The sequence below is a fragment of the Rhodococcus sp. ZPP genome, from assembly GCF_017656075.1.
Taxonomy (GTDB): Bacteria; Actinomycetota; Actinomycetes; order Mycobacteriales; family Mycobacteriaceae; genus Rhodococcus_F; species Rhodococcus_F oxybenzonivorans.
In genome coordinates this window covers 2635001-3550829 of record NZ_CP058638.1, presented here as the reverse complement: position 1 = coordinate 3550829, position 915829 = coordinate 2635001, and the positions used below count along the sequence as shown (strand labels likewise).

The 915829-nt window shown below is 65.6% G+C and carries 835 protein-coding genes, 10 tRNA genes, 3 rRNA genes, 1 other RNA gene and 23 pseudogenes (1 of these 872 only partly in view); 458 read left to right on the top strand and 414 right to left on the bottom strand.

Annotation, left to right across the window (positions count from 1 at the left end; translation table 11 throughout):
• A protein-coding gene (ugpC, locus tag HYG77_RS16825) for a sn-glycerol-3-phosphate ABC transporter ATP-binding protein UgpC (protein WP_109334628.1) crosses the window boundary here: on the bottom strand, positions 1–850 show its 5' portion. The gene continues 224 nt to the left of window position 1, outside the view; the window shows 850 of its 1074 coding nt (coding positions 1–850); it begins with the start codon at positions 848–850; its stop codon lies beyond the left edge, outside the window.
• A 141-nt stretch (positions 851–991) separates the two neighbouring features.
• On the opposite strand from ugpC, the gene HYG77_RS16820 reads away from it, so the two are divergent.
• Together HYG77_RS16820 and HYG77_RS16815 are read left to right on the top strand one after the other, a co-directional pair.
• Positions 992–1810 carry a DUF2786 domain-containing protein gene (locus HYG77_RS16820; RefSeq protein WP_208959965.1) on the top strand — a complete coding sequence of 273 codons (819 nt, stop codon included), beginning with the start codon at positions 992–994 and terminating at the stop codon, positions 1808–1810.
• A complete protein-coding gene (locus tag HYG77_RS16815) occupies positions 1807–2331 on the top strand; it encodes a TIGR04338 family metallohydrolase (RefSeq protein ID WP_208959964.1) in 525 nt (174 codons plus the stop codon). The genes HYG77_RS16820 and HYG77_RS16815 overlap by 4 nt, the downstream gene beginning before the upstream one ends.
• A 31-nt stretch (positions 2332–2362) precedes the next feature.
• Here HYG77_RS16815 and HYG77_RS16810 read toward each other — a convergent pair whose 3' ends face one another.
• Together HYG77_RS16810 and HYG77_RS16805 are read right to left on the bottom strand one after the other, a co-directional pair.
• Positions 2363–3130, bottom strand: a complete 768-nt coding sequence (locus HYG77_RS16810) for a 5'/3'-nucleotidase SurE (protein WP_208959963.1) — start codon at positions 3128–3130, stop codon at positions 2363–2365.
• Positions 3127–4074 (bottom strand): PfkB family carbohydrate kinase, encoded by a 948-nt coding sequence (locus tag HYG77_RS16805; RefSeq protein WP_244372908.1) that lies wholly within the window; start codon positions 4072–4074, stop codon positions 3127–3129. The genes HYG77_RS16810 and HYG77_RS16805 overlap by 4 nt, the downstream gene beginning before the upstream one ends.
• Positions 4075–4252: 178 nt before the next feature.
• On the opposite strand from HYG77_RS16805, the gene HYG77_RS16800 reads away from it, so the two are divergent.
• On the top strand, positions 4253–5047 hold the full coding sequence (locus HYG77_RS16800) for an LLM class F420-dependent oxidoreductase (RefSeq protein WP_208959962.1): 795 nt from the start codon (positions 4253–4255) through the stop codon (positions 5045–5047).
• A gap of 68 nt (positions 5048–5115) precedes the next feature.
• Here the strand turns inward: HYG77_RS16800 and HYG77_RS16795 are convergent, their stop codons facing one another.
• Positions 5116–6330: an acetyl-CoA C-acetyltransferase gene (locus HYG77_RS16795; RefSeq protein ID WP_208959961.1), complete on the bottom strand. Its 1215-nt coding sequence runs from the start codon at positions 6328–6330 to the stop codon at positions 5116–5118.
• Between the two features lie 290 nt (positions 6331–6620).
• On the opposite strand from HYG77_RS16795, the gene HYG77_RS16790 reads away from it, so the two are divergent.
• Together HYG77_RS16790 and HYG77_RS16785 are read left to right on the top strand one after the other, a co-directional pair.
• Positions 6621–8435 carry an ABC transporter substrate-binding protein/permease gene (locus HYG77_RS16790; protein ID WP_208959960.1) on the top strand — a complete coding sequence of 605 codons (1815 nt, stop codon included), beginning with the start codon at positions 6621–6623 and terminating at the stop codon, positions 8433–8435.
• Between the two features lie 4 nt (positions 8436–8439).
• Positions 8440–9165 carry an amino acid ABC transporter ATP-binding protein gene (locus HYG77_RS16785; RefSeq protein ID WP_208959959.1) on the top strand — a complete coding sequence of 242 codons (726 nt, stop codon included), beginning with the start codon at positions 8440–8442 and terminating at the stop codon, positions 9163–9165.
• Between the two features lie 13 nt (positions 9166–9178).
• Here the strand turns inward: HYG77_RS16785 and HYG77_RS16780 are convergent, their stop codons facing one another.
• Positions 9179–9862: a FadR/GntR family transcriptional regulator gene (locus HYG77_RS16780; RefSeq protein ID WP_208959958.1), complete on the bottom strand. Its 684-nt coding sequence runs from the start codon at positions 9860–9862 to the stop codon at positions 9179–9181.
• 77 nt (positions 9863–9939) lie between these two features.
• Here HYG77_RS16780 and HYG77_RS16775 point away from each other — a divergent pair, with 77 nt between their 5' ends.
• Genes HYG77_RS16775 through HYG77_RS16765 form a run of 3 tightly spaced genes read left to right on the top strand, consistent with a single transcriptional unit; the run spans position 9940 to position 12778 of the window.
• Positions 9940–10692 (top strand): (Fe-S)-binding protein, encoded by a 753-nt coding sequence (locus HYG77_RS16775; RefSeq protein WP_208959957.1) that lies wholly within the window; start codon positions 9940–9942, stop codon positions 10690–10692.
• Complete coding sequence (locus tag HYG77_RS16770) at positions 10689–12167, top strand: LutB/LldF family L-lactate oxidation iron-sulfur protein (protein WP_208959956.1); 1479 nt, start codon at positions 10689–10691, stop codon at positions 12165–12167. The genes HYG77_RS16775 and HYG77_RS16770 overlap by 4 nt, the downstream gene beginning before the upstream one ends.
• The gene (locus tag HYG77_RS16765) at positions 12167–12778 is read left to right on the top strand and encodes a lactate utilization protein C (protein WP_208959955.1); all 612 of its coding nucleotides are present in this window, start codon (positions 12167–12169) and stop codon (positions 12776–12778) included. Before HYG77_RS16770 ends, HYG77_RS16765 begins: the two co-directional genes overlap by 1 nt.
• A 41-nt stretch (positions 12779–12819) precedes the next feature.
• On the opposite strand, the gene HYG77_RS16760 is transcribed toward HYG77_RS16765, so the two are convergent.
• Together HYG77_RS16760 and HYG77_RS16755 are read right to left on the bottom strand one after the other, a co-directional pair.
• Complete coding sequence (locus HYG77_RS16760) at positions 12820–13641, bottom strand: alpha/beta hydrolase (protein ID WP_208963415.1); 822 nt, start codon at positions 13639–13641, stop codon at positions 12820–12822.
• Positions 13638–14654: a PHP domain-containing protein gene (locus HYG77_RS16755; RefSeq protein WP_208959954.1), complete on the bottom strand. Its 1017-nt coding sequence runs from the start codon at positions 14652–14654 to the stop codon at positions 13638–13640. The genes HYG77_RS16760 and HYG77_RS16755 overlap by 4 nt, the downstream gene beginning before the upstream one ends.
• A gap of 154 nt (positions 14655–14808) precedes the next feature.
• Between HYG77_RS16755 and HYG77_RS16750 the strand changes: the two genes are divergently transcribed.
• On the top strand, positions 14809–16878 hold the full coding sequence (locus tag HYG77_RS16750; protein ID WP_208959953.1) for a PhoX family phosphatase: 2070 nt from the start codon (positions 14809–14811) through the stop codon (positions 16876–16878).
• Between the two features lie 58 nt (positions 16879–16936).
• Here the strand turns inward: HYG77_RS16750 and HYG77_RS16745 are convergent, their stop codons facing one another.
• The 3 genes from HYG77_RS16745 to HYG77_RS16735 form a co-directional block, all read right to left on the bottom strand.
• Positions 16937–17683 carry a glycoside hydrolase family 25 protein gene (locus HYG77_RS16745; protein WP_109334643.1) on the bottom strand — a complete coding sequence of 249 codons (747 nt, stop codon included), beginning with the start codon at positions 17681–17683 and terminating at the stop codon, positions 16937–16939.
• Between the two features lie 73 nt (positions 17684–17756).
• A complete protein-coding gene (locus tag HYG77_RS16740) occupies positions 17757–19094 on the bottom strand; it encodes a glycogen debranching protein (RefSeq protein ID WP_159922797.1) in 1338 nt (445 codons plus the stop codon).
• Positions 19095–19138: 44 nt separating this feature from the next.
• Positions 19139–20569 carry an amino acid permease gene (locus HYG77_RS16735; protein WP_208959952.1) on the bottom strand — a complete coding sequence of 477 codons (1431 nt, stop codon included), beginning with the start codon at positions 20567–20569 and terminating at the stop codon, positions 19139–19141.
• A 177-nt stretch (positions 20570–20746) separates the two neighbouring features.
• Between HYG77_RS16735 and HYG77_RS16730 the strand changes: the two genes are divergently transcribed.
• From HYG77_RS16730 to HYG77_RS16710, 5 genes are read left to right on the top strand one after another with little or no spacing between them, the layout of a single operon-like run.
• Positions 20747–20953, top strand: coding sequence for a heavy metal-associated domain-containing protein (locus tag HYG77_RS16730; protein ID WP_208959951.1), 207 nt, complete (start codon positions 20747–20749; stop codon positions 20951–20953).
• 33 nt (positions 20954–20986) lie between these two features.
• Positions 20987–21922, top strand: a complete 936-nt coding sequence (locus tag HYG77_RS16725; RefSeq protein WP_208959950.1) for a hypothetical protein — start codon at positions 20987–20989, stop codon at positions 21920–21922.
• A complete protein-coding gene (locus HYG77_RS16720) occupies positions 21922–24183 on the top strand; it encodes a heavy metal translocating P-type ATPase (protein WP_208959949.1) in 2262 nt (753 codons plus the stop codon). The genes HYG77_RS16725 and HYG77_RS16720 overlap by 1 nt, the downstream gene beginning before the upstream one ends.
• 2 nt (positions 24184–24185) lie before the next feature.
• Positions 24186–24503, top strand: a complete 318-nt coding sequence (locus tag HYG77_RS16715) for a metal-sensitive transcriptional regulator (RefSeq protein WP_109335477.1) — start codon at positions 24186–24188, stop codon at positions 24501–24503.
• A gap of 36 nt (positions 24504–24539) precedes the next feature.
• Positions 24540–26612, top strand: a complete 2073-nt coding sequence (locus tag HYG77_RS16710; protein WP_208959948.1) for a heavy metal translocating P-type ATPase — start codon at positions 24540–24542, stop codon at positions 26610–26612.
• Between the two features lie 189 nt (positions 26613–26801).
• Here HYG77_RS16710 and HYG77_RS16705 read toward each other — a convergent pair whose 3' ends face one another.
• Positions 26802–28127 carry an HNH endonuclease signature motif containing protein gene (locus tag HYG77_RS16705; RefSeq protein ID WP_208959947.1) on the bottom strand — a complete coding sequence of 442 codons (1326 nt, stop codon included), beginning with the start codon at positions 28125–28127 and terminating at the stop codon, positions 26802–26804.
• Positions 28128–28309: 182 nt separating this feature from the next.
• Between HYG77_RS16705 and HYG77_RS39660 the strand changes: the two are divergent.
• Positions 28310–28800 (top strand): annotated as a pseudogene (locus HYG77_RS39660) (formate dehydrogenase accessory sulfurtransferase FdhD); the annotation flags it as partial.
• A 235-nt stretch (positions 28801–29035) separates the two neighbouring features.
• Complete coding sequence (locus tag HYG77_RS16695) at positions 29036–32512, top strand: serine/threonine-protein kinase (RefSeq protein WP_208959946.1); 3477 nt, start codon at positions 29036–29038, stop codon at positions 32510–32512.
• A 304-nt stretch (positions 32513–32816) separates the two neighbouring features.
• Here the strand turns inward: HYG77_RS16695 and HYG77_RS39655 are convergent, their stop codons facing one another.
• From HYG77_RS39655 to HYG77_RS16685, 3 genes and pseudogenes are all read right to left on the bottom strand, one after another.
• On the bottom strand, positions 32817–33206 hold the full coding sequence (locus tag HYG77_RS39655; RefSeq protein WP_230990289.1) for a nucleotidyl transferase AbiEii/AbiGii toxin family protein: 390 nt from the start codon (positions 33204–33206) through the stop codon (positions 32817–32819).
• A 19-nt stretch (positions 33207–33225) separates the two neighbouring features.
• A pseudogene (locus HYG77_RS39650) lies at positions 33226–33546 on the bottom strand (CocE/NonD family hydrolase); the annotation flags it as partial.
• A gap of 197 nt (positions 33547–33743) precedes the next feature.
• Positions 33744–34610, bottom strand: coding sequence for an alpha/beta hydrolase (locus tag HYG77_RS16685; RefSeq protein ID WP_208959944.1), 867 nt, complete (start codon positions 34608–34610; stop codon positions 33744–33746).
• 131 nt (positions 34611–34741) lie between these two features.
• Here HYG77_RS16685 and HYG77_RS16680 point away from each other — a divergent pair, with 131 nt between their 5' ends.
• On the top strand, positions 34742–35356 hold the full coding sequence (locus tag HYG77_RS16680; RefSeq protein ID WP_348273560.1) for a TetR/AcrR family transcriptional regulator: 615 nt from the start codon (positions 34742–34744) through the stop codon (positions 35354–35356).
• A gap of 45 nt (positions 35357–35401) precedes the next feature.
• Here HYG77_RS16680 and HYG77_RS16675 read toward each other — a convergent pair whose 3' ends face one another.
• From HYG77_RS16675 to HYG77_RS16660, 4 genes are read right to left on the bottom strand one after another with little or no spacing between them, the layout of a single operon-like run.
• The gene (locus tag HYG77_RS16675; protein WP_208959942.1) at positions 35402–36646 is read right to left on the bottom strand and encodes an NADH:flavin oxidoreductase/NADH oxidase family protein; all 1245 of its coding nucleotides are present in this window, start codon (positions 36644–36646) and stop codon (positions 35402–35404) included.
• A gap of 29 nt (positions 36647–36675) precedes the next feature.
• Positions 36676–38145 (bottom strand): AMP-binding protein, encoded by a 1470-nt coding sequence (locus HYG77_RS16670; RefSeq protein WP_208959941.1) that lies wholly within the window; start codon positions 38143–38145, stop codon positions 36676–36678.
• An 11-nt stretch (positions 38146–38156) separates the two neighbouring features.
• On the bottom strand, positions 38157–39104 hold the full coding sequence (locus HYG77_RS16665; protein WP_244372904.1) for an alpha/beta fold hydrolase: 948 nt from the start codon (positions 39102–39104) through the stop codon (positions 38157–38159).
• A gap of 8 nt (positions 39105–39112) precedes the next feature.
• Positions 39113–40081: an enoyl-CoA hydratase/isomerase family protein gene (locus HYG77_RS16660; RefSeq protein WP_208959940.1), complete on the bottom strand. Its 969-nt coding sequence runs from the start codon at positions 40079–40081 to the stop codon at positions 39113–39115.
• A 172-nt stretch (positions 40082–40253) separates the two neighbouring features.
• On the opposite strand from HYG77_RS16660, the gene HYG77_RS16655 reads away from it, so the two are divergent.
• The 3 genes from HYG77_RS16655 (at position 40254) to HYG77_RS16645 (ending at position 42996) form a co-directional block, all read left to right on the top strand.
• On the top strand, positions 40254–40979 hold the full coding sequence (locus tag HYG77_RS16655; protein WP_208959939.1) for a TetR/AcrR family transcriptional regulator: 726 nt from the start codon (positions 40254–40256) through the stop codon (positions 40977–40979).
• 74 nt (positions 40980–41053) lie between these two features.
• Entirely contained in the window at positions 41054–41956 is a 903-nt protein-coding gene (locus HYG77_RS16650; protein ID WP_208959938.1) for an SDR family oxidoreductase, read from the top strand.
• 38 nt (positions 41957–41994) lie between these two features.
• Positions 41995–42996 (top strand): NADP-dependent oxidoreductase, encoded by a 1002-nt coding sequence (locus HYG77_RS16645; RefSeq protein WP_109334659.1) that lies wholly within the window; start codon positions 41995–41997, stop codon positions 42994–42996.
• 29 nt (positions 42997–43025) lie between these two features.
• Here HYG77_RS16645 and HYG77_RS16640 read toward each other — a convergent pair.
• Both HYG77_RS16640 and gnd (HYG77_RS16635) read right to left on the bottom strand, forming a co-directional pair.
• Positions 43026–43194: pseudogene (locus HYG77_RS16640) on the bottom strand (glucose-6-phosphate isomerase); the annotation flags it as partial.
• A gap of 41 nt (positions 43195–43235) precedes the next feature.
• Positions 43236–44288: a phosphogluconate dehydrogenase (NAD(+)-dependent, decarboxylating) gene (gnd, locus tag HYG77_RS16635; RefSeq protein ID WP_348273559.1), complete on the bottom strand. Its 1053-nt coding sequence runs from the start codon at positions 44286–44288 to the stop codon at positions 43236–43238.
• Positions 44289–44335: 47 nt separating this feature from the next.
• On the opposite strand from gnd (HYG77_RS16635), the gene zwf reads away from it, so the two are divergent.
• Positions 44336–45874 carry a glucose-6-phosphate dehydrogenase gene (gene zwf, locus HYG77_RS16630; protein ID WP_208959936.1) on the top strand — a complete coding sequence of 513 codons (1539 nt, stop codon included), beginning with the start codon at positions 44336–44338 and terminating at the stop codon, positions 45872–45874.
• Between the two features lie 177 nt (positions 45875–46051).
• Here zwf and HYG77_RS39645 read toward each other — a convergent pair whose 3' ends face one another.
• Genes HYG77_RS39645 through hxlB form a run of 3 tightly spaced genes read right to left on the bottom strand, consistent with a single transcriptional unit; the run spans position 46052 to position 47271 of the window.
• Positions 46052–46180, bottom strand: a complete 129-nt coding sequence (locus HYG77_RS39645; protein WP_244372902.1) for an orotidine 5'-phosphate decarboxylase / HUMPS family protein — start codon at positions 46178–46180, stop codon at positions 46052–46054.
• Positions 46177–46644 carry an orotidine 5'-phosphate decarboxylase / HUMPS family protein gene (locus HYG77_RS16625; RefSeq protein ID WP_244372900.1) on the bottom strand — a complete coding sequence of 156 codons (468 nt, stop codon included), beginning with the start codon at positions 46642–46644 and terminating at the stop codon, positions 46177–46179. The genes HYG77_RS39645 and HYG77_RS16625 overlap by 4 nt, the downstream gene beginning before the upstream one ends.
• A 45-nt stretch (positions 46645–46689) precedes the next feature.
• Complete coding sequence (hxlB, locus tag HYG77_RS16620) at positions 46690–47271, bottom strand: 6-phospho-3-hexuloisomerase (RefSeq protein ID WP_208959935.1); 582 nt, start codon at positions 47269–47271, stop codon at positions 46690–46692.
• Positions 47272–47461: 190 nt separating this feature from the next.
• On the opposite strand from hxlB, the gene HYG77_RS16615 reads away from it, so the two are divergent.
• Entirely contained in the window at positions 47462–48682 is a 1221-nt protein-coding gene (locus HYG77_RS16615; protein WP_208963413.1) for a LuxR C-terminal-related transcriptional regulator, read from the top strand.
• A gap of 840 nt (positions 48683–49522) precedes the next feature.
• Here HYG77_RS16615 and zigA read toward each other — a convergent pair.
• From zigA to HYG77_RS16590, 5 genes are all read right to left on the bottom strand, one after another.
• Positions 49523–50734, bottom strand: a complete 1212-nt coding sequence (zigA, locus tag HYG77_RS16610; protein WP_208959934.1) for a zinc metallochaperone GTPase ZigA — start codon at positions 50732–50734, stop codon at positions 49523–49525.
• A 115-nt stretch (positions 50735–50849) separates the two neighbouring features.
• Entirely contained in the window at positions 50850–51488 is a 639-nt protein-coding gene (gene nthB / locus HYG77_RS16605) for a nitrile hydratase subunit beta (RefSeq protein ID WP_208959933.1), read from the bottom strand.
• Positions 51489–51514: 26 nt separating this feature from the next.
• Entirely contained in the window at positions 51515–52138 is a 624-nt protein-coding gene (gene nthA, locus HYG77_RS16600) for a nitrile hydratase subunit alpha (RefSeq protein WP_208959932.1), read from the bottom strand.
• A gap of 74 nt (positions 52139–52212) precedes the next feature.
• Positions 52213–53277 carry a phenylacetaldoxime dehydratase family protein gene (locus HYG77_RS16595; protein WP_208959931.1) on the bottom strand — a complete coding sequence of 355 codons (1065 nt, stop codon included), beginning with the start codon at positions 53275–53277 and terminating at the stop codon, positions 52213–52215.
• 263 nt (positions 53278–53540) lie between these two features.
• The gene (locus HYG77_RS16590; RefSeq protein ID WP_208959930.1) at positions 53541–55094 is read right to left on the bottom strand and encodes an amidase; all 1554 of its coding nucleotides are present in this window, start codon (positions 55092–55094) and stop codon (positions 53541–53543) included.
• 576 nt (positions 55095–55670) lie between these two features.
• Here HYG77_RS16590 and HYG77_RS16585 point away from each other — a divergent pair.
• Positions 55671–56714 carry a helix-turn-helix domain-containing protein gene (locus HYG77_RS16585; protein WP_208959929.1) on the top strand — a complete coding sequence of 348 codons (1044 nt, stop codon included), beginning with the start codon at positions 55671–55673 and terminating at the stop codon, positions 56712–56714.
• Positions 56715–56802: 88 nt separating this feature from the next.
• Here HYG77_RS16585 and HYG77_RS16580 read toward each other — a convergent pair whose 3' ends face one another.
• Positions 56803–57102, bottom strand: coding sequence for a hypothetical protein (locus HYG77_RS16580; RefSeq protein ID WP_208959928.1), 300 nt, complete (start codon positions 57100–57102; stop codon positions 56803–56805).
• Between the two features lie 55 nt (positions 57103–57157).
• Between HYG77_RS16580 and HYG77_RS16575 the strand changes: the two genes are divergently transcribed.
• Positions 57158–57889, top strand: a complete 732-nt coding sequence (locus HYG77_RS16575) for a MerR family transcriptional regulator (RefSeq protein WP_208959927.1) — start codon at positions 57158–57160, stop codon at positions 57887–57889.
• Positions 57890–58002: 113 nt separating this feature from the next.
• On the opposite strand, the gene HYG77_RS16570 is transcribed toward HYG77_RS16575, so the two are convergent.
• Together HYG77_RS16570 and HYG77_RS16565 are read right to left on the bottom strand one after the other, a co-directional pair.
• Positions 58003–58350, bottom strand: a complete 348-nt coding sequence (locus HYG77_RS16570) for a hypothetical protein (protein ID WP_208959926.1) — start codon at positions 58348–58350, stop codon at positions 58003–58005.
• Between the two features lie 150 nt (positions 58351–58500).
• On the bottom strand, positions 58501–60009 hold the full coding sequence (locus HYG77_RS16565; RefSeq protein ID WP_208959925.1) for an MFS transporter: 1509 nt from the start codon (positions 60007–60009) through the stop codon (positions 58501–58503).
• Positions 60010–60403: 394 nt separating this feature from the next.
• Between HYG77_RS16565 and HYG77_RS16560 the strand changes: the two genes are divergently transcribed.
• Complete coding sequence (locus HYG77_RS16560; protein ID WP_208959924.1) at positions 60404–63685, top strand: protein kinase; 3282 nt, start codon at positions 60404–60406, stop codon at positions 63683–63685.
• A gap of 15 nt (positions 63686–63700) precedes the next feature.
• Here HYG77_RS16560 and HYG77_RS16555 read toward each other — a convergent pair whose 3' ends face one another.
• Positions 63701–65671, bottom strand: a complete 1971-nt coding sequence (locus HYG77_RS16555) for a GAF domain-containing protein (protein WP_208959923.1) — start codon at positions 65669–65671, stop codon at positions 63701–63703.
• Between the two features lie 298 nt (positions 65672–65969).
• On the opposite strand from HYG77_RS16555, the gene HYG77_RS16550 reads away from it, so the two are divergent.
• Positions 65970–67505 (top strand): AMP-binding protein, encoded by a 1536-nt coding sequence (locus tag HYG77_RS16550; protein ID WP_244372898.1) that lies wholly within the window; start codon positions 65970–65972, stop codon positions 67503–67505.
• Between the two features lie 59 nt (positions 67506–67564).
• Here the strand turns inward: HYG77_RS16550 and HYG77_RS16545 are convergent, their stop codons facing one another.
• Positions 67565–68242 (bottom strand): FCD domain-containing protein, encoded by a 678-nt coding sequence (locus HYG77_RS16545; protein WP_244372896.1) that lies wholly within the window; start codon positions 68240–68242, stop codon positions 67565–67567.
• A gap of 389 nt (positions 68243–68631) precedes the next feature.
• Positions 68632–69069 (bottom strand): hypothetical protein, encoded by a 438-nt coding sequence (locus tag HYG77_RS39640; RefSeq protein ID WP_244372894.1) that lies wholly within the window; start codon positions 69067–69069, stop codon positions 68632–68634.
• A 5-nt stretch (positions 69070–69074) separates the two neighbouring features.
• Between HYG77_RS39640 and HYG77_RS16535 the strand changes: the two genes are divergently transcribed.
• From HYG77_RS16535 to HYG77_RS16515, 5 genes are all read left to right on the top strand, one after another.
• On the top strand, positions 69075–69866 hold the full coding sequence (locus HYG77_RS16535) for an amidohydrolase family protein (RefSeq protein WP_208959921.1): 792 nt from the start codon (positions 69075–69077) through the stop codon (positions 69864–69866).
• A gap of 191 nt (positions 69867–70057) precedes the next feature.
• Positions 70058–70897, top strand: coding sequence for an aldolase/citrate lyase family protein (locus HYG77_RS16530; protein WP_244372892.1), 840 nt, complete (start codon positions 70058–70060; stop codon positions 70895–70897).
• A 31-nt stretch (positions 70898–70928) separates the two neighbouring features.
• Positions 70929–72029, top strand: a complete 1101-nt coding sequence (locus HYG77_RS16525) for an acetyl-CoA acetyltransferase (protein WP_208959920.1) — start codon at positions 70929–70931, stop codon at positions 72027–72029.
• Positions 72030–72147: 118 nt separating this feature from the next.
• Positions 72148–73143 carry a zinc-binding dehydrogenase gene (locus HYG77_RS16520; RefSeq protein ID WP_208959919.1) on the top strand — a complete coding sequence of 332 codons (996 nt, stop codon included), beginning with the start codon at positions 72148–72150 and terminating at the stop codon, positions 73141–73143.
• Between the two features lie 3 nt (positions 73144–73146).
• Positions 73147–73512, top strand: coding sequence for a cupin domain-containing protein (locus HYG77_RS16515; protein ID WP_109334684.1), 366 nt, complete (start codon positions 73147–73149; stop codon positions 73510–73512).
• Positions 73513–73533: 21 nt separating this feature from the next.
• Here HYG77_RS16515 and HYG77_RS16510 read toward each other — a convergent pair whose 3' ends face one another.
• The 7 genes and pseudogenes from HYG77_RS16510 to HYG77_RS16480 form a co-directional block, all read right to left on the bottom strand.
• The gene (locus HYG77_RS16510; protein WP_208963410.1) at positions 73534–74019 is read right to left on the bottom strand and encodes a Sua5/YciO/YrdC/YwlC family protein; all 486 of its coding nucleotides are present in this window, start codon (positions 74017–74019) and stop codon (positions 73534–73536) included.
• Positions 74020–74026: 7 nt separating this feature from the next.
• Complete coding sequence (locus tag HYG77_RS16505; RefSeq protein WP_230990022.1) at positions 74027–74257, bottom strand: hypothetical protein; 231 nt, start codon at positions 74255–74257, stop codon at positions 74027–74029.
• 203 nt (positions 74258–74460) lie between these two features.
• A pseudogene (locus tag HYG77_RS16500) lies at positions 74461–74598 on the bottom strand (peroxiredoxin); the annotation flags it as partial.
• A gap of 118 nt (positions 74599–74716) precedes the next feature.
• Entirely contained in the window at positions 74717–75310 is a 594-nt protein-coding gene (locus HYG77_RS16495) for a DoxX family protein (protein WP_208959917.1), read from the bottom strand.
• Between the two features lie 189 nt (positions 75311–75499).
• Positions 75500–76090: a GTP cyclohydrolase I FolE gene (gene folE / locus HYG77_RS16490; protein ID WP_208963409.1), complete on the bottom strand. Its 591-nt coding sequence runs from the start codon at positions 76088–76090 to the stop codon at positions 75500–75502.
• A 47-nt stretch (positions 76091–76137) separates the two neighbouring features.
• A complete protein-coding gene (locus HYG77_RS16485) occupies positions 76138–76764 on the bottom strand; it encodes a VOC family protein (protein ID WP_208959916.1) in 627 nt (208 codons plus the stop codon).
• Between the two features lie 161 nt (positions 76765–76925).
• Complete coding sequence (locus HYG77_RS16480) at positions 76926–78140, bottom strand: amidohydrolase family protein (RefSeq protein ID WP_208959915.1); 1215 nt, start codon at positions 78138–78140, stop codon at positions 76926–76928.
• A gap of 424 nt (positions 78141–78564) precedes the next feature.
• Here HYG77_RS16480 and HYG77_RS39635 point away from each other — a divergent pair.
• Positions 78565–79063: pseudogene (locus HYG77_RS39635) on the top strand (TIGR03364 family FAD-dependent oxidoreductase); the annotation flags it as partial.
• A gap of 15 nt (positions 79064–79078) precedes the next feature.
• Here the strand turns inward: HYG77_RS39635 and HYG77_RS16475 are convergent.
• Positions 79079–79282, bottom strand: a complete 204-nt coding sequence (locus HYG77_RS16475) for a zinc-ribbon domain-containing protein (protein WP_109335484.1) — start codon at positions 79280–79282, stop codon at positions 79079–79081.
• A 294-nt stretch (positions 79283–79576) separates the two neighbouring features.
• Between HYG77_RS16475 and HYG77_RS16470 the strand changes: the two genes are divergently transcribed.
• Positions 79577–80113 (top strand): DUF488 domain-containing protein, encoded by a 537-nt coding sequence (locus tag HYG77_RS16470; protein ID WP_208959914.1) that lies wholly within the window; start codon positions 79577–79579, stop codon positions 80111–80113.
• Between the two features lie 39 nt (positions 80114–80152).
• Here HYG77_RS16470 and HYG77_RS16465 read toward each other — a convergent pair whose 3' ends face one another.
• From HYG77_RS16465 to HYG77_RS16450, 4 genes and pseudogenes are all read right to left on the bottom strand, one after another.
• Positions 80153–81661, bottom strand: a complete 1509-nt coding sequence (locus HYG77_RS16465) for a protein adenylyltransferase SelO (RefSeq protein WP_208963408.1) — start codon at positions 81659–81661, stop codon at positions 80153–80155.
• A gap of 83 nt (positions 81662–81744) precedes the next feature.
• Positions 81745–82023, bottom strand: a complete 279-nt coding sequence (locus tag HYG77_RS16460; protein WP_208959913.1) for a hypothetical protein — start codon at positions 82021–82023, stop codon at positions 81745–81747.
• A 301-nt stretch (positions 82024–82324) separates the two neighbouring features.
• Positions 82325–82606, bottom strand: a pseudogene (locus HYG77_RS16455) (DUF4193 family protein); the annotation flags it as partial.
• A gap of 111 nt (positions 82607–82717) precedes the next feature.
• A complete protein-coding gene (locus tag HYG77_RS16450; RefSeq protein ID WP_208959912.1) occupies positions 82718–83773 on the bottom strand; it encodes a putative sulfate exporter family transporter in 1056 nt (351 codons plus the stop codon).
• Between the two features lie 101 nt (positions 83774–83874).
• On the opposite strand from HYG77_RS16450, the gene HYG77_RS16445 reads away from it, so the two are divergent.
• Positions 83875–84780, top strand: coding sequence for a LysR family transcriptional regulator (locus HYG77_RS16445; RefSeq protein WP_208959911.1), 906 nt, complete (start codon positions 83875–83877; stop codon positions 84778–84780).
• 10 nt (positions 84781–84790) lie between these two features.
• On the opposite strand, the gene HYG77_RS16440 is transcribed toward HYG77_RS16445, so the two are convergent.
• The 3 genes from HYG77_RS16440 to HYG77_RS16430 all read right to left on the bottom strand — a co-directional run bounded on the left by HYG77_RS16440 (position 84791) and on the right by HYG77_RS16430 (position 88051).
• A complete protein-coding gene (locus HYG77_RS16440; RefSeq protein WP_208959910.1) occupies positions 84791–85522 on the bottom strand; it encodes a sulfite exporter TauE/SafE family protein in 732 nt (243 codons plus the stop codon).
• A gap of 40 nt (positions 85523–85562) precedes the next feature.
• Positions 85563–86591 (bottom strand): phosphotransacetylase, encoded by a 1029-nt coding sequence (locus HYG77_RS16435; protein ID WP_208959909.1) that lies wholly within the window; start codon positions 86589–86591, stop codon positions 85563–85565.
• An 89-nt stretch (positions 86592–86680) separates the two neighbouring features.
• Positions 86681–88051 carry an aspartate aminotransferase family protein gene (locus tag HYG77_RS16430; protein ID WP_208959908.1) on the bottom strand — a complete coding sequence of 457 codons (1371 nt, stop codon included), beginning with the start codon at positions 88049–88051 and terminating at the stop codon, positions 86681–86683.
• A 219-nt stretch (positions 88052–88270) separates the two neighbouring features.
• Here HYG77_RS16430 and ald point away from each other — a divergent pair, with 219 nt between their 5' ends.
• Together ald and HYG77_RS16420 are read left to right on the top strand one after the other, a co-directional pair.
• Positions 88271–89392, top strand: coding sequence for an alanine dehydrogenase (ald, locus tag HYG77_RS16425; RefSeq protein WP_208959907.1), 1122 nt, complete (start codon positions 88271–88273; stop codon positions 89390–89392).
• 105 nt (positions 89393–89497) lie between these two features.
• Positions 89498–90967, top strand: a complete 1470-nt coding sequence (locus HYG77_RS16420; RefSeq protein ID WP_208959906.1) for a PLP-dependent aminotransferase family protein — start codon at positions 89498–89500, stop codon at positions 90965–90967.
• A 20-nt stretch (positions 90968–90987) separates the two neighbouring features.
• Here HYG77_RS16420 and HYG77_RS16415 read toward each other — a convergent pair whose 3' ends face one another.
• Together HYG77_RS16415 and xsc are read right to left on the bottom strand one after the other, a co-directional pair.
• A complete protein-coding gene (locus HYG77_RS16415; protein WP_244372888.1) occupies positions 90988–91764 on the bottom strand; it encodes a sulfite exporter TauE/SafE family protein in 777 nt (258 codons plus the stop codon).
• 139 nt (positions 91765–91903) lie between these two features.
• Positions 91904–93712: a sulfoacetaldehyde acetyltransferase gene (gene xsc / locus HYG77_RS16410; RefSeq protein WP_208959905.1), complete on the bottom strand. Its 1809-nt coding sequence runs from the start codon at positions 93710–93712 to the stop codon at positions 91904–91906.
• A 199-nt stretch (positions 93713–93911) separates the two neighbouring features.
• On the opposite strand from xsc, the gene HYG77_RS16405 reads away from it, so the two are divergent.
• The 4 genes from HYG77_RS16405 to HYG77_RS16390 are packed head-to-tail and all read left to right on the top strand — an operon-like array spanning position 93912 to position 98168.
• Positions 93912–94745: an IclR family transcriptional regulator gene (locus tag HYG77_RS16405; RefSeq protein ID WP_109334702.1), complete on the top strand. Its 834-nt coding sequence runs from the start codon at positions 93912–93914 to the stop codon at positions 94743–94745.
• 10 nt (positions 94746–94755) lie between these two features.
• Complete coding sequence (locus tag HYG77_RS16400) at positions 94756–95724, top strand: AAA family ATPase (RefSeq protein WP_208959904.1); 969 nt, start codon at positions 94756–94758, stop codon at positions 95722–95724.
• Between the two features lie 10 nt (positions 95725–95734).
• A complete protein-coding gene (locus HYG77_RS16395) occupies positions 95735–97441 on the top strand; it encodes a cobalt chelatase (RefSeq protein WP_208959903.1) in 1707 nt (568 codons plus the stop codon).
• A 43-nt stretch (positions 97442–97484) separates the two neighbouring features.
• A complete protein-coding gene (locus HYG77_RS16390; protein ID WP_208959902.1) occupies positions 97485–98168 on the top strand; it encodes a phosphonatase-like hydrolase in 684 nt (227 codons plus the stop codon).
• Between the two features lie 23 nt (positions 98169–98191).
• Here HYG77_RS16390 and pdxS read toward each other — a convergent pair whose 3' ends face one another.
• The 4 genes from pdxS to HYG77_RS16370 form a co-directional block, all read right to left on the bottom strand.
• The gene (pdxS, locus tag HYG77_RS16385) at positions 98192–99082 is read right to left on the bottom strand and encodes a pyridoxal 5'-phosphate synthase lyase subunit PdxS (RefSeq protein ID WP_208959901.1); all 891 of its coding nucleotides are present in this window, start codon (positions 99080–99082) and stop codon (positions 98192–98194) included.
• A complete protein-coding gene (locus HYG77_RS16380) occupies positions 99079–100626 on the bottom strand; it encodes an amino acid permease (protein ID WP_208959900.1) in 1548 nt (515 codons plus the stop codon). The genes pdxS and HYG77_RS16380 overlap by 4 nt, the downstream gene beginning before the upstream one ends.
• Before the next feature lie 201 nt (positions 100627–100827).
• Positions 100828–101994, bottom strand: a complete 1167-nt coding sequence (locus HYG77_RS16375) for a glutamate--cysteine ligase (protein ID WP_208959899.1) — start codon at positions 101992–101994, stop codon at positions 100828–100830.
• Positions 101995–102076: 82 nt separating this feature from the next.
• Complete coding sequence (locus HYG77_RS16370; protein ID WP_208959898.1) at positions 102077–103336, bottom strand: hypothetical protein; 1260 nt, start codon at positions 103334–103336, stop codon at positions 102077–102079.
• Between the two features lie 281 nt (positions 103337–103617).
• On the opposite strand from HYG77_RS16370, the gene HYG77_RS16365 reads away from it, so the two are divergent.
• The 5 genes from HYG77_RS16365 to HYG77_RS16345 all read left to right on the top strand — a co-directional run bounded on the left by HYG77_RS16365 (position 103618) and on the right by HYG77_RS16345 (position 111007).
• Positions 103618–104553: a hypothetical protein gene (locus HYG77_RS16365; protein ID WP_208959897.1), complete on the top strand. Its 936-nt coding sequence runs from the start codon at positions 103618–103620 to the stop codon at positions 104551–104553.
• Positions 104554–104919: 366 nt separating this feature from the next.
• A complete protein-coding gene (locus HYG77_RS16360) occupies positions 104920–106323 on the top strand; it encodes an amino acid permease (protein ID WP_244461362.1) in 1404 nt (467 codons plus the stop codon).
• A 141-nt stretch (positions 106324–106464) separates the two neighbouring features.
• Positions 106465–107796, top strand: coding sequence for a hypothetical protein (locus HYG77_RS16355; protein ID WP_208959895.1), 1332 nt, complete (start codon positions 106465–106467; stop codon positions 107794–107796).
• The gene (locus tag HYG77_RS16350; RefSeq protein WP_208959894.1) at positions 107796–108818 is read left to right on the top strand and encodes a glutamate ABC transporter substrate-binding protein; all 1023 of its coding nucleotides are present in this window, start codon (positions 107796–107798) and stop codon (positions 108816–108818) included. The genes HYG77_RS16355 and HYG77_RS16350 overlap by 1 nt, the downstream gene beginning before the upstream one ends.
• 11 nt (positions 108819–108829) lie before the next feature.
• Positions 108830–111007 carry a serine/threonine-protein kinase gene (locus HYG77_RS16345; protein WP_208959893.1) on the top strand — a complete coding sequence of 726 codons (2178 nt, stop codon included), beginning with the start codon at positions 108830–108832 and terminating at the stop codon, positions 111005–111007.
• A 10-nt stretch (positions 111008–111017) separates the two neighbouring features.
• On the opposite strand, the gene HYG77_RS16340 is transcribed toward HYG77_RS16345, so the two are convergent.
• Complete coding sequence (locus tag HYG77_RS16340; RefSeq protein ID WP_109335488.1) at positions 111018–111233, bottom strand: hypothetical protein; 216 nt, start codon at positions 111231–111233, stop codon at positions 111018–111020.
• Between the two features lie 190 nt (positions 111234–111423).
• Between HYG77_RS16340 and HYG77_RS16335 the strand changes: the two genes are divergently transcribed.
• Positions 111424–112233 (top strand): thiazole synthase, encoded by an 810-nt coding sequence (locus HYG77_RS16335; protein ID WP_208959892.1) that lies wholly within the window; start codon positions 111424–111426, stop codon positions 112231–112233.
• Here the strand turns inward: HYG77_RS16335 and HYG77_RS16330 are convergent.
• Both HYG77_RS16330 and HYG77_RS16325 read right to left on the bottom strand, forming a co-directional pair.
• Positions 112184–113188, bottom strand: a complete 1005-nt coding sequence (locus tag HYG77_RS16330) for a PHP domain-containing protein (protein WP_208963405.1) — start codon at positions 113186–113188, stop codon at positions 112184–112186. The genes HYG77_RS16335 and HYG77_RS16330 overlap by 50 nt on opposite strands.
• 44 nt (positions 113189–113232) lie before the next feature.
• A complete protein-coding gene (locus HYG77_RS16325; RefSeq protein ID WP_208959891.1) occupies positions 113233–114108 on the bottom strand; it encodes a LysR family transcriptional regulator ArgP in 876 nt (291 codons plus the stop codon).
• 72 nt (positions 114109–114180) lie between these two features.
• Between HYG77_RS16325 and HYG77_RS16320 the strand changes: the two genes are divergently transcribed.
• The 4 genes from HYG77_RS16320 (at position 114181) to HYG77_RS16305 (ending at position 116543) form a co-directional block, all read left to right on the top strand.
• Positions 114181–114801: a LysE/ArgO family amino acid transporter gene (locus HYG77_RS16320; protein WP_208959890.1), complete on the top strand. Its 621-nt coding sequence runs from the start codon at positions 114181–114183 to the stop codon at positions 114799–114801.
• A 101-nt stretch (positions 114802–114902) separates the two neighbouring features.
• Entirely contained in the window at positions 114903–115316 is a 414-nt protein-coding gene (locus HYG77_RS16315) for a TIGR03668 family PPOX class F420-dependent oxidoreductase (RefSeq protein ID WP_208959889.1), read from the top strand.
• 44 nt (positions 115317–115360) lie between these two features.
• A complete protein-coding gene (locus tag HYG77_RS16310) occupies positions 115361–116029 on the top strand; it encodes an SDR family oxidoreductase (protein ID WP_208959888.1) in 669 nt (222 codons plus the stop codon).
• Between the two features lie 172 nt (positions 116030–116201).
• On the top strand, positions 116202–116543 hold the full coding sequence (locus HYG77_RS16305) for a hypothetical protein (protein ID WP_109334719.1): 342 nt from the start codon (positions 116202–116204) through the stop codon (positions 116541–116543).
• Positions 116544–116546: 3 nt separating this feature from the next.
• Here HYG77_RS16305 and HYG77_RS16300 read toward each other — a convergent pair whose 3' ends face one another.
• The gene (locus HYG77_RS16300; protein WP_208959887.1) at positions 116547–117197 is read right to left on the bottom strand and encodes a maleylpyruvate isomerase family mycothiol-dependent enzyme; all 651 of its coding nucleotides are present in this window, start codon (positions 117195–117197) and stop codon (positions 116547–116549) included.
• A 187-nt stretch (positions 117198–117384) separates the two neighbouring features.
• Here HYG77_RS16300 and HYG77_RS16295 point away from each other — a divergent pair, with 187 nt between their 5' ends.
• Both HYG77_RS16295 and HYG77_RS16290 read left to right on the top strand, forming a co-directional pair.
• Positions 117385–117942 (top strand): CsbD family protein, encoded by a 558-nt coding sequence (locus HYG77_RS16295; RefSeq protein ID WP_208959886.1) that lies wholly within the window; start codon positions 117385–117387, stop codon positions 117940–117942.
• 28 nt (positions 117943–117970) lie between these two features.
• Complete coding sequence (locus HYG77_RS16290) at positions 117971–118648, top strand: IF2 family translation initiation factor (RefSeq protein ID WP_208959885.1); 678 nt, start codon at positions 117971–117973, stop codon at positions 118646–118648.
• Here HYG77_RS16290 and HYG77_RS16285 read toward each other — a convergent pair.
• From HYG77_RS16285 to leuS, 5 genes are all read right to left on the bottom strand, one after another.
• Complete coding sequence (locus tag HYG77_RS16285) at positions 118645–119625, bottom strand: alpha/beta hydrolase (RefSeq protein ID WP_208959884.1); 981 nt, start codon at positions 119623–119625, stop codon at positions 118645–118647. The two genes, HYG77_RS16290 and HYG77_RS16285, sit on opposite strands and share 4 nt — an antisense overlap.
• Positions 119625–121364: a 3-oxosteroid 1-dehydrogenase gene (gene kstD / locus HYG77_RS16280; RefSeq protein WP_208959883.1), complete on the bottom strand. Its 1740-nt coding sequence runs from the start codon at positions 121362–121364 to the stop codon at positions 119625–119627. The genes HYG77_RS16285 and kstD overlap by 1 nt, the downstream gene beginning before the upstream one ends.
• 79 nt (positions 121365–121443) lie before the next feature.
• Positions 121444–122511, bottom strand: a complete 1068-nt coding sequence (locus tag HYG77_RS16275) for a DUF6777 domain-containing protein (RefSeq protein ID WP_208959882.1) — start codon at positions 122509–122511, stop codon at positions 121444–121446.
• A 63-nt stretch (positions 122512–122574) separates the two neighbouring features.
• Positions 122575–122949 (bottom strand): nuclear transport factor 2 family protein, encoded by a 375-nt coding sequence (locus tag HYG77_RS16270; protein ID WP_109334726.1) that lies wholly within the window; start codon positions 122947–122949, stop codon positions 122575–122577.
• Between the two features lie 119 nt (positions 122950–123068).
• On the bottom strand, positions 123069–125906 hold the full coding sequence (gene leuS, locus HYG77_RS16265) for a leucine--tRNA ligase (protein WP_208959881.1): 2838 nt from the start codon (positions 125904–125906) through the stop codon (positions 123069–123071).
• Positions 125907–126023: 117 nt separating this feature from the next.
• On the opposite strand from leuS, the gene HYG77_RS16260 reads away from it, so the two are divergent.
• The 3 genes from HYG77_RS16260 (at position 126024) to HYG77_RS16250 (ending at position 128283) form a co-directional block, all read left to right on the top strand.
• A complete protein-coding gene (locus tag HYG77_RS16260; RefSeq protein WP_109334728.1) occupies positions 126024–126425 on the top strand; it encodes an SdpI family protein in 402 nt (133 codons plus the stop codon).
• 22 nt (positions 126426–126447) lie between these two features.
• Positions 126448–127413, top strand: a complete 966-nt coding sequence (locus HYG77_RS16255; RefSeq protein WP_208959880.1) for a DUF1648 domain-containing protein — start codon at positions 126448–126450, stop codon at positions 127411–127413.
• An 87-nt stretch (positions 127414–127500) separates the two neighbouring features.
• Positions 127501–128283, top strand: coding sequence for a Mut7-C RNAse domain-containing protein (locus tag HYG77_RS16250; protein WP_208959879.1), 783 nt, complete (start codon positions 127501–127503; stop codon positions 128281–128283).
• On the opposite strand, the gene HYG77_RS16245 is transcribed toward HYG77_RS16250, so the two are convergent.
• The 3 genes from HYG77_RS16245 to HYG77_RS16235 all read right to left on the bottom strand — a co-directional run bounded on the left by HYG77_RS16245 (position 128271) and on the right by HYG77_RS16235 (position 129935).
• Positions 128271–128480, bottom strand: a complete 210-nt coding sequence (locus HYG77_RS16245) for a hypothetical protein (RefSeq protein WP_208959878.1) — start codon at positions 128478–128480, stop codon at positions 128271–128273. The two genes, HYG77_RS16250 and HYG77_RS16245, sit on opposite strands and share 13 nt — an antisense overlap.
• 84 nt (positions 128481–128564) lie before the next feature.
• Positions 128565–129170 carry a YqgE/AlgH family protein gene (locus HYG77_RS16240; RefSeq protein ID WP_109334732.1) on the bottom strand — a complete coding sequence of 202 codons (606 nt, stop codon included), beginning with the start codon at positions 129168–129170 and terminating at the stop codon, positions 128565–128567.
• Between the two features lie 69 nt (positions 129171–129239).
• Positions 129240–129935, bottom strand: coding sequence for a TetR/AcrR family transcriptional regulator (locus tag HYG77_RS16235; protein WP_208959877.1), 696 nt, complete (start codon positions 129933–129935; stop codon positions 129240–129242).
• A 136-nt stretch (positions 129936–130071) separates the two neighbouring features.
• Between HYG77_RS16235 and HYG77_RS16230 the strand changes: the two genes are divergently transcribed.
• Complete coding sequence (locus HYG77_RS16230) at positions 130072–131013, top strand: NAD-dependent epimerase/dehydratase family protein (protein WP_109334734.1); 942 nt, start codon at positions 130072–130074, stop codon at positions 131011–131013.
• A gap of 10 nt (positions 131014–131023) precedes the next feature.
• Positions 131024–132331, top strand: coding sequence for an MFS transporter (locus HYG77_RS16225; RefSeq protein ID WP_208959876.1), 1308 nt, complete (start codon positions 131024–131026; stop codon positions 132329–132331).
• Positions 132332–132350: 19 nt separating this feature from the next.
• Here HYG77_RS16225 and HYG77_RS16220 read toward each other — a convergent pair whose 3' ends face one another.
• Both HYG77_RS16220 and HYG77_RS40965 read right to left on the bottom strand, forming a co-directional pair.
• Positions 132351–132761, bottom strand: a complete 411-nt coding sequence (locus tag HYG77_RS16220; protein WP_109334736.1) for a PaaI family thioesterase — start codon at positions 132759–132761, stop codon at positions 132351–132353.
• Positions 132762–132798: 37 nt separating this feature from the next.
• A complete protein-coding gene (locus tag HYG77_RS40965; RefSeq protein WP_348273558.1) occupies positions 132799–133290 on the bottom strand; it encodes a hypothetical protein in 492 nt (163 codons plus the stop codon).
• Positions 133291–133534: 244 nt separating this feature from the next.
• On the opposite strand from HYG77_RS40965, the gene HYG77_RS16210 reads away from it, so the two are divergent.
• Positions 133535–135049: a DUF4185 domain-containing protein gene (locus tag HYG77_RS16210; RefSeq protein ID WP_208959875.1), complete on the top strand. Its 1515-nt coding sequence runs from the start codon at positions 133535–133537 to the stop codon at positions 135047–135049.
• Positions 135050–135081: 32 nt separating this feature from the next.
• On the opposite strand, the gene HYG77_RS16205 is transcribed toward HYG77_RS16210, so the two are convergent.
• From HYG77_RS16205 to HYG77_RS16180, 6 genes are all read right to left on the bottom strand, one after another.
• Positions 135082–136161 carry an ATP-binding cassette domain-containing protein gene (locus tag HYG77_RS16205; RefSeq protein ID WP_208959874.1) on the bottom strand — a complete coding sequence of 360 codons (1080 nt, stop codon included), beginning with the start codon at positions 136159–136161 and terminating at the stop codon, positions 135082–135084.
• On the bottom strand, positions 136158–136964 hold the full coding sequence (locus HYG77_RS16200) for an ABC transporter permease (RefSeq protein ID WP_109334739.1): 807 nt from the start codon (positions 136962–136964) through the stop codon (positions 136158–136160). The genes HYG77_RS16205 and HYG77_RS16200 overlap by 4 nt, the downstream gene beginning before the upstream one ends.
• Positions 136961–137731 carry a molybdate ABC transporter substrate-binding protein gene (modA, locus tag HYG77_RS16195; protein WP_208959873.1) on the bottom strand — a complete coding sequence of 257 codons (771 nt, stop codon included), beginning with the start codon at positions 137729–137731 and terminating at the stop codon, positions 136961–136963. Before modA ends, HYG77_RS16200 begins: the two co-directional genes overlap by 4 nt.
• Positions 137728–138132, bottom strand: coding sequence for a TOBE domain-containing protein (locus HYG77_RS16190; RefSeq protein ID WP_109334741.1), 405 nt, complete (start codon positions 138130–138132; stop codon positions 137728–137730). The genes modA and HYG77_RS16190 overlap by 4 nt, the downstream gene beginning before the upstream one ends.
• Before the next feature lie 87 nt (positions 138133–138219).
• Complete coding sequence (locus tag HYG77_RS16185) at positions 138220–142353, bottom strand: bifunctional nitrate reductase/sulfite reductase flavoprotein subunit alpha (protein ID WP_208959872.1); 4134 nt, start codon at positions 142351–142353, stop codon at positions 138220–138222.
• Positions 142354–142585: 232 nt separating this feature from the next.
• On the bottom strand, positions 142586–144037 hold the full coding sequence (locus tag HYG77_RS16180) for a CCA tRNA nucleotidyltransferase (protein WP_109334742.1): 1452 nt from the start codon (positions 144035–144037) through the stop codon (positions 142586–142588).
• A gap of 149 nt (positions 144038–144186) precedes the next feature.
• Here HYG77_RS16180 and HYG77_RS16175 point away from each other — a divergent pair, with 149 nt between their 5' ends.
• The 5 genes from HYG77_RS16175 (at position 144187) to HYG77_RS16155 (ending at position 152592) form a co-directional block, all read left to right on the top strand.
• Entirely contained in the window at positions 144187–144762 is a 576-nt protein-coding gene (locus tag HYG77_RS16175; RefSeq protein WP_109334743.1) for an NUDIX hydrolase, read from the top strand.
• Positions 144763–144764: 2 nt separating this feature from the next.
• The gene (locus HYG77_RS16170; RefSeq protein WP_208963404.1) at positions 144765–147155 is read left to right on the top strand and encodes a DUF6049 family protein; all 2391 of its coding nucleotides are present in this window, start codon (positions 144765–144767) and stop codon (positions 147153–147155) included.
• 113 nt (positions 147156–147268) lie between these two features.
• Positions 147269–151138: a murein biosynthesis integral membrane protein MurJ gene (locus HYG77_RS16165; RefSeq protein WP_208963403.1), complete on the top strand. Its 3870-nt coding sequence runs from the start codon at positions 147269–147271 to the stop codon at positions 151136–151138.
• A gap of 47 nt (positions 151139–151185) precedes the next feature.
• Positions 151186–151767, top strand: a complete 582-nt coding sequence (gene sigM, locus HYG77_RS16160) for an RNA polymerase sigma factor SigM (RefSeq protein WP_208959871.1) — start codon at positions 151186–151188, stop codon at positions 151765–151767.
• 78 nt (positions 151768–151845) lie between these two features.
• Complete coding sequence (locus HYG77_RS16155) at positions 151846–152592, top strand: hypothetical protein (protein WP_109334747.1); 747 nt, start codon at positions 151846–151848, stop codon at positions 152590–152592.
• 11 nt (positions 152593–152603) lie between these two features.
• On the opposite strand, the gene HYG77_RS16150 is transcribed toward HYG77_RS16155, so the two are convergent.
• Positions 152604–153161 carry a helix-turn-helix domain-containing protein gene (locus tag HYG77_RS16150; RefSeq protein WP_109334748.1) on the bottom strand — a complete coding sequence of 186 codons (558 nt, stop codon included), beginning with the start codon at positions 153159–153161 and terminating at the stop codon, positions 152604–152606.
• 88 nt (positions 153162–153249) lie between these two features.
• Between HYG77_RS16150 and HYG77_RS16145 the strand changes: the two genes are divergently transcribed.
• The 5 genes from HYG77_RS16145 to HYG77_RS16125 all read left to right on the top strand — a co-directional run bounded on the left by HYG77_RS16145 (position 153250) and on the right by HYG77_RS16125 (position 158277).
• Complete coding sequence (locus tag HYG77_RS16145) at positions 153250–154221, top strand: NAD-dependent epimerase/dehydratase family protein (protein WP_208959870.1); 972 nt, start codon at positions 153250–153252, stop codon at positions 154219–154221.
• A 36-nt stretch (positions 154222–154257) separates the two neighbouring features.
• On the top strand, positions 154258–155445 hold the full coding sequence (gene nox, locus HYG77_RS16140) for a 4,4'-dithiodibutanoate disulfide reductase (protein ID WP_208959869.1): 1188 nt from the start codon (positions 154258–154260) through the stop codon (positions 155443–155445).
• Between the two features lie 108 nt (positions 155446–155553).
• Positions 155554–156537: a thioredoxin-disulfide reductase gene (gene trxB, locus HYG77_RS16135; protein WP_109334751.1), complete on the top strand. Its 984-nt coding sequence runs from the start codon at positions 155554–155556 to the stop codon at positions 156535–156537.
• Between the two features lie 48 nt (positions 156538–156585).
• Positions 156586–156909, top strand: coding sequence for a thioredoxin (gene trxA / locus HYG77_RS16130; RefSeq protein ID WP_109334752.1), 324 nt, complete (start codon positions 156586–156588; stop codon positions 156907–156909).
• Positions 156910–157077: 168 nt separating this feature from the next.
• Positions 157078–158277 (top strand): N-acetylmuramoyl-L-alanine amidase, encoded by a 1200-nt coding sequence (locus HYG77_RS16125; RefSeq protein ID WP_109334753.1) that lies wholly within the window; start codon positions 157078–157080, stop codon positions 158275–158277.
• A gap of 3 nt (positions 158278–158280) precedes the next feature.
• Here the strand turns inward: HYG77_RS16125 and HYG77_RS16120 are convergent, their stop codons facing one another.
• From HYG77_RS16120 to rpmH, 9 genes are all read right to left on the bottom strand, one after another.
• Positions 158281–158976, bottom strand: a complete 696-nt coding sequence (locus HYG77_RS16120) for a hypothetical protein (protein WP_109334754.1) — start codon at positions 158974–158976, stop codon at positions 158281–158283.
• A gap of 155 nt (positions 158977–159131) precedes the next feature.
• Positions 159132–160193, bottom strand: a complete 1062-nt coding sequence (locus tag HYG77_RS16115; protein ID WP_208963234.1) for a ParB/RepB/Spo0J family partition protein — start codon at positions 160191–160193, stop codon at positions 159132–159134.
• Positions 160190–161203, bottom strand: a complete 1014-nt coding sequence (locus tag HYG77_RS16110) for a ParA family protein (protein WP_109334756.1) — start codon at positions 161201–161203, stop codon at positions 160190–160192. Before HYG77_RS16110 ends, HYG77_RS16115 begins: the two co-directional genes overlap by 4 nt.
• A gap of 69 nt (positions 161204–161272) precedes the next feature.
• Entirely contained in the window at positions 161273–161956 is a 684-nt protein-coding gene (gene rsmG / locus HYG77_RS16105) for a 16S rRNA (guanine(527)-N(7))-methyltransferase RsmG (protein WP_109334757.1), read from the bottom strand.
• Positions 161957–163801: 1845 nt separating this feature from the next.
• Positions 163802–164356, bottom strand: coding sequence for a protein jag (locus tag HYG77_RS16100; RefSeq protein WP_109334759.1), 555 nt, complete (start codon positions 164354–164356; stop codon positions 163802–163804).
• A 19-nt stretch (positions 164357–164375) separates the two neighbouring features.
• On the bottom strand, positions 164376–165485 hold the full coding sequence (yidC, locus tag HYG77_RS16095; protein ID WP_109334760.1) for a membrane protein insertase YidC: 1110 nt from the start codon (positions 165483–165485) through the stop codon (positions 164376–164378).
• A 4-nt stretch (positions 165486–165489) separates the two neighbouring features.
• Positions 165490–165882, bottom strand: a complete 393-nt coding sequence (gene yidD, locus HYG77_RS16090; protein WP_109334761.1) for a membrane protein insertion efficiency factor YidD — start codon at positions 165880–165882, stop codon at positions 165490–165492.
• Positions 165883–165888: 6 nt separating this feature from the next.
• Entirely contained in the window at positions 165889–166254 is a 366-nt protein-coding gene (gene rnpA / locus HYG77_RS16085) for a ribonuclease P protein component (RefSeq protein ID WP_109334762.1), read from the bottom strand.
• A 27-nt stretch (positions 166255–166281) separates the two neighbouring features.
• Complete coding sequence (gene rpmH / locus HYG77_RS16080) at positions 166282–166425, bottom strand: 50S ribosomal protein L34 (RefSeq protein WP_005263481.1); 144 nt, start codon at positions 166423–166425, stop codon at positions 166282–166284.
• Positions 166426–167131: 706 nt separating this feature from the next.
• Between rpmH and dnaA the strand changes: the two genes are divergently transcribed.
• The 19 genes from dnaA to HYG77_RS15985 all read left to right on the top strand — a co-directional run bounded on the left by dnaA (position 167132) and on the right by HYG77_RS15985 (position 191311).
• Positions 167132–168718 (top strand): chromosomal replication initiator protein DnaA, encoded by a 1587-nt coding sequence (gene dnaA / locus HYG77_RS16075; protein WP_109325304.1) that lies wholly within the window; start codon positions 167132–167134, stop codon positions 168716–168718.
• A 661-nt stretch (positions 168719–169379) separates the two neighbouring features.
• Positions 169380–170564, top strand: coding sequence for a DNA polymerase III subunit beta (dnaN, locus tag HYG77_RS16070; protein ID WP_109325305.1), 1185 nt, complete (start codon positions 169380–169382; stop codon positions 170562–170564).
• The gene (gene gnd, locus HYG77_RS16065) at positions 170561–171538 is read left to right on the top strand and encodes a phosphogluconate dehydrogenase (NAD(+)-dependent, decarboxylating) (protein WP_280123312.1); all 978 of its coding nucleotides are present in this window, start codon (positions 170561–170563) and stop codon (positions 171536–171538) included. Before dnaN ends, gnd (HYG77_RS16065) begins: the two co-directional genes overlap by 4 nt.
• The gene (gene recF / locus HYG77_RS16060) at positions 171539–172780 is read left to right on the top strand and encodes a DNA replication/repair protein RecF (RefSeq protein ID WP_208963232.1); all 1242 of its coding nucleotides are present in this window, start codon (positions 171539–171541) and stop codon (positions 172778–172780) included. It begins immediately after the preceding gene.
• Positions 172764–173324 (top strand): DUF721 family protein, encoded by a 561-nt coding sequence (locus HYG77_RS16055; protein WP_109325312.1) that lies wholly within the window; start codon positions 172764–172766, stop codon positions 173322–173324. Before recF ends, HYG77_RS16055 begins: the two co-directional genes overlap by 17 nt.
• 123 nt (positions 173325–173447) lie before the next feature.
• Positions 173448–174362 carry a metal-dependent hydrolase gene (locus HYG77_RS16050; protein WP_109325313.1) on the top strand — a complete coding sequence of 305 codons (915 nt, stop codon included), beginning with the start codon at positions 173448–173450 and terminating at the stop codon, positions 174360–174362.
• Entirely contained in the window at positions 174359–175477 is a 1119-nt protein-coding gene (locus HYG77_RS16045; RefSeq protein ID WP_208963231.1) for a PDR/VanB family oxidoreductase, read from the top strand. The genes HYG77_RS16050 and HYG77_RS16045 overlap by 4 nt, the downstream gene beginning before the upstream one ends.
• A 49-nt stretch (positions 175478–175526) precedes the next feature.
• A complete protein-coding gene (locus HYG77_RS16040) occupies positions 175527–176450 on the top strand; it encodes an alpha/beta fold hydrolase (protein ID WP_109325316.1) in 924 nt (307 codons plus the stop codon).
• Between the two features lie 222 nt (positions 176451–176672).
• Positions 176673–178715, top strand: a complete 2043-nt coding sequence (gene gyrB / locus HYG77_RS16035; protein WP_109325317.1) for a DNA topoisomerase (ATP-hydrolyzing) subunit B — start codon at positions 176673–176675, stop codon at positions 178713–178715.
• 417 nt (positions 178716–179132) lie between these two features.
• The gene (locus tag HYG77_RS16030; RefSeq protein ID WP_208963230.1) at positions 179133–181967 is read left to right on the top strand and encodes an ATP-binding protein; all 2835 of its coding nucleotides are present in this window, start codon (positions 179133–179135) and stop codon (positions 181965–181967) included.
• A complete protein-coding gene (locus HYG77_RS16025; RefSeq protein ID WP_109325319.1) occupies positions 181964–182380 on the top strand; it encodes a roadblock/LC7 domain-containing protein in 417 nt (138 codons plus the stop codon). The genes HYG77_RS16030 and HYG77_RS16025 overlap by 4 nt, the downstream gene beginning before the upstream one ends.
• A gap of 7 nt (positions 182381–182387) precedes the next feature.
• Complete coding sequence (locus tag HYG77_RS16020) at positions 182388–182762, top strand: DUF742 domain-containing protein (protein WP_109325322.1); 375 nt, start codon at positions 182388–182390, stop codon at positions 182760–182762.
• 13 nt (positions 182763–182775) lie between these two features.
• Positions 182776–183327 (top strand): ATP/GTP-binding protein, encoded by a 552-nt coding sequence (locus tag HYG77_RS16015; protein WP_109334763.1) that lies wholly within the window; start codon positions 182776–182778, stop codon positions 183325–183327.
• Positions 183328–183338: 11 nt separating this feature from the next.
• Positions 183339–184181: an MHYT domain-containing protein gene (locus HYG77_RS16010; RefSeq protein WP_208963229.1), complete on the top strand. Its 843-nt coding sequence runs from the start codon at positions 183339–183341 to the stop codon at positions 184179–184181.
• A 149-nt stretch (positions 184182–184330) separates the two neighbouring features.
• On the top strand, positions 184331–186853 hold the full coding sequence (gyrA, locus tag HYG77_RS16005; RefSeq protein WP_208963228.1) for a DNA gyrase subunit A: 2523 nt from the start codon (positions 184331–184333) through the stop codon (positions 186851–186853).
• A 263-nt stretch (positions 186854–187116) separates the two neighbouring features.
• Positions 187117–188217 (top strand): DUF3566 domain-containing protein, encoded by a 1101-nt coding sequence (locus HYG77_RS16000; protein WP_208963402.1) that lies wholly within the window; start codon positions 187117–187119, stop codon positions 188215–188217.
• 108 nt (positions 188218–188325) lie between these two features.
• Positions 188326–188399: transfer RNA gene (locus tag HYG77_RS15995), tRNA-Ile, on the top strand.
• Positions 188400–188519: 120 nt separating this feature from the next.
• Positions 188520–188592, top strand: a tRNA-Ala gene (locus HYG77_RS15990).
• Between the two features lie 130 nt (positions 188593–188722).
• Entirely contained in the window at positions 188723–191311 is a 2589-nt protein-coding gene (locus HYG77_RS15985) for an AMP-binding protein (RefSeq protein WP_348273581.1), read from the top strand.
• A 13-nt stretch (positions 191312–191324) separates the two neighbouring features.
• Here HYG77_RS15985 and HYG77_RS15980 read toward each other — a convergent pair whose 3' ends face one another.
• The 3 genes from HYG77_RS15980 to HYG77_RS15970 all read right to left on the bottom strand — a co-directional run bounded on the left by HYG77_RS15980 (position 191325) and on the right by HYG77_RS15970 (position 194982).
• Positions 191325–192365, bottom strand: coding sequence for an ABC transporter ATP-binding protein (locus HYG77_RS15980; RefSeq protein ID WP_208963227.1), 1041 nt, complete (start codon positions 192363–192365; stop codon positions 191325–191327).
• Positions 192362–193870, bottom strand: a complete 1509-nt coding sequence (locus HYG77_RS15975) for an iron ABC transporter permease (protein WP_244461360.1) — start codon at positions 193868–193870, stop codon at positions 192362–192364. Before HYG77_RS15975 ends, HYG77_RS15980 begins: the two co-directional genes overlap by 4 nt.
• An 80-nt stretch (positions 193871–193950) precedes the next feature.
• Positions 193951–194982, bottom strand: a complete 1032-nt coding sequence (locus HYG77_RS15970; protein ID WP_109334765.1) for an iron ABC transporter substrate-binding protein — start codon at positions 194980–194982, stop codon at positions 193951–193953.
• Between the two features lie 48 nt (positions 194983–195030).
• Between HYG77_RS15970 and aroQ the strand changes: the two are divergent.
• A pseudogene (gene aroQ, locus HYG77_RS39630) lies at positions 195031–195417 on the top strand (gamma subclass chorismate mutase AroQ); the annotation flags it as partial.
• A 204-nt stretch (positions 195418–195621) separates the two neighbouring features.
• On the opposite strand, the gene HYG77_RS15960 reads toward aroQ, so the two are convergent.
• Positions 195622–196086 (bottom strand): hypothetical protein, encoded by a 465-nt coding sequence (locus HYG77_RS15960; RefSeq protein ID WP_109325329.1) that lies wholly within the window; start codon positions 196084–196086, stop codon positions 195622–195624.
• Between the two features lie 162 nt (positions 196087–196248).
• A complete protein-coding gene (locus HYG77_RS15955; RefSeq protein ID WP_162603158.1) occupies positions 196249–196686 on the bottom strand; it encodes a hypothetical protein in 438 nt (145 codons plus the stop codon).
• Positions 196687–196788: 102 nt separating this feature from the next.
• Between HYG77_RS15955 and HYG77_RS15950 the strand changes: the two genes are divergently transcribed.
• Positions 196789–197316 (top strand): peptidylprolyl isomerase, encoded by a 528-nt coding sequence (locus HYG77_RS15950; protein ID WP_109325333.1) that lies wholly within the window; start codon positions 196789–196791, stop codon positions 197314–197316.
• Positions 197317–197328: 12 nt separating this feature from the next.
• The gene (locus HYG77_RS15945) at positions 197329–198270 is read left to right on the top strand and encodes a rhomboid family intramembrane serine protease (RefSeq protein WP_208963226.1); all 942 of its coding nucleotides are present in this window, start codon (positions 197329–197331) and stop codon (positions 198268–198270) included.
• Here the strand turns inward: HYG77_RS15945 and HYG77_RS15940 are convergent.
• The gene (locus HYG77_RS15940; RefSeq protein WP_109325335.1) at positions 198264–198719 is read right to left on the bottom strand and encodes a PH domain-containing protein; all 456 of its coding nucleotides are present in this window, start codon (positions 198717–198719) and stop codon (positions 198264–198266) included. The genes HYG77_RS15945 and HYG77_RS15940 overlap by 7 nt on opposite strands.
• A 73-nt stretch (positions 198720–198792) precedes the next feature.
• Positions 198793–199056: a cell division protein CrgA gene (crgA, locus tag HYG77_RS15935; RefSeq protein ID WP_109325346.1), complete on the bottom strand. Its 264-nt coding sequence runs from the start codon at positions 199054–199056 to the stop codon at positions 198793–198795.
• A 120-nt stretch (positions 199057–199176) separates the two neighbouring features.
• Between crgA and HYG77_RS15930 the strand changes: the two genes are divergently transcribed.
• Together HYG77_RS15930 and HYG77_RS15925 are read left to right on the top strand one after the other, a co-directional pair.
• A complete protein-coding gene (locus HYG77_RS15930; RefSeq protein ID WP_109325347.1) occupies positions 199177–199878 on the top strand; it encodes a DUF881 domain-containing protein in 702 nt (233 codons plus the stop codon).
• A gap of 54 nt (positions 199879–199932) precedes the next feature.
• The gene (locus HYG77_RS15925) at positions 199933–200586 is read left to right on the top strand and encodes an aminodeoxychorismate/anthranilate synthase component II (protein ID WP_208963225.1); all 654 of its coding nucleotides are present in this window, start codon (positions 199933–199935) and stop codon (positions 200584–200586) included.
• Positions 200587–200646: 60 nt separating this feature from the next.
• On the opposite strand, the gene pknB is transcribed toward HYG77_RS15925, so the two are convergent.
• The 7 genes from pknB to HYG77_RS15890 all read right to left on the bottom strand — a co-directional run bounded on the left by pknB (position 200647) and on the right by HYG77_RS15890 (position 210302).
• Positions 200647–202566 (bottom strand): Stk1 family PASTA domain-containing Ser/Thr kinase, encoded by a 1920-nt coding sequence (gene pknB / locus HYG77_RS15920; RefSeq protein ID WP_109325350.1) that lies wholly within the window; start codon positions 202564–202566, stop codon positions 200647–200649.
• Positions 202563–203939, bottom strand: coding sequence for a serine/threonine-protein kinase (locus HYG77_RS15915; protein ID WP_208963224.1), 1377 nt, complete (start codon positions 203937–203939; stop codon positions 202563–202565). Before HYG77_RS15915 ends, pknB begins: the two co-directional genes overlap by 4 nt.
• Positions 203940–203941: 2 nt before the next feature.
• Positions 203942–205429: a penicillin-binding protein 2 gene (locus HYG77_RS15910; RefSeq protein WP_109325352.1), complete on the bottom strand. Its 1488-nt coding sequence runs from the start codon at positions 205427–205429 to the stop codon at positions 203942–203944.
• Positions 205426–206880 (bottom strand): FtsW/RodA/SpoVE family cell cycle protein, encoded by a 1455-nt coding sequence (locus HYG77_RS15905; RefSeq protein ID WP_109325353.1) that lies wholly within the window; start codon positions 206878–206880, stop codon positions 205426–205428. The genes HYG77_RS15910 and HYG77_RS15905 overlap by 4 nt, the downstream gene beginning before the upstream one ends.
• Positions 206880–208298 carry a PP2C family serine/threonine-protein phosphatase gene (locus tag HYG77_RS15900; RefSeq protein ID WP_208963223.1) on the bottom strand — a complete coding sequence of 473 codons (1419 nt, stop codon included), beginning with the start codon at positions 208296–208298 and terminating at the stop codon, positions 206880–206882. The genes HYG77_RS15905 and HYG77_RS15900 overlap by 1 nt, the downstream gene beginning before the upstream one ends.
• Positions 208295–208759: an FHA domain-containing protein gene (locus tag HYG77_RS15895; RefSeq protein ID WP_109325356.1), complete on the bottom strand. Its 465-nt coding sequence runs from the start codon at positions 208757–208759 to the stop codon at positions 208295–208297. The genes HYG77_RS15900 and HYG77_RS15895 overlap by 4 nt, the downstream gene beginning before the upstream one ends.
• 253 nt (positions 208760–209012) lie before the next feature.
• The gene (locus tag HYG77_RS15890; protein ID WP_109325367.1) at positions 209013–210302 is read right to left on the bottom strand and encodes a DUF3662 and FHA domain-containing protein; all 1290 of its coding nucleotides are present in this window, start codon (positions 210300–210302) and stop codon (positions 209013–209015) included.
• A gap of 259 nt (positions 210303–210561) precedes the next feature.
• On the opposite strand from HYG77_RS15890, the gene HYG77_RS15885 reads away from it, so the two are divergent.
• The 3 genes from HYG77_RS15885 (at position 210562) to HYG77_RS15875 (ending at position 212036) form a co-directional block, all read left to right on the top strand.
• A tRNA-Leu gene (locus HYG77_RS15885) sits at positions 210562–210647 on the top strand.
• Between the two features lie 235 nt (positions 210648–210882).
• The gene (locus tag HYG77_RS15880) at positions 210883–211323 is read left to right on the top strand and encodes a DUF6292 family protein (RefSeq protein WP_244461339.1); all 441 of its coding nucleotides are present in this window, start codon (positions 210883–210885) and stop codon (positions 211321–211323) included.
• Positions 211324–211355: 32 nt separating this feature from the next.
• A complete protein-coding gene (locus HYG77_RS15875; protein ID WP_208963222.1) occupies positions 211356–212036 on the top strand; it encodes a helix-turn-helix domain-containing protein in 681 nt (226 codons plus the stop codon).
• Here the strand turns inward: HYG77_RS15875 and HYG77_RS15870 are convergent.
• Positions 212023–212424 carry a VOC family protein gene (locus tag HYG77_RS15870; protein WP_109325369.1) on the bottom strand — a complete coding sequence of 134 codons (402 nt, stop codon included), beginning with the start codon at positions 212422–212424 and terminating at the stop codon, positions 212023–212025. The genes HYG77_RS15875 and HYG77_RS15870 overlap by 14 nt on opposite strands.
• Positions 212425–212540: 116 nt before the next feature.
• On the opposite strand from HYG77_RS15870, the gene HYG77_RS15865 reads away from it, so the two are divergent.
• Genes HYG77_RS15865 through HYG77_RS15855 form a run of 3 tightly spaced genes read left to right on the top strand, consistent with a single transcriptional unit; the run spans position 212541 to position 213972 of the window.
• Complete coding sequence (locus HYG77_RS15865) at positions 212541–212936, top strand: SRPBCC family protein (RefSeq protein WP_109325370.1); 396 nt, start codon at positions 212541–212543, stop codon at positions 212934–212936.
• A gap of 56 nt (positions 212937–212992) precedes the next feature.
• Positions 212993–213367: a metalloregulator ArsR/SmtB family transcription factor gene (locus tag HYG77_RS15860; RefSeq protein WP_208963221.1), complete on the top strand. Its 375-nt coding sequence runs from the start codon at positions 212993–212995 to the stop codon at positions 213365–213367.
• Positions 213364–213972: an SRPBCC family protein gene (locus HYG77_RS15855; protein ID WP_109325371.1), complete on the top strand. Its 609-nt coding sequence runs from the start codon at positions 213364–213366 to the stop codon at positions 213970–213972. Before HYG77_RS15860 ends, HYG77_RS15855 begins: the two co-directional genes overlap by 4 nt.
• 805 nt (positions 213973–214777) lie before the next feature.
• Here HYG77_RS15855 and HYG77_RS15850 read toward each other — a convergent pair.
• From HYG77_RS15850 to HYG77_RS15820, 6 genes are all read right to left on the bottom strand, one after another.
• Positions 214778–215101 carry a hypothetical protein gene (locus HYG77_RS15850; protein ID WP_208963220.1) on the bottom strand — a complete coding sequence of 108 codons (324 nt, stop codon included), beginning with the start codon at positions 215099–215101 and terminating at the stop codon, positions 214778–214780.
• A 44-nt stretch (positions 215102–215145) separates the two neighbouring features.
• Positions 215146–219579, bottom strand: a complete 4434-nt coding sequence (locus tag HYG77_RS15845; RefSeq protein ID WP_244461338.1) for a DUF6531 domain-containing protein — start codon at positions 219577–219579, stop codon at positions 215146–215148.
• Between the two features lie 184 nt (positions 219580–219763).
• The gene (locus tag HYG77_RS15835; protein WP_208963219.1) at positions 219764–220558 is read right to left on the bottom strand and encodes a hypothetical protein; all 795 of its coding nucleotides are present in this window, start codon (positions 220556–220558) and stop codon (positions 219764–219766) included.
• Entirely contained in the window at positions 220555–221262 is a 708-nt protein-coding gene (locus HYG77_RS15830; RefSeq protein WP_109325412.1) for a hypothetical protein, read from the bottom strand. The genes HYG77_RS15835 and HYG77_RS15830 overlap by 4 nt, the downstream gene beginning before the upstream one ends.
• Positions 221263–221335: 73 nt before the next feature.
• Complete coding sequence (locus HYG77_RS15825; protein WP_244461337.1) at positions 221336–222193, bottom strand: glycoprotein; 858 nt, start codon at positions 222191–222193, stop codon at positions 221336–221338.
• A gap of 314 nt (positions 222194–222507) precedes the next feature.
• A complete protein-coding gene (locus HYG77_RS15820; protein WP_208963218.1) occupies positions 222508–223530 on the bottom strand; it encodes an FAD-dependent monooxygenase in 1023 nt (340 codons plus the stop codon).
• 56 nt (positions 223531–223586) lie between these two features.
• Here HYG77_RS15820 and HYG77_RS15815 point away from each other — a divergent pair, with 56 nt between their 5' ends.
• The 5 genes from HYG77_RS15815 to HYG77_RS15795 all read left to right on the top strand — a co-directional run bounded on the left by HYG77_RS15815 (position 223587) and on the right by HYG77_RS15795 (position 232051).
• Positions 223587–224135 (top strand): TetR family transcriptional regulator, encoded by a 549-nt coding sequence (locus HYG77_RS15815; RefSeq protein WP_109325416.1) that lies wholly within the window; start codon positions 223587–223589, stop codon positions 224133–224135.
• A 306-nt stretch (positions 224136–224441) separates the two neighbouring features.
• Positions 224442–229040, top strand: a complete 4599-nt coding sequence (gene gltB, locus HYG77_RS15810) for a glutamate synthase large subunit (RefSeq protein WP_109325418.1) — start codon at positions 224442–224444, stop codon at positions 229038–229040.
• Positions 229033–230484 carry a glutamate synthase subunit beta gene (locus HYG77_RS15805; RefSeq protein ID WP_109325420.1) on the top strand — a complete coding sequence of 484 codons (1452 nt, stop codon included), beginning with the start codon at positions 229033–229035 and terminating at the stop codon, positions 230482–230484. Before gltB ends, HYG77_RS15805 begins: the two co-directional genes overlap by 8 nt.
• A 184-nt stretch (positions 230485–230668) precedes the next feature.
• Positions 230669–231583, top strand: coding sequence for a cutinase family protein (locus tag HYG77_RS15800; RefSeq protein ID WP_109325422.1), 915 nt, complete (start codon positions 230669–230671; stop codon positions 231581–231583).
• A 33-nt stretch (positions 231584–231616) separates the two neighbouring features.
• Positions 231617–232051 carry a thioesterase family protein gene (locus tag HYG77_RS15795; RefSeq protein WP_109325424.1) on the top strand — a complete coding sequence of 145 codons (435 nt, stop codon included), beginning with the start codon at positions 231617–231619 and terminating at the stop codon, positions 232049–232051.
• A gap of 74 nt (positions 232052–232125) precedes the next feature.
• Here HYG77_RS15795 and HYG77_RS15790 read toward each other — a convergent pair whose 3' ends face one another.
• Positions 232126–233034 (bottom strand): SDR family NAD(P)-dependent oxidoreductase, encoded by a 909-nt coding sequence (locus tag HYG77_RS15790; RefSeq protein ID WP_208963217.1) that lies wholly within the window; start codon positions 233032–233034, stop codon positions 232126–232128.
• 31 nt (positions 233035–233065) lie between these two features.
• Between HYG77_RS15790 and HYG77_RS15785 the strand changes: the two genes are divergently transcribed.
• The 3 genes from HYG77_RS15785 (at position 233066) to HYG77_RS15775 (ending at position 234627) form a co-directional block, all read left to right on the top strand.
• Positions 233066–233563, top strand: coding sequence for a hypothetical protein (locus tag HYG77_RS15785; RefSeq protein ID WP_109325434.1), 498 nt, complete (start codon positions 233066–233068; stop codon positions 233561–233563).
• A gap of 61 nt (positions 233564–233624) precedes the next feature.
• Positions 233625–233918 (top strand): putative quinol monooxygenase, encoded by a 294-nt coding sequence (locus tag HYG77_RS15780; protein WP_109325438.1) that lies wholly within the window; start codon positions 233625–233627, stop codon positions 233916–233918.
• A 10-nt stretch (positions 233919–233928) separates the two neighbouring features.
• Complete coding sequence (locus tag HYG77_RS15775; RefSeq protein ID WP_208963216.1) at positions 233929–234627, top strand: dienelactone hydrolase family protein; 699 nt, start codon at positions 233929–233931, stop codon at positions 234625–234627.
• Here the strand turns inward: HYG77_RS15775 and HYG77_RS15770 are convergent.
• Complete coding sequence (locus HYG77_RS15770) at positions 234605–235174, bottom strand: dihydrofolate reductase family protein (protein ID WP_208963398.1); 570 nt, start codon at positions 235172–235174, stop codon at positions 234605–234607. The genes HYG77_RS15775 and HYG77_RS15770 overlap by 23 nt on opposite strands.
• Before the next feature lie 37 nt (positions 235175–235211).
• On the opposite strand from HYG77_RS15770, the gene HYG77_RS15765 reads away from it, so the two are divergent.
• Both HYG77_RS15765 and HYG77_RS15760 read left to right on the top strand, forming a co-directional pair.
• Entirely contained in the window at positions 235212–235736 is a 525-nt protein-coding gene (locus HYG77_RS15765) for a class I SAM-dependent methyltransferase (RefSeq protein WP_208963215.1), read from the top strand.
• Between the two features lie 58 nt (positions 235737–235794).
• Positions 235795–237153 (top strand): Hsp70 family protein, encoded by a 1359-nt coding sequence (locus HYG77_RS15760; RefSeq protein ID WP_208963214.1) that lies wholly within the window; start codon positions 235795–235797, stop codon positions 237151–237153.
• Between the two features lie 38 nt (positions 237154–237191).
• On the opposite strand, the gene HYG77_RS15755 is transcribed toward HYG77_RS15760, so the two are convergent.
• The 4 genes from HYG77_RS15755 to lysX are packed head-to-tail and all read right to left on the bottom strand — an operon-like array spanning position 237192 to position 242642.
• Positions 237192–237791, bottom strand: a complete 600-nt coding sequence (locus tag HYG77_RS15755; RefSeq protein ID WP_109325447.1) for a histidine phosphatase family protein — start codon at positions 237789–237791, stop codon at positions 237192–237194.
• Between the two features lie 5 nt (positions 237792–237796).
• A complete protein-coding gene (locus HYG77_RS15750) occupies positions 237797–238615 on the bottom strand; it encodes an alpha/beta hydrolase (RefSeq protein WP_208963397.1) in 819 nt (272 codons plus the stop codon).
• A 14-nt stretch (positions 238616–238629) separates the two neighbouring features.
• Entirely contained in the window at positions 238630–239310 is a 681-nt protein-coding gene (locus tag HYG77_RS15745; protein WP_208963213.1) for a DUF998 domain-containing protein, read from the bottom strand.
• Entirely contained in the window at positions 239307–242642 is a 3336-nt protein-coding gene (gene lysX / locus HYG77_RS15740; protein ID WP_208963212.1) for a bifunctional lysylphosphatidylglycerol synthetase/lysine--tRNA ligase LysX, read from the bottom strand. Before lysX ends, HYG77_RS15745 begins: the two co-directional genes overlap by 4 nt.
• A gap of 110 nt (positions 242643–242752) precedes the next feature.
• Here lysX and HYG77_RS15735 point away from each other — a divergent pair, with 110 nt between their 5' ends.
• The gene (locus HYG77_RS15735; RefSeq protein ID WP_109325455.1) at positions 242753–242980 is read left to right on the top strand and encodes an RNA-binding S4 domain-containing protein; all 228 of its coding nucleotides are present in this window, start codon (positions 242753–242755) and stop codon (positions 242978–242980) included.
• On the opposite strand, the gene HYG77_RS15730 is transcribed toward HYG77_RS15735, so the two are convergent.
• A complete protein-coding gene (locus HYG77_RS15730) occupies positions 242971–244332 on the bottom strand; it encodes a dipeptidase (RefSeq protein WP_208963211.1) in 1362 nt (453 codons plus the stop codon). The genes HYG77_RS15735 and HYG77_RS15730 overlap by 10 nt on opposite strands.
• 62 nt (positions 244333–244394) lie before the next feature.
• Positions 244395–244865 carry a ribonuclease E activity regulator RraA gene (rraA, locus tag HYG77_RS15725; protein ID WP_109325459.1) on the bottom strand — a complete coding sequence of 157 codons (471 nt, stop codon included), beginning with the start codon at positions 244863–244865 and terminating at the stop codon, positions 244395–244397.
• A 154-nt stretch (positions 244866–245019) separates the two neighbouring features.
• On the opposite strand from rraA, the gene HYG77_RS15720 reads away from it, so the two are divergent.
• Positions 245020–245697 (top strand): TetR/AcrR family transcriptional regulator, encoded by a 678-nt coding sequence (locus HYG77_RS15720; RefSeq protein WP_109325461.1) that lies wholly within the window; start codon positions 245020–245022, stop codon positions 245695–245697.
• 34 nt (positions 245698–245731) lie between these two features.
• Here HYG77_RS15720 and HYG77_RS15715 read toward each other — a convergent pair whose 3' ends face one another.
• The 5 genes from HYG77_RS15715 to HYG77_RS15695 all read right to left on the bottom strand — a co-directional run bounded on the left by HYG77_RS15715 (position 245732) and on the right by HYG77_RS15695 (position 250678).
• Positions 245732–246133 carry a hypothetical protein gene (locus HYG77_RS15715; RefSeq protein WP_109325465.1) on the bottom strand — a complete coding sequence of 134 codons (402 nt, stop codon included), beginning with the start codon at positions 246131–246133 and terminating at the stop codon, positions 245732–245734.
• Between the two features lie 304 nt (positions 246134–246437).
• Positions 246438–248219 (bottom strand): acetyl/propionyl/methylcrotonyl-CoA carboxylase subunit alpha, encoded by a 1782-nt coding sequence (locus HYG77_RS15710; RefSeq protein WP_208963210.1) that lies wholly within the window; start codon positions 248217–248219, stop codon positions 246438–246440.
• A 27-nt stretch (positions 248220–248246) separates the two neighbouring features.
• Positions 248247–248519 (bottom strand): acyl-CoA carboxylase epsilon subunit, encoded by a 273-nt coding sequence (locus HYG77_RS15705; protein ID WP_236603331.1) that lies wholly within the window; start codon positions 248517–248519, stop codon positions 248247–248249.
• Between the two features lie 23 nt (positions 248520–248542).
• On the bottom strand, positions 248543–250165 hold the full coding sequence (locus HYG77_RS15700; RefSeq protein WP_159918494.1) for an acyl-CoA carboxylase subunit beta: 1623 nt from the start codon (positions 250163–250165) through the stop codon (positions 248543–248545).
• A 126-nt stretch (positions 250166–250291) separates the two neighbouring features.
• Positions 250292–250678, bottom strand: coding sequence for a DUF5313 family protein (locus tag HYG77_RS15695; RefSeq protein WP_109325471.1), 387 nt, complete (start codon positions 250676–250678; stop codon positions 250292–250294).
• A gap of 203 nt (positions 250679–250881) precedes the next feature.
• Here HYG77_RS15695 and HYG77_RS15690 point away from each other — a divergent pair, with 203 nt between their 5' ends.
• Positions 250882–251142, top strand: a complete 261-nt coding sequence (locus tag HYG77_RS15690) for a hypothetical protein (RefSeq protein ID WP_208963209.1) — start codon at positions 250882–250884, stop codon at positions 251140–251142.
• Between the two features lie 62 nt (positions 251143–251204).
• On the opposite strand, the gene HYG77_RS15685 is transcribed toward HYG77_RS15690, so the two are convergent.
• The 3 genes from HYG77_RS15685 to HYG77_RS15675 form a co-directional block, all read right to left on the bottom strand.
• Positions 251205–251966 (bottom strand): MerR family transcriptional regulator, encoded by a 762-nt coding sequence (locus HYG77_RS15685; protein ID WP_208963208.1) that lies wholly within the window; start codon positions 251964–251966, stop codon positions 251205–251207.
• Between the two features lie 38 nt (positions 251967–252004).
• Positions 252005–253858, bottom strand: a complete 1854-nt coding sequence (locus tag HYG77_RS15680) for a long-chain fatty acid--CoA ligase (RefSeq protein ID WP_208963207.1) — start codon at positions 253856–253858, stop codon at positions 252005–252007.
• Positions 253859–253924: 66 nt separating this feature from the next.
• On the bottom strand, positions 253925–255226 hold the full coding sequence (locus HYG77_RS15675; protein WP_208963206.1) for an MFS transporter: 1302 nt from the start codon (positions 255224–255226) through the stop codon (positions 253925–253927).
• Positions 255227–255297: 71 nt separating this feature from the next.
• Here HYG77_RS15675 and HYG77_RS15670 point away from each other — a divergent pair, with 71 nt between their 5' ends.
• Positions 255298–256305 (top strand): helix-turn-helix domain-containing protein, encoded by a 1008-nt coding sequence (locus HYG77_RS15670; protein ID WP_208963205.1) that lies wholly within the window; start codon positions 255298–255300, stop codon positions 256303–256305.
• Here HYG77_RS15670 and HYG77_RS15665 read toward each other — a convergent pair.
• The 3 genes from HYG77_RS15665 to HYG77_RS15655 form a co-directional block, all read right to left on the bottom strand.
• Complete coding sequence (locus tag HYG77_RS15665) at positions 256272–256823, bottom strand: GNAT family N-acetyltransferase (protein WP_208963204.1); 552 nt, start codon at positions 256821–256823, stop codon at positions 256272–256274. The two genes, HYG77_RS15670 and HYG77_RS15665, sit on opposite strands and share 34 nt — an antisense overlap.
• Positions 256824–257137: 314 nt before the next feature.
• Positions 257138–257431, bottom strand: coding sequence for a nucleotidyl transferase AbiEii/AbiGii toxin family protein (locus HYG77_RS15660; RefSeq protein WP_208963203.1), 294 nt, complete (start codon positions 257429–257431; stop codon positions 257138–257140).
• Positions 257432–257794: 363 nt separating this feature from the next.
• A complete protein-coding gene (locus tag HYG77_RS15655; protein ID WP_208963202.1) occupies positions 257795–258310 on the bottom strand; it encodes a helix-turn-helix transcriptional regulator in 516 nt (171 codons plus the stop codon).
• Positions 258311–258577: 267 nt separating this feature from the next.
• Here HYG77_RS15655 and HYG77_RS15650 point away from each other — a divergent pair, with 267 nt between their 5' ends.
• The 5 genes from HYG77_RS15650 to HYG77_RS15630 all read left to right on the top strand — a co-directional run bounded on the left by HYG77_RS15650 (position 258578) and on the right by HYG77_RS15630 (position 264797).
• On the top strand, positions 258578–259939 hold the full coding sequence (locus HYG77_RS15650) for an MFS transporter (protein ID WP_208963201.1): 1362 nt from the start codon (positions 258578–258580) through the stop codon (positions 259937–259939).
• A 47-nt stretch (positions 259940–259986) separates the two neighbouring features.
• Positions 259987–261582, top strand: coding sequence for an aldehyde dehydrogenase (NADP(+)) (locus HYG77_RS15645; RefSeq protein WP_208963200.1), 1596 nt, complete (start codon positions 259987–259989; stop codon positions 261580–261582).
• Between the two features lie 24 nt (positions 261583–261606).
• Entirely contained in the window at positions 261607–262542 is a 936-nt protein-coding gene (locus HYG77_RS15640) for a 5-dehydro-4-deoxyglucarate dehydratase (RefSeq protein WP_208963199.1), read from the top strand.
• Positions 262542–263813 (top strand): glucarate dehydratase family protein, encoded by a 1272-nt coding sequence (locus tag HYG77_RS15635; RefSeq protein ID WP_208963198.1) that lies wholly within the window; start codon positions 262542–262544, stop codon positions 263811–263813. The genes HYG77_RS15640 and HYG77_RS15635 overlap by 1 nt, the downstream gene beginning before the upstream one ends.
• A 90-nt stretch (positions 263814–263903) precedes the next feature.
• Complete coding sequence (locus tag HYG77_RS15630; RefSeq protein WP_208963197.1) at positions 263904–264797, top strand: LysR substrate-binding domain-containing protein; 894 nt, start codon at positions 263904–263906, stop codon at positions 264795–264797.
• 4 nt (positions 264798–264801) lie between these two features.
• Here the strand turns inward: HYG77_RS15630 and HYG77_RS15625 are convergent, their stop codons facing one another.
• Complete coding sequence (locus HYG77_RS15625) at positions 264802–265284, bottom strand: carboxymuconolactone decarboxylase family protein (RefSeq protein WP_109325512.1); 483 nt, start codon at positions 265282–265284, stop codon at positions 264802–264804.
• Positions 265285–265529: 245 nt separating this feature from the next.
• On the opposite strand from HYG77_RS15625, the gene HYG77_RS15620 reads away from it, so the two are divergent.
• The 3 genes from HYG77_RS15620 to katG all read left to right on the top strand — a co-directional run bounded on the left by HYG77_RS15620 (position 265530) and on the right by katG (position 268684).
• Entirely contained in the window at positions 265530–265868 is a 339-nt protein-coding gene (locus HYG77_RS15620) for an Lsr2 family protein (protein WP_208963196.1), read from the top strand.
• A 107-nt stretch (positions 265869–265975) separates the two neighbouring features.
• A complete protein-coding gene (locus tag HYG77_RS15615; protein ID WP_208963195.1) occupies positions 265976–266422 on the top strand; it encodes a Fur family transcriptional regulator in 447 nt (148 codons plus the stop codon).
• Between the two features lie 33 nt (positions 266423–266455).
• Entirely contained in the window at positions 266456–268684 is a 2229-nt protein-coding gene (gene katG, locus HYG77_RS15610; protein WP_208963194.1) for a catalase/peroxidase HPI, read from the top strand.
• 80 nt (positions 268685–268764) lie between these two features.
• On the opposite strand, the gene HYG77_RS15605 is transcribed toward katG, so the two are convergent.
• The 3 genes from HYG77_RS15605 to HYG77_RS15595 are packed head-to-tail and all read right to left on the bottom strand — an operon-like array spanning position 268765 to position 271329.
• Positions 268765–269601, bottom strand: coding sequence for a mycofactocin-coupled SDR family oxidoreductase (locus tag HYG77_RS15605; protein WP_208963193.1), 837 nt, complete (start codon positions 269599–269601; stop codon positions 268765–268767).
• 23 nt (positions 269602–269624) lie between these two features.
• A complete protein-coding gene (locus HYG77_RS15600) occupies positions 269625–270368 on the bottom strand; it encodes an SDR family oxidoreductase (protein WP_109325520.1) in 744 nt (247 codons plus the stop codon).
• A 22-nt stretch (positions 270369–270390) separates the two neighbouring features.
• Complete coding sequence (locus HYG77_RS15595) at positions 270391–271329, bottom strand: 3-oxoacyl-ACP reductase (RefSeq protein WP_208963192.1); 939 nt, start codon at positions 271327–271329, stop codon at positions 270391–270393.
• 199 nt (positions 271330–271528) lie between these two features.
• Between HYG77_RS15595 and HYG77_RS15590 the strand changes: the two genes are divergently transcribed.
• The gene (locus HYG77_RS15590; protein WP_159918514.1) at positions 271529–273001 is read left to right on the top strand and encodes an MFS transporter; all 1473 of its coding nucleotides are present in this window, start codon (positions 271529–271531) and stop codon (positions 272999–273001) included.
• A 54-nt stretch (positions 273002–273055) separates the two neighbouring features.
• Here the strand turns inward: HYG77_RS15590 and HYG77_RS15585 are convergent, their stop codons facing one another.
• The 4 genes from HYG77_RS15585 to HYG77_RS15570 all read right to left on the bottom strand — a co-directional run bounded on the left by HYG77_RS15585 (position 273056) and on the right by HYG77_RS15570 (position 277525).
• The gene (locus HYG77_RS15585) at positions 273056–273541 is read right to left on the bottom strand and encodes a nuclear transport factor 2 family protein (RefSeq protein WP_208963191.1); all 486 of its coding nucleotides are present in this window, start codon (positions 273539–273541) and stop codon (positions 273056–273058) included.
• On the bottom strand, positions 273538–274437 hold the full coding sequence (locus tag HYG77_RS15580; RefSeq protein ID WP_208963190.1) for a TIGR03619 family F420-dependent LLM class oxidoreductase: 900 nt from the start codon (positions 274435–274437) through the stop codon (positions 273538–273540). The genes HYG77_RS15585 and HYG77_RS15580 overlap by 4 nt, the downstream gene beginning before the upstream one ends.
• A 1308-nt stretch (positions 274438–275745) precedes the next feature.
• Positions 275746–276858, bottom strand: a complete 1113-nt coding sequence (locus HYG77_RS15575; RefSeq protein ID WP_244461335.1) for a zinc-binding dehydrogenase — start codon at positions 276856–276858, stop codon at positions 275746–275748.
• A gap of 70 nt (positions 276859–276928) precedes the next feature.
• Positions 276929–277525, bottom strand: a complete 597-nt coding sequence (locus HYG77_RS15570) for an isochorismatase family cysteine hydrolase (RefSeq protein WP_208963189.1) — start codon at positions 277523–277525, stop codon at positions 276929–276931.
• A gap of 129 nt (positions 277526–277654) precedes the next feature.
• Between HYG77_RS15570 and HYG77_RS15565 the strand changes: the two genes are divergently transcribed.
• Positions 277655–278386 carry a GntR family transcriptional regulator gene (locus HYG77_RS15565; RefSeq protein WP_208963188.1) on the top strand — a complete coding sequence of 244 codons (732 nt, stop codon included), beginning with the start codon at positions 277655–277657 and terminating at the stop codon, positions 278384–278386.
• 386 nt (positions 278387–278772) lie between these two features.
• On the opposite strand, the gene dmpG (HYG77_RS15560) is transcribed toward HYG77_RS15565, so the two are convergent.
• From dmpG (HYG77_RS15560) to HYG77_RS15550, 3 genes are read right to left on the bottom strand one after another with little or no spacing between them, the layout of a single operon-like run.
• Complete coding sequence (gene dmpG, locus HYG77_RS15560) at positions 278773–279801, bottom strand: 4-hydroxy-2-oxovalerate aldolase (RefSeq protein ID WP_208963187.1); 1029 nt, start codon at positions 279799–279801, stop codon at positions 278773–278775.
• Positions 279798–280781 carry an acetaldehyde dehydrogenase (acetylating) gene (locus tag HYG77_RS15555; RefSeq protein WP_208963186.1) on the bottom strand — a complete coding sequence of 328 codons (984 nt, stop codon included), beginning with the start codon at positions 280779–280781 and terminating at the stop codon, positions 279798–279800. Before HYG77_RS15555 ends, dmpG (HYG77_RS15560) begins: the two co-directional genes overlap by 4 nt.
• A gap of 5 nt (positions 280782–280786) precedes the next feature.
• The gene (locus tag HYG77_RS15550) at positions 280787–281617 is read right to left on the bottom strand and encodes a fumarylacetoacetate hydrolase family protein (protein WP_208963185.1); all 831 of its coding nucleotides are present in this window, start codon (positions 281615–281617) and stop codon (positions 280787–280789) included.
• A 146-nt stretch (positions 281618–281763) separates the two neighbouring features.
• On the opposite strand from HYG77_RS15550, the gene HYG77_RS15545 reads away from it, so the two are divergent.
• The 5 genes from HYG77_RS15545 (at position 281764) to HYG77_RS15525 (ending at position 287899) form a co-directional block, all read left to right on the top strand.
• A complete protein-coding gene (locus tag HYG77_RS15545) occupies positions 281764–282537 on the top strand; it encodes an IclR family transcriptional regulator (RefSeq protein WP_208963184.1) in 774 nt (257 codons plus the stop codon).
• Between the two features lie 572 nt (positions 282538–283109).
• Positions 283110–285077, top strand: a complete 1968-nt coding sequence (locus HYG77_RS15540; RefSeq protein ID WP_208963183.1) for an FAD-dependent monooxygenase — start codon at positions 283110–283112, stop codon at positions 285075–285077.
• Positions 285077–285988 carry an alpha/beta hydrolase gene (locus HYG77_RS15535; protein ID WP_208963182.1) on the top strand — a complete coding sequence of 304 codons (912 nt, stop codon included), beginning with the start codon at positions 285077–285079 and terminating at the stop codon, positions 285986–285988. The genes HYG77_RS15540 and HYG77_RS15535 overlap by 1 nt, the downstream gene beginning before the upstream one ends.
• Positions 285989–285990: 2 nt before the next feature.
• Entirely contained in the window at positions 285991–286932 is a 942-nt protein-coding gene (locus tag HYG77_RS15530) for a 3-carboxyethylcatechol 2,3-dioxygenase (protein ID WP_208963181.1), read from the top strand.
• Positions 286933–287164: 232 nt separating this feature from the next.
• A complete protein-coding gene (locus tag HYG77_RS15525; protein ID WP_244461334.1) occupies positions 287165–287899 on the top strand; it encodes a GntR family transcriptional regulator in 735 nt (244 codons plus the stop codon).
• Positions 287900–287913: 14 nt separating this feature from the next.
• On the opposite strand, the gene HYG77_RS15520 is transcribed toward HYG77_RS15525, so the two are convergent.
• From HYG77_RS15520 to HYG77_RS15500, 5 genes are all read right to left on the bottom strand, one after another.
• Positions 287914–288678, bottom strand: a complete 765-nt coding sequence (locus HYG77_RS15520; RefSeq protein ID WP_208963180.1) for an SDR family oxidoreductase — start codon at positions 288676–288678, stop codon at positions 287914–287916.
• Positions 288679–288680: 2 nt separating this feature from the next.
• Positions 288681–288830 carry a hypothetical protein gene (locus tag HYG77_RS15515; RefSeq protein WP_208963179.1) on the bottom strand — a complete coding sequence of 50 codons (150 nt, stop codon included), beginning with the start codon at positions 288828–288830 and terminating at the stop codon, positions 288681–288683.
• Positions 288831–288983: 153 nt separating this feature from the next.
• Positions 288984–289859: an alpha/beta hydrolase gene (locus tag HYG77_RS15510; protein WP_208963178.1), complete on the bottom strand. Its 876-nt coding sequence runs from the start codon at positions 289857–289859 to the stop codon at positions 288984–288986.
• 68 nt (positions 289860–289927) lie between these two features.
• On the bottom strand, positions 289928–291268 hold the full coding sequence (locus tag HYG77_RS15505) for an MFS transporter (RefSeq protein WP_244461359.1): 1341 nt from the start codon (positions 291266–291268) through the stop codon (positions 289928–289930).
• Positions 291269–292101: 833 nt separating this feature from the next.
• A complete protein-coding gene (locus HYG77_RS15500) occupies positions 292102–292995 on the bottom strand; it encodes a LysR family transcriptional regulator (RefSeq protein ID WP_208963177.1) in 894 nt (297 codons plus the stop codon).
• A gap of 81 nt (positions 292996–293076) precedes the next feature.
• On the opposite strand from HYG77_RS15500, the gene HYG77_RS15495 reads away from it, so the two are divergent.
• Positions 293077–294417, top strand: a complete 1341-nt coding sequence (locus HYG77_RS15495) for an aconitase X (RefSeq protein ID WP_244461333.1) — start codon at positions 293077–293079, stop codon at positions 294415–294417.
• Positions 294414–294848 (top strand): DUF126 domain-containing protein, encoded by a 435-nt coding sequence (locus HYG77_RS15490; protein ID WP_208963176.1) that lies wholly within the window; start codon positions 294414–294416, stop codon positions 294846–294848. The genes HYG77_RS15495 and HYG77_RS15490 overlap by 4 nt, the downstream gene beginning before the upstream one ends.
• Before the next feature lie 3 nt (positions 294849–294851).
• Here the strand turns inward: HYG77_RS15490 and HYG77_RS15485 are convergent, their stop codons facing one another.
• Positions 294852–295586 (bottom strand): GntR family transcriptional regulator, encoded by a 735-nt coding sequence (locus tag HYG77_RS15485; RefSeq protein WP_208963175.1) that lies wholly within the window; start codon positions 295584–295586, stop codon positions 294852–294854.
• 274 nt (positions 295587–295860) lie between these two features.
• Here HYG77_RS15485 and HYG77_RS15480 point away from each other — a divergent pair, with 274 nt between their 5' ends.
• From HYG77_RS15480 to HYG77_RS15470, 3 genes are all read left to right on the top strand, one after another.
• Positions 295861–296976 carry an LLM class flavin-dependent oxidoreductase gene (locus HYG77_RS15480; RefSeq protein ID WP_244461332.1) on the top strand — a complete coding sequence of 372 codons (1116 nt, stop codon included), beginning with the start codon at positions 295861–295863 and terminating at the stop codon, positions 296974–296976.
• Positions 296977–297003: 27 nt separating this feature from the next.
• A complete protein-coding gene (locus HYG77_RS15475; protein ID WP_208963174.1) occupies positions 297004–297624 on the top strand; it encodes a cysteine hydrolase in 621 nt (206 codons plus the stop codon).
• Between the two features lie 113 nt (positions 297625–297737).
• A complete protein-coding gene (locus tag HYG77_RS15470) occupies positions 297738–298844 on the top strand; it encodes an alcohol dehydrogenase catalytic domain-containing protein (protein ID WP_208963173.1) in 1107 nt (368 codons plus the stop codon).
• A 345-nt stretch (positions 298845–299189) separates the two neighbouring features.
• Here the strand turns inward: HYG77_RS15470 and HYG77_RS15465 are convergent, their stop codons facing one another.
• From HYG77_RS15465 to HYG77_RS15440, 6 genes are all read right to left on the bottom strand, one after another.
• A complete protein-coding gene (locus HYG77_RS15465) occupies positions 299190–300383 on the bottom strand; it encodes a glycerate kinase (RefSeq protein ID WP_208963172.1) in 1194 nt (397 codons plus the stop codon).
• 181 nt (positions 300384–300564) lie between these two features.
• On the bottom strand, positions 300565–301659 hold the full coding sequence (locus tag HYG77_RS15460) for a tartrate dehydrogenase (RefSeq protein ID WP_208963171.1): 1095 nt from the start codon (positions 301657–301659) through the stop codon (positions 300565–300567).
• Positions 301660–301862: 203 nt separating this feature from the next.
• Complete coding sequence (locus tag HYG77_RS15455) at positions 301863–302420, bottom strand: flavin reductase family protein (RefSeq protein ID WP_208963170.1); 558 nt, start codon at positions 302418–302420, stop codon at positions 301863–301865.
• Entirely contained in the window at positions 302417–303904 is a 1488-nt protein-coding gene (gene hpaB, locus HYG77_RS15450; RefSeq protein WP_208963169.1) for a 4-hydroxyphenylacetate 3-monooxygenase, oxygenase component, read from the bottom strand. Before hpaB ends, HYG77_RS15455 begins: the two co-directional genes overlap by 4 nt.
• A gap of 97 nt (positions 303905–304001) precedes the next feature.
• Complete coding sequence (locus HYG77_RS15445; RefSeq protein WP_208963168.1) at positions 304002–304859, bottom strand: alpha/beta fold hydrolase; 858 nt, start codon at positions 304857–304859, stop codon at positions 304002–304004.
• 53 nt (positions 304860–304912) lie between these two features.
• Entirely contained in the window at positions 304913–305857 is a 945-nt protein-coding gene (locus tag HYG77_RS15440) for a 3-carboxyethylcatechol 2,3-dioxygenase (protein ID WP_208963167.1), read from the bottom strand.
• A gap of 260 nt (positions 305858–306117) precedes the next feature.
• On the opposite strand from HYG77_RS15440, the gene HYG77_RS15435 reads away from it, so the two are divergent.
• Positions 306118–307035, top strand: coding sequence for a LysR family transcriptional regulator (locus HYG77_RS15435; RefSeq protein ID WP_208963166.1), 918 nt, complete (start codon positions 306118–306120; stop codon positions 307033–307035).
• Between the two features lie 155 nt (positions 307036–307190).
• Here the strand turns inward: HYG77_RS15435 and HYG77_RS15430 are convergent, their stop codons facing one another.
• From HYG77_RS15430 to HYG77_RS15410, 5 genes are all read right to left on the bottom strand, one after another.
• Positions 307191–308150, bottom strand: a complete 960-nt coding sequence (locus HYG77_RS15430) for an NAD(P)-dependent oxidoreductase (protein ID WP_208963165.1) — start codon at positions 308148–308150, stop codon at positions 307191–307193.
• 12 nt (positions 308151–308162) lie between these two features.
• On the bottom strand, positions 308163–309512 hold the full coding sequence (locus HYG77_RS15425; RefSeq protein WP_208963164.1) for an MFS transporter: 1350 nt from the start codon (positions 309510–309512) through the stop codon (positions 308163–308165).
• A 613-nt stretch (positions 309513–310125) separates the two neighbouring features.
• Positions 310126–310668, bottom strand: coding sequence for a flavin reductase family protein (locus tag HYG77_RS15420; RefSeq protein WP_208963163.1), 543 nt, complete (start codon positions 310666–310668; stop codon positions 310126–310128).
• Between the two features lie 57 nt (positions 310669–310725).
• Positions 310726–311529: an alpha/beta hydrolase gene (locus HYG77_RS15415; protein ID WP_208963162.1), complete on the bottom strand. Its 804-nt coding sequence runs from the start codon at positions 311527–311529 to the stop codon at positions 310726–310728.
• On the bottom strand, positions 311526–312797 hold the full coding sequence (locus tag HYG77_RS15410) for an LLM class flavin-dependent oxidoreductase (protein ID WP_208963161.1): 1272 nt from the start codon (positions 312795–312797) through the stop codon (positions 311526–311528). The genes HYG77_RS15415 and HYG77_RS15410 overlap by 4 nt, the downstream gene beginning before the upstream one ends.
• Positions 312798–312978: 181 nt before the next feature.
• On the opposite strand from HYG77_RS15410, the gene HYG77_RS15405 reads away from it, so the two are divergent.
• Positions 312979–313920, top strand: coding sequence for a LysR family transcriptional regulator (locus HYG77_RS15405; protein ID WP_208963160.1), 942 nt, complete (start codon positions 312979–312981; stop codon positions 313918–313920).
• Between the two features lie 368 nt (positions 313921–314288).
• On the opposite strand, the gene HYG77_RS15400 is transcribed toward HYG77_RS15405, so the two are convergent.
• Positions 314289–315206 carry a LysR family transcriptional regulator gene (locus HYG77_RS15400; protein WP_208963159.1) on the bottom strand — a complete coding sequence of 306 codons (918 nt, stop codon included), beginning with the start codon at positions 315204–315206 and terminating at the stop codon, positions 314289–314291.
• A 107-nt stretch (positions 315207–315313) separates the two neighbouring features.
• Between HYG77_RS15400 and HYG77_RS15395 the strand changes: the two genes are divergently transcribed.
• From HYG77_RS15395 to HYG77_RS15385, 3 genes are all read left to right on the top strand, one after another.
• Positions 315314–316567, top strand: coding sequence for an MFS transporter (locus HYG77_RS15395; protein ID WP_244461331.1), 1254 nt, complete (start codon positions 315314–315316; stop codon positions 316565–316567).
• A 133-nt stretch (positions 316568–316700) separates the two neighbouring features.
• Positions 316701–319043 carry an arylsulfatase gene (locus HYG77_RS15390; protein WP_208963158.1) on the top strand — a complete coding sequence of 781 codons (2343 nt, stop codon included), beginning with the start codon at positions 316701–316703 and terminating at the stop codon, positions 319041–319043.
• Positions 319044–319138: 95 nt separating this feature from the next.
• Entirely contained in the window at positions 319139–319468 is a 330-nt protein-coding gene (locus HYG77_RS15385; protein WP_208963157.1) for a DUF202 domain-containing protein, read from the top strand.
• 428 nt (positions 319469–319896) lie between these two features.
• On the opposite strand, the gene HYG77_RS15375 is transcribed toward HYG77_RS15385, so the two are convergent.
• Positions 319897–321627: an acetolactate synthase catalytic subunit gene (locus HYG77_RS15375; protein ID WP_244461330.1), complete on the bottom strand. Its 1731-nt coding sequence runs from the start codon at positions 321625–321627 to the stop codon at positions 319897–319899.
• Between the two features lie 119 nt (positions 321628–321746).
• On the opposite strand from HYG77_RS15375, the gene HYG77_RS15370 reads away from it, so the two are divergent.
• The 9 genes from HYG77_RS15370 to HYG77_RS15330 all read left to right on the top strand — a co-directional run bounded on the left by HYG77_RS15370 (position 321747) and on the right by HYG77_RS15330 (position 331872).
• Complete coding sequence (locus HYG77_RS15370; protein ID WP_208963154.1) at positions 321747–322643, top strand: LysR family transcriptional regulator; 897 nt, start codon at positions 321747–321749, stop codon at positions 322641–322643.
• A 99-nt stretch (positions 322644–322742) separates the two neighbouring features.
• Complete coding sequence (locus HYG77_RS15365; RefSeq protein WP_208963153.1) at positions 322743–323723, top strand: NAD-dependent epimerase/dehydratase family protein; 981 nt, start codon at positions 322743–322745, stop codon at positions 323721–323723.
• The gene (locus HYG77_RS15360; RefSeq protein WP_208963152.1) at positions 323720–324568 is read left to right on the top strand and encodes an alpha/beta hydrolase; all 849 of its coding nucleotides are present in this window, start codon (positions 323720–323722) and stop codon (positions 324566–324568) included. Before HYG77_RS15365 ends, HYG77_RS15360 begins: the two co-directional genes overlap by 4 nt.
• A gap of 60 nt (positions 324569–324628) precedes the next feature.
• On the top strand, positions 324629–325237 hold the full coding sequence (locus tag HYG77_RS15355; RefSeq protein WP_208963151.1) for a cysteine hydrolase: 609 nt from the start codon (positions 324629–324631) through the stop codon (positions 325235–325237).
• A gap of 58 nt (positions 325238–325295) precedes the next feature.
• Complete coding sequence (locus HYG77_RS15350; RefSeq protein ID WP_208963150.1) at positions 325296–326207, top strand: 3-carboxyethylcatechol 2,3-dioxygenase; 912 nt, start codon at positions 325296–325298, stop codon at positions 326205–326207.
• The gene (locus HYG77_RS15345) at positions 326204–327685 is read left to right on the top strand and encodes an aldehyde dehydrogenase (NADP(+)) (RefSeq protein WP_208963149.1); all 1482 of its coding nucleotides are present in this window, start codon (positions 326204–326206) and stop codon (positions 327683–327685) included. Before HYG77_RS15350 ends, HYG77_RS15345 begins: the two co-directional genes overlap by 4 nt.
• A gap of 107 nt (positions 327686–327792) precedes the next feature.
• A complete protein-coding gene (locus tag HYG77_RS15340; RefSeq protein ID WP_208963148.1) occupies positions 327793–329169 on the top strand; it encodes an MFS transporter in 1377 nt (458 codons plus the stop codon).
• Between the two features lie 155 nt (positions 329170–329324).
• A complete protein-coding gene (locus HYG77_RS15335) occupies positions 329325–329999 on the top strand; it encodes a Crp/Fnr family transcriptional regulator (RefSeq protein WP_208963393.1) in 675 nt (224 codons plus the stop codon).
• 718 nt (positions 330000–330717) lie between these two features.
• Entirely contained in the window at positions 330718–331872 is a 1155-nt protein-coding gene (locus tag HYG77_RS15330) for a zinc-binding dehydrogenase (RefSeq protein ID WP_208963392.1), read from the top strand.
• A gap of 251 nt (positions 331873–332123) precedes the next feature.
• On the opposite strand, the gene HYG77_RS15325 is transcribed toward HYG77_RS15330, so the two are convergent.
• The 7 genes from HYG77_RS15325 to HYG77_RS15295 all read right to left on the bottom strand — a co-directional run bounded on the left by HYG77_RS15325 (position 332124) and on the right by HYG77_RS15295 (position 341371).
• Entirely contained in the window at positions 332124–333956 is a 1833-nt protein-coding gene (locus tag HYG77_RS15325; protein WP_208963147.1) for an acyl-CoA dehydrogenase, read from the bottom strand.
• Between the two features lie 170 nt (positions 333957–334126).
• Positions 334127–335038 (bottom strand): dioxygenase, encoded by a 912-nt coding sequence (locus tag HYG77_RS15320; RefSeq protein WP_208963146.1) that lies wholly within the window; start codon positions 335036–335038, stop codon positions 334127–334129.
• A complete protein-coding gene (locus HYG77_RS15315; RefSeq protein WP_208963145.1) occupies positions 335035–336111 on the bottom strand; it encodes a maleylacetate reductase in 1077 nt (358 codons plus the stop codon). Before HYG77_RS15315 ends, HYG77_RS15320 begins: the two co-directional genes overlap by 4 nt.
• Complete coding sequence (locus tag HYG77_RS15310) at positions 336108–337331, bottom strand: FAD-dependent monooxygenase (RefSeq protein ID WP_208963144.1); 1224 nt, start codon at positions 337329–337331, stop codon at positions 336108–336110. Before HYG77_RS15310 ends, HYG77_RS15315 begins: the two co-directional genes overlap by 4 nt.
• Before the next feature lie 120 nt (positions 337332–337451).
• The gene (locus HYG77_RS15305; protein WP_208963143.1) at positions 337452–339023 is read right to left on the bottom strand and encodes an AMP-binding protein; all 1572 of its coding nucleotides are present in this window, start codon (positions 339021–339023) and stop codon (positions 337452–337454) included.
• Between the two features lie 16 nt (positions 339024–339039).
• A complete protein-coding gene (locus tag HYG77_RS15300; protein WP_244461329.1) occupies positions 339040–340515 on the bottom strand; it encodes an aldehyde dehydrogenase family protein in 1476 nt (491 codons plus the stop codon).
• Between the two features lie 10 nt (positions 340516–340525).
• On the bottom strand, positions 340526–341371 hold the full coding sequence (locus HYG77_RS15295) for a p-hydroxycinnamoyl CoA hydratase/lyase (RefSeq protein ID WP_005245231.1): 846 nt from the start codon (positions 341369–341371) through the stop codon (positions 340526–340528).
• A gap of 127 nt (positions 341372–341498) precedes the next feature.
• On the opposite strand from HYG77_RS15295, the gene HYG77_RS15290 reads away from it, so the two are divergent.
• The gene (locus HYG77_RS15290; RefSeq protein WP_208963142.1) at positions 341499–341981 is read left to right on the top strand and encodes a MarR family transcriptional regulator; all 483 of its coding nucleotides are present in this window, start codon (positions 341499–341501) and stop codon (positions 341979–341981) included.
• A 24-nt stretch (positions 341982–342005) separates the two neighbouring features.
• Here the strand turns inward: HYG77_RS15290 and HYG77_RS15285 are convergent, their stop codons facing one another.
• The gene (locus HYG77_RS15285) at positions 342006–342818 is read right to left on the bottom strand and encodes an IclR family transcriptional regulator (protein WP_208963141.1); all 813 of its coding nucleotides are present in this window, start codon (positions 342816–342818) and stop codon (positions 342006–342008) included.
• A 165-nt stretch (positions 342819–342983) separates the two neighbouring features.
• On the opposite strand from HYG77_RS15285, the gene HYG77_RS15280 reads away from it, so the two are divergent.
• Positions 342984–344099, top strand: a complete 1116-nt coding sequence (locus tag HYG77_RS15280; protein WP_208963140.1) for an alcohol dehydrogenase catalytic domain-containing protein — start codon at positions 342984–342986, stop codon at positions 344097–344099.
• 7 nt (positions 344100–344106) lie between these two features.
• Positions 344107–344775 carry a cysteine hydrolase gene (locus HYG77_RS15275; protein WP_208963139.1) on the top strand — a complete coding sequence of 223 codons (669 nt, stop codon included), beginning with the start codon at positions 344107–344109 and terminating at the stop codon, positions 344773–344775.
• Between the two features lie 398 nt (positions 344776–345173).
• On the opposite strand, the gene HYG77_RS15270 is transcribed toward HYG77_RS15275, so the two are convergent.
• Entirely contained in the window at positions 345174–346655 is a 1482-nt protein-coding gene (locus HYG77_RS15270) for a hypothetical protein (protein WP_208963138.1), read from the bottom strand.
• 1032 nt (positions 346656–347687) lie between these two features.
• Here HYG77_RS15270 and HYG77_RS15265 point away from each other — a divergent pair.
• Positions 347688–348581 carry an IclR family transcriptional regulator gene (locus tag HYG77_RS15265; RefSeq protein WP_208963137.1) on the top strand — a complete coding sequence of 298 codons (894 nt, stop codon included), beginning with the start codon at positions 347688–347690 and terminating at the stop codon, positions 348579–348581.
• Positions 348582–348614: 33 nt separating this feature from the next.
• On the opposite strand, the gene HYG77_RS15260 is transcribed toward HYG77_RS15265, so the two are convergent.
• Complete coding sequence (locus HYG77_RS15260) at positions 348615–349151, bottom strand: flavin reductase family protein (RefSeq protein ID WP_208963136.1); 537 nt, start codon at positions 349149–349151, stop codon at positions 348615–348617.
• A 196-nt stretch (positions 349152–349347) separates the two neighbouring features.
• Between HYG77_RS15260 and HYG77_RS15255 the strand changes: the two genes are divergently transcribed.
• From HYG77_RS15255 to HYG77_RS15220, 8 genes are all read left to right on the top strand, one after another.
• Positions 349348–350223, top strand: a complete 876-nt coding sequence (locus HYG77_RS15255) for an alpha/beta fold hydrolase (protein WP_208963135.1) — start codon at positions 349348–349350, stop codon at positions 350221–350223.
• A complete protein-coding gene (locus HYG77_RS15250) occupies positions 350220–351923 on the top strand; it encodes an FAD-binding protein (RefSeq protein WP_208963134.1) in 1704 nt (567 codons plus the stop codon). The genes HYG77_RS15255 and HYG77_RS15250 overlap by 4 nt, the downstream gene beginning before the upstream one ends.
• Positions 351923–352708: a 2-keto-4-pentenoate hydratase gene (locus tag HYG77_RS15245; RefSeq protein WP_208963133.1), complete on the top strand. Its 786-nt coding sequence runs from the start codon at positions 351923–351925 to the stop codon at positions 352706–352708. Before HYG77_RS15250 ends, HYG77_RS15245 begins: the two co-directional genes overlap by 1 nt.
• Positions 352709–352715: 7 nt before the next feature.
• Positions 352716–353621 (top strand): acetaldehyde dehydrogenase (acetylating), encoded by a 906-nt coding sequence (locus HYG77_RS15240; RefSeq protein ID WP_204164937.1) that lies wholly within the window; start codon positions 352716–352718, stop codon positions 353619–353621.
• A gap of 37 nt (positions 353622–353658) precedes the next feature.
• Positions 353659–354717, top strand: coding sequence for a 4-hydroxy-2-oxovalerate aldolase (gene dmpG, locus HYG77_RS15235; RefSeq protein WP_208963132.1), 1059 nt, complete (start codon positions 353659–353661; stop codon positions 354715–354717).
• Between the two features lie 40 nt (positions 354718–354757).
• Entirely contained in the window at positions 354758–355936 is a 1179-nt protein-coding gene (locus HYG77_RS15230; RefSeq protein ID WP_208963131.1) for an acyl-CoA dehydrogenase family protein, read from the top strand.
• A gap of 88 nt (positions 355937–356024) precedes the next feature.
• Complete coding sequence (gene bphC / locus HYG77_RS15225) at positions 356025–356936, top strand: biphenyl-2,3-diol 1,2-dioxygenase (RefSeq protein ID WP_208963130.1); 912 nt, start codon at positions 356025–356027, stop codon at positions 356934–356936.
• Between the two features lie 5 nt (positions 356937–356941).
• Positions 356942–358087 carry an alpha/beta fold hydrolase gene (locus HYG77_RS15220; protein ID WP_244461328.1) on the top strand — a complete coding sequence of 382 codons (1146 nt, stop codon included), beginning with the start codon at positions 356942–356944 and terminating at the stop codon, positions 358085–358087.
• 431 nt (positions 358088–358518) lie between these two features.
• Here HYG77_RS15220 and HYG77_RS39625 read toward each other — a convergent pair whose 3' ends face one another.
• The gene (locus tag HYG77_RS39625; protein ID WP_244461420.1) at positions 358519–358941 is read right to left on the bottom strand and encodes a hypothetical protein; all 423 of its coding nucleotides are present in this window, start codon (positions 358939–358941) and stop codon (positions 358519–358521) included.
• Positions 358942–359682: 741 nt separating this feature from the next.
• Positions 359683–360717: an NADP-dependent oxidoreductase gene (locus tag HYG77_RS15210; protein ID WP_109325597.1), complete on the bottom strand. Its 1035-nt coding sequence runs from the start codon at positions 360715–360717 to the stop codon at positions 359683–359685.
• 276 nt (positions 360718–360993) lie between these two features.
• On the opposite strand from HYG77_RS15210, the gene HYG77_RS15205 reads away from it, so the two are divergent.
• On the top strand, positions 360994–361476 hold the full coding sequence (locus tag HYG77_RS15205) for a nuclear transport factor 2 family protein (RefSeq protein ID WP_208963128.1): 483 nt from the start codon (positions 360994–360996) through the stop codon (positions 361474–361476).
• On the top strand, positions 361473–361934 hold the full coding sequence (locus HYG77_RS15200; protein ID WP_159918545.1) for a DUF3237 domain-containing protein: 462 nt from the start codon (positions 361473–361475) through the stop codon (positions 361932–361934). The genes HYG77_RS15205 and HYG77_RS15200 overlap by 4 nt, the downstream gene beginning before the upstream one ends.
• Before the next feature lie 801 nt (positions 361935–362735).
• Here the strand turns inward: HYG77_RS15200 and HYG77_RS40680 are convergent.
• The gene (locus tag HYG77_RS40680; protein ID WP_280123307.1) at positions 362736–362867 is read right to left on the bottom strand and encodes a hypothetical protein; all 132 of its coding nucleotides are present in this window, start codon (positions 362865–362867) and stop codon (positions 362736–362738) included.
• A 289-nt stretch (positions 362868–363156) separates the two neighbouring features.
• Here HYG77_RS40680 and HYG77_RS15190 point away from each other — a divergent pair.
• Positions 363157–363323: pseudogene (locus HYG77_RS15190) on the top strand (integrase core domain-containing protein); the annotation flags it as partial.
• Positions 363324–363335: 12 nt separating this feature from the next.
• Here the strand turns inward: HYG77_RS15190 and HYG77_RS15185 are convergent.
• Positions 363336–364274 (bottom strand): alpha/beta hydrolase, encoded by a 939-nt coding sequence (locus HYG77_RS15185; RefSeq protein WP_208963127.1) that lies wholly within the window; start codon positions 364272–364274, stop codon positions 363336–363338.
• 435 nt (positions 364275–364709) lie between these two features.
• On the opposite strand from HYG77_RS15185, the gene HYG77_RS15180 reads away from it, so the two are divergent.
• The 4 genes from HYG77_RS15180 to HYG77_RS15165 all read left to right on the top strand — a co-directional run bounded on the left by HYG77_RS15180 (position 364710) and on the right by HYG77_RS15165 (position 368246).
• Positions 364710–365180 carry a cupin domain-containing protein gene (locus HYG77_RS15180; RefSeq protein WP_244461327.1) on the top strand — a complete coding sequence of 157 codons (471 nt, stop codon included), beginning with the start codon at positions 364710–364712 and terminating at the stop codon, positions 365178–365180.
• Between the two features lie 47 nt (positions 365181–365227).
• Positions 365228–366736, top strand: coding sequence for a CoA-acylating methylmalonate-semialdehyde dehydrogenase (locus HYG77_RS15175; protein WP_109325607.1), 1509 nt, complete (start codon positions 365228–365230; stop codon positions 366734–366736).
• Entirely contained in the window at positions 366733–367203 is a 471-nt protein-coding gene (locus tag HYG77_RS15170; protein WP_244461326.1) for a hypothetical protein, read from the top strand. Before HYG77_RS15175 ends, HYG77_RS15170 begins: the two co-directional genes overlap by 4 nt.
• A 173-nt stretch (positions 367204–367376) precedes the next feature.
• Entirely contained in the window at positions 367377–368246 is an 870-nt protein-coding gene (locus HYG77_RS15165) for a mycofactocin-coupled SDR family oxidoreductase (RefSeq protein WP_208963125.1), read from the top strand.
• A gap of 145 nt (positions 368247–368391) precedes the next feature.
• Here HYG77_RS15165 and HYG77_RS15160 read toward each other — a convergent pair whose 3' ends face one another.
• A complete protein-coding gene (locus HYG77_RS15160) occupies positions 368392–369066 on the bottom strand; it encodes a TetR/AcrR family transcriptional regulator (protein ID WP_208963124.1) in 675 nt (224 codons plus the stop codon).
• Positions 369067–369648: 582 nt separating this feature from the next.
• Between HYG77_RS15160 and HYG77_RS15155 the strand changes: the two genes are divergently transcribed.
• The 4 genes and pseudogenes from HYG77_RS15155 (at position 369649) to HYG77_RS15140 (ending at position 377237) form a co-directional block, all read left to right on the top strand.
• Positions 369649–371166, top strand: a complete 1518-nt coding sequence (locus HYG77_RS15155; protein ID WP_208963123.1) for a long-chain fatty acid--CoA ligase — start codon at positions 369649–369651, stop codon at positions 371164–371166.
• 344 nt (positions 371167–371510) lie between these two features.
• Complete coding sequence (locus HYG77_RS39620) at positions 371511–372434, top strand: hypothetical protein (protein ID WP_244461325.1); 924 nt, start codon at positions 371511–371513, stop codon at positions 372432–372434.
• A pseudogene (locus tag HYG77_RS15145) lies at positions 372431–373555 on the top strand (transposase); the annotation flags it as partial. The gene HYG77_RS39620 and the pseudogene HYG77_RS15145, both read left to right, overlap by 4 nt.
• Before the next feature lie 403 nt (positions 373556–373958).
• Positions 373959–377237 carry a protein kinase gene (locus HYG77_RS15140; RefSeq protein WP_208963122.1) on the top strand — a complete coding sequence of 1093 codons (3279 nt, stop codon included), beginning with the start codon at positions 373959–373961 and terminating at the stop codon, positions 377235–377237.
• A 90-nt stretch (positions 377238–377327) separates the two neighbouring features.
• Here HYG77_RS15140 and HYG77_RS15135 read toward each other — a convergent pair whose 3' ends face one another.
• The 12 genes from HYG77_RS15135 to HYG77_RS15080 all read right to left on the bottom strand — a co-directional run bounded on the left by HYG77_RS15135 (position 377328) and on the right by HYG77_RS15080 (position 389856).
• Complete coding sequence (locus HYG77_RS15135) at positions 377328–378608, bottom strand: lipase family protein (protein WP_244461324.1); 1281 nt, start codon at positions 378606–378608, stop codon at positions 377328–377330.
• Between the two features lie 373 nt (positions 378609–378981).
• Entirely contained in the window at positions 378982–379413 is a 432-nt protein-coding gene (locus HYG77_RS15130) for a nuclear transport factor 2 family protein (protein WP_208963121.1), read from the bottom strand.
• Positions 379414–379626: 213 nt separating this feature from the next.
• Positions 379627–380730, bottom strand: a complete 1104-nt coding sequence (locus HYG77_RS15125) for an NAD(P)-dependent alcohol dehydrogenase (protein WP_208963120.1) — start codon at positions 380728–380730, stop codon at positions 379627–379629.
• Entirely contained in the window at positions 380727–382253 is a 1527-nt protein-coding gene (locus HYG77_RS15120) for an aldehyde dehydrogenase family protein (RefSeq protein ID WP_208963119.1), read from the bottom strand. Before HYG77_RS15120 ends, HYG77_RS15125 begins: the two co-directional genes overlap by 4 nt.
• Before the next feature lie 28 nt (positions 382254–382281).
• Entirely contained in the window at positions 382282–382686 is a 405-nt protein-coding gene (locus tag HYG77_RS15115) for an SCP2 sterol-binding domain-containing protein (RefSeq protein ID WP_141476709.1), read from the bottom strand.
• A 49-nt stretch (positions 382687–382735) separates the two neighbouring features.
• A complete protein-coding gene (locus tag HYG77_RS15110) occupies positions 382736–384289 on the bottom strand; it encodes a long-chain-fatty-acid--CoA ligase (protein WP_208963118.1) in 1554 nt (517 codons plus the stop codon).
• Positions 384290–384788: 499 nt separating this feature from the next.
• A complete protein-coding gene (locus HYG77_RS15105) occupies positions 384789–385490 on the bottom strand; it encodes a TetR/AcrR family transcriptional regulator (protein WP_208963117.1) in 702 nt (233 codons plus the stop codon).
• Positions 385491–385584: 94 nt separating this feature from the next.
• A complete protein-coding gene (locus HYG77_RS15100) occupies positions 385585–385968 on the bottom strand; it encodes an OB-fold domain-containing protein (protein ID WP_208963116.1) in 384 nt (127 codons plus the stop codon).
• Between the two features lie 25 nt (positions 385969–385993).
• Positions 385994–387157, bottom strand: coding sequence for a thiolase family protein (locus HYG77_RS15095; protein ID WP_208963115.1), 1164 nt, complete (start codon positions 387155–387157; stop codon positions 385994–385996).
• A 38-nt stretch (positions 387158–387195) separates the two neighbouring features.
• Positions 387196–388428, bottom strand: coding sequence for an FAD-dependent oxidoreductase (locus tag HYG77_RS15090; protein ID WP_208963114.1), 1233 nt, complete (start codon positions 388426–388428; stop codon positions 387196–387198).
• A gap of 4 nt (positions 388429–388432) precedes the next feature.
• Positions 388433–388627, bottom strand: coding sequence for a ferredoxin (locus HYG77_RS15085; RefSeq protein WP_105423174.1), 195 nt, complete (start codon positions 388625–388627; stop codon positions 388433–388435).
• The gene (locus tag HYG77_RS15080; protein WP_208963113.1) at positions 388624–389856 is read right to left on the bottom strand and encodes a cytochrome P450; all 1233 of its coding nucleotides are present in this window, start codon (positions 389854–389856) and stop codon (positions 388624–388626) included. The genes HYG77_RS15085 and HYG77_RS15080 overlap by 4 nt, the downstream gene beginning before the upstream one ends.
• Before the next feature lie 180 nt (positions 389857–390036).
• Here HYG77_RS15080 and HYG77_RS15075 point away from each other — a divergent pair, with 180 nt between their 5' ends.
• From HYG77_RS15075 to HYG77_RS15055, 5 genes and pseudogenes are all read left to right on the top strand, one after another.
• Positions 390037–391692, top strand: coding sequence for a fatty acid--CoA ligase (locus HYG77_RS15075; protein ID WP_208963112.1), 1656 nt, complete (start codon positions 390037–390039; stop codon positions 391690–391692).
• A gap of 70 nt (positions 391693–391762) precedes the next feature.
• The gene (locus tag HYG77_RS15070; protein WP_208963111.1) at positions 391763–392791 is read left to right on the top strand and encodes an LLM class F420-dependent oxidoreductase; all 1029 of its coding nucleotides are present in this window, start codon (positions 391763–391765) and stop codon (positions 392789–392791) included.
• 82 nt (positions 392792–392873) lie between these two features.
• Positions 392874–393971: an NAD(P)-dependent alcohol dehydrogenase gene (locus HYG77_RS15065; RefSeq protein ID WP_208963110.1), complete on the top strand. Its 1098-nt coding sequence runs from the start codon at positions 392874–392876 to the stop codon at positions 393969–393971.
• Positions 393972–394000: 29 nt separating this feature from the next.
• Entirely contained in the window at positions 394001–395443 is a 1443-nt protein-coding gene (locus tag HYG77_RS15060; RefSeq protein WP_208963109.1) for an aldehyde dehydrogenase, read from the top strand.
• 203 nt (positions 395444–395646) lie between these two features.
• Positions 395647–396488: pseudogene (locus HYG77_RS15055) on the top strand (LuxR C-terminal-related transcriptional regulator).
• Positions 396489–396731: 243 nt separating this feature from the next.
• Here HYG77_RS15055 and HYG77_RS39615 read toward each other — a convergent pair.
• The 6 genes and pseudogenes from HYG77_RS39615 to HYG77_RS15030 form a co-directional block, all read right to left on the bottom strand.
• A pseudogene (locus HYG77_RS39615) lies at positions 396732–396809 on the bottom strand (methyltransferase); the annotation flags it as partial.
• Complete coding sequence (locus HYG77_RS15050; RefSeq protein ID WP_244461323.1) at positions 396802–397050, bottom strand: hypothetical protein; 249 nt, start codon at positions 397048–397050, stop codon at positions 396802–396804. The gene HYG77_RS15050 and the pseudogene HYG77_RS39615, both read right to left, overlap by 8 nt.
• A gap of 106 nt (positions 397051–397156) precedes the next feature.
• The gene (locus HYG77_RS40960) at positions 397157–397372 is read right to left on the bottom strand and encodes a hotdog domain-containing protein (protein WP_348273580.1); all 216 of its coding nucleotides are present in this window, start codon (positions 397370–397372) and stop codon (positions 397157–397159) included.
• Positions 397372–398163, bottom strand: a complete 792-nt coding sequence (locus tag HYG77_RS15040; RefSeq protein WP_208963108.1) for an SDR family NAD(P)-dependent oxidoreductase — start codon at positions 398161–398163, stop codon at positions 397372–397374. The genes HYG77_RS40960 and HYG77_RS15040 overlap by 1 nt, the downstream gene beginning before the upstream one ends.
• Positions 398164–398184: 21 nt before the next feature.
• Complete coding sequence (locus tag HYG77_RS15035; RefSeq protein WP_208963107.1) at positions 398185–398439, bottom strand: hypothetical protein; 255 nt, start codon at positions 398437–398439, stop codon at positions 398185–398187.
• A complete protein-coding gene (locus HYG77_RS15030; protein WP_208963106.1) occupies positions 398417–399580 on the bottom strand; it encodes a Rieske 2Fe-2S domain-containing protein in 1164 nt (387 codons plus the stop codon). Before HYG77_RS15030 ends, HYG77_RS15035 begins: the two co-directional genes overlap by 23 nt.
• A 184-nt stretch (positions 399581–399764) precedes the next feature.
• On the opposite strand from HYG77_RS15030, the gene hsaA reads away from it, so the two are divergent.
• The gene (gene hsaA / locus HYG77_RS15025) at positions 399765–400931 is read left to right on the top strand and encodes a 3-hydroxy-9,10-secoandrosta-1,3,5(10)-triene-9,17-dione monooxygenase oxygenase subunit (protein ID WP_208963105.1); all 1167 of its coding nucleotides are present in this window, start codon (positions 399765–399767) and stop codon (positions 400929–400931) included.
• Here hsaA and HYG77_RS15020 read toward each other — a convergent pair whose 3' ends face one another.
• Positions 400932–402470: an FAD-dependent oxidoreductase gene (locus HYG77_RS15020; RefSeq protein WP_208963104.1), complete on the bottom strand. Its 1539-nt coding sequence runs from the start codon at positions 402468–402470 to the stop codon at positions 400932–400934.
• A 203-nt stretch (positions 402471–402673) separates the two neighbouring features.
• Here HYG77_RS15020 and HYG77_RS15015 point away from each other — a divergent pair, with 203 nt between their 5' ends.
• From HYG77_RS15015 to HYG77_RS14990, 6 genes are all read left to right on the top strand, one after another.
• Positions 402674–403285, top strand: coding sequence for a TetR family transcriptional regulator (locus HYG77_RS15015; RefSeq protein ID WP_201453489.1), 612 nt, complete (start codon positions 402674–402676; stop codon positions 403283–403285).
• A 170-nt stretch (positions 403286–403455) separates the two neighbouring features.
• The gene (locus HYG77_RS15010; RefSeq protein WP_208963103.1) at positions 403456–404619 is read left to right on the top strand and encodes a steroid 3-ketoacyl-CoA thiolase; all 1164 of its coding nucleotides are present in this window, start codon (positions 403456–403458) and stop codon (positions 404617–404619) included.
• A 25-nt stretch (positions 404620–404644) separates the two neighbouring features.
• Positions 404645–406834: an acyl-CoA dehydrogenase gene (locus tag HYG77_RS15005; protein ID WP_208963102.1), complete on the top strand. Its 2190-nt coding sequence runs from the start codon at positions 404645–404647 to the stop codon at positions 406832–406834.
• A 6-nt stretch (positions 406835–406840) separates the two neighbouring features.
• Positions 406841–407716 (top strand): MaoC/PaaZ C-terminal domain-containing protein, encoded by an 876-nt coding sequence (locus HYG77_RS15000; protein WP_208963101.1) that lies wholly within the window; start codon positions 406841–406843, stop codon positions 407714–407716.
• Positions 407713–408363 carry a PaaI family thioesterase gene (locus HYG77_RS14995; RefSeq protein ID WP_109325626.1) on the top strand — a complete coding sequence of 217 codons (651 nt, stop codon included), beginning with the start codon at positions 407713–407715 and terminating at the stop codon, positions 408361–408363. Before HYG77_RS15000 ends, HYG77_RS14995 begins: the two co-directional genes overlap by 4 nt.
• A 10-nt stretch (positions 408364–408373) precedes the next feature.
• On the top strand, positions 408374–408712 hold the full coding sequence (locus HYG77_RS14990) for an SDR family oxidoreductase (RefSeq protein WP_348273579.1): 339 nt from the start codon (positions 408374–408376) through the stop codon (positions 408710–408712).
• Between the two features lie 73 nt (positions 408713–408785).
• On the opposite strand, the gene HYG77_RS14985 is transcribed toward HYG77_RS14990, so the two are convergent.
• Positions 408786–410447: a class I adenylate-forming enzyme family protein gene (locus HYG77_RS14985; RefSeq protein ID WP_208963100.1), complete on the bottom strand. Its 1662-nt coding sequence runs from the start codon at positions 410445–410447 to the stop codon at positions 408786–408788.
• 155 nt (positions 410448–410602) lie between these two features.
• Between HYG77_RS14985 and HYG77_RS14980 the strand changes: the two genes are divergently transcribed.
• Together HYG77_RS14980 and HYG77_RS14975 are read left to right on the top strand one after the other, a co-directional pair.
• The gene (locus HYG77_RS14980) at positions 410603–411796 is read left to right on the top strand and encodes an NADH:flavin oxidoreductase (RefSeq protein WP_208963099.1); all 1194 of its coding nucleotides are present in this window, start codon (positions 410603–410605) and stop codon (positions 411794–411796) included.
• A complete protein-coding gene (locus tag HYG77_RS14975; RefSeq protein WP_208963098.1) occupies positions 411793–413490 on the top strand; it encodes an AMP-binding protein in 1698 nt (565 codons plus the stop codon). The genes HYG77_RS14980 and HYG77_RS14975 overlap by 4 nt, the downstream gene beginning before the upstream one ends.
• Before the next feature lie 27 nt (positions 413491–413517).
• Here the strand turns inward: HYG77_RS14975 and HYG77_RS14970 are convergent, their stop codons facing one another.
• Positions 413518–414507, bottom strand: coding sequence for a helix-turn-helix domain-containing protein (locus tag HYG77_RS14970; RefSeq protein WP_208963097.1), 990 nt, complete (start codon positions 414505–414507; stop codon positions 413518–413520).
• Positions 414508–414648: 141 nt separating this feature from the next.
• Between HYG77_RS14970 and HYG77_RS14965 the strand changes: the two genes are divergently transcribed.
• Positions 414649–415287 (top strand): isochorismatase family protein, encoded by a 639-nt coding sequence (locus HYG77_RS14965; protein ID WP_208963096.1) that lies wholly within the window; start codon positions 414649–414651, stop codon positions 415285–415287.
• Positions 415288–415331: 44 nt separating this feature from the next.
• Here the strand turns inward: HYG77_RS14965 and HYG77_RS14960 are convergent, their stop codons facing one another.
• Positions 415332–415865 (bottom strand): helicase associated domain-containing protein, encoded by a 534-nt coding sequence (locus HYG77_RS14960; RefSeq protein WP_208963095.1) that lies wholly within the window; start codon positions 415863–415865, stop codon positions 415332–415334.
• A gap of 315 nt (positions 415866–416180) precedes the next feature.
• Positions 416181–417980: an alkyl sulfatase dimerization domain-containing protein gene (locus HYG77_RS14955; protein ID WP_208963094.1), complete on the bottom strand. Its 1800-nt coding sequence runs from the start codon at positions 417978–417980 to the stop codon at positions 416181–416183.
• A 432-nt stretch (positions 417981–418412) separates the two neighbouring features.
• Here HYG77_RS14955 and HYG77_RS14950 point away from each other — a divergent pair, with 432 nt between their 5' ends.
• Positions 418413–421673: a protein kinase gene (locus HYG77_RS14950; RefSeq protein WP_208963093.1), complete on the top strand. Its 3261-nt coding sequence runs from the start codon at positions 418413–418415 to the stop codon at positions 421671–421673.
• A 136-nt stretch (positions 421674–421809) separates the two neighbouring features.
• The gene (mddA, locus tag HYG77_RS14945; protein WP_109325639.1) at positions 421810–422592 is read left to right on the top strand and encodes a methanethiol S-methyltransferase; all 783 of its coding nucleotides are present in this window, start codon (positions 421810–421812) and stop codon (positions 422590–422592) included.
• Positions 422593–422629: 37 nt separating this feature from the next.
• Here mddA and HYG77_RS14940 read toward each other — a convergent pair whose 3' ends face one another.
• From HYG77_RS14940 to HYG77_RS14920, 5 genes are all read right to left on the bottom strand, one after another.
• Positions 422630–423436, bottom strand: a complete 807-nt coding sequence (locus tag HYG77_RS14940) for an ATP-binding cassette domain-containing protein (RefSeq protein WP_109325640.1) — start codon at positions 423434–423436, stop codon at positions 422630–422632.
• Between the two features lie 108 nt (positions 423437–423544).
• Positions 423545–424321 carry an enoyl-CoA hydratase gene (locus tag HYG77_RS14935; protein WP_208963092.1) on the bottom strand — a complete coding sequence of 259 codons (777 nt, stop codon included), beginning with the start codon at positions 424319–424321 and terminating at the stop codon, positions 423545–423547.
• Positions 424318–425214, bottom strand: coding sequence for a 3-hydroxyisobutyrate dehydrogenase (mmsB, locus tag HYG77_RS14930; protein ID WP_208963091.1), 897 nt, complete (start codon positions 425212–425214; stop codon positions 424318–424320). Before mmsB ends, HYG77_RS14935 begins: the two co-directional genes overlap by 4 nt.
• Positions 425211–426332, bottom strand: a complete 1122-nt coding sequence (locus tag HYG77_RS14925; protein WP_208963388.1) for an enoyl-CoA hydratase/isomerase family protein — start codon at positions 426330–426332, stop codon at positions 425211–425213. The genes mmsB and HYG77_RS14925 overlap by 4 nt, the downstream gene beginning before the upstream one ends.
• A 5-nt stretch (positions 426333–426337) precedes the next feature.
• Positions 426338–427489 (bottom strand): isobutyryl-CoA dehydrogenase, encoded by a 1152-nt coding sequence (locus HYG77_RS14920; protein ID WP_208963090.1) that lies wholly within the window; start codon positions 427487–427489, stop codon positions 426338–426340.
• A gap of 228 nt (positions 427490–427717) precedes the next feature.
• Between HYG77_RS14920 and HYG77_RS14915 the strand changes: the two genes are divergently transcribed.
• Together HYG77_RS14915 and HYG77_RS14910 are read left to right on the top strand one after the other, a co-directional pair.
• A complete protein-coding gene (locus tag HYG77_RS14915; RefSeq protein WP_109325649.1) occupies positions 427718–428260 on the top strand; it encodes a MarR family transcriptional regulator in 543 nt (180 codons plus the stop codon).
• Positions 428247–429272 (top strand): LysR family transcriptional regulator, encoded by a 1026-nt coding sequence (locus tag HYG77_RS14910; protein WP_109325650.1) that lies wholly within the window; start codon positions 428247–428249, stop codon positions 429270–429272. The genes HYG77_RS14915 and HYG77_RS14910 overlap by 14 nt, the downstream gene beginning before the upstream one ends.
• 98 nt (positions 429273–429370) lie before the next feature.
• Here the strand turns inward: HYG77_RS14910 and HYG77_RS14905 are convergent, their stop codons facing one another.
• Together HYG77_RS14905 and HYG77_RS14900 are read right to left on the bottom strand one after the other, a co-directional pair.
• Positions 429371–430585 carry a CoA transferase gene (locus tag HYG77_RS14905; protein ID WP_208963089.1) on the bottom strand — a complete coding sequence of 405 codons (1215 nt, stop codon included), beginning with the start codon at positions 430583–430585 and terminating at the stop codon, positions 429371–429373.
• A 36-nt stretch (positions 430586–430621) separates the two neighbouring features.
• Positions 430622–432124 (bottom strand): aldehyde dehydrogenase family protein, encoded by a 1503-nt coding sequence (locus tag HYG77_RS14900; protein WP_208963088.1) that lies wholly within the window; start codon positions 432122–432124, stop codon positions 430622–430624.
• 605 nt (positions 432125–432729) lie between these two features.
• Between HYG77_RS14900 and HYG77_RS14895 the strand changes: the two genes are divergently transcribed.
• Positions 432730–434424 carry an alpha/beta fold hydrolase gene (locus tag HYG77_RS14895; protein ID WP_244461322.1) on the top strand — a complete coding sequence of 565 codons (1695 nt, stop codon included), beginning with the start codon at positions 432730–432732 and terminating at the stop codon, positions 434422–434424.
• On the opposite strand, the gene HYG77_RS14890 is transcribed toward HYG77_RS14895, so the two are convergent.
• Genes HYG77_RS14890 through HYG77_RS14875 form a run of 4 tightly spaced genes read right to left on the bottom strand, consistent with a single transcriptional unit; the run spans position 434388 to position 438128 of the window.
• Positions 434388–435908 (bottom strand): bifunctional 3-(3-hydroxy-phenyl)propionate/3-hydroxycinnamic acid hydroxylase, encoded by a 1521-nt coding sequence (locus tag HYG77_RS14890; RefSeq protein WP_208963087.1) that lies wholly within the window; start codon positions 435906–435908, stop codon positions 434388–434390. The genes HYG77_RS14895 and HYG77_RS14890 overlap by 37 nt on opposite strands.
• Positions 435905–436060, bottom strand: a complete 156-nt coding sequence (locus HYG77_RS14885) for a hypothetical protein (RefSeq protein WP_208963086.1) — start codon at positions 436058–436060, stop codon at positions 435905–435907. The genes HYG77_RS14890 and HYG77_RS14885 overlap by 4 nt, the downstream gene beginning before the upstream one ends.
• Positions 436057–436998: a fumarylacetoacetate hydrolase family protein gene (locus HYG77_RS14880; protein WP_208963085.1), complete on the bottom strand. Its 942-nt coding sequence runs from the start codon at positions 436996–436998 to the stop codon at positions 436057–436059. Before HYG77_RS14880 ends, HYG77_RS14885 begins: the two co-directional genes overlap by 4 nt.
• Positions 436995–438128: a VOC family protein gene (locus HYG77_RS14875; protein ID WP_208963084.1), complete on the bottom strand. Its 1134-nt coding sequence runs from the start codon at positions 438126–438128 to the stop codon at positions 436995–436997. Before HYG77_RS14875 ends, HYG77_RS14880 begins: the two co-directional genes overlap by 4 nt.
• A gap of 124 nt (positions 438129–438252) precedes the next feature.
• Here HYG77_RS14875 and HYG77_RS14870 point away from each other — a divergent pair, with 124 nt between their 5' ends.
• Complete coding sequence (locus tag HYG77_RS14870; protein WP_208963083.1) at positions 438253–438921, top strand: TetR/AcrR family transcriptional regulator; 669 nt, start codon at positions 438253–438255, stop codon at positions 438919–438921.
• Between the two features lie 61 nt (positions 438922–438982).
• Here HYG77_RS14870 and HYG77_RS14865 read toward each other — a convergent pair whose 3' ends face one another.
• The gene (locus tag HYG77_RS14865; protein WP_109325666.1) at positions 438983–439750 is read right to left on the bottom strand and encodes a DeoR/GlpR family DNA-binding transcription regulator; all 768 of its coding nucleotides are present in this window, start codon (positions 439748–439750) and stop codon (positions 438983–438985) included.
• A gap of 188 nt (positions 439751–439938) precedes the next feature.
• Here HYG77_RS14865 and gnd (HYG77_RS14860) point away from each other — a divergent pair, with 188 nt between their 5' ends.
• The 4 genes from gnd (HYG77_RS14860) to HYG77_RS14845 are packed head-to-tail and all read left to right on the top strand — an operon-like array spanning position 439939 to position 443757.
• The gene (gene gnd / locus HYG77_RS14860; RefSeq protein WP_208963082.1) at positions 439939–440835 is read left to right on the top strand and encodes a phosphogluconate dehydrogenase (NAD(+)-dependent, decarboxylating); all 897 of its coding nucleotides are present in this window, start codon (positions 439939–439941) and stop codon (positions 440833–440835) included.
• On the top strand, positions 440832–441836 hold the full coding sequence (gene fgd, locus HYG77_RS14855; protein ID WP_208963081.1) for a glucose-6-phosphate dehydrogenase (coenzyme-F420): 1005 nt from the start codon (positions 440832–440834) through the stop codon (positions 441834–441836). The genes gnd (HYG77_RS14860) and fgd overlap by 4 nt, the downstream gene beginning before the upstream one ends.
• Entirely contained in the window at positions 441833–443488 is a 1656-nt protein-coding gene (pgi, locus tag HYG77_RS14850) for a glucose-6-phosphate isomerase (protein WP_109325668.1), read from the top strand. Before fgd ends, pgi begins: the two co-directional genes overlap by 4 nt.
• Positions 443476–443757, top strand: coding sequence for a WhiB family transcriptional regulator (locus HYG77_RS14845; protein WP_109325669.1), 282 nt, complete (start codon positions 443476–443478; stop codon positions 443755–443757). Before pgi ends, HYG77_RS14845 begins: the two co-directional genes overlap by 13 nt.
• Before the next feature lie 15 nt (positions 443758–443772).
• Here HYG77_RS14845 and HYG77_RS14840 read toward each other — a convergent pair.
• Positions 443773–444099: pseudogene (locus tag HYG77_RS14840) on the bottom strand (GMC oxidoreductase); the annotation flags it as partial.
• A 64-nt stretch (positions 444100–444163) separates the two neighbouring features.
• Between HYG77_RS14840 and HYG77_RS14835 the strand changes: the two are divergent.
• Positions 444164–444640 (top strand): hypothetical protein, encoded by a 477-nt coding sequence (locus tag HYG77_RS14835; protein ID WP_244461321.1) that lies wholly within the window; start codon positions 444164–444166, stop codon positions 444638–444640.
• Positions 444641–444821: 181 nt separating this feature from the next.
• On the opposite strand, the gene HYG77_RS40675 is transcribed toward HYG77_RS14835, so the two are convergent.
• Entirely contained in the window at positions 444822–445316 is a 495-nt protein-coding gene (locus HYG77_RS40675) for an SDR family oxidoreductase (protein WP_280123306.1), read from the bottom strand.
• Here HYG77_RS40675 and HYG77_RS14825 point away from each other — a divergent pair.
• Positions 445296–445733, top strand: coding sequence for a TetR/AcrR family transcriptional regulator (locus HYG77_RS14825; RefSeq protein ID WP_208963079.1), 438 nt, complete (start codon positions 445296–445298; stop codon positions 445731–445733). The two genes, HYG77_RS40675 and HYG77_RS14825, sit on opposite strands and share 21 nt — an antisense overlap.
• 188 nt (positions 445734–445921) lie before the next feature.
• On the opposite strand, the gene HYG77_RS14820 is transcribed toward HYG77_RS14825, so the two are convergent.
• From HYG77_RS14820 to HYG77_RS14805, 4 genes are all read right to left on the bottom strand, one after another.
• Positions 445922–447784, bottom strand: coding sequence for an acetolactate synthase large subunit (locus HYG77_RS14820; protein WP_208963078.1), 1863 nt, complete (start codon positions 447782–447784; stop codon positions 445922–445924).
• Between the two features lie 318 nt (positions 447785–448102).
• The gene (locus HYG77_RS39605; protein WP_244461320.1) at positions 448103–448513 is read right to left on the bottom strand and encodes a hypothetical protein; all 411 of its coding nucleotides are present in this window, start codon (positions 448511–448513) and stop codon (positions 448103–448105) included.
• Positions 448514–448550: 37 nt separating this feature from the next.
• Positions 448551–449708 (bottom strand): 2-oxo acid dehydrogenase subunit E2, encoded by a 1158-nt coding sequence (locus HYG77_RS14810; RefSeq protein WP_208963077.1) that lies wholly within the window; start codon positions 449706–449708, stop codon positions 448551–448553.
• Positions 449709–449751: 43 nt separating this feature from the next.
• Positions 449752–452103: a transketolase C-terminal domain-containing protein gene (locus HYG77_RS14805; protein WP_208963076.1), complete on the bottom strand. Its 2352-nt coding sequence runs from the start codon at positions 452101–452103 to the stop codon at positions 449752–449754.
• Positions 452104–452373: 270 nt separating this feature from the next.
• Between HYG77_RS14805 and HYG77_RS14800 the strand changes: the two genes are divergently transcribed.
• Both HYG77_RS14800 and HYG77_RS14795 read left to right on the top strand, forming a co-directional pair.
• Positions 452374–452850, top strand: coding sequence for an Lrp/AsnC family transcriptional regulator (locus HYG77_RS14800; protein ID WP_208963075.1), 477 nt, complete (start codon positions 452374–452376; stop codon positions 452848–452850).
• Between the two features lie 84 nt (positions 452851–452934).
• The gene (locus HYG77_RS14795; RefSeq protein WP_208963074.1) at positions 452935–453639 is read left to right on the top strand and encodes a GntR family transcriptional regulator; all 705 of its coding nucleotides are present in this window, start codon (positions 452935–452937) and stop codon (positions 453637–453639) included.
• A gap of 33 nt (positions 453640–453672) precedes the next feature.
• Here HYG77_RS14795 and HYG77_RS14790 read toward each other — a convergent pair whose 3' ends face one another.
• The 4 genes from HYG77_RS14790 to HYG77_RS14775 all read right to left on the bottom strand — a co-directional run bounded on the left by HYG77_RS14790 (position 453673) and on the right by HYG77_RS14775 (position 459042).
• Entirely contained in the window at positions 453673–455673 is a 2001-nt protein-coding gene (locus tag HYG77_RS14790; protein WP_208963073.1) for an acetoacetate--CoA ligase, read from the bottom strand.
• Between the two features lie 88 nt (positions 455674–455761).
• The gene (locus HYG77_RS14785) at positions 455762–457528 is read right to left on the bottom strand and encodes an FAD-dependent monooxygenase (protein WP_208963072.1); all 1767 of its coding nucleotides are present in this window, start codon (positions 457526–457528) and stop codon (positions 455762–455764) included.
• Positions 457521–458411, bottom strand: a complete 891-nt coding sequence (locus HYG77_RS14780) for a fumarylacetoacetate hydrolase family protein (RefSeq protein ID WP_208963071.1) — start codon at positions 458409–458411, stop codon at positions 457521–457523. The genes HYG77_RS14785 and HYG77_RS14780 overlap by 8 nt, the downstream gene beginning before the upstream one ends.
• Positions 458412–458469: 58 nt before the next feature.
• On the bottom strand, positions 458470–459042 hold the full coding sequence (locus HYG77_RS14775) for a VOC family protein (protein WP_109325701.1): 573 nt from the start codon (positions 459040–459042) through the stop codon (positions 458470–458472).
• Between the two features lie 265 nt (positions 459043–459307).
• Between HYG77_RS14775 and HYG77_RS14770 the strand changes: the two genes are divergently transcribed.
• From HYG77_RS14770 to HYG77_RS14715, 12 genes are all read left to right on the top strand, one after another.
• Complete coding sequence (locus tag HYG77_RS14770; protein ID WP_208963070.1) at positions 459308–460594, top strand: helix-turn-helix domain-containing protein; 1287 nt, start codon at positions 459308–459310, stop codon at positions 460592–460594.
• A 496-nt stretch (positions 460595–461090) separates the two neighbouring features.
• On the top strand, positions 461091–462683 hold the full coding sequence (locus HYG77_RS14765; RefSeq protein ID WP_208963069.1) for an FAD-dependent oxidoreductase: 1593 nt from the start codon (positions 461091–461093) through the stop codon (positions 462681–462683).
• A 24-nt stretch (positions 462684–462707) separates the two neighbouring features.
• On the top strand, positions 462708–463085 hold the full coding sequence (locus HYG77_RS14760) for a nuclear transport factor 2 family protein (protein WP_208963068.1): 378 nt from the start codon (positions 462708–462710) through the stop codon (positions 463083–463085).
• A 54-nt stretch (positions 463086–463139) separates the two neighbouring features.
• On the top strand, positions 463140–463979 hold the full coding sequence (locus HYG77_RS14755; protein ID WP_208963067.1) for a mycofactocin-coupled SDR family oxidoreductase: 840 nt from the start codon (positions 463140–463142) through the stop codon (positions 463977–463979).
• Between the two features lie 47 nt (positions 463980–464026).
• Positions 464027–464995 carry a zinc-binding dehydrogenase gene (locus tag HYG77_RS14750; protein ID WP_109325710.1) on the top strand — a complete coding sequence of 323 codons (969 nt, stop codon included), beginning with the start codon at positions 464027–464029 and terminating at the stop codon, positions 464993–464995.
• An 81-nt stretch (positions 464996–465076) separates the two neighbouring features.
• Positions 465077–465832 (top strand): glucose 1-dehydrogenase, encoded by a 756-nt coding sequence (locus HYG77_RS14745; protein WP_208963066.1) that lies wholly within the window; start codon positions 465077–465079, stop codon positions 465830–465832.
• A gap of 290 nt (positions 465833–466122) precedes the next feature.
• Positions 466123–466452 carry a helix-turn-helix domain-containing protein gene (locus tag HYG77_RS40955; protein ID WP_348273578.1) on the top strand — a complete coding sequence of 110 codons (330 nt, stop codon included), beginning with the start codon at positions 466123–466125 and terminating at the stop codon, positions 466450–466452.
• Positions 466453–466753: 301 nt separating this feature from the next.
• A complete protein-coding gene (locus tag HYG77_RS14735; RefSeq protein WP_208963065.1) occupies positions 466754–467251 on the top strand; it encodes a flavin reductase family protein in 498 nt (165 codons plus the stop codon).
• Between the two features lie 77 nt (positions 467252–467328).
• Complete coding sequence (locus tag HYG77_RS14730) at positions 467329–467970, top strand: 3,4-dihydroxy-2-butanone-4-phosphate synthase (protein ID WP_208963064.1); 642 nt, start codon at positions 467329–467331, stop codon at positions 467968–467970.
• Positions 467971–468074: 104 nt separating this feature from the next.
• A complete protein-coding gene (locus tag HYG77_RS14725) occupies positions 468075–469238 on the top strand; it encodes an acyl-CoA dehydrogenase family protein (protein WP_208963063.1) in 1164 nt (387 codons plus the stop codon).
• 140 nt (positions 469239–469378) lie between these two features.
• Positions 469379–469990, top strand: coding sequence for a malonic semialdehyde reductase (locus HYG77_RS14720; RefSeq protein WP_244461358.1), 612 nt, complete (start codon positions 469379–469381; stop codon positions 469988–469990).
• 99 nt (positions 469991–470089) lie between these two features.
• Positions 470090–470467, top strand: coding sequence for a nuclear transport factor 2 family protein (locus tag HYG77_RS14715; RefSeq protein ID WP_109325716.1), 378 nt, complete (start codon positions 470090–470092; stop codon positions 470465–470467).
• 403 nt (positions 470468–470870) lie between these two features.
• Here HYG77_RS14715 and HYG77_RS14710 read toward each other — a convergent pair whose 3' ends face one another.
• Complete coding sequence (locus HYG77_RS14710) at positions 470871–471644, bottom strand: SDR family NAD(P)-dependent oxidoreductase (RefSeq protein ID WP_109325717.1); 774 nt, start codon at positions 471642–471644, stop codon at positions 470871–470873.
• Positions 471645–471885: 241 nt separating this feature from the next.
• Between HYG77_RS14710 and HYG77_RS14705 the strand changes: the two genes are divergently transcribed.
• From HYG77_RS14705 to HYG77_RS14660, 10 genes are all read left to right on the top strand, one after another.
• Positions 471886–473286 carry an MFS transporter gene (locus HYG77_RS14705; protein WP_208963061.1) on the top strand — a complete coding sequence of 467 codons (1401 nt, stop codon included), beginning with the start codon at positions 471886–471888 and terminating at the stop codon, positions 473284–473286.
• Positions 473283–474170: a transketolase gene (locus HYG77_RS14700; protein WP_109325719.1), complete on the top strand. Its 888-nt coding sequence runs from the start codon at positions 473283–473285 to the stop codon at positions 474168–474170. The genes HYG77_RS14705 and HYG77_RS14700 overlap by 4 nt, the downstream gene beginning before the upstream one ends.
• Before the next feature lies 1 nt (position 474171).
• The gene (locus HYG77_RS14695; protein WP_109325720.1) at positions 474172–475164 is read left to right on the top strand and encodes a transketolase C-terminal domain-containing protein; all 993 of its coding nucleotides are present in this window, start codon (positions 474172–474174) and stop codon (positions 475162–475164) included.
• A 116-nt stretch (positions 475165–475280) separates the two neighbouring features.
• On the top strand, positions 475281–475931 hold the full coding sequence (locus HYG77_RS14690) for a GntR family transcriptional regulator (RefSeq protein ID WP_109325721.1): 651 nt from the start codon (positions 475281–475283) through the stop codon (positions 475929–475931).
• Between the two features lie 191 nt (positions 475932–476122).
• Positions 476123–477289, top strand: a complete 1167-nt coding sequence (locus HYG77_RS14685; protein ID WP_109325722.1) for an acyl-CoA dehydrogenase family protein — start codon at positions 476123–476125, stop codon at positions 477287–477289.
• A complete protein-coding gene (locus HYG77_RS14680) occupies positions 477286–478224 on the top strand; it encodes an OB-fold domain-containing protein (RefSeq protein ID WP_208963060.1) in 939 nt (312 codons plus the stop codon). Before HYG77_RS14685 ends, HYG77_RS14680 begins: the two co-directional genes overlap by 4 nt.
• Entirely contained in the window at positions 478224–479336 is a 1113-nt protein-coding gene (locus HYG77_RS14675; protein ID WP_208963059.1) for an acyl-CoA dehydrogenase family protein, read from the top strand. The genes HYG77_RS14680 and HYG77_RS14675 overlap by 1 nt, the downstream gene beginning before the upstream one ends.
• The gene (locus tag HYG77_RS14670) at positions 479333–479767 is read left to right on the top strand and encodes a MaoC family dehydratase (RefSeq protein WP_208963058.1); all 435 of its coding nucleotides are present in this window, start codon (positions 479333–479335) and stop codon (positions 479765–479767) included. Before HYG77_RS14675 ends, HYG77_RS14670 begins: the two co-directional genes overlap by 4 nt.
• Entirely contained in the window at positions 479764–480942 is a 1179-nt protein-coding gene (locus HYG77_RS14665; RefSeq protein ID WP_208963057.1) for a lipid-transfer protein, read from the top strand. The genes HYG77_RS14670 and HYG77_RS14665 overlap by 4 nt, the downstream gene beginning before the upstream one ends.
• A gap of 2 nt (positions 480943–480944) precedes the next feature.
• A complete protein-coding gene (locus tag HYG77_RS14660; protein ID WP_208963056.1) occupies positions 480945–481757 on the top strand; it encodes a MaoC/PaaZ C-terminal domain-containing protein in 813 nt (270 codons plus the stop codon).
• Between the two features lie 5 nt (positions 481758–481762).
• Here HYG77_RS14660 and HYG77_RS14655 read toward each other — a convergent pair whose 3' ends face one another.
• Positions 481763–482545, bottom strand: coding sequence for an SDR family oxidoreductase (locus tag HYG77_RS14655; RefSeq protein ID WP_208963055.1), 783 nt, complete (start codon positions 482543–482545; stop codon positions 481763–481765).
• A 117-nt stretch (positions 482546–482662) separates the two neighbouring features.
• Between HYG77_RS14655 and HYG77_RS14650 the strand changes: the two genes are divergently transcribed.
• The 3 genes from HYG77_RS14650 to HYG77_RS14640 all read left to right on the top strand — a co-directional run bounded on the left by HYG77_RS14650 (position 482663) and on the right by HYG77_RS14640 (position 486369).
• Positions 482663–483424 carry an SDR family oxidoreductase gene (locus HYG77_RS14650; RefSeq protein WP_109325730.1) on the top strand — a complete coding sequence of 254 codons (762 nt, stop codon included), beginning with the start codon at positions 482663–482665 and terminating at the stop codon, positions 483422–483424.
• Between the two features lie 98 nt (positions 483425–483522).
• A complete protein-coding gene (locus tag HYG77_RS14645; protein ID WP_208963054.1) occupies positions 483523–484575 on the top strand; it encodes a ferredoxin--NADP reductase in 1053 nt (350 codons plus the stop codon).
• A gap of 132 nt (positions 484576–484707) precedes the next feature.
• Complete coding sequence (locus HYG77_RS14640) at positions 484708–486369, top strand: NAD(P)/FAD-dependent oxidoreductase (protein ID WP_244461319.1); 1662 nt, start codon at positions 484708–484710, stop codon at positions 486367–486369.
• A gap of 73 nt (positions 486370–486442) precedes the next feature.
• On the opposite strand, the gene HYG77_RS14635 is transcribed toward HYG77_RS14640, so the two are convergent.
• On the bottom strand, positions 486443–486928 hold the full coding sequence (locus tag HYG77_RS14635; RefSeq protein WP_208963052.1) for a hypothetical protein: 486 nt from the start codon (positions 486926–486928) through the stop codon (positions 486443–486445).
• 217 nt (positions 486929–487145) lie between these two features.
• Here HYG77_RS14635 and HYG77_RS14630 point away from each other — a divergent pair, with 217 nt between their 5' ends.
• From HYG77_RS14630 to HYG77_RS14615, 4 genes are all read left to right on the top strand, one after another.
• The gene (locus tag HYG77_RS14630; RefSeq protein WP_208963051.1) at positions 487146–488306 is read left to right on the top strand and encodes a Rieske 2Fe-2S domain-containing protein; all 1161 of its coding nucleotides are present in this window, start codon (positions 487146–487148) and stop codon (positions 488304–488306) included.
• 28 nt (positions 488307–488334) lie between these two features.
• Complete coding sequence (locus tag HYG77_RS14625) at positions 488335–489516, top strand: acyl-CoA dehydrogenase family protein (protein WP_159918644.1); 1182 nt, start codon at positions 488335–488337, stop codon at positions 489514–489516.
• A gap of 35 nt (positions 489517–489551) precedes the next feature.
• On the top strand, positions 489552–490457 hold the full coding sequence (gene bphC / locus HYG77_RS14620; protein WP_208963050.1) for a biphenyl-2,3-diol 1,2-dioxygenase: 906 nt from the start codon (positions 489552–489554) through the stop codon (positions 490455–490457).
• Positions 490458–490620: 163 nt separating this feature from the next.
• The gene (locus HYG77_RS14615) at positions 490621–491415 is read left to right on the top strand and encodes an IclR family transcriptional regulator (RefSeq protein WP_109325736.1); all 795 of its coding nucleotides are present in this window, start codon (positions 490621–490623) and stop codon (positions 491413–491415) included.
• Positions 491416–491447: 32 nt separating this feature from the next.
• On the opposite strand, the gene HYG77_RS14610 is transcribed toward HYG77_RS14615, so the two are convergent.
• Positions 491448–492203 (bottom strand): GntR family transcriptional regulator, encoded by a 756-nt coding sequence (locus HYG77_RS14610; protein ID WP_109325737.1) that lies wholly within the window; start codon positions 492201–492203, stop codon positions 491448–491450.
• Positions 492204–492363: 160 nt separating this feature from the next.
• Here HYG77_RS14610 and HYG77_RS14605 point away from each other — a divergent pair, with 160 nt between their 5' ends.
• The 4 genes from HYG77_RS14605 to HYG77_RS14590 are packed head-to-tail and all read left to right on the top strand — an operon-like array spanning position 492364 to position 495581.
• Positions 492364–493251 carry a phosphate/phosphite/phosphonate ABC transporter substrate-binding protein gene (locus tag HYG77_RS14605; RefSeq protein WP_208963049.1) on the top strand — a complete coding sequence of 296 codons (888 nt, stop codon included), beginning with the start codon at positions 492364–492366 and terminating at the stop codon, positions 493249–493251.
• Positions 493248–494033: a phosphonate ABC transporter ATP-binding protein gene (gene phnC / locus HYG77_RS14600; RefSeq protein ID WP_208963048.1), complete on the top strand. Its 786-nt coding sequence runs from the start codon at positions 493248–493250 to the stop codon at positions 494031–494033. Before HYG77_RS14605 ends, phnC begins: the two co-directional genes overlap by 4 nt.
• Position 494034: 1 nt before the next feature.
• Entirely contained in the window at positions 494035–494856 is an 822-nt protein-coding gene (gene phnE, locus HYG77_RS14595) for a phosphonate ABC transporter, permease protein PhnE (RefSeq protein ID WP_208963047.1), read from the top strand.
• Positions 494853–495581: a tyrosine-protein phosphatase gene (locus HYG77_RS14590; protein ID WP_208963046.1), complete on the top strand. Its 729-nt coding sequence runs from the start codon at positions 494853–494855 to the stop codon at positions 495579–495581. Before phnE ends, HYG77_RS14590 begins: the two co-directional genes overlap by 4 nt.
• A gap of 6 nt (positions 495582–495587) precedes the next feature.
• Here the strand turns inward: HYG77_RS14590 and HYG77_RS14585 are convergent, their stop codons facing one another.
• Complete coding sequence (locus tag HYG77_RS14585; protein ID WP_208963045.1) at positions 495588–496316, bottom strand: PadR family transcriptional regulator; 729 nt, start codon at positions 496314–496316, stop codon at positions 495588–495590.
• Between the two features lie 133 nt (positions 496317–496449).
• Between HYG77_RS14585 and HYG77_RS14580 the strand changes: the two genes are divergently transcribed.
• The 5 genes from HYG77_RS14580 to HYG77_RS14560 all read left to right on the top strand — a co-directional run bounded on the left by HYG77_RS14580 (position 496450) and on the right by HYG77_RS14560 (position 500632).
• Positions 496450–496962 carry a flavin reductase family protein gene (locus tag HYG77_RS14580; RefSeq protein ID WP_208963044.1) on the top strand — a complete coding sequence of 171 codons (513 nt, stop codon included), beginning with the start codon at positions 496450–496452 and terminating at the stop codon, positions 496960–496962.
• Positions 496963–497055: 93 nt separating this feature from the next.
• Positions 497056–498723: an FAD-binding protein gene (locus HYG77_RS14575; RefSeq protein WP_208963043.1), complete on the top strand. Its 1668-nt coding sequence runs from the start codon at positions 497056–497058 to the stop codon at positions 498721–498723.
• Entirely contained in the window at positions 498724–498978 is a 255-nt protein-coding gene (locus HYG77_RS14570) for a hypothetical protein (protein ID WP_109325756.1), read from the top strand.
• A 14-nt stretch (positions 498979–498992) separates the two neighbouring features.
• Positions 498993–499802 (top strand): mycofactocin-coupled SDR family oxidoreductase, encoded by an 810-nt coding sequence (locus HYG77_RS14565; protein ID WP_208963042.1) that lies wholly within the window; start codon positions 498993–498995, stop codon positions 499800–499802.
• Positions 499802–500632, top strand: a complete 831-nt coding sequence (locus HYG77_RS14560; RefSeq protein WP_208963041.1) for a mycofactocin-coupled SDR family oxidoreductase — start codon at positions 499802–499804, stop codon at positions 500630–500632. Before HYG77_RS14565 ends, HYG77_RS14560 begins: the two co-directional genes overlap by 1 nt.
• Before the next feature lie 27 nt (positions 500633–500659).
• Here the strand turns inward: HYG77_RS14560 and HYG77_RS14555 are convergent, their stop codons facing one another.
• Positions 500660–501451 (bottom strand): SDR family oxidoreductase, encoded by a 792-nt coding sequence (locus HYG77_RS14555; RefSeq protein WP_109325759.1) that lies wholly within the window; start codon positions 501449–501451, stop codon positions 500660–500662.
• Between the two features lie 44 nt (positions 501452–501495).
• A complete protein-coding gene (locus HYG77_RS14550) occupies positions 501496–502272 on the bottom strand; it encodes an SDR family oxidoreductase (protein ID WP_109325760.1) in 777 nt (258 codons plus the stop codon).
• 225 nt (positions 502273–502497) lie between these two features.
• On the opposite strand from HYG77_RS14550, the gene HYG77_RS14545 reads away from it, so the two are divergent.
• On the top strand, positions 502498–503442 hold the full coding sequence (locus HYG77_RS14545; RefSeq protein ID WP_208963040.1) for a tyrosine-protein phosphatase: 945 nt from the start codon (positions 502498–502500) through the stop codon (positions 503440–503442).
• The gene (locus HYG77_RS14540; protein WP_208963039.1) at positions 503442–503828 is read left to right on the top strand and encodes a nuclear transport factor 2 family protein; all 387 of its coding nucleotides are present in this window, start codon (positions 503442–503444) and stop codon (positions 503826–503828) included. Before HYG77_RS14545 ends, HYG77_RS14540 begins: the two co-directional genes overlap by 1 nt.
• Positions 503829–503837: 9 nt before the next feature.
• Here the strand turns inward: HYG77_RS14540 and HYG77_RS14535 are convergent, their stop codons facing one another.
• The 3 genes from HYG77_RS14535 to HYG77_RS14525 are packed head-to-tail and all read right to left on the bottom strand — an operon-like array spanning position 503838 to position 505513.
• On the bottom strand, positions 503838–504485 hold the full coding sequence (locus tag HYG77_RS14535) for a nucleoside/nucleotide kinase family protein (RefSeq protein WP_208963038.1): 648 nt from the start codon (positions 504483–504485) through the stop codon (positions 503838–503840).
• Positions 504486–504509: 24 nt separating this feature from the next.
• A complete protein-coding gene (locus HYG77_RS14530) occupies positions 504510–504950 on the bottom strand; it encodes a DUF6114 domain-containing protein (protein WP_280123305.1) in 441 nt (146 codons plus the stop codon).
• Positions 504944–505513, bottom strand: a complete 570-nt coding sequence (locus HYG77_RS14525) for a DUF6230 family protein (RefSeq protein ID WP_208963036.1) — start codon at positions 505511–505513, stop codon at positions 504944–504946. The genes HYG77_RS14530 and HYG77_RS14525 overlap by 7 nt, the downstream gene beginning before the upstream one ends.
• A 281-nt stretch (positions 505514–505794) precedes the next feature.
• On the opposite strand from HYG77_RS14525, the gene HYG77_RS14520 reads away from it, so the two are divergent.
• The 3 genes from HYG77_RS14520 (at position 505795) to HYG77_RS14510 (ending at position 508379) form a co-directional block, all read left to right on the top strand.
• Entirely contained in the window at positions 505795–507168 is a 1374-nt protein-coding gene (locus tag HYG77_RS14520; protein ID WP_244461318.1) for an HNH endonuclease signature motif containing protein, read from the top strand.
• A gap of 48 nt (positions 507169–507216) precedes the next feature.
• Positions 507217–507936, top strand: a complete 720-nt coding sequence (locus HYG77_RS14515; protein ID WP_208963034.1) for a GAF and ANTAR domain-containing protein — start codon at positions 507217–507219, stop codon at positions 507934–507936.
• Positions 507937–508007: 71 nt separating this feature from the next.
• On the top strand, positions 508008–508379 hold the full coding sequence (locus tag HYG77_RS14510) for a hypothetical protein (protein ID WP_208963033.1): 372 nt from the start codon (positions 508008–508010) through the stop codon (positions 508377–508379).
• Positions 508380–508429: 50 nt separating this feature from the next.
• On the opposite strand, the pseudogene HYG77_RS39600 reads toward HYG77_RS14510, so the two are convergent.
• Positions 508430–509167: pseudogene (locus HYG77_RS39600) on the bottom strand (glycogen debranching enzyme); the annotation flags it as partial.
• A 192-nt stretch (positions 509168–509359) separates the two neighbouring features.
• Here HYG77_RS39600 and HYG77_RS14490 point away from each other — a divergent pair.
• The 5 genes from HYG77_RS14490 to HYG77_RS14470 all read left to right on the top strand — a co-directional run bounded on the left by HYG77_RS14490 (position 509360) and on the right by HYG77_RS14470 (position 514474).
• Positions 509360–509746: an Hsp20/alpha crystallin family protein gene (locus HYG77_RS14490; RefSeq protein WP_109325769.1), complete on the top strand. Its 387-nt coding sequence runs from the start codon at positions 509360–509362 to the stop codon at positions 509744–509746.
• Between the two features lie 107 nt (positions 509747–509853).
• Entirely contained in the window at positions 509854–511704 is a 1851-nt protein-coding gene (gene dnaK / locus HYG77_RS14485; RefSeq protein WP_208963029.1) for a molecular chaperone DnaK, read from the top strand.
• Positions 511701–512294, top strand: a complete 594-nt coding sequence (gene grpE, locus HYG77_RS14480) for a nucleotide exchange factor GrpE (protein ID WP_109325772.1) — start codon at positions 511701–511703, stop codon at positions 512292–512294. Before dnaK ends, grpE begins: the two co-directional genes overlap by 4 nt.
• Before the next feature lie 23 nt (positions 512295–512317).
• The gene (gene dnaJ, locus HYG77_RS14475) at positions 512318–513493 is read left to right on the top strand and encodes a molecular chaperone DnaJ (protein ID WP_208963028.1); all 1176 of its coding nucleotides are present in this window, start codon (positions 512318–512320) and stop codon (positions 513491–513493) included.
• Between the two features lie 99 nt (positions 513494–513592).
• Positions 513593–514474: a metallophosphatase gene (locus HYG77_RS14470; RefSeq protein ID WP_244461317.1), complete on the top strand. Its 882-nt coding sequence runs from the start codon at positions 513593–513595 to the stop codon at positions 514472–514474.
• A 14-nt stretch (positions 514475–514488) separates the two neighbouring features.
• Here the strand turns inward: HYG77_RS14470 and folE (HYG77_RS14465) are convergent, their stop codons facing one another.
• Both folE (HYG77_RS14465) and HYG77_RS14460 read right to left on the bottom strand, forming a co-directional pair.
• Positions 514489–515085 (bottom strand): GTP cyclohydrolase I FolE, encoded by a 597-nt coding sequence (gene folE, locus HYG77_RS14465; RefSeq protein WP_208963027.1) that lies wholly within the window; start codon positions 515083–515085, stop codon positions 514489–514491.
• 82 nt (positions 515086–515167) lie between these two features.
• On the bottom strand, positions 515168–515656 hold the full coding sequence (locus HYG77_RS14460; RefSeq protein WP_208963026.1) for a DoxX family protein: 489 nt from the start codon (positions 515654–515656) through the stop codon (positions 515168–515170).
• Between the two features lie 92 nt (positions 515657–515748).
• Between HYG77_RS14460 and HYG77_RS14455 the strand changes: the two genes are divergently transcribed.
• Complete coding sequence (locus HYG77_RS14455; RefSeq protein ID WP_208963025.1) at positions 515749–516423, top strand: helix-turn-helix domain-containing protein; 675 nt, start codon at positions 515749–515751, stop codon at positions 516421–516423.
• A gap of 23 nt (positions 516424–516446) precedes the next feature.
• Here the strand turns inward: HYG77_RS14455 and HYG77_RS14450 are convergent, their stop codons facing one another.
• The 15 genes and pseudogenes from HYG77_RS14450 to HYG77_RS14380 all read right to left on the bottom strand — a co-directional run bounded on the left by HYG77_RS14450 (position 516447) and on the right by HYG77_RS14380 (position 531986).
• Entirely contained in the window at positions 516447–517211 is a 765-nt protein-coding gene (locus tag HYG77_RS14450) for a GAF and ANTAR domain-containing protein (protein WP_208963024.1), read from the bottom strand.
• 423 nt (positions 517212–517634) lie between these two features.
• Positions 517635–517958, bottom strand: a pseudogene (locus tag HYG77_RS39595) (MerR family transcriptional regulator); the annotation flags it as partial.
• 105 nt (positions 517959–518063) lie between these two features.
• Positions 518064–518558, bottom strand: a complete 495-nt coding sequence (locus HYG77_RS14440; protein WP_208963023.1) for a hypothetical protein — start codon at positions 518556–518558, stop codon at positions 518064–518066.
• A gap of 86 nt (positions 518559–518644) precedes the next feature.
• On the bottom strand, positions 518645–519076 hold the full coding sequence (locus HYG77_RS14435; RefSeq protein WP_244461316.1) for a J domain-containing protein: 432 nt from the start codon (positions 519074–519076) through the stop codon (positions 518645–518647).
• A gap of 69 nt (positions 519077–519145) precedes the next feature.
• Positions 519146–519565, bottom strand: a complete 420-nt coding sequence (locus HYG77_RS14430) for an HSP20 family small heat-shock protein (protein ID WP_208963022.1) — start codon at positions 519563–519565, stop codon at positions 519146–519148.
• A gap of 129 nt (positions 519566–519694) precedes the next feature.
• A complete protein-coding gene (locus tag HYG77_RS14425) occupies positions 519695–521125 on the bottom strand; it encodes an MATE family efflux transporter (RefSeq protein WP_208963021.1) in 1431 nt (476 codons plus the stop codon).
• Positions 521122–522192, bottom strand: coding sequence for a cysteine synthase family protein (locus HYG77_RS14420; RefSeq protein WP_244461315.1), 1071 nt, complete (start codon positions 522190–522192; stop codon positions 521122–521124). Before HYG77_RS14420 ends, HYG77_RS14425 begins: the two co-directional genes overlap by 4 nt.
• Before the next feature lie 9 nt (positions 522193–522201).
• Positions 522202–523587, bottom strand: coding sequence for an alanine racemase (locus HYG77_RS14415; protein ID WP_208963020.1), 1386 nt, complete (start codon positions 523585–523587; stop codon positions 522202–522204).
• Complete coding sequence (locus HYG77_RS14410; RefSeq protein ID WP_208963019.1) at positions 523584–524570, bottom strand: ornithine cyclodeaminase family protein; 987 nt, start codon at positions 524568–524570, stop codon at positions 523584–523586. Before HYG77_RS14410 ends, HYG77_RS14415 begins: the two co-directional genes overlap by 4 nt.
• Positions 524567–525613 (bottom strand): TauD/TfdA family dioxygenase, encoded by a 1047-nt coding sequence (locus HYG77_RS14405; RefSeq protein WP_208963018.1) that lies wholly within the window; start codon positions 525611–525613, stop codon positions 524567–524569. Before HYG77_RS14405 ends, HYG77_RS14410 begins: the two co-directional genes overlap by 4 nt.
• Positions 525614–525842: 229 nt before the next feature.
• On the bottom strand, positions 525843–527258 hold the full coding sequence (locus tag HYG77_RS14400; protein WP_208963017.1) for an ATP-binding cassette domain-containing protein: 1416 nt from the start codon (positions 527256–527258) through the stop codon (positions 525843–525845).
• The gene (locus HYG77_RS14395) at positions 527255–528061 is read right to left on the bottom strand and encodes an ABC transporter permease subunit (protein WP_109334790.1); all 807 of its coding nucleotides are present in this window, start codon (positions 528059–528061) and stop codon (positions 527255–527257) included. The genes HYG77_RS14400 and HYG77_RS14395 overlap by 4 nt, the downstream gene beginning before the upstream one ends.
• Positions 528058–529062: an ABC transporter permease gene (locus HYG77_RS14390; protein WP_244461314.1), complete on the bottom strand. Its 1005-nt coding sequence runs from the start codon at positions 529060–529062 to the stop codon at positions 528058–528060. The genes HYG77_RS14395 and HYG77_RS14390 overlap by 4 nt, the downstream gene beginning before the upstream one ends.
• Positions 529059–530585 carry an ABC transporter substrate-binding protein gene (locus tag HYG77_RS14385; RefSeq protein WP_208963016.1) on the bottom strand — a complete coding sequence of 509 codons (1527 nt, stop codon included), beginning with the start codon at positions 530583–530585 and terminating at the stop codon, positions 529059–529061. The genes HYG77_RS14390 and HYG77_RS14385 overlap by 4 nt, the downstream gene beginning before the upstream one ends.
• A gap of 390 nt (positions 530586–530975) precedes the next feature.
• Positions 530976–531986, bottom strand: coding sequence for a 2-hydroxyacid dehydrogenase (locus HYG77_RS14380; RefSeq protein ID WP_208963015.1), 1011 nt, complete (start codon positions 531984–531986; stop codon positions 530976–530978).
• A gap of 364 nt (positions 531987–532350) precedes the next feature.
• Between HYG77_RS14380 and HYG77_RS14375 the strand changes: the two genes are divergently transcribed.
• The 7 genes from HYG77_RS14375 (at position 532351) to HYG77_RS14345 (ending at position 540439) form a co-directional block, all read left to right on the top strand.
• The gene (locus HYG77_RS14375; RefSeq protein WP_208963014.1) at positions 532351–533931 is read left to right on the top strand and encodes an ABC transporter substrate-binding protein; all 1581 of its coding nucleotides are present in this window, start codon (positions 532351–532353) and stop codon (positions 533929–533931) included.
• Between the two features lie 68 nt (positions 533932–533999).
• Positions 534000–534926, top strand: coding sequence for an ABC transporter permease (locus tag HYG77_RS14370; RefSeq protein ID WP_208963013.1), 927 nt, complete (start codon positions 534000–534002; stop codon positions 534924–534926).
• A gap of 12 nt (positions 534927–534938) precedes the next feature.
• Positions 534939–535949: an ABC transporter permease gene (locus HYG77_RS14365; protein WP_208963012.1), complete on the top strand. Its 1011-nt coding sequence runs from the start codon at positions 534939–534941 to the stop codon at positions 535947–535949.
• On the top strand, positions 535946–536974 hold the full coding sequence (locus tag HYG77_RS14360) for an ABC transporter ATP-binding protein (RefSeq protein WP_208963011.1): 1029 nt from the start codon (positions 535946–535948) through the stop codon (positions 536972–536974). Before HYG77_RS14365 ends, HYG77_RS14360 begins: the two co-directional genes overlap by 4 nt.
• Entirely contained in the window at positions 536967–537977 is a 1011-nt protein-coding gene (locus HYG77_RS14355) for a dipeptide ABC transporter ATP-binding protein (RefSeq protein ID WP_208963010.1), read from the top strand. Before HYG77_RS14360 ends, HYG77_RS14355 begins: the two co-directional genes overlap by 8 nt.
• Before the next feature lie 144 nt (positions 537978–538121).
• Positions 538122–539462 carry a glucarate dehydratase gene (gene gudD / locus HYG77_RS14350; RefSeq protein WP_208963009.1) on the top strand — a complete coding sequence of 447 codons (1341 nt, stop codon included), beginning with the start codon at positions 538122–538124 and terminating at the stop codon, positions 539460–539462.
• Entirely contained in the window at positions 539459–540439 is a 981-nt protein-coding gene (locus HYG77_RS14345) for a 2-hydroxyacid dehydrogenase (protein WP_208963008.1), read from the top strand. The genes gudD and HYG77_RS14345 overlap by 4 nt, the downstream gene beginning before the upstream one ends.
• On the opposite strand, the gene HYG77_RS39590 is transcribed toward HYG77_RS14345, so the two are convergent.
• Together HYG77_RS39590 and HYG77_RS14335 are read right to left on the bottom strand one after the other, a co-directional pair.
• Positions 540436–540693, bottom strand: a complete 258-nt coding sequence (locus HYG77_RS39590) for a hypothetical protein (RefSeq protein WP_244461419.1) — start codon at positions 540691–540693, stop codon at positions 540436–540438. The genes HYG77_RS14345 and HYG77_RS39590 overlap by 4 nt on opposite strands.
• Positions 540673–540919 (bottom strand): annotated as a pseudogene (locus HYG77_RS14335) (transposase); the annotation flags it as partial. The pseudogene HYG77_RS14335 and the gene HYG77_RS39590, both read right to left, overlap by 21 nt.
• A gap of 356 nt (positions 540920–541275) precedes the next feature.
• Between HYG77_RS14335 and HYG77_RS14330 the strand changes: the two are divergent.
• From HYG77_RS14330 to HYG77_RS14320, 3 genes and pseudogenes are all read left to right on the top strand, one after another.
• Positions 541276–541671, top strand: coding sequence for a low affinity iron permease family protein (locus HYG77_RS14330; RefSeq protein ID WP_109325841.1), 396 nt, complete (start codon positions 541276–541278; stop codon positions 541669–541671).
• 80 nt (positions 541672–541751) lie between these two features.
• Positions 541752–543305 carry a succinic semialdehyde dehydrogenase gene (locus tag HYG77_RS14325; protein WP_208963007.1) on the top strand — a complete coding sequence of 518 codons (1554 nt, stop codon included), beginning with the start codon at positions 541752–541754 and terminating at the stop codon, positions 543303–543305.
• 76 nt (positions 543306–543381) lie between these two features.
• Positions 543382–544266: pseudogene (locus HYG77_RS14320) on the top strand (alpha/beta fold hydrolase); the annotation flags it as partial.
• 100 nt (positions 544267–544366) lie between these two features.
• Here the strand turns inward: HYG77_RS14320 and HYG77_RS14315 are convergent.
• Together HYG77_RS14315 and HYG77_RS14310 are read right to left on the bottom strand one after the other, a co-directional pair.
• A complete protein-coding gene (locus tag HYG77_RS14315; protein ID WP_208963006.1) occupies positions 544367–545152 on the bottom strand; it encodes an enoyl-CoA hydratase in 786 nt (261 codons plus the stop codon).
• Positions 545149–546138, bottom strand: coding sequence for an NADPH:quinone oxidoreductase family protein (locus tag HYG77_RS14310; protein WP_208963005.1), 990 nt, complete (start codon positions 546136–546138; stop codon positions 545149–545151). Before HYG77_RS14310 ends, HYG77_RS14315 begins: the two co-directional genes overlap by 4 nt.
• 149 nt (positions 546139–546287) lie before the next feature.
• On the opposite strand from HYG77_RS14310, the gene HYG77_RS14305 reads away from it, so the two are divergent.
• The 6 genes from HYG77_RS14305 (at position 546288) to HYG77_RS14280 (ending at position 552059) form a co-directional block, all read left to right on the top strand.
• Positions 546288–547088 (top strand): crotonase/enoyl-CoA hydratase family protein, encoded by an 801-nt coding sequence (locus HYG77_RS14305; RefSeq protein WP_208963004.1) that lies wholly within the window; start codon positions 546288–546290, stop codon positions 547086–547088.
• Between the two features lie 140 nt (positions 547089–547228).
• A complete protein-coding gene (locus tag HYG77_RS14300; protein WP_208963003.1) occupies positions 547229–548422 on the top strand; it encodes a thiolase family protein in 1194 nt (397 codons plus the stop codon).
• Positions 548423–548464: 42 nt separating this feature from the next.
• The gene (locus tag HYG77_RS14295; protein ID WP_208963002.1) at positions 548465–549226 is read left to right on the top strand and encodes a 3-hydroxyacyl-CoA dehydrogenase; all 762 of its coding nucleotides are present in this window, start codon (positions 548465–548467) and stop codon (positions 549224–549226) included.
• Positions 549227–549237: 11 nt separating this feature from the next.
• The gene (locus HYG77_RS14290; RefSeq protein ID WP_109325851.1) at positions 549238–549879 is read left to right on the top strand and encodes a TetR/AcrR family transcriptional regulator; all 642 of its coding nucleotides are present in this window, start codon (positions 549238–549240) and stop codon (positions 549877–549879) included.
• Between the two features lie 23 nt (positions 549880–549902).
• Entirely contained in the window at positions 549903–550886 is a 984-nt protein-coding gene (locus HYG77_RS14285) for a nitronate monooxygenase (protein WP_109325858.1), read from the top strand.
• 21 nt (positions 550887–550907) lie between these two features.
• The gene (locus tag HYG77_RS14280; protein WP_208963001.1) at positions 550908–552059 is read left to right on the top strand and encodes an acyl-CoA dehydrogenase family protein; all 1152 of its coding nucleotides are present in this window, start codon (positions 550908–550910) and stop codon (positions 552057–552059) included.
• A gap of 68 nt (positions 552060–552127) precedes the next feature.
• Here HYG77_RS14280 and HYG77_RS14275 read toward each other — a convergent pair whose 3' ends face one another.
• The 3 genes from HYG77_RS14275 to HYG77_RS14265 are packed head-to-tail and all read right to left on the bottom strand — an operon-like array spanning position 552128 to position 554269.
• A complete protein-coding gene (locus tag HYG77_RS14275) occupies positions 552128–553087 on the bottom strand; it encodes a nitronate monooxygenase family protein (protein ID WP_208963000.1) in 960 nt (319 codons plus the stop codon).
• A 23-nt stretch (positions 553088–553110) separates the two neighbouring features.
• Positions 553111–553515: a nuclear transport factor 2 family protein gene (locus HYG77_RS14270; RefSeq protein WP_109325864.1), complete on the bottom strand. Its 405-nt coding sequence runs from the start codon at positions 553513–553515 to the stop codon at positions 553111–553113.
• A gap of 46 nt (positions 553516–553561) precedes the next feature.
• Positions 553562–554269 (bottom strand): SOS response-associated peptidase, encoded by a 708-nt coding sequence (locus HYG77_RS14265; RefSeq protein ID WP_208962999.1) that lies wholly within the window; start codon positions 554267–554269, stop codon positions 553562–553564.
• Between the two features lie 133 nt (positions 554270–554402).
• Here HYG77_RS14265 and HYG77_RS14260 point away from each other — a divergent pair, with 133 nt between their 5' ends.
• Positions 554403–554852 (top strand): DoxX family protein, encoded by a 450-nt coding sequence (locus tag HYG77_RS14260; protein WP_208962998.1) that lies wholly within the window; start codon positions 554403–554405, stop codon positions 554850–554852.
• 25 nt (positions 554853–554877) lie between these two features.
• On the opposite strand, the pseudogene HYG77_RS14255 reads toward HYG77_RS14260, so the two are convergent.
• Positions 554878–555479: pseudogene (locus HYG77_RS14255) on the bottom strand (alcohol dehydrogenase catalytic domain-containing protein); the annotation flags it as partial.
• 188 nt (positions 555480–555667) lie between these two features.
• Between HYG77_RS14255 and HYG77_RS14250 the strand changes: the two are divergent.
• The 9 genes from HYG77_RS14250 to HYG77_RS14210 all read left to right on the top strand — a co-directional run bounded on the left by HYG77_RS14250 (position 555668) and on the right by HYG77_RS14210 (position 565234).
• Entirely contained in the window at positions 555668–557050 is a 1383-nt protein-coding gene (locus HYG77_RS14250; protein WP_208962997.1) for an MFS transporter, read from the top strand.
• On the top strand, positions 557047–558555 hold the full coding sequence (locus HYG77_RS14245; RefSeq protein ID WP_208962996.1) for an aldehyde dehydrogenase: 1509 nt from the start codon (positions 557047–557049) through the stop codon (positions 558553–558555). The genes HYG77_RS14250 and HYG77_RS14245 overlap by 4 nt, the downstream gene beginning before the upstream one ends.
• A 129-nt stretch (positions 558556–558684) precedes the next feature.
• Positions 558685–559614, top strand: a complete 930-nt coding sequence (locus tag HYG77_RS14240; protein ID WP_208962995.1) for a VOC family protein — start codon at positions 558685–558687, stop codon at positions 559612–559614.
• On the top strand, positions 559611–560393 hold the full coding sequence (locus tag HYG77_RS14235; RefSeq protein ID WP_208962994.1) for an alpha/beta fold hydrolase: 783 nt from the start codon (positions 559611–559613) through the stop codon (positions 560391–560393). Before HYG77_RS14240 ends, HYG77_RS14235 begins: the two co-directional genes overlap by 4 nt.
• A gap of 14 nt (positions 560394–560407) precedes the next feature.
• Positions 560408–560914, top strand: coding sequence for a cupin domain-containing protein (locus HYG77_RS14230; RefSeq protein WP_208962993.1), 507 nt, complete (start codon positions 560408–560410; stop codon positions 560912–560914).
• 2 nt (positions 560915–560916) lie between these two features.
• Positions 560917–561666, top strand: a complete 750-nt coding sequence (locus HYG77_RS14225) for a 3-oxoacyl-ACP reductase family protein (RefSeq protein ID WP_208962992.1) — start codon at positions 560917–560919, stop codon at positions 561664–561666.
• Between the two features lie 16 nt (positions 561667–561682).
• Entirely contained in the window at positions 561683–562465 is a 783-nt protein-coding gene (locus tag HYG77_RS14220; RefSeq protein WP_109325879.1) for an SDR family oxidoreductase, read from the top strand.
• On the top strand, positions 562458–564107 hold the full coding sequence (locus HYG77_RS14215; RefSeq protein WP_208962991.1) for a thiamine pyrophosphate-binding protein: 1650 nt from the start codon (positions 562458–562460) through the stop codon (positions 564105–564107). Before HYG77_RS14220 ends, HYG77_RS14215 begins: the two co-directional genes overlap by 8 nt.
• Positions 564104–565234 (top strand): FAD-dependent monooxygenase, encoded by a 1131-nt coding sequence (locus HYG77_RS14210; RefSeq protein WP_208962990.1) that lies wholly within the window; start codon positions 564104–564106, stop codon positions 565232–565234. The genes HYG77_RS14215 and HYG77_RS14210 overlap by 4 nt, the downstream gene beginning before the upstream one ends.
• A 10-nt stretch (positions 565235–565244) precedes the next feature.
• On the opposite strand, the gene HYG77_RS14205 is transcribed toward HYG77_RS14210, so the two are convergent.
• Positions 565245–565994, bottom strand: a complete 750-nt coding sequence (locus tag HYG77_RS14205) for an IclR family transcriptional regulator (protein ID WP_208962989.1) — start codon at positions 565992–565994, stop codon at positions 565245–565247.
• Positions 565995–566232: 238 nt separating this feature from the next.
• On the opposite strand from HYG77_RS14205, the gene HYG77_RS14200 reads away from it, so the two are divergent.
• The 14 genes from HYG77_RS14200 (at position 566233) to HYG77_RS14135 (ending at position 580092) form a co-directional block, all read left to right on the top strand.
• On the top strand, positions 566233–567267 hold the full coding sequence (locus tag HYG77_RS14200; protein WP_208962988.1) for an ABC transporter substrate-binding protein: 1035 nt from the start codon (positions 566233–566235) through the stop codon (positions 567265–567267).
• Positions 567268–567272: 5 nt separating this feature from the next.
• A complete protein-coding gene (locus tag HYG77_RS14195) occupies positions 567273–568124 on the top strand; it encodes an ABC transporter permease (RefSeq protein ID WP_208962987.1) in 852 nt (283 codons plus the stop codon).
• Positions 568121–568927, top strand: a complete 807-nt coding sequence (locus HYG77_RS14190) for an ABC transporter ATP-binding protein (protein ID WP_208962986.1) — start codon at positions 568121–568123, stop codon at positions 568925–568927. Before HYG77_RS14195 ends, HYG77_RS14190 begins: the two co-directional genes overlap by 4 nt.
• Positions 568924–569967 (top strand): ABC transporter substrate-binding protein, encoded by a 1044-nt coding sequence (locus HYG77_RS14185; protein ID WP_208962985.1) that lies wholly within the window; start codon positions 568924–568926, stop codon positions 569965–569967. Before HYG77_RS14190 ends, HYG77_RS14185 begins: the two co-directional genes overlap by 4 nt.
• Entirely contained in the window at positions 569964–571064 is a 1101-nt protein-coding gene (locus HYG77_RS14180; RefSeq protein ID WP_208962984.1) for an LLM class flavin-dependent oxidoreductase, read from the top strand. The genes HYG77_RS14185 and HYG77_RS14180 overlap by 4 nt, the downstream gene beginning before the upstream one ends.
• A complete protein-coding gene (locus HYG77_RS14175; RefSeq protein ID WP_208962983.1) occupies positions 571061–572215 on the top strand; it encodes an LLM class flavin-dependent oxidoreductase in 1155 nt (384 codons plus the stop codon). Before HYG77_RS14180 ends, HYG77_RS14175 begins: the two co-directional genes overlap by 4 nt.
• The gene (locus HYG77_RS14170) at positions 572212–572919 is read left to right on the top strand and encodes a class II aldolase/adducin family protein (protein ID WP_208962982.1); all 708 of its coding nucleotides are present in this window, start codon (positions 572212–572214) and stop codon (positions 572917–572919) included. Before HYG77_RS14175 ends, HYG77_RS14170 begins: the two co-directional genes overlap by 4 nt.
• A gap of 41 nt (positions 572920–572960) precedes the next feature.
• Positions 572961–573902, top strand: a complete 942-nt coding sequence (locus tag HYG77_RS14165; protein ID WP_208962981.1) for an ABC transporter substrate-binding protein — start codon at positions 572961–572963, stop codon at positions 573900–573902.
• Between the two features lie 110 nt (positions 573903–574012).
• The gene (locus tag HYG77_RS14160; RefSeq protein WP_208962980.1) at positions 574013–574747 is read left to right on the top strand and encodes an MBL fold metallo-hydrolase; all 735 of its coding nucleotides are present in this window, start codon (positions 574013–574015) and stop codon (positions 574745–574747) included.
• Between the two features lie 132 nt (positions 574748–574879).
• Positions 574880–577021 (top strand): catalase, encoded by a 2142-nt coding sequence (locus HYG77_RS14155; RefSeq protein ID WP_109325910.1) that lies wholly within the window; start codon positions 574880–574882, stop codon positions 577019–577021.
• A 141-nt stretch (positions 577022–577162) separates the two neighbouring features.
• The gene (locus HYG77_RS14150; RefSeq protein ID WP_208962979.1) at positions 577163–578122 is read left to right on the top strand and encodes a PDR/VanB family oxidoreductase; all 960 of its coding nucleotides are present in this window, start codon (positions 577163–577165) and stop codon (positions 578120–578122) included.
• 12 nt (positions 578123–578134) lie between these two features.
• Complete coding sequence (locus HYG77_RS14145; protein ID WP_208962978.1) at positions 578135–578350, top strand: recombinase-like helix-turn-helix domain-containing protein; 216 nt, start codon at positions 578135–578137, stop codon at positions 578348–578350.
• Between the two features lie 2 nt (positions 578351–578352).
• Complete coding sequence (locus tag HYG77_RS14140) at positions 578353–579384, top strand: aromatic ring-hydroxylating dioxygenase subunit alpha (RefSeq protein ID WP_208962977.1); 1032 nt, start codon at positions 578353–578355, stop codon at positions 579382–579384.
• A 42-nt stretch (positions 579385–579426) separates the two neighbouring features.
• Complete coding sequence (locus tag HYG77_RS14135) at positions 579427–580092, top strand: TetR/AcrR family transcriptional regulator (RefSeq protein ID WP_230990052.1); 666 nt, start codon at positions 579427–579429, stop codon at positions 580090–580092.
• A gap of 36 nt (positions 580093–580128) precedes the next feature.
• On the opposite strand, the gene HYG77_RS14130 is transcribed toward HYG77_RS14135, so the two are convergent.
• Together HYG77_RS14130 and HYG77_RS14125 are read right to left on the bottom strand one after the other, a co-directional pair.
• Positions 580129–580656, bottom strand: a complete 528-nt coding sequence (locus tag HYG77_RS14130) for a MarR family transcriptional regulator (protein WP_109325913.1) — start codon at positions 580654–580656, stop codon at positions 580129–580131.
• Between the two features lie 139 nt (positions 580657–580795).
• Positions 580796–581161: a RidA family protein gene (locus tag HYG77_RS14125; protein ID WP_109325915.1), complete on the bottom strand. Its 366-nt coding sequence runs from the start codon at positions 581159–581161 to the stop codon at positions 580796–580798.
• Between the two features lie 102 nt (positions 581162–581263).
• Here HYG77_RS14125 and HYG77_RS14120 point away from each other — a divergent pair, with 102 nt between their 5' ends.
• Together HYG77_RS14120 and HYG77_RS14115 are read left to right on the top strand one after the other, a co-directional pair.
• A complete protein-coding gene (locus HYG77_RS14120; protein ID WP_208962976.1) occupies positions 581264–581908 on the top strand; it encodes a UdgX family uracil-DNA binding protein in 645 nt (214 codons plus the stop codon).
• Positions 581909–582020: 112 nt separating this feature from the next.
• On the top strand, positions 582021–582938 hold the full coding sequence (locus HYG77_RS14115; RefSeq protein WP_208963381.1) for an NADP-dependent oxidoreductase: 918 nt from the start codon (positions 582021–582023) through the stop codon (positions 582936–582938).
• A gap of 32 nt (positions 582939–582970) precedes the next feature.
• Here HYG77_RS14115 and HYG77_RS14110 read toward each other — a convergent pair whose 3' ends face one another.
• From HYG77_RS14110 to HYG77_RS14090, 5 genes are read right to left on the bottom strand one after another with little or no spacing between them, the layout of a single operon-like run.
• Positions 582971–583909, bottom strand: coding sequence for a CopD family protein (locus tag HYG77_RS14110; protein ID WP_208962975.1), 939 nt, complete (start codon positions 583907–583909; stop codon positions 582971–582973).
• A 5-nt stretch (positions 583910–583914) separates the two neighbouring features.
• Complete coding sequence (locus HYG77_RS14105) at positions 583915–584448, bottom strand: copper resistance CopC family protein (RefSeq protein WP_208962974.1); 534 nt, start codon at positions 584446–584448, stop codon at positions 583915–583917.
• Positions 584445–585110 (bottom strand): YcnI family protein, encoded by a 666-nt coding sequence (locus tag HYG77_RS14100; protein ID WP_208962973.1) that lies wholly within the window; start codon positions 585108–585110, stop codon positions 584445–584447. Before HYG77_RS14100 ends, HYG77_RS14105 begins: the two co-directional genes overlap by 4 nt.
• A gap of 45 nt (positions 585111–585155) precedes the next feature.
• Entirely contained in the window at positions 585156–585674 is a 519-nt protein-coding gene (locus HYG77_RS14095; protein ID WP_208962972.1) for a hypothetical protein, read from the bottom strand.
• Between the two features lie 19 nt (positions 585675–585693).
• Entirely contained in the window at positions 585694–586347 is a 654-nt protein-coding gene (locus tag HYG77_RS14090; RefSeq protein ID WP_109325925.1) for a DUF6474 family protein, read from the bottom strand.
• A gap of 162 nt (positions 586348–586509) precedes the next feature.
• Here HYG77_RS14090 and HYG77_RS14085 point away from each other — a divergent pair, with 162 nt between their 5' ends.
• Together HYG77_RS14085 and HYG77_RS14080 are read left to right on the top strand one after the other, a co-directional pair.
• Positions 586510–588066, top strand: coding sequence for a TM0106 family RecB-like putative nuclease (locus tag HYG77_RS14085; RefSeq protein ID WP_208962971.1), 1557 nt, complete (start codon positions 586510–586512; stop codon positions 588064–588066).
• 37 nt (positions 588067–588103) lie between these two features.
• On the top strand, positions 588104–588778 hold the full coding sequence (locus HYG77_RS14080; protein ID WP_159918731.1) for a YoaK family protein: 675 nt from the start codon (positions 588104–588106) through the stop codon (positions 588776–588778).
• On the opposite strand, the gene HYG77_RS14075 is transcribed toward HYG77_RS14080, so the two are convergent.
• From HYG77_RS14075 to HYG77_RS14045, 7 genes are all read right to left on the bottom strand, one after another.
• Complete coding sequence (locus HYG77_RS14075; protein ID WP_208962970.1) at positions 588745–589479, bottom strand: hypothetical protein; 735 nt, start codon at positions 589477–589479, stop codon at positions 588745–588747. The genes HYG77_RS14080 and HYG77_RS14075 overlap by 34 nt on opposite strands.
• The gene (locus HYG77_RS14070) at positions 589466–591889 is read right to left on the bottom strand and encodes a hypothetical protein (RefSeq protein ID WP_208962969.1); all 2424 of its coding nucleotides are present in this window, start codon (positions 591887–591889) and stop codon (positions 589466–589468) included. Before HYG77_RS14070 ends, HYG77_RS14075 begins: the two co-directional genes overlap by 14 nt.
• Entirely contained in the window at positions 591886–592221 is a 336-nt protein-coding gene (locus tag HYG77_RS14065; protein ID WP_208962968.1) for a hypothetical protein, read from the bottom strand. Before HYG77_RS14065 ends, HYG77_RS14070 begins: the two co-directional genes overlap by 4 nt.
• A gap of 53 nt (positions 592222–592274) precedes the next feature.
• Positions 592275–592904, bottom strand: coding sequence for a class I SAM-dependent methyltransferase (locus HYG77_RS14060; protein WP_208962967.1), 630 nt, complete (start codon positions 592902–592904; stop codon positions 592275–592277).
• 86 nt (positions 592905–592990) lie between these two features.
• Positions 592991–593758 carry an SDR family NAD(P)-dependent oxidoreductase gene (locus HYG77_RS14055; RefSeq protein WP_109325932.1) on the bottom strand — a complete coding sequence of 256 codons (768 nt, stop codon included), beginning with the start codon at positions 593756–593758 and terminating at the stop codon, positions 592991–592993.
• 103 nt (positions 593759–593861) lie between these two features.
• Positions 593862–594347: an LppA family lipoprotein gene (locus tag HYG77_RS14050; RefSeq protein WP_109325933.1), complete on the bottom strand. Its 486-nt coding sequence runs from the start codon at positions 594345–594347 to the stop codon at positions 593862–593864.
• A 104-nt stretch (positions 594348–594451) separates the two neighbouring features.
• Entirely contained in the window at positions 594452–596092 is a 1641-nt protein-coding gene (locus HYG77_RS14045) for an alpha/beta hydrolase (protein WP_244461311.1), read from the bottom strand.
• 80 nt (positions 596093–596172) lie between these two features.
• Between HYG77_RS14045 and HYG77_RS14040 the strand changes: the two genes are divergently transcribed.
• The 3 genes from HYG77_RS14040 (at position 596173) to HYG77_RS14030 (ending at position 597602) form a co-directional block, all read left to right on the top strand.
• Complete coding sequence (locus tag HYG77_RS14040) at positions 596173–596481, top strand: type VII secretion target (protein ID WP_208962965.1); 309 nt, start codon at positions 596173–596175, stop codon at positions 596479–596481.
• A gap of 118 nt (positions 596482–596599) precedes the next feature.
• A complete protein-coding gene (locus tag HYG77_RS14035; RefSeq protein WP_208962964.1) occupies positions 596600–597190 on the top strand; it encodes a dihydrofolate reductase family protein in 591 nt (196 codons plus the stop codon).
• A 58-nt stretch (positions 597191–597248) separates the two neighbouring features.
• The gene (locus HYG77_RS14030) at positions 597249–597602 is read left to right on the top strand and encodes a hypothetical protein (RefSeq protein ID WP_208962963.1); all 354 of its coding nucleotides are present in this window, start codon (positions 597249–597251) and stop codon (positions 597600–597602) included.
• A gap of 9 nt (positions 597603–597611) precedes the next feature.
• On the opposite strand, the gene HYG77_RS14025 is transcribed toward HYG77_RS14030, so the two are convergent.
• The 5 genes from HYG77_RS14025 to HYG77_RS14005 form a co-directional block, all read right to left on the bottom strand.
• Positions 597612–597959, bottom strand: coding sequence for a UBP-type zinc finger domain-containing protein (locus HYG77_RS14025; protein ID WP_109325941.1), 348 nt, complete (start codon positions 597957–597959; stop codon positions 597612–597614).
• Complete coding sequence (locus HYG77_RS14020) at positions 597952–599400, bottom strand: ATP-binding protein (RefSeq protein WP_208962962.1); 1449 nt, start codon at positions 599398–599400, stop codon at positions 597952–597954. The genes HYG77_RS14025 and HYG77_RS14020 overlap by 8 nt, the downstream gene beginning before the upstream one ends.
• A gap of 13 nt (positions 599401–599413) precedes the next feature.
• On the bottom strand, positions 599414–601090 hold the full coding sequence (locus HYG77_RS14015; RefSeq protein ID WP_109334799.1) for an FAD-dependent oxidoreductase: 1677 nt from the start codon (positions 601088–601090) through the stop codon (positions 599414–599416).
• Positions 601091–601190: 100 nt separating this feature from the next.
• Positions 601191–601889, bottom strand: coding sequence for a TMEM165/GDT1 family protein (locus HYG77_RS14010; RefSeq protein ID WP_109325943.1), 699 nt, complete (start codon positions 601887–601889; stop codon positions 601191–601193).
• A 317-nt stretch (positions 601890–602206) separates the two neighbouring features.
• Positions 602207–602734: a peptidase gene (locus tag HYG77_RS14005; protein ID WP_109325944.1), complete on the bottom strand. Its 528-nt coding sequence runs from the start codon at positions 602732–602734 to the stop codon at positions 602207–602209.
• A gap of 216 nt (positions 602735–602950) precedes the next feature.
• Between HYG77_RS14005 and HYG77_RS14000 the strand changes: the two genes are divergently transcribed.
• The gene (locus HYG77_RS14000) at positions 602951–604315 is read left to right on the top strand and encodes a hypothetical protein (RefSeq protein WP_208962961.1); all 1365 of its coding nucleotides are present in this window, start codon (positions 602951–602953) and stop codon (positions 604313–604315) included.
• Here the strand turns inward: HYG77_RS14000 and HYG77_RS13995 are convergent.
• Positions 604300–605736 carry an amidase gene (locus tag HYG77_RS13995; protein ID WP_208962960.1) on the bottom strand — a complete coding sequence of 479 codons (1437 nt, stop codon included), beginning with the start codon at positions 605734–605736 and terminating at the stop codon, positions 604300–604302. The two genes, HYG77_RS14000 and HYG77_RS13995, sit on opposite strands and share 16 nt — an antisense overlap.
• A 124-nt stretch (positions 605737–605860) precedes the next feature.
• Positions 605861–606484: a superoxide dismutase gene (locus HYG77_RS13990; RefSeq protein ID WP_109334800.1), complete on the bottom strand. Its 624-nt coding sequence runs from the start codon at positions 606482–606484 to the stop codon at positions 605861–605863.
• Positions 606485–606737: 253 nt separating this feature from the next.
• Between HYG77_RS13990 and HYG77_RS13985 the strand changes: the two genes are divergently transcribed.
• Together HYG77_RS13985 and msrA are read left to right on the top strand one after the other, a co-directional pair.
• Positions 606738–607931 (top strand): acyltransferase, encoded by a 1194-nt coding sequence (locus HYG77_RS13985; RefSeq protein WP_208962959.1) that lies wholly within the window; start codon positions 606738–606740, stop codon positions 607929–607931.
• On the top strand, positions 607891–608601 hold the full coding sequence (gene msrA / locus HYG77_RS13980) for a peptide-methionine (S)-S-oxide reductase MsrA (RefSeq protein ID WP_208962958.1): 711 nt from the start codon (positions 607891–607893) through the stop codon (positions 608599–608601). The genes HYG77_RS13985 and msrA overlap by 41 nt, the downstream gene beginning before the upstream one ends.
• A gap of 1 nt (position 608602) precedes the next feature.
• On the opposite strand, the gene HYG77_RS13975 is transcribed toward msrA, so the two are convergent.
• Positions 608603–609073 carry an anthrone oxygenase family protein gene (locus tag HYG77_RS13975; protein WP_244461310.1) on the bottom strand — a complete coding sequence of 157 codons (471 nt, stop codon included), beginning with the start codon at positions 609071–609073 and terminating at the stop codon, positions 608603–608605.
• Positions 609070–609900 carry an NAD(P)H-binding protein gene (locus HYG77_RS13970; RefSeq protein ID WP_208962957.1) on the bottom strand — a complete coding sequence of 277 codons (831 nt, stop codon included), beginning with the start codon at positions 609898–609900 and terminating at the stop codon, positions 609070–609072. Before HYG77_RS13970 ends, HYG77_RS13975 begins: the two co-directional genes overlap by 4 nt.
• Positions 609901–609981: 81 nt before the next feature.
• On the opposite strand from HYG77_RS13970, the gene HYG77_RS13965 reads away from it, so the two are divergent.
• Together HYG77_RS13965 and HYG77_RS13960 are read left to right on the top strand one after the other, a co-directional pair.
• On the top strand, positions 609982–610953 hold the full coding sequence (locus HYG77_RS13965; RefSeq protein WP_208962956.1) for an AraC family transcriptional regulator: 972 nt from the start codon (positions 609982–609984) through the stop codon (positions 610951–610953).
• A 100-nt stretch (positions 610954–611053) separates the two neighbouring features.
• On the top strand, positions 611054–611647 hold the full coding sequence (locus HYG77_RS13960) for a hypothetical protein (RefSeq protein WP_208962955.1): 594 nt from the start codon (positions 611054–611056) through the stop codon (positions 611645–611647).
• Between the two features lie 12 nt (positions 611648–611659).
• On the opposite strand, the gene HYG77_RS13955 is transcribed toward HYG77_RS13960, so the two are convergent.
• Both HYG77_RS13955 and HYG77_RS13950 read right to left on the bottom strand, forming a co-directional pair.
• Positions 611660–612151: a metallophosphoesterase gene (locus HYG77_RS13955; protein ID WP_208962954.1), complete on the bottom strand. Its 492-nt coding sequence runs from the start codon at positions 612149–612151 to the stop codon at positions 611660–611662.
• Between the two features lie 28 nt (positions 612152–612179).
• A complete protein-coding gene (locus tag HYG77_RS13950; protein WP_208962953.1) occupies positions 612180–613109 on the bottom strand; it encodes an LLM class F420-dependent oxidoreductase in 930 nt (309 codons plus the stop codon).
• 41 nt (positions 613110–613150) lie between these two features.
• On the opposite strand from HYG77_RS13950, the gene HYG77_RS13945 reads away from it, so the two are divergent.
• Positions 613151–614020, top strand: a complete 870-nt coding sequence (locus tag HYG77_RS13945; RefSeq protein WP_109325961.1) for a S49 family peptidase — start codon at positions 613151–613153, stop codon at positions 614018–614020.
• Positions 614021–614037: 17 nt separating this feature from the next.
• Here HYG77_RS13945 and HYG77_RS13940 read toward each other — a convergent pair whose 3' ends face one another.
• Positions 614038–615825, bottom strand: a complete 1788-nt coding sequence (locus HYG77_RS13940; protein ID WP_208962952.1) for a hypothetical protein — start codon at positions 615823–615825, stop codon at positions 614038–614040.
• A gap of 461 nt (positions 615826–616286) precedes the next feature.
• Between HYG77_RS13940 and HYG77_RS13935 the strand changes: the two genes are divergently transcribed.
• Genes HYG77_RS13935 through HYG77_RS13925 form a run of 3 tightly spaced genes read left to right on the top strand, consistent with a single transcriptional unit; the run spans position 616287 to position 618964 of the window.
• Positions 616287–617258 (top strand): DUF4328 domain-containing protein, encoded by a 972-nt coding sequence (locus HYG77_RS13935; RefSeq protein WP_208962951.1) that lies wholly within the window; start codon positions 616287–616289, stop codon positions 617256–617258.
• Positions 617255–618016, top strand: coding sequence for a glycerophosphodiester phosphodiesterase (locus tag HYG77_RS13930; protein WP_109325965.1), 762 nt, complete (start codon positions 617255–617257; stop codon positions 618014–618016). Before HYG77_RS13935 ends, HYG77_RS13930 begins: the two co-directional genes overlap by 4 nt.
• A 33-nt stretch (positions 618017–618049) precedes the next feature.
• Positions 618050–618964 (top strand): DUF5926 family protein, encoded by a 915-nt coding sequence (locus HYG77_RS13925; protein ID WP_109325966.1) that lies wholly within the window; start codon positions 618050–618052, stop codon positions 618962–618964.
• Positions 618965–619032: 68 nt separating this feature from the next.
• Here the strand turns inward: HYG77_RS13925 and HYG77_RS13920 are convergent, their stop codons facing one another.
• The 5 genes from HYG77_RS13920 to HYG77_RS13900 all read right to left on the bottom strand — a co-directional run bounded on the left by HYG77_RS13920 (position 619033) and on the right by HYG77_RS13900 (position 623406).
• Positions 619033–619578, bottom strand: a complete 546-nt coding sequence (locus HYG77_RS13920) for a ferritin (RefSeq protein ID WP_109325981.1) — start codon at positions 619576–619578, stop codon at positions 619033–619035.
• 144 nt (positions 619579–619722) lie between these two features.
• Positions 619723–620274: a ferritin gene (locus tag HYG77_RS13915; RefSeq protein WP_208962950.1), complete on the bottom strand. Its 552-nt coding sequence runs from the start codon at positions 620272–620274 to the stop codon at positions 619723–619725.
• 24 nt (positions 620275–620298) lie between these two features.
• Positions 620299–621522, bottom strand: coding sequence for an LCP family protein (locus HYG77_RS13910; RefSeq protein ID WP_244461309.1), 1224 nt, complete (start codon positions 621520–621522; stop codon positions 620299–620301).
• 264 nt (positions 621523–621786) lie between these two features.
• Positions 621787–622599: a CPBP family intramembrane glutamic endopeptidase gene (locus HYG77_RS13905; protein WP_208962949.1), complete on the bottom strand. Its 813-nt coding sequence runs from the start codon at positions 622597–622599 to the stop codon at positions 621787–621789.
• A 42-nt stretch (positions 622600–622641) separates the two neighbouring features.
• Entirely contained in the window at positions 622642–623406 is a 765-nt protein-coding gene (locus HYG77_RS13900; RefSeq protein ID WP_208962948.1) for a DUF2470 domain-containing protein, read from the bottom strand.
• 93 nt (positions 623407–623499) lie between these two features.
• Between HYG77_RS13900 and HYG77_RS13895 the strand changes: the two genes are divergently transcribed.
• From HYG77_RS13895 to HYG77_RS13880, 4 genes are all read left to right on the top strand, one after another.
• Positions 623500–624192: a hypothetical protein gene (locus tag HYG77_RS13895; RefSeq protein WP_208962947.1), complete on the top strand. Its 693-nt coding sequence runs from the start codon at positions 623500–623502 to the stop codon at positions 624190–624192.
• Positions 624193–624227: 35 nt separating this feature from the next.
• Positions 624228–625163, top strand: coding sequence for a prephenate dehydratase (pheA, locus tag HYG77_RS13890; RefSeq protein ID WP_109325989.1), 936 nt, complete (start codon positions 624228–624230; stop codon positions 625161–625163).
• Complete coding sequence (locus tag HYG77_RS13885) at positions 625160–625831, top strand: histidine phosphatase family protein (protein WP_208962946.1); 672 nt, start codon at positions 625160–625162, stop codon at positions 625829–625831. The genes pheA and HYG77_RS13885 overlap by 4 nt, the downstream gene beginning before the upstream one ends.
• A gap of 64 nt (positions 625832–625895) precedes the next feature.
• Positions 625896–627290, top strand: a complete 1395-nt coding sequence (locus tag HYG77_RS13880) for a lipase maturation factor family protein (RefSeq protein WP_208962945.1) — start codon at positions 625896–625898, stop codon at positions 627288–627290.
• 38 nt (positions 627291–627328) lie between these two features.
• Here HYG77_RS13880 and HYG77_RS13875 read toward each other — a convergent pair whose 3' ends face one another.
• The 5 genes from HYG77_RS13875 to HYG77_RS13855 all read right to left on the bottom strand — a co-directional run bounded on the left by HYG77_RS13875 (position 627329) and on the right by HYG77_RS13855 (position 631271).
• A complete protein-coding gene (locus HYG77_RS13875) occupies positions 627329–628078 on the bottom strand; it encodes an ESX secretion-associated protein EspG (RefSeq protein ID WP_244461308.1) in 750 nt (249 codons plus the stop codon).
• Positions 628079–628116: 38 nt separating this feature from the next.
• Positions 628117–629322: a PPE family protein gene (locus HYG77_RS13870; protein ID WP_208962943.1), complete on the bottom strand. Its 1206-nt coding sequence runs from the start codon at positions 629320–629322 to the stop codon at positions 628117–628119.
• Between the two features lie 34 nt (positions 629323–629356).
• Positions 629357–629662, bottom strand: coding sequence for a PE family protein (locus tag HYG77_RS13865; protein WP_109325999.1), 306 nt, complete (start codon positions 629660–629662; stop codon positions 629357–629359).
• Between the two features lie 150 nt (positions 629663–629812).
• Positions 629813–630163 (bottom strand): metallopeptidase family protein, encoded by a 351-nt coding sequence (locus HYG77_RS13860; RefSeq protein WP_208962942.1) that lies wholly within the window; start codon positions 630161–630163, stop codon positions 629813–629815.
• Between the two features lies 1 nt (position 630164).
• Entirely contained in the window at positions 630165–631271 is a 1107-nt protein-coding gene (locus HYG77_RS13855; protein WP_208962941.1) for a septum formation family protein, read from the bottom strand.
• A gap of 81 nt (positions 631272–631352) precedes the next feature.
• On the opposite strand from HYG77_RS13855, the gene HYG77_RS13850 reads away from it, so the two are divergent.
• From HYG77_RS13850 to bfr, 4 genes are all read left to right on the top strand, one after another.
• On the top strand, positions 631353–631772 hold the full coding sequence (locus HYG77_RS13850; RefSeq protein ID WP_109326002.1) for an ankyrin repeat domain-containing protein: 420 nt from the start codon (positions 631353–631355) through the stop codon (positions 631770–631772).
• 33 nt (positions 631773–631805) lie between these two features.
• Positions 631806–633062, top strand: coding sequence for a serine--tRNA ligase (gene serS, locus HYG77_RS13845; RefSeq protein WP_109326005.1), 1257 nt, complete (start codon positions 631806–631808; stop codon positions 633060–633062).
• 94 nt (positions 633063–633156) lie between these two features.
• Positions 633157–633339 carry a (2Fe-2S)-binding protein gene (locus HYG77_RS13840; protein WP_208962940.1) on the top strand — a complete coding sequence of 61 codons (183 nt, stop codon included), beginning with the start codon at positions 633157–633159 and terminating at the stop codon, positions 633337–633339.
• A gap of 77 nt (positions 633340–633416) precedes the next feature.
• Positions 633417–633902: a bacterioferritin gene (gene bfr / locus HYG77_RS13835; protein ID WP_109326014.1), complete on the top strand. Its 486-nt coding sequence runs from the start codon at positions 633417–633419 to the stop codon at positions 633900–633902.
• Between the two features lie 157 nt (positions 633903–634059).
• On the opposite strand, the gene HYG77_RS13830 is transcribed toward bfr, so the two are convergent.
• The 4 genes from HYG77_RS13830 to HYG77_RS13815 all read right to left on the bottom strand — a co-directional run bounded on the left by HYG77_RS13830 (position 634060) and on the right by HYG77_RS13815 (position 637714).
• Entirely contained in the window at positions 634060–634293 is a 234-nt protein-coding gene (locus HYG77_RS13830; protein ID WP_208962939.1) for a hypothetical protein, read from the bottom strand.
• 306 nt (positions 634294–634599) lie between these two features.
• Entirely contained in the window at positions 634600–634905 is a 306-nt protein-coding gene (locus HYG77_RS13825) for a hypothetical protein (protein ID WP_208962938.1), read from the bottom strand.
• Positions 634906–635143: 238 nt separating this feature from the next.
• Positions 635144–636724 (bottom strand): Rieske 2Fe-2S domain-containing protein, encoded by a 1581-nt coding sequence (locus HYG77_RS13820; RefSeq protein ID WP_208962937.1) that lies wholly within the window; start codon positions 636722–636724, stop codon positions 635144–635146.
• 111 nt (positions 636725–636835) lie between these two features.
• Positions 636836–637714 carry a hypothetical protein gene (locus tag HYG77_RS13815; protein ID WP_208963378.1) on the bottom strand — a complete coding sequence of 293 codons (879 nt, stop codon included), beginning with the start codon at positions 637712–637714 and terminating at the stop codon, positions 636836–636838.
• A 90-nt stretch (positions 637715–637804) separates the two neighbouring features.
• Between HYG77_RS13815 and HYG77_RS13810 the strand changes: the two genes are divergently transcribed.
• From HYG77_RS13810 to HYG77_RS13800, 3 genes and pseudogenes are all read left to right on the top strand, one after another.
• A complete protein-coding gene (locus HYG77_RS13810; protein ID WP_109326020.1) occupies positions 637805–638560 on the top strand; it encodes a lysophospholipid acyltransferase family protein in 756 nt (251 codons plus the stop codon).
• 5 nt (positions 638561–638565) lie between these two features.
• A pseudogene (locus HYG77_RS40950) lies at positions 638566–639027 on the top strand (1-acyl-sn-glycerol-3-phosphate acyltransferase).
• Between the two features lie 55 nt (positions 639028–639082).
• Positions 639083–639904, top strand: coding sequence for an HAD family hydrolase (locus tag HYG77_RS13800; RefSeq protein WP_109326021.1), 822 nt, complete (start codon positions 639083–639085; stop codon positions 639902–639904).
• 33 nt (positions 639905–639937) lie between these two features.
• On the opposite strand, the gene HYG77_RS13795 is transcribed toward HYG77_RS13800, so the two are convergent.
• Positions 639938–642094 (bottom strand): N-acetylmuramoyl-L-alanine amidase, encoded by a 2157-nt coding sequence (locus HYG77_RS13795; RefSeq protein WP_208962936.1) that lies wholly within the window; start codon positions 642092–642094, stop codon positions 639938–639940.
• 237 nt (positions 642095–642331) lie between these two features.
• Between HYG77_RS13795 and HYG77_RS13790 the strand changes: the two genes are divergently transcribed.
• The gene (locus HYG77_RS13790; RefSeq protein WP_208962935.1) at positions 642332–643894 is read left to right on the top strand and encodes a SpoIID/LytB domain-containing protein; all 1563 of its coding nucleotides are present in this window, start codon (positions 642332–642334) and stop codon (positions 643892–643894) included.
• On the opposite strand, the gene HYG77_RS13785 is transcribed toward HYG77_RS13790, so the two are convergent.
• Complete coding sequence (locus HYG77_RS13785) at positions 643891–645000, bottom strand: glycosyltransferase (protein ID WP_208962934.1); 1110 nt, start codon at positions 644998–645000, stop codon at positions 643891–643893. The genes HYG77_RS13790 and HYG77_RS13785 overlap by 4 nt on opposite strands.
• A 225-nt stretch (positions 645001–645225) precedes the next feature.
• Here HYG77_RS13785 and glf point away from each other — a divergent pair, with 225 nt between their 5' ends.
• The 14 genes from glf to HYG77_RS13715 all read left to right on the top strand — a co-directional run bounded on the left by glf (position 645226) and on the right by HYG77_RS13715 (position 667857).
• A complete protein-coding gene (glf, locus tag HYG77_RS13780; protein WP_109334803.1) occupies positions 645226–646395 on the top strand; it encodes a UDP-galactopyranose mutase in 1170 nt (389 codons plus the stop codon).
• Positions 646392–648308 carry a glycosyltransferase gene (locus tag HYG77_RS13775; protein ID WP_109326026.1) on the top strand — a complete coding sequence of 639 codons (1917 nt, stop codon included), beginning with the start codon at positions 646392–646394 and terminating at the stop codon, positions 648306–648308. Before glf ends, HYG77_RS13775 begins: the two co-directional genes overlap by 4 nt.
• A complete protein-coding gene (locus HYG77_RS13770) occupies positions 648289–648807 on the top strand; it encodes a phosphatase PAP2 family protein (RefSeq protein ID WP_208962933.1) in 519 nt (172 codons plus the stop codon). Before HYG77_RS13775 ends, HYG77_RS13770 begins: the two co-directional genes overlap by 20 nt.
• On the top strand, positions 648804–649709 hold the full coding sequence (locus HYG77_RS13765; RefSeq protein ID WP_109326037.1) for a decaprenyl-phosphate phosphoribosyltransferase: 906 nt from the start codon (positions 648804–648806) through the stop codon (positions 649707–649709). The genes HYG77_RS13770 and HYG77_RS13765 overlap by 4 nt, the downstream gene beginning before the upstream one ends.
• A gap of 1 nt (position 649710) precedes the next feature.
• Positions 649711–651627: a flagellar motor control protein ZomB gene (gene zomB, locus HYG77_RS13760; protein WP_208962932.1), complete on the top strand. Its 1917-nt coding sequence runs from the start codon at positions 649711–649713 to the stop codon at positions 651625–651627.
• Positions 651628–651962: 335 nt separating this feature from the next.
• Positions 651963–652973: an alpha/beta hydrolase family protein gene (locus HYG77_RS13755; RefSeq protein ID WP_159918802.1), complete on the top strand. Its 1011-nt coding sequence runs from the start codon at positions 651963–651965 to the stop codon at positions 652971–652973.
• Positions 652974–653253: 280 nt separating this feature from the next.
• Positions 653254–654249, top strand: coding sequence for an alpha/beta hydrolase family protein (locus HYG77_RS13750; RefSeq protein ID WP_109326044.1), 996 nt, complete (start codon positions 653254–653256; stop codon positions 654247–654249).
• A 143-nt stretch (positions 654250–654392) separates the two neighbouring features.
• Positions 654393–656282, top strand: coding sequence for an alpha/beta hydrolase-fold protein (locus HYG77_RS13745; RefSeq protein ID WP_208962931.1), 1890 nt, complete (start codon positions 654393–654395; stop codon positions 656280–656282).
• Between the two features lie 107 nt (positions 656283–656389).
• A complete protein-coding gene (locus HYG77_RS13740; protein ID WP_208962930.1) occupies positions 656390–656956 on the top strand; it encodes a DUF732 domain-containing protein in 567 nt (188 codons plus the stop codon).
• A 6-nt stretch (positions 656957–656962) separates the two neighbouring features.
• Positions 656963–657940: a cutinase family protein gene (locus HYG77_RS13735; RefSeq protein ID WP_208962929.1), complete on the top strand. Its 978-nt coding sequence runs from the start codon at positions 656963–656965 to the stop codon at positions 657938–657940.
• A 193-nt stretch (positions 657941–658133) separates the two neighbouring features.
• Positions 658134–659123, top strand: a complete 990-nt coding sequence (locus tag HYG77_RS13730) for an LLM class F420-dependent oxidoreductase (RefSeq protein WP_109326047.1) — start codon at positions 658134–658136, stop codon at positions 659121–659123.
• Between the two features lie 187 nt (positions 659124–659310).
• Positions 659311–661206, top strand: a complete 1896-nt coding sequence (fadD32, locus tag HYG77_RS13725; protein ID WP_109326048.1) for a long-chain-fatty-acid--AMP ligase FadD32 — start codon at positions 659311–659313, stop codon at positions 661204–661206.
• A gap of 115 nt (positions 661207–661321) precedes the next feature.
• Positions 661322–666313 (top strand): polyketide synthase Pks13, encoded by a 4992-nt coding sequence (gene pks13, locus HYG77_RS13720; RefSeq protein WP_208963377.1) that lies wholly within the window; start codon positions 661322–661324, stop codon positions 666311–666313.
• The gene (locus HYG77_RS13715) at positions 666313–667857 is read left to right on the top strand and encodes an acyl-CoA carboxylase subunit beta (protein WP_109326052.1); all 1545 of its coding nucleotides are present in this window, start codon (positions 666313–666315) and stop codon (positions 667855–667857) included. Before pks13 ends, HYG77_RS13715 begins: the two co-directional genes overlap by 1 nt.
• A gap of 26 nt (positions 667858–667883) precedes the next feature.
• Here HYG77_RS13715 and HYG77_RS13710 read toward each other — a convergent pair whose 3' ends face one another.
• From HYG77_RS13710 to HYG77_RS13695, 4 genes are all read right to left on the bottom strand, one after another.
• Complete coding sequence (locus HYG77_RS13710) at positions 667884–668927, bottom strand: hypothetical protein (protein ID WP_244461307.1); 1044 nt, start codon at positions 668925–668927, stop codon at positions 667884–667886.
• A 97-nt stretch (positions 668928–669024) separates the two neighbouring features.
• Positions 669025–672348, bottom strand: a complete 3324-nt coding sequence (locus tag HYG77_RS13705; RefSeq protein WP_208962928.1) for an arabinosyltransferase domain-containing protein — start codon at positions 672346–672348, stop codon at positions 669025–669027.
• Positions 672349–672439: 91 nt separating this feature from the next.
• The gene (locus HYG77_RS13700; RefSeq protein WP_208963376.1) at positions 672440–675634 is read right to left on the bottom strand and encodes an arabinosyltransferase domain-containing protein; all 3195 of its coding nucleotides are present in this window, start codon (positions 675632–675634) and stop codon (positions 672440–672442) included.
• Between the two features lie 179 nt (positions 675635–675813).
• A complete protein-coding gene (locus tag HYG77_RS13695; RefSeq protein ID WP_109326056.1) occupies positions 675814–676083 on the bottom strand; it encodes a helix-turn-helix transcriptional regulator in 270 nt (89 codons plus the stop codon).
• Positions 676084–676134: 51 nt separating this feature from the next.
• On the opposite strand from HYG77_RS13695, the gene map reads away from it, so the two are divergent.
• Positions 676135–676899, top strand: a complete 765-nt coding sequence (gene map, locus HYG77_RS13690) for a type I methionyl aminopeptidase (protein WP_208962927.1) — start codon at positions 676135–676137, stop codon at positions 676897–676899.
• On the opposite strand, the gene HYG77_RS13685 is transcribed toward map, so the two are convergent.
• A complete protein-coding gene (locus HYG77_RS13685) occupies positions 676896–678701 on the bottom strand; it encodes a glycosyl transferase (RefSeq protein WP_208962926.1) in 1806 nt (601 codons plus the stop codon). The two genes, map and HYG77_RS13685, sit on opposite strands and share 4 nt — an antisense overlap.
• Positions 678702–678916: 215 nt before the next feature.
• Here HYG77_RS13685 and HYG77_RS13680 point away from each other — a divergent pair, with 215 nt between their 5' ends.
• Positions 678917–679618 carry an MspA family porin gene (locus HYG77_RS13680; protein WP_109326058.1) on the top strand — a complete coding sequence of 234 codons (702 nt, stop codon included), beginning with the start codon at positions 678917–678919 and terminating at the stop codon, positions 679616–679618.
• On the opposite strand, the gene HYG77_RS13675 is transcribed toward HYG77_RS13680, so the two are convergent.
• From HYG77_RS13675 to HYG77_RS13660, 4 genes are all read right to left on the bottom strand, one after another.
• Positions 679615–679890 carry a hypothetical protein gene (locus tag HYG77_RS13675; RefSeq protein WP_159918812.1) on the bottom strand — a complete coding sequence of 92 codons (276 nt, stop codon included), beginning with the start codon at positions 679888–679890 and terminating at the stop codon, positions 679615–679617. The two genes, HYG77_RS13680 and HYG77_RS13675, sit on opposite strands and share 4 nt — an antisense overlap.
• A gap of 108 nt (positions 679891–679998) precedes the next feature.
• Entirely contained in the window at positions 679999–681891 is a 1893-nt protein-coding gene (locus tag HYG77_RS13670) for a galactan 5-O-arabinofuranosyltransferase (RefSeq protein ID WP_244461306.1), read from the bottom strand.
• A gap of 11 nt (positions 681892–681902) precedes the next feature.
• Positions 681903–682664, bottom strand: coding sequence for a decaprenylphospho-beta-D-erythro-pentofuranosid-2-ulose 2-reductase (locus tag HYG77_RS13665; RefSeq protein WP_109326060.1), 762 nt, complete (start codon positions 682662–682664; stop codon positions 681903–681905).
• Positions 682661–684094, bottom strand: a complete 1434-nt coding sequence (locus HYG77_RS13660) for an FAD-binding oxidoreductase (protein ID WP_109326061.1) — start codon at positions 684092–684094, stop codon at positions 682661–682663. The genes HYG77_RS13665 and HYG77_RS13660 overlap by 4 nt, the downstream gene beginning before the upstream one ends.
• Positions 684095–684193: 99 nt before the next feature.
• Between HYG77_RS13660 and HYG77_RS13655 the strand changes: the two genes are divergently transcribed.
• From HYG77_RS13655 to HYG77_RS13645, 3 genes are all read left to right on the top strand, one after another.
• On the top strand, positions 684194–684670 hold the full coding sequence (locus HYG77_RS13655) for a GtrA family protein (RefSeq protein ID WP_280123304.1): 477 nt from the start codon (positions 684194–684196) through the stop codon (positions 684668–684670).
• Between the two features lie 107 nt (positions 684671–684777).
• Positions 684778–685635: a PIN domain-containing protein gene (locus tag HYG77_RS13650; protein ID WP_208962925.1), complete on the top strand. Its 858-nt coding sequence runs from the start codon at positions 684778–684780 to the stop codon at positions 685633–685635.
• Positions 685636–685765: 130 nt separating this feature from the next.
• On the top strand, positions 685766–686803 hold the full coding sequence (locus HYG77_RS13645; protein ID WP_208962924.1) for an alpha/beta hydrolase: 1038 nt from the start codon (positions 685766–685768) through the stop codon (positions 686801–686803).
• A 3-nt stretch (positions 686804–686806) separates the two neighbouring features.
• Here the strand turns inward: HYG77_RS13645 and HYG77_RS13640 are convergent, their stop codons facing one another.
• The 16 genes from HYG77_RS13640 to HYG77_RS13565 all read right to left on the bottom strand — a co-directional run bounded on the left by HYG77_RS13640 (position 686807) and on the right by HYG77_RS13565 (position 703488).
• Positions 686807–687883 (bottom strand): trypsin-like peptidase domain-containing protein, encoded by a 1077-nt coding sequence (locus HYG77_RS13640; RefSeq protein ID WP_208962923.1) that lies wholly within the window; start codon positions 687881–687883, stop codon positions 686807–686809.
• A gap of 29 nt (positions 687884–687912) precedes the next feature.
• Positions 687913–688320 carry a PPOX class F420-dependent oxidoreductase gene (locus HYG77_RS13635; RefSeq protein ID WP_109326072.1) on the bottom strand — a complete coding sequence of 136 codons (408 nt, stop codon included), beginning with the start codon at positions 688318–688320 and terminating at the stop codon, positions 687913–687915.
• A gap of 125 nt (positions 688321–688445) precedes the next feature.
• Positions 688446–689255 carry an enoyl-CoA hydratase gene (locus HYG77_RS13630; protein WP_109326073.1) on the bottom strand — a complete coding sequence of 270 codons (810 nt, stop codon included), beginning with the start codon at positions 689253–689255 and terminating at the stop codon, positions 688446–688448.
• Between the two features lie 98 nt (positions 689256–689353).
• Positions 689354–690538 (bottom strand): alpha/beta fold hydrolase, encoded by a 1185-nt coding sequence (locus HYG77_RS13625; protein WP_208962922.1) that lies wholly within the window; start codon positions 690536–690538, stop codon positions 689354–689356.
• Between the two features lie 90 nt (positions 690539–690628).
• Entirely contained in the window at positions 690629–690934 is a 306-nt protein-coding gene (locus HYG77_RS13620; RefSeq protein ID WP_109326075.1) for a hypothetical protein, read from the bottom strand.
• Positions 690935–691016: 82 nt separating this feature from the next.
• Positions 691017–692540, bottom strand: a complete 1524-nt coding sequence (locus HYG77_RS13615; protein WP_244461305.1) for an alpha/beta fold hydrolase — start codon at positions 692538–692540, stop codon at positions 691017–691019.
• A 164-nt stretch (positions 692541–692704) separates the two neighbouring features.
• Positions 692705–693184 (bottom strand): MaoC family dehydratase, encoded by a 480-nt coding sequence (locus tag HYG77_RS13610; RefSeq protein WP_208962921.1) that lies wholly within the window; start codon positions 693182–693184, stop codon positions 692705–692707.
• Between the two features lie 278 nt (positions 693185–693462).
• Positions 693463–693837 (bottom strand): helix-turn-helix transcriptional regulator, encoded by a 375-nt coding sequence (locus HYG77_RS13605; RefSeq protein ID WP_208962920.1) that lies wholly within the window; start codon positions 693835–693837, stop codon positions 693463–693465.
• 77 nt (positions 693838–693914) lie between these two features.
• Positions 693915–695087, bottom strand: coding sequence for an acyl-CoA dehydrogenase family protein (locus HYG77_RS13600; RefSeq protein ID WP_208962919.1), 1173 nt, complete (start codon positions 695085–695087; stop codon positions 693915–693917).
• 42 nt (positions 695088–695129) lie between these two features.
• Positions 695130–696977 carry a fatty acid--CoA ligase FadD11 gene (gene fadD11 / locus HYG77_RS13595; protein ID WP_109326080.1) on the bottom strand — a complete coding sequence of 616 codons (1848 nt, stop codon included), beginning with the start codon at positions 696975–696977 and terminating at the stop codon, positions 695130–695132.
• Positions 696974–697933: an SDR family oxidoreductase gene (locus HYG77_RS13590; RefSeq protein ID WP_208962918.1), complete on the bottom strand. Its 960-nt coding sequence runs from the start codon at positions 697931–697933 to the stop codon at positions 696974–696976. Before HYG77_RS13590 ends, fadD11 begins: the two co-directional genes overlap by 4 nt.
• Positions 697934–697935: 2 nt before the next feature.
• A complete protein-coding gene (locus tag HYG77_RS13585) occupies positions 697936–699420 on the bottom strand; it encodes an aldehyde dehydrogenase family protein (RefSeq protein WP_208962917.1) in 1485 nt (494 codons plus the stop codon).
• A complete protein-coding gene (locus HYG77_RS13580; RefSeq protein WP_109326083.1) occupies positions 699417–699929 on the bottom strand; it encodes an SRPBCC family protein in 513 nt (170 codons plus the stop codon). The genes HYG77_RS13585 and HYG77_RS13580 overlap by 4 nt, the downstream gene beginning before the upstream one ends.
• Complete coding sequence (locus HYG77_RS13575; protein WP_244461304.1) at positions 699926–701026, bottom strand: PDR/VanB family oxidoreductase; 1101 nt, start codon at positions 701024–701026, stop codon at positions 699926–699928. The genes HYG77_RS13580 and HYG77_RS13575 overlap by 4 nt, the downstream gene beginning before the upstream one ends.
• A gap of 15 nt (positions 701027–701041) precedes the next feature.
• Entirely contained in the window at positions 701042–701956 is a 915-nt protein-coding gene (locus tag HYG77_RS13570) for a metal-dependent hydrolase (protein ID WP_109326089.1), read from the bottom strand.
• Complete coding sequence (locus HYG77_RS13565; RefSeq protein WP_208962916.1) at positions 701953–703488, bottom strand: NAD(P)/FAD-dependent oxidoreductase; 1536 nt, start codon at positions 703486–703488, stop codon at positions 701953–701955. The genes HYG77_RS13570 and HYG77_RS13565 overlap by 4 nt, the downstream gene beginning before the upstream one ends.
• 144 nt (positions 703489–703632) lie before the next feature.
• Between HYG77_RS13565 and HYG77_RS13560 the strand changes: the two genes are divergently transcribed.
• Positions 703633–704304: a TetR/AcrR family transcriptional regulator gene (locus HYG77_RS13560; RefSeq protein ID WP_208962915.1), complete on the top strand. Its 672-nt coding sequence runs from the start codon at positions 703633–703635 to the stop codon at positions 704302–704304.
• Positions 704305–704315: 11 nt separating this feature from the next.
• Here the strand turns inward: HYG77_RS13560 and HYG77_RS13555 are convergent, their stop codons facing one another.
• Positions 704316–704942, bottom strand: a complete 627-nt coding sequence (locus HYG77_RS13555) for a TetR/AcrR family transcriptional regulator (RefSeq protein WP_208962914.1) — start codon at positions 704940–704942, stop codon at positions 704316–704318.
• A gap of 123 nt (positions 704943–705065) precedes the next feature.
• Here HYG77_RS13555 and HYG77_RS13550 point away from each other — a divergent pair, with 123 nt between their 5' ends.
• Both HYG77_RS13550 and HYG77_RS13545 read left to right on the top strand, forming a co-directional pair.
• Positions 705066–706076, top strand: coding sequence for a Rieske 2Fe-2S domain-containing protein (locus HYG77_RS13550; protein ID WP_208962913.1), 1011 nt, complete (start codon positions 705066–705068; stop codon positions 706074–706076).
• A 76-nt stretch (positions 706077–706152) separates the two neighbouring features.
• On the top strand, positions 706153–707241 hold the full coding sequence (locus tag HYG77_RS13545) for a dihydrodipicolinate reductase (RefSeq protein WP_208962912.1): 1089 nt from the start codon (positions 706153–706155) through the stop codon (positions 707239–707241).
• Between the two features lie 55 nt (positions 707242–707296).
• On the opposite strand, the pseudogene HYG77_RS13540 reads toward HYG77_RS13545, so the two are convergent.
• Positions 707297–707491 (bottom strand): annotated as a pseudogene (locus tag HYG77_RS13540) (TetR family transcriptional regulator C-terminal domain-containing protein); the annotation flags it as partial.
• Positions 707492–707733: 242 nt separating this feature from the next.
• Between HYG77_RS13540 and HYG77_RS13535 the strand changes: the two are divergent.
• Positions 707734–708975 carry a reverse transcriptase family protein gene (locus HYG77_RS13535; protein WP_208962911.1) on the top strand — a complete coding sequence of 414 codons (1242 nt, stop codon included), beginning with the start codon at positions 707734–707736 and terminating at the stop codon, positions 708973–708975.
• 86 nt (positions 708976–709061) lie between these two features.
• Positions 709062–709346: a PLDc N-terminal domain-containing protein gene (locus tag HYG77_RS13530; protein ID WP_208962910.1), complete on the top strand. Its 285-nt coding sequence runs from the start codon at positions 709062–709064 to the stop codon at positions 709344–709346.
• 24 nt (positions 709347–709370) lie between these two features.
• On the opposite strand, the gene HYG77_RS13525 is transcribed toward HYG77_RS13530, so the two are convergent.
• From HYG77_RS13525 to rfbA, 3 genes are all read right to left on the bottom strand, one after another.
• Entirely contained in the window at positions 709371–709880 is a 510-nt protein-coding gene (locus tag HYG77_RS13525) for a polyketide cyclase (protein ID WP_208962909.1), read from the bottom strand.
• 106 nt (positions 709881–709986) lie between these two features.
• Positions 709987–710577, bottom strand: a complete 591-nt coding sequence (rfbC, locus tag HYG77_RS13520) for a dTDP-4-dehydrorhamnose 3,5-epimerase (RefSeq protein WP_208962908.1) — start codon at positions 710575–710577, stop codon at positions 709987–709989.
• A 1-nt stretch (position 710578) separates the two neighbouring features.
• On the bottom strand, positions 710579–711454 hold the full coding sequence (gene rfbA / locus HYG77_RS13515; RefSeq protein WP_159918836.1) for a glucose-1-phosphate thymidylyltransferase RfbA: 876 nt from the start codon (positions 711452–711454) through the stop codon (positions 710579–710581).
• 63 nt (positions 711455–711517) lie between these two features.
• On the opposite strand from rfbA, the gene rfbB reads away from it, so the two are divergent.
• From rfbB to HYG77_RS13460, 11 genes are all read left to right on the top strand, one after another.
• On the top strand, positions 711518–712522 hold the full coding sequence (gene rfbB / locus HYG77_RS13510) for a dTDP-glucose 4,6-dehydratase (RefSeq protein ID WP_208962907.1): 1005 nt from the start codon (positions 711518–711520) through the stop codon (positions 712520–712522).
• Between the two features lie 209 nt (positions 712523–712731).
• Positions 712732–713376: a hypothetical protein gene (locus tag HYG77_RS13505; protein ID WP_208962906.1), complete on the top strand. Its 645-nt coding sequence runs from the start codon at positions 712732–712734 to the stop codon at positions 713374–713376.
• A gap of 4 nt (positions 713377–713380) precedes the next feature.
• Positions 713381–714505, top strand: coding sequence for an SRPBCC family protein (locus HYG77_RS13500; protein WP_208962905.1), 1125 nt, complete (start codon positions 713381–713383; stop codon positions 714503–714505).
• The gene (gene gvpJ / locus HYG77_RS13495; RefSeq protein WP_208962904.1) at positions 714502–714909 is read left to right on the top strand and encodes a gas vesicle protein GvpJ; all 408 of its coding nucleotides are present in this window, start codon (positions 714502–714504) and stop codon (positions 714907–714909) included. The genes HYG77_RS13500 and gvpJ overlap by 4 nt, the downstream gene beginning before the upstream one ends.
• Positions 714909–715697 (top strand): GvpL/GvpF family gas vesicle protein, encoded by a 789-nt coding sequence (locus HYG77_RS13490; protein WP_208962903.1) that lies wholly within the window; start codon positions 714909–714911, stop codon positions 715695–715697. Before gvpJ ends, HYG77_RS13490 begins: the two co-directional genes overlap by 1 nt.
• Positions 715698–715700: 3 nt before the next feature.
• Positions 715701–715958: a gas vesicle protein GvpG gene (locus HYG77_RS13485; RefSeq protein WP_208962902.1), complete on the top strand. Its 258-nt coding sequence runs from the start codon at positions 715701–715703 to the stop codon at positions 715956–715958.
• A gap of 6 nt (positions 715959–715964) precedes the next feature.
• Positions 715965–716255: a gas vesicle protein gene (locus HYG77_RS13480; RefSeq protein WP_208962901.1), complete on the top strand. Its 291-nt coding sequence runs from the start codon at positions 715965–715967 to the stop codon at positions 716253–716255.
• Positions 716252–716653, top strand: coding sequence for a gas vesicle protein (locus HYG77_RS13475; protein ID WP_208962900.1), 402 nt, complete (start codon positions 716252–716254; stop codon positions 716651–716653). Before HYG77_RS13480 ends, HYG77_RS13475 begins: the two co-directional genes overlap by 4 nt.
• Positions 716640–717428, top strand: coding sequence for a GvpL/GvpF family gas vesicle protein (locus HYG77_RS13470; RefSeq protein ID WP_208962899.1), 789 nt, complete (start codon positions 716640–716642; stop codon positions 717426–717428). Before HYG77_RS13475 ends, HYG77_RS13470 begins: the two co-directional genes overlap by 14 nt.
• Positions 717425–717628 carry a gas vesicle protein gene (locus HYG77_RS13465; protein ID WP_159918846.1) on the top strand — a complete coding sequence of 68 codons (204 nt, stop codon included), beginning with the start codon at positions 717425–717427 and terminating at the stop codon, positions 717626–717628. The genes HYG77_RS13470 and HYG77_RS13465 overlap by 4 nt, the downstream gene beginning before the upstream one ends.
• A complete protein-coding gene (locus HYG77_RS13460) occupies positions 717621–717974 on the top strand; it encodes a gas vesicle protein K (RefSeq protein WP_244461303.1) in 354 nt (117 codons plus the stop codon). The genes HYG77_RS13465 and HYG77_RS13460 overlap by 8 nt, the downstream gene beginning before the upstream one ends.
• A gap of 17 nt (positions 717975–717991) precedes the next feature.
• Here HYG77_RS13460 and HYG77_RS13455 read toward each other — a convergent pair whose 3' ends face one another.
• Positions 717992–718948: an NAD(P)/FAD-dependent oxidoreductase gene (locus HYG77_RS13455; protein WP_208962898.1), complete on the bottom strand. Its 957-nt coding sequence runs from the start codon at positions 718946–718948 to the stop codon at positions 717992–717994.
• 92 nt (positions 718949–719040) lie between these two features.
• Here HYG77_RS13455 and HYG77_RS13450 point away from each other — a divergent pair, with 92 nt between their 5' ends.
• Positions 719041–719646: a cupin domain-containing protein gene (locus tag HYG77_RS13450; RefSeq protein WP_109326108.1), complete on the top strand. Its 606-nt coding sequence runs from the start codon at positions 719041–719043 to the stop codon at positions 719644–719646.
• Between the two features lie 81 nt (positions 719647–719727).
• Positions 719728–721605 (top strand): glycosyltransferase, encoded by a 1878-nt coding sequence (locus HYG77_RS13445; RefSeq protein ID WP_208962897.1) that lies wholly within the window; start codon positions 719728–719730, stop codon positions 721603–721605.
• On the opposite strand, the gene HYG77_RS13440 is transcribed toward HYG77_RS13445, so the two are convergent.
• The 6 genes from HYG77_RS13440 to HYG77_RS13415 form a co-directional block, all read right to left on the bottom strand.
• Positions 721597–722469 (bottom strand): TylF/MycF/NovP-related O-methyltransferase, encoded by an 873-nt coding sequence (locus HYG77_RS13440; protein ID WP_208962896.1) that lies wholly within the window; start codon positions 722467–722469, stop codon positions 721597–721599. The two genes, HYG77_RS13445 and HYG77_RS13440, sit on opposite strands and share 9 nt — an antisense overlap.
• Positions 722470–722532: 63 nt before the next feature.
• A complete protein-coding gene (gene rsgA / locus HYG77_RS13435) occupies positions 722533–723567 on the bottom strand; it encodes a ribosome small subunit-dependent GTPase A (protein WP_109326117.1) in 1035 nt (344 codons plus the stop codon).
• A 193-nt stretch (positions 723568–723760) separates the two neighbouring features.
• Positions 723761–724672 carry a glycosyltransferase family 2 protein gene (locus tag HYG77_RS13430; RefSeq protein ID WP_109326118.1) on the bottom strand — a complete coding sequence of 304 codons (912 nt, stop codon included), beginning with the start codon at positions 724670–724672 and terminating at the stop codon, positions 723761–723763.
• Positions 724669–725604: an ABC transporter ATP-binding protein gene (locus HYG77_RS13425; RefSeq protein ID WP_208962895.1), complete on the bottom strand. Its 936-nt coding sequence runs from the start codon at positions 725602–725604 to the stop codon at positions 724669–724671. Before HYG77_RS13425 ends, HYG77_RS13430 begins: the two co-directional genes overlap by 4 nt.
• 68 nt (positions 725605–725672) lie before the next feature.
• Positions 725673–726545, bottom strand: a complete 873-nt coding sequence (locus tag HYG77_RS13420; RefSeq protein WP_109334810.1) for an ABC transporter permease — start codon at positions 726543–726545, stop codon at positions 725673–725675.
• Positions 726546–726593: 48 nt separating this feature from the next.
• Complete coding sequence (locus tag HYG77_RS13415) at positions 726594–727175, bottom strand: bacterial proteasome activator family protein (protein ID WP_109326119.1); 582 nt, start codon at positions 727173–727175, stop codon at positions 726594–726596.
• 133 nt (positions 727176–727308) lie between these two features.
• Here HYG77_RS13415 and HYG77_RS13410 point away from each other — a divergent pair, with 133 nt between their 5' ends.
• Entirely contained in the window at positions 727309–728511 is a 1203-nt protein-coding gene (locus HYG77_RS13410; protein WP_109326121.1) for a cysteine desulfurase-like protein, read from the top strand.
• Between the two features lie 85 nt (positions 728512–728596).
• On the opposite strand, the gene HYG77_RS13405 is transcribed toward HYG77_RS13410, so the two are convergent.
• A complete protein-coding gene (locus HYG77_RS13405) occupies positions 728597–729592 on the bottom strand; it encodes an NAD(P)H-quinone oxidoreductase (protein ID WP_109326122.1) in 996 nt (331 codons plus the stop codon).
• 123 nt (positions 729593–729715) lie between these two features.
• Between HYG77_RS13405 and HYG77_RS13400 the strand changes: the two genes are divergently transcribed.
• Both HYG77_RS13400 and HYG77_RS13395 read left to right on the top strand, forming a co-directional pair.
• Positions 729716–730198, top strand: a complete 483-nt coding sequence (locus tag HYG77_RS13400) for a MarR family transcriptional regulator (RefSeq protein ID WP_109326123.1) — start codon at positions 729716–729718, stop codon at positions 730196–730198.
• Between the two features lie 42 nt (positions 730199–730240).
• Positions 730241–730327: transfer RNA gene (locus HYG77_RS13395), tRNA-Ser, on the top strand.
• Positions 730328–730387: 60 nt separating this feature from the next.
• Here HYG77_RS13395 and HYG77_RS13390 read toward each other — a convergent pair.
• The 6 genes and pseudogenes from HYG77_RS13390 to HYG77_RS13360 form a co-directional block, all read right to left on the bottom strand.
• Complete coding sequence (locus HYG77_RS13390; RefSeq protein ID WP_109326124.1) at positions 730388–730765, bottom strand: TfoX/Sxy family protein; 378 nt, start codon at positions 730763–730765, stop codon at positions 730388–730390.
• A gap of 26 nt (positions 730766–730791) precedes the next feature.
• Positions 730792–731583 carry a VOC family protein gene (locus HYG77_RS13385; protein WP_208962894.1) on the bottom strand — a complete coding sequence of 264 codons (792 nt, stop codon included), beginning with the start codon at positions 731581–731583 and terminating at the stop codon, positions 730792–730794.
• Between the two features lie 23 nt (positions 731584–731606).
• Positions 731607–732901, bottom strand: a pseudogene (locus HYG77_RS13380) (TIGR03086 family metal-binding protein).
• Positions 732902–732976: 75 nt separating this feature from the next.
• Positions 732977–733666 carry a hypothetical protein gene (locus HYG77_RS13370; protein WP_208962892.1) on the bottom strand — a complete coding sequence of 230 codons (690 nt, stop codon included), beginning with the start codon at positions 733664–733666 and terminating at the stop codon, positions 732977–732979.
• Complete coding sequence (locus HYG77_RS13365; protein WP_109326134.1) at positions 733666–733980, bottom strand: WXG100 family type VII secretion target; 315 nt, start codon at positions 733978–733980, stop codon at positions 733666–733668. Before HYG77_RS13365 ends, HYG77_RS13370 begins: the two co-directional genes overlap by 1 nt.
• On the bottom strand, positions 733977–734435 hold the full coding sequence (locus HYG77_RS13360) for a YbaB/EbfC family nucleoid-associated protein (protein WP_109326136.1): 459 nt from the start codon (positions 734433–734435) through the stop codon (positions 733977–733979). The genes HYG77_RS13365 and HYG77_RS13360 overlap by 4 nt, the downstream gene beginning before the upstream one ends.
• Before the next feature lie 219 nt (positions 734436–734654).
• On the opposite strand from HYG77_RS13360, the gene HYG77_RS13355 reads away from it, so the two are divergent.
• Positions 734655–735662, top strand: a complete 1008-nt coding sequence (locus tag HYG77_RS13355; protein WP_109326137.1) for an alpha/beta hydrolase family protein — start codon at positions 734655–734657, stop codon at positions 735660–735662.
• Here HYG77_RS13355 and HYG77_RS13350 read toward each other — a convergent pair whose 3' ends face one another.
• Both HYG77_RS13350 and hisC read right to left on the bottom strand, forming a co-directional pair.
• The gene (locus HYG77_RS13350; protein WP_208962891.1) at positions 735663–737360 is read right to left on the bottom strand and encodes a bifunctional UDP-sugar hydrolase/5'-nucleotidase; all 1698 of its coding nucleotides are present in this window, start codon (positions 737358–737360) and stop codon (positions 735663–735665) included. It lies immediately after the preceding gene.
• A gap of 90 nt (positions 737361–737450) precedes the next feature.
• Positions 737451–738527 (bottom strand): histidinol-phosphate transaminase, encoded by a 1077-nt coding sequence (hisC, locus tag HYG77_RS13345; protein ID WP_208962890.1) that lies wholly within the window; start codon positions 738525–738527, stop codon positions 737451–737453.
• A gap of 60 nt (positions 738528–738587) precedes the next feature.
• Here hisC and HYG77_RS13340 point away from each other — a divergent pair, with 60 nt between their 5' ends.
• From HYG77_RS13340 to HYG77_RS13330, 3 genes are all read left to right on the top strand, one after another.
• Positions 738588–739313, top strand: a complete 726-nt coding sequence (locus tag HYG77_RS13340; protein WP_109326140.1) for a dienelactone hydrolase family protein — start codon at positions 738588–738590, stop codon at positions 739311–739313.
• A 93-nt stretch (positions 739314–739406) separates the two neighbouring features.
• Positions 739407–739498, top strand: a tRNA-Ser gene (locus tag HYG77_RS13335).
• 41 nt (positions 739499–739539) lie between these two features.
• A tRNA-Arg gene (locus HYG77_RS13330) sits at positions 739540–739612 on the top strand.
• 67 nt (positions 739613–739679) lie between these two features.
• Here the strand turns inward: HYG77_RS13330 and HYG77_RS13325 are convergent.
• Positions 739680–740024, bottom strand: a complete 345-nt coding sequence (locus tag HYG77_RS13325; RefSeq protein ID WP_244461302.1) for a nuclear transport factor 2 family protein — start codon at positions 740022–740024, stop codon at positions 739680–739682.
• A 115-nt stretch (positions 740025–740139) separates the two neighbouring features.
• Here HYG77_RS13325 and HYG77_RS13320 point away from each other — a divergent pair, with 115 nt between their 5' ends.
• Positions 740140–741045: a LysR family transcriptional regulator gene (locus tag HYG77_RS13320; RefSeq protein ID WP_208962888.1), complete on the top strand. Its 906-nt coding sequence runs from the start codon at positions 740140–740142 to the stop codon at positions 741043–741045.
• A 9-nt stretch (positions 741046–741054) separates the two neighbouring features.
• On the opposite strand, the gene HYG77_RS13315 is transcribed toward HYG77_RS13320, so the two are convergent.
• Together HYG77_RS13315 and HYG77_RS13310 are read right to left on the bottom strand one after the other, a co-directional pair.
• Positions 741055–741387: an SHOCT domain-containing protein gene (locus tag HYG77_RS13315; RefSeq protein WP_109326142.1), complete on the bottom strand. Its 333-nt coding sequence runs from the start codon at positions 741385–741387 to the stop codon at positions 741055–741057.
• A 24-nt stretch (positions 741388–741411) separates the two neighbouring features.
• Positions 741412–741840: a DUF6325 family protein gene (locus HYG77_RS13310; RefSeq protein WP_208962887.1), complete on the bottom strand. Its 429-nt coding sequence runs from the start codon at positions 741838–741840 to the stop codon at positions 741412–741414.
• 153 nt (positions 741841–741993) lie between these two features.
• On the opposite strand from HYG77_RS13310, the gene HYG77_RS39575 reads away from it, so the two are divergent.
• The 4 genes from HYG77_RS39575 to HYG77_RS13290 all read left to right on the top strand — a co-directional run bounded on the left by HYG77_RS39575 (position 741994) and on the right by HYG77_RS13290 (position 746081).
• Entirely contained in the window at positions 741994–742230 is a 237-nt protein-coding gene (locus HYG77_RS39575; RefSeq protein WP_244461301.1) for a hypothetical protein, read from the top strand.
• Between the two features lie 3 nt (positions 742231–742233).
• Positions 742234–743802, top strand: a complete 1569-nt coding sequence (locus tag HYG77_RS13300) for an MFS transporter (protein WP_109326144.1) — start codon at positions 742234–742236, stop codon at positions 743800–743802.
• A 105-nt stretch (positions 743803–743907) separates the two neighbouring features.
• Positions 743908–745215, top strand: coding sequence for a serine hydrolase domain-containing protein (locus tag HYG77_RS13295; protein ID WP_208962886.1), 1308 nt, complete (start codon positions 743908–743910; stop codon positions 745213–745215).
• 59 nt (positions 745216–745274) lie between these two features.
• Entirely contained in the window at positions 745275–746081 is an 807-nt protein-coding gene (locus HYG77_RS13290; protein WP_208962885.1) for an NAD(P)H-binding protein, read from the top strand.
• Between the two features lie 36 nt (positions 746082–746117).
• Here HYG77_RS13290 and HYG77_RS13285 read toward each other — a convergent pair.
• From HYG77_RS13285 to dcm, 5 genes and pseudogenes are all read right to left on the bottom strand, one after another.
• Positions 746118–746367 (bottom strand): annotated as a pseudogene (locus HYG77_RS13285) (nitroreductase/quinone reductase family protein); the annotation flags it as partial.
• A 65-nt stretch (positions 746368–746432) separates the two neighbouring features.
• Positions 746433–747089: a class I SAM-dependent methyltransferase gene (locus tag HYG77_RS13280; protein WP_109326159.1), complete on the bottom strand. Its 657-nt coding sequence runs from the start codon at positions 747087–747089 to the stop codon at positions 746433–746435.
• A 66-nt stretch (positions 747090–747155) separates the two neighbouring features.
• Positions 747156–747422 carry a hypothetical protein gene (locus HYG77_RS13275; protein WP_230990067.1) on the bottom strand — a complete coding sequence of 89 codons (267 nt, stop codon included), beginning with the start codon at positions 747420–747422 and terminating at the stop codon, positions 747156–747158.
• Between the two features lie 108 nt (positions 747423–747530).
• Positions 747531–747944 carry a very short patch repair endonuclease gene (locus HYG77_RS13270; RefSeq protein ID WP_208962884.1) on the bottom strand — a complete coding sequence of 138 codons (414 nt, stop codon included), beginning with the start codon at positions 747942–747944 and terminating at the stop codon, positions 747531–747533.
• Between the two features lie 19 nt (positions 747945–747963).
• The gene (gene dcm, locus HYG77_RS13265; protein WP_109326161.1) at positions 747964–749109 is read right to left on the bottom strand and encodes a DNA (cytosine-5-)-methyltransferase; all 1146 of its coding nucleotides are present in this window, start codon (positions 749107–749109) and stop codon (positions 747964–747966) included.
• A gap of 180 nt (positions 749110–749289) precedes the next feature.
• On the opposite strand from dcm, the gene HYG77_RS13260 reads away from it, so the two are divergent.
• Both HYG77_RS13260 and HYG77_RS13255 read left to right on the top strand, forming a co-directional pair.
• The gene (locus tag HYG77_RS13260; protein WP_109326164.1) at positions 749290–750384 is read left to right on the top strand and encodes a hypothetical protein; all 1095 of its coding nucleotides are present in this window, start codon (positions 749290–749292) and stop codon (positions 750382–750384) included.
• Positions 750381–750968 (top strand): putative glycolipid-binding domain-containing protein, encoded by a 588-nt coding sequence (locus HYG77_RS13255; protein WP_109326165.1) that lies wholly within the window; start codon positions 750381–750383, stop codon positions 750966–750968. Before HYG77_RS13260 ends, HYG77_RS13255 begins: the two co-directional genes overlap by 4 nt.
• Before the next feature lie 49 nt (positions 750969–751017).
• On the opposite strand, the gene HYG77_RS13250 is transcribed toward HYG77_RS13255, so the two are convergent.
• Positions 751018–751986 (bottom strand): prephenate dehydrogenase, encoded by a 969-nt coding sequence (locus tag HYG77_RS13250; protein ID WP_109326166.1) that lies wholly within the window; start codon positions 751984–751986, stop codon positions 751018–751020.
• 49 nt (positions 751987–752035) lie between these two features.
• On the opposite strand from HYG77_RS13250, the gene HYG77_RS13245 reads away from it, so the two are divergent.
• The 4 genes from HYG77_RS13245 to HYG77_RS13230 all read left to right on the top strand — a co-directional run bounded on the left by HYG77_RS13245 (position 752036) and on the right by HYG77_RS13230 (position 753521).
• Complete coding sequence (locus tag HYG77_RS13245; protein WP_109326167.1) at positions 752036–752575, top strand: tRNA adenosine deaminase-associated protein; 540 nt, start codon at positions 752036–752038, stop codon at positions 752573–752575.
• Positions 752576–752585: 10 nt separating this feature from the next.
• Complete coding sequence (locus tag HYG77_RS13240; protein WP_109326169.1) at positions 752586–753044, top strand: nucleoside deaminase; 459 nt, start codon at positions 752586–752588, stop codon at positions 753042–753044.
• A 138-nt stretch (positions 753045–753182) separates the two neighbouring features.
• A complete protein-coding gene (locus HYG77_RS13235) occupies positions 753183–753374 on the top strand; it encodes a CsbD family protein (RefSeq protein ID WP_109326171.1) in 192 nt (63 codons plus the stop codon).
• A 56-nt stretch (positions 753375–753430) separates the two neighbouring features.
• A tRNA-Ser gene (locus HYG77_RS13230) sits at positions 753431–753521 on the top strand.
• Between the two features lie 53 nt (positions 753522–753574).
• Here the strand turns inward: HYG77_RS13230 and HYG77_RS13225 are convergent.
• Both HYG77_RS13225 and HYG77_RS13220 read right to left on the bottom strand, forming a co-directional pair.
• Positions 753575–754732, bottom strand: a complete 1158-nt coding sequence (locus tag HYG77_RS13225; RefSeq protein ID WP_109326179.1) for a hypothetical protein — start codon at positions 754730–754732, stop codon at positions 753575–753577.
• Positions 754732–755670 (bottom strand): metal-dependent hydrolase, encoded by a 939-nt coding sequence (locus HYG77_RS13220; protein ID WP_109326180.1) that lies wholly within the window; start codon positions 755668–755670, stop codon positions 754732–754734. Before HYG77_RS13220 ends, HYG77_RS13225 begins: the two co-directional genes overlap by 1 nt.
• A gap of 210 nt (positions 755671–755880) precedes the next feature.
• On the opposite strand from HYG77_RS13220, the gene HYG77_RS13215 reads away from it, so the two are divergent.
• A complete protein-coding gene (locus tag HYG77_RS13215; protein WP_208962883.1) occupies positions 755881–756546 on the top strand; it encodes a TetR/AcrR family transcriptional regulator in 666 nt (221 codons plus the stop codon).
• 473 nt (positions 756547–757019) lie between these two features.
• Positions 757020–757706 carry a YceI family protein gene (locus tag HYG77_RS13210; protein WP_208962882.1) on the top strand — a complete coding sequence of 229 codons (687 nt, stop codon included), beginning with the start codon at positions 757020–757022 and terminating at the stop codon, positions 757704–757706.
• Here HYG77_RS13210 and HYG77_RS13205 read toward each other — a convergent pair.
• Positions 757638–758606 carry a sterol desaturase family protein gene (locus HYG77_RS13205; protein WP_208962881.1) on the bottom strand — a complete coding sequence of 323 codons (969 nt, stop codon included), beginning with the start codon at positions 758604–758606 and terminating at the stop codon, positions 757638–757640. The two genes, HYG77_RS13210 and HYG77_RS13205, sit on opposite strands and share 69 nt — an antisense overlap.
• A 110-nt stretch (positions 758607–758716) precedes the next feature.
• Between HYG77_RS13205 and HYG77_RS13200 the strand changes: the two genes are divergently transcribed.
• A complete protein-coding gene (locus tag HYG77_RS13200) occupies positions 758717–759214 on the top strand; it encodes an Rrf2 family transcriptional regulator (protein ID WP_208962880.1) in 498 nt (165 codons plus the stop codon).
• A 10-nt stretch (positions 759215–759224) separates the two neighbouring features.
• Here HYG77_RS13200 and HYG77_RS13195 read toward each other — a convergent pair whose 3' ends face one another.
• The gene (locus HYG77_RS13195) at positions 759225–760040 is read right to left on the bottom strand and encodes a methyltransferase domain-containing protein (protein ID WP_208962879.1); all 816 of its coding nucleotides are present in this window, start codon (positions 760038–760040) and stop codon (positions 759225–759227) included.
• A 120-nt stretch (positions 760041–760160) separates the two neighbouring features.
• On the opposite strand from HYG77_RS13195, the gene HYG77_RS13190 reads away from it, so the two are divergent.
• From HYG77_RS13190 to HYG77_RS13175, 4 genes are all read left to right on the top strand, one after another.
• Positions 760161–760763, top strand: coding sequence for a TetR family transcriptional regulator (locus HYG77_RS13190; protein WP_109326193.1), 603 nt, complete (start codon positions 760161–760163; stop codon positions 760761–760763).
• 48 nt (positions 760764–760811) lie between these two features.
• Positions 760812–763166 carry an MMPL family transporter gene (locus HYG77_RS13185; RefSeq protein WP_208962878.1) on the top strand — a complete coding sequence of 785 codons (2355 nt, stop codon included), beginning with the start codon at positions 760812–760814 and terminating at the stop codon, positions 763164–763166.
• A 93-nt stretch (positions 763167–763259) separates the two neighbouring features.
• The gene (locus tag HYG77_RS13180) at positions 763260–764993 is read left to right on the top strand and encodes an ABC transporter ATP-binding protein (RefSeq protein WP_208962877.1); all 1734 of its coding nucleotides are present in this window, start codon (positions 763260–763262) and stop codon (positions 764991–764993) included.
• A complete protein-coding gene (locus HYG77_RS13175) occupies positions 764990–766945 on the top strand; it encodes an ABC transporter ATP-binding protein (protein ID WP_208962876.1) in 1956 nt (651 codons plus the stop codon). Before HYG77_RS13180 ends, HYG77_RS13175 begins: the two co-directional genes overlap by 4 nt.
• A gap of 9 nt (positions 766946–766954) precedes the next feature.
• Here HYG77_RS13175 and HYG77_RS13170 read toward each other — a convergent pair whose 3' ends face one another.
• On the bottom strand, positions 766955–767821 hold the full coding sequence (locus HYG77_RS13170; RefSeq protein WP_109326197.1) for a cyclopropane mycolic acid synthase family methyltransferase: 867 nt from the start codon (positions 767819–767821) through the stop codon (positions 766955–766957).
• Between the two features lie 159 nt (positions 767822–767980).
• Between HYG77_RS13170 and tgt the strand changes: the two genes are divergently transcribed.
• On the top strand, positions 767981–769231 hold the full coding sequence (tgt, locus tag HYG77_RS13165) for a tRNA guanosine(34) transglycosylase Tgt (protein ID WP_208962875.1): 1251 nt from the start codon (positions 767981–767983) through the stop codon (positions 769229–769231).
• On the opposite strand, the gene HYG77_RS13160 is transcribed toward tgt, so the two are convergent.
• The 3 genes from HYG77_RS13160 to HYG77_RS40945 form a co-directional block, all read right to left on the bottom strand.
• The gene (locus HYG77_RS13160) at positions 769213–769947 is read right to left on the bottom strand and encodes a queuosine precursor transporter (protein WP_159918892.1); all 735 of its coding nucleotides are present in this window, start codon (positions 769945–769947) and stop codon (positions 769213–769215) included. The two genes, tgt and HYG77_RS13160, sit on opposite strands and share 19 nt — an antisense overlap.
• Positions 769948–770068: 121 nt before the next feature.
• Positions 770069–770677: an RDD family protein gene (locus tag HYG77_RS13155; RefSeq protein ID WP_208962874.1), complete on the bottom strand. Its 609-nt coding sequence runs from the start codon at positions 770675–770677 to the stop codon at positions 770069–770071.
• Between the two features lie 156 nt (positions 770678–770833).
• Complete coding sequence (locus tag HYG77_RS40945; protein WP_335743613.1) at positions 770834–771457, bottom strand: hypothetical protein; 624 nt, start codon at positions 771455–771457, stop codon at positions 770834–770836.
• 576 nt (positions 771458–772033) lie between these two features.
• Here HYG77_RS40945 and HYG77_RS13145 point away from each other — a divergent pair.
• The gene (locus HYG77_RS13145) at positions 772034–772633 is read left to right on the top strand and encodes a DUF4190 domain-containing protein (RefSeq protein ID WP_208963372.1); all 600 of its coding nucleotides are present in this window, start codon (positions 772034–772036) and stop codon (positions 772631–772633) included.
• Here HYG77_RS13145 and gluQRS read toward each other — a convergent pair.
• Entirely contained in the window at positions 772599–773573 is a 975-nt protein-coding gene (gene gluQRS, locus HYG77_RS13140; RefSeq protein ID WP_208962873.1) for a tRNA glutamyl-Q(34) synthetase GluQRS, read from the bottom strand. The genes HYG77_RS13145 and gluQRS overlap by 35 nt on opposite strands.
• A 16-nt stretch (positions 773574–773589) precedes the next feature.
• The gene (locus HYG77_RS13135; protein ID WP_208962872.1) at positions 773590–774204 is read right to left on the bottom strand and encodes a TetR family transcriptional regulator C-terminal domain-containing protein; all 615 of its coding nucleotides are present in this window, start codon (positions 774202–774204) and stop codon (positions 773590–773592) included.
• A gap of 76 nt (positions 774205–774280) precedes the next feature.
• On the opposite strand from HYG77_RS13135, the gene HYG77_RS13130 reads away from it, so the two are divergent.
• Both HYG77_RS13130 and HYG77_RS13125 read left to right on the top strand, forming a co-directional pair.
• Positions 774281–774874, top strand: a complete 594-nt coding sequence (locus HYG77_RS13130; protein ID WP_208963601.1) for an alpha/beta hydrolase — start codon at positions 774281–774283, stop codon at positions 774872–774874.
• Positions 774828–775196, top strand: coding sequence for a helix-turn-helix domain-containing protein (locus HYG77_RS13125; protein WP_244461300.1), 369 nt, complete (start codon positions 774828–774830; stop codon positions 775194–775196). The genes HYG77_RS13130 and HYG77_RS13125 overlap by 47 nt, the downstream gene beginning before the upstream one ends.
• Positions 775197–775262: 66 nt before the next feature.
• On the opposite strand, the gene HYG77_RS13120 is transcribed toward HYG77_RS13125, so the two are convergent.
• From HYG77_RS13120 to HYG77_RS13110, 3 genes are read right to left on the bottom strand one after another with little or no spacing between them, the layout of a single operon-like run.
• Positions 775263–776801, bottom strand: a complete 1539-nt coding sequence (locus HYG77_RS13120) for a metallophosphoesterase (RefSeq protein ID WP_208962870.1) — start codon at positions 776799–776801, stop codon at positions 775263–775265.
• Positions 776802–776840: 39 nt separating this feature from the next.
• Complete coding sequence (locus tag HYG77_RS13115) at positions 776841–777401, bottom strand: TIGR03086 family metal-binding protein (protein ID WP_208962869.1); 561 nt, start codon at positions 777399–777401, stop codon at positions 776841–776843.
• Positions 777398–778207, bottom strand: coding sequence for a helix-turn-helix domain-containing protein (locus HYG77_RS13110; protein ID WP_208962868.1), 810 nt, complete (start codon positions 778205–778207; stop codon positions 777398–777400). The genes HYG77_RS13115 and HYG77_RS13110 overlap by 4 nt, the downstream gene beginning before the upstream one ends.
• Before the next feature lie 157 nt (positions 778208–778364).
• On the opposite strand from HYG77_RS13110, the gene HYG77_RS13105 reads away from it, so the two are divergent.
• Entirely contained in the window at positions 778365–778880 is a 516-nt protein-coding gene (locus tag HYG77_RS13105) for a hypothetical protein (RefSeq protein WP_109326208.1), read from the top strand.
• Here the strand turns inward: HYG77_RS13105 and HYG77_RS13100 are convergent.
• The 4 genes from HYG77_RS13100 to HYG77_RS13085 form a co-directional block, all read right to left on the bottom strand.
• Positions 778855–779505 (bottom strand): YoaK family protein, encoded by a 651-nt coding sequence (locus HYG77_RS13100; RefSeq protein WP_109334818.1) that lies wholly within the window; start codon positions 779503–779505, stop codon positions 778855–778857. The genes HYG77_RS13105 and HYG77_RS13100 overlap by 26 nt on opposite strands.
• Before the next feature lie 164 nt (positions 779506–779669).
• Positions 779670–780626: an alpha/beta hydrolase family protein gene (locus HYG77_RS13095; protein ID WP_109326209.1), complete on the bottom strand. Its 957-nt coding sequence runs from the start codon at positions 780624–780626 to the stop codon at positions 779670–779672.
• Positions 780627–780771: 145 nt separating this feature from the next.
• A tRNA-Ser gene (locus HYG77_RS13090) sits at positions 780772–780859 on the bottom strand.
• A gap of 60 nt (positions 780860–780919) precedes the next feature.
• The gene (locus HYG77_RS13085; protein ID WP_208962867.1) at positions 780920–781414 is read right to left on the bottom strand and encodes a hypothetical protein; all 495 of its coding nucleotides are present in this window, start codon (positions 781412–781414) and stop codon (positions 780920–780922) included.
• 116 nt (positions 781415–781530) lie between these two features.
• Between HYG77_RS13085 and ffs the strand changes: the two genes are divergently transcribed.
• Both ffs and HYG77_RS13075 read left to right on the top strand, forming a co-directional pair.
• Positions 781531–781625: signal recognition particle sRNA small type (gene ffs, locus HYG77_RS13080), an RNA gene on the top strand.
• Between the two features lie 43 nt (positions 781626–781668).
• The gene (locus HYG77_RS13075; protein WP_208962866.1) at positions 781669–782967 is read left to right on the top strand and encodes an aminotransferase class I/II-fold pyridoxal phosphate-dependent enzyme; all 1299 of its coding nucleotides are present in this window, start codon (positions 781669–781671) and stop codon (positions 782965–782967) included.
• A gap of 27 nt (positions 782968–782994) precedes the next feature.
• On the opposite strand, the gene HYG77_RS13070 is transcribed toward HYG77_RS13075, so the two are convergent.
• Both HYG77_RS13070 and HYG77_RS13065 read right to left on the bottom strand, forming a co-directional pair.
• Positions 782995–783831 carry a DUF1206 domain-containing protein gene (locus HYG77_RS13070; protein WP_208962865.1) on the bottom strand — a complete coding sequence of 279 codons (837 nt, stop codon included), beginning with the start codon at positions 783829–783831 and terminating at the stop codon, positions 782995–782997.
• Between the two features lie 85 nt (positions 783832–783916).
• Complete coding sequence (locus HYG77_RS13065; protein ID WP_208962864.1) at positions 783917–784189, bottom strand: hypothetical protein; 273 nt, start codon at positions 784187–784189, stop codon at positions 783917–783919.
• Positions 784190–784455: 266 nt separating this feature from the next.
• Between HYG77_RS13065 and HYG77_RS13060 the strand changes: the two genes are divergently transcribed.
• The gene (locus HYG77_RS13060) at positions 784456–785049 is read left to right on the top strand and encodes an HhH-GPD-type base excision DNA repair protein (protein ID WP_208962863.1); all 594 of its coding nucleotides are present in this window, start codon (positions 784456–784458) and stop codon (positions 785047–785049) included.
• 3 nt (positions 785050–785052) lie between these two features.
• On the opposite strand, the gene HYG77_RS13055 is transcribed toward HYG77_RS13060, so the two are convergent.
• On the bottom strand, positions 785053–786387 hold the full coding sequence (locus HYG77_RS13055; protein ID WP_208962862.1) for an ammonium transporter: 1335 nt from the start codon (positions 786385–786387) through the stop codon (positions 785053–785055).
• 221 nt (positions 786388–786608) lie between these two features.
• Here HYG77_RS13055 and HYG77_RS13050 point away from each other — a divergent pair, with 221 nt between their 5' ends.
• The 4 genes from HYG77_RS13050 to HYG77_RS13035 all read left to right on the top strand — a co-directional run bounded on the left by HYG77_RS13050 (position 786609) and on the right by HYG77_RS13035 (position 792356).
• Positions 786609–788930 (top strand): DNA polymerase III subunit gamma and tau, encoded by a 2322-nt coding sequence (locus tag HYG77_RS13050; protein ID WP_208962861.1) that lies wholly within the window; start codon positions 786609–786611, stop codon positions 788928–788930.
• Between the two features lie 65 nt (positions 788931–788995).
• On the top strand, positions 788996–789688 hold the full coding sequence (locus HYG77_RS13045; RefSeq protein WP_109326225.1) for a hypothetical protein: 693 nt from the start codon (positions 788996–788998) through the stop codon (positions 789686–789688).
• 38 nt (positions 789689–789726) lie between these two features.
• On the top strand, positions 789727–791685 hold the full coding sequence (locus HYG77_RS13040; protein WP_208963371.1) for a sensor histidine kinase: 1959 nt from the start codon (positions 789727–789729) through the stop codon (positions 791683–791685).
• Positions 791682–792356: a response regulator transcription factor gene (locus tag HYG77_RS13035; protein WP_109326239.1), complete on the top strand. Its 675-nt coding sequence runs from the start codon at positions 791682–791684 to the stop codon at positions 792354–792356. The genes HYG77_RS13040 and HYG77_RS13035 overlap by 4 nt, the downstream gene beginning before the upstream one ends.
• Before the next feature lie 9 nt (positions 792357–792365).
• Here HYG77_RS13035 and HYG77_RS13030 read toward each other — a convergent pair whose 3' ends face one another.
• Positions 792366–794009, bottom strand: coding sequence for an amidase (locus tag HYG77_RS13030; RefSeq protein ID WP_208962860.1), 1644 nt, complete (start codon positions 794007–794009; stop codon positions 792366–792368).
• A 234-nt stretch (positions 794010–794243) separates the two neighbouring features.
• Here HYG77_RS13030 and HYG77_RS13025 point away from each other — a divergent pair, with 234 nt between their 5' ends.
• From HYG77_RS13025 to HYG77_RS13015, 3 genes are all read left to right on the top strand, one after another.
• Positions 794244–795458: an acetyl-CoA C-acetyltransferase gene (locus HYG77_RS13025; protein ID WP_159918915.1), complete on the top strand. Its 1215-nt coding sequence runs from the start codon at positions 794244–794246 to the stop codon at positions 795456–795458.
• A 28-nt stretch (positions 795459–795486) separates the two neighbouring features.
• Entirely contained in the window at positions 795487–797625 is a 2139-nt protein-coding gene (locus HYG77_RS13020; RefSeq protein ID WP_208962859.1) for a 3-hydroxyacyl-CoA dehydrogenase NAD-binding domain-containing protein, read from the top strand.
• Between the two features lie 155 nt (positions 797626–797780).
• Positions 797781–798908: a type IV toxin-antitoxin system AbiEi family antitoxin domain-containing protein gene (locus tag HYG77_RS13015; protein WP_244461299.1), complete on the top strand. Its 1128-nt coding sequence runs from the start codon at positions 797781–797783 to the stop codon at positions 798906–798908.
• Here the strand turns inward: HYG77_RS13015 and HYG77_RS13010 are convergent.
• Positions 798853–800154 (bottom strand): class I SAM-dependent methyltransferase, encoded by a 1302-nt coding sequence (locus tag HYG77_RS13010; RefSeq protein ID WP_109326246.1) that lies wholly within the window; start codon positions 800152–800154, stop codon positions 798853–798855. The genes HYG77_RS13015 and HYG77_RS13010 overlap by 56 nt on opposite strands.
• The gene (locus tag HYG77_RS13005; RefSeq protein WP_208963370.1) at positions 800151–801602 is read right to left on the bottom strand and encodes an FAD-binding oxidoreductase; all 1452 of its coding nucleotides are present in this window, start codon (positions 801600–801602) and stop codon (positions 800151–800153) included. The genes HYG77_RS13010 and HYG77_RS13005 overlap by 4 nt, the downstream gene beginning before the upstream one ends.
• 245 nt (positions 801603–801847) lie before the next feature.
• Here HYG77_RS13005 and HYG77_RS13000 point away from each other — a divergent pair, with 245 nt between their 5' ends.
• The 5 genes from HYG77_RS13000 to HYG77_RS12980 all read left to right on the top strand — a co-directional run bounded on the left by HYG77_RS13000 (position 801848) and on the right by HYG77_RS12980 (position 805527).
• Positions 801848–802282 (top strand): SRPBCC family protein, encoded by a 435-nt coding sequence (locus HYG77_RS13000; protein ID WP_109326256.1) that lies wholly within the window; start codon positions 801848–801850, stop codon positions 802280–802282.
• Positions 802283–802458: 176 nt separating this feature from the next.
• Entirely contained in the window at positions 802459–802773 is a 315-nt protein-coding gene (locus tag HYG77_RS12995; protein WP_230990069.1) for a YbaB/EbfC family nucleoid-associated protein, read from the top strand.
• A 9-nt stretch (positions 802774–802782) separates the two neighbouring features.
• Complete coding sequence (gene recR, locus HYG77_RS12990) at positions 802783–803391, top strand: recombination mediator RecR (RefSeq protein WP_109326261.1); 609 nt, start codon at positions 802783–802785, stop codon at positions 803389–803391.
• Between the two features lie 17 nt (positions 803392–803408).
• A complete protein-coding gene (locus tag HYG77_RS12985; protein ID WP_109334819.1) occupies positions 803409–803978 on the top strand; it encodes a TetR family transcriptional regulator in 570 nt (189 codons plus the stop codon).
• Positions 803979–804054: 76 nt separating this feature from the next.
• Positions 804055–805527, top strand: a complete 1473-nt coding sequence (locus HYG77_RS12980) for an MFS transporter (RefSeq protein WP_109326265.1) — start codon at positions 804055–804057, stop codon at positions 805525–805527.
• A 125-nt stretch (positions 805528–805652) separates the two neighbouring features.
• Here the strand turns inward: HYG77_RS12980 and HYG77_RS12975 are convergent, their stop codons facing one another.
• From HYG77_RS12975 to HYG77_RS12955, 5 genes are all read right to left on the bottom strand, one after another.
• On the bottom strand, positions 805653–805979 hold the full coding sequence (locus HYG77_RS12975) for a metalloregulator ArsR/SmtB family transcription factor (RefSeq protein WP_159918921.1): 327 nt from the start codon (positions 805977–805979) through the stop codon (positions 805653–805655).
• On the bottom strand, positions 805976–806419 hold the full coding sequence (locus HYG77_RS12970) for an SRPBCC family protein (protein ID WP_109326271.1): 444 nt from the start codon (positions 806417–806419) through the stop codon (positions 805976–805978). The genes HYG77_RS12975 and HYG77_RS12970 overlap by 4 nt, the downstream gene beginning before the upstream one ends.
• A 280-nt stretch (positions 806420–806699) precedes the next feature.
• Positions 806700–807410 carry a glutamine amidotransferase gene (locus HYG77_RS12965; RefSeq protein ID WP_109326272.1) on the bottom strand — a complete coding sequence of 237 codons (711 nt, stop codon included), beginning with the start codon at positions 807408–807410 and terminating at the stop codon, positions 806700–806702.
• The gene (locus HYG77_RS12960; RefSeq protein ID WP_109326273.1) at positions 807403–808656 is read right to left on the bottom strand and encodes a MurT ligase domain-containing protein; all 1254 of its coding nucleotides are present in this window, start codon (positions 808654–808656) and stop codon (positions 807403–807405) included. Before HYG77_RS12960 ends, HYG77_RS12965 begins: the two co-directional genes overlap by 8 nt.
• A gap of 25 nt (positions 808657–808681) precedes the next feature.
• Entirely contained in the window at positions 808682–809599 is a 918-nt protein-coding gene (locus HYG77_RS12955) for an EamA family transporter (protein WP_208962858.1), read from the bottom strand.
• A gap of 72 nt (positions 809600–809671) precedes the next feature.
• On the opposite strand from HYG77_RS12955, the gene HYG77_RS12950 reads away from it, so the two are divergent.
• Positions 809672–810565, top strand: coding sequence for a LysR family transcriptional regulator (locus HYG77_RS12950; protein ID WP_208962857.1), 894 nt, complete (start codon positions 809672–809674; stop codon positions 810563–810565).
• Positions 810566–810618: 53 nt separating this feature from the next.
• Here HYG77_RS12950 and HYG77_RS12945 read toward each other — a convergent pair whose 3' ends face one another.
• The 3 genes from HYG77_RS12945 to leuA form a co-directional block, all read right to left on the bottom strand.
• Positions 810619–810996 carry an SHOCT domain-containing protein gene (locus HYG77_RS12945; protein WP_109326276.1) on the bottom strand — a complete coding sequence of 126 codons (378 nt, stop codon included), beginning with the start codon at positions 810994–810996 and terminating at the stop codon, positions 810619–810621.
• A gap of 153 nt (positions 810997–811149) precedes the next feature.
• Positions 811150–816636, bottom strand: coding sequence for a biotin carboxylase N-terminal domain-containing protein (locus tag HYG77_RS12940; RefSeq protein WP_208962856.1), 5487 nt, complete (start codon positions 816634–816636; stop codon positions 811150–811152).
• A 444-nt stretch (positions 816637–817080) separates the two neighbouring features.
• The gene (gene leuA, locus HYG77_RS12935) at positions 817081–818889 is read right to left on the bottom strand and encodes a 2-isopropylmalate synthase (RefSeq protein WP_109326280.1); all 1809 of its coding nucleotides are present in this window, start codon (positions 818887–818889) and stop codon (positions 817081–817083) included.
• A 230-nt stretch (positions 818890–819119) separates the two neighbouring features.
• Here leuA and HYG77_RS12930 point away from each other — a divergent pair, with 230 nt between their 5' ends.
• Both HYG77_RS12930 and HYG77_RS12925 read left to right on the top strand, forming a co-directional pair.
• Positions 819120–820133 carry a hypothetical protein gene (locus HYG77_RS12930; protein WP_244461298.1) on the top strand — a complete coding sequence of 338 codons (1014 nt, stop codon included), beginning with the start codon at positions 819120–819122 and terminating at the stop codon, positions 820131–820133.
• A 1-nt stretch (position 820134) separates the two neighbouring features.
• On the top strand, positions 820135–820485 hold the full coding sequence (locus HYG77_RS12925) for a hypothetical protein (protein ID WP_208962855.1): 351 nt from the start codon (positions 820135–820137) through the stop codon (positions 820483–820485).
• Between the two features lie 59 nt (positions 820486–820544).
• On the opposite strand, the gene HYG77_RS12920 is transcribed toward HYG77_RS12925, so the two are convergent.
• Together HYG77_RS12920 and HYG77_RS12915 are read right to left on the bottom strand one after the other, a co-directional pair.
• Positions 820545–821510, bottom strand: coding sequence for a pirin family protein (locus HYG77_RS12920; protein WP_208962854.1), 966 nt, complete (start codon positions 821508–821510; stop codon positions 820545–820547).
• Positions 821511–821666: 156 nt separating this feature from the next.
• Positions 821667–822074 carry a DUF732 domain-containing protein gene (locus HYG77_RS12915; RefSeq protein WP_109326287.1) on the bottom strand — a complete coding sequence of 136 codons (408 nt, stop codon included), beginning with the start codon at positions 822072–822074 and terminating at the stop codon, positions 821667–821669.
• Positions 822075–822334: 260 nt separating this feature from the next.
• Between HYG77_RS12915 and HYG77_RS12910 the strand changes: the two genes are divergently transcribed.
• Together HYG77_RS12910 and ggt are read left to right on the top strand one after the other, a co-directional pair.
• Positions 822335–823105, top strand: a complete 771-nt coding sequence (locus tag HYG77_RS12910) for a putative protein N(5)-glutamine methyltransferase (RefSeq protein ID WP_208962853.1) — start codon at positions 822335–822337, stop codon at positions 823103–823105.
• Positions 823106–823191: 86 nt separating this feature from the next.
• On the top strand, positions 823192–825177 hold the full coding sequence (gene ggt / locus HYG77_RS12905; RefSeq protein WP_208962852.1) for a gamma-glutamyltransferase: 1986 nt from the start codon (positions 823192–823194) through the stop codon (positions 825175–825177).
• 6 nt (positions 825178–825183) lie between these two features.
• On the opposite strand, the gene HYG77_RS12900 is transcribed toward ggt, so the two are convergent.
• Complete coding sequence (locus tag HYG77_RS12900) at positions 825184–826194, bottom strand: LLM class flavin-dependent oxidoreductase (protein WP_208962851.1); 1011 nt, start codon at positions 826192–826194, stop codon at positions 825184–825186.
• Positions 826195–826304: 110 nt separating this feature from the next.
• Here HYG77_RS12900 and HYG77_RS12895 point away from each other — a divergent pair, with 110 nt between their 5' ends.
• From HYG77_RS12895 to HYG77_RS12885, 3 genes are all read left to right on the top strand, one after another.
• Complete coding sequence (locus HYG77_RS12895) at positions 826305–826496, top strand: hypothetical protein (RefSeq protein WP_109326290.1); 192 nt, start codon at positions 826305–826307, stop codon at positions 826494–826496.
• A gap of 10 nt (positions 826497–826506) precedes the next feature.
• Positions 826507–828894, top strand: coding sequence for a glutamate--cysteine ligase (locus HYG77_RS12890; protein ID WP_109326291.1), 2388 nt, complete (start codon positions 826507–826509; stop codon positions 828892–828894).
• Positions 828895–829322: 428 nt separating this feature from the next.
• Positions 829323–829622 carry a DUF4193 domain-containing protein gene (locus tag HYG77_RS12885; protein WP_109326292.1) on the top strand — a complete coding sequence of 100 codons (300 nt, stop codon included), beginning with the start codon at positions 829323–829325 and terminating at the stop codon, positions 829620–829622.
• A 64-nt stretch (positions 829623–829686) separates the two neighbouring features.
• Here HYG77_RS12885 and HYG77_RS12880 read toward each other — a convergent pair whose 3' ends face one another.
• The 3 genes from HYG77_RS12880 to HYG77_RS12870 are packed head-to-tail and all read right to left on the bottom strand — an operon-like array spanning position 829687 to position 832951.
• On the bottom strand, positions 829687–830709 hold the full coding sequence (locus tag HYG77_RS12880; protein ID WP_208962850.1) for a crotonase/enoyl-CoA hydratase family protein: 1023 nt from the start codon (positions 830707–830709) through the stop codon (positions 829687–829689).
• Positions 830706–832343: an acyl-CoA dehydrogenase family protein gene (locus tag HYG77_RS12875; protein ID WP_208962849.1), complete on the bottom strand. Its 1638-nt coding sequence runs from the start codon at positions 832341–832343 to the stop codon at positions 830706–830708. The genes HYG77_RS12880 and HYG77_RS12875 overlap by 4 nt, the downstream gene beginning before the upstream one ends.
• Positions 832340–832951: a TetR/AcrR family transcriptional regulator gene (locus tag HYG77_RS12870; protein ID WP_109326295.1), complete on the bottom strand. Its 612-nt coding sequence runs from the start codon at positions 832949–832951 to the stop codon at positions 832340–832342. Before HYG77_RS12870 ends, HYG77_RS12875 begins: the two co-directional genes overlap by 4 nt.
• Positions 832952–833030: 79 nt before the next feature.
• Between HYG77_RS12870 and HYG77_RS12865 the strand changes: the two genes are divergently transcribed.
• The 3 genes from HYG77_RS12865 (at position 833031) to HYG77_RS12855 (ending at position 836055) form a co-directional block, all read left to right on the top strand.
• Positions 833031–833822, top strand: a complete 792-nt coding sequence (locus HYG77_RS12865) for a crotonase/enoyl-CoA hydratase family protein (RefSeq protein ID WP_109326296.1) — start codon at positions 833031–833033, stop codon at positions 833820–833822.
• Positions 833823–833975: 153 nt separating this feature from the next.
• The gene (locus HYG77_RS12860; RefSeq protein ID WP_208963368.1) at positions 833976–834869 is read left to right on the top strand and encodes a phosphatase PAP2 family protein; all 894 of its coding nucleotides are present in this window, start codon (positions 833976–833978) and stop codon (positions 834867–834869) included.
• A 37-nt stretch (positions 834870–834906) separates the two neighbouring features.
• Positions 834907–836055 carry an alpha/beta hydrolase gene (locus HYG77_RS12855; RefSeq protein ID WP_208962848.1) on the top strand — a complete coding sequence of 383 codons (1149 nt, stop codon included), beginning with the start codon at positions 834907–834909 and terminating at the stop codon, positions 836053–836055.
• Here the strand turns inward: HYG77_RS12855 and HYG77_RS12850 are convergent.
• From HYG77_RS12850 to HYG77_RS12835, 4 genes are read right to left on the bottom strand one after another with little or no spacing between them, the layout of a single operon-like run.
• Positions 836052–836729, bottom strand: a complete 678-nt coding sequence (locus HYG77_RS12850) for a DUF2064 domain-containing protein (protein WP_109326298.1) — start codon at positions 836727–836729, stop codon at positions 836052–836054. The genes HYG77_RS12855 and HYG77_RS12850 overlap by 4 nt on opposite strands.
• Positions 836726–837400 (bottom strand): glycosyltransferase family 2 protein, encoded by a 675-nt coding sequence (locus HYG77_RS12845; protein ID WP_208962847.1) that lies wholly within the window; start codon positions 837398–837400, stop codon positions 836726–836728. Before HYG77_RS12845 ends, HYG77_RS12850 begins: the two co-directional genes overlap by 4 nt.
• Positions 837393–838460: an NAD-dependent epimerase/dehydratase family protein gene (locus tag HYG77_RS12840; RefSeq protein WP_208962846.1), complete on the bottom strand. Its 1068-nt coding sequence runs from the start codon at positions 838458–838460 to the stop codon at positions 837393–837395. The genes HYG77_RS12845 and HYG77_RS12840 overlap by 8 nt, the downstream gene beginning before the upstream one ends.
• On the bottom strand, positions 838457–839263 hold the full coding sequence (locus HYG77_RS12835) for an S-methyl-5'-thioadenosine phosphorylase (protein WP_208962845.1): 807 nt from the start codon (positions 839261–839263) through the stop codon (positions 838457–838459). The genes HYG77_RS12840 and HYG77_RS12835 overlap by 4 nt, the downstream gene beginning before the upstream one ends.
• A gap of 19 nt (positions 839264–839282) precedes the next feature.
• Here HYG77_RS12835 and HYG77_RS12830 point away from each other — a divergent pair, with 19 nt between their 5' ends.
• Entirely contained in the window at positions 839283–840695 is a 1413-nt protein-coding gene (locus HYG77_RS12830; RefSeq protein WP_208962844.1) for a hypothetical protein, read from the top strand.
• Between the two features lie 42 nt (positions 840696–840737).
• On the opposite strand, the gene HYG77_RS12825 is transcribed toward HYG77_RS12830, so the two are convergent.
• On the bottom strand, positions 840738–841943 hold the full coding sequence (locus HYG77_RS12825) for a low temperature requirement protein A (protein ID WP_208962843.1): 1206 nt from the start codon (positions 841941–841943) through the stop codon (positions 840738–840740).
• A gap of 146 nt (positions 841944–842089) precedes the next feature.
• Between HYG77_RS12825 and HYG77_RS12820 the strand changes: the two genes are divergently transcribed.
• Both HYG77_RS12820 and HYG77_RS12815 read left to right on the top strand, forming a co-directional pair.
• On the top strand, positions 842090–843094 hold the full coding sequence (locus HYG77_RS12820) for an ROK family glucokinase (RefSeq protein WP_109326304.1): 1005 nt from the start codon (positions 842090–842092) through the stop codon (positions 843092–843094).
• Positions 843079–843414, top strand: a complete 336-nt coding sequence (locus HYG77_RS12815; protein ID WP_109326306.1) for a WhiB family transcriptional regulator — start codon at positions 843079–843081, stop codon at positions 843412–843414. The genes HYG77_RS12820 and HYG77_RS12815 overlap by 16 nt, the downstream gene beginning before the upstream one ends.
• A 41-nt stretch (positions 843415–843455) precedes the next feature.
• Here HYG77_RS12815 and HYG77_RS12810 read toward each other — a convergent pair whose 3' ends face one another.
• The 4 genes from HYG77_RS12810 to HYG77_RS12795 form a co-directional block, all read right to left on the bottom strand.
• Positions 843456–845237, bottom strand: coding sequence for a serine/threonine-protein kinase PknD (locus tag HYG77_RS12810; protein ID WP_208962842.1), 1782 nt, complete (start codon positions 845235–845237; stop codon positions 843456–843458).
• 52 nt (positions 845238–845289) lie between these two features.
• Entirely contained in the window at positions 845290–845517 is a 228-nt protein-coding gene (locus tag HYG77_RS12805) for a hypothetical protein (protein ID WP_208962841.1), read from the bottom strand.
• Positions 845518–845627: 110 nt separating this feature from the next.
• Positions 845628–848294, bottom strand: a complete 2667-nt coding sequence (locus tag HYG77_RS12800; protein WP_244461297.1) for a LuxR C-terminal-related transcriptional regulator — start codon at positions 848292–848294, stop codon at positions 845628–845630.
• A gap of 116 nt (positions 848295–848410) precedes the next feature.
• Positions 848411–849529 carry an AI-2E family transporter gene (locus HYG77_RS12795; protein WP_208962840.1) on the bottom strand — a complete coding sequence of 373 codons (1119 nt, stop codon included), beginning with the start codon at positions 849527–849529 and terminating at the stop codon, positions 848411–848413.
• 160 nt (positions 849530–849689) lie between these two features.
• Between HYG77_RS12795 and HYG77_RS12790 the strand changes: the two genes are divergently transcribed.
• The 5 genes from HYG77_RS12790 (at position 849690) to HYG77_RS12770 (ending at position 854382) form a co-directional block, all read left to right on the top strand.
• Positions 849690–850127: a hypothetical protein gene (locus HYG77_RS12790; RefSeq protein WP_109326314.1), complete on the top strand. Its 438-nt coding sequence runs from the start codon at positions 849690–849692 to the stop codon at positions 850125–850127.
• Between the two features lie 126 nt (positions 850128–850253).
• A complete protein-coding gene (locus tag HYG77_RS12785; protein WP_208962839.1) occupies positions 850254–851222 on the top strand; it encodes a hypothetical protein in 969 nt (322 codons plus the stop codon).
• 95 nt (positions 851223–851317) lie between these two features.
• On the top strand, positions 851318–852583 hold the full coding sequence (locus tag HYG77_RS12780; RefSeq protein ID WP_109326323.1) for an aspartate kinase: 1266 nt from the start codon (positions 851318–851320) through the stop codon (positions 852581–852583).
• Positions 852584–852586: 3 nt separating this feature from the next.
• Positions 852587–853618, top strand: coding sequence for an aspartate-semialdehyde dehydrogenase (locus HYG77_RS12775; protein WP_208962838.1), 1032 nt, complete (start codon positions 852587–852589; stop codon positions 853616–853618).
• Between the two features lie 98 nt (positions 853619–853716).
• On the top strand, positions 853717–854382 hold the full coding sequence (locus HYG77_RS12770; protein ID WP_208962837.1) for a GAP family protein: 666 nt from the start codon (positions 853717–853719) through the stop codon (positions 854380–854382).
• Here the strand turns inward: HYG77_RS12770 and HYG77_RS12765 are convergent.
• On the bottom strand, positions 854329–855234 hold the full coding sequence (locus HYG77_RS12765; RefSeq protein ID WP_208963366.1) for a hypothetical protein: 906 nt from the start codon (positions 855232–855234) through the stop codon (positions 854329–854331). The two genes, HYG77_RS12770 and HYG77_RS12765, sit on opposite strands and share 54 nt — an antisense overlap.
• An 86-nt stretch (positions 855235–855320) precedes the next feature.
• Complete coding sequence (locus HYG77_RS12760) at positions 855321–856259, bottom strand: formylglycine-generating enzyme family protein (protein ID WP_208962836.1); 939 nt, start codon at positions 856257–856259, stop codon at positions 855321–855323.
• Between the two features lie 138 nt (positions 856260–856397).
• On the opposite strand from HYG77_RS12760, the gene HYG77_RS12755 reads away from it, so the two are divergent.
• The 9 genes from HYG77_RS12755 (at position 856398) to HYG77_RS12715 (ending at position 866228) form a co-directional block, all read left to right on the top strand.
• Positions 856398–858182, top strand: coding sequence for a multicopper oxidase domain-containing protein (locus HYG77_RS12755; protein WP_208962835.1), 1785 nt, complete (start codon positions 856398–856400; stop codon positions 858180–858182).
• A gap of 173 nt (positions 858183–858355) precedes the next feature.
• The gene (locus HYG77_RS12750) at positions 858356–858880 is read left to right on the top strand and encodes a TetR/AcrR family transcriptional regulator (protein ID WP_109334825.1); all 525 of its coding nucleotides are present in this window, start codon (positions 858356–858358) and stop codon (positions 858878–858880) included.
• On the top strand, positions 858877–860367 hold the full coding sequence (locus HYG77_RS12745) for an NAD(P)/FAD-dependent oxidoreductase (RefSeq protein WP_208962834.1): 1491 nt from the start codon (positions 858877–858879) through the stop codon (positions 860365–860367). Before HYG77_RS12750 ends, HYG77_RS12745 begins: the two co-directional genes overlap by 4 nt.
• Positions 860364–862076 (top strand): GMC family oxidoreductase, encoded by a 1713-nt coding sequence (locus HYG77_RS12740; RefSeq protein WP_208962833.1) that lies wholly within the window; start codon positions 860364–860366, stop codon positions 862074–862076. Before HYG77_RS12745 ends, HYG77_RS12740 begins: the two co-directional genes overlap by 4 nt.
• The gene (locus HYG77_RS12735; RefSeq protein WP_208962832.1) at positions 862060–862725 is read left to right on the top strand and encodes a hypothetical protein; all 666 of its coding nucleotides are present in this window, start codon (positions 862060–862062) and stop codon (positions 862723–862725) included. Before HYG77_RS12740 ends, HYG77_RS12735 begins: the two co-directional genes overlap by 17 nt.
• A gap of 47 nt (positions 862726–862772) precedes the next feature.
• The gene (locus HYG77_RS12730) at positions 862773–863213 is read left to right on the top strand and encodes a Fur family transcriptional regulator (protein WP_208962831.1); all 441 of its coding nucleotides are present in this window, start codon (positions 862773–862775) and stop codon (positions 863211–863213) included.
• Positions 863214–863261: 48 nt separating this feature from the next.
• Positions 863262–864731, top strand: a complete 1470-nt coding sequence (locus HYG77_RS12725; RefSeq protein ID WP_208962830.1) for a catalase — start codon at positions 863262–863264, stop codon at positions 864729–864731.
• A 64-nt stretch (positions 864732–864795) separates the two neighbouring features.
• Positions 864796–865269 carry a DNA starvation/stationary phase protection protein gene (locus HYG77_RS12720; protein ID WP_109334826.1) on the top strand — a complete coding sequence of 158 codons (474 nt, stop codon included), beginning with the start codon at positions 864796–864798 and terminating at the stop codon, positions 865267–865269.
• 155 nt (positions 865270–865424) lie between these two features.
• Complete coding sequence (locus HYG77_RS12715; protein ID WP_109326338.1) at positions 865425–866228, top strand: metal-dependent hydrolase; 804 nt, start codon at positions 865425–865427, stop codon at positions 866226–866228.
• Positions 866229–866234: 6 nt separating this feature from the next.
• Here the strand turns inward: HYG77_RS12715 and HYG77_RS12710 are convergent, their stop codons facing one another.
• The 3 genes from HYG77_RS12710 to HYG77_RS12700 all read right to left on the bottom strand — a co-directional run bounded on the left by HYG77_RS12710 (position 866235) and on the right by HYG77_RS12700 (position 868462).
• A complete protein-coding gene (locus HYG77_RS12710; RefSeq protein ID WP_109326339.1) occupies positions 866235–867242 on the bottom strand; it encodes an iron-siderophore ABC transporter substrate-binding protein in 1008 nt (335 codons plus the stop codon).
• A 120-nt stretch (positions 867243–867362) separates the two neighbouring features.
• Positions 867363–867436 (bottom strand) — tRNA-Pro (locus tag HYG77_RS12705).
• A 54-nt stretch (positions 867437–867490) separates the two neighbouring features.
• Positions 867491–868462 (bottom strand): metallophosphoesterase, encoded by a 972-nt coding sequence (locus HYG77_RS12700; protein WP_109326344.1) that lies wholly within the window; start codon positions 868460–868462, stop codon positions 867491–867493.
• Positions 868463–868573: 111 nt separating this feature from the next.
• Here HYG77_RS12700 and HYG77_RS12695 point away from each other — a divergent pair, with 111 nt between their 5' ends.
• A complete protein-coding gene (locus tag HYG77_RS12695; RefSeq protein ID WP_109326348.1) occupies positions 868574–869041 on the top strand; it encodes a GatB/YqeY domain-containing protein in 468 nt (155 codons plus the stop codon).
• A 46-nt stretch (positions 869042–869087) separates the two neighbouring features.
• Here the strand turns inward: HYG77_RS12695 and HYG77_RS12690 are convergent, their stop codons facing one another.
• Complete coding sequence (locus tag HYG77_RS12690) at positions 869088–871433, bottom strand: transglycosylase domain-containing protein (RefSeq protein ID WP_109326349.1); 2346 nt, start codon at positions 871431–871433, stop codon at positions 869088–869090.
• 258 nt (positions 871434–871691) lie between these two features.
• Here HYG77_RS12690 and HYG77_RS12685 point away from each other — a divergent pair, with 258 nt between their 5' ends.
• The gene (locus tag HYG77_RS12685) at positions 871692–872015 is read left to right on the top strand and encodes a WhiB family transcriptional regulator (RefSeq protein WP_005248496.1); all 324 of its coding nucleotides are present in this window, start codon (positions 871692–871694) and stop codon (positions 872013–872015) included.
• 69 nt (positions 872016–872084) lie between these two features.
• Here the strand turns inward: HYG77_RS12685 and HYG77_RS12680 are convergent, their stop codons facing one another.
• Positions 872085–873224, bottom strand: a complete 1140-nt coding sequence (locus tag HYG77_RS12680) for an ArsA family ATPase (protein WP_208962829.1) — start codon at positions 873222–873224, stop codon at positions 872085–872087.
• A complete protein-coding gene (locus tag HYG77_RS12675) occupies positions 873221–874237 on the bottom strand; it encodes an ArsA-related P-loop ATPase (RefSeq protein WP_109326351.1) in 1017 nt (338 codons plus the stop codon). Before HYG77_RS12675 ends, HYG77_RS12680 begins: the two co-directional genes overlap by 4 nt.
• 54 nt (positions 874238–874291) lie before the next feature.
• On the opposite strand from HYG77_RS12675, the gene HYG77_RS12670 reads away from it, so the two are divergent.
• Genes HYG77_RS12670 through HYG77_RS12660 form a run of 3 tightly spaced genes read left to right on the top strand, consistent with a single transcriptional unit; the run spans position 874292 to position 875733 of the window.
• Positions 874292–874456 (top strand): DUF4177 domain-containing protein, encoded by a 165-nt coding sequence (locus HYG77_RS12670; protein ID WP_005248493.1) that lies wholly within the window; start codon positions 874292–874294, stop codon positions 874454–874456.
• A gap of 4 nt (positions 874457–874460) precedes the next feature.
• Positions 874461–874937, top strand: coding sequence for a RidA family protein (locus HYG77_RS12665; RefSeq protein ID WP_109326352.1), 477 nt, complete (start codon positions 874461–874463; stop codon positions 874935–874937).
• Between the two features lie 4 nt (positions 874938–874941).
• The gene (locus HYG77_RS12660; protein WP_109326357.1) at positions 874942–875733 is read left to right on the top strand and encodes an MBL fold metallo-hydrolase; all 792 of its coding nucleotides are present in this window, start codon (positions 874942–874944) and stop codon (positions 875731–875733) included.
• 57 nt (positions 875734–875790) lie between these two features.
• Here the strand turns inward: HYG77_RS12660 and HYG77_RS12655 are convergent, their stop codons facing one another.
• Both HYG77_RS12655 and HYG77_RS12650 read right to left on the bottom strand, forming a co-directional pair.
• Positions 875791–876465, bottom strand: coding sequence for a Crp/Fnr family transcriptional regulator (locus HYG77_RS12655; RefSeq protein WP_005256089.1), 675 nt, complete (start codon positions 876463–876465; stop codon positions 875791–875793).
• A 209-nt stretch (positions 876466–876674) separates the two neighbouring features.
• Entirely contained in the window at positions 876675–876947 is a 273-nt protein-coding gene (locus HYG77_RS12650; protein WP_109334827.1) for a hypothetical protein, read from the bottom strand.
• A gap of 81 nt (positions 876948–877028) precedes the next feature.
• Here HYG77_RS12650 and nth point away from each other — a divergent pair, with 81 nt between their 5' ends.
• From nth to HYG77_RS12630, 4 genes are read left to right on the top strand one after another with little or no spacing between them, the layout of a single operon-like run.
• Entirely contained in the window at positions 877029–877814 is a 786-nt protein-coding gene (gene nth / locus HYG77_RS12645) for an endonuclease III (RefSeq protein WP_109326358.1), read from the top strand.
• 12 nt (positions 877815–877826) lie between these two features.
• Positions 877827–878495, top strand: coding sequence for a TlpA disulfide reductase family protein (locus HYG77_RS12640; RefSeq protein ID WP_208962828.1), 669 nt, complete (start codon positions 877827–877829; stop codon positions 878493–878495).
• Positions 878492–879253 (top strand): CoA pyrophosphatase, encoded by a 762-nt coding sequence (locus HYG77_RS12635; RefSeq protein WP_208962827.1) that lies wholly within the window; start codon positions 878492–878494, stop codon positions 879251–879253. The genes HYG77_RS12640 and HYG77_RS12635 overlap by 4 nt, the downstream gene beginning before the upstream one ends.
• Positions 879250–880440, top strand: coding sequence for a MarP family serine protease (locus HYG77_RS12630; protein WP_208962826.1), 1191 nt, complete (start codon positions 879250–879252; stop codon positions 880438–880440). Before HYG77_RS12635 ends, HYG77_RS12630 begins: the two co-directional genes overlap by 4 nt.
• Before the next feature lie 7 nt (positions 880441–880447).
• Here the strand turns inward: HYG77_RS12630 and HYG77_RS12625 are convergent, their stop codons facing one another.
• The 3 genes from HYG77_RS12625 to acs form a co-directional block, all read right to left on the bottom strand.
• Entirely contained in the window at positions 880448–881386 is a 939-nt protein-coding gene (locus HYG77_RS12625; protein WP_208962825.1) for an alpha/beta hydrolase, read from the bottom strand.
• Positions 881387–881395: 9 nt separating this feature from the next.
• On the bottom strand, positions 881396–881920 hold the full coding sequence (locus tag HYG77_RS12620) for a phage holin family protein (RefSeq protein ID WP_109326364.1): 525 nt from the start codon (positions 881918–881920) through the stop codon (positions 881396–881398).
• Positions 881921–882189: 269 nt separating this feature from the next.
• Positions 882190–884154: an acetate--CoA ligase gene (gene acs / locus HYG77_RS12615; protein ID WP_208962824.1), complete on the bottom strand. Its 1965-nt coding sequence runs from the start codon at positions 884152–884154 to the stop codon at positions 882190–882192.
• A gap of 285 nt (positions 884155–884439) precedes the next feature.
• On the opposite strand from acs, the gene HYG77_RS12610 reads away from it, so the two are divergent.
• The 5 genes from HYG77_RS12610 (at position 884440) to HYG77_RS12590 (ending at position 890544) form a co-directional block, all read left to right on the top strand.
• Positions 884440–886056: an ABC transporter substrate-binding protein gene (locus HYG77_RS12610; RefSeq protein ID WP_109326366.1), complete on the top strand. Its 1617-nt coding sequence runs from the start codon at positions 884440–884442 to the stop codon at positions 886054–886056.
• 67 nt (positions 886057–886123) lie between these two features.
• Complete coding sequence (locus tag HYG77_RS12605; protein ID WP_109326367.1) at positions 886124–887050, top strand: ABC transporter permease; 927 nt, start codon at positions 886124–886126, stop codon at positions 887048–887050.
• Positions 887043–888020, top strand: coding sequence for an ABC transporter permease (locus HYG77_RS12600; protein WP_109326368.1), 978 nt, complete (start codon positions 887043–887045; stop codon positions 888018–888020). The genes HYG77_RS12605 and HYG77_RS12600 overlap by 8 nt, the downstream gene beginning before the upstream one ends.
• A gap of 5 nt (positions 888021–888025) precedes the next feature.
• The gene (locus tag HYG77_RS12595; RefSeq protein WP_244461296.1) at positions 888026–889762 is read left to right on the top strand and encodes an ABC transporter ATP-binding protein; all 1737 of its coding nucleotides are present in this window, start codon (positions 888026–888028) and stop codon (positions 889760–889762) included.
• Positions 889763–889794: 32 nt separating this feature from the next.
• On the top strand, positions 889795–890544 hold the full coding sequence (locus HYG77_RS12590; RefSeq protein WP_208962822.1) for an oxidoreductase: 750 nt from the start codon (positions 889795–889797) through the stop codon (positions 890542–890544).
• A 389-nt stretch (positions 890545–890933) separates the two neighbouring features.
• On the opposite strand, the gene HYG77_RS12585 is transcribed toward HYG77_RS12590, so the two are convergent.
• The gene (locus HYG77_RS12585; RefSeq protein ID WP_208962821.1) at positions 890934–891770 is read right to left on the bottom strand and encodes an HAD-IB family hydrolase; all 837 of its coding nucleotides are present in this window, start codon (positions 891768–891770) and stop codon (positions 890934–890936) included.
• 404 nt (positions 891771–892174) lie between these two features.
• Between HYG77_RS12585 and ssd the strand changes: the two genes are divergently transcribed.
• Genes ssd through HYG77_RS12550 form a run of 7 tightly spaced genes read left to right on the top strand, consistent with a single transcriptional unit; the run spans position 892175 to position 896803 of the window.
• Positions 892175–893266 (top strand): septum site-determining protein Ssd, encoded by a 1092-nt coding sequence (gene ssd, locus HYG77_RS12580; protein ID WP_208962820.1) that lies wholly within the window; start codon positions 892175–892177, stop codon positions 893264–893266.
• Positions 893254–894468 carry a TadA family conjugal transfer-associated ATPase gene (locus tag HYG77_RS12575; RefSeq protein ID WP_208962819.1) on the top strand — a complete coding sequence of 405 codons (1215 nt, stop codon included), beginning with the start codon at positions 893254–893256 and terminating at the stop codon, positions 894466–894468. The genes ssd and HYG77_RS12575 overlap by 13 nt, the downstream gene beginning before the upstream one ends.
• A complete protein-coding gene (locus tag HYG77_RS12570; protein ID WP_244461295.1) occupies positions 894465–895256 on the top strand; it encodes a type II secretion system F family protein in 792 nt (263 codons plus the stop codon). The genes HYG77_RS12575 and HYG77_RS12570 overlap by 4 nt, the downstream gene beginning before the upstream one ends.
• Entirely contained in the window at positions 895253–895834 is a 582-nt protein-coding gene (locus tag HYG77_RS12565) for a type II secretion system F family protein (protein ID WP_208962818.1), read from the top strand. The genes HYG77_RS12570 and HYG77_RS12565 overlap by 4 nt, the downstream gene beginning before the upstream one ends.
• A gap of 50 nt (positions 895835–895884) precedes the next feature.
• A complete protein-coding gene (locus HYG77_RS12560) occupies positions 895885–896088 on the top strand; it encodes a DUF4244 domain-containing protein (protein WP_109326382.1) in 204 nt (67 codons plus the stop codon).
• On the top strand, positions 896088–896456 hold the full coding sequence (locus HYG77_RS12555) for a TadE family type IV pilus minor pilin (RefSeq protein ID WP_109326385.1): 369 nt from the start codon (positions 896088–896090) through the stop codon (positions 896454–896456). The genes HYG77_RS12560 and HYG77_RS12555 overlap by 1 nt, the downstream gene beginning before the upstream one ends.
• Complete coding sequence (locus HYG77_RS12550; RefSeq protein WP_109334829.1) at positions 896453–896803, top strand: Rv3654c family TadE-like protein; 351 nt, start codon at positions 896453–896455, stop codon at positions 896801–896803. Before HYG77_RS12555 ends, HYG77_RS12550 begins: the two co-directional genes overlap by 4 nt.
• Before the next feature lie 9 nt (positions 896804–896812).
• Here HYG77_RS12550 and HYG77_RS12545 read toward each other — a convergent pair whose 3' ends face one another.
• Positions 896813–899161 carry a DEAD/DEAH box helicase gene (locus tag HYG77_RS12545; RefSeq protein WP_208962817.1) on the bottom strand — a complete coding sequence of 783 codons (2349 nt, stop codon included), beginning with the start codon at positions 899159–899161 and terminating at the stop codon, positions 896813–896815.
• A 397-nt stretch (positions 899162–899558) separates the two neighbouring features.
• Between HYG77_RS12545 and HYG77_RS12540 the strand changes: the two genes are divergently transcribed.
• The 11 genes from HYG77_RS12540 (at position 899559) to rrf (ending at position 911688) form a co-directional block, all read left to right on the top strand.
• Positions 899559–899762, top strand: coding sequence for a cold-shock protein (locus HYG77_RS12540; RefSeq protein WP_005248460.1), 204 nt, complete (start codon positions 899559–899561; stop codon positions 899760–899762).
• Positions 899763–899908: 146 nt separating this feature from the next.
• Entirely contained in the window at positions 899909–900493 is a 585-nt protein-coding gene (locus HYG77_RS12535) for a hypothetical protein (protein WP_208962816.1), read from the top strand.
• Positions 900494–900629: 136 nt separating this feature from the next.
• Positions 900630–903554, top strand: coding sequence for a type I DNA topoisomerase (gene topA / locus HYG77_RS12530; protein ID WP_109326387.1), 2925 nt, complete (start codon positions 900630–900632; stop codon positions 903552–903554).
• A 52-nt stretch (positions 903555–903606) separates the two neighbouring features.
• Positions 903607–904821, top strand: a complete 1215-nt coding sequence (locus HYG77_RS12525; RefSeq protein WP_109326390.1) for a DNA polymerase III subunit delta' — start codon at positions 903607–903609, stop codon at positions 904819–904821.
• A 31-nt stretch (positions 904822–904852) separates the two neighbouring features.
• Positions 904853–904925 (top strand) — tRNA-Thr (locus HYG77_RS12520).
• 136 nt (positions 904926–905061) lie between these two features.
• Entirely contained in the window at positions 905062–905499 is a 438-nt protein-coding gene (locus HYG77_RS12515; RefSeq protein WP_109326391.1) for a DUF2752 domain-containing protein, read from the top strand.
• Between the two features lie 41 nt (positions 905500–905540).
• Positions 905541–905663 carry a hypothetical protein gene (locus HYG77_RS40670; RefSeq protein ID WP_257792467.1) on the top strand — a complete coding sequence of 41 codons (123 nt, stop codon included), beginning with the start codon at positions 905541–905543 and terminating at the stop codon, positions 905661–905663.
• A 48-nt stretch (positions 905664–905711) separates the two neighbouring features.
• A complete protein-coding gene (locus HYG77_RS12510; RefSeq protein ID WP_208962815.1) occupies positions 905712–905909 on the top strand; it encodes a hypothetical protein in 198 nt (65 codons plus the stop codon).
• A 519-nt stretch (positions 905910–906428) separates the two neighbouring features.
• A 16S ribosomal RNA gene (locus HYG77_RS12505) occupies positions 906429–907945 on the top strand.
• A 337-nt stretch (positions 907946–908282) separates the two neighbouring features.
• Positions 908283–911409 (top strand): 23S ribosomal RNA (locus HYG77_RS12500).
• 162 nt (positions 911410–911571) lie between these two features.
• A 5S ribosomal RNA gene (gene rrf / locus HYG77_RS12495) occupies positions 911572–911688 on the top strand.
• Together the 16S, 23S and 5S rRNA genes form the textbook arrangement of a ribosomal RNA operon.
• Before the next feature lie 730 nt (positions 911689–912418).
• Here the strand turns inward: rrf and HYG77_RS39570 are convergent.
• Positions 912419–912544 (bottom strand): annotated as a pseudogene (locus HYG77_RS39570) (ATP-binding protein); the annotation flags it as partial.
• A 71-nt stretch (positions 912545–912615) separates the two neighbouring features.
• Positions 912616–913179: a dihydrofolate reductase family protein gene (locus HYG77_RS12490; RefSeq protein WP_208962814.1), complete on the bottom strand. Its 564-nt coding sequence runs from the start codon at positions 913177–913179 to the stop codon at positions 912616–912618.
• Between the two features lie 813 nt (positions 913180–913992).
• Here HYG77_RS12490 and HYG77_RS12480 point away from each other — a divergent pair.
• Positions 913993–914259 carry a hypothetical protein gene (locus tag HYG77_RS12480; protein WP_208962812.1) on the top strand — a complete coding sequence of 89 codons (267 nt, stop codon included), beginning with the start codon at positions 913993–913995 and terminating at the stop codon, positions 914257–914259.
• 128 nt (positions 914260–914387) lie between these two features.
• On the opposite strand, the pseudogene HYG77_RS39565 reads toward HYG77_RS12480, so the two are convergent.
• Together HYG77_RS39565 and HYG77_RS12470 are read right to left on the bottom strand one after the other, a co-directional pair.
• Positions 914388–914711: pseudogene (locus HYG77_RS39565) on the bottom strand (IS21-like element ISAau2 family helper ATPase IstB); the annotation flags it as partial.
• On the bottom strand, positions 914708–914959 hold the full coding sequence (locus HYG77_RS12470) for a hypothetical protein (protein WP_208962810.1): 252 nt from the start codon (positions 914957–914959) through the stop codon (positions 914708–914710). The pseudogene HYG77_RS39565 and the gene HYG77_RS12470, both read right to left, overlap by 4 nt.
• Between the last annotated feature and the right edge of the window lie 870 nt (positions 914960–915829).

Genomic DNA, 915829 nt, shown 5'->3' with positions numbered 1-915829 from the left:
GGTGCTCGGGACGGATGCCCACCACCACCTGGGTTTCGGACGATTCCGAGCGCAGTTGGCGGGGCAGGGGAATCGTCGCGTCGCCGAGCACGACCCCGTCCGGAGTGATCGGCAGGGTGAACAGATTCATCGACGGCGAACCCATGAAGCCGGCGACGAACACGTTGGCCGGCTTGCTGTAGAGGTCGCGCGGCGAAGCGCACTGCTGCAGCACCCCATCCTTGAGCACAGCCACCCGATCACCCATCGTCATCGCCTCGACCTGGTCGTGGGTCACGTACACCATCGTGGTCTCGAGGCGGCGCTGAAGTTGCGCGATCTGCGTCCGCGTCTGCACGCGGAGCTTGGCGTCGAGGTTCGACAGCGGCTCGTCCATCAGGAACACCTGAGGTTGCCGGACGATCGCACGGCCCATCGCGACCCGCTGACGCTGACCGCCGGACAGCGCCTTGGGCTTGCGGTCGAGGTACGGCTCGAGGTCGAGCAGCTTGGCCGTCTCCTCGACGCGCTGCCTGATGTCGGCCTTCGGTTTCCCGGCGAGCTTCAGCGCGAAACCCATGTTCTCGGCCACCGACATGTGCGGATAGAGGGCGTAGTTCTGGAACACCATCGCAATATCCCGCTGCTTCGGCTCCTGGCCGGTGACGTCCCGGTCGCCAATGAGGATTCGCCCACTGTGCACGTCTTCGAGTCCCGCGAGCATGCGCAGTGATGTGGACTTGCCGCAGCCGGAGGGTCCGACCAGCACGAGGAACTCACCGTCCTCGATCTTCAGATCGAGCTGATCGACGGCCGGCTTGTCCGAGCCGGGGAACAAACAGGTGGCACCGTCATAGGTCACTGTGGCCATGAACGTCGAAGTCCCTTCTACCCGGCGCAGCGCGCGCACGTGCGTGCGAATGTACCTTTCCGGGTCCCGAGGCGCTCCGCGCCCGTGCGCGGTTGAGGAGTGTCTGGACTCGTCAACCACTCACGGGCGTAGCCTGCCCTGGTGAGTTCCGACAAGATGCTGACCCGCATCGGTGGGCTGCTCCGGCAGGCGGAATCCACCGACAACCCGCACGAGGGTGAAGCGTTCATGGCCGCGGCGCAGCGGCTCGCGACGGCCGCCTCCATCGACCTGGCCGTGGCCCGGTCACACGCTGCGGGCAAGGAGAAGCGGGCTACCCCTACTCAACGCCTGATCACCATCGGGGAACCGGGCAAGAAGGGACTGCGCACCTACGCGCAGCTGTTTCTGGTTATCGCCGCCGCCAACGACGTCCAATGCGACATCGCACAGACGTCGGCCGTGATCTACGCCTACGGATTCGCCGGCGACATCGACGTGTGCGAGGCCCTGTACACGAGCCTGCTGATCCAGATGGTGAGGGCGTCCGACGCCTACATCAAATCGGGCGAGTACCGGAACGAGACGACGATGCGCACCCAGGTCGAGCAGCGCGGACGGCGTCGGGTCCGGACCACGGTGCGGCGACCGGTTGCGGGTGTGACCGCCCGGCTGAACTTTCAACTCGCCTACGCAGCACGCATCGGGCACCGCCTCGCCGACGCGAAGAGGGACGCCGAGGACGAGGCGACGTCCGTTCCGGAGTCGTCGGCGGAGACCGCGCTAGTGCTGCGCGACAAGCAGCTCGAGCTGAAGGACTACTACTCCGAGAACTCTCAGGCACGCGGGACGTGGCGTGGGGCGCGCGCGTCGGCGGGCCACGCGTCGGGCGCTCGCCGGGCCGGGGACCGGGCCGCACGGACGGCGCGATTGAGCAATTCGCCCGAGCTGTCGACCGCACGAAAACAGATTCCGTCGTGAGGCGCACCCGCGACACCCAGCGTGCTGCCGTCTATGAGGCGGAAGCGTTGGTGCGCACGATGTTCGATCGCGCCGACGAGCGTGGGCTGCGCGTCGTCGACGTGCTGGGGTCGCAGGTGACGCTGCCGGTGGAACGGAAATTCGCGTCCATCGAGTCGGTGCAGGACTACGTGAACCGGGTGCTCGCTCTCAACTGGGTGCGGGAGACGTGGGCGCGAGCCGCCACGCCGATCCATGTGCGCACGAGGGCGGGCAGCAAGGCCGCGCACTACGAAAGTGACTGCGCCACAATGGCCGTCCCCGAGTACCGCAGCGGCAAAGCCTGGGCATTCCGGGAACTGGTGGTACTGCACGAGATCGCACATCACCTGGACCCCTCCGACCCCGACGATCCGAGCACCGCGGCACACGGACCGGAGTACGTCGACCGCTACCTCACCTTGGTGGGTGAAATCATCGGCCCGGAAGCAGCGTTCGTCCTGCGGGCGATGCTGCTGGCGGGTGGTGTGCGGCTGAGTTGATGTCGGTGACCAGCACAGCCGGATCGCCCGGTCAGCGTGTCCAGTTCAACGTGCTGATGTCCACGTCGACCGCCTCGAAAGGTGCCCTGAGCGCGGTCGCGCTCGCCCAACCACGAACGAGGACACCGGCATCGGTCTCCTCGGAATCCTCGTTGTCGTCGGCGTGAATTTCGGCGAACGTGACGGTCACGAACCCGTCGTCCGCTTCACCGACGTTCGCCTGGACGGCACCGAATGCCGCGAGCGGGGCCGGGCGCAGCCCCTTCAACTCGTCGAGCGGAATGTCCGGTGCGTTCACATTCAGCACCGTGCCCGCGGTGCCGTTCTCGACGATCCAGTCCAACGCCTGCCGGCACACGACTTCGGCGGTGTCCCAATGCGTGGGGTTCGACGTGGCCAGCGACACCGCCAACGCCAGCGTGCCGTGCGTGGCGCCCGTCAGCGCCGCCCCGACCGTGCCCGAATGCAGAATCGCGTGACCAGTGTTGGGGCCGTGATTGATTCCCGACAGCACGATGTCCGGTGGCGGCCCGAACGCACCGCTCGTCGCCACGAAACTGATCAGCGCGGGGGACGCTTCCACCGCATGGACCGCCACCCCGGGAAGGTCCGGGAATTCCCGCCTCGACATCCGCAGCCGGCCGTTGCTTTCCAACGCGGTCAGCGACGCGCTCGCTCCACTGCGCTCCTCGTGCGGTGCCGCGACCACCACGTCGAGTCCGGCGGCGAACGCCAGGCGGGCGAGCAGGGAAATACCGTGACTGTCCACGCCGTCGTCATTGGTGACCAGAGCCCTCACTGCTTCTGACCCTTCGGCTCGGTCATCCGCCGCACCCGAATGTTCTCCACCATCTTCGCGATCAGGTCCGGTTGTCCCGTCGCGAGACCACGGCGCGTCACGTTCACAGCGCCGGCTGCGGCGCCGAACTGCAATGCGTCGTTCATCGATTTGCCGCGGGCCAAGGCTGCGGCGATACCGGCGGTCATCGAGTCTCCGGCACCCCGGTGGTCGACGATATTCATGGGCGGAATCAGCACCTCCCAGATGTCGCCGTCGACGAGGGCCATCGCCGGATCTCCTGCTCGTGAGACGACGACGTGGTCGGCTCCTTCCGCCGCAAGGGCACGCATCGCTTCGGCTAGATCCTCCGGCTTCTCCGACTGCGCGTGCCCGTCCTCGATGAGATCTTCATGGCTCACCTTCAGTACAGTCAGGCCACCCTCGAGGGCCGCCGTCATCGTGGGACCGGACAGGTCGGCAACCACCGGAACCTTCAACGCCCGAAGATCTCCCACCAACCGGGTGTAAATCTCCGGGGGCACCACGTTGTTCTCGTGTGGGCCGCCGAGCACCGCGACATCCGCTGTGATTCCCTCGGCCAGCGACCCGCCGAACAGGTCGTCGACCTCGTGCCGAGACAGGACACGTGGGCGGACCTCGGCCAGCGGCTTCCGATCACCCCCACGGCGGTCGTGTACATAGGACCCGTTCTCACCGGCCGTGGAAATCGCGCGGACCTTTATACCTTCACGCTCGATGAGGGACTGGAGGATGCCCCCCGTCTCCCCACCGAACACCCCGCACAACGTGACGTCGAGGCCGAGCGTCGCCGCCATCCTGGCAATCCATACCCCCTGTCCACCGGCGTGCACGTGCAGTTCGGTGCTCTCGTCCGGGGCGGCTTCGATCGTCACCGTCAGCAAGGGCGACGGTGCGAATACGAAGGCGGACACAGCGCTCATCGGGTCGAACCTCATCTCGGTCGTCAACGGTCTGGCCTGCCGTCAAGTACCCGGGAGTTGACCGGTTCACACGGAGTCGGTGGCCGTACCCCGTCGAGGCGAGCAAGATGGATTCGTAAACGACCTGCACGCACGGGCCCTCGACACAGGGCCGCCGCACTCATTCGAGGAGCCACGTATGACCCGTTCAGTTCGAATCGGTGTCCAGATTCAGCCGCAACACGCGCCCGACTACGGACTGATTCGCGACGCCGTTCTGCGGGCCGAAGACGCCGGCGTCGACATCGTCTTCAACTGGGACCACTTCTACCCGCTGTACGGCGACCCGGCCGGTGCCCACTTCGAATGCTGGACGATGCTCGGAGCATTCGCCGAACAGACGGAACGAGTGGAAATCGGCGCCCTCGTCACCTGCGCCGGCTACCGCAACCCGGACCTGCTCGCCGACATGGCCCGCACCGTCGACCACATCAGCGGGGGACGGCTGATCCTCGGGATCGGTTCCGGATGGTTCGAGCGCGACTACGACGAATACGGGTACGACTTCGGCACCAAGGGGTCGCGGCTGGACCTGCTGGCCGAGTACTTGCCGCGGATCACCGCCCGGTTCGGCAAGCTCGAACCCGCGCCCACGCGGCACATCCCGATCCTCATCGGGGGCGGCGGCGAGAAGAAGACACTGCCCCTCGTCGCACAGTACGGCGACATCTGGCACAGCTTCAGCGACATCGAAACCCACGCGCGGAAGTCGGGCATCCTCGCCGACCGCTGCGCCGACCACGGTCGCAACCCCGACACCATTGCGCACTCCACGTCCTGGCCGGGCTCGGACGAAGCCGCCGCCTACGTCGACGCCGGGGTCACACTGTTCACCGTCGGCACCAGCGGACCCGACTTCGACCTCACCGAACTGAAGGAAGCCATCGCGTGGCGGGACGAGAACACCCCGCCGCCGTTGTCGGGCCTCGCATAGGCGCTCCGCGCCCGTGAGTGGTTAACGAGTCTCTGCACTCGTTAACCACTCACGGGCGGCGCAGCCGCCTACAGCCGTTCGAGGACCATGGCCATGCCCTGGCCACCACCGACGCACATGGTTTCGACACCGAACTGCTTGTCGCTGGACTGCAGGTTGTTCAGCAGGGTCGCGGTGATCCGGGCACCGGTCATGCCGAACGGGTGACCGAGGGCGATCGCACCGCCGGAGACGTTGAGTTTGTCCTCATCGATGCCGAGTTCCCGCGCCGACCCGAGGACCTGCACCGCGAACGCCTCGTTGATCTCGAACAGGTCGATGTCGGAGATACCCATCCCGGCGATGGCCAGGGCCCGCTTGGTGGCCTCGATCGGGCCCAGCCCCATGATCTCCGGCGAGAGCCCGGACACCCCGGTCGACACGATCCGCGCCAGCGGGGTCAACCCCAGCTCCTTGGCCTTGGTGTCGGACATGATCACCAGGGCGGCGGCGCCGTCGTTGAGCGGGCACGCGTTGCCGGCGGTCACGGTGCCGTCCGGCCGGAACACCGGCTTGAGCTGCGACACGGCCTCGTAGGTGGTGCCGGCGCGGGGGCCGTCGTCCTTCGACACGACGGTGCCGTCGGGCAGCGTCACCGGGGTGATCTCCCGCTCGAAGAAACCGCTGTTGATGGCCGCCTCCGCCCGGTTCTGCGAGCGCACCGCCCACCGGTCCTGCTCCTCGCGGGTGATGCCGGTGATCTGGGCGACGTTCTCCGCGGTCTGGCCCATCGCGATGTAGGTGTCGGGGACGAGCCCTTCCTCGCGGGGGTCGACCCACTGCTGGCCGCCCTGGGCGAGCTTCTCGGTGCGGGCCTGGGCGTCGGCGTAGAGCGGGTTCTGGGTGTCGGGCAGCGAGTCGGAGCTGCCCTTGATGAACCGGGACACCGTCTCGACACCGGCGGAAATGAACACATCACCCTCGCCGGCCTTGATCGCGTGCAGCGCCATGCGGGTGGTCTGCAGCGACGAGGAACAGTAGCGGGTGATGGTGGTGCCGGGAATGAAGTCGTAGCCCAACTGCACGGCGACGTTGCGGCCCATGTTGAAGCCCTGCTCGCCGCCGGGCAGCCCGCAACCCAGGATCAGGTCGTTGATGTCGGTGGGGTCGAGGGCGGGGACCTTGTCCAGGGCAGCCTGCACCATCTGCGCGGCCAGGTCGTCCGGGCGCATGCCCTTGAGCGACCCCTTCATGGCGCGACCGATCGGGGAACGGGCGATGGAAACGATGACGGCCTCGGGCATGCGGAACTCCTACGATTCGATTCTAAGCGTCTGCTTATTTTCTAAGCGTTTGCATATATTGACTGTCGGGCTCATATCCTGTCAAGGTCTGCGGCCCGTGCGCCTTTCTGGTTTGTCAGCAGCTGTCGCGGGTCTGACGGCCGGATTCACGGGTCGCGCGCGCTGCCCGCCGTGCTTCGTCCATCGTCGTCACTCCTCTTGTATGTATGCCAAACGAGAGGAGTGACGGGCGTCGCTCACGCGTCTTCCGACCCCGCTCGTCAGCCACCGCCGGGGTTACGCTGCTCACCATGTTTTCTTCCGTGGGAGCGAAGATCCGTGTGGTGGTGGCATTGTTGCTGACCGCCCTGATGGCGCTGACCCTGTCGTCGTGTTCGAGCGACAGCAGTTCTTCGGGGGCGGCGCCACAGGATCTGTGTGCGCCACCGGGAGTCGGCGCCGCGACCGCTGCGCCCACCAACCTGGACGCATCGGCGGGCGCCGGCGCGGAAGATCGCTACACCACGCCCGATGTCACCCCGCTGAACCAGATCGATACGTCGAAGCTGAACCTCATCACCCCCGGCGTTCTGACAGTGGGCACGCTGTCGGACGCACCCCCGAGCATCTGCGTGAACGCCGAGAACCAGTTCACGGGATACGACAACGAACTCCTGAAGGCCGTCGCGGCGAAGCTCGGTCTGCGCGTCGACTTCGTCGGCACCGAATTCGCCGGACTCCTCGCGCAGGTGTCGGGGCGACGGTTCGACGTGGGATCGTCCTCGATCACGACGACGGACGAGCGGCGTAATACCGTCGGCTTCACCAACGGCTACGACTTCGGCTATTTCTCCCTCGTCGTCCCCAACGGCGGACCCATCAAGGGCTTTGACGACCTGAACGCGTCCACCCGCATCGGCGTCGTGCAGGGCACCGTGCAGGACGACTACGTCGTCAACACACTGAAGCTCGACCCGGTGAAGTTCCCCGACTACGCCACGGCGTACGCGAACCTGAAGTCGGGGCAGATCGACGCATGGGTGGCGCCGTCGCAGCAGGCGGAAGGTGCCATCGCTCCGGGGGATCCGACGTCGATCGCGCAGAACACGTTCAGCGTCAACAACTTCGTCGGGTGGGCTGTCGCGAAGGAGAACCAGCCTCTGGTCGACGCGCTGAACTCCGGTCTCGACGCGACCATCGAGGACGGCACGTGGGCGGAACTGTATTCGGACTGGGTGCCTCGCGAACTGCCCGAGGGATGGAAGCCCGGCAGCAAGGCGGCGCCGATGCCGGACCTGCCGGACTTCGCGGCGCTCGCCGCCGAGAACATCGAAACCGACGCCGAGACCCCGGTGAACGAACCGAAGTCGACACTGGCACAGCTGAAGGACACGTTCTTCGACTGGGACCTGTACGCGCGGGCATTCCCCGATCTACTGAAAACCGGCCTGCCGAACACCCTGATTCTCGCGTTGGCGTCCGGCATCGTCGGCACCGTGCTGGGCATGCTGCTCGCGATGGCCGGAATCTCCCGCACGCGGTGGCTGCGGTGGCCGGCTCGGGTCTACACCGACGTGTTCCGCGGGCTTCCCGCCGTGGTGATCATCCTCATCGTCGGGCTCGGTGCGGGACCGGTGGTGAGAGGCCTCACCGGAAACAACCCGTACTGGCTGGGGGCCGCCGCACTGTCGCTGCTGGCGTCCGCCTACATCGGTGAGATTTTCCGGTCAGGAATCCAGAGCGTCGAACCGGGGCAGCTCGAGGCCGCCCGGGCCCTGGGTTTCAGTTACCGCAAGTCGATGACGCTGGTGGTGATCCCCCAAGGTGTGCGGCGGGTGCTGCCCGCACTGATGAACCAGTTCATCTCCCTCATCAAGGACTCGTCGCTCATCTACTTCCTCGGCCTGCTCGTCACGCAGCGCGAATTGTTCGCCGTGGGACGCGATCTCAACGCGCAAACCGGAAACCTGTCGCCCCTCGTCGCAGCCGGCCTGTTCTATCTCGCCATGACGATTCCGCTGACACACCTCGTCAACTACATCGACCACCGTCTGCGCACCGGCCGCGCCGACACGTCCGGCACGCTCGATCCGGTGGAACAGTCCATCGTCGTGGAAAGGGGATAAGGCGATGGCCGTCTCTCTCACTGGCACCAACCTGCACCTCGCGTTCGGCACCAACAAGGTGCTCCGCGGCGTCGACATCCACGTCGACGCCGGGGACACCGTCACCGTGATCGGCCCGTCCGGTTCCGGAAAGTCCACCCTGCTCCGAGTGCTCAACCGGCTGCACGAACCCAATCAGGGCGATATTTTGATCGACGGCAAGTCGGTGCTGAAAGACAACCCGGACACGCTGCGGCAGCAGATCGGCATGGTGTTCCAGCAGTTCAACCTGTTCCCGCACAAGACCGTCGTCGACAACATCGCACTCGGCCCACGCAAGCTCAAAGGCCTGTCCAAGGAGGAGGCGCGGACGCTGGCGCTCGAACAGCTCGAGCTCGTCGGACTGGCGCACAAGGCCGATTCGCGGCCGGGCAACCTGTCCGGCGGTCAGCAACAGCGGGTCGCGATCGCCCGGGCGCTGGCCATGAAACCCGAGGTGATGTTCTTCGACGAGGCCACCTCCGCGCTCGACCCCGAACTGGTGAAGGGGGTCCTCGCGTTGATGGCCGACCTTGCCAAGGGCGGCATGACCATGGTCGTGGTCACCCACGAGATGGGCTTTGCCCGTGAGGTGTCGGACACGGTGCTGTTCATGGACCACGGTGCTGTGGTCGAGACCGGTACGCCGGAGCAGCTTTTCGACAAACCGCAGACCGAGAGACTGCAGCAGTTCCTGTCCCAGGTGCTGTAGGCCGCTGCGCCGCCTATCGAATCAGCCCGTAGAACCCCTCGATGTGTTCGCGGACGAGGGTGGACGCCTTGGTGCCGTGCCCGCGGCGTAGGGCGGCGACGATGGCGCGGTGCTCGCAGCGCAGGTTCTGCGCGACCTCGTTCCAGTCGTCGAGCTGCGGAACGGCTTGCAAGACGTAGCCGGAAATCGATTCGCGGAGCGAGACCATCATGGCCTCGACGAGGACGTTACCTGCGAGCGCGGCCATCGCGACGTGCAGATCGGCGTCGAGCCGGTGGAAGGCCTCCGGCGTCAAGGTTTCGCCGTCCATGGCGTCGAGCAGTGCATCGAGCCCCTGCAGGTCGAGTTCGCCTGCCCGTTCGGCAGCCTCCTGCACCGCCCACGACTCCAGCAGGATGCGAGTCTGGACGACGTCACGGATCGGCAGCGTGTGCGTCGCCATATGCAGTCGCAGGGCCACTCCGATGGACGCGGCCGGATCTGCCGCCACGATTGCCCCCGAGTCCGGACCCGAACCCACCGCCGTGCGGACGATGCCCATCGCTTCGAGCACTCGGATGGCCTCCCGGACGGAGGAGCGGCCGACCCCGAGCTCTTCGGCGAGCGCACGTTCGGCGGGCAATCGGTCGCCGACCACGAGTTTTCCGTCCGCCAGATCCCGCTCGATCCGCTGCAGGACCACCTCGTGTGTACGCACAGTCGGAGTTTACCTGGTGTGGTCTGACCACAGTGCGCTACTGTGGTCAGACCACAGCCCAGCCGGTTGGAGGACCGATGAAGATCGCCTTGTTCGCCACATGCCTGGCGGATGCCCTGTTTCCCGACTGCGCCACCGCCACGGTCCGGCTGCTCGAACGCCTCGGCCACCAGGTGGTGTTTCCGCCGAAGCAGACGTGTTGCGGGCAGATGCACGTCAACACCGGTTACCAGGCGGAGGCGCTTCCGCTGGTCCGCCATCACGTCGAGGCGTTCGAGAGCGAATCCTGGGATGTGGCGGTCGCACCGTCCGGTTCGTGTGTCGGATCCGTCCGTCATCAGCATGCAATGGTGGCGCGACGCTACGGTGACGAGTCCCTCGCCTCGCGTGCCGAGGATCTCGCTGCCCGCACCTACGAGCTGTCGGAGCTGCTGGTCGACGTTCTGGGTGTCATTGACGTCGGCGCCTACTACCCGCATCGCGTCACCTACCACCCCACCTGCCACTCGCTCCGGATGTTGCGGGTAGGCGATAAACCCCTGCAACTGCTCCGCGCGGTTCGCGGAATGAGGCTGATCGAGCTTCCCGCCGCCGATTCCTGTTGCGGTTTCGGCGGAACCTTCGCCCTGAAGAATTCCGACACCTCGACGGCCATGCTCGCCGACAAGATGGGCAACGTGCTCCGCACCGGCGCCGAAGTGTGCAGCGCCGGCGACTCGTCCTGCCTGATGCACATCGGCGGCGGACTGTCCCGGCTACGCAGCGGAGTGCGCACCGTCCACCTCGCCGAGATCCTGGCGAGCACCGAGAAGATCGGGAGCAACGCATGACCACGTTCCTCGGCTCACCCACCTTCCATGCGGGCACCGGAAACATCCGGGGCACAGAATCTTTCCCCGACGCGGCGCGAAAGTCACTCGCTGATACCCAGTTGCGCGCCAACCTGGGGGCGGCAACCACCACCATCCGAAACAAGCGGATCGCCGCGGTTGCCGAGGTCGACGATTGGGAGGAGCTGCGCCGAGCGGGCAGTGCACTGAAGGCGCAGGTGATGTCCCGGCTGCCGGAACTGTTGGTGCAATTCGAGGAAAACGTCACCGCTCGTGGGGGAACCGTCCACTGGGCGCGCGACTCGGAAGAGGCCAATCGGATCATCACCGACCTCGTCCGGGCCACCGGATCCGACGAGGTCGTGAAGGTCAAGTCGATGGCCACCCAGGAGACGGGCCTGAACGAGTACCTCGAGGTGAACGGGATCGCGGCGATCGAGACGGACCTCGCCGAGCTCATCGTGCAACTCGGACACGACAAGCCGAGTCACATCCTGGTCCCCGCAATCCACCGGAATCGCGCTGAAATCCGGGAGATCTTCGTGAAGTCGATGCCAGACATCGATGCCGGCATCACCGACGATCCGCGGGCGCTGGCAATGGCCGCGCGGGCACACCTTCGACGAAAGTTCCTCTCCGCCAAGGTGGCGATCAGTGGCGCGAACTTCGGTGTCGCCGAGACTGGGACGCTAGCGGTGGTGGAATCGGAGGGCAACGGACGGATGTGCCTCACCCTCCCCGACACCCTGATCACGCTGATGGGCATCGAGAAGCTGGTGCCCGCGTTCACCGACCTCGAAGTCTTCATGCAACTGCTTCCCCGCTCCTCGACGGCCGAACGCATGAATCCCTACACCTCCATGTGGACCGGCGTTCATCCCGGTGACGGACCGCAGAACTTCCACGTCGTCCTGCTCGACAACGGTCGCACCAACGTCCTCGCCGACGATGTGGGACGCTCAGCTCTGCACTGCATTCGGTGCAGCGCCTGCCTGAACGTGTGCCCCGTCTACGAGCGAGCGGGCGGCCACGCGTACGGCTCCGTCTATCCCGGGCCGATCGGCGCGATCCTCAGCCCGCAACTCACCGGCACCACCGGCCACGACGACCCCAATGCCTCACTGCCCTATGCGTCGACACTGTGCGGTGCGTGCTTCGACGCGTGCCCCGTACGCATCGACATCCCGAGCATCCTGGTGCATCTGCGGGCCGAGCAAGTCGATTCGGAACGGCACGGCCTCCCCGGCGGGCAGGACCTCGCGATGAAGGCCGCCGGCTTCGTGATGGGATCCGAGAAGCGGTTCGCCGCTGCCGAGACGGCGTCCAGGATCGGCCGGGTGCTCGGCGGGAAGAAGGGACGCATCACGTCGCTGCCGTACCCGGGATCGAAGTGGACGTCGAGCCGAGACCTTCCCTCCCCACCGAAGGAAACCTTCCGGCAGTGGTGGGCCCGCACCCACGAGGACACCGAATAATGGACGCCCGCAACGCTATACTGGCCAGGATCCGATCGGCGATCGCTGATGCACCCACTCCCGAACCCGTGCCCCGCGACTATCACCGGAAGCCGATGTCCGGTCCCGGAGACGTCGAGAAGTTCGCCCACACCGTCGACGACTACCGCGCCCAGGTCCATCGCGCCGACGAGAGCACGGTCGCCGAGGTCGTCACCGGGTTGATCGCGGAAGGGGCGCGCGCCGTCGTCCCACCGGATCTGCCGGAGTCGTGGCGACCACGACGTGGCGTCGTCGTCGACGGTGCACCCGCGGAGTTGTCGACACTCGAACTCGACGCGATAGAGGTCGTCGTCACCGGGTGCACTCTGGGCATCGCGGCCACCGGGACAATTGTTCTCGACGGCGGCGTCGGTCAAGGCAGACGGGCACTGACCCTGGTCCCCGATCACCACATCTGCATCATCCGCGCCGACCAGATCGTCGACACCGTGCCGCAAGCCTTCCACGCCCTAGACCCGACCAGGCCGCTCACGTTCATCAGCGGCCCCAGCGCCACCAGCGACATCGAGCTCAACCGCGTCGAAGGCGTCCACGGCCCCCGCACCCTGGACGTCGTGATCGTGCGCTAACGCCTGTGCGTGGCCGGCGAGTCCAGAGACTCGTTAACCACTCACGGGGCGCGGAGCGCCCTCTCGGCGAGGGCCACGGTGGCGTCGACGATGGTGGCACCGCCGAACATCACGGCGTCGTTGTGCCCCACGCCTGGCAGTGCCACCCGCTCGACCGGTCCGCGGGCGGCGTCGGCGACCCGTTCGCTGTGGTCGGGAGGCACGATGGTGTCGGCCGTCCCGTAGACCACGGTGGTGGGCACGTCGACTCGTGCCACCGACTCCGCGACCGGGAATCGGTCGCGCAGCAGCAACCGGACCGGCAGGAACGGGTAGTGCCGGGCCCCGAGCGAGGCCAGGTCGACGAACGGTGATCGCAGCAGCATCCCCGCCGGCGGATACTCGGTGGCGAGTTCGGTGACCACACCGGTGCCCAAGCTTTCACCGAAGTACAGCAACCGCTCGCGGGGCACCCGGCGCTCGTCGACGAGGTGCCGGTAGGCCGCACGGACGTCGAGTGCCAGTCCTTTCTCGCTGGGCTCACCCGGGTTGCCGCCGTACCCGCGGTAGTCGAAGAGCAGGGTGGCGAAACCGGCGTCCGCCAGGTCGGACGCCAGCAATGCCCGATCCGCCCTGTTACCCGCATTCCCGTTGGCGACGAGCACGGTCATCTCCCGGCTCGCACCGACCGGAGGCACGTACCAGGCGCCCAGCTCGAGGCCGTCCGACGTCGTCAGTGTGACGTCCTCGGCGCGGATGAACAGCTGTAGGGCCGATGGCACCGGGGAGGCGTCGGGGAAGTAGATCAGCTTTCGCTGCAACGCCCACATGGCAGCGATCAGCAACGCGGCGACCGTGAGCGCAATGAGCAGGCCACGAGTCAGTGCCGGTGGTGTGAGCCGGTCCACGCCAGCAGCTCGGTCACGGGCAGAGTGTTGATCACGTTCGCCGGCTCGACGCCGCGTTCGGCGGCGCGTTCACAGGCGTAGCCCTGCCACGCGAGCTGACCGGTGCAGTGGGCGTCGGTGTCGACGGAGAACAGGCAGCCGCTCGCGAGCGCGAGATCGATCAGGCGGCCGGGCGGATCCCGCCGCTCGGGCCGGGCATTGATCTCCACCGCTGTGCCGTGCTCGCGGCACGCGTCGAATACTTTCTCCGCATCGAACTTCGATTCGGGCCGCGTGCCCCTGTTTCCCGCGACGAGTCTTCCGGTGCAATGCCCTAGAACATCGACGTGTGGGGATTTGACCGCCTGCACCATCCGCTTCGTCATCGTGGCGCGGTCGCTGTCGAGGTGGGAGTGCACACTGGCGACGACGACATCGAGGTCCGCGAGCAGATCGTCGTCCTGGTCGAGGGACCCGTCGTCGAGGATGTCGACCTCGATGCCGGTGAGGACGCGGAACGGCGCGAGTTCGGCATTCAATTCGGCGATCACGCTCAACTGGGCGAGCAGGCGCTCCGACGTCAGTCCGTTGGCGGCCGTCAGTCGCGCCGAGTGATCGGTCAGCGCGCAGTACTCGTGCCCCAGGGTGGCCGCCCGGCGCATCATTTCCTTGATCGGGCACCGGCCGTCCGACCAGTCCGAATGCGTGTGCAGGTCGCCGCGGAGGGCGTCGAGTAATTCCATGCCGCCGAGTCCGATCGGCTCGGCGGAACTCCGCAGGTACGTGAGATAGGGCGGCACCGACTCCGCGCACTCCCGGATGATCGCGGCAGCTTCGGCCCCGACGTCGGGTAGCGACTTCCAGTTGTCGTTCTGCTGGGCGGCTCGCTCCCGGGCCGACAGATTCGCGACCACGTCCGCGGCCCGCCGGAAAGCGGCAATCCGGTATGTCTCGGCACGTGAGCGCTCGAGCCAGAACGCTATTTCCCGCAGCGCCTCCACCGGGTCCATCTCTCCATGGTGCACGGCCGACAGGCCGTCCGCCAGACGTAGAAGCAACGACTTAGGGTCGCCTCGTTCGTCGCCCGTTCACGCAGGTGTTCCCTTTCCCTTGTTTACGACTTCTACGGTGCCGAAGTTATTCCACTTCTAATCGGGAGCCACGGTGAGCTTGAAACCCCTCGCACTGTTCGTCACCCACGACGGCGTGTCGTCGCGCGCCGCCGTCACCTGCCAGTACAAGTGCGGCAACGCCTGCTCCCACGACGTGCCCAACGATTCGCAGGGTGAGTACTTCCGCGACATCGCCCGTGCGGCACTCTCCCGGCGGGGCGTCCTGCGCGGTGCCGGGATGGCGGTGCTCGCCGTGGGTGCGGGCAGTGCGCTCGCAGCATGTTCGACCGACTCGGACAGCGGCAGTAGTTCGAGCACAGGGGGCTCGGACAATGCCGCGCCGAACGGCACGAACTTCACGGCCGTGGCCCCGAACACCGAGGACGCCGTCGTCGTTCCCGAGGGATACGAGCAGGCGGTCGTGATCGGCTGGGGTGACCCGGTCCTCGCCGGCGCCCCCGCATTCGACTTCGACAATCAGACCGCGGCCGCGCAGGCGCAACAGTTCGGATACAACAACGACTTCGCCGGACTCCTCCCCGTCGACGGCCAGCCCGACACGTTCCTGTTGGTGGTCAATCACGAGTACAGCAGCGAGCCGTTCATGTTCAAGGGGTATGACGCCGACAATCCATCTCCCGAACAATTCCAGATCGCACTCGCCGCCCATGGACTGTCCGTGCTGCAGGTGAAAGGTCAGAGCGGCTCCGGCAAGCTCACTCCCGGTTTCGGACCCTACAACCGGCGCATCACCGCGACCACCGAGTTCGTCGTCACCGGGCCCGCGGCCGGCAGCGACTTCCTGAAGACGTCTGCCGATCCGACGGGCACCAGGGTCCTCGGCACCCTCAACAACTGCTCCGGCGGCCTCACGCCATGGGGCACGGTGCTGTCGGGTGAGGAGAACTTCAACCAGTACTTCGCGAACGCCGAACTGGTCACCGACCCGGTCGTCGCCGCGCGCTTGAAGCGTTACGGCCTGGAAGGTGCTGCCTCCGAACGTAAGTGGGAGCGTTCCGACCGCCGTTTCGACCTGACGCAGGACCCCAACGAGGTGAACCGCTTCGGGTACGTCGTCGAGGTGAATCCCTGGGATGCCGCGTCCGCGCCGGTCAAGCACACCGCACTCGGCCGGTTCAAGCACGAGGCCGCGACCATCCACGTCACCGACGACGGCACCGTGGTCGCCTACAGCGGGGACGACGAGCGTTTCGACTACATGTACAAGTTCGTTTCCAGCCGAAAGATGATGGAAGGCAACAGCCAGGCGGCCGTGCGCCACAACATGACATTGCTCGACGCCGGCACACTGTACGTCGCCAAGTTCACCGGCAACTCCCCGGACGAGGTCGACGGCTCCGGCACGCTGCCGTCGAGCGGTTCCTTCGACGGCACCGGCGAGTGGATTCCGTTGCTCCGCACTGGCGAAGACGGCAGGGGCGAGTCCCTCGTCGACGGCATGAGCGCCGAGGAGGTCGCGGTTTTCACCCGCGAGGCCGGCGACAAGGTCGGTGCCACCAAGATGGACCGCCCCGAGGACTTCGAGCCGAACCCGAAGACCGGCAAGGTGTATGTGGCGCTGACCAACAACACCAAGCGAGGCGTCGACGGCGCTGCCGCCGCCGACGAGGCGAATCCCCGCAACAACAACAAGAACGGCCAGGTTCTCGAGCTCACCGACGACCACGCCGGCACGTCGTTCACCTGGAATCTGCTGCTCGTCTGCGGCGACCCGAAAGAAGCCGACACCTACTTCGGCGGGTTCGACAAGGCGAAGGTCAGCCCCATCTCGTGCCCCGACAACCTGGCGTTCGACACGCACGGCAATCTGTGGATCTCCACCGACGGCAACGCGCTGAAGTCGAACGACGGACTGTTCAGCGTCACCCTCGACGGCGCGAACCGCGGCGAAACCAAACAGTTCCTGTCGGTGCCGAAGGGCGCCGAGACGTGCGGGCCGATCATCGACGAGGATCGAGTGGTCGTGTGCGTGCAGCACCCGGGTGAATCCGACGACGCCAGCGCCGACAACCCCGCCTCACACTGGCCCGACGGCGGAAGTTCGCAGCCGCGTCCCGCTGTCGTCGCCGTCTGGAAGTCGGGCGGCCGGATCGGCGCCTGACCCGGTCGGTTGACCCCGGGCGGCTCACCGAGCGCCCCGGGGTCAACCGACAGGTGGCCTAACTGCCGAACGGCGACGCGCTGTTGGAGTACCGGGCGAAGTCGCCCTGCGCTCCGCTGTAGACGTTGAGGTCGACGTTGCCGTTGACACCGGGAATGCGGCCGGTGCTGGTGTACTGCCAGAAGCTCCACGTGTTCCAGCCGCCCGGAAGCGGTCCGGGGGCGTTCTGCCCGTTGTAATCGGCGATCCACAGGGGATACCCGGCGAATTCGTGGGTGTCGGCCATCGCCGTGCGCCAGAAGTTGGGATACGTGTAGATGATCGGCTGACGTCCGGTGAGCGCCCGCACCGTGTTCAGGTAGCGGTGCGTCCAGTCGATCAACGCGGCGGGCGGTAACCCACCGGAATGCTCGATGTCCAGAACCGGTGGCATGTCGCCGGGGCCGTTGATGCCCAGCACCACCGTCGAATAGAAGGCGGCCTGCGCTTCCGGTGACTGAGTGGGGTCGGCGTAGTGATAAGCGCCGCGGGACACTCCGGCCACCCGCATGGCCAGACAGTCCTGCACGAAGAACGGATTGACGTAGTTCAAGCTCTCGGTGGCCTTCACCATTGCGAAGTCGTGGCCGGCGTTGCGGACGGCGAACCAGTCGATCGGCGAACCGCCCGGATGTTGCCAGGATGCGACGTCGGGCCCCCTGACGGGTTCGGCGGCGGCAATCCCCGGCACCGCTGCTGCAACAGCCCCCGCGACGAGAATTGGTGCGATTTTGGACAGCTTTCGGACGTTCTCCCCGATATCCATGCGCCCGAGGTTAGCGCTTCGCGCCTGTGAGTACTTGTTAACCGCGGAGTGTTAATAAGTACTCACAGGCGGGTCAGCCCAACCAGTCCAGCACCGCGGCGGCGGTCCACGACTGCTGCATGCTGCCCAGGGGTTCGCCCGTGAACGGTTCGTAGTACTCGGCGAAGCTGCCGTCGCTGGCCTGTCGCAAGCCTTCGGATCGGAGCATGTGCGAGCGTTCCGCCCACCCGCGCCGTGCGAAAGCCCATGAGAACAGCCAGGTCATCACCGGCCACACCGGACCGCGCCAGTATTCACGGGACCGGAAGTCGCGCGACACCGGGGATGTCGACGGCGGCACCGCATACCGGAGATCGGGGTGTCCGCAGAATTTCGGGCCCTCGAAGGTGCGCAGCAGGGCTCGTTCGGCGTCCCGGCTCAAACCGCCGCACAGCAGCGGCGAGAACATGGCGAGGGTTTCGGTGGAAATCCACTTTCCGCTCCGCAGGTCGAAGTCCCGTGCGGCGCCGGATCGTTCGTCGGTGGTGGTGAGCACGCCCTGGCGGAAGCGTCCGGCCCAGCCGTGCAGCTCCCGCACGTCGGAATTCGGCATCGAGTGCTCCTCACCGATGGTGGCGAGGACTTCGCATGCCATCGAGAAGACCGCGCTGACGAACACGTCCTCCACGGCGAAACTCATGGCGGTGGCCAGTTCTTCGTCATCGTAGCGGACGCTCTTCATCTCCTCGAGCAGCCACAGGTACCGGTCGTACTCGCCGTTGGACGGACGCTGCGACGTATCCGCGACGACGGTCAGATCCTCGCGCAAGTACTTCGGCATCGTCCCGGTCACCACGTTGGCGTACGAGAGGTCCCAGCGCGGCGAGTTGTCCATGCCCGACTCCCAGCCGTGGAACAGGGCGATCCGGCCGTTACCGTCGAGGTCACGCGCGTGGGCCAGCCATCGGTGCCAGCGGACGAGGTCGGGCCAGCGACGGTCGAGGAATTCCTCGGCCACGGCGCGGGTGGTGCGCCCGTGCCGGCGTGAATGGTCGAGGATGCGCTGCACGGCGATGGCATGGACCGGTGGTTGCGTGATGCCGGACGTCTGCGGCCCGTTGGGGGCGTGCGCCGCGAGCGTCGCGGTCTCCCACCTGGCCGGCCCGGGAAAGTAACCGTCCACCCCGTTAGCGAACACGATGTGCGGAATCATCCCGTTCTTCCATTGCGCCGACAGCAGGGTGTCGAGTTCGACTACGGCTCGTTCGACGCTCAGCGGCGCCAAACCGACAGCAACGAACGCGGCGTCCCAGCTCCACATGTGCGGGTAGAGGCGGGGCGCCGCGCTGGTCATCGTGCCCAGGTCGTTGCCGCGAAGCAGATACGCAGCACGCGCTGCGAGCTGTGTCGGGGTGAATCCGGGGTCCGCCATCGCACCATTGTGCTGCGGGTTCCGTCGGATTGCGCGCCGTCGGGCTATGAAGCCGGCGACACCGGTTCGTTGGACTCGAGTTTCGAGTGCGTCCGGGAGTAGAAGAAGTACACGAGGAGGCCGAGAATCAGCCAGATTCCGAATCGCAGCCAGGTCTCCCAGGGGAGTGAGAGGATGAGCCACCCGGAGAAGACCACACCGATGATCGGCACCACCGGCATGAACGGCAACCGGAAGGAGCGGGGCACCTCGGGGCGGGTATGCCGTAGGACGGCCACTGCGATGCAGACGACGATGAAGGCCGACAGGATGCCGATGTTGGTCAGCTCGGCCACCGTGTTGATGGGCAGGAAGCCGGCCATCAATGCGGAGCCGACGCCCACGATCCAGGTGACCCGAGTGGGCACCTTCCGCACCGGATGGGTCTTGGCGAACCATTCGGGCAGCAGACCGTCCCGGCTCATCGCGAACCACACCCGGGTCACGCCGAGCATGAAGGTGAGCACCACGGTGATGATGCCGACGATGGCGCCGACGGCGATGATGTTCGCGACTCCGGGCATCCCGACGGATTCGAATGCGGTGGAGAAGCCGCTGTCAGGGCTGATCTCGGTGTACTTCTGCATTCCAGTGAGTACCAGGGTCGCGAGCACGTACAGGGCCATGGCGATGCCGAGCGAGTACAGGATCGCCTTGGGCAGATGCTTCTTCGCTTCCTTCGACTCCTCGGCGGCGGTGCTCATCGCGTCGTAGCCGAAGACGGCGAAGAACACGGTCGCCGCTCCGGTCATCACTGCGGCGGTGCCGAACGGAAAGTAGGGGGTGTAGTTGGCGCTGTCGATGTGGAACACGCCGAGCACGATGATCAGCACGACGAGCGCCACCTTGATCGCGACCGCGACCGTCTCGAATCGCCCTACACTCTTGATGCCACGGGAGAGCACCCAGGCCGTGCCTAGGCAGAACAACGCGGCGAAGACGTCGAAGACGTGACCGTCACCGGTGCCGAGTGCGCCCATCATCCAGTCGGGCAGGGATATGCCGATCTGCTCGAGTAGGAACCGGAAGTACCCGGACACGCCGATCGCGACAACCGCGGCGACCGCCACGTACTCGAGGAGCAGATCCCAGCCGATGAACCAGCCGACTATTTCACCGAGGGCGACGTACCCGTAGGTGTAGGCGGAGCCGGCCTTGGGGATCATGCCCGCGAATTCGGCGTAACAGAGCGCGGCGGCGGCGCTGGCGATTCCCGCGATCAGGAAGGAAATCAACACGGCCGGCCCGGTCACCGAGTGCGCGACGGATCCGGCGAGGGAGAACACCCCGGCACCGATGATGCCGCCCACCCCGATCGCGGTGAGCTGCCACAACCCGAGCGATTTGGCGAGTCGCTCGTCGGCAGGCGTGTCCTCCTCGATCTCCTCGAGCGGTTTGCGGCGCAGCAGTTGGGTTCGCAACGTGACGAGTGACATCGCCGGCTTCCTTTCCCGGTGGCGCGAGACGCAGGTGAGAACAACTCAATACCTTCCGCGACCGACGTGTGACGGAAAACGCCGAACCCGGCGATACGGGACCTTGCGCAAATACCTTAGGGGGGTATGGTAGCTACCAGAGTCGGACATCGAGAGCCCAGAGAGAAAGGCACATCCGTGAGCACTTCGACCGTGATCGTCACCGGCATGACCTGCAACCATTGCGTCGCGTCGGTGAGCGAAGAAATCGGCGCCATTCCCGGAGTCACCTCCGTAGACGTCGACCTCGCCACCGGCAAGGTCGTCATCGACAGCACCACCGACCTCGATCCGCGCGCCGTCACCGACGCCGTAGAAGAGGCCGGATATTCCGTGGCCGGCTGAGTCGCCGCCCACCTGTCCGCAGGAGTAACCATCATGAACGCCACCGGTAAGTTCGCCGGTTTCACCCTCGGTCTCGTCGCCGTCTTCGCTGCCGCGACGGGAGTGGGAGCGTTGGTCGGACCGGACATCGACGAACCCACATCACACGCCGCCGACGACCCCGGCCACGGTTCCGCGGGCGACGGCACCGAAGGCCATAACACCGGAGGCCACGACCCCGGAGGCCACCCGGAAGCCGCCGACGCGACACCGAAGGGACTGCGCTCCACGCAGGACGGCTACACCCTGGAACTGGCGTCGTCGATCGCCGCCACCGGCACCGAGGTCCCCGTGCAGTTCCGCATCCTCGACCACACGGGAACTCCCGTGACGCGATACGCCGACCAGCATGAGAAACAACTGCACCTCATCGCGGTGCGCCGCGACCTGACCGGCTACCAGCACGTGCACCCCAGCCTCGACGAGTCGGGCACGTGGAGCGTCTCACTCGATCTGGCCCGGGCGGGTGACTACCGGGTGTTCGCCGACTTCATGCCTGCGGGCGGGGACGCGCTGACCCTCGGTACCGACCTGCGGGTCGCCGGCAGCTACGACCCGCAGGTCCTACCGACGGCGGAGACGACGACCACCGTCGACGGCTACACCGTCACCCTCGACGGCACCCTCGAACCCGGACAGACCTCCACCCTGACCCTCGCGGTCGGTCGTGACGGATCGCCGGTCACCGACCTGCAGCCCTACCTCGGCGCCTATGGCCACCTGGTCGCGCTTCGCACCGCTGACCTCGGCTATCTACACGTGCACCCAGAGGGACATCCCGGGGACGGCGTGACGCCCGCGGGGCCCGGCATCGACTTCGCGGTCACCGCACCCAGCCCAGGCGAGTACCGCTTGTTCCTCGACTTCCAGCACGCCGGGGCGGTTCACACCGCCGAGTTCACGGTTTCCGCACATTCCGAGGAGGAATGATGACCCGCACCACCGACGTTCCTGCGCCGGCGGGCTCCCAGGTCGAGTTGTCGATCGGCGGAATGACGTGTGCGTCGTGCGCCAACCGCATCGAGCGCAAGCTCAACAAGCTCGACGGGGTGACCGCCACCGTCAACTACGCCACCGAGAAGGCGCGGGTGCACTACTCCGCCGACGTGTCCCCAGACGACCTGGTGAGCACCGTAGAACAAGCCGGGTACACGGCGCGCTTGCCCGAGACCGGGCGACCCGTCGTGGACGAGGAGGATCCCGCCGCGAGCCTGCGACAGCGGCTCCTGGTTTCGGCCGCGTTGACCGTTCCGGTCATTGCGGTGGCGATGGTCCCGGCACTGCAGTTCACCAACTGGCAGTGGCTGTCCCTCACGCTCGCCGCACCGGTCGTGGTCTGGGGCGCGTGGCCCTTCCACCACGCCGCCTGGACCAATCTCCGGCACGGCACCGCCACCATGGACACCCTGGTGTCGATGGGCACCCTCGCCGCGTTCGGCTGGTCCTTGTACGCATTGTTCTGGGGAACGGCCGGAATTCCGGGCATGACACACCCCTTCGAACTGACGATCGCGCGCATCGACGGCAGCGGCAACATCTATCTCGAAGCCGCAGCCGGTGTCACCACCTTCATCCTCGCCGGCCGCTACTTCGAGGCCCGCGCCAAACGCCGGGCAGGCGCAGCGCTGCGGGCACTACTGGAGATGGGCGCCAAGGAAGTATCGGTGCTGCGCAACGGAGTCGAACAGTTGATCAGCGTCGACAGGCTGGCCGTGGGCGACCGCTTCGTGGTTCGTCCCGGTGAGAAGATTGCCACCGACGGCGTCGTCATCGAGGGATCTTCCGCCGTCGACGCGTCGATGCTGACCGGGGAGTCGGTGCCCGTGGAAGTGGCGCCCGACTCCGAGGTCGCGGGCGCCACCGTGAACGTCGGTGGCCGAATCGTGGTCGAGGCCAGCCGGATCGGCTCCGACACCCAGCTTGCCCAGATGGCGGAAATGGTCGAGGACGCCCAGACCGGCAAAGCGCAGGTGCAACGGCTGGCAGACCGGATCTCCGGAATCTTCGTGCCGATCGTGATCGCGCTGTCGGTGGCGACGCTGGGTTTCTGGATCGGTACCGGCGGCTCCGTCGCTGCAGCCTTCACGGCCGCGGTCGCCGTCCTCATCATTGCGTGCCCGTGCGCCCTCGGCCTCGCGACTCCGACCGCCCTGATGGTGGGCACCGGACGCGGCGCACAGCTGGGAATACTCATCAAGGGCCCGGAGGTGCTGGAATCCACCCGCCGCGTCGACACCGTCGTGCTCGACAAGACCGGCACCATCACCACCGGCACGATGTCGCTGCACGACGTTGTGACCGACGGAAGCACGGACGAGAACACCGTCCTGCGGTACGCGGGCGCCTTGGAAGATGCCTCGGAGCATCCCATCGCCCGTGCCGTCGCACGCGCCGCGCGGGACCGACTCGGCACGCTGCCGGAGGTCGAGCAGTTCGTCAACATCGAGGGACTCGGCGTTCAGGGTGTCATCGACGGACATGCGGTGGTCATCGGACGACTGACGTTGCTCCGTGATTGGTCACTGCACCTTCCCGCCGCGCTCCGCGAGGCGGTGGACGCGGCGGAAGCGAAGGGCCGAACCGCGGTCGGGATCGGCTGGGACGGTGAGGCCCGCGGTGTGCTGGTAGTCGCCGACTCCGTGAAACCGACCTCACGCGAGGCAGTGTCACAGTTCCGCCGTCTGGGTCTCACCCCGATCATGCTGACCGGCGACAACGAATCGGCAGCACGGGCCATTGCCGCCCAGGTCGGCATCGACGAGGTGATCGCGGAAGTCCTTCCCCAGGACAAGCTCGATGTGGTGAAACGACTGCAGGCCGAGGGGAAAGTGGTGGCGATGGTCGGTGACGGTGTCAACGACGCCGCCGCCCTCACCCAGGCCGACCTGGGGCTGGCCATGGGCACCGGAACCGATGTCGCGATCGAGGCCAGCGACCTCACCCTCGTGCGCGGGGATCTACGGGCCGCCGCCGACGCGATTCGCTTGTCCCGCAGAACATTGAGCACCATCAAGGGCAATCTCTTCTGGGCCTTCGCCTACAACGTGGCCGCACTGCCCTTGGCCGCTGCCGGTCTGCTCAACCCGATGCTGGCCGGCGCCGCGATGGCGTTCTCCTCGGTGTTCGTCGTCAGCAACAGTTTACGACTGCGCCGATTCCAACCACTGACCTCCGACCCGAAAGAGCGATGACCATGGCTTCCGCAGACACCCCACACGACGAGCATGCCGGACACGGCTACATCAGCGGAAAGGACGAGTATCTCAAGCGGTTACGCCGGATCGAGGGCCAGGCCCGCGGCCTTCAGCGGATGGTCGAGGACGAGAAGTACTGCATCGACATCCTCACCCAGGTTTCCGCGATGACCAAGGCGCTGCAAGCCGTGGCGCTCGGTCTGCTCGACGACCACATCAGCCACTGCGTCGTCGACGCCGCCGTCGCAGGCGGGCCGGAGGCCGAAGCCAAGATCAAGGAAGCTACCGACGCCATCGCACGCCTGGTGCGTTCCTGACCCACCGAAACGAGCACAGCTTCCAAGGGAGCAGCCATGTCTCACCAACATCAACAAGAAGTACACGTCGGGCACGCCGGGCACGACAGCCACCAGGAACACGGTGACCGGCACGCCGGACACGGGGCTCACGGCGAGATGTTCCGGGAGAAGTTCTGGGTCAGTCTTCTGCTGTCGGTGCCGGTGGTGGCGTTCAGCCACATGTTCGCCGACCTCCTCGGCTACATGGTTCCCGACTTCCCGGGAGCGTCCTGGATTCCCCCCGTCCTCGGCACCGCAATCTTCGTCTACGGCGGCGCCCCATTCCTCACAGGCGGATGGGCCGAGCTGAAGTCGCGCCGGCCCGGCATGATGCTGTTGATCAGCATGGCCATCACGGTGGCGTTTCTGGCGTCGTGGGTGACGACACTGGGACTGGGTGGGTTCAACCTCGACTTCTGGTGGGAACTGGCGCTTCTCATCGTCATCATGCTGCTCGGCCATTGGCTGGAGATGCGGGCCCTCGGCTCGGCGTCCGGCGCACTCGACGCGCTCGCGGCGCTCCTTCCGGACACCGCCGACAAGGTTACCGATGACGGAATCACCGAAGTGCCCGTCTCCGAATTGTCGGCGGGTGACCTGGTTCTGGTGCGCGCAGGCGCCCGTGTCCCCGCCGACGGCACCGTGGCGGACGGGCAGGCAGAGGTCGACGAGTCGATGATCACCGGCGAATCCGCCCCTGTCCTCCGCACCACCGGCGACAGGGTCGTGGCCGGAACCGTCGCCACGGACAGCGCCCTCCGTGTCCACGTCGACGCAGTGGGGGCAGACACCGCACTCGCCGGAATTCAGCGTCTCGTCGCCGACGCCCAGGCCTCGTCGTCGCGCGCCCAGGCCCTCGCGGATCGTGCCGCGGCGTTCCTCTTCTACTTCGCCTCGCTCGCAGGCGTTCTCACCTTCCTGGTGTGGTCGCTTCTCGGGAACGTCGACGAAGCGGTCGTGCGCACGGTGACCGTTCTGGTGATCGCCTGCCCGCATGCCCTCGGTCTGGCCATCCCCCTCGTCATCGCCATCTCCACCGAACGCGCCGCGAAGGCCGGTGTGCTGGTGAAGGACCGCCTCGCACTCGAGCGCATGCGAAATGTGGACGTCGTGCTGTTCGACAAGACCGGCACGCTGACGCAGGCCAGGCATGCGGTCACCGGAGTCGTCGCCGTCGCCGGCACCACGGAGCACGAACTGCTCGCTCTGGCAGCAGCGGTCGAGGCAGACAGCGAGCATCCCGTGGCCCGCGCCATCGTCGCCGAGGCCGCCGCCCGGGTACCCGCGAACATACACACCGACGCGTCACAGTTTCGTTCGGATCCCGGCCGGGGCGTGCGCGCGGTCGTCGACGACCATACGGTCGCGGTGGGTGGACCGGCCATGCTTGCCGGACTGGAGATCGTTGCCCCGGAATCGATTACGCGCACTATCGCGGGCTGGATCGATCGTGGCGCTTCCGTACTGCACGTGGTCCGCGACGGGGCGGTTCTGGGTGCGCTCGCGCTCGAGGACGCCGTCCGCCCGGAGTCGCGGCAGGCGGTCGACGCACTCCACGCCCGCGGTGTGAAGGTCGCGATGATCACCGGCGACGCCCGGCAGGTGGCGGACGCCGTGGCGGCCGACCTCGGCATCGACGAAACCCTCGCCGACGTACTGCCCGAAAACAAGGACGCCGAAGTCGCTGCACTGCAAAAGCGGGGACATCGGGTGGCGATGGTCGGGGACGGTGTCAACGACGCACCGGCGCTCGCCCGGGCCGATGTGGGTGTCGCGATCGGGGCGGGAACGGACGTCGCCATCGAATCTGCCGGCGTTGTCCTGGCCGCCGACGACCCCCGAGCGGTGCTGTCGATCATCGACCTCTCCCGCGCCAGCTACCGCAAGATGTGGCAGAACCTGGTGTGGGCAACCGGATACAACATCATCGCCGTCCCACTGGCCGCGGGTGTGCTCGCCTTCGCCGGTGTCGCAATCTCACCGGCAGTGGCCGCGATCCTGATGTCCGTGTCCACCGTCGTCGTCGCGCTCAACGCCCAGTTACTGCGTCGGCTCGACCTCGATCCACGACGACTGGGTCGGTTCTGACCGGGACATCGGAAGTAGACCGACGCTGAGAACTGGTTTAGTAGCAACGGGCTTGGTGGGGTTGATGAGGACTGAGGTCGCTGACGTCCGGCCTGGGCGCTTGGCGCTTGCATTTGCATGACGGCATGCCGGCTCTGCAACAGGAGTGGTCCTGTTGCGGAGTCGCCAAGTGTGTGTCGCGCCTCGGGGTCAGGCCGCTCGGGGTCGGTCCTGGTTGTGCGCGGGGATGGGTGTGCGTTCCAAGTCGACTTGCCGGGGTGGGATGAAGGCGGGGTGCCGGTCTGCTCCCATTTCGATTTCCCAGTCGCTGTGGTGGAGCAGTCGGTGATGGAACCCGCAGAGCAGCACGAGGTTGTCCATGTCGGAGGGCCCACCTTTGGACCAGTGGATGATGTGGTGGCCCTCGCACCATGAGGGTGGCGCGCCGCATCCGGGAAATGCGCATCCTCGATCTCTCGCGACCAGCGCTTTTCGTTGTCGTTTGGTCACGGTCCGGGTGGTGGTGCCGAGGTCGAGTGGCGCGCCGTGGTCGTCGAGCACGATCGGCGTGTAGATCGAGTCGCAGCTGAGGAGCCGAGCCGCTCGCAGGCTCAGCGGTCCCATCCACTCGGTCCACGCGACCCCATCGACCGCGAACAGCGACGGGTCGGTCGCGCAGGCGCCGCGCTGATCTTCTGCGCTGGAGTCGGCGTGGTTGGGGTGGTCGGCGAGGTCTTTGATGTTGATGTGGAGGGAGACGTGGGGTCGTTCTCCGCCTTCTTCGCCGGCGATTGCGGAGTTGAGGTAGCGGCGCAGCAGTTCGGTGAATCCGTCGGCCCTGCGCTGTCCGGGGGTGCGGGTGTCTGTGGTTCCGTCCTGCGCGGGTCGCGGCTTGGAGAGTCCGGAGAGCGCGGAGAGCAGCATTTCGCCGGTGACGGCGTCGAGGTCGCCTTTGACGGCGACGCGTCCGTTGAGTGTTCTGGATGCGTGGAATTCGTTGAGTTCGGTGTCTTCGGCGGGCGGCGGGTCGTCGGATTCGAAGGCGCGTTCGAGTCGAGCGATGACGGCCCGCACCGCGTCGGTGTTGGCGGTAGGACCGCTCGCCGCGTACAGCAACGCGGTTCGGCAGTCGTCCATCGCTTCGCGTGGCATGCCTTGGGGCGGTCTCTCGCAGAATTTCATGATCAGTGCGGCGTGCTCCGCCGACATCGTGGTGTCGAAGTATGCGTCCGCGATTTCCGGTTGGGAACGTAACCCTCGGCCCAACATCACGATTCGTCCCGCCGCACCGACCTCGAGCAATGTTGTGGAGGCCAGCCACATCTTGGTGTTCGGAAAGCCGAGCACATCGACCCTGCAGCGGTGGTCGACGGCACCGACCAGCCTGACCCGCAAAGCCTCGAGTCGCTGAATCTCCTCCGACACAGCAACCACCGATTCGAGCAACTCGGCCTCGGCCAGACGCCACGCATCACCGACCGCAGTCGCCAGAATCTCGTCCGACAACGCCCCCTGGATATCCTCCCCGATCCCCATGATTCAATTCTAGCTCGAACGTTTGTTCGAGTCAATGGCGAGAACGACCCACACGTCCTCGACGCCGTCTCAACGCGCCGACTGGACAACATCACAGATCTGTAGGGGCTCATTCATCACAACCGCAGGGGCTGGCAACTGGTTGCCTCGGGTGTCCCGGGTTCGGATGTGACACTCGCGCAGGCTTTCTGTTCACCGAGTGCATCATCGGCGACAGGGCGGATACCGCGGCGATCCGGTACTGCAACAGTGTCGACGGGCACGGGATCAACACCTACAACGTCCTCGACGTCGACCTCGCCTCGCCTCGCCTCGGGGATCTTCCTGCCCGACAACGGCATCAAACGCAACTTTTACACCCCCTCCTCCTGCGGGGTATGTGGGACGGCGTTCCTCGACGCGATCCGGCAACGCACGAAGCATTCCCCGGCCACCGATCCGGTGCGCATCGACTCGGCCACCCCCGCAATGTTGTCGGACACCCTGCGGGCGGCGCAGAAGGTGTTCGACACCACCGGCGGGTTGCACGCGGCCGATGTTCACTGCCACCGGGGACCTGCTGACGGTCAAGGAGGACGTCGGCCGGCACAACGCGGTTGACACGCCCCACGACACCGGACTGACCCTCTTCGGATTCCTCCGCGGCACCACCATGAACATCTACACCCACCCCCCACCACATCATCAACGTCCGTACGTTGACGAACCAGCCCTAGCACCGATCGGCCTCTGGACCGGTGTCCGCCCGATTCTTCCCACCCTGACGCCGGCAAACGCTTTTCGGCGACTGGATGGCTGCCGGTATCTAGAATGGGGTAGGCGCAGTGCGAGGAGGCCCTCATGGGCAGGTGTTGGTCGGTCCGGGCACGCCGCATCGGCGAACCAGGCGACGTGCGCTGAGGCTTGCCATGCCGGACGACGCCACCGAGAGCACGCAACGACAGGTCGACGCAGACGTCGTCGCGGAGTTGGCGGCTGAAGGTTTCGAAAACGCGTGCATCGTCGGCCGCGGCGGCTTCGGCATCGTGTACCGGTGTCGGCAGCCGACGCTCGACCGCGTGGTCGCCGTCAAAGTCCTGAGCCCAGACCCGGACCACATGGATCGGGCCCGTTTCCTGCGCGAGCAACAGGCGATGGGGCGGTTGTCCGGACACCCGAACATCGTCCACGTGCTGCAAGCGGGAATCACCTACACCGGTCGCCCCTACATTGTGATGCCATTTCACCGCCGTGATTCCCTCGATTCCTGGATCACCAAGCACGGCGCGTTGACGGCTGCAGAGGCGCTGGCCGTCGGTGTCAAACTCGCCGGTGCTCTGGAAACCGCTCATCGCGCGGGAGTACTGCATCGCGACATCAAACCGGGGAACATTCTGTTGACCGAGTACGGCGAGCCGCAGCTGACCGACTTCGGCATCGCACGCATCACGGGCGGCGAGGAGACCACCCGGGGTCTGGTGGCCGGGTCACCCGCTTACACCGCCCCGGAACTGCTCAGCGGCGCCGACGCGTCGGTGGTCACGGATGTCTATGGCCTCGGGGCGACACTGTTCACGGCACTGGCGGGCCGGCCCGCGTTTGCCCGTCGCCGCGGCGAGCAGGTCTTCGCCCAGCTGATGCGCATCGGCACGGAGCCGCTGCCCGATCTGCGAGATGCGGGTGTCCCCGAAGCGGTGTGCGACGTGGTCGAGTCGGCAATGGCCCGGGACCCAGCGGAGCGCCCCGCCACTGCTGCGGACCTGGGCGGCGCGCTGCGACGGGCGGGCGAACACATCGGCCTGGCCCTGGCGGATATCCCGCTTCCGATCGTCGATGAGGCAGACCGCCCCTTCCTGCCCTCGGATGAGGTCGAGGTCGGCGTGTCCGAGTACCTTCGATACCGACGGGGCAGCGGGACCCGGCTGGATCGTCCTCCGCCACCGAGTGCGTCCACCAAGTACCGTCCACCGGTTACATCGGGTGCGGCGGTGGCGCGCACGCAACTGCTCGAGCGCCTCCGTCGGAGCGGGCGTCGGCGTCTAGTGCTCATTCACGGACCTGTCGGGTTCGGTAAGAGCACGCTCGCCGCTCAACGGCTTGCGGCCCTGCGGGAGGAAGGGGTGGCTACCGCGTGGCTGACAATCGACAACGACGACAACACGCTCATCTGGTTCCTCACCCACCTGATCGAGTCCATTGCGGTGGCGGAACCAGCTTTCGGCCGAGAGCTGGTTCGTGAACTCGAAGTCTACGGCGCGGACCGCGAACGGTATGTTCTCACCTCGTTGATCGACAAGCTTCATTCGGCCGACCAGCACGTCGCAGTGGTCATCGACGATTGGCACCGCGTGAGCAACGAAGACACGCGGTTGGCGCTGGCATTCCTGCTCGAGCACGGCTGCCACCATCTACATTTGATCGTCACCAGCCGCACCCGGCTGGGTCTGCCGCTCAGTAGATTGAGCGTGCGCAACGAACTCGTCGAAATAGACTCCTCCGCTTTGCGTTTCGACGTCCGGGAGTCGACCCAGTTGTTGGTGGACCGCTCCGGCCTCCACCTGGACGCACCTGACATCGTCGAGCTCGAACAGTCGACGGACGGATGGGCAGCGGCACTACAACTGGTCTCACTTGCCCTGCGTGATCACCCGGACCCACGGAGGCTGATCGACCACCTGTCCGGAGGGAATCGGGCTATAGGCGAGTATTTGGCCGAGAACGTCCTCGGCAATCTCGATCGAGGCACCCTCGATTTCCTCCTCGCGACCTCGATCACCGAGAAAATCTGCGGCAGCTTGGCACGCGCGCTCACCGACAGCCGGGAAGGGCAAGCGACGCTCGAGGACATCGAGTCCCGTGATCTGTTCCTGCGACGGCTCGATGAGGAAGGGAGATGGTTCCGCTACCACCATCTGTTCGCCGAGTTCCTGCAACACCGCCTCGAGCGTGACGATCCCGACCGAATTGTCGAGCTTCATCGTCGAGCAGGTCGGTGGTTCGCGGACCGGCACCTTCTCAGCCAGGCGGTTGACCACTACCTCCTCGCAGGCGAGGAAGACGATGCTGTCACGCTCGTCGAGGACGCCGCGATGGATTTACTCGAGCAGTCGCAGATGGGGACGCTTCTCGGTCTCGCCGCGAAGCTGCCGGCGAAGGGAACTACCGATCGGCCCCGCTTACACATCGCTATCGCGTGGGCGCACGCGTTGCTGCATCATCCGCGCGACGCCGAACACAATCTTTCCGTCGCGGAGACCGCACTGGCCAGCGGCGACGATGGCGACCACGCTGTCGTAGATATGCGCGTCGAAGTGACATCCATCCGGGCTGCTGTCGCCGCGTTCGACGACAAGATCGACGGACTCGATGAGACCGTCGAGAAGTGTATGGCCCGGACGGACACACTGCGGCCATGGGTACTGTGCGGAGCCGCCGACGTCGCATCCTTCCGCGCTATCTACCAATTCGATTTCGACGAAGCCCGCCGATGGCAAAAATGGGCCCTTCCCTTCCACCAACGGTCCGCCGGGCCCTTCAGCGTGTTGTACGGATATTGCATGGCCGGGATCGCGGCACGCGAACAACTCGATCTGCCAGCGGCTGAGACCAGTTTCCGGCACGCTATGACACTGGCCTCGGAGGCCGAAGAGGGTCTCGGCTACGGCACCCGGCTCACCGCTGCCCTACTCGGCGACCTGCTGTACGAACAGGGGCACCTCGCCGACTCGGATCAACTCCTCGACCGTAGCCACACCTTGGGTGCCGAGGGTGGCACCGTCGACTTCATGCTTGCCACCTACGGCACGGGTGCCCGACTGAAACTCCTACTCGGACAAAAGGATGCGGCGAAGGCGCGTCTCGACGAGGGTGCCCGGCTGGCGCAACAACTGGGCTTGCCCCGTTTGGCAGCGCGCATTACCAACGAACGAGTTCGAACCGGGATTGGACACGCGGCTTCCGGGCCCCCGGTTATCGACCTCGAGAGCCGACAAATGCCCGACCGGAACAACGGAATCGCCGTCGTGACTTTCGAACTGGAAGAGGATTCGGCGATTCGGTCAGCACTGACCGCCCACGATCAGGACCTCGCGCCCGTCTACGAAAGGGCACACGCCCTCGTCGAGTCGATCGATCGACGGGTTCGCCCGCGGGCATTCCTGCACGCCGCCCTGCTGCAGGTGGAAGTGTCGGCCACCATGGGACAGGAAGATGAGGCACTGACGGAACTGTTGCCGCTCGCCGAGCAGTGCGCTCGGCTCGGGCTGGTACGACCGATACTGGACGCCGGACCCGCGGTGAGCAGGTTGGCACGACGTCTCCGCACACATCTTCACGAGCGCGCCGACGCTGCCGCCTCCACCGGCTTGAACCAGTACCTCGACGACTTGGAGAAGCAACCGACCTGAGCGACTACGACTCTCTCGCTGTATGGAATGTTGGCTTAGGCAGGCCGAACGGCCTTGTGACGCCAACTCTCGCTCGATGACCCGTCAGCCTTTCTGATGTTCTGACGCCGTGAAATGCGGTAGGCCTTCTATTGCGGACCCACTCGACCCGAAGCGCGGCCCCACTGCTGCATGCAACGGGACCGACATCTGATTGCGGTACGGGATAGGCCGCCTCGCTCGAACCTTTATGACTGCTTCAACCCGCTTCTGCGACGCTCCCGTGCGGACGTTCACACAGGCTCCGACGCGCCCGAAAGTCATTTCAGGCTCGCCCATGCGGTGCGGACGGTGTGGAGGGCCTCGGTGGCGGTGATGGTGAGTCTGGTTTGGCCGGCGGGTTGTGTGTGCCATTCGTTGTCGCTGGGCGGGCGGGTGAAGACGTAGGCGCCGAGGTTCTTCCCGGTCGGCCCGAGCTTGCGGAACAGTGCGCGGTCTCGGGGTTGATCGCGCCGATGTTGGTCAGTCCCCATAGGTCCCAGAGGTCGCGGGCCGCGGCGCGATCGCACCAGGTGGCGGTTTTGGATGCGGCGAACGCGGGCAGGGTGGGCACGAACAGCCGGGCGGGTGGGGCGTCGCTGTAGCGCTGGATGAGGGTGCGTGATTCGGTGGGCCAGAGGGTGCGGTCGGTGGAGGAGAGGAGTTGAATCTTCACCGCGAGCGAGAGCTGCGGCCCATTGAGTCTGACCGGTATAGCTTCCACCGAACATGCCGATCTTGCCGTTGCTGCCGGGAAGGCCAGTCGCCCAGACGACGGTGTCGTACCCCTCCTGCTGCTCGTAGGCCCAGGGCAGCCGCTCTCCGTTGGAATCGAATCGGCCACGGGCGTCCTGCTGCACGACGATGTAGCCACGCTTCACTGCAGTCAGGGTGTCGAAGATCAGAACGTTCAACGATGCCGTCCGGTCGTACGGGGTGCGCTGGATCAGCACCGGACACGAACCCGCCGCCGCCGGCCGATAAACATCCGCCCTGAGAATCATGCCGTCGCGCATCGGCACCTCCACATTGAGATCGATGCTGATCTGACTCATTTGGGGTTTCCTACCTTCATTCGAACACCAACTCGATGCACACCCGGTGCTCGGGAACGCGCCTGGAGTGTGCGTGAGCACCGGGTGTGGATCCTGTGATTGCGGTCACTCATTAGGTACACAAACGGGGTACGAGTAGGCAGGGAAACGTACCCCACTCAGGGCTGGGCAAGGAATTCGAGCACTTCAGGAACGAATCGCTGGTGGTACTGAAAGACCCCGCCGTGTCCGGAGTTGGGATAGATCGTCAACTGCGAGTTCGGCAGTCGCCGCGCCAGGTCCTCCGAGTGCTCGCTCGCGACCATCAGGTCGTGGTCGCCATTCGCGACGAAGGTGGGGTGGGTGACCACCGACAGGTCGTCCGGAGTCGCCTTTCCGCCTCGTACGATCGCTGCGATTTGCGCAAACCTGGCTTGGATGGAAATCGGCTTGTCGCGGCCGTCGGTACGCTCGGCCAAACGTGCGAAGTAGTCGTTCGCTGCACGTTTGCCTTCAGAGGTGCGGGGAAAGAAGAGGAAGTGCCGTGGGTCCTTGCGCGTGAGCGCTGCCTTCAGATACGCACTGGTGACGATTCGAGCCATCTTGTCGATACCGCTACCCCCACGCGGCCCGGTACCGGCGAGCACCATTCGTCGCACGAGCCAAGGTTCTCGCAGCGCGATGACTTGAGCCACCGCACCTCCGAGCGAAAAACCGAACAAGTCGACGGTGTCGCGGCCGAGAGCGCGGATGAATGCAATTGCGTCGACGCCCATCTGCGTGAGGTCGGCGGGTACTCGCGAGCCGCTGGCACCCACCCCGCGATTGTCGAACGCGATCACATGGTGGTGCCGAGCGATGCCGTCCAACACTCGGGGGTCCCAGTCATCCATGACCGCGGTGAAATGGTGAAGAAACACCACCGGCACTCCGCCCCTGGGCCCCAGTTCGCGGTACGCGAAGGGCACACCGTTGACGTCGATGACTTTTGTCGGCGCCTTTGCCCAAGCAATTGCGTCGCTGTCTTGCGCGTTGTGAAGAGACATTTCTACTACTCCTTGTAGCTCGACATCGATCGTTTGCCGACCATCGAGCCGATTAGCGTACGACCATAATATTACGAACGTCAGGCTATCGCGTAGACTCATGGCTGGCAAGGAAGACGCCGTGGTGACCTATGAAGCAAGGTGGTGCAGAAATGGCGCGGTACGACGAAGCGCACAAGGCTCAGACGCGTCGTCGCATACTCGACACTGCGGGTCGGCGACTCAAGCGCAGCGGTATCGATGGTTCCGGCGTGAGCGCGCTCATGTCGGACGCGGGTCTGACCAATGGCGCTTTCTACGCGCACTTCGGTTCGAAAGATCAGCTCGTCGCCATTACCGTCACGGATCAGTTGACAGCGCAGGAGGAAACGCTGCGTTCGTTGCTCTCCGACGACGGTTCGCTCCAATCATTCGTCGAGGAGTACCTGTCGTGCGACCATCGCGATCATCCAGATCAGGGTTGTCCCTCAGCCGCCTTGCTGGACGAGATCGGGCGGGCGAGCACTGAGATCCGCAGTGCATATACCGAAGGAATCGCGAGAATTATCGAGGTGGTGGCGAGCCGCGCCGACGGTGACGAATCGGCTTCTGCCAGAAGCACAGCCATTGGCCTCATTGCGGTACTTGTCGGCACGATGCAGCTCGCCCGAGCCGTAACCGATGAACAGCTGTCGGCGGAGATACTGGCTTCTGGAATCGCCAACGCGGGCCGGCTCCTGGAGCACGCCGAGCCGAACTCCCTCTGAGCACCGCCCCCCAGGTCGCCGGTCTACCGGTTCACCTCGGCCGGCCTATCCGCCCCGCTTGGGTCGAAAGGATGTCCGCCCGTTGCGACGCAACAGTGCGACCGTGGTGGCGAGCAGCCCCCGATTCAGATCGGGTTCGAGACCGGCGCTGATGCGGTGCAGCTGGTCGGTGTGCCAGCCGAGGTCCAGGAGCCCGTCCAGCGCCTTGACGTCGACTACCCTTCCCAGGACACCCCGCATTCCGGATCGCGACTGATGAGTGGTGAGGCCGTCGGCGCGCCCGGCGAGGATGACGTCGGCAGCATCGGTGGTCGTCGCAGTGGGCCGTCCGATCCCGACGACATCGCACTCGCCGGCACCGATCGCCCCCTCCATGGCGGTGCGGGAGCGGAAACCGCCGGTCACTGCCAACGGGACATCTCCTGCCAGCGCGCGGACAGTGCGTGCGTAGTCGAGAAAGTACGCCTCACGAGCGCGGGTACTCGCCGCGGCACTGCCCATCATGGCGGGAGACTCGTAGCTTCCTCCGCTGACCTCGATCAGGTCGAGGCCTTCCTGGGCCAGCGCCGCGACCACCGCGCGGGACTCATCCTCGGTGAATCCGCCGCGTTGGAAGTCGGCCGAGTTGAGTTTGATGCCGACCGCGAAGCCCGGTGACACCCGCGCGCGAATGCGACGCACCACCTCGAGGACGAAGCGCATCCGCCGCTGCGGGTCACCACCCCACTCGTCATCGCGCCGGTTCACCAGCGGTGAGAGGAACTGGGCGACGAGGTAGCCATGGGCACCGTGAATCTGCACGCCGTCGAAACCTGCTGTCTCACAGACGAGCGCGGCGGCGGCGAAACGTTCGACGATGCCCTCGATTTCACCGGAGGTCAGCTCCCGCGGGGTGGACGCGCCGGGAATATCGAGCGGCACCGGACTCGGAGCGACGGGAGTGTTTCCGAGGGCGAGCGGGTTCGCCTGACGTCCGGGATGATTGAGTTGAACCCAAATCGGGACACCGGCATCTTTGGTCGTCTTCGCCCAGCGGGTCAGCGCGTCGAGATCACGCTCGTCCTCGATGACGATATTGCCCGGCTCGCCGAGCTGGGTGCGGTCGACCATGACGTTGCCGGTGACGAGCAGCCCGTAGCCGCCTCGGCTCCAGGTGGCGTATAGCTGTTCGAGGCGGTGGTCAGGAGAGTTCCGCCGATCACCGAGCGCTTCACTCAACGCGGACTTCATGATTCGGTTCGGGAGTATCTGACCGCAGGGCAACGGTAATGGATCGTGCAGGGAGGCCATGAAGCAGTACCTTTCGCAGGGATTGATGGTTACGACGGCGCAGGGGCATGTGCGGCCCGCAGTGTGTTCTTGTCGATCTTGCCGACCGCATTCTTGGCGATGGCTTCGACGACGACGATCGACGTCGGCCGCTTGTAGCGGCTGAGTTTCTGCGTGCACAGTGCGTGCAGGGCAGCCGGATCGACGGTCGAATCGGGTGCCGGTTGCACGTAGGCGACAACGACCTCGCCCCAAATGTGGTCGGGTACGCCGATCACGGCGGCCTCGAGCACGGACGGGTGGCCGGCGAGGACGTCCTCGATTTCCTTGGGGTAGATGTTCTCGCCGCCGCGGATGATCATGTCTTTCGATCGCCCGACCAGTGTCAGATAGCCTTCCGCATCGAGGTGGCCGACATCGCCGGTGTGCAGCCATCCGTCGACGATGACGCGGGCCGTTTCGTCCGGGCGGCCGAGGTAGCCGCGCATGACATTGGGGCCGCGCACGACGACCTCTCCGTCCATACCTACACCCAAGTCGGTGCCGCTCGGGTCGACGATGCGAATCTCTTGACCTGGGAAGGCAATCCCGACCGTTCCGGCGCGCCGGGGCCCCGACACAGGGTTGAGGGTGGACGCGCAGGTTCCTTCGGACAGCCCGTAGCCCTCGAGGAGGGGAAATCCGTACCGGTCCTCGAATCTGCCCAGTAACTCCGCTGAGGCGGGTGCTGCGCCGCAGATGCCGAAACGAAGTGAGGACGTGTCGGGCCGAACCTCGTTCGGGAGGGCCGCCAGGATGCTGTAGATCGTCGGCACCGCGCTGAAGAAGGTCGGGCGTTCGGATTCGACGAGATCGAAAAAGGTTCGGGGATCGAATCGGCCGGCGATGACGACGCTCGCGCCGGCGAGCAGCGGGGTGAGGACGCTGACGACGATGCCGTTGACGTGGAAGAGCGGCAGGATCAGCAGGCATCGGTCTGCCTCACCCAGTTGCAGTGCCTGGGCACCCATCTCGGCCATGGCGTCGATGTTGGTGTGGTCGAGCATCACTCCCTTCGGCACTCCGGTGGTGCCGCTGGTGTAGATCAGGAGGGCGAGTGCGGACGTATCCGTATGAGGTGTGGGATCGGACGCAGTCGCCTCCTGGAACAGCTCGTCGACGGCGAGAGTGGCGACACCGCCATCTCCTGCACCCGCCCAGCCGTCCTCGACGACGAGCAGCCGTGCGGCGGAGTCGGCGAGCTGCCGAGCGACCTCGACGTCGGTCAGGGCCGGGTTGACCGGGGTGATCGTGGCACCGAGTCGCCAGGTCGCGAACAGCAGCACCACGAACTCGGAGCGGTTCGCCAGCTTCAGGGCCACGACATCTCCGGGCCCGATTCCCCGGTGCTGGAGGTGGCGTGCTGCCGCGCGGACCCGGCTCAGCAGCTGAGCGTTGGTGAGCGAGCCGGTGGCGTCGGAGATTGCGGGTCCGTGCGGGTCGAGATCGGCGCGGCGGTCGGGCAGCGATGCGAACGTCATGGTGGTCGTGTTCACCTTCGGTGTGGTGCCGCCCGGCCCGGTGAGGGTGTGACCGGTGCTGCATCGAGATGGCGGGTGAGGAACTCGATCTGATCGCTTACCAGGGCTTCGAAGGGTTCGCCGAGGTAGAAGTCGAAGTGGCCGGCGTCGTAGGTCTTGATCTCGCCTCGTGGTGCGGTACGCGCGTAGCGGAGAGTCTGAGCGGGTGGGGTGACGGTGTCGGTGTTGCTGATGCAGAACAGGATCGGAAAGTCGATGTTCTGCGCTGCGCGCCCCGGCCGGTAGGTGACCAGGCTGGGAATCACCCGGGCCGCTACCTCGTTTCGGAACGTCGCCCCGGTCGGCACGATAGCTCGGTAGCCGGGAAGTGCATCCGGGGCATTCATCAGGGCCAGTGAACCGGGTGCGCCGGCGAGCGGAATCATGACCGGCTCGCGTCGGCGAACCTTGGCCGCCAGATCCCGGGCGATCAGAGGCGAGGCTTTCACCGAGGCGGCCGGACCGAGTGCGAGCGCGGAGGCCAGCCCGTCGGTGAACGGGCATTGGGCGACGGCTGCTCGCAGTTCCGGATGCCGCGACGCGACGGTGATGGCGTGTCCACCGCCGAAGGAACTGCCCCACACGGCAATGCGTGTGCTGTCGAGACCGTCACGAGCCTTGACCCACGCAATGGCGGAATCCCAGTCGGCAAGCTGCTTCTTGATCGACAGCAGCTGGCGGGGATGGCCGCCGCTGTCGCCGAAGTGCCGATAGGTGAACGCGAAGGCGGCGACGCCTGCCTTGGCGAAACGCTCGGCGAAAGCGTCCAGACGCATGTCGCGGGTGGCTCCCAGGCCGTGGCCGAGGATGACCACGGGCGGCGAGGTGACGCCGGTGGGCAGATACAGCCATGCCGCGCAGGAACTGTCACCGGAGGAGAAGAGGACGTCGTGACGGGTGTAGGGCTTCTTGTTGGCCATGGCTGGTCTCACTGTCCGTTCGTCGAGCGGGACCCGGGCACGCGCCCGGATACGAGCGCCTGCTTGTAGATGTCCGGATTGTAGAGGGGCAGCTCCCCGGTGGAATCGGTGCTCTCGAGATAGTCGAGCATCAACTGCTGACCGTCCTCGGACTGATCCGTACCGAGGAACTCGGTGCGCTCGACATGCAGTCCCTCCGCCAGCGACATCGAGCCGCCGAAATACACCGACCGCTTGACCGCCGCGACCGCTTCCCTCGGGCGGGCGCCGAAGTATTCGGCGAGTTCGGTCGCCCGGGGAACAACGTCACCCGGCGCCACAATCTCGTCGACGGCTCCGTTGGCGAGGGCCTGCGCGGGGGTGAACGGTCTGCCTTCGAGTATGGCGACCAGGGACCTATGGGTACCGATCAGTCGAGTCAGGCGCTGAGTACCGCCACCGCCCGGATTGATTCCCAACAGTACCTCGGGCTGACCGATGAAGAAATCGCCGTCAGCCATGACCCGCAGGTCACACGCCCATGCGAACTCCGCACCCAGACCGAGCGCCGAACCGTTCAGGGCAGCAACGAAAATGACGCCGCTCGCGTTCATCCGCAGGAACGTCGCATGCAGACGGTCGAGCTGGACTGCTCCCCACAGCGGGGTTTTGCGCATCACAGGCTCGAGGGCACGAGCGCGATCCGCACCTCGGGCCACCCGCGCGATCGCGGAGGCACCGCGCCGTCCGAACGGCGGGACCGCCGCCCCCTCTTCCTGCAGCCACCGCACATCCGCATGGCTGACGAATCGGCCCGGGCGTGTGCCGGTAAACACCACGGCGCGGATGCCCGGATCCCGGTCGACCCGGTCTACCAACTCCTCGAGCTGGTTGGCGATATCGAGGCCGAACAGGCTGTGCGGGCCGCCGTCGACCCGCACGATCAACACCTCTCCGCGGTCCTCGACCTCGAGATGTCCCTTGGTTTTGTAAGTCATGAGATTTCACCTTCGTGAATGGAGGAAGGGGGAAGCATGTCCGGCGTGCCGGAGTCGGTGCCCGCCGCCAGTAACTTCGTTATAGGAGTACTGTAACCTCGTTATTGGCTAGTGGCAACCGTCGCTCGGATCGATGGATGCCCCAGCGGAAAATGCGAAGTCAGGTGTAGATATGGGAGAGACGTCGTCGGTGCCGGTTCCCGGGAGTGTTCCGGAACGGTTGGTTCTGGCCACGGTCGGTCTGCTGGCCGAACAGGGCCCGTCCGCGATCAAGGCGCGAACCGTGGCGTCCTCGGCCGGTCTGTCGACGATGGTGGTCTACCACCACTTCGGCGGGATACCCGAGCTCGTCCGCGCGGTCGCAGACCATGGGTTCACCGAACTCGGCACCGCCTTTTCCCGAGTGCCGGAGACTGAGGATCCGGTCGTCGATCTGTTCGCACTGGCATTGGCGTGTCGGCGCCTGGCGCGCGAGAACCCCCATCTATACGACCTGATGTTCGGACTGTCCATCCGCGCTACCTACCGGCCGCTGGAGTCGGACGTGCGATTGAGCGGACATTCCCTGGCGTTCCGCGAAGCCTACGCACGCGTCATCCACGCATGTGCACGTCTTGTGAGTTCCGGCAGGGTCGAGCCCCACGCCCCGGAGGTGGTCGCTGCCCAACTGTGGAGTTACGTCCACGGTTTCATCACCCTCGAGCTGGGCGAGCATTTCGCCGAGTTCGACGACGCGGTGCTGCAGGTTATGTTGCCGATGGGAGTGAACTTTGCCGTCGGCTTCGGCGACACCCGCGAACTCGCCCAGGCCTCACATGAGCGGGCGTTAAGCCTCTACGGGTCGGCCGAGCCGGCGGGAAGTTCGACGGGCGAGTCGGAAGTGGCCTCGGGCGCGTAGCGAGCTCGCCGCACTCAGTGCAGATTTCGGTTGAGGGTATTGCGCTCGTCACATAACGAAGTTACATTCGAGCTATGAAACGAGATCTGGTGGGACGGAAAGTGATTGTCACGGGGGCCGCGCGAGGCATCGGCGAGCAGGTGGCGCGCCTGGCCGCGGCCCAGGGGGCCCGTGTCGCTCTGATCGGCCTCGAGCCAGACAGACTGCAAGCCCTCGCCGCGGAACTGGGGCCGTCGTCCCATTGGTGCGAGGCGGACGTGCGGGACAGCAAAGCGCTGCAGACCGCGATCGACGAGTGCGCCGGTGCCATGAACGGTGTCGACATGGTCGTCGCCAACGCCGGAGTGGCCGCCTATGGAACGGTGCGGCACGCGGACGAAGCGTCCTTCGAGCGAGTCGTCGATATCAATTTGAACGGCGTATTCCGCACACTCAAGCATGCGACACCCCACCTGCAACGCAGCGGAGGCCACGTGCTGATCGTGGCATCTGCGCTGTCCTTCACCTCGATAGGCGGTCTTGCCTCCTACGGTGCGAGCAAGGCCGGGGTCGAGGCGCTCGCGCTCGCCTACCGCGGTGAAGTCGCCCATCTCGGGATCACCGTCGGTCTGGTCCATCCGTCGTGGATCGACACCGACCTGGTGCGAGGCGCCGAGGTCGACATTCCCTCCTTCCAACAGATGCGCAACCGCCTGCCGTATCCGGGGAACGTCACGACCAGTGTCGAGCGGGCGGCCTCGGCTATCGTGGACGGACTCGCCTACCGGCGCAGTCGCGTCTATGTGCCGCGGGCCGTCGTCGTCGCCAACTGGGCGAAGGCACTGTTGAACTCGCCGCTGGTCTGGCCGTGGACGAGGTGGTTCTCCGCCCTGACAATCCCGTCGCTCGAGACCGAAGTTGCCGCCTTGGGCCGCAACGACCAGCTCGTTCCACGCTTCGAGTCGTCTGGCCGAGAGCGATCCCCGGTTTCCGCCTGAGCGGCGCCCCGACACAAAGAGCAAGGAGAAAGACGACGATGAAGGCAATCGTTCTCGATCGTTACGGAAGCAATGACGGCGTGCGGTTCGGCGAAACTCCCGACCCGGAAGTGGACCCCGGTGACGTCCTGGTTCAGATTCACGCCGCGAGTGTGAACCCGCTCGACCTGAAAATTAGAGAGGGAAAACTCAAACCCGTCCTGCCGTATCGCCTGCCGATCGTGTTGGGCAATGACCTGGCCGGGGTGGTCGTCAAGGTTGGACGTGATGTGCGGAGATTCCAGCCAGGTGACGAGGTGTATGCGCGACCGGACCAAGGCCGAATCGGCGCCTTCGCGGAACTCATCGCAATGAGGGAAGACGATGTGGCTCTCGCGCCACGAGAGCTCACCATGGAGGAGGCGGCTTCGATACCTCTGGTCGGCCTGACCGCGTGGCAAGCGTTGGTCGAGAGGGCGAATCTGCAGGCCGGACAGAAGGTTCTCATCCATGCCGGCTCAGGTGGGGTGGGTACCTTCGCGATCCAATTGGCCAAGCACCTCGGTGCGACCGTGGCCACGACGACGAGCACCGCGAATATCGACTGGGTGCAGCGTCTCGGTGCCGACATCGTCATCGACTACAAGAAGGAAGACTTCGCGGCGGTCCTACGCGATTACGATCTCGTCCTCGACACCCTCGGTGGGGACACGCTCGCGAACTCCCTCCGCGTTCTCAAACCGGGCGGCAAGGTCATCTCGGTTGCCGGTCCGCCGGATCACACTTTCGCGAAAGAAGCCGGCCTGAACTGGATCGTGCAACAGGTGATGCGCCTTCTGAGCTTTCGGATCAGACGAAACGCCAAGCGTCACCACGTCACCTACTCCTTCCTCTTCATGAAATCGAGTGGAGACCAGTTGCACCAGCTCGCGTCCATCATCGATTCCGGCGCCATACGTCCAGTGGTGGACCGAATCTTTCCGTTCGAACAGACCAAAGAGGCTCTGGCATACGTCGACCAGGGGCGCGCAAAGGGCAAGGTCGTCGTCAAGGTCAGGTGAGATTTTCTGAGCAGCGGGCGGCCGGACGACGCGTGCTGCCCGTCGTTGCCGGGCTCAACCCACCAGATGGTCCGGGTGATGGTGCCGACCAGAGCTCGATTGGCCTGCACCGCTTTACCGTTGGACTCCATGGTCAACTGCTGGGTAAGCACGAAACCGGGCGAGATCGTTCGGATACGTCAGGATGGTCCGGATTTCGGTGTTGCGGCGATGTCCGGTTGGGTCGAGGTTGTCACGGGTCAGGCGATTCCGGACGATGCGGCGGACCGGACGGCGTGTCCCCCGAACTGATTACGCAGTGCCGAAACCGCTTTCATGGCGGGGGAGTCGTCCTGGCGGGAAGCGAACCGCGCGAACAATGCGGCGGAGATCACCGGCGCGGGAACCGCGTGGGCGATGGCCTCTTCGACGGTCCAACGGCCTTCACCGGAATCCTCGGTGTAGCCGGAGATCGCGGCCAATTGGGGATCGTCGGACAGGGCCTGCACCAGGAGGTCGAGCAGCCAGGAACGGACCACGGTGCCCTTGGACCACGCGCGCAGCACGGCGGGCACGTCGACGATGGATTCCTCCGCCGCGAGCAGTTCGTACCCCTCGGCGTAGGCCTGCATCAGTCCGTATTCGATACCGTTGTGCACCATCTTCGCGTAGTGGCCGGCGCCAACCGGGCCTGCGTGCACAAAGGAATCCTCCCGCGCACCGTCCGGGCGCAGCGCATCGAAGACCGGCATCAACCGGTCGATGTCGGCCGCGTCGCCGCCGGCCATCAGCGCGTACCCGTTCTCGCGTCCCCACACCCCGCCGGAAACGCCGCAGTCGAGGTAACAAATGCCGTGTTCGGCAAGAATTTCCGAGTTGAGCCTGTCGTCGGTGAACCGGGAGTTGCCGCCGTCGACGACGACGTCCCCGGGGGCCAGGAGGCGAGAGAGTTGTCCGATGACCTGACGGGTCGGCGCCCCAGCGGGCACCATCACCCATACCGCGCGGGGAGCGGGAAGTGACTCGACCAACGCTTCGAGGCTGTCCGCGTCGCTGTCGGCGGAATTCGGATCGTATCCGATTGCCTGTAATCCACGGTCGCGCAGACGCTCGCGCATGTTCAGTCCCATTTTGCCCAGACCGACCAGTCCCAGTTTCATCGTCACCATTCCCGTTTCACATCGGCGATCTTGCCGAGATCTATGTCTACGGGGGAATCGGGTCGACCTCACCTGACCGGACGGGCAGCCGGCACTGGCCGCTCGGCCAAGTGCATTCCGGCTCGCCGCCTTCGACACTGGTACCCGACGCATTGTCTGAATGCGCCTGTAGTGGAGCGAAAAGACGGAGTGCAGCTGAAGTGACCGTATCTGAAGTGCAGGAGCGGAACCCGCTGGCAGGCGGCTCGGGCGTTGTCGGCGAGGCATTGATCGGCAACACCGGTCAGGTCGCAGAGCCGGCGTCGATGGTGATTTTCGGGGTCACCGGTGATCTCTCGCGCAAGAAGCTGATCCCGGCCATCTACGACCTCGCGCACAGTGGTCAGCTGCCGCCGGACTTCGATCTCGTCGGCTTTGCTCGCGACAGTACAGACTTCGATTCCCGGTTGCGGGATGCTGTGATCGCGCACGCGCGCACACCATTCGATCCTGCGGTGTGGGCGGGGCTCTCCGAGCGCATCCACCTCGTACAGGGGTCGTTCGACGACACCGCGGCGTTCGCCCGGCTCGCCGCACGGCTGGCCGAGCTCGATGTCCGCCGCGGCAAGCCCGGCAATTACGTCTTCTACCTGTCCATCCCGCCCTCGGCGTTCGAGGCGGTCTGCGACCAACTTGCGATCACCGGACTGAACCGAACTGCGCACGGCTGGCGCCGGGTGGTGGTGGAGAAACCGTTCGGACACGACCTGGCCAGCTCGCAGGCCCTCGGTGCCGCACTGGAGAAGGTGTTTCCGCCGTCGTCGATCTACCGCATCGACCACTACCTGGGAAAGGAGACGGTGCAGAACATTTTCGCTTTACGCTTCGCGAACGGGATGTTCGAGCCATTGTGGAACAATCGGCACATCGACCATGTGCAGATCACCATGGCCGAGAGTGTCGGAGTGACTGGACGTGCCGGGTACTACGACGGTGTCGGTGCCGCCCGCGATGTCATCCAGAATCACCTGCTGCAACTCTTGGCGTTGATCGCGATGGAAGAACCGGTCGCGTTCGACGCCGACAGCATCGCCGCCGAGAAGATCAAGGTCCTCTCTGCCACCGAGCTCCTCGGCCCACTGTCGGAGACGTCGGCCCGCGGCCAGTACGGTGCGCGTATCGAGAACGGTGTTCCCGTAGCAGGATTGGTTGACGAGGCGGGATTCCCCGCCGACTCGGCGACCGAAACCTTCGCGGCACTGACAGTCGGTGTCGCGACCCGCCGATGGGCCGGCGTTCCGTTCTTCATCCGTACCGGAAAACGCCTCGCTCGGCGGACGACTGAGATCGCAGTGACCTTCAGACCGCCCGCTCACGGTTCACCGGCCGCGCGAGCTGCTGCGGTGTCCAATGTGCTCGTCTTCCGGGTACAACCGGACGACGGCATCGAACTCCACATCGGCGCCAAGCGCCCCGGCGACGGCATGCACATTCAGCCGGTCAGCCTCGGGATGGATTTCCGGTCGGTGTTCGACCCGGCCCCGGAGGCCTACGAACGGCTGATCTGCGACGTGCTGCGTGGAGACGCCACACTCTTTCCTCGCCGGGAAGAGGTCGAATGGTCCTGGCGGGTCATCGATCCCCTTCTCGGCTATTGGGCCGGTGTCGGCCGGCCGGACAACTATCTCTCCGGGACGTCCGGCCCGGAGTCGGCGGATCGGATGCTCAGCCGGTCCGGCCGTGCGTGGCGGTCGCTCTGACCCGATAGGGCAGGGAGGCTCGGCGAGGTGGGACCGATCGAGGGGTTCGGTCCCACCTCGCTATCGGACAGAAGCTGATCCAGTCTTGGACACAGGCACACTGCAGCCGACACCGCACCGTCAATAGCGAAGGGCCCCGAACACTTTTTGTGTTCGGGGCCCTTCGCGACTGGATGCCTACTTGGTGAGGGCGTCCTTGAGCGCCTTCGCGGCCGCGGCCGGGTCCTCGGCGCTGTAGATGGCGCCACCGGCGACGGCGACGTCGGCACCGGCGTCACGGACGGCGGCGATGGTGTCGACCTTCACGCCACCGGCGACGGAGAACGGGACACCGGCGATCTTGCCGTCGTCGAGGAGGGTCTGGATGGAGTATCCGGGCTGGGCCTGCTCGTCGAGACCGGCGTGAATCTCGACGAACGCGACACCGAGCTTGGCGATCTCACGGTGATCGGCGTCGAGAACCGTGTCGAGCGCGCCTCGACCGCACCCTTGATGGTGGCATCACCGGCGGCACCGAGGACGGTGACCAGGTCGGCGCCGGCGGAGAACGCCAGGTCGGCCTCGAGAAAGCCGGCGTCGGCGGTCTTGAGGTCGGCGAAGACCTCCTTGTCCGGGTGCGCCGCCTTGATCGCGCTGATGGCACTGAGGCCGGCGCTCTTGATCAGCGGGGTGCCGAGTTCGATGATGTCGACGTACGGGGCCACCTTGTGGGTCAGCGCCAGCGCGTCAGCGGTGGTGAGCAGATCGACTGCAACCTGCAGCTTCGTCATGTGTTTCTCCTGTTATTTATCTTCGGGGGGTTTGGGGGTCTCGGGTCAGCCGATGTTGGCGTGGCGTTCCCACAGCCGCTCGGCGGTCTGGTCTTCGTTGTCCCACAGCGCCTGGAACAGTGCGTCGAACGCGAGGAGCACGGACTGCTCGAACAGGCTGCCCGCGTATTGGCGGGTGATGGTCGCGCTGTGGTCCTGCTTGTCGGCCGCCGGCAAGACCAGCACCTCGTCGGCACGCCGGGCGAGCGGCGAGTCGGATGCGGTGGTGACGGCCAGGATCGAGGCCCCCACCTTCTTCGCGGTGTCGGCGGCGCCGACCACCGATGCGGTGGTACCCGACCCCGACACGGCGATCAGTGCGTCACCGGTGCCGATCGCGGGAGCGGTGACCTCACCGGCGACGTGCACGCGCAGGCCGAGGTGCATCAGCCGCATGGCTGCCATCTGAACGGCCAGGCCGCTGCGTCCGTTGCCGATCACGAACACCGCCCGAGCGGAGGTGATCAGCGAGCCGGCGCGGTCCCATTGTTCCGCAGCAACGGAATTGAGCAGCCGCTCGTTCTCGGCGAGCACGATGCGGCGCCCGTCACTGAACCGTGTGCGTGTCTGCTCGACGGTGACGGTCATGATCCTCCTCGGTGATAGCCGATCTCTGGTGAACTCGACACTGCCAACTACCGCCTGCTTCGACACCCGGCCGCTCGGCGGGTTCGGGCTGGCCGATTGGCCAGTGCCTACCCGTCCCTACCGGCGATACGGTGGATGCGTGGTAAGCACGGAGGACTCTGTTCGGTTGCAGGTCGACCCCTGGGTGGAGATGCGGAAGGTGATCACGGGACCGCTCCCGGACATCGCGACGCGCTTCTTCCGGTTCCTCGGCCAGTTGTGGCCGCACGAGGCCCTGGTCATCTTCACCCGCGAGTGCACGGGGCGTCCCCGCAAAGTAGCCGGTAAGCGCGAGATCGTCGACCGGGTCACCATCGACGAACTCGACGAGATCAAGCAATCCCTCGAACCCGGTGGCGTTTACGACGGCGTCGCCATGCTGGCCGGCGTCCGCCGCCGAGTGTGGGCCATCCGCGACGTCTGCGACACCCTGCTGGTCCTGGTTCCGCGGCCGTCTGAGACAGGTGCACCCCACCCCGATGAGGTCGCCGCCGTGTTCGGGATCGTCGCCACGTCGATCCAGCACCAGGTGGCGCAGGCCAGCCCCGACTATCTCGCCGAGTCACGGGCCGCGTCGAGTGAACGTGCCCGCACCATTGCCGAATTGACGGAGGTTCACGAGGCGACCCTCTCCTCGATCCTCGGAACCCTGCGCTCGAACGATCTCGACGACCGCCGTTCGCGGATCACCGCCAGCGAAACAGCCTCGGCCGCATTGATTTCTCTGCGATCCGCAAGTGCCGCCGACCGTGCCCTGTCCGAGGAAGCGGTCACCACCGCATTCGCCAAACTGCACGGGGAATTGCGACCACTGCTCAAGCACCGTGAGGTCGACGTCGAATACATCGAACCGCCGGCCGACGGCCGTCCACTCCCCGGTGAGGTGGCGCACGCGGCGCGGGCGATGGTCCGGGCTATCGTCCTGGCATTCGTCGCCCAACCGATGCTCACCAAAATGCGGATCGCGTGGGACTGCGACGGCGACAACGTCCTGATCGAGGTCCGCGACCAGGGTCCCGGGATCATCGACCGAAATGCACTGACACGGCAGCTGTCCGGGCGCCTGAATACTTTGCGCGGGCGGATTGACATCGAATCGATCCCCGCGTGGGGGAGCAGAGTGACGCTCACCATTCCGTTGGACCCACCCGCCACCCGACCCGACGAGCACTTACTCTCCACCCTGAACCCGCGCGAACTCGAAGTCCTCACCCACCTCGCAATGGGCAAACGCAACCGCACCATCGCCGAGGAACTCGGAATCAGCCAGAGCACCATCAAATTCCACGTCGCCGGCGTGCTCAAGAAACTCGACGTCGCCAACCGTGGAGAGGCCGGGGCCATTGCAGCGCGCGCCGGCATCGTGCCGTAGACCCAGTGCTTGGCCGGCGTAATCGAGGGCCATGGTGTTCTCGCTCGCGAGGTGGCTCGGTATCTCAGACTGATCCGGTCCGTTGGAAACCGAGAAGGCGACCGCTGGTCACCCGAATGTCAGTGGGAGGGAGGTCCGCGCGGCACCCGATTACTCCATGTCCGCATGTTCGGAATGTTGATAACCTGCCGGAAGTCTATTGCCACACTAGTTGCTGCAAGAACTTCCGCAGTGCTGCCACTGCTGCGGCCGGTTCGTCCCAGAACAGCATATGGGCGGCGCCGGGCACCTCGATCGGTTGTGCGGGCCGGATTGGCTTGCGCAGCGACTCGTGCCGTTCCAGTTCCTGCTGACGTCACGGCCAACGTGGCCAGAATTTGAGCCACGTCATCGGCGTACCGCTATTGGCATGGTGTGAGGTGATCGCGTGATTGGCATGCTGCCTGACATCGGCTCGGGTTCATGAATGACACGAGGCCTGGCCTATGACAATCAGCACCGTGACCGCGATGCGCTACCTACACGCCGCGCATCCACACCGCTCTCAGCCACCCCACTGAACTTCGGAACCGATTCCGCTTCGATATCTCATGAAATCCGGGCACAAGAGATCGGGTGCGACCGTCCATCCGGCTGCGGTCAGCCATCGTTCCACCGGTTTGGTCAGGTCGCAGTTATTCGCCTTCTCCGCGACAGTTCCGGCGAGGATGGGTCCGACTGACCCAGTACGGGTCAGTCATGTCTCATGACCGAGAATCCGGGAACCCGCGCGGGTTCCTGAACTAGGCGACCGATCGGCATTTGTTGCCATCGGGACGGCGGAGGTCAGATGGCGCTTGTTCAGGCAAACGTGCGGGTGACCTGGTCGGTAAGATTGTCGCCGAGTGGGTCGGGCCATGTTGTCCAGGTGTCGGGGCCGAGTTCGATCTCGGCGGTGGTCAGCAGGCACGCGTCGAGTTGCTGACGCAGTGTGTCGGGGTCAATTTCTTGACCGATGAAGACCAGTTCTTGACGGCAGTCACCAACGGGTTCTTCCCATTTGTCGAGTATTCCCGCACGGCGGTAATCGTCACTAGGCCAGTAGGACTCAGGTAGGAATTTCCACCACCGTCCGATGTAGCCGTGTCGGATCAGGTGGCCGGCCTGGGAGATGCTGCCGATCTCGGTGAATCGGCTCGCGTTCCAGTAGTAACCTTTGGCGCGCAGGAGACGCCCGTTGGCCCATTCGCGGGTGAGGAACTGGTGTAGCCGCCCGGGGTGGAAGGGGGCGCGTTCACGGTAGACGACGGAACTGATCCCGTATTCCTCCGTCTCGGGGGTGTGTTGGCCCTGTAATTCTTGGAGCCATCCGGGTGCCTGGGCGGCCTTTTCCAAGGAGAACAGACCGGTGTCCAGAATGGTTTCGAGTGGGATCTGGCCGTGGGACATCGACTGTATGCGCGCAGTGGGGTTGAGCGAGCGCAGGACAGCGGTTAGTTCGGTCAGGTGCTGTGCTGTGACGAGGTCTGATTTGCTGACCAGAATGACATCGGCGAACTCGATCTGATCGACCATCAGGTCAGAGACGTCGCGTTCGTCGTCGGGTGCGTCGGCCTCGACGCGGCCGCCGGTCCGGTAGTCGTGGAGAAAGCTGTGGGCGTCGACGACGGTCACCATGGTGTCCAGGCGGGCGACATCTGCCAGCGCGTGTCCGTCGGTGTCGATGAAGGTGAACGTTTCCGCGACTGGTAGCGGCTCGGAAATACCGGACGATTCGATCAGGAGGTAGTCGAATCGTCCGTCAGCGGCCAGTGCACCGATTTCCGCGAGAAGGTCCTCGCGCAGGGTGCAGCAAATGCAGCCGTTGGTCATCTCGACGAGCTTTTCCTCCGAGCGGCTCAGTGAGATCTCCCGTTCGACTTCGGCGCTGTCGATGTTGATCTCGCTCATGTCGTTGACGATGACGGCCACCCGCCTGCCTTCACGGTTGCGCAAAATCTGGTTGAGAAGCGTGGTTTTCCCGGCGCCGAGAAATCCTGACAGCACGGTCACGGGAAGTCGCGTGTCGGCCATTGCGTTGAATCCTTCCGAGAGGTCGGGGAGATCCCGGCTATGAATGTGGCGGCGGCGGGCACGCGAACCGGGGATGCGTACCCGCCGACGCCGTTGGTGACAGTGTGGGAGCGGGTCAGGCTGCCGGTTCGAGGTAACCCTCGAATAGGTCGACTACGACGCTGCCGGCGTCGGTGTCGTCACCGAAGAGGTCGTCGGCCGCGAACTGGACGTGGTAGGTCGGTTCCGCCCCGGCGTCGTTGCGGCCGTGGCCGATGGCGTCGGGGAAGGGCCACTGGTCGCCGGTGCGGTGCGTGACGGTCCCGACCCGGCCGCGGCAGTAGGCCGGCATGCGGATGTGCCCCGGGACGTACTCGTCGCGCACCCGGACACGTTGCCCGACCTCGAAGGTGATGGTGTCGGTGCGGGCCGGACGTCCCTCCGACTCGGCCGGCCGGGACAGCGGGAACGGGCCCCCGGCAAGCGCTTCGAGTTCCTCGTGGGTGAGGATGCCCTTTTCGACCATGAGGGTGGCAACGCCGATGGCGTACCTCTCGTAATAGGGCGTCATCATGTAGTGGCGGGGTTCCATCCGCTCGACGACGTAGCGGACCTCGTCGACACTGAAGGCACCCAGCTCCGCCACTCCGAGGAAGAACAGGCTGTAGGGCAGGTGTTCCCAGTCGGCGTGGAAGGTGGGACCGATATCGGCGTTGACGGTGTGGGGCACCTTGCCGAACCCTTGAACACCGGCGAGATCGTGTACTCCATCCATGGGTTTATCTCCTATGATTCGGTGGATCAGTTGGCCGGGACCTGCGGGACTGCGACCCCGATCAGGCAGTCCTTGGTGACGATCTGCTGTAGTTGCTCCTGGGTCCAGCCTTCGGTGCCGGCGGGCCGTTGGGGGAGCACGATGTAGCGGGTCTCGGCGGTGGTGTCGTACACCCGGATCTCGACATCCTCGGCGATGTCGGTACCCATCTCGGACAGCACTTTTCGAGGTTCGCGGACGACGCGGGCACGGTACTCGAAGCTCTTGTACCATGTCGGCGGCAACCCGAGGATGGGCCAGGCGGTGCAGGAGCAGAGGGAGCAGACGATCACGTTCTTGAGGGTGGGGGTGTCCTCGAGCGCGACGATGTATTCGCCCTGCGGTCCCAGATAACCGTACTGGTCCACGGCCGCGGTGCCGTCGGTGAGGAGCAGCTCGCGGAACTCCGGGTCGGTCCAGGCCCGCGCGACGAGTTCGGCGCCGCGCTTCGGGCTGAAGTCCTCCTCGAAGGTCTTCTTCCACGCTTCGGTGTAGCCCTCGGGGACCAGGCCCTTCCCGTCGAGCGCGCGGAACAGTGCCCACGCGCGATCCGACGCCGGCGCTTGAGCTGGTGCGGCATTGTCTGGTGTGTGTTCGATCGTTGAGGTCATTGTTTCCACTTTCTGTAGGGGGCTGGTACGTACGAAGTGGGAATTTGGTGTGTCGGGAAGCGCTTTGGGGTAGGTCAGCGGCTAAATGCCACGGTTTGTGCATCGCGCAGCATGCCGGTCCGGGGATGGCAGTTGATGTACTCGTACAGTTGGTCGCGTGCATCTGACACCGATACCTCGTGATACAGACGCAGCTTCGACAGACCCTCGGCGACTCGGAAAAAGGTAGTGAAGATTCGCAGATGGGTGGGATGGGATTCTGCCCAACGCTCCAGTTGGTCGAGCGAAGCCCAGTGCCCGATGTTGTAACTCAGATCAAGGAAGTTCCCTTCCAGGTCGATATTGCGTACGAACCTATTGCTGTAGCAGCCGACCGTCTCGCCGCTGTCGCGAAGAAAGTCCATGCCCTGCTGCAATGTTGGGAGGATGTCATCGAGATACAGGGATCGTTCTTCTGATTCGGCATCCTTCCAATCCTGACCGGAGCGAATCAACGCGATGTTGTCGTGGCCCTGGATCATTACCCGACCACCAACGGCGGGATCACCACTGATCACCCGCAGTTCGCCCGAAGGCTGCATCCAATCAGTTTGGGACAGCGGGAAACGTTCGCGCATCGAGCCCCAGTACCCGTGCTCGTTGATGTCGCCGCTGATCCCGTCCATCACCGCGCCGATACCAGGGAGGTCTTCCTGGAAGGCGTACAAAGTCTCGAATTGCTCGGCCCGGGGGGCGACGGTCTCGCGAAAGTAGCCGAGTCCCTCGGACAGTCGTTCGTCCGATGCCCACCAGTCGGCGACAACGGAGTTGCTTATCCAACGGGTGTAGGAAGCAACATCTTTCCAGTAACCCACCACCATCAGGTTCTCGTAGCCCTCGTTGTCCTCATGGTGAGTCAGGTCGTGGTGCAGCGGGCCGTCCTCCAGATCGAAGCTGGAGACGATGCCGCGCATTGCCGCAAGCGCGGCCGGGCGGTGCTCGTCGCCGCGAAACTGCACGCCGAGATACGCCATCACCACCTGCTGGAGGGTTTCATCAGCGCGCCCGACCCACATGGGGAAGGGAGGTTGGTAGTTGTCGGGCACACGTCGGCTCAACGTTCGGGGACATACGAGGTGGTCGCTGATTGCAGATTCCATAAGGACTCCTGTTTCATCGAGTTGGGGCTTCGAGAGAATCTCGGAAACTCGTATAGGTCAGAAGCTACCGTCCACTAACGGTGTGAATTTGACCACGAGCGACTGATAGTTCGACGATGAGCGACAGTCAGTGAAGAAGCCGGAGAATTGCCGGAAACGCACCGGAATCGCAGGCCTTCTCCCATTCGGCACGGAAGACAGGTTCATCGTCCGCGTCAGGACAAGGCCGAGCCCGTCCGTGTCCTGAGGACGAATACTTCTGTTTACGCGAAACTTCTTGCGGTCGCGGCCGCCGGTGGTGCAGGAAACGCGCCAACAGCATGTTCGTAGGTGTGTGCCACGCGCAGGACCGTGGCGTCGTCGAAACGCTTGCCGACGATCATCAGACCTGTCGGCAAGCCACCGACCAGACCGGCAGGGACCGAGCACGCCGGGTGCCCGGTGACGTCGAAGGGAGCGGTGTTGCCCACCATCGACAGCGCGACATGCAGGTAATCGGCCAGTCCGGCATCGGCCGGGGGAATCTGTTGGGCGGTGTAGGGGACGGTGGGCATGACCAGTACGTCGAAGCGGGTCAGTGCGGCGTCGTAGGCGGCGCGCAACTCGGGTACGAGTTGGCGGGCCATGGCGTAGTACTTGCCGCCGCCGACCTCGAAGGTATAGCGACCCGACAATCCCACCAGCTTCACGGTCTTGGACAGCTCGTGGCCTCTGTGGAGGCGCTGGGCGGCGAAGTGCGCGACCAGCTCCGGGTCGTAGAAGCCGTCGGTGTTCATCCCGTAGGCGTTGCCGTCGAGCATCTGATAGGCGGCGCCCTCGGTGGCGATCACGTTCCACACGTGCATGGCGTCGAGATGCCAGGGAATCGACACCTCCTCCGCCGCCAGTCCGGCACCGCGCAGGACTTCGACCGCAGCCCGGACGGCAGCGTCGACGTCCGGATCGGACACGGGTGTGCCGAAGCCTTCGGTGACGACACCGACACGGAGCCCGGACGCCGATTGGGTGATCGCCGACAGGTAATCGACGACCTCGATCACGGTCGGCTGGCGGGGATCGGCGCCATCGGGTCCTGCCAGCACACCGAGCATGACGGCCGCATCGGCAACGGTGCGGGTGATCGGGCCGAGGTGATCGATGGTTCGCTCGATGGGAAACGCCCCGGTGTAGGGGACCAGTCCGTGCGTCGGCTTGTGACCGACGGTTCCGCAGAACGCTGCGGGGATCCGGATGGAGCCGCCCTGGTCGCCGCCGACGGCCATATCGACGTCTCCGTTTGCAACGAGTGCTCCACTGCCGCTGGAGGAGCCGCCGGAATTGCGTGTCGCGTCCCATGGGTTGCGGACCGGTGCGGGCTGTGATGTGAAACTGGCCCCGGAGAAACACAGGTCCTCGCACACTGCCTTACCGGTGATCGTCGCACCGGCATCGAGGAGCCGGCGGACCACCGTCGCATCGCGGCGAGGGATGAAGCCCTCCACGGAGCGGGATCCGTTCATCATCGGGACACCGGCGACCGCGACATTGTCTTTGACTGCCACCGTCTTTCCGGACAATGGGCCGTCCGGTGCGCCGGCGATCTCGGTGGTGACGTACCAGGCACCGAGACGGTTACGCTCCGGTGCGGCCGGCGCCCATTCCCGCTGCGGGGTCGGTGGGGCGGAGCGCCGATAGAGGTTCTCGACGGCGGTCGACGCACCGAGGGACGCTTCGACCGCAGGTGCAAATTCCTCGAGTTCCGCAGCGGACAGGCCGAACCGAAAGTGCCGGTCAAGCGCGGCCAGGCGTGCGGAATCGGGTGGGGGCAATGTCGACATGAAAACTGTGTCTCCTTCGGTTGAACCGCGGCACGCCCGCAGGGGCATGTTCCGAGGACAGTTGAGAGTCCTGTGCTGCCAGGGCAGTAGATCTCATCGGCAGTGGCAGGGGTCGGATGGGGCCGTTGACGAGGCCGCGTGCTCGCGAGCAGGCATCAGGTGCCTCGGTGGCGATGAACCATCCGACGGTGCAGGCGCAGTCGATGACTTGTTCGTCCACGTTTGCGCAGCCTCCAGCACACAACATCATCAGTCCAGGAGGTCCCCTGAACACCCCCGGGATTTCCGGCGTACTCGAACGGTAGGCGCTTCCGGGGCGTGGCGTTTGACGCTGAGCGCCAGCCAACTTTGCACGTTGCGACACTCGTCGCATGGGCCAATCACCAGATTGGGAACGGAGGACTCAGCGGATCGGGTCATGGCGCCGCGCGCGGTGGGGCGGCTCGTCCACAAGGCGTTGCCTGCTCCTCGCCGCCGGGTCGGTGGCATGCTGCTTGGACGTAGGCAGTCCGTGCAGGTTGACATGTGATTTCATCGCTCTTAGCGTGGTGTTCGCGCGAGCAGAAGGAGCCGTTCATGTCGTCGTTGCCGCCGCCGGATGGTGACATGGTGGACGATGACTGCCCGGACTGCCGCCGCTCCGGCGAGTTGATCAAGGTAGCGCCTGCTCCAGTCCCATCGACACCCCACCAGGGCCGCGAAGTGGTGCGAACCACCGCTCTCGGCACCTGGATCGAAACGATCCGCGACACGTTCGTGGCACTGGACATCGCGCCGATCGAGCCAGAAAACTTTACCGGGGCGGTGCAGACCCGCCATTTCGCGCACCTGATGGCGGCCGACGTCACGGCCACATCCCAGATCTTCCGCAGAACGGCCAGGCTTGCCAACCGCCATCCGCTCGAGTTGATGCAGATCGGCATGGTCGTCGCCGGTGAGGGGCAGCTCATCCAGGACGGGCGCACGTGCACCCTCGGCCCGGGAGATTTCGCCCTCTACGAGACTTCGCGGCCATTTACCTGGAGTTTGCATCCGGAGTGGCACCTGCGCGTGTTCACTTGGCCACGGGCCTCGTTGTCGCTCACCGAGACTCAGTTGCAGGACTTGACGGCGCGGACCGTACGATCCACCTCACCTGTGGGACAGTTGCTCTCACCGATGCTCTCCACCCTCCTGGTGGCCGATGGAGAGGTATCGTCCGCCGGTGCCATCGGCCTGGCAAGCGGGCTGGCGGACCTGGCCATCACGGCGGCCCAAGAGGAAGGTCGATCCAAGGACCCTGATCCAGGTCTGCGAGACCTCTACGCGAGTATGGTGCAGCACATCGAACGCCACCTGGACGATCCGGATCTGTCCCCCAGCGGTATCGCCCAGGCGTTCTTCGTCTCCACTCGAACGGTTCACAGAGTGTTCGCACGCTTCGGCGCAACCGCTGCCGCCACGATTCGCGAGCACCGGCTCGAGGCCTGTCGTCGCGCGATGATGGCTCCACGCAACAGATCCCGATCCCTGACCGACATCGCCTTCCAGTTCGGATTCGTCGATCTATCGGTCTTCAGCAGAGCATTCACGACGACCTACGGCATCAGTCCGAGCCGGTACCGCGAACAACATCGATGAATCATGGACCGAAATACTCGACCATAGCCGGTTCGACTGTGCAGCAACAAGAGACGTGGTTGAACTACCGAGTGCGCAACGAGCGCCGCTACCGGGGCCGGTCGGATTCTCGATTCCCCTCGTCGGCAGTTGTTTTCAGCATCCGGTCCAGTTCTCTGCCTGCGTCGTCATAGCCGGCGTCGGAGATTCGTTGCAGTTCGCGCAGGTCACCGGCCGACACTGCGCGTCGAGTGAGCAGAAACCCGGCGCGCATGGATCCCTCGTCCAGCAACTCGCTCAGCTCCGCGAGGTCACCGGTCGCGTCGGCGAGGTCGGCCAACCGGTCCAGAGCGGTCTCGTTGCCCTCATCGGCCAGCGCGCGCAGAGTCTCCCGATCGATGTTCTCCATGTGGCCATTCTGCAACCCTTCCCCAGGGGAAAGGTCAAGTGGAACGATTGGCCGAGTGATCACCATCGGGCAGCTGGCAAGATACGTGGGAGTGTCGATCAAAACCATCCGCGTCTATCACGACAAGGGGCTGCTCCCTGAACCCGACCGCGATTCATCCGGCTACCGGCGGTACGGCGCGAATGACGCCATCGACCTGATCAAGATCCGAACGCTGGCCGAAGCGGGTGTTCCCCTGGCCCGTATCGGGGACCTGAGGTCGGCGACCGAGGAAAAGTTCCAGCAGGCGCTGCGCGAGATCGACGACAAACTCACGGCCCACATTCGTGACCTGGAGGCAACGCAGGGCCGTCTGCGTCAGCTCGCCGCCGGGCATCTGGTGCCGCTGCCCACGGAGGTCGGTGCCCATCTCGAAGACCTACTCCGGTGGGGATTCACACCCCGTTGGGTCGACCTGCAACGCGACCTGTGGATCCTCGTGTTCGCCACCCACCCAGACCACGCGATGACACTGTTTCACGATCAAGCCGACATTCTTGCCGACCCGCTGCTGCGGCAGCTTTTCCGCGACTACGACCACACGTACGACCTCGACGCCGATGATCCCCGTATCGACGACCTCGCGCGCCGGATCGTGGCGGCGACGCAGGAACGCTACGGAAAGGGCGAACTCCCGGAGCTGAATGAAGCGTTCGAAATCCCTGCCCTGATCCAACAGACGGTCAACGCCTCGTCCCCGGCATGGCAGCGACTCGACACACTGATACGTGACCAACTGGACCCGTGATTCGACGCGACAGACAACGGTGCATCCGTCAGCGCGCGCCGCGGAACATCGGGGCCGGATGTGAAGAACCGCGAGAGCGATGTTCTTGTCGTTGCGGAGTCGGCTGTGTCAGGTCATCGATCGACCTGAGGGGGAGAATATGGATAGGTGTCGACGAGTGCTCTGACGGTTTCGGCGTCGACGCCGACCTCGGCGACGAAGTGGCGAAGCATCTGTACGAAGCGAGTGCGTGTCATGCCGAAGCTGACGAAGATGTCCTCGTCAGTCGCGCCGCCGTAGGGAATCCACGCTCGAGCGAATTCGATGAATCGAGCGGCTTCTCCCCGGGACTTGCACTCGGTCTGTATCTGTCGCCTGGTGTGTTTGGTCCGGCGCGATTTCTGATACTCGCGCGTGTAGGTTTCGACGCCCGTAGAGTCTGCGCCGGTTTTTGTTGGCTTCAATGGACAGCTTTCTGACATCCGCTTCTACCCTGGCGGTCTGTTTGCTGATGTGGTCACCCGTGCAGGTGCGGCAGTCAGCGGAATGGCGGGCTCACCGGAGACTGCCGCACCCGAATTTCGACGACGTCGAGTCGACGACTACTTCTGACGTAACCGGGTGGGGTCAGGTCAGTCGGTCGAAACCCTGGTGGGGACCAGTGGTTCTGCTCCTTGTGCCGAAGTTGTCACTTTCCGTGGCAGAAGCAAGCAGCTGACGGCAACCAGGGCTGTGACGACGATGCCCATCACGAACACGATCGTGAAGGAAGTCCAGGTCGGCGCAGCCGTACTGGTGCCGGTAGTGAGGATGCTTCCCGAAAGTTGGACGCCGAGTGTGCCACCGACTGCCTTGACGACAAACGCGAGACCGCTGAATGCCCCGATCCGGCTGACCGGAGACGTCAACGCCACTGTGTTCATTGCCTGCGTCAGTGTGATCCCACCCGAAGCGCCAATGAGGATGGTCGCTCCCATGACCATGAGGAAATGTCCGTTTGCAGTGAGAAGAAGGACGAACGACGCCCCGGCCAGAATGACACCCGTGAGCATGGTGGTTCGTCCACCGACCCGAAGATCGAGCCAACCTGTCAGCGGTGCTACAACGGCGCCGGCCAAGCCGAGGGGGAGCAGGAGAAGGCTCGTCGTGAACTCGGAGGCGCCAAGACCGAACCCTGTGTCGGTCGGTTGTTGCACCAGCATGGGTACCGCCAGAAACAGCGCATTGGTAGCGAACCCACACAGCAGATACACGAGGCAGCTCACTGCAAGTGGCCGCGTCGCAAGCAAGCGCACGTCGATGAGCGGCTCGGACGAACGAAGCTCGAGGACGACGAAGGTTGTCAACAGCGCAACGCACACAAGCACTGTTGTTCCGAATTCAATAGAAAGCCAACCCCATTCGGGCGCTTTGGTGATGCCGACGAGAATGACGGCCATTCCGCTGCCGAGGAAAGTCGCGCCCGTGTAGTCGACGCGGCCGTGATTGGCAGGAGGACACGACGGCACCAGGCGCCACGCGGCGACGAAGATGACGGTGATGATGACGAAGGGGACTGAGAACAACCAACGCCACGGGAGAACGCTCACGAGCAGCCCGGAGCCGACGAGCCCAAACGCCGTCCCAGCGTAGATGAAGGCAATGACCGAACCATTGCCCGACTTGATCCGGGCTTCGGTCTGAGTATCGCGAATAATCCCGAAGGCAAGGGGGACGACCGCGAGGCCAACTCCCTGCAGGAGCTGTCCCAAGGTAAGCATCAAGATCGAATTCGAAAGACCCGAGACTGCGGTTCCGGTTGCGACGATTGCGAGTACGGCAAGGAGGATTGACTTCTTGTCGCGAATGTCGGACAGGCGGCCGATCAAGGGGGTGGCCACAGCACCCGTGAGCAGCACACCGGTAATCACCCACGCGATTTGAGCTTCTGTTGCGCCGAGGGACTCTTGAATCAGCGGTAGAGCAGGGGAAAGGATCGATTCGAGACCCTTGTAGGCAAATACTGAGGCAACAACGACCGCAAGCGTCAGCGTTGGATTGACGCGGCGCCCCTGCGATCTTTCGGATAATGTCACTTCTGGTCCTCCGGAGAGATGATGGTGATTGCCGTCGATTGCACCCGACTGAACTTCACTGATCATCTGGTTTCTGTTGCGTAGCGCGACTCCTTGGTTTCCAGCGAGCAGGGTTGGTCGGGACCAGAGCTGATCGGGCAGCCAGGCCCGTCAGCTCGGACGTGCGAGACCGTGGTGATCCGCGACACACAGAGACAGTATTCCTGGTTGGAGCAACGACAAATGTCCGCCGGAGACACACTGCCCTCGACTTTGTGTCCCCGAGGGGGTAGCCAGCCGTTAGTGCGAGTTCGTGACGGTGCATTTTAGGATTGCGGGGCCGTCGAATTTCCAGTTTGCGGTCTTCAGCCCACGGCCGTCGCACACTGTTGGGTGACGCCTCCAGCGATATCCTGGTTATCCAGGAGGTGTCGGCCGACACCTCGACAAACCCCTCAACAGGGCAAAGAGCGCATCGTAGATGGCGACCGACAATGATCCCTTCGCAACACAGCGTGTCGACAACGCTGTGTTGGTGACGGACCTGGAATCGGCGGGATTTTCCAATGCCGAGGAGATCGGGCGCGGTGGCTTCGGCGTCGTGTATCGCTGCACGCAGACCGCTCTGGACCGCACTGTCGCGGTGAAGGTTCTCACCGCAGACTTCGACGACAACGAGAATCGGGAACGATTCCTCCGCGAACAGCGGGCGATGGGGAGGCTGACAGGGCACCCGAACATCGCGAATGTCCTGCAGATAGGTACCACCGACAGTGGTCGGCTCTTTCTTGTGATGCCCTACTACGCCCGTGGCTGCCTCGACGCGCGAGTCCGCCGGCACGGACCTCTCCCACTGGACGAGGCCCTTCGTTTCGGGGTGAAGATCGCGGGCGCCCTCGAAACAGCGCACCGGCTCGGCATCCTGCACCGCGATATCAAACCCGCGAACATCTTGCTCTCCGACTACGACGAGCCCGCACTGGCCGACTTCGGTATCGCGCGCATTCAGGGGAGTTTCGAAACCGCCACCGGTACCGTCACCGGCTCACCTGCGTTTACCGCGCCCGAGGTTCTGGCCGGGAAGTCGCCGAGCCCGGCCTCGGACGTCTATGGGCTGGGCGCCACTCTCTTCTGCGCATTGACCGGCCATGCTGCTTTCGAGCGGCGTAGCGGTGAGCAGCTGGTCGCGCAGTTCGTTCGCATCACCACCGAGCCCGTTCCGGACCTTCGGGAACAGGACATCGCTGAAGACGTCAGTGCGGCGGTGGAACGGGCGATGGCCACATCCGCACCAGACCGGCACTCCGCCGCCACCCTCGGTGAGGCCCTCCGGCGCGCGCAATTCGACCACGGTTTCGCGGTCGACGACATGGCGCTCCACACCGGTTCCGGAGGTGAACGGCCGCAAGAGGCCCTGCCGAACTCCATGGTTGTTCGTCCCGCCGGAGGCGGTTCCTATCCTGGCCCGACTCGGTTGCCGGGCAGGACGACAGGGAACTTGCCGGTGGAGCTGACTAGTTTCGTCGGTCGCAGGCATGAACTGTCGGAAGTGAAACGCTCCCTGGAAACATCGCACTTGGTGACACTGACCGGTTTCGGAGGCGTCGGCAAAACACGCCTCGCACTCAGGGCAGCTGACAGTGTGCGACGCGGATTCAACGACGGAGTATGGCTGGTGGAGTTCGCCGAGCTATCGGACGGTTCATTGGTGGCAGACCTTGTGGCTGGAGCTTTAGGCTTGCGGGATCAACGGGCGAGCAACCAGCTCGACGGCCTGTTGAACTTTCTGGCTCCACGCGAGCTCTTACTGGTGCTCGACAACTGTGAGCAGGTAGTGGACGCGGCGGCAGAGCTGTCCGCAACCCTTCTTCGCGGCTGTCCGCAATTGCGTATCCTCGCCACCAGTCGCGAGCCTCTCGGCATCGCCGGGGAAGCTGTTCTGCGCGTCCCACCGCTCACCATTCCCGAGCATGTGCCCTCACTTCGAGGAACACCTAGCTACGACGCCGTCACATTGTTCGCCGAACGCGCCGCCACGGCCCTCCCGACGTTCACACTGACCGAGGACAACGCGGGCACGGTCGCCCAGATCTGCCATCGGCTCGACGGATTACCGTTGCCCATCGAACTCGCTGCGGCCCGGGTGCGAGCCCTGTCGCCAGAGCAAATCCTCCAGCGGCTGACCGACCGCTACACGCTGCTGTCCCGCAGCAGCCGAACCGCCCCGACCCGGCAGCAAACGATGCGTCTGTGCGTCGACTGGAGCTACGACTTGTGCAACCCCGTAGAGCGGTTGCTGTGGGCCCGGCTTTCGGTGTTCGCGGGGAGCATCGAACTGGATGCGGCCGAGCAGATTTGCGGTAGTGACATGAATGCGCAGGAGGTACTCGATGCGCTGACCTCTCTGGTCGACAAGTCGATCCTTATTCGGGAGGAGTCCGGCGCAGTAGTGCGCTTCCGGTTGCTCGACATCCTGCGGGAGTATGGCAGGGAACTCGCGCAGAGAAACGAGGAGTACGCAGATCTGCGCTGTCGCCACCGAGACTGGTACCGGCAGTTGGCGCTCGAGGCAGAGTCGGATTGGATCAGCCCCCGACAGCTCGACTGGATCTCCCGCTTGGATCGCGAACAGACCAACCTTCGCGAGGTGATGGAGTTCTGCCTGGGTGACGATCCTGAGATCGGACTGACGATCGCCGCCGCCCTCCAGCCGTTCTGGCAGGCGCGTGGACTGTTCAGCGAGGGTCGGCGCTGGCTCGACCGGCTCCTTGCTGTGCCGTGGAAGACTCCGACGGTGGAGCGGGTGAAGGCCTTGCATGCACACAGCGTCCTGGCCGAACTGCAGGGCGACCTGACCGCGGCCTCCGCCTCGGTAGCCGAGGCACGCATGGTGGCCCAAAAGGTTCCCGACTCGACCGCAGATGCATTCGTCGCCCGAGCCGAAGGAACACTCGCGCTGTACCGCGGCGATTTTGCGCGGGCGCGATCACTGCTGGAAACCGCGATCGAAAAGTTCGACGCTCACGATTTCTCGCACATCGAGGTGCTTCACATGCTCGGACGGGCATGTGATCAGGCGGGTGACGAACGACGAGCGAACGAGTGCTATTCACAGGCACTCGCGATCACCGAGTCCTGCGGCGAGGTCGTACACCGCGCCGCGACCCTCCGGGCACTGGGCATCGCCGCATGGCGACGATCAGACCACCCCGGCACGGTTGAACTGCTGCGGCACGCACTGCAGTTGTCCCGCGAGGTAGGCGATCTCCGTACGACCGCAACGTGCCTCGAGGTCCTTGCCTGGGTCGCAGCCGAGAACAAAGATGCGCGGCGTGCAGCTGTACTGATAGGTGCCGCGGAGGAAATGGCGCAGTCCGTAGGGACTTTCACGCTGTGGTTCCCGAACCTGCTCCACTATCACGACGAGTGCGAGCGCAGAACGATGCAGGCGCTCGGCGAACCGACATTCGCGGCTTCCCGAAGGGACGGCCGAGTCCTGGGATTCAATGCTGCCATCGCCTATGCCCTCGGCGAGAAAACGCCCACGCCGCCGCCCACACCTGGGGAGACCGCGAAGTTGACCAAGAGAGAACGTCAGATAGCAGAGGCCGTCGCGGAGGGCCTGACCAACAGGGCCATCGCCACCCGATTGGTCATTTCCCCGCGCACCGTTCAAGGCCACGTCGAGCACATTCTGTCCAAGCTCGGGTTCAACAGCCGCGCGCAGATCGCAGCGTGGGTCGTCGAGCAGACTTCTACCTAGTCGAACAGAAGCCGACTAGGCATCAGCCTCCAGTGTGTTCTGATTGAGCCGATGAAGCTTCAGCGCGAGACGGAGTTCGCTCGTTCGATCCACAGTTCTCCAATCGTCTCCCAATAGGTCCTTCAACCGCTGCATTCGCTGTTTCACCGTACTGACGTGAACATGCAGAACTTCCGACGCCGCAGTCGGACTTCCATCCGTTGCAAGGAGGGCCTCGAGAGTGCTCAACAATTCGGTGTGGTGTGCCGCGTCGTACCGGGCCACTGGGGCAAGCGTCGTCCGCACGAATCGGTCCACATTCGGTCGATTGCTCAGAACCAGTCCGACGAACCCGAGATCTTCCAAGGTGCCCGACATGGCACCGCCCTGTATCCGTTCCATTGCATCACTGCAGGTCACCGCCTCGTCGAACAGCTCACGAACGCCGGCTACCGCGCGCGCCGGTCCCGCGCCGGCCACCGATGGCGTCACCCGTCCGGCGCGCGCGACTGCCGAGGACAGCTCCGCGGAATTCGACCGCGGATCATTTCCTGGAATCAGGGCTACTACCGACGACTTGTTTCCGCGCTGGAGGATATGGCTTTGCCCGGCCAAGCCCCCTCGGATCTTCGCTGCTTCGTCTGCGAGGTAAGCGAGCCGACGTTGCTGCAAGGGTGCTCGCACGACATGAACGGTGTACGGCTGACGCAGTTCCATTCGCAGCTGCGCGGCGCGGTGGATAAGCCGGCTGGGAGCTTCGTCGCCAGACAGGAGATCGTCGATGAAGTCGTCGCGACGAAAACCCGCGGCTCCGGCCTCTGCCTCGGCCAAGAGTAGGAGCAAGGCGGCGACGACTGCTGCACGTTCGAGGATCTGAATGTCTGGCTTCGCGGGGGTCTCGTCACCTTGGTAGTACAGAATGCCGAGAAGTCTGGCAGCCGCCAAGATCGGGATTGCTACCAGGCTCCCGGACGTTTGAGTGGTCCGCGCGAGAGCCGCTTGACGAATCAACTCGGGAGGCTGCGCAGTTCCGCTGAGGTCGCCGACGTCAGCGAGTAGGCGGTCGTCCGGATCGAACACAGCCAACTCACCGCCGACGATCTTGACGACTTCCTGAACGAGATTGTCGATGTTTCCGCCGGCCAAGGCGACCTGGGATAGCGTGAAGTGAGCCGTGGTCGCGCGCTCGGACTCGGCGTTACTCCGGGCCAGCTCTCGGTTCGCGTCCTCGAGTGACCGGAGTGCAGTCTTGGTTTCCTCGGCAAGCCTGGAGCGTTCGATCGAGATGGCGGCATGCCCGGCCAGCGAGTGCAGAAGGTCCAGATCCGCTGGAGTGTAGGCACGTTCGTCACGGTTGGCGGCGATCAACGCACCGAGCCGTTTAGACCCGTTGACCAGGGGCACGCCGACGGTCGCAACGATTTTCTCCCGCTCCATGACCCGGTCGACATCCGGAAAATGCACAAAATTCGGATCGCCGAAGTACCTCGTAACGATTAACGGCATTCCGCTCTCTATTATCCGCCCTGTCATCGCCATCCCCGCCGGTACACGAAGATCGAGAAGCTCGGAAGTCATGCCCCCCGAGGTCGCACCCAGGTGAGCGTATTCACCGTCTCGTTCCGCTAACCAGAGGTAAACGACGTCGGCGCGAAGAAGCCTCCGCGCACGATCGGCAATACCGCCGAGAAGCCTGTCCGGATCGTCTTCCGAGGTGATGTCAGCGACGGTGTCCAACAGTGCGCGATACCGATCATCTCGCGCCTCGTGCTGCCCGGCGACTTCTCTGACGAGAGCAAGCAGGGCCGGATGGAACCCAGGCTCCTCAGCGTTGACCGGGAGCTCCGAAGTCGCGCTCAAGATCTCGATGACCGTGCGCTCGACCTCCCGGAGATCCGAGCCCGTGCGGGAGACTGCGCGCACCAGCTCAGAGGCGACTCGCAGGATGTTGGTGGCTGTACCACCCGCGAGATTCTCGGAAGATGCGAGCCGCAATTCGTGTTTCATGATCGCCTCATCTCATCCTGCGCGCATTCAGCCGCAGCAGTTGCCTTCACCATACGGTGCATGTCCACCACGGACCAGAATCGGCGCAAGTACCGTCTCCGTCGGACATATCGACACGGACGCGACGAACGTAGGCTTCGGCGGAGGCCCGATTGACGCACGAAGTGTAGGGCAGCCCGAACACGTTGTGGGTGCTCGACGAGACACCGAGAACGATCCGAGATATGTACGCCAATCTGTGAGGTGCACGTTGGACGCCGTTGCCTGCGCAACATTCGCACGAACCTGGAACGAGACCGTGGCGGTTCACGCGAGCGAGACCTTCTTGGTCTTCGAAGGGTCGACGAACGACGTCACGCAATGGACCTATGAGGAGTTCGATCGAATCGTCGATTCGACGGCCGCCGCGCTCGAAGAGGCGGGGGTTGCGCCCGGGTCAGCGGTCCACGTCGTCTTGAAGAATTGTCCCGCCTTCGTGGCGGTGTGGCTCGCTGCGGCGCGCATCGGCGCAACCGCCATCTTCGCCGATCCGGCGTCCTCCGCCAGGGACATCGCGATGCATATTCGTCGAACGACACCGACTGTGGCGCTGTGCGGTTCCCGGAATGCCGACACGTACCTCCAGGGCATCAAGCGTGCGTCCGACGAGGGTGTGGGGCCGGCACTCGATATAGAACTTCTTGTCCTGAAGGAAGACTCGATCGACGTGCTTCCTGGCAGCCTCCTGGTCTCCCGCGACCGCCTCCCACGTCTTGTCGACGAACCAGGCCCGCATGACCGGCTGGCAGTGATGTTCACGTCTGGAACGACATCCGAGCCCAAAGCTGTTGTGCTGACGCAGTGCAACTATGCACACGTCGCCCAGGCGATGGCGAAGGCCGCCGACCTGAGACCGGGGGATCGCTGGTTGGTCACACTTCCACTGTTCCATGCAAACGCCCAATACTATTGCTTTGCTCCGGCGATTGCGGTAGGTGCAAGCGTGGCCCTGACCCACACATTCTCGGCCTCTCAGTGGGGTAAGCAGGCCGCCCGACTCGAGGCCACCCACGCCAGCTTATTCGCGGCACCGATTCGGATGATTCTTGCGCGGCGTCCCGAGGACACACCACAATTGAATCTCAGGCATGTGTGGTTCGCCCAGAGCCTCGCTCCCGGTCACTTCGACGAGTTCGCGTCGATGGTGGGATGTGCACCGCGCCAGCTGTACGGAATGACCGAAACCGTTTCCATGGTCACCGCGGAACGCCGTGAAGACGCGAGACCGGTCTTCATCGGCAACCCCAGCGACGCAGGGCGGAGAACCGCCATTGTCGATCCCCACAGCCTCGAGCCCGTCGAAACGGAAACCCCCGGTCTCTTGTTGGTAGCCGGCACCCCCGGGTGTGACCTTTTTGAGGAATATCTCTCGGATCCGAAGGCGACGTCGGCCGCACTTCTCAAAGAAGGCGGCGAGACGTGGCTACGAACTGGCGACCTGGTGGTGTCCGATCAGGACGGGCGCCTGCGATTCGTCGGCCGGGTCGACGACGTCATCAAGGTCTCCGGCGAGAACGTCAGCCTCACCGAGGTCGAGGCCGCATTGGCGCAGGCCCCGGGTGTTCTGGAGGTCGCGGTCGTCCCGCGGCCGGACCCCATTCGGGACGTTGTTCCCGTCGCCTATGTAGTAGCGCGGAATGTGGAGACTCCGCTCGACATCGACGAGCTCACCGCCTGGGCATCGAATAACCTTCCACCACAGGCATGTCCACGCGATTGGCACCAGGTGGCGGAACTTCCACGAACAAGTGTCGGCAAGATCAGACGCTCACAGCTGAGGTGTGAGGACGCGTAACGGTCACGTCCATCGAACACCCTGCAGAATCCCGGGAGCGCGCGCCAGGCCAGAGAACACTAGTTCCAGTCCACTACCTGGTCCAGCACCTCGGGACAATTCTTCTCCAACGCGTCGACATAACTCCGAATATGATCACGCATGAGGCGCTCAGCTTTTTCGGAATCACCACTCTTGATGGCGTCGGCGATTTGATCGTGCGATACCGGCAATTCTTCTCGGGGAATCTTCTCGTCGGCGGATTCATCGACATATATGCTGCGGAGTCCGTCCGCGAATAACAGTAAGATCGGGTCGCCGGTGAACCGGGCCACTGAAAAGTGGAAACTTCCGGACTCCGCGTTGTCCCCGATCCCGTCCGCCTCGTCAGGATCCCAGGGTATACCAGACTTCACGCGTTCACTCGCGAGCCGAGCCATCAAAGGCTCGACCTGCAGGCGCGTGTTCAGCACATTTCTGAGCGTCAGGCCGAGTAGATGGAAATACAACGATGAAGCGCTCGCAAATTGCGAGCTTGCGACCTGATTTACTCGGGTACCCCCACCCGGGCCGGGTCGAATGGAGATGACTCCGTACATTTCGAGAATACGAAGGGCTTCGCGAAGCGACGGCCGGCTGACCTCGTAGCGTTCGAGCAACTCCGCCTCCGAGGGAAGCCGAGAGAGCCCTTCGTCTCCAATGTCCTGCACGATTCGACCCGCCACCAGTCGCGCAGTCTTCCGGCCAACAACTTTCATAACGCTCATGATAGCCCTCGCCCCAGGGATTACCGCTGCGTGAAGCGATGTAAGCGGGTGAGGTCGCCGATTCGGCGGCACCGCCGACGAATTGATGGTGGCTCAACACATCCCGAGATCGGGCCTACACGAGAACAACTCGAGAGGCGGCTTGTCCGCCGTGGCCAAAGTGCGGCGCTGACGAACTTGCCAGGAATCAGGCCCGACGAGTGGGCCGTCCCGCTTCGGAGGAATCGATGCGACGGCGGCCTGCGTTCCGGGGTCATGTGTGCGCACTGATGCGCAGGGGTGTTGAGCAGGTGTTTCCCCCGGTGGTGGGCGTGTGGCGGAAAGTGATGGTTGACACAAGAGGCGGTTGCTGTAGATCATCTATAGGAACTGTTTCTGAGTCAGCAAAGGATTGTGGTGCCATGAGTAAGTACCGGGTTATCGACACTGATACCCATCTCATCGAGCCGGCGGATCTGTGGACCGAACGCCTGCCGAAGGCGTGGGGCGCGGACGTGCTGCACGTCAAGTTCGATGAGAAGACCCAGTCGGACCTGTGGTTCTTCGGTGATCAACCGCTCAAGGGCGCGTGGACGTGGGCGAACTGGAACTGGAAGAACTTCAACTCCGAGCTGCACGACGGGAGCGGTCCCACCCGCCTCGACGAAGCCCATCCGGCGACCTACGACGTCGACGAGCGCGTGAAGTTCATGGACGATCAGGGCTTCGAGATGCAGGTGCTGTACCCGAACCTCGCCGGGTTCGACTGGAAGCCGTTCGTGCAGCATCCCAACCGGAACCTGGCGATCGCGCACCTGGCCGCCTACAACGACTTCCAACTCGAATGGGTGGCCAAGTACCCGGGCCGGTTCATCCCGATGATGGTGATCCCGTACTGGGACGTGGCGGCGTCGGTCGCGGAGATCGAACGCCTCGCCGATTCCGGCTTCGGCGGCATCGTGACCACCGGTGCCCCGCACGAGCACGGTCAGGCGCCCTGGGCAGCCGCAAGTGGGATCCGCTGTGGAAGGCGTGCGAGGAGGCGGGCCTGTCGGTCAGCTTCCACACCGCCAGCGGCGACTTCCGCGAGATGCTCAAGCACGACGAGGACGACGGGTTGGTCGGTGGTGTTCGCGTTGCCGCCGACGGACCCCACATCTACCTCGCCAACGCCGTCATCGTCAGCGACCTACTCGTCTCCGGAATCCTCGCCCGGTTCCCGACCCTGCAGTTCGTCTCCGTGGAAAGCGGAATCGGCTGGGCCCCGTTCGTTCTCGACGCCCTCGACAAGCGATTCCAGAAGAACGGCGTGTTCCGCTCGCACCCCGAGTTCGGTGACATGCTCCCCAGCGACTTCTTCAAACGGCAGGTATCGCTGAACTTCTGGTTCGAACAACTCGACGACTACCACCTCGAAACGCTCTCACTCAAACCACTGATGTTCGAAACCGACTTTCCCCACCCCACCAGCTTCCACCGTCCCACCCTCGACGAAAACATCGAACTCGTCCTCGGCCGCCAACCCGAAGAGGTCCGCCGCGCGGTCCTGTGGGACAACGCCGCCCGCCTCTACGGCAAGGCCATGGAAAAACAGGGAGTCAACCCGAGCCAAGCCGTGGCCGGCTTGACCAGCTGACCACACCCCACACCACCACCACCAACAAGAACCGGGCGCTCTGGGGCACTCCACCCGCACCCGACGGTGCCCCAGAGCGCCCATCCCACCACCCGACACGGTCAGGCGCCAGCCACCCAGCGGGATTGTGTTTATCCGTGCGTTGATCGGCGACTGCTACTCGCCGTCCGAGAGCGAGGAGAACTATCGCCATGATCTTAAGACGTAACCACCTGATGGAAACCCTACAATCCGGTCGAATTGCGTTAGGCTGCAGTCTCAATGAGGCGCGCGATCCAGGCATGGTGTACGCCATGGCCGCTGCTGGTGCAGACACGGTGTTCATCGACCAAGAGCACAATCTGCACAACACCGAGACGGTGTTCGAGTTGGTCGCGCATGCCCATGCCGCCGGAATCAGTCCGTTGGTCAGGCCACCCCAGATCGACTATGCCTGGATCACTCGTTTGCTGGACGGGGGATGTCAATCCTTGCTGATTCCGCATGTGCGACATCCGTCCGAGGTCGAGCATCTCATCGACCTGGCGTTCTATCATCCAAGGGGTCGACGCGGCGTCGCCTTGGTCGGCGGAGCGGGCGTCAATTATCAGGAGGTCACCAGCGCGACAGACGTAATGCGCTGGGCCAACGAGAATCTGCTTGTTGGGTTGATTATCGAAACCCCGGAAGCGGTCGAGGCGTTGGACGAGCTTCTTCTTCCGGGCATCGGCCTGGCACTGGTGGGGCACGGGGACCTTGCCCAACTGTATGGAGTGCCCGGAGATCCGCGACACCACCTTGTGCTCGAGGCGCAGGAACGGGTGCGTGCGCTTTGTGCCGAACGTGGAGTTGCCTACGGCGTGTTCCAGCCGAGCCCCCATCTTATTGCCTCCGAGGTTGAACTGGGAGCGCAGTTGATCGTCCACGGTGGGGTCTTCTCCTTCATCCGTAAATCGGTGGGGGATTTTCGTAAGACTGTCGAAGGGGCCTTGACTGCGGACTCGACGTCGGCAATGGTCCAGCCCGGCGGCCGACCTTCAGTGCACCGTTGAAATATCAGAGTGTGGAGTTCGAGGTAATCCGATGACTAACGAAGTGGTAATCGTCGAGGCAGCGCGATCGCCGCTCACCCAGCGGCAGATGTACGGCAGAACCTCCTGCGAGCTCACGGTGGAAAAGCTGTTGGACGTCACCGTCAACGGCCTACTGCAACGCACCAAGATCGATGAGGACGTTGTCACCACCGTGGTCACTGTGGGTGACGGGTCAGCGTCGCGCCGGTATGCCGAATCGTGGCGGAATGTGTTCGATCATATCGATCTGCACGAGACGATTTCGTCCACTTCTGCAGTCAGATTGGCAAGTGAAGCGATCAACGATGATCCGCGACGGGTGGTGTTGGTGGCGGGAGCGGTTGGCGGGCATTCTCTCCATGAACCTGGACGACCTGCGGGTCAGCCGACGCCGCCGGGAGCGGACCTATGGTCCATCACGCGAAAGAAGCAAGGCGACTTTGCTTTCGCGTCCCACCGACGCGCCCGGGAATGCGCCCTGTCGGGCGATTTTCGACGCGAGATCATCCCTCTCGAAGTTCACCTCGACCACGAGATGACCGAGTTCATCGCGAGCGACGAGCTTCGGCAGGTGCCCGAGCCGGGCGGTGCCCTTACGCCAGCCGGTGCGCCGGCTTCGAACGGTGGAGCCGGCCACGATTGTCACCCGTCGCATCAAAGCGCTCGTGCTGCGAGTGGCGCCTGCGCGCTGGTGCTCACCAGCGCCGCCCGCGCCGACGACCTGGGGCTGCACCCTCGCGGGCGTCTGGTGGGAGTCGAGATGCTGTTCGACATGCCGTTGACGAATGTATCGGTCTCTCAACTTGAATCGGTGCGCTCGTATCTGCGGGCACTCGAAGTTTCGCTCAACCGGATCGATCAGTTCGAGGTTCCGGAAGAGGTGGCGGTGACACCGCTGATCTGGCTCGAGCAGTTCCGCCTGAATCCCTACATGCTCAATCCGCGGGGCGGGGCATTGGCCTTCGGTCACCTGGGCGGACTCGAAGGCATTCGGTGTGTGACAACCATGCTCAGCGCCCTGGAGGATACCGGCGGAACCTACGGGGTGGTGGCCACGTCGGATCCCGAAGGATCCGGCGTCCTGCTCGTGGAATGCCTGAACAGCCCCTGACCACGCGTGGGTGAGCACGGATCTACAGGCACTGCAACGGCCGTGGTCACGGCACGGCAACTGGCGGCCTTCGCCAAATTCTATTTCCATGATTCAAGAGGGGTTGAGAATGAAGGCAATGGTTATCGATCGAAAGTCGAATAGCCCTGGACTGGATCTGGTCGATGTGGTTCCACCCGAGGTAGGGGACACACAGGTCCGCATCGCAGTGCGAGCGGCTTCGGTGAACCGCGCCGATCTGGCCCAGCTCGCCGGAACCCATGCCGCTGGTGTTGGTCCACAGGCCCAGGTGGTGGGGCTCGACGCGGCAGGGGAAATCATCGAAGTCGGTCTCGGTGTCACCGACTTTGCGCGAGGCGACCGCGTGATGACGATGGTGGCTGGTGGTCTGGCGGAAGAGGTGGTGGTGGATGCCTCGATGCTCATCCCGATACCGACAAACTGGAGCTACCCTGAAGGAGCTGCGGCCGTACTGGGCTTCATGACAGCCCACAACGCGTTGATGACAACTGCGCGGATGACCGGGGGCGAATCCGTTGCGATACACGCCGCGACATCTGGCGTGGGCATGCAAGCCGTCCAGCTGGCTCGTTACTTCGGAGCCCGGCTCATCGTCGGTACCACCCGTTCGGATCGAGGCCACGCGCTCCTTGACGCCCTGGGAGTCGACGAAGTGATCAACACCAGTGCAACCGATTTCGCTGCTAGAGCACTGGAGATCACCGCCGGCAACGGGATCGACATCGTTCTCGACCACGTCGGTGGCAGTTACCTTCCGATGAACATTCAGGCCGCGGCAGTGAAGGGCCGAATCGTGGGGATCGGACGTCTCGGCGGAGCGGAGGGACTCCTGGATATGGAGGCGCTGGCATTCAAACGGATCGAATTGGTCGGCGTGACATTCCGCACCAGGACTCCCCAGGAAAGGGCCGAGATCGTGCGCGCGTTGCGGCGAGACATTGCACCCTTCCGCCCGCATGCCGCCCACCGCGATATCCACGAAACGCTCCGCCCGGTCATCGCCCGCGTTCTGCCCTGGAGCGCAGCGGATAAGGCCTATCAATTGATGTCCGACAACGAAGTACTGGGCAAAATCGTGCTGGAAGTGGGTTGACATATGCAGGCCAACATTTTCGATGTAAAAGAGATGATCGGTTTCAAGCCCGTGCAGGGCATGGATGGGCGTGCCGTTTTCGGCGCACATATGCAATTGACCTATGTCACCTTCGAGCCCGGCACGGTGGTGCCGATCCACTCCCATCCGCAGGAACAGATCGGGTTACTCCTCCGCGGCGACGCGACGCTGTTGCTCGACACCGGCGAGGTGCAGTTGACCGAGTTATCCAGCTACGTGGTGCCCGGCGAGGTGCGACACGGCCTGGTCGTCGGCTGGGAGGGCGCTGTGTTCGTCGAGGCCTTTCATCCCCTGCGACAGGACTATGTCGATGCCGCCCGCGGGAAAGATGTGGTGCCGTTCCAATGAAATCGACCCACGTGGGGCGCCTCAACTCACGTCATGAAGGGCGTGGACTCCGTGACGAACGGGCATCGGGCGAGTAGCCGTGGCTATGACCGTCGTGCCGAAAGCTGCTTCGTCGGTGCCCTGCCTCCTGATCATGGAACTGAGCGGCTGCGGGTGGCGATTGTGTTGCGATGTGGCACGCCCCGAGGGAGATTCCGAGGACCGCGCAGCCTGTAGAACCAACGACACAGAGCCGGGCCAGAACGCGTGGATCAGTTGGTGCGCCGGTGCTGGCACGGATGCAACCATCCCGTCCAGATTATCCATGCTTCCCACCAGGACCGAGGCCGGCTTGTCACTACCGCGCTGTTGTGCAGCCGACAAGGCGTGCACGGCCTCCCGGTCGAAGGCGTCGGAACCGACCGCGTACAGGGTGTCGGTGGGGAAAACGATCAGGCGACCTGAACGGAGCGCGTCACCCGCGTGGGAGAGTCCGTGCTGCCTGGCCTCAGGGACAAGGCAGTTCAGCGGTTGGTCACCGTCGAGGGCTCATCGTCGCTGATGTCGCGGTGTCCGAACGCGTTGGCAGTTCCACCGACAGGAGGCGCTGGCTGACCTCGATCAATCGATCTTCGCGACATGCCGCGGCAACGATGAACTTTCTGAGCGCACTACGTGCGTCGACCAACTCCCAGAAGATGGCATCAGTGCGCGCGCCCACTGGTGAGAGCTTCGCGTATTGCGTCATCAATTCATCGATGGTCATCGCAGGTCCGTCCCGAAGATCTGCGAGTAACCGATTTCGGTCCCACGCTTTACCGGCGAGGCCTGACCGTGGTGTCCTTGACAGGCACGTCATTCTTGCTGATAGCACCCCGGAGGCGTACGGGACGACTCGTCGAGCAATGATGACCCCGGCGGCCATCGCAACCGCACTGGCAGTCGCCGCAATTTCTCGTCCGACCATGATCAGATGCTCCCACTCAGGAGTGCGCCTGGCGAGATGGTGGGGTCGCCCTTCGTCCAGTTGCAGGCGCACAGCTGGTCGGATTGCAGGGCGTCGAGGACCAGGAGTGCCTCGTCGACATTGTGGCACAGGCTATTTGAGATTTCGGCCCCGCTGAGAGCGGTCAGGTTGTAGGCGGGAAACTGTTTACCGATGGTCAGCAGCGCCATGGGAGTTCCTTCCGGAGAGCTTGGGCGTGATTGAGCTACGGTGGCCGGATCAGCCGGCTCGTTCGCCCGGCTCTACCGTGTCGAGATCGGGCGTCGGCGGTTGAGCGTCTCGCGGGGTACGTCGGGGACTATTCCAGAACACGGACGTGTGGCTCGCCGCCGATGCCGCACCCACGATCAAGGTGGCCAATGCGGCTTTGCCACCGCGGAATCGTCCGAGCCGGAGATGCCGATCCAGACCGAGCATGCCCGCGGGGAGACTGACAAGCGCCACACATCCGGCAGCAAGGCCCGCTGCGTACTCATATCCCTCGGCCGTGATGAAGAACCCGTTGGGGGCATGCACGGTTCGGATCGCTACACCCATCGTGCCAATCACCGCCGCCGCTGCCACCGGGGTCATGGTCCCCGCGATAAGGGCGCTTCCCGAGAGTATTTCGACGCCGGCACTGGTGACTGCCTGAAACTTGGGATCGCGGAACCCGATCGATTCGAACCACCGCGTCGTGCCGTCGAGCGAGCGAGCGTGTTTTACTCCGTGTGCGACCATCGTCGCTCCGATAGTCGTTCTCAGTAATAGTTCCGCGACGTCAACGCCACCGAATCCGCGTTTCTGCCTGACTCGATCCGACACAGCTCTCATTGCTACTACCCCTGGGTTGTGCTGTTTCACCCGGCGCGCCAACCTGCGAGGACCTCGGTGACGCGACGGGCATGACGTTGACGTTTCGATGGTTTACCGGCCTGCGCATGGGCATCGCATGCATCGAAGATTGCTCTCGCTGCAGGACACCTTCGCCTTCAGCTGAAGGAGCAGGTTTCCGTCGTGGCCCTAGACCCCTGTCAGCGCGAAGAACTCTTGACGTGATCGCGGATCATCGCGCAACGATCCCGACAGCGCCGAGGTAACGGTGGTAGAGCCGATGGCGCGTATACCGCGCATCGACATACAGCTGTGCTCGGCTTCGATGACGACCCCCACACCCTTCGGCCCGAGTTTTGTTGTCAAACAATCCGCGACTTGCTTCGTGAGTCGTTCTTGCACCTGAGGCCTACGGGCGAAGAACTCGACGATGCGGGCAAGTTTCGACAGGCCGAGGACGCGTTCGCCCGGCAGGTATCCGACATGCGCGACACCGCTGAACGGCAAAAGGTGGTGTTCACACACCGAGCGAACCGGAATGGATTTTGCCACCACCAGCTCGTCATACCCTTCATCGTTCGGGAAGGTCGTCAACTCGAAAGAGTTGGGGGTAAAGAGATCAAGGTAGGCCCGTGTCATCCTGCGGGGTGTATCCCGCACACCGCCGGCGCCGGTATCGATCCCGAGCGCGTCCAGAAACGCACGCGCAGCGGACTCCGCAGCGGCCAGGTCCGCGTTCCGCGGATCACCTACGCCGGCCAAGCCGTCGTATAGCAGCAAATCGATCGATTGCGTCGAGCTACCCTCGACTGCGCTCCTTGTCTCCGTCACGCCGGGTTCACGCGGAGTGCGGGGACAGGGTTGGGATCGCGGAACCAGTCCGTCGGTTGGTGCTTTTCCCACTTCGGGTTGCCGAGGTCGAAGGTGGCAATTTCGAGGGGGATCCCGTCCGGGTCGTAGAAGTAGAGGGACTCCACCCACGCCTCGTGATCTCGGGCGATAATCTTGCTCGTCTTGACACCGCAGGCCTGCAGGTGGTCCCGAAACCACACCACGTCGTCGTGACTGTCGACGTTGAATGCGACATGGTCGAACTTTCGCGGAGTCCATTGGTTTTCCGGAACACCGGGCCACAACCATTCGGCACTGACCGAGGGCTCTGCGGTCGTGGGTGTATCGCTGATGCCAGCTCCGCCTACCACAATGAGCGACAGCAGGTTCCCGTTCCCCATATCCAGAAAGGTGTTTTTCAGGATCTGGTATCCGCGCCCGGGTGCTGGATAGTCCGCGGTGGTGCGAACAACGGTCAACCCCAGGACGTCGCGGTAGAACCGGACACTGGCGTCCATGTCGCTGACGATCAGTTGCAGGTGATTGACACCGGCGAGGCGGCCTGTCGCAGCACCGGCCTGTGTCAGGATCGCCGGTTTAGAATCCGTTGCCTCGGTGGTCATCTACGCTTCCTCACTTTGCTTCGAAGGGGTTCCTCGACATGGTTCGCACGAGTTTCGACGAACCGTGTCGGGTGGTGGGATGGGCGCTCTGGGGCACCGTCGGGTGCGGGTGGAGTGCCCCAGAGCGCCCGGCTCTTGCTTGATGGTGGTGTGGGGTGTGGTCAGCTGGTCAGGCCGGCCACGGCTTGGCTCGGGTTGACTCCCTGTTTTTCCATCGCCTTGCCGTAGAGGCGGGCGGCGTTGTCCCACAGGACCGCGCGGCGGACCTCTTCGGGTTGGCGGCCGAGGACGAGTTCGATGTTTTCCGCGAGGGTGGGACGGTGGAAGCTGGTGGGGTGGGGAAAGTCGGTTTCGAACATCAGTGGTTTGAGTGAGAGCGTTTCGAGGTGGTAGTCGTCGAGTTGTTCGAACCAGAAGTTCAGCGATACCTGCCGTTTGAAGAAGTCGCTGGGGAGCATGTCACCGAACTCGGGGTGCGAGCGGAACACGCCGTTCTTCTGGAATCGCTTGTCGAGGGCGTCGAGAACGAACGGGGCCCAGCCGATTCCGCTTTCCACGGAGACGAACTGCAGGGTCGGGAACCGGGCGAGGATTCCGGAGACGAGTAGGTCGCTGACGATGACGGCGTTGGCGAGGTAGATGTGGGGTCCGTCGGCGGCAACGCGAACACCACCGACCAACCCGTCGTCCTCGTCGTGCTTGAGCATCTCGCGGAAGTCGCCGCTGGCGGTGTGGAAGCTGACCGACAGGCCCGCCTCCTCGCACGCCTTCCACAGCGGATCCCACTTGCGGCTGCCCAGGGGCGCCTGACCGTGCTCGTGCGGGGCACCGGTGGTCACGATGCCGCCGAAGCCGGAATCGGCGAGGCGTTCGATCTCCGCGACCGACGCCGCCACGTCCCAGTACGGGATCACCATCATCGGGATGAACCGGCCCGGGTACTTGGCCACCCATTCGAGTTGGAAGTCGTTGTAGGCGGCCAGGTGCGCGATCGCCAGGTTCCGGTTGGGATGCTGCACGAACGGCTTCCAGTCGAACCCGGCGAGGTTCGGGTACAGCACCTGCATCTCGAAGCCCTGATCGTCCATGAACTTCACGCGCTCGTCGACGTCGTAGGTCGCCGGATGGGCTTCGTCGAGGCGGGTGGGACCGCTCCCGTCGTGCAGCTCGGAGTTGAAGTTCTTCCAGTTCCAGTTCGCCCACGTCCACGCGCCCTTGAGCGGTTGATCACCGAAGAACCACAGGTCCGACTGGGTCTTCTCATCGAACTTGACGTGCAGCACGTCCGCGCCCCACGCCTTCGGCAGGCGTTCGGTCCACAGATCCGCCGGCTCGATGAGATGGGTATCAGTGTCGATAACCCGGTACTTACTCATGGCACCACAATCCTTTGCTGACTCAGAAACAGTTCCTATAGATGATCTACAGCAACCGCCTCTTGTGTCAACCATCACTTTCAGCCACACGCCCACCACCGGGTGAAACACCTGCTCAACACCCGTACGGCCGAGACATCTCGTCGGCCGGCTTCGGTAGCGGACGGGGGCTGGAAACTCGATCGGCCGTGCAGGAAGATCAACTGCAGGGTCCGCTGGCGGGATGAGCGGGTGTGGCTGGGACTGACGCGCAACATGCAAGGGCGGCAGCCCCACAGTTCGTCAGCGCGCCCGATCGAGTCGCCGTCGTGGAGCCCAACACACGACTTGTGTTCCGTCAGAGGTGTTGCGGACGGCGATCGAGCCTTTCTATTTCGACGTAGGAAGGCACGGTCCTGACCGCGTGCGATTGCTCGACCACCACCAGATTCTCGACCGAATCCCGATCTTCGGGGAAGACGACATCGGAGGGATGTACCTGCCGATGGATTTTCAGGTCGGTCCACGCGCCAGGCCGCTCCGACGATCGCGAAGTGGCTGGAGCAGTCCGGTGTGCGTTTCCACTAGAGCACGGCAGCAACATCTTTCGACGCCGGTACGGTCTACACCTCCCGCGGGGCGCTCCGGGCGAACACGATCTACGTGGCGGAAAGGCTGCGCACACAGTTTCCCGGCTATGTGGATCTGGAGTTGCACCAGAGTACACCCCGCAACCCCACGGCTCGATTCTCATTGGCGACACTCACATTCGTGAGATCACCACCTCGCCGTTTCAGAACGAGGCTGGATTCGAGGTTCTGCTCGCCGAAGCCCGAATGTTGTTCGGTGTGGACGTGATCGACGTCAGTGAGCGGTGGCAGGGCGTATACAGTTCCGCGGCCGGTTCGGAGTTCCTCCTCGCGGAACCCATCGGTGGCGTCCACACTGCCCGGCGGCGCTCAGACCTCGACGGCGGTTCCGCAGATGCCACATTCCTCGAATTGCCGGCGATTCCAGCGAGCGACGGGAACGAAAAACAACGTGAACTGCTTGGATTCCCGTATCCGTGCCCACTGTGTGGTGTTGTGACAGCGCGGGCACGTTCGGGTCTGCCCCGCGCCGAGGTGTTGCCGCTTGGTGCCGAAACCGAATAGTAAGAACACCGCACCAGCATAGAGCGCGGGCCTCAGTAGACGGTCATCCGCTGGCAGTTCGGAAGTTATCGCCCGGTCGACGGATTTTCACACCGAAGTTGGGCCTTCAGGATGCGATTCCCGCGGGTTTACACATCGAACTCCGAGCGGCCCGAAGTGCTAGGTGTTGCGCGTCGCAACGGTCATCTCCGCGAGATCACCGACTCGTAACATCACCACCAACGCTCCCCGTCCGATCCCGGCGCAGAGCGGAGGTCCGACGAAGCCGACACCACTGGCCGGTTCCGAGGAGGAGGCGAGACGATGTTGATCTCGGTGGGGCACGGCCGACTCGGCCGGGAAGACATGACGACGCTGCTGGAGACGGCCGCCATTGAAGCGGTAGTCGATATTCGGCGATATCCAGGCAGTCGTCACAACCCTGACGTCAGCAGTGAGGCGCTCACGCAATGGCTACCGCACGCGGGAATCGATTATCGCCATGAACCGCGGCTGGGCGGGCGCCGGCGCCTGCCGTCCGGCGAAGAGCGGGAGGATCCTTGGTGGCAGGTCGACCAGTTCGCTGCGTACGCGGCGTATACCCGCACGGCCGAGTTCGCTGACGCCTTCGCCGAGTTGGTGGAGCAGGCGAATCGGCGGCGAACGGCGATGATGTGCAGTGAGAGTGTGTGGTGGCGTTGCCACCGCCGCCTCGTCGCCGACGTCGCCGTCCTCGCCCACGAGGTCGAAGTCGAGCACCTCATGCACGACGGCCGGCTAACCTCTCATCCGCCTGCGGCGGGTGCTCGCGTCCGATCCGACGGACGGGTGGTCTGGGACTGTGACCGAGCATCGTCGTGAACAACCGCGAACCGCTCGGCGTGGCCGTGGTTCCGTAGGTCAGGTGCCGCAGAAGGTTTGGAAGGTATCGCTGAATGCACGCGGTGCGGGCGTGGTGTAGTCGGACCACTCGTCGCGGTGGTCGAACGGATGCGTGACGACCTCGAGCAGCTTCTCGAACGGAGCGAGATCACCGCCGGTCGCGGCGCGCAAAGCAGCATCGACCTGATGGTTGCGCGGAATGTACAGCGGGTTGACGCTGTCCATTGCAGCTGCGGTGTCCGCTGCCCCGAGCCCGTGTGCGGTCAGGACGCCGCGCCAGCGTTCCAACCATGACCCGATGTGCTCGCGCGGTACTTGCTCGCCGAGAGGCGTCGAGTTCCCGCGCAGCTCGTCCGCGAGTGCACGGAAGGTGCCCGTCCAGTCGGCACCGTGTTCCTCCATCAGCGTCAACAGGTCGTCGATCAACGCACGATCGATGGGCGTGCCGGCGACACCGAGCTTTGCCGCCATACCCGCCGAGTAGTGGCGGTCGTACCGCTCGTCGAAAGTGTCGAGGACCGCCGAGACCGCGGTAATCGCGTCATCCACCGTCGAATCGATCAGCGTCAGCAGGGTTTCCGCGAAGCGCGCCAGGTTCCACTTCAGGACGGCGGGCTGGTTGCCGAACGCATAGCGGCCTCCGTGGTCGATCGAACTGAACACTGAAGCCGGATCGAATGCGTCGAGGAAAGCGCACGGACCGTAGTCGATGGTCTCCCCTGAAATGGTCGTGTTGTCGGTGTTCATCACCCCGTGCACGAACCCGGTGAGCATCCACTGCGCCACCAGTGACGCCTGAGCCTCGACCACCGCCTCGAAGAACGCCAGGTAGCGATTGCCGTGACCCGTCTCCGGCAGTTCGGTCAGCTCCGGGTAGTGGCGGGCGATCGCGTAGTCGGCGAGGGGCTGCAACACCTCACCCCGCCGCACCGCGAATTCGAAGGTGCCGACGCGCAGGTGACTGGCGGCCACCCGGGCTAGCACGGCACCGGGCTCGGCGCCGTCTCGAAGAACGTGCCGACCGGTCGCCACCACCGACAGCGCACGCGTAGTGGGGACACCGAGGGCGTACATCGCCTCGCTGACCAGGTACTCACGCAGCATCGGGCCCACAACAGCGAAACCGTCGCCGCCCCGCGAGAACGGTGTGCGCCCCGAACCCTTGAGATGCACATCCACTCGTCGGCCGTCACCATTCTTCACTTCACCGAGCAGTAACGCCCGACCATCCCCCAGGAGGGGTACGTAGCCACCGAACTGATGGCCGGCATACGCCATCGCCACCGGCTTGGCCCCAGCCGGCGCCGTCGACCCGGACAGGACTGCGACCCCGCCCTCGCTTCGCAGCGCCTCTATATCCAACCGCAACGACGCGCCGAGCTGCTCGTTGAGCACGAGCAACTTCGGGTCGGGCGCCTGTGCGCCCTGCCATGGCACCGTCAGGGTGTCCAGCTCGTCGGCGAAGGTGCTCTCGAGGCCGGCCATCGCAGCGGTAGCGCCGATTGTGAAATCCGGGATTGCCATCATTCGAGAATAACCACCGCCCGACCCGGACACTGCTCTTGTCACCGCACCTCCTCATCCACAGCGGTACGGCCGGATCGCGGCGCTCATTCGATCGCGCCGAGTACAGCCCCGTCGCGGGGCACCAATTCGAACCAGGCGCTGGTGCCGCCGCGGATATGCGGCTCCGGGTAGCACAGGGCCAGAGCCTGCTCCTCGAACGCGGTGAACCACTCGTCCCAGGACAGGCGCTCGAACCCGGTGACGGTCCCGAGGAAGTCGATCCGCAACTGGCCCGCACTGTCCCGCGCAGGAGCCCCGTGATGCGCCTGAACCCACCGGCGAATCTCGTCGTGATCGGTGGTGATGTGCGGTGCGATGGTCATCGCGCTCGTCCTCCTCGCGTCCTGCCTGCGTCTCGCCCCCTGCCTACAGGCGTTGGCGTCGGCGCGGTGAAACGAAACGTCGAAGCCGGGAATGTTCCGGGGGCTCGAACGCCGCGCCGACGGTGACCGCCGACCGCACCCACGGTGAGCTGGGCTTTCCGCGGCGCCGCCCTCATCTTCTCGGGGACGGCAGAATCCGATCATAACGACCTTTCATCCCCACTGGCCAGGGCAAAAGGTCACCAGCGCGCACGCCCGGCCGAGACCGCTGTTCCAGGTCCACTGCGGTCGGGTAGATCGATCAGTCGGCGCAGTCGCGGCAGATCATCCGACTCTCGGGGCGCTCGGCCGACCGGCTACGGTGGTGGACGAGGAAGCAACTGGTGCAGGTGAACTCGTCACTTCGCTTCGGTACCACCTTGATCATGAGCTCTTCACTGGACAGGTCGGCGCCCGGCAGCTCGAACGACTCCATGACATTTCTCTCATCGAGGTCGAGGTCGACGTCGGGGGATCGCGGTTCTATCCTGGTCTCGAGCTGATCGAGCGACTCTTCGACAAGGTCATCCGGACCGCTCAGGGGGCGTTGTGCGTCTGTGACGGGCGGTGAGTTCGACGATGTGGTGGTCCAGCTTCCCGACGAGTACGCGGATCTCCTCGGTACCGGACCCGTTCAGCACTGATGCCGCGGTAGTCACCCCACCAGAAGAACACCGACCAGCGCGATAGAGGCCACCCAGACGGTGGAGATGCCCGCGAGCACGAAGGGCCGCGCACCGACCTTCTTGATCGTAGCGATCTGGACGCCGGCGCCGAGGGCGAACATCGCGGCGGTGAGCAGGGCGGTCTGCACGATCTTGGCTTCTGCGAGCAGGGCGGAGGGCAGCACGCCGGAAGACCGCAGGCCGACGCAGGCGAGGAACGCGAGCACGAAGAGCGGGACGAGCGGGGGCCGCTTCACGTCGGCGTCGGTGCCGGCGAGCTTGCGCTGGCGCACGCTGAGGACGGCCATGACCGGTGCGAGCATGAGGACTCGCGCGAGTTTGACCACCGCGGCGACGCCGAGGGCAGCACCGCCGATCGCGCCGCCCGCGGCGACGACCTGCGCAACCTCGTGGATGGAGCCGCCCGCCCACAGGCCGGCGTCGGTGTCGGAGAGTCCCAGCGCCCGCGACAGCAGCGGAATCGCGGGGATCATGAGCGTGCCGAAGATGACGACGAGCGCGACCGCGGTGATCACCTCTTCCTCGTCGGCGTCGACGACTCCGTCGACCGCTGCCACGGCGGCCGCACCGCAGATCGAGAATCCGCAGGCGATGAGCAGACGCTGGGTCCAGCTGAGGCCGAGTACCTTGCCCGCGAACATCGTTCCCACGATGCCGAGACAGACGATCGAGACGACCACGACGATGACGCCCCAGCCCAGTCCGAGGATGTCGCTCAGCATCAACTGGAGTCCGAGGAGCGCGATACCCACCCGCAACAATTTCTTGGCGGAGAACTGCAGTCCCGGCCGCAGGCGTTCGGGCAGATGCACGACGTTCGACAGAACGGCGCCGAGAACGATGGCGATGAGCAGCGGGCTCACCGTCGGAAGGAACCGGCCGACACCCATGGCGATGGCGGTCGCGACGGCGCACAGCGCCAGACCCGGCAGGAGGGTGGCCGTGGCGTTGTGCAGTCGCGGCAGCGCGGCGGGGCTCGGGGCGCGCTGTTCCTCGGACTTCGATTCCCTCAGCTGACTACTCATACGTCTACGGTCGATCAGAATCGACATCTGCGGTAGCCGTCAGTTCGGCATGGGCACATATCAAAGAGATATGTCTTGCGCGCAGGTCATATACTGAATGCATGTCCCGCAAATGGCCCGACTTCGCCGTGCTCGAGTTACTCGTCGGCGTCGACGACCATGGAAGTCTCGGCGCCGCCAGTAGACTCGCTGGAATGGCCCAGCCGAACGCGAGCCGCGCCGTGAAACAACTCGAGCGGCAGTTCGGCATGACACTGCTGCAGCGCAGTCCGACTGGCTCCACGCTGACACCTCAAGGCACGGTGATCGCGCACTGGGCTCGCCGGGTTCTCTCCGATACCCGGCGACTGCTCGATGTGGCGGACGGATTGCGCGCCGAACGCACCGCCGAACTGACGGTCGCAGCCAGCATGACGGTGGCAGAGCACTTGATGCCGGCCTGGCTGGGCCAGTTCCGCAGCCTGTACCCGGATGTCACCATCCATCTGCAGGTGCATAACTCGACGCAGGTGTTCGACCGGGTAGCCGGCCGGACGTGTGACGTCGGGTTCGTCGAATCCCCCTCGGTGCCGAGACCCCTGAAAAGCCTCACGGTGGCGCGTGACCGGTTGGTGGTCGTCGTTCACCCCACCCACCCGTGGGCGCGCAGGCGTAAAGCACTGTCCGTAGCCGAGTTGGCCATGACGCCCCTACTTGCCCGTGAACCGGGCTCGGGTACTCGCACCACGCTCGATGTGGCGTTGCAGGAATACGACAGGGCGGCACCGCTCCTCGAACTCGGGAGCGCCGCCGCTATTCGCACCAGTGTGCTGGCCGGGGTCGGCCCCGCGGTGATGAGCACACTCGCAGTGGCGGAGCAGGTGGAGGCCGGCGAGCTGAAGGTGATCGACGTGGAGGGTCTCGACCTCGACCGTGTGCTGCGCGCGGCGTGGCGCGGACCTCGTCAACTCGAGGGTCCCGCAGGGGAACTGGTGCGTCTGGTCCGCCGAGTCGGTATCGATCGCTGAGCTCGCGTGCCTATCCGACGGTGAGGGTCACCGCGCCTGCGGCGATGACCAGCACGATGACGGCAGAGCGGAACACGCCCGGCGACAATCGCCGGGCAATCGCCAGTCCGATCAGGTTGCCCATCAGGGCCGCGAGCACGAATACCGGAAGGCGTGGCCAGATCATCGACTCCGTTACCTCGTCGCGAAACCAGAGAATTGCTAACGCAATGACATTGGCGACGATGAAGTAGCCCGCAAGATCAGCGATGAAGGACAGTGGCGGCAGCCGCGCCCGCATGAGCAGCAGCACGGGGGGTGGTCCGTTGAGAGATGTGGTTGTTCCGAGGTATCCGCCGACGGCACCGGTGAGCGCCAGCGCCGGGGTCGACGGCGTCCGTGGTGTCTCCGTCCGCACTGGAAGAGCCATGGCGACTCCGCACATCATGACCAACGCTCCTGCAGCCGGTTTCAAGAATTGCTCCGGCAGCATGCTCAGCGTGACGGCACCCAACCAGGCGCCTGGCAGGCTGCCGGCTCCCAGCAACGCAACTCTGCCCCAATTGATCTGGGTCCGTAGCTGGTATGCCGCACTGAGGCGGGTGACCAGTCCCGCGACGAGATTCACGAACACCACCTCGGCGACGTCGAATCCGGCCATCAACATGACCGGGGTAGCGATGAGGGCCGTTCCGAATCCGGTGGCGCCACCGATGACCGAGGCAATACCGATACAGAGGGCACCCAGTATCAGCATCGCCATGGTGAATCCCTTCGTTCGGAGGCCTCGGTGACGAGGTCGATCAGGTGGCCAGCGATTGGATCGCACTCACCAGAGACATCAACTCGATGTCGCTGCTGCTGCATCCGCGGGAAAGATCGTTCCACGGCGCCGACAGTCCCTGCAGAATCGGTCCCAGCGCTGTTGCGCCACCGAGCCGCTGCGCGATCTTGTATCCGATGTTCCCGGCGTCGAGATTCGGAAAGACCAGTACATTCGCGCGGCCGGCGACCCTCGAATCCGGAGCCTTCGACGCCGCGATTTCGGCGACGAGGGCGGCATCGAACTGAAGATCTCCGTCGACGTGCAGGTCCGGGTCGCGCAACCGCACCCGCTGCACCGCCTCGCGGACCTTCTCCACCCGCGGGTGGCTGGCACTGCCCTGGGTGCTGAACGAGAGCATTGCCGCGACGGGCGGCTGCTCGGTGAGCTGGAAGTGGGTGGCGCTTGCGGCCAGGGCTATATCCACCAGTTCGTCGACGGTGGGGTCGGGCACGACGGCGCAGTCGGAGAACGTGAGCTGTCTGCCGTCCGGTAGCAGCATCAGGAACGAACTCGACAGGATGCTCGAGCCCGGTGCGAGACCGACGATGCGCAATCCGGCTCGCAGCACGTCGGACGTCGGCCTGCTCGCACCCGCGACGCAGGCATCGACCATTCCCGCGCGTAAGGCCGCCGCGGCGAGGCACACCGGGTCGGACAGCGCCGGCTCGATCCGATCAGGGTATTTGGCGAATCCCGATTCGACGGCGTCGCGGATCGCGGAGTCGGCGGCCGCCTCGGCGAGGTCGACGACGAGTTCCTCGGGCAGGGGGATACGCGCACCCTCGGCGATACGCCGGATGACGTCCCGCCGCCCGAACAGCCGGGGGGAGACGACGCATTTGTGGTGCAGATGGTGGGCCGCACGGATTGCGCGTTCGTCTTCTCCGTCCGCGAGACCGACGACGCGATTCGCCCCTCTCAGGGTGGTGATCCAGTGGTCGATCAGCGACGAATCCTGTAGTCGTGCAGCGTCAATGAGCGGTACAGTGGTGACGCTCAGGGCCATGGCCTCGCTCTCCCATCACTACGAATAGGGGCGGCGGTCGTCGAACTCGACGACCGCCACCCGCTGGAACTCGGGAAACGGATCGTTCCCTACGGCTGAATTGCCTTCTCGACGTCGGTGAGCATGCTGTCGATTCCGTGGAGCAGCTCCGAGAGCACCTCGTCGTCGGCGACGAGCGGTGGCGAAATCATCAGCATCGTGGCACCACGGTCGTCGCCGCGGAGAATGACCTTGGTGCGGGCGAACGCCTCCGGCAGCACCTTGCGCAACACCGTCAGCGACTCCTGCTCGGTGAACTCGCGGCCGCTGTCGCTGTCGGCCATCAGTTCGATCGCGTAGAAGAAGCCGGTGCCGCGCACGTCCTTGACGCAGCGGTGCGCGTTCATCAGCGAGTCGAGTGCCGACCGCAACTTCGGCCCACGCGCGGTGACGTTGCCCAGCACGTTCTCGTCGCGCATCGCGGTGATGTTGGCGACCGCCACCGCCGTCGACACCGGGTGTCCACCCCACGTCGCGCCGTGGGTGAATACGCCGCCCTTGGGCGAGTCGTACAGCTCGCGGACCAGCTGCTCGCGGACGATCAGGCCGCCGAGCGGGGCGTATCCGGAGGTGGAGCCCTTCGCGAACGTGATCATGTCGGGCACCACACCGGTGAGCCCGTGCCCGAACCAGTGTCCGAGGCGGCCGAACGAGCAGATCACCTCGTCCGAGACGAGCAGGATCCCGTGTTTGTCGCACAGCGCGCGCAGCGCGGGCCAGTACCCGTACGGCGGGACGAGGGCGCCGCGCCCGTTCTGAACCGGCTCGGCGAACACGGCCGCGATGGTCTCGGCGCCCTCTTCCTCGATGACGGCTTCGATCGCGGCGATGCAGTCGAGCTCGTTCGCCGGGCCGCAGTCACCGAGGTAACCGAGGGTGTTGGGCACGGAGCGAACCCCGGGCAGCAGCGGTCCGAACGGATCTTTGATCTTGGGCAGCTGTGTCACCGAGAGGGCGCCGAGAGTGGTTCCGTGGTACGCCATCTCGCGGCTGATGATCTTGGTGCGCTGCGGGTTGCCCTGGCTGCGGTGGTACTGCCGGGCGAACTTGACGGCCGTCTCCACGGCCTCCGAACCCGAGTTGACGAAGAAGGTCGTCCCGAGATCACCGGGCGCCAGGTCGGCGATGAGCGCGGACGCCTCGATCGCGGGAATGTGGGCGCTGCCCCAGTTGGAGGCATACGCCAGCGTCCCGATCTGCTCGCTCGCCGCCTTGGCGATGTCGTCACGGCCGTGACCGATGTTCACGCAGAACAGGCCTGCCAGACCGTCGAGGAAACGGTCCCCCTCAGTGTCGATCAGATAGCTGCCCTCGCCACGAACGAACACCGGGAAGTCGCTGTCCCAGGTGTCCTTGCGGGTGAAATGAGGTCCGAGGTGCCGGCGGGCCCGTGCTCGCAATTCGGTGACGTCCACGACCATCTCCTTCGTTGTCGAATGGCTGTGATCCACACCATACGGACGGCGCGGACCGCAGGTCAGGGCCAGAAGAGCGGTATTCGATGGGTCCAGACTGGTCCCGATAGCCGACGCAAAACTGGTCCTTCTGGTCCCATGCCAGAGTGATCCAGACTTCGTTATCGCCCCGGCACCACGACTTGTGGACGGAGCAGTGATCAGCCCAGCCAACGGAGGTCTCAGATGAGGATCGGTATCCCCAAGGAAGTCAAGAACCACGAGTACCGGGTAGCGGCCACTCCGGCCGGAGTGCACGAACTCGTCACTCACGGACACGACGTGTTCGTGGAACGTGGTGCGGGAGAAGGATCGTCGATCGGAGACGACGCCTATGGCGCCGCGGGGGCAAAGATCCTCGACACGGCCGACGCCGTCTGGCAGAGCGCCGAACTGGTCCTCAAGGTCAAAGAGCCCATCGCGGAGGAATACCACCGGATGCGTTCGGACCTCACACTGTTCACCTATCTGCACCTCGCTGCGGGCGAGGAGTGCACCCGCGCCCTGCTCTCTGCGGGAACCAATTCCGTTGCGTACGAGACCGTTCAACTTCCCGACGGGTCACTGCCCCTGCTGTTCCCGATGAGCGAGGTCGCCGGCCGGCTCGCGCCACTCGTCGGTGCACAGGCACTCATGCGGCCCGAGGGTGGCCGAGGCGTACTCATCGGCGGGGTGTCCGGGGTGCTGCCGGCCCGCGTCGTCGTCATCGGCGCCGGCGTGTCGGGTATGAACGCCGTCGCGGTCGCCGCCGGCACCTGGGCCGACGTCGTCCTGTTCGACAAGAACGTCGACAAGCTCCGCGCCGCCGATCGGATGTACCAGGGCCGGATCCGCACCCTCGCCGCCAACGCGTACTCCATCGAGCAGGAGGTCATGCAGGCCGACCTCGTCATCGGCGCCGTGCTCGTCCCCGGTGCGAAGGCCCCGAAGATCATCTCGAACTCGCTGGTCTCCCGGATGAAACCAGGCAGCGTTCTCGTCGACATCGCCATCGACCAGGGCGGGTGCTTCGAAGATTCGCGTCCCACCACCCACGCAGACCCCACGTTCCGGGTCCACGACTCGGTGTTCTACTGCGTGGCGAACATGCCCGGAGCGGTGCCGCACACCTCCACGCATGCGCTGACCAACGTCACCCTGCCCTACACGTTGCAGATCGCCGAGAAGGGACTCGCCCGCGCCGCGCGGGAGAACGCCGCTCTCCGCGCGGGCGTCAGCACGGTCGCGGGGCGGCTCACCAACGATGCCGTCGGCGTCGCACTCGGAATCGAGTCGATCGACGTGGAAGAAGCGCTCGACCTCGTCTGATTCCACTCGCCGGCCCGGCATACTGAGGAGTGCTCACCCGAGAACTTCTCGGCGTGCCGGGCCGGCCTCGTCGTCAGCCCGCCATTGTTGTACAGGAGGCGATGCGTGCCGAGAACACTGATCGAGGTCGACCGCACTTCCACCGAGCCGCTCTACCGCCAGGTTCGGCGGGCGATCGAGCACGGCATCGCCAACGGGCTCTTCGATCCACGTCACCGGCTTCCGAGCTCCCGCGAGCTTGCCGTCGACCTGGCGATTTCGCGAAACACGATCAATCTGGCCTATCAGGAGCTGATCGCGGAGGGTCTGGTCCAGAGCCATCAGCGGTCGGGCATGTTCGTGAATCCCGACATGATCGAGACCCTGGCATCCGACGCGCGCGCGACCATCCCACGCATCGACTGGTCCACCCGGATAAGGCGTTACGCCGACGTCGACGTTCCGCACATAGAGAAGAATCTCGACTGGCACAGCTATCCCTACCCCTTCCTGGCCGGCCAGATCGACATCCGGAGCTTCCCCGCCCGCGCCTGGGTGCGCTGCCTGCGTGACGCGCTGTATCAACCGCACGCCTACGCGAGTCTTCAGGACAGCGTCGGAGCGGACGACCCGATGCTCATCGACATGATCCGCCAGCACCTGCTGCCGTCCCGCGGAATCGAGGCGGGTGCGGACGAAGTACTCATCACCGTCGGATCACAGCAAGGCCTGGACCTCGTCGGGCGGGTACTGCTCGGTCCGGAACACCGCGTGGCCATCGAGAACCCGGGCTATCTCGATGCCCGGCACATCTTCCTGCGCACCGGCGCCCAGGTGTACGGCATCGACGTCGACGAGCGGGGCCTGCGCCCACCGGAAACTCTGCGCGGCACCGATCTGATGTACCTGACGCCCAGTCACCATCATCCGACCAACGCGACTCTCGGAATCGACCGGCGCCAGCACCTGCTACAACTCGCCGCAGAATCCGGCACCGTCATCGTCGAGGACGACTACGACAGCGAATTCCGCTACCACGGCAGCCCCAGCCCGGCACTCAAGGCGCTCGACTCCAGCGGCGACGCAGTGTATCTCGGCACCTTCTCGAAGTTCCTGGCACCCGGACTGCGCCTCGGTTACCTCGTCGGACCCGCCGACCTGGTCCGCGAACTGCGCAATGCCCGCCGGTACGTGCTGCGCCACCCACCCGGCCATCAGCAGCGCGCCCTGGCCATGCTGATCGACAGCGGTGAGTACCACCGCGCACTACGACACCACCGCAGCCAGATGAAGCACAAATGGGAACGCCTCTGCGAAGCCGTCGACAAGTACCTTCCCTGGCCGCAGGAGTCGTATCCGCCCGGTGGCGTCAGCCTGTGGATGACCGGGCCCGAGAACCTCGATTGCCGGGTCCTGGTGCGCGAGGCGGAAGCCCGCGGGGTTCTCATCGAACGGGGTGACATCTTCTACACACAGCCCGTGCCGCCGCGCAACAACTTTCGAATCGGCTACGGAGCGATTCCCCTGCGATCAATCGAAGAAGGTATCGCGCTCCTCGGCCAGGCGTGCCAGGCGAGTTTCCGCCACTCCCGGTAACTGCGGCGGCGAAAATCGCCTCAGCGCAACGCCACCTGCACGAGGACGGCGGCGCCGAGGAAGCCGAGTAGCCACAGCACCCGCTGGCGGACCTGCTGGGCGGTGGTGCGGTCGAACAACCATTTTCCCGCGGCGGCGCCGAACATGCATAGCGGCGTGAACAAGGCGATCTGCGCCAGGACGGGAACCGTGAGGAGACCACCGGCAGCCGACCCGGCGGCGCCGAACGCGTCGATGACGAGGAAGAACACGACGAGCGAGGCACGCCCGGCGGCGACGTGGGAGGACGCGGAGAAGTACATCAGGACGGCGGGTGGACCACCGAGGGCGAAGCCGCCGTTGAGGAGGCCGGAGGCCACTCCCGTTACAGTGGTCGCACCGGGGCCGGGCAGTGACTGGCGGTCGGGGACGGCGGCCATCGCGACGGCGGAGCCGATGATAGCCACACCCAGCAGCACCCGCACCAGGTCACCGGACAGCTGCGTGAGCGCCCACATCCCGAGCGGCATGCCGATCAGGGTGCCGGCGAACAACCAGCGCAACGACTTCCAGTGCACCTGCCGCCACACCTGAGGAAGCATCGCGGCGCTCGCGACGACCTCGAGGACGAACACGGTGGGGATCACCGACGTCGGCGGGAGCAGGACGACGAGTCCCGCCACCCACACCATCGCACCACCGAAGCCGCCGAAACCGCGGACGACGCCGCCGGCCACCACGATGCCGAGCGCAAGGATGAGGGCGGGCAGCGACAGATCCCACACCGTTGCCGCCATACCCTGTAGCACCGCTTCCATTCGCCGTTGTCTCCGTCGCAAGTGTGGGGGTCGCGGCGGCGAAGCGACAGATCCAGACGGCACCCGATCGTCGGTACCAGAAAAGCACGGGACGTAGCCCCCGACGTCGGGCCGGGGGCTACGTGGTGGCAAAAGCGGACTACACGTAGTCCTTGTACTTGTCGAGCAGGCGAACCGGCTTCGACAGCGCGTCGCGGCGGAAGGGGTCGCCGAGTTCGCGGGTGCACATGATCTCGATGACCGTCGTCTTGCCCTCGTTCATCTGTGCGGCGACCGCGCGCTGCAGTGCGGGACCGACCTCTTCGAGCTTGTCGACGACGATGCCTTCGGCACCCATCGCCTGTGCGATTCCGGCGAAAGATTCGCTCTCGAGCTCACCGGCGACGAAGCGGCGGTTGTAGAAGTCGACCTGGTTCTTCTTCTCCGCACCCCACTGCCGGTTGTGGAAGACGACGGCGGTGACCGGGATGTCGTGCCGGACCGCGGTCATGACCTCGCCCAGGCTCATCCCCCAGGCGCCGTCACCCGCGTATGCGATGGCGGGCCGTTCCGGTGCCGCCGCCTTCGCGCCGATGATGGTGGGCAACGCGTATCCGCAGTTACCGAAGCTCATCGGAGCCAGGAAGCTGCGCGGCTTCTCGAACCGGAGGTAGCTGTTGGCGACGGAGTTGATGTTGCCGATGTCGGTGGAGACCATCACGTCTTCCGGCATCGCCTTCTCCAGCTCACGCAGCACCTGGCGGGGGTGCAGCCAATTGCCCTCCTCGCCTTCCTGTTCGGCGATCATGTCGAGGCTGAACGGATCGCGCTCATGCGTCCACTCGTCGAGTTCCTTCTCCCACGCGGCTTTCTCGACGTCGATCTTCTCGCTGCGTGCCGCCCGATTGGCGTCGCACGCGAGGGCCTTACCCTCGAGGCGTTCGGTGAGTGCGACGGCGGCAGCTTTCGCGTCGCCGCAGATTCCGACCGACACCTTCTTGACCAGGCCGAGCATCTTGTGGTCCGCATCGATCTGGATGATCTTCGCGTTCTTGGGCCAGTAGTCCATGCCGTGCTGCGGGAGCGTGCCGAAGGGGCCGAGACGGGTGCCGAGGGCGAGCACCACGTCGGCCTGGCTGATCAGCTTCATCGCGGCCTTGGAACCCTGGTAGCCCAGCGGTCCGGTCCACAGCGGGTGGCTGGCGGGGAACGAGTCGTTGTGCAGGTAGCTGTTGACGACGGGGGCGCCGAGACGCTCGGCGAGTGCCTTGCACTCCTCGACGCCGTCCGCCATCACCACGCCGCCACCGGACACGATCACCGGGAATTCAGCCTGGGCGAGCAGTTCTGCAGCCTCGTTCAGGCTCTTTTCGCCGCCGGGACCGCGGTCGAGCCGGGTGGGCTGCGGGATCTCGGTCTCGATCTCACCGTAAAAGAAGTCGCGCGGAATGTTGAGTTGCGTCGGACCCATCTCGGACATCGCGCGGTCGAAGCAGCGGCCGGTAAATTCGGCCATGCGCTTCGGGTTGTTGACGTGGCCCTGGTACTTGGTGAACTCCTGGAACATCGGCAGCTGGTTAGCTTCCTGGAAGCCGCCCAGGCCCGTGCCCATGGTGCCGGCCTCGGGGGTGACGATGACGACGGGGCTATGTGCCCAGAATGCGGCAGCGATCGCCGTGACACAGTTGCTGATTCCCGGCCCGTTCTGGCCGATCACCATGCCGTGCCGCCCGCTGACCCGGGCGTATCCATCCGCCATGTGTCCCGCACCCTGCTCATGCACCACCGGGACGAGCCGGATTCCGGCGGGCGCGAAGATGTCCATCGCATCCATGAAGGCCGAACCCATGATGCCGAACATGTCCGTCACACCGTTCGCGACCATGGTCTCGACGAACGCCTCCGACGGTGTCATCTTCTGTACACCGGAGACAGCGGTGCGATCGGCACCGTTCTTCTTCTTGCTCATGCGTGATCCTCCTTCAGGGGTGCGCCGGAAACGGCTGAGAATGGCAAAAATCGGAACGTTTCGTTCGTGATTTTGTGATGTGTTGGAACAGTAGGCCACGTCACACACTTCGTCAATGGATGTTCCTAAAACTGGAACGGGATGTATGATTTTTCGATACACGACGTGAAGGCGTCGCCGTCTGGGCCTAGGAGGAACCGTGGGTGAGATTCACCGGATCGACGAGTCGAACGGACACCCGACAACGGAGCTACCCGGGGACACGCCGACGCTCCGCCTGTTCGCGCTGCTCGAGATGATCGCGTCCAAGGACCAGCTGTTCACGTTGCAAGGGCTCGTCGAGGAGACGGGCATGGCCAAGCCGACCTTGCACCGGATGCTCCAGCAGCTCGAGGGCGCCGGACTCCTCACCCGGCAGAACAACGGCAGGCATTACGGCACCGGCGTGCGCCTGCGTCGCTTCGCCGAGAATCTGCTGCTCAACGACACCCACCACGGTGCGCGACACGCCATCCTCCGAAACCTGGTCGCGGAACTCGGCGAGAGCTGCAACGTGACCACTCTGTCGGGTAGCGAAGTGGTGTATCTCGATCGGGTGGAAACCTCTGAGCCCCTTCGGTTTACGCTCCATGCGGGTTCGCGGGTGCCCGCGCACTGCTCGGCCAGCGGCAAGATGATCCTGTCGCAGCTCAGCCCCGCCCAACGCCGGCGACTCCTCGGGCGGATGCCGCTCGAGCGCTACACCAACAAAACCGTCACCGATATCGAGCTCATCGAGACCGAACTCAAGCAGGTCCGCCGCGACGGCTACGCCATCGACGACGAAGAGTTCCTCCCCGGACTCGTCTGCGCCGCGGTGCTCGTCCCCTGCGCCACAGGCAATTCCAATCTCTGCATTGCGGTCCAGGCCCCGGTCATGCGACTCACCCCCGACAAGGCGCTCAAGCTCCTTCCTGCGTTGCGGCGGGCGGCCGACGCCATCGGCGAGATCGAGAACGAGGTCACGGAAACCGAAGTGACAGACCTGAACTGAAGGAGGGCGCATGCCCGAAATGACCACTGCGGCCCCCAGCCACGTGGTGTCCGCGCGCGAGCTGTTCGGACTCCACACCGACCTGACGGTGCTTGCCTTCCACGAACCCGTCGACCACGTCCCCGACATCGACCCCGCGTACCGGTTCGATCACGCGGTGACCACCGCCCTCCTCGCCGGGTTCGGCCGCAACCGCCGGGTGATGGTGCAGGGTCTGCACGGCACCGGCAAGTCCACGCACATCGAGCAGGTCGCGGCTCGGCTGAACTGGCCGTGCGTGCGGGTCAATCTCGACGGGCATCTCAGCCGGCTGGACCTGATCGGCAAGGACGCGGTCGTCCTCCGGGAAGGCAAGCAGATCACCGAATTCCAGGAAGGCATTCTGCCCTGGGCACTGCAGCGGCCCGTCGCGCTGATCCTCGACGAATACGACGCCGGCCGCCCCGATGTCATGTTCGTCATCCAGCGTCTCCTCGAACGCGACGGGAAACTGACCCTGCTCGATCAGAACAGAGTCCTGACTCCGCATCCGGCCTTCCGGTTGTTCGCCACCGCCAACACCGTCGGCCTGGGCAATCTCAACGGGTTGTATCACGGTGTGCAGCGACTCAATCACGCGCAGATCGATCGCTGGAACATCGTCGCGACGCTCGATCACCTCCCCGCGGAACAGGAAATCGAGATCGTGTCCGCGCGGGTGCCGTCGCTGAGCCGGGAGCGCATCGGGTCGATGGTCGCCGTGGCCAACCTGACCCGGAGCGGTTTTCGGGTCGGCGACCTGTCGACGCTGATGTCGCCGCGCACGGTGATCACCTGGGCCGAGAACATCGAGATCTTCCACGACCCGGCACTGGCATTCCGGTTGTCGTTCGTCAACAAGTGCGACGAGGCCGAGCGGCCCGTCGTCGCCGAGTACTTCCAGCGATGCTTCGACTCGGAACTGGAGCGGTCGGCGATGCTCGCGACGAGCACGGCCTGAGCGGGCAGTCATGACAGAACTGCCTGTGCGCCCCGCGTCGGTCCGTCGTCAGCAGGAGGTGCACGAACTCTGTGCCGGCACGATCCGCGCCCTCGCGGGCCAGGGTGGGGTGCACTTTCGCGGACCGGAACTCCATCGCGGACATCGGCGCGTGCCGATGCCCGCCCCACACCTGCACCCGTCGTTCGACGGCGCCGACTTCACGTCCTTCCGCGGTGCGGCGGACGGCATGGCGTCGCGCCTCCTCCACACCGACCCCGTCCTGCATCGCAGCCTGTGCCCGGACGACACGGCGGGTCGGCTGATCTTCGAGATTCTGGAACAATTCCGCGTCGAGTCGCTGGCCGCCGACGCATGGAACGGCGTGCGCGCCAACCTCTCCCGCCGCTTCACGCAGTGGTCGCAGGACTACGTGACGTCCGGTCTGACCGAGACGGTGCACGGAATGCTGCTGTTCACGGTGACGCAGATGTGCCGGGCCCGGATCACCGCCGAACCGATACCCGAGGCCACCGAGGACCTGATCGAATCGACCCGGTTCGCTCTCGCCTCCGTTCTCGGCGACCACCTTCCATGGCTGCGACGAACCCGGTTCTCGCAAAACGACTTCGGGATCCACGCGCAGGCCGTCGCCGAGCTGATCGGCCGTCACCTGGAGTCACCCACCGACACGGACGTCTCGGCCGACGACCGGAGCGACGGCCGGACAGCGTTCTCCCTCCTGTTCGACTTCGACCCCGAAGAGGACGAGACCTTCCAGGCCGCGGTATCGGGACGTAGTCGCGCGCTGGGGGAGGGCGGAGACGGATACCGCGTGTTCACCCACGCCTACGACGAGACCCGGCAGATCGCGTCCCTCGTCCGGCCGGAGTTGCTCCAGGAGTACCGCCGGCGACTCGACCTCGTCATCGACCTGCAGCACCTCAACGTCCGGAAACTCGGACGCCAGCTGAAAGCCGTACTCACGGAACCGGTCACCGACGGATGGGAAGGCGGCCGGGAAGAGGGATACCTCGACGGTCGCCGGCTCGCCCAGCTCGTCACCTCGCCCACCGAGCGCAGACTCTTCCGGGCCGAACGCACCGAGCCGCACACCGACACGACGGTGACCTTCCTCATCGACTGCTCCGGTTCGATGAAGGAGTTCGGCGAACCGGTCGCGGTCCTGGTCGACGTGTTCGCCCGGGCCCTCGAACTGGCCGACGCCCGGTGCGAGATCCTCGGCTTCACGACCGCTGGATGGAACGGGGGCCGAGCCCGCCGAGACTGGCTCCGGTCCGGCCGTCCGCACAACCCGGGACGGCTCAACGAGGTCCGGCAGCTGGTGTTCAAGGACGCCGAGACCTCCTGGCGCCGTGCCCGTCCCGCGATCGCGGGACTGTTGAAGAACGATCTGTTCAAAGAGGGCGTCGACGGTGAGGCCGTCGACTGGGCGTGCTCCCGGTTGCGGGGCACCCAGGGCCGCAGGCTCCTGTTCGTGATCTCGGACGGAAGCCCCCTGGACGGCGCCACCGCGCTGGCCAACGACGAGTTCTACCTGGACCACCACCTGCAGGACGTGGTCGAGCGACACGAGGACGAGCGGGCCGTCGAGGTGTACGGACTCGGCGTCGGGCTGGACCTGAGCCCGTACTACGACCGCTGCCGAACGCTCGATCTGTCGTGCGGTACCAACAGCGACGTCATCGCCGACGTGCTGTCGATGATCGCCCACTGACAGCCATCACCTGCCGGTGGCTCAACAGTGAGGAGTCATATCCATGTCCGAACACGGGGTCTCTCTGGTCACTCTGGACATTGCCGGGACGAGCGTTGACGAAGGTGGCGCCGTGTACGTCGCGTTGCGCGACACCGTCGAGAGGCACCTCGGCAAACCGATTCCGGACGATCGGTTCGACCGGTGGAAGGGCACGGGCAAGCGGCAGGCCATCGAGGGCCTGCTGCGGGAGAGCGTCGTCCCGGCCGAGAAGACGGTACTGGACGCCGTCGAATCCGATTTCACCGCAATACTTCTGGCTGCATACCGCAAGACTCCGCCCACCGCACTTCCCGGGGTTCACGACGCCTTCGGTACGTTGCGGCAGCGCGGCATCAAGGTCGTTCTACAGACCGGCTATTCACGCCAGATCGCGGAACCACTACTGGAGCAGGTCGGGTGGGAGATCGGGCGGGACATCGACGGGGTGATCACGAGCGATCAGGTGCGGATGAGCAGGCCGTCGCCGTATCTCATCTTCCGCGCCATGGAACTCGCCGGCGTGCAGAGCGTCGACGAGGTGCTGGTGGGTGGTGACACTCCGAACGATCTCCGGGCCGGGACGAACGCCGGGGCACGGTATGTCGTGGGTGTCCTGACCGGCGCGCACGACGCGGCGACTCTGAGCCTGGAGCCCCACACGCACATCCTGGACAGCGCTGCGGAGATCCCCGAACTGCTGGGCTGAACGACGACTGTGAGTTCGGTACGTCACCAACCGCGTTCGGCGAGGCGGTGCGGAACCGGGATGTCGTCGACGTTGATCCCGACCATCGCCTCACCCAGCCCACGAGAGACCTTCGCAAGCACGTCCGGGTCGTCGAAGAACGTGGTGGCCTTCACGATCGCCGCGGCCCGCTCCGCCGGATTACCCGACTTGAAGATCCCCGACCCGACGAACACACCCTCCGCGCCGAGCTGCATCATCATCGCCGCATCCGCCGGGGTCGCGATGCCACCGGCAGTGAACATGGTGACCGGCAACTTCCCCGCCTTCGCCACCTCGACCACCAGATCGTACGGCGCCTGCAGCTCCTTCGCCGCCACATACAGCTCGTCCTCGCTCAGCGACGTCAACCGGCGAATCTCCCCACCGATGGTCCGCATATGCGTGGTGGCATTCGACACGTCCCCGGTACCGGCCTCACCCTTCGACCGAATCATCGCCGCACCCTCGGTAATCCGCCGCAACGCCTCACCCAGGTTCGTCGCACCACACACGAACGGGACGGTGAACTTCCACTTGTCGATGTGATTCGCATGGTCGGCCGGGGTCAGGACCTCGGACTCGTCGACATAATCGACCCCCAGGGACTGCAGGATCTGCGCCTCGACGAAGTGCCCGATCCGGGCCTTGGCCATCACCGGGATCGAGACCGCGGAGATGATGCCGTCGATCATGTCCGGATCACTCATCCGCGACACCCCACCCTGCGCGCGGATGTCCGCGGGCACCCGCTCGAGCGCCATCACCGCGACCGCGCCGGCGTCCTCGGCGATCTTCGCCTGATCGGGGGTGACGACGTCCATGATGACCCCACCCTTCAACATCTCGGCCATGCCCCGCTTGACGCGCGCAGTGCCGGTGGTGGATGCGCTCATGACTCTCCCCTCTGATGACGGTCGGTGTGTGGATCCTGTTGCGCCGCGGCCAGCAGTTCGAGGTCCGAGCCGCCCAGCGTTTCGATCGCCTCGATGCGCTTCTCGGCCTCCGCGACCGACTCGTCCTGCGAACCGATAGGGGGAGCACCGGACAGCGCGTCGTCGTCTGCTCCGCCTTTGCCGAGCCACCGCCGCACTTCGTAGGTGACCAGGATGGCGATGAGCGTCAGTCCGCTCATGAGGAACTGGGAGCGGGTTGTCGGCAGGAAGGCCATCGCGAGGATGACGGTGGCCATCAGGGCGATAGTCGCGTAACTCAGCCACGGGAACAACCACATCCGGAGTTGCAGTGCGGCAGGGTCTTCACGCTCGAGTCTGCGCCGAAGCACCACCTGGGAGATAGCGATCAGGAGGTACACGAAGAGCGCGACGGCGCCGTACGAGTTGACGAGGAAGCTGAAGACGATGTCACCCCACACATAGGTGCAGGCAACCGAAACGTACCCGACGGTGGTGCCGAGCAGGATCGCCCGGCGAGGCACACCGTTGTGGGAGAGCTTGGTGAAGAACTTCGGTGCGTCGCCGTTACGGGTCAGCGCGAACAACATTCGCGATGTCGTGTACAGCGCGGAGTTCAGGCAGGAGAGCACCGCGGTGAGGACGATGAAGTTCATGATCGTGGCGACGCCGGGTATTCCGAGCACCTCGAGCACCGCGGCGTACGGGCTCACACCGACGCTTTCGGTGTTCCACGGCTGGATCGCGACGACGACGAGAATGGAGCCGACGTAGAACGTCACGATGCGCACCACGATCGACCGCATGGCATGGGCCACTGCCCGCTTCGGCTCCTCCGACTCCGCGGCCGCAATCGTCACGATCTCTGCGCCGGTATAGAAGGCGACGCAGGGGACGACCGCGGCGAGTACTGCGCCCCAGCCGAGCGGGGTGAATCCACCGTGGTCGACGAGGTTGCCGAGCCCCGGCGTCGAGTCAGGCCACAGCCCGGTGATCCAGAGGGCACCCATTCCGAGGAAGAGGACGATCGCTACGACCTTGATAGACGAGAACCAGTATTCGAATTCACCGTAGGAGCGGGCGGAGACCATGTTGGTGGCCGTCAGCAGCAGCATCAGTCCGAGGCTCAGCAGCCACAGCGGGATCATCGGCAACCAGAGCTGCAGAATCCGGCCGCCGGCGACGGCCTCGACAGCAACAACGATGACGAAGAAGTACCAGTACATCCACCCCGTCGCGAACCCGGCGCGACGTCCGAGCGCCTGCCGGGCATAGACGTAGAACGACCCGACCACCGGCCTGGCTACCGCCATCTCCGCCAGCATCCGCATGATCAGCAACGTGATGATGCCTGCAATGAGGAAGGAGATGATCGCGGCCGGGCCCGCACCGCCGATGACGACACCGCTGCCGACGAAAAGACCGGCGCCGATCACGCCACCGAGGGCGATCAGGTTCATGTGCCGGCGTTTGAGCCCCTTGCCCAAACCGGAGCTGTCGGTGTGTTCAGGAACGGTACTGTCCACGTTTCCTCCAAATAGCGGCGGCGAAGTCCGCGCCACCCTGCCTGTCCTGCCGGTGAGCGGCGCGGATCGAACGCCCTGGTATGTGTGACTCACATCACCTTTGCGGGAGTCACCTCACATTACGACTCGGAGATACAGACCGCCCAGAACCAGATCTGAGGGAAGGAGAGGGACCAGGGGGCGCGGGGGACTCCCGCAGTTTCAGAGCGGAAGCGCATCGCCCGGTTCGGGGAGGCAACCTTCGAAGGTGCGGCGTGCGCATTCGGAGATCACCTCGGCAACATTGCCCCGGTGGGCAAGGGTCTGGCGTTGGCGGATAGCCCCGTTGCCCTTATCGAGCACCGACGCCAGCGACGTGGTCACCTGCCAGTACTCGCCGAGTTCCGCCAGAGCCGGCTTGACGTGTGCCAGAAGTTGGTACACCAGGCGGTGCGCGGGCATTCGGTGCGCGGTCACCGGATCGAGACCGTGCCCGGCGAGCCCGTCGCGGGCCGCCAACCAGCACGCCCCGCGCAGCACCTGCTGATCGATCGCCGACGCCGACTCGCCGCGGTGAATCGCCCTGATCGCGGTCATGACCAACGCGTGCACCAGGGTGGTCAGGGTCATCGTCTCCTTGATGGTGGCGGGAACGTCACTGATCCGGATCTCGACAGTGGGGAGATGATTCGACACCCGCACATCCCAATAGACCATGCCGGTGTCGAGGATGGCGCCGGTCTCGAGCATCACTTGCACCGCGTCGTCGTAATGCTGCGCGGACTGGAAGTACGGTGGCGGTCCCGCACTGGGCCACCGGCCGAACAGGACGTACCGCCAGCTCGCATAACCGGTGTCGAGGCCGCCGGCGATGGGGGAATTGGCGGTCAGCGCCAGCAGCGCCGGCAACCAGGGCCGCAGATGGTTGCTCACCTGCACCGCTTGCTCGCGGTCCTCGATGCCGACGTGCACGTGACAGCCACACATCACGCCCGTGGAGAGGGCGCCGAAGCGCTCGGCCATCTGCTGATACCTCGGTGTGTCGGTGATCGAATTCGAATTCGGTGGCGGGTCGTACATCGGCGTTCCGACTGCCAGGAGCTGGCATCCCGTGCGGGCAGCGGCGTCGGCGGTCACCGCGCGCGATTCACACAACTGATCGCGCAGATCGCGGATGTGGGTGCCGACCGACGTCGACGTTTCGATCTGGCAGCGACAGAACTCGCGCTGGAGGACGATGCCCAGCTCGTTCCCGGCCTCGCACACCTCGGTGTTGTACAGACTGGGTCGTCCGGTGTTCGGGTCGACGAGGACGAACTCCTCCTCCACCCCCAGAGTCGGACCCGCCGGGAGAAACGAGCTACTCGTCGGCACGGTGGTGGTTGCCATTTTCGTACCTCCAACCCACGAATACCACCAACTTTACGAGCATCCAGGCTGTTTCTGCGCGGGCCCGCTCAGTGCGCAACGATCAGCCGCGGCACCCGGGATTTCCGGGGAATGCCGGTACACCGAATCGGCATCCGACCTCGGTGACGGCGTGCAGGCGCTCGACCGGCTTCCGGGCTTCCAGCGCCGGCAGAAGGCCGTCGAGCAGGAGTGCATTCTTAGTCTCAGGTGCCGTGGCCCGGGCATCGAGAGTTCCGCGAATTCGTGCGAAGTCGACGAGCTCGTCGTAGACCATCGACAGCGCCGCCTCTGTGGTCTGATCCTCAGGCGCGAGCCCGGCGAAATCCACACCGGTCTCGTACTCGTGACGGACTGCGTGCGGACCCTGGTCACACGTGGGTTTGTTCAGATCGATCCGGAACTCCGGCCGATCCGGCGATGGCGGAGTGATCGTCCCGGCGTCGGTGCAGACATGATGCGAAATGCGGTCACCGAGTGCGTGAAGGTAGATGCCGATCCTCGCGTTCGAAGATTCGCTACCGATCCAGGAATCGAATTGCGACGATCGGACTTCCCCCGAAATGACTTGCTGGCCGGTCACGTTGGTGAATGGGATTGCGACCGGGGTCTCGAGGCTGTACACACCGTTGATCTGCACAGGCCGATCGTCTCCGTAACACCCTGTGCCGGTGGCATAGTCGCCGTCTGCGGACAGATTGGTGAAGCCTGCCGTGCACAGGGGAGTGCTACTACCTGGGCCTGCCATCGCCCAGCGCCGCACGTGCGTGAGCATGACCTCGTGTCGGGGATCACCGATATCGGGTCGCGAGCCGTCGGGTTCGGGATCGAGCGGTCCACGCATCGTCGGCAGGAAGTGGAACAGAAACCCACCGGTGGCGAAGTGGGTGCGCACGAGGCCGCCGATGTCCTTGGTGGTCCACGCGACCGAGTCGGGGACGAGTCGGCCGTTGATGTCGCGCGGCGCGAAGGTGCCGAGGTCGGTCGCTTCGTCGTATGCCGCGATCCAATAGGAATCTCGCTCTGAGAAGCCGACGGTGCGGGCGATGATGTACGTGGAGTCGGCGTGCACGAGGCTGCGTCCACCGAGCGGTTGACGCAGGGTGTACCCGTAGCGCGCAAATGCCTCGAGGCCGCAGATCGGGCCGTTGGGGTCGTCGAGCGAACAGCTGGGTGGAAGAGGCGCGCAATTGTGTGGCGGTGCACCGTCCGGGCTATAGCAGATGTCTTCGGCGAAGCCATACGCCGAAGGTGGGGAGGCGATGAACGCGGCAGCGACCAGCGTCAGTGCCACGGTGGCCAATCTCCGAATGGAACCATTCATCGACAAGCACCTCTCCGGTCGCCCTGTGCTTCCACGTTAACACCGGAGCCGTGACCAGAACTCGAATATCCGCGGAGTCATGTATGCGGCGGTCTCTGGGAGGCGGGACGTATTTGACTGTGTCGAAACGGTTTTACAACTTCGACTATCCAAACGCGTTCAGGGTGACGATTACTAACCCTCAGGTGACTGTTCACACCCGCCCATCTGCCGGACGCTGAGAACGTCAGAACGGAACCCTCAGAGGAAGAAGTCCCCTCGATCGAAAGGACATCACCACTGTGTCGCACAACCTCGACACCACTGTCCCCGCCGCGCACGATCACGAGTTGGCGCGAACCGCCGCGCCCACCGTCGAATCCGGCCCGAAGCGAGTCCGCCACCACTGGACCCTCACCCGGACAGGCCTCTACCTTCTGCTCGCCGCCCTACCGCTACTGGCGATCTCGGCGCAGGTGTTCGGTGTCGTGCCGATGAACACCACCGGCGCGCTGGTGATCATTCCACTCGCGGCCGCCCTCGCGGTGTTGTGCGTATTTGCTCCGCACCCGATCGACCGCATCGTCGGCCATGGCCTCGGCTGGGGGATGTTCGCGTGTCTGGTCTACGACATCTTTCGCCTCGACACCGTGTACCTGCTCGACCTGTGGGGCGACTTCATTCCGAAAATGGGTACCTGGCTCCACTCGGGATCCGACACCCGGACCGGCGCAGTCGTCGGTTATCTCTGGCGTTACATCGGTGACGGAGGCGGAATCGGAATCGGTTTCTTTCTCATCGCCCTCGCCTTGGGCCTTCAGCACTTGTCACGCCGCACGGTCGTCCTCACCTCCGTCGCCTTTGCGGTGTTCCCGGTGTGGGCCGGCCTCATCGCCACGGTCGCCCTGTCGCCGGACGGGCAGCAAGCCATGTTTCCGCTCACGCCGACGACGCTCGCACTCTCATTGATCGGGCACCTGATCTTCGGGCTCGTACTCGGCCTCGGCTTCCTGCGGGCGCGGCGCAGCGTCGGCCGGCACTGGCCCTGGTCGCCGCTCCTCCCGGCGGCGCGGAGAGCGGGTCGCCGGACCCACCAGACGATCGACTCCCATGGCCGACCTGCCTCACGCTTGCGGTCAGCGGTTCGGTTGCCGGCCCGTGCCAGGCGCCCGCGCAGTGCGGCGCTGATGCAGGCATGCGGTGAGTGCGGCGCGACTGCCCGTGACACCGACGGCTAGGACTTTCGATGCGCCTGCGTGTTGGTCACGCAGGCGTATCGAACGGTCCCCGCCCTCTCGCGTACCTCCCAATTCCTCCTCACCTGGATCTGGACCCCAGAGGCGTGCCCGAACTGGCACTGTGCTCCCCTCCACACCCTCCATACAGTGTTGTGAATCACACCAACAGTTCAGTTCGCGGTAGATCGTCTCCCGTATCTCCCGCCGGCACTGTTCTCCGTTCCGAACCGCCGACGGTCCGCCCCCGGATCGCGATGGCGACCTGACGATCCCGGTCAGCGCACAGTGGAGGAAGACGTGACCTCAACACCACCCCCGGTCCGAACTCAGGACTCCGGCCTCGGAAAAGGCCTGAAGAAACGGCACATGAACCTCATCGCCCTCGGTGGCGTGATCGGTGCCGGATTGTTCGTCGGCAGCGGCGTCGTCATCGAGAACGCCGGCCCGGCAGCGATCGTGTCGTTCCTGATCGCGGGGGTCATCACCCTCCTGATCATGCGGATGCTCGCGGAAATGGCGGTGGCGAGGCCCGTCGTCGGATCGTTCTACGTCTACGCCCGGGAAGCGCTCGGTAATCGCGCCGGCTTCTCCGTCGGGTGGATGTACTGGTACTTCTTCGTCATCGTCGTCGCCGTCGAGGCCATTGCGGGCGGGCGCATACTGCAGCTGTATCTACCGTCCGCGCCGCTGTGGATCCTCAGTCTCGGCCTCCTCGTCATCCTGACCTGTACCAATCTTGTCTCTGCGCGTTCATTCGGCGAGTTCGAGTACTGGTTCTCCTCGATCAAGGTGATCGCGATCGTCCTCTTCCTGGGGTTGGGCGCCCTCTGGATCACCGGACTGTGGCCCGACTCGACTCCCGGAGTCGCAAACCTCGTCAGCAACGGCGGGTTCGCCCCCCTCGGGTGGGGCGCGGTGCTCGCGGCGGTCGTCCCCTGCGTCGCCTTCTTCACCGGCGCCGAGATCGTGACCATCGCGGCGGCCGAATCAGCGGAGCCGAAGAAGGCGGTTGCCCGGGCGATGCGCTCCATCGTGGTCCGGATCATCACGTTCTACGTCGGCTCCATCTTCGTCGTCGTCGCGGTCGTGCCGTGGAGCACCGAGGCCGTCGGAGTCAGCCCCTATGCAGCAGCCCTCTCGGCCCTGCACATTCCCGGAGTCGCCACGATCATGAACATCGTCATCCTCACCGCGGTGCTGTCCTGCCTGAACTCGGCGCTCTACACCTCCTCCCGAATGCTGTTCGCCCTCACTCGGAACGGCGACGCCCCCCGGATGTTCACGCACCTGTCGCGCGGCGGGGTGCCACGGCGCGCGATCCTGGCCGGCACAGTGATCGGGTATGCATCCGTGGTCGCGGCCTTCGTCTCCCCGGACCTGGTGTTCTCGTTCCTGGTGAACTCCTACGGCGCCGTCGCGCTCTTCGTCTACCTCATGATCGCCCTCTCCCAAGTCGCCCTGCGTAAGAAGCTCGAAGCGCAGGACCCCTCGGCCCTCAGCCTGAAGATGTGGCTGTTCCCGTGGCTGAGCTACGCGACCATCGGATTGATGGGTGCCGTGATTGCCGCGATGGCGGTTCTGCCCACCACCCGTTCGCAGTTCTGGCTCAGTGTGGTGACCCTGGTCTTCATCCTGATCGGATACGAATTCCGCCGTCGCAGCCGGGCCGGCGCGGAACCGCAGGGCACCGTCCCTGCGGCCGAAGAAGCATCGGCGCCCAACCCCGAAGCGGAACAACTCGTCGGAGTTTCAGCGCGCGAGCAACTCTGACGAACCCCCATCGAATCCGAGGACAGGGACCGGACCGGGTCCCTGTCCTCGTTTCTGTGTCCGGCCCCCGACATCGACTTTTCGGCACGATACGGCGAAAATCGGGCACACTGGCAGAACACCTCGGCGGAGGAGGACACCGTGTTCCACCGCGGAGACAGCGCCGTCACCGAAGAGCACTCGCTGGACGAGTCACTGCTCGTCGAGCCCGAATCCCGCCGGCAGCCCTGGCGCGAATTTCTTGCCTCGACACCGGGCCGGCTCTCCGTGCTGGGCATCGCACTGGTGACTGCAGCACTCGCGACCGGGGCCATCGCGTCGGCCGCGATCGGTGCCCGTCAACAGCGGATCGACGTACTACGGACGCATACCGAACCGCTCGCGTACGCCGCGGAAGCTCTCTACAGCTCTCTGTCGATCGCCGATGCCGCAGCCACGACCTCCTTCATTTCCGGTGGAATCGAACCCCGCGAGGTACGCAACCGGTACAACCAGGCGATCGGCGATGCATCGAACGCCCTGGTGACTGCGTCGAACGGAGTGTCTTCGACGGACGCCGGGGCGCTGCGCCTGCTGTCGGAGGTGTCCAGGCACATGTCCGTGTACACCACGCTCGTCGCGACCGCCCGCGCCAACAACCGGTCGGGCAATCCGGTGGGCGTCGCCTATCTGGGTGACGCGTCGGCCCTGATGCAGGACACCATCCTGCCTGCAGCCGAGCGTCTATACATCGAACAGTCGCGGTCCGTCGCCGACACACAGGCCCACGGTGCCCGGCTGCCGCGCGCGGCATTCGTCGTCACCGCGGGACTGCTGATCGCACTCGTCCTCGCCCAGGTCTACCTGGCGCGCAAGAGTAAGCGACGCGTCAACCCCGGTCTCGTCGTTGCCTCACTTCTCACCGCAACCCTCCTGGTGTGGCTGGCCGCGGCCGCACTGGTCTCCACATCGGCGATCGATCGGGCGAGAAGCGAAGGGGCACAACCACTCGCCACCATCACACAATCACGCATTCTCGCCCAGCAGGCACGGGCGGACGAGACACTGGCATTGTTGCAGCGCGGCTCCGACGAGCAGTCCGAGATCGATTACGAGGCGCACTCCTCCGCACTGGCCGACGCCCTCGGACGGTTACAGAGCGACGCGCGACCCGAGGTTGCCGACGCGCTTGCCGCGCTGGACGGGTGGCGGGCCGCCCACGAGATGTTGCAGCAAAGGCTCGCGGCCGGCGACTACTCGGGTGCGAGCGCCCTCGCCATCGGTTCGGGCGAGATCGCGTCGACCGCTCGGTTCGCCGCCCTGGACGAATCTCTCCGGACCGGCATCGAGCGATTTCGCACCGAGGAACTGGACGGAATGGCCGTAGCGTATCGGTCGTTGTCGCTGCTCGCGGTGGGTAGCATGGTGATCGGCGTCCTCTGCGGGTTCGCCGTCGGTGGGGGGATCTGGCCAAGACTGAACGAGTACCACTGATGGTTCCGGTGGATCGACCGACACGGACGAGACGGCGCGCCTTCCGCCCGCACCTCCTGGTGTGCGCGTGCGCCACCGTCCTCTTCGCCGGGTGCGCCGCCCCGCAACCGCTCTCGCCGATCCCCGGCGGCGACTACGCCGAGCTCCCGTTGTCCGACGGGGCTCAGATTCTGCCGCCGTCGGGCGTCGCGCCGGCGGAACCGCCCGCACCGGACACGTGCGGTGCGCTCGCCAGCCTGCGGCCCGGCCCGGCTATCCCACCAGGGAGTCGACCCCCTGGTTCTGCGGTGGACGACATCCTGGCCCGGGGACGCCTGGTCGTGGGCCTCGACCAGAACACCAACCTCTTCAGTTTCCGCGACCCGACCACCGGCACCCTGATGGGATTCGACGTCGACGTCGCGAAGGAGGTTGCCCGCGATCTGTTCGGCGATCCGTCCAAGGTCGAGTACCGGCTGCTCACCTTCGGTAGCCGCTTCGACGCGCTGGAGAACGACGAGGTGGATCTCGTCGTCAAGGGCACCACGATCACGTGTGAACGTGCCGAGCGCGTCGCCTTCTCGACGGTCTACTTCCAGGCCTACCAGCGACTGCTGGTACCGAAGGGTTCCGGCATCGAGGGACCGGCGGACCTTGCGGGCAAGCGAGTGTGCACCGCCACCGAGACCACGTCGCTCGCCACCGTTCAGCGAGTACAACCCGAGGCGACGATTGTCGCGGTTCCCGACTGGGACGACTGCTTGGTGGTCCTTCAGCAACGGCACGCCGATGCCGCCAGCACCGACGACTCGATTCTCGCCGGGCTGGCCGCCCAGGATCCGAATCTCGAGATCGTCGGCCCACCATTGGAATCGGAGCCGTACGGCATCGGCGTCAACAAGAGCCATGAGGATCTGGTGCGCTTCGTGAACGGCACCCTCGATCGGATGCGGGCCGACGGGACGTGGATGGCGCTCTACGACAGGTGGCTGACCGTACTCGGCCCGGTTCCGGGCCCGCCCGCCCCGACCTATCGGGATTGAGGTGTCGGGCCGTGAGCGACGAAACTCAGCGAACACCCCCGGTTGAGCCGCAATCCACCCGCGGTGTGCGGTTCGACCCGTTCGCCGACGATACCGACTCGCCGCCGACGACTGTGGACCGCCCTGGAACACAGGAACTTTCGATGCTCCTCACCAACCCCGTGGTGGCGGAGAACAAACGGTTCTGCGACCGATGCCGTCGCCCGGTCGGGCGTTCGACGAGCGGGAAACCCGGGCCCACGGAGGGCGTCTGCGAGCACTGCGGCACCGTGTTCACCTTCTCGCCGCAACTGGAGACAGGCGAGCTCGTCGCCGGGCAGTACGAGGTGCTGGGCTGCCTGGCGCACGGCGGGGTGGGCTGGATCTACCTCGCGCTGGACCACAACGTGAACGATCGCTGGGTGGTCCTCAAGGGACTGCTGCACTCGGGCGATCCCGAGGCGCAAGAGGTCGCACTGGCCGAGCGGCGGTTCCTCGCAGAAGTCACGCATCCCAGCATCGTCAAAATCTTCAACTTCGTCGAACACCCAGGGCTGGACGGCAATCCCATCGGGTACATCGTCATGGAGTACATCCGGGGGAGGACACTCCGGGACGTACTGGCGGAGGTCGACGCGGACACACCCGACGGTGCGCCGCGGCCGATGCTTCCGGTGGAACGGGCAATCGGCTACATCCTCCAGGTGACACCCGCAATGGCATATCTGCACTCCATGGGACTGGTGTACAACGACCTCAAACCCGAGAACATCATGATCGGCGACCACGATCAGCTCAAGCTCATCGACCTGGGCGCGGTCGCGCGTATCGGCGACCACGGCTACATCTACGGCACACCGGGTTATCAGGCGCCGGAGATCGCCACTACCGGTCCGACGGTGGCTTCGGACATCTACACCGTCGGCCGCACGCTCGCCGCGCTCACCATCGATCTGCCCTCGAACTCGGGGCGCTACGTCGACGATCTCCCCACCCCGGAGCAGGCACCGCTACTGGCCGAGCACGAGTTCTACCATCGGCTGTTGCGCAGAGCCACGGATGCCGATCCGGAACGTCGGTTCGTCTCCGCCGAGGAGATGTCGACACAGTTGGAGGGCGTGCTCCGCGAGGTCGTCGCGCAGAAGACCGGGCGTCCGAGTCCCGGTCTCTCCCGACTGTTCAGCCCGCAGCGCACCACTTTCGGCACGGACCTCGCCATCAGCCGCACCGATGTGTATGTGGACGGGCATCGCCGCAACGAACGCGTCAGTGCGATAGGTGTTGCTCGGGCGCTTCCTATCCCACTCGTCAACCCCGATGATCCGGCGGCACCGTACCTCACGGTGGTGCACAGCAGGCCGAAGGAACTCCTGGATTCGTTGAGCCGGGCGCGGGAAGCGTTGCGGGGCGGTGCGGGACCCAGCATCGAGATTCCGCTCGCCGAAGCCCGAGCGCACCTCGACCTCGGACATCCCCGGGAGGCAGCGCAGATCCTGTCTTCTCTGCCGCTCGAGCGCGGAGACGCGTGGCGTATCGACTGGTACAGCGGGATATGTGCGCTTCTCGAGGGCGACTTCGAGGCGGCGCTGGGCCGTTTCGACGCCGTGTTGACTGCGCTTCCCGGCGAGGATGCTCCGAAGCTCGCGCTGGCGGCGACGGCGGAGATGGGCTGTGAGTACCGGGAAGGGGAGGACTGCGAGGTGTGGCGGCGAGAGGCCGAGAAGTTCTACCGCACAGTGTGGCGGACGGATCACGGCGTCGTCAGCGCGGCGTTCGGCCTCGCCAGGCAACTCGATCACCGTGGTGACCGGGACGGCGCCGTCCGGGCACTCGACGAGGTGCCGCCCACCTCGCGACACTACGCAGAAGCGCGGTTGACGAGCGTGCTCGTGCTGGTCCACGACCGTCCCGTCGCGGACGTGTGCGAACGGGACCTACAAGAAGCCGCCCAACGGGTCGAGCTCCTCGCCCACGACGAACGACGTGCACTGCAGACCCGCGTTCTCGTGCTCGGTGTGGCAGTGGACTGGTTGCGGTCGGGTCGAATCCCTACGACTGCAACGCTTCTCGGTGTCCCGTTCACCGAACACGGTCTGCGGACCGGGGCCGAGTCGGCACTGCGGGCGCTCGCCCGCAAAGCGCCCGAGCGTCGGCATCGATACACCCTGGTGGATCTCGCCAATCTCATCCGCCCGACCACCTGGCTGTAGCGCAGCTGAATCACAGCACGCCGAACCCGATCTGCTCGCGTCCCCAACGGGCATTCCACGCCATCGCCTGCATCCGGTCGCGCAAATCGTCCCGGCTACGTGCTGTTTCGTCGAGCTGGCCCATCAGTTCGATGATGCGGCGACGGGCGGATTCCAGTTCCGCCGCGAGACACTCCGCCTCCCTCGCTCTGCGGGTGCGGTTTCTGTGCCCGGTGATCGTGGTCATCTCGGCTCCCATCGTGTGCCCTCGCACCTCATTCTGGGCCGGCCTGGTACGGGTCCAGAAGATCCAGATAGTTGCGCGCCCGTGGGTCCAATCTGGACCTATGACGCAGCGCACATGTGGTTCTCACCTCCGTGTTCTCTGGCCCGTAGGGTGCGGTACACGAAGAAGTTCCGGCCGGAGGAGGTGCAGGGTGGCGGAGATCCGGGTCGACCCGCTCACGATCGCAGACCGCACATTTTCTTCGCGGCTGATCATGGGAACCGGTGGTGCAGCCAACCTTTCCGTTCTCGAGGAGTCACTCCTCGCATCGGGCACCGAACTGACCACTGTCGCGATGCGCCGCGTCGACTCGGCAGGAAAGACGGGCATGCTCGAACTGCTGAACCGACTCGGCATCGCACTGTTGCCCAACACCGCCGGTTGCCGGGGCGCCGCGGAGGCCGTGCTCACTGCTCGGCTCGCGCGCGAAGCGCTGGGCACCGAATGGGTGAAGCTCGAAGTCGTGGCGGACGAGCGAACCCTTCTTCCCGATGCCATCGAACTCGTCTCGGCAGCAGAGCAACTCGTCGACGACGGCTTCGTCGTGCTGCCCTACACCAATGACGACCCCGTGCTGGCGATGCGGCTCGAGGACGCCGGTTGCGCCGCCGTCATGCCACTCGGTTCACCGATCGGCACCGGACTCGGCATCTCCAACCCCCGCAACATCGAGATGATCGTCGCCCGCGCCCATGTCCCGGTCATCCTCGACGCCGGGATTGGCACCGCTAGTGATGCGGCCCTGGCCATGGAACTGGGGTGCGACGCCGTGCTCCTCGCGTCCGCCGTCACCCGCTCGTCCGATCCGCCGCTCATGGCCGCGGCCATGGCGGACGCGGTTCGAGCCGGACGCCGCGCACGGAATGCCGGTCGTATCCCGAAGCGCTTCTGGGCGCAGGCGTCCTCTCCCCTTACCGGGAACCTGCCCACTCCAGTAGATCGTCGGCCTGCCACGTATTGATCACCTGTTCGGGTTCGACGCCGCACCGCATCGCCCGCTCACACCCGTACCCTTGCCACGCAAGCTGTCCGGGCGCGTGCGCGTCGGTGTCGATCGAGAACAGACACCCGAGGTCCATGGCCAAGTCGATCAGCCTGCTCGGGGGGTCGCGCCGTTCGGGACGGCTGTTGATCTCGACGGCGGTGCCGTGGTCACGGCAGGCGGTGAACACCTTCTCTGCGTCGAATGTGGACTCCGGCCGAGTGCCGCGGCCTCCCGTGACGAGGCGACCCGTGCAATGTCCCAGCACATCGACTCGCGGATTCTCCACAGCTTTCAGCATCCGCCGCGTCATCGCACCACTCTCGGCCCGAAGCTTCGAATGCACACTCGCCACCACGATGTCGAGTTCGTCGAGGAGGTCCGGATCCTGATCGAGCGAACCGTCTTCGAGAATGTCGACCTCGATGCCGGTGAGAATACGGAAGGGCGCCAGCTCCTCGTTGAGGCGGGCGATCACCTCGACCTGGGCGCGCAGCCGATCGGCGGACAATCCGTTAGCCACGGTTAGTCTCGGGGAATGGTCTGTGAGAGCGCAGTATTCGTGACCGAGCGAAGCCGCACTGCGCATCATCTCGTCGATCGGGCTGCCACCGTCGGACCAGTCCGAATGAGTGTGCAGATCACCCCGCAGCGCCTCGCGCAGTGCACCGCCGCCGAGGGGCTCCGCCTTTTCCCGCAATTCCGTGAGGTAGGCAGGAACACCGTCGAGTGCCTCACGGATCACCGTCGCCGTCTTCGGTCCGATGCCCGGCAGATCCTTCCAGCTGTCGGTGCGCTGACGGATCTCCCGCTGCTCCTCCGACAAACCCGCCACCACGTCAGCGGCGCGCCGATACGCCTTCACCCGGTGCGTCTCCGCCCTGGATCGCTCGAGCCAGAACGCCGTCTCGCGGAGGGCCTGCACCGGGTCCATCGAGCTGTCGGCGTCCATGCCACCAGTGTTGCGCCCACCCCACGTCACCGCAACGCTTCGCGCGCCCCCTCGCGGACGGCACCGGTGAGGGCCGTGAGTAGCGGCGATTCCAACTTCCACCGCTGCCAGTACAACGGCACATCGATCGGTCGCGCCGGATCGAGCTCGACCAGTCCGTGGTCGCTGCCCGTGTGCAGTTCGGGGAGCAGTCCCCAGCCGAGCCCGTAGTGGACCGCGTCCGAGAATGCCGAGGAGCCGGGAACGAAGTGCCGCGGTGGATGCATTCGTCGTCGAGTGAACCCCCGCAGGAATCTGGCCTGCAGTTCATCCTTGCGGTCGAAGTCGAGCATGGGGGCGACCGCCAGGGCCTCGGCGGTCGGCCCGTCCGGGAACCAGTGATCGGCGAACTCACGGCTGCACAGTGCGCGGTACCGCATCGATCCGAGTGTCTCCACCGTGCATCCCTGCACCGGCTCCGAAACGGACGTCACCGCCGCCATCACCGTTCCCTCCCGCAGCAGGGCCGTGGAGTGGTACTCGTCTTCACGGTGCAGGTCGAACAGCACACGATGTTCCGGTGCCAACCGGGCTAGGGCCGGGATCATCCAGGTCGACAGCGAATCCGCGTTCACGACGAGAGGCAACGTGCTCGTCTGCGCAGTATCCGGATTGAGCGAGGACATCGTCTCCTGCTCGAGGTGGGCCACTTGCCGTGCGAGGGTGAGCACCACGCGCCCCGAGTCCGTGGCCCGCGCCGGTTTCACCCGCTGCACCAGCACGCGTCCCACCTGTTGCTCGAGCGCCTTGATGCGCTGGCTCACGGCGGACGGTGTGATGTGCAGGGTTCGGGCCGCCGCCTCGAACGTGCCTTCGTCGATGACGGCGGCAAATGTGCGAAGCGCGGCGAGGTCCAGCTCCATGTGAAGCAATGCTAATGGCAATGAAGGATAATTAGCTGGCCTGATGCAGGGCGGCTTCGTAGCGTGGTGTCCATGGACTTCACACCCAGTGTGCTCACGGCAGCAGCGGGCTTCGGCACCGGTCTGTCGCTGATCGTCGCGATCGGCGCCCAGAACGCTTTCGTACTGAGGCAGGGCATCGTCCGCCGACACGTCCTTCCCGTCGTCGCTCTCTGCGCGATCTCCGACGTCATCCTCATCGGACTCGGGATCAGCGGAATTGCCACGATCCTCGCCCACGCGCCCGGCGCAATCACCGTCATCCGCTGGGCCGGAGCAGCGTTCCTGCTGGCCTACGCGGCGTTCGCGGCCCGTCGAGCCCTACGTCCCGGCACGCTCGACACTCCGCAGGAAGTCGGGTCTGCCACACTCGCCACCGCGGTCCTCACCTGCCTCGCACTGACCTGGCTGAACCCGCACGTCTACCTCGACACGGTGCTGATGCTCGGATCGGTCGCCAACAATCAAGGAGATCCCGGGCGTTGGCTGTTCGGCGTCGGAGCGGCCGTCGCGAGCGTCAGCTGGTTCCTCGCCCTCGGCTACGGCGCCCGATTCCTGCACCGAGTATTCGCCCGTCCCGGCGCCTGGCGGGCACTCGACGCCGGTATCGCCGCGCTGATGCTCGCGCTCGGCATCACATTGGTGGTTTCATAGTCAACTCGAGGTTGACGTGCCTCGCCGGGTCGACCAATACTTGGCAGCGTGCCCTCGCGATCGAGTCAGCCGCTGTCGGACGCGAACGTCAGGGAGTCGTAATGGATCCCGTGCAGCGATTCTCCGCTGCCCGCGTCGCCCGGCTCGCTACCGCCGGACCCGACGGAGCACCGCATCTCGTACCGTTGGTCTTCGCCCTCGCCGAGGACACGATCTACTCGTGCGTCGACTTCAAACCCAAGCGCACCACGGCATTACGACGACTGAAGAACATCGCCGCCAATCCCTCCGTCAGCATCCTCGTCGATCACTACGACGACGACTGGGACCAGCTGTGGTGGGTGCGGGTAGACGGCGTGGCCGAGGTGCTCGACGCGACCACCGCGGAGGGAACCGCCGCCATCGACGCTCTCGCCACCAAATACCCGCAGTACGCCGCGCGCCGTCCTCAGGGACCGGTAATCGCCGTCCGCTCCCTGCGCTGGCATCACTGGTCCCCCGTGAGTACTTCTTAACACTGGGGCGTTGAGAAGTGCTCACGGCCGCTAGCCTCGGGTCCGTGCCCACAGCCCTGATCACCGGAGCCAGCCGCGGCCTCGGAGCCGCCATCGCCCGCGAACTCGCACCGAGTCACGACCTCCTCCTCGGAGCCCGCACAGCAGCGTCGCTGACCGCCATCCTCGGCGAACTCCCCGCCGCGACTCCCTGGCCCGTCGAACTCACCGACTACGACGCGGTGGCCGACGCCTGCGCGCCGATCGAGCACCTCGACGTGCTGGTGCACAACGCCGGGGTCGCCGACCTGTCGACCGTCGCCGAGTCCAGCGTCGAGCAGTGGCGTCACACACTCGAAGCGAACGTGATCGCCGTGGCCGAGCTGACGCGCCTCCTCCTACCTGCCCTGCGCGCCGCCGGAGGACACGTCGTGCTCATCAATTCCGGTGCGGGAATCCGGGCAAATGCCGGGTGGGGATCCTATGCGGCGAGCAAATTCGCCCTCCGCGCCTTCGCGGACTCCCTGCGGCTCGAGGAGCCGGACCTGCGGGTCACCTCCCTTCACCCCGGACGGATCGACACGGACATGCAACGCGCCATCGTCGCAGGCGAGGGCAACGAATACCGTCCCGAGAGGTACCTCCGAGCCTCGACGGTCGCCGCTGCCGTACGTCAGGCCGTCGAGACGCCGGCCGACGCACATCCCACCGAAGTCGTGCTGCGCGTCCGGTGACAGCGAGACTTGCGCGACGCACCGGCAAAAAACCGACGTGAGATACATCACTGTTTGGTCCTTCAGAAAACCCTTAAGCTGCTCACAATCAACCGCCCTACAGTTCTTTACGTCAGCACAGTTCGCCAGCACGAGTCGGGTTTTTCACGTCGGCTCAGGAGGTAACGCCACGATGAACACCGAACAGCGCAAGCCGAACGATTCCGTCATCGACGTGAGCGGCGATCTCTTCGCTTCGATGTTCTCCCTCGATCTCGGCGACGGCGACGTGGACTACGACGCCGTCGAGCGGATCCACGATGGCGAGTTCGGCGAGTGGACCCTCGCGGCCGCACGCTCCGGGCTGTTCCCGCCCCACGCTGTGGAAGCCCTGCAGCAGTCATGGCAGAAGGCCCCCCGCTCCCTGCTCGACGCCCTGCTCACCGACGCCGACGAAATGACCCGTAAGCGCTGCAACATCATCTGGGCCGGCCTCGACGAGGCCAGCTCCTTCGACACTGCCGAATACGCCTGACGGTCAGAACGGCCAGGCGGGAACCGACGGCAGCCCGGTACGGGTGGGACGGCCGATCAACCACGCGAGCAGCTCGTGATGCGGCAGTTCCGGAATGGTGACGTCGGGATGAAGTGTCTTCAACTCGGGTAGCTCCGTCGCCAACGTGTTGTCGACGAAAGCCTCCGGCCAGTCACCGACCGCATGGTCCAGGCCGAGGTCGACGTGGTGGATCTCGAGTTCACGCCACCGCAGTACCGGCACATCCCGGGCCGTCACCGGCTTACGCCAGTTCACCGGCGTCTCGTACCGGTCCGCGGTGATCTCCCGAAGCGAATCGATTACGCGGCGGCCGGCGAATTGGAAGTCGGCGGCGAGGAGCTCGACGGGCCGGCCCGCCCCCTCCTCTATCGCGGCTGCCCGGGCAGCAGGCCCGCCGGGATACATCTCCGGAGCGGGTTCCCCCGTAATCACGCCGACGGCGAACCGGTTGAGAGCATCCGCGTTCCTCGCCAGATGCGTCACCACATGACCACGACTCCACCCCGGTAACCGGGAGGGTTCACGGGCCTGCTGGTCGGTCATGGTCTCGAGCGTCGACTCGAGCGCCCGCTGCGACGCGGCCACCTCCTCGAGCAGTGCGGTATACGACTGATCGGTGTGCGGCGCGGTCATGGCCCCGATGCTAGGTGATCACACCGGAGAACCCACGGAATTAACGACTGCGACAGAATCCCGCGATTCGCGGTCGCCCATTCTGGTTACTCGTCGGTTCGGGACGGCAAAGCCAGCCCTTTCAGCGCACGACAGCCTTTTCAGCACACGACAGCCCGTTCAGCCCACGACAGTAGGAGAACCATCCATGAGTGATCGCGACACGTCCGGGGAAGCCCGCGAAGGTTTGCTGGACTCCGTCAAGGGCAAGGCGAAAGAGGTCGCCGGAGCGGTGACCGGGAACGACTCGCTGACCGCCGAGGGACAATTGCAGCAAGCCGAGGCGCAGCAGCGCAAAGAGGCGAACACCGCCGAAGCCATCGCCCGGGCGGAGACCGAGCAGGCGGCCGAGGAACTCCAGGAAGTGCGTGCCGAAGGGGCCGCAGAACGCGCCGAGGTCCGGGACGAGGCGGATGTTGCACGGCAAGCCGCCGAAGAGCAGCGCCGAGCACAGCGCCGGGCGGCCGAAGAGGTGCAGCACCGTGAGGTGGCCACGGAGCAGGCCCGAGCCGGAGTCGACGCCCGGATCGAAACCAGTCGCGCCGAAGAGAATGCGCGCACCGAGGTCGCTGCCGCGGCGGAGAGCGCCGGAGAGGCCGTCGAGGAGCATCGCCAGTCGATACGCGAAGCGGACGCCGCGCGGGCCGAAGCCGAGCGTGCACGTCGCGAAGCCGAGGCCCTGCGCGACGACGCCGAACAGTCCTGATCACCACCCACGTATCGAGGGAGATTCGATGAATATCGTCAGTGTGCCGTTAGCGGTCCTGCGCCTGCAGTACAAAATCGTGCGGTTCCCGTTGCAACTGATCGAGGACCAGTTCATGTCCCGGCTGGGTACCGAGGCGCCGGCGCGGGTGATGTACGAACGCACTCTCGGCGTCCTCGACGGCGCCGTCGGCAGTGTTCTGGGCGATCAGGAGGTCGAGCAGCGCGGCGCGGCGCTCACCAAACGCAGCGACGCGCTCCTGCGGGCAGCGGAACTCGATGCCGAGGCGAGCCGCAAAGAGGCGGAGGCAGACGCCGAGTTGGAAGCCGAGCGGCAGCGCGCCAACGAGCAGCAAGTTGAAGCGCAGGAGGCGAAGCAGCGCGAGGTCGAGCAAGCCCGTAAGCGCGAAGAAGAACGCAAGCGCGCCGCCGCTCAGGAGGCCGAACAGCGCAAGCAAGCCGCCGCGAAGCAGGCCGACGAGCAGGCAGCTCAGCGTAAACAGGCCGCGGAGGCCGCCGCACGGAACGAGCGGGAGAAGATCAAGGCTGCCGAGGAGAAGGCCGCTACACCTGCCAAGGAGCAACTGCAGGAAGCCGCCGACAAGCAGAACGAGGCTGCAGACAAGCGGGCGCGGGCCGACCGCGTGGAGGATTTGGCCGAGTCCGAGGCCGCCAACCGCAAGAACGAGAAGGCCGCCGGCAGCTAGTGGCCTGCCGACCCGGTGACGTCCAGGTCGGTTACGAAATCCAGCAGGAGCGTGTTCACCTCGGTGGGCCGCTCCTGCTGAACGAAATGCCCGGCACCCTCCAGTATGTGCACGCCCCGCAGGTCGGGAACGGCCTCCCGCATGCGGTCGAGTGCCGCCGAACCGCTCATCGCGAGGACGGGATCACGGGCACCGGCGATGAACAGCGTCGGGACCTCGATGGGGGCGCCATCGAGGTCCACGCTGCGTTCCCAGTTCGCGTCGTACGCCCGATACCAGTCGAGGCCCCCGGTGAATCCGGTAGCGCTGAATACTCTGACGTAGTGGTCGAATTCGGCCTGCGACAACCACGACCACGGCAACGGCGGTGCGTGCGGCAACACGTCGAGATAACCGTTGCCCTCGGACGGGTGCTGCCAGATGTCGAGGTAGTGATAGTCGCCCGAGAGCGCGTGGAACAGCCTGTGCAGGAATCGGCGAGGGTCGGCGTCGAGCTCCCGATCCGCGACACCGGGTTCCTGAAAGTAGTGGATGTGCAGAAAGTGCTTGCGCGCCACCGCCGCATACAACTCGGACGGTCGGGCGGGGAAACGGTCGGGCGCATAGGGCACCGCCAGGAGCACCAGCCCCGACACCCGCTCGGGGTGGCGTAGAGCGAGCGTCCACGCGACCGGGGCGCCGAAGTCGTGGCCGACGAATACCGCTCGATCTTCACCGAGCGTGTCCAGGAGGCCGACGAGTTGGTCGGCGACGCGATCGTTCGCGTAGTCGTCGATGGTGACGGGGGTGTCCGTGCGACCGTACCCGGGCATGTCCGGCGCGAGGGCCCGGAACCCGGACTCGGCGAGCGCGCGACTCTGATGGCGATAACTGAACCCGAGTCCCGGGAATCCGTGGCACATCACCACCGGCGGTCCTGTGCCCAGATCGCTGATACTCCAACGGAATCCGTCGACCACGGCCTCGCGTTCGGACATCACTCTCCGGACGTGCCTGCCATCGACCGCGCCCTCTCCGCAATGTCGAGTGCCGCAAGATAGCCGAAAACCAGCGCAGGACCGATCGTGGCTCCCGGTCCCGCATAGGTGTGTCCCATGACCGGCGCGCTCGTGTTTCCCGCCGCATAGAGTCCCTCGATGACGGTTCCGTCTTCGCGAAGTGCTCGCCCCGCCGTGTCGGTGTTGATGCCGCCCTTCGTACCCAGATCGCCCGGGACCATCTTGGCCGCGTAGAACGGGCCCTTGGTCAACTCGCCCAGGCTCGGGTTGGGTTTGTTGCTGATGTCGCCGTAGTAGTGGTCGTATTTGCTCTCACCACGGTGGAAGTCCTCGTCCACACCCCGGCGGGCGAACCCGTTGAACCGTTCGACCGTGGCGGTGAAACGATCCGCGGGAACACCGATCTTCTCGGCAAGGCCCTCGAGAGTGGACGCCTTGACGATCGCCCCGCTTTCGAGCCACTTCCTGGGAAGCGGGGCACGCGCCGTGACACTGGCGAAGAGGTACCGGTCCCGGTAGGTCTGGTCGAAGATCAACCAGGCGGGGATGTTCTCGCCCGGGCCGTCGCCCTGCCCGTACTCACCGCCATACATGCGATGTACCGCCTCGACATACGGCAGCGACTCGTTCATGAACCGCTCGCCGCGGTCGTTGACCATGATGCTGCGCGGCAGTGACCGCTCGGCGAGGGCGAACCACGGTCCCTTGGGCAGCGGGATGCTCGGACCCCACCACGCGTCGCTCATGAAGCTCACCCCGGCACCGAGTTTCAGCGCCGCATTGATACCGTCGCCCGTATTCGACGGTGCCCCGGTGGTCCAGTCGGAACCGATCGGCTCGCGCTGGTACTTCCGTCGCATCTCCGCATTGTTGTCGAATCCACCGCACGCCAGGACGACACCGTGCCCCGCGCGCAGCGTCGTGGTCTGCTCGTCCGACTTCACGACCACCCCGACTACGCGGCCGTTCTCGGTGAGCAGATCGGTCAGCTCGGTGTTCAGCCGCAGGGGGATACCCGCTTGGCGGACCCCGAGAAGGAGTTCCGCCATCAGGGCCGCACCCATGCCGATCAGGTGCTGTCGCCGCGCCTTCGCGACCATACTGCGCAGCCCGACCCGCACCATCCGAACCGGTCCGCGCCAAGTCCGGAATCCCGTACTCAGCCAGCGATAATCCGACTGCTTCACGACGACGTTCAGTGGGGTCTTGCTGTACGGCGGATGCAGGGTGTCGAGGTCGTCGCCGAGTGCGCGCGCATCGAACGGCACGGGCTCACACGAGCGACCGGTAGCCAGCCCACCCGGTGCCTCCGGGTAGTAGTCGGAGTAGTTCTTCACCCATTCCAACTTCAGCGGACTGTGGTCGATCAGGAACTGGAGTGCTTCCGGCCCTCTGTCGATGTAGGTGTCGATCCGCTCGGGATCGACGACCGGTCCGACGATGCTGCGCACGTACGTGCGGGCGGCCTCGAGATCGTCGGGGGGAGCGTCCCGTTGGAGCACCGTGTTTCCCGGAATCCATACTCCGCCACCGGATCGGGACGTGGAGCCGCCCCAATACGGCGACTTCTCGACGATCACCACTTTCAGTCCGCGCGCGGCCGCGGTGATCGCGGCACTCATTCCGGCAGCGCCCGATCCGACCACGACCACGTCGAAGCTCTGGTCCACCGATTCCTTCGCGGGGAGGATGGCGTGGTTGTCCCCTGATGTGGTCATACGGCTCCCTATCGGTACGTGAAGTACCAAAACTAGAACACGTTCCACCATAGATCAAGGGTGGCGTCACTTCCGATCCCTAGGGAATGGGAATGACCAGGAGAGGCATGCCGGGAATCTGCACCCGGATCTGCGGCTGCGGCAACGGCGCGGGGGCCGGAGGCGGTGGCAATTCGACCTGCGGCGGTGGTGGCGGAGGAGGCGGTGGTGGTGGTGGGGGAGGAGGCGGTGGCGGCGGCGCAACCGTAGCCGGGGCAGGACGTGGCGCAGCCTGCTGCACCGCGATCGGCGGCGAATCGACGACAGGGGCTTCGGAGATCACCGGCGCCGGTGGCCGCGGGCGCTCCGCGGGCTGCCCCGGTCCCGCACCGACCGGAACGGGAGTAAGGCCTCCGGTCATCAAGTCCACGACGGCGATGTCGTTCATTGCGAGGTTCGACGGCTGCACTACCAAGAGCCGATCCTCCTGAAAGTTCGGCCACCGGTCACCCTGTACTTCCGAATTCTCGCCGAGGATGGGGGCCAGGAGAGGGCTGCCTTGTACACACCGAACCCGCGGCACGCCGTGGTCGTCGACCAGAACGATCGTCCCGGCCTCGAGAACTGATTGGACCGGCTGCGCCCGGCCCCCCTCGAACCCGTGGTCGGTGACCCGGGTATCCGCGCGAAGCAAAACCGGCGTCAGCGTTCGTACGTAACTCCGAACGTCGTCGACGTCGAATACGCCGGACCACGCCGTCATTCGGGCGGGGTCCCGTTCGAGATCGTCGACGAGCTTCTGGCGGTCGCACAGCAACCGGTCCGGGCTTCCCCCGTAGAGACCCGTGCGGTCACCCACCACTCGGATGCCGCCGGTGCCGCCCTCGGTGGGGAGTTCGGTGCCGGCAGGACCGTACGGAACGGTGGTGGGCGTCTGCGGCGGCAGCAGCACCTGGGTCCAGGGATACCCGTCGTCCATGGCGCCGTTGAGCTCGACGGAGACGGTCCTGACCTCCGACCCGGAGGAGCAGGCCACCATCACCGTGGCGGCGACGGCACCCGCTACGACCAGCCAGTGACGCGGTACGCGCCGGAAGCGCGTACCTGCACGTGCGACTGCTCTGCGTCGGGCACCCCTTGCGGCCGGCCCGGCGTCGTCGGTGGCCACACCGACATCGTAAGCACACTGTCTGCTCGACCGGGCGGTAATCCCGGTGTGGTCGTGTGCGTGTCAGCGCGTAACCATGTCCTCCTGTGACCAGTACGCCTTCATGGTCGTGATCTTGCCGTCGTCGTCGAAGGTCATCACATCGATCGGCGCTATCTCGAGCTTCTGCTCGCCCAGTTCGGTGACCAGCGAGAAGTGGAAGGCCGCTGTGTTTCCGGCGATCCTCAGCGTGTGCAGTTCGCTGGTCTGCTGTAGCGGCTCGATCACCCCGTAGAACTCACGGATCGATTCCACCGTGGTCCGCGGGTCGGTACCCACCGGATCTTCCACGACTGCACCGTCGGCATAGAGCGCCAGCACGTCGTCGACGGTGCCCGTGGCCACCACCTCGACGTACCTCTCGACGGTCTTGCGGATGTCTTCTGCGGACGGTGCCATGGCGAATGCTCCTGAAGTCGACTAGAACGCGTTCTATTCGAGGACAGTAGCGCAAACACGACACCCGTGAGCACTTCTCAACACGGAGTGTTAAGAAGTGCTCACGGGTGCGGAGCACTTCAGAGGACGATATTGACCATCTTCCCCGGCACGACGATCACCTTGCGCGGATCCTTGCCGTCCAGCAGTGCCACGATCTTCTCGTCGGCGAGCGCGATCTTCTCGATCTCCTCGCGTGACGCGTCGGCCGCCACCGTGACTCGGCTGCGGACTTTGCCGTTCACCTGGATCGGGTACTCGACGGTGTCCTCCACCAGCCACTTCTCCTCGGCCACCGGGAAGGGGCCGTGGGCCAGCGACTTCTCGTGGCCGAGGCGCGACCACAGCTCCTCCGCGAGGTGCGGGGCCAGCGGCGCGAGCATGAGCACCAGGGGCTCCACCGCGGAGCGAGGGGCACCGCCGGGGTAGGCCTTGGTGAGATGGTTGGTGTACTCGATCAGCTTGGCCGCCGCGGTGTTGTCCCGCAAGGCCGTGTAGTCGTCGCTCACCCCGGCGATCGCCTTGTTCAGCGCACGCAGGGTGTCCTCGGAGGGGGCGTCGTCCGTGACCCGCACGGCGCCGGACTCCTCGTCGACCACCACCCGCCAGGCGCGCTGCAGGAAACGCTGAGCGCCGACCACGTCCTTGGTCGCCCACGGACGCGACGTGTCGAGCGGGCCCATCGACATCTCGTACACCCGGAGGGTGTCGGCCCCGTACTCCTCGCAGATCTCGTCCGGCGACACGGAGTTCTTGAGGCTCTTGCCCATCTTGCCGTACTCGCGGTTGACCTCCGCGCCCTGATAGAAGAACTTGCCGTCCTTCTCCTCCACCTCGTCGGCCGGCACGTACACCCCGCGCGAATCGGTGTAGGCATAGGCCTGGATGTAGCCCTGGTTGTACAGGCGGCGGTACGGCTCGCTCGAGCTGACGTGGCCGAGGTCGAACAGCACCTTGTGCCAGAACCGCGAGTACAGCAGGTGCAGCACAGCGTGCTCCACACCGCCGACATACAGGTCGACGCCGCCGGGATCGTTCGGTCCGTGGATCTCCGGCCTGGGACCTGTCCAGTACTGCTCGTTCTCCTTGTCGCAGAACGTGTCCTGGTTGGTCGGGTCGATGTAGCGCAGCTGGTACCACGAACTGCCCGCCCACTGTGGCATCACGTTGGTGTCGCGGCGGTACGTCTGCAGCCCGTCCCCGAGGTCGAGTTCGACATTGACCCAGTCGACAGCCTTCGCCAGCGGGGGAGAGGGCTCCGAGGAGGCGTCGTCGGGATCGAAGGACACGGGAGCGTAGTCCTCGACCTCCGGAAGTTCTACCGGCAACATGGAATCCGGCAGTGCGTGCGCATTGCCGTCGGCGTCGTACACGATCGGGAAGGGCTCACCCCAGTACCGCTGACGAGCGAACAGCCAGTCGCGCAGCTTGTACTGGATGGTGCCCTTACCGGTGCCGTCCGCCTCGAGACGCTCGGTGATGACCCTCTTGGCGTCGGCGACGGTCATTCCGTTCAGGAAGTCCGAATTCACGATGGTGCCGTCGCCGGTGTACGCGTCCTTCGTGAGATCGCCACCGGAGATCACCTCGACGATGTCGAGACCGAACTCGGTCGCGAACTCGTAGTCGCGATGATCATGGCCGGGGACCGCCATGATGGCGCCCGTGCCGTACCCGGTGAGGACGTAGTCGGCGATGAACACCGGCAGCTCGCGCCCGTTGACGGGGTTCACCGCGTAGGTGCCGAGGAAGACACCCGTCTTCTCCTTGTATTCCTGACGCTCGAGATCCGACTTGGCCGCAATCGACTTCCGGTACGCCGCAACGGCTTCGGCCGGGTTGGCCGCACCGCCGGTCCATCGCGGATCGACGCCCTCGGGCCACTCGGCGGCGACGAGCTCGTCGACGAGGTCGTGCTCCGGCGCCAAAGTCACATAGGTGGCGCCGAACAGCGTGTCCGGACGAGTCGTGAACACCTCGATCTCGTGACTGTCGGCCCGGAATCTCACCTGCGCACCGTGCGAGCGCCCGATCCAGTTGCGCTGCATGGCCTTGACCTTCTCGGGCCAATCCAGGTACTCGAGGTCGTCGACGAGGCGGTCGGCGTAGGCAGTGATCCGCATCATCCACTGCTGCAGGTGCTTCCGGAACACGGGGAAGTTGCCGCGGTCGCTGCGGCCGTCCGCTGTCACCTCCTCGTTGGCCAGGACAGTGCCCAGACCCGGGCACCAGTTGACCATCGAATCCGAGTGGTACACCAGCCGGTAGGAGTCGAGCACGGCTTCCTTCTCGGAGACCGACAACGACTGCCAGTCCCGCCCGTCCTCCACGGTGCGCTCACCCGAGGCGAACTCCGCCTCGAGCTCGGAAATGCGCCGGGCCTTCCCAGCCTTCTTGTCGAACCAGGCGTCATGGATCTGCAGGAAGATCCACTGCGTCCAGTGGTAGAAGTCGACGTCGGTGGTCGCGAACGTGCGCCGCTCGTCGTGCCCGAGGCCGAGACGCCGGAGCTGGCGCTTCATGTTGATGATGTTCGCCTCGGTGGTGGCCCGCGGATGCGTGCCCGTCTGCACCGCGTACTGCTCCGCCGGCAGACCGAACGCGTCGTACCCGAGCGTGTGCAGCACGTTGTGGCCCTGCATCCGGTGATAGCGGGCGAACACGTCGGTGGCGATGTAGCCGAGTGGGTGCCCCACGTGCAGGCCCGTCCCCGACGGGTACGGGAACATGTCCTGCACGAACAGCTTGTCGGCGGGAACCGGGCCTGCCAGCGGGCCGACCGGGTTGGGCGCGTCGAAGGTGCCCTCCGCGCTCCATCGATCCTGCCAGCGCTGCTCGATCTGGCCGGCGAGTTCCGCGGTGTAGCGGTGCTGCGGGGTCGCGTCGGACGGGTTGGCGGGCTGCGCGTGCTCGGTCACTGTGGTCGCTATCTACTTGGCTGACATTCGTGGATGGAGAGGAATACCGTCAACCAGGGTAGAGCCTCACCCCACCCGGACTCACCTGCGCATCCGGGTGCGCCGTATCCTGGTGTCGTGTTGATTGCCTCCGTCGTGCTGTTCGTCCTCGCCGTCGCCGTTGCCGGCGTCGCCCTGGCCGGCCTCACCGAACGTCTGCCGCGCAACCGGTGGGCGGGTGTCCGGACTGCCGAGACACTGCGCGACGACGACGCCTTCACCCTGGCGAACAAGGTCGCGGGCCCCACGCTTCTCGCCGCGGCCGGGCTGCTGATCATCGGTGGTGTCGCCGGAATTCTGGTCGGTGGAGTCATCGGGATCGGCGCCCTCCTGGTCAGCGTCGTCGCTGCTGCGCTCACAGCGGGTACGGGCGGATCACTCGGTGCCCGGGCGGCGGCAGCCGTGCCCGCTGCTGATACCGGTGCCTGTGGCAACTCCTGTGGAGCCTGCTCGCTGAAGGACGCCTGCCAGCCGTCCTGATCGGCGGCAGACGGCCCACCCGGTGCCCAGTTCGAAAATCGTCGACCCCGCTGGAGCCGTCTTCGGTGTGATCCTGCCCGTGGTAGCCGCGTTGTCCGGCGTGCTCCTGACGAAGCTGTGGGAACCCCGGCTGCCCGCGGAAATCGCCACGCATTGGACCACCACCTCGGCGGACGGTTTTTCCACCCCGATGTCCAGTGCCTGGACGTTCGCTCTCGTGACGGTCCTCTTCGGCGGTGGCTGCGCGGCCGTTGCCGCCCTCGCGCCGGCCTTGCTCATGATGCGCCGCACCATGCTCGTCGTCGGGTTGTCTGTGGTCGGGATGGTCAGCACCGTGCACGTGGTGATACTCGCCGTCCAACTCGATGTCACCGATCCGGCCGATACCGAGCTTCCGCTGTGGTCCCTCGGCGCCGGGACCGTACTCGGCGCCGGTGTCGGAATGATCGGCGCGGCGTGTCTGCGGGACTACCGGCGCCGGGTCTCGGCCACACATCGACCCGACGTCACACTGCCCCGGGCCGCCGCACCCGCCGCAGTGGCCGCATCCGTGGGTTTCGGGACAGCGGGGTCCGGAATCCTGCTTCTTCTGCTCGGCGTCGTCCCCGCCCTCGTCGTCTGCCGCATTTCCGGCGGCTGGTGGCCGCTCGCCGTGTTCGTTCCCGTCGGGCTGTTGATCGTCAGCCTCCTGCGCTTCCGTGTCATCGTGGACGAGGACGGCATCCGGGTGATCAACATGGGCATGACCGCCCTCGACTACGGCATCGACGAGATCGAGGGTGCGCGCGTCGACGTAGTCAAGCCCTTCGACGACTTCGGTGGGTGGGGGTTGAAAGTGAAGGGGCCGCGGAACTACGGCGTCGTCACCCGCACCGGGCCCGCGGTGATCGTCACCACCGCGTGCGGTGACCGATTGACCATCACCACCGCGGAAGCCGAGGACATGGCCGGGGTCCTCAACGCATTCGCCGACCGACGGCGGGAGTGAGCGCCCGGGTCGACAGTCGCCATCGACCGGTTGCAGGGTGTCGGGCGATCGTGAGGAGTCGCCCAGTACTGTGGCCTCAGGAAGTGAATGCTGATGCCTGAACCACTTCGCCAGTGCGAGTTCCGCTTCTACGAGGAGCTGAACGACTTCCTCGCGCCGGAGTCGCGGAAGCGCACATTCGCGCATTACTTCATCGGCACACCCTCGGTAAAGGACCGCATCGAAGCGCTGGGCGTGCCGCACACCGAAGTTGACCTCGTGCTCGTCGACCAGATCTCGGTCGACTTCGCGCACCGCCTCGTCGGGGGCGAACGGGTCACGGTGTATCCCGTGTTCGAACGCGTCGACATCACGGGTCTCACTCGACTGCGACCGCGACCGTTACGCGAATCCTCGTTCGTCCTCGACGTGCATCTCGGCCGGCTCGCCGGCTATCTCCGGTTACTCGGCTTCGACACCCGGTACCGCAACGACTTCGACGACACCGAACTGGTCGAGATTTCGGTGTCCGAGCACCGGATCGTCCTCACCCGCGACACCGGCCTCCTCAAGCGTGCGGCAGTGACTCACGGCGCCTTCCTGCACGAGACCGATCCACGCCGCCAGCTACGGGAAGTACTGGACCGCTTCGACCTCCACGCACGGATCGCGCCGTTCACCCGATGCGCGGGGTGCAATGGGACCTTGACCACGGTGTCCTGGGACGAGGCACGCCACGAGGTGCCACCCGGAGTGGCGGAACGGGAGCGCGACTTCAGTCGGTGCCGGAACTGCGGCCACCTGTACTGGCCGGGCAGCCACCTTTCCCGGTTACGCCGTCGCCTGCATGAGGTGGGCGTGGATCTGGGGCCGATCCCTCAGGAGGCGTGACGCAGTTCGGCAGTGAACTCCGCGGTGCAGAAGCATCCGTCGCCGAGTTCCTCGCAGTCGATGATCAGGGTATGGCGAACCTCGGACAGCTCGACGCACGACTCGTCGGTGCACTCGATGCCGCGCCGGCTGTGCACGATCAACGTTCCGTGGCAGTGGTCGTGTGCCGTCTCGCAACGTCCGCATGGTCTGTTCACGTCTGCTGCCTCCTTACTTCGTCCTGCTCTGTTGATACCACCCGTCTCCGACAGACCCCGGGACGTGCTCGAGGGTGTGTCGGCTCAGTTGCGCTCGACGTCGATCGGGTGAGTGGCCAACAGGGCGAGAGGAAGAGGCTGACGTCGCAGGACCTGGGCCCAGACGTCGATGCGGGCCGGCGCCACGACGTCCGACGGCAGCGCGGACACCACCATCCAGTCGTCACGCTGCAGCTCCGAGTCGAGCTGCCCGAACGTCCAGCCCGAGTAACCGGCGAAGATGCGGACACCTTCCACCAGGGGTGCGATGACCTCGGGGTCGGAGTCGAGATCGACCATCACGACGCGGCCGTGCACCCGGCGCAGTCCCGCGACCCCGTCGATGAGCGCACCGGTCCGCAGGGTGGCCAGGCACAGCGCGGCGTCCCGCTTGACGGGACCACCGACATAGAGCGCGGCGGGGCGGGCGGCGAGCGGTGCCCACTGTGGCAGCACCTCCTGCACCGCGGTCTCGCTGGGGCGGTTGATGACCACGCCGAGGCTCCCGGCCTCATTGTGTTCGATCACATAAATCACGGTGCGACGGAATGCGGGCTCGACCAGATCGGTGGACGAGACCAACAAGCTCCCCGGGCGGACCACCGGTTCCGTCGACGCCATTCGATCCTCGGGTTCTTCTGCGTGCGCCACCCGAACATCATCCCACCGCGGCGAGAGTGATGTGTCCCAGGACGCGAGCTGCGTCCGGTTCGCACGAATTCAGGAGGGCGGGAGCCCGGCAGTGTCGGCGAGCACGGCGAGATGGTGTTCGAACAGGGCAGCCGGATCGGTGAACGTATCCGCCCCGTACTGACCGAAGACCTCGAAGTTCACCGCACCGAACAGGCTGGACCACACCAGGACCCCGCGGGCGAGCAGGTGATCGGGAGTGGTGAGGACGAGCTCCGCGCGAATCCGGTCGAGATCGGCGGCAAGACCGGCGTCGAGGGGGGCGGACGCGTCGGCGTCGAGAAGGCCCGAGCGGTAGGCACCGTCGAAGATGCGGACCAGCGCGTAGATGACCCGGGTTCCGGGCGTCGTGGTCTGTTCGCCAGGGGCGTCGTAGCCGGGAACCGGGCTGCCGAACAGTAGTCCGTAGCGCGCCGGCTCACGCAGAGCCCACGCCCGTACCGCGCGGCCCAGGGCCAGGAACTGCTGTCGCGGATGTTGCGCAGACGCGACTGCGGCGTCCACCTCGTCCCCGAGCTCGTTGTATCCGTCGACGACGAGCAGGGTCAGCAGTTCGTCGCGGCTCTTCACGTACCGATACACGGCGGACGAGACCACTCCGAGGTCCCGAGCCACCGCTCGCAACGACAGTGCCGCGGCACCGACGACGGCCAGCTGTTCGCGGCCTATTCGGGTGATGTCCTGCAACGTCTGCTCTCGGGCACGTTCCCGTGGTGTTGCCGGCATGGGTTCAGGGTGCCGATCGGAGAGAGCGGTGTCAACAAACGAGAGCAGTGCTCTTGACTTTGCGCTCATACGGGCGCACTCTTCGAACAGAGAGCAGTGCTCTCCCTACTGGACACCACACACATCGGGAGCAGAAATGTCGAACATCGAAATCGTCACCGGCGCGGGACCCGTCGGCGCGACAGTGGCACAGCAGCTCGCAGAACAGGGGCGACGCGTCCGCCTGCTCACCCGCTCCGGAAGCGGTCCGGAACACCCGCTGATCGAGCGAAGGGCGGTCGACGTATCCGACCCCTCGGCCGTGCATGCAGCTTTCGAGGGGGCCGCCGCCGTCTACCACTGCATTCACGCCGCCTATACCGCCGAGGCGTGGGAGCGCACCCTCCCCGCGGCGGAGCACACCGTTCTGGAGGCGGCGGGAGAGGTCGGCGCGGTGGTCGTGTTTCCGGAAAGCCTCTACTCCTACGACACCGAACAGCAGCCCATGACCGAAACCACGCCGCGCACCGCCACGACGGGAAAGCGCGGAATCCGTGCCCGGCTGCTCGACGCTCGCGCCGCCTCCTCGACCCCCACCGTCAGTGTCGTCGCCTCCGACTTCTTCGGTCCGCAGGTGCTCAGCGCCCACGCCGGCGAGCGCATGGTCCCGGTTGTGCTCGCCGGCAAGACGATGCGCGTCCTGGGCTCTGCCGACACGCCCCACTCCTTCACCTTCGTCCCCGACCTCGCGGCGGCGATGATCGTCGCAGCACACGACCGCGACCTGTGGAACTCCGTGTTGCACGCGCCGACGGCCCCCGCGGTGACCCAGCGGCAGATGGTCCAGGCTTACGCCGACGCAGCGGGGGTGCCGGCACCGAAGGTGAGCGCTCTCCCGGGATGGGTTCTCCGGACGGCAGGCCGCCTCCACGAGGGGTCCCGCGAGCTGGCGGAGATGATGTACCAGTTCGAGAACCCGTTCGTCATGGATTCGAGTGCCAGCGAGCAGCGCCTCGGGCTGAAGCCGACGCCACTGCCCGAGGCCGCAGAGCAGACCGTCCAGTGGTGGCGGGAGAGGTCCCTCGCACAGGCCGGATAGGGTCCCGTGAATGGCGGAACAGCTCGGCAACCCGCGAGGACGACGGGAGGCGTGGCGTCGTACCGCGCACACCCTGCGCCGGTCGCCCGGGCTGGCCCGGCTTGCGACCGTGCGATTCGCCAGCCAGTTCGGCGACGGAATGTTTCAGGCAGCGCTGGGTGGCGCCATCCTGTTCAATCCCGAGCGCGAGACCGACCCGCTGGCGATCGCCGCCGGCTTCGCGGTATTGCTGTTTCCCTACTCGGTGATCGGACCCTACGCGGGGGCACTCCTCGACCGCTGGGATCGTCGGACGGTGCTGCTGTGGGCCAATGTCCTACGTGGAGTACTGATTCTGGTGACCGCCGCCCTTCTGGGGTCCGGGGCCGGAGAGTTCCCGATCCTTCTCCTCGCCCTCGCCGCCATCGGTGTCAGTAGGTTCGTACTCGCCGGCGTCTCCGCCGCGCTACCGCGCGTGGTCCACAAATCGTGGCTGGTCGCCACCAACTCCGTGCTCACCACCACCGGTTCGGTAGTGTCCGCTCTCGGAGCCACAACATCCGTCGCCATCATCGGTGTCGCGGGCGCAGGCGACCGCGGGTCCGGTATCGCCGTCGCCGCCGCCGCGATCGGTTCCGTGGTCGCCGCTCTCGCGGCGTCCCGATTCCATCGTCGGCTTCTCGGCCCACACGCGGATGAACGGGCGGATTACGGGGTGGTCCGTGCCGTCGCGTCGGGACTGCGCAACGGAGCCGTGGCCGTGTGGCGGTCCCCGGGCGTCACCACCGCCATGATCGGCATCGGCACGCATCGGATCGTGTTCGGCGCCAACACGCTGATCATGGTCCTCGTGCTGCGAGACACGTCCAGGGCCGGTTCCCTACCGGGAGGACTGGCCGGGTTCGGTGTCGCGGTCGGCGCGACCGCAGCGGGGATGCTGCTCGCCGCGATCTCCACACCGTTCACCATTCCGCGAATCGGTCGCTCCCGCACCATCACGACCGCGTTGGTCCTCGCCCTTGTGGCGCAGACGACGCTCGTGGCGACCCTGACCCAGGCCTCCCTGCTGTGGGGTGCACTGGTTCTCGGATTCGCCGGGCAGTCGATCAAGCTGAGCGGCGACGCCGCCATGCAGATCGACATCGAAGACGACCGCCGCGGGCAGGTGTTCGCGCTCCAGGACACCGTGTTCAACGTAGCGTTCATCGCGTCGATCGCCGCCGCAGCCCTCGTGATCGCCCCCGACGGCCGATCACTCGGATTGGTACTGGCCGGTTCGGCCCTTTATGCCCTGGGACTCGTCGCTGCCCTACTCAACGCACGTCGCGCCAGACCCTGAGCGGTCCTGGACGCCGCTCCTATCCGGAACCAGGCAGCGGCACATTCTGCAGACGGACCTGTCCACGGGCCACCTCTTTGCCGGTGTCGGAAGCGGTGATGACAACCGACCACAACTGCTGGATACGGCCCTGCTGAATCGGTAGGGCCACCACGTCGACGCGACCTTCGGTGCGGGACCGGATGAAGTCGGTGCCGTTGTGCACACCGACCGCGAACTGGCCGCGGTCTGCCACTGCCGTGCTCGCACCGATACTCGCGGCGCTCTCGACTGCCGTCGTGTAGACGCCACCGTGCACGACACCCCACGGCGTGTGGTGCTCGGCGGACAGATCGATGTGGCCGACGACTTTCGTGCCCGATACCTCGTCGAGTTCCAGGCCGGCAGCGGCGACGAAAGCGCTCGCCGCGGACGTGGTCAGGTCGGTCATGGTCCATTCTCCTTGTCGATCCGCACTGGGTTTGAAATCACAACTTACCCTCCCCGATCTCAGGGGCCACGTCAATGGCGCCGCCGTGGCCGAGTGCCGCCTCGGACCGCCAGAGAGAAAGTGCGCCGGCCGTCACGGCACCGGGAATCGGATCGGAAGCCACCGCGCGCACGCTCGGGTCGGACGGTTCGTCATTGCGTCGATCGGGCACTGGATCCAGGTGGCGACGCAGGTCGTACGCGGGTTCGATGTGGTCGCCGGCCACCCGCACCTCGCGGTCCCACGTCCCGTTACCGCTGGGGTCGGTGAAATAGCGGGCTTCGTTCCCGGCGTCGTAGTCGAGCACCGAGTGGTCGCCCGCCCCGTCCCCGTTGTCGTCCCACATGGCGTCGTCGAGAAGCCCGTCACCGTCGAAGTCGAGCCGCACCGCGTCCATTCCGCCGAGCGGACCCAGATCGAGGTCGGCTGGGGAGTTCCAGGTCGCGGGGGCTTCTGCGCCGGTTCCGAACGAATACTCGAGAGGGTCCATGTAAGGATTCGACGCAGCGCGACCGCATCCGGTTCCGCTGGAAGGGAAAAACCCAGGGGCTTCGCCACACCCCGGGTGGCCTCGATCTGCGAAATCGTATGCGACCGTGAAACCGTACTGTAACCGGACTGCGACCGGGCACGCCGGGCACTGAACCCGAGAACGCTGCCACCGGGTGTTACCTTTTGCCCTGAACGTGCAGGTCGGTCCATCCTGACTCCGACCACCGATCTGGAGGGGTCCCGTGGTCGAGAAGTCCTGGTCTGTTGCCGGAGCACCGTTGTGCGTCGCCGCCGTCGTCGCGGCAGCGATCGGGTTCTCGGCAGGTCCCGCTGCGGCGGAGACGAATTCGTGGTTGCCGGTCAACATCTGTGGCGAGACCGGGTTCAACCCGGCCAAGGAGCCCCCGACTCCCGGTGGTCCGCTGCTACCGCCGATACCGCCGACCATCGCCATCCCGATTCCGTACCCAGACTTCGTGCCGGTGCCGGTCCCCGGACCCACCGTCGATCAGACTCGCGTGGCACAAGATCTACCTGCCGACCCCTGCGCGGACCCGTGCCCGGACCTCACCGACGAGATCGAGGAACCCCAGCCGGAGGTCGGCTCGTCGGGATCCTCCGGGTCGAGCGCGCTGCACATTCCGAAGATCGAAATCGACCCACGACCGGAGACCATTCCGATCCCCGTCCCCGGCGGCCCGGGTCCCGCGCCGCAGCCCGCACCCCCGGTGCAGATCAACCCGGCCGAACGCGGCTCCCTCACCGAAGCGCTCGGCACCCCGGCTGTCGGTGACGTGCGCCTGGTGTCGCAGCTGACGGGCCACGGTTCGGACAATCGCACCGACAAGCGCTGGCAGGTGGACGGCACGGACCTCGGCATCATCTGGGAGACGAAGCCCGGGGAGGTGGCCATCGCCTTCGGTGACACCTTCGGTAAGGACTGGAATCCGCCCGGCGCTTTCGGGGAAGACTGGCGCAGCAACGTTCTCGGGCACAGCACGGACACCGACCTGTCCGACGGCATGACCATCGACAGCATGGTGCAGGACAGCCGCTGCCACGCCGCCGAGATCATCGACAGCCGGCACATCCCCAACTTCGAGACGACGACCATCCCCACGTCGGGGTTCACGATCGGCAACCGGCAGTTCCTGAGCTACATGTCGGTGAAACGGTGGAGTGTGGTGCCCGGCATGTGGTACACGAACTACGGCGGCATCGCGTACTCGGACGACAACGGTCAGACGTGGACCAAGGACCAGCACGCCAAGTGGCACAACATTTTCGGCGCCCGTTTCCAGGTGTCGGCCATGGTCCCCCACGGCGACTACGTGTACATGTTCGGCACTCCGAACGGGCGCATCGGCACCATCGGTCTGGCCCGGGTACCCGTCGATCAGGTACTCAACACCACGTCGTACCAGTACTGGTCGAACGGAACATGGACGCCGGTCTCCGAACATCTCGCGACCCCGATCGTCGGTGGGGTGGCCAGCGAGCTGTCGGTTCGTTATGACACCGGCACCGGCACGTGGCTGATGAGCTACCTCGAGCCCATCGGCGGGCGGATCATCCTCCGCCAATCCTCGTCCCCACAGGGCGTTTGGTCCGGCGGAGCCACTCTCGTCGACACCACCGACTACCCGAAGGCGTACGGCGGCTTCATCCATCCGTGGTCCACCGACAAGGACCTGTACTTCACGATGTCGGAGTGGGACAGCTACAACGTCTACCTGATGCACGCGTCCCTGCGCTGACGCACCCGTGAGTACTTGTTAACCACGGGATGTCAATAAGTACTCACGGCGTGGATAGCCACCTCGGTGGCCTTGACGACGAAGAACACGTCGAGTCCGGGCACCAGATCGAGCTCGGCGACGGATTCTGCTGTCACGTCGGCGCTCAGTTCCAGCCGGCCACGGGCAGTCACCGCCCGCACCCGCACGATGGGGCCGCGCACCTCGATTTCGGTCACGGTCACGCCGAAGACGTTGCGGGGACTGCCTTCCGGCGACCGCCGATGGATCGCCACTGAATGCGGCGCGAACACTGCGACGGCCGGAGCGGTGCCTCCCACGTCGTCGTCGGGCAGGCCGTGCATCCGGACGCCGTTCTCGGTCTCGAACCCGGACGGGGTAGCGAAGACGGCCACGAGGTTGAGTCCTGCGATCCGTGCCGCGAACGAGCTGCGCGGCCGGGAGAGCACATCGCGAACGGACCCCGACTCGACGACTCTTCCGCCGTCCACCACGATCACGCGGTCGGCCAGCGCCAGTGCGTCGAGGACGTCGTGAGTGACGACGACGGCGGTCCGATGCTCCTCGCGCAATACTTTTCGCAGCAGCACCCGCAACGCGGGAGCCGCAGCCACATCCAGTGCGGCCATCGGTTCGTCGAGCAGGAGCGCCTGAGGGTCCGCCGCCAGGGCACGTGCGACCGCGACACGTTGAGCCTGCCCACCTGACAACTGGTGTGGTCGGCGGTCGGCGAACTGCGTGGCGTCGACGGCATCCATCCAATGCCGGGCGATGGTCCGCGCTTCCCGGCGACTTCGCCCGGCGCTGCGTGGGGCGAAGGCCACGTTGGCGGCGACAGTGAGATGCGGGAACAGCAACGCCTCCTGGGCAAGTAGCGCCATTCCCCGGCGATGCGGCGGAACGGCGATCCCGGCGCCGGTGTCGGTGAGTACCCGGCCGTTCAATTCGACCCGGCCGGTGTCGGGCCGTATCAGTCCGGCGGCGACGGACAGCAGTGTCGACTTGCCGGCTCCGTTCGGGCCCAGGACGGCCAGAACCTCACCCTCCGCGACGTCGACGGCCATCTCGATGTCGCGGGCCTGTATCCGCGCATCGAGGCTCAGCCCGCTCACGGCACCGCTCTCGACGCCCAGCCGCGCGACCCCACCACGATGACCACCGCGACGATCACCAGCACCAGCGACAACGCCACTGCCGCATCGGCATCCGTTTCCCGCTGAAGATAGATCTCCAGCGGAAGGGTACGGGTGACCCCCTCGAGACTGCCGGCGAACGTCAGGGTGGCGCCGAATTCACCGAGTGCCCGCGCGAACGACAGCACTGCGCCGGACACCAATCCCGGCAGCACCAGTGGAAGGGTCACGCGGCGGAAGACCGTGGTGGGTCCGGCTCCGAGCGTGGCCGCGGCGGACTCGTACCGCCTGCCTGCAGTGCGGAGCGACCCTTCGAGACTGACCACCAGGAACGGCAATGCCACGAAGGTCTGTGCGAGCACGACCGCCGTGGTGGTGAACGCGACGGAAATTCCCGCCACTTCCAGATGCTGTCCGATGAGACCCTTCCGGCCGAACGTGTAAAGCAATGCGATTCCGCCCACGACGGGCGGGAGCACCAACGGCAGCAGCACCAGCGACCGCAGCACGGGAAGACCCCGAAAGCTACTGCGCGCCAGCACTGCCGCCATCGGTACACCGAGGAGGATGCACAGCACCGTGCTGGCGGCAGCAGTACGCAGACTCAGCTCCAGCGCGGCGAGCGAGGACTCGGAGGTGACCAACTCGACGAATCGAGGCCAGTCGACGCTTGCCAGCATCGCCGTCAACGGCAGTACGACGAACAACCCCCCGACAGCCGCCGGGACGAAGAGCCAGCGCGGCAGCCCGGAGGGAACCACCGTACGCGCCGGACGGGTCACGGCTCACCGAATCCTGCATCGGCAAGAACTGCCCGGCCGTCGGGTCCGGTGACGAACGCGACGAATTCGCGGGCCGTCTCCGGCGCGCCCGAATCGGCAAGAGCGACTATGGGATAGGTGTTCACAGCCTGTGCGGCCTCGGGTACGGCCACCGCCGTCACAGCGTCACCGGCTCCGGTCGCGTCCGTGACGTACACCAGCCCGGCGTCCGCCTGCCCGGCAATCACCTTGTTCAGGACATCCGTCACCGACGACTCTTCACTGACCGGTGCGAGATCGACTCCCGTCGACGACTCGACCCTCTGCGTCGCGGAGCCGCACGGCACCTGCGGCGCGCAGGTGACCACCAATGTTCCCGGACGGGCCAGGTCGGCGAATGTGGTAATCCCTTCAGGGTTTCCGGGTGCGGTGACGATGGTCAGGGTGTTCGTGGCGAAGTCGACAGGACTGCCCGCAGTGAGTTCCGCATCGACCACCTTGGCCATGTTGCGCTGGTCCGCGGACGCGAATACGTCGGCGCGAGCACCCTGATCCAGCTGGGCTGCCAGATCGGAAGAACCGGCGAAGCTGAACTCCACCCGAGATCCCGGATGCTGCGCCTCGAATCTTTCCGCGAGTTCGGTGAAGGTGGACTTCAGGGACGCTGCCGCGAACACCGTGATCCGTTCACCCGAGTCGGTGTCGTCGGAGCCGCACCCGGACAGAGTCCCGAGGATGAGCACGGCCAGGGCGATGACGGCGGCTGCTCGGCCCGAGTTCTGTTTCATGAGGTCTCGACGGGGGTTTCGACAATGACCGTGGTGGACTTCACGACGGCCACCGCGATCTTCCCGGGTTCGAGCCCGAGGTCGCGCACCGCTTCACTGCTCATCAGGGACACCACCCGGAACGGCCCGCATTGCAGCTCCACCTGCGACATCACCGTGTCGGAGACGATGCCCGTCACGATCCCAGTGAACCGATTCCGCGCCGAGGAACCCGATCCGAGGAGGTCCGGCGACGCGGCCGCGTGGGCGCGGGCGAATTCGGCGAGCGCCGCGCCGTCGACGGCCATGCGCCCGGAGTCGTCCTTCTGGGCGAGGAGGCTGCCGTTGTCGATCCACCGCCGGACGGTGTCGTCGCTGACGCCGAGCAGTTCGGCCGCCTGCCGGATACGTATGCGCGTCATCTAGGCACTACTCCGCGGATGCGTCATGAAGACGATCGTATGCGCGCGTTTGCGGAATGATCAAGCGATGAGACCCGCAGAAGCGGATCAGTACACGTCGCGCACGTACCGTTTGTCAGTGGACAACTGCTTCATGTACAGCTCGGTGTCCTCTTCGTCGAGCCTGCCGTGCGTGCGGACCACTTCGCGGATCGTCTCGTCCACGTCCTTCGCCATCCGGCTGGCATCCCCGCACACGTAGAGGTACGCGCCCTCCTGCATCCAGTTCCACAACTTCGCTCCGTGTTCGCGGATGCGGTCCTGCACGTAAATCTTCTGCCGCTGGTCACGGGAGAATGCTGCATCGAGATGGGTGAGAAATCCGTCGCGGTGCATAGCTTCCATCTCCTCGCGGTAGTAGAAGTCCGTCGCTTCGTGCTGCTCACCGAAGAACATCCAGTTCTTGCCGGTGTGCCCGAGTTCCCGCCGCTCGTGCAGGAAACCGCGGAACGGGGCGATTCCCGTGCCGGGACCCACCATGATCATGGGCGCATCCGCCGACGCCGGCGGTCGGAAATGCGCCGACTTCTGCACGAAGATCGGCACATCGGCCTCGTCGCAGTGATCCGCGAGGAACGTGGAGCAGACGCCGGACCGGTCCTTGCCCTCGTGGTTGTACCGCACAGCCGACACGGTCAGCTGCACCTCGCCGGGATCGATCTTCGGGCTGGACGAAATGGAATACAGTCGCGGCTGGAGCCGCTTGAGAACGCCGAGCCACTCCTCGACCTCGGCGTGAACGCCGTACTGCCCGAGCACGTCCATCGACTGCCGGCCCCACAACCACTGTTGGAGGGCAATCTTGTTCTGCGGTCGCATCAATCGGGCCAGCTCGGTGTCCTGCGTACGACTCTGGACGAACCGGAGCAGCTCGGGCGTCACCTTGGTGATCTCGAATTTGGTCCGCAACGCCTCGTGCAGCGGCATCTCCGGCAGGTCGGCCACGGTCACCGGGACATCGGGCTTCAGCCCCGTCACCTTCAGCCACTCGTCGACGACGGCGTCGCTGTTGGTGGGCCAGACGCCCAGCGCGTCACCCGCCTCGTAGACGAACTCCGGATCACTCACCTCGAAACCGAACTGTCGCACGTCCTTCGACGATCCCGCCGCGCTGAGGCGCACGTTCTTCGTGAGGCGGGTGACGAACGGTGACTTACGCGTGAAGGCCGCTGCCTTCTTCGGGGCGGGTGCGGGCGCGACGGAAACCACCGCCGCTCCTTCGACGGCCTCCCGGTCGCGAACCAGCTTCTGCACCTGCTCCAGCCACTCGCGTGCTTGATCCTCGTAGTCGGGTTCACAGTCGACGCGGGCGGTGAGACGCTTGGCCTGCAACTGCTCGAGCCGAGCATCGAGCCGCTTACCGTGGCCGCAGAAGTCGTCGTAGCTGGAGTCTCCGAAAGCCAATACCGCATATCGGGTTTCGGTCAGTGTGGGTGCCTCGTCGCTGCTGAGGGCCGACCAGAAACTGCTGCCGTTGTCGGGCGCGTCTCCGTCACCGAACGTGCTGGTGATGATGAGGAGGTCACGGACGCCGCGCAGGCTTCCGACGTCGTAGTCGTCCATGCTGATCAGATGTGTTCCGTGGCCGGCCGCTTGCAGTTGCGCGGCACATTCGGCGGCGAACTCCTCGGCGTTGCCGGTCTGCGAGGCCCACACCACCACGACAGGATGCTGGACCGATTCAGTACCTGAGGCGCTGCCATTCTGCGCGCCGACCCCGGATGTGTCGCCCGAACGGGAGAACAGACCGGCGAGCATCCCGTCGAGCCACACCCGCTTGGAACCCGAGATCGGGGCGTCCCGGGGAAGGACCGGCACGCCGCGGACCTCGGTGGACCGCAGTCCCGACAACAGCCCCGAAAGATAGGTGCGTTCGTGTTCGTCGAACGTCGGGGGAGCCGAATCATCCAGTCCGAGAAGCTGGGTCAGTTCATCGGCTGGGCTCGCGAGCTGCAGCTGGGATCCGCCGGTCTCCGGAACCGCCGGCTGCGACACCGGTGCCACGCGAGTCAGTGACACCGCGCAGGCCTTGAACTCCGGCTGGAACGACATCGGGTCGACGGCATCGTTGGTGACGGCGTTGATGCTGAGGTACTCGCCAAACGAGTCGTTCCAGTGGAAAGGCGCGAAACAACCACCGGGAAGCACCCGGTCACTGACGACCGCGGGAAGCACCGCGCGGCCACGCCTCGACGCCACCTCGACCTTGTCACCGTCTGATATCGACAGCCGCTGCGCATCCGCCGGGTTGATCTCGACGAAGGGTCCCGAGTTCAGCTTGTTGAGCTTGGCCACCTTGCCCGTCTTCGTCATGGTGTGCCATTGGTGCTGCAGCCGACCCGTATTGAGGACGAACGGGTAGTCGTCGTCCGGCAGCTCGGCCGGCAGCATGTGCGGTCGCGGGAAGAATGCCGCCTTTCCGCTCGGGGTGGCGAAGGCGAGCCGGGGGAGCGAGCCGTCGGGAGCCGACAGCAGCCTCTGACTCACCCCGTCATTGACGTAACGGATGGGGTTGCGGTCGGTGCGGTCACCGGGCGGGCTCGGCCATTGCACCGGCGTATGACGGAGCCGCTCGTAGGTGATGCCGCGAAGGTCGTAACCCGTCTTCGGGTTCCACGTGCGCTTGATCTCTTCGAACACGTCCTCGGACGTCTCGTAGGTGAAGGCGTCCGCATACCCCATCTCGCAGGCCACCCGCGCGATGATCTTCCAGTCGGGCAACGCCTGACCCACCGGGTCGACGGCCTGTTGCAGCAACGTCAGGTTGCGCTCGGAATTGATCATCACCGAGTCCGACTCGGCCCACAGCGCGCCCGGCAGCAGGATGTCGGCGTAACCGTTGGTCTCGGTGTCGAGGAACACGTCCTGAGTGATCACGAGCTCGGCTGCCTCGAGTCCCTCGATGACCGTCCGCCGATTCGACACGGTGGCGACAGGGTTGGTGCAAATGATCCAGCAGGCCTTGATTCGTCCCGCGACCATCTGCTCGAACATGTCGACGGTGCCCGTGCCGACCTCGGTGCGGATGGTGCCCTCGGGCAGGTCCCACAGGTCCTCGACGAACGTGCGGTCGTCGGCCGCGAGGATCGACCGCTGACCGGGCAGGCCCGGGCCCATGTATCCCATTTCGCGGCCACCCATGGCATTGGGCTGACCGGTGAGGGAGAAGGGTCCGCTACCGGGACGGCAGATCGCGCCGGTGGCGAGGTGGAGGTTGCAGATCGCGTTGGTGTTCCAGGTGCCGTGGGTGCTCTGGTTGAGGCCCATCGTCCAGCACGTCATCCACTCGGCGGCCTCGCCGATCCACTGGGCGGCCTGTCGGATGTCGGTTTCGGGGATGCCGGTGATGTCCGCGACCTTGTCGGGCGTGTACTCCTCGAGGAACTCCGGCATCACCTCCCAGCCCTCGGTGAACTCGGCGATGAACGCGGGGTCGGTGTGCCCGTTCTTCACGAGCAGGTGCAGGAGGCCGTTCAGGAGTGCGAGGTCGGTGCCGGGCGTGATCTGCAGAAAGAGATCCGCCTTGTCGGCCGTCGCGTTGCGCCGCGGGTCCACCACGATCAGCTTCGCGCCTGCCTTCACGCGCTCGAGGAGACGCAGGAACAGGATGGGGTGACAGTCCGCCATGTTCGCGCCGATCACGAAGAACACGTCGGCCTTGTCGAAGTCCTGGTACGACCCGGGGGGGCCGTCGGCGCCCAACGACTGTTTGTACCCGGTGGCGGCACTGGCCATACAGAGGCGCGAGTTGGACTCGATCTGGTTGGTGCCGACGAACCCCTTGGCCAGCTTGGTCACGAGGTACTGCGCTTCGATGGACATCTGGCCGGAGACGTAGAAGGCGACCGCGTCCGGACCGTGCCGGTCGATCTGCTCCTTCAGGCGGCGTGCCGTCTCGCTGATTGCGGCGTCGACGTGCACAGCCGTCGGTGCCTCGCCGCGCTCGTCGCGAAGGTAGCCGGTCTCCATCCGGCCACCGGCCACCAGCATCTCGGCGCTCGTCGCGCCCTTGGTGCACAACCGGCCGAAATTGGTGGGATGCTCCTTGTCGCCGGACGCCTTCAGAACGCGGCGCGCACCCGTCTCCGGGTTCGTTTCGACTTCGAGGACCATGCCGCAGCCGACACCGCAGTACGAGCAGGCGGTCTTCACTGTGGAAGTACCGGCTTTCTGCTGCTGCATCGACTGCTCCTTCACCTGCACGGCCGCGACATGTCCACCTGGTTCTCGGCCCCTATCAAGAGTGCCGATTGGTGTGTTTCGTCGGGATTAACCCCCGTGAGCGTTCGATGACGTCTGTCGCACCCGAGAAGCACCGGGATGGTGAGTCGAGGGAGGTATGGCAGCAATACGTGTGACGGGTGTCACCGCAGGTGAGCCGGTCGGGTAAGCAATTCTCACCCGTCGCCGCGGGTCAGCCCTGCTGCGATGCCCACCACGACAGCAGTTCGGCCTCCGCTTCGTCGCGGGTGAGGGGACCACGATCGAGTCGCAGCTCCTTCAGGTACTGCCACGCCTTCCCCACCTCCGGACCCGCAGGGATGCCCAGCAGTTCCATGATCGCGTTGCCGTCGAGGTCGGGGCGCACCCGGGCGAGATCCTCCTGCTCCGCGAGCCTCGCGATCCGCTCCTCGATGTCGTCGTAGGTGGCCTGCAACGCCGCCGCCCGCCGCTTGTTACGCGTGGTGCAGTCGGCGCGGACCAGCTTGTGCAACCGCGGCAGCAGCGGTCCGGCGTCGGTGACATAGCGACGTACCGCCGAATCCGTCCACTGACCCTTGCCGTAACCGTGAAAACGCAGATGAAGGAACACCAGCTGAGAGACGTCGTCCACCATCTGCTTGGAGTACTTGAGGGCGCGCATCCGCTTACGCACCAACTTGGCCCCCACCACCTCGTGGTGGTGGAAGCTCACGCCGCCGCCCGGCTCGTTGCGCTTGGTGTCCGGCTTACCGATGTCGTGCAGCAGCGCAGCCCACCGCAACACGAGGTCGGGGTCGCCGTCCTCGAGGTCGATGGCCTGCGCGAGCACGGTCAGCGAATGCCAGTACACATCCTTGTGCTGATGATGTTCGTCGATCTCGAGCTTCATCTGCGGCACCTCGGGCAGCACGTGGTCGGCCAGCCCGGTCTCACACATCACGTTGATGCCGTCGTTGGGGAACTCGCCCAGAATCAGCTTGTCCAGTTCGGCGCGCACCCGTTCGGCCGTGATGCGTTCGATCTGCGGTGCCATGTCCGTGATCGCCCGGTGCACGCGCTCGTGGAGGGTGAAACCCAGCTGCGACACGAAGCGGGCGGCCCGCAGCATGCGCAGCGGGTCGTCGTCGAAGGAATTCTCGGGAGCCGACGGGGTGTCCAGCACACCGGCCAGAAGAGCATCCATGCCGCCGAGCGGATCGACGAAGTCCTGCGAACCGTCCGCACCGATCTTCACCGCCATCGCATTGACCGTGAAGTCACGCCGCACCAGGTCGTCCTCGAGCTTCGACCCGAACGAGACGACGGGGTTGCGCGACACCCGGTCGTACGCATCGGCACGGTAGGTGGTGATCTCGACCTGCTGCCCCGCCTTCGCGGCGCTGATCGTCCCGAAGTCGATACCTGTGTCCCACTGGTTGTCGGCCCAGCCCGACAGCAATTTCTGCACCTGCTCGGGCCGGGCATCGGTGGTGAAGTCGAGGTCGGTGCCGAGGCGTCCGAGAATCGCGTCCCGGACACTCCCGCCCACCAGGTACAGCTCGTGGCCCGCCGCAGCGAACCTCTCTCCGAGCGGCGTCAGGACTTCGGACAGCTCGCGCAGCGTCACCGCGGCGCCGGCAAGCAGTCGCGTACGGCGCTCGTCGTCGAGAGAAGGGACAGTCACGTCCAGGAAGCTTACCGAGGTGCGCAAATAGCGGGATATGCATGCGAGGGCGTCACCTCGAAGTTTCGATCACCACAGGACCGTCACGAAGCGTCTCGGTTGGGTGCGGCAATCAAGGAGAGGCCAGGAAGGCAACTACTATCGATGGGGTGTCTGCTGCCGAACGTGCGAATAGGAGTCGCCGCAACTCGCGGCGGCGCGGCGCCGTCGGCAAACCCGCGAAACCCCACATGAGGACGGTTCGGGAAACCTCGGCGGGTGGTCTGGTGGTCAACGGTCTCGGTGGACCCAGGGAGAACCTGTGCGCGGCGCTCATCGGGCGGACCGATCGGCGCGGCCGTCTGCTGTGGTCGCTGCCCAAGGGGCACATCGAGCAAGGGGAGACGGCCGAGCAGACCGCCATGCGTGAGGTCGAAGAGGAGACGGGCATACAGGGCACGGTCCTGGCTTCACTGGGCAGCATCGACTACTGGTTCGTCACGGAGGGCAGGCGTGTCCACAAGACGGTGCATCATTATCTGCTCCGTTTCCTCGGCGGGGAACTGTCCGACGAAGACGTGGAAGTCACCGAGGTAGCGTGGGTGCCGCTCGCCGAGCTGGGGTCACGCCTGGCCTACGCAGACGAACGGAAACTCGCAGAAATCGCCGGTGAATTGATCTCCAAGATGACAACCACTCTGCCCGACCCCGATCTGAAGCTTCAGAAGGGGCACGACGCCGGATGAGGATGGCTTTTCGCCGGATCGGGGCAGCGGCATCGACCGCACTCGTGGTTGCTCTCGCTCCCATCGGCACCGGAGTGGCTGTTGCCCAGGATCCCGTTCCGCCGGTGAGCGCCGGGAGCCAGACCGTCGACGAGGATCCGGAGTTTCTCGAGCTGCACATCGACAAGGTCACCCCCAACACGGTCACCACCACCAGCGATCCCTTCGTCACGGTGTCGGGATCGGTGAAGAACATCGGCGACCGCACGGTCAGCGACGTCAGCGTGCGTCTGCAGCGGGCCCCCGCCGTCGCGAGCAGCGATGCCCTTCGGACCTCCCTCACACTCGATCAGTCACGGTTCGACACGGTCGGCATGTTCGACACGGTCGCCGAGAGCCTCGACGAAGGCCAGAGCAAGCAGTTCACGTTGTCCCTGCCACTGCGGTCGGACACCGATCCCGCACTCGACATCACCGAACCCGGCGTCTACCCCATGCTGGTCAACGTCAACGGGACCCCCGAGTACGGTGGCGCCGCGCGCCTGGACGATGCCCGCTTCCTACTCCCTGTATTCGGGGTGCCCGGTACGCCGGCGATTCCACCCGACATTTCCAGCCCCGTCGCCGTCACCATGTTGTGGCCGCTCGCCGACCGGCCGCGACTCGCCGCCGGAGTGCCGGGCTCGGTCACCGACCCGGTTCGTCTCGTCGACGACGAGCTCGCGACCTCCCTCGCCGACGGCGGACGCCTCCACGAGTTGCTGGCGTCCGCGGAGTTCGCCACCGGTGAAGCGGTGGATCGCGATCATGCACTTCGCGACAGCATGTGTCTGGCCGTCGACCCCGACCTGCTGATCACGGTCGAGAACATGACCCGCGATTATCTAGTGGTGGACGATCCGTCCGACCCCACCGGGCCTGCGCACGCGGGTACCGGCCGGGAGGCCGCCGCGGACTGGCTAGAGCGAGCCCGGTCGCTCGCCGCATCGATGTGCACCACGTCGGTGCCGTTCGCCCAGGCCGATCTGTCCGCGATCAGTGCCGTGGGGAACACCGAGCTCACCGCCGCCGCTCTCGAGGCTCCCGCCGACATCGTCGACAACATCCTCGGGGTCACCTCGCTGCGAAACTTCGTGTGGAGCGACGCCGGAGTCCTCGACGACGACACTGCACAGCTGTTACGCCGGGACCAGCCCACCACCACCCTGCTCGCCGCCAACGCCATCGACACCGACGCACCGAGGGACAGCGCCCACGTCATCGAGGCAAGTCCGGCGCAGGCGCCGTTACCCGGGAACGGTGAGACCACCCCCGCGGCCACCGGGACGTCCGCGCCCACCGGCAGCCTCGATGCGCTGCTGTTCGATCCTGCGGTGGGCGCTGCCCTGGCCGCGACCGGCACCACGCCGCAGACTCCCTCGTACACCCCCGCGCGGGCCCGGTTCGACCTCACCGACGACTCGCAGGCAGCCCGTTTGCAGGACGCCCTCGGTGCCGTGTCCTGGTCTGCACTCGAACCGGCCGTCGCCCGCAGCGCCGGGACACCGCGCTCCCTCATGGTGGTCCCGCCCCAACTGTGGACCGCCGGCGAGGACGACGCCGAGACGATTCTGTCGACGGTGTCGTCGATGATCCGGACCGGTCTCGCCACCCCCCGGCCACTTCCCGCACTGCTGGGTCGCCAGCCCGGATCACCGGAGCTGTCGTCACTGGATTACCCGGACCAGGCCACCGAGGACGGGGTTCCCGCCCACCACCGCGACGCCGTCGCCGAGCAGATACCCCGCATCGAGACACTGGACACGGCGCTGATCGACGACCCGCAGGCCACGCTGACCCCGGAGCGATTTACCGCACCGCTGCGCGAAGACTTGCTGCGTTCGATGAGTCTCGCCCATCGCCGTGACGAAAAGCACGACTCGGCGAGCGAGGCATCCGACCTGCGCACCGAGCAGGTGGCCGACACCATGAACGACCTGTTCGGAGCCGTCACCGTCGTGTCCCCTGGCGGTGTCTACACCCTGGCGTCGGAACAGAGCCCCCTTTTGCTCGTCGCCCGGAACGACCTGCCCGTGGGCATCACTGTCCAGCTGCAGGTAGCCGCGCCGTCGGGGATGACCATTACCGACATCGGGCCGACGCCACTGCCGCCGCGGGGCAGCCGGACGCTGACCGTGCCCACCGAGGCCAACGACTCCCGCAAGCTCGTCGTCACATTCTCGCTGACCACGGCCGATGGGCAGCAACTCGGTGAGCCGACCAGCGTGACGGTACGGTCCAACGCGTACGGGCAGGCCTTGGCGATCCTGACAGCGTGTGCGGGCACTCTGCTGCTGTTCCTCGCCGGCCGCCGGCTGTGGCACCGATTCCGCGGCCAGCCGGATCCAGCTGACGAAGGGTACGAACGTTCATGACCGGGAACTTGCCCGACCGGGGCCAGAGGCTTCCCGATCGCTCGCATCCCCGGGTCGCACCGTGGGAACGGGACCACTGGGCACGGGAGATTCGACCGGACGAGGCACCGACGGTGCAGTTCGCGGCCATCCGGGTCGACCCCCCGCCGCCGGTCCGGGACTCGGGACCGTCGACGGCACCGCAGAAACAGAGCAACTCCCGCCTCCTCGCGTCCACCGGGTCGATCGCGGTGGCGACACTCGTCAGCCGCATCACCGGATTCGCCAAGCAACTGCTGGTCCTGACGTTGCTCGGCGGCTCGGTGGCCAGCTCGTTCACCGTCGCCAGCCAGATTCCGAACATGATTTCCGAGCTGGTGCTCGGCGCGGTGCTGACCGCCATCGTCGTGCCCGTGCTGGTCCGCGCGGAACGTGAGGACCCGGACAACGGTGCCGCCTTCGTGCGCCGCCTGTTCACGGCCACCTGTGTGCTCCTCGGAACGGCAGCGTTACTCGCCACCGCGGCCGCCCCGGTGCTCACCACCCACGTGTTCCTGTCCGACGACGGCAAGGTCAACACGTCCCTCACCACAGCTCTGTCGTTTCTCCTCCTGCCGGCGATTCTGTTCTACGGGCTCTCCGCCCTGCTCACGGCGATTCTCAACACCAGGCAGGTGTTCAAACCCGGGGCCTGGGCCCCGGTGCTCAACAACGTCGTGATGCTCACCGTGCTGGTGATCTACTACGCGATGCCGGGCGAAATCACCCTCGACCCGGTGCGGATGAGCGACCCGAAACTGCTGGTCCTCGGCGTAGGCGTCACCCTCGGTGTCGTGGTGCAGGCCGCCAGCCTCGTGCCTGCGATCCGGCGCGAAGGCATCTCGTTGAAACCGCTGTGGGGCCTCGACGACCGGCTCAAGCAGTTCGGTGGGATGGCCGTCGCCATCATCCTGTACGTGCTGATCAGCCAGGCGGGCATGATCGTCGCCACCCGCATTTCGTCCCACGCGGACGCGTCGGGTCCCGCGATCTACAACAACGCGTGGCTCCTGCTGCAGCTGCCGTACGGCGTGCTCGGTGTCACCGTGCTCACGGCGATCATGCCGCGGCTCAGCCGCAATGCCGCCGCCGACGACACCCCCGCCGTCGTCGACGACCTCTCGGTGGCGACGCGTCTGACGATGATCTCGCTGGTTCCGATCATCACCTTCCTCACCTTCGCGGGACCCGAGGTGGGGCAGGCCCTGTACGGGTACGGCAACTTCGGTACGGGTGACGCGGGGCGTCTCGGCCAGGCCGTCAGTTGGTCCGCCTTCACACTCATCCCGTATTCCCTCGTCCTCATCCAGCTCCGTGTCTTCTACGCCCGTGAACGCGCCTGGACTCCCACCTGGATCGTCCTCGGCATCACTGCGGTGAAGATCGCACTCTCCGCACTCACCCCCCTCATCGCCTCGAGCGACGACCAGGTGGTGATCCTGCTGGGCGCCGCGAACGGCATCGGGTACATCACCGGTGCACTCATCGGTGGGTACCTCCTGCACCGCAGCCTCGGAAACCTCCAAATGGCCAACGTCGGGAAAACCGTGTGGGTGGTGGTGCTCGCCTCCCTCGCCGGCGCGCTCGCGATGCTCGGGGCCGAACGCCTCCTGCAATTGGACCGCCTCACCACTTTGTTCGGCGGCCCGGGTTCCATGGCCCGAGTCGCGATCAGCGGGATCTTGATGCTCGGTGTCACCTTCGTCATTCTGTGGTTCGCGAAGGTCCCCGAAATCATGTCGATCACTGTCGCCGTCGCGCGCAAGATCCGGGCACTGCGCGGTCGCGGCGGGGAACCGGAACCCGAGCCCGACCCGCTCACCGACGCCCAAACAGAACTGATTCCCGTGGTCCGCGCCACACCGCGCGACTTCGGTGGTCGCCCGCGTGGTATCGAACGACCCGGTGGTCTCCCGTACCCTGGACACGAGCGGGTCGGATCGCCGCCCGGTACGGGTCGGAGTTGGGCATTCGAAAATGAAGGAGTGAGGGTGAGCGACGACGACGTAGCCGGCAGCAAGCGAGCCGGAGGTTCTACGGTGCAAGCGTCCGAACGGAATTCGGCTGCTTCGTCGAATGGCGTCGACGCCCCCACCACGCGAATCGAATCGGAGCCCGCAACTTCCGGCACCCCGAAGACCAAGTCGGACCAGGCGACCACCGCCGACGCCGGCTCCACGACGCCACCGGCGAACGGCACGGCTGGGCCGAACGTCGCCGGCTCTGCTGTGTCGGCCGACACTGCCGTTCCGGATAAGACTGCCGTTCCGGCCGAGACTGCCTCCTTCGATGCAGGCGGTCCCGCGCGCAAGGACCCCCGGCCGACGGGTTCAGCAGCGGGCCACGACACCAGTTTCGACACCGGCGTGATTCCGATCACTCCCGGACCCGGTCGTGATCGAGGCGCCGGCCCGCGTCCTATTCCCCGCGGCCCCAAGCTGATTCCGGGCGCCTCCGTCGCCGGTGGTCGTTACCGTCTGCTCACACCGCACGGTGGGTCCCGGGGCCTGCAGTTCTGGCAGGCCCTCGACGTCAAGCTCGACCGTGAGGTCGCTCTCACCTTCGTCGACGCCGAACAGCGTTCCACCTCGGCCGGACCCGAAGGACCGCAAGCGATCCTGTCCCGCACGCTGCGCCTGGGTCGCATCAACTCGCCCGGTCTCGCCCGGGTTCTCGACGTGGTCCGTGGCAGCTCGGGCGGCATCGTCGTCGCCGAGTGGACGCCCGGACGTTCGTTGCGGGAGATGGCCGACACCAAGCCCTCTCCGATCGGTGCCGCCAAAGCCATCCGGGCACTCGCCGCAGCAGCGGAGACGGCGCACCGGGCCGGTGGGGCACTGTCCATCGATCACCCCGACCGCATCCGGATCAGCATCAACGGCGACGCCGTCCTGGCCTTCCCGGCCACCCTCGCCGATTCCGACTCCAGTTCCGACGTACGCGGTCTGGGCGCCATGCTCTACGCGCTCATCACCGCCCGCTGGCCGCTCGGCGATCCCTCCGCACCGGCAGGCGACCCCACCCATCGGCCGGGAAGTGTCGGTGGCATGCGGCTGGCCGACCGCGACTCCAACGGCCAACCCATCGGCCCCCGGGTCATTCGCCCGGAAGTCCCCTTCGAAATCTCGGCGGTCGCGCTGCGCTCGCTGGAGCCGAACGGGGGCATCCGCACAGCCGCCACGGTTCAGCACATTCTCGACCAGGCGTCGGTCATCAACGAGAAAACCGAACTGATCCCCGCCCTGCGGCTCGGACAGCGCACGCCCGGCATATCCGGGCATGAGCTCGCCGACCCCGAAGCCATCGAGGCGGAGAAGAAGAAGTCCAACAGGATGCTCGCCGCTCTCGTCGGTCTCGGGGTCGTGACCATCATCGTGTTGGCTCTGCTCGGTTTCTGGCTGGCCACGTTCTTGACCGGAAGCAGTTCGGACGCTCCGCTCACCGAGCAGGACTTCGGCCTCACCACCTCCGCGGAGCCGCCTCCGGGCGCCGCCGCTCCCGCCGCACCGGCACCGCCGGCGAACGTCGCACCGGTCACCCCCGCGTCGGCCACCGTATTCTCGCCGCAGGGCACACCCGACTCCGCTGCCAATGCCCGGCTCGCCATCGACGGCAACACCGCCACAGTGTGGAGTACCGACTCCTACTTCCAGCCGTTCCCGGCACTGAAGAACGGTGTCGGCCTGATGATCACCTTGGACGAGCCGGCCAACTTGTCGAGCGTGTGGATCAACTCGCCGACACCCGGCACCAAGGTAGAAATTCGGAGCGCCCCCTCGGAGGAGCCCACCCTCGACCAGACCCAGGTCATCGGTTCGCAGGTGCTCGGTAGCGGCGTCACCGAAATCCCCGTGACATCGGAGGCGCCCACCACCAACGTCCTGGTCTGGATCACCGGCCTCAGCACTTCCGGGGGCAAGAACCAATCCTCCATCGCAGACGTGGGATTCAACGCCACGACGTAATCGGCTCCCGGTATTCATGGCCCGGCGTTCTGAGCTAACATCCGCCGGTGCGCATCTTCCGGGGGGTCGCCGAGGGCGGACCCTCGGATGTCGAGTTGCTCGCTGCGCATGTCGCCGGTGATCCGCACGCCTTTGCGACGTTGCTCGGTCGCCATTACGACCACCTGTGGCACGTCGCGACGCGCACCAGCTACACGCGCGAGGATGCCGCGGACGCACTGCAGGAGGCATTACTGTCGGCACACCGCAATGCCGGCTCCTTCCGACGCCATGCCGCGGTCCGGAGCTGGTTGCACACGATCGTCGTCAATGCCTGCCTCGACCGCATCCGCCGGAACAAAGCCCGCCCTGCGGTGTCTCTGTCGGCCGACGAGGACGACGAGCCCCGGGACGCCCGCGATCGTGTCGCCGAGCTCGAGATGAGCCTGGTGGTCGATCGCGCCTTGGCGCAGCTGCCGCCCGACCAGCGGACCGCGATCGTGGCGGTAGACCTCGAAGGTCACTCGACCAGTGAAGCCGCCAGGCTGCTCGGTGTTCCGGAGGGCACGGTGAAGAGTCGATGCGCGCGTGGCCGCAAGAAGTTGGCCGCTTCTCTCGAATATTTCCGGGACGAGGGGAACCGATCATGATCCTGTGGCGTCAAACTCTTATAGGAGCGCAGGACTGTCAGGCCGGTCAGGACCGAGCGGAATCGGTGAGGAGGTGTCATGGCCACTGATGATGTCGGCTCTTCGGATGGAGAGCTGCCGGCTCCGCCGTACTCCGCCGATCTGCTGTCCGATCTTCACGCCGGAGTGCTGCCCGAGTCCGTGAGTGAGCGCCTCTGGCCCCTGGTGCGGAACGATCCAGAAGCTATGGAGGTCATTTCCGCGCTCGACAGGGTCACCGAGCAGCTCGGGGCACTGGGCCGCGACCATTCCGTCGCGTCACCAATTCCCGACGACGTTGCCGACCGCATCGCTCGCGCACTCGCGGAGGAAAGGGAGTCCTCGGTCTCTCGGGTGGTGCCCCTCGCGCGGCGCAGAAGGTGGGCGGCTGTGGCAGGCGGCGCAGTGGCCGCGGCCGCTGCGGTCGTGGTGGCGATCGCTGTCGTCACGCCGACCAGCAATCCCACCGATCCGCCGATTGCTTCTCCGAGCACCTCCGAAACTTCATCCGGTCCAGCGGTTCTCGAGCTGGACGCCGATCTCGACGCTGCGCGTCTCCTCACCGTGATCGGATCCCGCCAACTGGGCGCGCTCGAGAACCCGGAAGTCCTCGCAGAGTGCTTGCGCGCGAACGGAATCGAGCCGTCTCGTACGCTCCTGGGGTCGGGGGAAGTGCGGCTCGACGGCGCCCCCGGAGTACTCCTCCTTCTTGCCGGGCCTCAGCCACCGCAGATCACCGCGCTGGTTGTGGGAAACAGCTGCAGTGCCACGAATCCGGCCACCATGTCGGTCACCGACATCGGTTGAGCGACAACGCATCAGGTCGTGCTGTGCGCAGACGGAACGAGTAGCTCGAGAATTTTGGCACGCAACTCGGGAGTGTCGTCCTCCACGGCGATCAGACTCGCGAACATCGCGGCACCAGCAGCGAGGACGAGAAGAGCCTTCGCGGTACTCGCCTCACCCTGATCATCGTCGAACAGGCGGGTGCTGGGCCCGCTGAACCCCTGCCACAAGGCATTACGCAGATCGGCGTGATCCCGGATCGCGGCGAGGAGGCCGGGAGTTGCCGCGCGAACCTCAGGCCGTGCGAACAGCTCGGCACTGCCGGTCACGACCCACCGAATCCAGCCTTCCCGATCGGTGCCCTCGAACGGCGTCAGGTCGGGGGTGGCACCGAGAATCGCGTCGAGCACAAGATGTGCTTTGGACGGCCACCGCCTGGTAATCGACGCCCTGCTCACCCCGGAACGGGTGGCGATTGCCCGCATGCTCAGTTGCTCCCAGCCGGACTCGACGAGCATCGCGCGGGTTACGGCCAGCACGTCGGTGTCGATGCGCGGGTCACGGGGTCGTCCTGTTCCGGTGGCATTCATCAGCTCGAATTGTGGGACAAAAGCGCCGTCCTCGCTATATCGTACCTAATACGAGACCACTGGCATCGTAATTCGACAGGACGGGCACATGAAGATTGCGGTTACGGGCGGCACCGGGTACGTGGGCGCTCACACGACCCTGGCGCTGCTCGCCGACGGCCACACCGTCCGCCTGCTCGTCCTTCCACACGAGTCGATCGACGTTGTGGTGGCGTCGGCGGGGGACGCCTCGGCTCGGATCGAAGTCGTAGTGGGGGACATCCGCGACCGAACGTCCATCGAGCAGCTGCTCGACGGGTGTGACGCACTTCTGCACGGTGCAGGGGTCGTGGGCACGGACGACCGGCGTGAGCAGCTGATGTGGGAGGTCAACGCTCAGGCCACCGCCGCCATTCTCATCCGAGCCGCCTTCCTCGGTCTCGACCCGATCGTCCATGTCGCGAGTTTCAGCGCGCTGTTTCCATCCCCTGATCCCGTGATCGGGCCCGACAGTCCCACCGCGGCGGGACGCAGCGCGTACGGGCGGACGAAGGCCGCCGCCGATCGTGTCGCCCGTGCTCTGCAGGACGCCGGAGCACCGGTCGTCATCACCTATCCCACCAGTGTGGTCGGTCCCGGCCTCGAAGGCACCAAAGGTGTCACCGAACAGGGTTGGGCCGTCCTACTGGGCAGCGGGGTAGCTCCGCGGTTCCGCGGCGGCATGCAGATGATCGACGTGCGCGATGTTGCCGCTGTCCACGCCGCCGTGATGCAGCCCGGCCGCGGACCTCGGCGTTACGTCTGCGGCGGCGAGCTGATCGAGTTCAATCACCTCATCGACATCCTCGAACATTCTTCGGGACGACGACTGCGCCGGATCTCGCTGTCCGGGGGAGTTGTGCGGTTCCTGGGACGGCTCGCCGATGCCGTCGGCAGATACACCGCGGTCAGCGCAGGCTTCAGTTACGAAGCCGCCTGGCTGCTCACTTCGGCCACTGCCACCGACGACTTCCGCACGCGCGACGAACTGGGTCTGAAGTGGCGTCCGCCCCGAGACGCCCTCGCGTCGACGTTCGCCTGATCGCAGCACTCACCTCCTCGCCCGAAGGCAGACACAATGACCACTCCGACCGACCGGCGCACGATCTGGGAACCCGCCCGTCTCGGCCCTCTGACCCTGCGCAACCGCATCATGAAAGCCGCCACCTTCGAAGGAGTCATGCCTCGCGGGCAGGTCACCGACAAGCTCGTCGAATTCCACGCCGAAGTGGCCCGTGGCGGCGCCGCGCTCACCACCGTTGCCTACTGCGCCGTCTCACCCGGCGGACGGGTCCACGCCAATACTCTGGTCCTCGACAAGGCCAGTGTTCCCGGACTTCGGCGGCTCACCGATGCCGTCCATGCCGAAGGAGCGTTGGCGTCGGCGCAGATCGGGCACGCCGGACTGGTCGCGAACACGCTCTCGAATCGCACGAAGACGCTGGCCCCGTCCACGCGCCTGAGTCCGCCCGCCATGGGTCTGGTGCGTGGTGCCACCCACACCGAATTGGATCAGGTCGTCGCGGACTTCGAGAACGCTGCGCGGGCGGCCGTCGATGCCGGCTTCGACGCCATCGAGGTTCATCTCGGCCACAATTACCTGCTCAGTTCCTTCATGAGCCCCAACCTGAACAAGCGAACCGACGAATACGGGGGCAGCCTGGAGAAGCGGGCAGCCTTCCCACGCCGTGTGGTCGAGCGTATTCGCCGCGTCGTCGGCGACACGATCGCCGTCACCGCGAAGTTCAACATGACCGACGGTGTTCCCAAGGGATTGTGGCTCGACGAGAGCCTCCGCATCGCTCGACTCCTCGAACGGGACGGGCATCTCGACGCGCTGCAACTCACCGGCGGCAGTTCCCTCCTCAACGGAATGTACTTCTTCCGCGGAGAGGTGCCGATGGCCGAATTCGTTGCATCACAACCGAAACTGGTCGGGTACGGCCTGAAGCTCTACGGACCCCGTATCTTCCCGACCTACCCGTTCGAAGAAGCGTTCTTCCTGCCGATGGCTCGCCAGTTCCGCGAAGCGCTGTCCATGCCTTTGATTCTTCTCGGGGGCGTCAACAGACTCGACACCATCGACACCGCACTGGGTGAAGGGTTCGAGTTCGTAGCGATGGCCCGCGCACTGCTCCGCGACCCGGACCTCGTCAACAAGTTCCGCGACCAGCACGTAGCGGAAGGCCTGTGCATTCACTGCAACAAATGCATGCCCACCATCTACACCGGCACCCGCTGTGTCATCCGAGAGACTCTTCGCTGATCAGAGGCCCGTGGGGGAGCGATCGGTATCACCTACAGTCCGGGAACAACACCCTTTAGTCTGGTGTTGATCAATTCGACTGTGCACGCTCCCTATCGGAAGGCCCGCATGACCACTCCATCGACGGTTCATGAACTCATCATCGTTGGTTCGGGACCTGCCGGATATACCGCAGCCGTCTACGCGGCGCGGGCGGAACTCGAACCGCTGCTCTTCGAGGGCACCCAGTTCGGCGGTGCTCTGATGACGACGACCGAGGTCGAGAACTTCCCCGGATTCCGGCAAGGAATCATGGGCCCCGACCTGATGGACGAGATGCGCGAGCAGGCCAAGCGCTTCGGCGCCGACATCCGTACCGAGGACGTCGAGGAACTCGATCTGACCGGGCCGATCAAGAAGGTCGTCGTCGGTGGCGAGACCTATCAGGCACACGCGGTCGTACTCGCGATGGGCGCGGCTGCCCGATACCTCGGCATCCCCGGCGAGGAGAAGCTCCTGGGCCGCGGCGTCAGCGCCTGCGCCACCTGTGATGGCTTCTTCTTCAAGGACCAAGACATCGTGGTCGTCGGTGGCGGCGACTCCGCAATGGAAGAAGCGACCTTCCTCACGAGGTTCGCCCGCAGTGTCACGGTGGTCCACCGCCGTGAGGAGTTCCGGGCGTCCCGCATCATGCTCGAGCGCGCCAAGTCGAACGAGAAGATCCGGTTCGTCACCAACGCAGAACCGATCGAGGTGCTCGGCGAGAACAGCGTCACCGGTCTGGTCGTGCGCGACACCGTCACCGGTGAGCAGTCCACGCTTCCCGTCACCGGAATGTTCGTGGCCATCGGTCACGACCCGCGCAGCGAACTCGTCAAGGGACAGGTCGAGGTCGACGAGGCCGGTTACGTACGGGTGCAGACGCCGACCACCGCCACCTCGCTGGACGGCGTCTTCGCTGCCGGTGACCTGGTAGACCACACCTACCGTCAGGCGATCACCGCAGCCGGCACCGGATGTTCCGCGGCCATCGACGCCGAGCGTTGGCTCGCCGAGCGCGGCGACATCACCGCGAACACCATCGCGGCCGCCGGTGCACCGGTCGACGCCTGAGTTGTCCACGATCGTCCAAGTTTTATCCGTCGAGTAAGGGGATTTCCCGTGTCGAACACCGTTACCATCACCGATGATTCGTTCCAACAGGATGTGCTGGGCAGCGACAAGCCTGTGCTCGTCGATTTCTGGGCTACCTGGTGCGGCCCGTGCAAGATGATCGCTCCGGTGCTGGAGGAAATCGCCGGCGAGCACAGCGACAAGCTGACGATCGCCAAGCTCGACATCGACGCGAACCCGGGTGCCGCCCGCGACTTCCAGGTGATGTCGATCCCCACGCTGATCCTGTTCAAGGACGGCAAGCCGATCAACACGATCGTCGGTACGAAGGGCAAGGCTGCGCTGCTGAAAGAGCTGGCCGACGTTCTCTGATCGACACCTGAACAGCCTGCCCGATTCCCGATTTTGTGGGAATCTCTGAGACAATCGATCGATGTGCTCCTGTCGCATCCGCGAACGGGACACGTCGATCGACTCGTTTGTAGAGAGCTGTGCTGTAGTGATACACACGGCCGTGGAATCAGACTGAGAGGCCCGAACATGCACCGACTCCGTCACGGCGACCATGGTCCGGCCGTCGCTGAGATTCGGGGCACTCTCGCCGGTCTCGGGTTCCTCCACGACGGTGTCGCCGACACTCGCCGCGACACCAATAATGGTTCGCACTGGATTGCGCCCGACGCCGTCTTCGACCACCACCTCGACAGCGCCGTGCGGGCCTTCCAGCAGCAACGTGGGCTCCTCGTGGACGGAGTCGTGGGTCCGGCCACCTATCGGTCCATGAAAGAGGCGTCCTACCGCCTGGGCGCACGCACGCTGATCTACCAACTGTCCGCACCCCTGTACGGGGACGACGTCGCTACGTTGCAGACACGGCTGCAGGACCTCGGGTTCTACGTCGGCCGGGTCGACGGATTCTTCGGACCGCAGACACACGAATCGCTGTCGTCGTTCCAGCGGGAGATCGGGATCGCCGCCGACGGAATCTGCGGCCCTGCCACCCTCCGTTCGCTCGAGTTGCTCGGTACCCGGGTCACCGGTGGTTCGCCCCACGCGATGAGCGAAGAAGAAATGGTCCGCAGCTCGGGTCCACAGCTCAGCGGCAAGCGCATCGTCATCGACCCCGGTCTCGGTGGGGACACCTACGGCACGATTGTCCATTCTCCGTATGGCACCATCTCGGAGTCGGACATCCTTTGGGATCTCGCCAGCCGGCTCGAAGGCCGGATGGCGGCGACAGGGATGGAAACCTTCCTGTCCCGGCCGCACCACGCGAACCCTTCGGACATCCAACGCGCGTCCACGTCGAATGCCTTCGACGCCGACCTCATGATCTCCCTACGATGTGACAGCAACTCCAGCCCCGCTGCCAACGGCGTTGCAAGCTTCCACTTCGGCAACTCGCACGGTTCGACGTCGATGATCGGCCAGGTTCTCACCGGCTTCATCCAGCGGGAGATTGTGGCCCGCACCCCATTGCAAGACTGCCGGACGCACGGACGCACCTGGGATCTGCTCCGCCTGACCAAGATGCCGACCGTGCAGATCGATCTCGGCTATCTCACCAACCGGTCCGATGCTGCCGTCCTGTCCAACCCGCGGGCACGTGACGCGATCGCGGAGGCCATCCTCATTTCGGTGAAGCGTCTGTACCTGCTCGGGCAGGACGATCAGCCCACCGGTACGTTCACCTTCGCTGAGTTGCTCGCCGAGGAACTGTCCTCTTCAGAACGGTCCTGACCGTCAGCGCACTCCGACCGGGGTGCGCTCACCGATGTCGACCATGCTCACCGATGCCGTATGCAACAGGCGTTCCAGAGCAGCCTCCACGTCTTCCTTCCACCCGTGGTCACGATTCAACTCGAGCCTCAGCCGAGGGAACCGGTAGTGTGGAGCGACGATCTCGAAGCCATTGTCTTCGAGGAACTCCGCGGGGATCATGCATTCCTCGGGGGAGCATTCCATGGCAGCGGTCGCCGATGCGATGCCGGAGTGGTCGGTATCGCTCGACCCACCGTCTCGAATACCGAAGGCCTCCAGGGCGCGGACACCGCGCCTCACCAGATCAGCGACCACCGCCTGAATGAGGGTGGCACCCAGATTTTGTTCTTCGCCGGCAGGCTCTAGTCGCAAGCTGGTGAGAAGGACGGCATCGGCACCCACCGGAGCGGTCGGCAGAAGCTGTGCCCGAGGCACCGTGCGTGGGGGAGCGTATAGCGCGCTGCCGACCGGCTTGCCATCCATGACGGCGACCTGACCGCAGGAACCCCACTCGAGCATGACCATCGACAGCCATGCTTCCTTCTCGAATTCCTGGTCACAGAATCCGCGCGAACTATGGATGGCCGCGGGATCCATCTCCCAGAAGACGCAACGACGAGCGTGAGCGGAGAGCTTGTCCAGGCCGTCGAGAGTGAGCGACGTGACGTGAGTCGACACTGGCTAGATCAGCCTCCAAATGTCACTACTACAAGTCATGTGTTGTCCTCTGATCTTCACTGCTCGTTGTCCTCGCTGATCTGCCCCCGAGATGCTGTCACCGGTGCTGTCACAGTGACGGATTACCCGCGGGTGCTTCTACCTCGCCCAGACAGTCATGAATCGGCTCGTTGCGCCTCCATCATTCCGACAATTCGCTGCAGATCGTCGACCGAACCGAACTCGACGACGATCTTGCCTTTGCGCTTACCGAGGCTGACGGTCACCCTGGTGTCGAAGGAGTCCGACAACCGTTCGGCAACATCCTGTAGTCCGGGCATCTGGATCGGCTTCCTGCGTTGCGGAGGAGCAATCTGATCGTCATTGCGGTTCGCCAGGGTGACCGCCTCTTCCGTGGCGCGGACGGACATTCCCTCCGCCACGATTCGAGCGGCCATCACCTCTTGTGCGTCGGCGCCGGCCTCGAGTGACAGCAGTGCACGGGCATGTCCTGCGGACAGTACTCCCGCGGCAACGCGGCGCTGGACGGGAATCGGAAGCTTGAGGAGGCGGATCATGTTGGTCACCACGGGGCGGGACCGGCCGATCTTCGCAGCCAGTTCCTCGTGAGTCACCTCGAACTCTTCGAGCAGCTGCTGGTAGGCGGCCGCCTCCTCGAGCGGGTTGAGCTGCACCCGATGAATGTTTTCGAGAAGGGCGTCGCGGAGCATCGCGTCGTCACCCGTCTCACGGACGATGGCCGGGATCGTGTCGAGTCCGGCCTCCTGGCCGGCCCGCCAGCGGCGCTCACCCATGACCAGTTGAAACTTGCCGTCTTCGACCGGGCGCACCACGATCGGCTGCATCAAACCGAATTCGCGGATGGAGTGCACCAGTTCCGCCAGCGCCTCGTCATCGAAGACCTGTCGCGGCTGCTTCGGATTGCGCACGATCAGGTTCGGGGCGATTTCCCGGTACACCGCACCGGTGGGGGAGGGGAGGGGCTCAGCCCCATTCGTAACCTTCCCATCGCCGTTGTTTCCCGTGGATGCAGAAGCTCGGTCGCTGTCGGAAGGTGAGGTCGACGAGTTCGGGGTGGGCGGGGCGGGGATGTGGCGCTTGTCGGTGCCGATCACTACATCGGCGGCGGCGGTGCCCAGCCCCGGTGCCGTCGTGGGACCGGTCGGAATCAGCGCGGCCAATCCGCGGCCGAGTCCACCCTTACGCGTCTGACTCATCTCTGCTCCTGCTTCGTGATCTGTGCTGTGCGCGCTGCGAGTTCACGTCCCGCGTCGAGGTAGCTCATCGCGCCACGTGAACCGGGGTCGTAGTCCAACACCGTCATCCCGTATCCGGGCGCTTCGGAGACCTTCACACTTCGGGGGATGACCGCGCGGAGGACGGCGTCTCCGAAGTGGGACCGGACTTCCGCTGCCACCTGGTCTGCGAGCTTCGTTCGTCCGTCATACATCGTCAGTAGCACGGTCGAGACATGCAGGTCCGGATTGAGGTGGGCTTGTACCAACTCGATGTTCCGCAGCAATTGACCGACGCCTTCGAGCGCGTAGTACTCGCACTGGATCGGAATCAGAACTTCCTTGGCCGCGACCATCGCGTTCACCGTGAGCAAGCCGAGCGATGGAGGACAGTCGATGAGGATGAAGTCGGCGTCGATATCTCGGAGCGCCTTTTCTGACAGCGCCCCCTTCAGCCGGCCCTCGCGGGCCACCATCGACACCAGCTCGATCTCGGCGCCGGCGAGGTCGATGGTCGCCGGGATGCAGAAGAGTCGCTCGTTGTGTGGGCTCGTTTGGATCGCCTCGGCGGCGGTTACCTCACCCAGGAGCAGTTCGTAGCTCGACGGGATACCCGAATGGTGGGCCACTCCGAGGGCGGTGCTGGCATTGCCCTGGGGGTCGAGGTCGATCACGAGGACCGTCAGGCCCTGCACTGCGAGAGCGGAGGCGAGGTTGACCGCACTTGTGGTCTTGCCGACCCCGCCCTTCTGATTGGCGATTGTGAGAATCCGGCGCTCCGGCGGTTTGGGTAGCGTCACGGAGTGGGGGTGGAGTACCTGGCTGGCTCTATGCGCGGCCGCGCCAATCGGAGTCTCCTCGACGGAGATGCCGTTATACGGAGCCGTGAATCCGTCGTCTCCGTTTCCCGAGCTCGTCGCGTGGTCGGATCGATGTTCGGTTTCACGTGAAACTGTTTCACGTGAAACGGCGGATTCAGGCCCACCCGACATTGATTACTCCTTCGATTGGGAATCGCTCGTTACTCGACATACTCACTCCGCATCCGTCGCCCGAGTGTCTCATCGGCGCTGACGGCGTTTCGGTACACGCTCTGCCCGAACCACCACGGTAGGAACCGGAAGAAGACCCACTCCACATTCCACGATGTCCAGCTTGCCAGCACCCAGCCGAGTCAAAGCGGCACGGTCGCGGGCGATCTCGTCGGCCGCGCTCGAACCCTTCAGTGCAAGCATTCTCCCATGCTCGTGGATCAACGGCAGCGACCACTTGGCCAACTTCTCCAACGGTGCCACTGCCCGCGATGTGACAACGTCCGCGCCACCGGCTTCTTTCACCACGCCAGACTCTTCCGCGCGACCACGAACAACCAACACATCCAAACCGTTCGACTCGACGAACTCCGCAAGATATACAGATCGTCGCAGCAGGGGCTCGACCAAGGTGATCCGCAAGTCGGGACGGGCAATCGCCAACGGAATACCGGGCAGTCCCGCTCCGCTGCCGACATCCACCACGGACTCGCCCTCAGCGATCAACTCACCGATCACTGCACAGTTGAGAAGGTGCCGTTCCCACAGGCGAGGAACCTCTCGTGGCCCGATCAGGCCACGCTCTACACCGTCACTTGCGAGAGACTTGTAGTACCGCTCCGCGATGTCGAATCGTTCACCGAACACCTGGCGAGCCGCCGCTTGTTCGTCCCAGTCGGCCGGCTTCTCACCATTCGGTTCCACGTGAAACATCCTCCCGCGAAGAGCTCATCTTCTACAAACTCAGCCTCTCCATTATCCGCCCTGATTCCCGCCTGCGTCCCCTAACACCCACTCGCAACGCCGAACAGTGTCTAGACCGCCACACCCAGGGTGGGGGAGGGGAGGGGCTATAGGTGAAAACCCGGCGCCGAACGGACAGCAGGCGATCAGCGGCGCACGATGAAAGCTGTGCTACCGCCTTGCTCGCGGTCGAGAGTTCTAGATCTTTGAGGCATCAGCTTCCGTGCCCGATTGGAAGCGGTGCCGTGTGTGCGCGGCCCTCGGACACACGCCGCGACGTCTGTTCCGTGGGGGCCAATAGGGGTCGCATCCGGCCTGTGTTTCACGTGGAACATGCTGACACGCTTCGCGGCATCGTCTCCGACTTCACTGCGGATACGCATGGCCCGGCCCGGCCTAGCGAAGTCGATTAGGACTTGAAGCGCATCTCTACGTCGGATTTCAACCCTCGACACAGATGTACCGCAATGACGCCGGTTCCACGTGAAACATTGACTAGCTGTGGCGGACCTCGCGTTCCAAACTGCGAGGGTTTCACCCAATTTGGGCGCATCCTCAACTTCAGCTCGGCGTCGGTGAACCCGCGCGCCCGGCGTCGACAATCAGTGGGTAGGACGGCGGCATGCGGTACCGGCGACGCTGGGCGCCCTGCCGGGACGTGATGAGCGCGCTGCCGGGAACCGATGTTCCCGTTCGGCGGCCTAGAAGCTACCGGACACTAAATTGAACGCGAAGAAGCTCGGCTGCCGCTGTGCCGGCGGCAGGTGCCCCCGAGTTCAGGCATCACCACAGCGCGGCCGGCGTGTGGAGGTGCGAGGTCTCTTCTCCGAACGGCCGTTCGGCAAGTTTCTCGGGCGGTGTCAGTCCGAGAAACATCATCGGCCACCATTGGTGGTTCCACGTGAAACATCGCCCCCGGGACGGAGCATACGATTCGAACTACTCGGCTGACGAGGCTATGACACCAGAAGTCACATCGTCGCCCTCCAATCCTGCGCTGCTGCCGCCACGAACGCTGTATCTCCGATTGCCTTACGAATCCCGAGACGCGCCCATTGCGGCGCGTCGACGAGGGCGAATCGGAATCATCACAGTGACGAAACTCCGATGGGTGGTTGGATGGCCGGAAACCGACTCAATGTTTCGGCAATTTTTCGTACTGGCACGGCCCGGCTCACCTGAACCAGAGGAATCCCGGACCATCGACCGCCTGCCGCGGGGCGCACATGCCAACACCGAGACCAGCCTGCTTCGACGCTCCGGGCACACACCTTCGCGCGCTTCGATCGAAACGAGCATCACGATCACGGGGTCGTAGGCAGTCGGCACCCTCGGTGGATGTATGACGCGGGGCAAGGTGGCCCGGGCGCCCGGGTTCGCTGCAGCGGAACTCAATCGACCAGAACCCCTTCCTTTCGCCGGTGCCGCCAACCGACGCCCCTCCGGCCCCAGGCCCTAACGCGCGTGGCACCAGTCCTTCGTCGAGTCACGACCACGCACGTCGACTCGACTCACCGGTTCCGGTCCAGGACGAGTTCGCAAAATCGGCAGTTGCGGATGTCTCCTCCTACCCAGCCCGTCCGGGACGGCCGTCCTGCGCTTCACGTCAGCAGTTGCACGCACGAGGGCCGTGGATCGTCACCATGTCTTGCAGTGAGTGACGGTGCACGTGCCGTCCGGCCGACGACTCAGGTGGGGGAGGGGAGGGTCTGGTGTGTTTCACGTGAAACGAGAGACACCGATTGGCGTTGCCGGAACGAAAGAAAGCGGGCCCAGGGATACCCTGGGCCCGCCTTCCGAATGTGGTGTGCTGAGTCAGTCCTTGATCACGACTACGCGACGCGACGGCTCGGCGCCCTCGCTCTCGCTGGAGACCCCAGCGACCTTGGCAACAGCGTCGTGCACGATCTTCCGCTCGAACGGGGTCATCGGAGTGAGCTCCTCCCGTTCGCCGGTCTCGAGCACGCGGCGTGCTGCGGACGCACCCAACTCGGTGAGTTCCGCGCGACGCCCGGCACGCCAACCAGCGATGTCCAGCATCAGTCGGCTGCGTTCACCCGTTGCCTGTTGCACAGCAAGGCGTGTGAGCTCCTGGAGTGCGTCGAGTACCTCACCTTTGCGGCCGACCAACTTGGTGAGATCGTCACCCCCGTCGATACTGACGACTGCTCGATCGCCTTCGACGTCCAGATCGATATCGCCATCGAAATCGAGCACGTCGAGGAGTTGCTCGAGGTAGTCGCCGGCGATCTCGCCTTCCTCGATGAGGTAGTCGTCAGAATCGGAGTCAACCTCGGTGTCCGGGTTCTGCGTCGGAGCCGTCACGTCTGTCTCATCTCCGTCCACTGCGATGTCAGGCTCAGTAGCCATACTCGTTCTCTTTTCTGAATCAGCGCCGCTTGCGCTTAGGGGACTTTCCGCGGTTCGTCTGAGGCCGGGCACCGGGTTTCGGCTTCGACGTGCCCGTCGGTGAACCGTCACCGCTCACAGTTCCCGTCGACTGTTCGGAGGCGTCGTCTTCCACCACTCCGTCGACGACCTCTGGTTCGCCCGGGGCTCCGTCTACCGCAGCCTTCTTCTTCTTCGAAAGATTGGGGCGCGCACCTGGCTTCGGGGCGTTCTCCGCTCGACGAGCCAGCGCTGCCTGCTTCTTCTCTTCCTCTTCCGCATCGATCTTCCGGAAGACGATGTGCTGCTGCGCGTAGGTCCAGATGTTGTTACTCACCCAGTAGAGAAGGATTGCGATGGGGAGGAAGGGGCCACCGACAAGGACGCCCAGTGGGAAAATCCACAGCGCAAGCTTGTTCATGATCGCGGACTGCGGGTTCGCGGCGGCCTCAGGGCTCTGTCGAGCGACGGAGGCGCGGGAGTTGAAGTGCGTCGCAACGCTCGCGATGACCATGAGCGGGATAGCAACCGCTGCAATGTTCAGCATGGTCGGGACCGGACCGTAGATCGCGAACGCCTCGAGCTGATCCGACGGGGTGGTGATCGCAGCCGAAATCGGTGCACCGAAAAGTCGGGCACTCAGGAAGGACTGGACGTCCTCGACGCTGAAGAAGTAGTTCGGCGTATTCGCGTTGTCCTCGACCGACATGCCGAGCTGTCCGAAACCGGTACCGGTGCGGTTGAACGACCGAAGAACGTGGAACAGACCGATGAACACAGGCGCCTGAGCAAGCACGGGTAGACAGCCCATGATCGGGTTGAATCCGTGCTCTTTTTGGAGCTTCTGCATCTCGACGGCCTGCCGCTGGCGGTCACCTGCATACTTCTTCTGCAGTGCCTTGATCTGCGGTTGCAGTTCCTGCATCTGGCGCGTGGTACGCACCTGCTTGACGAAAGGCTTGTACAGGATGGCGCGCAAGGTGAAGACGAGGAATACCACGGAGAGGGCCCACGTGAAGCCACTGTCCGGTCCCAGGAAGGGAATCGCCCCGAAAACCTTGTGCCAGACCCACAGGATCCCGGACACCGGATAGTAAATGAAGTCGAGCACGGCTCTATGTACTCCTCTGTTCGTCCACGTTCACCGGACAGTGGTGACGGCTACCCGGATGACGGCTACCCGCATGTTGGTGAGGGACCGAATCCGGCCCACCGGGCACGGGATCCCACCCACCAGGGTGCCAGGGCGCACATTTCGCCAGCCGGACCACCGTCAAGACAAGACCTTTGAGAACCCCGTGGGTGCGCAGGGATTCGACTGCGTACTCGCTACAGGTGGGTGTGAACCGGCAGGTCGGCAACCTCAGGGGCGACACATATGTCCGGTACAACTCGATCAGAAAGATAAGGATTCGCGCCGGCAGGGCACGGATGGTCGCCCACGTGGACGTCGTCGGGGTATCGGCACCCGCCACCGCGGCTCGCGACTCGTCGAGTGCGCTTTTCATGCGAAGTTACTCATGCGCAAGAAGATCCAATCGGGAGAGACCTGCACGAAGTTGCTTGTCCAGATCCCGGCTACTTGCAGTCGCGGCTCCCGGAAGAGCCCGAATCACCACATCGGTGGTGGCTGGAACAGCACCCACCAGGTCGATGCAGATATGACGAAGCCGGCGTGCGACTCGATGTCGAATCACCGCCGGCCCGACAGCCTTACTCACAACCAGTCCAAATCGTGGACCGCCGCTACTCACCAGCTCATCTGTCTGTCCACGGTCGAATGCGTGGACAACCAGATCGCGTCTTCCCATCCGGCGACCGCGTCGTACAGTCAACGAAAAGTCTGAATGACGACGCAATCGGTACGGCTCAGGCAACACCCCGAGCTCCTGAACCCAGTATCGGGATCAGGCGGTGAGGGATTCGCGGCCCTTACGGCGACGCGCCGAAACGATTGCACGACCCGCACGGGTCCGCATACGAAGACGGAAGCCGTGAACGCGCGCGCGGCGTCGGTTGTTCGGCTGGAACGTCCGCTTGCCCTTGGCCACGGTCAACACTCCTCGAAATTCATCGACGCCTCCCGGCGTCCTGGATCTAACATGGTCGAAAACTCAGGTGGTCAACCAGCAGTGACACACGACATCGCCGCTGGACTGAATCCAGCACGATACCGCCACCTCACCACAGGGTGACTGTTCGAGAGTACTGATGACTCCCGGTCAGGTCAAACTCGCTCACCTGCACTTCCTCTGCGAACGGGATGACCGACACGCCGAGGTTCGATAAATGCTTGCACCCCAACTTCCGATGTGCCAAACCGCTGTGAGGTTGCCGACACTGTTGCTAGCGTTGAAGCATGGTCTCGCCGATGAACCCTGATCGAGTGCCCAGCTCTCGACTTCACCGTTCTCATCTGCACATTCACCAGAATTCATCCACAGGGCACAGACGGTGTCCCGCCTTCGGTCACCCCGAGGGTTGCTGACGCACGTCACATCCCGGGTCGGTCCACCCCCTTCATCCAGACGTCCTGCGCAAAACCGCAGTTCAGGGCGGTAAATCTGGAAGTTTCACCTCGTAACGACGTCTTCACACCAGTCCTCCAAGCTTTGTCCACATCTGTGGATAATTGTGTGGAAACACAGTTCAGATGGCATATTCGTAGGTCCGTACGGGGTCCATCCTCAGGTCGGGGAACGCCCAATTCCACCTCGGCGACGGCACCGACATCTCGACAAACTGGGGAGGAACCACGTGAACGAGGATCCGAATGCGCTCGCACGGATCTGGATCGACGTCGTCGCTGACCTCACGTCCGATTCACCCGGTGGCGATCTGCCGCCGTTGACGCGTGGCCAGAAGGCATGGTTGGCACTCGTCAAACCGTTGACACTGGCCCAGGGTTTCGCTCTGCTCTCGGTTCCGTCGCCTTTCGCGCAGGAAGCGATCGAACGGGATCTTCGTGAACCGATCCTCCACGCGCTGGGCCGGCACCTCGGTGAACAAGTGGAGGGTCTCGGCGTTCGAATCGCAGCCCCGGTCGACAACGAACCCGACTCCGATCCTCCTCCCCGGGACCACCGACCCGAACCCGACCACCGGCACACTCCCCGGCATCTCGAGCCGTCGGCCACCAGTGCGGGCACCTATCGCCGTCGCCGATTCGGCTCCGGTGAAGACCAGCCCTACTCCGACACCACAGACTTCGAAGAGGTCGACGACGACAGTGAGGCGCTCGCGAGTGTCCACGAGTCGTGGCCGTCCTACTTCACGAAGCCACCGACGGGACCGGCGCCCACAGCGACGGGCGGCAACAGCCTGAACGCGAAGTACACCTTCGACACTTTCGTCATCGGCTCGTCGAACCGCTTCGCGCACGCGGCCGCCGTCGCCATCGCCGAGGCTCCTGCCCGCGCCTACAACCCGCTGTTCGTGTGGGGCGCGTCGGGCCTCGGCAAGACCCACCTGTTACATGCGGCCGGTCACTATGCGCAACGTCTCTTCCCAGGGATGCGGGTGAAGTACGTATCCACCGAGGAGTTCACCAACGACTTCATCAACAGCCTCCGGGACGACCGGAAAGTGGCGTTCAAGCGTCGCTACCGTGAGACCGACGTGCTGCTGGTCGACGACATTCAGTTCATCGAGGGTAAAGAGGGTATCCAGGAGGAGTTCTTCCACACCTTCAATACGCTTCACAATGCGAACAAGCAGATCGTCGTGTCTTCCGACCGACCGCCGAAGCAGCTCGCCACGCTGGAGGAACGCCTCCGCACCCGCTTCGAATGGGGCCTGATCACCGACGTCCAGCCGCCCGAACTCGAGACCCGCATTGCGATCCTCAGCAAGAAGGCCCGCATGGACCGGCTCGAGGTGCCGGACGACGTCCTCGAGTTGATCGCCAGCCGGATCGAGCGGAACATCCGGGAACTCGAGGGTGCGCTCATCCGGGTGACCGCTTTCGCCTCCCTGAACAGGCAGCCCCTGGACCTCACGCTGGCCGAGGTAGTCCTGCGTGATCTGATGCCGGATTCGTCGAGTCTCGAGATCAATGCGGCCACGATCATGGCCGTGACGGCTGAGTACTTCAACATGTCGATCGACGACCTGTGTGGCCCGGGCAAGGCCCGTCCGCTGGCGCAGGCGCGGCAGATCTCCATGTACCTGTGCCGTGAGCTGACGGACCTCTCGTTGCCGAAGATCGGTCAGACATTCGGCCGCGACCACACCACCGTCATGTACGCGGACAAGAAGATCCGCAAGGAGATGACGGAACGCCGGAAGGTCTACGACCAGGTCCAGGAGCTCACAGCCCGCATCAAGCAGCGCTCCAAGCGGTAGATCGTCGCCCTGCCTCCTCGTGCCCCGGTAGTTCGATTGCCGGGGCACGAGTCGTCGTGAGGGGTGTGGCCGGCGACGGCGGGTGGCTCGAGGCGTCCCTCGAGGGCCTCCTCGAGCCCTTTCCTCGAGGTCGCCCTCGAGGGGTTGCTCGAGCGTCGGCTCGAGGGGGTACTCGAGGGTGGGCGCACCGAGCGGGCGCGCGACACACCGGTGCAACACGCCGACGCCGAGACCTGGGGAAAAGCATTCACACCTGTGGATAAGTGTGGGGATGACGGGGAATCTCTGTGGACAGAACGTGCAGAACTTTGAACAACCTCGAGTAGTCCACACGGGTGCCTGATTGGTCCTCGAGTTTGTCCTCGAGAATTCCCCATGGGGCCGGGCGGACCGACCAGCGCCTAAGGCCGTTCGTCCACAGATTCCACAGGACCTAATAGTACTTCTGAATATTTCTTCTAAGAAACTCTTTCAAAACAGGCTTGGGGATCGAGTCGGTTCACAGGCCCCCGCCGGGGACTCGAGGACCGGGGCGTTCCGCTTTCAAGTTCGTCCTCGAGGGCTTACGGTTATGCATCGCCGCTCTGTGAAAGACTGCAGTGCCAGTGGTCACGGCTCGACCGTGCCGACCAACCGTGCTACCGAGAGGAACAACCCGGCGATGGAGCTTGGAAGCCTGAAGTTTCGCGTCTCCCGGGAAGAATTCGCTGATTCAGTGGCATGGGTCGCCCGCAGTCTGCCGTCGCGACCCCCTGTCCCGGTTCTCGGCGGGGTTCTCCTTGACGCAACCGAACAAGGGTTGACGGTTTCCGGATTCGACTACGAGGTGTCGGCCCAGGTGCGGGTTGCGGCAGAGGTCGGCAGTACGGGACAGGTCCTGGTGTCCGGCAAGCTGCTGGCTGACATCACGAAGGCCCTCCCGAACAAGCCGGTCGATGTGACCCTCGAAGGCACACGCGTTCTGATCGCCTGTGGAAGTGCCAAGTTCTCGCTGCCCACCATGCCGGTCGAGGACTACCCCCAGCTCCCGCAGTTGCCCCAGCAAACTGGTTCCATCCCCGCTGACCTGTTCTCCGAGGCAATCAGTCAGGTGGCGGTCGCTGCAGGCCGAGACGACACTCTGCCGATGCTGACGGGCATTCGTGTCGAGATCGAGAAGAGCACGATCGTGCTCGCCGCTACCGACAGGTTCCGTCTCGCCGTGCGGCAACTCGAGTGGTCGCCCACCAACCCCGACACGTCGGCTGCCGTCCTCATCCCTGCCAAGACCTTGTCCGAGTCGGCCAAAACTCTTGCCGGAGATGCTACTTCGCCCGTCGAGCTCGCTCTGGGTTCCGGCTCCGCCGTCGGCAACGACGGACTTCTCGGCATCGTCAACGACGGACGCCGCACCACCACCCGACTCCTCGACGCCGAGTTCCCGAAGTTCCGCCAGCTCCTGCCGTCCGAGCACACCGCCATGGCGACCGCCCCGATTGCCCCGCTCATCGAGGCCATCAAGCGTGTGGCGCTGGTCGCGGAGCGTGGCGCACAGGTCCGCCTCCAGTTCTCTGCCGAGGGACTCCTCCTCTCGGCCGGGGGTGACGACGCGGGCCGGGCCGAGGAAGGCCTCAACGCGGTTTTCCGCGGCGAGCCCCTGACCATTGCCTTCAACCCGGGTTATCTGATCGACGGACTCTCCTCGCTCCACAGCGAGGAGGTGCTGTTCGGTTTCACCACCCCGAGCCGTCCCGCCGTGCTGCGCCCCGCCACCGAAGAAGAGATCGAGCCGGACGATTCGGGTAACTTCTCGGCGCCCGAGAGCGCGTACACCTACCTGCTGATGCCGGTCCGCCTCCCCGGCTGACGCGTCGCTGGAAGCGAAAGGGTCACTGTCGGAAGAAGTCTCACGAGCGGACGGAGATCACGATGCAGGTCGGGTTGGTCGGACTCGGGAAAATGGGATTCAACATGCGTGAGCGTCTGCGCGCGCACGGTCACGAGGTAGTCGGCTACGACCCTCGTCCCGAGGTCACCGACGTGGCATCCCTGACGGAACTCGCGCAGCGACTCGAGTCTCCGCGAGTCGTGTGGGTGATGGTTCCGGCGGGGAAGATCACCCAGGACACCGTGTCGGAGCTGTCGACCGTGCTCGAGTCCGGGGACCTGGTCATCGACGGTGGAAACTCGAGATATACCGACGACCGTGTGCACGGCGAGATGCTGGCGTCCCGGAATATCGGTTACCTGGACTGCGGTGTGTCCGGCGGAGTCTGGGGACTCGAGAACGGTTACGGGCTGATGGTCGGTGGCGCGGAAGCCGATGTCGCACGGGCACTTCCGATCTTCGATGCGCTTCGCCCCGAAGGAGAGCGGGCGGACGGCTTCGTCCACGCAGGTCCGATCGGAGCCGGCCACTACGCGAAGATGATTCACAACGGCATCGAATACGGCCTGATGCAGGCGTACGCCGAGGGATACGAATTACTCGAGGCCGAAGAGCTCGTTACCGACGTTCACGGTGTTCTCCGCGCGTGGACCAAGGGCACCGTCGTGCGGTCGTGGCTGCTCGAACTTCTGGTCAAGGCGCTGGGTGACGACCCAGATTTCGCGGAAATCTCCGGGTACACAGAGGATTCCGGTGAGGGCCGCTGGACGGTGCAGGAAGCGATCAACCATGCCGTTCCGGCGCCCGTGATCTCGGCGGCGCTGTTCGCGCGTTTCGCCTCGCGGCAGGACGATTCCCCGGCCATGAAGGCGGTGTCCGCGCTACGCAACCAGTTCGGTGGACACGCTGTGAAGAAGGCCGTGGGCGAGCCGGAAACCGGCTCTGGAACATAGGTGTTCGTCCGCGCATTCTCGCTCAGAGACTTTCGGTCCTGGGACGCACTGAGCCTCGACCTGCGTCCGGGGTGCACCGTCTTCGTCGGTCCCAACGGGCACGGCAAGACGAACGTGCTCGAGGCGCTGGGATATCTGTCCACCCTGTCGTCGCATCGAGTCAGTTCGGATGCTCCGCTGATCAGGACGGGTACCGGACAGGCCTTCGCGGGCGCGACCGTCGTCAATGCCGGTCGGGAACTGACGGTGGACGTCGAACTGATCGAGGGTAAGTCCAACAAGGCCCGGATCAATCGATCGCCGACTCGTCGTCCGCGCGAGATTCTGGGGATCTTGCAGACGGTGTTGTTCGCCCCCGAGGATCTGTCCTTGGTTCGCGGCGACCCGGGAGATCGGCGTCGCTACCTCGATGAACTCCTCACTTCCCGGATCCCGCGGATGGCGGCGGTGCGTGCGGACTACGACCGTGTCCTACGGCAGCGGTCGGCGCTGCTGAAGACGGCCGGTGGTGCGTTGCGGCGGGTCTCGCGCAGCGGCTCTTCCGCCAGTGAGGACGGCGCAAGCGCTCTGGCGACCCTCGAGGTGTGGGATGGGCATCTGGCCGCGCACGGTGCTCAACTGCTCGCCGGGCGGCTACAACTCGTCCACGACCTCGCCCCTCATCTGGCGGAGTCGTACCGATCGCTCGCTCCCGAATCCAGACCGGCAAGTATCCGTTACCGCTCGAGCCTCGGCTCGTCCCTCCCGCCGGACTTCTCCGACCCGTCACGGAATCCCGCGCAGGATGACGTCGCCTTTCTCGAGGAGCGATTCCTTCACGAGTTGTCGGTGATGAGGTCGAAGGAGATCGAGCGGGGGGTGTGCCTGGTCGGACCTCATCGCGACGATCTCGAATTGCAGCTCGGCGACACACCTGCCAAGGGGTTCGCGAGCCACGGGGAGTCCTGGTCGTTCGCCTTGTCTCTGCGACTGGGGGCGTTCGCGTTGCTGCGAGCAGACGGCAGTGATCCGGTTCTGATGCTGGACGACGTATTCGCGGAGCTGGACCGGCGTCGTCGCAGTGCGCTCGCCCGCGTCGCCGTGGACGCCGAACAGGTACTCATCACCGCAGCGGTGCCGGAGGACGTTCCTGCAGAACTCGATGCCGTCCGGTTCGGTGTGGAGGCCCGCGACACGGATCGAGGACGCATCTCGCAGATTACGGACAAGAGTAAGGAGCTGCCTGATGACGGAGGGTCATGACCCCACCCCCGCGGAGACTCCGGAACCGGAGTTGAAGGGTGTCGACCTCGCCCGGCGCGCCCTCGAGGAGGCACGGGCCGCCGCAAAGGCGAGCGGTAAATCTGTGGGCCAGGGTCGGCGTTCCGGAACGGGGGTTCGGAGCCTGCGTGCCCGTCGCCGGCGTGGGTGGTCGGGTCCGGGGCCCGACGATCGTGATCCGCAGCCGTTCGGTGCGCTGACGAGCGCACTCGCGAAACAACGAGGCTGGGCACCCAAGGTGTCCGAGGGGACGGTTCTGGGCCGGTGGACGCAGGTTGTCGGTGAGGACATTGCCTCGCACGCCGAGCCGACCGGGCTTCGTGACGGAATCTTGAGTGTGTCCGCGGAGTCGACTGCGTGGGCTACCCAGCTGCGAATGATGCAATCACAGATACTCGCGAAGATTGCCGCGGCCGTCGGTGACGGCGTCGTGAAGTCACTGCGTATCACCGGCCCCTCTGCTCCGAGCTGGCGAAAGGGTGAGCGACACGTGCGCGGTCGCGGGCCGAGGGACACCTACGGCTGAGCTGATTCGGTGACAGGCCCTGGCCGTATCTGATACCCGATGTTACAGTTACCTCGAGTTGTTGAGTGAACTGTGCCACATCGAATCCGCGTGGCTCAGTGGTCGGCACGAAGGAGTAACCGAATGTCCGCCCCGACTGCACCGCGTAACCGAACGGCGATCCCGGAACCGGATCACATCCTGTTGCAGGCCAGAAACGTCGAGTTCGACTGGTCGAACCTCCCTATGCACTGGATCCCGGGCGATCCGTTCAGCACGCATGTTCTGAACGTTCTGCACCTTCTCCTCCCCGCAGGAGAGGAGTGGTTCGTCGACACGTTCAAGGAGGCGCTGCCCCTGATCGAGGACGAGCAACTGCGTGACGACGTCGTGGGCTTCATCGGCCAGGAGGCAATGCACTCCAACGCCCACTCAGGGGTGTTGATTCATCTGAAGGAGAAGGGCCTCGATCCCACGCCCTTCACCGATCAGATGGAATGGACCTTCAAGAAGATTCTGGGACCGCGCCCACTGACCGGGTTGCGGGAAAAGAACCACTTGATCGAGCGCCTCGCCGTCATCGCCGCCATCGAGCACATCACTGCATTCCTCGGTGACTGGGTGCTCAATGCCGAGGGTCTCGATCGCGCGGGCGTGCACCCGACCATGCTCGACCTGCTGCGGTGGCACGGTGCCGAGGAGGTAGAACATCGCTCCGTCGCCTATGACGTCATGCGGTACTTCGACAAGCGTGAATCCCGGCGCATTCGTACCCAGCTGATCGTGACGCCGGTGATCGTATGGCTGTGGGTGCGGGGAACCCGTTTCCTCATGCGTAACGATCCTGAACTCGCCCCGTGGTCGGAACATCGGCGTAAGCCGCATCTGTCCGACTTCTTCGCGGCGGGTAAGCGTGGAACCTTGCCCACGGCATGGGAACTGACGAAAAGAATGTCGACGTATTTCACTCGGTCGTACCACCCCTCGAACGAGGGGTCGACGGCGCAGGCGGTGAAGTACCTGGCGTCGTCGCCGGCGGCACAGGCGGCGCAACGATGAAACTCGCTTCCATGCGAAACGTCCTGAAAGCCAAGGGCCTTACTCGCTACGACGCACCGCCGGACATCAAGGGTCGAGAACGACCGGACCGCGCCATGCGTATCACCGAGGCCGTCGCCGAGAAGTACCTCCGTGTACTCACGGCCTACGAGTACAACCCGGTGGTTGCCGGGCACAATCCCGACAGCGCGATGACGCTCGTCGTGTCGCACCGCCAGGTCGTGGCCCGCGATGCCAACGTGGTGTTGCTCCGGTTCGAGTCGGAAGACGGTGCGGCCCTTCCCGAGTGGCACCCCGGGTCACATCTCGACTTCCACCTGCCCTCCGGTCTTCGGCGCCAGTACTCGTTGTGCGGCGATCCGTCCGATCGACACGGTTACAGTGTCGCCGTCCGGCGAATCCCGGACGGGGGCGGCGGCTCCGTCGAGATGCACGCGCTCGAGCCCGGGTCCTCGGTGACGGTCCGCGGTCCCCGTAACGGGTTTCCGTTCGTCGGTGAGGGCAGCGCGCTGTTCGTCGCAGGCGGTATCGGAATCACTCCCATCCTGGCGATGGTGAGGGCGGCTCGAGAACTCGGAATGGATTGGCAGTTCGTCTATTCCGGGCGTTCGCGCGAATCGATGCCGTTCCTCGACGAAATCGAAACCTTCGACCCCTCACGCGTGTTCATCCGGCCCGACGACGAGTTCGGACTGCCGAGCTCGACCGACCTGCTCGAGCGTGCGGTCCCCGGCGGTGCGGTCTACTGTTGCGGGCCCACCCCGATGCTCGAATCGGTTCGGCGCGGATTTGCGTCGAGTCCCGCCGCGGCGCTGCATTTCGAACGATTCGGTGCACCACCGGTACTCGACGGCCGCGAGTTCGAAGTACAACTGGTGAGCACCGGCGAGGTGCTGACCGTTCCCGCCGACGAGTCGGCGCTGAGCGTGATCAAGGACAGGCTGCCCGGTGTCGGATATTCGTGCCAGCAGGGTTTCTGCGGTACCTGCCGGGTAAAGGTGCTGGCGGGCAAGGCGGAACACCGTGAGAACCGGCTCACCGACACCGAACAACAGGACGAAATGCTCATCTGTGTCTCCCGTTCCGAGGGCGGTCGTCTCGTCCTCGACCTGTGAACCGACGACACCGACGACACCAAAGCTTCGAAAGAGTCGAGGACCCTTCATGAGTGCACACATCCCCGGCACTGCCGTGCGGATTTCCAACGGACCCGTGGAACTCGCGGTGTTCGAACAGGGCAATCCTGCCGGCGACACCATCGTCCTGGTACACGGCTGGCCGGACACCCATGAGTTGTGGCAACGCGTGGTGCCCTTCCTGGCGGAGCGTTTCCGGGTGATCAGCTACGACAGTCGCGGGGCAGGGGACAGCACCGTGCCCACCCGCGTGGCGGACTATCGACTGCCCGAGCTGGCGGGTGACCTGTTCGCGGTCATCGACGCGGTGAGCCCGGGTAAGCCGGTTCACGTCCTCGCCCACGACTGGGGGTCGGTGGAGGCGTGGGAAGCCGTCTGTGAGCAGGGGGCCGCCGAGCGGATCGCGTCCTTCACGTCGGTGTCCGGGCCCAACCTCGATCACCTGGGCAAGTGGATGCGCCGCCGGATATCGGACCGCAGCTTCGGTGGACCGCTCGCCCAGGCGGTGGCGTCGGCCTACACGGTTCTGTTCCAGATTCCCGGGCTGGCCACACTGCCGCTTCGGCTGTGGTTCTCGCGTCACTGGCCGGCATTCCTGAAATTTTTCGACGGACTCGACCCAGCGCTCGTGCAGCCCGGCCCGACGCTGGCGGACGACATGGTGAACGGTCTGAAGCTCTACCGGGCGAATATCAGGACGTGTCTCGGCAGGCCCCGCGACCGCTACACGGACGTGCCGGTTCAGCTGATTCTCAACGCCAGAGACAAGGCAGTGCGCCCGGTGGGCTACGAGGACACCGAGAAATGGGCGCCCGACCTGCGACGTCGTCACATCGACGCCGGACACTGGTCACCGATCTCGCACGCGGAGGACATTGCCCAGCTCACGGCGGAGTTCGTCCTCGATCTCGACGAGCGGGCGTTCCGCGATGTCGAGGAGCGCGGCGCCTGACGAATCTCAGGGCCGTTCGGCCTAGGTTTTCACCCCCGAACCATCCTGAAAATTCGCCTACGGGCCGCTCAGGGGTGTCATAGCCCTCTTGTGGCCGTGGCGTACCAGTATGATGGCCGAGGTAACTAGCGGCAAGATTCCCGACTCTCGTTCTCCGCAGGCCCGGACAGGGCGGCGGACGCGTGTGCCGGGTATTGGACGGAGAAGGAGAGCTACCCACCCGTGGCTGCCCAGAAGTCAGACAAAAGCACCTCCAGCAAGGACTACGGCGCTTCTTCCATCACCGTCCTCGAAGGACTCGAAGCAGTTCGTAAGCGACCGGGTATGTACATCGGTTCCACCGGTGAACGCGGTCTGCACCACCTGATCTGGGAAGTCGTCGACAACTCGGTCGACGAGGCCATGGCCGGCTACGCCAGCAAGGTCGAGATCACCCTTCTCGAGGACGGCGGAGTCCAGGTCGTCGACGACGGTCGTGGCATTCCGGTCGGAATGCACGCGTCCGGAGTTCCCACCGTCGAGGTGGTCCTCACCCAGCTGCACGCCGGCGGAAAGTTCGACTCCGACTCGTACGCCGTCTCCGGTGGTCTGCACGGTGTCGGTATCTCCGTGGTGAACGCGCTGTCCACCACCCTCGAGGTCGACATCAAGCGCGACGGCTTCCGCTGGACCCAGACCTACACGGATTCCAAGCCCGGCGAGCTCGTCAAGGGCGACCCCACCAAGGAAACTGGAACGACCGTCCGGTTCTGGGCCGACTCGAACATCTTCGAGACCACCACCTACAGCTTCGAGACGGTCGCGCGGCGCCTGCAGGAAATGGCATTCCTGAACAAGGGCCTGACGATCACGCTCACCGACGAGCGCGTCAGCGACGCCGAGGTCACCGAGGAGGTCGTCAGCCAGGTCGCGGAAGCGCCGAAGACCGCGGAGGACGAATCCGCCGAGGCGCAGTCCCCCGCCGTCCACAAGGTCAAGACCCGCATCTACCACTACCCGGGCGGTCTCGAAGACTACGTGCGGCACATCAACCGCACGAAGCAGCCGATCCACAACTCCGTCGTCGGGTTCACCGCCAAGGGCACCGGCCACGAGCTCGAGGTGGCAATGCAGTGGAACTCCGGTTACTCGGAGTCGGTGCACACGTTCGCCAACACGATCAACACCCACGAAGGCGGCACCCATGAGGAGGGTTTCCGGTCGGCGCTGACCGCAACGGTCAACAAGTACGCGCTCGACAAGAAGCTCCTCAAGGAGAAAGACCCCAAGCTGACCGGTGACGACATTCGTGAAGGTCTCGCGGCCATCATCTCGGTGAAGGTGTCCGAGCCGCAGTTCGAAGGACAGACCAAGACCAAGCTCGGCAACACCGAGGTCAGGTCCTTCGTGCAGAAGGCGTGTAACGAGCACCTGTCGCACTGGTTCGAGGCCAACCCCGCAGACGCGAAGACCATCGTCAACAAGGCGGTGTCCTCGGCGCAGGCGCGCGTGGCGGCACGTAAGGCGCGCGAGCTCGTGCGTCGCAAGAGCGCCACTGACCTCGGTGGTCTACCGGGCAAGCTCGCCGACTGCCGGTCCAACGACCCCAGCAAATCCGAGATCTACATTGTGGAGGGTGACTCCGCAGGCGGCTCGGCCAAGTCGGGGCGTGACTCGATGTACCAGGCAATCCTGCCGCTGCGCGGAAAAATCATCAACGTCGAGAAGGCGCGCATCGACCGTGTCCTGAAGAACACCGAAGTCCAGTCGATCATCACTGCGTTCGGCACCGGAATTCACGACGAGTTCGACATCGCCAAGCTCCGGTACCACAAGATCGTGCTGATGGCCGACGCCGACGTCGACGGCCAGCACATCGCAACGCTGCTGCTCACGCTGCTGTTCCGCTTCATGCGCCCGCTCGTCGAGCACGGTCACGTCTACCTCGCGCAACCGCCGCTCTACAAGCTCAAGTGGCAGCGCAGCGACCCGGAGTTCGCGTACTCCGACCGCGAGCGGGACGTCCTGGTGAAGGCCGGTCTCGAGTCCGGCAAGAAGATCAACAAGGACGACGGCATCCAGCGGTACAAGGGTCTCGGCGAGATGAACGCCAAGGAATTGTGGGAGACCACCATGGATCCGACGGTGCGTGTGCTGCGTCTCGTCACCCTCGACGACGCCGCCGCCGCCGATGAACTGTTCAGCGTCCTCATGGGCGAGGACGTGGAGGCCCGGCGTAGCTTCATCACCCGTAACGCCAAGGACGTTCGCTTCCTCGACGTGTAGGTATCGGGCGCAGATCCACACCGAAGTCGTTGCAGCCACCGGCGGGCAGAGCCCCCGGTGGCTGCGCCGTATACGGGTGACCGATGCCTCGACTCCGCCACGATCTCGACTGCGCCGCGCGGTTCTGTGTAGCCTGGGCCGCTGATCAACCCGCAGAAACGGGAACGTACGAGATCAGTGGTGCGCATGTTACTCGAAAGTAAGAGTCGGTGAAGTTCTGTGGTAGAACGTTCCCCGTGGGGACGTGATGAACTCGTTACATTCGGAGATGGGTGCGCCGGGCAGCGCCGCACGGCGCGCAACTGATCGATCACTTCCCTCCGTCGTCACGTGTCGTCGCGGCCGACCGTCTGCTGCCGCGGGCGTGGTTTCGAACACCGACCCGCGATCGATGAATGGGTGGAAAGGAAGCGTGGGATGAGCGACGATTCGCCGCCCCGGGCAAAGTTCTGGGATATCGAGGGCTGGGGGCTGCGATGGAAGGTCACTGCAGTCCTCGCGGTCCCCGTCACGGTCGCCATGGTGCTCGGTGGGCTCCGAGTGCAGAGCGAACTGAGTAACGCCGTTCACTTCACCGAGGCCGCCGACCAGATCGTCGGCGTCCCCGGCATCGTGGCCCTCGAGGCAGCGATGGGCACCGTCGCCAGCGGTTATGCATCCGGCACGCTCACCAAGGAAGACCGGGAAACTACGGAGACACTGATGGCTGAGGTGTCCGAGCAGGCCCGCAACCCAGAACTTCAACCGACCGTTGCCTCGTCGATCCGCCAGACGGTGTCGGATGGGCGTGCACTTCTGAACCTGATGGACTCCCCAGGGGTCAGCGCTGACCTGATCGCGGAACGAAACCAAGTGTTCGCAAAGGATTTCATTGGTGTAGTGGATAACATCGTGCGGCCGATTGACGACAGCGAAGTGGTCGACAAGGGATACCTGCTGTCCAGCGCGTGGCAGGCGCAGCGCAGGTTGTTCGATCAGGCTATGGGTCTCATCGCGGTCAAGGACGCCTACGCGGGCCCGCAGGGCCGGGAGAAGGCGCGAAACGGCGACCTTCCCATGTCGTCCGTGGTCGCCGCGGCCGGTGCCGAATCCAGCCTTCTCGACGTTCTGAACAGGTACTACCCGAAGGACGATGCTCGGCTCACGACCCTGCGCGACAACATCGCCGCCCGCAACGCGCTCATCGATCAGGGTCTTGCCGATGCAGCGCGGGGCGGGGTCCTCCCCATCCTGCAGCTGCGTTCCTCGCTGATCGGCAGCCGTGACGTCTACCAGGAGCTGACGAGCGAGGCTGCGCAGGACATCGCCGCCACGGTGCAGACGCGGGCAGCAGAGACTCGGTCCGCCGCGCTGCGCGATACCGCCATCGTCCTCGGCACACTGCTCGCCGCTCTCGTCCTGGCACTCCTCGTGTCGCGGTCGCTGATCGGCCCGATTCGACGACTGCGGTATGGCGCCCTGAAGGCGGCCCGCCGCGACCTGCCGGAGGCGATCGAGCAGATCAGGTCCAGCGACGATCCGAAAGATCTGTCATTCGATCCGGTGGCCGTGCATTCGACGGAGGAGATCGGACAGCTCGCCCGCGCCGTCGACGACATCCACGGTCAGGCCCTCAAACTCGCCGGTGAGCAGGCGCAACTGCGCCTCCAGATCAACGACATGTTCGAAACCCTCGCCCGCCGGAGCAAGTCGCTGGTCGACCAGCAGCTCGGACTCATCGAAAACCTCGAGTTCGAGGAAAAGGACCCGAAGCGACTCGAGAGCCTCTTCCGGCTCGACCACCTGGCCGCGCGTATGCGCCGAAACGGTGAGAACCTCCTCATCCTGGCCGGTACCCGGGTGCGTCGTTCCCAGGCGGCGCCCATTGCTCTCGGCGACGTTCTGCGTGCCGCGATCTCCGAGGTGGAGGACTATCAGCGCGTCCAGATGGGAGCGACACCGGAAGGTGCCCTCAGCGGTGCCGTCGTCACCGACGTCGTCCACCTTCTCGCCGAACTCGTCGACAACTCGCTGCGGGCCTCACCACCCGACACGGTGGTCACGTTCAGCTTTGCCCGGGCGGTCGACGGCGGGGTGCTCCTCGAGATCGCCGACCGCGGCATCGGTATCCCGGCCGACGACATGCGGGACATCAACGAGCGGCTCGCATCCGGCGGCGAGGTCGGTCCGGATACGGCACGCCACATGGGTCTGTTCGTGGTGAGCCGGCTCGCCGAGCGGCACGGTCTCACGGTGCGGCTGCGGTCCACTTTCGACACCGCACGCAACCCAGGCGTGACCGTCAGTATTCATATCCCCAACGCACTGATCGTGTCGCAGGCGGCTCGTCAGGACACCGGCTCGCAGCGCAAGATCAACCAGGCGCCCGTCCGGGCGGCCATCCCGGCGCCCGCGCCTCGGCGGGACGACGCGCAGCAGCCCTCTACCCGGGGCGTTCTGCCCACCCGCACGCCGCAATCTCGGCCGGATCCGACGCCCACCACCGCCGCACCCGCCGTCACCACGGCGTCGGGGACGAGCCTGCCTCGTCGTCAGCCCGGCGCGAGCGGTATCGCCGGCGACCCAGGTACGCCGGCCGCGGCACCGAACGGTCAGTCGCCGGACACCGTGAACGTCCGCGGAACCGGTGCCATGCCGAAACTGCCCGTGCGACGACCGCAGGCGGCTACCCCCACAACGCCGGCTGCCGGACCTCGGTTGCCGCAGCTCCCGCGGCGCGAAGACCGCCCGGTGCCGGACCGCTCCGCGTCTACGCCGACGCCGCCCTCCGCATCCGCGGATCAGGCACCCGTGCGGCACCGCTACCGCACCGATCCGGCCAAGACGGCGTCGTTCTTCCAGTCTCGAATCGATCCGCCTCCGGCGGAGGCAGTGCAGCGGCCTGGCGGAGGTACTCCGATCTTCGCCGACATGGTGTCCGACTGGCTCACCGATCCGACGGGATACGAAGGCGCCCCCGGTGTCTGGCAGTCCGCCGGTGACGCGGGCTGGTCCGCCGTCGAGCGAGTCACGTCGGCCCCCGTCGAGGTGGACCCCGAGATCGGCCTGCCGAAACGTCGGCCCGGCGAACGCCTGCTTCCCGGCACGGTCGAGGGCGCGCACAATACGGGGACGCTGCGACGCGTGCGCGATCCTGAGACAATTCGCGCCAATCTCAGCCGTCACCAACAGGGCGTCCGAAACGGCAGGGCCACGAAGCTCGCGCAACGCAACAGCCTCGCGGAACGCAACATCATTGAAGGAGACCAATGAACACCGCTCATGGATCCGACGTCACGCGACCTCTCGACTGGTTGGTGTCCAACTTCGCCAGCGACGTACCCGGCGTCTCCCATGCCGTGCTCGTGTCGGCGGACGGCCTCCTCATGGCGGCCAGCGCCCACCTGCCGATCGACCGGGCCGAGCAGCTCGCCGCGGTGACCTCCGGGCTCGCCAGCCTGTCGGCGGGGGTGTCACGCCTCTTCGAAGGTGGTGGAGTGCTCCAGTCGGTGGTGGAGATGCAGCACGGCTACCTGCTGTTGATGAGCGTCGGTGACGGATCCCATCTCGCCACCCTCACGGACGCCGAATGCGACATCGGGCAGGTCGGGTACGAGATGGCAATCCTCGTCGATCGCGTCGGCGCGTCGGTCGAGGCGACGCCGCGCACTCCGCAGGGCCTCTGACTTCGAGATGGCCATGGACGACCAGCACTTCGAGCATCCGGGACCGAATATCGTTCGCCCGTACTCGCTGACGTCGGGGCGAACCCGGCCGGCGGTCGAGCTCGCTCTCGAAGCTTTGATCCAGGCGTTGCCGCAGTCGGTGGACCGGCAATGGGAACTCGACGATGTCAACGCGGCCATCGTCGCGTTGTGTCAGCAGTCGCCGTCGGTCGCCGAGATCGCCGCCCGGGTCGGGGTGCCCTTGGGGGTGGCCCGCGTCCTGGTGGCCGACCTCGTCGAGGCTGGTCATCTGCAGATCCTGGCAACCCTGAAGGAAGATTCGACCGACTCCGAACGTCGTGAACTCATCGAAAGGGTCCTCAGTGGACTTCGCGAAATCTGAACCCCGCAACCGGGTGACCTCGACCAAGATCGTGATCGCCGGTGGGTTCGGCGTCGGCAAGACCACGCTGGTCGGTGCTGTCTCCGAGATCGTCCCCCTGCGGACCGAGGCGCTCGTCACCAACGCGAGCGACGGCGTCGACAACCTGGCTGCCACCCCGCAGAAGGGCACGACCACGGTCGCGATGGACTTCGGTCGCATCAGCCTGGCCGACGACCTGGTCCTCTACCTGTTCGGAACGCCGGGGCAGCACCGGTTCTGGTTCATGTGGGACGACCTCATCCGCGGCGCGATCGGGGCGATCGTCCTGATCGACACCCGCCGACTGGACGAGAGCTTCGCGGCGGTCGATTTCTTCGAGGCCCGTCGCCTGCCGTTCCTGGTCGCGATCAACGAGTTCGACGACGCGCCGCGTTATCCGATCGAGGACATCCGCGCAGCGCTCGCGATATCGGAGGATGTGCCGATCATTCCCATCGATGCCCGCGATCGGGAGTCGGCGAAGCAGGCGCTCGTGGCGATCACCGAATATGCACTGACCAAGCTTCACACGGCCGTGTACTGAGGATTCGAACAATGTCGGACGAGTTACAGCAGTTCTCCATGGGCACGTGGGTGGTCGGTCTTGCCGTGGTCACCGCGTTCATCGGCCTCTTCGTCGGTATTGCCAGTGGCCGCAAGGCGATGACGGCGACGAGCCCGCGTCAGCGCTACCTCTGGCTGGCGTGGGGTGCGTTGTCGATCGGTGGCATCGGGGCGTGGCTGCCGCACTACATCGCAATGGTCGGGTTCGAGGTCGCGGGAAGCACCCTGCGTTACGACGCCCTGTGGATCGTGGGGTCGTTCGCGGTACCTGTGCTCGCAGCCGGCGTGGCGTTGCTGATCATCAGTCCGCCGCCGAGTAAGCATCGGCGGCCGACCACCTCGGTGGAGATCAGCCGGCTGGCCGCAGCTGCCGCGATCCTCGGTCTCGGTCTCGCCGGCATGCACCTGGCCATCGTCTCCTCGCTCGTGATCCAGGGATCCGTGAGTTTCGACCCGGTGCTGACGGGTGTGGCAGCGGTAATCGGCCTGGTCCTCGGTGCCGCGATCATGTGGTCGATCTCGATTCTCGATTCGCGGGCGCTGCGTCTGGTCGCGTCGCTGGTGGTGGCGGCCGCCCTGGTGGCCATGCACTACACGGGTGTGTTCGGGCTGAGCGTGACGGTCGATCCGGAGGCGCCGCGCCCCGACGGTCTCGAGGTGTTCTCCATCCTGTTCCCGGTCTTCGTGCTGGGCATGCTGGTAGTGACGATCCCGATCACGGCGCTGCTGATGGCGCCCGACCGGGTGGCCGCCGAACTCGAACTCGAGGCCGACATGCTGGCCGCCGAATCGCTCGCGGCCGAAAGCCGCGGTAGGGAACTGGAACTGCGGTAGCGGACACGCGGAACCCGCCCTGTTCAGGAGTGCATCCGAGTCCTTCACCGTTCCAGCTGACCTGCACCTATAGACTCGGGTGGTTGCGTGACGTCGTGCAGGACCACTCGTCCGCGAGGAGACGTCAAGCCGAGTAGAAGAAGGAGCTCATGACTGACACAACGTTGCCGCCGGAGGGACCGGGGCACGACCGCATCGAGCCCGTCGACATTCAGCAGGAGATGCAGAGCAGCTACATCGATTACGCCATGAGCGTGATCGTGGGCCGCGCGCTGCCCGACGTGCGGGACGGCCTCAAGCCGGTGCACCGGCGTGTCCTGTACGCAATGTACGACAACGGTTACCGGCCCGACCGCGGTTATGTGAAGTCTGCGCGACCGGTGGCCGAGACCATGGGTAACTACCACCCCCACGGTGACGCTTCCATCTACGACACCCTCGTGCGCATGGCGCAGCCGTGGTCGCTGCGCTACCCGCTCGTCGACGGTCAGGGCAACTTCGGTTCCCGCGGTAACGACGGCGCCGCAGCCATGCGGTACACGGAGTGCCGCCTGACTCCGCTGGCCATGGAAATGCTGCGCGAGATCGACCACGAGACTGTCGATTTTGCTCCGAACTACGACGGCCGGACACAAGAGCCGACAGTTCTCCCCAGCCGTATCCCCAACCTGTTGATCAATGGTTCCGGTGGCATCGCCGTCGGTATGGCCACCAACATCCCGCCGCACAACCTGCGCGAGGTGGCCGAGGCGATCTACTGGGCTCTGGAGAACTGGGAAGCCGACGAGGAGTCCACCCTCACGGCCGTCATGGAACGGGTCAAGGGACCCGACTTCCCGACACACGGTCTGATCGTCGGTGGTCAGGGCATCCATGACGCGTACACCACGGGTCGCGGATCGGTCCGGATGCGCGGTGTGGTGGAGATCGAGGAAGACGCCAAGGGGCGCACCACGATCGTCATCACCGAACTGCCGTTCCAGGTCAACCCGGACAACCTGATCACGTCGATCGCCGAACAGGTCCGCGATGCCAAGATCGCCGGCATCTCCGACATTCACGACGAGTCCTCGGACCGTGCGGGTATGCGCATCGTCGTCACCGTCAAGCGTGACGCGGTCGCCAAGGTCGTCCTCAACAACCTGTACAAGCACACTCAGCTGCAGACCAGCTTCGGGTGCAACATGCTGTCCATCGTCGACGGTGTGCCCCGCACGCTGCGCCTGGACCAGATGATCCGGCACTACGTCGTCCACCAGGTCGAGGTCATCCGCCGTCGTACCGAGTACCTGCTCCGCAAGGCCGAAGAACGCGCGCACATCCTGCGTGGACTCGTCAAGGCGCTCGACGCCCTCGACGAGGTCATCGCCCTGATCCGCGCCTCGCAGACGGTCGACATCGCGCGCGCCGGCCTGATGGAACTCCTCGACGTCGACGAGATCCAGGCCGATGCGATCCTCGCCATGCAGCTGCGTCGTCTCGCGGCTCTCGAGCGTCAGAAGATCGTCGACGAACTCGCCGAGATCGAACGTGAGATCGCCGACCTGCAGGACATCCTTGCCGAGCCCGAACGCCAGCGTGCGATCGTGCGGGACGAGCTGAAGGAGATCGTCGACAAGCACGGTGACGATCGACGCACCCGCATCGTCGCGGCCGACGGTGACGTGGCCGACGAAGACCTCATCGCCCGCGAAGACGTCGTCGTCACCATCACCGAGACCGGCTACGCCAAGCGCACCAAGACCGACCTGTACCGCTCGCAGAAGCGTGGCGGCAAGGGTGTGCAGGGCGCCGGCCTCAAGCAGGACGACATCGTGTCGCACTTCTTCGTCAGCTCCACGCACGACTGGCTGCTGTTCTTCACGACGAAGGGCCGCGTGTACCGGGCCAAGGCCTACGAGCTTCCGGAAGCGAGCCGCACGGCGCGCGGCCAGCATGTGGCCAACCTGCTGGCCTTCCAGCCGGACGAGCGGATCCAGAGCGTCATCAAGATCAAGACCTACGAGGACGCGCCGTATCTCGTCCTCGCCACCCGCAACGGCCTGGTCAAGAAGTCGAAACTCACCGATTTCGACTCCAACCGGTCCGGCGGCATCGTCGCCGTCAACCTGCGCGGTGAGGACGAACTGGTGGGCGCCGTGCTGTGTTCCGCCAACGAAGACCTTCTGCTGGTGTCGGCGAAGGGGCAGTCGATCCGTTTCTCGGCCACCGACGAGGTGCTGCGCCCGATGGGCCGCGCCACGTCCGGTGTCCAGGGCATGCGGTTCAACGAGGACGACGAGCTGCTGTCGCTCAACGTCGTGCGCGAAGGCACCTATCTGCTGGTCGCGACGTCGGGCGGGTACAGCAAGCGCACCCCGATCGAGGATTACGTGCCACAGGGACGGGGCGGAAAGGGCGTACTCACGATCCAGTACGACCCGAAACGTGGCACCCTGGTCGGAGCGCTCATCGTGAACGATGACGACGAGCTCTACGCGATCACCTCGGGCGGTGGCGTCATCCGCACCGCCGCCAAGCAAGTCCGCAGGGCCGGTCGGCAGACCAAGGGCGTTCGGTTGATGAACCTCGGGGAAGGCGACACCCTGCTCGCGATCGCGCGCAATGCCGACGAACCGGACGAGCCCGAAGACAACGCCGAGAGCAGCGGCAAAGGAGCTAAGGAGTCCTAGTGAGCACTCCCAACCAGCCAGGCGGTGACAAGCCGAGCGCGGGTTCTGCCGGGTCGGCGGCCTCCGAGCAGCACGCCACCCGCACGCCCGAGAACGGCTCTGCCCGGTCGAACCCCACCTCGGGTTCGACCCCAGGTCAGGCGCCTGCGGGTCGTGGGCCCGGCCCCGCGGCAGGTCCCGCTGCCCGGCCCGGCGCGGCGCCGCCGCAACATCAGGGGCCTCGTACCCAGGCTCCCCACACGCAGGCACCCCAGAGTCGGCCCTTGCCGCCTCAGCAGGGACGGCCCGCCGCGGGTGCTCCCGGCCGTCAGGGACCGCCCCAACAGGCGCCTGCCGACGGCAACCAGGCGTCCGCCCGCAGCCAACCGCCCGGCAACCCTGCTCCCGGTAATACGGCTCCGACCGATCCGGCAGGCAACCGGGCACCTGCGTCCGGCGCTCCCGTCGACGGTGCACAGCCCGTTCGGGGAAGTCAGGCACCGCCGTGGCAGCGGGGGATGCAACGAGAGCCGCAGACCAACCTGAAGCGGCCGCTGCAGGGACAGCCGGGGCAGCCCGGTTCCCAGCAGCGCCCGCGTCCCGACTCCCCGTCGTCCGCCGCGGCTGCTACGGGTGCCGCTGCTGCCGCAGCAGGGGCGCCGGGTGCGCAGAAGCCGTCCACGGCGCCCACCACCACGCCGCCGGGGGCACCGACTCAGGCCGTTCCAGTACAGAAGGGACCCCCGGCCGCGCCGAAGGGGCAGCCCGCTCCCACCCAGGGGCGGCCGTCCAGCGCTGCTGCCGCTGCCGGCGGTGTCACCGGTACCGCTGCTGCGGCCGCGGTGTCGCAGCGGGAATCGGCCAAGGCCAAGGCGTCCGCGATCGACGGGCCGACCCGGCACATCAATCGTGACGTGCTCCCCAAGGACATGCCCGACCTCTCCGAGGCGAAGCACCCGCTGCCTGCGGCAGCGGCCACCGGGCAGCAGCCGAAGGTGGCCGCCGCCCCCCAGCGCGTCGAAGAGGGCGAGGCTCTGCGGGCGACGGTGCAGATTCGCAAGGTCGACCCGTGGTCCACGCTGAAGATCTCCTCGGTCATCTCGGTGTCGCTGTTCTTCGTGTGGATGGTCGCGGTCGGTCTGCTGTACGTCGTGCTGGACGGTATGGGCGTCTGGGACCGGCTGAACAACGCGTTCACCGACATCGTGGCGGAGTCGAGCTCGGAGGGGCTCGTGACGGCCGGCCAGGTCTTCGGTTACGCCGCCGTCATCGGACTCGCGAACATGGTGTTGTTCACGGCGCTCGCCACCATCGGGGCGTTCATCTACAACCTCTGTTCCGACCTCGTCGGCGGTGTCGAAGTGACCCTCGCCGATCGAGACTGAACTGGGAAAAGGCCGTCTCACCGGACCGGTTTTGGTATCTGCCGGTCCGGTGGGGTAATCTTCCGACTCGGTTCAGGGAACTGCGCAAGACTGGTTTCCAGACTTCAGGGGCCTATAGCTCAGGCGGTTAGAGCGCTTCGCTGATAACGAAGAGGTCGGAGGTTCAAGTCCTCCTAGGCCCACTCCTGGTGCCGGTGAAAGGTCATTCGCATGAAGGTCCTCCTGATCGTGGGAGCCGGAGTGCTGGTGACGATAGGACTCACCAAGTTGCTGCGCAGCAACGAGGTGTGGCACGAGGTAACGGGGCCTTAGCTCAGTTGGTAGAGCGCTGCCTTTGCAAGGCAGATGTCAGGAGTTCGAATCTCCTAGGCTCCACAGAAGAATGCACGTAAAGCCACCTCCCGAATCCGGGTAGGTGGCTTTCGTGCATCACGGCCTGCACCGGGTCCCGCCTGCTGCGTACCTCTTCACGGGTGAGGCAGGGCAGCGCTTCTACACTGGGTCGGTGCCGAGTCCGTTCGACCGTATGGAACGTCCCGGCGTGCCCTTCGCGCGTCGCCTGGACGAGTACGGCGACGCCCCGGCACTGATCACGCCGGACGGCACGGTCACGTACGGCGAGCTCGCCGCGCGGGTCGAAGCTCGGGCTCGTCAGCTGGGCGGTATCCGGCGCCTGGTGTTGATCTGCGGTGCCAACGACGTCGAAACGATTGCCACATACCTCGCGGCCTTGGCAGCCGGCCATCCCGTCCTGCTCGCGCCGGGCGACAAAGCGGCCGGCGTCGACGCGTTGATCGCCGCCTACCGACCCGACGTCGTCGTACGCAAGGACTGCAGCGGTCGGATGGCTGTCGAGGAACTGCATGCTGGGTCCGCGCACGTGCTGCACCCCGACCTCGCGTTGTTGCTGAGCACCTCCGGTTCGACCGGGTCGCCGAAACTCGTCCGCCTTTCCCACAGCAATGTGCAGAGCAATGCGGAGTCGATCGCCGAGTATCTCGACATCAGGTCGGGCGATCGTGCGGTGACAACCCTTCCCATGCACTATTGCTACGGCCTGTCGGTCATTCACAGTCATCTGCTGCGCGGTGCCGCCCTGGTATTGACGTCGCTGTCGGTGGCCGACGCCGATTTCTGGGAGCTGTTCCGCACGCACGGCGGCACGAGTTTCGCGGGCGTGCCCTACACCTTCGACCTGCTGGACCGTGTCGGGTTCGACGCACTGGATCTGCCCGGCCTGCGATATGTGACGCAGGCCGGTGGCCGCCTCGCGCCGGACCGCGTGCGGAAGTACGCCGAATTGGGTCGGCGCCGCGGCTGGGAGTTCTTCGTCATGTACGGGCAGACGGAGGCGACTGCCCGGATGGCGTATCTGCCGCCGGAGCTCGCCACGACCCACCCGCACACCATCGGCCGGGCGATCCCCGGCGGATCCTTTCGGATCGAGGCCGTCACCGACGCCCCCGAAGACATCGGCGAGCTGGTCTATTCGGGCCCCAACGTGATGCTCGGCTATGCAGAGGGTCCCGAGGACCTACGTCTCGGCGACGTACTCGGTGGCGAACTGCGCACGGGTGACCTCGCCCGCTGTCGCCGCGACGGGTTGTACGAGGTGGTCGGGCGGCGCAGCCGCTTCGCCAAGGTCTACGGGCTGCGGATCGATCTTGCGCTGGTCGAGTCGACACTGGCCGAGCACGGCCACCGCTCGTGCTGTGTCGGCGGGGCGGAAGAACTGATCGCGGCCGTCGAATCCGGTGGTGACGTGGACGGCGCGAGGCAGATCGCTGCGCGGGCCGCCGGGCTGCCGGTCGGAGCGGTCCGCGTGTGCGCCGTCGACGAGTTGCCGCGGACCGCCACGGGTAAGCCCGACTATTCGGCGGTGACCGCGCTCGCGCGGCGGCCGGAGCCGACCCAGAGTGCCTGCCGGGAAGGGCGCGCCGATGCGGACGCACTGCGCGCGCTGTATGCCGAAGTCCTCGGCTCCCCGAACGTCACGGATGACAGCTCGTTCGTCAGCTTGGGTGGAGACTCGCTCTCCTACGTCCGCATGTCGTTGCGGCTCGAGCAGTTGCTCGGCTACCTACCCGAGAACTGGCACACCACACGGATTCGCGACTTCACACCGCGCCGCGGACGCCGACGACCGTCAGTGGAGACCAATGTTCTGCTCCGCGCGGTCGCGATCGTTCTCATCGCCGGCTCGCATATTCATCTGTTCACGCTTCTCGGTGGGGCGCACGTGCTCCTCGGCGTTGCCGGTTACAACTTCGCCCGGTTCCACCTGAGTTCGGCGGGGCGTAACGAGCGGCTACGCCATACTCTCGTGAGCGTCGGCCGGATCGCCGTTCCGAGCATGGTGTGGCTCGGGTGTGTCATAGCCCTGACAGGGGAATACCGCATCACCAGTGCATTCTTGCTCAATGGAATTCTCGGTCCGCCCGGCTGGACGATCGAGTGGCGATACTGGTTCGTCGAGGCAATCGTGTACATCCTCCTCGCCGTCGTCGTACTGCTCTGCATTCCGTTGGTGGACCGCACTGAGCGCACCTATCCGTTCCTCTTCCCGATGGGACTCGTTGCGGTCGGCCTGCTCACCAGGTACGGGGTGATCGACATCGACGACACCCGCAACCGCATCCTCACCGCTTCGGTCGTTTTCTGGTTCTTCGCGCTGGGCTGGGCTGCCGCCAAGGCGACGACCATGTGGCACCGCATCTGCGTCACCGCGGCGATCGTGGCAACGGTGCCCGGATTCTTCTTCGGCGACACCAGGCGCGAGATCATCGTCATCGGCGGGCTGTGCCTGCTGGTGTGGCTGAGGTCTGTGCGCTGCCCGACAGTGCTGAGCCGAGTGGCCGGGGTGCTGGCGACCGCCTCCCTCTACATCTACGTGACGCACTTCCAGGTGTACCTCCCGCTTCGCGACGACCACCCCTGGCCGGCGCTGGCGCTCTCGTTGCTCGTCGGCGTCCTGTACTGGCAGGCGGTTACCTTCGTGCTTCAGCGGGACCGCCGCGCCGCCCTCTGGTCGGCAGCACGTCGGGTACTGCCCTGGGAGAGACCACCGATTCCGACGCCGAACACGGCTCGATAGAAGGCTCGGCCATTCACTGCTGGTAAGCCACTCCCGTACCGAGAACCCGTATTCCGACGCGCTCGCCGGGCGTGAGTGCGGTGGCACCGAAGCGGCGCACCGTGACCCGTTCGGAGACGACCCCGTCCGCGGTGTCGAGGCGGATACCGAGCAGCATCTCCGAGCCCAGATACTCCACATCGACGACCGTCCCGGCCACGCCGGCACCGTCCGCGGTCACTTCGATCTGCTCCGGCCGCAACATGACGCGAGCCTCGCCCTGTACACCGTTCGCGATCACGGCCACGTCACCCAGCGCGCAACGGGCTCGCTCGCCCTCGACATGCGCGGACAGGACGACGGCGTCACCGATGAACTCGGCGGTGGGAACATCGATCGGCGCGGTATAGATTTCCCGGGGAGTGCCCACCTGCGCGAGCCGGCCGTCGCGCATCACCGCCACCCGGTCGGCGAACGAGAGCGCCTCGGGCTGGTCGTGGGTGACGAGGATGGTGGTGATGCCGGCCTTGGCGAGCACATCGGCGACGATCCTCCGGGTATTTGCGCGCAGGCCGGCATCGAGCGCGGAGAACGGCTCGTCGAGCAGCATGAGCTCCGGTTCGCGTGCCAATGCCCGCGCGAGCGCCACCCGTTGCTGTTGTCCGCCGGACAGCTGGTCGGGGCGCCGGGATGCGTACGAGTAGTCCAGCGACACCATCTCGAGCAATTCGGTGATTCTGGCTCGGGTGCGGGCGCGCCGGGGCAACCCGAACCCGACATTGGCCGCCACCGTGGCGTGCGGGAACAGTGCGCCGTCCTGGGCCACGTACCCGACCGACCGTCGATGCGCGGGAATCCACTCGGCGCCCGCAACAACCCGGCCACCCAGGGTGATGGTGCCGGCGTCGGGTCTTTCGAACCCCGCGACGAGGCGGAGCAACGTGGTCTTACCGCAGCCGGACGGACCTACGATTGCCGTCGTTGATCCTGCCTCCACCGAAAAGGCGATGTGCCGGAGGACGTTCGTGGAGCCGAACGACTTGTCGAGTCCGTTTACCTCGAGCGCGTATGTCATAGCCCGGCAACCTTTTTCGACTGAGCGAAGAGCACATACGTCACGGGCAGCGACAGAACGATCATGAGCAGCGCGTACGGTGCTGCGCCCGCATAGTCGATCTCGCTGCTCAGCGACCAGAACTGCATGGACAGGGTGCGAGTTCCGGTGGGCGCGAGCAGGAGAGTGGCAGTCAGCTCGTTCACCACACCCAGAAACACCAGTGCCCCGCCCGCCGCGGTTGCCGGCGCAGCCAGCCGCAACGTCACGCGCAGGAATGTCCCCAACGGTGAGACGCCCAAAGACCGTGATGCCTCCTCGAGCCCGACCGGGGCCTGGGCGAGGCCCGCCCGCACATTGACCAGGGCGCGCGGCAGGAACAACAGCGTGTACGCCGCGATCACGACTGCCACGGTTTGGTACAGGGGACGGAAATAGTGGATCGCGATCGTGACGAACGCCAGCGCCACCACGATGCCCGGCAGGGAACTGGAAATGTACGCGCTGCCCTCGAGGAACCTGCTGAACCCTCCGCGGTAGCGAATCGAGATCCAGGCGATGGGAAAGGCCAGCACGCACGTGACGACGGCGCCGGTTACCCCGAATGCGAGCGTCTGCGCCAGCGCCGACACAATGGCGTCCAGCTCCCATACGGCGGCACCGCCGACGACGAGCCAGCGCACGACACTGATGACGGGCACCCCCAGAGACAGCGCGATCACCATCCCGAGGAACAACAGGGCAAGGGGCTCGTAGCGGAAGCCGAGGTCGGCGGGCACCATTGCACGCGGCGCACCCGCTCCCACCCGGGCATATCGGGCGCTGCCCCGGACGACAGCTTCGATCACCAGCAACGTGAGGCAGAGCAACACGAGAACCCCCGCCAGCATCGTCGCCGCGGCGCCGTTGAAGGTCGATTGGTACTGCTCGAAGATGGCCGTCGTGAAGGTGTCGAACCGGATGAAGACGAAAGCGCCGTACTCGGCGAGCAGGTGCAGGGACACCAAGAGCGCTCCGCCCGCGATGGCCAGTCGCAGCTGCGGCACCACCACTCGGAAGAACACCGCCCACGGTCCGAGCCCGAGTGCACGCGCGGACTCCTCGACGGCAGGGTCCAGCCTGCGGAGGATCGCCGCAGTAGGGATGTAGACCAACGGAAAATAGGACAGGGTGGCGATGAGAACGCCGCCGGGTAGCCCGCCGAGCGACGGAATTGCCGTCACCCAGGAGTAACTGTTGACGAAAGCCGGAACTGCCAGCGGTGCCGCCAGGAGCACTGCCCACACCTTCGCCCCCGACACCCGCGTGCGCTCGACGAGCCACGCTGCGAGGACGCCAACGGCGATGCAGATCGGCACCGTCGCCACCACCAGAAGCACGGTGTTACCGAGCAATTCGCGTACCCGCGGTCGAAACAGCAGTGCCGACGCGGTCGCCCAGCCGGTGTCGATGCTCTGCGCGATCACGTAACCGAGCGGGACGAGCGACACGGCGACGACGACGAGCGCAGCGAGGGCGAGGGGGATCGAGGGCCGGCCGGAACGGGCAGTCGGACGCCGCCTCGTGTCCGGGTCTCCCGCCTGCGCTCGGCCGATCGGTGCAAGGTTCAGAGCAGACCGGCTTCCGTCATCAGTTCGGTGACCTTCGGGCTGTTGAGCTTCGCGGGGTCGACCGCCGGGGCCTGCAGGTCTGCCAGCGGAACCAGCTCGGGGTTGGCGGGCACGTCACTGGCCACCGTGTACTCGAACGATGTTCCGGTCTGCAATACTTCCTGCCCCGACTTACCCGTGACGAACTTCAAGAACTGCTGCGCAGCATCCTGATTCGGACTGGACTTCAGAACTCCACCGCCCGAGACGCTGACGAATGCACCCGGATCCTGATTCCTGAAGTAGTGCAGAGCGACGTTGTTGCTGTTCTCCCCGGTCTTGGCCTGGTCGCCGAACCAGTAGTAGTGGTAGATCACTCCGCCCGGGATTTCTCCGGCATTGACGGCTTTCATCACCGTGTTGTTGCCCTTGTAGGTGCGGACGTTCTCCTTCATCGCGGCGAGCCACTGACGGGTGGCATCCTCGCCCCTCAGTTCGAGTAGCGCACTGACGATGGCCTGGAAGTCGGCCCCCGACGGCGACGCCGCCCAGCGGTCTTTCCACGCGGGGTCCTGCAGGTCGAGCAGCGACTTCGGGAGCTGGTCCTGAGGCAGTTGGTCCTTGTTGTACGCGAAGACCGTGGACCGCGCGGCGATACCGGTCCAGGCACCGCTCGACGGCCGGTACTGGCTCGGCACCTGATCGAGGACGTCCTGGTTCACGCCGGCGAACAGGCCGGCGTTCTCCACGAGGGTCATTGCCGGTGAGTTCTCGGTGAGGAACACGTCGGCCGGCGATTGATCCCCCTCCGCGACCAGCTGGTTGCCGAGTTCGGTATCGCTCCCGTTGCGGAGTTCCACCTCGATGCCGGTCTCGGCAGTGAACGCGTCAGCCCATTCCTGAGTCAGCGACTCGTGCTGCGCGTTGTAGACAGTGAGCGTGTCGGCGTCGGACGAGGACTCCGAGCCGGAATCAGAGCACGCTGACACTGCCATCATCGCGGCGGTGGCGAACGCGATCCCCGCCATCAGTCGGATCTGCTTTCTCATGACATCCATCCGTCCTGTGTGTACGCCGGACCGCGCCTGGCCCTCGCGATGATCGTACTGTCAGGCATGGCAATCCTAAGGGGATTGGGAACCTGGTCGTCGCAAGCGGGCCGTCCGCTCCAGCCGATCGTGGAGGCCGTTGCTCTGCGCCTGACGACAGCGGACACGGTGGCCGCGTCCAAGTGGCGAAGCGATGCGCCCATCGACGATCCGGCCCGCGAGGAGCAGGTCCTTGCGTCGGTCGCGGTGCAGGCTCTCGACGAGGGTCTCGACGCAGCCCGAGTGCACCAGATATTCCGGGACCAGATAGAGGCCAACAAGGACGTGCAGCGGGCTCTGTTCGCGTGGTGGAGTGTCTCACCCGGTTCGGCGCCCGCGATCGGCCCCGACCTGTCGCACGTGCGTCCGGTGATCGACCGGCAGAACACGCGGATTCTCGATCAGATGCGGGAGCAACAAGCAGTGCTGGCCGGAACCGGCTGTCTACCCGCACTTCTCGACGCCGCTGGTGCAGTCGGGCAGATTCTCAGCCCGCTGCACCAAGCGACGTTGGCGCGTGCACTCGTCTCCCTCTGCGGTCCGGGGCACCGTAACTGGGGCCTACACAGCCGTTTCGGTAGATCGGCGCCCGTCAGCCCGTCACGCGATGAACGTTCCGATCGCCGGATTCGCCTGACAGATCGGGCTGCTGCCGAAGTTGATCGAGCCGAACGCCGTCGCGATCACGTTGCCCACGCCGGTGTTCACCGTGGCCGACAGGAACGGGTACACGCCACGCAGATCGACGATCCCGGAGCGGCCGTTGTCCGTGTTCACCCAGGCGACGGTGATCTGCGCGGCGGCGGGAATCGGAGGAGCCGCCGGCCGCGACTCGAAACGGATGTCGCCGTCGGCGATCGGCGGCGACGCCTCCGGTCCGGACTGCCCCGTGAGCGCCGTGAGCGACATCAAGCTGCCCTGATTCGGGCACCCGATCGTGAGGGCGGGACCACCGAACGGATGAGGCGGGTCGGCCGCAGCGGTTCCGGCGGACAACACGGTGGCGCAGGCGGCGACCGGAAAGGTGATGGCGGCGATGCGGTGGACGAAACGTGCGACGGTCATGGCGACTCCTCGGAACGGTCCTCGCGGATGATTCGCTTGGGGATACCCCTGGTACAACGCATGAAACAGGGTTGCCCGAAAGGTGGTCCGATCCTTCAGCCGCCCACTGGAGTCCCGCCGACCTCCACCGGATACGCGCGGTGGTGGTCGGCGAGTGACGCGTCAGTTCGTGGTGGGTGCCGACGTGATGTCGGGGGAGGCGAGCTTGGCCGAGTTCTGCTCTTCGAGATCTTCGAGGCGCGGCGGAGCGGTAGCGATGGGCGGATGCTCGCGGCGGCTGATCTTGAAGAGCACTGCGCCGCCTGCGATGAGGGAACCGATGAGGACACCGATCGCGAGGCGACGTCCACGCGTCGACTTCGTTCGCGTCGCCGTCGAGTCTCCGGGGGTCAGCGACCCCACGACGCCCTGCGCTGCCTTCTTCACCGGGGTGGTCCGCGCGCGGGTGTAGCCCTTCTTCGCCAACGAAACGCCCTGGCGGCCCAGGAACAGGCCGGCCGTTCCGGTTCCGGTGGCCGCGGTGAGAGCGGCCGAACGTGCCACACGCAGGGCCTGATCGACAGCCTCTGATTTCGTCGAGTACTCCGTCGCTCGTGTCATGTCCCCACTTTGTCACAAGACGGGGGCCCGCGAACGGATCGAAAGGCGCCCGATCCCACCGCGGAGGAACCAGCGGCAACTGCACAATGGCACGATGGTGGGGTGACTTCACCACATCAGACCGCAACCGCAACGCTGCACACCAACCGCGGCGACATCAAGATCGCGCTCTTCGGCAACCACGCTCCGAAGACCGTCGAGAACTTCGTCGGCCTCGCGCAGGGGTCGAAGGAGTACACCACCGCCAACGCAGGCGGCACCAACTCCGGCCCGTTCTACGACGGCGCCGTCTTCCACCGCGTCATCGACGGCTTCATGATCCAGGGCGGTGACCCCACGGGCACCGGCGCCGGTGGTCCGGGCTACAAGTTCGGCGACGAGTTCCACCCCGAGCTGCAGTTCGACCGCGCCTACCTGCTGGCCATGGCCAACGCGGGCCCCGGCACCAACGGCTCGCAGTTCTTCATCACCACGGGCCCGACGCCGCACCTCAACCGTCGCCACACCATCTTCGGTGAGGTTGTCGACGAGGAGTCGAAGAAGGTCGTCGACGCCATCTCCTCCACCGCCACCGACCGATCCGACCGCCCGCTGGAGCCGGTCGTGATCAACAGCGTTTCCATCGCGTAAGGAACACCAGACATGACCAACCCCGGCTGGGGCGGTGCTGCGAACGAGGGCACCCCGCCCCAGCCGCGGTGCGTCCGGCATCCCGACCGTCCCACCGCGTTGTCCTGCAATCGGTGTGGCCGCCCGTCATGCCCCGACTGTCTGCGTGAGGCCGCGGTCGGTTATCACTGCGTCGACTGTGTCGCCGCCGGCCGGCGCGACGTCCGGCCCGTGCGGGGCGTCGCCGGCAACACGGTGGTGCCCGGCCGTGCGACGCCGATCGTCACGTACACGCTGATGGGCCTCAACGTTCTCGCTTTTCTCGCAACTGCGGCGCAGTCACGCAGCATCCTGCACAACGAGAGTCCGTCGCCGCTGTTCTCCGACTGGGCGCTCAATCCCGGGTTGGTGGCCGACGGCCAGTGGATCCGGTTGATCGGCAGCGGCTTCCTTCACTTCGGTCTGATCCATCTGGCCGTCAATATGTTCGCCCTCTACATCTTGGGCCGCGATACCGAACTGATCCTCGGTCGCGCCCGCTACACGGCGGTGTACCTCGTGTCGCTTCTGGGCGGGTCGGCGTCCGTGATGGCGTTTCAATCCGTCTTCTCTTCGGGTGGCGGATTGAGTTGGACCGCCGGCGCATCCGGCGCAATCTTCGGCCTGATGGGTGCCGAGGCCATCATCTTGCTCCGCTTGCGTCGCAGCCCCGCCCCGATCGTGTCGGTGATCGCCATCAACGTGATCATCAGCCTGTCGATCCCCGGAATCTCGTTCTGGGGGCACCTCGGCGGCCTGGTCGCCGGCGCTCTCGCCACCGCCGGGATTCTCTACGGTCCGCAGGTGCTCGGCGTCGGCAACAACCGGGAACGCGCCGTAACCGTCGGCTGGCTGTGCCTCGGCGCGGTCCTGATTGCGACGCTCGGCGTGATCGCCGTGCGCATCGTGCAGCTGCGCGCCCAACTCGGCTACTGACGGGACTCCGGGCCCACCAGTCGGTGAACGGACAGAGCATCGAACACATCTTCCGGATTGGTACCCAGATCCCACCGCCCGAAGATGAGCAGGCGTTCGGTGCCGTCGGGCGCCCGGACGTCGATCTCGAGCATCGGTACCCGGCGTCCCAGCCGCGGGTAGCGGACGATTCGCGCGCGTTCGATGTCAGACCGGTGGTACGTGCGGCGACCGCTCAACCGGCCCACCACGATGCGTCCCGCGTTCCGATCCACCGCGAGCCGGGGGCGCTGGCGTCCCGCAGACGCCGCCGTCAGGAGGAGGCCGAGGGCTGCCACGGACACGAGAAGTCGCCCCGCCGGTTCCGTCGACACCAACAGGCCCGCGGCGCCCAGCGCCACTCCGCCGATCGCGAGGGCGGCAACCGCGCTGAGCGGAGTGGACCACTGCAGCGGCGCGTCTTCAGTCATGGTCGGCCGACCTGCGGTTATCCACAGGGGTTGTCCACATTGGGGATGAATGACATCGGTGTAATTGGCTGTCTCAGCGCCAGCGCATCGTCATGATCAAACCCACCACCATGAAGCCGAACCCGATGAGGAAGTTGTAGGCCCCGAGGTCGTTCATCCAGGTGAGCTGATCGGCGGCGAGGTAGTAGACCAGCAGCCAGACCAGCCCGACCAGCATGAAGCCCAGCATCACCGAGACGTACAGGGTGCTCGACGGACCTGCCTTCACCTTCACCGGTGTGCGGCTCGCAGGGTTGATCGTGTAATCGGTCTTCTTCCGGACCTTCGACTTCGGCATGACGTCCTCGTTCGTGCGGTTCTACAGGAATGTGTGCAGGTAGATTCGAACTACCTGCGTTGCTGTACACGCTAACGTAGCCGCGATTCACAGGGCGAGGACGAGGGGACGGAAACACCGGTGACCAGGTCCAACTTATGGCGGATCGCCGTGCTGGTGGTGTGCCTGGTTGCCGGATTGCTGGTTGCCACCACCAGGGAGGTGTCGCACGGCAACGAAATTCGCGCCGGGGACTCCACTCGACTGTCCGACCTGGTCCGCAACGCCCAGGCCGAGACGGACGACGTGGCCGAGACCCGCGACCGGCTGGCAGCCGAGGTGGAGTCGCTGCAGCAGGAGGCCGCCGCCTCCGACACCGGGGTCGCGCAGGTGCTCGCCGACACCAAAGCCCTTGCCACGGACGCCGGGCTCACCCCGATGACCGGGCCCGGAGTCACCGTCACTCTCACCGACGCCCCCCGCGACGCGGACGGGAAGTATCCGGTGGACGCAGCACCGGACGATCTCGTCGTGCACCAGCAGGATGTCCAGAGTGTGCTGAACGCCCTGTGGGTGGGCGGTGCCGAGGCCGTCGGCATGCAGGACCAGCGGATCGTCAACACGTCGGCGCCACGGTGTATCGGCAACACGCTGTTGCTGCACGGACGCACCTACAGTCCGCCGTACGTGATGTCGGCGATCGGCGACCCGGCCCGCCTCGAGGCGGCATTGGCCAACGAGCCGGGCATCCGGGTGTTCAAGCAGTACGCCGCGCGGTTCGGCCTCGGCTATTCGCAGACAGTGTCCGGCCAGTTGACCGTGCCCGGATACGCGGGGCACTGAGTTTCAGCGGTCCCGGGTGCGTACCGAACGAACGGCGCAGAATACCCTGGTCCCATGAGGATTCTCGTCGTCGACAACTACGACAGCTTCGTGTTCAACCTGGTCCAGTACCTCGGGCAGCTGGGAACACGGGCCGTGGTCTGGCGCAACGACGATTCGAACCTCACCGGGCCGGAGGCGATAGCGGCAGCAGCAGCCGACTTCGACGGCATCCTGCTCAGCCCCGGACCCGGCACACCGCAGCGGGCGGGCGCCACGATGGACCTCGTGAAGGCCTGCGCCGACTCCGGCACCCCGCTGCTCGGAGTCTGCCTCGGCCATCAAGCCATCGGAGCCGCGTTCGGTGCCACCGTGGACCGGGCACCGGAACTGCTGCACGGCAAGACCAGCGTCGTCCACCACAGTGGGAACGGTGTCCTAGCCGGCCTGCCCGATCCGTTCACCGCCACGCGCTATCACTCACTCACCGTTCTCGAGGACACCATCCCGGACGAACTCGAGGTGACGGCCCACACGGACAGCGGCATCGTCATGGCCATGCGACACCGGGAGCTTCCCATCCACGGTGTGCAGTTCCACCCGGAGTCCGTGCTCACGCAGGGTGGGCACCGGATGCTGGCCAACTGGCTCACCGTGTGCGGCGACGCCCCGCAGGACTCGCTGGTCGACACCCTCGAGGCCGAGGTCGCGGAGGCGTTGGGGGCGTAGCCCCTGTGAGTGGTTGACGAGTGCGGAGACTCCTCAACCACTCACAGGCGGCGGGGCCGCCTATCGCGGGATGCCGAGCGTGCCCACACCGACGGACACGACCGCGTCCTTGGCGATCTCGGATCCCGGCGGCTGCTGCTGAGTGAGAACCTTCCCGACCATGTCGGGGTCGAGCGTCGACGTCTGCGTCTGGGCCAGTGAGCTCGACGAGCCGCTCCAGCCCGCACTGCGGAGAGTGGCCAGCGCCTGCGACACCGTCTTGCCCGTGAGGTCGGGCATCGCGATGTTGTCGCCGTTCGACACGCGAATCGTGATGGTGTCGCCCTTGGCCGCGGTCGAGCCGCCGACGGGATCCGTGGACACCACTTCGCCCTTGGGTTGACCGGAGTCGATCTGCTGGATGACCGCGGTGAATCCGGCGCCCTCGATGTTGGCCTGCGCCACCTCGACCTTCTGTCCGGTCACGTCGGGAATCCGAATCTGCTCCGGCCCGCTGCCGAGGGTGATGGCCACCACGGAGTCGAGTGCGATGCTCGCCCCCGAGGACGGGTTCTGGTCGATCACCGTGTCGATCTCCGACGGCGACGACGGTGCACGGGCTACCGCGGTATCGAGGCGGAGCCCGACCGCGTTGAGTTCCTGCTGCGCTTCCTGCTGGCTCAGGCCGGCGAGCCGCGGCACCTTCACCTGTTCGGGACCGCTCGACACCTCGAGTGTGATCGTGCTGCCCTCGTCCACCTGGACGCCGCCGACGGGACGGGTGGTGATGACGTTGCCGGTCGCCACGACAGCGTCCGGTTTCTGCTGCCTCGCTACCCGGAAGCCGAGGTTCTGCAGAGTCGTCTCCGCCTCGTCCGCGTTCTGATTCGTCACATCCGGCATGGTCACCTGGTCGGCCTCCGAACCCGGTCCGACGGACCACAGGAAGGCGCCGACGATGCCGACGACGATCAGGCCTGCCAACGCGAGCAGTGCCATGCGCAGCGCATTGTTCTTCTTCTCCGGTTCGGCCGGCTCACTCCTCGTTGCGGGACCCGGTACCGGTGCGGGCGGGCGGCGGTAGTGCCCGGCGCCGGTGTCGACGGCACCGAGGATGGTGGTGCGATCTTCGTCGCTCATCACCATCGGTGCGCTGGGACGCTGCCCGCCGAGGACCCGAACCAGGTCGCTGCGCATGTCGGCGGCCGTCTGGTAGCGGTTCGCCGGATTCTTGCTCATCGCCTTGAGGATCACCGAGTCGAGCTCGCGCGGAATGTCCGGGTTGATCTCGGACGGTGTCTGCGGATCCTCCCGCACATGCTGGTACGCCACCGCGACCGGTGAGTCGCCCTTGAACGGCGGCTGTCCGGTCAGGATCTCGAACAGCACGCAGCCGAGTGAGTACACGTCGGAACGGGCATCCACCTGCTCACCGCGGGCCTGCTCCGGCGACAGGTACTGGGCCGTGCCGATCACCGCGGCGGTTTGCGTCATCGGGCTGGAGGCGTCGGAGATCGCGCGGGCGATGCCGAAGTCCATCACCTTCACCGCGCCCGCACGGTTGATCATCACATTGGCGGGCTTGACGTCGCGGTGCACGATGCCGTTGCGATGACTGAAGTCCAGGGCGGCGCACACGTCGGAAATGATTTCCATCGCGCGGCGCGGGGCCATCGGACCCTCACTGCGGACGATGTCGCGCAATGTGTCGCCGTCCACGTACTCCATCACGATGTACGGCAGCGGCCCCGCTTCGGTCTCGGCCTCACCGGTGTCGTAGACGGCCACGATCGCAGGATGGTTGAGCGCGGCCGCGTTCTGCGCCTCACGGCGGAACCGGAGGTAGAACGTGGGGTCGCGGGCAAGGTCGGCGCGCAGCACCTTGATCGCCACGTCGCGGCTGAGGCGAACGTCACGAGCGAGATGGACCTCGGACATGCCACCGAAGCCGAGAATCTCACCCAGCTCGTAGCGTGAGGAGAGGTTACGCGGTGTCGTCATGGCAATCCTTGTGAAGTCGAAGTAGCTGACTCCTCCGACGTGGTCGTCGTGGTCGTCGTCGGTTCGGTGGTGGTGGTCGTGGTGGTCGTCGTCGGTTCGGTGGTGGTCGTGGTCGTTGTGGTGGGCGGTTCCGTCGTCGTGGTCGTCGTCGGCGGTTCCGTGGTGGTCGTGGTGGGCGGTTCGGTGGTGGTCGTCGTCGTGGGACGGGGTGTCGTCGTGATCGTCCGCAGCGACGAGGTGACCGCCGGAACCGTCGGATCCTTCGTGTCACCGCCGTCGAACAAGATCATTGCCAGGGCGATGATCGCCGCCAGCAACAGAATGCCGCCGGCGCCCCAGGCCACCGCCTTCTGACCGTTGGTCAGGCCGCCGCGTTTCCGGTCGTCGTCGTCCGGGTCGGGAACCTGCCCGGTGACCGGGCCCAGCGGGCCCAGGTACGCCGCCTGCGAAGGGGGCATCATCTGGGTGGCCCCCGTCAGAGGAGGAGGCGGCAGCACGCGTGCCGTTCCACCAGCCACCGAACCGGGCGGCGGCGGACGCCGGCCCGCCCGCACAGCAGCGACCGCGTCCGCGAACTCGCCGCCACTGGAATAGCGGACCGTCGGGTCCTTCGCAATGGTGATCTCGATCAATTCGCGAATGTTCGGCGGCAGGTCTGCCGGCAGCGGTGCCGGAGCCTCCTGCACGTGCTTCATCGCCACGGTGATGGCGCCGTCCCCGATGAACGGACGCCGCCCCGACAGGGCCTCGTAGCCGACGATGCCGAGCGAATACACGTCACTCGCCGCAGTCGCGTCCTGCCCGAGCGCCTGCTCCGGAGCGATGTACTGGGCGGTGCCCATCACCATGCCGGTGCGGGTCACCGGCGAGTTCTCGACGGCCTTGGCGATACCGAAGTCGGTGATCTTCACCTGACCGGTGGGGGTGATCAGGATGTTGCCCGGCTTCACGTCACGGTGCACGACCCCTGCGTCGTGCGCCACCTGCAGTGAACGGCCGGTCTGCTCGAGCATGTCCAGCGCATGGGGGACCGCGAGCCGGCCGACCCGCGCCAGGACGGCATTGAGCGGTTCACCGTTGACGAGTTCCATCACCAGGTAAGCGGTCGAATCACCGGAGCTGTCCCGTACCTCGCCGTAGTCGTAGATACCGGCGATTCCGGAATGGTTCAGCTGCGCCGTGGTTCGCGCCTCGAAGCGGAAACGTTCGAGGAATTCGGGGTCCGACGAAAACTCGGACTTGAGGACCTTGACGGCTACGCGCCGGTTGAGCCGGTTGTCCGTCGCCTCCCAGACCTGTCCCATTCCGCCCGTCGCGATGAGGCGGATCAGGCGATATCTATTGGCGATCAGCGCGCCGTTGTTCAGTGCCACAATCAGCCCCCTTGTAATCCGGCTGCGATGACGGCACGGCCGATAGGTGCAGCCACCGAGCCGCCGGTTGCGGCCAGTGCTCGATCTCCGCCGTCCTCGACGATCACCGCGATGGCGACCGTCGGGTTCTGTGCGGGTGCAAAAGCGATGTACCAGGCGTGAGGCGGTGTGTTGCGCGGGTCGGTTCCGTGCTCCGCAGTTCCCGTCTTCGACGCGATCTGCACTCCGGGGATCTTGCCTGTACCGCTGGTGTTGTTCTCGGAGCCGATCATCAGGTCTGTCAGGGTGGCGGCCACCTGCGGCGACATCGCCTGACCCTCGGACACCGGGTTGGTCGTCGCGAGGTTGGACAGGTCGGGTCCCTGCAGTTCCGATACCAGTTGCGGCTGCATGCGCACCCCGCCGTTGGCCACGGTAGCGGCGATCATCGCGTTCTGCAGAGGTGTCAGCGCCACATCGCGCTGGCCGATGCTGCTCTGACCGAGTGCGGCGTCGTCGGGAATCGACCCCACCGTGCTGTCCGCGACCGGGAACGGGACACCCGGCATCTGACCGCCGACGCCGAGCGCCGCCGCCTGATCGGTGAGGGCGTCGGCCCCCGTCTTGATGCCGAGTTCGACGAACGCCGTGTTGCACGACCTGGCGAGTGCCTCACGCAACGACGCCGTCGGGGCGCCGCCGCAGGTGGAACCGTTGTAGTTCTCGAGTGTCGTCGCAGTATCGGGGAGGGTGATCTGCGGCGCTGCCGTCAACTGGTCTTCCGGGGTGGCTCCGGCGCCGAGCGCGGCCGCGGTGACGACCACCTTGAACGTGGAGCCCGGCGGGTAGGTCTGCGAGACGGCGCGATTCAGCAGAGGCTTGCCGGGGTCGGCGTTGAGAGCCTCCCACGCCTGCGTGGTCTCGGTGCCGTCGTGGCTCGCGAGGACGTTCGGGTCGTAACTCGGGGTGCTCACCATGGTCAGGATCCGGCCAGTGCTCGGCTCGATGGCCACGACGGATCCCGTGTAGCCCTTCGACGTCAGCTGGTCGTAGGCGACCTGTTGCATCACCGGATTGATCGTGCTCACGACGTTGCCGCCGCGCGGATCACGCCCCGACACCAGGTCGAAGAACCGGCGGCCGAACAGCCGGTTGTCCGAACCGTTGAGTACCGGGTCCTCGGCACGCTCGAGTCCCGTGCTGCCGTACTGCATGGAGTAGAAGCCGGTGACGGGTGCGTTGGCCAGCGGGCTCGACGGCGCCGCCGGGTTCGGCGGGTAGGTCCGCAGGTACTTGTAGCGGTCCTCGGTGGGCACGGACGCCGCGAGCACCTGTCCCGCAGCGGAGATCTGACCGCGCTGGCGGGAGTACTCGTCGAGGAGGACGCGCGAGTTCCGCGGATCGGCTCGAAGGTCGTCCGCCTTGATGACCTGCACGTAGGTGGCGTTGGCGAGGAGGGCGACCACCATGACCATGACAGCGATCGCGACGCGGCGCAGTGGTGTGTTCATGTGCGCGGCACCATTTCGGTGGGAGCGTCGGCGATGGGGGCGGGACCCTTCTTCTTCGGGACGGCCGGCTCGCGGGCGGCGTCCGAGATCTTGATCAGAATGGCGAGCAAAAGGTAGTTGGCCAGCAGCGACGACCCACCGTACGACATGAACGGCGTGGTCAGCCCGGTGAGGGGAATCAACTTGGTGACGCCGCCGACGACGACGAACACCTGCACGGCGATGGTGAACGACAGTCCGGCGGCGAGGAGCTTGCCGAAGCTGTCCCGTACTGCGAGCGCCGTGCGGAGGCCGCGGATGACGAGGATCAGGAACAGCATCAGTACGGCGGCGAGGCCGATCAGGCCCAGTTCCTCGCCGATCGTGGCCACGATGAAGTCGGTCTTCGCGAACGGCACCTGCGCCGGCCGGCCGCTGCCGAGTCCGGTTCCGGCGACACCACCCGTAGCGAGCCCGAACAACGACTGCGAGATCTGGTATCCGGTGTTGTTGTAATCGGCCAGCGGGTCGAGCCACGTGCTGACGCGGACCCGTACGTGACCGAACATTTGATAGGCGAAGAAGAAACCGATCGCGAGGAGGCCACCGCCGATGAGCAGCCAGCCGACGCGTTCGGTGGCGATGTACAGCATCACCAGAACGGTGCTGAACAACAGCAGTGACGTGCCGAGATCCTTTTCGAACACCAGCACGCCCACCGACACCATCCAGGCGAGGAGGATCGGGCCGAGGTCACGGGCACGGGGCAGATCCATCCCGAAGATGTGCTTGCCGGCGGTGGTGAACAGGTCACGCTTCGCGACCAGGACGGACGCGAAGAAGATGATCAGCAGAATTTTGGCGAACTCGCCTGGCTGAATACTGAAGCCGGGAAGCCGGATCCAGATTTTTGCGCCGTTCACCTCGGAGAAGCTCGACGGAAGGATAGCCGGAATGGCGAGGAAGACCAGTCCCGCAAGACCCAGCGTGTAGCTGTAGCGGGCGAGCAGTCGATAGTCCTTCAGCAACACCAGGACAGCGACGAAACCCGCGATGGCCAGGGTCGTCCACAGCACCTGCTGGTTGGCGTCGGGCGAGGGGACGGGCAGCCCGAAGTACTGGGCCGACTGGGCGTCGGCCAGATCGAGGCGGTGAATCAACACCAGCCCGAGGCCGTTGAGCAGCGCGACGATGGGAAGGATCAGCGGATCGGCATACGGCGCGAACCGCCGGACCGCGAGGTGCGCGATCAGAAACAGCGCTGCGTACGCTGCGGCGTACTTGCCGAGATCCCAGGTGATGCTCTGTTCCTGGCTGGCCTCGACCAACACCAGTGACAGGGTCGTGATCAGAATCGCGAGACCGATGAGCATCAGCTCGGTGTTGCGACGCGTCGATTGGACGGGGGCTGGTGCGAACCCGCCCGGTGGACTGGGAAACTGCGCCCCCGGTGAAGCACTTGCGACGGACATCAGCTAGCCGTCCTGCAGTTCTGACCGGGGACCTGGGTCGTGGTCGGCGTCGGGGTCGTGGTCGGGGTCGGTGGTACAGCCGTCTCGGGAGTGGGCTCCGGAGTGGGTGACGGCACCGGGACAGGGCTAGTGGTGGTCGTGGCCGGCTGCGATTCGCAGACGGGCAGGAGATCGTTGTCGGCAAGCCGTGCCATCTGGTTGCGGACGTCGTCGAGCTTGCCCGACGGCAAACCGGCGCGGACCTGTTCGCGGGCCGACGGCTGCAGGTCGTCGACCTGGAGAATGGTGCACCCGTTCGGGGAGTCGGTGGGCGACATCAGCGTGAGCGAACCGGTGTCGGTGACACAGCCGACGAGGTTGGCCTCCTGGAGCGAGTAACCGAGCACCGAACCCGGGACGCCACGCAGTACGGTCACACGTTCGCCGTCGGCGCCGACGTAGTAGTTGTTGCGGATCAGAGCCCGCCCTACGAAGGCAGCGACGGCGACGACGACGATGAGACCGAGCGCCAGCGCTGCCCACCACATACGGTGGCGCGTCTTCTTCGTCGGTGCTTCCTCGACCTGCGGGACGACGCGTTTGGGGGTCGCGCGCGGCGGCCGCATCGCGGCGGCACGGCCTGCGGCGGTGTTCGGCGGCGGGGAGTCATCGTCGTCGTCGGCGGATGCCGCCCCGGCCACGATCGGGTGGCTCTGCCCGTAGTCGAGGTCGATGACGTCGGCGACCACAACCGTCACGTTGTCGGGACCACCGCTGCGCAACGCGAGTTCGATGAGCCGGTCGGCGCATTCGTCCTGGCTGCCCTCACGCATCGTGTTCTCGATGGTCTCGTCACTCACCACATCTGAAAGCCCGTCGGAACACAGCAGATAACGGTCGCCGGCGCGGGCCTCCCGGACCGTGAGGGTGGGCTCGATCTCGTTGCCGGTGAGCGCCCGCATGATGAGGGAACGTTGCGGGTGGGTGTGCGCCTGTTCCGCCGTGATCCGTCCCTCGTCGACGAGGGACTGCACGAACGTGTCGTCGCGCGTGATCTGCGTCAGGGTGTTGTCGCGCAGAAGGTAGGCGCGGGAGTCGCCGATGTGGACCAGCCCGAGTTTGCTCCCGGAGAAGAGGATCGCGGTGAGCGTGGTGCCCATGCCGTCGAGCTCCGGATCTTCCTCGACGTGGTCGGCGATGGAGTCGTTGCCCTCACGCGTGGCCGCCTCGAGCTTGCCCAGAAGGTCTTCGCCCGGCTCGTCGTCGTCGAGATGCGCAAGCGCGGCAATCATCAACTGGGACGCGACCTCACCTGCCGCATGACCACCCATACCGTCCGCCAGCGCCAGCAGTCGCGCACCGGCGTAGACAGAGTCTTCGTTGTTGGATCGGACGAGGCCACGGTCGCTGCGGGCGGCATAGCGGAGTACGAGGGTCACGGGCGCAACTCGATTACCGTCTTGCCGACGCGTACGGGAGTACCGAGCGGCACGCGGACAGATGTGGTGACCTTGGCGCGGTCGAGGTAGGTGCCGTTGGTGGAGCCGAGGTCTTCGACGTACCAGTCGGCGCCCCGCGGAGAGAGCCGGGCGTGCCGGGTGGACGCGTAGTCGTCGGTGAGTACGAGGGTGGAGTCGTCGGCCCGCCCGATCAGAACCGGCTGAGTACCCAAGGTGATGCGAGTGCCCGCCAGGCCACCCTGTGTGACCACGAGATACTTGGCCGTCTTCGTCTTACCCAGGGAAGGGAGGACGTTGCCGGTGCGCGAGTACCTGGGGGGAACCCGGACGCCGGAACCTGCGTAGATGTCACCACGGAGCGCTCTGAGTACAGACCACACGAAGAGCCACAGCAGAAGCAGAAAGCCTGCTCGCGTGAGTTGCAGAATCAAACCTTGCACGGCAGTCCACCTCCTTCTGTTGCCGAAACGGTCGAGTCTCCGGCGTCTTTTTCTCGCAGCATCATAGGGGCAATCCGCACCCTGCGATCAGGATACGGACAGCCCCCAACGATACGGAGTCGCCACCGTGTTACCTCCGACACGGCCTCCGACGGGGTGTCGGTCGAGCATCGAACGCGTCTCGAAAGGGTCTCGGCAGGCGGTCCGGATAAGTTGTGTCGGCTTCGCCTCAGGGTGTCCGGTTGGCTGCGCCTCAGAGGATTCGAACCAGGATCTCCGAGTGCCCCGCCCGGATGATGTCGCCGTCGGCGAGCTGCCAATCCTGGACCGGCGCACCGTTGACCGTGGTCCCGTTGGTGGATCCCAGGTCGGACAGCATTGCGACCTGACCGTCCCAGCGGATGTCGATATGGCGACGCGACACCCCGGTGTCGGGCAGACGGAACTGTGCCTCCTGGCCGCGACCGATGATGTTGTTGCCCTCGCGCAGCTGGAAGTGGCGTCCACTGCCGTCTTCGAGCTGCAGCGTGGCGGTGTACGTGTGCCCCTCGGGCGGGTAGGCCTGCTGGTTGTAGCCGCCCTGGTCGTAGTCCGAGTAGCCCTGGTCGTACGCCTGCTGGTCGTAGCCACCCTGCTGGTAGCCGCCACGGTCGTACGCCTGCGGCTGCTGGTAACCGGCTTCGGCGTAGGTGCCGTCCGGGTAGCGCGCAGGAGCGCCCTGGTCGTAGCCACCCCGGTAGTCCTGGGCGTATCCGGCCTCGCGGTAGTCGTAGCCCTCGTCGGCGGGCTGCTCGTAGCCGGGCGCCTGCGGTGCCTGCTCGTAGGCCTGGCCGTAGGCCTGCTGATCCTGCGGGTACCCACCACGCGGCGCCTCGGGGTAAGGCTGCTGCTGGTCGTAGCCGCCCTGCGGGTAGCCGCCCCGGTCGTAACCGTTCTGGTAACCAGGCGGGTATCCCTGGTCCTGGCTCGCATGGGCGTGACCGTTGCGCGCGTACTGCGGATCGGGCTTACGGTTGCCCGCTGGTTCGCGGCTGGGGTCGTAGCCTGAGTTCTGCGTCATGGGGCCAGCTCCTGGATTCGACGTGACGGGTACAAACGGTGCCTGTGGTCGCGGTGCGGGACCGCGCGGCGGTTCGGGTCGCCCCGGTGGGGTCGCGCCCGGGCGACCCGCATCCGGATCCACCGAACCCCGGGTGCGGAACTGCCCGGTGTGCAGTGAAGGCGATGGTTCGAACGCGACATGAATGGGACCATACGTCTGCCAGCCCTGGTCGCGAATGAAGTCTTCGAGGTGACGGGAGAAGGCTTTGACAGTCAGGTCTCTGTCAGCGGCAAGGCCTTCGTGGTCCGAGTTGTTGATGGCGATGACGTAGCTGTTCGGAGCAAGCAGGTGTCCGCCCTCGAGCTCCTGAATACGATCGGCGGCCTCCTGCTGAAGTGCCGCCTCCACTTCCTGCGGCACCACGCCGCCGCCGAAGACCCGTGCGAACGCGTCACCCACTGCTCCCTGGAGCTTCCGCTCGAAACGTTGCACTATCCCCATCGGAACCTCCTTACAGTGTCTCGCTCGTCGGCCTGCGACATGTTCGGCGCGGTGTCGGTCGTGCCGTGACCCCGTTCGTGTCGCGACACTTCCATGCGTAAACCCCACGGTACTGTCACTGCATCGAGCCGCGACACGGGTCTACGCACTAGCATGATATCGGTCTTTGTCCGGGCGAGGGTTTTTGTGGGCATTTCCGGACTTGACCTGCACGAATCGCGATTTCCGATGGCCTCGTGATAATGTTCTCCAGTCGCTCGGGCGAGTGGCGGAATGGCAGACGCGCTGGCTTCAGGTGCCAGTGTCCTTCGGGACGTGGGGGTTCAAGTCCCCCTTCGCCCACCACAGCGGTTTTCGGACCGCGACAACGAAAGCCACGAACTCGAAACGAGTTCGTGGCTTTCGTCGTTCCCGGCGGAAGTCGATCCCGTCCGCAGCCGGTTCCGCGCCGAATACCTGACGAGAGGGACCCGTTCGGCGGGTTCCGTCCCCGCTCAGCAGCGCAGCGGGTAACTGAAGGCTGAGGCGCACGACTTCGCCGGCCTCTGTGCCGCCGGATTCGTCGAAGGTGGGTCGAATCATGAACGAAGCGCTCCGGGGTGCCGGTGCTACGCATGTCGTCGAGTACATCCGGTCCGTTGCTGCGACGGTGGAAGCGGACACGGTGGAGTGGTGGCAGATACCCGCATTCGACGCGGTCCTGACACTGTCCTCGGAAATCCCCTGTTACCCGGGACGGAAGGTCGTTCTGGCCTGGAACCGCCACTTCGGGTGGTCGGTCGGAGTACGCGGACTCACGGACGGGAACGTGGTGATCATCGAGGGCCTCGGGATCGGCCGGGTGCCGGAGGCCACCCGATGTGCCGACCGCGTCGTCGAAGCGGTCGCCGATCTCGGTGAGTGGGTGCCCGGGGCGTCCAGGGGGCCCGCGGTCGGCGATCTGCGTCTGCGGGCGCTCCAAGAACTCCACCACGGGGTCCAGCCTGCACCGAGACTCGTGCGGGGATTCTTCGAGGAATAGTCCGGGTCGGACCCACTGCCTAGCATGAGCGCATGTACTCGGAGCGGAGCTCTACTTTCGCCGGCGCGGTGGTGTGGGAAAAGACCGCAGCGGACGGTGACGGCGCGATTCTCCCCGACGGATGCATGGATCTCATCTGGATGAACGGCGACGTCGTCGTGGCGGGGCCGGATTCTCGTCCCTACATTGCACGCACTCGCCCCGGCGATTACCTTGTGGGACTGCGATGTGCGCCCGGCACCCTGCCGGCGTTGCTCGGGACGCCGGCGGAGGCGTTGGCGAACGCGCGGGTGCCGCTCGCCGACGTGCTCTACGACGACGACACCGCCAGGCTTCTGTCCTCGATCGCCGAGCACGGTGACCCCGCCACTCAACTCGAGAAGTTCGCCGCCCGTCGCCGGCTGATTGCGAGGCCGGACCGCAGAATCGCGGTGACCGTGAGCCTGCTTGCACGTCAGTGCCCCGTCCGGGAGGTGGCGGATCGTGTCGGTATGAGCGAACGCCAACTGCACCGGCTGTGTCGGCGGGAGTTCGGATACGGGCCGAAGATGCTGGCGCGCATTCTCCGGCTGCAGCGGGCCAGGGAGTTGGTGGGGTCGATGTCTGCCGCGGAGGCGGCAAGCTTGGCGGGGTTCGCCGACCAAGCTCACTTGATCCGCGAGTCGAACGAGTTGACCGGCCGCTCCTTCGGCCGATTGGTCACGTCGTCGTGAGTGGCGCGAACAGGTCGACCGGATTGCCATCCGGGTCGTCGATCGTGGCGTAACGCTGGCCCCAGGGCGCGTCCCAAGGGGCATGTCTCTCGCGGTAGCCGGCGTCGGTCAGGTCAGTGAATACCTTGTCCACGACATCCGGACTACCGCAGTCGAACCCGAGTGCCACCCGATGTCCACCCTGAGGTGTCGTCCAGTCCGGCTCGAACGACCGGATGGTCTCGACGGTGTCCCACAGCAGTCGTATTCCGCCCGGGAGTTCGAACTCGACATGTGGCGCTTCCTCAGACCCGGCCGGGATGTCGAGGCCGATGCGACGGTAGAACGCCAATGATGCGGCGAGGTCGTGAACCACCAGTTCGATGGCGGTAAAAGCAGGAATCGTCATGCTGTAAAGCTAGCTTCGGACGACGTCGTGGAAATAGAAGATTTCAGACATCGACGCCGACGCGCCCCGTCCGATACCTTCAATCAGGTTCGCGGAACAACGGGGATGCTGGAGCCATGACTCGCGAATCCACCCATGTCAGTGTGTTCATCGCTCGCAGTGCCGCCGACGTCTACGCCTATGCGAGCGACCCAGCCAATCTGCCGGCCTGGGCGGCGGGTTTGAGCAGCAGCATTGCCCGCGAGGGCGATCACTGGGTCGCCGACTCGCCGATGGGGCAGGTGTTCGTCGCCTTCGCGCCACCCAACGACTTCGGAGTGCTCGACCACCACGTCACGCTCCCGGGCGGAGGCACCGTCTACAACCCGGTTCGCGTCATCCCCGACGGCGAACACAGCGAAGTCGTCTTCACCCTCCGACGAAGAGAAGGGATGGGCGTCGACGAGTTCACCGCCGACGCCTCGGCCGTCGCCGCGGACCTGCAGCGGTTGAAGGGGCTGCTGGAGCGGTGAGCCGGCGCGCTTCATCGGCTCTTGCCTATATTGGTTGATACCGATATAAAGGGATGGTGCACGCGTTCGATGTTCTCGGCGACCCCGTCCGGCGGCGGATTCTGGAGCTCTTGTCCGAGGGGGAGTGCTCGGCCGGCCAGGTGACCGAGGTTGCTGCAGCCGAGTTCGGTATCTCCCAGCCGACGGTGTCGGGACACCTGCGGGTTCTCCGGGAGAACGGGTTCGCCACGGTCCGGCGCGAAGGCACGAGACGCCTCTACGCGGTCGAGCCGGCGCCGCTGCAAGAAATCGATCAGTGGCTCGAAGGGTTCCGGCGGTTCTGGACCGGACCGCTCGACGCGTTGGCCACCGAACTCGCTCGCGGACGTCGCGAGCGCCGAACGAGCCGACCGTCACATCCCGACTCATCCAATGAAGGAGACCGACAGTGAATGAGATCGCCAGCCAAGACACCAGCCTGACGGCTGTGAAACGGGCAATGGGCAACCGAGAAATTGCTGAAGGCCCAGCGCGAACGGCGGTGCTCGAGCGTCGATACGAAGCGCCCATCAAGGATGTGTGGGACGCCATCACGACCCCAGACCGTGTGAACCGCTTCTTCCTCCCGGTCAGCGGCGACCTGCGCGCGGGTGGTTCCTATGCGTTCGAGGGGCAGGCCAGTGGGAAAATTCTCGTCTGTGACCCCCCGCATCTGCTGCGGCTCGAGTGGACACCGCCCGGCGATCGTGGCTACAGCGACCAGGTCGAGGTCCGGCTGACTCCCGACGGCCCCGACGCCACGTGGCTGGTGTTGGAGCACGCCTCTGTCGCCGACGTGTTCCGCAACGATCCAGACACCGGCTGCTACGGCGTCGGAACGGGATGGGAAGGACCACTGCACTACCTCGGCGAATACCTGCGAGGCGTCCTACCCGACCGCCCCAGCACCGAGTGGTACACCTTCGACGAAGCCGAAGAGCTGCGCCTCGCCAACCACCGCGGCAGGGAATGGGCAAAAATCGAGGCACAGCACGCCGGCGGCGCCGACAACGGGTGATACGTGGGCGCTGGGCTGCGGGCGACGGGGAGGCAACTCACCAGGTGCCTGTTTGCGCACCAATTAGTCCGTTGCACAGGAAATTCCGAATTTGGTGCGCAGTTGGCGAATACGTGCGCATCTGTGGAGTGGGTGTTCCGTTAGGTGGGTGTTCCGCGGTTTCCCCGGGATCGAGTATGAGTCGGGCATGCTGTTCGCCGCATCCTGCAACGCGGGCGCTGGGGCCGACGACTCTTCGTTGCGTGGCCGCGGCAGCCCACCAGGTGGCTGTTTGCGGACGAATCAGTTCTTTGCGCGGTTGATTCCGCTCGCAAGTGGCGATTCCCTGCGCAACTATGAGATCGCTGGGGGGTATTCCCGCGGTTTCCCCGGTTGAGCATGGCAGCTTACCGCCTCGGGACGCTGCATTCATCGCCTCGTCGATTCGATATTGCTCCTGGCAACGAAATTTACCGCTCACGATGAACGAAGCGTAGCAGTAGCGAGAGTGTCCAAGAGTGCCCTATGGGCTTGCCTCAGATGGCCTTGGTGGCGTGCCACTTGACCGGCGAAATACTGGATTGCAAAGGCCTTTCCGCGCCTATAGTTAGAAGATGCGAATTAGATGACCAGAGAACTTCCGGCCTGTCAAGAGGATAAGTGACTGCTGATCCAACGGCAGCGCTAGAAAAGGCTTAACGTCGACTTCGTCCTCCACCGCCGCTCGTTGACGCCGAAGATCGATCGAGACACTGAGCACTTTACTATGATTCGAACTCTGTGCCGTCTCACTCCGCGCACAGAAAATACATTCTCGGCCGTATGCTCAGGTGTTGATCCGCTTCAGGAGGCCTTCACTGTAGTATTCAACCTTTGCACCATCGCCCAATTCGGTGGCGATCTTCTGCGCGATTACCATCCCCTCCGAGTCAAGGCGATCAATCTCAGATTTTACTTGCCCAGAGGAGCGTTCTTTCATGCTTAATTGGATTATCGATTGATAGTGGAGATTCCAATCTTCCAATACATCTTGTAGTTCACTGGACAGGCTAAGGGACTGGGGACTAGTGCGTCCTTCCTGCTGATCAATTATGGACGGCTCGAGGTAGTCTGCAGAAAGCCTTATGTATTTCAACTTCCAGACCTCCATGTTCGGTGAAGTATCAGGTTCCGATCGACGTTGACCGCGATCTCTTAATATCCCGGCTTGCCGTTGAGAAAGCCGTCCGCGCGGTACAGCAATGATCCATCGCGCTGGACGGTCGGCTCATGTCTCAGAATTTGATCGTCGAATGAGTAAGGGAAATTGTGACCCGTGGGATCTTCTAGGCCACGCTCACGAATCCTCGGGTGGTAGTCGTAGCCATGGTCGAAAGCCCTGTCGCTTCCTTCTTCACACGCCGTCGGCACCAGGCCGAGTGGGTCGGTCCATCCGGTGGGGTTGTGGGGATAGGTGTTCGGGTTGGGTGAGGGTGCGAGTCCGAGTGGGTCCTGGGTGAGGTATCGGGCGGTGGCGGGGTTGTAGTAACGATGCAGGTTGTAGTGGAGTCCGGTTTCCGGGTCGTGGTACTGGCCGGGGAAGCGGAGGGGTGTGTCAGCGGCGCCGTGCCAGGTGGTGTTGCCCCACAGGTTGGTCGTGGCGTCGGCGACGCGGTCGGCGTTGTGGGGGTCGACGAGTTCGACCGGCGTTCCGACGAGGTCGGTGATGATTGCGTAGAACTCGTTGTCGACAGCCCGCTGATCCGAAAGCCGGTCGGTGTCCACGGTTCGGGTGACGGCCTGGGTGAGTGGTGTGTAGCTGCCGTGCTGGTAGTTCCATCGGGTGGTGGTGCCGCCGGAGTGCTGCTCGAGCAGGTGCGTGCCGTCCCACGTGTATCGGGTGAGGTCAGCGACGGTGCCGTCGCTGTCGAGTCGTTGTTTGGTGGTGCGTCGGCTGAGGGCGTCGTAGGTGTACTGCCAGTGCTGACCGTCGGGGGTGGTGACGTCGGTGAGCTGATCGAACGCGTTGTAGCGGTAGTGCCACACGTCCGGTGCACGTGAGAGACGGGTGGTGGTCTTCCGGATCAGGCGTCCCACGGCGTCGTAGTGAAATCGGGTGCGGCCGTCGCGGACCAGCAGGTTGCCGAGATACTCGCGACGTTCCGAACCGGAATCTGTGATGTTGCCGAGCGGGTCGTAGCGATACTGCTCGGCCGCATGACCGTCCTGCACGACAGCGGTGATCCGGCCTGCCGGGTCGAGGTCGAAACCGCGGCGGACCACCCTGGACGCGTCTCGCTGGGTGGTGTGGTCGACGAGGTATCCGTCCGGCCGGTACGCGTAACTGTCCTGTCTCAGCGCCCGAGGCTCGAGGCCCGGTGCGAGACCCAGGTTCAGGGTGGATGCGGGATGGGCGATCACGTCCTGGTTGGCGAGCTGGCCGCGCGCGGTGTGGTTGCGACGCACTGCGAGTTCACCGACGCGCCAGTCGGTCAATCGGCCGATGGCGTCGTGACCGAATGTCAGGTGGTGACCGTCGGTGGTGAGTCCCAGGAGATGCCCGGTGGGATCCCACTGCCAACTAGTATCGCTTCCGCTGGGGCTGTGCCTCGTCGTGCGCCGACCGACCGCGTCGTATTCGAACCGCAAAACCGGGTTGCCGTCGACCGTCTCACTGACCAACTCCCCGGTCGGGCTGTACGTGAACCTGAGGGAATGGACCGCCTGGTCGCCTGTGCCGACGACGGCGGTGGTGACGCGTCCCGCTTGGTCGTGCTCGTAGTGGAGATGTTCGCCGGTGTCTGCGCGGACGTCGGTGACGTTGCCGAGGATGTCGTACGTATGCCGGCGAGTGATCCCGGTGGCGGGGGTGACCGATGCGACGCGACCCGCCGCGTCGTACGTGTAACTAGTTGTGGCACCGATGAAATCGGTTTCCTTGGCGAGCCGGCCGATCGCGTCGTACCGGTACGACCACGTGGCGCCGAGGGAATTGGTGACGGAGGTCAATCTCCGCTCGGTGTCCCAGCCGTACGTGGTGGTGCTGCCGTCGGGGTCGGTGCGGGCGGCGAGGAGGTCGAACGCGCCGTACTCGTAGATGGTGGTGGCGCCGACCGCGTCCGTGTGGACCAGGAGGTTGCCCTCCCCGTCGTACGCCCAGGTTTCGACCGCGCCGTCGGGGTGCGTGCGCTCGACGAGCTGACCGTCCGCCGACCATCGGTAGGTGGTGGTCATCCCAGTGGGATCGGTGACGGTGGTGGGTCGGCCGAACCCGTCCCGGGTGATGCGGGTGACCGCGCCGTTCGGGTCCGTGACCGCCTCGGGCAATCCGGCCTGGTCACAATCGACGAAGGTGCGACCCCCGGCCGCGTCGGTGATCGATGTGAGGCTTCCCGACCCGTCGTATTCATACCGGGTGCGTGCACCGGCCGCATCGACGACGGTGACGAGGTTTCCCTGCTCATCCCATTCCTGCCGCGACATCGTGCCGTCGGCATGGTGGATCGTCACCGGTTGGCGGGGGCCCGCGTAGTCGATGGCGATGACGTTGCCGTCGGGTCGGGTGATTCGGGCAACGTCTCCGTCGGCGGTGTAGAGGTAGCTGGTCGTCGCACCGTCGGGGCCGACTACCCGCAGAGGTTCGCGACGGGCGTTGTAGTCGGTGTGGGTGCGTGAACCGGCGGCGTCGACGAGGTCTCGCAGCCGGAGGTCGGAGTCGAAGCCGTGGATTGTGGTCGCACCGGTGGAGTCGGTGAGGACGGTGACCGAGCCGGGGGAGTCCGGGTTGGTGCGGTAGTCGAATGTGGAGTCGAGGTCGCCGGCCGTGCCCTTCTGCTGGACGACGCGACCCGCCTCGTCGTAGGTGTTCACCATGCGGTTGCCGTTGCCGTCGGTCCACGACAGCATGCGACCTTCCGCGTCGTAGCGGTAACGGGTCGATCCGCCTCCGGGTTTGACCACCGCTGTCAAACGCCCTGCGGTGTACTCGAAGTCGCGCACCGGCGCCGCAGTGTCTCCGTCAACGACGGACAACCCCACGATCCGGCCGAACCGGGTGTTGATGAAAACCCGGTAGCCACCCGAGTGCGACACCTCGACAGGAGCACCGGAAGCGTCGTAGCGGAAGAGGATGCGATTGCGGTGGCGGTCGGTGATTGCACTGATCGCGAGGTTGCCCAGCGCGGAGTCGAGACCGTCCAGTTCCGGTTTGGGTGCGAAATGCCAGGTGAGTCCCCGGTCGGGATCATGCACTCGGTAGGCGCCGGTGTCGGTGCGGGACAGTGTCCATCGCTGGCCCGACTGCGGCATCACAGGAGTCCCCACCTCGGGATGCGGGTACGTGAGCATCACACCGTCTTCGGCCAGCAGCGTGACCCCGGCTTCTTCGACCACCACACGCATGTCCACGGTGGAGGACCAGCTCGGGCCGAACCATCGTCCGAACCGATATCCGGAGCGATGTCGACGGCCGATTACAAGCGGCAACACACCGGGAAGTGTCAAATCGACCTCGGGGAGCAGGAACTCACCCGTTGCGATGTCTACCGGGTCTCGGTCTTCACACGTGTTCTCGGTGGTGCGGTCGGAGTCGGTGCCGGCCTCCCGCGCTGCCTCGTTCGCACCGGCATCGGCGTCCGCATGCTCGGCAGGGCCGGGACTGGGCTCGGGCGCTGCCGGGTCGGTCCGCGGTGGAGTGTGCTCGACGGGCGCCGGTTCGGTGCTCGTCGGATTCGTATCTGCGTGCTGAGCCGGCGAGTCGGCGTGCGGGGTGTCGGGCGTCGGATTGTGGCTGACATCCGCGACGTCGTCGAGTAGCCGGGCGCCGCTGCCGAAGTCGCCGGCTTCGTCGACGAGACGCACTGCCGTGCGAGCGCCTGCGACGCCGGCACCCGCACCGCCGGTCGCGGCGGTCAGGAGGGCGTCGCCGGTGAGGCTTCCGGCGAACTCGAAGGGGTTCTTTCTGATGTCGCTGACCACGCCGGACACCATCGCGCCGGGGTCGGCCGCCGCGACGACGAGTCCGGTGGCGAGGTTGGACATGCTCGCTCGGTACTCGGCCGGGTGAGTCGTGTTGTAAGTCTCGTATGGGTTGACCTGCCGAACGAACTGGGCGATCCCGGTGAGACCGGTTCCTAGTCCGGAGTAGAAGTTCGCGATGGCGAGATGCGTACCGTCCATCGCGTCGGTGGCGTTGTTCATCCACCGTTGCGTGAAGGGCGGTTCGGCGGGCGCGGACGCGGTTGCCGCGTCGAGCGCACCGGAGACTTGTCCGGCGACTCCGTCGCGTTCGGCTCGCGCGCCTCGGAGGATGTCGCGGGCTTCTTCGCGCAACGCGGTCCACGTGTCGACCAGCGGGCTCGCGTCCTGTTCGGCTCCGCTGAGTGCGTTGAACGCAGTCTTCTTCGTCCGTTCCTCGGCCTCGTCGAGCGCCGGCGGAAAAGCGATCGGGTTGTCTCCGGCGACGTCGATCACCACTCCGGTCGGTCGGGTCAAGGCCGGGATGAGGACGTCCATCAGACGCCATCCGAAGATCGTGTGAAAACGACAGGCACTCGGGTGCTGTTCGCGGGCGAGCGAGTACCGGGCATATTCCCGCTCACTGGTGAACGCGCAGATCCAGTGAAGCCCTCCGAACGGGCTGGTGAGCACCCGGTCGTCCTCGGTGATCGGTATGAGTAGTGTCGCCGAGCGAAGGGTTCGGACAACACCGCCGGTTGCCCGAACCCTTGACGGAACGCATCCATCTCGGCAAGCAGCGCACTGCAGTTGCCGACTGATTTACCCATGATCCCCCCGGATACCGAATTCCGCCCCGTGCGGGGACAGTACTGGATTACTCCGACACCGGCGCGGGCACCGGTTCGCGGGGCCCGTCGGCGACCGCCGAGGCGATGTCGAGGAGCCGTTCGTAGGCCGCGCGGGTGTCGGCGGCGAGGCGATCGTGGCTGATGACGACCCCCATGCCGAGGTGCTCGTCGTACGGGATGGTCGCCACACCCCACACCTGCCCGCCGAGGTAGTCGCGCAGCAGATCGACGTCCACCTGCCATCCGGTGTTGTCCTGATTCGACACGGTGACGACTGTCCGGGACAGACCGGGTTCACCGAGTGTGTCGCCGATCGACTGCAGTGCGGCGCGTAGTCGGTTGAACGCGTCGGCACGGCAGGGCACGACGAGGATGATCGGGGTCGGTGCGGCCAGCAACGGTGACAGGTAGGAAACGCGCAATCGGTGGCCCAGGTCGTACACGGAGCTCGCCCCGCGCGCACGGAGAGCTTCTGCGACCAAGGACATTTCGCTGTCGGTGGCCGTCTGAGTGCCGAGCCGATTCAAGATCCGGGCGTCCACCGTCGTCCGCGAGCAATACCCGTCGAAGACGTCGTCGGGGACGGCTCCGGACGCTGCCACTGTCACCACGTGTTCGAGCCCGTTCACGGAGAGCACGGCGTCGGCGCCGCGCTCGGCGATGTCACCACCCGCCGGAGTTGCATCGACTGCGACCACTGCAGTCCCGTGTACTGCCGCGGTGTTGGCGAGTCCGAGGGCCGTCGTGGTGGCGCCCGCGCCTCCGCACGCGCCCAGGACGAGCGTGGAAGATGTTGTGTTCCAGCCGGTTCGGTAGGTCACTGAGCGTCTCCAATGGATGTGATGTAGGTGCGGCCGTCACGGTCGGTGGTGGTTACGACCTGCCGATACTGGTGGGTCGACCCGTCCGGTCGCTGCTCCGTGAGTGTGACGGCATAGCGGCCGGATTCGGTGGGGCTGATCGTGAGGCAATGTTCGGTGCCCTCCGGCAACGAGTCGATACCCCGCTGAATCGTCTCGGCCGACCCCATCGGCGCATCGGCGGTGACCACGTCGCGGGCCTTCGCTCCGCTCCGCTCCACGTAGTAGGCGTGGTCGAAAGCCAGAATCACCTCGGTACCGTCCGCTGTACCGCCGGGACCGTTGCCGGTGACCGCGCCGTCGTTCCGGGATTCGACGCACCAGTCCGGATCCACGGCCGCGACGGGACTCCCGTCCTCGTTCGAGGACCCGAAACTCGAAACGACGACGACACCGACGACTACTGCTCCGAGGGCCGCAGCGGCGCCGGCGAGAGCGAGCCTCGGTTTTCCGCGCCTGCCGCGGACGACGGGCGTGGTGTCATGGTGGTCGCTCGGCGCCAGCCAGGTGGGGACAGGCGGCGGTAGCTCGAGCTGTGAATCCCGAACTTCCTCGGTCGATTCCGCAACACGTGTAGACGCGGGGGTAGGTGTGAAGGGCGGGAACCAATGTGCGAAGCGATCGCGGGTAGCGCTGTCGTCGTTCCTGGGGGGCGGTTCTGTCACAGGTGAATCCTCCACACCTCATTCCGCCGGGCGGAGCCGGCCCTGTAGCCGGCGCCGCCCGGACGATCACCGATCAAACGTGGAGCGTTGCCTGGCTGCGCACGTTGACGCCACCGATCGTGACGGCACTCGGCCCGCTGTCCGTCGACTGCAGCTGCGGTAGCTGCGGTGCCGGCAGGGCGGCGACCGCGTCGACGAACGAGCCGAAGGCCGGGTACCGGTCTGCTGCATCCGAGATGGCGGCAGCACTAGGTGTGACGTCGACCGGCGCAGACCAGTTGATCGGATGCTCGGCCTGGGAATCCGCGACGAACGCCGACACGGCGGCGGCGGTGGGGGAGGAGGGGTCGATCGCGATGCCCGCGGTGCCGGTGGCGTCACCGATGCGCCAGCCGACGGTGCCGGCGTATCCCTCGGGATTGCCGTACTGGCGACCGTTGACAGCAACCGGAAGGGCACCGATCAGGGTGTCGGCGGCGGCGTTCACCTCGACCACCGGCTTGGGCACGGGCAGCGTCGGGGCGACGGGTGCCTGATCGGTTCTCGGCATGTCGTCCGGATCGATCCACACCGCAGCGGGCTGGGCAGGGGCCGCCTCGACGGCATCCGGGGCGGCGGGCGGCGGGGTGTCACCGCTCGCTGCCGGGCCGGGGGTGGCCGCGTCGCCTCCGGGTACGGCGAGAGGCGCCTGCGGGGGCGCGGGTGTCGTCGGGGCTGCGGGGCCCGTGACGCCGGGCTGTGACGTCGTGGGCGGCGCGGCCGGATTCGTCACTCCCGGCTGGGACGTGGTGGGTGGCGTCGACCGGTCGGTGACGCCGGGCTGCGACGTCGACGGGGCGGTGCTCGGAGCGGCGTGTGCGGTCGCGGCGCCGAGCACTGCTGCAGCGGATACCGATAGTGCGGCTGCCACTGCGTGCATGCGGATCTTCACGTGGATACTCCTGATGTCGAGTGAAAGTGGATGCAGGCAGGTGCCGCATCCGAAGAGCAGAGATCGATGCAGATCAGGGGTACCGCGAATGGAAAAGGTGCACGCCGGCGGCAGGACAGTACGCCCCCGCTGCAGAGAAAGGTTTCACCACCGACGAGGTGGATCTGGTATTCCCCCGATGAAGATTTTCGGTTCTGCCGACCGCATTACTGCAGCCGTCGTCCACCGCCCCCATGACCGCCCCCGGTTCGTCTCGTCCCCCTATTGCGGGAAAGTACCAGATGGGCAGGCATTGCTGCGCACCCGGATTCTCGTCAGGCCAGGGCCGCGGCCAGTTTCATCGTCCGATCGCGGACCGGACGCAGATGCCTGGTCATCGCGATCGACGCCATGGCACGTGATCCGAGAACCAGTCGCTGCGTCACCCGACGGCGTGCGCGGTCATACTGTCGCAGCGACTCGCGAATATCGTTCTGCGAGGCCAGGAATCGTCCGAGCGTGACCGCGTCGACGAGGGCCTCGCATGCGCCACGTCCGAGATTGGGGGCCATCGCGTGGGCGGCGTCGCCGATCAGCGCCGTGTGGCCCGACACATACGAGGGCAGGGCGGGTGACTCGTAGAGGTCGTGATGAAGCAGGGCGTCGGGGGTGATCGCATCGAGGACGGCCCGGACGTCGGCGTGCCAGCCCCCGAACCGCCACCGCAGGTAGTCGAGTCCGTCCTCGGATCCGGCGTCGGTGCGGACGCACGCGAACCAGTTGACGAGGTTGCCCTCGCGCGGTGTGATTCCGAAAAGCGCTCCGGCGTCCCAGGTTTCGCTCACCGTGTCGCGCCGTCCGGGCACCCATCCCCGCCACGCGGTGGCGCCCGTGTAGACGGGCTCGAATCCGTCGCCGAACAAGCGACGCCGGGTGGCGCTGCGTAGGCCGTCCGCGCCGATCACGACGTCGTAGTCGGAGAGGGCGTCCGCGGGAGGGGCCGGGGTGCCGAACGAGACCATCCCCTCGGGCAACGATGTGGCGAGCTCGGCAAGGAGGGCAGGCCGCGACAGCAGGTAGGCGGTGCGCGCGGAGCTGTCGACGGTGCCGATGACGGACCCGTCCGGTCGCAGGAACGACCCTCGATGCTGCGGAGATCCGAGAGCGCGGACCCGGTCGCCGAGTCCGATCGTGTCGAGCGCGTCGACGGCCTGGGGCCACATGCCGAGGGCGGTACCCGACGTCGGAAGGTCCGCGGAGCGCTCGAAGACCTCGACGTGCCAGCCGGCGCGGAACAGGAAACGGGCGATGGCGAGGCCGCCGATGCCGCCGCCGAGGACTGCTGCCGAGTGCGTCATGGCCTCAACGCTACTACGCCTGTAGTGGGAATTACTACGGCTGTAGTGTGGAGTGCATGACAGGGAGGCGAGAACAGCTGCTCGACGCAGCTATCGACGTGCTCGGCCGGAAGGGGGCGCGCGCCCTCACTCATCGAGCGGTCGACGAATCGGCGGGGATGCCGCAGGGCTCCACCTCCAACTACTTCCGCACCCGCGGCGCCCTCCTCGAGGGAATGGTCACCCGTCTCGCGGCACGTGACGTAGACGACTGGGAGAAATTTGCGGACCTCCGGCCGGACGGGATGGAGGCGCTGGTGGAGGCCCTGGCCGCGTTCACCCGGTACGCTGCGGGACCCGACCGGATCCGCTCGAGCGCCCGCTACGCCCTTTTCATGGAGGCCTCGGCGGTCCCGGCCCTCGGGGAGATCATCGGCTCTGCTCGCGCCGGACTCGTAGAATGGGGCGCGAGCATGCTGGACCTCGCCGGATCGAGGAATCCAGCAGCCGACGCAGTGGTTGTCACCGACTATCTGGATGGAGTGATCCTGCATCAGCTGACCGTTCCCGACCCCGATTTCGACCCGACTCCAGGAATCACAGCAGTACTCGGCGCACTCACTTAATATGTACTGGACGTTCTCGGCCGAGGTCTGCCCTCGAGAAAAGGCCTGTTCACGGGATGAATAGGCCAACCTAAGTTGTGTTTCTTCGGGGGGTCTGAATTATCGTTTTCGTTACACGTTGGACCCACGAAAGTCCGACCCGACCGAAAAGCCACGTCGCCTGGTGCGAGGACCACACCCAGCGTGCTGCAAAGGGCGATAGCCGATCGGTGGTGCCGATCACATCCTGACGGTACTTGCATTGCAAGGTGATGGCCATCAGCGCTGCTGGTCGTCGGTGCATCTTTTGGCATACGAAGGCTAGGTATGAAGCAACTTCCAGGCCCCCAGGGGCTGTACCACCCGGCGAACGAGCACGACTCCTGTGGCGTCGCGTTCGTCGTGGACATGAAGGGTCGCCGCAGCAGGGACATCGTCGAGAAGGCGATCACCGCTCTGGTCAACCTCGAGCACCGTGGTGCCGCGGGCTCCGAACCCAATACGGGTGACGGCGCCGGCATCCTGATCCAGGTTCCGGATGCGTTCTTCCGCGCTGTGGTCGACTTCCCGCTGCCCGCCGCGGGCACCTATGCCACGGGCATCGCATTCCTGCCGCAGAGTAAGGCCGACGCGCAGCGTGCATCCGACGCCGTCGAGAAGATCGTCGAGAGTGAGGGCCTGAAGGTCCTCGGCTGGCGCGAGGTCGCGACCGACGACTCGTCGCTCGGCGCCCTGGCACGCGACGCGATGCCGACGTTCCGGCAGATCTTCATCGGCAGCGAAGGTGACTCCCTCACCGGTCTGGACCTCGAGCGCAGGGCGTACGTCGTCCGCAAGCGCACCGAGCACGAGCTGGGTAGTGAAGGCGCCGGCAAGGACGGGCCGGGTCGCGAGACCGTCTACTTCCCGAGCCTGTCGAGCCAGACGTTCGTCTACAAGGGCATGCTCACCACCCCGCAGCTCAAGGGTTTCTACCTCGACCTGCAGGACGAGCGTGTGGAGTCGGCGCTCGGGCTGGTCCACTCCCGCTTCTCCACCAACACGTTCCCGTCGTGGCCGCTGGCTCACCCGTTCCGGCGCGTCGCGCACAACGGTGAGATCAACACCGTCACCGGCAACGAGAACTGGATGCGTGCCCGCGAGGCGCTCATCGACAGCGACGTCTTCGGTGGTCGCGAAAACCTCGAGAAGATCTTCCCGGTCTGCACCAACGGGGCCAGCGACACCGCGCGCTTCGACGAGGTGCTCGAGATGCTGCACCTCGGTGGTCGTAGCCTTCCGCACGCGGTCCTGATGATGATCCCCGAGGCGTGGGAGCATCACGAGAGCATGGACCCCGAGCGTCGGGCGTTCTACCAGTACCACTCCACGCTCATGGAGCCGTGGGACGGCCCGGCGTCCGTCTGCTTCACCGACGGCACCGTCATCGGCGCGGTCCTCGACCGCAACGGGCTGCGTCCCTCGCGGCTGTGGGTCACCGAGGACGGCCTGGTCGTCATGGCCTCCGAGGTCGGCGTTCTGCCGATCGATCCGGCCACGGTCGTGAAGAAGATCCGGCTCCAGCCCGGCCGCATGTTCCTGGTCGACACCGACCAGGGCCGCATCATCAGCGACGACGAAATCAAGTCGGAGCTTGCCGCCGAGCACCCGTACCAGGAATGGCTCGACCAGGGCCTGACCCATATGGACGACCTGCCGGAGCGCCCGTACACCTACATGTCGCACGAGCGTGTGGTGCTGCGTCAGCAGATGTTCGGGTTCACCAACGAAGAGGTCAACGTCCTCGTCAAGCCGATGGCGGCTTCCGGTGCGGAAGCACTCGGCTCGATGGGTACGGACACCCCGATCGCGGTGCTGTCCTCCCGTTCGCGGATGCTCTTCGACTACTTCTCGCAGCTCTTCGCGCAGGTCACCAACCCGCCGCTCGATGCCATCCGCGAGGAGGTCGTCACCAGCCTCGGCGGAACGATCGGCCCCGAGCACGATCTGCTGCACCCCACGGCGGAGTCCTGCAGGCAGATCTACTTGCCGCAGCCGATCCTGCACAACGACGATCTGTCGAAGCTCATCCACGTCAACGACGACGGCGGATTCCCGAGCTTCCGCAGCGTCATCGTCCGCGGTCTGTACCCGGTGGCCGAGGGCGGTGCGGGTCTGCGCAAGGCGCTCGACGACGTTCGCTACCAGGTCTCCGAGGCCATCGCCGGTGGTGCGCGCCTCATCGTCCTGTCCGACCGTGAGTCGAACGAGACGTACGCACCCATCCCGTCGCTCCTGCTGACGTCGGCCGTGCACCACCACCTGGTGCGCGAGAAGACCCGCACCAAGGTCGGTCTCGTCGTGGAATCGGGCGACGCCCGCGAGGTGCACCACATGGCGCTCCTCATCGGCTTCGGTGCAGCGGCCGTCAACCCGTACATGGCGTTCGAGACGGTCGACGAGCTGTTCCGCGGCAACGAACTGCAGGGACTGAGCCTCGACAAGGCCATCCAGAACTACATCAAGGCCGCGGGCAAGGGTGTGCTCAAGGTGATGTCCAAGATGGGCATCTCGACCCTCGCCTCGTACACCGGTGCTCAGCTGTTCCAGGTGATCGGCCTGTCGCAGGATTTGGTGGACGAGTACTTCACGGGCCTGAACTCGAGCCTCGGCGGTATCGGTCTCGACGAGATCGCCGCCGACGTCGCGGTCCGGCACTCCAACGCGTACCTCGACCGCCCCGAAGAGCGCGCGCACCGCGAGCTCGAGGTGGGCGGCGAGTACCAGTGGCGTCGTGAGGGCGAATACCACCTGTTCAACCCGGACACGGTGTTCAAGCTCCAGCACTCCACGCGCACCGGACAGTACGAGGTGTTCAAGGAGTACACGAAGCTGGTCGACGACCAGTCCGAGCGCCTCGCAGCGCTGCGCGGCCTCTTCGAGTTCAAGAAGGGTGTGCGCGAGCCCGTCCCGCTGGACGAGGTCGAGCCGGCCACCGAGATCGTCAAGCGCTTCTCGACCGGTGCGATGAGCTACGGCTCCATCTCCGCCGAGGCGCACGAGACCCTGGCCATCGCCATGAACCGCCTCGGTGGCCGTTCCAACTCCGGTGAGGGCGGCGAGCATCCGTCGCGCTTCGAGCCGGACGAGAACGGTGACTGGCGCCGGTCCGCGATCAAGCAGGTCGCGTCGGGACGCTTCGGCGTCACGTCGCACTACCTGACCAACTGCTCCGACATCCAGATCAAGATGGCGCAGGGAGCCAAGCCCGGTGAGGGCGGCCAGCTGCCGGCGCACAAGGTGTACCCGTGGGTGGCCGAGGTCCGGCACTCCACACCCGGTGTCGGCCTGATCTCGCCGCCCCCGCACCACGACATCTACTCGATCGAGGATCTCGCACAGCTGATCCACGACCTGAAGAACGCGAACCCGCAGGCGCGGGTGCACGTCAAGCTGGTGTCCGAGGTGGGTGTCGGCACGGTCGCCGCGGGTGTCTCGAAGGCGCACGCGGATGTCGTCCTGATTTCCGGTCACGACGGTGGCACCGGTGCCACCCCACTGACCTCGGTCAAGCACGCCGGCGCTCCGTGGGAGCTCGGCCTCGCCGAGACCCAGCAGACGTTGCTGCTCAACGGCCTGCGCGACCGCATCGTGGTGCAGGTCGACGGACAGCTCAAGACCGGCCGTGACGTCATGGTCGCCGCGCTGCTCGGCGGCGAGGAGTTCGGTTTCGCGACCGCTCCGCTGGTGGTGTCGGGCTGCATCATGATGCGGGTCTGCCACCTCGACACCTGCCCTGTCGGTGTCGCGACGCAGAACCCGGTGCTGCGCAAGCGGTTCAACGGCAAGCCGGAGTTCGTGGAGAATTTCTTCCTCTTCATCGCTGAAGAGGTCCGCGAACTCATGGCCGAGCTCGGCTTCCGGACACTCGACGAGGCCGTCGGCCAGGTCGACGTGCTCGACACCACCAAGGCGCTCGAGCACTGGAAGGGCAGCAAGGCCGGCAATCTCGACCTGTCGCCGATCCTGCACCAGGCCGAGTCCGCGTTCATGGATCAGGACCTATACTGCACAGGTACCCAGGACCACGGCCTCGACAAGGCGCTCGATCAGCAGCTGATCGCCCAGAGCCGCGATGCTCTCGACAAGGGCGCCAAGGTGTCGTTCGAGTCGCCGATCACCAACGTCAACCGGACGGTCGGCACCATGCTGGGCCATGAGGTGACCAAGGCGTACGGCGGTGAGGGCCTTCCCGACAACACGATCGACATCACGTTCACCGGCTCGGCCGGTAACAGCTTCGGTGCTTTCGTGCCCAAGGGTATGACCCTGCGGCTGCATGGCGACGCCAACGACTTCGTCGGCAAGGGTCTGTCGGGTGGACGCATCGTGGTCCGTCCTCCGCTGGAAACCGCGGCCGGGTTCGTCGCCGAGGACAACATCATCGGCGGCAACGTGATCCTGTTCGGCGCGACCAGCGGTGAGGCTTTGCTGCGCGGTGTCGTGGGTGAGCGGTTCGCGGTACGTAACTCCGGTGCCACTGCGGTGGTCGAGGGAGTCGGCGACCACGGCTGCGAGTACATGACGGGCGGCAAGGTCGTCATCCTCGGCGCGACGGGACGCAACTTCGGCGCCGGCATGTCCGGTGGCGTGGCCTACGTCTTCAACCCCGACAAGGCGTTCGAGGACAACCTCAACACCGAACTGGTAGACCTCGAGGATCTGACGGGTGACGACTTCACCTGGCTGAAAGCCGCTATCGAGCGTCACCGCGACGAAACCGGTTCGGAGGTTGCCGCGCGCATCCTGTCCGACTGGTCACAGCAGGTCAATCACTTCGCAAAGGTGATGCCCCGCGATTACAAGAAGGTGCTCTTGGCCATCGAGGCCGCGAAGAAGGATGGAAAGAACGTGGACGAGGCAGTAATGGAGGCAGCTCGTGGCTGATCCAAGCGGCTTTCTGAAGCACCCGTCACGCGAACTGCCCGTTCGCCGTCCGGTGCCGTTGCGTCTGCTCGACTGGAACGAGGTGTACGAGGAGTTCCCGAAGGAAAACCTCCGCACCCAGGCGAGCCGGTGCATGGACTGCGGTATTCCGTTCTGCCACAACGGCTGCCCCCTCGGGAATCTGATTCCCGAGTGGAACGACCTGGTGTACCGGGACCGTTGGCACGACGGCATCGAGCGGCTGCACGCCACCAACAACTTCCCGGAATTCACCGGGCGGCTGTGCCCCGCACCCTGTGAGGCGTCGTGCGTCCTGGGCATCAACCAGGATCCGGTCACCATCAAGCAGGTCGAGGTCGAGATCATCGATCACGCATTCGACGAGGGCTGGGTCACGCCGGTGCATCCCACCCGGTCGACGGGCAAGAGGGTGGCGGTCGTCGGTTCCGGTCCTGCGGGTCTGGCTGCAGCGCAGCAGCTGACGCGTGCCGGTCACCTGGTCACCGTGTTCGAGCGTGCCGACCGTATCGGCGGTCTCCTCCGCTACGGCATCCCCGAGTTCAAGATGGAGAAGCGCCACATCGACCGCCGTCTGGATCAGATGGAGGCCGAGGGCACCGTCTTCAAGACGAATGTGAACGTGGGCGTCGACATCTCCGCCGACGAGCTGCGCGAGCAGTTCGACGCCGTGGTGCTGGCGGGCGGTGCCACCGCGGCTCGTGACCTGCCGATTCCCGGGCGCGAACTGGACGGCATCCATCAGGCGATGGAGTACCTGCCCATCGCCAACCGTGTGCAGTTGGGCGACCTCGAAGAGCCCACCATCACCGCCGAGGGCAAGAAAGTTGTCATCATCGGCGGCGGCGACACCGGCGCGGACTGCCTGGGCACCTCACACCGTCAGGGTGCGGTCAGTGTTCACCAGTTCGAGATCATGCCGCGTCCGCCCGAGACCAGGGCCGAGCAAACCCCGTGGCCGACGTACCCGCTGATGTACCGGGTCGCGTCCGCGCACGAGGAAGGCGGCGAGCGCCTGTTCTCCGTCAACACCGAGAAGTTCGTCGGTGTCGACGGCAAGGTGACGGCGCTGCACGCCCACGAGGTCGAGATGAAGTCGGGCCGCTTCGAGAAGGTGGAGGGCTCGGATTTCGAGCTCGAGGCCGATCTCGTGCTGTTGGCCATGGGCTTCGTCGGCCCCGAAAAGCCGGGACTGCTTACCGATCTCGGTGTCGACCTCAACGAGCGCGGCAACGTCGCCCGCTCTGCGAAGTGGGCCACCAACGTCGACGGCGTCTTCGTGGCCGGCGACATGGGACGTGGACAGTCGCTCATCGTGTGGGCCATTGCCGAGGGTCGCTCCGCCGCTGCGGCGGTCGACGCCTACCTCGAGGGTGAGACGGCCCTGCCGTCTCCGGTCGAGACCACCAGCGCACCCCAGCGCTAGTTCAGTTCGTTATCCACCAGCACCCCGGCGTTATATTTTTCGCCGGGGTGCTGGTTTCGGGTGCGCCGGTCGGTTTTGCTCGGTAACGTTCATTTACCGATCGTGCATCTTCAGGTCACGTCGGCCTGGCAGCATCCCGTCTGCAGGTCGACGAAGGGGAGAAGAAGAGTTGAGGGCCATGGCAATGAAACGGGTTATCGCAACTTTGACCGCAACGGCTGCAGCGGTGGCCATTCCGGTGGTCTCGGGCGTGGTCGGCACCAGCGCGGTAGCGAACGCAGACCCGTGCCCGAGCCTGTACGTGGTGGCGATTCCGGGAACGTGGGAAACGTCCACCAAGGAGAATGTCCGGCCCACCCCCGGCCTGCTGTCTGCGGTCACGAACGGGTTACCGTCGAATATCCGCACCGACTATGTGACCTACGCCGCCACTGCCTTCCCGTGGGAAGGCGATGTGTACGGGCGCTCGAAGGCTCAGGCGGTAGACAACGCCCGCGGGATGCTCGTCAACATGTCTCAGCAATGCGCCGGAACCAAGCTTGCGCTCATCGGTTACAGCCAAGGCGCTGATGCTGCGGGTGACCTCGCGGCCGAGATCGGCACGGGCCTCGGCGCGGTGCCTGCCGACAAGATCGCTGCCGTCGGGCTCGTGTCCGATCCCCGTCGTTCGCCCACCGACGCGCTGGTCGGTCCTCCCGTCGCCGGTGGGGGCGCCGGCGGACCTCGCATCGGCGGTTTCGGCTGGGTCAGCCAGAACACCCGAACCTTCTGCGCATACGGCGACCTGTACTGCTCCACCCCGAAGGAAGACTTCGTGACCCGGCTCGCCGGTTTCCTCGCGCAGACGTCGGACCCGTCGCCGTCGCTGCTCGGCCGGTACCAGGCGGAGGCCGAAGCCATTTGGCGTGACCTCCTCGACGCCGGTGGTGTCCCCACCCTGATGGCTCAGTTGGACGAATCGGCCAACCAGAGGCGGATCGACGAGCTCGAGCAGTTCTACAAGTCGCAGGCCCACCAGGATTACACGCGGTACGCGGTCGACGGTGCCGGGACGTCGGCCACCAACTGGCTCAGGAACTGGTTGCGCGACGTGGCGTAGGTCGGACCGGGCGCGGCAGGAGAAGATGATCCGATGACGGACACTCCTGCCGCGCCCGGTTACGACGCTTTCGTCACCGTTCGGTGGTCCGATATGGACGCCTTTCAGCACATCAACCACGCCAGGATGGTGACGTTGCTCGAAGAGGCGAGGATCGACTGGTTGCTCAGTGAGGGCGCCGAGAATTCGTCTCTCATCACCAGTGCGTTCATCGCCGACATACACGTCAAGTACCGGGCTCAGCTCACACACTCGGAGAGTCCGTTGCGGATCACCATGTGGATCGCGAAGCACCGGGCCGTCGACTTCACCATCGGTTACGAGGTCCGGGGTGCGCGCGCCGGTCGTACCGATCCGCCCGCCGTCACCGCCACCACCCAGATGGCCGTTGCCGACGTCGACGCGCAGCGGTTGCGGCGTATCACTCCCACCGAGCGCGAGTACCTCACCCGCTGGTCCCGTGCGTGACAGTCCAGAGCGCGAGTGCCCACTGGGCGTTACGCGCGGCGGCGTGACCGTGTGGGAACCGCATCACGTGACGATCAGCCCAAGTCGAAACGCGCACCGAGTCGCATGCTGCCGGGCGCCAGTCGGCTCAACGCGCGGCCGAACTTGGCCTCGGGGGTGACCGGGACGACGGCCCTGTTCGACCTGACGGCTTTCAGGATCTGCGTGGCCACCCGATCGGGTGTGAATCCACGCTTGCGATAGAACGTGTCGGATCGGGACCGCATCTCTTCTTGTTTCTCGGGGGTGGTCCCGGCGAAGTCGGTGTTTTTGACGATGTTGGTGTGGACGATGCCGGGGCAGATGGTGCTGACGCCGATGCCGTGGTCCACCAGTTCGGCGCGGAGACAATCCGAGAGCATGTAGACGGCAGCCTTGCTGGTGGCGTAGGCGGTGAGTCGCTTCTGCGGGGTGAAGGCCGCCGCCGAGGACAGATTGACGATGTGTCCGCCCGTTCCGCGCTCGATCATCTGCTCCGCGAAGACCCGGCAGCCGTACACGACTCCCCAGAAGTTGACGTCCATCACGCGCTCGAATTCGCTCTGCGGCGTCGCGGTGAAAGTGCCGGAGTAGCCGATCCCCGCATTGTTGACCACGACGTCGGGGGTGCCGTGCTGTGACTGCACCTCCTCGGCGAACCGCCGCACCTCCTCTTCCACCGCCACATTCACCCGGTAGGCATGCGAGCCACCACCGAAGATCGCGACGGCGCCGCCCCCCTTCATCTGCGCCGAATTGATGAGGTCCGCTGTGTGCTGCGCCGATTCGAGGTCGAGGTCACCGACCACGACCACCGCACCCTCGGCGGCGAACGCGAGTGCGGTTTCGCGGCCGATTCCGCTACCGCCCCCGGTGACGACGACGAGCATGCCGTCGAGATCACGCAGTCGACGGTGCTTTCGCGAACCGGTACGCCAACCCTTGACCTCACTGAGAAGACTCATGGAACCATCTTGTCCGAGTACCGTCGATCGTGTGCTGATCTGGTACGTCAGTTATGGGTCGAACATGGCGACGACTCGCCTCGCCTGCTACCTGCGCGGTGGTTGCCCGCCCGGCGGCAACCACTCTCATCGCGGTGCGCGGGACACGAGCGAACCTCGCGAATCGATCCCGGTCGTGATCCCCGGCTCGGTGTTCTTCGCGGGGGAGTCGCGCATTTGGGGCGGCGGCCGCGCTTTCTACGATCCGGATGCGCCCGGGACGGTCGCGGCCCGCGCCTTCCTCGTGACGCAGGAACAGTTCGAGGACATTCACGCCCAGGAACCAGCCTGTTACGACCGGCTGGTTCCTCTGGGAACTCGCGACGGCATCGTCATGTGCACGTTCACCACCCGCGCTCGGGGTGACGTGGTCACCCGGAACGCGCCGGCCCCCGCCTACCTCGCGACCATTGCGGACGGGCTTCGTGAGGGTCACGGCTGGGATGATCCGCGCGTCGAGGATTATCTGACGCGGCTCCGGGTTTCCTAGCAACCACAAGTGTGCTTACGTGATACGGGCCACATCCGGTGGCCGTCACGAAAGGAAGCCGATGTCCGATCTGCATGTCGTAGCGACCATTCCTGCCAAGCCGGGCTCCGAGGACACGGTGCGAGACGGCCTGTCCTCCCTCGCGGCGGAGAGCCGCAAGGAGGAGGGCTGCGTCTCGTACGAGTTGTTCGAATCTGCCGCGCAGCCCGGGACCTTCGTCACCGTCGAGGTGTGGGCGAACCAGGAGGCCGTCGACGCGCATATGAAGTCGCCGCACTTCCAGTCCGCGGTCGCGGTTTTCGGTGAGCATCTCGCGGGTGCACCCGCAATCCATCCGCTGAAGCCGGTGTCCTAGAGTCCGTTCGGTGACCACACCCCTGACCAGTGTTGTTCCCGAAGGCGGTAGTCGTGGAGGCGTCATCGTCATCCAGGAGGCCTTCGGGATCACACAACACATCGTCGACGTCTGCTCCCGATTCGCCGACGCCGGTTACCACGCTGTGGCGCCCCATCTGTTCCACCGGGCCGGCGACCCGGTGCTCGGCTATGACGACCTGAAAACGGCCATGCCGCTGCTGGGCACGCTCACGTCGGCACAGATCGACGAGGACGTCGATGCCGCTGTCACCGCTCTGTCGGATGCCGGGATCGGCGCGGGGAGCACGGCGATCGTCGGATTCTGCATGGGCGGCACGGTCGCGTTCCACACCGCGGCGCGCCTGAAACTCGGCGCCGCGGTGAGCTTCTACGGTGGTGGCGTCGAGAAGGGACGGTTCGGTTACTCCTCGCAGATCGAGGCCGCTGGACAGTTGTCGACTCCCTGGCTGGGGCTGTTCGGTGACCGTGACGCGGGGATTCCGTCCGAACAGGTCGAAGAGTTGCGGAACGCACTGTCGCAGGTACCGGTGGACACGGAGATCGTGCGGTACCCCGACGCCGAGCACGGATTCAACTGCAACGACCGCCCGGCCGTCTACAACGAGGCAGCCGCCCGGGACGCATGGTCGCGGACAGTCGACTGGTTCGGCACCCACCTACAGGTCAGCAGCGGCGGAATCGGCTGACCGTGGCCCCGCTCGGGTAGCCCTTCCGGTCGGCGAGCTCGAAGGCCGTCGGCTCGAAGTCGGTGTCGAACATGGGCGTTCCGCGACCGGCCACCACCGGATATTGCTTGATCACCAGCTCGTCGATCTCCGGAAGCAGAGCGCCCGCAAGCTTTCCGCCTCCAGCGAGCCAGACACCGAGTGTGCTGTCCTCGGCCTTGAGCTGCCGGACCTTTGCGAGGGGGTCGGTAATCACTTCGACGGCGGGGTCGGAACTGGCGCCGAGCGTGCGTGAGACGACGTACTGGCGCAGGTGCGCGTACGGACTGGTGATTCCGGCTGCGAGCGCCGGCTCGTAGGTCGAACGGCCCTGGATCACGGTGTCGAAATGCTTGTTGGCCCCGTCGACTGCGAACTGCGCCCGTAGGTGTGTCGGAATCGTTTCCGGGTAATCCTGCGCCATGAAACCGATGATGTCGTCGAGCATCGGAAAGAAGCCGACGTCGCCGTCCGGGGCGGCGATGAAACCGTCGATGGTAATGCCGACGAAGTAGGTGAGTGCGCGCATCATGTCCTTACTGTGGTAGCCGTCGAAGGGTGGTCAGATGGCAGTTCCGAACATCCCTGCCCGGATCCGTTGTGCCGTCGAGCGGTTGAGGGTGGATCCGTCCGATCGGATCCTAGAGGTGGGCTGCGGACCCGGCGTGGCAGTTTCTCTCGTGGCCGACAAACTTCTCGACGGGCGGATCACGGCAATCGACCGGTCCGCCACCGCGATAGCACGAGCTCAGCAGCGTAGCGAGGCCCTGTCGGCGCGCGGCAGAGTGGAACTCCAGAAGACCGAACTGGCCGGATTCCGCTGCGCCGATGCGTCGTTCGACAAGGCCTTCGCTGTCAACGTCAATGCCTTCTGGACACACGACGCGACCGAAGAGGTCCGGATTCTATGGGAAGCCCTGCGCCCCGGCGGCATCCTGCACCTCGTCTACGACGGCACCGAAGCGATGCACGACGACGCGAAGTCGCAACGCATCGTGAACGCTGTGACCCAGGTTCTGCGGCGAAAGGGGTTCGAGGTGAGTGCAGACACGGGAAACCCGCTGTGCATCACCGGGAAGAGGCCGGCCTGACCTGCGAACACCCCTCTACCTCAGCGCGGCTCGTGACCGAACCGTTATAGTCGGTCTCATGACTTCGGTTCTGGGTGTGTCGGTCGGTGCCAGCGCTGTGCGCGTCGCGTGCCGTGACGCAGCCGACTCGGTTGACGCGACCGGGCCGATCTTCCGCTCGACGGCGGTAGCCGCAACCCTCGAACGGCCAGAGGACGTGGCTGCCGAATCCATCGGAACTGCCCTGGGAGACGGCGAAGACCTGGGCGAGGTACAGGCCATCGGCGTGGCCTACCAGGACGAGGCCCAGGCCGACGCCGTCGAGGCCGCCTTGGCCCGCGAACACATCGGCAACGTCCATCTCGTGCCTGAAGTGACCGCCGCACTCGAGATGCTCGAAATGTCGGGTAACCTCGAAAACCATTCGACGCTGGTGTTCTACGACCTCGGCAGTTCCGGACTCACCGTTACCGTCGTCGAGCGCTCCACCGGGACGGTCCTCGACAGTGCCCGCACGGACGAGATCAGCGGTGACCTCGTCGACCGCCTGATTCGCGACCAGCAACTCGAACTGCAGAAGATCGCGCAGCCCGCCGACCAAGCTGCCGCTCTCGAACTCGACGCCCGGTGTCGCCTCGCGAAGGAGCAGCTCTCCAGCACAGGCGCGGTGTGCGTGCCTGGTGACGGGGGGCTGCTGCTGCTGTCGCAGGACACCTTCGAGTCGCTCATCCAGGGACCGGTAGAGACTTCCGCTCGGATCACTCGCGACGTGATCCACCGGTCCGGGCGTATGCCCGACGCCGCGGTCCTCATCGGTGGTGGCGCCTACATTCCGCTCGTCACCTCGGTGATGGAGTCGTGGCTGAAAATTCCGGTGATCGTTCCGGAGCAGCCAGAACTGGTGGCGGCCGAAGGTGCCGCCCTGTTGGCCCAGCAGGCACCCGCAGAGTCGGTCGCAATGCCCGAGCCCCCGAAATCCCGCCGCCGCGGCGCCGTCCTCGCCGGTGGGGCCCTCGCGGCGGTAGCGGCCCTCGGGCTCGTCCTCGGGGTGGGTGGCGACGTCTTGGAGGGGTCGGAAAAGGATCCGCAGCCGGACCCGACCGAGCCGGAAGCTCCGGCCCCAGTCATCGAGAACGCGACACCACCCGCAACGACGTCGGCCACGGCCGCCGACCTTCCGTCGCCCGTGCCGCCGCAGGTGGATACCGAAGCAGAGGCGTCTACGACGGGCGTTGCCCGAACCGAGGCCTACACCCCGTATGTGCAGCCCCCGACCGCCGCGCGGCCCGACAGCGGGACGCAAACCGATGTGAGCAGGAACGAGCCGGCACCGGCCCCGTCCCCACCGCCGCTCATCCCCGGCCTACCGCAGCTTCAGCTGCCTGTTCTCCCGCCGCCGGCCCCGCTACCCGAGCTACCGCGAATTCCGGGTCTCTAGTCGCCGAACGCCCGGTGGCCGAGCCTCACACGTCGCAACTAACGCCGCAGCATGTCCCGGACGTGGCCGGTCTCGTTCACCGAGGCCACCCGTCGCTCGCCGCTGCGCGAGACGAGGACGCGCGTAACCGAGACGTACTCGATGGGGAAGACGAGGGGACGGTCCAGGCCCAGCAGCTCCTGCAGGTACACGTTGATGACGCCGCCGTGGGCGAATATCGCGACGGTGTCGCGGTGGTCGGACTCCTGGACGACCCGGCCGAGCGCATCGAACACCCGTGTGCGGAAGGCGTCGGCGTCGATCCCCGCGGGAAGCTCGCCCGCGCGGATGCGGGCGTACGCTTCGGGCGCCCGCGCCTCGGCTTCGTGGAACGGGATGTAGTGGTCGAGGTCGTAGTCGTACTCAGCCAGCCCCTGGTCCTGTGTGACGCGAAGGTTGAGCGCCTCGGCGAGTGGCGCGGCCGTCTCCAGGGCGCGGCGCTGCGGGCTGCTCACGATCCGGGCGATGCGGTAGGGACCCAATGCGGCAGGCAGTCGCTTGGCCTGAGCCTGCCCGTCCTCGGTCAGGGCAGGATCGGCTCGTCCCTCGGACGTGGTCACGAGCTCCGGTAGCGCATGTCGGATCAATAGCAGTTGCACGACGATCAGCTTGCCAGTTCCCGGATCAGTGCCGCGACCTGGCCGGGTTGATCGATCATGGCGTGGTGACGGGCGGGTTGCACGACGCGGAAGGCGGCGCCGAGACGCTCGGCGAACTGTCGTTGGCGCCGAACCCACTCCCACCCCCACGGGGTCCGATGACCGGTGTGTGCGGCGGCCACGAGTATGGGGACGGGCATCGTGACGGCGGCGCGTAGGGCGGCAATCTCCTCGGCGAGGGCCGGATACGACGCGTTCTCGACCACCGACGACTCCAGATATGCGGGCTCGCGGTAGATGCGGGCCACCCACTGCCGAGTCTCGGACGTTATTCCACCCGGCGGCGTCGACTGGTTCAGCACTGCTCGAACGGTCGGACCCAGCAGTCGCTGCAGCCCGAGCCGGCTCGACGCGCGGGCCACCCACCGGCCGGTTGCCACCCGCCAACGGGTCGGAATGACGCGGTGGGGTCGCAGAGTGATGGTCGCGTCGAGCAGCATCACACCGCAGGTGCGCTGGGGAAACAGCCGAGCGAAGGCCTCGGCGTAGATACCGCCGAGCGAGTGCCCCACCACGACGGCCGGTGCAGTAGAGCCGAGCGCGTCGAGTACCGCGACGATCCTTTCCGCTTCACCGCGGGCCGTGGGTGGTGTGGATGAGGCGGGGCTGAGCCCGTACCCGGGTCGATCGATCCGTATGACGAGGCAAGAATCGGAAAGCAGTGCGGCGACGTCATCCCAGTCGAACCAGTTGCCGCCGAGACCGCCGTAGAGCACGACGGGGGGTCCGGCACCATCGACGACGACATGCACTCCCGCGACCATTTCCCCAGGACGTTTCACGTGGAACCATCATTTTCGCCGGTGACGTGAAGCACGCTGAGTGATACGAAGATCAGCCACCCGCTGAAAGCGAGCAGCTGCACACGCTGGCCCAGTCCCAGCCACACGTCGTGCTCGCCGCGAATCGCGGCAGCTGCCAACGTCCAGGCGGTGCCCACGACGACCACCGCCGACACTGCCGCCCCGGTCAGCGTCAACCAGCGCGGCCAACCGTAAAGACAGGCCGCCAGCGCGAAAGCGAGCGCCGACACCACACCGCCCGTCGACGCAGACGTACTGGTGACGGCATGCAGTTCATGCGACAGCGGCAACTGACCCGAATCCTCGCGGGCAGCGCAGAGGGGATCCGAGGTGACCGCACAGCTCATCGGCATCCGCGAATCGAGGGCGGTGGCGACCCCGAACACGCACAACGCGAACCACCCGATCGCGGTCGCCCACCCTTCCGAGTACCGCCACAGTCCGAGGACGCCCGCGACCGCGACGGTGCAACCCGCCACCAGGTCGCCCGTACGGAACAGGGCACCGTAACGCTGGTCGGTGGCCGCAAGTTCGCTCGCGAAACCGCGCAGCGGGTCGATCTCGGTGTCCACGACGAACTCCAGCAGCCACGACGAGTAGGCCACCGCTCCGACGATCAACAGGGCGGCCACAGCAACGCGGCCACGGGAGGTCACTGCTTCGGTTTGGCCAACGGAAAGGCGAGGGTCTCCCGGATACTGCCGCCGGTGATCAGCATGACCACGCGGTCGACGCCCACGCCGAGTCCTCCGGTCGGGGGCATGGCGTGTTCGAGCGACTGCAGGAAGTCTTCATCGAGTTCCATCGCCTCCTCGTCGCCGCCGGCGGCGAGCATCGACTGCTCGGTGAGGCGGTTCCGCTGGTCGACCGGGTCGGTGAGTTCGCTGTACGCGGTACCGAGTTCGACGCCCCACGCCACCAGGTCCCACTTGGCCGCGACTCCGGGAATGGTGGGATGCGGGCGCGTGAGCGGCGACATCGACGTCGGGAAGTTGGTGTAGAAGGTAGGGAACTCGGTGTAGTCCTCCACCAGGTGCTCGTACATCTCCTGGGCCACGGCCCCGGCGTCCCATGTCGACTGGTACGGAATGTCGTGATCGTCGCACAGCCGTTGCAGATCCACGAGCGGTGTCTCGGGCGAAACATCGACCCCGAGTTTCTCGGCCACGGCCTGATGCATCGTCTTCACGGGCCATTCCCCGGAGATGTCGATCTCCACCATGGTGCCGTCGGGTCCCGGGCGCATGATGACTTCCCGTCCGTGGGCCGCGATCGCCGCCGTTTGGATGAGCTGACGGCACAGCACCATCATCTTTTCGTAGTCGCTGTGCGCCTCGTATGCCTCGAGGATGGTGAATTCGGGATTGTGCTTGAAGTCGACACCCTCGTTGCGGAAGACCCGGCCGATTTCGAAGACCTTCTCCATCCCGGCGACGCAGAGCCGCTTGAGGTAGAGCTCCGGGGCGATCCGCAGGTACAGGTCCAGGTTGTAGGCGTTGATGTGCGTGAGGAAGGGCGCCGCGTTGGCGCCGCCGTGTACCTGCTGCAGGATCGGTGTCTCCACCTCCAGGAAGCCACGCTCACCCAGCGAATCACGCAACGACTTCACGACGGCGCTGCGGGCCTCGAGAAGCCGCCGGGCGTCGGTGTTGATCATCAGGTCCACGTATCGCTGGCGCACCCGGGTTTCCGGGTCAGACAGACCTTTCCACTTGTCGGGAAGCGGGTGCAGGCATTTACCGGTCATCCGCCATTCGTTCGCCAGTACCGACAGCGCTCCCCGGCGGCTGTAGCCGATGACACCGGCAACCTCGACGAGGTCGCCGAGGTCGAATTCGGCGGCGAACGCCCGGATGCGTTCGGTCCCCACCCGGGCTTCGTCGACGAGGACCTGGATGTCTCCGGACCAGTCCCGGACCGACGCGAACACCACACCGCCGTAGTCCCGCAGGCGGAGTACGCGACCGGCGATGCGGACGGTCGTTCCTTCGGGGGATTCCGCCGCGGCGGCCACCGTATGAGTGGGTGGATACGCGACCGGGTAGGGGTCGATTCCCTCCTGCGCGAGTGTCGCCAACTTGTCGAGCCGGACCCGAACCTGTTCGGGGCGTTTCGGTCCCAGACTCGCCGCCGGACTACCGTCACCGGGGGCGCTGCCGTCCGCGTGCAACCCCTCGGCGGCGACCAGACCCGCGGGCACGGCCGCGTGAGTTCCGGTGTGCTTGACGGCGTCGCCCGCTGTCGAACGCCCGAATCTCGGCAAGGTGACGAAGCCCTCGGCGATCGCCGACGCGAATCCGACGCGCAGCAATTCCCGGTTGTCCTCGAAGCACAGGTAGCGCGGGACCCATTCGGGTTGGTACTTCACGTTGGAACGGTAGAGGGCCTCGAGCTGCCACCACCGGGAGAAGAAGACGAGGATCGACCGCCAGATCCGCAGGATCGGCCCGGCACCGATGCGTGATCCCTCCTCGAACACCGACCGGAACACGGCGAAGTTCAGGGACACCTTGGTGATGCCGAATTGGTCGGAGTTGGTGGCCAGTTCGGTCACCATCAACTCCACGACTCCGTTGGGAGAGGTGGGTTTGCGACGCATCAGGTCGAGCGAGACTCCGGACGGACCCCACGGTACGAGGGACAGGATCCCGACGATGTCGTCGTCCGCATCGATGGCCTGCACCAGAAGGCAGTCACCGTCGAGGCGGTCACCGAGCCGTCCGAGGGCCATGGAGAAGCCGCGTTCGGTTTCGGTGTCGCGCCAGGCGTCGGCGAGCCGGATCGTTTCGGCCATCTCCTCGGCGGGAACGTCTCGGTGCCTGCGAATCCGCACCGTGACGCCTTGGCGCCGCACGCGGGTGACGGCCTGGCGTACCTGCCGCATGTCGCGCCCGCTGAGGTTGAACTCGCGGGTGCGGAGAATGGCCTCGTCGCCGAGTTGCAGCACGGTGAGACCGGCCTTGGCGTAGGCGGTCGCGCCGGATTCGCCCGCTCCCATGACGGCGGTGGCCCACCCGTATCGGGACGCGAGGGCCTGCCACGCCTCGATCGCATGGGGCCAGGCCTCGGGGTCGCCGATGGGGTCGCCGCTGGCGAGACAGACACCGATTTCCACCCGATAGGTGATCGCCGCTTTGCCGCTGGGAGCGAACACCACCGCCTTGTCGCGGCGTGTGGCGAAGTAACCGAGGGAGTCGTCGGCGCCGTACTGAAGCAGCAGTCCGCGCAGCGCCGACTCGTCGTTTCCGGTGAGGGCGTTGTGGGAGCGCTGGGCGCGGAACAAGGTCACCACGGCGGCCAGCAGGGCGGCGGCCCCGAACAAGCCGAGAAGGGTGTTGACGAAACCGTGTGGCCTGCCGGTGAACTGCTCGTTGTCGACGGCGGCGAGCGCGGTCACCCGGTTGAGGGACCACAGGAAGCGTTCCCCGGGTGGGAGGGTGCCGGGGAAGAGTTCGACCAGCCCCCACCCGACGAGTGTGCCCACGGTCAGGCCGACGACCAGGACGCCCAGGGCTTTCCACCCGGCGCCGCGGCGGACGCGGGTGTAGAACTCCGAACGGGCAGCGACCAGAATCCCGATCACTGCGAGTTGCACGGCGGCCGCGACTCCGGCGTTCCAATTGCGGTCGGTGATCGCGACCACGATGTTCGCCACCATGAACAGGCTCAGGTACAGCGTGAGCAACCACCAGGCGATGCGTTTGCGACTGGCGAGCGCGGCGGCGAGCAAACCCACCACCAGGGCCCAGGACAGGCTCGTGTCGGGAGCATCGAAGTAGTAGCTGTCTACGTACTCGCGCGGCACGTGCACGTAGTAGCGCAATACCGGCGAAAGACTCCACAGGAACACCAGCACCGAGAAGACACCCAGAATCAGTCCCGCGACGTGCGGAACCTGATGCAGGCGGCGGTTCGCGGAACCCGGGGCGGGACGGGCCCGCGGTGGGGCGGGGACAACCTCGGACGTGGTCTCGGTGCTAGCTGACATCGAGCGTTCCTTCCCGGCACGAGATGCGTACTGATCACTGCGGACAGGTGTGCTGTGTCCTAGTGTGATGCGTCGGACCGCTGTTCGTGGTGAAGAGGGAAGATAGAGGCATGTCCGACATTCATGAAGCCGTGCCGATCCGCGACGAATCCATTCGTCTGGGCCAGTTCCTCAAGCTCGCCAACCTCATCGAGTCGGGGGCCGAGGCCAAAGAGGTGATCGCTGACGGTCTGGTGTCGGTGAACGGCGAAGTCGAGGTCCGCCGCGGGCGGCAGCTTCGTGACGGTGACGTCGTCGCGATCGGGGGGATGACGGCGCAGGTGAGTTCTCAGGCCTGACGCCGGGCGGTGTCGGCCGCGAACCGCTGCAGGAACGTCGCTTCGGCGACGGCGAGTTTCTCGATCTCGCCGGGATCGACGCTCTCGTCGGGCGCGTGGATCCGGCTGCGCGGTTCCTCGACCCCGATGAGGGCGATCTCGGCGTTCGGGACCATGTCGGCCAAGACGTTGCACAAGGGGATCGAGCCGCCTTGCCCGACGGATCCCATCGGCTTGCCGAAGGCTTCTTCCATCGCCTTGCCGAGGGCGGCGTAGCCGGGGCCGTCGGTCGTTGCCCGGAACGGCGAGCCCACAGCTTCACGTTCCACCGTCACTCGCGCACCCCACGGCGCGGCGTTCTCGAGGTGCTTGACCAGGGCGTCCTGCGCTACCAGGGGATCCATTCCGGGCGGCACTCGCAGGTTCAGCCGGGCCGAAGCCCGGGGCGCGACGGCTGCAGCCGATCCGACCACCGGTGGGCAGTCGATGCCGAGCACGGTCAGCGCGGGTCTCGCCCACACCGCGTCGGCGACCGAGCCCGTGCCGGCGAGCCCGACCCCGTCCAAGACGCCGGCGTCGGCACGGAACCGCTCGGCGGGGTAGTCCACTCCTGTCCAGGTCTGGTCCGATGCGAGGCCGTCGACCACCGTGTTCCCGTCCCGGTCGCGCAGCGTCGACAGCATCTGGACGAGCGCAGCCACCGCGTCGGGGGCGGGACCACCGAACATCCCCGAATGGACTTCACCGGCCAGGGTTTCCACGTGCACGACGACGTTCGCTATTCCGCGCAGGGTGGTGGTGACGGTGGGATTTCCGGCTTCGGAATTGCCGGTGTCGCCGATGAGGATCATGTCGGCGTCGAACAACTCCGGCCGCGCTTCGACGAGATTCTCCAGCCCGCCGGTGCCCATTTCCTCGGAACCTTCGGCGACGATGCGGATCCCGACCGGGAAGGGGGTGCCGAGTGCCCGCAGCGCCAGTAGGTGCATGACGAGGTTGCCCTTGCAGTCCGCGGCGCCGCGCCCGTACCAGCGGCCGTCACGTTCGGTCAGTGTGAACGGCTCGCTGTGCCAAAGTGTCTCGTCGCCGGGCGGCTGAACATCGTAGTGGCAGTACAGCAGGACGGTGGGTGCGCCCGGAGGCGCCGGCTCGTGGCCCACCACGGCGAGGGATCCGTCGGATGTCTCCAGGAGATCGACGGACCCCACCCCGGCCCCGAGAAACGCGTCTCTCACCCATTCGGCCGCGCGGCGGCACTCCTCGGGCGGGAATTGCCGTGGATCGGCCACCGAACGCACGGCGACGAGCGCCGCCAGTTCGTTCCGGGCCGTGGGCATCAGCTCCGCGACCTTGGTACGAATGTCGTCCGACATCAACGCCTCCTCGGGGATGGGTCTCTACGTCAGGGCCGGTCACTCGCGCGACCAGCGGCCGGTCAGCGAACGACGACACCGTCCTGATCGCTGTACACCGTCTCGCCGGGGTTGAAGGTCACTCCGCCGATTTCGAGGGGAACGTTCTTCTCGCCGGATCCGGTCTGCGTGCTCTTGCGGGGATTAGTGCCCAGCGCCTTCACGCCGATGTCGAGCGTCTTCAGGATCGCCGAGTCGCGAACCGCACCGTTGACGATCACCCCGGCCCAGCCGTTGTCGACGCCGCGGCCGGCGATGATGTCTCCGACCAGTGCCGTATGGATGCTGGCGCCGCCGTCGACGACCAGCACTCCACCGTTGCCGGGCTCGCTGAGCGTCTGCTTGACCAGCAGGTTGTCCTGGAAGCACTTGATCGTGGTGATCGGTCCCGAGAACACGTCGCGCCCACCGAACTGGAGGAACTGCGTGTCGCAGCTCCGGATGTCGGGGCCGATCTCGTCTGCCAGGTCTGCGGTTGCCACGGGTTCAGTCATAGGCGTCAGGATAGTGGGACGACTCTGCGGCGAGCGCGTGCCGTGACCATTGCCGTGGCAGGCACCACCGGGCTCCCTCGCTGCAGCCCTTGGCGTAGTACCGCAACAGCTACACTTGACGCGTCCTGGCATAGCGAGCGGTAGATAGGTCATCATGGTCAGCTCATCCAAGGGTTCGACGCCCACCGTGGTCGGCAATGCAGCAGACTGGCGCCGCCTCGAACCCACGAAGTTGACGCCGATCCTCAGCGCCTCCCTCGACGCATTCTACGAACACGGCTTCCACGGCACCTCGGTACGCGACATCGCCCGCCGAGTCGGTGTCACGGTACCCGCTCTCTACTACCACCACGAAAACAAGGAAGCCGTTCTCCTCGCTCTCCTGGAGCTGTCCACCAGCGACGTTTTGGAACGGGCGCACGCGGCCAGTGCCGACGGCGGCGACGACCCCGTTCAGCGACTCGCGAATGTCATCGAGGCAATCGTGCTGCGGATGACCATGCGATCCCGTCTGGCGGCGCTCGAAAGCGAGGTGCGCTACCTGAGCCCGGAGAACCGGCAGCGGTACAGCACGGTCCGCAAGGGTGTCGAAGAACTGGTCCTCGAGATCGTCAAGGAAGGCAGGAAGCGGGAGCTCTTCGACGTCGCCGATGCCGCGGAGACCACGCGGGCGCTGCTCGGGATGTGCCAGTCGATCCCGCGTTGGTACCACGCCGAAGGCAAGCTGACCCCGGACGCCGTGGCCCGCAAGTATGTAGAGATCGCCATGAAGACCGTCGGATCCACGGTGGCCCCCGCCAAACCGAAGCGCAGGCGCACCGCCGAAGTGTGACGGGCGGTGCGCCTGGCTTCGGCGCGAATCCGGTCTACGAACCCAGACTCGGTCCCTCGACGACGTCGAATTCTGTTGTAGTGGTGGCCGGTTCGTCGCTGTTGGGTGGGTCGTAGGTGAACTCGGCGACGTATCGGCCGGCCTCATGGACGCGGGTTGCAACCGTGGCGCCACCGAGTGTGAGAGGAAGGGTCCGGGTCGTCACGTCACCGTCCGGTTCCGTGAGTTCGAGAAGGACCGGTGTGGTGCCGTCTTCGCCGGTCGGTGTCGGCATCACGAGTACGCCGAGCGTCACGAGGTTGTTGGCGTAAACGGTACCGATCGGGGGCAGAACGTTGATCTGGTATGCGGTGGCTGCGGTTGCTGTGGGAGCCAGCCCCACCGCGGCCGCACCGGCCAACGCGGCAATGGTCATGGTCGCTCGCGAGAAGTTCATGCACGATCCCTTCCTGTCAACGGCGTCTCAGACCGCAGTCACGTTACGGCAGGGAAGGGGTGAGTCGATGGATCTTCACCGCGTGTTCGAGAACAGTTCGACCGCAGGAGTTTCCGGACCACCGCACCCGAAAACTCTTGAACGTGAGGCGGTATCCGCGCTCCCCATACCCAGAGTGCGCTGCAGAGGGTGCGTTCGGGGAAGGTGTCCGCTTTCGCGACCTTGTACCGGGGTGGCGGCCGCTGTCCACGGCCGCCACCCGTGAGTACTTCTCAACAACGGGCGGTTGAGAAGTACTCACAAGCTATTTCAGCTCGGCGAGGACGGTGCCTTGGGTGATGGCGGCGCCGGGTTCGACGGTCAGTCCGGTGACGATGCCGGCCTTGTGGGCGTTGACCGGGTTTTCCATCTTCATGGCCTCGAGGACGGCGATGAGGTCGCCCTCGGCGACTTCCTGGCCTTCCTCGACGGCGACCTTGACGACGGTGCCCTGCATCGGGGCGGTGACGGCGTCACCGGACGCGGCACCCCCGCCGGCGCCGCCGCGGGTGCGGGCCTTCGGCTTCTTCCGGACGGCACCGTTACCGCCGGTGGTGGGGGCGCCGAGGCTGAACTGGCCGGGCAGGGACACCTCGACGCGGCGGCCGCCGACCTCGACGACCACGTTCTGCCGGGGCAGTGAGTCGTCCTCGTCGACCGGTTGGCCGCCGGTGAACGGTTCGATCTGGTTGTTCCACTCGGTTTCGATCCACTTGGTGTAGACGTCGAATGAGGTGCCGTCACCGATGAAGGCGGGATCGGAGACGATGGCCCGGTGGAACGGGATGACCGTGGCCAGCCCCTCGACCTGGAATTCGGCGAGGGCGCGGCGGGCGCGGGCGAGGGCCTCGTCGCGGGTGGCGCCGGTGACGATGAGTTTGGCGAGCATCGAGTCGAACTGGCCGCCGATCACCGATCCGGTTTCCACGCCGGAGTCCATCCGCACCCCGGGGCCGGTGGGCGGGACGAACTTGGTGACCGGGCCGGGGGCGGGCAGGAACCCGCGGCCGGCGTCCTCACCGTTGATCCGGAACTCGAAGGCGTGCCCGCGGGGGGTGGGGTCCTCGAGGATGTCGAGTTTCTCGCCGTTGGCGATCTTGAACTGTTGCAGCACCAGGTCGATGCCGGCGGTTTCCTCGGTGACGGGGTGTTCGACCTGCAGGCGGGTGTTGACCTCGAGGAAGGAGACGGTGTCGCCCTGGACCAGGTATTCGACGGTGCCGGCGCCGTAGTAGCCGGCCTCTTTGCAGATGGCCTTGGCGGAGGTGTGGATCCGGTTGCGTTGGTCGTCGGTGAGGAAGGGGGCGGGGGCCTCCTCGACGAGTTTCTGGAAGCGGCGTTGCAGGGAGCAGTCGCGGGTGCCGGCGACGATGACGTTGCCGTGCTGGTCGGCGATGACCTGGGCTTCGACGTGGCGGGCCTTGTCCAGATATTGTTCGACGAAGCATTCACCGCGGCCGAACGCGGCGACGGCCTCGCGGGTGGCGGAGTCGAACAGTTCGGGGATTTCCTCGATGGTGTGCGCGACCTTCATCCCGCGGCCGCCGCCGCCGAACGCGGCCTTGATCGCGACCGGAACCCCGTATTCCTTGGCGAACGCGACGACCTCGTCGGCGTTCTTGACCGGGTCCTTGGTGCCGGCGGCCATCGGGGCCTTCGCCTTTTCGGCGATGTGCCGGGCGGTGACCTTGTCGCCGAGGTCGCGGATCGATTGCGGGGAGGGGCCGATCCAGATCAGGCCGGCGTCGATCACGGCCTGGGCGAAGTCGGCGTTCTCGGAGAGGAAGCCGTAGCCGGGGTGGATGGCGTCGGCGCCGGACTTGGCGGCGGCGTCGAGGATTTTGTCGAACACCAGATACGATTCGGCGGAGGTCTGCCCACCCAACGCGAACGCTTCGTCGGCCAGGCGCACGAACTGGGCATCGGCGTCGGGTTCGGCGTAGACCGCGACACTGGCGTACCCGGCATCGGCGGCGGCCCGGATCACCCGCACTGCAATCTCACCGCGGTTCGCGACGAGCACCTTGGAAATACGTGCACTACTCATCGAAATGTCTTCCCTTTTCTGCAAGTGTCAGTAGCCTGCATTGACCAGTACCGCGGCGGCGGCCACCTGTCGGCGCAGGATGAGAGCTGGTGTGCCCCACGGGTCTTCGTCGGAAACGGGAGCGTCCGCCGTGGAGCCCGCCGAGGCGAGTGCCGCGAAGACCGCCAGCACCGCGGCGATGTCCGTATCGCTCGGGTTCCCCCGGAACGTCACGACCGGCGCCGCCGGTGCCTGTTCGGTCATCGCGACTCCCGACGCGATCTCGTCGAACACCTCGTCGACCACAAGCTCGGCCGTCATCGTGCCGAATGATTCGCCGCCGCTCATAGCGGGATGTTCCCATGCTTCTTGGGCGGGAGGGTGACCATTTTGCGTTCGAGGAGGCGCAGGGCGGCCACGATCTGTCCGCGGGTGTGGGAGGGCGGGATGACGGCGTCGACGTAGCCGCGTTCGGCGGCGACGTAGGGGTTGACGAGGGTGTCTTCGTATTCGCGTTGCAGTTGCAGGCGCAGTGCGTCGACGTCGTCGCCGTTCTTCGCGGCCTCGAGGAGGCGTTTGCGGTAGACGAAGCCGACGGCGCCGGAGGCGCCCATGACGGCGATCTGGGCGGTGGGCCAGGCGAGGTTGACGTCGGCGCCCATGTGTTTGGAGCCCATCACGTCGTAGGCGCCGCCGTAGGCCTTGCGGGTGATCACGGTGATCTTCCCGACGGTGGCCTCACCGTAGGCGTAGAGCAGTTTCGCGCCGCGGCGGATGATGCCGTTGAACTCCTGGTCGGTGCCGGGCAGAAAGCCCGGGACGTCGACGAGGGTGATGATCGGGACGTTGAACGCGTCGCAGGTGCGCACGAAGCGGGCGGCTTTTTCGGAGGCGTCGATGTCGAGGCAGCCGGCGAAGACGGTGGGCTGGTTCGCGACGATCCCGACGGAGCGGCCGTCGACGCGGCCGAAGCCGACGACGATGTTGCCGGCGCGTTCGGCCTGGACCTCGAGGAATTCGTCGTCGTCGAGGATCCGGCGGATCACCTCGTGCATGTCGTACGGTTGGTTCGCCGAGTCCGGGATCAGGGTGTCGAGTTCGAGGTCCTCGTCGGTGAGGAAGTCTTCGATGGCGCCGGGGATCGGGTCGGTGGGCTGGGTGCGGGGGGCGGCGGCCTGGTTGTTGCTGGGTAGGTAGGACAGCAGGTCCTTGACGTAGTCCAATGCGTCTTGTTCGCCGGAGGCGACGTAGTGGGCGACGCCGGATTTGACCATGTGGGTGTGCGCGCCGCCCAAATCTTCCATGGTGACGTCTTCGCCGGTGACGGTTTTGATCACGTCGGGGCCGGTGACGAACATCTGGGAGGTTTTATCGACCATCACGACGAAGTCGGTGAGGGCGGGGGAGTAGACGTGGCCGCCGGCGGCGGGGCCCATGATCAGCGAGATTTGGGGGATCACGCCGGAGGCCTGGACGTTGCGGTGGAAGATTTCGCCGTACAACCCGAGGGAGACGACGCCTTCCTGGATGCGGGCGCCGGCGCCTTCGTTGATGCCGATCAGGGGGCGGCCGGTCTTGAGGGCGAGGTCCATGACCTTGACGATTTTTTCGCCGTAGATTTCGCCGAGGGAGCCGCCGAAGACGGTGGCGTCCTGGGAGAAGACGCACACGTCGCGGCCGTCGATGGTGCCGTAGCCGGTGACGACGCCGTCGCCGACGGGGCGGTTGTCGGCGAGGCCGAAGTTCACGCTGCGGTGGCGGGCGAGGGCGTCGAGTTCGACGAAGCTGCCGTCGTCCAACAATGCGGTGATGCGTTCGCGGGCGGTGAGCTTGCCCTTCGCGTGGACCTTCTCGACCGCTGCTTCACCGCTGGGGTGCTGCGCCTCGGCCTGACGATTACGCAGGTCGGCGAGCTTTCCCGCGGTCGTGTGAATATCGGGCGTGACCGCCGAATCTGTGACTGTCATCTAGAACTGCTTCCCGTCGAGGCTGTCGGAACCTGCGGTCACCCTCAGGGGTGCGCGGCTCGTGGGGCTACCACTCGGACGTCGCCACTTTAACGCACTACTTATCGATCGCTCACGTGTGCTGCGTCACTCCACCCCACGGCCATGGCGCTTTTCATAGTCCTCTCGGGTGCGGTCGGCCCGGCGCTGAGCCTTCGCCGTGAGGAGGTCGGGGTCGAGTCCGTGACTGAGAAGACGGTGCCGACGGTAGATGTTCATCAACGCGACCGCGAAGTACAACAGCGGGAGCAAGAGCAGCGCCATCATGGCCAAGGGGACCCAGATCGGACCGGGTATGAGAAGGAACAGCAACAGTACTGCGACGACGGGAAGCATGAACCGAAGGACGTACCGCACGGAGGCACCGGGACCCACGAGGTCGTTGCGGACCCATTCCTGCATGGAGTCCGGAAGTGTGCGACCGAACAGATACCCGACGTACTGGCTGGGACTGGGACGCTGCGGATCGGCCATGGGTTTCAGAATAGTGCCGACATGCGGAAGCGAACTCGACGGCAGTGTGCCGTCGAGTTCGCTCCGTTCGGTCCGTCAGCTGCGCGAGTTACTTGGGCCCACCACCTCCGCCTGTCCCGCCGCCAGTCCCACCGCCGGTTCCCGTTCCGCCACCTGTTCCGCCCCCGGGACGACCGGGGCAGGGCTTCGGCATCGTGGGACCCGTGCCGGTGTTCGGTGCGGAGCTGGCGAGCGGCACGGCAGCCCTGACTACCTGCGGACAGTCCGGCTTCGGCTGCGGCTGTGGTTGCGGGGCAATCGGCAAGGTGTGGGCGGGGCTTGCCTGGGACACGGGGCCGGCCGCGAAGGCAGGTCCTGCCGCCGCAGCTGTGACAGCGAGTGCCGCCGCGGCGACGGCAACTGCGGTACGGATCTTCGAGTGGGGCATGCGATACCTCCGGGGTCGGGTTGTGGGGCCCATTTAGATTGGCCTCCAATCGCATTCGGAACTAGATGCCCTAGGGTGCGTGAAACGCACCCCATCCCGTCATTGCTGCTCGGCGTTCGCGACGATGATGTCGCGAACGAACTGCGCCAACCCGGGCGCGATGTCGTCGTAATGCTGGCGAAAACGATCGTCCGCGACGTACATCTCGGCGAGATTCACCTGCATCGGGTGGTCACAGTCGTAGAACTTCGCGATTCCGGCGCGGTGTTCCTCCGCCAGGGCGTTCGCACGATCCGAGCCGGGTTCGACGCCCTCCGCCATCGCTTCGGCGAGCTTCGCCTCGAGAGCGTCGCCCTCGGCCTTGATGCGCTGCCAGTCCTTCTTGTCGTACTTGGCCGTGCGCTGCTGTGATTGCTTCCATGCGTCGTTGTCGCCCCATCGTTCCTCGGCCTCTGCGGCATATTCTTCGCCCGGCCAGTCGGCACCGAAAATTTCGTTCTGCTCTTCCGGGGTGAGCTGAATGCCCATACTTTTCGCCTCCATCATCTTCTCCACGGCGGCAGCCATCTCGTGTAAGCGATCGATCCGTTCGCTCAGCAGTTCGTGCTGTCGCCGCAGATGCGCGAGGGCATCCACGTCCGGGTCGTCGAGAAGGGCTGCGATCTCCTCGAGAGGGAACCCCAGCGCCCGGTACGTCAGGACGCGGTGAAGACGTTCGACGTCTGCATCCGAGTAGCTGCGGTACCCGCTGGGTGTGCGGTCCGACGGCGTCACCAGGCCGATCTCGTCGTAGTGATGCAGCGTGCGCACACTCACTCCGACCAGCTTGGCGACGACGCCTACCGTGTGTTTCTCGCTCACGTCTCTACCGTGGGGCCTGACGTCGCGTGAGGGTCAAGTCAGCTGTAGAGATCCTGGAGTTCGTCGGAGAAGTTGTTCATCACAACCTTGCGCTTGAGTTTCATGCTCGGCGTGATTTCGCCGTTCTCGACGGTCAGTTCGCGATCGAGAATCCGGAACTTCTTGATCTGCTCCCACCGGTTGAGTCCGCCGTTGAGCTCTTCGACATAGCCGCCGATCAGGTTGCGTGTCTCCTGGGCCTGCGCGATCTCGGAGAACGACTTGTCGCCCATACCGTGATGTTTCGCCCACTCGCCGATGGCCTCGGCGTCGAGGGAGATGAGCGCGACACAGTACGACTTGCCCTCGCCGTCGACGATCAGCTCGCCGACGTAGGGGCAGATCCCCTTGAAGGTGGAGGCCACCGCGGAGGGTGCCACGTACTTGCCGTTGGACGTCTTGAACATGTCCTTCTTGCGGTCGGTGATCCGCAGGTAGCCGTCTTCGTCGATCTCACCGATGTCACCGGTGCGGAACCAGCCGTCCTCGGTCAACGCCTCCGCAGTCGCCTCCGGGTTCTCGTGATAGCCGCTCATCACGCCGGGGCCCTTGATCAGAATTTCACCGTCTTCGCCGATCTTCGTCTCGGTTCCGGGGATAGCCCAGCCGACAGTTCCGAAGCGGTAGGCCGACGGCCGGTTGACGAAGGATGCCGCGCTGGTCTCGCTCAGTCCGTAACCTTCGAGAACCTTGATACCGACGGCGTCGAACCATTGGGCGACATCACGATTGAGCGCAGCGGATCCGGAGATGAAGAATTTCAGGCGTCCACCGAACCGCTCGCGAATCGTGCTGTACACCAACCGGTCTGCGAGTGCATGCTGCACCGACTCGAGAAGGGATGGGCTCTTTCCTGCCTGTTTGGCCCTGGACACCGCGAGTCCGACCCCGATTGCCCAGTCGAAGATCTTCGCTTTCACACCGCCCTCTTCATGGACGGTGGAGACGATCCGGGCATAGGCCTTTTCGAAGATCCGGGGGGCAGCGCCCATGAAGGTCGGGCGCACGACCGCAAGATTCTCGACGATTTTGTCGACCCGTCCGTCGACCGCGGTGGCGAAGCCGATCTGCAGTGGCAGGACGAGCAGCACCTTCCCGAAGACGTGCGAGAGGGGTAGCCACAGATACTGCAGGTCGTCGGGATCGAGCAGACCGGTGGAGTCGATCGCGGCCGCCACATAGGTCCACGCCGAATGCGGAAGACGCACGCCTTTCGGCTTTCCGGTGGTCCCGGACGTGTAGATGAGGGTGGCCAGATCGTGCGGCTTGATCGCGTCGATCCGCTCGTTCACCGCATCCGGCTTCTCGGCCAGCAATTCGGCGCCGAGGTCATGTAACTGCTCGAACGTGATCACCCAGTCGTCGCCTTCGCCGGGTGTGCCGTCGATCAAAACGACCTTCTCGACATCCGTGAGCTCAGTGCGATTGTCCCGCAGCTTCGCCAGCTGCGAATCGTCCTCGGCGATGACGACACGGCTCCCCGAGTTGGCGACGATGTAGGCCACATCGGGAGCGGTCGTCGTGGGATACACCGTGGTGGTGGCGGCGCCGGCGCACATCACCGCGAGGTCGGCCAGCACCCATTCGTAGCGGGTGGCGGAAGCCAGCGCCACGCGCTGCTCGGCCTGCACCCCGAGCGAGATCAGGCCGGCGGCGAGGTTGCGCACACGATCACCGGCCTCGGACCAGGTGACGCTCACCCACTCGTCGCCGTTCCCGGGTCGGATGTAGCGGAACGCCTCGTGACTCGGCGATGTGGCTACCCGATTGATGAACATTGCGGCCACCGACGGGGCCCGATTCTCGATCTTGGACCGGTCGACGACCTCGTCCGATGCGCGTTGAGCTGCCATACATCGATCTTAGGAAGCGAGGCGGCGTCGAGGAGGCGGATTCGCCCAGGCCGCGCAACCGTGACCTCAGGCGATCGCGCGCGGCGCCTTCGCGACGATGGCCAACGACATGACAGCGGCGATCGCACACAGACCCCCGGCCACGTAGAACGCAGCGTCGTACCGACCGAACTCGTCGCGCACCAAACCTGCCAGAAACGCGACGATGCCGGCCCCGATTTGGTGCGAGGCCAGCACCCAGCCGAACACGATCGGCGCATCGGCGCCGAAGTGTTTGCGGCAGAGAGCAACTGTCGGGGGCACCGTGGCCACCCAGTCAAGGCCGTAGAAGATGACGAACGCGATCATCGGCGGGTGAACGGTGCTCGCGAAGAGAATCGGCAACAGCATCAACGAGATGCCGCGCAACAGGTAATAGATGCCGAGCAGCTTGCGCGAATCGAACCGGTCGGTGAACCACCCCGACGCGATGGTCCCGACGACGTCGAAGATTCCGATAACGGCGAGCAGGCTCGCCGCCGCGGTGGTCGGCATGCCGTGATCGTGGGCGGCGGGCACGAAATGGGTGCCTACCAGACCGTTGGTGCTTGCACCACAGATCGCGAAGGTGCCCGCCAACAGCCAGAAGACCCGAGTGCGGGCCGCGGAGAGCAACACGGTGACGGCCCGGCCCGCAGCGCCACCGCGTCCGGTCGGTGCGGGTGGTTCCGCGAGGTAGTCGGGCCCGGCGCCGTACGGCACCGTACCGACATCCGATGGCCGGTTGCGGAGAAACACCAGCACCAGCGGAACGACGGCGAGGGCCGCGAATGACACCGTCAGCGCCACCGTCTGCCAGTTGTATCGCTCGGCGAGCACGGCGAGGATCGGCAGGAACACCAGCTGTCCCGCCGCGCTGCCGGCGGTGAGAATGCCCGTGACCAGACCGCGCCGCGCCACGAACCAGCGATCGACCACGGTGGCGACGAACGCGAGCGCCATCGAACCGGTGCCTAAACCGACGAGCACACCCCACAGCAGCACCAGCTGCCAGGTGGCGGTCATGAAAATGGTCAGCCCACTCCCGGTAGACACGAGGACCAGCGCCGCCGCCACCACCCGGGGCATGCCGAACCGCTCCATCAGCGCTGCGGCAAACGGCGACGTCAACCCGTACAGCACCAGATTGATCGACACCGCCGAAGAGATGCTTGCCCGCGACCAGCCGAAATCCTCGTGCAACGGGTCGATGAGGATCGACGGCGCAGCACGGAAACTTGCCGCCCCCACCAGAGCGAGGAAAGCGACCATCGCCACCAGCCAGGCGTAGTGCAGGCGGGGCGGGGCTATTCGGGCCGGAGGTGCCGGTGGCGCGATGTCGGACGTCACGACGGTAAGTCTGCGGGACGGCGTCCCGCCGGAAAAGTTGCCGGAATGCCAACATGTGAAAGAATCTGGCCATGGTCGAACGTCATCGGGTGGTAGTGCTCGCCTTGGACGGTGTGATCCCATTCGAACTCGGCATCCCCTCGCGCGTCTTCGGCCGGGCGCACGACGCGGATGGCAATTCGCTGTACGAGGTACAGACGTGCACGGCCGACGGCCGACCGGTGCGGTCGGACGCCGACTTCTCGATATCCGTCGATCACGGGCCAGAGCTGCTGGCCGAGGCCGACACGGTCGTGATCCCCGCGTCGTACGAACTCGGCCCCGCCTACGACGATGGCCATCTGCCGCCGAATATCGAGGCGGCACTCGCGTACGTCCGGCCCGGCACGCGGTACGTCTCCATCTGCACCGGCTCCTACATCCTCGCCGCGGCGGGTCTCCTCGACGGTCTGCGCGCCACCACCCACTGGCGCAACACCGAGCACTTCCAACGGACGTACCCGCAGGTCCGGGTCGATCCCGACGTCCTGTTCGTCGACGAGGGACAGATCCTCACGTCGGCGGGCGTCGCCGCCGGACTCGACCTCTGCCTCCACATCGTGCGCCGCGACCACGGCTCCGACCTGGCCAACCAGGTGGCGCGCCGATGCGTCGTCCCGCCGTGGCGCGACGGCGGGCAGGCGCAGTACATCGAGAGGCCGATTCCGGCAGCCGGGGCGGAGTTGACCGCGGCCACCCGGAACTGGGCTTTGGAGCGGCTCGGGGAATCGTTGACGCTGACCCGGATGGCTGCACACTCGAACATGAGCGTTCGCACCTTCACCCGGCGGTTCGGCGAAGAGGTCGGCACCACCCCCAACCGCTGGCTGATCACCCGCCGGGTCGACCGCGCCCGGCAACTCCTCGAGACCACCGACCTGTCCGTCGACGTCATCGCCCGTGAGGTCGGTTTCGGGACGACGGCGTCCTTGCGCCAGCACATGGGCGCCGTCCTCGGCGTCCCACCGTCGGCCTACCGCAAGACATTCCGCGGTTGCCGCAGCCCTCATACCGAGCGCAAATCGAGCCTACTGATGTAGTGGGCCCCGTCGTCGATGGGGTTGTCGGGCGGGAGATAGCCCGCACCGACCCGGCGGAAACCGGCCTTCTCCAGTGCCCGCCAGGACGCACGGTTCGGTACGACGACGGGAACGATGATGGCTGTCGCGTCGGGTGAGTCCGCGCGGCACTTGTCCACGAAAGCCCTGATCATGGCAGTGCCTACGCCCCGGCCGATGTGTTCCGGGTCGCCGATGAAGTAGTCGATCGACAAGCTCCCGTCCGGTACCTCGACGAGTGCGGTGAGCAGTGCGACGTCTTCCGGGTAGTCGGCGAGTCGATACCGCTGGATGAACCCGAGAGGGCGGCCACCGCGCACAACCAGGAAGTCCTCACACGGTTCGGTGCCGTCGATACTTCCCCCGAAGTCCCGCTCGATATCGGCGTCCGATGTCTCGTGGTTCCAGAACCGCGCGACGTGGGATTCGCGGAGCCATTTCTGCAGCTGGGGGAAATGGTCCCGGGTCGTACGGAGAAACTCGAAGTCGGAGTCGGCCACGCAGGCGACGCTACTTGGTCGGGGACCGCGTGGGCGGCCCGTTCTCGCGCACCGAACGGGCGGCCTCGAGTACGGGCGCGGACGAGTTCGCTGCGGCTGCGCCGGGTTTCGGCGAGGAACATGGCCACGGGTGACCGGGTCGGCCGGTGCCGGCTGGATGTCGGCGGCGGCACTGGTCGGTGAATAACGCTCATACGTGCCGGTATGCCCGGTCCAAGCGGCGCTGGGCGCCATCTGATGCCCCAGCCTTGCGCGCACATCCGCGTACAGTGAACGCCCCTCGCAGATTCGAGGGGCGTTCTCGGGTTTCGTGGTCAGTGTCGGAGTTGTTGTGCCCAGGCGGCGAAGAAGGCACGAAGTTGGGGTATCTCGGCGGCGGCGGTAGGGATCGCGTGGTCGGGGAATCGCTGGAGGCTGTCGAACATCGTGGCGAGTATCTGTGGGTCGAACCCGGCGTCGATCTCGGCTGCCCGCGTCAGCAGTGTTTGTTTGTCGTAGATGGCCGAGAGTGCGTAGATGTCGGAGAAGTCGCGGGCTTCGGCGCGGTCGAAGAGGGCGATGAGTTTGCGGCCGGCGAGTTCTTCGGGCGCGTAGGTCGGTCCCGCCACACTCGCGGTTCCGGTAGTCCCGGGGCGGAGTCCAGCGCCAGGTCGACCACGAGTTGTTCGGGTCCGTGGATGAGTAAGCGACAGAACGTGGTCCCGTCATGGATGCGATCGATTCGCCAGCCGCGGGTGTCGGCGGCCTGCTCGAACTCGTCACGAGCCCTGGTGACGTCGCCGCGGTCGGGGCCGGTGAAGAAATCGAGGTCTTGTGTCGGGCGGGTGCTCAGTTGCTGGGCGATCAGTGCTGCGCCGCCGGCCAGGAGGAAGCCCTTGCTGGCCGGCAGGGTGAAGAAGAGCTGGGCAACCTCGATCTGGAACTCGGTCAGCACGACGATGTCCGGTGGTGCCGGGATAGCTCCGCTGTGCTCATCGGGTGGGGAGAATCTGTTCGATCACCGGTGTCCAGGCGATGCGCAGGTCACGAGGCACGACGAGCTCGGACCAGAGGTCGATCAGTAGTGCTCCGTCGATGTAGGTCAGCACGTGGTCGGGGGTGCCTTCGCGCAGGACGATCTCGTACACCCGCGATCGCTCGGACCGGTCGGACAGCCGAAACGAGCGCCCGGGATCGGACCAGTTCAAGGCCAGGGGCAACTCGACTGTCGCCATCGCTCGCTCAATAGGCAAGCGTGGAAGACGATCCGGGACGAGGTAGTTCCGGCCGCGCGCCCCGGGGACCGGATGGAAGGTGATGTGCGGGGTGGCGTCGAGGTCGTAGCCGGCTTCGTTGAGGAGTCGTGACGCCGTGTCCAGGGACGGCGACTTGCGCCCGTTTTCGTAGGCCGAAAGGGTCGGTCGTGAGGTGTGGGCGCGGCGGGCGAGTTCGTCCTGGCTCAGGCCGGCGGCCCTGCGAACGCGTTCGAGAAGTGCTGCTCCTTTCATGCTGCGTTTCCGTCCTTCCAGCCGCAACTATCGCCATATGTATCCGATTGGATACGCTACGCGTGTGGGGATTGCACGGCAACCAGCTCATCGAGCGCGTGGAGGATGTCCCGACTTCAGTTCAATATGAGCATTGATCACGACTTTTTTTGACTTGGACATGTATCGAACGCGGCTCTAGCGTGGCTTTATGACTCAGGTCACGCCGGTGAACCAGCGTGCACCGGGTAGCCCAGTCGTTACACCAGAATCCGAGAGGAGTCACAGATGACCCTCCCCCTCGCCGTCTCACCGGCGGTCGACAGTGCGGTATCGAAGATCTTCCGCCGCGTCGTGCCGTTGTTCATCGTGATGCTGATCTGCAATCAGCTCAACCGGTCGAACATCGGCTATGCGCAGACCCACCTCGAGGCCGATGTCGGCATCGGGGCCGCGGCCTACGGTTTCGGTGCGGGTGTCTTCTTCATTGCCTATGCGATCTTCGAACTGCCGTCGAACGTGCTGATGGAGAAGTTCGGCGCCAAGGTGTGGCTCACCCGCATCATGATCTCGTGGGGCCTCATGTCGGCGGCGATGGCGTTCGTCAACGGCCCGGAGATGTTCTACGTCCTGCGGTTCCTCCTCGGTGTCGCCGAGGCCGGCTTCTTCCCGGCGATCATCTTCTACTTCACCCGCTGGCTGCCGAACAACCACCGCAGCCGCGCTACGGCACTGTTCATTGCGGGGTCCTCCATCGCTGCCGCGATCTCGGGACCGCTGTCCGGACCGCTGCTGTCCCTCGACGGGCTCGGTGGGCATCACGGCTGGCAGTGGATGTTCGCGCTGGAGGGACTGTTGTCGGTGGTCGTCGGGTGCATCGCCTACCGGTTGCTCGACTCGAAGATCGACGACGCGAAGTGGCTCACCGGCGTGGAGAAGCACGATCTGCAGGCCGTCATCGCCGAGGAGGACGTGCTGCGCAGTGAGGCGTCGGTGAAACGTGGCGAGTCGGGTTCGCGCTGGAAGCTGCTTCTGCAGCCGCGGATCCTGGTGTGCTGCGGCATCTTCTTCGCGATCACCATGGCGATCTACGCCAACACGTTCTGGCTTCCGTCGATCATCCGCCGTATCCCGGGTACCAACGATGTCACCGTCGGGCTGCTGTCGTCGCTGCCCTGGATCTGCGCGATCTTCGCGATGTACTTCTCCAACCGCTCGGCCGACCGCACCGGAAGGCACAAGCCCTACCTCGTCGCCGCGTTGCTCATCGGCGGTGTGGGCACGATGGCCGCCGCGTTCGTCACCCCATGGCTGGCGCTTCCGCTGCTGTGCGTTGCGACGATGGGGTTCAAGAGCGCGAGCCCGCTGTTCTGGTCTATTCCGCAGCGCACGCTGCACCCGTTGGTGCTGGCACCGGCGATCGCGATCATCAACTCGCTCGGCAACCTGGGTGGCTTCGTCGCCCCGTTCGGCTTCGGGGTGATCAAGGAGCAGACCGGAACCGTGACGATGGGCCTCGTCGTGTTGTCGCTCTTCGCCCTGGCCGCCGCCGCAGCGGTGACGTACTTCCGGCGCGACAAGGAAGACATCGACGACGTCGCGAACCTGGCAGAGGTGGGCTCCGACGAGCCAACCGTGGCAGCCAAATGACCTCTCACCGGCACATACGAAACGCAGAGAACTAGAGGACCCACATCATGACAGCAACGGTGAACCGGACCGACGTGACCGGACAGATGATCATCGCAGGCAAGCCCGTGCGGGGTTCGGGCCCGACGATCCACGGCATCAACCCCGCCGCCGGCGAGCGGCTGGAACCGGGTTTCGCGCACGGGACCGAGCCGGACGTCGAGGCAGCCTGCGCAGCGGCCGACGAGGCGTTCGCGCCGTACCGCGCAACGAGCAGCGAGGACCGCGCCCGGTTCCTCGAGGCAATTGCCGACAACATCGAGGCCCTCGGCGACACCCTCGTCGCACGGGCGTGTGCCGAATCCGGACTTCCACAGGGTCGCATCACCGGTGAGGTGGGCCGCACGTCCGGACAGCTGCGGTTGTTCGCCGGCGTCCTCCGTGACGGTGGCTGGAACGGTGCCCGCATCGACCCCGCCCAGCCCGACCGGACCCCGCTGCCCCGGGCCGATATCCGCCAGCGCAAGGTCCCGCTCGGACCCGTTGCGGTGTTCGGCGCGAGCAACTTTCCCCTGGCGTTCTCGGTCGCCGGTGGCGACACCGCGTCCGCGCTGGCGGCGGGCTGTCCCGTCGTCGTCAAAGCCCACGACGCACACCCGGGTACTTCCGAACTGGTCGGACGGGCCATCGCGGACGCAGTCGCGAGCACCGGTATGCCGGCGGGAACCTTCTCGCTGCTCTACGGTGCCGGTCCCGAGCTCGGCACGGCACTGGTGAAGGACTCCCGGATCAAGGCGGTCGGGTTCACCGGATCTCGTTCCGGGGGAACCGCTCTGGTGGCGGCGGCCGCCGGACGACCGGAACCGATCCCGGTGTACGCGGAGATGAGCTCGATCAACCCGGTGTTCCTCCTCGAGAGCGCACTCGCCACCCGCGGCGCCGACCTCGGTCGCGCATTCGTCGCGTCCCTGACGCTCGGCTCCGGTCAGTTCTGCACCAACCCCGGACTCGTCATCGCCGTCGACGGTCCCGGCCTGGCCGCGTTCGTCTCGGCCGCGAATGCGGCCGTCGCCGAGACTGTGCCCACGCCGATGCTCACCCCGGTCATCGCCGGCTCCTACGCCGACGGCGTTGCCGCCCTCGAGGGCGCGGCCACCGTGGAGGCCCGCGGCGCCGAGTCGGACGCACCCAATTCGTGTCGGGCGGCACTCTTCAGCAGCGACGCCGACACGTTCCTGGGCTCGGACATGTTGCAGCAGGAGGTGTTCGGGGCCTCCAGCCTGGTCGTCAAGTGCCGCGATGCCGAGCAGGTGCGCGCCGTGGCGGCGAGGCTCGAAGGTCAGCTGACCGCGACCGTCCACGCAGACGAGGAAGACCTGGACGAGGCCGGACGCCTGCTGAGCGTTCTCGAACTCAAGGCCGGCCGAATTCTGTTCGACGGTTGGCCCACCGGGGTCGAGGTCGGACACGCGATGGTGCACGGTGGTCCCTACCCAGCGACGTCCGACTCGCGCACCACGTCGGTGGGATCGCTGGCGATCGAACGCTTCCTGCGACCTGTTGCCTACCAGGATGTTCCGCCGTCGCTTCTGCCTACCGCCGTCGCCGACGGCAACCCCGAACAGTTGTGGCGTCGTATCGACGGCCGCCTCACCCGAGACTGATATTCACTCGTGAAGGAGAAACCCATGCTCGACGGAGTCCTGTTCTTCCCCGTCACACCGTTCACCGAATCCGGTGACGTCGACTACGACCGGCTCGCCGAGCACGTCGCCAAGGGGGTGGACGCCGGACCCGGCGGCGTCTTCATCGCCTGCGGCACCGGCGAATTCCACGCCCTCGGACTCGAGGAGTTCGGCAGGATCGTGGCCACGGCCGTCGAGGCCGTCGCGGGACGGGTCCCGGTGTTCGCCGGTGCGGGCGGCTCGATCGCGCAGGCCAAGGAATTTGCGACGAGCGCCAAGGCCAACGGCGCCGACGGCATCCTGTTGCTCCCGCCCTACCTCGTGACGATGCCGCAGGCCGGGTTGGTGGACTACACCCGCGCGGTCGCCGACACCACCGACCTGCCCCTCATCGTCTACAACCGCAGCAACGCCCGTTTCGACGAGGCGTCCGCCGTCGCGGTGGCCCAGTTCCCCACCGTCATCGGACTGAAGGACGGTACCGGTGACCTGGACAAGGTCGCGCGTATCGTCCGCGCCGTGAAGGATGCGCTCGCACCGTCGGGTAAGCAGTTCCTGTTCTTCAACGGCATGCCCACGGCCGAGATCTCCCAGCAGGCGTACCGGGCCATCGGTGTCACGCTGTACTCGTCGGCGACCTTCGCATTTGCACCAGAACTGGCTCTCGGTTTCTACGACGCACTCGAATCGGGCAACGAGGACCTCACCGACGCGCTGCTCCGCAGCTTCTTCCATCCTCTGGTCCGCCTGCGCGATCAGGTGCCGGGTTATGCGGTGTCCCTCGTCAAGTTCGGCGTCACCATGGAGGGCCTCGAGGCCGGGCCGGTGCGCCCGCCGCTCGTGCAGCCGAGCGAGGCTCACAAGCGGGAACTGGCCCAGATCACCGCTGCCGGACGGGCAGCGCTCGCCGACGCTCTCGCGGTTCAAGCGGTGCGCTGATGTCCTCGCCACCCATCCGCATCACCGGTGCCCGCATCACACCGGTCGCCTTCGTGGATCCGCCGCTACTCAACACGGTCGGCGTGCATCAACCGTATGCGCTCCGTGCGATCATCCAACTCGACACGGACAGCGGCCTCGTCGGGTTGGGTGAGACCTACGCGGATACCGCGCACCTCGCTCGACTCCAGGCGGCCGCGGAGTTCATTACCGGACTCGACGTGTTCTCGCTGAACACCATTCGGGCGGTGATCGACGCGAAGATTGCCACGCTGTCGATCACCGGCGGTGACGGAGTCGCCGGGATGATCACCACCGCCAGTACGACCGATCGGGTGTTCTCGCCGTTCGAGGTGGCCTGCCTCGACGTGCAGGGCAAGGCGCTCGGCCGGCCGGTGTCCGATCTGCTCGGTGGCAAGGTGCGCGACACAGTGCCCTTCAGTGCCTACCTCTTCTACAAGTGGGTCGGGCACCCCGGGGCCCACCCGGACGAGTGGGGTGAGGCGCTGGACCCGGACGGACTGGTGCGTCAGGCGCAGAAGATGATCGGCGAGTACGGCTTCGAGGCGATCAAGGTCAAGGGCGGCGTGTTCTCACCGGACGAGGAGATCGCCGGCATCAAGGCGTTGCGCGCCGCGTTCCCCGACCTGCCGCTACGGCTCGACCCCAACGCCGCGTGGACCGTCGACACCTCGATCCGGGTCGCGTCGGAACTCGACGGCATCGTCGAATACCTCGAGGACCCGACGCCCGGACTCGACGGCATGGCCGAGGTCGCGCGTGAGGCGAAGATGCCGTTGGCCACGAACATGTGCGTCGTCGCATTCGATCAGCTCAAACCTGCTGTGCTGAAAGACTCCGTTCAGGTCGTGTTGTCGGACCATCATTACTGGGGTGGCCTCCAGCGGTCGCGGTTGCTCGCCGGCATCTGCGACAACTTCGGCCTGGGACTGTCGATGCATTCGAACTCGCACCTAGGCATCAGCCTGGCCGCGATGGTGCACCTCGCAGGCGCCACGCCGAACCTCACGTACGCCTGCGACACGCATTGGCCGTGGAAGACGGAGGACGTGGTCAAGCCCGGCGTGCTGACGTTCGTCGACGGCGCGGTCGCGGTGCCGACGACGCCGGGATTGGGCGTCGAGATCGACGAGGACGCGCTCGGCGCGCTGCACGAGCAGTACCTCGACTGCGGGGTCCGCGACCGCGACGACACGGGATACATGCAGTCGATCGATCCGGCTTTCGAGAACACCTGCCCACGCTGGTGAACCGGGTGGCCGTCGATCCGGGGTGCGCGTGCGCAGGTCCGCTACATTGTTCGGACGAGCGCCCCGGCTCGACGGCAGAGGAGTAGGTCGATGTTTTCCCTTGCGCGGCTGTCGTGCTTCATCGCGGTCGCGGAGGAGTTGCATTTCGGGCGGGCCGCGGAGCGACTCCACATGACTCAGCCTCCGCTGAGCCGCCAGATTCAGCAGCTCGAAAGTGAACTGGGCGTGCAGCTGATCGACCGCACCAGTCGATCGGTCACGCTGACCGCTGCGGGAACGGCGTTCCTGCCCGACGCGCGCCGCATCCTCTCGCTGTCGGAGACCGCGGTACTGACGGTGCGGCGAGTACCCGCGGGTGATCTGGGAACTGTGGTCGTCGGGTTCACCGGCGCCTCGGCCCACGCGGTACTACCGCGACTGCTCGAGGCAGCCCGCGACACTCTTCCCGATGTGAAGATCGATCTCCGTGAAATGGTGACATCGGTGCAGATCGATGCTCTCACCAGCGGTGAATTGGACCTCGGACTGATCCGGCCCATTCTCACGCGGCCCGGAATAGACACCCGGCCCATTCACCACGAGAACCTCGTCGCCGCGCTCCCGCAGGGACACCCGCTGGCCGAGCAGGACCACCTGACCGTGGAGGACTTCGACGATCAACCCGTGGTCATGTATTCACCCGTCGATGCGCGGTATTTTCACGAATTGCTGATCAGCACCTTCACCATCGTCGGAGCGTCGCCGCGGTACGTGCAGTATGTGACGCAGGTTCATACGATGCTCGTCCTCGTGCGTTCCGGTCTGGGGATGGCGCTGGTGCCGGAATCTGCGCAGACAATGCATCCCGAGGGTGTGGTGTTCCGGCCGGTCACTTCGGTGCGGGATCGGCCGGTGCAGATGAACGCCGCCTGGCGCGCGGACAACCGCAACCCCGCACTGCAGCGGATAATGAACGACGTTCTGCCCCAGCATGAATGGAATTGACAGATCAGAGCGTGAGCCGGCAGCTCTGACCTATGTCGAGCACGCGCAGCACGCGGCCGGTTCCCAACCACAGCGCGCACGACAAGGCGAGGTCGGTGAGAAGTTCGTCGGAGAAGTGTGCATGACATCGCTGCCAGAAATCCTCGTCTTCGCGTAGCGCGGTGTGGTCGGTGGCGAATCGGTAGGCGAACTCGGCCGCCGTCCGCTCCCGCTCGCCGTATCCCGGCCACGACTCCCACTCGAGGACGTGATCGTAGAAGTGCTCGTCGATACCGGCGTCCGGCCCACCGCCGTCCCGGGCCCCGCGGCACACCGCGCACTCGTTCGCCACGGCAATCGCCATCCGTGCAATCTCCCGTACGCGCAACGGTAACCGGTTCCGGTTGTATACGGCATCGGTGAAGCCGCCCAGTGCCTTACCCAGCTCCGGTGAAGCCGACAACCAACCGGCCAGGTCATCGTCGCTGTAGCTACCCACTCGGCTCATTCCCGAATGCTACAGCGAACGGCGCGCGAGACGATAGAGTTGACACAGGTTCTATTCTTTCCGTCGCTCCGGCACAGGGGGTGAGTCTCCTGAAGATCCCGTCGACCCCCGCCCTGTGCCTGCCACGCCCTCAGCCGGGAGATACGCGGGGGACCAATTCCTCGAACCGGGACGAAGCCGGGCCGGGAAACGGCGTGTGGGCAGTAGTGTCTTGTGGGCTGTAACCAGATCAAAAGGAGTTCAGGGTGGCGAAGAAAGTGGTCGTGGAATTGGTCGACGACATCGACGGGAGTCTGATCGAGGTCGGGAAGGGCGAGCACATCACCTTCTCGGTCAACGGCGTCGCCTACGAGATCGACCTGAAGACGAAGAACGCCAGAGAGTTCCTGCGCACCATGGACTTCTATATCGAGCACGCCACCCGGGTCGATGAGCGGAAGGGCCGGTCCACCTCGAGCGCGAAGCCGCGCGGCCGCGCCCAGGCGAGTACGGTCCGCGAGTGGGCGGCGGAGAACGGGTACGACATTTCCTCGCGAGGCCGCATTCCCGCAGAGGTGCAGGAAGCTTTCGACGCAGCGCATTGACGAGCGGCGGCCGAGATCGAGGCGAAGTAGTCGCTGTTCCGGAGAAGTAGTGCATCTGGTTATCCAAAATCGTGACTGATTCCAGAAAAGTGCGTCATAGTAGTGAGGTGCCCTCGACGCGGGATTACGAAGTGCAGTTGCGTGCAGCCCAGCTACGCGTGACTCGCCCTCGCCTGGCGGTGTTGGATGGTGTCAGCGAGCATCCGCACGCCGACACGGAAACGATTTTCGGCGCCGTGCGAACGCACCTACCAGGAGTTTCCCGGCAAACTGTGTACGACGTTCTGCATGTGCTCACCGACGTGGGCTTGGTGCGGCGGATCGAGCCGTCCGGCTCCGTCGCACGCTACGAGTTGCGTGTCGGTGACAATCACCACCACGTCGTGTGCCGGGCGTGCGGGGTTATCGCCGACGTCGACGGCGCCGTCGGCGAGGCACCCTGTCTGACTGTGTCCGGCGATGAAGGTTTCGTCGTCGAGGAGGCCGAGGTCATCTATTGGGGTCTGTGCCCCGACTGCTCGACATCACATACTTCGCGAAAAAAACCGCGATAACGGCCCGATCTACTCGCTCCTGGAAGGAATGCTGTGTCCGATAGCTGCCCGGTCGCTCATGACGGCAACACTCAGAGCACCAGTGAAAGTGAAAACCCCGCAATCCCGTCCCCCACGGTGAAAGAACATCGTCCGAGGACGAACCGCGACTGGTGGCCCAACCAGCCGGAACTGTCAGTGCTGCATGCACACTCGTCGAAATCCAATCCGATGGGCGCCGACTTCGACTACGCCGAGGAGTTCGCCAAGCTCGACGTCGAGGCGCTCAAGCGAGACGTCATCGATCTGATGACGACCTCGCAGGACTGGTGGCCTGCCGACTACGGCCACTACGGTGGGCTCTTCATCCGAATGAGCTGGCACGCTGCCGGCACCTACCGCATCGCCGACGGTCGCGGCGGTGGCGGGCAGGGTGCCCAGCGCTTCGCCCCGCTCAACAGCTGGCCCGACAACGCGAGCCTCGACAAAGCGCGCCGGTTGCTGTGGCCGGTCAAGCAAAAGTACGGCAAGCAGATTTCCTGGGCGGACCTGCTCGTCTTCGCCGGCAACTGTGCCCTCGAGTCGATGGGGTTCAAGACTTTCGGATTCGGCTTCGGCCGCGAAGACGTCTGGGAACCCGAAGAAATTTTCTGGGGTCCGGAAGACACCTGGCTCGGCGACGAGCGCTACAGCGGTGAACGTGAATTGTCCGGTCCGCTCGGGGCCGTGCAGATGGGTTTGATCTACGTGAACCCGGAGGGACCGAACGGGCAGCCGGATCCGCTGGCTGCCGCCCGTGACATTCGGGAGACGTTCGCGCGCATGGCGATGAACGACGTGGAGACGGCCGCGCTCATTGCCGGCGGCCACACCTTCGGTAAGACGCACGGCGCAGGCGACGCCGACCTGGTCGGCCCGGAGCCGGAGGGCGCCCCGATCGAGCAGCAGGGCCTGGGTTGGAAGAGCGCATTCGGCACCGGCGTCGGCAAGGACGCGATCACCAGCGGCCTCGAAGTCGTGTGGACCCCCACCCCGACCAAGTGGGACAACAGCTTCCTGGAGACGCTGTACGGCTTCGAGTGGGAGCTCACCAAGAGCCCCGCTGGTGCCTGGCAGTGGACCGCCAAGGACGGCGCGGGTGCGGGCACGATCCCCGACCCGTTCGACTCGTCGGCGGGACGCAACCCCACGATGCTCACCACGGATCTCTCGTTGCGCATGGACCCGACCTACGAGAAGATCACTCGGCGTTGGCTCGATCACCCGGAGGAGTTCGCCGAGGCGTTCGCCAAGGCGTGGTATAAGTTGCTGCACCGCGACATGGGACCTGTCACGCGCTACCTCGGCCCCTGGGTTCCGGAGGCGCAGCTGTGGCAGGATCCGGTCCCCGCGGTCGATCACCCGCTCGTCGGGGACAGCGAGATCGCTTCGCTGAAGGGCAAGATCCTCGATTCGGGGCTGTCCGTTTCCCAGCTGGTGTCCACCGCCTGGGCGTCGGCGGCCACCTTCCGCGGCACCGATATGCGGGGCGGCGCCAACGGAGCGCGGATCCGGCTCGAGCCGCAGAAGAATTGGGAGGTGAACAACCCCACCGAGTTGTCCACGATCCTGCAGACCCTCGAGCAGATCCAGCAGGACTTCAACTCGTCGCAGTCGGGCGGGGTGAAGGTGTCACTCGCGGACCTGATCGTCCTGGCCGGTACCGCGGCTGTGGAGAAAGCGGCCAAGGCCGCCGGCCACGACATCACGGTCCCGTTCACCCCCGGGCGCACGGATGCGTCGCAGGAACAGACCGACGCGGAAACGTTCACTGTGCTCGAGCCGAGGGCAGACGGGTTCCGCAACTACCTGCGAGCGGGCGAGAAGTTGCCGGCAGAGGCCCTCCTGGTCGACCGGGCTTACATGTTGAATCTGACCGCTCCGGAGATGACGGTTCTCGTCGGTGGGTTGCGGGCCCTGAACGCGAACTTCGGCCGAACCGAGCTCGGAGTCTTCACCGACCGGCCCGAGGTGTTGACCAACGACTTCTTCGTCAACCTCCTCGACATGGGTACCGAGTGGAAGGGATCGGCCTCGACCGAGAACGTCTACGAGGGCAGTGACCGGGTCACCGGTGAGACCAAGTGGACCGCGACCGCCGTCGACCTCGTCTTCGGTTCCAACTCGCAGCTGCGTGCTCTCGCCGAGGTCTATGCCGCCGCCGACGCGCAGCAGAAGTTCGTGCATGACTTCGTCGCTGCGTGGAACAAGGTGATGAATCTCGACCGGTTCGACCTCGCCTGAATCTCAGCCGAACCGCATACGGCACCCCGTGAGCTGACTACGCTCGCGGGGTGCCGTGTGTGCTGTCGCGCCGTCGGCGGTCACCCTGTGACGCGCGCTGCGTTCCCGGCGTCGACGGGCAGGACGATGCCGCTGATGTGTTCGCTGCCCTCGGCGGTGAGGAACAGGACGACGCGGGTGATCTCGACGGGGTCGAGCCACGCAACGGGCTGGGCGTGCAGGCTGCGGAAGACCGGTGCGACGTCGTCGGATCCGGGATTGTCGAGGTCGGGCCGCATCATCCGGTACAGGGAATCATTGTGGATCATGGGAGTCGAGATATTGCCGGGGGCAACCGCATTGACGGTGATCCCGTGTGGTGCGAGGTCGAGCGCCGCACTCTTGGTGAGTCCGATGACGCCCCATTTGGATGCGGCGTAGGCGGCCATGTTGGCATTTCCTGCCCGCCCCAGCATGGAGGAGACGGTGACGATGCGCCCGTATCCCCGGCGGATCATCCCCGGGGCCACCGCTCCGACGGTGTTGAAGACGCCGGTCAGGTTGGAACCGATGGCCTCGGACCACTGCTCCTGGGTGAGGGACTGGACGGGTGCGGCCACGGACACGCCGGCATTCGCCACAGCAATGTCGATTCGTCCCAGTTCGGATTCGGCTCGTGTGACGAGGGCGTCCATGGCGCCTCGGTCGGCGGTATCCAGTGTCGCTGTGATGCAGCGACGTCCGGTCGACCGCACCAGTTCCGCGGTCTCGTCGAGATCGACCTCGGTGGCGAGGGGGTAGCCGACCACCGGGCTGTCTGCGCACCGATCGCACAGGACGATGTCTGCGCCGCGTTCGGCAAACGCCACCGCGTGGCTACGGCCCTGGCCGCGGGCTCCGCCGGTGATCAGGGCGACTCGGCCATCGAATCGATCCATCGTTGTCTCCTTGTCCGGACGCACTACCGCAGCTTGATGCTGCCGCCGTCCGCCATCAATGTCTGGCCGGTCATGTACCGCGAATCGTCGGTAGCGAGAAACACCGCCACGGGCGCGATGTCCGTCTCGGGATCGCCGATGCGCTGTAGGGGAACCTTCGCCACGGAGGCCGCCGCGCGTTCGGGGAACGCGGCCTGCCACGCGAGGACTCCTTCGGTGGCCGCGAACGGGCAGATGACGTTCACCCGAATCCCGTCGGCCGCCCACTCGTTGGCGGCCACGCGGCTCACGCCCCGGATCGCTTCTTTCGCCGCGGCGTACGACGTCTGGGTGGGCATGCCGTCCAGCCCGGACCCGGACGCGAAGTTGATCACCGAACCTTTCGCCGACTTCAGTTGCGGGTAGCAGGCCTGCATCAGGTGCACCACGGGATAGAACCCGGTCTGGAAAGACAGGTCGAACATGTCTTGGGTGTGGTCGACCAGCAGTGCCTGGCGCGACGCGTGCGCGTTGTTGACCAGTACGTCCACGGATCCGAACGCGTCGACTGCGGCGTCGCGGATCTGGTCGGCGGACTCGCGCCGGGAGATGTCGACGTTCAGGAAGCGGGTGGCCGCGCCGAGTTCTTTCTCGAGAGCCGTGCCGCGTTCGTCGTCGATGTCCACGAAGAGAACGTTGGCGCCCTCACGGACGAACACCCGGGTGATGGCTCGCCCGATCCCGCCCGCCCCGCCGGTCACGATTGCTGTCTTTCCCTGCAGTCTCATGATGTTCCTTTGCACGTTCGGGTCAGACGCCTACGGCCGCGGCGGTGGCCAGCGCCGCCTTCTCTAGTTCCGCGACGCTGAACGCGGCGTAGTTCTCGTACGGTCCGCGGCCTGTGAAATAGGGAGTCAGAAGTCCTTCGAGTTCCTCGGGTGAGAACGCGGATCCCGCTGCATCGAAACGGTTCTCGACTGTGGGTGCCGCCATCAATGCGACCATCTTGCCGTAGACGACGAAGACCTGCCCGTTGATCTCGTCCGAGGCGGGGGAGGCCAGGTAGTGGACGAGTGTGGCGACGCGTTCGGGCGAGAGGGGATCGGGTCCGGCGTCCGCGGCGGTATTCGCCCCGAAGGCGTCGGCCGTCATCGCAGTCCGGGCGCGCGGGCAGATGGCGTTGGCGCGCACTCCATATCGCGAGAGCCCCTGCGCCGTCGACAGTGTGAGCGCGGTAATTCCGGCCTTGGCCGCCGAATAGTTGGGTTGGCCGGCCGAACCGAAGAGGAAGGCCTCGGACGACGTGTTGATCACCCGTCCGTACACGGGCCCTCCCGCGGCTTTGCTCGCCTCGCGCCAGTGCACCGAGGCCGCGCGCGACGTGGCGGCATGGCCTTTGAGGTGAACGCGAATGACGTCGTCCCAGTCGGATTCGGACAGGTTGAAGATCATCTTGTCGCGAAGGATCCCGGCGTTGTTGACGAGGATGTCCATAGATCCGAAAGTGCTGACTGCTTCCTGGACGAGGCGTTCGCCCAGCGACCAGTCGGAGACGTCGCCCGTGACCGCCGTCGCCTGTCCTCCGGCGGCCGTGATTTCGTCCGCCACGGTGCGTGCATTGTCGCCCATGTCGTTGACGACGACGGCGGCCCCGGCCGCGGCGAGGGCGAGGGCTTCGGCGCGGCCGAGTCCCGCACCGGCGCCGGTGACGACGGCAGTGCGCCCAGCCAGGTTCAGCGATTCCGTCATGCGTACTCCTCCAGTAGAAAATTAGATTTCATTCTAGTTCTAGCGTACGGGAGCACCGCAAGTCACTAATCGAAGCAAAACTCTGACAAGAATGATTTCTATTTTCCGCGAGGTCTCGCTCAGTGGGAATTGTGGTCGAGGTCACTGGCGCGCATGCCAGGTTGAGCGTGCTGATCCTCTCGAAACACCGGAGCCTCATATGAACCACATTCCCCTGTCCCCAGGCGAGGCGGAGCGCGCACCGCTCTCGCGCGGGAAGTCGTACGCCCTGCTGGCCTTGATCATTCTCCTGGTCGAAGTCATCCCCCTCGCCTACAACTTCGTCACCCCGGCACTGCCCGAGATCTCGAAGCACTTCGGGACTGCGAACGTCGGCTGGGTGATCACCATCGTCACGCTCATGCTCGCCGCGTCCACCCCGCTCGTCGGCAAGCTCGGTGACATCTACGGCAAGAAGCGGATGATGCTCGTGTCGGCCGCGGTATTCGGTGCCGGGTCGTTGTTGGGCGCTCTGGCTCCGAACTTCGAGCTCTTCCTGGTCGGCCGTGGGCTCCAGGGTGCGGGTATGGCCATTCTCGTCCTGGCCTATGGCTTGATCCGCGACATTCTGCCGCCCGCAATCATTCCCGTGGCGGTCGGCTTCATCGCTACGGGAATGGGTGCCAGCACCATCCTCGGACCCATCATTGGCGGCTACCTCATCGATCACTTCGGTTACACGGGAGTGTTCTGGGCGCAGCTGCTCCACGTGGCCGTGGTGGGAATTGCGGTCGCAATCTTCGTTCCCGAGACCACGCTGCGGACGCGCTCCAAGCTGGACGTGCTCGGGGCGCTCATTCTCGGAGCCGGGGCGTTCCTGCTGCTGTTCGGCATCGGTAAGGCGTCCACCTGGGGATACACCTCGCCGCAGACGCTGCTCTTCCTCGGCGGTGGCCTCGCCGTCCTGGCCGGTTGGCTGGTCTACGAGCGCACCCCGAAGGAGCCGCTCATCGATCTGCAGATGCTGCGGCACCCGCCCGTCGCGAAGACGCTGGCCGCCAGCGGTTTCGTCCAGTTCGTCCTGGTCAGCCATTCGATGCTGATCCCGATGTTCGTGATGACCGACCCCGACCTCGGTCTGGGGTACGGATTCGGCGCGACCGCACTTGCCGTCGCGATTTACACGGTGCCCACCGGCGTGGTGTCGATGATCGCGGGACCGGTGGGCGGGTATTTCACGCGTCGCATCGGCCCGGCTCCGGTTCTGGTGTTCGGCGGATTTGCGCTCGCCCTAGGCTCATTCCTACTTGCGACGCTGCATGATTCGACGCTTCAGCTGATGTTCGGGCAGTTGGTCATCGGACTCGGACTGGGCTCCGCGTCGGCGACGCTCCCCAACCTGATCATGCGCACGGTGCCCGCCGAGACCCAGGGTATCGCCGGCGGGATGCTCAACCTGTCCGGTTCGCTGGGCAGCGCGATCGGCAGCCAGGTGATGATCACCATCCTCGCGATCCCCGGAGTGATGCTCGTGGGTCGTGCCTCGCACTTCCCGGAGCAGGGCTTCGTGTACGCCTTCTTCACCCTCGCCGTCGCGGGTGTGCTCGCCGGAGTCATGGGACTCCTGCTGACCCGCAACAGGATCGACCGTCCCACCGACGTCGCGGTACCGAAGTCCGAGATGGTGGCCTGACCCTGCCACCGACAGCGGGGCCCGCACTATGTGCGGGCCCCGCTGTCGTCTGGATCAGCTGAGGACGCCGGCGGCGAGAAGGGCCCGTGCCTCCTCACGGCCGTCGAGGAGCCGATTGGTCCGGCGGGTCACCTTCCACACGCCGTCGATCTTGGCGAGCTCCCAGCGGTTGGCCGTGATCCGGTGTACACGGAATCCGTCTTCGTCGCGAATGATCAACTGCGACTTGCAGGTCGCCACCGCGGTGTCCCCATCGACCCGGATGTGTCCGGGCTCGAGCATGTGCGCGCAACCGCCGCCGATCCAGCCCTGGTGTGCCTGCGACTGCACCATCGCAGTGATGGCTGCGTGTCCGCGCAGCACGCCGGTGTCTACGTCGTACACACCGTCCTCGGTCCACAGCCGGGCCACCGCCTCGGCCGAGCCGCTGTCGATGGCGGGACCGTAGGCGGTCATCAATTCGAGGATCGCGAGCTTGTCCTCGAGCACGGCGACCCGCCCGAGGAGAGACTGAAGAAGTTGTTTTTCGGTATCGGTCACGGATGTGTCCTGTCTTCGGAGGAAGCGCTTCGGAAAGTGAGGCCGAGCTCGTCGCCGAGCTGCCGGAGGGCGTCCAGTTGCTCGCAGTAATGTCCGGCCCCGGTGGAGGCGAGGGTCGCACTGACGATCGTGGTGCCGGCATCGCGGCGTCGTTCGAGGGCGCGGCGCACGGTGTCGGGGTTACCGATCGGGTCGAGTGGTGCCCCCGCGCTCAGAATCACCTCGAAGCCGCCGGGTAGTTCGACCTTGCCGAGGAGTGCGCACAGTTCGTCGAGCGAGAGACCGAACGGGACCCAGCCGTCACCGAAGGCGACCGCGCGCCGCAGAGAGCGGAGCGTGCGCCCGCCCACCCACAGGGGGACCCGTGGTTGCACGGCGTGCGGTTCCACGACTACGTTTTCGAAATCGTAGAAGGCGCCGTGATACTCCGGCCGGGAACGGGACAGCGACGCACGCAGGGCGGCGAGGGCATCGTCGGCGCGGGGTCCGCGGTCCTCGAAGTGGGCGCCGAGCAGGGCGAACTCCTCACGCAGGCTGCCAACGCCGAGACCGAGAACCAGGCGGCCCCCGCTGACGGCGTCGAGCGTGCCGTAGCGCTTGGCGATCTCCAGCGGATGGTGATACCCGAGCACGAGGACCTGTGTGGCGAGCCGGATGCCGCTCGTCCGCGCGGCGAGAAAGCCGAGAGTGGCGAGCGGGTCCCAGTACGTGGCGCCTCGCTCGGCCGCAACATCGGTGGGCACGGCCACGTGCTCGCTGCAGGTGAGGTGGTGATAGCCGAGGCGGTCCGCCGTCTCGGCTATCCGGGTCAATTCCTCGATCCCGGCGCCGGCCTCCCACTCCGCTACGACGGCGGGATGCTGGACGACGATGGGCGGCGCGATTCCTATGTGCATCTGTTTCGGTACTCCGCTGTAGAAAATCGGTGGTTGTAGGATCGGTGTCCTCACCGTTGTAGTGGAGGTTCCGGCGCGGGGTCGGGGCCATTCCCGGTGACCGGACGCGGTGCCCGGTCGGGGTGTTCGGTTGTGGCGGGTAACGATGCGGGCCATTGTCGGGGTTACGGCGACTCGAGCGCGCATCAGTCACACAGGTAACAAAGCGCCATCAACCGGGACCGCTCCCGGGAGGTCGAAACCGCGGCGGGAGACGGGGCTCGGTGGTGTGCTGCAGAAGCCACTGACCTTCCTGCCTGCGATTGTGCCGATCGGGACACCCTCATCGCACCGCACTCCCACGCCACACGCAGATCGCAGATGAGTACCGGGGTCAGGTCGTGACCTCTCCTCATCGGCTCATCGGACCACTTCGTCGTGGTTGCCGACCGGATACTTCGAGGTGTCCGGGCAGCATTCTGCGCGCGGGTGCTGCTACCGGGGCCGTTCACGGCCTCGTTCACCGGTTCGATCGTCACTGACGCAGTTAACTGGCCGCACAGACACTCTGCAGAGCAAAAACGCGGTGACCTCGCAGTTTCGGAGGATAGCTGCGATAACTGAAATTATCGCGACCTAGTGCGCACAAACCATGAGTGACACGGAGCGATGCCACGGAAAGGGTCGGGAGTCCTGTTGTTGTTGTGATTCGTCGTCGGAATGACAGATGCTCGACCTGCGAACTCGTAATGTCCTGTGCCATCGGATCTGAGGCATTGCCACAACACCCAAGGCAAGTGCAAGGTTTCTGCCACGAAGACGAGGCCGGCAATCGCTCTACCTGCACGTTCTCGCCCACAACCCCGCATGCTCGACGCCCTTATGCCTCAACAATGTGGCGGAAAGCCACGGCGCCGCTTTGCCACATTGTTGAGGCACCGCTGGTCAGCGACCCTGCCGTGCCTCAGATCGAACGGCAAAGGACACGTAACTCCATGTCAGCACGTTTCGTCATCAGATGTCAGTCGTTCGGTGCTGAGCTGGGTGAACTCCGGGACCTGTCAGGGTCGCGAATAGCCTGCGGACTGCCCTTCCGCCCCCCGATCCACTCGCGAACTGGACTACTGACATCGCCGTGACGAACCACCACTGACATTTCGGTGGCGACTCACATCGATATCGGCCACCGAGTGATCGCGGAGGCAGGCTTCGGCGGTTTTCTACGCCCTCCGCATCGAACCGGCCGGCGGGGTTCCATGGTTGTCGACAGAACGCCACCGGGACGCCGATTCGTCTAGAGTTCGTTGTCTGCTGTGGGCTTTCGTTGTGTCAGATTCCGGGACTCACCACAACGTTTGCGAATCCGCCGGTGCGTAGGGCTGCCTCCTCCAGTGCATCGTTGGCTTTCTCGAGGGGGAAGACGGTTTGGTCGAAGGCTGTCAAGTCAAGAGTCCCCGCACTCGCCATAGCGGCCATGTCTTCTCCATCGGAAACGTCGAACCAGAGGGAACCGATGATGGTGATGTTCGCTGTCATCAATCGATACATTTCGAGCGGTAGGGGTGCCTCCATCGCTCCGATACTCACCATTCGGCCACCACGGCGCAACGAGTCGAGACAGTCGAGAGTGAGCTGCGCGGGCGATGTAGCCGAGACGGCGTCGACGAACACATGCGGACCCAGGCCATCAGTTTCTTCCCGCGCCCAGTCCTGGACGTCGTGGTCGCCTACGCGCATGACGCGCACACGGTCGGGATCAAGCTGCCGCAGGCGTTCGAGCAGTTCGGTCTTGCGCCCCAACGCAAGGATTCGCGTCGCACCCATGGCTAAGGCGTTGAGCACCGTGCTGACGCCCAGCGTTCCAGTTGCCCCGTTGATGAGAACGGTCTGCCCGGCACGCACGCCGGCCTTGCGCAGGCCCGCATATGCTGTGCCCAGATACCCAAAACGGCTGGCTTGTTCGAATGTGACGTTCGCCGGGAGAACAATCAGTCCATCGGCGGGAGCCTTCATGTACTCGCACAAGCCTCCGTGCGGGTAGTCGCGGAAGAGCCGTGCAGACCCCGGTCCGAAGCCGAAGTACCCCTGGAAGGTGAAGGCCGGGTCGTTTACAGGTTCGCCGATTCGGGAGGCATGCGAATCGCCCGAATGCCGACCGGGATTCACATAGACGCGATCTCCCACCTGGACATTCCCCACCTGCGAACCGACCTCAGCCACAACCCCCGCGGCGCCGAGGCCGAAGATGGCCGGGAGTTCGGGAAGCGGGAGGAAAGGATTCTTTTCCGGGTAGACCGATATGACGTTCTTCAAGTTGGGAATCATGTTGCAGGCCTTTACTGCGACCACAACGTCGCGCGGCCCGGGCGAGGGACGCTCCACCTCGTCGATGGTGAAATTGTGGCCAATTTCGTGAAGGCGTGCTGCGCGCATCATTGTCATGCCATTCCCTGTTCTTGTGATCGGTTACTTGATGTATGTGGTTGGGCCGCAGGGGTAATGCCGCGAGGCATCACGCCGGTGCGAGTGCCTCGAGGAATCGCGATGATTCGCTGACAGTGGCAAATAGCGCCATGGATGCGAGGCTTGCCTCGTGTGCGGCGGGATCGGCCGCCGAACAGAGGTCGCCCAGCACCGTGCAGTGATATCCGAGATCGGCTGCCTGCCGTACCGTGGCCTCCACCGAGGCATTGGTCGCGACGCCTGCTACTGCGACAGACGTGATCCCTCGCTGTGTCAGTTCCTCGTGCAACGCCGATCCGGTGAACGGACCCGGGCGCACGTGAGTGAGGACGATGTCGCTTTCGTCAATCGCGATTGACGAAACGATGTCGGCGGCGGCGGTACCGTCCTTGAGCGCACCCATGTCGGTGACCAGCTGAAGCAGCGGCATGTTCGCCTCGAGATCGGACGAATCTTCGGCGAATGCGATACGAAGGAACACAACGGTCACGCCCGCAGCCCTCGCCGCGCGTGCGAAATCATTCGTGCTCTCGATAATCCGGCAACGCGCGGCTTCAGCAGCAAAGACGCCGCCAAAAGCGCCGTCCGCTTCGACGATGTCCGGTTGCAGGTGCACGAGTATGACCGCGGTTTGGTCGACTGTCACAAGGGCGCCTTTCGGGTCGTGACCAGGGCAAACAAATCAAACAGGGGCCCTGTGATGGCGGTAACAATATTCGCCGAAGAGTAGATTCGTCAATACAGAATATTTTCTGCCCTAGGTTATGCTTTGTGCATGGCCCAGCGAGGAGAAGCGCAGACTCTGACGGAGCATGTTCGGGGGCTGTTGCGTCGCGATATTCTGGCGGGAGTCTGGCCGCCCGGGTCTCGACTTCAACCCGCTGCTTTGGCACGCAACTACGGCACGAGCACGACGGTGATCCGCGAGTCGCTCGCTCGATTGGGGCAGGAGCGCCTTGTGACGGCAAAGCCCAATCAGGGCTTCTTTGTCATGAGCCTTTCGCTCCTAGAGCTGCAGGACCTCACATTGGTCCGTTCCCATAACGACACCCTTGCTCTTCGGCTCGCGATCGAGCGCGGCGGCGTGCCGTGGGAGACCGACATCATGAGCGCCTTCCATGTGCTTGTACGCACGCCGAGGCGTTCCGCCGAGGATCCCGCGCACACAACCGAAGCCTGGTCCACGGCACACCGCAATTTTCACGTCAAGCTTGTCGATGCGTGTGGCATTCAGATGCTTGTCGACGCGACTGAGGCGCTTTTCGATACGACCGAGTTGTACCGAAGATGGGCTGCCCCATCGACCGGCGCCAGTAGTAGATCCGTGGATGATGAACATCGGGCGATCCTGGATGCATGCCTTGCAGGCGATGTAGAGATGGCTCAGGACAGGCTGCGCGAGCACTACGAGACATCTCTCCAGGTGATCCTCCAGGCTGGTCTCACCGCTGAGCAAAACGTTCGGGCCGATACCGGTTCGATCGATGTTCGCGCCACCGCGCGCTGACGTTCTTCCCCCGCCTGGTACGAAGACGGAACTCGATTCTGCGCAGGATAAGTCGGGAAGATCGATCTGCGATCAAAACGCGCGCGGATTCTCGCCTGTGCGAGCTCGGGACCTGCGCGCGAGCCGCAGCGTGCTGGTCTCGATGCCGTCTTACGGAATTGTGCCGCTGGCGACGTTTATGTGAGCCGGGGTGGTTTTGCACTACGCCGAGCTTTCCAACCTACCTATCGTCGACATCCGCGCTTCGCGATCGGCTGCTCGCTCGACACCGCCTAAGCGGCTTTCAACCTCGCCGCGATATATGCGCTGTTACGGACATCGGCAATCCTCACCTTGCCTATCGTGGTGCCGCGACGGCGACCTTTTCGTCACCGCCGCGGCCGGTCTCAGCTCTTTGCCGGCTCAGAATTGGTGGCGAGCAGGTCGAGGGCGATGTCGACGATGAGGTCTTCCTGTCCGCCGACGAGGCCGCGGCGGCCGACCTCGAGGAGGATGGTGCGCACGTCGATGCCGTACCGCTGGGATGCGGCTTCGGCGTGCCGGAGGAAGGACGAGTACACGCCGGCGTAGCCGAGGGTGAGGGTTTCCCGGTCGACGCGCACGGGCCGGTCCTGGAGCGGCCGGACGAGGTCGTCGGCGGCGTCCTGGAGGGCGAACAGGTCGCTGTTGTGCTTCCAACCCTGCAGGTCCGCGACCGCTATGAATGGTTCGATCGGGCAGTTGCCGGCGCCGGCGCCGTGCCCGGCCAGTGAGGCGTCGACCCGGTTGGCGCCCTCTTCGACGGCAACAACGGAGTTGGCGACCGCCAGCGACAGGTTTTCGTGGGCGTGGATGCCGATCTCGGTGGTCGCGTCGAGCACGTCCCGGTAGGCGCGGACCCGGTCGCGGACGCCGTCCATGGTCAACCGGCCGCCGGAGTCGGTGACGTAGACGCAGTGCGCGCCGTAGGACTCCATGAGTTTGGCCTGGGCGGCGAGCTCGGGTGCGGTGGTCATGTGGCTCATCATGAGGAAGCCGGAGACGTCCATGCCGAGCTCACGGGCTTTGCCGATGTGCTGGGCGGCGACGTCGGCTTCGGTGCAATGAGTGGCCACCCGCACGGACCGCACGCCCAGTTGGTAGGCGTGTTCGAGTTCGGCGATGGTGCCGATGCCGGGCAGCAGCAGGGTGGTCAGCCGGGCGTGGGTGAGGTTGGCGGCGGCGGCTTCGATCCATTCCCAGTCGGTGTTGCTGCCGGGACCGTAGTTCAGCGATCCGCCGGCGAGTCCGTCGCCGTGGGCGACCTCGATGCCGTCGACACCGGCGGCGTCGAGCGCGGCCACGATCTTGCCGACGTCGTCGGGGGTGATGCGGTGGCGGACGGCGTGCATGCCGTCGCGGAGGGTGACGTCTTGGATGAACAGCTGTGTGGTCATCGGGTGGCTCCCTGTGCCGCGGTCGGGGCGGCGATCGTGTCGGCGACGGACTCGGCGTAGCGCACTGCGGCCGAGGTCATGATGTCGAGATTTCCGGCGTAGGCCGGCAGGTAATGGGCGGCGCCTTCGACTTCGAGGAACACCGTCACCTGGTGGGTGGGTGCCGCCGTGTCCCCGGAGGCGAGCAGGGTGTGCACGGGTTGGCCGCCGGGGACCGGGGTGATCTGGACCTGTTGCTTGAGTCGGTAGCCGGGCACGTAGGTCGCGACGTGGTCGACCATCGTCTGGATCGAGTCGCGGACCGCGTCGTGGGTGGCCGGGTCGGGGGCGGAGATCAGGCACAGGACGGTATCGCGCATGATCAGCGGCGGGTCGGCCGGGTTGAGGATGATGATGGCCTTGCCGCGGGCGGCGCCGCCGACGGTTTCGATGGCGTGGGAGGTGGTTTCGGTGAACTCGTCGATGTTCGCGCGGGTGCCCGGTCCGGCGGACTTCGAGGCGATGGAGGCGACGATCTCGGCGTAGGCGACCGGGGTCACGCGGGAGACGGCGGCGACGATCGGGATGGTGGCCTGACCGCCGCAGGTGACCATGTTGACGTTGGTGGCGTCCCGGTGTTCGTCGAGGTTGACCGCCGGCACCACGAAGGGTCCGAGAGCGGCCGGGGTGAGGTCGATCAGCCGTTTGCCGAGGGGTTCGAGCAGGGCGGCGTTGGCGGCGTGTGCCTTGGCGGAGGTGGCGTCGAAGATTACGTCGATGTCGTCGAAGTTCGGCAGCTCCAGGAGGCCTTGGACGCCATCTGAGGTGGTGGGGACGCCGAGTCGGCGGGCGCGGGCGAGGCCGTCGGAGTCGGGGTCGATACCGACCATCGCGCCCATCTGCAGGACGTCGGAGTGGCGGATCACTTTGATCATCAGGTCGGTCCCTATGTTGCCGGATCCGATCACTGCGACGGTGACCTTACGGGTGTTCTCGCTCATGGTGCTCACTCCTGGGTGAAGGTTGCGGTGACCGATCCGAGACCGGTGATGTCGGCGCGGACGGTGCCGGCGGTGTCGATGACGGCCATCGGTCCAAGGGCGCCGGACAAGATCACCTGGCCGGCGAGCAGTGGTTGGCCGAACTCTCGTGCGGTGCGCGCGAGCCAGGCCAGCGCTCGTAACGGGTCACCGAGGCAGGCGGCGCCGGTTCCGGTCGATACCTCGGTGTCGTCGATGGACATCTGCATCTGCGCGGCGACCGGGTCGAAGGAGTCGAGGGTGCGACGATCGGCGCCGAGGACGAACAGTCCGCTCGACCCGTTGTCGGCGACGGTGTCGCCGAAGGTGATATCCCACCCGGCGATTCGGCTGTCGACGATCTCGAGGGCGGCCACCGCGTAGTCGACGGCGGCGCGGATCTGGGCGTCGTCCAGTGGCCCGTCCACCAGATCGCGGTCGAGGACGAACGCGATCTCCGCCTCCACCTTCGGCTGCAGCAGACGAGACAACGGAATCGGTGTGCTCTCGGCGCACCGCATGTCGTCGAACAGCACCCCGAAGTCCGGTTGGTCGACACCGAGCTGCTGCTGGACCGCCGGCGAGGTCAGGCCGATCTTGCGGCCCACCACACTCGCACCGGCGGCGAGCCGGTCGGCGATGATCTGTTCCTGGACGGCGTACGCGGCTGCGGTGTCGTCGGTACCGATCAGGTCGCGGACCGGCGGGCACGGCGCGGAAGTTGCGGCGGCGATACTCAGCCGCTTCGCGGCCGCGGCGACCGCCTCGGCGGAGGCTCGCGCCGCGGGGGGCAGGCTGGTGCCCTGGGGTGTGCTCATCTGATTTCCCGATGCGATCGTGGGGGAATGGACTGTGGTTCCACTGTTGCCGCCGGGAGATGGTCTGCCAAGCATTGCGTTCCACTGAGTCGAATGCGGCCGGTATCGTGGACGACGTCGCCGGTGGCAGCGGAGGTGAATCGGCAGTGTCCGATCAGGAGTTCGACCCTACGACGGTGCTGGGCAAGATCATGATGGTGCTGCATGCGTTCACCATCGACGACTCGACCCTGTCGCTGGCCGAGTTGGCGCGGCGGACATCCATCCCGAAGGGCACGCTGCACCGAGTCCTCTCCGACATGGTGGCGGTGCGAATGCTTGACCGCACCGGCATCGGCTACCGGCTGGGCGGCTCGCTGTTCGAGTTGGGCATGCGGGCGTCGGTCGAGCGCAGCCTGCTCGAGGTGGCGATCCCCTTCATGGAAGACCTCTATGTGCGCACCCACGAGACGGTGCACCTGGGGGTCCTCAACGGGACGGACGTCGTGTACCTGTCCAAGATCGGCGGGCATCGGCAAGCCAGCGCGCCGTCGAGGATCGGAGGCCGGATGCCGGTGCACTGCACCGCGATCGGCAAGGTACTGCTCGCCCACGCCGACAGTGCCCTCCGAGAGCAGGTGCTTTCCGCTCCACTGCCCCGGTACACCCCGCGGACCATCATTCTGCCCGGACCGTTGCGTACCCAGCTCGACCGCATCGCCGCCGAGGGCGTGGCGTACGAATACGAGGAATCCGCCACCGGAATCGTGTGCGTGGCCGCCCCTGTCCGCGAGAGCGAGAACGTGGTCGCCGCGGTCAGCGTGACCGGACCCTCTCATCGCTTCCGGCCCGACAACCACACCAGCTCGGTCCGTACAGCTGCAGACGGTATCGGTGTGATGCTTTCTCGGCGGACGCAGCTTGTTGCCGACACTCGATGATGCCCGCAGAACTCTCCGCGTAGTCCCGGAGGACGGAGGCACGTCGTCTCCGCCAATGATCGGGCACCGAGTGCGGCGGCAAGTCCGGCGTGAGCGCGAATCAGCTTGGCTGTTTTATCCCCCACGCGCGGTGCTGCCTCTGCGCAGGTGTCGACGCGTACTCGGACCGCAAATGCCACTTCGCAGTGGCTTCGAAGGTTGGGGAACCTGGATAGGGCAGGGCTGGACGTGGAGCAGTTCGCTGGTCGGGGGGAACCAGTTCAGCGCCGAGTCGTCGATGCCGGGGCCTAGCGGTCATCCGACCGCCGATGCGCCACGTTGCAGGCCTCGCTACACCACGCACTGCACTTCTAGAGTTCTAATAGCCCGTCACCGCTGTGATCCAGGTCGCACGTTGTTTGCGAGTTTCGGTTTCAAATCGGCGTGCTGCCTGCGTCTTTCCGATTCATTTCGCGATTTCCGTGTCGCAGGACTTCCTTTACAGGCGACAAACTGGCATGCTAGTTGTAGTGATACCGATCACCCACGACGGCCAACGTGCCCTGGGTCCACACAGAGTCTGAGAAGGTGCCATGGAAACTTCAGCCTTGCCTGCCCCGGCGTTCGTGCCGTTCCCCGACGACGGCAGCGGCTACGACACCGACGTCGTGATCGTCGGGCTCGGGCCCGCCGGCGGCACAGCCGCCCTTGCTCTGGCCACGTACGGAATCCGAGTCCACGCTGTCTCGATGTTTCCCTGGGTGGCGAACTCCCCCCGGGCACACATCACCAACCAGCGCGCCGCGGAGGTTCTCCGAGACCTGGGCGTGGAGGAGGAAGCACGGCGATACGCGACTCCGTGGGACCAGATGGGGGACACGCTGTTCACCACGAGCCTGGCTGGCGAAGAAATCGTCCGACTCCAGACCTGGGGAACCGGTGACCTGCGCTACGGCGACTACCTGACCGGCAGCCCGTGCTCGATGCTGGACATCCCGCAGCCGCTGATGGAGCCGGTGCTGATCAAGAACGCCGCCGAACGCGGCGCGATCATCGGCTTCCATACCGAATACATTGACCACGTCCAGGACGAGGACGGCGTGACCGTCCGACTCCGTGACGTCCGCTCCGGGAACGTCTTCGAGCAGCGTGCCCGGTACCTGCTGGGCTTCGACGGCGCACGTTCGAAGATTGCCGATGAGATCGGGTTGCCCTTCGAAGGCGAACTCGCCCGGGCGGGTACTGCCTACATCCTCTTCAACGCCGATCTGAGCAAGTACGTCGCGCATCGTCCGAGCATCCTGCACTGGATCGTCAACTCGAAAGCCGGTTTCGGTGAAATCGGCATGGGTCTGCTGCGGGCCATCAAGCCGTGGAACCAGTGGATCGCCGGCTGGGGCTTCAACATGGCCGACGGCCAGCCCGACGTATCCGACGAGGTTGCCCTCGAACAAATTCGGACACTGGTCGGCGACCCCAACCTCGAGGTCGAGATCGTGTCGCGGTCCTTCTGGTACGTCAATCAGCAGCACGCAAATCACTACCAGTCCGGCCGGGTCTTCTGCGGCGGAGATGCCGTCCACCGGCACCCACCGAGCAGCGGCCTGGGATCGAACACGTCGATCCAGGACGCGTTCAATCTGGCATGGAAGGTCGCGTTCGTCGTCAAGGGATACGCCGGCGATGGACTCCTCGAGTCCTACTCACCCGAGCGGGTACCGGTCGGCAAGCAAATTGTCGCCCGCGCCAACCAGTCCCGCAAAGACTACGCAGGATTGCGCGAATGGTTCGACTACGACAGCGACGACCCGGTCAAGGCCGGCCTGTCGAAGCTGAAGGACCCCTCACCCGAGGGTGTCGCCCGACGCGAACGCCTCTACGAGGCACTGGAATTGAAGAACACCGAGTTCAACGCCCAGGGTGTCGAACTCAACCAGCGATACGAGTCGGACGCGGTCGTACCCGATCCCGACGCCGGGGACGAAGAGTGGGCCCGCAACCGAGAACTGTATCTGCAAGCGACCACGCGGCCCGGCGCCAAGCTGCCCCACGCGTGGCTGGTCGGAGCGGACGGCACGCGGATCTCCACCCTCGACGTCAGCGGGAAGGGAATGATGACCCTTCTGACCGGAATCGGTGGCCAGGCGTGGAAGCAGGCCGCCGCCAAACTGAATCTTCCGTATCTGCGCACCGTGGTGGTCGGTGAGCGCGGGACCATCGACCCTTACGGTTACTGGCGCCAGGTCCGCGAAACCCACGAAGCAGGGGCCATTCTGGTCCGCCCCGATGGTTACGTCGCCTGGCGGCACAGCGCCCCGGTCTGGGACGACGCCGAAGCACTCCAGCACCTGAAAACCGCGCTGGCCAGTGTCTTGGACCGGTCGGCGGAGCAGTCCACCGACAGCGAGACGGCCATCGCGAGCGACTCCGGCCGCTCGACTCCGCCGCAGTACAGCACCGCGGCGATGCCGATCGCCGTTCCTCAGGCCACACCCGAGGATGCGTCGGCGGTCGCCGGCACGCAGAGCAATGTCATCACAGCCGAGGGAGGCAACAACTGATGTCCCGTCCATACACCAGCGTTTGGGACGACCTCAACCAGGTCGAATTCAGTCAGGGATTCCTGCAGGCGGGCCCGTACCGGACCCGGTACCTGCACGCCGGTGACGAGTCCAAGCCCACGCTCCTGCTACTGCACGGCATCACCGGCCACGCCGAGGCGTACGTGCGGAACCTGCAGGCACATGCCGAGCACTTCAACGTCTGGGCGATCGACTTCATCGGCCACGGCTACAGCAGCAAGCCCGATCATCCCCTCGAGATCAAGCACTACATCGACCAGGTTCAGCACGTTCTCGAAGCTCTGGGCACCCAAAAGGCGTACTTCAGTGGTGAGTCACTCGGCGGCTGGGTCACCGCGCGGTTCGCGGCAGATCACCCTGACCGGGTCGAGCGGATCGTTCTGAACACCATGGGCGGCACCATGGCGAACCCGAAGGTGATGGAACGCCTCTACACCCTGTCGATGGAAGCGGCGAAGGACCCGAGCTGGGAACGGGTCAAGGCCCGACTCGAGTGGCTGATGGCAGACCCGGCCATGGTCACCGACGACCTGATCCGCACCCGGCAGGCCATCTTCCAGCAGCCGGACTGGCTCGAGGCCTGCAAGATGAACATGGCCCTGCAGGACCCGGAAACCCGCAAACGCAACATGATCACCGACGACGACCTGCGTTCCATCCAGGCCGAGGCACTCGTCGTCTGGACCACTAAAGACCCCTCCGGTCCGGTCGACGAGGGCAAGCGCATCGCCTCGCTGATCCCCAATGCCCGGCTCGCCGTGATCGAAAACTGCGGGCACTGGCCGCAGTACGAGGACGCCGCCACCTTCAACCGGATTCATCTCGATTTCCTGCTCGGTCGCGACAACGCTGCATCCGGCGAAACCCGCATCACCGCCGGACAGGAGTAGCGATGTCCCTCGCGCTGCTCGCGATGAGCCACAGCCCCCTGCTCGAGCACGCCGAACTGCCTGCCGACGTGACGACGGAACTCAACACGGCATTCGAGCAGGCCCGCGCGTTCGTCCGCGACTACGACCCAGACATCATCGTCAACCTCGCCCCCGACCACTACAACGGCTTCTTCTACACCCTGATGCCGGCGTTCTGCATCGGCTATGCGGCCGAGAGTATCGGCGACTACGGCAGCCAGGCCGGTCGCCTCGACGTGCCCGAGGAGATCGCCCGCGGCCTCGCCGAGTACGTCATCGAGCAGGGCATCGACCTGGCGGTGTCCCTCGATATGCAGGTGGATCACGGTGCGGTGCAGCCGATGGAAGTAATCTACGGGGACATCGCGGCCAAACCCGTCGTCCCGGTCTTCCTCAATTCCGTTGCGCCGCCGTTCACCCCGGTCAAGCGTGTGCGGATGCTCGGCGAAGCCATCGGCGGGTTCCTGTCCGGTCTGGACAAGAAGGTCCTTCTCATCGCATCCGGTGGCCTCTCCCACGACCCGCCGGTTCCCCGCCTGGCGACGGCCACTCCCGAGCAGCGCCGCGCGCTGCTCGGGCAGGGCGGCCCGATCACGCCGGAAGCGAGGGCTGCACGCCAGCAGCGAGTGATCGACGCGGCGCGCGACTTCGCGGCAGGCACGGCCGTCATCCAGGACCTCGCCCCGGACTGGGACCGGGAACTGATGCGCATCCTCGCCTCCGGCGACCTCTCACCCATCGATGCCTGGAAACCCGACGAGATGACCAAGATCGCCGGCAACTCTTCGCACGAAGTCCGTACCTGGATCGCCGGATACGCCGCACTCGGGGCCGCCGGCAGCTACACAGTCCAGTACAGCTACTACCGACCCATCCGGGAACTCATCGCCGGGTTCGGCCTGACCACCGCAACCCTGAACTGAGCGGAGGTTCACCCGTGGGGACCGCCTCACCGACCGAATGGCCCTGGCACACGGCACACGCCAGGGCCGGACGGTCGGCCAAGTGCGCGCCGAGGACCGCCTCACACCGAGTGCAACTACTCAGGCACCACAGCCTCGGAGAATGCAGGCACGACCAGCCCCGCCAAGACACGTAACATCTCGCTCCAGCAGCCAGCACGGTGCCGCGAGAACAAGAGTGCGAGGAGAAACGATGGGCGAGCCAATCGCGTCTGGCCGACCGGGGCAGAGGCTCGGTCACGTCGTGCTCGAACAGTTGAAAGAGCGCATTCTCGACGGGAAGTACAAGCCCGGATCACGGATCTCGATCGAGGAAGTCCGCGCGGAGTTCGGGGTCAGCAAGCAACCGGTCATGGATGCGATGAGGCGCCTGGAATCGATCGGAATCGTGCAGATCGTTCCGCAGAGCGGGTGTCGAGTCGAGTCATACACCAGCTGGGAAGTCGAGGACTTCTTCCGCCTCTTCGGGAGCTTCGAAAGCGAGATCGCCGCCGCTGCGGCGGCCCGCCGCACCCCCGATCAGCTAGACGAACTCGACGAGGCGTGGCGCCGTATCGAGGAATTGAATACGTGCACCGACAGCGTCGAGCGGGCGCGCCGATATCGCGGCCTCAACCGAGAATTTCATCTCGTCATCCATCGCATGGCTCATTCACGGGTGATGGCCGAACAGAGCAAACGCATGTGGGACATGTCAGACTTTCTCATCAACACGGCAGGTCCCCCGCATCCACTCGCGGATGCCATCGTGGACCGCAACCACGATCACGACGTCATTCGCACCGCGATCCGTCAACAGCGGGTCGAGGTCGCCCGGGCAGCGATGGGTTCTCATATCACCGGAACGATCGACCACGTCAAACCTGTCCCGGGGACTTCGGCCTCTGCCGGACCGCGGCACGGCGAGTCACTGACCGAATCCATCTGAGAAGCCGGGCATGGTCACAAGCGGTTGCCGTTGGTGGCGTCGATGACTTGACCGGTGATGGCACCGGCGGCATCGCTGGCGAGAAATACCACGATGTCGGCGATGTCGGCGGCGGTCGCGAGAGTGCGCAGGGCTGTGGCGGCTGCGGCGGCGGTGTGTGCCTGGTCGTTGCCGCGTAGCCAGTGTGCGTTCATGTCGGTATCGAGCGCGGCTGGCGCCACGGCGTTGACGGTGATGCCTCGTTTGCCAATGTCGGCGGCGAGGGTGCGGGTGAAGACCTCGATCGCTCCCTTGGTCATGGCGTAGCTGATGACTTCGGGGCTGGCGTAGCGCGCGGATCCGGAGGAGATGTTGACGATGCGTCCGCCCTCGCGCATCCGGGGGAGTGCATGCTGGGTGACGAAGAATGGGGCGCGTTGGTTGAGGGCGACGTGGTGATCGAAGTCGTCGGTAGTGACGCGCTCGATCGCTCCGCGGCGGTTGATGCCGGCGTTGTTGACAAGGATGTCGAGGCCAGGGTCGAGACCGAGATCGGTGAGCGCGGAGTCGAACTGCTGCATCAGCACTTCGGGCCCGTCGGGTCGGGAGAGGTCGGCCCGGACCTTGGTCGCCCGGCCGCCGGCGGCAACGATGCTGTCGACGACCGCTGCGGCGGCAGCGCGGTCGGATCCGTAATGGATGATCATGGTGGTACCGGTGGCGGCCAATGCGTGTGCGGTGGCCGCCCCGATGCCACGGCTCGCCCCGGTGACCAGGGCGACCCGCTCGCCTGTAAGCATTCCTACTGGCGATCGACAAGGACCAGAGCGATGTCGGCGATGAGGTCCTGCTGCGCACAGGCCAATCCGCCTAAATCGGTCTGGGCAGTGCCGGCCGATCTCTCTGCCCGGTCGGCAACGACCCGGGGGTCGACAGGAGGGACGGCAGTCATCCGGGGACCTTTCATTCGACGAGGTGAGATGCGGCGGGGCTTGTCGCGGGAGTGTGCTGGCGCTCAGTGTGCGACTGGGGGATTCGTCCGATGGGGTGATACCGGGTCGGTGCCTGGTGTGCTGTCACAGCTCGGGCACCGACCCGGGGTGTGTCAGCTGCGGCCGAGGAGGAAGTCCAGGTGCAGCTTGTTGAAGGTGGCGGCGTCCTCGTACTGCGGCCAGTGCCCGCAGTTGTCCATGATCGCCAGTGTCGCTCCGGGGATGTGGGAGGCGATCCGTTTGGCCTCGTCCACCGGGCCGGAGGGGTCCTTGGTGGTCCACAGCACCATTGCCGGTGCGCTGATTCCTTCCAAGGTCTGGTCGGTGATCATGTTGCGTTTGCGGGTTTCCGGGTCCTGCAGGGCCATGTTCATCTTGCAGGCCTCGAGCCAGTCCGGCTGCTGGAAGATGGCCTGCCGGGTGCGGATCAGGTCGTGGGTGACCATGGCCGGGTCTGCCATCAGCCACTCGAGTCGGGCCTTGACCCGTTCCCAGCTCGGGTCCTTCGCCGCTTCCATCGACAGGGTGTAGAGGCGTTCCATCACCTTCGGGTTCGCCATGGTGCCGCCCATGGTGTTCAGAACGATCCGCTCGACCCGGTCAGGGTGATCTGCCGCGAACCGCGCGGTGACCCAGCCGCCGAGTGACTCACCACTGAAGTACGCCTTTTGGGTGCCCAGAGCTTCGAGAACGTGCTGAACCTGGTCGATGTAGTGCTTGATCTCGAGGGGATGATCGGGCTTGCTGCTGTAGCCGTGGCCGATGAAGTCGATCGCCCAGACGTTGAAGTGCTCGGCATGTGCCTGCAGGTTCCGCACGTACGCCTCGGCGTGGCCGGTGATGCCGTGCAGTAGCAGGAGCGTGGGCTTGGACTCGTCACCGGCGTGCAGGTACCGGGTCCGGTACGGGCCCGCCTGCAGGAATCCCTGACTGAACTCGACCTGGGCGAGATCCGACCAAACGCTGGTATAGGGGTGTGCGCTGCTCAAGGCTTTGCTCCATATCTGCGCGAAATGCGTTATTGGAATAGATAATTCATCGTCATGGGGCTTCGTCTCTAGTCCAGCACCTTCAGGCCACTCCGGGTGGTGTCTGCGGCTGGAGACGGCGACGGAGCAGCCGGTGTCGAGGTCACCTGGTCCCGAACGAGCTGGCCTGCAGCGCCCTTGCGGCCCCAGCCGCCGGGCAGCAAGATCACCGAGACGATCGAGATGGCCGAGACGATGAGCAGGTAGGTGACGATCGCGTCACTGGAACCGGTGGAGGTGTACAGCGCGGCGGCGATGGTCGGGGCGAACGCAGATCCGCAGAGCTGGGACAGGGTGTAACCGACCGAGACGCCGCTGTAGCGCACGTCCGCGTCGAAGATCATCGTGAACAGCGAACCGGTCACCCCGGCGGCGGGTGCCATCGCGATGCCGAAGACCAGCACCTGGGCGAGCATGAACAGCCAGGGGTTGCCGGTGTTGATCAGCGCGAACGCCGGTCCGATCACGACACCCATGAGTACGGCGCCGAGCAGGTACATCGTCTTGCGGCCGAAGGTGTCCGACAGCGACCCGAACACCGGATACAGCACGACTGCAAGCACGCCCGCAACAAAGACACCCGCCAGGGCGGAGCTGCGGCTGATCCCGGCAACAGTGGTGCCGTAGGAGACCAGGTAGGCCATGCAGATGTAGGCGAACACACCTTGGGAGAGATAGGTGCCGGCGACGAGAAGGATTTCCTTCCAATGCTTGCGGAACGCCTCGGCAATCGGCATCCGCACCACCTCGGCACGCTCCTTGACCGCCGCGAAATCGGGGCTCTCGGCGAGGGAGAGTCGGATGAAGAGCCCGATGATGATCAACACCGCGCTGAACAGGAAAGGTAGACGCCAACCCCAGGAAAGGAACTGTTCGTCCGGCAGCTGGGAGACCGCGAGGAACGCGAGGGTGGCGACGCTCGTGCCGGCCGGGGCACCCATCTGGGAGAAGGACCCGAAGAACCCCTTCTTTGCGGTGGGGGCGTGCTCGACCGCCATCAGTGTCGCACCGCCCCACTCACCGCCCACTGCGAATCCCTGCACCAGTCGCAGCACAGTCAGCAGGATCGGGGCTGCGACACCGATCTGGGCGTAGGTCGGCAGCAATCCCATCAACATCGTCGCCACACCCATGCCGACCAGGGAGAGTACAAGCATTTGCTTGCGGCCGACCCGGTCACCGAAGTGACCGAACACGATCCCGCCGAGGGGGCGGGCCAGGAACCCGACTCCGAAGGTTGCGAACGAGAGCAGAACTCCGATCGCCGAGGAAACGTCCGGGAAGAACAGTTTCGGGAACACCAGCGCCGCGGCGGTGCCGTAGATGAAGAAGTCGTAGTACTCGACGGTGGTGCCGATGAAGCTGGCCATTGCCACTCGCAACGGGCTGGTGCGCTTCGTCGGGTCGGCGATTTTGTTGCTCACGACAGGATCGCTCCGATCCGGTAGCTGGTTGACCCGATAGTCACCCGGTTCGATGAGGAGGAGGCGGTCGTCATGGCCGCTCCTTTCTGCTGGGACTGCGATGACGCAGTGACTGGAATGCTAGTCGTCTAGTACTCAAGCTAGCGCGAATGGACCGAGTGACGCAAGTCTCTTTCACGCGGATTTTTGGGCTGGTGCCACTCGGCGCCTCTGTCGCCATCGCCAACGCACCAGGCGCTTGTGGCGCTGCGGTGCTTTATTCCGGATCTACTTCGTGATGGCTATTTCGTCTTCGGAGGCACTTACTGACGCTCGCCGCGCCAATATGTCTCCTTCCGAGCCTGCGGCACTTGCTCGGTGTCGGACCTCAGGCAGGCGCGCACCGGGTTGCGCTGCGGGCTTGCGGTATCGGCGCTGATACCGCTGGTGGTCCTTTGGCGCCGTGGGGGGCGTCGATCTCCGGCCGTACGCCTTTCTGCCCATCACGGCTGCGGTGTTTCGGTCCAAGTGCGACGAGCCTTAGGCAGATTGGTCATGCAGACGCAGGTTGGTGGTGTTCTGGTCGCGCTCGTCCTGGCGGGGCGGTGGCGTCGTCCGCGGGGATCCGCGCGGCGGTGGGTCTGACGGGCTGGTTGCCGCAGGATGCTCGATCGCCGCAGACATGCTGGGGTGAGCTCCCGCGGCTGGTTCAGCAACGGTTCTCGCGCTGGCGGACGATGTGACGTAGCGGCGTCCTCGGCCCTGGTCACCTGCGTGACCGGGGCCGACGTCTCGCGGTCCTAAGCTCGCGACGATGTCGCCACCAGTTCGTTCCACAGCACCCGCATCGGCTCAGAGAACCGCGACGCGAGCCGGATCACCGCGATCGACCATTTCAGGTCGCAATCGGTGACGGTTAGGACATGAAGTCCGGGGTGACCCGCCGCGAGAAAGTCCGGAACTATTGCGACGCCCAGCCCTGCGGCGACATAACCCGGAACCTCGGTGGGATCGGCGATCTCGGCGCCGATCGTGCGGTCAAGGCCCTCTCTCCGGAACGCTTCGTCGGTCGTCGCCCGGTTCGCTTGCCCGGCCGGTGCCTCGATCCAGCTCCGGCCCGAGATATCTGCCAGGCGGACACACTGTGTGCGGGCCAACTCATCGGCAGTCTGCACGATGCACACCAGCTCGCCGACATACAGCCGCTCGACTACAAGTCCGTCCGCCTGCTGCGCGCTCAGGTGTCCGGACGCGACGATCATGTCCAGCTCGGACCGCCGGAGACGATCGACAAGGTTGCTGGTTCCGATTGCATCTGACAGCACGCGAATGCTCAGCTGGGGATGCGCTGTGTGCATTCCTGCGAGCGCCTCTGGCAGGAGAACCGGCCGGGTCGAGGCGATGACACCGATGCGTAACTCTCCCGCCAGCGAACGGTCGGCTTCCCGTACCAGCAGACGCGTCTGTGCCGCACGCGCAAGAAGCGCTCTGGCTTCGGGCACGAGTGCTTGGCCCGCGGCGGTAAGTGAGGCCGCCCGAGCGCTTCGATCGAATAGAAGAACCCCGAGTTCGCGCTCGAGCGTGTGAACACCGGCGCTGATAGTCGACTGGACGAACCCGAGCTCATCGGCGGCAGCGGCGAACGTGCCGGCATCGACCACCTTGAGAAACATTTCCACCCGTCGAAGATCCATTTCTCAATGATCGCCTATCTCGAACTAAATCATCAAAAACGATCGTTAGACGCGAACCATTCGGGTCGAGAAGATAGAGAGGTGGACGAGTACACGACAGCCGAGAGGGCGACCACCATGCGCCTCACCGATCACGAGCGCGCAATTCTCGGTGGAGCACAGGGCGACGTCATGGCCAAGGTGCTCCGCACCGTGGTGCGATACGGGGAAATCTTCGGCGCCGATCGACTCGCCGAGCTGGACGGTCCGATCCACGTCGTCACCTCGATGGGGATGACCGGGCTCGACACGGTGTTCGACCTCCTCGACCAGATGATCGACGCAGGACTGACTACGACGGAGCCGTTCACCGTGGACCCCCGGCCGTTCGACTTCGAGGCAGTTTCCTACACCGAAAGCGAGAAGCGCGACCTGCTCGCCCTCTACGCACACCAGGACCGCTACGAGGATCAACTGCGCAAGCTCGGGATCAAAAACGATCAGGCATACTCGTGCACCGCCTACCTGCCAGAGGTGGGCAACACCCCGGGCGAAGGCGACATTCTCGCCTGGGCCGAATCGTCAGCAGTCGTCTACGCGAACTCAGTCCTCGCCGCACGCACCAACCGCAACTCGGGCCTAATCGAGCTGATGTGTGGAATCGCAGGACGCACACCGGAATTCGGACTGCTACGCGACGACGGGCGCAGGGCCACATGGCTGGTCGAGGTCAAGACGTCCGAGCTGCCGCCCGCTACCGTCCTCGGCTCCGCCGTCGGCCGCGCGGTTGTTGGAGACGTGCCGTTCGTCGTCGGTCTCGACGCCCTCCTCGGCAGCGACCTCGACGACGATGCGACCCGCGACTACCTTAAGGACTTCGGGGCCGCGACCGCGTCCAACGGCGCCGTCGGCCTCTTCCATGTCGAGAACCTCACCCCGGAGGCACAACGACACGGCCGAGGATTACTGACCGACGACCACCGCCGCATCGTCATCGACGACCGGACGATCGCCGATCTCATCGCCGGCTATCCGATCCTGTGGGACGACGAGACAGCCGACGCGGAGACCGCGCTGATCGGCTGTCCGCATCTGTCGTACAGCCAGTTGCGCACCGTTACCGATTGGATCCTTACGGCACTTCGAACGGCCGGTCGCCGAACGGTGGCAATCAGAACGGTGCTCAGCGCGGCCCCGGCGGTCGTGGCCGAGTTCAAGCAGGGCCACCGCGAGCTGTACGAGCCCGCGCTCGCCGCCGGCATCACCATCGCCTCGATGTGCCCGGCGCTGCACATGAACACGCCCGCGACATCCTCGCGCCCGGTGATCACCAATTCGAACAAACTGCGCACCTACACCACGAGCCGCTTCTTCACCGACAACGACGTCCTCGAGCGCATCGTCGAGGGCAACCGATCAGCCCGAACGGAGCAAATCCGATGAAGACGTACACCGGCCGAGTGGTCACCGGCGGGAGGCTGAGGGGAGATTGCGTGGTCACTCGGCAGGGATTCAACACCCTCGCCAGCTACTTCCACGGCATCACCACAGCCAGCCCACTCTGCCACGACCAGAACAACCCCGACCTGTACCGCAAGGTGATCGGCGGGAAGATCCTCTGCCTGCCTCAGTCCATCGGCTCCACGACGGGCGGGATGGTCCTGCAGTCAGCCGCCAAGGTCGGGGTCGCTCCTGCTGCCATGCTGTACTCCGAGCACATCGACACCATCTCCGCTGCCGGGATCATCCTCGCCGATATCTGGGACGATCGCCGCATCGTCGCGATCGACCAGCTGGGACCAGACTTCCTCGACAGTGTGCGCGACGGCGGTCGAATCGACATCGACGAGGACGGCACCGTCACCGTGCACTGAGGCTCAGGACACTGCCGAAGCGGATGATTCGTTGCGGATGACCGCGATCGTTCCGACGATATGGCGTTCCATCGCCATCCGGGCACCGGCCGCATCACGGTTGCGCAACGCCTCGGTGATCTCACGGTGATCGTGCTGGCGGTCGGGCAGTGCACTGGAGAGGGGGTTGGTGATGCCGGTGGTGTTGATCAGGAAGTCCGACAGATCCCACATCCTCTGGCTGGTTTCCGCCATGATCCGTGAGTGCGCCATTGTGTGGATCGCCGCGTGGAATTCTCGGTTGTGCACCCGGTACCCGTGGGCGCGTACCACCGGATCGGTGGATTCCGCGAGCGCGTCCACCCGCGAGGAGATCAAATCTAGTTCCAGCAGCTGCGCCTCGGTCCGCCGGTCCGCAGCCACCGCGGCGATGGTTCCTTCGAAGCCCCCGAACAAGGTATAGAAGTCCTCCACCTCGCGCTCGCTGTACGCCACTACCTCACAGCCAACCTGTGGCACGATGTGCACCAACTTGTCGCTCGAGAGGCGGCGAAGCGCGTCCATGATCGGCTGCTTGCTCACCCCGAACTCCTGGCGAATCGCCTCGACCACGATCTTTTCTCCCGCGCCGTAGCGACCCTCGAGAAGCCGGGATTTGAGAATGTCGTACAGGGCGGATGACAACCGCGCACCTGAGATGCGGCTCTGTTCCAACAGCGCAGCGGCCTCGCTTCCCGTGCCGGTATAAGCGGTGCTCATCAATTCATGCCCTCCGTCGGCAGCCCGGTCATCGTTCCCTTGATTCTGCGCGTTCCCGCAGCAACTTGCATTCTAGTACTTGTGGCGTGAGTCACTGTGAGGTACGTTTGTCTGGAACGCTAGCATGCCAATTCGGTTGAGTGTTGGAGTTTGACCAGCTCATCGGGTCGAGGTGATCGACCCTTCTGTTGGACGTCCCGCCGATCCCCGGCGCGCCGACATCGGTGGGAGCAGACCCGACCGTTCGTCAGCTCGGGCCCGCGGCCGGGGTGAGATGACCCTTCCCGCGACCCACGGGCAGAGCAAGGAGAAGGACATGGAATTTTGTATCGGCACCTGCGCCAAGATTGATCAGGTCGCAATGGTGAAGCAGGCCGAGGACCTCGGGTTCTCGCACTTCGGTGTCGGCGAGGGCCCCTTGCTCTTCTCTGACCCATACCAGTTCCTCGCGCTCGCAGCTACGCAGACCAGCACGATCGCACTCGGCACCATGGTCACCAACCCGCTGACCCGGATCGCCCCGGTCACCGCGAACTCCATGGCCACCCTCAACGCCCTGGCTCCGGGACGAACCTTCCTCGGCATCGGGACCGCCAACAATGCTCTGCGCTCGATGGGTAATCGCCCCGCGAAGATCTCCGAACTCACGCACGCCATCGAAGTCTCCCGAGAACTGATGGCCGGCCGCCGCACCACCCACAAGTGGCTCGGACAAACCCGGGAAGTGGAGTTCCTCGACAAGGAGAGCGGCTTCTACAACGTCACCGACCACATTCCCATCTGGGTGGCGGCCGGCGGACCCCGGGGACTGACCGAAGCAGCCAAGTACGCCGACGCCGTCGTGTATTGCCTGGGTCCGAATATCGACATGATCGGCCTGATCCGCCGCGAACTCGACAAGGCGGTCGCCGACGCTGGCCGAACTCCCGGTTCGGTCAAACTCGTCTCCCTGTCCTGGTTCTACCAACTCGAGAACGGTGAAACCTGGGAAGACGGTGTCACCAACGGCTTCGGCTCCGGACCGATCAGCTCGTGCATCACCAACGCCGGCCTGATGGACCAGCACCGAGACGATCTCGGCGACTCGATCGTCGACGCCTCCCTCACCGCAGCCCAGCAGTACCTCGGTGACCCGAATGCCCCCCACCAGCCGCACTACCTCGACGTCTGGGCGAAGTATTTGCGCGGACTCGACCCGCGGCACCGTCCGATCATCACCAAGGAACTCGTCGACTACTGGTGCCTCTACGGATCCCCAGGCCAACTGCGGGACAAGGCGGGCCTGATGCGTGAAGCCGGCGTCGACATCCTCCAAGTGTTCTTGTCCAACCCGTTCACCGCTGCCCGTGACATCGACAACATCGGGCACTCGATCCTCGCTCACATGTAAACCCGCACCCCGAAACAGGAGCTATTGATGAAACTCGACCCTCGGACCACCGCCGTCGTGGCAGTCCACTGCCAGGGCGACATCGTGGGCCCCACCGGCGCCTTCGCCGACTTCTTCCAGCAGCAGGTGAGCGAACGCCGCGTCATCGATCAGATCGCCGCGCTCATCGCCTCGGCCCGCGAAGCCGGCGCCCCCGTGGTCTACACCCGGGTCGCCTGGAAACAGGACTTCTCCGACCTCGAGGTGAATTCGCCATTGCTCGGGATCGTCGCGCAGTCCGGATGCCTCAAAGAAGGCAGCGAACTCGCCGAGATCGTCGCACCCCTCGCCCCCCACGACGGTGACATCGTGCTCACCCACCAGCGAGTCGGCGGCTTCGCCGGCACCGACCTCGACGCCACCCTCCGCGAGAAGGGCATCACCACCCTGCTCTTCGCTGGTGTGGCCACCAACGCCTCCGTCGAGGGAACAGCCCGGGTGGCAAGCGATCTCGGCTACCGAACGGTCCTCGTCGAAGACGCCTGCTCGGCGGCCACCCCAGAAGCGCATGAGGCGAGCATCAACTCCCTCGGCCTGCTCGCCGAGATCACCACCGTCGACGAGGTTCGCACTGCCCTGACCGAGGCGGTCACCGGCACCCCCGCCTGACCACACCTACCCCGCCCTGGTGCGGCCGCTTCCACACCGCCGCACCAGGCTTTGCCGTACCCACTATCAAATTCTTCCACCCCGACAACCGTTACCTTCAGGAGTTTTCGTACATGAAGACCATGCGCGTCGCCCGCCTCCACGAGATCAATCAGCCGATGCAGATCGAGGAACTCCCAATCCCCGAGGCGCGGCCCACCGATGTGCTGGTACAGGTCAAGGCCTGCAACGTGGTTCCGAACCTGAGCAACGTGCTCGCCACCTACAGCGAATGGTTCCCCTACCTTCCGCTCCCGAAGCTTCCCGCGATCTTCGGACTCGACTCCGCCGGCGTTGTCGCCGCGGTCGGCAGCCACGTCACCGACATCGCTGTCGGCGACCGCGTGTACGTCAACCCGGGAATCTCCTGCGGCGGCTGCCGCGCCTGCCGACAGGGTGAAGACCAGAATTGCGACAAATACACCTTCATGGGCTACTTCTCCTTCGGTGCCGATGGTCAGCAAATCTTCGACGCCTACCCCTACGGCGGCCTTAGCGAATACCTGACTGCGCCGCAACGCAATCTGGTCAAGCTCCCCGACTCCGTCAGCTTCGAGGAAGGCGCTCGATTCGGCTACCTCGGCACTGGCTACTCTGCGCTGCGCAGGGCCGGAGTCGGACCCGGTTCGACCGTCCTGATCGACGGCATCTCCGGAACCCTCGGCCTGGGTACCTGCCTGAGTGCTCTCGCCCTCGGCGCCACGCGCATTTTCGGCACCGGCCGCAACGCCGACCTGCTCGAAGATGTCCGCGCAATCGCCCCCAGCCGCATCCATGTCCTGCCCGCCGGCGAAGGGGAATTGCGCAGCTGGGTGCGCGAGCACAACGACGGAGAGGGCGTCGATGTCGTGATCGATTCACTCGGTCCCGGCGCCCCGGCCGAATCGTTCCTCGACGCCATCACCGCGCTCCGCCGCGGTGGCGTCGCGGTCGACATCGGCGGCATGATGGAACGCCCCGCGCTGGACATGTTCTCCATGATGTGCTCGCAGGTCAGCGTCCTCGGCAGCCTCTGGTTCTCCACCGCCGAAGCGCAGGACATGGCAGATCTCGCCGGAGCCGGTGCCCTCGATCTGTCGGTGTTCGAGCACCACAGCTTCCCGCTCGAGAAGATCAACGAAGCTCTCGCCGATCTGCCCGCCCGGCACGGTGGCTTCACCAACTTCATCAGCGTCCCCTGATTTCCCGGTCGGTACCCCGCACCTCCACAGTGACGGGGCGGGGTACCGACCCTCTCTGCTGGAGTGCATCGATGCGGGCCTTTCGAACCGAAATTCACCAAACACAAACGGTCTTCCGGTGAGTCGCACTAACCCCGCTGTGACGACCACCGAACTCAGGAGTGAGCACACCACCCACGCCCTAATCGGTGCGTGCGCAGCGAGCTGCTCGACCGTCAGCACATCACGTGACTTGTGTTGTGCGGCTGCAGCAGTGCGGATCGCCCGGCGTGAACTCTCTAGCTTGCCGGAACCCTAACGTAGTTGTTCTACGACGAACTTTGCATTCGTCGATCAGCTATGGTGCTAGGAGGACATGCGTGCCTCGGAAGCGCGTCGTCGAGAGTCGTCGTGCTGGAGTGGAGGCATCTTCCGGTGTCTCAGGCGCGCTGCGTCGTCACCGATCGCGCGGCCGATGTGGGTCAGCAGTTGCGCGGTCAGCTGGGAGTCGGTGGCTGTGTCCCGGTCGGTGTAGTCGCTGAGGACATGGATCTGCTCGAACCCCGCCGACTTCCATTTTTCCCGGAGAAGCGTGCTGCGCCCAGCGACCGCCACTACCGGGACCGGGCGGGCGCGATCGGTCAGGACGGTGAGCAACTTTCCGTGTCGGGTCTGATCATCGATACACCCTTCCCCGGTGACCACCAGATCCACACCGCCTAGGTGACTGTCGAAGTCGAGCAAGTTGAGGAAGAACTCGGCGCCAGAGACCAGGCCGGCCCCGAGGATCATCGCAGCGAAACCGATGCCCCCTGCGCTGCCCGCGCCGGGTCTGTCGGCCACCGACGTCGCGTGCGGATGACCGCTGCGGGCGAACGCCTCGACGAGGTTGCCGAGCCCGGCATCGAGCAGCAGCACGGTCTCGGGGTCGGCGCCCTTCTGCGGCCCATACACCTCAGCGGCACCTTCGGGCCCGGTGAGCGGGTTGGTGACGTCGCCCGCGACCACCAATTCGATGCCGGTCAGGTTCATTGCCCGGGAGGAATCGACAGTGTGAACCTGACTTAGCGTCCGCCCGCATGCTCCGAGTTGTCTGCCCTCGGCGTCGTAAAAGATGTAACCCAGCGCAGCGAGCATGCCCATTCCGCCGTCGGTGCTGGCGCTGCCGCCCAGAGCCAGCACCAACCGCCGCGGTGAGTGGCGGAGCGCCTGTCCGATGGCCTGGCCGAAGCCCAGACTGGAGGCGTCGCGGGGAACTTGACGCCCTCCAGGGAGGGTTGCCATACCGCAGGTATCGGCAACCTCGACCACGACAGTGCCGGTGTCGTCGCCGACCGCAATACTGCCGTAATGGGGTGTACCGGTGGCGCCGGCCACGGTCACGGGGTGCCGCGAGAATCCCGCGGCGACCGCGGCGTCGACACTGCCGTCACCGCCGTCGGCGAGCGGTAACAGAGCGCAGTCGATGCCCGCAGTCACCAATCCCTCGGCGACACAGGCGGCGACGTCGGACGCGGACAGGCTTCCCTTGAACTTGTCGGGAGCAACCAGAACTCTCACTGCTGTGTTCCTTCTTCGGTGGAGACCGAGCGAATCAATGGGAAAGGCAATCGGGGGCGTTACCGACCGAACGAAACCCGCTACTCCCGCTGCCAATCTCGTTGGAAGGTGGTCCGAGCTATCACTGTCCCCGATGTGGACTCGGTCGAATGACTCCGCGACCACATCGGGGACAGTTCTCTCAGGCTGAGGTCAGCGCGGTCTGCAGCGCGTGCACGATCGCCTCGGTGACGGCGTCGGTGTCCGACGAGCCGCCGATGTCGCGGGTCAGTGCTCCGCTCGCGGTGGCGGCCTCGATGGCGGCTTCGACGCGGCGGGCCTCGTCGTGCAGTCCGAAGTGGTCGAGCATCAGGGCGGCGCTGGCGATCGCGCCGATCGGGTTGCTGATGCCCTGGCCCGCGATGTCGGGTGCGGAACCGTGGACGGGTTCGAACATGCTCGGGAAGCGTCGTTCCGGGTTGAGGTTCGCGCTCGCCGCGACACCGAGGCTTCCCGCCAGCGCGGAGCCGAGGTCGGAGAGGATGTCGGCGTTGAGATTCGACGCCACCACCACGGACAGGTCCTCCGGGTGCAGGATGAACTTGGCGCTCATCGCGTCGACGAGGACGCTTTCGGTCGCGACGTCGGGGTAGTCGAGGGCGACGCGGTTGAAGACCTCGTCCCACAGGACCATGCCGTACTGCTGGGCGTTGGACTTGGTGACGCTGGACACCTTCTTCACCGTGCGGGTGCGAGCCAGGTCGAACGCGAACCGCATGATGCGCTCGCAGCCCTTCTCGGTGAACAGCGCGGTCTGCAGTGCGACCTCGTTGCCCGGTCCGCGGCCGCTGAGGTTACGTCCGCCGAGGCCGGCGTACTCGCCCTCGCTGTTCTCCCGGACGACGACCCAGTCGAGTTCGGTGTCGTCGGCCTTGCGCAGCGGGGACTGCACGCCGGGGAGGAACTTCACGGGCCGCACGTTGGCCCACTGGTCGAAGTTCTGGGTGATGTTGAGCCGCAGCCCCCAGAGGCTGATGTGGTCGGGGACGTTCTCCCATCCGACCGCGCCGAAGTAGATGGCGTCGAATGCCTGCAGGGTGTCGAGGCCGTCGTCGGCCATCATCTTCCCGGTCTGCTCGTAGTACCCGCATCCCCAGGGAAATTCTTCCCACTCGAAGGCGAAACGCCCACCGGACTGTTCTGCGAGGACGTCGAGCACGCGCCGTCCGGCAGCGACGACCTCCTTGCCGACGCCGTCGGCGGGGATCGATGCAATCTTGAACGTCTGCGGTGCCATGTCGTTGCCTCCATCGTGTCGTGCTCGTATCTAAGGGGGTCAGTTCGCGACCACCTGTCGGTGACAGTTGGTCGTGCTGAGGGGCGGCTGAGCCGGGATTTTCATCGGACAAGGGTGGTGCATCGTCCCCATGCGGGACGCAGCGCTGGGTCGTGCACGGACGGGGCCTCATTGCGTGGGGCCCAGTCCGTGCACGACGTCCGTCACCAAGGTGCGGACAGAAGCCATTCGTGAGGAGCGCGCTCCACGGCACGGTCCCATTCGTCTCGATTGATATCGAGGAAGGCTCCCTGACTGTAGAGAAGCGGCTCCCCGGCGGCGGTTCCCACGGTCATTACTCGTCCGAGCACGATCGCGTGGTCGCCGCCGTCGAGGACCGCGTACCGATCGCATTGTAGGTGTGCGAGCGCCCCGTCCAACAGCGGGACGCCTCCCCGTCCGCGATGGAAGGGGACGCCGGTGAACTTGTCGGCGGCGGGCCGCGCGAACGACAACGCCAGATCGGCCTGGTCGGCGGCCAAGACGTTGATCACGAAGCCGACCCCGGTGGTGAGCGCGCGATGCATGAACCGGCCGTTGTCGATGCACACCAGCACCAGGGGCGGATCGAGGGACACCGAGGAGAATGCGCTGACGGTGCAACCGATCGGCGCGCCGTCTTCGCCGAGTGCTGTCACCACTGTCACCCCGGACGCGAATCGTCCTACGGCGTCCCGCAATTGCGCGCCACCGATTGCACTGTCGATTTCCGCGGTGCTCATAACAGGGCACCCTGCTGCTCTGCGACGGCGGACACGGGATCCCCGGCCAGCTCGAGCGCCCGCTCGACGAGCCGGAACGAATTGGACTTGTCGTAGACGGTGTAGTTGTTTGCCAGCAGTCGAACGGGGTCGCCGGCGTAGTAGCGTTCGTATTGCAGTGCTCGCTGCCCGAAACCGTCGCCGCACAGGTCCCATGCAAGCTTGTAGAGGCGGACTCGGTCCACGGCGGCGAGCCCGTCGGCGCCCTTGAAGTACTTGTCGATGTCGTCGGCGATGGGGGAGGCGAAGTCGGCCGCGGACGGCATCATCAGCAGACCGCCCGCTCCCAGGGTCTGCAGGATCTCCATCACCTTCGGGTAGGTGGCGGACAGGTGCATGCGCAACGTCTGCAGTGCATCGAACTTCGGTCGTGCGGTCCCGCTGTTGGACAGCTCGAACTCCGTTTCGGCCGTGTTGATCAGCGCCCGGCAGATCTCGGTCGCTGCGATGGCTTCTCCCAGCTTCTGTTGTACATGCAGGAAGGAATCGATCTTCACCGACTGGGCCAGCTTCATCGCGACGCCGAGCGCGAACTGCATCTTGACCAACCCGCGCACGCCGGTCTGATGGCCGGTGTGCTGACGTAGGCTGGTTTCGATGTACATCGCATTGGCCAACGACACATCGCCGTAGAGGAAGACTCGGTCCCATGGAACGAGGACATCGTCGAACACCACCAGCGAGTCCGCCTCGTCGAAGCGGGTGGACAGCGGATGATCGAATCGGTTTCGGCTTCCGTCGTCATAGGGTTCGCGGGTGATCAGACGCAGGCCCGGGGTCTCGATCGGAATCGCGAAGACCGCCGCGTGCTTCTCGTCGCCGGCGCGAAGACTCGGCAGGTTGTAGATCACCATCTCGTCGGCCATCGGAGCGAAGGTGGCCAGCATGCGCGCCCCGCGCACTACCAGACCTTCGGGCGTTTCCCGCACCACACCCATGTGGAGGAACTCGTCCTCCTGCTCAGCGGAACTCTTCGAACGATCCGTCTGGGGTGTGATGAGTGCGTGAGTCATGAACAGGTCGTTGTCGCGCACGTACTCGAAGTAGCGCTGGACATTGTCGGCGAAACGCTGTCCCAGCCGATGGAACACGCCCGGTTCGTCGGCAAAGGCCATCAGCGTGGTGTTCATGAAGTCGGGGGAGCGGCCCATCAGGCCGAGTGTCGCCTCGGACCAGAGGGTGAATGCCTTCCGTCGGTCGACCAGATCCTGGTACGAGCGCGGGGGGACGAATGCGGTACCGATCGGGCCGTTCGGTCCTGGCCGGACCAGGACATCGGAGTACTCGGGGTCGTGCTGCATGTCGTAGAGATTTGCGATCTGCTCGATGGGTAGGCGCAGTGAGGGGTGCTGGGTGACATCGGTGACGCGTTCGCCGTTGATCCAGACCTCGCGAGGAGTGTTTTGAAGTCGTGCCTTGTACTCGGCGCCGGTGCGAATTGCCATGATTGTTTCCTTCGTCGTAAGCATCTTGTTGTGGGACAAGCGCTGCGGTCGTGCGGGTAGTGCGTAACAGGGTGTTGAAAAACTGTTCGGGGCAAGGCTATTCGGCCAGAAATGCGAGCACCATCTTGTTGAACTGGTCGTACTGTTCCCACTGCGGCCAGTGCCCGGCGTCGGTGATCAGTTCGAATCGTCCGTCGGCGATCTTCGAGGCCATCTCGATGCCCGCCCCCGCCGGTCCGGAAGGGTCGTCACTGGTCCAGACGACGAGCGCCCCGTGCGGCACGGCGGCGAATTCTTCGTCTGAAATTCGGTTCCGTAGTCGAATCTCCGGGTCCTGCAAGCACAGGATGTGCCGCATCGAGTCGCTGAAGCCCGGCCGCGAGTAGATTCCGCGCCTGATCTCCACCAATTCGTCGGTCACCCGGCTGTTGTCGGCCATCAACCACTCGAGGCGTGCTCGTACCCGTTCCGGCGTGGGATCGTCTGCGGCTGCCTGGGACAGGCTGCGGATACGTTCCATCACCTCGGGGGTGGACATCGTCCCACCCGGAGTGTTCAACACCAGTTTGCCGACCCGATCGGGGTGGGCTGCTGCGAACTTCACGGCGATCCAACCACCGAGGGACTCGCCGTTCAGGTGCGCCTTCTCGATGCCCAAGGCATCCATCAGGGCAACCAAATGCTCGATGTAATCCACCATTTCGAGATTGCTGTCGGCCAGCGTGGTGTACCCGTGGCCGGGGTAGTCGAAGGCGACGACGCGGTAGTGTTCGGCGAAGGCGGCGAGATTGCGTGAGTACGCCTCGAGATGGCCGCCGGTTCCGGCCATCAGGATCAGAGTCTGGGGCCCGTGCCCGGCTTCGAGGACTCTGGTACGCCACCGACCGACCTGTACGTATTTCACGGTGAAGTCGAGTCCGGGAAACGACGTCCATACCGAGGTACCGATGCTCATAGGTGAAACTCCTTACGCAAAAATCGATTTGACTTGCTGGAAACGGATAGGGCTCATGCGCGAGTCGGTGCCGCCGTGGCCACGGCGAATCCGGCGATCCACTCGGGGATCGCCCGGTAGAAACTCGACCGCACCTGGTAGGCGCCGGCCGCGGACAGAGCGGCGAACGCCGCGATCCACGTGCGGACCTCGTGGGAAGAATGGCCCGCGTTCTCGATGAACCAGTCATTTCCCCACGAGTCGACCTGGTCGAGCTCTCCTGAGGCGAGCACGTCGAGCAGGTCCTGATCCCAGCGCGGGTTCAGCGGCTGGATGGTTGCGAGACCGGCAGAGAAGTCCTGTGCGACGTCGACCACGCGCCGAACACGCTCTTCCTGCTGCGCGGGGGTGGGATTGCGACCGTCGATCAGCCGCTCGCGCACATGCTCGGGCGCCGACTGGAACTGCGGCACCGGCGGATCGTGGGAGAGCCCGCCGGAGCCGATCAACAGGACGCGCCGGTCCAGCTCGAGCGCGGCGCGGCCGACCGCTTCGCCCAGCTGCCGCACACGCGACACCGGTCCGAGAGGTTCGCCGACACAGTTGATGAAGATCGGCACGGTTGGACGATCGGTGAGGGACCCGGTCAGGAACTCGAGTGCCTGCGAGAATCCGTGGTCGACGTGCATCCGTTCGGAGAAGGCCACATCGAGGCCGCTTGCCAGGACGGACCGTGCCACGCGGTGTGCGGCATCGCGGTCTACCGCCAGCGGTCCCGAGAGTGTGCCGAAGTCGCCCACCGCCTGCGCTGCCGCGCCGATGCAGAACGGTGGGAGCATGTCGTAGAAGACGCCGTTGTAGTGATCCGGGGCGAAGATGATCACCAGTTCGGGATCGAACTCGTCGATGAATGCGCGAGCATCCGTGAACGCGGCCTGCACCTCGGCGACCACGGTAGCGTCGGGGTCGTTCTTGCCGATCAACGGCGAATGCGACATTGCGCAGAGAGCAACGGACATCAGGTAACTCCTTGGTGCGCGCGAGCGTATGAACGCCGGAAGGCTTCTCGCGCCGTTGGTGAATCGGGTGGAACGTCTCGTCCGCCCGGTTGGGTTGTCGTGTACCTCACAACTGGTTCTGTCTCTATTAATCCGTCACTTCGTCCTGGCGTCCATGACCGAGATTCGATCCCGCTTATAGTTAACTTCTATCTAGTGGTGCAGCATGATGGTTGATCCGTCGACGGCAACCCCACACCCGCCACACGGAAGGACCCCAAATGGACGCACGGCAGCTCAAATACTTTCTGGCGGTGGTGGACCACGGAGGTGTCAGTCGCGCGGCGGACGCTCTGCTGATCGCGCAACCATCGCTCTCGCATACGATCTCCACCCTCGAACGCGAGCTGGGAGTGCCACTATTTCATCGGATCGGTCGTCGACTGACGCTCAGCGATGCCGGCGAGACCCTGATCGGCCCGGCTCGAACCGTGCTACGCAACCTCGACGACGCCAAGGCATCCGTTGTTGCCCTCAAGGAACTCCGCGCAGGCCGGATCGACCTGATCACGATGCCCTCCTACGGCATCGAGCCGTTGTCCACCATCCTGACCGCGTTCACCGATCAACATCCCGCGGTGACGTTCAAGGTGGAGACAGCGCCGAGTCCAGCCGCGGTGGTGACGTCGGTGCGGACCGGCGCATGCGAGATCGGCCTCCTCGGCGCATCGGCGCCAGTACGCGAACCAGAGCTGGACGTGGTCGAGCTCGAGGTGCAGCCGCTGGTCCTCATTTCCGGTCCGGGCGCCATGGTCCCCGCCGGTCCACAGATCGAGCGGTCGGAAATGGCCGGAATGCGGCTGATCGTGTCACAGGGCGGCTCGTTGATGCGCTCACTCGTCGACGATGTGCTCTCGAACGGTGTTGCCGCGACGATCATCGCAGAATTGGCGAATCGGACCTCGATCCTGCCCTTGGTGCTGAGCGGATTCGGTCAAGCAGTGCTTCCCGCCGCGTGGGCACCATTGGCGCGACGAGCAGGCGCCCAGGTTCATCGCATCGTTCCGGAAAGCAACCTGCACGTCGTTGCGGCGTGTCGCCGCAGTCAACTCACTCCTCCTGCCGCCGCACTCATGGACGACATGCGCGCGTACGCCGTGCAACCACGAACCTCGTGGGAGGAGATGACCGGCGGATAGGGCCGAAGAGAGCCTCGGGAAACTGCTGGCGGCCGGGGCGGGGCAGGGATCGTCGATCACTGCCGGAGGTTCGCCCGCGCCAAAGCGGACATGGCCTTGCAGGAGCCGACAGTTGACTCCTGCAAGGCCATCTGGCCGCGGCCGAACCAGAATGTTCAGTAGCCGGCTGCTGTGTCCACCGCCCCTGTCAGCGGGCGGTGATGACCGAACCTCTGTACGTTCTCGGTCACCCGTTCGGCGAACCGGGGAAGGCGCATGACCATGGTGTCGGCCGTATGCGGGGTGATCAGTGCCCGCGGATGCCTCCACAGACGATGGCCGCGGGGGAGCGGCTCCGGATCGGTGACGTCAAATCCGACGCCGGCGAGCTGCCCGGCCTCGAGCGCTGATACCAGTGCGTCGGTGTCGATGAGTTCTCCGCGCGCGATGTTGACCACGATTGCGTTCGGCCCGAGACACTGGAACTCTCGTTGGCCGAGCAAGGTTCGGGTCCGCGACGTCAGTGCTGCCGCAACAATCACGACGTCGGCGTCCGCGAGGGCCTCGGGGAGTTGGTCGACGCCGAGCGTGCGATCGGCGGTGACGACGTCGATGGGCCGTCGCCGTACGACAGTGACGTGTGTGGAGAAGCATTTCAGCAGTCGGACGGTTTCGAGTCCGACCCCACCGGCGCCGACAACGACGGCGCGGGAACCATGGAGAGAGCGACCGGACGGCTCACCCCAGCACGCCGCGCGAGCGCGTTCGGGAACATCGCGCAGCAAAGCCAGGACAAGGGTCAGTGCATGCTCGGCGACCGATTCTGCGTAACACCCCTTGGCGCTGGTCCACGTCAGGTCCGGTCTCCGGACTATTGCGGGTAGGAAGAGATCGACTCCCGACCGGGGTAGCTGTACCCAGCGAACCCCACTTCGGTCGAGGGTGCGCAGTTCGGTGTCGAGGTCCATCGGGTCCAGCGCGAAATCGACGACGACACCATCGGCTTCGGCGGGATCGGCGACGGTGACACCTCCTCCCCGGGAGATCGCTGTGGTCAGTTCAGGGGTTGGCTGAGGCAGTACCGCGATCCGCGGTGAGAACGGCGCAGGTGCATCGCCTAGCGGGGTCCGGTTCACTGAGACGGCCCCTTACGAATTCACGAGCGTGGTGGAGTGATCGTCACCGTGCGCCGATGGATCCTTCGCTGCCTCGGGACCATGACGGAGGCCGACGAGGTCGGCCCTGCGGATCGCGAGCGCAGCACACAGTGAGATCAACCCTGCGCCGGCGATGTAAAGGCCCACAGCGAACGGCGAATCGAATCGTTGGACCAGGTACGTGGCAACGAACGGTGCCGGACCTCCGCCGAGGATCGCTCCGAAGGCGTACGCGAGGGACGCTCCGGAGTACCGCACGCGGGTGGGAAACAGTGAGACGAACACCGCCGACTGCGGGCCCATGGTCAAGCCCAGGCTGATGATCAGCAGCAGCGCGGCCGGATACATCAACAGGACCCGTCCCGTGCCCACCAGCAGCATGCAGGGCACCGCTACCAGCACCTGCAACATAAACCCGGCGATGAACAACGCCCGGCCACCCACCCGATCGGTCAGGTAGCTGGTCGCGAGAATGACGGCGACCCAGAAGACGGATCCGACCACCTGCACCAGCAGGACATCGGTCCGGTCGATGCCGAGGATGTTCGTCGCATAGGACAGCAGGAACGAGATGATCATGTATCCGGCCATGTTCGTCCCGAGGAAGGTGAGCGTGCCGATCACCAGTGGACGCTTGTGCTGCCTGAAGATGTCGATGATGGGTGCGCTCTCCTGTCGTGACTGTGCCTTCATCGCACGAAATTCCGGGCTCTCGTCGATCTTGGTGCGCACGTAGTAGCCGATGGCAACCAGCAGGATGCTGACGAAGAACGGAACCCGCCACCCCCAGCTCAGGAACTCGTCCTCAGTGGTGAACTGCGCGACAAGTAGGAAGCTTCCCGTGGCGAGGACGAGGCCGACCGGGGTACCGATCTGGACGGACCCGCCCCACAGCCCGCGCTTGTTCGCCGGGGCGTGTTCGACCGCCATCAGCGCGGCCCCTGCCCATTCTCCGCCGGCGCTTATTCCCTGGAGAAAGCGGAGAAACACGAGAAGGATCGGTGCCCAGATCCCGATCTGGGCGTAGGTGGGAAGAAGCCCGACCAGAAACGTGGAGATTCCCATCAGCGCGAGAGTCAGAACCAGCATCTCTTTGCGGCCGATCTTGTCGCCGAAGTGACCGACCACCGCACTGCCGAACGGGCGAGCGATGAACGTGACACCAATCGTCGCCATCGAGGTCAGAAGTGCGACCGCGGGATCCATGGCGCCGAAGAACTGCGAACTGAACACCAGTGCGGCGGCTGTGGCATAGACGAAAAAGTCGTACCACTCGATTGTTGTTCCGATTGCACTTGCGCCAAATACTTTTCGCTGCTGTGCGGGTCTTGATCCGGTCATCGGATGCCTTTCGTGCCTTGTAGGTTCCAGAGCGGGCTCGTTCGTCCGCCGAGTTGATATGACGAGCCTTCAACAGGGCCCACGCGAGAACGTAGGGATGCCGGGAGGATGGCGCGGTGCGCGATCGGGGAGTCTGGTTCGGTCGTCGGTGATCCGCGCAGCTGCACTGGAGCTCAGTGACGCCCGATCGCACGGTCCACTCAGCACTGGCTGCCTCAGCGAATCTCGAGGCGATCGAGACGGCGCCGCAACCTCCTCGTCGTGTTATCCGTGTCACATCAACCTCGTTCATATAACGCGGGCAGTGCGGGCAGCGTCCATGACCAAGATTCGATCGGGCTTATAGAAAGCGACTATGTCCACGGGCTATGTCGGCAACAAGCGTGCGTCGATCGCGGCCGAATCGACGACAAGGACAGGTCTCGCCGGATCGCGACCACACCGGCCTTTGCGCTTCGGGTCCGAGACGAGTGACGGCAACACAAATCCCCTGTTCCCCGATCGACGTCCGTCGATCGGGGAACAGGGGAGTGCAGACCAAAGTCAGTCACGAGGCGCCGATCTGGCTTTTGCGCGCATTGCCGTCCCGATGAAGTATGCGCAGACCGCAGCGTCAGTCGGAAGCGTTCAGCTGCGAGGTTTGCCCCCGGTAGTACACCAACGGGCGTTGGTCGCTGAACTCGACGGCGGTGACCCGTCCGATCATGCCCAGGTGATCACCGGCCGCGAAGACGTGGTCCTGTTCACAGAGCACGGTGGTGACGGCGCCTTTGATGGTGGGAATCCCGTGGTGGTACTCCCACTCGCCGAGCTCGAACTTCGCACCGTCAAGTCGCGCGAAGCCGTGGCAGATGTCGGCTTGGTCCTCGGCGAGCACGTTGACGCAAAACCGCTGACAGCGACGGAGTTTGGTGAACGTCGACGATCCGGAAAACACGAAGAAAGCCACCAGCGGGGGATCGAGGGATACCGATGTCAGCGATCCGATCGTCATTCCGACAGGGCCGTCGTCGCACAGGGCGGTGACCACGGCGACGGAGGTGGGAACGCGGCCCATTGCTCGGCGGATCGTTGGCGCATCGACATGAGGGTTGCGGTCCGTCGACCCGGTTTCGGGTCGGTACGGCGCCGCTGAGCGGTCCAATGCGGTGATCATGTTTGTTCTCCTTGGGTGTCGTGCACCCGGCTGGGAAGACACCGGTAGTTGCTCGAATCAGACGAGGAACTTGTCGACGGCCTCGACGGTGTCGTCGAGTCGTTCGACCTGCGGAATGTGTCCGCAGTTCTCGATGACCGTGACCGTGCTGTCGGCGATCAGCTTGTGGAACTGATCGGCGTACTCCACGGAGACCAGCTTGTCGTTACGGCCCCAGACGACCAGTGTGGGGGCGGCGATCCGGTGCAGGCGGTGCCGCAAGCCGCGGTCCGGGATCGGCCAGACGAACTTCCCAGTACATCCGAACGCCCAGATCATCGACGCGGCCGCGGCCTGCTGCTGTTCGACATCGTCGGACGGGACAAGCATCGCCTGAGCGGCCGGGCTGGTGGGGTTGTCGAAAAGTAGATCCGGAAGCTGATCGGGAGGCATCGCGATCCAGTTCGCGGTCGGGGCAGTGTCAGTCCACAACCCGATCGGGTCCAGCAATATAAGTTTGTCCGGCAAGGCCGGGAACGCGGCGGCCAGTTCGGCACCGAGCATGCCACCGAAGGACTGCCCGACCACTACGGGGCGTTCAAGCCCGAGTTGTCGGACCAATTCCTCGTAGGCCAGGACCATGTCGCTGAGGGTGTCGATGGTGTGGATGGCGTACGGGTTGCCCTCGCTGGTGCCGGGGAACTCAGGAGCGTAGACGGTGTAGCGGGAGGCTAGGTGAAACAGGAATGGGTCCCATGCCAGTCCGGCGGCCGGGTGCAGGTAGAGCAGTGGGGAGCCTGCCCCCACGACCTTGACGGTAATTTCGAGCCGGCCGCCCCAGATGTCGACTGTCTGCTCGGTGATGGTGGTGGGGGTGCTCATCGTGCGTTCGCTCCTGCCTGGCTCGTGGAGATCGTGTCGTAGGCAATGGGTGTGCCACCGAGGCGGCTCGGCCACCAGTGGTGTTCGTGTTCAGTCTCGCTCCACAACACCCGAAGCCGTGGCAGCACTTCCTCGGCGAACAGCTGGATGTTTTTCATCACCAAATGTCTAGGAAGCGAACCGAATCCGAGCATGGCGTGCAGGTTGCCGATGCCGTATTCGCGACAGAAATCGAGTAGTTGCTCGGCAACGGTGTCGGGGCTGCCTACTACCACCACGCCGGCCTCGACTAGATCGCGGAAGGTTGCGGTGCGCATGCGGTGGTAAAGGCCGAAGTCGCCGGGATCCTTGATCAGGGCTTTGACGCCGTTGATGTCGATGGCACCGGGTAGGCCGAGCTTTTCCATGGGGATCGAGCCCAGGCCCTTGCGGAACGCATACTCGGCGTGCGGGCCGTATTCCACCTCTGCGCGTTCGTCGGTCTCGGCAACGGCGATGGTCTGCAAGAAGCCGATACGGTTGGGGTTGCGCGGCACTCCCACCTCGTCTGCCTGCTCCCACAGACGGTCGAAGATCCGCTTGCCGGTCAGCTTGGCTCCGAACCAGCTCAGGTAGTTGAACCCGAATCCGCGTTCCAGACACAGGCGCATAGTTCGGGGATTACCGATGCCGGTGATCCACACTGGGACCTTCTCCTGCAGTGGACGCGGCCACATGTTCACCATCGGGTACTGCGAATACCGCCCGTTCCAGGCGAAGGGTTCTTGCTCGCGCCAGGCGCGCAGTACCAGTTCCAGGTTCTCGTCGAACCGGGGACGCACTTCGATCGGCGGGATTCCGTTGTTGATGTTGGCGTCGTAACTCAGGCCCACGGTGAGGCCGGCCACCAGGCGGCCGCCACTCATCACGTCGATCATCGCGTACTCCTCGGCGGCCCGGAGCGGCTCGCGCGCCTTCCCGAGGGACCGTCCCATCGGATACACGGCGACCTCGAGCCCCTCCGCCTCGGTCATGTAGGCAAGTGCGCTCGAGACCAGGTCCGGGTTCGGCACCATGTCGTAGCTGCTCTGCCCGTGCTCGGTGACGGCGACGCCGTCGTAACCGCTGCGGGCGCCGAGCATCAGCTCGTCCATGAAATCCCGGAATGACGAATACATCCCGTCCCTGGTGGTCAATGAGTACGGGATGCTGCATACCGACTCATACTTGGACTCGAAGTCCTCCGGCAGATATCGGTACGGCGCCTGCAGGAACAGGTTGACTTTCACGTGTTCTCCTCCAGTGAGTGCGATCAGGACGTCCGGAGTCGTCCCGGCGGCTGAGATGGGGGCACGACCATGCATGGTTGTGATCCAACTCTCATCTGTGAGGCTAGGAGCGCGTGACCTAGATGTCTAACACCTGTAAGTTCAGTTATTGAGACCTTTCAGATCTAGATTTGGGGTGGGTGTGGAACTTCGTCATATGAAGTACTTCGTGACCGTGGTGGACGAAGGCAGCTTCACCCGTGCGGCTGAGCGGTTGTCGATAGCCCAATCCCCGCTGTCTCACCAGATCCGCAAACTCGAACGCGAGCTGGCGGTGACCTTGCTCGAACGCACTACCCGATCTATCGCTCTGACCGAAGCGGGTCGGGTCTTCTACGACCGCTGTGTCACACTGCTCGCCGCCACGGACGACGCGATGGACTCAGCCCGTATGGCCGCTCGCGGGGAGATGGGGGCGCTCTCTCTCGGGTTCACCGGCGCCGCCACTTACGATCTGATGCCCAACCTCGTTCGGGCCTATCGCGAACGCAATCCTCACGTCGAGCTCACTCTCCGCAGCGAGATGCTCACCCCAGACCAAGTCGATGCCCTTCTCGATGGCACCCTGACTGTCGGGTTGCTCCGCCCGCCGGTCAAGGTCCCCGGCATCGTGGTTGAACACCTGCGTAACGAGTCTCTGATGGTGGTGATGCCGGTGCAACACCCGATGGCTACCTACACCGCCATCGATCTCCACGACCTGGCGGAGGAAACGTTCATCGGATATCGCGCACCTGCGACGATGTACGAGACACTCGTCAACACTTGCAAGCAAGCTGGTTTCGTACCAAATATCAAGCAGCAGATTGCCGAGACGTCCACTCTGGTGGCTCTGGTGGCCGCCGGGCTCGGAGTGGCGCTCGCCCCCGAATCGGTCCGGCATCTGCGGATGAACGGCGTCACGTACCGGCCGCTACGATCTCCGAAAGCGACTGTCCCACTGGCGCTCGCATATAGGGAAGACGCAGTGGGTCCGCTCGTTCGGCGATACCTCGACACCGCGCGGACCGTCTTGCGAAGCAAAAAGCTCATTAACGTTGCTCCACACGAGGATGCGTTCGGCGAATACGTCGACACCATCTGACTGGTACGCGTACGGTGCGTCACCGCTCAAGATCCCGTGCTCATCACGGCAGCGACGCCGCCGTGTTTTACACACGGGTCGCGGAAGCTGGATCTCGTGCTGACGGATCGTCGCGCAACCCGGCTGGCTCCAGGAAGGTAGCGAACTTCGCCGAGATCATCGAACCGCTCGCCTCGCGCCATCGCGACACCGTCCTCACCCGCCAGCGGGTCGGCGCCTCCACCGGCACCAAGCTCGACGCGCTCCGGGAGGGGGCATTACCATTTTCCCTTCGACTTCGAACGACGTGGATTCCAACGTTGCCGGCGAGGGAACGGCCCTCCGTTAGCAGGCGATTGGCTATCGCGGTCTGGGCGATCCGGGTCGGATCACGCAGTCGGATGCGCCGGGGCCGCCGCGAACGCCGTCCCTGCCCAATCCACCAAAGCTTGCAGGTTGGGGGAGGGGATGTTGCTGGGGGCGTGCGCGACGACAACAGAGTTTTCCGGCAGTGAGTCAGTGATGGGCAGGTAGACGAGCGGAAGATTATCGACGAAAGTGTCGGTGGGAGGGCGGCCCATCAGGAACGAGAACCCCGCCTTCCGCGCAACTAGTTCGCGCACGGTTTCGACATTGCTGCTGACAATTCGGATCCGAGACTCGACTCCGGCGTTCCTCAGTAGTGACTCGGCGATCTCCCGCGTCGGCTCCAGTCCCAGTAGGACTGCGGGTTCGCCGTCGAGCATTTCGAGGTTCACCGAGTCGGACTGCGCCAATGGATGATCCGCGTGGACGACGACGTGCAACCGGATCGGCAACACGTGATGAGTGGTGACGGCACGCAGGGCATGGGCGGCATGAATGAAGCATGCGTCCAACTCCCCCTCGAGGAGCCGCTTTTGAAGCACCGTGGGGCCCGCCTCGACGAGTTCGATGTCCAGCGCGGCGTGCAGCATGCCGAAGTCTTCCACCAGCCGGGGAACGAGCCATGGTGAAAGTGGGTCGTAGCAGCCGACCTTCAGGGTGCCCACCAGTTCGCCATGTACGCGTTGCTGCGCGTACCGCAAGGTTTCCACGTCGGTAAGTATTCGGCGTGCTTGCTGGGCGACCCACGTGCCGGCCGGAGTCAGTTTGGCCCCCCGGGCCTTGCTGCGCAAAGCCACCTGCACGTGCAGACTCTGCTCGAGTTGATCCATTGCGATCGAGACGCCCCCTGGCGACACATGGCAACGCCGCGCCGCCGCGGTCAATGACCCGGTCTCGGCGATGGCGACGAGGTACTCGAGCTGACGCAGGGTGACCGCCATCTTTAATCCTTCTCAACACAGACTCTAGATACTTGTGATTTTCAAACAATGTTAGCTGGGACATAGTCGAACCAGCGCGAGTCTCGACTATCCAGAACAGGACATCCATGCTCAGTAAATCGGCCAACGGCTCGGCCTCCTCACCAGCCCAGTCCGGGGTGCATCCGCCGGCGGAGAGCTTCAACACCAAGCACATGCGCAAGGTGCTGGCGTCGAGTTTCATCGGCAGTGTCATCGAGTACTACGACTTCCTGCTGTACGCCACTGCCGCTGCGCTCGTCTTCGGCCCGGTGTTCTTCAGTAACCTCTCCCCAGCTGTTGCGACCTTCGCATCCTTCGGAACCCTGGCGGTCGGATACCTCGCCCGGCCCCTCGGCGGCGCACTCTTCGGCCACTTCGGCGACCGCGTCGGACGAAAGCACGTTCTGGTCATTTCCATGCTCACCATGGGCATAGCCACCACTTGCATCGGACTGCTGCCGCCGACCGCGAAGATTGGCGTCATGGCACCGATCCTGATGGTGCTACTACGAATGGTGCAGGGCGTAGCCGTGGGAGGGGAGTGGGGCGGCGCCATGCTCGTCGCACTCGAGCACGCACCGGCAAAACGCCGCGGGTTCGCCGCCAGCTTCGCGAACATGGGCGCGCCGGTGGGCACCATGCTGGCAACCTTGGCGGTCAGCGCGGCGACCTTGCTGCCAGATGACGACTTCCTCACCTGGGGGTGGCGGATCCCCTTCCTGCTGAGCATCCTGCTCGTCGGGGTCGGACTCGTTATCCGCCTGACGGTCGCCGAAACCCCCCTGTTCCAACAGCTCGAGGAGCAGCACCGCACGCGGAAACTTCCGATCTGGGACGTGATCACCAACTACCCGCGAAACCTGCTGCTCGGGACCCTCGCCGGAATCAGCATCTGGTCGACCGCAGGCATGGTGACCGTGTGGGGTGTCACCCATGTGGTCGAGGCCGGCGCGGACAAGACCGGTGTCCTCAACGCCAAAGCGCTCGCCGCAGTCGGGGCGCTGATCACCGTGTACATCGGTGCACGACTGAGCGACCGATTCGGACGCCGTCCCGTGATGATCGCCGGGGCCGGCGCCGGCGCCGCTCTCGCCTTGCCAATGCTCTGGCTGCTCGATCTAGGCACCGTCACCGCCTACGCGCTCGCGGTCATGCTGGGTCAGCTGATCCAAGGGTTCATCTTCGGCCCCTTCGCGGCATTTACAGCAGAACTATTTCCCACACACGTCCGCTACACCGGAGCCTCGGTCGCATTCCAAACCGCCTCCACCATCGGTGCCGGCTGCACACCAGCAATCGCCGCCGGACTCATGGTCGCGACCGCGGAAACATCACCGTAGTTGCCATCGCCTGGACGGCGACCTTCCTGGTGTCCATTGTGGCCATCCGCATCGTGTCAGAAGGGCGTACCCGAGATCTGCAATCAGACGAGGGCTACCGGTGAAACCACAACGACGAAGGAAAACGCCCAGCATGAGCGAGCGCACGCACTCGACCCCCACCCCGCCTCCCGGCAGCCGCGGATACGAAACCTTCACCGGCGCCGTCCACGAGCTCGCATCCCAATCCCGGCCCGCCTGGCCCGCCGAGGTCCGGGCGCCCGCCGACGCCCCCAACATCATCGTCATCCTCCTCGACGACATGGGATTCAGCGACATCGCCCCCTTCGGCAGCGAGATCGACACACCGTGGGCAACGACGCTGGCGGAGACGGGCTACCGCCTGACAAACTATCAAACGACACCGGTCTGCTCGCCCGCACGAGCGGCCCTGCTCACCGGACTCAACCCGCACCGAGCCGGGTTCTGGTCCGTCGCGCATTCCGATCCCGGATTCCCCGGCGCCACCCTCGAACTCGGTGACAGCGTCCCCACCCTCGCCGAGTCACTCAACGCCGCCGGTTACGCCACCTTCATGGTGGGCAAGTGGCACCTGACCAAGGAATCGAAGCTCCACGACGCGGCAGACAAATCGTCGTGGCCGATCCAGCGCGGCTTCGACCGCTACTTCGGGTGCATGGACGGATTCACCCAGCTACACCACCCACACCGTCTCATCCGGGACAATTCCGCCCTCCAGATCGACGACTACCCCGACGGCTACTACCTCACCGACGATCTGACCAACAACGCCGTCGAGATGATCAACGCTCTACGTGCCAACGACCCGACGAAGCCGTTCTTCCTCTACTACGCGCACCAGGCCGTCCACGGACCACTGCAGGCCAAACCTGCGGACATCAGCAAATACCACGGCACATACGACGGCGGATGGGACGCCGTCCGCGCACAACGATTCGCAAAACAACTGCAAGATGGCCTCTTTCCCCCCGGGACCGAATGCGCCCCACGGAACTCCGAGGCGGGAATGGCAGTCCCCGAATGGCAGGACCTCGAACCGGAACAGCGCGATCTCTATGCGCGGTACATGGAGGTCTACGCCGCCGCCGTGGACAACGTCGACCAGAATCTGGGCCGACTGATCTCGCACCTGAAAGACCTCGGTGAGTACGACAACACCATCATCGTGTTCACTTCCGACAACGGTGCCACCGGAGAAGGAGGGGAGGAAGGCACTCGAAGCTACTTCAGCAGGTTCGGGCAAAGCGCCGGACTGCCCGAAGAATGGCAGGTCGATGTCCCCCGCGACCCCGCGCTGATCGGCGGACCACAGACATGCGTCCACTATCCGCGCGGATGGGCCTATGCCTCGAACACGCCCTTCAGGCTCTACAAAGGCCACACCTACGCCGGTGGGATCCGAGTACCGATGATCATCTCCTGGCCGCAGGGACTGCCCCGCCATGATGACGACAACGGCATCCGCAACCAGTACGCCTACGTCTCGGACCTCGGGCCGACTCTCATGCAACTCGCCGGAGTCAAACCGCTGACCGAACGACACGGACTCGCCGCCCCCGAGATCGACGGCATGTCCTTCGAACCCTTCCTCCGGAACAAGGACAAGGAAACGGAGCACTCCACCCAATACTCGGAGTACACCGGCCGGCGCGCATACATCGACAACGACTGGAAAGCCCTCACCGCCAAGAACTACGGACCGGACTGGGCAACCGACGAATGGAAGCTCTACAACCTCCGCGAGGATCCCACCGAGATCACCGATCTAGCCTCCCAGCATCCCGAACTCGTCCATGAGCTTTCCGAGAAGTGGCGCGACGCTGCCTGGTCCAACACGGTCTTCCCACTCAATGACGACGGATCGATGTCCAGGCTTCGTCCTGCCACTGAACGACGACTCGAGACCCCTGTCGTCCTCTACCCGAACACCCCGACCCTCGAGAGGTTCCGCTCCTCCAAACTGATAAAACTTCGGTCCTTCGACATCGAAGTCGTATTCGACGCAGACGAGCATTCCCAGGGGGTATTGCTCGCACACGGCGATCAAGGCGGCGGATACAGCTTCACCGTGCAAGACCGCGAAGTGACATTCGCCTACAACCAGTACGGCCGCATGATCTATCGCCACCTCCCCATCGACGCTGGCATCACCCACACCCTCACCGCGTCCTTCCAGGCACAGTCCGATCTAACCTGGTCGGTCTCGCTAGCTCTCGGCGAAATCACTGTGAGTATCGATCGAGTGCTACAGCTTTGCGGAATGGCACCTTTCACGGGGATCAGCGTCGGGGCAGACCGCGGTGGCCCTGTCGATTGGAACACCTTCGCGCAACATCGCAGCTTCCCGTACAGCGACCGCATCTACCACGCCCGCTACCTTCCCGGTCCCAAGGCCGCATACAACCCGGAGCAACTCATCGAGATCGAACGGGCGACAATCGCGGTCTACGAGTAGATCTCTCGCGATCACAGATGTCACCACGGTTGCCGGTCAGAGCGGCAGCCGTGGTGACCTCAGCTCCATAAATCGGATCAACCGTCAGGACAACGATGACCGACCGGGAACCGGACTATCGCTTCACCCTCGCCAATGAGCGCACCTTCCTCGCCTGGATTCGCACTTCATTGGCATTGCTCGCCGGCGGCGTTGCTGTGGGGCAGCTGTTTGCGACGGGTGTAGACGATTTCGGCCACAAGTCTCTCGGAGCGGTATGCGTCGGCTTGGCCGCTACTCTCGCCCTGGGAGCCTTCCACCGGTGGCGTCACGTTCAAGCCGCGATGCGCCGCGACGACCCACTACCCGGATCAGTCATGGTGTATCTGACGATCGGCGGTGTCTTCGCCGCCGCCACCGTCTGTGCCGTCCTTGTAGTTGCATGACCCCACCCCCGCGAGATCCGGGTCTGCAGCCTGAACGCACAACACTGGCATGGCGGCGCACAATGCTCACGGCCACAGGCGTCGCGGCGATCTGTGCCCGAGCCTGCGCGCACAGCCCATCTCGGTACCTTGTCGCCGCCACCGTAATGCTTGGGATCGCGTCACTGGCCACTGAATTCGGCTTGGCGATCCGACGTCGGCGATATCAGCGCAATCCGGCCGATAGCCAACCTCATCCGACAGCCGTAGTGCTCATCATCTGCACGGCACTCTGCGCGAGTGCTGCCTTGTACCTACTGGCCCTTCTCGGTCCCTCTACGGAGTAACCCACGTGACGCACGCCCTGCGCAGACGGGCCACAGAGGTGTGCGCGCACGTGCGCTGCGCCACGGGTCCTGCAGGTGTCCGGTGCGTCTGCGCGGCAACTCCTACTGTGACATCACCTCATCCGAGACACCGCTCCACCCGGTAATTGGCGGATAGGCGTGGGGATCGCAGATGATCTCCACCAGGGTGGGTTTGCCGGATGCGACCGCCTTCGCCAGCGCATCACCGACCTCGTGGGCGTCGGTGACGCGAATACCGTCTGCGCCGCAGGCCGTCGCGATGGCAGCATGATCGACCGCGGCGAAGTTGACGGCGCCGGTGTATTCGCCGAATTGCACCAATTCCACGTGCTTTTGGAACCCGAGGATGCCGTTGTTCAGTAGCACGACAACCACGGGAAGGTTCTCTCGTACCGCGGTCTCGAACTCCGACCACACATGCCCGAATCCGCCGTCGCCGGTGAGGCAGAGGACGGTTGCCTCGGGTCGAGCGGCCTTGGCTCCGAGCGCCAACGGCATGCCCCAGCCGAGGCCGGCGAGTCCACGGGGCGAGAGGAATCGCTGTCCCGGGCGGCGGGAGCGAAGGTAGTTTCCCATCCAGATGCTGGAATAGCTCGCGTCCGCGGTCACAATGGTTTCGCCATCTTCGAGCAACTTGTTGACCTCATGGGCGACGAGCTCTGGGCGCACCAGGCCCGCGGCCGGGGTGACGAGCTCGCTTACTGCGTTCTTGTGATGGATGCGGGCTTCGGCAATCTGCTGACGAACCGACGCCTCGCTGGCCTGCCGCTTGCCGAGATCGCGGTCCTCGAGTGCTTCGAGGAGGTCGGCAAGGGCGAGTCGCGCGTCGCCGACGACGCGGATCGCCTCGTAGTTCCGGCCGACCTCATTCGAGTCGACATCGATGTGGACGAGCTGGGTGCCGTCGGAGATCAAACTCCACGCATCGGTCCCGTTCTCATTGGTACGGGTGCCGACGAGGACGATGAGGTCGGCGTCGGTAACCATGGAGCGCAGGTGATGGGTGGCTCCGGTCGGGCCCATGTAGTTTCCGACGACTCCCACCGACAGCGGATGCCGTTCGTCCACAGATCCCTTGCCCATGTTCGTCGTCGCGACCGGCAAGGATGCACGTTCCTGCAGTGCCGCGAGTATTTCGGCGGCGCCGGACAAATGCACCCCGCCGCCCGCGACGATGAGTGGGCGTTCGGCGGCTGCGATCGCGTCGGCCGCTTCGTCGATCCTGTCCGCCGCGGGGCGGACCGGATCGAGGGGAAATCGTCCCAGGACTGCCGTGCGGCGACCGGCGTCGACGGCCGTCTCGAGCAGAACGTCTCGGGGCAACATGAGAACTACCGGGCCTGGCCGCCCCGATGTTGCAGCAGTGATCGCCATGTCCACGTAATCATCTACGCGGGCCGGATCATCGAGGACCCGCAGCCACTTCGAGCATGAGCGGAAGAGGTCGGTGTGGTCGAATTCCTGGAAGGCGTTACGGTCGCGGTTGCCGCGAGGAACGTCCTGTACAAGCGCCAGAACCGGAACAGATGCCTTCGTCGCCTCAGCCAGGGGTGGGACGAGCAGCGTGGCCGCAGGCCCATTCTGCGCCGCTACCACCGAGATCGTGTTGGAAACACGCGCATAGCCATCCGCCATTGTGCCAGCGGCATTTTCGGTTCGGTAGGCGAGCTGTCGAATCCCGAATTTCGGAGCGGCCAGCATCAGCGCTGACGGCAGACTCTGGCCGAAGATGACGGTGACGCCGTGCCTCTGCAAGGCGGCCGCCACAGCTTCTGCGACCGTGAGTGAAGGTCGGGGAGGTTGCTCAGACACGTGGTTGCCCTTCGTCAAAGTTGTCCGGCGTGTTGCCTGCACTCAGCGTGCGGCAGGATTCCCCGCGGCGTCCAATAGGACTCTTTGCGATCGCGAGAAGCAATGTTTATCGTCGTGGTGTGAATCTCCGGCGGCTCGAGTACTTTGTCGTCCTGGCGAGGGAGCTGCATTTTGGGCGCGCCGCCGAACGTCTGCACCTGGCTCAGCCGGGACTGTCCCAGCAGATCAAGGTATTCGAGAAAGAATGCGGCGTACAGCTGTTCGAGCGAAGCTCACACGGTGTACGGCTGACCGAGGCCGGGCGGGTACTGCTCGAAGAGGGGCCGGCCATCCTCAGCCAGGTCGAGCGCACTCTCGACCGGGTACGAGCGGCCGGACAGGGCCACACCGGCTCGTTGCGGGCCGTCCTGACCCGGTCGGTTGCGTTCGGGCTGCCCGACACGATCGTCACGGTCTTCCGAGAACGCCATCCCGCCGTCGAAGTCACCACCGATGTCGCTTGGACCGCACGAAACGTGGACATGCTCCGCGCCGGTGAAGTGGACGCAGCCTTCGTCCGACTCCCTCTTCTCGACGCTTCCGACCTGGGAATACTGGTGCTGGGCGACACCGAGGCGGTGGTGGCGTGCCCCGCCGACCACCCCTTGGCGGCGAAGCACCGAATCGAGCGCTACGACCTGCGCGACCAAACACTCATCAGTTGGCCGCGAGCACAAGCACCCGGATACTTCGACGAAATGCACCGCGCCATCTTCGGCGGCACGCCTCCATCGAAGGTTCTGTGGGAGCCGGACCCAGAGCACCTGCTCGCCGCCGTCGACTCCGGCCGCGGAGTGGCTGTGGTCGACAGTGAGCGGGCATCGACCCTGAGGTCTGATCGCGTGGTGATCCGCAAATTCGCCCTCCCGATACCGAGGTTCGAATTCGGTGTGGCGTGGAATGCACGCTGGGAAGAACCGGTGCTGTCCGCCTTCCTCCGTGTGTGCCGGGAGCTGTCGGGCAGCGGCGATCACTAACGCTTATCGCCGAGCCTCAGAGTTGTATTGGACGCAGATCTTCACGGCGTGATGCCCTTGGTGCATGAGATTCAGCGATTGCAGCGGAGGTCGTGCATCATGAAGGTACTGGTCATGGGGGGTACCCGATTCGTCGGAGTCCTCGCTGTACAGCGGTTGCTCGACGCCGGACACGAGGTGACGGTGTTCCACCGCGGAAGCCGTCAACCCGACTGGACCGGAAACGTGCGCTCGATCCTCGGAGACCGTAACAACCCGGCAGACATGGCCCGCTTGGCAGAGGGCCGCTTCGAGACCGTGCTGGATCTTTCCGCCTACACCGGCGACCAGACGGCATCTCTGCTCGCAGCACTTCCGGATGTCGGACGCTGGGTGCACTGCTCCACCGTCAATGTGGTGCGGCCGAGCCCAGTTCTGCCGTGGCCGGAGGAGATCGATTACGGCCCGCACCCACTCTGGGGGAACTACGCGATCGACAAGATCGCCTGCGAGCGCGCCATCCAGAACTCACGTGCAGATGCACATTCGGTCATCATTCGCCTGCCTCTGGTCTTGGGTCCACTGAACTTCATCCCCCGCGAAGAATTCGTCCTCAACCGCATCCTGGACGGCGCCCAGATCCTGCTGCCCGGGGACGGGCAGGCAGTGCACCAATACATCTACCGAGACCACGCAGCGGAGGCTCTCGCCCGCGCTGTCGACCTGCCGGGAGAAGGATTCGACGTCTACAACGTCGCATCCAAGAGGTGCAACACCTCGCTCGAAGGATTTGTCGACGTCTGCGCCGAAATCCTGGGTCGTCCGGCGGACACCCGCACCGTCGGCGGCGGGCCGACCGGAGAAGACCGAGCCACCTTCAACAACGCCGACTGCGTGTTCCCGTTCAGCAACGAGAACACGATCTTGGCGATCGACAAGGCGGAGCGGGCGGGTCTGGTGTCACCATTCATGGACATCCGGGAGATGATCGCCGCCGCATACGACGCCCTCCTCGCGCACCCCGAGCGCCGGCATTGGACACGCACCGACGCTGAACAGCGCGTCCTCGCGCGACTGGACACGGTGGAGGCCAGATCGTGACAGCGCTCGGGCACACCCGGGCTTACGAGGTCGGCGGGCACACGCTCAACGTCGTCGACGCCGGCGCCGGACCTGCAATCGTGCTGCTGCACGGGGCGGCGCCCGGAGCCTCCGCGGCAGGTACCTGGACTTCCCTCGCGCCCCTGCTCGCACGATCGCACCGGGTCATCGCGCCCGACTTCCTCGGCTTCGGCGGCTCGGACAAACCACTCGGTCAGCCCTACGGAGTCGATCTGTGGACGCGGCAGACACTGGCGCTCGCCGACACCCTGGGCCTGGAGCAGTTCAGCGTTATCGGAAACTCGCTCGGTGGCCGCGTAGCACTCCAGCTCGCGCTGGATGCGCCGGAGCGGATCGAACGGCTGGTGGTGATGAGCACCCGCGTCGCACCCTCCAGATCGCGGGCGCAGAAGTTACTCCGGGACTATCGGCCTGACCGCGACTTGATGCGAGAGGTATTGCGCGAGTGCTTCGCCCACGATGCCGCTACTGTCACCGACCGGCTCGTCGAGGCGCGCTACGCACTCAGCGCCCAACCGGGTGCGCATGAGGCGATCCAGACCTTCTTCGGCGCCGGCGCATCGGCACCGGAGGAGTTCGAGCGTGAAGTGACCGCCCTCCGACATCAGACACTGGTACTGCACGGTCGACACGACAAGGTTGTGCCCGTGTCGAACGGCATCCGCCTAGCCGAGTTGATGCCCCACGCTGAACTGCACGTCTTCGCTGACGCCGGCCACTGGTTCCCCTCCGAGCGGGCCACGGCGTTCCACTCCCTGGTCACCGACTTCTTCGCGGGAACACCCGCCCACACGGAAGCGGTCGACACCGTACGGCTGAACTAGGACGAGCGCCGCCGCCAACTGCCTCTCCGGCCAGCTACATCCCACGCACAGGAGTCCACCATGGAACTCGACCCCCGCAGTACCGCCATCATCGCCATCCATTGCCAAGGCGATGTGGTCGGCCCCACCGGAGCCCTTGCCGGACTGTTCTCGCAACAGATCCGGGAACGAAACGTGATCAATCGAATCGGCACCGTGCTCGACGCGGGACGTCGGGCCGGATGCACCGTCGTTTACACCCGCATCGCCTTCCGGTCCGACTACTCCGACCTGATTGCCAATTCCCCCATCCTGACGGAGATTCCCAAGCTGGGATGCATGCAGGACGGAACATCGTCGACCGAGATCATCACCGCACTCGAACCAGATCCCACCGACATCCTCATCACTCATAAACGCGTCGGCGGATTCACCGACGAGTTGCACTCGGTGTTCACCGCACGGGGAATCACCACAGTGCTGTTCAGCGGCGTCGCGACCAATGTCTCGGTCGAAAGCACCGCCCGAGCGGCCACCGACCTCGGCTACCGAGTGGGCATCATCGACGACGCCTGCTCGGCGGCCACACCCGAAGCTCATACCGCCGCTATCGCGTCCCTGAGCGTGCTCGCCACCATCACCTCCGTCGGCGAGGTCACTCGATCGCTGACCGTACTCGCCCCGCGCTGATGCGTCACCCCGCATTGAGCTACCGCCACGGCGGTCCCAGGAACTCCAGGAGTAAGCCATGACAACATTGAAGTCGGGTGCCCGTCTCGCCGGCGTCGCCCTCTCTCATAGTCCGCAGATGCTCGCCGACACCGAGCACACGCAGGGCCTGCAGTTTCGTGCCGCGATCTCCGCCGCGGCACGCGCGACTCACGCCTACGACCCCACCCTGGTCGTCTACTTCGGGCCCGATCACATGCGGGCGCTGGCCGGAATCGCGCCGGCTTTCACCACCGTCGAACGGGCCTCGGGCTACGGCGACTGGAACACCGCGAACAGTCGCTATGACATTCCCTCGCAACTGGTTCGGGATTACGTCCAGCACTCGACAGCCCGCGGCGTCGAGGTTGCATTCGCTCATGAGCTCAAGCTCGACCACGGCTTCAGCCAGTCGACCACCGATCTGTTCGGACGGCTCGACGCAGTCCCGATACTCCCCGTCATCATCAACTGCATCGATCGCCCCTTGGCCGCCATGTCGCGGGTCATCGAACTCGGACGACTCACCCGCGAGTTCCTCGACACCGTCACCTCTGCGGACGACCGCGTGCTCGTGATCGGCTCCGGCGGACTCTCGCACTCACCGCCCTCCCTCATTCCTGGGGCGGACAAGCTTCCCGAAGCGGAACGCCAGGCGCTGATCACGAACAACATGGCCAAAGCTATCGACGCCATCCGGCCCGAGTGGGACAAGCACATGTTGTCTCTGCTCGCCGACGGCAACCTCGACGCCATCTCCCGGCTGACGCACGACGACATCCAGGCGGCCGGCACGGGTGCACACGAAGTGCGCACCTGGGTCGCTGTCGCTGCCACTGTGGGCCAGCCGCTCGCCACCGTGGGATACGAAACAGTCCCCGAGTGGATCACCGGCATGGGCATCGCGGCGGACCAGGAACTGGCAGTCGAGGCGAGCGTGGTGGCACAGTGACCGATACCGCCACGACCCGAGTTCCCGCAACCACCACCGACATGACGAACGCCACGATCCGCGCGGCGGCGGAGGCCATGTCGATGTGGTCCTCGACGTCCCGGGCAGAACGATCGACGATCCTGCGCAGCCTCGCCAGCGAACTCGCGGCATCGTCCGATGACCTCGTCCCGATCACCGACGCCGAAACCGGCCTCGGCACAGGACGGTTGGTCGGTGAACTCGCCCGCACCGTGCACCAGTTGCGAATGTTCGCCGACGTTGTCGACGAAGGCGCCTATCTCGAGGTGACAATCGACCACGCCGATCCGGCTGCACCAGTCCCCATCGCCGGCGACGTCCGTCGATGGCTGGTTCCGCTCGGGCCGGTCGCGGTGTACTCCGCAAGCAATTTTCCCCTGGCCTTCTCCGTCCTCGGAGGCGACACTGCCTCCGCCCTGGCCGCCGGATGTACGGTCGTCGTCAAGGCGCACCAGGGCCATCCCCGGACGTCGGAACTCGTGCACGAGATCGCGGCTCGCGTATTCCGGGAAGCCGGGATGCCGGAGGGAGTGCTCGGACTCGTTCACGGACGCGACGCCGGCCGCACACTGATCGGCCACCCCGAGATCTCGGCCGCAGGTTTCACCGGCTCGGTTAGCGGGGGACGAGCTCTGGCCGACCTCGCACACGACCGCCCCCATCCGATTCCCTTCTTCGGTGAACTCGGTAGCCAGAACACGCTCGTCATCTCACCCGGTGCCGCCGAAACACGCGGCGCCGATATCGCCGAGGGGCTGGCAGCATCAGTACTTCTCGGCAGCGGTCAGTTCTGCACCAAACCAGGACTGGTACTTCTGCCGAACTCCGCGGCGGGTCAGCGGATCCTCGAGCACCTCGCCGACAGCATCCGGACCGCATCGGTATCCCGACTACTCACTACCACCATACAGGACGGCTTCATCTCCGGCAGTAGGGAACTCGAAGCCTCCGCCGGTATCAGCCTCGTCGCCCGCGGCGACAGCGCCGCCGTCGCCGGGCTCGCGCCCGCGCTGTGGGAGTGCGCACCCGAGCACCTCGACGGAGTCGCTCTCGAAGAATGTTTCGGGCCGACCGCAGTTGTCGTCCGGTACGGAGACGAGGACGAACTTCTCGGGTTGGTACGTAAGGTTCGACCCGCGCTGACGGCGAGCTTCTACACCGAGACCAGTGAACATTCATTATCGAAGGCGCTTCTCGAGACGCTGACGCCGAAAGCCGGCCGGCTAGTTGCGAACCAGTACCCCACGGGCGTTGCCGTCACCTGGAGCATGCACCACGGTGGCCCTTCCCCGTCGACCACCGACTCCCAGCACACCTCCGTGGGCGCCACAGCGATCCGCCGGTTCCTGCGTCCCGTTGCGTTCCAGAATGTCGACCCCGCGTTACTGCCGGACGAATTGCAGGACACGACCGAACTCGCGGTCCCGCGCCGGGTCGACGGGGTACTGATTTCTTGACCCGCACATTCCCAGACGCCCAGCGATCCCGGGCGATGCGCACGAACCACCACTTTCACACCCTCACCGCGGAATCGGTACGGTCCCGCGCTCCGAAACGGGAACAAATGACAGAATCCTCTACACCGTCAATCCCGGTGACCCGTAAGGCAACGTCGCCGCTGCGGGTGGCGATGGCGAGCTTTATCGGTACCACGGTCGAGTACTACGATTTCTTCATCTACGGTACCGCTGCAGCGCTGGTGTTCCCGGCGTTGTTTTTCCCGGACGTCTCTTCGGCGATGGGGATCCTGCTGTCATTCGCGACGTTCGGCGTCGGGTTCTTGGCCCGTCCTCTCGGCGGGGTCGTGTTCGGGCATTTCGGCGATCGGGTCGGCCGGAAGAAGATGTTGGTGATTTCCCTGGTCGGCATGGGCTCGGCCACCATGCTGATGGGAATGCTGCCCGGCTATGCGCAGATTGGGATCGCCGCCCCAATCCTGCTGACCATACTGCGCCTGGTGCAAGGCTTCGCTGTCGGCGGGGAATGGGGCGGTGCCACGTTGATGGCCGTCGAGCACGCCCCGCGGGCCAAGAAGGGATTCTTCGGGTCGTTCTCCCAGATGGGTGCCCCGGCCGGCACGAGCGTCGCCACCCTCGCATTCCTCGCGGTCTCCCAGCTGCCGGACGAACAGTTCCTCTCCTGGGGTTGGCGGCTGCCATTCCTGTTCAGCGCCGTCCTGATCATCATCGGGCTGTTCATCAGGCTCTCCCTGGACGAGAGCCCCGACTTCGCTGCCGTGCGCAAGCGTAATGGTGTTGTGCGCGTTCCCGTTCTCGCCGCAATCAGCAGGCACTGGCGCGAGATACTTCTGGTCGCAGGAACCTATCTGAGCCAGGGTGTATTCGCCTATATCTGCAGCGCGTATCTGATCTCGTACGGTACGACGGTGGCGGGGATCAGTCGGACGTTCGCCCTCGCCGGGGTATTCGTCGCCGGAGTCGTGGCCGTGATCTTGTACCCGATCTTCGGCGCTCTCTCCGATACGTTCGGCCGTAAGACGATGTACCTGCTCGGGGCAGTAGCGATGGGTGTGGTGATCGCGCCTGCTTTCGCGCTGATCAACACCGGGAATCCGTGGTTGTTCATGGCCGCTCTGGTGTTGGTCTTCGGGATCGCGATGGCACCGGCGGCCGGGGTCACCGGATCACTGTTCACGATGATCTTCGACGCGGACGTGCGCTACAGCGGCGTGTCGGTCGGGTACACCCTGTCCCAGGTGGCGGGCTCTGCGTTCGCACCGACGATCGCGACCGCCCTGTACGCCTCGACCAAGTCCAGCGACTCGATCGTCGTTTACCTGCTGATCGTCTCAGCGATCTCCGTCGTTTCGGTGATTCTGCTCCCCGGCGGCTGGGGCAGGAGAGGCGCCGCGCAACAGCTTGTCAACGACCGAGCCATCAATCCCGCCCCTTCGCCGGCCACCGTTGAGGCCGTGCACTAGTGCGCAGCCTGCAATGGGCTCAGGCCAGGACTGCATCGAATCTAGAATGCTAGAATGGCACTTTGAGGTAAGGGCTCCGCCAGGCAGCTGCACTTTTGTGTACGTCCGTATCTGGACGGGCGGCGCGCGGAGTCACCGATGTGAGAGGGATGGCTATGGACGAGATCCTGGCGCGAGCCGGCATCTTCCAAGGTGTTGATTCGGCGGCCGCGACCGCATTGACGGCCCAACTCGCGCCGGTCGACTTCCCCAGAGGGAGAGTCATTTTCAACGAAGGCGACTCAGGCCACGCGCTCTACATCATTGTCGAGGGCAAGGTGAAGGTTGGCCGCCGGACGCCGGATGGCCGGGAAAACCTGTTGGCAATCCTGGGCCCCTCCGACATGTTCGGCGAGTTGACGATATTCGATCCCGGGCCCCGCACCTCCACCGCGACCGCTCTCACCCCGGTGCGTGCGGTACGGATGGGTCGGGATGCGCTCAGGGATTGGGTTCGTCAGCGTCCCGACATCACCGATCAGTTGCTTCGTGTGCTGGCGCGCAGGCTGCGACGCACGAATGACAACTATTCCGATCTCATCTTCACCGACGTCCCCGGTCGTGTCGCGAAAGCACTGCTGCAGCTCGCGCAACGATTCGGGGAACAGGACAAAGGTTGTCTGCGGGTCACCCACGACCTCAAACAGCACGAGATCGCCCAACTCATCGGCGCATCCCGCGAAACCGTCAACAAGGCACTCGCCGAGTTCGCGCAACGCGGATGGCTGAGACTGGAAGGCAAGACCGTCGTGATCTCCGACGCCGAACGATTGGCGCGCAGGGCTCGTTGATCGGGCACCGATACGGTCTGCCGGCATCGTTGCACTGGACCAGGCAACGATGTCGTCAAATCACCGACCCGAGGAAAGTCCACCCAGTGAACGCAGGCACACCATGCCGAAGGCGTAGCGCGCCCGTTCACGCAGTCGTCGCGCGATTTCTCATCCTGAGCTGCGGCAATGTGACCGTCGGTCGATCTGTATTCGACGCAGCATGGGAAACATCGGTCATCGGTGGAGTGGCGACCGCCGCGGTAGTTCTCGGCATGATGTCAATCGGCCGCTGCCGGAGCGCGCAATGAACTCCCAAGCCCATTGACGTCGCCCCCTAAATTGCCCCAACACGCACGACGGAATGCGGATCGGTAGCCACGGTCGGGAACCATCCAATCACGGTGGCATCAGTGGATGGGCTAGCGCCCATAAGGCGGCTGGATTCTCTGGCATGGGAACCACTTAGGAAGACATTCCGGCGTTCGCCATCGTGCGCACACGCTGATGACCGCTACGAAATAGCGCAGTTGGCCATGGCTGATATGCAACGGTTATCGACAGTGCGCCAATGGTTATTGGACCGAATGAGGTCCACATCACACAATGGCAATTGCACTGGTCACCGAATCCCGGTTTACAGGGCCACAGCTCGCTTCCACAGCTGTCCGTGTTCACCACCACCACACGTAACGAGTCGTCATCGACTCAACGCCAGAGGAGTTCAGAGATGAGTTACATGCACGCCGCTCGGTTGCACGAGGTCGGACAGCCCTTCCATATCGACCAAGTTGCCATCCCCGAGCCTGGACCGCGTGATGTCCTCGTAGAAGTCAAGGCCTGCAACGTGATTCCGAACCTACGAAACGTCGTGACGTCGTGGCCGGAATGGTTCCCCTACCTTCCCCTTCCCGAGCTGCCGGCGATCTTCGGACTCGACGCTGCGGGAGTGGTGGCCCAAGTGGGTTCCCAGGTCCGCAACGTTCAGATCGGGGAGCGGGTATACGTCAACCCGGGGCGTCACTCCGGAGACTCCTATGCGTCGAGGGGCGGCGACCCGCTCAACGATCCCAGCTTCACCTTTCAGGGCTATTTCGGTTTCGGCCCCGACTCACACGAGATTTACCAGGACTATCCCCACGGCGGATTCTGCCAGTACATGAAAACACCCGCCGACGGATTGGTCACATTGCCAGACTCCGTCTCATTCGAGCAGGCATGCCGGTTCGGATACCTGGGTACCGCGTACTCCGCACTGCGGAAGAGTGGCGTACGCGCGGGCACGTCGGTTCTGATCAACGGTGGTACCGGAACTCTGGGTGTCGGTGCGGTATTGAATGCCCTCGCGATGGGCGCTAGCCGAGTTCTGGTGATGGCGCGAAATCGTGACCTTCTCGAACGGATCCGGCAATTGGATCCCCAGCGCGTCCGCGTCCTCGCCCACGGGGACCGTGAAGTGCCGGAATGGGTTCGCGAGCACACTGATGGTCTCGGGGCAGACGCCTTTGTCGACGCGGTGGGACCCGGTGCTCCGCATGAGATCACAGTGTCGGGTATCGACTCTCTGCGTCGTGGGGGCCGGATGGTCGATATCGGCGGCATGTCGGAGGAGTTGCCGTTGAACATGTTCAAGCTGATGTGTTTTCAGATCAGTGTCATCGGGTCCAATTGGTTCAGTGTCGCCGAGGGGCAGGAGATGGCGCGGATGGCTGAAGCCGGCACGCTGGACCTTTCGGTGTTCGAACACGAGGTATATCCGCTATCGGAAGTGAACGAGGCACTGGCCGCGGTGGAGAGTCGAAATGGGGGATTCACCAATGTGGTTGTCAACCCCGCTACGGAGAGTGCGGTGACCATGCGCGATCACTACAGCGTGTCCGCTGCGGGCGACTGAGGGCCGTTCACGACGGGACACCCGTCATACGACACCACCGCTTTCCGGAAACTCCCTACCGGTGACGCCAAATAGGGCTGTCACCGCCAACGGCAGGTATCGCCGTCCGCTTACGTCGATACCGCTGGCGCATGTCGTCATCGGGGAAGGAAGGGGCGAATCCGCACGCCGTGCGATCGGGTAGCGGGCGTGGGGTGCGGATTCGCCTGACTGGGACCGCATCCTCGGATGCGGGCGGTCGAGCCGGGGTGTCAGAAGGCGGTGCGAGGTAACTCGACGAGGTCGCTGCTGGTGTGTTGCATGCTGACCAGCTCCGCCGGGATGGTCGCGATCACGTGGCGGGCGAACCACCGCCCGGTGGCGGCCTTGCCGAGATAGAAGTCCCGGTCGGCCGGCGTGGCCGTGGTGGTGCGTTCCTCGGCGATCTGGGCGCTGCGCAGTAGCAGCCAGCCGCAGACGAGATTGCCGATTTGCAGGAGCAGCCGGGTGGTGTCCTGGGCGGCGAGGGGGCGCCGGTCCTTGTGATCGGTTGTGCCCCAACGATCGGTCAGCAGGGTGCACATGTCTCGGACCGCGTCGATCCCGGCGCGTAGCAGGGTGCGTTCGGTGGCGAACGTGTCGTTGCCGTGGTCGGCGGTCTTGTCCATGTCGACAAGGAGCCGTTCGAGGGCGGCGCCGCGGTCGCGGACGATCTTGCGGCTGAACAGGTCCAACCCTTGGATGCCGGTGGTGCCCTCGTAGAGGGTGTCGACCTTGGTGTCGCGGACGTACTGTTCGAGGGGGTAGTCCTTCAGGTATCCGGAGCCGCCGAAGGTCTGCAGGCTTTCCTGGCCGAGGATCCGCCAGGCGGTCTCGGAACAGTATCCCTTGATCACCGGCAGCAGCAGTTGATGGCAGGCGTCGGCCTCGGTGTCGAGCGTGCCCTGTGCGCGGGAGATTTCGATGCGGTCCTGCTGGGACGCGGCGTAGAGGATCAGTGCCCGCATACCCTCGGCGTAGGCCTTCTGAGTCATCAGGGACCGGCGGACGTCGGGGTGGTCGATGATCGGGACGGCACCGGGGGCGGCGTCGGTGCGCACCAGGGGTTGGCCCTGGACCCGGTTGAGGGCGTACTCGCGGGCGTTGAGGTAGCCGGTGGAGAGGGTGGCCATCGCCTTGACTCCGACGAGCATCCGGACGTGTTTGATGATCTCGAACATCTGCTGGATGCCCGCGTGCCGGTCGCCGAGCAGCCAGCCCACCGCAGGTGCTTCTCCTCCGAAGGTGACCTCACAGGTGGGGCTGCCGGTGATGCCGAGTTTGTGTTCGAGGCCGGTGGCGTAGACACCGTTGCGTTCGCCGAGTTCACCGGTGCCCGGGTCGAAGTGGAACTTCGGGACCACGAACAGGGACAGTCCCGCGGTGCCGGGTCCGCCGGCGCCGTCCACCCCGACGGGCCGTGCCAGCACCATGTGCACGATGTTGTCGGTCAGGTCGTGATCACCGTAGGTGATGAACCGCTTGACGCCCTCGAGGTGCCAGGTTCCGTCCGGTTGGGGGATCGCCCGCGTGCGTGCGGCACCGACATCGGAGCCCGCGTCGGGCTCGGTGAGCACCATGGTGACCATCCACTGGTGCTCGGTGATCAGCTCCGCCAGACGCCGCTGCGATTCGGTGCCCTCCTGGTGCAGGAGGCGAACCACCTGCGGAATGACGTTAAGGCCCTGGGGGATCGCCGCATTCGCTCCGAGCATCAGCTCGCTGACGCACCAGCGCAGGCTCGGTGGGACGGCCTGCCCGGACAGTTCCTCGGGCAGGTCGAGGTCGAGCCACCCTGAGGAGAGGTAGTCGGCGGCCGAGGCGCGGTAATCCTGCGGCAGGCGGACGCTATGCGTGGCGGCGTCGAAGGTCGTGGCAGCACGGTCGACGTCGCTGAAGGTCAGGGCCAACTTGTTGGTGGCGTACCGCTCCGCCTCGTCGAGCACGGTGTCGGCGGCATCGGGGGTGAAGTCCGCGAACGGCGGCGAACCGTAGACGTCGTCGCGTCCGAGCAGTTCGAACAGATCGAACCTGATGTCTCTCAGGTTGCTGCGGTAGTGGCTCATCGAGGTCCCTCTCAACTGCTGATGTGTATCAGCATCACTGATACAGGTATATCAGGTGTTCTGATATAAGGTCAATGGTGGATGTGCCCGCCGCCGGCGCTCCCGTAGTCCGGAGGCAGATCGGCCGGACACTCGTGTCGGAGCTGTCGGAGCGGATGTGCCGTGGCCGGTCAGGGTGCGGCGGGGGCGAGGACGATGTCGAATCGTGTCCGCGACCACGGGCGGCCGCCCAGTTCTCGGCCGTCCGGGGTCGGTGTTCCCGCCGGCTGTTCGGTGAAGTCCTTGATCAGCGACTCCTTGACCCCGAACACGCTGTCCGAGTGCAGGAGTGCGTCACCGCGGACGAAGATGTGGGTGACCAGGGTGCGATATCTGTCGGCGGTGACCATGAAGTGCAGGTGGCTGGCGCGCATCGGGGAGCGACCGGCGGCGGCGAGCATGGCGCCGACCGGGCCGTCGTGCGGGATGGGATACGGGGTCGGGGTCAAACCCCAGAACGAGTACCGGCCCCATTCGTCGGTGAACAGGTGGGCGCGGCCGGTAACGCGGTCGTCGGTGTACTGGACGTCGTAGAACCCGTCGTCGTCGGCCTCCCACACCTCGATCCGCGCCCCGGGAATCGGGGAACCGTCGAGTCCGGTGATGGTGCCCTCGACCCAGCAGGGTTGGCCGGGGGCACCGCCGGAGATGTCGCCGCCGAGGTCGATGCGGGGCGAGTTCTCGACGAAGAACGGCCCGAAGACGGTGGCTTCGGTGGCCTCGCCCTCGGCCTCGTTGTTCATCGTGATGGTCTGCATGGACGCACCGAACACATCGGAGAGGAGGATGAATTCCTGCCGCCGGTCATCGGTGATATGCCCGGCGGCGGTGAGGAATTCGATCGCCGTGTTCCATTCTTCCTCGGTCAGGCGTACCTCGCGCAAGAAGGTGTGCAGGTGCCGGGTCAGCGACTGCAACACCACCTTCAGGCGCTCGTTGTCGGCGCCGTCGAAGCTGGCGACCACCTTCGCGGTCAACTCTTCCTCACGCCGGGCCTGTTCGGGGTTGGCGGTCGCGGTCTTGTCCACGGTGCGGGAAGTCATGACAAGAAACCTTCCGAGGAGGGCGGGGTGCCGGCCCAGGCGGCGCGGAGCAGGATCTCGAGGTTGCCCGGTGTCACCTGGCGCGGGGTGGTGTCGGGGATGAACGGCAGGATGAGTGCGACGGCCTCGGGAATGCTGTCCTCGGGCAGCCCGTGATCGGCCAGGGCGGTGGGTGCGTCGAGCCTTGCACGCAGCGTGTTCAGCCCGTCGAGTGCGTGTGCGGTGCGGAAGGCGGCGGCGATCCGCTCTTCGGCGGCGGGTGCGGCGGGGGCGAGGAAGGCCAGGACGTACGGCAACACGACGGCGTGGGTCTGTGCGTGGGGCAGGTTGTAGGCGCCGCCGAGGACGTGGCAGATCTTGTGGTGCATCCCCGATCCCGCCGAGGCGAAGGCGACCGCGGACAGGTAGGCGCCGTAGAGGCAGTCCTCCCGCCCGGCCGTGTCGTCGGGGTCGGCCTTGACGGCCGGCAGCCCGGCGTTGAGAGTGCGGATCGCTTCGGCGGCCAACGCCTGGTTGATCGGGTCGGCGCGCGGCGCCCACATCGAGTCGATGCTGTGCGCCAGGGCGTTCAGACCGGACGCCACCGACAGGTCGGCGGGCAGCGAACTGGTCAGGTCCGCGTCGTAGACGACCGTGACGGGCAGAACCCTGTCGTCGACCCCGGTGCTCTTCCGTGAATCCTCGGTCAGCCCCCAGACGTTGGTCGCCTCCGAACCGGCGTAGGTGGTCGGGACGGCCACGATGGGCAGCCCGGTGGTCAGGGCTATTGCTTTCGCCAGACCGGTCGTCGACCCGCCACCGATGCAGACCAGCAGGTCGATCCCGTGCTCGTCAGCCGCGGCCCGGCCCTTCTCGGCCTTGGCGATCGGCACGTGCGGGGCGACGTCGTCGTAGCGCAAGGCCACCGTGATGCGCCCGGTCACCGTCTGGGCGATCGGCTGCTCGGTCGCCCCGGCGATCACCATGACCGCTCGCGCGCCGAGCCGCTCGACCTCGGCGGCCAGGTTCTGCGCCGCCTGTCCGGTGCCGAACAGCACCCGCTGCGGCAAGGTCACGTGTTCGAAGGTCGTCATCGGACGTACGCCTCCCTTGCGGCCAGTTCGGCGTCGTATCCGTAGAGCCAACCGCTGGCGACGAGGGGATCCTGCTGGGCGAGTCCGGCGTCGCGGGTGATCTGTTCCGGACCGTCGGGCAGGTGGTTGATGTCCTTGCGGCCGCGGCTGAGCTGCTGGACCTTCGTCGTGCGGGGCAGGCGAATCTCCTGGTAGGTGCGTAGCGCCCGCTCGGGGTCGCCGGTGTCCGCGGCCAGGCACTGGGCGAGCGCGGCGCCGTCCTCGATGGCCTGGGCGGCGCCCTGGGCGAAGAACGGGAACATCGGATGCGCGGCGTCACCGAGCAGCGTCACCCGACCACGTGACCATTTCTCGAGCGGTGCGCGGTCGAGCAGCGCCCATCGTCCCGGCGTCCCGGCAGCGGTGATCAGATCGGTCAGTCGGGGATCCCACCCGTCGAACTCGGCGAGCAGCTCCGCGACTGTGCCGGTGGCGCTCCAGGATTCGTCGGTGAAGTCACCGGCGGGGGCGAACGCCACGATGTTGACGGCCTTGCCGCCCGAGATCGGGTAGTGCACGAGGTGATGGTCCGGTCCGATCCACAGGGTCTGGACCGGGCGGCGCGCGAAGGCCGGGGCGTCCGCGGCGGGGACGAGTGCCCGGAACGCGCACATCCCGGAGTACTCGGCGGGGGCGGGGGTGGTGATGGCGCCCCGGATGACAGAGTGGACCCCGTCGGCGCCGATGACGACGTCGGCGTCGATCACCGATCCGTCGCCGAAGTGCAGGCGTGCCCCGTCGGTGGGGGGTTCGATGCCGGTGCAGCGCATGCCCAATCGGATCAGCTCCGCCGGGACCGCCGCGCGGACGGCGTCGAGCACGTCGGCGCGGTGCGCGACGTAGGAGCGTTCGCCGTAGAGGGCTTCGCAGTTGTCGGTGAGCTGCTCGGCGGAGAGGATCGCCCCGTTCTGCCAGCGTCGGAATTCCCAGCCGACCTCGAGGGGGACCGCCTTGGCGAGGAAGGTGTCGAACTGGCCGAGCCGGCGGATCATTCGCACCGCGTTGGGGGAGACGACCAGTCCGGCTCCGACCTCCCCGAGCTGGGGTGCTTGTTCGTAGACGGTGACGTCGAGGCCGGCCCGGTGCAGGAACGCTGCTGCCGCCAGCCCGCCGATACCGCCGCCGACGACGGCGATACGGGGGGAACCGGTGGAGGGGGAATCGGGTGTGGTTGTACTCATGGGAAAGGCCTTTCTGACTCGATCCGCCGGCGTGCGGAGGCGAAAAATCTCGCCGTGTGCCGGCGAGACCGGTCGACCGCGCGCTGGGGGTGGAGCGCACCCGTTCCGGTGGCGGACGGGTCAGCGCTGTACGGGGGTGTCCTGGGAGGTGGGGGTCAGTTCGCGGCGCAGGAGTTTGCCGACCGGGCTGCGGGGCAGGCTCTCACGCCGTTCGAGGACGCGGGGGATCTTGAATTTCGCCAGCTGTGGGCGCAGGAACTGTTGCAGCTCTTCGAGTTCGACGGTGTCGTCGCAGACGACGACCGCGGTGATGATCTCACCCCACACCGGGTCCGGGCGGCCGACGACGGCAGCATCGCGGATCCCGGGATACTGGACGACCAGGTGCTCGATTTCGGCGGGATCCACGTTCTCCCCGCCGGTGATGATGATTTCCTTCGACCGCCCCGTGATGCACAGGTCGCCGTCGACATCGATGAAGCCGCGGTCGCCGCTGGCCAACCACCCGTCCCGAAACGTTTCGGCGGTCGCGGTCTCGTTGCCCCAGTAGCCGGAGGCGATGTGCGGTCCGCGCACGAGCACCTCGCCGACCTGGCCGGGCGGAAGGTCGCTGCCGTCATCGGAAACGATCCGCAGATCCGTCAGCAACGCCGGAGTCCCTGATGATGCGGACTTGAGTGCCGCGTCGGTGGCGCGCCGGAAACTGACCGACGGTCCGGCCTCGGTCAGTCCGTAGCTGGCGAGAACCGGGACACCGCGCGAGGCCCACAAAGCCACCAGTTCCGGTGGCATCGGGGCCCCGCCGCCGAGGATCCACCGCAGGCTCGAGGTGTTCGCGTCTGGGAACCCCGGCACCTGCGTCATCAGAGTGAGCATCGAGGGCACCGCGAACATGGTGGTGACCGCGAACTGCTCGATCTGCCGCAGGCACCGCCGGGCGTCGAACTTGCTGTCGAGTATCACTGTGCCGCCCTTGTACAGGGTGGCGACGGCGAGGGTATTCAAGGCCGCGACGTGGGACAGGGGTGTGTTCACCAGCGTCACATCGTCGGCGACGATGTCCAGTCCGAGCAGGGTGTTGACCCCGTTGAAGAACAGTGCGCCGTGACTGAGGGTGACCCCCTTGGGGTGCCCGGACGTTCCCGAGGTGTAGACGATCAACGCCGCGGAGTCCGCCGTCGGGCGGTGATCCGGCGCGGGACCGGGAACGTACGCGGGCAGGTGCGGCAGTGCCAGGTCGCGAACCTTGTCCAGGGACAGGATCGGTATGCCGTCGACGCCGGGCACCTGGCGGCCGGCGTCGACGGTGTGCGGCGACACCAGCAGCACGCGCGCCGACAGATCCTGCAGGATGTAGCCGACGTCCGCGGGTGGGGACGCGATACCGACCGGGGTGAAGACCGCCCCGATCCGTGAACTCGCATAGAGCGCGATCAGGATCTCGGGGCGGTTCTCCGAGTAACACACGACGCGATCTCCGGGCCGAACCCCCTGCTCGGTGAGGAACGACGCCGCCGCCCGGATCCGGTCGAGGAGCTGACCGTAGGAGATCCGTTCGTCGCCACAGATGATCGCGGTGCGGTGTGGTTGACGTTCGGCTCGGCGCTCGACGAGCTCGCCGTAGCGCAGGCCGGTGAATCCTGCCGATCCTCCCGGACCGGAGTCCGGGGTGGGGGTGGAGGAGGCGTCCATCGTAAATCTCTCCCGGTCAGATCGGATAGTGGCGGTCGTCGCTGGACACGGTGATCCACCGCAGTTCGGTGAATTCTTCCAGAGCTGCGGACGAGCCGAAACGCCCGAAGCCGCTGGCTTTGACCCCACCGAACGGCATCTGCGCCTCGTCGTGCACGGTGGCGCCGTTGATGTGGCAGATCCCGGACTGAATTCGCTGCGCCAGGGTCAGGCCGCGCCCGACATCACCGGTGAACAGCGCGGCGGAGAGCCCGTAGTCGGAGTCGTTGGCCACCCGCACCGCCTCGTCCGCGCCATCGACCTCGATGATCGGGGCGAGGGGACCGAACGACTCCTCGGAGTAGATGCGGGCGGCCGACGTGACACCGCTGAGCACGGTGGGCGGGTAGTACAGGCCCTCCGCCACACCGCCGGTGACGACGGTGGCGCCGTGAGCGACCGCATCGGCGACCAATGCCTGCACGTGGGCGGCGGCGCCCTCGTGCACCAGCGGTCCCAGCTGGGTGCGTGGATCCTCCGGGTCACCGACGACGAGCTTCGCGGCCCGCTCGGCCAACAGGGCGGTGAACTCGGCGGCGACGGCGCGGTCGACGATCAGCCGCTCCGTCGACATGCAGATCTGGCCCTGGTTCATGAAGGCACCGAACGACGCCGCGGCGGCCGCGGCCTCGAGGTCGGCATCGGCCAGCACGATGAATGGTGCCTTACCGCCGAGTTCGAGAACCGTTCGCGTCAAATGCGTTCCGGCCTTCTCGGCGATGATGCGTCCCACCGTGGTGGAGCCGGTGAAGTTGACGCACCGCACCGCCTTGTGTGCGATCAGCGCGTCGACCACCTCGGCGGCGTCCTCGGCGGCATTGGTGACCAGATTCGCCGCGCCGGCCGGGATGCCGGCGTCGATGAGGCATTCGATGATGGCGGCGTGGGTCGCCGGGGTCTCCTCCGACGCCTTGAGTACCACGGTGTTGCCGTAGGCCAGCGGCATGGCGATCGCCCGGACACCGAGGATGACCGGTGCGTTCCACGGCGCGATGCCGACCACGACCCCGACCGGCTCCCGCACGGCGAGCGCGGTCAGCCCCGGGACATCGGACGGGATGACCTGGCCGACCGTCGAATACACCTGGGCGGCGGCCTCGCGGAACATCCCGGCCGCGAGTTTGACGTTGAAATGGCACCAGGAGGCGGCGGCGCCCATCTCCTTGCCCATCATCGCCGAGATGGCCTCGCTGCGTTCGTCGAGGAGTGCGGCGGCCCGCTCGAGGACCTTCCGGCGCGCGCCGGGGGAGGTGGCGGCCCACCCGGCGGCGGCGTCGGCCGCCGCGGCGACGGCGCGTTCGGCGTCGGCGCGGGTGGCGGCCGCGACCCGCGCGATCGGTTCACCGGTCAGGCGGCGGGCTTTGACGATGTAACGCCCGCTGGCGGCTTCGACCGACTCTCCGCCGATGCGCAGCGGAACGGTCACCACGGCGGATTCGGTGGTGGAGGTCATCGATGTTCTCCTACTCTGCGGTGGTGGCGTACGTTCCCAGGCCCGGGCGGTACGTCTTGTCGTCGAGGAACTGGGTCATGCCCTGCTCACGAGCGTCGGTGTCGAACAGGATCGCCTGGTCGTGCTTGGCGTAGAGGTAGTCCTCGGCGGCCTCCCACGACATCAGCCGCGAGTGCCTAAAGCCCATCTTCGCCCCGCGGACCACCCACTGGCTCAGGCTGGTCAGCTGCAGGGCGAGCTCGATGGTGCGGGCGCGGAGCTGATCGGCCGGGACCGCTTCGTTGACCAAACGCATTTCCGACGCGCGTTTCCCGTCGAAGTGCTGCCCGGTCATGATGTAGAACATGGCATCGCGGGTGGGGATGGTCTCCGCCAGCGCACGAGTGACCAGGTTGCCGGGGGTGACACCCCAGTTCACCTCGGACAGACCGAAAGTCGCGTCCTCGGACGCGATCGCCAGATCGCAGGAGACGAGCGGAACGAACGCGCCGCCGAAGCACCAGCCGTTGACCATCGCGATGGTGGGCTTGGCGTAGTTGAGGAGCTTGCGGTACTGCCAGTTGGTGCCCTCGCCGCGAACCCGGTGCTGCACCGAGCGTGGCTTGCCGTCGGTTTCCCGGAAGTACTCCTTGAGATCCATGCCGGCCGAGAAGGCGTCGTCGGAGCCGGTCAGCACCACCACGGCGCAGCGGTCGTCGTCCTCCAAATGATCGAGGGTGGCGAACATTTCGCGGTTGAGCGTCGGGTTCATCGCATTGCGCTTGTCCGGGCGGTTGAACCGGACCCAGGCGATGCGGTGCTCGTCGAACTCGACGAGGACGGTGTTACCCCAGGGTTCGTTGATGTTGTCGGACATGGAAGTCTCCGTTCGATCGTCACGGCCCGGTGGCCGTGACACAGGGTGAATGCGGTGGCAACGAGCCACGAGGCATATAAGAAGTTCTGATATGGAAGTTATCAGTGACTCTGATAACCTGTCAACCATGACTATCGAGGTGCTCGGCGACGGGACGACCCAGGACGTCGGCGGATCGCCGGCCAGGGTGACGTATCTGGTCAAACGGCTCGAGTCGGCGGTCCGCCGAGACCTCGACGCCGCCATGCAGGCGCAAGGGTTGACCACGCCGCAGTATGCGGCGCTGAGCATCCTGCAGCGCAATCCCGGACTGTCCTCGGCGCAACTGGCCCGGCGGTCCTTCGTCACCGCGCAATCGATGCAGGTCATGGTCGCGGCGTTCGTGCGCAGCGGCTATGTCGAGCGCCATCCCGATCCCGACAAGCAACGCGTGCTGCGCAACTACCTGACCGAGGCCGGGCTCGACGTGCTCGCCCGATGTGAAGAGGCGGCCGATCGCATCGAGGAGCGAATGCTGGCCGGCCTCAGCCGGTCTCAGATCTCACGACTTCGGGAAACCATGACCACCTGCGTGCAGAACCTGACCGACGGACACCATCCGGCCGACTGACGCCGGACGGTGACGGGTGGGGGGTTACCGCGTGCGCGGGACCGCCCGGGGTAGCCGCGGGCTGATCGGTTGCCGGGGGCCGGGGCCGGCCAGCGCATGCGTCAGCCCGCGGCCGGCCGTCTGAACCAGGATCTTCATCTCCCGCGGATCCCGTGCCCCGGTCGTCCCGAGGATGGAGATCGCGGCCATCCCCATCTCGGCAGGTCCGGTCGCCAATGCGGCGCAGGAGGTGGACCCGGGCGTGAGTTCGTCCTCCGATGTCGCCACCCCGTCCCGCCGCACCCGCGCCAACTCCCCGCGAAGCGTCTCGGCCGTCACGATGGTGGCCGGGGTGTATCCGGTCAGCGGGCCGCTGAGCACCCGCTCTTGAAAGTCGGGTAAGGAATGGGCCAGCAGTGCCTTGCCCACCGCGCTGGCATGCAGCGGCAACCGGCCCCCGGCCCGCCCGACCGGCGGTACGTCCGTGGTGCCCGTGATCTTCTCCACGAGCAACGCTTCTGTGCCATCGAGCACGGCGAGGAGGATGTGTGCCCGGGTCACCTCCCACAGGCTCTGAAGAAACGGCATGGCAGCCTCGCGCAGCCCGTAGGTTCTGGTCGAACGCGCGGCGATCTCCCACAGCCGAACTCCCACGCAGTACCTGCCCTCGGGCGTGCGCTCGAGACCGCCCCAGTCCACCAGGTCCTGGATCAAGCGATGCACCGTGCTCGACGGCAAACCCGTCACGCGCGCGATCTCCGACATCGACAACTCGACGCGCTCCCCGGTGAATGCCTCGAGGATTGTCAGCGCCTTACTGGTCACCGATCGCCCGGGGGAGGTGTTCCGGCCCGCCATGTCCACCCCTCCTATCAGAGTCTCTGATGCAGCGTACCGGCCTGAGCTCCGTGACATGTTGCCCACTGGACGGGAAACCTGTGGCCCGAGTCACATCAGAAAGTCTTACATGGAGGGGTGCCGGCCTACACCCGTCGCACCGATCATCTTCAGGAGAGAAACCCCATGACTGAAACAATGCTGGCCGCCCGCATGCACCAGGTCGGCGAACCCATGGTCCTCGAACAGGTGCCGCTGCCGCAGCCGGGACCCACCGACGTGCGAGTGTCCGTGCAGGCCTGCAACATCGTGCCGAACCTGGCCAACATTCTCGCCAACTGGACCACCTGGTTTCCGCAGAATCCGCTGCCCGCCCTGCCGGCGATCTTCGGGCTCGACCCGGCCGGTGTGGTCGACGCCGTCGGCGCCGACGTCCACAACTTCAAGCCGGGCGACCGCGTCTACGTCAACCCCGGCCGCCACTGCGGCGACTGTCTCTCCTGCCGACGCGGCGAACACGTCAACTGCACCAGCTACGCCTTCTCCGGCTACTTCGGCTTCACCGCCACCGCACCCCGACTGCTCGACCGGTACCCCTACGGCGGCCTCGCCGAATACACCCTCGCCCCGCAGTACGCCCTCGTCAAAATCCCCGACAGCATCGGGTTCGAGACCGCCGCACGATTCGGCTACCTGGGGACCGCGTACTCGGCCCTGCGCAAGGCGAAGGTCGGCACCGACACCACCGTGCTGATCAACGGCATCAGCGGCACACTCGGACTCGGCGTCGCCCTCTACGCCCTCGCCATGGGCGCCACCACCATCCTCGGCACCGGCCGCGACCGTGACCTGCTCGCCCGCGTCGAAGCCCTGGCCCCCAACCGTATTCGAACGTTCTCCACCCGAGACGGCGCCATCGACAACTGGGTACGCGGTACCGTCGACGGCGGTGTCGACGTCTACATCGACGCCCTCGGCCCCGGTGCCCCCCACGAGCCGTTCCAGCAAGGCGTCAAATCCCTGCGCCGCGGCGGACGCGCCGTGAACATCGGCGCCACCGCAGGCGAAGTACCCATCGACGTTCACCACCTGATGGACCAGCAACTGCAACTGCTGGGATCCTGCTGGTTCACCGCCGGCGAAGGGCAGGACATGGCAGCCATGGCGGCCAACGGCATGGTCGATCTGTCCATCTTCGAGAACGTCACCTTCCCCCTGGCCAAGGTCAACGACGCCATCAGCGGCATCGAGAACCGTCACGGCGGCTTCAGCAATTTCGTTATCAACCCCACCGAGAAATAGGACATCCATGCCTACCGACGATCCGTTCTCACTAGACCCCGCCCGCACCGCCCTGGTCAACGTGCACTGGCAACACGACATCGTGACCGCCGACGGCGCATTCGCCCCGTTCTTCGCCGAATCCGTGCACCGTCACGGCGTCATCGGCACCACGCGCGAACTGGTCGAAAATTTCCGCAACGCCGGGTCGCTTATCGTCTGGGCCCGCGCCGCGTTTCAACCCGGCTACCCTGAGCTCCTCTTGAACACCGGACTCGACCACGCCATCAAGGATTTCGGTGCACTTATCGAGGGAGGCGTTGGGGCGCAGATCATTCCCGAACTGGCCCCCGGAGACGATGAACCGGTGGTCAGCCACCCGGGGACCTCGGCGTTTCCGAACACGGCACTCGACGCCATCCTGCGCCGCCGACAGATCGACACCGTTCTCTTCACCGGCGTCGCCACCAATGTGACCGTCGAGGGCACCGCAAGAGACGCAGTGAACCTGGGCTACAACGTCATCCTGGTATCTGATGCCTGCGCGGCAGCAACCGACGAAGCGCACGAAGCGACGCTCGCCACCTTCTCATTGCTCGGAACGATCGCGTCCGCCGGCGACATCCAACGGGCGCCGCTGCAACGGCAGAAGGATGGACAGGACGCGGCGCTGACACAGTCGCACGCCCTGGCCTAACCGGAGCTGTCCGCTGTCAGTCGAGTTGACATACGCGACCTGTAGGAATGCTGTGTCGACGAGAATCGAGACGTGGACGGACAGCGTAGTTGGCATTTCCGTAGCGATTCGGGCGGTTCCGCTACGAGCGCCGAGTGGGGTTGACGTGCACATACGATGATGCCGCAACTCGGATAAGCAGCACGAGGTTGTACTGGGATGTCGCGGAATCGGCTATGTCATAATGCCTGACAATCAAGCGCCAGACCGTAGTGCGTTGCAAAACTTGTCAAAAATGCCAACTCGCCCATCAACGGACAGGAGCACCACTGACTGTGCGGTATTGGGGCAATGCGGCGCCGGACGCCGACTGGATAAGGGACTTATCAAGTTCTGTCGATCTCGTGGCGGGGAGACGCTCATCGTTTGGGGTGTTTCATCGCGGGGTAGCTGCCCATCGGGATTGCCGCGCGGGCGGCGTGGATGTTCATGGTGTTGGGGGTGTAGCCGAGTAGGGCGGCGAGGGATGCGGCGTCGATTTCTTTGCTGAGGTCGTGCAGTGCGGCGTTGCGGATGGCTTGGATGTTGATGCCGAGTTTTCGGAGTCGTTGCATCAGGGTCTGTTCGGTGAGGTGATGTCCGGCGCGGGTACCGGGGAAAAGCCAGCGCGAATCGTGGTTGGTCGTCTTCTGGTTTGCCCGGCTGTCGAGGTGTTGTTGTAAGAGGGGGAGCAGGGGTTCGGGCAATGCGGCAGGGAGGGTGCCGATCCTGACGGTGGGTCGGGGCGGGGTAGTGGTGATGTCGTCGAGGGTGAGTTCGGCGATCCTGCGGACGGGGACGCCGTAGAGCAGGAACAGGAGTGCGGCGATGCGGGTGGACAGGGTGATGTGGTCGGCTTCGATGGTGGTGCGGATGAGTTCGAGTCGCGTGGTGGAGGCGGCCAGGGGCGTGGTCCGCGCTGTGCGGTATCGGATGGTGAATCGCGCTGCGATGCCGGTGCGGTGGCGCCACTGAATGAAGTTGCGGATGGTGTGGCGGGTGGTGGTGCCTTCGCTGAGGTAGGCGTCGAGGTGTGCTTGTCGCAGGTGAGCGATGGTGGTGTGGTGTTCGGTGCGCAGCCAGGTCAGGAACTTGGTGGCCTCGGTGATCTCTTGTTTGGCAGTGCGGGTGGCGTTGTCCATGTTGCGACCGGTGTCGGGAACGCGCAGTCGTCGTAGGTGATGCCAGCGGGCGAATTGCTCTATGGGCGCGTGAATCTCGGGCATTGGTTGCAGAGTTGTGAGTCGGTGGTCGAGCCAGGTTTCGAAGCGGGCCAGGCGGGCGTCGCCGCGGCTGGGCAGCATGTGGTGGTGGACGAGCATTTCGCGTAGGTGTTCGGCGCTGCGGGATGGTGGTAGGGCGTCGAATGCGGGGTGGGACAGGTGAAGTTCGCGACTGCCGATGCGGGCGAGTAGGTCGGCGGTGGTGGGGTGACGCATCCAGGTGAGGATGCTTTCCGGGCGGGGAACGGCGGCGAGGGTGGTGATGAGTCGTTTGATCCGCAGATCCGGTGGTGAGCTGGGGTTGAGGATGCGTTCGAGGTCGTGGGTGAGCACGCAGCGGGCGCAGTGCCCGCCGCGGAGGCGTTCGGCTTCGCGGCCGCACTGGTCGCAGTCGAGTTTGGTGGCGATGCCGGCGCAGTCGCGGCAGATGTGGGCGCCGGTGGAGGATCTTTCAGGCACGAGGCGGTGATCGCCGCAGAACGCGCAGGGGCCGTAGGTGCGGGCGGCGGTGGTGAAGCAGGCGCCGCAGATGGCTCCGTCGGGCCAGTGCACCCGGAACTTAGGGACGAGGTTGCTGCACCGGGCGCATTCGAGGGTGCCGGTGCTGCGGGGCCGCCCGCGTGGGCGGGGATCAGTCATCGTCGGTGATGATGCGGGCGCGAACGGGACGGTAGGCGTTGAGGAGGGGGACGTCGGCAGGGGAGTTGGACGGCCTTGCTGCGGGATTGGCGGGCATCGGTCGCGGTGTAGGTGATCAGATCGCCGGCTTCGACACCGAAGATGTCGCAGAGCGCGACTGGAGACCGTGGAGGTTCCATCCGATCGCCGCCTGCGCGGCCGAGTGTTCCTTGGTGCTCAACGAGGAGGACGCTGCGGATAGATCGGCGTGAGGGAATCGTTGTCGTGACGATGGACCCGTCGAGGCCGCGGTGCTGGTGCCGGCCGTCGACGTCGGTGCGCTCGGGTCACACAGGACCCTTGACTGCGTGAATGGCTGATCCTGGATATGTCTCGCCCCGCGCTCCGCAGCGGTCTGGTTGTCAGAGCTGCGTGAGATATTCTGACAAGCAATCATTCTCGAAGTGCAAAGCTTCTAGTGTGTCAACTAGTAAGGCGCGACGGGCCGGTATCGGAACCCCTGTGTCACGGGCGGCCACGTAGCGTCGGAACGTTTTCCAATCGATCCCGGCCAGCCGGCGACCGGCCACCGAAGGGCTGGGGACTAGCGGGACGAGCAGTTCCCGGGGTCTGCGCGCATGACTGACAAACGGGTCGCCGAGTCCAGGCATGATCGGTTGGCCGACTGTACGGCCGTGTCGGCTGATCACGACCGATGATGCATCGGAACTTCACTGGTGTGCTGGACGCCGACGACAGTGCATGCACTTCTGACCCAGGTTTCAGAAGACCCTCCACCACGCACCCGCTCGCCAGCTGCGCCGGCACTGTGCTGACGGTGCCGCGCACCGACCGGAGATCCGCGAGAGGCGGGTCTCGAGGCGTCCAACACGCGAGAGGCATCGTCCGAGTCCCATCTCGCGCCTGGGTGAACACCCCCCGGCCGGCGTTGCCGGTCTCCTTCCCCGCATCGCGGACAGCTGTTAGTATTTTAAGAATTCATTTCAGTTTTAGTCTGGTGCATGCGTGTGACCAGGATATTTGGAGGCGTCGATGACTGTCATCGATTCAGGCAATGCACCGTCGGTACCTGCCACGAAGAGGGAGGTGCCGCCGTCGATGGTGGAACGGATGACGCTGATCCTCGACGCGTTCGACGGTCGCACCTGCCGGCTGACCCTCGAGGAAGTGGCGTGCCGCACCCGGTTGCCGCGATCTACCGTGCACCGCATCCTCGACCAGCTGGTGCGACTGGACTGGGTGAATCACGCCAGCTTCGGTTACTGCCTCGGCCGTCGAGCGATGGGTGTGGGCGGCGGCGACAACGGGCACGGCCAGATCCGGGCGGCCGCGGCGCCGCTGCTCCACGACCTGCACATGCAGACCGGAATGGTCGTGCACCTCACGGTGCTGGATGGTGGGGACAGCCTCTACCTCGACAAGGTCGGCGGCCGAATGGCGGCAGCGCTGCCGTCCAAGGTGGGCGGGCGGGTTCCCGCCTACACGACGGCCGGCGGCAAGGCGATGCTGGCGTGGGTGGACCCCGAGGAGGTCGACAGCCTGTACGGGCAGCGTCTCGACCGGAGCACGGACCGCACCATCACCGAGCTCACCACCCTCCATCAGGAACTCAACCGGATCCGGCAGCGCCGCGGTCTCGCGTTCGAGCGCGGTGAGGCGGTTCGCGGCGTGGGCTGTGTCGGTGTCGCGGTCCGGAGCGCCGACGGCCCGGTCGCCGGTATCTCGCTGTGCGGAGATGCCCGGACGGTGCAGCTCGAGCGAGTGGCGCCCCTCGTCGTCGACGCCGCCCGGGCCGTCACGCGGACTCTGCATCCCGAACCCGTGACGCCGCGCCGCGCCCGCCGGACCGCGGAGATACCGGAAACCTCCTGGTCCACCGAGGCGCTCGACCAGCTGCTGTCGGTGCAATCGGGGCAATGGCTGTAGCGCCCGTGCGCGGTTGACGAGTCTCGGGACTCGTCAACCGCGCACGGGGTGCGGAACGGCGCCCAGCCCGAATCCACCCCGGAAGAACACCAAAGGACGCTCGTCGCTGACCGATTCGAGGCCGAGGACCCGCCCGATCACGATGTCGTGGTCGCCGGCGGTGTGCACCGACTGCACGTCTGCGTGCACGCGCATCAGGACGCCGGGGAGCGAGGGCGTCGCCCACGGCGACCTCTCCCAGTCGAGTCCGTCGAACTTTTCGCCGCGGCTGGAGCCGAAGCGCATGCAGAGATCCGTCTGATTCTCGTGCAGAACATTGACGGTGAAGCGCCCCGATTCCTGGATGCGTGGCCAGGCGCGCCCGCGATGATCGGCGCAGAACAGGATCAGCGGAGGCGCCAGCGACACCGAAGCGAACGACTGGCAGGTGAATCCGACCGGACCGTCGGCGTCGAGTCCGGTCACCACCGTGACGCCACTCGCGAAATGGCCGAGATTGCGCCGCATTTCGTCGGGGGTGGGTGCGGCGATCTGCGTGCCGAGTTCGGGCCACGTCGGTTCGGTTGGCATCGGACCACCTCCACATCGTTTGCGACACCGACTGATTCGGTGATCACCACCGAGGTTAGGGACGCGGTCGGCAGGTCACGAACTGCCGTCTCGATCAGTGGAAGCCCCGGGCCGAGGCGTCGCCGGGACGGTGGACGTCTCGCTGACCGGGATCGCTTCTGTCCGAGCAGTGCACCCGCTGGCAACGTGATCGACCATGACGACTGACTCGAGTTACGAGGGCACCCTGAAGGAGCTGAACACCGACCTCGGCGTGCTTCGCTACCACGAGGCCGGCGACGGCCCGCCGCTCCTGCTGCTGCACGGCTCCGGCCCCGGCGTGACGGGGTGGCGCAACTTTCGCGGCAACCTCGACGTCTTCGCCGAGCACTTCCGGACCTTCATTCTGGAGTTCCCCGGCTTCGGGGTCAGCGACGACTTCGGCGGGCACCCGATGCTCACGGCCACCGACGCAGTCCTCCGATTCCTCGACGGGCTCGGAATCGACGAGGTCGCACTCCTCGGGAACTCGATGGGCGGCATCGTCGCCACCCAGTTCGCCATCGCGCACCCCGACCGGGTCACCAAACTGATCACGATCGGCGGCATCGGCAAGAATCTCTTCAGCCCAGGCCCCGGTGAGGGCATCAAACTCCTGATGGAGTTCACGGACGACCCCACCCGGGAACGGCTGATCGAGTGGCTGCATTCGATGGTGTTCGACCCCGCGATGGTCACCGAGGAACTCATCGAGGAACGCTGGACACAGGCCACCGAACCCGACACCCTCGCCAGCGCCCGCAAGATGTACAGCCGGGCAGCGTTCGAGGCGAACACCCGGGCTGCCCTCGAGTCCGACGCCACGCCCTACTGGGCGCAGCTGCACAAGGTGAAAGCCCCCACCCTCCTCACGTGGGGCCGCGACGACCGGGTGAGCCCCGTGGACATGTCGATCATCCCGATGCGGTTGATCCCGAAGGCGGAACTCCACGTCTTCCCGAACTGCGGGCACTGGGCGATGATCGAGCAGAAGTCGGCGTTCGAGAGTGCCGTCCTCGCCTTCCTGCTCCGCAAGGAAGGTGGCGACCGATGAGCGCCGGCTCGCAGATCTTCGACACCACCGTCGATTTCCTCGTGGTCGGCAGCGGGGGCGGCGGAATGGCCGCCGCGATCACCGCCGCGCACCGCGGGCTCGACACCCTCGTGATCGACAAGGGCGCGACGTTCGGTGGGTCGACCGCGATCTCCGGTGGCGGAATCTGGATCCCGAACGCCCCGACCCTACGCGAGAAGGGCGTCGTCGACTCCCGCGAGTCGATTCGCCGCTACCTCGACATCATCACCGAGGGCCGGGTGGCGGCAGACCGACTCGACGCGTTCGTCGACAAGGGCCCCGAGCTGATGGAACTGCTCGACCGCAGTCCGCACATGAAGCTCTACTGGGTGAAGGGCTACTCCGACTACCACCCCGAGTACGACGGCGGCCGACCCCTCGGGCGGACCATCGAATGCAAGCCCTTCGACACGAGAGCACTGCAGGACGACGAGCGGTACCAGCGGCCGAATAGCATGAAGGGCCCGCTCGGACTGTGGGTGACGTCCAAGGACTACCACGACCTCGCCATGGTGAAGCGCACCTGGAAGGGACGCAAGGCGTCGCTGGTGGCGGCCTGGCGAGTGGCGTCCAACGTGATTCGTCGTCGTCACATGGCGACCGGTGGACGCGCACTGGTGGCCAGGATGCGCATGGTCCTCAAAGATGCCGGTGTTCCGCTGTGGCTGCAGACGTCGATGACGGAACTGATCGTCGACGACAGCGGCGTTGTCGTGGGAGTGGTCGCGGAGCGCGACGGCAATACCGTCCGGATCGGTGCGACACACGGGGTGCTCCTCGCGGCCGGCGGCTTCGAACACAACGAAGACATGCGCGCCGAGTACCTGCCCAAGCACGGTGTCGCGAACATCAGTGCCGGAGCCAAGGAGAACACCGGCGACGGGATTCTCGCGGGCCAGAATCTCGGCGCGGCAGTTGATCTCATGGACGATGCGTGGTGGATGCCGTCGGTGATGCATCCCATGGGCGCCGTGATTCCGCTGGTGTCCGAGCGGTGCATTCCGCCGTCCGTGGTCGTGAACGGCCGCGGCGAACGCTTCACCAACGAGTCGTCGCCGTACGTGAATTTCGTGCACGATCAGCTCGACGGTGGCCATGTACCCGCCTGGTTCGTGATGGACTCCAAGGCGAAGTCGCGTTACCCGTTCGCGCAGGTTCTGCCGGGTGTGCCTTTCCCCCAGGGCTTTTACGACTCCGGTGTGGTGCACAAAGCCGACACCCTGCGCGACCTCGCGGATCAGATCGGCGTGAAGGCCGACACTCTGGTGGCGACGGTCGACCGGTTCAACGGCTTCGCCCGCACCGGTCGGGACGAGGACTTCGGCCGCGGCGACAGCGCGTACGACCGGTACTACGGCGACCCGACGATGAAGAACCCGTGCCTCGACGAGATCACTCAGGGCCCCTTCTACGCGATCCGCTGCGAGGCCGGCGACCTGGGCACCAAGGGCGGCCTCGTCACCGATGCCGACGCGCGGGTGCTCCGCGAGGACGGTTCCGTCATCGACGGCCTGTACGCCACCGGCAACACCTCGGCCTCGGTGATGGGCAACGAATACGCCGGTGCGGGCGCGACCATCGGTCCCGCCATGGTGTTCGGCTACATCGCCGCGCAGCACGCCGCCCAGGCCGGTGGCCTGCGGCGAGAGACTCGCTCACACGCGGGTGAGGTGGCCTGATGCTGAGCGAACGGCAGAGGCTGGATGCGGCCCGGTCGCTGAGGGACGCCGAACGGGATCGGGCACCCATCGAGCCGCTCACCGCGACCTACCCGGACATCGACGTGGTCGACGCCTACGAGATCGCGCTGATCAACATCCGCGCGCGGCTCGAGGCGGGGGAGACGGTGTACGGCCACAAGGTCGGGCTGTCTTCCGAGGTCATGCAGAAGATGATGGGCGTCGACGAGCCTGACTACGGACACCTGCTGTCGAGCATGGTGTACGCCGAGGGAACGCCGATCGACACCGCCCGGTTCTGTTATCCGCGCATCGAGGTGGAGATCGGTTACGTGCTGGGCGAGACGTTGCCGGGGGAGTGGTGCACCGAGGCGGATGTTCTCGCGGCCACCGAATACATCGTTCCCAGTATCGAACTCATCGACTCGCGTATCACGGACTGGAAGATCGGGCTGGCCGACACCATCGCCGACAACGCGTCGTCGGCGGGAGTGATCCTCGGCGCCGGACGGGTGGAGCCGTCGAGGGTGGACATCGGCGCCATCTCGGCCGTGCTCTTCCAGGGTGACGAGGAGATTGCCCGCGGCGAGGCGTCGGCGGTGCTCGGCAACCCGACGAAGGCCGTGGCCTGGCTGGCACGGAAGGTCGCGAGTTTCGGAGTGCGACTCGAGGCCGGCCACGTAATCCTGCCCGGCTCGTTCACCCGGGCGATCGATGCCCGTCCCGGTGACGTATTCCGCGCCGACTTCAGTGACATCGGCTCCGTATCAGTAGAATTCAAGTAAGGGCGAAATTGTGACCAAGGCTCTCGCCGCGATCGTCGGATCCGGCAACATCGGCACCGACCTCCTGTACAAGCTCCTGCGTTCGGACATCATCGAACCGCGTTGGATGATCGGTGTCGATCCGGACAGTGAGGGACTGAAGCGTGCGGCCGATCGGGGCGTGGTCGCCAGCGCCGACGGTGTCGACTGGCTGCTCGCCCAGGACGAGCGCCCCGACATCGTTTTCGAGGCCACGTCCGCCTACGTGCACCGGGTTAACGCCCCGCGCTACCGGGAACTGGGCATCCAGGCGGTCGATCTCACGCCCGCCGCGCTCGGTCCCGCGGTCGTGCCGGCCGTCAACATGGGCGAACACCGGACTGCGCCCAACGTCAACCTCATTACCTGCGGCGGCCAGGCCACCATCCCGATGGTGTACGCCGTCTCCCGGATCACCGAGGTGGCCTACGCCGAGATCGTCGCCAGCGTGGCGTCGCCGTCCGCCGGACCGGGTACTCGCGCCAACATCGATGAATTCACGATCACCACGAGTCGGGGCATCGAGACGATCGGCGGAGCGAAGAAGGGCAAGGCCATCATCATCCTGAATCCGGCCGAGCCGCCGATGTTCATGAAGGACACCGTGTTCTGCGCTATTCCCGCCGACGCCGACCGGGACGCGATCAGCGCGTCGATCCACGACGTCGTGTCGTCCGTGCAGTCCTACGTGCCCGGTTACCGCCTGCGCGCCGAGCCGCAGTTCGACGACCCGACACCGATCAGTGGTGGGCTCGCCCGGGTCGGCATCTTCCTCGAGGTGGAGGGCGCCGGCGACTTCCTGCCGCCGTACTCGGGCAACCTCGACATCATGACCGCCGCCGCCACCAAGGTGGGCGAGAGCTTCGCGACGCAGATCCTCGGCGCGAGCGTCTGAACGCGTCCGTTACCACTCACTCTTCGAAGGAATACCGATGCCTTACAGCGCCGATCTCGACATCCGGGTGACGGACTCGTCCCTGCGCGATGGTTCCCATGCCAAGCGGCACCAGTTCACCGTCGACCACGTCCGCTCCATCGTCGGGGCACTCGACGCCGCCGGCGTTCCCGTCATCGAGGTCACCCACGGTGACGGGCTCGGCGGTTCGTCGTTCAACTACGGCTTCAGCCACACCCCGGAGCAGGAGCTGATCAAGGCCGCCGTGGAGACGGCGAAGCAGGCCGAGATCGCGTTCCTCATGCTCCCGGGGCTAGGTGTCCAGTCCGACATCCGGGAGGCCGCCGACAACGGTGCGCGCATCTGCCGCATCGCGACCCACTGCACGGAGGCCGACATCTCCGTCCAGCACTTCGGGCTCGCCCGCGACCTCGGGCTCGAAACCGTCGGCTTCCTGATGATGTCGCACAGCCAGCAACCCGAAGCGCTCGCGAAGCAGGCCCGGATCATGGCCGACGCCGGCTGCCAATGCGTGTACGTGGTGGACTCGGCGGGTGCGCTCATCATGAACGGTGTCAGCGACCGGGTCGCCGCGTTGGTTTCCGAGCTGGGGGACGACGCACAGGTCGGCTTCCACGGACACGAGAACCTCGGCCTCGGCGTCGCCAACTCCGTGCTCGCCGTCGAGGCCGGCGCGTTGCAGATCGACGGGTCCACCCGGCGCTTCGGCGCGGGCGCGGGTAACACTCCGGTCGAGGCCTTCGCTGCCGTCGCCGAGAAGCTCGGAATCCGCACCGGCATAGACACTCTCAAGATCATCGATGCCGCCGAGGACGTGGTGCGACCGATCATGGACGACGATTGCCTTCTCGACCGGCTGTCCCTCACGATGGGATACGCGGGCGTCTACTCGAGCTTCCTCAAGCACGCCGATGCGCACGCCCGCCGATATGGGGTGTCCGGTGCGGAAATCCTCATCGAGGCCGGCCGCCGCAAACTGGTCGGCGGGCAGGAGGACCAGCTGATCGAAATCGCGCTCGGTCTCGCGGACCGGCAGGCCGCGAGCACCGCTGTTGCCGAGAAGAAGTCCGCCTAGGCGCCTGACCGGGTGCCCAAACCAGAAAGCCGAGATCATCATGGGTCAGGTTCTTGACAGGATCGAACAGTTCGCGGACGAACTCCGCGCGGAAGGCGCGGAAGGCGACAAGCTGATGCGCCTGTCGGACACCTCCGCCAAGCGGTTGCGCGACTCCGGGGTGATGCGGATGCTGCAGCCCAAGGAGTACGGCGGCCACGAAGCCCATCCGCGCGAATTCGCGGAGACCGCGATGGGGATCGGTGCCATCGACGGCGCAGCCGGGTGGGTCAGCGGCATCGTCGGCGTCCACCCGTGGGAACTGGCGTTCTTCGACCGCAAGGCCCAGGACGAAGTGTGGGGCGCAGACCCCGACATGTGGATGGCCTCCCCGTACGCGCCGATGGGTGTCGCCGTGCCGACCGAGGGTGGCTACGTCCTCAACGGACGCTGGTCGTTCTCGTCGGGCACCGACCACTGTGGCTGGATCATGATCGGCGCCGCAGCCGGTGATGCCGAAGGTAACCGGGTGATGCCGCCGAAGATCCTGCACGTGCTCCTGCCCCGCGCCGACTACGACATCGACCAGGACAGCTGGAACGTCGTGGGCCTGCGCGGCACCGGGTCGAAGGACCTGATCGTGAAGGACGCGTTCATCCCGCAGCACCGGACGCTGCAGGCGGACAAGGTGTTCGACGGGTCCGCGCCGAAGGAATTCGGACGTACCCAGACGCTCTACAACTTCCCGTTCTCGTGCATCTTCCCGCTCGGGATCACCTCCTCGCTGATCGGCATCGCCGAAGGCGCGCTGGCGTGCCACCTCAACGCGCAGCGCGAACGGGTCACCGTCTCCGGCACCGCCATCAAGGAAGATCCATACGTATTGTTCGCGATCGGCGAGGCGGCCGCGGAAATCGCAGCGTCGCGCGCAGCCATCCTCGAGACGGTCGACCGGTTCTGGGACATGACGGAAAAGGGGCAGGACGTCACGTTCGAGCTGCGTGCCATCGGCAGGCGCACCCAGACAGCGGCCGCCTGGCGTGCGGTCCGAGCAGTCGACGAAATCTTCGCCCGCTCCGGCGGCGGCGCGCTGCAGCTCAGCACGCCGATGCAGCGATTCTGGCGCGACGCCCACGCCGGACTCTCCCACGCCATCCACGTGCCGGGGTCCATCTACCACTCTTCCGCACTCACCCAGCTCGGCGGCGAACCGCAGGGTGTGCACCGCTCCATGATCTAGGCGCTCCGCGCCCGTGAGTGGTTAAGGAGTCCAGAGACTCGTCAACCACTCACGGGTGGCGGAGCCGCCCCCAGGAAAGGGATTCTCCATGACAGACATTCGAGGACTCGGCTACCTCCGGATCCAGACGACGGACGTGCCGCGCTGGCGCGAACTGGTGGTGGACGGGCTGGGCATGGCGGTGGGTTCCGGCCCCGAGCCGGACGGCCTGTACCTGCGACTCGACGAGCGGCGTGCCCGACTGATCGTGCTGCCCGGCAAGAAGGACAAGGCTTTGGCCGTGGGGTGGGAGGTGCGCGACCAGTTCGCCCTGCAACGGGTGCGTGAGCAGGTCGAGAAGTCGGGTGTCGCCGTCGACGTTCTGTCCGAGGACGAGGCACGGTACCGCGATGCCGAGCAGGTCATCGCGTTCGACGACCCGTCCGGGACGCGGGTGGAAGTGTTCTTCGGGCCGGTTCTCGACCACAGTCCGGTGGTCACCCCCCACGGTGGCCGGTTCGTCACCGGCGCACAGGGGCTGGGACATGTGGTGCTCCCGACCCCGGCGTTCGAGGAGGCCTACACGTTCTACACCGAGGTGCTCGGTTTCCTGCCGCGCGGTGCCATCCGCCTCGGGCCGCCCGACGCCCCCGGTCCCGCCCGCCGGGTCCGGTTCATGGGAGTCAATCAGCGCCACCACAGTCTCGCGCTTTGCCCGGCGCCGCACGGCGGCGAACCAGGCATGGTGCATCTGATGACGGAGGTCGACACCCTCGACGCCGTCGGCCAGGCACTCGACCGGCTCGGCAAGCTCGGATTCTCGATCTCCTCGACACTGGGTCGCCACACCAATGATCGGATGGTCTCGTTCTACGTGCGGGCTCCCGGTGGCTGGGACCTCGAGTTCGGTACCGAGGGCATGCTCGTCGACGAAAAGTATTACACCGCGGAGGAAATCACCGCCGACAGCTACTGGGGCCACGACTGGTCCGGGTCCGAACCTCTGGCAGCGTTCTCGTGAACTCGGTGCGTACCGGGTTCGGGGCGGTGGCGGCTCTCGTCGTGCTCACCGGCGCTGCGTGCTCGACCGAGACCTCCGAGACGACGACGGATCTGGATCGGCTCCGGGCGGGCCAACTGCTCACGTCCAGTGCGGTGACCGATGCCCCGGCATTGCCCAGTGCCGCCCGCAACGACCTGATCACCTACACCTCGCAGGACGTGAACGGTGATCCCGTGGTGGTGTCGGGCACCGTCGCACTGCCGCGCACACCGGCACCCGAGGGCGGGTACCCGGTGATCAGCTGGGCGCACGGCACCACCGGTGTGGCCGACGCGTGCGCGCCGTCGGCGGACTTCCCGGGCGGCCCCACCCACGCCTATCTGACCGAGGTCGACGCCTCCCTCGACGACTGGGTCGAGCAGGGTTTCGCCGTGGTCCGCACCGACTACCACGGGCTGGGTACGCCGGGTATTCATCCGTATGTCAACGGTGACACCGAGGTCAACGCCGTCGTCGACATCGTGCGGGCCGCGCGTGAGTTGGATCCGTCGGTCGGCTCGCAGTGGTTCGTGGTCGGGCACAGCCAGGGCGGGCAGGCGGCGCTGTTCACTGCCGCCCAGGCCGGGGAGCGGGCACCGGAACTCGAGCTGAAGGGTGCGGTGGCGATCGCGCCGGGCAGCGGCCTCGACCAGACGCCGCAGTACTTCCGGTCCGGTGTACCCGGAATCGAAGCGGCGGAGGCGTTCTTACCGCTGATTCTTCTCGGGGCGCAGGCCGCGGACCCATCCATCGACCCGTCGGCATTGCTGACCGAGCAGGCCCAGCCCCTGCTGGCGGCCGCGCGAACCGGTTGCCTCGACGACATCCGCAAGGTGCCACCGGTACCCGCCGGGCAGGTCTTCCGTCCGGACGCCGATCTGGGGCCGCTCACGGAATACCTGACGCGTCAGGAGCCCTCGCAGGTGGATGTCAAGGTTCCGACCCTGGTCACACAGAGCTCCGGTGACAGGGTGGTAGCCAAGCCGTCGACAGATCTGATGGTGAAGACGTTGCGGGACAGGGGGAACGACCTCGAGTACGTGACGTACGACGGTGCGGACCACCGGGCAACCATCGGGGCTTCGCAGGCCGACGCACAGGATTTCGTCAACGGCATCCTGGACCGCTGAGATGCCGGGTCTTGACACCACGACCGTCACGGAAGTGTTGACAACCGGCTGGTGATGGCCTGGGGGTAGACGGGTGACAATCGACGACCCTGCCCCCGACGACCGCGACGCGCACGAAACCAGTGTCATACCGTTGGGCGCTGGTTTCTGTAGGTTTTCGCGATCGGGAATGGGAGCCCCCGTTGCTTCCGATCTGCCTGCGCTACCGGCTGCGGTTGCACACTCGATCTCCCGGTTGCGGGCAGTTGCCCTTCTCCGACACCACCTGGTTCGGCACCCATTGCCCGCCCAGCTGGTCGGGAGTTGCCGTGCAGTCACGGTTGATTTGGGGTCTATGGGTGTGCCGATGCGGGCGGTTGCAGTGGGCGCCATACGTTGCGGGCGCCAGGCGGCCAGTTCGCCACAATGCTGCTGCGTCGGCTTTCACGCTGTCATCGCGGTTCTTGAAACGACGTTAACTTCGCGAGGCAGTGTTCCCGAAGTTGCTGTCTCATGGTCAGGTCGAGGTCGGAGGCGAGTCGCTTTTCCACCATCCACAGCACGCGTTGGTAGAAAACTCTGGGGGGAATTCCGAACTCAGTGAAGATGTAATCGTCACCGCCACCATAGCCGCTCCACCGTAGGGCGAAGCCCAACAACGCATGGTCGTAGGTATCCATTCGGTTCTCCGTGGTGTCGATCTCGGTCGGCGTTAACGAGAATGAGGGCGACCGTGACTTAGCCTGCTGGTCGGCGCGACCGATGTGTTGCGTCGTCCCTCGGGGAGGCGAATTAGTCAACGTCTTGTTCGTGGCCTTGTTCACCTTTTCCCCGGTCCGCAGCGTCTCGCCGCTGATGCCGAGGTCCGAGGCCACGGCCGCGTAGATACGAGTGCCGCCTGCACGATACAAAGCGACCGCGTCCCCGGCGGAACTCCTACGGACCATTGTCGGGGTGTCCACTCCCAGGGGAAGTAGAACCAGGCGGGGTGTTCGCATGGGACGTTAGTCTCAGTACACGGTTCCCACTATCTCCGGCAGGCCCTGGTTGATGGCGGCGTTGGCGGGAGGGAGTTCTTTTGCTACAGCCTCAGTAGTGCCCCGACTTTTGCCTCGCCGACGGAACGTACTTTGTGGACTACTCCACGCGGGCACCGGCATGGCACTCGACTCCACCGTTGACTGCAGGTTCGGGGCACGCAGTGCAGAGATGGGCAGGCCCCGAATCCGGTATGTGGCCAGTCCCGTACGCAATAATCGTGGCCTCACCGCTCGGCTCATATGACCCGACGGGGTTGCGGCCTGAGCTAGTGCCACCGAATACCACGACGACTTCGACCGTGCCGCCACCCGATGGTTCGCCACCCCACAAATGGACCGCGTCGCGGTCCATTTGTCGAGTCAAGCCTATGAGGCGCCAGCAAGCGGAAGAACACCATGAAGCCGAGGTAATCGATTGCCGCACTGAGGATCGTCCAAGAGGACCGGTGCGAAGCGGCGCCGGGTGGCTCGAGTGCTCAACCGCCAGCCGAGCAGGGCATCGCCGGGCAAGTCGATGAGGGAGAAGCGCGCCAGACGCGACTTGACTGGTACGCCCAGCCATCTACCGCCGTTCGGTTAGTCGGTGATCACCTTGACCACGACCTTCCCTTTGTTCTCGCCGGCGAGACTGCGGTTGAGGGTATGTCTCGCATGCTCCAGACCGTCGACCACGGTCTCCGCGGAGCGCAGCGTGCCGGCACTGAGAGCCAGCGACAGCTGTCCAATGATCTCTGCGTACCGATCCACGTGATCGAAAACGATGAACCCTCGCAAAGTTGCCCGCTGCATAAGCAGCTGACTGACATTACGTAGTCCGCGTTGGGCGTTATCTCCATTATAGTCGTTGTACTCGGAAACCAGCCCGCAGAGCGTGATTCGCGCCCCGATGTTCAGTCGGCCGAAAACGTGGTCCATGATCTCGCCGCCAACATTTTCGAAGTCCACGTCGATACCTTCAGGTGTGGCGTCGTCGAGTTGCTTCTGCCAGTCACCAGCATGTCGGTCAATACAAGCGTCGAACCCCAACTCCTCCACCAGGTATCGACATTTCTCGGCGCCACCTGCGATACCGACCACTCGGGCACCCCGACGCTTTGCGAGCTGACCTGCAATAGAGCCCACTGCTCCGGCCGCGGCGGATACGAAGAAAGTCTCTCCCGGTCGAGGATCACCGAACTCAACGCCGAGGTACGCCGATATTCCGGTGTGGCCCATGACTCCGACGAACGCGGGGAGGGGGGCCGGTAGCGGATCGGGTAGGACTGTGAATGACATGTCCTCAGTCGCTGCATCAGCGACGCAATAGTCCTGCCAGCCCGTCAATCCCACAACAAACGAGCCGACAGGAAGATCGTCACGTCGGCTGGCGACGACCCGTCCCACACCGGCCCCGCGCATGACGGCGTTCAATTCGACCGGGGGGATATAGGAACGCATCGCACTCATCCACACACGATTTGTGGGGTCGACCGACAAGTAGTGCGTTCGGATCAGCGCTTGCCCATCAAGGATATCGGCAACCGGCTCTTCCAACCATTCTAAATTTTCGGCAGTTACTTCCCCCTCCGGACGACTCCGCAATCGGTAGAGCCGGTTGGTCAAAGTACTCATCACATCTCCTTAAGGGGCGCATAAATGCCAAAGCGGAATGCCTCTCGAGCCCGCTGGAATGCGGCTTCGCGGGCACTCTGTCCCGTCGCTCATTGGGCCGACCACCCTGAGATTAGACTCACAGTTGATCATAGTCAACACTCTGTCCACAGTGCGGTGGAGGGTCGGCCGAATAGCGTTCGACACACTGTTGACTATTACCGACAGGACGGGCATTCTTTGAGGCTACGGCGGCTGGCACATCAGTCGTCGCCAGAGCCCACCAAGGAGGCGACTGTGAGTACACAAGCGGAGAATCGCAAGGTAGTGAATGGTTTTTGGGGCGACCTTGATAGCGGGCCGCCGACCGGGAAAGAGCTGGAGGCTTGGAAAGACTGGTTCGCGGAAGATGCTGTATGGGAGATGCCGTTCGCCCCTGAGCCGCTCGCGAAGTCGGTCCCCGGCCGCCAACTCATCGGCCACTTCATCGACTGGTTCTTCAAGTCCGTGCCCGACCTGAAGATCGACTCGCTGATGGTGCACGACACGACAGATCCCGAGCTGTTTGTGCTCGAGCTACACGGAGAGGCGACCGTGAGGCAGAACGGAAACGTGTACGCGAACACGTACTGCACACACATGCGAATCAGAGGCGGCAAGGTGGTCTTGATTCGCGAATACTTCGATCCAAATATCGTCGAACAAGCCTTCGGCGTCGAAGTCATTGCGGAGGGTATGTCCCATGTGATGGCAGCCGCAGGCCTGGAGGTAAGCAAGTGAAGCTCATCCCGGAATTTTCGTACACCGCAGAACTCGCTGCGCCGCAGGTCGTCGGTCCTGGGCCGTACGGCGTGCGGCAGGTCCTCCCCGTTACCGGCGGCACTGTAACGGGTGATCGACTGAGCGGTACAGCAGCCATCGGCGGCGGTGACTGGCTCCTGGCTGGAGATGACGGATTCGGACGGCTGGATGTGCGCGCACAGTTCAATACCGACGACGGTGCCGTCATCTACATGAGCTACCAGGGCCTGGTTGAGGTGACCGAAGCCGCTGCAGCCGCCTTGACCGGCGGGGACTCGAGCACGAACTTCGGCGACCACTACTTTGTCACCACTCCGCGCCTCGAGTGCGGGGACGCTAGGTACGGCTGGGTCAACCAGACTATCTTCGTGGGGCAAGGGCGAATTACACCCGGACCCGTCATCGAGTTTCAGGTCTTTCGCGTAGGCCTGCAGTAGGAGGAACCGGGACTGCAGCCGGCGGGCCGCACATCACATGTAAGTGTGAGGTGCGGCCCGCCGCTTTCGGGTGAAGTTGGAAAGCGTGGCATCGACCGCCAAGTAAGCCACGCCGCCTCTTAGCGAAACCGAGCCGCTGTGATGGGTGATGACGGCGTAGCTAGTTGTTGCGGGTCATGACGTTGTATTGGACGTCGACGGACTTGACTTGGCAGAAGCTGGCCAAGGAACTTGCGTCCGCCGATGTCTGTCTCGGCGTGTTCTCGCCGGTGCTCGGGAAGGGGGGCGCTGTACGAGCGTTCCGGCCATCTGAGCAAATTCAGTCAGGACATGTTCCCCGCCATGCGCATGGACGGCGACGAGCTGATGCTGCGGCCAGCGAACTGTCCTCATCACGCGTTGATCTATGCATCGACTCAACACTCATATCGTGAACTGCCCCTTGGATTCAACGAGCTCGCCTCCATGTTCCGAGCCGACGTTCCGGTGTCGTATCTGGTTTGAGTCGCGTCCGGCAGATCAACCTCGACCACACTCACGTCTTCTGCAGACCGGACCGGGTCCTCCACGAAGCTGAACTTGGGCTGCGGGCAGCACTGCGTGCTCAGGAAATCTTGGGGCTTCCCGTCGATTACGTCCGACTGTCGACGAGAGACAACTCCTCGACATGGCTCGGCACCGAGGCCCAGCGGGAGCATGCCCAGGAGAGCCTTCGCACCGCCGGGCAGTCTGTCCTTGACGAGCATGGACTGAAATTGGTCGAAGCCCGGGTGAGGCTGCGTTTTACGCCCCAAACTCGATCTACAGGTTCAGGACGAACGCGGCCGTGAGGAAACCACTGCCACCGTGCAACTCGACTTCAATCAGCCCCAACGATTCGGTCTCACCTATGTCGGCGCAGACGGCGGCGAACACCGTCCAGTCATGATCCACCGAGGAACGGTTGGGTCGATGGAGCGCGTCACTGCAGCACTGCTCGAACGGTATGCAGGCCGCCTCCCGTTCTGGACATTCTCGAGCTGATGGATGACGCCTACCTCAACCGCCGAACAGCCCTCGACTGGTCGATCTGAAGGGGCACATAGTCGCTCGGCGGTACCGGGCGTTCGATCGCGAGACGGCAGCCCAGCCACCTCTGCGTCAAAGCTGACGCCGACTCGTCGAAAGCTGCCGCACGCACCCAATCACCCACGTCGCCACCGAAATGGGCATCTCCCGTACCCGTCACCAGTTCATCCGGCCCTACACCCACGACACAACGGCAAGGTCGAGCGCTACAACCGGATTCTCCCCGAGGGGTTCCTCCACGCCCGCGACTGGATCAGCGAAACCCAACGATCAGAGGCCGTCGTCGTATGGAACGTCCGCTATAACTACCGTCGACCCCACGCTCCAGATCACTTAGCGCAGCAAGCTGGACAACCCTTCCGCGAAGCCAGTAATAGCACGCTCTCCCTCATCCACCACGCCGGCTAGTAGAAAGAAGCTGTGGGGCATGCCCGCATACTCGCGCTGGACGACTGCAACGCCCGAAGCATGCAATTTAGACGCATATCGACTGGCATCGTCTGAGACTGGGTCAATCTCTGCGTTGACGATGAGCGCAGGCGGGGCGCTGTTCAGATTCGTACTGAACAACGGCGAGACTTCCGACGACTCCCGAAGCCACACGTCGGGCACATACTGATCGATACACCATTCGAGTGCGGCACGCGAAAGAAGAGGCGCCGACCCGTATCGGTTCACAGAGTCACTACTCGAGGTCAGATCTAGCACTGGGCACAGAAGCCCCTGCGCCTTGACCGATGCACCGTCTGTACGTGCACTGAGAATCGCTGCGGTCGCCGCAGCGAGCATCCCCCCAGAGGAGTCTCCAGCAACGGCCAGTGCCTCGCCATCAATTCTCAGCTCGTCAGAACGATCGGCTACCCAGCAAAAGGATTCGATCGCATCTGCGTGAGCGCTCGGATAGGTGTTTTCGGGCGCAAGGCGATACGCCACCGAGATCACGCGGAGAGCGCCCTGGACGCTCAACTCGCGACACAGTCGGTCATGAGACTCGAGGCCGCCCCTGACGAAACCGCCACCGTGGAAGTACACGACACCCGGCACTGCTGTGGTTGCGCCTTTCGGAGAGTAACTCCGGGCCTTCACTACCCTTCCGCGGAGGGGAATCTCTAAGTCCCTCACATCGCAATGTGGATTGAGATCACCCGCCAAGCCCATCAACTTCTCGCCGACCGCCCTGTACGCGGCGATGGATACTTCCCACGGCTGCGCCGGCGGATTCGTTGACAGGGACGCCAGCAACTCGAGTACCTGAGGGTGCAGATTACTCATGAATGTCCTGCATAGATGTTCGTCGCGGCACCTACGCGCTCTCGTAGCGAACTCACCAGTCGTCTCCTCCACAGCTGCTGTCAGATGCGTACGACCCTCGACTAGTCGGGCCACACGCCGGTGTGTCAACTCTGCACTTAGCGTTGGCGTTCGTCAACATTGTGTCGACTAATGCGCACCGGCTGTCTTCCCAGCACTGGCCCGCCCCGCTATCGCCACTCTGAGCTGCCCGTTCTCCATTAACCGACATAGTGTTGACTCTTCTCGACTGTGAGTCTAATCTCAAAAATGTCCGAGCCGTGACGTCACTCATCACCACGGCAAGCAACGAAAGGGACCCTCATGGTCACGAAGTCCGATGTCGACCAGATTCAACCCACGACAAACCGAGACGGCGAGAGCTACGTCTCCCACCGCAGCGATGTGCATTTCAACATGACCGGCGACTTCATGACCGGTGTGGATTTCTGGATTCATGCGACCGGTGAAACCACCAATGGTCAGCTGATCATCATCGAGACCAACTGGGTCCGCGGAACCGAGCCGGTCTGGCACATCCATCACCGCGAAGAGGAAGGCTTCTTCGTGATGGACGGTGAAATCAAGATCCACACCGAAGCCGGGTCCTACAATGCCGGCGCAGGTCAATTCGTTTGGGGGCGCAAGGATCAGCGGCATACCTACGAGGTAGTCGGAGAAGAGGCGAGGATTCTTGTGATCTTCGTTCCGGGTCCCGAGAGCAGCGGATTCGAACCTGGCGGCGGCATCGACAAGTACTTCTACGAAGCGCGCGATCGCGAATTGCGCACTCCGGAACAGCTAGCCGCAGAGGTTGAGAATCTCAAGACGAACTATGGCTTGGAGATGTTCCCAGAGTTGCCGCACCCCCGGGACACCAAAGCTTAAGCGGCCACAAAGCAATCAACTCGCCTCTTCGTGACTATGGAGTTTCTGTGACTACAAACGATGTCCATCTTGCAACGGTGCCGCACTGGATCGCTGGCGCCCCCTCCGGCTCGACGAACGGTCGGAGGTCGGAGGTTGTCGATCCAGCCACGGGTCACGTACTGAGGCTTGTTGAGCTGGGAGGCGCTGCTGTCGTCGACGCGGCTGTCACCAGCGCCCGAAGCGCTGCGGGGGCCTGGGCTTCGACCCCGGCCCCCGTCCGCGCGACGACTCTCCACCGCTTCCGCGCCCTGATGCTTGAACACAGTGAAGAGCTTGCATCGATCATCACCTCGGAGCAGGGGAAAACCCTCGCAGACGCGAGAGGGGAGGTCGCCCGTTCTGTCGAAGCTGTCGAAGTTGCGATATCTGTAGTGCAGCACCTCAAAGGTGAGTACGCAGAACAGGTCTCCAGAGGAGTCGACACATACTCGTTCCGCCAGCCGCTCGGAGTGTGTGCTGGTATCACCCCATTCAACTTCCCCATCATGGTGCCGGTGTCAATGTTCGCGGCCGCGATCGCCTGCGGTAACTCGTTCGTGCTCAAACCGAGCGAGAGGGTGCCATCCGCCTCGGTGCGGCTGGCGCAACTGCTCGCCGAAGCCGAGCTACCCGACGGTGTCTTCAACGTCGTGCACGGGGGCGTTGACGCGGTGAACGCGTTGATCGAACACCCGGACGTCGCTGCCATTTCCTTTGTGGGCTCCACGCCGGTTGCGCGTGAGATCTACAGCCGATCCGCCGCTGCCGGCAAGAAGGTTCAGGCACTGGGTGGAGCGAACAACCATATGGTTGTCATGCCTGACGCCGACCTGGACGCAGCGGCGGATGCTCTGGCGTCGGCTGCATACGGCGCCGCCGGTCAGCGATGCATGGCCGTGCCCATCGCGGTAGCGGTGGGAGAAGTCGCGGACGAGCTAGTTGCCAAGACCGCTGAGCGGGCCACAGCCTTCCGTACCGGACCGGGGAATGTGGAAGGCACCGACATGGGGCCGCTCATCTCAGAGGTCGCCATCGAACGAGTCAGAGGTGCGTTGGAGGCGGCACCTAGCCAAGGCGCAAATGTCGTCGTAGACGGCCGTGTCAACCTAACGTCCGAGGCCGGCTATTTTATCGGCCCGAGCTTAGTCGACAACGTAAGCGTCGACAGCGACCTCTATCAGAAGGAGGTGTTCGGACCGATTCTGAGTGTGGTGCGCGTCGATGATCTCGACGAAGCACTTCGCATTGTGAACGCCAGCCCATATGGCAATGGTGCGACCATCTTCACCGCAAGTGGAGTGGCCGGTCGCCGGTTCGCTCACAGCGTCCAGGCCGGAAGCGTTGGGATCAACGTTCCCATTCCAGTTCCGATCTCTTGGTTCGGATTCGGAGGTTGGGGCGACTCGCGATTTGGCGATGACGGGCTCAACTACGATGCATATCGCTTCTACACCAAGTCCAAGGTGGTCACCCAACGTTGGACTGAACCCCGAATGGGCGTGTCTCCTCATTTCGTCGCCGCGAGGCATCAATGACGATGATCAATCGCTCCCCATCCTCGCCTTCCGAAGATGCTCGGGAAGGAAGCGCTCCGCGGCTGGATCATGTGGGGATACTTGTCCGCGACCTCGAGTTGGCCACCACACGTTGGCAGAGCAGATTCAACGTCAGCATCGCGCATACTTTCGAGGCACCCTCTCTCGCCATCCGCGCGACGTTTCTCGCCATAGCGTCGGCCAATATCGAGCTGTACACCATCGACGATCCAAAGGTTCTCGATCTCGCGCTGGGCCGAGCCTCGGCAAAGCTCGACCACATTGCGTTGCGGTTCGACGGAAACGCGCGAGAGCTCGATCTAGCTGGATGCACGATCCGCGGGCCCGGACGACCGGACCCGATCGGAGCTCCTTTTCTCATCGCCGACTCAGAGCATGTATGGACGGAGCCACCTGGAATCGACGTACTGCTACAGCTCATAACCCCGACCGAAAGCACACCATAGCGCTGCGAACGCTGGCTCCCGAGTGCCTTCCACCATTTGTGAATGTGGGGTGAGAAACCGGGACCAGAACTGCACCGCGAGTTGGCAATTCAATGTAGACAAGCGGCCACCCGGTACGCCGATCGACCGGGAAGCACAACCAATCCGATTCACACTCACAAGAGGAGAGACCAATGGGACGCATGGACGGAAAGGTCGCCCTGGTAACAGGTGCGGCACGTGGAATGGGACGGGCACACGCAATCCGGCTCGCTGAGGAGGGCGCCAATATCCTCGCCATCGACTGTCCGCCGGACACCGGGCTCCCGTACCCGACCGGATCAGCTGATGACCTCCAGATCACAGTTAAAGAGGTAGAAGCACTGGGACGACGAATCATTGCACACGAGGGAGATGTCCGGAAGCAGTCGTCGCTCGACAAACTGGTTGCTGATGGCGTCAAGGCATTCGGTGGTCTGGACGTTGCGGTCGCCAACGCCGGGATCTGGACCGTACACCCGTTCCACGATATCCCTGAAGACGAGTTCACAGCTGTTCTGGACGTCAATATCACCGGAGTGTGGCGCACCTTGAAGGCAGTGTCGCCGGCGATCAAGGAACGGGGCGGCGGTTCAATCATCGTTACCTCTTCCGGCAACGGCGTGGAGGGATCACCCCATTACGCCCACTATGTCGCGTCGAAGCACGGCGTTATAGGGCTGGCGAAAAGCGCTGCGCTCGAGTTTGGTCAGGACGGAATCCGAGTCAATATCTTGCTCCCAGGGCCGACTGATACTCCAGCCCTCGACTGGCAGGGCGGATATGATCTCTGTGCAGGTAAAGGCCCCGGTCAGGGTGTGAAAGAAGACCTTGAAGGCGCGAAGTACTGGTCTACCCTTCGCGATGTCGGGTTGCTCCCACCACGGGCCATGAGCGAAGCGGTGCTTTGGCTCGCGTCCGACGAGTCTCGTTGGACAACCGGACTCGAGATGCACGTTGACGGTGGCCATATGCTTATGCCAGGACTGAATATGGCAAAGATGGCCGCCGATCAACCGCAGTAACAACTCGACGTACCTTCAACTGGAAGAGAACACACTTCCTGAAGGCTCGCATTTTCCATGCGAGACAAAGCTGAATAGAATAAATCGATCGCAGCGAACCGGTATTTTTTAACCAGTTCGCTGCGATTGCACTGAACGACCCGAACTAATCGGTCTTCGAACGGCCTCTCCATTCCAAACCAAATACCGTTCTGAGCCACACTGTGGTGACCGTCTCAACCATGTCTTCGGTGCGAATTGCATTCTCGCTTCGCATGCTCATAAGTCCCAGGTTTCGTTCGCCCATCCACATTAGCGCTGCCGCCAGTGAACGAGCCGGTGGCCCATCAATAGCCACACCCGTAGCTCTGTCGCGCTCGATCGCAGCGGCCGCGGCATCGATAAAGCGACCCAGTATTTTGTCCCACTGGGCCTGCAAAGTGGGTTCGGCCGCCGCTGCATCACCGACCTCGCGGAGTACATGTCCATGCCGCTCCCACACGACCATGACCTCCGACACTGCATGCTCAATGGCAGCCTCTGGAGAAATTCCAGGAGGTCGCTCGAAGATCATCGATGATGCAGTGAACACATCGGCAGTCACACTCGATAGAAGCGCCGAGAGAACCTGCCATTTAGATTCGAAATAGAAATAGAAGGATGAACGCGACAACCCCGCCCTCTTGGCAAGGTCGTCGATCGACACGTTTCGTAACGGCTCGGTGCGCAGAATCTCGTAAGCACCCTCGAGGATTGCTTGCTCGCGCATGTCACCCTTGAGATTGCGCCTACCCGTCCGAGGTTCGGATGCGTTGAGACCGTTTGAGAACGAAGTCGCCATGGCTACAGACTAGGCTAGATCAACCTGCAAATGTAGCCGGGGGCATGACGTCCGTACACGATATGCACCGCAGCATCGCCCGAGACGGCCGCTCGGATTGCACGGCAGTTCGGTAAAACAATCAGGGCGAATTCCCAGGTCCGTCTTGACCAAGTTGGCATGCCGATCCGACTTAATGTTCATGTAGCAAGTCGACGACCGGTGCGAAATTGGTGACGCGGCACCCATTACGCGATTCGACCCACGTCAGCCTATGAGCCTTGCGTGCAGGGCTCGTGGCCCGCACGAGCGTCACCCATCGACGGCACAGCGCCACGTCGACCCTCCTCCCCATTACATGGGCAAACATCTGGCTAAGTATCTCGACTGCACGTTGATCATACTCGACGCATCGTCTATATTGTACGTACGTGAACCGCGACGGGCAATGTTCATCGGCACGCCCGCGCAACCCGCTCGCGGGGTATCTCGTAACTCGTAATTCAGGTCGGTTCGCTCACTTGCGCGACGGTCCCTCATGTCCCGAAGCGCCGGCGCATCCGTAGCCTCCTGACGCCACGCCAATCCAGGAGAAGTCGTTCGATGTCATCAAATCTCGCAAACAATCTCGTCGAGACTGCTCGGCAACTAGGCGATCGACCCGCGATCCGGCTTGATGAAACCACCTTGAATTACTCAGAGTTCCACCGTGCCGCTGCGGCAGTGGCGGGCGACCTGCATTCGCGAGGTACTCGATCCGGCGATCGGGTCGGCATCGTACTGCCGAACGTCCCTGCGTTTCCGATCATCTTCTACGGGATTCTGATGGCGGGTGCCGTCGCAGTTCCGATCAACCCCATGCTCAAGGACCGGGAGATCACATATTACTTGGAAGACTCTGGGATGGCTCTCATCTATGGCTCGCGATCTCGCGGGGATCTGGTTGCGAAAGCCGCACTAGCAAAGAAGATTCCCGCGCTCTTGGTCGACGACCGTGGTCCGAGTGACGCTGATCTGACCGGGAACCCGATCAATGAACCTGTGGAGCGTAGCCGCGACGACACCGCAGTTCTTCTCTATACCTCTGGGACGACGGGAAGTCCTAAGGGAGCGGAACTCACTCACGAGAATATGTCGACCAATGCTTCGACGACTGCCGAGACTCTGATTCGAACCGGGCCCAATGACGTCATCTTGGGGTGCCTGCCACTGTTCCACGTGTTCGGCCTAACCTGTGGACTGAATGCCGCGGTGAAGTCAGGAGCCCTCCTGACTCTGATCCCCAAGTTCGATGCGGAATCAGCCCTGCGTGTCCTGATTCGAGATGAGGTTACAGTCCTCGAAGGGGTCCCCACCATGTACTCCGCGATGCTCAACTCTCCCGACGCCGACTCCGCCAAGCTATCCCATCTCCGCTGCTGCATCGTAGGGGGAGCGCCGATGCCTGTCGAGGTCCTCAAAGCGTTCGAACGAAAATTCGAATGCGAGATATACGAGGGGTACGGACTTTCTGAAACCGCACCCATTGCTTGCTTCAACCAACCCGGATACCCACGCAAAGCTGGCACGATCGGGATTCCCGTGCGCGGATGCACGCTGCGACTAGTCGACGACGACGACAACGAAATTGTGGGCTGTGATGAGGCAGGAGAAATCCAAATCCGCGGTGAGAACGTGATGAAGGGATACTGGGCTCGTCCGGCTGCCACCGCGGAGGCCATAAGCGACGGCTGGTTCCGTACAGGAGACATCGCCACACGAGATAGCGATGGCTACTACAGCATCGTTGATCGAAAAAAGGACATCATTATTCGAGGTGGTTACAACGTGTACCCACGCGAAGTGGAAGAGGTTTTGTACGAGCATCCAGCTGTTGCCGAGGCAGCTGTTGTAGGTATCAAACACACGCATCTCGGGGAACAAATCGGAGCTGCCGTATCACTCAAACGCGGAGCGCAGGTCGAGCCGTCTGAGATAATCGAGTTCGTTCGCGCCAGGCTCGCCGCGTACAAGTACCCCCGGCAGATTTGGTTTGTCCCTAGCCTCCCAAAAGGACCGACCGGCAAAATTCTTCGCAGGCAAGTTGAGCCGCCCGCCGTAGTCTCTCAACAGTTGACGTAGTCTCTGATACCTCCTAATCCTGTCTGCTACTCTCCGTTTCATGTGAATGGGTGAGGCCGCGGTGTAGCTGAAGTGTCAGTTGTGGGAGTTCGCAAGGCCGCGTCGGAAGGCCGCTTGCCCTCACGGGGTACAGGGTTCCGGTCAATGAGTCTTCGATCGCGCTGACCTCGACGCCTACCTCGGCCGATCTGCCACTGACAACGCTCCGGTCGACCGGGTGGAAGCGTTGTACTGCCGGGTGTCCGGCTCGACTGGGCAGGAGTCCCCGCTCGCTAATCGGGAGAAGATGTTGCGCGAGAGCGCCACCGGAGTCGTGTATCGGGTGTACAAGGATCGCGGTTCGGGTGCGGGAAACGCGGGCAGGGTTGGACCGGATGCTCGACGACGCCGCCAACGGTCACTTTCACGGTGGTGCGGGTGATGTGGCGGGATCGGTTGGCCAGGTTCGGTGTCGCGTGGATCGAGGCTACTTGTCGGTGGTCGGGGTTACGGTCGAGGTCCTGCGGGAGCAGGGCGACACATCGGTGGGGGAAGTGTTGATCGATGACTTCATGGCGTTGCTGGCGTCGTTGTCGGGCCGGTTCTATCAGTTGCGGTCGAGGCTGAATCAATGCCGTCTTCTCGGCCGATGCGGCAGCACGGTTTGCGGGGGTAATCCGATGAAGACGGTGGACACGCAGAAGCGGCAGCGAAAAGAAGTGGTCCGCGCCGATCGCGTGCTGTGTCAGGTGCGGGTCGTGGGCTGGCTCGGAATTCGCGGGCACTACATCGCTGCTGCGATGCGTGCCAGCGACATTGCCACACCGCTGGACATCAAGACCGCAAAGGGTGGGGTCGGTGGCACCGAACCAGCGCCGGACTGGTTCGCCGAACTGCTCGCCGAGAAAGCGGCCCGCACCGCGCACCGCGCACCGCACCGCAGCGCAGCGAAGAAAGCTCAGCCCCTCACAGACGCACAGGCGGAAGAGCTCCGCACCGACCGGGTGTATCAGCTGCTCGACGCCGGGAAGCTGCGGCTCAACGACGAGGAGATGGTCACCGTCGACGACGTCGTGTTCCGTGCGTCGAAAGACCTCGTCGAGGGAGCTGTAGAGGAAGATCTGTGTGCGGGGGAACTGTCGGAGTTGCGGGTGGTCGGAGTGAACCCCCACGATGACCGTACTTGGTGGGTGCACGCTGGACCTTGCGAGGGAACGGGAGATTGCTGCTGTCCGAAGAATGAGGCACCGCGCGCATCGCTGACTGTGGTACTCGGCGGGGCGAGGTGACCGTTGCCGAGGCCGGATGTACCGTGCCGCGCCAGTTCTCGTACACGACCCGCCCGTACGCGGCGGTCGACGACGCTACCGGCGCCTCGCTCGGGCTCGACGACATCGATATTCGTGTGCGGTGGCTGCTCGAGTTGATCGGCGCCGCGCAATCGGAGTTGATGTTCCGGCTGTGGCAACCGGCCACCTTCGATGCCCTCGCTGCCGGACGTGACGGTCAAGACCGGAAGCTCCCGATGCAGGGGCATGTCGCTGCGGCGCGTCTGGGGTGGAACCCGACCTACCCCACCGATGTGTACGTGCCCTCGCGGGTGACCCGGGTGGCCACCGCCCAGGCGATCGGCACGCTGCGCACCTTGGCGTACCGGGATACCGCGATTAGTTCCCTGTCGGCCAGGTTCGACCCGGCTACCGGCCGACTGGCGCCGCCCACCACGGCCGGCGAGTGTGTGCCGGCCGGCTTCGCGCGCGGCGTGGTACGGCAACTCGCAGCGCGCTCGCGCGGCACTGGAAGCGGGGGTGGTCCCACCACGTGCTTGCGGATCACCGACGTGCAGGGACCGCCGCAGACGTCGGTGATGGCGAGGCTTTCCGCCGCCGATCACCAACTCTCGCAGATCACCGTCGCAGACGGTGTGATGGTGTTGACGCTGAAACTTCCCACACATGAGGCCCCGACAGGTCGGGCGCAGTGGCGGCGGGTCCGGTTGATCGCCGCGATCCCACCGCACCTGCACAGCAGAGCAATCACGGAGTGGCATCTGCCGACTCTCGTCCTCGACCACCGAGGTGTGCTGCTGCGCTGCGCTGCCACAGAACAGATACCCACTGCTGATCTGAACGCGGCAACAACCGCGGTGGGAGTGGATTGGTCACCGGCCACCCTCGGTGCCGCCGCGATCGTCACCGAACGCCCGGACGGGTTGGTCTCGGACTACCGGGGCTTCACCTATGACGACCGGGGCCTGGGTATCGAGCTGGCCCGCCTGCAAGCGGAAGGTCAACGCCTGCACCGCAAGGCCGCACGACTGACGCGGCTCGCTGAGACCGCACCACCCGAGGTGCGCGCCGACCTGGAAGAGAAGATCGCGGTCCTCGACGCCCACCGCACCGCGGTTGGTGGGCCCGGCACGCCCGTCGCCAGGCGCGGCGCCACACGCAGGCCGACTGATCAACCGCACACCCTTCCGCGCCACACGAACTGATCGACCGCAGCTGCGGGTCAGTATGGCGGGACGGGGTGGCGTGTCGATGTACCCTCCTCCGGCGGTTACCAGGCCACCCCGGTGTCCCCGCGGGTCGAGCTGCGCCGCGCCCCGCCCTGGATCGTTCTTTTGACCTGCTGGTCTTGGCGATCCTTATCGACGAAAGCCGGGGATCAACCCGCAGCTTCAACGTCCTGTCGGCCTTTCAGTCCTCACGACATCGAGGTGCGGCGTCGCCTAACTCTGCGCGGGTCGAAGTTGGGACGAGTAACTTCGAGTGGGCAAACAATCGACACGGTTCGGCAATCCGAGGGCCTTCATGATGGAGTTTGATCCCTTCGCTACCCGTCCGGATGTGGCCGGGTCGGTCGTCGCGGACTTGGCGGCGGCTGGGTTCGTCGACGCCGCGGAAATCGGCCGCGGGGGCTTCGGGGTCGTGTACCGCTGCCGGCAGCCCGCGCTCGATCGCACCGTGGCCGTGAAGGTGCTGACCGGGGACCTCGACGAGGACAGCCGTGCGCGATTTCTGCGTGAGCAGCGTGCCGCGGGCCGGCTGACCGGCCATCCCAACGTCGTCAACGTCCTGCAGGTCGGAGTCACCGAACACGACCGGCCGTACATTGTCATGCCCTTCTATGCCCACGACTCTCTCGATGCACGCATCCGAAGACGGGGTCCGCTGACGCTGGAGGAGGTGCTGCGCGTGGGCGTCAAGATCGCCGGTGCCCTCGAAGCCGCGCACGGCCTCGGCATCCTCCATCGCGACGTCAAGCCGGCCAATATCTTGCTCACCGATTACGGTGAGCCCGCGTTGACCGACTTCGGTATTGCGCACATCTCGGGCGGGTTCGAAACCACCGCCGGAGTTGTGACCGGATCGCCGGCCTTTACAGCACCCGAGGTCATTGCCGGTGGCGCACCGAGTCCGGCCGCCGATGTGTACGGTCTGGGCGCGACCGTGTTCGCCGCCGCCACCGGGCATGCTGCGTTCGAGCGCCGGAGTGGTGAGCAACTGGTCGCCCAGTTCGTCCGGATCACCACCGCGCCGACGCCGGACCCGAGAGAGCACGGCATCGCCGACGATGTCAGCACCGTGATCGAGGCCGCGATGGCAATTGATCCTGCCGGTCGCCCATCCGTTGGGGAACTGGGCCAGCAGCTGCGGCGCCTGCAACGCGAGCATGGCTTTCCGGTCGACGACATTGCCGGCCGCACGTTTCACGACGAAACCGACAACAGCGCCCCCAGTCACACGCCACCAACGCAACCATCCCACGATGATGCGCCGCGAGCCCCGCATCCGGGCCGCACCGGGGCGCTGCCGCTGGAGTTGACCAGCTTCATCGACCGTCGGGAGGAGACGGCGAAGGTCGCTAGCTTGCTGTCGACGGCCCGCATGGTGACCTTGACCGGGATGGGAGGGGTGGGCAAGACCCGACTGGCGCTGCGAGTCGCAGATCGAACGCAATCGCGTTTCGCTGATGGTGTGTTCCTGATCGAGCTGGGCGAGCTGCGCGACGACTCGCTTGTCGTCAACCTGGTGGCGGATGCGCTGGGTCTCCGAGACCGAGCTGCGAGGCCACTTCTCGAGGTCCTCACGGAATTCCTTGCCCCGCACGAAGTGCTACTCGTTCTGGACAACTGCGAGCAGGTGGTCGACGCGGTCGCGAAACTCTCCGAAGCGCTGCTCCGCACCAGCCCGGGCCTGCGGATGCTGCTGACCAGCCGGGAGCCGATCGGTATCAGCGGCGAAATAGCGCTACCGATCGCCCCGCTTGCGGTACCCGACGCCGACCATCTGCCGAGACGGTTGCCCGGCAACGACGCGTTGGCACTGTTCGCCGAGCGGGGCGCCGCGGTCATGCCCGGCTTTGAGGTCACCGGCGACAACAAGGTGACCATCGCCCGGATATGCCAGCGCCTCGACGGCCTGCCGTTGGCGATCGAGCTGGCCGCGGCGCGACTTCGGGCGATCTCCCCGGAGGAGATTCTGCAGCGACTCACCGACCGCTACCGGTTCCTGACTCGCGGACGCAGAGACGCTCCGTCGCGGCAACAGACCCTGCGGATGTGCATCGACTGGAGCCATGACCTGTGCACACCCCTGGAACAACTGATGTGGGCTCGTCTGTCCATGTTCGCAGGTAGCTTCGAACTCAATGCGGCCGAGCAGATCTTCGGGCAGGACCCGACCGTTGACGATTTCCTGGACACCGTCACCTTTCTCGTCGACAAGTCGATTCTCATTCGAGAGCAGTCGGCTCCGGTCGCTCGGTTCCGGATGCTCGAGACGGTGCGCGACTACGGTCGGGAGAAGGTCCGTTCCGGCGCCGACTACTCCGAGCTGCGCATCCGATACAGAAATTGGTACGTGCAGCTGTCCCTGGACGCCGAGGCTGACTGGGTCGGCCCGCGGCAACTCGAGTGGCTGACACGATTGGTCGCCGAACTGCCGAATTTACGACAGGCACACGAATATTGTCTCTCCGAAGACCCCGAGTCCGGGCTTGGCATGGCCGCAGCGCTGTTCCCTCTCTGGCTATCGCGCGGTTTGTTGACCGAAGGACGGCGCTGGATCGATCGACTATTGGCTCTGTCGCCCCGCACCGTAGGCGTTGACCGCGCTAAAGCAATACTCTGGGCCAGCGTGATGGCGGGAGTGCAGGGCGACCTGCAGGCCTCGACTATCCTCATCCACGCCGGACGGACGCTCGCCGATCGATCGGCCGATCCTCTGCTGCAGGCGCACATCGACCTTGCCGAAGGTTACCGGGCCCTGTACGGCGGCGACGTCGACTCTGCACAAGTCCATTTCGAAGCCGCACGACCAACCTACGCCGCCGTGCCGAGTGCACTTGCCCTCCACATCCTCTTGTTGCAGGGTCTCGGGTTCGCGTACGAGTTGCTCAATCACACGGAGCGCGCCATCGAATGTTACGAGAGTGCACTCGCGGTCACCGAAGAGCGCGGTGAAGCAGTGCATCGGTCGTATTTGCTGTGGGCCCTGGCCGTGGTGGTGTGGCGACACGCCAATACGGAGCGGGCGAACGACCTACTCCAACAGGCACTTCGCGCTGCTCGGAAAGTCAATGAGCGGCTCGTCATCAGCATGTGCCTACAGGCACTCGCGTGGATCGCGGCCGAGGAAGGTGCTTTCGAACGAGCCGTAGTGTTGACCTCAGCTGCAGAGAACCTGAGCAATGCCATGGAGAGTTCCCCGATCTTCGTCTCTGGGTTGGTCCAGTACCGCGAGAGATATGAACGGGATACACGGAGGGAGCTGAGCGAAAAGGAATTTGCCGCAGCTCAAAGAAAAGGGAGCAAGCTGGGAGTGGAGTCCGCGGTCGCCTACGCACTCGGTGAGCAAAGTCCGGCGTCATACACACCGACCACTGGACAGGCCGGACCGACTAAGCGGGAGCGTGAGGTCGCCGAGCTGGTCGCCGAGGGGTTGACCAATCGAGAGATAGCGTCCCGCTTGACGATATCTGTGCGTACCGCACAGGGGCACATCGAACACCTTCTTGCCAAGCTGGGCTTCACCTCGCGTGCCCAGATCGCTGCATGGGTAGTGGAATCACGGCGAACCATGCCCTGACACACTGTGGTAGGGACGCTCAGTCTCTACAGGCGCCCGGAAATTCGTGACGTAGGTCGTTCAGCGCCGATAGCCGAATCGGCCAGCGTGTCAATGGTTGAACCGGTCGATGAGCCATTGCACAGCGGTCGGATTGTCGAGGAGAAGTCCGGCCCCATGCCCCGCGACCCCGAGCTGCGGTAGCAGCGGAGGCGTGTCGAGGTGCGCCACGGTTACGTCGGCGCCCGCACCACGCCAGGCGTTCTCCAAGCCGTAGGTGTCCGCGGCGGGGGTGACGTCGTCGTTGACGTTCTGAGCGAGGAGAACGGGATCAGCGGGGGCTGGTGTGCCCAGGTTGAAGCTGTCGAGAACGGCCCGGATCGCGGGATTGGCTTGCAGTTCGTCGATGATGGGTCGGCCACTGACCGTCAACGAACTGGTGGGCTGATAGGCATGGAGTAGGGCGTTCACGTTGCATTCGGTTGCGGTGCGGTGCAGGAAATCGATCCCGTCGGAGTTGAGCATCGTGATGACGGCATCCGTGAATTCCGGGTGGCTGGCCAGCAGACCGTTGAGGAAGAACCCGATTACATCGGTGAGCGCTTTACCGTCGACGTTCGACAGGGTAGAGGCGACGTTCGCGGGCGGTGCGCCGACAACGGTGCCCGCGAGGTTGAGATCGGGAGCGTAGCTGCGGGCTAGTTGGGCGGCGCCACCGGCTGCCGAGCCGCCTTGCGAGTATCCCCAAATTCCTACCGGCGCTTGCGGTGTCGCCGCGCCGAGGCGAATGGCGGCGCGTGTTGCGTCAAGCACGGCGTGCGCTTCGGGTACCGGTTGCAGGTACGTGTGTGCGCCCGGGGTACCGAGCCCCTCATAGTCGGTGACCACGACAGTGATGCCGCGTGCCAGCAGCGACACGACGTCGAGAATGTATAAGTTGGGCATCGGTGTTCCGGCACCATCGATAGTGATGCCGTCGGCGATCAGTTTCGAGGGGGCGCAATTGTCGCCCGCGCCGATCGTGCCGAACGTATAGCTGACGAGGGGACGTGGCCCGGACCCAGACCACGCCGCGGTCGGCTCCAGAATCGTTCCGGTGACCGCGACCGGCGCGCCAACCGTGTCGGAGGAGAGATACATGATTCGGGTGGCGGACGCGGCCGGTACCAGGGCCGCCGATGGCGAACCACCCAGCGGGCGGAAGGGTTCGCTGCGGATCAGATCCCCACTGTTACCGGCGGGCAACGGATTCGGTGGAAGATAGAAATCTGCTGCGGCTGCGGCTGCGGCGGTTAGCGGTTCGGCCACCACTTGTCCAGCCGACCCGAACATGGCCACCGCAGCGAGCGTGACTGCCGCGGCGGTCACGGCGCGAAAACGACGACGATTCATCCGAACCCTCCTAGGGGGTATTGGTGATGTGGATCACAACTCTGGCATGGCTCGGTATAGGACCGAAACCCCCGAATGGGGGGCGCGGAGAACATCTGCTGCAGGCGATGCGCCGCGGTTCCAGGCATGCCGTGAGGAGGCCAACATTCTCTGGTAGCTCGGAGACGAGTTGGCGACGCAGCATGAGCATTCCGCGGCGCTCGCAGCTGCCGAGCATGAGCAACCGGTCCCGTGGTTGTGGTCACACCCAAGACCGATCACCAACGCCGAAAGCCTGGTCAGGAGAACGGCCGCTAGCGGGAGGGTTCCGTGGTGCACGCATGTGTAACGTTCGCATCGATCCCGGTTTTACGACGTGATTCTTGGCGAAGTTTCAATCCAGGGCAGACATTTGGGTGAGGAAGTCGTGGTGGTCGTAGTGCACGGTGTAGTTCTTCACCCGGCCTTCGGCGAATGTCCAGAATTCCCCCAGGGTGATGTCGAGGGACCGCCCCGTCGGTGGAATGCTCGAGCCGTCCGGCAGCGGGAGGTCTTCCGTGTGCGTCCCGGTCACGCGCAATTCGAAGGCGATCTCGTCGCCATCGACCACGACGCGGCGTGGATGATGGCGGAGGTCGGGAAACGTCGCGAAGAACCCCGCCATCCACAGGCACACATAGGGGGCACCGACCTGAGTGAATCCAGGAGCGACAATCTCGCACTCGGGATCAAGCATCGATTCGACCCGGTCGAAATCGTGCGCATCGACGTAGGCGAAGAAATTCTGTATGAAATCAGAAGTGACAGCAGGGGTGTCGATAGACATCGAGTCAGATCCTTCATGGTTGAACACGGTGATGTGTTGATGGATGGGGTTTGTGTACCAATGGTTGGGGCCGTGGTCCTGAGTCCGGAAAGGCGCTGCGCCGGTCGGTGCGAGGTGGCGTGGGCGGTCCCGTTGCGGACCGCCCACGCGGCGTCACAGACGGGAGGGACACTCTCGCCACGACGATCGAACATGCTTCCCGGTATCTAGTGCTCAGTCGAACACGATCACCGGTTTGATGACCGACCCCGCGGCGGCTGCCGCGAGCGCCTCGTTGATTTCCGGCAGTGTGTAGGTCTCGATCAGTTTGTCGAAGGGGAACTGTCCGTTCTTCCACAGGTCGACCAACTGTGGGATGAACTGGTGGGGGTCGACGTCGCCTTCGATGACCCCGGTGAGTGTGCGACCGAGTAGAAGATGGCCTTGGTCGATCACGATGTCGTTCTCGAGGCCTTGTAGTCCGAGGGTGGCGCAGATGCCTGGGGATCGCAGCACTGCCAGCGCCTGTTGCACGACGGACTCGAGCCCTACGGCGTCGACGCTGAAGTCGACACCGTTGGCGCTGATGTCGGTGACCGCCCACGCGAGGTCGTCGATCGCATTGGGGTCGAGGGTGTGGGTGGCGCCGAGCTCGGTGGCCAGGTTCAGACGTTCCGGATTCGGATCGATCGCGATGATCGGTGTGCAGCCGAGCGCTTTGGCCGCCATGAGAGCGCTGAGCCCGACCGCGCCGAGACCGAACACCGCAATGCTCTGCCCGGGTTTTGCCCGCAGGACACTCATTACGGTGCCGGCCCCGGTCTGCAAGCTGCAGCCGAGGGGCCCCAACAGGTGTAGGGGCAAGGATTCGTCGACCTTGACGGCGTTGCGTACGCTCGCGACGGCGTGGGTTCCGAACGAGGATTGGCCGAACCAGTTGCCGTGGACCGGTTCGCCGTCACGGCTCATCGTGGTCGAGCCGTCCAAGCGTGTGCCGAAGTAATTCAGCGCCGCGAACAACTCACAGTAGGCCGGCCGACCCGAGGTGCATTGGGTGCATGTTCGGCAGGAGTCGAAACTGACCACGACGTGGTCTCCGGGTACGAGGGTCGTCACCTCGGACCCGACCTCTTCGACGATCCCGGATGCTTCGTGTCCGACCACCGCCGGCAAGGGCAGGGGAACACCACCGCGCAGAGCGGTGAGGTCCGTGTGACAGATCCCGACGCCGGCGACGCGGATCCGGATCTCGTCCTCGGCGAGCGGTCCGACTTGCACGTCGACAACGGTGAGCTTCTCGTCCGGCGCCTCGAACAGCGCGACACGTGCGTGGCTCATCGGTCCACCGCCGTCGGGGCCGCGGGCAGGACGAGGTCGTATACCTTGCGGTCGAGGGACCGCGAGAGGTCGACGTGGACGAACTTCTCCTCGGTGTACTCGTCGAGCGCGTGAGGCCCGAGTTCGCGGCCGTTCCCGCTCTGCTTGTAACCGCCGAAGGGGTAGAGCGCGTTGACCATGTGCCAGTCGTTGATCCAGACGGTGCCCGACTCGATTCGCGCCGCGACGTCGAGTGCCGCTTCGAGGTCTTCGCTCCACACCCCGGCCGACAATCCGTACTCGGAGTCGTTGGCGATCGCGACGGCCTCGTCGACGGTGCGGTACTTCAGAACCGACAGGACGGGACCGAAAATTTCCTCACGAGCGATGCGCATGTCGGGCGTGACGTCTGTGAAGATTGTCGGGCGCACCCAGTGCCCCTGCTCGAATTGCGTTCCGGTGGGGGGTTCGCCGCCGAACGCGAGGGTTGCGCCCTCCTTCTGGCCGATTTCGATGTAGTCGAGGATCCGGGCGTGTTGCTCGGCGGAGATGACTGGGCCGATGTCTGTGTCGAACTCCGACGGGTCGCCGACCTTGATGGTCGCCGCCCGCTGCACCAGGCGGTCGACGAACTCGTCGTGCAGGCTTTCGGGCAGCAGCAACCGGGTTCCCGATTCGCATGCCTGACCGGCGTAGAGGAAGCAGGCGAAGAGTGCCCCGTCGACCGCGGAGTCGATATCGGCGTCGGCGAGCACGATGTTCGGTCCCTTGCCGCCGAGTTCGAGGGTGACCTTCTTGATGTTCTCCGCGGCGAGCTTGCTGATCTCCCTGCCGACCGCCGTCGACCCGGTGAAGGCGATTTTGCGTACGTCCGGGTGTGCGGCGAGGCGGGCACCGACCTCTTCGCCGGCACCGGTGACGATGTTGAGGACGCCTTTCGGCAGCCCGGCTCGTTCTGCGGACTTGGCCAGTTCGAGCACGGTAAGGGGCGTCTTTTCATCGGGCTTGAGCACGATGGTGTTGCCGGCCGCCAGGGCGGGACCGAGTTTCCATACAGCAAGCAGCAGCGGGAAGTTCCACGGCACGATGCCGCCGACCACACCGATCGGTTCCCGGCGCACGATTCCGGATGCCAGTGTGGGGTAGAACAATTGCGGTCCTGACCGCTCGAATTCGTAGGTGCGGGCCAAGTCGGCGAAGTACTGCAGGTGCGAGATCGAATACCCGACGTGGAAGGCCATTGCCTGGCGGACGGTGACGCCGTTCTCCTTGACGTGCAGAGCGACCAGGTCCTCCATGCGCTCGGACAGGTCGGCGACAATTGCCGACAAGATGTCGGCGCGTTCGTCCGGCGTCTTCGAGCGCCATTCGCCCCGGGCGTGGGCGGCTTTGGCTGCGGCGACCGCCTGGTCGAGGTCCTCGACGGAGCCTCGGGCGGCGGTGGCGACCAGTTCGCCGTTCGCGGGGTCGATGATGTCGAACGTGCGGTCGGTATCGACCCAATGACCGTCGATGAACTGGGTGTAGTGCGGTGTGGCTGTCATGCGATGTCCTTGCTCGGGTGCTGGGGGATCAGCTGTGCTGGGCGTCTTTCTCGGCGACCAGGTTCTTGTAGATCGGGAACAGTGGCTTGGAGATCGGAATCAGCTTGAGGATCTTCGACACCGGGCCCTTTGCCTTGACCTGGCCCTTGGCCAACCCCACCGCCACGTTGTACTCACCGCGCCAGAACTTGTTGCCGTTGTCGGCGGACATCGCCAACCGGACATCCGGGATGAGGTCGTTTTCGCCTTCGATCACCTCGATGCCTTCTGGCTTCAGTGCGACGGTGATCGACGAATCGGGGTTGGTGTAGTCGAGTCGGAGGATGATGTCGGCTTCCTTGAGCGCCGGGCCGGCGGTCGGTTCGTCGTTGGCTGCGCGGAAGACTCCACCCAGGTAGCGGTAGACCTCGGCGGCGTCGGTGAAGTAGCTCATGGTGTTATCCCTTTCGGATGGGTAGTGGTGGGTGCTGACCGAATTGGAGTCAGACCGATCGGCTGCGGCCCGCCCAATAAGGTGCGCGCAGGTCGCGTTTGAGGATCTTTCCTGTCGCGTTGCGCGGCAGGCTCGGAACGATGTCGATGGTGCGGGGTCGCTTGTACCCGGCCAGATGAGCGGCGCAGAAGTCGAGCAGTTTGTTTTCGTCGATGTCGGCGCCGCTGTTCGCGACCACGACCGCGTGGACCACTTCCCCCCACTTGTCGTCGGGAACGCCGAAGACGGCGACTTCCGCGACGTCGGGGAATTCACTCACCACACGTTCCACCTCGGCGGGGTAGATGTTCTCACCGCCGGAGATGATGACGTCCTTGACCCGGTCTTCGACGTAGTAGAACCCATCGGAGTCCCGTCGGCCGGCGTCGCCGGTCTTGAACCACTCGCCATCGAAACTGGCGACGGTGTCCGCCTCGAGCTTCCAGTATCCCGCCATCACCTGCGGTCCGCGGATCTGGAATTCCCCGACCTCGCCGACGGGCACCTCGTCCCCGGTGGCCGGGTCCACCACCCGGACCTCGGCATCCTCGATCGGCTGGCCTGCTGAGTGGAGGCGCTCGGGCCGGGCGGGATCGCGGTGGTCTTTCGGCCCGAGTACGCAGAACACTCCAGAGGCTTCGGTCATGCCGTAGACCTGGTAGAAGTCGACATCGAAGGTGCTCATCGCCTCTCGCAGGAGGGGTTCTGGCATGGGTGATCCGCCGTATCCGAGGCAGCGCAGCGAGGGGAAGTCCCGTGCGGACACACCCGGGACCTGCAGGAAGAACCGGATGACGGCGGGGACGAAGAACGCGTGGGTGACCGAGTGGCGGGTGATCTGATCCAGAACCATCGCGGGAACGACCTCGCGTACGAGGACCGTCTCCGCGCCCTGCGCCATCGCGGCGAGTGCCCAGCTGGTGCCGCCCACATGAAACAGCGGCATGGCCACCATATTCACGCTGTCTCGGGCGAAGCCGAAAGCCGCGCTCGCCGCAATGCTGTGCGCGCCCACGGAGCGGTGCGTCAGCATGGCACCCTTTGGGTGCCCGGTGGTGCCGGAGGTGTAGAGCTGCAGGAAGCAATCCTCCGGATGGGCTGAATGAGCGATGTGGCGTGGCGGCGCCGTGTCGAGCCACGCCTCGTATTCGTCCGCCTCACCACCGAGGACGATGATGGTGCGCACATGGTCGAGGTTCGGCTTGATCGACTCGACGACATCGACGAATTCGGCGCCGAGGATCAGCAGTTCGGCCTGGCTGTCGTTGATGACGTAGGTCAATTCGGACGGTGCGAGGCGGTAGTTCAGTACCGCGTTGGCCGTTCCGGCCAAGGCGCACGCCAGTGTCGTCTCGATGCTGGCAGGGTGATTCTTGTCCAGGAACGCGACCCGGTCACCGGGCGCCAGCCCGAGTGCCGACTGTGCTGCGGCGTTACGCCGCACACGGTCCGACAATTGTTGCCATGTCCACGACTCGTCCCCGAATCGCAGGGCGACTCGGGTGGGATCCTGCGATACCCAGTAGGTGATCGGGTCGAAGACATGGTGGATGGGTGAAGCCATCAGGCACCTCTCGAGGGAAGTTGTTCAGTCCGTTTCGTCCGACTCAGCTAGTGACCGTACGCACGGTCAGTAAAGCAGAGGCGTGACGTACAGCACAAGGGGTCACCGAAGAAGTTGGGCGAAAAATCCGAATATGGAGAGCCTTCGGCGCTGGGGCTACCCAGTCGGGTGCTGTGCCGAGTGCCCAGTGGGGACACTTATCGGTAGGAATGTGACTTCTATTTGGCGAATCATTGCTGCGCAATAAGATTCGGCTGGCGTGCGCGCTGAGCGCCGGGTCGAATGGGCACGCATATGCGCGGCCGCCTGACTACTCATGGCCCTGGTATTCAGCGACCCGACCCGGTGTAGAAGTAGCGCGTGGCCGGAGAGAGTCTCTACACGGATGGGCCCAGCACCGAGTGGTGACCGATGCCCCTTTTTCCACTACGTGCCTGGCGGGCGTGGTCCACCGTCGTCGTGGCGCGAGCGTTGGTCTCGCCGCGACGCGGTGTACTGGTCAGAATGCAGCGAGCCCGCTGCCGGATTCGGCGGACGCTTCGAGCAGGCACTGCCGCGCGGTCTGGGCAGCCAGACCCTTCGGATCCGCCAACGCCGGCAGCGCTGTGCGACGGACCAGGAGGCTGCCCAGCACGAGATCGACCAGGGCGGCCCCGACCTCTTCGGCGGATTCGTCACCGCTCGGGTCGAACCAGGTGTAGGCCCATTGCGCGGATCCGAACATCAGCAGTGACTGAATCCGCAGATCAGTTTTTCGAAGCCGTCCCGTGGCGATCCCGGCTTCGATCACGTCACGCACCAGCTGGATATATTCGGCGCGTAGTTCGAGTCCCTCGGTGTCGATATCGAGCGCTGCCAGGCGCATGACCTCGCGCTGGAACGCGATCGTGGCGTCGCGGTCGTGCTCTTGGTAGAGGATGAACGCGAACAGCAGTCCCGCGAGTTGCTGCTCGGGATGATCGAGTTTGCCGATCAGTAGCTTCGCTTCGGTGAGGCGGCGGCGCATGTAGGACGTGTGCAGGGCGGCGAGCAGGCGATCCTTGGTGCCGTAATGATGGACGATCGTGCCCTTGGAGATCGACAACTCGTTGGCAATGTCGCTCAGGTTCGTCCCGTCGTAGCCGAACTGCGCGACGTTGTGCGTGAAGACCTCGAGGATCTCGTTGGCTTTTCCGGCCAGCCGGGTACCGGCCTTTGCCATCGCGCTACCTCCACCTCGTTCACGGTCCTGATTGTGCAGTCAGTCTAAGCGCTGTGTGATCACTCGTGGATCCGGCGCACCGTCGATGTGATGGTCAGGTGGCGAGAACGAACGTGGGAATCGCTTCACCGTCGGCAAATTCGGTGATGCGCAACCGCACCGGTGTGCATACCGGGACGTCGGACGCGGTGGCGACGTCGAGGATGCGGCTGGCAATCCACGGTCCTTCTCGGAGCTCGACCAGCGCAAGGACGGTGGGCTCGGGCGCACTCGCGTGATCGACGACTGCGGACACCACCACCCCGTCACCAGTGGAGCAGACCCACGTGAGCTCGTCGCTGTGGCATGAGCTGCAGCTGAGGGTGTCGGGCCGGCCGATATGCCCACAACGGGTGCATGACCGCAAGATCAACCTGCCCTCCCGGAGGGCATCGAAGTACGGTGCCGAGGTCTCGTCCCGGACGGCGGGAATTGTCATCGTGTTCCTTCTCCGTTGCTGGTGTTCACCCCGAGTTGGTGGCGAGAACCAGGGTGCCGTGGTGGTCGAGAATGCCGCCGTTGCCGCTGACGATGGCGGTGGCGTGCTCACGGACCTGCCGTCGGCCGCCTTCTCCTCGCAGTTGCGTGAGGGCTTCTATCAACGGGGTCATGCCCCACAGATAGAAAGAGGACAGTTGCCCGCCGCCGGTGTTGGTGGGCAGGGTGCCGCCGGGGGCGAGTGCCCCGCTGGCGGCTAGTTCCCCGGCTTCGCCCTTACCGCAGAATCCGTAGTCCTCGAGCGTCACCAGGAGGGTGTAGGTGTAGCAATCGTAGATTTCCCGCAGATCAATGTCGTCGACGGTCATTCCGGCCATCTTCAACGCCGCCGGCCCGGATATGGCGGCACCGGTCACGAGGCCGAAATCGCTGTCACGTTCGAGGACGTACCCCGGGTGGGCTTGGCCCCACCCGCGGACGTACACCGGCGTATTCGGTAGATCCCGTGCCCGCTCCGGGGTGGTCACCACGACTGCGGCACCACCGTTGGAGACGAGGCAGCAGTCGAGCAGATGCAGCGGTTCGACCACCCATCGAGACTGGTGGTACTCATCCAGGGTCAACGGTGCTCGCATCTGGGCCACCGGATTGTCGAGTGCCCACGCCCGCTGAGACACCGCCACGGCGCCGAGGTGGGAGGAGGTGAGGCCGTAGTGGTCCATGTAGCGGCGAGCCGCCAGAGCGTAGCGGTGATTGACGCTGGTGAATCCGGCTGCGGTCTCCGCGCTGCGGAACCCCGTCGCGGTCAGGGAGCTTGCCCGGTAAGCGTGCGCTCCGCCGGTGTCCCGCTTCTGGGGGTCGTCGGCGAAAACGCACACCACTACCTCCGCTTCGCCGGACAGCACCGCCTTCGAGGCCTGGGCGATCATGATGGCGGCCGAGGCGCCGAATGCATTGATCTCGCTGAGCAGCCGCAAATTTCCGAGCCCCAGGGTGCGGGCGAGGGTCAGGTTCAGATCGGTTCCCGTGCGGGCGTTGACGAGGAGCCCGTCGATGTCGCCGAGGGACAGTCCGGCATCGGCGACAGCCAACCGGACCGCCTCCGCGGCGAAACCACGCGCGGTCTTCCCGTACACCTTGCCCACCTCGGTGAGGCCGTATCCGACGATGGTGGCGTTGCGCTCTGGCATGGCCCTCTTTTCTGCAGTGTGTCCGGGTGGGCCTTGTGTCAGCGGCCCGCGTCGAGCGTCGCGTCCTTGGGCGGGCGGGTACGCGCGTAGTCGAGCGCCTGCTCCCAGCTCGCGCTCTTGGCGATCAGGGCACGATATTTCATGATGTGGGACTGGTGGTCGAGGGCAAGTGCGCCCACGACCCGGTCGCCGCGCCGGTAGAGCGCCACGAACTGTCCGTCGTCGAGATGTCCAGTGACAACGCGTATTTCGTCGGCCTCGGGCACTCCCACGAACTGAATGCGGGTGTCGTACCAGTCGGACCAGAAATAGGGCACGGTACGGTACGGCTTCGCGGCTCGCGGGTCGAGTGCGTTGCGGACGGCGAGGGCTCCCTGCTCGGCGGCACTGGTCCAGTGCTCGAGCCGCATGGATGCCTCGAAGAGTGGGTTGTGCCAGCGGGCGACGTCCCCGGCGGCGTAAACCCCCGGCAGCGTGGTCGCCATGGTTTCGTCGCAGACGACACCGCGGTCGAGTGTGATGCCCGAGGTCTCGAGCCACTCGGTGGCGGGGTCCGCACCGACGCCGACCACGACCAGATCGGCCTCGAGTGTTGATCCGTCCGACAATTGCACGGCCTCGACATGTCCGTTGCCGAGAACTTTCTCGACCCCGACGCCGCAGCGCAGGTCCACTCCGTTGCGTCGGTGAAGGTCCGCGCAGGCACGGCCCATGTCCGTACCGATCGCGCGCACCAGGGGAACCGGCAGCGACTCCACCACGGTGACGTTCAGGCCTCGTTTGCGTGCCCCCGAGGCAACCTCGGAGCCGATGAATCCGGCACCGACGACCACTGTGCGGGCCCGGTTGTCGAGGGCGGCGCGGACGGTGACCGCGTCGTCGAGTGTGCGTAAGGTGACGACGCCGGTCATGGCGGCCGTTCCCGGCAGCATCCGCGCCGACGATCCGGTCGCGATGACGGCGATGTCGTAGGGCAGTGAGCCGTGCGAGGTGTGGATTGCTTTCTCGTCCGGGTCGAGATGGGTGGCGGTGGTGCCGAGACGCAGGTCGATTCCGGCGTCGTCGAGGGCGCTGCGGGCACGGAAGGTGGTGTCCGGAGGGGTTGGTCCAGGGTCGAGGTACGTCTTCGACAACGGGGGGCGGTCGTAGGGCAGGTGTTCCTCGGCGCCGACGAGGGTCACCGTTCCGGGGAATCCCGCCTTGCGGGCTGCCTCGGCGGCACGCAGACCCGCCAACGACGCCCCGACCACCACGAGATTCTGCTCGGGCATGGTCTCAGTCCTCGACAAGGGTGAGTGCCTCGGTCGGGCACCCTTCGATGGCGGCACGGACATCGTCGATGTCGCTGTCATCGGTGTGCTCGCGCAGCACCAGCAATTGACCGGCATCGTCGATTTCGAAGTAGTCCGGGGCGAGGGATTCGCAGATTCCGAGGCCGGTGCATTTGGTGCGGTCGACGCAGAGCTTCATGACGTGGCCTTTCCGAGGTGAATGGGAAGCTTCTTGATCCCGTTGATGAAGTTCGACCGGAAACGGTCCGGGGGCCCGGTGACCTGCCAGTGCGGGAATCGCGTGAACAGAGTTTCGAGCAGCACCTTCGCTTCGAGGCGCGCGAGGCTGTTACCCAGGCAGAAGTGGGTTCCGGAGCCGAAGGCAAGGTGATTGGCGGCACCCCGATCGATGCGGAACGTGTCCGGGTCGTCGAATTGTGCTTCGTCCCGGTTGGCCGAGACGTAGAACATGACCACCTTTTGTCCCTCGTACAGCTGTTTGCCGCCGAGTTCGGTCGGTCGGGTCACCGTGCGCCGGAATTGCATGACGGGGGAGTGGAATCGCAGCACTTCTTCGATGGCGTTCGGCAGCAGCGCCGGGTCGGTGGCCAGCTTGCTGCGCTCGCCCGGGTGCTCACTCAGCGTGAGGACGAAACCGGTCAGCAGGTTGCGCGTCGTTTCGTTTCCAGCGATGACCAGCAATTGGAAGAAGCGGTTGAGCTCTTCGGTCGACAGGCGGGCACCATCGACTTCCGCATTGACGATCCGCGACCACACATCGGAGCCGGGTTCGGCGCGCTTGGCCTTGGTGTGTGCGTTGGAATACTTGAACATTTCGATGAACGCAGAGAGGAAAGCCTCGCGCCCTCCATAGGAGGGGTCGTCGAGCCCGACCATCCGATTGGTCCAGTCGTAAAGCAGGTGCCGATCTTCCGACGGCACCCCGAGGACGTCGGCCAGGACCCGAAGCGGCATCTCTGCGGAAATGTGTTCGACGAGGTCGATCTCGGTGTCGTCGGGCAACGCATCAACGATGGCCCGGGCGTGATCAGCGATGCTGTCGAACATCCCGCGCACCATCTTCGGGGTGAACACCTTGCTGACGATCGACCGCATCTGCGAGTGGTCCGGGGGGTCGAGGTTGAGCATCATCTGCTGCAGGGCCGCGAGATCCTGAGGGCGTTGATCACGCAGGAACGACGTGCCCTTGTGTGAGGAGAAAATGTCCGGGTTCTTCGAGACGGTCATCACGTCGTCGTAGCGGGTGACTGCCCAGAAACCGGGGCCACCGGCGAAACCCTCACCGGCCGGCTCCTCGATCCACGCCACCGGCTCGTGGCGACGGAGGTCGGCGAAGACCTCGTGAGGAACTCCGTGAATGTACGCGTCGGGACTTCCGAGATCGGTGTGCAGGGCCGATAACGTCATGGCGTTTCCTTCGGGGCAGGGAGGAAGGGATGGACGAGCAGAAATCAGTACTTGACTGACCGTACGTACGGTCTATGGTAGGGAGCAGCTGTCCGTGGGTCAAGACCGGCTTCGGTTCCGCAACTCGGCCGACGGCGCAGCGGAACGACCCTGAATCCTCACAGCCAGGACGGACCTGCCATGCACAGCACCATGCAAGATGTCGACCTTCTCGTGTCGGATTTGTTCCTGCACGGCCTTCGCACCCACCCCGACAGTTCGGTTCTGCACTATCAGGGCGGCGAGGTGCTGCGTCTGTCTTTCCGCGAATTCGGGGCCACAGTCAGCTCTCTCGCGGCAGGTCTGCGCCGGCTCGGCGTGTCCGGGGACGATGTGGTTGCCACGTTGTGCTGGAACAGCCCGGCGCATCTGGCTGCCTATTTCGCAGTACCGGGAATGGGGGCGGTGTTACACACACTGAATCTGCGACTGCACGATGATCAGATCGTCTACATCGCCAATCACGCCGAGGACAAGGTGATCCTCGTTGATGCCGACCTGGTGCCCCAGCTGCAGCGGATCATCGACCGCCTCCCCACCGTGGAGCACGTGATCATCGCCGGCGACGCGGACCTGACCGCTCCCGCAGGTGTGCAACTGCACCGCCTCGACGACGTGCTTGATACCGAGACCGACTTCGAGTGGCCGCGCCTACCTGAACGCAGCGCCGCCGCGCTCTGCTACACCACCGGTACGACCGGCGACCCGAAGGGAGTGGCCTACAGCCACCGGTCCATCTATCTGCACAGCCTGCAGATCTCCACCGGCAGTGCCTTCGGTTTCTCCGACGCCGACCGGGTTCTGCCGATCGTGCCGATGTTCCACGCCAACGCCTGGGGCTGGCCGCACGCCGCCTGGACGAGCGGGGCCGACATCATCCTCAACGACCGGTTTCTTCAGATCAACCACCTTGCCCGCATCATCACCGACCTCGCGCCCACAGCCGCCGCCGCCGTGCCGACACTGTGGACCGGCCTCGACGAGTACGCCCGCACCCAGGCGGTCGACTTCACCGGCCTACGTCTGGCCGTATCCGGTGGCTCCCCTCTCTCGGCCGCACTGGTGCGGACCATGGCCACCCACCACGGCGTCCGCTTGACGCAGGGATGGGGGATGACCGAGACCAGCCCACTCCTGACGTTCTCCCGGCCACCCCACAACACACCCGACGCCGACCTGGCGCACTGGGCGAGCCTGACAGGGCGCATCGTCCCCGGAGTGCAGGCGCGCATCGTCGGCGAATCCGGCGACGAACTGCCGTGGGATGGCCGGTCCGTCGGCGAGGTACAGCTGCGGGGCGCCACCATCGCGGGCACCTACTTTCGCGCCGCAGCACCGGACAAGTTCGACGACGGATGGCTGCGCACCGGTGACCTCGGAGTCCTGCACGACGGTGGGTGGATTCAGCTCAAGGACCGGCTCAAGGACGGCATCAAGAGCGGCGGAGAATGGATCTCCACGGTCGAACTCGAGAACGCCCTGCTCGAGCATGAAGCCGTTATCGAGGTTGCTGTGATCGGCGTACCTGATCCGAAATGGGAGGAACGCCCGTTTGTGTGCGTCACCGTGAAGCCCGGAGCGGCAGTCACTGCACTCGAGTTGCTGGCGTTCCTCGACGGCAAGGTCGCCCGTTGGTGGCTTCCCGAACGGTGGAGCTTCGTCGACACCCTCCCCAAGACCAGTGTCGGCAAGCTCGACAAGAAGGACCTGCGCCGCCGCTACGACGCCGACGAATTGGCGGTCGACGACCTCCGGACCACCCGGACGGGTGACAGCGTGCTTCGCCCGTCTCGGTAGACGCGACGACCGGATTCACATACCTCGACAACGAACCACACCCATAACGACGAAGTAGGGACAGCAAACGATGAAACTGGGATTTCACCTGGGCTATTGGTCTTCCGCGCCCTCGGACGACGAGCGAGCGGCATTCTCTCTTGCGGAGAGTCTCGGCTACGACTCGGTCTGGACTGCCGAGACATACGGATCTGATTGCTTAACTCCCTTGGCGTGGTACGGCGCCTCAACCAGTACCGTGAAGTTGGGCACCAACATTCTGCAAATGTCGGCGCGGACCCCCGCGGCAACCGCCATGGCGGCGATGACACTGGACCACCTGTCTCGAGGCCGCTTCATCCTGGGTCTGGGCGTCTCGGGGCCTCAGGTCGTCGAGGGATGGTACGGGCAGCCGTATCCTCGGCCACTCGCTCGCACAAGGGAATACGTCGAACTTGTTCGAAAGTTCGTGCGACGAGACGAACCCGTGAGTCACGATGGTTCGTTCTACCAACTCCCGCTGCAAGGTGGCTCCGGCCTCGGAAAGCCGCTTCGGTCCATGATCCACCCCATACGTACCGAGATCCCGATCTATCTCGGGGCCGAGGGGCCCAAGAACATCGCACTCGCCGCGGAGATAGCAGACGGGTGGCTGCCGATCTTCTACTCGCCCCGAATGGACGACTTCTATCGAGGAGCCCTCGAGGAAGGATTCTCGAAACCCGGGGCTCGTCGATCTCTCGACGATTTCGACATCGCCGCCACGGTCCCCATTGTCATCGACGACGACATCGAGAAGGCAGCCGACGTGATCCGGCCCAACATTGCGCTCTACGTGGGTGGAATGGGCGCGAAGGAGGCCAACTTTCACAATCAAGTGTTTGTGCGCATGGGTTACGAAGCGGAATGCGCACGCATTCAGCGTCTCTACCTGGAGGGGCGCAAATCCGAAGCAATAGCGTCGGTGCCCCTGGCCATGGTCGAGGATGTCGCGCTCGTCGGATCACGAGACAAGATCAAAGAAGACCTCGTTCGATGGGAGAAGACGGCGGTCAAAACGCTGCTGCTTCAGGGCCTCGGTTATTCCTCGATCGAGGCGGTAGCGGAACTTCTCGCGTGAATCGGCGAAAAACAAGTTATTGACCGTACAGGCGGTCAGCTGTACGTTTCTCGCTACTGCACCGAATAGAGGGAGCTTTCTGATGCGCATCGAAGCCGCAGTGCTGCGCCACCACGACGCACCGTTCGAGATCGAAACGGTGGAGTTGGCCGACCCGACGGGTGGCCAACTGCGGGTCCGCATCGCCGGTGTCGGGTTCTGTCACACCGACGTCCTGCCCAGGGACCCATCGTTTCTGGCTCAGCCGCCGATCGTGGCGGGCCACGAGGGAGCCGGAGTCGTCGAAGAAGTCGGTGCCGGCGTATCCGGAATCGAGGTCGGCGACCATGTGATGTTGTCGTTCGATTCCTGTGGGCTGTGTGAGAACTGCGCGGGTGGTCACCCGGCGTATTGCTTCGGGTTCTTCGCGCGCAACCTGTCCGGCCGCGGCCCCGAGGGGCCCGGCCCGCTCACCGACCTGAGCGGCAACGCCATTTCATCACGGTGGTTCGGTCAGTCCTCTCTGGCCACCCACGCGGTCGTCAGTGCTCGGAACGTCGTAGTTGTCGACAAGGATCTGCCCCTGCATCTGCTGGGTCCGCTCGGCTGCGGAATCCAGACCGGCGCCGGGTCCGCGCTGATCGCATTGAAAGTCGGTACGGGAGACACGTTCGCCGTGTTCGGTGCCGGAGCGGTGGGTCTGTCGGCGGTCATGGCCGCGCGGGTCGCCGGTGCCTCCCGGATCATCGCCGTCGACTTGCACGCGAGTCGCCTGAATCTCGCCCTCGAACTCGGTGCGACGGACGTGATCGAGGGGTCCGCTGACGATATCGCGCGACAGATCCGGAAGCTGACCGGAGGCGGAGCGCATGCCGCCCTCGACACCACCGGGGTCCCGCAGGTAATCGCATCGGCGATCGACAGCCTCCGGCCTACGGGAACGGTCGGACTCGTCGGTGCCGCAACCCGCGAACTGGTCCTCGCCCCGTCCGCGCTGGCGGCCGGGAAAAACATCATGGGAATTCTCGAAGGCGACGCTGTCCCGCAGTTGCTGTTGCCCCGCCTGATCGAACTCTGGCGTCAGGGCCGGTTTCCGTTCGACCGACTGATCCGCACCTACCCGCTCGCCGAGATCTCAGTCGCCGAGGCGGACGCCGCCAGCGGCGACACCATCAAACCGGTTCTTCTCCCGCATCCCTGACCGCGCACCACGACGACCGAGGTTCCCCAATGAAGTACACCCGATCGCATCTGTTCATCGACGGCCGGTGGCATACGCCGTCCACCTCCGACCGCATCACGGTCATCTCGCCAACCACCGAGGAACCCGTCGGGTCGGCGCCGGACAGTACCCCAGCGGACGTCGACGCCGCAGTTTCCGCAGCCCGCCGCGCCCTGCGCGCACCCGAGTGGTCTGAGTTGGAACCGGCTGAACGTGCCGACATCCTGCGTCGTTTCGCCGATGCGCTCGACCGGCGCCGAAAAGACACAGCCGCCATCGTGACCGACGAGAACGGCATGCCGGCAGCGATATCCCTAGCGGCCGAGGGCAGCGGCCCGGTTGCGACGCTCCGCTACTACGCCGATCTCACTGAGAAGACACCCGTGGAGACGCCGCGCATCTCCGCAAACGGTCGGTCGACGACGATCGTGCGCCGCGAGCCGATCGGCGTTGTCGCCGCGATCATTCCGTGGAACTTCCCCCAGTCGCTGACCATGTTCAAGCTTGCCCCCGCGCTCGCTTCCGGAAGCACCGTGGTCCTCAAACCTGCACCCGAAACCGTGCTCGATGCCTTCCAGCTCGCGGACGCGGCAGAAGAAGCAGGGGTGCCGGACGGTGTGCTGAACATCGTGACCGGCGGCCGAGAGATCGGTGCCTATCTGGTCGCTCACCCCAAGGTGAATAAGGTCGCTTTCACCGGGTCGACCGCCGCCGGCAGGGTGATCGGCGAGACCTGCGGTCGCCTGCTGCGGCCGGCGACCCTGGAACTGGGAGGCAAGAGCGCCGCCATCATCCTCGACGACGCGGACCTGGTAAGCGTCGCCCGGGGACTGTCCTGGGCGAGCCTGCTCAACAATGGCCAGACCTGCTATCTGTCCTCTCGAATCCTTGCCCCACGGTCTCGTTACCGTGAAACAGTCGACGCAGTAGCACATTTGGCATCCACTCTCGTGGTCGGGGACCCTGCCGACCTCGCCACCCGAGTGGGGCCCTTGGTGTCCGAGCGCCAACGGCGCAGTGTGGAGGCGTACATCGACACGGGTAGACGGGAAGGCGCCACCGTCGCGGCCGGAGGCGGCCGGCCGAAACACCTCGACCGGGGATGGTTCGTGGAACCGACCGTGTTCGCCGACCTCGACAACTCGGCGACCGTCGCGCGGGAAGAGATCTTCGGGCCGGTCCTGACCGTCCTGCCGTATGACGACCTCGACGATGCCGTCACAATCGCCAATGACTCCGAGTACGGGCTGGGCGGAACGGTCTGGACCTCCGATCCCGAAAAGGGCCTCGACCTGGCCCGTCGGATCGAGACCGGCAGCGTGGGTGTGAACTTCTTCGATCTCGACATCGGCGCCCCATTCGGGGGCGTCAAGGCCAGTGGTCTCGGCCGTGAACTGGGACCGGAAGGTCTGGACGCCTACGTCCGCACGAAATCGATGTACACCCGCTGATCAACCCGCCGGGTGCAGCACACGAATTCGCTGCCCCGCAGTACGCGCCGCTCCTGCACCCGTCCTTTGCGCGAGATGACGAGAAGATGAGGGACGTCGTTCACGGATCACGCGCCACCAGTCACGAGACCCGCCACGAGGAGGTGGAGGTGACAAATTCATGCGCCGAGGGTCCCCCTTACTGCGCCGAGGGCTCAGCACGGTTGCTCCGACCGCGAGATGACGATGCCCTTCGCGCCGAGCTACGCGTCATCGCAAAGGAGTTTGTGACACCGGCGGTCGTATTCGGCGGCCCCGTGTCCGAGGGAACACTGAAGATCTCCGAGACGCTCGGCACCAGAACTGCCGGATTGCGCGGCCTGTCGATTTCACCGATGTTGGGACTCGGCGGGCGCGCGATCACCCAGCTTCGGCCGCAGTCGGTCGAGGATTACGCGACTGCTCGGACCATCACCCACGACTACGACCGGCCGGTTATCAACGAAGGACTGCGATCCATCATCGCTGTACCGGTGGTGGTCGGCGGCGGAGCGCGCGCCATCATTTACGCCGCATTTCGTCAGTCCACACCGATCGGGAGTCGAATCCTCGACATGCTGGGCCGGGCCGGAGACCGACTCGCTGCCGAGATCAACATTCGAGATGAAGTCGACCGGCGGGTCGCGTTGATCGACACACTCGTCGAGGGAGGGCAAGCACCCGGAACATCGGCACTGATCGAAGGTATCCGCGAGATCCACACCGAGCTGCGGGTGCTAACCCGCACGACCCCCGACTCAGCACTCGCGACAAGTCTGCACGCTCTCGCCGACAAACTCGCCGGCCTGTCCCGCGGTGACGCTCCCGCCACCGATGTCACATTGTCCGGGAGGTCGACGTCCTTACCTATGTTGCTCTCGGATGTACCAACGCCGGGGTGGCGCAACGGCTGTCGATCAAACCGGAAACGGTGAAGCACTACCTGCGTGGAGCGATGGGCAAGCTGGATGCCCGCTCCCGGGTCGAGGCGGTATCGCGCGCTCGCCGACTCGGGCTCCTCCCGTAACCCTTGCCGCGCGACTCCCCGAGGCCAACAATTGCTGTGACGCCTACGACCTGACCCAGTGTGCGCATTCGGCGGCGCAGTTGGTCGGGTGTGATGAGAAGACGGTGGCCCGGTATGTCGAGCTCCACGACGCCGGCCACGTCCCGTCCGCAATAGTATTTGGTCGGTACAGCTGCAACTCGATGGATTCGTGGGGGTGGCGCCGCGGGCGAAGACGGGCAAGTCCATCTGCTCGAGGGTGGCGACATCACGCACCGCGCCGTCGATCACGAAGCCGCCCAACGCGAGGGCTCGCGTGCGGGTTCCGATGAGATCACCGATGAGTGCGCGGGTTTCGTCGCCGTCGCCGTTGACAACGAGGATTCCCAGCGGCGGCGAGGTCGAGCGCCTTGTGGATGTAGAGGTTGTCTCCGGCTCGGGTGCAGACCGTGGCCATCGGCGGCGAATGTCGCTCCCGGCCACATCGGCCTGATTCCGGTCGGGCAGCCGAAGCGTCCTTGGCGTAACCGATGGTGGCGGCGGGGATACGGACGAACGCTGCGACGAGCCTGTCGGGTTGCACCACGACACCTCTTTCGGATGGTTGCTTCGGGCTTGGGCGCGTACCGAACCTCACTCCTCGACGAAGGCTGCCGTCCGTGGGGGTTTGAATACCCGGGTGGCGGTCGTTACCAGGGCGTCCTCGACGGCGAGGTCGGTTCGCATGAACAGCAGAACCGGGTCCCGGGTGCGGTGTGGGGTCGGGCGCGCAGGACGTCCCCGACGTGGATGGGAGCGACGAAGTGCATGTCGAGGTGCACCGTTGCCGTGGTGGGGGCGCCGCTGTGCGCGCGGGCCGCGATGCGGCGTGCGCGGCCGGCATCGTTTCGGTCGCCGCCCACCATCACCCGCGACCCAGCAGCTTCCGCATACCCGCGGCGGCACCCTGCACGAGGGTGTCGCGGGGGAATCCGCTCCGCTTCTGGGCAGCTTCGTAGTTGCCGCCCGCCACCCAGACGGGTCCGTCGGCTAGGTGGGCGAGTCCTTCACGCGCGACGTCTTCGGGTTCGGCGACGTTCATGCCGGGGAGGTCGAAGTTCAGTCCGGCCCGCACCATCGCGGGGGTGCGGGTGACGCCCAGGACAAGTTCGAGTACGTGGATGCCGAACGGTGCCAGTTCGAGCCACAGGCTTTCCGCGAAGATGCGCCCGAAGGCCTTCGACGCCGCGTAGATGCTCTGGTGTTCGGAACCCATATATCCGGCCAGCGACCCCACCAACATGATGCCGCCACGCCCGCGTTCCTTCATTCTCGCGCCGAAGTGATGCGAGAGCTGCAGTTGCGACGTGATATTCAGGTCGATGACGCCTTGAAATCCGGTCAGGTCGCCACTGACGAATTCGTGCCCGTAGCTGTTGGCCCCGGCGTTGAAGATCAGCAGGCCCACCTCGACGTCGTCGGTGGCGCTGCGGATGCGGTCGAAGGCGTCCGCCGAGAGGAGGTCGAGTGCGAGCGTGCGGACCTCCACACCGTTCGCGCGAACCTTCGCGGCCGTCTCCTCCAGTGGTTCCGGCTTGCGGGCGATGAGCACGAGATTGATTCCGGCGCGGCTCAGTTCGTCGGCGAAACCTGCGCCGACGCCCTCCGACCCGCCGGCGATCACGGCCCATGGCCCGTACTGGTGGGTGTCGATCATGGGGTGTCCTTTCGAAGGAAGTCAGGAGACGACGATGGGGGTGGGAACCGGATCGGGGTCGCGCACCGTGATGTCGCCCCGCTCCGCCGCTCGGACGATGGATGTGGTCAGTGCGTCACAGCCCTTCCGGGGAGACCCGGGACGGCCGTCGCCGGAGCCGGCGATCTGGTGGCACCGGCCGCGAGCGAGGTCGTCCCACTGCACGGAGGTGTGCTCCCAGCTGTTCTTCTGGACCAGCACCCGCGCACCGCACTCAGCGCACTGCAGCGGCTGCATCGGATTCCAGCGCCTTTCGTGCGAGGTTGTCTTCCACTTCCTTCTTCCACGATTCCACCGGGCGCGTGGTGTCGAGCTCGAACTCGAATCGTTCGGTCATCTGCGGTGTCACGTTGGCGGCGTCGACGTAGAACTGTTCGTACCACCGGCGCAATTGGTAGACGGGGCCGTCTTCCTCGCACAGCAACGGGTTCTCGATGCGGGTCTTGTTCTTCCAGATCTCGATGTCCTGCTCGAATCCCTTGGCGATGAAGGTGCCGAAGTTCTTCGCCATCTCGGTGGCGGCATCACCCTCGAGTTCTTTCGACTTCTTGACGATGATCCCGTACTGCAGCACGAACTCGTCTGCGCTGACCGGATAGTGGCAGTTGATCAGGACGGAGTCGACGTCGTGGGTCTCGTACTGGTAGGTGAGGTCGTCGACCATGAACGACGGGCCGAAATAGGTGGCATCCGAACGACTTCCCACCATCTTGGGTTGTCCGGAGGCGTGCGGGCGCATGTCCTCGCGGGCCTGGCCGCGCATGAACTGGCTGGCGACGTGGCCTTCGAAGACGTTCTTGAAATAGGTGGGGAACGAATAATGGACGTAGAAGAAATGCGCCATGTCGACGATGTTGTCCACCACTTCACGACAATTCGTATTCACCGTGGTGCGGTACCAGACCCAGTCCGTCCAGTCGTCGTCGAGCGCCCCCTCGATTAGGGGAATCGTGACGTCGGCCGGCGGCGGGTTACCCTCCGGGTCGTTCCAGACGAACAGCATTCCGTCCTGATCGAGGGTGTGCCACGAGCGGGTACGAGCCAGCGGCGGTACGCGGCGGGCATACGGGATCTTCTTGCAGCGCCCATTGCTGCCCCAGCGCCAGTCGTGGAACGGACACGCGACCTCGTCACCCTTGACGGTGCCCTGGCTGAGGTCGCCGCCCATGTGCCGGCAGTAGCCGTCGAGTACGGCGAGTTCGCCAGAGCTGTCGGCAAAGACCACCAGCCTGGTGCCGAAGGCCTCGAGGGAATGCGGCTTGCCGTCCCGGAAATCCTGGGACAAACCGAGGCAATGCCAGCCGCGGGCGAATCGGGTCGGTGCAGCGCCCGCAACGATCTCGCGGACCTCGTCTCTGTCGGACTGCTGGGTGCTCACGATGCGTCCCGTCCTCTCCTACTCGTTCGTACCTGTGGTGTTCAGCACGCTAGGTCAGTGGGCGGAGGCCGATCCGAGACGTCTCACTGGACGGGACCGGTTGGTGTGCGGTGGGTGTGCGCACGCTTCCCGTTGAGCGAGACGGTCGTCCACGGTGCCCGGATCGCGCAATACCCTTCCGCAGATGGTCAACGAGGTGCTGCTGTCGGTCCGTGAATTGCTGCCCATGATCGCGGAGCGCGCCGACAAGGTGGACGAATCGCGACGCGTGTCCGAACAGGTGATCCGCGAACTCGGGGACGCCGGGATGTTCGCGATGCTGCAGCCCAAGCGATACGGGGGTGCGGAGTGCAATCCTGTTCACTTCTACGAGACGGTGCGTGCGATCTCGGGGGTCTGCGGATCGACGGGTTGGCTCGCGTCGGTGCTGGGTGTGCATCCGTGGCACCTGGCGCTGTTCGACGACCGCGCTCAGCGCGACGTGTGGGGACACGACAATTCGGTGCTGCTGTCGTCCGCGTACGCCCCCGTGGGGCGGCTGACGCCTGTGGACGGAGGCTATCGGCTGTCCGGTGACTGGCACTTCTCCTCGGGCTGCGAGCACGCGTCGTGGGCGCTGCTCGGGGCGATGGTGGTGGGAACGGAAGGTAGGCCGGTCGATTTCCTCACCGTGCTCGTACCGAGGTCGGATTACCGCATCCACGACGTGTGGGACGTGGTCGGTATGCGGGGGACGGCCAGTAACGAGATCACCGTCGACGACTGTTTCGTGCCCGACTACCGGACCAAACGCAACTTCGAGACCGCGCAGTTACGGGGAGCGGGGCAGAAGGTGAACCGGGGACCGCTCTACCGCTTGCCGTTCGCCACCATCTTCACCACGGCCGTCACCGCCCCCGGTGTGGGTGTGGTGGCCGGCTGCTACGAGCGGTTCCTGACGGTGATGCGTGAACGCGTGCGTCTGAGCCTCGGGGGTGGCCGCTTCGTGGAGGACCAGTTCGCCCAGGTGTCGGTGGCCCGGGCGTCGTCCGAAATTGATGCAGCGATCCTGCAGATGGACCGTAACGTCCGTGAACTGTGGGAGCTCGCGGTCGCGGGTGAGGAACTTCCGATGGCGCTGCGGTTGAGAGTCCGTCGCGACCAGGTGCGGGCGACCGAGCGGGCGCTGGACGCGATCGACCTGCTCTTCAAGACGGCCGGGGGCAGCTCGTTGTCTCGGGGCAACGCGATCGAACGGGCCTGGCGCGATACTCACGCGGGCAGCGTGCATGTGGCCAACGAACCCGAACGCGCCCTTGCACTGTTCGGCAGGGGCGCGTTCGGACTTCCGGTGGAGGACAACCTCGTCTGATCAGTTCCGCATGTGTTGCACTGCCCGGTAGGAGAACACCATTGCGGTGCCCAACGGGACCCCGGGACCGGGATAGAAGCGTCCGCTCAATGAGGCGCTGGTGTTCCCTGCCGCGTACAGCCCCTCGATCGGGCTGCCGTCCGCGCGAAGCACGCGGGCATCGGCGTCGGTGCGGACGCCACCCTTCGTGCCGAGATCGCTGAGGATGATGCGGGCAGCGTAGAACGGCCCCTGCGCGATCGATCCGAGCGCCGGATTCGGTGGTGCATCGGCACCCTTTCCGGGCGGGCAGAAGAAGGCGTCGTAGGGATCCTCGCCGCGGTGGAACGCCTCGTCGACACCGTGCTTCGCGTAGTCGTTGAATTGTTCGACGCTGCGCCGAAGCGTGTCGGACGGGACACCGATCTTCTCTGCGAGTTCCTCGATGGTGTCGGCGGTGACCCAGGTGCCCGCCTCGAGGTGCTGCTGCGCCGGAATCGACGGGATGGAGATGGCCGGCAGGACGGGACCACCCTCCCTGGCATCGAAGACCAGATAAGAGTTCGCACTTCGGTGTTCGATCATCGCGCGGCCGAACTGGTCGTACGGCAGCGACTCGTTGAGGTACCGCTCCCCGGTGTCGTCCACCAGGATTCCGCCTCGCACACCCACCATAAAAGCGCCTGAGCCGTCCGGAAGTTCGACACCCGGGCACCACCAGGCCTCGTCGAGGAGTGCCGTGTCGGCGCCGACCTCCACGGCCGCCGTCAGCAGGTCGCCGGTGTTCGCCCCCCGCGGTCCCATGCTCCACTCGGCTCTGCCCGGTGTGCCGTTCTCGGTGCGCAGACCGGCGTTGCCCTCGATCCCTCCGGCAGCGAGGAGAACGCCGCGCCGCGCACGTATGAGGATCGTCTGCCCGGCCGCGTCGGTGGCCTCGGCACCCACGACACGACCGTCCTCGACGATCAGTGTGTGGGCCGCGGTCTCGGTGCGGAGCTCCGCATGCCCGGTTCCGTACAACGCCATCAGGAGACGCCCGATCAGCGCGCGGCCGCCGATCAGAGTTCCCTCGGGGTGCGGCTGCCCGGCGCGATCGACGTCGGCCTCCGGACGGATGACCTCACGAAGGTCACCGATCTCGTCGCCGGGCAGATCGAGAGGATTGATCGCGCGGCCGGCGTCCATGCGGCCCGGCGCCTTGTAGTAGTCGGGGAAGGGACGCCACTCGAAGTCGAGGTGCGGGTTCTGCTCGAGGAAGTCGACGACCTCAGGGGCGGTGGCGACGTACGCCTCCTGGCGTTCGACCTCGGAGTCGCCGACCACGGCGCGCAGATAGGTGCGAGCCAACTCGGTGGAGTCGCCGATGCCGGCGCGTTCCTGGACAGCTGTGCCCGGAAGCCAGACGGCGGCGCCCGAGTAGGCGGAGGTGCCGCCGAAGAGTGGAGTCTTCTCGAGGACGAGGGTGCGCAATCCCTGCGCGGCGGCCGTATATGCGCCGGTCAGCGCGCCGCCGCCCGAGCCGACTACAAGAACGTCGCACTCCGTTGTCCAGTCCTGCATCGTCGTATCCTCCGTTGGGTGGGTGATGCCTGTGGGTGATGGTTGTGGGTCATGACTGACGCCCAGTCGTGGCGTCCACGCAATCGCATTCGGGCGACGGAAGGCACCGCTGGTCCCACTCACCGGACGCATTTCGGCGCCGCCGCGATCGAATGCCAGAATTGGGCTGGATCCGAGGCTGCTCGGGGAGAAGGGGATCGAGGGTGCCGAGAATTGCGGAGGTCAGGGACGCTGCCGAACCCAGTTCGGAGGAGCAGCGGGCGCGCCATGTGCGCATGCTGGAGGCGGCCGCCGAGCTGGCGTCCGAGAAGGAGCTCGCCCGGGTCCAGATGCACGAGGTGGCGAAGCGGGCCGGGGTCGCCATCGGCACGCTGTACCGGTACTTCCCGTCGAAGACGCACCTGTTCGTCGCGGTGATGGTCGACCAGATCGATCAGATGGGCGCCGGATTCTCGAAGGGTGTCGCGTCGGACACCACTCCCCAGGACGCCGTCTACAACGTGCTGGTGCGGGCCACTCGTGGCCTCCTGCGCCGGCCTGCGCTGTCCACGGCGATGATTCAGTCCACCAGCACCGCGAATGTCGCCACCGTCCCGGATGCCGGGAAGGTCGACCGAGCCTTCCGTCAGATCATGCTCGATGCGGCGGGGATCGAACACCCCACCGAGGGTGATCTGACCGCGCTCCGCCTCGTGGTGCAGCTGTGGTTCGGGGTGGTCCAGTCGTGCCTCAACGGCCGGATCTCGATTCCCGACGCCGAATCGGATATTCGCAAGGGCTGCGACCTGTTGCTCGTCGGTCTCTCCCGACGCTGATCGTTCTCGGCACGGGGGTCGCGCACCGCCACGCCTAACGGGGTGCAATTCATTCTCGACGTGTCTGCACGGCTAGTGCCGAGCCAGCGCATTGATCTGTCCTCACAAATAGAATACGTTTCAGAAAGCCGCCTGGCACGAATCCTGGCGGCTCAGCGAAGGAGCCAACAATGGGCAACGCAGTCATCGTCGACGCGGTCCGGACACCGATAGGTCGCCGGCGCGGCGCATTGTCCGGACTGCATCCGGCAGAACTGCTCGGAGCGGCGCAACGCGGCGTCCTCGAGCGGGCGGGAGTCCCCGCCGAAAACATCGGTCAGATCGTCGGTGGCTGCGTCACCCAGGCCGGTGAACAATCCAACAACGTGACCCGGCAGGCATGGCTGCACGCCGGCCTGCCGTATGGCACTGCCGCCACCTCCATCGACTGTGCGTGCGGGTCGTCGCAGCAGGCCGTGCACCTGGTGGCCGGCCTGATTGCCTCGGGGCAGGTCACCGCGGGCATCGGATGCGGTGTAGAGGCGATGAGCCGCGTGTTCCTCGGTCAGGCGCTGACCCCCGAGACGGGAAGCCCCTATCCCGACGACTGGTCGATCGACATGGGCGACCAGTTCACGTCCGCGCAGCGCATCGCGGAACGGCGTGGCATCACCCGACGCGATGTCGACGCGTTCGGCCTCGAATCGCAGCGCCGCGCCGCTCAGGCCTGGGCCGAGGGGCGGTTCGACCGCGAGGTCGTCCCCGTTACCGCGCCCGTCGTGGACAAGCAGGGCGTGCGCACGGGTGAGAAAGCAGTGGTCACCCGGGACGGGGGACTGCGAGAGACGACCGCCGAGGCTCTGGCAGCACTGAAGCCGGTGATCGACGGGCACATCCACACCGCAGGCAATTCCTCGCAGATCAGTGACGGCGCCGCGGCCGTACTCCTCATGAGCGAGGAACGGGCCGGTGAACTCGGGCTGCGGCGGCGCGCCCGGATCGTCGCGTCGGGCATGGTCGGCTCCGATCCCTACTTTCACCTGGACGGACCGATCGAGTCGACCGCACTGGTCCTCGACCGGGCCGGAATGTCGTTGGCAGACATCGATCTCGTCGAGATCAATGAGGCGTTCGCCTCGGTCGTGCTGTCCTGGGCGCAGGTTCACGAGGCAGACCTGTCCAAGGTGAACGTCAACGGTGGTGCGATCGCCCTCGGGCATCCGGTGGGATCGACCGGTGCGCGACTGATCACCACGGTACTGCACGAGCTGGAACGGGCAGACAAATCCACCGCCCTGATCACCATGTGCGCGGGCGGGGCGCTGTCTACCGCAACCATCATCGAACGCATCTGACACCCGAGAACTCGACGAGGCCGACATGACAATGGGATTGACCGAAGAAGAGCGGGACCTGCGCGACTCGGTGCGGGGATGGGCCGCTCGAACCGTGACGCCGGACGTGCTGCGGCAAGCGGTGGAAGCGAAAACCGAACAGCGACCGCTGTTCTGGAATGCGCTCGCCGGTCTGGGCGTGCTGGGGCTGCACCTGCCGGAAGAGGTGGGTGGCGCCGGGTGCGGCCTGTTGGAGCTCGCGGTGGTCGCCGAAGAGCTCGGCAGGGTTCTGGCTCCCGGACCGTTTCTGCCGACCGTGTTGACGAGTGCCGTCCTGAACGAAGGCGGCCACAGCGGCCGGCTGTCCGGGTTGGCCGACGGTTCGGTGCTGGGAGCCGTGTCCCTGCAACCGGGTTCGCTGCGGATCTCCCGCCACGGCGACGAGGTGACCCTCGACGGCGAGTCGGGGTACGTACTCGGCGGTCAGGTGGGTGATCTGTTCCTGCTGGCGGCGCGGGAAGGCGACACGACGGTGTTCGTGGTGCTGCCGCGCGAGCACCTCGACGTCACCGACCTGCCGAGCCACGACGTGGTGCGCCGCAACGCCGTCGCCGCCGCGCACGGCATCACCCTGGCGAAAGACGCGGTTCTGTCGATCGATTCGCGGCATGTCCTCGATCTCGCGGCCACCCTGTTCGCCGCCGAGGCGTCGGGCATCGCCGACTGGGCCGTCGCTACCGCCGCCGACTACGCGAAGGCGCGGCAGCAGTTCGGCCGACCCATCGGCCAATTCCAGGGCGTCAAGCACCGGGTGGCCCGTATGCTCACCCTCGCCGAACAGGCCCGGGTGTGCGCCTGGGACGCCGCCCGCGCCATGAGCCCGGACACTGATCCCGCCGAGGCGTCGCTGGCCGCGGCGGTAGCCGGAGCCACCGCACCCGAGGCCGCGTTCTCGGTGACCAAGGACTGCATCCAGGTGCTCGGCGGCATCGGCTACACCTGGGAACACGACGCTCACCTGTATCTGCGACGGGCGCAGTCGTTGCGAATCCTGCTCGGGTCCACCGCGTCGTGGCGGCGTCGGGTCGCCCGCGCCACCCTCGACGGCAGCCGCCGCGTGCTCGGGATCGAACTGCCACCGGAGGCGGACCGCATCCGCGCCGATGTGCGTGCCGAGCTGGCTCCGGCGGTCGGTCTGGCCGAGCAGGAGCGCAAGCGCTACCTGGCCGAAAGAGGCTATACGGCGCCGCATCTCCCTGCACCGTGGGGGAGAGGCGCAGCTGCCGTCGAGCAACTCGTGATCGCCGAGGAACTCCGCGCCGCTCAGGTGAAGCCGCACGACATGATCATCGGCAACTGGGTGGTCCCCACACTGATCGCACACGGCGACGAGAACCAGGTGCAGCGATTCGTGCCACCGTCGTTGCGCGGTGAACTCGTCTGGTGCCAGTTGTTCTCGGAGCCGGGCGCCGGGTCCGACCTCGCCGGACTGAACACCAAGGCCACCAAGGTTGACGGTGGCTGGGTGCTGCAGGGCCAGAAGGTCTGGACGTCGATGGCCCGCGACGCGCACTGGGGCATCTGCCTGGCGCGGACGGCCCCGAATGCGCCGAAACACAAGGGACTGTCGTACTTTCTGATCGACATGAAGTCCAGCGAGGGACTCGACATCCGGCCGCTGCGGGAGATCACCGGTGAGGCGCTGTTCAACGAGGTCTTCCTCGACAACGTGTTCGTCCCGGACGAGTTGCTGGTGGGTGAACCGGGCGACGGCTGGAAGCTGGCCCGCACCACACTGGCCAATGAGCGGGTCTCGCTCTCGCACGACTCCTCCCTCGGATCCGGCGGCGAGGCGCTGTTGACTCTGGCCGCCGACCTGCCCGGTGGGATCGACGACGAGCAGCTGACGGTGCTCGGCAAGGTGCTCTGCGATGCGCAATCCGGTGGCCTGATGGGACTGCGCACCACCCTGCGCTCGATCGCCGGTGGGCAGCCGGGTGCCGAGTCCTCGGTCGCGAAACTGCTCGGCGTCGAACACATCCAGCAGGTGTGGGAGGTGGCGATGGACTGGGCGGGACCACGCGCCCTGCTCGGCGAGCACGCCCGCACGTCGGACACCCAGATGTTCCTGAACGCGCAATGCATGTCGATCGCGGGCGGCACCACCAACGTCCAGCTCAACATCATCGGTGAACGCCTCCTAGGTCTGCCCCGCGACCCCGAGCCCGGAAAGTGACCTGACATGAGTATCGATGTGAACGTCGCCTTGACAACGGAGCCGGCAGTTCGGGAGGCGTCGTGGACCGAACGCGACGTCCTGCTCTATCACCTCGGCGTCGGGGCGGGCGGCAACGCGGTGGACCCCGCCGAACTGCGGTGGGTGTACGAGAAAAACATGCGGGTGCTGCCCACGTTCGCACTGGTGGCCGGGCAGGGTATCTCTTCGGGATCGGCGCCGAGTGCCGGGCTGACCATGCCCGGCATCGATGTGGATCTGCGCAAGATACTGCACGGCGGGCAGACACTGACGGTGCACGCGCCGATCCCGTCCTCGGGCACCGCCCGGGTGTCCTCGCGCGTGGCCGATGTGTGGGACAAGGGCAAGGCTGCCGTCATCGTGCTCGAGCAGACGGCCACCGACTCGGACGACGGTCACCCGTTGTGGACGACGGGGATGCAGATCTGGGCCCGTGATGAGGGCGGGTTCGGCGGGTCCCCTGGGCCCGAGTCGGTGGCCACGCTGCCGGAGCGGAAACCCGACACGGTGCTGACGTCACGCACCGGAACGGGACAGGCGCTGCTGTACCGGCTCAGCGGCGATATGAACCCGTTGCACGCCGACCCCCAGTTCGCGTCCGCTGCAGGGTTCGACCGCCCGATCCTGCACGGGCTCGCCTCGTACGGAGTGGTGTGTAAGGCCGTCGTCGACGGGATGCTGGACGGCGACCCCACCCGAGTGCGGACGTACTCGGTGCGGTTCGCCGGCTCCCTCTATCCGGGTGAGACGATCGATATCGCGACCTGGCGGGAGGGCGACGTGCTCACGCTGCGCGCGACGTGTCCCGAACGGAACGGACAGCCCGTCCTCACGCACGCCACGATGGAGGTTCGCCCGTGAACACCGGTACGCATCCCACCTTCGAGAACAGCACCGCGGGAACAGTGTTGACGTCTCCCTCCGACGGAGCCGCGGTCGATCGAGCCACCGAGGCGGCGCGCCGCGTGATCGACGCCCTGCTGCGCACCGACCGGGCCAACGCCAACCTCGAGCGAGTGGCCGAGGAGTTGAACAGCATCGCCGAGCACCTCGAGGAGCACGCACCCGCGGTGGCCGAACGGCTGATCGACATGTGGAACGGGGAGGGCGTTACCCGGCACGATCCGGTGACCGGACCGGAGAATGCGCTGGCACCACCCGTAATCCTCGAAGGCCTGGCGGACGGCTCGGTGCAGGGCACCGTCACCTTGACCATCCCGTACCAGGGTCCACCCGGGCATGTCCACGGTGGTGTCTCGGCGCTGCTGCTCGACCACGTGCTCGGTGTTGCCAACGCGTGGGGCGGAAAATCAGGCATGACAGCACAATTGAGCACGCGGTACCACCGTCCGACCCCGCTGTTCGAACCGCTCACCCTGACCGGGAAATTGATCGGCGTCGACGGGCGGAAAATCTCCACCGTGGGCGACATCAGGACCGCGGACGGGCAAGTGTGCGTGTCGGTCGAGGGACTGTTCATCGACAAGACTGTCCCCAGGCCGCGCTGAGAGGGGCAGGATGCAGGACATGACCGAAGTCCTACGGTTCGAGAACAAGGTCGTGACGGGCGCTGCGCGTGGTCAGGGCCGGGCCGAGGCGGTGCGGTTCGCGCTCCTAGGTGCCGACGTCATCACCGTGCATCCGGCGGGCGTCGACACCGGCATGAAGGTCAACGACCAGCATCCGCTGATCAGCCGGTTCGCGCCCACGCTCGGACCGATTTACATGAATTCACTGCCGTACACCATCCTCGCGCCCGAGGACGTCGCAGCCGTGGTGGCGTGGGTGTGCTCCGACGAAGCGAAATACATCACCGGTGCTCAGATTCCGGCGGATCTCGGCAACCTCATTCGCTGATCTCTATATCGCCCAATGCCCCAGTGGCGCAGTTCTGCTGCACCACTGGGGCATTCGGCGTTCCCGAGGGGGATCAGACCGCGATGTCGCGGCGCAGCATCTTCCCTGTCGCGTTGCGCGGCAGGAGGTCGGTGGTGATTCGCCAGCGGGTCGGGACCTTGAAGTACGACAGACGTTCGGCCGCGTAGTCCCGCAACTCCGCTTCGGTGGTCGTGGCACCGGGCCGTAGCACTACGACGGCCGACACCTCCTGTCCCAGATCCTCGTGCGGCGTACCGATCACCGCGCACTCGAGGACACCGGGATGTTCGTCGAGGCACTGTTCGATCTCGGTGGGGTAGACGTTCTCGCCGCCGCGCAGGATCAGATCGGAGCGACGTCCCGTCAGCCGGAGCCGGCCGTTCTCGACGACGCCGTAGTCACCGGTGCGCAACCACCGGCCCGGTGCGATTGCCGCGGCGGTGGCGGCCTCGTCCTCCCAGTAGCCGAGCATCACGAAGGGGCTGCGCACGCACACTTCGCCTTCGACTCCGTCCGGGAGCCACTTACCGTACGGATCGCGGATCTCCATGCTGACCGTGATGATGGGCCTGCCCAGCGTGCCCGGGTACTGCTCGAGTTCGGGGCCGGCGGCCACGGCGATGGCCGTACTGCATTCGGTGAGACCGTAGCTGTCCACCAGCGCATCCCGGGCGAACGGCACCTTTTCCCGCAGCCGTTCCTTGAAAGCTACCGACGACGGTGCCGACGCCAGCGAGAACGCCGTCAGCGAGGACAGGTCGTACTTCTCCAGGTTGTCGTGTTCGACCAACCTCGACGCCATGGTGGGGACCGCACCCCAGTTGGTGACCCGTTCCCGCTCGATCAGGCCGAGCACGGCGTCCACGTCGAATCCGCCCTGATGCATGACGACGGCGCCGCCGGTGGCGAGCCGCGGCACCACCAGGTTGTGCAGGCTCGCGATGTGGAACAGCGGGGACGTCAACAGGTAGCGCCGCGGGCTCGGGACGGCCGGGTCGGCGGGAGACCCCGTGAACTCGGCGACCACCGCGTCACTGAACCGGTGGTAGTCGACTACCGCGAGGATGTTGCGCTGCGAATGTAATGCGCCCTTCGGGCGGCCGCTGGTGCCGCTCGTGTAGAGAATGGCGGCCGGATCGTCCTCGTCGACGTCCGTGTGGGGCATCGGGGCGCCCGCGTACCGGTCGAAGATCCGGGGCAGATCGTCTTCCATGGTGAGAACCGTTATTTCCGTTCCGGCCGCGGCGAGCGTCTCGGCCCGCTTCGCGTCGGCGATGACGACGGTAGGGCGGCTGTGCGTCAGCCCGTACTCGACCTCACGCGGTACCCACCAGCCGTTGAGCCCCACGCTGATGGCGCCGAGCACCTGCGTGGCCCAGAAGGCAATCACCCATTCCGGAGTGTTGGCGGCGAGGATCGCGACCCGGTCGCCCTTGCGGACACGGTGCTCATCGCGCAACGCGGTCGCGAGTGCCGCCACCGCCGCCGCGTGCTCGGTGTACGACAGTCGACGGTCGGCGGTCACCAGGTAGTCCCGGTCCCCCCACTGCAACGAAGTGGCGAGCAGGTCGCCCACCGCCCGTCCGCGGTTCTTCATCACCGGCATGCGTGTGCCCAGTACGGGCTCCTCGACGATCTCGAACCGGCCACCGGGCCCGGTGAGGCGGGACATCACCTGATCCAGGTGCAGCTGTGGATCTGTAGGGGCAGTCATGGGGCCGGCCTTTCGTCCTCGGGCACTCGTACCGACACAAGATGGCACGCTGTGGCAGGGCTTCGGTTGCGGTTACCACTCACCGAGACTGGCCCGATCCGCGGTGCCTCCGCGCCGTTACGTTCGTCAGCGAATCGCAGCTGGAGGGACACCTAATGACCATAGATCTCGACCCGCCCACCGTGAAGGTCGATCCACTCGGGCCGGCCAAGCTCGGGCCGATCACTCTGCGCAATCGCGTCATCAAGGCCGCGACGTACGAGGGACTCACGCCTAAGGGTCTGGTCACCGACGAACTGATCGAGTTTCATCGGCAGCCGGCGGCGGGTGGGGTTGGCATGACCACCGTCGCCTATTGCGCCGTCGCCGCCGACGGCCGCACGGCTCCCGGCCAGATCACCTGGCGTGACGACGCGATGCCGGGACTGCGGAAGCTGACCGACGCCATCCATGCGGAGGGGGCGGCGGTGTCTGCACAGATCGGGCATGCAGGGCCGGTGGCCGGCGCCAAATACAACGGCGCCCCCGCGCTGGCGCCGAGCACCCAGTTCCGTCTGACGACGCAGACCTTGGCGCGCGCGGCAACCGTCGCCGACATCGAGCGGATCACCGCGCAGCACGTCGACGCATCGAAGCGGGCCATCGAGGCCGGCTTCGATGCGATCGAGCTGCACTTCGGGCACAACTACTTCATCAGCTCGTTCCTGAGCCCCCGGACCAATCGGCGCAAGGACCGATACGGCGGCAGCCTCGAGAACCGCGCGCGGCTCGCCCGTGAGACCGCGCGGGCTGTCCGCGACGCGGTGGGCGATCGGATCGCGATCCTCGCCAAGTTGAACATGGACGACGGTGTGGCGGGCGGTTTCTGGGTAGACGAGGCCATCCAGGTGGCGCAGTGGCTCGAGCAGGACGGCTCGCTCGACGCACTCGAACTGACGGCGGGCAGCTCGCTGCTGAATCCGATGTACCTGTTCAAAGGTGATGCGCCGCTGCGGGAATTCGCGGCCGTCATGCCGCAACCCACCAAGCTCGGCATCCAGCTCGTCGGCAAGCATTTCCTGAGGGAGTACCCCTATCGCGACGCCTACCTGCTCGACGACGCCCGTCAGATCCGGGCGGCCGTCACCATGCCGCTGGTGCTTCTCGGCGGTATCACCGGCAAGGCGAGCATGGATCTCGCCATGGAAGAGGGCTTCCAGTTCGTGGCGATCGCGCGCGCACTGCTGCGTGAGCCCGATCTGGTCAACCGCATCACCGCGGAGACCCACAGACCGGGACTGTGCAATCACTGCAACAAGTGCATGACGGCGATCTACGGTGGCACCCATTGCGTGCTTCGGAAGCCATGACCACGCACACGCCGTCGAGAGGAGAGCTCGAGTTGGAACGCAGAACGATCGCCCAGATGCTCCTCGACCGGTTGGGTGACGAACGGCTGGGAGTCCGCACCCGCGAGCAGGACTGGACGTGGGACGCGGTGGTTCACGAGAGCGCGGCGCGTGCCGCGCTCGCCGCGTCGCTGCGGCGCGGCGGTCCGTTCCACATCGGTGTGCTGCTCGAGAACACCCCCGAGTTCCTGTTCTGGCTGGGTGGCGCGGCGCTCGGGGGAGCGACGATCGTCGGCATCAATCCCACCCGCCGCGGGGCCGAACTCGAGGCCGAGATCCGGTACGTCGACTGCCAGCTGATCGTCACGGATGCCGCGGGCAAGGCGCAGCTCACCGGTCTCGACCTCGGATTGTCCGAAGACCGATTCCTCCTCGTGGACGATCCGATGTACGCGGATCGGGTGGCGTCCTGCCGGGTGGAGCACCCCGCAGCGGATCCGGCGATCGACGTCTCGACGCTGTTTCTGCTGCTGTTCACCTCGGGCACGACGGGCACGTCGAAAGCCGTGCGGTGCAGCCAGGGTCGCCTGGCGCGCCTCGCCTACTCCAACACGGTGAAGTACGGCCACGTGCGGGAGGACGTCGACTACTGCTGCATGCCGCTGTTCCACGGCAACGCCCTGATGGCGTTGTGGGCGCCCGCACTCGCCAACGGGGCCACCGTGTGTCTGCCGCGTAAGTTCTCGGCCTCGGGATTCCTGCCCGACGTCCGGTTCTTCGGCGCCACCTTCTTCACCTACGTGGGCAAGGCGCTGGCGTACCTGATGGCCACGCCGGAGCTGCCGGACGATTCCGACAACACGCTCGTACGGGGCTTCGGCACGGAGGCCTCACCGGAGGACAAGGCCGAGTTCATCCGACGGTTCGGCGCCGAACTGTACGAGGGGTACGGCTCCAGTGAAGGCGCCGGCTCGGTGACGCTCGACCCCGCCGCCCCCGAGGGTGCTCTCGGCAGACCCGCTCACGAGAACATCGTCATCGTCGATCCCGACACCCTCGAGGAGAAAGCCCGGGCCCGGCTCGACGAACACGGCCGCGTCCTCAACCCGGACGAGGCGATCGGTGAGATGGTCGACAAGGCCGGAGCAGGGCGATTCGAGGGTTACTACAAGAACGAGGATGCCGTCGCTGACCGCATCAGGCACGGCTGGTACTGGACCGGTGACCTCGGCTACCTCGATGAGGAGGGGTTCCTGTACTTCGCGGGCCGCAAGGGTGACTGGATCCGGGTGGACGGGGAGAACACCTCCGCACTGATGGTGGAACGGATTCTGCGACGCCATCCCAAGGTGATTGCCACCGGCGTCTACGCCGTTCCCGACCCGCGGTCGGGCGACCAGGTGATGGCCGCCGTCGAGATGTCCGACCCCAGCGACTTCGACCCCGCGGACTTCGCATCCTTCCTCGCCGGCCAGGACGACCTGGGGACCAAGTCCGCGCCGCGCTTCATCCGCGTGTCCACCGACCTGCCCGTGACAGGATCGAACAAGGTACTCAAACGTGCTCTGCAGGAACAGGGTTGGCGGTGTGACGATCCGGTCTTCCGATGGGTCGGACGCGGCGCTCCCGAGTACCACGAAATGACCGAGAGCGAGAAGAGCGCGCTGGAGCAGGAATTCCACACGCACGGGCGGCAACGGTTCCTGCAGGTGTGACGGCGAGTTGGGCACAAGACTGGGAGGTCAGATCTGGTGTCCCTTCGGTGTCGTGTCGGCAATGCTGCCGCGCTGGTCCGCGAATTGCCGCCGGTACGCGGAGGGGGAAATCGCGAACGCTGCGCCGAATCTCTGCCGAAGGGTGACGCTGCTCCCGAAGCCGCATTTCCCGGCGATGGAGTCGATTCCCCAGTCGGTTGTTTCGAGCAGTGCCCGAGCTTCTTGCAGGCGGTGTTCGAGTATCCAGCGTGCTGGTGTCGTTCCGGTGGATTGCTGGAAGTGGCGTACGAAGCTGCGTCTGCTCATCCGTGCCTGATCGGCGAGTCGGTCCACGGTGAGCGACTCGTCGAGATGGCCGAGTGCCCACTCCTGCACTTCGGCCATGGTCGTGTCGGATACCGGCTGAGCCAGGGGGCGATCGATGTACTGTGCCTGCCCTCCTTCCCGGTGAGGGGCGACGACCAGGCTGCGGGCGATCCGGGTAGCGACGGCAGACCCGAGGTGTTTGCGAACCAGATGTAGGCAGGCGTCGATCGCCGAGGCCGTCCCCGCCGAGGTGAGGACATCACCGTGATCGATGTAGAGCACCGAGGAGTCGACCTTGCTGCCGATGCTGCGTTCAGCGAGTAGCGGCATCACCTCCCAGTGCGTGACCGCGGAACGTCCCCCGAGCAGGCCGGTGTCGGCGAGAGCGAAAGCGCCCAGGCACAGGCCGACAATGGCAGCACCGCGGGCATGTGCGGTCGTGATCGCAGTCTTCAACTCGTCGTTGACCGGTGTGAGGGACTGAGGCCAGGAGGGAATGACGACGATGTCGGCCCACTCGACGGTGTCCGGCCCTGCCACCTCGCCGATCGGATATCCCTCGATGGTGCGAACGGTTCCTGCACGATCCGACCACAGTCGCGTCTGCCAGTCCGGTGCAAGCCCGAGGCGGCCCACCTCGCCGAACACCATCAGCGGTGCCGCCAGGTGAAACATCGTGATGTCGTCGAACGCGTAGACAGCGACACGCATGATGCCTCCGAGGTTGGCCTAATTCCATCGAAAGTATGCATCCATGCCACTCGTAGTGGAAACCGATGTGCCGAACACTGGGACGGGTCGCGTCCACACCATGGCGGCGCGACGCCATCAACGAAGCTGAAGGAGCAACTGATGACTGCACCCCGCCGTGCCCTTGTCGTCGTCGATGTCCAGCAGGAGTACTTCGAGGGACCACTCGAGATCCAGTACCCACCGCGTGCGGAGTCACTCGCCAACATCGTGAACGCTGTGGAGACTGCCACCGCCCGTGACATTCCGGTTCTCGTTGTCCAGCATCACATGCCGCAGGGCGCCCCCGTTTTCGTCGAGGGCACGAAGGGGTGGTCGCTTCATCCGGAGATCGAACGGCGCATCCAGCCGGCTACCAAGCAGGTGCACAAGCAGTACGGGAGCGTGTTCGCCGGTACGGATGTGGCGCAATGGCTACACGCGCACAACATCGACACCATCACGATCGTCGGATACATGACCAACAATTGCGACCTCGCCACAGCGGTGGAGGCCGAAGGGCTCGGGTTCGCCACCGAAATCCTGTCCGACGCCACGGGTGCCATCAATCTGGCCAACGAGGCCGGCACGATCTCCGCGCAGTCCCTGCACACGGCTCTGATGGTGTTGCTGCAGTCGAACTTCGCCGCAGTGTCGACCACTGCGCAGTGGATCGAAGCGCTGACGTCGGACTCGACGCTGCCCAAAAGCAACCTGGTGCAATCGGCCATCGACGGACGCTCGGCGGTCGCCCTCGCCTGACGGGAGTGACAGGCCAACGTGCGTGCGGCCAGCCGGATTGGTGCTCAGATCCGCGCTGGTGGCCGCCGGCCAGGGTGACGGACCGCCGATCCGGTGCGCTGGGCCGATGTGCGCGGCCCCCGCGGGCGCGGACTGGGGGAGACCCCGAGAACGGCGAGCGGGCCACGCTCGTCGTCCGGGAGTGCGTCGGCCCGCCACTTCTTCACCGCCCGATAGAGCCACTGACCGACCTGCTCCCCGTCCGCCGTGACGTAGTTCGCGGGAACCAGTGCGTTCCCATGCTCTTCGCGGTACGCGGCGATTTCGGTGAGCATTCGCCGCCGCTTGCCGTCGATCCGGGACACGGTAGGCAGTGGGGTATCGTCGTCGCTCCACACGAACCCGATCGCATCGAGTTCCGCAATGCGGTGCGGTGGCAGGGTGCCGAGCATGTGCGCCACCCTCTGGCGGTGTTGCCAACGACCGAGGTGGAACCCGCTTTCGGTGACGTAGTCGGCCGGGATCGCGGTGTGGGGGTGTTGGCGGCGGAAGTCGGCGTAGAGCTGCACAGGGGAGGAGGCGGGCTGGTTCGCTGGCATCGGAATCGCACCCTTCCGGAGGCTCTCACACGTAATCGGGATTGTCATCACGTCAAGTATGTCCACCAGTTGGACGATGCAGCAAGACAGTTGGCCCCGTTGTTCGCTGTGTCGGTGAGGATCGGTGTCGGGTCGCGTGGGCACTACCACCGAACCGCAAGCCTTCCGAACCGGGCGCGTGGGTGACCGACCGATCCGCACCTTCACCTGGTGAGCAAGCGCCACAGGAGAATTAGGTGCTCGAACGGTATGCCGCGGCCCGGCGAGGACTTTCGCCGGGCGCTTCAGGCAATCGATCGGTGGTACTCGACGCGATCACGGGGTGACGATGGTGAATGCCGGGTCGGGGGCGTCGGTCAGTTCGACGATCCTGGTGATGGCGGTCGCGTCGCCGTCCATAGTGATGGTGTCGGTTCCGGATCCGGCCAGCAGGCCGAGCAACTGTGGCTTCGTCAGCTTCACCACGAGGTCGGCCGGATCGGACCGCTTTGTCGGGTAGTGGATCAACACGCCGTTCGACAACTCCATGCGGTAGGTCTCGTCCACGTCGGTGAAGTGCCAGCGGATCGTCGCCGACACATCCCAGGCCCGCGGACCGTCGATGCGGATCGCGATGCTGTCGAAGATCTGCGTGATGGTGAGCGCGGTAGCCATGCCCGCCGCACTGACCTCGGCTGGATGTGGCGGCCCATCGACCTCGCTTGCGCCGACGAGGAAGTTGTTCCGCCACGTCGCGCACTCGGAGCCGTAGCCGAGTCGGGTCAGCACGTCGGTGAGCACTTCTTTGGCACCGGCGTGATTCGGCTCGGCGAACACCGCATGGCTCGCGAGTTCGGCGGCGAAACGCAGATCACCTTCGTCAGCGAACTCCCTGGCCCTCGCAACGGCGGCATCGATTCCACCGATCGCACGGACGTAGCGGGCGCCTGCCGCCTCCGGGGGGTGCTGCCACAGGTGCGCCGGGTTGCCGTCGTACCAACCGAGGTAGCGCTGATAGATCGCCTTCACATTGTGGCTGACCGAGCCGTAGTAGCCGTGGGTGTGCCACGCGGCGTCCAGAGCGGGCGGCATCGGAAAGTCTTCAGCGATTTCGGTGCCCACCTGCCCCTGGTTGAGGCGGCGCAGCGTTTGATCATGAAGGTAGGCATAGAGGTCGCGCTGTTCGGTGAGGTACCCGATCAGCTCGTCGGTACCCCAGGTCGGCCAGTGGTGCGAGGCGAAGGCGACGTCCGAGTCGTATGCGAACATCTCGATCGACTCGGTGAGGTACCGCGACCAGTTGCGTGCGTCGCGCACCTCCGCGCCCCGCAACGTCAACAGATTGTGCAGATTGTGGGTCGCGTTCTCCGCCAAGCAGAGCGCGCGATGGTCGGGGAAGAAGAAGTTCATCTCCGACGGGGCCTCGGTTCCCGGCGTCACCTGGAACACCATGCGGACGCCGTCGAGCGTCTCCTCCTGCCCCGTGTGGGTGATATCGAGCGTGGGTGCGAGCAGTCCCACGGTTCCGTTCGATGTGCTGGGCCCGAGGCCCGCCCCCAGGGTGCCGGTCGCGCCGACGGGCAGCACGATTCCGGTGTGGAACATGCCGCGCCGCAGCATCGCACCGCCCGCGTAGACGTTCTCTGAGACCGCGTGCTCCAAGAAATGTTCGGGGGCGACGATCGGCACGGTGGTGTCGGCGTCGACGACACCGAGTACGCCACCGAAGTGGTCGATGTGAGAGTGGGTGTAGATGACAGCGGTCACCGGGCGGTCGCCACGATGCGCGCGATACAGCGCGAGCCCGGCCGCGGCGCACTCGGCAGAGACCAACGGGTCGATCACAACCACCCCGGTCTCGCCCTCGACGAGCGTCATGTTCGACAGGTCGTAGCCACGGATCTGATAGATCCCCGCGGTGACCTCGAACAGTCCGTGGATCGCAGTCAACTGTGCTTGGCGCCAGAGGCTCGGGTTCACCGTGTCGGGACAGTCACCGGTGGTCGCCGCGGCAAAGCCCTCGGCGTCGTACACCACCCGGCCGTCATCGGCGCGGACCTGCGCAGGTTCGAGCACGGCGACAAGACCACGGTTGGCATTGTCGAAATCGGTGCGATCGGCGAAATCGGCGGACATCGGCACTCCTCGCAAAAAGGGTTGTGGTGGGTTCCGCACCCACGGCCCCCAGTCTTCTGATTCGACGGCGCCCCTGGCATCACCCTTCCCAGGTGAAGTCGACGAGACCTGACTGCCACGAAGAACGCTGACGTGGGTCAGTGCCTTCACATGCGGCGATCCCGGAGGTAGCGCGCACGTTAGCGAGCATGGTCAGTTCGTAAGGGGTCTGGTCCGGTCGGTCACAGTGCCATGTTCCCGCCAGTCTTGGCTCTGCGCAGCCAGATTGGTTCGCCGGTGACGAGCGTGGTGGTTCGAGCGCGCATCGTTCGTCATCGCAGCTCATCACTTTCGGTATCGGATTCGACCGCGGTGAGGCCGCCTGGCGATATCCTTAGGTGTTACTCGAGAGGTTCTCGGGCAGGTCGACGTGCACCGTGAAGAGATGTGTCGATGAATAACGTGGATCCATTCGCGACCCAACGCGACGTGTCCGGTGCGGTCACGGCGGAGCTCGCGGCGGCGGGGTTCGAGGATGCTGTCGAGATCGGTCGTGGCGGGTTCGGGATCGTGTACCGGTGCACGCAGGCCTCGCTCGAACGTTCGGTGGCTGTCAAAGTCCTGACTGCCGATCTCGACCAGGAAAACCGGGAACGGTTCATGCGAGAGCAACGGGCGGCGGGCCGGTTGACCGGTCATCCCAACATCGTCAACATTCTCCATGCCGACGTCACCGGCAACGGTCGCCCCTTCATCGTGATGCCTTACTGCGCCCGGGGCTCCGTCGATGCCCGAATCCGGCGCCACGGCCCGCTTCCGCTGGCCGATGTGCTCCGGCTCGGGGTGAAGATGGCCGCTGCCTTGGACGCCGCCCACAAGGTCGGCATCCTCCATCGCGACATCAAGCCCGCGAACATACTGCTCACCGATTACGGCGAGCCGGCATTGACGGATTTCGGCATCGCACACATCACCGGCGGGTTCGAGACGACCACCGGGGTCGTCACCGGGTCACCGGCGTTCATCGCCCCCGAAGTCGTAGCCGGACGCCCTCCGAGCACGTCCGCGGACGTGTACGGGCTCGGCGCCACCCTGTTCGCGGCGCTCACCGGCCATGCCGCGTTCGAACGCCGCAGCGGCGAGCAATTGATGGCACACTTCGTGCGGATCACATCCGAGCCGGTACCGGACCCCCGCGAGCACGGCGTTCCCGAGGACGTCAGTGCAATCATCGAACAGACCATGGCCAGTGATCCCGAGACGCGCCCATCTGCCGCGGAGCTGAGTCAACATCTGCGCGAAGCCCAGTTACGGCATGGATTCGCGGTCGAGGATATCGCTCTGCACACCACCGAGTCGGGAGCCGCGACCGATGCCCCTCCCGAAAAAGGTGGTTGGCCTGTACCGTCGTGGTCGGCCGATTCGGGGCGAGGGGGTCAACTCCCGCTGGAGTTGACCAGCTTCGTCGACCGCCACACGGAGTTGACCGAGGCGAGGAACGCGTTGTCGAACGCGCGGCTGCTGACCCTGACCGGCACCGGTGGGGTCGGAAAGACCCGTCTTGCGCTCCGTATCGCCGGCAAGGTGCGCCGGGACTTCGCCGATGGCACCACCCTGGTGGAGCTCGGGGAGTTGCGTGACGAGTTGCTGTTGGCGGGGGTGGTGGCGAACGCGCTGGGATTACGTGACCAATCGGCGCGACCCATACCCGAGGTGCTCGTCGAGTTCCTCGCCGGGCGCGAACAGCTGCTGATGCTGGACAATTGTGAGCAACTGGTGTCCGCGGTCGCCAAGCTCACCGAGACCCTGCTTCGCACATGCCCGCGGCTGCGGATTCTCGCCACCAGTCGCGAACCACTCGGCATCAGCGGGGAAGCGGTGCTGCTTGTGCCACCGCTCGGCGTCCCGGATCCCGACGACCTATCGCGAGGGATGGCGGGCAACGACGCGATCACCTTGTTCGCCGAACGCGGAGCTACCGCGGCCCCGGGATTCGAGGTCACCGAGGACAACAAGACCACGATCGCTCGGATCTGCCAGCGATTGGACGGGCTCCCGTTACCGATCGAGCTCGCCGCCGCGCGGTTGCGGGCAATGACGCCGGAACAGATTCTGCAACGCTTGACCGACCGGTACGTACTGTTGACCCAGGGCAGTCGGGATGCGCCGTCGAGACAACAAACGCTCCGGATGTGCATCGACTGGAGCTACGACCTGTGTACACCGGCTGAGCAGCGGCTGTGGTCGCAGCTGTCGGTCTTCGCCGGTAGTTTCGACCTCGACGCCGCCGAACAAGTGTGCGGCGCAGATCTGCCCGCGCAGGAAATACTCGACACGGTGACCTACCTCGTCGACAAGTCGATTCTGATACGGGAGCCGGCCGGTGCCGAGATGCGGTTCCGCATGCTCGAGACCGTGCGCGATTACGGCCGAGAAAAGGCGCAGGAGAGCGGCGAGCATGCCGAACTGCGTCAGCGACACCGAAACTGGTGCGAGCGCCTGGTACTCGACACGGAATCGCAGTGGATCAGCTCCCGCGAGCTCGCGTTGATCACCGTACTCGTGCGGGAGCACCCGAATATTCGGGACGCATTGGAATCCTGTGTCTCCGAGAGCCCAGCCTCCGGACTCCGGATCGTGGCCGCCTTGTACCCATTCTGGCTTTCCCGGGGTTTGCTCAGCGAAGGCAGGCGATGGCTCGACCGACTCCTCGCCCGTCAACCGACCCAGCCGACCGTCGATCACGCCAAAGCACTTTACGTCGGCAGCATGATGACTGGCGTCCAGGGCGACCTGCAGGCGGCGGCGGCCCTGGTGGAGGATGCACACGAACTCGAGGCTCGGACACGAGATCCGTTGGTACGCGCACACATCGACAGTGCACTGGGCTACGCTGCCCTGTTCGGTGGACAACCTCTCGACGCACGTGCTTATCTCGAGAAGGCTGTCCGAACCTACGCCGGCCGTAACGATGTCGTCGAGGTTGTAGCGCTCGTCGGTCTCGGCTTGGCCGACGAGTTCCTCGGCGACACCGAACACGCCATCGAATGCTATGAGCGCGTTCTGGTGATCACCGATGCACGGGGTGAATCGGTGTTTCGGTCGTATTGCTTGTGGGGGCTGGCGGTCGCGGTATGGCGACGCGGTGAGCGTGAACGAGCGGTCCGACTACTCGAACAGGCACTGCGGGCCGACCTCGAGGTGAACGACCGGCTCAACGCCAGCTTCAGCCTGCAGGCGATGGCATGGATCGCCGCCGAGGACCAGAACGCGCGACGTGCGGTCGTGCTGCTGGCAGCCTCGGAAAAGCTCAGCCGGTCCGTGGGAAGTCCGATCGTCGTCTTGCCCAATATGAGCGAGTACCAGGAAGCGTGCGAACGCGCGACTCGACATGCTCTGAGCAAGGAGACCTTCGCCGCCGCTCATCGGGACGGGGCGGGTCTGAGTTTCGGTGACGCAATCGCCTACGCCTTGGGTGAGCAGCTGCCGGCTGAACCTCCACCTTCCGCTCTTGCCGCACACCTGACGAAGCGCGAGCGGGAGGTCGCCGAACTGATCGCCGAGGGACTGACGAATAAGGAGATCGCCACCCGGTTGGTGATCTCCCCTCGCACCGCTCAGGGGCACGTTGAACATATTCTGACCAAGTTGGAGTTCACCTCACGCACACAGATCGCGGCATGGGTTGTCGAACAACGCAGAGAGAATCTTTGAGCGCGCAATCCAAGATTCCGCTTGTCTTCAGACCTCCACAGGGTGCAGTGACTTTCACCCCAGGGTTCCTTGTTCCACTCCTCGCCCAATCGGAGACTTCGGTGCGTCGGAAAAATCCAGCGATCGGAGAAACACTATGGCCGAGATGGTCGAAAAGCCGCGAGCACCGCACACGCGGGGAGTCGCCCGCACCCTGATCACCGCATACGGAATGGTGGTCTACGCCATATTCCTGATCGTGTTCGTGTATGCGATCGGATGGGTCGAGGGGCTCGTCGTGCCTCACACGATCGACGATGGTCCCGACGCCCCCGTCGTGGTCGCCGTGGTCATCGACCTGGCGCTATTGACGGTCTTCGCCATGCAACATTCGGTGATGGCCAGGCCCTGGTTCAAGAGACGCTGGACGAGGATCGTCCCACAGCCGATGGAGCGCTCGACATACGTATTGTTCGCCACGGCGGCGCTGGCGCTGCTGATGTGGCAGTGGCGTCCGCTGCCCGAGCAGATCTGGAACGTCGAGAACACTTCGGTCCGCGTCGCACTGTATGCGGTGTCGCTCGGCGGATGGGCTCTCGTACTGGCGGCAACGTTCGCCATCGATCACTTCGATCTGTTCGGGTTGCGCCAGGTCCTGCGGAATCAGAGCGGTAAGTCGGCTCTTCCCAGTGCCTTTCGGACGCCGATGCTGTACCGGGTGATCCGGCACCCGCTGTACGCGGGTTTCGTGATCGCGTTCTGGGTGGCGCCGACGATGTCCTGGGGCCGACTGTTGTTCGCTGTCGGGACCACCGGGTTCATCCTGGTGGCGGTGCGCTTCGAGGAGCATGACCTGGTGGATACGTTCGGCGACGACTATCGCACCTACCGCTCGCGGGTGCCGATGCTGGTCCCGCGGATCGGCTCCCGGGCGCGGTAGCGTCAGCGGCCGCCGGCGACGGCGATGTTCCAGCCACTCAGCCGACGGTTACGGGAACCCGTGTCTGCGCCACCCAGCGCCCGTGCTCGTTGGAGATGGTGATGGAGTGGTCGAAGCAGTCGCTGATGTTGGCGGTCGTGAGAACGTCCGATACCGGGCCCTGCGCGACGATGACACCTTCCCGCACGAGAACGGCATGTGTGGTCGTGGTGGGGATTTCCTCGAGGTGGTGCGTGACAAGAATGCTGGCGCGGTCGGGGTCCTGGGCGCGCAGATCGTCGAGCGAAGTCAAAAGCTGTTCGCGCGCCGCAAGATCGAGGCCCGTCGCCGGCTCGTCGAGCAGTAAGAGTTCGGGCTCGGCCATGAGGGCGCGGGCGATCAGGGCGCGGCCGCGCTCACCCTGGGACAGGGTCGGCCACAGCAGATTCAACCGTGACCCCATCCCAAGGGCGTGGACGAGTTCCTCCGCGCGCATAACCTGCGCGTCGGTCGGTGCCCACCGCGGTGGAAACTCGGGGGTGTTGGTCAGGCCGGTGAGGACGACGTCCCGCACGGTCAGCGGCGCCCGGACCATATGGCGCGGATTCACGTGACCGATGTGCGCTCGTAATTCCCGCATGTCGACCCGGCCCAGCCGGTGACCGAGAACGTGGACGGTGCCGGCCGTGGGGTGCGCGGTTGCTCCGAGCAGCGAGAGCAACGTGCTCTTGCCTGCACCGTTGGCGCCCAACAATACCCAGTGTTCGCCGCGCCGGACCTGCAGAGTGACGTCGCGCAGGAGGAACCTACCGTCACGGACCAGGTCGACGGATTCGACCCTCACGACGGGAACGGAATTCTCCATTAGCTGTCACCTTTCCGCAGGATGGGTAAAACATAGGCGCTCCGCGCCCGTGAGTGGTTAACGAGTCTATGCACTCGCGGACCACGCACGGGCGGCGGAGCCGCCTCACTAGCGGTGTTTGAAGGCTGGTGGGCGTTTTTCGACGAACGCGGTCATGCCTTCTTTTTGGTCTTCGGTGGCGAAGGTGGAGTGGAAGACTCGTCGTTCGAACCGGATTCCTTCGGTGAGGGTGGTTTCGAAGGACCGGTTGACCGCTTCTTTCGCCATCATCGCGACCGGTAGCGACATGTCGGCGATGGTGGTCGCGGTCTGCAGGGCCTCGTCGAGTAGGTCCGCGGCGGGCACGATCCTCGAGACGAGTCCGGCGCGTTCGGCTTCCTCGGCGTCCATGTTCCGGCCGGTCAGACACAGTTCCATGGCCTTGGCCTTGCCGACCGCCCGGGTCAGCCGCTGCGAGCCGCCGATCCCGGGAATGACCCCGAGTTTGATCTCGGGTTGCCCGAACTTCGCGGTGTCGGCGGCGATCAGGATGTCGCAGAGCATCGCCAACTCGCATCCACCGCCGAGCGCGTACCCGGCGACCGCGGCGATCGTAGGCTTGCGGGCCGCGGCCACCTTGTCCCAGGCGGAGAAGAAGTCGTCGAGGTAGACGTCCATGTACGACTTGGGTTGCATCTCCTTGATGTCCGCGCCGGCGGCGAAGGCCCGATCCGATCCGGTGATCAGGATGGCCCCGATCTCCGGATCCTTCTCCAACTCCTCCACCGCCGACACGACCTCGCGCATCAGCTGTGAGTTCAGGGCGTTGAGCGCCTTCGGACGGTGCAGGGTGATGATCCCGACCCGGCCCTTACGGTCGAGCAGGATGGTCTCGAAGTCGGTCACTGGTCTCCCTTGGTAGAACGGTCGCGGATGTCGTTGATGATGGCCGAGAAGTCCTGACCACCACCACCGGCGGCGTGGAACCGGCTGTACAGTTCGGCGGCACGCAGCCCGAGGTCCGCCTCGACGCCGTTGGTCTTCAGCGCGTTCGCGGCGAGACCGAGATCCTTGTCCATCAGCGCGGCCGCGAAGCCGGGCTGGTAGTCGTTGTTGGCCGGGCTGGTCGGGACCGGTCCGGGCACCGGGCAGTTGGTGGTCAGCGCCCAGCACTGGCCGGACGCGTTGGACGCGACGTCGAACAGGGCCTGGTTGCTCAGTCCCAGCTTCTCGCCGAGGACGAATGCCTCGCTGATGGCGATCATCGACACCCCCAGAATCATGTTGTTGCAGATCTTCGCGGCCTGACCGTTCCCGGGGTTCCCGCAGTGCACAACCTTCTTGCCCATCACCTCGAGCAGCGGCCTCGCGGCCTCGAAGTCGTCCGCCGTGCCGCCGACCATGAACGCGAGCGTGCCCGCGGCCGCGCCCACGACGCCACCGGAGACGGGTGCGTCGACCGAGCGGTGCCCGGCGGTGACGGCCTCCTCGTGCGCCGCGCGGGCGTCCGCGACGTCGATGGTGGACGAATCGATGAACAGGGTGCCCGGCTTCGCGGCCGGCAAAATCTCCTTGTACAGGCCGAGGACGAGTTTGCCGTTCGGCAGCATCGTGATCACCACCTCCGCCTCGCGGACGGCGTCGACGGCCGACTCGGCGACGGTGACACCGTCTTTGGTGGCCTGCTCGAGGGCGGCGGGCGCGAGGTCGAAACCGACCACCGTGTGCCCCGCCTTGACGAGGTTGGCCGCCATCGGACCACCCATGTGGCCGAGTCCCAGAAATCCGATCGTGCTCATGATGCAGTCCCTCCTGGACGCGTGTCGCTGGTCGAAACCGCTGCCGGGACGGCTGCGGCTGTCGGGGCGGGGGTGGGTGGGGTGAGGCCGAGTTCGAGGTTCCCGAGCGCGGCGAAGAACGCGTCGACGTCCTCGTCGGTCACCTCGTCGATCGTGGCGGGTGACCACTGCGGGTTGCGGTCCTTGTCCACGACCTGCGCCCGGATGCCCTCGACGAGATCAGGGGAGCTCAGGCAGGCGACGGACACCCGGAACTCCTCGTTCAACACTTCCTCGAGGCTGCCCGCCGCCCGGGCCCGGCGCAACGACCGTAGGGTGACCGCGCACGCGGTCGGCGACTTCGACAGGATCTGCTCGGCCGCCTTCTGAGCCTCGGGCACCCCACTGCCGCGCAGGCGGGCGACGATCTCGGGAACACTGCCCGCGGAGTACGCGGCGTCGATCCACCCCTGCTGCGCCACCAACTCCGAGGGCGGGGCGGGTTCGGTGAACGCGGCCAGCGCGTCCTCCACCGTGGTGTCGGACAGCTTCTGAACGAACGCGTCGATCTTCTCCGAGGGGATGAAGTGGTCGGCGAACCCGCACGCGATCGCATCACCGGCACTGAGCCGGGCGGTGGTCAACGCGATGTGGGTGCCCAACTCCCCGGGGGTGCGGGCCAACAGGTAGGTGCCGCCGACGTCGGGGACGAACCCGATCCCGGTCTCGGGCATCCCGATCATCGACCGCTCGGTGACGATCCGGACGCTGCCGTGCGCGGAGACCCCGACGCCGCCGCCCATCACGATGCCGTCCATGATCGCCACATACGGCTTCCGGTAGTTCGCGATGGCCGCGTTCAGGATGTACTCGTCCCGCCAGAACTCCCGCGACCCGGTGCCGCCCTCCTTGGCGTCGTGGTAGATCGACACGATGTCCCCGCCCGCGCACAACCCCCGCTCACCGGCCCCGGTGAGCAGCACCGCCCGCACCCGATCATCATCGGACCATGCGGCCAACGCCGCCGCGATCTGCCCGACCATGCCGTGGTTGAGGGCGTTGATCGCCCTGGGCCGATTCAGCACGATCCGGCCCACACCATCCCGCGTGTCGACAATGACCTCAGATTCCGAATTCAGGTCGCTCACCCTGCCGCTCCTTTATTTCCGACGATGCTGCGGGCGATGACGACCCGCATGATCTCGTTGCTGCCCTCGAGGATCTGGTGCACCCGCAGATCCCGGACGATCTTCTCGATGCCGTACTCGGCCAGATAGCCATACCCGCCGTGCAGTTGCAGCGCCCGGTTGGCGACCTCGAAACCGGTGTCGGTGGCGAACCGCTTCGCCATCGCACACAGCTCCACCACCTCCGGAGCCCCCTCGTCGAGGGCGGCCGCGGCCCGCCACAACAGGGTGCGGGCCGCCTCGAGTTCGGTGCGCATGTCGGCGAGCTGGAACTGCAACGCCTGCGAGTCGAGCAGCGGCGCACCGAACGCCTTCCGGTCCGCGAGATACGCGACCGCCTTCTCCAGCGCCGCCTGCCCACCGCCGACCGAGCACGCCGCGATATTGAGCCGGCCCCCGTTCAAACCGGCCATCGCGATCCGGAAACCACCCCCCTCGCTGCCGAGGAGGTTCACTGCCGGCACCCGCACATCCTCGAAGATCACCTGCCGGGTCGGTTGGGCGTTCCAGCCCATCTTCACCTCGTTCGGCCCGAACGAGAGCCCCGCCGACTCCTTCGGAACGATGAACGCGGAAATCCCCTTCGGCCCGCTGTCTCCCGTGCGGGCCATCACCACATACACATCCGACGTCCCCGCCCCGGAAATGAACTGCTTGACCCCGTTCAGGACGTAAGCGTCACCGTCGCGGACCGCCCGGGTGCTCAACGCCGCCGCATCCGACCCGGCACCCGGCTCGGTCAGGCAGTAACTACCCAACTGATCCATCGCACACAACCCCGGCACGAACGCACGGCGCTGCTCCTCGGTGCCGAACCTGTCGATCATCCACGTCACCATGTTGTGGATCGAGATATACGCGGCGATCGACGGACACCCCCTCGCGAGCTGCTCGAAGATCCGGGCCGCGTCCACCCGGGTCAACTCCGAGCCACCCACATCCTCCCGGATGTAGATCCCGCCCATCCCCAACGACGCCGCCTTACGCAGCACATCCACCGGAAAATGCTTGGACTGATCCCACTCCACGGCAAACGGCGCCAAATGCTCGGCCGCGAAGTCACGGGCCGTCTCACTGATCGCCCGCTCGTCATCGGTCAAGGTAAACATACGATTCGACCCTTTCAGATCGGAGAAGTTGGAAGTACTATAGTTGGACATCCACGAACATTGCTAGTCCTCGTCCGGCACGGGCGGCGAAAAGCCGGATCCTCCGAGTGTGGGATGGGAAGTCGTCCCGGAGGTCGGAGTGCAGGGCAATTGGTCTCATTTGGGTCGATTGCCGGCCACTGGCGTGCAGTTCGTCGACTCGAGCATTGGTGAAAAAGGAGACCTTTCGTGACCGCTACGGAACCGGCAGCAACAGAGCAATCCTGTTCTGATGCAACGGAATTTTCGGGGACAGCACTGATCGCGGCGGTCCTGCAGACGCAGAAACTGATCGTTCGCAAGCTTGATGCCACCCTCAGTCCGTTCAAACTGTCCTTTCCTCGGTACGAGGTTCTGTCGCTGGTCGACGCGGCACCGAATGGAGTCATATCCACAGCGCTTCTGTGCCGCACCCTGGACCGGCATCCCACCACGATCACGTCCTTGATCGACGGACTCGAGCGCACCGGGTTGGTCACCCGTTCGACCAACCCCGTCGACCGACGCGAGACCCTCGTGACCATCACCGATCGTGGGCGGGCTGCGGCGGTGTCGGCCGCACGGGTCGTCGACGATGTCTCCGCCGTGGATCCTGAAGTGCTGCGTCGTCTGAGCATCGACCTGCACACGCTGCTTGTCGCAACTTCGCATACACAAGCACGGCAAGGCACCGCGCCGTCGGCTCACACTGCCGAGAGCGTTCGGGGGAACGGCCACGATGACCAGCGCTGACGGCCACGACGGTCGGCACGAGCAGGCATCGGAGAAGGGCAATGCCGAGGCCGCCCCGCCGGTCACGATCGATGCGAGAGGCATTCGATCCGATGACCTTCGGTATTTGCTCGCGGTCGCGCGGAGCGGACGCCGTCGATCGGCGGCAAAGGACCTGGGTGTCGACCACACCACTGTCTCGCGGCGTGTCAATGCACTGGAGAAGGCTCTAGGAGTTCGTCTGCTACAGCGCAGCGCGGACGGCTGGGAATTGACCGACGTCGGGCGATCCGTCGCAGAAAAGGCCCGGCTCATCGAGGAAGCAGTCCAGGAAACCGCGGATGTGGTCGCCGGTATCAGTGAAAATACGCTCCGCGGCACAATTCGCGTCACTGCACCGGACGGGTTCGGACCGATGTTCGTCGCCCCGGCCCTGGCTAAACTTCGCATGAACCACCCCAATCTCGTTGTGGAACTCATCACCGCAACAAGGCAACTGAATCTGCAACCGGCGGGATTCGATATTGCCGTCGCTGTCGGAACCCCGATCAGCAGTCGGCTTGTCTCGGAACGTATCTGCCAATACTCGCTAGGCCTGTACGCCAGCGAACAATATCTACGTGATCAGGGTGAACCCGCCACCATGGACGAGCTGACAGCCCACCCGCTGATCTTCTTCGTCGACTCCCTCTTGCAAGTGGGAGACCTCGACCTCGAGCGGCACCTGCCCGGCGTGACCGCTAAATTCATGTCCACGAACATCTTTGCCCACGTTTCGGCAACACGCGCCGGCGGCGGTATCGGTTTGCTTCCCGCATTCATGGCCGACCAGCATCCCGACCTTCGCCGGGTGATGGCCGACCTGGTCGACGTCCGCCTCTCCTTCTCCATCGCGGCGCGCAGGGCAAGCCTGACAAATCCGGCCGTGCAAGCAGTTCGACGCGTACTCCAAGAAGAGATCCTCAGCCGCCGAGACGAATTGCTCCCGGAACCGCGACACCCGAAGCCCGCAGGCCCCGACACATCGCAGTGACACGCGCCCCCTCGTGATCGGTGGCAGGGTGGGGCGCCGTATGGACGATGTTGCAGGACACTTTCTCCTGCAACGCCGCCCACCGACTACCGCATTTGTTACGCCCGCGTGGTGACCTCGGAGTCGAACTGGTCGACCAGACTGCCACTGCCGATCCAGTCGAGGATCTGCTCGGTGTGCTGACCGAGAACCGGAGGGGGAGCGTGCTGAGTACGGACCAATGACTGTCCGTCCGCGGTTTCCATTCGCAGCGAGGGACCCGGTAGTTGCACCGGCCCGACAACTGGGTGGTCGACCTCGAGGAGGAGTCCCTGGCTACGGGTTTGTTCCCATTCGTAGACCTCGTCGATGGTGCGGATCGATCCCGCAGGCACACCGGCTGTTTCGAGGGCGGCGAGGACTTCGGCCCTGGTGCGGTTGGTGAAGTCCGCTTCGATAGCGGCGATGAGCGTGTCGCGGTTGGCAACCCGGTCCCGGTTGACGGTGAACCGGGGGTCATCCGCCGACAGCCCGGCGACGGGAGCGAATTTCGCCCAGATCGCCTCACTGCCGACCGCGATCTGCACGTATCCGTCGCCGCACCGGAAGCTGCCGTACGGTGCGATCTGGGGGTGGTGGTTGCCGGACCGCTGCGCGACCTGTCCGCCGACCGTCCACTTGGTGCCCTGGAAGGTGTGGGCACTGACCGCCGCGGCCAGCAGCGACGTGCGCACCACCATGCCTTTGCCGGTCTTTTCCCGGGATGCCAGCGCCGCCGACACCCCCGCGGTTCCGTGCACGCCGGCGAGGACGTCCGCGATCGGCACCCCGATACGGGTGGGCTCGCCGTCCGGGGTTCCGGTCACGGACATCAGGCCGGCCTCGCCCTGGGCGATCTGGTCGTAGCCGGCGCGGGATCCTTCCGGGCCGTCGTGGCCGAATCCGGTGATCGACAACGTGATCAGCCGTGGATTGAGCTCCTCGAGCACGTCGGTCGGAAAGCCGAGGCGGTCGAAGGCTCCGGGCCGGAGGTTCTCGATCAGCACGTCCGCCCGCCGGATCAGCCTGCGCAGCGCCTCGCGCCCGTCCTCGCTCTTGAGGTCGAGGACGATCGATTCCTTGTTCCGGTTCGCCGACATGAAGTACGACGACTGCGGGTCGTCTTGCGGCCCGACGAACGGCGGTCCCCAGGTGCGGGAGTCGTCGCCGGTGCCGGGGGCTTCGACCTTGATCACCCGGGCCCCGAGATCGCCGAGCATCATGGCGGCGATCGGGCCGGCAAGCGCACGGGAAAGGTCGAGCACGAGGATGTCGTTCAGTGGTCCGACAGTCATGGAATTCCGTTCAGTCCAGAGTAAGGAAGCGAGGGGTCAGAGTGTGCGCAGGCGCACGTTGACCTGCTTGGTCTGGGTGAAACCGGCGATCATGCCCTCGAGTGACACCTCGCGGCCCAGGCCACTCTGCTTGTAGCCGCCGTAGGACTGACCCACCATCTGGCCGCCACCCTGGTTGACCTGCACCCACCCGGTTTCCAGGGCGTGGGCAGTGGACAGCGCCAAATCGAGATTGTGTGTCCAGACGTAGGCGGCGAGCCCGTAGTGCGAGTCGTTGGCCATCGCAACGACGTCGGCGTGGTCGGTCCACGGGATGGCGACGAGGGCGGGTCCGAAGATTTCCTCCCGGGACGGGCGCCAGGAGTTGTCGGCTCCGGAGAACACCGTCGGGCCCATGTAGTAGCCCTCGGATTTGCCGACCTTGTCGGGGGAGCCGTCGAGGACCGTCGAGACCTTGTTCGAGCTGAGGCCGTCGTCGAGGAAACCGCAGACCGACGCGAACTGTGCCTCGTTGATGATGGCGCCCATGTCCGTGGCCTCGTCCAACGGGTTGCCGACCTTCAGCCCGGCCAGGGTGGTGACGAGCCGGTCGAGGACGTTGTCGTAGATGTCCTGGTGCAGGAACAGCCGGGAGCCGGCGGTGCAGCTCTGGCCCTGCCTGTGTACGCGGGTCGAGAGCAGCAGCTGGTTGATGAAGTCGTCGTTGATATCGACGTCGGGAAAGACGATCGACGGGTTCTTACCGCCGAGTTCGAGGGAGACGTGTGCGAGGCGGCCACCCGCTTCACGGGCGACGCGTCGCCCGACCTCGGTGGAGCCGGTGAAGGAAACCTTGTCGACGTCCGGGTGCTGGACCAGCGCTTCGCCCGCCACAGAGCCCTTTCCAGTGATGACGTTGAGGACACCGGCCGGCAGGTGTTCGGCGCAGATCTCGGCGAGGAGCAGCACGCTCAGCGGGGCTGCTTCGGCGGCCTTGACCACGACGGTGTTGCCCGCGACGAGGGCAGCGGGGATCTTGAATCCGGCGATCATCAACGGGGAGTTCCAGGGCAGGATGCAGCCGATGACGCCGAGCGGCTCCTGGCGGGAGTACTGAAGCTGGTCATCCCCAGCGGGCAGGACCGTGCCCTTGATCTCGCCGGCGACACCGGCGAAGTAGCGGAACAGATTCGCCAGGGTCTGCACTTCGGGGCGGGCCTGAGTGCGCAGCGCGTTTCCGGTGTCGAGGGCGGTCAGCCGGGCGAGCTCCTCGGCGCGGGCGTCGATGGCGTCGGCGATCTTCGACAGAATCCGGGCGCGGGCGGTGAAGTGCTGAGACTTCCAACGCGGAAAGGCCTTGTGGGCAGCACGGACGGCCTTGTCGACGTCCTCGGCGCTCGAGGTCGGCACACGGCCGATCACGTGCTTCCGCAGAATAGGAGTGGTCACCTCACTCCACTGACCGTCGAGAGCTTCCACCCACGCCCCGTCGACGAACATCGGGTAGTCGCGGGCTTCGGGAATCTGAAGGTCCGCGAGGGAGGTCTGGGTGGAAGTCATATGGCGTCTCCTAGCTGTATCGTGCGCGGGCAGCATGAGCACGGTTCATGCGTCGGGCAGGACGTAAGTCAGTGAATCGCCGTCGAAAACTCCGATGGCGAGGGGTGATACATCTACGATGCGGTGCGAGTACGCGCGGGTCAATCACCAGATCCGCTACCCGGGTGCGCAAAAATGCGCCACCACTGCGCGCGGGCACCCGCACATCCGCAGGTGCCCGTCGGGTGACCGAGAGCGGGCCGAGCGTCGCAAGCATCGAAACGGGTACCGGAAACCGCACCTCGGTTCTTGTCGGTGATGGGCGATTCTTCCGGAATGCCCTTTTGCGGAGCGCGCAGTATTACTCGCCGCCGCATACTTACCCGTTCCCGGCGGTTTCATATATTCGTGACTTGCAACGCGAAAGAACCCGCTGTCGAACATTATTCGGGCACAGACTCGCCTCGAGTATTTATATTCGACACAAGTACCAACGGTGTCGAAATGATCTTGCTCGAAACTCTGGATTACGCGCGAGTAACCATTAAAGGTGTTTATGCTGCGGTCCACCATGGGACTTATCCCCGCCACGGGGTGCTGGTCCTGGTACAGACGAAGGAGAACCGTTGAGCAAGACAGCGGAGCCGAAGATCGCACTCGTGATACCCAACGCCACCCCCGAGGATGAGGACCGTGCCGGCGGGCGCGCACGGAACGCGCTGAACGCCGTGACGGGAGTCGTCGGGCAGGGCCGAGTGGTCCTCGAGGAGTCGCTTCGCCTCGGGCGCGAGCTGACGAAGATCACCGTGGGCCGCTCGGATGTAGGGCCGGCCGCGGGCGATCGGCGGTTCACCGATCAGGCCTGGACGAACAATCCGATCTACCGCCGTGTGCAACAGACCTACCTTGCATCCGTCGACGCGGTCGAAAGTGTCGTCGAAGACTTGGGCCGACGGGTCGATGACCGCCACGCGCGGGAAGCGGCGTTCGTATCGACCGTCCTCACCAGCGCGCTTGCACCGACGAACTACTTGCCCACCAACCCGGCGGCGGTGAAAGAGGCGTTCGACACCGGTGGGATGAGCCTGGTTCGTGGCGCCCGCAACTATGTGTCCGACCTGCGCCACAACGGTGGGATGCCGCGGATGATCGATCCCGACGCCTTCACGGTCGGCGTCGATCTCGCCGTGACGCCGGGTGCCGTCGTCGCCCGCGACGAGGTCGCCGAGGTGCTGCAGTACACGCCGACCACGGAGACCGTGTACGAGCGCCCCGTGCTCGTGGTGCCGCCGCCGATCGGCCGCTACTACTTCCTCGACCTGCGTCCCGGCCGCAGCTTCGTCGAGCACGCTGTGTCCCGCGGACTGCAGACGTTCATGCTCGCGTGGCGTAATCCGCAAGCAGAACAGGGTGACTGGGACCTCGACACGTACGCGCAACGTGTGTCGGACGCGATCGACGAGGTCCGGGAAATCACCGGCAGTGATGACGTCAACGTGATCGGTTTCTGCGCCGGCGGCCTCATCACCACCGCCCTGCTCAACCACCTCGCCGCCACCGGGGACACCCGCGTGCACAGCATGTCGTACGCCGTGACAATGCTCGACTTCGCGGACCCGGCCGGCCTCGCGGCGTTCTCGGGACCGAGACTGCTGCAGCTGGTGAAGGGGCGATCCCGGCGAAACGGCATCATCTCGGCACGCGACATGGGCAGCGCCTTCACGTGGATGCGCCCGAACGACCTCGTCTTCAACTACGTGGTCAACAACTACCTCATGGGACGGACGCCGCCGGCCTTCGACATCCTCTCCTGGAACGCCGACGGCACCAATCTGCCCGGAGCGCTGCACGTCCAGTTCCTCGACATCTTCGAGAACAACGCCCTTGCGACGCCGGGAGCGATGACCGCGCTCGGCACGCCCGTCGACCTCGGCAGGATCACCGTCCCCACCTTCGTCTCCGGCGCGATTGCCGACCACCTCACCTCCTGGAAGAACTGTTACCGCACAACCCAACTGCTGTCGGGCGACACCAAGTTCGTGCTCAGCTTCTCCGGACACATCGCCAGCCTCGTCAACCCGCCCGGCAACCCGAAGTCCCACTACTGGGAAGGCGGAGAGCCGGGACCCGATCCCGAGGCGTGGCTCGACGCGGCGACGAAGAAGACCGGCAGCTGGTGGGAATCCTGGGCCGATTGGGTCTCGGAACGGGCCGGCGAGCGCATCGCCGCGAGTACACGCCTGGGCAGCGACGAGCACACCGTCCTCGGCGACGCACCCGGTCTCTACGTGCGCGACCTGAAAGCCGGTATTCCCGTGTAAAGGGCGGCCAGGGATCGCCCGGCCTGCATGACGGTGCGGTCGGGTCGCACGATGGCCGCGATCGCGTGCCCGTCGGCGAGCCAGCGACCCAGGTCGGAGTTGGGCGGGGCGGGCACGACGACGGCGCCGCGGCGTTCGATCTCGTAACGCTGGCCGGCGGACGGCTCGATCGTGGTGACGAGCAGGAACCGTGCGGGCGTGCTGTCGTCGAGTCGACGGCCGTCACCGTCGAGAATTGGGTTGGGACACAGGTTTCCGGCCAGCCCCCATGCGGGCGCGGGCCGGTGGACGAATTCTGAGCGGCGCAGCGCTGGGGTGGTGCTGTCGGTGATCTTCGCGGCTACTCCCGGTATCCGTCCGGCCAAGGGAGCGAGGCGCCTTCGTACCACGTTACCGACGCGACCGCCCTCGGTCATTGCCCAGCCGATCGTAGTCGCGAGTCGGATCATGTGGTGGGCGTGAGGCTTCCGTTCCTGCTCATAGGTGTTCAGGCAGCTGTCGGGAAGGGTGCCGTCGAGGACGCCGGTGAGCTTCCAGGCCAAGTTCGCGGCGTCGCGAAGTCCGGCCCCCATCCCCTGTCCGACGAACGGGGGCGTCAGGTGCGCTGCGTCGCCGAGCAGGAAGACGCGGCGGTCGCGCCACCGGTCGGCGACCTGCGCCTTGAAGGTGTAGTCGGTGACCCGGACCAGTTCGAGGTCGGTATCAGGGACTTGCCGGGTCCAGGGAGCGATCAGGGGCCGCAGTGCCCCCAGGTCCTGGAAGTCCGCTGCGCTCTCCCCGGGCCGGAGCCGGAACTCCCACCGGTAGCGGTTGCCACCGATCCGCATGTACGTCGCGGCGCGGACCGGATCGCACACCTGATGAACACCTTCCCACTGGTGCAGGTCGGCGTCGGTGGCGATGTCGACGACAAGCCAGCGCTGCTCGAATCCGAGATCCTGCATGCGCGAGCCGATCGACGACCGGACCACACTGTTCGCGCCGTCGCAGCCGAGGACGTACCCGGCTCGAACGAAATGACGTTCACCGGTGAGGCGGTCGGTGAATGCCACTCGCGCACAGTCGCGTTCGTGTACTACCACGGTGACGGCACTGTTTTCGCGCAAGCGCACGGTGTCGTACCTGGCCAGCCCGGTGCGCAACAGCCGTTCGAATTCCGGTTGGTCGAACATGTTGGCCTGCGGGAAGCCGTGCGCGCTGCTTGCCGGGTCGCGACGAAACTCGGCCAGCGTTCTCGTCTCGCGGTCGACGAGCCGTAAACCCTGTGCCGGGCGGGAGATGCCGGCAAACTCCTCGGCCAGCCCGAGTCGGGCGACGATGCGGTAGACCTCATCGTCGAGGTGTACCGCCCGCGGCTGCGGATAGACGCCAATCCACCGGTCCAGCACCAGGACGTCGACGCCGTACTGCCCCAGCAGGGTGGCGGCGGTGATTCCCGTGGGTCCGGCTCCAACGATGACGACCGGGTAGTGCTCCACGCTCATGCCGTCACCTCCAGCCGCCAGACCAGTGGGTAGCGATCGAGCGCGGGTACGACGGCGGCACCAGCGGACGCGGCGACGGTGACGACCACCGAACCGTCCTCGACGATCGCGTCGATGTGGCCGATCCCGGTCACCGAGGCCAGGGCACTCACCGGGCGAACCTGACCACGGTCCGCTGGATCCCCAGGTCCAGGACACCGTCGTCCGTGGCGATCGACAGCTCCATGACATCGCCGTCCTGCAGGTAGTGGGGGTTCTTCGCCTGAGCCTTGAAGAAGAACTTCCACTTGACCGCAGGCGGCAGCAGCGAGCCGATGATCTCGACCGGCTTGGACGGCGCCTTCAGAGCGGTACCTCCGGGAGTGCCGGTGAGCAGCAGGTCTCCGGCATCGAGTCGCTGAAACTTGGTCAATGCCTGCAGCGCCTGCACCGGCCGGTAGATCATGTCTGACCCGACCGTCATGTTCTGCCGGACCTCGCCGTTGACGCGCAGCTGCAGTCGAAGATCATCGAATCGCTTGAAATCGCCCTCCTCCAACAGCACCAAAGCCGGGCCGACCGGGGTGAAGGTGGGATACGACTTCGCTTCGTAGAACTGCGTTTTCGGGAGCTGCACGTCCCTGGCCGACACGTCGTTCGCGATGACGAGACCGGCGACGAAGTCTGCAATGTTGTGCTCGTCGATCGAGGCACCCACCGGAACGGATCGGCCGAACACCAATCCCGCCTCGACCTCGTAGTCGAGGAACCGAACATGGTCGGGTTTGATCACGTCCGCGGACGGGCCACTGATCGAACCGGACGCCTTTCGGAAGAACGTCAGCGGGACGGTATCCGGGTTCATTCCCGAATCCTTCACGTGCGAGACGTAATTCGTCATCTGCGCCACTACTCGGCACGGGGCGGTGACCGGCGAGAGCAGCTCCAAGGTGTCGATCGGGACCGTGGCCGTGGCCGTGGCAGCGGCCTCGATCGCCGCCCGATCGGCGAGAAGTGCGGCCGTCGTGGTGGCAGCGGAGTCGACCGGGGCGGCGCCGCGCGGGGTCTGCACCCACCAGCCGTCGTGGGTGCGGAGGACGGAAATACTCATGAAGAAGCTACTTTCAACAGGCCACGAAGGCGTTGGAGGTCGAACTCGTTGTCTCCGCGGAGCGAAGAGATCATCGCGCGCAGTTCGCGCAGGGACTCCCGGCCGGGAGCGGTACCGAGAAAATCGCTGGTCGCCGGCGGGCCCCACTGCGCCAGACCGGAGACGCTCATCGGCGCCCAGCCAGGTTCGAGGGCGGCGTCGAACATGTCACCGTCACTGAAATGCTCGACCAGGAAACCGTCCGGGTCGCGCCAGTAATCGAAAATCTGGCTGCCCTGGATGTGACGGCCGATCCCCCACGAGCGACGGTAACCCCGCTCCCGCAGGTATTCGCCGCCTGCGGCCAAGGTGTCGAGGTCGCAGACCTGGTACGCCGAGTGCATGTAGCGATTGGACGGGCCGAGGGTGAGAGCCACGGTGTGATGATCGGCGGGAGTGTCGCCACGGTCGCAGCGGATAAAACTCATCACCGGCCCGCGCTGCCGCTGGCCGGGGTAGTACTGGAAATCGCTCACGACCATTCCCAGATGCTGCAGATACCAATTCAAAGTCTCGAGGTATGTGGTGCTCTGCAGCACCACGTGACCCAACCGCTGCACCGACGCCGGCTCCCGTGGTGGGCGCTGCGTCGCGTTAGTCCGTTCCGCCGTGCGTCCGACGTTGAGGGTGACCGGAGTCTGCGCGGGCAGTGCGGGTAACCGGCGCACGCCGGAGACCACGCGTACCGAACTCCCGTTCGGGTCGGCCAACTCGACGACGATGCCGCCCAGGCTTTCGGGCAGCCGGTCGACACGACGGCTGGTGGCCTCGGCCAGGTGCAGCACGTCCGCGTCATCGGCGGCGAGGAACGCCGCTCCCAGGAATCGGGAACGGGGGCCCTTCTTAATGATCACGCACGGCGTTCCAGCGTCGGTTCCCCGTAGCTGCAGTTCATCTCGGGTCCGTGAGGCGGTGGTGAATCCGAAGGCGTGAGCGAACATTTCGGCCCGGTCGAGGTCGGGTTTCGCGAATTCCAGCCACGCGAGATCGTGCACCTTGACGATCGGGTTCGGCGCCCGGCCGGGGTGTTCACCGCGCCGTGCGCCCTGTTCGCTGTGCAGATCGGCGTGAGCGTCGATGTGTCTATTCATGAGCTCTCCTCAAGTGAATGACGATATCGTCACTCATGAGTAGACCGTCAGTCAAGGATCCTGACGAAATCATCATTTCTGAGCGTCGGTGTTATCGTGGGCGGGTCTACACACAACAGAGGCGGTGACACGGCCCTTGACCACCGACGATGCACCAGCGAGTCGACTGGAACGACGAAAAGCACGCACGCGGGCGGCTCTCATTCGTGCGGCGCAAACCTTCATCGCCGAGGGAAATCTCAGTGTTCCCGTACTCGAGATCACCCAGGCCGCCGACGTCGGAATGGGCTCGTTCTACAACCACTTCGACAGCAAGGAAGAGCTCTACCGGGCAGCGATGGACGCCGCCCTGGAAGCGCACGGCCAACTCCTCGATCACCTCACCGGCGACCTCGAGGACCCCGCCGAGACGTTCGCGCAGGCTTTTCGGCTCACCGGCCGCCTCTTTCGCAAGGAGCCCGACCTCAGCCGCGTGCTGGTCAACAACGCACCCGACCTGATCACCGCCGACCGCGGACTCGCCCCCCGTGCCCTTCGCGACATCGAGGCAGCCACCGCGACCGGACGCTTCACCGTTCGTGACCCGGAACTGGCGCTGGTCCTGACCGCCGGAGCGCTCATCGGGCTCGGCCAGCTACTGCACGCTCGCCCGGACCGTGACGCCGCCGAGGCCACCGACGCGCTCGCCGAAGACCTGCTGCGCACCTTCGGGTTGACCCCGGACGACGCTCGCGGAGTCAGCCGCCGTCCGCTCCCCGACCTCGACAGTGTCGTAGGCGGATCCGCAGCCTGACGTCAGCCGCGCACCGTTCTCACGGTGACCCCGATGCTGTCAGCGTCAGGACGCGCAACCGTCAGTCGTCGGCGACAATCGCTCGGGCGACTTTGCCGCCGTACTGTTCGGCCTGATCACTCGGAAGCCCGGAGTCGGTGAGAATCGTTTCGACCTCGTCTATCGCTGCGACTTTGGCGAGAGCACGGTGTCCGAACTTCGAACTGTCCGCGAGGACGACGGTGCGCGCCGCAGCCGAGATGATCGCTCGTTTGAGCGGTACTTCGAGCGTGTTGGTATTGGTGATTCCTGCAGTCGGATCGATGGCGTCTGCTCCGAGGAAGGCCCAGTCGGCCGAGTAGTCGGAGAGGAAGTCGACGGCGCGTTCGCCGACCAGGGTGAAGACGGATCCGAGTAGCTCGCCACCGGTGACCAGCAGGCGGACGGCGGGGATGGTGGCTACGTACTTGCCGATGCGAAGGTCGTTGGTGATGATCGTCAAGTCAGCTTTGTGACGAAGCTCCAGAGCGACCTGGTAGGTGGTCGACCCGCTGTCGAGGATGACCGTGTCGCCATCGGCCACGTGCTGCGCTGCGCGCCGTGCGATCGCGATTTTCTCGGGTCGTCGCTCGGTTTTCTTTACCGCGTAGGGGATTTCGGAGGATGCGCCTGTGACGGGCCGCGCTCCGCCGTGCGTTCGTTCGGCTTGGCCGGAACGAACCAACGTGTCGAGGTCACGCCGAATCGTCGACGCGTCCACGCCGAGCTCGCGTGAGAGAACCTTCGCCTCGACATAGCCGTCGACGTGAAGGCGTTGGAGTATTTCGCCACGTCGTGTGGTTGCGGACAAGAAACACTCCTTGGAACTCGGCTCGATGCACTCGCGGATCAGGTCTGCCCGGATCCTACCGTCTCATGCGCGGTTATTGACAGTCCGAACGCGCAAACGGCATGATTGCACGCAATTGCTGCGCGATATCGTGCAGTCGTGGGTCTGTGGCTTGGGTCGGCGGTCGAGCAAACGTCAAGGAGTTCCCGATGCAGTTGGGTGTGATAGGTCTGGGGCGGATGGGCGGAAACATGCGCGAGCGTGTTCGTTCCGCGGGTCACGAGGTCGTCGGCTTCGATTTCGATCCCACCGTGCGTGACGTCGACTCGGTGGCCGAATTGGTCACTCGCCTCAGCGGCCCCAGGGTGGTGTGGGTAATGGTTCCTGCCGGTGAGCCGACCCGTTCGGTGATCGCCGAGCTGAGCGGGCTGCTCGGGCCCGGAGATCTCGTGATCGAGGGCGGAAACTCGCGCTTCTCGGACGATGAGTTCCACTCCGCTGTGCTCGGTGAGCGCGGAATCGGTTATCTGGACTGCGGCGTATCGGGCGGAGTATGGGGCCTGGACGAGGGCTACGGGCTGATGGTGGGCGGTGACGACGCCGATGTTGCACGCGCCATGCCAATCTTCGATGCACTCACGCCCGAAGGGAAGCGAGAGGACAGTTTCGTGCATGCGGGGCCCGTCGGCGCCGGCCACTACGCCAAGATGGTGCACAACGGTATCGAGTATGGATTGATGCAGGCGTACGCAGAGGGATACGAACTTCTGGCCGCCGAACCCCGCATCACTGCCCCCGACGCTGTGATGGGTGCGTGGCGGCAGGGCACCGTGGTGCGCTCCTGGCTACTCGACCTCCTCGTCGCTGCGCTTCGGCAGGACCCGGGATTGAGCTCGATATCCGGATACACGGAAGATTCGGGCGAGGGGCGCTGGACGGTCGAAGAGGCCATCTCCCACGCAGTGCCGGTCCCGGTCATCTCGGCTGCCCTCTTCGCGCGTTTCTCCTCCCGCCAGCCGGATTCACCTGCCATGAAGGCGGTTTCGGCTCTGCGGCAACAATTCGGTGGACATCAGGTTCGGAGCATGGAGGCGGTTCAGTCGTGATCAAGCTGGGATACAAGGCGTCGGCGGAGCAGTTCGGTCCGCGGGAGTTGGTGGAGCTGGGTGTGCTGGCGGAGGCGCACGGGATGGATTCGGCGACGGTGTCGGATCATTTCCAGCCGTGGCGGCACGAGGGTGGGCATGCTCCGTTCTCGATTGCGTGGATGACGGCGGTGGGGGAGCGGACGGAGCGGTTGCAGTTGGGGACGTCGGTGATGACGCCGACGTTCCGGTACAACCCGGCGGTGGTGGCGCAGGCGTTCGCGACGATGGGGTGTCTGTATCCGGGTCGGGTGATGCTCGGGGTGGGTACCGGTGAGGCGCTCAATGAGATTGCGACGGGTTTTGCGGGGCAGTGGCCGGAGTTCAAGGAGCGGTTCGCGCGGTTGCGGGAGTCGGTGCGGTTGATGCGGGAGCTGTGGCTCGGGGATCGGGTCGATTTCGAGGGCGAGTTTTTCTCCACGAAGGGGGCGTCGATTTACGACGTGCCCGAGGACGGGATCCCGGTGTATATCGCGGCGGGTGGTCCGGTGGTGGCCCGGTATGCGGGGCGCAGTGGGGACGGGTTCATTTGTACGTCGGGTAAGGGTATGGAGTTGTATACGGAGAAGTTGTTGCCGGCGGTGGCGGAGGGGGCGGCGAAGGCGGAGCGCGATGTCGCGGAGATCGACAAGATGATCGAGATCAAGATTTCGTATGACACCGATCCGGAGTTGGCGTTGGAGAACACCCGGTTCTGGGCGCCGTTGTCGTTGACGGCGGAGCAGAAGCATTCGATCGATGATCCGATCGAGATGGAGAGGGCGGCGGATGCGTTGCCGATCGAGCAGGTCGCGAAGCGGTGGATCGTGGCGTCGGATCCGGATGAGGCGGTGGCGCAGATCAAGCCGTATCTCGACGCCGGGTTGAATCACCTGGTGTTCCACGCGCCCGGACACGACCAGAAGCGGTTCCTCGAGTTGTTCGAGAAGGACCTTGCCCCGCGGTTGCGAGGACTCGCATGACGCACAACGTCACCACTACGCCGCTGTGGAACAAACTGTCCGATCACCACTGGGAAGTCGCGGCCACGCACCTTCGGGAACTGTTCGACGCCGACCCTCATCGGGGCGAAGATCTGAACGTCACGGCCGGCGATCTCTACATCGATTACAGCAAGCATCGTGTCACGCGCGAGACGGTCGGCCTGCTACTCGACCTCGCCCGGGCCGCCGGAGTGGAACACCACCGTGAGGCGATGTTCACCGGCGAACATATCAACACCTCCGAGGACCGGGCTGTTCTGCACACTGCTCTGCGCGCGAACCCCGAGCGCGAGCTGATCCTCGACGGACAGAACGTGATCGAGGACGTGCACGCGGTGCTGGGGCGGATGGGTGAGTTCACCGACCGTGTCCGGTCCGGCGTGTGGCGCGGGGCCACCGGCGAGCGCATTCGTACGGTGGTCAACATCGGGATCGGTGGATCCGACCTCGGTCCGGCCATGGCATATCGCGCCTTGCGCCATTACGTCGACGGGCCCGAGGTGCGGTTCGTCTCCAATATCGACCCCACCGATCTGCTGTCGAATCTGACCGACCTGGACCCGCGCACCACACTGTTCGTCGTTGTCTCCAAGACCTTCTCCACGCTGGAGACGATGACGAACGCATCCGCTGCCCGGCGCTGGATCACCGGCGCACTGGGGGAGGATGCGGTGCCCCGCCATTTCGTCGCGGTGTCCACCGACACTGCACGGGTCACGGACTTCGGCATCACCGCCGACAACATGTTCGGCTTCTGGGAATGGGTGGGCGGACGGTACTCGGTCGGGTCCGCCGTCGGGCTTTCGGTCATGATCGCGATCGGACGGGAACGGTTCACCGAGTTCCTCGGCGGGATGCGGGCGATCGACGAGCACTTCCGCACTGCGCCATTGGAATCGAATGCGCCCGTCATCCTCGGCATGCTCGGTGTGTGGTACTCGAGTTTCTTCGGTGCCGACTCGCGGGCCGTGCTGCCGTACGCGAACGACCTGGCCAGGTTTCCGGCGTACCTGCAGCAATTGACCATGGAATCGAATGGCAAATCGGTGCGGGCGGACGGAACTCCGGTCGGCACCTTCACCGGCGAGGTTTTCTGGGGAGAACCAGGCACGAACGGGCAACATGCGTTCCATCAGCTTCTGCACCAGGGCACACATCTGATCCCCGTCGACTTCGTGGGATTCACGGAGCCGGTGGAGGATCTACCCACCCTCGACGGCATCGGATCCATGCACGATGTGCTGACCGCGAACCTCCTCGCACAATCGAAAGTTCTCGCGTTCGGCAGGACCGAGGCCGAGATCGCCGAAGACGGGACACCCGCCGAGCTCGTCCCACACAAGGTGATGCCCGGAAACAGGCCTTCGACAACCATTTTGGGCACAAAGCTCACGCCATCGACCCTCGGACAGTTGATCGCCCTGTACGAACACCAGGTATTCGTTCAAGGCGTCGTCTGGGGAATCGACTCGTTCGACCAATGGGGAGTCGAGCTCGGTAAGACGTCGGCTCTTGAACTGGGTCCCGCCTTGTGGGACCAGGGCGGCGCACCGGAGGTCGGGGACAGCTCCACCGCCAGTCTGATTCGTCTCTACCGGCGAGCGAGGAAGGAACGCAGTTGCCTGCCCTGACGGTGCGGCTGCCCGTCCCCATCGCCGAGGAGTGGGACTGGCAGCTGTCCGCGGCCTGCCGGGACACCGACCCCGCGGTGTTCTTCCACCCCGACAACGAACGAGGCGAACCCCGTGCGCGTCGAGTACGTGCGGCCAAACAAGTCTGCCGGCGGTGCCCCGTGCGGGACCGGTGCCTCGAATATGCACTCGGGTCTTCCGAACGCCATGGCATCTGGGGTGGTTACACCGAGGACGAGCGCAAGAAGCTGCGAAGGCCAGTTCGCTGACTGCGTGACTCGCTTTCATCTGGGCGGTTGATCAAGCCTGCGGCCTCCTGCAGAGTCGTTGGTCGCAGTGAGTGGCAGGCGCAGCGCTGCCGGGGCGTGTGCTGGAACGGCCGGCGACCGGGGTGTGATGGGGGCAAGCCGACGGTATGGCTCGGATTGTGGCGGCCGCGGGTCGGCGTCGCCCTTGTTGGGCCAGAACGAGAATGCGCGCGCAGCTTGTGCGGTGATGGTCAGTGACGGATTGACGCCCAGGTTTGCGCTCACTGCGGACCCGTCGACGATCGATAGGCCCGGATAGTTGAACACGCGGTGGTACGGATCGATGACGCCGGTCTGACGTGCGAACGGATGGGCCCGGGTAACTCCTGACGAGGCGGAATATCTGAACTAGTTCTGATGTAGTGGTATGAGCAAGTCGCCAGTTACCACCACGTTCTCCGACTTCTTGAGGGCACCGAAGGTGGTACTCGGCGTTCTCGAGGACAATGGTGAGGTGGTGCTGACGCGTCGGAACGCTCCGGCTTTGCGGTTGACCCAGGAATCGGCGAGCCGCGCGGAATTGAGCACCCTCGGCGTTGTCGGGCAGCTCTTCGCTGCTTCCCTGGACGAGGCGGCGCTCGATCGGGTCGCCACCCGCCTTGCGGTGGCTTTGCCGTGGATCGGGTTGCTGCCGGCGGGGTTGCACGCGGAGTTCATCGCCGAGTTCCAGGCCATCGCGCGGGCCTGCATCGCGGTGGCCCGCTTCGATCGGCTCGCGATTCTGCTCGAGGCATGGCAGGCCACAGCGGAGGCGTATGCCGACCCGCGCCTGACCGCCGACGGCTCTGATCTGGAGTACCTCGACGTTCCCGAGGTGGTCACGGAACCGGTCCGCGACGCGTGAGCAAGAAGGGCGGAGCGGTTCCTCGTCCGGCCAAACGGACCGAATGGCAGCTGGTGTTCGCCACCCGCGACGCGGAGAAAGGGGTGGACCGATCTGCTGGCCACTGCCCGCAACGCCACGGTCGACGCGTGGGACACCCTCACCCGGGAACCGACAGTGCAGAGGCCGCGGCTGTATCAGCTCAAAGGCGACTACGCCTACGGGAGGTACAGCGGACGTAACTTCGCCCGCTACCAGCTTCGGCGATGTCGGTGGGGTCGCCGGTGCGTTTCTGGGGGACTTTGGAGACGAGTTTGTCGCGGGCGGGTCCGTTCATGCAGGCGAGCATCGGGGTTTCGATGAGTCCGGGGGCGATGGCGTTGGCGGTGATGCCGTCGCGTGCGGCTTCGAGGGCGATGGTTCGGGTGAGGCCGACGATGCCGGCCTCGGCGGCGACATAGTTGGCCTGACCGAAGTTCCCGCGCCAGCTCATCGAGCTGCAGAACACGATCCGTCCGTGGGTGTCGGCGATCGTGTCGACCCAGTCCTGCACCTGCGGGGCGGAGGCGGCGTCGACGGGGTGGCTGGTGGCGGGGCGGCCGTAGCGGTCAGTCAGCTCGGCAGCCAATGCTTGTCCGGCGGTGTCGTTGTTCTCGGCGATCGCGACGGTGGCGCCGTGGCGTCGACAAAAGAACAACTTGTCATCGCCGCCACCAAACACTTCTTCGGCGCCGCCGCGGACGAGATCGAAGCCGCCGTTGCCGACGAGTCCGATCCTCGTAAGCGGATTACGACGTACCTCGGTGGTGTCGCATCGGCGATGCGCCGCAACTCGCGGGCGTTCTACGACGACATGGTTTCGTACGCACCGACGGCGGAGATATACGGCCGCAATACCGCGCAGGCCGCGCAGCGCGTGCACGAATTTATCGACGAGGGCGTCGAAGCCGGGCACTTCCGCGCCACCGACGCCGCATTCGCCGCCCAGCTGGTGGCATTGGCGATCGACGCCGTCCAGTCCGGCGTGCTCCTCGAACGCACCGGACTATCCGCCGCCGATGCCTTCGGAGAGCTCGGCGACCTCCTGCTCCACGGCTTGCTGCGCACCGATTAGGCGCGATTACCGGCGGAAACGGCGAACTGCGGAATTCCCATCAGTCCGAATGTGGCGCCACGTCTGAAATCGATCGGGTCGTGTTCCGCATAACGCCCAGGAACCAATCTGGTTGACCTGCAACGTCGTTTCCGAAACGGTCGTCACCACGGTAGCGCGGCTGCCGACTGCCCAGCAGGTCCCGCCTTCTAGTGGCCGTCGATCCCCTCGAGCAGTTCGTGGATGGTGGCTGTCTCGGCGGCTTCTTCGGTGTCGTCGAACAATGGTCGGATCCCTCGAGCGGCCATGATCTGGTCGTTGCTGGCGCCGGCGGCGATCATGGGCCAGACCAGCGCGTCGTCGCCGACGATGAAGTCGATGACGACGGGGCGGTCGTTGATAGCCCGGGCTCGGGCGATCACTGCGTCGACGTCATCCTCGCGTTCGCAGCGCAGTGCGACACACCCGAGTGCCTCGGCGAGCTGCACGAAGTCGGGGATGCGGCGCGAATGGGTGGCCAGGTCGACGTTCGAGTAGCGGCCGCCGTAGTGAATTTCCTGGAGTTGTTTGACCATGCCGAGGTTTCCGTTGTTGATCACGGCGACCTTGATCGGGACGCCCTCGATCGCGGCGGTGGCCAGTTCTTGGTTGGTCATCTGGAAGCAGCCGTCGCCGTCGATCGCCCATACCTCACGGTCGGGTGCACCGAGTTTCGCGCCCAGCGCCGCGGGCACCGCATAACCCATCGTGCCGAGGCCGCCCGAATTGAGCCAGGTGCGCGGCTTTTGGTAGCTGATGTAGTGGGCGGCCCACATTTGGTGCTGGCCGACGCCGGAGCAATAGATCGCATGGGGACCGGCAGCCTTGCCGAGAGCTTCGATGACGAACTCCGGTGACAGGGCTCCATCACGTGGGCGGTCGTAGCTGACCGGGTAGGTCCGGCGAATCCCGTCGAGGTAGTCGCGCCAGCCGGTCAGGTCGATTGGTCGGCCTTGGTTGCGGCGGGAACGTATCGTGTCGATCAGTGCTGTGATGGTCTGCTTGCAGTCACCGACGATCGGCACGTCGGCGAATCGGTTCTTGCCGATCTCGGCGGGGTCGATGTCGGCGTGGATGACCTGGGCGCCGGGCGCGAACGAGGCCGCTTCGCCGGTGACGCGGTCGTCGAACCGGGCACCGAGCGCGATCAGCAGGTCGCTCTTCTGGAGCGCGGCGACGGCGGCGACGGTGCCGTGCATGCCGGGCATCCCGTAGTGCAGGCGGTGGCTGTCGGGGAACGCTCCGCGGGCCATCAGCGTCGTCACGACGGGAATCCCGGTCAGCTCCGCGAGCAGCGCCAGCTCGACCGACGCCTCGGCCTTGATCACACCCCCACCGACGTAGAGGACAGGCGCCTTCGCGGCGGCGATGAGGTCGGCGGCCGCACGGATCTGCTTGCCGTGTGGTTTGCTGACCGGCCGGTAGCCGGGAAGGTGAGTCGCCGGTGGCCAGGCAAAGGTGGTGGTGGCCTGCAGGACATCCTTGGGGATGTCGACGAGCACCGCGCCGGGGCGCCCGGTGGCGGCGATGCGGAACGCCTCCGCAAGGGTGCGGGGGATGTCTTTGGGGTCGGTGACCAGGAAGTTGTGCTTGGTGATCGGCATGGTGATACCGCAGATGTCGGCTTCCTGGAAGGCGTCGGTGCCGATCATGCCGCGTCCGACTTGCCCGGTGATCGCCACGACCGGCACCGAGTCCATCTGCGCGTCGGCGAGCGGGGTGACCAGGTTCGTCGCGCCCGGGCCGGATGTTGCCATGCACACCCCGACCTTGCCGGTGGCTTGGGCGTAGCCGGTGGCCGCATGTCCAGCGCCCTGCTCGTGTCGCACCAGCACGTGACGCAGCCGCTGGGAATCGATCAGCGGGTCGTACACTGGCAGGATCGCCCCGCCCGGGATACCGAAGACCACCTCGACGGCGAGCGCTTCGAGTGAGCGCACCACCGCTTGGGCGCCGGTCACCCGGATCGGGTGGTGTTCGGGGAGAGCGGTGGCTGCTGCGGCAATCCGGCTGGGCGGCTCGCTGTCGCACATCGCCGGGAGGGTTCGCTGCGGAGCGGAGACAGGAGATTGCACAAGAAGTCCTCGAGTCGGATCCGTGCTGCACATGGTGCGCGCGGTTTGCGGTAACGGGTCGGACCCCGCCGTTTACGATGCGTCGAAAACCGTGCGGCGGTGTCGTTGTCCGGGTCTCCGGCCTCGTGGGCTCTCCCGGTAGGCGATCGAGAAACGGCGTGTCTTTCTCGTGCCTGCGTGATCTCAGTCAAGCAGCGACCGGCAGATCCGGCAACCAGCACCTATGAGGGTGAGCAATCTGCACGCCGGCGCTGATGCTAGAGCAGAATCTGGTGGTCATCCTGCACACCGTCGACGCTGTCGGACGAAATCGCTCGTCGCCCCGCCAGCCGGAACGAGTGATCCACCGAAGATGTTCGTGGAGAGACTCTCTCGTCGCGATGCAACCCGGCAACCGGTGGGCGCCATTGTGGGGCGGCCACCGGTGTGGATCACACGGCTACGCGTGTCATCGCGGCAGTGCCTGAAGCCGGGGCGGGCGAGTTTGCTGGAGCAGAAGTCCCTCGAGTATGTCCGGGTCGCGAAGTCGACGTCGTTGATCAGGGTGGGCGTCACCATCGTGAGAAGGCGTTTGTAGAACACGACTGGGGTGATGCCGAACTCGGGGAGGATGTATTCGTCTCCTCCGCCGAATCGGGACCATTTGGTGGCGAACGCCAGCATGGCCTTATCGTCTCGGGTAGTCATGAATCCTTGTCGTCCCCCGAGGGTGTGCTGTGTCCTGTCAGAGATCGTTTGGGGTGAAGCCATTTTCGAGTCGGTTCTTGACGGTGGTGAGGAAGCGGGCGGCGTCGGCGCCGTCGACGATGCGGTGATCATAAGAAAGCGACAGGTAGGCCATCGAGCGCACGTCGATGCGGAGCTCGCCGTCGTGGCGGGTCGGGATCAGTCGCTCGACCACTGCACCGACACCGAGGATGCCGGTCTGCGGTTGGTTGATGATCGGGGTGTCGAACAGTGCACCCCGGCTGCCGGTGTTGGTGAGAGTGAAGGTGCCGCCGGATAATTCGTCTGCGGTGATCTTTCCGGTGCGCACCTTCTCGGCCTTGTCCGCGATCGCCCGGGCCAGCCCCTCGATCCCGAGATTCTGGGCATCGCGAATAACCGGCACCATCAACCCCTTTTCACTGTCCACCGCCATGCCGAGGTGGCAGTGATCGTAGTAGGTCACCTCGGTGACGTCGGGGTTCAGTGAGGCGTTGAGGACCCGGTGCTCGGTGAGCGCGTCGACGGCCGCTTTGGCGAAGAGCGGCAGGAACGAGAGCTTGAGTCCGGTGCGAGCGAGGAAGTCGTCCTTGTGGGCGGCACGCAGCCGGGCGATCGCGGTGACGTCGACCTCGAGCACCGTGGTCAGCTGCGCCGAGGTCTGTAGTGACTCGACCATCCGCTGAGCGATGGTGCGCCGAATCCGCGGCAGCTTCTCGGTGACAGAGCCAGCCGCAGCGGACTGCTCCCGCGGCGCGGGTGGTGCCGTCGGTTCCGGGGTGGGTTCCGGTTTCGGCGTCGGGGGAACGGTCGGCGCCGAAACCGGAGGCACCGCAGCTGCGGTGGGTGCCGAAACCGCAGGAGGTGCCTGAACTGGGGGCACCGGCGAAGCGTGTGTCGGTGCGGCGGCCGCACCGTCCGACGAGTCGGTGATGACAGCGAGTTCGGCGCCGACTGTCACTACGTCATCCTCGTCGGCGAGGATGCGCTGGAGAATTCCGCCGACGGGGGACGGTATTTCGGTGTCGACCTTGTCGGTGGCAACCTCGAGCAGTGGTTCCTCGGCTTCGATGCGGTCGCCGGGCTGCTTGAGCCACCGGGTGATGGTGCCCTCGTCGACGTTTTCCCCGAGTGCCGGCATCCGCACCGTGGTGCCTTCGAGTTGTTCGGTTGTCATGGTGTGGTGTGCTCCTGGCCTGTGGGCGTGCGGGTCTCGGTGATCAGGGGAGGATGTCGAGTGAGGCGCGGACGATGCTGTCGGTGTCGATGCCGTGGTAGCGGTAGACGTCGTCCAGGGAGCCGACCTGCCCGAACTTGCTGACCCCGAGGCAGGTGCTGCGCACGTGGTTGATGCCGGCGAGGAATGCCAGGGTGTGCGGATGCCCGTCGAGGACGGTGACGATCGGGGTGGCGCGATCGGCGGGGAAGAGTTGGTCGAGGATCCAGCTCTCACCGGGCCCGCGGCCCTGCCGTGCCTGGACGGCCTCGAACAACAAGCCGGGGCTGGTGACGCAGACGACGTCGGCGGGGATGCCCTGTTCGGCGAGACGGTCGGCGGCGGCGAGGGCTTCGGTGATCATCGCGCCCATGGCGACGATGGTGACCTGGGCACCGTCGCGGCGGATCAGCGGATATCCGCCGGCCACCACCTGCCGGCGGCGGCGTTCGCGGGCCGCCGGGTCGGTGGGCACCGCGGCGAGGGTTTGATCGACGGGGCGGGTGGACAGCCGCAGGTATGCGGAGGTGCCGTCGGGGCGGCCGAGCCGGCCGATGCTGGCCAGCAACGTCCACTCGGTGTCGATCGCGAAGGCCGGTTCGTAGCTGATGCACCCGGGCTGTTCCAGCCCGATCGACGGGGTCTTGATCGACTGGTGCGCACCGCCTTCGGCGGCCAACGTGACGCCGGAGGGGGTGCCGACCAGGATCGACTGTCCGCCCGCGTAGATGCCGTACGACCAGGGTTCCAGCGCCCGTTCGACGAACGGGTCGTACATCACCCCGATCGGGAACAGCGGTTGTCCCCACCGGCTCCAGGTGGCGCCGAGCTCACCCATCAACCCGACCAGGTTGGTTTCGGCGATGCCGAGTTCCATGTGCTGCCCGGTGGGCCGCTCATTCCAGTGCATGATGGTCTCGCGGTCGTCGTCGAACCAGTTGCGGCGCTCGGCCGCGGACCACACGCCGACCTTGTTGACCCACCCGCCGAGGTTGGTCGTCGAGCTCACGTCCGGGCTGACGGTGACCACCCGTTTCGCGGCCTCGGGGGCTTCGCGGGTGAGGTCCAGCAACACCCGCCCGAGCGCGGCCTGGGTGGTGGCGGTGCCCTTGGGGGTGCGGCCGATGTCGGTGGGGATCGTCAGCGCGGGCGCATTCTGGACCGGGTCCCGGCGCATCCGCTCCGCGTTACTCGCGCACCGCCTCCCCGCCGCGGAGTCGGCGGCGAACCGGCCCCACGGATTTGCCGGGTCCATACCCAGATCGGCGGCGAGCGAAGCGTATTCCTCGATCGACAGCAGCGAGGAGTGGTTCTGCGGGTGTCCCTGGGTGGGCAGCCCGTATCCCTTGATGGTGTAAGCGATGATCACCGTGGGCCGGGTGTCGTCGATCTGCCGGTATGCGGTGGTCAGCGCGGACAGGTCGTGACCGCCGAGGTTGCGGATGGCCGCGGTCAGGGTGGCGTCATCGAGGCCGGTGATCAGGCCGCTGATCTCGGTGCTACCGGGGCCGTCGCCGGGCAAGCGGGTGCGGACCTCGTCGGCGCTGCACCGCAGCAACCGCTGGTACTCCGGGTTGGGCATGTCCAGGATCCGGGTGCGCAGCGCCTGCCCACCGGGGCGGGTGAACAACTCTTCGAGCAGCTTGCCGAATTTGACGGTGATCACCTGCCACCCGGCGGCGTCGAACATCTTCTCCAACCGGTTCGCAGCAATGTTCGGAATCACCCGGTCCAGGGACTGCCGGTTCAGGTCGACGATCCACACCACCTCGCCGAGGTCGGCGATACCGGGATCGAGGATTGCCTCCCAGACGGCGCCCTCGTCGAGTTCGGCGTCTCCGACGAGGGAGTACTGGCGACCGGTCCCGGCCCCGCCGGTGGTGGTCTGCACGTAGCGGCGGGCCATGGCACCCCAGATCGGGGCGGTGGCGCCGATACCGACCGAGCCGGTGGAGTAGTCGACGGTGTCGGGGTCCTTGGACCGGCTGGGGTAGGACTGCAGGCCGCCGAATTCGCGCAGGGTGGTCAGGTACCTCTCATCGAGTTCACCGAGCAGGTAATTGATGCCGTGCAGCACCGGGGAGGCGTGCGGCTTGACTGACACCCGGTCACCCGGTTGGAGCTGTTCGAACCACAGTGAGGTCATGATCGAGATCATCGACGCACAGGACGCCTGGTGACCACCGACCTTCAGGCCGGTGGGATTGGGCCGGATCCGGTTGGCGTGATGGATCATCGAGGTGGAAAGCCACAACACCCGCTGCTGGATCGCTTCGAGTGTCTCCAGGTCCACTGAACCGCCCGCTTCTGCGACGGGGGTCGCTGTTCCGGGGGCGACGGGCAGGGTGTTGTGCATCGGATTCTCTTTCCTCACATGTGCGAATCGCTGCGGACGAGCGCAACTACAAGAACGGCTCCGACGGGGTGGCCGAGGAGCATCCGCTCGACCGGTGACGGGTGCGTGCGGTCGGATGCGGTTTCGGGATGCGGCGGTGCTGGTCTGGTCTGACCGCCGCCCACCTGTTATAACAGTGGATCAGGAAGTTGCGGTCTGCGCAATAGTCGGTGCCGAGAATGAGCAGAATGCACACCGGCAGGACACTCCAGGGAAGGTGGAATTGGCACAATGCCAAGCACGCACAAAGCGGACCAGATCGATGCCCGGCTACTGCTCGCGCTCGCCGAGTCGCCGCGGGCCACGACCATTGCCCTGGCAGACCGGATAGGGCTCTCACGCAACACCGTTCAGGCCCGAATGGGCAAGCTCGACGACTCGAACGCGCTGCGCACATTCGAGCGTCGCATCGACCCGGCAATCCTCGGCTACCCGTTGCAGGCGTACATCCTGACCAACGTCACCCAGCGCAAACTGGCCCGGGTCGGGGCGGCGCTCGACGGCATTCCCGAGGTGCTCGAGGTCCTCGGCCTCAGCGGTGTCGCGGATCTCCTCATCCACGTCGCCGTCCGGGACGCCGACGACCTGTATCGGGTGGCGGGGGACATCCTCGGAATCAAGGGGGTCAAACGCACTACCACCGCCTTGGTCATGCGCGAGATGGTCGACTACCGGATCGCGCCGTTGGTCGAAAAGCTCATCGACTGACACCGGTCGATCCACGCCCGGACCTGCGCCGACCCGGTGTCATAACATGCCATTGAAGGGTGACACGATGTCGAATAGACGGAGATGGTCGTGACAACGAGCACGAGAACCCCGCAACCGCTGGTGCGGTCGCTGACTCCGACCTCCGTTCCCGAACAGGTCGCCAAGGAAATCCGGCGCTCGATCCTCGCCGGTGAACTCCGTCCAGGGCAGACATTCTCGCTGCGGGAAATCTCCGGACAGCTCGGGGTGAGTTTCATCCCGGTTCGGGAAGCACTCAAAGAGCTCGAAGCGCAGGGTTTGGTGGTGACCCGCCCCGGGAAAAGCGCGATGGTCGCCCCGCTTTCGCACGACGACCTGCACGGAATCTATCGGCTACGACGACAGCTGGAACCGGAAATCGCCGGCCGCGCCTGCAAAATGCTCGACGAATCCGACTTGCGTCGCCTCGACAGCTACGTGGCCATGTTCGGCGACGAAAGCCTCGACCTCGACGACATCTACCAGACACACCACGCCTTCCACTACGAGCTGCTCCGGCCCGCCGCCACGGCCTGGGACCTGCGCGTACTCGACGGCCTGTGGCACGCCGCCGAACGGTATGTCCGGCTGGCATTCTCGGGTCTCGAGGCCAAACCGGACGAACACGGGCGGCGGGGACACGTCCATGCCGACATCCTGACCGTCGTGCGCACCCGCAATATGAGGAAGGTCGCCGCGGCGACCCGCCAGCACCTCGACGACAACGAACAGATCGCGCTTCGGGCGCTCGACCCGATCGCGCCCTGAACACTGCCGGCTCGGCGCATGTTCACAGGGCCCTCAGGTGAGCGTGGAGGTTTCGGCGCGGTGGTGCGCAAACCGCTCCGCGTAGTCGATGTACCAGTCGAGGGCGTCGGTGTTGGCGACGGTGGCGCGGTTGATTGCGGTCTCGGGGGCTATTCCCTGAATCAGTTTCTTGACGGGAATCTCGAGCCGCTTGCCGGTGCGGGTGGTGGGAATAGCGGGGACGTCGATGATCTCGTCCGGTACGTGCCGGGGCGAGGCCTCCCGGCGGATCGTGGTGCGAATCTTTTCCACGAGAGCGTCGTCGAGGTCGTATCCGTCGCGCAGTACCACGAACAGCGGCATGTGGTAGCCGCCGTTGGGTAGTTCGGCACCGATCACGAGGGCCTCGGCGATCTCGGGAAGCGCTTCGACGGCCTGGTAGATGTCCGCCGATCCCATCCGGACGCCACCGCGGTTGATGGTCGAGTCCGATCGACCGTGAACGACGCAGCCGCCGTCGGCTTCGATGGTGATCCAGTCGCCGTGCCGCCACACCCCGGGGTATACCTCGAAATAGGCGTCCCGGTACCGGTTTCCGTCGGGGTCGTTCCAGAAGTAGATCGGCATCGACGGCATCGGTGCGGTGATCACCATTTCCCCGACCTCCCCGACGACCGCTTCACCGGCTTCGGTCCAGGCCTGCACATCGACCCCCAGGTAGGGGCCTTGCAACTCCCCCACCCGAACAGGGGAGAGCGGGTTGGCGCCGATGAAACCGGTGGCCACGTCGGTGCCGCCGCTGTCCGATCCCAGGTGCACATTCGGACTGACCGCGTCGTAGATCCACCGCCAGGTGGTGTCCGGCAGCGGCGAACCGGTCGACATGATCGACCGCAACCCCGACAGGTCGAAGTCGGTCCCGGGCTGGGTGCCGGCCTTCTCACACAATGTCAGATAGGCGGCACCGGTGCCGAATCGCGTGGCCCCGTAGCGGGCGCAGATCTCGAATTGGTGGTCGGGTCGCCCGAACGTGGGGCTGCCGTCGTAGGTGACGATCGTCGCGCCGGTAACCATGGCGTCGACGAGCATGTTCCACACCACCCAGGCGGTGCTGGCGGCGATGAATACCCGATCGGTGGGGCCGAGGTCGTAGTGCAGCGCATTGGCTTTGAGGGCTTCGAGGAGGATTCCGCCGTGCGAGTGCACGATGCCCTTGGGTAGGCCGGTGGTGCCGGAGCTGTACAAAATCCACAGCGGATGATCGAACGCCACCTGCTCGTACTCGGGTTGGGCGTCCCCGACGACCACGTCCGCGTAGTCGGCGACACTCTGCCGGTGCTTCCCCTCGTAGGGCAGCCCGATGTTGTCGACCATGATGGCGTGCCGCACGGTCGGGAGCTGGTCCAACAGGGCGGAGAAGACGTCCCGGCGGTCGATGCGTTTGCCGTTGAACTGGTAGCCGTCCACCCCGATCAGCACGGTCGGCTCGATCTGCGAGAACCGGTCGACCAGCCCTTTCACACCGAAATCCGGTGCGCAACAAGACCACACCGCACCGACGCTGGCCGCGGCGAGCACCGCGACGACGGTGGGCGCGATGTTCGGCAGCATCGCGGCGATCCGGTCGCCGGGGCGCACCCCGATCTTCCGGAAGTGCGCGGCGAGGTTGGCGACCTGTGCGACCAGCTCGGCCCGCGAGAGTTCTCCGGTCGTCCCGGTTTCGTCGACCGAGATGATCGCGGGCCCGGCCTGGTCGGTATGGCGAAGTAGGTTTTCGGCCCAGTTCAGCCGGGTGCCGGGGAACCACCGGGCCCCGGGCATCTTGGGGTCGGCGAGCACCGTCTGCGGCGGCGCCGAGGCGATAACGTCGAAGTACTCCCAGATCGAGAGCCAGAACTTCTCGAGGTCGCTGATCGACCAACACCACAGCGAGTCGAAGTCGGTGGTGGAGACGTTCTTCTCCGCCGCGAGCCATCGTTGGTACCGGCTCATGTTCGAGGCGAAGACCCGCTCGGGCGGCGGGGTCCACAACACTTCACGTCCTGGGGCGGTCATTACTGGTGCGTCCTTTCCGGCTCCCGCCGCCACGGGCAGACGTGGTGTCCTGGTCTGCCCGTGGCGGAGGGGTTTTCGTGCGGTGGTGTCAGCGTGCGAGCACGGTGCCGAGGGCGCGGGTGAGCTCGTCGGCGGGGTCGGCGACGGCGCCGGTGCTGCGCCAGGCGACGTGGTTGTCCGGACGGACCAGGATTGCCCCGGTGTCGTCGGTCTGGCGGAGTTCACTCCAGCGGCCGGTGGGGTCGGTGTAGTCGGTGCCGGCGCCGATCTGGGCGACCTTGATCTGGATACCGAACTTGTCGTTGGCCAGCCGGGCGGCGTCGGACCAGGCGGCACCGTCGGCGGCGGTGATGAGCACGAAGTGCGCGTTGTTTCCGGTGAGGTCGTGGGTGGAAATCTGCCGGCCGTCGTGCTCGAGCCACGCGTGAGGCAGGCGGTGCCCGGGGCGGGTGGTGGGGTGGTAGGTGTGCCCCATCGGGTCGCGCGGCGGTGCCTCGGTGCCGTCCGGGACGAGGGCCCCGTCGCGGTAGGCGAAGCCGATTTCGAGGTCGTGGGCCTGGAATTCGGTGCGCTGGGTGCTGATCACCTCGGCCGCACGGGCGCGGCGGGTTTCGCCCATCGGGGTGTCGGAGAAGTAGTCCCGGAACACTTGGATCTGGGCTTCGAGAGGCTGGCCGGGGATCAGACCGAGGCCGGCGTCGATGACCATATGGTTGAGGAAGGTGAACATGGCCCAGTCGACGTTGCGCATGCCGACGAGGCGGCGTTCGGGTTCGTAGGTGTCGAGCAGGGCGGGGGCGGCGTCGCCGTTGAGGACCGCGGCCAGCTTCCAGACCAGGTTGTGGGCGTCCTGGATGGCGGTGTTCAGGCCGAGACCGGTGGTCGGCGGGTGCCGGTGGGCGGCATCACCAGCAAGGAAAACTCGGCCCACCTGGTACTTGTCGGCAAGCACGCCCTCGAGGATCCAGTGGCTGACCTTGTGCACCTCGAGTTCGAGGTCGGGAAGCTTGAGGAGCTCCCGCAGCCGCGGAACTATCGCCTCTTCGTCGAACCGGGCCGGATCGTCCGGCCGGAAGGTGAAGTGCAGGACGAATTCTTCGGAATGCTTGCCCCACGTCGGACCCATCGCTGCCATGGCGCCGCTGTTCCAGGACCCGGCGCCCTCAGGATTGAGCAGCCAGGTGATCAGAACGTCGTCCTCCCACCACTCCGACAGGTCGGCAGTGAAGTGGGTGCTGACCATGTCGAGGATCCCGGTCGGGCCCTCCATCTTGACACCGAGTTCGGGACCGACGGTCTTGCCGCCGTCCGCGGCGACCATGTACTGGGCATGGACGGTGTAGGTCTCCTGCGTGCCGCGGTTCAGGACGACCGCGTGGATTCCGTTCTCGTCCTGCTCGAACGAGACGAGTTCGCGGCCGAAGTGGATCGAGTCCGGTGCCCTCTTCTCCGCGTGCTCACGCAGGAGGGGTTCGAGCCGGATCTGCGGGTAGTTGGTGGACGGGCACGGACTGTCGACCGCGTATGCGCTTTCGAGTCGCCCACCGCCGAATGATTCGAGCGTGTACAGGGTGCGGCCGTCCAGTTCACCGTCGCCGCCGAGCGAGGTGACCCACCGGGTCTTGCCCATGTTCTTCGGCGGGGTGCCCACCTCGTAGATCGAGTCCGCGACCCCGACCTGGCGCAGCACCTCCATCGTCCGCTGGTTGAGGTAGTGGGCCTTGGGCAGGTGCGAGGTGCCGGTGTGCCGCTCGACGAGGTGGTGGTCGATGCCGTGCTCGGACAGCAGGATCGAGGTGGTCAGTCCACACCCGCCTCCGCCGACGATGAGGACGGGAACGGTGATCTCAGACATGGCTGGTGCTCCTGGAAACGGTGGTGAGTGGGTGCGGACGGGTTGCGGCCGTGAAGTGGTGCCGCATCTCGCCGATGGTGTCGGCACGGCTGACGAGTTCGTCGTCGACACCGATGAGCCGTTTCGGGTCGCGGGTGAAGCCGATACCCGACGGGGTGCCGGTGAAGACGAGGTCGCCGGGACGCAGCGGCAGAATCGACGACAGGTAGGACACGAGGACCGGGATCGGGAAAATCAGGTGCCGGGTGCGCGACTTCTGCATCAGCTCGCCCGACAGGACCGTGCTGACCTCGATGTCGTCGGCGTTCTCGAATTCGTCGGGGGTGACCAGCACCGGCCCGATCGGGGCGAATCCAGCGAACGACTTGCCGAGGCCGAACTGCTGCGGCGGCGGACCGGACAGCTGCAGGTCCCGCTCGGACAGGTCCTGGCCGAGGGTCAGCCCGGCTACATAATTCCAGCCCTCGGAGACGGGGACGTGTCGGGCTTCCTTGCCGATGACCGCCACGAGTTCGACCTCGAAATCGACCGAGCCGCCGGGGTGTTCGATGGTGTCATAGGGGCCGGCGATCGAGGCGGGAAACTTGGTGAACACGAACGGAGCGTCGGGCAGGGTCAGCCCGGACTCCTCGACGTGATCGGCATAGTTCACGCCGACGGCGAAGATCTGACCCGGCCGGGGAACCGGAGCACCCAGCTCGGACTCGACTAACGGTGTTCCGTCAGTGAAGTCCACCGTGGCTGCCCACGAGGTGAACTCGTCCCACCGGTCGAAAATCTGCTGGGGTTCGGCGGAAAAACGACCCCCGCTGGCCGTCTCGACGTCGACGGCGATCCCGTCCGCCACGACCTGGAGTCGGCCGGCTTGGTTTGCCACGCGCATGAGAAAAAGTCCTTAGATAAGAGTGGAGTGCCGCTGGGTCGGGAGGAACGCGAGCAGCTCAGCTGGTCAGTGCCGCCATCGGGTCGGGCAGGTCCGGGCTGGTCTGCAGGGCCCAGGAGTGGGTGGTGATCTCCGAAACCGGGGTTCCCTGGGCGAGTGCTTCGCGCATCCGCTCCGGGACGAACGACACGCCGACCGGGTTGCTGCCGTACTCGGGGCCGTTCATGTAAGCCGTCGCCTCGTCGGGGGTGGTGAAGTTGTCGATCTGCAGCTCGACGAAGTTGCCGTCCGGATCCTGGTAGTACAGGGACGTCGTCACTCCGTGCTGGATCGGTACCTTCGGCTCGATGCCCTTCTCCTTCAGCGAGTCGTACCGATCGAGAAGATCGTCGAGCGTGTCGAAGGTGTACGCAGTGTGGTGCATGCCCGCCGCACCCGGATTGCGGGGCTCGAGCTGCACCGGGGCGCCGAGCAGCGCGACCCGGTGGTGCTCCTCGTCGAAGGTGATGAAGCAGAGTCCGTGCCCCTCGTAAACCACGTGCGCATCCAGCACGGTGCAATACCAGTCGCGCATCTCCTCGAATCGGCTCGTCTGCAAGACGACGTGCGCGAACTTGGGGGTAGCGGTCATCGTTGACTCCTTTGTGTATACGGGTCGCACAGTGGACCGGGGTGGCGTGTTACGTCGTCGTGTACGCGAAACATATTTCGACCACGGGGGACGCCATATCCGAAGACCCGGTGCTGTGGTGCCCGTCACTAATCGATGACACAATTTCATTCGATCTGCACGTGTGCCGCTACTGGCTGAAGACCAGGAACACGCGGGAAGTTTGGTTTTCAGCCCAACTCAGGCGAATCGTAGGGCTCGGCGGGCCGAGTGGAAGGGAGGTAGAGTGCCGCACTGGACTCACGAACTCGCGGGGACCCGCGCCCCGCAACCCGAGCATGAGTGGCTCAGTCCCGATGCGGATCGCATCCGCGTCAACCTCGGCGATGGGGCTGTGACCTGGGCCGTCGAGGTAGGCGAGGATATCGCGACCACGATTTCGCGGGAAATGCCGGTTCTTCGAGAGGGGGCATCCCAGACCAGTGCCGTGCGGCGGGCGACGACCTCGACGGTACTGCGTGCCTTGACATTGGTCGCGGGCCTCGGTGAACCCGATACCTCCCTCGCGAGTGCCGAGGTCGAGGAAGTCGCGGTGGACTTCGCCCGCCGCGGCCTCGAGCTCAATGATCTTCTCGGCTCGATCCGCGTAGGGTATGCCGTTCTCGCAGCTGCCATCCTCGACGCCGCCCTCCGGTTGGTTCCGCCCGCCGAGAGCAGCGCCGAGCTGCGTCGGGTCTCGGTGCTGCTTTTCGAGGTTCTGGACCGGTTCACCGGCGTCGCTGCCACTACTTTCCTCGAAGAGCGAAGTGCATGGGCGGCCGGTGTCTCTGCCGCTCGCTTCGATTTCGTCAAGAAGGTCGTCGAGAACGAGCCCGTCGACCTTTCTCACGCTGACGAGGTGCTGGGATACCCGCTCGGCGGACACCATCTGGCGATCATCGCGTGGAGCGGGCCGCATTCGAGTCATGACCTGCGGAGCATCGTAGACCCGGTACTGCGACACTGGAACAGCCCTGGTGCAACGCTGGTGATTCCCGTGGGACTCCAGACGATATGGGCGTGGGGGGCGGTCTCCCCAGATCAAGGGCACCTCCGCCGAGCGCCCTTGCCGGAATACGCTGACACTTCCGTCGTCGTCGGCCAACTGGGCTCCGGAGTGGAAGGCTTCCGGCGTAGCCACATGGAGGCCCGGACAGTAGAGCGACTAGTGCGCCTTCGCGCGGATCAGCCACACACCACGTGCGCGCACGAAGATGTCGCCCTCGAAGCGCTTCTCCTCGCCGAACCGGACGCCGCTGCCGGTTTCGCCAGTCGCCTGCTCGGCGCCCTCGCAGGCGACGACGCCCGGACTGCCGACCTGCGATCCACGCTCAGTCGCTACCTCGACATGGATCACAGCCTCGCTAAAGTCGCTGCTGCAGAACATATTTCCAAGAACACGGTGACGTATCGAGTCCACAAGGCGCTTAGCCTGTGTGACCATCCTCTGGGGGGGTCGACCACTAACCTGCGGGCCGCACTCAGGGTCCACGAGTGGCTCCGAGGTGCACCGACCTCTCGGCCGGACGCCTGAACCGGCGGGCCGGGAGCCCGGATGTTCTCGCCAATGTTGGTCTCTAGACCAACGCGGGGCGATAACCCTGGGCTCTATCCCAATGCGAACCACGCCATCCTTGGGCTGTAATTGTGGCACACGCCACACAGTGCGTGGTCGGGCGAAACCTGAGCGGGCTGACATGTCGGTGACCCGGGTTCCATACGACGAGGTTCGCGAGTGTCGCGGTCGGCAGAAGGGAGGATGGGCGATGCGTAATCCGTTGAGTTCTCTCCATGGAACGCTCCTGCAGAGAGGCGGGTACATTCCCCACCCCGGCGGATTCCTCTCGGCATCCTTGTGTCGCTGACTCGCTGCGCCCAGCAATGCCGATAAACTTCGAATTTTCGTGCTGTGAAGCAACTTTCGTTGATCAAAGTTTGAGAATACCGGTATGTCTTCCGTCGGTGCGCCATGTTGGCTGAGGGTGGCCCGGGGATGCGCGTTCCGGAGCTGATGCTGTGAAAGGCTGGTCATGAATCAAGAGTGGGACGAGACCGTGGATATTCTGGTCGCCGGAAGTGGAATCGGAGGCCTGGGTTCTGCCGTGATCGCCGCGGCGAACGGCGCCGACGTTCTCGTCGTCGAGAAGGCCGCGACGCTAGGCGGAACCACTGCGAAGTCTGCTGCGTACATGTGGATTCCCAACAACAAGTATCTGCGCGCCACCGGTCGCACCGATCCGCGCGACGACGCCCTTCGGTATATGGCAAAGCTGTCGCGCCCACGCCTGTACAACCCTGACCATCCGACACTGGGCTTGCCCGACTGGGAGTACGACGGTCTGACGGCCTTCTACGACAATGCCTCGGATGCCGCCGAAGCTTATGAAAGCATCGCCGGACTGAAGTTCGGGCATGCCGCAGACTTCCCGGACTACTACGCGCACCTTCCGGAGGATGCGGCTCCGACAGGTCGCGTGTTGTTCCCGGAAGAAAGCGAAGGTGGGCCTTCCGGGGGATCGATCTTGATCGAGACCCTGGCTCGAGCATGTGAACGCGCCAACGTGCCCATCCGTACCGATTCCCGTGTGGTGGAGCTCATCCAGGATGCGACCGGAGCGATCATCGGAGCCGTCGTCAATTCGGCCGGGCGAACCGCTCGCATCCGAACACGGCGCGGAGTCATCTGCGCCACCGGCGGTTTCACCCAGGACCCCGAATTGCGACTGCGGTTCCTGGATCATTCCTACGTCGGCGGTTGTGCGGCCCGGACGAACACCGGTGACCTTCTCGCCATCGCCCGCGACGTCGGCGCCGATCTGGCGAACCTGAACGTGGGCATGCGGGCGCCGATGGTCCTCGAGCGCCTCAAGAAGGACCCGGCGGCAGTCCGCGGATCATTCATGATTCCGGGCGACTCGATGATCATCGTCAACCGGTTCGGCAAGCGGGTCATCAGCGAAAAGATGCCATACCACGACTTCGCTCGGGTGTTCTTCGACTGGGACAGCCAGCGCGGGACCTACCCGAATAACCCGCTGATCGCCATCTGGGACGAACCCGCCCGGCGATTCGGCGGCGAGGGCTTCGGCAACCCCATCCCACCCCAGGGCGAGGACGACTACTGGGTCATCCAAGCCGACTCGTTGACCGACCTGGAAAAGAAGATCGCGGAACGGCTCGAGACGCTGCGTGAGTACACCGGCCCGGTCGAGTTGGACAACGACTTCGGTACCACTCTCACCGAGACGGTGAATCGGTGGACCCAGATGGCCACCGACGGTGTCGACCGCGATTTCGGTCGCGGATCCACACCGATCGAGCAGGCTCTGAGCGCTTACTTCGGTGTAGGCGACGGTCCAAATCCGATGATGGCTCCGCTCGCCGACCACGGACCGTACTACGCCACGATCCTGGGGCCGGCGCTCATCGACACCGCCGGCGGGCCGCGTGTTGACAAGAACTGCCAGGTCGTGCGACCCGACAGCACACCCATCCCGGGCCTCTACGCGGTCGGCAACTGCGCGGCAACACCGTCCGGCGAGGCCTACTGGGCCGGGGGACACACCATCGGATTCATTCAATGCTCTGCGTACCTCGCCGCACGACACGTCACCCAGAACTAACCACCTCAAAGCAAAGGAACAATCATGATTCAGACGACGACCGACCTGGAATCGACCACCCGCGCGTTCTACCGTGAGGTCGACGCCAACGACCCCGAAGTCTTCCGCCGCCGTCTCGCCGACACCGCCGTCTTCGCCTTCAACGACGTCGATCCGGTCACGGGATTCGAGGCAATTGATGCCTTCGTGTCCGCCTGGAAGGGCAACTTCAAGGCCGTCCTCCATCAACTCGACAACCTGGTCGTCGACACGGCGAAAAACACCGTCGCCATCGAGATCACCGTGTCCTACGTCTTTTCCGACGGCAACGAGACCAAGGTCAAGGGTTCGTCGTTCGTCGAATTCGCCAACGGTGACATTGTGAGCTGGCGGGTCTATGTCGATACCAGCCGGTTGAGCTGACCGACTCGTCACTACCTCACCACACACCCGCATCATCGACAGGAGAGCGCATCCATGGGACGAGTAGAGGGCAAGGTCGCACTGATCACGGGAGCGGCACGAGGCCAGGGCCGAAGTCACGCGATCCGACTCGCCGAAGAGGGCGCCGACATCATCGCCCTCGACATCTGCGATCAGGTCGCCAGCGCTGATCACACAATGGGCACCGAGGAAGAGCTGCAGGAGACCGTCGTTCTCGTCGAGAAACTCGACCGGAGGATCGTGGCGATCAAAGCCGACGTGCGCGATCGTGCTGCGCTCGAAAGTGCAGTGGCCGAGGGTGTTGCCGAACTCGGGCGTCTCGATATCGTCTCCGCCAATGCCGGGATCGCATCGACCGGGCCGATCATCGGACTCCCGGAACAGACATGGCAAGACGTGATCGATATCGACCTGACCGGCGTATTCCATACGGTGAACGCCGCGGTGCCCCACATCGTCGCGGGTGGACGCGGTGGATCGATTGTCTTGACGAGTTCTGCGGCCGGAGCGGCCGGCGTGCAGAATCTGGGTCACTACGTCGCCGCGAAACACGGCGTCCTTGGTCTGATGAAATCGCTCGCCCTTGAACTCGGACCGCAATTCATCCGAGTCAACTCGGTTCTTCCGACCAACGTCGACACCCCGATGATTCAGAACGAGACGGTCATGAAGCTGTTCATGCCACATCTCGAGCACCCCAGTCGCGTCGACGCCGAAAAGCCGGATTCCAACTATCGTGCAGCAAATGTGTTGCCGATCCCGTGGGTCGATCCGGTCGACATCAGCAATGCAGTCCTCTACCTGGCCTCCGACGAGTCCCGTTACGTCACGGGGATTGCCCTGCCGGTCGATGCAGGTTTCCTCATCAAGTAGACGCGCACACCGCTCAATCGGCGGCGTCACAAGTCAAGGAGTTCAACATGAAGGCGTGGATGTTCAACGGAGTCGGGTCACCGATCGACCTCGCCGAGGTCCCCGATCCCACCCCGGGCCCCGGTGAAGTCGTCGTCGACCTCAAAGCAGCCGGCCTGTGCCACACGGACGTAGGCATCACAGACGGGACGATGGCTGAGATCCTCGGCTTCACCCCGATCATTCTCGGGCACGAAGCCGCCGGAATCGTCTCCGCCGTCGGCGACGGAGTCGAGAACGTCTCGATCGGAGACCGGGTCGCAGTCAGCGCCATGGGAGACGGCAAAAGCGGAGTTCTCGGACAGAAGAACATCGGAGTTGGGCGCCACGGGGCGTACGCGGAGAAGACTCTGGCGCCGGCCAGCGAGATCATCCCCCTCCCAGAAACCGTGCCGTTCGAGCAGGCCGCTGCCGCAACCGATGCCGGCATGACCTCGTATCATGCGGTCTTCGTGCGCGGCGGCCTGAAACCTGGGACGCGAGTGGGCATCATCGGTCTCGGCGGCCTCGGAATGACCGCCGCACGGCTGGCGGTACTTGGCGGCGGCGAAGTGTACGCAGCGGAGATCAATCCTCGGGTGCACGCCGCCGGAATCGAACGCGGTGTCAAACAGGTTGTCGACGACGTCAAGGAGCTCGCGGCCTTTGAACTCGACCTGATCGTCGACTTTGCAGGATTCGGGACGACGACCGCCGGTGCCATCGAAGTAGTCAACAGCGGTGGCCGCGTTGTCCAGGTCGGTCTTGGCCGGGCCGAAGCAACCATCAATACCCACCTTCTGACCATGAAAGAGGTGGAACTGCGTGGGTCGATCGGAGGCACGCCCGCCGACACCGTCGAAGTGTTGAAGTTCATCTCGTCTGGAGATCTGGCTATCTCGACGCAGTCGATCGGTTTCACCGAAATTCGCTCGGGACTCGAGCAGTTGGCTCGCGGCGACGTCGGTGGAAAGCGACTCGTCGCGCTGTTCGATTGACCGATTGCGGGTGCGGCCGAGGAAACATTCGAGCCGGCGCTGCGCGACACCGGCGGGTGTCGGGAATTCAGGAGGATAGAAGTGGGCAAACTTGACGGACGTGTCGCGCTGGTAACAGGAGGTGCCTCGGGAATCGGGAAGGCACAAGCGGTACTTTTCGGGAAGCAGGGAGCGACCGTCGTCGTCGCGGACCGCGACGAATCCGGCGCTCGAGAGACCGCCGGTGCGATCGCGGCCGACGGCGGAAATGCGCTGGGTGTCGCACTCGATGTCACGGACGAAGACTCCGTTGCCGCGGCAGTATCGGCCACCATGAGCAGATATGGGCGGATCGACATTCTCAGCAACACAGCTGGGATGTTCGACCACTTTGCGCAGACCCTGGACACCGACCGCAAGCTATGGGACACAATGCTCGCGGTCAACCTGACAGGGATCTACACCGTCACCAATGCGATCTTGCCGCACATGATCGCTGCAGGTAAGGGCGTGATCGTCAACATCGCGTCCGGAGCAGGCCTGCGCGGTGGGGGAGGGGGCGCGGCATATACCAGCACGAAGCACGCAGTGGTCGGATACACGCGGCAGCTCTCGGCCGGCTATGGCAAGCAGGGCATTCGCGTCAACGCCATCGCGCCGGGGTTGATCGACACGCCCATGGTTGCGTCCTTCTCCCAGGACGAGGACACGCTCGCCGGGTTGCGGCAGCAGCCTGCTGGAAGGCTCGGGAAGCCGGAAGACATCGCGAATGCCGCATTGTTCCTTGTCAGTGATGATGCCGATTTCATTCACGCCGTCACGTTGCCGGTAGACGGCGGGCTGATCGAGACGCTCTAAACTCCATCCTGGAGAGAGCGATTCGGCTGACTTGCTGGCGGTTTCTGTTCCTCGGGCTGTCGGTGGGCGCGCGTGGCCGCCGACCGGTATCAGCTCATCCACGTTTGTCGGGATCGTCGGGGTCACGCCGGATGGCGCGACCGAGCGGCCAGGCCAGGGGTGGTGATCTGATCCCCGAGCCGACAACCCAATCCCACAAGGCGTTCCACTGCTTCTGCCACGGCTAGTGGGCGGGCAAGTGCAGGACGCATGCGGGCCGGCGAACCGGACGGGACGTTGACCAGGCCACGATGCAACGGTGCCGGCAGCGCGGAGCAGACTGTGGGCGTTGGCGTACATATCACCCAGGCAGAGTTCGCCGGAGACCGCACCCACGGGTATGTGGACGAGCGGTCCGTCGACCAGATCCGCAAACCCCCGCAGGGTGTCGTCCTATGCCGAAGGCTTCGCTGTGGTCTCGCCGGCGACGACCCCGGATGGCCGACCTGCGGTCGACTGTGAGCCTCTATCTCGACATGGACCACAGCCTGGCCAAAGTTGCTTCGGCAAAGCACATTTCCAACAACACGGTAACCTATCGAGTACAGAAGGCCTTGAGCCTTTTCAGCGCCCCCCGGTGAATCGACCACGGACCTGCGTGCCGCGCTCCGCATTTATGAGTGGCTCCGAGGCGCCCCATCGCTCAGTGGGAGCGATCGTAGGTCGATAGGCCGAACCCGCCACGCGACTGGTCCAGAAACCAAAAGTCGGCGACAACCCTGGGCTCTGCAGTAGTGCGATCTGGGCAACTTTTGCGGTCTACTTGTGGTGTAGAACACAGCGGGTGGTGAAAGCCCGAAGGCCAGCGGCACCCGTCCTGTCCCGTTCGTATTCCACGGTTCGTTGCGCTGAGAGCCGCAGTCGACAGAAGGAAGATCTACCATGCATACCCCGTCGAGTCCTGTCCAGGAAGCGTTCAAGGACGTGATGGCACACGTGGCCACTCCGGTCGCGGTCGTGACCTCCATGGACGGCGGCCTGCCCTTCGGCACCACCGTCAGCGCCTTCACCTCTTTGTCGATGACACCGCCGATGGTCCTGGTCTCCTTGGACCGCGGATCGGAGACGCTCGAACTGATCACGGCATCGAAGAAGTTCGGATTGAACGTGTTGGGCCGCGACCAGCATGGAACCGCGTTGAAGTTCGCGAAGAAGGGCGGAGTTGGCAAGTTCCATGGTGTGCGGTGGGACGTCGACCACGACCTTCCCCGAATCGCCGGCGCCGCCGGCTGGATCGCCTGTCACGTCGAGCAGTTCGTCGAGGGCGGAGATCATGTGGTTGTGCTCGGCAACGTCGTTGCGGCAGAGACCAATTACAGCGACCCGCTCACCTATCACCGCCGCGTATTCGGCACGCACTCGGCGCTCGAATCCGCATAACACTACCGGCCTCGATAACGCCGCTGCCAGAGCACTTCGACAGCACCACCGGAATAATCTGCAAAGGATGGCACGCCATGACGACCTCGTTAGCGCCCCGCGCCGCGCACCATCGGTCATGGTCGGCAATCGCAGCCGGTAGTCGCGCCCTCGCCGCCGGCGAGCTGATCATCCTGAGCCATCACCGTCGCGTCGTGCTCGTCGGGTGCGCCGGCGCCGCGACCACCGAGCAGATGGCCTTCCTGATCCGCCACACCACAGGATTCCTGCAGGTGGCGTTGCACGAACGGACCTGTGACCGTCTCGTTCTGCCGGAAGCGACCCCCACGGTTCGGGCCATCTCCACGCTCGGCCACGGCCAATGTGTCACCGTCGACGCCGCCGCCGGCATCACCACCGGGATCTCTGGCGCCGACCGAGCGCGCACTGCACGCATCCTCGCCGACCCGACCACCGAACCGAGCGATCTCACGAGGCCCGGGCACCTGATCCCGGTGCGCGTGACACCCATAGAGTTCCGTACGCGCCTGACCACCGCGTCAGTCGCCCTCGCGCTCACCGACACCGCTGAATCCCACTACTCGGGCGCGGTGTTCGCCGACCTCGACGGCATCGCTGACCCGACAGACGTCGGCGATCGAGACGATGCCGAGATCCTTGCCGACCGGTACGGGCTCACACTCGTCGCCGGTCCGGACCCCGAGGACACCTTCCGCTGACCAAGCCGGCATCCACACACCACAGGCGCGGTTCCGGCATGCCCAGAGCTACGCCGATCGCCCCCAGCAACTGAGAAACACCACACCACACATCGGAGGAAACAATGGACATCACCCGCACCGAACTCATGGACCGAGTGCACGCCCTGGTACCTGCCTTCGCCGAACGCGCGCAGAAGACCGAGGAGAACCGTGCTCCCCTCGACGAGACGATCACCGACCTCATCGACTCGGGAATCCTGGCGACGCTGACCCCCGAGGAGTACGGCGGACTCGAACTCGGACTCGACGTCGCCGCCGATATCGTCCGAACCATCAGCGCGGTCTGCCCGTCGACCGGGTGGGTCACCTCCTTCTACATCGGGGCGGCCTGGCGGGTAAACATTTTCACCGAACAGGCCCAACGAGAAGTGTTCGCCGACAAGCCCTACACCCTCACTGCGGGTACCGCGGCCCCGCTCGGGCAGGTGCAGAAGGTTGACGGCGGCTACCGCATCACCGGGCAGACGGCATGGAACTCCGGGTCGGTGCACGCGGAGTGGTTCACCTTCGCCGGTGTGGTGTTCGAGGAGGGCAGCGCCCCCACCCCGTTGTGGTTCCTCGTGCCCCGCGAGGACGTCAAGATTCTCGACACCTGGTACATCGCCGGCATGTCAGGAACCGGCAGCAATGACATCAGCGTCGAGGACGTGTTCGTCCCGGAGTACCGCACCGGGCCGTTCGCCCTCGCCCTCGCCGGTACCGCACCCGGGCAGCTGATCCACCCCAATCCCATGTACCACCTGCCCTTCCTGCCGTTCGCTATGGCCGAGGTCACCCCGGTCGTCGTCGGTGCGCTACGCGGTGCGGCGGACGCGTTCGTCCAGCGCACCAAGGACCGGCAGGGAACAATCAGCCAGGAGAAGGCCTCCGGCAAGCAGGCCGCCCAGATGCGTCTCGGCCGGGCGCTGGCCGCGGCGGACGCCGCCGAAACCCTTCTCGACGCCTTCTTCGAGCGCCTCACCGCGCCGCGACCTGAGCAGTCCGACCCCCGCGATCGTGCCGAAATGAAGCTCAAGGCAGCATATCTGGCGGACCTGGCCCGTAACGCCCTCAACGACATGGTTCGCGGCATCGGTGGGGATGGGTACCGGACCTCCGCACCGATCCAGCGGTTCTTCCGTGACCTGTCCGTTCTGTCGGTGCACGCATTCCTCGACATCGATACGGCCTCGGAAACCATCGGCCGGTTCACCCTCGACCTTCCCGTCGCCGATCCGCTCCTCTGACCGGATGCTGCTCCCTCTCATTCCGAGTCTCGGCCGTCAGCTGGAACCGCGGCCGAAGCTCGGGAGGGGCAATCGAGTAACCGCACAGGACCCGATCCGCGTTCCCGCACCACCGTCTGCAAAGAATGAGGAAAAGAGCACTGGTGAATAGTAACTCGACGATTGAATGCCTCGATGACGCAGCCAGAAACCTGCTGTTCGCGGGCGCACGAACAGTGAACAGCTTCGCCCCGACCCCGGTCAACGATGACGAACTCACACAAATCTGGGAAATGACCCGCTGGGCGCCCACGGCAGCGAACTCCCAGCCGATGCGCGTGCACTTCATCCGCACCGACGCCGCCCGCCGCCGACTGCTCGACCATCTCGACGAGGGTAACCGTGAGAAGACGGCGTCAACGCCCGTCACCGCAATTCTCGCCGTCGACAGCGAATTTCACGAGCACCTGCCCCGGCTGCTGCCCATCCGGCCACAGATCCGTGACGTCTTCGCCGACAACGACGCGCTGCGCGAGCGCACCGGCAACTTCAACGCCGCCCTGCAGGCGGGGTACTTCATCCTCGCCATCCGTGCCGCCGGTCTGGCGGCTGGGCCGATGGCCGGCTTCGATCCCGCAGGAATAGACGCGGAATTCTTCTCCGGAACCTCCTGGAGGTCCATCCTGGTCGTCAACATCGGGTACCCCGGCAAGAATCCGTGGTTCGAACGTCTCCCCAGACTCGACCCCGCAGAGACCGTGCGCTGGGCCTGAGGGCTGTAGACCGCTCTCCGATCGTGCCATCTCGAGTCCAGATCGACCCGACAAAGTGCGGGGCCATCCCGTCACATCACCAGAGAAAGAGAGTTCGCGATGACCACAGCCACTTCCGAGGTCGAGACCACCCGTAAACTTCTCGAAGCTGCCGACACCGACATCGCAGCGTTCTTCGACTTCTTCTCCGACGACTGCGTTTTCCGGATGGGCAACAACGCCCCCGTCATCGGGAAGAGCGCGATTCAAGCTTGGGTAGCGCAATACCTGACCTCTGTGGTGTCGATGCGCCACGAGATCATCGAAGAATGGTCGGAAGGCAACGTCGCCGCGCTCCGGGTGGAGGTCACCTACACCTTGCAGAACGGTGAATCTTTCACACTCCCGGCCGTCACGCGCACCCGCGTCGAGAACAACAAGGTGACCGAGTACCTGATCTTCATGGACCCCAGCCCCGTTGTCTCGGGCAGCAAATAGGGCGTCCGGTGCCTGCTGGCCGGGGGGCCGGCATCCTGAAAACTACACCGCGACTCGGATTCTGCGGCAACCCGACGAGCTCAGCACAACTCGGCCAGGCCTGCGGCCGCGGTGTCCCAACGCGGCCGTGACGTCTACTTTCCGAAGGGGCAACCGATGGCAGCGCTGGTCCTCTACATTGTGGTCGCACTGTTCGGCCTCCTCCATGGAGACGGGCGCGGGAGCGCGGAGAGCACTTCGGCACATCGCATACGCACACATTGCGCTACGCTGCGCGCAGGCGTGCGCCGAGTGGGGGGCTCGAATCTTCGCAGCACTGTGAGTCCGTCGGTGGCGTGCATACCCACCCCTGGGTAACCCATCAGGACCATCCGCGACACGCGGTCGAGGTGTTATCCCCTACTCAGTGCAGGTGGCTGCCGCCGTTGATGTCGACGGTGGTGCCGGTGAGGTAGGCGGCGTCCTGCGAGGACAGGAAGGTGATCACCGCGGCGACTTCGGTGGTGGTGGCGACCCGGCCGAGGGGGATGTCGCGGCACAGTGCCGCTTCCGTTTCGGGGGTGTTGCCGACGCGGATGCTGGTGTCGACTGCACCGGGGGTGACGGCGTTGACGGTGACTCCACTGTCGCCGAGTTCGCGTGCGAGGGACTTGGTGAAACCGAGGATCGCGGCTTTCGCGGACGAGTAGGGCACCTTGCCGAAAACTCCGCCACCGCGCTGGGCGGAGACCGACGACATGTTCACGACCCGTCCCCAGCCGTTGTCGATCATGGCCGGCAAGAATGCGCGGGTGACGAGGTAGGTGCCGGTGGCGTTGACCGCCATCACCTTGTTCCACAGTTCCAGCGTCGTCTCGAGGAACGGTACCGGTGAGGTGATGCCCGCGATGTTGGCGAGCGCACCCACAGCGGGGAGGTTCCCGGCCGCAACTTCGGTGGCGACCGCGTCGTGCGCCCGCTGGACCGAGTTCTCGTCTGCGACGTCGATGTCGTGACCGAAGACCGGGACACCGAACTCGTTGCCGATCTCGGCCGCGACCTTCGCGGACTTCTCGCCGTCGAGGTCGAGAACGACGATCGCCCAGCCCTCTTCGGCGTAGCGGCGGGCGGTGGCGAGACCGATGCCACGCTCGGAAGTGGCGCCAGTGACGACGGCGGTGCGCTGGATGGACGACATGATCGCTCCTCGTTGTTGGAAATCTGACCGTTCCCGGGTGATGCGATGGAAAGACGGAACCGGTCGACGATGCGGTAAGTGACTGCCACCACAGTAAGCCGATTAACTGTTAACAGTCAACCGTCATCGGATGACGGTTGACAGATCGACGTGGCTCGGATCACACTGTTGAGACGTCACTGTTGACAGTCAACAAGTCGGCGGCAATCGTAGAAACCGGCAGCCCGAAGAGGAGTCACCCATGAGTACCGAAACACTCAGGATGAGAGGTCCTGTCCACGGCACGAAGGACGCCAAGCGCGTCGCAATCGGCTCCTCGGTGGGGGCGGTCATCGAGACCTACGACTTCATCGGGTTCGGCACGGCCGCGGCGCTGTACTTCGGTACGGCTTTCTTTCCGGGTGCGGATCCGGTCACCGGCACACTCGCGGCCTTCGCGACGCTGGGTGTCGGTTTCGCTGCGCGCCCGCTCGGCGGCGTACTCGGCGGGCACCTCGGAGACAAGCTGGGCCGTAAACCGGTTCTGGTGGCGTCGTTGATCGCGATGGGTCTGGCGACCTTCGCGATCGGACTGTTGCCGACCTATTCGCAGGTGGGGCTGATTGCGCCGGTGCTGCTGGTTCTGGTTCGTATCGTCCAGGGTCTCGCCTTCGGCGCCGAGTGGGGCGGTGCGATCTTGATGAGCTACGAACACGCCCCATGGAAGTCGAAGGGGAAATACACCGGCATCGTGCAGGCCGGCTTCCCCGTCGGGCTGCTACTCGCGAATCTGGTGTTCCTGTTCAGCGTGCACCTCGGCGGCGACTGGGCGTGGCGCGTGCCCTTCCTCGCGAGCATTGTCCTGGTGATGGTCGGGTTGGTCATTCGGTCGAAGGTTCCCGAGTCACCGGTCTTCGAGGACGTGAAGAACGAGGGCGAGATCGTCAAGTCGCCGGTGCTCGACTCCATCAAGTACGACTGGCGCAACATCCTGCGCGGCATCGCACTCCGTGTTGCCGAGACCGCGGGCTACGCGGTGTCGATCACCTACATGATTTCCTACCTGCACAATGAGGGTCTCGCCGGAAAATCCGAAACGCTTGTCGCCCTGTGCATTGCGTCCGCGATGGGCATCTTCGCCACCATGGCCTGGGCCCGACTCACCGACCGCATCGGACGCCGACCCCTCTACATCGGGTCCTGCGCGTTCGCGGCACTCTTCGGTGTCCCGATGTTCCTGCTTGTCAACACGGGCGTGTTCATTCTCATCATCGCCACCATCGTGATCTCCTACGCCGTCTGCCAGAACTCGCTGGCGGGTGCGCAGGGTGCCTGGTTTCCCGAACTGTTCGACGCCGCCCGCCGATCGTCGGGAGCCTCACTCGCTTACCAGATCTCCGCGATGGTCTCCGGCTTCACGCCTTTCGTCACCACGTTGCTGTTCGTCTCCTTCGGCTGGTGGGGGCCGGCGCTGTTGTTCAGCACATACGCCCTGATCGGACTCTGGGCAGCGCTGATCACCAAGGAAACCTGGGGGCCCACCGAGCGACGCCTCGCTGACGAGGCGGTGGCGAGCGCCGATTCCAAAAGCGCCGGCGCACCCACCACAACCACGAATACCGGCACGACGAACACGATTCGCAAGGAAAAGGAACTCCTGTGACCACCACAACCGCCACCGCCGCGGCCGACGCCACCACCCGTGAAGCATCGCGGATCGCCAGCATCGAGCAGTTCGCCTACCGGATGCGACACAACATCATCGACATGGGTGAGGAGCAGGGCCAGGGGTACGTCGGGCAAGGGCTTGGGGCCGCCGACATCTTCGCCACCGTCTACGCCGACCAACTCCGCTACCGCGCCGACGACCCGCACTGGGAAGGCCGGGATCGCTTCCTGCTCTCCACCGGCCACTACGCCATCGGCCACTACGCCGCCCTCGCCGAAGCGGGCATCATCCCACGCAGCGAACTGGAAACCTACGGTTCCGACGACTCGCGCCTACCGATGTCGGCGATGTCCACCTACACCCCCGGCATGGAAATTTCGGGTGGCTCCCTCGGGCACGGACTGACCATCGCGGTCGGCATGGCGCTCGGGTTGCGGCACCAGCACTCCACCGCCCGCATCTTCAATTTTCTCTCCGACGGCGAACTCGACGAGGGCTCGACGTGGGAAGCGGCGATGGGCGCCCACCACCACCGGCTGGGCAATCTCACCGCGATGGTCGACATCAACGCCCTGCAGGCGGACGGGGCAACCTCGACCGTGCTGAGTACCGAACCGATACACGAGAAGTGGGCGGCGTGCGGCTGGCACGTCGAGCGCGTCGACGGCAACGACGTCACCGCCCTCGTGCGTGCGTTCGACAACGCCGCCGCCGAATCCGGCGGAAAGCCGTCGATCATCCTCTGCGACACCAAGGTCGGCAAAGGTGTGCCCCTGCTCGAGACCCGGGAGAAGGCGCACTTCATGCGCATCGAGGAACACGAGTGGCAGATCTGCCGCGACCAACTGACCGCCGGCTTCAACGACAAGGACGCCTGAGATGACCACCGCCAGTAAGCCGAAGCTCAAGACGTCGGCGATGATCGCCTCGTTCGTCGACGACGACCAGAAGACCACCACGGCGCCGTTCGGACACGCCCTCGTGAAAGCCGCCCGGGAGAACGACAAGATCGTCGGCCTCTCCGCCGACCTCGCCAAGTACACCGACATGCACATCTTCGCGCAGGAGTTCCCCGACCGGTTCTTCCAGATGGGGATGGCCGAGCAGCTGTTGTTCGGCGCCGCCGCCGGGATGGCCGAGACCGGGCTGGTTCCGTTCGCATCCACGTATTCGGTGTTCGCCGCGCGCCGCGCCTACGACTTCCTGTGCCTCGACATCGCCGAACCGAATCTCAACGTCAACATCATCGGCGGCCTACCCGGCCTGACCACCGGCTACGGTCCCAGCCACCAGGCGACCGAGGACATGGCCATTTTCCGGGGCATCCCCAACCTCACCATCGTCGACCCGTGCGACTCGGTGGACATCGAACAGGCCGTCCCGCAACTCGCCGCCTCCGACGGCCCCACCTACCTGCGGCTGCTGCGCGGGAAGGTCGCGACTGTGCTCGACGAGTACGACTACACCTTCGAGCTCGGCAAGGCGAAGGTGCTCCGCGGCGGCAACGACGTCGTCTTCGTCACCAGCGGGCTGATGACGATGCGCGCGCTGCAGGCCGCCGACCGGCTCGCCGAGCACAACGTCGACGTGGCGGTCGTGCACACGCCCACGATCAAACCGTTCGACGCCGCGACCGTCCTCGCCGAGGTGAACACCGACCGGCTGGTGGTCACCCTGGAAAACCACACCGTGATCGGCGGTCTCTTCGAAACCGTGGCCGCCGCCGTCGTCTCTGCCGGACTCGGTAAACGCATCGTGCCGATCGCCCTGCCCGACCAGTTCCTCGACGCGGGGGCCCTGCCCACCCTGCACGAACGGTACGGCCTCAGCACGGACCGTATCGTCGCCAAGGTTCTGGGCGAACTGGCATGACCAGCTCGTACGGCCCTCGCCGCAGGCCCGGCGGTGGGGGCCGTACGATGGCTGTCAACAGGTTGCTGTCAACAGACCTTTGTCGACAGTTGATCGCTGATACCACGGAGGCACCCATGGCCGGACAACCCGCCGCACTGCTCGGGCTGGAGAAGACCAGTCTCCGTCAGCAAGCCGTCGCTGCCTTGCGGGTCGCGATCACCAGCGGGGAACTCGCGCCGAGCAGCCCCCTCGTGGAAACCGAACTGTCCGAGAAGCTGCAGATCAGCCGCGGCACGCTCCGCGAGGCGATGCGGCAACTCCAGCAAGAAGGATTGATTACGGCAGGCGCGCGCGGTCGCCTTTATGTCCGGCATCTCGATTACAAGGAGATCCGCGACATCTTCGCCGTCCGCGCCGCACTCGAGGCGCTGGCGGTCCGGGAACTCGCCGGCCTGCCCGACCGCACCACCGTCATCGCGGAACTGCGCGCTGCCCTCGAGGTCATGGACACCGCCGTCCTCGAAGCCCGCATCGAGGCCGATCTGAATTTCCACCGCACCATGTGCGCTCTCACCGGCAACGACACACTTGTGCACTCGTGGATCTCCCTCGAAGGGTCCATCCGAATGTCGATCATGTTCGCCGGCCTCGATCGCGCCGTCGGGAACATGGACGTCGGCCGCCACAGCGCCATCGTCGACGCCATCGAAACCGGTGATGCCGATGAGGCCGCCCGCGCGATCCAGACCCACATGGATTGGGCGGCATCGAACCTCGTCGCCTGAACCCCCGACGAAACTTCCTCTCCACCACGCAGCCTGACCCGCCATTCCCGGCGAGTCGCCGACATCTACGATGCCCACCTCCCGGTGACCGAGACATCGCCACCGAGGCGCCGGAGTGCTGGTTAGCGTCCAGAACGACGTTCGCTGCAGCCACGCGAACGAACGTAGCGACAGGCATGAGGAGAACGCTGATGGACTCGAGGGAATCGCCCGCGCAGCGGGAACTCCGGAGGGAGTTGCGCGCCTACTTCGCGGCACTGCTGCCCGAGGAGAAGCGGCGTATCGCGGGTGAGAAGGGCGTCGGCGGGGAGCATTTCCGCGAGATCGTGCGACTGCTCGGCAAGGACGGTTGGCTGGGTATCGGCTGGCCCGTCGAATTCGGCGGGCAGGGCCGGTCGGTCGAGGAGCAGTTCGTGTTCTTCGACGAGGTGCAACGGGCCGGGCTGCCGTTTCCCTTCGTCACCGTCAACACCGTCGGCCCCACCTTGATGAAGTACGGCACCGAGGAACAGAAGGCCCGGTTCCTCCCCGGCATCCTGGCCGGTGAAATCGTCTTCGCCATCGGCTACACCGAGCCCGGCGCCGGCACGGACCTCGCGTCGTTGCAGACGCGGGCGGTCCGCGACGGCGACTCCTGGGTGGTGGATGGCAACAAGATCTTCACCAGCGGGGCCAATACGGCCGACTACGTGTGGCTCGCGTGCCGCACCGATACGACAGCGCCCAAACACCGGGGTATTTCGATTCTGATCGTGCCGACGGACGATCCCGGGTTCAGCTGGTCACCGATCTCCACGGTGGGCGGTCTGACGGTCACCTCCACCTACTACAGCGGAATCCGCGTCAGCGATCAGGACGTGGTCGGAGCCGTCGACGGCGGGTGGCAGCTGATCACCGCCCAACTCAATCACGAGCGCATCGGCCTCGCGGCCCTCGGTGGCCGCACACTCGGGTTGTGGCATCAGGTACTCGACTGGGCCAAGGCAAACGGCGCTCTCGAGATCCCTTGGGTGCAATCCGAATTCGCTCGCACCCACGCCAAGCTCGAGGCCATGCGCCTGCTGAACTGGAAGATGACGGCAGCCGTCGCGAACGACACGCTGTCGGGCGCCGACGCCGGCGCCACCAAGACCTACGGCACCGAAACGCACGTCGACGTGTATCGGGCGCTACTCGGAATTCTCGGTGCCGCCGGCCGGTTGCGCCCCGGGTCGCCGGGGGCCGTCCTGGCGGGGCAGATCGAACAGATCTCCCGGCAGAGCGTCGTCAACACGTTCGGTGGTGGAGTCAACGAAGTGCTGCGGGACATGGTGGGCACTCGAGGTCTCGGTCTGGTGCGCGAGAAGAGGGCGAAGTGAGTGACCTACTCGCCCGGTTACGCGCCTTCGAAGGCCGGACGATCGTCCCGGCCACGTGGGGACCCGACCCGGTGAACACTCCGATGATCCGGCACTGGGTCGAGGCGATGGGCGACACCAACCCCATTTACCTCGACGACGACGCCGCACGCGACACCGGACGTGAGGGCGCCGTCGCCCCGGCGCCGATGTTGCAGGTGTGGACGATGCGCACGTACGCCGACAAGATGTCCGGTGCCGATCCGTCCGATGTCTGGACCGAGCTGATCGAGACCTTCGACAGTGCGGGGTTCACCTCGGTGGTGGCGACAGATTCCGATCAGGAGTTCTTCGTCGAACTGCGTCCCGGGGAGCGGGTGAGCGCGACGGAGGTGGTCGAAGCCGTCTCCGAGGAAAAGCAGACGGGTCTCGGAGCGGGGCATTTCGTCACCACCCTCAAGACGTACCGAAACGGTGACGGTGTCGTCGTGGGGACTCAGCGGTGGCGGACCCTCCGCTTCCGGCCCACCCCGAAAGCGGCCCCGCGCCCGCTTCGCCCGCGCCCGGCCCTCAACGCCGACAACGCGTTCTGGTTCGAGGCCGCCCGCGAGCACCGCCTCGTGATCCAGCGCTGCGCTCGGTGCGGTGTGTTGCGGCATCCGACCGGACCCATGTGCGGGCAGTGCCGCTCCACGGAGTGGAACACCGTCGACGCGTGCGGTCGCGGCACCGTCTACACATTCGTCGTCAATCACCACCCGAAGATCGATGCCTTCGACTACCCCCTGATCGTGGCGGTGGTCGAACTCGAAGAGGGCACACGCCTGATCGCGAACATGACGGACGTCGAACCCGAACACGTCTTTATCGGAATGCCGGTGGAGCTCGACTGGATCGACGCCGATCCCGAACTCACGCTCCCCGCCTTCCGGCCCCAACGATCGAGGGAGCACTGATGGATTTCACCTTCAGCGAGGAACAGCAGGCGGTCCGCGGACTTGCCTCCGATGTGTTTGCCGCGAAGGCAACCCCCGAGCGGATCAAGCAGGTCGAATCCTCGGCGGAGCGCATCGACGGAGACCTCTGGCGTGAACTGGCCGGCACCGGTCTCCTCGGAATCGCCCTTCCGGAGAATTTCGGTGGCGGCGGTATGGGTCTGCCCGAGTTCTACGTCCTCCTCGAGGAGCAGGGCAGGCACGTGGCCCCCGTTCCGTTGTGGCCGCACGTGCTCGGCGCGCTCGCGATCTGCGAGTTCGGGACACCGGACCAACGGGACGTCCTTGTGTCCTCTGCGGCCGACGGCAGCCTGTTCCTCACCATCGGAATCGAAGAATTCGGGCCCTACGGAGACGGGGTCACGTCGACGACGGCCACCGAGGTCGACGGCGGGTGGCGGCTGACCGGTGCGAAAGCCGCGGTGCCGGTGATGCACGCTGCCGAACGGGTCGTCGTGTCGGCCACGACCCCGTCCGGTGCGGCGCTGTTCCTGGTCGACCCGCGGTCGGAAGGAGTGACCGCCGAACGGGGTGCATCGACTACCCACGAGATCTGCGCGAACGTCACGTTCGACGCGACACCCGCGGAGCTGCTCGGTCCGGCGGACGGCACCACACCCGCCTGGCTTCAGGAGCGGGTCGAATTGGCCCTTGCTGCACTGCAACTGGGTGTCGGAGAGGAGGCGGTGCGTCAGTCCGTGACCTACCTCAACGAACGCAACCAGTTCGGTCGCCCACTCGCCACCTTCCAGGCCGTCACTCATCAACTCGCGGACTGCTACATCGATCTCGAGGCGATGCGGGTGACGTTGTGGCAAGCCGTCTGGCTCCTCGCGAACTGTGAAAACCCGGGAACTGCGGTGCTGGTGGCCAAGTGGTGGGCTACCGACGCCGGTCAGCGGGTGGTGCACCGAACCCAGCACGTGCACGGCGGCATCGGCGTGGACACGGACTACCCGGTGCACCGCCACCTGCTGTGGGGTAAACAACTCGCGGCCACCCTCGGCGGCTCCGCCTCTGACCTGGCGCGGCTCGGAGCCCTGCTTGCATCCGGTGTCGAGGTGGTCGCATGAGCACCGCGACCGGTGCCCTCCGCCCGTTCACCGGGGTCGAGGTGGGGTCAAGCCTGCCCGAACTGGCAATTCCGCTGACCCGCACCCTCATCGTGGCCACCGCGCTGGCCACCAGGGACTTCCAGGACGTCCACCACGATCCCGCACTGGCCGTCGAGCGTGGCTCGAAGGACGTGTTCATGAACATCCTCACCACCAACGGCCTGGTGGGGCGGTTCGTGACCGACTGGGCCGGACCGCAGGCGTCGTTGCGACGCATCGCGATTCGCCTGGGCGCCCCGAACTATCCCGGTGACGTACTGACGTTGACCGGCGAGGTGATCTCGAACGAGGCCGGGGTGGTCACCGTGAAGGTGCGCGGCGCCAACAGCATCGGTGATCACGTGACCGGCACCGTCACTGTCGCCCGGGCCGCGGGAGGACCTCAGTGATCAGCCCATTGTCGGGCGCGGCCGCCATCGTCGGCATCGGCGCCACCGAGTTTTCCAAGAACTCCGGACGCAGCGAACTCCAACTCGCATGTGAGGCGGTCGTCGCGGCTCTCGCGGACGCCGGCATCGACCCCGCAGAGGTGGACGGACTGTCCACCTACACCGCGGAAACCAACGGCGAGGTGCTCGTCGCCCGCAACACGGGCATCGGAGAGTTGAAATTCTTCTCCCGCATCGGGTACGGCGGCGGCGCCGCCTGCGCAACCGTGCAGCAGGCGGCGATGGCCGTCGCCACGGGAATCGCCGACGTCGTGGTCTGCTACCGCGCTTTCAACGAACGATCGGGGGTGCGTTACGGACTCGGCCAGCACGACCGGCCCATGGACAGCACCGCCGACCGGGCCGCGTATGCCTGGCTGACACCACAGGGACTGTCGACGCCGGCGCAGTGGGTGGCCATGTTCGCGCGCCGCTACATGCACCAGTACGGCGCCACCAGTGAGGATTTCGGGCGAGTCGCGGTGGTCGCACGCAAGCATGCCGCCGACAATCCTGCGGCCTGGTTTTACGGACGGCCCATCACGCTCGAGGACCATCAGAGCTCGCGGTGGATCGCCGAACCCCTGCATCTACTGGACTGCTGCCAGGAAACCGATGGCGGTCAGGCGCTCGTCATCGTGTCGGCGGAACGCGCTCGCAACCTGGCGCACAAACCCGCTTTCGTCGCGGGCGCCGCTCAAGGCTCCGGCAAGGACCAGCACATGATGTCGAGCTACTACCGGCCCGACATCACCGGAATCCCCGAGATGGGATTGGTGGCCCGGCAGTTGTACGGGCAGAGTGGTCTGAGACCAGAGGATATTTCGGCCGCGATCCTCTACGACCACTTCACCCCCCTGGTGTTGCCACAACTCGAAGAGCTCGGTTTCTGTAAGCCGGGCGAGGCCAAGGACTTCATCCGCGAGGGCAACCTCGAGGTGGGCGGGCGTCTGCCGGCCAACACCCATGGTGGGCAGATCGGCGAGGCGTACCTGCACGGGGTGAACGGGATCGCGGAGGCAGTCCGGCTGATCCGCGGAACCTCGACCACACAGCCGGACGACATGCGCAACGTGCTGGTGACCGCCGGCACGGCAGTACCGACCAGCGGCCTGATCCTGAGCAGTGAGGACTGAACATGACGAGCACACACAAAAGGTCCGCGGCGGCGTGGCGAGGCGAGGACCTCGGCACTCGTACCGTGGCCTACGACGAGCGGGACGCGATTCTGTATGCGCTGGCGGTGGGCGCCCGCGCCACCGAACTGGACCTCGTCTTCGAGGACCGGCTGCGGGTGCTGCCCACCTTCGCGTTGACTCTCGCGCAGTGGGCACCGGACGAGCTGGGATCACGTGGTGCCTTCGACACGAAGACCGCGCTGCACGGCTCGCAGAACCTGACGGTGCGCGCGCCGCTCCCACGCCGCGGTGACATCACCCTGTCGGCATCGGTGGGTGAGGTGTGGGACAAGGGGTCGGCGGCGGTATTCGAGGTGCGCGTCGAGTCCGACTTCTTCGTGGCCACCTGGTCGCTGTTCGCGCCGGGGGCGGGTGGATTCGGCGGGGAGCGTGGACCGTCGAAACCGGCTCGGCCAGAGGGTGAGCCGACCGTGGAGGCGGTGGTGAACACTGCGGACAATCAGGCGGCGCTGTACCGGCTGACCGGGGACCGGCACCACATACACCTCGACCCGGCTGCGGCCGCCCGGATCGGCCAGCCCCGGCCGATCATGCACGGGTTGTGCACACTGGCGGCGAGCACCCTCGAATTGGCGCGCCAACTCGGCGTACACCCCGCGGATCTGGTGGAAGTGGAGGGCCGGTTCGCCGCCCCGGTGTTCCCTGGCGACTCACCGGTTCTGCGGGCGTGGGGTGACGCGGCTGCCGCGTCGTTCGAGCTCGTCCACGGCGGGCACCCGGTGATCGCCGGGGCCCGCGCGGCGTTCGGCTAGCAGCGTCACGAGCGGTCGGGGTGGGTGGCGAGGAAGCGGGCCGGGTACTCGCCACCACCGTGAACGGCGAGATCGGCACCGTTGACGTACGACGCCAGCGGACTCGCCAGGAACAGGCAGGCGCCCGCGATGTCCGACGGCACCGCCATCCGGCCCATGGGCAGGGTACGGGTGACGGCGGCGCCGCCGTCGTCGCCGTAGACCGTCGCGGCGCTGTCCGTGCGGATGAGCCCCGTGGTGACGTGGTTGATCCGCACCTTCGGGGCCCATTCGAGCGCAAGCGCCTTGGTCAGGACGAGCAGACCGGCTTTCGCGGCGCTGTACGCGGCGGTGCCGGGCTGGGGGTCGTGAGCGGAGACGCTTCCGATGTTGATGATGGCACCGCCCTCGGGCTGCTGCTGCATCACAGCATTGGCCGACTGGGCGACAGTGAAGGGCGCCAACAGGTTCAGGGCGATGATCTTCTCGACGAAGCGCGGCGAGACGGTGGCCGCGTCGGCGTCGGGGGAGCCGCCGGCGTTGTTGACGAGTACGTCCAGGCGGCCGAACCGGGTGACGGCGTCGTCGATCAGCGCGGCGGCGTCGTCGGCGTCGCGCACATCGGTCGCGCGGAAAGACGCGGTGCGGTCCCCGTGTGCCGGAAGCGCATCCGGGCGAGTGCGCGCGCAGACGAGGACGTCGGCGCCCGCCTCGAGGAACGACTGGGCGATGACGAATCCGATGCCCTTGGTGCCGCCGGTGACGACCACGGCGCGGTTCCGGAAGTCGAGGGGGTTGGGGAGAGTCACGGTAGTCCTCCGAGATGGGGGAGAGCGCGAGAAACACTGACGCTCAGCGGAAGTGGGACCAGTCGTCGAACGACGGCCGGAGATATCGGAACCGATAGTAGGCGAACAGGAGTGGGTATGGGCAAGCTGGACGGCAAGGTCGCGTTGATTACCGGCGCGGGGCAGGGAATCGGACAGGGGATCGCCCTCGCCCTGGCCAAGGAAGGAGCGGCGATCGCCGTCGCGGGCCGAACCGAATCGAAACTGGTCGGCACCTGCGAGCGCCTCACGGCGCTGGGGGCACGCAGCGTGCCCGTCGTCTGCGATGTCAGCAGACGGGACGACATCGTGGCCGCCGTCGAACGCACCGTGGACGCTTTCGGTGGCGTGGACATCCTGGTGAACAACGCCAACGACTGCAAGCCGGGCCCGATTCTGTCGGTCGTGGACGACGAGTACGAGCGGTCGTTCGCGACGGGGCCGCTCGCGACGCTCCGCATGATGCAGTCGTGCCATCCGCACATGAAGGTCCGCGGTGGCGGCGTGATCGTCAATCTGGTGACCTCGGCGGCGGTGCGGTGGGACGCGAGCAATTACGGTGCCTACGGTTCGATCAAGGAGGGAATGCGCTCACTGACCCGGTCGGCTGCCTGCGAATGGGGCACCGACGGCATCCGGGTGCTCTCCGTCGCGCCGCACGCGAAGACCCCGGCCCTCGAACGCTGGATGAACGACAATCCGGAGGAGGCGGCCGAGTTCGTGGCGGGTATTCCGCTCGGTCGGGTCGGTGACGCCGAAACCGACATCGGACGCGCCGTCGTCTTCCTGGTCGGCGAGGACGCCGGCTACCTCACCGGGGCGACGATCCCGCTGGACGGTGGCCAGTCCAGGTGGGGTTGACGGCTGATCCCGCCCACCGGGAAAACCCACGGCCGTAGCCGCCGGTCTCCACTAGTTTCGGCAGGATCGAACTCCCATACCGAGAGGGCACCGTCGCGATGACGACCGTTACAACACCGCGCAATTCACGATCAGTAGTGGTGACCGTCGCCGCTGTGGTGGAGGAAACGTCCGAGGCCCGATCGTTGGTATTCGACGTTCCGCCCGAACGGCGAGACGAATTCGCCTACAAACCCGGCCAGTTTCTGACGCTGCGTATTCCGAGCGATCGATCCGGCTCGGTGGCGAGGTGCTACTCGCTGGCCAGCTCGCCGTTCACCGATGACCTCCCGAAGGTCACGGTCAAGCGCACCGCGGACGGCTACGGTTCGCACTGGCTGTGCGATCACGTCGACGTCGGTGACCGAATCGAGGTTCTCCCGCCGGCCGGGGCATTCACGCCGGTCGATCTCGACGAGGACGTGCTCCTGTTCGCCGCGGGCAGTGGGATCACCCCGGTGATGTCGATCCTGAAGTCCGCGTTGAGCCAGGGCAGCGGCAAGGTCATGCTCTTCTACGCGAACCGGGACGAGAGGTCGATCATCTTCGCGGCGGAGCTGCGCGAGCTTGCCTCCCGCCACGACGATCGGCTCACCGTCGTGCACTGGCTCGAGAGTGTGCAGGGCCTGCCCACTGCGCGGCAGTTGGCGAGTCTGTCGGATCGGTGGCACGACCGCCGGGCGTATGTGTGCGGACCACGACCGTTCATGGGCGCAATTCACGAGGCGCTCGCGCTCGTCGGCATGCCGCGGAACAAGGTGCACGCCGAGGTGTTCACCTCGCTGTCGGGTGATCCGTTCGCGCCCGAGGTCGAGCAGATTCCGGTCGGTGACGAGGGGGCGACGGCCACGGTCGAGGTGCAGCTCGACGGCGACACCCATAACCTCAGCTGGCCACGCGCAGCCACTCTGGTCGACGTCATGCTGTCCAAGGGGCTCGAAGTCCCGTATTCGTGCCGTGAGGGCGAATGTGGTTCGTGCGCGTGCACCGTGATCGAGGGAGAGGTCTCGATGGACAGTGCCGCGATACTCGATCCCGAAGACATCGCGAACGGTTACATTCTCGCCTGCCAGGCACGACCCGTCAGCGAACATCTCCGAATCGAATTCTGAGTACACCCAGCGTCGGCCAGGAGTGGGGACCGCTCACCGGGAACGGGTCTGGGGCGCCCGGCCCGTCTCCACCTACCGTCCCAGTCAGGCGTTTTGCCGGCTATGTCCATCGACTGGGAGAGGAGCGCGCCCGTGAGTGCACGCACCGAAGATGCTGCTCGTGCGAACCGGATCGACACCGTGGATGCGGTGGTCGTCGGCGCCGGATTCGCCGGACTGTACGCCGTGTACAAACTGCGGAGCCTCGGCCTGACCGTCCGGGGTATCGAGGCGGCCGCGGGTGTGGGCGGAACCTGGTACTGGAATCGCTACCCCGGAGCCCGCTGCGACGTCGAGAGCGTCGACTACTCGTACTCGTTTTCCCCTGAGCTCGAGCAGGAGTGGAACTGGAGCGAGAAGTACGCCACGCAACCCGAAATCCTGGCGTACATCAACCACGTCGCCGACCGTTTCGACCTCAGGGACCATTTCCTGTTCGAGACCCGGGTGACATCGGCCGAGCTGGACGAGGAATCGTTGCGGTGGGAGGTGCGCACCGACCGCGGCGACGTCCTGACGGCCCGGTACTGCATCTTCGCGACGGGTGCCTTGTCCACCGCCAATATGCCGAACATTCCCGGGCGCGAATCATTCTCGGGCGACACCCATCACACCGGTCACTGGCCGCACGAGGGGGTCGATTTCACCGGTAAGAAGGTCGGGGTGATCGGCACCGGGTCGTCGGGGATCCAATCGATCCCGCTCATCGCCGAGCAGGCGGACCACCTCTACGTGTTCCAGCGCAGCGCGAACTACAGCGTTCCCGCGGGCAATATGTCGTGGGACGACGAGATGCGGCGCGCGATCAAGGCCGGTTACGCCGAACGTCGCAGGCTCTCCCGCGAGAGTGGCGGCGGCTCGCCGTACAACGCGCATCCGAAGTCTGCGCTGGAGGTGTCCGAGGAGGAACGCCGCGCCGCCTACGAGGAGCGCTGGAAGCTGGGTGGGGTCCTGTTCGCGAAAACCTTTCCCGATCAAACCAGGACGGATGCCGCCAACGCCACCGCACGCGAATTCGCCGAGCAGAAGATTCGCCGGTTGGTCGACGACCCGGCGATTGCCGAGAAGCTGATCCCGAACGATCACCCCATCGGTACCAAGCGCATCGTCACCGACACCCACTACTTCGAAACCTACAACCGGCCGAATGTGACGCTGGTCGATCTGAAAGAGACACCGATCGAGTCCATCACCCGGTCGGGCATCACCACCACCGACACCGAGTACACCCTCGACACGCTGGTGTTCGCCACCGGCTTCGACGCCATGACCGGCGCCCTCGATCGAATGCGCATTGTGGGACGGGCGGGTGTGTCCCTCGCCGAGTGCTGGAGCGAAGGGCCCAAGACGTATCTCGGAGTCGGTGTTCCGGGGTTTCCCAACATGTTCGTCGTGACCGGCCCGGGTAGCCCGTCGGTGCTGGCCAACATGGTGCTGGGTGCCGAACAGCACATCGACTGGATCGCGGCTTGCATCGAGCACCTGTGGGAGAACGACTACGACGCGATCGAGGCGACCGTCCCGGCTACGGACCGTTGGGTGGAGCATTGCCGGGAGCTGGCGTCCGCCACTCTCTTCCCCCTGGCCAATTCGTGGTACATGGGTGCGAACATTCCGGGGAAGCCTCGCGTCTTCATGCCGTATATCGGCGGCTTCGGTGCGTACGGCAAGATCTTGGCCGAAGTTGCGGACGAGGGATTTCGGGGTTTCGACTTCTGCCGGTCTCGCACTCGGTTGGCCGACCGGGTGGGATAGTTCCCGAGACAATGGTCAGCCGCGCAGGCAATTGCCTGCGCGGCTGACTGTTTCGTGAGAGAAAGCACCAAAGTTAGTCGGGAAGAGCGTAGGTGGCCCAGGCCTGAGCGAGCACGTCACCGCCGAGCGTGCACGTGACGGTGACGTCCACCATTCGGGTGCCGTCCTGGACGTAGGTCTGCTGCACGGCGGCGGAATACCGGGCGCCGGTGGTGATCTCTCGCCGAATACGGGTACGGAACCGGCGCAAGGTTCCGAAATGCCGATCGGCACAGTGTTGCTCGAGTAGGTCGGCTGCGGCGTCGGCGGGCCCTGAACCGACGACATTGGACCAGAATTCGACGACGAGCCTCTCGTCGGAATCCCGGCCCTGCACCAGCACCTCGGTGCCGTCCGTCCGGGACTGCACGCGAAGGTCCTCACACATCTGATCCGGGTGCAGAAAGACATAGTCCTGCTCGACGGCCCTCGGCGGAAGAGCTGTGCCGGGGGTGCGAGAGCCGTCGCAGAGGTGCCGAATCCAGGCTGTGCGGGTGTGTGTCGTGGTGGCGGCGGCCATCGGTCCTCCCGATGTCGAGGGTGTGCGTGAAGTGCACGCTAATCGTGCTGGGCTCGCGCGACGGCCGCGTTCCCTGTCAACGGGAGGGGAACCGGGTTCTTTGCGAAAGATTCTCGCTCAGTGGGAGAGCTGGGTACCGCACCGGACGCGACGAGCCGACTATGAGCTGCACCACACCCCGAGGGTGTTCTTGACGTACAGCGAGGCGGAGGTAGACATGGTGCGCAATGGTGCCGTAGACGGTGACGAAGTTCGGATGATCGAGGTAGGTTCTGCCCCCACGCGATTCGCGCGCGGATGGCATTGCCTGGGTTTGGCCAAGACGTTCCGGGACGGCGCCCCGCATCAGGTCGATGCGTTCGGCACGTCCCTGGTGGTGTTCGAGACCTCCGACGGCACCCTCAGTGTGCTGGACGCGTATTGCCGACACATGGGCGGCAACCTCGCGCAGGGCACCGTCAAGGGTGACTCCATCGCCTGCCCGTTCCACGACTGGCGCTGGGGCAGCAATGGCAAGTGCACGGGAATTCCCTACGCACGACGCGTTCCCCCTCTCGCACGCACCCGGGCCTGGACCACGCTCGAGCGCAACGGGCAGCTCTACGTCTGGAACGACCCGCAGGGCAACCCGCCGCCGGCCGACGTGACGATCCCCGAGATCGACGGCGTCGGGTCTTCGGAGTGGACCGACTGGACCTGGAACTCGTTGCTGGTGGAGGGTTCGCACTGTCGCGAGATCGTCGACAACGTGGTCGACATGGCGCACTTCTACTACGTCCACTTCTCGTTCCCGCGCTACTTCAAGAATGTGTTCGAGGGGCACGTCGCCACCCAGTACATGCGGTCGACGCCACGCAACGACATCTCGGTGGGCACCAGCTACGACGACCCCAACTCCACGCTGCGCTCGGACGCGTCGTACTTCGGCCCGTCCTACATGATCGACAAGCTGTGGAGTGAGGCGAACGGCATGATGATCGAGACGGTGCTCATCAACTGCCACTATCCGGTGACGTCCAACTCGTTCGTGCTGCAGTGGGGCGCCATGGTCAAGAAGCCCGAGGGCCTGTCGGACGAGATGGCCAACGGCATGGCGGCCCAATTCGCCGAGGGCGTCGAGCTCGGGTTCAAGCAGGACGTCGACATCTGGCTCAACAAGTCGCGTATCGACAACCCGCTGCTGTCGGAGGAAGACGGGCCGGTGTATCAGCTGCGCCGCTGGTACCAGCAGTTCTACGTGGATGTCGAGGACATCACCGAAGACATGACCAAGCGCTTCGAGTTCGAGATCGACACCACCCGGGCGGTGCAGAGCTGGGAGGCGGAGGTTGCCGACAACCTCGCCAACGGCGTCGTACCGCTCGACACCCACGCCTGAGCGGGCTCACAGACAAAGGACACGAACGATGACCTACGAGGTTCTCGACAACATCATGGCCATCGCGGATGAGCTCCGCGACCAGGCTCCCGAGGCCGAGCGTATCGGCCGGCTGCCCGACGACACCGCGAAGAAGCTCCGCGAAGCCGGGCCGATCAAGCTTCTGCAACCGGCGAATTACGGCGGATTCGAGGCACATCCACGCGCGTTCGCGGAAACAGTGATGGCCGCTGCCGCCCTCGACCCCGCCACGGGCTGGGTGTGCGGCATCGTCGGCGTCCACCCGTGGCAACTGGCGTTCGCCGACCCGAAAGTGCAGGAGGAGGTGTGGGGTCGGGACACCGACACGTGGATGGCCTCGCCGTACGCGCCCACCGGCATCGCGACGCCGGTCGACGGTGGCTATCTCTTCAACGGGCGCTGGCAGTTCTCGTCCGGCACCGATCATTGCGACTGGATTTTTCTGGGCGCCATGCTGGGCGACAAGGACGGCGCGATGGCGTTGCCGCCGAAGATGCTGCACATGATTCTTCCGCGCAGTGACTACGAGATCGTCGAGGATTCGTGGAATGTCGTCGGGCTGAAGGGTACCGGTTCCAAGGACATCATCGTCCGGAACGCCTTCGTCCCCGATTACCGCGTCATGGACGCCGACGAGGTCATGAACGGCACGGCGGTGCAGAAGTTCGGCCGCACCGAGACGCTGTACAACATGCCGTGGTCGACGATGTTCCCGCTCGGCATCTCCTCGGCCGTCGTGGGAATAGCGGAGGGCGCCCTCGCCGCGCACCTCGACTATCAGCGCGACCGCGTCGGGGCCCAGGGCACCGCGATCAAGGACGACCCCTACGTGCTGTTCGCCGTCGGCGAAGCCGCGGCCGACATCAATGCGGCGCGGCAGGAGCTCCTCGCGAACGTCGACAAGATCTGGGACCTGGTCGAATCCGGTAAGGAGGTCAGCTTCGAGGACCGAGCTGCCGGTCGCCGAACGCAGGTCCGGGCCGCATGGCGGGCGGTCACCGCCGTCGATCAGATCTTCGCGCGGTCCGGCGGTAACGCTCTGCGCATGGACAAGCCGCTGCAGCGGTATTGGCGGGACGCGCACGCCGGGCTGGCTCACGCCATTCATGTCCCCAGCACCGTGTACCACGCATCGGCGCTCAGCTCGCTCGGCCTCGACCCCGCCGACAACCTTAAGTCGATGATCTGACCGGCGTTACCGAAACACGAAGAAGGACAGACACTATGACCGATATCAAGGGACTGGGTTACGTCAAGATCCAGACCAACGACCTCGAACGATGGCGCACGTTCGCGTTCGACGTCCTCGGCTTCGCCGAGGGCAAGGGCCCGGACACGGATGCCCTCTATCTCCGCATGGACGAGCGTGCCGCCCGCATCGTCATCGTTCCGGGAGACACCGACGAGGTGGTCACCATCGGGTGGGAGGTCCGCGATCATGCGGGCCTGGTGCGCGTGCAGGAAGCGATCGAAGGCGCCGGGATCGCGGTGAAGCCGCTGTCGGTGGAAGAAGCGGACGCCCGCCGCGTCGAAGAGGTGGTCACCTTCCAGGACCCGACCGGGGCGACGATCGAGATCTTCCACGGCGCCGTCCTCGATCACTCTCCGGTGGTCACCCCGTTCGGCGCGAAGTTCGTGACCGGCGCGCAGGGACTCGGACATGTGGTGCTGCCGGTGATGGACATCAATGGGGCCTTCGACTTCTACACCGACGTGCTGGGGTTCCTGCCCCGCGGCGCCTTCCGGATCCCGGCGCCGCCGGAGTTCGGCCCGATGCGGGTTCGCTTCATGGGTGTCAACGAGCGGCACCACAGCCTGGCGCTGTGCCCCGCACCCCACGGCGGCGCCCCGGGACTGGTGCACATCATGGTGGAGGTCGACACACTCGACGCCGTCGGACAAGCCCTCGACCGGGTCGTGAAGGACGGGTTCTCCGTCTCCTCCACGCTGGGCCGGCACACCAACGACAAGATGGTGTCGTTCTACGTGCGTGCCCCCGGTGGCTGGGACATCGAGTTCGGCACCGAGGGCATGAAGGTGGACGAGAAGTACTACTCGGCCGAAGAGATCACCGCCGACAGCTACTGGGGCCATGACTGGTCCGGAAGCGAACCGCTGGCTGCCATGTAGCGGCTGTTCGAGGCCCGGTACCTGCGTCGATTGACGCGGTACCGGGCCTTTTGCCTGTTCGGGCAGGCTGACGTATTGCAAATAGGTATATGCCTATTTATAGTAAGTGTCGCCAGTCACACAACGCGTCGTTCTCCAGCACAGCGGCGCAACGGAGGTCCCCATGACTACGACACTCAGCCCCGCAACCCCCACCGCCGGCCTCGATCGGGCCGCTCTTCTCCTCGACGCCTTCGACGGTCCGGGACGGCTCACCCTCGCCCAGATCGTGCGCCGCACGGGACTGCCGCGTTCCTCCGCGCACAGGATGCTCGAGCGGCTGGTGCAGCTGAGGTGGCTGAGACGTGAAGGTCGCGACTACGAACTCGGTATGCGACTGTTCGAGCTCGGTTCGCTCGCCGTGCACCAGGACCGACTGCACCGTGCCGCGCTTCCCTTCCTGCACGAACTGCACCGCCTCACCGGCCATGCCGTCCATTTCGCCATCCTCGAGGGCATCGACGTCGTGTATCTCGAGAAGATCGCCGGACGCTTCGGGGTCGGACTTCCGTCGCGGGTGGGCGGCCGCCAGCCCGCGCACTGTACGAGCGTGGGCAAAGTGCTGCTGGCCCATTCGTCCGAGGACGTGGTCGACCGCGTCGTCGACGCCGGGTTGCCGCGTAGCACGCGGTTCAGCATCGACTCACCTGCGGCCTTCCGCGCGGAGCTGCAGAAGACGCGCGAACGGGGAGCGGCGTACGACCGGGAAGAGGACCTCGTGGGCGTCAGCTGTGTTGCCGTGCCCGTGGGCACCGAGGGCAACGTGGTGGCGGCAATTTCCGTCTGCGGACCCAGCAGCCAGATCAAGCTCGACCACCGGCTGACCGCTCCGATCCGCATGGCGGCCAAAGGAACCTGGCGCAACTACATGGCGACCGCGACGCCGAGCGCAGGCCGCGCCGACCGGCATTCCGCCTGAACTCGAGTCGGGGGCCTTTGTCGGCAATAGATTTATGTCTCCGCGACGTAATTGGCCACGAACCGCACTCGGTCGCTGCGGCACGACCGGTTGATGTAGACGGTGGCCTTGCCGTCCTCGTCGAGATTCAGCCCATCGCGTAGGACGACGGCGGCGCCGGTGGGAATGTCGAGCAGCTCCGCGACCCGCGGCGTGGCCGAGCCGGCTCCGAACGAACGCCACGCGGCCCGAAGGCGCACTCTGTAAGCGTCGTTCCACACCGAGTAGATCGGTGTTCCCTCGCCGAGGAGGCGAGTGATACCGCGAAAGCGCTTGTCGTCCAACCAGTAAGCGTTGACGAACCAGGGATCACCGTCCACCGCGAGGACAGTGTCGATGCGGCGGAGCCTGCAGCCGGGCAGATTCTCCTCGGCTTCGGGGGCGGTGCCGCCGAGGACCACCTCACTCGAGACGAGGAACTCGGTGACGTGCCGCCCGACCGCGGCGAAGGCGTGGCTCATGCCATCCGGATCATTGATGTAGCTGGGCGTCAGCTCGATCGGAAAATGTTGCGGCGGCTGAGCGACGAATGTTCCGGCGCCCTGCCGTGCGACGACGCGGCCTGCCCTGGTGAGTTCACCGATGGCCTGGCGCACCGTGAGTCTGTTGACGCCGAGCTCGGCCGCAAGTTCGGTTTCAGGTGGCAACTTGTCTCCCGGGCGAAGCGATCCGCCGTCGAGCCGGCGCTCCAGCACCTCCTGCACCTGCCGGTAGAGGGGGACCTTGCTGCGACGAAGAGTGCTCGGCATGCCGGAAGTCTAGATGAGTTCGGTTTGCGGAGGGGATCGGTGTGACGCTCGATTTATCTGTTGTGAAACGGTTCATCTGCTCGAAACCTCATTGGGTGCGAACGTCTACTTGTCTAGATGAATCTTCGATTACCCCATTGACAGATTCGAGAGGCCTCCCGTGAGTAACAGCCCGAGACTGCGCCGAGCCCTGGCGGCAGCGACCTGCGCTCTGACCGTTTGTGGCGCCGCCGCGTGCGGCGATTCGGCCGCGAACGGCGGCGCACCCGCGGTTCTGAAGGTGGGCCTACCGCCCTCCGAGGCCAACGCCGACCTGCAGGCGAAGTTCGCGCCGATCACCGACTTGATCGCCACCGGTTCGGGTAAGCCCGTCGAGGTCAAGCCCACCAGTGACTACCTGTCGATCGTGGAGGCGATGCGTTCGGGACTGATCGATGTGGCCGCATTCAGCCCGTTCCCGACACCGCTCGCCGAGGCAGTTGCCGGTGTCACGCCTCTCGTGGTCGCCAAGGGCGCCGCGTACAGCTCGGTGTTCGTGTGTCGTACGGACACCGGCATCGACTCGATCGACGATCTCCGTGGACGCAAGATCGCGTTCGTCGACGCCGGATCGACCAGCGGCAACTACATCCCGAAGCTCCTGCTGAAGCGGGCCGGCATCAACCCGGACACCGATATCGAGGGCAGTTATGCGGGTGGCCACGACACCGCCCAACTCGCGGTAAAGCAGGGCTCGGTCGACTGCGCCGCCGACGCTCGAACGTCGTATCAGACGATGGTGGACAAGGGCGTCATCGACGGTTCGACGCAACGGGTGGTCGCCGAATCCGACCCGATCCCGGTGTCGCTGGTCATCATCGCCCGCAAGGACCTCGATCCGGCCCTCGAACAGGGCATCGTCGACTCCTTCGTCGACGGCGACAATGCGGCGGCGCTCGGCGTGGTGAAGGCCACCAGCTTCGAAAAAGCGACCGCCGCCGATTTCGACCTCTTCCGGGACGCCGCCAGCGAGCTCGGCGTGGATCTCGAGGAGTTGTCGCGGAAATGAGCGACGTCGTTATGCCTCCGCGACTCGAGGCGGACGCTGTGAGCTACCGGTATCCGGACGGTACGACTGCCCTCCACTCCGTGTCGTTGCAGGTTCACGCCGGTGAGATCGTGGCGGTCCTCGGCCGCAGCGGCGCCGGGAAGTCGACGCTGATGCGTTGCCTGGCGGGGCTCGAGATTCCGACGGACGGCCGTGTTCTGCACGACGGCGAGGACCGCAGCGCGCTGCGCGGTCGAGCCAGACGTCGCGCACATGCCCGGGTCGGTGTGGTGTTCCAGGAGTTTCAGCTCGTCGAGCGCGCGACAGTGCTGTCCAACGCGTTGATCGGGCGCCTCGCGTATCAGCCGGTGTTGCCCAGCCTCCTGCACTTCGTTCGGCGGAGCGACCGGGAGATCGCCGTCGAGAGCGTGCGGCGACTCGGCCTCGGCGAGCAGTTGCGTAAACGCGCCGATGCACTGTCGGGCGGACAGCGGCAGCGGGTCGCCATTGCGCGAGCCCTCGCCCAGCAGCCGGACATGCTGTTGGCGGACGAACCGGTCGCGAACCTCGATCCCGTGCTCGCGCGCGGGGTGGTCGACGACATCGTCCGTCTCGCGCGCGTCGAACGGCTCACCGCGGTCCTGAACCTGCACGACGTCGACCTGGCCAGGCACGTCGCCGACCGCCTGATCGGGCTTCGTGCGGGCCGCCTCGTGTTCGACCGACCGGTGTGTGACGTGTCCTCGTCCGACCTCAATCTCCTCTACGCCGATCCGGCCCGTTCTCCCGTAGGGGTGCAGTGAGATGACACTCGATACCGAACCGAAGCCGGAGGCAGTCGAAAGCACGGCCGACCTGGCGGCTCTGCGGAGACCGTCCTGGCAGACCGCGGCCGGGGTGGTCATCGTGTTGACCGTCCTTCTCTGGGCGGCAGGTGCCACCGAATTCTCGGTGGCCGCTCTGCTCGACGGCATCCCCAACATCGCCGATTTCGTCGGACGGATGTTTCCGCCCGACCTCGCCATCCTCCCCACGGCGATTGCCCTGATGGGGGAGACCCTGGCGATCGCCGTCATCGGAACCGCGGTCGGAGTGCTCTTCGCCATACCGTGGGCGCTGCTCGCGGCGCGCTCGGTGTTCGACCAGGCCTGGCTTCACCATGTCGCTCGCAGCTCGATCAACCTCACGCGCGCTATTCCCGAGCTGATGTGGGCGTTGCTGTTCGTCTCGGCCGTCGGGCTCGGCCCACTCGCGGGAACGCTGGCGATCATCATCGGTTCGGCCGCCGGGATGGCACGTCTGTTCGCCGACATCTTCGAAACGACCGACATGCGCGCGTGGGAAGCTGCCGCGGCGTCCGGGGCGAGCCGGGCGCAGCGCATCAGCTGGGTCCTCCTGCCGCAGAGCACACCGACCGTCGCGAGCTACACGCTGCTCATGCTCGACGGGAATGTCCGCGCTGCCTCCCTTCTCGGTATCGTCGGTGCGGGCGGTATCGGAATGGAACTGACGCAGCAGCTCCGCCTCTTCGAATACGGCAGTGTCCTCACCATCGTTCTCGTCGTTCTCGTGGTGGTGGTTACCCTCGATCGCGTCGCCTCCCATCTACGGAAGAAGCTCACATGACCGTCGCCGAGACCGCCGCCCTACCGAATCTGCGTGACCTCGGTGGCTTGCCGCTCCACGACGGGCTGCAGACCCGCAGCGGGGTGCTCTACCGCAGCGCACTTCCGGTCGACGGCGACGCAACGCCGACCGGCGTGGCGGAGTGGCCCGTGCAGACCGTCGTCGATTTGCGCAGTCCCCGGGAACAGGCGACACGCGCGCATCCGTTCGACTCGGCCGACACCGTGGTCCACCGAATCGCGCTGATGTCGGACAGGGAGGTCGCCCGGCCGGACCCGAATTTCCGTCTGGCCGATCTCTACCTGAGGGTGCTCGACCGGGCCGGCGCACAACTGGCGGAGATCCTCGACGTGGCGGCCACCGCACCCGGCCCGATTCTCCTCCACTGTGCCGCCGGGAAGGACCGGACCGGCATCGCGGTCGCAATGCTTCTGCGTGTTGCGGGTGTCGGCGCAGCGGAGGTGGTGGACGACTACACGGCGACCAACGACCACATGGACGCGGTGCTCGCGAGGATCACCCGATTCGCGCCGGAACTCGGGCGGGTTCATCCCACCAACCGGGACCTGGTCGGCGCCCCTCCGGAGGCGATCCAGGGTGTTCTCGACACGTGGGACGCGGAACCCGGTGGAGTGCGGACCTGGCTCCTGCAACGGGGAGCCACCGAGGACGCCCTCGAACGCTGGACTGCCCGTTTCACCGAAAACGGCGACACTCGAGGCTGAGTCGGGTCAGCCCTCCGCCTCTTCTGCGCCCCGCGCCGCCTTCATGGCAGCCTGGTACTCCTGCAGGGCGGCGCGGGATCTGCGGATGGCATGTGTTTCAGTGGGTTTGGGAACACCGGGGTGCTCCGGGGTGTCCTCGCCCCGGATCCTTCGGGTGGCCTCGTCGATGTCGGCGAGCATCTGTTTCGCGAGTTCGCCCTCGGCTGCGTAATAGCGCTCCGACCACTTGTTGACCATGTGCGCGAAGGCCCACGTCGGTTCGACTTCGGAGTCGCGGGCGTCGAGCCCGGCCTGTCTGCTCATGCCCTCCACGTACGAGATGTGCTCGCGGAGAGCTTCTTTGAGATGATCGGGTTCGGTGAGATGGCCGAGCCACATCCGCAGCATCACACCGTGCTTGAGCACCGGCGGATCGATAGGGGCCTCGCGCGCCCAGCTGCGGATAACGGCCATACCGGTGTCCGTGATCTTGTACAGCCGCTTGGGTTTCACGCGCGACTCGTCGTCGACGACGGTCCGCGACGTGACGTATCCCAGCTCCTCGAGCTTCTTGAGTTCCGAGTAAACCTGACTGAACGACGGGCTCCAGTAGAAGAAGCGCACGCTGTACGACGCCCACTTCTTGAGGTCGTATCCGGACAGCTCCTCGCCGAACGACAAGATGCCGAGCACCGGCCAACTCGTCGACCGAAGGCCGGCGAAACCAGAGCTCTGTGGCGGGTCGGACGAAGGCATGTCCGGAGCCTATCAACCACCGACCTACGAAAGCCTGCCGCTGGGTGGGACGGACCGTTCCGGCGGACGGCGGCGCCGTCCAGGCTGGAGGCAACCCGTCGAACTCTGTCGACTCGTACTGGTAGGAGGCACGATGACACGAACCGAGGAACCGGCACCACCGGTCGTCCGCGGCTTCGCACCGTCCGATTTCAAGTCCGTGCTCGGGCACTTCTGCACCGGCGTCACCGTCGTCACTGCCCACGACGGCACGAGCCCGCACGGTTTCACCTGCCAGTCGTTCGTCTCGTTGTCGCTCGAACCGCCGTACGTGTCGTTCTGCCCGGCCCGCACGTCGACGAGCTGGCCTCACCTGCGAGCGAGTGAACGCGTCTGCATCAATGTGCTCGCCCACGACCAGCGCGACGTGTGCCGAACCTTCGCGACCAGCGGGGGAGACAAGTTCGCCGACGTCGGGTGGTCGTATGCCGACAACGGTGCACCCGCGCTGGACGGCGCTCTCGCCCAGGTGGAGGCCACCGTCGAAGTCGAACACGATGCGGGCGACCACACGATCGTCGTCGCGCGTGTCACCGGCCTGCGCGCGTTGCGTGATGCACCGCCGCTGCTGGTCTACCGCGGCGGACTCGGACTCTTCGCCGGATAGTCGGATGCGCCTCCCGCTCCGCGGGAAGAGTTGTGGGAAAGCGGAATCGACACCGGCAGAGTGTGATCGAGACCACTTCGGAAGGTGTGCACGATGAGCGTAGACGAGCAGGAATGGGACCGGGAAGTCGATCTTCTGGTGATCGGCAGCGGCGCGGGTGGCATGACTGCCGCGCTCGCAGGTGCCGGGCGGGGACTCGACACCCTCGTCGTCGAAAAGGCCTCGGTGTACGGCGGTTCGACGGCCCTCTCGGGCGGAGCCCTGTGGATTCCCAACTCGCCGGTTCTGCTCCGCGAGGGTATGACCGATGATCCGGGCGAGGTCCGGCGGTACCTGGACTCGATCGTCGGCGACAGCGTCCCGCCCGAACGCCTCGAGGCCTACATCGAACAGGGCCCGGCGATGATGCGGTTCCTGGAACAGGCGAGTTCTCATCTCCGGTTCTCCTGGTGTAAGGACTATTCCGACTACCACCCCGAGAACGTGGGTGGGCGCGCCGAGGGTCGTACCGTCGAGCCTCTGCCGTTCGACATGAACCTGCTCGGTTCCGACCGCGAGTTGCAACGTCCCAACGTGTTGGCGATGCCCGGTGGCCTGTACATGACGTCGACGGAGTTCCGTCACCTCAACATGTTCTTCCGGACGTGGGCCGGACGCAGAACCGCACTCGGTGTCGGTTGGCGCTCGGTCGTCGCCATGGTGCGGCGCAGGCGAATGGAAACACTGGGGCAGGCGCTCGTGGGCCGCTTACGGCTCGCGCTGAAGGAGGCGGGCGTTCCGCTCTGGCTCAACTCCCCACTGAAGAGCCTCGTCACGGACGCCTCCGGTGCCGTCACCGGTGCGGTGGTCGACGCCGGGAAGCGTGAGCTGAAAATCCGGACGCGCCGCGGCGTGCTGCTGGCGACCGGAGGATTCGAGCAGAACGAGCAATTGCGGAAGAAATATCTGCGTGAAGGCGGCAAGGACAACTACAGCGCAGGCTCACCCGACAACACCGGTGACGGGATCATGGCCGGTGAGCAGGTGGGCGCCGCACTCGACCTGATGGACGACGCCTGGTGGATGCCGTCGTTCCGGCGACCCGACGGCATCATGCACGTCCTGGTGTCGGAGCGCTCGATTCCGCCGTCACTCATCGTCGATCAGAACGGTCGACGCTTTACCAACGAGGCGTCGCCGTACGTGTCGTTCGTCCACGACCAGATCGCCGGAAGGCACGACCCGGTCTGGTTCGTGTTCGACTCGAAGGCCAAGAGCCGCTACCAGTTCGGCGGTGTGATGCCCGGCCAGAAGTTCCCAGCCGAGTGGTTCGACACGGGGCTGATGCTGCGGGCCGATTCGATCGCGGCGCTCGCGGAGAAGATGGGTGTTCCGACCGGCGCCTTCGCGGCCGAGATCGACAGGTTCAACGGGTTCGCCCGCGCGGGAGTCGATTCCGACTTCGGGCGCGGTGACAGCGCCTACGACCGTTACTACGGAGACCCACGACTGCCCAATCCGACGCTCGACGAGGTGGAGAAGGCCCCGTACTACGCGGTGCGGATGGAGGCGGGTGACCTCGGAACCAAGGGCGGTCTGGTGTGCAATGAGCACAGCCAGGTACTGAACCGGGGCGGCGACCCGATTCCGGGACTCTATGCCACCGGCAACACGTCGGCATCGGTGATGGGCAACGACTATGCCGGCGCGGGTGCGACGATCGGGCCCGCAATGGTGTTCGGCTGGATCGGGGCGCGTCACGCCGCCGGGGCGGTGAGCTGAATGCTGCCCGTCGAATGCCGTCGCTGCGGAAATTCGGTGCTCGTCGAAAAGTACAGCGAAGCGCACACCAGTGTGCAATGGCTCGGTGACGCCGAACGGTCCTGCCCGGAGTTCGCGCAACTCGCTGCGGCAGGGGAGCACTCGATGTTCATCCCCACTTGCGGGGCCCTGCGCGGCTCGATCGACGACGCCGTGGACGACGGGCGGGTAGGGCTGTCGCTGCGCAGCTATCCGACGCCCGGACGCCTGGACTAGGAGGAAGCGGACGAATGGCGCGGATGGCAGGAAAGACCGCCTTCATCACCGGAGCCGGCAACGGCATGGGACGCAGTCATGCGGTCCGGCTCGCCGAGGAAGGCGCCGACATCATCGCCGTCGACCTTCCCGGAGACGAGCCGGCCGCGAGTCTGGCGGAGACTGCCCGACTGGTCGGCGAACTCGGGCGCCGCGTGGTTGTCGCACCCGCCGACGTGCGCGACCCGGCGGCCCTGCAGGAAGCGGTCGACGCCGGTGTCGCCGACCTAGGTGTCATCGACGTCGTGGTCGCGAACGCCGGCATCGCCGACAATCCGGGACCAGCGTGGACCATCGCGGACGACGTCTGGAATCGGTCCCTCGACGTCAACCTCACCGGAGTGTGGAACACCGTCAAGGCCGCGGTCCCGGCGATGCCCGAGGGCGGCGGTTCCGTCGTCGTGGTCAGTTCCACGGCCGGTATCAAGGCCGTCGCCGGCGCCGCACACTACTCGGCGTCCAAGACCGCCCTGGTCGGGTTGGCGCGGACCCTCGCCAACGAACTGGGCCCCCGGTTCATCCGCGTGAACGTGCTGCACCCCGGCGCGGTCGGCACCCGCATGACACTGAACCCGGCGACGATGTCCCGGCTTCGGCCCGACCTCGAGAACCCCACCGAGGACGACGTGATTCCAGTGCTCACCCGCAACCACCTGCTTCCGGTGCCGTGGCTGGACTCACGCGACGTCAGCAATGCGCTGCTGTTCCTCGCGTCGGACGAATCCCGATACATCACCGGCACCCAACTCGTGGTCGATGCCGGACTCACCCAGAAAGTGTCGTGATGACAGGTCGTGTAGAAGACACCGTCGTTCTGGTGACCGGGGCCGCCCGGGGAATCGGGCGGGCGCAGGCACTGCGGTTCGCCCAGGAGGGCGCCGACGTCATCGCCGTCGACCTGTGCGGACCGGTCGACACGGTGGTGACACCCCCGGCGAGTCCCGAGGACCTCGAGGTCACCGCAAAGCTGGTCCGGGACACCGGCCGCAGAATCGTGATTGCGAGGGTGGACGTGCGCGACGGAGCGACTCTCACCGAGACTGTCGCTGCGGCCACCTTCGAGCTGGGCGGGCTGGACTTCGTCTGCGCCACAGCAGGTATCACGTCGTCGGCTGCCGCTCTGGACCTCACCACAGAAACCTGGCAGACCATGCTGGACGTCAACCTGACCGGCGTCTGGCAAACCTGCAAGGCTGCGGCGCCGCATCTGATCGAGCGCGGCGGTGGTGCGATGATTCTCACCAGTTCCATTGCGGGCCTGCGGGGGCTGGTCGGAGTCGCGCACTACACCGCCGCAAAGCACGGTGTCGTAGGATTGATGCGTTCGCTGGCCAAGGAGCTCGCACCGCATCGGGTTCGGGTCAACAGCGTGCACCCCACCAACGTCGATACGGACATGATCCAGAACGACATGGTGCGGCGGGCGTTCCGGCCCGACCTCGAGCACCCCACTCGTGAGGAGTTCGCCGCGGCCGCAGCGACGATGAACATGCTGCCGATCCCGTGGATCGAACCCGTCGACGTCGCCAACGCCGCTCTGTTCCTGGCCTCGGACGAGGCGCGGTACATCACGTCCGTGGCCCTGCCGGTCGACGCGGGAAGCGTCAGTCGATAACTGAGCTGCCCGCGCCGAGGTCGGCGCTCAGGCGTGCGTGCCCCCGTCGATGCGGATCTCCGTGCCGGTGATGAAGGCGCCGTCGTCGGAGGCGAGCATGGCGACGACCCCGGCGACCTGTTCTGGTCCTCCCATCGCGGCGCCGCCGGATTCGAGGGTGGTGGGCAGGATGGGGGAGAGCTTGGCGAACAGAGCCCAATCGGCATCTGCGGGCACATAACCTGCTGTGGCGTCGGTGATTCCGGTTTTGATGCTGCCTGGTGCGACGCTGACCGCGCGCAGGCCCTGCTTGCCGTATTCGAGCGACAACGCATGGGTGAACGACTGGATTCCGCCCTTGCTCGCCGCATACGCGGCCATGTAGGGATGGGCGAACGCGGCGGAGGTGGAGCTGAAGTTCACGACCACACTGCGCTCGCACCGCAGCAGCGCGGGCAGGCATTCGCGGACCACGAGGAACGTGCCGGTGAGGTTGATGCCGATCACCTGGTTCCACAGGTCGAGGGAGGTGTCGTGGGTGTGCGAGGCACGGAGAATTCCTGCCGCGTTCACGAGTACGTCCAGCCCGCCCAGCTTGTCGATGCTCTCACGTACGCCGTCGATCACCGACGTCTCGTCACCGATATCGATGGTTGTGGTGTCGAGACGCCCGGCGGTGCCCTTCGCCTCGGCCAGCGCCCAGGTGCGCTTCAGGCCGTCGTCGGAGACGTCGGCGGCCACGACGGTGCCGCCTTCCTCGAGCAGGCGGAGGACTGTGGCCTGCCCGATCCCTGAGGCGGCGCCCGTCACCAGCACCCGGCGCTCTGCGAAACGATTCATGTCGATACTCCTCGATGTGGTCGGATGGTGCTGATTGGTAGAAGTTATTGGCCCATCACATATTTCACTGTCGGTCCCGCGGTCCAGCCGCCGTCGACCGCCAGTTCCGCGCCGGTGACGTAGGCGGCAGCGTCGGACAGGAGGAAGCTGACGGCGCCGGCGATCTCCTCGGGTACGCCCACTCGCGCCATCGGGGTGTTGGGATAGTTGCCGTCGCCCTGCTGGATCCCGAGGTCGGCGGTCATCGGGGTGTACGTCATACCGGGGTGAACCGAGTTGACTCGGATCTTGTCGGTGCCGAGCTCGACCGCCGCGATCTTGGTCAGTCCACGGACGCCCCACTTGGAGGCGCCGTATCCGGCCGTGAGGGCCAAGCCCATGAGGCCCGCCGCGGAGGAGATGTTGACGATGGATCCGCCCCCGGCCGCCCGCATCGGTGCAATCACGGTCTGGATGCCGTTGAAGACACCGGTGAGGTTGATGTCGAGGACACGGCGGAAGTTCTCGGCCGTCTCGTGTTCGATGTACTGGCCGGCCGAAATGCCTGCATTGTTGACGAGGCCGTCGACCCGACCGAACTCGCTGACCGTCAGGTCGACCGCATCCTGCCACTGCTGACGGTCGGTGACATCGAGATGGGCGTATCGGGCGCGTTCGCCCAGCTTGTCGACGGTGGCGCGTCCCTCGTCATCGAGGACGTCCGCCACCACCACGCTCCCGCCCTCGTCGATGATCCGGGCGGCGAACGCGGCACCGAGCCCGCGCGACGCTCCGGAGACGATCACGACCTTCCCCGCTACCTGCTGTGGGATCTCGGTCATCTCAGCTCACATCCTCGTCTCGTGACAAATTCCGTTCGTCGGCACGCCCGTGCCGACGGCCCGAGTCTGCTGCGGGCGTCTCCGCCCGGGGAACGGGTTCTCCCGGTCATCGGAATAACTCGTAGCCACGGCAAACGCCGGGGCACTGTGATGTGGATTACCCGCTGATGTTCCGCGCAAGCCGGACGGAAGCGAATCTCGCGACATTCCGACGAAAGGCTGTTCATGTCTCGAAGTGCAAAATCCACCGCGGCTGTGCTGATCACCGGTGGCGTCCTGTTCACCGGCCTCGGTGGTCCCGCGGCCGTGTCAGCGCAGCCGCTCTCACCACCGGGAATCAGCATCCCCGATTTCGGTTCCCTGGGTAATGCACGACCCGTCGTCGAAACACCGCGTCTGGCGTCGGTCGACAACTTCCGGGACGTCGGCGGAACCGGGCAGGGGTACGCCACCGCGAAGGGCGACCACGTCACGAGGGGTGTGTTCTACCGCTCGAACGCGCTCGTGCCCAACGACCAGGATCTCGCCGTGCTCACCGGCCTCGGCCTGACCGCCGTGTACGACGTCCGCACGGTCGAAGAGGTCGCCGCGAAGCCGGACAGGCTCCCCGCCGGACCGCGCTACCTCGGCATTCCCATTCTCTCGGGTGATCTGGGCGCCGCAGTGGCGCAATTGAAGTCACCCGCCGATGCGGTGGCGTTCATGCAGAATATGAACCGCAGCTTCGTCGACGACGCGGCCACCCGGGCGGGATTCGCCCAGGTGCTCACCGAAATGGCACGCACGGCCGGGCCTCAACTGTTCCACTGCACGGCAGGCAAGGACCGCACCGGTTGGGCGTCCGCGCTGCTCCTGTCCATCGCGGGAGTGCCCGAGGGCACCATCTTCGACGACTACCTGCTGACCAACGAGTACACGGCCGCGTCGATGAAGGTGACGTACGACCAGATCGTTGCTTCTCGAGGCGAGGCCGTCGCACAGATCTATAAGCCTCTGCTGGGGGTCGACCGCAGCTATCTCGAGGCGGGGCTCGGCAGGCTCGCCGAGAAGTACGGCACAGTCGACCGCTACCTCACCGAAGGACTGGGACTGAGCCGAGGAACCATCGAAACGTTGCGGCACAAACTGATCACCGCGCCGGCGCCGCAACCGAGAAACGGAAACAACTGATGACAAACCAGGAACTGCTCACCGCCGACGTGATCCGGACCGCCGTCACCAACTACCTCGACGCCGTGTCCGCGGGCCCGTCCCGCACCATCGCCGCACTGTATGCGGAGGACGCCACCCTCGAGGACCCGGTGGGCGGCGAGGTTCGGGTGGGGCGCGAAGCGATCGAAGCCTTCTACAGCGCTCTCGACGGCGTCGACTGCAAGACCGAACTGCTGACGGTCCGGGTGAGCGGCAACAATGCGGCTTTCCATTTCCGGGTCGTCACAGAAATCGACGGTAAGGCTTACGCCATCGAACCCATCGACGTCATGACCTTCGACGACCGCGGAGCCATCACCAGCATGCGGGCGTACTGGTCGCCGTCGGACATGACCGAGCTCTGAGCATGTCCGTCACCTGCTGTAGATGATCAGGTCCGCGCGCCCGCGCGTTTCGGCCACCATCGTCGCGTTGATCTCGTCGGTGCCGTGAGCCCAGGCGTGGGCCGCGGGACCCGATTTACCTGCCGCGCGGTGCCGATCGATCAAACGCGCCAACCTGAGCTCGCGTGGGGTGTCGAGATACCAGACCTCGTCCATCACCGAACGTGCGCGCGGCCAGGCACCTGAAGCGGCGAGCAGATAGTTGCCTTCGGTGAACACCACATCGACGGCGCGCGGCACTGCGATCGAGGCAGCCACCGGATCGTCGAAGGCGTGGTCGAAGTCGGGCGCATAGACGACGTCCTCGTCGCGGCTGCGCAGCCGCTCCAGCAGCACGGCGAACCCGGCGTCGTCGAAGGTGTCGACGGCACCTTTGCGATCCGCCGACCCCAACGCGCGCAGCACGGTGTTGCTGAGGTGGAAACCGTCCATCGGGACCACCACCGTCCGAACCCGCCTGGGCAGGGCCGCCGCAACCTCGGTGACCAACGTCGATTTCCCGGTGCCGGGCGGTCCCGTCACCCCGACGATCAGGCGTTGCCCCGGCACCCGGAGTCCGAGCACACGCTGGGCCAGCTCCTGGGGGTCGGCGGAACCCGCGACCGCGTGGTTTTCCATGGTGCGCCCGTCTGATCGTGCCGGTCAGTCTGCGGTGAGAGTAGTCGGCGGTCTTCGTGGTGCTGTCGTCTCAGCCGGTGGCGCGCCGGAATGATCCGTCCAGGCGAGGGTGGCGGCGGCACCCAAAACACCCATGAGCGTTCCGACGCCGAAACCACCGAAATTAGCGGCCGGAAGCGCAACGAGAGCGAGGAGCATCGCACCTCCACCTGCCGTGACCCGCGTCTTCGGCCGCACCAGCACCGAACCTGCGCACATCAGCATGGAGGCGCCGAGGAATAGCGTGGACACTCCCGAGATGGTGCTGATCGAAATCAGAAGATCACCGACCTCGACGGTGGTGTAGGCGGGAAGCAGGAGGAACACAGCGGAGACAGTGAGCATGACCGCGCCCCTGAACGGGCGCATGCCGCGCCAATGCCGGAAGCGTTCCCTTCGGGTGAGCGGTGGTTCAGCTGTCAGCAACTTTTCGCACCCATCTCCGAGGTAATCGTGAAGTCGCGCAACGACAGTGAAGTCGCGGTGAGGGACACTCCTTCCAGGCGGGCGCCCGTCATCGACGATTCTGCGGCCACCATCCCCGACGTGACCACACCCTGCACGTCGCCGGTGGCCGAGACATCAGCGCCCATCTCGACGTTCGAGATTCCGATCGAACCACCGAGGACGGACGCATCGGCGACGAGGTCGCGGGCTGTCGTGCCCTCACCCGGGACCCGCAGGAACATCGTGACGTCCCCGACCAGGGGCAGGCCGTGTGCGACCGTCGAGAGGCACACGTCGGTCAGTCGTGCGGACTCGATCAGGATCGCGACCGTGGGCAACTGCCCTGCCTTCGTTTCGACCTGGCGAGGAAAGACGATGATGCTCTCGCCCTTCACCGCCGACATCGTCCCGACGAACTTTTGACCCGACAGCGCGACGTTCATGGGTAGTTGTCCGTCGGCTATCCCGGCACCGAGGATCGTGGCGGCAAGTAACCCGCCGGACACGAACGCGGCGAAGCGTCCCTTACGCAGGGCTCCCATCGGTTACCGCCGAATCTGGAGTGCGCGAACGAAATTGGGCATGGTTAGGATCATGAATCTCCTGAATGAGCTGGCCGGCGTGGAAAGGGAGCGGGCTCCGTCCCCGGGCTGCATGCTCAACCGCGGCCGCAAGGCTAACAGCCGGCAAATCGGGTAGCAAAGTCGACGGGGCTTGCGGTGGGATCGATGAAGGGGTTAGGGTAGAACATACGTTCGAATTGGGGGGTTCGATGGCGGGTGGGGATTCAGTTGATGCAGACGATGCCGGGACGATCGCTGACGTGCGCGAGGTGGTGGACCGCTTACGCGTCGTCGAGCGCCACTGTGACGACGGTGTGCGGGTCGATCTACTGCGGGCGTTGGAGGAATTGAAAGCGGCCTGTGCGGGGGCTCAGGCTCGGGTAACCGCCGATTTCGCTTCCTCGCAACAAGAAGCGGCCGGGTCGGCGAAAGTCCCTGTGTCGCAGCGCGGGCGGGGAATCGCGGCGCAGGTGGGACTCGCGCGTCGGGACTCACCTTGGCGAGGGAACCGGCACCTGGGCATGGCGACGGCGTTGGTGCACGAAATGCCCTTCACCCTGCGGTTGCTCGAACGCGGACTGCTCAGTGAATGGCGAGCGACGTTGCTCGTGAAGGAGACGGCCTGCCTGTCCCGGGAAGACCGGGCAGCCTTGGATCACCGATTATGTGCAGACCCGGCCACCTTGGACGGCCTCGGGGACCGTGCGGTCGCGGCCAAGGCCCGAGCATGGGCTGCAGAGGTGGACGCGGCAGCGGTGGTGCGCCGCGCCCGGCGGGCGGAATCCGATCGGCGGGTCTCCTGCCGTCCGGCACCGGACACGATGGCGTATGTGAGCGCCTTGTTGCCGGTAAAGCAGGGTGTCGCGGTACAGACGACGTTGTCGCGGGACGCAGCCGCGCTCATCGCAGCCGGGGACGGGCGGAGTCGAGGTCAGATCATGGCGGACCTGCTTTTCGAACGGGTCACCGGCGCCGGTGCGGCTTCGGGATGTGCGGTCACGGTAAATCTGGTGATGTCCGACCACGCCCTGCTCGCCGGCGGGCCCGAGCCTGCGCACCTGCAGGGGTACGGCCCCGTGCCGGCCGCGCTGGCGCGGGAATGGGTCGGCAAGAGTGGAGATGGCGAGGCAGTTGGGGGTCGCGAGACTGGGGGTCGTGATGCAGCCGGAGGTCGCGAGACCACGGGCACAGCTCCGGCTACTGAGCCAATGATGTTGCTGCGGAGGGTGTACGCGTGCCCGGAGTCGGGGTCGCTCACCGCGGTGGAGTCGCAGGCGCGGAAGTTTCCAGTGGGACTGGCGCGCATGATCGACCTGCGCGACCGCACGTGCCGCACGCCCTGGTGTGATGCGCCGATCCGGCACCACGACCACATCAGGTCGTGGCACAAGGGTGGCCCGACGACTCTCGACAACGGTGCAGGTTTGTGTGCTGCGTGCAATTACGCGAAGCAGGCTGCCGGCTGGCACGCGGCCACGCCGAAGCGGCGGCAAGGGGAGGTACACGCGTACGACTTCCTCACCCCGACCGGGCACCGCTACCAGACGATGGCACCGGCTCTCCCGATACCGATGGCGGACGTCGTCGACCCGATAACCGGGGACCTGCCCGTCGCATACGACGAGTCGGCCTGATGGGAGGTAGGGCGTTTGCCCGACAGTGTGCCGGGGCACGCTGGAGAAATGACGCACGGAGAGGATCCAGCTCGTCGCAACGATGATCCTGCGCTGATGTTGCTCGGCCGCACCCGTGCATTGTGCGAGGGGTGCCTGGGCACGGTAGGCGTGGATGGGTCGGCAGTCGCCGTGTTCGCCGGTGACACCACTCGTGACCTGGTGTACGCCACCAACTCGACCGCCGAGCGCATCGACGAATTGCAGTTCACCCTCGGCGAGGGGCCGTGCCTCGCCGCATACCGTTCGCACAGGCCAGAGCTTCACGCCGATATGGCCGATCCGGGTGTATCGGTGCGATGGCCGGCGTTCGCGCCGGAGCTGGTCGCCCTTGGGGTCCGTGGCATCTACGCCTTTCCGCTCGGATTGTGGAACGGGGGACGAGTCGGTGTCCTCGAGCTGTACAGCGACAAGCCCCGGACGCTCGACGTTGCCCAGTACCGCGCCGCCGAGGACTGCGCCGCGAGGCTCGGGCCGACCGTGCTCGAGGAGCTCGACCCCACTCGCTACCCGTCGGTCTGGACGGATCCGGCGTTGTTCCCCCACGGCAATGTGCACGTCGCGGCGGGCATGATGGCGGGCCAGTTACGTATCTCGCCGGCTGATGCGATCTCCCGGCTGCGGGCGATGGCCTTCGCCGAGGAGCGCAGGATCACCGCGCTTGCGGAAGACATCATTGCCGCTCGTGTGACATTTCCTCCCGAGGAGCCACGTGGTGAGCGCGGATGAACCTGTGTGTGGGGCGCCGAAGGTGGGTAAGCGGTCCGTCGAGTCGGGTCCCTACACGCTCAGGAGAAATTATGCGCAAGTTCGCAGCAGGCATCGCCGCAGCCGCACTGTCGGCCGGCATCATCCTCGTCGGAGCGGGTACCGCTGCCGCGGAACCTGTCCCGAACGGGACCTATCAGGGAACCAGCGACGCGCCCGGAGGCGGACTGATCTGGAAGGGCAAGACCTTCCGGAACGGCACGGTCACCAACAATTTCGTGTTCGGTCTCAGTGGTCTGAGCGGCAACTACTACGAAGATGCGGCGGGCAGAACCGTCATCGACTACGGCCCCTCGGGTCTCGGATTCCTCACTGACACGATGGTGGCCAACGGGGACGGCTCCTACACCGGCGCCACGTACATCAACGGCAATCAGGTCGGAGGTTTCCGGTTGGCGAGGTAGGACCGACTGTGCGGGAATATCGCCTTCGGCTGTTCGGCCTCGGGCAGTCGGGTGCCGACGACGAGCTCCCAGGACTTTCCGTTCTCGATCAACGGCAGTGGAAAGGTAATGCTGCCGTGATGTGCGCTGAGGTACAGCAGGAACGAGTCGTCGGTGACGGGTGACCCGTAGTAGTCGGTATCAGGAATAGCGTTGCCGTTGAGGAAGATTCCTACGGCACGTCCGAAGTCGACGAGCCAGTGGTCCTCGGTCATCTCGCTTCCGTCGTGCCGCAGCCAGGCGATGTCGGGGAGGTTGTCGCCCCGTCGGTGGCCGCCCAGTCGACCCAGATGATCGCGTTGTCCTGGGAGTAGGTGTTGTTGCCGTGCTGGGTGCAGCCCAGTTCGTCACCGTGACTGAGCATGGGCACACCCTGCGACAGCAGGAGGGTGGCGAGGAAGTTCCGGCTCTGCTGCGCCCGGAGCGCGAATATCAACGGGTCGGTGGTTGGACCCTCCGCGCCGCAGCCCCACGAGCGATTGTGGCTCTCACCGTCGTTGTTGTTCTCGCCGTTGGCGTCTTTGTGTTTGTGGTTGTAGCTCACCAAGGTCGCGGAGCGTGTATCCGTCGTGGGCGGTGACGAAGTTGATGGAGGCGACCGGCCGTCGGCGGGTGTGCTCGCACAGGTCGGCGGAGCCGGTGATGCGGGATGCGATCTCGCCGAGCGCCCCGGGCTCGCCGACCTGGTACCCGACGGGACCGAGGTCCCACGGCTCGGCGATCAGCTTCATCTGGCTGATGACGGGGTCCGTCGTACGTCGCCCCCAGGGGTAGGCGGAGCCCGGACGAAGCAGCATGAGCGCTTTTCGGTGGTCGGTCGGATGGAAATGATGGCGTACTTCGAGCGAGTTTCCGGGCCGAAGGGGAATAAAACCTGAGTGTGATGCGCTCAACTTTGCACACGCTTCCGCATTCACTCGTGGACGAGGAGGTCGAGGACGATGGCATGGCCAATTGGCCGACATGCCGATATGGCGCAGTCGGACCCGTTCCGCATCTGGGACTCATGGACCCCGCCCGTGACCGTGGAGGAAACTGCCGACTCCTACGTGGTCGAAGCCGAGGTGCCCGGCGTTCCCCGCGAGAATATCGACGTGAACCTGAGCGGTAACGAGTTGTCGATCGAGGGTGAGATCACCGAACGCAAGCGTGTCGGTCTGATCCGCCATCAGACCCGACGCACCGGCCAGTTCCGCTACCGGGCGACCCTGCCGGGTGAGGTCGACGGCGACAAGGTCGCCGCTTTGCTCGAGAACGGAATGCTGCGCGTCGAAATCGGGAAGGCCGAGGCTGCGCGAGCCCGACGGATTGAGATCACCTCGGGCTGACTCGACAGGGCCGGAAACCTTGACTGACCAGCTCGGGAGTCGGAAAATTGAGTCCAACAGGCTCAACTCTGAAACACGCAGTCTTTCACTAACTGAGGAGGAGAAAAATGGCACGCGCGGTCGGTATCGACCTCGGTACAACCAACTCGGTCGTGTCAGTGCTCGAGGGCGGCGACCCGGTGGTGGTTGCCAACTCGGAAGGGTCCCGGACCACGCCCTCGGTGGTCGCATTCGCCAAGAACGGTGAGGTGCTGGTCGGCCAGCCCGCCAAGAACCAGGCGGTCACCAACGTCAGCCGGACGGTGCGGTCGGTCAAACGCGAGATCGGCACGCCGTGGACGGTGGAGATCGACGGCAAGAAGTACACAGCGCAGGAGATCAGTGCCCGGGTTCTGATGAAGCTCAAGCGTGACGCCGAGTCGTATTTGGGCGAGGACATCACGGACGCCGTGATCACCGTCCCCGCCTACTTCGAGGACGCGCAACGGCAGGCCACCAAGGAAGCCGGCCAGATCGCCGGCCTGAACGTGCTGCGCATCGTCAACGAGCCCACTGCCGCGGCACTCGCCTACGGACTGGACAAGGGCGACAAGGAACAGACCATCCTGGTGTTCGACCTCGGCGGCGGCACCTTCGACGTCTCACTGCTCGACATCGGCGAGGGTGTCGTCGAGGTTCGCGCCACCTCCGGCGACAACCACCTCGGTGGTGACGACTGGGACCAGCGCATCGTCGACTGGCTGGTCGACAAGTTCAAGGCCCAGAATGGCATCGACCTGACCAAGGACAAGATGGCGCTGCAGCGCCTGCGTGAGGCGGCGGAGAAGGCGAAGATCGAGCTGAGTTCCTCGCAGAGCACCTCGATCAACCTGCCGTACATCACCGTCGACGCGGACAAGAACCCGTTGTTCCTCGACGAGCAGCTCTCCCGCAGCGAGTTTCAGAAGATCACCTCCGATCTGCTCGACCGCACCCGTGCCCCGTTCCAATCGGTGATCAGGGACAGCGGTATCGCGGTCAAGGACATCGACCACGTCGTGCTCGTCGGTGGTTCCACCCGCATGCCCGCCGTCTCCGACCTGGTTCGGGAGCTCACCGGCGGTAAGGAACCGAACAAGGGTGTGAATCCGGATGAGGTCGTCGCGGTGGGTGCTGCCCTGCAGGCCGGTGTCCTCAAGGGTGAGGTCAAGGACGTGCTGCTCCTCGACGTCACGCCGCTCTCGCTCGGTATCGAGACCAAGGGTGGGGTGATGACCAAGCTCATCGAGCGCAACACCACCATCCCGACCAAGCGGTCCGAGACCTTCACCACGGCCGACGACAATCAGCCGTCGGTGCAGATTCAAGTGTTCCAAGGTGAGCGCGAGATCGCCTCGCACAACAAGCTGCTCGGCTCGTTCGAGTTGGCGGGTATTCCGCCGGCTCCGCGCGGGGTGCCGCAGATCGAGGTCACCTTCGACATCGATGCCAACGGCATCGTGCACGTGACGGCGAAGGACAAGGGCACCGGCAAGGAGAACACCATCAGGATCCAGGAGGGCTCCGGACTGTCCAAGGAAGAGATCGACCGGATGATCAAGGATGCCGAGGCCCACGCGGCCGAAGACTCCCGACGGCGTGAGGAGGCCGAAACGCGGAACCAGGCCGAGTCGCTGGTGTATCAGACCGAGAAGTTCATCAAGGACAACGACGACAAGGTTCCCGAGGACGTCAAGGGCAAGGTGCGGTCGGCGATCAAGGAAGTGCATGATGCTCTGGCCGGCACCGACATCGGGGCGGTCAAGTCCGCGGTCGAGAAGCTGGCCACGGAGTCCCAGTCCTTGGGTCAGGCACTGTACGACACCCAGGCGCAGCAGGGCGGCGCGCCCGGCGGCGACGGGACCACGGGGTCCGATGGATCCGAGCAGGTGTTCGATGCGGAGGTGGTGGACGAACCGGGGAGGGAGGATGCGCGATGAGCACTGAGCGCACCAACGGGGAAAAACCACCGCGAGAACCGATTTCGATCACCGATAAACGCCGGGTCGATCCGGAGACCGGGCAGGTTCGAGAGCACACGCCCTCGCGCCCCCCGGTCGCCGGCGGCCGGAGCCAGTCCGCCGCCGGTGGGAAGAGGGGCGCGCCCGACGAGGATCGAGTAGCGGAGCTGACCGCCGATCTGCAAAGACTGCAGGCCGAGTTCGCAAATTACCGGCGGCGGGTCGAACGCGATCGGCAGGTCACGGCCGAGATCACGAAGGCTTCCGTAGCGGAAAAGTTCCTCGGGATCCTCGACGACCTCGACCGGGCACGCAACCACGGCGACCTCGAGCACGGACCACTGCGCGCTATCTCGTCCAAGATCCGGGCAACGCTTGCTGACCTGGGGGTGGCCGCATTCGGCGAGGAGGGCGATCCGTTCGATCCGACTCTGCACGAGGCAGTTCAGCACGAGGGCGACGGGCACGAGCTCGTCGTGGGAAGTGTGCTGCGTCGCGGCTACAAATTCGGTGACCGCAAGGTGTTACGGACGGCGATGGTTACCGTGGTGGACGCTCACCGATCGTAGGGATTGTGGAAGGAGGATGCCCGGTGACGCAGCAGGAATGGTTGGAGCGGGACTTTTATGCCGATTTGGGCGTCCCCTCTGGTGCGTCGGCGGACGAGATCAAGAAGGCGTACCGGAAGCTGGCCCGCGAGCTGCATCCGGACGCCAATCCGAACGACTCCCGCGCCGAGGAACGGTTCAAGTCGGTCAGTGAGGCGCACGCCGTGCTGTCGGACCCTGCCAAACGTAAGGAGTACGACGAGACGCGGCGGCTGTACAAGGCAGGAATGTTCGGTAACACGGGATTCCGCCCAGGCCCGACCGGCACCTCCCGTATGAGCGATTTCGACCTCGGCGATCTTTTCGGGAACGGATCGCACTTCACGACTGCCGATGCCGGCTCGATGAGTGACGTGTTCGGTGATCTGTTCCGGAGTCGCCGACAGACCACCCGGGCGCGCCCACGTCGGGGTAGCGATATCGAGACAGAGACACATCTGTCCTTCCGGGATGCGGCCAACGGTGCGGTTGCACCCTTGCGCATCAGTGGACCGACCGTGTGTACCACCTGTCACGGCAGCGGGTCTCGTCCGGGAACTCATCCGCGTCGGTGTCCCTACTGCGGTGGTTCCGGCGTGCTCAACCGGAACCAAGGCGGGTTCGGATTCAGTGACGCCTGCGACGAGTGCCGTGGCACCGGCTCGGTGGTCGATTCACCGTGCACGGACTGTCACGGAGCCGGAGTCGCGAACCGCACCCGCACCATCTCGGTGCGCATCCCCGCCGGGGTGAGTGACGGGCAACGAATCCGGCTTCCCGCACAGGGTGAGCCGGGTCTGCGGGGCGCGCCGTCGGGCGACCTGTACGTGAATGTGCAGGTGGATCCCGACCCCGTGTTCGCCCGTGCCGGTGACGACCTGACGGTGACCGTACCGGCGACGTTCAGCGAATTAGCCCTGGGCACAACGATCTCGGTTCCCACTCTCGACGGTCGTGTCAGCGTGAAGATTCCACCGGGTACCCCGACCGGTCGGACCTTCCGATTACGTGAGCGTGGCGTACCGCGCCGCAGCGGACCACCCGGAGATCTGTTGGTGACCGTGGAGGTCGCCGTGCCGTCCCGGTTGGATCAGCATGCGGTCGATGCGCTGCGCACGTACGAGAAAGCCGAGAAGTCCGCGGGATTCGATCCGCGCGCCCACTGGCCCGGTCGCGGATGACGCTCATGACGATCACCCCACTCGGTACCGAGGTTGGTGCGCCGGCGGAATGGGTATCTCCTACACGATGATGGGGGATTTCCGGAACGGAGGTGGGCTGTGGACAGCTTCCTGGCCACCCCAAGGCGAGTGGCGGTCGCCGGGGACTGGCATGCCGACACCGACTACGCCGTCGGCGCTATCGCCCGTGCGGGAGCCCGCGCCGCCGATGTGATCGTCCAGCTCGGCGATTTCGGTTACACCTTCCGCCCCACTTACCTCGACAGCCTCGACGCCGCCCTCGCGGAGGAGGGCTTGGTCCTCGGCTTCGTCGATGGCAATCATGAGGATTTCGACTGGCTGTTGCAACAACCGATCGCCGACGACGGACTGCGGTACCTGCGGGAACGCATCGTCCACCTGCCGCGCGGGCTGCGCTGGCAGTGGGGTCAGCTGCGGTGCCTGGCTGTCGGCGGGGCCTGCTCGCTCGACAAGATACTGCGGACCCCGCACACCTCGTGGTGGCCGCAGGAAGCCCTGAGCGCCGACGAGGTCGGCGCCATCAGCGCCGCTGGTGGCGCCGAGGTGATGTTCTGCCATGACTGTCCCGCCGGAATAGCCGTTCCCGGGTCGGCTCGTCGTGAGGCCGGGGTGCCACCCGACGAGTTGCGCGCGACGGCAGAGAACCGTGATCGACTGCGGATGATCGTCGACGCGGTTCGGCCGATTCGGTTGTGGCACGGACATTTTCACCAGCGCTACCAAAGCCTCCTCGACGGCGGGGGCTATCGCACCGTCATCGACGGGTTGGGCCGCAACAGCGATCCGATCGATAACAACATGGTCGTCGTCGATGTGGCGGCGCTCGGCAGGCACGTCGCGGTGACACCCGCGTCCGGCGACGGACGGGTCAACCCGTTCGCCGACGCGGACGCCGTTACCCCCACGCGGCCGCTCAACCGGGTTCTCGAGTCCAGGCGCCGAGGAGAAACTCCGGCTTGACCGTAGATGCTGGGTCAGCTGTTGACACCAGCCAGGGAGAAGAACTCCTGGCGTGAGCGGGGATCCTCGCGCAGCGCACCGAGGAGCGTCGACGTGACGGTGGCCGACCCTAGTGATTGCACGCCGCGCAGCGTCATGCAACTGTGCTCAGCTTCGATGACGACCCCGACACCGCGGGGGTGCAGTTGCTCGTCGAGCCAATCGGCGATCTGCTTGGTCAGCCGTTCTTGAAGCTGTGGCCGGCAAGCGAAGTGTTCTGCCACCCGGGCGAGTTTGGAAAGCCCGATGATGCGCTCACCGGGGAGATATCCGATGTGGACGGTGCCGACGAACGGCAGGAGGTGGTGCTCGCACACCGACCTGAGCGGGACGTTTCGGATCAGGACGAGCTCGTCGTAGTTCTCGTCGTTCGGGAAGGTGGTCAGATCGAACGCCCTGGGGGTGAACAATTCCGCATAGCCGTGGGCCATGCGCCGGGGAGTCTCGCGCAGACTCTCGGAAGTCAGGTCGACCCCGAGCGCTTCCAGGAAGGTTGCGGCCGCATCTTCGGCGGCAGCGAGGTTCCTTCCGGCGGCAGGGGGCAGAATATGGAGTGTCGCGTTCGAGGTCATGACCGAGTCCTTCTGAGAGCAGTGGGGTGTCCACCCGACGGGCCGGAGACTCGTCGAGTGGACGGGAAACTGAGGATGTCGGTTACGCGGCTGCGAAGTTCGTGGCCGGTGCAGTGCGTCGGTGCCACGCCGGGTCGTATACGTAGGCCAGTCGGCCGAGGGTCACTGCCGCGAGCATCAGGCCGAAGTCGCGCAGTGCGATGTCGTAGAAGCCCGGGTTGCTCAGCAGGTTGACGATGATCCCGGCGAGCCAGGCGGCGACGATGTAGGCCGCGTATCGCGGTTTGATCGCGACCGCGATCCCGGCGACGATTTCGATCACTCCGACCACCAGCATGGTCTGGTGGGCGCTGAGGGGGCCGATATCGACGATCCAGGGTGCCAGGTAGTTCTCCCAAGTGGTGAGCAGATTGGTGAACTTGTCGAGGCCCATGACGATCGGCAGCACGGTGAAGCCGATGCGTAGCAACAGGAATGCGCCATAGGCGGGGTCGCTGCGTGCGCGTTGAACGGCGGCATCGAGGGAATGTTCAGAGACTGCTGACGAGGAGCGTGGCGTCGGGGCGTTCATCACTGATCCTTCTGTAAAAGTAATAGGAACTGTTTTTAGAATCCGCCCGCTCGCACCTATTTGTCAATAGTTCTTGGTGATAGAGTTGAGGCATGTCCTCCACAGCCCGATCCGCTGCGCCGGCGGCTCTGGCGGCGCTGAGTAATCTGGACGATCCGTTGCGGCGCAAGCTGTACGAGTATGTGACCGAAAGCGCCACGCCGGTATCCCGTGAGGAAGCGGCCGCAGCCGTCGAGATCGGTCGAACCCTCGCGGCCTATCACCTCGACAAGCTCGCCGATGCCGACCTGCTGACCATCAGCTACCAGCGGCCTGCCGGCAGGAGTGGTCCCGGGGCCGGGCGTCCGGCGAAGCTGTATGCCCGGGCCACGAAGGAGATGGCCGTCAGTGTGCCGCCGCGGGACTACGAACTGCTCGCCCGGTTGCTCGTTTCCTCGGTGGAACAGGATGCCAGCGGAGCCGTTCGGAACGCGGTGAACGAGGCTGCGCTCGATGCCGGACGGCGATCTGCCGCCGAGTCCGGGGGCAACCTTCTGGCAGCGCTCCGAAGCTGCGGCTATCTGCCTCAGGTAACTGACGAAGGCCGCGTCGAGTTACGTAACTGCCCGTTCCATCTCGTCGCCCAGGACCATCTGGACGTGGTGTGCGGGCTGAACTTACGGCTCGTCGAGGGGATGATCGCCGGAAGCGCCGAACCCAGTGCGCGGGCCGTACTCGATCCGCGACCCGACCGGTGCTGTGTAGTGGTCGACCCTTCGGAGTCCTGACTGTCTGCCTCGACCCGAACCGATCACGACGACGGCGCAGTGAAGTTGCGCATGAAGTTCCGGGCTACTTCGTGAACTTTCGTGTTGGTGCGTTGGGAGATCTCGGCGAGCCGTTCGAATGCCTGGTCGCTCGAGATTCCGTGGATGGCCATCAGTACGCCCTTGGCCTGATCGATGTCGGCGCGTGACCTCAGTGCATTGTGAAGCTGGAGGACTTGGTCGTGTGCGCGCTGCCAGCGGAGTGCATTGGCGATGGCCGCCGAGGCCGCCGAGGTGAGCAGCCGCACCAGTTGTTCGTCGAAGGGGTCGAACGCTTCCGTGCGATAGCTGTACACGTTGAGAGATCCGATGAGTTCGGAGTGGTGGGCTCGGTCGGCGAGGAGAACGGGTACCGAGAGGTAGGCGTGAATTCCGGCCGCCTCTGCTGCGGCGGTGAATTCGGGCCATTCTTCTCGGTGTCGGCCGACGACCGCGCGAACCGTCTCTCGTGTGTGGGCGGCTTGTAGGCAGGGCCCACGGCCCACGGCGTACTGGCGTTCGTCGATGGCGGCGACAGCGGCGTCGGTCGTGGCAACTGTGTCCGGAACGCCATCGACGAGGCGGGTCACGCTGGCGGCATCGGCCTCGGGGAGTGCCGTGACGGCTGTATGAGCCACTCGTTGCAAGGCCGTCTCGAGTGGTTCGCAGGCGACGGTCTCGTCGCGCAGCGCATTCAGCGCTCCGGTGACCACGTCCAAAGCGTGCGTTACCTCGGTCAGCGACAATCCCCCGATAGATTGCTCGGGCATCTCGCCCTCCTCGAGGGGTGTCGGGACTGGTCGACCTGACACAGCGCCTCTCGCCGCTATGGTCTCGACGTTGCGCAGTGAGACCGTGTGCGAGATTGTTCATCCGGCAGTTTTCTGCTGCGTCGAGGCCTATTCGTCGGCGATTTCTCGGTCGTCGTCCATGGGCACCGCGAAAGCCTGTTCCCACGCGTCGGCCTCGGGTGCGTCCCACCTGCCAGAGGTGGGTGGTATCAGCTCGGCGACGGGCGCTGCCGACTGCTGTTGTTCGAGTCTGTCGGCCTCGGGAGCGTCCCACGACGACCGCGAAGTCACGGGCTGCTCGTCGGCGATCGAGCGGCTCCCTGCATCGGTGGGGTCGGCGGGTTGTGCTTGCTCGAGCTGGTCGGCTTCCGGAACGGCATCGGAGAGATCGATGTCCATGGTCGGTGTCCTTTCTGCTCGTAGCTGGGCGTTGTCAGCAGCGAGGCGGGTGTTGTCCCGTTGAAGTTTCTCGGTGCGGCGCTCGAGGTCCAGAATTCGGCCGATTCCGGCCAGGTTGACGCCGGCCTCTATCAGCTCGGAGACCCGCTGGAGGCGTGCGAGGTCGTAGTCGCTGTAGCGGCGGTTACCTCCGCTGGTGCGTGCCGGGGTGACCAGTCCGTACTGCTCGTAGAAGCGCAGCGTTTGGGCAGCGATGCCCGACAGTTCGGAGGCGACGGAGATGCCGTAGAGGCCGCGCCGGGATTTCGGAAGGATTTTCTTCGGCATAACACCTCCTCGGAGCGGAATTCTCGCTGCCTTCGTCTAACCGATAATACTCCGCACGCTGTAATAAACCTACAGTAAATGCTGCAGGTATGTGGTTTCTCGCCGTCACCGGGGCGGCAGGTCGGGAAAGGTGGAGGTCTCGGCGTCGAGCATGGCGTTGAGCCAGACCAAGGCCTCGACCAGAGTGGTGGCCCGCACCGCTGGATCGGATTCGCGTTCGGCCGCCGCGAGCTGCGCACGGGCAGCGGCGCGATCGTCGGCCAATAACGCCAGCACTGACCGCCCTACCCGGCCCTGTCCGGGAGGCAGATCGCCGGCACCCACCGTTCGGCCCGCGGTGGTACGGACCTCGAGGACGAAGGATTCCCCATCCGCCGCCGCGCCCAGGCGCGCGACGACCACGTCCGCGAGCGCGGTGACAATCCAGGTCAGTACATCCCCGTAGAGGGCCGGCCGAGACAGCGAACTCCCGGGCGACTGCACAAGCGGGGACAACTCCGCAGAGAGCGCCGCGTAGTCTCGATCGGCGACCAGCGCGATCAGATGTCCGGCGACAAACCTTGCCTCCGGATACGCCCGGCCACCGCCGTCCGAAGCCATGAGCGACGAATACCCATCTCGACGGGGAGCACGCACCCAGGGCTGGATCAGGCAGGTCGGATCCGGCGTTCGTTACCGCGCAATCGTCAACGGTGACGCCGGACCGGCCCGGCCCGGAACATCGGTGTCGGGTCGCTCGATGCGTGGTGCCGGACGCGAATAATCGTTGAGGGGATCCCTGCGCTCGATGGCGCAATCAGGCTCTGCCGGTCGTATTCGGCGCGACGGAGCGGGTCACGGAGCACGGCGTACGCGGCCAGTAGGTGTTGCAGCGACTCGTCCGAAGGCTGGGTGTCGAGTGCGGCTTCGCGGGTGTCGGGGTGGAACTGCCGCAATCTGCGCCGGTACGCGCTGGTGATCTCGCTCTGGGTTGCGGTGCGTGGCAGCCCGAGGATGTCGTAGAAGTCGGTGCGGGTGTTCATGATCCGCGGGTCTCCGGTACCGGCGCCGCGAATGGGGTCCAGGGTGCCGGCAGTGGGAGGGGGCGAGGCGATCCGGTCGTACCCACAGTCACCCACCTGAGCAGGACGACGGCCTGCGGCGTGGTGTCTTCCGGTGTCATCGCGCTCGCCCCTCCCCGGTCAGGGTCAGGCGTTGACTGCCTTCTTCTCTGTGTTGGTACCGATTTCGATCTTGCGCGGCTTGGCCTTCTCGGCGACAGGGATGGTCAGGGTCAGCACCCCGGCGTCGTAGCGAGCCTCGATCCGGTCGGTGTCGAGGTTCTCACCGAGGAACAGTTGCCGGCTGAACACGCCACGTGGCCGTTCGGCCGCGACCATTTCCTTGTTCTCGTCCCGACTCGGCCGTTCAGCGTGCACGGTGAGGACGTTGCGTTCGACGTCCAGGTTCAGCGAATCGGCGTCCACTCCCGGCAGGTCGAATTCGACGATGAACTTCTCACCTTCTCGCCAGGCGTCCATGGGCATCACTGCCGGGCGGGCAGCGGTACCGAGGATCGACTGGGTCAAACGGTCGAGGTCGCGGAACGGATCTGTGCGCATCAACATCGTGTCCACCTCCAGAAAACCCTCTCGTTGTGACAGGTTACCTGCAGCAGATGCTGTAGATTCGTTATAGCATCTGTCGTAGTTGAAAACAAGAGATCTGGCAAGAAAATTCCTGGTGGGAGTCCTTTTCTAGTTCTTCCGGACTCGCGAAGCGGGCTGAGTCTCGATCGTCCGTAGACGCTGCTGGAACGTGCGTAGCAACAGGATCGCCGCGGTCAGCAATCCGCAGGACAGGCCGATCCACATGCCGTAGGTGTCGAGGCCGAACCCGAAGGCGAACAGAAGGCCCACCGGCAAACCCACCAGCCAATACCCAATGAGGGTGATCCCGAAGCTCGAGGCCGTATCACCCACGCCGCGCAGCAGTCCGATACCGATGTTCTGGGCGGAGTCGGCGAACTGCTGGAAGATCGCGATCGCGAGGAGCACCGTCGCGATGGACACGGCCGTGGTGTCCGAGGTGTCCATGAACAGCGACAGCACCCAGGTCGGTGCCAGGAGATACACGACACCGACGACCGCGATGACGATTGCCGCGTGGGAGAAGGCGACTCGGGCGGTCAGACGCGATTTGATCGCCTCACCGAGTCCGACGAATCGACTGACCAGGATCGACGAACCGTGCGAGATGCCCACCGACACCTGGAAGACGATGTAGGTGAGCTGGTTGACCACGGTATGGGCGGCCAGAGCGGGAGCGCCGAAGCTGCCGATGATCACCGCGGTCACCGAGAACAGACCCGCCTCGCTGCCGTAGGTTCCGGCGATCGGGACCCCGAGGCGGAGGATCGTCCGTACGGTCTCGGGCCGGGACCGGTGGATGGCAAGACTGAGCATCGGCGACAGCACGTCGTCGCGGCGCACCATGGCCGCGAAGATCCCGAAGGTCAGCAGGTACACCAGCGAGGTGGAGACACCGATGCCCGGCAGGCCGAGGGCGGGAAGCCCGAAGGTGCCGTAGATGAAGGCCCAGTTGAGGGCGATGTTGAAGAGCACCGACAGGATGGTGATCACGAGCAGCGCCTTGGGCCGCCGCATGCCGACGGTGAACTGGCGGATCACCTGGAACCACAAGCACGGCACCAGGCCCGGAGCGAGCGCGATGAGCATCGGCAACGCCATGTCGAGAACCTCGGCGTCCTGGCCGACGAACCGGAGACCGTAACCGAGCCCGACGAGCAGGATGCCGCCGACGATCCCGGCGACTGTGGCGATGAGGAAGCTCGACCGGACGATGTCGCGAACTTCCTCCGCGGTGGCCTCGGACGGTGTGGTGTCGCCTGTCCGCTCACCGCGGCCGACAGCCCCGGAGATGAGGTTGCCGACGGCGGTCACCAGCCCGACGCCCATGGTGCGCAACTGATTGAACAAGGTGATGGCCAGACCGCCTGCCGCCAGGGCCTGGATGCTGATCAAGCCCATCATCACGGTGTCGGTGGTGGTGAGCGCCACCTGCGCGAGCTGGGTCAGGGCGATCGGCGTAGAGAGATAGGCGAGTTCGCGACTGGTCTGCCGGTAACTCTGTGTGGGCGCGATGGTTCCTGTGCTTCCGTGTGTCATGCGTACTCGATCGGCGACTGCTCGCGGGCGGACCGGCTTGCCGGTACTCCGGCCGCATCGAGCTTTTCGTCCACGTGCAGCTCGGCGGCGAGGTCGAGGAGCTCGTGGCGTGTCATCCATTCGTCGTCGAAAACTGTATCAAGGTACTTCTCGCCACCGTCGCAGACGATCGTGACGACGGTGCTGCCGGCGGGCAGCGTCGGGAGGACATCGAGTGCGGCGAAGATGGCGCCGCCGGACGAACCACCGACCATCAGCCCGTTCCGCCGGGCCACAGCCCGAGCGGTCGCGAAGGCGTCGACATCGGACACCTTGACGCCCTGGTCGAGGAGCGAGTAATCGACTGCGGTTCCGATGGTGGCTCCGGGAGGAGTGCCGGTGCCCGACTGGTGGTACAGCCCACCGGGTCCGCCGAAGGCGATGGAACCGACGGGTTCGACGCCGATGACGGTGGTCGACTGCCCGAGCCGCCGCAGTTCGCGCGCCGTCCCGAACAGCGAGCCGCCGGTTCCGACCGCGCAGACCAAGGCGTCGATCGGCGAGGCCGCGTCGTCGAGGAGCTCCGCGGCGAGGGCGCGGTAGCCCACGGCGTTGCTCGGGTTGTTGTGTTGCTCGGGAAACCACCCGTCCGGATCCGCCGCGGCCATCTGCTCGGCGAGGTCCTCACGTGCCGAGGTGGCGAGCTCGGTTTCGCCGTCCTCGGTGACGAAGTGTAAGTGGGCGCCCATCGCCCGCATGGATCGCAGCTTCTCGGCGCTGGCGTGGTTGTCGACGACGGCGGTGAAGCGGTATCCGCGTTCCGCCGCGACCACAGCCAGCCCCAGTCCCGTGTTGCCCGAGGTGGATTCGATGATGTGGCCTCCGGGACGCAGCAGCCCCGCGACCTCGGCGTCGATCACCATCTGGCGCGCCATACGGATTTTCATGGACCCGGTCGGATTGAACTGCTCGAGTTTGAGGAGATAGCGTGTCCCGTTTTCGAGGGTGCACAGCTGTAGTAGGGGAGTGGAACCGATCAGATCCGACACTCGGCTGACGACGCGGGCGGTAGTGGCAATGGTCTCCACTGTGTTCTCCTAATTGCTGGTGGGGCGGTCGAGTTCCCAGGCGGGTCGGCCGTCGACGAGTGTGATGACGACCTTGGGCGGGACGGGGGTGTCGTGAAACGCGGACTCGTTCGAGTCCATCTGGTAGCCCGCGGTGTTGTGGTACACCAGGAAATCGCCTGGGGCGGGTCGGTGCGGGAACTCGATCACTCGCCAGGTCAGCATGTCCGATTCCAGACAGGTCGCGGCGCCGACCGACGCGAAGAACGGGATGCGGTCCTCGGCGGGCGTCGTTGCGGACACCAGCTGAGGGTCCGGGAGGAATTCGGTGTCGAACCACTGTTCGGACAGGCTCAGGCTCGTGCCGTTGACGACGATCATTCCGGGATCACGTTCCTTGACTCCCAGCACGGGGAACACGGTGACCCCGGCGCGGTCCAACAGGGCGCGACCCGGTTCGGCGAAGAACGAGATGCCGTGGTCCTGGCTTAACTGGGCCAGCGATTTTCGTCCCGATGCGGGTTCGGTGAGGATGGCCCGCAAGGCGTGCGCTCCGGTGATCGCCGAGTGGTACGGGTAGTAGCTGTCGAAGCGCTTACCGGCATGAAATGCGTGGGCCGATTCGCCCATGAATCGCTGCCAGTCCTCCTGCGGGACATAGCTGATGGGGTACCCGCCGCCGAGGCTGATCGTTCCGGCAGCGAGCCCCTGCGCGCGGGCGGCACGGAGGCGTTCGACCAGTTGGCCGGCCTGATCGCGACGCTCGGGAATGCTGTACCCGGAGAGGTGGAAGCTGTACCCGAGCATCGTCACGTCAGCCGAGCAATCGAGCGCAAGCTGTTCGGCATACCGCAATTCGTCGTCGTTCATCCCGAATCGGCTGGTCTCCGGCTGCGGAAGAACGCGGAAGAGGACCCGCACGCCCAGTCCGTCGGACAGATCGGCGAGTGCCCGGAGCTCGCTCGGAGAATCGATGGTGACGACGGCGTCGTGCCGCACGGCCAGAGCGAGGAGCTCGGCCGGCTTGGCGGGACCGGTGATCAACAGGTCGCTGCCCCGTACCCCCGCCGAGAGGGCTTGACGAAATTCCCCGGCGCTGGCCACATCGATACCGAAGGTGCCCGAACGTCCGGCGCGGCGGTCTGTGGTGACGAGATCGGCGACGGCATCGGCGAAGGCGTTCGCCTTGTTGGCCTTCTTCCCGAAGTAGACGGTCCCGTCCACCCCGGCATCGTCGAAGACGGCCGCGAAGCTGCGGGCGTTGTGCGAAAACTGTGCCGGGTCGAGAAGATGCACGGGCCCACCGCCGAATCCCCGCACGAGGGCGCGCAACAGCGACGGGTCCGCGGTGACGGTGTCGGTCCAGGGGGTGGTCAATGCCGGCAGTCGCACCGACCGCAGGATGCTTCGGGTCATGACCACAACTCCAACGGGCTGCCGAGGCCTTGCTCACGTGCCTTGTGTGCGAACAGGAGTCCGAGCGCGATGTCGGTGACCACGAGTCCGCTGTTGTAGGCGAACACCCGGTCCGTCGCGGAAAGGCGGGGCGCCGCCCGGCCGGCCAGAATGTCGGGCAGTTCAGCATTCACCGAACGCAGGACACCGTCCGGGCCGGCCATGTCGGTACCGGTGGTACGCATCTGTTCGGCGTTGGTGGCCACCACGTAATCCGCGCCCGACAGGGTCGATGGCGACAGACCGTAGCCGACGAGGATGGAGAGCGCTCCAGGGGCGAGCCAGTCGGCTTCGATCCGCGCGGGCGTCGCTTCACCGGCCACCGCGAGGATCACATCGGCCCGACGGGCGGACGCCTCCAGGTCGGTACTGACCGTGACCGTGCGGTCCGGGTACTGACGAGCCAATTCTTCTCGGACCGCGGCAATTCCGTCCGGATGTGTGCCGAAGAGTTCGAGGTGGGTGAACTGTGGGTGGGCGGTGAGGGCCAATGGCAGCGCGAACCGCCCCTGCGTTCCGGAACCGACGACGAGCACGGTGGACGCGCTCGGTGCCGCGCAGGCCCGGATGATCAGCCCCGATACGGCCGGTGTGCGCAGGGCGCCGATGCGTCCGCAATCCATCAGGGCGATAGGGAGTCCTGTGGCGTCGTCGTACAGCGACAGCGTGGTGTAGTAGCGCTTACTCGTACGATCCCGGTCCGGGTCGAACTTGTAAGAGGTCTTGAAAGCCACGGTGGAGCTCTGCCCGTCCCGAGCGAGCATCGAGTAGGCCACCGAATGTTTGTCGGCGGGAGCGACGGTCAGTTTCCCGGGATTCGTCGACTCTCCCGCCGCCAGCGCGCTGTACGCCTGCTCGACCGCGGCGAGCACCTCACCGGAGGACACCTCGACCTTGTCGAGATCGCTCGCCGTCAGCGTCAGGATCGGATGGGGTGCGCTCATCGGCTCGCGCTCCTGACGGAGTAGATCGGATGAACTCCCGACGGGTCGACGACGTCCTCACCGTACCCGTCCTCGAAGTCCTCGGCGGAGGGTCGATGCCGGCCCGGGACCCGCACGTTGATGCGCTTGAGCCACCGGTCCGTGCCGTCGTAGCGGGGTGTGAAGGGAACCCGCCCGTGCACTATGACGTCGTTGTCGATCATCAGCACCTCCCCGGCGTCGAGGGAGATCGTGCGGGCATGGCGTGCGAGTTCGTCGGACAGTCGGGCGTAGGCGCGCCGATACCGTTCGGGAGCCGTGCCGAGTGGTGTGTAGGCCGGATCGTAACGCAGGCACAGCCCGTCCTCACCGACCCAGAGTGTCGGCAGCGCAAGAGCATTGGCGCCGGGTACTGCCGTGGGCACGCCCGCCGCCGGGTTGGTCTCGTAGGAGGCGTCCGGAAGGATCGGCACCGTGGCGCTGGCGAGTTCGACGAACTCGGCAGGTTCGAGTTCCACTTCCCGGACCGAGGAGATGGTCGTGCCGATCCGGTCGTGATTACGCATCCCGCCGAGCAGAAGGAAGTGGCACCGGCCCGGGTGGAATGCGTCCTCGGTGTGCGGTTCGAGCAGGACGGTACTGCTCGCCCCCGTCTGTTCCGTCTCGTGTCCCGGAGACGGCACGATGTTGTTGACCAGGCGACCCTCCTGCTGGCCGGACCACCCGAAGGGGGCGCCGACGACATGCGCGAGCAGCAGCATCAGCACGTCCCACTCGGCCGTCCGGTGGGGGTCCACGTCGTTCCATCGCACGGGGGTGGGACCGATTGCCCGATCGTCGATCTCGAACCCGGACAGCACCTGGAATCCGAGCCCGCGCGGCTCCATCGTGCACGCCTCGCGGACCTCGGCGGGCAGCGTTCTCGCGATGTCCGCTGCCTCACCGATCAGATCGGGATTGTCGACGGTGCCGTACGCCGACACCACCGCCGCGAGAAGGTCTGCAGTGGCCGCCGCTCCGGCAACCGAGATGGCACGCGTGGTCAGTGTTGATGCTGTGGGCATGGAGTATCCAACTTTCGGTCAGACGATCGAGAACCGTCGTTGCTGAGAAGAAAGTGTTGTGTGAGTGCGAGATTCGAAAAGGCTCACGGCCGGAATCAGTGTATGGGAAGGCTAACCTCATTTTAGGCCAACCGAAACCTTCTGTGCGACAGATCACACTACTGGACGGATTAGCGTATTCCTATGTGGCAGTGTGCTTTAACGATTGATTACCTTCGGATTCGACGGGTCAGCGCAGCCGGTCGGCCGCGGCGTATGAACCGGATTCGACTACCCGTCCGTCGTCGATCACGAGTACGTCCCGACAGTATCGGGCCGCGAGTTCCAGATCGTGAGTGATCACAATCAAGCTCGTATGTCGCTCGTGCATCGTCCCGCGAAGCACATCCATAACGGACTGCGCGGTAGCGGCATCGAGCGCCGATGTCACCTCGTCGCAGATCAGGATGTCGGGTTCTGCAGCCAGTGCGCGCGCGATCGAAATGCGTTGGCGCTGACCGCCGGAAAGTTCGGAAGGGTAACGAGCGGCGAATGCCCCGGTGAGCCCCACGGTGGCGAGCAGCGCGGTGACCGTGCTGTCGAGGTGGGCCCTCCCGCGGACACCTCGACGCCGCAGGGGGCGGGCGAGGGTATGTCCCACGGTGTGAGCGGGATTGAGTGTCGACAGCGGGTTCTGCGGGATGAGCTGTATCCGGCCGCGCAGCGACCGTGGCCGGCGGGCGATCGGAAGTCGGAGCGGTGCCTCGTGAAGCCGCATCGTTCCGGTCGCGGCCGATTCGAGGCCGGCGAGCACCCGCGCCAAAGTCGTTTTCCCGGCTCCTGATTCGCCGAGAACTGCGGTCGCCTCACCCGGGTGGACCGAGAGATCCACACCCGCCAGAACAGCTCTACCGCCACGGACGAGACCGAGGCCGGATGCGGACAGCACGGCGGAACCGCGTGGAGTCTCTGCCGTCGTGGCAGTGGTGTGCACCCTGGTGGTGACGGGGACGCCCAGGTGCACGGTGTGATCCGCGAGTTCGTGCAAGATCGTGGTGTCGTGACCGGACACCGCGACTGCGACACCGGTGTCGGCGAGACGGCGCAGGACGTCGGCGACTTCGCGCCGCACACGCCCGTCCAATCCGGCGAACGGTTCGTCGACAAGGAGTACGTCGACACCTCGTATCAGGGCCCGGGCGAGCGCCACCCGCCGCTGCTGGCCGCCCGAGAGGGCGCCCGGACGGCGATGCAGAACCGAGGCGGGTAACTGCACACGCTCCAGGACGCGGGCCGGTTTGTCGGGGTCGCGGGTGGCGGCGACTTCGCGGAGCAGCGCGCCTACTCGCATGGTGGGGTTCAGGGCCGATCCGGGATCCTGTCCCACGAAAGCCAGGTGTGCCCGGCGGAGTCGGCGCAGGGGTTCGGGCTCCATCGTCAGTACGTCGTGCCCCAGTACTCGGAGGCTGCCGGACTCGCGGCGGGCTCCGGCCGGAAGGTATCCGACGATTGCCTGCAGGAGTGTTGTTTTCCCCGATCCGGATTCACCGGTGATTGCGGTGACCGTGCCGGGGCGCAGGGTGATCGACCCGCCCTGCAAGAGCGGCGCCGCCGTGCCGGCGGCGGTGATGGTCAGGTGTTCGGCGACCACTGCCGGATCCGTCATACCTGCACCCCCTGCCGGCCGGTCCGGGCAGCGGCGATGGCGAGATTGACGCTGACCGCGAGCAGCCCGATCGCGAGGCTGGGTGCGAGAACCGACCACGGGTTGAGCAGGGCCCCGGAGCTGTTCTCCCGGACCATCAGAGCCCAGTTGGAATCCCCGAGCGCCGTCGGCAACTGGAGGAACGCGGCAGTACTCACGAGGTACATCGCCTCCACGAAGCGGAGGCCGAGCTGGGTGGTCACCGTGATACGCAGGTTCGGGAGTACCTCGCGGAATACGAGATACGCAAGGCGCTCGCCACTCGCGGCGGCGACTTCGATGTATCCCGATGCGGCGACACCACTGGCGGCGGCGGCGAAAACCCGCGCGGTGTAGGGCGTACCGACGACCACTGCGATCAGGACCAGGCCGGCGGCGCCCGAGCTCGGCCACGACAGCATCACGAGCAGGATCGCGAGGATCGGCGGAAGCAGCATCAGGGCGTCGGTGGACCGTTCGATGATTGCGCCGACCCGGGGCCGCAGAGCCGCAACGGTACCGATGACGGCCGCCAGCGCCGTGACGAGGACGGCGATCACCGCGGCGAGCACGAGCAGTCCCCACCCCCCGACGAGGAGGTGCGTCAAGACGTCCTGGCCGAGGTGATCAGTGCCCAATGGCGCCGCCGTAGACGGCTCGGCGTAGGGAATGTCGACACCGGCGTCCACCGCGTGCGGTGCGAGGAAGGGGCCGAGTACCGCCAGCGCGATGACGGCGGCAGCGGGCAGCGCGAGCAGCGCAGGACGCATCCAGGGCCGGCTCATGCGCGCCCCCGGACCGACCACGCGCGCAACAGGTCCGCGGCCAGCAGTACACAGGTGATTGCGGCACCGGTCAGTGCGACCACCGAGGCGACCAGTGCCGCGTCACGGTCGGCGACCGAACCGGACAGGACGGAGCCGATGCCGGGATAGTTGAAGATCGTTTCGACGACCAGCGCGCCCCCGAGCAGCATTCCGACGGAGGTGGCCAGGGAGGTGGCGATGGTCGGAAGCGCGATCGGCAGGATATGGCGTAGCAGTACGTGCCGGTGGGGCAGGCCGTCGAGGACGGCGGCGAGCACGTGTGGCGCCTGCGCGGCCTCGTGCAGGGCTGCACGCGTCACCCGAATGTTCCACCCGGACTGAGGGATTGCCAGTGCGATGACGGGCAGCACCAGCATGGAGGAGTCCAGGGGGCCGCCTGCCGAATCGGTGATCGTCACGGCCGGAAACCAGCCGGTTCCCAGCGAGAAGGCAAGGACGAGCAGGGTGGCGATGACGAATTCGGGAACCGCGATCACCATCGTGGTGGCCGGTGACAGGACGCGGGCGCCGGCACTGCGCGGGCGCAACGCCCACAGAGCACCACCGAGCAGCGCCGCCATGGTGGTCAGGGCCAGTGCGAGCCCCCCGAGCAGCAACGTGCTCGGGAATGTGGACGCGAGTATCTCGGTGATCGGGGTGCCACGCACCGTGGTTCCGAGGTCACCCGTGAGCAGCCCCTTGAACCAGATCAGGAATCGCACCGGCAGTGCCCGGTCGAGTCCCAGCGACTGCTCGGCAGCCGAGATCTGTTCCTCGGTGGCATCACGGCCGAGGGCTGCGCGCGCCGCGCTTCCCGGGAGGAAATCGATGGCGACGAACACGAGGACCAGGACGAGTACCAGGATCGACACCCGTTGGGCGAGCACCACCGAGACCCGCGTCCCGAAGGTGGTGAACCGACGGGCGTCGGCCGCCACGACTGTGGCGGCCGACGTGGCCCTGGTGGTGGACTCGCTCAACTCGACAGCCAGGTCTTTTCCAGTTGTACGCGTCCGTATCCGCCGAGTTGGGGCAGGCCCTGCACCTTCGAGGAGGCGACGTCGACTCCGTCGGCCATGCCCCACACCAGGTAACCGCCTCGTGCGTATTCGATCTCCTGCAGAGTGCGACTCGCCTTGGCGTAGGTGTCGTCGTCAGGAGCCGCCAGCGCCTCGAGGTAGGCGGCGTCGAACTCGGGATCGCGGAACCCGGATTCGTTCCACTTGGTGCCCGAATACATCACCTTGCTGGCGAAGAAGATGACGGAGTCGTTGGTGCCCCAGTTCGCCGTGTACAGCGGAGCCTTCAGCCAGGTTTCGTCGTAGAACGCGTTGGCATCCTGCGTGACCACGTCGATCGTCACACCGATGTCCCGGGCCTGGGTGGAGAACAGCTTGGCGGAGTCGACCTCACCTGCCGCTTCCTCCTTGGTGAAGAGGGTGTACGTCTGGCCGGTATCGAAGCCGGCCTCGCGGAGCAGCTGCTTCGCCTTCTCGATATCGCGGCTACGCTGTTTCAGCGACCAGTCGTAGGTGGGATCGCCGGTGCCCAGCACGTCGTTGGCGACGGTGCCGTACCCGGACGTCACCTGCTTGACCATGGCGTCCCTGTCCACGGCGAGTCGAAGTGCCTCACGCACCCGGGGATCGGCGAACGGACCGTCGGACGTGCGCATGACGATGGGGATCACGACGTCGTTGGGACGGCGTACCACCGTGAGGTTGTCGCGCCCGTCGGCGGTGCGGCCCGCCACGGCTCCGACGTTGGAAGCGAGGTCGATCTGCTGAGCAATCACCGCGTTGGCCATCGCCGTGGTGCTGTCGAAGCGCGTCACCTCGATGGCCTCGAGGAGCGGGGTGCCGCCGTGCCAGTTCTCGTTGCGCACCAGGCGCGCGTTCCCGTCGCGGTACGACTCCAGCTTGAACGGTCCCGTACCCACCGGCGTGGTGAAGTCAGTGGTGTCCTTCTTCACGACGAACGTCATCAACCGCAGCAGGAGGGGAAGCTCGCGGTTCGGTGCGGCGGTGGTGATCACGACGGCCGAGGGGCCGTCGGAGACGATGTCCTCCACGGAAGCAACAGGAACCTTGGTCTCGCCGGCGATTTCTCGCAGGCGCCGCAGCGACCACACCGCGTCCTCGGAGGTCACCGGTGTTCCGTCGTGGAACGTCGCGCCCTCGGCGAGCGTGAACTTCCACTTGCGGAGATCCTCGAGCTGAGTCCATTCGGACGCCAGGCGCGGTGCCACGTTGGGGTTTTCGCCGGGGACGGTGAGTGCGTCGTATACCAGCGAGGTGATCAAGAAGTCGCTGTCATTGCTCAGCGTCTGATGGGGGTCGCGTTCGATCTTCGACGGCTGTCCCAGTGCGCCGACCCGCAACGTGCCACCGGAACTGGGGTTTCCGGATCCCTCCGAAGACTCGGAGGAACTACAGGCAGCAAGGGCGATCAACGCCGTCGTGCCGAGTCCGGCAGAGATGAATTGCCGACGGGAGAAAGTCACGTGTGCACACCTTCGAGTTCAACGAACACCAACAAAGCATGGAATGCATAACCTAACTTGTCGGCGCCTGTAAACAGGGCGGTGTTTCCGGCGGGATGCTCCGCCGTGGTCTGGCGGGGGGTGCAGTCGCGACTGTTCGGGTCACGGCCCCATTCCGTCCGCGCAACGCGATGCCTGGCTGAGCGGGAAAAATCCCGAACGGCGTTCAAGTCGCGTACGAAACTGGACGAGTGACAGGTTATGTCGCCCCGGACGTCGACTGTGAGGGAACTCACAGCCCTCGACTTCGGTCGGCGGAAACCGAGACTTCGGTTCTCCGTAACTCCGCATCACCGCGTGGCCGGTCGCGAGCTCCGGTCGCTCCGAACGTTTATGTACGCGCCCGGTTACTCAGCGGGCGAGTACCTTCGGCTGCACCACCGGGGTGGTCAGTGTGCCCGAGGTGAGGAAGTCGTCGAGGTTGCGCAACGTGAGCGCCTCCATGGCGGCTCGGGTTTCGACGGTGCCGCTCCCGACGTGGGGAAGGAGGACGACGGTGTCGAGGGCCAGCAGCGCCTCGGGAGTGTGCGGCTCGTCGGTGAATACGTCGAGACCCGCCCCCGCCAGGCGTCGTTCGGTGAGCAACTCGACGAGTGCCTCTTCGTCCACGACCGTGCCGCGGGCAACGTTGATCAGATAGCCGTCAGGACCGAGCGCCTCGAGCGCGGCGCGGTCGACGAGCTTCGCGGTGCACCGACCTCCCGCCGCTGCCACCACGAGTACGTCGACGCCGGCGGCGAGGTCCACCACCGAACCGACGTACGTGTACGCAGAGCCGGGCACCTCGTGCCGGTTGTGGTACGAGATCGAGCAACCGAATCCTTCGAGTCGGGTGGCGATCGCCGAGCCGATTCTCCCCAGCCCCACGATGCCGACGCGGGTGCCGCTCACCTTGCGGGTCAAAGGGAAGTTGCCGTCCACGGGCCACCGCCCCGCTCGCACGTAGCGGTCAGCGGCCGAGAACCCTCGAAGGGTGTCGATCAGCAGTCCGACGGCGGTGTCGGCAACGCAGTCGGTGAGCACGTCCGGAGTGTTGCTCACGCCGATGCCGCGTTCCTCGGCGAGCGCGACATCTGTTGTGTCGTAACCGACTCCGAAGTGCACGATCGCCCCGAGGCGGGGGAGGGCGGTCATCAACGTCGCATCGACTCCGGTCCGGCCGGATGTGACCACCGCAGTGACGGACTCGGCGTGCTCGCGCAGGAAGTTCGACCGCCCGTCGCCCATGGGCAGGTCGAGTGCGTTGTACCGCTCCGTGAGCGTCGCCGCGAGGGAGGGCTTCAGCGGTCCGACCATCAGCACTCGGCCGAGGTGAACATCCTGCGCCGCAATCGAATTCGGAGAAGCCTCTGCCGTCGCCATTCAGTCCTCCTCGCACGAGGTGGAGCGAGTCTCCACGCATCGGGATACTCGAACGTTAAGCCGGGCCCCAATGCCTGTCCAACACGTAAATAACATGGACCGATACCGAAACGGCATGATTGACGGCCTCTCTGGCTACGGTAAGGGGGAGCGCCACCGGATATCCGCCGGTCACGGGCCTGCCCGGGGGTGATCGCAGTCTCCTCGGCGGACGTCATGTGACGGGGCTCACCTGGCCTTTTGGTGCGGCAACCTCGACTTACCGCTGTTGACGCTGTTCCGGGCCGCTTCTAGCGTGTGTCTACCGTCACAGACGGGCCCTCTTCATTCGCGGACAGTCGCGACACATCCTACGGAGGACACCATGAGCCCTGCACGTTCGCTGCAGCAGGGAACCCGTTACCGCGCCGCCATTGCAGCCACGGCCGCGATGACGGTGTCGGCGCTGGCCGCCGGCTGCTCGGTGGCCAATTCGAACCACAGCGATGCAGCCAGCCCCGACACGCTGCGCATCGTGCTCCCCCAGGAGCCGCCCACGCTCGAACCCTGCGACGCGTCCCTCACCTCGACCGGTGTCGTGGTGCGGTCGAACATCACCGAACCTCTGGTCGAGCGCAATGCCGACTCGGGAGACCTCGAACCGAAACTCGCCGAGTCCTGGGAGCAGACGTCCGGGAACGTGTGGACGTTCCGCATCCGCCCCGGCGTGACGTTCAGCGACGGCAGCGTGTTCGACGCCGCGGACGCCGCCTTCTCGATCGACCGGGCCGTCAACTCCACCATCGGCTGCGATGTGGACGGGTACGTCTTCGGTGACGACCCGCTGGTGGTCGCGGCGGTCGACCCCGGAACGGTAACGGTGACGACGCCCACCGCCGATCCCATCCTTCCGCTGCGGATCTCGTTCGTGGAGATGGTGCCCACCACCACGGACGCGCAGGACAAGGTGCGGGAACCCATCGGAACGGGTCCATACCGGGTGGACTACTGGGACCACGGCCAGCGCCTGTCGCTGGTCCGGAACGACACTTACTGGGGTTCGATGCCCGAGTATGCGCGCGCGATCTACCAGTGGCGCACCGAGGGCAGTGTGCGCGCCGCCATGGTCACCAATGACGAGGCGGAACTCGCCACCTATCTGGGCCCGGAAGACGGGGCGGGCGACCTGGGGGTCGCGTACCCCAACAACGAGACGACGGCGCTGCGGATGCAGGCGAACGAACCGCCGCTCGACGACTACCGCATCCGCGAGGCGATCGACTACTCCGTCAACCGCAGCGGCATCGTCAAGGCGCTCTTCCAAGGGCTCGGCGATCCGGCAGCGCAGCTGGTCGGCAGCAGCATCGTCGGATTCGATCCGGCTCTGCAGCCCACGCCGTACGACCCCGGCCGGGCGGCCGCTCTCGTCGCCGAGGCGAAGGCCGACGGCGTCCCGGCCGACAAGGAAATTCGGTTGATCGGCCGCACCGGTCAGTTCCCGAAGATCAACGAGACCATCGAGGTCATCCAGAACGCGCTCAGCGAGGCGGGTCTCAACGTCAAGATCGAGATGATGGACACGGCCGGGCAGATGCAGTACCAGATCCGCCCGTTTCCCGACGCCGGTCCGGTGCTGCTGATGATTCAGCACGGCAACCAGGCGGGTGACGCGCAGTTCACCGTCGACCAGTACATGCGCAGTGACGGTTACCAGAGTTATTTCGGCACAGACACATACGACGCGCGGATCGACGCAGCCGAAGAGCTCGTCGGGGACGCCCGCCAGGACGCCTTCGCGGCGGTCCTCGCGGACGAACCGACAGAGCTCCGCCAGTTCGCGTACATCGCACACATGAATGCGGTGCTCGCCAAGTCACCGTCCGTCCGGTACGAGCCGAACTCGGCGACGGGAGACGAGATGCGCTTGAGCGAGATGACCCGCGCCGACACCGATGCGAGCAGTTAGCCCCTCTCCCCAGCCCACCCGGAGGAATCCTGATGTCCCGATCGATACCGTCCGAAAGGCGGTGACCCGTGTTCGCATTCCTGCGTCGACGCGTGTACACCAGTCTCCTTCCACTGCTCGTCGTGCTGTTCGGTGTGTTTCTCCTCGCCCGTCTCACCGGTGATCCGACCAACCTGTACCTGCCGGTGTCGGCCACACCCGATCAGCGGGCGGAGTTCGCCGCCGAGAACGGTCTGGACAAGCCGGTCCTGAGCCAGATGCTCGACTACCTCTCCGGGGTCGTCCACCTCGACTTCGGTGAGTCGCTGCGGACGGGCGAATCCGCCGCCGCCATGGCGCTCCGGGCCTTCCCCGCCACCCTCCAGCTCGCGTTCTTCACCATGCTGCTGGCGGTGATCGGTGCGGTCGTGATCGGGTGCTGGGCCGCGTACCGGCCCAACTCGCCGGCCGACCGGGTGTCGAGCCTGCTGTCGATGACCGCCGCCAGCATCCCCGACTTCTGGTTCGCCATCACCGGAGTGTGGATCTTCGCCGTGGTGCTCGGCGTGCTCCCCACATCGGGAACGGGCAGTGCCCTGTCGTGGATCCTGCCGATCGCCACGCTGCTGATCCGACCGCTCGGCGTGCTCACCCAGGTGGTGCGCGGTGCGATGGTGTCCGCGCTCTCCGCACCATACGTACGTCTTGCCCGCAGCAAAGGCGCCGGCGACCTGCGGGTGGTCACCCACCATGCGCTGCGCAATGCGGCGGCACCCGCTCTCACGGTGGCCGGCGACCTCACCGTCGGCCTGGTCAACGGCGCCGTGGTGGTCGAGGCGATCTTCGGATGGCCCGGTATCGGCAAGCTGATGATCGACGCGATTCTGCAGCGCGACTTCGCGGTGTTGCAGGCGGCGGTGCTCGTCACCGCGGTCAGCATCTTCGTGCTCAACATCCTGATCGACGCCGGGTATGCGCTTCTCGACGCGCGTGTCCGCGAGAAGTCCAAGGTCTAGGAGGCCGCCGACATGTCCATCGACAACCCTCCCCGGGTGGACGAGCCCACCGCAGTCCCGTTGCCGAGCGAACCGGCCCCGACCGCACCCGGCAGGCCGGAGAAACCCGCGGCAGGAAAGATGCCGCTGTGGCGGCTGCTGCTGCGTGACCGGATGGCCACGGTGGCTGCGGCGATCCTGGTCATCGTGTTCCTGGTGGCCGTCTTCGGTCCCTGGCTGGTCGGTGACGCGGCCACGGACCAGGATCTGGAGAAATCCACCCTCGCGCCCTTCGACGTGACCAACGGCTGGATGAACATCCTCGGCACCGATCCGCTCGGCCGCAGCATGCTCGCCCGGCTCGTCGTCGCGTGCCGCACGACTCTTCTCGTGGCTCTACCCGCGGTCGCGCTGTCCTGCGTCATCGGCTCGTTGGTCGGCATGTGGGCCGGTTACCACCGCGGATGGCGTGAGACGACGGCGATGCGAGTCGCCGACGTCATCATGAGCTTCCCCTCCCTGCTGATGGCCGTGGTGGTGTTGTACGTCTTCTCACCGAGTGCGGCGAACATCGTTCTGGTGCTGGCCATTACCCGTATTCCTATCTACCTGCGCACGGCCCGCGCCGAGTCGGCCGAACTGCAGAGCCGTTTGTTCGTCGACGCCGCACGCACTTTCGGTGCTCGCAGCGGAGCAATCATCCGGCGGCACGTGTTCCCGATCCTCCTGCCGACTCTCCTCACCGTCGCGACCCTCGACTTCTGCTACGTGATGCTCGCCGAATCGTCACTGAGCTTCCTCGGCATCGGCATTCAGCCACCGGACATCAGCTGGGGCCTCATGGTGTCGCAGGGCCGCACGTACCTGCAGACCGCGTGGTGGCTGTCGTTCTTCCCCGGACTGGCCATCGTGATCACGACGGTATCGGCCACCGTATTGGCGGCGTGGGCGCGCATTGCCACCGACCCGGGCCAGCGCTGGCGCCTGACCGTGCCCCGCTCGCGCCGTTCGCGCCTTCTCCCCACCCGAAAGGTTGTTTCATGAGCGCACCCGCAGCAGCCGTCGAATCTCCCGAGGTCGCAGAGACCGACCGTGTGGCCCTCCAGGTCTCGGATCTGACCGTCGACCTGCGTACCCCCGCAGGGACCGTCCGGGCCGTCGACACGGTGTCGTTCACCGCCCGCCGTGGTGAGACGCTCGCCCTGCTGGGCGAATCCGGGTGTGGCAAATCGATGACCGCCCAGGCACTCGTCGGTCTGCTCGAGCCGATCGCGGACATCACCAGCGGTTCGGTGCGCCTCGGGGAGGTGGACCTCGTCACCGCAAACACCAAGACCCGCCGCGCCCTGGCCGCCACCGAACTCGCCATCGTCTTCCAGGACGCACTGACCGCGCTGAACCCGGTCTATACCGTCGGTAAGCAACTGGCAGAACCGTTTCGGCTTCACCGCGGTATGACGGCGAAACAGGCTCGTCGGGAAGCGATCGCCTTGATGCGCCGGGTGGGCATCCCCGAACCCGACTCCCGCGCCGATTCGTACCCGCACCAGTTCTCCGGGGGCATGCGCCAGCGACTGCTGATCGCCATGGCCGTCGCGCTCAGCCCGTCGGTACTGCTCGCCGACGAGCCGACCACCGCGTTGGACGTCACCGTGCAGGCACAGATCATGTCCCTGCTGCGCGACCTGCGCAGCGAACACGACATGGCGGTCGTCCTCATCACCCACGACCTCGCTCTCGTCGCCGAGGAAGCCGACCGCGTCGCAATCATGTACGCCGGCAACGTGGTCGAGACCGGCCCGGTGTCCGAGGTCTTCGCCCACCCGCGCCACCCGTATACCAAGGGCCTACTCGATTCGGTCCCGGTGCGCGCGGTGCGCGGAGAAGATCTGAAGTCCATCGGCGGCACACCGCCGGACCTGCATTCCATTCCCTCGGGCTGCGTCTACCAGGCCCGGTGCCCGCTGGCCCGCGATCTCTGCCGCACAACCCGGCCACCGCTCGAGAAGGTCCGAGGAGCCGGTCGTCGATCCGCATGTCATTTCCCCGAGGAGGTAACCGGTGTCTGAGTCGATACTCGAGGTGCGGGGGCTGACCAAAACTTTCAAGGTCCCCGCCAACAAGGCAGGCAAGAACCAGCTACGCGCTCTCGACGGCATCCACCTCGACCTGGCTCGCGGTGAGACTCTCGGCCTGGTGGGCGAATCCGGTTGTGGCAAGTCCACTCTGGCCCGCACATTGATGATGCTCGAGCGCCCGGACTCCGGTTCGGTGACGTGGGACGGGGTCGACCCGTTCTCGCTGCGGGGCAAGGATCTACTGGCCCTGCGCCGCCGCGTGCAGATGGTGTTCCAGGATCCGTACGCCTCGCTGAACTCCCGCATGTCGGCGGGCGAGATCATCGCCGAACCGTGGCGAACCCACAAGAATCTGTACAAGTCGGGTCGGGACCGCACCGCACGGGTGCGGGAACTGCTGCAGCTCGTCGGGCTGCGGGCGAGTGACGAGAACCGGTATCCGCAGGAGTTCTCCGGCGGGCAGCGTCAGCGGCTCGGAATCGCACGCGCCCTGGCACTGAACCCGAGCGTCGTCATCTGCGACGAACCGGTGTCGGCACTCGACCTCTCGGTCCAGGCTCAGGTGCTGAACCTGCTGGGCGATCTGCAGAAGCAACTCGGGATCTCGTACGTGTTCATCTCCCACGACCTGTCCGTGGTCCGGCACGTCGCCGATCGGGTGGCGGTGATGTACCTGGGGCGCATCGTGGAGACGGGTGCGACGGACGCCGTCTTCGACCGTCCCGCCCACCCGTACACGGAGGCGCTGATGTCCGCGGCGCCCAAGCTGGACGCCGCCTCGCGGAAACACCGGATCATTCTCGACGGCGAGGTGCCCTCGCCGCTGAACCCGCCGTCCGGCTGCCGGTTCCGCACTCGCTGCGCCCACGCGACCGACATCTGCGCGAGCACGATCCCTCCGAAGGCCGTGGACGCGCGAGAGGCACACCACATCGCCGAATGTCACCATCCCCGCGGTCGTGCGGAACTGGGCATTCCCCTCGCGGTCGGGTGATTTTCGCCGGCCGGGGACGACAGCTGAGGTGATGCACGATGTGCATCGATCGATGCTCAACAAGTGTTGGACACGTATCGATGGCCGCCCATACGATTCTTGTGAGCCGCGTCACCGGCGGTCTCGTGTTTCGAAAGGTAGGGAATGAGAACAGCCGACACCCCGGTCGTCACCGACATGCGTGTGGTCCCGATTGCAGGTCGAGACAGTATGTTGCTGAACCTCTCCGGCGCGCATGCCCCGTACTTCACCCGCAACCTGGTGATCCTCACCGATTCCGACGGCAACGTCGGCGTGGGAGAGGTACCCGGCGGTGAACCGATCCGGCGCACCCTCGAGGACGCCCGCTTGATCGTGACGGGTCGCAGCATCGGCGAGTACAACGCCGTCCTCGCCGACATGCGCCGGACGTTCGCGGATCGCGACGCCGCCGGACGCGGCAATCAGACCTTCGACCTGCGCGTGGCGATTCACGCCGTGACCGCGGTCGAGTCGGCCCTGTTGGATCTCCTCGGCAGGCACCTCGGTGTCCCGGTCGCGGGCCTGCTCGGTGACGGCAAGCAACGGGACCGCGTACAGGCGCTCGGGTACCTCTTCTTCATCGGCGATCGGACGGCGACCGACCTCGACTACCTGTCCGGTGAGGGCGAGTCCGACGAGTGGTTTCGTCTGCGGCACGAGGAAGCCCTGACCCCGGAGGCGATCGTCCACCTCGCCGAGGCGGCCCATGCGCGTTACGGTTTCGAGGATTTCAAGCTGAAGGGTGGGGTGCTCGCCCCGCGCGAAGAGGCGGCGGCGGTGACCGCGCTGGCCGAACGGTTCCCGTCCGCGCGCATCACGCTCGACCCCAACGGCGGCTGGTTGCTGGCGGAGGCGATCGAGACGTGCCGGGGATTGCGTGACGTCCTCGCGTACGCGGAGGATCCGGTGGGTCCCGAGGGCACCTTCTCCGGCCGTGAAGTGATGAGTGAATTCAAGCGGGCAACCGGACTGCCGACGGCCACGAACATGATCGCCACCGATTGGCGGGAGTTGGGCCACACCATCCGCTCAGGAGCCGTCGACATTCCCCTGGCCGACCCGCACTTCTGGACGATGGCGGGTTCGGTTCGGGTGGCGCAACTGTGCGACGCCTGGGGGCTGACATGGGGGTCGCATTCCAACAATCACTTCGACGTCTCCCTCGCCATGTTCACCCATGTGGCAGCGGCCGCGCCCGGTGACATCACCGCCATCGACACGCACTGGATCTGGCAGGACGGGCAGCGGATCACGAAGGTGCCGTTCGCCATCGAGGACGGCTACCTGACCGTGCCGACCACGCCCGGTCTCGGGGTGGAGCTCGACATGGATCGGGTGGAAGCGGCGCACGAACTCTATCTCCGTGAAGGTCTGGGCGCCCGCGACGATTCGGTGGGCATGCAGTTCCTCGTGCCGGACTGGACTTTCGACAGCAAGCGGCCCGCACTGGTACGCGGTCGGTGAAGATTGTCGTCGGCGACCGGAACCTGCTGCCACACAAGGAGCTGTTCGAATCCGGCCTGCCGTCCGGGGCTTTCGTGTCCTGGCATCAGAGGTTCGACGAACCGCTGATTGTCACCGATGTGTCCGACGCCGACGTGTACGTGGGTGGCAGGTTCACCGCCGCGATGGCCGCCGCCGCACCGAAACTCCGTCTGGTGCACGTAGCAGGCGCGGGTACCGACAAGGTCGACTTCGACACCCTTCCCGCTGACACTCTGGTGGCCAACACCTTTCATCACGAAGACTCCATCGCCGAATACATCGTGTCGGCGGCGGTTCTGCTGCGACGCGGACTTCTCGATCAGGATGGTGCGATGCGCGGCGACCGATGGGCCAGCTCCGTTTACGACGACGCGATCCCGCAGCCGGCGTCGATGCACGACGCCCGCATCGGATTCGTCGGGTTCGGTCACATCGGCAGGCGGTCGTGGAACCTGCTTCGGGCATTCGGTTCGTCCGGCAGCGCCGTCACCGGCCGGGGACGTGTCGACGCCGGTGCGGAAGGACTCGTGTGGGCGGGCGACCACTCGTCGCTGCTGCGGCTGATGTTCGAGTCCGACATCGTGGTGGTGTCGGCGCCGCTGAACTCCGCGACCCGCGGGATGATCGGCACCGCGGAATTGGCCGCACTGGGAGCCGGTGGTGTGCTGATCAACGTCGGCCGCGGCCCGCTGATTCGGGAACGGGCGCTCTACGACGCTCTCGCGACGGGCGTCATCGCCTCGGCGGCGGTAGACGTCTGGTACGCCGACCCCGACCCGAACGGTCGAGGTGCCCCGGCCGCGCACCCGTTCCGGGAACTGCGCAACCTTCTCATGACACCGCATTCGTCCGGCGTCACCCGGCACACCTTCGTCGGACGAGTCCGGGATATCACCGACAACATCCGCCGGCTCGACGCCGGGCAGACCGTTCTGCGCACCGTTCACCCCGCCTAGCCTCGGTAGTTACCGCAGGTCTCGGCGATCGTCAGCGCCTTCGCGCGCCACTCGACGGCCGGTCCCTCGGTCGGGACGGTGTCCAGCCGCCTCTTCAGCTGCGGGTGCGCGTCGAGGACGCGCCCGCGACCATTGCCGACCGATCGGTCAAGAGCGTGTCTCTTGTGGGGAGCTTCTTGAAGGAGGGTAAGTGCGGCGGCGAGGTGTAGGAAGCCGGCGAAGTGTTCGCCGTGGCGCTCGTAGCGGATGGTCATGCGCCGGTAGCCGGTGAGCCAGGCGCATGGTGCGTTCGATCTTCCATCGGTACCGGCCGAGGCGATCGTTTCGCTCGATGCCGCGGCGGGCGATCCGCGGGATGATGCCTCGTTCGCGCAGCCACCGTCGGTGAATGTCGTAGTCGTAGCCCTTGTCGGCGCGAAGCTTTCCCGGCTTGCATCGGCGCGGTCCGCGCCGAGACTTCACGCCCGGAATCGCTGCCACCAATGAAAGGGCGACGCCGGCGGTCGAGGTTCTCATTCACACGCGACGCCGTTGTCGTCGCGATCGAGCTCCGATCGATCGATAACCGGGGACATAGAGCGGCGCTGCATCAGCGGCACGCGCATCCGCGCACTTCGAGTAGTACGCACTGGTGCCGCAGCCTCCGGACCCCGCACTCCACGATGTAACCGGGCGCGGCACTCGGCGGAACGGGGTCGCGGCGGTGACCGCGCCGAGCGCGGCCCGGATGGCGCTCCACCGCGACGGCTGCTGAGTCGTCTCCCTAGACGCCGTCATCGAGGCGGCTCGGGTGAAACGGGCATATCGGGAGTGGCAGCTGAGCCTAGACTCCGAAGATGGTGCGCAACGCGAAGGCCGCACGTCAGCAGCCCACCGATCAGCGTTCGGCGTTCGACAGGTTCGTGGAGCAGATCGAAGTCCGGGTCAGCCAGGCGCCGTTCTTCGGGGTCTGCGCCGGAGTGGTCGCGCTGTGGGTCGTCAGCATTCCGCTCTGGAAGGACCTTCACGAGTGGCAGATCGCCATCCACACCGTCGGCGCCGTCTTCACGTTGCTCCTCGTGGTCCTGCTCGAGAATGCCAGCCGCCGCGCCACGGAGGCTCTGCAGGAGAAGCTGAACGTCATCGCCGAGGCGCTCGCCGCCCTGCTCGATTCCTCCGCCCAGGACAACCCCGAGCTGAAGAAGGTGGAGGAGAAGTTGCGGGAGGCTGTCGGGCTCGAAGACCGGCACTAGCCATCCGCCCCTGTGACTTGGCACACCAAGCAGGTAGGTTATGTGTAACCGCAAAAACTACTAACCAGTAGGGGTACGAAATGCCTGTTCCGTCCGCCGCCACATTCGCGCGGCTCGCTGATCTCATCGCCATCCCGGATGCGGCGGATCGTCCGACGCGTTCCGTCGTCGAGGCATTCACGGGTAAGGAACTGGCGACCGTCCCGATCGGTACCGCCCAGGATGCCGTGGACGCCATCGCTCGTGCCCGGGTTGCGCAGAAGGACTGGGCACAGCGGCCGGTCACCGAACGGGCCGCCATCTTCCACCGGTACCGGGAACTGGTGCTCGAGCACCGCGACGCTTTGATGGACATGGCGCAGGCAGAGACCGGGAAGTCCCGTACTGCCGCCCAGGAGGAGATCCTCGACATCTCGATGACGGCCCGCCATTACGCGCGCGTCGCACCGAAGCTGCTCCGCCCCCGCCGCGTCTCCGGGATGCTGCCGGTGCTCACCAAGACCGTGGTGCGGTACCAGCCCAAGGGCGTCGTCGGCGTCATCTCTCCCTGGAACTACCCGATGACCCTCGCGGTGTCCGACGCCGTCGCGGCCCTCCTCGCCGGCAATGCGGTGGTGCTCAAGCCGGACAGTCAGACGCCGTACTGCGCGCTGGCCTGCGTCGACCTGCTCTACAAGGCGGGACTTCCGCGTGACCTGTTCGCCGTGGTCCCCGGGCCGGGATCGGTCGTCGGCACGGCGCTCGTCGAGAACACCGAGTACGTGATGTTCACGGGGTCCTCGCAGACCGGGCAGCTTCTCGCCGAGCAGGCCGGTCGCCGGCTCATCGGTTTCTCCGCCGAACTCGGGGGCAAGAACCCGATGATCGTCACGGCCGGTGCCAACCTCCGCGAGGTCACCGATGCCGCCGTGCGCGCCTGCTACTCGAACTCCGGTCAGCTGTGCATCTCGATCGAGCGCATCTACGTGGAAGAATCCATCGCCCCCGAGTTCACCCGCATGTTCGGTGAGCGGGTGCGCAACATGTCACTGGGCGCCGGCTACGACTTCGGCATCGAAATGGGCAGCCTGGTGTCGGAGGCGCAGGTGAAGGCGGTGTCCAGCCACGTCGACGACGCCGTGGTCAAGGGTGCCACCGTGGTGGCCGGCGGCAAGGCGCGCCCCGATCTCGGACCGCTGTTCTACGAGCCGACCGTCCTCACCGGAGTTCCCGAGGACGCCGAGTGCTACCGGGAGGAAACGTTCGGACCGCTGGTGTCGGTGTACCCGGTGGCGAACGTCGACGAGGCGATCGAACGTGCCAACGACACCGAATACGGGCTCAACGCCAGCGTGTGGGCGGGAACCAAGGCGGAGGGGGAGGCCATCGCGGCGCGCATCCACGCCGGAACGGTGAACGTCGACGAGGGCTATGCCCCGGCCTGGGGCAGCACCGGCGCGCCGATGGGTGGGATGGGAGTGTCCGGGGTCGGTCGCCGCCACGGTGCGGACGGGCTCCTCAAGTACACCGAACCTCAGACCATCGCCACCACCCGCATTCTCAATCTCGGCGGACCACGCGGATTGCCGCCCAAGGTGTGGGCCAAGATCATGCCGCCGTTCGTGAAGGCGCTGCAGTACGTGCCGGGACGCTGACTTTCACCCCGGGGTGGTCGTTTACCCACCCTGGGGCGCCTGTCGCCGGTGAATTCCCGGGTGGAGGCTGTGGGTGATGGTTACACCCGCGGAGGCGCCCCTCATGAATTCTCGGCCGACACCAGCCGAACACCCCTGCCCTGGCATCCGGCGTGAGAACGTGGAGTTCTCCTCCGGCGGACAGCGCTGCGCCGCCTGGCTGTATCGCCCCCCATCGCCCACCTCGGCGGCGCTTCCGTGTGTCGTGCTGGCGCACGGCTGGAGCGGCGTGCGTGAACAACGACTCGACGCCTACGCCGAGCGGTTCGCGACCGCGGGATTCGCGGTACTGGTGTTCGACTACCGCTACTTCGGTGCGAGCGAAGGGGAACCCCGGCAACTCCTCGACCTCGACAGTCAGCTCGTCGACTGGGCCAGCGCTCTCGACTATGTGCGCAGTCGTCCCGAGATCGACCCCGACCGCATCGCGATCTGGGGCACTTCGCTGGCCGGCGGTCTCGTCCTGACGACGGCCGCGCGGGATCACCGGGTGGCGGCCGTGGTGTCGCAGGTGCCGTACGTCGACGGGCTGACGAACCTTCGCAGGCTCGGCATCGCGGGGTTGGCCCGCATGTCGGTGGCCTACCTGCGGGATCGGCTCGCGCAGTTACGACGTCGGCCGCCGCACATGTTCCCCGTCGTCGGGCCGCCGGGGTCGTTCGCGGCCATCACCACCCCCGATGCGGAGGCGGGATATCGCGCCATGGACCCGCCCGGTTCGACGTGGCGCAACGAAACTCCCGGACGCGTCGCGTTGCAGGCGGCGCTCTACCGGCCGACGAGGGCGGTCGCGCAGATCGGTTGTCCGGTCTTCTTCGCCATCGCCGACAACGACGTTGTCACCTTCACGCGTAGCGCTCGGAAGGCCGCGGCCAAGACCCCGGATGCCGAGGTACGCGAGTACCCGGGCGGTCACTTCGACGTCTACTTCGGTGATCTCTTCGAGAAGGTGGTGGCCGACCAGATCGAATTCCTGATCCGCACTGTGGGCGAGGGCCGGCCGCCGACCGTCTCGGAGCTCCTCAGACCCGGCCGAACACTGCCGGCCGCTTCTCCTGGAATGCCGCAACGCCTTCCGCGAAGTCGGGCGCGGCGAGCAGCACTTCCTGTCCCGTGCGCTCGCGGGCACAGGCGCTGTCGAGTTCGGTCAGCGTGGCATCGTTGACGGCGTCTTTGGTGAGGTGGAAGGCCTGCGGCGGTCCGTCGGCGAGACGTCGGGTCAGGGCATTTACCGAGTCGGCGAACTCGTCGTCGGAATAGACGTCCGAGATCAAACCGGCGTCGAGGGCGTCCCTTGCCGGAAGACGTTCGGCCAGTAGGGCCATCCTCATGGCGCGGGCTCGGCCGATCGATGCGGCGACGAGGGCGGTGGCGCCTCCGTCCGGCATCAGACCCACCTTCGTGAACGCCAGTAGGAAGTAGCTCGATTCGGTAGCGACAACGAGGTCGCAGGCCAGCGCGAGGGAGACCCCGACACCGGCTGCGGGACCGTTGACGGCGCCGATCACGGGACAGGGGAACGCCCGGACCGCGGCGACGACGCGATTGGCGGCGTCGATCGTGGCGGTGGACGGCGGGCCCGACACGTCGGGACTCGTTACCAGGTCGGCGCCCGTGCAGAACGCCCGGCCGGCCCCGGTGAGTACGGCGACCCGCACCTCGGCGTCACCCGAAAACTTGTCCAACGCGTCCGCAACGGCGTCGAGTATTTCGGTGGTGACGGCATTCATGCGGGAGGGCCGGTCGAGCGTGATGCGGAGGACGCCGTTGTCGACGGTCGTGTCCACACCGGGTAGGTCGGAAGTCATGAGGGTCCTTGGGTGTCGTGGGGGAGGAGGGACAGCGCGATTTTTCCTGCGGCCGATCGGGTTTCGAGGGCGCGCAGGGCGTCGGCAGCGTGTTCGAACGCATAGATGGTGGGTTCGGTGATCTGCAGTGCACCGGATTCGAGCAGCGGTTCCAGGGCGGCCCACTGCCGCTTCGTGTAGCCGGGATCGGTGCGCACGTACTCGGCCCACCCGGCTCCGAGGACCGAGATATTTCGGAGAAGAAGGCGATTGACCTTGACCGTGGGGATCTCGCCGCCGGTGAAACCGAGGACCACGAGTCGCCCGTTGGGTGCGAGGCTGCGCAGACTGTCGGTGAACCGGTCGCCGCCCACCGGGTCGAGGATGATGTCGACTCCGCGGCCGCCGGTGATCTCCCGGGCACGGTCTTTCCACCCGTCGAGGAGGACGACGTGGTCGGCGCGGTGGGCCTTCGCGATGCCGGCCTTCTCCTCGGTGCTGACCACGGCGATCGTCTCGAGTCCCAGAGCGGCCGCCACCTGGAGTGCGGCCACCCCGACACCCCCGGCGGCGCCATGGACCAGAACCGTTTCGCCGGCGCGGAACCGCGCGCGCTCGTCCAGGGCGAAGTGCACGGTGAGGTAGTTCAGGAGAAAACCGGCGCCGGCTTCGAGCGACACCGAGTCGGGCAACGGAAACACGGAGTGGGGTTCCACGGCCACGGTCTGCTGCCACGCGCCACCGGAGGCGAGTACCGCCACCCGCTGTGCGGCGCGAAAACCGCTGTCCTCCGGAGCTTCTCGTACCACTCCGGCGCCCTCGACACCGAGCACGCACGGAAGGTCGCGCACCACCTGGTAGCTGCCCGTGGTCTGCAAAAGGTCGGGAAAGGCTACCCCGGCGGCGTGCATATCGACGACGACGAGACCGGATCCGTCGGGTTCGTCGATCTCGGCGAGCCGGACACCGCTCGGTCCGGATTGAACAGTCAGTTGTTGGGCATACACGTGGCGATCTCCTCCGTCGGTCCCTGGACTATCCATACCAGACGCAACTTAACGTGCGCTAGGTAAAGCTGGCCATTGACCGTGCCCCGTCGCCATGGTACTAACTTTAACGAGCGATCAGTAATCATGCGTGAGTCGAAGGGTGTGACGTGCCGGAAATGACGGAGACGACGGAGGCAGCCGCATTGTGGGAGCGGCGCGGAGGCATCGGCATCATCACGCTGAACCGCCCCAAGGCGCTCAACGCGGTGAACGGCGCATTGTCGACCGCGGTGGGCAATCTGCTCGAGCAGGCCGAGAACGACCCCGAGGTGCGGGTCGTCGTGATCACCGGGTCGGGTCGCGCGTTCTGCGCTGGCGCGGACCTGAAGGAACTTTCCGTCGGTAAGGCCATCTCCGCTGACGGGCATCCGGAGTGGGGTTTCGCCGGATACGCGCAGCACTGGATCAGCAAGCCGACCATCGCCGCGGTCAACGGGTTCGCCCTGGGCGGCGGCACCGAACTGGTGCTGGCCAGTGACCTCGCGGTCATCGATGAAGGGGCGGCCCTCGGGTTGCCTGAGGTCAAGCGAGGATTGTTCGCGGCGGCGGGCGGGGTGATCCGTCTGCAGCAGCAGATTCCGAAGAAGGTCGCGCTGGAGATCGCGCTCACCGGCGAGCCGATCACCGCGGCGCAGGGCAAGGAATTGGGCCTGGTCAACCGGGTCGCCCCGGCCGGTACCGCCCTCGACGTCGCGCTCGAACTCGCCGAGCAGATCGCCGCGAACGCGCCGCTGTCTGTGCGCGAATCGAAGGCGATGATCCACCGCACCGCCACCGAAGACGACTGGGGCGACCGGGTATGGGAGGCGAACAATGCCGCCATTGCCACCGTCTTCTCCAGCGCGGACGCCAAGGAAGGGCCCACCGCGTTCGCCGAGAAACGCCTGCCGGTGTGGCAGGGCCGCTGAATGTGCCCTTCGCGCCTGTGAGTACTTCTTAACCGCGGGCGGTTAACAAGTACTCACGGCACCAGAACTCGGCCCGGTGTTCTGTCGACCCCGGACACCGGGCCGCCACCACTTTTTCTCCTCCTCGAAAGGGAACTCTCATGACCAACGCTGTCATCGTGGACGTCGTCCGCCTCGCCTCCGGTAAGGGCAAGCCGGGCGGCGCCCTGTCCGGCACCCACCCGGTCGAACTCCTCGCGCACGTCCTACGCAGCCTCGTCGAGCGCAACGGCATCGACCCCGCGCAGGTCGACGACGTCATCGGCGGCTGCGTCGGACAGGCCGGCGAGCAGGCCCTCAACATCTCCCGCACCGCGGTGCTGTCGGCCGGCTTCCCCGATTCGGTCCCGGCCACCACCGTCGACCGCCAGTGTGGCTCGAGCCAGCAGGCGGCGCACTTCGCTGCGCAGGGCGTCATCGCCGGCGCCTACGACATCGTGATCGCCGCGGGTGTCGAGTCGATGTCCCGCGTGCCGATGGGCACGACGACCCTCGGTCAGGACGCGTCCGGCCCGGGCATCGCGGCCCGCTACCCCGAGGGCCTGGTCAACCAGGGCATCTCTGCCGAACTGATCGCCGCCAAGTGGAAGTTCGACCGCGACGCCCTCGACGCCTACTCGGCCGAGTCGCATCGCCGCGCCGCCGAGGCCGCCGCGAAGGGGTTGTTCGACAAGGAGATCCTGCCGATCGAGGTGACCAACGCGGCCGGTGAGACGGTGACGCACCTCGTCGACGAGACCGTGCGCGCCTCGACCACGGCGGAGGGGCTGTCCGGGCTGAAGTCGTCCTTCTACTCCGAGAAGTACGCGGCCCGGTTCCCCGAGGCGCAGTGGCACATCACCCCGGGTAACTCGTCCCCGCTGACCGACGGTGCGTCCGGTGCACTGATCATGAGTGAGGAGATGGCCGCCAAGCTGGGCCTGACTCCGCGGGCGCGGTTCCGCTCGTTCTCCGTTGCGGGCGACGACCCGGTGTTCATGCTCACCGCCCCGATCCCGGCGACGAAGAAGATCCTCGCGAAGTCGGGGCTGAGCATCGACGACATCGACGCCTACGAGGTCAACGAGGCCTTCGCGCCGGTGCCGCTGGCGTGGGCGCACGAGTTCGGTGCCGACCCGGCCAAGCTGAACCCGCGCGGCGGTGCGATCGCCCTCGGTCACGCGCTCGGCTCCTCGGGCACCCGCCTGCTCGGCACGCTGGTCAACCAGCTCGAGGCCACCGGCGGACGCTACGGCCTGCAGACGATGTGCGAGGGCGCGGGCATGGCCAACGCCACCATCATCGAACGCATCTGATCACCGTCTTCTGACCACCTCTGCATTTTCGAAAGGCACAACATGATCGTCAACGACAGCGTTGCTCTCGTCACCGGCGGCGCCTCCGGCCTCGGACTCGCTACCACCAAGGCCCTGCTCGCCGACGGCGCCAGCGTCGTCATCGTCGACCTGCCCTCATCCAACGGTGAGACCGTCGCCAAGGAACTCGGCGACCGCGTCCGCTTCGCCGCGGGCGATGTCACCAGCGAGGCCGACGTGTCCGCCGCCCTCGACGTCGCGGAGTCCCTCGGCCCGCTGCGGGTAGCCGTCAACTGCGCCGGAATCGGCAACGCCATCAAGACCGTCGGCAAGAACGGCGCGTTCCCGCTGGCCGATTTCACCAAGATCGTCACCGTCAACCTGATCGGCACGTTCAACGTGACCCGTCTTGCTGCCGAGCGGATCGCGAAGACGGAGCCGATCGACGGCGAGCGCGGCGTCATCATCAACACCGCCTCCGTCGCCGCCTACGACGGCCAGATCGGTCAGGCCGCGTACTCCGCCTCGAAGGGTGGCGTCGTCGGCATGACCCTGCCGATCGCCCGCGACCTCGCCTCGCTGCTGATCCGCGTCAACACCATCGCACCGGGCCTATTCAAGACCCCGCTGCTCGGTTCCCTCCCCGAGGCCGCGCAGCAGTCCCTCGGACAGCAGGTGCCGCACCCGTCGCGTCTGGGCGACCCGTCCGAGTACGGCGCTCTGGCCGCGCACATCGTGTCCAACCCCATGCTCAACGGTGAGACCATCCGTCTCGACGGCGCCATCCGCATGGCACCGCGCTGATCGGCAACCCTGTGACACTGCGCGAGGACGGGATGATCACCACGGAGCCGATGTTCGCCGACTGGCGGACCTTCGAGGCCCTGCCGCTGACGCCCATCCTCGAGCAGGCACTGGAGTTGTTCAACGAGAACGGTTACCACGGCACGACGGTGCGGCAAATTGCCCGTCGTGTCGGGGTGACCGTCCCCGCCCTGTACTACCACCACGAGAGCAAGGAAGCCGTTCTCGTGGCACTGTTCGAACTGCAGATGCGCGAACTCAACGACCGCGCCGAGGCAGCCGCCCGCGAGGCCGGCGACCACGTGGTCGCGCAATTCTCCAACGTCGTCGAGGCGATCGTCCTGTACATGACGAACCGTGGGCGGCACGTCTGCCTCGACACCGAGCTGCGCCACGTCTCCGTGGACAGCCGGAGTCGGTACGCGGCCACGCGAAAACGACTCGAGCTCATGGTGATCGACCTGGTGTCCGAGGGTGTTGCCGTGGGTGCGTTCTCCGCCACCAACGTCGCCGAGACCGTGCGCGCTCTCCTCGGGATGCTCCAGTCCATTCCACGGTGGTACCAGCTCGGTGGGGCACTGACCCCCGAGCAGGTCGCCGAGCGTTACGTCGACATCGCTCTCCACACCGTCGGCTACCGACCCGCCCACTGACCGTTTCCCAGAGGAGCCGTCCCATGCTTTCCACAGCGTTTACCGAGACCTTCGGCGTCCGCCATCCGATCGTTCAAGGCGGCATGCAGTGGGTCGGTCGCGCCGAACTCGTCGCCGCCGTCGCCAACGCCGGTGCGCTGGGCCTGCTCACCGCGCTGACCCAGCCCACTCCGGAGGACCTCGCCAAGGAGATCGCCCGCACCCGCGAGCTCACCGACCAGCCCTTCGGTGTGAACCTGACGATTCTGCCGGCGATCACGCCGCCGCCGTACGAGGAGTACCGGCAGGTCATCATCGAATCCGGAATCAAGATCGTCGAGACGGCCGGCTCCAACCCTGCCCCCCATCTACCCGACTTCCACGCCGCGGGCGTGAAGGTGCTGCACAAGTGCACCAGCGTGCGGCACGCGATCAAGGCCCAGGACACCGGTGTCGACGGCATCAGCATCGACGGCTTCGAATGTGCCGGCCACCCCGGTGAGGACGACATCCCCGGGCTGGTGCTCATCGCGGCCGCCGCGGAACAAATCACCATCCCGATGGTCGCGTCGGGCGGGTTCGCGGATGGCCGTGGATTGGTCGCGGCACTCGCCCTCGGCGCCGACGGAATCAACATGGGTACCCGCTTCATGTGCACCGCCGAATCCCCGATTCACCAGAACATCAAGGAGGCGATCGTCGCGGGTAAGGAGACCGACACCGAGTTGATCTTCCGGCCGCTGCGTAACACGGCGCGTGTCGCGAGCAATACCGTGAGCCGTGAGGTCGTGGAGATCCTCGATCGGGGCGGCAAGTTCGAGGACGTCCGTGAGCTGGTCGCCGGTGCCCGCGGCCGCACGGTGTTCGAGAACGGCGACACCGACGCGGGTATATGGACCGTCGGCACCGTCCAGGGCATCATCCACGACATCCCTACTGCCGGTGAACTCGTCGAACGCATCGTCCGCGAGGCGGAGGCGCTGATCGCGGAACGTCTCGCGGGCCTGTCGGTTTCCGTCGGTGTGTGACCGAATCCTAGGAGAGAGACCATGCAGCGCACTATCTTCGAGAAGGATCACGAGGCGTACCGGGAGACCGTGCGCGAGTTCCTCGCCCGGGAGATCGAGCCCAACTACGAACGGTGGGAGTCCGACAAGCTGATCGACCGGTCGGCGTGGCTCGCCGCGGGCAAGTCCGGGCTCGTCGGACTCGGTGCGCCGGAGGAGTTCGGCGGCTCCGGCGTCAGCGACTACCGTTTTCGGTACGTCGTCGCCGAGGAAATCGCCCGCACCGCGACGACGTCATTCGGTTCGGGCCTGAGCGTGCACGACGACATCGTCATCCCGTACATCGTGAACCTCGGCACCGTCGAGCAGAAGCAGCGGTGGCTGCCCGGCATGGCCGCGGGGGAGCTGATCGGCGCGATCGCGATGACCGAGCCAGGCGCCGGCAGCGACCTGCAGGGCGTGAAGACCACCGCAGTGCGGGACGGTGACGAGTGGGTGATCAACGGCCAGAAGACGTTCATCACCAACGGTATCCACTCCGATCTCGTCATCGTCGTCGCCCGCACCGACCCGAACGCCGGTTCCAAGGGGTTCTCGCTCTTCGTCGTCGAGCGGGGCATGCCCGGCTTCGGTCGTGGTCGCAAGCTGCACAAGGTCGGACTGGCCGGTCAGGACACGGCGGAGCTCGTGTTCGAGGACGTGCGGGTGCCCACGACCAATCTGCTCGGCACCGAGGGGCGCGGTTTCGTCCATCTCATGGAAAACCTGCCACTCGAACGTATTTCGATCGCGGTCAACGCAATCGCCGCGGCGAAGGCGGCTTACCAGTGGACCAGGGACTACGTGTTCGAGCGCAAGGCGTTCGGCAAGCCGATCGGCGATCTGCAGAACACCCGGTTCGCGCTGGCGGAGATGCTCACCGAGATCGAGGTGACCGAATCGCACATCGACCGCTGCGTACTCGCCTTGAACGCAGGTGAACTCACCGCCGTCGACGCGTCGAAGGGCAAGTGGTGGGCCAGTGAACTACAGAAGCGAGTGGTCGACCGCTGCGTCCAACTGCACGGCGGCTACGGCTACATGATGGAGTACCCCATCGGCCGCGCGTACGTCGACAGCCGTATCCAGACGATCTACGGCGGAACCACCGAGATCATGAAGGAAATCATCGGGCGCGATATCGCGTCACAGTAGGCGGCTCCGCCGCCTGTGAGTGGTTAACGAGTCTCTGGACTCCTTAACCACTCACAGGCGCGAAGCGCCTAGAGCAGGCGGGACTTCGCGTCGGCGTACTCGCGCATGAGCCGCTCGACAACCTCGGCCGCCGGGACGACTGCGTCGACGGCACCGATTCCCTGACCGGCACCCCAGATGTCGCGCCACGCCTTGGACTCCGACTTTTCGTTGGTACCGAAATCCATTGCGCTCGCCTCAGACACCGGGAGGGTTGCGGGATCATATCCGGCCGCTTCGATGCTGCCGCGGAGGTAGTTGCCGTGCACGCCGGTGAAGAGGTTGGAGTAGATGATGTCCGAGGCGGTGGAGTCGACGATCATCTGCTTGTAGGCGGCGTCGGCGTTGGCCTCTTCGGTGGCGATGAAGGCGGACCCGATGTAGGCGAGGTCGGCGCCGGCGGCCTGCGCGGCGAGTACCGAACGTCCGTGGGCGATCGAACCGGACAGCAACACGGGGCCGTCGAACCATTCGCGGATTTCCTGCAGCAACGCGAACGGTGACTGAGTGCCTGCGTGTCCGCCCGCACCCGCGGCGACGGCGATCAGGCCGTCGGCACCCTTCTCGACGGCCTTCTTGGCGAACCTGTTGTTGATGACGTCGTGCAGGACGATGCCGCCGTAGGAATGGACGGCGTCGTTGACGTCGGTGCGGGCGCCGAGGGAGGTGATGACGATCGGGACCTCGAACTCGACGACGGTGGCGAGGTCCTCGTCGAGCCGGTCATTGCTCTTGTGGACGATCAGGTTCACCGCGTAAGGGGCGGACGGCGACTCCGGGTTGTTGGCGTCGTGCTTAGCGAGCTCTTCGGTGATGCGGGTGAGCCACTCCCGCAGTACCGGCTGCGGCCGCGCGTTGAGGGACGGGAACGAGCCCACCACGCCCGAGGTGCACTGGGCGATCACCAGGTCGGGACCGGACACGATGAACATCGGCGAGGCCACGACGGGCAGGCGCAACCGGTCTCGGAGAATGGGGGACAGGCTCATGAAAGCTCCTTGCTGTGGGGGTTCTACGACTGGGAGAGCTGGGCGGCCATCAGCGGAATGAGCGCTTGCAGACCTTTCACCGGGCGGACCATCACTGTGAACGACGTGATCTGGTCGTTGTCATTCCAGTGCACTATGTCGACGCCGTGCACATGGACGCCGTCGAGTTCGGTGGCGAATTCGAGGACGGCGGAGCGGTCGCCGTACCACTCCTCGCGGTAGTGGAAGCCGGTGCCGGTGAACACCGTGAGTGCCGCGCGCAGGTACGCGAGGACCTTGGCTTTTCCTTCTTGCGGTGTGAACACGGCGGGGGAGGAGAACACCGCGTCTTCCGCGATCAGGGCGTCGAGGGCGCCCAAGTCGTGGTTGTCGACCACCTGGTGCCAGCGGGTGACGACGCGCGGGGCTACTGGGAGTGCGGCGTTCATCCGGCCAGCATGACACGCCAACTGAACGAGCGCTAGAACGGATCCGTCACACGGGCTCGAGCAGTTCGGGTCCGTTGTTGCGCGGGGAGTTGACGGCGGTACTTACCTCGTATGGCTCGAGACGGGGCTCGGGAATCGACGCGATCAGTGCATCGACCTGTTCGCGCTCGGTCAGGGTGGGGTCGAGCCAGCGTTCCTGGAAGCTAGGTGGCAGGACCACCGGTGAACGGTCGTGAATGTGGCCGAGGACGTCGGTGGCCTGGGTGGTGAGCACCGTGGTGGTCCAGAGCCACCTGTTCGGGTCGTCCTCCGGAAGGGAGGGGTCGGGCCACAGTTCGTAGAGGCCGGCCATCGCCAGCACCCCGTCGCCGTGCAGGAAGTACGGGATCTTGGTGCCGTCGTCTCGCTTCAACCACTCGTAGTAACCGTCGGCGGGAATGATGCAGCGCCGTCGGGCGGCGGCCTTCCGAAATGCGGGCTTCTCCGTGATCGACTCGGATCTGGCATTGATGAGTTTGTTGCCGATCTTCACGTCCTTCGCCCACGGCGGCACCAGCCCCCACTTCGCAGTCCGGAGCTGACGGACGGGGTCGGCGTCGGGTTCGGCACGCGGCGGGCGTTCCAGCACGACCCGGACCTGCTGGGTGGGAGCGACGTTGTAGGACGGACCCAGCTCCTCACCGACGATCTCGGCGACCTCGAAGATGGACCGCAGTTCCTTGTCCGTGGTGGTGCTGGCGTACCGTCCGCACACTTTTCGGTCTCCTCGCTCGGGTTCTCGCCCCGGTCCGCGAGCCGCGATGAGTTTTCCTCGGCCCGGCAGTCTGTCTTTTCGAGGGAACGGAACACGCTCCCCACCCCGTCACCTTCTACCTTCGGAGATCGCCATGACCTCGACACCACATTCCACCGCAAAGACCGCCGGACCGCTCGGTTCTGCCGAGAACGCGGCACCGGTCGGGCGTAAGGCGAGGATCGCCGGGCTGATCATCACCGGTCTGGTCACCGCTTTTCTGCTTTTCGACGCGATCATCCACATCGCGAACATTCAGTCCGTTCGCGACGCGATGGCCGAACTCGGTTTCGACGAGAACATTGCCGTCGTGATCGGAATCGTGATGTTGGTCTGCCTCGTGCTGTACCTGGTTCCGGCGACGAGCATTCTCGGTGCCGTCCTCCTGACCGGATACCTCGGCGGCGCGGTGGCGACCAACATGCTCACCGAGCAACCGCTGTTCAGCACCATTCTGTTCCCCGTCTACGTCGGCATCTTCGTGTGGGGCGGGCTGTGGCTGCGCGACGCCGGGGTCCGCACGATCATGCCGATCCGGCGTTGAGGGGTCGGATGCGCCGGAATTTCTGCGAGACGTGTTGAAGGAAGTTGCCGTCGGCCTCGGCGCCGACGGCGTCGATGGCCACATCACTCGCCCGGCACCCATGAGCCAGGACGACTTGGCCGCGTACAGCCCGACCGGCCCCGCTCCGAACACCACGACGGTGTCGCCTTCGACGATGTCGCCGAGTTGTGCACCGAAGTAGCCGGTGGCGAGGGCGTCGGTGAGGAGTAGCGCGTCCTCGTCGTCCATCCATTCGGGGATTTTGGCGGGGCCCACGTCGGCGAACGGCACGCACCCGAACTCCGCTTGTCCACCGTCGTAGCCACCGCACGTGTGGGAGTACCCGTAGATGCCGCCCACAGCGGTGGCGTTCGGGGTCACGTTGTGACAGTTCGAGTAGAGGCCGCGTGCGCAGAAGTAACACGAACCGCAGTACACGTTGAACGGGACCATCACCCGGTCGCCGCGCTGCACGTTCTGTACCGACGGGCCGACCTCCTCGACGACGCCGATGAACTCGTGGCCGAACGTCATGCCGACCCGGGTGTCGGGCATCATGCCGTGGTACAGATGCGGGTCCGATCCGCAGATCGCCGCCAATGCCACCCGCACGATCGCGTCGTTGGGGCAAGTACCGCGTCGGCCCGAACAAAACACGTGGCGCGGCGGGGCGGCCCAGCGTTCATGGTGGGTGAATGGATGTGAACAACATGTTTCTTCTAAAGTCAAGGGTTGACGGATGTCTTGTGCGTGAGATTACATCTTAGCGGTAAGCCTTTGAGGGCTTAAGTAAATGCCTCGACACAACCCTGAGGATGCTCATGACGACGGTATCGCCCGCCATGGCTGCCACAGCTGAGATGATCAGCGCCCGACTCGAACGCCTGCCCATGAGCAGGTGGCACATCAAGGCGCGCGTCATCGTCGGAGCCGTCACGTTCTTCGACGGCTTCGACCAGCTGATGATCGCCTACTCGCTTCCCGTTCTCACTCCCAAGTGGAACCTCACTCCGTCCTCGATCGCCTGGGTCATCGCGATCGGCGGTATCGGCATGCTGGTCGGCGCACTCGCCGGCGGCTGGTTCGCCGACCGCGTCGGACGCCTCAACGTCATCATCGCCTCACTCGCCCTGTATGCGGTGATGAGTCTCGGGATGGCGTTCACCGACAGCCTGATGCTGTTCCTCGTCTTCCGATTCGTGCAGGGTATCGGCCTCGGCGCCGAAGTCCCGGTGGCCGCAAGCTACATCGGGGAGATCACCAAGGCCCACAAACGAGGACGCTTCGTCCTCCTCTACGAGGTCATCTTCCCCGTCGGCCTCGTCATGTCGGCCGTCGTGTCGGCCTGGGTGGTGCCGAACTTCGGCTACAAGATCCTGTTCGCCCTCGGCGCGCTGCCCGTCCTTCTGCTGCCGTTGCTGTGGAAACTCCCGGAATCGCCGCGCTGGCTGGCCTCCCGCGGACGCTTCGAAGACGCGAACAAGGCGATGACGCAGATCGAACGTGAGATCACCGACAGGTACGGCAAGACTCTGCCTACCCCGCAACCGCTGCCCGCTGTCGCGGTCGACGTCCGCCGCGGCCGGTTCATCGAAGCTTTCCAGGGCGTCTACCTGCGCCGCACGCTGATGCTCGCCGCGATCTGGGGATGCGCCTACTTCGTCAATTACGGCATCGCCTCCTGGCTGCCGTCGCTCTACCACTCCGCGTTCGACGTCAGCGTCGACACGGCGCTGCACTACAGCATCGTCACCAGCGTCGCCGGTCTGCTCGGCTGTGTCCTCGTCGCGTTCCTCATCGACAACCTCGGACGCCGCATCTGCATCACCGCATCGATGGTCCTGTGCTCGTCGCTGCTGTTCTTGCTGGCCGCGACTGGTGCGGACACCGCAACGAAGGTGCTGTTCTGGTCAGCCGGATCCGCCCTGTTCGTCTTCGCCGTCAACATGGCGCTGTACGTCTACACCGCCGAGCTGTATCCCACCCGGATGCGGGCCATCGGCTGCGCCATCGGCGGCGCGAGCGGTCGCCTCGGCATCATCGTCGGACCGCTGGTCGTCGGCGCCATCCTCGGCGGCGGCGGCTCCCTCACCATGGTCTTCGGAATGTTCGCTGCCGTGGCCCTGATCGGTGCCCTCGTGGTCGGCTTCTTCGCCGTCGAAACCCGCGAGAAGACCCTCGAGGAGATTTCACAGTGACCGCTCTCGACTTCCGTGAAGCGACGCTGCCGTTCGCTCCGATCGCCGATCGCATCTTCGTCGGCGGAACTTGGCGGCAGGGGACCGGGCCGGCCTTCGAGGTCACCGACCCGTCCACCGGCGAGGTCCTGCAGGTCGTGCACCAGGCGACGACCACCGACGTCGACGAGGCGGTCCGTCGGGGTCGCGCCGCCGCCGAGGACCCAGCCTGGCGCAGCCTGCTGCCGCATCAGCGGGCGAAGTTCCTGCACCGCATCGCCGACGCGATCGAGGCGAACACATCCCGGCTGGCACTGTTGCAGAGCTACAACACGGGCAAGACCGTCGCGGAAACCACTGCGCTGGTCGGCAGTGCCGCGGGTACGTTCCGGTACTTCGCTGCGGTCCTCGAGACCGCCGACGAAGACCTGACCACGCCGCGCGGCAACTACCTCACGATGAGCGTCCACGAACCCATCGGCGTGATCGGTGCCATCGCGCCCTGGAACTCGCCGGTGGCCAGCGACGCCCAGAAGATCGCGCCCGCCCTCGCCGCGGGCAACGCCGTCGTCCTCAAGCCCGCCGAGTGGACACCGCTGGTGTCGCTGGAACTGGCTCGAATTCTCGACGAGACCGGCCTGCCCGCCGGACTGCTGTCGGTGCTCCCGGGGAAGGGCTCGGTGGTCGGTGACGCGATCGTCCACCACCCCGGTGTCGGGAAAGTGACGTTCACCGGCGGCACCAACACCGGCCGCGCCATTGCCCATGCCGCGGCCGAGAAGTTGATGCCCGTCTCGCTCGAGCTGGGCGGTAAGTCGCCGACCATCGTGCTGGACGACGCCGACATCGACGCGGCGGTCAACGGCGTGATGTACGGGATCTTCTCGTCGACCGGGCAGAGCTGCATCGCCGGATCCCGGTTGTTCGTCGACCGCCGGATCTACGAGGAGTTCCTCGCGAAACTGGTGGCCAAGACGCAGCAACTGCGACTCGGTCCCGGCCGCGAACCGGACACCCAGGTGGGACCGATGGTCCACCGCAAGCACCGCGACAGCGTCGCCGCATACGTCGACCTCGCTCGCGAAGAGGGCGGACGAGTGCTGTGCGGCGGGGCGATCCCCGACGACGAACGGCTCCGCGACGGCGCGTACTACCTGCCGACGATCATCGACGGGCTCCCCAACACGTCACGCACGTGTCAGGAGGAGATTTTCGGGCCGGTGCTGGTGGTCCTGCCGTTCGACGGTGAGGCCGATCTGGTGGCACAGGCTAATGATTCGGTGTTCGGGCTGGCGTCGGGAATCTGGACCGGCGACTATCGCCGGGCCTGGAAACTCGCCCGCCGACTACAGGCCGGGACGGTGTGGATCAACACCTACAAACAGTTCAGCATCTCCACGCCGTTCGGCGGCGTCAAGGAAAGCGGGCTGGGAGTCGAGAAGGGGCGCAGCGGTATCGCCGCCTACTCGCGGCAGAAGAGCATCTACTGGGGCCTCGACGAAGAACCCAACCCCTGGGCTGATTGAGCGACCCGCTCGTGGGCTGATTGAGCGACCCGCTCGTAGATAGGGCGTACAGAAAAATCTCCCACCACCTCTGTACGCCCTATTACTTTAGCGCTAAGATATTGAGACCTAAGCAACTGGAGGCACGCGATGAATCAACCCATAGCCCGGCTGCGGTGCCTGCGCTCCGTGGAGCTGCGGACGCAAGCCAGCACGGAATCCACCGAGTTCTATTCGGAGGTGTGGGGACTGCGCGTGGTCGAGCAGGGCACGGACGGTGCCTGGCTGCGGGGGACCGGTGAGCACCACCACGCGCTGCAACTCACCCAGGCCGAGCGGAACGGCCTCGGCCGCATCACCTTCGCAGTCGCCACACCCGCAGAGGTCGACGTGGCCGCCCGCAGACTCGAGTCCTGGGGTGTTCCGATCGTCAGCGGGCCGGGTCCCGTCGACGACCTCGGTGGTGGATACGGTGTGAGCCTCGTCGACCCCGAAGGTCGCGTCGTCGAGCTGCTCGCCGATGCGCTGGCGGTCCCGAAGCTCGGCCGGGAGGACGCCGTCCCGGTGGGCGTCACGCACGTCGTCCTCAACACCGTCGACATCGACGCCGCGGTGAAGTTCTACTGCGACGTCCTGGGCATGCGGGTCTCCGACTGGTCCGAGCATCAGATGGCGTTCCTGCGCTGCAACACCGACCATCACAGCATCGCGTTCAACCAGGCCGAGTGGACGTCGGTGAATCACGTCGCCTACGAGATGCCCACCGTCGACCACTTCATGCGCGGCATCGGGCGGCTTCGGCACCACGGCACCGTGCCGCTGTGGGGTCCCGGCAAGCACGGCCCCGGCGACAACACCTTTTCGTACTTCGCCGACCCGGCGGGGCTGGTGTGCGAGTACACCTCCGGCATCGCGCAGGTCGACGAGGACCGGTGGCTCTGCAAAGTGTGGCGACGGGTGCCGGAACTCTCCGACCTGTGGGGCACCGCGGGCCCGCCGTCCAAGCAGGTCCGCGACCACATGGCCGGCATCCCCGACCCCGGCGCGTTCGAGCGGTTCGATCTCGGGCGGGCGTCGTGACGCACGTCGTCGAATCCGGTTCCGGCCCCGCACTGCTGATGCTGCACGGCATCGGTGGCAGTGCAGACAGTTTCGCACCGCAGTTCGACGAACTGTCGGACCCGCTGCGATTGCTGGCCTGGGACGCTCCCGGGTACGGCCGCAGCGAGGACCCGGGCCGTCCGTTCGACCTCGACGACTACGCCGACGCAGCGGCCGACGTGATCCGCGACCGCTGCGGTGATGCTGGGGCACACGTCCTGGGTATGTCGTGGGGCGGGGTGATCGCGACCCGCATCGCCCTGCGTCATCCCGACCTCGTGCGAAGCCTCCTGCTCGGCAGTTCGACCGTAGGTTCGGGGGCCGACGGCGAGACTGCCGGCCGGATGCGAACCCGGGCTGCAACGCTTGCTCAGCAAGGCGCCGAAGCCTTTGCGGCGGAACGCGCCCCACGCCTGTTGTCCGGAACGGCCGCGGCCGAACTGACAGCGAAGGCCACGGCGATCATGGCCGCGTCGATCCGGCTCCCCGGCTACGGGTACGCCGCCGACTCCATGGCAGCCACCGATCACACCGCCGATCTCGCGAAGATCGACATCCCGACCCTGGTCCTGAGTGGGGACGAGGACACCGTGACGGGAATTCCTGCGAGCCAGGTGCTGGCCGGCGGTATTCCGGGTGCCGTCTTCGTGACCGTCAGGGGTGCAGGACATCTCGCGAACCAGGAGCGACCGGACGCGTTCAACGCCTGGGTCGAATCCTTCATTTTCATCACCGAACGCCTACGCAACCACCTCTAGAGAAGGAGCACGACATGACACCCGACTACGGCACCGCCGACCTGAAGGAATTCACCGATTCGCTGATCCTGACCCGTGGCTCCCGCCACGAGGACTGGGACACCCTCGGGTTCCAGGCCAAGGCCGGTGACCAGTTCAAGCGCGCACAGATCCGCTACGTCGGTTCCGGAGCCACCGGGAACCACGACAACGACAACCGGACCATCCCGTCGCGCGGATTCACCTTCTCCAACATGCTCCTTCCCCCCGGCGCCGAGGGCCCCGAGCACACCCACCACGACGCCGAAGAGGCCTTCTTCGTCCTCGAGGGTGAGGTCGAGGTCGGTGTTCACCGCGACGGCAAGGTGGAGAAGCGCACCCTCGGCTACCGAGACATGATCGTCGTCCCGGCCGGTGTGCCCCGCAGCCTGAAGAACAACGGCGACAAGGACGCCCTGTTCTGCGTCATCATCGGCGCGCAGAAGCCGCAGATCCCGACGTACCCCGAGACGTCGGCCATGCACGGTGTGACACGGGACTGATCGTGAATCTCGACGGGAAATCCATCGTCGTCACCGGTGCCGGGCGTGGCCTCGGTCTGGCCATCGCCCGCCGGCTCGGTGAGGACGGCGCCGATCTGTGGCTCGCCGACATTCGCGAGGACTGGGGAGAGTCGGCGGTGGAGAGCCTGCGCGCCGACGGCGTGAAGGCACAGTTCGTCCACGTCGATCTGTGCGACGCCGAATCCGTCTCCGCAATGGCGGCCACCGTGACCTCAGGTGGCCCTCTGTACGGGCTCGTCAACAACGCGGCCCTCGCGGATGGAGTAGGCGGCAAGCCGATTCACGAACTCGACATCGACGAGTGGGACAAGGTGCTGGGCGTCAACCTGCGCGGCACCTTCCTCGTGAGTAGGGCGATCATTCCCGCCATCATCGGGAACGGAGGCGGACGAGTCGTCACCATCGGCTCCGACGCCGCCCTGTACGGCTCACCCCGTCTTGCGCACTACATCGCCTCCAAGGGTGGGGTGGCCGCCCTCACCCGGGCCATGTCACGCGACCTCGGCCCGCACGGCATCACCGTCAACACCGTCTCGCCCGGTCTGACCGAAAGCGAATCGGCGCAGAAGGTTCCGGAGCACCGGCATGAGCTGTACCGCCTCAACCGGGCACTCGAGCGGCCGCAGAAACCGTCCGATCTGGTCGGTGCCGTCGCGTTCCTGATGGGGCCCGAGGCGTCGTACATCACCGGTCAGCAACTCGTCGTCAACGGCGGATTCGTCCTGCACTAGAGAAGGGGACCACGTCGTGGACCTGCAACTGAAAGACCGCACCTACCTGGTGACCGGCGGAAGCTCGGGAGTCGGGCTCGCCACCGTCGCGATGCTGCTCGAGGAGGGTGCCAACGTCGTCACCTGCGCGCGCGACCGCGACCGGCTCGATTCCGTGATCGCACCGCTGCCCGGCAGCGACCGCGTCCTCACCGCGTCCTGTGACGTGCGGGACCCGGCCGCGGTCGCCGCACTCGTCGAGGCGGGGGTCGAGCGGTTCGGTGGACTCGACGGTCTGGTCAACAACGCAGGCAAGTCCCGCATGGTCCCGCGCGGCGAGGCAACCCTCGACGACTGGCGCGACGAACTCGACCTCAAGTTCTCCAGCGTCCTCAACACCGTCGAGGCCGCCCTGCCACTGCTGCGCAAGTCCGACGCCGCGGCCATCGTCAACATCTCGGCGGTGCTCGCGCGGCAGCCCGAGCCGCGGCTGGTCACCACCAGCGCCGCCCGGGCCGGACTGCTGAACCTCAGCAAGTCGCTGTCGCTGGAACTCGCGGCCGACGGCATCCGCGTCAACTCGGTGTCGCTGGGACTAGTCGACACCGGCCAGTGGCGGCGCCGCTACGAGGAATCCGGCACCGACGCCACCTTCGCCGAATGGGAGGCGGAGATCGCCCAGGACCGCGGCATCGGACTCGGCCGGTTCGGCCGCGCCGACGAGGTGGCGGCCATGATCGTGACCCTGCTGTCTCCCCGCTCGTCCTATGTGACGGGCACCAGCCTCGACGTCTGCGGAGGCGTCGCCCGTTATGTCTGAGAGGAACACCATGTCGGTAGGAAATGGGGGCGACCTGCTCGTCCAGGTGCTGCGCGAGGCCGGTGTCGACACCGTGTTCGGCATCGTGAGTGTCCACAATCAGCCCCTGGTGCAGGCGGTCAGCAAGCACCTGCGGTTCGTGCCGGTCCGGCACGAGGCCACCGCGGTCAGCGCGGCCGACGGGTATGCCCGGGCCACAGGCGGACTCGGCTGCGCCCTGACGAGCACCGGCACCGGTGCCGGCAACGCGGCCGGCTCGCTGATCGAATCGCTCAGTGCCGGAACGTCGGTGCTGCATGTAACGGGCAACGTCGAGAGCCGGTACCTCGGCTCGGGTCGCGGGTTCATCCACGAGACCAAGGATCAGCTGGGGATGCTGACGGCGACGTCGAAGCATGCCGCCACCATCCTCGATACCGACAGTGCAGGAAAGACACTGCGGGAGGCGGTCGCCCAGGCTCTGGCAACGCCCGGCGGCCCGGCGAGCATCGAGTGGCCGATCGACCTGCAGTACGCCGAGCACGACATCGACGTGGTCGAACAGGTGTCGGAGAGCGCCCGGACCCCCGACGCCGACGAACTCGCTGCGGCACTGTCGTTGCTGGCAGCGGCCGAGCGCCCCGTCATCTGGGCCGGCGGCGGCGTCGCACGAGCCGGTGCCGAGCTGACCGAACTGGTGGAGCGGTGGGGAGTCCCGTTGCTCACCAGCAACTCCGGTCGTGGAGCCGTGCCCGAGGACCATCCGCTGTGCATCGGCAACTACGGCAACACGCCGGTGGGCCGGGAACTGCTCCAGGACGCCGACCTGCTGCTGTCGCTGGGAACCCACTTCCGGTCCAACGAGACCGGCGACTACTCCATGCCCGTTCCCGCCGTGCACGTGCAGGTGGACGTCGATGCCGCCGCGCTCGGCCGCGTGTACCCCGCACAGGCCGGGGTAACCGCCGAGATCGGAACGTTCCTTCGGGCACTCACCGATCTGGCTCCGGCCGACGCCGCCTGGACCGAACGTGCCCGCACCACCCGCGAACTCGTCCGCAGCAAGCAGCGCGCCGGACTCGGCGATCACGCCGTGCTGTGCGACGCAGTGCGTGCCGCGTTCCCGCAGGATTCCGTCATCGCCCGTGACGTCACCATTGCGTCGAGTTCCTGGGGCAACCGGCTGCTGCCGATGTTCGACCCCAAGTCCAACGTTTTCCCCCGCGGCGGTGGCATCGGGCAGGGTCTGGGCATGGCCATCGGTTCCGCATTGGCCGACGAAACCCGGCCCACCCTGGCGCTCGTCGGCGACGGCGGCCTGGCCGTCCACTTCGGCGAGATCCTCACCATGGCGCAGGAGAAGCCGTGGCTGGTGCTGCTCGTGTTCAACGACGGCGGCTACGGCGTACTCCGCAACATGCAGAAGGGCGGGGGTGACGACACCTACGCGGTCGACCTCGTCACGCCCGACTTCCCGCTGCTCGCCCAGTCGATCGGGGTGCCGTACCTGCGGATCGGCGGTGCCGAAGAGGCCCATGCCGTGCTCGCGGACGCGGTCTCGCGGCAGGCGCCGGTGATCGTCGAGGTGGATCTCGCCGCGTACGGCGACATGCCCGCGCCATTCACGCCTCCCGTCACAGTGCCCGGAAAGGATGCGAAATGACCACGGTCGCAGTGTGCGGTGGCGGAATCGGGGGACTGGCCACGGCCATCGCTCTCCGCGAGCTCGGTCTCGATGTCACCGTGTACGAGCAGACGAAGCAGTTCGCACGCGTCGGCGCCGACATGAACCTCACCCCGAACGCGGTCCGCGCACTCGACGGACTGGGCGTCGGTGCAGAAATCCGCGAGTCCGCGGCCCGGCCCCAGTTCCGGCTCAGCCGAACCTGGGACACCGGAGTCGAAACCTCGCGGCTACCGATGGGTGATACAGCGGAACAGCAGTACGGTGCACCGCAGTTGACGATGCACCGCGGCGACCTCATGACTGCCCTCGAGAATCGGCTGCCCCCGGGCGTCGTGGAAATGGGCCGGCGGGTCAGCGGCGTCGGCGACGGACGCATCGAATTCACTGACGGCAGTAAGGCTTCCGCAGATGTGATCGTGGGTGCCGACGGTATCCACTCCGCGGTCCGGACCGCTCTTCTCGGACAGGAGCGACCGACGTTCACCGGAGTCGTGGCTTTCCGTGCCGTCGTCCCCACCGAACGCGTCGGTGAACTCCCGAACCTCGACTGCTTCACCAAGTGGTGGGGGCCGGATTCGTCGACGCAGATCGTCACCTTCCCCCTCAACCAAGGCAAGGACATCTTCGTCTTCGCCACCTGCGGTCAGGAGGAGTGGACCGAGGAATCCTGGACCACCCCGGGTTCGGTCACGGAGCTGCAGGACCTCTACCGCGGCTTCCACCCCGACGCACGAGCCCTGCTCGACGCCTGCGACGTCGTCCTGAAATCGGCTCTCTACGTGCGTGACCCGCTGGAGTCGTGGACGGACGGAACCTCGGTGCTCCTCGGCGACGCGGCACATCCGATGATGCCATTCATGGCACAGGGCGCCGGCATGGCCATCGAAGACGCCGTGGTACTGGCCCGCTGCCTCGGCATGTTCGACGAACCCGCGGTCGCGCTGCAGACCTACCAGCACACCCGCCTGCAGCGCACCTCACGCATCCAGCGCGGCTCCCGGTCCAACGAATGGCTGAAGGTCGCAGGCAACGGCGACTGGGTCTACGAATACGACGCCTGGAGGGTGCCGCTCGAGTCGGCCGCCGTGCGGGCAGGAGCGTGACCGCATTCGCTCACAAGAGGACGGCGGCGATCTCCCCGGCCGTGACGCGGGCGAGTTCCACGAAGAACGGTATGCGCTGGTCGATCATGAGTTCGGTGGGTCCGCGTAGTCCGAGAGCGAACCGGACGACTCCGTCGGAGTCGCGAATCGGCAACCCTATGGTGCGGAAGTCGGGGGTCAGCTCCTCGTCGTTGAAACCGTATCCACGCTCACGGGTGCGGTGCAGTTCCTCTCGAATTCCGGCGACGTCCGTAATAGCGCGGGACGTGGTGGCCGTCCGCGGTAGCGAGGCGAGTTCGGCGTCGTCGGTGTCCGACCACGCGAGGAACACCTTGCCCAAGGCGCTGGCGTGCAGGGGAAGCCGAACACCCTGCAGCACATGCCCGTCACTTTCCCGCCACCGGCTGAAGCCCAAGAGCACGACGTCGTGACCGTGCCGCATGGCCAGTGAGGCGGACGCCCCCGTGGTGGCCGCCAACTGCTCGAGATAGGGCTCGGACAGATAAATGCGGTGCTGCCGGTAAGAGATCTGACCGTACGCGGCCAGGGCACTTCCCAGGCGGTACCGGCCCGACGTCGCATCCTTGTCGAGGAAGCCGGCATCGACCAGGGACTGGAGCAGGCGATGGGTGGTGCTCACTGCGAGGTCCTGGCGTTTGGCGATCTCCGAGACGCCCAGCTCCTCACCCCCACCGAAACAGGAGAGCATCGTCAGGGCCCGCGACACCGTCCGAACTCCCACAGCACGTGAGTCGGTCACCAAAGGTCCTTTCGTCGGCCGGAACGGCGTCCCGGGCAGAAGGCACCATACTTTCCGCCTGCCGGAAAACGGCGGGCCTCGCGTGTGCCGAATGTCCAGCGCACGCCGGTGAACTGGGTTTCCGGAACTTGTCAAGGTTTCCGATCTGTAGAAAACAAACAGGAGGAAATCGGGGGCGGGGGACATAGCGTCAACGGTCGTCACACCTGACGATTCATCCGTTGAAGGAGTTCCCCACATGTCCCGCTTACGTCGACTGCCACGAGCCGCCGCCGCGCTCGCCATGATCCCGCTGGCCGGGTTGGCGGTGGCGTGTGGTTCTTCCGAGGAGCCCGGAGGAGCCAGTGCCGGTGCGGACGTCACTCTGAAGGTCTTCGATCCGGGCAACTCGGGCGCCATCGCTGTCGGAAAGCGCGACGGAACCTACGACGATGCCCTTGCATCACTCGGTGCGAAGATCGAATGGGTCAAGACCACACCCGGATTCAGTTCCAACCTCAAACTTTTCAACACCGGTGAACTCGACATCCAGACCGGCGCGTACAGCCCGGTGGTGGGGGCGCTGTCCAAGGATGTGGGGGTGCGGATCTTCGCGACCTCCGACCCGTACAACAAGGATCAGGCAGGCATCATCGCCCGGCCCGAATCCGGGATCAGGACGGTCGCGGATCTCGCCGGGAAGCGGATCGCGGTGAACCCCGCCGGTAAGGGCGAGTACATCACCCTGAAGGCGCTGACCCAGGCGGGTGTTCCCATCGACTCCGTCGAGCGGGTGCCGTTGCAGCAGGCCGACGCCGCGTCGGCGTTCTCCACCGGGCAGGTCGACGCCTGGGCGTCGTTCCTGATCCCGTACCAGGAGGCGAAGGCGAAGGGGGCGGTCGAAATCGTCACCGAAGCGGGCATCGGCTCGGTGGACAGCACCATCATCGCCGGCCGTACCGAGGTGCTCGAGGAACATCCCGAGGTGGTCGCGAAGTTCCTCGAAGTGACGCAGCAGCTCACGGAGAAGCAGCGCCAGGATCCTGCGTCGTTCGAGAACGTCTTCGAGAAGACCGGGCCGCGGGCGCTCTCGGGTCAGCGACTCGAAGACGCGATCGAGCTGGGCGGCCGCATCACCAACTTCCGGTACCCGACGGCCGCCGATGCCGCCGACCTGGAGTCGATTGCGGCGTTGTTCGCCGAGAACGGAGTCATCCAGCGGCCGCTGAAGGGCAGTGACGTCATCTTCGATCTCCCTGCCGGACTCGACAGCGCGTCGGCCCAGGGTAAGTGAGTTCGGTGGTGACCCTGACGGAACCCGTGCGCGACACGGCACCGGGAACCCTGACACTGGAGACACCCCGCTATCGCCGCACCCGGGAACGGCCCCGCTGGATCTCGATTCCCCTCCGATTCCTCGTCCCCGCGCTGCTCGTGGCCGGGTGGTGGATCGGGTCTTCCACGGGCATCCTCAGCCCCGAGATTCTCGCCGGACCGCCTGCGGTGTGGCTGGCCTTCGCGGAGCTGTACGAGTCGGGCCAGCTACTCGACTTCGGTATCGCGTCGCTGCAACGCGCTGCGTTGGGTGTGGGCTGCGGCGTCGTCATCGGGCTCGTGCTCGGAGTGCTGTCCGGACTCTCCGCACTCGGTGAGGAGCTCATCGACTCCACGATGCAGATCAACCGGGCGGTGCCGTTCCTTGCGCTCGTTCCGCTGTTCATCGCGTGGTTCGGCATCGATGAGACGTTCAAGGTCGTCCTCATCACCGTGGCAACCCTTGCCCCGATGTACGCGTACACCTACCTCGGAGTGCGCGGCGTCGACCGCAAGATGGTCGAGGCCGCCCGCGGGTTCGGGCTCACCGGCTGGCGGCTGGTGTTCGGCGCAATCCTGCCGACCGCACTGCCAGGAGTGCTGATGGGGTTGCGTATCTGCCTGTCGCTCAGCATCACCGGGCTCATCGCCGCCGAACAGGTGGGCACCCGCGAAGGGATCGGGTACCTCGTCACCCTCGCGCAGGAATACAACCGCACCGACTACATGGTTCTGTGCATCGTGTTGTATGCGGTTCTCGGGTTGATCTTCGACGCCGTCGTCCGGGTGATCGAGAAGTTCGCGATGCCGTGGCGGCAACTGTCGGTGACCCGATGAACACCACCGAGGCGCCGTTGCCGCCGCTCGCCCCACGCGAACGCACCGCCACCACCGCAGCGGAACGACGAGCCGGGTCCCCACTTGCCGTGTCGCTGAGGGGAGTGCGGAAGTCGTTCGGCGACAAGCACGTACTCGCCGGAATCGACCTCGAGATCACCCGCGGAGAGTTCGTGGTCCTGCTCGGCCCGAGCGGTACCGGCAAGACGACACTCCTGCGACTGCTCTCGGGACTCGAGCCGCCGGACAGCGGCGACGTTCTGGTGCCGCGGCAACGCACGGTGGTGTACCAGGAACCGCGTCTGATCCCGTCCAAGCGTGTCCTGGCGAATGTGTCGGTCGGGCAACGTCGGTCACGCGTCACCCGCGAAAACGCCCAGCGTGCGCTGGCCGAAGTCAATCTCGGCGACAAACAGCGAGCCTGGCCCGCCACCCTGTCCGGCGGCGAAGCGCAACGGGTCGCACTCGCCCGTGCCCTGGTCCGCGAACCGGAACTGCTGCTACTCGACGAGCCCTTCGCCGCGCTCGACGCGCTGACCCGGTTACAGATGCAGGACCTCGTCGGCGACCTGGTGGCCCGTCACCGCCCGGCCGTTCTGCTCGTCACGCACGACGTCGACGAAGCGGTGCGCTTGGCCGACCGGGTACTGATCCTCGACAACGGCGGCTTCGCGGTGGACGTCGACATCGACCTTCCGCGTCCACGGGACAGAAACGATCCCGACTCGCTCCGCTACCGCGCGACCTTCCTCGCCCAACTGGGAGTGGGACGCCATTCCCCACCAGATAAGGACAACTCATGACTGTGACGACCGGACCTGCGCTCGACACCCTCTGGTACACCCGCTGCCCGGTACCCACGGCAAGCGGCCTCGCGAACAATCTCGGCTGGCTCGGCCGGACGGCGGACGCCGCCGGAGTCGGATTCGGTGTCCTGCAGGACGCTGGTCCCGAACTGGCCGTGCGACATTTCGATCACCGACTGCCGGGCCTCATCAGGGAAGGCGGCAACGTGCCGGCCCTCGCCGCACGCGCCGAAGGTTCACCGACCCGGCTGATCGGACTCACCTGGATCGACGAGGCGCAGGCGATTCTCGTGCGCCCGGAGTCCGGTATCCGCGCGGCCGCCGAGCTGGCCGGGCTGCGGGTCGGCATCCCCGCCTGGGCCGCCGACCGGGCGCGGAGCTTCCCGCGTGCGATGGCACTGCACGGCGTCGCCTCCGCGCTGCGCCTCGGCGGGCTCTCCTTCGCGGACGTAAAGCTGGTAGAGGTTGCGACGACGGCGGCTCCGCAGGTGCGCACCGCCAATCCCGACCGCAACACCACCTGGGGCATCGAGTCGCTGCTGGCGGGTGATGTCGATGCCGTGTACGTCAAGGGCGCCCGCGCCCAGGACGTGGCTCGGCAGCACGGGCTGGTCGTCGCGGTCGACCTCGATTCCACTGCCACGCTGCGGGATCGGGTGAACAATGGCACCCCACGCCCGGTCACCGTGCACGCCGACCTCCTCGAACACCGCCCCGACATCGTGATCGGCTTCCTCGCCGAGAGCCTGCGTGCCGCGGACTGGGCGGCGGCGAACGTGGAACAGGTACGTGCCGTCTTCCAGACCGAGACACAGTCCGGACCGGAAGGCGTCGTCGCGGCGTACGGCGAGAACTTCCACGAAGGGCTCCACCTGAACCTGTCCGAGGAGCGGGTCGACCTTCTCGGCGTCCAGAAACAGTTCCTGTACGCCCACGGCTTCCTCGCCAGGGATTTCGACCTCGAATCCTGGGTGGCGCGCGAACCCCTCGAGCAGGCCAAGGCGCAGCTCGCCGCGGAGAAGGAGCCCACGACGTGACGGACTTCTACTGGGAGTTACCGTCCCGCGGTGACGGGCGCCGGGTCGCATCCGGGCTGAACACTCGTGGCGGGTTCGGGGCCGATCGTCCGGTGACGGTCGCCACCGATCCTCGTCCGGGCAAGCTCGGCCCCTTCGATGAACTCGCCCAGGTGATCCACGCCGCGGAATTGTCGGGAGTCGACGGAGTGATCGCTCCCTACGACCCGTCGGGTGAAGAATCCTGGGTGGTGGCCGCGGCGGCACTGCGGCAGACCCGGCACGCGCGGGTCGCGGTCGAATTCCATCCCGCCTTCGGCACTCCGGTGTACGCGGCGAAGATGTCCGCGACCCTGCAGAGGCTTTCCGGTGGACGGCTCGAGTGGCGACTGAAGGTCGGGACCGACCCGGCCGACGCCCGCGCTCGCGGCGACCGGGTGACGGGTCGGAACCGGTACGCGCGTGCGGACGAGTTCCTGACCGTGGCTCGCGGTGTGTGGAATGACAGCGAGATCCTTCCGGGCGGATTCGGCGGCACCGGATACGACTTCGCCGGAAACCACTACGACGTGATCGACGGCGGATTCCGCGGCATCCTCTCCGGGCTTCCCTTCCCCGTCGTGCACCTCACCGGGAATTCGGACGAGGCCGTGACGTTGTCTGCCAAGCACGGTGACGTCCACCAATTCGTGCTGACCGACACCGGGCACGAGACGTCCGCGCGCACCCTGGCCGACCGTGCACTCGAGCACGGCAGATCGGTGCGAAAGCTGTTGCGGCTGCCGATCATCGCGCGTGAGACGACGGACGAGGCGTGGGCGCGCGTCGAACGGCTGTGGAGGGAGGCGCACCCGGACGGTGTGAGCGGCGACAGCCGCGCTCTCGCACGCGAGAACTCCCAGTGGTCGGGGTTCGACCGCCTCGGCTACGACCAGCCCATCGGACTGATCGGCAGCTATGAGGACGTGGCCCGCGAGTTGTCGTCGTTCCGGCATATCGACGGCTTCGTCCTCACCGGCCGACCACACATCGAGGAACTTCACCGTGCGGGCGAACACCTGCTCCATCTCGTCGACCCCGCCGGACGCACCCTCGCCGGTCAGGAGGCACACGCATGAGTATCGACTTCTACTGGCGCATAGGCATGGAGGGCGACCACGCGTCACTGCGCACGCCGCGGCGCTACAACCGTGGCGACGCGGGCGGATACGGTCCCGGCAACATCGCGCCGGCGATCCGGAACGGTGAACTCGACGGCTACGGATACATCGACCACATGGCGGCCGTCGCGAAGGCGTCCGAGTCTGCCGGCTTCCTCGGCGGGCTGCTGCCGTCCTTCCCCATGACGGACGATCCGTGGGCCACCGCGGCCGCGCTGGCGGCCGAGACCACCACGTACCGATTCATGGTCGCCTTCCAGCCCGGGTTCCTCCACCCCCTGCAAGCGGCGAGGATGTCGGCGAGCCTGCAGCGGGCCACCGGTGGGCGACTGGTCTACAACATCATCAGCGGCGGTGGCGGCGCCCCGCAATTGTGGTGGGGTGACAAGGTCGATCACGACGACCGCTACACCCGGACGTCGGAGTTCCTCGACGTGCTCCGGGGCGTGTGGGACGGACGTCCGTGCGATTTCGACGGCCGCTTCTTCCGCACGGAAGGCGCCGCCCTGCCACCCGGCCTCGCCGGCCAACCGTTTCCCGAGGTGTACTTCTCCGGTTCCTCCGGCGCCGCGGTGGCTGCCGCGGGACGGCACGCGGACTACTACCTCTCCTGGCTCGAGCCGTACGCCGACCTGCGATCCAAGTTCGACGGTGTGCGTGAGCATTCCGCGAAGCTCGGCCGCACACCGAAGTTCGCGGTGCGCATCGACGTCGTCGCTCGTCACACCGAGGAGGCCGCCTGGGCCGAGATCGAGAAGGGCTGGGCGTTTGTCGACAAGGGTGCCGCCGACCGTGCGGCGCAGGGTGATTCCGTCGGTGCGGCCCGTATCAAGGGGTGGGTGCCCGAACACATCACCGGGTACCGCGATCTCGAAGTTCAGCCGAACGTGTGGTGTGGGTTCAGCCTCATCCGTGGCGGCCCGGCCTTCGGTCTGGTCGGCAGCTACGAACAGGTCGCCGAACGTCTCGACGAACTGCGTGAGCTCGGCGTGGACGCCTTCATCCTGGCCGGCAACCCTCACCTCGAGGAGGCATACCGCGTCGGTGAAGAAGTTCTTCCCCTCCTGCAACGCCAACCACTTCCCATTTTCGGACAGGACACACCATGACTACAACCGAGAATCGCGTGAACTCCGAGGTCACCACCTTCGTGGAGGCAGCGCGGCGCGACGCAGACAAGGCTTTCGCCGTATTTCGGAGCACCGGTACCGTGTCGGCCAACGGCACCGTCAATTTCGTCGAACGGGTCCCGGGCACAGAGATCGCCGTCGCGCTGAACGATCCCGGCCCGTGGGCTGATGATCCCCACGTGTCACCGGTCGTGGCGACCTTCGACGGTGACGTGCTGTCGGGTAACGGTTCTGCCGGATTCGTCACCGGCTACGCCGCCGTCTTCCGGCAGCATCCCGAGATCACCAGCGTCGTCCACATCCACACACCGTGGCTCGGCGGCTGGGCACAAACCCACCGCACCTTGCCGATCCGGTACGCCGCGTCACAGCGACTGACGCTCTCGCGTGAGATTCCGCCGCACATCGATCGTTCGCAGTCGGCGGGCGACTTCATCCTCGAGCGCCTGCAGGACGACCCGGACCTCGTGGCCATCTTCGAGGCCAACGGCGGTGTCAACGTGATCGGCCGCAACGGCCTGCTCGAGCTCGCAAAATTCGTCGTTCTCCTCGAAGAGGGCGCACAATTCCAGGCCATCGCCGAATCTCTCGGCGGTTCGGTCGAATTCGACCCCTCGAACCTCGCCGTGCAGTGGGGACGCTCGGGGCTCGCCGACGAGGCCCGCCGGCGCGGCCTCCTCTGATGTCCTCACCTTCCCCAAATCGAACAGAACAGGTAACGGCCATGACAGTCCGTGTCGGATACTTCCCGCACAATAACTCGCTTTTCGTGCTGCGGCACACCGGAATCCTCGAGCGTCGGCTACCCGACGTCGAATGGGTGGATCTGCGCAACCTTCCGTCGAAGCCGCCCGTCGATCCCACCAACGCCCTTCCGACCCTGCATTCCGACTGGCTGTTCGAGGACGGCGGCTACGACGTCATCGGCACCGGATTCACCCCGCCGATCACCGGCCTGGCGCACGACCGCGACCTCGTCTACATCGGCATCTCCGGGCCCCGCGTCGAAAATGGCCGCCTTGTCGTGAAGGCGGAGTCCGGCATCGACGCCGTCGAGGATCTTCGTGGGAAGCGCGTCGGCATCGCACACGGCTCATGGCAGACGACGCTGCTCCTGTTCGCGCTCGACCGGGCCGGGCTCGCCTGGTCCGACATCGTGCCCGTCGACACCGACGTGCGCGGAGGCGGAGGCGAACTCGTCAGCGGAACCATCGATGCGTGGGTCGGCGCATACCCGGGGCTGGCGGAGAACGAAACCGAGCACGCACTGCGCACGCTCGTCGAAACGGACGGACTCTTCAGCCACCCCTCGCTGTGGTTCACCCGCCGCGACTTCGCGGAAAAGAACGCCGAACAGCTGCGGGCCGTCGTCGAGGCGCTGCAGGAGTCGGACGCCTGGATCGAGGCACACCCGCGCGAAGCGGCGCAGTTCTTCGTCGACGACCTCGAGCGGCGCGGCGGCACCGCCAGTCTCGATGCCTGGGAAGCGGCGCTGCGCGGCCGGCCCTTCGGTATCCACCCGGTGACCGACGAATTCCTGGACGAACAGCAACACGCCGCCGACCTCCTGCTGGCCAACGGACTCCTCCCGCGGTCGATCCGGGTCCGCGACGCCGTGGTACCGGAGATCGGCGAGTTGGTCACCGCCGATCGCGCCGCCGTGTAGGCGGGGCTCCCGCGGCCAAGGGTCCGCGACTCGTGCGGTTCCCTTGTCTCCGCGGACGGGGAGGGGGAGGGTGGTGTTCCAGGACACCGTCACCCTTGCGGAGGCCGGACATGGACACCACGATCACCGAGATCGCACCCGACATCTACCGCATGTCGACGTACATCGACGACGCGAACCTGATCATGAACCAGTTCCTCGTCGACGGTGAGGAACCGCTGCTCTTCCACACCGGACAGCGGTTCCTCTTCCCCTCGGCATCCGAGGCGGTCGCTCGGCTGATCCCACTCGACCGATTGCGATGGATCACGTTCGGCCACGTCGAGGCCGACGAGTGCGGCGCGATGAACTCGTGGCTCGGGGTTGCGCCGCACGCCGAGGTCGCACATGGGGCGATGGGCTGCTTCGTGCAGGTGAACGACCTGGCCGACCGTATGCCTCGGCCCCTCGACGACGGCGACGTCCTCGAGACGGGGACGCGGCGGGTGCGCCACATCGACACCCCGCATGTCCCGCACGGTTGGGATGCGGGACTCATGTTCGAGGAGACGACGTCGACCCTGTTCTGTGGAGATTTGTTCACCGCGTTCGGTCATCATCCCGCCCTGACCGAAGAGGAGTTGCTCGGTCCGGCGCTGGACGGTGAGGACAACGGGAGGGCGACGTGCCTGACACCGGCGCTCGAACCGACCATCCGCGCATTGGCGGACCTCGAACCCTTAACCCTGGCACCTATGCATGCACCGGCCTTCACCGGCGACTGCGTCCAGGCGCTGCACGACCTCGCTTCCGCCTACGAGCAACGGTTCGAAGCCGAACGCGAACGGTACGCCGGCCGGCACTGACCCCCGCGTCCTAGGGGCGCGGGCAGCGGATGGGTTGCGCGGCTCCCGTCTGGGCACTCTGCATCGAGAGCGGCGCCGTACAACAGCGATGCGGCACCGGCCTTGCTCGAGCGACAGCGAAGGGGAACTTACGTGTCCGAGAAGAAGCCGTTGATCCCAGGAACACCCGGATCGGGAACACCGTCGGTCGACGAGCCGACCGAGCCCAGAGAGCCGCTTCCACCGAAGTCCGATCAGCGGTCGCCTGCATTGCGGACCGCGACGGGTGAGCCCGTCAAGGGTGCGGAGACGGCGAGGGGACAGAAGGGCGAGTACCTCACGACCGCGCAGGGGGCGCGTCTGTACGACACGGACCACTCGCTCAAAGCGGGGAAGCGGGGACCGACCCTTCTTCAGGATCACCATCTGCGGGAAAAGATCACACACTTCGATCACGAACGGATTCCCGAGCGGGTGGTCCACGCCCGGGGCGCTGCTGCGCACGGTGTGTTCCGCGGCTACGGCGCCGCCGAGCCGATCAGTAAGGCCGCATTCCTCGGCAAAGACGTCGAAACTCCCGTCTTCGTCCGGTTCTCGACTGTTCTCGGCTCGCGTGGTTCGGCAGACGCCGTCCGGGACACCCGCGGTTTCGCCACCAAGTTCTACACCAGCGAGGGCACCTTCGACCTGGTGGGCAACAACATTCCGGTCTTCTTCATCCAGGACGGAATCAAGTTCCCGGACATCATTCACGCCGGCAAACCGCATCCCGACCGCGAGATACCGCAGGCCCAGAGCGCCCACGACACCTTCTGGGACTTCGTGTCCCTCCACACCGAGGCGACGGCGCACACGCTGTGGAACATGTCCGACCGGGGCATCCCGCGGTCGTATCGGATGATGGAAGGCTTCGGTGTCAACACCTTCCGCATGATCAATGCAGACGGTGAAAGCACTCTGGTGAAGTTCCACTGGAAGCCGAAGCTTGGCGTGCACTCGCTGGTCTGGGAGGAAGCGCAGATCATCAACGGCATGGACCCCGACTTCCATCGACGCGATCTGGCCGATGCGATCGAAGCCGGTGCCTACCCGCAGTGGGAACTGGGAATCCAGGCGTTCCCGGACACTCCCGACCAGATGTTCGATGGAATCGACCTCCTCGACCCCACGAAGATCGTGCCGGAAGAATTGGCTCCGGTGCAGCCGATCGGCGTCATGACGTTGACGGCGAACCCGACCAACTTCTTCGCCGAGACGGAGCAGGTGGCGTTCCATCCCGGCCACCTCGTTCCCGGCATCGACGTGACCGACGATCCGCTGCTGCAGGCCCGGTTGTTCTCGTATCTCGATACACAGATCAGCCGGCTCGGTGGCCCGAACTTCGGGCAGATACCGATCAACCGTCCCCACACCGAGGTCAACGACATGCTGCGCGACGGCATGCACCAGACGGGAGTGCACCCCGGGGTCGCGCCGTACCGGCCCAATTCGCTCGACGGGGGATGCCCGTTCCTGGCCGGAGCAGACACCAGCGCCTTCGTCGAGGTGCCGGTGCCGATGCCGGAGTCGACGAAACTCCGGGGCGCCCCCGCGAGTTACGACGACCACTTCTCGCAGGCCCGGCTCTTCTACGCCAGCCTCACCGACATCGAACGCGCCCACGTCGCGCAGGCGTACACGTTCGAACTGGGGAAGTGCTACGAGCAGGCCATCAAGGAGCGGACACTCCGCGTTCTCGCCGAGATCGATACCGGCCTGTGTGCGGAGGTCGCTGCCGGCCTCGGACTCCCGGCCCCCGAGCCGACCGTCGCCCACGAGGCGCCGCCGATCGTCAGCCCCGCGCTGTCCCAGGTGGGCGCGGAATGGCCGGTCGACGGCCGGATCATCGGCATCGTCGCGGACGAGACGTCGGACCTCGCCGAGGTGGCCGCAGCCGTGAAGACGATCGATGCGGGCGGGATGGTTCCGCTGGTCATCGGACCCCACGGCGGTGAACTCGGGTCGGGGAAGGAGGCGGTACCGGTGTCGCGCACATTCCTGACGATGCGTTCGGTGGAATTCGACGCGATCCTCCTCGCCGCATCCCCGTCCGATCCTCGGTTGCTGGTGCTCGTCTCCGAGGCATTCCGTCACTGCAAGGCGATCGGCGGGTGGCCTGCCGGCCGCGATCTGCTCGTCGGCGCCGGCATTTCGGCCGATGCTCCCGGAATCGTCGTGGCGGACGAGACCGAGGGGCTGCTCGACGGCATGACGACGCTGATGCGGTCGCACCGGGTGTGGGAGCGGACCGTCTGATCGAGAGCAGTACCAGGTGACCCGGCCCTACGGCCGGGTCACCGTTCGTTCGTAGGAACGAAATTCCTGCAACTGTGGCGCACGATACATCTTAGTGCTAAATTATTGAGCACTAAGGAAATGCCGAGTGCAGGAGTATCGATGACAACAGACGCAGACACCATCCCCATGATGGTCCGTCAGATGCGGGTCGAGTCCTCGGGCGTCGTCTCGCTCCGCCTCGAACGGCCCGACGGCGGGGCCGTCCACGAGTGGACCCCGGGTGCCCATCTGGATCTGCACCTGGGCGGCGGCACCGTGCGGCAATACTCCCTCTGCGGCGATCCCGACGACAAGACCGGATACCGAGTCGCGGTCCTGCACGAGGCACACGGTCGCGGCGGGTCCCGGCGCATTCACGAGACGCTGCGTCCCGGCGACACCGTTCCGGTGAGCCCACCGCGAAACAACTTCGAATTCCTTGGTTCCCCCCGCTACCTCTTCGTCGCCGGTGGAATCGGAATCACACCGCTCCTCGCAATGATCGGCGAAGCCACGCGGATGGGCGCCGACTGGGAACTGCACTACGGCGGCCGCTCCCGCGCGTCGATGGCGTTCCTCGACGAACTGTCCTCGCACGGCGAACGGGTGCAGGTCGTCACCGAAGACGTGGACGGCATCCTCGACCTGAAGGCTCTCCTCGGCGAGGTTCGCGACAACACCCTCGTCTACGCGTGCGGACCCGAAGGCCTGCTCGCCGCCATCGAGAACGTCGCCTCCGCGTGGCCTGAAGGGTCCATTCAGCTCGAACGTTTCAAAGCCAAGGAAATACCCGCCGACACGCTGGCCGGTGACCGGCCGGTCCGGGTCGTCTGCGAGCGGTCGGGCATCTCCACCACCGTCGCCGCCGACAGGACCGTCCTCGACGCGCTCGAGGAAGCCGGTGTCGACGTCCCCAACTCGTGCCGGGAAGGCATCTGCGGTACCTGCGAAACCCGTGTCCTGTGCGGCACCCCCGATCACCGTGACTCGCTGCTCTCGAGCGCCGAGCAGGAGTCCGGCACAACCATGATGATCTGCGTTTCCCGCGCCCGCTCCGACGAGCTCGTGCTGGATCTCTAGAAGGGAAGAACCATGAGTCTTTACCTGCAACCACGGCAGGCCGGCACTGCGGGCCCCACTCCGTACGAGCTCAAGCTTGCCGGTGCCATCGAAGAGGTTTTCGGTACCGGTGTGCACCACCTCGAGGGATTGGTGAAGGGGCTGAACGACCTCGGTATCTGTAGCCCGACTGGGGAACCGTGGACCCCCGACACGTTTACGGACGAGATGCGACGGATGGCGGCCTGAACATGGTGAATCGACTGAACAAGACGGCACTGACCGGCGACGAGATCTTCGCCACCGGCATGCGGAACCAATGGCACGCGGTCTGTCCCTCGGACTTCGTCGCGCGCGGCGACATGAAGAAGGTGCGACGCCTCGGCGAGGACTGGCTTCTGTTCCGTCAGTCCGACGGAAGCCTCCGCATGCTCGCCGACAGGTGCCCGCACCGCGGAGCGCCGCTGTCGCAGGGACAGCACCTCGGTGACCGGGTTGCCTGCAAATATCACGGGGTCCAGGTCGACGGCGTCGGAACCGTCGTGTCCGTGCCGGGAATGCCCGGGTGCAATCTCGAGGGCAAGCGGCTCGTCACCAGCCTCCCGGTGCGTGAGGTGGCCGGCGCAGTCCTGGCATGGTTCGGCACGGATCCGGACGCCGAACCGGGTCCCATCGAACTCCCCGAACGCCTCGTGGACGACGGTATTTCCCGTTTCCTCTGCTACGCCGAATGGAAGGCGCCCTGGCGCTTCACCCTCGAGAACCTGCTCGATCCGATGCACGGCGCGTTCCTGCACCGCGAGTCGCATTCGATGTTCGGCGGGGAAACGTCCGCCAAGTTCCGCATCCGGGAAACCGATCGCGGGTTCTTCTTCGAGAAGACCGATCAGCGCGGCGTGAACTTCGACTGGGTCGAATTCTGCCGGACCGGAGTCGACTGGGTCGACCTGGAAATCCCGTACCCGCCCACCGCAGGCCCCGGCGGATCGTTCGGCATCGTCGGGATGGGAACGCCCATCGACGCCGAGACCACCGCCGTCTTCTTCTGGCGGTACCGCCGGGTGGAGGGCTGGGAGCGCGACGTCTGGCGCTTCCTCTACCGCACGAAACTCGAGGAGCGGCACTGGGCGGTTCTCGAACAGGACCGGGTCATGCTCGAGGCGATGGCCGCCGACGCCGACCAGGCCGAGAACCTCTACCAGCACGACCTCGGGGTCATTCGCCTGCGCCGTCTCTACCGGAGCCAGGCCGCAGCGCAGGCGGAGGCGCTCGCTGGAGCGTAAGGTCGCGCGGGTTGACTTGAATGAAGTGTCAACCAAGAATGTGTGACGGCCGACACGTCGGGAGCCGGCCGGTACGAGGAGGCGCGAGCGGTGCACGAAAACGACGGCGTTGCGGATCGGTGTGCGTTGATCGAGGTGGCGGGTCGTTGCTTCGCGGAGCTCGGATACGACAAGACCACGGAGGCGGTCATCGCGGAGAACGCCGGCAGGTCGGTGACAGACTTCCGTCGGCACTTCCGGTCCACGAAGGACGCATTTCATGCGGTGGCCGCCGCCGTGTTCGAGAAGTTCCTCGAAGCGCAGCGCACCGCGGTACCGCCGGACGCGGACCCTCGTACCGTCCTGGGCGCGGCCACTGCCGCATTCATCGACACCGTCTACAGCGTCGGCCGGCTCTTCACCGTCATCGAAGCGCGGGCTGCCGTCGACCCCGTGGTCGGTGAGCAGCTGTCGCAGGCGCACACCCGGATCCTGGCCCGGTACACCCGCTTCATCGAAAGGCTGGACGAGGCCGGGATCGCACGGCCCTGCGCCGAGGCCGCCCAGCTCGCCCGCAAGCTGTCGGATGCGCAGTGGCGGGGAGCCGCCCACCTGATCGGCGCCTCCCCGGACGAGCAACGTCGGTTCATCGTCGAGATGACGGCGGCAGCCGAACGCTTCATCGGATTCGACTGCGACACCGAACTCGTCGAGAGGCCGGCCTGCTGAACCAGGTCCCCAGGTGAGGGACGTCTGGTTGTCTCCCTAGGTGAGGGGCGTCTGGTTGTCGACGATCGAATGTTCGAGTTTGCGGAGCAGTTCCGCGAGGGACGCCTGATCCTTCGCGGACATACCACTGAGAATTCGCGCCTCGTTCGCGAAGTGGGCCTCCGCCACCTTCTCGATCACCCGAAGGCCCTCGTCGGTGAGCTGTGCGTACACGATCCGGCGGTCTTCGGCGTCCCGCTCACGCTCGACGAGACCCGCCTTCTCCAGCCGGTCGACCCGAAGGGTCACGCCCCCGGTGGTCACGAGAGCGGACTCCGCCAACTGCCCGGACGTCATCCGGTAGGGCGGACCCGAACGCCGCAGCGCGGCGAGCACATCAAACGACGCCATGTTGATGCCGTGCTCTTCGAACACGACAGCCAGCGAGGCCTGGTAACGCAGGTACGAACGGTGCAAGCGGCCCAGAACCTTCAGTGGACTCACATCCAGCTCAGGCCACTGGTGCGCCCACTGATCGACGATGTCGTCGACGGCGTCACGGTCGGGAACCGGGCGTTGCGTCACCGGGGCGCCTCCTGAACTTTGTGGGTCCTGAACTGTTGAGTCCCAAGGTATCGGATTGTCGGGAGGCGGGGACGCGCCGCGGGTCCCCGTCCGGTGTGTCGAGGACGGGGACCCGCGGTCGTCTGGTCGGGGGAGTGGCTCAGCGGCCACCGACTGCGGCGACGGCGTCGATCTCCGCGATCGCGCCGTACGGGAGGCTGCTCACCTCGAGGAAGGTGCGGGCTGGGCGCGGCTCGTCGAAGATGCGCTCGAACTGCCGGTTGGCCTCTTCACGCAGGGTCAGGTCGGTGACGTAGTAGGTCAGCTTCACGACGTCCTGAAGCTGACCACCCACGGTGGCGAGGCGATCGACCATCCGGTCCACGGCGGCGTCGAGAGCTTCGGTGCGCCCGGGTACGGCAACGCCCTCGGCGTCGACGGACAGGGCACCCGAAACGAAGGCCAACCCTCCGGCGACCACGGCCGGGCTGTAGGGGTGATGGGCGGAGACTTCAGTCATGGACATGGGGACTCGCTTTCGAAGTAGGCGTCGACTCAGTATATCTTAGCGCTAAACTAATTGGCAGGTCCGGCGAATGAAGACCCCTCCCGCGGGTACTCGACCCGCATGCCACGAGCCACGAAACAGTCGGCAGCGCCGTTCGTGCCCGACACCGTCGACCTAGACGCGTTGTCGAACGCCGCCGGCGGATGCCGCGGCTGCGATCTCTACCGCGACGCCGAGCAAACCGTCTTCGGCGCCGGCAAGCGCTCCGCCCGGATGATGCTCATCGGCGAACAACCGGGTGATCAGGAGGACCGCGCGGGGCAACCGTTCGTCGGGCCCGCGGGCAAGCTGCTGAACAAGGCCCTCGAAGCGGCGGGCATCGACCGGGATCTCACCTACGTCACCAACGCGGTCAAGCACTTCAAGTACGTACCCGCCGAACGCGGTCAGCGCCGCATCCACAAGAAACCGAATCGCACCGAGATCGTGGCATGCAGGCCATGGCTCGTCGCCGAGCTGCACGCGGTAAAACCTGATGTCCTGGTGTGCCTCGGCGCCACCGCCGCCCAGGCGCTGCTCGGACCGTCGTTCCGGCTCACCGAGCATCGCGGGGAGCGGCTGCATCTCGACGGTGAAGTGGACGTCGCCGGCGATCCCGACGTCTTCGTCACCATCCACCCGTCCGCCGTCCTGCGCGGACCGGATCGGGACGAGGCGTTCTCCGGACTCGTCGAGGACTTGAAGAAGGCAGCCCTTGCCCTGTGAGGCCCTGCCGTGAGTACTTATTAACAACCCGTTGTCGATAAGTACTCACAGGGGTAGGCGAGCGACCGCCCCGCGAGACAACATGGTGGTTATGACGAATCCGAATCAGACCATGAAGGCCGTCTCCTACTCCTCCTACGGTGGTCCCGACGTACTCGAAGTGGTCGATGTTCCCGTTCCGGAACCCACGGGGAATCAGGTGCGCCTCGCTGTCCGCGCCGCCGGGGTGAACCCGATCGACTGGAAGGTGCGGTCGGGTTCGATGGCCGAGGTGATGTCGGTGCAGTTCCCGAAAATTCCAGGCAGTGAGGTGGCCGGCGTCGTCGATGCCGTCGGTCCGTCTGCGACCGGGGCTGTGGTCGGGGACGAAATGTTCGGCTGGTCCGACACCGGCGGTTACGCCGACTACGTGCTCGCCACCGTCATCGTTCCTAAACCGCGCGAATTGAGCTGGACGGACGCCGTCACGATTCCCGTGGCCGGGGAAGCCGCCGATCGCGGACTGCGACTGCTCGACCTGCGTGAGGGTGAGACACTTCTGGTGAACGGGGCGTCGGGAACAGTCGGAACCCTGGCCGTGCAATTGGCCCGTCAACGAGGAGTCACGGTGATCGGCACCGCCAGCGAACGCCACCATGACGCACTCCGAGCACTGGACGTCGTCCCGACGACCTACGGTGACGGCTTGGCCCAGCGGGTGCGCGAACTCGCACCGCAAGGTGTCGACGCCGTCCTCGATGCCGGAGTCGGCGGGTTGCCAGCCGCAGTCGAGCTGCGCGGCGGTACCGAGCGGATCGTGACGTTGTCCGACGGGGCGGCCTTCGAGCTCGGTATCACCTTCTCCTCCGGCACCTCCGACGACTGGAGCGCCGAAATCCTGCGACGCCTCGGTAGTGCGGCCGCGGACGGAGCACTGGCACTGCCACCCGCCCGCACCTTTGCCCTCGCCGGTGCTGCGGACGCCCATCGTGAGGGTGAGAAGGGCGGCAGCCGGGGGAAGCTCGTCCTGACCCCTGTGAGTACTTATTAACAACGGGTTGTTAATAAGTACTCACAGGGGGGTCAGGCAGTGGTGGCGAGGGCGGCAGCGAGACCGAAGGCCACCGCCATCGCCACCATCTCGACCGCGGCGCGCCGCAAGGAGTCGTCTGCGCTCATCCGATGCGCGGCGGCTCGGCCGACCCAGGTGCGGCGCCACCACCACCCCAGTGCGAGCAGTGCCGCGAGCACCACGGCCTTGGCGACCACGATGCGGCCGTAGCCGGTGTCGGTCAGGGCCGACACCCCGCCCAACCGGACAGCAGCGTCCACGACACCGGTCAGGGTGAGCAGACACACGCACCACACCGCGACGTCCGAGTACCGGGGCAGCCACCTCGACCAGTCGCCCCGTGAGCGCAGCGTCAAAGCCATGGCGGTCAGCAGGCCGAACCAGGTGGCGGCTGCCAGGGCGTGAACGGCGTCGAGTACCGAACCGAGGACCTGCTGCGACATGTGCCCGGTGACCGGGCGCGCGACGATGGCGAAGGCCGTCAGGACAGCGACCGCAACGGGAAGACGAGCCCCGGGATGCCGAAACGCGAACAGCGACCATGCGGTGACTGCGGCCGTGCACGCGAAGACGGCGAGGTCGATACGTCCGGCGCTGATGTCGGTGACGTAGGCACCGAACCGGCCGACCGTCAACCCGGACAGCGGGAGGGCGTCGGCTTCCGCCGCCGTCATGGCGAACACGACCGCCTCGGCGGCCATCCACGATCCGGCCACGGCCGTCAACAGTCGCCACAGGTTGGCGTCCTGCACGAGGGGTCGGCTGTCGGTCCGGCCCCACCACCCGAGTGCGGCCAGTCCCAGGACCACCGACCCCAGGATCAAGCACAGAGCCCGCACAGCGCTCGACGGGCTGGGGTCTTCCGGTCGAGCCAGCGCCCACCCACCGGCAACACCCACGAGCGAGGTGGGCACGGCGAACAGCAGCCACCACTGCCGTGCCGTGCCCACCGTGCTCAGTTCCGCTCGCGCGGTGTGCGGAGCGCGAACCACAGCCCGGCACCGAACACGAGCACACCCGCGGCGACGAACGGCCACAACGGGATGCCTCCGGAGCCCGAATCACCTGAACTGTCGGCGGCGGCGCCCGGTGTGCCCGACCCCGCCTGGGTGAGCGTGAATGTTCGGGTTCCGCTCACCGGATGTCCGTCGGCGGAGGTGACGCGGAAGGCGATGGTGTAGTCACCGGCCTGGCCCAGTTCACCGAGCTCCGCGCTCACGGTGGCCCCTTCGACCGAGGGGTCGCCCTTGGTCCACAGGTTGCCGTCGGGGCCCACCACGGTGAGCGACGCGAACGATTCCTGCAGCGCCTCGTTGAACGTGACACTCACCCGTTCGGGCGCTGCCGCGATCTGCGCACCGTTCTCCGGGTTGGAACTGAGCACCACCGAGTGGGCGGCGGCGGAGCCGACACCGAGCATGCTCGCCAGCATCGCCAGCAGTCCGACGGCGATAACCTTGGCCGAGGTGAGCGTTGCGCGCGCCTTCATGAGCGACGACTTCGAACCAAGGCGCCGAGACCGAGGGCCGCACCCAGCGCGCCGAGGACGAGCCCGACGCCACCCAACCAACGGGCGGTGTCGTCGGTTCCCTCGGCCGCCACCTCGTGGTCGTCACCCGACGAGGACACGGCGTCGTGGCTGCTTTCTTCCCCGCTGGAGGCCGCGAGGGTGAGCGTGGGTGACGGCTTGTCCGGTTCGGCACCGTCCGGGCCGGCGGGCTGATCCCAGTTGACGACGTTGCCGTCGCTGTAGGTCTGTGCTGCCGGGAACGACACCTCGTCCTGTTCGGGCAGCGGTCCGGCCGACAGCACGAATTGCTGGAACTGGCCGGGTGCCACCCCGACACCGGGATCGGCCGTCCACGTCACCGAGGTCGCGAGCTTGGAACCCGGGTCCTTGGCGACGACGGCCGTCCAGCCCGGCAGCGGTTCGGTGCGAGCGGATTTGAGGCCCGGAAGTGTCACGGTGAGCGCGGTGGTGGAAGCCGTTTCGGATTCGGTGGGCACCCGGAACGTCAGGACGGAGTAGCCGCCCTGCTCGGCGCCCGGAGCCGCGACCGTCACGTGTGCGGCGGCAACACCGGCCGTGAGCAACATGGCACCACCGGCGGCGCCGGCGGTGAAAAGGGCACGCGAAACTAGGGAGTTCATCGAAGAAAGGTCCTTACTGGTCTGAAGGCGAAGTGAGATGAAGGTTCAGACCAGAACAGGGGGACCGCGACGGGAGATGCTCGCTCGGAGTAGTGCGTCGACGGGGTTTCTGCGGGGGACGGGGTGAGGGAGGGCAGCAGCGACCGCGACGGGTCGAGGCTCGCCGCGTAACACCACCCGCCATACGTGGACCAGCGAACGGTAGAGCCGTTCGGCGCTGGCAATGAGCAACGCGCAGACGACGGTGGCGGCTGCGTGCGCCAGCAGCATCGGCGCAGCGGGGAGAACTGCGTGCACGTGTGCTGTGGCTGCGAGCGTGAGGTGGCCGGCGACCTGTCCGAAACCGAGCGCGCCGAGAAGGGCCGAGTTGCTGTGGAAACGCGGCGGCAGGTTCGCGGTGATCGCGCCCACGCCGCTACAGGCGAGGAGCAGCAACGTCAGTGCTGCCGATGCGGGAAATCCGCCCCCACCCGCGCCGTGCGCCGCGACCGCGAGACCGGCCGAAAGCGCACCGACGGCCGCGCCTCTGAGGGTGGCGGTCGCGTCGGAGCGGGCGGGGGACATGAAAGTGCGTCGAAGTCGGTCAGCGCACGCCGAGGCGGGCGAGGAGATCCGCTTCGACACCGTCGAGTTCGGATGAGATGGCCTGGTGAGCGGCCTTCCGGCGCGCCTGGGGCATTTGCTCCGCCGCGCGGACGGCGGTATTCAGATCGCCGAGGCGTTCGCGGATTGCGCCGGCGAACTTCTGCGTCTCGGCGTCGTCAGGCTTCTGACCGAGAATCTCGGTGGTGGAGCTTTCGGCACCGGCGATGCGGGCGCTGAGCTTGGCACCGTGACCGGTGTAGTTGGCGAGTTGGTCGATGCCGACGCCCATTCGATCGGCGCGCCTGGCGTCGATCTGGCCGCGCACGACGGTTGCGGCGCGGTAGACGATGGGGAGCAGCACGGGCGTGAGGAGTCGCGCGACACCGAGATACTTGCGAACGGAGGCCACGGTGAAGCCCTTCTGGGCGGCCGCCTTCTCCTGAGCTTTGAGGGTAGCGATTTGAGCCTTCTCGATCTTCTTCTGTGATTTCAGTTCGGCAGCTTCGAGCTTGCGCGCGGACTTGAACGCGGCCTTGTCCCGCCTGCGTTCGTTGCGTGCCTTCAGCTTCGCTTCCACTCCCGCCTTGTGCTTGAGTGCCTTAGCTTCTGCCTTACGGGTGGCTCGGGACTTACGTTTCTTCAACAACCCCATCGAAAAGACCCCTTTTCCTGGTGTTTCTGCGCAGCCCACGCTACCAACTGCATCCGGTGCTTCGGGATCAGCCTAGGGGAGCACATAATCTTCGTCATCGTGTGTTCCCATATCGGTCAGCAAACAGAACCCGGCGCCTCTCCCGGACAGGTGCCCGGGCCGGTGATCGATGCCAGCGCACTGACGCGGTGCCGTCACCGTGTGCATCTCGACGCCGCCTTCCCCGCCGCCCTGGCCGCTGCGCCGGAGGACATCGGCGTCCGTCAGCGGCAGGATGCGGCCGCCGCCCGCCGCGAAGACATTCGTCGGCTTCTCGTCGAATACGATCCCGAGCGGTGGGTAGTGATCGACGCCGAAGGCAGCATGCGCACTCGTGCCGAAGACACGGTGGCCGCGTGCAGGGCAGGCGCGGACCGGATCTGGGGCGCCGTGCTGCCGCTCGAACGGGACACCGGCCGCAAAGCCCGTTGCGAGATTCTCATCCGGGACGCGGACCGCGGCGGGTACATCCCCGTGATCGTCGTCAACCACAAGGTCACCGATCCCGGTCGGGGCGCGACGACGTCCGGCATGTTCGAGTGGGAGCCGCGTGAGGATCCGACCAGGAAGCCCCGCAGTCAGGTCCGCGACCAGATGCGTGTGGCACAGGTGTACCGGATGCTCGAGCGGCACGGGTTGGCCAGTCCGGCCCGCCTGGCCGGGGCGATCGGATACGGCTCCGACGTGATCTTCGTGCACGATCTCAGCACCATCCTCGCCGACTACGACGAGCGCTTCGCCGACCGACTGTCCGTGGCGCGGGGGGAATCGGCGACGGTGCCGTCTCGGATCGGCGAATGCCGGTCGTGCCCCTGGTGGCCCGGTTGCGAAGAACAGTTGACGCTGACGCACGACGTGAGCCTGGTGGCCACCGGGTCGCGGGCCGACATGCTGCGCGAGGCCGGTTGTCACACCATCGACGACCTTGCCGCCTGGGACCGCGAACCTCTCGAGGACTGGCCGCACGGTGCGTTCGAGGACGCGGTGGTGACGGCAAAAGCCTGGCTGGCGGGTGCGCCACTGGTTCGGCGCTTTCCGCAGATCCGGGTGACCCGCGCCGACATCGAGATCGACGTCGACATGGAGAGCTACCAGGAACACGGTGCCTACCTGTGGGGAACGTTGCTCAATATGGACGGGGTGTCGGTGTATCGACCGTTCGTCAGCTGGGACCCCGTACCGACACAGGACGAGGCGCGGTCGTTCGCCGAGTTCTGGACGTGGCTGATGGCCGAACGGGAGGCCGCGGCCCTGAGCGGCAAGACGTTCGCCGCCTACTGCTATTCACGTGCGGCCGAGGACAAGTGGTTGCTCGATTCGGCCCGCCGATTCGCCGGAGTCCCGGGCATCCCCACCGAGGCCGAAATCCGCGAGTTCATCGACAGCCCACAATGGGTCGACATCTACCAAGCGGTCAGCGATCAATTCATCTGCCCGGGCGGCAAAGGACTGAAGAAGATCGCTCCTGTCGCAGGTTTCAGGTGGCGTGACGCCGACGCCGGTGGTGAGGCCTCGATGAGTTGGTACCGCGAAGCCGTCGGCTACGACGGTGAACCCGACCTCACCCAGCGTGAGCGACTCCTGCAATACAACGAAGACGATGTGATCGCCACGAAAGTGCTGCGGGAGTGGATGTCGGATCGGGCCGAGAAGGAGATCCCGCTCGCGTCCGACCTCTAGGCTGCAAGGCAGGGGCCGATTCGGTAGGGGTGGTCAGGTGGAAGTGCCGAAGACATCCACGACGCTGCGGTTCGCTCTGCTGCTCACCGCCGCCGGCGGCTTCCTCGACGCCTACACCTACATCAGCCGCGGCGGGGTTTTCGCGAACGCGCAAACCGGCAACGTCATCCTCATGGCCATCGACCTGTCGGAGCGGCACTTCCACGCCGCACGGGCACACCTGTGGCCGATCCTCGCGTTCATCGTCGGTGTCGCATTCGCGCACCTACTCAAAGGCGAACTCGCCCACAGCGTCTTCGACCACCCCATCCGGATTGCCATGGTCGCGCAAATCGTCGTCCTCGTCGCGGTCGCGTTCGTTCCCGCGAACGTCCCCAACGCGGCGGTGACCGTACCCATCTCCTTCGTGGCGGCCATGCAGTTCGGTCTGTTCCGCACCATCGGTTCGCTGTCGTACATCGCTGTCGCCACCACGGGCAACCTCATGCGCTTCACCGAGTCGGCGTACGCCGGATACATCGAGAAGGTCCCTGAATCGCGCCAGCACACGCGGGTGTACGCCGCCATCGTCGGCAGCTTCGCCGGTGGAGCCGTCCTCGGGGCGTTCGCCACCCGCTACTTCGGCGGAGCCGCCGCCTGGATCCCAGCCGCCCTTCTGTGCGGGGCACTCGTGCTGTTCTACATCGACGACCGTCGACGCCGCCGACTGTGAGCGGATGTCGAGTACCTGCACTCCCGGGCGGTGACGTCGCCTACTCCGGCGTCGCGGGCCCGATCCACTCCGGATACTGCACGGCCACCGGCATGGTGGGAGGTTCGAATCCGGGCGGGGGGGACAACGACCGCGGACGCGTTCTGCGTAAAACCCGGGAGTTGTCGTAGCCACCAATCAATGCAACCCTGCGGCATCTCGTCGCCCTTCGTCGGTCGCAGGTAACGGAGCTTGGTGATTTTCCAGCCGTCGAACACGTTCCACAACGGCAGTCGGTTGGCGCGGGGGTCGTGTCGGGCGGGGTCGGTATCGGGAATGCCGGGTAGGCCGTCCTCGCCGATCCGCTCGAGTTCGATACGGTAAGCGAGGTTGAGACCTTCGACACTGAGATTCACGCCGGGATCGGTATGCAAGTTGTAGCTACATACGGTCGCCCCGATACCTGTGGCCGTCTCGGCGTAGCCGGTGATGTGGAGGAAGTTGGTGAGGGCGATTTGCTCGTCCTCTCCTGGTTCGGCCGAGGTGAAAAAGTCTTCCTTGTCGGCGTTGCTTCGTCGTGTGGGGCCACCGACCGCTTCGGGATAGCCCGGAAAGGAGCGGGACTGCCCGACGAACCTTGTGTAGTCAGCGGACTCGTACGTCGCCCGCACCAGCTCTGGACCTCGCTGCAACAGTTCGATGCCCGGGTCAGCGGACCACACGTTGCTGTAGAGAATGGCGGAACTCTGTTCGACCGGGCGGGGCTCTTCTCCGCCTTCGGATCCGCAGCCCGCGGCGAGGACTGTCGCAGCCATGACGGTCCCCGCCAATCGAACACTTCTGCTTCCAACCGTCATTTCGCACCACGTCTTCGTAGCCATTGCGAATTCTCTCACCATTGCCATCCGTGGGATCACCGAGACGGCTGAACATCGTTTGGAATCCGTCTTTGAACAGCGTGCGAGATTCTGGCGCAGATTGAACATCCTCCCAGCTCCGCAGACCACCCGAAGTGTCGAATGCCCAAGGGAAGTCGATGCGAAAATTCTCTGGAAGTTCAGGCGTCGCTTGGAGAATGTTGTAGTAATCGCGGTAGAAGTCGGGGGCTTCGAGGGCGACTGACGGTGCCGGACCCGGTGCCTTGCCGATGATGGCGTCCTTCAGGGGGTCGCCGCCCGCGTCGATCATGGTGTTGATGTATTCACCGCCCGGGAGTCTGTCTATTCCGAGGCCTCCGAGGCTCGTCAGGGCGCCGTAGGCCGCTGCTTTGCGGTCGTAAATGGCTTGCGCCTGTTCGGCTTTGTCGCTGTAGCTGTCCTCGGTCGAGAGGAGTAGTCCTCTGTCCATGAGGCCGTGGATTCGACCCGCTGTGGAGAGGTCGCCACCGGAGAGGGGCGCCGAGGGGTCCTGCGCGTACCGGCCCTCTGCGGCGAGGATTTCCTGCATCGACGACTGGGTGAAATGTGTTCCTGCTTCCGGGTCGGTGTTGAGGACCGCGAAAACATTCGACGAGCCGCCGAAGTGGTTGTTGTCGGCGGGATCTGCCCAGGTGCCGATATCGAATCCGGGGGTCTCGGGCCTCCCGGCGCCGGCGAGGTCTCCGACATACGGGCTCATGCTGTGGGACACGGTCCGAAGCAGGTCCGGGTTGACCTGCCCGACGGATTGGCCTTCGGTACCGGGAATGTTCCTCAGCGTGTCCCAGTCGGTGCTCATGTTTTCCGCGACGGCCGACATGATGCTGCCGGTGCGGGTGGCGGCGGCGACGTCCGCCGGGTTGTTCGTGTCTTCGACGGTTGCATCACCGGCCCCGAACTCGAAGAGCGTCGAGGCTGCCTGCCCGTTGTCGGACCAATTGTGAACCAGCACATCGCGAACCAGTCCTTGGCCGGTGTCGGGATGAGTGACCGCATTCTCGACGGCGATCTTGTCGTCCGCGACGGCCGCGAAGATACCTTCGGTGATGGCCGTGTTCTCGGTGCCGCGGCCGTCGACGGTGAAGTACTCGAACTTGTGATTGGGGTTCTGTTCGTGCGCGACCTGGGCGTCGAGGTACTGGCGACCTACGTCGAGTAGGTGCTGATCGAGGCCGCTGCCGACCTGGTACTGCGGATCACCGGCCTCGACGACCTTCGCGATGGCCTGATTGTCCGCGACACCGTTCAGTTCGACGCTGGAGGCGCCCGAGGAGCCCACCATCTTGAAGTCGCGGATGACGAGGTCGTCCCGGGTGAGCGATTCCCGCATCTTGTCCGGCAGCAGGGCTCCTCCGCCCTTGGTCGGCACCTCGGAGTCGCCGGTGACGGTGGCGGTGACTTTCTCGTTCGAGATGAGCTGGAGCGAGTTTGCGAGGGAGCGTTGGGCGTCGGGCGGCAGCTTCTCCATGATCTGCTGGATCTCTTGCGGACTTTTCCCGTCGAGCGACCGGCTCACCTGGTTCAGGTACTCCATCTGGGACGCGGGGATGGTAGCGGCATTTCCGCTGTTCACTGCATCGAGCTGTGCGGGCGTCAGGGCACCCGCCTCGCCCAGCCTCCGGACCTGCTCCGGGGTAAACCCGCCCGGGTCGGACACGAGGTCGGCCGCATCGGTGCGACCCTGGTCTGCGCCGAGCGCGGCGGCGGACGTGAAGGCCGCCCGCAGGCCGTCACGCGCCGTGTTCAGGGCGTCCCGGACAGTTCTATCGGCATTCACTGTCGCTGTCGCTGCGTCGGAGAGGTCGCGCTGCCAGGCGGCCATGTCGTTCGCTCGAGCGGCGTCCGCCTCGGAATTGACCGGATCCGTCACGACCAAGTCCTCGGATACGCGGAATTGGGCTGCTTCTGCGCCGACGATCGCCATCCGGGCGCGTTGCAATGGCGCATCCACTTCGTGGAAACCCTGCTTCGCCCGGTTGGCGAGCGCCTCGAGGTGATCGACGAGGGCGAGGGCGGTCTTCTTGTCGGCATTCGCCCGACCCTGGGCGGCCTCTGCGGTTTTGCCCTCCCAGTATGAGTCGTTCACCTTCGTGACGCCGTCGACGTAACGGCCGAACAGGTCCTCGACCTTGACGCCGAGCGCAATCCACGCGCCACCGAGCTCGGTCAGCAGCGACGGATCCCACGATTCGAGCTGCGTGCGGGTGACGGTCATCCTTCAGCGTTCCAGTCACCCGTGGCGTCTGTGTACGCAGCGACGAATCGGTCGGCGGACGCGTCGTCCTGATCCCGGTATTCCCGGGCGACGTTGATCATCACGTCACCGGTTTCGCCGAGCCGCTCGACGAGAGCGGGGACGAGGGATCCGTCGATGAGATCACCCGAGATGCTGCACGCCTCGAGGACGGAAGACATGACGCCGCCCGGGCTCGACATGAAGGGGCCTGCCGCGGGGCCGACTCGTAAACTGCCCGCCTCCCCGGCCAGGCCGCGCAATACTGCCCCCAGCTTTTCGAGCTGGTCCAGATCAGCTTTCAACGTCCCCACAAAGGCCCCCTTCGACTGCCGGCCACTTCGGCCGGCTCCCCCCACCGTCAGCGCTAGAGCCTAGCGGGCGGTGCGGCCGCGTACCCGAGGGAGTAGGCGCCGACCACCTTGGGAGTGGATTTTTCGTAGAAGACGTCGAGTTCCCGAATGTCGAAACCGGCGTCGGTGAGCAGGGCAGGGATGTCGCGGGTGAGGTGGCAACCACCGGCCACGGTCTTCTGGATGGGCTCCAGCCGGTGCTGCCATTTCTGGACCCCGGCGTCGGGGGCGAGGCCGTGCTCGACGAAATGCAGGGTTCCGCCCGGCCTCAGCACTCGGCGCACCTCACGCAGTGCGGCGCCGATATCGGGAATGGTGCACATCGTCCAGGTGGACAATGCACTGTCGAAGCTGTTGTCCAGGAACGGGAGCGACTGACCGTCCACACCGGCGCGGTCCACAGTTACCGGGGACACGCTCAGCCTTTTCGCGGCCAGCTTCCAGCCGAGATCGGCTGGTTCGACGGCGCTCACGGAATCGAGATCCGGTGGATAGAACGGGACGTTGAGGCCGGAGCCGAAGCCGATCTCCACAACGCGCCCGTGCAGTCCGGCGCAGACCCGTCGGCGCGTCGGCTCCGTGAATTTCAATCCACAGCTGATGTCGACGAGCCGCGGAACGATCCGATCAATGTAGAAACCCATGCCGTCCTCCCATCAGGGCGCTTCGCGCCCCGTGCGCGGGTGAAGAGTCCAGAGACTCGTTAACCGCGCACGGGCGGCGGAGCCGCCTACCGCGGGGCCATGCGCAGCGCGCCGTCCATACGAATGGTCTCACCGTTGAGGTAGTCGTGTTCGACAATCATCTGAGCGAGCTGCGCGTATTCGGCGGGCTGGCCGAGGCGGGAGGGGAACGGGACCCCGGCCTCGAGTCCCTTGCGATACTCGTCGGTGACGCCGGCGAGCATCGGGGTGTCGATGATGCCGGGGGCGATGGTGTTGACGCGGATGCCGAACTGGGCGAGGTCGCGGGCGGCGGGGACGGTCATGCCGTGCACGCCACCCTTGGAAGCGGAGTAGGCAATCTGGCCGATCTGGCCTTCGAACGCGGCGACGGACGCGGTGTTGATGATGACGCCGCGCTGCCCGGACTCGTCGACGGTGTCGGTCTTGGAGATGGCGTCGGCGGCCAGTCGCATGACGTTGAACGTGCCGAGCAGGTTGACGGTGATGACCGTGCGGAACAGTTCGAGGTCGTGGGGGCCCTTCTTCGACAGGATGCGCCCGGCCCAGCCGACACCGGCACAGTTGACCACGATGCGCAGCGGCAGCCCCGATTCGACGATCTTCGCGACTGCGGCCTGGACCTCGTCGCCGCTGGTGACGTCGGTGGCGAGGAGGGTCACGCCTTCCGGGACGGTGTCGCCGGCGCGCTCGATGGACTGCTGCAGGTCCAGTCCGAAGACGGTGGCTCCGGCGTCGACGAGACGCTTGGCGGTGGCGGCACCGAGGCCCGACGCTGCTCCCGTGACCAATGCGGCGGTTCCCTGAATTTCCACTGTTCGAATCCTTTTCTCCGGCTGACCCGAGTTGGTCAACCCTGGTGACCTGCACCATAACGCGGCCAGCTCATGGCAGCAGAGGCAAGGTGTGCCCGACCGGCTACTCCGTGGAATTCCCGAAGTCCGCTCGCAGGTAGCGGCACCCTGTTCGACCGCTTACCAGTGCGGCTCGCGCTGTGCCGAGACGAATCTCGTTGCCGTCACCGCTGTGGAGTCGCACGTTGTGGTCTCCCGGTCGATCTGCCCGTACCTCGATGTGCGCGAATCCGTGTGCCGTCGCAATGTCTCGAGCCGCCCGGAGCACTGCGGGCCACTCGGCGTCGGGGATGGGACTCGTCGAATACATGTCGGGAAGAAAGACCGACATCCCGGCGGTACTCGCAAACGGCACTGAGCAGCTTCCCTGAGTCCGGTCGCCCGCCGATACCCAGCGAAGCGTGGGCACGATGGTTGCGGCGGCGTCAGCGATCTGGTGCGCCACGCTCGCGACCGTCGCTTCCGCGTCCTCTAGCGGAGACCACTGGCGCATCCGCCCCTCGGCGGCCGCAATGTCGGCGGCAGTGCCGTTGTACGGGTTGTCTGTCATTGCACTCCCCAATCCTGTGACGGCAGCACCTCCTGTGACGGCCGTCAGAAAAATCCCCACGGCAATTGCGGCGGCCCGGTGAGCCGGGCGACGGCGGTCGGCAATCACCGAACCACCCTCTCTGGCAGCCCGGCCACGATTGCCGACATGTTGTACTCCGACATGGTTCCCCGGTGCGGATACCCGCTGTGCCCCAGTGCGCCGTCGCGAAAAATCCCGTCCGGGCTCATTCCCTCGTCGACCGAGAGTTGTTCGAAACTCATTGTGCCCGGATCGGGGCCGAACCTGTGTGTCTTGCCTACCTCGGTGACGAATCGGTCGTCGGCGGCTTCCATCACGTATCCGTGCCCGTCGCGCAACCCGAGGTCGGACTCGTCGTCGGCGTTGACGCCAGGAGATCCGTAGAACACTGCGTCATCGACCGGCTGGCCGGGGCTGGGATCCTGGAGTGCCAGGCCAGTCGTGTAGGAACCATACGAATGTCCCAATGCGGTGAGATGCGGATCCGATTGCCGAGACGCAACATTCACCCCTTCGTAGAAGGCGGCGAGCTTGACCGCTCCGGCAGCGGCCCGGTCGCTCTGTGTCACGTCCAGCACGCCTCGAACCGTGTCGAAAGTCCCCGGTCCCATTGTCTGCGGCGGCTCGTATCCCAACCACGCGATCGTCGCGACCGTCTCGTCTCCCCGGCCCTGAAGACGCAACTGCTCGACGCTGGTGTCTCCCAACGAACGTGCCTCGCCGACCATTCCCTCGAACGAGTCGACGATGGTGGTGTTCAGTCCGGGCGCCGTCACCGAGATGTGCTCGGCGGTATCGGGGTCACCCACCGCGAAGGCCGCCATGCCTCGCTCTCCAGATTTCAGGTCGAGCAGCATCAGCCGGCCGTCCGGATTCTTCGCGACGACCTGCTCGAGTGTGCGCAGATCTTTCATCTTTTGTTCGGTGTACCACAGCGCCGCATCAGCATTGGTGAATGCACCGCCGAACGGAGCGTCGTCGATAATCGACTGCAGCCGGTCGCGTTCGGCTGTCAGCCGGACCCGCTCGTCGTCGAACTGGTTGAGGTTCGCCTGATGCCGCGCCGCAGAGGGGAGGCCGTCACTGCTTCCGACCCACTCGGGATGGCGCTCGAGTATTTCCCTGCGTTGCGACTCCGGCATTGCGTCCCAATACTTCCGGTTCTCCAGCGGGGAGGCGTTCTGCGGTGGCGCCGGGGCAGGCAGTCTGCCCTGCTGATCGGCTGCTTCGAAGTCTCCGGCGCCCCGATCTCCGAAGCCACCGCTCATCGCGTGTGTGAGCACGTGGGCTGCGTCGGCGTCGATGTCCTCGGCCTCGAGGATCAGCGCTCGCGCACTCGACTCGAGGGCATCCCGGACCGCGAACTCGTGCTGCCGCCGTTCGGAAGAATTCGGCGCATCGGCGACCGCACCGGCATCGGACACCACGAACGCATTGTCGTCCGCCGTAGCCATCAGCGCGGCGACCTCGAGTTGGACGTGCAGAACAGCGTCGAACGTGTCCGCCGTGACCCGCCGGACCGCGCCGATCACCGCACTCTCGTCGGCGAGGTCCTGCACTACCACCTGAAAAGCACGTCGTGCTGCCTGCGCGGCTTCGCCCTCCCAACCGCGCAGATCACCGAGTTCGGTAATCCGCCGCCGCACGTCGTCGATGGCGGTGATGCGTGCCGACAGAGCCTGTTCCAACTGTTCGAGCGCGACGGTGTCCCACTCACGAATCATCTTCAGATCCACGGTCCCCCCCGGGTGCCACTGTGCACGTAAGGTAGCGGAGCACGGCCGGATTCGTAAAGGGGGATGTCGTGGGGGAGTGGCAAACTGTGAACGTCGATGTCGTGGAACTGCGTGTCGTAGCAGGGCAGATGGAGGGGGTGTTCACGGAGGCGAATACGGCGCTCGCGGCCATCGACGGGGTGATCGCCCGATCATCTGCGGCGTGGGCTGCCACGTCGCGGGCGGCTTTCCCGCAGTTCTGCGCTTATCTCGATACGCGGCGAGAGGCGCTTCTCGGCGACCTCGCCAGAATTGCCGACAACCTCGCCGGTACAGCCACTCGCTATGACGGGCAGGACAGGGCCATCAGCGACGCAGTGTCGCGCCTCCTCCCCTGAGTGCGGAGAAAAGCCCGGACACCGTTCTGTTCGTGGTTACAGCGGGCGCGATGAGTTTCGAACGGCTCGATGGTCTATCCCTTCGTCATCCCCGTAACGAAAAAGAGGAGTGAGTCCCGTGCGCGTTGTGATCATGGACTTCATCAGTTTGGACGGTGTCGTGCAGGCGCCCGGCGGCCCGGAGGAGGACACCGACGGTGGTTTCGCCCACGGCGGCTGGTCGCATCCGTTCTTCGATCCGGAGGCGATGGGCACCGCTTTCGACGACGCGTTGAGCGGGGCAAAGGCGTTGCTGTTCGGGCGGCGCACGTGGCAGACGATGGCCGCGGCGTGGCCGGAGCGGGCAGGCGACCCGTTCGCCGACCAGATGAACGCCATCCCGAAGTATGTGGTGTCCTCGACACTCGGCGACGACGAACTGACCTGGGAGAACACCACCCGCATTCCCGGTGGCGAGGCTGTCGCAGAAATCCGGAAGCTGCGGGAGAGCGGTGACGGCTCGCTGCTGGTGATGGGAAGCGCCACACTGGCGCGGACCCTCCTGAGCGAGGGCCTGTTCGACGAACTACGGCTCATGATCGAGCCGGTGATCCTCGGCGGCGGCAAGTCGATCTTCCCCGAGAACGGCGGGCTCCGGACTCTCGAGCTGGTCTCCTCGGTCACGAGCAATACGGGCGTGCACGTGTGCACCTACCGGCCTGTGGAGTAGGCGGGTAGGTTGTCTTCGCGTGCGCACGGGAGGCGCAGGCAAACGGTGGGGGGGACGGATGACCGGGAATCAGATCGAAGTCGACCGCGAGGCGCTGCTGCGCTGCATCGCGGCATGTGACGCGCTGGCGTCGGACATGGCGGAGTTGCGGCTGCGGGCGTACCGGGAACTCGCACCCGACAACTTCGGTCTGGGCGAAACGCATCTGCGGTCGGCCGCGGCGCTGGCAGAGCGCTTTCGGGCGACGGCCGTGGGCGGTTCGGGTGTGGCGGACGAGAACACCGCGGTCGGTGTTCTCGCCGCGCACGAACGCCACGCCGCGGCGATGAAGGCGACGTTCGAGGCGACGCTTGCCCGCTACGACGAACAGGACGCCGCGACCGCAGCACAAGTGAACGGTGCCGGTCTCTAGGTCGGCAGATCAGTGGATGTGTTTCTGCCAGTCCTGCGGCACGCGGTCGGCGGGTCCCGGAATGGTCTGCTCGAGCGGATGATGCTGCGGTGCAGCCAGTTCCGGGCCCTGGAACGCTTGATCGGTGGCGTAGTTCCAGAACCACGATTCGCCGGGCTCGAAGCTTTGCACCACCGGGTGGCCAGTGTCGGCGGCGTGCCGGCTGGCGTGCTGCGCCGGGGAGGAGTCGCAGCATCCCACGTGTCCGCACAGTGCGCAGCGCCGCAGGTGCACCCACCACCCACCGGCGGCGTCGCATTCGACGCAACCGGTACCGCTCGGTGCGACGCTCGTGTCGATGCCTTCCACTTCACCCATGCGAATCTCCTTCCATCGCTGTCACTTCCGGCTCGATCGGGATGCGAACCTGGAAGCGGGTATCACCCGGCTCGGAGTGAACACGGAGATCGCCGCGGTGTTTCTTCACCACGATGCGCCAGGAGATGTCGAGGCCCAGGCCGGTGCCTTCTCCGACGGGCTTCGTGGTGAAGAAGGGTTCGAAGATGCGCGAGCGGATCTCTTCCGGCACACCGGGACCGGTGTCGCCGATCTCGATGAGCGCCATGTCGCCGTCCCGCCGGGTGCGGACGGTGAGAGTGCCGTGCCCCTGCATCGCGGCGACGGCATTGTCGATGAGGTTCGTCCACACCTGGTTGAGTTCCGCCGCATAGGCAGGAACCTGAGGCAGGGAAGCGTCGTAGTCCTTCACCACCGCGACCGAGTCGCCGATCTTGCGTCCCAGCATCACCAGCGAACTGTCGAGCAGTTCGCGAAGGTCGACGCGCTGGTACGGGGCACGGTCCATCTGGGAATACTGCTTCGCGGCATTCACCAGAGTCGACACCCGGGCGGTCGAATCGGCGATCTCGTTCATCAGAAGCTCTGTCTCGATGGTGTAGTTGAGCCACCGCATCGTGCTCTCGACCACCGCGTCGTCGTCGACGCTCGCCACGATCCGCTCGAGCCAGGGGATGTCGAGGCCTGCCTGCACGAACGTGGGAGCGAGGTCCCAGCCGCCGGAGACGCCATGCGTGTCGAACCAGTCGCCGAGCTGGTCTTCACGATCCGCGGCTTCCAGCGGTGTGAGTGTGGGGGCTTTCGCCACCAATTCAGCCGCTTCCTCCTGTAACCGAATCAGTGTCGCGAGTGCCTGCCGGTCGTACACCCCGGACGCGATGACACCGAGCTTCTGCCGCATGTGCGACACCCGGTCGCGGAGCGAGGCCGTCGCCCGGACTGCGGCGGCCGCCGGGTTGTTGAGCTCGTGCGTCAATCCTGCAGACAGTGAGCCGAGGGCGAGGAGCCGCTCGCGCTGGTCGACGATCTGACGGGAATTCTCTGTGCCGAAGAACAGCCCTTCGAGGAGGTGAACTGCCATCGGGAACCACTCGTGCATCAGGGCGCCGAAGCGGTCGGCATCCAACACGAAGAACCGGGACGGCGTGGTGACCCGCAACGATGTCGTGTACGTCTGAGGTGCGCGATCGCCGAGATACGACTGCCACGCCCCGGCGTACACGCCGCGCTGAGAGGTTCGGTTGACCTCGATTTCCTCGCCCCCGGACAACTTGCCGAGGACCAGTTCGCCTTCCATCAGCACGTAGAAGCAGGTCGCGGCATCGCCCTCGGCGAAGACGGGACCCGGTTCGATCAGCTCGACGCGACCGCTTGCGCACAGCTGGCCGAGCTGGTGATCGTCGAGTTTCTCGAACAGGAAGAGCGTTCTCAGCTCCTCCGGGGAACAGGAAAGTGTGGTCACGTTCTGCCCCCGGTCACGGTTGTCCGATGTAGCGGTGCACGAGCATGACAGCCATCGCCCCTTCACCGACTGCCGACGCCACCCGTTTGGCCGACTCCGACCGAACGTCGCCCGCGGCGAAGATTCCGGGGACGCTGGTTTCGAGGTGGTGCGGAAGCCGGTCGAGTGGCCAGCCGCTCGGCGCCTTCCCGTCCACGACGAGATCCGGGCCCGACACCACGAATCCGTGCTCGTCGCGAATCACCACACCGTCGAGCCACTCGGTGCGCGGGGCGGCCCCGATGAACAGGAAGAGGAACCCGGCATCGACGGTCTCCTCGTACCCACCAGCATTGTCGCGCAGCCGGATCCTCTCGAGGTGGCCGTCCCCTTCCACTCCGACCACCTCGGTGCACGGCCGGACGCGTATTCGCGGGTTCTGCTGAATCTGCTGGATCAGGTAATACGACATCGAGTCTTCGAGCGACTTCGCCCGGACCACGATCGTGACGGTGCGCGCACCGCGCGCCAGGTACATCGCGGCCTGCCCGGCAGAGTTGGCGCCGCCGACGATGTACACATCCTGATCCGCGCAGCGGGCCGCCTCGGTGACGGCCGACCCGTAGAAAACCCCACGTCCGGTGAGCTCGTCGATCCCGGGCGCGGGGTGGCGCCGATAGGAGACCCCGGTGGCCAGAATCACGGTGTGCGCGTCGATGGTGTGGCCGTCGGCGAATCGCACCGTGCGCGCCGAGCCGTTCACCTCGAGAGCCACCACGTCGCGCGTGGTGATCAGCTCGGCCCCGAACCGAGTTGCCTGCCGACGGGCGCGGTCGGCCAGCTGGGCGCCGGACACGCCGTCGGGGAATCCGAGGTAGTTCTCGATACGGCTGCTCTGACCCGCCTGCCCGCCGGTTGCCGTCCGCTCGACGAGCGCGGTGCGCAAACCTTCGGAGGCGCCGTAGACCGCGGCGCCCAGCCCGGCGGGACCGCCTCCGACGACGACGAGATCGTAGAAGTTCTCCGACGGCGACGTCCGCAGCCCCAGCCGATTGCCCAGCTCGGTGTCGGCCGGCTCGACCAGGACATCACCGTCCGGGCAGATGACGACAGGCAACCGCAGTCCGTCGGCACCTGCGGCGGCGAGGAGTCGCTCGCCTTCCGGTTCGTCAGACATGTACCAGCGATACGAGAGTTGGTTGCGTGCGAGGAACTCGCGCACCTCCGACGACCGGGCCGCCCAGCGGTGGCCGATCACCTTGGTTTCCTCCACCGGGTGCCGCTCCGACGACGCCCACGCGTCGAGCAGCGCGTCGACCACCGGATACAGCTTCTCCTCCGGCGGATCCCAGGGTTTGAGCAGGTAGTAGTCAAGGTCGATCACGTTGATCGCCTCGATCGCCGCATCGGTGTCCGCGTATGCGGTGAGCAGCACGCGACGGGCCACCGGGTAGAGGTCCATGGCTTTCTCGAGGAACTCGATTCCGCTCATGGCCGGCATGCGGTAATCGGCGAGAATGACCGCGACGGGGTCGCCGCGCAGTTTCAGCTCGCGCAGCGCTTCCAGTGCGGATTCGCCGGACTCGGCGCGGATGATGCGGTACTTCTCGCCGTACCGGCGCCGTAAGTCCCGCGCGACGGCGCGAGATACTCCCGGATCGTCGTCGACTGTGAGAAGCGCGGGTTTGGCGCTCGCAACTGGATGGTTCACACACGCCTCTCGTCCGCGGAGAACATTGAGCAACTTTCGCGTCGAGTATCGCCCGTACTGCGTGACGTTGTCGACTCGCCGGGAAGACACCGGAGTGCGGTCAGTGCAGCAACTCCTGATCCTTCACCGGAGCGTGCGTCCGGCGACGGGACCACACGGTCCGACCCGCTACGACAGCGACGGCGGTGACGACGACGGCGCCGGCCGCGAGTGGGCCCGCCGCGCTGCCCGGGAGCAGACCTGCCAGCAGCAACCAGGCCCCGAAGGCGAAGAACGACACCGCAGCACCGATGCGGATGACTCTCTCCGGCAGGTGCTTGCCCAGGACCGCGCCGAGCAGGATAGCCAGGGCGTCGGCCGCCACCATGCCGACAGTCGAGCCGATCCACACGCCGACCGTGTCGTGGTCGGTGGCGAGGGTGATGGTGGCGAGCATCGTCTTGTCGCCCAGTTCGGCGAGGAAGAAGGCGGATGTCACCGCCAGGAACGCGGAGCGGGCGGTGCGGCCGGCCTTGAGTTGCTCATCGTCGCTGAGGCGGTCACCGCGCAATGTCCACGCACCGAAGATCAGGAACGCGACCCCACCGACCACACTGATCGCGCCGGTGGGAAGTGCGACTCCGAGGCTGTGACCCACGGCGACCGACACCAGATGCACCACCGTCGTCGCGACCGTGATGCCCGAGATCACCACCCACCACCGGTAGCGCAGCGCGAACGTCATCGCCATCAGCTGGGATTTGTCACCCAGTTCGGCGACGAAGATCACCCCGAAACTCAGCAGCACGGCGGCCAGCACAACATCCTCCTCCAGTAGTCGGTCGGAGGCGCAAAAACCCTCCTCCAGCAGTCGGTCGGAGGATTGACAGATGGGTCCCCCGGCGTGGCAGGCACTGGTGCGCCCACTCGGCCGAAGGTCTCGCCCACCGGCGCCGAGAGGCCTCTCGGCGCCGGTTCACCAGGCCGGGTCCGGTGACTCGCGTCACAGTACCGATATGTCGACACTGGCGATTGGGGGCTACTCCCCTTCGCTGACCTTCACGCTAGCGGGGCGGATCCGAAAACGCAAAGGCGACAATAAGTTTGGGCAACCTCGTCGTGAGGTTTCGGGAACCCTCACGATGCCAGCAGCATCGCCAAAACGGCAGTGTCGGGGTCGCTGATCGGGTCGATGCCCACTCGGCTGACCATGGAGGTGACCGTGCCGTCCGCCTCCGCCTCCACCCACGCCGCCCGGTGGTCGAGACCCAGGTGAGGCAGGCCGGGCAGCAGGACGCAACCGGATGCCGCGCCTGCACATTCCGGCAACGACGGCGTGGTCTCCGACGGTGGGTGCAGCATCATCAATGCCGGTGGCTGATGGTCCGCGAACCGCCCGGGAGCCAGCGCGAACTCACCGAGGACCGTGCCCTCGGCAACCACGAGGCCGACGGTCTCGGGCTCCGGTTCCTCCGGCAGATCCTCGCGGGCGCCGAACACCGTCGTGGTGTGCAGAAGCCCCGGAATGCACGCCACCCGGACCGCGAGGGCAAGCAGCTGCGCCCATTCCTTGGTGGTGTCGGGCCAACGCCCCGAAATGACGAATCCGCGCAAAGTACCTGCGGCCTGGAAGGGCGAGATGCCGATGTAGCCGTCCCTGTTCATCTCTGCCTCCTCGGTGTGAATGACGTGCTGGAAACATGCCTCGTGCGCACACCTCGTTGGGTACTTGAAGAATGCACCGAACAATGCCTGGCACACAAGTGCATATGAGTGCTAACGCACAGGAGTGCTCACCCGTCGGCAGGGGGCGCCCGTTCCTCAGAGAACCCTCAGAAAGCCCACAACCGCGCGCTATCAAAGCCCCCTACCCTCACCGGAATGACGTCTGAGCGCCCAGGGAAATCCGTCGGCCACCACGCCGCAACCGACACGATGCGACAGTTCTTCACACCCCGGCGCACAGCCGCACTCGGGCTGACCGCGCTCGTCGCCGTCTCCGCGGCCGGCCTCGGCGCCCTGTTTCTCGGCGACGCGCCGGACAGCCGGACGGTGGCGATCGTGAACGCCGATGCGGGTGCCACGGTCGAGGGGGAGGCAGTGCGGGCCGGCGAATCCCTGATCGAGAATCTCGCAGCGAATCAGGATTTCGACTGGGCGGTGGTGTCGGCCGACGAGGCGGAGACCGGCAACTACTTCGCCACCGTCACCGTGCCCGAGGACTTCAGCGCCGCCGTGTCGTCGATCTGGGGTACGAAACCACGGCAGGCCACCCTCGGTCTCGACGTGGAGGGCTCCGACGAGCCGGCATCCCTCAGACTGTCCGAGGTGGTGTCTTCTCAGGTCGGTGCCGACGGTGTCGCCGACCTGCTGGCCGACATGTCGAAGTCGCGGACTACCTTTCAGCAGGCGGGGATGGCCGCCGGACTTCTCGCGGCGGGCACGTCCGCGGCGGACGATGCGGCACAGCAACTCACCGCAGGCGCCGACACGCTGCTGCCGTACCTCGAGACGGCGCGATCGGGCGCAGTGCAACTCCTCGGTGTGGCGGATCAGGTAGCGGGTGTGGTCGACGAGACGGCCGGAACGGCGAACGACCTGGCAGATCGGCTGAGCGCGCTGGGACTGACCTTGGGTGAAGCGAACGACAGTGCCGTGCAGATGCGCACGAGAATCGATGCGGCGATCCGCGTTCTCGCGGCCACTCCCGTCGCGCCCGAGGTGGTTCCGGCCCTACAGCAGGTGAGTGCGGACCTGGGATTGCTTTCAGGTCAGCTGACTTCGGTCCCGGGGCTTCTGGGTGAGCAAGTCGGCCCCGACACCGACCTGGGTGAACTCGTCCGGGTGGCGATGGGACAGCTGACCGACGCAAGTGCCGAACTGAGCAGTGGCGCGCGCCAACTGAACGATGGCATCGTCCCGATCGCTGATCAGGCTCCCGAGCTGCTGGCCGGTGCCACCACGCAGATCGTCGACGGCTTCGCGAAATTGAAGGCACTGTCGGGGCAGCTGTCGACCGATCTCAATGCCGGCGTGGCCGCTATGCCGGCCCGGTCCGGGGCGCAGCAGACGCAGTTGGCGACAGTTCCCGCGGATCCGGTCGCGGTGTCGCGCAGCGTCAGTGGCTCGACTCCGATCCTGACCGCCGGTCACCTGGCCGTCGGATTCGGGTGCACCACGGTGCTACTCGCCGGCTTTGTCGTCTGGATGAGCCTGCGAAGAGGTAACTTTCAGCGCGCATCCTGAATGCGTCGCCAGGGAGTTGCCTGCTCCAACTCGAACGCCAACTCGAGCAGTGTGCGCTCGTCCCCGTGATTCGCGGAGAAATGCGAGGCGAGCGGAAGCCCCTGCGACGTCTCGTGCAGTGGCAGCGAGATGGCAGGGCCACCGGATGCGTTGTTGAGCGGCGTGAACGCCGTGTAGGCGATGAGCTTGTCGAACAGTTCCTCGAAACCTTGACTGGGGGAGAGGTATCCGAGTTCGGGTGTCGTGTGTGCGAGGGTGGGTGAGAGCACCACGTCGTACGTCTGGAACACCCGGGCGTACTCGCGGTACGTACGACGCAGCCGGTAGAGCATCTGGGGTGTTCTGGCCATTTTCTTTCGGTACATCGCAGCCAGCCCGCGTGTCAGGTTGTCGGTAGCGGCTCGATCGAAATCCGGCCCGAGCATCCGCTTGCCGTTGTTGGAAATGACGAACGCGAGGAATCCCCAGTAGGTGCAGAAATCGTCGACGAAGGACTGGGGCACCGGCATCGGTGCTTCCTCGACGTGATGTCCCAGCTCGGCGAGCAGGTCGGCGGTGGCGTGAACCGACTTTCGTGTCTCGTCGTCGGTGGGAGACGTGGTGACGGAATCGACGACCACCCCGATGCGGAGCCTTATGGTGCTGGGCCCCTCCACCAATCGGATGGGCGGCAGCGCCGGATTGCGGTAGTAGCGTTCGGCCGCGGCCATCCACCGAGCGGTATCACGGACCGACCGGGTGACGACGCCCTGCGAGATGATCCTGACGGGCAGCGTCTTGTCCATGGCATCGGGCACCGTGCGACCCCGGGACGGCTTGAGTCCGACGAGCCCGCAGGCCGCGGCGGGAATGCGGATGGAGCCGCCGCCGTCGTTCGCGTGGGCGATCGGAACTACCCCGGACGCGACGAGCGCGGCCGAACCGCCGGACGAGGCGCCGGGGGAGTACGCGAGGTTCCACGGGTTGTGCACCGGTTCTGCATCCATGAATTCCGTCGAGGCACTGAACCCGAATTCCGGTAGCCGGCTCTTTCCGAGCGAGACGATTCCGGTGGACAGGTATTGCGCCACGAAGTCGCTGTCGGCCCGGGCCGGAGTGGCGGTGAACGCTGCGCTGCCGTGCTGGGTGGGCTGGCCGGCGACGTCGACGTTGTCTTTGATGACCGTCGGCACCCCGGCGAACACGCCTTCGTGGGGGCGTCCCGATTCTGTCAGGGCGCGGTCGAAGTCGGGGAACGCCAGCCCGCACAGTGAAGGTTCGACCGACTCCGCGCGGGCGATTGCCGCTTCGGTCACCTCACGGACCGAGACTTCCTTGGACGCGATCCGCTCCGCGATACCGGTGGCGTCCAGATCGCCGAGCGCATCGTCGCGGAAGGCGTGGACGGCGGAGTCTTTGCGTGGCGTGCTGTTGTCGGTCACGGATCAAGGCTATTGGACGCACGGCCAACTCGGACGAATTCCGGAGTGGTGAGGGCGCCGGAACGGCACGAGCGCACAGAAATGCCCGGAGGCGTTCTGTGCGCTCGTGAGAGAAGAGAGGAGATCAGCCGATGAGGCCGGCGCCCTGAGTGCGGGCGCGGGTGAAGCGTTCCTCGGCGTCTGCCCAGTTCACGATGTTCCACCAAGCCTTGACGTAGTCGGGCTTGACGTTCTGGTAGTCGAGGTAGAAGGCGTGCTCCCACATGTCGAGCATGACCACGGGGATCAGCGCGGCGGTGATGTTGCCGTGCTGATCGGTCATCTGCTCGATGACCAGGCGCTGGCCGATGGTGTCGTAGCCGAGCAGTGCCCAACCCGAACCCTGCAGGGTGGTCGCGACACCGGTGAAGTGAGCCTGGAACTTGTCGAACGAACCGAACTGGTCGTCGATCGCGGCGGCCAACTCGCCGGTGGGCTTGTCGCCACCGTTGGGCGAGAGGTTCTTCCAGAAGATGGAGTGGTTGGTGTGTCCACCGAGGTTGAAGGCCAGGTTGCGGGAGAGCAGCAGCGCCTTGTCGGCGATGGTGCCGTCTTCGCGGGCTTCGGCCATCTTCTCGAGGGCGGTGTTGGCGCCCTTGACGTAGGTGGCGTGGTGCTTGTCGTGATGCAGCTCCATGATCTTGCCGGAGATGTGCGGCTCGAGAGCTGCGTAATCGTAGGGGAGTTCCGGCAGCGTGTATTCAGACACGAGGGTCCCTTCTTTGTGGGCGTGTGGCCCTGATTCTTCCGGGTGCGAACGCCGCGTGAGCATGCGTCACGCACCCGCCTTTTCCAATCGTTCTCGGGTATATACCCAATCTCATTGGTACACCGTGCGCAACACCGGGGCACAGGGGGCGATTCCCTCACAGTAAAGTTCGGCTACCCGAAAAATCTGACACGGCGGCTTCGGCGGTCGTGAAAATTCGTCTGCCCGGTGAACGGAACCTTAAGCTGTCGCGGTGCCTTTGCTGATACCTGTTGCAGATTCACACGCGGCCGCCCCGCGCGTGGAGCTCACGGGCGCGAATCTGCTGCGTTTCTTCGCGGTCCTGACCGTTATCTATTCGCACATCTCGTTCTATCTGATCGACGATCTCGGAACGGGATGGTGGTTCATCGACGTCGTCTATCAGATATTCATCGAACGGGCCGGACTGAATCAGCATTTGTCTTTTCTCGGTGTCGCTGTATTCATGATGCTGACCGGGGTGTTGATCACCCGTTCGGCCATTCGTCACCCGCCCGGGCGATTCCTGTTCAACCGGCTCGGGCGCATCCTGCCCGCATTCTGGGTGGCGATTCTCGCCGCCGTCGTCCTGGTACGCCTGGGAATCAACGGCATGTTCAGCGGGCAGGACGGAATCTCCAACGTCGACGCCCTCCTGAGCTTCGTGCTCGGCGGATTCTTCCTCAAACCGGAAGTCGCGGTACTCGGCGTCACCTGGACCCTGGCCGTGCAGATTCTCTTCTATGTGGCCTGCGTCGCCGCGCGGCCGGTCCTACGTACCGCCCCTATCGCGATGCCTCTCGCCGGCGCCGCGATCTGCGCCCTGATCCTGCTGTACAACCTGTACGTGCCGCAGCCCTACACGGTCCCGATGCTGTCCAAGATCGCCGCGACGTTGCCGGCCGTGTTCCTCGGTCAACTCATCTACCTCGGGTGGGCCAGGCTCGCGGAGCCACGATGGATCATCATCGCCGGGCTCGCCCAGGTGAACGTCATACACCTCGCTACCGACTTCCGGGTGTACTGGGCAGGGGAGCACTACCTGTGGACATTCGCCGTCGTCACCGCTTGCGTCGTGCTCGTCGGCCGGTACGACGGCCCGGCCGCTCACTGGGCCGTCGTCCGCTGGACGGCGACGCGCAGCTACGCGATCTACCTCGTCCATACGCTCGTTCTGTACCGGGTGTACGAGCACACCGTCGGTCATTTCGGCGCGACCGGCGCCATCGTCGTCTTCCTCCTGGTTACCGCGCTGATCTCGGAGGCGCTGTACCGATGGGTGGAATTGCCTGCCTCGCGGTGGGTTGCCGCGCACATTCCGGACCAGGGTGAAATGGCGACATCGGTCGAGGAGACGCCTGCGACTGCGCGCGTAGCATCGAGTCATGTCTTGGTACGACGAGCTGCTGGGTCGGGCAACCGCTAAGTCGACGATGGTCACCGCCGAGGGTGCGCTCCCCGGCCGGGATCGGCCGATGCCGGTTCCGGCGACGCACTTCGTGAACGGACATCCGCTGCAGCCGCCGTTCCCCGAAGGAATGCAGACCGCGGTGCTGGGGATGGGATGTTTCTGGGGCGCCGAGAAAGAGTTCTGGCAGCTGGACGGCGTGTACACGACCGCTGTCGGATACGCAGGTGGCTATACCCCGAATCCCACCTACGAGGAGACCTGCTCGGGCCGGACCGGGCACACCGAGGTCGTGCTCGTGGTGTTCGATCCGAACGTGGTCTCCTACGCCGAAATTCTGAAGGAGTTCTGGGAGAATCACGATCCCACCCAGGGCATGCGGCAGGGCAACGACCAGGGCACGCAGTACCGGTCCGCGATCTACACGATGAACGAGTCGCAGGTCGAGATCGCGGAAGCGACGGCCGAGGCTTTCGAAAAACGCCTCGCCGACGCCGGTTACGGGGCAATCACCACAGAGATCGCCCCGCTCACCCAGTTCTTCTACGCGGAGGACTACCACCAGCAGTACCTCGCCAAGAACCCCGGCGGCTACTGCCCGGTGCACGCCACCGGAGTCAGCTGCCCCGTCGGAGTGCTGAAGCAGGACGAGGTCCCCTCTCAGACGGACGTGCTTCCGCCGTCGTAGCTCAGGTTCCGGTCGCTGCCCACACGAGGACCGCCGAGGCCGACAGTGCACTGACCGTGCGGACGTGGTTCCACGCAGTCCACCCGCGCACGTAGTTTCCCCAGACGTCCGCTGCGTCGTTCCCGCCGGGATCGACCACGTCCAGCGCGTTGTTGCGAGGGACGTGATAGACCACCGTCAACACGATCCCGGTGAAATAGAGAACGCACGCCATCACTGCGTAGCTCGCCGAGGCGTCGTGCCGGACCACCGTCGCCACCGCCAGCGCGATCGAGGTCACCGCCGTACCGAACAACGCGGTCATGAAGAAAGCATTCGGCGCTGCACGGTTGATCGCCTGCATGGCCGCGATGCCCTGACGCGGTTCGAGGCGGCTCAGCGCCGGCATGATGAACGTCGAGAACGCGAACATCACACCGCCGATCAACCCCGCCCCCACGGCCGTGACGATCAGCAGGGAACGCACCATCATCTCTCCTTCCAGACGCCTGCTGCCGCCGCGGCACGGGCGTAGTCGGTGAAGTCCTTCGGTGCCCGTCCGAGAGCCCGCTCCACGCCGTCGGTGAGATATGCATTCCGCCCGTCGAGAACGTCCTCGAACAGGTAGGTGAGCAGACCGATCGCATCGGGGGCCAACCCCGCCGCGGCCAGCAGTGACGCATAGTCGGCCGAAGTGGTGGTGATATAACGGAAGTCGCGCCCCGTTGTCTCCGAGATTGCGGCGACGGCGTCAGCGAACGACATCAAGCGGGGGCCGGTCACCTCGTACAACTCGCCCGCGTGTCCGTCCTCGGTGAGTGCGGCGACGGCGATGTCGGCGAGATCGTCGGCGTCGACGAAGGGTTCGAGGACATCGCCGACGGGCAAAGTGAGAGTTCCGGTGCGCAACGAGTCGGCCATGAAACTTTCACTGAAGTTCTGGCTGAACCAACTCGAGCGAAGGATGGTCCACTCCACGCCCGACTTCTGCACCACCTGTTCGCTCCGCTCCGCCTCCGGTTCGCCCCGGCCGGACAACAGGACCAGCCGTTGTGCTCCGGCTGCCACCGCAGTCTCGGTGAAATTCTCGACCACCTCGGCGGCCCCCGGCACGGCGAGGTCTGGGTAGTAGGCGATGTACACCGAGGTGATGCCCTCGAGCGCGGGCGTCCACGTGTCTTCGTCGTCCCAGTCGAAGGGCGGGTGGCCGGATCGTGAACCACTGCGGGCGGGCGCTCCCGCGGCGCCGAGTCCGCGGAGAACGCGACCGCCGATCTTGCCGGTGCCGGTCAGGACGAGGGTGGAGGTTGTCGTTGTCATGCGACCAGTCAAGACGGAAGTGGTGAGACTATCCATGGTCGAGAAGCGCTCATCCATACGTCAGCGTCTACGATCGCGTCCATGGATCCCCTCGCCGGTCTCATCAGCGGTCCCCGAGCCACCGGAGCCTTCGTGCTCCGCTCGATCATGGAACCACCGTGGTCGCTGCAGATCGACGACCGTGCACCGCTCAGTCTCGTGGCCGTGGGCCGCGGCGAGGCGTGGATCTCCCCCCATGACGGTGAACCCATCCGGTTGACCGAGGGGGACATCGCCGTCGTGCGTGGACCGGAACGCTACGTCGTCGCGGATGACCCGGCGAGGGCGCCGCGCGTCGTCATCAATCCCGACCAGAGCTGCACGACGCTGCACGGGGAACCGCTCGCCGAATCGATGGATCTGGGCGTCCGGACGTGGGGAAACAACCCCAGCGGCCGCACCGTGCTGTTGACCGGAACGTATACGACTCCCGGCGAAATCAGCCGCCGCCTGCTGTCGGCGCTGCCCCCGCTGATAGTGCAACGCCGCACCGACTGGGACTCCCGGCTGGTCACCCTTCTGCACGACGAGGTGGTGCGCGACGAGCCCGGCCAGGAAGCGGTTCTCGACCGGTTGCTCGATCTACTGCTCATCGCCGTGCTGCGTGCGTGGTTCGCCCGGCCTGCGGTCGAGACGCCGTCGTGGGTGCGGGCACAGACCGATCCGGTGGTCGGCAAGGCGATGCGCATCCTGCAGAACAATCCGGCGCAACCATGGACCGTCGCTTCGCTTGCCGCCGAGACCGGGATGTCCCGGGCTGCCCTTGCCCGCAGGTTCACCGAATTGGTCGGGGAGCCGCCGATGACCTACTTGGCCCACTGGCGGCTTGCTCTGGCCGCCGACCTGCTCCGCGAGCCCGACGCCACCCTGGCCGCGGTTGCGCAACGAGTCGGGTACGGCAGCGGTTTCGCGCTGAGTGCGGCATTCAAGCGAGTACGGGGAATGAGCCCCAAAGAACACCGGGAACTGGCCCTATGCGGACGAACCCCGGGAGGAGTATCAGTAGAGGTGTAATACCACACAGTGCCCAAGCACACACCTCGATGACTTGATCTTGTTTGCGAAGCGTACGACCCTGGAAGCAGGAGATTGTCGGCGAGAGGACCGGAACGACATGTGGAAGAACTCTCGAGCGGGAGGGCTGCCGCTGCGGCCCGGCTCCACCCGGCGCAACCCTCTGATGCGACGTTCCGACCGCATCGAGAACCTTCTCACGCTCGCAGTGATCGTGCTCGCCTTTGCGATGCTTCCGCTCGCCATCTTCGCGGGTGCGAAGACCGCCGCCAGTCAAGAGGTGCTGGCTGAGCAGCAGACCTCCGAGTTTCGGACCGTCACCGCGACCACCCTCGCCGACTCCACAGGCGTGACGATGTCCTCCGACGTCGCACCGTCCGGAGTCGACACCGCCCCGGCCAAGTGGACGTGGGGTGACCAGACCCGCCGCGCCGACATCACCGTCGATCCCGCCACTCCCGCCGGCACCGAGGAACAGATCTGGGTTGACGGCGAAGGGAACCTGACCACCCAGCCGATGTCGGCGTCTGCCGCACGAGTGGCCGGAGTGATCGCCGGACTGTTCACCTGGTTCGTGGTGATGCTGATCGCGATGTCCGGTTTCCTCATCACCCGGGCGTCCCTCAACCGTGGCCGCGACGCCCAGTGGGACCGCGACCTCCGCCAGTTCCTGGACTCGACCACCCGCCACTGACCGGGCGGCCCGTCACAGTCGGTGCAGTTCGACCTCGCGCAGTTCCCCGTCCCGAACGTCGGCCGTCATGTACGTGCAGAACGGCTGACGACGCCGATCCGTGGGTGACCCCGGATTGAGTAGGCGCAGACCCGTGTCGGAGACCGTGTCCCACGGAATGTGACTGTGCCCGAAGACGAGAACGTCGGTGTCGGGGTAGGCGGCGGACATCCGCTTATCCCGGCCGGTGGACGCCCCGGTCTCGTGCACGACAGTGAAGCGCACCCCCTCCAGGGTCACCTCAGCCGTCTCGGGCATCCGCGCGCGCAGGTCGTCGCCGTCGTTGTTTCCCCAGCAGGCGACGAGCCGGGTGGACCGTTCCTCGAGGGCATCGAACAGCGCCACGTCCACCCAGTCCCCGGCGTGAATGACCACATCGGCCTTGTCGACCTCCTCCCAGACGAGGGCGGGAAGATCCCGCGCACGCTTGGGCACATGGGTGTCGGCAAGAAGCAGCAACCTCATACCCTGATTGTGCTGTAGTTGTCCTGGTTCAGCTCAGCTGCGGAAGTACCTCGCTCGCGACCAGTTCGAGGTGGTCGAGGTCGCTCAGGTCGAGGGTCTGCAGGTAGATGCGCTGCGATCCCGCTTCGGTGTAACGGCCGATCTTGTCGACCAGTTCGGCGGGCGACCCGGCGAGTCCGTTCTCCCGCAGTTCGCTCACCTCACGCCCGATGTTCGAGGCCCGTCGGGACACTTCCTCCTCGGTGCGGCCACAGCACAACACCAGCGCGTTGGAATACACCAACTCGGTGGGGTCGCGGTCGATGGTCTTGCACGCGAGATGGACTCGTTCGATGATGTCGCGCGTGTCCTCGATGGAGGCGAAGGGAACGTTGAACTCGTCGGCGTACTTCGCGGCCAGAGCCGGCGTCTTCTTCTTGCCCGCACCGCCGATCACGACGGGAGGGCCCTGCGGCTGTCGAGGTTTGGGAAGGGCAGGTGAGTTCTCGATCTGAAAGTGCTTCCCGCTGTACGAGAAGGACTCACCACGAGGTGTGCGCCACAGCCCGGTGATCACCGCCAGCGACTCCTCGAGTCGTTCGAAACGCTCTTTCAGCACAGGGAACGGGATGCCGTACGCCTTGTGCTCTTCCTCGAACCAGCCGGCGCCGATCCCGAGGTCGACGCGTCCACCACTCATGTCGTCGACCTGCGCCACCGAGATGGCCAACGGTCCCGGATGGCGGAAGGTCGCGGAGGTGACGAGGGTGCCCAGCCGGATGGTGAAGGTCTCCCGGGCCAGAGCGGCCAAGGTGATCCACGCGTCCGTCGGGCCGGGCAAGCCCTCGCTGTTCATCGCGAGGTAGTGATCGGAGCGGAAAAATGCGCCATAGCCGAATTGTTCGGCGGCCTGCGCCACGGCCAGAAGGTCGGTGTAGGTAGCGCCCTGCTGAGGTTCGGTGAAGATTCGCAACTCCATGGCAGCCACTTTGCCCGATGCGTCGTCGGTACGCTGAATTCATGGCCAAGAAGATCCCGCTCTCCCTGCCGAAACCGCTGGCCGACAGGTTGCCCGACGCACTCGGTGGCGGCGGTGCGGGCGTGGTCCCGGTGGTGCGCCTGCACGGAATGATTGCGTCGGGAGGCGCCGGTTTCGGGCGGGTCCTGAGCGCGGAGTCGGTCGAGGAACCGCTTCGCCGGGCCTTCACCGCACACGGCGCCAAGGCCGTGGCACTCCTCATCAACAGTCCCGGTGGTTCGCCGACGCAGAGTGAGTACATCGGCGCCCGCATACGGCAGCTCGCGTCCGAGCACGAACTGCCGGTGCTTGCGTTCTGTGAAGATGTCGCGGCGTCCGGCGGATATTGGCTCGCATGTGCGGCCGACGAAATTTATGCCACCGCGACGTCGGTGGTCGGTTCCGTCGGCGTGATCTCGGCGGGGTTCGGATTCTCGGAACTGATCGACCGCATGGGCATCGAGCGACGGCTGCACTCCGCAGGCGAGGCCAAGGCCCGCCTCGACCCGTTCTTCGCCGAGAAGTCGGAGGACGTGCGGTGGCTCGAACAGATCCAGGAGGGCATCCACGACGAGTTTCGGAACTGGGTAATCGAACGCCGCGGTGACAAGCTGAAGGCGACCGAGGAAGAGCTGTTCAACGGCGAAGTGTGGCTGGGCCGACGGGCCGTCGAACTCGGCGTCGTGGACGGAATCGGCACCCTCCGCGAGGTGGTGGAGAAGCGATTCCCCGACGCCACCATCGAACTGACGGGCCCGCGCCGGTCGCTCTTCGCGAAACTCGGTCTGCCCGCCGCCGGATGGGACGACGCACTGGCAGCCGTGGTCGGGGCGGCGAGTACCCGTATCGCCTGGTCCCGGTACGGCCTCTGATCTCCCGGGACGCCCGGCTACTTCGGTACGACGACCCCGACCGGGCCCACACCCACACACACCGACAGCTCAGGAGTCAGCGTCTTCACCCGCAGACTCTGCCCGCCGCCCGTGAGGCGCACGTACACCGAGTTGAGCCCGCGGTGCACCGGCACCCGCACGGGATCACCGACCTCCATGGCCACGGAAAGCTCACCGTCCGCACTGGCGAGATAGTTCAGCTGGGCCGTCCACTCCCATCCCGTCAGCGGGCCGTCGAGAGCGACTGGGACGAAGCTGCGCTGGTCCACCAGATGCCCGCAGTCCGGTACCGTCCCCGGCTCGAGCGACCGCACCCACGTCACCTGCGCGTCGACCAACTTCCCGGAGTCGTCGAGCATCCGTAGCCGGTCCGTGCTGTCGGCGAATGCAGGACGGTCCGGGAGGGGCGCGAAGACCCGGCTGACGAGATTGTTCGGATACGCCACCGGAAGCAGCACCCAGATCGACACCGGTTGTTCGAGCAGGGCTGCGTCCTGATGCTCGGCCAGGGAGGCGCGGGCCGTGGTCAGGTAGTCGGTGGTCGGGTTCTCCGCCCAGCTCCGCGTGAACGTGTACGTCGACCACAGGCTGCCGACCACGAACGCGGCGACCACGGTCGCCGCCACGACCGGCCGGGTGAGGAACGGGACCGGGACGGGCCCCCGCGCGGGCGCCCGCACGATCAGCGCGGTACCGATCGCCAACACGACCGCCGTGTCGGTGAAATAGCGCAGAGTCTGGGCCAGCTCGTAGGTGGTGTCGGCTCCCCATCGGGTGACCACCATCGCGGCCACCGACAGCAGGAAATACCCGGCAGTGAGAATCCACACCGCACCGATGCGCCGCTTCGATCGCATCGTCGCGACCACCACAGCGAGAAGAACCAGCCAGCTCACCACCACGAGAGCCGGGGACGGAGACGCCCACGGCGGACTCGGAATCCAGCGGTCCCACGTCCACGGCCCCCCGAGCAACGTCGGCACCAGACCCAGCGAGGTCGCGTGGTGGAACAACTGGAACGCCCGAGACGGTCCTGCCCACTCGAACTGCGACTCCACGGTGAACAGGTACAGCGCCGCCCACCCACCGAGCACCACTCCCGAACCGATCCACAGGGGAGCGCCGCGCCGCAGTGTGGACCACAGCGGTCGAGGAGCGCCGTCGACGTGCGCGAGCAACGCCACGGTCGCGCACGCCACGAAAGGCACCACCACAGACTTCTCGAAGAAGAGCAACCCCGCGACGGTGACGAGGATGGCGGAGATCGCGTATCTGCGTCGTCCCGTCCGGCACAGCTCCAGTGCGTCACCCGCCACCCAGGCCAGCGCGATCTGCAGAGGTAGTGCGTTGAGCGCCGCCGCCCACCACGCGAACGCGGGCACTGTCAACGGCGTGAACAAATACAGCACCAGAGGGATCAGCACCGCGGGCCGCAGTCCCAGAATTTTGCGCAACAACCGGAAGACCGCGTAGGACGCCGCCGCCTGAAGCGCGATCATCGTGAGCATCGGCAGGATCCACTGGTAGGGCGCGATTCGCGTCGCGATACCGGCGACCAGGAAGGCGCCGGGCATCAAATGACCGTCGTGGTCGTAGACAAGAAGGTCGGCTGACAGGAGCGGCAGGCTCCCGCCCCGCCCACTGAGGATCAGATCGTCCCAGTAGAAGTCGCTGCGAGCTGCCACCCACGACCGGACGAGTAGCGATACGGCGATGAGGCCCAGAGCCAGGTGGAGGACGCGGGCGGGTCCGAGCTGCCACCGCGATCCGACGTCGTCCGTCATCGTTTTCCGAGATTACAGATCGAGTGGAACCAAACGGCACCGGGCCGCGTCAGATCAGGTGTCGGGGAAAATCTGCCCCGGCACGCGGTGGGGGAGAAGACGGCCGGTCCGGAGTTTTCGGGTTGCTTCGCGGGCAACCCGGCATGGAGGGGTAATTCCGGGCCGCGCCGTCGCCCAGCCGAATCGCATCGTTTACCGACCTGCGGTGTCAAGTTCATCCACGGTTGTGGACCGTTCATGTCGAGGCTGTCAACAACGGAGATTGTCCACGCCTTCTGACCAGGAATTGCGCGGTGTGAGCAGTGTTCATAACTGTGGATGAACCTGTGGAAACTGTGGATAACTCGAGAATCCCCGTGGCGCAGCTCACAAAATTGGCGGGAAAAGGACGAATCGGTCGCTGCCCGACCCCAACAGGTGTGTCGTGACAGAATCGGAACTGTGAAGTGGGTGCGGACGGCATGAGCGTCATTCAGGTGTGCGCACGATGCGCCGGCCGGTGGCCAGTTCTCGGCGCCCCGGCACAGTGGTGTCCTCGCTGTCACGGCGTGCTCCTCGCACCCATCCGGACGGAGCAGCAGCTTTCTCCCGATCAGCGAGGCTTCCGTTGGGTGGCGCGACCACCCCTCCGGCGTGGGGGGCTGGCCGCTGATCCTCCGGCGCCCACTCCGACACCCCACTACACCGACGTTCCGCGTTGGGGACTTCACGACCACGTCGATTCTCCTCATGGGGGGAGGAACTGGCCGGACGCACTCGCCGACAAGGCCGCCACCTTCCTGATCGTCACCGCCGGCCTGTACGCGCTGGCCGTGCCTGCCGAACTGGGTCGCTACGCCGTCCTCGTCTGGAACAGGACCCGTTTGGTCGACCCGACCGTGCTCGCCGTCTCGGATGTCGCCGTCTTCGTCACCCAAGCCGGTGGAATGCTCTTTGCCCTGCTGTCCGGCATCAGTGGCGTGTGCTGGCTGCTGCGGATCCGCCGCCGCACGTTCGCCCGGGAGCGAAGGTCGGATCCGCGTTCCGCCGGTGAACTGATCGTCGGCTGCGCCGTCCCCGGCCTCAACCTGGTGATGCCGGGTGTGTTCCTACTCGAGGTCGTCCGGCGAGATCCCCGAGCTGTCACGCTCGTGCGCGCGTGGTGGGCCATGTGGGTCTTCGGTGTCGTCCTCCTCGTCTTCAACTGGTTCTGGCGGTCCCGTCCCGGGTTGCAGGCCATGGCTGACGGCGTCCTCCTGTCTGCGTTCACCGCAATGATCGCGGCGGCCACCGCGCTGCTCGCCCTGCTGGTTCTGCGCAGACTCGAGGGCCGCACTCTGAAGGGGACGAAGGAAGCGGTCACCCGTTGGGTGATCGCCACCGATCCGCCGTCCGAATCGGAACTACCGGCAAAGAACTCGGGAACACCTGATCAGGAAGCGCTCGCCTCGTGAGCCCCGATCGGCGCGGACCGCTCGTCGTCGCGCATCGTGGTGCGTCCGCAGCCAAGCCCGAACACACCCTCGCCGCGTACGAACTCGCGCTGAGAGAGGGTGCCGACGGGCTCGAATGCGATGTGCGGCTCACGAAGGACGGCCACCTCGTGTGCGTCCACGATCGCACCATCGATCGCACCTCCGACGGCGTAGGCGTCGTCAGCGAGATGACGCGCGACGAGCTGGCCCAATACAACTACGGCACCGCCGAAGAGCCCGCCGAACTTCTCGAATTGAGTGCGCTCATCGAGCTCGCTCTCGCCTCGGCGAGGCCCGTCAAGGTGTTCATCGAAACCAAGCATCCCGTCAGGTTCGGCGGGCTCGTGGAAAGCAAGGTCCTGGCCGAGTTGCAGCGGTTCGGCATCGCGTCCCCGCCGTCGGCCGACCACTCGCGCGCCGTCGTGATGTCGTTCTCGGCCGGAGCCGTGTGGCGGATCCGGAGATCGGCGCCGATGCTTCCGACCGTGCTGCTGGGGGAGTCGGCCCGCTATCTCGGCGGAGGAGCGGCCACGACGGTCGGCGCCACCGCGGTGGGTCCCTCGGTCAAGACCCTGCACGAGCACCCCGACATGGTCGACAAGGCCGCGGCCGCAGGACGGGCCACCTACTGCTGGACCGTCGACGATCGGACCGATGTCGCTCTGTGTCGCGAACTCGGCGTCAGCTGGGTGGCTACCAACCACCCCGGGCGCACCAAGAATTGGCTGGCCTCCTGACCGAGGCTCTTCCGGCGTGTAGGTTTTGGCGTCGTGGCAAAGAAGAGCAAGAGAAACAGTGGACCGAAGCCCGACAGTGCCCGCGCCGAGAAGCTCGCGCAGCGGAAGGCGGAACGGGAAAGTGCCGCCGCGGCCGTGACGCGCCCCTTCGAAGGCCTCGCCGCGGAATGCGACCTCGTCGCGCTGCGTGAATTCGTCCCCTCCGCAACAGCACCGCTGCCGGTGAAGGACTCCTCGCGTCCGGTGACGTTGGCGACCGTCCTGCCGGGTGCCGTGGCGGCGCTCGTCCGTGACGAAGGCGAGGACGCCACCGGGTTCGTCGGTGTACAGGTCCAGGCGCACTCTGCGGACCTCGGTGCCGACTTGGCGGCCTCCGTCGTGTGGGTTCGAGACGCCGCGGCCGGAGAATCGCTGGCCTCCGCCAACCCCGGTGCCGACACCCCCGCACCGGCCGAGGTGATCGACGCGGACGCTCTGCTCGACATCACGGTGCACCAGGATTTCAACTGGTGGATCCCCGAAGGGGTGGAACCGGCACCCGAGGTCGCGACCACGGTGCAGCACGCCAACGCGGCAATCATGCCGTCCGCGCGGGTCGAAGCCGAAGGCGTCGTGGCGGCGTGGTGGGTAGATGCGGGCGAGAAGGCGCACATCCGCTGGGTGCGTCCCGAAAACGAGGACGACCTGATGCTGGCGCTGGCGCGGGTCCACGCCACCGGCGGGCTGCACCTGGGTGAAGGGTCGCGCTATGCCGGCTCCTTCCGGACGCACGGCCTTCTCGTTCCGGTCTTCGACCTGGATCGAGAGAAGCACCCCAACGAGTGGGCGGCCGCCACGGTCGAGCTCGGTGACCGACTCGCGCAGGCGCTGGCCGTCGATGCTCCGCTCACCACCGACGAGCGCCGCGCCCGCGACGGCCTCCGCGGTCGCCAGGTCACGTTGCGCTAGGCCCTCCGGGCCCGTGAGTGGTTAAGGAGTGCAGAGACTCGTTAACCACTCACGGGCGGCGGAGCCGCCTAGATGGCGCCGCCGGCAGCAGCAGGCGCTCCGGCGGTGTCGTCCACGACGCTCATCTCGCGAGCGACGAAGTCCTCCAGATGGAACATGTTGGCGCCCGCGCGGTCGGCGATGGCGAGCAGAGTGGTCATGCTGGCGACCTCCTCGACCTGTTCCTTGAGGAACCACTGCATGAACTGCTCACCGAGGTAGTCGCCCTCTTCGCGGGCGGTGCTCGCGAGCTGCACGATCTGCTCGGTGACCGTCTTCTCCTGCGTCAGAGCCAGCGCGATCGGCTCACGCGCATTCTCGAAGTTGCCCTTCGCGGCGTCGACACCCGACAGCTCCACGTTGATTCCGCGATCCAGGAAGTACTGGATGATCATCATCGCGTGATTGCGTTCCTCGACGGCCTGCTTGTAGAAGTGCTTGGCCAGCTGCGGAAGGTCCGCATTATCGAAATAGACGGCAGTCGCGGTGTACTGGTGTGACGCGTTGAATTCGTTGCGAATCTGGTCGTGCAGCAGAGCGTGGAATTTTGTCTTGTGCGCGTCAACGGAAGTCATGGGACACACGATATAGCTGGTCAGACGGCGTTGTCATGCAAGTTCTGCCTAATTATGGCAAGGGTTCCCAAACTTATTGCGGCCTAATTCGGCGCGAATTCCGCCGAATTATCGCGCACCGTTTCGGGTTTATCAGGGGCGCCTTCAGGCTCCACTACCTGCGGTCTTGGGCGCGGTCGAATCGGCGCGCGGGGCGGCGTTCATCTCCCGGGCGACGAAGTCTTCGACGTTGAACACATCGTGGCCCGCGCGGTCGACGATGGTCAGCAGGGTGTTCATGCCCGCAGTTTCCTCGACCTGCTCCTTGAGGAACCATTGCATGAACTGCTCGCCGAGGTAGTCCCCGTTGTCGCGGGCGGTGCGGGCGAGTTTCGTGATCTGCTCGGTGACCGCTTCTTCCTGTTTCAGCGCCAGTTCCACCGGTGCCCGCACCGAGTCGAAATCCGTGATCACGTCGTCGATACCCGGAACGGTCCTGTCCACGTGATTGTCGAGGAGGTACTGGATCATCATCATCGCGTGGCAGCGTTCCTCGGTGGCCTGGGTATAGAACCGCTTCGCCAACTGCGGGAGATGGTGGGAATCGAAGTAGACGGCCACCGCGATGTATTGCTGTGACGCCGTGAATTCGTTGCGGATCTGCTGTTGCAGCAGGTGGTGGAATTCACTGGGTTTCGTTGGCGCCGACTGTGTCATGCGGCTCAGTTTACGGATGCGGCGTCACTGGCCTGTGGTGACCAGTTCGGCGGGAACCTGCCGATCCTCGGCGAGGGCGCCGAAGAACTGCGACGCCCGTTCGTCGTCCCACACCAGCACGTTCCCCGAACCGTCGATATCCTCGAATCCGGCCACCGGGACCGTGGTGGTGACCATGTCACCGCGCACCGCCCAGGCGAGCATTGCGAGGTTCCAGATGTGATCGCCCTCGTCGACGCGCAACGACTTGGCTGTGTCGGTGACCAGCGGCCACACCCGGAACGGGTTCAGCCACGTTGCCGGGCTGGTGGCTTTCGCCATCAGCGCGGCCATGAACTTCCGCTGGTGGTTCATGCGGTCGATGTCGGCGAGCGCCGTTGCACGGGTGCGGACGAATCCGAGGGCGTCCGAGCCGGACAGCTCCTGGCAGCCGGGCGCCAGGTTGATGCCGGCGAGGGGGTCGTCGATGGGGGCATCCAGGCACATCTCGACACCACCGATGGCGTCGACGATCCCGGCGAAACCGCCGAACCCGATCTCGGCGTAGTGGTCGATGTGCAGCCCGGATGCTTCCTCGACCGTCTGCACCAGCAATTGCGGGCCGCCGAATGCGAACGACGCGTTGATCTTGTCCTCGCCGTAGCCCGGTATGGACACGTAGGAGTCGCGGGGGATGCTCACCATGGTCGCCGGCCCGCCGCTGCTCGGGAGGTGCATCACGATGATGGTGTCGGTGCGGTCGGGACCGCTGTTGCCGCCGGTCGACAACTCCTGCTCCTGTTCGGGTGTCAACCCGGTGCGGCTGTCCGACCCGACCAGCAGCCAGTTGGTGCCGGGGGTGTCGCCGACCCGGCCGTCGTAATCGGCGAGGGCGTCGACCCGGTTCAGGGAGGTGTCCAGGTAGTAGGTCATGCCGGCGAGGGCAAGGATCAACACCAGGAAGAGGATGCCGATGCGACTGCCCCAGTTTCGCCGGCGTCTGGGTCTGCGTTGACGCGGTGGTTCGGGGTTGCGGGGAGGCGCGAGCGGGGGCGGCGGGTTGCGAGGGGGGCGCCGATCCGGGACATACGCCTGTCGGTACTGCGGCGCCTGACGATACTGCGGTGGCTCACGATAGGGCTGCGGCGTCTGGGTGGGCGCGTAGCCGTCCGAGCGAGGAGGCGCGGACCGCGACAATCGCGGTTCGGGCGCCTGCGACCACGCCTGCTGCGGGGCGGGTGGGGTGCCTCGCCCGTCTCGCCGGATCACCTGGGTTCCTTCCGGAGGCGGACCTGTTGGGCCGGGGCGGGGCGCCGGGTGCCGGGGTCGCGGCGGCGGCGGTCCCGGAGATCCTCGTGGCGGAACGCGAGGAGGCGGAGGCGGGGCGGAACCGTGCGGGCCGGGAGGTGGGGTACGGCGGTTCGGCGACTGCGGCGCGGGCCCGCCGCCCTGCGTCCGCCGATGCGGACGGGGCGGCAGCGGTGGATAGTGTGCGTCGCCGGTCACCCGCACGACTTTACTGGTCTCGAAGGATTACGGAATCCAGCCGACGTGGCCACGCAGTGCCGCGTAGCCGACGAAAGCCACCGAGTCGATGGTGGCGTGCGCGATCACGAGTGGCCACATCCGGCCGGTCTTCTGCCAGTACCGGCCGAACACCACACCCATCGCCACATTGCCCAGCCCGCCGCCGAAGCCCTGGTAGAGGTGGTAGGTGCCACGCAGCAGGGCCGACGCCAGCAGGGACGAGTTCTCGCTCCATCCCAGTTGCCGCAGTCGGGTGACGAGATAGGCGACGACCAGTACCTCCTCGGCCCCCGAGTTGGCGATCGCCCAGAGGACGAGGACGGGAAGCCGCCACCAATGGTCACCGATCGTGCTCGGGACGACGGTCAGGTTGGCGCCCACCGCACGCGCCAGCAAGTAGAAGCCGAGGCCGGGGAGCCCGATCAGCGCAGCCAGCCCGACACCCTGTATCGCGTCGGGTCGCCACCGGATCCGCCCCAGCCCCACCGAGGCGAGGCTGATGCCGCCACGCCACAGGAGATACAGACCCAGCGCCGCCCAGGACAGCAGTTTTACGACACCGAGCAGCTGCCGTGCCGCATCGATGAACTGGTTCTCCGCGCGTGCGACGTTCAGCGCCACCGCTTGGTCGGCGAGGTCACCGGGCGTCAGCAGGGACTCGGTCAGCGACAGCAATCCCGACAACCCGCTGGTCCCGAAGGTGACGAGCAGGACGATCGTGATTTCGATCCACAGCCCGCGGCGTTCCTTCGCCGGCACCACCGGCAGCTCGGGTGATGCGGGGCGTAACCAGGAGTCGAGCGTTGTCCGCGAGATCACGCGGCAACGCTAGCGCGCGGGACCCTGAGTTGCCGATGCCGATCAGCCGCGGGCGCGCAGACCGTTGACGAAGGGGCATCCGACGAGCAGTCGTATCGCCCGGCTCAGCGACAGGGCGTCGTCCACCGGATTCGCGAACGGCATCCAGATGTCGCGGTCACCGTTGTCGCTCTCGACGCGCAACCGCAACCCGTAGCGGTCGATGCCGAGCGGACGGATGCGTCCCTGCCGCATGTGCGGTGGAAGCTTGCGGGAGAGCAGGTCGATGAGGTCGGTGTGATCCTCGTCGAGGTGCTGAAGCCAGGCCGTTTCCATTTCCCAGAACGGGTCGGGCCTGGCTGCGAGCAGGTCGGGAAGGGAGACGGGTTCGGCGCCGGTCGAGTCGGCGACGACGGCTGATTCGAGCCGTAGCTGCAACAGCGTGGCGTCGTGCCCGACGTCGAGCAGTCCGGGATGCGGGTATTCGGAGGCGACCTCGTCCGCGAGGGCGCGGGTGTGCGCCTCGCACAGGGAGTGAAGGGTGCCCCGTAGCCAGACGAGTGATCGCACGGGCTCGCGGAGTGGGAGCGGGGAATTGTCGGTCAGCTCCAGGACCGCGGGGATTCCGCTGCCACCGGCCAACCAGGACAGGGTGGCTGCCGCCGAGTCGGTCGGCACCGCGACGACGACGTCTCCGCCGGCGCGCAGGTGGTGGACGGACGTGACCGTAGGAGCGCTGCCCTCGACAGCGAGTACTGCCTCCTGGGTCCGTGCGCACGAACTACGCACACGCTCGGCGGTGGTCGGTCCGGTAGTCGTGACGGGCATGGAGCCTCCTTCGAGAGCAGCGATACTGAGGTAAACCTAACCTAATCTGACGTGCGTCGGTTGGCAAGACCACCGCAGGATTACGGTGTGGAGGTGGCAATTCCTCTTTCCCTTGGAGTTCCGCGTTCGCGCGGACCGCAGTCGCTGCTCGAAGGCCTGCTCAGCGCGGCACCCACCGCCGGAGTATCCGCGGACACGATCGGAGGAACAGTCGGGCCCCGGGTGGTTCTTGCGTCCACTCTGATCGGCTGCCACGGCACCGACGCGGGCCGCATCATCGTCGGCCTCGACATCGACCCCGCCGAGCTGCGTACCCGAGAACAGGCGTCCTACGAGGCAGTCCGATTCCACCTCGACTGCCCTGCGGCGCAGCTCGGCGACGCACTCGCGTTGCGACTGCCCTCGCCGCTCGCCGTGTTCGTCGGCGACGGCGAGCTCGGGCTCGCAGAATCGGCGCAGCAACTCGCCGATGCCGGACGCATCCCCGGCCTGGGCAGTGGATGCTCCATCGGTGAGGTGGCCGATTTCCTTGCGGTCCTCGCCCATGCGGACGTCGGATACGTGGCCAGGGCGTGTGACGCCGCCGAGGTGCTCGCCCTGTTGTCCGGCACCGTCGCGTCGCTGCGCGGAGACAACGTCCGGTCGGCTCTCGCCGACCCGACCGCGGAGAAGCTTACGGCGCTCGGTCCGGAGGCGGCCGAGGCTGTCCGGGAAGTGCTGCTGGGCATCGAGGTGAGCGATCCCGCCCGGGTGAGTCGCGAACTCGCCGCCGCCGGGTTGCGATAAAGATTCACCGCATAGCGCCGGGCCGTCAACTCTCGATGCGTAATCTCATAGGCGTGCCAAAGATCGCGTACTTCGGACCCTCGGGAACCTTCACGGAAATGGCGCTCGCCGAACTCGAGGGGGCGGGCGCCTTCGACGGGCCGGTCGAACGCGTCGCCGCGTCCAGCCCCCCGGCCACGCTCGAGCTGGTACGCGACGGTGTGGTCGACGGTGCCGTCGTCCCCATCGAGAGCTCTGTCGAGGGGGCTGTGGTGCCCACGCTGGACTCCCTGGCCCTGGGCGAACGGCTACAGATCGTCGCGGAGACCGAACTGGACGTGGCGTTCGAAATTCTGGGTCGACCCGGCATCGATCGCCTCGACCAGGTGCGGACCGTGCGCGCCTATCCCGTCGCCGCCGGCCAGGTGCGGACCTGGCTGGACAAGAACTGCCCCGACGCCGAGATTCAGACCGCATCGTCCAATGCGGGTGCGGCCGAGGACGTCTCGCATGGTCTCGCCGACGCCGCGGTATCGACCGCGCTGGCCGGCAGGCGTCTCGGATTGCACGCACTGGCCAGCAGTGTCGCGGACGTCGCCGGCGCGCGGACGCGGTTCGTGCTCGTCACCGCCCCGACGCGGGTCCCGCCGCGCACCGGTAGCGACCGGAGCTCCGCGGTGCTGCAGCCCGACAACGAACCCGGATCGCTCGTCAGCGTCCTCTCCGAGTTCGCCACTCGTGGAATCGACCTCATCCGCATCGAATCCCGGCCCGTTCGCACCGAACCCGGCTCCTACCGGTTCTTCGTCGACTGCATCGGTCACCTCGACGATCCGCTGGTCGCCGAGGCGTTCCGCGCGCTGCACCGCAAGTCGACCGTGCGCTTCCTCGGCTCGTGGCCGGCCGCGAACCCGAGTGGTCCGCCCCCGCCGTCCGACGGAGACGCGGCGGACTGGATCGAACGAATCCGTCAGGGAGACAGGGAACTGTGAGCGGCAAGCTGATTCTCGTACGGCACGGACAGACCGAGGCGAACGTCGAACGCCGACTCGACACACGGCTGCCCGGCGCACCGCTGACCCCGGATGGGCAGGCCCAGGCCGACGCTCTCGGGGCCCGGCTCGCGGCCCGTGCGTCGCTCGCTGCGCTCGTCAACTCGGAGGCCCTGCGCGCCCGGCAGACGGCGAACGCGGTCGAACGTGCCACCGGGCTTACCGCCCAGACCCGTGAGGGGTTGCACGAGGCGCAGGCGGGTGAACTCGAGGATCGCCGTGACGATGAATCGCACGCCCTGTTCATGAAGACATTCCACCTGTGGCACGCGGGTGAGCTGGGAGCCCGCGTACCCGGTGGCGAATCCGCTCACGACATCCTCGACCGCTACGTGCCGGTCGTCGATGCCCTGCGCGCGGAGTATCTCGACGATCCGAACCGATCGGGAGATGTCGTCCTCGTCAGCCACGGCGCCGCGATCCGCCTCGTCGCCGCACAGCTGGCGGATGTTCCCGGGCTGTTCGCCGCCAATAACCACCTCGCGAACACGGAGTCGGTCGAGTTGGTACCGACCCCCGGCGGAGGCTGGGAATGTGTGCGGTGGGGAACGATCGAGCCGCCGTTCGAACATCGCGTGATTCCCGGGGCCGACGACCCGATGGGGTGAATGCGTTGCGGACTTCCACCCGCTGCGCGACGATGGAGAAAACCGTCCTCGAGGAGTGACGGCAATGGAATGGTTCGTAGCCGAAGACTATTCCCTCGGGCGGCTGCTCGTCACCGAGGGGCTCGCGGCGATCTACCTTGTCGCCTTCCTGGGCGCGGTGCATCAGTTCAGGCCGCTCGTCGGTAGTGACGGCATGATGCCGATTCCGCGGTTCCTGCGGGCCGTCCCCTTCGCACGCGCACCGAGTGTCTTTCACTTCCACTACTCGGATCGGTTCTTCGCGGCAGTTGCCTGGACTGGCGCCGGGTTGGCACTCGCGACTCTGCTGGGTGCGACGCAATTCATGCCGCTTGCCGCCTGCATGCTGGTGTGGTTGGTGCTGTGGATCCTCTACCTGTCGATCGTCAACGTCTCGCAAATCTGGTACAGCTTCGGCTGGGAGTCGCTACTCCTCGAAGCCGGGTTTCTGGCGATTTTCCTCGGTAACTCCTCCGTCGGTCCGCCGATTCTGGTGCTGATCGCGGTGCGGTGGTTATTGTTCCGGCTCGAGTTCGGCGCCGGACTGATCAAGATGCGCGGCGACAAATGCTGGCGTGACCTCACCTGCCTCTACTATCACCACGAAACCCAGCCGATGCCCGGCCCGCTCAGCTGGTACTTCCACCGAATGCCGAAAAGACTCCACCGGCTCGAGGTGCTGGGAAATCACTTCGCGCAATTAGTGATGCCGTTCGGGCTGTTTGCGCCCCAGCCGGTGGCGGCGATCGCCGCGGCCGTCATGATCATCACTCAACTGTGGCTGGTGGCGAGCGGTAACTTCTCCTGGCTGAACTGGATCACGATCGTGCTGGCTCTGTCGGTCATCCCGGACAGTGTGTTCGAGATGGTTGTGCCGGTATCGCTCCCGGAGGGAAGTTCGTCGGCGCCGCTGTATTTCGTTGTCCTGGTGGTCGCTGTGACAGCGTTGGTGGTGGTGCTGAGTTACTGGCCGATCCGCAACATGATCTCGCACGGTCAGCGGATGAATGCGTCGTTCAACTCGTGGCATCTGGTGAACACCTACGGCGCCTTCGGCAGCGTCACCAAAGTTCGGTACGAAGTGATCGTGGAGGGGACATCCGACTCGGCGATCACCGCGCAGTCCGAATGGAAGGAGTACGAGTTCAAGGGAAAACCGGGTGATGTGAATCGCCGGCCACGGCAGTTCGCGCCGTACCATCTGCGGCTCGATTGGTTGTTCTGGTTTATTCCGATCTCACCGGGCTACGCCGATCCATGGTTTCCCGCCTTCGTGGAGCGGCTGCTGAGGAACGACCGCGACACGCTGAAACTCCTGCGCCACAATCCTTTCCCCGACGCCCCACCTCAACATGTGCGTGCACGCTTGTACCGCTACCGGTTCACCACCTGGAAGGAGCGCCGCGAGACGGGGGCGTGGTGGAAGCGTGAACCGTTGTAGCTCAGTGCAGAACCGCTGCAACTCAGTGCAATCTGAGCTCAGTGCAATCTGTCGGCCAGGAACTCGAGGGCCTGGCGCAGACGTTGTGGTGTACCCGGGCTCAGAGAAGACCAGGCGACGCCATGCGCGGATACGCTGGATGTGCCGACGATTCGCCCTTTGTGCGTGTCGAATACGGTAACGGGACCACCGACGGGGTCGTACTGCCCGTCGCCGTACACGATTCCCACTATTTCGGCGTAGGTGTTGCAGGTTGCCATCGCGGTGCCCAACGCGGTGGCATCGGACGGCGCGACACCGAGTGCGGTGAGGCCGGCTGCGAGAGCTTTACCGTCACCCCCCGCGTCGAACACCTCACCGAGTTGGGCAGTGGGTGCGTTGACCACGCCGAAGTCCATCGGCTCCGCGGTGCCGAGGGCAGCGATGACCGGCGCAAAGATGTCGACGCCGGCGTCCTGCACCACGTAGGTGTCGCCGGCGCGCATGGTGAGCACCGACATGGTGTCGCCCCGGGAAACACACAACCGCGAGATGCTTCCGTCGACGTACCAGCGCAGAGCAATTTCCCACCGCGGGCGGGCAAGAACCTGCAGCCCGGCAGCAAGCTCGGCGCGAACCTCACCGCCCGGGAGGAGATCCCGGGCGGTGAGGCCGGCGACGGCGTCGCGAAACGCTGTGTCCCTGGCTTCGTACGAGTCGTACCGCGGGCCGGCGTCGAGCACCACCGGCAGGACGTCGAGCGCGAGCCGGTCGACGAGGACATCCATCTCGTCGAGGCTCAGGGTCACCGCCGGCAGGGTCGGTCCCGCCTGGGTGCCCAGGTCTATCAACGTCCGCTCTCCGGGTGGTCGGGGTTGGCGCCGATCACCGAAGGAATGACCGTGCGTCCGTCGGCGAAGTGCTCGAAGTTTTTCAGATAATCGGGGGTGTCCCGTTCTTCGTCGTCCTGCGAACCGGCCGGACCCGCGCCGCGCCCGCTCATCATGGGTCCGCTACCCGTTGCTCCACGTGCCGCCGTAGCGGGATTCATGTCGGCCCGGACGTCTCCGATCACTGCGCCGGGTGTGGCCGCGGGCGCTCCGGGCCGAGCACCCTGGCCCAGAGCATCCGTCTTTCCCCAGCCCTCGGGAAGAGTCGCACCGCCGGCTCCCGTCCCGGCACCGAGCGCACCGGCCGACGTCCGTGCTGCCGCCGTCGACGTGGAAGCCGCGCCGCCACCGCTGTACGAGCCACCCGACGGCATCGGCGCACCAGCCATCATCGGGGTGGCCGCCGAGCTGGTGGCCGCGGACAGCGCCGCCCCACCGATGTTGCTCGCCGCCGACGTGGCGGTGGAAACGGTGGTACCGGCGATACTGCCGACCTGCGATGCGGCGGTGGTGACCGCGGGATTCTGACCGGCCGCCATCAGCGCGGCGGCGGCGGCCCGTGTCGGGTCGAAGTTGCCGTCCTGCGGGACGTCCTCGAAGGTTCCGACCTCTTTGGAATCGGCCTTGGTGACGATGCGTGGGGGCTGCTTGTACGTGCGTTTGAGCGCGAGGATGTTGGATGCGGCCTCGTACCCCTCCATCACGAGCCCTGCCCGGATGTCCATCGCCCGGTCGGCGGCCTCGGCGACTGCCGCGGAACCGTTGAGGGCACCGCCCGTCGAGTAGGCGGTGGCCTTCGCGGTCTTGACCGCCACGATCTCGGGAATGCTGGGCATGATGAGGGCGGCCGTCGTGTATGCGCCCGCCTCGAGTCCGGCCTTGACGGCGGTGTCTGCCGCCAGTTCGGCGCACTCGGCCGTCCATACCGTGAACGGCGTGATCTTGGCGAGTGCGGCCACGGCCGATACGCCCTGCCAGCCGGCGGCCAGCTCGGCCATCACCCGAACGAGCGTGAGGTTGGCGTCGACGAAGCTGGCGGACAGCGCAGTCCATGCAGCGCTCGCCACGCTGAGCGGCACCGGGCCTGCGCCCGCGATGAGCGTGGTCGAGTTGACGGTTGCCCCGCGGGGCAACCAGATGACACCTGTCAGTCCCATGGTCATGTGCGATTCTCCTACTGGTCTCGAGGCGTACCGGTCACATGCCCGCAGCGAGCGACGCGCCCAGGGCAAAGTCCTCGGCGGCGTACAGAGCGGCTTGGGTGCGGAGCGTGTTCGCGGTCTCCCGCATCTCGAGAATTCCTTGGGCGACAGCAGGAGTGAACGTTCCTGCGACCGTGTTGAAGTAACCGGCGGCATGGAGGGAGACTTCTTCGCTCCCCGACGGGAGTACCCGGATTGCTGCGGAGTTCAGTGCGACCGAAGCCTCGAGGCGCGCGGCGAGCGCGTCGAGTTCTACGGCGGCGGCGACAAGAGCTTCGGGTGCGACGTGCAGAGCTGGCATTGCGTCGAACTCCTTCTGACCTAGGCGGGTGCGGAAGGCAGCTGCCCCCCGGCAAGCGAACTGCATGGTGCAGCGTCCCTACTTCCTTGGACGCCGCCACGCGCTCTTCGGTTCCCCCCGATCCCGAGAAAAAATTCTCGGGAAAACCGTTCATCCCCAGCCGAGCTCGTGCAAGCGATCTTCTTCTATCCCGAAGTAGTGTGCAACCTCGTGGATCACGGTAATGGCCACTTCGTGAACGACTTCCTCCTCTGAACTGCACATTTCGAGGAGGGCGTCGCGGTAGATGGTAATCGTATCGGGTAGCGAACCGCCGTAATGACTGTCCCGTTCGGTCAGCGCTATACCGTGGTACAGCCCGAGGAGATGCGGATCGTCTTCGTTGCGGTCGTCGACGAGGACGACGACGTTGTCGATTGCGGTCGCGAGTTGAGGCGGAATCAGATCGAGAGCGTCCCCCACCAATTCCTCGAATCGGTCGGGCGTCATCAGAACCGGCACCTCAGCGCCCGGGAACCGGAGCTGCGCCGGGAAGCGGTGTCGGCATCGACCTGCCCTCCGGAGTAGGCGGTGGTGGTACCGGCGCTGCGCCGTTGATCAGGATGTCGCCCTTGGCGGACCCGGTGATGGTCGAGAAGCCGCCGGTGTCGGTCTCCTTGCCCACCGAACAGTTGATGCGCCTGCTGCCCGCCAGCCAGCTGTCGAGTTCCAGGTTGTCCCAGAACAGGGTGAGGGTCTTGTTCCGCAACGCGTCCGCCGAGCCGAGAAATTCGTTGGACGCCTGGGTGCACACGCCCTCGAGGTACTTGTCCTGATCTTCGACCGACGGCATCGAACCCGGGAACTGGGTGCCGAGATCGACCACGGAGATCACCTCGTACGCGTGGGGCTGCACGCAGTCGACGGGATCGGTGGGGACATTCTGATTGATGCCGATGCAGGTGCCGGGATCCCAGACATTGGATTGGTCCTGCTCGGCCACCCGCCCACTGAAAGGCAGCAAAGTGCCTGCGGTGCCAGAGAATTGGAGACCGCACCGCAGGGTGCGCTCCCCGGCGGTCCAGCCTGCCTCGCTGGGGAACATGAGACCGACGCTGAACTTCCCGTAAGGGTCGAAACGCGAACCCAGGTAGGTCTCGACGGCGGGCACGCAGTGCTCGTCCCGCAGCTCGGCGAACCGCAGGGCGCCCGGGTAGCGCGAACCCGGGCCGAACTCTGCGCCCGGGTAGACACTGAGATCCAGAGGGGCCGCCACCTCGAAACGGTGCTCCTCGGAGCAGTCGACTTTCGCGACGTCCTTGCGATCCTCTTTCGGATCGTTCGACGGTGTCCAGTCGAGGCAGTCGCCCGCGATCGCCGATGCGAAAGCCTCCCCTTCCACCGACGCGGTGGCCTGGGGTCCGGGGTCGCCCGAGTGGGTGCGTAGATTCTCGCTGCGCTCGAACCCACCTGCGATCGCGAAGGTCGCGATCGCCGCGACCACGGCGCCGATCGCGACAGCAGCGAGCGCGCGACGCGTCGTGGTCGCGGACATGGTGCGGGGTGCCTTGGTCGGTTGCCCGGCGTTCCCGGGCTGCGGTTCGGCACCGTTCGGCTGATCTGAGGACATCGTTTTCCATCATGCCCGTTCCGGTGCGAGAAGCAGAACAACTCCTTCGATCAGGTTCGCGGCGGGGTAGCTTCGAGTGCCATGAACGACCATTCGCAGCCCTCCGCCGAACCTGTGGATCCGGAACTCCAGGAACTCGCGGGCCGGGTGTTCGATGCCGCACGCGCGGGTGACGCAGTGGCGTTGGCCACGTACATCGACGCCGGGGTCCCGGTGAACCTCACCAACCAGAACGGCGACACCCTCGTCATGCTGGCCGCCTACCACGGCCATGCCGAGGCGGTCCAGGCTCTGATCGACCGCGGTGCCGACGTCAACCGACTCAACGACAAGGGCCAGTCACCGCTGGCAGGGGCGTTGTTCAAGGGTGAGGACGGGGTGGTGTGCACCCTCGTCGCGGGCGGTGCCGACCCCACAGCCGGGCACCCCACCGCGGTGGACGCCGCGCGCATGTTCGGCCGGGAAGATCTCCTGAGCCTGCTGGAACCGAAACCCGAATGAGCGCGCCGGAGGCGCCCGGTAGGGTTTGACACCGTGATTGACCTGAAGTTCCTCCGCGAGAACCCCGACGCCGTCCGCGAGTCGCAGCGCACCCGCGGTGAAGATCCTGCGCTGGTCGACGCGCTGCTCGAGGCCGATGCGTCCCGTCGCGCCGCGGTACTCGCCGGTGACACTCTGCGCGCCGAGCAGAAGGCCTTCGGTAAGAAGGTGGGCCAGGCGTCCCCCGAGGAACGGCCCGCGCTGCTCGAGGGATCCAAGGAACTCGCAGCCAAGGTCAAGCAGGCCGAGGCGGAGCAGCACGAGGCGCAGGCCGCGCTCGATGCCGCGCACCGGGCGATCTCCAATATCGTCCAGGACGGCGCCCCGGCCGGTGGCGAGGACGACTTCGTCACCCTGGACACGGTCGGCGATGTCCCCACGTTCGACTTCGAGCCCAAGGACCACCTCGAGTTGGGCGAGTCGCTGGGACTGATCGACATGGAACGCGGCGCGAAGGTGTCCGGCGCCCGGTTCTATTTCCTCACCGGGTTCGGCGCCATGTTGCAACTCGGAATGCTGCAGCTCGCCGCGCAGAAGGCAATGGCCAACGGGTTCCAGATGATGATTCCCCCCGTGCTGGTGCGCCCCGAGATCATGGCGGGCACCGGATTCCTCGGCGCCCACGCGGACGAGATCTACCACCTTGCCGACGACGACCTCTACCTCGTCGGAACTTCCGAGGTCCCGCTCGCCGGGTACCACTCGGGCGAGATCCTCGATCTTTCCGCAGGCCCGAAGCGGTACGCGGGTTGGTCGACCTGCTTCCGCCGGGAAGCAGGCAGCTACGGCAAGGACACCCGCGGAATCATCCGGGTCCACCAGTTCGACAAGGTGGAGATGTTCACTTACTGCAAGCCCGAGGATGCCGACGCCGAGCATCAGCGTCTGCTGGCCTGGGAGCGCGACATGCTGGCCGCGATCGACGTCCCCTACCGGGTGATCGACGTCGCCGGGGGCGATCTGGGTTCCTCGGCTGCCCGCAAGTTCGATTGCGAGGCGTGGGTGCCCACCCAGCAGGCCTACCGCGAGCTCACATCCACGTCGAACTGCACGACGTTCCAGGCGCGGCGCCTCGGTGTGCGGTACCGCGACGAGAACGGGAAGCCCCAGACTGCTGCCACCCTGAACGGCACGTTGGCCACCACGCGGTGGATCGTGGCGATCCTCGAGAACCACCAGCAGTCCGATGGGACGGTACGCGTGCCGGAGGCGCTGGTGCCCTTCGTCGGTACGGACGTATTGAAGCCGTAAAAGAATACTGTCCGTTATGCAAGGCTACCCTTGCATCTGCGCCCGAATGATGTAACCCTTACCTAATCAGATAGTTCGCGTAAGGGAGCTCCACATGTTCGTGTGCATCTGCAAGGCCGTCACCGAGACCGAGGTGCACGAGCATGTGCACGACGGTGCCGACTCTGCAGATGCCATCGGTGAGCGATGTGGAGCCGGATGGGGGTGTGGAACCTGCGTCAACCGCCTCGAAGAAATTCTCTGTGCGTACGCGGAGCGTAATCGCACAGCTGCCTGACAACTGACACCACGATCCGCTGCGGAGAGTGGTCGAGCCTGATACGGTCGCATTAGTCCCGGCGACCGGAGGTTGTCATGCGCGGTAACGACGAGGTAATCGCTCTTCTCAACGAACAGTTGACGAGTGAGCTGACGGCAATCAACCAGTATTTCCTGCACTCGAAGATGCAGGCCAACTGGGGTTTCACCAAACTGGCGGCGAAGACGCGTGCCGAGTCCATCGAAGAGATGATTCACGCCGAGATCTTGACCGACCGCATCCTCTTTCTCGAGGCGCTACCGAACTATCAGAAGCTGCTCCCGCTGCGCATCGGACAGGATCTGCGAGAGCAGTTCCACTCCGACCTCGCGGTCGAGCTCGAGGTGGTCGAACGCCTGCGTCCCGGAATTCAGATGTGCCGGGAGAAGGGCGACGCGACGTCGGCGAAGCTACTCGAAGGCATCCTCGCGGAAGAAGAGGAGCACATCGACTATCTGGAGACACAGATCGAGTTGATGGACAAGATGGGCGATCAGCTGTACATGGCCCAGCTCGTCGATCAGCCACCGACAGCCGGGTAGTCGATCGACGAAAACCGCGCGACTCGCTGGGCGCTCTGTGTAAAAATGGGCGCGTGAGATATCCCGCCGCTCAGCCTTGACCCAGCTCCCAGCGATCGCTCACCGTCCGCGTGGTCGGTTACACCGCCACGCGTGACCTCATTCCGCTTTTCGGTCTCTACGACCTGCTGTTCGCCGACCACGGCCTCAGCGTCGGACAGATTTCGTCGCTACTCGTCATCTGGTCCGTCGTATCGTTCGTCGCCGAGGTGCCCTCGGGCGCGTGGGCCGACACCGTGTCCCGGCGTGGACTGCTCGTCTTCGCCTCCGCCCTGTACACCGCGGGATTCACCGTGTGGGTGGTGGCGCCGTCGTATGCAGGCTTCGCAGCCGGATTCGTGTTGTGGGGCATCAGTGGCGCCATCCAGTCCGGAACGTTCGAGGCGTTGCTGTACGACGAACTTGCCTCGCGGGGGAAGTCGGAGACCTTCGCCCGGCTCCTCGGCTACGCCAACTCCGGCGCCATGGCGAGCAACCTCGTCGCCACGCTGACCGCGGCGCCTCTCTTCGTTCTGGGTGGTTACACGCTGGTCGGATGGGCCAGTGTCGCTGCGACGGTGGTGCACGGAGGCTTCGCACTACTGCTTCCCGCTGCGCCGAGAGCAGCCGACGCGGACGAAACACGGGAAGTGGACGGCGGGCGTGGACTGCTGTCCCGCTACGCCGGGATGCTCCGGGCCGGGGTCGGGGAGGTGTCGCACGACACGGTGCTCCGCCGAGGCGTGGTGCTGTCGTCGGTGCTCGTCGGATTTCTCGCCTTCGACGAGTACTTCGGCCTGCTCGCCCGCGACGGTGGCACCGCGACGGCGGCGGTGCCGTTGCTGGTGGCCATCACCGTCGCCGGCCAAGTGGTGGGTACCGCGGCGGCCGGCCGGACGGCGTCGATGCGAGCGGTGACGATGAGCCGTGTCGTCGCAGCGGGTGCCGTATTGCTCGGTGCCGGAGCGCTTCTGGGTGGTGTCACCGGGTTCGCGGCAATCGGCGCGGGCTACGGCATCCTCGGCAATGCCATGATCGTGTCGGAAGCTCGTGTGCAGGACGCGATCACCGGTCCGGCGCGGGCCACCGTCACCTCGGTGTCGGGGCTGTTCGGCGAGATCACCGCACTTCTGATCTACGTGGGTTTCGCTGTCGGCTCGACGTGGTTCTCGGTCACCACACTCGTTGCCGCACTGGCTGTCCCGGTGCTGCTGCCCGCGCGGTCAGAGCTTGCTGGACCGCAGCTCGTGGCCCTTCGACGTCTTGCAGCGACCCGACTCGAGGTCCCACTGCCAGCCGTGCAGGTTGCAGGTGAGATTGGTGCCGTCGACGACGCCGAACTTGGACAGGTCGGCCTTGAGGTGCGGGCAGCGACGCTGAATCTCGTAGCCGCCGAGCTCGATCGACGCCGAGTCGTCGTGGGCTTCTGCGAACCAGCCGTCGGCGTAGGCGATGCGCTCGTCGGTGAGGCACTTGAAGAACGTGTACAGGAACTCGTTGTAGCCGCCGACCCGCCACGCCTCGAAGCGGGTGGACAGGAAGATGGTGTTCACCCAGTCGGGTTCGTCGTCCCGGAGCACGGTGCGAACCAATTCGGGCGCGATACGGAAGCCGTAGCGGTACTTGCCGTCCTTCTCCCCGCGCGGACGGACGATGCGCTGCGGGAAGTCGAGGACGACGGTCTCGTCACCCATCACCAGACCGACCGGGTAACCGATACCGTCGCAGATCAGGTCGGACTGCTTCATGATCGGCTCGAACTTGGCCTTGAGCGCCTCGAACAACGGTTCGCCCTCGGCCGGAGCCCACCCCGCCTTCTCGGCGGCCAGGACCGGAGCCATCCGCTGCGCCATGTCCTCGATGTACGCGGCCTTCTCGGCGAAGATCTTGTCGACCTCGGCGTCCGGAATGGGGTGCGTCAGGGTGAGCGCACCGCCCTTCACATCCGCGGTGGACCCCGGGATCATCAATATCCCGCCGTCGTTGCCGTGAATCTTCATCTGCTCGAGGAACGTGATCTGGTCGGGGAAGATGTTGCCCTCGTCACCGCGGTCGTCGTTGAGGTAACGCAGCTCGTCGTCCAGGAACACCGGCGGACCTGCCGAGGGCACCACCCAGGTGGCGTCGACCTGCTCGATGTAACTGCGACACCGATCCATGCCGCGCTGACGCTTCTGCTTGCCGAAGTTGGCCTTCGTCTTGGTGGGAATGTCGTAGACCATCGGGTACCAGATGGCGCCCGAGTACTGCAGCAGGTGGATGTCGATCTTCCCGAACTCGTCGTGCAGGACGTCCATGTCGACGGGCCGGGCGTCGTTCATGTTGAAGCACGTCGTCTCGCCGTCGGACACCACGAGACCGGAGTCGCCGATCGGTCCGTCGGCGGGCGCCCGCAAGGCGATGATCATGATGTCCAGGTCGCCCGGCGCGAGCGGGGCCTGCGGAGCGACCTCGATTCCTGCCCCGTTGATCCTGTGCTTGACCGAATCCTCGGTCTCGAAGAATTTATGGAATCCGAGTGCCTCGAGTTCCCGTTTGAGGTCCGGCACCGGATAGTCGGGGAGCAGAACGATGGCGTCCTTGTTGACGTGCTTGCTCAGGTTCTCCGGATCGAAGTGGTCCTTGTGCAGGTGCGATACGTACAGGTAGTCGCAGTTGCCGAGGGCGTCCCAGTCGAGCTGGGTGTTGTCCGGGAACGGGAACCACGCCCCGAAGTACGCGGGGTTCACCCAGGGGTCGCACAGGATCGATCCTGCCTCGGTTTGGATGTGAAATCCGGCGTGGCCGACGCTGGTGACCTGCACTGGTATGCCTCCTGAAGAGCTGAGCGACTGTTCCAGGGTAGGCGGCTGCGCCACCCATGCGCCTTTCCGGTAGCCCCAACAGCCAAAAAGGCGCACGGGCGGCGGAGCCGCCTACGTTACTTCGCCCAGGCAGTAGCCGTCCTGGCCGATCGACAAGGTGACCTGCTTGGTCTTCGTCACACCCGAGACATCGGTGACCGGGACCGTGACGTTCACGTAGTCGCCGCGGACCGGTGTGGTGGTCATGTCGTCTGCCGCGAACGCGGTGGTGTCGGCCAGAACGTCGGGGTCCTGCTTCAGCGGTGGCTGTCCACCGTCCCCCGCCCCGGAGGGGTCCCACGGACTGAACCCGGGGCAGATCAACGGATAGGCGGTCTCGGTGTCGGCCGGGCTCACCGGTCGTCCCGCCTCCCGCGACAAGAACCTCGCCACCGCGTGTTCGGCGTCCGCCGGGGTGTAGACGTCGGCCGTCCCGGCGGGATGGACGTGCGGGCAGGCGTAACCCGACGCGATCTCGCTCCGCTTGACCGACACGGTGGTGCCGCCACCCGTCCACGACACGGAGAACTGCCCGTCGACACCGGGTTGTGCGAGGGCCCGCAGCACTGCGCCGGTGTCCTCGTACTGTTCGGCCATCTGAGCCGGCGGCAGGGTCCAGCAGGTCGAGGTCAGCCCCTCGGGATCCGTGACGAGGTCGAGAGCCCATGCGCGGACGGCGTCGGCGGCCTCGGGATTGCCGGGGACCTCACCGACGACCACCTGCGGGGCCGGCCGGGCCGAGGTGGGAGGCACGGTACCGGGACTGTCGGCGGTGGAGGTGGGGGCAGCCGCGACTCCTGCCGCCGCGACTTCTCCCGCCGCAACGTCTGTCTCCGCGGCGTCCACAGGGATGCCGGACTGGGAATCGCAGGCCGCCGCTGAGGCGAGGATCCCGACCACGAGGGCGAATGTGTGTGCGGGCGCGAACGCCCCCCTGCCCGTGCGGCCCATTTCCTTCACACGCCCTCCTGCCGACTCCCCGCCGAGCGTCCGTCCCCGACTTCGGGCCAGATCGCCGATACCCGGCTACGCTAGCCGATTGTGGAACCCGTCTATCGAACCGTCATCGGCATTGCCCGCACCGTATTCGCCTTCGAGGGGCTGAAGTTCACGGTCAAGGGCGATCAGCACATTCCCGCGACGGGTGGGGCGGTGATCGCGATCAATCACACCGGCTACATGGACTTCACCTACGCGGGGCTCCCGGCGCGCAGGGTGAAGCGGTACGTCCGCTTCATGGCGAAGAAGGAAGTGTTCGACAACAAGATTTCGGGCCCGATCATGCGGGCCCTCAAACACATTCCCGTCGACCGCGGGGCTGGTTCGGATTCGTATCGGGCTGCCGTCGACCGGCTGCGCCGCGGGGAGCTGGTCGGCGTCTATCCCGAGGCCACGATCAGTCGCAGCTTCGAGATCAAGGAATTCAAGTCGGGTGCCGCACGGATGGCGATCGAGGCCGACGTGCCCATCATCCCGATCGTGATCTGGGGTGCGCAGCGCGTGTGGACCAAGGGGTTCCCGAAGCGCCTCGGGCGAACCAACACCCCCATCTCGATTGCTGTCGGTGAGCCCATCGCGCCGATCGAGCCCGCCGCCGAATTGACGAAGAAACTCCACACCACCATGCAGGAAATGCTCGCCGACCTGCAGAAGGATTACGACCATCCTGCGGGTGCCTACTGGGTGCCCGCGCGACTCGGCGGCAGCGCGCCAACGCTGGAAGAGGCCGACAAGTTGGACGCCGCCGACGCCGAGAAGAGGGCGCAGGCTCGACAGGCCCGGGAGTCCGGGAGCTAGATCGGGTGGAACCTGTCTTTGTCGAGTCGGCGGCAAGGGCGCTGTCCCGTTTCCAGGGACTGAGGATTTCTCGCACCGGACTCGACAACATCCCGGCGACGAGCGGCGCGGGCTCGCGGTCAAACACACCGCGTACCTCGACTTCGTTCAGTTGGCGCTGACGGTGGCCGCCGCGGACAGGAAACTGCGACTGATGGCGAAGGCCGGGCTCGCGCGCGACCCGGGTGATGAATTTCTCATGCGCGGCTGCGGCGTGATTCCGGCCGATCGGGCCGACGGGACCGCCGGAGTTGCTCACCGCGGCGCTGCACACGCGGATGGAAGGCATCCTGCATCACGTGCAGAGTGGCTTCGAGCATCCGGCCGGGGCGTATTGGGTCCCGAGACGTCTCGGCGGCAGTGCCCCGACGATCGAGGAAGCCACCGAGATGGACCGCCGCGAGACCGAGCTGCGACACCACCGGTAGCCCGCGCCCGGCGGCCGCTCGGCACGGGGAAGAACAGTGCAGGCAGAATGACCGGGTGAGCCCAGACCGACCGACCCTTGTAGCGTCCGATGTCGACGGCACCCTGATCGGGCCCGACGAACGGGTCAGTGCCCGCACCCGTGACGCCGTGCAGTCGGTGGTGGCGTCGGGAACCCCGTTCGTTCTCGCCACCGGTCGCCCGCCGCGGTGGATCCATCCCGTTGTGGAGGGCCTGGGTTATGCGCCCCTCGCCGTCTGCGCCAACGGCGCCGTCATCTACGACGCCGACAGTGACAGAGTGCTCAGCGCCGCGACGCTCGACGTGGACACCCTCACCTGGTTGTCGGAGATCGCTCTGGAGATGTTGCCGGGCGCGGGGCTGGCGGCGGAACGTGTGGGCGTCAGCGCTCACGACGCGGCCACACCCCAGTTCGTGAGCTCTCCCGGCTATCAGCATGCGTGGCTCAATCCGGACAACACCGAGATGTCCGAGGACGAGGTTCTGGCAGCGCCGGCCGTCAAGCTGCTGATCAGAGTGCCCGGAATGTCGAGCCAGGCGATGGTCGATGTCTTGCGGCCCCACCTCGGAGCCCGCGCGGACCTCACATTTTCGACGGACAACGGTCTGATCGAGCTGTCGGCGTCGGGGATCAGCAAGGCGTCCGGCCTCGCGATCGTGATGGAGCAGCTCGGGGTCACGGCGTCGGGGATCGTCGCGTTCGGTGACATGCCCAACGACATTCCGATGCTGAATCTCGCGGGTCGAGGAGTGGCCGTGGAGAACGCGCATCCGGACGCCAAGGCGGCTGCCGACGAGGTCACCGCAACCAACTCGGACGACGGGGTGGCAAAAGTACTCGAGCGCTGGTGGTCGTAAACCACCAGCGCCCGAGAGGGTGATGCAGTTCCGTCAGCCCACCGGAGCTGGTGCCGGAGCGGCCGGCGCAGGCTCGACCGGTGCAGGTGCAGGTGCAGGTGCCGGTGCAGGTGCGGCCGGTGCAGGTGCCGGCGGCAGCTGTGCCGGATCTGCGGGCGGTGCGGCGGGCGCCGCGGCGTCGACCCTGGCGCCGTCGCGGTACGCCTCCGCGTAGGCGTCGTTGTAGGTCTTCAACACCTTGGTGACGATGCCGGTGAGCTCGTTGAAGATGAGCGAGCCGTTCTCGAAATCGGTGCGCAGCCCACCCGGGATCGGGTATTCGTCGGAAGTCGGCAATCCCAGCTCGCCGTTGTCGGCGCCCAGGTTCTGCCAGGTCTTGAAGATCTGTCCGAGAACCGACCACACACCCCCGTTGGGTGACGTGTAGATGGCTCCGTTGGTGAACTTCGCACCCTGGTTGCCGGCCTTCGCCTGCAGCAGTCCGGTGACGGCCTGCCCGAGGGGGCCGGTGTCACCGCCTTCGGCCACCCACTTCTGTGCGACGGGGGAGGGGTCCGTCAGCCGAAGAATTTCGTTGACCAGGGCCGGGATGCCTGCGCCGAGGCTCGCGCTCGCATCCGTTCCCGGCGCGGACGCAGGCGGGGTCTCGCCCGCCGGAGGTCCCGAGGCGAGTGATGCGCTGTCGCCGCCGCCACCGCTATTCGCGGCCGCGATCTGACGGATCTCGTCCATGTGCGAGTACCCGGCATCACCGGGGCAGGAGGTGTTGCCGACGTCTCGGTGCGCGAAGATCACCGGCAGGTCGACGGCCTCACCCTGTGCATACGGCGTGAACTCGGTGCCTTCCGAGTACATCGTGGTCTGGCCGAGCGGATCGAGTCCCGCCTTGGCGAGCTTCCATCCGAGGAACTTGCCGACGGAGTCGATCGTCGCCTGCGGCGGATCCTCGGATGAGAAGTCACCCATCATCGCGATGCCCATGGTGTTTTCGTTGAACCCGCCCGCGTGCGCGCCCTGAACCGGACGGTCCAGACCGCCCGCGCGACCTTCGAAGATTTGCCCGTACTTGTCGACCAGCACGTTGTAGCCGACGTCGCACCAGCCCAGCGTCTGCGCGTGGTATGCGTAGATCGCCCGGACGATTTCGGCGGACTCGGCCTTGGAGTAGTCGTTGGCGCCGGCGGTGTGGTGCACCGTCGCACCACCGATGAAGTCGTCGTACGTCGGTTCGTCGCAACGGATCGACTCGTCGGCGCCCCACTGGGAGCGGGTGATCACCTTGGGTCCGGAACCGCCGATCGGTGCCGCAATGTCGCCCAGGGCCCCGTCACCCGGTCCGCTGCCCGGCTCGATGAGCACGGCGGTGACGTCGTCGGCACCGGTCTGGGCCGGCTGTTGACGCAGCGGCCGGTCGACGGAAGCGGGTGTGTACCCCAGCGGCGCAGCACCCGCGGGCGCCGCGGCAGCCGGAGGTGCAGGTGTCGCCGGAGGTGCAGGCTGCGGCGCGACCGGAGCGGGTACCGGCCCGGCGGCCGATGCCGGCGCAGTCGTGGGCGTCAGGATCTGGATGGCCTTCGTCAACCCGACGTACACCGGTTCGGTGGCCACCGTGCCGTTCGACGCCGTGCTGTCGGTGCGCCGCGTGTCGATCATGTCGGGGGAGAACCAATCGCCCCAGGTTCCGTCGGCTCGCAGGGCGCGGACCTTCGACTCCGCGGACGCCACGGTCTCGGAGGTGAGCGCAACCATGCTGAACGGGGTGTCCCGGGTGATTTGCTTGACGATGGCTCCCGGCTGCTGGTCGGCAGGCGGCAAGATCGCCGGGTCGGAGACGTCACCGGGAGCGGGAAGCTTCAGGGGGATCTGCAGGTTGGGGATCTGAATTCCGGCCGGCAGGGGGAGATTGCTCGGAATCTGGATGTACGGCGGGATCTTCACGTTGCGCAGATCGCCGATATTGACGTCGGGCAGGTTCAGCCCCGTCAGTTCCTTCAGCGGAATCACGATGTCGGGAATTTGGGAGAGCACTACCTGGGCGATCTCCGTGGACACCGCGGAGGCAGAGGTCTCGTTGGTGGAGCGGACGTCGGAGGGGGCGCTGCTGATGCCGTAGACCGCAACGGGACTTGCGACAGCCAGAGCAGCGACAGCCCCGAGGACGATCGAGGGCTTCGGTCGGCGGTGCGGCAAGGGGACTCTCCTCAGTTGTAGTTTCCTGCGAGCAGGCCTCGCTCATCTGCAACTTGTGATGCCGATGTGACCTGTGTGACTGATGTTGCCAACTCGAATCACTCTTGCCACACTAGTCACACAGGTCCATAACGCTCAACCTTACATTGAGACTTTATCCCGAATTCTTCGGACCCGCCGGAGCAAGGCACTCACCGCGCTTCGGAGCTCGTTGTTTCAGCGATGAGGAGTGCATTGATGTCCAAGACCGAATTCGGGATCCGCGCAGGGAGAACTGCCTGGACACGCAGAAGGCGGTACATCGCGGGACGTCCCGTTCGGCGCGGATGGACGTCGTCGGTGGCGCGCGTGTCGGCGCTCGGTATCGCCCCTCTCCTCGTGGTGGGCGCTGCGGGCATGGCGGTCCATTTCCGTTCGGCCGAGCCGGAGATCCGGGAGTCGGTCGCCTCGGACACTCCGTTCACGCTCTCCGGACACGGCAACGGGCACGGTCGCGGGATGGGCCAGTGGGGCGCCTACGGGTACGCGAAGGACCAGGGATGGGCAGCCGAGCGCATCCTCGCCCACTACTACGGCGGAACCACCCTCGGCACGCTCGCGGACGCGCAGATCAGCGTGCGACTACAGGGCCGCGACGATCAGACACTCGACGTGTATTCCGCCGTCGGTGCGGTCGTGGCGGGCAAGCCCGTCGGGCCGGGTGAAGCCGTGCATCTCACGCCGACGGCGGGCGGTGGCGCCAACGTCGTCGTGACCCGGGGCTGCGCCGGGGAGGTGCTGTGGCAGGACGTCACGGACCACCCGTGGGTGGACCCGGTCGATCTCGGGCCCGACCGTCCGCCGAACGAACACCTCACCTTCTGTGCCGGCGACACGCCGTACCGCGGTGCACTCGGTGTCGCGCTGGACGGCGCAGCCGTGCGCACGGTCAACGTCCTCGGCATGGAGGACTACCTGCTCGGGGTCGTGCCCGTCGAGGCGAAGGCCGAGTGGACCGATACCGGCGGTGCGGAAGCCCTTCGGGCACAGGCGGTTGCCGCACGCTCGTACGCTGCCGCCGAGAGTCGTGAGGCCTACGCGCGGACCTGCGACACTCAGAGTTGCCAGGTCTATGGCGGCTCCGCGGTGGAGGATCCTCGCACCACGGATGCCGTGCGTTCGACTCAGGGCATGATCCTCGTCAAGGACAACAAGGCCGTTGCCGCCGAATTTTCGTCGTCGACAGGCGGATTCACGGCCGGTGGCGAGTTTCCGGCTGTCGAGGACCAGGGCGACACCGCGTCGCCGCACCACGATTGGGCGGTCACGCTGACGGCCGGCGATATCGCGACCGCGTTCGGTGTGGGCGAACTCCACACCTTCGAAGTGGTGACACGCAACAACTTCGGCGTCGACGGGGGCCGGGTCACCGGCGTGAAGGTAGTCGGTTCCGCCGGTACCACGGAGGTGACGGGGGCGCAGGCGCGGGCCAAGCTGAAACTGAAGTCCGACTGGTTCACGGTCGGCGAGGGCGTCGGGATACCGGGAGAGCCGTCGGTGCCGGGCGAACCCGACCCGAGTCTCGCCGACGACGACACCGTCGGCACCAACCCGGGATCGCCGATCGCCGAGAAGTACAAGGAACTGGGCGGAGTGAACAGCACGGTCGGTGCACCGGTCGGTCCGGAAATGATGCTGCCGTCCGAGGCGGGCAAGTTCCGGATGTATCAGAACGGAACCATCATCTGGACGGAGAAGCTGGGTGCGCAGGTGATCGACGCGAGTGTGCTCCGGGACTGGATCCCGACCGGAGGCAGCTAGCGGTCGTCCCCGAGCACCGCGAGCATTCCGTCGACGGATTCGGCCCAGCCGAAATCCTCGGCCCGACGCCTGGCGGACGCCCGCCGAGTATTCGCGGGAATCTCGAGGACGCTGCTGACCGCCTCCGCGAAGGCCGAGCCGCGGTTGCGCGCCAGGGCGCCGCACCCCGGTGTGATGATCTCGGCCAGCGCCGAGGACTGTGACGCAACTACCGGGGTGCCCGCTGCCAGCGACTCCAGCGCCGACAGGCAGAACGTTTCGTGCGGGCCGGGTGCCAGCGACACGTCGGCCGAGGCGAACAGGGCGGCGAGCTGCGACTTGTCGCTGATGAACCCGGTGAAGTGGACCGGGAGTCCGCGTGCCCGGGACTTCAGTGCTTCCCGTCGGGGTCCGTCACCGGCGATGACGAGGCGGGTGTCGTGCCCTTCGCGCCGAAGTAAGCGGACCGCCTCGATGCTCCGCTCCACCTGCTTCTCCACCGACAGGCGGCCACAGTGCAGGAGGAAGCGCTGCGCCGGCCCGGCGTAGGAGTCGCGCATGCCCTGATCGTGTTTGCCGGGATGGAACATCGCCAGATCCACCCCCAGTGGCACCCGGTGCAGGTTGGGTGCCCCGATCCGGAGGAACTCCTCGCTTGCGAAGTCCGTCGTGCAGACGACGGCGTCGTAGTTGCGCGCCATGCGGCGGTTCGCGGCGTCGGCCCACCCGGTGGCGAGACGACGCGGTGCGAATTGGCCGAGAAGTCGGTCGAGACGTTCGTGTGAGACGACGACACTGCGAATGCCGCGGTCGCGGGCCCAGCCGCCGAAACCACGCAACGTCAGCCGATCGGACACCTCGAGGACGTCGGGTCGCAGTCCTCGCACCACGTCGGCCACGCGCCGCGGATTGACGATGCGGTAGCCGCCGGTCGCCGGGATCACCGGGGCCGCCCGGGTGATCCGCAGAACCCCACCCGGCAGAACCTCCTCACTATCCCGCTGACCTGGGACGACAAGGACCACTTCGTGGCCGCGCTCGGCGTAGCCACGCCCCCAGTTGTGCAGGGCAGTGCGGAGCCCGCCCGACCGCGGTCCGTAGAAGTTGGCCAGCTGGACGATGCGCACCCGATCATTGAGCTGGATCGGCGCGACGGTGGGAACAACGAGGTTCGCAGAAGCGGTGAATACCGGGAGAACTCCTCGTGCATGGCGAGGGTGTCCGTGCACCCCGTGGCCGCGCACGGGGGGCCGAGTCGCTTACCCTGGTTCACCGTGACCGCTGCAAACCCAGAGACCACTGCCCCCGCGAAGGCCGAGACGGAGCGCGACAGCGCGGCCGGATACGACCTCATCGTCGTCGGCTCCGGATTCTTCGGACTGACCATCGCCGAGCGTGCAGCAACACAGCTGGGCAAGCGTGTGCTGGTGCTCGACCGCCGCCACCACCTGGGCGGAAACGCCTACTCGGAGGCCGAGCCGGAGACCGGCATCGAGATCCACAAGTACGGTGCACACCTGTTCCACACCTCGAACAAGCGCGTGTGGGACTACGTCACCCAGTTCACCGAATTCACCAACTACCAGCACCGGGTGTTCGCCCTGCACAAGGGGCAGGCGTACCAGTTCCCGATGGGCCTCGGCTTGGTGTCGCAGTTCTTCGGCCGTTTCTTCACCCCGGAGGAGGCGCGGAAGCTGATCGCCGAGCAGTCCAGTGAGATCGACCCGGCGGAAGCGTCCAACCTCGAGGAAAAGGCGATCTCCCTGATCGGACGCCCGCTGTACGAAGCCTTCGTCCGGGACTACACCGCGAAGCAGTGGCAGACGGACCCCAAGAACCTGCCTGCGGGCAACATCACTCGACTGCCCGTGCGTTACACGTTCGACAATCGCTACTTCAACGACACGTACGAGGGCCTCCCCGTCGACGGTTACACGGCGTGGCTCGAGAACATGGCGAAGGACCCGAAGATCGAGGTCCGGTTGGAAACGGACTACTTCGACGTCCGTGACGAGCTGCGTGCCGCGAACCCGGACGCCCCCGTCGTCTACACGGGCCCCCTCGACCGGTACTTCGACTACTCGGAGGGGGAGCTGGGCTGGCGCACGCTCGACTTTGAGACCGAGGTCCTCGAGACCGGCGACTTCCAGGGAACACCGGTGATGAACTACAACGACGCCGACGTGCCCTTCACCCGCATCCATGAGTTCCGCCACTTCCACCCGGAGCGGGACTATCCGAAGGACAAGACGGTGATCATGCGCGAGTACTCGCGCTTCGCCGAGAGCGCGGACGAGCCGTACTACCCGATCAACACCCGCGAGGACCGCGAGAAACTCGCCGCATACCGGGACCGGGCCAAGGCGGAGATGGCCGAGAAGAAGGTGTTGTTCGGCGGACGCCTCGGCACCTACCAGTACCTGGACATGCACATGGCAATCGCGAGCGCGCTGTCGATGTTCGACAACTCCCTTCGACCGCACTTCGAATCCGGTGCGGAACTCGTGGGGGACTCCGAATGAGCGCCCGCCACCTGCTCGAGGCCGAGCAGGGGACCGAGGACCCGTCGTTGCTGGGCAAGTCGTTGCTGCAGCGCATTCTCGTGCCCCGGCCGGGGGAGCCCCTCGACGTGCGCACCCTCTACGTGGAGGAAGCGAAGACCAACAGTCGTCGCGCCCACCCGCTGTCGCGGACGTCGCTGTCGGTCGGTGCGGAGTCCGAGGCCTCGTTCTGCACCTATTTCAACGCCTTCCCGGCGAGTTACTGGCGTCGCTGGACCATCCTGAAGTCGGTGGTGCTGCGGCTGGATCTGTCCGGCCACGGCCGCGTCGACGTGTACCGCTCGAAGGCCGACTCGTCCCGCATCCACGTCGAGGGACGCGAGTTCCTCGACGGCGACGCCGCGATGGAGTTCGAGATCGAGCTGGCGCCTTTCGAGGACGGCGGCTGGATCTGGTTCGACATCACCTCCGACACCGAGGTCGTCCTCGAGAGCGCCGGCTGGTTCGCGCCGATCGATGCGCCGGGCGAGGGCACCGTGGCCGTGGGCATCCCCACGTTCAACCGGCCCACCGACTGCGTGAAGGCGTTGGAAGCGCTCGCGTCCGACGAGCTGGTGCTCGATGTGGTCAAGGCCGTCATCGTCCCGGATCAGGGCACGCGCAAGGTCGTGGACGAGCCCGGGTACGAAGAGGCCGCAGCCGCTCTCGGTGAACGCCTCGTCATTCACGACCAGGCCAATCTGGGTGGCTCGGGCGGCTACAGCCGCATCATGTACGAGGCCCTGAAGACCACCGACTGCCAGCACATTCTCTTCATGGACGACGACATCGAGATCGAGCCCGACTCGATTCTGCGTGCGCTCGCGATGTCCCGGTTCGCCAAGTCCCCCATGCTGGTGGGTGGCCAGATGCTGAACCTCCAGGAGCGCAGCCACCTGCACACGATGGGTGAAGTGGTCGATCGCAGCATTTTCATGTGGACCGCCGCGCCCAACGTCGAATACGACCACGACTTCTCCAAGTACCCGCTCAGCGACCGCGAGAACTCGAAGAAGCTGCACCGCCGCATCGACGTCGACTTCAACGGCTGGTGGATGTGCATGATCCCCCGCCAGGCGGCCGAGGAACTCGGTCAGCCGCTCCCACTCTTCATCAAGTGGGACGACGCCGAGTACGGGCTTCGCGCCCGCGCGGCCGGTTACCCCACCATCACCATGCCCGGTGCCGCCATTTGGCACATGGCGTGGAGCGACAAGGACGACGCCATCGACTGGCAGGCGTACTTCCATCTGCGGAACCGGCTCGTCGTCGCGGCCCTGCACATGCCGGGCAGCGTCCGCGGCCTCGTGGTCAACAGTGTGAAGGCCACCATCAAGCACCTGCTGTGCCTCGAATACTCGACCGTGGCGATTCAGAACCAGGCCATCGCCGACTTCCTCCAGGGACCCGAGCACATCTTCGAGCTGCTGCCCACCGCGCTGGGCAACGTCCATGCGATGCGTAAGGAATTTCCGGACGCCGTTGTCCTGCCGTCCTCGACCAGCCTGCCGCTGCCCTCCGGGGCCGAGGTCGGCGCCGTCGGTCTGCCCACCAACCCGCTGGCGAAGATCGTGCGCCTCGGCAAGGGCCTGGTTCACAACGTCAAGCCTGCGCACACGGAACACCACGAGCGGCCGCAGCTCAATGTCCCGACGCTGGACGCACGCTGGTTCCTCCTCTCGCAGGTGGACGGCGTCACGGTCACCACCGCCGACGGCAGGGGAGTCGTCTACCGCAAGCGCAACCCCAAGCAGGCCCTCGCGCTGCTGAAGGAAGCCCTGCGGCTGCGCCGTGAACTGGCTCAGCGGTTCCCCGATCTCAAACGTGAGTACCAGGACGCTGTTCCTGCCCTGACCAGCAAGGAGAGGTGGGAACGTGTCTTCGGCATCTCGTGAGGTAAAGATTCTGCGGTCTGTGCAGTCGACGATCGCCGGCAAGCCGGGGGTCGTCGCCACCGCCCGTGGGATGTCTCACTTCGGTGAGCACGCCTTCGGCTGGGTGGCCGTCGCCGGAATCGGTGCCGCGCTCGACAAGCCCCGCCGACGTCAGTGGGCGGGAGTCGCCGTCGGCGCGGTGGGTGCCCACGCGGCGTCGATCGCGATCAAGCGCGTGGTCCGCCGGCCTCGGCCGATCGACCCGTCCATCCAGGTCAACGTGTCGACACCGAGCAAACTGAGCTTCCCGTCCTCGCACGCCACGTCCACGACGGCGGCTGCTGTGCTGCTCGGCCGACTCACCGGGCTACCCTTGCCTGCGTTGTTGGTACCGCCGATGCTGCTCTCCCGGCTCGTTCTGGGAGTGCATTACCCGACCGATGTGCTCGCCGGATCTGCCCTGGGGGCCGCGTCTGCGGCTGCGGTACTCAAGGCCGAGCAGAAGTTTGGAGAAAAATGAGCGAGGAACCGGCAGTCGTCACCGGACCCCCGACATCCCTGGCCACAGGCATCGTCCGGGCAGTTCGCCCCCGCCAGTGGGTGAAGAACGTCCTGGTGCTGGCAGCTCCCATCGCGGCAGGAACGGCCACGGAGCCCGACGTCCTGCTGCCGGTCGCGCTCGCATTCGTGGTGTTCTGCATGGCAGCATCCGGCATCTACCTCGTCAACGACGCAATGGATGTCGAAGCGGACCGCGCACACCCCACCAAGCGATTCCGGCCCATCGCGGCCGGCGTCCTCCCGGTCAACCTGGCATTCGCCATGGCGGTCGTCCTCCTGGTTGGTGCCATCGCCCTGTCGTTCCTGGCCAACTGGCAGCTCGCCGTCGTGATGGCCGTGTACATCGGTATCCAGCTGGCGTACTGCTTCGGCCTCAAACATCAGGCCGTCCTGGACATCTGCATCGTCTCGTCCGGCTTCCTGCTGCGCGCCATCGCCGGCGGTGTAGCCGCCGAGATCGCGTTGTCGCAGTGGTTCCTGCTGGTCATGGCGTTCGGTTCGTTGTTCATGGCCGCCGGTAAGCGGTACGCGGAACTGCAGCTCGCAGAGAACACCGGGGCGAAGATCCGCAAGTCGCTCGAGAATTACACCACTACGTACCTGCGCTTCGTCTGGACCCTCAGCGCCACGGCCGTGGTGCTCTGTTACGGACTGTGGGCCTTCCAGCAGGACGACCTGAAGAACACGAACTGGTACGCCATCTCCATGGTGCCGTTCACCATCGCGATCCTCCGCTACGCGGTCGACGTCGACGGCGGCGAGGCGGGAGAGCCCGAGGAGATCGCTCTGGGCGACCGCGTGCTCCAACTCCTCGCCATCGCCTGGATCGGAGTGGTGGGTGTCGCTGTCTACCTCGTCTGACGTGGTAGGAGGCACCGAACACTCGGATGCCGCCGCGGAGCAGACCGAACGCCACCGGAAGGCCATCCTCTCGAGGGTGGTCTTCCTCGGGGGTGTGGCCATCTCGGCTCTTCTGATGTTCTGGGGAGCCTGGGAGCGTCGGTGGATCGCCGACGACGGTTTGATCGTCCTGCGCACCGTGCGCAACCTGCTCGCGGGCAACGGTCCCGTCTTCAACGCAGGTGAACGCGTCGAGGCGAACACCAGTACCGCCTGGACCTACATCGTCTACGCTTTCGGCTGGCTCACCCAGAGCCGGCTCGAGTACGTGGTCCTCACGATTGCCCTGGTTCTGTCCACGGCAGCCATCGTGCTCGCCATGCTGGGCACGGCCCGGCTCTATCGCGGTGGATCGTTCGGCTCGGGCGGAACGCTGTTCCTCCTGCCTGCCGGTGTCCTGGTCTACATCGCGGTTCCGCCTGCGCGCGACTTCGCCACGTCCGGCCTCGAAAGTTGCCTGGTCATCTTCTGGATCGCGCTGCTGTGGCTGCTGCTGATCCGCTGGAGCCAGGCTGCTGCACCCTCCACCGGATCTGTGCTGATCCTCGCGTTCATCGCGGGAATGGGCCCGCTGGTGCGACCCGAACTGGCTATTCTGGGCGCCCTGTCGCTGGCCATGATCTTCCTCGCACCCGGACTGACCTGGGTGGCGCGCACCGTCATGGTGTTCGTGGCCGGCATCGTGCCGGTCGGGTACCAGATCTGGCGGATGGGCTACTACGCGCTCCCGTATCCCAACACCGCGGTGTCGAAGGACGCCGGTGGCGCCAAGTGGTCGCAGGGGTTCGCGTATCTGTGGAATCTTGTCGGCCCGTACCTTCTGTGGCTCCCGCTGCTGTTCCTTCTCGTCGGCGCGGTGCTCGCCTGGCGGGGTCGCAGCAAGTCTCTCGGCAATGGTGTTGCTCACACTCGCGGGAGCCGTGTCCGAAGCCTACGCGCCCGGCTCCGGACGCAGAATGCGGTGGTTGCATTCATTCTCGGCAGTGGATTCATTCTGGGTCTCTATTCGCTCCGTGTCGGCGGCGACTTCATGCACGGCCGCGTTCTCCTTCCCGTGCTGTTCTGTTTCCTCGTCCCCGTCGCCGTTATTCCGGTGCGAATTCCCGACAAGGTGTCGTGGGGGAGAAATCGCGAAACCTCGATGTTCTTCGCGATGGCATTCCTGTGGGTGGGCACGGTGGTGTGGGCATTCTTCGCGTCCAATACCACCGGAATGCCGGAAGGCGCCGTCGTCGGGCGATCCGGAATTGTCGACGAGCGCGCGTTCTACGTGCTCAATACCGGTCACACTCATCCCATTCGCGCCGACGATTATCTGGACTACCCCCGGATGCGGGCCATGGCGGAAACCATTGCGGACACCCCGGACGGTGGCCTGCTCATCGCGTCGCCCGACTACACGTACTGGTTCGTCGTGCCTCCGCCCCTTCCGATCCCAGAGGGCGGTGCAGGCCACACGGTCTATTTCCTCAACCTGGGCATGACGAGCATGAACGTCGGGCTCGATGTGAAGGTTCTCGACCAGATGGGCCTCGCGTATCCGCTCGCGGCCCACACCGAACGTCTGGACGACGGCCGCATCGGACACGACAAGAACCTCTATCCCGACTGGGTGGTGGTCGACACGGGAATGATCGACAAGCACCCGTGGATGCCCGGATTCCTCGACGAGGAATGGGTGACGGAAGCACGCGTGGCGCTGTCCTGCCCAGAGACACAGGAACTGTTGACGTCGTATAGGTCCGAACTGACCTGGCCGCGTTTCAAGCAGAATTTCAAGGATGCGTTGGATTTCGCGAGCTACCGTTTCGATCGGGTGCCCGCGTACGAAATTCAGCGGTGCAATCTCGAGCCACCTTTTCCGGAACCGGTGAAATAGGCCGAATCGTGCAGGCGCGGTCTCCGGTGGCCGACCTGCAGATCTCGATGCCAGAACGTCACATCTCGTTTGTGTAACGCCGGGCCCTTCGGTCACGATGTACGTCGATGATGAGTCATCGGTGACGGTGGTCGAGAAAGTGCCCCGGCAAATGCTCCGCGAGCGTTTGTCAGGGAACTTTGTGTGACATACAGTCCACCGAGCGCAGTGTGACTTGGAAGAGGTCCGCTGCCGAACCGGGATAGTTCCGGGCCGGCAGGTCGCCTGTTCCCCGACGGAATCCGCCGGAACCGCCTCTTGGCGGAGTCCGCAGACGAAGAGAGAGAGCAGTATCCATGCGTTTTGCCAGAACGAGGTTGTCTCAGCGCCTCAAGCAGCGTGCGATGGCAGTAGGTGCCGCCGCACTGGTACTGCCTGTGGCCGCAGGAGTCGCTGGTGGAGCCGTCGCCGTGGCAGCACCCGCTCACGCCGCCCCCGTCCACACCGCACCGTCGGGTGGATACGAGGAGCTGTGGGTTCCCTCTTCGATGGGGAACATCAAGGTCCAGGTGCAGTGGGCAGCTCGTGGTGGTAGCGCAGCGCTCTACCTGCTCGACGGCCTGCGTGCCCGCAACGACCGCAACGCGTGGAGCTTCGAGACCAACGCGCTGGACCAGTACCGCAACGACAACGTCACCCTGGTCATGCCGGTCGGCGGCGAGTCGAGCTTCTACTCCGACTGGTACGCGCCCAGCAACTTCAACGGCCAGCCCGTCACGTACAAGTGGGAGACCTTCCTGACTCAGGAGCTTCCCAACTTCCTCGCGAACTACGGTGTCTCCCGCACCAACAACGCGGTTCTCGGCCTGTCGATGGGTGGCAGCGCCGCTCTGACGCTCGCCGCCTACCACCGCGACCAGTTCAAGTTCGCCGGTTCGCTCTCCGGGTACCTGAACATCTCCGCTCCCGGCATGCGTGAAGCCATCCGGGTCGCGATGCTCGACGCCGGCCGGTTCAACGTCGACGCGATGTGGGGCCCGCCGTGGAACCCCGCGTGGCTGCGCAACGACCCGTTCGTGTTCGCCCCGCGTCTGCAGGGCCTGTCGATGTACATCTCCGCCGCCAGCGGCCTGCCCGGTGAGTTCGACCACCCGCGTGCACCGATCGACTACTACAACACCGCCAACGGCATGGGACTCGAGGCGCTCGCACTGGCCAACACCCGCGCCTTCCAGGTTCGCCTGGCCACCCTCGGTGTTCCCGCCCACTTCAGCTTCCCCGCCAACGGCACACACTCGTGGCCGTACTGGAGCTCGGAGCTGTGGAAGGCCCGCGGACAGATCCTGGACACGCTCGGCGCCTGGTGATCTGAGCTCGACATCGAATGCCGTCCCACCTTCCGGGTGGGACGGCACTCGTCGTTCGGGACCGGGTCTGTCCGGAGAGAGCCCGAACCGGGGAAACGGTCGGAATTCTCGTACCCGGGAGTGCGCAACGACATGTTTTGTCAGTAAGGTGATCCCGTCGAGACGCCACCCGCGCAGCGATCGCTGCGCGGGTGGCGTCTGTACGTGAGATTTTCACGAGAGTTCGAGTGGTTGCCGCGTCCGCGGCGCGCGAGGGATCAACCGGAGGGAAGACGATTTCATGCGAGTTGGGGGTTCGACGAGAACGAGCGGGTGGGCCAGACGCACAGCCGCCGCGATTGCTCTGGCAGTAGCACTGCCGCTGGGCGTGACCATGGTGGGCGGCGGCGCGACCGCATCCGCAGCCTTCGACCCTGCAGCCCAGGACTTCTGGGTCGACTCGAGCATGGGCCCGGTCAAGAGCCGCATCTGGCGTGCAGCGGACGGCAACACCAGCCGCGTGGTGTACCTGCTCGACGGCCTCCGCGCCCAGGACGACCTCAGCGGCTGGGAAATCAACACCGACGCCGGGCCGTTCCTCGCCGCGCAGAACATCAACGTCGTCCAGCCGGTCGGCGGCCAGTCCAGCTTCTACTCCGACTGGTTGTCGAACTCGACCTTCAACGGTCAGAAGGTCACCTACAAGTGGGAGACCTTCCTCACGGAGGAACTCCGCAACGCGCTTGCGAACCGTCTCGGTTTCCAGTCCACCCGCAACGGAGTCATCGGCTTGTCGATGGGTGGCAGCGCCGCTCTGACGCTCGCCGCGTACCACCCGGATCAGTTCAACTACGCCGGTTCGCTCTCCGGGTACCTGAACATCTCCGCTCCCGGCATGCGTGAAGCCATCCGGGTCGCGATGCTCGACGCCGGTCGGTTCAACGTCGACGCGATGTGGGGCCCGCCGTGGAACCCGGCGTGGCTGCGCAACGACCCGTTCGTCTTCGCCAACAAACTCCGCGACAACGGCACCCGCGTCTGGGTTTCCGCCGCGAACGGCATCCCCGCCCCCGGCGGCGCCGCCCCCACCGGGGTCATGGACGTGTTCAACGCCACTACCGGCGCGAGCCTCGAGGCGCTGTCGCTGGCCAACACCCGCGCCTTCCAGGTGCGGATGGCGACCATCGGTGCCAAGAACGTCACCTACAGCTTCCCGCCCCGCGGCATCCACAGCTGGCGGTACTGGCAGCAGCAGATCCATGATCTGGCACCGGATCTCAGCAACACCATCGGCTAGCCGGAAATAGCTCGGAAGTAACAATTGCACCAGCGGTAACAGCGCGGCGCCCCCACTCGTCAGTTGATTGCGTGTAGAAAGAACCGGAACGTGAGGCAGTGTTCCGTGTTGTGGCCTCGACGCGCAGAGAGAGAGTGAACGTCATGCGAGTAGGCCTGCTCGAGGCAGAACGTCAGCGTGTGTCGGCCGGAGTGGTCCGCAGAAGGGTCCTCACCACGCTCGCCGCTGTGCTCGTGGTGCCGGTGGCGGTCGGGTTCACCTCGGCCGCCACCGCGTCCGCTGCGCCGGTTGCCGTGCATGCGGCCCCGGTAGCTACGCAGGCGCCGAGTGGCGCGACGATTCATCACGTCGACTGGCTGTCCGACCGCCGGGTCGCGCTGTGGGTCAACTCTCCGTCCATGGGTGTGCCGATTCAGGTCCAGTTGCTGCTCGCCCGCGATTGGAATTCCAAGCCGACCGAGAAGTTTCCGTCGGTCTGGATGCTCGACGGCCTGCGGGCGCAGGACAACGAGAACGGCTGGACACTCGAAACCGACGCCGAATCGTTCTTCGCGGACAAGAACATCAACGTCGTCCTTCCCGTGGGCGGTCAGTCCAGCTTCTACTCCGACTGGGTGGCGCAGGACAACGGCCAGAACTACCAGTGGGAGACGTTCCTCACCAAGGAACTGCCGCCGATCCTCGAGAGCGACTGGCGTACCACGCAGACGCGTGGAGTGGTCGGGTTGTCCATGGGCGGGACGTCGGCCATGTTCCTCGCCGCTCGCAACCAGGGATTCTTCGACTTCGCCGCGTCACTGTCGGGCATGCTGACCACCACGGCGCTCGGAATGCCGCAGGCCGTCGCGTACGCCATGAGTGATGCCGGCGGGTTCGACGCGAACGCCATGTGGGGACCCCCGACCAGCTCGGCGTGGGAAGAGCACGACCCGTACCTCCTGGCCGACAAGCTCAAGGGTGTCAGCCTGTACATCTCCAGCGGCAGCGGAACCACCGGCCCGTACGACCAGCCGTCGGGTATTCCGGGCGTGAGCACCAATTACGCGGGCATGGGTCTGGAAATTCTTTCGCGCCTCACCTCGCAGACGTTCGCCACCAAGCTCAACAAGCTGGGCATTCCCGCGCAGGTCAATTACCGCCCGTCCGGGACACACTCGTGGCCGTACTGGCAGTTCGAGCTGCACCAGCTGTGGCCGCAGCTCGCCGCCGCCGTGGGCATCGAGGCAGACAAGCCGGTGTGCGGCACGGGTGGCTCCATTGCCGGGGTCGCGGCGGCCAGCCCGTGGATCGGGGACTGCCTTACACCCGAGTACAGCCTCGCGGGCGGCACGGTGCAGGACTTCCGCTTCGGCAGGATCTTCGCCAAGTCCGACACGGGCACGCATCCGGTTGCCGGGGTCATCGGCGGCGCCTACCAGGCGGCAGGCGGTCCGGCAGGGCCACTCGGCTACCCGACCACACCCGAGCTGGGCACACCGGACGGTCGCGGTCGTTTCAATCACTTCGAGCACGGGTCCATCTACTGGACACCGCAAACCGGTGCGCATGCCATCCGCGGGGCCATTCTCGCGGAGTGGGCACGCCAGGGCTGGGAAGGTGGGCCGCTCGGTTACCCGGTGGCCGACGAGGTGCCCACCCCCGGCAAGGACGGTGTCGTACAGGGCTTCGAGATCGGTGCCATGTATTACAGCCCCGTCCACGGCACGCACCGCGTGCAGGGGATGATCATGGGCAAGTACGCCGAGCTCGGGTATGAAGGCGGATGGCTGGGGTTCCCGAAGACCAGCGAGATCGCAGTCAAGGACGGCGGCCGGTTCAACGAGTTCGAGGGCGGCAACATCTACTGGAGCCCGTTGTCCGGTGCCTGGGCGATCGAGAACGGGCCGATCTTCGACGCCTGGAAGAGCGTCGGCTACGAAGCCGGCCGGATCGGCTTCCCGATCAGTGACAAATTCGTCATCCCCGGCGGTGTGCAGCAAAATTTCCAGACCGGCTACATCACCCTGATCGACGGTAAGGCCGAAGTGCACTGATGTGCGTAGTGCAGCGGGCGGGACCGGTCCAGCGGACCGGGTTCCCGCCCGATCTGCGTCTGTACCCTGTCGAGAGACAACGACTTGGAAAACTAGGACGGAATTAGATGCCGCAGCATTCACGTATCAGCACCACCTTCGCACGAGCACTGGCGACCGGCGCGATCGCAGTTGCAGCAAGCGGATTGCTCGTCGGATGCGGCAGCGACGACTCCACGGCGACGTCCACTCCGTCCGCGACCACCACCACGGCAGCGGCCACGTCCAGTGCTACCGAGAGTTCGGCGCCTGCTCCCAGCGGAAGTGCCACCTCGTCGGCGCCGGTGACGAGCCCCGGCCAGGCGGCGACCGCGCCGCCCGAGCAGCCCGAAGAAGTTCCCGGTGACTTCCCCGGGCCCAGTGAGGTTCCTGTCAGCGCGGACGGTCAGCGGTTCCTCGCCGCACTGAAGGACAAGGGCATCGAACCGGCCGCCGACGGCACCATGGCGGTGAGCACCGCCGATTTCATCTGCCAGTCCAAGGCAGAAGGCAAGAGCGACGCCGACACGATGGTGTTCGTCACGGCGATGGTGGGCTCCGAGGCTGCTGCGGCGGGCAAGGAGCTCAGCCAGGAGCAGGCGACAGCCGACGCGCAGACCTACGTGGACGTCGCGCACGCGACCTACTGCAAGTAAACGCCGATGACGGGGACCGGGCGCGGAACGCGGAAGAAGAGCAGCCTCCTGCGCAAGCTCGTACTGCTGGCGGCCTTCCTGCTGGTGGTTCTGCTGGCACTGATCGCACTCTGGTATCTCCTTGCGGGGCGGCTCCCCCAACCCATCCCGAGCCCGCCCGGCCCGGATCGGCCCGATTCGCAATCCGCGAGCTGCCCGGACGTCCAGGTCGTCGTCGTCCCGGGAACGTGGGAGTCCAGCCCCACCGATGATCCGTACAACCCGACCGCGAACCCGGCGTCGCTGATGCTCAATGTGTCCCGGCCGTTGCAGCAGCAGTTTCCGCCGTCGCGGGCCGACGTCTACACGGTTCCGTACGTCGCCCAGTTCTCCAATCCGGTCGCTTTCCCGCCGGACGGCCAGCAGTCGTACAACAACAGCCGGGCCGCAGGGATGGCAGCCGCCAACGACATTCTCATCCGTCGCCACGCCGAATGCCCGCTGACGAGCTTCCTGCTGACCGGCTTCTCGCAGGGTGCGGTGATCGCGGGCGACATCGCGTCGAGCATCGGCGCCGGTGACGGTCCTGTCCCGGAAGACCTCGTTCTCGGTGTCGGACTCATCGCCGACGGCCGCCGGGACCCCTCGGCCGCCACGAATATCGGTGCTCCGGTCGTCGGTGTCGGCGCCGAGTTGTCGCTCGCCGGGTTGCAGATTCCGGGCATCACGATGACCGGACCGCGTCCCGGTGGCTTCGGGGAACTGGCCGACCGCACGGTCGAGATCTGTGCACCGTCGGACGGCATCTGCGACGCACCCGCCCGGGCTTTGGCGCCGGGCAATTGGATCGGCAGCGCGCTGCGCCTGCTCGAGTACAACAACAACCCTGTCCACGCGCTGTACAACTCGTACGTCGTGGACGGAAACGGCACCACGGCCACCCAGTGGATGGCGCGGTGGGCAGCGGAGAAGATCGCCGCCGCGCCGACGCCGCCGCACAGTTGAGTTTGTGACTGGTGGGTATGCCGAGGTCCCTGATCCGGAAATCGTCCCAAACAGAGACGCACGCCTCGTACTCGCCGGTAGTGTGCGTTTCTCGGCACCGGTAGAGTGCTGCACTGTTGCGGCACCACCCGTGCCCATCCCACCGATGTTCACGTCCTGTTGCGCGGGCGTTTCACCACAGGAGAAGCGATACATGAGTTCCGAGGCCAGCCCGCCCCGTAAGTTCCGATTCGCGGCCGGCGGCGAGGGCAATGCAGACGAGGGCGGCGCGCGCCGGTTCGTCAAACTGGCCCAGAAGGCCGAGGAACTCGGGTTCGACAGCTTCATGATCCCCGATCACCTGGGCAATCAGGTGGGGCCGATCGCCGCGCTCGGTGCGCTGGCCATAGCCACCGACAAGATCCGTTTGGGCACCGCGGTGCTCGCCAACGGCTTCCGGCACCCGGCGATCCTCGCCAAAGATGCGGCCACCATCGACGTGTTGTCGGGTGGACGCCTCGAGCTCGGTATCGGCGCCGGGTGGATGAAGGAAGAGTTCGACAAGGGTGGCATCGACTATGAGCGGCCCGGCGTGCGCATCGCGAAGCTCGAGGAGTCGCTGCAGATTCTCGACACGCTGCTGCGCGGCCAGGAATGCAACTTCGACGGCAAGTACTACCAGATCAAGGGCCTGACCGGCAGTCCACGGCCCCGCCAGGGCCCGCGCCCGCCGATTGCCGTCGGCGGTGGCGGCCCCAAGATGCTGGCTCTTGCCGCCAAGTACGCGGACATCATCTCCGTCGCCACCCCCACCAGCAAGGAAGGCAAGCTGTTGCTGTCGGGGGTCACGCTCGAGAAGACGATGGAACGTGTCGAGCGGATCCGCGAAGCGGCCGGTGAGCGATTCGACGACATCGAGCTGAACTGGACGATCACGACCATCGTCATCACCGACGACCGGGAGCAGACGGCCGAGATGGCACTCTCGGCGCTCGATCAGGGCTTCCCACCCAATATCGAGGTGGACGCCAAGCTCTCGGTCGAGGACATCCTCAACTCGCCCTACCTGGCGATCGGCAGTTTCGACGAGATCGCCGATCAGATCCGGATGGTGCGCGAGAAGACGACAATGTCCTACGTCGGCGTGTTCCCCACACAGATGGATGCGTTCGCGCCGATCATCTCGCAACTGAAGGGCGAGTAGACGCAGCGTAGCGAGGGCGGCGATGCCAATCTGTAACATATCGATGGTTTGGAATCGATGCACTTATTCGGGTGAGTCGCGTTTCGCGTGATTCCCCACGAGTTGTACAAGATCCGATTCGGCGAAGGAAGTCTGGGGCGCAGGCATGCCGGTGGCGTGCCTGTGTGATCGCTTCGGAGGAGATGGAATGAACGCGAAGTTCGATGATTTTATCGACGAGAAGGGCCATATCCGGCTCGACTCGGACAGTACGTTGGTCGACTATGTCCAGCGTCACACGCGAGAGAACTCGGACGAGTTGGCGTACCGCTACATCGACTATTCGCGGGACCGTGACGGCGAAGCCCACGAGCTGACCTGGGAACAGTTCGGCCATCGCCTGCGTGCTGTCGCCGCCCGCCTCCAGCAGGTCACCAAGCCCGGCGACCGTGTCGCCGTCCTCGCGCCGCAGGGTCTCGACTACGTCATCTCGTTCTTCGCCGCAATCCACGCCGGCACCATTGCGGTGCCGCTGTTCGATCCCGACGAGCCCGGTCACACCGACCGCCTCCACGCCGTCCTCGGTGACTGCAAGCCCTCCGCGATCCTCACGGCCACCTCCTCCGCCGCGGGTGTTCGCCAGTTCTTCCGGTCACTTCCCGCAGCCGAACGCCCTCGGATCATCGCGGTCGACGCCATTCCCGACAGCGTCGGCGACAGTTGGGTTCGCCCCGAGATCGACCTCGACGACATCGCCTACCTGCAGTACACGTCCGGGTCCACGCGTGTCCCCGCCGGTGTCGAGATCACCCACCGTGCCGTGGGCACCAACGCCCTGCAGATGGTCGACTCCATCGAGCTCAACGAGAACTCGCGCGGCGTCACGTGGCTGCCCCTGTTCCACGACATGGGACTGCTGACGGTCATCCTGCCTGCGCTGGGCGGCAAGTACATCACCATCATGAGTCCGCGTGCCTTCGTGCAGCGTCCGTACCGCTGGATCAAGGAGCTTGCCGCGGTTTCGGACGGCGCGGGCACCTTCGCCGCTGCCCCCAACTTCGCCTTCGAGCACGCGGCCGCCCGCGGTCTGCCGAAGAACGGCGAGAGCCTCGACCTGAGCAACGTGATCGGCCTCATCAACGGCAGCGAGCCGGTGACGACGTCGTCGATGCGCAAGTTCAACGAGGCGTTCGCGCCCTACGGTCTGCCCAAGACCGCGATCAAGCCGTCGTACGGCATGGCCGAGGCCACCTTGTTCGTGTCGGCGACCCGGCACTCGGACGAGGCCCGGGTCATCTACGTCGACCGCAACGAACTCAATGCGGGACGCGTCGTCAAGGTCGATCAGGACGCCGAGAACGCGATCCCGCAGGTGTCGTGCGGATACGTGGCGCGCAGCCAGTGGGCTGCCATCGTCGATCCGGAGACGGGCATCGAGCAGCCCGACGACCGGGTCGGGGAGATCTGGCTGCACGGTGAAAACATCGGCACCGGCTACTGGGGTCGCACCGACGAGACCGCGGAAACGTTCCACAACAAGCTGATCAACCGGCTCGCCGAGGGCAGTCACGCCGAGGGCACACCCGAGGACGCCAATTGGATGCGGACCGGAGATTTCGGCGTCTACATCGACGGTGAGCTGTTCATCACCGGCCGGGTGAAGGACCTCGTGATCGTCGACGGCCGCAACCACTACCCGCAGGATCTCGAATTCTCCGCGCAGGAGGCGAGTAACGCCCTTCGGCCCGGTTTCGTGGCCGCGTTCGCCGTCCCGGCCAACCAGTTGCCGTCGGTCGTGTTCGAAAACACACAATCGGGGCTGTCGTTCGACCCCGACGATTCCTCGGAGCAGCTCGTCATCGTCGCCGAGCGTGCTCCCGGCGCCGGCAAGGCCGATCCGCAGCCCATCTCCGACACGGTGCGGGCAGCCATCTCGAGCAGGCACGGTGTGACCGCACGGGACATTCTGTTGGTGCCGGCGGGATCGATTCCGCGCACGTCGAGCGGCAAGATCGCCCGCCGCGCCTGCAAGGCGAGCTACATCGAAGGGACCCTGCGTGGCGGATACACGCAGACGGCATTCCCCGATAGCGTTTCCGACTAGTCCACTTTCTGACGGGTAGCTTGGTGAGTTGATGGCTGAATTGAATGAAGACCGGGGTAGCAGCGCAAGTGCGACCACCAGCGATGCGGACCGAGCGGCGGGGTCTGCCGGCGACATGACGGTTGCGCAGCTGCGTGAGTGGCTCCGCAACTGGGTCGCCGACGCTACCGGCCAGCCGGTAGCCCAGATCACCGACGACCGCCCGATGGAAGAGTTCGGCCTCTCGTCCCGCGACGCCGTCGCCTTGAGTGGCGAGATCGAGGAACTGGTCGGTGTGACGCTCACCGCGACGGTCGCCTATCAGCATCCGACCATTGCCTCGCTCGCCACGCGCATCATCGAGGGTGAGCCCGAGCAGATCGACGATTCGGCCGATGCCGCGTACTACGCGTCCGCGCCGACGTCCGACTCGCACGACATCGCGATCGTGGGGCTCTCGACCCGATTCCCGGGAGCGGGGGAGACCCCCGTCGAGATGTGGGAGATGCTCGCGCAGGGCCGCGACGGCATCTCCGACCTCCCCGAGGGCCGGTGGGAGGAATTCACCGCCGACCCGCAGATCAAGGCGGCCGTCGAGAAGGCCAACACGCTGGGTGGTTACCTCGACGACGTGAAGGGTTTCGACGCGGAATTCTTCGCGATGTCTCCGCTCGAGGTCGTCAACGTCGATCCGCAGCAGCGCCTCGCGATGGAGTTGACCTGGGAGGCCCTCGAGCACGCCCGCATTCCGGCGAGCGATCTCAAGGGCGAGCAGGTCGGTGTGTTCATCGGCAGCTCGGCCAACGACTATCAGATGCTGGCGGTCAGTGCCGAGGGCGGCGCTCACCCGTATGCGCTGACCGGCACGTCGACGGCGATCGTCGCGAACCGTGTCTCCTACTTCTACGACTTCCGTGGGCCTTCCGTCGCGCTCGACACGGCGTGCTCCTCCTCGCTGGTCGCCGTGCACCAGGCGGTACGTTCGCTGCGGACCGGTGAATCCGACGTCGCGCTTGCCGGTGGCGTCAACATGCTCATCGCGCCCCCCGGGACCCTCGGGTTCGACCAGCTCGGTGTGATGGCCGCCAACGGGCGCATCAAGGCATTCTCCGCTGACGCCGACGGCATGATCCGTGCAGAAGGCGGCGGACTCGTCGTTCTGAAGCGCCTCGAAGATGCCGAGCGCGACGGCGACCGGGTTCTGGCCGTGATCGCCGGTAGCGCGGTCAACCAGGACGGCCGCTCCAACGGTCTAGCGGCACCGAACCCGGACGCTCAGGCCGATGTTCTACGACACGCGTACCGCGACGCCGGCATCAATCCTTCGGCTGTCGACTACATCGAAGCTCACGGCACCGGCACCATCCTCGGCGATCCGATCGAGGCCGACGCGCTCGGCCGCATCGTCGGGCGTGGGCGTGCCGACGACAAGCCTGCGCTCCTTGGGTCCGCCAAGACCAACTTCGGCCATCTCGAGGCAGCGGCCGGTGCGGCCGGACTCATCAAGGTCGTGCTGGCGATGCAGGAAGACACCCTGCCGCCCACCCTGAACTATGCGGGACCCAACCCATACATCGCGTTCGACAAGGCACACCTGCAGGTCATCCCGGAAGGTGCGGCCTGGCCGCGCTACTCGGGCGCCGCGGTGGCCGGTGTCTCCGGATTCGGTTTCGGTGGTACCAACGCTCACGTCGTCGTGCGTGAATACACCGGGCCGGTTGCGGACGAGGAAGTCACCGGCGCAGTCACCGACGACAGCGTCGACGCGACAGACGTCGCCGCGCAGGTCGATGAGACCGCGGCTGTGGAAGAGACCGCGGCTGCGGAGCAGACCGTCGTCCTTCCGGTGTCGGGCGCGCTGCCTTCCCGACGTCGCCGTGCCGCCGCCGATCTCGCCGACTGGCTCGAGACGGAAGAGGGCAGCACCACGCCCCTCGCCGATGTCGCTCGTGCCCTCGCGCGCCGCAATCACGGTCGTTCCCGGGCCGTGGTGCTGGCGAAGACGCGTTCCGAGGCGATCACCGGATTGCGTGCGGTCGCCGCGGGTAAGCCGGGACATGGCGTGTTCTCGGCTGATTCACCGTCGTCGAAGGGCCCGGTGTGGGTGTTGTCGGGCTTCGGTTCACAGCATCGCAAGATGGCCAAGCAGCTTTATCTCGAGAATGCTGTGTTCGCTGCGGCCATCGACGAAGTGGACGCGCTGATCGAGGACGAGGCCGGCTACTCCATGAAGGAGAAGTTCCTCGACGACAGCGTCGACTACGACGTCGAGACGTCGCAGGTCGGCATCTTCACGATCCAGATCGGCCTGGCGGCGTTGCTGCGCCATCACGGCGCCGAGCCGGAGGCCGTGGTCGGTCACTCCATGGGCGAGGCCGCGGCGGCGTTCATCTCCGGTGGTCTGCCGCTGGAGGACGCAGTCCGGGTGATCTGTGCCCGTTCGCGTCTGATGGGTGAGGCCGAGGCCACGCTCGAGGGCGACGACATCCGTCTGATGGCGCTCGTCGAGTACAGCGCGGCCGAGATCGAAACCGTTCTCCCGGACTTCCCGCACCTCGAGGTCTGCGTGTACGCGGCCCCGACCCACACGGTGATCGGCGGACCCGAGTCCGAGGTGAACGCGATCGTCGCGCGGGCCGAGGGTGAAGAGAAGATGGCCAGGGTCCTTCAGACGAAGGGCGCGAGCCATACCTCACAGGTGGACCCGCTGCTGGGTGAACTGGCCGCCGAACTGGCCGGGATCGAGCCCACCAAGCTGAAGTGTGGCGTGTACTCGTCGGTCGATCAGGACACCTTCTACCGCGCCGGCCATGAGCCGATCCACCGCGAGGAGTACTGGACCAAGGGTCTGCGGCACAGCGTGTACTTCACCAACGCCGTGCGCCTCGCCGTCGGAAGCGGGCACACCACGTTCGTGGAGCTCGCCCCGAACCCGGTGGCCTTGATGTCGGTGGCGGCTACGGCCTTCGACGCCGGTCTGCACGACATGCAGCTCATCCAGACGCTCAAGCGCAAGGAAGACGAGCCGCTCGGTGTGCTCGCCGCGCTGGCGCAGCTGTACGTCCACGGACACGCGGTCGACCTGTCGTCGTTGCTGCCCGCCGGCGACTACGCGTCCGTGCCGCGCACGGCGTGGCTCCGGAAGCCGTACTGGGTGCACAGCCGCATCACGTCGAGCGGCAACAACCGAGTTCCCGGTGCGCACGTGTCGTTGCCCGACGGCCGCCACGTGTGGGAAGTCCAGGCCGATGCCGTCACCGACCTGCCCGCGTTGGTCACCGCAGCCGCGGCCCAGGTGCTGTCGGATGTCGCGCTGGCCGCGTCGATTTCCCATGCCGAGGTTCCGGCCGACGGAACCCTCACCACCACGCTCACCACTCATCCCGGTGGTGCGTCCGTTCAGGTGCATGCCCGGACCGCGACCGGTTTCACGCTGCTGTTCGATGCTGCGGTCTCCTCGGGAGAGGTGCTTCCGGAGCCTGTCGCTACCGCGGCGCCGGCGGCGGAGCCGGTGGAGGAACTGCCCGAGGTCGTCGAAGATATCGGGGACAAATGGGACCCGAACGGTTCGCAGTCGCTGGACGATCGCCTGGCGCTGATTGTTGCAGAGTCGATGGGTTACTCACCCGAGGATCTGCCTGCCGAGATCCCGCTCATCGAACTGGGACTCGACTCGCTGATGGCGGTGCGCATCAAGAACCGCGTCGAGTACGAGTTCGACATCCCGCAGCTTCAGTTGCAGGCCGTCAAGGACGCCAACCTCATGGAGGTGGGCAAGTACCTGCGATACGCGGTGGAGAACCGTGAAGAGGTGCAGGCGCTCGCCGACAAGCAGAAGGCCGAGAGGGAGGCCGCCGAGGCCGCCGAGGCCGCCGAGGCCGCGGAGGCCGCCAATGATGCGGAGGCCGCTAACGTTTCGGAGTCTGTGACCGAAGCCGCCGCACCGGTGTCCGAGGCTGTGACCGAATCCGTCCCACAGGAACGCGTTGTCGCGAACGGCAATTCGATGGACAGCAAGGAAGCGTTCGCCGATGCGACGGGTTCGGACGTCCCACCGCGTGATGCGGCCGAGCGACTGACCTTTGCGACGTGGGCCGTCGTCACTGGTGAGTCCGCGAAAGGCATCTTCAACACGTTGCCGATCGTCGGCGACGAGGTGGCGGAGAAGCTGGCCGCACGCCTGTCCGAGCGTGCGAACGGGGACATCACGTTCGACGACGTCCTCGATGCCACGACCATCGAGGAGCTGGCCAATGTGGTCCGCGGATTCCTCGAGGACTCCGGCAAGATCGACGGGTTGGTGCGCACACTGCGCGCGCGTCCCGAAGGGTCCACTGCCGTACCGGTATTCGTGTTCCATCCGGCCGGCGGTTCGACCGTCGTGTATGAGCCGCTGCTCAAGCGACTGCCTGAGGGCACGCCGATGTACGGGTTCGAGCGCACGGAGGGTCCGATCGAGAAGCGGGCCGCCGAGTACCTTCCCTTGATCCGTGAGATCCAGGGCGACGGGCCGTACGTGCTGTACGGCTGGTCGCTCGGTGGTGTGCTGGCATACGCGGTGGCGAAGCTGCTGCGGGCCGAGGGTGCCGACGTCCGGATCGTCGGCCTGATCGACACCGTCATGGCGGGTGAAGAGGTGCCGGAGACTCCGGACGAAATCCGGAAGCGCTGGCAGCGTTACGCGGCGTTCGCGAAGAAGACCTACAACGTCGACTACCCGCTGCCGTACGACAAGCTCGCGGCGGCGGGCAGCGACGAGGAACAGGTCAAGATCCTCACCGAATTGCTGAAGCTGAGCGGCACCAAGATTCCGGGCGGCATCATCGAGCACCAGCGCACGTCGTGGCTCGATAATCGGGCCATCCAGACTGCCGAGCTGGAGCAGTACGACGGCGAGGTGGTCCTGTACATGGCCGACCGCTATCACGATGACGTCATGCAGCTCGAGCCCGCTTTCAAGACTCGTAAGCCCGACGGCGGCTGGGGTGACGCGGTGGAGAACCTGGAGATCATCCACGTCGGTGGCGACCACCTGCAGATCGTCGACGAGCCCTACATCGCGAAAGTCGGGGCCGATCTCACCAAGAAGCTGGCGGCCATCCACGCCGTCGGAATCGGAGCACAGTAGTGACCACGACCACCGCAGAGAAGCTGGCGGAGCTGCGCGAAAAGCTCGACGTCGCCAAGGAACCCGCGGGAGAGCAGGCGATCGCCAAACGTGCGAAGAAGGGGATTCCCAGCGCACGGGACCGCATCGACATGCTCCTCGACCCCGGAAGCTTCATCGAGGTGGGCGCGCTGATGCGCCAGCCCGGTGACCCCAACGCCCTATACAGCGACGGCGTCGTCACCGGCCACGGCACCGTCGACGGACGCCCGGTCGCAGTGTTTTCGCACGACCAGACCGTGTTCGGTGGTTCCGTCGGTGAGATGTTCGGCCGGAAGGTCGCGGCGATCATGGAATTCGCGGCCAAGATCGGCTGCCCCTGCGTGGGTATCAACGACTCCGGCGGCGCCCGAGTGCAGGACGCGGTCACCTCGCTGGCGTGGTACGCCGAGCTCGGCCGCCGGCAGGAGCCGCTGTCCGGGATGTGCCCGCAGATCTCGATGATCCTCGGCAAGTGTGCCGGTGGGGCCGTGTACGCGCCCATCAACACCGACATTCTGGTGGCCACCGAGGAGTCGTACATGTTCGTGACCGGACCCGACGTGGTGCGGAAGATCACGGGCGAGGACGTCAGCCTCGAGGAGCTCGGTGGCGCCCGGAACCAGGCGCAGTACGGCAACCTGCACCATGTCGCGGCCGACGAGAAGGCGGCGTTCGAGTGGGTGCGCAAGTACCTCAGCTTCCTGCCGTCGAGCTGCATGGAGCAGCCGCCGGTGGTCAATCCGGGTCTCGAACCGGAGATCACGGACTCGGACCGGGATCTGGACACGTTCATTCCCGACGCCGACAACGCCGGCTACGACATGCACGACATTCTGCTGCGGATTTTTGACGACGGCGAGTTCCACGAGATCGGCGGGCAGGTCGCGCTCAACATCATCACCGGCTTCGCCCGCGTGGACGGACGCACGGTCGGCGTGATCGCAAACCAGCCGCTGGTCGCGGCGGGTGCTCTGGACGCCCAGGCCTCGGACAAGGCCGCGCATTTCATCCGCATCTGCGACGCCTTCGACATCCCGCTGGTGTTTGCCGTCGACACGCCTGGGTTCCTTCCAGGTCTCGAGCAGGAGCGGATCGGCGTCATCAAGCGGGGCGGCCGGTTCATCTTCGCGTTCGTGACGGCGACGGTGCCGAAGGTGACCGTCGTGATCCGCAAAGCGTACGGCGGCGCGTACGCCGTCATGGGCTCCAAGCAGCTCGGTGCAGACATCAACTTTGCGTGGCCCACCGCCCGCATCGCCGTCATGGGCGCCGAGGGTGCCGTCGATCTCATCGGCCGCCGTCAGATCGAGGCCGCCGGCGAGAACGCACCCGCGGTCCGGCGTCAGCTGATCAACTTCTACAACGAGAACATCGCAACGCCGTACATCGCCGCCGAGCGCGGCTACATCGACGCGGTGATCGAGCCCTCCACGACCAGGCTCGAGATCCGTAAGGCGCTGACGATGCTGCGCGACAAGACAGTGCAGCGCAATCCGCGCAAGCACGACCTGATGCCCCTATAGCTGATCCGTGCCGATCAAGGCCGATGTCACACAGTCCGATTCGATTGCTGTGACCTCGGTTCGGCGCCGTCGCCACCGCCGTACCCCGCGGGAAGTCCCGCCGACCGCCGAGTGTGCCCGGTGACGGCGAACACCGAGGGACGCGAACGAGAAGCTGCGAGCGACCGGGCGGCGCGAAGGTCAGCCAGCACCGTCGCCGGTGCCGTCGAAATCTGCTCGGGCGAGTGACTGACCACGACGATGCCCTCCCGCCGCATGCGCGCCCGACGAACGACGGTGGCCTCGTGCAGTTCCGGGGAGAAGTGATACCTCGGCGAGTCGAGCTCCCATGCCAGGGCCACGTCGTCGAGCCACCCCTCCGGGCGGGCGAGCCACTGCCCCGTCGCGGAGAGCACGTCGACGCCCTGCTGCAGTGGCGGAAGGTCACTCGAGCCGTACAACATTCGGGCGTGAACCTCGGCGACGGAGTGCGCGTCTTCGCTGAGCTCCCGCAGTACCGCGCGCGGCACATGGCTTCCGCGGTGGCTGCCCGACGCCAGTTCGCGCGCCAGGTCGTCGACGGTGACGTCGCCGCGCTGGATCCCGTCGGCGAGCAGCGCACGACACCTGTCGGGTAGCAGGGTCCGCCGCGCCGCATCCAGGAGGCTACGTTCGGGAGGTGCGAGCCGGAGCAGTCCGCGCTGGACCAGGGTGGGCATCCGCCACGTCCGCTCGACCTTCACGTACGCCCAGTCACGTCGATGGCAGACAGACGGAACAAGCAGCAGCACCTCGTTTCTCGACGCCGACCGGTTGTACCCGAGAGCGGTCAGCGCCGCGTGCCCGGTCAGCAACGAGTCGGGCCCGCCGTACTCGAGCGCCGCCAGGTTCCGTTGCAGCGTCGTCGGCGGCCCGTTGTGCAGCAGGACCACGCCGGGCAGGATGCGCTGCCACGGACCACGCTCACCGCAACGGGCGGAGATGGTTCCCTTCGCGATGCCCAGCCGTTCCAGCTCGGCCGTCCGCACAACCGCGTCCCGGCTGATCGCGGTGATGGCAGAAAAGTCGTCGGCCCACGTTCCACGTCGCATGGATCAGAGCATGCCGGGGCCTGCCGGGGTCACCTCCGAGAAAGTGCAGGTGGCACTTTTGCCCTGTGGATGAACCGGAAGTTGTGGATAACTCGCGCTACGGGCTGTCGTACACCCGCAGGGTGCCGGGCGACCACAGTCCGGACCTGGTGCTGGTGGCGGTGTCGACGGTGGCCGCGGTGGCGTCCGGGTAGTACCGGTCGAAACGCTCGAGCGAGCCCCAGTCCCGACCCCAGTCGTCCCGCATGTAGGTGGGGATTGCGGTGGCGCCTGCCAGCAGTCCGGTGAACCCGAGCGGGCCACCGTTCTCGGCGGACTGCCAGGTGTCGGTGGAGCTGACGGCGAGTGGCCGGTCGGGGAGGATCCGATAGTTCGGCATCTCGGCGACCCCGTTCTGGTGGTCGAACGGTCGCTGGCACGGGAATTGAAGGCCTACGGCCCAGTCGAGGAGAACCGGCTGCGTGCTGCCGATCGTCGAGTTGAGCGTGTCGAGCGTCGGAACCCGTGGCGGGGTGAACGCGAGCCACTGGTCGCCGGTGAGGTTGGGATCGTTCGCGATGACCCGGACCGCGTCGGTGTCCGGAGCGAGCTCGTCGATGGGGACCCGCAGATTCCGCCACGACGGCGCGGGCCCGATGTCCTTGGGCAGGTAAGTGCCCTGGATCTGCACGGTGCCGTCGGGCTGACGCTTGCCGTACTCGACGAGGAGGGACTGCCCGTAGGTGGTGGCGCCGGTCGGGTCGACCGACCAGATACGTCCCGCGGCCGACATGACGACGAGCGGGGACTTCTCGCTGCGCTCGGGAAGCGCGTACCAGCTGGAGGACAATGTCGCCGGTTCCTGGACGCCTTCCTGGTAGCTGCCCATGACCGGGGTGGTGCTGGGGTCGAGTCCGAACGGAAGCTTTGCGGTGCTGCCGTTGACGCCGGTGCGGCCGGTGCCGCCGCTGGTGCCGGCGCTGCCGCCGGTCTCGAAGCTGGGGCCGACGCTCTGGTTGTCGGTGTTGCCCATGCCCTGTTTGACCTCGACGTAATCGGCGGTGAGGTCGGAGGGCACACCGTTGGGCGAGAAGCCGGTGGGCGCGGCGCCACCGAGTGGATCGGCGGGGTCGGCCAGCGGCGTCGTGGGGTCGGGGATGGGTGCGAGATTGCCGCCGTTGGTGTCGCCTTCGACGAGGACGTCCTCGGCGAGGCCGCACGTCTGACCGGAAACGGAGTCGAAGTTGGATCGTGCCAGCGAGTACGCCGGGTACTGGGACACCGCGCCCTTGAGTAGGGAGACCACCTCGAACAGCACCATGACGCCAGCGACGACGGTGAGCGGTGCGGCGGCGAACTTCCTGATGCGCCTGCCCTTTTCGGTGTTGGGCCGGACGGGCGGCGCGGCGAAACCTTCACGCAGGTATTGCCAGGCCGCGAGTGCCACCGCGAGTCCGAAGAGGACGAGGAAGAGGGTGTTCGACTCGCGGCCACCCAGCGACACCGTCTTGTCGAACCACGGCACCCCGAAGCTCGACACGTACCAGTACCCGTTGATGCCGGCGAAGGTCAGCGCGAGCATCAACAGCAGTCCGGCGAGGAAGATGGTGCGGTTGCGACGCGACCGCAGCGCGGACGCCGACACCGCGACGGCGGTGAGCGCCGCGAGGGAACCGGCGATGCCCGCGTACGCCCCGAAGTGGTGGGTCCACTTGGTGGGGTTGAACATCATGAAGAAGATCGTTCCGAACACCACTCCGAGCAGGCGCCACGACGGTCCGGTGGCGGCACCGGGAATTCGCCTGCGCCGCAACAGAATGAACAGTGTGGTGAGCAGACACAGGATCATGGTGAGGAACGCGAACCGGCGAGCGACGGATCCGTCGACGGTCGGCACGAACAGGTAGTAGTAGCGCAGGAAGTCCTTGTACCACTCGAGGTTGGGGCCGATCAGAGTGCGGACCCGGGTGGCTTCGAGGACGGCCGCCAGGGTCTGATCGGCGAACACCACGACCAGGACGATGGTGCCGGCGGCGGCGATCGGCGCCAGCAACGGCAGCGTCCCCACCTGTCGGTGACGTTTGACGATGATGCGGACCAGCGGCCGAGTACCGGCGAGGAGGGCGGCCACACACATCAGGCCGGTCGGGGCGGCCGCGAGTGTGAAGGCACCGATGAGCACGGCAACTGCTGCGGGCAGGAGCCGCCCGGTCGCGATCGCGCGCTCGATGGAGCACCAAGTGAGCAGCGCACCGAGGGCGACGATGGGCTCGGGACGCAGGCCGTTGTTGTAGGGCAGCCAGAACGCGAGGAAGACGAGACCCCCGGTCCACAGTGCCACCTTGTTGCGGCGCACGGAGCGGCCGAGGCGGGGAGCAACCTCGCGGCTGATCACCAGCCAGCAGAGAATTCCGGCGATCAGGGCGGGCAGGCGAATGAAGGGGCTGGCCGTCGAGATCTTCGCCATCGCGGCCAGGACGTCGTAGTACCAGCCGAACGGCGCCTCGGGAACACCGAACCAGCGGAAATAGTTGGCCATGTATCCGGCGTGGTCGGACACCCGCGCCATGGTGAGCAGATATCCGTCGTCCGACGTGTTGGCACCGATGAAGTGCCAGACGACGAGGGTGCCGACGACGAGGGTGTCGAGGCCGGTGAACTTCCACCAATGCGACGGGAAGAAGTTGCGGTGCCCCCGTCCGTCCGTGCCGTCGAGTCTGCCGAGGGCGACCATGGCGATGGCCGTGGTGAGGAGGGCCACGATCATGGCGACGAGCTTGATCAGCGTGGGGCTCGACGAGAACCGTGAATCGACGTCCATCGCGAACGAGAGGCCGGCCGGGGCTGCGCCGTTCGGGAGATCACTGAAGACCCCGACCACCTGCGGCCGCAGGTCGCCGGTCAGCTGACCGGCGATGGGAACCCCGGTGGGGGCGCGGAGGCCGACGAACTCCGCCGAGGTGGTGTCGATGTCGGACGTGATGCGGATCTCCGAGCAGGCGCCCGACTGCACCTGTTCGCGCGGTGCCGTCGCGATGGTGACGTTGCGGTCGAGGACGTCGACGGACTTGTCCGACACGCGCACGAACATCGCGTTCAACGCGGCGCCGTCACCCTGCGCGGGTGCGGTCGAGAGCAGGATGCCGCCCCGCTCGGGCAGCTCCGCGACCGCGGAGCACGGGATCGTGGCCGACAGGGCGACCGGTACCTGCGACATCAGCGGTGCCTCGAGGTCGCTGACCTGGCCGTTCTCCGGCCAGTTGACCGTTGCGGTGCTCTGCTCCACGGGCATGAACGGGGTGGCCAACGCCAGCACCAACCCGATGAGGCCGGTGACGACGGCGACCAGACGAGCGGTCCGGTACTCGCCCCGTCGGTCCTGCCGGGCAGGCGGCGGGGGAGCTGCGGGTTCGGACACAGGGATTGTCACGGCGTCGGGCACGGTTGTCGATGGTATGTCAGGAACCTGAGGAGTCATATCGGCGGTTCCCTACGCCAAGCAAGAACTTACCCGTCGGTAACGAGTGTGCAAACTAGTAGCGAACGGGTCCTGCCGACCAGGTGCCGGACCTAGTGACTTCTTCCGTGTCCACCTGCGCCGGGGTCGTGGCGGCATCGCGCGGAGTGAACCGCTCGAGGGAGCCCCAGTCGCGGTCCCAGTCGTTCGACAGGTAGGTCGCGAGGGTGCTCGCCGACAGCAGCTGGTCGGTCCACCCCAGCGGGCCACCGCCGATTCTGTCCTGCCACGCGTTCGTGGACTCGGCGCCGATGCGGTCGGGCAGAACCCGCCACTGCGGCACCTCAGCGACGCCGTACCGGTGGTCGAAGGGGCGCTGGCAGGGGAATGCGAGCCCGACCGCCCAGTCCAGCAGCACCGGATCGGTCGATCCGACCACCGTCTGCAGTGTCTGCATCTTCGGCACCCGCGGTGGGGTGACGGCGAGCCACTGGCCGGGGTCGGTATCCGGGTCCTCGGCGACGAGCCGGACGGCATTCGCTTCGGCGGGCAGCGACTCGAGCGGCACACGCAGGTTTCGCCAGGACGGCGACGGTCCGATGTCGATCGGATCGATGCTGCCCAGCGTGGTGACGGACCCGTCGGGGCCGGTGGAGCCGTACTCCACCTTCAGGATCTGTCCGGGCGTGACGACACCGTCGGCATCGACCGACCGGATGCGACCGGCAGCGGACAGGGTCACGATCGGGGCGTCGTCGGTGCGCTCGGGAAGGCCGTACCACCCTGTCGTCAGGGCGGCGGGCTGCTGCTCGCCGGTCTGGAAGCTACCGAGGACTGGCGTGCGCGCGGGGTCGAGACCGAACGGCAGCGTGACGGTGCTCCCGTTGACGCCGGCGGTGGCCTCGGTGCCGCCGCCGGTACCGGAACTCGTGCCGGTGGTCGTCTCATCGGTGTCGGAGTCGACGGTGTTGGCCCCGCCCTTGCTGATCTTTTCGGAGTCGGCGGTGAGGTCGCGGGCGATGCCGTTGGCCGTGAAGCCGTCGGCGGCGGTGGCAGCGAAGGCGCCGGCTCCGTCCGGGTCGGTGATCGGGGCCAGCGGACGCAGCAGTGCCGCGTTGGGGTCGGTCTCCACGAGTACCTCGTCGGCGAGGGCGCAGGTGCCGCCGGTCATCGACTCGATGTTCGCCTTCCCGATGGAGTAGCCGGGGTACTGGGCGACCACTCCCTTGAGCAGCGACAACACCTCGAACAGGACAACGGCACCGGCGGCGATGGTCAGCGGTGACGGAGCCAGTACGCGCGCACGTTTCCCATCGGGCTCGGTGTCTTTCCTGTAGGGCTCTCGGACGTGGTACCAGGCGGCGAGGAGCAACGCGAGCACGGTGAGACCGAGGAACAGGGTGGAGAAACCCTTCCCGGCCAGCATCGGCGGCTTGTCCCACCACGGGACTCCGTAGCTCGAGACGTACCACCAGCCGTTGGACCCGGTGAAGGCGACGGCGAGGATGAAGAGGATGCCCGCCGCGAACAGGGTGCGGTTGCGTTTGGAGCGGATGCTTCGGGCCCCGACGCCGACCGCGGCGAGCACGGCCACCGATCCGGCCAGCCCCGCGTACACGCCGAAGTGGTGGGTCCACTTGGTCGGCGTGAACATCATGAGCAGGAGCGATGCGAAGACGATGCCGAGAATGCGGCGTGACGGGCCGATCGCTGTGCCCGGCACCTTGCCCTTACGCAGGATGAGCATCACGCAGAGGACGACGCAGAGCAGCATGACGAACACACCGAACCGGCGTGCGAGCGAGCCGTCGGGGGAGATGCCGAGCAGCGCGTCCCAGCGCACCCGTTCGTCGAACCAGGCGACGTTGGGCCCCACGGCTGTCCGCACCCGGGTCGACTCGAGCACAGTCGCCAGCGTCTGATCGGCGAAGACCGCCACGAGTACAACGGTGCCCGCAGCGAGGACGGGCAAGATCTGCGACGCGAACCCCACGCGGTGACCCCGCGCGATGACGATGCGCAGGATGGGCCTCGCACCCGCGATCAGTGCGGCGATGCAGATCAGACCCGACGGACCCGCAGCGAGGGAGAAGGCTGCGATCAGCACGGCCACCGCGCCGGGAAGCAGTCGTCCGGTCGCGATGGCGCGTTCGATGGAACACCAGGTGAGCAGGGCGCCGAGCGCGATCACCGGTTCGGGGCGCAGGCCGTTGTCGTAGGGCAGCCAGAACGCGAGGAAGACCAGCCCGCCCGTCCAGAGGGCAGTCACGTTGCGCCGCACCGCGACACCGAGGCGGGGAATGACTTCCCGGCTGATCACCATCCAGCAGAGCAGCGCCGCGAGGAGAGTGGGGAGTCGCATCCACATGCTCGCCGTGCTCACCTTGACGAGGGCCGCGAGAAGCTCGTACGACCAGCCGAACGGTGCTTCCGGCACCCCGAACCAGCGGAAGTAGTTGGCCATGTAGCCCGACTGCTCGGACACCCGGGCCATCCCCAGCAGGTAACCGTCGTCGGACGTATTGGCTCCGATCACGTGCCACAGCAGCAACGTCCCGATCACCACGGCATCGACGCCGGTGAATTTCCACCAGTGGGCAGGCAGGAAGCGGCGGGCGCGCCTGCCGTCGATGCCGTCCACCCGGTGCAGCGCGTATAACGACGACAAGGTCGCGAGGACGCACACGATCATCGCGAGAAGTTTCAGCAGAGTCGGGCTCGACGAGAACCGGGAGTCGAGGTCGACGTGCACGTTCAACCCGTCCGGGATGCTGCCGCGCAGGTCGGTGAAGATACCGACCATCTGCGGTCGGGCGTCGCCCTCGACGGACCCTGCAACGGGATCCGCGGTACCCGTCACCTCGGCGGACGTGCGCTGGTGGTCGGAGGTGACTTCGATCATGTCGCAGCCCTGCACCTCGGCGCCGGTCGCGGAGATCAGCGTGTTGCCCCGGGTGATGACCTCCACCGTGCCGTCGGCGGCCGCCCGCACCACCAGGCCGGCCGACTCGAAGTCGGGCGCGCCGTTCGGCAGCGTCGAGACCAGGGTGCCGCCACCCTCGCCGAGCTGTGCCACAGCCGAACACGGCACGGAGACCTGCATGTTCAGCGGCGCGTAGGACACCAGAGGGGCGTCGACGCTCTCGAGAACACCGTCCTGCGGCCAGTCGATCGAGGCGGCGTCCTGCTCGACCGGCAGTAACGGGATGGCGAGTGCCAGCACGAAACCGAGCAGGCCGGTGACGATCGCGATGAGCCGGGAAGTGCGGATGCTTCGAATGTCGGGCAGCGGCCGCCGCTCCGACGGCGAACGTGTGGGCTTCTCTGCTACTTCGGACGGCACACGACGATGGTAGGCGGTGACTCCCCGTGGGTGCTCCGTCACCACGGCGTACCGGCCTCACGTCGTGCGGTGCACCGGAGGCCCGAGTCCGAGGCGGCCGACCGGCGTCAGGATGCGGCCATGCCTCCGGTTACCGAAGGGGTGAGGGAATCGGCCACCTCGTCGAGCGACAGGCCGAGGACCCGGGCCACTGCTGCGATGGTGAAGAATGCGGGAGTGGCGATACGTCCGGTCTCGATCTTGCGCAGCGTCTCGACGGAGATGCCCGCGTCGAGCGCGACGGTGACCATGCTTCTGTCTCCCCGGGTGGCGCGCAGCAGCTCGCCCAGTCTCTGCCCGCGTTCGAGTTCTTCGGCTGTCAACGGCACACGCACCATGTGCCATATAGTAATACCGGTATAAAAATTGCACACAGGTAAGGGTGGGTCGTGGTCGAGCTGAAGACGTCAGCCGAGGTGCAGGCGATGCGCGCGGCGGGGCAGCTGGTTGCTGCGGCACTGGCCGCGGTACGGAAGTCGGCCGCGGTCGGAGTGAGCCTACTCGACCTCGACGCCCTGGCCACCGACCTGATCGTCGGGGCGGGAGCGGTGCCGCTGTTTCGCGACTACCACCCGAGCTGGGCGCCCTCTCCCTTTCCTGGATCTCTGTGCACGAGTGTCAATGATGCTGTAGTGCATGGCATCCCGGGTCCGTATCGACTCCGCGGCGGTGATCTCATCAGTGTCGACTGCGGGGCGCGGCTGGACGGGTGGTGTGGCGACGCCGCGATCAGTTTCGTCGTGGGCACGGCAGACCTGGCGGACATCGCACTCGTTGCGGCCACTGAAGCGGCACTGGCTCATGGGATTGCGGCTGCGCGGCCCGGAAACCGGTTGGGTGACATCGGTGCAGCCATCGGACTGTATGCGCGCGGCGCCGGTTACGGAATGCTCGCCGATCACGGTGGGCACGGCATCGGCAGGCGTATGCACGAGGATCCACACGTGCCCAACGAGGGTCGCGCGGGCAAGGGTCTGCTGCTGCAGCCGGGAATGGTTCTCGCGATCGAACCGATGCTCATCGCGGACGGCAGTGACGACTACCGCTGCGACGCCGACGGATGGACGCTGCGCACCGCGACGGGAGCCCGTGCCGCGCACAGCGAACACACGGTGGCGATCGGCGAGGACGGACCGGAAGTGCTGACGCGCTAACCGCTTTCCCGTGTCAGGGCGCGGACGTCCCACACCCAGACGCCGTCCACGGGCGTCGCCGGCTCGCCGATGAGGAGGCGGACCGTCTCACGCAGGACGCGATCGTTGCGGGTGTGTGGGAGCACCAGGACGTCGGCGTTCCAGAAGCGCAGATCCGCCAGCGCCTGGGTCCGCGTCTGCTCGTCGATGTCGGGCACCTGGCCGGACTTCTGCGCCGCCGCCAGCAGCAGTGCGGTCGGGCGGTCGTCCGGCCCGTACTTGCCCTTCGCATCACTGCCGGCGGGGCCGACGAAGTACCCCCCGGCGATGGGGAAGGCGAGGTCCTGCTCGGTCTGCCAGCGCAGCATTCGCGCATTCTCCGGTGACGGGAGCGGCACGGTCACCACCGATCCGTCGGTGACGTACTGCTTCCACGTTCCTTCGGCGAAGAAGTCGGGGGCGGTGTCCCGTTGCACGACGGCAAGGGGTGTGGGCGCCAGCGGAAGCAGGGCGACGGCGAGCCAGCCGATCCACAGCAGAGTTATGGTCCGCTCCCCGGCCCGCGCGGACGCGAGGGCGCGGTCGGTGCCGAGCGCGAGGAGGAGCGCCGCCGCGGGGAGACAACCCATGGCGAAGCGTGACTCCAGAACGGATTCGAGGAGGGGAAGATGCGATACGTACTTCCAGGGGAGTGGAATTCCCGTATCGGTTCCACCGATGGTGAGGGTGGATCCGAGCGACAGGACGCCCATCGCCGCAACGGTCACGGTGGCTGCGCGCGCGAGCGGCATCCGCCACAACCACAGTCCCGACAGCGTGAGGAGAATCAGGAGCGGCCAGCCGAAGTAGGCGTTCTCCTCGGTGGAGTTCATGCTGAACTCGGCTGTTCCCGGGGCTCCTGCCAGTGAGGATGTGGGGAATCCGGTAAACGCCTCCGTGTCGTTGCCCACCGGACCGTGCTCGAGCGCGCGGTAACTGTCCGGCCCGAAGAACTGCCACCACAGGGGCAAGGCGGCAATGGACAGGGCGACGCCGCCTGCGATGGCGAAGCCCTTGCTGCCCTTGCGTACCGACGTCACAGCGGCGCGGGGACGGGTCGCTGCGAACGCGAGCCCGAACACCGTGAAGGCCAGTGCATAGATCAGAAGTGGTTCTTCACCCAGGAAGATCTGGTACGCGATCAGCAGGCCGAGCACGACACCGTCCCGCACCGGACGTCGTCCACTGCCGAGCCGGATCACGCCGAGTGCGATGAAAGGAAGGAGGAACAGGGCGACGAAGTTGGGGTGCCCGTTGCTGTGCGAGATGAGGGCGGGGGCGAATCCGCAGACGACGCCGCCGACGGCCGCAGCGAACCGCGAGGCGACAACGTGTCGGGAGAACAGCCAGTACCAGGCGATGGCCGTGCCGGACAGCCCCAGCGTGAGCGCGAGGGTGAACGTGACACCGGGGCCGAACAACAGGGTGACGGGCGCCAGGGGGATGCTGATGCCGAACATCGCCGTGTTGCCCATGAGGTTCACGCCGAGGGGATAGTTCTGGAGGTCGCTCGACAGTGGATTCTCCAGGTGCACCACCGAGTGCGCCGCGACGGCGAAGAACCATTCCCACATGGTCTGGTCCTGGCCACTACGGACGAGGTAGCCGGTCCCGAGATGTTTCCACTGTCGAACCAGTACGAACACCGCCAGGCCGACGAAGAATGCCACCGCAGCGACATCGGCGGGGTGGGGGCGGATTCGGGAGCGTTCGGGGCCGGGGGTCTCGGTGGGGGTGCGCAGGGACCGCTGCGGCGTTCCGACGTCGGTGAGTATGTCAGTCACGCAGGCGCGCCTCCGAATATCCGGGTCGATGTCGATCGACCGAGGGTACCGGAGGGTCTGATGGGGTACTCGTGGCGTGACGGCAGAAGTGTTGCCCATGTCACAGGAAGTTCATTTGTGAACTTCTGATCAATACGGGGATATTGTTCGCTTCCTGTGGTTACGCTCAGCTTGCTTTTTCGTATCGGTTGCAGTGCACTCTGAATGGGGTCGGCATGACGGACATCACCACATCTCGGTATGGATACAAACGGTTCACGCGCGCAGTGGCTGTTGCAGGAATTGCAGTGCTCGGCATGGTCATGGGCAATGGGACTGCCTCGGCAGGGGTCGACAATTCCAGCTCCGTCGTCGACGCCGGTGGCAATCGCATCGAAGTCCTCCAGGGAGATACCTCGTATCACACGGTTCCCCCGCTCGACGGCGTGCCGACGTCGGTCGAGTTCTTCCACGACGGCTACGCCGCGGTGAACATCACCGGGCCGAACGCCGCGGAGTTCGAAGACACGCAGCTCACTCTCGGCTATCAGATCGGCTACCCGGTGGCGCTCGCCGGTGCGACGATCGTCCTCAACACGCCCAATCTCGACTGGTTCATCGAATCGAACAACGGAATCGATCTCGGGCTGGTTCCCGAACTGGAACTCGGACTGAATGCCGGTACGGCAGCCGGTATCGGTGGCTCCATCATCCCGTCGCAGGAACTCGACATCGACCTCGAGCCGGGCGGCATCACCACCGTCCCGTTCCTCGAAGGCCAGGAGTTCGACGGACCTTCCGCTCTCGTGCGGATGCAGGGTATGCACGGGTTCATCTCCGGTGCGATCGGTCCGGTCACCATCCGGCCGTACGCGATGGCCGTCACCGCGAACGGTGACTCGGTCATGACCTACGGTGTGCCGCAAAAGCTCAACTAGGCAGCACGCTCGATCGAGTGACTGTGGGAGGCCGCCGGACCGACGTCCGGCGGCCTCTGCCGTGTGGTCTGGACGACGACACCACTGGTAATCCACAACGACACCCCGATCAGTGCGAGGACGAACAGCGCCCAGTGCCCCACATAGACACCCAGGATCGCCCCGATCGTCAATGCGAGTCCGGCGTGCACCGCTACCTCACCACCCCCGGTGCCGAGCACATGATCTTCGGGACCGGAGAGGTCGCGCGGCGGCCTTCCTGCATCGGGCATGACCGCTCCTCGCCGCAACCTGCATTCCCCTCGAAGGGCGGATGCTTCCGCTCCTGGACTGGGTGCGGAATTCCCTCGCTCGAGCCGGAATAAACGCGGACCGACCGATCAGTTTCGTGTGACCACCACGAAGGGTCCGGTTTCGGACACCGTGAATCGGGGGTCGTCGAACAGTTCCTTCGGGAACGTCACCGTGTAGCGGCGAACGTTCGGATCGTTGGGGTAGACGTCCTCCGCGAGGCGCAAGGTGTACCCGTCGGGGCCCTGGCGGAAAACGAAGGCGTCGGGGGCGCGCCACGGCGATGCGTCGAGGGCCGATACCAATTGGTCGGGCGTGTCGAGTTCACTCCAGTCCGCGATGGTCTGTGCGCGACCGGCGAAGTCGGCCAACGGGTTCGAATAGTGGGACGTCAGTGCCTGGAACCCGAGATACGGGTAAAAGCTGAGGAAGGTGGTGTCGGCGGTCAGGACCACCGTGTCGTCACGTTCGCGCGGGATCTGCTCCTGCACGAGTTCGTCCACCTCGGCGAAATGCGCGGCCGCCCCGGGCGGACGTTTGTCGGCGCGCTCACCGTTGCCGTCGGTGTCGGTGTAGGCGACGGCGATGTCGGAATCGAGGTGCCGGGGAATGTTCTGGACGAAGGAGAGCCCGCCCAGCACGCCGATCACCAGAATCGCGCCACGAACTCGGGGATTGTCACTGGTGGCCAGCAGGAGCCAGCCGGCGAACTCGACGAATCCGAACACACCTGCCGCACCGAGCAGGACGATCAACACCGGCTCGAGCCGGAAGGACAGGAGGGTGTTGCCGAGAGCGGCGAGAGCCATCGACATCATCGACCACACGTAGATGGCTACCACCCCGACCCCGAGCGCCTGCGCGCGACGCGACGTGGTTGCCCGGCCGACCAGCCAGATGGTCCCGAGTAGGCACAGGGCGCCCGTCAGCGAGAAGTGGATCATCGGCAGGGGGAGACGCGCACCCGCTTCGGGCAGGTAGTGCAGCGCAGTTCCCGACGCGGCTGGCGAGCCGTGTATCACTTCGAGGAGATACGGACCCCAGACCAGGAGGGCAATGAGCCCGGACACCACCGCCACCACGGCCAACCGGAGAAGCGGGTCGATCGCCCCCCGCCACGTTCTCTGCGTTCGCACCCGGAGTGCGGCGGCGAGCACCGCGAGCAGGGTCACCGCGAAGGCGGCCAGGCCGAGGTAGAGCGTGTAGAAGGTTGCGGCGAGACCGAGGAAGAGTCCGGTGCCGATCACCGCGCCCCAGCCGCCGCGCCCGGACTCCCGGTGCAGCCCACCCCAAGCCAGAACGAGGGCGGGCCCGATCAGGAGTGCGATGATCGCCCCGTAGGGCTCGGGAGAACCGTATGCCACGACCAGCGCTGCGGTCGCGAGTGAGACGACGATCGCCAGGTCGTGCCGGATCAGGTTGCTCCACAACACGAGTGCCACCACGGCAGCCACGGCCAGCGACCCGATGGCATAGGGCTTGAACGCTTCCCAGCCGTCCATACCGAGGAGGTCGGCGACCCGTCCGCCGACCCAGAACCACCCCGCCGGGTAGTACGGCGGCAGGTCCGCGTACGTCATGTCGCGCAACGCGGGGGAGTCGGTGAGCCGTGTCAGGTACTCGGTGCGAAATTCCTGATCGACGGAGACGCCGTGGAGGTACAGCCGGGTTGCGGCGAGCGGGAGGCCGAGCGTCACCGTCACGAACCCGGACAGGCTCGCCCACGACAGCAGCCTCGCGAACCGCACTGCCCGGTGGCGCCGCACGAGCAGCACCGACACGGCGATACCGGCGACGGCCAGCACCTGGCCGACGGTGGTGACAGCCTGCGTCACGTTGGACGAACTGAAGGCCGGCCACTGCACTCGCGCGAACGCGACGAGTCCGACCGCCGCGACCACTGCGGCGACGACCGCCGCCGAAAACATCTCGGCGGCGGTCGACAGTGCCCGACGGGCGGGGGCTACGCGTGCTTCCGTCACGAGGGCGAAGCTTAGATGGGCAGCTTCTTGAAGATCGGTCGCGGGATGTGCCGCAGGATCATCATCACGTACCGGAAGGCGCCCGGCGCCCAGACCAGCTCCTTGCCCTTCTCCGCCGACGCGACGGCCAGCTTGGCCACGTCTTCCTTGTTCACGGTGAGCGGGGCTTCCTTCACATCCGCGGACATCCGGGTGCGGACCTGACCGGGACGGATCACGAGGACGCGGGGCCCGAACTCGCGCAGTGCCTCACCGAGGCCCAGGTAGAAACCGTCGAGTCCGGCCTTGGTGGAGCCGTACACGAAGTTCGACCGGCGTACACGCTCGCCTGCGGCGGACGACATGGCGATGATCTGGCCGTAGCCCTGCGCCTTCATCTTCTCGCCGACCAGCACGCCCACCGACACCGCTGCCGTGTAGTTGACCTCGGCGATCTGGACGGCCTTGCGCTGGTTCTGCCACAGTTCCTCGGCGTCACCGAGCAGGCCGAACGCGACAATGGCGACGTCGACGTCCCCCTTCGCCCAGGCTTCGTCGATGACTTTCGGGTGGCTTTCGGTGTCGACGGCGTCGAAGTCGATGACGTCGACGGAGTTCGCTCCGGCAGCCGTCAGCTGCGCCACTGCGGCGCCCCGGCCGGGGTCGCCGGGCAGAGCGGCGAGGATCACCCGCATCGGAGCCTTCTTCAGGTACTCCTCGCAGATGGCGAGACCGATCTCGGAGGTGCCACCGAGGAGCAGGAGGGTTTGCGGGTTCCCGACGGCGTTGATCACAGTTCCAACCTTCTGGACATATCGGAGGCGAAGACATTGGTGGGGTCGTACTTGCGGCGGGTGGCGATCCACTCGTCGATCCGCGGGTACATGGAATGGAAGGTCTCGGCGGTGGTCCGCGAATCCTTGGCGGTGTAGAGGCGTCCGCCGAACTTCAGCACGCGCTTGTCGAGCTCGGTGACGAACTCGTTCAAGCCCGGCTTGATCCGGAAGTCGACGCAGATGTTCCAACCGGGGATCGGGAAACTCAGCGGCGCCTGGTTGCCCTCACCGAACAGCTTGAACACGTTGAGGAACGAGTGATGTCCCGACTTCTGGATGTCGCGGATGATCGCCTTGAACTCGTCGACTGCCTCCGGCGGCACCACGAACTGGTACTGCAGGAAGCCGTTGGAACCGTACGCACGGTTCCACTCCCCGAACATGTCGAGCGGGTGATAGAACTGCGTCAAGTTCTGAACCTTGCCGCGGTAGGTCCCGGACTTGCGGAACCACAGCTCGCCGATCAGCGAGAAGTTGAACTTGTTGGCCAGCCCGTTCGGGAAGATGTCGGGGAAGGTCATCAACTGCGGTGCGTCGAACGCCAGCGGATTCTTCTGCAGCTTCTCCGGCAACTGGTCGAGCTTGGCCAGAGAGCCGCGTGAGATCGCGGCGCGGCCGAGCTTCGGCGGCGCCGCGATGGCGTCGAACCACGCGCTCGAGTACTCGTAGTTCGCCTCGCTGCCGTCGCTGTGCAGGGCGATCGTCTCGTCGAGGCTGCCCGTGACGTCGCCGTCGGCGATGAAGTACGCCGTCTCGGTGGGCGTCATCTTGATGGTCGCCCGGAGGATGATGCCCGTCAGGCCCATGCCGCCGATCGTCGCCCAGAACAGCGCCCCCTTGGGGTCGTTGCGGCCGCCCTTCGGCGTGAGCTTGCGCACCTGACCGTCCGCGGTGAGCAGATCCAGCGACACGACGTGGTTGCCGAAGCTGCCCGCGCTGTGATGGTTCTTCCCGTGGATATCGGAGCCGATGGCGCCGCCGATGGTGACCTGGCGGGTGCCGGGCAGCACCGGGACCCACAGGCCGAACGGCAGGGCGGCTTTCATCAGCTGGTCCAGGTTGACGCCGGCATCGACGTCCACCAGATGGGTCTCGCGGTCGATGCGGTGAATGCGGTTCAGCGCATTCATGTCGATGACCAGGCCGCCGGCATTCTGTGCGGGGTCGCCATACGAGCGGCCAAGACCGCGGGCGATCACCCCGCGCTGCAGGTGAGAGGGCTTCGACTCGTTCTTCTCCGCGACCTGGGCGACCGCTCGCGCGATCACGTCGACATCGGGAGTGGACAGCACCTGCGCCGTGGTGGGCGCGGTGCGTCCCCAGCCGGTGAGGGTGCGGGTCTGTGTGGGGAGCGCCTGGGTGGGCGTCTCTTCTGCTGTCGTGGACATCGAGATAGAGGCTACCTGGCGGTAGGACCCACCGGCCCTGTGCGTACTTATCAACAGTGGGGGGTTAACAAGTACGCACGGGTGGTTACTCTCGTCGTCGTGTCAGAAACCAAGCGGAGTCACGAGCACGAACATCACGTTCCCCTCCCGGTCGAGATTCCCGTCACCGAGAACATCGCGGACGACGCACTGGACCTGAAGACGCAGATCGTGCGGTTCGTCCTGACCGGCGGGTTGTCGGCGATCGTCGACTTCGGCCTGTACTGGTTGCTCCTCGAACTGGTGGGACTGCCCATCAACGTGGCCAAGTCGATCAGCTTCATCGCCGGCACCACCACCGCCTATTTGATCAACCGCCGGTGGACGTTCAAAGCGGAACCGAGCCGGGCCCGTTTCGTCGCGGTCGTGATCCTCTATGCGGTGACCTTCGCGGTGCAGGTGGGTCTCAACTGGGTCATGTACCAGGCATTCCCCGACGAGTGGTGGCGCTTGCCGTTGGCGTTCGTCATTGCGCAGGGGACGGCAACGGTCATCAACTTCGTCGTCCAGCGCGCGGTGATCTTCAAAATCCGCTGACCGCCCGGCCTCGAGACAGTTCCTGCGGTGCTTTCGTCGTGATCGAGATTGCATAACGACCCGGCGACAGCGGCTGCGCGGGTGGGATTCTCCTGCACAATCGGGCAATGCTCATAGTTCTCGATACATCGGCGGTCACGCGAGATTCGCGTTTCGAGACTTTCGTGCGCACGGCCGTGGACCGGGGTGTCCGGGTCGCGGTTCCCCGGCTCGTTCTCCTCGAGATCGCCGACCGGTACCAGCGGGAGTCGGCGGCGATGATCGAAGCGCTCACCGTCCAGGCCAGGATGTACGACCGGCTCGGACTGCGGGACGACCTGTCCCTGTTCGTCGATGTGGCCCGTGCGAAGGCCGGCGGTTACGTGGTCGCCCTCGCCCGCGAATTGGAGAAGATCGGCGTCGAGGTGATCGAGCCGGTGGGGTGCTCGCACGTGGAGATTGCCCAGCGCGCCGTCCAGCGCCGCCGCCCCTACCGGGAGAAGAAGAGGTACGACGGCTACGCGGCGACGGTGAACTGGCTGACTGTCCTCGATCTGGCCGATCGTCACCCGGACGGTGTCGTGTGGGTCAGTGCCAACACCCGATCTTTCGGGGGCGGTGAGCCCTCGGTATGGCACGACGAGATCGCAGCCGAACTGCGGGAACGCCGACTGGGCGGGCGTGTGTGGTGGGCGACCAGCCTGGCCGAGGTGGACCTCCACACCGAGGACCTACCCGGCCCGGAGCCCGAACCGGTCATCCTCGACAGTTCGGTGCCTCCTCCTGCGTCGCCCGTGGAACGGGAGCGGCCGCTGATACCGAGCCCGCCGCCGGTCACCGTGCCGCGCCCCCGCGCCGCACCTCAGCGCATTCCGCCGTCCGGGAAGGCAGACAACGGTGGGCGCCGCGGCCTCGGGAAGATGATCGGGGGGCGCACCCGGCGCGTGAGCGTCGTCGAGGAGCTCGACGACGTCGATTTCGGCTGATCCGGCTCGCTACCCGGCTGGTCACGACTCGATGCCGATGCGCCGATGCGGGACAAACGCGGCGCCGGATACTTCTACCGTGGAGAGACGCGCGTCAACGAAGACGGGCGTCGGCGACGAGGGAGCGGGCATGGAATCTGTGCCGAACGACCGCCACACACCTGCGGAACAGCGGATCGGGAAACCGACGGTGCAGTACCGGCCCGGTGCCCGACTCGCCGGGCCGAGTATCGAATCCCAGCTCCTCTACCAGGCCTGTCGCTGGTTTCTCCGCCCTGTCGTCCGAATGGCCCCGATCAACGAGTCCGCCATCCGCCGTGCGGCACTGCTCGACCTAGCCGCGGGAATGCGGCCCGCGGCCGGTATTCGCCGACAGAAAGTTCGACTGCCCGGCTTCGACGCCGAGGTCGTGCGCGCTCCCGGAGTCTCCCCGGACCTGAGCGAGGGCGTCGTTCTCTACCTTCACGGGGGTGGATTCCTCTGTTGTGGCCTGAACACGCACCGGCCGGTAGTGGCGACCATCGCGAAACTCACCGGACTGCCGGTGATGCACGTGGGTTACCGGCAGTTGCCCGACACGAACATCAGCGGATCGGTCGACGACTGCCTGACGGCGTACAAGTGGCTGCTCGAGAACGGTGCCCGGGCGGACGGGACGGTCTTTGCCGGCGATTCCGCAGGCGGGTTCCTGGTGTTCGCGACGGCGCTGAAAGCCCGTGAGGAGGGCGTCGATCTGCCTGCCGGACTCATCGGGTTGTCCCCGTTGCTCGATCTGGACTGCGCGGAGAAGTCGGTGCACGTCAACGCGGCGAAGGACGTGTTCGCACCGATCGAGGCGCTGGTCACCATCGGGAAGCTCGGAGCCGAGGTCGACGGCGTGCTCGACCCCGCGTTGTCGCCGGTGAACGGCAATCTGGTGGGAATGCCGCCGTCGTTGCTGATCGCCGCGGAAGGTGAAGTGCTGCGGTCGGATTCGGAGTTGATGGCGCACCGGCTCAGCGCCGCGGGGGTGGCGACCACGTTGCAGATCTGGGACGGGCAGGTGCATGCTTTTCCGGCGCTGTGGCCGGGGCTGCCGGAAAGTCGTGCGGTGCTGCGGCGGATCGCCAGATTCGTGGCTGTCCGTGTCCGGCGTGACGACGGGATGGTGCAGGGCGCCACGGCGTGACGGTCAGCGCGGCGGACCCTCGTCGAGGACGATGGTGGCTGCCTGCGACTGCCCGCGGTCGTCGAGCCAGACCACCGACACCGTGTCGCCGGGGTGTTTCGTGTTCATGCGTTCGCTGAGTTCGGTCCACGAGCGGACGGGTGCTCCATCGAAATCGGTAATGATGCTGCCGATCTCGAGTCCCGCGTCGTCTGCCGGGGTCCCGATGCCGACCCACAGCACTTCGGCGCCCCGCTCGTTGTTCGTAACGTTGATGCCGAGAAGTGCTGTGTCACCGACGTGTACGGTGGATGACGTCCTACCGGCACGGACCTGATCGACGACGGCCATCGCGGTGGTGATGGGGACGGCATACGAACGTGGTTGCGCGGGTGGAGGGGTCGACGGATCGGAGTCCGCGTTGCCCGCGGTGTTGACCCCGATCACGGTGGCGGTGGCGTCGACGAGGGGACCGCCCGAGTCGCCCGGGCGCACTGCGGCGTCCACTTCGATCAAGCCGCTCAACCGGTTCCGGGAACCGTCGGTCGAGCTTCTCGCGGTGATCGACTGGCCAACGTCGGTGACGAAGCCTCTTGCCGGCACTGGATATCCGTTGCCCTCGGCGTTGCCCACGGCTGTCACGGGGTCACCGATCCGAGTGGCGGGCGAGGTCGCCAGCGTTGCCGTGGGCAGCGAATCCGCGCCTTGGAGTTGGAGCACCGCGATGTCGCGCGAGCTGTCGTAGCCCAGGACGTCCACCACGTATTCCGCACCGTCGGCGAGGGTGACCGCGTTGATGTCGAGTGCGCCGTCGATCACGTGATGATTGGTGAGAACGACGCCGTCGGGTGTCAGCACGATGCCCGTACCTGCGGTGTCGACGAGTCCCGAATCCGCGACGAGCGTGACGATGACCGGTACGACGCGTGCCTCGATCTCCTCGGGGGTGAGGACGACCGGCGGAGGTGGGGCGGGGGCGGCGGGCTGAGCCACGCTCACCGTGGGCACGCCCGCCTCCCGAACCGGCAGCGGGTTCAGGAGGACACCGCCGACCACCGTCACCGCCACGGCGACGACCGATGTGGTGCGGGAGCTCGGCATGCCCGGCTACCTCCGTCGAGGGGTGCGGCTCACGACTGTTTCAGAGATCCCCAACCGTGCCAGGTGTCGATGTCGATCCATGCGCTCACCCGGGCCCGGTCCCGGACCGGATACGGGTTGCCGGTGTAGTGCCTGGCGATGCGGTCGATGTCGTCGAGATTCTCGTCGTCGAGCAGCTTGACTACCCGCCCCTGGATGCTGACGTGGGTGATCCAGTCCTGTGGGTCCATCGCAGTGAGGCTCACCCGCGGATCGTGGCGCAGATAGTCGAGCCGCTTTCGCCCCGAATCCATGTTGACCAGCACTTTCCCGTCCTCGTAGAGGTACCAGGTGGCCACTGATACGGGCTGCCCGTCCGGCCGGACGGCGGTGATGGTGGCGTAATTGGGCCGCGCGAACATCTCGGCGGCCTCCTGTGGGAGGGGAGGCTTCGGCATGGTGACCTCTCGTCGGGTGGTGCGCTCACGTTCCAGTGCGAAAGATACCCCGACTACCCCGCGCTCACCCGCGGACCGGGAACCGAAGTTCACCCCACCAGCGCAGCGCCCCGCATATCCCGTGCCTAGCGGGTGTCGCGGAACCGGGGAGTGCGGTCCTCCTTGCGGGCGGCGGTGGCTTCCTCGAAGTTGTCGGTGAGCAGCCGCACGAGGAGTTGCCCGAGACCTTCCTGGTGGATATGGGACTCCAGCGATGCCGCGTCGAGTCCCGACCACAGGGTGCGCTTGGTCAGCTCCAGGCCCGGACGGGAGAACGTCGCCATCCGCTCGGCCAGGTCGAAGCACGCGCCCAGTAGGTCGTCGGCAGGCACGCACCGCGACACCAAGCCGATCCGCTCGGCTTCCTCGGCGTGGACGTCCCGGCCCGACAGCATGATCTCGAAGGCACGGGACGAGCCGATCGCGCGGGGAAGTAGGTAGCTGAGTCCCAACTCGCTCGCGGTGAGCCCGTTGTTGATCCCGGCGGCGCGGAAATAGGCGGCGTCCGAGGCGATCCGGACGTCGGATGCGAGCGCGAGGCACAGCCCACCGCCGATGGCGGCACCGTTGACTGCGCTGATCACTGGCTGGTGCATGCGGCGAAGCGCAAGTACGACGTTGTCCAGCATCTCCATCGCACGCAGGGCGACGGTCGGCCGGGTCAGGCCGTCGATGTGCGGCGGGCTGCCCGCGGACGTCTGGTCCGCGCCGGAAGAGAACCCCTTTCCGGCGCCGGTGACCACGACGGCTCGTATCGCGTTGTCGTGGCTGATCCGTTCGAGTGTTTCCCGAAACGGCACCATGACGTCGAACGCCATCGCATTCATGCGTTCCGGGCGATTGAGCGTCACCAGGGCGACGCCCGGCCGTGGATGGTCGACGAGAACGAAGCTCACAGCGTCTCCTAGGCGGGCGATACCCGTGTCCGGTCGCCTTCCATACTAGAACACGTTTCAGTTACTGGGGCTCCGCTGCGACTTTTCCCGATACGCGTTCATGGTGACGGCGAGTGGTCGACCTCCGATGTCGCTGACAGCGCCGCAACCGAGCGCATCACCGGCCGCCACACTTCCTCGAGAACGGCGGGGTCGATGATCAAGCTCAGGTGCCCACCATTCACGAGACGCCGCGTGATGTGCCCCGGTGGGGTGGAGATGTGGCGTTCCAGCGCCCACACCTGCTCGGGTGGTGTGAACTCGTCATCGGAGCCCGCTATCAAGAAGACGGGACACGAAATCGACTCGAGCGTAATGTTTCCCGCTTTCACGCGGAGCTCGTTCGAGATCAGCCGATTCGTCAGGAACAGCTCCTCGATCATCCAGTCGCGGAATCGGTCCGGTAACTGCTGCGACCATGCGAACCACCGTCTACGCTCGAGATAGCGTTCCACGGCCTCCGGTTCATCGATGTGCGCAAGCAGCGTCATGGCGTGTTCGAACTCCGCAGTAGGTCTCCCCAGGGGGACGCCGGCCGCTTCACCCAGTCGATACTGCAATCCGGCGATTGCCACGGCGCACGCCCGTAACCATGCGGCGCTCGGATCACGCAACCAGCTGCCCATCACCTCGACGACGTGCGGTCGTCCGGCGTGGAAATCGATCGGCGCACCTGCGATGACGAGTGAGTGGGCCGCGGCGGGATGAAGAGCCGCGAAAATCGTGGCAAGCCATCCACCCTGGCTGAAGCCGACCAAATTGATCCTGCCGCCCAGGAACTCGGTTGTCTCGGTGAGCAAGTCGAGGTAGTCGTCGATCGACGCGTTGGTGTTGTCGGGAGTGCGGCCGTGCCAGTCGAGGCAGTAGAGATTGTCGATTCCGGCCTCGCGGAGCGTGTACATCAGACTCCGTCCGTCCGCATAGTCCACGATCGAGGAGGCGCGACCCGAGTGGGGTGGGATCACCAAGGTCGGGATCTGGTCGGTGCGTCCGTCGGTGGAGTAGTTGCGGCAATCGGCCAGTCGACCCCGACGAGCAACGTCACTGTGATGCGCCCACTTCGGGCATTCGCGCGAGCTCACCGCTACCCAGAACGAGAGCACGTCGTCGGCTATGTCGAACGGGTTTGCCCTTCGGCGACAGAGTCCTGCCAAGTACCCCGACCATCCCTCGACTGCCGCCGCCCCCACCTCGAGCGGGAAAAGAGCGAGGTCTCTCCAGTGCCTATTCCCTGCTGTCGTCATGCAGCTGGCTCCCGTCGATTGCATGTGCGCGCTCTCACTGGCAGACGACGATGGCCGGGATGTGTCATCCCGGCCATCGCTGCTGTCACGTTATTTCAGCACTGAGCGTGCAGCGTCGGTGAACGCTGTGCTGATCCCGTTGACGAGGGACACCTGTGCCTTCGTGAGGCTACTGATCCACTCGACGTTGCTGCTGGTGCCGATCTTCTCCTGGAATTCGAGGACACTGCCGAGGGCCTTCTCGTAGGTGTCGAGCGAGAGGTTTCCGCTCTGCTTCGCGGCGTCGACCACTTTTTCGTTGAGGGATGAGATCCGCTCGGTCGATTCGTCGAGTGCCTTGCTGAGGCCGGCAGCCGCTGCGGTGGTGGCGTCGGTGACTGTCTTGGCTGTGGTCACGTTCTTACTCCTTGGGTGGGGGTAACGTCAGTGAGCACATTAGCAGGTTAGCAATCTGATTGCTAACGTACCTGTCGCCTGATTACTGAGAGACGTACGTCCCCGGGGCCTCGGCCAGGACGGGATGCTTGGCACTGCCCACAGCCGGCGGTGCCACCATGTCGCCCGCGCGAGAAGCTGACCACTGTGTCCAGTCCTCCCACCACGAGCCGGAATGCTTCTCGGACAAAATCTGCCAGTCCGCCGGATTCGCGGGCATGGTCCGGCGTTCGCCCGAATCGGGTGCGCCGACGGCATGGAAGAAGCACCTGTTGTTCGGTGGATTGACCGCACCGGCGATGTGGCCCCCGTTGGTGAGGACGAAACGCACGTCTCCGCCGAGTAGATGCACACTCTTATACGACGAGGTCCACGGCACGACGTGGTCGTTGACGGCACCGACGATGTAGGCATCGCACGTGACCTTCGTCAGATCCAGCTGCTGACCGTCCAATACGTATTCCCCAGAGGATAATTCGTTTCGGCCGTAGAGGGATCGCAGGTACTCGGAGTGCATCGTGGCGGGCATCCTGGTCTTGTCCTCGTTCCACGCGAGGATGTCGAACGCGGCCGGCTTTTCGCCCTTCATCCAGCGCGAGACCCAGTAGCTGAAGATCAACTCTTTGGCCTTGATCAGGTCGAAGGTGCCACTCATCTCTTCGCCGGACAGAAAGCCCTGCCGCCGCATACGCATCTCGACCCGGTCGAGGGTGTCTGGATCGACCAGAAGCTTCAGCTCGCCGACCTCGCTGTAATCGAGCAGCGTGTTCAGCATCGTCAGTGAGTTGATGCGGTCGTCCCCGGTTGCAGCGAGACGGGCCGCTCCCATCGCGGCCATAGCGCCACCGAGGCAGATGGAGAGGATGTCGATCTTCCCCGAACCGGTGACCTCTTCGACGACGTCCATGGCGGCAGCGAACCCGCGAATGTAGTAGTCGTCCATCGTGATGTCCATCATGGACCGGTCGGGATTGCGGTAGGAGATCGCAAAGACTGTGCGCCCGTGCGCGACCGCCCACTCGATGAGGCTCCGTTTCGGCGCGAGATCGAGTATGTAGTACTTGTTGATCCACGGTGGGGAGACAAGGATCGGGACCGCATGCACGGAGGGGGTCTGCGGTTGGTACTGGATCACTTCGATCAAGTCGTTGCGAAAAACGACTTTGCCCGGCGTGGCTGCAAGGTTGTCACCGAGAGTGAAGGCGGCCCGATCGACTTTGACCGGCTGCCCCTTCCGCTTGATGATGTCCTCGGCAGCGAAAAGGGCACCGCGAACGAGGCTCGCCCCGCCGGTGTCGAACGCGCGCGTCAGTACGCCCGGATTGGTGAGCGGGAAATTGCTGGGCGACAGGGCGTCGAGCATCAAGTTCACGATTTGCCGTGCCTTGGCGTCCTGCAATTCGTCTCCCGCGCCCGCCTCTGTGAGGTCTTCCGCGAGTTCACGAGTCGCGAGATAGCTTTGGTACAGAGAGAAGAATGCGGGATTTTCGCGCCACGCCGCGTCTGCGAACCTCTTGTCGCTCGGGTCGACCGGGATGGGAGGTTGGGGGTCGACGTCGTTGAACACTCGAACAGCAGCCGCCGGAATGTGGGCGAGGTGAGTGGCGTAGTTCGTCGACGCGGCGACGACGGCCTAAGGATTCTTTGCTGCGCGGCCGGCGACGGACGCCACCGCGGGGCCCCAGCCGATGGGGTCGATCCGCGAGGCGATCTTCTTGTGCAGGTTGTCGATCACACGTTGCTCCCCAAGAATCGAATCGTCATATCCGCCACGCACGCGGGACGTTCGGAGCCGTCGACCGACATGGTCAGTGCCAACGTCACCTGGTAGCCACCTCTACATGCTTTGACGGTGGTGACCTCAGCGGTCAGACGCAGGTGAGAACCGACGGGAACGGGCGCCGTGAACCGTGCATTGCCAATACCGCAATTGATCACCTGCTCGCTGTCGACGACATCGATCAGTTGCCAGAATAAACTGGGTGCCAACGACAATGTGAGGAATCCGTGCGCAATTGTCCTCCCGAGCGGACCTTCCTTCGCGCGCTCGGGATCGGTGTGGATCCATTGGTGATCATTCGTCGCATCGGCGAACAAGTTGATCTGTTGCTGAGTGATCTGTACGGCACTCGACGTGCCGAGTTCGGTACCGACGAGGGTGGGGAGGTCTTCGAGTGCGACGGCGCGCGCGGTGGTGTGTTCTGTCTGCACGGTATTCCTGTGAGGTGATCTTGCTGCGGATCTCGCAGAGGCGAAGAGTGGGATGGCGCCGGTAGCGCCCGATCACACGTTGACACAGGAATGTTTGAACTGCATATTACCGAGGGGTACCCTGCACGGTCACTTGCGTCGGCGTACTTTCACTGCTGCACGAGCCGGTCCATACGGCCTCTCTATCTGCGGGGACTCGTCGTCACACTTATGTTTACCAGGGCATGTGACATGCAACACAGCGTGGGCGGTCGGTGATCTGCACGACGCCGTCAGTCTTATGGTCCGGTGCTCGGACGCTTCCGTTTGGCGATGGTGAGCTGCCGGAAGGCCTCGTACATTTCCTCGATTGCCTTCCGCTGCGCATTGGTGAGGTCCGGGTCCTCCCGGAGCGCCGTTATCACTGCGGAAGCGGAGTCCTTCTGCGCTCGCGACGCCTCCGACACCAGCATGTCAGCGGAAAGATGAAGCTGATCGGCGATGGCCTGCAGGACGCGGTCGCTCGGCTCCCGGAGGTTCCGCTCGATCTGTGACAGGTACGGATTCGAGATTCCCACCATCGCAGCCAACTGACGCATCGGGAGCTCGGCCATCTCCCGCTGGCGCCTGATCAACTCACCAAGTGTCAGTCCGCGCGGAGCCTCTCGATCCATGAGTGCATTCTAGGCCTTCGGCCCGTGCGCCTTTCTGGTAGCTGGGACTACCAGAAAGGCGCACGGGCGCGGAGCGCCTAGAGCGTGCGAGAGATGAGTTCCTTCATGACCTCGTTGGATCCGGCGTATATGCGCTGGATCCGGGCGTCGGCGTACATCTGGGCGATGGGGTATTCGAGGATGTAGCCGTATCCTCCGAAAAGCTGTACGCAGCGGTCGATCACTGAGCACTGCTGGTCGGTGAGCCAGTATTTGGCCATTGCGGCCGTGGCGACGTCGAGCTCACCGCGGAGATGCTTGACGATGCAGTCGTCGAGGAAGGTCCGCGACACCCGGGCGATTGTGGCGCACTCGGCCAGTTCGAAGCGGGTGTTCTGCAGGTCGAACAGGGTCTTGCCGAACATCGTCCGAGACTTCGCGTACTCCGCGGTGAGGGCGACCGCGCGTTCGATCGCAGCGACTGCGGCAACACCGCAGATCAATCGCTCCTGGGGAAGCTGCTGCATCAGTTGGACGAAGCCGGCACCCTCGGTCGGACCGAGGAGATTCTCGGCGGGCACTCGGACGCCGTCGAAGAACAGTTCGGTGGTGTCCTGCCCTTTCTGTCCCACCTTGTCGAAGATTCGCCCCCGCGTAAAACCCGGAGTGTTGTTGTCGACTTCGGCGACGATCAGCGACACACCCTTCGCGCCGAGGGCGGTATCGGTCTTGGCGGCGATGATGACGAGGTCGCAGTTGTACCCGTTGGAGATAAAGGTTTTTGCGCCGGTTACGAGGTAGTCGTCGCCGTCCCGCACAGCTCTGGTAGAGATGCTCTGCAGGTCCGATCCGGTGCCGGGTTCGGTCATGGCTATCGCACCCACCCACTCACCGCTGGTGAGCCGGGGAAGCCACCGTGATTTCTGTTCGTCGGTTCCGTACGCGTTCAGGTAGTGCGGAACGATCCCTGAGTGGACGCCCAGCTGAAGCGAGTGGTCCCCGGCCATCACCTGTTCGTGGAAGAGGACCGCATCGTGTGCGAACGTGCCACCACCCCCGCCGTATTCGGTGGGAATGGACATGCCCGACAGGCCGAGTTCGCCGAGCGTTCGGTAGGTGTCCCTGTCGGGGAATCCCTGCTTGGCAAAGCGCTGTTGGTGGGGAGTCACCTCCTTGGCGAAGAAGTTGCGCGCGAGTTCGGCTACGGCGGCGAGATCCTCGTCGATCCAGGCGGAGTCCGTCAGTGTCGACGCCGAGTGTGTGGTGGTCATCGTGTTCTTTCGTCAGCAGGGTCGGGTTCGCAAAAGGTGCTGTCAGCCTGCGACTGCGGGCGCCGTGTCGGCGCGACGGAGCGCGGCTTCGTGGACACCCTCGGGTGCCGGCTGGGCGTAGAGATTCTCGATCTCGGCAGCGTATTTCGCGGCGATGGGTTTGCGGCGCAGCTTCATGGTGAGGGTCAATTCGTCACTGCCGGGCTCCCAGAAAGAGGGAAGGATAGTGAACTTCTTGATCTGCTCGACCCGCGAGAGGCGGGCATTTCCTGCGGCGACAGCTTCGGCGACCACTGCGACAACAGCGGGGTGTGCTGCCAGAGTCGCGGCATCCGCCTGTACATCCAGCTGAGCCGCATATCGTGCTGCCGCGTCGGGGTCCAACGCGATCAGTGCGGTGTTGTACGGTCGGGCATCACCGATGGTGGAAACGTTACCGACGAGCGAGGACTGGGCCTTGATCGCGTTCTCGATCCCGGCTGGTGACATATTCTTGCCCGAAGAGTTGATGATCAACTCTTTCTTTCGATCGATGATGGTGAGGAATCCGTCGTCGTCGACGGTCACGATGTCTCCCGTGGACAGCCATCCGTCAGCGTCGACTGCCTCCGCCGTTTTCTCCGGCTCGCCGCGGTACCCCTTCATGACCAGCGGGCCGCGGACGAGCAGCTCGCCGTCGTCGGCGATCCGCATGTCCATGCCGGGAACGATTTTGCCGACCGTTCCCAGTTTGGTGGGGTCCGCAGGAGCGGCGCTCGCGATGCACGTCAATTCCGACATGCCCCAGATTTCCGAGATGTTCAGACCGAGCGCGCCGAAGAATGCCAGGGTGTCGGCGGGGATGGGGGCCGCGCCGGATACGGCCCACTTCAGGGCGTCGAATCCGAGTTGCGCCCGCAGCGGCGCCAGCACTCGCGTTTCTGCAGAAACGAATTCGGCTTCGAGTTCCGCGGGTACGGGTTGGCCGGCCCGCAGCATCGCAAACCGGCGGGCGCCCACCGCGAGGCCCCATTGCAATCCCTGGCGCCGGGTTTCCTCCGGCTCGTCGGCTACCGCCCGCTCCACTGCGACCTGGAGCTTTTCCCAGACGCGTGGGACTGCACCCCAGATGGTCGGCCGGCAATCGGGGAGGGCGGCGGCGATCTGTGAGATCTCCTCGACAACGGTGATTTCGGTGCCGAAGACCATCTGGAAGTAGAGACAGGTCATCCGGTCAGCGATGTGCGCGGATGGCATGAACGAGGTGATCCGGTCGCCGAATTCGATCGGCAGGATCTCGCGCACTGCGCTGGCCTCGAACAGTAACGCGGCGTGTGTCGATTCGACCCCCTTGGGATTTCCGGTCGTCCCCGAGGTGTAGATGAGCGTGGCAACGTCGTCCGGTTGCACGGCTCGCCAGGCCGAGTCGAAGTCGAAGTCTGCGGGACGCAGCGTTTTCATCTCGTCCAACGAGAGGGTTCCGGCTGGTGCGGTCGCCGAGTCGCCATCGACGACGACGATCCGCGAGGGCTGCACGCCGGATTCTCTGATTCGTTCGACGTACTGCGCCTCGCACACGACCACCTTCGCTCCCGCATTGCGGAGGACATGGGCGATGGCGTCCGGCGGTGAGGTGTTGTAGATCGAGAACGAGGTGGCACCGACGTGTTGGGCACCCACGTCCACCGGGTAGAAGTCGAGGCGGTTTCCCATCATGAGTGCCACGGTGTCCCCGCGCCCGACGCCGAGCCCGGCGAACCCGGCCGCCACGTCCCGTACCTGTTCCGCGTAGTCCCGCCAGGTGAGTACTTCGGTGCCGCCCACGGTGCGGAGCGCGATCGATTCGGGTTCGATGGCTGCGACGCGTTGAAACGCCTCGCACAAGGTGATAGGAGCTCGAGTCGGGGTCATGGCATCTTCCTGGTGGAGGGGGGTGATCCGGCAGCGGTTGAGGTGGCAGGTCGAGCCTCGAGTTCACGGATGAGCTCGTGGCAGTCGTGGTCGGCAGCGAGGTAGCCGTCTGCGAAGACATTCACGAGTCCGCGCCCGAGCGCCCAGGGCTGCCAGGCCGCGGGCGCCAGGGTGCGTCCGGCGCGTCGGGCGATGGCGTCGGCAATGACGGTCGCGGCGTCCTCGGCGCTGATACGGCGCCGCAACGGCCGCGGCAGGCGGGCATCGAGTTTCCGACCGAGCTCGTCGTCGTCCAGCGTTGCGCGAGCCAGTTGGGTGTCCACCATGCCGAAGTAGGCGACACCGGCGGAGGCGCCATAGCCTGCGAGTTCGAGGCGCAGAGCCCGGCCGAGTTGCTCGACGGCCGCCTTGCTGATCATGTACGACGCACCGGCGAGTCCGGGAGCGAACGCAGCCGCGGACGACACCACGACGATGTGGCCACGCCGTTCGATCACTTCGTCGACGGCCGGACGGACGGTATTGAATACTCCGGTGAGGTTGATGTCTATGACCCGATCGAAGGCGGCGGGGTCGATTCGGCGAAGAGTGGCCGGGGGCGGTGTCACTCCGGCGTTCGCGATAACCACGTCGAGCCGTCCTGTCCGTTCGATCACCTCCTGCACGGCTGCACTCATGCCGTCCCGGTCGCGGACGTCGGCGACCAGAGTCGAGACGCGTTGCCTTCCGAGTACGAATTCCGCTGCGGTAAGGGCGGATCGGTCGATGTCGATCAATGCGACTGTTGCTCCGCGGGCGTGCAGTGTGCGGGCTGTGGCCAATCCGATGCCGTCGCCGCCGCCGGTGATCAGGACGACTTTGCCTGCGACGTCGTATTCAGCCCCCTTGCCGGGTAGCGGCAGTCCCAGGTCACGCAGTGTGCGGGTGACTGCCGATCGCTTCCTGAAGGTCGCCATCGTCAGTTCCTTCCGTGGAGCAGTGTGATGAGGAAGCGGACGAGCGAGTCGACCCATCGTGTGCGCCGGAATGTCGTGAGCGGCAGAACAGAAGGGAAGCGCTGTCGGGTCATGGCCCGTGGAAAAGTGAATTCCTTCAAGCCGTCCGGGCCGTGGACGCGACCGAATCCGGAATCGTCGACCCCGCCCAGGGGCAGACCTGGAACGGCCGCGTAGAGAACGTAAGAATTGACGGAGACTGCACCGGTGCGAATCCTCCGCGCGATGTCCTCGCCGTGCCGGCGTGAGAAGACGCTGAGACCCAAACCATATCGGCTCGAGTTGGCCCGTTCCACGGCCTCGTCCATATTCCGAACTCGCGACACGATCAGGGTGGGGCCGAAGGTTTCCTCGGTCACCGCGACGCTGTTCTCCGGCACGTCCACGAGAATGGTGGGTTGCACGAACTGGCCCTCGACCGCGTCAGGCCCGCCGAGCACCACCCGCCCGCCCTTGTCGATCGCATCGTTGATGTGGCGACGGACGACGTCGACCTGCGAGGGCATGGTGATCGGGCCGATGTGCGCATCCATGTCCGAGCCCGCACGAATGCGGGACGCGTGGGCCACGATTCTGTCGAGAAATTGGTCGAAAATGCTCTCGTGCACGTACACCCGCTCGACCCCGAGGCAGGTCTGTCCGGCATTGGACAGCCCACCCCACACAGCGGCATCAGCCGCAGAATCGAGGTCCGCGTCGGAGTTGACGATCAGTGCGTCCTTGCCGCCGCATTCCATAAGGACGGGGGTGAGCGTTTCCGCGCACACAGCCATGACTTTCTTGCCGGTCGAGGTGGACCCGGTAAATCCGATCTTGTTCACGCCGGATCGGCACAGCGCAGCTCCCGTGGAACCGTCGCCGGTGACGACCTGCAACACGGGATGTTCCGGCACCGCTTGGGTAAAGGCCTCGACCAGCCACACCCCCACGCCTGGGGTGTACTCGCTCGGCTTGTAGACCACTGTGTTCCCGGCTGCAAGGGCGAACGACAGCGACCCGAGCGGAGTGAAGATCGGGTAGTTCCACGGTCCGATCACACCGACCACCCCGAGGGGGAGGTATTCGACACTGGCCGATTGGTTGAGGGTGAGCGCGCTCGAGCGGACAGTGCGCCGGCGAAGTACCTTGCCGGCGTTGTTCGCCGCCCACGCGAGGTGTTCCAAGGCCATCGCGATCTCGAGCATCGCGTCTGCGCGTGGCTTCCCCATTTCCATGTGGACGAGGTCCGCGAGTTCCGTTGCTCGCCGGGCGATGATGCCACGCCAGGCATCGAGCCGGTGGGCTCGTTCGTCGAATCCCAGTGAGGCCCACCAGTCGGCGGCGTCACGCGCACGGGCTACGGCGTCATCGACGTCGCGTGTCGAACCGAGGGGGTGAACGCCGACAACCCGTCCCGTTGCCGGACTGATCACATCGAAGGTGGAATCTGCAGCCGTGGTGGTGGTCATCGAGATGCACCCTTCGGATGGTCGAGTGCCTTGTGGGCGAGGCCGCGCGCCCATCCACGCGTCACGCGGCGGAGGACCGGCTGGGACCACGCGATCAACGGGGTGAGCATGGGCGTGGTCTCCATAGCGAAAGTCCAGGTGAGCCGAGTGCCGTCCGGGTGCGGGTCGAGCGTGATGTCTTCGGCGAACCGACGGAAGCCGGGCCTGGACGCGCTTTCGGCGGTGAAGGTGATCTGCCTGCCCTCTTCCCAGCGGTAGAAGCGTTCCCGCAGGGCCGCTGCACCGTGACCGAGTGTCACCGTCCTTGTGGTGCCGATGCCGAAGGGTCGAGGTGAAGTCCAGTCGCTTGCGGTGATGAGCGACGACCAGGACACCAATGCGTCGTGGGCGGTGAGAACACTCCACACGTGTGCAGGGTCCGTCGACAAGTAGACGACGTGCACGATTCGGAATCTGGCGGTCTTCAGGAACTCGTCGTCTGCGGCGGCGAGCGGGTACCAGCGCGTCATAGGTCGATCACCAGAGGTCCGCCGGCAGAGCGAGAAAGGCAGATCAACATCGAGTCCTGTCGCTCGGCGTCCGTCAGGATGCGGTCGCGGTGTTCGACGTCTCCGGCGAGGACCCGCACTCGACAGGTGCCACAGAAGCCCTGCTGACACGAGTAGGCGACCCCTGGGATTTCACGGCGTATCGCGGTCAGCGCGGTTTCGTCCTCGGCCACCGATACGGTCGTTCCCTGTTTCGCGAGGCGTACGTCGAACCGGTGCCCATCGACCACGGGCAATGCCGAAAACCGTTCGGTGTGCAGGGAGCCGGTCGGGTTGAGCGTGTGCATGACACCGCGTGCAGGGGTCATCAGCGGTGTCGGTCCACACAGGTACACGGCTGCACCCGGTTCCGCGGTGGTGAGAATCTCGGTGATGTCGGGTGGGCCGGATTCGTCGTCCGGTCTCACTTCGACCCGGCCGGTGTATCGCGCGAGTTCGTCGAGGAACGGCATGGTGGTGCGCGAGCGGCCGAGATACACGAGTCGCCAGGATTGTCCCCGCTCGTCACACTTTCTCACCATCGGCAGGATCGGTGTGATTCCGATACCGCCGGCGATGAACAGATACGAGTCGGCAGTCACCAACGGAAAGGCATTGCGCGGACCGCGTATGCGCACGCGGTCCCCGGCTTCGAGCGTCTCGTGGATTTCCTTCGAACCGCCCAGGCCGCCGTTGATGCGGCGGACGGCGATGCGGTATGACGACAGATCGTCGGGGTCACCGCACAACGAGTACTGACGCTGCCGGCCCGACGGCAGGAAGACGTCGAGGTGAGCACCCGGAATCCAGGACGGCAACGTGCCTCCGTCCGGCGACGTCAAGGTGAGGCTGACCACGTCCTCCGCCTCCTGCCTCACCTCGTCGATGGTGAGGGTCATGCCGAATCCATTGTTGCGTACTGGATTCGGTCGTGACAGCCACGATGCGGCACGGCTCGCCGCGAAGACGTGCCGGTACGCGACCGTTGCCTGCGCCGCCAACCGGAGCGCTCGAGTGGGCTCGAACTCAGTTCGGTCGGAGGCGGGGTCGTCGATCCCGTCCGAGTGGGTCGTCATCATGAGTGGTCTCTCTCGCTAGGAGCGGTTGACTGCGGGGGACTGTGCGAGGTAGCGCATCGCGATATCCATGTCGCCGATCTGCGACGGGTGGAAGCTGGGGCGCAGGTATGGCGGAATCTCCGTCACCAAGAATTTGAGGTTCGGCACCAATCCGCGCCGGATCGCGCTGATCAACTGCAGCGGCCAGAAGCGCCCCTTCTCGGTGGACGGGTCCGCTCGGAACAAGTAGTTCATCGACGACAGGAACAGGACGATGAGGGTAAAACTGGCGATCAGAGCCGTGCGCACCCGCCGCGCATAGCTGCCGTCCACGTACATGAAGGCGTCGAAAGCGACATTGCGGTGCTCGACCTCTTCGGCGCCGTGCCACCGGACCATGTCGAGCATGACCGGGTGCATGCCCGCCTTCTCGAGGGCCGGGTCGGTCAGCAACCACTCGCCGACGACAGCGGTGTAGTGCTCCATGGCGGCGAACAGGCCCAACCGTTCGCACAGCCAGGCCCGTTTGGCGCGGCCCGACAACCCGCGATCACCCAGGATCCGGTCGACGAGCCAGTCCATCTTGCGCGACATCGGCGTAATGTCCATGCCGAGCTCCGCGAGATGCTCGCGTGCCCCCTTGTGCGAGGCGGCGTGGGTCGCCTCCTGGCCCACGAAGCCCACTACTTCCTCGTGGAGTCGTTCGTCCTCGATCAGGGGCAGTGCCTCGGCCAGGGTCGCGGACATTGCACGCTCCCCTTCGGGAAGGACCAGGTGCATGAAGTTGATGACGTGCGTTGCCATCGGCTCTCCGGGAATGTAGTGCAAAGGCACTCCTTCCCAGCTGAACTCGACGTCACGAGCCGTGATTGCGTGGGATTCGTCCGTGTACCGGCGCGCGCCTGCGGGGTCGACCACCGGTTTCCGTCCGATGCGGGGGAAGGTCATCATCCTGCTGTCCTCACTGTCGGTTGCGACGAGATTCCCGCTCGTCGGGTGACGTATTTGGCGAGGTCCGCCCGCCGGGTGCGTGCACGGAAACTCCGGTTGAAACCCGGGTAGAAGGTGAAGTTGCGGCCTTCACCGCTCAGGTAGTAACTGGCACAGCCGCCGGCGTTCCACACCGATTTCTGCAAACGCTCGTCCACGTCGTCCACGAACGCCTGCTGCACCTCCGGGCGGACGTCGATGCTTGCCATTCCCTGCGCTTCCATCTGCTGCAGAGCGCTCAGGATGTATTTCACCTGGGCCTCGATCGTCACCACCTGGGAGGTGTAGGTGACGGAATTGGGGCCGAGCAGCATGAAGAAGTTGGGAAAGCCGCTGATCGTCGTGCCGAGATAGGCCCGGGCATTGCCGTCCCAGGCCTCGGCCAACGTGCGGCCGTCCCGCCCGCGCACCACGTCGAACGCCGGATTGTCGGTCAGCCTGAAGCCGGTGCCCATCACGATCGTGTCGAGTTCGTGCAGCGTGCCGTCGACGGTCACGATCCCGTTCGGTCGCACTTCCAGTATTCCCTCGGTGACCACCGCGGCGTTCGGTTGTGCCAGTGCCGGATAGTAGGCGTTGGAGAACGTCGGACGCTTACACCCGAAGGCATACGTGGGAGTGAGCTTGCGTCGCAGTTCCGGGTCTCGGATCTGGCGTTTGAGGTGCGCGCGGCCGAGGCTCGCGAGACCTTTCAGCAGTGCGGGTCGATACACGAACCCCGGGACCATCGCCTCCTGCACCAGATCGAGTCCGGTCCGTGCGAGCCGTTGGACGAGGGGTATCCGCTCGAACAGTGTCCGGGGCCATCCGGTCATCGGCTGGTCGGGATGGGGGAGTATCCACGTCGGAGTCCGCTGGAACACCGTCAACGATCCGGCGATCGGCTGGATTCGCGGAATGATCTGCACTGCCGACGCGCCGGTTCCGACGACGGCAACTCTGTCACCGGACAGATCGTGCTCGTGATTCCACGCCGCGGAGTGGAAGACCGTGCCCTCGAAGCTGTCGAGTCCGGGTAGGTCCGGGACTGCGGGTTCACTGAAGGGACCCATGGCCCCCACGAGAATTCTGGCTTCCCAGCTCCCCTGATCGGTCGTCACGTGCCAGACCTGCGCGGCGTCGTCCCAGGTCGCGTCCCGCACCTCGCAGTTCAGACGCAGATGCGGCACTATCCCGAAGTCCTCGGCGCAGGCGCGCAGATAGTCGTGGATTTCAGGCTGCAGCGGGTACAACCTCGTCCAGTTCGGATTCGGCGCGAACGAAAACGAGTACAGGATCGACGGGATATCGCACTGGGCCCCGGGGTAGGTGTTGACCTGCCACGTTCCACCAACCTCACTCGCTCGATCGAGCACGACGAAATCGTCGATGCCGGCTTGTTTCAGCTGCATCGCCGTTCCGAGCCCGCCGAACCCGGCGCCGATGACGAGTACATGCACCTTCTCGCGACTGTCGTGGACCGGGCATTCAACCGGTTGTGTAGCGCTGACCATGTGGGGCGTCCTCCTCGTCGATGCCGCCGTATGGCCTGACAGTAGAAGTGACATCAATCAATGTCAACAGCAGCTGATGTCAACATCTTGTTCGAGTGATCCCGTCGGAAGGTCCCGGGTCCGCGGTAATGAGACGATGGAGGCATGACCGAGACCGAGACCGCTCGCGGCGCGCCCCGGAAATGGCGGGGCCGCGAGCCGGAGGATCGCCGCGCCGCACGCCACGAGCAATTGATCGAGGCGGGTCTGGACATCATGGGCACGGAGGGTGCGGCCGCGACGACGATGCGAGCCACCTGCCGCCGCGCGGGTCTCACCGAGAGGTACTTCTACGAGAGCTTCAAGAACAGGGACGAACTGCTGATCGCCGTTCTGGATCGGGTCGTCCTCGGCGCCCGCGACACCTTGATCGCCGCGCTGGGGACAGCTCCGGGGGAGCCGCGGGAGCTGATCAGACACGTCGTGCGGTCCTTCACCGACTACGTGGCCACCGATCGACGTCGGGGACGGATCATGTTCGTCGAGTCCCAGAGCGTTCCGGAACTCGCCCAGCGCGGAGAGCAGCTGGTCAAGGAGTTCACCGCCCCGATCGCGGCGTCGCTGGAAATATTGAGCGACAGCGCCGAGCCTGATTCCCTTACCATCGCGCTCAACTCCATCGCAATCTTCGGCGCTCTCGCCTTCCTGTACCAGCACTGGCTCGCCGGAAGCTCGCGAATCTCCAAGCGGCGCATAGTCGAGCATGTCTCGCTCGTGATCGAGGCTCAGATCAATGTCGACAGCACTCCGCTCGAAGCCGGTGAACGGTCACCGTAGTTCGAGCAGCATCAGGGCTCGAGGTAGGCGACTATCGCGTTGGTGAGCCCGCGCCTGGCAAGGTCCAGATCGGTGTACGTGCCGAGTTGTTTCTCCGAGGTGATGCCGCGCATCGCGCCGGGAATGAATGCAGCCACCTCGGTCACGCGGTCCGGATTCACGTGGAGACCGGCGAAAGCGCGATGACAGGTGTCGAGCCAGGCCTGTCTCCAGGACGCGAACTCGGCTGCGGTCGACGGATACAACCGTTCGAACTCTTCGCGATCGTGCGGCAAGGCGGCGCGGAGGGTTTCGATCGCCCGTGAATCGCTGCCGGTGAGCCCGTCGTACATGTTGTCGATGATGGCCCGTACCCGTTCTCGCAGTGGGGCAGTGGCCGGCGCACTCGCGGGCATGTCACCCCGACGCTCGGCGGTGTGGCGCAGCACTGCGGCCCACAACCCGTCGATGTCGCCGAACTGGTACTTGATTGTCCCCCAGGTTGCGCCGATGTCCTTGGCGATGCGGTTGCCCGAGACCGCGCCCGGATCACCGGACGCCAGCGACCGTACGGCGGCATCGAGCATGTTCTCGCGGGTTGCCAAGCCACGCTTGTTGCTGCGCCTGCCTGCCACGCCCGTTTCTGTCACCTCGCCCATGGTAGTAGCACGGGCGATGCGCCGAACGACTCCACTCGCGTGAATTCGCAGAACCCTCTACCAAATAGTCGTAGAACCCTCTATGATTTCGTCGAGGGTCGAATCGTAGAAGAGGGGTTCCGAATGGCGAAGACACCTCTGCCGATGAAGCCGACTGGATGGTTCCAGGTCGCGTGGTCCGCCGAGATCGGCGCCGGGGAAGTCGTTCGGATGAAGTACTTCGGCACCGAGATGATTGCGTGGCGGTCTATGTCGGGGCAGGTCACCGTCATGGACGCCTACTGCGAACACCTGGGTGCGCACCTGGGCTACGGCGGCACCGTCGATGGCGAAATTCTGCGGTGCCCCTTCCATGGTTGGGAATGGAACATGCAGGGGCGCAACGTATGTATCCCTTACGAGAAGCAGCCGAACAAGGGCCGGCGAATCCGCACGTACCCCGTCACCGAACACAGTGAATCGGTCTTCATCTGGCACGACGTGGATCGGCGCGCGCCGTACTTCGACGTCGCCGACGCCCTCTCCGGGTTCGACGACGGGCACAGTGGCGCCGACTACTACCCTGCGTACGGCTACAGCACCCTGTTCGAGACCGGCCTGGAGATCCATCCGCAGTACGTGATGGAGAACGGCGTGGACTTTGCGCATTTCAAGTACGTGCACAACACGCCGCTCATTCCCGAGTTCACCCGCCACGACTTCGACCAGCCGGTGTCCTACGTCGACTTCACCATCGCGTTCGACGACGTACCGGCCGACGAGGTCAACAGCGGTGTGCAAGCGATCAACAGCGGAGTCGGAGTTGCCGCCACGAAGAGTTGGGGGATGATCGACAACCGGACGTTGACCGCGGTTACCCCGATCGACGAATCGACCTCCGATGTCCGATTCACCGTGTGGATCGGTCGTCGCCCCGGTAACGGATGCGCCGAACCCCCTCCCCGGGCCCGCAAGCACGCACAGGGAGTCATCGAGCAGTTTCAAAACGACATCCATATCTGGAAACACCAGCGCTACTCCGATCCTCCTGCCTTGTCGCGTTCGGAATTCGAGGGCTTTACCGCGCTTCGCAAGTGGGCCAACCAGTTCTATCCCGCCGATGTCGAATCGAAGGCCGCCACTGCAGTTCGGTGACGTGAGTCACTCCGATCATGTCCGCCAGTGGCACCAGTTCCGTTCGTGAGATTCCCAGAAAGGCACTTACCCGCCAATGAGCACGACACACGCACCGATCCGCGTCTTCCAGGTCGCGAGCGGCAACGTAGGTTCGGAGATGATCAAACGAATCAGCGCCCACCGAGACCTGGAACTCGTAGGCTTGCACTGCTATTCGCCCGATAAGATCGGCCGGGACGCCGGCGAGATCGCCGGACTCGAGCCGATCGGGGTGACGGCGACCGGAACGATCGAGGAGATCATCGCCGCACAACCCGATGTGCTGACCTTCCATGGAGTGTTTCCCGACGAGGCGCTCTACGAACGCGTCCTGGAGGCGGGCATCAATATCGTCACCACCGCAGATTTCATCACCGGTCATCATCGCGACAGAAACCATCCACACCCGTCAGGGAGGAAGGTCACCGAGGTTCTCGAGGCAGCCTGTCAGCGTGGCGGGTCCACCTTTTACGGCACTGGAATGAACCCGGGACTCTGTCAGATCCTCGGAGTTGTCCACTCCGCGGATGTGGCCGAGATCGAGAACGTCACCGTGATCGAGTCGGTAGATGTGTCCTGTCACCACTCGGTCGAAACGTGGAAGGAAGTCGGTTACGGCAAATCGATCGACGACCCCAGCATCCCGGGATCCCTGGAGAAGTACACCCGCGTGTTCTCCGACAGCGTGTACATGATGGCTGACTGTTTCGACCTCGAGCTCGACGAGGTGGCGTTCACCTACGAGCTCGGCGCCTGCACGAAGGACGTCGACCTGGGCTGGTATCGGATGCCCAAAGGGTCTCTGGGTGCCAACTACGTCAAGTACCAGGGCATGGTCGACGGTGTACCCCGCATCGAGTCCCATCTCGAGTGGCAGATGACACCACACACAGATCCGAGCTGGAACATCAAGGGCTGCTACATCACCCAGATCACCGGCGACCCGAATATCTACAGCAAACACATTATATTTCCCAAACCCGGTGTACGCCTCGATAACCCGGAAGACTTTGCATCCATCGGTATGACTGTTACCGGACTGCCGGCATTGAACTCCCTCCGGAGTGTCGTCGCGGCGGCACCAGGGATCAGAACAAGTGCCGACATGCCACTGCGCGGATTCGCCGGCCGCTTTGTGAGATAGCGACCTTCCGCGAGGCTCCCTCGCGGGCGCGGCGCACCTCAGGCCTGATCGCGGTTCACGCCAGACCGCGGAGGTGTTCGGCGATCATGCGCTGCGCCGTTTCCGCGGTATCGGTTTCGTTGAGCAGGGCGTGCATCGCGGCCCCGTCGACGAGTGCGTGCAGTCGCATCGCCTCGGCATCGATGTCGCGCTTCGGTGCGACATACCCGTGCGCGGCAAGCCCGGCCAGGATCGATGCGCATCCGGCGCGTAGTTCACGCGACGCCGTCGGCCCGGAACCCTCCGAAAGCGGCTGACTTTATGGCATTCTCACGAGGTGCGACGGTGCAGGGGTGAGAGTGGGGTGGCCGGTACGCCGGCTGCGACCACGTCAGGGGTAACCCCTGGCTCGGCATTGTTCACCGGAGGCACCGTCCGACGCACGACCGCACGCTCCGCGTGCTTCGGCGCGCCGCAGACGACAGGTATCGGTCGCCTCTCACCGTCGCACGCATGACAGGGCGTCGCGCCCTGTCCTCGGCTGTGGCGCGTCGCCTGGCCGCGGTGGCGACGTCGGGTTCCTGGACGCGAGCCGCGATCGCCCAGCGGTTCGAGGAGATCGGCACCCCGGACGCCGACCGGATCGCAACACGATTGTTCGACCTTCTGCCCACTCCTCCGGTGGAGGGGGTCGACAGCGTGTACCGGTTGCTGTCGGAACTGCCGCACATCGACGAGCCGGCTCCGGTGGTAGAGCAACCTGACCACGAGTGGAGGTTCGACGTTCCGAAGTGGACCCACACGGTCGCGGTGGCGCAGGCGGTCGGTCTCACCCCGGCGGAATTGGACTGGTTCGCCGATCCGGGTGAGTGGCTGCGGAACAAGGCGCCTACCCTGCAGCACTACCGCTACCGAATCCGGTCGGACCACCGATTGCTGGAAGCACCCAAGGAACGGCTCCGCGAGGTGCAGCGCCGAATCCTGAGGGGTCTCCTCGATCGAGTACCTCCGCATGCCGCCGCGCACGGCTTCGTGCGCGGGCGCAGCGTTCACACGTTCGCGGCACCGCATGCGGGTCGAGATGTGGTGGTGCGGATCGATCTGCGTGCGTTCTTTCCGTCGATTTCCCAGGCTCGGGTGCGGGCGGTTTTCGACTCGCTCGGATATCCGCCACGGGTGTCGCGTGTGATGACGGGACTCTGCACCACCTCCACTCCACCGGACGTTCTCGCGAGGCTTCCATTCGACACGGCGAGCCGATTACGGGGGTCACACCTGCCGCAGGGGGCGCCGACGTCGCCGGCCCTCGCGAATCTCGTCGCGTATCGGCTCGATCGACGGCTGACCGGACTGGCGCGGTCCTCCCGAGCCGAATACACGCGGTACGCCGACGATCTCGCGTTCTCCGGCGTCGACCTCGCGGCGGACCGCCTGATCTCCGCCGTCGGCCGGATCGCGGCGGACGAAGGGTTCTCGGTACATCCGCGCAAGACGCGGATCATGCGAGCGCACCGACGGCAGCACCTGGCGGGACTCGTGATCAACTCGCACGCGCAGGCCGCCCGCACGGAGTACGACCAACTGCGTGCGCTGCTCTTCAACTCCCTGCGCACCGGCCCGGATCTGCAGAACCGGGACGGGAGGCCGTACTTCCGCGAGCACGTGTACGGGCGTATCGCCTGGATCGGGGAATCCAACCCCAACCGCAAGCGTGCGCTGCTCGCCCTCGCCGACCGGATCGAATGGACGGGGTGAGCCGAACCCTTGCGGCGACAACGCGGCAGTTGTTCGATGAAGAGAGGCGCACCATGTGTTCGGGCGTGCCGGCGAGGAGAACGCTGATGCTGTACGTCGCGCTGTTCGGATTCATCCTCTGGGTCCTCTGTTTCGCCGATGCGATCACCACCGACGAAAACGAGGTCCGGAATCTGTCGAAAGACGGCTGGCTGGTGGTGGTGTTGCTCTTGCCGATCGTCGGCTCGATCCTCTGGCTGGTCGCGGGGCGGCCCGAGAAGTACCCCGGTGAGCGCCTGCCCGAAGACCCGGAGGAGGCCGAGTTCGTCCGCCGATGTCGTGAACGTGCCGAGGAGCAGCGCCGAGAGAACCGGCGGCGTCCGCAGGAGTAACTTCGCCGCTCACCGGGACTCCGGTTACAGCGGCCGGGGCAACCCGGGTGCGACGGTGCGGGCGAGGATCCCCAGAGTGGCGCGTAGGGCAGTCTCGGAGATCACCGGGAAGATTCCGGCGTCCCGCCAAACGGGGTCGATGGAGGACCAGTCGTAGAACGAGGTGACCATCGTGCCCTCCTCGATCGGCTCGAGACGGTAGCCGTACACGTGGCCGATCTGCGGGCGAATCCGGCCGAGGGCCTTCCACGAGATCTCGCGGTCGGGAACGAAGGTCTCGATCGTCACGGTCACGTCGTATAGCCCCAGATCCACGTCGTTCAGCGCGTCACGGTCCATGTGGACGACGAAGCTGTCACCTGCCGCGGTCACGGGTTCGCCCTCGGCGGACATCAACATGCCTGAACTGTCGATGGCTACGTGCCCGTTCGGGTCACACAGCACGCTGAAGATGTCCGCCGGTTTTGCCGCGATCGCCCGCTGAACTTCCAGTCGTTCGCGTACCGGAACGGTCTCGTTCGTGTCGCTCGTCATCCAGGCATCTTCTCACCCTGGTCGGTGCCGCGCTGACAACCGGTTGCCGTTCCGGCTCCTACCTGCGGGAGGGTGCACCAGTGGCGATCCGGCGGCAAAACCGACCTCAGGAGCTCGCAAAGACCGGCAGGACCCCGGCCTCGGCTGCCTGCGTCAGCGTCGGCGCCGCCGAATCCTTGCCGGACAGCTGGAAGTTCAGCGGCGAGCCGTCACGTCCGACGGCGGGCCAGTCGATGGCGAGTTCGGGGTCGAAGGGATGAACGTCGTGGTCGAGTTCGGGGGTGTACTCGAGGGAGCACAAGTACATCACCGTGGACGCGTCCTCGAGCGACAGAATTGCGTGGCCCAGACCCGCGGGGAGATACACGGCGCGACGGTCCACATCGTCGATCACCACGGAATCCCACTGTCCGAAGGTGGGGGAGCCCACGCGCACGTCGACGATGACGTCGAGGAACGCACCTTTGACGCAGGTGACGTATTTCGCCTGACCGGGTGGGGTGTCGGTGAAGTGAATGCCGCGCAGCACGCCGGCGGCGGACACCGAGCAGTTGGCCTGCGCGAGGTCGAGTCGGTGCCCGACAGCCGCCTCGAACTCGGAGCCCTTGAACCACTCCAGGAACACGCCGCGGTCGTCACCGAACTGTCGTGGCGTGATCTCCCACGCCCCGGGGATCGTCAGCTCCCGATATTCCACGTCACCAGTCCTTGCCGCGTTCGAGGATTTCGAGGAGATAGTCGCCGTAGCCCGACTTGCCGAGAGTAGCTGCGCGCTCGGCCAATTCGGTGTCGGTGATGAACCCGCGCCGCCAGGCGACCTCCTCGGGAACGCCGATCTTCAGTCCTTGCCGGTGCTCGAGCGTGCGGACGAAGTTCGAAGCCTCGAGGAGGGAGTCGACGGTGCCGGTGTCGAGCCAGGCGGTTCCGCGGGGCAGTACCTCCACCTGTAGCCGCCCGGCCTGCAGGTACGCCTGATTGACGTCGGTGATCTCGTACTCGCCGCGATCCGACGGGGTAAGGCCCCGCGCGATGGCGACGACGTCGTTGTCGTAGAAGTACAGCCCGGGAATCGAGTAGTTCGACTTCGGGGTGGCCGGTTTCTCCTCGATGGAGGTGGCACTGCCGCGCTCGTCGAACTCCACCACACCGTACGAGCTGGGGTCGGAGACCCAATAGGCGAACACGGCCCCGCCGTCGATGTTCTCGAACCGGTTCAAACGGGAACCGAGACCGGGTCCATAGAAGATATTGTCCCCGAGAATCAGGGAGACCGGCTGGTCACCGATGTGATCGGCACCGAGGACGAAGGCTTGGGCGAGGCCGTTCGGCTCCTTCTGAACAAGGTACGAGAGGTTGACGCCGAACTGGGAGCCGTCGCCCAGAAGCCTGCGGAACTGCTCTTCGTCGTGAGGGGTGGTGATGATCAGGATGTCCCGGATGTTGGCCAGCATCAGCGTGGAGAGCGGGTAGTAGATCATCGGCTTGTCGTAGACAGGTACCAGCTGCTTACTCACCCCGAGAGTGATGGGATGCAGCCGCGACCCCGTGCCACCGGCCAGAATGATTCCGCGCATGTGCGCAGTGTTCCAGTGTTCGCCGCGGATGAAAACTCGGCGCCGCCGCTACCCTTGGTGCCCATGAGGCTTCTCGTGACCGGCGGCGCGGGGTTCATCGGCGCCAATTTCGTACATCGGACGGTGGCCGAGCGGCCCGACGTGCAGGTGACCGTGCTCGACGCCCTGACGTACGCCGGCAACCGACGCTCACTCGACCCGGTCGCCGATCGGATCGAATTCGTCCACGGTGACATCGCCGACGGTGCGCTGGTGAACAGCCTGGTCGCGGCCTCGGACGCGGTGGTCCATTTCGCGGCCGAATCACACAACGACAACTCGCTGGCCGACCCCACGCCGTTCCTGCACACCAACGTGATGGGGACGTTCACCCTGCTCGAGGCGGTGCGTGCCCACGAGGTCCGCTATCACCACATATCCACGGACGAGGTGTACGGCGACCTCGAGCTCGACGACCCACAGCGGTTCACCGAATCGACGGCCTACAACCCGTCCAGCCCGTACTCCGCCACCAAGGCGTCGAGCGACATGCTGGTGCGGGCCTGGACACGGTCGTTCGGCGTGCGGGCCACGCTCTCGAACTGCTCGAACAATTACGGCCCGTACCAGCACGTCGAGAAGTTCATTCCGCGGCAGATCACCAACCTCATCGACGGGGTCCGGCCGCGTCTGTACGGCAGCGGCCGCAACGTGCGCGACTGGATTCACGTCGACGACCACAACTCGGCAGTGTGGACGATCCTCGAGAAGGGCAGCATCGGCCAGACGTACCTGATCGGTGCGGACGGTGAGGTAGACAACCGGACCGTCGTCGAAACACTGCTCGAACTGTTCGGCCGCGATATCGACGACCTGGACTTCGTCACCGACCGCCCCGGGCACGACCTCCGCTACGCCATCGACTCGACGCGGCTCCGCACCGAATTGGGGTGGACACCGCAATACGCGGATTTCCGCGGCGGACTCGAAGCCACCGTGCGCTGGTACCGCGACAACGAACCGTGGTGGCGGGTGCAGAAGGTATCCGCCGAGAAGGCGTACGCGGCTACGGAGTCCGTGATCGGCTGATCCTTCGTTGCGACCTCCGCACGAGCAGATCCTGTACAAGCCGGGGCGGATCCCAGGGAACACCGCGAAGATTCCCACTGCTGGTGATTGAGCGTCCAGCAAGTGGGGTAGACCCGAAGGGCGCACCCCTAACGTGCACGGCCCTCCGACACACAATTGCCGAAGCTGGCGTCGAGGTGCGTGTGGCTACGTGGACTAAGGGGTCGACGATGAAGGCAAAAGGTCAGGTTGCATTGGCCGTCGGCGCGGGCTACATGCTCGGCCGCACCCACCGGATGAAGATGGCACTGATGCTCGCAGCCGCGGGCGCGACCGGACGCTTTCCGGGCGGGCCGCGAGTTCTGCTCGAACGCGGCACGAAGATGCTCGCAAGTTCCCCGGAGGTCGCCAAGATCGGGGAATCGGTGCGAGGAGAACTGCTCAACGCCGCGAAGGCTGCAGCGGTCACCGCGGCCAGCCAGCGGATCGAATCGCTCAACAGCCGGCTCCAGTCCGGCGGTGAGGGCGTCCGCGACACCGTGGGCGGCGTCGCGGACGTTGCAGGTGTGGGGGATGTCGTTCGCAAGAAGCGACGGCGTCCCCGGGACGAGGATGTCGACGGAGAGCTCGAGGACGAGTACGCCGACGAGGAAGCCGAACTCGAGGACGAGCAGGACGAGGAAGAGCCCGAACCGAAACCGGCCGCACGACGGCCCGCTGTCCGTCGCCGGGCGACAAGTGGAGCCGGCTCTCGAAACGGCGAGTCTCGTTCCGAGTCGGCCGCCGATGAGGGCGACGAGCCTGCGCCGCGCAGTCGTAAGACGAGGGCCCAGGCCCCCACAAATGCAGCGCCGGTTCGTCGCGGGCGGAGGTGAACCGATGACTACGAATTTGACTGACAAAGTGAAGGACACGGCGTCGTCCGGCGGGAAGAAGGGCGCCTCTGCGTCGTCCCCACTGCAGGATGCGGTACAGAAGCTGGTCGGCACCGTGGCGGAACGGGCGCTGACGTCCGTGTCGAGCAAGGTTCTGTCCACCTCCGGGCGGCTCAATGAGTACGCCGAAGGCGGCGGGGGCGGGCTCCTCGCGGCAGTCACCGGCTCCGAGAAACTGGCCGAAGGCGAATCCCCGGTCAAGTCCGCTGCTGCGGGCGCCACACAGTTCGTCAAGGACAAGGCGTCCGACCTGAAGGAAGCGATCACCGGTGGTGGTGGCGGCGGCAAAGGCAAGAAGCTCAAACTCACCAACATCATCGAAGAAATCGATGTCGGTGTTCCGGTGCAGCTCGCCTACGACCAGTGGACCCGGTTCACCGACTTCCCGCAGTTCATGAAGAAGCTCGAACAAGTGGAGCAGGTATCGGACGAGAAGCTCGAGTGGAAGGCGAAGGTCTTCTGGTCGCGGCGGACGTGGGAATCAACGATTATCGAACAGGTCCCCGCTGAGCGCATCATCTGGCGCTCGAAGGGCGCCAAGGGCTACATCGACGGGGCGGTGACCTTCCACGAGCTGACGCCGGACCTCACCCGCATCCTCGTCGTTCTCGAATACCACCCCAAGGGCCTGTTCGAGAAGACCGGGAACATCTGGCGTGCACAGGGTCGGCGAGTGCGATTGGAACTCAAACACTTCCGGCGTCACGTCATGACCCAGACGGTGCTGCACCCGGATGAAGTCGAGGGCTGGCCCGGAGAGATCCGCGACAGCCAGGTGGTTGAGCCGGAGGAGTCCGAGGAAGACGAACCGGACGACACCGGGCGAGACGAGGCGGAAGCCGACGAGTTCGACTTCGACGAGGACGAGCTCGAGGCGGAAGAACCCGAAGTGGAGGAGCCGGACGCGGAGCAGGAACCGGAAGGGTCGGAAGCGGACGACACCGAGCAGGACGAAGTCGAAGAAGAACCCGAACCGGAGCCCGAGGAAGAGGAGGCGCCGCCGCCGAAGCGGCGAGCCCGCAGGCGCTCGGCGGCCCCGTCCGGTAAGAAGCAAGGAGCGACCCGATGACCACGGCAGTACAGCCGGCCGGTGGTGGCGGCGGAGTGGGCGGTGGACCCAGTTCCAGCAGCCTCGCCGACGTCGTCGACACCATCCTCGACAAGGGTCTCGTGATCGACGCCTACGTCCGTCTGTCATTGGTCGGCATCGAATTGCTGACCATCGACGCACGAGTCGTGGTCGCAAGCGTCGACACCTATCTGCGGTTCGCCGAGGCGGTCAATCGGCTCGAGATCGGGGACAACGAGCCGAAAGGACTACCGGACCTCGTCCAGGACGTCACCGAGGGAGGCGCCAAGTCCAAGACCCGCGGCGCCCTCGAGGCGGCCGGCGAAAAGCTCGGTGACCTTCTCGGGGGGGAACAGGAAGAGCCGGAGCGAGTTACGCGAAAATCGAGTCGGGGGGACCGGTGATGTCTACTTCTGACCAGACTACCGATGCGCCGGAACGGCAAGGCACGAAAGGTGTCTACGTGTACGGCATCGTCCCGGCAGACGTGGAGCCGGAAGCCGATGCTGTCGGTATGTGCGACGCGAAGGTCGATGTCGTGAGGCAAGGGGATATCGCGGCGCTCGTCAGCGAGGTGTCGGTAGATCGGCCACTCGGCAAACCGGAAGACCTGCGGGTGCACGCTCATATTCTGGACGGTACTTCCCGCGTCGCGCCGGTACTTCCGCTGAGGTTCGGTGCGGTCTTGACGGACGCCGACGCGGTGAAGGAGGAGCTGCTCGCTGAGCACGAGGACGAGTTCGCGGCGGCGCTGCAGGAGCTCGAGGGCAAGGCGCAGTACGTCGTGAAGGGGCGGTACGTCGAGAAGGCGATCCTTCGTGAGGTGATCAGCGAGAACCAGCAGGCGAGCGATCTCCGCGACGCCATCCGTGATCAGCCGGAGGACGCCACCCGCGACGCCCGAATGGCGCTGGGTGAAATCGTCAACAACTCCATCGCCGCCAAACGTGAGCAGGACACCCGGACGGTGGTGGACGCACTCACGCCGCTGGCCGAGTCGGTCAACGTCCGGGAACCCACGCACGAGGAAGATGCCGCGCAAGTGGCGGTGCTCGTCGAAGTCGAGAGGCAGGGTGAATTGGAAGAGGCCGTCGGAGAACTCGCCAAGCAATGGGAAGGCCGGGTCGACATGCGAGTCCTCGGCCCGCTCGCCCCCTACGACTTCGTGGTGACGCAGACGCCGGAGGGCTGAGTTATGGGCCTGCTGTCGTTCGTGTTCACTCTGCCACTGGCACCGGTGCGGGGCGTGATCTCGCTGGCCGAGGTGATTCAACGTCAGGTCGAACAGGAGATGCACAACCCGGCGACGGCCCGACGCGAACTCGAAGAGCTGGAGGAAGCCCGGGAACGTGGCGATATCACGGCCGAGGAAGAAGAACAGGCACAACAGGCCATCCTCGATCGAATGACCTCCGGGGCCGCGACCAGCCCGCAGAACCGGCAGAAGGAGTGACCGATCATGGCAGAGGATCAGCCGCCACCGTTGCCGGCGCCCGAGATCGCCCAGGTCGCTCTGCGGGACATCACGAAGCTGACTGGGAGGCAGCCTCTCGGTGCCACCTCCGTCATGCCCAGCGACGACGGGTGGACCGTCGAGGTCGAGGTGGTCGAAGACCGGCGCATCCCGTCGTCCGCGGACATTCTCGCGCTGTACGAGGTGGTGTTGGATTTGGACGGACAACTGTTGTCCTACCGCCGGACTCGGCGCTATATGCGGGGCAGCACCAATAGCGGGGGCGCAGCCTCATGACCGTCACGGGGGGCGGTTCGGGGCCCATGTCGCAGGGCGGCGGCCTCGGCGGCGGCCATCAATCGACGAACCTTGGCGACATCCTCGAGCGGGTCCTCGACAAGGGTTTGGTGATCGCCGGCGACATCCAGGTGAATCTCCTCGATATCGAACTGCTGACCATCAAGGTGCGGTTGGTGATCGCCTCACTGGAAACGGCGAAGGAGGTGGGCATCGACTGGTGGGAACACGATCCCTGGCTGACGGGTTCGAAGAGCAGCATCGAGATCGAGAATGCCCGGCTGCGCGAACGAATCGCCGAACTCGAGTCCGACCGCTCCGTGTCGCCCGCATTGGGAGGTGCCGAGCCGATCGAGGTGGAGGGGCAGCGTCAGGACACCGACCATGACACGCAGTGACGGGGTCTGGCTCTACGGCATCACTTTCGACGGCGTCGGTGATGCCCAACTGGAGGGCGTCACGGGCGTGGCCGGTGAACCGGTGCGGGCGGTCGCTTCGGAGGGGCTGGTCGCGGTGGTGGGATCGGTCAGTCTCAGCGAGTTCGGGGAGGACTCGCTGCAACGGAATCTCGAGGACCTCGATTGGCTGGCGGCCACGGCCAGGGCACACGACCGCGTGGTGGGCGCGGTATTGCGTTGCGGTCCCACCGTTCCACTGCGACTCGCCACCCTGTATCTCGACGACGACCGGGTTCGTGGTCTGCTCGCTGATCGGCGGGAGGAATTAACGGCAGCACTCGAGCGAGTTACCGGTCGCAGCGAGTGGGGCGTCAAGGCGTATGGGGACGCCGCCGCGCTCGCTCAGGCGGCGACGGAGGAGCGCGTTGCGCAGGGCGGCGCCGGCAAAGGAACAGCGTATCTACTGCGCCGGCGTGCGGAACTGGCCGCGCGGCAGAACGTCGAACGGCAGGCGGCCGAGCACGCCGCGAAAATTCACGCCGCGCTCGTCGAGAAGGCTGTCGACGGCCGGCGACAGCGGGTCACCGATCCGGCGCTGACCGGAAAGCGTGCGTGGATGATCTTCAACGGCACCTACCTCGTCGACGACGAGCGGGCTCAGGACTTCGGTGCACTCGTCACCCAACTAGACGCCGAACATCCTGGTATCACCCTGGAACGCACCGGTCCGTGGCCTCCGTACTCCTTCGCGGCCATCGAGCAGGTGAACCCATGAGCGAGATGGTTCCTGCGGACGACACGCGGCAGATCGCCCTGGTCGACCTCCTCGATCGAGTGCTAGGCGGTGGGGTGGTGATCACCGGAGAGATCACGCTGTCGCTCGCCGACGTCGACATGGTCCGTATCTCGCTGCGCACGCTGATCGCCTCGGTGAGTGCCCTGGTGCCGGAAGTGCAGGAAGCCGGCGATGAGTGACACCCCACCCCGAAGCGACGCCCCGCCGCCCGCCGAGCTCGACGCGCTGACGGGCGAGGGGCGTCGGGTCCTGCCCCAGCGTATCGACGCCGACCCGGAGTCGGTCGAACGCGGCCTCGTCACCCTCGTGCTCACTCTCGTGGAACTGCTCCGTCAGCTGATGGAACGCCAGGCACTGCGTCGGGTGGACAACGGTGACCTGAGTGACGAGCAGATCGAGCGGATCGGCACGACGCTGATGCTCCTCGAGGAGCGGATGGCCGAACTGCGCGAGCACTTCGGCTTGACGCCCGAAGACCTCAATATCGATCTCGGACCGCTGGGACCTTTGCTGTCCCACGAGTGACGGGTACGCCCGTCCGGCTACCGCCCGGCTCTCGCTGCGACGGCGAGGCGGGTGTCCTCCGCGATCAGATCGGCATTGACCGCCGCCGCAGCATTGAGTCCCGCTGCAGCGGAGGCGATTACCTGTCCCTTGAGGTCCGCCACGTTTCCCGCGACCCACACGCCCGGAATGGCCGTGGCGCCCGTGGCATCCGAGGCGATATAGGTGCCCACCACGTGTCCGCCCATCTGCTGCTCCACGGGATCCAGTCCGAGTGTGGTCAGCACGTCGGCACGCGCGGTGAACACCGGCGCGACCACCACTGCGGCGCAGGCGAATTCCTCACCGGAGTGCAACCGGACACCGGTGAGGCGATCCTCGGCCACCGTGAGGCCCGACAGCTTTCCGTCGACCACGGAGATGTCCCGGGCGGCGAGTTGCTCGTACTCCTCACCCGTCGGCTCGATCGCGTCGTTGAGGAACAGCGTCACCTTGTCGGTCCATTGCCGCCACATCAATGCCTGGTGAACCGAGAAGGGACTGCTCGCCAGGACGCCGATCGGCTGGTCCCGCACCTCCCACCCGTGGCAGTACGGGCAGTGGAGCACATCGCGGCCCCATCGTTCGGACACGCCGGGAATGTCGGGCAGCTCGTCCACCAACCCCGTGGTCACCAGCAGTCGCCGGGCCGAGACCGAACGTCCGTCGGCAAGGGTGACCCGGAAGCTGTCGTCCTCGACGGTCTGGGCGGAGGTGACGGTGCCGGTCACCACCTCGCCTCCGTAGGAAGCGACCTCGCCGCGGCCGATGTCGAGCAATTCGGCCGGGGGAGTGCTCTCGCGGCCCAGGTAATTGTGGATGTGCCCCGCCGGGGCGTTGCGGGGGGCGCCGGCATCGATCACCAGCACCGACCGCCGCGCCCGGGACAGGGCCAGCGCCCCACTCAGTCCTGCTGCGCCACCACCGACGATCACCACGTCGTATTTGTCCTTCACTGCGTCCTCCTTTGTTCGGCCTTCGTAATCGAACTGTCCAGTACTCCGTGCAGCATTGACAAACTCTTTTGCCGGGATGGCAAGATGAGGGTATGAGCGACGACATTCCCGACCTCGGCGGTGTCCTCGACGCCGTGGGTCCCCGACTGAAGGCACTCCGTCAGCAACGCGGCGCAACGCTGGCGCAGCTGTCCGACGCCACCGGCATCTCGGTGAGCACCCTGTCCCGCCTCGAGTCCGGTCAGCGCAAACCCACGCTCGAGCTGATGCTGCTCCTCGCCCGAGCGCACCAGCTTCCACTCGACGAACTCGTCGACGCGCCCGCCACCGGTGACCCGCGGGTCCACCTGCGGCCGATCGAGCGTTTCGGCACGAAGATCATTCCCCTCACCCGCAGACCGGGCGGAATCCAGGCGTTCAAGCATGTCATCCCGGCGCGGGAGCCGTCGCCGAGCGAACCGCAGTTGCAAGTCCACGAGGGATACGAATGGCTCTACGTCCTCTCGGGGCGGCTTCGCCTACTGCTCGGGGAACACGATGTGATCCTCACCGCGGGTGAGGTGGCCGAGTTCGACACGCATGTACCGCACTGGTTCGGCAACCCTGGCCCCGAGCCGGTCGAAATCCTGAGCCTTTTCGGGCCGCAGGGGGAGCGGGCCCACGTCCGAGCCCGGCCCGCAGGTGATGCGGCGCTCTGACCGGCACGACCGCGCGCACCACCCCAGCCGGAAAGGTGGGCTGAGCCGCGGCGAAGGTCTCGATCGCGATACCCTGCCCGGGTGGATACAGCGAACGCCTCCGTTTCCGACGTCGAGCTGACCGAGCACCGGGCGGTGTCCGATCGACTCGTCGCGCAGCGAGGACCGTTCACGGGCACCTCACCGATCGTCAACGACGATCTGTACGCAGTGGTCAAGCGCGGCGGGTCTACCCGCACCCGATTTGCACTGCATCTGCACGCCGGCGCCACAGTCCATACCAACACCTTCTTCGGCCGGTTCCCGGCGAGCTACTGGCAGCGATGGACCACTGCGGCCGAGGTCACGGCCACAGCGCGGATCGACGCCGCAGACCACTGCCGGGCGCAGCTCCTGGCCTCCGACATCGGCGGGCACCGACGCATCATTGCCGCCGAGGTGATTACCGGCTCCGGCACGGTCACCCTCACCGCGAAACTCGACAAGTTCGCCGACGGCGGCGCCTTGTGGCTGCAGTTCGATGCGCTCGAGGGCGGCGTCACCGTTGCCGACATCGAATGGACGGTGGCCTCGCCCGAGACCGTCCGGCCGGTGGCCATCGCGATCTGTACCTTCAACCGGGCCGACGACTGCGCCAACACCGTCGCCGCTCTCGCGTCCGACGAGCGGGTGCTCTCTTCCCTCGACGCGGTGTACGTCGTCGACCAGGGCACCGATCCGGTGGAGACCCGCGAACTGTTCCAGCAGGTCGCCCCGAAGTTCGGCGACCGGCTGCACTACCTTCGCCAGGCCAATCTCGGCGGCGCGGGCGGGTTCAGTCGGGGACTCTACGAGGCGTCCGCCGCGGGTCCGCATGCCGATGTCCTTCTGATGGACGACGACGTTCTGTGTGAGCCGGAGAGCGTGCTGCGACTGAGCGCCTTCGCGAACATGACCACCGACCCGGCGCTGATCGGCGCCCAGATGCTGTTCTTGTACAACCCGAACTACCTGTTGGCGTCCGGGGAACGCGCCGATCTCACGACGCTGCGGCGCGGGCTACCGACCGACAAATATGGAGTCCGCAACAGCAACGTTCTGAAGAAACTGCCCGAGCGACGCATCGATGCCGAGTACAACGGCTGGTGGTCGTGCCTCATCCCGGCCGAAGTGGTCCGGCAAATCGGGATGCCGCTGCCCGTCTTCTTCCAGTGGGACGACGTCGAATACAGCTTGCGGGCCGGCCGGGCGGGCATCCCGACGATCACCCTGCCGTCGACCGGGGTCTGGCACGCCGATTTCTATTGGAAGGATGTCGACGGCTTCGCGCACTACTTCAGTACCCGCAATGGGCTGATCACCGCTGCCCTCGACCCCGGTTTCGCGCCGACATCCCTGGCCAAGCAGCTCAGCCGGGAAATCAGTCATTCGATCGTGAGCTTGCAATACGGTCTCGCGCACACGCAGCTGCGGGCGATCGAGGGCTTCCTCGAAGGCCCGAATGCCCTCGCAGATGGTGGGCAGGCAGCTCTCGCCATGATCAACAAGGAGCGCACCCGGTTCCCGGAGACCATCACCAGGCCGGTGTCCGAGCTCCCGGCGGGCGTCCGGTTCCGTCGCGCCGATCCGCCTCCGAAGGCGGGCTGGGACGATCTGGTGCTCGCGAAACGAGCCGCCGCCCACCTTCGCGGACGCCTCGAGCGCGGGCCCGTCGCGATCTCCTACGAGGACGCGCGGTGGTGGCATGTCGGACGGTTCGACCACGTGTATGTCACGGACGCGTCGCAAGCCGGTGTGCGCGAACGCAAATACGACAGGGAGCTCGCTGCCGAGATGGGTGGCCGCCTCGCTGGAGTGATGAAACGATTCCGGGCGGAGGCGCCGACCGTCGCGGAGGCGTTCCGTGCCGAGATGCCCACCCTCACCAGCCGTGAAAACTGGACCCGGCTCTACGAGCAGATGAACCAAGCGTCATCGTGATATCGGTTCGGTGATGCGCACGACCACCTGCTCGTGGTTGGCCGTGTAACCGAGGTACTCGAAACCGATTTCCGTGCGGTCGACGAATTCCTTCCATGCCCGGTATTCGTGTTCCTGCCAACCCGGATAGTTGAAGAATTCATCGAAGACGATCACCGTTCCGGCGACAAGCCGGAGGCCGATCCGGTCCAGCACCGTCTTGGTCGACGAATACAGGTCGGCGTCGAGGTGCACGAAAGATACAGGGTCCGGATGTGTGTCGAGGAAATCGGCGAGCGTGTCCTCGAAGAGTCCCGGGACCAGCTGGGCGCCGCGTACCTGGGGCATCTTCTCCTGGGCGAACTCGCCCGCCGGGAAACCGGTTCGCCAGGTCTGCGGTAGCCCCGAGAACACGTCGAAGCCGAAAACCTCGTGCTGTGCATCTTTGAGCTGTTCGACGATGATCCGCAGGGTGGTTCCCGACGCGACACCGAACTCGAGCGCCATTCCGGGAATCTGCACCTGGGACAGTCCGTACCGCAGCGTGTCGTGGGGATTCCAGAACACGGGAGCTTTCGGCATGTGCTCGAGCACGAACGCCGCCGATTGGTTGGTGGCTCCGACATCGAGGGCCTGCGTGATGTCGCGACGGGCCTGCTGTTCGAGTTCGCCGAGTCTTTGCTGAACGTCGGATACCTCCATTCGAGCATCCGACAGTTCCGACAGGACGCGCGAGAGTTCCTGATTGGTGGCGGACAGCTCGGCCAGCGTCTGATCGTGCTGGTTCTCGTGCAACTCGCGAGAACGCCGATCCGATTCGGCCACCACCTCATACACGGCGCGCTGAAGCTTGAGTCTGGCCTTTCGCCGAAATCCCTCGAACATGTATCCATGCTGCCAGGTCGCATCCCGGCTCAGGGCCGAACCGGGATGCGAGTTGGGCAGGTGTCAGTGACCGCGGGTTCGATACATCCGGCGATGCCCGCGGGCGATGATCTTCCACTCCCGTTCCCGCTCGGCGCGTAGCCGGGCATCGGCCCGTGACGCGATCCAGCCGTTCTCGCGAATCAACTTGCGGTAGCTTGCAAGTCGTCGTTCGGGAAGATCACCGCGCTCGACCGCGGCCAGCACGGCACAACCCGGCTCCGTATCGTGGGAGCAATCCCGGAACCGGCACTGCGCGGCCCAGTCGTCGATCTCGGGGAACGCCTTGTCGATGCCGTCCGCCGCGTCCCACATGCCGACACCGCGCAGGCCCGGCGTATCGATCAGGGCGCCACCCTGGGGAAGCGGCAGCAGTTCTCGGTGCGAGGTGGTGTGCCTACCTTTGTGATCGCCCTCGCGAACACGGCCCGTGGCGAGCAGATCCGCGCCGAGCAACGCGTTGGCGAGCGTCGACTTGCCCGCACCGGACGGTCCGATCAGAGCGATGGTGCCGTCGATCAATGCGGTGAGAGCAGCGACGCCGTCGCCGGTCTCGGCGCTCACTGCCATCACCACCGAACCGGGCGAGACTGCAGTCACGGCGGTGACTGCGGTGGAAACATTCTCGGCAGCATCGGCTTTGGTGAGAGCGACCACCGGCCTCGCGCCGCTCTCCCAAGCCAGTGCCAGCAGTCGTTCGATGCGGCCGAGATCGAGGTCGGTGTCGAGAGCGGAGGCGATGACCACCGTGTCGACGTTCGCGGCGAGCACGTGGCCGTCGGATCTGCCGGAGGCGGCGGACCGGACTATGGCGCTGCGCCGCGGGAGCAGGTCGGCGACAACGGTCGTATCACCGCTCGCACGGACAGTGACCCAGTCGCCGGTGCAGAGCGCATGCTCGCCGTTCTCGGCACGAATGATGTCCGAAGACGTTGCAACGTCGCAACGTCCGCGGTCGACGCGGATCACGCGCCCGGGCTCGGAACCCTCGGTCGTGTGGTCGTCGAAGGGAAGGGTGTCGTTCCAGCCGTAAGCCAGGAGTTGTCCAGGGTTGAACATGATGGGTGGAATCCTCGGGTCGGTGAAGTGCCGACCGGACCACGATCAGGGTTCGGTCAGGCGAAGGAAGGGGGAGTGTGGACGCACGCGGCGTCGACCGACGAGACAATCATCGGACACTCACTCCTTCGCGACACTTTCCGGACCGTTCGGGAATCAGGATCGCACCCGACAGAACGTCGGGCAACCGATTTTACGGCCGCTCGAAGCGCTCCCGGCGTCCCAGCTTCCGCAGTCGCATCCATTCACGCAGTCCCTGCACGTCGCGCCGCGTGACGAGGAAGTACCACCCGAACCGCACCCATTCCTGGGGAAGCAGCTTCCGCATTCCCGGCTGCGACAGCAGGTATCCCCGGTTGCGGTAGGTGAAGTAGCGCTTGACCTCGTTGTCCGGGTACTGCGTATGCATCCGGCCGCCGAGGATCGGTTTGAACTCCTCAGCGCCGTTCGGGTGTACGTACGCCGTCTGCAGGCACGTTCCGAAGGGCAGCCCGGACCGCACCAGCCGGCGATGGACCTCCACCTCGTCGCCGCGTACGAACAGGCGCAGATCCGGAACCCCGACCGCGTCGATCGTGGACGCACGGAACAGTGCGCCGTTGAACAGGGAGGCGATGCCCGGCAGCAGATCGGCGGAGTCGTCACCGTCCTTGTGTAGTTCCGAACGAAGCCGCCGCCATTCCACCCCACGGCGCAGCGGAAACGCCAGGCGGTCGGGGTCGTCGATGTCGCAGACGACGGGCGACACTTCGGCGAGCCCGTGCCGGTTCGCGCAGTCGAGCAGGGTCTCGAGCACCTCGTCGCCCTCGGGGCGGCCGTCGTCGTCGGCCAGCCATACCCAGTCGGCGCCCAGCGACAACGCATAGAGAATGCCGAGTGCGAAGCCTCCCGCACCACCGAGGTTGTGCCGCGACCCCAGGTAGCTGGTGGGAATACCCGCAGACTCGACGAGGGTCCGCACCTCGTCCTCGGCGGCATTGTCGACGACCACCAGATGATCGAGCGGCCGCGTCTGCGACGCCAGCACCTTCAGCGACTGCGCGAGCAGTTCCCGGCGCTTGTGCGTGACGACGACGCCGATGATCCGCTCGACGGGAGCGCTCACGCGGACTCCGCCTCCGTGCCTGTGCCCGTGCCTGTGCTCGTGCCCGCACCTGTCCCTGTACGAACGGGACGTTCGTTCGGTCCAGCGCTACCAGCGTCCCGTTCGTACGAACGCGAGGGAGCAGTCAAGCCGGCCTTCTCCCGTTCGAGCTCGTAGATCACGTGCCGGACGTGGTCGGCTGCGTCATCCCCCTCGTACGCCCGGACGACGTCCTCGATGCCACCCTGCTGGCGAATCCGGCCGTGATCGATCCACATCGCGGTGTCGCAGAGCTGGGCGAGGAACTCGTTGGAATGGCTGGCGAACACCAGAATCCCGGACCGTTCGACGAGCGCCTGCAACCGGACCCGGGCCTTCTTCATGAACTCCGCGTCGACGGCGCCGATGCCCTCGTCGAGGAGAAGGATCTCGGGGTCGATGCTGGTCACCACGCCCATCGCGACACGCACGCGCATCCCGGTGGAGTAGGTGCGCAGCGGCATCGACAGGTACTCGCCCAGCTCCGTGAACTCGGCGATCTCATCCATCTTCGCGAGCATCTGCTTACGGGTCTGACCGAGGAACAGTCCGCGGATGATGATGTTCTCGTAGCCGGAGATCTCGGGGTCCATGCCGACACCGAGGTCGAAGACCGGCGCCACGCGGCCGCGGATGCTCGCGCTGCCCCTGGTGGGCTCGTAAATGCCCGACAGCAGTCGCAACAGCGTCGACTTTCCGGCACCGTTGTGACCGACCAGCCCGATCCGGTCACCCTCCTTCAGCGACAACGTGATGTCGCGCAGGGCCTCGACCACCACCACGTCGGAACTGTTCCGGCCGATGGAGCCGCCGGCCTTGCCGAGGAAGGCCTTCTTCAGCGACCGCGACTTGGCGTCGAAAATGGGGAAGTCGACACAGGCATCCCGCGTCTCGATACTCACGTGCTCCGTCATTGCCGCTCGCTTCGCTCAACCGTTGTCATTGCCCCTCGCTTCGCTCAACCGTTGTCATAGCGGAACCCCTAAACCCAGTAGGGCACGCGGGCCCGGTACTTGCGAAGCGCGAGGATTGCGGCGGCCCACCCGACAACGGTGATGGCCAGCACGATGTACCAGTGGTACGCCTGCTGGTCCTGTCCGATCATCGGCGCCCGGACGATGTCGAGATAGTGGAACAACGGGTTCAGTTCGGCAAGCTTGACCCGCTCGGCGGCCTGACCACCCTGCGCCTCGAGGCTCTGGGTGGTCCACATGATCGGCGTCAGCACGAACAGCAGCAGCGTCAGGCTGGAGAGAATCGGCGCGATGTCCCGGTAACGGGTGGAGAAGATGCCGAACATGATCGACACCCACGCCGCGTTGAGAACGATCAGCCCCAGGGCAGGGATCGCGGCCAGCGAAGTCCAGGTCAAGTCGCGCCACACGCCGAATGCCACGAGCATGATCACGTAGATCAACAGGTTGTGGGCGAACAGCAGTAATTGTCGCCACACCAGCCGATACACGTGCACGCTCAATGCCGACGGCAACTGCTTGATCAGGCCCTCGTTGGCGATGAAGACCTCGGAGCCCTCGAGGATGCTGGCACTGATCAGGTTCCAGACGATCAGTCCCACCGTGACGTACGGAAGGAACTCCGGCAGCGGGATGTCCAGGAGCGCGGCGTAGAGGATTCCGATGGCCGCAGCCTGCACGCCGGTGGCGATCGTGATCCAGAACGGGCCGATCACCGACCGGCGGTACCGCTGCTTGATGTCCTGCCAGCCGAGGCTCAGCCACAGCTCTCGCTGAGCGAAGCCGTCCCGGAGGTCCTTGAACGCACGACGGAAGGTCTGCGAGTCGGACACCGGGTGCGGAACGCCTGCGGCCTCGGATTCGATAGCGGATGCTGACACGGGCACCGAGCCTACCGGGAGTCGACTTCCACGCTGCGCCGCCCGTTGCTACAGGTACTGGCCGGTACCGCTCGATTGGTGCCCCTCGCCGTGGTTCTGCGGCTGGTGCGGGTTGCCGATGCTGATGCCCGGCGGGAGGGCGCCCTGACGCATCATCTCCAGCTGCGAGCGTGCCGCCATCTGCTGGGCGAAGAGCGCGGTCTGGATTCCGTGGAACAAGCCTTCCAGCCAGCCGACCAGCTGGGCCTGCGCGATGCGGAGCTCCGCGTCCGACGGGACGGTGTCGTCGGTGAAGGGCAACGTGAGGCGCTCGAGCTCGTCCCGCAACTCGGGGGCGAGCCCCTGCTCGAGCTCGCTGATCGACGACTTGTGGATGTCTTTGAGCCGGGTGCGGCTGGCGTCGTCGAGAGGTGCCGCCCGCACCTCCTCGAGGAGCTGCTTGATCATCGTCCCGATCCGCATGACCTTGGCGGGCTGCTCGACCATGTCGGCCACCGACTCCGGTTTCGCATTGTCCTCGGCGCCGGCTTCGGCATCGGCGGATCGCTTCGCGGCCTCTTCGACGGGTACGGCCACAGGCTGACCGTCGGGGCCGATCACGAGGACGTGTTCATTCTCCGAGTTCGTCATGACTCCATCTTGTCTGTTCGCGCTCGGGCATGCGCGCGTGCGTTCGATTTCTCCACATTCAGGGGTTGTTGCACACCACAACAAGAGGCGGCTGGCTTCGACCGTATTGACTCAGGGTCTTAGAGTGTCGGGCATGGCTTACGACGTTGCCCGCGTACGGGGACTGATCCCGTCACTCGGCGACGGTTGGATCCATCTCGATCCTCAGGCCGGCATGCAGATCCCCGACGCGGTGTCGCGCACCGTTTCGACGGCGTTCCGGGCGTCCGCCTCCTCGTCGACCGGCCGTCACGTGTCCAGCCGGCGGAGCGCTGCAGTGCTCGACGCCGCCCGCGCCGCCGTCGCCGACCTGGTCGGTGGTGATCCTGCCGGGGTGGTCCTCGGACCCGACCGCGCCGTCCTGCTCGCCTGGCTGGCCGAGTCGTTGAGTACACGACTCGGACTCGGAACCGGGCTGGTTCTCTCCCGTCTCGACGAAGAAGCGAACGTGGCGCCCTGGCTCCGCGTGGCCGGCCGCTACGGCGCCCAGGTCCGCTGGGCCGAGGTCGAGATCGAGACCTGCGAACTCCCCAGCTGGCAGTTCCAGGACCTCATCACCACCACCACCCGCCTCGTCGCCCTCACCGCGGCATCCCCGATCGTCGGCTCCGCGCCCGACGTCCGAGTCGCCGCAGATCGCGTCCACGAGGTGGGCGGCCTTATGGTCGTCGATGCCATCGGCGCCGCGCCCTACGCCCACGTCGACATCAACGAACTCGGAGCCGACGTCGTCGCTGTCGGAGCCACCTCCTGGGGTGGACCGCAGGTCGGCGCACTCGTCTTCCGCGACCCCACCCTCCTCGACCGCATCCCCGCGGTCTCGCTCAACCCCTATGCGCGCGGCGTCGAACGACTCGAGGTCGGGGGACACCAGTTCGCCCTGCTCGCCGGGCTCACCACCTCGATCGACTTTCTCGCCGGACTCGACGAATCCGCCACCGGATCACGCCGGGAAAAGCTCGAGACGTCCATCAGCTCGTTGCAGAACTACCAGGACACCCTCTTCGACCACCTCATGTCGTCGCTCAAGAGACTCCCGCAGATCATGGTCATCGGCCGGTCACCCAGCCGGGTGCCCACCCTCAGCTTCACCGTCGCCGGAGTCTCCGCCGACAAGGTGGCGTCCCACCTGGCCGACAAACGCATCGCCACAGTCAGCGGCGTCCACGGTGGCTCCCGTCTCCTCGACGCCCTCGGCGTCAACGACGAAGGCGGCGCGGTCACCATCGGCCTCGCCCCGTACACCACGCGGTACGAGATCGATCAGCTCGTCGGCGAACTCGCTTCGCTGGGCTGACGTACGCCCTGCCCTTGCACCGTCCCGGTCCGCCCCGCCGCTGACCCGATGGGGCACTCGGTCAGCGGGAGGCGGCGCGAGGGCGTCAGTGTCGCGGAATGGTGAGAATCACTTTGCCGACGGTCTCCGGGGAGTCGAGCAGCTCGTGGCCGCGCGGCGCCTCGGTGATCGGCAGTTCGGCCGACACCACGGGTTGTATCGCGCCCTCGGTGATCAGTGGCCACAGGCGGTTCCGGACGTCGGCGACAATCTCCGCCTTGCTCTCGCGCCCGTTCTCCGGACGGCCGCGTAGACCGGTGGCAGTGATGTTGCCGCGCTTCGCGAACAGTCGGGTGAGATCGAGCTCGCCTTTGCGTCCGCCCTGGAAGCCGATGATGACGAGCCGTCCGTCCGACGCCAGCGCGTCGATGTTGCGGCCGAGGTACGAGCCGCCCATGTTGTCGAGAATCACATCGGCGCCGTGTCCGTCCGTCGCCTTCTTTACTTCTTCGGCGAAGTCGGCTTCGCGGTAGTTGACGAGGATGTCGGCACCCAGCTCCCGGCAGCGTTCCAGTTTTGCCTCGGATCCCGCCGTGACTGCCACCCGCGCGCCCAACGCGACACCCACCTGGATGGCATGGGTGCCGATGCCGCCGCCACCGCCGTGCACCAGCAGAACGTCACCGCGCGACAACCCTGCCCGCATCACCACGTTCGACCACACCGTGCAGGCAACCTCGGGCAGGGAAGCGGCGACGAGGAGATCGACGCCCTTCGGCACCGGGAGTAGCTGGGTCGCGGGGACGGCCACACGTTCTGCGTAACCGCCACCGGCGAGCAGAGCGCACACGTGGTCGCCGACGGACCACTCCGAGACGCCGTCGCCGACCTCGGCGACGATGCCGGAACATTCGAGGCCGAGAATGTCGCTGGCACCGGGCGGCGGCGGGTAGAAGCCCTGGCGTTGGGTGAGATCTGCGCGGTTGACGGCGGTAGCCGCCACATCGATGAGAACGTGGCCGGGTAGCAGTTCAGGATCGGGCTGCTCCGCCCATCGCATGACTTCCGGACCACCCGGCTGATCGATCGTGATCGCATACATGAAGGACGACGTTAGCGAATCGAGGCGACGCACGGTCACTACATGCGATCCCGCTTGACGGACCGAGGGATTGGGGCCCCGACGCTACTGGAAAGTAACGTCAGACTACTAGAATATGAACCTGTGACAGCAGAAACCTCCGACGCCGAAGTCGAGACCAATTGGTTGACCCCGGCCGAGATGCGCGCATGGCGCGGCTATATGGACGGCAACCAGCGGCTCATGGACGTCCTCAACAGGGATCTGCAGGAAAAGCACGATCTGTCGCTCGCCGATTACCGAATTCTCGTGCTGCTGTCCGAATCGCCCGACGGTTCACTACGGATGTCCGATCTCGCCGACGGGGTCCTGTCCTCGCGCAGTCGCCTCACGCATCAGATCCGGCGCATGGAAGCGCAAGGCATGGTCACCCGGGACACCTGTCTGGAGGACGGCCGGGGTGTTCTCGCCGTCATCACGGATGAAGGTCGCGCGCGACTGGCCGAGGCGGCACCCACCCACGTAGCCGGGGTCCGGCGCAACCTCGTCGATCAGCTCACCAAATCGCAGCTCAAAGTACTCGCCGAGGTGTTCGAGCGGGTAGACAAAGCCATCGGCGACCGCTGACCGGTTGCAGCCGCCGACACCGTTACCGATAGGATCGCGCACGGAAGCGTGGCAGAGCGGCCGAATGCACTCGCCTTGAAAGCGAGCGTGGCGTTAAACCCACCGGGGGTTCAAATCCCTCCGCTTCCGCCGAAGAAACGGCCCCGGCCCGGCACCACACGTGCCGGGTCGGGGTCTTTTCTCATTCCTCTACCCGCGAGGGCGTGCAGCCTTCCGGGCTTTGGGCGCCTTCGGCGGCAGTTCCGCCACCTCCGCGAGCGCGCGTTCGAGCCACCGCCTGGCCTGATCCGGGGTGTCGCGCCAGTGGTCCGGCAGGGCGAGGTATTCGCGCATCGGCTTTTCTCCGGGTCCGAACGGGCCGACGCCGTCCGCAGACGACAGCTCGTCGTTTGCCTGCTCGCTGAGGAGCCGGACCCCGACGCTCGGTCCGAGAAGTCCCGCGAACATGTTGCCGTTGACGAAGGCGCCGAGGTTGCCGAACATCGGCTTCACTTGGACACCGGGTCGGTCGGGAATCAGCGACCGGAAGAATTCCTTGTCCGCTTCGGTCGGCTTCGGCATCTCCATGGACAGTCCTTTCGCAGCGCCCGGATCTACTGTTCCGGGCGCTCTTCGGGGGTCATGATGCTGAAGACGGCGCCCTGGGGGTCGGCGACTCCGGCCATCCGTCCGACCGTCGGAATGTCCATGGCCTCTTCGACGATCGCGCCGCCGAGTTCGACCACTCTTGCGGCGCTGGCGTCGACGTCCTCCACTGCGAAATACACGCGCCAATGGTTCGGCGTATTCGGATGGAGCGGTGCACCGGCGCCGCCGACCTGCTCGTCACCGACCTGGAACAGGGTGTAGGTGTAGTCGGGTCCCATGGATATCTGTGTGGTGGTGGTCCCGAGGATGCTGTTGTAGAAGTGGACCGCCGTGTCGACGTCGGTGGTGTTCAGTTCGTTCCAGAGGCAGGCCCCCGGGTCTCCGACGAGGCCGGCGCCGATGTGCTGTTTCGCTTGCCACAGCCCGACGCTCGCCCCGGTCGGGTCGGTGACGAAGGTCATGCGGCCGGCTTCCCCCACGTCGAACGCCGGCATCAGAACCTGGCCGCCGGCGCCGGGGACCTTCGCGACCGTCTCGTCGACGTCGTCGACTGCGATGTAGGTGTTCCAATTCGCCGGCGCCCCGGCCTTGGCCGCGTCGGGTTGTAGTGGCGCAATGGCGGCGACGTTCTCACCGCGCACGGTCGCCATCGAGTAGACAGGTCCGTCGGGCATCGGCCGGTCGTCGTATTTCCAGCCGAGCAGTTCCGCGTAGAGCTTCTTGGCCGCGTCCTGATCGCTGGTCTGGAGATCTACCCAGCTCGGTGTTCCTTGCGGATATTTCGTTTTGATCGGCATGGCGGTTCCTTTCGGTGAGGAGATCAGGCCGTCGGGAGTGGGCGACCGGTGAAGGCGATCAAACGCTCGAAGGGGTCGGCGGTGTGCTCGGCAGGTACCGGGTCGGCGAATCCGACGGCACCCCGGGCTTCCGGCCGGATGATGGTGTGCGCCAGTCCGAGTACGTACTCGGAGAGTGCAGGATCGACGGTGACGTTCCGGTCGACGGCTGCTGCGAAATCCCAGGCGTGCACCAAGAATTCGATGGACAATATTCCTACGGCGATAGGTGCCGGGACTGTGTTCCCCCCGATGAGCACGGTCCCGTCCAGTCCGCGGCGCCGCCACGCTTCCAATGCCTGTTGGGCTTCGTCGGCGATCCTGGTTTCTACCGGTTTCCCCGGTTCGTCGTCAATCTTCGGACCGGCGGCGGAGCCGATGGTCGTGATCGATCCGGCGAGGTGGTCGGCGAGCTGCGCGACGGTGAACTCGGTGCATACCGTCTGGGCGGACATGTCGTCGGCAGTGAGATCGCGTAGCGCCCGCTGCACGACTGCCAGAGTTGCCTCTGCGCTCGACAATTCGTCGAGAGGCTGCGGGAGCGCCGCCCATTCGTCGGGTCCGGCGTCGCCCACGACGGCGGCTGCGGCGAGGCGATCGAGGTAGTGGGTCCAGCCCTCGGCGTGGCGGGCTGCCTGTTCGTCGCTCAGTCCTTCGTGAACCAGTCGCACCTCGGTTCCGCCTGCGGTAGGAGTGAGGGTCACGGTGACGGTCGAGGTGCCGGGCGGAAGGTCTTCGCTCTCTTCCCAACCCCACGTGAAGACAATTCGCCGACCGGCGTCGACTTCCTGGAATGTTCCTGCGGCCGAGTGTCCGGGCACGACGGTCCAGCGGTATCCGCCGCCCGTTCGGAGATCGACCCGCGCTGCGACCGTCTGCCACCTGCGTAACCGTTCGGGCTCGGTGACGAGTGCGAAGGTGGCGTCCGGGTCGAGCGGAACGACAACGGTTTTGTCGAATGGCATCAGCGGTCTCCTTTGGAAGCTGCTTCCTCGGTGGCGTCCGCGACGAGCCGGTCGAGTTCGTCGATCCAGAACGAATCGAACAGCGTGCGGAGTTGGGCAAGGCCCTGTGGATCGAGCCGGTAGTACCTGAAACGTCCGTCTTTACGTGCGGTGACCAGCCCCGCGTCCATGAGCACCCGAAGATGTTGAGAAATGGCCGACCGGCTCGCGGAAAAGTGCGCCGCAAGCGTGTTGACGGTCTGTTCCCCAGATATCAGCAGATGCATCAAGCGTCTCCGGGTTGGCTCGGCTGCAACTTCCAACTGGTCGAGCACGTCCAATACGTTAGTCGCGGCTAACGCGTTGTGCAATGGGTCACACGGTGCCGATGTCGCCACGAGTCGACCGGATCACCGGTCGGTCGCGGGCTCGTGCACCTCGATCCCGAACTCGCCGAACAGTGCGCTGGTGGCGCCGTCGGTGGCTCCCGTGATCAGTGAGTTCGTGAGCATGCCGACGTCGAATCCGTTTCGGCCGCCGGTCACGATCTGCAGTGCCTGGATTCCGCCGTCGAGCGCGACGCTCTGTGCTGCAGCGACTGCGGCTTGTTCGAGAACCGCAATGATCAGATCCCGAATGATCATGCGGATGGTGACCTGCGTTGCTGCTTCCGCCGCCATTGCACCTGCAGCGCTCACGCCGAGCGTCGGTACCGCTGCAGCGGCCATCGCCACGAGCTCCGCCAGCAATACGGCCAGTGCCGCAATGATCGACAATTTCGCGTACTCGACCTCGATCGCCGTCGACTCGCACATCGCGGACAGGTTCTCGCAGAGTGCCGCGAGATCGTGGAGGGCGCCGGCGTCTCCGCCGTACTTCTGCCAGTGCTGCGACATGGCAGTGGCGATGTCGCCTTCGACGGCGGACAACGCGTCGCGCAGTGCGGCGTCACCGTCCGCCGCGAGGTTCTTCAGCCCCGTGGAGGCTGTGCCCCAGGCGTCGGCGAGTCGGCGCAGTGACGTCTCGTCGGCCGCGGGCCAACTGGAACCGGACGCCAGCCAGGCCACCGGCTTCACGACCTCGGGAAGTTCGATGCCCATCAGAAAGCCTCGCCCAGTCGCCGTGAGAACCGCGTATCCGTTGCTTCGAAAGATTCGGCCGTCGCTCGCATCCCGTCACCGATCGCGGAGAATAGCGCGACGATAGACAAGGCGGCGTGGACCGCTGACTCCGCCGCGGGAACGTAGTGCCGGGCGAATGCCGTCCCATCCTCGTCGGAGCCCCACGCAGTTCTTTCGGCGTCCAGCGTGCTCGTCAGCTCGGTCAGCAGGGCGTCGGCTGTGTCCGCGAGTGCATCGAATCGTGGCGCCACGGTCCGGAGATGGTGAGGGTCGACCCACAGTGCTCGACTCATCGGTCCGCTCCGCGCAGAATCGAGGCGTTCCATCCGGGTTCGTCGGCGGAAGGCGGCGGGTCACCCGGGCGCGGAGCATCCGGCATCAGTTCGGAGAGGGTAGGCAGGTCGGCGCGGGCGTCGAATACGGGTGCCAGGACCTGGGCAGTTCGCTCGCGTACATCCGCCAAGGCCAGACGTGCCGCTTCTGCCATCGAGGACGCCAGCGCCTCGGGGCTGGTGCGCCTGAACGCGTCCGGCGACAGTTCGACCGCCGTCACGTTTCCGCCGGCATCGACGCAGACCCGGACCACTCCGTTGCCCGAGGTACCCGAGCCCTTCGTGCGCTCGACCTCGGACTTGGCCTGGGCCAGGCTGTCGGCCTGCCGTCGCACGGCGTCCAGCATCGAATCGATCTGGTGACGCAATTCTTCGTTGCGGGCACGCAGTTCGTGGCGTGCGGCCTGGTCGACCATCGAGTTCCTCCCCCATGCGGTCAGCTCGGCGTCAGTGCCTGCTCACGAGGTTGGACGCAGCGATCCCGCAATCGGTTCCCCTCGCTCTCATATCGGTCTGGCCACAAGCGCACGCACCCGAATCACACAGCAATCACAAAACCTTTAAGCTCTGCTTGACCGGCCGCACTTTGTACTGTGCAATCGGGATTCACACGGTCCGGGAAGAGGGATTTCTTTATGCGTCGCCTAGCATTCGCTGCTGTCGGAGTGGCAGTGTCACTGACCCTGTCTGGGCCGGCGTTCACTGCTACGGCCGATCCGACGCCTTCTCCGGCGGCCCCCCGGGCGAGCAGTGCTGCCAGTGTCGACAAAATTGTGAAGATCACCCCTACCCGCAGTGCGATCTTCGTGAACTCGCCCGCCATGAACCGGGTGATTCAGGTGCAGGTGCTTCATCCGGCCGGTAGCGGTGCGCGCCCGTCGCTGTATCTGCTCGACGGGGTGAGCGCAGGCGCCGAGTCCGACTTCCGGGAAAGTACCTGGACGCAGAAGACGGACGTGGTCCAGTTCTTCGCCGACAAGAAGGTGAACGTGGTCCTGCCCGTGGGCGGCACCGCGAGCTATTACACCGACTGGCATCTGCCGGACCCCACCCTCGGGGTCAACAAGTGGGAAACCTTCCTCGCTGACGAACTGCCACCGATCATCGATGCCCAGTTCAGCGGAAACGGAACCAACGCAGTTGCCGGCGTGTCCATGGGTGCCATGGGTGCGGCCAACCTCGTGACCCGCCACCCGCACCTCTTCCGTGGCCTCGCCGCCTACAGCGGTTGCCTCGACAACACTCAGCCCAGTTCACGTGATTCGGTCCGCGGCACGGTCGCTTTCAAGGGCGGAAATCCGGCCAACATGTGGGGACCGGACTTCGACCCGGCCTGGGCTGCCCACGACCCGACGGTCAATGCCGAAGCCCTGCGCGGCAAGCAGATCTACATCTCGACGGGTAACGGCCTTCCCGGACCGTACGAGATGGCGACAGGGGGAGACCTGGCCTCGACCATCGCGGTCGGCGGGCCCCTCGAAGCGGCGGCGAACCTCTGCACGCAGACGTTCCAGCAGCGGCTGAACGCGCTCGCCATACCCGCCACCTTCGTCTACCGCAACTCGGGCACGCATTCGTGGCCGTACTGGCAGGACGAGCTCCGCACGTCGTGGCCGGTGCTCAGGGGCGCGCTCGGCATCTGATCAGGGCCGGCCGACCACTGCAATCCGATCGGTTCTCGGAGGTGACACGGGCGAGCCCGCGCCGAGGTAGGTGATGAAGGCGTCGAGATCGCAACCCGCGTGGACAGCCTCCGTGTGGGTGCGGAAGGCATCGAACCCGTCCCCGCCGTCGGCGAGGAACCTGTTGACCGCGACACGGTAGACACCCTCCGGCGACACCGGTTCTCCGTTCACGCGGATATCCGAGATGCGGTCGCCGACAGTCGCCGACCGATCCATCGTGTACGTCAGCGAACTCGACGGCGACAGGATTCGCTCGGTGACGCTGCCATCCCCGCGGGGCTGGAACTGTTGCTCGAGCACGCTGCGGAGGGTGGCGCCCGGAAGCGTCAGAACCTCGAGCGAGTTACCGAACGGCTGGACGGCATACACCTGACCATAGGTGACGGCGTCTCCGACCAGGTCTGCGCGGAGACCGCCGGGATTGGTGAGTGCAACCTGAGCGCCGAACGCTGTTCCGGCGGCCAGCTGGGCATCGGCGACAGCGTTGCCCAGCGGAGACTCGCCGCTGGCGGTCGTCTCCCGGGTGAGGTCGTGCTGCAGCGACGCCACCCACGTTCGACTGACCTCGCCCGCCCGTTCGCCCGCTCGGTCGACAAGCAACCGAGTGTCGGGGTCGGGAGGTATGCCGTGCGTGACCACCTGATTGAACGAGGACGTGCGATCCCGCAGGAGGTCGCGGGTGGCGCGGTCGATCGCCACGTCGACCACCGAGACGATACGGCCGTGCGAGGCGCCCTGCATCAGCACCCGCGGGTTTCCGGCCGGGTCGGGAAAGGTGCAGTTGTACTGCTGGTGCCCGTCGGCCGTGAAGATGACGTCCACCTTCGGGGAGGCGCGCAAGGCCACGTCGTGGGTGCGGCGGGATTCCACGTCGCACTCGTCCGGCCGATTGTCCTGGTCGACTTCGGTCTCTCGGTGCATGAGGAGGGCGACGGCCCGCACCCCGAAGAAGTCGAGTAGGTCTGCCGTCCGGTTCACGGCAGCGAGCTCGTCCGTGAACCGCAGCCCGTCCGCACCACCCGACGTCACCATGTGTGCGGTATCGGCGGGCATCGTCGCGATCACCCCTATCGGGATGCCCTCGACGTAGTTCACCGCGAAAGGCAACGTCGCGGGTGCGCCGTCCTCGAACTGCAGGTTCGCAGCCAACAACGGGAAATTGGCGCCCTCGAACGTGTCGTCGAAACGGCAACCGTCCATGGGGTGACAGCCGCCGCGCTGGAGTCGCAGGAACTCGGCGTACCCCTCGTCGAGCTCGTGATTGCCGATGGCGGAGGCGTCGACGCCCATCCGGTTGAGTAGCTGCACCGTCGGCTCGTCGTGAAAAGCAGCTGATTCGAGAGCTGACGATCCCCAGTTGTCGCCCACCGAGTACAGCAACGAGTGCGGGGATTGACCACGGAGTTGATCGACGTACGCCGCGAGATACGCGGCGCCGCCCGCGGACACCCGTGATCCGTCCGCCTGCTTCACCTCACTACGAACGCCGAGGGGAGGCGTGAGACTGCCGTGCAGGTCGTTGAAGGCGAGGAACCGCAACGACACCGGCGGCTCCTGCGCCTGCACGTCGGGAAGGCCGACGGTCACGGAGGTGGCGAGTGTCAACGACACCGCGGCGGCCACGACAGCACTCCGGACCGCGACGCGATGGCGCATTGTGGGTGGCTCCCTTCGGCAAACCGCATTGAGTCTGCCAAGGGGGAATCACGGGAGCTATACCTGCACGTAACGTTTACATCTCAGGACTTACGCGCGAACACCGACCTTGGCGATCGAGCGAGCCTCCGCGCTCGTCGCGAAGGCAAGGAATGCGTCGTTCTCGTGGGGGTCGCCGATGGTGATCCGCACCCCGTCGTCGCCGTAGGGCCGAAGCAGAACACCCGCTTCTGCGCTGGCCGCGCCGAACGGTCGGGATTCTGTTCCCAGCGGGAGATAGACGAAGTTTGCCGCAGATTCCGGTACGTCATATCCGGCGTCGAGGAGGGCGTCACGGACGCGGTTCCGTTCGGCGACGACGCTGTCGGTGCGGGCGAGCAATTCGTCGGCGGCGGCCAACGATGCGATGGCGGCGGCCTGCGCGACGGTGTTGACGGCGAAAGCGATGTGAACCTTGCCGAGCGCGGTGACGATCGTCCGATCGGCCACGGCGTAACCCACGCGGAGACCCGCCAGCCCGTAGGCCTTCGAGAATGTGCGCAGCACGACGACGTTGGGGCGCCCACGAAACAGCTCGATGCCGTCTGCGTCGGATCTGTTGTACTCGAAGTAGGCCTCGTCGAGTGCCACGACGACACGATCGGGTACGGCGTCGAGGAACCGTTCGAGTTCGGCCTTCGTCAGGGCATTACCCGTCGGGTTGTTCGGATTGCAGACGAAGATCAGGCGCGTGCGGTCGGTGACGGCGGCCGCCATGGCGTCGAGGTCGTGGCCGAGGTCGGCGGTCAGCGGAACCGTCACGGGAACGGCGCCGGCTACCTGGGTCACCACGGGGTACGCCTCGAAGGAGCGCCACGCGAAGATCACCTCGTCACCATCCTGGCAGGTGACTTGAACGAGTTCCTGGCACAGGCTGACCGAACCATTGCCTGCGGCGATGTTGTCGGTGGGGACGCCGAGGTGGCCTGCCAGCGCCTCGATCAAGGCCACGTGACCGTTGTCCGGATACCTGTTGGCGTTGCCCGCTGCTGCCGCGATAGCGTCCCGGACACTCGGCAGCGGACCGAGAGTGGTCTCGTTGCTCGCCAGCTTGATCGCACCCGGAAAGTTCTTACCGGGTACGTAGGCCGGGATCGTGTCGAGGTCTGCCCTTGTTCGCGGAGTCACCAGGCGATTATGCGCCTCCGATCCGGTGCGTCGACGGCCAGTCCGTGCCAAGGTGGGGACATGTCGGGAATCTTCAGGGACACCGCGGTCCTGCAGACGGTCGGCGGCGCACCGGCCGATCCGCAGGCGCGGGTTCCGCTCACCGTGGCAGAGCCGGACGGCCCCGCACGTGGCGCGATTGTGGTGCTGCACGAGTCGCGTGTGTTCAGCGAGCCGCTCCTCGACTTGATGCGCTCACTGGCCGAGGAAGGGTGGGTGGCGGCGGCCCCGCACCTCTTCCACGGTCGTCCCGCGCACAGCGCAACCGAGGTCTTCGGCGAGTCGCTGTTCGCCGACTTCGACGCCACCGTGCACTGGCTGACGAGCCGCGGAGTCCTCTCCGATTGTGTCGGGGTTCTCGGTTTCGACGACGCCGGTACTGCCGCGCTGCTCGTCGCCACCAACCGGCCGATCGGAGCCGCTGTCAGTGTCTCCGCCCGCGGCATCGTCGAGCCGTTGTCGGACGATGCCCCCGCCCTGATCGACGCGGCGCCGTTGCTGCAGGCTCCGTGGCTCGGTTTGTACGGCGAGGACGATCCGTCCACCCCGCCGGAGCACGTCGAGCAGCTGCGGGACGCGACGGGAAAGGCATCGGTTGCGGCCCTCGTCGTCAGCTACGCCGGACTGGCGCACCGGGCGGACGAACCACCCCAGGTGCCCGACGGGCAGGACGACGCCCCCGGCGTCGAGAACATCGTCGACGCTCAACGCAGAATCTTCGACTGGTTCGACAGCAACCTGAGATAGCCCGCTCGCCGCTCTGACCAGCCGTTTTGTCTTGTCGTGGAAAGGTGTGTAATCTTTCGCTCCGGCGGTCCGAAGGGATCGGAACCACCCCAGGGAGGCGTGCCAGAGCGGCCGAATGGGACTCACTGCTAATGAGTTGTCCCTTTTACGAGGGACCGGAGGTTCAAATCCTCTCGCCTCCGCCACGCCGGTGCTAGTTGGCCGGTACAGCTATAACTGAAGACTTGCGCCCGTAGCTCAACGGATAGAGCACTTGACTACGGATCAAGAGGTTAGGGGTTCGAATCCCTTCGGGCGCACAACAGAAACCCCCTCACCATAGTGGTGAGGGGGTTTCTCGTGTCTGCGGTCGTACTCGAGGCGGCGTCAGGCGGTCGGCGGCACGAACTCCGGCTGGTCGAGCAGGCGAAGCCACGACCCGTCGGGCTGGCGACGCACCACTTGGGCGCGCGCCCCCGAACCGTCCTTGGGCGGGGTGGCGGTGAGAGCGATGTCCTCGCTGATCAGGGTGGGTAGGGGAGTTTCCGGCTCGAAGTGCGGCGCATGGGCGAGGACGGATTCCCACAACTGCCGGATCGCCTCGCGGCCGACGGTCCGACTTCCGGGCGGATAGGCCATAACGGCGTTCTCTTCGTACAGTGCCGCGACTCCGGCTGCGTCGCCGGCGTTGCTCCGCTCGACGAACAGGCGGGTCAGGTCCTCGGGTTTCACGGCCTTCTCGTACACAGCAGTCCTCTCGTTCGGATCGTTCGAAGTAATCCCAGCGTCGTGTCCGGAGAAGCGGAAGTCCAACAGATAGTTCTGCTTACTTCTAGAATCAGAGGTTATGGAACTGCGTCAGCTCGAGTACTTCGTCGCCGTGGCAGAAGAGGCCAATTTCACGCGGGCCGCGTTGCGTGTGCATATCAGTCAGTCGGGTATCAGCGCGCAGATTCGCCAACTCGAGCACGACCTCGGGACCACGCTCATCGACCGCTCGACTCGGACGGCCACGTTGACGGCGGCGGGAGAGGCCGCGCTCGTTCATGCGAGGGAGGCACTGGCCGCCGCCGCTGCGGTGCGCAACGCCGTCGACGCCGTGAACCAGCTGGTTCGTGGACGCCTGGTGGTCGGCATGGTCACCGCGTGTACCGTCACCGGTCTGTTCGATGCGTTGGCGACGTTCCACGACGCGCACCCCGGCGTCGAGATCACCCTTCTCGAAGAGAGCTCGGATCAGCTGGTCGATCGAGTCCGTGGCGGCGACATAGACCTGGCACTCGTCGGCACGGCCACCGCACCGCCCGACGGGCTCGAGGCCTTTCCGATCATTCGCGAACGGTTGGTGGCGGCCGTGCCGCCGAATCACCCACTCGCGGGTCGAACCGGCGTGGCACTGACCGAACTCTGCGACCATGCGATCGTATGTATGCCCGCCGGAACAGGAATCCGGACCGTGTTCGACCAGGCGTGTGCCGCGTCGGATATCCGGCCCGATATCGCGTTGCAGGCCAGCGCCCCGGACACGGTCGCGGATCTCGCACTCCGCGGACTCGGGGTCGCAATCCTCAGCGAATCGATGGCCGCGGCCTTCGATGGGCTGACGGCGCTCGTCCTCGACGACGTCGAGATCCCGGCGGTGCTGGCACTGGTGTGGAAAAGTGCTGCGAGTCCTGCAGTTCGCGAACTGGTCAGGCACACCCGACGTGCGTTCGCTGACGCAGAAGTGCCGCAGATTCCCGTGCCGAGGTAGCGGCCGGGCTCACGAGCCCAGTAGTTTCGCCTTCGCTGCGGCGAACTCTTCATCGGTGAGAACGCCGGCATCCTTCAAGCGCGCGAGTTCCTGAATACGCGACACGAGGTCGTCGCCGCCCGCGGAGGTGGGGGCCGGTGGCGGTGCCTGCGCCGCCTGCTGTTCGGCGTATGCCTGCTGGGCAGCCTGGTCGGCGCGAGCCTGTTGCTCCGCATCCTTGTTGGCTGCGCGGCGGTTCATCGCGTTGGACGTCGCCTGTGCAGTGCCGGTGATCACCGCGGTCCTGGCCACCACACCGAGCAGGCCGGGCCGTCCCACACGACGTGGACCTCGAAACACCATGTGCGTACTCCGTTCTCTGAGATGTCAGGTCGCCGCGGCGATCGCGGCCTCGACCACGTCGCGGGGAATGTGCAGATGGAGCGCCACCTCGCCGCCGGCTTCACGGGAAGCGGCGGCCAGCTTGCGCGCCCACGTCTGCTCGTACACCAAGGCAACCGCCGACGTGCCCGGTTCGAGTGATTCGCGGACCACATCGAGGTCTTCGTCGCTGATGAGCTCCTTGGCTTCGATGGACAATGCGGCGAGACCGACATTGTCGAGCTCTTCGGCAACCTCCACCTGTCGCAGCGTCCCGTCCTCCGACTTGGCGAGGAAGACGAGGTCGAGGATGGTGACGGTGCCCCGCTCGACGAGCTCTCGGAACGACTCGATCACCGCGGGGTCGGCTCGATCCCCAGGGAATGTCAGGAACAGGAACGCGACCGGTCCGACGTCAGCAGCTGTATTCGTCATGTCTCTCCCTGTGCCGGGGATGTTCTGATATCGATGATCGCGACAGGCGGCAGGGTGCGCATCATCCACGACGGGTGATGTCGGCAGGCCCGGCCTCTGCGAGGCTCGTCGATAGCGTTGTCGGATGAAATGCCGGAAGAGACGGGGTGGTGCATGCCTTCACTCGGTGCCTCAGCGTTCGTGGCGCTGATCATCGCAGTGCGGTCAGTGCCAGTGTTCGTCGCGGGAAGATTCGACCACGGGGCCGCCCGCAACGAACCACCGTTCACCGTCCGTGAACGCACTCGGCCGGCGCTGTACGCCGGCACCGGACTGCCCGGGACCGGGCCGGTCGGGCCCGCCGAGGCGACCGACCGTGCAACGACGAGTGACGACAAACCGAGGAGCTGACCGGTGACCAGAACCGCATCGACACAGGCGCCGGCCCGGGCAACGCTTATCCTGGCGACACTGATACTCGTTGCCGCCGTAGCGAACTTGAATCTTTCGGTGGCCAATGTCGCGTTGCCCGACATCGGTCGCGCCTTCGATGCGAGTCAAACCCAGCTGAACCTGGTCGCGGTGGCGTACTCCTTGGGTCTGGCGGCCTCGGTGCTCTATCTCGGTGCGCTCGGCGACCGGTACGGGCGCAAGCAGATGCTGGTGCTGGGAATGGCGCTGTCATTGCCGGCGTCGGCGATTGCCGGGTTCGCGGGCAGTGTCGAAATACTGTTTCTCGCACGCGTTCTCGGAGGGATCTCCGCGGGTCTCGCCTTCCCCACCACGCTGGCCATCATCACAGCCCTGTGGTCGGGTCCACCGCGCACCAAGGCCATCGCACTGTGGTCGGCTCTCGGCGGGGCGATCTCGTCGCTCGGCCCGATCGTGTCGGGCGCGCTCCTCGAGCACTTTCACTGGGGCTCGGTGTTTTTCGTGACGCTTCCCCTCGCCGGCCTCGCTCTCGTCTGCGCCGCCGTCTGGGTGCCCGCCCACGTCAACGAGACCACCGACCCGGTCGACAACCTCGGCGGTGTCATTTCGGTGGTCTTCATCGCAGCGCTCATCCTCGCGATCAACTTCGCGCCGGTCGACGGCGCCGGGGCGACGGCCATCGGGCTGGGCGTGATCGCCTTGGCGGCCGGTGCGGCGTTCTTCCTGCAGCAGCGTCGCGCGGCGCACCCGTTGTTCGACCTCCACGTGGCGGCGAGGCCCACATTCTGGGTCGCCGCCGTGGGCGGGGTGATCGTGTTCGGTGCGCTGATGGGGGCCATGTTCATCGGACAGCAGTTCCTGCAGAATGTCCTCGGGTACTCCACGCTGGCTGCGGGATCTGCGATCATTCCGGCCGCTGTCGCGATGGTGATCGTGGCGCCCCGTTCGGCGAAACTCGTCGAATCGCGTGGTGCGCGCTTCACCCTCCTGCTCGGATACCTGTTCGTGGTCCTCGGGTTACTCGTCGCATTGTTGTTGTGGAACGAGAACGCCCATTACCTCGAGGTGGGGGTGGCGTACGCGTTCGTCGGAATCGGTGTCGGGTTCGCGGGCACGCCGGCGTCGCGTTCGCTCACCGGATCGGTGCCGGTGTCGCGGGCGGGGATGGCGTCCGGCACCTCCGACCTTCAGCGTGACCTCGGCGGTGCGATCATGCAGTCGATTCTCGGCGCGGTACTCACCGCCGGGTACGCCAAGTCGCTGTCGTCGGCGATCGCGGCGTCACCTGATGCGAGTCAGGTGACGCCCGAAACGCAAGCGGCGCTGACGAAGTCGTATTCCAGTGCAGAAGTGCTGGCCGAACGGTATCCGCAATACGCGGACCAGATCATCGCTGCCGCCCGCAACGCCTTTCTCGACGGGGACACCAAGGCGTACCTCGCCGCAATCCTGGTGGTGGGCGCGGGCGCTGTGGTGGTGTTCTTCTTCTATCCGCACCGGGAGGAGGAGAAGCGATTGATGGCGGAGTACGCGGAACAGCGCGGCACATAGGACGCATGTACCTTTCGGCGCGGTGGAAGCGTCGAAAGGTACATTCGCCCGGTGTCAGCGGGGTAAATTCCCGACAATCGGCACATCGACGAGGGGACCAGCACGATGACAGCTCGGGTCGTGACCAAGGCGAATCGTAAGCGAGGGCTGGTCGCGGCCGCGGCCGTGCTGCTGGTCGCCACGGCAGCGTGCTCGGACGACTCCTCCACCGGATCGACCACGTCGGTGACGCAGACGACGCAGGCGGGCACGTCGGCGGCCGGGGATGGCACGCAGATCGATTCCGCTGTCGCGCAGCGTCTCGACGAGGCCATCGAGAATACGATGGCGAGGGCCTCGATACCCGGGGTGATGGTCGGAGTATGGGGCGCCGACGGCAACTACGTGAAAGCGTTCGGTGTTGCCGACAAGTCATCGGGAGCCCCGATGGAAACCGACTTCTACAGCAGAATTGGCAGTGTGACAAAGACTTTCACTGTCACCGGCGTACTGCAGTTGGTCGACGAGGGAAAGGTCGGCCTCGACGACCCCATCGGGAAGTACATCGACGGTGTTCCCCTGGGGGATCAAATCACGATCCGCCAGCTGGCGCGGATGCAGAGCGGATTGGCGAATTACTCGGCCAGCGAGGACTTCCAAAAGGCCCTGATCGCCGACCCGAAAGCGAACTTCACGCCCCAGCAGCTGCTCGACTACGCATACGCACAGCCCGCGACCTTCCCGCCGGGGCAGGGATTCGAGTACTCCAACACCAACACGACGCTGCTGGGACTGGTCGTCGAAAAGGTCAGTGGAATGTCGCTTGCCGACTATGTGACGCAGAAGATCATCGACCCGCTCGAGATGGCCGACACGAGCTTCCCGAACTCGAACGCCATCCCCGAACCGCATCCGCAGGGCTACACCGAGCAAACGGCGGACGGCAAGGAAACAACGGCCACCGACTGGAACCCGTCCTGGGGGTGGGCCGCGGGTGCCATGATCTCCACCCTCGAGGACCTGCACATCTGGGCCCCCGCGTTGGCCACGGGAACGCTGCTGCAACCGGCGACCCAGGAGCAGCGACTGCAGACGGTGACCGCGCCGGGTCTGTCGACCGATGTCGGGTACGGCCTGGGCATCTTCGACATCGCCGGCTGGATCGGGCACAACGGCAGCATCCCCGGCTATCAGACGGTCAGCGTGTATCTGCCGGAGAAGGAAATGACGCTCGCGATCATGATCAACACCGACGTCCCCTACGAGGGCAGCGAGCCGAGTACAGCGCTGGCTACTGCCATTACGGAGATCATCTCACCCGATCACGTCTACCGGTTGCGCGCCGACGTGCAGGATCCCAGTGCCACGTCTACGCCCTCGACTACGCCGGGGACGCCGCAGCCGTCGACGTCCGCCCCGGCTCCCACCAGCTGATCGCAACCACGACACCGAGATCCCCGGACCCGTCGTCCGCCGGCGCGTACGGTGGTGCCGTGACGATTCTGGTGACCGGGGCTACCGGGAACATCGGCAGGATGCTCGTCGATCATCTCCTCGCGCGGGGTGCGACCGATGTCCGGGCACTGACCAACCATCCAGAGAAGGCGCACCTGCCCGAGGGAGTCGAGGTCGCGCACGGCTATCTCCGTAGGCTCGACACCCTTCCCGCCGCATTCGACGGCGTCGAGTCCGTGTATCTGGCGCCGACACCAGACACGGTCGAGGATGTGCTCACCGTGGCGACGCGTGCCGGAGTCCGACACGTCGTCGACCTGTCCGGTCCGCACGACGGACATTGGGGTGACGTGGCGCGGGCGGTCGAGGCGTCCGGCATACCGTGGACCCACCTGTGGCCCGGCGAATTCATGGAAAACGCAGGAATACTCGCGCCGCAGATCAAGGACACCGGGGTGGTTCGCGAGCCGTTCCCGACGGCGGGCAATGCCCCCATCGCCATGGACGACATTGCCGAGGTGGCGGCGGTGACGCTGCTCGAGGACGGACACATCGGCAAGTCGTACGAGCTGACGGGTCCGGAGACGTTACTTCGCGCGGAGCTGGTTCGCCGGCTGGGTGCGGCCCTCGGCCGCAACATCGAGTACCGGCAGGTCTCGTTCGAGGAGGCGGTCGAAGTCCTCACCCCCGCGATGGGCGAGTACGCGCGGTGGTATCTCGAAGGCATGGCGACCCTCGTCGACCATCCCCAGCAGTCCAATTCTGTATTCGAGGACATCGTCGGCCGACCGGCCACCACCTTCACCCGGTGGGCGGCGGAGCACGTCCACGAGTTCGGCGGATAAGTATCTGGGATCCCGATCGGTTGTCCCGTCACCGGATCAGCGTGAGGGGGTAAGAGTCACAACGGATATGGGGCGCATCGTCTTTTTCTGGCAGTCGCTGTAGCGGCGTTCATGGTGGCCCACATGCGGTCGTAGTCGGGATCGCCGGGCAGATAGTCGGCACCGGCCATAGGTCAATGCAGACGTTCGGGGCGCACCCGACTTGCAACCCACCGTGTGCAACAACAGAGTCGGCACACCGAAACAGCAGACGATGGCCGAGCCATCCGCCGCATTGACGAACAAGTCGGCCATCGTTCCTCGTTCCGGGGCAAGGGAGCTACATATTGCCCCGCAGTAGAGGGACGGCGGTCAGTGACGCCGGACGGCGTGCAGGACCGCGTCCTTGATGGTGACGAGGTTTCCGTCCGGGTCGGTGATCTCGCGCGCCGGGGCCGCGCACACGAGAATTTCCCAGTTCTCGGGGTCCAGCACGGCGGCCACCTGTTCGGCGGTGAACATGATGTCCGGCACATCGGGCCTGCCCACCGAGGCGTGCATATCGGTGGGGTGATGACCCACGATCAGCAGGTGTCCGCCTGGCCGCACGGCCGCGGCCAGGCGACGGTGCAGCTCGCCGCGGGCCGGCTCCGGCAGTTGCATGAATTGCGCGGACACCAGATCGAACTGTCCGGCGGGCGGCTCCCACGATCGAATGTCGACCTGCTGCCACGTGGTGTGGTCCGCGATCGCAGCGCCGGCCTCTGCTGCCTGTGCGGCGGCGCGCTCGAGCGCCACGGTCGATACGTCGACTCCCGTGGCGTCCCAGCCGTTCGAGGCCAGCCAGATGACGTCCGCCCCCTCGCCGCACCCGACGTCCAGAGCGCGGCCCGGGGTCAGCGTCGCTGTCTGTTCCACCAGGCGCTGGTTGGGGTTCCCGCTCCACACCGCGCCGGTCGAGCTGTACCGCTCGTCCCAGAACTCTTGGCTGTAGAAATCGCTGGGGTCGTGCTCATGTACGTGCGTCATGGCTCCACTGTGCGGGCACCCGGCGCTAGATGAAAGTTATGTTGCCGAACCGGCAAGGCGCGGCGACTACGAGGCCTGGAACGTGAAGATGCGGCAACCGCTCATGTTCGCCGAAGAGGCGACCCCGTCGGCGCGCGCGTAGTCGCCCTTGGCCGACAGGTTGTTGGCGAGTGCTGCCTGATCGTCACAGAAAGCCTGATCCGCCGGGTCGGTCACGGGATTGCTGATGTAGGTGTCGCCCGGTGCGGCCGCCGCGAACGGGCCGACACCGAACAGAGGTACGGCAGCCGCTGCGAGCGCAATGGAGGCCGCCGCGAAGAACTGGCGGATCATGATGCTCCTCCGGGAGTAAGGCGTGGGATTTTTCCGATGACCCCATCCTGCACCGAACTTTCCCGGGCAGCCATACCCCCGAGGGTGCAAAATTTCGCATCGAGTGGTTCAGGGCAGTTCGACGGTGCCCAAAGCCTCTTGCACGCGGTCGGCGGCCTCGATGGGGTCCTCGTGCTCCCAGATGCGCACCACCGTCCAGCCGGACTCGATGAGGCGAGCATCGGTATCTCGGTCGCGGGTGACGTTCCCGGCGAGTTTGTCGGCCCACCACTGGGCGTTGTTCTTCGGGAAGGTGGCGTGCTTCGGGCAGCTGTGCCAGAAACAGCCGTCCACGTACACCGCCACCTTGCGGCGTGGAAACACGAGATCGGCGCGTCGCCTGATGCCCTTCATCGGGGCCCGGTCCACGAAGTATCGGACCCCGCGGCGGTGCAGCTCCCGCCGCAACCCCAATTCGGGAGCGGTATCTCGCCGCCGCTGCGCCCGCATCCGGGCGCTGGTGGCGGGATCGGTGGAGGGCATGGCGAACGCCTGGTGTCCGTCAGGCCGCAGCCTGCGGAAACCCGCCCATACGGTCGAGATGACTTTCGACGTCGTCGATGAAGCCCGGAATGAAACGCAGGTTGCCCATCCGCGCCCGTTTGAGGAAACCTGCGGTCGCGCGGGCGGACAACAGCCGGGTGTCCTCGAGAAACCCGCTGAGATCCTCGTAGGGTTCTTGGACCGGCCACGTCGACATGTGCACCCGAAATGCCTGCCGGTTCATCCCCCACGCCGCAGCGGGCCACGCGTCGCCGGGATTCAGGGGAGTCTCGACGCTGCGCTCGTAGGCGTCCGGCGCCACCAGACGTCCACCCACCCACGACGCCATCCGCACGCTCACGGCGTTGCCGACCAGTTTCCACCGATTGCTGTTGCGCAGGCCCGGGACGAGCGCGGCCGGAGCGGTCCAGTCGGGATCGAATCCCTGGAGCCGTTCGGCGTCGATCAGCCCCGGAGTGACGATTTCGCCCGACGGCAACCGCACGGCCGGTGGACTGGCGATCCCGACGGAAGAGCCACCTTTGAGCGTCGGGACCGCATTGACCGCCCAGCCGAGTCCACGGGTGCCCTCGGTCCAGTAGAAGCCGCAGGGATAGTCGGCCGGATCACCCACCGGGCGCTCCCCGGCATCCTCACCGAACAGCACCGGACGAGGGTCGTCGGTACGCGAAGCGAGCATCAGGACCCGCTGACGTCGCTGCGGAAGTCCGAAGGCCCGGGCATCGACCACCCGGTACGCCCACATGTACCCGAGGTCCTCGAGGGCGTCGGTGATATGCCTCATAGCGGCGCCCCGACCGAGCTGCAACATGAACGGAACGTTCTCGATGAGCAGCCAGCGGGGACCCTTGCGGCGTTTGACCAGTCGGAACACCTCGTCCACCAGACTCGAACGCGAGCCGGTGATCCCGGCCGTCCGCCCCGCCTGGGACAGGTCCTGGCAGGGGAAACCGGCGGCGACCAATTCGATGTCCTGGGGGAGTGACCGCAGCTTCGTGACGTCGGAATGCACCGGCACATCCTGGAATCGGGTACGCAGAACCGCCTGGGCGCCCGGATCGATCTCACAGAGCAGTTCGGTGTTCCAGCCGTGCTCTCGGAGACCCAACTCGAGCCCGCCGATACCGGCGAACAGGCCCACCATGCTCCCGGTTGACGTCACGGCACCCTTCCTCACGAACCAGTCACCCGAGAACGTTACTCGAGATCTGCACCGACTTTGACCAACGACCCGTGAGTACTTGTTAACAGCGGGGCGTTAACAAGTACTCACGGGTGGCGGAGCCACCTAGACTTCGGGTGGGTGGGCACGCAGGGAGGCGCGATGATTCCCGGGTTTCGCGAGAGGTCGCTGTTTCTGCGCGACGCCCAGGGCAGCGGTCTCGTCGAGGCGTTCGTCATCATCGGCATCCTCACGATCCTGCTCACCCGCGCCTACTTGCACCTGACGGGCTATCCCCAGGTCGGCGGGTCCTCTCTGCACATCGCGCATGTGCTCTGGGGCGGGCTCGGCATGATCGTGGCTCTGGTGACGGTGTTCTCGTTCCTCGGCCGGAAACCGCGCATGGTGGCCGTCGTCGTGGGCGGCATCGGTTTCGGCTTGTTCCTCGACGAGATCGGCAAGTTCGTCACCAAGACCAACGACTACTTCTACCGCCCGTCCGTCGCCATCATGTACGTGGTGATCGTGGTGTTGCTGCTGCTCAATCGGTGGCTGCACGACGTGCGCCCGCCCACCGTCACCGAAGACGTCGCCAACGCGGCCGCCATCGCCCTCGGCGGCCTCGACCGCGGGCTGGACCGGGTGCGGCGAGAGCAGGCCCTCGCTCAGCTCCGGCGCGCGGGGGAGGCGGGGGCGGATGCGTCGACAGTCGCGTGCGTTGCCGATCTGCTCGACCGCTGTCCCGATCGGCAAGGCCGAGTGGTGCCGTCGGTGCGCGAACTCGCGCGACGTGCGACACCCGAGTTCGCGAAGGGCCCGGGAATGCTGTGGACGGCTGCGGTCGGGCTGACCGTCTTCTCCACGCTCGGTCTGATCAGCGCAGTGATCACCCTCGACGACGACCTGCGCGGCGCAGGAGCGGACATCACCACCGTCGGTCAGCTCGTCGGTTCGGCCATCGCATTCGTGCTGTGCTGGAGCGCGACGGTGCGACTGCGCAACGGCAAGATGTGGCCGTTGCAGTTCCTGCGGTCCGCGGCGCTCGTCACCGTGCTGCTCACGGAGGTCTTCGATTTCGTGGCCCAAGAATTCGGCGCGCTGCTCAACGTGGCCGTCGGACTGGGCGCCCTGATCGTGTTCTCCGCGCGCATCGCGGCGATGGATCGGGCCCGTGCAGCCGACCTCGGCAACTCTGCTGCAACGAAACTCGGCCCATTGCCACCCCGCGAGCCGTCGTCGATTACCGTAGACAGGTGAGCATCCAAGACTCCGGTGCCCCGTCCTGGCCTGCAGTACTGACGTGGCGGGCGGAAAACGCACCCCGTATGGAATCTGTGCGTGTCCAGCTCAGCGGTGACCGCATCAAGGCTGCCGGCCGCATCATCGGCGGCGCATGTCCCGAGCACCCCGCGTTCAGCGCCTCCTACGACCTCGTCACCGACGAAAGCGGCGTCACCCGCCGGCTGTCGTTGCGCACCTCTGTCGCCGCAGGTGAGCGGCAGATGTCGATCAGCCGCGACGAGGAAGGCACGTGGATGGTGCAGCACGGTGCCCAACATCAGCGCTCCACATTCGACGGTGCCCTCGACGTGGACATGGTGCTCAGCCCCTTCTTCAACACTCTGCCGATCCGGCGGTACGGGATGCACCTCGGCTCCGAGGACATTCAGGTGCCCGTCGTCTACGTCAACCTCCTCGACCTCCGGGTCGAGGGCGCCATCCTCACCTACAGCAGCGGTCCGGACGGGATTCACGTCCTGTCTCCGGTGTCCAGCTCGTCGGTCACCGTCGACGCCGAAGGGCTCATCCTCAACTACCCGGGGCTGGCGGAACGGATTTAGGCGCCTCGCGCCCGTGCGCGGTTAACGAGTCTCTGCACTCGTCGAGCACTCACAGGCGGCGGAGCCGACCCCCGCGGCGGCCCGCGTCGCGCATCGCCTCGATCCAGCCGTCGTCGCCGGGCACGATGCCGGTGATGTCCCAGGTCTCCTGATTGTCGTATCGGGTGCGGGCGGCATGTCCGGCGTCGACGAGCGTCGCAGTGGACGACTCCTCGGCCAGTTCGGTCCGTGCGCTCTGCAGCAGTTCCAGCGCCTCGTCGAGGGCGATGAGCAGCGCACTCCGGTTTCCCTCGCACATTGCCCGGACCAGACCGGGTGCGCTTCCGGCGACGCGAGTTCCGTCCCGGAACGACCCCGCGGCCAGCCCCAGCGCCAGCGGCCCACCCGCCGCGCCGGTCACGGCGAGGGTTTCGGCGAGCAGATGCGGGAGGTGCGAAATCCGGGCCACCGCCCGATCGTGTTCGGCGGATTCGGCGGGCACGACGACGGAACCGCAGTCCACGGCGAGCTGCGCCACCTGCATCCAGATTCCGGGGTCGACGCCGTCGTCGGTGCCGACCACCCACACCGCCTCCCGGAACAGGTCGGCGCTGCCGACGCTCCACCCCGACGCCGACGTTCCGGCCATCGGGTGCCCGCCCACGTACCGGTCGGCGAGTCCTTGACGGGCCGCCGCGGCCGCGACTTCAGCTTTGACACTGACCACATCGGTGATCGGGCAGTTCGGGGCGTAGAGGGCGATCGCGGTCAGCGTGGCTGCCACGGCGGGGACGGGTACGGCGATCACGATGAGCGCCGATTCCGCCGACGCCCTCTGGAGCACCGCGACCAGATCGGTGTCGGCGTCGAATCCGTCGGCCCGCGCGGCCTCGACGGACTGCGCGGAGCGATTGTGGCCCCACGCGTCGCGGCCCGCCCGTACTGCGGCACGGAGGAGGGATCCGCCGATCAAACCGAGGCCCAGGACGCACACCGGAGGTGCGGAAGCGGTATCTGACACCTGCTCAGGTTGGCACATTCGTGTACGGACTTCATTTACCGGCACCCCGCGGGCTACCGTTGCGCTCATGGGTGCACAGCGCGCGGGAAACAACAGCGCCTCGTCGGATCGGGCTGAGGATCTGGAGGGCTTCGGTGTCGCGGTAGTACACGAGGACGGCCGATGGAAGGTCAAGGCCCTCAGCTCGGCTGCTCTGACCAGTTTGAGCGCCGCGGAGGAGGAATTACGGTCCCTCCGCAGCGCGGGCGCGTTCTTCGGTCTGCTGGACGTGGACGACGAGTTTTTCATCGTTCTGCGGCCGGCGCCGTCGGGCACGCGACTGCTGCTGTCCGACGCGACCGCCGCCATCGATTACGACATCGCAGCGGATGTCCTGGATGCGCTGAACATCGAGGTGCCGGACATCGACCCGGACGACCTCGACGACGTCGAGCCGTGGGAGGAGGGTGATCTCTCGCTCCTCGCCGACCTCGGGCTCCCCGAACCGGTGCTGGCCGTGATCACCGCCGAAACCGACCTGTACCCGGACGAGCAGCTGGGCATGATCGCTCAGCGGCTCGGCTTCACCACGGAGCTGTCGGGGGTTCTCGACAAACTTCCGCGATAGTTCTCGTCCGGTGACACTCCAGGACGACGAGCGGATGATCCGCGTGGCGATCGAGGCTGCGCGCGCCGCCACCGACGCCGATGTACCAGTGGGCGCCGTGGTGTTCGACGCCGATGGGGTCGAGGTGTCGCGGGCCGTCAACTCACGCGAGGCGATGTCGGACCCGACAGCACATGCGGAGATCATGGCGCTCCGGGAGGCGGCCAGGGTCTACGGCGACGGGTGGCGCCTCGAGGGCACGACGCTGGCCGTGACCCTCGAGCCGTGCACGATGTGCGCCGGAGCGCTGGTGCTCGCGCGGGTGTCGCGTGTCGTCTTCGGCGCGTGGGAACCGAAAACGGGAGCAGTCGGCTCCCTCTGGGACGTCGTCCGCGACCGCCGACTCACCCATCGGCCGCAGGTCCGTGGGGGTGTTCTCGAAGACGAGTGTGCTGGGATCCTCGAGGATTTCTTCCGAGAACGGCGCTGACCGGTTTCAAACGTTTTCGTGGGGTACTCGACAGTGTGTAGCCGGGTCGGCACGATCCGTGCTTCTCTGGAGACAGGCGTCGAACGAGGCGCCGCCGGGCCCGGCACCGGGTCCGAAACGGATTCACGGAGGTATCTCATGGGAATCGCAGACAAAGCATCGAACAAGGCCGAAGACCTCAAGGGTCAGGCGAAGGAAACCACCGGCAAGGCCACCAACGACAAGGACCTTCGCGACGAGGGCAAGGCCGATCAGGCATCGTCCGCCGTCAAGGACGCCGGTGAGAAGGCCAAGGACGCCGCGTCCAACCTCAAGGACAAGCTCACGTAAAGCGGCTCCACCTGGCGATTTCAGGCTCGGGCGTCACATCCGGTAAAGTCACCGGCGGTGGCGTGTCCGAGCGGCCTAAGGAGCACGCCTCGAAAGCGTGTGACGGGTAACCCCCGTCCGAGGGTTCAAATCCCTCCGCCACCGCCAAGGGCAAAGCCCCTGATCCGGTCCTCGAGACCGGGTCAGGGGCTTTCTCGCGTTTACGGGCCTGTTGCTGCGGGTGCGCCGGCGGAAGCAGTGTCGCTGCCTGCGGTATTTCTGCGCGGCACGGTGAATGTGGCGACGACGCACAGGACCGCGACCGCGAAGCAGGCGAGTGTGTACCAGAGGTTGCCCACCGGGTCGCCGTTGTCCGTGACGCCGTCGACCGCCCCGAAGTAGTCGGGCAACGCCGTGGCCCAGAGCAGCGCCATCACGCTCAGGTACACCACGCTGTAGCGCTGGACGAAGTAGTTGGTGTACGTGGGATCATCCGTGTTCTCCCCACGCAGCCGTAACCATTGACGGACGAGAATCCAGATCGCGACGACGGTGACGACGAGAAGTTCCGCTGCGTAGAGAACGGCGCGGGCGGTGGTGCTGCCCATTCCGAAGACCGTCGCCGGGAGCGGCAGGATGAACGTGCCCAGTGACGCCAGGACACCGATGACGACTGTGCGCCACACCAGTTCGGGACCGGAGAAGCGCCGGCCCTCGTCGACGTGACGGCCGACGAAGAATTGCACGCAGAACGCCAGCGACATCGGCCACAGCGCAGCGAACACGACGACACTCGGCAGTGGCACGGAATCGAACAGCGGTTGATTGATCGGATTCTCGGTCGACCACTCCCACCACCGCAGTTGCGGTCCGAGATGGTCGAAGATCTCGTAGAAGGCGTGGTGGACGAAGCCCACGCAGACTGCGCCGGCGAGCACTCCGTACCGACGGAAGACACCGAGCATTCTGACGATCTCGAAGGCCATGGTGGCCATCAGCGGGTAGATCGCGATGATGTACAGCGGGAGTCGGCCCCAGAGAAAGTCCACGGTGAACACGTTGTGCGCGAACATCGTGTCCACGTGGTCCTCGATGCCGAAGGCGGCGGGGAAGTACAGCGGCGGCTCGATGATGAACAGGTAAGCGGTTGCGCCGAACCAGAGCACCAGGTTGGTGGGATCGCCCATCCGTCGCAAGCGCACGATCGCGACGACGAGCGCGAGCACAGAGCCGAGAACGATGGTGAGCTCGAGGACAGGCAGTGTCCAGTTTTCCAACGCCAGCGGGTTGCGGACCTCGACGAGCCCACCGGCTTCCTGGCACGAGAAGCCGAGCGCCGACGCGAGTTGGTCGAATGTGGGTGAGCAATGATCGGCCATCAGCGCGCCTCCGAAGACGCGACCGTGTCGGCGGAATACCAGTGCGTGACATCGTAGCCGGCCTCGTAGCGCTCGAACCACACGTCGGCGAGTGCGGGCAGCTTCTCGTGATCCGGGTTGTGCCGCGGCAGCTGGCTGCGGATGATGCCCACCAACGCGGTGAGTTGCTTGCCGAGCGGGAGATCGTCGAACGCGCGCATCATCGGGCCGTTGTCCTCGGCGTGCAGCAGGGGCAATCGCTTGCGCAGGTTCTGCTGACGCCGGTACGAGGCGAACATCGACAGCGCATCGACCTTGCGATCCTCGAGCGGGACATGCCGATTGAAGCCTTCGCAGGCGATCCGGATCACTTTCAGCACGTGCCGGAAGATCGACGGGGCCATCCGCATCCGGTACATGTCACTCCCGACAACGGAATCGAAGATGATGAGCGCAGAACTTCGGTGTTCTACTTCCTCGACGAAGTGCCAGATGAACAGGGACGCGACCCGGTCGTCTCCGGGCCGGAACAGAGTGGAATCGTTGTCGAGCATCAGCTTGAACACCGGAGTGAAGGTCGCTTCCAAGTCGGCGGTGTACGCCAGTCGATAGTTCAGCGGGGTCTGGGCGGTGAGCCGGTCGAATTCTCCGATCACGTCGTCCAGGGTCTCCTGAAGTCCCGGGTATCGATCGATCAGTGCCTTGACGTGCTGGCGGTGAGCCGTCGAGTGCTGCCCTTCCTGCCGCATGAAGGCGTCCGCCTCCTCGGCAACGGCGGAATCGGTAATCAGCGGCTTGGTTTGGAGAATCATTTTCACGATCATCTTCTCGAAGCCGATCGCCAGGAACGAGACCGCGTTGGCCATGCTCGAGAAGGCCGGATTCTCCTCGTTCCACACGAACGGCACGTCGTAATCCGCGAACGCGAAGCGCATCTTTCGGACTTGTAGATCGGTCACTGTGCGATACCTCGTCTTTCGAAACGGGCTGGGTGGAAGCCTCAGTGGCAACGATCATACATACGGCGGCGCATCTGTATGATTACTTTCGAGGCTCAGGTTCGAAATGGCGGCGGGGCTCTGTGGTAGCGTCGCCGTTCATCTGGATGGGCGCGCTCCCGCCGTGGTTCCGCGCGCCCGACGGACAGAACTTGACCCGAGGAAGCGGCAGTGGCACGAAGGCGCGGCTGGGGCGGTAGTCCACCCGGCGACGATGACGAAGCGTCCCGCCGAATCGTTGCCGCCGCAGTCGAATTGATCGGACAAACGGGTTCGGCAATCAGCATCGCCGATGTGGCTGAGTCGCTCGGCGTCATCCGCCAGACGGTCTACCGATACTTTCCCAGCGCCGACGCACTGATGAGGGCGGCCGCCATCGCGTCCGTCGACGGATTTCTCGATCGCCTGACCCGGCAGGTGAAAGGCATCGACGATCCGGTCGACGCGATGATCGAGGCCGTGGTGTACACGCTGACCGAGGTGCGTCGCACACCCCACCTCGGCATACTGCTGTCGAGCTCGTACTCGAACGTCGATCCCGAGGGCATCACCTCGCACGAGGCGCGCACCTTCGGGATGACGATGATCAAGCGCTTCGACGTCGACTGGGAGGGTTGCGGGTACGACGACCCCGCTCTCGCGGATCTCGTCGAGTACCTCCTTCGAACCATGCAGTCGTTCTTCGTTTCCCCGGGAAACCCGCCGAGGAGCGACGATGAGATGCGGCGGTATCTCCGACGCTGGATGGGGCCTGCGATCGCCCCGCAGCAGCCCGTCGCACCGACTCGACGTGCTGCCGACAGCGCTGCCCGCGGCGGCTCTCAGCTCATGCAGTAGCAAGGGTGGCTGCTTCGTGCGCGTTGCCGGGTTCGGCCCCGCATGATCTCACCTTTCGCCGGTGAATTCTCTGTACGCCGACATATTTCCCGAGATCCTGGATCGATGTGCCGCTGCCTGTTTCGGGTCGAGGGCGTGGGGTAACTGCAACAACACGTCCGCTTCGTACCGACCGACGCGTACACACGTTCACGCAGGAGGCAGGGCCAACACCTGACTATTCCCGGTGGTAACCCCACACAAGACCAAGCGGGTGCCTGGGCCGATCCCACAACGCACACGCCCACAACACGCCCACAGCCGATGCGAAGGACACGGTCCGAGAACAGCAACGCTGACCCGGAATACCGTCGCCCCGTTCGGGTTCCCACCCGAGCGAGGCACGCGTATCTCCCGGTGGGTTCGGCGATGCACCAGCGACCCCACCGCGCGAACCGAGTGACAGCCATTGAAGCTGCAACTACCCTGTCTGCATGAAGAAGCTGTGGTGGGCCATCGGCGGAGTCGTTGCCGTTCTCGTGCTCGCGGTCCTGGTCGGCCCGTGGGCGTACGGTCAGTTCATAGCCGAGGACGATGCCCCGGCGGCGTCGGTGTCTACCGAGGGCGCCGAGGCGGCTTCCGGGTCGGTCGACGGGCAGTGGACGGTCGTACCCGGTGAGGCGCCCAACCAGACCGCCGCGGGATACACCGTCCACGAAATCCTCAACGGCGCCAGCGTGACGGTGGTCGGTTCCACAGGTGAAGTCGCCGGTTCGGCCACCGTCGAGGGCGAGAAGCTGACCGCCGGAGAGGTGAGCGTGCAGGTCGCCGGCATCACCACCGATCAGTCGCGTCGGGACGATCAGTTCCGCGGCAACGTGATGGACACCGACACCCATCCGACAGCCACATTCACCGTCGCCGAGCCGGTCGACCTGTCCGGGCTCCCCGAAGACGGTTCGGTGGGGACGGTGACCGCCCAGGGCACCCTGACGCTCAAGGGACAGTCGCGTCCGGTCACGGTGGATATCGAGGTTCTGCGTTCCGGCGACGACCTCATCGCCTCGGGCAGCATCCCGGTCACCTGGACGGACTTCGGAGTGCAGCCGCCGTCACTGGGCTTCGTGACCGTGGACGGCCGCGGCACCGTGGACTTCCTGATCAGCCTGGCGCACTCCTGACGGTGCCCATCCGGGCGGCCCGAACACGTAGCCGAGTTTGTCTCGCCACGGCCGCGCGTTGCGCCAGTCCCGCCCGATCGCGGCGTACTCATGAGTCTGCAGCTTCCAGATGTTGTACGTCCCGACCGGTTTGGTGAGCCCATAAGTGGGGCGGTGGGTTTCGGCCCGGAAGGTGCCGAACATCCTGTCCCACACGATGAGGATTCCGGCGTAGTTGCGGTCGAGATACTCGGGGTCGCAGCCGTGATGAACCCGGTGATGAGAGGGAGTGTTGAACACGAATTCGATCGGCCGGGGAAGCTTGTCGATTCGCTCGGTGTGCACGAAGAACTGGTAGACGAGGTTCACGGAGAAGCCGATGAAGACCATCCACGGTGGAATGCCGATGAGCGGCAGTGGAATCCACATCACGATCTCGCCGCTGTTGTTCCACTTCTGCCGTAACGCGGTGGCGAAGTTGAAGTACTCACTCGAGTGATGCGCCTGATGGGTGGCCCAGATCAGCCGGATGCGATGGGCCATCCGATGGTAGGCGTAGAAGAGGAGGTCCACTCCGACCAGCAGGATCACCCAGGTGTACCAGGCGTCCGCCGGTAAATGCCACGGTGCGAGATACACCCAGATTGCGGAGTAACCGACGAGTGCCAACAGCTTCCATGCCGCCGTCGTCGCGATGGAGACCGCGCCCATCGACACGCTTGCACGGGCGTCGCGGCGCTCGTATCCACCGGGTGCCGGACGGGACCTGCCGTCGGGCCCGATCGCCGCGTCCTCGAGGTGGCGGGCGGCCAGCCACTCGATGGTGAGGAACACCACGAACGCGGGAACGGCGAGCGTCACAGGTTCGTGAAGTGGCTCGAACAGGGCCGAACTCCACGCCGACATCACGGTGTCCCACATGCGTTCCTCCGCACAGTACGATCGTCCAGTTCACGGTACGTGATGGCGGTCACTCACGGACCCTCGGTGCGCGTTTGCTCCTTTTCATACTCAGGTGATAGGAATTTGGTGTGCACATCACCGCCAAGGTGGACTACGCCGTGCGGACGCTCATCGAATTGGCCGCGGCCGGGCCCTCACCGTCCAAAGCCGAGTTTCTCGCGCACGCGCAGACCATTCCGCACAAATTCCTCGAAGCCGTGCTCGCCGACCTCCGGCGTGGGGGACTGGTGAACAGCAGGCGCGGCCCCGACGGCGGCTACTGGCTGGCCCGTCCGGCGTCGGACATCTCCATCGCCGACGTGATTCGTACCGTCGAGGGCCCGCTGGCCTCGGTGCGCGGCGAGAGGCCCGAGGACGTGGAATACGGCGGGCCGGCGGCCAAGCTGCAAGACGTGTGGATCGCCGTGCGAGTGAACCTGCGTGCGGTACTCGAGAACGTGAGTGTGGCCGACATCGCGGAGCAGCGGCTCCCGGACTTCCTCACCGCACTCACCGCGGATCCCGGCGCGTGGGAGCGCCGCCCCCGCGCGGCTGCACCGGCGGACGAGGACGCACAGTTCGGCTGATCGTGCGGGATCAGGGCTTGCGCGCGAAGTACCCGAACATCGTCACGGACATATGAAAGTCGCCGGTGTGGGCGCCGGACTCCAGCTGCTCGAGAAGGGCTCTCCGCTCAGCGGGGGAGATCGCGCCTTCGGCCACTGCCGCGTCCATCATCATTGTGACCAGCGGACCCGTGGCGTCGCCGGGTTCCTGCATCAGTGCCTGCGAACCTGTGTGCTCGACGACGAGTCCGGCCCGCGTCAACTGACCCGGCAGAAGCCGGCCCGAATACGGATTCGCGGTGTGCGTCAGCATCACGTCGGTGATGCGCGCGAGAACATCGGGATCACCCGGGTGCAGTATCGCCGTTCCCCAGTCGCTGTCGAGGATCACGGCTCTTCCGCCCGGTTTCACGACGCGCGCCACTTCCGCTGCCGCTCGTTCCGGCTCGGTCAAGTGCTGGAAGACCCGCTCGCAGCGCACGGCGTCCAGACTGCCCGTTGCGAAGGGTAGGGAATAGGCGGTGCCGACGACGAACTGCGCCGTCGACCGCGCCGCCTCCGTCCGTTCGCGCGCGAGGAGCACCATTCCGGGATTCGGGTCCAGCCCGATCGCTCGCCCCGCCGCGCCGACGGCACCAGCCATTGCTCGCGTCTCCGATCCGGTTCCGGAGCCGATGTCGAGCGTGTGTTCGCCCGGTTCGAGGTGGAGGGCGTCGTGGGACCAGGCGCGCAGACGTCGGATTCCGGGCCGCTCGGCCTGGATGTCGAGGACGGAGGCGAGTTGTTCGAGGGCGTCTCGGTCTATCTCGTCGGACCGGAACGACAGCGGCACGGCCGAATCTGCCATGAATCCACGGTAGTTCAGCGGTGACGGCGAGCACAGCCGAACGGTCGAGTGGTCAACGTCATAGAAATTGCACTCCTCTGCAAAATTGCAGAGGTCTGCAAGTTCTGTACGGTGGGTGGAGTGATTTCGGAAATGGGACTGCGGGACCGTAAGAAAGCCGCCACCCGCGCGGCTCTCAGCGGTGCCGCCGCGCGCCTGGCCCGGGCGCTGGGCATCGAGTGCGTCACCGCCGACGCCATCGCGTCCGAGGCGGGTGTGTCGACTCGGACGTTCCACAACTACTTCTCCAGCAAGGAAGAGGCGGTACTGGCGCATTTCGAGGAGTCCGTTCACGACTGGGTGAACCTGCTCCGCGCTCGTCCGGAAGACGAGCCGATCTGGGATTCTCTCGAACACGTGGTGGTCCAGATCGTCACCGATCCTGCGAAACCCCTCGAAGAGACCGTCGTGATGATGGAGCTCGTCGAGACCAGCCCCGCGCTGCTCGCGAAGAAGCTCGAGGTGCACCTTCGGGTGACCCGCCTGGTCGGTGAGGTGATCGCCGAACGGACGGGCACCAATATCGACACCGACCTCTACCCCAACCTGCTGCACATGGCAGTCGGCTCGGCATGCAAGGTGTCGCTCGATCTGTGGATGAGCGGCAAATCGGGTGCGAGCGGACCCGAAGAACTGGTCCGCGACGCCATGCGTCAACTCCGTCAGGGAATCCCGCAGCCGTAACCGGTTGCGCCCGAACCCCTCGTTCCACCGACTCAGAAGGAGCCTCCAGTGGCCACCTATCTCTATCGGATCGGCAGATTCGCGTACCGGCGAAAAGGTGCGGTCATCAGCGTCTGGTTGGTGATCCTCGTCCTCATGGGTGTCGGGGCGGCAACACTGTCGGGTCCCACCAAGGACTCGTTCTCCATTCCCGGCACCCCGGCGCAGCAGGCGCAGGACTTGATGGCCGAGCGCTTCCCCGAAGCGGCCGGCAACAACCCCATGGACGCGGTGAGCGCCAGGTTCGTCTTCGCCGCACCCGAGGGGCAGACCCTGGAGAGTGAACAGAGCCGGCAGGCGATGGACGCAGTGCTCGCCAAGGTGCGGGGAATCGAACAGGTCCAGGATGCAGCCAAGGTCGATCCCGCGGTCGCTTCGGGAGCCGACGCCGCGCAGGCACTGGTCAACCCGGTCGAGGCGAACACGCAGCTCCTCGACATGGCGAAGTCCTCCGCCGCGGACAAGGGGATCAGCGAAGAGGCAGCCGTCGCGAACGCACAGGCGCTGTCGCCGCTCAACGCGGACAAGACCGTCGGCTACGTCGAGGTGCCCTTCAAGGGCGACATGGGCGACGTGGACAAGGCTCTGCGCGAACAGATCTCGTCGGCGGCCGACGCCGGCCGCAATGCCGGCCTGACCGTCGAGATCAGTGGATCGGCCGCCAACGATGCCGAACCGCCGGGCGGTGCCACCGAGCTCGTCGGAATCGGTGTGGCGGCCGTGGTTCTGGCCTTGACCTTCGGCTCGCTCGTCGCAGCCGGTCTCCCCTTGATCACCGCGATCATCGGAATCATGATCGGCAGCCTCGGAATCACCGTGGCCACCGGGTTCACCGACCTGAGTTCGATGACGCCCACCCTGGCCATCATGATCGGCCTCGCAGTCGCCATCGACTACTCCCTGTTCATCGTGTCGCGTTTCCGACACGAACTCTCCCTCACGTCGGACCGCTCGGAAGCGGCGGGACGCGCCGTCGGCACGGCCGGTTCCGCCGTGGTGTTCGCCGGTCTCACGGTCATCATCGCGCTCATCGCGCTGCGCGTCGTCGGAATCCCGTTCCTCACGGACATGGGTGCGGCCGCCGCGTTCACCGTGCTCATCGCCGTCATGATCGCGCTCACACTGCTGCCGGCCATCCTCGGGTTGTTCGGGCGCAAGGCATTTGCCGGAAAGATTCCCTTTCTGCAGAGTCGTGACCTCGAAGACGACGAGGGCAAGCCGAGCTTCGCGCTGCGCTACATCAGCGCAGTGGTGCGCAGACCCGCCATTCCGTTGATCGCCGGTGTCGTGCTGCTGGGCGCACTCGCCATTCCCGCGACGGGACTCAGCCTCGCTCTTCCGAGTGAGGGCACAGGCGACCCCGCCACCAGCTCACGGCAGGCCTACGACCTGGTGGGCGAAGGATTCGGTCCCGGCAAGAACGGTCCCCTGCTCGTCGTCGTCGACGCCAAGGACCTCACCTCCGGCACACCGGCTGCCGCGTTCGACGAGGTGGTGAACACCATCTCGGCGCAGGACGACGTGTCGAACGCTCAGATCGTGGGCGTGAACCGGGCGGGTGACACCGCGCAAATCCTGGTGACGCCGACCAGTGCACCCAGTGACCCGGCAACGATGGACCTGGTCAACAACATTCGCGGTGCGGAAACCGCACTGCACGATTCGATCGGCGTCAGCTACGGCGTCACCGGGCAGACCGCCCTCGAAGGCGACGTGTCCGAGACGCTGCAGGATGCGCTGATTCCGTACCTCGCCGTGGTCGTGGGTCTCGCCTTCCTCCTCCTGCTGCTGGTGTTCCGCTCGATACTGGTGCCGCTGACGGCAACGCTCGGCTTCCTGCTCAGCGTCGCCGCCACCTTCGGTGCCACGGTCGCCGTGTTCCAGGAAGGCTGGGGAGGCCTCATCGCCAACCCGCAGCCGATCGTGAGCTTCATGCCGATCTTCCTGATCGGAGTGGTGTTCGGACTGGCGATGGACTACCAGGTGTTCCTGGTGACCCGGATGCGTGAGGAGTACGTCCACGGTGCGACCGCGAAGCAGGCCGTCACCGTCGGCTTCAACCACGGCGCCCGCGTCGTCAGCGCAGCGGCCGTCATCATGATGTCGGTGTTCGCCGCCTTCATCGCCGAACCCAACTCGTTCATCAAGTCGATCGGCTTCGCTTTGGCGGTGGCGGTGTTCTTCGACGCCTTCGTGGTCAGGATGGTGATCATCCCGTCGGTCATGGCGCTCCTCGGCGACAAGGCCTGGTGGATGCCCAAGTGGCTCGACAAGATCCTGCCCAACGTCGACATCGAGGGCGAGAAGCTGCGCCAGGCGCTCCCCGAGTCGGACGACGCGCTAGTAGGCGCTCCGCGCCCGTGAGTGGTTAGGGAGTCTCTGGACTCCTCAACCACTCACGGGGCCGTAGGCCCGGTAACCTTCGAAGATCATGATGACGCGTCAGGATCGCAGCCCATGCTGAACCGCTTGCTCTCCACCTACCTTCGCCCGTACAAGCGGGAACTGATGCTGGTGGTCCTGTTCCAACTGGTCGCGACGGCGGCCGCGCTCTACCTCCCCAGCCTCAATGCCGACCTCATCGACAACGGGGTCACGAAGGGCGACACCGGCTACATCCTGTGGACGGGTGGGGTGATGTTGCTCGTCACCGTCGTCCAGATCGTGTGTTCCATCGGTTCCGTGTACTTCGGTGCGCGCGCGGCCATGGGCTTCGGGCGTGACGTGCGCCGGGCAGTGATGCATCAGGTCGGTAGCTTCTCGTCCCGCGAATTCGGCCGGTTCGGTGCACCGTCGCTGATCACCCGGAACACCAACGACGTGCAGCAGGTGCAGATGCTCGTCGTGATGAGCTGCACGATTCTGGTGATGGCGCCGATCATGTGCATCGGCGGCATCGCGATGTCGATACGCGAGGACGTCGGGCTGGCGTGGATTCTCGCCGTCACCGTGCCTGTCCTCGGATTGTCCATGGGGTTCGTGATCTCGCGGATGGTGCCCGCCTTCCGTGAGATGCAGACCCGGATCGACGGTGTCAACCGCGTCCTGCGCGAGCAGATCACCGGCATCCGCGTGGTCCGGGCGTTCGTCCGTGAACGCTCCGAGATCGAACGTTTCGAGACGGCCAACGAACAACTCACCCAGACCGCCCTCCGCGTCGGCCGCCTCACCGCGATCATGTTTCCTCTGGTCATGGTGATCGCCAATATCACCAGCGTGGCCGTCATCTGGTTCGGTGGGCACGAAATCGACAGCGGCAGTATGCAGATCGGTTCGCTGACGGCGATGCTCAGCTACATCATGCAGATCCTGATGTCGGTGATGATGGCCTCGTTCATCGCGATGATGGCACCGCGGGCGACGGTGTGTGCAGAACGCATCGGTGAGGTTCTGGCCACCGAGTCGACTGTGGTCCCGCCGGCCGAACCTGTCACGCGGATCGAGCATCCGGGGGTGGTGGAGCTGCGCGACGCGCAATTCAAATTCCCCGGCGCCGACGAACCGGTGCTCCGCGACATCAACTTCCGGGCAGAACCGGGCAAAACCACCGCCATCATCGGCGGCACCGGATCCGGTAAGACCACGCTGCTCTCGCTGATCCCCCGCCTCATCGACGCCACGGCCGGCACCGTCACCGTCTCCGATGTCGACGTCCGGCGCCTCGACCTCGACGTTCTGCGGTCGGGGATCGGTTTGGTTCCGCAACGGCCGTATCTGTTCTCGGGCACCGTCGCCACCAATCTGCGGTACGGCAAACCCGACGCGAGCGACGAGGAGTTGTGGCACGCGCTGGAGATCGCGCAAGCCGCCGACTTCGTCCGGGCGATGCCGGAGGGCCTGGACACCCCCATCGCGCAGGGGGGCACCACCGTGTCGGGTGGGCAGCGACAGCGACTGGCCATCGCGCGGGCTCTGGTACGCCGCCCGTCGATCTACCTCTTCGACGATTCGTTCTCCGCTCTCGACCTCACCACCGACGCTCGCCTGCGCGCCGCACTCGAACCGGAAACGGCGGACGCCTGCGTGATCCTTGTGGCGCAACGGGTGTCGACCATCGTGGAGGCCGACCAGATCGTGGTGCTCGAGGACGGCGCCATCGTCGGAATCGGTACCCACGACCACCTGCTCGACACCTGCCCCTGTTACGTCGAAATCGTCGAATCCCAACGATCGATTCAGGAAGCCTTATGAGCGATCGCACGAGCACCGCCACCGCCGAGAAGCCGGCGGGCCCCCGGATCCCGGGGCCGGTCGCGCCGGGAGCGCCCGGCTCCAAACCGCACGCTCTGTGGCCGTCCACCAAGAGGCTGCTGGGGCGGATGCGGCCACATCGCATCGCCGTGAGCACCGTCATCCTGGTCGCCGGGGTGGCGGTGGTGCTCACCTCCATCGCGCCGCGCCTGCTCGGTCAGGGCACCAACATCATCTTCGACGGCATCGTCGGCAAACAGTTGCCGGCGGGAATGTCGAAGGACCAGGCCGTCGCCGCACTGCGGGCCGACGGGCAGGGCACGTTCGCGGACATGGTGTCCGGCATGGCCGTGATACCCGGTGTCGGTATCGACTTCGGTGCGCTCGGTCGTGTCCTCGCGATCGTCCTCGCGTTGTACGTCGGGTCGTCGGTGTTCATGTGGCTGTCCGGGTACCTCCTCAACATCGTCGTGCAGGGAGTGGTGAAGAACTTGCGCGCCGAGGTGGAACGGAAGATCCACCGGCTTCCACTGCGCTACTTCGATTCCCATTCCCGCGGTGACCTACTCAGTCGCGTCGCCAACGACATCGACAACGTGTCGCAGTCGTTGCAGCAGACCATGAGCCAGCTGATCGTGTCGGCCATGACCGTGATCGGCATCCTGGTGATGATGATCGTGATCTCGCCGTTGCTCGCACTCATCGCCGTCCTCACCGTCCCGCTGTCGGTGCTGGTGACAGCGCAGATCGCGAAACGGTCCAAGACGCATTTCGTCGCGCAGTGGAAATCGACCGGGGCGCTCAACGCAGAGGTGGAAGAGGCCTTCACCGGCCATGAACTGGTCACCGTGTTCGGCCGCAGCCGTGAGGTGGAGGCCCGGTTCGAGGAACAGAACGAAAACCTCTACCAAGCGAGTTACCGGGCGCAGTTCATCTCGGGCCTCATCATGCCCGCGATCATGTTCCTCGGAAACCTCAACTTCGTGGCCATCGCAGTCCTCGGCGGCATGCGGGTGGCGTCCGGCACGATGAGTCTCGGTGACGTGCAGGCGTTCATCCAGTACTCCCGCCAGTTCACGCAACCGCTCACCCAGATCGGCGCCATGGTCAACCTCATGCAGTCGGGGGTGGCGTCCGCCGAGCGGGTGTTCGCGATCCTCGACGAGGACGAGGAAGAGCCGGATCTGCTCGACGCCCGGACCCCAGAGCTGGCGAAGGGACACGTGGAGTTCTCGAACGTCTCCTTCAGTTACTCGCCGGAGAAGCCGCTGATCGAAGACCTGTCACTGGTGGCCGAGCCGGGACAGATGGTCGCGATCGTGGGGCCGACCGGCGCGGGAAAGACCACGCTGGTCAACCTCATTCTGCGGTTCTACGACCTCGACGGCGGCAGAATCCTCCTCGACGGTGTCGACATCGCCGAGATGTCTCGGGACGAACTGCGGTCCCGGATCGGCATGGTGCTGCAGGACGCCTGGTTGTTCGGGGGCACCATCCGCGACAACATCGCCTACGGCCGGCCCGATGCCACGGAGGAGGAGATCCTCGCGGCGGCACGGATCACCTACGTCGACCGGTTCGTCCACTCGCTGCCCGACGGCTACGACACCGTCATCGACGAGGAAGGCAGCAACATCAGCGCGGGTGAGAAGCAGCTGATCACGATTGCGCGCGCCTTCATCTCGCAGCCGTCGATCCTGATCCTCGACGAGGCGACGAGTTCCGTGGACACCCGTACCGAACTGCTGGTGCAGCACGCCACGGCGGTCCTGCGCAGCGACCGCACCAGCTTCGTGATCGCACACCGGCTGTCGACGATTCGCGACGCCGATCTGATCGTCGTCATGGAGGACGGACGCATCGTCGAGCAAGGCAGCCATGAAGATCTGCTGATCGCCCACGGTGCGTACTACCGGCTGTACAACAGCCAGTTCGTGGGTGCCGACGTCTGACCGGTCTCCCTATTTGACGAGGGTGAACTGCATGACGTCGATGTGCCCGGACCGGAAATGGGCGGCGCAGCCGAGAAGATACTTCATGAACCGTTCATACATTTCGGATGAGGACAGCTCGATCGCCTCGGCGCGGCGCGCCGTCAGAGCGTCGGCCCAGTGCTCGAGCGTCCGCACGTAGTGCTTCTGCAGGGATTGAATCCGCTCGATCCGGAAGTTCGCCTTGTCGACGGCTTCTTCGATCCACTGTGGTTGGGGCAGTTGGCCACCGGGGAAGATCTGCCGCTTGATGAAGATGTGGAAGAGGGCGTTCTCGCGGGTCACCGGGATACCCATCTCCTTCAGGGCCGACAGGGGATGGCCGATGATCGTGTGCAGGAGCATCCGGCCGTCGTCAGGCAGCATGTCGTGGCAGTTGGAGAAGAAGGTGTCGTACCGTTCGCGCCGGAAGTGTTCGAAGGCGCCGATGCTGACGATGCGGTCCACCTTTTCGTGGTATTCCTCCCATCCCCGGAGATGGACTCGGCCCGTCCGGGGACCGGGATGGTCCGCCAGCAGCCTGCTCACGTGGTCGTACTGGTTACGGCTGAGCGTGAGGCCTTCGACGTTGACGTCGTACTTCTCCATCGCCCGCAACATCGCCGCGCCCCAGCCGCACCCGATGTCGAGAAGGGTCATTCCGGGGTGCAGATCGCACTTGCCCAGTGACAGATCGATCTTCGCGCGCTGAGCCTCCTCCAGGGTCATGTCCTCGCGTTCGAAGTACGCGCAGCTGTACGTCATGGTCGGGTCGAGGAACAGTGCGAAAAAGTCGTCCGAAAGGTCGTAGTGCGACTGCACCTGCCGATAGAAGGGTTTCAACGCTGTGTGCGACATACCTGACCCCTTGTCTCCTCGGGCCGGCCGCCTCCCGGGCGATCCGGAGGACTCCTCGCGCCGACTCTGCCGAGGGGATACCCAAACTTTCCCGGCTGACTCACCCGCGCATACCGGAGGTGAGGAAGTACGCACGGCCGGCCGTGATTGGATACACCAGTGAATGCTGTAGTCCCCACCCCGCCCGATCCGTTCTTCACCGTAGGCACGCGACTCGAGGGCCGGCTGGGCCGGACCGGGACCATTCACACGCCGCACGGGGACATCGCGACACCCTCGTTCGTGGCCGTCGGCACCAAGGCCACGGTGAAGGCGGTGCTGCCCGAAAGCATGAAGGACCTCGGCGCGCAGTCCGTTCTCGCCAATGCCTATCACCTGTACCTGCAGCCGGGACCGGACATCGTCGACGAGGCCGGGGGCCTGGGCAAGTTCATGAACTGGGACGGCCCCACCTTCACCGACAGCGGTGGCTTCCAGGTGATGTCGCTGGGGGTGGGTTTCAAGAAAGTCCTCGCCATGGAGGCCGTCGGCGTGCGATCCGACGACGTGATCGCGAAGGGCAAGGAACGGCTGGCCACCGTCGACGACGACGGCGTCACCTTCAAATCGCACCTGGACGGGTCGCGGCATCGGTTCACGCCCGAGGTGTCGATGCAGATCCAGCATCAGCTCGGCGCAGACATCATGTTCGCGTTCGACGAGCTCACCACCCTGCTGAACACCCGCGGATACCAGGAGAGGTCCGTGGAGCGCACCCAGGCGTGGGCGGTGCGCTGCATCGCCGAACACGAGAAGCTCACTGCCGAGCGGGCGCACCGTCCCTATCAGGCCCTCTTCGGTGTGGTTCAGGGCGCGCAGTACGAGGATCTGCGCAGGCAGGCCTGCCGCGGACTCGAGTCGATTCGCGGGGAGAGCGGACGCGGATTCGACGGATACGGCATCGGTGGCGCTTTGGAGAAGCAGAACCTCGGCACCATCGTCCGCTGGTGCAACGAGGAACTGCCCGAGCACAAGCCCCGGCACATGCTCGGCATCAGCGAACCGGACGACTTCTTCGTGGCCATCGAGAACGGCGCCGACACCTTCGACTGCGTGAACCCGTCACGTGTGGCGCGCAACGCGGCGATCTATCACCCGGACGGCCGCTTCAATATCAACACCAGCAAGAACCGTCGGGCCTTCACGCCGATCGACGAGAACTGCGACTGCTACACCTGCGCCAATTACACGCGGGCGTACCTCCATCACCTGTTCAAGGCCAAGGAAATGCTGGCGTCGACCCTCTGCACCATCCACAACGAACGGTTCACCGTGCGGCTGGTCGACCAGATCCGGGGAAGCATCGAGGGCGGCTACTTCGACGAGTTCAAGGCCGAGACCCTGGGCCGCTTCTACGCCGCGAGGACGTAGGTCGGTTCGCGCTTCTTCACGTAGGCGATGACCCGATACGTGATGGGCATGACCAGTACCTCCACCAAGGTCTTCCACAGGAAACCGACGATCACGTAGTTGACGAAATCGGTCCACGTCGTGATGCCGATGGCGCCGGCGGCGATGGAGCAGAAGATCAGCGTGTCGGCGAATTCCCCGACGACGGTGGAGCCGATCAGCCGTGCCCACAGGTGCTTTTCCTTGGTGCGCTCCTTGATGAGGACCAGCGTCGCCGAGTTCAGCATCTGGCCCACCAGGTAACCGGCCAGTCCGGCGAGCAACAGTCGGGGATAGACACCGACGACGGCGCTGAGGGCGTCCTGGTTTTCGTAGAAATCGGCGGCGGGGAGCTCGATGAGGAGCCAGAAGCAGAACGCGGCGAGAATCAGCGCGCCGAATCCCAGATAGATGGCCCGACGCGTCGACTTGAACCCGTACACCTCGCTGAGGACGTCGCCGACGATGTAGGCGAGTGGGAAGAGGAAGAAGCCGCCGTCGGTGATGACGGGCAGGATCTGCAGCGGCCCGAGGGTCAGCGAAGAATCACTGAAGAATGCGACCCCCTTGGTCGCGCAGATATTCGAGATCAGCAGCGTCGCGGTGAACAATGCGACGAACGTGGGGTAATACCCGCGACTGACGTGCGCGAACGTGGCATGGTCGGCTTGCTCTACGTGCTGATCTGAGGCTGTCACGCCGCAATCCAAGCACTTGCGGGTGGAGTGGCGCGAATCAGGAACGGGTGAACGTACCTTTTGTCCGATCTGAAGCGACGAAAGGTACGTTCACCCGCAGGCGCGACACCAGTGGCAGCGGTCAGCCCTGAACGACGCGCGTACCGCCGGCGAGCTCATCGTGCTTGCCCTGCTTCGTAGGGCTGCTGTTGATCGTCACACCGATGACGATGGCCGCGACCGTGCCGAGGAGCCCGAACAAAAGCCCGATCAGCGGCAGCCCGCCGAGCGCCGAAAGGACGTAGAAGCTGTTCCGGACCAGCGACTGCTGCTGTGTGGGCAGTCCACCGTTCGGTCCTACAACCCGAAGGCCGAAGAGCTGCTTTCCCGGGGTCTGCCCGCGCGTGGTCTCCAGCAGCACGAAGTACCCGACCACTGCGGCCGCGGTGAGAAGGGCACCGACGACGCTACCGAGAACCGAACCGAGTGCCAGCGAGATGATCGTCGTGACGATGGCGGTGGGAATGCCCACGATCAGGCCGTCGATTACGCGCGCACCCAGGCGTGGAAGCAGCTCGCCCGGGCGGGACGTGTCGAACCCGAAATCGGGCTGGGCGAACGGTGCAGTACCGAAAGCCTGCCCCGAATCGAACTGCTGCTCACTGGATTGCTGCCCGTACCGGTGCTCCCCCTGCGGCTGGGCACCGAACGGTTGGTGCCCCTGGTTCGGATCGAATCCGCCAGTAGTCATATTTCCCCCTCGAATCTCGAGTCTGTGTGTCTCGGATGACGCCGAGCACATTACGCATGGCGAGAGTGGGGTTCATGTGACGGATAGAGAAACGGGTGAGCGCGCTTGCCGTCCATGTGGACGGGAAGCACGCTCACCCGCGGTGAGTTCAGGCCGTCAGGCCGAGACGTAACGACCGGTGAGCACGCGGTATGCGTACGTCGAGGCGATGATCGTGAGGGGAATCGTGACGAGCAGTCCCAGTCCGCACGGAATCGCGCCGAGAATATTGATACCGACCAAAGCGAGAGCCAGCAGGAGAAGCGGTCCCACGTTCTGGGAAATGATTCCGAAGCTGGACTTGATACCGGTGACGGCGTCCTGATTCTGGTCGATCACGAACTGCAGCGTCCACCACGTCAGGAAGACGACGATCAGACCCGGAATGACGAGCAGGATGAAACCGATGGTGGACAGCACACCGACGATGAGGCTCGCGATGATGATCGCACCGACATTCGTGAACTGGAAGAACGATCCGAAGGCAGGCTTGTTGCCGTCCACCTCGTGGAGCGCTCCCCGCACGAGGGCGGCATTGATCAGGTAACCGACCACCGTGGTGACGAGCGTTCCGATGATTCGCCACACCGTGAAGGTGTCGGAGAGATCGGAGGACGTGCTGAAACCGCCGAAGATCAGGTTCAAGACGACCTGGATGACCGCCGCGACCAGCATGATCCCGATCCAGATGAGCGCGTTGTCCTTGAACTTGTTCCAGCCGTAGCTGATCGCGTTGCCCACCGACAGCTGTCCCGGTGTCTGGCCGGGGGCGCCGTAACCCGTTACGGGCGGAGGAGGCGGATATCCACCCGGCGGCGGACCCTGTGGAGGCGGTGGGTAATTACCCTGCGGCGGTGGGTAATTTCCGCCCTGTTGGGGTGGATAATTTCCCCCCTGCTGCGGAGGTGGGTAATTCCCGGGAGGCGGCGGGTAGTTTCCGCCGGGGGGCGGCGGATATCCGCCGGGAGGTGGTCCCTGCGGCGGCGGTGGGTAATTCCCGGGGGGTGGCGGATATCCGCCGGGAGGTGGTGGGGGATTGCCCTGCGGAGGGTATCCGCCCTGATCACCGCCCTCTGGTTTGTCGTTCGGGTCGTATCCACCAGTCGTCATGTGTTCCCCTCAGCAAGAATTGAGTGCTTGCGTATGACAGTGCGAATAGACACTACGTGGACGAACCTTTACTTGCCCACCTTTGGACCGCTTCTTCTCGAGGCGATTTCATGCCTTACGCTGGTAAACGTGACTAATTCTGGGGGATCGGACAACTCGAATCCGGACGGCGGCCAATACCCGCCCGGCTACGGCGAGGTACCGGGTTTGCCTCGGGACGGATACGGGGTCGACGCCTCCGGCAACCCCACGTATTCGGCACCTACCGAGAAGTATCCCGACTACCAGCAGCCGGGCGCCTACGGAACGTCGCCGGCGCCGGAAAGCCAGGGGCAGTACGGAAGCCCCAATCCCCCTGCCACGCCGAACCAGTACGGTGGCACCCATCAGTACGGCGGTTCGCCTCAGCCGTACGGGACACCCAACCCATACGCGGCACCGAACCAGTACGGCGGGCAGGCACAGTACGGCGGGCAGAATCAGTATGCCGCCCCGAACCAGTACGGTGCCCCGACTTCGGGGTACGGGCCCCCGAATGCGTATGGCGCGCCGTATGCGCAGCAGCCTGGAACCAACGGGCTGGCGATCGCCGCACTGGTCGTCTCGATCGTGGGCGGCTGCGTCTACGGTCTCGGGGCCATCGTCGGCATCATTCTCGGGGTCGTTGCACTCGGTCAGATCAAGCGGTCCGGGGAACAGGGCCGGGGACTCGCGATCGCCGGCATCGCCCTCGGCGCGGCGTACATCCTCGGGTGGATTCTGTTCTTCCTCGTCATGGTGATTGCGGCGGCGTCGTCGGGAGTGTGATCACCCACGGCTCGCGCGGCAGCCGAGCCGGTTCGAAACGGTCGAGCAGCCCGGCCAGGTCCACTTCCTCGTCGGGCGCGGTGAGTCGCAACGAGGTGGCCAGCATGGCGAGTACCTGACGAGGGGTGCGCCCCAAAGCCTTCTGGTCGCCGAGCGTGACGGCACCGGCGCGCTTGGCCAGTCTCCGGCCTTCCTGGTCGAGGGCCAGGGGGACGTGGGCGTACTGGGGCGCCGTCAGTCCGAGCAGTCCGGCCAGGTAGGCCTGACGGGGCGCCGACGACAGCAGATCGTCGCCGCGCACCACCTGGTCGACGCCCTGGGCTGCGTCGTCGACCACCACCGCGAGGTTGTACGCGGGTGTGCCGTCACCGCGCCGCAGCACGAGGTCGTCGACCATCCCGGAATAGCTGCCGTGCAGCAGATCGTCGATCGTGAACGACCCGACCTCGGCGCGCAGGCGCAGGGCGGGGGGACGGCCACCGGCCCGCCGCGCGTCGCGTTCTTCCGGCGTCAGGTTTCGGCAGATGCCGGGATACGCACCGTGCGGTCCGTGGGGTGCGGACGGGGCCTTCAGTATTTCCCTTCTCGTGCAGAAGCACTCGTAGGTGAGGCCGGCCGACTCGAGTCGGGTGACCGCGTCCCGGTAGTGCTCGAGCCGGTCCGACTGCACCATGAGGTCCTCGTCCCAGTCGAGGCCGAGTTCGCGGAGATCTGCCAGTTGCTGCTCGCGGGCGCCCGGGCGGACGCGGTCGAGGTCTTCGACGCGCATCAGGAAACGACGGCCGGTCGACCGCGCGAACAGCCACGCCAACAGGGCAGTGCGGAGGTTCCCGAGGTGCAGGTCTCCCGACGGGCTGGGCGCGAATCGGCCCGCACCGGCGGTGGCGTTGTTCGGCTCCGCCTGGGAGAGCGGCGTTATCGGGTGCGGCGACTGGGACATCGGCGAGGCGGTGGGGTCAGCTGGCCAGTTCGATCGCCGACGTCGTCGGCACGACCTCGGCGCCTTGCAGAACCATGGCAATCTGGATGTCGAGGGCGTGCTCGAGGTACTCCGGCGGGTACAGGCCGGGGCTTCCGAGCGCATGGAGCGCGAGGCCGTCGACGGCGGCGAGCAGCAACGCCGCGCGTGTTTCGGCCTCGTGGACGCCCATGCCGATCAACACCGCGGACAGCTTGGTACGGATGGTGAACAGGGTCGTGCGGCGAATCTCGGCGAGCGAGGCCGAGGTGGCCGCACGGACGGCGAACCCGGCCATGACGTGGGCCTCACGGGACCTGGCCTCGTCGAGCGGAAGTAGCTGTGACAAGGCCGAGAACAGGCCGCGGGCGGGGTCGCCGTCCTGATCCACGTCCGCCAAACGGGTGAGCAATTTGTCGACGAGAGTCCTCAGGGCGAAGGCGAACATCTCGTCCTTGGTGGAGAAGTGATGCTGCACGGCGCCGATGGACACGCCCGCCCGCTTGGCCACCTCCCGCACGCTGGCACCCTCGAGGCCTGCCTGGGCCGCGACATCGAACAGGGCTGCCGCGAGGTGCTCTGGACTGGTCGAGGAGTATCGGCGTTCGCGCATGGATAGAACATTACTTGCGTATTGAATCAATACACATGTCAGGTGCCTCTGTGTCGCAACGTGTCGCGTGTGACCAATGGGTTCAGCGCTGCTCGTAGGCCGGAAACAGATCACACCGATGGGGTGCACGGTCTACCCCAACCAGGTCGGCGACATCGACGTGGTGGTCAACAACTTGCCGGACGAGCGAGTCGTACTGGTCGCGCACGACGCGTCCGGTCCGCCGGCCATCGACTGGGCGCTGCGGAACCCTGAGCGGGTCGAGGAGCTGGTCCTGCTCAACACCTACTACGAGTGGACGATCGGCCTTCGACGGGCCACATGCCATCGTGCTGTACTCGACTCCCGGGCTCAACGCGATCGCCCGTCGCCCGTCGCCCGTCGCCCGTCGCCCGTCGCCCGTCGGCTGTCGGCGATGCGACCCGACCTCGAGCGGCGCCTCTTCCACTACCAGGGGGGCTCATTCATCCGCGACGGTGACGCACGAGCTGGACTCGTCCCGCAGCTGTTCGAGCAGTTTCGCGCGTCACGTCCGGCGTTCTGGCGGGCACACCTCCGGCATGCTCGGCCGGGTGGTTTCCCGGCGGTTCAAGGCCCGCCAGCTGCAGCATTTCCACCGTCCCGTGCGGATCATCTTCGGCGTCAGCGACAGCCTGGGCGTCGCCCGTAACGTGCTCACCGACCGGCTCGAGCGGTTGGTGGAGGCGGGTGTGCTGGAGCGCGTCGAGTATCAGCAGCGTCCGCCTCGCTTCAAGTACCGGCTCACCGCGGTCGGCCTCGAACTCTGCACGCCGGTGGTCGGACTCACGCATTGGGGTGACCGGCACCGGTCGGGGCCGGACGGCCTACCGCGGCTGACCCGGCACCGTGAGTGCGGTGGTCAGCTGCACGCCGAGCTGGTGTGCGAGCAGTGCGGCGAGACTGTTGCCGGCACCGAACTGGAACTGCCGCCGGGGCCCGGACTACGAACAGACCCCCTTGCTGCCGGTTAGCTTGCGCGCAATGGGGTAGGAGAGGGACCCGGATGATCGACGTGCGCCTCGAGTCCGACGTGCATGTCAGGTGGCCGGAATGACGGCGCGGGGCATGTCGGCCCGCAACTCCACATCGGTGACGAAATCACCGTCACCGGGCTCGTAGCGTCGCTGCGGGTCGAAATCTTCCACGCGGAAACTGTTCAACGCGGGGGAGTGCGTGGTCACCGCGAGGGTGCCGCCGTCGAGGTCGAACTGGAGCAGCCGCTGGAAGCCGGTCTCCCGGCGGTTGTCGACCCGGAAGTTCTGGTAGTCGGCGAGCAATTCCACCACGGTGCGGTCGGTGTCCCCGACCTTTCTGTCGGTGACCGTCGTCTGCCCGTCGACATGTCCGGCGAGGACGAGGAACACCGTATCGAACGGCACGACGAGCCGGTTCCAGATCTGCTGTCCGGCGCTTCCGCCGATGTCACCGAAGCCGCTCATCCGCAGGGAGCCGTCCTCGTCGAGGTAGTAGTGGCTGCCGATCATCACATTGCGGTCCGGGTGCGCGGCGAGAACGTCCTCCGCCCACTGCAGTACCCGCTCGGGCGGGTTGTAGCCGATGTACAGCATCAAGAACTTCGCACCTGCGAGGTCGAGCAGGTCGTAATGGGCCGAATTGTCGGTGTCCGTCACCGACCCGCCCCAATACGGCCTGTCCCGGTATCGCCACGGGCCGAAGAACTCGTTGTAGAGGGCGTGGTTCTTCTCATGCTCGCCCGGGATCAGGCGGCCGCCGACATTCCACAGATTGTCGTGATTGCCGGGCAGGACGCCGTGCGGGATGCCGGCGTCTTCCAGCGTCGACATCGCTTTGTCCGCCACTTCGAATTCGGGGCGGGCGCGAGTGTCGGGCGCGCCCGGCCGAATCCAGCTCTGGACCAGGTCGCCGGTGTGCATCGAGTACGCGATCTTCCGGTCCGCGGCATTGTCGGCCGTCCAGCGGGTCATGCTGTCGAACACCGCGGGATTGTCTCGGGACACGTACTGGGTGTCGGTGATGTGCTGAATTGCGAAGTCGTAGGACGCCGGATCTGCGAATTGCTGGTCGGCCTCGGAGTTGGCATCGCGGAAGGAACGGTCTCGGCGTGGACTGTCGATCACGAGGATCTGGGCCGAATCGGCACCCTCGATGCGGGTACTCAGCCTCACCGGACCGCCCGGAACGTCGGGTCGCGCGGTGGCCACCGGCTCACCCCAGCTGCCCGCCTGCTCATCCCAGACGTGCAGTGCCACGTCGTCGAGGTTGACCGAACGGCCCTCCCAGACCACTTCGTTGGCAAGAGCGCCCGGTGCGAACGTGACCTCGTATCGCATGTACGGGTACTCGTCGAAGCGGTGGGTGGTGGCCGATGTGCGGTCCGATTCGGCACCGGGCACACGACCGGACGGCGTGAGGTCGTCGGTGATGCCGGCGAACATGACCGCGGAGTGCAGTGGAGTCGAATTGAGCAGCCCCCGCGACGCCAGGCCCTGGGCGCCGCGGGGCTCCGGTTCTGCGCCGGCGACCCCGTCGCTGCTGAGCACACCGGCAACCAGCGACACGGTCATCAACGTGGCTAACCTGCCCGGCACACTCATGACCTGAGGTTACAAGTGTGGCCGGGACGGCGCCGATCGTCAGGCCTTGCGCCCGAGGAAGCCCAGAAGTCGGGTCTGCTCGTCCGCGTCCGCGGGCACTTCGACGGCCGGCCCGCATACACCTGCCATGCGGATGTTGTCGCCCAGTTGCTCGGCGACGGTGCGTACCCACGCGAGGTCATCGGCGGGGATCGTCTCGTCGAGCCCGGTGGCCCGCGCGAGGTCCCATCCGTGGACCACCAGGTCGAAGCAGTAGAAGCTGCCGACCGTGTCGGCGAGGGTGGTGCGGCCGAAGTGTCCTTCGTATTCGCGGCTTCCGCGCTCGGGGTCGTCAAGGATGTCCTGCATGCCGTCCCGGGTGGCCGCCCACGCGGCGGTCGGATCCTCGTCGACGGAAGGTCCGGCGGGCAGCTCGAGGTCGACCACGGTGACGATGTACCGCTGGGTGTCGATTACGTGGCGCAGGAGGTCGCGGGCGGTCCAGCCCTCGCACGGCGACACATTGTTCCACCGGTCGGCGGGCACGGATTCGACGCGAGCGGTGAACTTCTCGGCCAGATCTCGGTAATGGGCGGCGGGGGTGTCCGTTGTCGAAGTCATGCTGCCGATTCTTCCCCTCCGAAGCGGTCGAGGGCTTGAACATTTCCGACATCGACGACGGAGGCGCTGCCGTGCCAGCCGGGTGCCTCGCTCGCAAGCAGGTCGGAGGGGGTCAGTGAGGAGATCCGGCGGCACTCGCGGGACAGATGCGCCTGATCGCTGTAACCCGAGGTGGCGGCGAGTTCGGCCAGGCTCCTTCGCTTTCCGGACTGGGCCAGCGCCATGAACCGCTGAAGCCGCAGGATTCCGCGCAGGGTCGCTGGGCCGTATCCGAACGCGTCGTTGCACCGCCGCTGTAGTTGCCGTTCGGTGACTGACGTGGCGTCGGCGAGCGCGCCCACGGTCCAGGAGTGACGAGCCAGCGCCCGGCGCACGTGGCCGATCAGCGGATCCGCTTCGCGTCGGCTGCCGCGCAAGGATCGCACGGCGTTCTCGAACAACGTGATTCGCTCGTCGCTTCCCGCCGCGTTGTCCAGCCGGTCGGTGAGTGCTCGTTCCCAGCTCGAGCCGAGGACGTCGCCCAGCCCGACGCGGATGTTACGTACCTCGGACGCCGGGGTTCGGAACAGTGGCGAAGCGGCGCCCGGCCGGAAACGCACGCCCACCGATTCGGTGCCCGGCGGCAGGGTGAACGACCAGGCCGATGTTTCGGGACCGCAGAGCCGGATGCCGATCCCGCGAATCCACAGAATGTCCATGCAACCGTCCGGCACCAGCAGGTGCTCGCCCTCGGTGCGCGCCGACCAACCGCACACCAGGGTGTCGGTGAGGTCGGACGACGGTGAGGTCGGCGTGTACCAGCCCATGACAGGGAGCGTAGTCACGCGCACCGACATCTGCCGCTGTCGCGGCATCACGCGAAACTGCCCGCACCGGCGGACAACTCGAGGTGAACTGTAGGCACGGGTCCGTCGAGGTTCCCCGGAGGCCCGCCATACCGCCGTCACAGAGAACGAGGACTCCATGAGACGAACATGGGCGCTGGCCGCAATCGCCGCCGTCAGCCTGGCTTTCTCGAGTTGCGCGTACGACAGCACCGACTCCGGCGATACGGGCGGGAACGCACCCGTGTCGCCGACTCCGACATCGCCACCTGCGTCCCCCAGTGAACCCGTCCTGAAGATGGGCCCGACGACCATCGGTGAAGTGGTTGTCGATACCGGTGGGATGACGGTCTATGTGTACGACAACGACGAGGTCGGGTCGGGCGCGAGTTCGTGCCGTGGCCCCTGCCTCGAATCATGGCCGCCGGTCACCAGCGTCACCGAGAATCCTGTCGTCCAGGGTTTGCAGGAGGTCGTCGTCGACACCATCCCGGCGGCGGACGGTACCCACCAGCTGACCGTCAACGGGCGGCCGGTGTACCGCTACAAGGACGACAACGAGCCCGGGGACGCGTTCGGACAAGCCGTGGGCAGTGTCTGGTGGACCCTCGACTCCTCGGGTAACCCTGTCACGACGACTGCCGGCGGCGAGTAGCGCTGTCAACCGTCCGGTGGACGAGGACGGTCAGCGCAGTGGCCGGCACCGCCGCGAACCACAGGGCGTCCAATCCGACCCAGCGGTGGGCGAGGGTGCCCGTCACCGCGCCCGCCACCAGCCCGATCCACAGCGCGAAGTGACGTAGCCACGCCCAGCGGGAGCCGCCGAACATGGCGGCCGCGAGTCGGTGCCCCATCTTTACGAGGGCACCGGTCATGTACGTGAGTCCGACGGTCACCTCGCCGTCGCGCTGGAAGAAGGAGTTCTCGGCCCCCATCGCGAGCAGCATGGCGCCGACAGCCACCGTGCTCGCATCGAGGCTCGCGGCGAGAGACCCTGCGAGGAGCAAGCCCGACACCGCCGCGAGCACGGTGCTCTTCACCGGTAGGTTCCGCCGGTCTGCGAGGTGGACGATCGTTGCACCCAGCACGGTCCCCAGGACGAACACGCCGATGACGGCGGCGGCCGTCAGCGCATGCGCCCAGGTTCCTTCGGCGAATCCGACGCTGAAGCGGGTGAGATTGCCGCTCATGAACGCGACGAAGAACCCACCGAGGGTGATGAATCCGAGAGCGTCGACGTATCCGGCCAGGACGGACAGAACGACGGCGAGGGTGAGCATCCGCCTGCTGTCGTCGATCGGCACAGCACTATCCAACACCGTGCAGAAACACTGTGGCGTAGAAACTCACTTGCGTAGAAACACAGTGACGGGAAAACACAGTGGCCCCCGATCCGAGATCGGGGGCCACTGTAGTGGAAGGTCAGGCGAGGGGAACGCTCGGCTCAGGAGGTGCCGAGGGCGGGCGCGATCGTGCCGGCCCAGGACTCGTGCAGCCGGTCCTGCCAGTAGTTCCAGGTGTGGAGGCCTTCATCGGTGATGCGCGTCTGCACCTTGGCGCCGGCGCGCTGCGCGGCGGGAACGAAGGTCCTGCTGCTCAGGCCGGCGGCGGTCTCGAGGGGAACGGTCTGCGAGAACTTCACCGGGTCGAAGTGATCGCTGTCCGGGTCGACGGTGGGATCGCTCGCCGCGCCTGCACCGGAGGAGATGTAGACGGACTTGCCGCGCAGGGCGCCGACGTTGAGCAGCGGGTCGTTGCGAATCCACGCCGGTGACGGCCAGAAGCCCCACATGTTCGACGCGTTGCCGCCCATCTGGGCGACGGAAACCTGAATGCCCTGGGCGAAGCCGGGGGAGCTGGCCGTCGGGTATCCGCTGTAGGAGGCGACCGCTTTGTAGAAGTCGGGACGATGGATGGCGAGGTTCAGCGCGGAGGTGCCGCTCATCGACAGGCCGGCCACGGCGTTGTTCACCCCGTCGCTGCCGAACTGCGACGCCATCACCGGGGGCAGCTCGTTGGTGAGGAAGGTCTCCCACTTGACGCGGCCGAGCTTGGGATCGTCGCGCTGCCAATCCGAGTAGAAGGTGCCGCCGCCGCCGAACGGAATGACCACGTTGACGTGCTTGCCGGCGAAGAAGCTCTCCACGTCGGTCTCGATCAGCCAGCCGTTGTTGTCGTCCGGTGCCCGCAGCCCGTCGAGCAGGTACAGGGTAGGGGCAGGACCACCGCCCGCGGCCTTCAGCACCTTCACGGGAATGTGCTTGTCCATAGAGGGTGAATACACCGAGATCAGGGCCGAGTCGGCATGGGCGATGCCGGCTCCGGTCAAAGCGGATGCGAGGCCCGACGCCAACACTGCGACGAGGCCCACGATCAACGCGCGGGTGCGACGAATCGCCATGGAATTGTCCCTTTATCTCGTACCGACACACACTGCGCCACGAACGATAACAGGAAGATAACTACTCTGCGTATTCAAGAAGGCCTGGATGTGAAGCGAAAAGAACCCCTGCGAACCGCTTTTCAGCAGTTCGCAGGGGTTCCTGTGGCGGAGGATAGGGGATTTGAACCCCTGAGGGCGTTAACCCAACCCGCGTTCCAGGCGAGCGCCATAGGCCACTAGGCGAATCCTCCGTGGAGGAGCATACCCAACGACCCCGCCTCGGTGTTAAACGGCCAGGTGAAAGCGCGGTTCTACGCCCAATGCAGCAGGGTCAGCGAGTGTTCGGCCAGCGGCACCGACCGGTTGCACGAGGTGTCCGGATCTGCGACGGCGTCCAGGCCGAAAGTCGTGTCGATCAGGAGGGTGCCCGAGTCGGTGGTGAACTCGAGGATGCACTGGTACTTGCTCTCGGCGAGGGCGCGACCTTCGTTTCCGAGCACCTCGATGATGCGCAGGGGCTTGTCGGGGGCGGCGGAATCTGTGGTGGTGACGGTCACGGTGTTCAGCGTCTCGGGCCGGCCCCACGTGCAGCTGCGACGCTCGTCGGCCTCGACCGGCGTGCCGTCGCCGACGTCGGCCGTCAGCAAGGGGTCCAGCGTTGACTCGTCGGCCAACGTGCACGGGTCCACCGCATCCCAGCGCACTGCGTCGTCCGAGGTCGGCTCGTCGTCGCCCCCTCCGCACGCCGACAGCGCCGCCACGACGCTGCAGAGTGCCACCGCCCGCGCGGCCCTTCTCCGATACATCCCTCAAATCCCATCGGTCTTTCGGCCCGAGGTGGCCGAATGCGGTGGCGACCGTAGCACCGGGCCCCGGTTCCGGGGTGGATCCCTGCGGCGGTTCGGGGCCGTCTACACTCTGTGGTGGATCCCGCGCGGCGCGCATCCTGTGAACTCCCCCAGGGCCGGAAGGCAGCAAGGGTCAACGGGCTCTGCCGGGTGCGCGGGGTCCCCTATCTTTCGCATACCCGACTCATCACGTCGGTGAAAGGCCGCTCCTGATGCCCAACCAGACCCAGATCGGGTTGATGAGCCATGAGGAACTACTTTCCGAGCACGAGCGTCAAACTGCGAATTATGCGCAGTTGAAGACCGAGAAGCTCACGCTCGATCTCACCCGAGGCAAACCCTCTCCCGAACAGCTGGACCTGTCGGCGGAGCTTCTGACGCTGCCGGGTGACGGCGACTTCCGGGACGGCAACGGCACCGACTGCCGCAACTACGGCGGCCTCGCCGGCCTGCCCGAACTGCGGACCATCTTCGGCGAGTTGCTCGGCATTCCCGTCGAAAATCTCCTCGCCGGAAACAACGCGAGCCTCGAGATCATGCACGACGCGGTGGTGTTCTCGCTGCTGCACGGAAATCCCGATTCCCCGCGACCGTGGTCGCAGGAGCCCAAGGTCCGGTTCCTCTGCCCGGCGCCCGGATACGATCGCCACTTCGCGATCACCGAGTCCTACGGCATCGAGATGATTCCGGTGCCGATGCGACCGGACGGCCCCGATGCGGACCTCGTCGCCAAGCTTGTGGCAGGAGACCCGCAGATCAAGGGCTTGTGGGCGGTCCCCAACTATTCCAACCCCACGGGTGTCGTGTACTCGGAGGATGTGGCGCGGACTTTGGCCACGATGCCCACCGCGGCCCCGGATTTCCGGTTGTTCTGGGACAACGCCTATGCGGTGCATCCGCTGTTCGGGGAGACGGCGCCGTCGCTGGACATCCTGGGCATGGCCGCCGAGGCCGGCCACCCGAACCGTCCGCTGGTGTTCGCGTCGACGTCGAAGATCACGTTCGCGGGCGCCGGTGTCAGCTTCTTCGGTGCCTCTACCGAGAACCTGGCGTGGTATCAGAAGTACTTCGGCAAGAAGAGTATCGGTCCCGACAAGCTGAACCAGCTCCGTCACCTGCGATTCTTCGGCAACGCGGACGGTGTCCGGGCGCACATGGAGAAGCACCGTGAGCTCCTGGCACCGAAGTTCGCGTTGGTGCTGAAGATCCTCGAGGACCGTCTCGGGGCGTCGAAGGTGGCGTCGTGGACGGAGCCGAAGGGTGGTTACTTCGTGAGCCTCGACGTCGTGGAGGGCACGGCCAAGCGGGTGATCGCCCTGGCGAAGGACGCGGGTATCGCGCTCACCGCTGCCGGATCCGCGTTTCCGTACGGCATCGACCCCGAGGACAAGAACATTCGGCTCGCGCCGAGCTTCCCGTCCACCGAGGAGTTGGGCAAGGCGATGAACGGCGTCGCGACCTGCGTTCTCCTCGCGGCCACCGAGGCGCGTCTCGATGGATCGCACTCCTAGTCGTCGCAGTCCTAGGAGTGCGCTCGGCTACATCCGGGCGTTGCGCGCCATCACGAAGCTGTACACGCCGTAGGCGGCGATGCCTAGTGCGGCGAGGACCAGAAGCACCTGACCGTACGGCGCCGAGCCGAGTGTTTTGACTGCGCCGTCGAGGCCGGTGGCCTTGGAAGGGTCGGACCTCAGCACGGCCACGATCACGAGGACGCCCGCACCGGCGATCACCAGCCCCTTCGCGACGTATCCGATGACGCCGAGCGGCTCCACGAGCTTCGAGGGCTGACCTTTCAGATCGTCGCAGAAATTCTTCGACGCCCCCTTGTAGATGTGATACCCGCCGATCGCGATGGCCACAAGAGCCACCACGATGAGAAGGGCCTTGCCTGCCCCGGACTCCATGAGCCGAGCGCTCAGTCCCGCATTTTGCTGACCGCTCGACTTCCCGGCGCCGCGGGCGAACTGAACCGCAGAGAAGGCGAAAGCGAAGTAGACCAAGGCCAGGCCGAACGCCTTCGCGCGGTCCATCAGCGACGGACCTTCCGGATCGCCCTGCGATCCCTCGGTGACATGCGGTCCGAGCACGGTCTCGGCCAGCCGCCAGAGCGCCATTGCGACGAACGCCACCGCGGCTACCCACAGGACGAACCGGCCACCCGGTTTGGAAGCCAGCGTGCCCAGTGCCCCGGACTGGTCGGCGTCGCCACCGTTGCCGAACGCCAGCTGAATGATGATGTATGCAACCAGGAGATGAACGAATCCGCTCATCACGTGTCCGGCACGGGCAACCCGTTCGAAGGTGGTGCTGTCTGTCGCACGATCGACCGCTCCACTGAATCCGCCGGCTCGGTTGGCTTCGTTCGGGGCCATCGGGTGTCCTTCGGGTCGCGCGAATGGACCGAAGTCCCTGGAACCTAGAGGTACCCGGCAACGGCCGCGCCGACACGCGGTGTGGTCAGCGGCGCGGAGGCTGCGTCCCGGATTGAGGTGCGCCGGGATCGATGGTGAGGTCGTCGGTGTCGGCGAAAACCAGGCGTCCGTCGTCGAGGGCGATGGCCCATCGATGCGCGGGAGCCCATTCGTGCCCACGTTCGGCGTCGGTCAACGCGGCGTAGTCCTCGATGACGTGACCGGTCTGTGCCTCCTCGGACTGCCGGCGTACCAGCACCCGCACACCCACAGCGACGTTTGCGGGCGCCGGTTTCTTCTCGCTCGTGTTGTCGGGCATTGCTCTCACCCTCTCGCTCGGCGGATACCTCGGATCATATGCACATTCCCGCATGACCGACGAACGATAAGGACTGCTTTCGTATACACATCCCCTCCTCCGTGACCACGACCCGTCGTAGAAGGCAGGGCCGGACGGGCGCTGTGACGGGACCGGTATAAAACCCTACGCGCGAGTAATGCAGTGCTGTGGACAACTCTGTGGACAACTCATGCAATGAACCTGTTGACTCCCGGCCGGATGGGCGTGGTGGCAGGATCGACCCCATGGCACGCACGTTGAATCTCGTCGGTGATCCGGAGGCGGACGCTCTTCTGGCGAGTGACCCCCTTGCCCTGCTGATCGGAATGCTGCTCGATCAGCAGGTTCCGATGGAGACGGCGTTCGCGGGCCCGAAGAAGCTTGCGGATCGTCTCGGCGGGCTCGAGGTGCATCGCATCGCGGAGATGGATCCGGAGGAATTCGCCGCCGTCTGTGCACAGACTCCCGCGGTGCATCGGTTCCCCGGTTCCATGGCCACGCGCATCCAGTCGCTGTGCGCGTTTCTCGTCGAGAACTACGACGGCAGCGTCGAAGCGCTGTGGACCGACGGCGATCCCGACGGCAAAGAGGTTCTGAAACGGTTGAAGGCGCTGCCCGGCTACGGCGACCAGAAGGCCCGGATCTTCCTGGCACTGCTCGGCAAGCAGATCGGGGTGGAACCCCACGGCTGGCGGGAAGCCGCCGGCGACTACGGTACGGACGGTTCCCGCCGGTCGATCGCAGACGTCGTCGACGAGAAGAGCCTGCACGAGGTCCGCGAGTTCAAGAAGGCCGCCAAGGCCGAGGCGAAGAAGGAAGCCGCCGCGAAGAAGAAGTAGCCGCTACTCGGAGTCCTTCCGTTCCTCGTCCAGGTGCCGACGGCGTTCGCTCTCGTGCATCCACGGGAACACGCTGTTGCCCTGACCGCCGCCTCCAGGTCCGTGGCCGAGGACGCCGTGCTCGTACGCCGATTCGGCGTGCAGGGCCAGGTCGATTCCCGAGGATTCGTCCTCCGCACTCACCCGGAACCCGAAGGCGCGGTCGATGAGCTTGCCGAGCGCGTAGGTGACACCGAAGGCGTAGAGGGCGACGACGACCACGGCTACTACCTGCTTGCCGAGTTGCGCGAAACCGCCGCCGTACAAGAGGCCCTCCGCACCGCCCGTCATCACTTCGGTGGCGAGTAGGCCGATCAGGATCGTGCCGACGATGCCGCCGACCAAGTGGACGCCCACCACGTCGAGGGAGTCGTCGTAGCCGAGGCGGAACTTCCATCCGACGGCGAACGAACAGACCACACCGGCGACCGCCCCGACGACGGACGCGCCGAGCATGCTCACCGTTCCGCACGAGGGCGTGATCGCGACCAGGCCGGCGACGACACCGGACGCGGCGCCGAATGTGGTGGGGTGTCCGTCTCGCTTCTGTTCCACGAGGAGCCAGCCGAGCAGGCCGGTGCAGCCGGCGACGAGGGTGTTGAGGAAGATTGCGGCCGCGGTGCCGTCGGCGGCGAGGGCGGAGCCTGCGTTGAAACCGAACCAGCCGAACCACAGCAGCCCGACACCCAGCAGCACCAGGGGCAGGTTGTGCGGGCGCATCGATTCCGAACGGAAGCCGAGGCGCGGGCCCAGAACCAGGGCCAACGCGAGGCCGGACGCACCGGAGACGATCTCGACGACCAGCCCGCCCGCGTAGTCGAGGGCGCCGAACTGCGCGATCCAGCCGTCCGGGTTCCACACCCAGTGGGCGACGGGCGCGTACACGAGAAGGGCCCAGATCGGGACGAAAACCATCCATGCCGAGAACTTGGCGCGGTCGGCGATCGCTCCGCTGATCAGCGCGGCGGTGATGATCGCGAACGTCAGCTGGAACGTCGCGAAGAGGATCTCGGGAACCTGCCCGTGAACCGTGGTGGGGTCGATGCCCACCATCCCCAGATGCTCGAAGCCGCCGATCAGGCCGCCGCCGATGTCGTCACCGAAGATCAGGGAGTATCCCGCCACCAGCCATGCCACGGTGACCAGGGCGATCGACACGAAACTCATCATGATCATGTTCAGGACACCGGTGGATCTCACCATCCCGCCGTAGAACAGGGCGAGACCCGGGGTCATCAACAGGACCAGCGCGGTACTGATCAGCAGCCAGGCGGTTGCTCCGGCGTCGATTGCAGGCACGACATTCTCCTCACACGCTCGGACGGAACCGTGCGCGGAAAGTCACGATGACCGTGACCCGTTTCGGGTGTGCTGCCGACGCGTTGCGAACGTGTTACGCAATTCACTCATTCGACGAGTGCCGGGTGTGAAGTGACGGGTGTGGCGACGACGGATCGGGTGTGGCTGTGGACCCGACCACCCGTACCTGACCTGTCGGGGTCCGCCGGTAGTCTTTCCGCGTGGCCCTGTACCGGAAGTACCGACCCGCATCCTTCGCCGAGGTGGTGGGGCAGGAGCACGTCACCGAACCACTGAGCACCGCACTCGATGCCGGACGGATCAACCACGCCTATCTGTTCTCCGGCCCTCGTGGCTGCGGCAAGACGTCCTCTGCCCGCATCCTCGCGCGCTCGCTCAACTGCGTCGAAGGCCCGACGTCCACCCCGTGTGGTCAGTGCCCCTCCTGTGTGGCTCTGGGACCGGGCGGTTCCGGCAACCTCGATGTCACCGAACTCGACGCCGCCAGCCACGGTGGTGTCGACGACACGCGTGAGCTGCGCGACCGCGCGTTCTATGCACCCGCGGAGTCGCGGTACCGGGTGTTCATCGTGGACGAGGCCCACATGGTCACGACGGCCGGATTCAATGCCCTCCTCAAGATCGTCGAGGAACCGCCGGAGCACCTCATCTTCATCTTCGCCACCACCGAGCCGGACAAGGTGCTGCCGACCATTCGTTCGCGTACCCACCATTACCCGTTCCGGCTGCTGGCGCCGTCGACTATGCGTGGACTGCTCGAGAAAATCTGCCTGCAGGAGAACGTTCCGGTGGCGGATCCCGTATATCCGCTGGTCATCCGTGCGGGCGGCGGTTCCCCGCGAGACTCGCTGAGCATCCTCGACCAGTTGCTGGCCGGTGCGGGCGACGACGGGGTGACCTACCCGCGTGCGCTTGCGCTCCTCGGTGTCACCGATGTGGCACTCATCGACGACGCAGTCGACGCACTGGCCACTGGAGACGGCGCTGCGCTGTTCGGAACCGTGGACCGTGTCATCGACGCCGGCCACGATCCGCGGCGGTTCGCCGTCGACCTTCTCGAGCGTCTACGCGACCTGATCCTCATGCAAGCGGTGCCGGACGCCGCCGAGCGCGGCCTGGTCGACGCACCCGGCGATGTGCTCGAGCACATGCGCGCACAGGTGAAGCGGATCGGACCGGCAACGCTCACCCGATACGCGGAGGTGATCCACGCCGGGCTCGGCGAGATGCGCGGCGCCACTGCCCCACGTCTGTTGCTCGAAGTGATGTGCGCCCGCATGCTTCTGCCGTCGGCGTCCGACGCGGAGTCCGCGGTATTGCAGCGACTCGAGCGAGTCGAGCGGGGACTTCCCCCGGCCGGTTCGGCACCGGCGCCTGCGGTAGCCGGACGTCCGAACCCGGCGCCCGCGGCGCAGAACGGTTCGACGGCAGATCCTGCGGCGCAGGCCAATTCGTCCCCGCAGCCCGAACTCAAGTTTCAGCGGCCCTCGATGAGGGCGGCCGAGACAGTGCCTGCGCCTCCCGAACCCGAACCGGCGCCACACCCCGTTCCGAAGCCCGAGCCGACACCCGAGCCTGCCCCCGTTCCGGAGCCGACGCCGGAGCCCGCCCCGGTTCCGGCCCCCGAGCCTGCTCCCGTGCCGGAGCCGACGCCGGAGCCCGCCCCGGTTCCGGCGCCCGAGCCTGCCCCCGTGCCGGAGCCGACGCCGGAGCCTGCCCCCGTGCCGGAGCCGACGCCGGAGCCCGCCCCGGTTCCGGCGCCCGAGCCTGCTCCCGTCCCCGAGCCGGAACCGACGCCGCAACCGGTAACCGAACCTGATGCGACCCCGGCTCCCGAGGTCGCGGCGCAAGCGGACGCGCCCGGCGGCCCCGACGCCGCTGCACTGCGAGAGGCATGGAACAGCCTGCGCGAGAAGGTGAGCCAGCGGAACAAGATTCTTCCGGCGATGCTGTCGGCGGCGACGGTGCACGACGTGCAGGGCAATCGCTTGATCCTCGCGCATCCCGTTCCCAATCTGGGCGCACGCATCGCCTCACCGCACAACGCGCAGGTCATCGCGGAGGTGCTCGCCGAGATGTTCGGCGGCGACTGGGAAGTGGAGTATCAGGCGGGCGCTCCGGCACCCCCGCCGCCGCCGGTCACGAAGGTCGCCTCGGCACCTACCCGACCGGCCGGCACACCGCGATTCTCGCGGCCCAGCCAGGACAAGACCGCACAGCGTGCAACTCCACCGTCGTCGGAGCCGCGGGTTGCAGGCGCAGAAACCGCTCGGCCGCAGCCTCGTTCGTCGTCCGAGCCGGACGACGACATTCCGCCGCCGGAGGCACCCGACTATCCCGACGATCCTGCACCCCCGATCGACTACGAATCCGCGACCCCTCCTGTCACCACCCCGGAAGACGAAGAGGAGATGTTCGCCGAGGCGGCGGAACCCGCTGATCCGTCCACACGTCGTGACCCGGAGGTCGTTGCGTTCGAATTGCTCAAGGACATGCTCGGGGCGAGGAAACTCGAGGGCTGATCGTCCCGCTGGTTCGGGACACAGGCCCCTGGTGCCCGGGACGCCGGGTAACCGATTCTCGTTCCATGAGCACAGTGAATGTTCCTGAGGGCGTGCAGAACGAGGTCCCGGCGGCTGCACGACGTGGCCGGTGGTGGGCATATGTCGGGATTCTGGCCGGGGCGGCCGGGATTCTCGGCATCCAGGCGAGCATGTCGATCGACGCGGTCTATGCGGAGTCGTCGGCAGGTGACGCGGTAGCGATTATGAACCATCTCGCCGGACAGCGAACCAGCATCCTCGTGATGCACGTGTCGATCATGACCACGGCGCTGCTCCTGCTCGTCTTCGCAGCCGGGTTGGCTCAACGGCTACGGGCGGCGCTACCCGCGGACAGCATCCTTCCGTCGGTTGCGGCGTTCGGTCTGGTCCTGACGTCGGCGGCGTGCCTGCTGGGGACCGGCCTGACGACGGAGCTGGTGTTCGGCCTCGGTGAGACGGATCAGCTGGTGCCGGAGTTCGCGGTGATCGGAGCCCACTGGATGGGGACGATCCCGTGGTTGTGGGCGGGCGCGGGCGTCAGCGCGCTGGCGGTTGCTGCCGCGCTGCTACGCGCACACGCGGGGCCCCGGTGGATCGGCTGGGTCAGTCTGGTCCTCGGTCTGGTGACTGCCCTCATCGGCGTGTCACCCCTGCAGTACATGGCCGGGTTCACCGGACCGCTGTGGGTGTTGGTCAGTGCGGTGGGATTCGCGTTCGCACCCTCCCTGCGTGAGTGATACTCGTTCGCACGATGAGCGAGACGAGGGCATGTCGAATGATCGAGGGGTCGGCGGGTACCGGCGGTGCGCCGGTACCCGCCGCAGTCATGGCGGTGTCGTCGTGGGTGCTGGTGGTCCTGTCCGTTGTGGCGTTCGTCGGCGCAGACCCGGGCATCGATTCCAACCAGCTGTTCTTCCTGGTAGATGTCGTCGGCGCTGCGGTGTACGGGACCGTGGGCGGGGTCGTCCTCGCTCGGCGTGTGCACCCGGTACCGATCCTCCTCGGCCTCACCGCGATCGGAGTGGGCGTCGCCGCGCTGAGCTACAGCTACTCGCAGCTCGCGCTGGTCCGTCCCGGCCTCCCGGGAGTCGGTGTGCTGGAACCGCTGCAGAACACGGCGTGGATTCCGGGCACGCTCAGCCTCTTCCTCATCGTCCCGTGGCTGATCCGCGACCATCCGCTGGGGCCGATCGCGAAGGCAGGAGTCGCGGCGGGTATCGGCGCGACCGCGTGGTACTTCTGGTCGCGGACCTTCACCGACATTCCACCGATCTGGGTGCTTCTTCCCGTCCTCGTCGTCGGGGTGCTTGCGTCGGCGGATTGTGGTTGGCGGTGGCGGCACGGTCCGCAGACCGAGCGGGTAGGTCTGGGATGGATGTGTCTGGGCACCGGTCTGATGACGGCCGCGTACATTCCTCTCGCGCTGCCGGCGTCGCTTCCCGGGCTGTGGGTGCTCAATCCACTGGTGCACCTCGCCGTGCAGGCGTTCTACCCGGTCGCGATCCTGGTGTGCGTTCTGCGGCAGCGCATGTGGGGACTGAACCTGGCGGTCAGCCGTGCGACGGTGGCCGGGACGCTCACCGTCCTGCTGCTGGTGTTGTACGTCGTGGTGGCGACGCTCGTGTCGGCGCTGCTCCCCGCGGGTGAATCGGTGGGTGCGCAGGTGGTGGCGGCGGGAGTCGTCGCCGTCGCTGTACAACCCGCGCGGTTGTGGCTCCAGCGGCGAGTGCACCACCTGGTCTACGGCGAGGGCGCAGATCCGGCCCGAGCAGTCCGCACACTGGGGCGGCGATTCGGCAGTGCCGAGTCACCAGAGGAACTACTCGCGGAACTCGCCGCCGGTGTGGGTGTCGCGTTGCGCCTCGAATCGGTATCTATTCGCCGTGGCAGCGGCGTTGCCGCGGTGTGGGGTCACGCGACGGGACCCGCAGAGTCGGTGAAGTTGGTACATCGTGGAGCGGTGTTCGGCACGATGATCGTCACCGCACCTCCCGGGGAGACGCTCGGCTCGCGGACGCGCAGATCGCTCACCGAGCTGTCTGCCGTGGTCACGGCGGGCCTCGTGGTCATGCAGTCGGCCGACGACCTGCGGGAGGCCCGGCGGCAGCTGGCGTCGGTTCGCCTCGAGGAGCGCCAGATGATCCGCCGTGAACTGCACGACGGCCTGGGACCGTCGCTGGCGGGCATCCGACTCGGCCTGCAAGGGGCCCGGAACCTGCTCACCAGCGATCCCGATTCGGCAGCGGCGCTCATCGATTCGCTGCAGGCGGAACTCGACCACCAGGTCGAGGGTGTCCGGCAGCTGTCCCGCAGCATGTTTCCGCCGGTGCTCGACGAACTCGGCCTTCTCCCCGCCCTGCAAGAATTGGCGGAAACACACTCCCGTAGTGGTTTCACGCTGCACATTCGAGCAGACCCGCCAGCAGGCCTCGGTACGCAGATCAGCGCCGCTGCGTACGGAATCATCGTCGAGGCCGTGACCAACGCACGACGGCACAGTGGCGCCGACGGTTGCCGTGTCGACGCCACACTCGGTCAGGATCCAGGAGTCGGCGATGTCCTCGAAGTGATGATCCGGGACGACGGCTGTGGGTTCGATCCCACGGGAGGTGTCGGGGTGGGGACCCGGTCGATGCGTGAGCGCGCCCGCGAACTCGGCGGCACCCTCGACATCGAATCGGGGAGTCCGACAGGCACAGTGGTCACCGCCCGGCTACCGTTGTCACCACTATGAGCGCGAGTATTGCCAGTACTTCACCCTCGCCCATCCGGGTCGTCGTCGTCGACGATCACCCGGTGTTCCGGCTCGGAATGGTGGCACTGCTCTCGACACTCGACGGCATGGAGGTGGCTGCTCAGGCCAGCTCCGTCGCCGAAGCGCTCGACGTCGTCGACGCCGAAGTCGATGTGGTGCTCATGGACCTCGAACTCGGTGACGGGTCGGGCGTGGACGCCACCCGCCGGTTGGTCCAGACATATCCGGCGTTGCGGGTGCTCGTGGTCACGATGCACGAGGACGACGAGTCGCTCGTCGCTTCGGTGCGTGCCGGGGCGAGGGGTTATCTCGTCAAGGGCGCCGACCCCGCCGAAGTGGAACGTGCTGTGCGAGCCGTCGCAAATGGCGAAATGATCCTGGGCGCCGCGGTCGCCGCCCGGGCGATGACCTTCATGGCGGCCTCACACCGGGTGCGCTCGACGGTGTTTCCCGAGTTGACCGACCGGGAACGTGAGGTTTTGGACCTCGTGGCTCGCGGGCACGACAACGCGAGCATCTCCCGGCGACTGGTGCTGAGTCCGAAGACCGTGCGCAACCATGTGTCCAACGTGCTGGCCAAGCTCGGTGTGCCCGACCGTTCCGCCGCCATCGTGCGCGCGCGGGACGCCGGGCTCGGACTCGATCCGTGAGTGCGGCAGCTAGACGGCCGCGGTGGATGTCGTCGGCACGAATCTGAACCCGGGGCCGGAGTCGTCGGTGTTCGTGGGACTCGGGCCCGGCCCGGGGCGGGTGGTGCGGACGTCGGGAATCCGGCGGGGAGACGAGACGAGTGACGGGGTGTCGCGCCACACCGGATCCGCTTCCTGCAGTTCGAGTGCCGTCGAGATCAGCGCCTCCTCGGCCCACGGGAGACCACCGAGTTGCACGCCGAAAGGGATGCCGGTGGCGGGGGACCGGCCGGCGGGAACGCAGATCACGGGTGCCCCGGTGTAATTGGCCCAGAAGTAGTTTTCCCTGGCGCCGGCGAACACGCTCGTATCAGCCAGTGTGTCGCGGCGGATTCCGTCCGTCAGGGCCCCGGGTCGCAGAACCACGTCCAAGGCGTGCTCGGCGAACATGCGGTTGTACTCGTGCTGGTAACGCCGTCGTTCGCGTTCGAGCGAAAAGTAGTCTGCCACCGGCACGCCGAGACTCGCGACAGCCGCAGTCGCGGCAACAGCCGATTCCGGCCTGTACGACGGGAGCCGATCGACGAACTGCTGGTGATACACACCGAATTCGGCCAGGTCACCGGTGAGAAGTCCGGTGGGAACCGTCGGCATCCGGACGTCGACGATCACCCCGCCGAGACGACGGATCAGGTCGAGAAATGCCGAGAACAACACCCCCACAGATTCGGGCAGCTCCTCGGTTGCCGTGCTCGGGAGGCCGAAGCGTATGCCGGACAACGGCTGTGGGCCGCCCACGGCGGAGAGCGGGTACCCGTTCGCCGGTACGTCGGGTCCCACCGACGTGCTGGGGTCGTCGACGTCGACGCCCGCCATGTAACTGAGCAGCAGGGACGCGTCGGCGACACTGCGCCCCATGGGTCCGGTGTGATCACGAGTCCACGTCAGCGGGATCACACCGCTGGTGCTGCACCGGCCGAACGTCGGCTTGATGGCGGTAATTCCGCACGCGCTCGCGGGGATGCGCAATGATCCGCCGGTGTCCGTCCCGACAGCGCACGGAGTGAACCGGGCGGCGAGTGCGGCGGCACTGCCGCCCGACGAACCGCCCGGCGAGTACTCGGTTCCCCAGGGATTGCCGACCTGGGGTGTGGCGGTCCCGATAGCGAACTCATGCGTGTGCAGGTGTCCCATGAGGACCATTCCCGCATCGCGGAGCCGCCGCCACACGCCCGAATCGCCCGCGGCGATGTTGCCGGCAAGGGCGCCGCTCGACGCCGTCAGGGGTAACCCGGCCACGGCGAAGACATCTTTCAGGCCGATCGGCAATCCGCAGACGAGTGGTGCCGATCCGGTAGTCAGTCGCTGCGCTGCCAGGTCAGCCGCGGCGTATGCCTGCTCCGAGTAGATCCGGATCCACGCCTCGACCGCGCCGTCGTATTCCGCGCTGCGAGCGAGGCACGCGTCGAGCAGATCCCGTGGGTGCAGGGCACGCGACTGCAGAAGAGTCGCCGCCTCGATCGCACTCAGCAGAGCGGGGTCGGTCTCCGTGACGGACGTCGGCGGCGGAAGACGCCGACGGGCCGAGGCGGTTCGGCCACCGAATCCGGCTGCGGTCACGGCACCCACCGCCGCGGCCCCGAGGAGACGTCGCCGGGACAGCGGGGTCGGCACGAGGGGACTCTTCTCTTGTCGCGGGAGTGCGGGCGCGCGTCATTAGAGCACGAAAATGCTGCCTCGGCGCGATGAGAGAAGGGGAACCGTGATCGCCTGGGTCACGATCCTGGATCGCTTCGGTCCTTCCTCCGGTTTTGCAACAGGTTCTAAGGTGAAGTTGACGGGGTATGCCCCGCGCAGAGCGCCGTGTGCACTGTCGGCGTCGACGCAGATAAGGAAGGAACACCCGAAGTGACCACAGAGGCATTCATTTATGAAGCCATCCGCACCCCGCGTGGCCGCGGAAAGAAGACCGGTTCGCTCCATTCGGTCAAGCCGATCTCGCTGGTCACCGGCCTGATCGACGAGCTCCGCGTCCGCTTCCCCGACCTCGACGAGGACCGCATCTCGGATCTGATCCTCGGTGTCGTCACCCCGGTGGGCGACCAGGGTATGGATATTGCACGCATCGCCGTCAACGACGCCGGGCTGCCCGACACCGTCGGTGGTGTCCAGCTCAACCGGTTCTGCGCGTCGGGCCTCGAGGCCGTCAACACCGCCGCCCAGAAGGTGCGGTCGGGCTGGGACGAACTGGTGATCGCCGGTGGCGTCGAATCGATGTCCCGCGTGCCGATGGGCTCCGACGGCGGACCGTGGGCACTCGACCCGGCCACCAACTACGACAACTACTTCGTGCCGCAGGGTGTGGGCGCCGACCTGATCGCCACCATCGAGGGCTTCTCCCGCGAAGACGTCGACGCGTACGCCGTCCGCTCGCAGGATCTCGCCGCGAAGGCGTGGGCGGGCGGGTACTTCACCAAGTCCGTCGTCCCGGTGAAGGACATCAACGGCATCACCGTCCTCGACCACGACGAGCACATGCGTCCCGGCACCACCGTGGAAAATCTCGCAGGCCTCAACCCGTCGTTCGCCGGTGTCGGTGAGATGGGCGGCTTCGACGCGGTGTCGCTGCAGAAGTACCACTGGGTCGAGAAGATCAACCACGTCCACCACGGCGGTAACAGCTCCGGCATCGTCGACGGCGCCGCACTGGTGCTCGTCGGATCGGAGCAGGCCGGCAAGGACATGGGTCTGCGGCCGCGTGCCCGCGTCGTCGCCACCGCCACCTCCGGCGCCGACTCCACGATCATGCTCACCGGTCCGACCCCGGCGTCGAAGAAGGTTCTCGCCGCAGCCGGACTGACCGTCGACGACATCGACCTGTTCGAGATCAACGAGGCGTTCGCATCGGTGGTGCTGAAGTTCCAGAAGGACCTGAAGATTCCCGACGAGAAGCTCAACGTCAATGGTGGTGCCATCGCGATGGGTCACCCGCTGGGCGCTACGGGGGCCATGATCACCGGCACCATGCTCGACGAACTCGAGCGGCGGAACGCCCGGTATGCCCTCATCACCTTGTGCATCGGCGGCGGTATGGGTGTCGCCACCATCATTGAGCGCGTCTGACGCCCGGATCAACAGGAGACTTGAAGCAGTGAGCGAGCAGAACATCATCAACTGGGAGCAGGACGCCGACGGCATCGTCGTGCTCACCATCGACGATCCCAACCAGGGCGCGAACACCATGAACGACGCCTACATCTCCTCGATGAAGGCGACCGTCGACCGCCTCGTCGAGGAGAAGGACTCCATCACGGGCGTCGTCATCACGTCCGGCAAGAAGACCTTCTTCGCCGGCGGCGACCTGAAGAACATGATCAAGCTCGGGCCCGAGAACGCCCAGGAAATCTACGACCACAGCGTCGCGATCAAGTCGGATCTGCGTCGCCTCGAAACCCTCGGCAAGCCCGTCGTCACCGCAATCAACGGTGCCGCACTCGGCGGCGGACTCGAAATCGCCCTCGCCACCCACCACCGCATCGCCGCGGACGTGAAGGGCGTCAAGATCGGCCTCCCCGAGGTGACCCTCGGCCTGCTGCCCGGCGGTGGCGGAGTCGTGCGCACGGTACGGATGCTCGGTCTGCAGAACGCGCTCATGCAGGTACTGCTGCAGGGTCAGCAGCGAGGACCGGTCCAGGCCAAGGAGGTCGGACTGATCGACGAGGTCGTGTCCTCCGTCGAGGAACTGGTACCCGCTGCGAAGGCGTGGATCAAGGCCAACCCTGAGGGCGGCGTGCAGCCGTGGGACAAGAAGGGCTACCGGATTCCGGGCGGAACCCCGTCCACCCCCGCATTCGCCGCCAACCTGCCCGCCTTCCCAGCGAACCTGCGCAAGCAGCTCAAGGGCGCCCCCATGCCTGCGCCGCGCGCGATCATGGCAGCCGCCGTCGAGGGCTCGCAGGTCGACATCGACAACGCGCTGCTCATCGAGGCGCGGTATTTCACGTCGCTGGTCACCGGCCAGGTCGCGAAGAACATGATCCAGGCCTTCTTCTTCGACCTGCAGGCCATCAACTCCGGGGCCTCCCGCCCCGAAGGCATCGAGAAGACCCCGATCACCAAGGTCGGTGTGCTCGGCGCCGGAATGATGGGCGCGGGTATCGCCTACGTGTCCGCGAAGGCCGGCTTCGACGTCGTCCTCAAGGACGTCAGCATCGAGGCCGCGAACAAGGGCAAGGCGTACTCCGAGGGCATCGAGGCCAAGGCGCTGTCGCGTGGCAAGACCACCGAGGAGAAGTCGAAGGCGCTGCTCGACCGGATCAAGCCGACCGCCGACCCGGCCGACTTCGCCGGTGTCGACTTCGTCGTCGAGGCGGTGTTCGAATCGCAAGACCTGAAGCACAAGGTGTTCCAGGAAATCGAAGACATCGTCGACCCGAATGCGCTGCTCGGTTCCAACACTTCGACCCTGCCGATTACCGGCCTGGCCACGGGTGTGAAGCGGCAGGAAGACTTCATCGGCATCCACTTCTTCTCACCCGTCGACAAGATGCCGCTCGTGGAGATCATCCGCGGCGAGAAGACGTCCGACGAGGCCCTCGCCCGCGTCTTCGACTACGTGCAGGCCATCCGCAAGACACCGATCGTCGTCAACGACTCGCGCGGCTTCTTCACCTCACGCGTCATCGGCACGTTCATCAACGAGGCCATCGCCATGCTCGCCGAGGGCATCGAACCGGCCACCATCGAGCAGGCAGGTCTGCAGGCCGGCTACCCCGCCGCGCCGCTTCAGCTGTCGGACGAGCTGAACCTCACGCTGATGCAGAAGATCCGCAAGGAAACCGCGGAAGCTGCGAAAGCCGAAGGCAAGGAACTGCCCGCCGATCCGGCAGGCGACGTCATCAACACCATGGTCGACAAATTCGACCGCAAGGGCAAACTCGGCGGCGCCGGCTTCTACGACTACGCCGACGGCAAGCGCACCGGCCTGTGGCCCGGCCTGCGGGAGAACTTCGGTTCCAAGGAACTCGACGTCCCGTTCCAGGACCTCATCGAACGCATGCTGTTCATCGAGGCCATCGAAACCCAGAAGTGCTTCGACGAGGGTGTTCTCATGACCACCGCCGACGCCAACATCGGCTCCATCATGGGTATCGGCTTCCCCGCCTGGACCGGCGGTGTGTCGCAGTACATCCAGGGCTACGCAGGCGGCCAGGCCGGCTTCGTCAAGCGCGCTGAAGAACTCGCCGCCAAGTACGGTGAGCGCTTCACCCCGCCGGCGTCGCTGAAGTAGGCGGCTCCGCCGCCCGTGAGTGGTTAAGGAGTCTCTGGACTCGTTAACCACTCACGGGGCTGAGTTATCCCCAACCTGTGGGTTATCCACAGGGAGATTTATTTCCCCAGGTGCGACACCGAGACCCGTCGGAGGTCTCGGTGATCGTGCCCGGTATGACAGTTACGAAATTCGCCGCCCTGAAAGACGTCGCCGAGAAGCAGTTCGGCCTGATCACCCACACGCAGCTCCACGCCCTCGGGTTTCCCCGCAGCAGAGTCCGGCACCGCGTCGAATCCGGTCGATGGCAAGCAGTGCTCCACGGTGTCTACTCGGTGAGCAACGGACCGATCACTCGTGAGATGTCACTGGAAGCCGCGCTGCTCTTCGGAGGCAGAGGCGCAGTCCTCAGCCACCACACCGCCGCCGAGGAATGGCACATGATTCGTGTCGAGCCGGCGCGCCCCGTGCACATCACCGTTCCCTATAAGAGATCGGCCATTTCCCAGCCGCCGACCGTTGTCGGCGCGGGCCTCGCGTCGGTCAGTTTGTGCCACCGCGAAGGAACTGTCGTCCATTCGGGAGTGGTCGTGCACCGGTCGAGGGCGCACGATTACATCGCCATCGACACTGACCAACCCCGGACGGCAAGGGCGGACACGGCTCTGGATGTTGCGATCGCCGAACCCACGGCACGGGACGCCTCCACCCGGCTCATCGCTATCGCGACCAATGCCCGGATCCCTCTGCGCGACATCCGACGACGCATGGAGGAGCGACGGCCACGCCGATACCGCAAGGCACTCGCGGACGCGGTGCGACTGCTGGCCGACGGCGTCCAGTCGATCCTCGAGTACCGCTACGCCACCGACGTCGAGGATGCGCACGGTTTGCCGCGCGCCCGACGGCAGTCGCCGGTGGTCGTGGACGGACGCACCCTGTTCGAGGACTGCGACTACTCCGATCACGGTGTGCCGCTCATCGTGCGACTCGACGGTCGCCGTGCGCACGCCATGGCGGAGGTCGCCTTCCGGGATCGTCGACGCGACAATGCAGCAGAACTACAGGGAAGGCCGCGGCTTGTCTACGGGTTCGACGAGGTGACGAAGAGTGCGTGCGTGGTGGCCCGCGAAGTGGAGACCGTCCTGGTGCGGGAGGGGTGGGTGAGGCCGGGCGAGAGGTCCTGCCGGGCTTGTGAGTGGTTAAGGAGTGCAGAGACTCCTAACCACTCACGGGCGGCGGAGCCGCCTATGACCACCACGGGCGGAGCGGGACATGCGCTTCACCCTTCGGCCCGAGCTTGACGGCGAGGACCTGGTGCAGCTGCACGACGTTGCGTTCGAACCCGAGCCGCGACCCGGCCATGTAGAGGCCCCATACGCGTGCGGTTCCTTCACCCACGTCGGCGACGCAGGCGTCCCAGTTGTCGACGAGGTTCTGGCACCACCCGGCGAGGGTGAGTGCGTAGTGTTCGCGCAGGTTCTCCTCGTGCCGGACTTCGAGGCCCACGTTCTGGATCTCGGAGATGATGCGACCCGAGCCGGTGAGTTCGCCGTCGGGAAAAACGTACCGGTCGATGAAGCCACCGGCGCGCGCCTGACTGCGATTGTCGGGACGGGTGATGCAGTGGTTGAGAAGCCGCCCGCCCTCCCGCAGTTTGTCTTTCAGCAGGGTGAAGTAGGCGGGGTAGTTGCCGACGCCGATGTGCTCGGTGAGGCCGATCGACGAGATGGCGTCGAAGCCGGTTTCGGGCACGTCGCGGTAGTCGGAGAACCGGACTTCGGCGAGGTCGGACAGGCCCTCTTCGGCGATGGCCTTCTGCGCCCACTCGGCTTGCTCGCGCGACAGGGTGGCGCCGATGACCTTGACGCCGCGCCGGGCCGCGTACCGAACCATCGAACCCCAGCCGCACCCGATGTCGAGCAGCCGGTCACCAGGCTGGAGGCCGAGCTTCTCGAACACCAGCCGGTACTTGTTGTCCTGCGCTTCTTCCAGGGTCTGCTCGGTGTTCTCGTAGCACGCGCACGTGTACGTCATGGAGGGACCGAGGACGTACTCGTAGAAGGTGTTCGAGACGTCGTAGTGGTGGTGGATCACTTCGGCGTCGCGCGCCTTGGAGTGCCGCAGGCCTTCGGCGACGCGACGCCACCGCGGGAGATGTTCCTGCGGGGGAGGGGCGATGGGCCGTAAGAGGTCCCAACCGAGCGAACGGGTGATGGCCGCGAGCGTCAGCGCCGACGGACGACGGAAATGCAGTTCGTCACCCATGACCCGGAGAATCTCGTAGGGGTCGCCGGGGTGGACGCCGCGTGCTTCGAGGTCGCCGGACACGTAGGCCCGGGCCATCCCGAGATCACCGGGGGCGGTTGCCAGGTACGTGGTTCCGCGGGTGGACTTGAGGTGCAGGCCGTAGGGCGCATCCTCGGGTCCGGCGGCACTGCCGTCGTATGCGGTGAACCGCAACGGGAGCATGCCGTCGGAGAGAGTCTCGAGAATCTCCGCGATGGTCAGCTTCCGGTCTTGTGTGCGGGGAGCTTTCAGAGTTGTCATCGACGTTGCACCGCCTTGGAGAAGAGGTCCAGTAACCGGGAATCGGGATCGTAGTGCTTTTTCAGTTCGGTGTATCGATCGCCGCCGTAGTAGAGGCGCTCGAAATCCGCTCGTGAGTAATAGGAGTCAGAGTAGAGGGACTTGTGTCCGTCGAAGTCGCTGACCTTGTCCTCGATGAGCCGGTTGGCCGCCCCTTCGGGCTCTCCGGGCCGGATGGGCACCGACGACCAGAAGCCGATGTTCACATAGGTGCGTTTCGGTTCGAGGGGATAGAGAGGCCACGGTCGCTGCGACGACGCTCCGGCGGGCGCAGGTTCACGCAAGCGCAACGGGCACAACCACAACGGTTCGATGGGGATCTCGTCGAGAAACCATCGAACGAAGTCGGCGGTGCGCTCGATGGGTACTTCCACGTCCTGCACGACCCGCTCACGTGGGGGATTGCCCTTCCGCTTCTCGAGACGGTCACCGATGTCGTACTTGTGGTCGAGCGCGATGAGCTTCCAGTAGAAGCTGCTACGGAGAAGCTCCTTGGGCCACAACCTGCGGATCGTCGGATTCTGCGCGCCGAACGCACGCGAGCACCAGAACCAGTCGGTGTCCCACCGCCACAGGTAATCTCGGGTCGTCAATTTGTCCGTTTTGGGATGGTTCACCGAAGCGTGCTGAATGGACCGGTAGAAGATGTTGCGACCGGTGTAGTCGCTGACCGCACCGCCCTCGTCGGTCTGGTTGCCCAGCGTCAGATAGCTTTCGGATGCGGTGAACACGACGCCGTCCACGTAGTCGACGGGGATTCCGTCGTAGGTCCGGTCGCCGACGATCCGGTCCATCGTCGACTGCAGTTCGTCGAGTGAGTCGAAACGCAGGTGTCGCAGTGCCACATACCGTTTGACGGGCTCGAGCTGGATTCGCAGGCGGGTCGAATATCCCAGTGTGCCGTACGAATTGGGGAAACCCCAGAACAGATCGGAGTGCCGGCCCTCCGGCGTGGCGGTGATGATGTCGCCGCTGCCGGTCAGAACATCGATCTCGAGCACGGACTCGTGGGGCAGGCCGTTGCGGAACGACGTCGACTCGATCCCGAGCCCGGTTACCGCGCCCCCCAAAGTGATTGTCTTGAGCTGCGGAACCACCAGCGGTGCCAGCCCGTACGGCAGGGTGGCGTCCACGAGGTCCTCGTACGTGCACATCCCCGCGACATCTGCTGTCTGCGCCTGCGGATCGACGGAGATGACCCCGCCGAGGCCGGAGACATCGAGTCCTGGGGCGGTGGTGTGTGCGCGAGCCCGAAACAGATTGGACGTCTTCTTGGCGAGTCGTACGTCGGCGTCCGAAGGGATCGCGCGATACGACGCGAGTAACCGTTCGACACCGGCGCGGTGAGCATCGATCCCGGTCAGGGGCGATGTGCGATGCGCACGGGAGGGGCGTCCACCCGCCCGCATGCTTTTCAGTAGTTCAACCGAAGAGGCAGCCACACCCTGACGCTATCCCTCTCGGCGGATTGAAGCCACGCATATCGCCGCGGCGGGCCGAAGATTCACACAAATGTCTCACCAACGCGCGGGTCGTGACAGCGATCCGGTGACCTAGCTCACAATCGATTGCTGCGCCGTCACCGATGTCCGCATTCGAGAGGCAGGATGGTGAGGGAAGATGCCGTACGAACCGTACTAGAGGAGTCAGAACAGTGGGCCAGGTCAGCGCGAGCAGTTCGATTACCGTCGCAGCCACGCCGGAGAAGGTGCTTGCGGCCTTGTCGGACTACGAGACGGTGCGTCCCCGCATCCTGTCGGAGCACTACCGGGACTACCGCGTTCTCGAGGGCGGGCAGGGCACCGGCACCGTGGCGCAGTGGACGTTGAAGGCCACCGAGAAGCGGTCGCGTGACATCAAGGCGACCGTCACCGTGGCAGGTGACACGATCACGGAGACGGATGCTAATTCTTCGCTCGTCACTACCTGGGTGGTCGTACCGAGCGGGTCCGGCTCGACCGTCACGACCACCACACAATGGAAGGGTGCGGGCGGCATCGGCGGCTTCTTCGAGAAGACCTTCGCCCCGCTGGGCCTGAAGAAGATCCAGGCAACGGTACTCGCCAATCTGGAGCGTGAACTCGCCTGACCGTCCCTTCCTGCCCGGCCCCTGCCGGGCAGGGGGATGAGGCCGCTCGCGACTGCCCGTGAGGTGGTGCGTGCTGCCTGGTTCGTCGGCGTGAGGCCACCTCGGCGGCGACCGTCTACGCTGGCAGGGTAACCGCAGAAAGGACCACGTCAGTGCAACCAGGTGGACAGCCCGACATGTCGCAGCTTCTGGCGCAGGCACAGCAGATGCAGCAGCAGCTGATGGCCGCGCAACAGGAGATGGCCGAAGCCGAGGTCACCGGGCAGGCCGGTGGTGGACTCGTCACTGCGACCGTCAAAGGCACAGGTGAAGTAGTCGGTCTGAAGATCGACCCCAAGGTCGTCGATCCCGACGACGTCGAAACGTTGCAGGACCTGGTGATCGGCGCCATCGAGGACGCGTCGAACAAGGCGCAGCAGATCGCGGCGGAGAAGCTCGGTCCGCTGGCAGGTGGATTGGGCGGAGGCCTGCCCGGTCTTCCCGGCTTCTAGAGGTCCGGCGTGTACGAGGGGCCGGTCCAGGACCTGATCGACGAACTCGGCAAGCTGCCCGGTGTCGGGCCGAAGAGTGCCCAACGCATCGCGTTTCACCTGCTCAGCGTCGAACCTTCCGAGATTCAGCGGCTCGAGAACGCCTTGGAGCGGGTCCGTGACGGCGTTCAGTTCTGCGTGGTGTGCGGCACCGTATCCGACAAGGAGTACTGCCGGATCTGCGCCGACCCCCGTCGGGACCGCACGGTGATCTGTGTGGTGGAGGAACCGAAGGACGTGCAGGCGGTGGAGCGGACCCGTGAGTTCAAGGGTCGCTATCACGTACTCGGGGGTGCCCTCGACCCCCTGTCGGGTATCGGCCCCGACCAGCTTCGCATTCGAGAGTTGCTGGGGCGCATCGCGAATCAGGAGGACGGGGTCGACGTCTCCGAGGTCATCATCGCCACCGATCCCAACACCGAGGGTGAGGCCACCGCCACGTATCTGGTGCGCATGCTTCGGGACTTTCCGGGGCTGACGGTCAGTCGGCTCGCATCGGGGCTGCCGATGGGCGGCGACCTCGAGTTCGCTGACGAACTGACCCTGGGCCGAGCGTTGTCCGGAAGACGCACACTGTGACGTCCGAGCCGACCGCGATGCCCGAACGCACTGCGACCGCACCTGCGAAACGCACAGCCGAGCAGTCGAGGTCGCTCATCGTCGATGCGGCGGGGCGGGCATTCGCCACCAGGCCCTATCGGGAGATCACTCTCAAAGACATTGCCGACGATGCGGGGGTCAGCGCCCCGCTCATCATCAAATACTTCGGGTCCAAAGAGCAGTTGTTCGACACCCTCGTCGATTTCCGGGGGGCCGCCGACATGATATTCAATGGCCCACTGGATGGGCTGGGCGAGCGAATGGTGTCGATGTTCGCGCGTCCGATGGAATCGTACAAACCGCTGTCGTTGAACATTCTGTTCATGAGCGGGGCCAGCGAGGAGCGGGGCCGCAAGCTGCGCGCCAACTACTCCTCGCAGATGATCGATGCGTTGGCGACACGCTTGACCGGTCCGGATGCGCGGCTGCGCGCGGAACTGGTGATGTCGATGTTGACCGGTCTCGCGGTGATGCGCCGCAAGATGATGCAGGAGTATGCCTCCGGTTCGCCGGAGGAGGTGGTGGCGCACTACGCCCCCCTGGTGCAGCAGCTGCTCGACCCCTGACAGTTCGGCTTGCGTGGTAAATGGCTGTTCACCTAAAGTGGTGAACAGCCATTTACCAACTGTACGGGGGTGACGCGTGACGATTTCGTTGCCACGGCCGTTGTCTTCGATGCCGCGGGCGTCGTCGGCACGCGCGGCGGCCGAGCCGCAGTCCCTCCCAGTTGGATCCCGATTCCTTCTCCCCATTCTCGCCTTCGCCGGGGTGTTCCAAGCTGTACTGCAGACGGTGATGGTGCCGCTGCTCCCGAGCATGCCGGCGTTCACCGGCGCCGGGACGACGTCGGTGTCCTGGCTGATCACGGCGACTCTGCTCGTCGGCGCGGTGGTCACTCCCATTTTCGGGCGCCTCGCGGACATGTATGGAAAGAAGCGAATGCTGATGGCGGCGTTCGTCATCATGACGCTGGGCGCAGTGCTGTGCGCGGTGACCTCCGACATCGGACTGCTGATCTTCGCGCGCGGACTGCAGGGCGTCGGCGGCGCGGTTATCCCGATCGGTATTTCGATCCTCCGCGACGAACTGCCGCCGGAGAAGGTGCACCGCGCAATCGCGATGATGAGTTCCACCCTCGGCATCGGCACGGCCCTGGGCCTGCCGTTCGCGGCTGCCATCGCCGAATACTCCCATTGGCACGTTCTCTTCTGGGTGATCGCAGCGATCGGGTTGGCGGTCACCACGGCGGCGGCGTTGTTCATCCGCGAATCGGCGGTGCGCTCCGGCGGACGCTTCGACGGGGTCGGCGCGGTCGGGCTGACGGCCGCACTGGTCAGCTTGCTGGTGCCGATCACGCAGGGCAGTTCGTGGGGCTGGTCGAGTCCCGCGGTGCTGGGCATGTTCGCGTCTTCGGTGTTTCTGTTCGCGTTGTGGGGCTACCAGCAGTTGCGTAACCGGAATCCGCTGATAGACCTGCGAGTCTCTGCACGCCGGTCGGTTCTCCTGCCGCACGGAACCGCACTTCTCGTCGGGTTCGCCTTCTATGGCAACGCGCTCATCACGACACAGCTGCTACAGGCGCCGCGGAGTGGAGCCGGATACGGACTGACGATCCTGCAGGCTGCGGTGTGCCAGCTGCCCACCAGTCTGTCGATGATCGTCTTCGCCCAGGTCGGGGCGAGTGTGACCGCGCGGTTCGGGTCGAAGGTGACGATCCTCGCCGGAGCCGTGTGTCTCGTTGCCGGTTACTCGCTACATGCTGTGCCGGGTAAGGAGTTGTGGTTGGTGATCACGGCGTTGGGTGTCGCGGCCATCGGCACGGCACTGGTCTACAGCACGCTGCCGATGCTGATCGTGCGCGCCGCGCCCGCGACCCAGATGGCCGCGGCCAATGGTGTGAACGTCCTGCTGCGGACGATGGGCACCACCATGTGCAGCGCAGTGGTCGCGTCGGTTCTCGCGGCCGGCGTGGTGGGCGGGACCGCCACTTCAGGGTCATTCTCGCTGGCGTACGGGGTGTGTGCGGTGTTGGCCGTCTTGGTGTTCGCCGTCTCGCTCGCGTTGCCGGGTCATGTCCGGTCGCAAAAAAATGTGATGGAACCGCTTGTGACGTAGATCACTCGGGGGTATCGTAAGTAGTGCGGATCGAGGAAATGTACCTGTGAGCAGAGAAAACTCGTGAAGCAGAGATCCGGCCGAGAATGCAGAAGCATTCCCGGCCGAACCCCTGTCTGGGGTCCTTACATCGATTCTGCGATGTTCTTGATAGCTGCCAGCCGTCGGTCCCACTCGGCACCGATTCGCTCCAGCGTCCGGGCCGTCTTGCCGAGTTCGGCGCCGAGCGCCCGATAGCGGACCTCCCGACCCACCTTCACCGATTCGACCAACCCACAGGCCTGCAGGGCGGTGAGATGCTTGGCGATCGCCTGCCTCGACACCGGCAGTCGGGTGGCGAGGGACGACGCGGAATGATCTGCCCGTCCGAGCTCGGTCAGGATCTCCCAGCGGGTTTCGTCGGACAGGGCCGCGAACACCGAAGCGAGTTCGGTATAGGTGCCCACGGTCATGCCTTCACGCCATGTAGGTAGGCGACCAATTCGTCGAGTTCGGCGTGCCAACCCTGGATGTTGCCTTCGCGCTGCTGGTTCCGTGCGTCCGCGTCGCGGTCGAGGGTGTCGAATCCAGTCTCGGTCACCGTCAGCTCGGTTCCCGACTCGTGCTCGGCGAGGGTGAACCGGACCAGCGTCGAATTGCCTTCCACGGGATCGGTGTCTCTGTCGGCCGCCCAGCGGAAACCGAAGCAGTTCGGCTCGTCGACCTCGGTCACGATCGCGCGGGACGTTCCGTGCCCGTCCCAGGTGAACTCTGCTCTGCCGCCCACGGCGAGGTCGATCTCGGCCTGCTGTCCGAACCATTGGGCGACCTTGTCGGCGTCGGTGATGGCAGCCCAGACTGTCGATCGCGGGGCGCTGATGACAACGCTTCGGGTGATGCTCGTCGAATCCATGTCGATTACCTTCCTTCGCGCGGTTTCTGCAACTCAATGGTTGCATGCCCACTCGATTTCTGCAACCCAACGGTTGCATCAAGTGACGCCACTGACGGTTATCCACAGCCTGTGGAGAGGCTGTGTGTGATTTCTGCCGCCCGATCGCGCCGCGAAGATCGGCGGGATCGTCGCAGTGCAGAACGACGAATGGACGGCATTGTCGGCACAGGGAACCGCCCTCGGACCCGTCCCGGGTCAGAGGGTTCGATCGGCGCAGCGTGGGACTACTCCCGCCGGACTACACGCGCAGGCGTTCCCGGCGCAGCTGCTCGACTTCGGGGAGGTCGAGGGTGGGGAGTTCGTCGACGCCGAGGGCTCGCTTCAAAATGAGGTCGGCGAGTTCGGGATTGCGGGCCAGCGCCGGTCCGTGCATGTACGTGCCGATCACGGAACCCTGGACGACGCCCTCTTGTCCATCTCCGACCCCGTTCCCGACGCCGTGGTTCACGCGGGCGAGGCCGCGCGCGTCGGGGCCGAGAGTCGTTCCACCGCGGTGATTTTCGAATCCTGTGAGCGGCAGAGTCAAGCCGTCGAGGTGGGGCTTGGTGATCACCTCGCCGATGGACCGGGTGGCCTGCGGAGAGGTGGTGACGTCGAGCATCGACACACCGTCTACGCGTTCGCCGCTCGATGTCTCGTACCAGTTGCCCAGTACCTGGATGGCGGCGCAGATCGCGAGCACGGGGGCACCGCGTTCGGCGGCCTTCTGGAGTCCGGGATATTTGGTGAGGTGGCGGGTCGCGAGCCGCTGGGCCGAGTCCTCGGCACCGCCGAGGGTGTAGGCGTCGAGCGATTCGGGGACCGGGTCGTTGAGGGTGATTTCGACGATCTCGGCGTCGTATCCGCGCATGCGCAGTCGCTGCCGCAGGATGAGAGCATTGCCGCCGTCGCCGTAGGTGCCCATGACGTCGGGGAGTACCAGTCCGATGCGCACGGTGGAGTCAGACATTGCGCGCCTCCTTCGCGATGGCGTTGTTCAGGTCGCGGAATGCGGTGTAGTTGGCGAGCACCTCGACACGTCCCGGCGGGCAGGAAGCGATGGCGCGCAGAGGATTCGGTTCGAGGGTGTGGTCGACGCCCGCGTAGGTGAGGCGCACGGCGAGGTCGGTACCGCGTTCGCCCGCGGCCACCACCTTGACGCCTTCGAAGTGCTCGAAACGCACGTCCCACAACCACGAGAGGTCTTCACCGTCGGGTACCTGACCGTTGACCGCGATCACCAGTCCGTCGACGGTGGGGTCGATCATCGACAGCGCCTCTTGCCAGCCGGCCGGGTTCTTGGCGAGCAGCATGTGGACCGAATGGGGCCCGACTTCGACGGTGCTGTAGCGGCCGGCCACTTCTTGCACGGTGGCTGCGGCGGCGACCGCGTCCTCGGCTTTCGCGCCCATCGCGACTGCGGCGGCCACTGCCTGGGCAGCGTTGCCTCGATTCGCGCGGCCGGGTAATGCCAGCGTCATGGGAATCTTCAGGCCCTCCGGCCCGTAGAGGTTCTCCTCGTCCAGCCACCAGTCGGGGGTGGGGCGCGCGAAGTCGGAACCGGTACTGCGCCAGTGCGGGCCTTCCCAGACGATCGGCTCACCGGTGCGCGGACAGCTCGCGGCGTCGCTGGCCCAGCCGCCGCCCGCTGCCACCCAGACGACGTTCTTCGCGTCGTAGGCCACCGACGTGACGAGAACGTCGTCACAGTTGGCGATGACGGTGGCCTCGGGATGCGCGGCGACGCAGGCGCGGAGTTTGCGCTCGATCATGTTGATCTCGCCTACGCGGTCGAGCTGGTCGCGGCTCAGGTTGAGGAACACCAGAACTTCGGGATCGACCGCGTCACTGACATGGGGGACGTGCAGTTCGTCGACCTCGAGTGCGGCGAGGGGTGCGTGCACTCGGTTGCTCAGAGCCGCGACGATCCCGGCGTCCATGTTGGCGCCGTCGGCCTGGCTGGCCACCTCGCCGAGGGTCGAGAGCGCGGCGGCCGTCATCCGGGTGGTGGTCGACTTGCCGTTGGTGCCGGTGATCACCGCGGTGCGGCGGCTACGACCGAGCTGTTCCATCAGCGTGGGGTCGATCTTCAGGGCGATCAATCCGCCGATCATCGAGCCCTTGCCGCGTCCCGCCTTCTGCGATGCCCAGGAGGCGGCCGCTGCTGCCCGGAGGGCGACCTTGCCGCGTGTCGTGATCCCAGTTCCAGTACTCACTCCGCGAGTTTTGCACAGGGTCCGGTCAGACGCCGACTCGCGCCGGTGGACGGACGTGCGGAGATGGTCCCTGGCGTGCCTTGCCGCTCATCTGGGTGGCTGCCGCACCGGCGATGACCACCGCTCCACCGGCCAGCGACACGGCGCTCGGTTCCTCGTGCAGCACCAGCCACGCTGCCCCGATGCCGACAACGGGAACGAGGAGGGACAACGGTGCGACGGTGCCCGCCGGATAGCGGCTGAGCAGAGCCGTCCAGAGGCCGGAGCCGGCGATGGTGCCGAGGATCACGATGTAGGCGAGTCCGGCGAGCGCGAGCGGGCCGTTGCCGTGAAGCGAAGACGTCAGCGCGTCCCAGCCGGACGAGGGTCCTTCGACCGCGAACGAGAGTGCGAGCATGGGCAGCGGGGGAATGACGCACATCCACAGCATCAGGCGCATCGGCTGGTCGGAGGCCGCCTTTCGGTTTCCGAGGTTGCCCAGCGCCCACGACAGGCCGGCGAGCAACGTCAGAACCACGGGGAGGAGGGCGGCGTGCTGGGACCGGTCCCAGCCAATGAGCGCCATCCCCGACATCGCCACGAGGAGCCCACCCACCTGCACCGGCCGCAGTCGCTCGCGGAGCAGGATTGCGCCCAGTACGACGGTGAACGGCGCCGACGACTGCAAGACCAGTGATGCCAGCCCGGTGGGCATCCCGGCATGCATGGCCCAGAACAGGAACGTGAACTGCCCGACTCCGAAGCCGGTGCCGTAGAGCAGCAGCCATGTGGTGGGGACCTGCGGCCGCGGAACGAACAAGACCACCGGGATCGCGATGAGGAGAAAGCGCACTGCCGCGAAGAAGAACGGCGGAAAGTGATCGAGACCGGCGCGAATGGCGAGAAAGTTCAGACCCCACAACACGACGACGGTAAGTCCGAGGAGCCGATCGCGGGTGGTCATGTGCTCCATCGTGAGCCTGCCGAACCATCAGGACAAGCACTTTATAGCGCATTGTCCATGTAGTTTTACTTCATGGATGCGACCCGCTTGCGAGTCCTGCGTGAGCTGGCGGACCGAGGGACGGTGGCCGCCACTGCCGCGGCATTGTCGATGACCCCGTCCGCCGTATCGCAGCAATTGAAGATCCTGGGGCGGGAAGCAGGCGTGACCCTACTCGAACCCGACGGCCGGCGCCTGCGGCTCACCGACGCCGGACAGGCCCTCGTGGTGCGGGCCGACGACGTCCTGGCCGCCCTGGACCGGGCAGCAGCGGAGATGGACGCCTACCGGGGGTCGCCGCGAGGTCGTGTCCGGGTGGCGCTGTTTCCGTCCGGCGCCGCGTTGCTGCTGCCCCGGCTGCTCGACGTCCTCGCCGGAAGCGGTGTGGACGTGCAGCCGCGCGACGAGGATTTGCCGTCGTCGGCATTGCCGACGTTGCTCGCCGACTACGACGTGGTTCTCACTCACCGGGATGAGCGTGCCGCCGACACGTCGTCACCTCGGGTGACCGCCGAACCGCTCATGCGTGAGCCGATCGATCTGATCCTGCCGCCCGGTCATCGTTTCGCGGGGCAGAATTCGGTGCGACCGGAACAGTTGGCCGACGAGAGCTGGATCAGCGTGCGCGGCGGATTCCCCGTCGACGACGTCCTGCTGTCGGTGGCCGCGGCAACCGGAGTGCAGCCGCGGGTGGTGATGCGTATCAACGACTTCCGGGTCATCGAGGAACTGGTGGCCGGCGGGCACGGTGTCGCGCTGCTGGCCCGCCATGCCGTGACCCACCCGTCGGTGGTCCGGTTGCCCCTTGCCGGTGTCCGGGCGGCGCGCATCTACGAACTGGCTCGTCGTCCGGCGGCCGATGCCATTCCTGCCGTCGCAACGGTGCTTCAGGCGTTCCGGGACGTCGCGGCGGAGGTCACGGACTGACATGGCAAAGGGACCCGCTCGAAAGCGGGTCCCCCTCGCGAAGTGGCCAGTGATCAGCCCAACGCCTTCGCCTTCAACGTCTCGTACTCCTGTTGGTTGATGGTTCCGGCATCGAGCAACGCTTTCGCGTCCGCGATCTGCTCCGCCGACGACTTGCCCGCGACCTCGCGAATGTAGCTGTCTTGCGCCTGTTTGACCTGCTGAGCCGCGGCCATCGACCGCTGCGCCATGCCGTCGCTCTTCACGATCAGGTACACCAGCGCGGTCAGGAAGGGGACGATGAACAGGAAGATGATCCAGATGGCCTTGGCCCAGCCCGACGACTTATGGTCGCGGAACAGGTCGGTGATGATGGAGAACAGCAGGATCAGGTAGGCCACGAAGGCGAACGTGGTGATGATTACCCAGAGGAAGTCCCAGAACGAGTCCATTGCAGCGCTCCATTTCACACAGTCGAAGGAAGTCTGCGCCGACTATCGCAGCTTCCGGCACCGCCCGCGTCATCCGAAACAGGTGAAATGGGTATGGCCCAGTACACGACACGGCCGCGACACCCGTAGGTGCCGCGGCCGTGTCGCGTCGTTCTAGCTTGCTGATTCCACCGCTCGTCGCATACCGCGCTCGACGGCACCGATGATGTAGGGGCGGAGTTCGACGGCGGGGATGACCGCGTCGACGGAGCCGACCTGCTGAGCGCGCTGGATGTTGTGCACGGCCTCGAACTCGGCGGCGACTTCACCGAGTTTCTCGTTGCGGACCGCAGCCTGCTGGGCGGCCAGCTCGACGCGCAGGTGAGCCTGCTGGGCGTCGGTCTGGGCGCCGGCCAGGTTGGCCTCGAGTTCCCGGATCGTCGGGTCGGCGGCCACCCGCGAGTTGACCTCGCGGGTGAACACCACGGCCGCGGCGGGCGCGCCACCGAGCACCGACGCGAAGGAACCCTCGACGGCGAGAACTTCCATGTTGTCGTTGAGCGCTCCGGAGAACACGACGAACGCGCCGCCGTGGTAGCGGGAGATGACGCAGAATACGATCGGGCCGTCGAAATTAACGATGGCGCGGCCGATTTCGGCGCCGTACTCGAGCTGGATGTGCCGCAGCGAGTCGGGGGACCCGTCGAAGCCGGACAGGTTGGCCAGCACGACGAGGGGACGGCTTCCGCTGGCGGCGTTGATTGCCCGCGCCGTCTTCTTCGACGACTGCGGGAACAACGTTCCGGCGGTCCACTGGTCGGGGCCGTTGGCCGGCGACCATCCCTTACGGGCGATGGCCCGCGACTCGATGCCGATGACACTCACCGGGTAACCGCCCAGGTGCGCATCCATGACGACGGACGTGTCCGCGTCCGCCATGTCGGCCCACCGCTCCAGCACCTGGTGGTCCTGGTCGACGAGCGCCCGCATCACGGTGCGAATGTCGAACGGCTTCTTGCGTTCCGGGTTCGTCTCTGCCGAGAAGATGTCACCGACCGTGGTGAAGTCGCTCGACGGGTGGACGTGCGGGAAGGTGCGCACGTCGCGGCCGATGGGGTCGGCGGTGTGGGCCCGACGCGGGAACCGTTCCCCGGCAACCACATACGCATGGTCGTAGTGGGCGAACAGGATCTGGCAGGCCGCGGGCAGGTTGGGAGCCCAGTACTGCGCCTCGCCGTTGGGTCCCATGACGCGGTCGTAGCCACCGATACCGAAGTTGTCCTCGGCCGAGACACCACCCGAGTAGTCGAGCGAGTTCTTACCGGTGAGCACCATGGCGCTGTCGGGCGTCATCACGAGGATGCCCTTGGTGTGCATCAGCATCGTGGCTTCGGCGTTCCAGTAGGGCTGCGCGCCGACGTTGATGCCGGCCACGATCACGTTGACCTCGCCACCGTTCTGCGTGAACGTGATGATGCGACGCAAGCCGCGAGACACCCAGTCCATGTTCTCGGTACCGCTGTCCATGGAGATCGTCGCCCCGGACGACAACGCGAACCACTCGACCGGCACACCCAGCTCCTCGGCCAGGTCGACGCCCGCTACGAGACGCGCGCACTCGGCTTCGGCGACGGTGCCCAGCGCCTTGGTCGGATCGCCGAAGAGCGCGACCCGGGTCATGCCCTCGGGGTGCCGTTCGGTGCGGGCGGTGACCAGACCGACGATGAGGCCGGCGCGGTTCTGTCCGTACGGACGGTCCACCGGAACCAGTCGGCCCGACTCGTCCAGGTCGTGCTCGACGAAGGTTCCGTCGCGACCGGTGAGCAGGGGAATCAGCTCGTACGGGTAGACGGTGCCGCGGGCGCGGGAACTGCGGACCTTCTGGGTGTACGCGTCGAGCGGCTGCAGCGGCTCGGTCGGCGGGTCGGTGACCTTGACGACGACGCCGCTGCCGGTGCGGTAGGAGAATCGCAGTGCCTTCTCCTGCGACTCCGTTCCGGCCGGGCCCTGGAGCCGGGCGATCACGGTGATCTCCTCGAGTCCGGCGCCCGCGGTGAGCGGGGCCGCGACCCGCGCAAATTCCTGCAGGTCTTCCACCGGAGCGTCGATCTTCGGCCATACGTACAGCACGACGCGGTTGGCGTCGAGCTTGCGCTTGCTGCCACGGGCCGCCTGAGCTCGCCGGATGCCGTCGAGGCAGGACTGGAGCACGCGCTCGGCAGCGGGAACGCCGATCACCTGGCCGTCCTCGTTGCGGACGGGGGTGATGTCGCGGATTTCGGCGAGTGCGATGAGGCGCTCGTCGGTGGGGTTCTCGGGCGACACCAGGTGGAACAGGAACGTGTCCGCCGCCGCGGGCAGGCGGGTGCCTTCGAAGTTCTTCAGGCGCCACAGATCGAAGCGCTGACCGGTGAGCGGGTGCATGTCCCGGATCAGTGCCTCTTCCGCGAGCACACCCGCGTCCGGCCGGTAGGTGAACTTGCGGACGTCGAGGCCGACGCCACCGAAGACGGACACCGTGACTCGGCGGCAGGAGGCGATCAGGGGCAGCGTCGCCAGCGTCTTGCGCAGGTCCTCCGACATCGTGTCGGGATCGGCCGGCGGCTCGGACCACGACAGGTACAGGTCGAGGACGAGATTGTCGGGGGTCTCCGAGGCGACGTCACCGATTTCGGTGAGAGCACCGGGCAGTTCGGCATAGTCGGCGACGGCCGACACGAGGTGCAGACGCTCCCCGAGCAGGTCGAAGTTGCCGGTGACGAAGTGCCGTCCGCCACGATCGAACGCTGCGACGTCTTCGAGCGTGCGGATGTCGTAGTAGCGGCGGGTGACCACCTCGAGCAGCGGGCCCACGGTGGCGCTCTTGCGGGCGACGCGCTGTCCGAGCAGCTCGGTCAGCGACTGCGGGGTGGCGACCAGCGCCTCGAGACGTTCCTGGTAGTCGCCGGCGCCGGGATGCTCGGCGAGGTACTCGAGGCTGCCGCGGACACCGTCGTACACCTGTTCGCGGGCCTTGCGGATCTGCGGCTCGTCGAAGAAGCGGAAGCGGACGTTGCGGGCGACGTTGCCGATCACCGGGTAGCGGACCTGGGTGGCGACGATCAACCGGTCCAGCACCTCACCGAGTCCGCTCGGGGCGCGACCGGGTGCGTTGCCGTCGTTGAGCCAGCGGTCGAGCAGTGCGGCGATGACGGGAACCTGATTATCCATCCGCTGCTGCGCGAGGAAGAGGCGGTAGACCGCTTCCTCGAGCTCGGCGGTGCGCTCGAGATCGGTGACGTCGTAGTGGCGCAGAGCGCGCGACAACCGGGTCTGGAAGGACTCCGGAAGCCCCTCGAGCTCGACGTCCAGGGTGTGGAGATAGGTGTGGAAATGCTCGCGCGGGCTGTGCACCCGCTCGTCGCCGTCTTCCTCGGCCACCGTCGGACGGTTACGGCCGATCTCGCAGATGTCGGCGAACGTGGTGAGCAGCGCCAGTTCAGCCTGCACGAGGTCGGGATCCCCGGCGATCTGTGCCCGCAGCTTCTCGTACTGGGCGAGCAGCACACCGGCCCGCTTCGCGCTGACGTCGTACCCGGTGAGCAGCGCGCCGAGCGCATCGATCTGCGCAAGGGCATCGAGGCGCGGGTCACCGTGGGGTGCCGGGGCGCCGAGATCGAATTCGACGCGGGGCGACTGCTGCGCCGTGGACTCGTCGGAGCTTTCCTCCACCCGCAGCAGCGCCGTTCCGGCGTCCACCTGCGAGTTGACCATGGCCAGCACTTCCCGGACCCGGCCGGCGACGGGCGCGCGGACCGCGGTTTCCATCTTCATGCTCTCGAGGACGACCAAGGTGGCGCCGACCTCGACCTCGTCACCGACGGACACCGGCACCGCGACCACGACCGCCGGGGCGGGGGCGCGCACGACACCGGCCTCGTCCTGGCTGATCTGGTGACTGATGCCGTCGACCTCGACGAGGTACTGGGCGCGTCCCGCGACGGAGACGACGTGATGGCGGCGGTCGCCGATCACCAGGCGGCTCTCGAACTCGCTGAGCCGGTCCACCTCGACCTCGGTCTCGGGGGCGTCCCCGTCGACGCGGTAGCGGTGGGCGCCGACCTGCGTGACGGTGAGTCCGTACGCCTGACCCTGGTAGCTGAGCTCCACCTTGCGGCCGATGGCGTGGCCGGCGCGGGGTCGCCCACCGCGGGCAGACGAAAGGAACGCCTGACGCTCGAGCTTCTCCTCGGCGTCGTAGACATCGATGGCGGCGGCGATCAGCGCGACATCAGCGGTGCGGGACGGCACGTTGGACGTGCCCGCGTCGGTGCGGTCCAGCCAGCCGGTGTCGGCGGACGCCGTGATGACCTCTTCGCGGTCGAGCAGGTCGAGCAGGAAGGACTTGGTGGTGGTGCCGCCGCGCAGCACGACCGTGGTCTCCCGCAACGCCGTGCGCAGCCGGGCCAGTGCCTCGGAGCGGTCGCGGCCCCAGGCGATGACCTTGGCGACCATGGAGTCGTAGTCGGGCGGGATGACGTCGCCCTGCGCGATGCCGGTGTCGACGCGCAGGCCGCTGCCGAGCGGGAACTTGAGCAGTTGCACCGCGCCGGGGGCGGGTGCGAATCCGTTGGCGGCGTCTTCGGCGTTGAGCCGGGCTTCGACGGCGTGGCCGAACTCGGGCGGGCAGTCACCCACGAGGGGTTCGCCGCTGGCCACGAGGATCTGCAACTTCACCAGGTCGATTCCCGTGGTGGCCTCGGTGATGGGGTGCTCCACCTGCAACCGGGTGTTCACCTCGAGGAAGGTGAAGGTCTTCTGCTCCGGCTGGTAGAGGTACTCCACAGTGCCTGCGCCGCGGTATCCGGCTGCACGCACGAGTTCGCTCGACACGGTGCGGAGGTGATTCGACTGCTCTGCGGTGAGGAGCGGCGAGCTGGACTCCTCGATGACCTTCTGGTTCTTGCGCTGGATGGAGCAGTCACGCACACCAGGAGCCCAGACGTTGCCGAAGTTGTCGGCAATGACCTGTACCTCGACGTGGCGCGCATCGGTGACCAGTCGTTCGATGAAGACGACGGGGTCGCCGAACGACCGCTGGGCCTCACCCTGGGTGCGCTCGAGCGCGAGTTCGAGTTCGTCCTCGGACCACACCTTGCGGATGCCGCGGCCACCGCCACCACTGCGGGCCTTGATGATGAGCGGATAGCCGATCGCCTGCGCGTGGCGACGTGCGTCGGCGCGGGTGGCGACGGGTCCACCACTCCACGGCGCGACCGGGACCTCCACCTTCTCCGCGAGGAGCTTGGCCTCCACCTTGTCACCGAGCAGACGCATCGCTTCAGCGGGCGGACCGATGAAGGTGATACCCAGCTGTTCGCACACCTCGACGAAAGCGGGATCCTCGGCCACGAAGCCCCAGCCCACCCACACGGCGTCGGCCTTGCTCTCGCGCAGGGCGCGGGCCAGCTCGGCGTGGTCGAGGTAGGCCGTTCCGCTCTTGACTGTGCGCAAGCACACACCTTCGTCGGCCTGGCGCACGAACATCGCGCGGCGCTCCGCCTCGGTGTGCAGTGCAACTGTCGTGATGCCGTAGTTGTGCTCGGCATTCAGTTCACGCACGGCTCGAATCAGGCGGACCGCAGCCTCGCCGCGATTGACAATCGCTATTCGCTTGAACATCAGTTAGCGCTCCGTTTCCGTAAAACTCATTGATCCGCAGAGTGTTTCGATGGCCAAGGCCATATCCGCCGTGGACTGGGTGCCGCCTTCGCGGACACACGCACCCCTGCACAACCCACTCGTCCCCTCCAGAGGTGCCCCGAATGCGATCATCGGGTCCTGCCACTCTGCAGGACCCGATGCCCGGGAACTGGAGCATAACGTCGATTTTTTGTACCCGCGCGTAACTTCAGCGCGGGTCACGTTCGGTTTGTCAAGTGTTCAAGAAGTTACCTGTAACGCATTGTCACGTCGTGAGTTTCGGGGCGAACGACGAAAACGTCACGCCGCAGCGCACTTTCACGTCAAGTTACCGAGCGGTTCGATACGCCGGCGCAGAGGCCCGGAAAACGCGAACGCCGCGAGCGCGCACGGGGCGCACTCGCGGCGATACGGACGAATCGGTCAGTGAGCGCGATTGACCGCCGAGACGACGGCGCGCAGCGACGCCGTGGTGATCGACGTGGCGATACCGACACCCCACACCACCGTGCTCCGGCCGTCAGGCGCGGTGACGGCGCACTCGACGTACGCAGCGGCCTGGGCGTCGTCACCCGCCGACATCGCATGCTCGGAGTAGTCGAGCACCCGGACATCGAAGTCGATGGTGGCGAGCGCGTCGACGAACGCGGCGAGCGGGCCGTTGCCCGAACCCGAGATTTCCTGTTCCTTGCCGTTCACCTTGACCGTTGCGGTGATGGAGTCGGTGCCGCCGTCCTCTTCGGACGCGGTGACCTTCTGCTTCATCCGCTCGAGCGGGGTGATCGGAGCGAGGTACTCCTCGTGGAAGACGTCCCACATTTCCTTCGGGGACACCTCGCCGCCCTCGCCGTCGGTGATCCGCTGGACCGCCTGGGAGAACTCGATCTGCAGCCGGCGCGGCAGCACCAGCCCGTGGTCGGCCTTCATGATGTAGGCGACGCCACCCTTGCCCGACTGCGAGTTGACGCGGATGACCGCCTCGTAGGTGCGGCCCACATCCTTGGGATCGATCGGTAGGTAGGGAACCGCCCACTGAATGTCGTCGACGTCGGCGTCCTGGGAGTCGGCGTCGATCTTCATGGCGTCGAGGCCCTTGTTGATGGCGTCCTGATGGCTGCCGGAGAAGGCGGTGTACACGAGGTCGCCGCCGTACGGGTGGCGTTCGTGGACAGGCAGCTGGTTGCAGTACTCCACCGTGCGGCGGATCTCGTCGATGTTCGAGAAATCGATCTGCGGGTCGACGCCGCGGGTGAACAGGTTCAGACCCAGCGTGACCAGGCAGACGTTGCCGGTGCGCTCGCCGTTGCCGAATAGGCATCCCTCGATGCGGTCGGCCCCCGCCTGATAGCCCAGCTCCGCGGCCGCGACACCCGTGCCGCGGTCGTTGTGGGGGTGGAGCGAGAGGATGACGGAGTCGCGGCGGGCCAGGTTGCGGTGCATCCACTCGATCGAGTCGGCGTACACGTTGGGCGTGGCCATCTCGACGGTGGCCGGCAGGTTCAGGATGACCGGGTTCTCGGGGGTGGGCTGCAAGACCTCGGTGACGGCGTCGCACACCTCCTTGGCGTACTCGAGTTCCGTGCCGGTGTACGACTCGGGCGAGTACTCCCAGCGCCACTGCGTGTCCGGGTACTTCTTCGCCTCTTCCAGGGCCAGAGCGGCCGCATCGGTGGCGATCTTCTTGATGACGTCGCGCTCGGCCTTGAACACCACTCGGCGCTGCAGGATGGAGGTGGAGTTGTAGAAGTGCACGATCACCTTCTCGGCGCCCTCGCACGCCTCGAATGTGCGTTTGATCAGCTCGGGGCGCGACTGCGTGAGCACCTGGATTGTGACGTCAGCCGGGATCGCGCCGTCTTCGATGATCTCACGGACGAAGTCGAAGTCCGTCTGGCTGGCCGACGGGAATCCGACCTCGATCTCCTTGTACCCCATCCGCACGAGCAGTTCGAACATGCGCCGCTTGCGGGCCGGGCTCATGGGATCGATCAGGGCTTGGTTGCCGTCGCGGAGATCGACCGCACACCATTGAGGGGCGCGGTCGATGGTCTTGTCGGGCCACGTGCGGTCCGGCAGCGACACCGGTTCCACTTCTTCGGCGAACGAGCGATACCGGAACGTCGGCATCGACGAGTTCTTCTGGGTGTTCCACGCCGGCTGGTCGGCGGGAGCAGGCTTGGAAGGCGGCGTGATGGTGCGCGTTCCGGTGGTGAAAGCGTCAGCGGGGGACATGGGATTGATCTCCAGATTCGTTGCGGACTTTGTGAGCCCAACGGCTGTGTCGACCGGCGCACGAGAACCCCGCGACGGGAAGCCAGTCTGGATCAGACCCCGTCGCGGCAACCAAGGAGAAGTGCGCGATGCATAACGAGCACTCTACTCCTGAGCCTATTCTCCGTGTGTAGGGGTTCGGCACGTTTCCGGATGTGCCGCCGTTCGACACGTCGAGCGAGGGAGGTGCAGTGCGTCACATCTCGCGGGTCACTCCGGTGGTTCTCGTCATCGTTCTCGCAGCGTGTGCCCTGTCCTGCGGGGTGAACGTGGACGGCTCGCCGCGTGTCGCCGGGGTGGGTGCACCGGTCTACGGCCGGCCTGTCAGCGACTTCGTCCGCGCAGAGCTCGCGGTGGCTGCGGCGGCCAGAGCCGTCGAACCGTGCGGACTGCTCGACGCAGCCGGGGTGGCGTCGTTCGGCGTCCTCACCGCATACGGTCCGGCAGGCGACCTGTCGACGTGCCATGCCGAGGTGATCCCGCCCGGCGGTACACCCGTCGATCCGTCCTGGATCGAGGTGGTGGTGGGGGAGCGTGAACCGTCCGAGGGAGTCGGCCGCGGCCGCGCCGCCGGTGGCATCGAGGTGCGCCCGGCGCTGTCGCCGCTGCCCGGTACGTGCACGCTCTACTTCTCGCTGCCGCCGGTTCCGGGAGTCGCCGCGCAGCGCTGGGGTCACGTCTCCTATCTCGACGGAGCTGCCGGTGTGGTGAGGCCGGCTGCCGGTGACGACTGCGCTGAGGCGAGCGCCGTCCTCGCGGCGGTGACGGCCAGGCTGCATTCGACTCCGCGGGGTACCACGAATATCCCACTGGCGCAGCAAGACCCGTGCCGGGTGGTCGAAAACGTGACCGAACTCGAGATCACGACGTTCGCCCCGGGCAGTCGGCCGTACGAGTGCCGCTTGACCCTCGGACGCGGTGACGAGGCATCCGTGCGGTTCGCCCTGTCCACCCCACCGCCGCGGACCGGGGGGCCGGAGGTGGTCGAGATCGACGGAGAGTCGTTCGCCTTCTTCGAGGACGCGCTCGAATGCCATTACTACTTCTATCCCGGGGACGTTGTCGACACCAACGTGCAACACAGCCCGATGAGCGAAATGGCCCGACGCGGCAACAGACTGACGGCCTCGGTGGCGGCAACGGCGCGTGACTGCGAAGAGGCGCAAATGCTGGTGCTCGCCGCGGCAGAAATGTTCGACTACTGACATGAACACTCAGGTCGAGGTGGCCCAGGCGTACCTGGATGCGTTGGTCAGTCACGATGGGAACGCGGTGCCCCTCGCTCCCCGGGCCGCCCGCTACGAGGCGGGATTCAAGACGGGGTTCTCCGGAAACCATCTGCGCCGCAGTCTGTCCCGAGGTCCGCAGTTCCGTCTGATCCGCGCCGTTCGTGAGGTGGCGTGGTCGGTGGCCGGGGACGACGTCACAGCCGATTATCTCCTGGACGCCGGGCTGTTCGGCCGAACCCTCGTGACCGTGCGGGTGATCGAGACCTTCCACATACCGCAGAACGATCTCCGAATCCGCCGCATCGACGCGAAGATCCGGCGTCCCTGAAGACGTAGAGAACACCGGAGTCCGCGTTCACCTGCCTGGATCGTCGCGACGGGCCATGGCTAGCCCAGTGTCTCGTGTGCCGCGGGGATGGATCCCAGGCGACCGGCCTGGAAGTCCTCGAACGCCTGCATTACCTCGGCCTTCGTGTTCATCACGAACGGTCCGGCCATGGCCACCGGCTCGCGGATCGGCTTGCCGCCGAGGACGAAAACCTCCAGCGAGGAGGTACGCGAGTCCTGGGTGTCTGCCGCGGCGATGGTGAGGGTGTCGCCGCGTCCGAAGACGGCGGTCTGCCCCATCCGGAACGGCCTGCGCTCCGAACCGACCAGGCCCTCACCGGCGAGGACGTACGCAAGGGCGTTGAATTCCGGATTCCACGGCAGCGTCAGGCTCGCCCCGGGGGCAACGGTCGCGTGAACCAGGCTGATCGGGGTGTATGTCGAGCCCGGGCCGGAGTGTCCGTCCACCTCGCCCGCGATGACCCGCACCAGGGCGCCGCCGTCGGGGGAGGACAGCAGGGCCACCTTCTGCCCGGTGATGTCCTGATAGCGGGGTGCGGCCATCTTGTTGTCGCGGGGCAGGTTCACCCACAATTGGACGCCGTGGAAGAGCCCACCACTCATGACCAGGTGCTCGGGCGGGGTCTCGATGTGGAGGATGCCACCACCGGCCGTCATCCATTGCGTGTCGCCGCCGCCGATGGTGCCGCCGCCCCCGTTGGAGTCCTGGTGCTCCATGATTCCGTCGATCATGTAGGTCACGGTCTCGAACCCACGATGCGGGTGCCACGGCGTTCCCTTGGGTTCGCCGGGCGCGTAGTTCACCTCACCCATCTGGTCCATGTGGATGAAGGGGTCGAGCGCGGCCAGATCGATGCCGGCGAAGGCGCGGCGAACGGGGAAGCCCTCGCCCTCGTACCCGACCGGAGCCGTGGTCAGGGAGCGGACCGGCCGGTCGACGGCGCCCGGGGCAGGGGCGTCGATACGCGGCAGGGCAAGGATGTTGTCGACAGTCACGGCAGGCATCGGGTGTCTCCTCGAACTCGTGTAATTGATTCTTCAACTACCTTACGAGGTGTAACACCGGCGGTGCGCAGGTATTCCCGCGCAGGCGGCTCCGCCGCCCGTGAGTGGTTGACGAGTGCAGAGACTCGTTAACCACTCACGGGGCGCGAAGCGCCCTCAGTTGAGGACGCCCTCGTGGTCGGGGCAGTACCGGGTGATGGCACCGATGATGTAGTAGTAGACGCCGTCGGCGGAGAGCATGGGCGTCCACTCCTCGCGCACCCGGTCGAGGGGTTTGCCGGCGTCGAGGGCGGTGCAGATTTCGCCGGCCTGGTGCACCGCGGTCTCGTCGTTGGTGACGTTCTGGTTCATCGACCTCAAATAGGTCAGGTAATCGGCGGCGGTGGCGGGGTCGTCGGCGACCGCGAAGATGCGCTTTCCCGGTGCGGAGGCGGCGGTGGTCCTGGCAGCGGCGGAGGTCGTGCTCGACTCCGGTGCCGCGGAATCGGCGCTGTCCCCACCGCAGGCGGTCAGGAATGTCGCGGAGCAGAGGGTGAGGGCGGTCAGAGCAAGAGTGCGGCGCATGTGGTGACGGAGTCCTTTCGAGGCTGGTGCGGCGACGATCGTATCGCCCGTGCGGCGAGAGCACGCGGTGTGTGTTCGCGGCGTTCGCCTGTTCGCCCGGGTGCCCGGCAGGTAGTGTTGCCCTCTCCAGTCGGAGTGGTTCGAGGAGGTGAGACCCGTGTTCGTCAGTTCAGTCCGGGTGCTCTCACCCCGCGACCGCGCGGTGGTGCCGACCTGAGGTGGCCGAGAGAGCGCCCATCGGCAATCCGAAAGGCACTCTCATGTCAGTTTCCGTCGAAGATGCTCTCGTTCATGAATTGCGCTCTGCCGGCTGCGTTTTCGCCGAAGATGAAGCACGGTTGATCCTCGCGGCCGCGAGTGATCGGACGAACCTCGTGTCGATGGTCCAGCGGCGCGTTTCCGGTGTGCCACTGGAACACGTGCTCGGCTGGGCAGAGTTCTGCGGTCTGCGAATAGCGGTCGACGCCGAGGTTTTCGTGCCTCGCCGGCGTACCGAATTCCTCGTCGACCGGGCGGCGGCTTTGATGCGTGAAGGTGCTGTCGTGGTCGACCTGTGCTGTGGGTCGGGAGCGGTCGGAATTGCGCTCGCCGCCCTTATCGATTCCCCCGAGTTGTATGCGGTCGATATCGACCCTGCCGCGGTCCGCTGCGCTCGTCGTAACATGCCCGCGGAGCGCGTGTTCGAGGGCGACCTCTACGACCCGTTGCCTGCGTCCTTGCGCGGACAGGTCCATGTTCTGGTGGCCAACGCTCCATATGTGCCGACCGAGGCGATTCGGTTGATGCCCCCCGAGGCGCGACTGCACGAGCCGCGGGTGTCACTCGACGGTGGTGCCGACGGCCTGCACATTCAGCGGCGAGTGGCGGCCGGGGCGCAGCACTGGCTCGGCCCCGGCGGTCACCTCCTGATCGAAACAAGTGAGAGCCAGGCAACGCGGACAGTCCAGGCCTTCACCGACGCGGGGTTGAGCGCGCGAGTCGAGTCCTCCGCCGAGCTCGGTGCCACCGTCGTCGTCGGAACGCGGTCGTGAGCGCCTCGACACAATGCTGGACCGACCTCGCGGGGCGCAGCTGCGTTCTGCTCTCCCGAGGCCGGAGTTTTCGTTAGGGTCTCGAGATGGGTCGTGGCGCAGGAGTCGGCATCGGAATCCGGGCAACGCTGGCGGCAGCACTCTGCGCCGGCATGGTGGCGGCGTGTTCGTCGGACGAGGCGCCACCGAGCGACCCCGCGGCCACCTGTGCCGATGTTCCCAACGGCACGACGGCCGCAGCGCCGCCCGCCGGGCAAGCTCCGCCGCCGGCGGGCGCGCCGCCGACCAGTCAGAACCTCGCGACCAATCCGGAGATCGCGACGGTCTATCGCTCCGGGATGGTGCCCGTCGATACCGCGTCGTATGCGGTGTCGACCGCCAACCCGATTTCGACACAGGCGGCGTGCGACGTTCTGCGCGAAGGGGGCACCGCGGCCGACGCGTTGATCGTCGCGCAAACGGTGCTCGGCATCGTCGAACCGCAGTCGTCGGGAATCGGTGGTGGTGCTTTCCTCCTCTACTACGACGCGGAGAAGAACAGTGTCGAGGCGTACGACGGACGCGAGGTCGCACCGATGGCGGCGACGGAGAATTATCTCCGCTGGACCAGCGACACGGACCGCACCGAACCGAAGCCCGACGCGCGCGCGAGTGGGCGGTCGATCGGAGTGCCCGGCGTCGTCCGGATGCTCGAGCTGGCACATCGTGAACATGGCAGGAATGAGTGGCGGGAACTGTTCGATCCCGCAGTCTCCCTGGCGGATCAGGGTTTCGAGATCAGCCCCCGCATGGCCGGACAGATCGCCGCTTCGGCTCCCGACCTGGCAATCGACGAGGCGTCGAAGGCGTACTTCCTGAACCCGGACGGCAGCCCCAAAGCGGCGGGCACCAAGCTGACGAATCCCGCGATGGCCAAAACGCTGGGGGCCATCGCTTCGGGCGGTGCCGATGCCTTCTACACCGGCGCGATCGCCCAGAGCATCGTCGACTCCACGGCGACGACCTCGGGAGGACGGACCCCGGGCCAGATCACGCTCGACGACCTCGCGAATTACCAGGCGAAGAAGCGCACGGCCCTGTGTACGCCGTACCGAGACCACGAGGTCTGCGGTATGCCGAACCCGTCGTCCGGGGGGACGGCGGTGGCGGCGACCCTCGGCATTCTGGAGAACTTCGACCTGTCCGCCGTGGGGCCGACGAACCTCGACGCCAATGGTGGAAAACCGACGGCGGAGGCCGTGCATCTCATCGCCGAGGCGGAGCGGTTGGCGTACGCGGACCGGGACAAGTATGTGGCCGACTCGGATTTCGTTCCGCTGCCCGGTAATTCGGTGGACACGCTGTTGAATGACGACTACCTGAAGCAACGTGCCGACCTCATCGATCCCGGCAAGAGCATGGGCACCGCGAAGCCGGGTGACTTCGGTCCGGTGCCGCTCGGGGTGCAGCCGCAGGACAAGGAGCACGGAACCAGTCATATTTCGATCGCGGACAAGTACGGCAACGTCGCGTCGATGACCACCACGGTGGAGTCGGCGTTCGGAGCTTTCCACATGACCGAAGGTTTCGTGCTCAACAATCAGCTCACCGATTTCTCGGCGCAACCCGTCGGACCGGACGGTGTGCCGCTGGCCAACCGGGTGGAGCCGGGGAAGCGGCCCCGCAGTTCGATGGCCCCGACGCTGGTCTTCGGTCTCGGTGACGACGGCGCGCGAGGTGACCTCGAATTCGTGGCGGGCTCACCCGGTGGCTCGGTCATCATCCAGTTCGTCGTGAAAACACTGGTGGGCATGCTCGATTGGGGCATGAACCCGCAGCAGGCCGTCTCGGGAGTCGACTTCGGCGCCGCCAACACCCCGGTGACCGGGGTGGGCGGTGAACATCCGAACATCAATGCTGCCCGGGACGGCGCCGATGACCCGCTGATCGCCCAGTTGCGGGCGATGGGCCACCAGGTCTCGGTTGCTCCGCAGTCGAGCGGGCTCAGTGCACTGCAACGCGTCGACTCCGGGTGGGTCGGCGGCGCCGATCCCCGACGCGAGGGTGCAGTGATGGGCGACGGTACCGGTTAGCGCACGTCACTCCTGTTCGACGAGTGGCGCGACTTTGGTGCCGAGGAGTTCGATGGCGCGCATCACCTTGTCGTGCGGCAGCGGTCCGACGCTGGGGTGCAGCATGAACCGCTCGATGCCGAGGGTCTCCCGCATGTCGACGATCTTCTCCGCCACCTGCTCGGGGTTCCCGACGATCAGTGAGCCGCCGGGGCCCCGCATGGCGTCGAAGGACTGGCGATCCATCGGCGCCCACCCGCGTTCGCGACCGAGTCCGGTCATGGCCGCGGCATAGGACGGGTAGAAGTCGTCGGCGGCTTGCTCGGCCGTGTCGGCGACATAACCGTGGGCGTGGACGGCGATCGGCTGCGGTTCGTGACCACCCTCCGATACCGCACGCCTGTGGAGTTCGGCGAGCGGGGCAAAGCGTGCCGGCTTGCCTCCGATGATCGCGAGCGCCATCGGGAGACCGAGCAGCCCGGCACGGACCACGGACTCCGGGTTGCCGCCGACTCCGACCCACACGGGCAGGGGGCGCTCGGGCCTCGGGTACACCGGCTGATCGGTCAAGGCCGGACGGAATCGTCCTGACCACGACACCGATTCGGAGTCGCGGAGTGCGAGGAGCAGCCCGAGCTTCTCGACGAACAGGTCGTCGTAGTCGGCGAGGTCGTACCCGAACAAGGGGAACGATTCGGTGAAGGATCCGCGACCGGCCATCACCTCGGCGCGACCGTCGGAGATGAGGTCGAGGGTGGCGAACTCCTCGAACACCCGCACCGGGTCATCGGAGCTGAGCACGGTGACCGCGCTGGTCAACGCGATGTGGGAAGTCTTCGCTGCTGCGGCGGCGAGCACGACGGCGGGCGCGGACGCGGCGAAGTCGGCTCGGTGATGCTCCCCGACGCCGTAGACGTCGAGACCGACCTGCTCGGCGAGCACGACCTCCTCGAGTAGGTTCTTCAGGCGCTGCCGTGGTGAGACGGTTCCGGTCTCACCGGGGCCGACCTCGGCGAATGTCGTCAACCCGAGTTCCATGGCTACACTCCTTCTAGATAGTTGAACTATCAATCAGTGTGGTAACGGCGGAACCCTGCCGGATATTCCGACGTTGGTTCGGATCGGCGCGCTCGGGGAATACCGACACCATGGCGACTTATCGAGTAATCGACCCCAAAGGTGACGTGGTAGAGACCCGAGAAATCGACGCAGCCGACGACGCGCACGCGTGGTTCGTCGATGTCCGGGCCGACAACAGCGAACTCGGGTGGCGGATGGAAGTCGAGCACGACGGCGAATGGTCGTTCTTCGATGACACCGAGGGCGTATCGAAGCAGTAGAGACCCCACCGTGCTCGCCAGCAGCCCAAGGAAATTGGGCGTCGAGGAAGAATTTCACCTCATCGACTTGAAGACCCGGCGCCTGACGACCCGTGCGCCGGAATTGCTGGCGCGACTGCCCGACGACGCCTACGTCGACGAGCTGCAGCGGTGTGTGGTGGAGGTCAACAGTGGTGTGTTCACCGACCTCGCCGACCTCAGGTCCGACCTGGCCTGGCACCGCTCGCTGCTCGTCGACGCGGCCGAGGGGCTCGGTGTCGGGGTGGCGGCCGCCGGATCGATGCCACTCGCCCTTCCGACGGAGATGCAGGTGACAGGGTCGCTGCGCTACCAGCGCATGCTGGCCGACTATCAGATGCTCGCCCGCGAACAACTGATTTGCGGCACCCAGGTGCATGTCGATGTGCCCGACCGGGACGAGGCCGTCCAGGTGGCCAACCGCATCGCCCCCTACCTGCCGGTTTTCCTGGCGCTCAGTGTGAGTTCTCCGTTCCGGGCCGACGGCTCGGACACCGGTTACGCGAGCGCGCGGACCCTGCTGTGGTTGCGGTGGCCGAGTACCGGTCCGGCGGCGCCCGTCTCCTCGGCCGCCGAGTACGACACCCTGATCGACGACCTGGTGTCGAGCGGCGTGATCAGCGACCCCGGCATGGCGTACTTCGACATCCGCCCCTCGGCCAAGCTTCCGACGCTGGAACTGCGGGTGTGTGACAGCTGCCCGCGACTCGACACGGTCATCCTTGTTGCGGCCCTCTTCCGCGCCCTCGTCGAACGGGAGGTCCAAGGTCTGCGGGCCGGCGACAAGGGGCTGAAGGTCGTCTCGACGATGACCCGGGCGGCACTCTGGCGGGCTGCGCGTTCCGGCCTGGAAGCGGACTTGGTAGACGTCACGGTTCCGCGCTCGCGGCTCGCTGCGGACATCGTCGAGGACTTCGTGCGCTCCTTGAGACCCCAGCTCGAGGAGACAGGTGACTGGGACACCGTCCGCGAACTGTCTGCCGCCGCCCTCGCGACGGGAAGCTCGGCTGCCCGTCAGCGTCAAGCATTCCAACGACGGAATCGGTTGACCGACGTCGTCGACCAGCTTCTCGCCGAGACGGCCGACCGCGTGTCACCGCTTCCCGAGGGCGAAACCCTGGTGCCGAGCGCGCACGCGGGACGCTCGCACTCGAGCGTGGCGACCCGCCCGCGGAGGCGCTGGGCCGCGCGATTCGCCCGGCGTGGCAGCGAATCCGAGCTGACCTGGACCGGGTCGGGAGAACTCGACGAACAGCAGCTGCTCGCGTGGCGTAGAGATCTCCACGCCCACCCCGAGCTGTCGTTCGAGGAGCGACGAACAACTCGGGTCGTGCGCGATCACCTTGCGAGTCTCGGTGTGGAGCCCGTCCTCATGCCCGGTGGAACCGGACTGTGGTGCGATATCGGACCCGAGACGGAACACTGCATCGCCCTGCGCGCCGACCTGGACGCATTGCCGATTACCGAGGCGACCGGTCTCGAATTCCAATCCACTGTGCCCGGGGTTTCACACGCCTGCGGTCACGACGCGCACACCGCAATGCTGATGGGCGCCGCCGCCGTCCTCGTCAAGTACCCACCGACGTGCCGAGTGCGATTGATCTTCCAGCCAGGGGAAGAAACCACGCCAGGCGGTTCGGTCGACACGATCGCCGCCGGCGCACTGGAGGGTGTCTCCAAGATCTACGCCCTGCACTGCGACCCGAACCTCGAAGTCGGGAAGCTCGCCACCCGGAGCGGTCCCATCACCTCGTCGAACGCATCGGTGACCGTGCGCCTCTGGTCGCAGGGTGGACACACCGCGCGCCCGCACCTGACGGGCGATCTGATCCACGCCGGTGCGGTACTCATCACCGGGCTGGCCTCTGTGCTCGACCGCCGCATCGACGCCCGTACGGCGACGGTCCTCACCTGGGGGAAGGTGTCCGCCGGTCAGGTGGGCAATTCCGTGCCGGAGTCGGGGGAACTCGTCGGGACCCTCCGCAGTGCGTCCCACGAGACCTGGGCCAACCTCGAGCCGCTGGTCACCGACACGATCGGCGAACTACTCGCCCCCTACCACGTGCGCTACGAGCTCTCCTACCTGCAGGGCGTGCCACCCGTGGTCAACGACCCCGACTGCACGGCGGACCTACGGGAAGCGATCGAGTCCGTGGTCGGGTTCGATCACCTCGCGGAAGCCGAGCAGTCGAGCGGCGGGGAGGACTTCGCGTGGTACCTCGAGCAGGTTCCCGGTGCGATGGCCCGCCTCGGCGTCTGGGAGGGCGTCGGCGAACGTCAGGAACTGCACCAGCCCGGTTTCCGGCTCGACGAACGCGCGATGATTCACGGTTTGCGCACGCTGGTGGCGCTGACACGGCTCGGCGATCAGACCGAGTGAGACCTACATCTGCGGTGGGAACGGCGGCATCGGGTCGGGTGGTTGGGGTCCGGGCGGCTGCGGTCCGGGTCCGGGTTCGGGTGGCCGCTCGGGTTCGGGCGGACGTTCCGGTCCGGGCTCCGGCGGGAACGGATGAGGCGGCGTCGGAGTGGGCGGTATCGGCGGCTGTGGTTCCGGCTCGGGAGGTTCGGGCCCCGGTGGCACCGGTCCCGGGTCGCGGTTCAGGGGCTCGTCACGGTGGCTCGTCATCGCCTCGATCACTTTCCTGTCGGCTGATTGAGGAGTACCCCGATCGGGCATACCACAAGCGGCATGACATAGACCGGTGGTTGGGGAACAAAATCGGGAGCCGGTGCGTTGTCTAGCAACCATGCCCCGCAAGCGCGGGAATGTCCGGCAGGGGAGACCCGAGCCGAAGGGAGGAAGTCATGGCAACCGACTACGACGCACCACGGGTTACCGTCGACGACGAACTCGCGGAGGACTCGCTCGAAGAACTGAAGACGAGAAGGAACGAGTCGCAATCTTCCGTCGTCGACGTGGAAGAGGCCGACACGGCGGAGTCCTTCGAACTGCCCGGCGCAGACTTGTCCGGTGAGGAACTCACGGTACGGGTCGTTCCGAAACGGGCCGACGAGTTCACCTGTAGTAGCTGCTTCCTGGTGCACCATCGTTCCCGTCTCGCCTCGGACGAGGGTGGCCAGCTGATCTGCCGCGACTGCGCGTGAGACAGGTGAGTGCCGAAGTGCCGTACTTCGGCACTCACGTTCGTCGTTCGCGCGGGCACAGCGCCTACGGCTGATCGAACTGTCGCCGCTTGTGGTCACCGAACGGTTCGTCCCGTTCCCGAACGGCCTCGCGGAATCCTGCGGTGGCCGAACGCAACTGAAACGCGTATCCCTCGCGGGTGTGCCGGGACACGCCGTCGAACACGGTGCTGATCATGCCCGAGTTGGCCACCCCCTGGGCTAGGAGAGCGCTGTTCAAGGCGAGCTTGACCATCATCAGTTGATTGATCGGCATCTGAGCGATCCGGCCGACGAGATCCTCGGTGCGCTGGTCCAATTCCTCGGCGGGAGCAGACTCCACCGCCAGCCCCCACTCGGCTGCCTGCTTTCCGCTCAGGCAATCACCGGTCAGCAGTAATCGCTTGGCCCGTTGATCGCCGAGGCGGTGCGCCCACATCCCGGCGGCAGGCACCCCCCACACCCTGGTCGGGGGGTAGCCGATCTTCGTGTCGTCGGCCGCGATGATCTGGTCGCAGTACAGGGCGATGTCGGTGCCGCCCGCCACGCAGAAGCCGTGCAGCTTCGCGACGGTCGGTTTGTTCGAATGGAGCAGGCTCGCGAACCCACGATTGAAACGGCTCATCATCGCGTAATCCGCCATCGGATCCCAGTGGCCGAACGGATTGTGATTGCGTGCCTGCACCATCGGATCGAGCACCGTGCCGGTGGTCCTGTCCGGTCCGTCTCCCGGATCGCCGCCGCTCTCGGCGAACACTCCGAGGTCGTACCCGCCGCAGAACCCCTTCCCGCGTCCCGACAGCAGGATGACGTGGACGCGGGGATCGAGGTCGGCCCGTTCGACGGTGGCGGCGAGCTCGAGCGGGGTGTCCGCGGTGATGGCATTGCCGTGCTCCGGCCGGTTGAAGGTGATCCGCGCAATCCGCCCGGTCACCTCGTAGGTGAGCGTGCGGTACTCGGTGTGGTCCTCGGCCTGTTCCCGGTCCGCGAACAGCGAATCGGCTCCCTCGTCCCAGCCTTCCCGCCACGCGCCGGGACGCATGCCGGCGTGGTTCTCGTAGTCGGTCACGACCCCACCTTGGGGGTGGCGCGGTCGATGATCGCCGCGGTGTCGATGCCCGTCGGGAGTGTCCCGAACACGGTGCCCCAGTCTCCCGACAACCTGCTGACGCAGAAGGCGTCGGCCACCGCCGGATGTCCGTAGCGGACGAGGAGTGAAGCCTGCAGAGCGAGTGCCATGTCGCCGACGACCCGGCGGGCGCGGTGCTCGAGGCTGTCCAGGTCACCGAAACTCGACTTCAGCTCGGCGATCGCGGTATCGAGCCGGGAATCGACTCCGGCAGTGGAGTCGAGTTCGTCGAAGAACACCTGCAGCGACTCCGGTTGTTTCGCCATCGCCCGTAGGGTGTCGAGGGCGGCAACGTTGCCGGAGCCCTCCCACACCGACAACAGGGGCGCCTCGCGATACAGCCGCGGCATCCGCGACTCCTCGACGTAACCGTTGCCGCCGAGGCATTCCAGGGCTTCCGCCGCATGGATCGGCCCGCGTTTGCAGACGAAGTATTTGCTCACCGACAGGGAAATCCGGCGCAGCATCGTCGCCTGTTCGTCACCGGCCGTCGCGCGGTCGGTGAGTGCGGCCAGCCACAGTGCGACCGTGGTGGACGCCTCCGACTCCACCGCCAGGTCGGCGAGCACATTTCGCATCAGGGGCTGATCGACCAGATGGGCGCCGAACGCGCTGCGGTGCACGGCGTGGTGCGCTGCCTGCGCGGTGCCGACCCGCATGCCGGTGGCAGTCCCGATCGTGCAGTCGAGGCGGGTCATGTTGACCATCTCGATGATGGTTCGGACACCGCGGCCTTCCTCACCGACGAGCCACGCCACGGCCTCGTCGTACTCCACCTCACCACTCGCGTTCGAGTGGTTGCCGAGCTTGTCCTTGAGGCGCTGCAGGTGCATTCGGTTCCGGCCACCGTCCGGGAGGACGCGGGGAAGCAGGAAACACGACAGGCCGCCCGGGGCCTGCGCGAGGACCAGGAACAGGTCCGACATCGGCGCGGAGGTGAACCACTTGTGCCCGGTCAGCAGGTAGCTGCCATCGGACTGTGGCACCGCGCGGGTGGTGCCCGCGCGGACGTCGGAGCCGCCCTGCTTCTCCGTCATCGACATACCGGCGATCAGCCCGGCCTTGGTGAGGGGCGGACGCAACACCGGGTCGTAGACGCGGGAGGTGAGCAGGGGTTCGTATCGTGCGGCGAGTTCGGGGTTGTGGCGCAACGCGGGAACGACGGCGTAGGTCATGGAGATCGGGCAGCCGTGCCCGGCGTCGACCTGTCCCCATACCGCCATCTTCGCCGCTCTGATCAGGTGAGCATGTGGATTCGGATCCGCCCACGGACTGCCGTGCAACCCCATCTCGACAGCGGTGGTCATCAGCCGGTGATACGACGGGTCGTACTCCACCTCGTCGATGCGGTGACCGTAACGATCGTGCGTCCGCAGCACGGGTGGGTGTGCTTCGGCGAGGTCGCCCCACCGCTGCGCTTCCTCGCTGCCCGCCAGCCGCCCGAGGTCGTGGAGTTCTTCGAGCGCGTCGTGGGCGCCCTCCCGTTGCAGCGCTTCGAGTATCGGCGGGTAGTAGGCCGCATCGAAGTCGGTGAGGGGTGGCACCTGATTGAAAACCTCGTGCGTGGCGGTCATGTCGGGCTCCCGAGAGATCGAAGGGTGAAAGTGAGCAGAGCGGGGACGATGGCGGAGTCGCCGGCTCCGCGGGCCAGTGGCAGGATCAGGGCCTCACCGATGGCCCCGACGATGCAGGCCGCGGTCACCGACGCATCCTGATCCGGGATTTCCCCGGCCTCGACGGCGGCGGCGATGGCGACTGCCAGTGCATCGCGGAACGATTCACGGAACAGCAGCCGCTCCGTGTCCACCTGGGGGTCGACGGGTTCGACGAGTAGTGCGTAGGCGAGTGTCGGTGCGCGCAGGGCGCGTTCGGCGAAGGTGTGCACAGAGGCCGACACGGCTGCGACATAGCGCCCTTCGGTGGATTGCGCGGAGTTGCCGGCCTGGACGGCAGCGCTCACCTCGCGGCTGCACACGATCCGGAAGACCTCGGCGAACAATTCACCCTTGTTCGCGAAGTGTCGGTAGACGGTGCCGGTGCCCACTCCTGCCTCGGCTGCGACGGCCGAGATGGAGCACCCTGCGTAGCCGTGCCGGGCGATCAACCCGAGTGCCGAGTCGATCAGGGTGGTACGGAGGGCGTCCAGTCTTTCCTGGACGGCAGGAGTGCGCCGATAGGCCATATTGAAGAAGTGAACACCCGTTCCGTTCTTCCGTCAAGGGTGCTAACGTCGGCCGGACCAGCGAGGAAAGGCGCACCCGATGGCTTCCGACGTGGTACTCGTCCGACGGAACGGCCCGGTCACGACGATCAGTCTCAATCGGCCGGAAGTGCGCAACGCGGTGGACAGGCCCACCGCCGAGGCACTCGCCGACGCCTTCCGCGAGTTCGACCGCGACGAAGACGCCTCCGTCGCAGTTCTGCACGGTGAGGGCGGGACGTTCTGCGCAGGGGCAGACCTGAAGGCGATCAGCGCAGGCCGGGGTAACCGGGTCGCCCCGGACGGTGACGCCCCGATGGGGGTGTCCCGCATGAGGCTGTCCAAGCCCGTCGTCGCCGCGGTCGAGGGTCATGCCGTGGCCGGTGGACTCGAATTGGCACTGTGGGCCGACCTGCGGGTCGCCGACGAGAACGCGATCTTCGGGGTCTACTGCCGTCGTTGGGGTGTCCCCCTGATCGACGGGGGAACGGTTCGCCTCCCGCGGCTCATCGGTGAGAGTCGCGCGATGGATCTGATTCTCACCGGCCGTTCCGTCGACGCCGACGAAGCCCTTCTGATCGGGCTGATCAACCGGAAGGTCCCGGCCGGTGACGCGCTTTCGGCGGCGGAGCAACTCGCCGCCGACATCGCTGTCTTCCCGCAGGTGTGCATGCGGCAAGACCGGCTGTCGGTCCTCGAACAGCACGGCCTTTCCGAGGAGATCGCGCTCCTGGCGGAACTACGCCACGGGGCAACCTCGTTGGCGAACGGAACAGTCGAGGGTGCGTCGCGGTTCGCCGCCGGCGCGGGGCGGCACGGATCGTTCGACACGCCCGAGGCGGATCGCTCCTGACCGAGCCCGGTGACGATGACAGGTGCGTAGCATCGATTAACCGGGCTCGAAGGTGGGGTGCACGTGAACGACTGGGTAAAGGAGCAGTTCTTCCGGGCCGCACCGACCGAGTCCGTGGAAACGTCGCGGCGCAGGATTCGACTGCGGCAGGTGGTGTGGTTCTCGTACCTGTCGGCGCTGGTGCTGGTCGTCTGGTTCGTCGGCCTGCCCACCGATCGTCTCTATCAGGCCGCCTGGATCATCGCCGGGCTGATTGCCTTCACCATCGACCGCGGCTGGCGTGAACACCTGAAGGTACTGACCGATTGGCTCCCGCTCATTGCCGCGCTGGTGGTGTACGACCTCAGCCGGGGGGTCGCCGACGAACTCGGAATGCCCATCCGCGTCACGGAACTGGTCACCGCGGAGAGCTGGCTGTTCGGCGGCACGATTCCAACGGTCTGGTTGCAGGACCATCTGCTCGGGCCGCACGGTGTGCCACCGTGGTGGACTCTGCTCACCGGCATCGTCTACACCAGTCATTTCCTGGTGCCGTGGCTGGTGGCGGCGGTCTTCTACGCATACTCCCGGCCGATCTGGGCGAAATACATGAGGCGGGTGCTGGTGCTCTCGTACCTCGGATTGACCACCTACATCCTGCTGCCGGCCGCGCCGCCGTGGTTCGCGGCCGAGGTGGGCGCGATCGATGTTCCCGTGGGCAGGGTTGCCGGCTTCGGATTCGGCATCGTCCCGCTGGACGTGAGCACGCGGTGGCTGGAGACACAAGGCAATCCGGTGGCGGCAATGCCCTCGCTGCACGCCGGGTTCGCTTTCCTGGTCGCGATCGCGTTGTGGCCGCTCGCCTCCAGGTGGTGGCTACGTATTCCACTCGTGCTGTACCCACTGGCGATGGCGTTCGCGCTCGTCTACGGCGGCGAACACTATGTGGTGGACGTGCTCGCCGGCTGGGCCTGCGTCGGACTCGCCATCGTCCTGTGCAGGATGTGGGAGGGGCGGGTCGGACTGCGCGGGGCAGGGGAACGCACCGACGTCTCCCTCGCTGCGTGACCACCGTAGAAAACCGGCACGCGTACCGTCGGAAGAGATGCAACAGTACGTCCCTCGCCCCCCGTCCACCGTCGGCGACTGGAGTGATGCCCGACGGAAAATGCAGTTGCGCCGATCCCGCCCGGGGCACTCGTGGCACCGCTTCGGCCGCACTCGCCGAATGCTGATGTGGCTCGGACTGTCGATGGTGCCCGTGCTCATCGTCGGTGGGCAATATTGGGTCCAGGACGTGCATCCTGAGAGGGAGCGGCTGGCCCAGACCGTGCCCGCCGTCCACGACGTCTACGAGGCGAAGAATCCGGCCGATCAGCGCACAGCCGTGGTCGACATGGTCGGGCTGGGCAACGTCGACGCCACGGATACGGCACGGTCGCTCGGGGCCTACACCGACCTCGGGCAGGTGTGGGCAGTGGAATATGACAACAGCGGTATCGACACCAAGGTGATCAGCGACCTGATCGTCGACCATGCCGCCGCCACGGGAACCGACAACATCATCCTGTCGGGGCACAGCATGGGTGGGGTGGTCGCGCTGGAGGTGGCTCAGCACATCTACGAGGACACCGACACCGTGCTGGCAGGGGTCGTTCTCGACTGCACGCCCGTCGATCTGCACGCCGTCCGGGGAGATGCGCGCGACGCCGGGGAGGACATGCTGCGGTGGATCGGCTGGTTGCCGGGCGCGCGGGAGAGCAGGAGCCTTCGCGTGCTCGTCGAAACAGCCGCCCGCAAGGACCACTTCCTCGACAGCAACTCCTGGTACCCGCGTGTCGACCTGTCCGCTCTCGGCAGCGTCGTCGAGGAGGTCCTGCACGACAAGGTGTTCTCGGACGATGCCGCCAGCAACGGCTTGATCGAGTCCCAGTTCAAGGTGATCGTCGCCTCGGGTGCCATCGACAATCTGAAGTCGCTTGCCGTGGAGCGGGATGGGAAACCCCTGCCGGCAGTCGTTTTCGTTCGCCCGCGGGACGGTCGATTCGATCCCGTGGTCGACGTCGACTACACCCAACGCATACTCGTCGAGCAGTCCGGCGGCGTGGACGGCACGCTGCTCGTCGCGAAGCTCGACGGGATCGGGCACGCCAACCCCATCCAGCAACCTGCCGCCTACAACGCGGCCATCGAGAACCGGATCGCACCGTTCCTCCGGTCGCTCCTCCCGTCCCCACCCGTGCGTACTTATTAACCGCGGAATGTTAATAAGTACTCACAGGTGCGGAAGCGGCTTCCCAGTGCACATTGCGCGGCGACGGGTCCGAGATCGGCGGCGTGATCGACGTCGCGCAAGGTCGGTAGCAGGCGCACCGACGCGCCCGCGGCGATCAGCGCCTCGTAGGTCTGCCGTCCGGTTTCGGAACTCGACGTCGGCACCGGGAGGATCACTTCCGCGACCCCGGGGTCGGGTACGCCCAGAGCCCACCAGCCGCCGTCCTCGGCGGGCCCGAGCACGCACGTCGGTGCCTCGTCGGCAAGTAGGGCGGCCGCATCGCCGAGCAGATGCGCGGTGACCTGCGGCGTGTCCATCCCGATCTGCAGAACCGGTGATTTGGTCATCGTGAAGGTGTCGGCGTGGGCATTGACCAGGCGTTCTGCGAAACTGCCGCCGCGCTGTTCGAGGACGGTGACGCCCTTCAGCGCTGCCGTGATCTCTCTGCTCCGCGTCGCCCGCGCGAGATCACCGGTCAGGGCCACGACACGATGGGCGACTTCGGTCGAGGTGACCGCGTCGAGAGTGTCCAGCAGTGACGCCGCCGCCAGGTCTGCGGCCGCGGCGTTGCCGATCTCCCGGGCGAGGCGCGTCTTCGCGAACCCCGGTACCGGAGCCTTCGCGACCACGAGAACGGCCACGCCGATGCTCACCGCATCACCCTCCAGAAGTCGTGGACGGCGCGCAGCGTGCCCTGGACCGACCCCGACACCTTCGACGACCCCGCGGTGCGCGGTCGGTAGGTGATGTCACATTCGGTGATCCGCCAGTGCGCGCGGCCGGCCAGAATGAGGAGCTGCAGTGGGTAACCCGAACGCCGGTCGCCGACACCGAGGTCGAGAAGTGCTTGCCGCCGAACTACTCTCATCGCACCCAGGTCGTGGATGGGGATATCGTAGCGGCGTCGGAGGCGGGCAGCGACGACGGCGTTGCCGATCCGGCTGTGCAGTGGCCAGGTGCCGCGTTCGACCGGGAGGCGGCGGCCGACGGCGAGATCCGCACCGGATTCCACGGCCGCGACGAGTGTGGGGAGTTCGCGGGGGTCCATCGAACCGTCGCCGTCGAGCACACACACCACCGGCGTCCGTGCGGCCTCCACGCCCGCGTGGACGGCGCTGCCGTACCCGGGCCTGGTTTCTGCGACGACGGACGCACCGTGCGCCCGGGCGACGTCAGCGGTTCCGTCGGTGGAATTGTTGTCCACCACAAGTACTCGGTAACCCGGTGGGATCGCGGCGAGTACGCCCGGCAACGATCCCGCCTCGTTCATGCAGGGAATCACCACGGTGACGTCCGCGGGAGAGATGGTGTCGCCCTCAAACATGGGGAGAACCCGCCGACCGGGCGTTGCGCAGCGGTGCGTGGGCGAAGGCGGTGAGTCCGTCGTGTGGCCGGATCCGGGCTCGGAACCCCAGCACCCGCTCGGCTCCTCGCGGATCGGCCACGATGTGCCGGACGTCCCCGGGGCGATACTTCCCGGTGACGACAGGCTCGGGCCCGCCGCAGGAACGAGCCAGTGTCGTGGCCACCTCACCGATCGTGATCGGCTGACCCGAACACACGTTGAACGCCGCAAATTCCGGTAACTCCGCGTCGAGTGCCGCGATGTTCGCCGCCGCGACATCCCGGACGTGGACGAAGTCCCGTGTCTGCCGTCCGTCCTCGAACACCCGAGGTGGCTCGCCGGCGTCGAGAGACGACCGGAACATCGCCGCGACACCGGAATACGGCGTGTCGCGAGGCATCCCGTCGCCGTACACGTTGTGGTAGCGCAGCGCGGTGACGGATCCGCCCGTGGCCAGCGACCAGGCGAGTGCGTAATTCTCCTGGGCCACCTTGCCTGCGGCATAGAAGCTACGCGGACGCAGTGGCGCATCCTCGTCCACGAGGGCCCACTCGAGCGGCTCCCCGGTGTCGGGATCGACGTGGTCGAACACTCCCGCGTCGAGATCGGTCCTACGGCGTGGTGCCGGTTCGACATCCTCGCCGCGCCGGTTGCGATAGCGCCCGACGCCGTACACCACCATCGACGACGCGAGTAGCATTCGGGTGCACTTGGTTTCGTACATCGCGGCCAGGAGTACTGCCGTTCCGAAGTCGTTGTGACTGGCGTATGCGGGGGCGTCGCTCGCATCCACTCCTGCCCCCACCACAGCGGCCTGGTGGCACACCACGTCGATGCCGTTCAGCAGTCGGGTGATGGCTTCCTGGTCGCGGACATCGATGTGCCGAACACCGTCCGGAATGTCTGCGACGGCGCCGTGCGCGGACGGCAGCAGTGAGTCCACCGCCACCACCTCGTGTCCCGCATCCTGCAGAGCCGTGGAGACGTGGCTACCGATGAATCCTGCTGCGCCCGTGAGCAGTACTCGTCGAGAAGTCATGGCAGTTCGATCGGCAAGGTCGCGCCCTCGTGCACGCGACAGGTGTCGCACGGACCTTCCGGCGCAGCGGCGATCGCCTTGTGAACCAGTGATGTCAGGGAACCGAGGTTGCGTTCGAACTCCGCGAACACATCCACGGCGCGCACACCGTCCCCTGCATCGATCCCGGCGTCGAGGTCGGTGACCAGAGCGATGGTGGCGTAACACATCTCGAGCTCCCGGGCCAGAACGGCCTCAGGGTGTCCGGTCATGTTCACCAGTGACCAGCCCTGCCGTGCGAACCACTGGCTTTCCGCCCGGGTCGAGAAGCGTGGGCCCTCGACCACCACCAGCGCCCCACCGTCGACCGTGCCGGTCCGCAGGGCCGCCTTGCGCAGGTCGGCGCAGTACGGATCGGCGAACTGCACGTGAATGCCGCCGCCATCGAAGTACGTCTGGGTGCGGCCACTCGTGCGGTCGACCAGCTGGTCCGGGATCACCAGCGTTCCGGGACCCCAGTCTGTGAGGAGGCTCCCGGCGGCGCACGGCGCGAACACCCGCTGCACACCCAAGGTGCGCAGCGCCCACAGATTGGCGCGATACGGGATCGTGTGGGGAGCGAACTCGTGACGCCGACCGTGCCGCGGCAGGAAGGCAACCCGCCTGCCGTCCACTTCGCCTACCGTGATGGGGGCGCTCGGGCTGCCATAGGGGGTGACGAGCTCGACTTCCGCTGTTCCCTCGTCGAAAAAGGAATAGAAGCCACTACCGCCGATGACGGCAACCTCCGCACGCGGGCGTTCGGTGGAACTCATTGCGGTCATAGAGACATCCTCCGTCGTTATGCTGGGCGCGAGTGCGACTTTCGCCGAAGGAGATGACGTCATCGGACCCGAGCAGCGAGCAGCGGGACGGCGCTTCGCGTACCGGGATCTGACGGCTGCCGGGCTCGCGCTGCTTCTCGTCGCCGCGGCGTTCGTCGTCCCGCGCCTGGGCAACGAGACGATGACAGCGATTGTTCACCGGTCGGCGGAGAGCGTGCGGGACTTCGCGGACGCCGCTCCGCTGTTCGGGTTCCGCGACGTGCACGTCGGCTGGGGGACCCCGGTCGCGATCGTGCTCGCGGTGGCGGTCGCGGTGTGGGGTCCCGGCCTGGCCTCGCGGCTGTCGTGGCGGCACCTCACGCTGGGAGCGTGGCTCGTCTCCGCCGCATGGGCGATGTCGCTGGCGATGGTGGACGGCTGGCAGCGCGGGTTCGTTCGCAGATTGACGTCCGAGGACGAGTATCTGCACGAGGTTCCCCGGATCACCGACATCCCGGCGACGATGCGCGGCTTCAAGGAACGGATTCTGGACAACCAACCCGACTCGTGGACCACCCACGTGTCGGGGCATCCGCCGGGTGCGCTCCTGACGTTCGTCTGGCTCGACCGGATCGGCCTCGGCGGCGGCACCTGGGCCTCGGCGTTGTGTGTCGTGGTCGGAGCGAGCGCGGCCGCTGCCGTGATCGTCACCATCCGGGCGCTGGGCGACGAGTCGATGGCTCGGCGTGCGGCCCCGTTCATCATGCTCGCGCCCACCGCGATCTGGGTGGCGGTGTCCGCGGACGCCTTGTTCGCGGGAGTGGTGGCGTGGGGGATCGCCTTGCTCGCCCTGTCGGCCCGGCGCGCGGTCCGGTTCCCGGCCACAGCCGCGGTCGGTGGCGGTGTGCTGCTCGGATTCGGGATCTATCTCAGTTACGGGCTGGTTCTGATGGCGCTGCCCGCGGTGGCCGTCCTGGTGATCGCCCGCACGGCGAGGCCGCTGGCCGGCGCGTTGGTCGGTGCCCTTGCGGTGGCGGCAGTGTTCACTGGTTACGGCTTCTGGTGGTTCGACGGCTATGTATTGGTGCAGGAACGTTACTATCAGGGCATCGCGTCGGATCGGCCATTCCGGTACTGGGCATGGGCGAACTTCGCCTCCCTCGTCTGCGCCGTCGGAGTGGCGGTACCCGGCGCCTTCCCTCGGGTGTTCGCGTGGCCGCGGCTGAAGAACCTGTCCCCGGTCAACGTGCTGGTGGTCGCCGCCCTGCTTGCCGTGGTGATCGCGGACCTCAGCGCGCTGAGCAAAGCCGAAACCGAACGCATCTGGCTGCCGTTCGCGGTGTGGCTGCTCGCCGCCCCCGCGCTGTTGCCCCAGCGCAGTCACCGGTTCTGGCTTGCGCTGCAGGCCGTCGGCGCACTGGCCGTCAATCATCTATTTCTCACCAACTGGTGACAGCCCGTGCGTACATATCCACCGCGGAGTGTTAACAAGTGCTCACGGGTGGGCGTGACGAATCTGGTCCCGGGGCTCGTCGTAGCGGATCATCTCGAAACCGATCAGCGCGAGCAGGACCGCGGTGAGAATCCCCAGCGTCGCGAGGGCGGGAACGTGCCAGGCGAGCGGGATCAGTGCGAGCAGGATGACCGCCGCGACCACCCGGGGCACCGTCACCGACCCGGTGGCGTACGCCTTGAACCACACCAGCGCGAGCAGGTAGAGCGCGGCGCCACCGAACAGTGCGATCAGCGGCCAGCCGTACAGAGGGTCTGTCAGCCGGTGATGGTTGCCGTCGCCGACGTACGACAGGATCTTCTTCAGTCCCAGCGACAGCATGACGACGCCGATCACCATCGGAAGGTGTAGGAAGCTGTAGCAGTTGCGGGCGATCTGGATCTGACGGGCACCTGTGGCTCGTTCGAACGCGTGCTCCACGGCCAGGGACGTTACATCGAAATACGACCACCACAGCAGCCCCGACACCGCGAGGCCGAGCAGCGACGCCACGATGATGGCCCAGGAGATCGGGAGGTCCGCGACGCCGATGCCGATCGACACGATTGATTCACCCAGAGCGACGATGATGATGAGTCCGTGCCGTTCCGCGAAATGGGCGACCGATCGCAGCCGCCACCCGGTTCCCCCGATGAGGGTGCCGATGTAGTCACCGGCGAGGGCCAGGAACCACATCACTGTCTGCGCGGTCCCGGTGAGCTGCGAGGCGATCAGGAGGCATGTGGTGCCGATCAGCATGCTCGGCGTGAATCGGAGCACCTGTCCGCGGAGCTGGGGATCGTCGCGGCTGATCACCCAGAACATCAACAGATGTAAGGCCCGCACCGCGAAGTAGCCGAGGGCGAAGACGACGGGCCCGTCCAGCCCACCGGCCATATCGTCGAATGCTTCGGGGATGGTCAGCGCGGTGATGAAGACGCCACCCATCGCACCGAACATCACCACCCGCACGACCCCTTCGTCGGCACGCACGAGGTTGCAGATCCACGCGTATCCCACCCAGCTCCACCACAGAACGGCGATCACCAGCGAGCCGCGCAGCAGATTGACCCCAGTGGGGTCGTCCGCCATGAAATCGGTGACGCGAGTGATCGCGAACACGAACACGAGGTCGAAGAACAGCTCGAGCGTCGAAACCGACTCGCGCTCCTGGACGAGGCGCGGACGCAGACGATGGGCGAAGGTCACGGATGAATGGTGCCACTTCGTAGGAAAGCGCGGAAGTCGGGCTGAACCCGCTTTGTTCGTAGAAAGACGAAAGTATGTATTGATGTCGGTCGTAAGTTCCTCTACTGTCAGCGTGACACCGCTCACTCGTATGGAGGACAGGAATCATGGCTCTGACGATCGGCATCGACGTGGGTGGCACGAAAATCGCGGCCGGAGTCGTGGACGGCGACGGAGCCATCCACCGGATGGAGCGCCGGCACACCCCGTCCCACGATGCGCGGGAGGTCGAAAACGCCATCGCCGAGCTCGTCCGCGAACTGGCGGCCACGTATCCCGTGCAGGCGGTCGGTATCGGCGCGGCCGGTTTCGTGGCCGCCGACCTCAGCACCGTGCTCTTCGCCCCGAACCTCGCCTGGCGCAACGAGCCTCTGGGTGAAGTCGTCCAGGCCTCCTGCGGACTGCCGACCATCGTCGAGAACGACGCCAACGCCGCAGCCTGGGGCGAGGCGCGATTCGGGGCCGGACGCACCGGTCGCACCGTTGTCGTGCTCACGGTCGGAACCGGAATCGGCGGCGGCATCGTCGTGGACGGCGTTCTGCACCGCGGACGCTTCGGAGTGGCTGCGGAGTTCGGTCACCTCAATGTCGAACCGCACGGCCGCCGCTGCGGTTGCGGGAACAACGGATGCTGGGAGCGCTACGCCAGCGGGCGTGCGCTCGTGCGGGAGGCGCAGGACCTCGCGGTGGTCTCACCCGCATTCGCCGCGGAACTCCTGGCCCGCGCAGGTGGACGCGCCGAGGCCATCACCGGACACCACGTGACCGCCGCAGCACAGCACGGCGACGCAGCGGCGCTCGCGTGTTTTCGGGAGATCGGCTCCTGGCTGGGACACGGCATGGCGGACATCGCCGCGTTCTTCGATCCCGACCTCTTCATCATCGGCGGAGGGGTGTGTGAAGCAGGCGAACTACTTCGGGCCCCTGCCGCAGCCGCGTTCGAGAACCGCCTGACCGGACGCGCACACCGGCCTGTCGCCGAAGTCCGACTGGCCGAACTCGGCGCGAACGTCGGCATCGTCGGCGCCGCCGACCTGGCTCGCGAGCACCTGCTCGGGCTCGCTCATGACGGCTCACAAGTATCTGGAGGAGTGCAATGTCCAATCGGCTGAGTCTTCCCGTTCCGGTCGCCGAAGTGTGGGACTGGCAACGAGATGCCGCGTGCCGCGGCTACGAATCGTCACACTTCTTCCACCCCGACCGTGAACGCGGCCGGGCACGCGAACTGCGTGATTTCCGCGCCAAACAAACCTGCCGCGGCTGTCCGGTGCTGGTCGAGTGCCGCGAGCATGCACTCAGGGTGGGTGAACCGTATGGAATCTGGGGTGGGCTCGCCGCGCACGAACGCGAAGAACTCCTCGCCAACCACCAGGGCCGGGTGGACGACGCCGTCGCAGAATCGTTCGGCCTCGATCTGGCGCGCCACGCCTGATGCCGTTCGATCTTAAGCGCCACGCCTAATGCTCTTCGGCCTCAGTTGCCGGCCGGAAGCATGAGTACCCGGCCGTTGTCGGTATCCGCGACATAGACGTCGCCACGGTTCGACACGGCGATGCCCTCGGGTTCACTGAGTCCGGTGAACGGCAGAACTTCCTGTTCGTCCGAGCCGGCCCGAAGTCGCAGCACGCGGTGGTGGTTCTGGTCGATGGCGTACACCGTCCCGTTGTCGTCGACGGCCACCCCGCCCACGCTCTGCAGGTCGGTGAGGGGCAGAAAGCTTTGCGCGCGGGTGGCCGCGTTCCACGCCAGAACCTTGTTCGGGGTGCCCACATAGAGGTCACCCTGCTTGTCGACGGCCACGGTGAACGGGCCGATCACCGTGAGCGGTACCTCGGCGGGGCTCGCCGTGACGTCGTGCAGTGACACCACCCGGTTGTTCAGCGTGTCGGCGACATACACGGTTCCGTCCGGCCCCACCGCGACGCCGAACGGCTGGTTCAGACCGGTGAACGGCAGCGGCAACGCGGTGTCGTCGTGCAGCAGTGTCACCGTGTTGGTCACCAGATCGGAGACGTACACGTCACCGGAAGCACTGACGGCGACGCCCTGCGGCACCGCGAGTCCGGTGAACGGGAGGACGGTTTGCTGTCCGGAGCCGGCGTGCACCCGCACAACCTGCTTGGCCGAGCTGTCCGCGATGTACAGGTCCCCGGCGTCGCTGACCGCGAGCCCCGCAGGACTCGCCAGGCCGGTGATCGGAAGGACCACCTGCTCGCTTGTCGGCTGTTCGTCCGGCCATGCGAAGAACGCGACACCGGCCAGGAGCACGGCGCCGGCCAGGGCCGTGGTCACCGCCACCGGTTTGCGCCACCACGGCCGGCGCCTCGGCGCCGGGACGGTCTCGGTGAGCGTCCCGCCGCTGACATGGGTGGTTGCCGCAGGATCGACGGGCCGGGACGGGCCGGGGGCGAGGGCGGGTGCGCTGCGTGATGCGGCGTCGATCGCGTCGCTGAACTCACGGCAACTCGAATACCGGTCGTCACGGTCCTTGGCCATCGCCCGCGCGACGACATCGTCGAATCCGGCGGGCAGGTCCGGCCGCACCCTGCTCGGCTTCGGGATCGGACCGTTCAGATGACCGTGCATCACTGCGGAGGCCGTGGTGCCCGGATACGGCGGTTCGTTGGTCAGAAGGTGGAAGAACGTGCATCCCAGCGCGTAGATGTCGACCCGGTGATCGAGTCTCGCACCCTCGATCTGCTCGGGTGCGGCGTAATGCAACGTCGCGACGAGCATCCCCGTCCGGGTCAGCTGATGTGTTTCGTCCAGCGCCTTCGCGGTGCCGAAATCGGCCAGCAGGATCCGTTCGGGATCACCTTCGGCAAGCAGGATGTTGGCGGGCTTCACATCGCGATGCAAAATCCCGGCCCTGTGTGCATGGTCGAGGGCGTTCCCGGTTTCGGACACGATGCGCATCGCCCGCGCGACATCCAGTCCGCCGGACGCGAGGGCTTTCCGCGCATCGACGCCGGGAACGTACTGCATCGCGATCCACAACCGGCCACGCTCCCGGCCGCGGTCGTGAATCGTCACGATGTTCGGGTGTTCGAGTTTTGCGGCGTGGTCGGCCTCCGACTCGAAGCGTGAGCGGACGTACTCGTCGCTCGCCCACACCGAGTCCAGCAATTTGAGGGCGACCTTGCGTGGCAGGTTCGGATGCTGAGCGAGGTATACGGTGCCCATGCCGCCTCGTCCCAGAACCCGTTCGATCACGTAGCCGGCAAATACCGTGCCCGGTTCGAACTCGCCACTCACATCGGCTTCACCGCCTCCCGGGTCCCTCCACCCATTGAACCCCGACCCCGGGTCAGTCCGGTAGCCGCCGCATCTCGATGACGGTCAATCCCAGCGCGTCGAAACGGGCCAGCATCCCCCGCAGGTCCGTCGGGCTGTCGACCCGGCCGTACAGCGTGGTGTCACCTGTTGTCACACCCGATACGTCCAACTCCGGGAAAGCCGCGATGACCCGCTCGGACAAGGTGCCGCTGATCAGGAAGGCGTACCTGACGTTGTCGGGCCAGGTCGAGTGCTCCACGGCGGCTCCTTCATTCGCGGATGGGCAGTCCGTCGACCAGCGGTCAGCCAGTGAATCAAGGGTGACTCGAAAGACACCGGCGCGCCTCACCCGCAAGTGGTGAATCGCGCTCAGAGCAAGCCGGCCTGTTGCGCTGCCGCGATGGCGTCACGTCGCGAGGTGACCCCGAATTTGCGGTAGATCCCGCGCAAGTGGGTCTTCACGGTGTTCACGGACACGCACAGGTCGGTGGCGATCTGCTCCGCCGTGCGCCACGACGGAAGCTCCACGAGCAGTTCCAGTTCGCGGGGAGTCAGCATGTCGGACGCCGCGGTTCCGGACCGTGGAAACGACGCGCGTAGCCGCTCCACGAAAGTCTCGAGCACCCCGAACCGCCCGGTGCTCCGGATCAGTAATTCTCGGATCTGTGGTCCGCAGTCGTGGAACGGACGCAGCACCGAATCGGGCTCGGCCAGGCGGAGCGCCTCGGTGAGGGCACTGTGCGCCCGCGAATCATGCTTGCGGGCAAGCGCTATTGCCGTGTCGACCAACCACGCCGCAATCAGATTGGTGCCCGCCGCGCACACCACTGTGCCGTCCAGCACGGGTTGCAGGGTTTTGCGGGCCTGATCGAGACGGTGGGAGTGGACATGAACGATGGCGTCGAGGACCGCCGTGTCACCGGTCGATCCGATCAGGGTCCGCGCGTCCGCCGCGAGCTCGTGTGCCCACCCGACCTCGCCGGCGGTGAGGTACGCGTACTGGATCGCCGGCAGCAACACCGCCCGGATACCCGGCGGCACGGGGATCGACGACGAGACAGGGCTGTGCGCATGGAGCGTGGTCACCGCACTGTGTCGATGGTCCGACCCGTCCAGTCCGAACAACACCGCGGCGCCATCCGCGAACGTTGCGGTTCCGGCGTTCTCGCGGTGCAGAACTACGGCCGATTCGGCGGCGATCCGCGCGGCGTCGTCGTCGAGACGGACATAACGGCACCATGAATCGACCAATCGCACCAGGTGGAACGTCGGATTGTCTGTGGCGGACTGCTCCGCTCCGATTCTGAGCGACTCGCTCACGAGGGCGGCGGCACGAACTACCTCACCTCTCGACATGGCGAGGGCCGCGAGAGAGCCGAGGCAGTACATGACGGTGAGCGACGCATCGGCGAGGCGGGCATGAGCCAGCGCCTTCCCGAGCACGTGCTCCGACTCCCCGGTTCGGCCGAGGAACAGTAGCGCCCTGCCTTCCTGAAGAAGTACGAACGCGTCCAGTTCTGATTCGCCTGTCGATTCCGGTCCCACCGACCGCAGCCGGGTCAGCGCGTCGTCGATGTCGCCGGTCTGAACGGCGGTCTGCACGCGGAGCGACTCCCGAAGCAGCAGGTGCCGTCGCGGATCCGTTTTGTCGATCACCGCCTCTGTCCGTGTGCGGTCGAGAACGTCGAGCGTGGACCGCGCCACGGGAACGTTGCCCGCGGCCAGCGCCGCCGCCGCGCGGATCAAGCGCGCCGACGGATGCTCCTGGGTGGTTCGCGGCGCCCGCGTGAGGAGACGATCGACCGCCTCACCGTGACCCCCGACGATCAGCGACAGCGACGTCCGGGAGAGCAGCGCGACAATCGCATCGTGGTCGCCCGAGTTGACCGCATGTTCGAGCGCCACCAGCGCATCCCCGAACTCCGCGTGCCAGTGCGCGGCGGTGAGTTCGAGATGCTCCACCTCGACGTGTCCGACGCGGCTGATCTCCGCCCGCAGATAGCTACGCAGCAGCGGGTGGTACCGATACTCCGTCGGGGAGCCGTCGATTCGGTTGATCAGAAAGTTGTGGTGTTCGAGCCAATCCACCTTGTCGTGCGCGTCGGTGCAGCCGGTGAGGATCTCCGCGAAGTGGGTTGTGAACGATGCGGGCACGGAGGTGCGGAGAAGGAAGTCGCGCATCTCGTCGGTCTGGCCGGCGAGAACTTCCTCGATGAGATAGTCGGCGACCGCTCGTCGATTACCGGAGAACTCGGCGATCAACCGACTGGGATCGGAATGACCTTCCAAAGACATTCCTGCTAAACGGATTCCGGCTGCCCAACCCTCGGTGCGCTCCATCAGGGCGTCGAGGTCGCCGGGATCGAGCCGCACATCGTGCTCGGTGAGCATCGCGGCAGCCTCCTCGGCGGTGAAGGCGAGATCGCGTGCCGTGACGGTGAAAAGCTTGCCGTCCAGCCGAAGTCGCTGCAACGCGAGTGGGGGCTCGAATCGTCCGCAAATGATTGTCCGGAGCATCGGCGGTTGCCAACGCATGAACGACTCGAGGTCGTTCAGTATGTCGGTGTCGAGGAGCAGATGAGCGTCGTCGATCACCATCCAAAGGTTCTCCCCGAGTTCACCCAGATCCGCGGACATGTGCGCACCGAGGTCGGGTGAATCGGGGTCGAGGCGGTCACACAACGCGCGCAGCCGAGGATTTCCGGTTTCGTTCAGTGCCCGCAGAATGGCGCGGTGGATGACGCCGATGTCGTTGTAGCGTTCTTCGATCGTGATCCACGCGATGGTCGGGGAATCCACGCCCGCCAGAACTTCGGATGCCCAGTCGGCGGCCAGTCGGGTCTTGCCCGATCCGGCGGGCGCACACACGAGGACGACGGGATAGGGGTGAACTTCGCTGGTCAGGGCATCTGTTAGGAGGTTGTGCAATCTGGTGCGGGTGACCGTTCGGCCCACCGCACCCGAAGGTATTCGGATGCTCGAATGAAACTCGCCGAAATGTACTGCCGTCACGCCGACCCCCAATTCTCGCTGCACCGAGAAACGATCTTCGACAAACGCCAATCTCCGACGCCGTGCGCCGGTGCGGTGATTTTAGCGAGAAAGCGCTGTTCGTGTGGGTGAACGGCAGGGCCTGAAAGGCCTGTTCGAGCCTATTTCTTCTCGTGGCGCGGTGGGTCGGGGGATGCGGCCGGTTCCAGAGGCGGGGGAGCGTCGCTGAGAATTGTGTTCACCCACCTCGTGGACGGGTCGATATCGATCAGAAGCGCCTTCGCCATCAGTGTCAGCGGAATCGCGAGAATCGCGCCGAGGGGACCGAGTATCCACGTCCAGAAGACCAGCGACAGGAAGGTGAAGGTCACCGACAGGCCGACCGCGTCGCCGACGAACTTCGGTTGGATCACCGACTGGATGATGACGTTGATGACGCTGTACACGACGATGACCGTCAGCATCAGTCCTGGACCGCCCTCGAGCAACGCGAGCAGAGCCGGTGGAACGAGCCCGAGGACGAAGCCGACGTTCGGGACGTAGTTGGTGATGAACGACAGCAGTCCCCACAGGATCGGCAGCGGAATCCCCAACGCCCACAGCGCCGCGGTGTCGATGACCGCGACGATCAATCCGAACACCGTGGACACGATCAGATACTTGCGCGTACCGGCCGAGAAGGCGGTGAGGGCGGTGGCGATGTCCGGGCGCATCTGCGTGACGATGGACATCCGCGAACCGTAGGAGCTGCCGTCGACGGCCATGAACAGCAGGAGTGCGAGGACGAACAGCAGGTTCGAGAAGATACCCAGCATTGCCTGCAGAATCCCCTCGACCAGTCCGAAGACGTTGCCGTAATCCACCTGGGACAGCAGAGTCTGGGCGTCGCTGGAGTTCACCCCGTTGCTGTTCAGGAAACTCTGGGCGTCGTCGATCAGGTTCGTGAAGTCGTCCGCGTACTCCGGTAGGAGCGTGGCGAGTTGCGCGACGGACAAGGCCAACGACAGCACGAGGACGAGAAGAATGCTGTTGACCACCACGATCGCCGCGATTGTCGCGAGCCAACCCGGGACACCTTTTCTGTAGAGCCATTCGGGCAGCGGGTGGACTGCGACGGTCAGCATGAGAGCGAGGAAGATGGGGCCGACAATCGACGCAGCTACCTGGATCCCCGCCACGGTGACGACGAGCGCGGCCAGCCCGAGAATGACGATCAGGCCACGCGGCATCGACCATTGGGTGTCGGCCGGTTTACCGGACCGGTCCTGAGGTTCTGTCATCGCGTGTCCCCTTCGCAAAGGTTCGGCGGCATCGACTCTCGCATTCGGTGCGCCGACGCACATCATCCGTTGCAGATGAGGATCACCCGGCGCGGATGATGTCCACGGCCGAACGAGGCCGGACCATTCAACTGTTCGCAAATACACTTTCGAGAAGGGCATGGACATGACGACCAATCCCGAGTCCAGAACGAACAGCCCTGTAAAGCAGGGTTTTGCAGCAGGAACGTCTCTGGCAGCGGCGATTCTGCTGCTGACAGTCGGCGTGATTTCGTTCTTCCAGGGAATTGCCGCAGTCGCTTCCGACGACCTGCTGGTCATCGGCGTCGAATACACCTATCAGTTCGACACCACCACGTGGGGGTGGATTCACATCGTGCTGGGCGTCGTGCTGATCGCCAGTGCCGTAGGTCTGATGACGGGCGCTACCTGGGCACGAATCGTGGCCGTCTGTATTGCTGCACTGTCCATCCTCGCGAACTTCCTGTGGCTTCCCTACTACCCGCTGTGGTCGATTCTCATCATCGCCCTCGACGTGGTCGTGATCTGGGCAGTCACCACCTGGGACACCAGCAAGTACGACACCACCACGTACTAGGACGAGGGAGTGGGGAGTCCCCCGGGCGCTCCGCGCCCGTGAGTGGTTAACGAGTGCAGGGACTCGTTAACCACTCACGGGTGGCGGAGCCGCCGGTAGTGTTCGGGCGGATTCGAGGGGGGTCGAGTGAAGAGAATTGCCGGGGTGCTCCTGTGCGCCGTCATCACGTCCGGGTGTGCGCACAACGTGTCGGGGACTGCGGGGGCGTCTCCGCTGGACGAGTTGAGTCCAGGGCAGCAACGTCACATCGACGTAGAGGACGCCCTACGCGCCGCCGATCCGTGCGGACTTCTGGACGAGGCCGTGGTGCGGCAGTTCGGGACGGTTCAGCAATTCGGATCCGCTGTGCAGTTGCCGGTGTGTTCGACGCTGATTGCCCGGCCCGGCGGCGCGACGACCTACGTGGACGTGTCTCTGCTGCCATCGATGCTGTCGGACTCAGCGCTGACCCGGCCGGACACGGTCGACGGGGTCACTGTCTACCGCGGTCCGGGCGCGGACCTCGCGCGCGGGACGTGTGAACGCGTCTTCCAGCTGAACATCGGAACACTGGGGGAACGCGCGAACCCCCAGTTCGCGACCGTCCGCGTCGGAACCGTCGCCGGGGAGGACGCCTGCCCGCTGGCCGACGTGGTGCTGGACTCCGCGATCGACAGCATGCGGTCGGGACTGCCCGCCCGTGACGCCGCGGCCCGGAATCAAGTGGCACTCGCGGTCCACGACCCGTGCGAAGTCCTCGACGTGCTGGGCAACGCCGGCGGACGCGTCGTCGATCCGGACGCACCGCCGACACCGTTCGACTGCGTCCTGTTTCCGGACCCGAATCGGGTGCCCGGAAGTGAGGTGACCGTGTCGTTCACCGTGTCGCCGGTCAAGGAAAACCGACCACCCGTTCCCACCGGACCGGAGACGATCGGCGACCGGTGCCGTTGGACGAGCCCGATGGGTGAGCCGATCGACATCACGCGACCCGGAGCCGAGGTCGACCAGTTCACCCGCAGGCTCGGTTCCGCTGGTGCAGTCGTCACTGTTCACGGGCCGAACTGCACCGCAGTCGCCAGGGTCGCGGAGGCCGCGACCACGGTGTTCGGATAGACGGCCTGACGGACTCACCCGGGATCACATTGGACTGCGCCGGTAAGCTCGACAGCTGGACCAGTACAGATTCTTCGACCTGGAGGTAGAAACGCGTGGCTCTCGTCGTCCAGAAGTACGGCGGATCCTCGGTGGCAACCGCCGAGCGAATCCGACGAGTGGCTGAACGGATCGTCGAGACCAAGAAGGCCGGCAACGATGTCGTCGTCGTGGTTTCAGCGATGGGGGACACCACCGATGAGCTGCTCGATCTGGCTCAGCAGGTGTGCCCTGCCCCACCCGCCCGCGAAATGGACATGCTGCTGACCTCAGGTGAGCGCATCTCCAACTCTCTCGTCGCGATGGCGATCCATTCGCTCGGTGCCGAAGCCCGTTCGTTCACGGGCTCGCAGGCAGGTGTCATCACCACCGGTGCGCACGGCAACGCCAAAATCATCGACGTCACACCCGGTCGCGTTCGCGACGCGCTCGACGAGGGTTCGATCGTCCTCGTCGCCGGATTCCAGGGCGTCAGCCAGGACAGCAAGGATGTGACGACGCTCGGACGCGGTGGTTCCGACACCACCGCCGTGGCGCTCGCGGCTGCCTTGAAGGCGGATGTCTGCGAGATCTACACCGACGTCGACGGCATCTTCAGCGCGGACCCGCGCATCGTTCCCGACGCGCAGCGTCTCGAGACGGTGTCGTTCGAGGAGATGCTCGAACTCGCGGCGTGCGGCGCAAAGGTGCTGATGCTGCGCTGCGTCGAGTACGCCCGCCGTTACAACGTGCCTGTGCACGTCCGCTCGTCATACACGACCAAGCCGGGCACCATCGTGTCCGGATCGATGGAGGACATCCCCGTGGAAGAAGCAATTCTCACCGGAGTCGCGCACGACCGCAGCGAGTCCAAGGTCACCGTCGTCGGCCTCCCCGATACCCCGGGTTACGCCGCGCAGATCTTCCGGGCGGTCGCCGACGCGGAGATCAACATCGACATGGTGCTGCAGAACATTTCCAAGGTCGAGACCGGGAAGACGGACATCACGTTCACCCTGCCGACGGCCGACGGGCCGCGCGCCGTCGAGAAGCTGTCCAAGCTGCAGGGCGAGGTTGGTTTCACCCAGATCGTCTTCGACGATCACATCGGCAAGGTGTCCCTGGTCGGAGCCGGCATGAAGAGCCACCCCGGCGTCACCGCCACCTTCTGTGAGGCGCTCGCCGAGGCCGGAATCAACATCGACCTCATCTCCACGTCCGAAATTCGCATCTCGGTGCTCGTCAAGGACACCGATCTGGACAAGGCTGTGAAGGCGATCCACGACGCATTCGAACTCGGCGGCGACGAAGAAGCTGTCGTGCACGCAGGAACGGGACGGTAAATCATGACCACCATCGCTGTCGTCGGTGCCACCGGTCAGGTGGGCATCGTCATGCGCACTCTCCTCGAGGAACGAAACTTTCCCGCGGACACGGTGCGGTTCTTCGCCTCCGCGCGGTCGGCGGGCAAGAAGCTGCCGTTCCGCGGTGAGGAAATCGTCGTCGAAGATGCGTCCACCACCTCCGACGAGGACCTGAAGGGCATCGACATCGCGCTTTTCTCGGCCGGTGCGACGCTCTCGCGCGAGCAGGCCCCACGGTTCGCCGCTGCAGGCGCCGTCGTGGTCGACAACTCGTCCGCGTTCCGCAAGGACCCCGACGTTCCCCTGGTCGTCAGCGAGGTCAACCCGGAGCAGGCGAAAAATCCGCCGAAGGGCATCATCGCCAACCCCAACTGCACCACGATGGCCGCGATGCCGGTTCTGAAGGTGCTGCACGACGAGGCCGGACTGCAGCGCCTCATCGTGTCCAGCTACCAGGCGGTGTCGGGCAGCGGTATCGCCGGCGTCGAGGAACTGGTGAGCCAGGCGCGCGCGGTCATCGACAATGCGGAGAAGCTGGTCCACGACGGCAGCGCCGTCGACTTCCCCGCCCCGAACAAGTACGTCGCGCCCATCGCGTTCAACGTGCTGCCGCTCGCCGGCTCTCTCGTCGACGACGGCAGCGGTGAGACGGACGAGGATCAGAAGCTCCGCAACGAGAGCCGCAAGATCCTCGGCCTGCCCGACCTCCTGGTGTCGGGTACGTGTGTCCGCGTCCCCGTCGTCACCGGGCATTCGCTGTCGATCAACGCCGAGTTCGAGCGTCCGCTGTCGGTGGAACGCGCGCAGGAGATTCTGTCGAAGGCTCCCGGGGTGCAGCTCGTCGACGTGCCCACCCCGCTGCAGGCCGCGGGCAGCGATCCGTCGCTGGTCGGGCGCATCCGCCAGGATCCGGGTGTCCCCGAGGGCCGCGGTCTGGCGCTGTTCGTGTCGGGCGACAACCTGCGTAAGGGTGCCGCGCTCAACACCATTCAGATCGCCGAACTGCTGGTGTGATCTCCCCACGTGAGTGGCAGAGCACGCTCTGCCACTCACGTGCGGTTCACCCGGCACGTGCGAGGCGTACACGAGTTCGCCGACCCTAGGGTTCGGACATGGGCTCGGTTCTCGGAGAAATGCTCCCGCTCGCAGTCGGTGTCGCCATTTCACCGATCCCGATCATCGCGGTCATCCTGATGTTGTTGTCGAAGCGCGCCGGCGGTGCGAGTGCAGGCTTCGGTGTGGGGTGGATCGCCGGAATCCTTGTGGCTACCGGCCTCGTCATGCTCTTCGCCGGCGGTATCGACGCCACCGACTCCGATGGTCCGTCGGCGACCACGTCATGGGTCAAGATCGTCCTCGGCGTGCTCCTGCTCGTGCTCGCCGGACGGCAGTGGAGAAGTCGCAATGCCGACGCGGAACAGCCGAAGTGGATGCGGGCAATCGATGACTTGAACATCGCCAAGTCGATCGGACTCGGATTCGTCCTGGCGGCAATCAATCCGAAGAACCTTCTGCTGTGTGTCTCCGCGGGAGTGGTGATCGGCTCGTCCGGTGTGAGTGGCGGTGAGCAGGTGATCGCGCTGGCGGTGTTCACCGTGCTGGCCGGGTCGACGGTGATCGTTCCCGTGGTCGCCTACGCAGTCGCCGCCGACAAGATGCACGGCACCCTCGACAACCTGAAGGTCTGGTTGCAGGCCAACAACGCCGCGGTGATGAGCGTGCTGCTACTGGTGATGGGAGCCGTCGTTCTCGGGAAGGGATTCGGCGGAGCGTTCTGACGCGACCGCGTCGGGCCCGCGGAGGTACCGCCCGATGTAGGCCTCGTCCAGTGCGAGCGCCTTGGTGATCACCGCTGCTCCCACGATGACGACTGACATCACGAAAAGCCAGCTGATCGCGGTGAATACCAGGCCGAGTGACCCGAATTGATGCTGTGCCGAGGCGGTGATCCGGGGGAGAAGGATACGTCCGCCGACGTGGAGAGTGGTCAGTGCTGCGGCGGTCAGCGCCCCGGTGGCCCAGAGCACGCGGCCCTCGAGGGTGCCCATCGTCAGCAGATACGGGCTGAGCGTCCAGACGGCCATCCACACCGCGAACTCCCCGGCGACTGCGAGCGGTGGTCCGATGAACCGGACGCTCGTGAGCTCGCTCGCCAGGCCGATCGCTGTACTCGACAGCGCAACGGCGAACAGGACCACCAGCCACCGCCAGGCGTCCCGGAGATTGATCGACGGTACGTTCCAGATCTTCCCGTAGATCCGGGCGAGTGCCCGGGCAAACGACGTGCCGCTGATCGCGATCATCAGCAGGCCGACCACCCCGAAGGCCGCGAACGACGGGTCCGTGGCGTCCACGGCGCCGGAGGTGGAGGACAACTCCGTGGGGTCGAAACCGAACTGGGTCTTGATGGTGCGGGCGGTCAGGTGCCAACTGCTCAACGTCGAGGCCGCAATCATTACGGGCAGCACCGACGTGAAGATCCGCGCGGCAAGTGTCATCGACCGGTCGACGAGTTCGATCTCGATCAGCCCGTCGATGACCCGTCGAACCGTGCGGCCCGGAGGAGTGCCCTGCATCCAGCCGTTGGCCGATTCGGTCCGCGCCGCGAGAGCTTCCCGAGCCAGCATCACTGACAACTTGGTCGACCGCACCTTACTTACTCAACCGCAGTGAACGCGATCTGTCTTCATCCCCGTCAGGTGAGTCCGGCCCGCGTTCACTCGCGGACGACGCATCGGAAACCGATGTGGCAGGTCGACGTCTCCTCGGTATCGCCCTGCCGAGCCGACGGCCGGTAGCGGAGGCAGTAATTCGGTGCGCAGAGGTGTGAACCACCCTTGATCACTCGCCGCGCATAGGGTTCGCCGGGGTTCGCCGCGCGCGCGGTGTCGACGCGCGGGTTGGTCGGAATGCAGCAGGAACTGGTCGGCGCGACGTTTTTCCCGCTCGCGGAATGATCAGGGGTGAAATGGTCGGTGGTCCACTCCCACACGTTGCCGGCCATGTCGCTGAGTTCGTATCCGTTGGGCCGGAAGTGACCCACCGGCGACGTGCGGGCGAAGCCGTCCGCGAGCAGGTTCTCCCAGGGGAACCGGCCCTGCCAGACATTTCCGCCGGGCCTGCCACCCGGCTCGTGCTCGTCACCCCACACGAACGGTTGCCGGTCCAGTCCGCCTCGCGCCGCGAATTCCCACTCCGCTTCCGTCGGCAGATCTTTGCCTGCCCACTCCGCGTACGCGCGGGCATCGAACCACGACACATGGGTGACGGGATGGCGTTCACGTCCGCCGACGTTGCTGCCCGGACCCTCCGGATGACGCCAGTCCGCTCCCGGCGTGAACGACCACCAGCGGGTGTAGTCGTCGAGCGGCACCGGTCCCGGTGTCGGGGTGAACACGAGCGAGCCGGGGACCAGCAACGACGGGTCCGCGTCCGGGTACTGCGCGGGGTCGGGGGCGACCTCGGCGGTGGTGACGTGACCGGTGTCTTTCACGAACCGCCGGAACTCGGCGACGGTTACCGGGTGCGAGTCCATCCAGAACCCGTCGACCGTCACCTGGTGGACCGGGCGCTCCTCGGGATAGAAGTCCTCCGACCCCATCCAGAACGTGCCACCCGGGATCCATGCCATGTTCTTCGGTACCGCTCGAGTCATGGGGCCAGCGTGGCACGGTCGGCGCGCGGGTGCGACAGAATCCCCGGTGCTGAAACCGGGCTGAGGGGTACCCCACTCGAGGTACCGTCGGCTTTCCGAGTCGCAACAGGATATTCATCGTGCAGGGGGCGCCGGCGAATGGATGGACGGATTCCGCGCAGGTCGTTCGTTCGTGGTCTGGCACTGACGGCCGGGCTGGGCGCGGTAGGGGTCGGCTCAGCGAGTGCGTTCCCCTTCGGCATCGACCCCCTGCGGCCCTTCGTTTTCCGGTCACCGCCACTCGAACCGTTTCGGGACCCACTTCCCCTGCTGCCGACACTCGGTGGCACTTCCGTCGAGGTACACGCGAGCAGCACGATGCACACGTTCCACTCCGACCTTCCCGCCTCCCCGGCGCTCGCGTACGGCGGTGTCGACTACCTGGGACCGACGATCGAGGCTCGGGTCGGCGAACGGACATCGCTCGTCTACCGCAACGACATCGTGAGTAATCCCCTCGCCGCCGATGTGGACACGAGGTTGCACGGCGTGACCGAAGCGGACCGCACCGACGTGGCGACCGCGCTGCACCTGCACGGGGGGTCCAATCCGCCCGAGTTCGACGGGCACCCCGAGCACACGCTGCGGCGCGGGCAAGGGCTGGTGTACGAGTTTCCGAATCAGCAGGACGCGTGCACACTCTGGTATCACGACCACGCGATGGGGGTCACCCGGCTCAACATCTTCGCTGGACTGGCCGGTCTGTACCTGCTCCGCGACGAGTTCGACACCGGTACCGCGGGCAATCCGCTCGGGCTGCCCGCCGGCGAGTTCGAGGTTCCGCTGATTCTGCAGGACAAGAATTTCACGGAGGACGGCAGGCAGAGCGTCCGCTCCAACCCGCTGAACCCGCAGGGCAGCTGGGAAGCGGCGACCCCCGGCGACACCGGCGTGGTGAACGGCAAGGTGTGGCCGGAGATGGCCGTTGCGCGCGGGCTGTACCGCCTGCGCATGGTGAACGCCGCCTCGTTCAGCGTGTGGAACCTCTTCTTCGACAATCGAATGCGGTTCTGGGTCATCGGCGCCGAAGGCGGATTGTTCGACGCCCCGGTCCCCGTCGACCATGTTCGCCTCGGACCGGGTGAGCGCGCCGACCTGCTCGTCGACTTCGGCGCTCTGGCGCCCGGCGCGACCGTCGAGCTGCGCAACGACGAAGCGATCCCCGACCAGGTGGCGCAGCGCGGGGTCCTGCCCATGCCGCGTTTCTGCCGTTTCCGTGTGGGAGCTGCGGCGGGGTTCACCGGCCCGGTGCCGCAGACCCTGCGCGGCGGCCGCCGGCAGCCGCCTCTGCTGGCGCCGGTCGCGCAACCTCAGGTGGTGCGCAACGTCTCGGTACTGCAGATCGGACAGGGCCTCGGGCAACCGTCACCGCTGATGTCCCTCAACAACCTGCGCTACACCACCGACGACATCGAAATGCCGCGCCAGGGCACGGTCGAACAGTGGAACATCGTCAACGCCACCCCGGAGCCGCACCCGATTCATCTGCATCTCGTGAGGTTCCGCGTACTCGGGCGGCAGGCGGTCGATACGGCCGCACTGATGTCGGCGTCGCCGCTCCCCGCGGTCGGGACACGGTGGACGCCGTCTCCGGATCCGTTCACCCGGGGACCGGTGCTGTCGCCGCAGCCGTGGGAGTCCGGTTTCAAGGACACCGTGATTGCCGATGCCAATTCCGTCACCCGGGTGGTCGTGCGGTTTCCGACAGCCGAGGAACTGGGTTTCGATCCCGATGCGACCTTCGGCATGTCGGCCCATGCGACGGACCACTCGGGCGGACACACCGCACAGGCACCCCAACCTCTGCGGGGCTACGTGTGGCACTGCCACATGCTCGATCACGAGGACCACGACATGATGCTGAAGTACCGCCTCGTCCCGTGAGTACTTCTTAACCTCCCGTTGTTGATAAGCACTCACAGGCGCTTACGCAATTTAAAAGCAGTCTGGACTGTTTTGATTTTTCGGCCTACAGTGCAGATGTGACCAGTGCAGATGTGACCTCCGACATAGCAGTCGCCAAATCGACCCGTACCCAGGCCGAGCGCACCGCCGCGATGCGCACACGATTGCTCGAGGCTGCGGTCGACTCGCTGGTCGAGCTCGGCTACGCGGGCACCACCACCCAGGGCATCGCCCGCCGGGCGGGTGTGTCGCGGGGAGCCCAGCTGCACCATTTCCCCACCAAGGAGTCGCTGGTGGTGGCGGCAGTGGAGTACCTCGTCGACAAGCGGATGGCGGAGATTCTCGCCGCCGAGGTGGACACCGACCGCGGCATCGACGTGCTGGCCGACGCCTTCTCCGGCCCGTTGTTCTATGCGGCACTCGAGTTGTGGGTGGCCGCCCGCACCGACTCCGCGTTGTTCGAGGCGATGGTTCCGCTGGAGCGGAAGGTCACCGAGGCCCTGCGGCAGGGGTCGGCGGAGGTGTTCGGCGATCGGTACGACGCCGACACCATCGAGATCGGTATCGAATTGGTTCGCGGTCTCGCGGTGTCGGCATTGTTCCGGACGCCCGAGGCCGATCGCTCACTACGCGCGCGGCTGCTGCCGGCGTGGGAATCGAAGGTGAAGAAGTCGTGAGTCTTCCGCAACATGTACACACGCTGGTCGTGGGAGCCGGTTTCGCAGGAATGGGTCTCGCGGCGCGGATCCTGCGGTCCGGTCCGGAGGCCGACGTCCTGATCATCGAGCGCGGCCACGATGTCGGCGGAACGTGGCGCGACAACACCTACCCGGGGTGTGCGTGCGATGTCCCGACGTCGCTGTACTCGTTCTCCTTTGCGCCCAGCGCCGACTGGAGTCACACCTTCGCCCGGCAACCGGAGATCTATCGGTACCTGAAGAAGGTCGCGGCCGACACCGGCATCCTGTCTCGGGTCGTGACCGACTGCGCCCTGGAGCAGGCGGACTGGGACGACGCCAAGGCGGTGTGGCATGTGCGCACGAGCCGTGGCTCGTTGACCGCCGATGTGGTGGTGGCGGCCACCGGTGCCCTGTCGACCCCGAGCATCCCGGATATGCCGGGACTAGGCACGTTCGGCGGCACCACGTTTCACTCCGCGACATGGAATCACGATCACGACCTCACCGGTGAGCGAGTGGCCGTCATCGGCACGGGTGCCTCGGCGGTGCAGTTCGTTCCGGAAATCGCGCCCCGCGCGAAGCATGTGACGGTCTTTCAACGTACGCCGGCGTGGGTCATCCCGCGGCTCGACCGAGTGCTCTCCGATCCCGAAAAGCGTCTGTATCGGCTAATGCCACTGGTGCAGAAAGCTGTCCGTGGTTCTGTCTACAGTTTCCGGGAAGCGCTCGGCGGAGTCCTGGCCCATGCCACCGGACTGCTGCCGTTGTTCGAAATGGTGGCCAAGGCGCATCTGCGTCGGCAGGTGCGCGACCCGGAACTGCGACGGAAGCTCACCCCCGATTTCACGATCGGCTGCAAGCGGATGTTGTTGTCGAACGACTGGTTGCGGACGCTCGACCGGCCGGACGTCACGCTCGTCGACGCAGGCCTGGCGGGTATCACCGAGGATGGTGTGGTCGACGCGGTCGGCAACGAACACAAGGTCGACACCATCATCTTCGCCACCGGTTTCACTCCTACGGAACCGCCTGTCGCGCACGCGCTCCGGGGCACCGACGGGCACACGCTGGCCGAGCACTGGAAGGGCAGTCCGCACGCCTACAAGGGGACCACGGTCACCGGATTCCCCAACCTCTTCCTGATGTACGGACCCAACACCAACCTCGGGCACAGCTCCATCGTGTACATGCTCGAATCGCAGTCTGCGTACATCACCGACGCGCTCGATGCCATGCGCGACAACGACATCGCGGCGTTCGAGGTCACTGAGGAGGCGCAGCGACGGTACAACGCGCGGATTCAATCCGGCTTGCAGAGCACCGTCTGGAACAAGGGTGGTTGTTCGAGCTGGTATTACGATGCGGAGGGCCGTAACTCGGTGCAGTGGCCGACGTTCACCTTCAGATTCCGCTCGCAACTGCAGCGCTTCGACCGGGAGAATTACGTGGCGCGTCGGAAGTCGGAGCAGGAGGCCGTCGCGTGACGCACTACGACGTGGTGGTGGTCGGTTCGGGTTTCGGCGGCAGTGTGGCTGCGCTGCGGCTCACCGAGAAGGGCTACAAGGTCGGAGTGCTGGAGGCGGGACGGCGTTTCGCCGACGACGAGATGCCGGAGACCAGCTGGAGATTGCGACGCTATCTGTGGGCTCCGTGGATGGGTTGCTATGGCATGCAACGTATCCACCTACTTCCCGATGTGCTCGTGATGGCGGGTGCCGGTGTCGGCGGTGGATCGCTCAATTATGCCAATACCCTGTATCAGCCGCCCCGGCGCTTCTTCGAAGACAAGCAGTGGGCGCACATCACCGACTGGCAGTCGGAGTTGGCGCCGTACTACGAGCAGGCCAAGAGGATGCTGGGCGTGCGGACCAACCCACTGTTCACCCCGGCCGACGCGATCATGCGTGAGGTGGCGGAAGAGATGGGGGTCGGTGAGACGTTCACGTCCACGCCGGTCGGTGTCTTCTTCGGCGAGCCCGGAGTCGCGGTCGCGGACCCGTACTTCGGGGGCAAGGGGCCTGATCGGGCCGGCTGCACCGAGTGCGGTGGCTGCATGACCGGCTGCCGCGTGGGCGCCAAGAACACACTGGTCAAGAACTACCTGTACCTGGCGGAACAGGCAGGTGCGCGGATCCATCCGCTCACCACGGTGAAGGAACTACGTCCACGTCAGGGCGGCGGATACGAGGTGCGTACTCGTCGAACGAACGGTATCCGTAAGCGGGAGAGCACCTTCACCGCCGACCAGGTGGTCGTGGCTGCCGGCACGTACGGAACCGCCCGGCTGTTACTCGCGATGAAGGAGGCCGGAACCTTGGCGCGGTTGTCGCCGCGGCTCGGAACGGTCGTCCGGACCAATTCGGAGGCCGTACTCGCGGCCACCGCGAAGAACCGGAGCACCGACTTCACGCGCGGCATCGCCATCACGTCCTCATTCCACCCCGACGACCACACTCACATCGAACCTGTCCGATACGGCAAGGGCAGCAATGCGATCGGTCTGCTGCAGACCGTCCTCAGTGATGGCGGCGGCCGGACACCTCGACTGCTGAAGACCGTCGGTGTCGCACTGCGCCGACCCGACGCCTTCCTGCGTAGTCTGTCGGTGCGGCACTGGTCCGAGCGGACGGTCATCGCGCTGGTGATGCAGACCGACGACAATTCGTTGGAACTCACCAAGGGGCGGGGCCGCTTCGGGCGTGCGGTCACCAGTCGGCCCGGTCCCGGCGCTCCGCCGCCGGAGTGGATACCTCAGGGGCACACGGCGATCCGCAAGGTCGCCGACAAGATCGACGGTGACCCCGGTGGCTCGCTGGGCGACGTGGTGAACATCCCGATGACCGCCCATTTCCTGGGTGGCTGCGCGATCGGCGACTCGCCCGACACCGGAGTCGTCGACCCGTACCTGCGGGCCTACGGGCACGACGGACTCCACGTGGCGGACGGATCCGTGGTCAGCGCGAACCTGGGCGTCAATCCGTCGCTCACCATCACCGCGCAAGCGGAGCGGGCGTTCGCGTTGTGGCCGAACAAGGGAGAGCTGGACCCCAGACCTGATCCGGGCGAGCCATACGTACGTATCGATCCGACGCCGCCGCGCTTCCCGGTGGTACCGGCCGACGCGCCGGGAGCCCTGCGGCTTCCGCTCACCGTGACGACCCGAAGGGAGGCCGTCGATGTGGAGCGTGCCTGAATCGAACACCGACCGCACCGAATGGCCCGAGAGCGTGCCGCCGCCGTGGCCGGCCGGGGTGCGTGCAACGCTGTGGTGGCATCGCGCGACCGCCGCCGCCCGTGAACTCGGGCCCGAGGGTGCGGTGCTGCCGGTGACACTCGCCATGATGGTCGACTACCTCGACTCGCCCGTCGGGCCGTATCGCGAGATCCTGGCCAGCCCGGTGCTGCGGGCGCCCGGTCGTCGCAGCGGTCCGATGCCGCGCATGGCCGTGCCGTTCATCGCGGTCGACTCGGAACCGTCCGTCCACGGCGGACGCGTGCACTGGAGCCTGCCCAAGGTCCCAGCCGCGTTCGACGGCGACGTCCACGGTGTGTTCGAGGCGTCATCCGTGTCGTCATCGGGAGGCCAGTGGCGTGTGTCGACGACGGCGCACCCGCGCGGTCCGCGGCTGCCGATCGCGGGCGCCTTGGGGTTCGCTCAGCCTGCAGAGTCGGGTGGACGCCTGATGACGGCGTCGGCCCGGCTGCGCGGGCACTTCCGGTACGCCCGTGTGAGCGTTCGGGCAGAGGGTCCCACTCTGGCCGACTGGCTGGTGGCCGGAACTCATCATGGTGTCGTGATCACGGACGGCCGTATGACCACCGGGCCTGCAAAGCTGCGCTGAGCGATCGCTTTCTTGACTAATTCCAAAAAAGGGCCATACTGGACCACATGCGACACGACCACGATCCCCGAGCACAATTGCGTGACGTGGGCCTCCGTGTCACTGCACCCCGGGTGGCGGTGTTGAATGCGGTTGCCGCGCAGCCGCATTCCGACGTCGACGACATCGCTGCCGTGGTGCGCGACCAGCTGGGTTCGGTGTCCACGCAAGCCGTGTACGACGTGCTGAAAGCGTGCACGGCCGCCGGTCTCCTTCGCCGAATCGAACCTGCGGGGTCACCCGCACGGTTCGAGACGCGAACCGGAGACAATCACCACCACCTCGTGTGTCGATCGTGCGGCACCGTTGCAGACGTCGATTGCGCCGTCGGTGGGGCGCCGTGCCTGGAGCCGTCGCAGTCGCACGGTTTCCAGATCGACGAGGCCGAAGTCGTCTTCTGGGGTCTGTGCGAACAGTGCAGGCCCGGGCCGACGGCATCCCAGACCTGACCCGTCTTCATCTACCACCCTCACACTGAGCACTCTGGAGGCTTTGCCATGCCTGAAACACAGCGCGCTACCACCACCAACGCCGGAATTCCTGTCGTCAGCGACAACGAATCGCTCACCGCGGGACCGCAGGGCCCCATCCTTCTGCACGACCACTATCTCGTCGAAAAGCTCGCCCAGTTCAACCGCGAGCGTGTCCCGGAGCGGGTGGTCCATGCCAAGGGCGGCGGTGCCTTCGGTGAGCTGGTCGTCACGCACGACGTGAGCCGGTACACGAAGGCGAAGCTCTTCCAGCTGGGAGCGAAGACCGAGTCGCTCGTGCGCTTCTCCACGGTCGCGGGCGAGCAGGGCAGTCCCGACACGTGGCGTGACCCCCGCGGATTCGCGGTGAAGTTCTACACCGAGGACGGCAACTACGACCTCGTCGGCAACAACACGCCGGTCTTCTTCATCAAGGACCCCATCAAGTTCCCCGACTTCATCCACTCGCAGAAGCGCCTGCCGGGTTCCGGCCTGCGCGACCACAACATGCAGTGGGACTTCTGGACCCTGCGCCCCGAGTCGGCACACCAGGTCACCTGGCTGATGGGTGATCGCGGGATTCCGAAGACGTGGCGTCACATGGACGGCTTCGGCTCCCACACCTATCAGTGGGTGAACGCCGAGGGTGAGCGGTTCTGGGTGAAATATCACTTCAAGACCGACCAGGGCATCGAATTCCTCACCCAGGCGGAGGCCGACGAGCTGGCCGGCACGTCGCCCGACCACCACCGCGCCGACCTGTACGACTCGATCACCCGCGGCGAGTTCCCCAGCTGGACGCTGAAAGTGCAGGTCATGCCGGTCGCCGAGGCGGAGGGGTACCGATTCAACCCGTTCGATCTCACCAAGGTGTGGTCCCAGAAGGACTACCCGCTGATCGAGGTCGGCAAGTGGACCCTGAACCGCAACCCCGACAACTTCTTCGCGCAGATCGAGCAGGCCTCGTTCGAGCCGTCGAATGTGGTTCCGGGAATCGGCTTCTCGCCCGACAAGATGCTGCTCGGGCGTGTCTTCTCCTACGCCGACGCACACAGGTACCGGATCGGCGCGAACTACGCCCAATTGCCGGTCAACGCTCCGAAGAACCAGGTCAACTCCTACTCACAGGACGGGGCGATGCGGTACGCGACCAACTCGCCGGAAACGCCGGTGTACGCGCCCAACTCGTACGGCGGTCCCCACGCGGACGCGTCCCTCGCCGGGGACGAGGGCCTGTGGGCCTTCGACGGAGAGTCGGTGCGCGCCGGCTACATCCAGCACTCCGAGGACGGCGACTTCACCCAGGCCGGCACGCTCGTACGTGAGGTTCTCGGTGACGACGAACGCGAGCGGTTGGTGAACAACATCGTCGGGCACGCGCTCGATGGCGTCAGCGAACCGGTTCTGCTGCGCGTCTTCGAGTACTGGAAGAACGTCGACGCCGACCTCGGCAAGCGCGTGGAAATCGGTGTCCGCGAAGGACAGAACAAAGCCTGAGGCGCACCGCCGGCGTCGGTGTCGATGCGCCCGCAACGAAACACGACCAGTGAGGAACTACATCATGAGTAATCCCATCACCAGCACGTTGGATCCCGCGCAGCAGAAGACTGCCGGCGACGCACTACAGGCCACCGTCGTGGATCTGATCGACCTCACCCTCATCGCCAAACAGGCGCACTGGAATGTGATCGGCCAGAACTTCCGGTCGGTCCATCTCGCGCTCGACGAGCTCGTGAGCGCGGCCCGCGACTTCACCGACGAGGCGGCGGAACGCGCGACCGCGATCGGCGTCAGTCCGGACGGCCGCGCAGCCACGGTCGCACAGGATTCCGGGGCCAAGGGCATCGGCGAAGGGTGGACCAAGGATGCCGAGATCACCGCGTCGATCGTCGGTAACCTCGCCGCCCTGATAGACCGCCTCCGCGAGCGTATCGCGGCCACCGAAACGGCCGACCCGGTGACGCAGGACCTGCTGATCTCCATCACCGCGCGGCTCGAGCAGTTGCATTGGATGTGGCAGGCGCAGGGCGTCTGAGCACTTGGGTCCGGACGTACTTCGTCGCCGCCGACGGTGCCGGAGTACGTCCGGCGTGTGACTGGAGTGTCGGATGGTGTTGCTAGGTTGAGCGGTGTCAGGACACCGGCTCGGATGACCGTGTCCCGGGTCGGGTTCGAAAGGTGCGTTCTTCCATGGTGATGGGTCCCACCCACGCAATGTCCGGTGCTGCCGTCGGTTTGGCGACGGCAGATCTGCTCCCGCTGGAATGGGGTGGGCCTACCTCGACGGCCGAGACGTTCACGTTCGCGGCCGTATGCGCAGGCGCGGCGTTGCTACCCGACCTCGACACCAGCCAGTCGACCGTTTCGCGGTCCTTCGGCCCCGTGAGCAGCATCGCTGCCAAGGGAGTCGACGCGGTGTCGCTCGGCTTCTACACGGTGACCAAGGGCAAACGAGACGGTAAGCGCCGCGGCGGGCACCGCACGCTCACGCACACAGCGTTGTTTGCCGCCGGGCTCGGAGCAGGCGTGTCGGCGCTCGTAGTGCAGTTCGGCAAGCCGGCCATCATCGCCACGCTGTTTCTCTGCCTGGGGCTGGCACTCCGCGGCCTCGCCGGTGAGTTCGCCAAAGAGAAAGGCTGGCTGGCCGTTTCGGCCGTGGCCGCGGTGCTGTCGGCGCTCACCTGGCAGTCATATCCCACCGAGGCCGGTTCCACCGGGCTCGGAGTCGCGGTGGCGCTCGGCTGCGCCACCCACTGCCTCGGCGATGCCATCACCAAGGAAGGCGTGCCCTTCCTCGCCCCGTTCCTGCCGCTGGGCAGAGAGCGGTGGTGGGAGTTCCGGCTGCCGTCCTTCCTCTCCATCCGGGCGGGCGGGCCTTTCGAGAAACTCGTTCTCGGGCCCGCCCTCACCATCGCCGTCGGGCTGATGATGATCTGGGCAGTCGACGGTGCACCGGAGGCGATCTACGACGCGTTCATGCCCGTAACCCAGTAGGACGCGTCAGGCTGCGAGCATCTTCTCGAGGTCGTCGAGTACCAGCATGGCACCGGTGGGACCGAGCGCCAGGAACCAGGTTTCGTCGCTGACGTGCACGGCGTGGCCGTCCTTGACCGCCTGAAGCTGGTTCCACAGCGGTCCACCGACCACAGCGGACTCGTCGGTCGTCTCGGGCGCGCCATAGCTGGAGTAGAAGATTCGGTCACCATCGGCCTGCGAGATGGTCTCCTGGCTGACCTCGACCGCGAGTTCGTCGACGTCCTGCACCTGCGGGCGGGGCAGCCCCACATCCTCGAGTATGACGCCGATGAACGACAGGTTGCCGTACAGCCGGATCTTGCCGGACATGAAGCGCACCAACGAGATCGTGGGCTCGCCGGTAATCGCGTCGCGGACCTCCCCGGCCCGGGTCTGATATGCGTTGAGCACTTCTTCGGCCTGCGCTTCCTCACCGAGCGCGTCGGCGGCCAGGAGGAAGTTCTCCTTCCACGGGAAGCCGGGACGGATACTGAACACCGTCGGTGCGATCGAGGAGAGCTGCGGGTAGAGCTTGTCGGCCCGCAGCTTGCTGCCGAGGATCAGATCGGGCTGCAATGCGGTGATCGCTTCGATGTTCAGGTTGTTGGTCGTTCCCACGTCGGGCACACCCGCCAGCTTGTCGGCCAGATACGACGGCTGACCCGCCGCGCTCTCCGGACTCGCCAATCCCACGGGCGTGATTCCCAGCGACAGGACGTCGTCGAGTTCGCCGCCGTCGAGGACCACGACCCGTTCCGGCTTCTTCTCGATGACCGTCTCGCCCAGTGCGTGCGTGACGGTGCGCGGGAATGCGCCCTGTTCGGCATCACTACCCAGTTTGGCGGTCTCCTCGTCAGCGGTGGCGAACAGCCGTCCGCCGGTGGCGACGTCGGTATTGCCGGAACTGGACCCGGTGTCGGTGGTGCCGCAGGCGGCGAGAAAGACGGTGGCCAGGGCGACGAGCCCGGCCTTCAGGGGAGACCTCGTAGACATGAGGGCAGGCTAGCCTACCGACTTGGCGGCCGGCGTCCGGGAGTCGTTGGCCCCGGGTCCGGGGAAAGAGAAAGACCCCCTCCGCCTGAGCGGAAGGGGTCTCACATCAATCCCACACTGTCGGGGTGGCGGGATTTGAACCCACGACCTCTTCGTCCCGAACGAAGCGCGCTACCAAGCTGCGCCACACCCCGTGTCGAACCTCGGCTAGCTTACAGCACAGAGTCAGCCGCGATTAAATCCGCAGTTCAGCGGCGTATAACCGAGCTTTCCGACGGCTGCGTCCGGCCTTCGCCTGCACCGCTGTCCGACCCGCCACGCTTTGCAGGTACCAACGTCAGCAGCGTCGCCTCGGGACGGCAGCAGAAGCGGGCCGGAGCCCACGGCGACGTGCCGATACCAGCGGACACGTGCAATCGGGTGTGGGCACCCCACTTCGACGGACCCTTGACCCGAGAACGGTCGATCTGGCAATTGGTGACCAGTGCCCCGTAGAACGGCAGACACAGCTGACCGCCGTGGGTGTGACCCGCCAGCACCAGGTCGTACCCGTCGTCCGCGAACCGGTCGAGCACCCGCGGTTCGGGGGAGTGGGTGAGGCCCAGACGTAGATCCGCCAACGGATTCGGCGGCCCGGCGATGGTGTCGTAACGGTCGCGTTGCAAGTGGGGATCGTCCACGCCGGCCGACGCGATCCGGACCCCCGACACCTCGAGGTCGCGGCGCACGTGTGTGACGTCGAACCAACCCCGCTCGGTGAAGGCAGCGCGGAGATCGCCCCACGGCAAGGGGTCACCCAGGACGCGCTTGTGCTCCCTGCGGAAGTACTTCATCGGATTCTTCGGCTTGGGCGCGAAGTAGTCGTTGCTGCCGAACACGAACAGGCCCGGGCGTGCGAGCAGATTCCCCAGCGCCTGGACCACCGCGGGGACGGCCCGCTGATGGGACAGATTGTCTCCGGTGTTCACCACCAGGTCGGGTTCGAGGTTGTCCAGCTCACGCAGCCAGTTCTGCTTCAGGCGCTGTCCGGGCATCATGTGCAGGTCGCTGATGTGTAGCACCCGCAGTGTGGACGACCCGGGCGCCAGCACCGGCATCGTTACCTCACGGAGCGCAAACGCGTTGCGTTCGATGAGGGAGGCGTAGCCGACACCGAGGGCGGCGGCGCCCGCTGTACCCAGCGCGGCACGGGTCAGGGTGGTGCGGAACTCGTTGGACACCCTTTCAGGATACGGGTGCGTGCGATCGAGGTGCAGGGTACAAAGTGATGCTCCGCATTCCGTGCGTGGGACGCGGCATTCTCGTGCGTGCGAGCGCGTAGCGTTTCGGCCATGCCAGATTCACTGAAAGCAAGACTGCGCTCCGACATGACGGCCGCCATGAAGGCGAAGGATTCGCTGCGCACCGCCACTATTCGCATGCTCATGGCCGCCGTGCAGACCGAGGAGGTCTCCGGCAAGGAAGCCCGTGAACTCACCGACGACGAGGTGCTGAAGGTCCTCGCGAAGGAGTCGAAGAAGCGCGGAGAGTCCGCCGAGATCTACACCGAGAACGGCCGCGGGGAACTGGCGGCGCAGGAACGCGCCGAGGCCCAGATCATCGACGAATACCTGCCGACCCCGCTCAACGACGCGGAACTCGTGGACGTCGTCGACACGGCCATCGCTCAGGTGGCGGAGGAGATCGGGGAGCGCCCCGGCATACGCCAGATGGGTCAGGTCATGAAGGCGGCCACCGCACTCGCCGGCGGCAAGGCCGATGGCTCGAGGTTGTCCCACGCCGTCAAGTCGCGCCTCTGAACCTACGTGCGTGGGAAGTGTGTGCGCACTTCCCACGCACGCATGGTCAGCGCGGTATGGGCGGCAGCTGAATCGGCGGCAGGCCGGGCAACTGGATGGGCGGTAGGGGGATGCCCTGCCCGGGTACCTGCTGCGGTGCCGCCCGCACCGATCCGTCGCTGACATAGATCGTGATGGTCGAACCGGGGATGGCCGATCCGGAGGGCGAGGCGCCCGTCACCGTTCCCTTGGCCGCCTGAGCCTGCGTGGTCACGGCGTTGACGGTGAAGCCTGCTGCCTGCAGCCGCGAGGTGGCGGCCGACTGGCTGAGTCCGACGACATCCGGAACCTGGCCGTTCTGGGATCCCCGCACATATTTCTGGTCGACCGGCGGCAGGGTCGTCGGGCCGAAGTTGTTGACGATCGGGTTCATCGCCGCGTACCACGTGCGGGCCGGTTCGTTACCACCGAAGAGGTTGCCGTCACCGCAGGGACGCAGCGGGCTCGAGCAGATCTCGCCCGGTGTAGGGGAGTCACCGAACACGTACACGGCTGCCGCGAGGTTGTTGGTGAACCCGAGGAAGCCCGAGGACATGTGCGATTCCGTGGTGCCGGTCTTACCCGCCATAGGGAGCGTCCAGCCGACGCTGCCCGCCGCGGCGGCAGAGGTGCCACCGGGCTTGTCGTCCTTGCTCATCGCGTTGGTGAGGGTATCGGCCAGTCCTGGCTCCACGACTTGCTCACAGGCCTGCTGGGTCACCGAAACGGGCTTGCCTTCGCGGTCGAACACCGAGTCGATCGGGGTGGGCGGGCACCACTTGCCGTGCGAGGCGAGCGTCGCGGCGACATTCGACAGTTCGAGGGGGTTGATCCAGGTGGGCCCGAGGGTGAACGACCCCAGATTCTGATCCTTCTGGAAATCGGCCATGCTGCGCTCGTCGAAGCCGGAAGTGCCGGGCTGGGCGTAGGAGCGCAATCCCAGACGCACCGCCATGTCGACGGTCGGGGCAACGCCGGTGGCCTGGATCAACTTCACGAACGCCGTGTTCGGCGACTGCGCCAGCGCATCGGTCACCGACAGTGCCGCCGGATACCGGCCCGCATTCTCGACGCAGTAGGTGGCCGCAGGGCACCCTCGGGCGCCACCGCTACCCATGCCGCGGGCCTCGAATCGACCGGGAACGTCCAGGACGGCACTGGTGCCGAGGCCCTTCTCCATGGCGGCGGCCGTCGTGAAGATCTTGAAGATCGATCCGGCGCCGTGACCGGCCAGTGAGTACGGCTGCGCCTGGACGGTCTCACTGGCGTTGGCGTCGAGCCCGTAGGTGCGGCTACTGCCCATTGCCAGGATCCGATGCGAGTCCTGTCCGGGCTGGACGACGTTCATCACGTTGGCGATGCCGTCGAGGTTCGGCCTGGCATTCGCGGTGAGCGCTGCCTTGGTCGACGCCTGCACGGCCGGGTCGAGCGTGGTCTTGATCAGGTAGCCGCCCTTGTCGATCTGCTCGCGACTGATTCCGGCGTTGGCCAGATACTGCAGGGCGTAATCGCAGAAGAAGCCGCGATCACCCGCGGCGATGCATCCCCGCGGCAACCGGTTGGGCTCGGGCAGCACCCCGAGTGGGGTCTCCTTGAGGGCCCGGAACTCCGAGGCGCGGTCGGGGATGTTGGCAATCATCGTGTCGAGGACGACGTTGCGGCGCTCGAGCACGCCCTCCGGATTGGTGTACGGGTTGAGCGCCGAGCTCGACTGCACCATGCCCGCGAGCATCGCGGCTTGGCCCGCGTTCAGTTCGGATGCATCGATGCCGAAGTACGTCTGCGCGGCGTCCTGAATTCCGAACGAGGCGTTGCCGAAGGGGACCAGGTTGAGATACCGGGTGAGGATCTCGTCCTTGGTGAGCTCCTTGTCGAGCGTGAGCGCCATCCGGATCTCCCGGATCTTGCGCGCCGGAGTGGTCTCGATTGCGGCGCGGCGTTCGGCGTCCGTCTTCGCGACGACGAGCAGCTGGTAGTTCTTCACATACTGCTGGTCGAGCGTGGACGCGCCCTGCTGCACCTCACCACTGGTCGTATTGGTGAGGAAGGCGCGCATGGTGCCCTGCCAGTCGACGCCCTTGTGCTCGGGGAATCGGCGGTCCTCGACCGAGACGATTGCGAGCTTCATCTCGTTGGAGATCTTCTCGCTCGGGACTTCGAACCGTCGCTGCTCGTACAGCCAGGCGATGGGGTTGCCCGCGGAGTCGACCATCGTCGAGACGGCCGGCACGGTGCCCTCGACCAATTCGGCGGAGACGTTGTCGACGGTGTCAGCCGCTCGGTTGGACATGAAACCGAAGCCGCCGGCGAGCGGGAACATCACGCCGGCGAGCAGTACACCTGCCAGGGCGGAGGATCCGGCGAGCTTCCCCACTGTTTTTGCAATCGACACGATCTACAGACTACGTGGGCTCCGCGGGTGCCCTGGTTGGGCGCGGATTTCGAGGAAGAAACTGCCCTGAGCACGGGGTATGGACGGGCGTACCAAAAAAGCGTCTTCCCCGTCTTGCGCGTTGCGGTTTCTTTACTTAAGTTGTTGGAACAGTGTGATGGAGGTAACACTCTATTGCGAATGTGGTGCAGCTCTTCCGTGATAAGTGCTGGGCTGCGCAGACTCGAAAAGGGGAAACGAATGCACATGACCACCCCAACCAGCCGTCTGGACGTCGAGCAAGCAGAAGCCCGAATCGCCTGGGTTACGCAGGCCCGTTGCCGGGAAGTCGATCCCGATCAACTTTTTGTACGTGGCGCAGCGCAGCGCAAGGCTGCGACGATTTGCCGGCATTGCCCGGTGTTGATGCAGTGTGGAGCCGATGCTCTCGACAATCGGGTCGAGTTCGGGGTGTGGGGCGGCATGACGGAACGTCAGCGTCGGGCGTTGCTCAAGCAGCATCCCGAGGTCGAGTCGTGGTCCGACTTCTTCGAAGCGCAGCGGCAACACCAGTCCGCCGTCTGACCTCCCGCTTCGGGTGGGCTGACGGAAGGAAATCGCTAGGTGGGTGAGCCGTTTCTCCGGCGGAGCTGATCAGCTCCTGCTGGTGAGCTGATCACCCACCGCTCTCAGCGCCTCGAGATCCGACACCTCGAACGGCAATGAGGGAACGCCGACGATCGGCACCCGAGGGTGGGCGGCCGTGAACCGGCTCAGTAGTTGTACCTCTCGCTTCGCTATCACTGCTCGGTGGGCATGAATCCGCAGGACAGCCGAGGTGAGGGGATCCTGTTCCCCCAGTTGATCGGCGGCAGTGACCGCGTGATCGGCGGGCAGGGAACTGAGGGTGGGATGCGTCCGATTCAGGACCAGGCCCGCGAGCGGCATGCCGTCGCCCCCGAGCCGGTCCACGAAGAACGCCGCCTCCCTCAGGGCATCCGGCTCGGCCGCTGCGATCACCAGAAAACTGGTGCCGGGCTGTCGGAGCAACTCGTAAGTACGCGTTGCCCTTTCGCGGAAACCGCCGAACATGGAGTCGAGTGATTGCACGAAACTCGATGCGTCGGACAGCATCTGACTACCGACGATGGTGGACACGCCGCGTAGCGCCAGCCCCATCGCGCCGGTCACGAGCCGGGTGAGGCCGCGTCCGGGTGCGGTCAGCAACCGGATCATACGACCGTCGAGGAAGGCGCCGAGGCGCTGTGGGGCGTCGAGGAAGTCCAGCGCGTTGCGGGACGGCGGGGTGTCGACCACCACGAGGTCCCATTCCTTGCTGGACGCGAGCTGGCCCAGCTTCTCCATTGCCATGTACTCCTGCGTTCCCGAGAACGAGGTGGCGACGGTCTGATAAAAGGGATTGGCGAGAATCTGCTGCGCCTTTTCCGGCGTGGAATGCTCGATCACCATCTCGTCGAACGTGCGGCGCATGTTGAGCATCATCGCGTGGAGTTCGCCCGTGGCACCGGGTCCGAGCTGCACCGGCTGCGGCGAGTTGTCGAGTTCCTGAACCCCGAGAGCCTGGGCGAGCCTGCGGGCCGGATCGATGGTCAGCACGACCACCTTCCTTCCGCGTTCCGCCGCCCGCAGCGCCAGCGAAGCAGCCGTCGTGGTCTTGCCGACCCCACCGGCTCCGCAGCACACCACGATCCGGGTGGCCGGGCTCTCGAGAATGCCGGCCATGTCGAGGGCGGGAGCGGTTCGACGCCGCTCGTGTTCCATCGTCTGGGTCATCGGACACCCTGTTCCGTCAGAAATTCGGCGAGTTCGTACAACCCGCCCAGGTCCACACCGTCGGCGAGGGAGGGAAGGTGCAGGCGCGCCCCGTCCACCTCGCCGAGCTGTCCGGCACTCTCCTGCTGGGCTTCGAGTACCGAGGCGTGCTCGATGGTCTCGGTCAGCAGTCCGGCAAAGTCCTCCTCGTTCACCGTAATTCCGCTCTTCTCCAGCCCTGCACGAACGGCGTCCGCGTCGATGCGTCCCTTCGCGACCTCGGCCAAGGTCTCGTCCGGAAGGAACTGCGGGCTCGTCCGGTTCACGATGATGGTTCCCAAGCGGAGATCGGCCCGGGCGAGTTCTTCGGCCGCATCCGCCGTCTCCTGCACAGGCAGTGCCTCGAGCAGCGCGACCAGATGCACCACGGTGTCGTCCGAATGAAGCAGCCGCACGACGCCTTCGCTCTGCGAGCGAACCGGGCCGCCCTTCGCGAGATCCGCCATTGCCTTGGTGACGTCGAGGAAATTGCTGATGCGACCCGTCGGGGGGGCGTCGACGACCACGGCGTCGTAGACCCGCCGTCCGGAATTGTCGGTGCGCACGACGCATTCCTTGATCTTGCCCGTCAGCAGCACGTCGCGAAGTCCGGGCGCGATGGTGGTGGCGAATTCGATGGCGCCGAATCTGCGCATCGCCCTGCCGGCGAAGCCGAGGTTGTAGAACATTTCGAGGTACTCGAGGAAGGCGGTTTCGATGTCGATGGCCAGCGCCATCACCTCGCCGCCTCCTTCGGCCGCCGCGACCTTCGTCTCCTGCGGCGGCAGTGGAGGCACGTCGAAGAGCTGGGCGATGCCCTGCCTGCCCTCGACTTCGACCAACAGCACACGACGCCCGCCCTCCGCCAGGGCGAGGGCCAACGCGGCGGCGACCGTGGACTTTCCGGTGCCACCTTTTCCGGACACGAAGTGCAGCCGCGCGCGCGCCGCCTTCTCTGGCCATGTCGGGGTGAACTGCTCTGGGGATGCAACCACGCGTCGAGCCTATAAGTCTGGGAGCCGGGATGTGCGGGGGATAGGCTCACCGGCATGAGTGAATTGACTTCCTGGGAGTACGCCACCGTTCCGCTGCTCACACACGCCACCAAGCAGATCCTCGACCAGTGGGGAACCGACGGCTGGGAACTGGTCACGGTTCTCCCCGGACCCACCGGTGAGCAGCACGTTGCGTACCTGAAGCGTCCGAAGGGCTGAGAGCGTGACGGAAACACAGAACTGGTCGGCCCGCCTGACCGAGCTGGGCGTGACGCTGCCGCCCGTCGTGCCACCGGTAGCCGCCTACGTCCCGGCCCTGCGCACCGGCAACTACGTGTACACCTCGGGACAGCTGCCGATCGTCGACGGCAAGCTGACCACCAAGGGCAAGGTCGGCGCCGACGTGTCGGAAGACGACGCCAAAGCGGGAGCGCGCACCTGTGCACTCAATGCGCTGGCGGCAATCGACGCGCTGGTCGGCATCGACTCCGTGGTGCGCATCGTCAAGGTCGTCGGCTTCGTCGCGTCCGCCGAGGGATTCACCGGTCAGCCCGGTGTCGTGAACGGCGCGTCCGAGTTCTTCGGTGAGATCTTCGGTGAGGCCGGCGCGCACGCCCGGTCCGCTGTCGGTGTCGCGGAGCTGCCCCTCGGTGCACCTGTCGAGGTGGAAGTCATCGCCGAAGTGCGGACGGAAGCGTAACGCGATGACGCTTGCTCATCCCGCCTACGGGCAGGTCCGTGCGGTCACCCCGATCGTCTCGGTCGTGCTCGAGAACAATCCCGGCATGATGACGCTCGACGGCACCAACACCTGGATACTGCGAGCACCGGGTCGGGACGAGTGTGTGGTGGTGGATCCGGGCGATCAGGACGAAGAGCACCTCGCCCGGATCGCCGCCCTCGGTCCCGTCGCCATGACGTTGATCACCCATCGTCACGTCGATCACACCGGCGGGGTGCAGCGTTTCTTCGAACTGACCGGAGCCGCGGTACGTTCGGTCGACCCCGAGTTCCTCCGCGGAGGCGGGGAGCCGCTCGTCGACGGCGAGATCATCGACGTCGCCGGGCTCACCATCAGTGTTGTCGCGACACCGGGTCATACTCGTGACTCGGTGTCCTTCACGGTGGAAGGCGAAGGCACGGTCCTGACCGGGGACACGATCCTCGGGCGCGGCACCACAGTCCTCGACGACTCGGACGGCGACCTCGGCGACTATCTGTCTTCGCTGCGTCGTCTACTCGACCTCGGGCCGGGTCACCGCGTCATGCCCGGCCACGGACCCGAGTTGCCCGACTTGCACACCGTCGCCCGGCAGTACCTCGATCATCGTGAGGAGCGTCTCGCTCAGGTTCAGGCAGCGATCGCGGACCTGGGCGAGGAAGCCACGGCCAGGGAGGTGGTCGAGCACGTGTACTCGGACGTCGATCCGCAGCTGTGGCCGGCGGCCGAGAAGTCGGTCAACGTGCAGCTCGCGTACTTGCGGGCACCCAACTGAGAAACGCTTCGGCCACCCTGGTCGCAGGGGTGGCCGAAGCGTTGTCGAGCGCGAAAGCTATCGGGCGCGACGCGCCAGACGCTCGGAGTCGGAGATCAGCACGCTCTTGCCTTCGAGACGCAGCCAGCCGCGGTGTGCGAAGTCCGCGAGCGCCTTGTTGACCGTCTCGCGGGAGGCGCCGACGAGCTGGGCGATCTCCTCCTGCGTGAGGTCGTGCGTGACGCGCAGCGAACCGGCTTCCTGCGTGCCGAACCGCTGAGCGAGCTGCAGCAGGGCCTTGGCGACACGGCCGGGAACATCCGTGAAGATCAGGTCGGCCAGGTTGTTGTTGGTGCGCCGCAGACGTCGCGCGAGCACCCGGAGGAGCTGTTCGGCGATCTCGGGACGATGGTCGATCCACGCCTTGAGTGCTTCGCGATCCATGCTCACGGCGCGAACCTCGGTCACCGTGGTCGCGGTGGACGTACGCGGGCCGGGGTCGAAGATGGACAGTTCGCCGAACATGTCCGACGGCCCCATGATCGTGAGCAGGTTCTCGCGGCCGTCCGGTGAGCGGCGGCCGATCTTCACCTTGCCCGAGACGATGATGTACAGGCGGTCACCGGGCTCACCTTCGTTGAAGATGACATGTCCGCGGGGGAAGTCGACAGGCTGCAGCTGCTTCGTCAGCGCCGCTACTGCTGAGGGCTCGACTCCTTGGAAGATGCCGGCTCTTGCCAGGACGTCGTCCACGTGCGCTCCTTGGGAATATTCGTTCGTCTGTAGTCATATTGTGCGCGATTTGCTGCACGTCGACGGCGCCCCGGTCATCGGCGGCGTGTCGCTGTGCAACAGGTTCGGCTCTGAAGTCTACGTTGAGACGGCTCGGTCTGAGTGACCGATACCACGCAAGTCGGAAAAGTTAACCGTACGTACGTGCTCCGAAACACATCATCCGGTGGTCAGCTGGCGCGACGTGAGCCGACTTCCGTCACCGCAGCGTCGTCGCTGTCGAACCGCGAGTGCCCTCTGCGCCGCCGGTGGAAGCGGGCAAGGGCATGCGGGAATCCCTCGTGTGCCAGGGTGGCCACTTCGTCGTGACTTGCCTGGTCGAGAAACTCTTCCACCTCTTGCTGCCGAACGGTGAGCCGGCGGAGCCGGAACTCCACACGTTCCATGGCCAGCGCAAACAGCATCAGCAGCACTGGGAAGAGGACCACAGCGAGACCTTGCATACCGGGTAGTAAACACTGCGAATGTCTCAGATGCGACACAGCGGCGATTCGGATCGCGGCCGGGTCCGTAGAGTTGGACCCGTGCATGTGACCCCCAGTGACGGCTCCAGTCTGCGTGGACGCGCCCGTTCCCGGGCCGCGAATCAGGAGGAATCCCGGCTCGGCCTCGTGCGACGCGCCCGGAGGATGAACCGCCGCCTCGCGGAGGCTTTCCCACACGTCTATTGCGAGCTCGACTTCACCACTCCACTGGAACTCGCGGTCGCGACCATCCTCTCCGCACAGTGCACCGATGTCCGGGTCAACATGACGACGCCGGCGTTGTTCGCCCGCTACCCGGATGCGAAGGCGTATGCGGAAGCCGAACGCACGGAGCTCGAGGAGTACATCCGGTCCACCGGTTTCTACCGCAACAAGGCGACGTCGCTGATCGGCCTCGGGCAGGCTCTCCTCGAGCATCACGACGGAGAGGTTCCGAATACCCTGAAGGAACTGGTGAAGCTTCCCGGTATCGGACGCAAGACCGCCAACGTGATTCTGGGCAACGCCTTCGATGTCCCGGGCATCACCGTCGACACTCATTTCGGTCGGCTGGTCCGGCGCTGGCAATGGACCGACGAGGAGGATCCCGTCAAGGTCGAGCACGCGGTCGGGGCAATCATCGAACGCAAGGAATGGACTCTGTTGTCCCACCGGGTGATTTTCCACGGTCGGCGCGTCTGCCATGCCCGGAAGCCGGCATGTGGCGTGTGTGTTCTGGCCAAGGACTGTCCGTCGTACGGTCTGGGCCCGGTCGACCCCGACGTCGCTGCCGAGTTGGTGCGCGGACCGGAGACCGAGCATCTGCTTCGTCTGGCCGGCCGGTGAGGATCGATACGAGTGTCTAGTGCAGCGCGGTGGAGTGTGGCCGCCCTCGTCGTTGTTGCAGCTCTCGTCGTCGCGATCTGGCCGCGCGGGAACGATGCGCAGGCGCCGTCGTACGAGGACCGTTTCGGTCCGGGCGGGAGTACGCCGATGTCCGTCGGCGCCGATCCCGGCGCCGATCCCGGCGCCCTCTCCGCGTTGCGTGCGGATGCGGCGCTCGAGCCCTGTCCCGCGCCCTTCTCGGCGCCCGCTGCCGACTCGGTATTGGCCGGCATCACGCTCGAATGCGTGGGCGACGGCAGCGGGGTCGATCTCGCATCCGCTCTCGCCGGCCGGCCTGCGCTACTGAACCTGTGGGCGTACTGGTGTGGTCCCTGCGCGGAGGAGCTGCCCTACATGCAGCAGTTTTCCGATCGGGCCGGTGACGCCGTTACCGTCCTTACCGTGCACACCGATCCCCAGCAGGCCAGCGCATTGGCGCGGCTCGTCGACTACTCCGTCACCTTGCCCGGTGTGCAGGACGCTGACGGGCGGGTCGCCGCCGCGGTGGGGGCACCCGCGGTCCTGCCGGTGTCCGTGCTGATCCGGCCCGACGGCAGCGTGGCGAAGATCCTGCCCCAGCCGTTCCGCAGTGTCGAGGAGATCGCCGCCGCCGTCGAGCAGAACCTGGGGGTTGCGGCATGACCGCGTCCGTCGACGGCGCCGCCGTTCCGACCTGGTTGCGTGAGGTCGTGCGGCGCACACCGGCCGACCCGCATCGCATCAATCCGGTTCTGAATCGGCGTGCCCCCAGCGGCGCGACCACGCGCGAGGCCGCGGTACTCGTGTTGTTCGGCGGTCCTGCCGAGGCAGACCCCCTGATGTCCGGGGGACTGCCCGCGGGCGCCGACGTTTTGCTCACCCAGCGCGCGGCCACCATGCGTCAGCACAGCGGGCAAGTCGCGTTTCCGGGCGGTGCCAGCGATCCCGGCGACGACGGTCCCATCGCGACCGCTCTGCGCGAGGCGCAGGAGGAGACGGGGCTGGATCCGGCCGGGGTGCAGCCGCTCGCCGTTCTGGAACAGATTTTCGTCCCACCGTCCGGCTTCGAGGTCACCCCGGTTCTTGCGTACTGGGAGAAGCCGAGCGCAGTGGGAGTCGTCGATCCGGCGGAGGCGGCGCGGGTGGCACGGGTTCCGCTGCACACCCTGATCGACCCGCGGAACCGGTTCCAGGTGCACCACCCCGCCGGTTACCAGGGTCCGGCATTTTCGGCCGACGGCATGCTGGTGTGGGGATTCACGGCGGGCATCCTTGCGGCGTTGTTCGCGATCTCGGGCTGGGAACAGGAGTGGGACCGCCGGGACATCCGGGACCTCGACACCGTCCTGGCCGAAATGGAGAATGACATCGACGACGACCATCTGCCTCACAAGCACGGATATCGGGTGGGTGAGCGATGACGGGGTCGCGCTGGATCGATCTCGCGATCGTGTTGATCGCGCTCATAGCGGCCAGCTCCGGCTGGCGACAGGGTGCGGTGGCGTCGGTCCTCGCCTTCGTCGGTGTGCTGCTCGGTGCGGTCGCAGGCATCCTCATCGCCCCGCACGTGCTGGTGCACGTCGACGAGGGACGCGGCCGGGTGCTCGTCGGAATTGCGTTGATCGTGGTGCTGGTGATCATCGGGGAAGTGGCGGGCATGGTCCTGGGCCGTGCCGCCCGCGGGAGCATGCACAGTCCGGCGGCGCGCTCCGTCGACAGCGTCATCGGTGCCTGTGTGCAGGCGGTCGCGGTATTCGTGGCGGCGTGGCTGTTGGCCATCCCGCTGACGTCCTCGTCTCAACCGCAACTCGCAGCCGCGGTGCGCGGGTCGAGCGTGCTCGAGACCGTCGACAACCTTGCACCGGCGTGGATGCGCCAACTCCCCACCGAGTTCTCCGCGCTACTCGACACCTCCGGACTTCCGGACGTCATCGGTCCGTTCGGACGCACCCCGATCACCACGGTCGATCCGCCCGACGCCGGTGTTCTCGCGAGCCCGGTGGCGTCGTCTCTGCAGTCCAGCGTGCTCCGTATCCGGGGTGTGGCGCCCAGTTGTCAGCGTGCGCTCGAGGGTTCCGGCTTCGTGGTCGCGCCGGAACGGGTGATGACCAACGCGCACGTCGTGGCGGGCACGGCGGGAATCGTCGTGGACACCGCGGACGGACCCTTGGACGCTGAGGTGGTGCTGTTCGACCCGTCGACTGACGTGGCCGTTCTCGAGGTACCGGGCCTCGACGCTCCGGTGCTGAACTTCGCGCCGGAGCCGGGACGAACAGGTGACAGTGCGCTGGTTCTCGGATACCCGGGCGGCGGGTCCTACACGGCCAGTGCCGCGCGGATACGCGAGATCCTCGACCTCAGCGGTCCCGACATCTACCGGGCCGGAACGGTTCAGCGCGAGGTGTACACGGTGCGCGGTTCCATCCGGCAGGGCAACTCGGGTGGACCGCTCGTCGACCGTGAGGGCATGGTGCTCGGGGTGGTCTTCGGCGCCGCGGTCGACAACAGTGACACCGGTTTCGTTCTCACCGCCGTCGAGGTGTCGCGTCAGCTGGAGACGGCGTCCGGCGCGACCGCCGCAGTGGACACCGGGGGCTGCGTTCTCTGAGCGAGCCCTACACGCGGCGCGTCGAGACCAGCCCCTGCAGGGCGGAGTTCACCCGCTCGGGCGCTTCCCAGTGCGCGTAGTGCCCGACACCGGGAATCGTGTCGAGCTGCTGTGTGGGGGCGAAGCGACGGCTGCGCCGCACGGTGTCGGCGAGCACGTAGGGGTCGAGGTCACCGTGGAGGTGGAGTACGGGTATCCGCAGCGTCTGATCCATCGAGGCCATGAACCGGCGGCCGTCCGGGCGGAACTGGCTACGGAACGCCCATCGCTGATATTCCAGCGTGCAGTGCGCGGTGCCGGGAATCTGGATCGCCGACCGCATCCGGGACATCACGAGGTCGAATTCCGGAGACTTCGGCCACGCCGGTCCCGACCGTTCGACGATCACACGCTCGACTTCGGCCCCACCGTCACGCGTGAGCCGTCGTTCGGGCCGCCACGGCAACTGGTAGGACACAAACGGGGGCAGAACGGCCTTGCGTTGGTGACGGTCGCGGACAACGGCCTGCTTCAGGGCGATCGGGTGTGGGGAGCTGATCAGTGCGATCGACCGCACCAGACGCGCGTGGAGCACCGCGGTAGCCCAGCAGACCAAGCCGCCGTCGGCGTGCCCCACCAACGTGGCCTCGCTGTAGCCCATCGCACGGATCAGGCCCGCGATGTCACCGGCCAGGGTCCAGCCGTCATAGCCGCGGGGAGGTTTGTCGGAGTCGCCGTAACCGCGGAGGTCGACGGCCACGGCGCGGAGACCCTCGTCCGACAAGGCGATCAGCTGATGTCGCCACGACCACCAGAAGTCCGCGAATCCGTGCAGCAGGACGACGAGCGGCGCATCCGGTGCGGATGCGCCGACCTCGACGGTGTGGAAACGGATTCCGTTGGCATGGATGTCACGGTGAATCCACGGGCCGTCGAAACGGACGGTTGACGGATCGGGTGGTGCCACCGGACGGAACTATCGTGCGTGTCGTCCGCTGGGAGACGCGAGGTGGGCCTCCGCATCGGAGTACGACGTCGGGAGCACGGATCTGGCCTGCTTGAGGGAATCGATGGTCTTTTCCGGTGCACGTAGTTTGCGGACCCGCAGATAGCCGAGCAGACCCAGAATCGCAGTGACGACGACCATGATCAGGAAGACGATGAGGAAGGCCAACCAGCGTGCGATCCATACGTCGAGGAGTTCGGCGAGGAAAAAGAAGAAGAAGAACGAGCTGAACAGCAGCACGGTGAACGCGAGAATGAAGAACAGACTGCCCTGCAGACCCTTCTTGACCTCGCCCGTCACCTCGGCCTTCGCGAGCTCCACCTCGGCGCGCACGAGCGTGGACACCTGCGCGGTTGCGTGCTTGACCAGTGTGCCGAGGGTCACCTCGCCGGACGGTGAAATGTCCGCGTCGGTGAGCGGGATCGACGACACCGTGTTCGGCACCCCGTCTCCCGTGTAACGCGGGCTGTCTCCCTTGCCGTGAGTGATGCTCACTTGTCGACCCCTCCAGGTAGCTCTTGCACGTCCGAGTCTTCGTTCTGGCCATGTGTGCCCGACATCGTCGTCACAGTAACTGCCGACGATGTCACGAGCAGCCCGACCTTCACCATGTCGGCCGTGCTGCCGTCACCGATTCTCGCGTTTGCGAGATTCGCTACGAGAAGGCTAGCGGTCAGTGGGCTGCCCGGGTGTAAGCGGCTCCGCCGCCCGTGCGCCTTTCTGGTAGTGGGAGCGACCAAAAGGCGCACGGGGCGCGAAGCGCCCTACTTGCCGCGGATGGCGTCGAAGACTTTGGGGTCGACGAGGGTGGAGGTGTCGCCGAGGTCGCGGCCTTCGGCGATGTCCTTGAGTAGTCTTCGCATGATTTTGCCGGAGCGGGTCTTGGGTAGTTCCGGGACGACGGTGATCTGCCGCGGCTTCGCGATGGGGCTGATTTCTCGCGCGACCTCGGCTTTGAGTTCGGCGATCAGGTCGTCGCCGGTGTTCTCGACGCCTTCGCGGAGGATGACGAACGCGACGATGCCCTGGCCGGTGGTCTCGTCGGCGGCTCCGACGACGGCGGCTTCGGCGACTCCGTGGTGTCCGACGAGGGCGGATTCGACCTCGGAGGTGGAAATGCGGTGGCCGGAAACGTTCATGACGTCGTCGACGCGGCCGAGGACCCACAGGGCGCCGTCTTCGTCGTATTTGGCGCCGTCACCGGCGAAGTACCAGCCCTGCTCTAGGTAGCGGGACCAGTAGGTGTCGCGGTAGCGGTCCATGTCGCCCCAGATACCGCGCAGCATCGCCGGCCACGGCTTGTCGAGCACCAGGTAGCCGGATTCGCCGTTGCCGAGTTCCTTTGCGTCGTCGTCGACGATCTTGGCGGAGATGCCGGGCAGCGGTGCCATGGCGGATCCGGGTTTGGTGGCGGTGATGCCGGGGAGCGGGGAGATCATGATCGCCCCGGTCTCGGTCTGCCACCAGGTGTCGACGATCGGTGCCGTGTTTCCGCCGATCACCTCTCGGAACCACTTCCACGCCTCGGGGTTGATGGGTTCGCCGACGCTGCCGAGGAGCCGGATCGAGGACAGGTCGTGGGCGTCGGGGATCTCCCGGCCCCACTTCATGAAGGTACGCACCAGGGTGGGAGCGGTGTAGTAGATGCTGACACCGTACTTTTCGATGATCTGGAAGTGGCGGTGCTCGTCGGGGGAGTTGGGGGTGCCTTCGTAGACCACCTGAGTGACACCGTTGGACAGCGGTCCGTAGACGATGTAGCTGTGCCCGGTGACCCAGCCGATGTCGGCGGTGCACCAGTACACGTCCTGTCCGACTTTGTGGTCGAAGACGTTGTGGTGGGTGTAGGAGGCCTGGGTGAGGTAGCCGCCGGAGGTGTGGATGATGCCCTTGGGCTTTCCGGTGGTGCCGGAGGTGTAGAGGATGAACAGGGGATGCTCGGAGTCGAACGGCTTCGGCTCGTGGGTGTCGGAGGCTTTCTCGACGGTGTCGTGCCACCACAGGTCCCGGCCCTCGGCCATGTCGACGTCGATGCCGGTGCGTTTGACGACGAGCACGTTCCTGACGGATTCGGCGCCGTCGACAGCGTCGTCGACCGAGGGTTTGAGGGGGGCCGCCTGGCCTCGGCGCCATTGGCCGTCGACGGTGACGACGAGTTTGGCTTCGGCGTCGTCGATGCGGGAGCGCAGGGCGCTGGCGGAGAAGCCGGCGAAGACGACGGAGTGGGTCAGGCCCAGGCGTGCACAGGCGAGCATGGTGACGATGGCCTCGGGGATCATCGGCATGTAGATCGCGACGCGGTCGCCCGGGACCAGTCCGAGGTCACTGAAGGTGTTGGCCGCCTTGCTCACTTCGGTGAGGAGGTCGTGGTAGGTGAGGTCGCGGGTATCGCCGGGTTCGCCCTCGAAGTGGATGGCGACGCGGTCGCCGTTGCCTTCGAGGACGTGGCGGTCGACGCAGTTGAATGCGACGTTGAGTCGGCCGCCGACGAACCACTTCGCGACGGGGGCGTCGGACCAGTCGAGGACTTCGGTGAAGGGTGCGTGCCAGTGCAGTCGCTGCGCCTGTTTCGCCCAGAATGCGAGTCGATCGGCATCTGCCTCGGCCTGGAGTTCGGGTCCGGCGTTCGCGGTCGCGGTGAACTCGGGGCTCGGCGGGTACACCTGCGGGACGGCATCCGGCTGTGCGGATTTCTCCGTCGATCCGTTCGCCTGTGCTGCACTGGTCATTGTGGCCCGGCCTTCTTTCCAGTCTCGAAAACGGCAGTTCTAGCACGTGTGAGGGTAGTCACAAGGGCTCGTGAGCGCACCGTTGCACGAGGTTGCATGCGCGTGTTCTGCGACGATCGGTCCTTTCGGCGCGCCGGACGGTATTCCTCGGCGGCCGAACGGCCGAACTGTCCCGGTCGAAGATTCGCCGAGACGGCATTTCGACGAGATTCTGCGCCTCCGGCCCCGCGGAGCCGTAACGTGACTATCGTCGTCCCATCATTCCACCGGGGCTGGAGGAACGTTGTGCGTAGGACACGCGTGGCAACTGCTGTTCTGGCGGTGGGCTTGACAGCGGGAATGCTGTCCGCCTGCTCGTCCGGCGAATCGTCGGGCGGAGGAGGAAGCGGGATCGTCAATGCTTGGGCTGGTGAGCCGCAGAATCCTCTGGTCCCCACCAATACGAGTGAGAATCAGGGCGGCCGCGTCATCGATGCCCTGTTCGCCGGCCTCGTCTCGTATGACGCCCACGGTGCAATCACCAATGAGGTGGCCGAGTCCATCGACACCACGGACGGTAAGACATTCACCGTGACGCTGAAGGACGGCTGGACCTTCACGGACGGGTCACCCGTCACGGCATCGTCGTTCGTCGACGCATGGAACTACGGCGCGCTGTCCACCAATGCGCAGATCCAGGCATCCTTCTTCGACCCGATCGAGGGCTACGACGAGGTGGCGGCCGAGAACCCGACGGCCCAGACGATGTCCGGACTGAAGGTGGTGGACGACAGCACCTTCACGATCGAACTGAAGCAACCGGAGTCGGCGTTCCCCGATCGACTCGGATTCGCCGCGTACTTCCCCCTGCCCCAGGTGGCGTTCGAGGACATGGCAGCGTTCGGTGAGAACCCGGTCGGAAACGGGCCGTACAAGCTGGCCGGACCCGGTGCTTGGCAGCACAACGTGCGGATCGACACCGTCACCAACCCCGATTACGACGGCAATCGGAAGCCGAAGAACGACGGTGTCGACTTCATCATGTACAACAGCCTCGACACCGCCTACACCGATCTGCTGGCCGGCAACGTCGATGTCCTCGACCAGGTTCCGCCGAGCGCAGTTACTACCTTCGAGTCGGATCTGCGGGGTCGCACCGTGAACCAGCCGTCCGCGACCATCGAAACCTTCACCATTCCGGGGCGCCTGCCGCACTTCAGCGGTGAAGAAGGCACCCTCCGTCGTCAGGCCATCTCGATGGCGATCAACCGCGACCAGATCACGGAACAGATCTACAACAACACCCGTACTCCGGCTCTCGACTTCACCAGTCCCGCCATCGAGGGTTGGTCGGATTCGCTCGCCGGTAACGGCAATCTGAAGTTCGACCCCGAGGCTGCGAAAAGACTGTGGGCGCAGGCCGACGCCATTGCGCCGTGGACCGGCAGTTTCGAGATCGCGTATAACGGCGACGGCGGGCACAGGGAATGGGTGGATGCCACGGTCAACAGCATCCGCAACACGCTGGGCATCGACGCGAAGGGCAAGGAATACCCGACCTTCGCTCAAATCCGGACCGAGGCCACCAACCGCACGATCCCGTCCGCATTCCGTTCGGGATGGCAGGGCGACTACCCACAGCAGTACGGCTTCCTTGCGCAGAACTACCAGACAGGCGGCAGCTCGAACGACGGCGACTACTCCAATCCGGAGTTCGACCGGCTGCTGCGCGCATCGGCCGGCGAGGTCGATCCGGGTAAGGCTCAGGATCTGCTCGACCAGGCGCAGGAAGTTCTTCTGAGGGATCTTCCCGCCGTTCCCACGTGGTACCGCAATGCCGCGAGCGGCTGGTCGGAGAACGTGTCGAACGTGACGATCGACTGGAAGGGAATCCCGATGTATTCGGACATCGAGAAGAACTGACACCGGAGTCGCCGACGGGGTGGGGCGAGCTTCCGCCGTCACCGGCCTGCGGAGAGGAAGGGACCCGATGCTCTGGTACATCGGCCGCCGTGTGCTCCAGATGATTCCTGTGTTCCTCGGGTCGACCTTCCTGATCTACGCGATGGTGTTTCTCCTGCCCGGTGACCCGATCGCCGCGCTGGCCGGCGACAAGGCGCTGAGTCCCGCCGTCACAGCCCAGCTCCGCGCCCGGTACCACCTCGATCAACCGTTCCTGATGCAGTACTTCCTCTATCTCGAAGGCATCTTCACGCTCGACTTCGGCACATCCTTCTCGGGTCGTCCGGTCAGTGAGGTTCTGGCGCAGGCATTTCCGATCACCATCAAGCTGTCTCTGATGGCACTGGCCATCGAAGGGCTCTTCGGAATCGGCTTCGGGCTGTTTGCGGGACTGCACAAGGGCGGCCTCTTCGACAGCACCGTGTTGCTGGTCAGCCTCGTGATCATCGCGGTCCCGATCTTCGTCATCGGGTTCCTTGCCCAGTTCTTCATCGGGGTGAAGTGGGGATGGGTACCGCCGACGGTGGGGGGCAATACCAGCTTCGTCAATCTTCTGCTCCCGGCCTTCGTCCTCGGATCGGTGTCTTTCGCGTACGTGCTGCGGCTCACGCGCACCTCGGTGGCCGAGAATCTGACGGCCGACTACGTGAGAACAGCCACCGCCAAGGGGCTTTCGCGGCGCAGAGTCGTGCAAGTGCATGTATTGCGGAACTCGCTCATCCCTGTCGTGACCTTCCTGGGCGCCGACCTCGCCACCTTGATGGGTGGGGCGATCGTCACCGAGGGCATCTTCAACATCAACGGAGTCGGCGGCACGATCTACCAGGCGGTCACCCGGGGGGAGGCGCCCACGGTCGTTTCGTTCGTCACCGTCTTGATCGTCATCTACCTGCTGGCCAACCTGATCGTCGATCTCCTGTACGCCGCACTCGATCCGAGGATCCGTTATGTCTGAGAAAGTGGTCAACGACGAGTCGCCCCGGACCGGAGACCGGAAGATTCGCCAATCACACTTCGTCGCTCCCGAGGAGGTCGCGCCGACGGGGGAGACCGACACCGTGTCCCTCGATCAGCCGCCCACGAGTGTGTGGTCGGATGCCTGGCGCGATCTTCGTCGACGTCCCTTGTTCGTGGTGGCGTCCGTCATCATTCTCGTCGTCATCGCCGTAGCCGCCTTCCCGAGCCTGTTCACCGGCACCGACCCACGCTTCTGCGACCTCGCGTTCAGCATGCGCGGCCCGTCCTCCGGCCACTGGTTCGGTTACGACAAGCAGGGATGTGACATCTATTCCCGCACCATCTACGGGGCCCGCGCGTCGGTGCTGGTCGGCGTGGGGGTCACCACGATCGTCTTACTCGTCGGCGTCGTATTCGGCTCCCTCGCCGGATATTACGGAGGCTGGGCTGATTCGTTGCTGTCGCGGGTAGCCGACATCTTCTTCGGTGTCCCGCTCATTCTTGCGGCGATCGTTCTCATGCAGTTGTTCGCGAATCGCAGTATCTGGACTCTGATCGTCGTACTCGCCCTCTTCGGCTGGCCTCAAATGGCGAGAATTGCTCGCGGGGCGGTCCTCTCGGCCAAGAACAACGACTATGTCGTGGCGTCGAGGGCGCTCGGCGTCTCGAACTTCCGGACGCTGCTACGTCATATCCTGCCGAATTCCCTGGCGCCGATCATCGTCATCGCGACCATCTCGCTGGGTGTCTACATCGTGGCCGAGGCCACGCTGTCGTTCCTGGGTATCGGTCTCCCGTCCTCCGAGATCTCGTGGGGCGGAGATATCAGCACTGCGCAGGTGACACTCCGTCAAGGGTCGGTGATTCTGTTCTACCCGGCTGCCGCGCTGGCGATTACGGTGCTCGGCTTCATCATGATGGGCGACGCTCTCCGGGACGCGCTCGACCCCAGGGCGCGGAAGCGGTGAGCGTGATGTCCCCGAACGAAACCACCGGACCGATGGCTACGGCCGACGAGGCGCCGCTTCTCGATATCCGAGACCTGGAGGTCACGTTCGCGTCCCGTTCGGGTTCGGTTCCGGCGGTGCGGGGGGTGAGTCTCACCGTGTATCCGGGGCAGACGGTGGCGATCGTCGGTGAGTCGGGGTCGGGAAAGTCCACGATTGCTCACGCCGTCATCGATCTGCTGCCCGGTACGGGGAAGGTCACCGGCGGCCAGATTCTCTTCGCAGGACGTGACCTCGCGGGTGCCCCGGAGCGAGACTTCGTCGCCTTGCGTGGACAGAAGATCGGCCTCGTTCCGCAGGACCCGATGTCCAACCTCAATCCGGTGTGGAAAGTGGGCTTCCAGATCCGGGAGGCACTGTCGGCCAACGGGATCGCACAGGGGAAGGCCGCGAGGATCCGCGCGGCCGAACTCCTCGAAGAGGCCGGGCTCGCCGATGCCGAAGACCGGTTGGGGCAGTATCCGCACGAGTTCTCGGGTGGCATGCGACAGCGGGCGCTCATCGCCATCGGACTGTCGGCCCGCCCGCAGTTGCTCATTGCCGACGAACCGACGTCGGCCCTCGACGTCACCGTCCAGCGACAGATACTCGATCACCTGGACGGGCTCACCAGTGAGCTGGGGACGGCAGTACTCCTCATCACCCACGACCTCGGTCTCGCGGCCGAGCGGGCGGAGCATCTCGTCGTGATGAGCAAGGGCCGCGTCGTGGAGTCCGGGCCTGCCCTCGAGATCCTGCAGCGCCCGCAACACCCCTATACGCAGAAACTCGTCACCGCAGCGCCCTCGCTGGCCTCCCAGCGACGCAGCTCTTCGCTGGCGCGGGCCGACATCCGGGATCAGGCACTCGAGGTGGTCGGTGAGGCGGAGCAGCACGGTGCGCTCGCGGGCGAGTTCGGTGAGGTCACCGATGATGTGGTGGTGGTGACCCGACTGACCAAAGTCTTCACCATCCGTCACGGCTTACGGAGATCCACCGAGTTCAAGGCCGTCGACGACGTCTCGTTCGCGGTCCGCCGGGGAACGACGACCGCCGTGGTCGGTGAGTCCGGGTCGGGCAAGTCGACCGTGGCGCACATGGTGCTCGGACTGTTGGCCCCGACGTCGGGACAAGTGCTCTTCGACGGTAAGGATGTCGCGACTCTCGACCGGAGGGAGACGCTGGCTTTCCGGCGCCGCGTCCAACCCATCTTCCAGAATCCGTACGGCACCCTCGACCCGATGTTCTCCATCTTCCGCACCATCGAAGAACCTCTGCGCACGCACAAGGTGGGTACCCGCAAGGAACGGGAGGCCCGGGTACGGGACTTGCTGGACAAGGTCGCGTTGCCTGCGTCGGTGATGCGGAGATTCCCGAACGAGCTTTCCGGTGGGCAGCGTCAGCGTGTGGCGATCGCCCGCGCGTTGGCGCTGCAACCCGAGATGGTGGTGTGTGACGAGGCGGTGTCGGCTCTGGACGTGCTGGTGCAGGATCAGATCCTCACCCTGCTCAACGACCTGCAGGCAGAACTGGGGTTGACGTACCTGTTCATCACTCACGACCTCGCGGTGGTGCGGCAGATCGCCGACGACGTCGTGGTCATGTCGGCGGGTGCCATCGTCGAGAAGGCCACTACCGACGAGGTGTTCTGCTCGCCCAAGGAGGCCTATACGCGGAAACTGCTCGCTGCCATCCCGGGTGGATCGATCCGGCTCGGCGCCTGAGGACGACGCGGCGCCGGGTAGCGTTCTCAGACGTGAGTGACCCGTTGCAACCCCTCATCGACCTTCCCGGAGTCCGCGACGCCGCCGACCGTGCGCGCGACGCGCTCGGGGAGGTGCATCGCCACAAGACCAACCGGCGTGGTTGGCCGACCACGGCGGCGGAGGCAGCCGTCCGGGCTGCTCGCGCGTCGGCCTCACTCGACGGTGGACGCACGGAACTGCCGGCGCCGGGCGAGGTCGCGGATCCGATCCTGTCGGGTGCACTGCGTGTCGGTCAGGCGCTCGACGGGGATGCTCTGGGTCTACTGCAGTCGACGTGGCAGCGCGCTCCGCTGCAAGCGCTCGCGAGGCTTCACCTCCTCGCCGCCGCAGACCTCGTGGAGGATCCGGAGCTACTGGGCAGGCCCCGCCCGGCCGCCGGCGTGGCAGAACGGTTGGACGGTCTCGCGCAACTCGTCACCGGAGGGACCACGGCGCCGGCACCGGTCCTTGCCGCGGTAGTGCACGGCGAACTGTTGGCGTTGAAGCCCTTCGGTGTCGGCGACGGTGTCGTCGCCCGAGCGGCATCACGGTTGGTGTGCGTGTCCAGCGGCCTCGACCCCCACAACCTCGGTGTGCCGGAAGTGAGCTGGTTTCGCCGCCAGCAGGCGTACCGCAACGGGATCGGCGCCTTCGCATCCGGTGCCGCGGAGGGGGTCGGCAGCTGGGTGATCCTGTGCTGTGGGGCGCTGGAGGCAGGTGCGCGGGAGGCGATGTCCATCGCGGAGGCGGCAGCGACCTGACCCGAGCGCCACACGAAACGGGCGGCGCTGCCGACTCTCGTCGACTTCGCCGCCCGTCAGCGCGGACTACCGGTTACCAAGCGTGCTCGGTGGGTTGTGTGGATGGCCTCGGCGAGAGTTCGACGATCGTCGGGTCGTCCCTGCAACCGGTGCAGGGTCCTTGCCGATGAAACGCGAGTCTCGCAGGCCCACAACACTTCTGCCCTTATAGTGGCTTGTGCTCCGCGTGGGTACCTAGTGCCCGTGCCGGGAATCGCGGTCGGGAGATCGATCCTTCTCTTCCGGGTCGATCTTGGCCTTCCGTTCTTCCGTAACTCCTTTGTACCCCGTGACCCACCTCACAGCAAGTGTCAAATTCGGTTTGTGGCCGTGTCGGGTGTTGTCACCCGTCAGCGCTTGCGGCGCATTACTCCGTAGGTGAACGCGCCAGCGACGAGGGCGCCGATGCTGACCGCTGCGGTGGTGGCGACCGTCGTCGCCGACGGCGACTGGAGGCGTGCCCGGAGGGACACCGGATTGGAGAAAGTCAGTATGGGCCAACCGTTTCCGGCCGCTACTTTTCGTAGGGCACGGTCGGGATTGACAGCGGTCGGGTGCCCCACCGCCGTCAACATGGGGAGGTCGGTGACGGAGTCGGAATAGGCATAACAGGACGACAGGTCATAGCCGTTCTTCTCGGCCAGTTCGACGATGGCTTCCACTTTTCCTTCGCCGTAGCAGTAGAACTCCACCTCGCCCGTGTAGAGCCCTTCCTTCACGGCCATGCGCGTGGCGATGCTGCGGGTAGCTCCCAACGCTTCGGCGATCGGTGTCACCACCTCCTCGCCCGACGCCGACACCACGACCACGTCGTGGCCCCGCAGCTTGTGATCCGCCATGAGGTCGGCGGCCTCGGCGAACACGAGGGGGTCGACGATGTCGTGCAGTGTCTCGGCGACGACGGCCCGGACCTGTTCCACATTCCACCCCGTGCACATGCTCGTCAGATAGGCGCGCATGCGCTCCATCTGATCGTGGTCGGCCCCGGACAGAAGGAACAGGAACTGGGCGTAGCTGCTCTTGAGGACGGACCGCCGGTTGATGAGACCTTGGTCGAAGAACGGCCTGCTGAACGCAAGGGTGCTGGATTTGGCGATGATCGTCTTGTCGAGGTCGAAAAATGCGGCCACTCGACCCGTCTCGGTGTGTCGACCTGTCTTTGCACTTATCTGTGGCTTCACGGTCACAGCTGCCAGGATATGCGCTGTTCGGGAGGGAAGCTGTGTTCCGGACGCCACCGCGAGTGGCCTCGAAAGATTCGTGCGACACGGCACAATCGTTCGACAGTTGAACTTGCAAATACACATCCAGGGAGGTGTACTATCAAAGATGTCCGGATTTGATTCGGACATGTTCAGCCCGACCCCCCGGGGCTGAACACCGACGACCCTCGCCTCCTCCCCCCCTGGCGAGGGTCGTCCTCTGTGTGCGGCAGGTGCGGTTCTGTGCGGCAGACGTAGGTCGGATCCTCGGCCTCCTCCATACCCTCGAAATGGTACGGATGTACCTATTTCTATCCACAGGGTCGAAGTTGTCCACAGATCGCTCTGTGCCCCTTTCGCGGGTATGCGGTGCCGGGCACGCTCACTGCATGGACACAGACATCGGTGGCGAAGTGCTGGTTCTGATCGAAGACCCTGCACTGCTGCACAGCATTCGGCGGGTCGCCGCCGCGGCGGACCGCAGGATCGACGAAGCCGAGGTCGCCGATGCGCACCACACCTGGGGGAGTGCTCCCCTCGTCGTACTCGACACCCGGGCCGCCATCGCGTGTCACCGCCTCCCTCGCCGACGTCGGGTGGTGTTGTTGTGTGACGGAACGCCGGGGATCGACGAATGGCGGATCGCGACCGCGATCGGTGCGGAGCACGTCCTCGCGGTACCGGAGGACGAAGCCACTCTGGTCACGGTGCTCGGTGAGCAGCCTCAGAAGCCGGAGGCGGACGGCAGCGTCGTCGCTGTCGTCGGAGGCTGCGGTGGTGCCGGTGCGTCCACCATGGCAACGGCGGTAGCCCTGTGTGCCGCCACCGGTGCACAAGCGGAAACGACACTGCTGGTCGACACCGACGCGTGGGGGTCGGGTCTGGACGTGCTCCTCGGTCTCGAGGACGTTCCCGGCCTGAGGTGGTCGGGCCTGTCGATCGAGGGGGGACGGATTTCGTCCGACGCACTCCGAGACGCGCTCCCCGCACGCGGCGAGCACTTACGGGTTCTGTCCTGCAGTCGCAGCGGCCACGGGAACTCGGGGCCGACGCCGGCAGCGGCACGCGCAGTGATCGAAGCGAGTCGGTACGCCGGGAATCTCGTCGTATGCGACACGTCGAGATTTCCCGGACCGGTCACCGAAACGGTCCTCGAACTGGCAGATCTGGTAGTCCTCGTCGTGCCGGCGACCGTCCGTGCTTGCATCGCTGCCGGCAAGGTCGCGCAGTGGATTGCCGAGCGAAACCCGAACCAGGGTGTCGTGGTGCGCGGCCCGGCGCCGGGAGGTCTGCGGGGCGCGGATGTTGCGGAGGTGCTCGAACTGCCTCTGATCGCGTCCATGCGCGCCGAGCGCTCCCTCACCGCAATGCTCGAACACGGCGGCTTGAAACCCGGCCGACGCTCAGCGCTCATCGCTGCAGCATCGGCGATCCTCGACACGGCGGCCGAGAGGCCGCGTTCGCGGGAGTGGGCGGCGTGAGTTCCCTCGTCACGCCCGACCTCCTCGACCGGGTCCGTGAACGCCTCGCCCACACTTCGGGGGAGCCGACCCCGGCAACGGTCGCTGCCGCCATCCGGACCGAGTCCGGTGGTGTACTGGGTGACACGGATCTTCTCGGTGCGTTGCGTGTGCTGATGACCGAGCTGACGGGTGCCGGTCCCCTCGAGTCCCTGCTCACGCGTCCCGGCGTCGCGGATGTCCTCGTCACCGCTCCCGACGAGGTGTGGGTCGATCAGGGTCGCGGTCTCGAACGCACCGACGTGCGGTTCGTCGACGAGGCGGGGGTACGCAGACTCGCTCAACGCCTCGCCCTGTCAGCAGGTCGCCGGCTCGACGACGCGCAGCCCTGGGTCGACGGGCGCCTGCGCGGGGTGGGCAATGGCTCGTTCGGAGTGCGGCTCCACGCAGTGCTCGCCCCCGTGGCGCACGGTGGAACCTGCCTGTCGCTGCGTGTGCTGCGGCCGGCCACTCAGGGCCTCGACGCCCTGCTGTCGGGTGGTGCGCTCACCGAAGAGGCCCACGCGCTGCTGGGAACAGTGGTGCGCGCGCGGCTCGCCTTTCTGGTCACCGGGGGCACGGGCGCCGGAAAGACCACGCTGCTCGCCGCGCTGCTCGGCGCCGTCGATCCGGCCGAACGCATCATCTGTGTCGAAGACGCCGCCGAGCTGGCGCCCAGACATCCGCACGTGGTCCGGCTGGTGGCGCGGGCGGCCAACGTCGAAGGAGTCGGCGAGGTGACCGTCCGGGATCTGGTGCGCCAGTCCCTGCGCATGCGTCCTGATCGAATTGTTGTGGGGGAGGTGCGCGGCGCGGAGGTCGTCGACCTTCTCACGGCTCTCAATACCGGCCACGACGGCGGTGCGGGAACCGTCCATGCCAACTCGCCCGAGGAAGTGCCCGCCCGGCTCGAAGCCCTCGCCGCGCTGGGCGGAATGGACCGCAGCGCCCTGCACAGTCAGCTGGCCGCTGCGGTCCAAGTGATCTTGCACGTGCATCGGTCCTCGAATGGAACTCGGAAGCTGATGCAGATCGGTGTGGTCACCAGTGACGACCGGGGATACGTCTCCATCGTCCCGGCTTGGACTTTCGGCACCGGGTCGGACGCGGGCGCCGCGATCCTGCAGCAACTCTGTGCCCGCCGCATCGGAGAAGAATCTGCCGAACGTGTGGTGGCGACGTGATCGCAAGTCTCTTGGTGCTGGCCTGCGCTGTCCTCGCGATGCCCTCGGCGTTGTCCCGTACTCGGTTGCTCGCGGTTGTCGGGCGGCGGCCACCGCGGAGGCGCGCCAGGGTGTCCGGCATGATTCCGGCTGCTCTCCTCGTCCTTCCCGTTTCCTACGAACTGGGCGGTGTCGCCGTCGTACTCGCGGCGATGATTGCGTGCGCCACAGTTCGTTTCAGATATGTGCGGCGACGAGCGGCTCGGGCGAGAGATGCCGACCTGCGCGTGATCCTGTCGAGTCTCGAGGTGGTGACTGCCGAACTTCGCGTCGGTGCGCATCCTGCGACAGCGTGTGACACGGCCGCAGACGAGGGTTCCGGTGTCGTGTCGGTGGCCTTCCGGTCCGCATCGGCACGCGCTCGTCTCGGGGGTACCGCAGCAGATGGACTGCGTATCAACGACTCCCGAGTCGGAGTGGAGCTGGCGCGCATTGCCGACATCTGGGACGTCGCGGAGAAGCACGGTCTTGCGCTCGCCGAGTTACTCGAGGCGGCGCGCGCTGATCTGCTCGGTCGGCGGCGATTTCGTGGGCGCACCGAGGCGGGGCTGGCGGGCGCGAGGGCAACGGCGAGCGTGCTGGCCGCTCTTCCGGTCCTGGGCATCGGCCTCGGCCACATGATGGGTGCTGCGCCACTCGAAGTGTTGCTCGGCGGCGGACTGGGCGGTGGTCTGGCCGTGCTGGGGACGGGCTTGGTGTGTGCGGGACTGCTGTGGACCGATCGCATCACCGCGCAGGTAACACAATGACCTGGATCATGCTGTCACTCATGGCCGGTGCACTTCTCATCCTTCCGGGTCGCCGGCCTTCACGCGCGCGCCTGCAGGGCGAGCGTGGCCCGGTCGTGCAGAACGACGGCGACGATCGACACCGGCGCGAGGACCCGCTCGCCGTCGCGGCCACCTTCGACCTGCTGGCCGCGTGCCTACGTTCGGGGCTCCCTGTCGCGGTCGCCGCCGAGGCGGTGTCGCTGACGGCCCCGGCACCGTTGTCGGAGTCGTTGCGCCGAGCGGCGGATCTACTGTCCCTGGGAGCGGACGCGGCCACCGCATGGGAGTCGGCGGCGTCGGATCCGGCCACCGAATCACTTGCCCGAATGGCTCGTCGCTCGGCCAGGTCAGGATCGTCGTTGGCAGGTTCGATGACCGAGTTGGCTACCGAAAGTCGCTCCCAGGCCGAGGATTCGGCGGCGGCTTCGGCCGAACGCGCCGGTGTGCTGATCAGCGGTCCGCTGGGTCTGTGTTTCCTGCCGGCCTTCATCTGCCTCGGGATCATTCCCGTCGTCGTCGGTCTCGCCTCCCGGGTTCTCGATGGCGGACTGCTCTGACTTCACACTCCCGGTGCAGATCCACTGCGCCGGTACAACAAGGGGGAAACATGATGGTGAACACGATGCGCGCTCTGACGGCTCGCCTGACACTGCTTGCGGTCGAGGAGGACGGGATGTCGACCGCCGAGTACGCAATCGGCACGATCGCCGCGGCGGCGTTCGGTGCGGTGCTCTATTCGGTGGTCACCGGTGACAGCATTGTGACCGCGCTGACGAATATCATCGACAAAGCGCTGAGTACCGCGGTCTGATGACACAGTCGAGGGGGCTGCGGCGCTCGGATGCGGGGGCGGTCACGGTGGAGGCGGCCATTGCGATCGCGTCCATCGTGGTGGTGGTCGTCCTGTGCATCGGAGCGATCACGGCGGCGACGCTCCATGTTCGTTGTGTCGACTCGGCCCGTGAAGCGGCTCGTCTCGCTGCTCGTGGGGATCGGGAGTCGGCGATGTCCGCAGCAGCGAGGGTGGCTCCTGACGGCGCCGACGTGGTGTTGCGCGAGGAGGGGGATCTCGTCGTCGCCACCGTACGCGCCCGCAGTCCGCTCCTTCCGCTCGTGCATATCTCGGCCGAAGCTGTCGCGGTACGCGAGCCCACCGCCGCAGGGTGGGGTGGGCGATGAATGCTCGCGACGAGCGTGGTTCCGCCACAGTGCTGACATGTTTCGGGCTCGCGGCGCTGGTGGTGATAACGGCGACTCTGCTGCACCTCGGTTCGGCGGTCTCGGTGCGGCACCGGGCTCAGTCCGCGGCGGATCTTGCGGCCCTGGCCGCCGGAGTGGGACTCGACCGGGGCGGCGAGTCCGCGTGCGCTGCGGCGCGTGCCGTGGCGGAGCGGATGCACGCCGAGGTGGTCGACTGCACAGTCGACGACTGGGATGTGGTGGTGACGGTCACGGCCCCGATGTTGCTGTCCTCGCTGGGCATTCGAGATGCCCGGGCAGTGGCTCGGGCCGGACCTGCGGAATGAGACGGCCGTTCATCCGAGCGCGTCGAGCACCGCCGCGAGGACTCGGATAGCACCGTCCTTGTCGAGGGGGTCGTTTCCGTTTCCACATTTCGGTGAGTACACACAAGAAGGGCAACCGGAGGTGCACTCGCAGGAAGTGATCGCGTCCCGGGTCGCGCCCAGCCACCGCGCGAGCTCGGCGTGGCCCCGGTCGGCGAATCCGGCACCGCCGGCGTGTCCGTCGTAGACGAACACGGTGGGCAAGCCGGTGTCGGCATGCAACGCCGTCGAGACGCCGCCGACGTCCTCGCGATCGCACACCGCGACCAGGGGTAGGAGTCCGATGGCTGCGTGCTCAGCGGCGTGGAGAGATCCGGGCACTCGTTCGGCCGCGACACCGGCTAGGGAGAGCAGCTCCGGGGTCATCGTGTACATCACGGCACGGGTACAGAGGGTCTGCTCGGGCATGTCCAACTCCACCGAGTCGAGTACTTCACCGGAGGGCAGTCGGCGCAGGTACCCGATCACCTGGTGCGTTACCTCTACCTCGGCGAGTGCCACTTCGACGTCACCGAAAAGTTTCTGCTCCAGCACAGCTGTCACGGTGATCTCGGTGGTTTCCCGGGCCGAGGTCGTCCAATCGGGGTCCTCGGCGTGAACCAGGGCAAGACCCTGATCGAGATCGAGTTCGTCGATGACATACGACTCCCCCTGATGGATGTGCACGGCGCCGGGATGGACGGTCGCAGGGGCGCGACCGGTGTCGACGGTTCCCAGCAGACGTCCGGTTTCCGACACCACTATTGCTACTTGCGTTCCGATTCCACCCCGGATATCCAGTGCGCCATGCGGATTTGTTCCCGCAGTCACGAACCAGCCGTGGGCGCGTCTGCGAATCAGACCCTGTTCGGACAGCTTTGCGAGGACGTCGAGACCGCCGAATTTTTCTGCTTCGGCATCGGAAAGCGGCAACTCCATTGCTGCGCACAGCAATTGTGGACCGAGGACGTACGGATTGGACGGGTCGGTGACGGTGGCCTCCACCGGCTTGTCCAAGAGTGCGGACGGGTGGTGCACGAGGTAGGTGTCCAGCGGATCGTCGCGGGCTACCAGGACGACGAGCGATCCTTCACCACGCCGGCCGGAGCGGCCTCCCTGCTGCCAGAACGAGGCGACCGTCCCGGGAAATCCCGCCACCACCACGGCGTCGAGTCCGGCGATGTCGACTCCGAGTTCGAGCGCGTTCGTCGTTGCCGCACCGAGCAGCGTGCCGTCGGCGAGGGCAGCCTCGAGTTCGCGTCTGTCTTCGGCCAGGTAGCCGGCGCGGTACGACGCGACCCGCGTAGCAAGTTCGGGATCGACCTCCGCGAGTAGGCGTTTGGTGGCCATGGCAGTCAGTTCGGCGCCGCGCCGTGAACGGACGAAGGTGAGAGTACGTGCCCCTTCGGTCATCAGGGTGGCCATGATGCGTGCGGCCTCCGAACCTGCAGGCCTGCGGACCGGACTCCCGTTCTCTCCCGTCACCTCCCGCATGAGGGGTGGCTCCCAGAGGGCGATGGTTCGCGGGCCGTGGGGCGACCCGTCGTCCACTATCTCGGCGCACGGGGCCCCGATGAGGCGGGACGCGGCGGAGCCGGGTTCGGCGGTGGTGGCGGAGGCGAGGACGAAGACAGGGTCGGCGCCGTATCGCGCCGCGATGCGTCGGAGTCGGCGCAGGACGAGAGCCACATTGGAGCCGAAGACACCACGGTAGGAGTGGCATTCGTCGATTACGACAAACGCCAGATTGCGGAAGAAGTGCGACCACCGTTGATGGGTCCGGAGAAGGGAGATGTGCAGCATATCGGGGTTGGTGAAGAGCCACCGTGAGTTCTCGCGCGCCCACTGACGCACCTCCGACGGTGTGTCACCGTCGAACATGCAAGGGCAAGCGCCCCGAAGGTCGTCCGTAGCGTCGATGATCGAGGTCACCGCCCGCAACTGGTCTGCGCCCAGGGCTTTGGTCGGTGACAGGTATAGGGCGGTCGCCCGCGGATCCATTGCCAGAGTGGTGAGTACCGGTAGCTGGTAGGCGAGCGACTTTCCCGATGCCGTTCCGGTCGACACCACCACGTTCGTGCCCTGGTGGGCAAAATCGGCGGCAGCCGCTTGATGGCTCCACGGCCGGGCGATCCCGTTCTGCTGGAGGGCCGAGACGACCGAGGGGTGCGCCCACGTGGGCCAATCCGTCAGTGCCGACGTCCGAGCAGGCATTTCGGCGGCAAATGTCAATGGCGTTTCGTTCGGCGGGACGCCGTCGAGCACCCTGTCGAGCAACTCGCGACCGTATGTTTCGCCAGTATTTCCACTGTCGTCACGGGGCGAAAACGGTGTGCTCACTGATCTCTCCGGGCTGTCGATGGAGCGGGGCGAGGAGCTTCTACACCGCCACGACCTGCATATATGATGATAGCGAGTCGACTCCCCGGGATGTTCCCGGGGGTACGGCACGTGCCGACCGGATGCGTCGATTCGCGGCTGTTCGCTACAAGATCAACATTTTGTGTGAATTGTTCCGTTTTCGACTGTTGCGTTCGCGGAGTTCATGGTTGACTACATCTTGGTCGCAGCTTCTGTGTTCGTGGGCTTGAAAGAGTGAGCGTTCGCAGGATCGATGTTGCGAACGCGGTGCTCTGCTTTTCCTGAGGGGGAAATCAAGAAGTACAGCGGTCGGAACCGGCCCGGCGGACTGTACGTGCTGTCCGCCGAATCCGGTGTTAGAAAGAGAAGGAAAAGCATGGCACAGGGCACTGTGAAGTGGTTCAACGCGGAAAAGGGCTTCGGCTTCATCGCACCCGAGGACGGCTCCGCTGACGTCTTCGTTCACTACTCCGAGATCCAGGGCAGCGGTTTCCGCACCCTCGAGGAGAACCAGCGCGTGGAGTTCGAGGTCGGCCAGGGCACCAAGGGCCCCCAGGCAACCGGCGTTCGCGCAGTCTGATTCTGCCGTCCATTCCGTGGACACGAAAATCAGATAGGCGGGATCTCGCGATTCCGTCCGAATCGTCCCCCATCGCCCGAGGCGGTGGGGGACGATTCGTTTTCCATGCTGGTGGCCACAGTGACGTGGCAGAAGGGGGTAAGTCGATGAGTCAGCTCTCCTTCTTCTCTGCCGAGGCACTTCCACCGGCGGTTGCGGATCTGGGTGGGCTTCTCGCAGCGTCGGGCCAGGTGGTCTCCGGCGGCGGCCGCGCGCGGATTTCCATCGTGGTGGATGCGCTGTGGCGCGCGGAAGGAATCGCCGAGCTGATCGCCGAGGCGGGGCTGGAAGCCGAGATCACCCGGAGCGACGAGGGCAGCCCGCTCGTGCGCACCGCTTCGGTAGTCGACTTGCGGCCCCTCGCGGAGCAGTGGACGAGGGGCGCGGTGAAGGCGGTGCCGCCGGGCTGGGTGCCGTCCGGAAGGCAGCTGCGGTTCTGGGCTCTGGCTGCTGGCCACGGCGAAGCCGACGGGGAACGCTTCGTTCTCGGACTCGATTCGCACGCCCCGGACACCCACGCGCCACTGGCTCAGGCCTTGATGAGGGCGGGTATGGCGCCGACGTTGATCGGCACGCGCGGGTCGGGTCCCGGCCTTCGAATATCGGGTCGGCGTAGGCTCGGCAGACTCGTCGAGAGTATCGGCGAAGCACCCGCAAACATGGACGATCGTACCGGTTGGCCCCACGTGTAGGACCGCGTAGGCAGTACTGATCTGCGAGGACGGGTCGCGGGTATGTCACTCTAGTAATAGGCGAACCCGGTATAAACGGTTTGTCTGCACAACTGTCGGGTGGCAGCGATCGACTTCAGGAAGGCTCGGGCAACAGGTGGCAAAAGGTGACAACGGCAGTGCACAGGATGCGGCGGGAGCGTCCGGCCAGCCTCGCCGCCTCGTGATCGTCGAGTCGCCGACCAAGGCCCGCAAGATAGCTCCGTACCTCGGAAAGAACTACGTCGTCGAGGCGTCGGTGGGGCACATTCGTGACCTTCCTCGCGGCGCCGCCGATGTTCCGGCCAAGTACAAAGGTGAGCCGTGGGCCCGACTCGGTGTCGACGTCGATCATGATTTCGAGCCGCTGTACGTGGTCAGTCCAGAGAAGAAGTCCAAGGTCACGGAACTGAAGGGCCTCCTCAAGGACGCCGACGAACTATTCCTCGCCACCGACCCCGACCGTGAGGGCGAGGCCATCGCCTGGCACCTGCTCGAAACTCTGAAGCCGAAGATTCCGGTTCGGCGGATGGTCTTCCACGAGATCACCGAGCCGGCCATCCGAGCGGCTGCCGACGACACCCGCGAACTCGACACCGACCTGGTGGACGCCCAGGAAACTCGGCGCATCCTCGACCGTCTCTACGGTTACGAGGTCAGCCCGGTCCTGTGGAAGAAGGTCATGCCGAAGTTGTCGGCGGGCCGTGTGCAGTCCGTCGCCACCCGTGTCATCGTTCAGCGTGAACGCGAGCGGATGGCATTCCGGTCCGCGTCCTACTGGGACATCTCGGCCACCCTCGACGCAGGCGCCGACGCGAGCCCGCGCAGCTTCGGGGCACGTCTGGTGAGTGTCGACGGTTCACGGGTCGCGTCGGGTCGCGATTTCGGCTCGGACGGCCAGCTGAAGACCGGCACGGTCACGGTGCTCGACGAGGCCCGTGCACAGAGGCTCGCCGAATCCCTCGCCGGTGTCGACCTCACCGTGTCGTCCGCGGAGAGCAAGCCGTACACGCGCAAGCCCTACCCACCGTTCATGACGTCGACGCTCCAGCAGGAAGCGGGACGCAAGCTCCGATTCACGTCGGAGCGGACGATGCGCATTGCCCAGCGGTTGTACGAAAACGGCTACATCACCTACATGCGTACCGACTCGACGACGTTGTCTGCATCGGCCATCGCCGCAGCGCGCGCGCAGGCCACCGAGTTGTACGGCGCAGAGTACGTTCACGCGTCGCCGCGCCAGTACACCCGCAAGGTGAAGAACGCCCAGGAAGCTCACGAGGCGATCCGTCCTGCGGGCGATGTCTTCCAGACTCCGGGGCAGCTGCACTCACGGCTCGATACCGACGAGTTCCGGCTCTACGAATTGATCTGGCAGCGCACCGTGGCGTCTCAGATGGCCGATGCCCGCGGCACCACGCTCACCCTGCGGATCTCGGGTACGGCAGGTACGGGCGAAGAATGCACGTTCTCCGCGTCGGGCCGCACCATCACGTTCGCCGGCTTCCTGAAGGCATACGTCGAAAGTGTCGACGAAGAAGCCGGCGGCCAGTCCGACGACGCCGAGTCGCGCCTGCCGGTGCTCGTCGAGGGCCAGGCGGTCACCGCGACCAAACTCGATCCGGACGGCCACACCACCAATCCACCGGCTCGGTACACCGAGGCGAGCCTGATCAAGACCCTCGAAGAGCTGGGCATCGGTCGGCCGTCCACCTATTCGTCGATCATCAAGACCATCCTCGACCGCGGATACGTCTACAAGCGCGGTAGTGCGTTGGTGCCGTCCTGGGTCGCGTTCGCCGTCATCGGTCTCCTCGAGATGCACTTCGGTCGGCTGGTCGACTTCGACTTCACCGCCGGGATGGAGGATGACCTCGACGCAATCGCCGGTGGCCGGGAACAGCGCGGCAACTGGCTGAGCAGTTTCTACTTCGGCGGTGATCACGGCGCCGAGGGTTCCGTCGCCCGAGAGGGTGGCCTGAAGAAGATGGTCGGTGTCAATCTCGAGGAGATCGACGCTCGCGAGGTCAACTCCATCCGGCTCTTCGACGACGCCGAAGGCCGCGAAGTTCATGTCCGTGTCGGACGCTTCGGTCCTTACCTCGAGCGGATGGTTCGCAACCCGGACGACCCCGAGGGCGACCTCATCTCGCAGCGTGCAAACCTGCCCGACGACCTTCCGCCGGACGAGCTGACACCCGAGTACGCCGAGAAGCTGTTCTCGACGCCCCAGGAGGGCCGCAAGCTCGGTGTCGATCCACTGACCGGGCACGAGATCGTGGCGAAGGAGGGCCGGTTCGGCCCTTACGTCACGGAGATCCTTCCCGAGCCGGAACCCGAGCCCGAACCGGCCGTGGTGCCGGTCGCCGAGCCGGAGCCCGCCGAGGGCACCACCAAGACCAAGACGGCAGCGAAGAAAGCCCCTGCCAAGAAGACGGCGAAGAAGGCAGCGGGTCCCAAGCCGAGAACCGGTTCGCTTCTCAAGTCCATGGATTTGGCCACGGTCACCCTCGACGACGCCCTGAAGTTGCTGTCGTTGCCGCGTGTGGTGGGTATCGATCCCGAATCGAAGGAAGAGATCACCGCCCAGAACGGCCGATACGGTCCCTACCTCAAGAAGGGCACCGATTCGCGGTCACTCGCCACCGAGGACCAGATGTTCACGGTCACGCTGGAAGAGGCCTTGAAGATCTACGCGGAGCCCAAGCGTCGCGGACGGCAGGCGTCGGCGACGCCGCCCCTGCGGGAGCTGGGCGTCGACTCGGTCAGTGAGAAGCCGATGGTGATCAAGGACGGCCGGTTCGGACCGTATGTAACGGACGGCGAAACCAACGCCAGCCTTCGCAAGGGCGATGAAGTGGAAAGCATCACCGACGCTCGGGCGTCGGAACTGCTGGCGGAGCGTCGGGCGCGCGGACCTGTCAAGAAGAAGGCTCCCGCCAAGAAGGCACCGGCCAAGAAGGCTGCGGCGAAGAAGACTGCTGCCAAGAAGGCACCGGCGAAGAAGGCTGCTGCGAAGAAGGCCTCGGACAAGAAGGCGTGAGCCGGTGCGGCGGGGCCTCGGGGGTGTCGCAGGTGCGGGATAGTCTGACGTCGTGACCGTATTCGACCGGTTGGTGGGCCAGGCAGATGTCGAGGCCGAACTGACTGCCGCTGCTACGGCGGCCCGTCTCGGACTTGGCTCAATGGGGTCGTCGATGACGCATTCGTGGCTTTTCACAGGCCCCCCGGGCTCGGGCAGGTCGGTGGCCGCGCAGTGCTTCGCCGCGGCCTTGCAATGCACCAGTGACGGCGTCCCTGGTTGCGGTGCGTGCCACTCCTGCACCACTGCAATGGCAGGCACCCACGGTGATGTGCGGCGGGTGGTTCCCGAAGGGCTGAGCATCAGCGTGAGGGAGATGCGGGCCATCGTGCAGACGGCCTCCCGCAGGCCCAGTACCGGTCGCTGGCAGATCGTCGTCGTGGAGGACGCAGACCGTCTCACCGAGGGCGCGGCCAACGCTCTCCTCAAGGTTGTCGAGGAGCCGCCGGATCGCACCGTGTTCTTGCTGTGCGCCCCTTCCGTCGATCCTCAAGACATCTCGGTGACCCTGCGGTCGCGCTGCCGGCACGTCGCCCTTGTCACTCCGTCGGCGGACGCGATCGCTCAGGTTCTGCGCGAGAGGGATGGTGTGGAGCCCGAAGAGGCGCGCCTTGCGGCGTCGATCAGTGGCGGTCATGTCGGTAGGGCACGGCGACTGGCGACCGACCTGAATTCCCGCATTCGTCGCAAGGAGGCCCTGGACCTTGCGGTCGCGGCATTGCGACCCGCGACTGCGTTCGCGGCTGCCGAGGAGTTGGTGCGCTCAGCCGACGCCGAAGCGAAAGAGATGAGTGCGGCGCGAGACGAGCAGGAGACGGAAGAGTTGCGCACCGCCCTCGGTGCAGGAGGCACCGGCAAGGGCGCTGCCGGGGCCATCCGAGGATCGGCCGGTGTACTCAAGGATCTGGAGAAGCGGCAGAAGTCGAGGGCTACCCGCACAGGTCGTGATGCGCTGGATCGCGCTCTCATCGATCTCGCGGGTCTCTACCGCGACGCCCTCGCCGCCACGTGGGGATCGGCAGCCGCTGCAAACCATCCCGACATGGCCGACCGGGCTGCGGAACTCGCGTCGAGAACCTCGCCGGAAGGCCTGCTGAAGTGCATCGAAGCGGTACTCGAGTGCCGTGAGGCGATCGCTGTCAACGTCAAACCACAGTGGGCTGTCGATGCCATGGTGGCCAGCCTCGGCGACGCGTTCAGGGAGCCGTTTTCGCATACTCGGGGTTGAGGCGCTAGACTCGCCACCGCCGAAAGGCACCGCTGCCTTAGCTCAGTCGGTAGAGCATTTCACTCGTAATGAAAAGGTCGAGAGTTCGATTCTCTCAGGCAGCTCAGCGGTACTCTGGCCCTCCCTGATTCCTCGGGGAGGGCCAGAGTCGTATTCGGATCCGACACGTCGAGGACGGGGATCTGTGTCGTTCGCAGTCCCGACCCGCCGCGGCGGGGAAAGATCCGGAAGACTGGAAGCGTGGACATCGAGAATCGAACCCGTACCTCACAGGTGGCGGGTCTACGTGCGCTCGGTGCGCCGGCGACGGTTGCCGCAGGGACCGCCGCCGCCGTCGCTCTCCTGCACTTTCGCGATCCACATCAGTCGGGCGCGTACGGCTTCTGCCCCGTGTACGCATTGACGGGCTGGTGGTGTCCGGCCTGCGGGGGCCTTCGGGCTGTCCACGACCTCACCGATCTGGACATCGGGGCCGCGTTGTCGAGCAACGCCTTGATCGTTCCGCTGCTCGCTGTCTCGGTGTACCTGTGGGTGCGGTGGGCGCAGCGCCGCTGGGCGGGAGCGCGCGCTCGATCGATCGTCATCCGTCCATATGTGATGGTGGGTGTCCTGATCGCTCTCGCGGCGTTTACGGTCACGAGGAATACATCTTGGGGAAGCTGGCTGGCGCCGGCTTGACGACGGTCGCCGCCGGCATGAAACAGAGAGTCGGTTCACAGATGGCAATGCAGGTTTTCTCGTTGATTGCGATCCTCGGAGCATTGATCGTGCTCATTCCGACAGCGCTCCGAGTCTTCGGTAAGAGCGACAACGTGAAGGCACCCGATGACGCCGAAGAGTGACCGGGCGCTGCTCTCGACAACCCTCCGCCCCACGGTCATGATTCGTGTATGAGTGATTCGCTGAAGGACCGGGTCCGGGAGAAGTTGATCCGCCAGCTCGCCGAAGACGGGGGCCACCCGGTCCAGGAGGCAGAAGGAGACGATCCCCGGCTCGTTTCGATCGATGCGGATCTTGCCGCGCTGGAGCAGGCAGCCGACGGCGATGTGGTCATCGAGGAACTTGCCGCGAAGTACTGGGTTCCGTAAGAAGGCGCTCCAGCAGCCTGACCAGGCAATTTGGCGTAGCGGGTGTTCGTCGCGTAACTTATTCCAAGTCAGAGCGACACGGACACCGACCCCGGCCGGAAGGCGGGGGACACGAGGTTGGACGAAGGCGCCTGAACTTCCCGAAGACGCTGATCGTGATTGGCGTGTTCGAGATGTCCTGGAAGTTCCCGTTTGCATCGGGAGGGGACAGGAGTTAGGCTGGAGCGGTTGCCCCGGATCGGCTAGCGAGTGTTGCTGGTGGTGATGGTGTGTGCGTGTTCTTTGAGAACTCAACAGTGTGTCGATGAATGTCAGTGCCAAATTGTTTTTGGTACTCCGCATCACGGATGATCAACTGGCCTTTGGGGTTTGGTTGTGAGTGGTGTGGGTATTTGCTGGCTCTTCTCCTTCTTCCGTCGGAGGGGGGTCAGTGTTTGATTGAGCTAGTTTGAGTTTTTGATCGCTAGTGATTTGACTCGATGTCTATGACTGATTGGGGTTCGCCTCTTTCTAGAGTCTTCAACGGAGAGTTTGATCCTGGCTCAGGACGAACGCTGGCGGCGTGCTTAACACATGCAAGTCGAGCGGTAAGGCCCTTCGGGGTACACGAGCGGCGAACGGGTGAGTAACACGTGGGTGATCTGCCCTGCACTTCGGGATAAGCCCGGGAAACTGGGTCTAATACCGGATACGACCTTCGGCTGCATGGCTGGGGGTGGAAAGGTTTACTGGTGCAGGATGGGCCCGCGGCCTATCAGCTTGTTGGTGGGGTAATGGCCTACCAAGGCGACGACGGGTAGCCGACCTGAGAGGGTGACCGGCCACACTGGGACTGAGACACGGCCCAGACTCCTACGGGAGGCAGCAGTGGGGAATATTGCACAATGGGCGAAAGCCTGATGCAGCGACGCCGCGTGAGGGATGAAGGCCTTCGGGTTGTAAACCTCTTTCAGCAGGGACGAAGCGGAAGTGACGGTACCTGCAGAAGAAGCACCGGCTAACTACGTGCCAGCAGCCGCGGTAATACGTAGGGTGCAAGCGTTGTCCGGAATTACTGGGCGTAAAGAGTTCGTAGGCGGTTTGTCGCGTCGTTTGTGAAAACTCACAGCTCAACTGTGAGCTTGCAGGCGATACGGGCAGACTTGAGTACTGCAGGGAGACTGGAATTCCTGGTGTAGCGGTGAAATGCGTAGATATCAGGAGGAACACCGGTGGCGAAGGCGGGTCTCTGGGCAGTAACTGACGCTGAGGAACGAAAGCGTGGGTAGCGAACAGGATTAGATACCCTGGTAGTCCACGCCGTAAACGGTGGGCGCTAGGTGTGGGTTCCTTCCACGGAATCTGTGCCGTAGCTAACGCATTAAGCGCCCCGCCTGGGGAGTACGGCCGCAAGGCTAAAACTCAAAGGAATTGACGGGGGCCCGCACAAGCGGCGGAGCATGTGGATTAATTCGATGCAACGCGAAGAACCTTACCTGGGTTTGACATATACCGGAAAGCCGTAGAGATACGGCCCCCCTTGTGGTCGGTATACAGGTGGTGCATGGCTGTCGTCAGCTCGTGTCGTGAGATGTTGGGTTAAGTCCCGCAACGAGCGCAACCCTTGTCTTATGTTGCCAGCACGTAATGGTGGGGACTCGTAAGAGACTGCCGGGGTCAACTCGGAGGAAGGTGGGGACGACGTCAAGTCATCATGCCCCTTATGTCCAGGGCTTCACACATGCTACAATGGCCAGTACAGAGGGCTGCGAGACCGTGAGGTGGAGCGAATCCCTTAAAGCTGGTCTCAGTTCGGATCGGGGTCTGCAACTCGACCCCGTGAAGTCGGAGTCGCTAGTAATCGCAGATCAGCAACGCTGCGGTGAATACGTTCCCGGGCCTTGTACACACCGCCCGTCACGTCATGAAAGTCGGTAACACCCGAAGCCGGTGGCCTAACCCCTTGTGGGAGGGAGCCGTCGAAGGTGGGATCGGCGATTGGGACGAAGTCGTAACAAGGTAGCCGTACCGGAAGGTGCGGCTGGATCACCTCCTTTCTAAGGAGCATCTCCAGTCATGTACCGCTGAACAGTCAGTGGATGATGGTCTGGCAGAGGCCATTTCGGATGCGTATGTTATCCGGTGGTTGCTCATGGGTGGATCGCTGACAAGTATTGGTTCTCAACTGCCGGCCTGTGTGCTGGTGGGAGGGCGAATTATATCGACATACTGTTGGGTCCTGAGGGAACACGTGAGTGTTTTTCTTTCAGGAAAGTGACGATCCGGTTCGGATGTCAGGCAGACCGCATCACTTTTGGTGGTGGGCATGGTGCTGGCGGGAGTTCGAGGCGGGTGTGTTGTTTGAGAACTGCACAGTGGACGCGAGCATCTTTGTTGTAAGTAATGAAGAGCGTACGGTGGATGCCTTGGCACCAGGAGCCGATGAAGGACGTAGGAGGCTGCGATAAGCCTCGGGGAGCTGTCAACCGAGCTGAGATCCGAGGATGTCCGAATGGGGAAACCCAGCACGAGTGATGTCGTGTTACCCGCATCTGAATATATAGGGTGTGTGGAGGAACGTGGGAAGTGAAACATCTCAGTACCCACAGGAAGAGAAAACAATAGTGATTCCGTGAGTAGTGGCGAGCGAAAGCGGAAGAGGCTAAACCATGGATGTGTGATAGCCGGCAGGCGTTGCATTCGTGGGGTTGTGGGGTTCATCTTGTCAATGCTGCCGTGTTGGCCGACAGTAAGAAATCATGGTGTTAGTGGAAGTGGTCTGGAACGGCCTGTCGTAGAGGGTGAGAATCCCGTACACGAAAACATTGTGACTGTCGTGATGGAAACCCAAGTAGCACCGGGCCCGTGAAATCTGGTGTGAATCTGTCGGGACCACCCGATAAGCCTGAATACTCCCTGGTGACCGATAGCGGACTAGTACCGTGAGGGAAAGGTGAAAAGTACCCCGGGAGGGGAGTGAAATAGTACCTGAAACCGTGCGCTTACAATCCGTCAAAGCCTTCGAGTGACTTGTCGCTGGGGGTGATGGCGTGCCTTTTGAAGAATGAGCCTGCGAGTTAGTGGCATGTCGCGAGGTTAACCCGTGTGGGGTAGCCGTAGCGAAAGCGAGTCCGAATAGGGCGTTTATAGTGGCATGTTCTAGACCCGAAGCGGAGTGATCTACCCATGGCCAGGTTGAAGCGACGGTAAGACGTCGTGGAGGACCGAACCCACTTAGGTTGAAAACTGAGGGGATGAGTTGTGGGTAGGGGTGAAAGGCCAATCAAACTCCGTGATAGCTGGTTCTCCCCGAAATGCATTTAGGTGCAGCGTCGCGTGTTTCTCATCGGAGGTAGAGCTACTGGATGGTCTAGGGGGCCCACAAGCTTACCGAAATCAGCCAAACTCCGAATGCCGGTGAGTGAGAGCGCGGCAGTGAGACTGCGGGCGATAAGGTTCGTAGTCGAGAGGAAACAGCCCAGATCGCCAGCTAAGGTCCCTAAGCGTGTACTAAGTGGAAAAGGATGTGGGGTCGCGAAGACAACCAGGAGGTTGGCTTAGAAGCAGCCACCCTTGAAAGAGTGCGTAATAGCTCACTGGTCAAGTGATCCTGCGCCGACAATGTAGCGGGGCTCAAGTACACCACCGAAGCTGCGGCATTCACACAATGCACCCCCATTTTCCTGCGGGAGGGTGGGCAGTGGTGTGGATGGGTAGAGAGCGTCGTGTGGCCATGGAAGCGGCGGGGTGACCCAGCCGTGGAGGCCACACGAGTGAGAATGCAGGCATGAGTAGCGAAAGACGAGTGAGAAACTCGTCCGCCGAATGACCAAGGGTTCCTGGGCCAGGTTAATCCGCCCAGGGTGAGTCGGGACCTAAGACGAGGCCGACAGGCGTAGCCGATGGACAACGGGTTGATATTCCCGTACCCGTGTGAACGCGCCCCTGGTGAATCAGTGATACTAACCACCCTGAAACCGCGTGTGAACCTTCGGGTTCGTAGGTGGCGGATGCGTGGGACCTGATCTGGTAGTAGCCAAGCGATGGGGTGACGCAGGAAGGTAGCTGAGCCAGTCAGTGGTAATACTGGTGTAAGCCTGTAGGGAGTGACCTAGGCAAATCCGGGTCACACATATCCTGAGAGGTGACGCATAGCCGAATGAGGCGAATTCAGTGATCCTATGCTGCCGAGAAAAGCCTCTAGCGAGCTTTCACACGGCCCGTACCCCAAACCGACACAGGTGGTCAGGTAGAGAATACTAAGGCGATCGAGATAACTATGGTTAAGGAACTCGGCAAAATGCCCCCGTAACTTCGGGAGAAGGGGGGCCTCGTCTGGTGATCACTCTTGCAGTGTGAGCTGGGTGGGGCCGCAGAGACCAGTGAGAAGCGACTGTTTACTAAAAACACAGGTCCGTGCGAAGTCGTAAGACGATGTATACGGACTGACGCCTGCCCGGTGCTGGAAGGTTAAGAGGACCGGTTAGCCATTTCGGTGGCGAAGCTGAGAATTTAAGCCCCAGTAAACGGCGGTGGTAACTATAACCATCCTAAGGTAGCGAAATTCCTTGTCGGGTAAGTTCCGACCTGCACGAATGGCGTAACGACTTCTCAGCTGTCTCAACCATAGACTCGGCGAAATTGCATTACGAGTAAAGATGCTCGTTACGCGCGGCAGGACGAAAAGACCCCGGGACCTTCACTACAGCTTGGTATTGGTGTTCGGTTCGGTTTGTGTAGGATAGGTGGGAGACTGTGAAGCGCTCACGCCAGTGAGTGTGGAGTCGTTGTTGAAATACCACTCTGATCGTATTGGACCTCTAACCTCGGACCATGATCTGGTTCAGGGACAGTGCCTGGTGGGTAGTTTAACTGGGGCGGTTGCCTCCCAAAAATGTAACGGAGGCGCCCAAAGGTTCCCTCAGCCTGGTTGGCAATCAGGTGTCGAGTGCAAGTGCACAAGGGAGCTTGACTGTGAGACTGACAAGTCGAGCAGGGACGAAAGTCGGGACTAGTGATCCGGCACCGGCAAGTGGAAGCGGTGTCGCTCAACGGATAAAAGGTACCCCGGGGATAACAGGCTGATCTTCCCAAGAGTCCATATCGACGGGATGGTTTGGCACCTCGATGTCGGCTCGTCGCATCCTGGGGCTGGAGTAGGTCCCAAGGGTTGGGCTGTTCGCCCATTAAAGCGGCACGCGAGCTGGGTTTAGAACGTCGTGAGACAGTTCGGTCTCTATCCGCCGCGCGCGTTAGAAACTTGAGGAAGGCTGTCCCTAGTACGAGAGGACCGGGACGGACGAACCTCTGGTGTGCCAGTTGTTCCACCAGGAGCACCGCTGGTTAGCTACGTTCGGAAGGGATAACCGCTGAAAGCATCTAAGCGGGAAGCCTGTTCCAAGATGAGGTTTCTCACCCCTCGAGGGTAAGGCCCCGGCAGACCACCGGGTTGATAGGCCAGAACTGGAAGCCCAGTAATGGGTGTAGGTGACTGGTACTAATAGGCCGAGGACTTACCACAAAGAAGCTACGCGTCCACTGTGCAGTATCTGAAACAACACACAGATACCCCCTTTTTTCCTTTCACGGAACCCCCTGGACAGTTCCGCACCCCACCCGGGTGCGTGGCCACGGCGGGGGAACCGGAAAAAGGGAAGATGGGTGTGTGACAGTTTCATAGAGTTACGGCGGCCATAGCGGAGGGGAAACGCCCGGCCCCATTCCGAACCCGGAAGCTAAGCCCTCCAGCGCCGATGGTACTGCACTCGACAGGGTGTGGGAGAGTAGGACACCGCCGAACATCCGTTACCGGAAGCCCCCAACACCTGTTGGGGGGCTTCCGGCATTCCACAACAAAAAATTCAGCAGGTGAAACGCGCCGCATCCGGAGGGATTTGATATATTGCGGGCGGTCAAGGGATGATTTCCAATTCGAATCCCGGTTTCGCTTGATCAATGGAATCGATGTTGCTCATGGAATAACTGCACCGATTGAGACCACATCTTGTGGACATCTGGGGTTGTGCCAGACAGTGATTTGTCGGCGATAGTTTGTTACGTACGAGTGCGCCGGCTCTGTTCAATTGCGGTCTTGGTCACGGTCGTATTCGATGCTGCCTTCGGGCGTAAATGCGCGGTCACCGGCATCATCAGTCTACGCGGCCGGCCGAAACCGTTGTCGTACTACGACAATGTCTACATTGCACCAGTACCGATCGCGCACGACACCGTGGTGCCGACCAGACCCATACCGGACCTACAAAGAGTTCCGGGCCTCGGCCGCAGCCGAAATCCGCGGCGCAGGAAAGACCATGAGGTGAATCTCGTCCAGCGGCATACTTTTGAATCGCGAGCGAAGAGGGATTTGCCCCAGTCATCTGCGACGCGATAGCTCCGCGCTCAGCTTCGTTACCGCCGAGAGTGCCAGCGGCATCTGAAACTGACTTCGTTCCGGCAACCGAAAATTGGCCCCTGGGTTGGTTGGTGGTTCGGCCGGTGGGTGCGCGACGAGGTCGCGTCCCTCGAGGCGGGTAGCTGTCGCCTTTGAGGGATGACGACAGAGTGGTGGACGACGCGGGCGATCATCGCTGCTGCGACGGCCTCGTCACCGAAGGCCTCACCCAGCGGCCGAAGGGGTTGTTCGTGGTGATGAGAGCAATAAAAAAGACCCGTGGATCGATTTACCGCGGGCTGGCGTGTCCCTCATGTGCTCGGCGGGACGAGTCGGCTAGCGGGCTACGCGGTAGCGGAGGTAGACCACTTTCGAATTGAGGGTGCGGGACTCGATGAGATCGAGGTTCACCCGATGCTCGCGTTGGGGAAAGAAGGTGCGGCCGCCCCCCAGCAGCACTGGGTAGACCCTGGCCCGGTACTCGTCGATGAGACCCAACGCGGCCGCCTCGGCGGCGAGAGTCGCTCCGCCGATCGCGATGTCGCCCTCCGCCGGTTCGGCTCGCAATCGCTCGATCTCATCCGCCAGACTGCTGGACGCCAGGCGGGCGTTTCCCTGCACCGCCGACAGCGTGGTGGAGAAGACCAACTTCGGGAGCCCCATCCAAAGCGCGGCGAATTCGAGCGTTGAGTAGTCGAGCGACGGGTTCTGGTCGGCGGTCTCCCAGTACAGCATGGTCTCGTACAGCCGTCGTCCGAGCAGATGGACGCCGACCCGGCGTACCTCGTCAGTGGCGAGGTTGAAGACCTCTTGGTCGGGTGAGCTCCAGTCGAAGGACCCGTCGGGCCCGACGACGTAGCCGTCCAGCGACACGGCCATCGAGTAGCTCACGCTGCGCATCAGGAGCTCCCCTCAGTAACGGATTCGACTTCATGGTGAGTTGACCATCGCGCAACCAGTCGTGTCACGCGGCTTGCCGATGACCTCCTGATTCGTGGTCGTCGGGTTTCCGACGAGGACGCCCTTCTCGAACTTCGCGTCGGCGCGGGCGAGGGCGACGAGGTGGGGTGCGTTCGCGGCACGCCATCCGGATGGGTGGGCTCATGAGTGTGAACGCCTTCGCGATACCGGCCGCGCGGGTGCCGGGTCCCTTGGTGACTCAGTGCCGGAGCCGCACGGTGGTGAAGGTCGACTCGATCGGGTTGTGTGCAGGTGGATCAGTGCTCGGCCGGTAGTCATAGAAGAGAAGGCGAGCAGCACCTCGAGGTCGTAGGTGACCTTTGCGGTCGCCTTGGGACACTTGGAGGCGTAGTCGGCGGCGAACGTCTTCGCCGCGGCCCGGGCGTGCTCCTTTTCTTTGGCGTTCCAGATCTCGGCTAGTGCAGCCTTCGCGCCAGGCTGGGCGGACCTGGGCAGAGCGTTGAGCACGTTGGCGATCTTGTGGAACCAACACCGCTGCTCGCGGGAGTCGGGGAGCACCTGCCGCAGGGAACCCAGAACCCGAGACCGCCGACGCCGATGCGAGCACCGGGGCGTGCAACCTGCGACGCATGCACGAGCGGAGCAGGTCGAGCCAGGACTCCGAAATTCGCGGTGTCCGTCGTCGAAGGCGACCAGTTTCTTGGTGCCGTCAGCCCGCACGCGACGATGACCAGCAGGCACGCCTGTCCTGCTCGAGTCGGATCTCGGGTGGATCCCCGTCGACCCCCCCACATGCAGACGAAGTCGGTGTCCGTCAGCGAGCGCATGTTGAACGCCTTAGCCTCCTCCTGCCAGTGCTTGGTCGTCCAGGTGATGGTGGCCGTCGACAGGCCGCTGCTGCTGCCAAGGAACTGCCCCAATGCCGGGCCGAAGTCCGAGGACGACAAGCCATGCAGGTACAGCAGCGGCATCACCGCGGCGACCTCGGCCTGCAGCGCCGCCGCGAGCATCTATCTCGCTCAGGAGGTGCGCCCGCTTCAGGTCACCCGCCGAGGGTGATCCACAGGTTTTGACTATCGCTCGGTGGTGATCGAGCGGTGCTCACCCTGGGAAGGCGCGGATCGCGAGCCGATCGCCAGAAGAGTCTTACTGGTGCCGGGAGGTCCGAAGACCACGTTGCCTTTTGCGGTCACGAAGTCGAGGGTTCCCGGTGCGTGAAGGTGTCCCGCTCGAGGCCGCGGGCGTAATCGAAGTCGAAGTCCAATTCCTTCAACGAGATGCGGGCGGTGCATCGCGCCGCCCGCATCCGCGATGCACCGCCGTGGCTTCCATGGCCGGGACCTCCCGCTGCAGGCATACGACCAGGAATACTTCGTGGGTCCAGTTCTCGGACGGGCCCGCTCGATCAATCGGCCGGCAGCGCCACGCAAGGTCGGCTCTTTCAGAGCGCGGGTGAGGAGCCTCAACCCCGCTGTCAGGTCCCGATCCGACGTTCTGGTATTCGCGGTCAGTAAGCCACCGCTCCGTCGTCGTCGCGTTCCATCTCGGTGGTCCGGTCCGGTCGGTAGACCAATGCGATGCGGTCCCGGCCTAGTGCCGCAGTGGCTTCCACATGATCGGGGTTGCAGGTGTTTGTGGTGTCGCCGTTGGAGTCGAGGCGGATGTAGTGATCGCGGTCAACCGGGTCAACTGCTTTCCGCGGTGGCTGGGGGACCGGGGGCAGGGCGAGCATCGAAGCCCTGGTCGGCGTTCGATTCATTGCCGCGGAAACCCTGCCTGGGTCGGTTCGCGTTTTGCGTGTGCCGACACCACCGGCTCGCGCCTTCGCCATCCCGCACCAGCACCCTGGGTACCGTACCGAGGCTCCTAATCACACTGCCACCAGCCCGCGAACGGGTTCTCGGGGCCGCGGGTATGTGCCAGCACCCCGATAGCCACCGCGATAGCCACAGGCCACCGTCCGGACCGGTAGCTTCGTCGGCGTCCGCGCCCTCCTTGGTTGCACGTGCCTCGGGACTCACCCGTCTCGTATATCGGGCCGGCGCTCTGGAGGCGACGGCGTTTCCTCCGAGAGTAACCAATCAAACTATCGGGCAACAGTTCTCGGCGCCTTCATGTCCTGAGATCGAAAAGTCTCTTTGTCTACGGTCGTTGAGGTGGCGCGGTTCAACGCTCCTACCGACTCCTCGTCGTCACCACCGGTTGGCCGTGCGTGCCGAGAAGTCTCCTCGGAAGGCCGAGAACGCCCAGAAGTTTATGACGCGAAGACGTCTGCGCTCATGACTGGCTCCTCCAGGTCGGCGCCGACCAACGGCACGGTCACCTGCACGGCCGGGGTGTCGGAATCGGCGCAATCATCGGCGGCTTGGGCCGAGTTACCAGCGGCCGCAACGCTGGAGGCGCTGGCTCCTCCGGAAGGCGGGAACTGAGGTCTGCTTCGCCGCATTGGTAGGTTGGCGTGCGTCCTCGCCCCTGGTCCTTTGCCGCGGTCACAGGGTGCGTTATCTCAGTCGCCACGCTGAGAGCGGACGCCGACATGCGGGCAGCGTGACTGCAGCGAGGGTCTGCCCGCGCTACTTCGCTAGGCGTCAGGCCCTGTCGCGCTCAATGAGCCGGCATTCCGGCGATT

What these genes read in the sequence shown, in the direction of transcription:
- HYG77_RS16805 (WP_244372908.1), bottom strand. Translation starts at nt 4,074, where the DNA reads ATGAGCGCTGTGTCCGCCTTCGTATTCGCACCGTCGCCCTTGCTGACG.
- HYG77_RS16800 (WP_208959962.1), top strand. Translation starts at nt 4,253, where the DNA reads ATGACCCGTTCAGTTCGAATCGGTGTCCAGATTCAGCCGCAACACGCG.
- HYG77_RS16795 (WP_208959961.1), bottom strand. Translation starts at nt 6,330, where the DNA reads ATGCCCGAGGCCGTCATCGTTTCCATCGCCCGTTCCCCGATCGGTCGC.
- HYG77_RS16790 (WP_208959960.1), top strand. Translation starts at nt 6,621, where the DNA reads ATGTTTTCTTCCGTGGGAGCGAAGATCCGTGTGGTGGTGGCATTGTTG.
- HYG77_RS16785 (WP_208959959.1), top strand. Translation starts at nt 8,440, where the DNA reads ATGGCCGTCTCTCTCACTGGCACCAACCTGCACCTCGCGTTCGGCACC.
- HYG77_RS16775 (WP_208959957.1), top strand. Translation starts at nt 9,940, where the DNA reads ATGAAGATCGCCTTGTTCGCCACATGCCTGGCGGATGCCCTGTTTCCC.
- HYG77_RS16770 (WP_208959956.1), top strand. Translation starts at nt 10,689, where the DNA reads ATGACCACGTTCCTCGGCTCACCCACCTTCCATGCGGGCACCGGAAAC.
- HYG77_RS16765 (WP_208959955.1), top strand. Translation starts at nt 12,167, where the DNA reads ATGGACGCCCGCAACGCTATACTGGCCAGGATCCGATCGGCGATCGCT.
- HYG77_RS16755 (WP_208959954.1), bottom strand. Translation starts at nt 14,654, where the DNA reads ATGGACCCGGTGGAGGCGCTGCGGGAAATAGCGTTCTGGCTCGAGCGC.
- HYG77_RS16745 (WP_109334643.1), bottom strand. Translation starts at nt 17,683, where the DNA reads ATGGATATCGGGGAGAACGTCCGAAAGCTGTCCAAAATCGCACCAATT.
- HYG77_RS16740 (WP_159922797.1), bottom strand. Translation starts at nt 19,094, where the DNA reads ATGGCGGACCCCGGATTCACCCCGACACAGCTCGCAGCGCGTGCTGCG.
- HYG77_RS16735 (WP_208959952.1), bottom strand. Translation starts at nt 20,569, where the DNA reads ATGTCACTCGTCACGTTGCGAACCCAACTGCTGCGCCGCAAACCGCTC.
- HYG77_RS16725 (WP_208959950.1), top strand. Translation starts at nt 20,987, where the DNA reads ATGAACGCCACCGGTAAGTTCGCCGGTTTCACCCTCGGTCTCGTCGCC.
- HYG77_RS16720 (WP_208959949.1), top strand. Translation starts at nt 21,922, where the DNA reads ATGACCCGCACCACCGACGTTCCTGCGCCGGCGGGCTCCCAGGTCGAG.
- HYG77_RS16715 (WP_109335477.1), top strand. Translation starts at nt 24,186, where the DNA reads ATGGCTTCCGCAGACACCCCACACGACGAGCATGCCGGACACGGCTAC.
- HYG77_RS16710 (WP_208959948.1), top strand. Translation starts at nt 24,540, where the DNA reads ATGTCTCACCAACATCAACAAGAAGTACACGTCGGGCACGCCGGGCAC.
- HYG77_RS16705 (WP_208959947.1), bottom strand. Translation starts at nt 28,127, where the DNA reads ATGGGGATCGGGGAGGATATCCAGGGGGCGTTGTCGGACGAGATTCTG.
- HYG77_RS16695 (WP_208959946.1), top strand. Translation starts at nt 29,036, where the DNA reads ATGCCGGACGACGCCACCGAGAGCACGCAACGACAGGTCGACGCAGAC.
- HYG77_RS16685 (WP_208959944.1), bottom strand. Translation starts at nt 34,610, where the DNA reads ATGTCTCTTCACAACGCGCAAGACAGCGACGCAATTGCTTGGGCAAAG.
- HYG77_RS16680 (WP_348273560.1), top strand. Translation starts at nt 34,742, where the DNA reads ATGAAGCAAGGTGGTGCAGAAATGGCGCGGTACGACGAAGCGCACAAG.
- HYG77_RS16675 (WP_208959942.1), bottom strand. Translation starts at nt 36,646, where the DNA reads ATGGCCTCCCTGCACGATCCATTACCGTTGCCCTGCGGTCAGATACTC.
- HYG77_RS16670 (WP_208959941.1), bottom strand. Translation starts at nt 38,145, where the DNA reads ATGACGTTCGCATCGCTGCCCGACCGCCGCGCCGATCTCGACCCGCAC.
- HYG77_RS16665 (WP_244372904.1), bottom strand. Translation starts at nt 39,104, where the DNA reads ATGGCCAACAAGAAGCCCTACACCCGTCACGACGTCCTCTTCTCCTCC.
- HYG77_RS16660 (WP_208959940.1), bottom strand. Translation starts at nt 40,081, where the DNA reads ATGACTTACAAAACCAAGGGACATCTCGAGGTCGAGGACCGCGGAGAG.
- HYG77_RS16655 (WP_208959939.1), top strand. Translation starts at nt 40,254, where the DNA reads ATGGGAGAGACGTCGTCGGTGCCGGTTCCCGGGAGTGTTCCGGAACGG.
- HYG77_RS16650 (WP_208959938.1), top strand. Translation starts at nt 41,054, where the DNA reads ATGAAACGAGATCTGGTGGGACGGAAAGTGATTGTCACGGGGGCCGCG.
- HYG77_RS16645 (WP_109334659.1), top strand. Translation starts at nt 41,995, where the DNA reads ATGAAGGCAATCGTTCTCGATCGTTACGGAAGCAATGACGGCGTGCGG.
- gnd (WP_348273559.1), bottom strand. Translation starts at nt 44,288, where the DNA reads ATGCGTCGGGTACCAGTGTCGAAGGCGGCGAGCCGGAATGCACTTGGC.
- HYG77_RS16625 (WP_244372900.1), bottom strand. Translation starts at nt 46,644, where the DNA reads ATGACGAAGCTGCAGGTTGCAGTCGATCTGCTCACCACCGCTGACGCG.
- hxlB (WP_208959935.1), bottom strand. Translation starts at nt 47,271, where the DNA reads ATGACCGTCACCGTCGAGCAGACACGCACACGGTTCAGTGACGGGCGC.
- HYG77_RS16615 (WP_208963413.1), top strand. Translation starts at nt 47,462, where the DNA reads ATGCGGAAGGTGATCACGGGACCGCTCCCGGACATCGCGACGCGCTTC.
- zigA (WP_208959934.1), bottom strand. Translation starts at nt 50,734, where the DNA reads ATGGCCGACACGCGACTTCCCGTGACCGTGCTGTCAGGATTTCTCGGC.
- nthB (WP_208959933.1), bottom strand. Translation starts at nt 51,488, where the DNA reads ATGGATGGAGTACACGATCTCGCCGGTGTTCAAGGGTTCGGCAAGGTG.
- nthA (WP_208959932.1), bottom strand. Translation starts at nt 52,138, where the DNA reads ATGACCTCAACGATCGAACACACACCAGACAATGCCGCACCAGCTCAA.
- HYG77_RS16595 (WP_208959931.1), bottom strand. Translation starts at nt 53,277, where the DNA reads ATGGAATCTGCAATCAGCGACCACCTCGTATGTCCCCGAACGTTGAGC.
- HYG77_RS16590 (WP_208959930.1), bottom strand. Translation starts at nt 55,094, where the DNA reads ATGTCGACATTGCCCCCACCCGATTCCGCACGCCTGGCCGCGCTTGAC.
- HYG77_RS16585 (WP_208959929.1), top strand. Translation starts at nt 55,671, where the DNA reads ATGTCGTCGTTGCCGCCGCCGGATGGTGACATGGTGGACGATGACTGC.
- HYG77_RS16580 (WP_208959928.1), bottom strand. Translation starts at nt 57,102, where the DNA reads ATGGAGAACATCGATCGGGAGACTCTGCGCGCGCTGGCCGATGAGGGC.
- HYG77_RS16570 (WP_208959926.1), bottom strand. Translation starts at nt 58,350, where the DNA reads ATGTCAGAAAGCTGTCCATTGAAGCCAACAAAAACCGGCGCAGACTCT.
- HYG77_RS16565 (WP_208959925.1), bottom strand. Translation starts at nt 60,009, where the DNA reads ATGATCAGTGAAGTTCAGTCGGGTGCAATCGACGGCAATCACCATCAT.
- HYG77_RS16560 (WP_208959924.1), top strand. Translation starts at nt 60,404, where the DNA reads ATGGCGACCGACAATGATCCCTTCGCAACACAGCGTGTCGACAACGCT.
- HYG77_RS16555 (WP_208959923.1), bottom strand. Translation starts at nt 65,671, where the DNA reads ATGAAACACGAATTGCGGCTCGCATCTTCCGAGAATCTCGCGGGTGGT.
- HYG77_RS16545 (WP_244372896.1), bottom strand. Translation starts at nt 68,242, where the DNA reads ATGAAAGTTGTTGGCCGGAAGACTGCGCGACTGGTGGCGGGTCGAATC.
- HYG77_RS16535 (WP_208959921.1), top strand. Translation starts at nt 69,075, where the DNA reads ATGGGTGGCCAAGTACCCGGGCCGGTTCATCCCGATGATGGTGATCCC.
- HYG77_RS16530 (WP_244372892.1), top strand. Translation starts at nt 70,058, where the DNA reads ATGATCTTAAGACGTAACCACCTGATGGAAACCCTACAATCCGGTCGA.
- HYG77_RS16525 (WP_208959920.1), top strand. Translation starts at nt 70,929, where the DNA reads ATGACTAACGAAGTGGTAATCGTCGAGGCAGCGCGATCGCCGCTCACC.
- HYG77_RS16520 (WP_208959919.1), top strand. Translation starts at nt 72,148, where the DNA reads ATGGTTATCGATCGAAAGTCGAATAGCCCTGGACTGGATCTGGTCGAT.
- HYG77_RS16515 (WP_109334684.1), top strand. Translation starts at nt 73,147, where the DNA reads ATGCAGGCCAACATTTTCGATGTAAAAGAGATGATCGGTTTCAAGCCC.
- HYG77_RS16505 (WP_230990022.1), bottom strand. Translation starts at nt 74,257, where the DNA reads ATGACCATCGATGAATTGATGACGCAATACGCGAAGCTCTCACCAGTG.
- HYG77_RS16495 (WP_208959917.1), bottom strand. Translation starts at nt 75,310, where the DNA reads ATGAGAGCTGTGTCGGATCGAGTCAGGCAGAAACGCGGATTCGGTGGC.
- HYG77_RS16485 (WP_208959916.1), bottom strand. Translation starts at nt 76,764, where the DNA reads ATGACCACCGAGGCAACGGATTCTAAACCGGCGATCCTGACACAGGCC.
- HYG77_RS16480 (WP_208959915.1), bottom strand. Translation starts at nt 78,140, where the DNA reads ATGAGTAAGTACCGGGTTATCGACACTGATACCCATCTCATCGAGCCG.
- HYG77_RS16470 (WP_208959914.1), top strand. Translation starts at nt 79,577, where the DNA reads ATGTTGATCTCGGTGGGGCACGGCCGACTCGGCCGGGAAGACATGACG.
- HYG77_RS16465 (WP_208963408.1), bottom strand. Translation starts at nt 81,661, where the DNA reads ATGATGGCAATCCCGGATTTCACAATCGGCGCTACCGCTGCGATGGCC.
- HYG77_RS16460 (WP_208959913.1), bottom strand. Translation starts at nt 82,023, where the DNA reads ATGACCATCGCACCGCACATCACCACCGATCACGACGAGATTCGCCGG.
- HYG77_RS16450 (WP_208959912.1), bottom strand. Translation starts at nt 83,773, where the DNA reads ATGAGTAGTCAGCTGAGGGAATCGAAGTCCGAGGAACAGCGCGCCCCG.
- HYG77_RS16445 (WP_208959911.1), top strand. Translation starts at nt 83,875, where the DNA reads ATGTCCCGCAAATGGCCCGACTTCGCCGTGCTCGAGTTACTCGTCGGC.
- HYG77_RS16440 (WP_208959910.1), bottom strand. Translation starts at nt 85,522, where the DNA reads ATGGCGATGCTGATACTGGGTGCCCTCTGTATCGGTATTGCCTCGGTC.
- HYG77_RS16435 (WP_208959909.1), bottom strand. Translation starts at nt 86,591, where the DNA reads ATGGCCCTGAGCGTCACCACTGTACCGCTCATTGACGCTGCACGACTA.
- HYG77_RS16430 (WP_208959908.1), bottom strand. Translation starts at nt 88,051, where the DNA reads ATGGTCGTGGACGTCACCGAATTGCGAGCACGGGCCCGCCGGCACCTC.
- ald (WP_208959907.1), top strand. Translation starts at nt 88,271, where the DNA reads ATGAGGATCGGTATCCCCAAGGAAGTCAAGAACCACGAGTACCGGGTA.
- HYG77_RS16415 (WP_244372888.1), bottom strand. Translation starts at nt 91,764, where the DNA reads ATGGAAGCGGTGCTACAGGGTATGGCGGCAACGGTGTGGGATCTGTCG.
- xsc (WP_208959905.1), bottom strand. Translation starts at nt 93,712, where the DNA reads ATGAGCAAGAAGAAGAACGGTGCCGATCGCACCGCTGTCTCCGGTGTA.
- HYG77_RS16400 (WP_208959904.1), top strand. Translation starts at nt 94,756, where the DNA reads ATGCCCGAAATGACCACTGCGGCCCCCAGCCACGTGGTGTCCGCGCGC.
- HYG77_RS16395 (WP_208959903.1), top strand. Translation starts at nt 95,735, where the DNA reads ATGACAGAACTGCCTGTGCGCCCCGCGTCGGTCCGTCGTCAGCAGGAG.
- HYG77_RS16390 (WP_208959902.1), top strand. Translation starts at nt 97,485, where the DNA reads ATGTCCGAACACGGGGTCTCTCTGGTCACTCTGGACATTGCCGGGACG.
- pdxS (WP_208959901.1), bottom strand. Translation starts at nt 99,082, where the DNA reads ATGAGCGCATCCACCACCGGCACTGCGCGCGTCAAGCGGGGCATGGCC.
- HYG77_RS16375 (WP_208959899.1), bottom strand. Translation starts at nt 101,994, where the DNA reads ATGGCAACCACCACCGTGCCGACGAGTAGCTCGTTTCTCCCGGCGGGT.
- HYG77_RS16370 (WP_208959898.1), bottom strand. Translation starts at nt 103,336, where the DNA reads ATGAATGGTTCCATTCGGAGATTGGCCACCGTGGCACTGACGCTGGTC.
- HYG77_RS16360 (WP_244461362.1), top strand. Translation starts at nt 104,920, where the DNA reads ATGAACCTCATCGCCCTCGGTGGCGTGATCGGTGCCGGATTGTTCGTC.
- HYG77_RS16350 (WP_208959894.1), top strand. Translation starts at nt 107,796, where the DNA reads ATGGTTCCGGTGGATCGACCGACACGGACGAGACGGCGCGCCTTCCGC.
- HYG77_RS16340 (WP_109335488.1), bottom strand. Translation starts at nt 111,233, where the DNA reads ATGACCACGATCACCGGGCACAGAAACCGCACCCGCAGAGCGAGGGAG.
- HYG77_RS16330 (WP_208963405.1), bottom strand. Translation starts at nt 113,188, where the DNA reads ATGGACCCGGTGCAGGCCCTCCGCGAGACGGCGTTCTGGCTCGAGCGA.
- HYG77_RS16325 (WP_208959891.1), bottom strand. Translation starts at nt 114,108, where the DNA reads ATGGAGCTGGACCTCGCCGCGCTTCGCACATTTGCCGCCGTCATCGAC.
- HYG77_RS16320 (WP_208959890.1), top strand. Translation starts at nt 114,181, where the DNA reads ATGGACTTCACACCCAGTGTGCTCACGGCAGCAGCGGGCTTCGGCACC.
- HYG77_RS16315 (WP_208959889.1), top strand. Translation starts at nt 114,903, where the DNA reads ATGGATCCCGTGCAGCGATTCTCCGCTGCCCGCGTCGCCCGGCTCGCT.
- HYG77_RS16305 (WP_109334719.1), top strand. Translation starts at nt 116,202, where the DNA reads ATGAACACCGAACAGCGCAAGCCGAACGATTCCGTCATCGACGTGAGC.
- HYG77_RS16300 (WP_208959887.1), bottom strand. Translation starts at nt 117,197, where the DNA reads ATGACCGCGCCGCACACCGATCAGTCGTATACCGCACTGCTCGAGGAG.
- HYG77_RS16295 (WP_208959886.1), top strand. Translation starts at nt 117,385, where the DNA reads ATGAGTGATCGCGACACGTCCGGGGAAGCCCGCGAAGGTTTGCTGGAC.
- HYG77_RS16290 (WP_208959885.1), top strand. Translation starts at nt 117,971, where the DNA reads ATGAATATCGTCAGTGTGCCGTTAGCGGTCCTGCGCCTGCAGTACAAA.
- HYG77_RS16285 (WP_208959884.1), bottom strand. Translation starts at nt 119,625, where the DNA reads ATGTCCGAACGCGAGGCCGTGGTCGACGGATTCCGTTGGAGTATCAGC.
- kstD (WP_208959883.1), bottom strand. Translation starts at nt 121,364, where the DNA reads ATGACCACATCAGGGGACAACCACGCCATCCTCCCCGCGAAGGAATCG.
- HYG77_RS16270 (WP_109334726.1), bottom strand. Translation starts at nt 122,949, where the DNA reads ATGGCACCGTCCGCAGAAGACATCCGCAAGACCGTCGAGAGGTACGTC.
- HYG77_RS16250 (WP_208959879.1), top strand. Translation starts at nt 127,501, where the DNA reads ATGCTGATGCCTGAACCACTTCGCCAGTGCGAGTTCCGCTTCTACGAG.
- HYG77_RS16235 (WP_208959877.1), bottom strand. Translation starts at nt 129,935, where the DNA reads ATGCCGGCAACACCACGGGAACGTGCCCGAGAGCAGACGTTGCAGGAC.
- HYG77_RS16230 (WP_109334734.1), top strand. Translation starts at nt 130,072, where the DNA reads ATGTCGAACATCGAAATCGTCACCGGCGCGGGACCCGTCGGCGCGACA.
- HYG77_RS16225 (WP_208959876.1), top strand. Translation starts at nt 131,024, where the DNA reads ATGGCGGAACAGCTCGGCAACCCGCGAGGACGACGGGAGGCGTGGCGT.
- HYG77_RS16220 (WP_109334736.1), bottom strand. Translation starts at nt 132,761, where the DNA reads ATGACCGACCTGACCACGTCCGCGGCGAGCGCTTTCGTCGCCGCTGCC.
- HYG77_RS40965 (WP_348273558.1), bottom strand. Translation starts at nt 133,290, where the DNA reads ATGGACCCTCTCGAGTATTCGTTCGGAACCGGCGCAGAAGCCCCCGCG.
- modA (WP_208959873.1), bottom strand. Translation starts at nt 137,731, where the DNA reads ATGAAACAGAACTCGGGCCGAGCAGCCGCCGTCATCGCCCTGGCCGTG.
- HYG77_RS16190 (WP_109334741.1), bottom strand. Translation starts at nt 138,132, where the DNA reads ATGACGCGCATACGTATCCGGCAGGCGGCCGAACTGCTCGGCGTCAGC.
- HYG77_RS16185 (WP_208959872.1), bottom strand. Translation starts at nt 142,353, where the DNA reads ATGCAGCAGCAGAAAGCCGGTACTTCCACAGTGAAGACCGCCTGCTCG.
- HYG77_RS16170 (WP_208963404.1), top strand. Translation starts at nt 144,765, where the DNA reads ATGGCTTTTCGCCGGATCGGGGCAGCGGCATCGACCGCACTCGTGGTT.
- HYG77_RS16155 (WP_109334747.1), top strand. Translation starts at nt 151,846, where the DNA reads ATGGCCACTGATGATGTCGGCTCTTCGGATGGAGAGCTGCCGGCTCCG.
- HYG77_RS16150 (WP_109334748.1), bottom strand. Translation starts at nt 153,161, where the DNA reads ATGAATGCCACCGGAACAGGACGACCCCGTGACCCGCGCATCGACACC.
- HYG77_RS16145 (WP_208959870.1), top strand. Translation starts at nt 153,250, where the DNA reads ATGAAGATTGCGGTTACGGGCGGCACCGGGTACGTGGGCGCTCACACG.
- nox (WP_208959869.1), top strand. Translation starts at nt 154,258, where the DNA reads ATGACCACTCCGACCGACCGGCGCACGATCTGGGAACCCGCCCGTCTC.
- trxB (WP_109334751.1), top strand. Translation starts at nt 155,554, where the DNA reads ATGACCACTCCATCGACGGTTCATGAACTCATCATCGTTGGTTCGGGA.
- HYG77_RS16125 (WP_109334753.1), top strand. Translation starts at nt 157,078, where the DNA reads ATGCACCGACTCCGTCACGGCGACCATGGTCCGGCCGTCGCTGAGATT.
- HYG77_RS16115 (WP_208963234.1), bottom strand. Translation starts at nt 160,193, where the DNA reads ATGAGTCAGACGCGTAAGGGTGGACTCGGCCGCGGATTGGCCGCGCTG.
- HYG77_RS16110 (WP_109334756.1), bottom strand. Translation starts at nt 161,203, where the DNA reads ATGTCGGGTGGGCCTGAATCCGCCGTTTCACGTGAAACAGTTTCACGT.
- rsmG (WP_109334757.1), bottom strand. Translation starts at nt 161,956, where the DNA reads ATGTTTCACGTGGAACCGAATGGTGAGAAGCCGGCCGACTGGGACGAA.
- HYG77_RS16100 (WP_109334759.1), bottom strand. Translation starts at nt 164,356, where the DNA reads ATGGCTACTGAGCCTGACATCGCAGTGGACGGAGATGAGACAGACGTG.
- yidD (WP_109334761.1), bottom strand. Translation starts at nt 165,882, where the DNA reads ATGAAAAGCGCACTCGACGAGTCGCGAGCCGCGGTGGCGGGTGCCGAT.
- dnaN (WP_109325305.1), top strand. Translation starts at nt 169,380, where the DNA reads ATGGAGCTTGGAAGCCTGAAGTTTCGCGTCTCCCGGGAAGAATTCGCT.
- HYG77_RS16055 (WP_109325312.1), top strand. Translation starts at nt 172,764, where the DNA reads ATGACGGAGGGTCATGACCCCACCCCCGCGGAGACTCCGGAACCGGAG.
- HYG77_RS16050 (WP_109325313.1), top strand. Translation starts at nt 173,448, where the DNA reads ATGTCCGCCCCGACTGCACCGCGTAACCGAACGGCGATCCCGGAACCG.
- HYG77_RS16045 (WP_208963231.1), top strand. Translation starts at nt 174,359, where the DNA reads ATGAAACTCGCTTCCATGCGAAACGTCCTGAAAGCCAAGGGCCTTACT.
- HYG77_RS16040 (WP_109325316.1), top strand. Translation starts at nt 175,527, where the DNA reads ATGAGTGCACACATCCCCGGCACTGCCGTGCGGATTTCCAACGGACCC.
- HYG77_RS16030 (WP_208963230.1), top strand. Translation starts at nt 179,133, where the DNA reads ATGAGCGACGATTCGCCGCCCCGGGCAAAGTTCTGGGATATCGAGGGC.
- HYG77_RS16025 (WP_109325319.1), top strand. Translation starts at nt 181,964, where the DNA reads ATGAACACCGCTCATGGATCCGACGTCACGCGACCTCTCGACTGGTTG.
- HYG77_RS16020 (WP_109325322.1), top strand. Translation starts at nt 182,388, where the DNA reads ATGGCCATGGACGACCAGCACTTCGAGCATCCGGGACCGAATATCGTT.
- HYG77_RS16010 (WP_208963229.1), top strand. Translation starts at nt 183,339, where the DNA reads ATGTCGGACGAGTTACAGCAGTTCTCCATGGGCACGTGGGTGGTCGGT.
- gyrA (WP_208963228.1), top strand. Translation starts at nt 184,331, where the DNA reads ATGACTGACACAACGTTGCCGCCGGAGGGACCGGGGCACGACCGCATC.
- HYG77_RS15980 (WP_208963227.1), bottom strand. Translation starts at nt 192,365, where the DNA reads ATGACATACGCGCTCGAGGTAAACGGACTCGACAAGTCGTTCGGCTCC.
- HYG77_RS15970 (WP_109334765.1), bottom strand. Translation starts at nt 194,982, where the DNA reads ATGAGAAAGCAGATCCGACTGATGGCGGGGATCGCGTTCGCCACCGCC.
- HYG77_RS15960 (WP_109325329.1), bottom strand. Translation starts at nt 196,086, where the DNA reads ATGACCGTCGCACGTTTCGTCCACCGCATCGCCGCCATCACCTTTCCG.
- HYG77_RS15955 (WP_162603158.1), bottom strand. Translation starts at nt 196,686, where the DNA reads ATGACACGAGCGACGGAGTACTCGACGAAATCAGAGGCTGTCGATCAG.
- HYG77_RS15945 (WP_208963226.1), top strand. Translation starts at nt 197,329, where the DNA reads ATGACCAACCCCGGCTGGGGCGGTGCTGCGAACGAGGGCACCCCGCCC.
- HYG77_RS15940 (WP_109325335.1), bottom strand. Translation starts at nt 198,719, where the DNA reads ATGACTGAAGACGCGCCGCTGCAGTGGTCCACTCCGCTCAGCGCGGTT.
- crgA (WP_109325346.1), bottom strand. Translation starts at nt 199,056, where the DNA reads ATGCCGAAGTCGAAGGTCCGGAAGAAGACCGATTACACGATCAACCCT.
- HYG77_RS15925 (WP_208963225.1), top strand. Translation starts at nt 199,933, where the DNA reads ATGAGGATTCTCGTCGTCGACAACTACGACAGCTTCGTGTTCAACCTG.
- pknB (WP_109325350.1), bottom strand. Translation starts at nt 202,566, where the DNA reads ATGACGACACCGCGTAACCTCTCCTCACGCTACGAGCTGGGTGAGATT.
- HYG77_RS15910 (WP_109325352.1), bottom strand. Translation starts at nt 205,429, where the DNA reads ATGAACACACCACTGCGCCGCGTCGCGATCGCTGTCATGGTCATGGTG.
- HYG77_RS15905 (WP_109325353.1), bottom strand. Translation starts at nt 206,880, where the DNA reads ATGTCCGTCGCAAGTGCTTCACCGGGGGCGCAGTTTCCCAGTCCACCG.
- HYG77_RS15890 (WP_109325367.1), bottom strand. Translation starts at nt 210,302, where the DNA reads ATGGGGATAGTGCAACGTTTCGAGCGGAAGCTCCAGGGAGCAGTGGGT.
- HYG77_RS15880 (WP_244461339.1), top strand. Translation starts at nt 210,883, where the DNA reads ATGAACGAAGCGCTCCGGGGTGCCGGTGCTACGCATGTCGTCGAGTAC.
- HYG77_RS15875 (WP_208963222.1), top strand. Translation starts at nt 211,356, where the DNA reads ATGTACTCGGAGCGGAGCTCTACTTTCGCCGGCGCGGTGGTGTGGGAA.
- HYG77_RS15870 (WP_109325369.1), bottom strand. Translation starts at nt 212,424, where the DNA reads ATGACGATTCCTGCTTTTACCGCCATCGAACTGGTGGTTCACGACCTC.
- HYG77_RS15865 (WP_109325370.1), top strand. Translation starts at nt 212,541, where the DNA reads ATGACTCGCGAATCCACCCATGTCAGTGTGTTCATCGCTCGCAGTGCC.
- HYG77_RS15850 (WP_208963220.1), bottom strand. Translation starts at nt 215,101, where the DNA reads ATGGAGGTCTGGAAGTTGAAATACATAAGGCTTTCTGCAGACTACCTC.
- HYG77_RS15820 (WP_208963218.1), bottom strand. Translation starts at nt 223,530, where the DNA reads ATGACGCACTCGGCAGCAGTCCTCGGCGGCGGCATCGGCGGCCTCGCC.
- HYG77_RS15815 (WP_109325416.1), top strand. Translation starts at nt 223,587, where the DNA reads ATGACAGGGAGGCGAGAACAGCTGCTCGACGCAGCTATCGACGTGCTC.
- gltB (WP_109325418.1), top strand. Translation starts at nt 224,442, where the DNA reads ATGAAGCAACTTCCAGGCCCCCAGGGGCTGTACCACCCGGCGAACGAG.
- HYG77_RS15800 (WP_109325422.1), top strand. Translation starts at nt 230,669, where the DNA reads ATGAAACGGGTTATCGCAACTTTGACCGCAACGGCTGCAGCGGTGGCC.
- HYG77_RS15795 (WP_109325424.1), top strand. Translation starts at nt 231,617, where the DNA reads ATGACGGACACTCCTGCCGCGCCCGGTTACGACGCTTTCGTCACCGTT.
- HYG77_RS15790 (WP_208963217.1), bottom strand. Translation starts at nt 233,034, where the DNA reads ATGAGTCTTCTCAGTGAGGTCAAGGGTTGGCGTACCGGTTCGCGAAAG.
- HYG77_RS15780 (WP_109325438.1), top strand. Translation starts at nt 233,625, where the DNA reads ATGTCCGATCTGCATGTCGTAGCGACCATTCCTGCCAAGCCGGGCTCC.
- HYG77_RS15770 (WP_208963398.1), bottom strand. Translation starts at nt 235,174, where the DNA reads ATGCGCGCACTCACCTACTTCGTCGGCATTACCATCGACGGTTTCATC.
- HYG77_RS15765 (WP_208963215.1), top strand. Translation starts at nt 235,212, where the DNA reads ATGGCAGTTCCGAACATCCCTGCCCGGATCCGTTGTGCCGTCGAGCGG.
- HYG77_RS15760 (WP_208963214.1), top strand. Translation starts at nt 235,795, where the DNA reads ATGACTTCGGTTCTGGGTGTGTCGGTCGGTGCCAGCGCTGTGCGCGTC.
- HYG77_RS15750 (WP_208963397.1), bottom strand. Translation starts at nt 238,615, where the DNA reads ATGGTCGCGGGAGTGCATGTCGTCGTCGATGGTGCCGGACCCCCCGTC.
- lysX (WP_208963212.1), bottom strand. Translation starts at nt 242,642, where the DNA reads ATGTCAGCTAGCACCGAGACCACGTCCGAGGTTGTCCCCGCCCCACCG.
- HYG77_RS15735 (WP_109325455.1), top strand. Translation starts at nt 242,753, where the DNA reads ATGTCCGACATTCATGAAGCCGTGCCGATCCGCGACGAATCCATTCGT.
- HYG77_RS15730 (WP_208963211.1), bottom strand. Translation starts at nt 244,332, where the DNA reads ATGTCGGACGACATTCGTACCAAGGTCGCGGAGCTGATGCCCACGGCC.
- rraA (WP_109325459.1), bottom strand. Translation starts at nt 244,865, where the DNA reads ATGACTGAACCCGTGGCAACCGCAGACCTGGCAGACGAGATCGGCCCC.
- HYG77_RS15720 (WP_109325461.1), top strand. Translation starts at nt 245,020, where the DNA reads ATGGTCAGCTCATCCAAGGGTTCGACGCCCACCGTGGTCGGCAATGCA.
- HYG77_RS15715 (WP_109325465.1), bottom strand. Translation starts at nt 246,133, where the DNA reads ATGAACTTCTCGCGAGCGACCATGACCATTGCCGCGTTGGCCGGTGCG.
- HYG77_RS15710 (WP_208963210.1), bottom strand. Translation starts at nt 248,219, where the DNA reads ATGAGTAGTGCACGTATTTCCAAGGTGCTCGTCGCGAACCGCGGTGAG.
- HYG77_RS15705 (WP_236603331.1), bottom strand. Translation starts at nt 248,519, where the DNA reads ATGACGGCCGAGCTTGTGGTCGACGAGGTGTTCGACGAGATCGCGTCG.
- HYG77_RS15700 (WP_159918494.1), bottom strand. Translation starts at nt 250,165, where the DNA reads ATGACAGTCACAGATTCGGCGGTCACGCCCGATATTCACACGACCGCG.
- HYG77_RS15695 (WP_109325471.1), bottom strand. Translation starts at nt 250,678, where the DNA reads ATGGCCGATCCGCAGCGTCCCAGTCCCAGCCAGTACGTCGGGTATCTG.
- HYG77_RS15680 (WP_208963207.1), bottom strand. Translation starts at nt 253,858, where the DNA reads ATGGCAGCTCAACGCGCATCGGACGAGGTCGTCGACCGGTCCAAGATC.
- HYG77_RS15670 (WP_208963205.1), top strand. Translation starts at nt 255,298, where the DNA reads ATGGTCGAACGTCATCGGGTGGTAGTGCTCGCCTTGGACGGTGTGATC.
- HYG77_RS15655 (WP_208963202.1), bottom strand. Translation starts at nt 258,310, where the DNA reads ATGAAAGGAGCAGCACTTCTCGAACGCGTTCGCAGGGCCGCCGGCCTG.
- HYG77_RS15650 (WP_208963201.1), top strand. Translation starts at nt 258,578, where the DNA reads ATGACCCTCCCCCTCGCCGTCTCACCGGCGGTCGACAGTGCGGTATCG.
- HYG77_RS15645 (WP_208963200.1), top strand. Translation starts at nt 259,987, where the DNA reads ATGACAGCAACGGTGAACCGGACCGACGTGACCGGACAGATGATCATC.
- HYG77_RS15640 (WP_208963199.1), top strand. Translation starts at nt 261,607, where the DNA reads ATGCTCGACGGAGTCCTGTTCTTCCCCGTCACACCGTTCACCGAATCC.
- HYG77_RS15635 (WP_208963198.1), top strand. Translation starts at nt 262,542, where the DNA reads ATGTCCTCGCCACCCATCCGCATCACCGGTGCCCGCATCACACCGGTC.
- HYG77_RS15630 (WP_208963197.1), top strand. Translation starts at nt 263,904, where the DNA reads ATGTTTTCCCTTGCGCGGCTGTCGTGCTTCATCGCGGTCGCGGAGGAG.
- HYG77_RS15625 (WP_109325512.1), bottom strand. Translation starts at nt 265,284, where the DNA reads ATGAGCCGAGTGGGTAGCTACAGCGACGATGACCTGGCCGGTTGGTTG.
- HYG77_RS15605 (WP_208963193.1), bottom strand. Translation starts at nt 269,601, where the DNA reads ATGGATCGATTCGATGGCCGAGTCGCCCTGATCACCGGCGGAGCCCGC.
- HYG77_RS15600 (WP_109325520.1), bottom strand. Translation starts at nt 270,368, where the DNA reads ATGAGACTGCAGGGAAAGACAGCAATCGTGACCGGCGGGGCGGGCGGG.
- HYG77_RS15595 (WP_208963192.1), bottom strand. Translation starts at nt 271,329, where the DNA reads ATGACGGAATCGCTGAACCTGGCTGGGCGCACTGCCGTCGTCACCGGC.
- HYG77_RS15590 (WP_159918514.1), top strand. Translation starts at nt 271,529, where the DNA reads ATGAACCACATTCCCCTGTCCCCAGGCGAGGCGGAGCGCGCACCGCTC.
- HYG77_RS15580 (WP_208963190.1), bottom strand. Translation starts at nt 274,437, where the DNA reads ATGCACATAGGAATCGCGCCGCCCATCGTCGTCCAGCATCCCGCCGTC.
- HYG77_RS15575 (WP_244461335.1), bottom strand. Translation starts at nt 276,858, where the DNA reads ATGACAATGATGCGCGCAGCACGCCTTCACGAAATTGGCCACAATTTC.
- HYG77_RS15565 (WP_208963188.1), top strand. Translation starts at nt 277,655, where the DNA reads ATGGCCCAGCGAGGAGAAGCGCAGACTCTGACGGAGCATGTTCGGGGG.
- dmpG (WP_208963187.1), bottom strand. Translation starts at nt 279,801, where the DNA reads ATGACCACACAGCTGTTCATCCAAGACGTCACCCTCCGCGACGGCATG.
- HYG77_RS15555 (WP_208963186.1), bottom strand. Translation starts at nt 280,781, where the DNA reads ATGAGCGAGAACACCCGTAAGGTCACCGTCGCAGTGATCGGATCCGGC.
- HYG77_RS15550 (WP_208963185.1), bottom strand. Translation starts at nt 281,617, where the DNA reads ATGAGCACACCCCAGGGCACCAGCCTGCCCCCCGCGGCGCGAGCCTCC.
- HYG77_RS15540 (WP_208963183.1), top strand. Translation starts at nt 283,110, where the DNA reads ATGGAAACTTCAGCCTTGCCTGCCCCGGCGTTCGTGCCGTTCCCCGAC.
- HYG77_RS15535 (WP_208963182.1), top strand. Translation starts at nt 285,077, where the DNA reads ATGTCCCGTCCATACACCAGCGTTTGGGACGACCTCAACCAGGTCGAA.
- HYG77_RS15530 (WP_208963181.1), top strand. Translation starts at nt 285,991, where the DNA reads ATGTCCCTCGCGCTGCTCGCGATGAGCCACAGCCCCCTGCTCGAGCAC.
- HYG77_RS15525 (WP_244461334.1), top strand. Translation starts at nt 287,165, where the DNA reads ATGGGCGAGCCAATCGCGTCTGGCCGACCGGGGCAGAGGCTCGGTCAC.
- HYG77_RS15520 (WP_208963180.1), bottom strand. Translation starts at nt 288,678, where the DNA reads ATGCTTACAGGCGAGCGGGTCGCCCTGGTCACCGGGGCGAGCCGTGGC.
- HYG77_RS15515 (WP_208963179.1), bottom strand. Translation starts at nt 288,830, where the DNA reads ATGACTGCCGTCCCTCCTGTCGACCCCCGGGTCGTTGCCGACCGGGCA.
- HYG77_RS15505 (WP_244461359.1), bottom strand. Translation starts at nt 291,268, where the DNA reads ATGGCCAGCTTCATCGGCACCACCGTCGAGTACTACGACTTCTTCATC.
- HYG77_RS15500 (WP_208963177.1), bottom strand. Translation starts at nt 292,995, where the DNA reads ATGGATCTTCGACGGGTGGAAATGTTTCTCAAGGTGGTCGATGCCGGC.
- HYG77_RS15490 (WP_208963176.1), top strand. Translation starts at nt 294,414, where the DNA reads ATGAAGACGTACACCGGCCGAGTGGTCACCGGCGGGAGGCTGAGGGGA.
- HYG77_RS15485 (WP_208963175.1), bottom strand. Translation starts at nt 295,586, where the DNA reads ATGAGCACCGCTTATACCGGCACGGGAAGCGAGGCCGCTGCGCTGTTG.
- HYG77_RS15480 (WP_244461332.1), top strand. Translation starts at nt 295,861, where the DNA reads ATGACCCTTCCCGCGACCCACGGGCAGAGCAAGGAGAAGGACATGGAA.
- HYG77_RS15475 (WP_208963174.1), top strand. Translation starts at nt 297,004, where the DNA reads ATGAAACTCGACCCTCGGACCACCGCCGTCGTGGCAGTCCACTGCCAG.
- HYG77_RS15470 (WP_208963173.1), top strand. Translation starts at nt 297,738, where the DNA reads ATGAAGACCATGCGCGTCGCCCGCCTCCACGAGATCAATCAGCCGATG.
- HYG77_RS15460 (WP_208963171.1), bottom strand. Translation starts at nt 301,659, where the DNA reads ATGGCACCGCAGACGTTCAAGATTGCATCGATCCCCGCCGACGGCGTC.
- HYG77_RS15455 (WP_208963170.1), bottom strand. Translation starts at nt 302,420, where the DNA reads ATGAGCACCGCGGAAATCGACAGTGCAATCGGTGGCGCGCAATTGCGG.
- hpaB (WP_208963169.1), bottom strand. Translation starts at nt 303,904, where the DNA reads ATGGCAATTCGCACCGGCGCCGAGTACAAGGCACGACTTCAAAACACT.
- HYG77_RS15445 (WP_208963168.1), bottom strand. Translation starts at nt 304,859, where the DNA reads ATGAGCATCGGTACCTCGGTATGGACGTCGTTTCCCGGACTCGACTTC.
- HYG77_RS15440 (WP_208963167.1), bottom strand. Translation starts at nt 305,857, where the DNA reads ATGTCCGTTGCTCTCTGCGCAATGTCGCATTCGCCGTTGATCGGCAAG.
- HYG77_RS15435 (WP_208963166.1), top strand. Translation starts at nt 306,118, where the DNA reads ATGGACGCACGGCAGCTCAAATACTTTCTGGCGGTGGTGGACCACGGA.
- HYG77_RS15425 (WP_208963164.1), bottom strand. Translation starts at nt 309,512, where the DNA reads ATGACCGGATCAAGACCCGCACAGCAGCGAAAAGTATTTGGCGCAAGT.
- HYG77_RS15420 (WP_208963163.1), bottom strand. Translation starts at nt 310,668, where the DNA reads ATGATCACCGCATTGGACCGCTCAGCGGCGCCGTACCGACCCGAAACC.
- HYG77_RS15415 (WP_208963162.1), bottom strand. Translation starts at nt 311,529, where the DNA reads ATGAGCACCCCCACCACCATCACCGAGCAGACAGTCGACATCTGGGGC.
- HYG77_RS15400 (WP_208963159.1), bottom strand. Translation starts at nt 315,206, where the DNA reads ATGGCGGTCACCCTGCGTCAGCTCGAGTACCTCGTCGCCATCGCCGAG.
- HYG77_RS15395 (WP_244461331.1), top strand. Translation starts at nt 315,314, where the DNA reads ATGCTCAGTAAATCGGCCAACGGCTCGGCCTCCTCACCAGCCCAGTCC.
- HYG77_RS15390 (WP_208963158.1), top strand. Translation starts at nt 316,701, where the DNA reads ATGAGCGAGCGCACGCACTCGACCCCCACCCCGCCTCCCGGCAGCCGC.
- HYG77_RS15385 (WP_208963157.1), top strand. Translation starts at nt 319,139, where the DNA reads ATGACCGACCGGGAACCGGACTATCGCTTCACCCTCGCCAATGAGCGC.
- HYG77_RS15365 (WP_208963153.1), top strand. Translation starts at nt 322,743, where the DNA reads ATGAAGGTACTGGTCATGGGGGGTACCCGATTCGTCGGAGTCCTCGCT.
- HYG77_RS15355 (WP_208963151.1), top strand. Translation starts at nt 324,629, where the DNA reads ATGGAACTCGACCCCCGCAGTACCGCCATCATCGCCATCCATTGCCAA.
- HYG77_RS15350 (WP_208963150.1), top strand. Translation starts at nt 325,296, where the DNA reads ATGACAACATTGAAGTCGGGTGCCCGTCTCGCCGGCGTCGCCCTCTCT.
- HYG77_RS15340 (WP_208963148.1), top strand. Translation starts at nt 327,793, where the DNA reads ATGACAGAATCCTCTACACCGTCAATCCCGGTGACCCGTAAGGCAACG.
- HYG77_RS15335 (WP_208963393.1), top strand. Translation starts at nt 329,325, where the DNA reads ATGGACGAGATCCTGGCGCGAGCCGGCATCTTCCAAGGTGTTGATTCG.
- HYG77_RS15330 (WP_208963392.1), top strand. Translation starts at nt 330,718, where the DNA reads ATGCACGCCGCTCGGTTGCACGAGGTCGGACAGCCCTTCCATATCGAC.
- HYG77_RS15325 (WP_208963147.1), bottom strand. Translation starts at nt 333,956, where the DNA reads ATGAGCCACTACCGCAGCAACCTGAGAGACATCAGGTTCGATCTGTTC.
- HYG77_RS15320 (WP_208963146.1), bottom strand. Translation starts at nt 335,038, where the DNA reads ATGACTTCCCGCACCGTGGACAAGACCGCGACCGCCAACCCCGAACAG.
- HYG77_RS15315 (WP_208963145.1), bottom strand. Translation starts at nt 336,111, where the DNA reads ATGACGACCTTCGAACACGTGACCTTGCCGCAGCGGGTGCTGTTCGGC.
- HYG77_RS15310 (WP_208963144.1), bottom strand. Translation starts at nt 337,331, where the DNA reads ATGAGTACAACCACACCCGATTCCCCCTCCACCGGTTCCCCCCGTATC.
- HYG77_RS15305 (WP_208963143.1), bottom strand. Translation starts at nt 339,023, where the DNA reads ATGGACGCCTCCTCCACCCCCACCCCGGACTCCGGTCCGGGAGGATCG.
- HYG77_RS15300 (WP_244461329.1), bottom strand. Translation starts at nt 340,515, where the DNA reads ATGACCTCCACCACCGAATCCGCCGTGGTGACCGTTCCGCTGCGCATC.
- HYG77_RS15295 (WP_005245231.1), bottom strand. Translation starts at nt 341,371, where the DNA reads ATGTCCGACAACATCAACGAACCCTGGGGTAACACCGTCCTCGTCGAG.
- HYG77_RS15290 (WP_208963142.1), top strand. Translation starts at nt 341,499, where the DNA reads ATGACTATCGAGGTGCTCGGCGACGGGACGACCCAGGACGTCGGCGGA.
- HYG77_RS15285 (WP_208963141.1), bottom strand. Translation starts at nt 342,818, where the DNA reads ATGGCGGGCCGGAACACCTCCCCCGGGCGATCGGTGACCAGTAAGGCG.
- HYG77_RS15280 (WP_208963140.1), top strand. Translation starts at nt 342,984, where the DNA reads ATGACTGAAACAATGCTGGCCGCCCGCATGCACCAGGTCGGCGAACCC.
- HYG77_RS15275 (WP_208963139.1), top strand. Translation starts at nt 344,107, where the DNA reads ATGCCTACCGACGATCCGTTCTCACTAGACCCCGCCCGCACCGCCCTG.
- HYG77_RS15270 (WP_208963138.1), bottom strand. Translation starts at nt 346,655, where the DNA reads ATGACTGATCCCCGCCCACGCGGGCGGCCCCGCAGCACCGGCACCCTC.
- HYG77_RS15265 (WP_208963137.1), top strand. Translation starts at nt 347,688, where the DNA reads ATGACTGTCATCGATTCAGGCAATGCACCGTCGGTACCTGCCACGAAG.
- HYG77_RS15260 (WP_208963136.1), bottom strand. Translation starts at nt 349,151, where the DNA reads ATGCCAACCGAACCGACGTGGCCCGAACTCGGCACGCAGATCGCCGCA.
- HYG77_RS15255 (WP_208963135.1), top strand. Translation starts at nt 349,348, where the DNA reads ATGACGACTGACTCGAGTTACGAGGGCACCCTGAAGGAGCTGAACACC.
- HYG77_RS15250 (WP_208963134.1), top strand. Translation starts at nt 350,220, where the DNA reads ATGAGCGCCGGCTCGCAGATCTTCGACACCACCGTCGATTTCCTCGTG.
- HYG77_RS15245 (WP_208963133.1), top strand. Translation starts at nt 351,923, where the DNA reads ATGCTGAGCGAACGGCAGAGGCTGGATGCGGCCCGGTCGCTGAGGGAC.
- dmpG (WP_208963132.1), top strand. Translation starts at nt 353,659, where the DNA reads ATGCCTTACAGCGCCGATCTCGACATCCGGGTGACGGACTCGTCCCTG.
- HYG77_RS15230 (WP_208963131.1), top strand. Translation starts at nt 354,758, where the DNA reads ATGGGTCAGGTTCTTGACAGGATCGAACAGTTCGCGGACGAACTCCGC.
- bphC (WP_208963130.1), top strand. Translation starts at nt 356,025, where the DNA reads ATGACAGACATTCGAGGACTCGGCTACCTCCGGATCCAGACGACGGAC.
- HYG77_RS15210 (WP_109325597.1), bottom strand. Translation starts at nt 360,717, where the DNA reads ATGAGTACTTTGACCAACCGGCTCTACCGATTGCGGAGTCGTCCGGAG.
- HYG77_RS15185 (WP_208963127.1), bottom strand. Translation starts at nt 364,274, where the DNA reads ATGAGTAATCTGCACCCTCAGGTACTCGAGTTGCTGGCGTCCCTGTCA.
- HYG77_RS15180 (WP_244461327.1), top strand. Translation starts at nt 364,710, where the DNA reads ATGACCGGCGACTTCATGACCGGTGTGGATTTCTGGATTCATGCGACC.
- HYG77_RS15170 (WP_244461326.1), top strand. Translation starts at nt 366,733, where the DNA reads ATGACGATGATCAATCGCTCCCCATCCTCGCCTTCCGAAGATGCTCGG.
- HYG77_RS15165 (WP_208963125.1), top strand. Translation starts at nt 367,377, where the DNA reads ATGGGACGCATGGACGGAAAGGTCGCCCTGGTAACAGGTGCGGCACGT.
- HYG77_RS15160 (WP_208963124.1), bottom strand. Translation starts at nt 369,066, where the DNA reads ATGGCGACTTCGTTCTCAAACGGTCTCAACGCATCCGAACCTCGGACG.
- HYG77_RS15155 (WP_208963123.1), top strand. Translation starts at nt 369,649, where the DNA reads ATGTCATCAAATCTCGCAAACAATCTCGTCGAGACTGCTCGGCAACTA.
- HYG77_RS15140 (WP_208963122.1), top strand. Translation starts at nt 373,959, where the DNA reads ATGATGGAGTTTGATCCCTTCGCTACCCGTCCGGATGTGGCCGGGTCG.
- HYG77_RS15135 (WP_244461324.1), bottom strand. Translation starts at nt 378,608, where the DNA reads ATGAATCGTCGTCGTTTTCGCGCCGTGACCGCCGCGGCAGTCACGCTC.
- HYG77_RS15130 (WP_208963121.1), bottom strand. Translation starts at nt 379,413, where the DNA reads ATGTCTATCGACACCCCTGCTGTCACTTCTGATTTCATACAGAATTTC.
- HYG77_RS15125 (WP_208963120.1), bottom strand. Translation starts at nt 380,730, where the DNA reads ATGAGCCACGCACGTGTCGCGCTGTTCGAGGCGCCGGACGAGAAGCTC.
- HYG77_RS15120 (WP_208963119.1), bottom strand. Translation starts at nt 382,253, where the DNA reads ATGACAGCCACACCGCACTACACCCAGTTCATCGACGGTCATTGGGTC.
- HYG77_RS15115 (WP_141476709.1), bottom strand. Translation starts at nt 382,686, where the DNA reads ATGAGCTACTTCACCGACGCCGCCGAGGTCTACCGCTACCTGGGTGGA.
- HYG77_RS15110 (WP_208963118.1), bottom strand. Translation starts at nt 384,289, where the DNA reads ATGGCTTCACCCATCCACCATGTCTTCGACCCGATCACCTACTGGGTA.
- HYG77_RS15105 (WP_208963117.1), bottom strand. Translation starts at nt 385,490, where the DNA reads ATGGCAAAGGCCGGTACCCGGCTGGCCGGAAAAGCCAACGAGATCCTC.
- HYG77_RS15100 (WP_208963116.1), bottom strand. Translation starts at nt 385,968, where the DNA reads ATGACAATTCCCGCCGTCCGGGACGAGACCTCGGCACCGTACTTCGAT.
- HYG77_RS15095 (WP_208963115.1), bottom strand. Translation starts at nt 387,157, where the DNA reads ATGCCAGAGCGCAACGCCACCATCGTCGGATACGGCCTCACCGAGGTG.
- HYG77_RS15090 (WP_208963114.1), bottom strand. Translation starts at nt 388,428, where the DNA reads ATGCCCGAGCAGAATCTCGTGGTGGTCGGGGCGTCGTTGGCGGGTCTG.
- HYG77_RS15085 (WP_105423174.1), bottom strand. Translation starts at nt 388,627, where the DNA reads ATGAAGCTCTGCGTCGACCGCACCAAATGCACCGGCCTCGGAATCTGC.
- HYG77_RS15080 (WP_208963113.1), bottom strand. Translation starts at nt 389,856, where the DNA reads ATGACGTTATCGGCCCTGCACACCGATCTCGGAAGTCCCGACGCGTAC.
- HYG77_RS15075 (WP_208963112.1), top strand. Translation starts at nt 390,037, where the DNA reads ATGCACAGCACCATGCAAGATGTCGACCTTCTCGTGTCGGATTTGTTC.
- HYG77_RS15070 (WP_208963111.1), top strand. Translation starts at nt 391,763, where the DNA reads ATGAAACTGGGATTTCACCTGGGCTATTGGTCTTCCGCGCCCTCGGAC.
- HYG77_RS15065 (WP_208963110.1), top strand. Translation starts at nt 392,874, where the DNA reads ATGCGCATCGAAGCCGCAGTGCTGCGCCACCACGACGCACCGTTCGAG.
- HYG77_RS15060 (WP_208963109.1), top strand. Translation starts at nt 394,001, where the DNA reads ATGAAGTACACCCGATCGCATCTGTTCATCGACGGCCGGTGGCATACG.
- HYG77_RS40960 (WP_348273580.1), bottom strand. Translation starts at nt 397,372, where the DNA reads ATGGTGGGCGGCGACCGAAACGATGCCGGCCGCGCACGCCGCATCGCG.
- HYG77_RS15040 (WP_208963108.1), bottom strand. Translation starts at nt 398,163, where the DNA reads ATGATCGACACCCACCAGTACGGGCCATGGGCCGTGATCGCCGGCGGG.
- HYG77_RS15035 (WP_208963107.1), bottom strand. Translation starts at nt 398,439, where the DNA reads ATGCAGCCGCTGCAGTGCGCTGAGTGCGGTGCGCGGGTGCTGGTCCAG.
- hsaA (WP_208963105.1), top strand. Translation starts at nt 399,765, where the DNA reads ATGGTCAACGAGGTGCTGCTGTCGGTCCGTGAATTGCTGCCCATGATC.
- HYG77_RS15020 (WP_208963104.1), bottom strand. Translation starts at nt 402,470, where the DNA reads ATGCAGGACTGGACAACGGAGTGCGACGTTCTTGTAGTCGGCTCGGGC.
- HYG77_RS15010 (WP_208963103.1), top strand. Translation starts at nt 403,456, where the DNA reads ATGGGCAACGCAGTCATCGTCGACGCGGTCCGGACACCGATAGGTCGC.
- HYG77_RS15005 (WP_208963102.1), top strand. Translation starts at nt 404,645, where the DNA reads ATGACAATGGGATTGACCGAAGAAGAGCGGGACCTGCGCGACTCGGTG.
- HYG77_RS15000 (WP_208963101.1), top strand. Translation starts at nt 406,841, where the DNA reads ATGAGTATCGATGTGAACGTCGCCTTGACAACGGAGCCGGCAGTTCGG.
- HYG77_RS14990 (WP_348273579.1), top strand. Translation starts at nt 408,374, where the DNA reads ATGCAGGACATGACCGAAGTCCTACGGTTCGAGAACAAGGTCGTGACG.
- HYG77_RS14985 (WP_208963100.1), bottom strand. Translation starts at nt 410,447, where the DNA reads ATGACTGCCCCTACAGATCCACAGCTGCACCTGGATCAGGTGATGTCC.
- HYG77_RS14980 (WP_208963099.1), top strand. Translation starts at nt 410,603, where the DNA reads ATGACCATAGATCTCGACCCGCCCACCGTGAAGGTCGATCCACTCGGG.
- HYG77_RS14975 (WP_208963098.1), top strand. Translation starts at nt 411,793, where the DNA reads ATGACCACGCACACGCCGTCGAGAGGAGAGCTCGAGTTGGAACGCAGA.
- HYG77_RS14970 (WP_208963097.1), bottom strand. Translation starts at nt 414,507, where the DNA reads ATGCGTGTCGCTGTCTACGCGTTCGACGACATCACGATGTTTCACCTG.
- HYG77_RS14965 (WP_208963096.1), top strand. Translation starts at nt 414,649, where the DNA reads ATGACTGCACCCCGCCGTGCCCTTGTCGTCGTCGATGTCCAGCAGGAG.
- HYG77_RS14960 (WP_208963095.1), bottom strand. Translation starts at nt 415,865, where the DNA reads ATGCCAGCGAACCAGCCCGCCTCCTCCCCTGTGCAGCTCTACGCCGAC.
- HYG77_RS14955 (WP_208963094.1), bottom strand. Translation starts at nt 417,980, where the DNA reads ATGTCCGCCGATTTCGCCGATCGCACCGATTTCGACAATGCCAACCGT.
- HYG77_RS14950 (WP_208963093.1), top strand. Translation starts at nt 418,413, where the DNA reads ATGAATAACGTGGATCCATTCGCGACCCAACGCGACGTGTCCGGTGCG.
- mddA (WP_109325639.1), top strand. Translation starts at nt 421,810, where the DNA reads ATGGCCGAGATGGTCGAAAAGCCGCGAGCACCGCACACGCGGGGAGTC.
- HYG77_RS14940 (WP_109325640.1), bottom strand. Translation starts at nt 423,436, where the DNA reads ATGGAGAATTCCGTTCCCGTCGTGAGGGTCGAATCCGTCGACCTGGTC.
- mmsB (WP_208963091.1), bottom strand. Translation starts at nt 425,214, where the DNA reads ATGAGCACGATCGGATTTCTGGGACTCGGCCACATGGGTGGTCCGATG.
- HYG77_RS14920 (WP_208963090.1), bottom strand. Translation starts at nt 427,489, where the DNA reads ATGTTTACCTTGACCGATGACGAGCGGGCGATCAGTGAGACGGCCCGT.
- HYG77_RS14910 (WP_109325650.1), top strand. Translation starts at nt 428,247, where the DNA reads ATGACCAGCGCTGACGGCCACGACGGTCGGCACGAGCAGGCATCGGAG.
- HYG77_RS14905 (WP_208963089.1), bottom strand. Translation starts at nt 430,585, where the DNA reads ATGACTGTCGGACCACTGAACGACATCCTCGTGCTCGACCTTTCCCGT.
- HYG77_RS14900 (WP_208963088.1), bottom strand. Translation starts at nt 432,124, where the DNA reads ATGACTTCCACCCAGACCTCCCTCGCGGACCTTCAGATTCCCGAAGCC.
- HYG77_RS14890 (WP_208963087.1), bottom strand. Translation starts at nt 435,908, where the DNA reads ATGAGCGTGGAGCACTACCCGGTCGTCATCGTTGGAGCCGGACCCACG.
- HYG77_RS14880 (WP_208963085.1), bottom strand. Translation starts at nt 436,998, where the DNA reads ATGAGTATTTCCGTCCTCCGCACCCACGACGGCTGGTGGGTGCAGACC.
- HYG77_RS14875 (WP_208963084.1), bottom strand. Translation starts at nt 438,128, where the DNA reads ATGAATAGACACATCGACGCTCACGCCGATCTGCACAGCGAACAGGGC.
- gnd (WP_208963082.1), top strand. Translation starts at nt 439,939, where the DNA reads ATGCAGTTGGGTGTGATAGGTCTGGGGCGGATGGGCGGAAACATGCGC.
- pgi (WP_109325668.1), top strand. Translation starts at nt 441,833, where the DNA reads ATGACGCACAACGTCACCACTACGCCGCTGTGGAACAAACTGTCCGAT.
- HYG77_RS14835 (WP_244461321.1), top strand. Translation starts at nt 444,164, where the DNA reads ATGAGCAAGTCGCCAGTTACCACCACGTTCTCCGACTTCTTGAGGGCA.
- HYG77_RS14820 (WP_208963078.1), bottom strand. Translation starts at nt 447,784, where the DNA reads ATGTGCGACAGCGAGCCGCCCAGCCGGATTGCCGCAGCAGCCACCGCT.
- HYG77_RS39605 (WP_244461320.1), bottom strand. Translation starts at nt 448,513, where the DNA reads ATGACTACCCGAGACGATAAGGCCATGCTGGCGTTCGCCACCAAATGG.
- HYG77_RS14810 (WP_208963077.1), bottom strand. Translation starts at nt 449,708, where the DNA reads ATGACAACCGAACAACTCGAAGGCACCACGGTGCGGATGCCGGCACTC.
- HYG77_RS14805 (WP_208963076.1), bottom strand. Translation starts at nt 452,103, where the DNA reads ATGCACAACACCCTGCCCGTCGCCCCCGGAACAGCGACCCCCGTCGCA.
- HYG77_RS14800 (WP_208963075.1), top strand. Translation starts at nt 452,374, where the DNA reads ATGCCAAGCACGCACAAAGCGGACCAGATCGATGCCCGGCTACTGCTC.
- HYG77_RS14795 (WP_208963074.1), top strand. Translation starts at nt 452,935, where the DNA reads ATGGTCGTGACAACGAGCACGAGAACCCCGCAACCGCTGGTGCGGTCG.
- HYG77_RS14790 (WP_208963073.1), bottom strand. Translation starts at nt 455,673, where the DNA reads ATGACCGCCCCAGGACGTGAAGTGTTGTGGACCCCGCCGCCCGAGCGG.
- HYG77_RS14785 (WP_208963072.1), bottom strand. Translation starts at nt 457,528, where the DNA reads ATGTCTGAGATCACCGTTCCCGTCCTCATCGTCGGCGGAGGCGGGTGT.
- HYG77_RS14780 (WP_208963071.1), bottom strand. Translation starts at nt 458,411, where the DNA reads ATGCGCGTGGCAAACCAAGCCGGCCGACTCCAGGTCGTGGCGGACGGG.
- HYG77_RS14775 (WP_109325701.1), bottom strand. Translation starts at nt 459,042, where the DNA reads ATGACCGCTACCCCCAAGTTCGCGCACGTCGTCTTGCAGACGAGCCGA.
- HYG77_RS14765 (WP_208963069.1), top strand. Translation starts at nt 461,091, where the DNA reads ATGAATCAAGAGTGGGACGAGACCGTGGATATTCTGGTCGCCGGAAGT.
- HYG77_RS14760 (WP_208963068.1), top strand. Translation starts at nt 462,708, where the DNA reads ATGATTCAGACGACGACCGACCTGGAATCGACCACCCGCGCGTTCTAC.
- HYG77_RS14755 (WP_208963067.1), top strand. Translation starts at nt 463,140, where the DNA reads ATGGGACGAGTAGAGGGCAAGGTCGCACTGATCACGGGAGCGGCACGA.
- HYG77_RS14750 (WP_109325710.1), top strand. Translation starts at nt 464,027, where the DNA reads ATGAAGGCGTGGATGTTCAACGGAGTCGGGTCACCGATCGACCTCGCC.
- HYG77_RS40955 (WP_348273578.1), top strand. Translation starts at nt 466,123, where the DNA reads ATGCAACGGTGCCGGCAGCGCGGAGCAGACTGTGGGCGTTGGCGTACA.
- HYG77_RS14735 (WP_208963065.1), top strand. Translation starts at nt 466,754, where the DNA reads ATGCATACCCCGTCGAGTCCTGTCCAGGAAGCGTTCAAGGACGTGATG.
- HYG77_RS14730 (WP_208963064.1), top strand. Translation starts at nt 467,329, where the DNA reads ATGACGACCTCGTTAGCGCCCCGCGCCGCGCACCATCGGTCATGGTCG.
- HYG77_RS14725 (WP_208963063.1), top strand. Translation starts at nt 468,075, where the DNA reads ATGGACATCACCCGCACCGAACTCATGGACCGAGTGCACGCCCTGGTA.
- HYG77_RS14715 (WP_109325716.1), top strand. Translation starts at nt 470,090, where the DNA reads ATGACCACAGCCACTTCCGAGGTCGAGACCACCCGTAAACTTCTCGAA.
- HYG77_RS14710 (WP_109325717.1), bottom strand. Translation starts at nt 471,644, where the DNA reads ATGTCGTCCATCCAGCGCACCGCCGTCGTCACTGGCGCCACTTCCGAG.
- HYG77_RS14705 (WP_208963061.1), top strand. Translation starts at nt 471,886, where the DNA reads ATGAGTACCGAAACACTCAGGATGAGAGGTCCTGTCCACGGCACGAAG.
- HYG77_RS14695 (WP_109325720.1), top strand. Translation starts at nt 474,172, where the DNA reads ATGACCACCGCCAGTAAGCCGAAGCTCAAGACGTCGGCGATGATCGCC.
- HYG77_RS14690 (WP_109325721.1), top strand. Translation starts at nt 475,281, where the DNA reads ATGGCCGGACAACCCGCCGCACTGCTCGGGCTGGAGAAGACCAGTCTC.
- HYG77_RS14685 (WP_109325722.1), top strand. Translation starts at nt 476,123, where the DNA reads ATGGACTCGAGGGAATCGCCCGCGCAGCGGGAACTCCGGAGGGAGTTG.
- HYG77_RS14675 (WP_208963059.1), top strand. Translation starts at nt 478,224, where the DNA reads ATGGATTTCACCTTCAGCGAGGAACAGCAGGCGGTCCGCGGACTTGCC.
- HYG77_RS14670 (WP_208963058.1), top strand. Translation starts at nt 479,333, where the DNA reads ATGAGCACCGCGACCGGTGCCCTCCGCCCGTTCACCGGGGTCGAGGTG.
- HYG77_RS14660 (WP_208963056.1), top strand. Translation starts at nt 480,945, where the DNA reads ATGACGAGCACACACAAAAGGTCCGCGGCGGCGTGGCGAGGCGAGGAC.
- HYG77_RS14650 (WP_109325730.1), top strand. Translation starts at nt 482,663, where the DNA reads ATGGGCAAGCTGGACGGCAAGGTCGCGTTGATTACCGGCGCGGGGCAG.
- HYG77_RS14645 (WP_208963054.1), top strand. Translation starts at nt 483,523, where the DNA reads ATGACGACCGTTACAACACCGCGCAATTCACGATCAGTAGTGGTGACC.
- HYG77_RS14635 (WP_208963052.1), bottom strand. Translation starts at nt 486,928, where the DNA reads ATGGCCGCCGCCACCACGACACACACCCGCACAGCCTGGATTCGGCAC.
- HYG77_RS14630 (WP_208963051.1), top strand. Translation starts at nt 487,146, where the DNA reads ATGGTGCGCAATGGTGCCGTAGACGGTGACGAAGTTCGGATGATCGAG.
- HYG77_RS14625 (WP_159918644.1), top strand. Translation starts at nt 488,335, where the DNA reads ATGACCTACGAGGTTCTCGACAACATCATGGCCATCGCGGATGAGCTC.
- bphC (WP_208963050.1), top strand. Translation starts at nt 489,552, where the DNA reads ATGACCGATATCAAGGGACTGGGTTACGTCAAGATCCAGACCAACGAC.
- HYG77_RS14615 (WP_109325736.1), top strand. Translation starts at nt 490,621, where the DNA reads ATGACTACGACACTCAGCCCCGCAACCCCCACCGCCGGCCTCGATCGG.
- HYG77_RS14610 (WP_109325737.1), bottom strand. Translation starts at nt 492,203, where the DNA reads ATGCCGAGCACTCTTCGTCGCAGCAAGGTCCCCCTCTACCGGCAGGTG.
- phnC (WP_208963048.1), top strand. Translation starts at nt 493,248, where the DNA reads ATGAGCGACGTCGTTATGCCTCCGCGACTCGAGGCGGACGCTGTGAGC.
- phnE (WP_208963047.1), top strand. Translation starts at nt 494,035, where the DNA reads ATGACACTCGATACCGAACCGAAGCCGGAGGCAGTCGAAAGCACGGCC.
- HYG77_RS14590 (WP_208963046.1), top strand. Translation starts at nt 494,853, where the DNA reads ATGACCGTCGCCGAGACCGCCGCCCTACCGAATCTGCGTGACCTCGGT.
- HYG77_RS14585 (WP_208963045.1), bottom strand. Translation starts at nt 496,316, where the DNA reads ATGCCTTCGTCCGACCCGCCACAGAGCTCTGGTTTCGCCGGCCTTCGG.
- HYG77_RS14580 (WP_208963044.1), top strand. Translation starts at nt 496,450, where the DNA reads ATGACACGAACCGAGGAACCGGCACCACCGGTCGTCCGCGGCTTCGCA.
- HYG77_RS14575 (WP_208963043.1), top strand. Translation starts at nt 497,056, where the DNA reads ATGAGCGTAGACGAGCAGGAATGGGACCGGGAAGTCGATCTTCTGGTG.
- HYG77_RS14570 (WP_109325756.1), top strand. Translation starts at nt 498,724, where the DNA reads ATGCTGCCCGTCGAATGCCGTCGCTGCGGAAATTCGGTGCTCGTCGAA.
- HYG77_RS14565 (WP_208963042.1), top strand. Translation starts at nt 498,993, where the DNA reads ATGGCGCGGATGGCAGGAAAGACCGCCTTCATCACCGGAGCCGGCAAC.
- HYG77_RS14560 (WP_208963041.1), top strand. Translation starts at nt 499,802, where the DNA reads ATGACAGGTCGTGTAGAAGACACCGTCGTTCTGGTGACCGGGGCCGCC.
- HYG77_RS14555 (WP_109325759.1), bottom strand. Translation starts at nt 501,451, where the DNA reads ATGAATCGTTTCGCAGAGCGCCGGGTGCTGGTGACGGGCGCCGCCTCA.
- HYG77_RS14550 (WP_109325760.1), bottom strand. Translation starts at nt 502,272, where the DNA reads ATGACCGAGATCCCACAGCAGGTAGCGGGGAAGGTCGTGATCGTCTCC.
- HYG77_RS14545 (WP_208963040.1), top strand. Translation starts at nt 502,498, where the DNA reads ATGTCTCGAAGTGCAAAATCCACCGCGGCTGTGCTGATCACCGGTGGC.
- HYG77_RS14540 (WP_208963039.1), top strand. Translation starts at nt 503,442, where the DNA reads ATGACAAACCAGGAACTGCTCACCGCCGACGTGATCCGGACCGCCGTC.
- HYG77_RS14535 (WP_208963038.1), bottom strand. Translation starts at nt 504,485, where the DNA reads ATGGAAAACCACGCGGTCGCGGGTTCCGCCGACCCCCAGGAGCTGGCC.
- HYG77_RS14525 (WP_208963036.1), bottom strand. Translation starts at nt 505,513, where the DNA reads ATGGGAGCCCTGCGTAAGGGACGCTTCGCCGCGTTCGTGTCCGGCGGG.
- HYG77_RS14515 (WP_208963034.1), top strand. Translation starts at nt 507,217, where the DNA reads ATGACGCACGGAGAGGATCCAGCTCGTCGCAACGATGATCCTGCGCTG.
- HYG77_RS14510 (WP_208963033.1), top strand. Translation starts at nt 508,008, where the DNA reads ATGCGCAAGTTCGCAGCAGGCATCGCCGCAGCCGCACTGTCGGCCGGC.
- HYG77_RS14490 (WP_109325769.1), top strand. Translation starts at nt 509,360, where the DNA reads ATGGCATGGCCAATTGGCCGACATGCCGATATGGCGCAGTCGGACCCG.
- dnaK (WP_208963029.1), top strand. Translation starts at nt 509,854, where the DNA reads ATGGCACGCGCGGTCGGTATCGACCTCGGTACAACCAACTCGGTCGTG.
- grpE (WP_109325772.1), top strand. Translation starts at nt 511,701, where the DNA reads ATGAGCACTGAGCGCACCAACGGGGAAAAACCACCGCGAGAACCGATT.
- folE (WP_208963027.1), bottom strand. Translation starts at nt 515,085, where the DNA reads ATGACCTCGAACGCGACACTCCATATTCTGCCCCCTGCCGCCGGAAGG.
- HYG77_RS14460 (WP_208963026.1), bottom strand. Translation starts at nt 515,656, where the DNA reads ATGAACGCCCCGACGCCACGCTCCTCGTCAGCAGTCTCTGAACATTCC.
- HYG77_RS14455 (WP_208963025.1), top strand. Translation starts at nt 515,749, where the DNA reads ATGTCCTCCACAGCCCGATCCGCTGCGCCGGCGGCTCTGGCGGCGCTG.
- HYG77_RS14450 (WP_208963024.1), bottom strand. Translation starts at nt 517,211, where the DNA reads ATGCCCGAGCAATCTATCGGGGGATTGTCGCTGACCGAGGTAACGCAC.
- HYG77_RS14440 (WP_208963023.1), bottom strand. Translation starts at nt 518,558, where the DNA reads ATGGCTTCGGACGGCGGTGGCCGGGCGTATCCGGAGGCAAGGTTTGTC.
- HYG77_RS14430 (WP_208963022.1), bottom strand. Translation starts at nt 519,565, where the DNA reads ATGTTGATGCGCACAGATCCGTTCCGCGACCTCGACCGTTTGACCCAG.
- HYG77_RS14425 (WP_208963021.1), bottom strand. Translation starts at nt 521,125, where the DNA reads ATGACACACGGAAGCACAGGAACCATCGCGCCCACACAGAGTTACCGG.
- HYG77_RS14415 (WP_208963020.1), bottom strand. Translation starts at nt 523,587, where the DNA reads ATGACCCGAAGCATCCTGCGGTCGGTGCGACTGCCGGCATTGACCACC.
- HYG77_RS14410 (WP_208963019.1), bottom strand. Translation starts at nt 524,570, where the DNA reads ATGAGCGCACCCCATCCGATCCTGACGCTGACGGCGAGCGATCTCGAC.
- HYG77_RS14405 (WP_208963018.1), bottom strand. Translation starts at nt 525,613, where the DNA reads ATGCCCACAGCATCAACACTGACCACGCGTGCCATCTCGGTTGCCGGA.
- HYG77_RS14400 (WP_208963017.1), bottom strand. Translation starts at nt 527,258, where the DNA reads ATGACGGATCCGGCAGTGGTCGCCGAACACCTGACCATCACCGCCGCC.
- HYG77_RS14395 (WP_109334790.1), bottom strand. Translation starts at nt 528,061, where the DNA reads ATGAGCCGGCCCTGGATGCGTCCTGCGCTGCTCGCGCTGCCCGCTGCC.
- HYG77_RS14380 (WP_208963015.1), bottom strand. Translation starts at nt 531,986, where the DNA reads ATGGCGACGGCAGAGGCTTCTCCGAATTCGATTGCGGCGCAGGATGTT.
- HYG77_RS14375 (WP_208963014.1), top strand. Translation starts at nt 532,351, where the DNA reads ATGAGCCCTGCACGTTCGCTGCAGCAGGGAACCCGTTACCGCGCCGCC.
- HYG77_RS14365 (WP_208963012.1), top strand. Translation starts at nt 534,939, where the DNA reads ATGTCCATCGACAACCCTCCCCGGGTGGACGAGCCCACCGCAGTCCCG.
- HYG77_RS14360 (WP_208963011.1), top strand. Translation starts at nt 535,946, where the DNA reads ATGAGCGCACCCGCAGCAGCCGTCGAATCTCCCGAGGTCGCAGAGACC.
- gudD (WP_208963009.1), top strand. Translation starts at nt 538,122, where the DNA reads ATGAGAACAGCCGACACCCCGGTCGTCACCGACATGCGTGTGGTCCCG.
- HYG77_RS39590 (WP_244461419.1), bottom strand. Translation starts at nt 540,693, where the DNA reads ATGACCATCCGCTACGAGCGCCACGGCGAACACTTCGCCGGCTTCCTA.
- HYG77_RS14330 (WP_109325841.1), top strand. Translation starts at nt 541,276, where the DNA reads ATGGTGCGCAACGCGAAGGCCGCACGTCAGCAGCCCACCGATCAGCGT.
- HYG77_RS14325 (WP_208963007.1), top strand. Translation starts at nt 541,752, where the DNA reads ATGCCTGTTCCGTCCGCCGCCACATTCGCGCGGCTCGCTGATCTCATC.
- HYG77_RS14315 (WP_208963006.1), bottom strand. Translation starts at nt 545,152, where the DNA reads ATGACTTCCGACCTACCCGGTGTGGACACGACCGTCGACAACGGCGTC.
- HYG77_RS14300 (WP_208963003.1), top strand. Translation starts at nt 547,229, where the DNA reads ATGACCAACGCTGTCATCGTGGACGTCGTCCGCCTCGCCTCCGGTAAG.
- HYG77_RS14295 (WP_208963002.1), top strand. Translation starts at nt 548,465, where the DNA reads ATGATCGTCAACGACAGCGTTGCTCTCGTCACCGGCGGCGCCTCCGGC.
- HYG77_RS14285 (WP_109325858.1), top strand. Translation starts at nt 549,903, where the DNA reads ATGCTTTCCACAGCGTTTACCGAGACCTTCGGCGTCCGCCATCCGATC.
- HYG77_RS14280 (WP_208963001.1), top strand. Translation starts at nt 550,908, where the DNA reads ATGCAGCGCACTATCTTCGAGAAGGATCACGAGGCGTACCGGGAGACC.
- HYG77_RS14275 (WP_208963000.1), bottom strand. Translation starts at nt 553,087, where the DNA reads ATGAGCCTGTCCCCCATTCTCCGAGACCGGTTGCGCCTGCCCGTCGTG.
- HYG77_RS14270 (WP_109325864.1), bottom strand. Translation starts at nt 553,515, where the DNA reads ATGAACGCCGCACTCCCAGTAGCCCCGCGCGTCGTCACCCGCTGGCAC.
- HYG77_RS14260 (WP_208962998.1), top strand. Translation starts at nt 554,403, where the DNA reads ATGACCTCGACACCACATTCCACCGCAAAGACCGCCGGACCGCTCGGT.
- HYG77_RS14250 (WP_208962997.1), top strand. Translation starts at nt 555,668, where the DNA reads ATGCTCATGACGACGGTATCGCCCGCCATGGCTGCCACAGCTGAGATG.
- HYG77_RS14240 (WP_208962995.1), top strand. Translation starts at nt 558,685, where the DNA reads ATGAATCAACCCATAGCCCGGCTGCGGTGCCTGCGCTCCGTGGAGCTG.
- HYG77_RS14230 (WP_208962993.1), top strand. Translation starts at nt 560,408, where the DNA reads ATGACACCCGACTACGGCACCGCCGACCTGAAGGAATTCACCGATTCG.
- HYG77_RS14215 (WP_208962991.1), top strand. Translation starts at nt 562,458, where the DNA reads ATGTCTGAGAGGAACACCATGTCGGTAGGAAATGGGGGCGACCTGCTC.
- HYG77_RS14210 (WP_208962990.1), top strand. Translation starts at nt 564,104, where the DNA reads ATGACCACGGTCGCAGTGTGCGGTGGCGGAATCGGGGGACTGGCCACG.
- HYG77_RS14200 (WP_208962988.1), top strand. Translation starts at nt 566,233, where the DNA reads ATGTCCCGCTTACGTCGACTGCCACGAGCCGCCGCCGCGCTCGCCATG.
- HYG77_RS14190 (WP_208962986.1), top strand. Translation starts at nt 568,121, where the DNA reads ATGAACACCACCGAGGCGCCGTTGCCGCCGCTCGCCCCACGCGAACGC.
- HYG77_RS14185 (WP_208962985.1), top strand. Translation starts at nt 568,924, where the DNA reads ATGACTGTGACGACCGGACCTGCGCTCGACACCCTCTGGTACACCCGC.
- HYG77_RS14175 (WP_208962983.1), top strand. Translation starts at nt 571,061, where the DNA reads ATGAGTATCGACTTCTACTGGCGCATAGGCATGGAGGGCGACCACGCG.
- HYG77_RS14170 (WP_208962982.1), top strand. Translation starts at nt 572,212, where the DNA reads ATGACTACAACCGAGAATCGCGTGAACTCCGAGGTCACCACCTTCGTG.
- HYG77_RS14165 (WP_208962981.1), top strand. Translation starts at nt 572,961, where the DNA reads ATGACAGTCCGTGTCGGATACTTCCCGCACAATAACTCGCTTTTCGTG.
- HYG77_RS14160 (WP_208962980.1), top strand. Translation starts at nt 574,013, where the DNA reads ATGGACACCACGATCACCGAGATCGCACCCGACATCTACCGCATGTCG.
- HYG77_RS14150 (WP_208962979.1), top strand. Translation starts at nt 577,163, where the DNA reads ATGACAACAGACGCAGACACCATCCCCATGATGGTCCGTCAGATGCGG.
- HYG77_RS14145 (WP_208962978.1), top strand. Translation starts at nt 578,135, where the DNA reads ATGAGTCTTTACCTGCAACCACGGCAGGCCGGCACTGCGGGCCCCACT.
- HYG77_RS14140 (WP_208962977.1), top strand. Translation starts at nt 578,353, where the DNA reads ATGGTGAATCGACTGAACAAGACGGCACTGACCGGCGACGAGATCTTC.
- HYG77_RS14125 (WP_109325915.1), bottom strand. Translation starts at nt 581,161, where the DNA reads ATGTCCATGACTGAAGTCTCCGCCCATCACCCCTACAGCCCGGCCGTG.
- HYG77_RS14120 (WP_208962976.1), top strand. Translation starts at nt 581,264, where the DNA reads ATGCCACGAGCCACGAAACAGTCGGCAGCGCCGTTCGTGCCCGACACC.
- HYG77_RS14115 (WP_208963381.1), top strand. Translation starts at nt 582,021, where the DNA reads ATGAAGGCCGTCTCCTACTCCTCCTACGGTGGTCCCGACGTACTCGAA.
- HYG77_RS14105 (WP_208962974.1), bottom strand. Translation starts at nt 584,448, where the DNA reads ATGAAGGCGCGCGCAACGCTCACCTCGGCCAAGGTTATCGCCGTCGGA.
- HYG77_RS14100 (WP_208962973.1), bottom strand. Translation starts at nt 585,110, where the DNA reads ATGAACTCCCTAGTTTCGCGTGCCCTTTTCACCGCCGGCGCCGCCGGT.
- HYG77_RS14095 (WP_208962972.1), bottom strand. Translation starts at nt 585,674, where the DNA reads ATGTCCCCCGCCCGCTCCGACGCGACCGCCACCCTCAGAGGCGCGGCC.
- HYG77_RS14090 (WP_109325925.1), bottom strand. Translation starts at nt 586,347, where the DNA reads ATGGGGTTGTTGAAGAAACGTAAGTCCCGAGCCACCCGTAAGGCAGAA.
- HYG77_RS14070 (WP_208962969.1), bottom strand. Translation starts at nt 591,889, where the DNA reads ATGACCGTCACCCGCACGCAGCTCGAATCGTGGGATCCGTCGCTGCTG.
- HYG77_RS14060 (WP_208962967.1), bottom strand. Translation starts at nt 592,904, where the DNA reads ATGGGTTTCTACATTGATCGGATCGTTCCGCGGCTCGTCGACATCAGC.
- HYG77_RS14050 (WP_109325933.1), bottom strand. Translation starts at nt 594,347, where the DNA reads ATGACAGACAACCCGTACAACGGCACTGCCGCCGACATTGCGGCCGCC.
- HYG77_RS14045 (WP_244461311.1), bottom strand. Translation starts at nt 596,092, where the DNA reads ATGATTCGTGAGTGGGACACCGTCGCGCTCGAACAGTTGGAACAGGCT.
- HYG77_RS14030 (WP_208962963.1), top strand. Translation starts at nt 597,249, where the DNA reads ATGACCGGGAATCAGATCGAAGTCGACCGCGAGGCGCTGCTGCGCTGC.
- HYG77_RS14025 (WP_109325941.1), bottom strand. Translation starts at nt 597,959, where the DNA reads ATGGGTGAAGTGGAAGGCATCGACACGAGCGTCGCACCGAGCGGTACC.
- HYG77_RS14005 (WP_109325944.1), bottom strand. Translation starts at nt 602,734, where the DNA reads ATGAACAGGGACGGCTACATCGGCATCTCGCCCTTCCAGGCCGCAGGT.
- HYG77_RS14000 (WP_208962961.1), top strand. Translation starts at nt 602,951, where the DNA reads ATGACGTCTGAGCGCCCAGGGAAATCCGTCGGCCACCACGCCGCAACC.
- msrA (WP_208962958.1), top strand. Translation starts at nt 607,891, where the DNA reads ATGTCTTGGTACGACGAGCTGCTGGGTCGGGCAACCGCTAAGTCGACG.
- HYG77_RS13975 (WP_244461310.1), bottom strand. Translation starts at nt 609,073, where the DNA reads ATGATGGTGCGTTCCCTGCTGATCGTCACGGCCGTGGGGGCGGGGTTG.
- HYG77_RS13970 (WP_208962957.1), bottom strand. Translation starts at nt 609,900, where the DNA reads ATGACAACGACAACCTCCACCCTCGTCCTGACCGGCACCGGCAAGATC.
- HYG77_RS13965 (WP_208962956.1), top strand. Translation starts at nt 609,982, where the DNA reads ATGGATCCCCTCGCCGGTCTCATCAGCGGTCCCCGAGCCACCGGAGCC.
- HYG77_RS13960 (WP_208962955.1), top strand. Translation starts at nt 611,054, where the DNA reads ATGTGGAAGAACTCTCGAGCGGGAGGGCTGCCGCTGCGGCCCGGCTCC.
- HYG77_RS13955 (WP_208962954.1), bottom strand. Translation starts at nt 612,151, where the DNA reads ATGAGGTTGCTGCTTCTTGCCGACACCCATGTGCCCAAGCGTGCGCGG.
- HYG77_RS13950 (WP_208962953.1), bottom strand. Translation starts at nt 613,109, where the DNA reads ATGGAGTTGCGAATCTTCACCGAACCTCAGCAGGGCGCTACCTACACC.
- HYG77_RS13945 (WP_109325961.1), top strand. Translation starts at nt 613,151, where the DNA reads ATGGCCAAGAAGATCCCGCTCTCCCTGCCGAAACCGCTGGCCGACAGG.
- HYG77_RS13940 (WP_208962952.1), bottom strand. Translation starts at nt 615,825, where the DNA reads ATGACGGACGACGTCGGATCGCGGTGGCAGCTCGGACCCGCCCGCGTC.
- HYG77_RS13935 (WP_208962951.1), top strand. Translation starts at nt 616,287, where the DNA reads ATGAGCGTCATTCAGGTGTGCGCACGATGCGCCGGCCGGTGGCCAGTT.
- HYG77_RS13920 (WP_109325981.1), bottom strand. Translation starts at nt 619,578, where the DNA reads ATGACTTCCGTTGACGCGCACAAGACAAAATTCCACGCTCTGCTGCAC.
- HYG77_RS13915 (WP_208962950.1), bottom strand. Translation starts at nt 620,274, where the DNA reads ATGACACAGTCGGCGCCAACGAAACCCAGTGAATTCCACCACCTGCTG.
- HYG77_RS13900 (WP_208962948.1), bottom strand. Translation starts at nt 623,406, where the DNA reads ATGCCCGTCACGACTACCGGACCGACCACCGCCGAGCGTGTGCGTAGT.
- pheA (WP_109325989.1), top strand. Translation starts at nt 624,228, where the DNA reads ATGCGTAATCTCATAGGCGTGCCAAAGATCGCGTACTTCGGACCCTCG.
- HYG77_RS13880 (WP_208962945.1), top strand. Translation starts at nt 625,896, where the DNA reads ATGGAATGGTTCGTAGCCGAAGACTATTCCCTCGGGCGGCTGCTCGTC.
- HYG77_RS13870 (WP_208962943.1), bottom strand. Translation starts at nt 629,322, where the DNA reads ATGACCATGGGACTGACAGGTGTCATCTGGTTGCCCCGCGGGGCAACC.
- HYG77_RS13865 (WP_109325999.1), bottom strand. Translation starts at nt 629,662, where the DNA reads ATGCCAGCTCTGCACGTCGCACCCGAAGCTCTTGTCGCCGCCGCCGTA.
- HYG77_RS13855 (WP_208962941.1), bottom strand. Translation starts at nt 631,271, where the DNA reads ATGTCCTCAGATCAGCCGAACGGTGCCGAACCGCAGCCCGGGAACGCC.
- HYG77_RS13850 (WP_109326002.1), top strand. Translation starts at nt 631,353, where the DNA reads ATGAACGACCATTCGCAGCCCTCCGCCGAACCTGTGGATCCGGAACTC.
- HYG77_RS13840 (WP_208962940.1), top strand. Translation starts at nt 633,157, where the DNA reads ATGTTCGTGTGCATCTGCAAGGCCGTCACCGAGACCGAGGTGCACGAG.
- bfr (WP_109326014.1), top strand. Translation starts at nt 633,417, where the DNA reads ATGCGCGGTAACGACGAGGTAATCGCTCTTCTCAACGAACAGTTGACG.
- HYG77_RS13830 (WP_208962939.1), bottom strand. Translation starts at nt 634,293, where the DNA reads ATGCCCCACAACACGAATCCGGCTGCGAAGCCTGCATACGACGGCGCC.
- HYG77_RS13815 (WP_208963378.1), bottom strand. Translation starts at nt 637,714, where the DNA reads ATGGGCCGCACGGGCAGGGGGGCGTTCGCGCCCGCACACACATTCGCC.
- HYG77_RS13790 (WP_208962935.1), top strand. Translation starts at nt 642,332, where the DNA reads ATGTCCAAGACCGAATTCGGGATCCGCGCAGGGAGAACTGCCTGGACA.
- HYG77_RS13775 (WP_109326026.1), top strand. Translation starts at nt 646,392, where the DNA reads ATGAGCGCCCGCCACCTGCTCGAGGCCGAGCAGGGGACCGAGGACCCG.
- HYG77_RS13765 (WP_109326037.1), top strand. Translation starts at nt 648,804, where the DNA reads ATGAGCGAGGAACCGGCAGTCGTCACCGGACCCCCGACATCCCTGGCC.
- HYG77_RS13755 (WP_159918802.1), top strand. Translation starts at nt 651,963, where the DNA reads ATGCGTTTTGCCAGAACGAGGTTGTCTCAGCGCCTCAAGCAGCGTGCG.
- HYG77_RS13750 (WP_109326044.1), top strand. Translation starts at nt 653,254, where the DNA reads ATGCGAGTTGGGGGTTCGACGAGAACGAGCGGGTGGGCCAGACGCACA.
- HYG77_RS13745 (WP_208962931.1), top strand. Translation starts at nt 654,393, where the DNA reads ATGCGAGTAGGCCTGCTCGAGGCAGAACGTCAGCGTGTGTCGGCCGGA.
- HYG77_RS13740 (WP_208962930.1), top strand. Translation starts at nt 656,390, where the DNA reads ATGCCGCAGCATTCACGTATCAGCACCACCTTCGCACGAGCACTGGCG.
- HYG77_RS13735 (WP_208962929.1), top strand. Translation starts at nt 656,963, where the DNA reads ATGACGGGGACCGGGCGCGGAACGCGGAAGAAGAGCAGCCTCCTGCGC.
- HYG77_RS13730 (WP_109326047.1), top strand. Translation starts at nt 658,134, where the DNA reads ATGAGTTCCGAGGCCAGCCCGCCCCGTAAGTTCCGATTCGCGGCCGGC.
- fadD32 (WP_109326048.1), top strand. Translation starts at nt 659,311, where the DNA reads ATGAACGCGAAGTTCGATGATTTTATCGACGAGAAGGGCCATATCCGG.
- pks13 (WP_208963377.1), top strand. Translation starts at nt 661,322, where the DNA reads ATGACGGTTGCGCAGCTGCGTGAGTGGCTCCGCAACTGGGTCGCCGAC.
- HYG77_RS13710 (WP_244461307.1), bottom strand. Translation starts at nt 668,927, where the DNA reads ATGCGACGTGGAACGTGGGCCGACGACTTTTCTGCCATCACCGCGATC.
- HYG77_RS13695 (WP_109326056.1), bottom strand. Translation starts at nt 676,083, where the DNA reads ATGGTGCGTGTGCCGTTGACAGCCGAAGAACTCGAACGCGGGCAGAGA.
- HYG77_RS13680 (WP_109326058.1), top strand. Translation starts at nt 678,917, where the DNA reads ATGACGGACATCACCACATCTCGGTATGGATACAAACGGTTCACGCGC.
- HYG77_RS13675 (WP_159918812.1), bottom strand. Translation starts at nt 679,890, where the DNA reads ATGCCCGATGCAGGAAGGCCGCCGCGCGACCTCTCCGGTCCCGAAGAT.
- HYG77_RS13660 (WP_109326061.1), bottom strand. Translation starts at nt 684,094, where the DNA reads ATGTCCACGACAGCAGAAGAGACGCCCACCCAGGCGCTCCCCACACAG.
- HYG77_RS13650 (WP_208962925.1), top strand. Translation starts at nt 684,778, where the DNA reads ATGCTCATAGTTCTCGATACATCGGCGGTCACGCGAGATTCGCGTTTC.
- HYG77_RS13645 (WP_208962924.1), top strand. Translation starts at nt 685,766, where the DNA reads ATGGAATCTGTGCCGAACGACCGCCACACACCTGCGGAACAGCGGATC.
- HYG77_RS13640 (WP_208962923.1), bottom strand. Translation starts at nt 687,883, where the DNA reads ATGCCGAGCTCCCGCACCACATCGGTCGTCGCCGTGGCGGTGACGGTG.
- HYG77_RS13635 (WP_109326072.1), bottom strand. Translation starts at nt 688,320, where the DNA reads ATGCCGAAGCCTCCCCTCCCACAGGAGGCCGCCGAGATGTTCGCGCGG.
- HYG77_RS13625 (WP_208962922.1), bottom strand. Translation starts at nt 690,538, where the DNA reads ATGACGACAGCAGGGAATAGGCACTGGAGAGACCTCGCTCTTTTCCCG.
- HYG77_RS13605 (WP_208962920.1), bottom strand. Translation starts at nt 693,837, where the DNA reads ATGGATCGAGAGGCTCCGCGCGGACTGACACTTGGTGAGTTGATCAGG.
- HYG77_RS13600 (WP_208962919.1), bottom strand. Translation starts at nt 695,087, where the DNA reads ATGACCACCACACACTCGGCGTCGACACTGACGGACTCCGCCTGGATC.
- fadD11 (WP_109326080.1), bottom strand. Translation starts at nt 696,977, where the DNA reads ATGACCCCGACTCGAGCTCCTATCACCTTGTGCGAGGCGTTTCAACGC.
- HYG77_RS13590 (WP_208962918.1), bottom strand. Translation starts at nt 697,933, where the DNA reads ATGGCGACCTTCAGGAAGCGATCGGCAGTCACCCGCACACTGCGTGAC.
- HYG77_RS13585 (WP_208962917.1), bottom strand. Translation starts at nt 699,420, where the DNA reads ATGACCACCACCACGGCTGCAGATTCCACCTTCGATGTGATCAGTCCG.
- HYG77_RS13580 (WP_109326083.1), bottom strand. Translation starts at nt 699,929, where the DNA reads ATGACGCGCTGGTACCCGCTCGCCGCCGCAGACGACGAGTTCCTGAAG.
- HYG77_RS13575 (WP_244461304.1), bottom strand. Translation starts at nt 701,026, where the DNA reads ATGATGACGACCCACTCGGACGGGATCGACGACCCCGCCTCCGACCGA.
- HYG77_RS13570 (WP_109326089.1), bottom strand. Translation starts at nt 701,956, where the DNA reads ATGATGACCTTCCCCCGCATCGGACGGAAACCGGTGGTCGACCCCGCA.
- HYG77_RS13565 (WP_208962916.1), bottom strand. Translation starts at nt 703,488, where the DNA reads ATGGTCAGCGCTACACAACCGGTTGAATGCCCGGTCCACGACAGTCGC.
- HYG77_RS13560 (WP_208962915.1), top strand. Translation starts at nt 703,633, where the DNA reads ATGACCGAGACCGAGACCGCTCGCGGCGCGCCCCGGAAATGGCGGGGC.
- HYG77_RS13555 (WP_208962914.1), bottom strand. Translation starts at nt 704,942, where the DNA reads ATGGGCGAGGTGACAGAAACGGGCGTGGCAGGCAGGCGCAGCAACAAG.
- HYG77_RS13550 (WP_208962913.1), top strand. Translation starts at nt 705,066, where the DNA reads ATGGCGAAGACACCTCTGCCGATGAAGCCGACTGGATGGTTCCAGGTC.
- HYG77_RS13545 (WP_208962912.1), top strand. Translation starts at nt 706,153, where the DNA reads ATGAGCACGACACACGCACCGATCCGCGTCTTCCAGGTCGCGAGCGGC.
- HYG77_RS13535 (WP_208962911.1), top strand. Translation starts at nt 707,734, where the DNA reads ATGACAGGGCGTCGCGCCCTGTCCTCGGCTGTGGCGCGTCGCCTGGCC.
- HYG77_RS13530 (WP_208962910.1), top strand. Translation starts at nt 709,062, where the DNA reads ATGCTGTACGTCGCGCTGTTCGGATTCATCCTCTGGGTCCTCTGTTTC.
- HYG77_RS13525 (WP_208962909.1), bottom strand. Translation starts at nt 709,880, where the DNA reads ATGACGAGCGACACGAACGAGACCGTTCCGGTACGCGAACGACTGGAA.
- rfbA (WP_159918836.1), bottom strand. Translation starts at nt 711,454, where the DNA reads ATGCGCGGAATCATTCTGGCCGGTGGCACGGGGTCGCGGCTGCATCCC.
- rfbB (WP_208962907.1), top strand. Translation starts at nt 711,518, where the DNA reads ATGAGGCTTCTCGTGACCGGCGGCGCGGGGTTCATCGGCGCCAATTTC.
- HYG77_RS13505 (WP_208962906.1), top strand. Translation starts at nt 712,732, where the DNA reads ATGAAGGCAAAAGGTCAGGTTGCATTGGCCGTCGGCGCGGGCTACATG.
- HYG77_RS13500 (WP_208962905.1), top strand. Translation starts at nt 713,381, where the DNA reads ATGACTACGAATTTGACTGACAAAGTGAAGGACACGGCGTCGTCCGGC.
- gvpJ (WP_208962904.1), top strand. Translation starts at nt 714,502, where the DNA reads ATGACCACGGCAGTACAGCCGGCCGGTGGTGGCGGCGGAGTGGGCGGT.
- HYG77_RS13490 (WP_208962903.1), top strand. Translation starts at nt 714,909, where the DNA reads ATGTCTACTTCTGACCAGACTACCGATGCGCCGGAACGGCAAGGCACG.
- HYG77_RS13485 (WP_208962902.1), top strand. Translation starts at nt 715,701, where the DNA reads ATGGGCCTGCTGTCGTTCGTGTTCACTCTGCCACTGGCACCGGTGCGG.
- HYG77_RS13480 (WP_208962901.1), top strand. Translation starts at nt 715,965, where the DNA reads ATGGCAGAGGATCAGCCGCCACCGTTGCCGGCGCCCGAGATCGCCCAG.
- HYG77_RS13475 (WP_208962900.1), top strand. Translation starts at nt 716,252, where the DNA reads ATGACCGTCACGGGGGGCGGTTCGGGGCCCATGTCGCAGGGCGGCGGC.
- HYG77_RS13470 (WP_208962899.1), top strand. Translation starts at nt 716,640, where the DNA reads ATGACACGCAGTGACGGGGTCTGGCTCTACGGCATCACTTTCGACGGC.
- HYG77_RS13465 (WP_159918846.1), top strand. Translation starts at nt 717,425, where the DNA reads ATGAGCGAGATGGTTCCTGCGGACGACACGCGGCAGATCGCCCTGGTC.
- HYG77_RS13460 (WP_244461303.1), top strand. Translation starts at nt 717,621, where the DNA reads ATGAGTGACACCCCACCCCGAAGCGACGCCCCGCCGCCCGCCGAGCTC.
- HYG77_RS13450 (WP_109326108.1), top strand. Translation starts at nt 719,041, where the DNA reads ATGAGCGACGACATTCCCGACCTCGGCGGTGTCCTCGACGCCGTGGGT.
- HYG77_RS13440 (WP_208962896.1), bottom strand. Translation starts at nt 722,469, where the DNA reads ATGTTCGAGGGATTTCGGCGAAAGGCCAGACTCAAGCTTCAGCGCGCC.
- rsgA (WP_109326117.1), bottom strand. Translation starts at nt 723,567, where the DNA reads ATGTTCAACCCTGGACAACTCCTGGCTTACGGCTGGAACGACACCCTT.
- HYG77_RS13425 (WP_208962895.1), bottom strand. Translation starts at nt 725,604, where the DNA reads ATGACGGAGCACGTGAGTATCGAGACGCGGGATGCCTGTGTCGACTTC.
- HYG77_RS13415 (WP_109326119.1), bottom strand. Translation starts at nt 727,175, where the DNA reads ATGACGAACTCGGAGAATGAACACGTCCTCGTGATCGGCCCCGACGGT.
- HYG77_RS13410 (WP_109326121.1), top strand. Translation starts at nt 727,309, where the DNA reads ATGGCTTACGACGTTGCCCGCGTACGGGGACTGATCCCGTCACTCGGC.
- HYG77_RS13405 (WP_109326122.1), bottom strand. Translation starts at nt 729,592, where the DNA reads ATGTATGCGATCACGATCGATCAGCCGGGTGGTCCGGAAGTCATGCGA.
- HYG77_RS13390 (WP_109326124.1), bottom strand. Translation starts at nt 730,765, where the DNA reads ATGGAGATGCCGAAGCCGACCGAAGCGGACAAGGAATTCTTCCGGTCG.
- HYG77_RS13385 (WP_208962894.1), bottom strand. Translation starts at nt 731,583, where the DNA reads ATGCCGATCAAAACGAAATATCCGCAAGGAACACCGAGCTGGGTAGAT.
- HYG77_RS13370 (WP_208962892.1), bottom strand. Translation starts at nt 733,666, where the DNA reads ATGGGCATCGAACTTCCCGAGGTCGTGAAGCCGGTGGCCTGGCTGGCG.
- HYG77_RS13365 (WP_109326134.1), bottom strand. Translation starts at nt 733,980, where the DNA reads ATGAGTCGAGCACTGTGGGTCGACCCTCACCATCTCCGGACCGTGGCG.
- HYG77_RS13360 (WP_109326136.1), bottom strand. Translation starts at nt 734,435, where the DNA reads ATGGTCGACCAGGCCGCACGCCACGAACTGCGTGCCCGCAACGAAGAA.
- HYG77_RS13355 (WP_109326137.1), top strand. Translation starts at nt 734,655, where the DNA reads ATGCGTCGCCTAGCATTCGCTGCTGTCGGAGTGGCAGTGTCACTGACC.
- HYG77_RS13350 (WP_208962891.1), bottom strand. Translation starts at nt 737,360, where the DNA reads ATGCGCCATCGCGTCGCGGTCCGGAGTGCTGTCGTGGCCGCCGCGGTG.
- HYG77_RS13340 (WP_109326140.1), top strand. Translation starts at nt 738,588, where the DNA reads ATGTCGGGAATCTTCAGGGACACCGCGGTCCTGCAGACGGTCGGCGGC.
- HYG77_RS13320 (WP_208962888.1), top strand. Translation starts at nt 740,140, where the DNA reads ATGGAACTGCGTCAGCTCGAGTACTTCGTCGCCGTGGCAGAAGAGGCC.
- HYG77_RS13315 (WP_109326142.1), bottom strand. Translation starts at nt 741,387, where the DNA reads ATGGTGTTTCGAGGTCCACGTCGTGTGGGACGGCCCGGCCTGCTCGGT.
- HYG77_RS13310 (WP_208962887.1), bottom strand. Translation starts at nt 741,840, where the DNA reads ATGACGAATACAGCTGCTGACGTCGGACCGGTCGCGTTCCTGTTCCTG.
- HYG77_RS39575 (WP_244461301.1), top strand. Translation starts at nt 741,994, where the DNA reads ATGCCTTCACTCGGTGCCTCAGCGTTCGTGGCGCTGATCATCGCAGTG.
- HYG77_RS13295 (WP_208962886.1), top strand. Translation starts at nt 743,908, where the DNA reads ATGACAGCTCGGGTCGTGACCAAGGCGAATCGTAAGCGAGGGCTGGTC.
- HYG77_RS13280 (WP_109326159.1), bottom strand. Translation starts at nt 747,089, where the DNA reads ATGACGCACGTACATGAGCACGACCCCAGCGATTTCTACAGCCAAGAG.
- HYG77_RS13275 (WP_230990067.1), bottom strand. Translation starts at nt 747,422, where the DNA reads ATGATCCGCCAGTTCTTCGCGGCGGCCTCCATTGCGCTCGCAGCGGCT.
- HYG77_RS13270 (WP_208962884.1), bottom strand. Translation starts at nt 747,944, where the DNA reads ATGCCCTCCACCGATCCCGCCACCAGCGCCCGGATGCGGGCGCAGCGG.
- dcm (WP_109326161.1), bottom strand. Translation starts at nt 749,109, where the DNA reads ATGGTGGGCCTGTTCGCCGGTATCGGCGGGCTCGAGTTGGGTCTCCGA.
- HYG77_RS13260 (WP_109326164.1), top strand. Translation starts at nt 749,290, where the DNA reads ATGATTCCCGGGTTTCGCGAGAGGTCGCTGTTTCTGCGCGACGCCCAG.
- HYG77_RS13250 (WP_109326166.1), bottom strand. Translation starts at nt 751,986, where the DNA reads ATGTGCCAACCTGAGCAGGTGTCAGATACCGCTTCCGCACCTCCGGTG.
- HYG77_RS13245 (WP_109326167.1), top strand. Translation starts at nt 752,036, where the DNA reads ATGGGTGCACAGCGCGCGGGAAACAACAGCGCCTCGTCGGATCGGGCT.
- HYG77_RS13235 (WP_109326171.1), top strand. Translation starts at nt 753,183, where the DNA reads ATGGGAATCGCAGACAAAGCATCGAACAAGGCCGAAGACCTCAAGGGT.
- HYG77_RS13225 (WP_109326179.1), bottom strand. Translation starts at nt 754,732, where the DNA reads ATGGCCGATCATTGCTCACCCACATTCGACCAACTCGCGTCGGCGCTC.
- HYG77_RS13210 (WP_208962882.1), top strand. Translation starts at nt 757,020, where the DNA reads ATGAAGAAGCTGTGGTGGGCCATCGGCGGAGTCGTTGCCGTTCTCGTG.
- HYG77_RS13205 (WP_208962881.1), bottom strand. Translation starts at nt 758,606, where the DNA reads ATGTGGGACACCGTGATGTCGGCGTGGAGTTCGGCCCTGTTCGAGCCA.
- HYG77_RS13195 (WP_208962879.1), bottom strand. Translation starts at nt 760,040, where the DNA reads ATGGCAGATTCGGCCGTGCCGCTGTCGTTCCGGTCCGACGAGATAGAC.
- HYG77_RS13180 (WP_208962877.1), top strand. Translation starts at nt 763,260, where the DNA reads ATGCTGAACCGCTTGCTCTCCACCTACCTTCGCCCGTACAAGCGGGAA.
- HYG77_RS13175 (WP_208962876.1), top strand. Translation starts at nt 764,990, where the DNA reads ATGAGCGATCGCACGAGCACCGCCACCGCCGAGAAGCCGGCGGGCCCC.
- HYG77_RS13170 (WP_109326197.1), bottom strand. Translation starts at nt 767,821, where the DNA reads ATGTCGCACACAGCGTTGAAACCCTTCTATCGGCAGGTGCAGTCGCAC.
- HYG77_RS13155 (WP_208962874.1), bottom strand. Translation starts at nt 770,677, where the DNA reads ATGACTACTGGCGGATTCGATCCGAACCAGGGGCACCAACCGTTCGGT.
- gluQRS (WP_208962873.1), bottom strand. Translation starts at nt 773,573, where the DNA reads ATGTCCCAGTCGCCGCACCCGATAACGCCGCTCTCCCAGGCGGAGCCG.
- HYG77_RS13135 (WP_208962872.1), bottom strand. Translation starts at nt 774,204, where the DNA reads ATGCGCGAACGCCGATACTCCTCGACCAGTCCAGAGCACCTCGCGGCA.
- HYG77_RS13130 (WP_208963601.1), top strand. Translation starts at nt 774,281, where the DNA reads ATGGGTTCAGCGCTGCTCGTAGGCCGGAAACAGATCACACCGATGGGG.
- HYG77_RS13120 (WP_208962870.1), bottom strand. Translation starts at nt 776,801, where the DNA reads ATGAGTGTGCCGGGCAGGTTAGCCACGTTGATGACCGTGTCGCTGGTT.
- HYG77_RS13115 (WP_208962869.1), bottom strand. Translation starts at nt 777,401, where the DNA reads ATGACTTCGACAACGGACACCCCCGCCGCCCATTACCGAGATCTGGCC.
- HYG77_RS13110 (WP_208962868.1), bottom strand. Translation starts at nt 778,207, where the DNA reads ATGGGCTGGTACACGCCGACCTCACCGTCGTCCGACCTCACCGACACC.
- HYG77_RS13105 (WP_109326208.1), top strand. Translation starts at nt 778,365, where the DNA reads ATGAGACGAACATGGGCGCTGGCCGCAATCGCCGCCGTCAGCCTGGCT.
- HYG77_RS13100 (WP_109334818.1), bottom strand. Translation starts at nt 779,505, where the DNA reads ATGCTCACCCTCGCCGTCGTTCTGTCCGTCCTGGCCGGATACGTCGAC.
- HYG77_RS13095 (WP_109326209.1), bottom strand. Translation starts at nt 780,626, where the DNA reads ATGGCGATTCGTCGCACCCGCGCGTTGATCGTGGGCCTCGTCGCAGTG.
- HYG77_RS13085 (WP_208962867.1), bottom strand. Translation starts at nt 781,414, where the DNA reads ATGTATCGGAGAAGGGCCGCGCGGGCGGTGGCACTCTGCAGCGTCGTG.
- HYG77_RS13075 (WP_208962866.1), top strand. Translation starts at nt 781,669, where the DNA reads ATGCCCAACCAGACCCAGATCGGGTTGATGAGCCATGAGGAACTACTT.
- HYG77_RS13070 (WP_208962865.1), bottom strand. Translation starts at nt 783,831, where the DNA reads ATGGCCCCGAACGAAGCCAACCGAGCCGGCGGATTCAGTGGAGCGGTC.
- HYG77_RS13065 (WP_208962864.1), bottom strand. Translation starts at nt 784,189, where the DNA reads ATGCCCGACAACACGAGCGAGAAGAAACCGGCGCCCGCAAACGTCGCT.
- HYG77_RS13060 (WP_208962863.1), top strand. Translation starts at nt 784,456, where the DNA reads ATGGCACGCACGTTGAATCTCGTCGGTGATCCGGAGGCGGACGCTCTT.
- HYG77_RS13045 (WP_109326225.1), top strand. Translation starts at nt 788,996, where the DNA reads ATGAGCACAGTGAATGTTCCTGAGGGCGTGCAGAACGAGGTCCCGGCG.
- HYG77_RS13040 (WP_208963371.1), top strand. Translation starts at nt 789,727, where the DNA reads ATGATCGAGGGGTCGGCGGGTACCGGCGGTGCGCCGGTACCCGCCGCA.
- HYG77_RS13035 (WP_109326239.1), top strand. Translation starts at nt 791,682, where the DNA reads ATGAGCGCGAGTATTGCCAGTACTTCACCCTCGCCCATCCGGGTCGTC.
- HYG77_RS13015 (WP_244461299.1), top strand. Translation starts at nt 797,781, where the DNA reads ATGACAGTTACGAAATTCGCCGCCCTGAAAGACGTCGCCGAGAAGCAG.
- HYG77_RS13010 (WP_109326246.1), bottom strand. Translation starts at nt 800,154, where the DNA reads ATGACAACTCTGAAAGCTCCCCGCACACAAGACCGGAAGCTGACCATC.
- HYG77_RS13005 (WP_208963370.1), bottom strand. Translation starts at nt 801,602, where the DNA reads ATGCGGGCGGGTGGACGCCCCTCCCGTGCGCATCGCACATCGCCCCTG.
- HYG77_RS12995 (WP_230990069.1), top strand. Translation starts at nt 802,459, where the DNA reads ATGTCGCAGCTTCTGGCGCAGGCACAGCAGATGCAGCAGCAGCTGATG.
- HYG77_RS12985 (WP_109334819.1), top strand. Translation starts at nt 803,409, where the DNA reads ATGCCCGAACGCACTGCGACCGCACCTGCGAAACGCACAGCCGAGCAG.
- HYG77_RS12975 (WP_159918921.1), bottom strand. Translation starts at nt 805,979, where the DNA reads ATGACCGTGGGCACCTATACCGAACTCGCTTCGGTGTTCGCGGCCCTG.
- HYG77_RS12970 (WP_109326271.1), bottom strand. Translation starts at nt 806,419, where the DNA reads ATGGATTCGACGAGCATCACCCGAAGCGTTGTCATCAGCGCCCCGCGA.
- HYG77_RS12965 (WP_109326272.1), bottom strand. Translation starts at nt 807,410, where the DNA reads ATGTCTGACTCCACCGTGCGCATCGGACTGGTACTCCCCGACGTCATG.
- HYG77_RS12955 (WP_208962858.1), bottom strand. Translation starts at nt 809,599, where the DNA reads ATGACCACCCGCGATCGGCTCCTCGGACTTACCGTCGTCGTGTTGTGG.
- HYG77_RS12950 (WP_208962857.1), top strand. Translation starts at nt 809,672, where the DNA reads ATGGATGCGACCCGCTTGCGAGTCCTGCGTGAGCTGGCGGACCGAGGG.
- HYG77_RS12945 (WP_109326276.1), bottom strand. Translation starts at nt 810,996, where the DNA reads ATGGACTCGTTCTGGGACTTCCTCTGGGTAATCATCACCACGTTCGCC.
- HYG77_RS12940 (WP_208962856.1), bottom strand. Translation starts at nt 816,636, where the DNA reads ATGTTCAAGCGAATAGCGATTGTCAATCGCGGCGAGGCTGCGGTCCGC.
- leuA (WP_109326280.1), bottom strand. Translation starts at nt 818,889, where the DNA reads ATGTCCCCCGCTGACGCTTTCACCACCGGAACGCGCACCATCACGCCG.
- HYG77_RS12925 (WP_208962855.1), top strand. Translation starts at nt 820,135, where the DNA reads ATGAACACTCAGGTCGAGGTGGCCCAGGCGTACCTGGATGCGTTGGTC.
- HYG77_RS12920 (WP_208962854.1), bottom strand. Translation starts at nt 821,510, where the DNA reads ATGCCTGCCGTGACTGTCGACAACATCCTTGCCCTGCCGCGTATCGAC.
- HYG77_RS12915 (WP_109326287.1), bottom strand. Translation starts at nt 822,074, where the DNA reads ATGCGCCGCACTCTTGCTCTGACCGCCCTCACCCTCTGCTCCGCGACA.
- HYG77_RS12910 (WP_208962853.1), top strand. Translation starts at nt 822,335, where the DNA reads ATGTCAGTTTCCGTCGAAGATGCTCTCGTTCATGAATTGCGCTCTGCC.
- ggt (WP_208962852.1), top strand. Translation starts at nt 823,192, where the DNA reads ATGGGTCGTGGCGCAGGAGTCGGCATCGGAATCCGGGCAACGCTGGCG.
- HYG77_RS12900 (WP_208962851.1), bottom strand. Translation starts at nt 826,194, where the DNA reads ATGGAACTCGGGTTGACGACATTCGCCGAGGTCGGCCCCGGTGAGACC.
- HYG77_RS12895 (WP_109326290.1), top strand. Translation starts at nt 826,305, where the DNA reads ATGGCGACTTATCGAGTAATCGACCCCAAAGGTGACGTGGTAGAGACC.
- HYG77_RS12885 (WP_109326292.1), top strand. Translation starts at nt 829,323, where the DNA reads ATGGCAACCGACTACGACGCACCACGGGTTACCGTCGACGACGAACTC.
- HYG77_RS12875 (WP_208962849.1), bottom strand. Translation starts at nt 832,343, where the DNA reads ATGACCGCCACGCACGAGGTTTTCAATCAGGTGCCACCCCTCACCGAC.
- HYG77_RS12870 (WP_109326295.1), bottom strand. Translation starts at nt 832,951, where the DNA reads ATGGCCTATCGGCGCACTCCTGCCGTCCAGGAAAGACTGGACGCCCTC.
- HYG77_RS12865 (WP_109326296.1), top strand. Translation starts at nt 833,031, where the DNA reads ATGGCTTCCGACGTGGTACTCGTCCGACGGAACGGCCCGGTCACGACG.
- HYG77_RS12855 (WP_208962848.1), top strand. Translation starts at nt 834,907, where the DNA reads ATGCAACAGTACGTCCCTCGCCCCCCGTCCACCGTCGGCGACTGGAGT.
- HYG77_RS12845 (WP_208962847.1), bottom strand. Translation starts at nt 837,400, where the DNA reads ATGTTTGAGGGCGACACCATCTCTCCCGCGGACGTCACCGTGGTGATT.
- HYG77_RS12840 (WP_208962846.1), bottom strand. Translation starts at nt 838,460, where the DNA reads ATGACTTCTCGACGAGTACTGCTCACGGGCGCAGCAGGATTCATCGGT.
- HYG77_RS12835 (WP_208962845.1), bottom strand. Translation starts at nt 839,263, where the DNA reads ATGACCGCAATGAGTTCCACCGAACGCCCGCGTGCGGAGGTTGCCGTC.
- HYG77_RS12830 (WP_208962844.1), top strand. Translation starts at nt 839,283, where the DNA reads ATGCTGGGCGCGAGTGCGACTTTCGCCGAAGGAGATGACGTCATCGGA.
- HYG77_RS12820 (WP_109326304.1), top strand. Translation starts at nt 842,090, where the DNA reads ATGGCTCTGACGATCGGCATCGACGTGGGTGGCACGAAAATCGCGGCC.
- HYG77_RS12815 (WP_109326306.1), top strand. Translation starts at nt 843,079, where the DNA reads ATGTCCAATCGGCTGAGTCTTCCCGTTCCGGTCGCCGAAGTGTGGGAC.
- HYG77_RS12795 (WP_208962840.1), bottom strand. Translation starts at nt 849,529, where the DNA reads ATGACAGAACCTCAGGACCGGTCCGGTAAACCGGCCGACACCCAATGG.
- HYG77_RS12790 (WP_109326314.1), top strand. Translation starts at nt 849,690, where the DNA reads ATGGACATGACGACCAATCCCGAGTCCAGAACGAACAGCCCTGTAAAG.
- HYG77_RS12775 (WP_208962838.1), top strand. Translation starts at nt 852,587, where the DNA reads ATGACCACCATCGCTGTCGTCGGTGCCACCGGTCAGGTGGGCATCGTC.
- HYG77_RS12770 (WP_208962837.1), top strand. Translation starts at nt 853,717, where the DNA reads ATGGGCTCGGTTCTCGGAGAAATGCTCCCGCTCGCAGTCGGTGTCGCC.
- HYG77_RS12760 (WP_208962836.1), bottom strand. Translation starts at nt 856,259, where the DNA reads ATGACTCGAGCGGTACCGAAGAACATGGCATGGATCCCGGGTGGCACG.
- HYG77_RS12755 (WP_208962835.1), top strand. Translation starts at nt 856,398, where the DNA reads ATGGATGGACGGATTCCGCGCAGGTCGTTCGTTCGTGGTCTGGCACTG.
- HYG77_RS12750 (WP_109334825.1), top strand. Translation starts at nt 858,356, where the DNA reads ATGCGCACACGATTGCTCGAGGCTGCGGTCGACTCGCTGGTCGAGCTC.
- HYG77_RS12735 (WP_208962832.1), top strand. Translation starts at nt 862,060, where the DNA reads ATGTGGAGCGTGCCTGAATCGAACACCGACCGCACCGAATGGCCCGAG.
- HYG77_RS12730 (WP_208962831.1), top strand. Translation starts at nt 862,773, where the DNA reads ATGCGACACGACCACGATCCCCGAGCACAATTGCGTGACGTGGGCCTC.
- HYG77_RS12725 (WP_208962830.1), top strand. Translation starts at nt 863,262, where the DNA reads ATGCCTGAAACACAGCGCGCTACCACCACCAACGCCGGAATTCCTGTC.
- HYG77_RS12720 (WP_109334826.1), top strand. Translation starts at nt 864,796, where the DNA reads ATGAGTAATCCCATCACCAGCACGTTGGATCCCGCGCAGCAGAAGACT.
- HYG77_RS12715 (WP_109326338.1), top strand. Translation starts at nt 865,425, where the DNA reads ATGGTGATGGGTCCCACCCACGCAATGTCCGGTGCTGCCGTCGGTTTG.
- HYG77_RS12710 (WP_109326339.1), bottom strand. Translation starts at nt 867,242, where the DNA reads ATGTCTACGAGGTCTCCCCTGAAGGCCGGGCTCGTCGCCCTGGCCACC.
- HYG77_RS12695 (WP_109326348.1), top strand. Translation starts at nt 868,574, where the DNA reads ATGCCAGATTCACTGAAAGCAAGACTGCGCTCCGACATGACGGCCGCC.
- HYG77_RS12685 (WP_005248496.1), top strand. Translation starts at nt 871,692, where the DNA reads ATGCACATGACCACCCCAACCAGCCGTCTGGACGTCGAGCAAGCAGAA.
- HYG77_RS12680 (WP_208962829.1), bottom strand. Translation starts at nt 873,224, where the DNA reads ATGACCCAGACGATGGAACACGAGCGGCGTCGAACCGCTCCCGCCCTC.
- HYG77_RS12670 (WP_005248493.1), top strand. Translation starts at nt 874,292, where the DNA reads ATGAGTGAATTGACTTCCTGGGAGTACGCCACCGTTCCGCTGCTCACA.
- HYG77_RS12660 (WP_109326357.1), top strand. Translation starts at nt 874,942, where the DNA reads ATGACGCTTGCTCATCCCGCCTACGGGCAGGTCCGTGCGGTCACCCCG.
- HYG77_RS12650 (WP_109334827.1), bottom strand. Translation starts at nt 876,947, where the DNA reads ATGCAAGGTCTCGCTGTGGTCCTCTTCCCAGTGCTGCTGATGCTGTTT.
- HYG77_RS12635 (WP_208962827.1), top strand. Translation starts at nt 878,492, where the DNA reads ATGACCGCGTCCGTCGACGGCGCCGCCGTTCCGACCTGGTTGCGTGAG.
- HYG77_RS12630 (WP_208962826.1), top strand. Translation starts at nt 879,250, where the DNA reads ATGACGGGGTCGCGCTGGATCGATCTCGCGATCGTGTTGATCGCGCTC.
- acs (WP_208962824.1), bottom strand. Translation starts at nt 884,154, where the DNA reads ATGACCAGTGCAGCACAGGCGAACGGATCGACGGAGAAATCCGCACAG.
- HYG77_RS12605 (WP_109326367.1), top strand. Translation starts at nt 886,124, where the DNA reads ATGCTCTGGTACATCGGCCGCCGTGTGCTCCAGATGATTCCTGTGTTC.
- HYG77_RS12600 (WP_109326368.1), top strand. Translation starts at nt 887,043, where the DNA reads ATGTCTGAGAAAGTGGTCAACGACGAGTCGCCCCGGACCGGAGACCGG.
- HYG77_RS12595 (WP_244461296.1), top strand. Translation starts at nt 888,026, where the DNA reads ATGTCCCCGAACGAAACCACCGGACCGATGGCTACGGCCGACGAGGCG.
- ssd (WP_208962820.1), top strand. Translation starts at nt 892,175, where the DNA reads ATGGACACAGACATCGGTGGCGAAGTGCTGGTTCTGATCGAAGACCCT.
- HYG77_RS12565 (WP_208962818.1), top strand. Translation starts at nt 895,253, where the DNA reads ATGACCTGGATCATGCTGTCACTCATGGCCGGTGCACTTCTCATCCTT.
- HYG77_RS12560 (WP_109326382.1), top strand. Translation starts at nt 895,885, where the DNA reads ATGATGGTGAACACGATGCGCGCTCTGACGGCTCGCCTGACACTGCTT.
- HYG77_RS12555 (WP_109326385.1), top strand. Translation starts at nt 896,088, where the DNA reads ATGACACAGTCGAGGGGGCTGCGGCGCTCGGATGCGGGGGCGGTCACG.
- HYG77_RS12550 (WP_109334829.1), top strand. Translation starts at nt 896,453, where the DNA reads ATGAATGCTCGCGACGAGCGTGGTTCCGCCACAGTGCTGACATGTTTC.
- HYG77_RS12540 (WP_005248460.1), top strand. Translation starts at nt 899,559, where the DNA reads ATGGCACAGGGCACTGTGAAGTGGTTCAACGCGGAAAAGGGCTTCGGC.
- HYG77_RS12535 (WP_208962816.1), top strand. Translation starts at nt 899,909, where the DNA reads ATGAGTCAGCTCTCCTTCTTCTCTGCCGAGGCACTTCCACCGGCGGTT.
- HYG77_RS40670 (WP_257792467.1), top strand. Translation starts at nt 905,541, where the DNA reads ATGGCAATGCAGGTTTTCTCGTTGATTGCGATCCTCGGAGCATTGATC.
- HYG77_RS12510 (WP_208962815.1), top strand. Translation starts at nt 905,712, where the DNA reads ATGAGTGATTCGCTGAAGGACCGGGTCCGGGAGAAGTTGATCCGCCAG.
- HYG77_RS12490 (WP_208962814.1), bottom strand. Translation starts at nt 913,179, where the DNA reads ATGCGCAGCGTGAGCTACTCGATGGCCGTGTCGCTGGACGGCTACGTC.
- HYG77_RS12480 (WP_208962812.1), top strand. Translation starts at nt 913,993, where the DNA reads ATGCAGACGAAGTCGGTGTCCGTCAGCGAGCGCATGTTGAACGCCTTA.
- HYG77_RS12470 (WP_208962810.1), bottom strand. Translation starts at nt 914,959, where the DNA reads ATGAATCGAACGCCGACCAGGGCTTCGATGCTCGCCCTGCCCCCGGTC.